At 72.0% G+C, this 922746-nt stretch carries 704 protein-coding genes, 10 tRNA genes, 3 rRNA genes, 3 pseudogenes and 3 riboswitches (2 of these 723 cut by a window edge); of the genes and pseudogenes, 262 read left to right on the top strand and 458 right to left on the bottom strand.

What is annotated here, in order from left to right:
• From OHS33_RS27280 to OHS33_RS27245, 8 genes are all read right to left on the bottom strand, one after another.
• Positions 1-11798 carry the 5' portion of an SDR family NAD(P)-dependent oxidoreductase gene (locus tag OHS33_RS27280; protein ID WP_330333040.1) on the bottom strand. The gene continues 10705 nt to the left of window position 1, outside the view, so 11798 of the gene's 22503 nt are visible here — the first part of the coding sequence; it begins with the start codon at positions 11796-11798; the stop codon falls past the left edge of the window.
• A 60-nt stretch (positions 11799-11858) separates the two neighbouring features.
• Entirely contained in the window at positions 11859-21551 is a 9693-nt protein-coding gene (locus tag OHS33_RS27275; RefSeq protein WP_443065473.1) for a type I polyketide synthase, read from the bottom strand.
• A 156-nt stretch (positions 21552-21707) separates the two neighbouring features.
• Positions 21708-37901 (bottom strand): type I polyketide synthase, encoded by a 16194-nt coding sequence (locus tag OHS33_RS27270; protein ID WP_330333038.1) that lies wholly within the window; start codon positions 37899-37901, stop codon positions 21708-21710.
• Positions 37902-38031: 130 nt separating this feature from the next.
• A complete protein-coding gene (locus OHS33_RS27265; protein ID WP_330333037.1) occupies positions 38032-53658 on the bottom strand; it encodes a type I polyketide synthase in 15627 nt (5208 codons plus the stop codon).
• A 302-nt stretch (positions 53659-53960) separates the two neighbouring features.
• On the bottom strand, positions 53961-59024 hold the full coding sequence (locus OHS33_RS27260; RefSeq protein WP_443065472.1) for a type I polyketide synthase: 5064 nt from the start codon (positions 59022-59024) through the stop codon (positions 53961-53963).
• Positions 59025-59077: 53 nt separating this feature from the next.
• Positions 59078-79393 (bottom strand): type I polyketide synthase, encoded by a 20316-nt coding sequence (locus tag OHS33_RS27255; RefSeq protein WP_330333036.1) that lies wholly within the window; start codon positions 79391-79393, stop codon positions 59078-59080.
• Between the two features lie 24 nt (positions 79394-79417).
• Entirely contained in the window at positions 79418-89671 is a 10254-nt protein-coding gene (locus OHS33_RS27250; RefSeq protein WP_330333035.1) for a type I polyketide synthase, read from the bottom strand.
• Between the two features lie 83 nt (positions 89672-89754).
• Positions 89755-114144, bottom strand: a complete 24390-nt coding sequence (locus tag OHS33_RS27245) for a type I polyketide synthase (protein WP_330333034.1) — start codon at positions 114142-114144, stop codon at positions 89755-89757.
• A 260-nt stretch (positions 114145-114404) separates the two neighbouring features.
• Here OHS33_RS27245 and OHS33_RS27240 point away from each other — a divergent pair, with 260 nt between their 5' ends.
• Positions 114405-115523, top strand: coding sequence for a nucleotide disphospho-sugar-binding domain-containing protein (locus OHS33_RS27240; RefSeq protein WP_330333033.1), 1119 nt, complete (start codon positions 114405-114407; stop codon positions 115521-115523).
• Positions 115524-115717: 194 nt separating this feature from the next.
• Here OHS33_RS27240 and OHS33_RS27235 read toward each other — a convergent pair whose 3' ends face one another.
• The 3 genes from OHS33_RS27235 to OHS33_RS27225 all read right to left on the bottom strand — a co-directional run bounded on the left by OHS33_RS27235 (position 115718) and on the right by OHS33_RS27225 (position 118367).
• The gene (locus tag OHS33_RS27235) at positions 115718-117262 is read right to left on the bottom strand and encodes a PH domain-containing protein (protein WP_330333032.1); all 1545 of its coding nucleotides are present in this window, start codon (positions 117260-117262) and stop codon (positions 115718-115720) included.
• A complete protein-coding gene (locus OHS33_RS27230) occupies positions 117259-117750 on the bottom strand; it encodes a PH domain-containing protein (protein WP_443065471.1) in 492 nt (163 codons plus the stop codon). Before OHS33_RS27230 ends, OHS33_RS27235 begins: the two co-directional genes overlap by 4 nt.
• Positions 117751-117818: 68 nt before the next feature.
• Positions 117819-118367 carry a hypothetical protein gene (locus tag OHS33_RS27225; protein ID WP_330333030.1) on the bottom strand — a complete coding sequence of 183 codons (549 nt, stop codon included), beginning with the start codon at positions 118365-118367 and terminating at the stop codon, positions 117819-117821.
• A gap of 234 nt (positions 118368-118601) precedes the next feature.
• Between OHS33_RS27225 and OHS33_RS27220 the strand changes: the two genes are divergently transcribed.
• Entirely contained in the window at positions 118602-119852 is a 1251-nt protein-coding gene (locus tag OHS33_RS27220) for a sensor histidine kinase (RefSeq protein WP_330333029.1), read from the top strand.
• A complete protein-coding gene (locus OHS33_RS27215) occupies positions 119842-120474 on the top strand; it encodes a response regulator transcription factor (RefSeq protein ID WP_330333028.1) in 633 nt (210 codons plus the stop codon). The genes OHS33_RS27220 and OHS33_RS27215 overlap by 11 nt, the downstream gene beginning before the upstream one ends.
• A gap of 59 nt (positions 120475-120533) precedes the next feature.
• On the opposite strand, the gene OHS33_RS27210 is transcribed toward OHS33_RS27215, so the two are convergent.
• The 3 genes from OHS33_RS27210 to OHS33_RS27200 all read right to left on the bottom strand — a co-directional run bounded on the left by OHS33_RS27210 (position 120534) and on the right by OHS33_RS27200 (position 126980).
• Positions 120534-123410 carry a helix-turn-helix transcriptional regulator gene (locus OHS33_RS27210; protein ID WP_330333027.1) on the bottom strand — a complete coding sequence of 959 codons (2877 nt, stop codon included), beginning with the start codon at positions 123408-123410 and terminating at the stop codon, positions 120534-120536.
• A 251-nt stretch (positions 123411-123661) separates the two neighbouring features.
• On the bottom strand, positions 123662-124423 hold the full coding sequence (locus OHS33_RS27205; RefSeq protein ID WP_330333026.1) for a thioesterase II family protein: 762 nt from the start codon (positions 124421-124423) through the stop codon (positions 123662-123664).
• A 397-nt stretch (positions 124424-124820) separates the two neighbouring features.
• Positions 124821-126980, bottom strand: coding sequence for a RecQ family ATP-dependent DNA helicase (locus tag OHS33_RS27200; protein ID WP_330333025.1), 2160 nt, complete (start codon positions 126978-126980; stop codon positions 124821-124823).
• A 362-nt stretch (positions 126981-127342) separates the two neighbouring features.
• On the opposite strand from OHS33_RS27200, the gene OHS33_RS27195 reads away from it, so the two are divergent.
• Positions 127343-127972: a hypothetical protein gene (locus tag OHS33_RS27195; protein WP_330333024.1), complete on the top strand. Its 630-nt coding sequence runs from the start codon at positions 127343-127345 to the stop codon at positions 127970-127972.
• A gap of 72 nt (positions 127973-128044) precedes the next feature.
• On the opposite strand, the gene OHS33_RS27190 is transcribed toward OHS33_RS27195, so the two are convergent.
• The 3 genes from OHS33_RS27190 to OHS33_RS27180 are packed head-to-tail and all read right to left on the bottom strand — an operon-like array spanning position 128045 to position 130122.
• Positions 128045-128692, bottom strand: a complete 648-nt coding sequence (locus OHS33_RS27190; RefSeq protein WP_330335229.1) for a hypothetical protein — start codon at positions 128690-128692, stop codon at positions 128045-128047.
• 59 nt (positions 128693-128751) lie between these two features.
• Positions 128752-129462: a ribonuclease HII gene (locus OHS33_RS27185; protein ID WP_330333023.1), complete on the bottom strand. Its 711-nt coding sequence runs from the start codon at positions 129460-129462 to the stop codon at positions 128752-128754.
• 57 nt (positions 129463-129519) lie between these two features.
• Positions 129520-130122: a TetR/AcrR family transcriptional regulator gene (locus OHS33_RS27180; protein ID WP_330333022.1), complete on the bottom strand. Its 603-nt coding sequence runs from the start codon at positions 130120-130122 to the stop codon at positions 129520-129522.
• A 141-nt stretch (positions 130123-130263) separates the two neighbouring features.
• On the opposite strand from OHS33_RS27180, the gene OHS33_RS27175 reads away from it, so the two are divergent.
• Positions 130264-131817: an MFS transporter gene (locus OHS33_RS27175; protein WP_330333021.1), complete on the top strand. Its 1554-nt coding sequence runs from the start codon at positions 130264-130266 to the stop codon at positions 131815-131817.
• A gap of 88 nt (positions 131818-131905) precedes the next feature.
• On the opposite strand, the gene OHS33_RS27170 is transcribed toward OHS33_RS27175, so the two are convergent.
• From OHS33_RS27170 to OHS33_RS27150, 5 genes are all read right to left on the bottom strand, one after another.
• Complete coding sequence (locus tag OHS33_RS27170) at positions 131906-133609, bottom strand: DUF4153 domain-containing protein (protein WP_330333020.1); 1704 nt, start codon at positions 133607-133609, stop codon at positions 131906-131908.
• A 153-nt stretch (positions 133610-133762) separates the two neighbouring features.
• Entirely contained in the window at positions 133763-134674 is a 912-nt protein-coding gene (locus tag OHS33_RS27165) for an ADP-ribosylglycohydrolase family protein (RefSeq protein WP_330333019.1), read from the bottom strand.
• 11 nt (positions 134675-134685) lie between these two features.
• On the bottom strand, positions 134686-135345 hold the full coding sequence (locus OHS33_RS27160) for a histidine phosphatase family protein (protein ID WP_330333018.1): 660 nt from the start codon (positions 135343-135345) through the stop codon (positions 134686-134688).
• 104 nt (positions 135346-135449) lie between these two features.
• Complete coding sequence (locus tag OHS33_RS27155; protein WP_330333017.1) at positions 135450-136055, bottom strand: YdbC family protein; 606 nt, start codon at positions 136053-136055, stop codon at positions 135450-135452.
• Between the two features lie 33 nt (positions 136056-136088).
• The gene (locus tag OHS33_RS27150) at positions 136089-136919 is read right to left on the bottom strand and encodes an arylamine N-acetyltransferase family protein (RefSeq protein ID WP_330333016.1); all 831 of its coding nucleotides are present in this window, start codon (positions 136917-136919) and stop codon (positions 136089-136091) included.
• Positions 136920-136980: 61 nt separating this feature from the next.
• Here OHS33_RS27150 and OHS33_RS27145 point away from each other — a divergent pair, with 61 nt between their 5' ends.
• A complete protein-coding gene (locus OHS33_RS27145; protein ID WP_330333015.1) occupies positions 136981-137940 on the top strand; it encodes a DUF1152 domain-containing protein in 960 nt (319 codons plus the stop codon).
• 28 nt (positions 137941-137968) lie between these two features.
• On the opposite strand, the gene OHS33_RS27140 is transcribed toward OHS33_RS27145, so the two are convergent.
• Positions 137969-138661 carry a DUF6215 domain-containing protein gene (locus OHS33_RS27140; protein ID WP_330333014.1) on the bottom strand — a complete coding sequence of 231 codons (693 nt, stop codon included), beginning with the start codon at positions 138659-138661 and terminating at the stop codon, positions 137969-137971.
• Between the two features lie 99 nt (positions 138662-138760).
• Complete coding sequence (locus OHS33_RS27135) at positions 138761-139429, bottom strand: nitroreductase family protein (RefSeq protein WP_330333013.1); 669 nt, start codon at positions 139427-139429, stop codon at positions 138761-138763.
• 68 nt (positions 139430-139497) lie between these two features.
• Between OHS33_RS27135 and OHS33_RS27130 the strand changes: the two genes are divergently transcribed.
• The gene (locus OHS33_RS27130) at positions 139498-139881 is read left to right on the top strand and encodes a winged helix-turn-helix transcriptional regulator (RefSeq protein WP_330333012.1); all 384 of its coding nucleotides are present in this window, start codon (positions 139498-139500) and stop codon (positions 139879-139881) included.
• A 105-nt stretch (positions 139882-139986) separates the two neighbouring features.
• Here OHS33_RS27130 and OHS33_RS27125 read toward each other — a convergent pair whose 3' ends face one another.
• Complete coding sequence (locus tag OHS33_RS27125; RefSeq protein WP_330333011.1) at positions 139987-142875, bottom strand: vitamin B12-dependent ribonucleotide reductase; 2889 nt, start codon at positions 142873-142875, stop codon at positions 139987-139989.
• A gap of 125 nt (positions 142876-143000) precedes the next feature.
• Positions 143001-143513, bottom strand: coding sequence for a transcriptional regulator NrdR (nrdR, locus tag OHS33_RS27120; RefSeq protein ID WP_330333010.1), 513 nt, complete (start codon positions 143511-143513; stop codon positions 143001-143003).
• A gap of 481 nt (positions 143514-143994) precedes the next feature.
• Here nrdR and lexA point away from each other — a divergent pair, with 481 nt between their 5' ends.
• Positions 143995-144786: a transcriptional repressor LexA gene (gene lexA / locus OHS33_RS27115; protein ID WP_330333009.1), complete on the top strand. Its 792-nt coding sequence runs from the start codon at positions 143995-143997 to the stop codon at positions 144784-144786.
• 81 nt (positions 144787-144867) lie between these two features.
• Here the strand turns inward: lexA and OHS33_RS27110 are convergent, their stop codons facing one another.
• The 5 genes from OHS33_RS27110 to OHS33_RS27090 all read right to left on the bottom strand — a co-directional run bounded on the left by OHS33_RS27110 (position 144868) and on the right by OHS33_RS27090 (position 152921).
• Positions 144868-146838, bottom strand: coding sequence for an ATP-dependent DNA helicase (locus OHS33_RS27110; RefSeq protein WP_330333008.1), 1971 nt, complete (start codon positions 146836-146838; stop codon positions 144868-144870).
• A 52-nt stretch (positions 146839-146890) separates the two neighbouring features.
• Positions 146891-148747: an IucA/IucC family protein gene (locus OHS33_RS27105; RefSeq protein WP_443065360.1), complete on the bottom strand. Its 1857-nt coding sequence runs from the start codon at positions 148745-148747 to the stop codon at positions 146891-146893.
• Between the two features lie 50 nt (positions 148748-148797).
• Complete coding sequence (locus tag OHS33_RS27100) at positions 148798-149454, bottom strand: GNAT family N-acetyltransferase (protein WP_330333007.1); 657 nt, start codon at positions 149452-149454, stop codon at positions 148798-148800.
• Between the two features lie 16 nt (positions 149455-149470).
• The gene (locus OHS33_RS27095) at positions 149471-151432 is read right to left on the bottom strand and encodes an IucA/IucC family protein (protein WP_330333006.1); all 1962 of its coding nucleotides are present in this window, start codon (positions 151430-151432) and stop codon (positions 149471-149473) included.
• A gap of 115 nt (positions 151433-151547) precedes the next feature.
• Positions 151548-152921, bottom strand: coding sequence for a diaminobutyrate--2-oxoglutarate transaminase family protein (locus OHS33_RS27090; protein WP_330335227.1), 1374 nt, complete (start codon positions 152919-152921; stop codon positions 151548-151550).
• A 478-nt stretch (positions 152922-153399) separates the two neighbouring features.
• On the opposite strand from OHS33_RS27090, the gene OHS33_RS27085 reads away from it, so the two are divergent.
• On the top strand, positions 153400-154581 hold the full coding sequence (locus OHS33_RS27085) for a trypsin-like serine peptidase (protein WP_330333005.1): 1182 nt from the start codon (positions 153400-153402) through the stop codon (positions 154579-154581).
• Positions 154582-154679: 98 nt separating this feature from the next.
• On the opposite strand, the gene hflX is transcribed toward OHS33_RS27085, so the two are convergent.
• From hflX to miaA, 6 genes are all read right to left on the bottom strand, one after another.
• Positions 154680-156185: a GTPase HflX gene (gene hflX, locus OHS33_RS27080; RefSeq protein WP_330333004.1), complete on the bottom strand. Its 1506-nt coding sequence runs from the start codon at positions 156183-156185 to the stop codon at positions 154680-154682.
• Positions 156186-156388: 203 nt separating this feature from the next.
• Positions 156389-157840 carry a M1 family metallopeptidase gene (locus tag OHS33_RS27075; protein WP_330333003.1) on the bottom strand — a complete coding sequence of 484 codons (1452 nt, stop codon included), beginning with the start codon at positions 157838-157840 and terminating at the stop codon, positions 156389-156391.
• A gap of 120 nt (positions 157841-157960) precedes the next feature.
• On the bottom strand, positions 157961-160084 hold the full coding sequence (locus tag OHS33_RS27070) for a RelA/SpoT family protein (protein WP_330333002.1): 2124 nt from the start codon (positions 160082-160084) through the stop codon (positions 157961-157963).
• A gap of 141 nt (positions 160085-160225) precedes the next feature.
• A complete protein-coding gene (gene dapF, locus OHS33_RS27065) occupies positions 160226-161107 on the bottom strand; it encodes a diaminopimelate epimerase (RefSeq protein WP_330333001.1) in 882 nt (293 codons plus the stop codon).
• A 72-nt stretch (positions 161108-161179) separates the two neighbouring features.
• Positions 161180-161770, bottom strand: a complete 591-nt coding sequence (locus OHS33_RS27060; RefSeq protein ID WP_330335226.1) for a hypothetical protein — start codon at positions 161768-161770, stop codon at positions 161180-161182.
• A gap of 132 nt (positions 161771-161902) precedes the next feature.
• Positions 161903-162841 (bottom strand): tRNA (adenosine(37)-N6)-dimethylallyltransferase MiaA, encoded by a 939-nt coding sequence (gene miaA / locus OHS33_RS27055; RefSeq protein WP_330333000.1) that lies wholly within the window; start codon positions 162839-162841, stop codon positions 161903-161905.
• Positions 162842-163015: 174 nt separating this feature from the next.
• Here miaA and OHS33_RS27050 point away from each other — a divergent pair, with 174 nt between their 5' ends.
• A complete protein-coding gene (locus tag OHS33_RS27050; protein ID WP_330332999.1) occupies positions 163016-163222 on the top strand; it encodes a gliding motility protein in 207 nt (68 codons plus the stop codon).
• Positions 163223-163248: 26 nt separating this feature from the next.
• Positions 163249-163494 (top strand): antitoxin, encoded by a 246-nt coding sequence (locus OHS33_RS27045; RefSeq protein ID WP_330332998.1) that lies wholly within the window; start codon positions 163249-163251, stop codon positions 163492-163494.
• A 104-nt stretch (positions 163495-163598) separates the two neighbouring features.
• Here OHS33_RS27045 and OHS33_RS27040 read toward each other — a convergent pair whose 3' ends face one another.
• Together OHS33_RS27040 and miaB are read right to left on the bottom strand one after the other, a co-directional pair.
• On the bottom strand, positions 163599-164315 hold the full coding sequence (locus OHS33_RS27040; RefSeq protein WP_330332997.1) for a class III extradiol dioxygenase subunit B-like domain-containing protein: 717 nt from the start codon (positions 164313-164315) through the stop codon (positions 163599-163601).
• A 406-nt stretch (positions 164316-164721) separates the two neighbouring features.
• A complete protein-coding gene (gene miaB / locus OHS33_RS27035; RefSeq protein WP_330335225.1) occupies positions 164722-166215 on the bottom strand; it encodes a tRNA (N6-isopentenyl adenosine(37)-C2)-methylthiotransferase MiaB in 1494 nt (497 codons plus the stop codon).
• A gap of 99 nt (positions 166216-166314) precedes the next feature.
• On the opposite strand from miaB, the gene OHS33_RS27030 reads away from it, so the two are divergent.
• Complete coding sequence (locus OHS33_RS27030) at positions 166315-167310, top strand: TAXI family TRAP transporter solute-binding subunit (protein WP_330332996.1); 996 nt, start codon at positions 166315-166317, stop codon at positions 167308-167310.
• Between the two features lie 15 nt (positions 167311-167325).
• Here OHS33_RS27030 and OHS33_RS27025 read toward each other — a convergent pair whose 3' ends face one another.
• The 3 genes from OHS33_RS27025 to OHS33_RS27015 all read right to left on the bottom strand — a co-directional run bounded on the left by OHS33_RS27025 (position 167326) and on the right by OHS33_RS27015 (position 173734).
• Positions 167326-168261 (bottom strand): ROK family protein, encoded by a 936-nt coding sequence (locus OHS33_RS27025; protein ID WP_330335224.1) that lies wholly within the window; start codon positions 168259-168261, stop codon positions 167326-167328.
• 89 nt (positions 168262-168350) lie between these two features.
• Entirely contained in the window at positions 168351-169388 is a 1038-nt protein-coding gene (locus OHS33_RS27020) for a LacI family DNA-binding transcriptional regulator (protein WP_330332995.1), read from the bottom strand.
• Positions 169389-169441: 53 nt separating this feature from the next.
• Entirely contained in the window at positions 169442-173734 is a 4293-nt protein-coding gene (locus OHS33_RS27015; RefSeq protein WP_330332994.1) for an NEW3 domain-containing protein, read from the bottom strand.
• A 270-nt stretch (positions 173735-174004) separates the two neighbouring features.
• Here OHS33_RS27015 and OHS33_RS27010 point away from each other — a divergent pair, with 270 nt between their 5' ends.
• Both OHS33_RS27010 and OHS33_RS27005 read left to right on the top strand, forming a co-directional pair.
• Positions 174005-175282, top strand: a complete 1278-nt coding sequence (locus tag OHS33_RS27010) for a glycoside hydrolase 5 family protein (RefSeq protein ID WP_330332993.1) — start codon at positions 174005-174007, stop codon at positions 175280-175282.
• Positions 175283-175331: 49 nt separating this feature from the next.
• On the top strand, positions 175332-177455 hold the full coding sequence (locus OHS33_RS27005) for an endo-beta-N-acetylglucosaminidase (protein ID WP_330332992.1): 2124 nt from the start codon (positions 175332-175334) through the stop codon (positions 177453-177455).
• 72 nt (positions 177456-177527) lie between these two features.
• Here the strand turns inward: OHS33_RS27005 and OHS33_RS27000 are convergent, their stop codons facing one another.
• Together OHS33_RS27000 and OHS33_RS26995 are read right to left on the bottom strand one after the other, a co-directional pair.
• Complete coding sequence (locus OHS33_RS27000; protein WP_330332991.1) at positions 177528-178940, bottom strand: sensor histidine kinase; 1413 nt, start codon at positions 178938-178940, stop codon at positions 177528-177530.
• An 11-nt stretch (positions 178941-178951) separates the two neighbouring features.
• Positions 178952-179668, bottom strand: a complete 717-nt coding sequence (locus OHS33_RS26995; protein WP_330332990.1) for a response regulator transcription factor — start codon at positions 179666-179668, stop codon at positions 178952-178954.
• Between the two features lie 323 nt (positions 179669-179991).
• On the opposite strand from OHS33_RS26995, the gene OHS33_RS26990 reads away from it, so the two are divergent.
• The 8 genes from OHS33_RS26990 (at position 179992) to OHS33_RS26960 (ending at position 186320) form a co-directional block, all read left to right on the top strand.
• Positions 179992-180777, top strand: coding sequence for an amino acid ABC transporter ATP-binding protein (locus tag OHS33_RS26990; protein ID WP_330332989.1), 786 nt, complete (start codon positions 179992-179994; stop codon positions 180775-180777).
• Between the two features lie 83 nt (positions 180778-180860).
• Positions 180861-181721 carry a glutamate ABC transporter substrate-binding protein gene (locus OHS33_RS26985; RefSeq protein WP_330332988.1) on the top strand — a complete coding sequence of 287 codons (861 nt, stop codon included), beginning with the start codon at positions 180861-180863 and terminating at the stop codon, positions 181719-181721.
• An 83-nt stretch (positions 181722-181804) separates the two neighbouring features.
• Positions 181805-182479, top strand: a complete 675-nt coding sequence (locus tag OHS33_RS26980) for an amino acid ABC transporter permease (RefSeq protein ID WP_330332987.1) — start codon at positions 181805-181807, stop codon at positions 182477-182479.
• Positions 182476-183360, top strand: coding sequence for an amino acid ABC transporter permease (locus OHS33_RS26975; RefSeq protein ID WP_330332986.1), 885 nt, complete (start codon positions 182476-182478; stop codon positions 183358-183360). Before OHS33_RS26980 ends, OHS33_RS26975 begins: the two co-directional genes overlap by 4 nt.
• Positions 183361-183524: 164 nt before the next feature.
• On the top strand, positions 183525-185168 hold the full coding sequence (locus tag OHS33_RS26970; protein ID WP_330332985.1) for an FAD-dependent monooxygenase: 1644 nt from the start codon (positions 183525-183527) through the stop codon (positions 185166-185168).
• A gap of 13 nt (positions 185169-185181) precedes the next feature.
• Positions 185182-185295 (top strand): putative leader peptide, encoded by a 114-nt coding sequence (locus tag OHS33_RS39870; protein WP_443065359.1) that lies wholly within the window; start codon positions 185182-185184, stop codon positions 185293-185295.
• A 60-nt stretch (positions 185296-185355) separates the two neighbouring features.
• Positions 185356-185916 (top strand): cysteine dioxygenase, encoded by a 561-nt coding sequence (locus OHS33_RS26965; RefSeq protein ID WP_330332984.1) that lies wholly within the window; start codon positions 185356-185358, stop codon positions 185914-185916.
• Positions 185913-186320 carry a rhodanese-like domain-containing protein gene (locus tag OHS33_RS26960; protein WP_330332983.1) on the top strand — a complete coding sequence of 136 codons (408 nt, stop codon included), beginning with the start codon at positions 185913-185915 and terminating at the stop codon, positions 186318-186320. Before OHS33_RS26965 ends, OHS33_RS26960 begins: the two co-directional genes overlap by 4 nt.
• Positions 186321-186751: 431 nt before the next feature.
• Here the strand turns inward: OHS33_RS26960 and OHS33_RS26955 are convergent, their stop codons facing one another.
• From OHS33_RS26955 to recA, 3 genes are all read right to left on the bottom strand, one after another.
• On the bottom strand, positions 186752-189316 hold the full coding sequence (locus tag OHS33_RS26955; protein WP_330332982.1) for an ABC transporter permease: 2565 nt from the start codon (positions 189314-189316) through the stop codon (positions 186752-186754).
• 113 nt (positions 189317-189429) lie between these two features.
• Positions 189430-190008 carry a recombination regulator RecX gene (recX, locus tag OHS33_RS26950; RefSeq protein WP_330335223.1) on the bottom strand — a complete coding sequence of 193 codons (579 nt, stop codon included), beginning with the start codon at positions 190006-190008 and terminating at the stop codon, positions 189430-189432.
• The gene (gene recA, locus OHS33_RS26945; protein WP_330332981.1) at positions 190005-191132 is read right to left on the bottom strand and encodes a recombinase RecA; all 1128 of its coding nucleotides are present in this window, start codon (positions 191130-191132) and stop codon (positions 190005-190007) included. The genes recX and recA overlap by 4 nt, the downstream gene beginning before the upstream one ends.
• A gap of 282 nt (positions 191133-191414) precedes the next feature.
• Here recA and OHS33_RS26940 point away from each other — a divergent pair, with 282 nt between their 5' ends.
• Complete coding sequence (locus OHS33_RS26940; protein ID WP_330332980.1) at positions 191415-191729, top strand: hypothetical protein; 315 nt, start codon at positions 191415-191417, stop codon at positions 191727-191729.
• A gap of 64 nt (positions 191730-191793) precedes the next feature.
• On the opposite strand, the gene OHS33_RS26935 is transcribed toward OHS33_RS26940, so the two are convergent.
• Entirely contained in the window at positions 191794-192411 is a 618-nt protein-coding gene (locus OHS33_RS26935) for a TOPRIM nucleotidyl transferase/hydrolase domain-containing protein (RefSeq protein ID WP_330332979.1), read from the bottom strand.
• A gap of 74 nt (positions 192412-192485) precedes the next feature.
• Here OHS33_RS26935 and OHS33_RS26930 point away from each other — a divergent pair, with 74 nt between their 5' ends.
• Positions 192486-193442 carry a GlxA family transcriptional regulator gene (locus tag OHS33_RS26930; protein ID WP_330332978.1) on the top strand — a complete coding sequence of 319 codons (957 nt, stop codon included), beginning with the start codon at positions 192486-192488 and terminating at the stop codon, positions 193440-193442.
• 113 nt (positions 193443-193555) lie between these two features.
• Positions 193556-194554, top strand: coding sequence for a type I glyceraldehyde-3-phosphate dehydrogenase (gap, locus tag OHS33_RS26925; RefSeq protein WP_330332977.1), 999 nt, complete (start codon positions 193556-193558; stop codon positions 194552-194554).
• Between the two features lie 95 nt (positions 194555-194649).
• Here the strand turns inward: gap and OHS33_RS26920 are convergent, their stop codons facing one another.
• The 3 genes from OHS33_RS26920 to OHS33_RS26910 form a co-directional block, all read right to left on the bottom strand.
• Positions 194650-195495, bottom strand: a complete 846-nt coding sequence (locus OHS33_RS26920) for a S1 family peptidase (protein ID WP_330332976.1) — start codon at positions 195493-195495, stop codon at positions 194650-194652.
• Positions 195496-195747: 252 nt separating this feature from the next.
• Entirely contained in the window at positions 195748-197193 is a 1446-nt protein-coding gene (locus tag OHS33_RS26915) for a glyceraldehyde-3-phosphate dehydrogenase (RefSeq protein ID WP_330332975.1), read from the bottom strand.
• A 72-nt stretch (positions 197194-197265) separates the two neighbouring features.
• A complete protein-coding gene (locus tag OHS33_RS26910) occupies positions 197266-198219 on the bottom strand; it encodes a TIGR04222 domain-containing membrane protein (protein ID WP_330332974.1) in 954 nt (317 codons plus the stop codon).
• Between the two features lie 107 nt (positions 198220-198326).
• On the opposite strand from OHS33_RS26910, the gene OHS33_RS26905 reads away from it, so the two are divergent.
• Complete coding sequence (locus tag OHS33_RS26905; RefSeq protein ID WP_443065358.1) at positions 198327-199112, top strand: Clp protease N-terminal domain-containing protein; 786 nt, start codon at positions 198327-198329, stop codon at positions 199110-199112.
• On the opposite strand, the gene OHS33_RS26900 is transcribed toward OHS33_RS26905, so the two are convergent.
• Both OHS33_RS26900 and OHS33_RS26895 read right to left on the bottom strand, forming a co-directional pair.
• Complete coding sequence (locus OHS33_RS26900; RefSeq protein ID WP_330335221.1) at positions 199060-200226, bottom strand: AI-2E family transporter; 1167 nt, start codon at positions 200224-200226, stop codon at positions 199060-199062. The genes OHS33_RS26905 and OHS33_RS26900 overlap by 53 nt on opposite strands.
• 165 nt (positions 200227-200391) lie before the next feature.
• Positions 200392-200586 carry a DUF3046 domain-containing protein gene (locus tag OHS33_RS26895; RefSeq protein WP_330332973.1) on the bottom strand — a complete coding sequence of 65 codons (195 nt, stop codon included), beginning with the start codon at positions 200584-200586 and terminating at the stop codon, positions 200392-200394.
• An 86-nt stretch (positions 200587-200672) separates the two neighbouring features.
• Between OHS33_RS26895 and OHS33_RS26890 the strand changes: the two genes are divergently transcribed.
• Complete coding sequence (locus OHS33_RS26890) at positions 200673-201602, top strand: hypothetical protein (protein WP_330335220.1); 930 nt, start codon at positions 200673-200675, stop codon at positions 201600-201602.
• On the opposite strand, the gene OHS33_RS26885 is transcribed toward OHS33_RS26890, so the two are convergent.
• Entirely contained in the window at positions 201599-201907 is a 309-nt protein-coding gene (locus OHS33_RS26885) for an AzlD domain-containing protein (protein ID WP_330332972.1), read from the bottom strand. The genes OHS33_RS26890 and OHS33_RS26885 overlap by 4 nt on opposite strands.
• The gene (locus OHS33_RS26880; RefSeq protein ID WP_330335219.1) at positions 201904-202605 is read right to left on the bottom strand and encodes an AzlC family ABC transporter permease; all 702 of its coding nucleotides are present in this window, start codon (positions 202603-202605) and stop codon (positions 201904-201906) included. Before OHS33_RS26880 ends, OHS33_RS26885 begins: the two co-directional genes overlap by 4 nt.
• A 186-nt stretch (positions 202606-202791) precedes the next feature.
• On the opposite strand from OHS33_RS26880, the gene OHS33_RS26875 reads away from it, so the two are divergent.
• On the top strand, positions 202792-205827 hold the full coding sequence (locus OHS33_RS26875; RefSeq protein WP_330332971.1) for a hypothetical protein: 3036 nt from the start codon (positions 202792-202794) through the stop codon (positions 205825-205827).
• Here the strand turns inward: OHS33_RS26875 and OHS33_RS26870 are convergent.
• A complete protein-coding gene (locus tag OHS33_RS26870) occupies positions 205766-206626 on the bottom strand; it encodes an AraC family transcriptional regulator (protein ID WP_330332970.1) in 861 nt (286 codons plus the stop codon). The genes OHS33_RS26875 and OHS33_RS26870 overlap by 62 nt on opposite strands.
• A gap of 80 nt (positions 206627-206706) precedes the next feature.
• Between OHS33_RS26870 and OHS33_RS26865 the strand changes: the two genes are divergently transcribed.
• The 4 genes from OHS33_RS26865 to OHS33_RS26850 all read left to right on the top strand — a co-directional run bounded on the left by OHS33_RS26865 (position 206707) and on the right by OHS33_RS26850 (position 213882).
• Positions 206707-211329, top strand: coding sequence for an Lhr family helicase (locus OHS33_RS26865; RefSeq protein WP_330332969.1), 4623 nt, complete (start codon positions 206707-206709; stop codon positions 211327-211329).
• A 133-nt stretch (positions 211330-211462) separates the two neighbouring features.
• Positions 211463-212149 carry a hypothetical protein gene (locus OHS33_RS26860; protein ID WP_330332968.1) on the top strand — a complete coding sequence of 229 codons (687 nt, stop codon included), beginning with the start codon at positions 211463-211465 and terminating at the stop codon, positions 212147-212149.
• Between the two features lie 105 nt (positions 212150-212254).
• Positions 212255-213046 carry an Fpg/Nei family DNA glycosylase gene (locus OHS33_RS26855; RefSeq protein ID WP_330332967.1) on the top strand — a complete coding sequence of 264 codons (792 nt, stop codon included), beginning with the start codon at positions 212255-212257 and terminating at the stop codon, positions 213044-213046.
• 32 nt (positions 213047-213078) lie between these two features.
• Positions 213079-213882 carry an SDR family NAD(P)-dependent oxidoreductase gene (locus tag OHS33_RS26850; protein WP_330332966.1) on the top strand — a complete coding sequence of 268 codons (804 nt, stop codon included), beginning with the start codon at positions 213079-213081 and terminating at the stop codon, positions 213880-213882.
• On the opposite strand, the gene OHS33_RS26845 is transcribed toward OHS33_RS26850, so the two are convergent.
• The 9 genes from OHS33_RS26845 to OHS33_RS26805 all read right to left on the bottom strand — a co-directional run bounded on the left by OHS33_RS26845 (position 213830) and on the right by OHS33_RS26805 (position 228238).
• Complete coding sequence (locus OHS33_RS26845; RefSeq protein ID WP_330332965.1) at positions 213830-214078, bottom strand: hypothetical protein; 249 nt, start codon at positions 214076-214078, stop codon at positions 213830-213832. The two genes, OHS33_RS26850 and OHS33_RS26845, sit on opposite strands and share 53 nt — an antisense overlap.
• A 182-nt stretch (positions 214079-214260) precedes the next feature.
• Positions 214261-214644 (bottom strand): helix-turn-helix domain-containing protein, encoded by a 384-nt coding sequence (locus OHS33_RS26840; RefSeq protein ID WP_330332964.1) that lies wholly within the window; start codon positions 214642-214644, stop codon positions 214261-214263.
• Between the two features lie 109 nt (positions 214645-214753).
• Positions 214754-215254 carry a CinA family protein gene (locus OHS33_RS26835; protein WP_330335218.1) on the bottom strand — a complete coding sequence of 167 codons (501 nt, stop codon included), beginning with the start codon at positions 215252-215254 and terminating at the stop codon, positions 214754-214756.
• Positions 215255-215319: 65 nt separating this feature from the next.
• On the bottom strand, positions 215320-215976 hold the full coding sequence (pgsA, locus tag OHS33_RS26830) for a CDP-diacylglycerol--glycerol-3-phosphate 3-phosphatidyltransferase (RefSeq protein WP_330332963.1): 657 nt from the start codon (positions 215974-215976) through the stop codon (positions 215320-215322).
• Complete coding sequence (gene rimO, locus OHS33_RS26825) at positions 215973-217490, bottom strand: 30S ribosomal protein S12 methylthiotransferase RimO (RefSeq protein WP_330332962.1); 1518 nt, start codon at positions 217488-217490, stop codon at positions 215973-215975. Before rimO ends, pgsA begins: the two co-directional genes overlap by 4 nt.
• Before the next feature lie 147 nt (positions 217491-217637).
• The gene (locus OHS33_RS26820; protein WP_330332961.1) at positions 217638-218525 is read right to left on the bottom strand and encodes a helix-turn-helix domain-containing protein; all 888 of its coding nucleotides are present in this window, start codon (positions 218523-218525) and stop codon (positions 217638-217640) included.
• Between the two features lie 225 nt (positions 218526-218750).
• Positions 218751-221552 carry a DNA translocase FtsK gene (locus tag OHS33_RS26815; protein ID WP_330332960.1) on the bottom strand — a complete coding sequence of 934 codons (2802 nt, stop codon included), beginning with the start codon at positions 221550-221552 and terminating at the stop codon, positions 218751-218753.
• 163 nt (positions 221553-221715) lie between these two features.
• Positions 221716-222396, bottom strand: a complete 681-nt coding sequence (locus OHS33_RS26810; protein WP_330332959.1) for a response regulator — start codon at positions 222394-222396, stop codon at positions 221716-221718.
• Between the two features lie 274 nt (positions 222397-222670).
• The gene (locus OHS33_RS26805; RefSeq protein WP_330332958.1) at positions 222671-228238 is read right to left on the bottom strand and encodes a HAMP domain-containing protein; all 5568 of its coding nucleotides are present in this window, start codon (positions 228236-228238) and stop codon (positions 222671-222673) included.
• Positions 228239-228426: 188 nt separating this feature from the next.
• On the opposite strand from OHS33_RS26805, the gene OHS33_RS26800 reads away from it, so the two are divergent.
• The gene (locus tag OHS33_RS26800) at positions 228427-230985 is read left to right on the top strand and encodes a SpoIIE family protein phosphatase (protein WP_443065470.1); all 2559 of its coding nucleotides are present in this window, start codon (positions 228427-228429) and stop codon (positions 230983-230985) included.
• A gap of 25 nt (positions 230986-231010) precedes the next feature.
• Here OHS33_RS26800 and OHS33_RS26795 read toward each other — a convergent pair whose 3' ends face one another.
• The 8 genes from OHS33_RS26795 to thyX all read right to left on the bottom strand — a co-directional run bounded on the left by OHS33_RS26795 (position 231011) and on the right by thyX (position 240902).
• Positions 231011-231211: a hypothetical protein gene (locus OHS33_RS26795; RefSeq protein WP_330332956.1), complete on the bottom strand. Its 201-nt coding sequence runs from the start codon at positions 231209-231211 to the stop codon at positions 231011-231013.
• A 121-nt stretch (positions 231212-231332) separates the two neighbouring features.
• Positions 231333-231408: transfer RNA gene (locus tag OHS33_RS26790), tRNA-Thr, on the bottom strand.
• A 5-nt stretch (positions 231409-231413) separates the two neighbouring features.
• Positions 231414-231530: ribosomal RNA gene (gene rrf / locus OHS33_RS26785) — 5S ribosomal RNA — on the bottom strand.
• Positions 231531-231604: 74 nt separating this feature from the next.
• Positions 231605-234726: ribosomal RNA gene (locus OHS33_RS26780) — 23S ribosomal RNA — on the bottom strand.
• A 287-nt stretch (positions 234727-235013) separates the two neighbouring features.
• Positions 235014-236538 (bottom strand): 16S ribosomal RNA (locus OHS33_RS26775).
• Together the 16S, 23S and 5S rRNA genes with 1 tRNA gene alongside form the textbook arrangement of a ribosomal RNA operon.
• Before the next feature lie 637 nt (positions 236539-237175).
• Positions 237176-238861 (bottom strand): ribonuclease J, encoded by a 1686-nt coding sequence (locus OHS33_RS26770; RefSeq protein ID WP_330332955.1) that lies wholly within the window; start codon positions 238859-238861, stop codon positions 237176-237178.
• Positions 238862-239014: 153 nt separating this feature from the next.
• On the bottom strand, positions 239015-239914 hold the full coding sequence (dapA, locus tag OHS33_RS26765) for a 4-hydroxy-tetrahydrodipicolinate synthase (protein WP_330332954.1): 900 nt from the start codon (positions 239912-239914) through the stop codon (positions 239015-239017).
• 247 nt (positions 239915-240161) lie between these two features.
• Complete coding sequence (gene thyX, locus OHS33_RS26760) at positions 240162-240902, bottom strand: FAD-dependent thymidylate synthase (RefSeq protein WP_330332953.1); 741 nt, start codon at positions 240900-240902, stop codon at positions 240162-240164.
• A 228-nt stretch (positions 240903-241130) separates the two neighbouring features.
• Between thyX and OHS33_RS26755 the strand changes: the two genes are divergently transcribed.
• Both OHS33_RS26755 and OHS33_RS26750 read left to right on the top strand, forming a co-directional pair.
• Positions 241131-241370 carry a hypothetical protein gene (locus OHS33_RS26755; RefSeq protein ID WP_330332952.1) on the top strand — a complete coding sequence of 80 codons (240 nt, stop codon included), beginning with the start codon at positions 241131-241133 and terminating at the stop codon, positions 241368-241370.
• 104 nt (positions 241371-241474) lie between these two features.
• The gene (locus OHS33_RS26750) at positions 241475-242041 is read left to right on the top strand and encodes a PH domain-containing protein (protein ID WP_330332951.1); all 567 of its coding nucleotides are present in this window, start codon (positions 241475-241477) and stop codon (positions 242039-242041) included.
• A gap of 49 nt (positions 242042-242090) precedes the next feature.
• On the opposite strand, the gene OHS33_RS26745 is transcribed toward OHS33_RS26750, so the two are convergent.
• From OHS33_RS26745 to eccD, 6 genes are all read right to left on the bottom strand, one after another.
• The gene (locus tag OHS33_RS26745; protein WP_330332950.1) at positions 242091-242543 is read right to left on the bottom strand and encodes a hypothetical protein; all 453 of its coding nucleotides are present in this window, start codon (positions 242541-242543) and stop codon (positions 242091-242093) included.
• A 19-nt stretch (positions 242544-242562) separates the two neighbouring features.
• A complete protein-coding gene (dapB, locus tag OHS33_RS26740; protein WP_330332949.1) occupies positions 242563-243315 on the bottom strand; it encodes a 4-hydroxy-tetrahydrodipicolinate reductase in 753 nt (250 codons plus the stop codon).
• A gap of 44 nt (positions 243316-243359) precedes the next feature.
• Positions 243360-244736, bottom strand: coding sequence for a M16 family metallopeptidase (locus OHS33_RS26735; RefSeq protein WP_330332948.1), 1377 nt, complete (start codon positions 244734-244736; stop codon positions 243360-243362).
• Positions 244733-246955, bottom strand: coding sequence for a polyribonucleotide nucleotidyltransferase (locus tag OHS33_RS26730; protein ID WP_330335217.1), 2223 nt, complete (start codon positions 246953-246955; stop codon positions 244733-244735). Before OHS33_RS26730 ends, OHS33_RS26735 begins: the two co-directional genes overlap by 4 nt.
• A gap of 286 nt (positions 246956-247241) precedes the next feature.
• A complete protein-coding gene (rpsO, locus tag OHS33_RS26725; protein WP_330332947.1) occupies positions 247242-247529 on the bottom strand; it encodes a 30S ribosomal protein S15 in 288 nt (95 codons plus the stop codon).
• Between the two features lie 184 nt (positions 247530-247713).
• Positions 247714-249216 (bottom strand): type VII secretion integral membrane protein EccD, encoded by a 1503-nt coding sequence (eccD, locus tag OHS33_RS26720; protein ID WP_330332946.1) that lies wholly within the window; start codon positions 249214-249216, stop codon positions 247714-247716.
• A 219-nt stretch (positions 249217-249435) separates the two neighbouring features.
• On the opposite strand from eccD, the gene eccCa reads away from it, so the two are divergent.
• Positions 249436-253389 (top strand): type VII secretion protein EccCa, encoded by a 3954-nt coding sequence (gene eccCa, locus OHS33_RS26715; RefSeq protein ID WP_330332945.1) that lies wholly within the window; start codon positions 249436-249438, stop codon positions 253387-253389.
• A gap of 112 nt (positions 253390-253501) precedes the next feature.
• The gene (locus OHS33_RS26710; RefSeq protein WP_330332944.1) at positions 253502-253735 is read left to right on the top strand and encodes a DUF397 domain-containing protein; all 234 of its coding nucleotides are present in this window, start codon (positions 253502-253504) and stop codon (positions 253733-253735) included.
• Positions 253736-253840: 105 nt separating this feature from the next.
• Here the strand turns inward: OHS33_RS26710 and OHS33_RS26705 are convergent, their stop codons facing one another.
• The 4 genes from OHS33_RS26705 to eccB all read right to left on the bottom strand — a co-directional run bounded on the left by OHS33_RS26705 (position 253841) and on the right by eccB (position 257544).
• On the bottom strand, positions 253841-254131 hold the full coding sequence (locus OHS33_RS26705; RefSeq protein ID WP_330332943.1) for a WXG100 family type VII secretion target: 291 nt from the start codon (positions 254129-254131) through the stop codon (positions 253841-253843).
• Positions 254132-254179: 48 nt separating this feature from the next.
• Entirely contained in the window at positions 254180-254506 is a 327-nt protein-coding gene (locus OHS33_RS26700; protein ID WP_330332942.1) for a WXG100 family type VII secretion target, read from the bottom strand.
• 123 nt (positions 254507-254629) lie between these two features.
• A complete protein-coding gene (gene mycP, locus OHS33_RS26695; protein WP_330335216.1) occupies positions 254630-255916 on the bottom strand; it encodes a type VII secretion-associated serine protease mycosin in 1287 nt (428 codons plus the stop codon).
• Between the two features lie 20 nt (positions 255917-255936).
• Positions 255937-257544: a type VII secretion protein EccB gene (gene eccB, locus OHS33_RS26690; protein WP_330332941.1), complete on the bottom strand. Its 1608-nt coding sequence runs from the start codon at positions 257542-257544 to the stop codon at positions 255937-255939.
• Positions 257545-257798: 254 nt separating this feature from the next.
• Between eccB and eccE the strand changes: the two genes are divergently transcribed.
• From eccE to OHS33_RS26675, 3 genes are all read left to right on the top strand, one after another.
• Complete coding sequence (gene eccE / locus OHS33_RS26685) at positions 257799-259130, top strand: type VII secretion protein EccE (protein WP_443065357.1); 1332 nt, start codon at positions 257799-257801, stop codon at positions 259128-259130.
• Positions 259127-259825: a hypothetical protein gene (locus OHS33_RS26680; RefSeq protein WP_330332939.1), complete on the top strand. Its 699-nt coding sequence runs from the start codon at positions 259127-259129 to the stop codon at positions 259823-259825. Before eccE ends, OHS33_RS26680 begins: the two co-directional genes overlap by 4 nt.
• Before the next feature lie 271 nt (positions 259826-260096).
• Positions 260097-263336 (top strand): SCO5717 family growth-regulating ATPase, encoded by a 3240-nt coding sequence (locus OHS33_RS26675; RefSeq protein ID WP_330332938.1) that lies wholly within the window; start codon positions 260097-260099, stop codon positions 263334-263336.
• 100 nt (positions 263337-263436) lie between these two features.
• Here OHS33_RS26675 and OHS33_RS26670 read toward each other — a convergent pair whose 3' ends face one another.
• From OHS33_RS26670 to rimP, 9 genes are all read right to left on the bottom strand, one after another.
• Positions 263437-264393: a bifunctional riboflavin kinase/FAD synthetase gene (locus OHS33_RS26670; protein ID WP_330332937.1), complete on the bottom strand. Its 957-nt coding sequence runs from the start codon at positions 264391-264393 to the stop codon at positions 263437-263439.
• A 141-nt stretch (positions 264394-264534) separates the two neighbouring features.
• Positions 264535-268500, bottom strand: coding sequence for a serine protease (locus OHS33_RS26665; protein ID WP_330332936.1), 3966 nt, complete (start codon positions 268498-268500; stop codon positions 264535-264537).
• A gap of 252 nt (positions 268501-268752) precedes the next feature.
• Positions 268753-269661: a tRNA pseudouridine(55) synthase TruB gene (truB, locus tag OHS33_RS26660; protein WP_330332935.1), complete on the bottom strand. Its 909-nt coding sequence runs from the start codon at positions 269659-269661 to the stop codon at positions 268753-268755.
• Positions 269658-270104, bottom strand: a complete 447-nt coding sequence (rbfA, locus tag OHS33_RS26655; RefSeq protein ID WP_330332934.1) for a 30S ribosome-binding factor RbfA — start codon at positions 270102-270104, stop codon at positions 269658-269660. Before rbfA ends, truB begins: the two co-directional genes overlap by 4 nt.
• Positions 270105-270130: 26 nt before the next feature.
• On the bottom strand, positions 270131-270424 hold the full coding sequence (locus OHS33_RS26650) for a DUF503 domain-containing protein (protein ID WP_330332933.1): 294 nt from the start codon (positions 270422-270424) through the stop codon (positions 270131-270133).
• A 164-nt stretch (positions 270425-270588) separates the two neighbouring features.
• Positions 270589-273753 carry a translation initiation factor IF-2 gene (gene infB, locus OHS33_RS26645; RefSeq protein WP_330332932.1) on the bottom strand — a complete coding sequence of 1055 codons (3165 nt, stop codon included), beginning with the start codon at positions 273751-273753 and terminating at the stop codon, positions 270589-270591.
• Between the two features lie 167 nt (positions 273754-273920).
• Positions 273921-274193: a YlxR family protein gene (locus OHS33_RS26640; protein WP_330332931.1), complete on the bottom strand. Its 273-nt coding sequence runs from the start codon at positions 274191-274193 to the stop codon at positions 273921-273923.
• A 128-nt stretch (positions 274194-274321) separates the two neighbouring features.
• Positions 274322-275392 carry a transcription termination factor NusA gene (gene nusA, locus OHS33_RS26635; RefSeq protein ID WP_330332930.1) on the bottom strand — a complete coding sequence of 357 codons (1071 nt, stop codon included), beginning with the start codon at positions 275390-275392 and terminating at the stop codon, positions 274322-274324.
• 2 nt (positions 275393-275394) lie between these two features.
• Positions 275395-275907: a ribosome maturation factor RimP gene (rimP, locus tag OHS33_RS26630; protein ID WP_330332929.1), complete on the bottom strand. Its 513-nt coding sequence runs from the start codon at positions 275905-275907 to the stop codon at positions 275395-275397.
• A gap of 157 nt (positions 275908-276064) precedes the next feature.
• Between rimP and OHS33_RS26625 the strand changes: the two genes are divergently transcribed.
• The 4 genes from OHS33_RS26625 (at position 276065) to OHS33_RS26610 (ending at position 279065) form a co-directional block, all read left to right on the top strand.
• Entirely contained in the window at positions 276065-276661 is a 597-nt protein-coding gene (locus OHS33_RS26625) for a hypothetical protein (protein WP_330332928.1), read from the top strand.
• Complete coding sequence (locus OHS33_RS26620) at positions 276658-277146, top strand: ferritin-like domain-containing protein (RefSeq protein WP_443065356.1); 489 nt, start codon at positions 276658-276660, stop codon at positions 277144-277146. The genes OHS33_RS26625 and OHS33_RS26620 overlap by 4 nt, the downstream gene beginning before the upstream one ends.
• A gap of 16 nt (positions 277147-277162) precedes the next feature.
• Positions 277163-278068 (top strand): aminoglycoside phosphotransferase family protein, encoded by a 906-nt coding sequence (locus tag OHS33_RS26615; RefSeq protein ID WP_330332927.1) that lies wholly within the window; start codon positions 277163-277165, stop codon positions 278066-278068.
• An 85-nt stretch (positions 278069-278153) separates the two neighbouring features.
• On the top strand, positions 278154-279065 hold the full coding sequence (locus OHS33_RS26610) for a slipin family protein (RefSeq protein WP_330332926.1): 912 nt from the start codon (positions 278154-278156) through the stop codon (positions 279063-279065).
• 58 nt (positions 279066-279123) lie between these two features.
• Here the strand turns inward: OHS33_RS26610 and OHS33_RS26605 are convergent, their stop codons facing one another.
• The 11 genes from OHS33_RS26605 to OHS33_RS26555 form a co-directional block, all read right to left on the bottom strand.
• Positions 279124-280818: a proline--tRNA ligase gene (locus tag OHS33_RS26605; protein ID WP_330332925.1), complete on the bottom strand. Its 1695-nt coding sequence runs from the start codon at positions 280816-280818 to the stop codon at positions 279124-279126.
• Between the two features lie 69 nt (positions 280819-280887).
• On the bottom strand, positions 280888-281457 hold the full coding sequence (locus tag OHS33_RS26600) for a GNAT family N-acetyltransferase (protein ID WP_330332924.1): 570 nt from the start codon (positions 281455-281457) through the stop codon (positions 280888-280890).
• 111 nt (positions 281458-281568) lie between these two features.
• A complete protein-coding gene (locus OHS33_RS26595; RefSeq protein WP_330332923.1) occupies positions 281569-282414 on the bottom strand; it encodes a GNAT family N-acetyltransferase in 846 nt (281 codons plus the stop codon).
• Between the two features lie 191 nt (positions 282415-282605).
• The gene (gene ispG / locus OHS33_RS26590) at positions 282606-283763 is read right to left on the bottom strand and encodes a flavodoxin-dependent (E)-4-hydroxy-3-methylbut-2-enyl-diphosphate synthase (RefSeq protein ID WP_330332922.1); all 1158 of its coding nucleotides are present in this window, start codon (positions 283761-283763) and stop codon (positions 282606-282608) included.
• Positions 283764-284007: 244 nt separating this feature from the next.
• Entirely contained in the window at positions 284008-285309 is a 1302-nt protein-coding gene (locus tag OHS33_RS26585) for a M50 family metallopeptidase (protein ID WP_330332921.1), read from the bottom strand.
• On the bottom strand, positions 285306-286556 hold the full coding sequence (dxr, locus tag OHS33_RS26580) for a 1-deoxy-D-xylulose-5-phosphate reductoisomerase (protein ID WP_330332920.1): 1251 nt from the start codon (positions 286554-286556) through the stop codon (positions 285306-285308). The genes OHS33_RS26585 and dxr overlap by 4 nt, the downstream gene beginning before the upstream one ends.
• Before the next feature lie 58 nt (positions 286557-286614).
• Positions 286615-287364 carry a hypothetical protein gene (locus OHS33_RS26575; RefSeq protein WP_330332919.1) on the bottom strand — a complete coding sequence of 250 codons (750 nt, stop codon included), beginning with the start codon at positions 287362-287364 and terminating at the stop codon, positions 286615-286617.
• Positions 287365-287448: 84 nt separating this feature from the next.
• Positions 287449-289383, bottom strand: coding sequence for an acyl-CoA dehydrogenase family protein (locus OHS33_RS26570; RefSeq protein ID WP_330332918.1), 1935 nt, complete (start codon positions 289381-289383; stop codon positions 287449-287451).
• Positions 289384-289583: 200 nt separating this feature from the next.
• Positions 289584-291029, bottom strand: a complete 1446-nt coding sequence (locus tag OHS33_RS26565) for an aldehyde dehydrogenase family protein (protein ID WP_330332917.1) — start codon at positions 291027-291029, stop codon at positions 289584-289586.
• A 185-nt stretch (positions 291030-291214) separates the two neighbouring features.
• On the bottom strand, positions 291215-292801 hold the full coding sequence (locus OHS33_RS26560) for a PucR family transcriptional regulator (RefSeq protein ID WP_330332916.1): 1587 nt from the start codon (positions 292799-292801) through the stop codon (positions 291215-291217).
• A gap of 115 nt (positions 292802-292916) precedes the next feature.
• Positions 292917-295394, bottom strand: a complete 2478-nt coding sequence (locus tag OHS33_RS26555) for an ATP/GTP-binding protein (RefSeq protein WP_330332915.1) — start codon at positions 295392-295394, stop codon at positions 292917-292919.
• Positions 295395-295642: 248 nt separating this feature from the next.
• Here OHS33_RS26555 and gabT point away from each other — a divergent pair, with 248 nt between their 5' ends.
• Together gabT and OHS33_RS26545 are read left to right on the top strand one after the other, a co-directional pair.
• Positions 295643-296977 carry a 4-aminobutyrate--2-oxoglutarate transaminase gene (gabT, locus tag OHS33_RS26550; protein ID WP_330332914.1) on the top strand — a complete coding sequence of 445 codons (1335 nt, stop codon included), beginning with the start codon at positions 295643-295645 and terminating at the stop codon, positions 296975-296977.
• Between the two features lie 188 nt (positions 296978-297165).
• Entirely contained in the window at positions 297166-298023 is an 858-nt protein-coding gene (locus tag OHS33_RS26545; RefSeq protein WP_443065355.1) for a phosphatase PAP2 family protein, read from the top strand.
• On the opposite strand, the gene OHS33_RS26540 is transcribed toward OHS33_RS26545, so the two are convergent.
• The 8 genes from OHS33_RS26540 to OHS33_RS26505 form a co-directional block, all read right to left on the bottom strand.
• Positions 297962-299767 carry a chitinase gene (locus OHS33_RS26540; protein WP_330332912.1) on the bottom strand — a complete coding sequence of 602 codons (1806 nt, stop codon included), beginning with the start codon at positions 299765-299767 and terminating at the stop codon, positions 297962-297964. The genes OHS33_RS26545 and OHS33_RS26540 overlap by 62 nt on opposite strands.
• Before the next feature lie 79 nt (positions 299768-299846).
• Positions 299847-300323 carry a hypothetical protein gene (locus tag OHS33_RS26535; protein WP_330332911.1) on the bottom strand — a complete coding sequence of 159 codons (477 nt, stop codon included), beginning with the start codon at positions 300321-300323 and terminating at the stop codon, positions 299847-299849.
• 143 nt (positions 300324-300466) lie between these two features.
• A complete protein-coding gene (locus tag OHS33_RS26530; RefSeq protein ID WP_330332910.1) occupies positions 300467-301885 on the bottom strand; it encodes an NAD(P)/FAD-dependent oxidoreductase in 1419 nt (472 codons plus the stop codon).
• Between the two features lie 58 nt (positions 301886-301943).
• On the bottom strand, positions 301944-302750 hold the full coding sequence (locus OHS33_RS26525; RefSeq protein ID WP_330332909.1) for an ABC transporter permease: 807 nt from the start codon (positions 302748-302750) through the stop codon (positions 301944-301946).
• Positions 302750-303673 carry an ABC transporter permease gene (locus OHS33_RS26520; protein WP_330332908.1) on the bottom strand — a complete coding sequence of 308 codons (924 nt, stop codon included), beginning with the start codon at positions 303671-303673 and terminating at the stop codon, positions 302750-302752. Before OHS33_RS26520 ends, OHS33_RS26525 begins: the two co-directional genes overlap by 1 nt.
• On the bottom strand, positions 303670-304821 hold the full coding sequence (locus OHS33_RS26515) for an ABC transporter ATP-binding protein (protein WP_330332907.1): 1152 nt from the start codon (positions 304819-304821) through the stop codon (positions 303670-303672). The genes OHS33_RS26520 and OHS33_RS26515 overlap by 4 nt, the downstream gene beginning before the upstream one ends.
• An 85-nt stretch (positions 304822-304906) precedes the next feature.
• The gene (locus tag OHS33_RS26510) at positions 304907-306160 is read right to left on the bottom strand and encodes an ABC transporter substrate-binding protein (protein WP_330332906.1); all 1254 of its coding nucleotides are present in this window, start codon (positions 306158-306160) and stop codon (positions 304907-304909) included.
• A 48-nt stretch (positions 306161-306208) separates the two neighbouring features.
• Positions 306209-307723: a gamma-aminobutyraldehyde dehydrogenase gene (locus OHS33_RS26505; protein WP_330332905.1), complete on the bottom strand. Its 1515-nt coding sequence runs from the start codon at positions 307721-307723 to the stop codon at positions 306209-306211.
• Between the two features lie 174 nt (positions 307724-307897).
• Here OHS33_RS26505 and OHS33_RS26500 point away from each other — a divergent pair, with 174 nt between their 5' ends.
• Positions 307898-308449, top strand: a complete 552-nt coding sequence (locus OHS33_RS26500; protein WP_330332904.1) for an NADAR family protein — start codon at positions 307898-307900, stop codon at positions 308447-308449.
• A gap of 366 nt (positions 308450-308815) precedes the next feature.
• On the top strand, positions 308816-310462 hold the full coding sequence (locus tag OHS33_RS26495) for a TROVE domain-containing protein (protein ID WP_330332903.1): 1647 nt from the start codon (positions 308816-308818) through the stop codon (positions 310460-310462).
• Between the two features lie 72 nt (positions 310463-310534).
• Here OHS33_RS26495 and OHS33_RS26490 read toward each other — a convergent pair whose 3' ends face one another.
• Positions 310535-311305: a DUF4190 domain-containing protein gene (locus OHS33_RS26490; RefSeq protein WP_330332902.1), complete on the bottom strand. Its 771-nt coding sequence runs from the start codon at positions 311303-311305 to the stop codon at positions 310535-310537.
• A gap of 110 nt (positions 311306-311415) precedes the next feature.
• Here OHS33_RS26490 and OHS33_RS26485 point away from each other — a divergent pair, with 110 nt between their 5' ends.
• The 5 genes from OHS33_RS26485 (at position 311416) to OHS33_RS26465 (ending at position 316487) form a co-directional block, all read left to right on the top strand.
• Positions 311416-312441 carry an adenosine deaminase gene (locus tag OHS33_RS26485; protein WP_330332901.1) on the top strand — a complete coding sequence of 342 codons (1026 nt, stop codon included), beginning with the start codon at positions 311416-311418 and terminating at the stop codon, positions 312439-312441.
• Between the two features lie 21 nt (positions 312442-312462).
• Positions 312463-313161 (top strand): glycerophosphodiester phosphodiesterase, encoded by a 699-nt coding sequence (locus tag OHS33_RS26480; protein ID WP_330332900.1) that lies wholly within the window; start codon positions 312463-312465, stop codon positions 313159-313161.
• Complete coding sequence (locus OHS33_RS26475) at positions 313161-314375, top strand: sensor histidine kinase (protein WP_443065469.1); 1215 nt, start codon at positions 313161-313163, stop codon at positions 314373-314375. Before OHS33_RS26480 ends, OHS33_RS26475 begins: the two co-directional genes overlap by 1 nt.
• Positions 314372-315106: a response regulator transcription factor gene (locus tag OHS33_RS26470; protein ID WP_330332899.1), complete on the top strand. Its 735-nt coding sequence runs from the start codon at positions 314372-314374 to the stop codon at positions 315104-315106. Before OHS33_RS26475 ends, OHS33_RS26470 begins: the two co-directional genes overlap by 4 nt.
• Before the next feature lie 166 nt (positions 315107-315272).
• Positions 315273-316487, top strand: coding sequence for a serine hydrolase domain-containing protein (locus OHS33_RS26465; protein WP_330332898.1), 1215 nt, complete (start codon positions 315273-315275; stop codon positions 316485-316487).
• Here the strand turns inward: OHS33_RS26465 and OHS33_RS26460 are convergent.
• The 3 genes from OHS33_RS26460 to OHS33_RS26450 form a co-directional block, all read right to left on the bottom strand.
• A complete protein-coding gene (locus tag OHS33_RS26460) occupies positions 316477-316974 on the bottom strand; it encodes a hypothetical protein (protein WP_330332897.1) in 498 nt (165 codons plus the stop codon). The genes OHS33_RS26465 and OHS33_RS26460 overlap by 11 nt on opposite strands.
• Positions 316975-317085: 111 nt before the next feature.
• Positions 317086-318264 (bottom strand): polyamine ABC transporter substrate-binding protein, encoded by a 1179-nt coding sequence (locus tag OHS33_RS26455; protein ID WP_330332896.1) that lies wholly within the window; start codon positions 318262-318264, stop codon positions 317086-317088.
• 128 nt (positions 318265-318392) lie between these two features.
• Positions 318393-319832 (bottom strand): gamma-aminobutyraldehyde dehydrogenase, encoded by a 1440-nt coding sequence (locus tag OHS33_RS26450; RefSeq protein WP_330332895.1) that lies wholly within the window; start codon positions 319830-319832, stop codon positions 318393-318395.
• Between the two features lie 169 nt (positions 319833-320001).
• Here OHS33_RS26450 and OHS33_RS26445 point away from each other — a divergent pair, with 169 nt between their 5' ends.
• From OHS33_RS26445 to OHS33_RS26420, 6 genes are all read left to right on the top strand, one after another.
• Positions 320002-320505 (top strand): Lrp/AsnC family transcriptional regulator, encoded by a 504-nt coding sequence (locus OHS33_RS26445; RefSeq protein WP_037791052.1) that lies wholly within the window; start codon positions 320002-320004, stop codon positions 320503-320505.
• Positions 320490-321869, top strand: coding sequence for an aspartate aminotransferase family protein (locus tag OHS33_RS26440; RefSeq protein ID WP_330332894.1), 1380 nt, complete (start codon positions 320490-320492; stop codon positions 321867-321869). The genes OHS33_RS26445 and OHS33_RS26440 overlap by 16 nt, the downstream gene beginning before the upstream one ends.
• A gap of 180 nt (positions 321870-322049) precedes the next feature.
• The gene (locus tag OHS33_RS26435) at positions 322050-322829 is read left to right on the top strand and encodes an ABC transporter ATP-binding protein (protein WP_330332893.1); all 780 of its coding nucleotides are present in this window, start codon (positions 322050-322052) and stop codon (positions 322827-322829) included.
• The gene (locus OHS33_RS26430) at positions 322811-323890 is read left to right on the top strand and encodes a hypothetical protein (RefSeq protein WP_330332892.1); all 1080 of its coding nucleotides are present in this window, start codon (positions 322811-322813) and stop codon (positions 323888-323890) included. Before OHS33_RS26435 ends, OHS33_RS26430 begins: the two co-directional genes overlap by 19 nt.
• A gap of 26 nt (positions 323891-323916) precedes the next feature.
• Entirely contained in the window at positions 323917-325008 is a 1092-nt protein-coding gene (locus OHS33_RS26425; RefSeq protein WP_330332891.1) for an LOG family protein, read from the top strand.
• Between the two features lie 87 nt (positions 325009-325095).
• On the top strand, positions 325096-326004 hold the full coding sequence (locus OHS33_RS26420) for a hypothetical protein (protein ID WP_330332890.1): 909 nt from the start codon (positions 325096-325098) through the stop codon (positions 326002-326004).
• A gap of 560 nt (positions 326005-326564) precedes the next feature.
• On the opposite strand, the gene OHS33_RS26415 is transcribed toward OHS33_RS26420, so the two are convergent.
• The 9 genes from OHS33_RS26415 to rpsB all read right to left on the bottom strand — a co-directional run bounded on the left by OHS33_RS26415 (position 326565) and on the right by rpsB (position 336445).
• A complete protein-coding gene (locus OHS33_RS26415; protein ID WP_330332889.1) occupies positions 326565-327596 on the bottom strand; it encodes an ABC transporter ATP-binding protein in 1032 nt (343 codons plus the stop codon).
• Complete coding sequence (locus tag OHS33_RS26410; protein WP_330335213.1) at positions 327596-329212, bottom strand: ABC transporter permease; 1617 nt, start codon at positions 329210-329212, stop codon at positions 327596-327598. Before OHS33_RS26410 ends, OHS33_RS26415 begins: the two co-directional genes overlap by 1 nt.
• A gap of 116 nt (positions 329213-329328) precedes the next feature.
• On the bottom strand, positions 329329-330408 hold the full coding sequence (locus OHS33_RS26405) for a thiamine ABC transporter substrate-binding protein (RefSeq protein WP_330332888.1): 1080 nt from the start codon (positions 330406-330408) through the stop codon (positions 329329-329331).
• Positions 330409-330674: 266 nt separating this feature from the next.
• Entirely contained in the window at positions 330675-331787 is a 1113-nt protein-coding gene (gene rlmN / locus OHS33_RS26400; protein ID WP_330332887.1) for a 23S rRNA (adenine(2503)-C(2))-methyltransferase RlmN, read from the bottom strand.
• A gap of 129 nt (positions 331788-331916) precedes the next feature.
• Entirely contained in the window at positions 331917-332984 is a 1068-nt protein-coding gene (locus OHS33_RS26395; protein WP_330332886.1) for a phosphatidate cytidylyltransferase, read from the bottom strand.
• Positions 332984-333541 (bottom strand): ribosome recycling factor, encoded by a 558-nt coding sequence (gene frr, locus OHS33_RS26390; RefSeq protein ID WP_330335212.1) that lies wholly within the window; start codon positions 333539-333541, stop codon positions 332984-332986. Before frr ends, OHS33_RS26395 begins: the two co-directional genes overlap by 1 nt.
• Positions 333542-333607: 66 nt before the next feature.
• Positions 333608-334390, bottom strand: a complete 783-nt coding sequence (gene pyrH, locus OHS33_RS26385; protein ID WP_330332885.1) for a UMP kinase — start codon at positions 334388-334390, stop codon at positions 333608-333610.
• A 162-nt stretch (positions 334391-334552) separates the two neighbouring features.
• The gene (tsf, locus tag OHS33_RS26380; RefSeq protein WP_330332884.1) at positions 334553-335389 is read right to left on the bottom strand and encodes a translation elongation factor Ts; all 837 of its coding nucleotides are present in this window, start codon (positions 335387-335389) and stop codon (positions 334553-334555) included.
• 135 nt (positions 335390-335524) lie between these two features.
• Positions 335525-336445: a 30S ribosomal protein S2 gene (gene rpsB / locus OHS33_RS26375; protein ID WP_330332883.1), complete on the bottom strand. Its 921-nt coding sequence runs from the start codon at positions 336443-336445 to the stop codon at positions 335525-335527.
• 250 nt (positions 336446-336695) lie between these two features.
• Between rpsB and OHS33_RS26370 the strand changes: the two genes are divergently transcribed.
• Positions 336696-337229 (top strand): murein hydrolase activator EnvC family protein, encoded by a 534-nt coding sequence (locus tag OHS33_RS26370; RefSeq protein ID WP_330332882.1) that lies wholly within the window; start codon positions 336696-336698, stop codon positions 337227-337229.
• A 42-nt stretch (positions 337230-337271) separates the two neighbouring features.
• Here the strand turns inward: OHS33_RS26370 and OHS33_RS26365 are convergent, their stop codons facing one another.
• The 18 genes and pseudogenes from OHS33_RS26365 to proS form a co-directional block, all read right to left on the bottom strand.
• Complete coding sequence (locus tag OHS33_RS26365) at positions 337272-337811, bottom strand: TetR/AcrR family transcriptional regulator (protein ID WP_330335211.1); 540 nt, start codon at positions 337809-337811, stop codon at positions 337272-337274.
• 70 nt (positions 337812-337881) lie between these two features.
• The gene (gene whiG, locus OHS33_RS26360; protein ID WP_330332881.1) at positions 337882-338715 is read right to left on the bottom strand and encodes an RNA polymerase sigma factor WhiG; all 834 of its coding nucleotides are present in this window, start codon (positions 338713-338715) and stop codon (positions 337882-337884) included.
• 209 nt (positions 338716-338924) lie between these two features.
• Positions 338925-340112, bottom strand: coding sequence for a DNA-processing protein DprA (gene dprA, locus OHS33_RS26355; RefSeq protein WP_330332880.1), 1188 nt, complete (start codon positions 340110-340112; stop codon positions 338925-338927).
• Positions 340109-341737 carry a YifB family Mg chelatase-like AAA ATPase gene (locus OHS33_RS26350; RefSeq protein WP_330332879.1) on the bottom strand — a complete coding sequence of 543 codons (1629 nt, stop codon included), beginning with the start codon at positions 341735-341737 and terminating at the stop codon, positions 340109-340111. The genes dprA and OHS33_RS26350 overlap by 4 nt, the downstream gene beginning before the upstream one ends.
• Positions 341737-342186, bottom strand: a complete 450-nt coding sequence (locus OHS33_RS26345) for a YraN family protein (RefSeq protein ID WP_330332878.1) — start codon at positions 342184-342186, stop codon at positions 341737-341739. The genes OHS33_RS26350 and OHS33_RS26345 overlap by 1 nt, the downstream gene beginning before the upstream one ends.
• A gap of 104 nt (positions 342187-342290) precedes the next feature.
• Positions 342291-342599 (bottom strand): DUF2469 domain-containing protein, encoded by a 309-nt coding sequence (locus OHS33_RS26340; protein WP_005311352.1) that lies wholly within the window; start codon positions 342597-342599, stop codon positions 342291-342293.
• Between the two features lie 55 nt (positions 342600-342654).
• On the bottom strand, positions 342655-343146 hold the full coding sequence (locus tag OHS33_RS26335) for an NUDIX hydrolase (protein ID WP_330332877.1): 492 nt from the start codon (positions 343144-343146) through the stop codon (positions 342655-342657).
• Positions 343133-343927, bottom strand: coding sequence for a signal peptidase I (gene lepB, locus OHS33_RS26330; RefSeq protein ID WP_330332876.1), 795 nt, complete (start codon positions 343925-343927; stop codon positions 343133-343135). Before lepB (OHS33_RS26330) ends, OHS33_RS26335 begins: the two co-directional genes overlap by 14 nt.
• Positions 343928-343972: 45 nt before the next feature.
• A complete protein-coding gene (gene lepB / locus OHS33_RS26325) occupies positions 343973-344854 on the bottom strand; it encodes a signal peptidase I (protein WP_330332875.1) in 882 nt (293 codons plus the stop codon).
• Positions 344826-345886 (bottom strand): annotated as a pseudogene (lepB, locus tag OHS33_RS26320) (signal peptidase I); the annotation flags it as partial. The pseudogene lepB (OHS33_RS26320) and the gene lepB (OHS33_RS26325), both read right to left, overlap by 29 nt.
• Positions 345879-346643, bottom strand: a complete 765-nt coding sequence (gene lepB, locus OHS33_RS26315; protein ID WP_330332873.1) for a signal peptidase I — start codon at positions 346641-346643, stop codon at positions 345879-345881. The pseudogene lepB (OHS33_RS26320) and the gene lepB (OHS33_RS26315), both read right to left, overlap by 8 nt.
• A gap of 46 nt (positions 346644-346689) precedes the next feature.
• Entirely contained in the window at positions 346690-347040 is a 351-nt protein-coding gene (gene rplS / locus OHS33_RS26310) for a 50S ribosomal protein L19 (RefSeq protein ID WP_330332872.1), read from the bottom strand.
• Positions 347041-347172: 132 nt separating this feature from the next.
• On the bottom strand, positions 347173-347994 hold the full coding sequence (gene trmD, locus OHS33_RS26305; protein ID WP_330332871.1) for a tRNA (guanosine(37)-N1)-methyltransferase TrmD: 822 nt from the start codon (positions 347992-347994) through the stop codon (positions 347173-347175).
• On the bottom strand, positions 347994-348611 hold the full coding sequence (gene rimM, locus OHS33_RS26300) for a ribosome maturation factor RimM (protein WP_330332870.1): 618 nt from the start codon (positions 348609-348611) through the stop codon (positions 347994-347996). Before rimM ends, trmD begins: the two co-directional genes overlap by 1 nt.
• An 82-nt stretch (positions 348612-348693) precedes the next feature.
• Positions 348694-348933 (bottom strand): RNA-binding protein, encoded by a 240-nt coding sequence (locus OHS33_RS26295; RefSeq protein ID WP_330332869.1) that lies wholly within the window; start codon positions 348931-348933, stop codon positions 348694-348696.
• Positions 348934-348935: 2 nt separating this feature from the next.
• On the bottom strand, positions 348936-349376 hold the full coding sequence (gene rpsP, locus OHS33_RS26290) for a 30S ribosomal protein S16 (RefSeq protein ID WP_330332868.1): 441 nt from the start codon (positions 349374-349376) through the stop codon (positions 348936-348938).
• Between the two features lie 221 nt (positions 349377-349597).
• A complete protein-coding gene (locus OHS33_RS26285) occupies positions 349598-350197 on the bottom strand; it encodes a hypothetical protein (protein WP_330332867.1) in 600 nt (199 codons plus the stop codon).
• Positions 350198-350396: 199 nt separating this feature from the next.
• Positions 350397-351809: a proline--tRNA ligase gene (gene proS, locus OHS33_RS26280; RefSeq protein ID WP_330332866.1), complete on the bottom strand. Its 1413-nt coding sequence runs from the start codon at positions 351807-351809 to the stop codon at positions 350397-350399.
• Positions 351810-351941: 132 nt separating this feature from the next.
• Between proS and OHS33_RS26275 the strand changes: the two genes are divergently transcribed.
• Positions 351942-352625 (top strand): methyltransferase type 11, encoded by a 684-nt coding sequence (locus OHS33_RS26275; protein ID WP_330332865.1) that lies wholly within the window; start codon positions 351942-351944, stop codon positions 352623-352625.
• Between the two features lie 67 nt (positions 352626-352692).
• Here OHS33_RS26275 and ftsH read toward each other — a convergent pair whose 3' ends face one another.
• From ftsH to nsdA, 6 genes are all read right to left on the bottom strand, one after another.
• A complete protein-coding gene (ftsH, locus tag OHS33_RS26270; RefSeq protein ID WP_330332864.1) occupies positions 352693-354651 on the bottom strand; it encodes an ATP-dependent zinc metalloprotease FtsH in 1959 nt (652 codons plus the stop codon).
• A gap of 62 nt (positions 354652-354713) precedes the next feature.
• Positions 354714-356285 carry a signal recognition particle protein gene (gene ffh / locus OHS33_RS26265; protein WP_330332863.1) on the bottom strand — a complete coding sequence of 524 codons (1572 nt, stop codon included), beginning with the start codon at positions 356283-356285 and terminating at the stop codon, positions 354714-354716.
• Between the two features lie 478 nt (positions 356286-356763).
• Positions 356764-359199 carry a [protein-PII] uridylyltransferase gene (locus OHS33_RS26260; protein ID WP_330332862.1) on the bottom strand — a complete coding sequence of 812 codons (2436 nt, stop codon included), beginning with the start codon at positions 359197-359199 and terminating at the stop codon, positions 356764-356766.
• Between the two features lie 48 nt (positions 359200-359247).
• Positions 359248-359586, bottom strand: a complete 339-nt coding sequence (locus OHS33_RS26255; protein ID WP_330332861.1) for a P-II family nitrogen regulator — start codon at positions 359584-359586, stop codon at positions 359248-359250.
• On the bottom strand, positions 359583-360926 hold the full coding sequence (locus OHS33_RS26250; RefSeq protein WP_330332860.1) for an ammonium transporter: 1344 nt from the start codon (positions 360924-360926) through the stop codon (positions 359583-359585). The genes OHS33_RS26255 and OHS33_RS26250 overlap by 4 nt, the downstream gene beginning before the upstream one ends.
• 240 nt (positions 360927-361166) lie before the next feature.
• On the bottom strand, positions 361167-362714 hold the full coding sequence (gene nsdA / locus OHS33_RS26245) for a transcriptional repressor NsdA (RefSeq protein WP_330332859.1): 1548 nt from the start codon (positions 362712-362714) through the stop codon (positions 361167-361169).
• A 403-nt stretch (positions 362715-363117) separates the two neighbouring features.
• Here nsdA and OHS33_RS26240 point away from each other — a divergent pair, with 403 nt between their 5' ends.
• Entirely contained in the window at positions 363118-363786 is a 669-nt protein-coding gene (locus OHS33_RS26240) for a bifunctional DNA primase/polymerase (protein ID WP_330335210.1), read from the top strand.
• 84 nt (positions 363787-363870) lie between these two features.
• Here OHS33_RS26240 and ftsY read toward each other — a convergent pair whose 3' ends face one another.
• Complete coding sequence (ftsY, locus tag OHS33_RS26235; protein WP_330332858.1) at positions 363871-365091, bottom strand: signal recognition particle-docking protein FtsY; 1221 nt, start codon at positions 365089-365091, stop codon at positions 363871-363873.
• A 148-nt stretch (positions 365092-365239) separates the two neighbouring features.
• Here ftsY and OHS33_RS26230 point away from each other — a divergent pair, with 148 nt between their 5' ends.
• Both OHS33_RS26230 and OHS33_RS26225 read left to right on the top strand, forming a co-directional pair.
• Positions 365240-366727, top strand: a complete 1488-nt coding sequence (locus OHS33_RS26230) for a cytosine permease (RefSeq protein ID WP_330332857.1) — start codon at positions 365240-365242, stop codon at positions 366725-366727.
• A 71-nt stretch (positions 366728-366798) separates the two neighbouring features.
• On the top strand, positions 366799-367785 hold the full coding sequence (locus OHS33_RS26225) for an LLM class flavin-dependent oxidoreductase (protein WP_330332856.1): 987 nt from the start codon (positions 366799-366801) through the stop codon (positions 367783-367785).
• 45 nt (positions 367786-367830) lie between these two features.
• Here the strand turns inward: OHS33_RS26225 and OHS33_RS26220 are convergent, their stop codons facing one another.
• The 4 genes from OHS33_RS26220 to OHS33_RS26205 all read right to left on the bottom strand — a co-directional run bounded on the left by OHS33_RS26220 (position 367831) and on the right by OHS33_RS26205 (position 374320).
• Positions 367831-369264 carry a sugar porter family MFS transporter gene (locus OHS33_RS26220; RefSeq protein ID WP_330332855.1) on the bottom strand — a complete coding sequence of 478 codons (1434 nt, stop codon included), beginning with the start codon at positions 369262-369264 and terminating at the stop codon, positions 367831-367833.
• 197 nt (positions 369265-369461) lie between these two features.
• On the bottom strand, positions 369462-373289 hold the full coding sequence (locus tag OHS33_RS26215; RefSeq protein ID WP_330332854.1) for an AAA family ATPase: 3828 nt from the start codon (positions 373287-373289) through the stop codon (positions 369462-369464).
• Positions 373290-373508: 219 nt separating this feature from the next.
• On the bottom strand, positions 373509-373724 hold the full coding sequence (locus OHS33_RS26210; protein ID WP_283460000.1) for a hypothetical protein: 216 nt from the start codon (positions 373722-373724) through the stop codon (positions 373509-373511).
• Between the two features lie 314 nt (positions 373725-374038).
• A complete protein-coding gene (locus OHS33_RS26205) occupies positions 374039-374320 on the bottom strand; it encodes an acylphosphatase (protein ID WP_283459998.1) in 282 nt (93 codons plus the stop codon).
• A 123-nt stretch (positions 374321-374443) separates the two neighbouring features.
• Here OHS33_RS26205 and OHS33_RS26200 point away from each other — a divergent pair, with 123 nt between their 5' ends.
• Entirely contained in the window at positions 374444-375325 is an 882-nt protein-coding gene (locus tag OHS33_RS26200; RefSeq protein WP_330332853.1) for a CAP domain-containing protein, read from the top strand.
• Positions 375326-375353: 28 nt separating this feature from the next.
• Here OHS33_RS26200 and OHS33_RS26195 read toward each other — a convergent pair whose 3' ends face one another.
• Positions 375354-375956 carry a flavodoxin family protein gene (locus OHS33_RS26195; RefSeq protein ID WP_330332852.1) on the bottom strand — a complete coding sequence of 201 codons (603 nt, stop codon included), beginning with the start codon at positions 375954-375956 and terminating at the stop codon, positions 375354-375356.
• A gap of 105 nt (positions 375957-376061) precedes the next feature.
• On the opposite strand from OHS33_RS26195, the gene OHS33_RS26190 reads away from it, so the two are divergent.
• Positions 376062-376469 carry a winged helix-turn-helix transcriptional regulator gene (locus OHS33_RS26190; RefSeq protein WP_330332851.1) on the top strand — a complete coding sequence of 136 codons (408 nt, stop codon included), beginning with the start codon at positions 376062-376064 and terminating at the stop codon, positions 376467-376469.
• Here OHS33_RS26190 and mutM read toward each other — a convergent pair.
• The 9 genes from mutM to OHS33_RS26145 all read right to left on the bottom strand — a co-directional run bounded on the left by mutM (position 376442) and on the right by OHS33_RS26145 (position 386627).
• Complete coding sequence (gene mutM, locus OHS33_RS26185; RefSeq protein WP_330332850.1) at positions 376442-377311, bottom strand: bifunctional DNA-formamidopyrimidine glycosylase/DNA-(apurinic or apyrimidinic site) lyase; 870 nt, start codon at positions 377309-377311, stop codon at positions 376442-376444. The genes OHS33_RS26190 and mutM overlap by 28 nt on opposite strands.
• Positions 377312-377452: 141 nt before the next feature.
• Entirely contained in the window at positions 377453-378292 is an 840-nt protein-coding gene (rnc, locus tag OHS33_RS26180; protein WP_330332849.1) for a ribonuclease III, read from the bottom strand.
• 20 nt (positions 378293-378312) lie between these two features.
• Complete coding sequence (rpmF, locus tag OHS33_RS26175; protein WP_003965982.1) at positions 378313-378486, bottom strand: 50S ribosomal protein L32; 174 nt, start codon at positions 378484-378486, stop codon at positions 378313-378315.
• A gap of 2 nt (positions 378487-378488) precedes the next feature.
• Complete coding sequence (locus tag OHS33_RS26170; RefSeq protein ID WP_330335209.1) at positions 378489-379154, bottom strand: YceD family protein; 666 nt, start codon at positions 379152-379154, stop codon at positions 378489-378491.
• Positions 379155-379280: 126 nt separating this feature from the next.
• Entirely contained in the window at positions 379281-380402 is a 1122-nt protein-coding gene (locus OHS33_RS26165) for a cell division initiation protein (RefSeq protein ID WP_330335208.1), read from the bottom strand.
• A gap of 95 nt (positions 380403-380497) precedes the next feature.
• Positions 380498-380977 carry a pantetheine-phosphate adenylyltransferase gene (coaD, locus tag OHS33_RS26160; RefSeq protein WP_330335207.1) on the bottom strand — a complete coding sequence of 160 codons (480 nt, stop codon included), beginning with the start codon at positions 380975-380977 and terminating at the stop codon, positions 380498-380500.
• 29 nt (positions 380978-381006) lie between these two features.
• Positions 381007-381585, bottom strand: a complete 579-nt coding sequence (rsmD, locus tag OHS33_RS26155; protein ID WP_330332848.1) for a 16S rRNA (guanine(966)-N(2))-methyltransferase RsmD — start codon at positions 381583-381585, stop codon at positions 381007-381009.
• A gap of 67 nt (positions 381586-381652) precedes the next feature.
• Complete coding sequence (locus OHS33_RS26150) at positions 381653-384883, bottom strand: helicase-related protein (RefSeq protein ID WP_330332847.1); 3231 nt, start codon at positions 384881-384883, stop codon at positions 381653-381655.
• A gap of 61 nt (positions 384884-384944) precedes the next feature.
• The gene (locus OHS33_RS26145) at positions 384945-386627 is read right to left on the bottom strand and encodes a DAK2 domain-containing protein (RefSeq protein ID WP_330332846.1); all 1683 of its coding nucleotides are present in this window, start codon (positions 386625-386627) and stop codon (positions 384945-384947) included.
• Between the two features lie 255 nt (positions 386628-386882).
• On the opposite strand from OHS33_RS26145, the gene rpmB reads away from it, so the two are divergent.
• On the top strand, positions 386883-387068 hold the full coding sequence (gene rpmB, locus OHS33_RS26140) for a 50S ribosomal protein L28 (protein ID WP_073911113.1): 186 nt from the start codon (positions 386883-386885) through the stop codon (positions 387066-387068).
• Positions 387069-387216: 148 nt separating this feature from the next.
• On the opposite strand, the gene thiD is transcribed toward rpmB, so the two are convergent.
• Both thiD and OHS33_RS26130 read right to left on the bottom strand, forming a co-directional pair.
• The gene (gene thiD, locus OHS33_RS26135) at positions 387217-388014 is read right to left on the bottom strand and encodes a bifunctional hydroxymethylpyrimidine kinase/phosphomethylpyrimidine kinase (protein ID WP_330332845.1); all 798 of its coding nucleotides are present in this window, start codon (positions 388012-388014) and stop codon (positions 387217-387219) included.
• Positions 388011-388991 carry a thiamine-phosphate kinase gene (locus OHS33_RS26130; protein ID WP_330332844.1) on the bottom strand — a complete coding sequence of 327 codons (981 nt, stop codon included), beginning with the start codon at positions 388989-388991 and terminating at the stop codon, positions 388011-388013. The genes thiD and OHS33_RS26130 overlap by 4 nt, the downstream gene beginning before the upstream one ends.
• A gap of 236 nt (positions 388992-389227) precedes the next feature.
• Between OHS33_RS26130 and OHS33_RS26125 the strand changes: the two genes are divergently transcribed.
• Both OHS33_RS26125 and OHS33_RS26120 read left to right on the top strand, forming a co-directional pair.
• A complete protein-coding gene (locus OHS33_RS26125) occupies positions 389228-389461 on the top strand; it encodes an Lrp/AsnC ligand binding domain-containing protein (protein WP_330332843.1) in 234 nt (77 codons plus the stop codon).
• A gap of 23 nt (positions 389462-389484) precedes the next feature.
• Positions 389485-389985 carry a DUF3515 domain-containing protein gene (locus tag OHS33_RS26120; protein ID WP_330332842.1) on the top strand — a complete coding sequence of 167 codons (501 nt, stop codon included), beginning with the start codon at positions 389485-389487 and terminating at the stop codon, positions 389983-389985.
• 98 nt (positions 389986-390083) lie between these two features.
• On the opposite strand, the gene OHS33_RS26115 is transcribed toward OHS33_RS26120, so the two are convergent.
• Genes OHS33_RS26115 through OHS33_RS26105 form a run of 3 tightly spaced genes read right to left on the bottom strand, consistent with a single transcriptional unit; the run spans position 390084 to position 393040 of the window.
• Entirely contained in the window at positions 390084-391241 is a 1158-nt protein-coding gene (locus OHS33_RS26115) for a D-alanine--D-alanine ligase family protein (protein ID WP_330332841.1), read from the bottom strand.
• 39 nt (positions 391242-391280) lie between these two features.
• Positions 391281-392291: an NAD(P)H-dependent glycerol-3-phosphate dehydrogenase gene (locus OHS33_RS26110; RefSeq protein WP_330332840.1), complete on the bottom strand. Its 1011-nt coding sequence runs from the start codon at positions 392289-392291 to the stop codon at positions 391281-391283.
• Complete coding sequence (locus tag OHS33_RS26105; protein WP_330332839.1) at positions 392288-393040, bottom strand: lysophospholipid acyltransferase family protein; 753 nt, start codon at positions 393038-393040, stop codon at positions 392288-392290. Before OHS33_RS26105 ends, OHS33_RS26110 begins: the two co-directional genes overlap by 4 nt.
• Positions 393041-393199: 159 nt before the next feature.
• Between OHS33_RS26105 and cofC the strand changes: the two genes are divergently transcribed.
• Together cofC and OHS33_RS26095 are read left to right on the top strand one after the other, a co-directional pair.
• Positions 393200-393907, top strand: coding sequence for a 2-phospho-L-lactate guanylyltransferase (gene cofC / locus OHS33_RS26100; protein ID WP_330332838.1), 708 nt, complete (start codon positions 393200-393202; stop codon positions 393905-393907).
• A 58-nt stretch (positions 393908-393965) separates the two neighbouring features.
• On the top strand, positions 393966-394172 hold the full coding sequence (locus OHS33_RS26095; RefSeq protein ID WP_330332837.1) for a hypothetical protein: 207 nt from the start codon (positions 393966-393968) through the stop codon (positions 394170-394172).
• A 70-nt stretch (positions 394173-394242) separates the two neighbouring features.
• On the opposite strand, the gene OHS33_RS26090 is transcribed toward OHS33_RS26095, so the two are convergent.
• The 4 genes from OHS33_RS26090 to leuC all read right to left on the bottom strand — a co-directional run bounded on the left by OHS33_RS26090 (position 394243) and on the right by leuC (position 397441).
• Complete coding sequence (locus tag OHS33_RS26090; RefSeq protein WP_330332836.1) at positions 394243-394920, bottom strand: HU family DNA-binding protein; 678 nt, start codon at positions 394918-394920, stop codon at positions 394243-394245.
• Positions 394921-395064: 144 nt separating this feature from the next.
• Positions 395065-395292 (bottom strand): hypothetical protein, encoded by a 228-nt coding sequence (locus OHS33_RS26085; protein ID WP_330332835.1) that lies wholly within the window; start codon positions 395290-395292, stop codon positions 395065-395067.
• 125 nt (positions 395293-395417) lie between these two features.
• Complete coding sequence (gene leuD / locus OHS33_RS26080) at positions 395418-396011, bottom strand: 3-isopropylmalate dehydratase small subunit (protein ID WP_330332834.1); 594 nt, start codon at positions 396009-396011, stop codon at positions 395418-395420.
• Between the two features lie 2 nt (positions 396012-396013).
• Positions 396014-397441 carry a 3-isopropylmalate dehydratase large subunit gene (gene leuC, locus OHS33_RS26075; protein ID WP_330332833.1) on the bottom strand — a complete coding sequence of 476 codons (1428 nt, stop codon included), beginning with the start codon at positions 397439-397441 and terminating at the stop codon, positions 396014-396016.
• A gap of 119 nt (positions 397442-397560) precedes the next feature.
• Here leuC and ndgR point away from each other — a divergent pair, with 119 nt between their 5' ends.
• Complete coding sequence (gene ndgR, locus OHS33_RS26070; RefSeq protein ID WP_073911130.1) at positions 397561-398277, top strand: IclR family transcriptional regulator NdgR; 717 nt, start codon at positions 397561-397563, stop codon at positions 398275-398277.
• 173 nt (positions 398278-398450) lie between these two features.
• On the opposite strand, the gene OHS33_RS26065 is transcribed toward ndgR, so the two are convergent.
• The 10 genes from OHS33_RS26065 to OHS33_RS26020 all read right to left on the bottom strand — a co-directional run bounded on the left by OHS33_RS26065 (position 398451) and on the right by OHS33_RS26020 (position 403178).
• Positions 398451-398523 (bottom strand) — tRNA-Glu (locus tag OHS33_RS26065).
• A gap of 18 nt (positions 398524-398541) precedes the next feature.
• A tRNA-Gln gene (locus OHS33_RS26060) sits at positions 398542-398613 on the bottom strand.
• A 24-nt stretch (positions 398614-398637) separates the two neighbouring features.
• Positions 398638-398710: transfer RNA gene (locus OHS33_RS26055), tRNA-Glu, on the bottom strand.
• A 61-nt stretch (positions 398711-398771) separates the two neighbouring features.
• Positions 398772-398844 (bottom strand) — tRNA-Glu (locus OHS33_RS26050).
• A 27-nt stretch (positions 398845-398871) separates the two neighbouring features.
• Positions 398872-398943 (bottom strand) — tRNA-Gln (locus OHS33_RS26045).
• A gap of 89 nt (positions 398944-399032) precedes the next feature.
• Positions 399033-399761 carry an HAD family hydrolase gene (locus OHS33_RS26040; RefSeq protein WP_330332832.1) on the bottom strand — a complete coding sequence of 243 codons (729 nt, stop codon included), beginning with the start codon at positions 399759-399761 and terminating at the stop codon, positions 399033-399035.
• Between the two features lie 10 nt (positions 399762-399771).
• The gene (locus tag OHS33_RS26035) at positions 399772-400443 is read right to left on the bottom strand and encodes a DUF4241 domain-containing protein (RefSeq protein ID WP_330332831.1); all 672 of its coding nucleotides are present in this window, start codon (positions 400441-400443) and stop codon (positions 399772-399774) included.
• Positions 400444-400566: 123 nt separating this feature from the next.
• On the bottom strand, positions 400567-402042 hold the full coding sequence (gene gltX / locus OHS33_RS26030; RefSeq protein ID WP_330332830.1) for a glutamate--tRNA ligase: 1476 nt from the start codon (positions 402040-402042) through the stop codon (positions 400567-400569).
• Positions 402035-402838: a fumarylacetoacetate hydrolase family protein gene (locus OHS33_RS26025; protein WP_330332829.1), complete on the bottom strand. Its 804-nt coding sequence runs from the start codon at positions 402836-402838 to the stop codon at positions 402035-402037. Before OHS33_RS26025 ends, gltX begins: the two co-directional genes overlap by 8 nt.
• Positions 402839-402983: 145 nt before the next feature.
• Positions 402984-403178: a hypothetical protein gene (locus OHS33_RS26020; protein ID WP_330332828.1), complete on the bottom strand. Its 195-nt coding sequence runs from the start codon at positions 403176-403178 to the stop codon at positions 402984-402986.
• Between the two features lie 584 nt (positions 403179-403762).
• Between OHS33_RS26020 and OHS33_RS26015 the strand changes: the two genes are divergently transcribed.
• From OHS33_RS26015 to OHS33_RS25980, 8 genes are all read left to right on the top strand, one after another.
• Positions 403763-407776, top strand: coding sequence for a nitrate- and nitrite sensing domain-containing protein (locus tag OHS33_RS26015; protein ID WP_443065354.1), 4014 nt, complete (start codon positions 403763-403765; stop codon positions 407774-407776).
• 9 nt (positions 407777-407785) lie between these two features.
• A complete protein-coding gene (locus tag OHS33_RS26010) occupies positions 407786-408199 on the top strand; it encodes a roadblock/LC7 domain-containing protein (RefSeq protein WP_008739864.1) in 414 nt (137 codons plus the stop codon).
• Between the two features lie 148 nt (positions 408200-408347).
• Positions 408348-408743, top strand: a complete 396-nt coding sequence (locus OHS33_RS26005) for a DUF742 domain-containing protein (protein ID WP_330332826.1) — start codon at positions 408348-408350, stop codon at positions 408741-408743.
• A complete protein-coding gene (locus tag OHS33_RS26000) occupies positions 408724-409311 on the top strand; it encodes a GTP-binding protein (protein WP_283459846.1) in 588 nt (195 codons plus the stop codon). The genes OHS33_RS26005 and OHS33_RS26000 overlap by 20 nt, the downstream gene beginning before the upstream one ends.
• Positions 409312-409603: 292 nt before the next feature.
• Positions 409604-412822 carry a sensor histidine kinase gene (locus tag OHS33_RS25995; RefSeq protein ID WP_330332825.1) on the top strand — a complete coding sequence of 1073 codons (3219 nt, stop codon included), beginning with the start codon at positions 409604-409606 and terminating at the stop codon, positions 412820-412822.
• 10 nt (positions 412823-412832) lie between these two features.
• Positions 412833-413246, top strand: a complete 414-nt coding sequence (locus tag OHS33_RS25990; protein WP_319722215.1) for a roadblock/LC7 domain-containing protein — start codon at positions 412833-412835, stop codon at positions 413244-413246.
• Positions 413247-413339: 93 nt separating this feature from the next.
• Positions 413340-413915 carry a DUF742 domain-containing protein gene (locus OHS33_RS25985; protein ID WP_330332824.1) on the top strand — a complete coding sequence of 192 codons (576 nt, stop codon included), beginning with the start codon at positions 413340-413342 and terminating at the stop codon, positions 413913-413915.
• A complete protein-coding gene (locus OHS33_RS25980) occupies positions 413896-414483 on the top strand; it encodes a GTP-binding protein (protein WP_330332823.1) in 588 nt (195 codons plus the stop codon). Before OHS33_RS25985 ends, OHS33_RS25980 begins: the two co-directional genes overlap by 20 nt.
• 85 nt (positions 414484-414568) lie before the next feature.
• On the opposite strand, the gene OHS33_RS25975 is transcribed toward OHS33_RS25980, so the two are convergent.
• Complete coding sequence (locus OHS33_RS25975; protein ID WP_330332822.1) at positions 414569-414769, bottom strand: acyl-CoA carboxylase subunit epsilon; 201 nt, start codon at positions 414767-414769, stop codon at positions 414569-414571.
• A 23-nt stretch (positions 414770-414792) separates the two neighbouring features.
• Positions 414793-416376 (bottom strand): acyl-CoA carboxylase subunit beta, encoded by a 1584-nt coding sequence (locus OHS33_RS25970; protein ID WP_330332821.1) that lies wholly within the window; start codon positions 416374-416376, stop codon positions 414793-414795.
• A gap of 255 nt (positions 416377-416631) precedes the next feature.
• Between OHS33_RS25970 and OHS33_RS25965 the strand changes: the two genes are divergently transcribed.
• On the top strand, positions 416632-417234 hold the full coding sequence (locus tag OHS33_RS25965) for a YceI family protein (protein WP_330332820.1): 603 nt from the start codon (positions 416632-416634) through the stop codon (positions 417232-417234).
• Between the two features lie 22 nt (positions 417235-417256).
• Here the strand turns inward: OHS33_RS25965 and OHS33_RS25960 are convergent, their stop codons facing one another.
• The 6 genes from OHS33_RS25960 to ureA all read right to left on the bottom strand — a co-directional run bounded on the left by OHS33_RS25960 (position 417257) and on the right by ureA (position 424831).
• Complete coding sequence (locus OHS33_RS25960; protein ID WP_330332819.1) at positions 417257-418591, bottom strand: hypothetical protein; 1335 nt, start codon at positions 418589-418591, stop codon at positions 417257-417259.
• A gap of 93 nt (positions 418592-418684) precedes the next feature.
• Complete coding sequence (gene cimA, locus OHS33_RS25955; protein WP_330332818.1) at positions 418685-420307, bottom strand: citramalate synthase; 1623 nt, start codon at positions 420305-420307, stop codon at positions 418685-418687.
• A 295-nt stretch (positions 420308-420602) separates the two neighbouring features.
• The gene (locus OHS33_RS25950) at positions 420603-421226 is read right to left on the bottom strand and encodes a TetR/AcrR family transcriptional regulator (RefSeq protein WP_330332817.1); all 624 of its coding nucleotides are present in this window, start codon (positions 421224-421226) and stop codon (positions 420603-420605) included.
• 27 nt (positions 421227-421253) lie between these two features.
• Entirely contained in the window at positions 421254-422300 is a 1047-nt protein-coding gene (locus OHS33_RS25945; RefSeq protein ID WP_330332816.1) for an agmatine deiminase family protein, read from the bottom strand.
• Positions 422301-422369: 69 nt separating this feature from the next.
• Positions 422370-424103 (bottom strand): urease subunit alpha, encoded by a 1734-nt coding sequence (locus OHS33_RS25940; protein ID WP_330332815.1) that lies wholly within the window; start codon positions 424101-424103, stop codon positions 422370-422372.
• Positions 424100-424831, bottom strand: coding sequence for an urease subunit gamma (ureA, locus tag OHS33_RS25935; RefSeq protein WP_330332814.1), 732 nt, complete (start codon positions 424829-424831; stop codon positions 424100-424102). The genes OHS33_RS25940 and ureA overlap by 4 nt, the downstream gene beginning before the upstream one ends.
• Positions 424832-424987: 156 nt before the next feature.
• Here ureA and OHS33_RS25930 point away from each other — a divergent pair, with 156 nt between their 5' ends.
• Positions 424988-426415 (top strand): cytosine permease, encoded by a 1428-nt coding sequence (locus OHS33_RS25930; RefSeq protein ID WP_330332813.1) that lies wholly within the window; start codon positions 424988-424990, stop codon positions 426413-426415.
• Between the two features lie 86 nt (positions 426416-426501).
• Here the strand turns inward: OHS33_RS25930 and OHS33_RS25925 are convergent, their stop codons facing one another.
• From OHS33_RS25925 to OHS33_RS25910, 4 genes and pseudogenes are all read right to left on the bottom strand, one after another.
• Complete coding sequence (locus OHS33_RS25925; RefSeq protein ID WP_330332812.1) at positions 426502-427587, bottom strand: branched-chain amino acid aminotransferase; 1086 nt, start codon at positions 427585-427587, stop codon at positions 426502-426504.
• A 229-nt stretch (positions 427588-427816) separates the two neighbouring features.
• The gene (locus tag OHS33_RS25920; protein ID WP_330332811.1) at positions 427817-428857 is read right to left on the bottom strand and encodes a 3-isopropylmalate dehydrogenase; all 1041 of its coding nucleotides are present in this window, start codon (positions 428855-428857) and stop codon (positions 427817-427819) included.
• 117 nt (positions 428858-428974) lie between these two features.
• Entirely contained in the window at positions 428975-429106 is a 132-nt protein-coding gene (locus OHS33_RS25915) for a hypothetical protein (RefSeq protein WP_330332810.1), read from the bottom strand.
• A gap of 249 nt (positions 429107-429355) precedes the next feature.
• Positions 429356-429859, bottom strand: a pseudogene (locus OHS33_RS25910) (substrate-binding domain-containing protein); the annotation flags it as partial.
• A 445-nt stretch (positions 429860-430304) separates the two neighbouring features.
• On the opposite strand from OHS33_RS25910, the pseudogene OHS33_RS25905 reads away from it, so the two are divergent.
• Positions 430305-431344 (top strand): annotated as a pseudogene (locus OHS33_RS25905) (NADP-dependent oxidoreductase).
• A gap of 117 nt (positions 431345-431461) precedes the next feature.
• On the top strand, positions 431462-433486 hold the full coding sequence (locus OHS33_RS25900) for a phosphocholine-specific phospholipase C (RefSeq protein ID WP_330332809.1): 2025 nt from the start codon (positions 431462-431464) through the stop codon (positions 433484-433486).
• A 19-nt stretch (positions 433487-433505) separates the two neighbouring features.
• On the opposite strand, the gene OHS33_RS25895 is transcribed toward OHS33_RS25900, so the two are convergent.
• A complete protein-coding gene (locus tag OHS33_RS25895; RefSeq protein ID WP_330332808.1) occupies positions 433506-434042 on the bottom strand; it encodes a GNAT family N-acetyltransferase in 537 nt (178 codons plus the stop codon).
• A 104-nt stretch (positions 434043-434146) separates the two neighbouring features.
• On the opposite strand from OHS33_RS25895, the gene OHS33_RS25890 reads away from it, so the two are divergent.
• Positions 434147-434848 carry a nitroreductase family protein gene (locus tag OHS33_RS25890; RefSeq protein WP_330332807.1) on the top strand — a complete coding sequence of 234 codons (702 nt, stop codon included), beginning with the start codon at positions 434147-434149 and terminating at the stop codon, positions 434846-434848.
• Here OHS33_RS25890 and OHS33_RS25885 read toward each other — a convergent pair.
• A complete protein-coding gene (locus OHS33_RS25885) occupies positions 434845-435042 on the bottom strand; it encodes a hypothetical protein (protein WP_330332806.1) in 198 nt (65 codons plus the stop codon). The two genes, OHS33_RS25890 and OHS33_RS25885, sit on opposite strands and share 4 nt — an antisense overlap.
• A complete protein-coding gene (locus tag OHS33_RS25880; protein WP_330332805.1) occupies positions 435036-435890 on the bottom strand; it encodes a hypothetical protein in 855 nt (284 codons plus the stop codon). The genes OHS33_RS25885 and OHS33_RS25880 overlap by 7 nt, the downstream gene beginning before the upstream one ends.
• A gap of 215 nt (positions 435891-436105) precedes the next feature.
• On the opposite strand from OHS33_RS25880, the gene OHS33_RS25875 reads away from it, so the two are divergent.
• Positions 436106-437026, top strand: a complete 921-nt coding sequence (locus OHS33_RS25875) for a quinone oxidoreductase family protein (RefSeq protein ID WP_330332804.1) — start codon at positions 436106-436108, stop codon at positions 437024-437026.
• Positions 437027-437117: 91 nt separating this feature from the next.
• Here the strand turns inward: OHS33_RS25875 and pruA are convergent, their stop codons facing one another.
• Positions 437118-438749 (bottom strand): L-glutamate gamma-semialdehyde dehydrogenase, encoded by a 1632-nt coding sequence (gene pruA, locus OHS33_RS25870; protein ID WP_330332803.1) that lies wholly within the window; start codon positions 438747-438749, stop codon positions 437118-437120.
• A 51-nt stretch (positions 438750-438800) separates the two neighbouring features.
• Positions 438801-439727, bottom strand: coding sequence for a proline dehydrogenase family protein (locus tag OHS33_RS25865; RefSeq protein WP_330332802.1), 927 nt, complete (start codon positions 439725-439727; stop codon positions 438801-438803).
• A gap of 162 nt (positions 439728-439889) precedes the next feature.
• Between OHS33_RS25865 and OHS33_RS25860 the strand changes: the two genes are divergently transcribed.
• The gene (locus OHS33_RS25860) at positions 439890-441095 is read left to right on the top strand and encodes a PucR family transcriptional regulator (RefSeq protein WP_330332801.1); all 1206 of its coding nucleotides are present in this window, start codon (positions 439890-439892) and stop codon (positions 441093-441095) included.
• A gap of 10 nt (positions 441096-441105) precedes the next feature.
• On the opposite strand, the gene OHS33_RS25855 is transcribed toward OHS33_RS25860, so the two are convergent.
• The 9 genes from OHS33_RS25855 to OHS33_RS25815 all read right to left on the bottom strand — a co-directional run bounded on the left by OHS33_RS25855 (position 441106) and on the right by OHS33_RS25815 (position 453957).
• Positions 441106-441891 carry a hypothetical protein gene (locus OHS33_RS25855; protein WP_330332800.1) on the bottom strand — a complete coding sequence of 262 codons (786 nt, stop codon included), beginning with the start codon at positions 441889-441891 and terminating at the stop codon, positions 441106-441108.
• Positions 441872-443122, bottom strand: a complete 1251-nt coding sequence (locus tag OHS33_RS25850) for a hypothetical protein (protein ID WP_330332799.1) — start codon at positions 443120-443122, stop codon at positions 441872-441874. The genes OHS33_RS25855 and OHS33_RS25850 overlap by 20 nt, the downstream gene beginning before the upstream one ends.
• A gap of 10 nt (positions 443123-443132) precedes the next feature.
• On the bottom strand, positions 443133-443846 hold the full coding sequence (locus OHS33_RS25845) for a hypothetical protein (RefSeq protein ID WP_330332798.1): 714 nt from the start codon (positions 443844-443846) through the stop codon (positions 443133-443135).
• 238 nt (positions 443847-444084) lie between these two features.
• Positions 444085-445674, bottom strand: coding sequence for a phosphoglycerate dehydrogenase (gene serA / locus OHS33_RS25840; protein WP_330332797.1), 1590 nt, complete (start codon positions 445672-445674; stop codon positions 444085-444087).
• Between the two features lie 282 nt (positions 445675-445956).
• Positions 445957-446958, bottom strand: a complete 1002-nt coding sequence (ilvC, locus tag OHS33_RS25835) for a ketol-acid reductoisomerase (RefSeq protein WP_330332796.1) — start codon at positions 446956-446958, stop codon at positions 445957-445959.
• Positions 446959-447077: 119 nt separating this feature from the next.
• Positions 447078-447602, bottom strand: coding sequence for an acetolactate synthase small subunit (ilvN, locus tag OHS33_RS25830; RefSeq protein WP_330332795.1), 525 nt, complete (start codon positions 447600-447602; stop codon positions 447078-447080).
• Between the two features lie 28 nt (positions 447603-447630).
• Positions 447631-449520 (bottom strand): acetolactate synthase large subunit, encoded by a 1890-nt coding sequence (locus OHS33_RS25825; protein WP_330332794.1) that lies wholly within the window; start codon positions 449518-449520, stop codon positions 447631-447633.
• Between the two features lie 204 nt (positions 449521-449724).
• The gene (locus OHS33_RS25820; protein ID WP_330332793.1) at positions 449725-452736 is read right to left on the bottom strand and encodes a putative bifunctional diguanylate cyclase/phosphodiesterase; all 3012 of its coding nucleotides are present in this window, start codon (positions 452734-452736) and stop codon (positions 449725-449727) included.
• 273 nt (positions 452737-453009) lie between these two features.
• Entirely contained in the window at positions 453010-453957 is a 948-nt protein-coding gene (locus OHS33_RS25815; protein ID WP_330332792.1) for a 2-hydroxyacid dehydrogenase, read from the bottom strand.
• A gap of 73 nt (positions 453958-454030) precedes the next feature.
• Here OHS33_RS25815 and OHS33_RS25810 point away from each other — a divergent pair, with 73 nt between their 5' ends.
• Complete coding sequence (locus tag OHS33_RS25810) at positions 454031-455050, top strand: aldo/keto reductase (RefSeq protein WP_330332791.1); 1020 nt, start codon at positions 454031-454033, stop codon at positions 455048-455050.
• 165 nt (positions 455051-455215) lie between these two features.
• Positions 455216-456478 carry a PQQ-dependent sugar dehydrogenase gene (locus OHS33_RS25805; RefSeq protein WP_443065353.1) on the top strand — a complete coding sequence of 421 codons (1263 nt, stop codon included), beginning with the start codon at positions 455216-455218 and terminating at the stop codon, positions 456476-456478.
• A gap of 77 nt (positions 456479-456555) precedes the next feature.
• On the opposite strand, the gene OHS33_RS25800 is transcribed toward OHS33_RS25805, so the two are convergent.
• The 3 genes from OHS33_RS25800 to OHS33_RS25790 all read right to left on the bottom strand — a co-directional run bounded on the left by OHS33_RS25800 (position 456556) and on the right by OHS33_RS25790 (position 460625).
• Positions 456556-459591, bottom strand: coding sequence for a helix-turn-helix transcriptional regulator (locus OHS33_RS25800; protein WP_330332790.1), 3036 nt, complete (start codon positions 459589-459591; stop codon positions 456556-456558).
• Positions 459592-459671: 80 nt separating this feature from the next.
• Positions 459672-459845, bottom strand: a complete 174-nt coding sequence (locus OHS33_RS25795) for a hypothetical protein (protein WP_330332789.1) — start codon at positions 459843-459845, stop codon at positions 459672-459674.
• Between the two features lie 180 nt (positions 459846-460025).
• Positions 460026-460625 carry a hypothetical protein gene (locus tag OHS33_RS25790; protein ID WP_330332788.1) on the bottom strand — a complete coding sequence of 200 codons (600 nt, stop codon included), beginning with the start codon at positions 460623-460625 and terminating at the stop codon, positions 460026-460028.
• 263 nt (positions 460626-460888) lie between these two features.
• On the opposite strand from OHS33_RS25790, the gene OHS33_RS25785 reads away from it, so the two are divergent.
• The gene (locus tag OHS33_RS25785) at positions 460889-461410 is read left to right on the top strand and encodes an allene oxide cyclase barrel-like domain-containing protein (protein WP_330332787.1); all 522 of its coding nucleotides are present in this window, start codon (positions 460889-460891) and stop codon (positions 461408-461410) included.
• A gap of 72 nt (positions 461411-461482) precedes the next feature.
• Here OHS33_RS25785 and OHS33_RS25780 read toward each other — a convergent pair whose 3' ends face one another.
• The 3 genes from OHS33_RS25780 to OHS33_RS25770 all read right to left on the bottom strand — a co-directional run bounded on the left by OHS33_RS25780 (position 461483) and on the right by OHS33_RS25770 (position 464897).
• Entirely contained in the window at positions 461483-462037 is a 555-nt protein-coding gene (locus OHS33_RS25780) for a GNAT family N-acetyltransferase (protein WP_330332786.1), read from the bottom strand.
• 53 nt (positions 462038-462090) lie between these two features.
• Positions 462091-464310: an MMPL family transporter gene (locus OHS33_RS25775; RefSeq protein ID WP_330332785.1), complete on the bottom strand. Its 2220-nt coding sequence runs from the start codon at positions 464308-464310 to the stop codon at positions 462091-462093.
• Positions 464311-464468: 158 nt separating this feature from the next.
• Positions 464469-464897 (bottom strand): signal peptidase I, encoded by a 429-nt coding sequence (locus tag OHS33_RS25770; RefSeq protein WP_330332784.1) that lies wholly within the window; start codon positions 464895-464897, stop codon positions 464469-464471.
• 60 nt (positions 464898-464957) lie between these two features.
• Here OHS33_RS25770 and OHS33_RS25765 point away from each other — a divergent pair, with 60 nt between their 5' ends.
• The 4 genes from OHS33_RS25765 to OHS33_RS25750 all read left to right on the top strand — a co-directional run bounded on the left by OHS33_RS25765 (position 464958) and on the right by OHS33_RS25750 (position 469224).
• Positions 464958-465740, top strand: a complete 783-nt coding sequence (locus tag OHS33_RS25765; protein ID WP_330335205.1) for a GNAT family N-acetyltransferase — start codon at positions 464958-464960, stop codon at positions 465738-465740.
• Between the two features lie 78 nt (positions 465741-465818).
• Positions 465819-466319, top strand: a complete 501-nt coding sequence (locus tag OHS33_RS25760; protein WP_330332783.1) for a DinB family protein — start codon at positions 465819-465821, stop codon at positions 466317-466319.
• A gap of 176 nt (positions 466320-466495) precedes the next feature.
• Positions 466496-468616, top strand: coding sequence for a penicillin acylase family protein (locus OHS33_RS25755; RefSeq protein ID WP_443065352.1), 2121 nt, complete (start codon positions 466496-466498; stop codon positions 468614-468616).
• Positions 468613-469224 carry a GNAT family N-acetyltransferase gene (locus tag OHS33_RS25750; RefSeq protein ID WP_330332782.1) on the top strand — a complete coding sequence of 204 codons (612 nt, stop codon included), beginning with the start codon at positions 468613-468615 and terminating at the stop codon, positions 469222-469224. Before OHS33_RS25755 ends, OHS33_RS25750 begins: the two co-directional genes overlap by 4 nt.
• On the opposite strand, the gene OHS33_RS25745 is transcribed toward OHS33_RS25750, so the two are convergent.
• Positions 469205-470050 (bottom strand): alpha/beta fold hydrolase, encoded by an 846-nt coding sequence (locus OHS33_RS25745; protein WP_330332781.1) that lies wholly within the window; start codon positions 470048-470050, stop codon positions 469205-469207. The two genes, OHS33_RS25750 and OHS33_RS25745, sit on opposite strands and share 20 nt — an antisense overlap.
• 184 nt (positions 470051-470234) lie before the next feature.
• Here OHS33_RS25745 and OHS33_RS25740 point away from each other — a divergent pair, with 184 nt between their 5' ends.
• Entirely contained in the window at positions 470235-470828 is a 594-nt protein-coding gene (locus tag OHS33_RS25740) for a dihydrofolate reductase family protein (protein WP_330332780.1), read from the top strand.
• 181 nt (positions 470829-471009) lie between these two features.
• Positions 471010-472680, top strand: a complete 1671-nt coding sequence (locus OHS33_RS25735) for a protein kinase domain-containing protein (RefSeq protein ID WP_443065351.1) — start codon at positions 471010-471012, stop codon at positions 472678-472680.
• Positions 472681-472770: 90 nt separating this feature from the next.
• On the opposite strand, the gene gatB is transcribed toward OHS33_RS25735, so the two are convergent.
• The 10 genes from gatB to OHS33_RS25685 all read right to left on the bottom strand — a co-directional run bounded on the left by gatB (position 472771) and on the right by OHS33_RS25685 (position 485098).
• Entirely contained in the window at positions 472771-474279 is a 1509-nt protein-coding gene (gene gatB / locus OHS33_RS25730) for an Asp-tRNA(Asn)/Glu-tRNA(Gln) amidotransferase subunit GatB (protein ID WP_330332778.1), read from the bottom strand.
• A 16-nt stretch (positions 474280-474295) separates the two neighbouring features.
• On the bottom strand, positions 474296-474535 hold the full coding sequence (locus OHS33_RS25725; RefSeq protein WP_330332777.1) for a hypothetical protein: 240 nt from the start codon (positions 474533-474535) through the stop codon (positions 474296-474298).
• Positions 474532-476037, bottom strand: coding sequence for an Asp-tRNA(Asn)/Glu-tRNA(Gln) amidotransferase subunit GatA (gene gatA / locus OHS33_RS25720; RefSeq protein WP_330335203.1), 1506 nt, complete (start codon positions 476035-476037; stop codon positions 474532-474534). Before gatA ends, OHS33_RS25725 begins: the two co-directional genes overlap by 4 nt.
• Positions 476037-476333, bottom strand: a complete 297-nt coding sequence (gene gatC / locus OHS33_RS25715) for an Asp-tRNA(Asn)/Glu-tRNA(Gln) amidotransferase subunit GatC (RefSeq protein WP_330332776.1) — start codon at positions 476331-476333, stop codon at positions 476037-476039. Before gatC ends, gatA begins: the two co-directional genes overlap by 1 nt.
• Positions 476334-476824: 491 nt before the next feature.
• Positions 476825-479224, bottom strand: a complete 2400-nt coding sequence (locus OHS33_RS25710) for a putative bifunctional diguanylate cyclase/phosphodiesterase (RefSeq protein ID WP_330332775.1) — start codon at positions 479222-479224, stop codon at positions 476825-476827.
• A gap of 390 nt (positions 479225-479614) precedes the next feature.
• On the bottom strand, positions 479615-481909 hold the full coding sequence (gene ligA, locus OHS33_RS25705; protein WP_330332774.1) for an NAD-dependent DNA ligase LigA: 2295 nt from the start codon (positions 481907-481909) through the stop codon (positions 479615-479617).
• A 30-nt stretch (positions 481910-481939) separates the two neighbouring features.
• Positions 481940-482935 (bottom strand): methionine synthase, encoded by a 996-nt coding sequence (locus tag OHS33_RS25700; RefSeq protein ID WP_330332773.1) that lies wholly within the window; start codon positions 482933-482935, stop codon positions 481940-481942.
• The gene (locus OHS33_RS25695; protein WP_330332772.1) at positions 482932-483621 is read right to left on the bottom strand and encodes an SDR family oxidoreductase; all 690 of its coding nucleotides are present in this window, start codon (positions 483619-483621) and stop codon (positions 482932-482934) included. Before OHS33_RS25695 ends, OHS33_RS25700 begins: the two co-directional genes overlap by 4 nt.
• 74 nt (positions 483622-483695) lie before the next feature.
• A complete protein-coding gene (locus tag OHS33_RS25690) occupies positions 483696-484040 on the bottom strand; it encodes a DUF1330 domain-containing protein (RefSeq protein WP_330332771.1) in 345 nt (114 codons plus the stop codon).
• Positions 484041-484129: 89 nt separating this feature from the next.
• The gene (locus tag OHS33_RS25685; RefSeq protein ID WP_330332770.1) at positions 484130-485098 is read right to left on the bottom strand and encodes a GlxA family transcriptional regulator; all 969 of its coding nucleotides are present in this window, start codon (positions 485096-485098) and stop codon (positions 484130-484132) included.
• A gap of 103 nt (positions 485099-485201) precedes the next feature.
• Between OHS33_RS25685 and OHS33_RS25680 the strand changes: the two genes are divergently transcribed.
• Positions 485202-486137: an NADP-dependent oxidoreductase gene (locus OHS33_RS25680; RefSeq protein ID WP_330332769.1), complete on the top strand. Its 936-nt coding sequence runs from the start codon at positions 485202-485204 to the stop codon at positions 486135-486137.
• On the opposite strand, the gene mnmA is transcribed toward OHS33_RS25680, so the two are convergent.
• Positions 486134-487267 (bottom strand): tRNA 2-thiouridine(34) synthase MnmA, encoded by a 1134-nt coding sequence (mnmA, locus tag OHS33_RS25675; RefSeq protein WP_330332768.1) that lies wholly within the window; start codon positions 487265-487267, stop codon positions 486134-486136. The genes OHS33_RS25680 and mnmA overlap by 4 nt on opposite strands.
• Before the next feature lie 67 nt (positions 487268-487334).
• On the opposite strand from mnmA, the gene OHS33_RS25670 reads away from it, so the two are divergent.
• The gene (locus OHS33_RS25670) at positions 487335-487961 is read left to right on the top strand and encodes an N-acetylmuramoyl-L-alanine amidase (protein WP_330332767.1); all 627 of its coding nucleotides are present in this window, start codon (positions 487335-487337) and stop codon (positions 487959-487961) included.
• Here OHS33_RS25670 and OHS33_RS25665 read toward each other — a convergent pair.
• The 11 genes from OHS33_RS25665 to OHS33_RS25615 form a co-directional block, all read right to left on the bottom strand.
• A complete protein-coding gene (locus OHS33_RS25665; RefSeq protein ID WP_330332766.1) occupies positions 487954-489117 on the bottom strand; it encodes a cysteine desulfurase family protein in 1164 nt (387 codons plus the stop codon). The two genes, OHS33_RS25670 and OHS33_RS25665, sit on opposite strands and share 8 nt — an antisense overlap.
• 882 nt (positions 489118-489999) lie before the next feature.
• A complete protein-coding gene (locus tag OHS33_RS25660) occupies positions 490000-490854 on the bottom strand; it encodes a thioesterase family protein (RefSeq protein WP_330332765.1) in 855 nt (284 codons plus the stop codon).
• A gap of 56 nt (positions 490855-490910) precedes the next feature.
• Positions 490911-491567, bottom strand: coding sequence for a trimeric intracellular cation channel family protein (locus OHS33_RS25655; RefSeq protein ID WP_330332764.1), 657 nt, complete (start codon positions 491565-491567; stop codon positions 490911-490913).
• 163 nt (positions 491568-491730) lie between these two features.
• Entirely contained in the window at positions 491731-492801 is a 1071-nt protein-coding gene (locus tag OHS33_RS25650) for an ABC transporter ATP-binding protein (RefSeq protein ID WP_330335202.1), read from the bottom strand.
• 14 nt (positions 492802-492815) lie between these two features.
• Positions 492816-493901: an ABC transporter ATP-binding protein gene (locus tag OHS33_RS25645; RefSeq protein WP_330332763.1), complete on the bottom strand. Its 1086-nt coding sequence runs from the start codon at positions 493899-493901 to the stop codon at positions 492816-492818.
• Positions 493898-494899 carry an ABC transporter permease gene (locus OHS33_RS25640; protein ID WP_330332762.1) on the bottom strand — a complete coding sequence of 334 codons (1002 nt, stop codon included), beginning with the start codon at positions 494897-494899 and terminating at the stop codon, positions 493898-493900. The genes OHS33_RS25645 and OHS33_RS25640 overlap by 4 nt, the downstream gene beginning before the upstream one ends.
• Positions 494900-495016: 117 nt before the next feature.
• Positions 495017-496807: an ABC transporter substrate-binding protein gene (locus OHS33_RS25635; protein ID WP_330332761.1), complete on the bottom strand. Its 1791-nt coding sequence runs from the start codon at positions 496805-496807 to the stop codon at positions 495017-495019.
• 25 nt (positions 496808-496832) lie between these two features.
• Positions 496833-497825, bottom strand: a complete 993-nt coding sequence (locus tag OHS33_RS25630; protein ID WP_330332760.1) for an ABC transporter permease — start codon at positions 497823-497825, stop codon at positions 496833-496835.
• A 542-nt stretch (positions 497826-498367) separates the two neighbouring features.
• The gene (locus OHS33_RS25625; protein ID WP_330332759.1) at positions 498368-499108 is read right to left on the bottom strand and encodes an enhanced serine sensitivity protein SseB C-terminal domain-containing protein; all 741 of its coding nucleotides are present in this window, start codon (positions 499106-499108) and stop codon (positions 498368-498370) included.
• An 83-nt stretch (positions 499109-499191) separates the two neighbouring features.
• A complete protein-coding gene (locus tag OHS33_RS25620; RefSeq protein ID WP_330332758.1) occupies positions 499192-499926 on the bottom strand; it encodes an enhanced serine sensitivity protein SseB in 735 nt (244 codons plus the stop codon).
• A 216-nt stretch (positions 499927-500142) separates the two neighbouring features.
• Positions 500143-500826, bottom strand: coding sequence for an AAA family ATPase (locus tag OHS33_RS25615; protein ID WP_330335201.1), 684 nt, complete (start codon positions 500824-500826; stop codon positions 500143-500145).
• Between the two features lie 261 nt (positions 500827-501087).
• Positions 501088-501188, top strand: a riboswitch (glycine riboswitch).
• A gap of 191 nt (positions 501189-501379) precedes the next feature.
• Here OHS33_RS25615 and gcvT point away from each other — a divergent pair.
• The 11 genes from gcvT to OHS33_RS25560 all read left to right on the top strand — a co-directional run bounded on the left by gcvT (position 501380) and on the right by OHS33_RS25560 (position 511886).
• A complete protein-coding gene (gene gcvT / locus OHS33_RS25610; protein WP_330332757.1) occupies positions 501380-502495 on the top strand; it encodes a glycine cleavage system aminomethyltransferase GcvT in 1116 nt (371 codons plus the stop codon).
• Between the two features lie 127 nt (positions 502496-502622).
• Positions 502623-503006, top strand: coding sequence for a glycine cleavage system protein GcvH (gene gcvH / locus OHS33_RS25605; RefSeq protein ID WP_330332756.1), 384 nt, complete (start codon positions 502623-502625; stop codon positions 503004-503006).
• A 17-nt stretch (positions 503007-503023) separates the two neighbouring features.
• Positions 503024-504280, top strand: coding sequence for a serine hydroxymethyltransferase (gene glyA / locus OHS33_RS25600; RefSeq protein WP_330332755.1), 1257 nt, complete (start codon positions 503024-503026; stop codon positions 504278-504280).
• Positions 504281-504471: 191 nt separating this feature from the next.
• The gene (locus OHS33_RS25595; protein WP_330332754.1) at positions 504472-506160 is read left to right on the top strand and encodes an APC family permease; all 1689 of its coding nucleotides are present in this window, start codon (positions 504472-504474) and stop codon (positions 506158-506160) included.
• Between the two features lie 129 nt (positions 506161-506289).
• Positions 506290-507672: an L-serine ammonia-lyase gene (locus OHS33_RS25590; RefSeq protein WP_330332753.1), complete on the top strand. Its 1383-nt coding sequence runs from the start codon at positions 506290-506292 to the stop codon at positions 507670-507672.
• Between the two features lie 144 nt (positions 507673-507816).
• The gene (locus tag OHS33_RS25585) at positions 507817-508344 is read left to right on the top strand and encodes an AMIN-like domain-containing (lipo)protein (protein ID WP_330332752.1); all 528 of its coding nucleotides are present in this window, start codon (positions 507817-507819) and stop codon (positions 508342-508344) included.
• A 76-nt stretch (positions 508345-508420) separates the two neighbouring features.
• Positions 508421-508613, top strand: a riboswitch (cobalamin riboswitch).
• A 30-nt stretch (positions 508614-508643) separates the two neighbouring features.
• Complete coding sequence (locus OHS33_RS25580) at positions 508644-509348, top strand: energy-coupling factor ABC transporter permease (protein WP_330332751.1); 705 nt, start codon at positions 508644-508646, stop codon at positions 509346-509348.
• Positions 509345-509698, top strand: coding sequence for an energy-coupling factor ABC transporter substrate-binding protein (locus OHS33_RS25575; RefSeq protein ID WP_330332750.1), 354 nt, complete (start codon positions 509345-509347; stop codon positions 509696-509698). The genes OHS33_RS25580 and OHS33_RS25575 overlap by 4 nt, the downstream gene beginning before the upstream one ends.
• A gap of 3 nt (positions 509699-509701) precedes the next feature.
• Positions 509702-510451, top strand: a complete 750-nt coding sequence (cbiQ, locus tag OHS33_RS25570; RefSeq protein WP_330332749.1) for a cobalt ECF transporter T component CbiQ — start codon at positions 509702-509704, stop codon at positions 510449-510451.
• A complete protein-coding gene (locus OHS33_RS25565; protein ID WP_330332748.1) occupies positions 510448-511281 on the top strand; it encodes an energy-coupling factor ABC transporter ATP-binding protein in 834 nt (277 codons plus the stop codon). Before cbiQ ends, OHS33_RS25565 begins: the two co-directional genes overlap by 4 nt.
• Before the next feature lie 53 nt (positions 511282-511334).
• Positions 511335-511886 carry a PadR family transcriptional regulator gene (locus OHS33_RS25560; RefSeq protein ID WP_330332747.1) on the top strand — a complete coding sequence of 184 codons (552 nt, stop codon included), beginning with the start codon at positions 511335-511337 and terminating at the stop codon, positions 511884-511886.
• Positions 511887-511955: 69 nt separating this feature from the next.
• On the opposite strand, the gene OHS33_RS25555 is transcribed toward OHS33_RS25560, so the two are convergent.
• Positions 511956-512168: an EF-hand domain-containing protein gene (locus OHS33_RS25555; protein ID WP_330332746.1), complete on the bottom strand. Its 213-nt coding sequence runs from the start codon at positions 512166-512168 to the stop codon at positions 511956-511958.
• A 255-nt stretch (positions 512169-512423) separates the two neighbouring features.
• Here OHS33_RS25555 and OHS33_RS25550 point away from each other — a divergent pair, with 255 nt between their 5' ends.
• Positions 512424-513185, top strand: coding sequence for a tRNA-dependent cyclodipeptide synthase (locus OHS33_RS25550; RefSeq protein ID WP_330332745.1), 762 nt, complete (start codon positions 512424-512426; stop codon positions 513183-513185).
• Positions 513166-514422, top strand: coding sequence for a cytochrome P450 (locus OHS33_RS25545; RefSeq protein WP_330332744.1), 1257 nt, complete (start codon positions 513166-513168; stop codon positions 514420-514422). The genes OHS33_RS25550 and OHS33_RS25545 overlap by 20 nt, the downstream gene beginning before the upstream one ends.
• A gap of 76 nt (positions 514423-514498) precedes the next feature.
• On the opposite strand, the gene OHS33_RS25540 is transcribed toward OHS33_RS25545, so the two are convergent.
• The 8 genes from OHS33_RS25540 to OHS33_RS25505 all read right to left on the bottom strand — a co-directional run bounded on the left by OHS33_RS25540 (position 514499) and on the right by OHS33_RS25505 (position 524296).
• Positions 514499-515686 (bottom strand): YncE family protein, encoded by a 1188-nt coding sequence (locus OHS33_RS25540; protein ID WP_330332743.1) that lies wholly within the window; start codon positions 515684-515686, stop codon positions 514499-514501.
• On the bottom strand, positions 515683-516462 hold the full coding sequence (locus tag OHS33_RS25535; protein ID WP_330332742.1) for a polysaccharide deacetylase family protein: 780 nt from the start codon (positions 516460-516462) through the stop codon (positions 515683-515685). The genes OHS33_RS25540 and OHS33_RS25535 overlap by 4 nt, the downstream gene beginning before the upstream one ends.
• Positions 516463-516850: 388 nt before the next feature.
• Entirely contained in the window at positions 516851-517354 is a 504-nt protein-coding gene (locus tag OHS33_RS25530; protein ID WP_330332741.1) for an ATP-binding protein, read from the bottom strand.
• Between the two features lie 250 nt (positions 517355-517604).
• On the bottom strand, positions 517605-518372 hold the full coding sequence (locus OHS33_RS25525; RefSeq protein WP_330332740.1) for an enoyl-CoA hydratase/isomerase family protein: 768 nt from the start codon (positions 518370-518372) through the stop codon (positions 517605-517607).
• Between the two features lie 93 nt (positions 518373-518465).
• Entirely contained in the window at positions 518466-519695 is a 1230-nt protein-coding gene (locus OHS33_RS25520; protein ID WP_330335200.1) for a L,D-transpeptidase, read from the bottom strand.
• A gap of 181 nt (positions 519696-519876) precedes the next feature.
• The gene (locus tag OHS33_RS25515; RefSeq protein ID WP_330332739.1) at positions 519877-520611 is read right to left on the bottom strand and encodes a L,D-transpeptidase; all 735 of its coding nucleotides are present in this window, start codon (positions 520609-520611) and stop codon (positions 519877-519879) included.
• 147 nt (positions 520612-520758) lie between these two features.
• Positions 520759-522948 (bottom strand): choice-of-anchor A family protein, encoded by a 2190-nt coding sequence (locus OHS33_RS25510; protein WP_330332738.1) that lies wholly within the window; start codon positions 522946-522948, stop codon positions 520759-520761.
• Positions 522949-523099: 151 nt separating this feature from the next.
• A complete protein-coding gene (locus OHS33_RS25505; protein ID WP_443065468.1) occupies positions 523100-524296 on the bottom strand; it encodes a L,D-transpeptidase in 1197 nt (398 codons plus the stop codon).
• Positions 524297-524637: 341 nt separating this feature from the next.
• Here OHS33_RS25505 and glgX point away from each other — a divergent pair, with 341 nt between their 5' ends.
• Positions 524638-526839, top strand: a complete 2202-nt coding sequence (gene glgX, locus OHS33_RS25500; protein WP_330335199.1) for a glycogen debranching protein GlgX — start codon at positions 524638-524640, stop codon at positions 526837-526839.
• 107 nt (positions 526840-526946) lie between these two features.
• Positions 526947-527669, top strand: a complete 723-nt coding sequence (locus OHS33_RS25495; protein WP_330332736.1) for a CDP-alcohol phosphatidyltransferase family protein — start codon at positions 526947-526949, stop codon at positions 527667-527669.
• On the opposite strand, the gene OHS33_RS25490 is transcribed toward OHS33_RS25495, so the two are convergent.
• The gene (locus OHS33_RS25490; protein ID WP_330332735.1) at positions 527650-528147 is read right to left on the bottom strand and encodes an adenylyltransferase/cytidyltransferase family protein; all 498 of its coding nucleotides are present in this window, start codon (positions 528145-528147) and stop codon (positions 527650-527652) included. The genes OHS33_RS25495 and OHS33_RS25490 overlap by 20 nt on opposite strands.
• Before the next feature lie 158 nt (positions 528148-528305).
• On the opposite strand from OHS33_RS25490, the gene OHS33_RS25485 reads away from it, so the two are divergent.
• From OHS33_RS25485 to OHS33_RS25475, 3 genes are read left to right on the top strand one after another with little or no spacing between them, the layout of a single operon-like run.
• On the top strand, positions 528306-529511 hold the full coding sequence (locus OHS33_RS25485; protein WP_330335198.1) for a glycosyltransferase family 4 protein: 1206 nt from the start codon (positions 528306-528308) through the stop codon (positions 529509-529511).
• On the top strand, positions 529508-531244 hold the full coding sequence (locus tag OHS33_RS25480; protein WP_330332734.1) for a lipopolysaccharide biosynthesis protein: 1737 nt from the start codon (positions 529508-529510) through the stop codon (positions 531242-531244). Before OHS33_RS25485 ends, OHS33_RS25480 begins: the two co-directional genes overlap by 4 nt.
• Entirely contained in the window at positions 531241-532470 is a 1230-nt protein-coding gene (locus OHS33_RS25475; protein WP_330332733.1) for a hypothetical protein, read from the top strand. The genes OHS33_RS25480 and OHS33_RS25475 overlap by 4 nt, the downstream gene beginning before the upstream one ends.
• 225 nt (positions 532471-532695) lie before the next feature.
• On the opposite strand, the gene OHS33_RS25470 is transcribed toward OHS33_RS25475, so the two are convergent.
• Entirely contained in the window at positions 532696-534219 is a 1524-nt protein-coding gene (locus OHS33_RS25470) for a hypothetical protein (protein ID WP_330332732.1), read from the bottom strand.
• A 75-nt stretch (positions 534220-534294) separates the two neighbouring features.
• Here OHS33_RS25470 and OHS33_RS25465 point away from each other — a divergent pair, with 75 nt between their 5' ends.
• Both OHS33_RS25465 and OHS33_RS25460 read left to right on the top strand, forming a co-directional pair.
• On the top strand, positions 534295-534834 hold the full coding sequence (locus tag OHS33_RS25465) for a WcaF family extracellular polysaccharide biosynthesis acetyltransferase (protein WP_330332731.1): 540 nt from the start codon (positions 534295-534297) through the stop codon (positions 534832-534834).
• Positions 534835-534844: 10 nt separating this feature from the next.
• A complete protein-coding gene (locus OHS33_RS25460) occupies positions 534845-535969 on the top strand; it encodes a glycosyltransferase (protein ID WP_330332730.1) in 1125 nt (374 codons plus the stop codon).
• 369 nt (positions 535970-536338) lie between these two features.
• Here OHS33_RS25460 and OHS33_RS25455 read toward each other — a convergent pair whose 3' ends face one another.
• The 3 genes from OHS33_RS25455 to gmd form a co-directional block, all read right to left on the bottom strand.
• Complete coding sequence (locus tag OHS33_RS25455; protein WP_330332729.1) at positions 536339-537007, bottom strand: hypothetical protein; 669 nt, start codon at positions 537005-537007, stop codon at positions 536339-536341.
• 109 nt (positions 537008-537116) lie between these two features.
• Entirely contained in the window at positions 537117-539900 is a 2784-nt protein-coding gene (locus OHS33_RS25450; RefSeq protein ID WP_330332728.1) for a CBM96 family carbohydrate-binding protein, read from the bottom strand.
• Positions 539901-540038: 138 nt separating this feature from the next.
• Positions 540039-541052, bottom strand: a complete 1014-nt coding sequence (gmd, locus tag OHS33_RS25445) for a GDP-mannose 4,6-dehydratase (protein WP_330332727.1) — start codon at positions 541050-541052, stop codon at positions 540039-540041.
• Positions 541053-541154: 102 nt separating this feature from the next.
• Here gmd and OHS33_RS25440 point away from each other — a divergent pair, with 102 nt between their 5' ends.
• Positions 541155-542120: a GDP-L-fucose synthase family protein gene (locus OHS33_RS25440; RefSeq protein ID WP_330332726.1), complete on the top strand. Its 966-nt coding sequence runs from the start codon at positions 541155-541157 to the stop codon at positions 542118-542120.
• A gap of 16 nt (positions 542121-542136) precedes the next feature.
• Here OHS33_RS25440 and OHS33_RS25435 read toward each other — a convergent pair whose 3' ends face one another.
• On the bottom strand, positions 542137-543612 hold the full coding sequence (locus OHS33_RS25435; protein WP_330332725.1) for a sugar transferase: 1476 nt from the start codon (positions 543610-543612) through the stop codon (positions 542137-542139).
• 379 nt (positions 543613-543991) lie between these two features.
• Between OHS33_RS25435 and OHS33_RS25430 the strand changes: the two genes are divergently transcribed.
• Entirely contained in the window at positions 543992-546259 is a 2268-nt protein-coding gene (locus OHS33_RS25430) for a M4 family metallopeptidase (RefSeq protein WP_330332724.1), read from the top strand.
• 261 nt (positions 546260-546520) lie between these two features.
• Positions 546521-548173 (top strand): nitronate monooxygenase, encoded by a 1653-nt coding sequence (locus tag OHS33_RS25425; RefSeq protein ID WP_330332723.1) that lies wholly within the window; start codon positions 546521-546523, stop codon positions 548171-548173.
• Positions 548174-548250: 77 nt separating this feature from the next.
• Here the strand turns inward: OHS33_RS25425 and OHS33_RS25420 are convergent, their stop codons facing one another.
• Both OHS33_RS25420 and OHS33_RS25415 read right to left on the bottom strand, forming a co-directional pair.
• The gene (locus OHS33_RS25420; protein ID WP_330332722.1) at positions 548251-549165 is read right to left on the bottom strand and encodes a hypothetical protein; all 915 of its coding nucleotides are present in this window, start codon (positions 549163-549165) and stop codon (positions 548251-548253) included.
• Between the two features lie 171 nt (positions 549166-549336).
• A complete protein-coding gene (locus OHS33_RS25415) occupies positions 549337-550896 on the bottom strand; it encodes an MFS transporter (RefSeq protein WP_330332721.1) in 1560 nt (519 codons plus the stop codon).
• Positions 550897-551041: 145 nt separating this feature from the next.
• Between OHS33_RS25415 and OHS33_RS25410 the strand changes: the two genes are divergently transcribed.
• A complete protein-coding gene (locus OHS33_RS25410; RefSeq protein ID WP_330332720.1) occupies positions 551042-552046 on the top strand; it encodes an Lrp/AsnC family transcriptional regulator in 1005 nt (334 codons plus the stop codon).
• 10 nt (positions 552047-552056) lie between these two features.
• On the opposite strand, the gene glgP is transcribed toward OHS33_RS25410, so the two are convergent.
• The gene (glgP, locus tag OHS33_RS25405) at positions 552057-554711 is read right to left on the bottom strand and encodes an alpha-glucan family phosphorylase (protein WP_330332719.1); all 2655 of its coding nucleotides are present in this window, start codon (positions 554709-554711) and stop codon (positions 552057-552059) included.
• Between the two features lie 475 nt (positions 554712-555186).
• Here glgP and OHS33_RS25400 point away from each other — a divergent pair, with 475 nt between their 5' ends.
• The 4 genes from OHS33_RS25400 to glgB all read left to right on the top strand — a co-directional run bounded on the left by OHS33_RS25400 (position 555187) and on the right by glgB (position 562868).
• The gene (locus tag OHS33_RS25400; RefSeq protein WP_330332718.1) at positions 555187-557178 is read left to right on the top strand and encodes an alpha-1,4-glucan--maltose-1-phosphate maltosyltransferase; all 1992 of its coding nucleotides are present in this window, start codon (positions 555187-555189) and stop codon (positions 557176-557178) included.
• On the top strand, positions 557175-558890 hold the full coding sequence (gene treS, locus OHS33_RS25395) for a maltose alpha-D-glucosyltransferase (RefSeq protein WP_330332717.1): 1716 nt from the start codon (positions 557175-557177) through the stop codon (positions 558888-558890). Before OHS33_RS25400 ends, treS begins: the two co-directional genes overlap by 4 nt.
• 187 nt (positions 558891-559077) lie before the next feature.
• Entirely contained in the window at positions 559078-560571 is a 1494-nt protein-coding gene (locus OHS33_RS25390; protein WP_330332716.1) for a maltokinase N-terminal cap-like domain-containing protein, read from the top strand.
• Positions 560568-562868, top strand: coding sequence for a 1,4-alpha-glucan branching enzyme (gene glgB, locus OHS33_RS25385; protein ID WP_330332715.1), 2301 nt, complete (start codon positions 560568-560570; stop codon positions 562866-562868). The genes OHS33_RS25390 and glgB overlap by 4 nt, the downstream gene beginning before the upstream one ends.
• Here glgB and OHS33_RS25380 read toward each other — a convergent pair.
• On the bottom strand, positions 562858-563226 hold the full coding sequence (locus OHS33_RS25380) for a thioredoxin family protein (protein WP_330332714.1): 369 nt from the start codon (positions 563224-563226) through the stop codon (positions 562858-562860). The two genes, glgB and OHS33_RS25380, sit on opposite strands and share 11 nt — an antisense overlap.
• 24 nt (positions 563227-563250) lie before the next feature.
• Positions 563251-563661 carry a MerR family transcriptional regulator gene (locus OHS33_RS25375; RefSeq protein WP_330332713.1) on the bottom strand — a complete coding sequence of 137 codons (411 nt, stop codon included), beginning with the start codon at positions 563659-563661 and terminating at the stop codon, positions 563251-563253.
• Positions 563662-564056: 395 nt separating this feature from the next.
• Here OHS33_RS25375 and OHS33_RS25370 point away from each other — a divergent pair, with 395 nt between their 5' ends.
• A complete protein-coding gene (locus OHS33_RS25370; RefSeq protein WP_443065467.1) occupies positions 564057-564677 on the top strand; it encodes an XRE family transcriptional regulator in 621 nt (206 codons plus the stop codon).
• A 116-nt stretch (positions 564678-564793) separates the two neighbouring features.
• Here OHS33_RS25370 and OHS33_RS25365 read toward each other — a convergent pair whose 3' ends face one another.
• Positions 564794-565819 (bottom strand): ATP-dependent 6-phosphofructokinase, encoded by a 1026-nt coding sequence (locus OHS33_RS25365; RefSeq protein WP_330332711.1) that lies wholly within the window; start codon positions 565817-565819, stop codon positions 564794-564796.
• 300 nt (positions 565820-566119) lie between these two features.
• Here OHS33_RS25365 and pta point away from each other — a divergent pair, with 300 nt between their 5' ends.
• The 3 genes from pta to pyk all read left to right on the top strand — a co-directional run bounded on the left by pta (position 566120) and on the right by pyk (position 570985).
• On the top strand, positions 566120-568201 hold the full coding sequence (gene pta / locus OHS33_RS25360; RefSeq protein WP_330332710.1) for a phosphate acetyltransferase: 2082 nt from the start codon (positions 566120-566122) through the stop codon (positions 568199-568201).
• Between the two features lie 64 nt (positions 568202-568265).
• A complete protein-coding gene (locus OHS33_RS25355; RefSeq protein WP_330332709.1) occupies positions 568266-569489 on the top strand; it encodes an acetate kinase in 1224 nt (407 codons plus the stop codon).
• Positions 569490-569554: 65 nt separating this feature from the next.
• Positions 569555-570985, top strand: a complete 1431-nt coding sequence (gene pyk, locus OHS33_RS25350) for a pyruvate kinase (RefSeq protein ID WP_330332708.1) — start codon at positions 569555-569557, stop codon at positions 570983-570985.
• Between the two features lie 95 nt (positions 570986-571080).
• Here the strand turns inward: pyk and OHS33_RS25345 are convergent, their stop codons facing one another.
• The 4 genes from OHS33_RS25345 to OHS33_RS25330 form a co-directional block, all read right to left on the bottom strand.
• Positions 571081-572391, bottom strand: coding sequence for a hypothetical protein (locus OHS33_RS25345; protein ID WP_330332707.1), 1311 nt, complete (start codon positions 572389-572391; stop codon positions 571081-571083).
• Positions 572381-572887, bottom strand: a complete 507-nt coding sequence (locus tag OHS33_RS25340; protein ID WP_330332706.1) for a DUF6114 domain-containing protein — start codon at positions 572885-572887, stop codon at positions 572381-572383. Before OHS33_RS25340 ends, OHS33_RS25345 begins: the two co-directional genes overlap by 11 nt.
• A 116-nt stretch (positions 572888-573003) precedes the next feature.
• Complete coding sequence (locus tag OHS33_RS25335) at positions 573004-573651, bottom strand: DUF6230 family protein (protein WP_330332705.1); 648 nt, start codon at positions 573649-573651, stop codon at positions 573004-573006.
• A gap of 619 nt (positions 573652-574270) precedes the next feature.
• A complete protein-coding gene (locus OHS33_RS25330; protein WP_330332704.1) occupies positions 574271-575266 on the bottom strand; it encodes a tetratricopeptide repeat protein in 996 nt (331 codons plus the stop codon).
• 311 nt (positions 575267-575577) lie between these two features.
• Between OHS33_RS25330 and OHS33_RS25325 the strand changes: the two genes are divergently transcribed.
• On the top strand, positions 575578-576273 hold the full coding sequence (locus OHS33_RS25325) for a TetR/AcrR family transcriptional regulator (RefSeq protein WP_330332703.1): 696 nt from the start codon (positions 575578-575580) through the stop codon (positions 576271-576273).
• A gap of 34 nt (positions 576274-576307) precedes the next feature.
• On the opposite strand, the gene OHS33_RS25320 is transcribed toward OHS33_RS25325, so the two are convergent.
• The 9 genes from OHS33_RS25320 to OHS33_RS25280 form a co-directional block, all read right to left on the bottom strand.
• On the bottom strand, positions 576308-578008 hold the full coding sequence (locus OHS33_RS25320) for an acyl-CoA mutase large subunit family protein (RefSeq protein ID WP_330332702.1): 1701 nt from the start codon (positions 578006-578008) through the stop codon (positions 576308-576310).
• A 105-nt stretch (positions 578009-578113) separates the two neighbouring features.
• Positions 578114-578443 carry a DUF3817 domain-containing protein gene (locus OHS33_RS25315; RefSeq protein ID WP_330332701.1) on the bottom strand — a complete coding sequence of 110 codons (330 nt, stop codon included), beginning with the start codon at positions 578441-578443 and terminating at the stop codon, positions 578114-578116.
• A gap of 79 nt (positions 578444-578522) precedes the next feature.
• Positions 578523-580019 (bottom strand): hypothetical protein, encoded by a 1497-nt coding sequence (locus OHS33_RS25310; RefSeq protein WP_330332700.1) that lies wholly within the window; start codon positions 580017-580019, stop codon positions 578523-578525.
• 81 nt (positions 580020-580100) lie between these two features.
• On the bottom strand, positions 580101-580610 hold the full coding sequence (locus tag OHS33_RS25305; RefSeq protein ID WP_330332699.1) for a MarR family winged helix-turn-helix transcriptional regulator: 510 nt from the start codon (positions 580608-580610) through the stop codon (positions 580101-580103).
• Positions 580611-580747: 137 nt separating this feature from the next.
• Positions 580748-580969, bottom strand: a complete 222-nt coding sequence (locus OHS33_RS25300) for a hypothetical protein (protein ID WP_330335197.1) — start codon at positions 580967-580969, stop codon at positions 580748-580750.
• A gap of 5 nt (positions 580970-580974) precedes the next feature.
• A complete protein-coding gene (locus OHS33_RS25295; protein WP_330332698.1) occupies positions 580975-581178 on the bottom strand; it encodes a hypothetical protein in 204 nt (67 codons plus the stop codon).
• A 91-nt stretch (positions 581179-581269) separates the two neighbouring features.
• On the bottom strand, positions 581270-582103 hold the full coding sequence (locus OHS33_RS25290; RefSeq protein ID WP_330332697.1) for a helix-turn-helix domain-containing protein: 834 nt from the start codon (positions 582101-582103) through the stop codon (positions 581270-581272).
• Positions 582100-582621, bottom strand: a complete 522-nt coding sequence (locus OHS33_RS25285; protein ID WP_330332696.1) for a DUF6879 family protein — start codon at positions 582619-582621, stop codon at positions 582100-582102. The genes OHS33_RS25290 and OHS33_RS25285 overlap by 4 nt, the downstream gene beginning before the upstream one ends.
• Positions 582605-582817 carry a hypothetical protein gene (locus tag OHS33_RS25280; RefSeq protein WP_330332695.1) on the bottom strand — a complete coding sequence of 71 codons (213 nt, stop codon included), beginning with the start codon at positions 582815-582817 and terminating at the stop codon, positions 582605-582607. Before OHS33_RS25280 ends, OHS33_RS25285 begins: the two co-directional genes overlap by 17 nt.
• A 276-nt stretch (positions 582818-583093) precedes the next feature.
• Here OHS33_RS25280 and OHS33_RS25275 point away from each other — a divergent pair, with 276 nt between their 5' ends.
• Together OHS33_RS25275 and OHS33_RS25270 are read left to right on the top strand one after the other, a co-directional pair.
• Positions 583094-584854, top strand: coding sequence for a glycosyltransferase family 2 protein (locus OHS33_RS25275; RefSeq protein WP_330332694.1), 1761 nt, complete (start codon positions 583094-583096; stop codon positions 584852-584854).
• A 9-nt stretch (positions 584855-584863) separates the two neighbouring features.
• Complete coding sequence (locus OHS33_RS25270; RefSeq protein WP_330335196.1) at positions 584864-586870, top strand: galactose oxidase-like domain-containing protein; 2007 nt, start codon at positions 584864-584866, stop codon at positions 586868-586870.
• A gap of 3 nt (positions 586871-586873) precedes the next feature.
• Here OHS33_RS25270 and OHS33_RS25265 read toward each other — a convergent pair whose 3' ends face one another.
• The 3 genes from OHS33_RS25265 to OHS33_RS25255 all read right to left on the bottom strand — a co-directional run bounded on the left by OHS33_RS25265 (position 586874) and on the right by OHS33_RS25255 (position 588641).
• Positions 586874-587917 carry a glycoside hydrolase family 6 protein gene (locus OHS33_RS25265; RefSeq protein WP_330332693.1) on the bottom strand — a complete coding sequence of 348 codons (1044 nt, stop codon included), beginning with the start codon at positions 587915-587917 and terminating at the stop codon, positions 586874-586876.
• 86 nt (positions 587918-588003) lie between these two features.
• Positions 588004-588300 (bottom strand): MTH1187 family thiamine-binding protein, encoded by a 297-nt coding sequence (locus tag OHS33_RS25260; protein ID WP_330332692.1) that lies wholly within the window; start codon positions 588298-588300, stop codon positions 588004-588006.
• The gene (locus OHS33_RS25255; protein WP_330332691.1) at positions 588297-588641 is read right to left on the bottom strand and encodes a DUF3817 domain-containing protein; all 345 of its coding nucleotides are present in this window, start codon (positions 588639-588641) and stop codon (positions 588297-588299) included. The genes OHS33_RS25260 and OHS33_RS25255 overlap by 4 nt, the downstream gene beginning before the upstream one ends.
• Before the next feature lie 138 nt (positions 588642-588779).
• On the opposite strand from OHS33_RS25255, the gene OHS33_RS25250 reads away from it, so the two are divergent.
• The 5 genes from OHS33_RS25250 to OHS33_RS25230 all read left to right on the top strand — a co-directional run bounded on the left by OHS33_RS25250 (position 588780) and on the right by OHS33_RS25230 (position 592165).
• Positions 588780-589418, top strand: coding sequence for an AIM24 family protein (locus tag OHS33_RS25250; RefSeq protein ID WP_330332690.1), 639 nt, complete (start codon positions 588780-588782; stop codon positions 589416-589418).
• Positions 589418-590068: an AIM24 family protein gene (locus OHS33_RS25245; protein WP_330332689.1), complete on the top strand. Its 651-nt coding sequence runs from the start codon at positions 589418-589420 to the stop codon at positions 590066-590068. The genes OHS33_RS25250 and OHS33_RS25245 overlap by 1 nt, the downstream gene beginning before the upstream one ends.
• Positions 590065-590883 (top strand): AIM24 family protein, encoded by an 819-nt coding sequence (locus OHS33_RS25240; protein WP_330332688.1) that lies wholly within the window; start codon positions 590065-590067, stop codon positions 590881-590883. The genes OHS33_RS25245 and OHS33_RS25240 overlap by 4 nt, the downstream gene beginning before the upstream one ends.
• A 94-nt stretch (positions 590884-590977) precedes the next feature.
• A complete protein-coding gene (locus OHS33_RS25235) occupies positions 590978-591481 on the top strand; it encodes a MarR family winged helix-turn-helix transcriptional regulator (RefSeq protein WP_330335195.1) in 504 nt (167 codons plus the stop codon).
• An 87-nt stretch (positions 591482-591568) separates the two neighbouring features.
• Positions 591569-592165, top strand: a complete 597-nt coding sequence (locus OHS33_RS25230; RefSeq protein ID WP_330332687.1) for a PepSY domain-containing protein — start codon at positions 591569-591571, stop codon at positions 592163-592165.
• Between the two features lie 100 nt (positions 592166-592265).
• Here OHS33_RS25230 and OHS33_RS39865 read toward each other — a convergent pair whose 3' ends face one another.
• The 3 genes from OHS33_RS39865 to OHS33_RS25220 all read right to left on the bottom strand — a co-directional run bounded on the left by OHS33_RS39865 (position 592266) and on the right by OHS33_RS25220 (position 594638).
• Positions 592266-592340, bottom strand: coding sequence for a 50S ribosomal protein bL37 (locus tag OHS33_RS39865; RefSeq protein WP_420716411.1), 75 nt, complete (start codon positions 592338-592340; stop codon positions 592266-592268).
• A 103-nt stretch (positions 592341-592443) separates the two neighbouring features.
• A complete protein-coding gene (gene meaB / locus OHS33_RS25225; protein ID WP_330332686.1) occupies positions 592444-593406 on the bottom strand; it encodes a methylmalonyl Co-A mutase-associated GTPase MeaB in 963 nt (320 codons plus the stop codon).
• A gap of 11 nt (positions 593407-593417) precedes the next feature.
• Positions 593418-594638, bottom strand: coding sequence for an acetyl-CoA C-acetyltransferase (locus OHS33_RS25220; RefSeq protein ID WP_330332685.1), 1221 nt, complete (start codon positions 594636-594638; stop codon positions 593418-593420).
• Between the two features lie 137 nt (positions 594639-594775).
• Here OHS33_RS25220 and mce point away from each other — a divergent pair, with 137 nt between their 5' ends.
• Positions 594776-595219 carry a methylmalonyl-CoA epimerase gene (gene mce, locus OHS33_RS25215; protein WP_330332684.1) on the top strand — a complete coding sequence of 148 codons (444 nt, stop codon included), beginning with the start codon at positions 594776-594778 and terminating at the stop codon, positions 595217-595219.
• A gap of 15 nt (positions 595220-595234) precedes the next feature.
• Here mce and OHS33_RS25210 read toward each other — a convergent pair whose 3' ends face one another.
• Complete coding sequence (locus tag OHS33_RS25210; RefSeq protein ID WP_330332683.1) at positions 595235-596449, bottom strand: RNA-guided endonuclease InsQ/TnpB family protein; 1215 nt, start codon at positions 596447-596449, stop codon at positions 595235-595237.
• A 302-nt stretch (positions 596450-596751) separates the two neighbouring features.
• Between OHS33_RS25210 and scy the strand changes: the two genes are divergently transcribed.
• From scy to OHS33_RS25180, 6 genes are all read left to right on the top strand, one after another.
• Positions 596752-601284, top strand: a complete 4533-nt coding sequence (gene scy, locus OHS33_RS25205) for a polarized growth protein Scy (RefSeq protein ID WP_330332682.1) — start codon at positions 596752-596754, stop codon at positions 601282-601284.
• Positions 601285-601478: 194 nt separating this feature from the next.
• Positions 601479-602417 (top strand): cellulose-binding protein, encoded by a 939-nt coding sequence (locus OHS33_RS25200; protein ID WP_330332681.1) that lies wholly within the window; start codon positions 601479-601481, stop codon positions 602415-602417.
• A 158-nt stretch (positions 602418-602575) separates the two neighbouring features.
• Positions 602576-603634 (top strand): ABC transporter ATP-binding protein, encoded by a 1059-nt coding sequence (locus OHS33_RS25195; protein WP_330332680.1) that lies wholly within the window; start codon positions 602576-602578, stop codon positions 603632-603634.
• Positions 603635-603636: 2 nt separating this feature from the next.
• Entirely contained in the window at positions 603637-604416 is a 780-nt protein-coding gene (locus OHS33_RS25190; RefSeq protein WP_330335194.1) for an ABC transporter permease, read from the top strand.
• Positions 604417-604589: 173 nt separating this feature from the next.
• Positions 604590-605789: an ABC transporter ATP-binding protein gene (locus OHS33_RS25185; protein WP_330332679.1), complete on the top strand. Its 1200-nt coding sequence runs from the start codon at positions 604590-604592 to the stop codon at positions 605787-605789.
• Positions 605786-606637, top strand: coding sequence for an ABC transporter permease (locus tag OHS33_RS25180; RefSeq protein ID WP_330332678.1), 852 nt, complete (start codon positions 605786-605788; stop codon positions 606635-606637). The genes OHS33_RS25185 and OHS33_RS25180 overlap by 4 nt, the downstream gene beginning before the upstream one ends.
• 72 nt (positions 606638-606709) lie before the next feature.
• Here OHS33_RS25180 and OHS33_RS25175 read toward each other — a convergent pair whose 3' ends face one another.
• On the bottom strand, positions 606710-607054 hold the full coding sequence (locus OHS33_RS25175) for an ATP/GTP-binding protein (protein ID WP_330332677.1): 345 nt from the start codon (positions 607052-607054) through the stop codon (positions 606710-606712).
• Positions 607055-607274: 220 nt separating this feature from the next.
• On the opposite strand from OHS33_RS25175, the gene OHS33_RS25170 reads away from it, so the two are divergent.
• Positions 607275-608315, top strand: coding sequence for an LLM class flavin-dependent oxidoreductase (locus OHS33_RS25170; protein ID WP_330332676.1), 1041 nt, complete (start codon positions 607275-607277; stop codon positions 608313-608315).
• Between the two features lie 78 nt (positions 608316-608393).
• Here the strand turns inward: OHS33_RS25170 and OHS33_RS25165 are convergent, their stop codons facing one another.
• Positions 608394-608786: an SCO5389 family protein gene (locus OHS33_RS25165; protein ID WP_330332675.1), complete on the bottom strand. Its 393-nt coding sequence runs from the start codon at positions 608784-608786 to the stop codon at positions 608394-608396.
• A gap of 220 nt (positions 608787-609006) precedes the next feature.
• On the opposite strand from OHS33_RS25165, the gene nucS reads away from it, so the two are divergent.
• Entirely contained in the window at positions 609007-609678 is a 672-nt protein-coding gene (nucS, locus tag OHS33_RS25160; protein ID WP_330332674.1) for an endonuclease NucS, read from the top strand.
• A 66-nt stretch (positions 609679-609744) separates the two neighbouring features.
• Here nucS and OHS33_RS25155 read toward each other — a convergent pair whose 3' ends face one another.
• The 3 genes from OHS33_RS25155 to OHS33_RS25145 all read right to left on the bottom strand — a co-directional run bounded on the left by OHS33_RS25155 (position 609745) and on the right by OHS33_RS25145 (position 613792).
• Positions 609745-611631, bottom strand: coding sequence for an ATP-binding protein (locus tag OHS33_RS25155; protein WP_330332673.1), 1887 nt, complete (start codon positions 611629-611631; stop codon positions 609745-609747).
• Between the two features lie 808 nt (positions 611632-612439).
• The gene (locus OHS33_RS25150; protein WP_283448577.1) at positions 612440-612763 is read right to left on the bottom strand and encodes an STAS domain-containing protein; all 324 of its coding nucleotides are present in this window, start codon (positions 612761-612763) and stop codon (positions 612440-612442) included.
• A 180-nt stretch (positions 612764-612943) separates the two neighbouring features.
• On the bottom strand, positions 612944-613792 hold the full coding sequence (locus OHS33_RS25145; RefSeq protein ID WP_330332672.1) for a 3-hydroxyacyl-CoA dehydrogenase family protein: 849 nt from the start codon (positions 613790-613792) through the stop codon (positions 612944-612946).
• Positions 613793-613983: 191 nt separating this feature from the next.
• On the opposite strand from OHS33_RS25145, the gene OHS33_RS25140 reads away from it, so the two are divergent.
• On the top strand, positions 613984-614556 hold the full coding sequence (locus tag OHS33_RS25140; protein ID WP_330332671.1) for a cob(I)yrinic acid a,c-diamide adenosyltransferase: 573 nt from the start codon (positions 613984-613986) through the stop codon (positions 614554-614556).
• A gap of 25 nt (positions 614557-614581) precedes the next feature.
• Here the strand turns inward: OHS33_RS25140 and OHS33_RS25135 are convergent, their stop codons facing one another.
• Together OHS33_RS25135 and OHS33_RS25130 are read right to left on the bottom strand one after the other, a co-directional pair.
• Complete coding sequence (locus OHS33_RS25135; RefSeq protein WP_330332670.1) at positions 614582-614707, bottom strand: hypothetical protein; 126 nt, start codon at positions 614705-614707, stop codon at positions 614582-614584.
• On the bottom strand, positions 614704-614979 hold the full coding sequence (locus OHS33_RS25130; protein WP_330332669.1) for a type II toxin-antitoxin system Phd/YefM family antitoxin: 276 nt from the start codon (positions 614977-614979) through the stop codon (positions 614704-614706). The genes OHS33_RS25135 and OHS33_RS25130 overlap by 4 nt, the downstream gene beginning before the upstream one ends.
• 107 nt (positions 614980-615086) lie before the next feature.
• On the opposite strand from OHS33_RS25130, the gene OHS33_RS25125 reads away from it, so the two are divergent.
• The 3 genes from OHS33_RS25125 (at position 615087) to OHS33_RS25115 (ending at position 619096) form a co-directional block, all read left to right on the top strand.
• Entirely contained in the window at positions 615087-616343 is a 1257-nt protein-coding gene (locus OHS33_RS25125; RefSeq protein WP_330332668.1) for a sensor histidine kinase, read from the top strand.
• Positions 616340-617044 (top strand): response regulator transcription factor, encoded by a 705-nt coding sequence (locus OHS33_RS25120; protein ID WP_330332667.1) that lies wholly within the window; start codon positions 616340-616342, stop codon positions 617042-617044. The genes OHS33_RS25125 and OHS33_RS25120 overlap by 4 nt, the downstream gene beginning before the upstream one ends.
• A 90-nt stretch (positions 617045-617134) precedes the next feature.
• Positions 617135-619096: a glycoside hydrolase family 18 chitinase gene (locus tag OHS33_RS25115; protein WP_330332666.1), complete on the top strand. Its 1962-nt coding sequence runs from the start codon at positions 617135-617137 to the stop codon at positions 619094-619096.
• A gap of 74 nt (positions 619097-619170) precedes the next feature.
• On the opposite strand, the gene OHS33_RS25110 is transcribed toward OHS33_RS25115, so the two are convergent.
• The 25 genes from OHS33_RS25110 to OHS33_RS24990 form a co-directional block, all read right to left on the bottom strand.
• Positions 619171-619617 (bottom strand): DUF2550 domain-containing protein, encoded by a 447-nt coding sequence (locus tag OHS33_RS25110; protein ID WP_330332665.1) that lies wholly within the window; start codon positions 619615-619617, stop codon positions 619171-619173.
• Between the two features lie 129 nt (positions 619618-619746).
• Entirely contained in the window at positions 619747-620121 is a 375-nt protein-coding gene (locus OHS33_RS25105; RefSeq protein WP_330332664.1) for a F0F1 ATP synthase subunit epsilon, read from the bottom strand.
• Positions 620122-620250: 129 nt separating this feature from the next.
• Positions 620251-621693, bottom strand: a complete 1443-nt coding sequence (gene atpD / locus OHS33_RS25100) for a F0F1 ATP synthase subunit beta (RefSeq protein WP_330332663.1) — start codon at positions 621691-621693, stop codon at positions 620251-620253.
• The gene (locus OHS33_RS25095) at positions 621693-622610 is read right to left on the bottom strand and encodes a F0F1 ATP synthase subunit gamma (protein ID WP_330332662.1); all 918 of its coding nucleotides are present in this window, start codon (positions 622608-622610) and stop codon (positions 621693-621695) included. The genes atpD and OHS33_RS25095 overlap by 1 nt, the downstream gene beginning before the upstream one ends.
• A gap of 20 nt (positions 622611-622630) precedes the next feature.
• A complete protein-coding gene (gene atpA, locus OHS33_RS25090; RefSeq protein WP_330332661.1) occupies positions 622631-624226 on the bottom strand; it encodes a F0F1 ATP synthase subunit alpha in 1596 nt (531 codons plus the stop codon).
• 129 nt (positions 624227-624355) lie between these two features.
• Entirely contained in the window at positions 624356-625171 is an 816-nt protein-coding gene (locus OHS33_RS25085; RefSeq protein WP_330332660.1) for a F0F1 ATP synthase subunit delta, read from the bottom strand.
• Positions 625168-625713, bottom strand: coding sequence for a F0F1 ATP synthase subunit B (locus OHS33_RS25080; RefSeq protein WP_330332659.1), 546 nt, complete (start codon positions 625711-625713; stop codon positions 625168-625170). The genes OHS33_RS25085 and OHS33_RS25080 overlap by 4 nt, the downstream gene beginning before the upstream one ends.
• Positions 625714-625753: 40 nt before the next feature.
• Positions 625754-626005, bottom strand: a complete 252-nt coding sequence (locus tag OHS33_RS25075; RefSeq protein WP_283448554.1) for a F0F1 ATP synthase subunit C — start codon at positions 626003-626005, stop codon at positions 625754-625756.
• Positions 626006-626078: 73 nt separating this feature from the next.
• Positions 626079-626915 carry a F0F1 ATP synthase subunit A gene (gene atpB, locus OHS33_RS25070; protein ID WP_330335193.1) on the bottom strand — a complete coding sequence of 279 codons (837 nt, stop codon included), beginning with the start codon at positions 626913-626915 and terminating at the stop codon, positions 626079-626081.
• A gap of 213 nt (positions 626916-627128) precedes the next feature.
• On the bottom strand, positions 627129-627575 hold the full coding sequence (locus OHS33_RS25065) for a hypothetical protein (RefSeq protein ID WP_330332658.1): 447 nt from the start codon (positions 627573-627575) through the stop codon (positions 627129-627131).
• A gap of 260 nt (positions 627576-627835) precedes the next feature.
• Positions 627836-629176 carry an MraY family glycosyltransferase gene (locus tag OHS33_RS25060; RefSeq protein WP_330335192.1) on the bottom strand — a complete coding sequence of 447 codons (1341 nt, stop codon included), beginning with the start codon at positions 629174-629176 and terminating at the stop codon, positions 627836-627838.
• A gap of 104 nt (positions 629177-629280) precedes the next feature.
• Complete coding sequence (glyA, locus tag OHS33_RS25055) at positions 629281-630513, bottom strand: serine hydroxymethyltransferase (RefSeq protein ID WP_330332657.1); 1233 nt, start codon at positions 630511-630513, stop codon at positions 629281-629283.
• 264 nt (positions 630514-630777) lie between these two features.
• Positions 630778-631416: an arsenate reductase/protein-tyrosine-phosphatase family protein gene (locus tag OHS33_RS25050; protein ID WP_330332656.1), complete on the bottom strand. Its 639-nt coding sequence runs from the start codon at positions 631414-631416 to the stop codon at positions 630778-630780.
• Positions 631413-632060, bottom strand: coding sequence for an L-threonylcarbamoyladenylate synthase (locus OHS33_RS25045; protein WP_330332655.1), 648 nt, complete (start codon positions 632058-632060; stop codon positions 631413-631415). The genes OHS33_RS25050 and OHS33_RS25045 overlap by 4 nt, the downstream gene beginning before the upstream one ends.
• 61 nt (positions 632061-632121) lie before the next feature.
• The gene (gene prmC / locus OHS33_RS25040; RefSeq protein ID WP_330332654.1) at positions 632122-633003 is read right to left on the bottom strand and encodes a peptide chain release factor N(5)-glutamine methyltransferase; all 882 of its coding nucleotides are present in this window, start codon (positions 633001-633003) and stop codon (positions 632122-632124) included.
• 55 nt (positions 633004-633058) lie between these two features.
• A complete protein-coding gene (prfA, locus tag OHS33_RS25035) occupies positions 633059-634138 on the bottom strand; it encodes a peptide chain release factor 1 (protein ID WP_330332653.1) in 1080 nt (359 codons plus the stop codon).
• A gap of 138 nt (positions 634139-634276) precedes the next feature.
• On the bottom strand, positions 634277-634495 hold the full coding sequence (gene rpmE, locus OHS33_RS25030; protein ID WP_330332652.1) for a 50S ribosomal protein L31: 219 nt from the start codon (positions 634493-634495) through the stop codon (positions 634277-634279).
• 147 nt (positions 634496-634642) lie between these two features.
• Positions 634643-635743, bottom strand: a complete 1101-nt coding sequence (locus OHS33_RS25025; RefSeq protein WP_330332651.1) for an LCP family protein — start codon at positions 635741-635743, stop codon at positions 634643-634645.
• Between the two features lie 331 nt (positions 635744-636074).
• Positions 636075-638216, bottom strand: a complete 2142-nt coding sequence (gene rho / locus OHS33_RS25020) for a transcription termination factor Rho (RefSeq protein ID WP_330332650.1) — start codon at positions 638214-638216, stop codon at positions 636075-636077.
• A gap of 429 nt (positions 638217-638645) precedes the next feature.
• Positions 638646-639572, bottom strand: coding sequence for a homoserine kinase (gene thrB, locus OHS33_RS25015; RefSeq protein ID WP_330332649.1), 927 nt, complete (start codon positions 639570-639572; stop codon positions 638646-638648).
• Between the two features lie 348 nt (positions 639573-639920).
• Complete coding sequence (thrC, locus tag OHS33_RS25010) at positions 639921-640991, bottom strand: threonine synthase (RefSeq protein WP_330332648.1); 1071 nt, start codon at positions 640989-640991, stop codon at positions 639921-639923.
• Positions 640992-640998: 7 nt separating this feature from the next.
• Positions 640999-642303, bottom strand: a complete 1305-nt coding sequence (locus OHS33_RS25005) for a homoserine dehydrogenase (protein WP_330332647.1) — start codon at positions 642301-642303, stop codon at positions 640999-641001.
• Between the two features lie 173 nt (positions 642304-642476).
• The gene (gene lysA / locus OHS33_RS25000) at positions 642477-643868 is read right to left on the bottom strand and encodes a diaminopimelate decarboxylase (RefSeq protein WP_330332646.1); all 1392 of its coding nucleotides are present in this window, start codon (positions 643866-643868) and stop codon (positions 642477-642479) included.
• A gap of 59 nt (positions 643869-643927) precedes the next feature.
• The gene (gene nrtL / locus OHS33_RS24995; protein WP_330332645.1) at positions 643928-644914 is read right to left on the bottom strand and encodes an ArgS-related anticodon-binding protein NrtL; all 987 of its coding nucleotides are present in this window, start codon (positions 644912-644914) and stop codon (positions 643928-643930) included.
• A gap of 10 nt (positions 644915-644924) precedes the next feature.
• Positions 644925-645425 carry a response regulator gene (locus OHS33_RS24990; RefSeq protein ID WP_443065466.1) on the bottom strand — a complete coding sequence of 167 codons (501 nt, stop codon included), beginning with the start codon at positions 645423-645425 and terminating at the stop codon, positions 644925-644927.
• A 100-nt stretch (positions 645426-645525) separates the two neighbouring features.
• Here OHS33_RS24990 and OHS33_RS24985 point away from each other — a divergent pair.
• Positions 645526-645597 (top strand) — tRNA-Arg (locus OHS33_RS24985).
• A 218-nt stretch (positions 645598-645815) separates the two neighbouring features.
• Here OHS33_RS24985 and OHS33_RS24980 read toward each other — a convergent pair.
• The 14 genes from OHS33_RS24980 to OHS33_RS24915 form a co-directional block, all read right to left on the bottom strand.
• The gene (locus OHS33_RS24980) at positions 645816-647189 is read right to left on the bottom strand and encodes a tyrosine-type recombinase/integrase (RefSeq protein ID WP_330332643.1); all 1374 of its coding nucleotides are present in this window, start codon (positions 647187-647189) and stop codon (positions 645816-645818) included.
• Positions 647186-647359 (bottom strand): helix-turn-helix transcriptional regulator, encoded by a 174-nt coding sequence (locus OHS33_RS24975; protein ID WP_330335191.1) that lies wholly within the window; start codon positions 647357-647359, stop codon positions 647186-647188. Before OHS33_RS24975 ends, OHS33_RS24980 begins: the two co-directional genes overlap by 4 nt.
• Before the next feature lie 11 nt (positions 647360-647370).
• Positions 647371-648765 carry a replication initiator protein RepSA gene (gene repSA / locus OHS33_RS24970; protein ID WP_330332642.1) on the bottom strand — a complete coding sequence of 465 codons (1395 nt, stop codon included), beginning with the start codon at positions 648763-648765 and terminating at the stop codon, positions 647371-647373.
• Positions 648762-649457: a DNA methylase gene (locus OHS33_RS24965; RefSeq protein WP_330332641.1), complete on the bottom strand. Its 696-nt coding sequence runs from the start codon at positions 649455-649457 to the stop codon at positions 648762-648764. Before OHS33_RS24965 ends, repSA begins: the two co-directional genes overlap by 4 nt.
• On the bottom strand, positions 649454-649651 hold the full coding sequence (locus OHS33_RS24960) for a hypothetical protein (protein WP_330332640.1): 198 nt from the start codon (positions 649649-649651) through the stop codon (positions 649454-649456). Before OHS33_RS24960 ends, OHS33_RS24965 begins: the two co-directional genes overlap by 4 nt.
• 5 nt (positions 649652-649656) lie before the next feature.
• On the bottom strand, positions 649657-649836 hold the full coding sequence (locus OHS33_RS24955) for a hypothetical protein (RefSeq protein ID WP_330332639.1): 180 nt from the start codon (positions 649834-649836) through the stop codon (positions 649657-649659).
• A gap of 94 nt (positions 649837-649930) precedes the next feature.
• Positions 649931-650476 (bottom strand): GGDEF domain-containing protein, encoded by a 546-nt coding sequence (locus tag OHS33_RS24950; protein WP_330335190.1) that lies wholly within the window; start codon positions 650474-650476, stop codon positions 649931-649933.
• 5 nt (positions 650477-650481) lie between these two features.
• Positions 650482-650856 carry a SpdD-like protein gene (locus OHS33_RS24945; protein WP_330332638.1) on the bottom strand — a complete coding sequence of 125 codons (375 nt, stop codon included), beginning with the start codon at positions 650854-650856 and terminating at the stop codon, positions 650482-650484.
• A 10-nt stretch (positions 650857-650866) separates the two neighbouring features.
• Positions 650867-651022: a hypothetical protein gene (locus OHS33_RS24940; RefSeq protein WP_330332637.1), complete on the bottom strand. Its 156-nt coding sequence runs from the start codon at positions 651020-651022 to the stop codon at positions 650867-650869.
• A gap of 12 nt (positions 651023-651034) precedes the next feature.
• On the bottom strand, positions 651035-651220 hold the full coding sequence (locus OHS33_RS24935; protein WP_330332636.1) for a mobile element transfer protein: 186 nt from the start codon (positions 651218-651220) through the stop codon (positions 651035-651037).
• A 21-nt stretch (positions 651221-651241) separates the two neighbouring features.
• Positions 651242-651943: a DUF2637 domain-containing protein gene (locus OHS33_RS24930; RefSeq protein WP_330332635.1), complete on the bottom strand. Its 702-nt coding sequence runs from the start codon at positions 651941-651943 to the stop codon at positions 651242-651244.
• 30 nt (positions 651944-651973) lie between these two features.
• On the bottom strand, positions 651974-652165 hold the full coding sequence (locus OHS33_RS24925; protein WP_330332634.1) for a hypothetical protein: 192 nt from the start codon (positions 652163-652165) through the stop codon (positions 651974-651976).
• Positions 652166-652245: 80 nt separating this feature from the next.
• Positions 652246-653595, bottom strand: a complete 1350-nt coding sequence (locus tag OHS33_RS24920) for an FtsK/SpoIIIE domain-containing protein (RefSeq protein WP_330332633.1) — start codon at positions 653593-653595, stop codon at positions 652246-652248.
• Positions 653596-653597: 2 nt separating this feature from the next.
• Positions 653598-653927 (bottom strand): SCO3933 family regulatory protein, encoded by a 330-nt coding sequence (locus tag OHS33_RS24915; RefSeq protein ID WP_330332632.1) that lies wholly within the window; start codon positions 653925-653927, stop codon positions 653598-653600.
• Positions 653928-654079: 152 nt separating this feature from the next.
• Here OHS33_RS24915 and OHS33_RS24910 point away from each other — a divergent pair, with 152 nt between their 5' ends.
• From OHS33_RS24910 to OHS33_RS24890, 5 genes are all read left to right on the top strand, one after another.
• Positions 654080-654946: a winged helix-turn-helix domain-containing protein gene (locus OHS33_RS24910; protein ID WP_330332631.1), complete on the top strand. Its 867-nt coding sequence runs from the start codon at positions 654080-654082 to the stop codon at positions 654944-654946.
• Positions 654933-655622 (top strand): HAD family hydrolase, encoded by a 690-nt coding sequence (locus OHS33_RS24905; protein ID WP_330332630.1) that lies wholly within the window; start codon positions 654933-654935, stop codon positions 655620-655622. Before OHS33_RS24910 ends, OHS33_RS24905 begins: the two co-directional genes overlap by 14 nt.
• Before the next feature lie 578 nt (positions 655623-656200).
• Positions 656201-657514, top strand: coding sequence for a hypothetical protein (locus OHS33_RS24900; protein ID WP_330332629.1), 1314 nt, complete (start codon positions 656201-656203; stop codon positions 657512-657514).
• Positions 657515-657832: 318 nt separating this feature from the next.
• The gene (locus OHS33_RS24895; RefSeq protein WP_330332628.1) at positions 657833-659134 is read left to right on the top strand and encodes a restriction endonuclease; all 1302 of its coding nucleotides are present in this window, start codon (positions 657833-657835) and stop codon (positions 659132-659134) included.
• A 58-nt stretch (positions 659135-659192) separates the two neighbouring features.
• Positions 659193-659270 (top strand) — tRNA-Arg (locus OHS33_RS24890).
• A gap of 124 nt (positions 659271-659394) precedes the next feature.
• Here the strand turns inward: OHS33_RS24890 and OHS33_RS24885 are convergent.
• Positions 659395-661872 (bottom strand): helicase-associated domain-containing protein, encoded by a 2478-nt coding sequence (locus OHS33_RS24885; protein ID WP_330332627.1) that lies wholly within the window; start codon positions 661870-661872, stop codon positions 659395-659397.
• Between the two features lie 107 nt (positions 661873-661979).
• Here OHS33_RS24885 and OHS33_RS24880 point away from each other — a divergent pair, with 107 nt between their 5' ends.
• Both OHS33_RS24880 and OHS33_RS24875 read left to right on the top strand, forming a co-directional pair.
• Entirely contained in the window at positions 661980-662243 is a 264-nt protein-coding gene (locus OHS33_RS24880; RefSeq protein ID WP_330332626.1) for a CopG family transcriptional regulator, read from the top strand.
• Positions 662240-662653, top strand: coding sequence for a PIN domain-containing protein (locus OHS33_RS24875; protein ID WP_330332625.1), 414 nt, complete (start codon positions 662240-662242; stop codon positions 662651-662653). The genes OHS33_RS24880 and OHS33_RS24875 overlap by 4 nt, the downstream gene beginning before the upstream one ends.
• A gap of 24 nt (positions 662654-662677) precedes the next feature.
• Here the strand turns inward: OHS33_RS24875 and OHS33_RS24870 are convergent, their stop codons facing one another.
• On the bottom strand, positions 662678-663091 hold the full coding sequence (locus tag OHS33_RS24870) for a hypothetical protein (RefSeq protein ID WP_330332624.1): 414 nt from the start codon (positions 663089-663091) through the stop codon (positions 662678-662680).
• A gap of 33 nt (positions 663092-663124) precedes the next feature.
• Complete coding sequence (locus tag OHS33_RS24865; RefSeq protein WP_330332623.1) at positions 663125-663856, bottom strand: hypothetical protein; 732 nt, start codon at positions 663854-663856, stop codon at positions 663125-663127.
• A 251-nt stretch (positions 663857-664107) separates the two neighbouring features.
• Here OHS33_RS24865 and OHS33_RS24860 point away from each other — a divergent pair, with 251 nt between their 5' ends.
• The 8 genes from OHS33_RS24860 to OHS33_RS24825 all read left to right on the top strand — a co-directional run bounded on the left by OHS33_RS24860 (position 664108) and on the right by OHS33_RS24825 (position 672653).
• Positions 664108-664872 carry a Crp/Fnr family transcriptional regulator gene (locus OHS33_RS24860; protein ID WP_330332622.1) on the top strand — a complete coding sequence of 255 codons (765 nt, stop codon included), beginning with the start codon at positions 664108-664110 and terminating at the stop codon, positions 664870-664872.
• 97 nt (positions 664873-664969) lie between these two features.
• Complete coding sequence (locus OHS33_RS24855) at positions 664970-667408, top strand: AAA family ATPase (protein WP_330332621.1); 2439 nt, start codon at positions 664970-664972, stop codon at positions 667406-667408.
• Between the two features lie 27 nt (positions 667409-667435).
• Positions 667436-667717: a hypothetical protein gene (locus OHS33_RS24850; protein WP_330332620.1), complete on the top strand. Its 282-nt coding sequence runs from the start codon at positions 667436-667438 to the stop codon at positions 667715-667717.
• Between the two features lie 161 nt (positions 667718-667878).
• On the top strand, positions 667879-668877 hold the full coding sequence (locus tag OHS33_RS24845) for an XdhC family protein (RefSeq protein WP_330332619.1): 999 nt from the start codon (positions 667879-667881) through the stop codon (positions 668875-668877).
• Between the two features lie 119 nt (positions 668878-668996).
• Positions 668997-669377 carry a DUF6479 family protein gene (locus OHS33_RS24840; protein WP_330332618.1) on the top strand — a complete coding sequence of 127 codons (381 nt, stop codon included), beginning with the start codon at positions 668997-668999 and terminating at the stop codon, positions 669375-669377.
• A 174-nt stretch (positions 669378-669551) separates the two neighbouring features.
• Positions 669552-670655 carry a non-homologous end joining protein Ku gene (gene ku / locus OHS33_RS24835; RefSeq protein ID WP_330332617.1) on the top strand — a complete coding sequence of 368 codons (1104 nt, stop codon included), beginning with the start codon at positions 669552-669554 and terminating at the stop codon, positions 670653-670655.
• Between the two features lie 46 nt (positions 670656-670701).
• Positions 670702-671661 (top strand): non-homologous end-joining DNA ligase, encoded by a 960-nt coding sequence (gene ligD / locus OHS33_RS24830; protein ID WP_330332616.1) that lies wholly within the window; start codon positions 670702-670704, stop codon positions 671659-671661.
• Positions 671661-672653: an ATP-dependent DNA ligase gene (locus tag OHS33_RS24825; RefSeq protein ID WP_330335189.1), complete on the top strand. Its 993-nt coding sequence runs from the start codon at positions 671661-671663 to the stop codon at positions 672651-672653. Before ligD ends, OHS33_RS24825 begins: the two co-directional genes overlap by 1 nt.
• A 20-nt stretch (positions 672654-672673) precedes the next feature.
• On the opposite strand, the gene OHS33_RS24820 is transcribed toward OHS33_RS24825, so the two are convergent.
• Positions 672674-673492, bottom strand: a complete 819-nt coding sequence (locus OHS33_RS24820; protein ID WP_330332615.1) for a nuclease-related domain-containing protein — start codon at positions 673490-673492, stop codon at positions 672674-672676.
• 198 nt (positions 673493-673690) lie between these two features.
• Between OHS33_RS24820 and OHS33_RS24815 the strand changes: the two genes are divergently transcribed.
• From OHS33_RS24815 to OHS33_RS24805, 3 genes are all read left to right on the top strand, one after another.
• On the top strand, positions 673691-674380 hold the full coding sequence (locus tag OHS33_RS24815) for a hypothetical protein (protein WP_330332614.1): 690 nt from the start codon (positions 673691-673693) through the stop codon (positions 674378-674380).
• A 155-nt stretch (positions 674381-674535) separates the two neighbouring features.
• The gene (locus tag OHS33_RS24810) at positions 674536-675429 is read left to right on the top strand and encodes a hypothetical protein (protein ID WP_330332613.1); all 894 of its coding nucleotides are present in this window, start codon (positions 674536-674538) and stop codon (positions 675427-675429) included.
• A gap of 68 nt (positions 675430-675497) precedes the next feature.
• A complete protein-coding gene (locus OHS33_RS24805; protein WP_330335188.1) occupies positions 675498-676793 on the top strand; it encodes a HAMP domain-containing sensor histidine kinase in 1296 nt (431 codons plus the stop codon).
• A 196-nt stretch (positions 676794-676989) separates the two neighbouring features.
• On the opposite strand, the gene OHS33_RS24800 is transcribed toward OHS33_RS24805, so the two are convergent.
• Genes OHS33_RS24800 through OHS33_RS24790 form a run of 3 tightly spaced genes read right to left on the bottom strand, consistent with a single transcriptional unit; the run spans position 676990 to position 678992 of the window.
• Positions 676990-677265 (bottom strand): hypothetical protein, encoded by a 276-nt coding sequence (locus OHS33_RS24800; protein WP_330332612.1) that lies wholly within the window; start codon positions 677263-677265, stop codon positions 676990-676992.
• A 19-nt stretch (positions 677266-677284) separates the two neighbouring features.
• Complete coding sequence (locus OHS33_RS24795; protein WP_330332611.1) at positions 677285-678022, bottom strand: TetR/AcrR family transcriptional regulator; 738 nt, start codon at positions 678020-678022, stop codon at positions 677285-677287.
• Positions 678023-678062: 40 nt separating this feature from the next.
• Positions 678063-678992 carry an AurF N-oxygenase family protein gene (locus OHS33_RS24790; RefSeq protein ID WP_330332610.1) on the bottom strand — a complete coding sequence of 310 codons (930 nt, stop codon included), beginning with the start codon at positions 678990-678992 and terminating at the stop codon, positions 678063-678065.
• Between the two features lie 187 nt (positions 678993-679179).
• Between OHS33_RS24790 and OHS33_RS24785 the strand changes: the two genes are divergently transcribed.
• Complete coding sequence (locus OHS33_RS24785) at positions 679180-680283, top strand: ferritin-like domain-containing protein (RefSeq protein WP_330332609.1); 1104 nt, start codon at positions 679180-679182, stop codon at positions 680281-680283.
• 53 nt (positions 680284-680336) lie between these two features.
• On the opposite strand, the gene OHS33_RS24780 is transcribed toward OHS33_RS24785, so the two are convergent.
• Together OHS33_RS24780 and OHS33_RS24775 are read right to left on the bottom strand one after the other, a co-directional pair.
• Entirely contained in the window at positions 680337-681794 is a 1458-nt protein-coding gene (locus OHS33_RS24780) for a penicillin-binding transpeptidase domain-containing protein (protein WP_330332608.1), read from the bottom strand.
• The gene (locus tag OHS33_RS24775; RefSeq protein ID WP_330332607.1) at positions 681791-683164 is read right to left on the bottom strand and encodes an FtsW/RodA/SpoVE family cell cycle protein; all 1374 of its coding nucleotides are present in this window, start codon (positions 683162-683164) and stop codon (positions 681791-681793) included. The genes OHS33_RS24780 and OHS33_RS24775 overlap by 4 nt, the downstream gene beginning before the upstream one ends.
• A 119-nt stretch (positions 683165-683283) precedes the next feature.
• Here OHS33_RS24775 and OHS33_RS24770 point away from each other — a divergent pair, with 119 nt between their 5' ends.
• From OHS33_RS24770 to OHS33_RS24760, 3 genes are all read left to right on the top strand, one after another.
• Complete coding sequence (locus OHS33_RS24770) at positions 683284-683673, top strand: DUF6325 family protein (RefSeq protein ID WP_330332606.1); 390 nt, start codon at positions 683284-683286, stop codon at positions 683671-683673.
• Complete coding sequence (locus tag OHS33_RS24765) at positions 683673-683933, top strand: SHOCT domain-containing protein (protein ID WP_330332605.1); 261 nt, start codon at positions 683673-683675, stop codon at positions 683931-683933. Before OHS33_RS24770 ends, OHS33_RS24765 begins: the two co-directional genes overlap by 1 nt.
• 296 nt (positions 683934-684229) lie before the next feature.
• On the top strand, positions 684230-685504 hold the full coding sequence (locus tag OHS33_RS24760; RefSeq protein WP_330332604.1) for a C40 family peptidase: 1275 nt from the start codon (positions 684230-684232) through the stop codon (positions 685502-685504).
• Here the strand turns inward: OHS33_RS24760 and OHS33_RS24755 are convergent.
• The 5 genes from OHS33_RS24755 to OHS33_RS24735 all read right to left on the bottom strand — a co-directional run bounded on the left by OHS33_RS24755 (position 685444) and on the right by OHS33_RS24735 (position 691266).
• Positions 685444-686715: a styrene monooxygenase/indole monooxygenase family protein gene (locus OHS33_RS24755; RefSeq protein ID WP_330332603.1), complete on the bottom strand. Its 1272-nt coding sequence runs from the start codon at positions 686713-686715 to the stop codon at positions 685444-685446. The two genes, OHS33_RS24760 and OHS33_RS24755, sit on opposite strands and share 61 nt — an antisense overlap.
• Positions 686716-686791: 76 nt before the next feature.
• On the bottom strand, positions 686792-687421 hold the full coding sequence (locus OHS33_RS24750) for a GTP-binding protein (protein ID WP_330332602.1): 630 nt from the start codon (positions 687419-687421) through the stop codon (positions 686792-686794).
• A complete protein-coding gene (locus tag OHS33_RS24745) occupies positions 687402-687794 on the bottom strand; it encodes a DUF742 domain-containing protein (protein WP_330332601.1) in 393 nt (130 codons plus the stop codon). Before OHS33_RS24745 ends, OHS33_RS24750 begins: the two co-directional genes overlap by 20 nt.
• Positions 687791-688300, bottom strand: coding sequence for a roadblock/LC7 domain-containing protein (locus tag OHS33_RS24740; RefSeq protein WP_330332600.1), 510 nt, complete (start codon positions 688298-688300; stop codon positions 687791-687793). The genes OHS33_RS24745 and OHS33_RS24740 overlap by 4 nt, the downstream gene beginning before the upstream one ends.
• Positions 688297-691266 carry a sensor histidine kinase gene (locus OHS33_RS24735; RefSeq protein ID WP_330332599.1) on the bottom strand — a complete coding sequence of 990 codons (2970 nt, stop codon included), beginning with the start codon at positions 691264-691266 and terminating at the stop codon, positions 688297-688299. Before OHS33_RS24735 ends, OHS33_RS24740 begins: the two co-directional genes overlap by 4 nt.
• Positions 691267-691706: 440 nt before the next feature.
• Here OHS33_RS24735 and OHS33_RS24730 point away from each other — a divergent pair, with 440 nt between their 5' ends.
• The gene (locus tag OHS33_RS24730; protein ID WP_330332598.1) at positions 691707-692495 is read left to right on the top strand and encodes a hypothetical protein; all 789 of its coding nucleotides are present in this window, start codon (positions 691707-691709) and stop codon (positions 692493-692495) included.
• A gap of 36 nt (positions 692496-692531) precedes the next feature.
• Here OHS33_RS24730 and OHS33_RS24725 read toward each other — a convergent pair whose 3' ends face one another.
• Together OHS33_RS24725 and lon are read right to left on the bottom strand one after the other, a co-directional pair.
• Entirely contained in the window at positions 692532-692972 is a 441-nt protein-coding gene (locus OHS33_RS24725; RefSeq protein ID WP_330332597.1) for a MarR family winged helix-turn-helix transcriptional regulator, read from the bottom strand.
• Positions 692973-693330: 358 nt separating this feature from the next.
• A complete protein-coding gene (lon, locus tag OHS33_RS24720) occupies positions 693331-695727 on the bottom strand; it encodes an endopeptidase La (RefSeq protein WP_330332596.1) in 2397 nt (798 codons plus the stop codon).
• Positions 695728-695865: 138 nt separating this feature from the next.
• Between lon and OHS33_RS24715 the strand changes: the two genes are divergently transcribed.
• Positions 695866-696384 carry a DUF1877 family protein gene (locus OHS33_RS24715; protein WP_330332595.1) on the top strand — a complete coding sequence of 173 codons (519 nt, stop codon included), beginning with the start codon at positions 695866-695868 and terminating at the stop codon, positions 696382-696384.
• Positions 696385-696394: 10 nt separating this feature from the next.
• On the opposite strand, the gene OHS33_RS24710 is transcribed toward OHS33_RS24715, so the two are convergent.
• The 3 genes from OHS33_RS24710 to OHS33_RS24700 all read right to left on the bottom strand — a co-directional run bounded on the left by OHS33_RS24710 (position 696395) and on the right by OHS33_RS24700 (position 699934).
• Entirely contained in the window at positions 696395-697165 is a 771-nt protein-coding gene (locus OHS33_RS24710) for a DUF4097 family beta strand repeat-containing protein (protein WP_330332594.1), read from the bottom strand.
• 96 nt (positions 697166-697261) lie between these two features.
• On the bottom strand, positions 697262-698125 hold the full coding sequence (locus tag OHS33_RS24705; RefSeq protein ID WP_330332593.1) for a sulfurtransferase: 864 nt from the start codon (positions 698123-698125) through the stop codon (positions 697262-697264).
• Between the two features lie 393 nt (positions 698126-698518).
• Positions 698519-699934, bottom strand: coding sequence for a glycosyltransferase family 39 protein (locus OHS33_RS24700; RefSeq protein ID WP_330332592.1), 1416 nt, complete (start codon positions 699932-699934; stop codon positions 698519-698521).
• Between the two features lie 36 nt (positions 699935-699970).
• Here OHS33_RS24700 and OHS33_RS24695 point away from each other — a divergent pair, with 36 nt between their 5' ends.
• Positions 699971-700537, top strand: coding sequence for a hypothetical protein (locus OHS33_RS24695; RefSeq protein ID WP_330332591.1), 567 nt, complete (start codon positions 699971-699973; stop codon positions 700535-700537).
• On the opposite strand, the gene OHS33_RS24690 is transcribed toward OHS33_RS24695, so the two are convergent.
• Positions 700534-701241 carry a TetR/AcrR family transcriptional regulator gene (locus tag OHS33_RS24690; protein ID WP_330332590.1) on the bottom strand — a complete coding sequence of 236 codons (708 nt, stop codon included), beginning with the start codon at positions 701239-701241 and terminating at the stop codon, positions 700534-700536. The two genes, OHS33_RS24695 and OHS33_RS24690, sit on opposite strands and share 4 nt — an antisense overlap.
• 213 nt (positions 701242-701454) lie before the next feature.
• Between OHS33_RS24690 and OHS33_RS24685 the strand changes: the two genes are divergently transcribed.
• The 5 genes from OHS33_RS24685 (at position 701455) to OHS33_RS24665 (ending at position 710057) form a co-directional block, all read left to right on the top strand.
• The gene (locus tag OHS33_RS24685; protein WP_443065465.1) at positions 701455-703179 is read left to right on the top strand and encodes a glycoside hydrolase family 3 protein; all 1725 of its coding nucleotides are present in this window, start codon (positions 701455-701457) and stop codon (positions 703177-703179) included.
• 111 nt (positions 703180-703290) lie between these two features.
• A complete protein-coding gene (locus OHS33_RS24680; RefSeq protein WP_330332588.1) occupies positions 703291-704022 on the top strand; it encodes a spermidine synthase in 732 nt (243 codons plus the stop codon).
• 81 nt (positions 704023-704103) lie between these two features.
• Entirely contained in the window at positions 704104-704853 is a 750-nt protein-coding gene (locus OHS33_RS24675) for a response regulator transcription factor (protein WP_330332587.1), read from the top strand.
• Entirely contained in the window at positions 704850-705917 is a 1068-nt protein-coding gene (locus OHS33_RS24670; RefSeq protein ID WP_330332586.1) for a HAMP domain-containing sensor histidine kinase, read from the top strand. The genes OHS33_RS24675 and OHS33_RS24670 overlap by 4 nt, the downstream gene beginning before the upstream one ends.
• 270 nt (positions 705918-706187) lie before the next feature.
• Positions 706188-710057 carry a multifunctional oxoglutarate decarboxylase/oxoglutarate dehydrogenase thiamine pyrophosphate-binding subunit/dihydrolipoyllysine-residue succinyltransferase subunit gene (locus OHS33_RS24665; protein WP_330332585.1) on the top strand — a complete coding sequence of 1290 codons (3870 nt, stop codon included), beginning with the start codon at positions 706188-706190 and terminating at the stop codon, positions 710055-710057.
• Between the two features lie 231 nt (positions 710058-710288).
• Here OHS33_RS24665 and fxsT read toward each other — a convergent pair whose 3' ends face one another.
• From fxsT to OHS33_RS24630, 7 genes are all read right to left on the bottom strand, one after another.
• Positions 710289-713288 (bottom strand): FxSxx-COOH system tetratricopeptide repeat protein, encoded by a 3000-nt coding sequence (fxsT, locus tag OHS33_RS24660; RefSeq protein ID WP_330332584.1) that lies wholly within the window; start codon positions 713286-713288, stop codon positions 710289-710291.
• A gap of 74 nt (positions 713289-713362) precedes the next feature.
• On the bottom strand, positions 713363-714649 hold the full coding sequence (locus OHS33_RS24655) for an HEXXH motif domain-containing protein (protein ID WP_330332583.1): 1287 nt from the start codon (positions 714647-714649) through the stop codon (positions 713363-713365).
• Positions 714646-715950: an FxsB family cyclophane-forming radical SAM/SPASM peptide maturase gene (locus OHS33_RS24650; protein ID WP_330332582.1), complete on the bottom strand. Its 1305-nt coding sequence runs from the start codon at positions 715948-715950 to the stop codon at positions 714646-714648. The genes OHS33_RS24655 and OHS33_RS24650 overlap by 4 nt, the downstream gene beginning before the upstream one ends.
• Before the next feature lie 116 nt (positions 715951-716066).
• Entirely contained in the window at positions 716067-716255 is a 189-nt protein-coding gene (gene fxsA / locus OHS33_RS24645) for an FxSxx-COOH cyclophane-containing RiPP peptide (protein WP_330332581.1), read from the bottom strand.
• A 166-nt stretch (positions 716256-716421) separates the two neighbouring features.
• Positions 716422-720183, bottom strand: coding sequence for an SAV_2336 N-terminal domain-related protein (locus OHS33_RS24640; protein WP_330332580.1), 3762 nt, complete (start codon positions 720181-720183; stop codon positions 716422-716424).
• 6 nt (positions 720184-720189) lie between these two features.
• Positions 720190-721200: an AAA family ATPase gene (locus OHS33_RS24635; protein ID WP_330332579.1), complete on the bottom strand. Its 1011-nt coding sequence runs from the start codon at positions 721198-721200 to the stop codon at positions 720190-720192.
• 78 nt (positions 721201-721278) lie between these two features.
• A complete protein-coding gene (locus OHS33_RS24630; RefSeq protein ID WP_330332578.1) occupies positions 721279-723357 on the bottom strand; it encodes a VMAP-C domain-containing protein in 2079 nt (692 codons plus the stop codon).
• A 168-nt stretch (positions 723358-723525) separates the two neighbouring features.
• Here OHS33_RS24630 and OHS33_RS24625 point away from each other — a divergent pair, with 168 nt between their 5' ends.
• Complete coding sequence (locus tag OHS33_RS24625) at positions 723526-723711, top strand: DUF6104 family protein (protein ID WP_330332577.1); 186 nt, start codon at positions 723526-723528, stop codon at positions 723709-723711.
• 98 nt (positions 723712-723809) lie between these two features.
• Here OHS33_RS24625 and OHS33_RS24620 read toward each other — a convergent pair whose 3' ends face one another.
• Positions 723810-725015, bottom strand: a complete 1206-nt coding sequence (locus OHS33_RS24620) for an NAD(P)-dependent malic enzyme (RefSeq protein WP_330332576.1) — start codon at positions 725013-725015, stop codon at positions 723810-723812.
• Positions 725016-725541: 526 nt separating this feature from the next.
• Here OHS33_RS24620 and OHS33_RS24615 point away from each other — a divergent pair.
• Genes OHS33_RS24615 through OHS33_RS24605 form a run of 3 tightly spaced genes read left to right on the top strand, consistent with a single transcriptional unit; the run spans position 725542 to position 728236 of the window.
• On the top strand, positions 725542-726495 hold the full coding sequence (locus tag OHS33_RS24615) for an ABC transporter substrate-binding protein (protein WP_330332575.1): 954 nt from the start codon (positions 725542-725544) through the stop codon (positions 726493-726495).
• Positions 726496-726524: 29 nt separating this feature from the next.
• Positions 726525-727472, top strand: a complete 948-nt coding sequence (locus OHS33_RS24610; protein ID WP_443065350.1) for an amino acid ABC transporter permease — start codon at positions 726525-726527, stop codon at positions 727470-727472.
• 11 nt (positions 727473-727483) lie between these two features.
• Entirely contained in the window at positions 727484-728236 is a 753-nt protein-coding gene (locus OHS33_RS24605; protein WP_330335186.1) for an amino acid ABC transporter ATP-binding protein, read from the top strand.
• 86 nt (positions 728237-728322) lie between these two features.
• Here the strand turns inward: OHS33_RS24605 and OHS33_RS24600 are convergent, their stop codons facing one another.
• Positions 728323-729084, bottom strand: a complete 762-nt coding sequence (locus tag OHS33_RS24600) for a class I SAM-dependent methyltransferase (RefSeq protein ID WP_330332574.1) — start codon at positions 729082-729084, stop codon at positions 728323-728325.
• A 94-nt stretch (positions 729085-729178) separates the two neighbouring features.
• Here OHS33_RS24600 and OHS33_RS24595 point away from each other — a divergent pair, with 94 nt between their 5' ends.
• Positions 729179-729808 (top strand): CGNR zinc finger domain-containing protein, encoded by a 630-nt coding sequence (locus tag OHS33_RS24595; protein ID WP_330332573.1) that lies wholly within the window; start codon positions 729179-729181, stop codon positions 729806-729808.
• Here OHS33_RS24595 and sodX read toward each other — a convergent pair.
• The gene (gene sodX, locus OHS33_RS24590) at positions 729712-730113 is read right to left on the bottom strand and encodes a nickel-type superoxide dismutase maturation protease (protein ID WP_330332572.1); all 402 of its coding nucleotides are present in this window, start codon (positions 730111-730113) and stop codon (positions 729712-729714) included. The genes OHS33_RS24595 and sodX overlap by 97 nt on opposite strands.
• Before the next feature lie 153 nt (positions 730114-730266).
• Here sodX and sodN point away from each other — a divergent pair, with 153 nt between their 5' ends.
• Complete coding sequence (gene sodN, locus OHS33_RS24585; RefSeq protein WP_330332571.1) at positions 730267-730662, top strand: superoxide dismutase, Ni; 396 nt, start codon at positions 730267-730269, stop codon at positions 730660-730662.
• Positions 730663-730774: 112 nt separating this feature from the next.
• Here the strand turns inward: sodN and OHS33_RS24580 are convergent, their stop codons facing one another.
• Together OHS33_RS24580 and OHS33_RS24575 are read right to left on the bottom strand one after the other, a co-directional pair.
• Complete coding sequence (locus OHS33_RS24580; protein ID WP_330332570.1) at positions 730775-731248, bottom strand: hypothetical protein; 474 nt, start codon at positions 731246-731248, stop codon at positions 730775-730777.
• A 13-nt stretch (positions 731249-731261) separates the two neighbouring features.
• Positions 731262-732230, bottom strand: a complete 969-nt coding sequence (locus OHS33_RS24575) for a hypothetical protein (RefSeq protein WP_443065349.1) — start codon at positions 732228-732230, stop codon at positions 731262-731264.
• A 413-nt stretch (positions 732231-732643) separates the two neighbouring features.
• On the opposite strand from OHS33_RS24575, the gene OHS33_RS24570 reads away from it, so the two are divergent.
• The 5 genes from OHS33_RS24570 to OHS33_RS24550 all read left to right on the top strand — a co-directional run bounded on the left by OHS33_RS24570 (position 732644) and on the right by OHS33_RS24550 (position 734657).
• Positions 732644-732880: a hypothetical protein gene (locus OHS33_RS24570; protein WP_330332568.1), complete on the top strand. Its 237-nt coding sequence runs from the start codon at positions 732644-732646 to the stop codon at positions 732878-732880.
• Positions 732877-733044 (top strand): hypothetical protein, encoded by a 168-nt coding sequence (locus tag OHS33_RS24565; protein ID WP_330332567.1) that lies wholly within the window; start codon positions 732877-732879, stop codon positions 733042-733044. The genes OHS33_RS24570 and OHS33_RS24565 overlap by 4 nt, the downstream gene beginning before the upstream one ends.
• A gap of 85 nt (positions 733045-733129) precedes the next feature.
• Entirely contained in the window at positions 733130-733375 is a 246-nt protein-coding gene (locus OHS33_RS24560) for a hypothetical protein (RefSeq protein WP_330332566.1), read from the top strand.
• A 158-nt stretch (positions 733376-733533) separates the two neighbouring features.
• A complete protein-coding gene (locus OHS33_RS24555) occupies positions 733534-734304 on the top strand; it encodes a radical SAM protein (RefSeq protein ID WP_330332565.1) in 771 nt (256 codons plus the stop codon).
• Between the two features lie 20 nt (positions 734305-734324).
• Complete coding sequence (locus tag OHS33_RS24550; RefSeq protein WP_330332564.1) at positions 734325-734657, top strand: hypothetical protein; 333 nt, start codon at positions 734325-734327, stop codon at positions 734655-734657.
• Positions 734658-734801: 144 nt separating this feature from the next.
• Here OHS33_RS24550 and OHS33_RS24545 read toward each other — a convergent pair whose 3' ends face one another.
• A complete protein-coding gene (locus OHS33_RS24545; protein ID WP_330332563.1) occupies positions 734802-735380 on the bottom strand; it encodes a lytic polysaccharide monooxygenase in 579 nt (192 codons plus the stop codon).
• Positions 735381-735877: 497 nt separating this feature from the next.
• Between OHS33_RS24545 and OHS33_RS24540 the strand changes: the two genes are divergently transcribed.
• The 3 genes from OHS33_RS24540 (at position 735878) to OHS33_RS24530 (ending at position 737654) form a co-directional block, all read left to right on the top strand.
• On the top strand, positions 735878-736840 hold the full coding sequence (locus OHS33_RS24540; protein ID WP_330332562.1) for a zinc-binding dehydrogenase: 963 nt from the start codon (positions 735878-735880) through the stop codon (positions 736838-736840).
• Positions 736841-736917: 77 nt separating this feature from the next.
• Positions 736918-737127 carry a helix-turn-helix domain-containing protein gene (locus tag OHS33_RS24535; RefSeq protein ID WP_330332561.1) on the top strand — a complete coding sequence of 70 codons (210 nt, stop codon included), beginning with the start codon at positions 736918-736920 and terminating at the stop codon, positions 737125-737127.
• Positions 737127-737654: a Clp protease N-terminal domain-containing protein gene (locus OHS33_RS24530; protein ID WP_330332560.1), complete on the top strand. Its 528-nt coding sequence runs from the start codon at positions 737127-737129 to the stop codon at positions 737652-737654. The genes OHS33_RS24535 and OHS33_RS24530 overlap by 1 nt, the downstream gene beginning before the upstream one ends.
• A 55-nt stretch (positions 737655-737709) precedes the next feature.
• Here OHS33_RS24530 and OHS33_RS24525 read toward each other — a convergent pair whose 3' ends face one another.
• Both OHS33_RS24525 and OHS33_RS24520 read right to left on the bottom strand, forming a co-directional pair.
• Positions 737710-738621: a PadR family transcriptional regulator gene (locus OHS33_RS24525; protein ID WP_330332559.1), complete on the bottom strand. Its 912-nt coding sequence runs from the start codon at positions 738619-738621 to the stop codon at positions 737710-737712.
• Between the two features lies 1 nt (position 738622).
• Positions 738623-739564: a DUF4097 family beta strand repeat-containing protein gene (locus OHS33_RS24520; RefSeq protein WP_330332558.1), complete on the bottom strand. Its 942-nt coding sequence runs from the start codon at positions 739562-739564 to the stop codon at positions 738623-738625.
• Between the two features lie 215 nt (positions 739565-739779).
• Here OHS33_RS24520 and OHS33_RS24515 point away from each other — a divergent pair, with 215 nt between their 5' ends.
• The gene (locus OHS33_RS24515) at positions 739780-740595 is read left to right on the top strand and encodes a hypothetical protein (protein ID WP_330332557.1); all 816 of its coding nucleotides are present in this window, start codon (positions 739780-739782) and stop codon (positions 740593-740595) included.
• Positions 740596-740624: 29 nt separating this feature from the next.
• Here the strand turns inward: OHS33_RS24515 and OHS33_RS24510 are convergent, their stop codons facing one another.
• Complete coding sequence (locus OHS33_RS24510; protein WP_330332556.1) at positions 740625-741596, bottom strand: LysR family transcriptional regulator; 972 nt, start codon at positions 741594-741596, stop codon at positions 740625-740627.
• Between the two features lie 213 nt (positions 741597-741809).
• Here OHS33_RS24510 and snpA point away from each other — a divergent pair, with 213 nt between their 5' ends.
• Positions 741810-742466: a snapalysin gene (gene snpA, locus OHS33_RS24505; RefSeq protein WP_330332555.1), complete on the top strand. Its 657-nt coding sequence runs from the start codon at positions 741810-741812 to the stop codon at positions 742464-742466.
• A gap of 170 nt (positions 742467-742636) precedes the next feature.
• Here snpA and OHS33_RS24500 read toward each other — a convergent pair whose 3' ends face one another.
• The 3 genes from OHS33_RS24500 to OHS33_RS24490 all read right to left on the bottom strand — a co-directional run bounded on the left by OHS33_RS24500 (position 742637) and on the right by OHS33_RS24490 (position 745913).
• Complete coding sequence (locus OHS33_RS24500) at positions 742637-743221, bottom strand: GNAT family N-acetyltransferase (RefSeq protein WP_330335185.1); 585 nt, start codon at positions 743219-743221, stop codon at positions 742637-742639.
• Positions 743222-743401: 180 nt separating this feature from the next.
• Positions 743402-744424, bottom strand: coding sequence for a family 2 encapsulin nanocompartment cargo protein polyprenyl transferase (locus tag OHS33_RS24495; protein WP_330335184.1), 1023 nt, complete (start codon positions 744422-744424; stop codon positions 743402-743404).
• 79 nt (positions 744425-744503) lie between these two features.
• Positions 744504-745913 (bottom strand): family 2B encapsulin nanocompartment shell protein, encoded by a 1410-nt coding sequence (locus OHS33_RS24490; protein WP_330332554.1) that lies wholly within the window; start codon positions 745911-745913, stop codon positions 744504-744506.
• A gap of 243 nt (positions 745914-746156) precedes the next feature.
• Between OHS33_RS24490 and OHS33_RS24485 the strand changes: the two genes are divergently transcribed.
• From OHS33_RS24485 to OHS33_RS24470, 4 genes are all read left to right on the top strand, one after another.
• Complete coding sequence (locus tag OHS33_RS24485; protein ID WP_330332553.1) at positions 746157-746606, top strand: RrF2 family transcriptional regulator; 450 nt, start codon at positions 746157-746159, stop codon at positions 746604-746606.
• Between the two features lie 184 nt (positions 746607-746790).
• Positions 746791-747987, top strand: a complete 1197-nt coding sequence (locus tag OHS33_RS24480) for a globin domain-containing protein (protein ID WP_330332552.1) — start codon at positions 746791-746793, stop codon at positions 747985-747987.
• A gap of 173 nt (positions 747988-748160) precedes the next feature.
• Positions 748161-748751 (top strand): N-acetylmuramoyl-L-alanine amidase, encoded by a 591-nt coding sequence (locus OHS33_RS24475; RefSeq protein ID WP_330332551.1) that lies wholly within the window; start codon positions 748161-748163, stop codon positions 748749-748751.
• 63 nt (positions 748752-748814) lie between these two features.
• Positions 748815-749735 carry a 1-aminocyclopropane-1-carboxylate deaminase/D-cysteine desulfhydrase gene (locus OHS33_RS24470; protein ID WP_330332550.1) on the top strand — a complete coding sequence of 307 codons (921 nt, stop codon included), beginning with the start codon at positions 748815-748817 and terminating at the stop codon, positions 749733-749735.
• 458 nt (positions 749736-750193) lie between these two features.
• Here the strand turns inward: OHS33_RS24470 and OHS33_RS24465 are convergent, their stop codons facing one another.
• Positions 750194-751768, bottom strand: coding sequence for a Na+/H+ antiporter (locus tag OHS33_RS24465; RefSeq protein WP_330332549.1), 1575 nt, complete (start codon positions 751766-751768; stop codon positions 750194-750196).
• A 66-nt stretch (positions 751769-751834) separates the two neighbouring features.
• On the opposite strand from OHS33_RS24465, the gene OHS33_RS24460 reads away from it, so the two are divergent.
• The 3 genes from OHS33_RS24460 (at position 751835) to OHS33_RS24450 (ending at position 753893) form a co-directional block, all read left to right on the top strand.
• Positions 751835-752095, top strand: coding sequence for a UBP-type zinc finger domain-containing protein (locus OHS33_RS24460; protein WP_330332548.1), 261 nt, complete (start codon positions 751835-751837; stop codon positions 752093-752095).
• 215 nt (positions 752096-752310) lie between these two features.
• On the top strand, positions 752311-752724 hold the full coding sequence (locus tag OHS33_RS24455) for an anti-sigma regulatory factor (protein WP_283448400.1): 414 nt from the start codon (positions 752311-752313) through the stop codon (positions 752722-752724).
• Positions 752721-753893: an RNA polymerase sigma factor SigF gene (locus tag OHS33_RS24450; RefSeq protein ID WP_330332547.1), complete on the top strand. Its 1173-nt coding sequence runs from the start codon at positions 752721-752723 to the stop codon at positions 753891-753893. Before OHS33_RS24455 ends, OHS33_RS24450 begins: the two co-directional genes overlap by 4 nt.
• Before the next feature lie 30 nt (positions 753894-753923).
• Here OHS33_RS24450 and OHS33_RS24445 read toward each other — a convergent pair whose 3' ends face one another.
• Positions 753924-754358 (bottom strand): hypothetical protein, encoded by a 435-nt coding sequence (locus OHS33_RS24445; protein WP_330332546.1) that lies wholly within the window; start codon positions 754356-754358, stop codon positions 753924-753926.
• A 94-nt stretch (positions 754359-754452) separates the two neighbouring features.
• Between OHS33_RS24445 and OHS33_RS24440 the strand changes: the two genes are divergently transcribed.
• Positions 754453-755421: a diacylglycerol/lipid kinase family protein gene (locus OHS33_RS24440; protein WP_330332545.1), complete on the top strand. Its 969-nt coding sequence runs from the start codon at positions 754453-754455 to the stop codon at positions 755419-755421.
• 319 nt (positions 755422-755740) lie between these two features.
• Positions 755741-755998, top strand: a complete 258-nt coding sequence (locus tag OHS33_RS24435; protein WP_004937597.1) for a WhiB family transcriptional regulator — start codon at positions 755741-755743, stop codon at positions 755996-755998.
• 146 nt (positions 755999-756144) lie between these two features.
• On the opposite strand, the gene OHS33_RS24430 is transcribed toward OHS33_RS24435, so the two are convergent.
• Together OHS33_RS24430 and OHS33_RS24425 are read right to left on the bottom strand one after the other, a co-directional pair.
• Positions 756145-757614, bottom strand: a complete 1470-nt coding sequence (locus OHS33_RS24430) for a sensor histidine kinase (RefSeq protein WP_330335183.1) — start codon at positions 757612-757614, stop codon at positions 756145-756147.
• Positions 757615-758005: 391 nt separating this feature from the next.
• A complete protein-coding gene (locus tag OHS33_RS24425) occupies positions 758006-758599 on the bottom strand; it encodes a TetR/AcrR family transcriptional regulator (protein ID WP_330332544.1) in 594 nt (197 codons plus the stop codon).
• Positions 758600-758682: 83 nt separating this feature from the next.
• Between OHS33_RS24425 and OHS33_RS24420 the strand changes: the two genes are divergently transcribed.
• The gene (locus OHS33_RS24420) at positions 758683-759444 is read left to right on the top strand and encodes an SDR family oxidoreductase (RefSeq protein ID WP_330332543.1); all 762 of its coding nucleotides are present in this window, start codon (positions 758683-758685) and stop codon (positions 759442-759444) included.
• Positions 759445-759463: 19 nt separating this feature from the next.
• Here the strand turns inward: OHS33_RS24420 and OHS33_RS24415 are convergent, their stop codons facing one another.
• Entirely contained in the window at positions 759464-760510 is a 1047-nt protein-coding gene (locus tag OHS33_RS24415; protein ID WP_330332542.1) for an SIS domain-containing protein, read from the bottom strand.
• A gap of 615 nt (positions 760511-761125) precedes the next feature.
• Between OHS33_RS24415 and nagB the strand changes: the two genes are divergently transcribed.
• On the top strand, positions 761126-761911 hold the full coding sequence (gene nagB / locus OHS33_RS24410) for a glucosamine-6-phosphate deaminase (protein WP_330332541.1): 786 nt from the start codon (positions 761126-761128) through the stop codon (positions 761909-761911).
• A gap of 74 nt (positions 761912-761985) precedes the next feature.
• On the opposite strand, the gene OHS33_RS24405 is transcribed toward nagB, so the two are convergent.
• The 4 genes from OHS33_RS24405 to OHS33_RS24390 all read right to left on the bottom strand — a co-directional run bounded on the left by OHS33_RS24405 (position 761986) and on the right by OHS33_RS24390 (position 766739).
• The gene (locus tag OHS33_RS24405) at positions 761986-763476 is read right to left on the bottom strand and encodes a glycoside hydrolase family 3 protein (RefSeq protein ID WP_330332540.1); all 1491 of its coding nucleotides are present in this window, start codon (positions 763474-763476) and stop codon (positions 761986-761988) included.
• Positions 763477-763482: 6 nt separating this feature from the next.
• Complete coding sequence (locus OHS33_RS24400; protein ID WP_443065348.1) at positions 763483-764379, bottom strand: carbohydrate ABC transporter permease; 897 nt, start codon at positions 764377-764379, stop codon at positions 763483-763485.
• Entirely contained in the window at positions 764376-765374 is a 999-nt protein-coding gene (locus OHS33_RS24395) for a carbohydrate ABC transporter permease (RefSeq protein WP_330332539.1), read from the bottom strand. Before OHS33_RS24395 ends, OHS33_RS24400 begins: the two co-directional genes overlap by 4 nt.
• 75 nt (positions 765375-765449) lie before the next feature.
• A complete protein-coding gene (locus OHS33_RS24390) occupies positions 765450-766739 on the bottom strand; it encodes an extracellular solute-binding protein (protein WP_330332538.1) in 1290 nt (429 codons plus the stop codon).
• A gap of 291 nt (positions 766740-767030) precedes the next feature.
• Between OHS33_RS24390 and OHS33_RS24385 the strand changes: the two genes are divergently transcribed.
• The 7 genes from OHS33_RS24385 to OHS33_RS24355 all read left to right on the top strand — a co-directional run bounded on the left by OHS33_RS24385 (position 767031) and on the right by OHS33_RS24355 (position 775144).
• The gene (locus OHS33_RS24385; protein WP_330332537.1) at positions 767031-767795 is read left to right on the top strand and encodes a GntR family transcriptional regulator; all 765 of its coding nucleotides are present in this window, start codon (positions 767031-767033) and stop codon (positions 767793-767795) included.
• 245 nt (positions 767796-768040) lie between these two features.
• On the top strand, positions 768041-770245 hold the full coding sequence (locus tag OHS33_RS24380; RefSeq protein WP_330332536.1) for a carbon starvation CstA family protein: 2205 nt from the start codon (positions 768041-768043) through the stop codon (positions 770243-770245).
• Positions 770242-770439 (top strand): YbdD/YjiX family protein, encoded by a 198-nt coding sequence (locus OHS33_RS24375; RefSeq protein ID WP_330332535.1) that lies wholly within the window; start codon positions 770242-770244, stop codon positions 770437-770439. Before OHS33_RS24380 ends, OHS33_RS24375 begins: the two co-directional genes overlap by 4 nt.
• Before the next feature lie 113 nt (positions 770440-770552).
• Positions 770553-771050, top strand: a complete 498-nt coding sequence (locus OHS33_RS24370; protein WP_330332534.1) for a GNAT family N-acetyltransferase — start codon at positions 770553-770555, stop codon at positions 771048-771050.
• A 51-nt stretch (positions 771051-771101) separates the two neighbouring features.
• A riboswitch (cobalamin riboswitch) is annotated at positions 771102-771233 on the top strand.
• A 164-nt stretch (positions 771234-771397) separates the two neighbouring features.
• Positions 771398-773806 (top strand): ribonucleoside-diphosphate reductase subunit alpha, encoded by a 2409-nt coding sequence (locus tag OHS33_RS24365; RefSeq protein WP_330332533.1) that lies wholly within the window; start codon positions 771398-771400, stop codon positions 773804-773806.
• Positions 773806-774822: a ribonucleotide-diphosphate reductase subunit beta gene (locus tag OHS33_RS24360; protein WP_330332532.1), complete on the top strand. Its 1017-nt coding sequence runs from the start codon at positions 773806-773808 to the stop codon at positions 774820-774822. Before OHS33_RS24365 ends, OHS33_RS24360 begins: the two co-directional genes overlap by 1 nt.
• A 199-nt stretch (positions 774823-775021) precedes the next feature.
• A complete protein-coding gene (locus OHS33_RS24355; RefSeq protein ID WP_330332531.1) occupies positions 775022-775144 on the top strand; it encodes a hypothetical protein in 123 nt (40 codons plus the stop codon).
• 96 nt (positions 775145-775240) lie between these two features.
• On the opposite strand, the gene def is transcribed toward OHS33_RS24355, so the two are convergent.
• The 8 genes from def to OHS33_RS24315 all read right to left on the bottom strand — a co-directional run bounded on the left by def (position 775241) and on the right by OHS33_RS24315 (position 783037).
• Entirely contained in the window at positions 775241-775876 is a 636-nt protein-coding gene (gene def / locus OHS33_RS24350; RefSeq protein WP_330332530.1) for a peptide deformylase, read from the bottom strand.
• 66 nt (positions 775877-775942) lie between these two features.
• A complete protein-coding gene (locus OHS33_RS24345) occupies positions 775943-776929 on the bottom strand; it encodes a tetratricopeptide repeat protein (protein ID WP_330332529.1) in 987 nt (328 codons plus the stop codon).
• Between the two features lie 102 nt (positions 776930-777031).
• A complete protein-coding gene (locus OHS33_RS24340) occupies positions 777032-778414 on the bottom strand; it encodes an HD-GYP domain-containing protein (RefSeq protein ID WP_330332528.1) in 1383 nt (460 codons plus the stop codon).
• Positions 778411-779943, bottom strand: a complete 1533-nt coding sequence (locus OHS33_RS24335) for an HD-GYP domain-containing protein (protein ID WP_330332527.1) — start codon at positions 779941-779943, stop codon at positions 778411-778413. Before OHS33_RS24335 ends, OHS33_RS24340 begins: the two co-directional genes overlap by 4 nt.
• A 194-nt stretch (positions 779944-780137) precedes the next feature.
• Positions 780138-780449, bottom strand: a complete 312-nt coding sequence (rsrA, locus tag OHS33_RS24330; protein ID WP_330332526.1) for a mycothiol system anti-sigma-R factor — start codon at positions 780447-780449, stop codon at positions 780138-780140.
• A complete protein-coding gene (locus tag OHS33_RS24325) occupies positions 780446-781090 on the bottom strand; it encodes a sigma-70 family RNA polymerase sigma factor (RefSeq protein ID WP_330335181.1) in 645 nt (214 codons plus the stop codon). The genes rsrA and OHS33_RS24325 overlap by 4 nt, the downstream gene beginning before the upstream one ends.
• Before the next feature lie 406 nt (positions 781091-781496).
• Complete coding sequence (locus OHS33_RS24320; protein WP_330332525.1) at positions 781497-782156, bottom strand: alpha/beta hydrolase family protein; 660 nt, start codon at positions 782154-782156, stop codon at positions 781497-781499.
• 56 nt (positions 782157-782212) lie between these two features.
• Positions 782213-783037, bottom strand: coding sequence for an SOS response-associated peptidase (locus OHS33_RS24315; protein ID WP_330332524.1), 825 nt, complete (start codon positions 783035-783037; stop codon positions 782213-782215).
• 53 nt (positions 783038-783090) lie between these two features.
• Between OHS33_RS24315 and OHS33_RS24310 the strand changes: the two genes are divergently transcribed.
• From OHS33_RS24310 to OHS33_RS24295, 4 genes are all read left to right on the top strand, one after another.
• The gene (locus tag OHS33_RS24310) at positions 783091-783807 is read left to right on the top strand and encodes a M50 family metallopeptidase (protein WP_330332523.1); all 717 of its coding nucleotides are present in this window, start codon (positions 783091-783093) and stop codon (positions 783805-783807) included.
• A 106-nt stretch (positions 783808-783913) separates the two neighbouring features.
• Positions 783914-785254 carry a 3-phosphoshikimate 1-carboxyvinyltransferase gene (gene aroA / locus OHS33_RS24305; RefSeq protein ID WP_330332522.1) on the top strand — a complete coding sequence of 447 codons (1341 nt, stop codon included), beginning with the start codon at positions 783914-783916 and terminating at the stop codon, positions 785252-785254.
• A gap of 8 nt (positions 785255-785262) precedes the next feature.
• A complete protein-coding gene (gene rsgA, locus OHS33_RS24300) occupies positions 785263-786273 on the top strand; it encodes a ribosome small subunit-dependent GTPase A (protein WP_330332521.1) in 1011 nt (336 codons plus the stop codon).
• Positions 786274-786418: 145 nt separating this feature from the next.
• Entirely contained in the window at positions 786419-786742 is a 324-nt protein-coding gene (locus tag OHS33_RS24295) for a DMT family transporter (RefSeq protein ID WP_330332520.1), read from the top strand.
• Here OHS33_RS24295 and OHS33_RS24290 read toward each other — a convergent pair.
• Positions 786708-787253 carry a TetR/AcrR family transcriptional regulator gene (locus OHS33_RS24290; RefSeq protein ID WP_330332519.1) on the bottom strand — a complete coding sequence of 182 codons (546 nt, stop codon included), beginning with the start codon at positions 787251-787253 and terminating at the stop codon, positions 786708-786710. The two genes, OHS33_RS24295 and OHS33_RS24290, sit on opposite strands and share 35 nt — an antisense overlap.
• 131 nt (positions 787254-787384) lie before the next feature.
• Between OHS33_RS24290 and hisN the strand changes: the two genes are divergently transcribed.
• Together hisN and OHS33_RS24280 are read left to right on the top strand one after the other, a co-directional pair.
• Entirely contained in the window at positions 787385-788188 is an 804-nt protein-coding gene (gene hisN, locus OHS33_RS24285) for a histidinol-phosphatase (protein WP_330332518.1), read from the top strand.
• A 121-nt stretch (positions 788189-788309) separates the two neighbouring features.
• On the top strand, positions 788310-788720 hold the full coding sequence (locus OHS33_RS24280) for a CBS domain-containing protein (RefSeq protein ID WP_330335180.1): 411 nt from the start codon (positions 788310-788312) through the stop codon (positions 788718-788720).
• A 92-nt stretch (positions 788721-788812) separates the two neighbouring features.
• On the opposite strand, the gene OHS33_RS24275 is transcribed toward OHS33_RS24280, so the two are convergent.
• Complete coding sequence (locus tag OHS33_RS24275; protein ID WP_330335179.1) at positions 788813-790282, bottom strand: catalase; 1470 nt, start codon at positions 790280-790282, stop codon at positions 788813-788815.
• A gap of 131 nt (positions 790283-790413) precedes the next feature.
• On the opposite strand from OHS33_RS24275, the gene OHS33_RS24270 reads away from it, so the two are divergent.
• Positions 790414-790833, top strand: coding sequence for a Fur family transcriptional regulator (locus OHS33_RS24270; RefSeq protein ID WP_330332517.1), 420 nt, complete (start codon positions 790414-790416; stop codon positions 790831-790833).
• A 138-nt stretch (positions 790834-790971) separates the two neighbouring features.
• Here the strand turns inward: OHS33_RS24270 and OHS33_RS24265 are convergent.
• The 4 genes from OHS33_RS24265 to OHS33_RS24250 all read right to left on the bottom strand — a co-directional run bounded on the left by OHS33_RS24265 (position 790972) and on the right by OHS33_RS24250 (position 796232).
• Positions 790972-791045, bottom strand: a tRNA-Met gene (locus OHS33_RS24265).
• 46 nt (positions 791046-791091) lie between these two features.
• Positions 791092-792969, bottom strand: coding sequence for a tetratricopeptide repeat protein (locus OHS33_RS24260; protein ID WP_330332516.1), 1878 nt, complete (start codon positions 792967-792969; stop codon positions 791092-791094).
• Between the two features lie 246 nt (positions 792970-793215).
• Positions 793216-793289, bottom strand: a tRNA-Met gene (locus tag OHS33_RS24255).
• Positions 793290-793349: 60 nt separating this feature from the next.
• Positions 793350-796232 (bottom strand): UPF0182 family membrane protein, encoded by a 2883-nt coding sequence (locus OHS33_RS24250; protein ID WP_330335178.1) that lies wholly within the window; start codon positions 796230-796232, stop codon positions 793350-793352.
• A gap of 150 nt (positions 796233-796382) precedes the next feature.
• Here OHS33_RS24250 and OHS33_RS24245 point away from each other — a divergent pair, with 150 nt between their 5' ends.
• Positions 796383-796952: a PPA1309 family protein gene (locus tag OHS33_RS24245; protein WP_330332515.1), complete on the top strand. Its 570-nt coding sequence runs from the start codon at positions 796383-796385 to the stop codon at positions 796950-796952.
• 30 nt (positions 796953-796982) lie between these two features.
• On the opposite strand, the gene OHS33_RS24240 is transcribed toward OHS33_RS24245, so the two are convergent.
• The 4 genes from OHS33_RS24240 to OHS33_RS24225 all read right to left on the bottom strand — a co-directional run bounded on the left by OHS33_RS24240 (position 796983) and on the right by OHS33_RS24225 (position 800641).
• Positions 796983-798071, bottom strand: a complete 1089-nt coding sequence (locus OHS33_RS24240; protein WP_330332514.1) for a YlbL family protein — start codon at positions 798069-798071, stop codon at positions 796983-796985.
• Between the two features lie 89 nt (positions 798072-798160).
• Positions 798161-798352 (bottom strand): hypothetical protein, encoded by a 192-nt coding sequence (locus OHS33_RS24235; RefSeq protein WP_330332513.1) that lies wholly within the window; start codon positions 798350-798352, stop codon positions 798161-798163.
• 129 nt (positions 798353-798481) lie between these two features.
• Positions 798482-798943 carry a molybdenum cofactor biosynthesis protein MoaE gene (locus tag OHS33_RS24230; protein WP_330332512.1) on the bottom strand — a complete coding sequence of 154 codons (462 nt, stop codon included), beginning with the start codon at positions 798941-798943 and terminating at the stop codon, positions 798482-798484.
• A gap of 543 nt (positions 798944-799486) precedes the next feature.
• Complete coding sequence (locus OHS33_RS24225) at positions 799487-800641, bottom strand: SDR family oxidoreductase (RefSeq protein ID WP_330332511.1); 1155 nt, start codon at positions 800639-800641, stop codon at positions 799487-799489.
• 192 nt (positions 800642-800833) lie between these two features.
• On the opposite strand from OHS33_RS24225, the gene OHS33_RS24220 reads away from it, so the two are divergent.
• Both OHS33_RS24220 and OHS33_RS24215 read left to right on the top strand, forming a co-directional pair.
• Positions 800834-802258 carry a zinc-dependent metalloprotease gene (locus OHS33_RS24220; RefSeq protein WP_330332510.1) on the top strand — a complete coding sequence of 475 codons (1425 nt, stop codon included), beginning with the start codon at positions 800834-800836 and terminating at the stop codon, positions 802256-802258.
• A complete protein-coding gene (locus OHS33_RS24215) occupies positions 802255-802788 on the top strand; it encodes an NUDIX hydrolase (protein ID WP_330332509.1) in 534 nt (177 codons plus the stop codon). Before OHS33_RS24220 ends, OHS33_RS24215 begins: the two co-directional genes overlap by 4 nt.
• Before the next feature lie 94 nt (positions 802789-802882).
• Here OHS33_RS24215 and OHS33_RS24210 read toward each other — a convergent pair whose 3' ends face one another.
• The 4 genes from OHS33_RS24210 to OHS33_RS24195 form a co-directional block, all read right to left on the bottom strand.
• Positions 802883-803638, bottom strand: a complete 756-nt coding sequence (locus OHS33_RS24210; RefSeq protein WP_330332508.1) for an AIM24 family protein — start codon at positions 803636-803638, stop codon at positions 802883-802885.
• 17 nt (positions 803639-803655) lie between these two features.
• Entirely contained in the window at positions 803656-804336 is a 681-nt protein-coding gene (locus tag OHS33_RS24205) for an AIM24 family protein (protein ID WP_330335177.1), read from the bottom strand.
• 29 nt (positions 804337-804365) lie between these two features.
• On the bottom strand, positions 804366-806096 hold the full coding sequence (locus OHS33_RS24200) for a TerD family protein (protein ID WP_330332507.1): 1731 nt from the start codon (positions 806094-806096) through the stop codon (positions 804366-804368).
• Positions 806097-806261: 165 nt separating this feature from the next.
• A complete protein-coding gene (locus OHS33_RS24195; RefSeq protein ID WP_330332506.1) occupies positions 806262-806801 on the bottom strand; it encodes a M48 metallopeptidase family protein in 540 nt (179 codons plus the stop codon).
• 256 nt (positions 806802-807057) lie between these two features.
• Between OHS33_RS24195 and OHS33_RS24190 the strand changes: the two genes are divergently transcribed.
• Together OHS33_RS24190 and OHS33_RS24185 are read left to right on the top strand one after the other, a co-directional pair.
• Complete coding sequence (locus tag OHS33_RS24190; RefSeq protein ID WP_330332505.1) at positions 807058-808191, top strand: ThiF family adenylyltransferase; 1134 nt, start codon at positions 807058-807060, stop codon at positions 808189-808191.
• Positions 808192-808233: 42 nt separating this feature from the next.
• Positions 808234-809562: an ABC1 kinase family protein gene (locus OHS33_RS24185; protein WP_330332504.1), complete on the top strand. Its 1329-nt coding sequence runs from the start codon at positions 808234-808236 to the stop codon at positions 809560-809562.
• Positions 809563-809583: 21 nt separating this feature from the next.
• On the opposite strand, the gene OHS33_RS24180 is transcribed toward OHS33_RS24185, so the two are convergent.
• The 5 genes from OHS33_RS24180 to OHS33_RS24160 all read right to left on the bottom strand — a co-directional run bounded on the left by OHS33_RS24180 (position 809584) and on the right by OHS33_RS24160 (position 813469).
• Entirely contained in the window at positions 809584-809790 is a 207-nt protein-coding gene (locus tag OHS33_RS24180; protein ID WP_330332503.1) for a hypothetical protein, read from the bottom strand.
• A gap of 127 nt (positions 809791-809917) precedes the next feature.
• On the bottom strand, positions 809918-810247 hold the full coding sequence (locus OHS33_RS24175) for a hypothetical protein (RefSeq protein ID WP_330332502.1): 330 nt from the start codon (positions 810245-810247) through the stop codon (positions 809918-809920).
• Positions 810244-810615 (bottom strand): WhiB family transcriptional regulator, encoded by a 372-nt coding sequence (locus OHS33_RS24170; protein WP_330332501.1) that lies wholly within the window; start codon positions 810613-810615, stop codon positions 810244-810246. The genes OHS33_RS24175 and OHS33_RS24170 overlap by 4 nt, the downstream gene beginning before the upstream one ends.
• Before the next feature lie 182 nt (positions 810616-810797).
• Positions 810798-811133, bottom strand: a complete 336-nt coding sequence (locus OHS33_RS24165; protein ID WP_330332500.1) for a hypothetical protein — start codon at positions 811131-811133, stop codon at positions 810798-810800.
• A 167-nt stretch (positions 811134-811300) separates the two neighbouring features.
• Entirely contained in the window at positions 811301-813469 is a 2169-nt protein-coding gene (locus OHS33_RS24160) for an ATP-dependent DNA helicase UvrD2 (RefSeq protein WP_330332499.1), read from the bottom strand.
• Positions 813470-813640: 171 nt separating this feature from the next.
• Between OHS33_RS24160 and OHS33_RS24155 the strand changes: the two genes are divergently transcribed.
• The gene (locus OHS33_RS24155; protein WP_330332498.1) at positions 813641-813901 is read left to right on the top strand and encodes a mycoredoxin; all 261 of its coding nucleotides are present in this window, start codon (positions 813641-813643) and stop codon (positions 813899-813901) included.
• Between the two features lie 66 nt (positions 813902-813967).
• Here OHS33_RS24155 and nudC read toward each other — a convergent pair whose 3' ends face one another.
• From nudC to OHS33_RS24130, 5 genes are all read right to left on the bottom strand, one after another.
• A complete protein-coding gene (gene nudC / locus OHS33_RS24150) occupies positions 813968-814939 on the bottom strand; it encodes an NAD(+) diphosphatase (protein ID WP_443065347.1) in 972 nt (323 codons plus the stop codon).
• 40 nt (positions 814940-814979) lie between these two features.
• A complete protein-coding gene (locus OHS33_RS24145; RefSeq protein ID WP_330332497.1) occupies positions 814980-816392 on the bottom strand; it encodes a dipeptidase in 1413 nt (470 codons plus the stop codon).
• Positions 816393-816402: 10 nt separating this feature from the next.
• The gene (locus OHS33_RS24140; RefSeq protein WP_330332496.1) at positions 816403-819924 is read right to left on the bottom strand and encodes an ATP-dependent DNA helicase; all 3522 of its coding nucleotides are present in this window, start codon (positions 819922-819924) and stop codon (positions 816403-816405) included.
• Between the two features lie 67 nt (positions 819925-819991).
• The gene (locus OHS33_RS24135) at positions 819992-824122 is read right to left on the bottom strand and encodes a UvrD-helicase domain-containing protein (protein WP_443065346.1); all 4131 of its coding nucleotides are present in this window, start codon (positions 824120-824122) and stop codon (positions 819992-819994) included.
• A gap of 282 nt (positions 824123-824404) precedes the next feature.
• Complete coding sequence (locus tag OHS33_RS24130) at positions 824405-824752, bottom strand: MGMT family protein (RefSeq protein WP_330332495.1); 348 nt, start codon at positions 824750-824752, stop codon at positions 824405-824407.
• Positions 824753-824871: 119 nt separating this feature from the next.
• Between OHS33_RS24130 and OHS33_RS24125 the strand changes: the two genes are divergently transcribed.
• Positions 824872-827763 carry a lysylphosphatidylglycerol synthase transmembrane domain-containing protein gene (locus tag OHS33_RS24125; RefSeq protein WP_330332494.1) on the top strand — a complete coding sequence of 964 codons (2892 nt, stop codon included), beginning with the start codon at positions 824872-824874 and terminating at the stop codon, positions 827761-827763.
• Between the two features lie 153 nt (positions 827764-827916).
• Here the strand turns inward: OHS33_RS24125 and OHS33_RS24120 are convergent, their stop codons facing one another.
• Positions 827917-828699, bottom strand: coding sequence for a YwiC-like family protein (locus OHS33_RS24120; protein WP_330332493.1), 783 nt, complete (start codon positions 828697-828699; stop codon positions 827917-827919).
• 213 nt (positions 828700-828912) lie between these two features.
• Between OHS33_RS24120 and OHS33_RS24115 the strand changes: the two genes are divergently transcribed.
• The 7 genes from OHS33_RS24115 to OHS33_RS24085 all read left to right on the top strand — a co-directional run bounded on the left by OHS33_RS24115 (position 828913) and on the right by OHS33_RS24085 (position 840512).
• Complete coding sequence (locus OHS33_RS24115; RefSeq protein WP_330332492.1) at positions 828913-832584, top strand: nitrate reductase subunit alpha; 3672 nt, start codon at positions 828913-828915, stop codon at positions 832582-832584.
• 2 nt (positions 832585-832586) lie between these two features.
• Positions 832587-834149 carry a nitrate reductase subunit beta gene (gene narH, locus OHS33_RS24110; RefSeq protein WP_443065345.1) on the top strand — a complete coding sequence of 521 codons (1563 nt, stop codon included), beginning with the start codon at positions 832587-832589 and terminating at the stop codon, positions 834147-834149.
• Positions 834146-834814 (top strand): nitrate reductase molybdenum cofactor assembly chaperone, encoded by a 669-nt coding sequence (narJ, locus tag OHS33_RS24105; protein WP_330332490.1) that lies wholly within the window; start codon positions 834146-834148, stop codon positions 834812-834814. Before narH ends, narJ begins: the two co-directional genes overlap by 4 nt.
• On the top strand, positions 834814-835539 hold the full coding sequence (gene narI, locus OHS33_RS24100; RefSeq protein ID WP_330332489.1) for a respiratory nitrate reductase subunit gamma: 726 nt from the start codon (positions 834814-834816) through the stop codon (positions 835537-835539). The genes narJ and narI overlap by 1 nt, the downstream gene beginning before the upstream one ends.
• The gene (locus OHS33_RS24095; protein WP_330332488.1) at positions 835536-836750 is read left to right on the top strand and encodes a TIGR04053 family radical SAM/SPASM domain-containing protein; all 1215 of its coding nucleotides are present in this window, start codon (positions 835536-835538) and stop codon (positions 836748-836750) included. Before narI ends, OHS33_RS24095 begins: the two co-directional genes overlap by 4 nt.
• 55 nt (positions 836751-836805) lie before the next feature.
• Positions 836806-838188, top strand: coding sequence for a protoporphyrinogen oxidase (gene hemG / locus OHS33_RS24090; protein ID WP_330332487.1), 1383 nt, complete (start codon positions 836806-836808; stop codon positions 838186-838188).
• Positions 838189-838952: 764 nt separating this feature from the next.
• Positions 838953-840512: an alpha/beta hydrolase gene (locus OHS33_RS24085; protein ID WP_330332486.1), complete on the top strand. Its 1560-nt coding sequence runs from the start codon at positions 838953-838955 to the stop codon at positions 840510-840512.
• A gap of 76 nt (positions 840513-840588) precedes the next feature.
• On the opposite strand, the gene moeZ is transcribed toward OHS33_RS24085, so the two are convergent.
• The 12 genes from moeZ to OHS33_RS24025 all read right to left on the bottom strand — a co-directional run bounded on the left by moeZ (position 840589) and on the right by OHS33_RS24025 (position 854821).
• Positions 840589-841767: an adenylyltransferase/sulfurtransferase MoeZ gene (gene moeZ / locus OHS33_RS24080; protein WP_330332485.1), complete on the bottom strand. Its 1179-nt coding sequence runs from the start codon at positions 841765-841767 to the stop codon at positions 840589-840591.
• Positions 841768-841848: 81 nt separating this feature from the next.
• Complete coding sequence (locus OHS33_RS24075) at positions 841849-842613, bottom strand: spherulation-specific family 4 protein (RefSeq protein ID WP_330332484.1); 765 nt, start codon at positions 842611-842613, stop codon at positions 841849-841851.
• On the bottom strand, positions 842601-843596 hold the full coding sequence (locus OHS33_RS24070; protein ID WP_330332483.1) for an NAD-dependent epimerase/dehydratase: 996 nt from the start codon (positions 843594-843596) through the stop codon (positions 842601-842603). The genes OHS33_RS24075 and OHS33_RS24070 overlap by 13 nt, the downstream gene beginning before the upstream one ends.
• Positions 843597-843672: 76 nt before the next feature.
• Complete coding sequence (locus OHS33_RS24065) at positions 843673-844866, bottom strand: hypothetical protein (RefSeq protein WP_330332482.1); 1194 nt, start codon at positions 844864-844866, stop codon at positions 843673-843675.
• Entirely contained in the window at positions 844863-846434 is a 1572-nt protein-coding gene (locus OHS33_RS24060; protein ID WP_330332481.1) for a DUF3492 domain-containing protein, read from the bottom strand. Before OHS33_RS24060 ends, OHS33_RS24065 begins: the two co-directional genes overlap by 4 nt.
• A gap of 162 nt (positions 846435-846596) precedes the next feature.
• Positions 846597-848231, bottom strand: coding sequence for an ABC transporter ATP-binding protein (locus tag OHS33_RS24055; RefSeq protein ID WP_330332480.1), 1635 nt, complete (start codon positions 848229-848231; stop codon positions 846597-846599).
• Positions 848228-849220, bottom strand: coding sequence for an ABC transporter permease (locus OHS33_RS24050; RefSeq protein WP_330332479.1), 993 nt, complete (start codon positions 849218-849220; stop codon positions 848228-848230). The genes OHS33_RS24055 and OHS33_RS24050 overlap by 4 nt, the downstream gene beginning before the upstream one ends.
• Complete coding sequence (locus OHS33_RS24045) at positions 849217-850200, bottom strand: ABC transporter permease (protein ID WP_330332478.1); 984 nt, start codon at positions 850198-850200, stop codon at positions 849217-849219. The genes OHS33_RS24050 and OHS33_RS24045 overlap by 4 nt, the downstream gene beginning before the upstream one ends.
• A complete protein-coding gene (locus OHS33_RS24040) occupies positions 850197-851930 on the bottom strand; it encodes an ABC transporter substrate-binding protein (protein WP_330332477.1) in 1734 nt (577 codons plus the stop codon). The genes OHS33_RS24045 and OHS33_RS24040 overlap by 4 nt, the downstream gene beginning before the upstream one ends.
• A gap of 200 nt (positions 851931-852130) precedes the next feature.
• A complete protein-coding gene (locus tag OHS33_RS24035; RefSeq protein WP_323185344.1) occupies positions 852131-852226 on the bottom strand; it encodes an Ms4533A family Cys-rich leader peptide in 96 nt (31 codons plus the stop codon).
• A gap of 93 nt (positions 852227-852319) precedes the next feature.
• Complete coding sequence (locus OHS33_RS24030; protein ID WP_330332476.1) at positions 852320-853297, bottom strand: DUF3152 domain-containing protein; 978 nt, start codon at positions 853295-853297, stop codon at positions 852320-852322.
• A gap of 531 nt (positions 853298-853828) precedes the next feature.
• The gene (locus tag OHS33_RS24025; RefSeq protein WP_330332475.1) at positions 853829-854821 is read right to left on the bottom strand and encodes an alpha/beta fold hydrolase; all 993 of its coding nucleotides are present in this window, start codon (positions 854819-854821) and stop codon (positions 853829-853831) included.
• Between the two features lie 140 nt (positions 854822-854961).
• Between OHS33_RS24025 and OHS33_RS24020 the strand changes: the two genes are divergently transcribed.
• From OHS33_RS24020 to OHS33_RS24005, 4 genes are all read left to right on the top strand, one after another.
• Complete coding sequence (locus OHS33_RS24020) at positions 854962-855177, top strand: hypothetical protein (RefSeq protein ID WP_330332474.1); 216 nt, start codon at positions 854962-854964, stop codon at positions 855175-855177.
• Positions 855178-855380: 203 nt separating this feature from the next.
• Entirely contained in the window at positions 855381-856022 is a 642-nt protein-coding gene (locus tag OHS33_RS24015; RefSeq protein WP_330332473.1) for a TetR/AcrR family transcriptional regulator, read from the top strand.
• A 164-nt stretch (positions 856023-856186) separates the two neighbouring features.
• Positions 856187-856417: a DUF3107 domain-containing protein gene (locus OHS33_RS24010; protein WP_330332472.1), complete on the top strand. Its 231-nt coding sequence runs from the start codon at positions 856187-856189 to the stop codon at positions 856415-856417.
• Positions 856418-856539: 122 nt separating this feature from the next.
• Positions 856540-856836 carry a hypothetical protein gene (locus tag OHS33_RS24005; RefSeq protein WP_330332471.1) on the top strand — a complete coding sequence of 99 codons (297 nt, stop codon included), beginning with the start codon at positions 856540-856542 and terminating at the stop codon, positions 856834-856836.
• 96 nt (positions 856837-856932) lie between these two features.
• Here the strand turns inward: OHS33_RS24005 and OHS33_RS24000 are convergent, their stop codons facing one another.
• Positions 856933-857691 (bottom strand): ferritin-like fold-containing protein, encoded by a 759-nt coding sequence (locus OHS33_RS24000; protein ID WP_330332470.1) that lies wholly within the window; start codon positions 857689-857691, stop codon positions 856933-856935.
• Between the two features lie 494 nt (positions 857692-858185).
• Between OHS33_RS24000 and OHS33_RS23995 the strand changes: the two genes are divergently transcribed.
• The 3 genes from OHS33_RS23995 to OHS33_RS23985 all read left to right on the top strand — a co-directional run bounded on the left by OHS33_RS23995 (position 858186) and on the right by OHS33_RS23985 (position 861543).
• The gene (locus OHS33_RS23995; protein ID WP_330332469.1) at positions 858186-860270 is read left to right on the top strand and encodes a DEAD/DEAH box helicase; all 2085 of its coding nucleotides are present in this window, start codon (positions 858186-858188) and stop codon (positions 860268-860270) included.
• 159 nt (positions 860271-860429) lie between these two features.
• Positions 860430-861305, top strand: coding sequence for an alpha/beta fold hydrolase (locus tag OHS33_RS23990; RefSeq protein WP_330332468.1), 876 nt, complete (start codon positions 860430-860432; stop codon positions 861303-861305).
• 85 nt (positions 861306-861390) lie between these two features.
• Positions 861391-861543 (top strand): hypothetical protein, encoded by a 153-nt coding sequence (locus OHS33_RS23985; protein ID WP_330332467.1) that lies wholly within the window; start codon positions 861391-861393, stop codon positions 861541-861543.
• 94 nt (positions 861544-861637) lie between these two features.
• Here OHS33_RS23985 and OHS33_RS23980 read toward each other — a convergent pair whose 3' ends face one another.
• The 5 genes from OHS33_RS23980 to OHS33_RS23960 all read right to left on the bottom strand — a co-directional run bounded on the left by OHS33_RS23980 (position 861638) and on the right by OHS33_RS23960 (position 866469).
• Positions 861638-862243, bottom strand: coding sequence for a MarC family protein (locus OHS33_RS23980; RefSeq protein ID WP_330332466.1), 606 nt, complete (start codon positions 862241-862243; stop codon positions 861638-861640).
• A gap of 141 nt (positions 862244-862384) precedes the next feature.
• Positions 862385-863257, bottom strand: coding sequence for a PHP domain-containing protein (locus tag OHS33_RS23975; protein WP_330332465.1), 873 nt, complete (start codon positions 863255-863257; stop codon positions 862385-862387).
• A gap of 97 nt (positions 863258-863354) precedes the next feature.
• Positions 863355-864002, bottom strand: a complete 648-nt coding sequence (locus tag OHS33_RS23970) for a DUF6758 family protein (protein ID WP_330332464.1) — start codon at positions 864000-864002, stop codon at positions 863355-863357.
• A gap of 75 nt (positions 864003-864077) precedes the next feature.
• Positions 864078-865718, bottom strand: coding sequence for a transposase (locus OHS33_RS23965; RefSeq protein WP_330332463.1), 1641 nt, complete (start codon positions 865716-865718; stop codon positions 864078-864080).
• A 166-nt stretch (positions 865719-865884) separates the two neighbouring features.
• Complete coding sequence (locus OHS33_RS23960) at positions 865885-866469, bottom strand: suppressor of fused domain protein (protein ID WP_330332462.1); 585 nt, start codon at positions 866467-866469, stop codon at positions 865885-865887.
• Between the two features lie 337 nt (positions 866470-866806).
• Between OHS33_RS23960 and OHS33_RS23955 the strand changes: the two genes are divergently transcribed.
• Both OHS33_RS23955 and OHS33_RS23950 read left to right on the top strand, forming a co-directional pair.
• Positions 866807-867922 (top strand): magnesium and cobalt transport protein CorA, encoded by a 1116-nt coding sequence (locus OHS33_RS23955; RefSeq protein ID WP_330332461.1) that lies wholly within the window; start codon positions 866807-866809, stop codon positions 867920-867922.
• 47 nt (positions 867923-867969) lie between these two features.
• Positions 867970-868485, top strand: coding sequence for a hypothetical protein (locus OHS33_RS23950; RefSeq protein ID WP_330332460.1), 516 nt, complete (start codon positions 867970-867972; stop codon positions 868483-868485).
• A 50-nt stretch (positions 868486-868535) separates the two neighbouring features.
• Here OHS33_RS23950 and OHS33_RS23945 read toward each other — a convergent pair whose 3' ends face one another.
• Entirely contained in the window at positions 868536-869384 is an 849-nt protein-coding gene (locus OHS33_RS23945; RefSeq protein WP_330332459.1) for a hypothetical protein, read from the bottom strand.
• Positions 869385-869547: 163 nt separating this feature from the next.
• On the opposite strand from OHS33_RS23945, the gene OHS33_RS23940 reads away from it, so the two are divergent.
• The 3 genes from OHS33_RS23940 (at position 869548) to OHS33_RS23930 (ending at position 872791) form a co-directional block, all read left to right on the top strand.
• Positions 869548-870819, top strand: coding sequence for a magnesium transporter MgtE N-terminal domain-containing protein (locus tag OHS33_RS23940; RefSeq protein WP_330332458.1), 1272 nt, complete (start codon positions 869548-869550; stop codon positions 870817-870819).
• Positions 870820-871033: 214 nt separating this feature from the next.
• Positions 871034-871573: a DUF1003 domain-containing protein gene (locus tag OHS33_RS23935; RefSeq protein WP_330335174.1), complete on the top strand. Its 540-nt coding sequence runs from the start codon at positions 871034-871036 to the stop codon at positions 871571-871573.
• A 42-nt stretch (positions 871574-871615) separates the two neighbouring features.
• Positions 871616-872791, top strand: a complete 1176-nt coding sequence (locus OHS33_RS23930) for an Mrp/NBP35 family ATP-binding protein (RefSeq protein ID WP_330332457.1) — start codon at positions 871616-871618, stop codon at positions 872789-872791.
• Positions 872792-872874: 83 nt separating this feature from the next.
• On the opposite strand, the gene OHS33_RS23925 is transcribed toward OHS33_RS23930, so the two are convergent.
• The 5 genes from OHS33_RS23925 to sigE form a co-directional block, all read right to left on the bottom strand.
• Positions 872875-873633 carry a hypothetical protein gene (locus OHS33_RS23925; RefSeq protein ID WP_330332456.1) on the bottom strand — a complete coding sequence of 253 codons (759 nt, stop codon included), beginning with the start codon at positions 873631-873633 and terminating at the stop codon, positions 872875-872877.
• Between the two features lie 149 nt (positions 873634-873782).
• Positions 873783-874244, bottom strand: a complete 462-nt coding sequence (locus OHS33_RS23920) for a sec-independent translocase (protein ID WP_330332455.1) — start codon at positions 874242-874244, stop codon at positions 873783-873785.
• A gap of 93 nt (positions 874245-874337) precedes the next feature.
• Complete coding sequence (locus OHS33_RS23915) at positions 874338-875708, bottom strand: S1C family serine protease (RefSeq protein WP_330332454.1); 1371 nt, start codon at positions 875706-875708, stop codon at positions 874338-874340.
• A gap of 153 nt (positions 875709-875861) precedes the next feature.
• Entirely contained in the window at positions 875862-876584 is a 723-nt protein-coding gene (locus OHS33_RS23910; protein ID WP_330332453.1) for a zf-HC2 domain-containing protein, read from the bottom strand.
• On the bottom strand, positions 876581-877360 hold the full coding sequence (sigE, locus tag OHS33_RS23905) for an RNA polymerase sigma factor SigE (RefSeq protein WP_330332452.1): 780 nt from the start codon (positions 877358-877360) through the stop codon (positions 876581-876583). The genes OHS33_RS23910 and sigE overlap by 4 nt, the downstream gene beginning before the upstream one ends.
• Positions 877361-877527: 167 nt before the next feature.
• Here sigE and OHS33_RS23900 point away from each other — a divergent pair, with 167 nt between their 5' ends.
• The gene (locus OHS33_RS23900; RefSeq protein ID WP_330332451.1) at positions 877528-878190 is read left to right on the top strand and encodes an O-methyltransferase; all 663 of its coding nucleotides are present in this window, start codon (positions 877528-877530) and stop codon (positions 878188-878190) included.
• A 109-nt stretch (positions 878191-878299) separates the two neighbouring features.
• On the opposite strand, the gene OHS33_RS23895 is transcribed toward OHS33_RS23900, so the two are convergent.
• The gene (locus tag OHS33_RS23895; RefSeq protein WP_069086806.1) at positions 878300-878467 is read right to left on the bottom strand and encodes a DUF3117 domain-containing protein; all 168 of its coding nucleotides are present in this window, start codon (positions 878465-878467) and stop codon (positions 878300-878302) included.
• 307 nt (positions 878468-878774) lie between these two features.
• Between OHS33_RS23895 and OHS33_RS23890 the strand changes: the two genes are divergently transcribed.
• Positions 878775-879578 carry an enoyl-CoA hydratase/isomerase family protein gene (locus tag OHS33_RS23890; protein ID WP_330332450.1) on the top strand — a complete coding sequence of 268 codons (804 nt, stop codon included), beginning with the start codon at positions 878775-878777 and terminating at the stop codon, positions 879576-879578.
• 358 nt (positions 879579-879936) lie between these two features.
• Here OHS33_RS23890 and OHS33_RS23885 read toward each other — a convergent pair whose 3' ends face one another.
• Together OHS33_RS23885 and OHS33_RS23880 are read right to left on the bottom strand one after the other, a co-directional pair.
• Entirely contained in the window at positions 879937-880524 is a 588-nt protein-coding gene (locus OHS33_RS23885) for a DNA-3-methyladenine glycosylase I (RefSeq protein ID WP_330332449.1), read from the bottom strand.
• Positions 880521-880859, bottom strand: a complete 339-nt coding sequence (locus tag OHS33_RS23880; protein ID WP_330332448.1) for a DivIVA domain-containing protein — start codon at positions 880857-880859, stop codon at positions 880521-880523. The genes OHS33_RS23885 and OHS33_RS23880 overlap by 4 nt, the downstream gene beginning before the upstream one ends.
• A 119-nt stretch (positions 880860-880978) precedes the next feature.
• Between OHS33_RS23880 and folP the strand changes: the two genes are divergently transcribed.
• The gene (gene folP, locus OHS33_RS23875) at positions 880979-881839 is read left to right on the top strand and encodes a dihydropteroate synthase (RefSeq protein ID WP_330332447.1); all 861 of its coding nucleotides are present in this window, start codon (positions 880979-880981) and stop codon (positions 881837-881839) included.
• Between the two features lie 34 nt (positions 881840-881873).
• Here the strand turns inward: folP and OHS33_RS23870 are convergent, their stop codons facing one another.
• Positions 881874-882629 carry a TIGR00730 family Rossman fold protein gene (locus tag OHS33_RS23870; RefSeq protein ID WP_330332446.1) on the bottom strand — a complete coding sequence of 252 codons (756 nt, stop codon included), beginning with the start codon at positions 882627-882629 and terminating at the stop codon, positions 881874-881876.
• A 65-nt stretch (positions 882630-882694) separates the two neighbouring features.
• On the bottom strand, positions 882695-883774 hold the full coding sequence (gene dapE / locus OHS33_RS23865) for a succinyl-diaminopimelate desuccinylase (RefSeq protein ID WP_330332445.1): 1080 nt from the start codon (positions 883772-883774) through the stop codon (positions 882695-882697).
• A gap of 51 nt (positions 883775-883825) precedes the next feature.
• Between dapE and OHS33_RS23860 the strand changes: the two genes are divergently transcribed.
• Positions 883826-884851 carry a hypothetical protein gene (locus OHS33_RS23860; protein WP_443065344.1) on the top strand — a complete coding sequence of 342 codons (1026 nt, stop codon included), beginning with the start codon at positions 883826-883828 and terminating at the stop codon, positions 884849-884851.
• 235 nt (positions 884852-885086) lie between these two features.
• Positions 885087-885662 carry an ATP-binding protein gene (locus OHS33_RS23855; RefSeq protein ID WP_330332443.1) on the top strand — a complete coding sequence of 192 codons (576 nt, stop codon included), beginning with the start codon at positions 885087-885089 and terminating at the stop codon, positions 885660-885662.
• Between the two features lie 127 nt (positions 885663-885789).
• Here the strand turns inward: OHS33_RS23855 and dapC are convergent, their stop codons facing one another.
• Both dapC and fdxA read right to left on the bottom strand, forming a co-directional pair.
• On the bottom strand, positions 885790-886884 hold the full coding sequence (gene dapC / locus OHS33_RS23850; protein WP_330332442.1) for a succinyldiaminopimelate transaminase: 1095 nt from the start codon (positions 886882-886884) through the stop codon (positions 885790-885792).
• Positions 886885-887017: 133 nt separating this feature from the next.
• Positions 887018-887344: a ferredoxin gene (gene fdxA, locus OHS33_RS23845; protein ID WP_283459813.1), complete on the bottom strand. Its 327-nt coding sequence runs from the start codon at positions 887342-887344 to the stop codon at positions 887018-887020.
• Between the two features lie 117 nt (positions 887345-887461).
• On the opposite strand from fdxA, the gene OHS33_RS23840 reads away from it, so the two are divergent.
• Positions 887462-888442, top strand: coding sequence for a GNAT family N-acetyltransferase (locus OHS33_RS23840; RefSeq protein WP_330332441.1), 981 nt, complete (start codon positions 887462-887464; stop codon positions 888440-888442).
• On the top strand, positions 888442-889227 hold the full coding sequence (locus OHS33_RS23835; RefSeq protein ID WP_330332440.1) for a transglutaminase-like domain-containing protein: 786 nt from the start codon (positions 888442-888444) through the stop codon (positions 889225-889227). The genes OHS33_RS23840 and OHS33_RS23835 overlap by 1 nt, the downstream gene beginning before the upstream one ends.
• A gap of 170 nt (positions 889228-889397) precedes the next feature.
• Here OHS33_RS23835 and OHS33_RS23830 read toward each other — a convergent pair whose 3' ends face one another.
• The 21 genes from OHS33_RS23830 to OHS33_RS23730 all read right to left on the bottom strand — a co-directional run bounded on the left by OHS33_RS23830 (position 889398) and on the right by OHS33_RS23730 (position 915253).
• Positions 889398-890015, bottom strand: a complete 618-nt coding sequence (locus OHS33_RS23830; RefSeq protein WP_330332439.1) for a response regulator transcription factor — start codon at positions 890013-890015, stop codon at positions 889398-889400.
• Complete coding sequence (locus tag OHS33_RS23825; protein WP_330335173.1) at positions 890012-891223, bottom strand: sensor histidine kinase; 1212 nt, start codon at positions 891221-891223, stop codon at positions 890012-890014. Before OHS33_RS23825 ends, OHS33_RS23830 begins: the two co-directional genes overlap by 4 nt.
• A gap of 2 nt (positions 891224-891225) precedes the next feature.
• Complete coding sequence (locus tag OHS33_RS23820; protein WP_330332438.1) at positions 891226-891966, bottom strand: ABC transporter permease; 741 nt, start codon at positions 891964-891966, stop codon at positions 891226-891228.
• The gene (locus OHS33_RS23815; RefSeq protein WP_330332437.1) at positions 891963-892892 is read right to left on the bottom strand and encodes an ABC transporter ATP-binding protein; all 930 of its coding nucleotides are present in this window, start codon (positions 892890-892892) and stop codon (positions 891963-891965) included. Before OHS33_RS23815 ends, OHS33_RS23820 begins: the two co-directional genes overlap by 4 nt.
• Positions 892893-893067: 175 nt before the next feature.
• Positions 893068-895182, bottom strand: coding sequence for a peptidoglycan binding domain-containing protein (locus OHS33_RS23810; RefSeq protein WP_443065343.1), 2115 nt, complete (start codon positions 895180-895182; stop codon positions 893068-893070).
• A gap of 205 nt (positions 895183-895387) precedes the next feature.
• Positions 895388-895780 (bottom strand): DUF6113 family protein, encoded by a 393-nt coding sequence (locus OHS33_RS23805; protein WP_330332435.1) that lies wholly within the window; start codon positions 895778-895780, stop codon positions 895388-895390.
• Entirely contained in the window at positions 895777-896694 is a 918-nt protein-coding gene (gene mshB / locus OHS33_RS23800; RefSeq protein WP_330332434.1) for an N-acetyl-1-D-myo-inositol-2-amino-2-deoxy-alpha-D-glucopyranoside deacetylase, read from the bottom strand. Before mshB ends, OHS33_RS23805 begins: the two co-directional genes overlap by 4 nt.
• Before the next feature lie 22 nt (positions 896695-896716).
• Positions 896717-896911: a hypothetical protein gene (locus OHS33_RS23795; protein WP_283459796.1), complete on the bottom strand. Its 195-nt coding sequence runs from the start codon at positions 896909-896911 to the stop codon at positions 896717-896719.
• Between the two features lie 330 nt (positions 896912-897241).
• On the bottom strand, positions 897242-898309 hold the full coding sequence (locus OHS33_RS23790; protein WP_330332433.1) for an ABC transporter ATP-binding protein: 1068 nt from the start codon (positions 898307-898309) through the stop codon (positions 897242-897244).
• Positions 898302-899276: an ABC transporter ATP-binding protein gene (locus tag OHS33_RS23785; protein WP_330332432.1), complete on the bottom strand. Its 975-nt coding sequence runs from the start codon at positions 899274-899276 to the stop codon at positions 898302-898304. Before OHS33_RS23785 ends, OHS33_RS23790 begins: the two co-directional genes overlap by 8 nt.
• 12 nt (positions 899277-899288) lie before the next feature.
• Positions 899289-900302 carry an ABC transporter permease gene (locus tag OHS33_RS23780; RefSeq protein WP_330332431.1) on the bottom strand — a complete coding sequence of 338 codons (1014 nt, stop codon included), beginning with the start codon at positions 900300-900302 and terminating at the stop codon, positions 899289-899291.
• Positions 900295-901218, bottom strand: coding sequence for an ABC transporter permease (locus OHS33_RS23775; RefSeq protein ID WP_330332430.1), 924 nt, complete (start codon positions 901216-901218; stop codon positions 900295-900297). The genes OHS33_RS23780 and OHS33_RS23775 overlap by 8 nt, the downstream gene beginning before the upstream one ends.
• Before the next feature lie 88 nt (positions 901219-901306).
• Positions 901307-902935 carry a peptide ABC transporter substrate-binding protein gene (locus OHS33_RS23770; RefSeq protein WP_330332429.1) on the bottom strand — a complete coding sequence of 543 codons (1629 nt, stop codon included), beginning with the start codon at positions 902933-902935 and terminating at the stop codon, positions 901307-901309.
• A 151-nt stretch (positions 902936-903086) separates the two neighbouring features.
• Positions 903087-904016, bottom strand: coding sequence for a GNAT family N-acetyltransferase (locus tag OHS33_RS23765; RefSeq protein ID WP_330332428.1), 930 nt, complete (start codon positions 904014-904016; stop codon positions 903087-903089).
• Between the two features lie 143 nt (positions 904017-904159).
• The gene (locus tag OHS33_RS23760) at positions 904160-905308 is read right to left on the bottom strand and encodes an ABC transporter ATP-binding protein (RefSeq protein ID WP_330332427.1); all 1149 of its coding nucleotides are present in this window, start codon (positions 905306-905308) and stop codon (positions 904160-904162) included.
• Positions 905301-906356 (bottom strand): ABC transporter ATP-binding protein, encoded by a 1056-nt coding sequence (locus OHS33_RS23755; protein ID WP_330332426.1) that lies wholly within the window; start codon positions 906354-906356, stop codon positions 905301-905303. Before OHS33_RS23755 ends, OHS33_RS23760 begins: the two co-directional genes overlap by 8 nt.
• Before the next feature lie 15 nt (positions 906357-906371).
• Positions 906372-907301: an ABC transporter permease gene (locus tag OHS33_RS23750; protein WP_330332425.1), complete on the bottom strand. Its 930-nt coding sequence runs from the start codon at positions 907299-907301 to the stop codon at positions 906372-906374.
• A 31-nt stretch (positions 907302-907332) separates the two neighbouring features.
• Positions 907333-908256, bottom strand: coding sequence for an ABC transporter permease (locus tag OHS33_RS23745; protein ID WP_330332424.1), 924 nt, complete (start codon positions 908254-908256; stop codon positions 907333-907335).
• A gap of 184 nt (positions 908257-908440) precedes the next feature.
• Positions 908441-910084, bottom strand: a complete 1644-nt coding sequence (locus tag OHS33_RS23740) for a peptide ABC transporter substrate-binding protein (protein WP_330332423.1) — start codon at positions 910082-910084, stop codon at positions 908441-908443.
• A 416-nt stretch (positions 910085-910500) separates the two neighbouring features.
• Entirely contained in the window at positions 910501-912399 is a 1899-nt protein-coding gene (gene typA, locus OHS33_RS23735) for a translational GTPase TypA (protein ID WP_330332422.1), read from the bottom strand.
• Positions 912400-912715: 316 nt separating this feature from the next.
• Complete coding sequence (locus OHS33_RS23730; RefSeq protein WP_330332421.1) at positions 912716-915253, bottom strand: ABC transporter substrate-binding protein; 2538 nt, start codon at positions 915251-915253, stop codon at positions 912716-912718.
• Positions 915254-915612: 359 nt separating this feature from the next.
• On the opposite strand from OHS33_RS23730, the gene OHS33_RS23725 reads away from it, so the two are divergent.
• The 6 genes from OHS33_RS23725 to OHS33_RS23700 all read left to right on the top strand — a co-directional run bounded on the left by OHS33_RS23725 (position 915613) and on the right by OHS33_RS23700 (position 922447).
• A complete protein-coding gene (locus OHS33_RS23725; protein WP_330332420.1) occupies positions 915613-915834 on the top strand; it encodes a hypothetical protein in 222 nt (73 codons plus the stop codon).
• A gap of 102 nt (positions 915835-915936) precedes the next feature.
• On the top strand, positions 915937-916758 hold the full coding sequence (locus tag OHS33_RS23720) for a hypothetical protein (protein WP_330332419.1): 822 nt from the start codon (positions 915937-915939) through the stop codon (positions 916756-916758).
• 1 nt (position 916759) lies between these two features.
• Entirely contained in the window at positions 916760-918688 is a 1929-nt protein-coding gene (locus OHS33_RS23715) for a fumarate reductase/succinate dehydrogenase flavoprotein subunit (RefSeq protein ID WP_330332418.1), read from the top strand.
• Positions 918685-919455: a succinate dehydrogenase/fumarate reductase iron-sulfur subunit gene (locus OHS33_RS23710; RefSeq protein WP_330332417.1), complete on the top strand. Its 771-nt coding sequence runs from the start codon at positions 918685-918687 to the stop codon at positions 919453-919455. The genes OHS33_RS23715 and OHS33_RS23710 overlap by 4 nt, the downstream gene beginning before the upstream one ends.
• Before the next feature lie 126 nt (positions 919456-919581).
• The gene (locus OHS33_RS23705) at positions 919582-921678 is read left to right on the top strand and encodes a TPM domain-containing protein (protein WP_443065464.1); all 2097 of its coding nucleotides are present in this window, start codon (positions 919582-919584) and stop codon (positions 921676-921678) included.
• Positions 921679-921721: 43 nt separating this feature from the next.
• The gene (locus OHS33_RS23700; RefSeq protein ID WP_330332416.1) at positions 921722-922447 is read left to right on the top strand and encodes a PspA/IM30 family protein; all 726 of its coding nucleotides are present in this window, start codon (positions 921722-921724) and stop codon (positions 922445-922447) included.
• Between the two features lie 205 nt (positions 922448-922652).
• On the opposite strand, the gene OHS33_RS23695 is transcribed toward OHS33_RS23700, so the two are convergent.
• Positions 922653-922746, bottom strand: the end of a protein-coding gene (locus OHS33_RS23695) for a SpoIIE family protein phosphatase (RefSeq protein ID WP_443065342.1). Its footprint extends 2537 nt past the window's final position; only the last 94 of its 2631 coding nucleotides appear in the window; its start codon lies beyond the right edge, outside the window; its stop codon occupies positions 922653-922655.

Raw genomic sequence — 922746 nt, 5'->3', positions numbered from 1 at the left:
TCGTCGGCCTCGACGGCGGTCGCGGCGAGCTTCGGCAGGGCGGCCGCGGCCTCGGAGCCGAGGAGTTCGTCCTTGAGGTAGCCGGCCAGGACCGTGGGGGTGGGGTAGTCGAAGACGAGCGTGGCGGGCAGCCGGATGCCGGCGGTCGCGCCGAGCCGGTTGCGGAACTCCACGGCGGTCAGCGAGTCGAAGCCGAGGTCCTTGAACGCGCGGGTGGGCTCGACGGCGTCGGGGGTGGCGTGGCCGAGTACGGCCGCCACCTGGTGGCGTACGAGGTCGAGCAGGAGCGGGTCGCGCTCGTTCTCGGGGAGCCGTACGAGCCGCTCCACCAGCGGGGTTCCGGTGCCTGCGGCGGCGGCGCCGACGGACCTGCGGGCGGGGGCGCGGACCAGGCCGCGCAGCAGGGCGGGGACCGTGTTCGCGTCGGCCCGGCGCAGCGGGGCGAGGTCGAGCTGCATGGGGACGAGGAGGGCGTCGCCGGTGAGCCGTGCGGTGTCGAGCAGCGCCACACCCTCGTCGGAGGAGAGGCCGAGGACGCCGGAGCGCGTCATCCGGTCCTTGTCGGCGGTGTCGAGTTCGCCGGTCATGCCGCTGGCCTCGGCCCACAGGCCCCAGGCCAGGGAGGTGGCGGCGAGGCCGTGGGCGTGCCGGTGGCGGGCGAGGGCGTCCAGGAAGACGTTCGCGGCGGCGTAGTTGGCCTGTCCGGCGCCGCCGAAGGTGCCGGCGGCGGAGGAGAACAGGACGAAGTCGGCCAGGTCGAGGTGACGGGTCAGCTCGTGCAGGTTCCAGGCGGCGTCCACCTTCGGGCGCAGGACCGTGGACAGGCGCTCGGGGGTCAGCGCGTCGACGACGCCGTCGTCGAGGACACCGGCGGTGTGGACGACGGCGGTGAGCGGGTGCTCGGACGGTACGGACGCGATGAGCGCGGCGAGCGCGTCGCGGTCGGCGGCGTCGCAGGCCGCGATGGTGACGTCGGCGCCCAGCTCCCGCAGTTCGGCTGCGAGTTCGGCCGCTCCGGCGGCGGCCTCGCCGCGCCGGCTCGTCAGGAGCAGGCGGCGGGCGCCGCGGGCGGTGACGGCGTGCCGGGCGACCAGTGCGCCGAGGGTGCCGGTGCCGCCGGTGATCAGGACGGTGCCCTGCGAGTTCCACTCGGTGGGCACGGTGAGCACGATCTTGCCGACGTGGCGTGCCTGGCTGAGGTAGCGGAACGCCTCGGGGGCCTGCCGCAGGTCCCAGGCGGAGACCGGTACGGGGCGCAGGGCCCCGGAGCGGAACAGGGTGAGCAGCTCGGTGAGCATCTCCTGGATGCGGTCGAGTCCGGCTTCGGTCAGGTCGAACGCCTGGTAGCTGACGCCCGGGTGGGCGTCGGCGACGTCCTGCGGGGAGCGGACGTCGGTCTTGCCCATTTCGACGAAGCGTCCGCCGCGCGGCAGGAGCCGCAGGGAGGCGTCGACGAACTCCCGGGCCAGCGAGTCGAGTACGACGTCGACGCCGCGTCCCTCGGTGGCCGCGGCGAAGGTCTCCTCGAAGTCGAGGGTGCGGGACGAGGCGATCCGGTCGTCGCCGAGGCCGAGTGCGCGCAGGGTGTCCCACTTGGCGGGGCTCGCCGTCGCGTAGACGTCGGCGCCCCAGTGGCGGGCGAGCTGGACGGCGGCCATGCCGACGCCACCGGCGGCGGCGTGCACGAGGAGGGATTCGCCGTCGCGCAGTCCGGCGAGGTCGTGGAGGGCGTAGTACGCCGTCATGAAGACGATGGGTACGGACGCGGCCTCGGCGAAGGTCCAGCCCTCGGGCATCGGGGCGATCATGCGGCGGTCGACGACCGCGAGCGGGCCGAACGCGCCGGGCAGCATGCCCATGACGCGGTCGCCGGGTGCGAGGCCGGTGACGCCGGGGCCGGTCTCCAGCACGATGCCGGCGCCTTCGCTGCCCATGAGGCCCGGGTCGCCGGGGTACATGCCGAGGGCGTTGAGCACATCGCGGAAGTTGAGGCCCGCGGCGCGGACGGCGACGCGGACCTGGCCGGGCTCCAGGGGCGCCGCGGACTCCGGGCTGGGGACGAGGGTGAGGTGGTCGAGGGTGCCCTTGTCCTCGATGTCCATGCGCCAGGCGGACTCGCCCGGAGGCGGGGTCAGCGGGGTCGTGGCGGGGACGCGGGCGAGGCGGGGGGCGTGGACGGTGCCGCGGCGGACCGCGAGCTGCGGCTCGCCGGTGGCGAGTGCCGCGGCGAGGGCGTCCGTCGAGGCCGGGTCGGCGTCGAGGTCCACGAGGACGAACCGGTCGGGGTTCTCGGACTGGGCGGTGCGCACCAGTCCCCACACGGGGGCGTGGGTCAGGTCGGCGAGGTCCCAGTCGCTCTGGGTGGCGATCGCGCCGCGGGTGACGAACACCAGGCGGGACGCGGCGAACCGGTCGTCGGCGAGCCATGCCTGGACGAGGCGCAGTGCCTCGTGGGTGGCGGCGTGGACGGCGTCGGCGGTGGTGGCGACGCCGGGGGCGTGGTGCACCAGGACGTGGGCGGGCGCCGGGGCGCCCGCGTCGACCGCCGCGCCGAGGGCGTCCAGGCCGGTGTGCGCGCGTCCGGGGAGGGCCGTACGGGCGTCGCCGTCCGCGCCGATGACGGCCCACTCGTCCGTGGCGGCGGGGGCGTCGGACGGCAGCGGCACGGTGGCCCAGTCGATCCGGAACAGGGACTCGTGGTGGGCGGAGCGTGCGCTGCCGAGCTGGTCGGCGGAGACGGGCCGCAGCGTCAGGTGGCCGACGGCGGCGACGGGGGCGCCGGTGGTGTCGGCGAGCTGGAGGGAGAGGGTGTCCGTGCCGTCGGGGGTGAGGCGTACGCGCAGTGCGGACGCGCCGACGGCGTGCAGGGACACTCCGCGCCAGGAGAACGGCAGGCGGCCCTGCTGGTCCCCCTCGGGGGACGGCTGGACGAAGGTGGCGTGCAGGGCGGCGTCGAGGAGCGCCGGGTGCAGGCCGAACCTGGCTGCCTCGGCCTGCCGGTCGTCGGGCAGGGCGACCTCGGCGTACACGTCGTCGCCGAGGAGCCAGGCGGCCCGCAGCCCCTGGAAGACGGGGCCGTAGGCGAAACCGCCGCGGCCGAGGTGTGCGTAGAGGCCGTCGACGCCGACGGCTTCGGCGCCCGGCGGGGGCCACGCGGTCAGGTCGAAGGCGGGTGCCTGCGCCCCGGTGGCGAGGACACCGCTGGCGTGGCGGGTCCACGGCTCGTCGGCGGGGGCGTCCGGGTCGCTCGAATACACGTCCAGGGTGCGTCGGCCGGACCCGTCGGGGGCTCCGACCACGATCTGGAGGCGCGCCGCGGCCTGCGGGGCGAGGATCAGCGGTGCTTCGAGGGTGAGTTCTTCGAGGAGGTCGCAGCCGGCCTGATCGCCCGCGCGGATGGCGAGTTCGACGAACGCGGTGCCCGGCAGCAGGACGTTGCCCATGACGGCGTGGTCGGCCAGCCAGGGGTGGGTGTCGAGCGCGAGGCGGCCGGTGAACAGGAACCCTTCGCCGTCGGCGAGGGCGACGGCGGCGCCGAGCAGCGGGTGGTGGGCCGCGCCCAGACCCGCCGATTCGACGTCGCCGATGTAGCCGACCGGGGCTTCGAGCCAGAACCGCTCGCGCTGGAAGGCGTAGGTGGGCAGTTCGACGCGGCGGGCGCCGGTGCCGGCGAAGTACGCGGACCAGTCGAGCGGCACGCCACGGGTGTGGACCGCGGCGATCGCGGCGGTCAGGGCTTCGGCCTCGCCGCGGTCGCGGCGCAGCGCCGGTACGAAGACGGCGGGGTCAGCCGGGTCGGCGGCAACGGTGAGGCAGTCGCGGCCGAGGCCGGACAGCACGCCCTGCGGGCCGAGTTCGAGGTAGGTGGTGACGTGCTCGGCGTCCAGGGTGCGGATGCCGTCGAGGAAGCGGACCGCTGCGCGGACGTGGGAGACCCAGTGCCCGGCGGTGCGCAGTTCGTCGCCCGCGACCGTTCCCGTGAGGAGGGTGACGACCGGGATGGTGGGCGCCCGGTAGGTCAGGGATTCGGCGACCTCGCGGAAGGCGTCGAGCATGCCGTCCATCAGCGGCGAGTGGAAGGCGTGGCTGACGGTGAGCCGCTTGGTGCGCCGGCCGCGCCGGTCGAACTCGGCGGCGATCTCCAGCGCGAGGCTCTCCTCGCCGGAAATGACCACGGAGGAGGCGGAGTTGACGGCGGCGATGCCGATCCGGTCCTCGTGGCCGGCCAGCAGCGGCAGGACCTCGTCCTCGGTGGCGGTCAGCGCGATCATCGCGCCGCCCTCGGGCAGTTCCTGCATGAGGCGGCCGCGGGCGGCGACCAGGGCGGCCGCGTCGGGCAGCGAGAGGACGCCCGCGACGTGCGCGGCGGTGATCTCGCCGATGGAGTGCCCGGCGACGAAGTCGGGGCGTACGCCCCACGATTCGACGAGCCGGTACAGGGCGGTCTCCAGCGCGAACAGGGCGGGCTGGGTGTGGCCGGTCCGGTTCAGCAGGTCGCCGTCATCGGTGAACAGGACGTCCTTGAGGGGCTGTTCGAGGTGCGGGTCCAGCGCGGCGCAGACCGCGTCCAGCGCGGCGGCGAAGGCGGGGTACGTCTCGTACAGCTCGCGTCCCATGCCGGGGCGCTGGCTGCCCTGTCCGGTGAACAGGATCGCCGTCCGGCCGTCGGCGGCGGTGTGCTGGACCAGCCGGGCGCTGTCGTGGCCCTCGGCCAGGGCGGTGAGCCCGGCGAGCAGCCCGGTGCGGTCGTCCGCGACGACGGCGGCCCGGCGGTCCAGGGCGGTACGGGTGGTGGCGAGGGAGAGCGCCACGTCGGCGGGGGCGGCCTCGGGCCGCAACGCGAGGTGGTCGATGAGCCGGGCGGCCTGGGCGCGCAGTGCGGCGGGGGTCCGGCCGGAGAGGACGAACGGCAGGGGCGTGCCGGCGGGCAGGCCGGAGTCGGTGCCGGGACCGGTACCGGTGCCGGTGCCGGTGCCGGTGCCGGTGCCGGTGGCGGTGGCGGGCTCTTCGGCGGGCGGCTGCTCGATGATGACGTGGGCGTTGGTGCCGCTGACGCCGAAGGAGGAGATGCCCGCGCGCCGGGGGCGGCCCGCGTCGGGCCACTCGGTGGCCTCGGTGAGCAGCGAGACCGCGCCCGCGGTCCAGTCGATGTGCGGGGACGGCTCGCCGATGTGCAGCGACGGCGGCATGACGCCGTGCCGCATGGCGAGGACCATCTTGATGATGCCCGCCGCGCCCGCCGCGGCCTGGGTGTGGCCGATGTTGGACTTGATGGAGCCGAGCCGGAGCGGCCGGCCGTCGGGGCGGTCCTGGCCGTAGGTGGCGAGCAGGGCCTGGGCCTCGATGGGGTCGCCGAGGGTGGTGCCGGTGCCGTGGGCCTCGACGGCGTCGACGTCGGCGGTGGTCAGGCCCGCGTTGGCGAGGGCCTGGCGGATGACGCGCTGCTGCGAGGGGCCGTTCGGGGCGGTGAGGCCGTTGCTGGCGCCGTCCTGGTTGACGGCGGTGCCCCGGACGACCGCCAGGATCCGGTGGCCGTTGCGGCGGGCGTCGGAGAGCCGCTCGACGAGGATCATGCCCGCGCCCTCGGCCCAGCCGGTTCCGTCGGCGTCGGCGGAGAAGGACTTGCAGCGGCCGTTGGTGGCGAGGCCGCGCTGGCGGCTGAAGTCGATGAAGGTGTCCGGGGTGGACATGACGGTGACACCGCCCGCGAGGGCCATGTCGCACTCGCCGTTGCGCAGGGCCTGCGCCGCGAGGTGCAGGGCGACCAGCGAGGAGGAGCAGGCCGTGTCGACGGTGACGGCGGGGCCTTCGAGGCCGAAGGTGTACGAGATGCGGCCGGAGGCGACACTGCCCGCGGTGCCGGTGCCGAGGTAACCCTCCAGGCCCTCGGGCACGGCCGGGAGCCGCGTCAGGTAGTCGTGGTACATGACACCGGCGAACACGCCGGTGCGGCTGCCGCGTACGGACGAGGGGTCGATCCCGGCCTGCTCGAACGCCTCCCAGGAGGTCTCCAGGAGGAGCCGCTGGTGCGGGTCCATGGCGAGGGCTTCGCGCGGGTTGATGCCGAAGACGTCCGGGTCGAAGTCGGCGGCGTCGTGCAGGAAGCCGCCCTCCCGGGTGTACGAGGTCCCGGCCCGGCCGGGGTCGGAGTCGTACAGCGCGTCGAGGTTCCAGCCCCGGTCCGTGGGGAAGGGCGAGATCGCGTCGACGGAGCCGGAGACGAGCTGCCACAGCTCCTCGGGGGTGGTGACCCCGCCGGGGTAGCGGCAGCTCATGCCGACGATGACGATGGGCTCGTCGTCGACGGAGGTGACGGCCACGACCGGGGCCGCGTCCGCCGCGTCGCCGAGGAGTTCGGTGCGCAGGAACGCGGAGAGCGCGTTCGGGGTGGGGTAGTCGAAGACGAGGGTGGCGGGCAGCCGCACGCCGGTGGCGGAGCCGAGGCGGTTGCGCAGCTCGACGGCGGTCAGCGAGTCGAAGCCGAGTTCCTTGAAGGCACGGCTCGGGTCGACGGCCTCGGGGCCGGGGTAGCCGAGGACGGCGGCGACCTGGACCCGGACGGTGTCCAGGAGCAGCCGGTCGCGCTCGGCGGCGGTCAGGGGCAGCAGGCGCCCGGTGAGGCCACCGGCCGGGGCGGCGTCCGCGGCCAGGGCGGACTTGCGGGCGGGGGCGCGGACCAGGCCGCGCAGCAGCGCGGGGACCATGCTCGCGTCGGCGTGGCGCAGGGACGCCAGGTCGAGGTGCATGGGGACGGCGGTGGGGTCGCCCACGGCCCGGGCGGTGTCCAGCAGCGCCAGGCCCTCGGCGGACGACAGGGCGGCGACTCCGGCGCGGGAGATCCGCTCCAGGTCGGCGTCGGCGAGGTCGCCGGTCATGCCGCTGCGTTCGGCCCACAGGCCCCAGGCGAGGGCGGTGGCGGGCAGTCCTTCGGCACGGCGGCGGTGGGCGAGCGCGTCGAGGAAGGTGTTGGCGGCGGCGTAGTTGGCCTGTCCGGGGCCGCCGAGGGTGCCGGCGGCGGCGGAGAACAGGACGAATGCCGCGAGGTCCAGCTCCCGGGTCAGCTCGTGCAGGTGCACGGCCGCGTCGACCTTGGCGGGCAGGACCGCGTCGATGCGCTCGGGGGTGAGCGCTTCGAGGACGCCGTCGTCGAGGACGCCCGCGGTGTGGACGACGGCGGTCAGCGGGTGCTCGGAGGGTACGGACGCGATGACCGCGGCGAGCGCGTCGCGGTCGGCGGCGTCGCAGGCGGCCAGGGTGACCTCGGCGCCCAGCTCCCGCAGCTCGGCCAGGAGTTCGGCGGCTCCGGCGGCGGCCTCGCCGCGGCGGCTGGTCAGCAGCAGGTGGCGGATGCCGTGCTCGGCGACGAGGTGGCGGGCGACCAGGCCGCCGAGGGTGCCGGTGGCGCCGGTGACCAGGGCAGTGCCGTCGGGATCGAGCGCGGGCGCCTCCTGGCCGGGGGCGGCGGCGACGCGGGCGAGCCGGGGCACGAGGGCCGTGCCCGCGCGCAGGGCGAGCTGCGGCTCGGCCGTGGCGAGCGCGGCGGGCAGGGCGCGCAGGGATTCCTCACGGCCGTCCAGGTCCAGCAGGACGAACCGGTCGGGGTGCTCGGACTGTGCGGAGCGCAGCAGACCCCACAGCGGGGCGTGGGCCAGGTCGGCGACATCGGATCCGGCGGTGGTGGCGACGGCCTCGCGGGTGACGAACACGAGCCGGGATGCGGCGAACCGGTCGTCGGCGAGCCACGCCTGGGCGAGTTCCAGGGTGCGGTGCAGGGCGTCGGCGACGGCGGCGGGCAGCGCGGTGTCGACGGGAGTCGCCGAGGGGGCGCCGGACGCGGGGAAGGGGACGACGACGGCCCGCGGGACCGGCCCGCCCGCGTCCAGCGCCGCGCCGAGGGCGGCGAGGTCGGCGTGGGCGGCGGCGGTGGGCAGCGCGGTGGTGAACTCCGTACCGCAGTCGCCCAGCAGCGCCCACTGGCCCGCGGCGACGGTGGTGGTGGCCGGGAGGGGCGCGCCGGTCCATTCGACGCGGAACAGCGAGTCGTGGAAGGCGGTCCGGGCGGCGTGCACCTGGTCCGGGGAGACGGGCCGCAGCAGCAGCGCGTCGACGGAGGCGACGGGCGTTCCGGTCTCGTCGGCGAGGGTCACCGACACGGTGTCGTTGCCTGCGGGCGCGAGCCGTACGCGCAGGGCGCGGGCGCCGACCGCCCTGAGGGCGACGCCGCTCCAGGAGAACGGCAGCCTGCCGTGTTCGGTCTCCTCCAGGAGCGAGCCGATGCCGACGGCGTGCAGCGCGGCGTCCAGCAGCGCGGGGTGCAGACCGAACAGGGCGGCCTCGGCGTGCGCCTGTTCCGGCAGGCGGACCTCGGCGAAGACCTCCTCGCCGCGCTGCCAGGCGCCGGTCAGGCCCTGGAAGACCGGGCCGTAGGCGAAGCCGGACCCGGCGAGGTACTCGTACAGGCCCTCGACGTCGACCTTCGTGGCGTCCTTCGGCGGCCAGCTGGTGAGGTCGGCGAGGGGCTCGCGGGCGCCCTGGGGGGCGGTGGCGAGGAAACCGGTGGCGTGGCGCGTCCAGGCGCCCTCGCCCCAGGTGTCGTCGGCGGCGTCCTCGGGCCGGGAGTGCAGGGTCAGCGAGCGGCGGCCCTCGGCGTCGGGCGCGCCCACGGCGAGCTGGATCTGCACCCCGCCGTGCGGGGGCAGCACCAGCGGTGCTTCCAGGGTGAGTTCGTCCAGCAGGTCGCAGCCGGTGTGGTCGCCGGCCTGGAGGGCGAGCTCGACGAAGGCGGTGCCGGGCAGCAGCACGGTGTCCATCACCGTGTGGTCGGCGAGCCAGGGGTGGGTGGCCAGCGAGAGCCGCCCGGTGAACAGGTGTCCGTCGCCGTCGGCCAGGGCGATGGCCGCGCCCAGCAGCGGGTGGTCGGCGGCGCCGATGCCCGCGGCGGTGACGTCGCCCGCCCAGGCGGTGGGCTGCTCGGGCCAGTACAGCTCGCGCTGGAAGGCGTAGGTGGGCAGTTCGACGCGGGTGGCTCTACGCCCGGCGAAGACGGCGGACCAGTCGACGCGGACGCCGTGGACGTGGGCCTGGGCGACGGCCGTCGCGAAGGCGGCCGCCTCGGGGCGCTCCCCGCGCAGGACGGGCACGAAGACGGCGTCCTGGCCGGTGACGCACTCCTGCGCCAGGGCGGTGAGGACCCCGCCCGGTCCCACCTCGATGAAGGTGGTGACGCCCTGCGCGGAGAGCCTGCTGATCCCGTCCAGGAAGCGGACGGCCTCGCGGACGTGGCGCACCCAGTAGTCGGCGGCGCAGATCTCCTCCGCGGTGACGGAGGCGCCGGTCAGGTTGGAGACGATCGGGATGACGGGCGGCGCGTACGCGACGCTCTCGGCGACCTCACGGAACGCGTCGAGCATGCCGTCCATCAGCGGCGAGTGGAAGGCGTGGCTGACCGTGAGCCGCTTCGTCCTGCGGCCCCGCGCGCGCAGGGTCTCGGCGAGTGCCGTGGCGGCGTCCTCGTCGCCCGAAACGACCACGGACCGGGGGCCGTTGACGGCGGCGATGCTCACCCGGCCGGTGAGCAGCGGTGCGACCTCGTCCTCGGTGGCCTCGACGGCGATCATCGCGCCGCCGGCGGGCAGCGCCTGCATGAGGCGGCCGCGGGCGGCGACGAGCTTGGCCGCGTCGGCGAGGGTGAGCACGCCGGAGACGTGGGCGGCGGCGAGTTCGCCGATGGAGTGGCCGATGAGGAAGTCGGCGCCGACGCCCCACTGTTCGAGCTGCCGGAACAGGGCGACCTCGACGGCGAACAGGGCGGTCTGGGTGTAGGCGGTCTCGTCGAGGAGGTCCGCCTCGGGAGTGCCCTCGGCGGCGAACAGCACGTCGAACAGGGGCCGTTCGAGGTGCTGGTCGAGTTCCGCGCGGACCTCGTCGAGGGCGCGGGCGAAGCCGGGATGCGTGGCGTACAGCTCGCGTCCCATGCCCAGGCGCTGGCTGCCCTGGCCCGTGAAGAGGAAGGCGGTCTTGCCCTCGCCCACCGCGCCGAGGACCGGGCCGGCGGGCCGCTCGCCGTCGGCGAGGGCCGTGAGGTCGGCGAGCAGGCTGTCCCGGTCGCCGAACAGGACGGCCCGGCGGTCGAGCGAGGACCGGCTGGTGGCGAGCGAGAAACCGAGGTCGGTGAGGGTTTCGGGGTCGGCCGCGAGGTCGGGGTGGGCGTGCAGATGCGCGGCGAGGCGCTCGGCCTGGGCGCGCAGCGCGGCGTCGGTGTGGCCCGACACGAGCACCGGCACCGGGCCGGTGGCGCCGGCCGGCGGCCCGGTCACGGAAGCGTCCGCGGAGGCCGCTTCCGGCGCCTCGGCCGTGGGCGCGCCGTCCGCGCCGTCCGCCCCGTCCGCGCCGGTCTCCTGCGGTTCCCCGACGGGCGGGGCCTGCTCGATGACGGTGTGCGCGTTGGTGCCGCTGACACCGAAGGAGGAGACGCCCGCGCGGCGCGGCTGGCCGGTCTGCGGCCACGGCACGGCCTCGGTGAGCAGTTTGACATCACCGGCGGCCCAGTCGACGTTGCCGGACGGCTGGTCGATGTGGAGCGACTCGGGCAGCACTCCGTGCTGCATGGCGAGGACCATCTTGATGATGCCCGCGACACCCGCGGCGGCCTGGGTGTGACCGATGTTCGACTTGATGGAACCCAGCCACAGCGGGCGCCCGTCGGGGCGGTTCTGGCCGTACGTGGCAAGGATGGCCTGCGCCTCGATCGGGTCACCGAGGGTGGTGCCGGTGCCGTGCGCCTCGACGACGTCGACCTGCGCGGGGGTGAGCCCGGCGTTCGTGAGGGCCTGACGGATCACGCGCTGCTGGGACGGGCCGTTGGGGGCGGTCAGGCCGTTGCTCGCGCCGTCCTGGTTGATCGCCGAGCCGCGCACGAGGGCGAGGACGGGATGACCGTTCCTGCGGGCGTCGGAGAGCCGCTCGACGAGCAGCATGCCGACGCCCTCGCCCCAGCCGGTGCCGTCGGCTCCGTCGGCGAACGGCTTGCAGCGTCCGTCGGGTGCGAGCCCGCGCTGGCGGCTGAACTGTACGAACGCGCGCGGGCTCGACATCAGGGTGACACCGCCCGCCAGCGCCAGCGAGCACTCGTCGTTGCGGAGCGCCTGTACGGCGAGGTGCAGGGCGACGAGTGAGGCCGAGCAGGCGGTGTCGACGGTGACGGCCGGGCCTTCGAGGCCGAAGGTGTAGGAAATGCGGCCGGAGACGACACTGGCCGCGTTTCCGGTGAGGAGATATCCCTCGACGCCCTTGGGGACTTCGCGCAGCAGCTCCGGATAGTCCTGGCCGTTGGTGCCTATGAAGACACCGGCCTTGCTGCCGCGCAGGGTCGCCGGGTCGATTCCGGCCCTTTCGAAGGTTTCCCAGGACGTTTCGAGGAGCAGGCGCTGCTGCGGGTCCATGCCGAGGGTTTCGCGCGGGCTGATCCCGAAGAAGGCCGCGTCGAACTTCCCGACGCCGTCGAGGAATCCGCCCTCACGGGTGTACGAGGTGCCCTGCTGGTCGGGGTCGGCGTCGTACAGCGACTCGATGTCCCAGCCACGGTCGGTGGGGAAGTCGGTGATCGCGTCCCGCCCCCCGGCCACCAGGTCCCACAGGCCCTCCGGCGACTCGATGCCGCCGGGGAACCTGCAGCTCATGCCGACGATCGCGATCGGCTCCGGCTCCTGGGCCTCGACCTCGCGAAGGCGCTGCCGCGTCTGATGCAGATCGGCCGTCACCCGCTTCAGGTAGCCGAGGATCTTGTCCTGATCTGCCATTGGAACCTCACCCATGCTTCTCGTCACAAACCCTTGCGCTGCTACTGCCTGCTGTCCGTGCTAAATACCGAACTCTTGCTCAATGAATGCGAAGAGTTCGTCGGGCGTGGCCTCCTGGAGTTTCTCGGTCACGGCCTCGCCACTTGATTCGATGTGCGGTTCACCCCATTTCGCGAGAAGAGCCTGCAGGCGCAGCGCTATGTCGGTACGCGTTTCACCGTCCGGGTCGAGAACGGACAGCGCGGACTCCAGCTTTTCGAGTTCCGCGATGCCCGGGGCGGCCCCGGCACTGCCGTCCTGGGTGATCTCGGCCCGGAGGAACTCGGCCAGGACCGCCGGGGTCGGGTGGTCGAAGACAAGGGTGGCCGGGAGCCTGAGCCCGGTCGCGGCATTGAGGCGGTTGCGCAGCTCCAGCGCGATCAGGGAGTCGAATCCGAGCTCCTTGAACGCGCGGCCCGCGCCCACCTCGTCGGTCGTGGGGTGGCCCAGCGCGGTGGCCGCGTGGGCGCGGACCAGTTCGAGGACGGCCAGGGCCTGTTCGGCCTGCGGCATGACGGCGAGCCGCCGGCGCAGCGCCTCGGCCGGGGAGTCCCCGCCCGCTTCGCCGCCCGCCGGAGCGGACTCGGCGAGCCGCCGCACCTCGGGCAGGTCGCCGAGGAACGGACTGGGCCGCACCGCCGTGTAGCCGGGCGCGAACCGCTCCCACTGGATGTCGGCGACGGCGACGGCCGCCTCCGTGTGGTCGAGGGCCTGCTGCAGCGCGCGGATCGCCGAGCGGGGCGCCATGGCGGGCACGCCTCCGCGGTCGAGCCGCTCACCGATCGCGCCGCCCGCGGCGAGCCCGCTGTCGCCCCAGCGGCCCCAGGCCACGGAGGTGGCGGCGAGGCCGTCGGCGTGACGCTGCTCGGCGAGGGCGTCCAAGTAGGAGTTGGCGGCGGCGTAGTTGCCCTGCCCCGCGTCGCCGAGCGTGCCCGCGACACCGGAGAAGAGGACGAACGCCGAGAGGTCCAGATCGCGGGTGAGCTCGTGGAGGGTGAGCGCCGCGTCCGCCTTGGGGGCGAGCACGTGTCCGAACCGCTCCGGAGTCAACGCGTCGATGACGCCGTCGTCCAGGACACCGGCCGTGTGCATGACGGCGGTGAGGGGCTGGTCGGCGGGGATGGTGTCGATGAGGGCGGCTACGGCGCCCCGGTCGGCCATGTCGCAGGCCGCGATGGTCACGTGCGCGCCGAGGGCGGTGAGTTCGTCGCGGAGTTCGGCCGCTCCGGGTGCGTCGGGGCCCCGGCGGCTGGTGAGGAGCAGGTGCTCGGCTCCGTTCCCGGCGAGCCAGCGGGCCACGTGCGCGCCCAGCGCGCCCGTACCGCCGGTGACCAGGGTCGTACCCTCCGGACGCCACTCCCGTACGGCAGCGGTGTCCACGAGCGGCGCGTGGACCAGACGCCGGCCGAAGAGACCCGAGGCGCGCAGCGCCACCTGGTCCTCGGAACCGTCACCGGCCAGCACACCCGCGAGACGTTCGAGCGTACGGCTGTCGGCCTGCTGCGGCAGGTCGACGAGACCGCCCCAACGGTCGGGGTACTCCAGGGCGACCGTGCGGCCGAAGCCCGAGACGAGCGCCTGCGCCGGGTCCTGGAGCCGCTCCGAACGGGCGACGGAGACGCCGCCGCGCGTCACGCACCACAGGGGTGCGGCCACATCGGCGTCACCGAGCGCCTGGACGAGCGCGGCGGTGGCGAGGAGCCCGGTGTGCGCACGGAGCGCGGTGCCTTCGGCGGCGAGGGCGCCCGTACCGGCGAGGGCGAGGAGGGACAGGACTCCGGTCGGGGCGGTCTCACCCGTCTCGGCCTTGAGGGTGGCGCCGAGCCGGTCACGATCGGCCGCATCGGCCGGGACGGTCACGGTACGGACCTCAGCGCCGCGTTCGGCGAGCGTACGCAGCACAGCGGCCGCCCACTCCTCACCCGGCCCGTCGGACAGCGCCTCGGGGACGACGACCAGCCACGTGCCCGACAGACGCGAGGTCTTGGCCTCGGCCAGCGGCTTCCAGGTGACGTGGTAGCGCCAGCCGTCCACGGTCGACTGCTCACGGCTCTGCCGACGCCACGACGACAGCGCGGGCAGCAGCGCGGTCAGCGGCTGGTCGCCCTCGATGTCGAGTTCCGCGGTGAGTGCTTCGAGGTCTTCGCGTTCGACGGCTTCCCAGAACCGGGCATCGATCACGCTCTCCGCGGACACCGCCACCGCCTCCACGGGCGCGGCCTCCGGCCAGAACCGCTGCGACTGGAACGCGTAAGTGGGCAGGTCCACCCGCCGGGCACCCATGCCCGCGAACACCGCGTCCCAGTCCACGCTCACACCGCGGACCCACGCCTCACCCAGCGACAGCCAAAAACGCTCCAGACCACCCTCGTTACGGCGCAGCGAGCCCAGGACAGCGGCCTCACGACCAGCAGCCTCGACGGTCTCCTGCATGCCGACGGTCAGCACCGGGTGCGGACTGGATTCGACGAACACCCCGAAACCCTGCTCCAGCAGCGTCCGGGTCGCCTGCTCCAACTCGACCGTCTGCCGCAGATTCCGGAACCAGTACCCGCCATCCAGCTCCGGACCCCGCACCCACTCACCCGTCACCGTCGACAAGAACGGCACCTCGGCATCCCGCGGAACAACCGGAGCCAACAGCTCTGCAAGCTCCTCCCGCAACAACTCCACCTGAGCCGAATGCGACGCGTAATCCACCGCGATCCGCTTGGCCCGAATCCCAGCCGCCTCACACGAGGCCAGCAGCTCATCCAGAGCCTGGACTTCACCCGAAACGACCACGGACGACGGTCCGTTCACCGCGGCCACCGAGATCCGCTGCTCACCCCAGGGGGCGATCAGCTCCCGCACATCCACCGCGGGCAACGGCACCGAGACCATGCCGCCCAGACCCGCCAGCACCCGGCCGATCGCCTGACTCCGCAACGCAACCACCCGCGCCGCATCCTCAAGGGACAAGATCCCCGCCACACACGCCGCAGCGATCTCACCCTGCGAATGACCGATCACCGCACCAGGACGCACACCAGCAGCCCGCCACACCTCCGCCAACGACACCATCACCGCGAACAGAGCAGGCTGGACCACATCGACGCGCTCCAACGACGGAGCGCCTGCGACGCCGCGCAGGACATCGCGCAGCGACCAGTCGGTGAAGGGCTCAAGGGCCTTCGCACACTCATCCACTCGGGCAGCGAACACGGGTGAAGCGTCCAACAGCGCTTCCGCCATGCCTACCCATTGCGACCCCTGTCCGGGGAACACGAACGCCGTCTTCCCCCCGATGACCGCCCCCTGCACGAGCAGGGGTGAGGTGTCCCCGGCCGCGAGCGCGGTCAGGGTTCCGACGTAGTCGGAGCGGTCCCGTCCGATGAGGACGGCGCGCTGGTCGAGCGCGGTACGGGTCGTCGCCAAGGAGTGGCCGACATCGACAAGTCGCTGGTCAGAGCGGGTGGAGAGCTGTGTCAGCAGACGTTCGGCCTGGCCGCGCAGGGCCTTCTCGCTCTTGGCGGTCAGGGTCCAGGGCAGCACGGCGGGCCGGTCGGACGCGGAGCCGGCCAGGGCGGACTCGGCACCCACCGGGGTGACCGCGGAGTCGTCCGGGGCGGGCGCGACCAGTAGGGGTCGGGGCGACGGCTCAGGGGTCTCCCGGTCGTCGGACCCCTCTTCGGCCGGAGCCTGTTCGATGATGGCGTGGGCGTTGGTGCCGCTGAAGCCGAACGACGAGACGCCGGCCCGCCAGGGGCGGCCGGTCTCCGGCCAGGCCCGCTCCTCGGTCAGCAGGGCGACCTCGCCCGCGGTCCAGTCGACGTGCGGCGTGGGCTCGGCGATGTGCAGGCTCTGCGGCAGCACTCCGTGCTGCATGGCGAGCACCATCTTCATGACGCCCGCGACACCGGCCGCCGCCTGGGCGTGGCCGATGTTGGACTTGATGGAGCCGAGCAGCAAGGGCCGGCCGGCCGGACGCTCCTGGCCGTAGGTGGCGAGCAGGGCCTGGGCCTCGATCGGGTCGCCGAGCGTCGTACCCGTACCGTGCGCCTCGACCACGTCCACGTCCGCGGCCGACAGCCGTGCGTTGGCGAGGGCCTGGCGGATGACGCGCTGCTGCGAGGGACCGTTCGGAGCCGTCAGGCCGTTGCTCGCACCGTCCTGGTTGATCGCCGACCCACGGACCACCGCGAGCACCGGATGTCCCTTGGCCCGGGCGTCCGACAGGCGCTCGACGAGCAGGATGCCGACGCCCTCCGCGGGGCTGAATCCGTCGGCGTCCGAGGAGAACGCCTTGCAGCGGCCGTCGGTGGAGAGTCCGCGCTGGCGGCTGAACTCGATGAAGGTGCCCGGCGTCGACATCACCGTCACGCCACCGGCCAGGGCGAGCGAGCATTCGCCGCTGCGCAGGGCCTGGACGGCGAGGTGCAGGGCGACGAGCGAGGCCGAGCAGGCGGTGTCGACGGTGACGGCCGGGCCTTCGAGACCGAAGGTGTAGGAGAGCCGGCCGGAGACGACGCTGCCCGCGTTGCCGGTGGCCAGGTGCCCCTCAAGGCCGTCCGTCGCCGTCCGTGCGAGGTTGGAGTAGTCGGAGCCGTTGGTGCCGACGAACACACCGGACTGGCTGCCGCGCAGCGTCTGCGGGTCGATCCCGGCCCGCTCGAACGCCTCCCACGAGGTTTCGAGGAGCAGCCGCTGCTGCGGGTCCATGGCGAGGGCCTCGCGCGGCGAGATCCCGAAGAACGACGAGTCGAAGGCGGCGGCGTCGGACAGGAAGCCGCCCTCCCGGGTGTACGAGGTCCCTTGCGCGTCGGGGTCGGGGTCGTACAGCGCCTCGACGTCCCAGCCGCGGTCCAGGGGGAACCGGGACAGCCCGTCCCCCTCGGAGGTGAGCAGCTGCCACAGCTCCTCGGGGTTGCGGACGCCGCCGGGGAAGCGGCAGCTCATCGCGACGATGGCGATCGGTTCGGCGTCGGAGACCGCGGCCATCGGCACCGGGACGGCGGCCGCGGCGCCCTGTCCGAAGAACTCGGCCCGCAGGTGCCGGGCGAGAACGGTGGGCGTCGGGTGGTCGAAGACGAGGGTGGGCGGCAGCTTGAGGCCGCTGGCCGTGTTCAGGCGGTTGCGCAGTTCGACGGAGGTGAGGGAGTCGAAGCCCAGCTCCTTGAAGGCCCGGCCCGCCTCGACCGCGTCGGGGCCCGCGTATCCGAGGACGGCGGCGACAGCGGTGCGGACCAGTTCGAGGAGCAGCCGCTCCTGTTCGGCCTCGGGCCGGCCGGTGAGCTGCTCGGCCAGCGCGGCAGCGTTGCCGGTGTCCTCCGCCGCGTCCGTGCGCATGCCGTCCATGACCTCCCGCGCCTCGGGCAGGTCGTGCAGCAGGGGCCTGGCGCGGCCGGAGGTGAAGGCGAGGACGAAGCGCTTCCACTCCATGTCGGCGACGGTCAGGGTCGTCTCGTCACGGTTCAGGGCGTGCTGGAGGGCGGAGACGGCGCGCTCGGGTGACATCTCGATGACGCCGTGGCGGCGCATCCGGTCACCGACCGCGCCCTCGGCCATGCCCCCGTCGCCCCAGGGGCCCCAGGCGATGGAGGTGGCGGGCAGTCCTGCCGCCCGGCGGTACTCGGCGAAGGCGTCCAGGAACGCGTTGCCCGGCGCGTAGTTGCCCTGACCGGGCGCGCCGAAGGTGGCGGCGAAGGACGAGAAGAACACGAACGCCGACAGGTCGAGGTCGCGGGTCAGTTCGTGCAGGTGCAGCGTCGCGTCGACCTTCACCCGCAGGACGCGCTCGATCTGCTCGGGCGTGAGCGCCTCGATGACCCCGTCGTCGAGGACGGCCGCCGTGTGCACGACGGCGGTGAGGGGCTGGTCCGCGGGAACGGCGGCGATGAGGGCGGCGACGGCCTCCCGGTCGCTCACATCGCAGGACGCGAGGGTCACCCGGGCGCCGAGGGCGGTGAGTTCGTCGCGGAGTTCGGCCGCGCCCGGTGCGTCGGGGCCCCGACGGCTGGTGAGGATGAGGTGCTCGGCGCCGTTTCCGGCGAGCCAGCGGGCCACGTGCGCGCCCAGCGCGCCCGTACCGCCGGTGACCAGGGTCGTACCCTGCGGACGCCACTCCCGTACGGCGGGCGTCTCGGCGAGGCGGGCGCGTACGAGCCGTCGTACGAAGAGACCGGAGGCGCGCACCGCCACCTGGTCCTCGGCGGCGTCACCGGCGAGGACGCCCGCGAGCCGGGCCAGTGCCCGGTCGTCCACGGCGTCCGTGCCCGGCAGGTCGACCAGCCCGCCCCAGCGCTCGCCGTGCTCCAGCGCGGCGACCCGGCCCAGGCCCCAGACCGCTGCCTGCGCGGGGTCGGCCACCCGCTCGGAACGGCCGGTGGCGACGGCGCCGCGGGTCACGCACCACAGGGGTACGGCCACCTCGGCGTCACCGAGCGCCTGGACGAGGGACAGGGTGGCGATCACACCGCCGGGCGCGGAGACGTGGAACGGCTGGTCGGCCTCCGCCGGGGTCAGCAGGGACAGGACGCCCGACACCGCGGGTCCGTCCGCGAGTGCCTCACGGATCCGCTCGGCGAGAGCGGCCCGGCTGTCCTCGGTCCGGGCGACCGCGATCTGCCGTACGTCGGCGCCGTGTTCGGCGAGCGTACGCAGGACGGCGGCCGTCCACTCGTCGGCCGGGCCAGCGGTCGGCGCCTCGGGAACGGCGACCAGCCAGGTGCCGGAGAGACGGGCCGTCGTGGGCTCCGGCGCGGGCTTCCAGGTGACCCGGTAGCGCCAGCCGTCCACGGCCGACTGCTCACGGCTCTGCCGACGCCACGAGGACAGCGCGGGCAGCAGCGCGGTGAGACCCTCGTTCTCGTCGACGTCCAACTCGGCGGTGAGCGCCGCCACGTCCTGGCGTTCGACGGCCTCCCAGAAGCGGGCTTCGACCGCGTCGACGGGGTGGGTGGTGGCCGCGACGTCCTCGGCGGTGCCGCTTTCGAGCCAGTAGTGCTCGTGCTGGAAGGCGTAGGTGGGCAGGTCAACCCGCCGGGCACCCGTGCCCGCGAACACCGCCTCCCAGTCCACGCTCACACCGCGGACCCACGCCTCACCCAGCGACAGCCAAAAACGCTCCAGCCCGCCTTCGTTGCGGCGCAGGGAGCCCAGGACAGCGGCCTCACGGCCGGCAGCCTCGACGGTCTCCTGCATGCCGACGGTCAGCACCGGGTGCGGGCTCGACTCGACGAACACGCCGAAGCCCTGCTCCAGCAGCGTCCGCGTCGCACCCTCCAACTCCACCGTCCGCCGCAGGTTCTGGAACCAATAGCCGGCATCCAGCTCCGGGCCCCGCACCCACTCACCGGTCACGGTCGACAGGAACGGCACCTCGGCAGCCCGCGGAACAATCGGAGCCAGCAGCCCCGCAAGCTCGTCCCGCAACAACTCGACCTGCGCCGAATGCGACGCGTAATCCACCGCGATCCGCTTCGCCCGCACACCATCCGACTCACACGAGATCAACAGCTCATCCAAGGCGCCGGCCTCGCCGGAAACGACCACCGAGGACGGGCCGTTCACCGCGGCCACCGAGATCCGGTCCTCACCCCACGGAGCGATCAGCTCCCGCACATCCTTTGCCGGCAGTGCCACGGACACCATGCCGCCCAGACCCGCCAGGACCCGGCCGATCGCCTGACTGCGCAGCGCGACCACCCGCGCCGCATCCTCAAGGGACAAGATCCCCGCCACACACGCGGCAGCGATCTCACCCTGCGAATGACCGATCACCGCACCGGGACGCACACCAGCAGCCCGCCACACCTCCGCCAACGACACCATCACCGCGAACAGAGCAGGCTGGACCACGTCCACGCGCTCCAACGACGGCGCACCCTCCACACCCCGCAGCACATCCACCAACGACCAGTCAGTGAACGGCTCCAACGCCTTCGCACACTCGTCCACCCGGGCGGCGAACACCGGCGAGGAATCCAGCAACCCCACCGCCATACCGACCCACTGCGAGCCCTGTCCGGGGAACACGAACGCCGTCTTCCCCCCGGCGACCGACCCCGTCACCACACCCGCGGCCATCACACCCGACGCCACCGACGCCACACCAGCCGCATGATCGCCCAGCACCACAGCCCGGTGTTCCAGCCCAGCCCGCGACGACGCCAACGACCAGCCCACGTCAACCGACGCCACACCCGCGGCCGAAGCACCGGCGAGGAATCCGGACAACCGCTCCGCCTGCGCCCGCAACGCCCCCGCACTCTTGCCCGACAACACCCACGGCACCACCGCGAGTTCCGAACCCTCGACCACACCAGCCGGATCGTCCAGCGCCTCCGGGGCCGCCGGAGCCTGCTCGACGATCACATGCGCATTCGTCCCACTGAACCCGAACGACGACACACCCGCACGCCGGAGTTCACCGGTCTCCGGCCAGTCGGTCTTCTCGCCGATCAGGGAGACGGCGCCCGCCTCCCAGTCCACGTGCGGGGTCGGTTCATCGAGGTGGAGGGTCTTCGGGACCACACCGTGGCGCATCGCCTCGACCATCTTGATGATGCTCGCGACACCGGCCGCGGCCTGTGTGTGGCCGATGTTGGACTTGATGGAGCCGAGCAGCAGGGGACGGCCGGCCGGGCGGTCCTGGCCGTAGGTGGCGAGGAGGGCCTGGGCCTCGATCGGGTCGCCGAGCGTCGTACCCGTACCGTGCGCCTCGACGACGTCCACGTCCGCGGCCGACAGCCGTGCGTTGGTGAGCGCCTGGTGGATGACGCGCTGCTGCGAGGGACCGTTCGGAGCGGTCAGACCGTTGCTCGCACCGTCCTGGTTGATCGCCGACCCGCGGACCACCGCGAGGATCGGGTGACCGTTGCGCTGCGCGTCCGACAGGCGCTCGACGAGCAGCATGCCGACGCCTTCGCCCCAGCCCGTACCGTCCGCGGCGGCCGCGAAGGGCTTGCAGCGCCCGTCCGGCGCGAGACCGCGCTGTCGGCTGAACTCGGTGAAGGTCGCGGGGGTCGCCATCACGGTGACACCGCCCGCCAGCGCCATCGTGCATTCTCCGGCCCGCAGCGCCTGGACGGCCAGGTGCAGGGTGACCAGCGAGGACGAGCAGGCCGTGTCGACGGTGACCGCCGGGCCCTCCAGGCCGAACGTGTAGGCCACCCGGCCCGAGGCGATGCTCCCGGAGCTGCCGGTGCCGAGGAATCCTTCGACGCCCTCGGGTACGGAATCGAGGCGCGCGGTGTAGTCGTGGTACATCACACCGGCGAACACGGCCGTCCGGCTGCCGCGCACGGACGACGGGTCGATGCCCGCGCGCTCGAAGGCCTCCCACGACGCTTCGAGGAGCAGCCGCTGCTGGGGGTCCATGGCGAGGGCTTCGCGCGGCGAGATCCCGAAGGGGGCGGGGTCGAAGGCGGCGGCGTCGTAGAGGAAGCCGCCTTCGCTGACGTAGCTGGATCCGGCGCTGTCGGGGTCGGCGTCGTAGAGCGCGTCCACGTCCCAGCCCCGGTCGACGGGGAAGCCGGAGACGGCGTCGTCGCCGTTCTCCACGAGCCGCCACAGGTCCTCGGGGCTGCGGACGCCTCCGGGATAGCGGCAGCTCATCGCGACGATGGCGATGGGTTCCTGGTTCTTCTCCTCTACCTCACGCAACCGCCTGCGGGCCTGGCGCAGATCGGCGGTCGCCCGCTTGAGGTAGTCGCGAAGCTTGTCCTCGTTCACCATTGCGTGGGCTCCATGCCAGAGAGGCGGTTGTACGGTCGGTCGACTGGGCGGGCCCGGGTCCCGGCGTGCGGGATCCCAGGGCCTGTTGTGGTGGTGCGGGGCGGCCGCGCCCCCCGCCCGGAAGGCCGGAGGGGAGGCGCGGAGCGCGGTGTGTCAGGAAGCGCCGAGCTCGTTGTCGAGCAGGTCGAACAGCTCGTCGTCGGTCGCCGTTTCGAGGGCGCCGTCGTCGGCGTCCTCGTCCGGGGCGCCGCCGTTCGCGTCCTGTGCGTCGTTCCACTTGGCCATCAGGGCCTGGAGGCGCATCGTGATGCGCGAGCGCGTGACGCTGTCCGCGTCCGCCGCGCCCAGGGCGGTCTCCAGCCGGTCGAGTTCGCCGAAGACGGACGGTCCGTCGTCGTCGAGGGGCAGCGCGGAGCGCAGATGTCCGCTCAGCGCTTCGGGGGTCGGGTAGTCGAAGATGAGCGTGGCGGGCAGGCGCAGCCCCGTGACGGCGCCGAGCCGGTTGCGCAGCTCGACGGCGGTCAGCGAGTCGAAGCCCAGCTCCTTGAAGGCGCTTCCGGGTTCGATGGCGGCCGCGCCGCTGTGGCCCAGCACCTGGGCCACCTGGGTGCAGACGAGGTCGAGCAGCACCCGCTCCCTTTCGGCGGGCGGCAGTTGGGCGAGCCGCTGCGCGAGCGAGTCGGGTGCGTCGGCCGCCGCGCCGCTCGCCCTGCGCCGTACCGGAGTACGGAGCAGGCCGCGCAGCAAGGGCGGTACGACGTCCCCCACTTGGGCCTGGAGCACGGCCAGGTCGAGCCGCGCGGGCACGAGTACGCTCGCGGTCCGCGCGCCCTCGGGCACGGCGCCGGAGGATGCCCTGGCCGGCAGCGCGGTGTCGAAGAGCGCGAGCCCCTCGGCCGCCGACAGCGGGTTCATGCTGCCCCGGCTCAGGCGCCGCCGGTCCTGCTCGTCGAGGGTGGCGGCCATGCCCGCCTCGTCGTCCCACAGCCCCCAGGCCAGCGAGACGGCCGTGAGGCCCTGGGCCCGGCGGTGCTGGGCGAGGGCGTCCAGGAAGGTGTTGCCCGCCGCATAGTTGGCCTGCCCGGCGTTGCCGAACACACCGGCCGCCGAGGAGAACAGGACGAACGCGGTCAGGTCGAGTCCGTGGGTCAGCTCGTGCAGGTTCCACGCGGCGTCGACCTTGGGCCGCAGCACCGCGTCCATCCGCTCGGCGGTCAGCGATTCGACCGTGCCGTCGTCCAGCACACCGGCGGTGTGCACGACGGCCGTCAGCGGATGGGCCGCGGGTACGGACTCCAGCAGTGCGGCCAGCGCGCCCCGGTCGGCCGCGTCGCACGCCGCCCAGGTGACCCGTGCCCCCAACTTGGTGAGTTCCTCAGCGAGTTGTGCGGCACCGTCCGCGGCGGCGCCCCTGCGGCTGGTGAGCAGCAGATGCCGTACGCCGTGTTCCACCACCAGGTGCCGGGCCAGCAGCCCGCCGAGGGTGCCGCTGGCGCCCGTCACCAGGACGGTGCCCTCCGGGTCCACGGCAGGGACCGTCGCCGCCTCCGGGGCGATGACGGCTCGCGCCAGCCGAGGAGTCAGGACGACCCCGTCGCGCAGGGCGAGTTGGGTCTCATCGGTGCCGAGCGCGGCGGGCAGGGCCCGGTACGAGTCGTCCTCGTCGTCGAGGTCGACCAGGACCAGCCGGCCGGGGTGCTCGGCCTGCGCGGAGCGCACCAGTCCCCACACCGCCGCGTGCGTGAGGTCCTCGACGTCCTCGTCGGGGTCCGTCGCGACGGCGCCGCGCGTGACGAGGGCCAGCCGTGAACCGGCGAGCCGCTCGTCCGCCAGCCAGGACTGGATCAGCTCCAGCGCGTCCGCGGCGGCGCGGTGGGCGGCCGACGCGAGGCCGCCCGGCACCAGGTCGGGTGCCAGGGAGACGAGGACCGTCTCGGGCGCGGGCTCCCCGAGTGCCTCGGCCAGCTCGACCGCGTCCGCCAGAGCGGACAGGTCGAGAGGGTGCCCGCCTGTGTCCTCGGAGGCGCCGAACAGCGCGGCGGGCTCCAGGACCCCGGTGCGCTCCAGCGCGGCGCCCAGCTTCAGCGGATCCCCACCGAGCAGGGCCCAGCGGCCGTCGGCCGGTGACTGTGCCTGTGCCTGTGCCTCGGGCAGCGCCAGCGCGGGCCAGTCGACCTGGAACAGCGCGTCCCGCGAGGAACCCGGTCCCTGGTCCGCGCTGCCGAGTGCGTCGACGGCCAGCGGACGCAGGACGAGCGAGTCGACGGTGAGGACCGGCCGGCCCGCTGCGTCGGAGACGGCCAGCGTGACCGCGTCCTGGCCGGCCGGTGCCATCCGTACCCGGAGCGCCGAGGCGCCCGTGGCGTGCAGCCGTACGCCGTCCCACGAGAACGGCAGCCTGGCGCCCTCGGGGCCGTCGGGGAAGAAGTCCCCGAGGCCGACCGCGTGCAGGGCGGCGTCGAGCAACGCCGGGTGGAGCCCGTACAGGGCGCCTTCCGACCGCCGGTCCTCGCCGAGGGCGACCTCGGCGAACACCTCGTCGCCGCGCCTCCAGGCCAGCAGCAGATTGCGGAACGCGGGACCGTACCCGAGCCCGATGGCGTCGAACGACGGGTAGAGATCCTCCACCGCACAGGGGACGGCTCCGGCCGGCGGCCACTCGGGCTCCGCCTCGGCCGGGTGAGCGCCCCCGACGGCCAGGACACCGCCGGCGTGCCGGGTCCACGGCTCCTCGAAGGCCGCCTCCTCCGGGCGCGAGTAGACGTGGAACACCCGCCTCCCCGCCGCGTCGGGCTCGGCCACGACGAGCCGCAGCTGTACGCCGCCAGCTTCGGGCAGCACGAGCGGAGCCTCCAGGGTGAGGTCCTCCAGCAGATCGCAGCCCGCGTGGTCCCCGGCGCGCACGGCGAGTTCCACCAGCGCGGCGCCCGGCAGCAGGACGGTGCCCGCCACCCTGTGGTCGGCCAGCCAGGGGTGCGTGCGCAGGGAGAGCCGCCCGGTGAACAGGAACCCGTCGGAGTCGGGCAGTTCGACGGCCGCGCCCAGGAGCGGATGCCCGGCTGCACCTAGCCCGGCGGAGGTCACGTCCCCGCCCGGGGCGTGGGCGGGGGCCTCCAGCCAGTAGCGCTGCCGCTGGAAGGCGTACGTCGGCAGGTCGACCCGCACGGCGCCGGTGCCGGAGTGGTACGCGTCCCAGTCGACCGGAATCCCGCGCAGGTGGGCCCGGGCGACGGCCGAGGTGACCGTCTCCTCCTCTGAGCGGTCCGCGCGCAGGGCCGGGAGGAACGTCGCGTCGTCGCGCGTGACGCACGACTGACCCATGGCGGAGAGGACGCCGCCGGGGCCGAGTTCGATGTAGGTGGTGACGCCCGCGTCCTCCAGCGTGCGGACGCCGTCCAGGAAGCGGACCGCCTCGCGGACGTGGCGGACCCAGAAGTCGGCCGAGCCCATCTCGTCGGTGACGAGAGCGCCGGTGAGGTGGGAGACGACGGGGATGCGCGGAGCCTCGTACGACAGACCCTCCGCGACCTCGCGGAAGGCGTCGAGCATGCCGTCCATGTGCGGCGAATGGAAGGCGTGGCTGACCGTAAGGCGCTTGGACTTACGGCCGGTGAACGACTCCGCGATCGCCACCGCGTCGGCCTCGTCACCCGCGATCACGACCGACTGCGGGCCGTTGATCGCGGCAATACTCACCCCGTCCGTCAGCAGTGGCAGGACCTCGTCCTCCGACGCCTCGACGGCGATCATCACACCGCCGGTGGGCAGCGCCTGCATGAGCCGGCCGCGGGCGGCGACCAGCGTGCAGGCGTCATCGAGGGAGATCACCCCGGCCACATGGGCCGCGGTGATCTCGCCGATGGAGTGCCCGGCCAGGAAATCGGACTTCAGGCCCCAGCTCTCGGCCAGGCGGAACAGCGCGACTTCGAGGGCGAAGAGGGCGGGCTGGGTGTACGCGGTCCGGTCGAGCAGGTCCGCGTCGGACCCGAACAGCACCTCCTTCAGCGGTACGTCCAGGTCGAAGCGGTCGCATACGGCGTCCAGGGCGCGCGCGAAGCCGGGGTGGGCGGCGTACAGCTCCCTGCCCATGCCCAGGTACTGGCTGCCCTGCCCGGTGAAGAGGAACGCGACCCTTCCACCGCTCGGCGATCCCTCCGTCAGGTTGGCCGCCGTGGCGCCCTCGGCGAGCGCGGCGAGTCCGGCGAGGAACCCCTCGCGGTCCCCGGCGACCACGGCGGCCCGGCGGTCGAGCGCGGTCCTGCTCGTGGCCAGGGCGTAGCCGATGTCGGCGAGGGACAGACCCGGGTGCGCGACCGCGTGCGCCCGGAGCCGGGCGGCCTGCTCGCGCAGGGCGTCCGTGCCCTTCGCCGAAAGGAGCCACGGCAGGCTGCCGGGAGTCCGGGCGGGCTCGGGCCGTGCGTCGGGCAGATCCACGGGGGCGGGGGCCTGCTCGATGATGGCGTGCGCGTTGGTGCCGCTGAAGCCGAAGGAAGAGATCGCCGCGCGGCGGGGACGGCCCGTCTCGGGCCAGGCCCGCTGCTCGGTGAGGAGCGTGACCGCGCCCGCCGACCAGTCGACGTGCGGGGTCGGCTCGTCCACGTGCAGCGTCTTGGGGACGACACCGTGACGCATGGCCTGGACGATCTTGATGATGCCCGCGACGCCGGCGGCGGCCTGCGTGTGGCCCATGTTCGACTTGATCGAACCGAGCAGCAGCGGCTGCTCGTCCGTGTGCTCCTGGCCATAGGTGGCGAGGAGCGCCTGCGCCTCGATCGGGTCGCCCAGGGTGGTGCCGGTGCCGTGCGCCTCCACGACGTCGACCTCGGCGGCCGACAGACCGGCACTGGCCAGCGCCTGGCGGATCACCCGCTGCTGGGACGGGCCGTTCGGAGCGGTGAGGCCGTTGCTCGCACCGTCCTGGTTGATCGCCGACCCACGGACCACCGCGAGCACCGGATGACCGTTGCGCCGCGCGTCGGAGAGTCGCTCCACCAGCAGGACGCCCGCGCCCTCGGACCAGCCCGTGCCGTCGGCCGCGGCCGAGAACGCCTTGCACCGGCCGTCGGCCGCGAGGCCGCGCTGGCGGCTGAACTCCACGAAGGGGGCCGGGGTCGCCATGACCGTGACACCGCCCGCGAGAGCGAGGGAGCACTCACCGTTGCGGAGCGCCTGCACCGCGAGGTGCAGGGCGACCAGCGAGGACGAGCAGGCCGTGTCGACGGTGATGGCCGGGCCTTCCAGGCCGAAGGCGTACGACAGCCGTCCGGAGATGACGCTCGCCGCGTTGCCCGTGCCAAGGAAGCCCTCGACGCCTTCGGGGAGGGCCGTGAGCCGGGAAGCGTAGTCGTGGTACATGACGCCCGCGAAGACGCCGGTCCGGCTGCCGCGCAGGGCCGCCGGGTCGATGCCCGCCCGCTCGAACGCCTCCCACGAGGTCTCCAGCAGCAGCCGCTGCTGGGGGTCCATCGCCACGGCCTCGCGCGGCGAGATCCCGAAGAACGCCGGGTCGAAGTGGCCCGCGTCGCGGACGAAGCCGCCCTCACGGGCGTAACTCGTGCCCTGCTGGTCGGGGTCGGCGTCGAACAGCGCCTCCACGTCCCAGCCCCGGTCGTCCGGGAATTCCGAGATGGCATCCCGGCCTTCCAGGACGAGCCGCCAGAGGTCGTCCGGGCTCTCCACACCGCCGGGGTAGCGGCAGCCGAGGCCCACGATCGCGATGGGTTCGTCATCGTCCCGGGCCGCGAGAACGACCGGGGCCGATGCCACGGGCACGGTTCCGACCAGCTCCGACCGCAGGTGGTCCGCCAGGACCGCCGAGGTCGGGTAGTCGAAGACGAGCGTGGCGGGGAGGCGCAGCCCCGTCGCCGCGCCGAGCAGGTTGCGCAGCTCGACGGCGGTCAGCGAGTCGAAGCCCAGCTCGCGGAACGAGCGGTCCTTCTCCACCGCCTCCGGGTCGGCGTACCCCAGGACCGCGGCAACCTGCGTACGGACCAACTCCAGGACGTGCGCCGCCTGTTCGGCGGCCGACAGTCCGGCGAGGCGTTCCGCCGGGGCGGAGGCCGCGGCGTTGGCGGTGCCCGCGGCGCGGCGGGTGGGGGTACGGACGAGACCGCTGAGCAGCGGCGGCAGCATCCCGCTGCCCGCCTGTACGCGCAGGGCCGCCAGATCCAGCTTCACCGGAACGAACAGGGCCTGCCCGGAAGCGGACGCGGACGCGGCATCGAACAGCGCCACACCCTCCGGCGCGGACAGCGCGCTGACGCCGCCACGGCCCAGACGCGACACATCGTCGGCGTCCAGCGCGCCCGCCATACCCCCGGACTCGGCCCACAGACCCCAGGCGAGGGAGGTCGCCGCCAGGCCCTGCGCCCTGCGGTGCTGAGCCAGCGCGTCCAGGAACACATTCGCCGCCGCGTAGTTCGCCTGACCGGCACCGCCGAACACGCCAGCAGCCGACGAGAACAACACGAACAACGACAGGTCGAGATCGCGGGTCAGCTCATGCAGGTTCCAGGCCGCATCCACCTTCGGACGCAACACCGCGGACAGACGCTCCGCAGTCAGCGACGACACCACTCCGTCGTCCAGCACACCAGCCGTATGCACCACACCCGACAACGGATACTCAACAGGAACCCCATCCAGAACACGCTCAAGCGCCTCACGGTCAGCGACATCACAGGCCGCCCACCGCACATCAGCACCCAACGCGGCCAGCTCGGCGCCGAGTTCAGCAGCACCCGCAGCATCTCCACCACGACGACTCACCAACAACAGCCGCCGCACACCACGCTCAACCACCAAATGCCGGGCGAACAGGGCGCCCAACGTCCCACTCGCACCCGTCACCAACACCGTGCCGTCAGCACCGAGTTCGGGCACAGTGCCATCGACGGCAGCGGCACGGGCAAGGCGCGGCACGAGCAAGGACCCGTCGCGGACCGCCAACTCGGGCTCACCGGTGGCGAGCGCGGCCGACAGCACATCCGCATCCACATCACCATCGACGTCACCGTCGACATCGATCAGAACGAAACGGCCCGGGTTCTCCGACTGGGCGGAACGCACCAGACCCCGCACGGCCGCCTGCGCCAGCCCAGGAACCGTGTCCCCGGCCCGCGCAGCCACCGCACCGCGGGTGACGAACACCAGCCGGGAGGGCGCGGACCGTTCCTCGGCCAGCCAGGCCCGTACGTGCGTGAGCGCGTCGACGGCCAGGACATGCACCATCCGCGGCAGGGCGTCACCCTCCGGCCGAGCCGCCGCGGCCGCCGCTGACTCCGCTCCCGTGGCAATGAACACGAATTCCGGCACGTCGGAGTCCGCAGCCGGAGCCGCCGTCCGATCGGCCGCGAGTTCCGTCCAGTCGATCCGGTACAAGGAGTCCTGGCGGGCGGCGTTCGCCGCGCCGAGCTGCTCGGGCGACATCGCCCGCAGGACCAGCGAATCCACGGAGGCGACGGGCGCACCCGCGGAATCGGCCAGTTCCAGCGACACCGCGCCCTGGCCGGCCTCGGCCAGTCGGACCCGTACCGCCGGGGCACCGGCCGCGTGGAGGCGGACACCACGCCAGGCGAACGGCAGCCGTGCGGCGCCGGCCGTTTCGTCCGCGTCCTGGCCGGACAGCAGATCACCCAGCGCCAGGGTGTGCAGCGCCGAGTCCAGCAGCGCGGGGTGCAGCCCGAACGCGGCGGCGTCCGCCTGCGCTTCCGTGGGCAGGGCCAGTTCCGCGAACAGTTCTCCGGCGCTCCGCCAGGCCACCCGCAGCCCCCGGAACAGGGGGCCGTACGCGAGCCCGGCGGCATCCAAGGTCTCGTAGACGTCGTCCACCGGTACGGCGGTCGCACCGGCCGGAGGCCAGACGCCGAGGTCGGCGGCGGCGCCCCGGACCTCGTCCACCAGCAATCCGTCGGCGTTCCGGACCCACGGTTCGCCCTCGGCGTCCGGGCGGGAGTACACGGCCACCGTGCGGTGGCCCGCGGTATCGGGCGCGCCGACCACGACTTGCAGCTGGACCGCGCCCTCGTCCGGCAGGACCAGTGGGGCCTGAAGCGTCAGCTCCTCCAGGGCTCGGGTGCCTACGCGTTCGCCCGCATGCAGGGCCAGTTCGACGAGGGCGGTTCCCGGAAGCAGCACGGACCCCATGACGGCGTGGTCCGCGAGCCAGGGGTGCGTACGCAGGGAGAGGCGCCCGGTGAGGACGCAACCGTCGGCGTCCGCGAGAGTCACGGCCGCACCCAGCAGCGGATGTCCAGCGGCGGCGAGCCCGAGTCCGGCAGTGTCGCCGGGCAGGGGGATTCCGGTCTCGGGCCAGTAGCGCTCGCGCTGGAAGGCGTAGGTGGGCAGGTCGACGCGCTGGGCGCCGGTCCCGGCGAAGTACGCCTGCCAGTCGACGGCGATCCCACGGACGTACGCCTGGGCGAGGGCCGTGGTGACACTCTCGACCTCGGGGCGGGCGGAGCGCAGGACCGGCACGAAGACCGCGCCCTCGCCGGTCACGCACGCCTGGGCCATCGCCGACAGGACGCCGTCCGGGCCGAGTTCGACGTACGCCGTAACGCCCGCGGCCTCCAGGGCGCGGATGCCGTCCAGGAAGCGAACGGCGTCACGGACGTGACGCACCCAGAACTCCGCCGAGCCCATCTCGTCAGTGACGAGAGCACCGGTGAGGTTCGAGACGACAGGGATGCGCGGAGCCCTGTACGACAGGCCCTCCGCCACCACCCGGAAGTCCTCCAACATGCCGTCCATATGCGGCGAATGGAACGCATGGCTGACCGTGAGCCGCTTGGACTTACGCCCCGCGAAGGACTCCGCGATGGCCACCGCGTCAGCCTCATCGCCCGCGATCACGACCGACTGTGGGCCGTTGACCGCGGCGATGCTCACGCGGTCGGTCAGCAGCGGCAGGACCTCGTCCTCCGATGCCTGGACGGCGATCATCACGCCACCGCCCGGCAGCGCCTGCATCAGCCGACCACGAGCCTCCACCAGAGCGCACGCGTCATCGAGCGACAGCACCCCGGCCACATGCGCGGCCGCGATCTCACCGATCGAATGCCCAGCCACGAAGTCCGGCTTCACGCCCCACGACTCGACCAGCCGGAACAGCGCCACCTCGACCGCGAAGAGAGCCGGCTGGGTGTGAGCGGTCTCGTCCAGCAGACCCGCGTCCGTACCGAACAGCACGTCCTTCAGCGGCAGTTCAATCCGAACGCACACCGCGTCCAGAGCCCGCGCGAAGACGGGATACGCCTCGTACAGCTCACGGCCCATCCCCAGCCGCTGGCTCCCCTGCCCCGTGAACAGGAACGCCGTGCGGCCGCCCTTGTCGGCCGTGCCCCGTACCAGGCCCGGAGCCGTGCGCCCGTCGGCGAGGGCGGTGAGTGCGTCGAGGGCGTCGCGTGCCGTGGCGGCCGTGGCGCTCTCCGTCGCGACCAGGACCGCCCGGTGGTCGAAGGTGGCACGGCTCGTGGCCAGGGAGTACGCCAGGTCGGCGAGGGGGAGGTCGGGGTGTGCCGTCAGGTGGGCGCTCAGCGCGCGGGCCTGGGCGGACAGGGCCTCGGCGGTGCGGCCCGCGAGCCGCAAGGGCAGCGCGCTCGGCGCGGCCACCGCATCGGCCGGGGCGGGCGTGGCCGCCTCCGGCGCCTGCTCGATGATCGTGTGCGCATTGGTGCCACTGATGCCGAACGACGACACGCCCGCACGGCGCGGACGGCCCGTCTCCGGCCACGGGACGGAGTCGGTGAGCAGCGAGACCGCGCCCTGTGACCAGTCCACGTGCGGCGAGGGCCGGTCCGCGTGCAGGGTGCGCGGCAGCACGCCGTGCTGGATGGCGAGGACCATCTTGATGATGCCCGCGACACCGGCGGCCGCCTGCGTGTGACCCATGTTCGACTTGATCGAGCCGAGCCACAGCGGGCTGTCCTCGGTGTGCTCCCGGCCGTAGGTGGCCAGGAGCGCCTGCGCCTCGATCGGGTCGCCCAGCGTCGTACCGGTGCCGTGCGCCTCGACCGCGTCCACCTCGGCGGCGGACAGGCCCGCGCTCGCGAGGGCCGCGCGGATCACGCGCTGCTGCGAGGGACCGTTCGGAGCCGTGAGCCCGTTGCTCGCGCCGTCCTGGTTGACCGCCGAGCCGCGGACCACGGCCAGGACCGGATGCCCGTTGCGCCGGGCGTCCGACAGCCGCTCCACGAGGAGCATGCCGACGCCCTCGCCCCAGCCCGTACCGTCGGCGTCGGCCGAGAAGGCCCGGCAGCGGCCGTCGGCGGACAGGCCGCGCTGACGGCTGAAGCCGATGAACGTGCCGGGGGTCGCCATGACGGTGACACCGCCGGCCAGCGCCATGTCGCACTCGCCGGTGCGCAGCGCCTGGATGGCCATGTGCAGGGCCACGAGCGACGACGAGCAGGCGGTGTCGATCGTGACGGCGGGGCCTTCGAGACCGAAGGTGTACGAGACCCGGCCCGAGGCGATGCTGCCGGTGCTGCCCGAACCGAGGGAGCCGTCCGCGCCGTCCTTGGAGCGCTCCAGCAGGGCCGCGTAGTCGTGGTACATCACACCGGCGAACACACCGGTCCGGCTGCCGCGCACGGTGGCCGGGTCGATCCCGGCCCGTTCGAACGCCTCCCAGGTGGTCTCCAGGAGGAGCCGCTGCTGCGGGTCCGTCCCGACGGCCTCGCGCGGGCTGATCCCGAAGAACGTCGGGTCGAACGCGGCGGCGTCGCGCAGGAAGCCGCCGTGGCGGGTGTACGAGGTGCCCGGGTGGTCGGGGTCGGGGTCGTACAGCGACTCGACGTCCCAGCCTCGGTCGGCGGGGAAGCCGGATATCGCGTCGCCACCGCCCTCCAGGAGCCGCCACAGCTCCTCGGGGGTGGTCACGCCGCCGGGGTAGCGGCAGCTCATCGACACGATGGCGATCGGGTCGTCGTCGGCCACGGTGGGCGCGGGCCCGGCGGGGGCGGACGCGTGCTGGTCTCCGGCGAGTTCGCCGGAGAGGTGACGGGCGAGCGTGAGCGAGGTCGGGTGGTCGAAGACCAGCGTGGCGGGCAGCCGCCTGCCGACGGCCGCGCCCAGGCGGTTGCGCAGTTCCACCGCCGTGAGGGAGTCGAAGCCCAGCTCGTTGAAGGCGTGTTCGGGATCGATGGCGTCCGGGGAGCCGTGGCCGAGTACGTCGGCGACGTGGCCGCGGACGAGGTCGAGGAGCAGCCGCTCCCGGTCCGGTGCGTCGAGGCCGAGGAGCAGCCGTTCGAGAGCGGAGAGGTCCGGCCCGGTCGCGGTGGTGGCTCCGGCCGCGACGCGCCTCGCGGGGGTGCGGACCAGTCCGCGCAGCAGCGGGGCCACTTCGGCGCCGGGGAGGACGGCGGGCAGGCTCAGCCGCATCGGCACGAGCAGCGCCCGTCCGACGGTCTCCCGGTCGTCATCGGCCGTGCCGAGGGCGTCGGCGAGGTCGAGCAGCGCGAGGCCCTCGGCGGCGGTGAGACCGTGGACACCGCCGCGCTTCATCCGGTCGAGGTCGGCGCGGTCGAGCGCGCCCGCCATGCCTTCGGCGTCTTCCCACAGCCCCCAGGCCAGCGACTGGCCGGGGAGCCCGCGGGCCCGCCGGTACTGGGCGAGCGCGTCCAGGAAGGAGTTGGCGGCGGCGTAGTTGCCCTGGCCCGGTGCGCCGAAGACCCCGGCCGCGGAGGAGAAGAGGATGAAGGCGGACAGGGGCAGGTCACGGGTCAGTTCGTGCAGGTGGAGCGCGGCATCGGCCTTCGGACGCAGGACCGTGTCGAGGCGCTCCGGGGTGAGCGAACCGATCACCCCGTCGTCCAGGACACCGGCCGTGTGGACGACCGCGGTCAGCGGATGCGCGGCGGGGATCGCGGACAGTACGGTCGCGAGCGCGTCCCGGTCACCCGCGTCACACGCCGCCCACGACACCTCCGCACCCAAAGCGGCCAGCTCAGCAGTGAGTTCACCGGCCCCCGGGGCGTCGGCACCCCGACGGCTCAGCAGCAGCAGACGCCGCACACCGCGCCCGGTCACGAGGTGCCGGGCGACGAGTCCGCCGAGGGTGCCGCTGGCCCCGGTGACGAGGACGGTGCCGTCGGAGTCGTACGACGGCGTCTCGACGACGGCACCGGCGGCGTCGGCGGGAACCTTGGCCAGCCTTGGCGCGTGGGCCACGCCGCCGCGCAGGGCGACCTCCGGCTCCTCGGAGGCGAGTACGGCGCTGAGCGTCGGCCAGGACACCTCGTTGACGCTGTCGCTGTCGCTGTCGATCAGCAGGAACCGGCCCGGGTGCTCGGACTGTGCGGAGCGGACCAGCCCCCAGACCACGGCGTGCACCGGGTCGGGCACCTGGTCACCGGCCCCCGCGGCGACCGCGCCGTGCGTGAGCAGGACGAGGCGGCTGTCGGCGAGCCGGTCGTCACTGAGCCAGTGCCGCAGCAGGGCGAGGGTCCGGTGCGCTGCCCGGTGGACCGCCTCGGGGGTGGGTTCGGGCACGGCAGGGTGGCATACGAGTACGGCATCCGGCACCGGAGCGCCCGCGGCGAGGGCCGCGCTCAGCGCCTCCACGTCGGCGTGGTGGGCCACGCCGTCGCCCGGGTCGTCGGTGGGGACCGGCTCTCCGAGCACGGCCCAGCGGCCGTCGGCAACGCCGGGCAGGGTCAGCGGGGGCCAGTCCACCTGGAACAGCGCGTCGTGGTGGGCGCCCCGCCCCGTTTCCAACTGCTCGGCCGAGACGGTGCGCAGGGTGAGCGAGGCGATGTCGGCCACGGGCTGTCCGGCGCCGTCGGCGAGGGCCAGGGACACCGCGTCCGGTCCGGCCTTGGACAGCCGTACGCGCAGCACCGAGGCGCCCACGGCGTAGAGGGACACCCCGGCCCAGGAGAACGGCAGCCGACCGCGGCCGGTGTCCTCGACGAGCCCGGCCAGGCCGATGGCGTGCAGCGCGGAGTCGAGGAGCGCGGGGTGCAGTCCGAACAGCGAGGCATCGGCCCGCTGTCCGTCGGCGGCCGCGATCTCGACGTAGGCCGCCTCGTCGCTCGTCCAGGCCGCGCGTACGCCCTGGAAGGCGGGGCCGTACTCAAGGCCCGCCGCGGCGAGTCCGGCGTACAGCTCGTCGACGGCGAGGGGCGTGGTGCCGGCCGGCGGCCAGACGTCGGGGGCGAAGGACGGCTTCGGGGCGCCCGTGGCGAGCACACCGTCGGCGTGCCGGGTCCACGGCTCTGCCGCTTCGGCGTCCGGGCCGGTGGCGTCCGGTGCGGGCTCGGGGCGGGAGTGCACGCCGAGGGTGCGGCGGCCGGTGGCGTCCGGTGCGCCGACCCACAGCTGGACCTGCACACCTCCGCTCGGGGGCAGTACGAGCGGTGCGTGCAGGGTGAGTTCTTCGAGCAGGTCGCAGCCGACCTGGTCGCCCGCGCGGATGGCCAGTTCGACGAAGGCGGTGCCCGGCAGTACGGCCGAACCCATGACGCCGTGGTCGGCGAGCCAGGGGTGGGTGTCGAGCGAGAGACGGCCGGTGTAGAGGAAGCCGTCGAGGTCGGCGAGGGCCACGGCGGCGCCGAGCAGCGGGTGGTCGGCCGCGCCGAGCCCGGCCGAGGAGACGTCCCCGAGGGGCCGTCCGGCGTCGAGCCAGTAGGACTCGCGCTGGAAGGCGTAGGTGGGCAGGTCGACGCGCCGGACGTCCGTACCGGAGTAGTACGCGTCCCAGTCGACGGCCACCCCGCGCACGTGGAGCCGCGCGAGGGCGTCGGTCAGCGAGCCGGTCTCCGAACGGCCCTTGCGGAGTACGGGCACGAAGGCTGCCGTGTCGGCGGTGGGGCAGTCCTGGGCCATGGCCGACAGCACGGCGTCCGGGCCGAGTTCGACGAAGTGCACCACGTTGCGTTCGGTGAGGGCGCGGATTCCGTCGAGGAAGCGGACGGCCTCGCGGACGTGCCGGACCCAGAAGTCGGCCGAGCCCATCTCGTCGGAGACGAGGGCCCCGGTGAGGTTGGAGACGATCGGGATGCGCGGGGCTTCGTACGACAGGCCCTCCGCCACCGCCCGGAAGTCCTCCAACATGCCGTCCATGTGCGGCGAATGGAACGCGTGACTGACCGTAAGGCGCTTGGACTTACGGCCCGCGAAGGACTCCGCGATCGCCACCGCGTCCGCCTCGTCGCCCGCGATCACGACCGACTGGGGACCATTGATCGCGGCAATGCTCACCTGGTCCGTCAGCAGCGGCAGGACTTCGTCCTCCGACGCCTGGACGGCGATCATCACGCCACCGCCAGGCAGCGCCTGCATCAACCGCCCACGAGCCTCGACCAGGGTGCAGGCGTCCTCCAGCGAGAACACCCCGGCCACATGCGCGGCCGCGATCTCACCGATCGAATGCCCCGCCAGGAAGTCGGGCCGCAGACCCCAGCTCTCCACCAGACGGAACAGGGCCACCTCGACCGCGAACAACGCGGGCTGGGTGTACGCGGTCTCGTCGAGCACGGCGGCGTCGGTCCCGAACAGCGCTTCCTTGAGCGGCAGTTCCAGCCGCTCGCAGACGGCATCGAGTGCGTTCGCGAAGACGGGATACGTCTCGTACAGCTCCCGGCCCATCCCCAGCCGCTGGCTCCCCTGCCCGGTGAACAGGAACGCCAGCTTCCCGGCGACCGGGCGGCCCGAGGTGACCCCCGGTGCCGTGTCCTCGGGAGCCGAGTCCGCGAGGGCTGCCAGCGCACGGGCGAGGCCGGGCCCGTCGGTGGGCGTGAGGATCGCCCGGTGCTCGAAGTCGGTGCGTCCGGCGGCGAGCGAGTGGGCGATGTCCCCGGGGCGCAGGCCGGGGTGTGCGGTCAGGTGGGCGTGCAGCTTCGCGGCCTGCGCGCGCAGCGCGGCCGGGCTCTTGGCGGAGAGGTTCCACAGCGGCGCCACGGGCGGTGCGAGCGCCGCGGGCGGCTCGCTCCCGGATGCGGCCTCGGCGGCGTCCGGGGCCTCCGGGGCCTGCTCGATGATGGTGTGGGCGTTGGTGCCGCTGATGCCGAACGACGAGACGCCCGCGCGGCGGGGCGCGCCGGTCTCGGGCCACGGCACGGACTCGGCGAGCAGGGAGACCGCGCCTTCGGACCAGTCGACGTTCGGGGTCGGCTCGTCCACGTGCAGGGTCTTGGGGAGTACGCCGTGGCGCATCGCCATGACCATTTTGATGATGCCCGCGACACCGGCGGCGGCCTGGGTGTGGCCCATGTTCGACTTGATGGAGCCCAGCCACAGCGGGCGGCCGTCGGGGCGGTCCTGACCGTAGGTGGCGAGCAGGGCCTGGGCCTCGATCGGGTCGCCGAGGGTGGTGCCGGTGCCGTGGGCCTCGACCGCGTCGACCTGGGTGGCCGACAGCCGCGCACCGGCGAGTGCCTGGCGGATGACGCGCTGCTGGGAGGGGCCGTTGGGGGCCGTCAGCCCGCTGCTGGCGCCGTCCTGGTTGACGGCCGAGCCGCGGACCAGTGCCAGGACGGGGTGGCCGTTCCTGCGGGCTTCGGAGAGCCGTTCCAGGACGAGCATGCCGGCGCCTTCGCCCCAGCCCGTGCCGTCCGCGGCGGCCGCGAACGACTTGCAGCGGCCGTCGCCCGCCAGGCCTCGCTGGCGGCTGAACTCGGTGAAGGTGCCCGGCGTCGACATGACGGTGACACCGCCGGCGAGGGCGAGCGTGCACTCGCCGCCCCGCAGGGCCTGGACCGCCAGGTGCACGGCGACCAGCGAGGACGAGCAGGCCGTGTCGACCGTGACGGCCGGGCCCTCCAGGCCGAGGGTGTAGGCGATCCGGCCCGAGGCGATGCTGCCGGAGCTGCCGTTGCCGAGGAAGCCCTGGATCTCCTCGGGCACGCTGAACAGCCGGGCGGCGTAGTCGTGGTACATCAGTCCGGCGAAGACCCCGGTACGGCTGCCGCGCAGCGACGCCGGGTCGATGCCCGCGCGCTCGAAGGCCTCCCATGACGTCTCCAGCAGCAGCCGCTGCTGGGGGTCCATGGCGAGGGCTTCGCGCGGCGAGATCCCGAAGAACGCGGGGTCGAAGTCGGCCGCGTCGTGCAGGAAGCCGCCGACCTGTTCGTACGCCTCGATCCCGGTCTCGGGGTCGGGATCGAAGAGGACTTCGGCGTCCCATCCGCGGTCCGCGGGGTAGGCGGAGACGGCGTCCCGGCCGTGGGCGACGAGGTCCCACAGCTTTTCGGGGGTGTCGATCCCCCCGGGGTAGCGGCAGCTCATCGCCACGACGGCGATCGGCTCCTGCTCCCGTTCCTCCACCTCGCGCAGTCGTCGTCGGGCCTCGCGGAGGTCGGTCGTCGCCCGCTTGAGGTAATCGAGGTACTTCTCCTCGTTCACCATTTACGCCATCCCCGTGGTCAGAGTCGGAAAGCTCGCGCGGAGCCCGTGGATCGGAAGGTGGGTGCCGGACGGGAGGGCGGCCGGGAGCCGGTGCTGCGCACCGGCCGGACGGCCGCCGGGCCGGAGCCCGTCAGGACAGCCCCAGTTCGTCGTCGAGCAGATCGAAGATCTCGTCGGCCGTCGCGGACTGGATTTCCCGCTCGTCCGCGGCGCTGTCCTGTGCACTGTGCGTTTCATTCCACTTCGCCAGAAGGTCTCGCAGCCGGGCGGTGATGCCCGCGCGTTCGACGTCGTCGGGGCCGACCGTCGAGAGGATCGATTCGAGCTTGTCGAGTTCCGCGTGGACGGGCCGGCGGGACGGGTCGCCCTGGCCGAGGCGTTCGGCGAGGTATCCGGCGAGCGCGGTCGGAGAGGGATAGTCGAAGATGAGCGTGACGGGCAGCCGGAGTCCGGAGCCCGCCGTGAGGCGGTTGCGCAGGTCGACCGCGGTGAGCGAGTCGAAGCCCAGGTCGAGGAAGCCCCGTCCCGCGTCGACGTCGTCGGGGCCCGCGTAGCCCAGGACCGCGGCCACCTGGGTGCGGACCAGCTCCATGAGGGCCCGGTCGCGTTCGGCTGCCGACAGTCCGGCGAGGCGCTCTTCGAGGGAGCCCGCCGGGTCGGTGCCCGTGCGCGTTCCCGTGCGCGTTCCGGTGCGTGCTCCGGAGTCGGCGGCCCGGCGCGCGGGAGTGCGCACCAGTCCGCGCAGCAGCGGCGGCAGGGTGCCGTCCGCGGCCTGGGCGCGCAGCGCGCCCAGTTCGATCCGCATGGGGACGAGGACCGCTTCGTCCAGGGTGCGGGAGGCGTCGAAGAGGGCCAGGCCCTCGGCGGGGGCGAGCGCGGCCACGCCGGAGCGGGCCATGCGGGTCAGGTCGGCTTCGTCGAGCGCGCCGGCCATGCCGCCCGTCGCCTCCCACAGGCCCCAGGCGAGGGAACTCGCGGTGAGGCCACGGGCCTTGCGGTGCTGGGCGAGGGCGTCCAGGAAGGAGTTGGCCGCCGCGTAGTTGCCCTGGCCAGCGGCGCCGAAGCAGCCGGCGACCGAGGAGAAGAGCACGAACGCGGAGAGTTCGTGGCCCTCGGTCAGCTCGTGCAGGTTCCAGGCCGCGTCGACCTTGGGCCGCAGCACGGTGTCGAGCCGCTCGGGTGTGAGGGAGTCGATGATGCCGTCGTCGAGCACACCGGCCGTGTGGACGACCGCCGTCAGCGGCCGGTCGGCCGGGATCGCGGCCAGTACGGCGGCGAGCGCGTCCCGGTCGGCCGCGTCGCAGGCCGCCCAGGTCACCTCCACGCCCGACGCGGTCAGCTCACGGGTCAGTTCACCGGCCCCGGGGGCCTCGCCCCCGCGACGGCTCAGCAGCAGCAGGTGCCGCGCGCCGTGGGCGGCGGCCAGGTGGCGGGCGAAGAGTCCGCCGAGGGTGCCGCTCGCTCCGGTGACCAGGACCGTACCGTCGGCGGCCTTGCGGGCGCCGTCCGTACGGGTGGGTCCGTCGCCGTTGCCGGTGTCACCGGCCGCCTCGGTGGCGGTACGGGCGATGCGGCGCAGGCGGAAGGCGTGTGCCTCGCCGGACCGGAGGGCGAGCTGCGGCTCGTCGGTCGCGAGTGCGGCGGCCAGCGCCCCGAAGGAGGCGTCGGTGCCGTCGGTGTCGGCGAGCACGAACCGGCCGGGGTTCTCGGACTGCGCGGACCGCACCAGGCCCCACACCGGGGCGTGGGTCAGATCGGTCACGTGCTCGTCCGGTACGGCGGCCACCGCGCCCCGCGTCAGCAGCACGAGCCGCGCGCCGTCGAGCCGTTCGTCGGCCAGCCACTCCTTGACCAGGGCGAGCGCGTGGTGCGCGGCGGCCCGGGCGGTGCCCGCGCGTCCGCCGCCGCAGGCCCCGGAGGACAGGGGTACGACGACGACGTCGGGCGCCGAGGTGCCCGCGGCGATCTCCTCGCGCAGCGCGGTGAGGCCGCTGTACGCGTCGAGGCGTTCGCCGCCGACCCTGAGGTCCGGCTCGTCCTCGCCGAGCACGGCCCAGCGTTCGCCGGAGGGGATCACACCGGAGGGCAGGGGAAGCCTGGTCCATTCCACTCCGAAGAGCGACTCGTGGTGCGCCGTACGGTCCTCGCCGAGCTGCTCCGCGGAGACCGGGCGCAGGATCAGGGACTCGACGGAGGCCACCGGGGCTCCGGTGGAGTCGGCCACGTCCAGGGCGATGCCGCCGGACGCGGCGGCGGTCAGCCGGACCCGGATGCCCGCCGCACCGGCCGCGTACAGGCGTACGCCGGTCCAGGCGAAGGGCAGCCGGGCTCCTTCGGCCGGGGCGTCGGCGGACGCGCCGGGTACTCCGAGGCCGATGGCGTGCAGGGCCGCGTCGAGCAGGGCGGGGTGCACGCCGTAGGCGGCGGCGTCGCCCTCGTACTGCTCGTCGAGTGCGACCTCGGCGAACAGTTCGTCGCCGCGCCGCCAGGCGGCGCGCAGCCCCTGGAAGGCCGGTCCGTAGCCGAGGCCCGCCGCGGCCGCGCCCGGGTAGAACGCGTCGGTGGGCACGGGCTCCGCGTCGGCCGGCGGCCATGCGGTCAGATCGAAGGGGTGTGCGGGCGCGGCGGACCCCACGGGCGCGAGAACGCCGGTGGCGTGCCGTGTCCACGGGTCTTCGGCCGGGGCCCCGGTGCGGCGGGAGTGCAGGGTCAGGGTCCGGCGCCCGGCGTCGTCGGGGGCGTCCACGGCCAGCTGGAACTGGACGGAGCCCTGGTCGGCGAGGGTGAGCGGGGCTTCGAGGGCCAGCTCTTCGACGGTGTCGCAGCCGACCAGTTCACCGGCCCGCAGGGCGAGTTCGACGAAGGCCGTGCCGGGCAGCAGGACGGTGTCCATGACGGTGTGGTCGCCCAGCCAGGGGTGCGTGGACAGCGCGAGGCGTCCGGTGAGGACCAGCCCGTCGGACCCCGGCAGTGAGACGGTGGCGCCCAGCAGGGGGTGGTCGGCCGAGTCGAGACCGGCCGCCAGCACGTCCTCGACGGAGACGCCGACGTCGAGCCAGTAGCGCTTGCGCTGGAAGGCGTAGGTGGGGAGGTCGACGCGCTGGGCGCCGGTCCCGGCGAAGTACGCGTCCCAGTCCACGGGCACGCCCTGGACGTGGACGCGGGCGAGGGCGGTGGTGACGGTCTCGGCCTCGGGGCGGCCGGTGCGCAGGACGGGGACGAAGACCGCGTCCTCGCCGCTCACGCAGTCCTGGGCCATGGCCGACAGGACCCCGTCCGGGCCGAGTTCGACGTATGTCGTGACGCCCGCGGCTTCCAGGGCGCGAATTCCGTCCAGGAAGCGGACGGCCTCGCGGACGTGACGCACCCAGAAGTCCGCCGAGCCCATCTCATCGGTGACCAGGGCCCCGGTGAGGTTCGAGACGAGCGGGATGCGCGGGCTCTCGTAGACGAGGCCCTCGGCGACCTTGCGGAAGTCGGCGAGCATGCCGTCCATGTGCGGCGAATGGAACGCGTGACTGACCGTGAGCCGCTTGGACTTGCGGCCCGGGAAGGACTCGGCGATCGCGACCGCGTCGGCCTCGTCACCCGCGATCACGACCGACTGCGGACCGTTGATGGCGGCGATGCTCACCCGGTCCGTCAGCAGCGGCAGGACCTCGTCCTCCGATGCCTGGACGGCGATCATCACGCCGCCGGTCGGCAGCGCCTGCATCAACCGCCCACGGGCGGCGACCAGTTCACTGGCGTCCTGGAGCGAAAGGACGCCCGCCACGTGCGCGGCGGCGATCTCACCGATCGAGTGACCGGCCAGGACGTCGGGCTGCACACCCCGGCTCTCCATGAGCCGGAACAGGGCCACCTCGACGGCGAACAGCGCGGGCTGCGTGTAAGCGGTCCGGTTCACCAGATCGGCCAGATCGCCTTCGGTCGCGAACAGCACGTCCTTGAGCGGTACTTCGAGGTGCCGGTCCAGTTCGCCGCAGACCTCGTCGAGCGCGTCCGCGAAGACGGGATGCGCGTCGTACAGCTCGCGCCCCATCCCCGGGCGCTGGCTGCCCTGACCGGTGAACAGGAACGCCACCTGGCCCTCGCGGGCGGTGCCGCGCACCAGTCCCGCGCTGTCCTCGCCGCGGGCCAGGGCGTCCAGGCCGCGCAGCAGTTCGGCGCGGTCGCCCGCCACCAGCGCGGCGCGCTGGTCCAGGGCCGAGCGGGTGGTCGCCAGGGAGAGGCCGAGGTCGACGGCGCGCAAGCCGGGGTCGGCGTGGACGTGGGCGTGGAGCCGGCGGGCCTGGGCGCGCAGCGCGTCCTCGCCGCGGGCGGACACGACCAGGGGCACGGGCGACGGCTCCGCGGCGTCCGGCGCGGGCCGCGCCAACGCCCGGGCCGGGTCCGGCTCCGGGGCCTGCTCGATGATGGCGTGCGCGTTGGTGCCGCTGATGCCGAAGGAGGAGACGCCCGCGCGGCGCGGACGGCCGGTCTCGGGCCACGGGGTCTGCTCGGTGAGGAGCGAGACCGCGCCCGCCGACCAGTCCACGTGCGGGGTCGGCTCGTCGACGTGCAGGGTCTTCGGCAGCACACCGTGCCGCATCGACATGACCATCTTGATGACGCCGGCGACGCCCGAAGCGGCCTGCGTGTGACCGAGGTTGGACTTCACCGAGCCGAGGAGCAGCGGCCGGTCGTCGGTGTGCTCCTGGCCGTAGGTCGCGAGGAGGGCCTGGGCCTCGATGGGGTCGCCGAGGGTGGTGCCGGTGCCGTGGGCCTCGACGGCGTCGACGTGTCCGGCGGCGACACCCGCGTTGGCGAGGGCCTGCCGGATGACGCGCTGCTGCGAGGGGCCGTTCGGGGCGGTGAGGCCGTTGCTGGCGCCGTCCTGGTTGACGGCCGAGCCGCGGACGACCGCGAGGACCTGGTGGCCGTTGCGCCGTGCGTCGGAGAGCCGCTCCAGCAGGAGCATGCCCGCGCCCTCGCCCCAGCCCGTCCCGTCGGCGGCGGCCGCGAAGGACTTGCAGCGTCCGTCGGCGGCCAGGCCGCGCTGACGGCTGAACTCGATGAAGGTGCCGGGCGTGAACATCACGGTGACACCGCCCGCGAGGGCGAGCGAGCACTCGCCGTTGCGCAGTGCCTGGGCCGCGAGGTGCAGGGCGACCAACGAGGAGGAGCAGGCCGTGTCCACGGTGACCGCCGGGCCTTCGAGGCCGAAGGTGTAGGCGACGCGGCCGGACACGATGCTGCTGGAGCTGCCGGTGCCGAGGTAGCCCTCGACACCGTCGGGCACGGCGTGCAGGCGCGCGCCGTAGTCGTGGTACATGACACCCGCGAAGACGCCCGTCCGGCTGCCGCGCACCGAGGACGGCGCGATGCCGGCCCGTTCGAAGACCTCCCAGGTCGTCTCCAGCAGGAGCCGCTGCTGCGGGTCCATGGCGAGGGCCTCGCGGGGCGAGATCCCGAAGAAGGACGCGTCGAATTCGGTCGCGTCGTGCAGGAATCCGCCGTCGCGGGCGTAGGAGGTGCCCTGGCTCTCCGGGTCCGGGTCGTACAGCCCCTCGGTGTCCCAGCCCCTGTTCTCGGGAAGCCGGGTGATGCCGTCGGCGCCCGCCGTCAGGAGCTGCCACAGGTCCTCGGGGGTGCGTACGTCACCGGGGTAGCGGCAGCTCATGGCGACGATGGCGATGGGCTCGTCGTCGGCCACGGCCACGGCCGGCTCGGCCACGGCGGCCGTGGTGTCGTCGCCGATCAGCTCAGTGCGCAGGTGGCGGGCGAGGACGGTCGGGTCCGGATAGTCGAAGATCAGGGTCGCGGGCAGGCGCAGCGCGGTGGCGGCGTTCAGCCGGTTGCGCAGCTCCACCGCGGTGAGCGAGTCGAAGCCCAGCTCCTTGAAGGCCCGTCCCGACTCGACGGCCGCGGGCCCGGCGTGTCCGAGGACCGCCGCGACCTGCGTACGCACCAGGTCCAGCAGCGCCCGGTCCCGCTCGGCCGCGGAGAGCCCCGCCAGCCTGCCGCGCAGCTCCGAGTCGGCGCCTGCGGCCCCGGCCGACGCGTCGACCGACCGGCGGGCGACGCCCCGTACGAGACCGCGCAGCAGCGGTGCGACGGTGCCGGCCGCGGCCTGGGTGCGCAGGACGTCGGTGTCCACCCGCATCAGGGCCAGGGCGGCGTCGTCGAGGGAGACCGCCGTGTCGAACAGGCCGAGGCCGTCGGCCGCGGTCAGCGGCGGCAGTCCGGCCCGGCGCATCCGGTTGACGTCGGCCGCGTCCAGGGAGCCGGCCATGCCGTCGGCCACGGACCACAGGCCCCAGGCCGTCGAGGTCGCGGGGAGCCCGTGGGCGCGGCGGTGCTGGGCGAGGGCGTCCAGGAAGGAGTTGGCGGCGGCGTAGTTGCCCTGCCCGGGGCCCCCGAAGAGACCGGAGGTGGAGGAGAAGAGCACGAAGGCGGAGAGGTCGAGGCCCTCGGTCAGCTCGTGCAGGTTCCAGGCCGCGTCCACCTTGGGCCGCAGCACGGCGGAGAGCCGGTCGGGCGTCAGCGAGGAGATGATGCCGTCGTCGATGACTCCGGCCGTGTGGACGACGGCGGTCAGCGGGTGCTCGGCGGGAATCCCCGCGAGCAGCGCCGCGAGCGCGTCCCGGTCGGCCACGTCGCACGCCGCCCAGGTGGCCCGGGTGCCCGACTCGGCCAGTTCGGCGACGAGTTCGGCCGCGCCGGGGGCGCTTGCTCCGCGCCTGCCGACGAGGAGCAGCCGCTCCACGCCGTGTGCGGTGGCGAGGTGCCGGGCGACGAGACCGCCCAGCGCTCCGGTGGCTCCGGTGATCAGCACCGTGCCGCCGGGCGTGAAGGCCGGTGCGGGGGCGGACTCGTCCTGCCGGGTCTCGACCCGGGCGAGCCGGGGCACGAGGACGGCTCCGGCGCGCAGCGCGAACCGCTCCTCGTCGGAGGTGAGCGCGGCCCGCAGGGCCTGGTCGCTCCGGTCGTGGCCGTCGGTGTCGACGAGCGCGATCCTGCCGGGGTTCTCCGTCTGCGCGGACCGCAGCAGGCCCCACACGGTGGCGGCGGCGAGGTCGGTCACGTCGTCGCCCGCGTCCGTGGCCACCGCGCCGCGGGTGAGGACCACCAGGCGTGCGGCGGCGAACCGCTGGTCCGCGAGCCAGGTCTGGACGAGTGCCAGCGCGTCGTGCGCGGCGCCGTGCACGGTGGCCGCCGAAACGGCCCCGGACGCGGCCGCGAGGCCGACGACCACCTCGTCCGGTACGGGCCTTCCGGCGTCGATCGCGGCGGCGAGCGCGGCCAGGTCCTGGTAGTGGTCCGCGGCGGCTTCGGTGTCGCCGCCGAGGAACGCGTACCGGACGGCGGGGGCCGCGGCCGGAGCGCCGAGACCCGTCAGCTCGGTCCACTGCTGGCGGAACACGGACTCGTGGTAGGTGGCACGAGCGGCACGGAGCTGCTCGGCCGTCACCGGGCGCAGCCCGAGCGACTCGACGGCCGCGACCGGTGCGCCCGAGGCGTCCGCGATCTCCAGGCGGACGCCCTCGGCACCCGCCGGAGCGAGGTGGACCCGCAGCGCGGCAGCCCCGCCCGCGTGCAGCGACACCCCGGACCAGGCGAAGGGAAGCCTGCCCTGGCCGTCGTCGGCGCCGAGGCCGCCCAGCCCGATGGCGTGCAGTGCCGCGTCGAGCAGGGCCGGGTGCAGGCCGAACCGGCCCGCCTCGTCCTCGGCCCCCTCGGGCAGCCTGACCTCGGCGTAGACCTCACCGTCGAGCTGCCAGGCCGTGCGCAGGCCGCGGAAAGTGGGGCCGTAGGAGAAACCGATGCCGTCGAGCTCTTCGTAGCGCCCGTCGAGCTCCACTTCGACGGCGCCCGCCGGGGGCCAGGCCGTCAGGTCGAAGTCGGCCGGGGGCCGCCCGCCCTCGGCGAGCACACCGCCGGCGTGCCGCGTCCACGGCTCCTCGGCCGGCAGACCTTCGGCCCGGGAGTGCAGGGCGAACGGCCGTCGACCGGACTCGTCGGCGGCACCGACCCACACGCGCAGCTGGACGCCGCCGTGCTCGGGCAGGACCAGAGGCGCTTCGAGGGTCAGTTCTTCCAGGTAATCGCAGCCGACCTGGTCACCGGCGCGGGTGGCCAGCTCGACGAAGGCCGTACCGGGCAGCAGGACGCTGCCGAGGATGGTGTGGTCGGCGAGCCAGGGGTGGGTGGAGAGCGCGAGCCGCCCGGCGAACACCATGCCGTCGGACTCGGGCAGGGCGACACCCGCGCTGAGCAGCGGGTGCGCGGTGTCGTCGAGGCCGATCGCCTCGACGTCGCCGAGGTAGAGGGAGGAGACGGCGGGCCAGTAGCGCTGGCGCTGGAAGGCGTAGGTGGGGAGGTCGACGCGCTGGGCGCCGGTCCCGGCGTAGAACGCCTGCCAGTCGACGGTGATGCCGTGGACGTGGGCCGTGGCGAGGGCCGTGGTGACGGTCTCGGGCTCGGGGCGTGCCTTGCGGAGTACGGGGATGAAGACGGAGCCCTCGCCACCAGCACCCACGCAGTCCTGGGCCAGGGCGGACAGCACGCCGTCGGGGCCGAGTTCGAGGTACTTGGTGACGCCTGCGGCCTCCAGCGTGCGGATGCCGTCGAGGAAGCGGACGGCCTCGCGGACGTGGCGGACCCAGAAGTCAGCCGAGGCCATCTCGTCGGTGACGAGGGCGCCGGTGAGGTTCGAGACGACCGGGATGCGCGGAGCCTCAAAGGAGAGGCCCTCGGCTATCTCACGGAAGGCGTTGAGCATGCCGTCCATGTGCGGCGAATGGAACGCGTGACTGACCGTGAGCCGCTTGGACTTGCGGCCGGTGAACGACTCGGCGATCGCCACCGCGTCGGCCTCGTCACCCGCGATCACGACCGACTGGGGACCATTGATCGCGGCAATGCTCACGCGGTCCGTCAGCAGCGGCAGGACTTCGTCCTCCGACGCCTGGACGGCGATCATCACGCCACCACCCGGCAGCGCCTGCATCAACCGCCCGCGAGCCTCGACCAGCGCACAGGCGTCATCGAGGGAGAACACCCCGGCCACATGCGCGGCCGCGATCTCACCGATCGAATGACCGGCCACGAAGTCGGGCTTCACGCCCCACGACTCCAGCAGCCGGAACAACGCCACCTCGACCGCGAACAACGCGGGCTGCGTGTAAGCGGTCTCGTCCAGCAGGCGCGCATCCGACCCGAACAGGACGTCCTTCAGCGGTACTTCGAGATCCAGCCGCGCACAGACGGCATCGAGCGCGTCCGCGAACACCGGATACGCCTCGTACAGCTCACGGCCCATCCCGAGCCGCTGGCTGCCCTGCCCGGTGAACAGGAACGCCAGCTTTCCGGCGACCGGTGAGCCCTCCACCAGTCCTGCCGCCGCGCCGCCGTCCGCCAGTGCCGCGAGGCCGGCCAGCAGCCCCTCACGGTCGGCGGCGACCACGGCCGCGCGCCGCTCGAACGCCGAACGGCCGACCGCCAGGGAGAGTCCGAGGTCGGCGGGGCTCACGTCCGGGTTCAGGTCCGCGTGGGCGTGCAGTCGGCGTGCCTGGTCGTGGAGTGCTTCGCGGTTCTTCGCGGAGAGGAGCCACGGCTGCGGGCCGTCGGCCCGTACGGGCGCGGACGCCACGGGCGGGACGGGCGCCATGGCTGCCGGGGCCTGTTCGATGATGGTGTGGGCGTTGGTGCCGCTGATGCCGAACGACGAGACGCCCGCCCGGCGCGGACGCCCGGTCTCGGGCCATTCCACGGCATCGGCCAGCAGGGCGACCTCACCTGCCGACCAGTCCACGTGCGGGGTCGGCGCGTCGACGTGCAGGGTCTTCGGCAGCACGCCGTGCTGCATGGCGAGGACCATCTTCATGACACCGGCGACACCGGCGGCGGCCTGTGTGTGCCCGAGGTTGGACTTGATCGAGCCGAGCAGCAGGGGGCGGCCGGCGGGCCGGTCCTGCCCGTACGTGGCGAGGAGTGCCTGCGCCTCGATCGGGTCACCGAGCTTCGTGCCCGTGCCGTGGGCCTCGACGGCGTCGACGTCCGTGGCCGTCAGTCCGCCGCTGGCGAGGGCCTGGCGGATGACGCGCTGCTGGGACGGGCCGTTGGGTGCCGTGAGGCCGTTGCTGGCGCCGTCCTGGTTGATGGCCGAGCCCCGCACGATCGCCAGGACCGGGTGGCCGTTGCGCTGTGCGTCGGAGAGCTTCTCGACGAGGAGGATGCCGACGCCCTCGCCCCAGCCCGTACCGTCGGCGGCCGCCGCGAACGCCTTGATGCGTCCGTCTTCCGCGAGCCCGCGCTGACGGCTGAAGTCGACGAAGGAGGCGGGCGTGGACATGACGGTCACACCGCCGGCCAGCGCCATGGTGCACTCACCCTGGCGCAGCGCCTGGATCGCCCAGTGCAGGGCGACCAGCGAGGACGAGCAGGCCGTGTCGACCGTGACGGCCGGGCCTTCCAGGCCGAGCACGTAGGAGACTCGGCCGGAGACCACGCTCGCCGCGTTGCCCGTGCCGAGGAACCCCTCGACACCGTCGGGTGCGGCCAGGATGACGTTGAGGTAGTCCTGTCCGTTGGTGCCGGTGAAGACGCCGATCTGTTCGCCGCGCACGGTGGCGGGGTCGATTCCGGCGCGCTCGAAGGCCTCCCAGGACGTTTCGAGCAGCAGGCGCTGCTGCGGGTCCATGGCGAGGGCCTCGCGCGGCGAGATCCCGAAGAACCCGGGGTCGAAGTCGGTGGCACCGGCGAGGAAGCCGCCCTCGCGGACGTAACTGGTGTTCTCCGTGGCGGACTCGGGGTCGTACAGCCCGTCGAGGTCCCAGCCGCGGTCGGCGGGGAAGCCGGAGATCGCGTCACGGCCGGTGGAGAGCAGCTGCCAGAGGTCTTCCGGGGTCTGTACGCCGCCGGGGAAGCGGCAGCTCATCGCGACGATCGCGATGGGGTCGTCGTCGGTGGCGGCCCCCGGGCCCGCGGGGGTGCGGCGGGCGGGGTCCGGCGCCTGCGAGCCGAGCAGTTCGCCCTGCAGGAAGGCGGCCAGGGAGAGGGAGTTGGGGTAGTCGAAGATCAGTGTCGCGGGCAGGCGCAGGCCGGTCCGGGAGGTGAGGAGGTTGCGGATCTCCACCGCGGTGAGCGAGTCGAAGCCCAGGTCCCGGAAGGCACTGCCCGGGTCGACGGACCCGGGTCCGGCGTAGCCGAGTACGGCCGCGACCTGGGTACGTACGAACTCCAGGGCGAGCTGGTCGCGTTCACCGGCGGAGGCGTCGGCCAGCTGCCGCGCGATCGTGTCGGGGGCGGCGCCGCCGGGCCCGGTGGCCGCCTCGGCTCCGGCGAGGGCGTGCATGGCCTCGGGGAGGTCGGCGATCAGCGGGCAGGGGCGTACGGCGGTGAGGCCGGGGGTCAGGCGCTCCCAGTCGATGTCGGCGACGAGCGAGGCGGTCTCGTCCAGGGTGAGCGCCATGTGCAGCGCGGACAGGGCCAGTTCGGGTGCGAGGGCGGGCAGTCCGGCCAGCCGCAGGCGCTCGGCGACGAGTTCGTCGGTGGCCATGCCGCCTTCGGCCCAGGCACCCCAGGCCAGCACGGTGGCGGGCAGGCCGTCGGCGCGGCGCTGCTCGGCGAGGGCGTCCAAGGAGGCGTTCGCGGCGGCGTAGTTGGCCTGACCCGCGGCGCCGAAGACAGCCGCGACGGACGAGAAGAGGACGAACGCGGAGAGGTCCAGGTCGCGGGTCAGCTCGTGCAGGACCTGCGCCGCATGGGCCTTGGGGCGCAGGACCCCGGCGAGGCGCTGCGGCGTCTGGGCGTCCAGGACGCCGTCGTCGAGCACCCCGGCGGCGTGGACGACGGTGGTCAGCGGCTGCTCGGCCGGAAGGGTGGCGAGCAGGGCCGCGACGGCGTCGCGGTCGGCGACGTCGCAGGCGGCGATGGTGACCTCGGCACCCAGTGCGCGCAGTTCGGCGGCGAGCGCGTCGGCTCCCTCGGCTTCCGGGCCGCGCCTGCTGACCAGGAGCAGGTGCTCCGCCCCGGTGCGGGCGAGCCAGCGGGCGACGTGGCGGCCGAGTGCGCCCGTGCCGCCGGTGATGAGGGCCGTGCCGGTGGCGGCCCACTCGGTGGCGGGGCGCTCGTCGCGGGTGGCGCGGGCCAGCCTGCGGACGAAGACGCCGGTGGAGCGTACGGCGAGGTGGTCCTCGGCGCCGGGCCCGCCGAGCCCGCCGAGAGCGCCGGGTCCGCCGATTCCGCCGAGGACGTCGGCGAGTCGGCCCGCGGCCCGCTCGTCGGGGGTCGGGGGCAGGTCGACTAGACCGCCCCAGCGCACGGGCAGTTCGAGGGCGGCGGTGCGGCCGAGGCCCCAGACCTGTGCCTGGGCGGTGCTGGAGAGCCGGTCGGTGCGGCCGGTGGAGACCGCGCCGCAGGTGGCGGCCCACAGCGGGGCTTCCACGCCGGTGTCGCCGAGCGCCTGGATGAGGGCGGCCGTGGCGGCGAGCCCGGCGGGCAGTGCCGGGTCCGCGGGGTGCGGCCGCTCGTCCAGGGCGAGCAGCGAGAGCACGCCGGCGAGCGTTTCGGCGCCCGCCGCGGGAGAGTCGGCGGGGACGGCGAGGGCTTCGCCGATCCGCTGGGCGGTGGTGGCGCGGTCGTCGAGGGTCGCGTCGAGGGCGACGGTGGTCACGGTGGCGCCGCGTGCCGTCAGTGCCCGCTCGGCGGCGACGGTCCAGGGGTTGTCGGCGTGCCCGGTGGGTACGGCCAGGAGCCAGTGCCCGGAGGGGGGCGTGGCCGTGGTGTCCGTCAGCGGCTTCCAGGTGACGCGGTAGCGCCAGCCGTCCACGGTGTCGCGGTCGCGGTGGCGGCGGTGCCAGGCGGAGAGCGCGGGCAGCACGCTGCTGAGGGGTTCGTCGCCGCCGACGCCGAGGGTGTCGGCGAGCACGGCGAGGTCCTCGCTGTCGACGACCTCCCAGAACTTGGCGTCAGTGGCGCCGAGTTCACCGCCATGGGCGGATTCGGCCGGGTCGGTGAAGGGGTCGCGGGGCCAGTACAGCTCGCGCTGGAAGGCGTAGGTGGGCAGCTCGACGCGGTGTGCGCCGCTGCCCGCGAAGCGGGCGGCCCAGTCCGGGGAGAGGCCGCGTACATGGGCGCCGGCCACGGCCGCGGTCAGCGACGAGGCCTCGGGGCGGCCGGTGCGCAGCGCGGGGAGGAAGGCCGCCGCGCGGGGGCCGGTCGCGGTCTGGCAGTCCTGGCCGAGGGCGGACAGGACGCCGCCGGGGCCGAGTTCGAGGTAGGTGGTGACCCCGCGGCTCTCCAGCCAGCGGATTCCGTCGAGGAAGCGGACGGCTTCGCGGACGTGGCGGACCCAGAACTCGGCCGAGCCCATCTCGTCGGTGACGAGGGCGCCGGTGAGGTTCGAGACGATCGGGATGCGCGGAGCCTCGTACGACAGGCCTTCCGCCACAACCCGGAAGTCCTCCAGCATGCCGTCCATGTGCGGCGAGTGGAAGGCGTGGCTGACCGTGAGCCGCTTGGTCTTGCGGCCCTGGGCTTCGAAGGACTCGGCGATCGCCACCGCGTCGGCCTCGTCGCCCGCGATCACGACCGACCGCGGACCGTTGACCGCGGCGATGCTCACCCGGTCGGTCAGCAGCGGCAGGACCTCGTCCTCCGCGGCCTCGACGGCGATCATCACGCCACCGGTCGGCAGCGCCTGCATCAGCCGGCCACGGGCCTCGACCAGGGTGCAGGCGTCCTCCAGCGAGAGCACTCCGGCCACGTGTGCGGCCGCGATCTCACCGATCGAGTGCCCGGCCAGGTAGTCGGGCTTCAGGCCCCAGCTCTCCACGAGCCGGAAGAGGGCCACCTCGACCGCGAACAGCGCGGGCTGGGTGTAGGCGGTCTCGTCCAGCGCGGCGCCGTCGGTCCCGAACAGGGCTTCCTTGAGCGGCAGTTCCAGCCGTTCGCACACCGCGTCCAGAGCCTGCGCGAAGACGGGATACGTCGCATACAGTTCACGGCCCATGCCGGGCCGCTGGCTGCCCTGCCCGGTGAAGAGGAACGCCAGCTTGCCCTCCGTGGCGCTTCCTTCGACCACGTCGGCGCAGGGGCGGCCTTCCGCCAGTGCCGCGAGCCCCGACAGCAGGGCCTCGCGGTCGTCGGCGACGACGGCCGCGCGCCGGTCCAGCGCCGCCCGGGTGAGGGCCTGGGAGAAGGCGAGATCGGCGATGCCGAGGCCGGGGTGGGCCGCGACGTGGGCGTGCAGCGCGGCGGCCTGGGCCCGCAGGGCGGGCTCGGTCCGGCCGGACAGGACGACCGGGAGGACGCCGGGCGTGTTCGCGCGGTCGGCGGCCGGTTCGCTCCGGTCCGTACCGGCGTCGGCCCGCTGGTCGGCGGCGGACTCCTGCGCGCTCTCCAGGATGATGTGGGCGTTGGTGCCGCTCATGCCGAAGGACGAGACGCCGATCCGGCGCGGCTGGTCGCCGAGGGGCCAGGGCCGCGCCTCGGTGAGCAGGGAGACGTCGCCCGCCGCCCAGTCGACGTGGGGGGTCGGCTCGTCCACGTGCAGGGTGCGCGGCAGCACGCCGTGGCGCATCGCCATGACGCTCTTGATGACGCCCGCGACACCGGCAGCGGCCTGCGCGTGACCGATGTTGGTCTTGAGCGAACCCAGCCACAGCGGCCGCCCCTCGGGGCGGCCCTGGCCGTAGGTGGCGATGAGCGCCTGCGCCTCGATGGGGTCACCGAGGCCGGTGCCCGTGCCGTGGGCCTCGACCGCGTCGACCTGGTCGGGGGTGAGCCTGGCGTTGGACAGCGCCTGCAGGATGACGCGCTGCTGGGACGGGCCGTTGGGCGCGGTCAGGCCGTTGCTGGCGCCGTCCTGGTTGACGGCGGAGCCACGGACCACGGCCAGGACGGGGTGGCCCTTGCGGCGCGCGTCGGAGAGCCGCTCGACCAGCAGGATGCCCACGCCCTCGGCGAGGCTGAATCCGTCGGCGTCGGGCGAGAACGCCTTGCAGCGTCCGTCGGTGGCCAGTCCGCGCTGCTTGCTGTAGTCGATGAACGTGCCGGGAGCCGACATCAGCGTCGCACCGCCCGCGAGGGCGAGCGAGCACTCGCCGTTGCGGAGCGCCTGTACGGCCAGGTGCAGGGCCACCGAGGACGACGAGCAGGCGGTGTCGACGGTGACGGCGGGGCCTTCGAGGCCGAAGGTGTACGAGAGCCGGCCCGAGGCGACGCTCGCCGCGTTGCCGGTGCCGAGGTAGCCCTCCACGTTCTCGGAGGAACTCAGCAGCGCCGACAGGTAGTCGTGGTTGCTGGTGCCGACGAAGACGCCGACCTGCTTGCCCCGCATCGAGGTCGGGTCGATCCCGGCCCGCTCGAACGCTTCCCACGAGGTCTCCAGGAGCAGCCGCTGCTGCGGGTCCATGGCGAGGGCCTCGCGCGGCGAGATGCCGAAGAGCGACGGGTCGAAGCGGGCGAAGTCCCGTACGAAGCCACCCTGGTTGGCATAGCTGGTGCCGGGGTGCTCGGGGTCCGGGTGGTAGACCGTCTCCATGTCCCAGCCACGGTCGGCGGGGAAACCGGAGACGGCGTCCCCGCCGTCCACGACGAGCTGCCACAGCTCCTCGGGCGAGGTCACACCGCCGGGGTAGCGGCAGCCCATGCCGACGATGGCGATGGGGTCCTGATTCTTCGCCTCGACGTCACGCAGCCGCTGACGCGTCTGGTGCAGATCCGCCGTCACCAGCTTCAGGTAGTCCCGCAGCGTCTCTTCATTCGCCATTTAACGCAACCACCCATTTGCAGCAGACGGCATCGGAAAACTGTTCGGAAAACTGTGCAGATAAAGCCGAGAATTCCATCGGGAATACAGTCGATTCCCTTCTTGACCGAATCGACTGCTCAGCGGCAGGTTATTCGCCGCTCAATCTTCCCGACAACCCCTAACTGCCCCCTACACACCCCTGGGTGGGAGGGTGTGACAGGGGGCAGTGGGCCCTGCATGAATTGCCGAGGGGGCTGACCATCCTGGCCAATTAACGGCACGCCGTCAATATCGCGAGAGCGCCCGGGGTCCGTTTGTGGTCAGGCGCGGCCGAGTCCCTTGTTGATGAAGGCGAACAGTTCTTCGTCGCTCGCCTCCTGGAGCTGCTCGACCTCGTCCAGCACGCCGTCCGCCGACCCCGCGCCGATGCCCGGCCCGGAGCCGTCGGCCGCGGCCGCCCACGCCTCGGCGCCCGCCTGGTCCTCGCTCTCGTTCCACTTCCCCAGGAGCTTCTGGAGCCGCATGGTCACACGGGCCCGTACGACGTTGTCGGCGGTGCCCCGCTCCAGTACGGCTTCGAGCTTGTCGAGCTCCTCCAGCAGCGGCGCGCCGCCCGCGGCCGCGTCGGGCACGATCCCGGCGCGCAGGAAGGCGGCGACGGCGGCGGGGGTCGGGTGGTCGAAGACCAGGCTGGCGGGCAGCTTCAGCCCGCTCACCGCGCCGAGCCGGTTGCGCAGTTCGACCGAGGTGAGCGAGTCGAAGCCCAGCTCCTTGAACGCCCGGCCGGCCTCGACAGCGGCCAGGTCGGCGTGGCCGAGGACGGCGGCGACGGCCGTACGGACCAGGTCGAGCAGCAGCCGCTCCTGTTCGACCTCGGGCAGCCCGGCGAGCTGCTGCGTGAGCGGCACTCCCCCGGCCAGGTCGTCGGCGGACTCCCGCTCCGCGCTCTCGATGATGCGCCGGGCCTCGGGAAGCTCCAGGAGCAGCGGCCGGTCCCGGTCCGAGGTGAAGGCGAGGGTGAACCGCTTCCAGTCCATGTCGGCGACGGTCAGGATCGTTTCGTCACGGTCCAGCGCGTGCTGGAGCGAGGCGAGGGTCCGCTCGGGCGACATCGCGACGATGCCGTGGCGGCGCATCCTGTCCCCTGCCGCGCTGTCGTCGCCGTCCGCACTGCCCCACGGCCCCCAGGCGATGGAGGTGGCGGGCAGTCCTGCCCCCCGGCGGTACTCGGCGAAGGCGTCCAGGAACGCGTTGCCGGGTGCCTGGTTGCCCTGTCCGGGAGCGCCGAAGGTGGCGGCGAAGGACGAGAAGAGCACGAACGCCGACAGGTCCAGGTCACGGGTCAGCTCGTGGAGGGCGAGGGTCGCGTCGGTCTTGACCCGCAGAACGGCCTCCACCTGCTCCGGGGTCAGCGTCTCGATGACCCCGTCGTCCACGACCGCCGCGGCATGGATCACCGCGGTGAGGGGCTGGTCGGCGGGGATGCCTGCGATGAGGGCGGCTACGGCGTCCCGGTCGGCCATGTCACAGGCGGTGAGGGTGACCCGGGCGCCGAGGGCGGTGAGTTCGTCGCGGAGTTCGGCCGCTCCGGGCGCGTCGGGGCCCCGGCGGCTGGTGAGGAGCAGGTGCTCGGCGCCGTTTCCGGCGAGCCAGCGGGCCACGTGCGCGCCCAGCGCGCCCGTACCGCCGGTGACCAGGGTCGTACCCTCCGGACGCCACTCCCGCACGGCGGCGGTGTCCGCGAGGGGAGCGTGGACCAGACGCCGGCCGAAGAGACCCGAGGCGCGCAGCGCCACCTGGTCCTCGGAACCGTCACCGGCCAGCACACCCGCGAGACGTTCGAGCGTACGGCCGTCGAGATCGGCGGGAAGGTCGAGCAGACCGCCCCAACGGCCGCCCTGCTCCATGGAGGCGACCCGCCCCAGACCCCAGACGAGCGCCTGCGCGGGGTCGGCCACCTGCTCGGAACGGCCGGTGGCGACGGCGCCGCGGGTCACGCACCACAGGGGTGCAGCGATGTCGGCGTCACCGAGCGCCTGGGACAGGGCGAGTTCGGCGGCGAAGGCGCCCGCACCGGCGAGGGCGAGGAGGGACAGGACCCCGGCCGGGTCCGTTCCGTCCGTCTCGGCCTTGAGCGTGGCGCCGAGCCGGTCACGATCGGCCGCATCGGCCGGGACGGTCACGGTACGGACCTCAGCGCCGCGTTCGGTGAGCGTACGCAGGACGGCGGCCGCCCACTCGTCACCCTGGCCACCGGACAGCGACCCCGACAGGGCCTCGGGGACGACGACCAGCCACGTGCCCGACAGAGGGGCCGGGGAAGGCTCCGCGATCCGCTTCCAGGTGACGCGGTAGCGCCAGCCGTCCACGGTCGACTGCTCACGGCTCTGCCGACGCCACGAGGACAGACCGGGAAGGACCGTCCCCAAGGAGCCGATCGTGTCGGGGGTGTCGAAGGCGAGAGTCCCGGCCAGCGCTTCGAGGTCTTCGCGTTCGACGGCTTCCCAGAACCGGGCATCGATCACGCTCTCCGCGGACACCGCCACCGCCTCCACGGGCGCGGCCTCCGGCCAGAACCGCTGCGACTGGAACGCGTAAGTGGGCAGGTCCACCCGCCGGGCACCCATGCCCGCGAACACCGCCTCCCAGTCCACGCTCACACCACGGACCCAGGCCTCACCCAACGACAGCCAAAAACGCTCCAGGCCACCCTCGTTACGGCGCAGGGACCCCAGGACAGCGGCCTCACGGCCAGCAGCCTCCACCGTCTCCTGCATACCCACCGTCAGCACCGGGTGCGGGCTCGATTCGACGAACACCCCGAAGCCCTGCTCCAGCAGCGTCCGCGTCGCCTGCTCCAACTCCACCGTCTGCCGCAGATTCCGGAACCAGTACCCGCCATCCAGCTCCGGACCCCGCACCCACTCACCCGTCACCGTCGACAAGAACGGCACCTCGGCGGGCTGCGGAACAACCGGAGCCAACAGCTCGGCAAGCTCTTCCCGCAGCAACTCCACCTGAGCCGAATGCGACGCGTAGTCCACCGCGATCCGCTTCGCACGAACCCCAGCCACCTCACACGAGACCAACAGCTCATCCAAGGCTTCGACCTCGCCGGAAACGACCACCGAGGACGGCCCGTTCACCGCGGCCACCGAGATCCGCTGCTCACCCCACGGAGCGATCAGCTCCCGCACATCCTTCGCGGGCAACGGCACGGAGACCATGCCGCCCAGACCCGCCAGCACCCGCCCGATCGCCTGACTGCGCAGCGCGACCACCCGCGCCGCATCCTCAAGGGACAAGATCCCCGCCACACACGCGGCAGCGATCTCACCCTGCGAATGACCGATCACCGCACCAGGACGCACACCAGCAGCCCGCCACACCTCCGCCAACGACACCATCACCGCAAACAGAGCAGGCTGGACCACATCCACCCGCTCCAACGACGGAGCACCTGCGACGCCGCGCAGGACATCGCGCAACGACCAGTCGGTGAAGGGCTCAAGGGCCTTCGCACACTCATCCACCCGGGCGGCGAACACCGGCGAGGAATCCAGCAACCTCACCGCCATACCCACCCACTGCGAACCCTGTCCGGGGAACACGAACGCCGTCTTGCCCCCGACCACCGCCCCCTGCACCACACCAGCAGCCATCACACCCGATGCCACCGCCGCCACACCAGCCGCGTGATCACCCAACACCACAGCCCGGTGATCCAACCCCGCACGCGACGACGCCAACGACCACCCCACATCAACCGCAGAAGCAGATGAGGCAGAGCCAAGCCACCCCGACAACCTCTCCGCCTGCGCCCGCAACGCCCCCGCACCCTTACCCGACAACACCCACGGCACCACCGCAGGACCCGAGCCCTCAACCCCACCAGCCGAGTCCCCCGCAGCCTCCTCAGCCACCGGAGCCTGCTCCACAATCACATGCGCGTTCGTCCCACTGAACCCGAACGACGACACACCCGCACGACGCGGATGCGTCGTCTCGGGCCACGCCGTCCGCTCCGTGAGCAGCGAGACCGCGCCGGACTCCCAGTCCACGTGCGGCGACGGCTCGTCGATGTGCAGGCTCTGCGGCAGCACGCCGTGCTGCATCGCCAGCACCATCTTGATCACGCCGGCCACACCGGCGGCCGCCTGCGTGTGGCCGATGTTGGACTTGACCGACCCGAGCAGCAGCGGCTGATCGGCCGGGCGGTCCTGGCCGTACGTGGCGATGAGCGCCTGGGCCTCGATCGGGTCGCCGAGGCTGGTGCCGGTGCCGTGGGCCTCCACGACGTCGACCTGGTCGGTGGAGAGCCGTGCGTTGGCGAGGGCCTGGCGGATGACGCGCTGCTGCGAGGGACCGTTCGGAGCGGTCAGACCGTTGCTCGCACCGTCCTGGTTGACCGCCGACCCACGCACCACCGCGAGGACGGGGCGCCCGTGCTTGCGGGCGTCGGAGAGCCGCTCCAGCAACAGGACGCCCACGCCCTCCGCCGGGCCGAATCCGTCGGCGCCCGCCGCGAAGGCCTTGCAGCGGCCGTCCGTGGACAGCCCGCGCTGCTTGCTGAATTCGACGAAGAGTCCGGGCGTGGACATCACGTGCACGCCACCGGCAACGGCCAGCGAGCACTCCCCGGCCCGCAGCGCCTGCACGGCCAGGTGCAGGGCGACCAGCGACGCGGAGCACGCCGTGTCGACCGTGACCGCCGGCCCTTCCAGGCCGAAGGTGTACGACAGCCTGCCCGACATCACGCTGGAGGCGTTGCCCGTTCCCAGGTGCCCCGCGTAGTCCTCGGCGGCTTCCAGCAGCGGGGTCAGGTAGTCCGAGCCGTTGATCCCGACGAACACGCCGGACTGGCTGCCGCGCAGCGCCTGCGGGTCGATCCCGGCCCGCTCGAAGGCCTCCCACGAGGTCTCCAGCAGCAGCCGCTGCTGCGGGTCCATCGCCATGGCCTCGCGCGGCGAGATCCCGAAGAACGCGGCGTCGAACGCGGATGCCCCGCCGAGGAACCCGCCCTCGCGGGTGACCGACGTGCCGTGGTCGTCGGGGTCGTCCGAGAACAGGTTGTCGAGGTCCCAGCCGCGGTCCGCGGGGAATGCGGTGAGCGCGTCCCCGCCGGTGCGGAGCAGTTCCCACAGCTCTTCGGGGGACCGTACGCCTCCCGGGAACCGGCAGCTCATCGCCGTGATGGCAATGGGCTCATGGGCCTGGCTCTCGATCTCCCGCAGGCGTCCGTATGCCTCGTCGAGATCTGTAGTGACTTTCTTGAGGTACTCGCGGAGCTTTGCTTCGTTCGCCACTGGCTCTTCACCTATTCGCGTGGCCGAGATCGTGGAGGGATTCGCACGTACTCGGAAATGTCTCGGGTCTCGTTTCAGGGGTGGGCGCCGCCGCCGGGGACGGACCCGGCGGCGCGCCCTGTGGGCGAGGTTCAGCCCTGGCCGAACTTCTTGTCGATGAGGGCGAACAGTTCGTCGTCGCTGGCCTCTTCGATTACGTGGGCCCCGGTCTCGCCCTCCGTCTGACGGGCGTCGTTCCACTGGGCCAACAGGGTCTGGAGGCGTACCGCGACCCGTGCGTGGGCCGCCTCGTCACCGGCGGCCGCGGACAGCTCCGCCGGATCCATCGAGGAGAAGGTGCTCTCCAGCCGGTCGAGTTCCTCCAGTACGGAGAGCTTGCGCTCCGCCGCGTCCGGGGCCACCTCGCTCAGCAGGTGCTGGGCGAGGGCGGCCGGGTTCGGGTAGTCGTAGATCAGCGTGGCCGGGAGCCTCAGACCGCCGGCCGCACCGAGTCGGTTACGCAGCTCGACCGCGGTCAGCGAGTCGAAGCCGAGCTCCTTGAAGGCCTGTTCGCCACCGATGTTCTCTGCTGACCCGTACCCGAGTACGGCGGCCACTTGGCCGCGTACCAGGTCCAGTACGGTCCGCTCCCGCTCGGCGGCGGACAGCTCGGCCAGTCGCTGGGCGAGCGTCCGCTCCGCGGCGCCGTCCGTGGGCACGGTGCCCGCAGCGCGGTCCGCGCTCTGCGCCGACCTGCGCACCGGAGTCCGCACCAGTCCGCGGAACATCGGCAGGATGCCGCCGTCCGCCGCCCGGGCCCGCAGGGTCGGGACATCGATCCTGACCGGTACGAGCACGGGCTCGTCCGCCGCGAGGGCCGCGTCGAAGAGGGCGAGCCCTTCCGCCGCCGACAGCGGTGCGACACCGCCGCGCCCGGCCCGGCCCAGTTCTGCCTCGGTCAGCCTGCCCGCCATGCCCCGTTCCTCGGCCCACATGCCCCAGACGAGGGACAGTGCGGTGAGTCCACGGGCCGTGCGGTGCCGGGCGAGGGCGTCGAGGAAGACATTCGCCGCCGCGTAGTTGGCCTGCCCCGCGCCGCCGAGCGTTCCGGCGGCGGCGGAGAAGAGGACGAACGCCGACAGGTCGAGGTCCTTGGTCAGCTCGTGGAGGTGGAGCGCCGCCTCCGCCTTGGGCCGCAGCACCCGGTCCACCCGTTCGGGGGTGAGCAGGTCCACGACGCCGTCGTCCAGGACGGCCGCGGTGTGCACGACGGCCGTCAGCGGCTGCTCGGCGGGTACGGACTCCAGCAGCGCGGCCAGCGCGCCCCGGTCGGCCACGTCACAGGCCGCCCAGGTGACCTGCGCCCCCAACCCTGCCAACTCATCGGCGAGTTGTACGGCGCCGTCCGCGGCGGCGCCCCTGCGGCTGGTGAGCAGCAGATGCCGTACGCCGTGCTCCGCCACCAGGTGCCGGGCGAAGAGCCCGGCGAGCCCGCCGGTCGCCCCGGTGATCAGGACCGTGCCCCGCGGATCGATACGGCGACCGCCGGTGTCACCCGTGTCACCCGGGGCCACCTCCGCGCCAACCCTGACCAGGCGCGGCGCGTGCAACATGCCGTCGCGTACGGCCAGTTCGGACTCCTGGGAGGCGATGGCGCCCGGCAAGGCCCGGAGGGAGGCGTCCGCCCCGTCGAGGTCGACGAGGACGAACCGGTCCGGGTGCTCGGTCTGTGCGGCACGCAGCAGACCCCACACCGGAGCGTGGGCGAGGTCCCGCACCTCGGTGTCCCCGCCCGTGGCCACCGCTCCGCGGGTGACGACGACCAGACGCGCTCCGGCGAACCGGCCGTTGTCCAGCCAGCCCCGCACGGTCGCGAGCGCCCGGTGCGTGGCCTCGCGCACCGCCTGGGCGAGCCGCGCGACCTCCTCCGCCGAGTCGACGGAGGCAACCGCGTCCGAGGCCGCGGCGAACGACACCACCACCGTTTCGGGCATCGCCAGCCCGGCCGCGACGGCCGAGTCGAGCGCCGCGAGGTCGTCGTACGCCTCGGCGGTCAGACCCGCCCGCTCCAACGCGCCCACGAGGAAGCCCTCGTCGCCGCTGATGCCGGTGCCGGTGCCGGGGGTACCGAGCACCGCGAAGTCCGCGGAGGCCGGGGAAGCCGGGCGCCCCGGAGCCGTCGTCCGCACCCAGTCGAGGCGGAACAGCGAATCGTGGGCTCCGTCCGGGACCGCCGCCGCGTACCGCTCGGCGTCGACCGCCTCCGTGACCAGCGACCCGACCGTTGCGACCGGCGCACCCTGTGTGTCGGTCAGGACGACGGAGACCGTGTCCTGACCGCCCGCGGTGATCCGCAGGCGCAGGGCGTCCGCTCCGCCCGCGTGCAGCCGCACCCCGCGCCAGACGCGGGGCATCCGTCCCGTACCACCGATGCCGGATTCGGCGGCGGTCGTACCGGCAGCGTCGGCCGCGCCGGCCGCCAGGGCCTGCGAGGCGGCGTCGAGCAGCGCCGGGTGCAGGGCGAACCGGCCTGCGGACGGCGTCAGTTCATCGGAGAGCCGCGCCTCCGCGAACACCTCCTCGCCCCGCACCCACACCTGGGTCAGCGTCCGGAAGCCCGACCCGTGGTGGAGCCCCGCGGCCGCCAGTCGCTCGCGTACCGCGGTCACATCAACCTGCTCGGCTCCAGCGGGGGGCCACTCGCCGGTGCCCGTGTCGGAGTCGCCGCCCGTGCTGGAATCGGCGCCGCCGGTGGAAAGGAGACCAGTGGCGTTACGGGACCAGGCCCCGCCGGGGACCCCGCCCCCCTCGGCCGCCTCGACACGGCTGTGCACCTGCACGGACCGGCGCCCTCGGTCGTCCGCCCCGCCCACGCCGAGCCGCAGTTGCACGGCCCCCTTCTCGGGCAGTACGAGCGGCGCCTCAAGCGTCAGCTCCTCCAGTTCCTCGCATCCGACCTCGTCCCCGGCGCGCACGGCCAGCTCGACGAACGCCGCGCCGGGCACCACGACGGTGTCCGCGACCACGTGATCGGCGAGCCAGGGGTGCGTACGGAGGGAGAGCCGCCCGGTGAACAGGAAGCCGTCCGAGTCCGGCAGCTCGACGGCCGCACCCAGCAACGGATGGTCGGCCGATCCGATCCCCGCCGAGGCCACGTCCTCGAACTCGGCGAAGGAATCCACCCAGTAGCGCGTGCGCTGGAAGGCGTAGGTGGGGAGGTCGACGCGCTGGGCGCCGATCCCGGCAGCGGAGCCGGAGTAGTACGTCTCCCAGTCGACGGCGATGCCCTGAGTGTGTACGCGGGCGAGGGCCGTAGTGATCGTCTCTGCCTCGGGACGCCCCTTGCGGAGCACGGGCACGAACAGCGCGTCACCGCTGGTGCTGGTGACACAGTCCTGGGCCATCGCCGACAGGACCCCGTCGGGGCCGAGTTCGACGTACGCCGTGACCCCCGCGGCCTCCAGGGCCCGGATTCCGTCCAGGAAGCGGACGGCCTCGCGGACGTGCCGCACCCAGAAGTCCGCCGAGCCCATCTCGTCAGTGACGAGAGCGCCGGTGAGGTGCGAGACGACGGGGATGCGCGGAGCCTCGTACGACAGACCCTCCGCCACCTTGCGGAAGTCGGCGAGCATGCCGTCCATGTGCGGCGAATGGAACGCGTGACTGACCGTGAGCCGCTTGGACTTGCGGTCCGGGAAGGACCCGACGATCGCCTCCGCGTCCGCCTTGTCACCCGCGATGACGACCGACTGGGGGCCGTTGATGGCGGCAATGCTCACGCGGTCGGTCAGCAGCGGCAGGACTTCGTCCTCCGATGCCTGGATCGCGATCATCACACCGCCGGTCGGCAGCGCCTGCATCAGCCGGCCACGAGCCTCCACCAGCGTGCACGCGTCGTCCAGCGAGAACACCCCGGCCACATGCGCGGCCGCGATCTCACCGATCGAATGACCGGCCAGGAAGTCGGGCCTCAGACCCCAGCTCTCCACCAGCCGGAACAGCGCCACCTCGACCGCGAACAACGCGGGCTGCGTATAAGCGGTCCGGTCGATGAGGTCGCTCTCGTGGCCCCCGAACAGCACGTCCTTCAGCGGGACTTCGAGATCCATCCGCGCGCACACCGCATCGAGCGCATCCGCGAACACCGGATACGTCTCGTACAGCTCACGGCCCATCCCCAGCCGCTGGCTCCCCTGCCCCGTGAACAGGAAGGCCACTTGCTGATCCGGCCGCGCGATGGCCTGTACGACCTCCGCGGCGGACTCTCCCGACGCCAGCGCCGTCAGTGCCTGCCGGAACTCCGCCCGGTCTCCCGCCACGAGCACGGCCCGGTGGTCGAACGCCGCCCGGCCGGTGGCGAGCGAGTGACCGACGTCCACCGGCCGCAGCCCGGAGTGGGCGTCGACGTGGGCGAGCAGCCGTTGCGCCTGCTCACGCAGGGCGGCTTCGGTCTTGCCCGCGAGGGGCCACGCCGAAACGGCGGAGCCGGTCTCCGGAATCGCGGCGTCGGGCTCGTCCTTCTCCGGGAGCGGCGGTGCCTGCTCCAGGATGGTGTGCGCGTTCGTACCGCTCACACCGAACGACGAGATGCCTGCCCGGCGCGGGCGGCCGGTCTCCGGCCACTCCCGCCGCTCGGTCAGCAGCGCGATGTCACCGGCCGACCAGTCCACGTGGGGGGTCGGCTCGTCCACGTGCAGGGTCTGCGGCAGCACCCCGTGCTGCATGGCGAGGACCATCTTCATCAGACCGGCGACACCGGCCGCGGCCTGCGTGTGCCCGATGTTGGACTTGATGGAACCGAGCTGCAGCGGCCGATCGGCCGGGCGGTCCTGCCCGTACGTGGCGAGCAGGGCCTGCGCCTCGATCGGGTCCCCGAGCTTGGTACCGGTCCCGTGCGCCTCGACCGCGTCGATGTCGGCGGCGGTCAGGCCTGCGCTCGCGAGAGCGGCGCGGATGACGCGCTGCTGCGACGGGCCGTTCGGAGCCGTGAGCCCGTTGCTCGCGCCGTCCTGGTTGACGGCGGAGCCGCGGACCAGGGCCAGGACCGGGTGACCGTTCCGTTCGGCGTCGGAGAGGCGCTCCACCAGGAGCATCCCGACACCCTCGCCCCAGCCCGTACCGTCCGCGGCCGCAGCGAACGCCTTGATACGTCCGTCCTCCGCGAGCCCGCGCTGACGGCTGAACTCGGCGAAGGCACCCGGCGTGGACATCACCGTCACACCGCCTGCGAGCGCCAGCGAGCATTCGCCGTTGCGCAGCGCCTGCACCGCGAGATGGAGCGCTACCAGGGACGCCGAGCACGCGGTGTCGACGGTGACCGCGGGGCCCTCCAGGCCGAACACGTACGAGAGCCGGCCGGAGACGACACTCGCCGAGTTTCCGGTGCTCATGAAGCCGTCGCCGCCGTCCGCGGAGTTCAGCACGAGCGAGAGGTAGTCCTGGCCGTTGGTGCCGACGAAGACACCGGCCTGGCTGCCCCGCATCGAGAGCGGGTCGATCCCGGCCCGCTCGAAGGCCTCCCAGGACGTCTCCAGCAGCAGACGCTGCTGCGGGTCCATGGCGAGGGCCTCGCGCGGCGAGATCCCGAAGAAGCCGGGATCGAAGTCGGCCACGTCGTAGAGGAACCCGCCCTCACGTGCGTACGGGGCGTCCTCCTCGGACTGCGGTCCGAACAGCGACTCCGCGTCCCAGCCACGGTCTTCCGGGAACGCGCCGATGGCGTCGCCGCCCGTCGCCAGCAGCTGCCACAGGTCCTCGGGGGTCCGTACGCCGCCGGGGAAGCGGCAGCTCATGGCAACGATCGCGATCGGATCGTCGTCGGTGGCAGCGACGTTGGGCACCGGACCGGACGCCACGACCTGCGTACCGAGCAACTCGCCCCGCAGGTACTCCGCCAGGGCAGCGGACGTGGGGTAGTCGTAGATCAGCGTGGCCGGGAGCCGAAGCCCGGTGGCCGCGCCGAGCCGGTTGCGCAGTTCGACGGCCGTGAGCGAGTCGAAGCCGAGCTCCTTGAACGCGCGCGCCGCGCCGACGCTTTCCACGCCGGCGTGACCGAGTACCGCGGCGACCTCCTTGCGCACGAGATCGAGCAGCAGCCGGTCGCACTCGGCGGCCGACAGCGCCGTAAGCCGCTCCGCGAGCGAGTGGCGACCACCGTGGACAGCTCCGCCGTCCCGGCCCTCGTCGCCGCTCTGCGGAGCCAGAGCCCGCTGGGCCTCGGGCAGTTCGGCGAAGAGTTTGGTCGCCCGTGCGGCGGTGAAACCGGGTGCGAACCGCTCCCATTCCACGTCCACGACGGTGACGACCGTGTCGTTCGCGTTCACCGCCCGCTGAAGGGCGTTGACGGCCGCCTCACTCTGCATGGGCGGTACGCCGCCACGGCGCATGCGGGCTTCGAGTGCCTCGTCGGCGGCCATACCGCCCTCGGCCCACGGACCCCACGCGATGGACGTCGCCGCGAGACCGTCGGCGCGCCGCTGCTCGGCCAGAGCATCCAGGTAGGCGTTGGCGGCCGCGTAGTTGGCCTGGCCCGCCGTACCCCAGGTACCTGTGACGGAGGAGAAGAGGACGAAGGCGGACAGTTGGATGCCGAGGTCGGCCGTCAGCTCGTGCAGGTTGCGGGCGGAGACGGCCTTGGCGCGCAGGACGCTGTCGATACGGTCCGGGGTGAGAGCGTCGAGGACGCCGTCGTCCAGAACACCGGCCGTGTGGACCACAGCGGTCAGAGTCCCGGCCTCGGCAGAGAGCAGGGCGCGCAGGGCGTCGCGGTCAGCGGCGTCACACGCCACGACCGATGTCTCGACCCCGAGGGCGGTCAGCTCTTGGACGAGTTCCGCCGCACCCGGAGCGTCCGGACCACGACGACTGGTCAGAACCAGACGCTCAGCGCCCGCCCCTGCCAGCCAACGCGCGACCCGGCCACCCAGTGCGCCCGTACCCCCCGTGACCAGGACCGTCCCAGACGGAGCCCAGGACGGCGCCCCCTCGGCTCGCGGCGCACGCACCAGACGACGGCCGAACACACCAGACGACCGAACCGCGACCTGATCCTCAACCCCACCCGCAAGCACAGCGACAAGACGGGACACAGCCCGCTCATCCAGCACCTCAGGCAGGTCGACCAGCCCGCCCCAACGCTCGGGGACCTCCAGAGCGGCAACCCGCCCCAGACCCCACACCTGCGCCTGAACCGGCGACAGAAGCCGGTCCGAACGGCCAACGGAGACAGCCCCACGGGTCAGGCACCACAACGGCGCCTCCACCCCGGCATCACCCAACGCCTGCACCAAACCAGCAGTCGCCAGCAGCCCCTCAGACTCATCCAGCCCAAGAAGCGAAACCACACCCGCAGGCGAACCCACCTCGGCCAGCAACCCAGCCAGCCCCACCCGATCCACACCCGCCTCAACCACAACCCGGCGGACCTCAACACCACACCCCTCCAGCGCACCCACCACAGCCGAGTCATCCACACCCCCAGCCAGCGAAACCACCACCCAAGAGCCGGACAACCTTGGCGTCGAGACATCAGCCAGCGGCTTCCACGACACCCGGTAGCGCCAGCCCTCCACCTCCGACTGGGCACGCCGGTCGCGCCGCCACGCCGACAGCGCAGGAAGTACCTCGCCGAGGGGCGTCTCGTCCACGTCCAGCTCTGCGACCAGCGACGCGAGATCCTCCCGCTCCACCGCATCCCAGAACCGGGCGTCCACCACATCGACGCCCCCGTCGACCGGAGCAGCAGCCGTCGACGACGCCACCGGCCAGTACCGCTGTCGCTGGAAGGGGTAGGTCGGCAGATCGACCCGCTGGGCACCGGTCCCATAGACCGAGTGCCAGTCGACCGCGACGCCCCTGACGTGTGCCTGGGCAAGGGTGGCCATCACCGTCTCGGCTTCGGGCCGCCCCTTCCGCAGGATGGGAACGAACGCCGCTCCGCCTTCGGTCACACACTCCTGAGCGAGGGCGGACAGGATTCCGTCGGGGCCGAGTTCGACGTACGTCGTAACACCCGCGGCCTCCAGGGCCCGAATACCGTCCAGGAAACGGACGGCCTCACGGACGTGACGCACCCAGAACTCAGCCGAGCCCATCTCGTCGGTGACCAGGGCCCCGGTGAGGTTCGAGACGACCGGGATGCGCGGAGCCTCGTACGACAGGCCCTCCGCCACCACCCGGAGGTCCTCCAACATGCCGTCCATGTGCGGCGAATGGAACGCATGACTCACCGTGAGCCGCTTGGACTTACGGTCCTTGAACGCGTCCACGATCCTCGCCGCGTCGGCCTCGTCACCCGCGATCACGACCGACTGCGGACCATTGACCGCAGCGATACTCACCCGGCCGGTCAGCAGCGGCAGGACCTCGTCCTCCGACGCCTGGACGGCGATCATCACGCCACCACCAGGCAGCGCCTGCATCAACCGCCCACGAGCCTCAACCAGAGCGCACGCGTCATCGAGCGACAGCACCCCAGCCACATGCGCGGCCGCGATCTCACCGATCGAATGCCCGGCCACGAAGTCCGGCTTCACACCCCACGACTCGACCAGACGGAACAGCGCCACCTCGACCGCGAACAACGCCGGCTGGGTGTGGGCGGTCTCGTCCAGCAGACCCGCATCAGCCCCGAACAGCACGTCCTTCAGCGGCAGTTCAAGCCGCGCACACACCGCATCCAGAGCCCGCGCGAAGACGGGATACGCCTTGTACAGCTCACGCCCCATCCCCAGACGCTGACTCCCCTGCCCCGTGAACAGGAACGCCAACTTCCCGCCCACCGGCGAACCTTCCACCAGCCCCGCCGCCGAACCGCCGTCCGCCAGCGCCGCAAGCCCTGCGAGCAGTCCTTCGCGACCCTCTGCCACCACCGCCGCTCGGTGCTCGAACGACGAGCGGCCAGTCGTCAGCGTGGAGCCGACGTCGGACAGACGCATGTCGGGAGCGGCGATCAGCCGTGCGCGCAGGCTCGCGGCCTGGGCCCGGAGCGCGGAGTCACTCTTCGCCGAGAGCGTCAGGGGAACGAAGTCCGGTTCCACTGAGCCGGATTCGGCCTCCTCGGTCTCCTTCGGCACCAGCACCGGCGCCTGCTCGATGATCGTGTGGGCGTTGGTTCCGCTGAAGCCGAACGACGACACACCTGCCCGGCGGGGACGCCCGGTCTCCGGCCACTCCCTCTGCTCGGTCAGCAGCGCGATGTCACCGGCTTCCCAGTCGACCTGCGGTGACGGTGCGTCGATGTGGAGGCTCTGCGGCAGTACGCCGTGCTCCATGGCCAGCACCATCTTGATCACTCCGGCGACACCGGCCGCGGCCTGTGTGTGCCCGATGTTCGACTTGATGGAACCGAGCTGCAGCGGCCGATCGGCGGGGCGGTCCTGCCCGTACGTGGCGAGCAGGGCCTGCGCCTCGATCGGGTCACCCAGCGTCGTACCGGTACCGTGCGCCTCGACCGCGTCCACGTCAGCGGCGGAGAGGCCGGCGCTCGCGAGAGCGGCGCGGATGACGCGCTGCTGCGAGGGGCCGTTCGGAGCCGTGAGGCCGTTGCTGGCGCCGTCCTGGTTGATCGCCGAACCCCGCACGATCGCCAGGACCGGGTGCCCGTTCCGCTCGGCGTCGGACAGCCGCTCCACCAGGAGCATGCCGACGCCCTCGCCCCAGCCCGTACCGTCCGCGGCCGCAGCGAACGCCTTGATACGGCCGTCGGCGGCGAGCCCACGCTGACGGCTGAACTCGATGAACGTGCCCGGTGTCGACATCACCGTCACACCACCGGCGAGCGCCAGCGAGCATTCGCCGGTGCGCAGGGCCTGGATCGCCCAGTGCAGGGCGACCAGCGAGGACGAGCAGGCCGTGTCGACCGTGACCGCCGGGCCTTCCAGGCCGAACACGTACGAGAGCCGGCCGGAGACGACGCTCGCCGCGTTGCCGGTGCCCAAATGGCCTTCGAGGCCCTCGGGTTCTTCCAGCAGTACGGAGAGGTAGTCCTGGCCGTTGGTGCCGATGAAGACACCGGCCTGGCTGCCCCGAAGTGTCTCGGGGTCGATCCCCGCCCGCTCGAACGCTTCCCAGGACGTCTCCAGCAGCAGTCGCTGCTGCGGGTCCATGGCGAGGGCCTCGCGCGGCGAGATCCCGAAGAAGTCCGCGTCGAAGTCGGCGGCGTCGTAGAGGAACCCGCCCGCGCGGGCGTAGAAGGTGCCCTGCGCGCTGGGATCGGCGTCGTACAGCGCATCGATGTCCCAGCCACGGTCCAGCGGCAGATCCGAGATGGCGTCGCCGCCGGTGGACAGCAGCTGCCAGAGGTCTTCCGGAGTCCGTACGCCACCGGGGAAGCGGCAGCTCATCGCCACGATCGCGATCGGATCGTCGTCAACGGCGGCGACGTTGGACACCGGACCGGACACCACGACCTGCTTGCCGAGCAGTTCGGCACGGAGGTGGGCGGCGAGCGCCGTCGGCGTCGGGTAGTCGTAGACGAGCGTGGCCGGGAGCCGAATCCCGGCAGCCGCTCCGAGGCGGTTGCGCAGCTCGACGGCGGTCAGCGAGTCGAAGCCGATCTCCCTGAACGCGCGTCCCGCCTCGATGTCCTCGGCGCCGGAGTGGCCCAGCACCTCGGCCACCTGGGCACACACGAGTTCCAGGAGGAACGGCTCATGGTCGGCCTGGGCCATGCCCTGAAGCCTCAGGGCGAGCGACGATTCGGCGTGCTCCGGGCGGGCGTCCGCGTTCTCCGGGCCGCGCATGGCAGCCGCCGCCTCGGGCAGTTCGGCGAGCAGGTTGCCGGCTCGTACGGCGGTAAAACCGGGCGCGAACCGTGCCCAGTCGAAATCCACGACGGTCAGAGCGGCATCGGCGGAACCAACGGCCTGCCGAAGAGCCGAGATGGCAAGCTCCGCGTCCATGGGCGGTACGCCGCCACGGCGCATGCGGGCTTCGAGTGCCTCGTCGGCGGCCATGCCGCCCTCGGCCCACGGACCCCAGGCAAGCGATGTCGCCGCGAGACCATCCGCACGCCGCTGCTCGGCCAGAGCATCCAAGTAGGCGTTGGCAGCCGCGTAGTTGGCCTGACCGGCCGCACCCACCGTGCCACTCATCGAGGAGAAGAGGACAAAGGCGGAGAGTTCAATACCCAGCTCAGCCGTCAGCTCGTGCAGGTTGAGCGCCGAGAGCGCCTTGGCACGCAGAACGCCGTCGAAACGGTCCGGGGTCAGCGCATCCAACACCCCGTCGTCCAGCACACCCGCCGTGTGAACCACAGCGGTCAGAGCCGTGGCCTCAGCAGAGAGCAGGGCACGCAGAGCATCACGGTCCGCGGCGTCGCACGCCACGACTGATGTCTCGACACCGAGACCGGTCAACTCCTGGACGAGTTCCGCCGCACCCGGAGCATCCGGACCACGACGACTGGTCAGAACCAGACGCGATACGCCCGCCCCCGCCAGCCAACGCGCCACCCGGCCACCCAGAGCACCCGTACCCCCCGTCACCAGCACCGTCCCAGACGGGGACCACGCGCCCTCGGCCCGCGGCGCACGCACCAGACGACGGCCGAACACACCTGACGGCCGAACCGCGACCTGATCCTCAACCCCACCCGCACCAGCAAGCACACCGACAAGACGGGACACAGCCCGCTCATCCAGCACCTCAGGCAGATCGACCAGCCCGCCCCAACGCTCCGGAACTTCCAGAGCGGCAACCCGGCCAAGCCCCCAGACCTGCGCCTGAACGGGTGAGACCAGCCGATCCGAACGACCTACGGAGACAGCCCCACGGGTCAGGCACCACAACGGCGCCTCCACCCCGGCATCACCCAACGCCTGCACCAAACCAGCAGTCGCCAACAACCCCCCGGACTCACCCAGCCCAAGAAGCGAAACCACACCCGCAGGCGAACCAACATCGGCCAGCAACCCAGCCAGCCCAACCCGATCCACACCCGCCCCAACCACAACCCGGCGGACCTCAACACCACACCCAACCAGCGCGGCCACCACAGCCGAGTCATCCACACCCCCAGCCGGCGAAACCACCACCCAAGAACCGGACAACCCCGACGTCGAAGCATCAGCCAGCGGCTTCCACGACACCCGGTAACGCCAGCCCTCCACCTCCGACTCCGTACGGCGTCGGAGACGCCACGCCGAAAGAGCGGGGGCCAGTTCGCTGAAGGGGGCGTCGTCGTCCACGTCCAGCTCCGCGGCCAGCGACGCGAGGTCCTCCCGCTCCACCGCATCCCAGAACCGGGCGTCCACCACGTCGACAGCCTCGGCAACGGCCGGGCCACCGGTGGACAGGACGGTCTCCGGCCAGTAGCGCTGCCGTTGGAAGGCGTACGTCGGCAGATCAATCCGCTCAGCGCCCGTACCGGCGAAGAACGCCGACCAGTCGACCTCCACACCCCGCACATGCGCCTGAGCCAACGCGGTCACCGCGGTCTCGGCCTCGGGACGGCCAGAACGCAGGACCGGCACGAAAGCAGCAGCACCATCCTCACTGACACACTCCTGCGCCAGCGCCGACAGCACACCGTCCGGGCCGAGTTCGACGTACGTCGTAACCCCAGCAGCCTCCAACGCCCGGATCCCGTCCAGGAAGCGCACAGCCTCCCGGACATGACGCACCCAGAAGTCGGCCGAGCCCATCTCGTCCGAGACCAGCGCACCCGTCAGATTCGACACCACCGCAATACGCGGAGCCTCGTACGACAGGCCCTCCACCACAGCCCGGAAGTCCTCCAACATGCCGTCCATGTGCGGCGAATGGAACGCATGACTCACCGTGAGCCGCTTGGACTTACGGTCCTTGAAAGCGTCCACGATCTCCACCGCGTCGGCCTCATCGCCCGCGATCACAACCGACTGCGGACCATTGACCGCAGCGATACTCACCCGGTCCGTCAGCAGCGGCAGGACCTCGTCCTCCGACGCCTGCACCGCGATCATCACGCCACCACCAGGCAGCGCACCCATCAACCGCCCACGAGCCTCCACCAGCACGCACGCATCGTCCAGGGACAGCACCCCAGCCACATGCGCGGCCGCGATCTCACCGATCGAATGACCCGCCACGAAGTCCGGCCTCAGACCCCAGCTCTCCAGGAGCCGGAACAACGCCACCTCAACCGCGAACAACGCAGGCTGCGTATAAGCGGTCTCATCCAGCAGACCCGCATCAGCCCCGAACAGCACGTCCTTCAAGGGCAGTTCAAGCCGCGCACACACCGCGTCCAGAGCCCCCGCGAAGACGGGATACGCCTCGTACAGCTCACGGCCCATCCCCAGCCGCTGACTCCCCTGCCCCGTGAAGAGGAAAGCGAGCCCGCCACCGGAGGTCGTGCCCCGCACCAGACCGGGCACCTGCTCGCCCGCCGCCAGGGCGTCGAGTCGCGCGGTCAGTGCCTGGCCGTCCGACGGGGCGCCGATCAGTACCGCGCGGTGCTCCAGTGCGGCGCGGCTCGTGGCCAGGGAGTAGCCGAGGTCGAGTGCTTCCAGGGCTCCTGAGCCCGTCACGAGGGCGGTCGCGGCCGGGCGCAGGCGTTCCGCCTGGGCCCGCAGGGCCGCCGCCGTGCGGCCGGAGACGAGCACCGGCAGCACGGGCAGCGCCGGGAGGGACCGGGCCGCGGGGGTGCCCGTCGGCGAGTCGTCGCCGTGCGGGGTCCGCTCTGCCGCGTTCCTGGGGGCCTGTTCGATGACGGCGTGCGCGTTGGTGCCGCTGTAGCCGAACGAGGAGATGCCCGCCCGGCGCGGGCGGCCGGTCTCCGGCCACGCCCGCTGCTCGGTCAGCAGGGCGATGTCGCCCGCCGACCAGTCCACGTACGGCGTCGGCTCGTCGATGTGCAGGGTCTGCGGCAGTACGCCGTGCCGCATCGCCATGACCATCTTGATGATGCCGGCCGCTCCGGCCACGGCCTGGGTGTGGCCGATGTTGGACTTCACGGAGCCGAGCCACAGCGGCTGGTCGTCCGGGCGGCCCTGGCCGTAGGTCGCGAGGAGCGCCTGCGCCTCGATGGGGTCGCCGAGGGTGGTGCCGGTGCCGTGGGCCTCGACCGCGTCGACCTCGGCGGCCGACAGGCCCGCGTCGGCCAGCGCCTCGCGGATGACGCGCTGCTGGGACGGGCCGTTCGGCGCGGTCAGGCCGTTGCTCGCGCCGTCCTGGTTGACGGCGGTGCCGCGGACCACAGCGAGGACCGGGTGGCCGTTGCGCCGTGCGTCCGAGAGCCGCTCGACGAGCAGCAGACCGACGCCTTCGGACCAGCTCGTGCCGTCGGCGGCGGCGGCGAACGCCTTGATGCGGCCGTCGGCGGCGAGCCCGCGCTGGCGGCTGAACTCGGTGAACGCGCCGGGGGTGGACATGATGGTGACCGCGCCGGCGAGCGCCATGGAGCACTCGCCGCGCCGCAGGGCCTGGGCCGCGAGGTGCAGGGTGACGAGGGAGGACGAGCAGGCCGTGTCGACCGTGACGGCCGGGCCCTCCAGACCGAAGGTGTAGGAGAGGCGGCCGGAGACGACGCTGGCCGCGTTGCCCGTGCCCAGGTGTCCTTCGAGGCCGTCGGAGTCGTTCAGCCAGAGCTGGAGGTAGTCCTGGGCGTTGGAGCCGACGAACACGCCGGTCCGGCTGCCGCGCACGCTGGTCGGGTCGATGCCCGCGCGCTCGAAGGTCTCCCAGGTCGTCTCCAGGAGCAGCCGCTGCTGGGGGTCCATGGCGAGGGCCTCGCGCGGCGAGATCCCGAAGAAGGAGGCGTCGAACTCGGCGGCCTCGTGCAGGAATCCGCCCTCGCGGGCGTAGCTCGTGCCCTCTTGGTCGGGGTCGTCGCTGTAGAGGGTGTCGAGGTCCCAGCCACGGTCCGCCGGGAAGCCGGTGATGCCGTCGCGGCCGGTGACGAGCAGCTGCCACAGGTCCTCGGGGGATGCGATCCCGCCGGGGAAGCGGCAGCTCATGGACACGATCGCGATCGGATCGTCGTCGGCCCCGCCCGCCGTGTCCGTCACGCCCGCCAGGGCCGTGGACGGCACGGGGGCCGGGGCGGTGCCGGCGTCCGCCAGGTCGCCGATGATCTCCTCGCGGAGGTACCCGGCGAGAGCGGTCGCCGTCGGGTAGTCGAAGACGAGGGTGGCGGGGAGGCGCCGGCCGGTGGCGTCGCCGAGCAGGTTGCGCAGTTCGACGGCGGTGAGGGAGTCGAAGCCCAGCTCCTTGAAGGAGCGGCCGGGTTCGACGGCGGAGGGTCCGGGGTAGCCGAGAGCTGCGGCGACCTGCTTGCGTACGAGGTCGAGCAGCGTACGGTCCGCCTCGGCGGCCGAGAGCCCGGCGAGGCGCTGCCGCAGTCCGGACTCACCGCCCTGACCGGCCGCGCCACTGGCGGTACGGCGCGCGGGGACCCGTACGAGACCGCGCAGCAGCGGCGACATCGTGCCGGCCTGGGCCTGCGTGCGCAGGGCGGTCAGGTCGGCGCGCATCAGGACGGGTGCGGCCTCGTCGATGCGGTGGGCGAGGTCGAACAGCTCCAGGCCTTCGGCCGTGGTCAGCGGGGGCAGGCCGGCCCGCCGCATGCGGCTGATGTCGGCCTCGTCCAGGCTGCCGGCCATGCCCGCGCTGTCGGCCCACAGGGCCCAGGCCAGGGAGCTGGCGGCGAGCCCTTGGGACCGGCGGTACTGGGCGAGTGCGTCGAGGAACACGTTCGCCGCCGCGTAGTTGCCCTGTCCCGGGCCACCGAAGACGCCGCCGATGGAGGAGAAGAGCACGAACGCCGTGAGGTCGAGGTGCCGGGTCAGCTCGTGAAGGTTGCAGGCGGCGTCGACCTTGGGGCGCAGCACGGCCGAGAGCCGCTCGGGGGTCAGTGAGGCGATCACACCGTCGTCGAGCACACCGGCGGTGTGGACGACCGCGCCGAGCGGGTGCTCGGCGGGTATCGCGTGCAGTACGGCCGAGAGGGCGTCCCGGTCGGCGACGTCGCACGCGGCCCACGTCACCGAGGCGCCCGCCTCGGCCAGTTCGGCGCTCAGCCGTTCCGCTTCGGGGGTGGTGCCACCGCGGCGGCCCACCAGCAGCAGGTGCCGTACGCCGTGCTCGGCGACGAGACGGCGGGCGATCAGACCGCCGAGCATGCCGCCCGCGCCGGTGATCAGCACCGTCGATCCGGGCGCGTACTGCGCCGGGGCGGCGGCATCGTCCTGCGTCGCGGCCACACGGGCGAGCCGGAGTGCGTGTACGGAGCCTGCCCGCAGGGCGAGTTGAGGCTCAGCGAGGGCGAGCACGGCGGGCAGGGCGCGTACGGAGTCCTCGACCGCGTCGGTGTCGGTGTCGGTGTCGGTGTCGATCAGCAGCAGGCGGTCGGGGTTCTCGGACTGCGCGGAGCGCAGCAGACCCCAGACGGCCGCGTGTGCGGGGTCGGTGACCGTGTCGCCTTCGCCCGCCGCGACCGCACCCTGGGTGAGCACGACCAGGCGGGTGGCGGCGAACCGGTCCCCGGCGAAGGGCTCGTCACCGAACCAGGTCTGGACGAGTGCGAGGGCGTCGTGGGTGGCCGAGTGCACGGCCCGCGCGGACACGTCCGGCACGGCCGGTCCATCGGTGCCGGACCGCGCGTAGGGGGCGAACACGGCGTCCGGTGCGGCCGCTCCGGCCTCGACGGCCGCGGCCAGCTCGGCCAGGTCGGCGTAGAGCGCGACCTCGCCGGGCAGGTGGCCGCGCAGCGCGCGCACCAGCGCGTCGCGCGGTGAATCGCCCGCGTCCGCCGCTCCCGCTCCCAGTACGGCCCAGCGGCCGTGTGCCGTCGCGGCGTCGGTGCCCGCGTCGGGGGCCGCGGCGGCCGGCAGGGCCGTCCACTCAGCCCGGAACACCGACTCGTGGTAGGCGGTGCGCGCGGCCCGTACCTGCTCCTCCGATACGGTCCGCAGGACGAGCGAGTCGACGGTCGCGACGGGCGCGCCCGCGGCGTCCGCGATCTCCAGACGCACGCCGTTGGCGCCCGCCGGAGCGAGGTGCACGCGCAGCGCGTCCGCTCCGGCCGCGTGCAGGGTCACACCGCTCCACGCGAAGGGCAGCCGCCCTTCACCCTCGGTGCCGCCCAGCACACCGAGACCCAGCGCGTGCAGCGCCGCGTCCAGCAGGGCGGGATGCAGGCCGAAGTCCCGCGCGGTGGAGGCGGTTTCCTCGGGGAGCGCGACCTCGACGTAGACGCTCTCGCCGTGGCGCCACGCGGCCGTGAGGCCGCGGAACGCGGGTCCGTATCCCATACCGACCTCGGCGAGGTCCGCGTACAGGCTCTCCGTCGGGATCGCCTCGGCACCCGCCGGGGGCCACTGGACCGGCGCGAAGGCCGGCTGCGCCGCGCCGTGAGCGAGCACACCCCCGGCGTGCCGCGTCCACGGCTCGTCGGCCGCGCTGTCCTGCGTCCGCGAGGACAGGGTGAACGTACGCCGTCCCGTGCCGTCCGCGTCGGGCGCGCTGACGTGCATCTGCACCTGTACGCCGCCACGCTCGGGCAGCACCAGCGGCGCTTCCAGCGTCAGCTCCTCGACGACATCGCATCCGACCTGGTCACCGGCGCGCACCGCGAGCTCGACGAAGGCCGTGCCGGGGAGCAGGACGGTGTCCATGACCGCGTGATCGGCCAGCCAGGGGTGCGAGGCGAGACCGAGCCGCCCGGTGAAGAGGAAGCCTTCGGAGTCGGCGAGCGGCACCGCCGCACCCAGCAGCGGATGCCCCGCCTCCTCCAGCCCGGCCGCGCCCACGTCTCCGGCACGGCTGCCCGGCTCGATCCAGTAGCGCTGGCGCTGGAAGGGGTAGGTGGGAAGGTCGACGCGCCGGGCGCCGGTCCCGGCGTAGAACGCCTGCCAGTCGACGGGGATGCCGTTGACGTGGGCCGTGGCGAGGGCGGTGGTGACCGTCTCGGGCTCGGGGCGCGCCTTGCGGAGTACGGGGATGAAGACAGAGCCCTCGCCACCAGCACTCACGCAGTCCTGGGCGAGCGCGGACAGTACTCCGTCGGGGCCGAGTTCGAGGTACTTGGTGACGCCCGCGGCTTCCAGCGTGCGGATACCGTCCAGGAAGCGGACGGCCTCGCGGACGTGGCGGACCCAGAAGTCGGCCGAGCCCATCTCGTCGGTGACGAGGGCGCCGGTGAGGTTCGAGACGACGGGGATACGCGGAGCCTCGTATGAGAGGCCCTCCACCACAACCCGGAAGTCCTCCAACATGCCGTCCATGTGCGGCGAATGGAACGCGTGGCTGACCGTGAGCCGCTTGGACTTGCGGCCGGTGAACGACTCGGCGATCGCCACCGCGTCAGACTCGTCACCAGCAATGACCACGGCCTGCGGGCCATTGACCGCGGCAATGCTCACCCGGTCCGTCAGCAGCGGCAGGACCTCGTCCTCGGACGCCTGAACGGCGATCATCACGCCACCGCCCGGCAGCGCACCCATCAACCGCCCACGAGCCGACACCAGAGCACAGGCACCCTCCAGCGAAAACACCCCCGCCACATGCGCGGCCGCGATCTCACCGATCGAATGACCCGCCACGAAGTCCGGCCTCAGACCCCAGCTCTCCACCAGCCGGAACAACGCCACCTCAACCGCGAACAACGCGGGCTGCGTATAGGCGGTCTCGTTCAGGAGATCCGCAGCCGCCCCGAACAGGACGTCCTTCAGCGGTACTTCGAGATCCAACCGCCCGCACACCGCATCGAGCGCATCGGCGAACACCGGATACGTCTCGTACAGCTCACGCCCCATCCCCAGCCGCTGGCTCCCCTGCCCCGTGAACAGGAAGGCCAGCTTTCCGGCGACCGGCGAGCCCTTGACGAGACCCGCCGCCGAGCCGCCGTCCGCGAGGGCCGCGAGACCGGCCAGCAGCCCCTCACGGTCGGCGGCGACCACCGCCGCGCGGTCCTCGAAGGTCGCCCGGCCCGCCGCCAGGGACCCGGCGATGTCCACGGGACGCAGGCCGGGGTGCTCTTCGGCGTACGCGAGCAGCTGTCCGGCCCCGTCGCGCAGGGCGTCCCGGCCCTTCGCCGAGAGGAGCCAGGGCAGCGCCTTCGGCGGCGCGGCGGACTCCGGTTGCGCTGCCTCGTCCGCGACGGGGGCCTGCTCGATGATCGTGTGCACGTTCGTGCCGCTGACGCCGAAGGCGGAGACGCCGAACCGGCGCGGGCGCCCGGTCTGCGGCCACTCCACCGGCTCGGTCAGCAGCGCCACCGCGCCCGTCGACCAGTCGACGTGCGAGGTGGGCTCGTCGACGTGCAGGGTCCGGGGCAGCACCCCGTGCCGCATCGCCATGACCATCTTGATGATGCCTGCGACACCGGCGGCGTTCTGGGTGTGGCCGAGGTTCGACTTCAAGGAACCCAGCCACAGCGGCCGGCCGTCCGTGCGTCCTTGGCCGTATGTGGCGAGGAGTGCCTGCGCCTCGATGGGGTCGCCGAGGGTCGTACCGGTGCCGTGGGCCTCCACCGCGTCGATGTCCGCGGGGGTCAGCCGGGCGCTCTCCAGGGCCTGGCGGATGACCTTCTGCTGGGCGGGCCCGTTGGGGGCGGTCAGGCCGTTGCTGGCGCCGTCCTGGTTGACGGCCGAGCCCCGGACCACGGCGAGGATGTGGTGGCCGTTGCGGCGGGCGTCGGAGAGGCGCTCCACCAGGAGGACGCCGACGCCCTCCGACCAGCCGGTGCCGTCGGCCGACTCGGCGAAGGACCTGCAGCGGCCGTCGGGCGACAGGCCGCGCTGGCGGCTGAACTCGACGAAGACGTCCGGGCCCGCGAGGACGGTGACGCCCGCGGCCAGCGCGAGCGAGCACTCGCCCTGGCGCAGCGCCTGGACGGCCATGTGCAGGGCGACGGAGGAGGACGAGCACGCCGTGTCGATGGTGGCGGCGGGGCCCTCCAGGCCGAAGACGTAGGCGAGCCGGCCGGACAGGACGCTGGAGGCGGTGCCGGTGAGGAGGTGGCCCTCCACGCCGTCGGGGAGGTCGTGGGAGCCGGCTCCGTAGGCGTTGGCTGACGCGCCGACGAAGACGCCGGCCCGGCTGCCGCGCAGCGACGCGGGGTCGATCCCGGCGCGCTCGAAGACCTCGTGGGTGGTCTCCAGGAGCAGCCGCTGCTGGGGGTCCATGGCGAGGGCCTCGCGCGGCGAGATCCCGAAGAACGCGGGGTCGAAGTCGGCGGCGTCGTGCAGGAAGCCGCCGTCGCGGGCGTAGGTGGTGCCCTCGTGGTCGGGATCGGGGTCGTACAGCGACTCGATGTCCCAGCCGCGGTTGACGGGGAAGCCCGAGATGGCGTCGCCACCGCTCTCGACGAGTCTCCACAGGTCCTCGGGCGAGCTGACTCCGCCCGGGAAGCGGCAGCTCATGCCGACGATCGCGATCGGTTCGCGCGCGGCGTCGGTGAGCTCCTGGTTCCGGCGGCGCAGCCGCTCGGTTTCCTTGAGGGAGGCCCGCAGCGCTTCAACGACTTTTTCGTTGGGGGTTGTCATCACTTACTCCGCACTTCGGGCACGTCAGAATCGGTTGCTGTCGTTGTCGTTGCCGCTGGGGCCATCGCGGCCGTCGAGGCCATCGAGGCCGTCGGGATCGCCGCCGCCGTCGAGCGCCAGGTCGAGGAGGTCCTGGAGATCCATCGTGTCGATGGACTCGCCCTCGTCGGCGGTACTCGTGGCAGGGGCGGGGGTGTCGGGTCCGGCGAGCCGGAGCAGCGTGTCCAGGAGCCCCGCCTCGCGGATCCGGCCCAGCGGGATGGCGGCCAGCGTCCGGCGCAGTTCCGCCTCCTGCGGGTCGGTGTCCAGAGCCGGTCCGGCCGGTCCGCCCGCCCCTTCGGGGAAGAGGGTGTGCAGCAGGTGCCGGGTGAGCGCCTGCGGGGTGGGGTAGTCGAAGACGAGGCTGGACGGCAGCCGCAGGCCGCAGGCGGCGCCGAGGCGGTTGCGCAGTTCGACGGCGGTGAGCGAGTCGAAGCCGAGGTCCTTGAAGGCCCGTTCGGCCGCGACCGCGTCAACGGACGGGTGACCCAGGGCCGTTGCCACGTGCTCGCGCACGAGGTCGAGGAGGGCCGCTTCCCTGTCCTGCCCGCTGAGTTCCGTCAGCCGCCGGAGTACGGCGGGGGAAGCGGTCTCCCCCGGTCCTTCCCCGGCCGGGGTGTCCCCGCGCAGTGCGTCCCGTACCTCGGGCAGGTCGCCGATGAGCGGGCGGGGACGGGCCGCGGCGAACACGGGCGCGAAGCGCGCCCAGTCGACATCGGCGACGGTCACCGCTGCTTCCCGGCCCGCGACGGCACGTTCCAGCGCCAGCAGGTTCGTCGCCCGGTCCATGGGCGGCAGACCGCGTCGGCTCAGCTGCTCCTCCGCGTCGCCCTCGCTCGCCATGCCGCCGTCGGCCCAGGGTCCCCAGGCGATCGCCGTGGCGGCGAGTCCGCGGGCCCTGCGCCGTTCGGCGAGCGCGTCGAGGAAGGTGTTGGCGGCCGCGTACGCCCCTTGGCCGCCGCTGCCCCAGACACCGGCGATGGAGGAGAAGAGGACGAAGGCGTCGAGGGAGTCCGGCGCGTCGAACAGCGCGTCGAGATGGACGGCTCCCGCCGTCTTCGCGGCCACGACCCGGGCGAAGCCGGGGAGGTCCGTGCCCGTGCCGGGCGGCTGCGAGACACCGGCGGCGTGCACCACGGCACGCACCGGAGTGCCATCGGCGGCGAGCCGCGCGACGAGCGCTCCGAGCGCGTCCCGGTCGGATACGTCGCAGGCCACGAGGGACACGGCCGCGCCGAACGCGGAGAGTTCCGCCTCGGTCTCGGCCGCGCCGGGCGCATCCGCGCCCCGGCGGCTGACGAGCACGAGCCGTTCGGCACCCCGCTCGGCGAGGTGGCGCGCCACGTGGCGGCCGAGTGCGCCCGTGCCGCCGGTGACGAGCACCGTGCCGCGCGGGGTCCAGGCCGCGGGGCGCGCGCCCGTCGGGGCGGCGGCCCGCACCAGCCGTCGTACCAGGGTGCCGGAGGTACGTACCGCCACCTGGTCCTCGTCGCCCGCTCCGGCGAGCACCGCCATCAGCCGGGACAGGACGCGGTCGTCGCACTCCGCCGGGAGGTCGACGAGACCGCCCCAGCGCTCGGGGTGCTCCAGGGCGACGACCCGGCCGAGGCCCCAGACCTGCGCCTGGGCGGCGCCGCCGAGTGCGTCGCTCCCGGCGGCCGCGACGGCGTCGCGTGTGACACACCACAGCGGTGCGTCGATGCCGCCTTCCGTGAGGGCGGAGGTGAGGGCCAGTCCGACCGGCACGCTCGGGTGTTCGGGGTGGGGCCGCTCGTCCAGCGCGAGGAGGGACAGGACACCGGCCACCGGGCCGCCCGCCACCGCCTCGCGCAGCCGCTCGTCCAGCCGGGCACGCAGCGACGCCGGGTCGCTGTCGGCGACGTCGAGCGTGAACGGTACGACGCCCGCACCGCCTTCGGCCATCCGGTCGGTCAGCGCGCGGACCCACGGATCGTCCGCGTACGGAGCCGGCACGGCCACCAGCCAGGTACCTGCGGGTGTGCCCCGTTCGGCCTCGGACCACGGCTGCCACGCGATGCGGTAGAGCCGGGCGTCCGCCTGCGACTGCGCCTGCTGGTTGCGGCGCCAGTCGGCGAGGGCGGGCAGTACGGAGCTGAGCGGCTGGTCCCCGTCGATCTCCGGCCCACCGGCCAGGGAGCCCAGGTCCGCCCGCTCGACCGCGTCCCAGAAGCGCGCGTCGGCTTCCTGGTCCGCGCGTCCGGACGCCGGACCGCTCGGGGCGGCGGCTTCGGGCCAGTGGCGCTTGCCCTGGAAGGGGTAGGTGGGGAGGTCGACGCGCTGGGCGCCGGTCCCGGCGAAGTACGCCTGCCAGTCGACGGGGATGCCGTGGACATGGGCCGTGGCGAGGGCGGTGGTGACGGTCTCGGGCTCGGAACGGGCCGCCCGGAGTACGGGGGCGAAGATCGCGGTCCCGTCGGTGACGCAGTCCTGGGCGAGGGCGGAGAGGACGCCGTCGGGGCCGAGTTCGATGTAGGTGGTGACCCCGTGGCTCTCCAGGGCGCGGATGCCGTCGAGGAAGCGGACGGGCTCCCGGACGTGGCGGACCCAGAAGTCCGCCGAAGTCATTTCGTCGGTGACGAGGGCGCCGGTGAGATTGGAGACGATGGGGATGCGCGGGCTCTCGTAGACGAGGCCCTCGGCGACCTTGCGGAAGTCGGCGAGCATGCCGTCCATGTGGGGCGAGTGGAAGGCGTGACTGACGGCGAGGCGCTTGGACTTGCGGCCGGTCAGGGACTCGGCGATCGCCACCGCGTCCGCCTCGTCACCCGCGATCACGACCGCCTGCGGGCCGTTGATCGCGGCGATGCTCACCCGGTCCGTCAGCAGCGGCAGGACCTCGTCCTCCGACGCCTGTACGGCGATCATCACGCCGCCGGTCGGCAGCGCGCCCATCAACCGCCCCCGCGCCTCGACCAGAGTGCAGGCGTCGTCCAGGGACAGCACCCCGGCCACATGGGCGGCCGCGATCTCACCGATCGAGTGCCCGGCCAGGACGTCGGGCCGCACGCCCCACGCCTCCAGCAGACGGAACAGCGCCACCTCGACGGCGAAGAGAGCGGGCTGGGTGTGGGCGGTCTCGTTCAGCAGATCCGCATCCGCACCGAACAGCACGTCCTTCAGCGGCAGTTCGAACCGCGCACACACCGCGTCCAGAGCCCGCGCGAAGACGGGATACGCCTCGTACAGCTCACGGCCCATCCCCAGCCGCTGACTCCCCTGCCCCGTGAACAGGAAGGCGAGCCCGCCACCGGAGGTCGTGCCCCGCACCAGACCGGGCACCTGCTCGCCCGCCGCCAGTGCCGCGAGCACCCGCGTCAGGTTCTCCGGGTCGTCGGCGACGAGCGCCGCGCGGTGATCGAGACCTGCGCGTCCGGTGGCCAACGAGTAGGCCAGATCGGCCACTCGGGGTCGGCCGGCCGCCTCCACCACGGGCAGCAACTGCCGCGCCTGGGCCCGGAGGGCGTCGGCGGTCCGGGCCGAGAGGACGTACGGCAGCGTGCCGCGCGCGGGGCTCTCCACCGCGGGCTTCGAGCCGGTCCCGGTACCGGTCTCCGGGGCCTGTTCGATGATGGTGTGGGCGTTGGTGCCGCTGATGCCGAAGGACGACACTCCGGCTCGCCTCGGCCGCTCGGTGAGCGGCCACTCGGCCGACTCCGACAGCAGGGATACCTCGCCCGCCGACCAGTCCACATGCGGGGTCGGCTCGTCGACGTGCAGGGTGCGCGGCAGTACACCATGGCGCATCGCCATGACCATCTTGATGATGCCCGCGACACCGGCCGCGGCCTGCGTGTGACCGATGTTGGACTTGATGGAACCCAGCCACAGCGGGCGGCCCTCGGCACGGTCCTGCCCGTACGTCGCCAGCAGGGCCTGCGCCTCGATCGGGTCACCCAGCTTCGTACCGGTGCCGTGCGCCTCCACCGCATCCACGTCGGCGGCGGACAGCCCCGCACTCGCCAGCGCCGCCCGGATCACGCGCTGCTGCGAAGGACCGTTCGGCGCGGTCAGACCATTGCTCGCACCGTCCTGATTGACAGCCGAACCACGCACCACCGCCAGCACCGGATGCCCGTTCCGCTCGGCATCGGACAACCGCTCCACCAGGAGCATGCCGACGCCTTCGCCCCAGCCGGTACCGTCCGCGGCGGCAGCGAACGCCTTGCACCGGCCGTCGGGCGACAGGCCGCCCTGCTGACTGAACTCGCTGAAGGTGCCGGGGGTCGACATCACCGTCACACCACCGGCGAGCGCCATGCTGCACTCACCGTTGCGCAGGGCCTGGATCGCCCAGTGCAGAGCGACCAGCGAGGACGAGCACGCCGTGTCGACCGTGACCGCCGGACCCTCCAGGCCCAGTGCGTAGGAGACCCGGCCGGACATGACACTGCCCGCGTTGCCGGTCATCACATGGCCGAGGACGCCGTCCGCGCCGGACTGCTCCAATTGCGCGTCGTAGCCGCTGTAGGCGGCGCCGACGAAGACACCGGCCCGGCTGCCGCGCAGCGACGACGGGTCGATGCCCGCGCGCTCGATCGCCTCCCAGGACGTCTCCAGCAGCAGACGCTGCTGCGGGTCCATGGCGAGCGCCTCGCGCGGCGAGATCCCGAAGAAGTCCGCGTCGAACGAGTCGGCGTCGTACAGGAAGCCGCCCGCGAAGGTCCGGCCGTCCTCGTCGGCGTACAACGCGTCGGTGTTCCACCCCCGGTTGCCCGGGAGTCCGGCGATCGCGTCGCCACCGGTCTCGACGAGCCGCCACAGCTCCTCGGGGGTGCGGACACCGCCGGGGTAGCGGCAGCTCATGGCCACGATGGCGATGGGGTCGTCGGCGAGGCCGACGCGCGGGGCGAGGTCCGGCGCGGCGGTTCCGGGCTCCTGCGGGGCGCCGAGGAGGTCGTTGCGCAGCTGCCGGACGAGCGCGGCGGGCGTCGGGTGGTCGAAGACGAGCGTGGTCGGCAGACGGAGTCCGGTGGCGGCGCCCAGCCGGTTGCGCAGCTCGACGGCGGTCAGGGAGTCGAAGCCCAGATCCTTGAACGCGCGTGCGGGGTCGACCTGTTCGGCCGAGGCGTGACCGAGCGCGGAGGCGATCTGCGCCCGTACGAGATCGAGCAGCGCCCGGTCCTGTTCGGGACCGGTGAGGCGGGACAGCCGCTCGGCGAGCGGGGTGCCGCCGTCGGCGCGGGTCTGCGCGGTCCGGCGGCCCGACGTGCCGACGAGCGACCGGAACACCGGGGCGACCGGACCCGGCCCGGCGGCATGGCGCAGGCCGGGGATGTTCAGCCGGGCCGGTACGAGGGCCGGCCGGTCCGCGCTGAGGGCAGCGTCGAACAGCTCCATGCCTTCGGTGGCGGAGAGCGCGCCCATGCCGTGCTGCTCCATGCGCCGCAGCTGGGCCGCGTCGAGTCCGCCGGTCATCCCGCTGGCGTCGGCCCACAGGCCCCAGGCGAGCGAGGTGGCCGGCAGGCCCTGGCAGTGGCGGTGCTGGGCCAGCGCGTCCAGGAAGACGTTGGCTGCCGCGTAGTTGCCCTGGCCCGCACTCCCGAGGGTTCCGGCGATCGCGGAGAAGAGGACGAAGGCGGACAGGGGCAGGTCGCGGGTCAGTTCGTGCAGGTGGAGCGCGGCATCGGCCTTGGGACGCAGGACCGTGTCGAGGCGCTCCGGGGTGAGCGAACCGATCACCCCGTCGTCCAGGACACCGGCCGTGTGGACGACCGCGGTCAGCGGATGCGCGGCGGGAACGGCGGACAGCACCGCCGCCAGCGCGTCCCGGTCACCCGCGTCACACGCCGCCCACGACACCTCCGCACCCAAAGCGGCCAGCTCAGCAGTGAGTTCACCGGCACCCGGGGCGTCGGCACCCCGACGGCTCAGCAGCAGCAGCCGCCGTACGCCGTGGGCGGTGGCCAGGTGCCGGGCGACGATACCGGCGAGCGTGCCGGACCCACCGGTGATCAGGACGGTTCCGGCCGGATCGATACCGGCGGCGTCGGAGCGGGAGTGGGGGTGGGGGTGGGAGGCGGTACGGCTCCGGTTCAGCCGGGGGGCACGTACGACTCCGTCCCGGAGCAGCAACTCCGGCTCGCTGGAGGCGAGTACGGCGGAGAGCGTGGCGTCGACGTTCTCGTCTGCGTCTACGTCTACGTCTACGTCTACGTCTACGAGAACGAAGCGGCCGGGGTTCTCCGTCTCCGCGGAACGCACCAGGCCCCACACCGCGGCGTGCGGCAGGTCCTCGACGCCTTCGCCGGGCCCGGCGACCGCGCCTCGGGTCAGGACGACGAGGCGCGAGGTCTCGAAGCGCTGGTCGTCCAGCCAGGACCGCACCAGGGCGAGCGCCCCGTGCAGGGCATCGTGCAGGGCATCCGCCCCGTTGCCGGTCGGCTGCCGCTCCAAGGGGACGACGACGTAGGGCGGTACGGGAGCGCCCGCGTCGACCGCTGCGCCCAGCGCCGCCAGGTCCGCGTAGCCGGTGGCGGCGCCGAGTACGGCCCACTCCCCGGCGGGAGCGGACGGGCCGTCGGCGAGAGGCAGCCGCACCCAGTCGAGCTGGAACAGCGCGTCGTGCTGGACGACCTGTCCACCTGAACTCGCGTGCAGAGCACCGGAGTCACCCACGAAGGGGCGCGGAGTCAGCCCGCCCACGGTGGCCACGGGTGCACCCAGGTCGTCCGCGAGGTCCAGGCCCACGGCGCCATCGAGGTCCCGCCGTATCCGTACGCGCAGGGCACCGGCGCCCACGGCGTGCAGGGTCACCTCGGACCAGGTGCCCAGCCCGGCTCCCGTTCCGCGCTGCTCGTCGAGTACGAAGGCCGCGTGCGCGGCGGCGTCGAGCAGCGCCGGGTGCAGGCCGAAGGCCTGTGCGTCCGGGCCGCCTTCGGGCAGACGCACCTCGGCGAAGAGGTCACGGTCGCGGCGCCAGACGGCCTCCACGGCACGGAACAGGCCACCGCGCTCGGGCCGGTGGGACGCGTAGAGGTCCGTGATGTCCACGGCCTCGGCCCCGGCGGGCGGCCACTGCGCCAGATCGAACGAGGGTGCGGGGGCGGTGGGTGCGAGCACGCCCCAGGCGTGGCGCTCCCAGGGGGTGTCGGCCGGAGCGGCCTCCGGCCGGGAGGAAACGGTGAAGGAACGGCGGCCCTGAGCGTCGGGCGTCTCGACGAGTACCTGGACGCGCACAGCGCCCTCGGCGGGCAGGGTGAGCGGCACATCGAGCACCAGTGCCTCGACCCGCTCGCAACCTGCCTGATCACCGGCACGCACGGCGAGTTCGACGAATGCGGCACCCGGCAGCACGGTGGTGCCGGACACGGTGTGGTCGGCGAGCCAGGGCTGCGTGCGGAGCGAGAGCCGACCGGTGAACAGCACACTGTCCGAGCCGGCCAGGGTGACGGCCGCGCCGAGCAGCGGGTGCCCGGCCGGGTCTAGCCCCGCTCCGCTCACATCACCGGCTCCGGCGGTGGCGGGCTCCAGCCAGTAGCGCTCGTGCTGGAAGGGGTAGGTGGGGAGGTCGACGCGCTGGGCGCCGGTCCCGGCGTAGAACGCCTGCCAGTCGACGGGGATGCCGTGGACGTGGGCCGCCGCGAGGGCGGTGGTGACGGTCTCCGGCTCGGGGCGGGCCTTGCGGAGTACGGGGATGAAGACGGAGCCTCCGCCACCACCACTCACGCAGTCCTGGGCCAGGGCGGACAGCACACCGTCAGGGCCAAGTTCGACGTACTTCGTGACGCCCGCGGCTTCCAGCGTCCGGATGCCGTCCAGGAAGCGGACGGCTTCGCGGACGTGACGGACCCAGAACTCGGCCGAGCCCATCTCGTCCGTGACCAGGGCCCCGGTGAGGTTGGAGACGACGGGGATGCGCGGAGCCTCGTACGACAGACCCGCGGCCACGGCCCGGAAGTCCTCCAACATGCCGTCCATGTGCGGCGAATGGAACGCGTGACTGACCGTGAGCCGCTTGGACTTGCGGTCGGTGAACGACTCGGCGATCGCCACCGCGTCAGCCTCATCACCAGCAATGACGACCGACTGCGGACCATTGACCGCGGCAATGCTCACCCGGTCGGTGAGCAGCGGCAGCACCTCAGCCTCGGACGCCTGAACGGCGATCATCACGCCACCACCCGGCAGCGCCTGCATCAGCCGCCCACGAGCCTCGACCAGAGTGCACGCATCCTCCAGGGACAGCACCCCGACCACATGGGCGGCCGCGATCTCACCGATCGAATGCCCAGCCACAAAGTCGGGCTTCACGCCCCACGACTCCACGAGCCGGAACAACGCCACCTCGACCGCGAACAACGCGGGCTGGGTGTACGCGGTCTCGTCCATCACGGCGGCGTCGGCCCCGAACAGCGCCTCCTTGAGCGACAGTTCCAGCCGCGCACACACCGCATCGAGCGCGTCCGCGAACACCGGATACGTCTCGTACAGCTCCCGGCCCATCCCCAGCCGCTGACTCCCCTGCCCCGTGAACAGGAACGCCAGTCCGCCCTCGGTCACCCTGCCCTGCACCAGGTCTGCGGACTCCACGCCCTCGGCAAGCGCGGAGAGGGCGGTTCCGAAGTCCTCCCGCGTACGCCCGAGAAGCACGGCACGGTGCTCAAGGGCCGCGCGGGTGGTGGCCAGCGAGTAGCCGATGTCGAGGGGGCGCTCGGGTGCGGCCGAACCGTCGGGGCCGTGGGTGGTGAGCAGGCTGGCGGCCTGGGCGCGCAGCGCCGCGGTGCCCCTGCCGGAGAGCGTCCAGGGCAGGACCGCCGGGACCGTGGCCGGGACGGCGGGAGCGGCGGCGGGCTCGGAGCCGGACACGGACTCGGACTCGGCGTCCGGCTCGGGGGCCTGTTCGATGATGGTGTGCGCGTTGGTGCCGCTCACGCCGAAGGCGGAAACGGCCGCGCGGCGGGGCGCGCCGGTCTCGGGCCAGGGCATCGGCTCGGTGAGCAGTGAGACGGCGCCCGCGGTCCAGTCGACGTTCGGGGTCGGCTCGTCGACGTGCAGGGTCTGCGGCAGCACACCGTGGCGCATCGCCATGACCATCTTGATGATGCCCGCGACACCGGCTGCGGCCTGCGTGTGGCCGATGTTGGACTTGAGGGACCCGAGGCGCAGGGGGCGGCCCTCGGGGCGGTCCTGCCCGTAGGTCGCGAGGAGTGCCTGGGCCTCGATGGGGTCGCCGAGCGTGGTGCCCGTGCCGTGGGCCTCGACTACGTCGACTTCGGCCGCCGAAAGTCGGGCGTTCTCCAGGGCCTGGCGGATGACGCGCTGCTGTGCTGGCCCGTTGGGGGCGGTCAGGCCGTTGCTGGCGCCGTCCTGGTTGACCGCGGAGCCACGGACCACGGCGAGGACGGGGTGGCCGTTGCGGCGGGCGTCGGAGAGGCGCTCCACCAGGAGGACGCCGACGCCTTCGGACCAGCCGGTGCCGTCGGCGGACGCGGCGAAGGACTTGCAGCGGCCGTCGGGCGACAGGCCGCGCTGGCGGCTGAACTCGACGAACACGTCGGGGCTGGGCATCACGCACACGCCGCCGACCAGTGCGAGCGAGCACTCGCGCTGGCGCAGGGCCTGGGTGGCGAGGTGCAGGGCCACGAGGGAGGAGGAGCAGGCCGTGTCGACGGTGGCCGCGGGGCCCTCCAGTCCGAACACGTAGCTGACCCGGCCGGACAGGACGCTGGTGGCGCCGCCGGTCAGCAGCAGTCCCTCCAGCCCTTCCGGTGCTTCCTTGAGGTCGGCTCCGTACCCCATCGCGCCCGCGCCGACATAAACGCCGGTGCGGCTGCCGCGTACCGCCGAGGGGGCAATGCCCGCGCGCTCGAACACCTCCCACGAGGTCTCCAGGAGCTGGCGCTGCTGCGGGTCCATGGCGAGCGCTTCGCGCGGCGATATGCCGAAGAATCCGGGATCGAATGCGGTGGCCTCGCGGAGGAATCCGCCGCCGGTGTTGTAAAAGGTGCCCTTGCGGTCGGGGTCCGGGTCGGCGAGCGACTCGATGTCCCAGCCGCGGTCGGCGGGGAATCCGGTGATGGCGTCGCCGCCCTCGTCCACCAGGCGCCACAAATCCTCCGGGGACCCCACCCCGTTGGGGAACCGGCAGCTCATCGCGACGATCGCGATCGGTTCCTGGGCGTCCGCCTCGACCTCCTGGAGGCGACGGCGGGAGCGCCGCAGCTCATTGGTCATCCACTTCAGGTTTTCGAGAAGCTTTTCTTCGTTCGCGCTGGTCACTGGAACGTCACCTCCTGGGGAATTGCGGAATGCATACGGACATCGGATCGGTCATCGGATTGACCATCGGATCGGTCATCTGATCAGGATTTCCCGAATTCGTTGTTGATGATGTCGAAGAGGTCGTCGGCGGATGCCGATTCGATGGATATTTCTTCGTCCTCTCCGATGACCGCTCGTTCTGCCCTGTTCCAGTTCGACAGGAGCGATTCGAGCCGTGCGGTGACGCGGGCGCGTTCGGTGGTGTCCTCGGGAACCGACGAGAGGAGGAATTCCAGCCTGTCGATCTCCGCGAGTGCGGGAAGTTCGGGCGTGGTGTCCTCGCCGAGGAGTTCCGCCCGGATGTGCGCGGCCAGTGCGGCCGGGGTCGGGTAGTCGAAGACCAGGCTTGCGGGCAGCCGCAGTCCGGTGGCGGTGGTGAGGCGGTTGCGCAGCTCGACCGCGGTGAGCGAGTCGAAGCCCAGCTCCTTGAAGGCACGGGCCGCCTCGACCGTCGCCGCTCCCCCGTGTCCGAGGACGACGGCGACCTGCGCACGGACCAGGTTCAGGACGACGCCCTCGGCCTCGGTTCCGCTCATCCCCCGCAGCTCGGCTTCGAGTCCCGCCGCTTCCCCGGCCGCGGTGGCGGCTCCGTCCTGCTCCGCCGCCAGAGCGCGGCGCACTTCGGGGAGATCGGTGATCAGCGGACGCGGCCGGGCGGCGGTGAAGGCCGGCACGAACAGGTCCCAGTCGACGTCGGCCACCGTCACCGCCGTCTCGTCCCCGTCCAGCGCCTGCTGGAGGGCGGCGATCGACAGCTCCGGCGCCATGACAGGCAGGCCGCGGCGGCGCAGCTGCCCGGCCGCCTCGTCGTCGGCGACCAGGCCGCCCTCGCCCCACGGACCCCAGGCCACGGACGTGGCCTTCAGACCGCGGGCCCGACGCTGCTGGGCCAGGGCGTCGAGGTGGGCGTTGGCCGCCGCGTAGGCGCCCTGGCCGCCACTGCCCCAGACACCGGCGATGGAGGAGAAGAGGACGAAGGCGTCCAGGTCCGTGCCGTCGAGCAGCTCGTCGAGGTGTGCGGCGCCCGCGACCTTGGCGGCGACGACGTCGGCGACCTCGCCGGGGCCGGTCTCGGCGAGCGGCGCGAACTGCCCGGCGCCCGCCGTGTGGAAGACGGCGGTGAGAGCGGGACCGTACACGCCGTCGGCGAGCCCGGCGAGCAGCTCCGACACGGCGGCCCGGTCGGTCACGTCGCAGGCGACGGCCGTCGCCCCGGCACCCAGCGCGGCGATCTCGGCGATCAGCGCGTCGGCGCCGGGCGCCTGCGGACCCCTCCTGCTGAGCAGGACCAGGTGCTCCGCGCCGTGTGCCGCGAGCCAGCGGGCGACGTGCCCGCCGAGCGCGCCGGTGCCTCCGGTGACCAGGACGGTGCCGCGCGGCCGCCAGGCGGAGCCGGCCGACGCGTCGGTGCCCGATGCCCCGGTGGTGGTGGGAGGCGCGGCGTGCCCGATCCGGCGGGCGAGCAGGCCCGCCGACCGTACGGCGATCTGGTCCTCGTCCCCGGCACCCGCGAGGACGGCGAGCAGCCGGTCGAGTGCCCGCTCGTCCGCCGGTACGGGCAGATCGACGAGCCCGCCCCAGCGCTCGGGGTGTTCCAGGGCCACGACCCGGCCGAGGCCCCAGACCTGCGCCTGCGCCGCACTCCTGATCAGGTCGGAGGGTACGGTCGCCACCGCGCCTGTGGTGAGGCACCACAGCGGGGCGTCGACTCCGGCGTCGCCGAGGGCCTGGACGAGCGTCCCGGTCAGGAGCAGCCCGGTGGGCACCGCCGGATGGGCCGGGTGCGGGTGTTCGGCGAGCGCCAGCAGGGACAGCACGCCGTCGGCCCGGTCGCCCGCGAGCGCCTCACGGATCCGGCCTGCCACGCCGTCGCGCTCCAACTCGCTCGCTTGCAGCGCTACTTCCCGTACATCCACGCCCTGGGCTGCCAGTGCGGCGGAGACCGCGGGCAGGCCGTCGAGGCCGGTGGCGGGGGTCACGACGAGCCAGGTCCCGGACGGGCGGGTGATGGCCGGATCGGCCATCGGCTTCCAGGTGACCGCGTAGCGCCAGCCGTCGACGACCGACTGCTCCTTGCGCTGCCGCCGCCAGGCGGACAGTGCGGGCAGCAGGGCGCTCAGCGGCTGATCGGCGTCGATGTCCAGGGTGGCGGTGAGCGCGGAGAGATCCGCGTTGTCGACGGCCGCCCAGAACTGCGCGTCCACTTCGCCGAGCGATCCGGGCAGGGACTCGACGGCCACCGTGGCGGCCGCCGCCTCCTCCAGCCAGTAGCGCGTGCGCTGGAAGGCGTAAGTGGGGAGGTCGACGCGCTCGGTGCCGATGCCGGAGTAGTACGCGGCCCAGTCGACGGTGACGCCGTGGGTGTGCGCGCGGGCGAGGGCCGTGGTGATCGTCTCGGCCTCGGGACGGCCCTTGCGGAGCACGGGCACGAACAGCGCGTCACCGCTGGTGCTGGTGACACAGTCCTGGGCCATCGCCGACAGGACGCCGTCCGGGCCGAGTTCGACGTACGCCGTAACGCCTGCGGCTTCCAGGGCGCGGATGCCGTCCAGGAAGCGGACGGCCTCGCGGACGTGACGCACCCAGAAGTCCGCCGAGCCCATCTCATCGGTGACGAGAGCGCCGGTGAGGTTCGAGACGATCGGGATGCGCGGAGCCTCGTACGACAGGCCCTCCGCCACCTTGCGGAAGTCGGCGAGCATGCCGTCCATGTGCGGCGAATGGAACGCGTGACTGACCGTGAGCCGCTTGGACTTGCGGCCCTTGAACGACTCGGCGATCGCCACGGCGTCGGCCTCGTCACCGGCGATCACGACCGACCGCGGACCGTTGACCGCGGCAATGCTCACCCGGTCGGTCAGCAGCGGCAGGACCTCGTCCTCGGACGCCTGGATCGCGATCATCACACCGCCGGTCGGCAGCGCCTGCATGAGCCGCCCACGTGCCTCGACCAGCGCGCAGGCGTCGTCCAGGGACAACACCCCCGCCACATGCGCGGCCGCGATCTCACCGATCGAATGACCCGCCAGGAAGTCCGGCTTCACACCCCAGCTCTCCACCAGCCGGAACAACGCCACCTCGACCGCGAAGAGAGCCGGCTGGGTGTGCGCAGTCTCGTCCAGCAGACCCGCATCCACACCGAACAGCACATCCCTCAAAGGCAGTTCAAGCCGCGCACACACCGCATCCAACGCATCCGCGAACACCGGATACGCCTCGTACAGCTCACGGCCCATCCCCAGCCGCTGACTCCCCTGACCCGTGAACAGGAACGCCAGCCCGCCCTCGGTCACCCTGCCCTGCACCAGGCCCGGAGCGGGCTGCCCGGAGGCCAGCGCCGTGAGACCGGCCAGGAACTCGTCACGTTCCGTCGCGACGACCACGCCACGCCACTCAAGGGCGGCCCTCGATGTCGCGAGCGAATAGGCCACGTCGGCGGGCTGGAGGAGCGGGTCGGAAGCGATGCGCGTCCGCAGCCGCTCGGCCTGGACGCGCAGCGCCGCCTCGCTCTTCGCCGAGAGCGCCCACGGCATGACGCCGGGCTGATGCGGCCGGGCGGTCGGATTCGGCTCCTCGGGCTGCGGTGCCTGTTCCAGAACCGTGTGAGCGTTGGTCCCGCTGAAGCCGAACGACGACACACCCGCACGACGCGGCCGACCGGTCTCGGGCCACTCCACGGCGTCGGTCAGCAGGGCGATGTCGCCTGCCGACCAGTCGACGTGCGGGGTCGGCTCGTCCACGTGCAAGGTCTGGGGCAACACCCCGTGCTGCATGGCGAGGACCATCTTGATGATGCCCGCGACACCGGCGGCGGCCTGCGTGTGACCAATGTTCGACTTGATCGAGCCGAGCCACAGCGGCCGGTCGGCCTCGCGCTCGCGGCCGTACGTGGCGATGAGCGCCTGCGCCTCGATCGGGTCGCCGAGCCTCGTGCCGGTGCCGTGCGCCTCGACCGCGTCCACCTCTGCGGCGGACAAGCCCGCGTTGGCGAGGGCCTGGCGGATCACGCGCTGCTGCGAGGGGCCGTTCGGCGCGGTCAGGCCGTTGCTCGCGCCGTCCTGGTTGATGGCCGAGCCCCGGACCAGGGCCAGGACCGGGTGGCCGTTGCGCCGTGCGTCCGACAGCCGCTCCACGAGGAGCATGCCGACGCCCTCGCCCCAGCCCGTACCATCCGCTGCCGCAGCGAACGCCTTGATACGGCCGTCCTCCGCGAGCCCACGCTGACGGCTGAAGTCGATGTAGGCACCGGGCGACGACATGACGGTGACGCCACCGGCCAGTGCGAGCGAGCACTCGCCGCTGCGCAGCGCCTGGACCGCCCAGTGCAGGGCGACCAGCGACGCGGAGCACGCGGTGTCCACCGTGACGGCCGGGCCTTCGAGCCCGAAGGCGTAGGACAGCCGACCGGAGACGACGCTCGCCGCATTGCCCGTACCGAGGAACCCTTCGAGCCCGTCCGGGACGGTCTGGAGCATCGCTCCGTAGTCCTGGCCGTTGGTGCCGACGAAGACACCGGCCTGGCTGCCGCGCAGCGACGACGGGTCGATCCCGGCGCGCTCGAAGGCCTCCCAGGAGGTTTCGAGCAGCAGCCGCTGCTGCGGGTCCATGGCGAGGGCCTCGCGCGGCGAGATCCCGAAGAAGTCCGCGTCGAAGTCGGCGGCGTCGTAGAGGAACCCGCCCGCGCGGGCGTAGAAGGTGCCCTGCTTGTCGGGGTCGGGGCTGTAGAGCCGACTCAGGTCCCAGCCTCGGTCGGCGGGGAACTCGCCGATGGCGTCACCGCCGGTCGACAGCAGTCGCCAGAGGTCTTCCGGGGTCCGTACGCCACCGGGGAAGCGGCAGCTCATCGCGACGATCGCGATCGGATCGTCGTCCACAGCAACGACGTTGGACACCGGACCGGACACCACGGCCGACGCACCGAGCAACTCGCCCCGCAGGTACGCGGCGAGAGCCGTGGCGGTCGGGTAGTCGAAGATCAGCGTGGCCGGCAGGCGTACACCGGTCGCGGCACCGAGCCTGTTGCGCAGCTCGACAGCGGTCAGGGAGTCGAAGCCCAGCTCCTTGAAGGCCCGTTCGGCACCCACGGCGTCCGAGCCGCCATGTCCGAGTACGGCGGCGACATGCGTACGGACCAGGTTCAGCAGCTCCCGTTCCTGCTCGGCCCCGCCGAGCGCGGCCAGCCGCTCGACGAACGAACCGGCCCCCTCGGAGGGCGTTGCGCCACCCGTACGGGAATCCGTTCCGGCGGGGCGAGCCTCGGGCAACTCGGCAAGGAGGTTGCTGGGGCGTACGACGGTCAGGGCAGGAGCGAACCGCTGCCAGTCCACGTCGACCACCGTCAGCGCCGCATCGGCGGACCCGACGCTCTGACGCAGAAGACTCAGTGCCGCGTCCGGCGCCATCGGGGGCAGACCCTCGCGGCGCATCCGTGCATCCATCGCGTCATCGGCGGCCATGCCGCCGTCCGCCCACGGACCCCAGGCGAGCGATAGCGCCGCGAGACCATCCGCACGCCGCTGCTCGGCCAGAGCGTCCAAGTAGGCGTTGGCGGCCGCGTAGTTGGCCTGACCGGCCGCACCCACCGTGCCACTCATCGAGGAGAAGAGGACGAAGGCGGAGAGTTCGATACCGAGGTCGGCCGACAGCTCGTGCAGGTTGCGGGCCGAGACGGCCTTGGCGCGCAGGACGCTGTCGAAGCGGTCCGGGGTCAGCGCATCCAACACCCCGTCGTCCAGAACACCGGCCGTGTGCACCACGGCCGTCAGGGTCCCGGCCTCAGCCGAGAGCAGGGCACGCAGAGCGTCACGGTCAGCGGCGTCACACGCCACGACGGATGTCTCGACGCCAAGCCCGGTCAGCTCCTGGACGAGTTCCGCCGCACCGGGAGCGTCCGGACCACGACGGCTGGTCAGAACCAGACGCTCAGCGCCCGCCCCGGCCAGCCAACGCGCGACCCGGCCACCCAGAGCACCCGTACCGCCCGTCACCAGGACCGTGCCCGTCGGCGCCCACGCCGCAGCGCCCTCGGCCCGCGGCGCACGCACCAGACGACGACCGAACACACCGGACGCCCGAACCGCGACCTGATCCTCAACCCCACCCGCACCCGCAAGCACACCGACAAGACGGGACACAGCCCGCTCATCCAGCACCTCAGGCAGATCGACCAGCCCGCCCCAACGCTCGGGAACCTCCAGAGCAGCAACCCGACCCAGACCCCACACCTGCGCCTGAACCGGCGACAGAAGCCGGTCCGAACGCCCCACCGACACCGCACCACGGGTCAGACACCACAACGGCGCCTCCACCCCGGCATCACCCAACGCCTGCACCAAACCAGCAGTCGCCAACAACCCCCCGGACTCATCCAGCCCAAGAAGCGAAACCACACCAGCGACAGAGCCCTCGCCAGCCAGCAGCCCAGCCAGCGCGACCCGATCCACACCCGCCTCAACCACAACCCTGCGGACCTCAACACCACGCCCAGCCAGCGCACCCACCACAGCGGAGTCATCCACACCCCCAGCCTGCGAAACCACCACCCAAGAACCGGACAACCCCGACGTCGAGGCATCAGCCAGCGGCTTCCACGAGACCCGGTAGCGCCAGCCCTCCACCTCCGACTGGGCACGCCGCTCCCGCCGCCACGCCGACAGCACAGGCAGGACGCTGCTCCACGCGCTCTCGTCGTCGACCTCCAGGGTGGCGGCCAGCGACTCCAGATCCTCACGCTCCACGGCATCCCAGAACCGGGCGTCCACCTCGTCGGTGACACCGCTCTGCGTGATGCGGGGGATATGCAGCCAGTAGCGCTGCCGTTGGAAGGCGTACGTCGGCAGTTCAATCCGCTCAGCGCCCGTACCGGCGAAGAACGCCGACCAGTCGACCTCCACACCCCGCACATGCGCCTGAGCCAACGCGGTCACCGCGGTCTCGGCCTCGGGACGGCCAGAACGCAGGACCGGCACGAAGGCAGCAGCGCCGTCCTCGCTGACGCACTCCTGCGCCAGCGCCGACAGCACACCGTCCGGGCCGAGTTCGACGTACGTCGTAACCCCAGCAGCCTCCAACGCCCGGATACCGTCCAGGAAGCGCACAGCCTCCCGGACATGCCGCACCCAGAAGTCAGCCGAGCCCATCTCGTCGGTGACGAGGGCGCCGGTGAGGTGGGAGACGACGGGGATGCGCGGAGCCGCGTACGACAGGCCCTCGGCGATCTCACGGAAGTCGGCGAGCATGCCGTCCATGTGCGGCGAATGGAACGCGTGACTGACCGTGAGCCGCTTGGACTTGCGGTCCTTGAAAGAGTCCACGATCGCCACCGCGTCGGCCTCGTCACCCGCGATCACGACCGACTGCGGACCGTTGACCGCGGCAATGCTCACCCGGTCCGTCAGCAGCGGCAGGACTTCATCCTCAGACGCCTGGACGGCGATCATCACGCCACCACCGGGCAGCGCCTGCATGAGCCGCCCGCGGGCCTCGACCAGCGTGCAGCCGTCGTCCAGAGACAGCACCCCGGCCACGTGCGCGGCCGCGATCTCACCGATCGAATGCCCCGCCACGAAATCGGGCTTCAGGCCCCACGACTCCACCAGCCGGAACAACGCCACCTCAACCGCGAACAGCGCAGGCTGCGTATACGCGGTCTCATCCAGCAGACCCGCATCCGCCCCGAACAGCACATCCCTCAGCGGCAGTTCCAGCCGCGCACACACCGCGTCCAGAGCCCCCGCGAAGACGGGATACGCCTCGTACAGCTCACGCCCCATCCCCAGCCGCTGACTCCCCTGCCCCGTGAACAGGAACGCCAGCTTCCCGCCCACCGGCGAACCCTCCACCAGCCCCGCCGCCGAACCACCGTCCGCCAGCGCCGCAAGGCCGGCCAGCATCCCCTCGCGGTCGGCGGCGACCACCGTCGCGCGGTCCTCGAAGGAGGCCCGGCCCACGGCCAGCGACCCGGCGATGTCAACCGGACGCAGTTCCGGTGCGTGGAGCACGTACGACTGGAGCTGACGTGCCTGCGCTCGCAGGGCCTCCTGGCCCTTCCCGGAGAGCACCCACGGAACCACCGGAACCACCGACACCACCGGCACCACCGGCACCACCGGCACCGTCGGAGCGCTCGGCGCCGCTTCACGGGCCGGCGGCTGCTCGATGATCGTGTGGGCATTGGTGCCGCTGATGCCGAACGACGACACACCCGCACGGCGCGGACGGCCCGTCTGCGGCCAGGGCATCGCCCCGGTCAGCAGGGAGACGTCACCGGCTTCCCAGTCGACCTGCGGTGACGGCTCGTCGACGTGCAGGGTCTGCGGCAGTACACCGTGCCGCATCGCCATGACCATCTTGATGATGCCCGCGACACCGGCTGCCGCCTGCGTGTGACCGATGTTGGACTTGATCGAGCCGAGCCACAGCGGGCGGCCCGCCTCGCGCTCGCGGCCGTACGTGGCCAGGAGTGCCTGCGCCTCGATCGGGTCGCCGAGCCGGGTGCCCGTACCGTGCGCCTCCACCGCGTCCACGTCGGCGGCGGACAGCCCCGCACCGGCCAGCGCCTCGCGGATGACGCGCTGCTGGGAAGGCCCGTTCGGCGCGGTCAGGCCGTTGCTCGCACCGTCCTGGTTGATCGCCGAGCCACGGACCACGGCCAGGACCGGGTGGCCGTTGCGTTCGGCGTCGGAGAGGCGTTCCACCAGGAGCATGCCCGCGCCTTCGGCCCAGCCCGTACCGTCCGCCGCCGCGGCGAAGGACTTGCACCGGCCGTCGACCGAGAGGCCGCGCTGGCGGCTGAAGTCGACGAAGGTCTCGGGGGTGGCCATGACGGCGACACCGCCGGCCAGTGCCATCGTGCACTCGCCGCTGCGCAGGGCCTGGATCGCCCAGTGCAGGGCGACGAGTGACGACGAGCAGGCCGTGTCGACGGTGACCGCCGGGCCTTCGAGGCCGAAGGTGTAGGCGATCCGGCCGGAGGCGATGCTGCCGGCGTTGCCGGTGCCGAGGTAGCCCTCGACCCCTTCGGGCAGTTCGACGGCACTGCCGCCGTCGCCGATGCCGGTCACGTAGTCGTGGTACATCACACCGGCGAACACGCCCGTACGGCTTCCGCGCAGCGTCGCCGGGTCGATTCCGGCCCGCTCGAAGGCCTCCCACGAGGTTTCGAGGAGCAGGCGCTGCTGCGGGTCCATGGCGAGGGCCTCGCGCGGCGAGATCCCGAAGAACCCGGGGTCGAAGTCGGCCGCGTCGTGCAGGAAGCCGCCTTCGCGGGTGTACGAGGTGCCCGCGTGGTCCGGGTCGGGGTGGTAGAGGGCCTCGACGTTCCAGCCGCGGTCGGACGGGAAGCCGGTGATGCCGTCGCCGCCGGTGGCGACGAGCTGCCACAGGTCTTCCGGCGACCGCACGCCGCCGGGGAAGCGGCAGCCCATGCCGACGATGACGATCGGGTCCTCGCCGGTCACGGACGTGACCGTGGCGGGACGTGCGGGTGCCTTCCGGCCCCGTACGGCGTCCTGGTGCCCGGCGGTTCCCGCCAGCTCGGCGAGCAGGTGCCGGGCCAGCGCCACCGGAGTCGGGTAGTCGAAGACGAGGGTCGGCGAGAGCCTGAGGCCGGTCGCGGCCTTCAGGACGTTGCGCAGCTCGACGGCCGTGAGGGAGTCGAAGCCGAGTTCCTTGAAGGCGCGGTCCGCGTCGACCGCGCGGGCGTCGGTGTGGCCGAGGACTTCGGCCACCCGCCCGCACACCAGGTCCAGCAGCATGTCCTCGCGCTCCGCGTCCGGCAGTGCGGACAGCCTGGCCGTCAGGGGCGATGCCCCGTCCGCCGCCGCGCGCTGCTCGACCGCGCGCCGCGGGGGCACCCGTACGAGGGCCCGCAGCAGCGCCGGGGTCTCGCCCGTGGAGACGGCCTGCGCCCGGGCCACCGCGAGGTCGAGGCGCATGGGCAGCAGGACCGCCGCGTCCACCGTCATCGCGGTGTCGAAGAGGGCGAGGCCCTCGTCGCCGGAGAGCCCGCCGACACCGTCCCGGGCGATGCGCCGCAGGTCGACCTCGTCGAGCCGCTGGGCCATGCCGCCCGTCTGCGGGGCCCACAGGCCCCACGCGAGTGAGGTGGCCGGCAGACCTTCGGCGCGGCGCTGCTCCGCCAGGGCTTCCAGGAAGGCGTTGGCGGCCGCGTAGTTCGCCTGCCCGGCCGCGCCGAACGCTGCGGCGGCGCCCGAGAAGAGGACGAATGCCGAGAGGCCGAGTTCCCGCGTCAGCTCGTGCAGGTTCCAGGCGGCGTCCACCTTCGGACGCAGCACGGCGGCCACGCGCTCGGGGGTGAGCGAGGAGAGGATGCCGTCGTCCAGTACGCCCGCCGTGTGCACCACGGCGGTCAGCGGGTGCTCGGACGGGACGGCCTCCAGGAGCGCGGCGAGCGCGGAGCGGTCGGCGACGTCGCAGGCGACGAGTTCGACGTGCGCCCCCAACTCCACGAGTTCTGCGACCAGTTCGGCCGCGCCTTCGGCATCGGGGCCGCGACGGCTGGTGAGCAGCAGTCGCTCCACCCCGTACGCCGTCACCAGATGGCGGGCGAAGAGTCCGCCCAGGGTGCCGGTGGCTCCGGTCACGAGCACCGTGCCGGACGGGTCACCGAGTGTGCGGAGCGGCTCTGCCGCGGCGTCCGCCGAAGGAACGCGCGCCAGGCGCGGCGTACGGAGTTCTCCGCGTCGTATCGCCAGTTCCGGCTCACCGGCGGCCAGCGCGGCGGGTACCGCCGCGAGCGAGGCCGTGTCCTGGTCGAGGTCGAGCATCAGCAGCTGGCCGGGGTTCTCGGACTGCGCCGAGCGCAGCAGGCCGCGTACGGCGCTGCCCGCCAGGTCCCGAACGCCCGCGCCGGGCTCGCCCGCCACCGCGCCGGAGGTCAGCCACACCAGGCGCGTGGTGGCGAACCGCTCGTCCGCCAGCCATTCCTGCACGAAGGACAGCGCGTCCGTCACGGCCGCGTGCACGGAGGCCGCCGTGGTGCCGGGCGCCGGAAGGACCCCCGGGTGTACGAACACGGCGTCCGGCACCGGCGCGCCGGCCGCGAGCGCGGCACCGAGCGCGGGGGCGTCGTCGTACGCCGTCACCTGCGCCCCGGTGGCCGCCAGACCGAGTCCGTCGCGGCCCAGGACGGCCCATCGCCGTCCGGCGGAGTCGCCGTGCGGCGCGGCGGCCTTCGCCACGGGCAGCCACTCCACCGTGAAGAGCGAGTCGAGGTGACCACCGTCGGCCGCGCGCACCTGGTCGGCCGACGCGGTACGCAGGGTCAGCGACTCCACGGCCGCCACCGGACGTCCGGTCTCGTCCGCGACGAGCAACGCCAAGGTGTGGGCGTCGTCGGGCGTGTGCGGGGTCAGCCGCATCCTGAGCGAGGAGGCGCCCGCCGCGTACAGCGAGACTCCGGCCCAGGAGAAGGGCAACAGCGCTCCGGCCGTTGCCGGTTCCGGCCGCTCGTCGTGGCCGATGGCATGCAGACCGGCGTCCAGCAGGGCCGGGTGCAGCCCGAACCGAGCCGCCTCACGCCGGGCCTCACCCGGGAGCGCCACCTCGGTGAACAGCTCGCCGTCCCGCCGCCACGCCCCCTTGAGCCCCTGGAACAGCGGCCCGTAAGCCACACCGGCCTCGGCGAGCTGCTCGTACAGACCTCGTACGTCCACGGCTACGGCTCCGACCGGCGGCCAAGTGGCCAGCGCCTCGAACTCCCCTGTCCCTTCGGTCAGTTCCTGGCCGGAAACACCGACAGCCAGCACTCCGGAGGCGTGACGCGTCCACGGCTCCTCCGCGAAGGCGTCCTGCCGACGCGAGTGCACGCTGAACGGCCGCTGCCCGGGCCCGCTCGGCGCCTCGACGACGAGCTGCAGCTGCACACCGCCCCGCTCGGGGACGACGAGGGGCGCTTCGAGAGTCAGCTCCTCGACGACATCGCATCCGACCTGGTCACCGGCCCGGATCGCCAGGTCGACGAAGGCCGTGCCCGGCAGCAGGACGCTGCCGAGGATGGTGTGGTCGGCGAGCCAGGGGTGGGTGTCGAGCGACAGCCGGCCGGTGAAGAGCACACCCTCGGAGTCGGCGAGCGCCACCGCCGCACCCAGCAGCGGGTGCCCGGCCTCCCCGAGCCCGATCGCCGTCGGATCGCCGGTGGCGAACGCGGCGGCACTGGGCCAGTAGCGCTGGCGCTGGAAGGCGTAGGTGGGGAGGTCGACGCGCCGGGCGCCGGTCCCGGCGAAGTACGCCTGCCAGTCGACGGGGATGCCGTGGACATGGGCCACCGCGAGGGCGGTGGTGACGGTCTCGGGCTCGGGGCGCGACTTGCGGAGTACCGGGATGAAGACGGAACCCTCGCCACCACCACTCACGCAGTCCTGGGCGAGCGCGGACAGTACTCCGTCGGGGCCGAGTTCGACGTACTTGGTGACGCCTGCGGCCTCCAGCGTGCGAATGCCGTCAAGGAAGCGGACGGCTTCGCGGACGTGGCGGACCCAGAAGTCGGCCGAGCCCATCTCGTCCGAGACGAGAGCGCCGGTGAGGTTCGAGACGACGGGGATGCGCGGAGCCTCGTACGACAGACCCTCGGCGATCTCACGGAAGGCGTCGAGCATGCCGTCCATGTGCGGGGAATGGAACGCGTGACTGACCGTGAGCCGCTTCGACTTGCGGCCGGTGAAGGACCCCGCGATCGCCACCGCGTCAGCCTCGTCACCAGCAATGACCACGGCCTGCGGGCCGTTGATCGCGGCAATGCTCACCCGGTCCGTCAGCAGCGGCAGGACCTCGTCCTCCGACGCCTGAACGGCGATCATCACGCCACCACCAGGCAGCGCCTGCATCAACCGCCCACGCGCGGACACCAGCGCGCACGCATCCTCCAGCGAGAACACCTCCGCCACATGCGCGGCCGCGATCTCACCGATCGAATGACCCGCCAGGAAGTCGGGAGTCAGACCCCACGACTCCACGAGCCGGAACAACGCCACCTCGACCGCGAACAGCGCGGGCTGCGTGTACGCGGTCTCGTCCAGCAGACCGGCTTCCGCCCCGAACAACACGTCCTTCAGCGGCACTTCAAGGTGCGCGTCCACACGCGCACACACGGCGTCGAGCGCGTCCGCGAACACCGGATACGTCTCGTACAGCTCACGGCCCATCCCCAGCCGCTGACTCCCCTGCCCCGTGAACAGGAACGCCGTACGGCCGTCGCTCACAGCCCCGGTGGTGATCCTCGGCGAGGGATCGCCGTCCGCAAGCCGGGCCAGTGCGTCCCGGAATTCCTGCGGGTCGTCGGTGGTCAGGACTGCGCGGTGTTCGAGATGCGCACGTGCCGTGGCGAGCGAGAAGGCCAGGTCGCCGGAGCCGAGGCCGTTGTTGTCCGCGGTCTCCAGGTGCGTCCGCAGGGCGGCAGCCTGGGCGCGCAGGGCCTCGGGGCTCTTCGCGGAGAGCGCGTACGGCACCGGGCGGGCGAGAGCCGGAGCGGTGGGCGGGACATCGCCATCCACCAACTGCCGGCCCGTCGGCGCCTGTTCGATGATGGTGTGGGCGTTGGTGCCGCTGATGCCGAAGGACGACACTCCGGCTCGCCTCGGCCGGTCCACCGTCGGCCAGGCCGTCTGCTCGGTCACCAGGGCGACCTCGCCCGCCGACCAGTCCACATGCGGGGTCGGCTCGTCCACGTGGAGCGTCTGCGGCAGCACACCGTGCTGCATGGCGAGGACCATCTTGATGATGCCCGCGACACCGGCCGCGGCCTGCGTGTGCCCGATGTTCGACTTGATGGAACCCAGCCACAGCGGGCGGCCCTCGGCACGGTCCTGCCCGTACGTCGCCAGCAGGGCCTGCGCCTCGATCGGGTCACCCAGCTTCGTACCGGTGCCGTGCGCCTCCACCGCATCCACATCCCCGGCCGACAGCCCCGCACTCGCCAGCGCCGCACGGATCACACGCTGCTGCGAAGGACCGTTCGGAGCGGTCAGACCATTACTCGCACCGTCCTGATTGACAGCCGAACCACGCACCACAGCCAACACCGGATGCCCGTTCCGCTCGGCATCGGACAACCGCTCCACCAGGAGCATGCCGACACCCTCACCCCAGCCCGTACCGTCCGCAGCAGCCGCGAATGCCTTGATACGGCCGTCCTCCGCGAGCCCGCGCTGACGGCTGAAGTCAACGAAGTTCTCGGGCGTCGACATGACGGTCACGCCACCGGCCAGCGCCATGCTGCACTCGCCGTTGCGCAGGGCCTGGATCGCCCAGTGCAGAGCGACAAGCGAGGACGAGCACGCCGTGTCGACCGTGACCGCCGGACCCTCCAGGCCCAGCGCGTAGGAGACCCGGCCGGACATCACACTGCCCGCGTTGCCCGTGCCCAAGTGGCCTTCCAGGCCCTCCGGTTCACGCGTGATGAGCGAGAGGTAGTCCTGGCCGTTGGTGCCGACGAAGACACCGGCCTGGCTGCCCCGCATCGAGAGCGGGTCGATCCCGGCCCGCTCGAAGGCCTCCCAGGACGTCTCCAGCAGCAGACGCTGCTGCGGGTCCATGGCGAGGGCCTCGCGCGGCGAGATCCCGAAGAAGCCGGGATCGAATTCCGCGGCCCCGTCGAAGAATCCGCCTTCGCGGGTGTACGAGGTGCCCGGCTGGTCCGGGTCGGGGCTGTAGAGCCTGTCCAGGTCCCAGCCGCGGTCGGCCGGGAACGCGCCGACGGCATCCGTACCGTCCACGAGGAGCTGCCACAGGTCTTCGGGAGTCCGTACGCCGCCGGGGAAACGGCAGCTCATCGCGACGATCGCGATCGGATCGTCGGCGGTGGAGACCACCGCGGGCAGCACCGTGTCGGCGACGCGCACGCTGCCGACCAGCTCACCCCGCAGGAACTCCGCGAGAGCGGCGGACGTGGGGTGGTCGTAGATCAGCGTGGCCGGGAGCCGAAGCTCGGTGGCCGAGCCGATGCGGTTGCGCAGCTCGACGGCCGTGAGGGAGTCGAAGCCGAGCTCCTTGAACGCCCGCCCCGCGCCTACGTTGTCCACTCCGGCGTGACCGAGCACGGCGGCCACCTGCGTACGGACCAGCTCCAGCAGCTCTCGCTGCTGCTCGGCCGGCGACTGGGCGGACAGCCGCCCGGAGAGGGAGTCCGGACGGTCGGCGCCGACGGCGGCCTGCGCACGGTCCTGTGTCGCGCGGGCGTCACGGACGTCACGAAGCTCACTGAACAGTTCGCTGTGCCGTGCGGCGACGAAGCCCGGGAGGAACCGGTCCCATTCGACATCGGCAACGGTGAGAACGGCGTCGTCGCCCGCGACGGCCTGCCGGAGGGCACGGATCGCCGGATCCGCAGGCATCGGAGGCACCCCGTCCCGACGCATGCGGGCTTCGAGTGCCTCGTCGGCGGCCATACCGCCCTCGGCCCACGGACCCCACGCGATGGACGTCGCCGCGAGACCATCGGCACGCCGCTGCTCGGCCAGAGCGTCCAAGTAGGCGTTGGCCGCCGCGTAGTTGGCCTGACCGGCCGCACCCACCGTGCCACTCATCGAGGAGAAGAGGACAAAGGCGGAGAGTTCAATACCCAGCTCAGCCGTCAGCTCGTGCAGGTTGAGCGCCGAGACCGCCTTGGCCCGCAGAACGCCGTCGAAACGATCCGGGGTCAGCGCATCCAACACCCCATCGTCCAGAACACCAGCCGTGTGCACCACAGCGGTCAGAGTCCCGGCCTCAGCAGAAAGCAGAGCACGCAGAGCATCACGGTCAGCGGCATCACACGCCACGACCGACACGTCCACCCCAGCCCCGGTCAGCTCGGCCACCAGCTCATCCGCACCCGGAGCATCCGGACCACGACGACTGGTCAGAACCAGACGCGATACGCCCGCCCCCGCCAGCCAACGCGCCACCCGGCCACCCAGAGCACCCGTACCCCCCGTCACCAGGACCGTCCCAGACGGAGCCCACACCGCAGCGCCCTCGGCCCGCGGCGCACGCACCAGACGACGACCGAACACACCAGACGACCGAACCGCGACCTGATCCTCAACCCCACCCGCACCCGCAAGCACAGCGACAAGACGGGACACAGCCCGCTCATCCAGCACCTCAGGCAGATCGATCAACCCACCCCAACGCTCCGGAACCTCCAGAGCAGCAACCCGACCCAGACCCCACACCTGCGCCTGAACCGGCGACAGAAGCCGATCCGAACGCCCCACCGACACCGCACCACGGGTCAGACACCACAACGGCGCCTCCACCCCGGCATCACCCAACGCCTGCACCAACGCAGCAGTCGCCAACAACCCCCCGGACTCATCCAGCCCAAGAAGCGAGACCACACCAGCGACAGAGCCCTCGCCAGCCAGCAGCCCAGCCAGCGCGCCCCGATCCACACCCGCCTGGACAACAACCCGGCGGACCTCAACACCACGCCCAGCCAGCCCGTTGACGACCGCCTCGACCCGCGCGCCGTCCGTCTCACGTCCGGCAGCAGGTACAGCTACGAGCCACGTCCCGCTCACCACGCCGGAGGACACCGCAGCCGTCACCGGCTTCCAGCTCGTCCGGTAACGCCATCCGTCGACCTGGGCCTGCTGCTGGCCCTGCCGACGCCAGGCCGAGAGCGCGGGGACTACGCTCGCCCACGCGCTCGCGTCGTCGAGGCCGAGCAGCGCAGCAAGGGACTCGACGTCCTCCTGCTCGATGACATCCCAGAAGCGGGCGTCCACCGCGTCGACCATCCCGCTGACCGGCGCACTCGCCGTCGTCGCCTCGGGCCAGAACCGCTGTCGCTGGAATGCGTACGTGGGCAGGTCGACCCGCTGGACACCGGTCCCGGCGAAGAACGCCGACCAGTCGACCTCCACACCCCGTACGTGCGCCTGAGCCAGCGCGGTGACCGCGGTCTCGGCCTCGGGACGGCCGGAGCGCAGGACCGGCACGAAAGCAGCAGCACCGTCCCCGCTGACACACTCCTGCGCCAGCGCCGACAACACACCCCCCGGGCCAAGCTCCACGTACGTCGTGACCCCCGCGACCTCCAGGGCCCGGATACCGTCCAGGAAACGGACGGCCTCCCGGACGTGACGCACCCAGAAGTCCGCCGAGCCCATCTCGTCGGTGACGAGAGCGCCGGTGAGGTTCGAGACGACGGGGATGCGTGGAGCCTCGTACGACAGGCCCTCCGCCACGGCCCGGAAGTCCTCCAACATGCCGTCCATGTGCGGCGAATGGAACGCATGACTCACCGTGAGCCGCTTGGACTTACGGTCCTTGAAAGCCTCCACGATCGCCACCGCGTCGGCCTCGTCACCCGCGATCACGACCGACTGCGGACCATTGACCGCGGCAATGCTCACCCGGTCCGTCAGCAGCGGCAGCACCTCAGCCTCAGACGCCTGCACCGCGATCATCACGCCACCACCAGGCAGCGCACCCATCAGCCGCCCACGCGCCTCCACCAGCACACAGGCATCGTCCAGGGACAGCACCCCGGCCACATGCGCGGCCGCAATCTCACCGATCGAATGCCCCGCCACGAAGTCCGGCTTCACACCCCAGCTCTCCACCAGCCGGAACAACGCCACCTCAACGGCGAACAGCGCAGGCTGCGTATACGCGGTCTCATCCAGCAGACCCGCATCAGCCCCGAACAGCACATCCCTCAGCGGGACTTCGAGATCCAGCCGCGCGCACACCGCATCGAGCGCATCCGCGAACACCGGATACGTCTCGTACAGCTCACGGCCCATCCCCAGCCGCTGACTCCCCTGTCCCGTGAACAGGAAAGCGAGCCCGCCGTCGGTCACCGTGCCCCGGATCAGACCCGGAGCCTGCTCGTCGGCGGCGAGGCTTCGCAGTGCGGCCGCGAGCCCTGCGCGGTCGTCCGCGTCGCCGACCACGATCGCGCGCGTCTCCAGCCCGGAGCGTCCGGTCGTGAGGGAGTAGGCGATGTCTCCGGCCGGGACGGCCGGGTTCCCGGCCAGGTGGGTCGCCAGTTGCTCGGCCTGTGCGCGCAGGCCGGCGTCGTTCTTGGCGGAGATGAGCAGCGGCAGAACGGACGGGGCGGTCCCCGCGCCGGTCGTCGGCTCGGTGTCGTCGGCCGGGGCTTCTTCGATGATGGTGTGGGCGTTCGTACCGCTCAGACCGAAGGACGACACACCTGCCCGCCGCGGGTGGCCGGTCGCGGGCCACTCCCGCTGCTCGGTGAGCAGGGCGATGTCACCCGCCGACCAGTCCACGTGGGTGGTCGGCTCGTCCACGTGCAGGGTCTGGGGAAGCACCCCGTGCCGCATCGCCAGCACCATCTTCATCACGCCCGCGACACCCGCCGCGGCCTGCGTGTGACCGATGTTCGACTTCACGGATCCCAGCCACAACGGCCGGTCATCCGGGCGGCCTTGACCGTACGTGGCGAGGAGGGCCTGCGCCTCGATCGGGTCACCGAGCCGGGTGCCCGTACCGTGCGCCTCCACCGCGTCCACGTCGGCGGCGGACAGCCCCGCACCGGCCAGCGCCTGGCGGATGACGCGCTGCTGGGAAGGCCCGTTCGGCGCGGTCAGGCCGTTGCTCGCACCGTCCTGGTTGATCGCCGAGCCACGGACCACGGCCAGGACCGGGTGACCGTTGGCCCGTGCGTCGGACAGCCGCTCCACCAGGAGCATGCCGACGCCCTCGCCCCAGCCCGTACCGTCCGCGGCCGACGCGAACGCCTTGATGCGTCCGTCTTCCGCGAGCCCGCGCTGACGGCTGAAGTCCACGAAGGCGTCGGGAGTGGACATCACCGTCACACCACCGGCCAGCGCCATGGTGCACTCGCCCTGGCGCAGCGCCTGCACCGCCAGGTGCAGCGCGACCAACGACGACGAGCAGGCCGTGTCGACCGTGATCGCCGGGCCTTCCAGGCCGAACACGTACGAGAGCCGGCCGGAGACGACGCTGGCCGCGTTGCCCGTGCCGACATGTCCTTCGAGTCCGTCGCCTTCGCGGGCGACCAGCGAAAGGTAGTCCTGGCCGTTGGTGCCGACGAAGACACCGGCCTGGCTGCCGCGCAGCGACGACGGGTCGATCCCGGCCCGCTCGAAGGCCTCCCAGGAGGTTTCGAGCAGCAGCCGCTGCTGCGGGTCCATGGCGAGGGCCTCGCGCGGCGAGATCCCGAAGAAGTCCGCGTCGAAGTCGGCGGCGTCGTAGAGGAACCCGCCTTCGCGGGTGTACGAGGTCCCGGACCGCTCCGGGTCGGCGTGGTACAGGCCGTCCAGGTCCCAGCCGCGGTCGGCCGGGAACGCGGCGACCGCGTCCGTGCCGTCCGCGAGGAGCTGCCAGAGCTGCTCGGGAGTCCGTACGCCGCCGGGGAAGCGGCAGCTCATCGCGACGATCGCGATCGGATCGTCGTCGGCGGCGACCACGGCGGGCAGGAGCGGTCCGGCGGCCTGGGCGCTGCCGGCCAGTTCGCCCCGCAGATACTCGGCGAGCGCGGCCGACGTGGGGTAGTCGTAAACGAGCGTGGTGGGGAGCCGGAGATCGGTGGCGGCTCCGAGGCGGTTGCGCAGCTCGACGGAGGTCAGGGAGTCGAAGCCCAGCTCCTTGAAGGCCCGTTCGGCACCGACCGCGTCCGATCCGTCGTGCCCGAGTACCGCGGCCACGTGCATACGGACCAGGCTGAGCAGTTCCCGCTCCTGCTCGGCCCGGGGCAGGCCCGCGAACCGGCCGGCGACGGTGGCGGCGACGTCGGCGCCGGTGACCACGAATCCGTGGCCGCCGGCGGCGGCCGTACCCTCCGCGCCGGCGGCGAAGTCACCGATCAACGGGTTGGGGCGGACGGCGGCGATGACGGAGGAGAGGCGCTCCCAGTCGATGTCGGCAACGGTCAGCGCCGTCTCGCCCGCGCCAACGGCCTGCTCCAGCGCGCGCATCGCGGAGGTGGGCGCCATCGGGGGCATGCCCTCGCGCCGCATCCGCGCGTCCATCGCGTCGTCGGCGGCCATGCCGCCCTCGGCCCACGGGCCCCAGGCAAGGGATGTCGCCGCGAGACCATCGGCACGGCGCTGCTCGGCCAGAGCGTCCAAGTAGGCGTTGGCCGCCGCGTAGTTGGCCTGACCGGCCGCACCGACCGTCCCTGTGACGGAGGAGAACAGCACGAAGGCGGAGAGCTCGATGTCCAACTCAGCCGTCAACTCGTGCAAGTTGAGCGCCGAGAGCGCCTTGGCACGCAGAACGCCGTCGAAACGATCCGGGGTCAGCGCATCCAACACCCCATCGTCCAGAACACCAGCCGTGTGCACCACAGCGGTCAGAGTCCCGGCCTCAGCAGAAAGCAGGGCACGCAGAGCATCACGGTCGGCGGCGTCACACGCCACGACCGACACGTCCACCCCAGCCCCGGTCAGCTCGGCAACCAGCTCCGCCGCACCCGGAGCATCCGGACCACGACGACTGGTCAGAACCAGACGCGATACGCCCGCCCCCGCCAGCCAACGCGCGACCCGGCCACCCAGAGCGCCCGTACCCCCTGTGACCAGGACCGTCCCAGACGGAGACCACGCGGCAGCACCCTCAACACGCGGCGCACGCACCAGACGACGACCGAACACACCAGACGCCCGAACCGCGACCTGATCCTCAACCCCACCCGCACCCGCACCCGCACCCGCACCCGCACCCGCAAGCACACCGACAAGACGAGCCACAGCCCGCTCATCCAGCACCTCAGGCAGGTCAATCAGCCCACCCCAACGCTCCGGAACCTCCAGAGCAGCAACCCGACCCAGACCCCACACCTGCGCCTGAACCGGCGACAGAAGCCGATCCGAACGCCCCACCGACACCGCACCACGGGTCAGGCACCACAACGGCGCCTCCACCCCGGCATCACCCAACGCCTGCACCAAACCAGCAGTCGCCAACAACCCCCCGGACTCATCCAGCCCAAGAAGCGAAACCACACCAGCGACAGAGCCCTCGCCAGCCAGCAACCCGGCCAGCGCGCCCCGATCCACACCCGCCTCAACCACAACCCGGCGGACCTCACCACCACACCCGGCCAGCGCACCCACCACAGCCGAGTCATCCACACCCACGGACGGCGAAACCACCAACCAAGAACCGGACAGCCCCGACGCTGCCCCGGAAACCTCACCAATCGGCTTCCACGACACCCGGTAACGCCAGCCCTCCACCTCCGACTCCGTACGGCGTCGGCGGCGCCAAGCGGACAGCGCCGGAACGACCTCGCTGAGCGGCTGTTCGCCGTCGAGGTCCAGTTCGAGGGCGGCCGCGAGCGTGGCCACGTCCTCGTGCTCGACGGCGTCCCAGAACACGCTGTCGACCGGATCGGCGCCGCGCGCCCGCTGCCCGGCGGACTCCGCGGGCCGGGTGCGGGAGTCCATCCAGTAGCACTGCCGCTGGAAGGCGTACGTCGGCAGATCGACGCGCTGGGCGCCCGTACCGGCGAAGTGCGCGGCCCAGTCCGCCTCCGCACCCCGCACGTGGGCGCGGGCGACGGCGTTGAGCAGGGTGGTCGGCTCCGGGCGGCCGGAGCGCAGCGCGGGGGCGAAGGCGGTGCTCTGCGGGTCGACGCAGTCCTGTGCCATGGCGGTGAGCACCGCGTCCGGTCCGAGCTCCAGGAAGGTGCGTACGCCGCGCTGGTGGAGGGTGCGTACGCCGTCGAGGAACCGTACGGCGTCCCGGACATGGCGCACCCAGTACTCGGGGGTGGTCAGTTCGGCGGCGGTCGCGGTGGTGCCGGTGAGGAGCGAGACGACGGGGAGGGTGGGCTTGGCGTAATCCAGCACCTGGGCGACGCGGAGGAACTCCTCCAGCATGCCGTCCATGTGGGGCGAGTGGAACGCGTGGCTGACGGACAGCCGCTTGGTCTTGCGGCCACCGGCCTCGAAGCTTTCCGCGATGGCGACCGCCGCGTCCTCGTCACCGGCGACGACCACGGCCTGCGGGCCGTTGATCGCGGCGATGCTCACCCGGTCCGTCAGCAGCGGCAGGACCTCAGCTTCAGACGCCTGCACGGCGATCATCACGCCACCACCAGGCAGCGCCTGCATCAGGCGGCCGCGCGCGGCGACGAGCATGCAGGCGTCCTCCAGTGAGAACACCCCGGCCACGTGCGCGGCGGCGATCTCGCCGATCGAGTGACCCGCGACGAAGTCGGGCTTGAGGCCCCAGCTGTCGACCAGACGGAACAGCGCGACCTCGACCGCGAACAGCGCCGGCTGCGTGTAGGCGGTCTGGTGCAGAAGTGCGGCCTCGGGGCTGTCCGGTTCGGCGAACAGGACGTCGAGGAGCGGGAGTTCGAGCTGCTCGTCCAGGTACCAGCAGGCGTCGTCGAGGGCGTCGGCGAACACCGGGTGGGTCTCGTACAGTTCGCGGCCCATGCCCAGGCGCTGGCTGCCCTGGCCGGTGAAGAGGAAGGCGAGCTTGCCCGGTTCGGGTGCGCCCTGGACCACGGAGGGCGTGTCGTTGCCCTCGGCGAGGGCGTGCAGTGCGGTGAGGAACGTCTCGCGGTCGTCGCCGAGGACGACGGCGCGCTGCTCGAAGCGGCCTCGGGTGGTCGCGAGGGAGTGGCCGATGTCGCGGGGGGTGACGTGCGGCTGCGCCGCGATCATGGTGCTCAGCCGGCGCGCCTGGGCGCGGAGGGCCTCGGGGGTCTTGGCGGAGAGCGCCCACGGCAGGAGACCGGGCGCTTGCCCATCGGTCGTGCGCGTGCCGTCGCGGTCCTGGGCCTCCGGCTCTTCGACGATGACGTGGGCGTTGGTGCCGCTCATGCCGAAGGAGGACACGCCCGCACGGCGCGGGCGGTCCGACTCGGGCCACTCCACGGCTTCGGTCAGCAGGGTGACCGCTCCGGCCTCCCAGTCGACGTGCGGGGTCGGCTCGTCGACGTGCAGGGTCCGGGGCAGCACTCCGTGCCGCATCGCCATGATCATCTTGATGATCCCGGCGACACCGGCGGCGGCCTGCGTGTGGCCGATGTTCGACTTCAGGGAGCCGAGCCACAGCGGCCGGTCCTCGGTGTGCTCCTGGCCGTAGGTGGCGAGGAGCGCCTGGGCCTCGATCGGGTCGCCGAGCCGGGTGCCGGTGCCGTGCGCCTCGACGACGTCGACCTCGGCGGCGGACAGGCCGGCGTTGGCGAGGGCCTGGCGGATGACGCGCTGCTGGGACGGACCGCTGGGTGCGGTGAGGCCGTTGCTGGCGCCGTCCTGGTTGATGGCGGAGCCACGGACGACCGCGAGGATGTGGTGGCCCTTGGCGCGCGCGTCGGAGAGCCGTTCGACCAGCAGCATGCCGACGCCCTCGCCCCACGCCGTACCGTCGGCGGCGGCCGCGAACGGCTTGCAGCGGCCGTCGGGGGCCAGGCCGCGCTGGCGGCTGAAGGAGACGAACGAGCCGGGGCTCGCCATGATGGCGACGCCGCCCGCGAGAGCGAGGGAGCATTCGCCGGTGCGCAGTGCCTGGACGGCGAGGTGGAGGGCGGCGAGCGAGGAGGAGCAGGCCGTGTCGACGGTGACCGTCGGGCCTTCGAATCCGAAGGTGTAGGCGATACGGCCGGAGGCGACGCTGGCCGCGTTTCCGGTGACGAGGTAGCCCTCGAATCCGTCGGTGGCGTCCTGGAGCCGGGGACCGTATTCCTGGGTTTCGGCGCCGACGAATACGCCGACCTGATCGCCGCGCAATGCGGCGGGGTCGACTCCGGCGCGGTCGAATGCCTCCCAGGACGCTTCGAGAAGGAGTCGCTGCTGCGGGTCCATGGCGAGGGCTTCGCGCGGAGATATCCCGAAGAATGCCGCGTCGAATGCGTCGGCGTCGTGCAGGAATCCGCCCTCGCGGGCATAACTGGTGCCGGCCCGGTCGGGGTCCGGGTCGTACAGCGCGTCGAGATCCCAGCCGCGCCCGGTGGGAAATGCGGAAATGGCGTCGGTGCCGGTCTCGACGAGGTTCCACAGCGCCTCGGGGGACTGTACGCCGCCGGGGAAGTGGCAGCCGATGCCGACGATGGCGATGGGTTCGTCGCTGCCGGCCGCGGCGGCGACGGGCGCCTCGGCGGGCCCGGTCAGTCCGAGGACCGCCGCGTGCAGGTGGCGGGCGAGGTGCGCGGGGGTGGGGTGGTCGAAGGCCAGGGTGACCGGCAGTCGCAGGCCGGTTCCGGCGACGAGCCTGGCGTGCAGGTCGACCGCGGCGAGCGAATCGAAGCCCAGGTCCAGGAAGGGACGGTGGGGGTCGAGACGGTCGGGGGCCGCGTCCCGCAGTGCGGCGGATGCCAGCGAGGACACCCATTCCAGCAGTGCGGCGTGCTGCTCGGTCTCGGTGAGGCCGGCCAGGCGCTGCTGCCACGACGTCGCGCCTTCAGGACTTTCGCCCTGCGTTCCACCGACTTCGGAGGCGACATTGATTTCGGGAGTGAATTCCTCGGACTCATTCAACATCGCGCGCTCCATTACCCCCGAATAAAGAATCCAAGACCAGGGTCACTCTTGCATGCGGGAGAAGTGGGAGAAACCCCTAACGGGCCCCTACGGACCCCTAACCAGGGCCTTCGGACAGCGCATCGACTCGGCTTGACTCGGCATGCACGACTGCATCAGGATGCGCTGTCGAGGCCGGTAATTGCAAGAATACCCACACTATTCCATCTCGACCATACCGGCCTGGAAAATACAAAGCCACCCAAGGAGGCGCGTTTCCTGTGCGCGTACTGTTTGTGTCCTATCCGGCCATCGGCCACGTTTTCCCCATAGTTCCGCTGGCCTGGGCGTTGCGCTCGGCCGGCCATGAGGTGCTGGTCGCCAGCGCGGGCGACGCCCTGGAGGCCGCCAACGCCGGTCTGCACGTGGCGGATGTCTCCCCCGGCTTCCATCTGGAGGACTTCCTCCAGTCGACGGCCGCCGAGCTGATGGCCCGCCTGCGCGGTCCGGGCGGTGTCGACCCGATGGACGGGCTGACGCTCTTCGCCCACCTCAACAACCACCTGGCGGACGGCATCGTGCGGACCGCCGACGCCTTCAAGCCCGATCTGATCGTCTTCGAGCAGATCTTCGTGTCCGGTCTGATCGCGGCGGCGCGCCTCGGTGTGCCGGCCGTGCAGCACAACTTCGGTTTCGCGCGGGGTACGCAGCTGCGCGAGCTGACGGTGTCGATGCTCACCGAGACGATGGCGCGGCACGGCGTGGACCGGGTGGCCGACCGGGTCCCGACGATCGACATCGCGCCGCCGAGCATGGCGGAGCCCGAGCGGGACGGCTGGTCGATGCGGCCGGTCCCGTACAACAGCGGTGCAGTGCTGCCGGACTGGCTGCTGGAGGAGCCGGGGCGGCGCCGGGTCGGGGTGACCCTCGGCACGGCCTCGGTGCACATCAACGGTCTGGGGCCGGTGCAGCGGCTCGCGGCGGCGGCCGCCGGGGTGGACGCGGAGTTCGTGCTGGCGCTGGGCGATGTGGACACGACGGCGCTCGGCGAACTGCCGCCCAACGTCCGGGCCGTGGGGTGGGTGCCGCTGACGGCGCTGCTGCAGACCTGCGACGCGGCGGTGCACCACGGCGGTGCGGGCACGACGCTGGCGGCGCTGAACGCGGGTGTGCCGCAGCTCGTCCTGCCGGACGGAGCGGACCGTCACATCAACGCGGAGGCCGTACGGGACCGGGGTGCGGGTCTGCTCGGTACGGCCGATGACCTCGGCGCGGAGGTCCTCGTACAGCTGCTGTCGGACGGGAAGATGACGGCGGCCGCCCGCGAGGTGCGCGAGGAGATCCGGTCGATGCCCTCTCCGGTGTCGCTGGTGCCGAGGCTGGAGGAGCTGGCGGGCTGAGCCCGGGAAGGACGAGCGGCAGGGGCCGTATCCGGACATCGTTTCCGGGTACGGCCCCTGCCGTGTGTGCGGGGCGACAGGTTCGAGGGGGAGGAGTCGAGGGGGAGGGGTCGAGGGGGAGGGTTCGAGGTGGAGGGGCGGCACGGGGGTACCGCCCCTCCACCTCTCGGGGGTGCGCCAGTTGGTCTGAGGGGTCAGCCGCGCGGGACCCGTTCGATGAACGGGGCGAGCAGCCTGGGTACGGCCTCGTCGGCGTAGGCGAGGCCGGCGCCGACGGACACGTCCCGCACCTTGTAGCAGCCGACGCCCGCGGTGGTGGCGCCGATGGTGAGGAGTCCGTTGCGTCGCTGGAAGTAGGAGCGGGAGATGTTCCAGCCGATGACGCCGTCCCGCTGGAGGGCGACGGTGCGGCGGGTGAAGGTGCCGGCCCGGACGACGAGGTAGCGGTCGCGGATTCCGTGGCCGAGGGCGCGGTAGGCGTCGTTGGCGAGGACGAAGACGACCGGCAGGCCGACGAGCGCCGTGATCCAGGCGGTGTGCACCAGGACGGGGGTGAGCCACAGCCCCAGGCCCAGCGGGACCGCGACGACGGCCGCGAGGACCAGCAGGCCGCGGTTGATCCGACGGCGCAGGGCGGCGCGGGAGTGCCGTACGAGCTTGGTCAGCTCCGTCGGGGACCCTTCCTCGGCGAGGACGTCGGCGGCGACCCGCAGGGCCTCGTCCCGGGGCACGGGCGGGGTGAGGGAGGCGCGGTTGCGGTTCTGGTCGGTGCTGCTGAGGCCGCTGGCTATGGCGCTCAGAGCGGCGCCGCCCGCCCAGCGCAGCAGCATGGGCTCGGCGATCTCGACGCCGCGCAGCCTGCGCTCCTCGATGGTGACGGAGCGGGAGATGAGCAGTCCGCGGCGGATGCGGAAGAAACCGTCCCGCTCGCGCTCCAAACGGTAGTTGGTCCAGGCGTCCACGAAGGTGACGGTGGAGACCGCGGCGCCCACGGCGGCGGTGATCACGACGGCGACGAGGATGCCGAACCACAGGGGTACGGAACCGAAGCGGTCCTCGATGTCCTTGACGATGCCCAGTTCGAGGGGATCGACCTTCATCTCGTGCAGGATGCGGTAGGCGGTGCCGACGCCGGCGAGGACACTGCCGACGCCCCAGATGGTGAGGGGCGCGTAGCGCAGCCAGGCCCAGTCCATCTCGGCGATGGTGACGTCTTCGTCCTGGCCGGTGGCGCGCCCGCTGCCGCGGAGGTCGATGAGGAGCCTGCGCAGTTGCCTGGCCTGGCGCCTGGTGATGCCGTCGAGGGCGAGCTTGCGGCTGGACGCGGAGTTGTCGCCGGTGCCGATGCGCAGCGAGGTGAGGCCGAAGAGGCGGTGCATCGGCTTGGCTTCGACGTCGACGTTGCGGACCCGGTCGACGGGGACCGAGCGGCGGCTGCGGAAGAGCAGGCCGGAGCGAAGTTCGACCCGGTCGGCGGTGACGCGGTAGCGGGTGGTCAGCAGCCGCATCGTGCTGATCCCGGTGATGACCAGGAAGACGATCAGCAGGGAGCCGAGCGAGATGAGGGCCTGGAGGTTGGCGCCGGTCAGGGCGACCGTGACGGCGAACAGGGCGAGCGGTCCGGCGAGCATGCTCAGGTTGACCAGCAGCAGCCGGGGGCTGAGCCTGCTCCACTGCGGGTCTTCGGCGGCGCCGTGGGGGGTCCCGGTGGCCGCCCAGTGTTCGGTGTCGTGGCTCATGTCGCGTCCCCGGGCGTGGCCTGGGTCACCCTGGTGAGGTGCTCGACCACGTGCTGCGCGGTCCGGTGGTCGATTCCCTTGATCTTCACGGCGCCGGAGTAGGAGGCGGTGGTGACGGTGATGCCGGAGAGGCCGAAGAGCTGCTGGAGGGGCCCGCGCAGGGTGTCCACGGTCTGGATGCGGGACATCGGCACGACCCGCCACTGCTGCCAGAGCCAGCCTGAGGCCGCGTAGACGGCTTCGTCGGTGGTTTCCCAACGGTGCACCCGGTAGCGCCAGACCGGCATGACGGCCATGTAGGCGAGGCCCGGTACGAGCGAGATCAGGAAGGCCCAGCCGAAGAACGGCCTGGCGGGCGGGATGCAGAGATACAGCACGCCGAAGACGATCGGCAGGGGCAGGGCGAACATCGAGGACTGGAGCGTCCACCATCCCACTGCCCGGGCTTCGACACGATTGCGCGGGGGCCTGAGCCTGACATCTTGCATGTGTTTCACTGCTTCACCCTAGTTCTGAGACGATCTTGCACCCAAGCCGGATCTGACGCTCCGTCATGTCAGTGCGTGTTGGCGGAACTCGCCTGGTATGGGGACGTGTTGTCGGCCGCGGGGGTCCGTACCTCTGGCAGCCGACGGCGCTTGTTCAGCAGCACGGCGGTCCGCGTCAGCACCATGGCCAGGGCCATGAAGACGAAAGCGTTGGAGTAGACGGCCTGTCCGCTGAGCTTGTAGTCGGTGCTGAACCGGACGATGCCCTCGCTGAACCAGTGCTGTGAACCGTAGGCGAAGAGCACGTGCGAGGCGGAGAGCGCGGTCCACGCCAGCGCGTAACCGGCAGCGCCCTTGGTGCGGACCTCACCGGAGGCGCCGCGGTGGGCGGGGAGGAGCGCCGTGACGGCCAGTCCGCAGATGATACCGGCGCCGATGCCCGCCAGTTGGAGGGAGGGGTCATTGCCGTCGACCGGCAGCGTGTGCACGAAGAGCGCGAGGGTCACGGCGACCGCGAGGAGCGGGGGCAGCATCCGCAGGGTGGTGACGCGGCGGGTGCCGAGGTCGGTCGACAGAATGCCGGCCAGGATCGTCCCGCCGGCGATCAGTGCGTTCAAGAACGGGCTCAGGGGAGGGACCTCTTCCTCACTTCGGCAGTGCCTGTCGTCCGGCAGTGCGGTCACTTCTTTCCTCTCACCTGCAACGCTAGGGGGCGGGGGTGGGACGCGTGGACAACCGACCAGTGGGTTCCGCTGTCAACCGACCGGTGGACACGGCGGACGCGGCGGACACGGCGGACGCCGCCGGGCCGCCCTCGTACCGCGCCCGGCCGAAGTGATAGGACTTGTCCGGTGAGCACTGAAACCCGCACGGCGCAGGCGACAGACGTCCAGGACCACGCGCCCGAGGCGGGAACCCGGTGGTTCGGCCTGTGGGACGCCCTCTTCGCGGTCTCGTACGCCGTCACCACCATGCTGCTGTTCACCTCCGCCGGTGAGCAGGTCCACCGGGCCGTGGCCATGGCCGCGCTGACGGCGGCCGTGCCCTGGTACGCGGCCCTGGGACGCAGCACGATGATCCACCAGGGCCAGGGGCCGGTCCGGCGCAGCGTCGTCTTCTCCGTCGGCCTGTTCGTGCTGTTCGCGGTGGCCGTGGTCTTCGACCTCGCCGCCTCGTTCGCCCTGTTCGCCGTGGTCCCGATGCTGATGATGAGCCTCGCGACCTCGCCGGCGATCGCCGTGGTCACGCTGGCCAACCTGGTTCCGGTCATCGTGGTGTGGCTGCGCGGCGGCACCCTGAGCCGCGACATCCTGGCCGTCCTGCCCACCTCGCTCCTCGGCATCGCCCTGTCGGTCATGCTCGGGCTGTGGATCACCCGCGTGACCCGGCAGAGCCGCGACCGGGCCGAACTCATCGAGGAGTTGCACCGCAACCGCGCGCAGGTCGCCCGGCTGTCGCGCAAGGCGGGGGTCTCCGCCGAGCGCGAGCGGCTCGCACGGGAAATCCACGACACCCTCGCCCAGGGCCTCACCAGCATCATCAGCCTCGTCCAGGCCGCCGAGACCGACTTCACGGCCGACCCGGACCGGGCCAGGGCGCATCTGGCGCTCGCGGGGCGCGTGGCCCGCGAAAGCCTCGGGGAGGCCCGCGAGTTCGTCACCGAACTCACCCCGCCCGCACTGCAGGAGTCCTCGCTGGTGCAGGCGACGCGGCGGCAGGCCGAGGGCCTGACGGCGCAGACCGGCATGCGGGCGCACGTCACCGTCGAAGGAGCCGAGCGGGAGCTGCCGATGGCGCTCAGCGTGGTCCTGCTGCGCTCCCTCCAGGAGGCCATCGCGAACATCCGCAAGCACGCGGGGAAGGCACGCACGGCCGAGATCCGGCTCGTGTACGAACAGGACACCGTGCGGCTGCTCGTACGGGACGACGGACCCGGGTTCACCGTCACCGGGGACCAGCGGGGAAGCGGGCTGCGCGGCATGCAGACCCGCGCACACGAGATCAGCGGGGCGGCGACCGTGGTCAGCAGCCCCGGGCAGGGCACCACCATCGAGGTGACGGTGCCCGTGCCCACGAGTGGAGAGGCAGCCGATGAGCGCTGACAAGACGATCGGCGTGATGCTGGTCGACGACCATCCGGTCGTACGGGAGGGGCTGAGCTCGATGCTGCGGTCCGCCGACGGCGTGAGCGTCGTCGGGCAGGCCGACTCGGGCGAGGAGGCGATCGCGATGGTCACCAGACTGGCTCCCGACATCGTGCTGCTCGACCTCCAGATGGGCGGGATGGACGGGGTGGAGACCACCGGCCACCTGCTGCGCGCCGCTCCGGCCACCAAGGTGGTGATCGTGACGACGTACGAGAGCGACACCGACATCCTGCGGGCCGTGGAGGCGGGCGCGGCGGGCTACCTGCTCAAGGGCAGCTCACGCGACGAACTGGTGCAGGCGGTGAAGGCGGCGGCCCGCGGTGAGACGGTCCTGACGCCGTCGCTGGCCCCCAAGCTGTTCCGGGCCCGGGTGGTGGAGCCGCCCGCGTTGTCGGACCGTGAGCGCGAGGTGCTCCAGCTGGTCAGCCTCGGGCTGACCAACGCGGACATCGGCCGTCAGCTGTTCATCAGCGAGGCGACGGTGAAGACGCATCTGCTGCGGTCGTTCAAGAAGCTGTCGGTCTCGGACCGGACGGCCGCGGTGATCAAGGCGCTGAAGCTCGGCCTGCTGTCCTGACGGGCCGGTCCGGACCGGCCCGGGGGCGGCGGGCGCCGCGCTCCCGGCGCCGGGCGCGCTCAGGCGATGCTCGGCAGGCTCATGTCCGACAGCCGGGCGGGCAGATCGCGGCGCCGCTTCACCTTCAGCTTGCGGTAGATGCGCGTCAGATGCTGCTCGACCGTCGACACCGTGACGTAGAGCTTGGTCGCTATCTCGCGGTTGGTGTGGCCGCGCGCGGCCAGCAGTGCGACCCGCGCCTCGGCCTCGGACAGGACCTCGACCTCGCTGAGGGGCTCGGCCTCCCGGCCGCCGCTCTGCGCACCGGCCTCGCCGCCGTCGACCTGGCCCGGCATGAACTGCTGGCACAGCGGTTCGGCGCCGCAGGACTTGGCGACGTGCCAGGCCTTGCGCACCAGCATCCGGGCCCGGTTGAAATCGCCCAGCGCCCGGTAGCCGCGGCCCAGCTCCCCCAGCGCCACCGCCAGCTGGAGCCGGTCCCCGCCCTCCTCCAGGGTCTCGACGGCCTCGATGAGCCGCTTGAGCCGGAGCGTGAGGTCGCCGCCGGTGTGGGCGAGCGTGAGCAACAGGAAGCCACGCGTCCGGCTGCCCACGGGCCCCGTCTCGCGCTGCTTCTGCTGCTCGGTGTACTCCTTCGCGCGCGCGACGTTGCCGAGGGCCAGCCACGCCTCGGCGACATCCAGCCGCCACGGCACCAGCTCCGCCGCGTCCATGCCCCAGGCCTGCATCAGCTCGCCGCAGTTCAGGAAGTCCCGCACGGCGGCGTGGTAGCGGCCGGTGGCCAGGTGGCAGCGGCCCCGGGCCCTGAGGTAGTGCAGGCCGGTGAGGGTCTCGAACATGGCCTGCGGCACCGGCTGTTCGAGCAGGCTCATCGCCTCCTCGTGGTCGCCCATCTGGACCTCGGCCTCGACGAGGATGGCCAGCGGCAGCGCGATGCCCACGCCCCAGCTCTGCAGGGAGATGCGGGACATGGCGTGCCGGGCCTGGGCGGCCGCGCCGGGCAGATCGCCCTTGCGCAGCAAGATTTCGGCCCGGACCACGCCGAGGGCGGCCTGCCAGGTCGGGGCGTTGCGCGCGGAGCACTCGCCGAGCAGCCGTTCGCACCAGGCGGAGGCGAGGTCGAGGCGACCCGCGTAGATGACGGCGAGGAGGGCGAAGACGAGCGGCTGGAGGGTGCGGTCGCTGAGGTGGTAGCGCTGGAGCACCCGGGTGGCCTTGCTGACGGCGGCCTCCGCCTGGGTCCCGCCGCGCAGGGCCGTGCGGACGGCGTCCGCGGCCTGGACGTAGGCGTTGTCGGACATGTCGTACGGGACGGACTCGGGCCCCGCGACGGGCAGCGCCCCCGGCGCCCCTGACAGCGTTGTCCGCCGCGGTTCCACGGCGTCGAAGAGGTCGCGGGCCGGCGGACTGACCAACGAGAGCCAGCTCTGGGCGGCGGCGAGCGTGCCCGGGTCGTACGCGGGCGCCCGTCCGGCCGCCTCGGCCTCGCCGTCGGCCTTCTGCAGCTGCAGTACCGCCTCGCCCGCGCCCCGGGACTCGCCCATCCACGCCAGGAGCGACACGGACTGGACGAGATCGCGATCGGCGAGCCGGCCGGCGGCGAGCTCGCGGGACAGCTGCCGCAGATGCCCCTCGGCCGCGGCCGGGCTGCTGCGCCAGACGATGCACGCCAGCCGGGACTTGAGGGCGGCATGCCGGGGGCCCTCCGCGCAGGAGGCGACCGCCAGTTCCCCGCACCGCAGGGCGAGTTCGTGCTCGTCCTCGACGAGGGCGTACTCGACCGCCTCCTGGAGGACGGGGATCGCCCACTCCTCGACGTTCTTGCGGGCGGCGAGGAGGTGGCGGGCGACGTCGAGGGCCGTCGCACCCTCCTGGTGCAGGAGTCTCGCGGCGCGCAGGTGCAGTGCGGACAGCGCGGCGGGCGGGGTGGCTTCCAGGACGGCGGTGCGGGCCGCGGGGTCGCGGAAGGAGCCGTGGCGCAGGACGGCGCACCGGCTGAGGTCCTGGAGGGCCTGTTCGGTGGCCTTGGCGTGCAGGTCGACGATCCGGTTGAGCAGGACCAGGGAGCAGGCGCTGCCCAGTACGGCGACGCCCCGGGCGACGGTGAGCAGTTCGGGGTCGCCGCGGTGCAGGCAGTCGAGCACGGCGCGTTCGAAGGTGTCGCCGGGGGCGAGCCGCTGGAAGGGCTCGCTGTCTCCGAGCGCCGTGAGTCCGTCGTCGATCAGCGCCCTGACCAGCAGCGGATTGCCGCCGGTGGTCTCCTGGCACTCGGCGGACAGCCGCCCAGCCGTGGCCGGGGAGAAGTGGTCGGCGAGGACGCCCGCGGTGCCGCTCGTGGTGAGCAGGGGAAGCCGGAGGCTGGTGCAGTTGGGCTGGCGCTGCAGTTCGGCGTGGAAGGCGAGTTGCGCGGACCGCAGCCGGACGGCTTCGGTGAGCACGATCAGGACGCCCGCCTGGCGCACGCGGCGGGCGAGGCACAGCAGGAAGGCGAGGGAGAGCGCGTCACCGTGGTGGACGTCGTCGATGGCGATGACGACGGTCCGGTCCCTGGCCATCCGTAAGAGCGCGGTGGCGACATGGGGCAGGACGCGCATGCCGGCCTCGACGGCGCCTTCGGCGTCCGTCGTCCCGGTGGACACGCGGTCCAGCAGCTCGGTGGCGTAGGCGTGGACTTCGGGCGACAGGGGCGCCGCGCTGTCGAGGATCCTGCGCAGAATTCCGAAGGGCAGATAGCGCTCCGCCCGGGAGCCCGCGGCTTCGAGCACCAGCGCGCCCGCGGCGAGCGCCTCTTCGGTGAAGATTTCCAGCAGACTCGTTTTCCCGCCGGCGACTGCACCGCTGATGACGGCGACCCGCCCCCGGCCGCGGATTGCGCTGCCGAGTAATTCCTTCAGCGTCTCCAGCTGCTTCTCGCGCTCGACAAGCCTACCCGCCACAGATTTTCCTTCCCCCGAACTGCACGACTTGCGAGGACTTCGCAACGGGCCCGGTGGGCGCCCGCCGAAGGCGCCGCCGCACCGCTTGGTGTGCCGGTGCACGGTGCGCACCGGCGGGCCGTCATTCACGGCCTGCCCCGTTCGGTCACCACCGGTCGGCCGTTGGTCATTCGGCTTCGCGGCTCCTCCACTGCGGTGGAGGTCGGCACGGGGCGCGCCGGGTTTCCCCGGCCTGGTCGACAGCGCTCAGCTCACACCATTCGAGCCGGCGCGGCGATTTCCTCCGAAATAATTTCCATGATCTTTTCCTGGTGATTCGCCAGGAAGAAATGGCCGCCGGGGAAACTGTGGATGTTGAATCCGCCGGTCGTGTGCGCCTTCCAGGCTTCCGCCTCTTCCCGGCTGGTCCTCGGGTCCGCGTCACCCGTCAGCATCGTGACGGGAGTGCGCACGACGTCTTCCGGCGCGGCACGGTAGTTCTCGATGGCGGTGTAGTCGCTGCGGATCGCGGGGAGCACCATGCGAAGGATTTCCTCGTTCCCGAGAATCTTCGCGTCGGTTCCGCTGAGTTCCCGCATTTCCGCGACGATTCCGTCGTCATCCCGCAGGTGGACGGTCTCGTGGCGGTAACTGGAGGGCGAGCGCCGGCCGGAAGCGAAGATCCGCACCGGAGTGACGCCGTGGTCCCGCTCCAGCCTGCGCGTCACCTCGAAGGCGAGGATCGCGCCCATGCTGTGGCCGAAGAACGCGAGGGGGCGGTCGAGCCACGGTACGAGCTGCCCGGTCAGGGCGTCCGCGTAGGCGCCGATGTCGACGATCCCGGGCTCGTCCCGGCGGTCCTGCCTGCCGGGGTACTGCACCGAGAGCACATCCACCGCCGGAGCCATCGACTGCGACATCGGGAAGTAGAAGGAGGCCGAGCCGCCGGCGTGCGGCAGACAGACCAATTGGATCCGGCTTTCGTCCGAAGCGTGGTAGCGGCGAACCCAGAGGCTAGTTTCTTGCTTATTCAACGGACTGAAACTCCCTGTTCAAGCCCCAGATGCAGCGCGCCCGTTCGACGGCTCGAACCCTTCCGCCACTTCCGTGCGCGCGTTTCGGTAAGACATTTCTAGCAGAACGATCAAGGCGGGGAGTACCCCTACTTTGTACCCCTATGCTGGCCGGAACCACCCACTCGGGAACCCTGGCCCGGCATTCGGTCCCCCGCGCGACGACAGGCTCCCTGGCCAGGCCTGGAGCGGCCATGGCCCGTTCGGCCGTCCGCACCGAATGCCCCACCGCGGATCCCGGCAGGGGCGATTTCTGCCGTGTGGCTCAAAACAGACGCATCTGCGACTTCCCAAAGAAGTCTCATCTTTATCCTCGCTTTATGTGCACGATCGCAGGCGCTTCCCGTGGGCCGTTCGGCTACCCGGCCAGCGCGAGGACGAGCGGGAGCACACCGCCCGCACCGGACTGACGCAGGAGGCGTGCGCCCACGGCCAGGGTCCAGCCGGAGTCGGTGTAGTCGTCGACGAGCAGGACCGGGCCGGGGGCGGCGGCCAGGGCCGCGGCGAGTTCGTCGGGCACGGCGAACGAGGCGGCCAGGGCGCGCAGCCGCTGGGCGGAGTTGCTGCGGTGCGCCGCGTATTCGCCGGCCTCCGGGGTGTAGGCGAGGCTGCCGAGCAGCGGGAGCCTGCCGACCCGGGCCACCCCCTCGGCCAGTGAGGCGACCAGCCGCGGCCGGGTACGGGACGGCATGGCGACGATCCCCACCGGCCGCGCCACCGCGTCGGGGGAACCGCTGGCCCAGCCGCCCGGCGAGCGCGCCCAGTCGGCCAGCACCGTCACGACGGCGGCCAGCACATCGTCCGGCACCGGCCCGTCCACGGCCTGCGCCGACAGCAGGGGGCGCAGCCGGTTGCCCCAGCCGATGTCCGACAGCCTGCCCAGCGCGCGCCCGGTGACGGCCTGCTGGCCCACGGGGATGCGGCCCTTCAGGTCCATGCCGACCGCGGCGAGCCCGGTCGGCCACATCTTGCGGGACTCGACCTCGACCCCCGGCCGGTCCAGCTCACCGGCCGCCGCCGCGAGGGCCACGGGCGAGACGACCGCCTCCAGCCAGGGCCCGGCGCAGTTGTCGCAGCGGCCGCACGGGACCGCCTTCTCGTCGTCCAGCTGCCGCTGCAGGAACTCCATCCGGCACCCCGTGGTCCCCACGTAGTCCCGCATGGCCTGCTGCTCCGCCGCCCGCTGCTTCGCGACCCAGGCGTACCGCTCCGCGTCGTACGCCCACGGCTGCCCGGTGGCGGTCCAGCCGCCCTTCACGCGCTTGACCGCGCCGTCCACGTCCAGGACCTTCAGCATCGTCTCCAGGCGCGAGCGCCGAAGGTCCACCAGCGGCTCCAGCGCCGGCAGCGACAGCGGGCGGCCCGCCTGGGCCAGTACGTCCAGGGTGCGCCGGACCTGCTCCTCGGGCGGGAAGCCCACCGAAGCGAAGTACGCCCAGATCGCCTCGTCCTCCCGCCCGGGCAGCAGCAGCACATCCGCGTGATCCACACCACGCCCCGCACGCCCCACCTGCTGGTAGTAGGCGATCGGAGACGAGGGCGACCCCAGGTGCACCACGAACCCCAGGTCCGGCTTGTCGAATCCCATTCCCAGCGCCGAGGTCGCCACCAGGGCCTTCACCCGGTTCGCCAGCAGATCCTCCTCCGCCTGCAACCGGTCGGCGTTCTCCGTCTTCCCGGTGTACGAAGCCACCGGATACCCGCGGTGCCGCAGGAACGCCGCGACCTCCTCGGCCGCCGCCACCGTCAGCGTGTAGATGATCCCCGAACCCGGCAGGTCCCCCAGCCGGTCCCCCAGCCACGCCAGCCGGTGCGCCGCGTCCGGCAGCTCCAGCACCCCCAGCCGCAGGCTCTCCCGGTCGAGCGGTCCGCGCAGGACCAGGGCGTCCTCGCCGTGCGTGCCCAGCTGCTCGGCCACGTCCGCGGTCACCCGCGCGTTCGCGGTGGCCGTCGTGGCCAGGACCGGTACGCCCTCCGGCAGCTCCGTCAGCATCGTGCGCAGCCGGCGGTAGTCGGGGCGGAAATCGTGGCCCCAGTCGGAAATGCAGTGGGCCTCGTCGACCACCAGCAGACCGGTCGTGGCCGCGAGCTTGGGCAGTACCTGATCGCGGAAGTCCACGGAATTGAGGCGTTCGGGGCTCACGAGGAGGACGTCGGTCTCGCCGCGCTCGACCTCCCCGTAGATGGTTTCCCACTCCTCCGGGTTGGCCGAGTTGATCGTGCGCGCCTGGATCCCGGCCCGCGCGGCCGCCTCGACCTGGTTGCGCATCAGCGCCAGCAGCGGAGAGATGATCACCGTCGGCCCGGAGCCGCGCCTGCGCAGCAGTGCGGTGGCGACGAAGTAGACCGCCGACTTGCCCCAGCCCGTGCGCTGCACCACCAGCGCCCGGCGGCGCTCCTCCACCAGGGCCGCGACGGCCTGCCACTGGTCCTCCCGCAGCCGCGCGGAACCCCCCGGGGCACCGACCAGCTCAGCGAGGATGGCATCGGCTTCAGTGCGGAGCTCCAGGTTGTCCATGGCCCCATGCAACCCGATCCCACCGACAATCGGCGAATCCACCCGGCCCGCACGGCCGACATGCGAGAACAGGGGGACTCCGGACGGCCGACCAGCCCATTTCCGGACGGAGGTGTTTCCGCTGGTACCAGCGGTCCGGCCGGTACCGGATGCGTCATCGACGGCGTGACTGGGCAAGAATATGAACGGCATACCGGCCAATTACGGTCCGCGACGCCAATTGCTCGTTGCCGCATGCTCACGGGCCGCGCGAGAATCGGAGTGTTCCCGCTCGGCTCGTCGGCACTCTTGAAGGCCGCGCTGCGGCGCGCCCGCAACCCAGCCGTGCCCGTCAGCGGCGCGCGTAACCCGAAGGGAGGACCGTGACCTTCGGATTCGCCCCGCCCGCGATCACCTCGCCGGCCATGATCACCGGCGGCGCCAGCCGGCACGGCAGACTGCTGGAACCCGCCGAATGGACCGCCGCCGGGATCCCCTTGCTGCGCAATCCGCGCGAGCTCGTCAGCGGGCTGCACTCCCGCCACGGTCCCGGCCCCTCGACGGCGGTGATCGCCGTGCTCGGCCCCGAGGAACGGCTGGTGGCCAGTGCCTCGTTCGTCCAGCGGGCCGTGTCGGCCGACGGCTGGGAGTACCGCAACGCGCTGCTCGCACGGATGCGCCGGGTGCTTCCGCACGACCTGAGGAGACGGACCCCGGTGCGCACCGCGGTGCTGCTCTACTGCCGCGACGGCGACGAGCGGTGGACCGAGGAGGACGGGGCCTGGATGTGGGGGCTGCGGGACGCCTGCACCCTGCACGGGCTGCGCTGCGGCGCGTACATCACCCTGACCCGGGACGGCTGGCAGGTGCTCGGCGAGGGCCGGGGCGGCCGGCAGCCCAGTTCGGATTCCCGGCCGGTCCGGATCGGCGAGGTCGGCTCGGATCCCGCTCCGCTGACGCTGCGCACCGGCGGGGGCGCGGCCGAGGCGATGCGGCGCACCGCCGCGCGCTGAGCCGCCGCCGCCCGTACGCCCGTACCCGCCCGCCCGCGTGTGCACGCGGACGGGCGGGCGGGTGGCGGGACGTCAGACGCTCGCGCCCAGGACGGAGTTGATCCGCTCCGGGTCGCCGCACACGACCAGCAGCGCACCGGCACGCGTCAGCGCGACCGGCAGGGCCGCCACGATGGCGTCGGCCGGTCCGCCGTTGGCCGCGAAGACCACGACCGGGCGGGCGGCGGCGCGCTGTACGTGCGCCGCGTCCGCGTAGAAGACGTCGTCCCGGGCGTCCTGCTGGGCCCAGTACGCGCTCTCGCCGAAGGACAGCTCGTGCGCCGCCCACGGGTGCGGGTCGCCGCTGGTGAGCACCAGGATGTCGCCCGGCGCGCGGCCGGTGTCGAGCAGCAGGTCCACGGCCTCTTCGGCCGCGTCCAGCGCGCCCTCGGCCGAGGCCGGGATCAGCTGGATCTGCGGCACCGCGGCGGAGACCGACGGTGCGGTGGGGGCCGCGGGCGCGGCCGGGGTGACGGAGGGGGTTCCGGGGGTGGCCTGCTGCGGCACGCGCTGTGCGGGCGGAGCGGGCCGGACCGGACCGGGACGCCCGGGCCGAGGTACGGCGACGGGACGCGGACCAGGTACGGGGCGGGGGGTCTGCGCGGTGCGGCTCGCGGCCGGCGTGACGCGGGGACCCTGGGCACTCTCGTGAATCTGAGGCTCCTCGGTGGTGAGAGGCAGGAGTTGGCATCTTTCAAACACCGGTACGCAACGTACCGGCGGGCTGCACATCAGTGCGATCAGAATTCGAAGCCGAGCTGGCCTCCGTTTTCCAGTTCGAGCGATTCCTCGCTGCGGCGCACCTTCTTGAGGTGGCGCCACTGCGGCAGCGCGTCGAGGTAGGACCACGAGAGCCGGTGGTACACGGTGGGCCCCCGCTCCTCGAGCGCCGCCCGGTGCACGGGCGAGGGATATCCGGCGTTGGCGCCGAAGGCGAAGTCCTCGATGCCGTCACCCGGTTCACCGAGTCCGGCCATCATCCGGTCGCGCCACACCTTGGCGATGACGGAGGCCGCGGCGACGGCGACGCAGGACTGGTCGCCCTTGATCACCGTACGGACCCGCCAGGGCGGGCCGAGGTAGTCGTGCTTGCCGTCGAGGATCACCGCGTCGGGCCGCACCGGCAGGGCCTCCAGGGCGCGCACCGCGGCGAGCCGCAGCGCGGCGGTCATCCCGAGTGCGTCGATCTCCTCGGGCGAGGCGTGCCCGAGGGCGTGCGCCGTCACCCAGTCCTCCAGGACGACGGCGAGCTTGTCGCGACGCTTGGGGGTGATCAGTTTGGAGTCGGTGAGGCCTTCTGGCGGGCGGCGCAGACCGGTGACGGCCGCGCACACGGTGACGGGTCCGGCCCAGGCCCCTCGTCCGACTTCGTCGACCCCGGCTACGACCTTGGCGCCGGTGGTCGCGCGGAGGGAGCGTTCGACGGCGTGTGTGGGTGCTTCGTACGGCATGGCGCCAGCAAGGTTACGCCGCCGGGCGCCGCCTGCACACCCCGGGCCGGTGCCGGCTCACGCACTGAGCAGCGGTACCAGCACCTGGTCGATCATTTCCCGGATGTCCGGGTCCTCCCATTCGCTCCCGCACACCTTCGAGCGGTACATCATGATCGCCGGAATGACATCGGCGACGAAGCCTCCGGTGGCGTCCGGACGGACATCGCCCCGCTCGATTCCGCGCTGTACGAGGGCATGGAAGAGCCGGTGGGAGGGCTCGTTCAGCCCGGTGCGGATCAGCTCGTGGAACCGGTCCGCGCTCGCGTTGTCGCATTCGTGAAGCACGGAGCGAAGAGCCGTCCCGGCCCGTGAATTCATCGCGTCCCGCAGGCCCCGGCACAGCACGACGAGGTCCTCACGGATGGACCCGTGGTCCGGGATCTCGCCGAGCGGCGGCAGCCCCGCCCGCAGCACGTCGGCGACCAGATCGGCCTTCGAGGGCCAGCGCCGGTAGACCGCCGCCTTGCCGGTACGGGCCTGGGCGGCCACCCCCTCCATCGTGAGCCCGTTCCAGCCAACGGTGCTCAACTGCTCCAGGGCCGCGTCGAGAATCGCCAGGTCCAGCTCCGGCCCCCGCCTGCGCCCCTGGGACTCCGCTGACCAGCGCGAACCCATCACTCTCGCCACCTCCGCCCGGCCCACACGCCGGTCGCACACGTTTTCAGCCTTAGTGAACGCTTGCGTTCACTAGATCGCAGCTCCTACCGTGGACCCGCAGTGAACGAATGCGTTCACTATTTCACTTTGGGGGGATCCTCAGTGACAAGTCCGCAACTCGCCGCGCCTCGGATACCGGGGGCCGCCCGGCGCGAGGGCCGGCCAGGCGTGGCACTGGCCGTCATCGCCGCGTGCCAGCTCATGGTCGTCCTCGACGCCACCATCGTGAACATCGCCCTTCCGCACATCCAGGACGCCCTGGCCTTCTCCACCACCGACCTCTCCTGGGTCCTGAGCGCCTACACCCTGACCTTCGGCGGCCTGCTCCTGCTCGGCGGCCGGGCCGGCGACATCCTCGGCCGGCGCCGCGTGTTCATGGCCGGAATCCTGCTCTTCACCCTGGCCTCCCTGCTCGGCGGTTTCGCCCAGGAACCCTGGCACCTGCTGGCGGCCCGCGCCCTCCAGGGAGTCGGCGGGGCCATCGCCTCCCCCACCGCGCTCGCCCTGATCACCACGACCTTCGCCGAAGGACCCGCGCGCAACCGGGCCTTCGGGGTGTTCGCCGCCGTCTCCGCGGGTGGCGGCGCCATCGGCCTGCTCACCGGCGGCATGCTCACCGAGTGGCTCAACTGGCGCTGGGTGCTCTTCGTCAACGTCCCCATCGGCGTGCTGATCGCGGTCCTCGCCCCGCTGTACATCACCGAGTCCGAACGCCACCCCGGCCGCTTCGACCTCGCGGGCGCCCTCACCTCCACCGGCGGAATGGCCTCGCTCGTCTACGGGTTCATCCGCGCCTCCGAGAACGGCTGGCGCGACGGCCTGACCCTGGGCTCCTTCGCCGCCGCCGTCGTCCTGCTCGTGCTCTTCGCCCTCGTCGAGTCCCGGGCGCGCGAACCGATCACGCCCCTGCGGATGTTCGCCGACCGCAACCGTGCGGGCACCTACCTGATCATGCTCGGCCTCGCCGCGGCGATGTTCGGGATGTTCTTCTTCATCGTCCAGTTCGTGCAGAACGTCCTGGACTTCAGCCCGATCGAATCCGGCTTCGCCTTCCTGCCGGTGACCGTCGCCATCGTCACCGCCGCCGGACTCTCCCAGCGGTTCCTGCCGCGCTACGGCCCCAAGCCCTTCATGGTCCTCGGCTCCTCGCTGGTCGGCAGCGGTCTGGCCTGGCTGACCTTCATCCGTACCGATTCCTCGTACCTCTCCGGGGTGCTCGGCCCGATGCTGCTCTTCGGCTTCGGCATGGGCCTCAACTTCGTCACCCTCACCCTGACCGCGGTCTCCGGGGTGGCCCCCAAGGAAGCGGGTGCGGCCTCCGGACTGCTCAACGCCAGCCAGCAGGTGGGCGGCTCGCTCGGCCTCTCCATCCTGGTCACCGTCTTCGGCACCGCCAGCCGCACCGAGGCGCAGAAGCAGGTCCCGGACTTCCTGGCCCACGCCGACCCCGGTCAGCTGGCCGCGTTCAAGGAGACCGGCCGCCTGCCCGGGGTCTGGGGGCACGCGGTGCTGGCCCAGGGGATCTCCACGGCGTTCATCGCCGCCGTGGGCATGGCGGTCCTCGCCCTGCTGTCGGCGACGCTGGTGATCCGCGTCCGCAAGAGCGACCTGGAAGCCCTCAACGGCGCGGCCGCGAAGGCGGGCCCGGCGGCCTGAGCCCCCGCCCGGCACCCGCGGCGCCGCCGCGCCGTGGGACCGTACGGACGTCCCCGACGGACATCGCGTACGGTCCCACGGCAGCCGGTCACCGCCCGCCGGATCCGTCGGCCGGGCGGACCGTGGACGTACCGAGCCCCGCGCAGGTGTCGTACAGGACCTTCACGGGACGCTCGCGCAGGATCTCCCGGGCCCGGCGGTCGCCGAGGCTCATCCCGTACCACGGGACCTCGCCCTCAGCGGCCAGATCGTTGTTGATCCCGCGCAGCGCGCAGGATCGTTCCGGTTCCGGCAGCCGGTCGAGGGCGGGGACCGCGTCCGCGGAGAGCGACTGGAAGTAGGCGAGGTCGATCTCGCCCTGCTCCTCGAAGCGGGTCACATTGCTCTCCGCGATCATCCCGTCGGGCGAGAGCAGGCCGAAGACGAGTACGGTCACCCCCGCGCTCGCCATCACGGCCCTCGGCAGCCACCGCGCACCGAAGATCCCGGCCGCGATGATCAGTACGATCACCACCCCGAGCCACAGCTCCATCGTGACCACCGAGACCCGCAGCCGGGTCAGCCCGAAGGCGTGCACGTAGAAGTCCATGCGGCGCACCGCGGAGGCCACCACGACCAGCGTGAGCAGGCACAGGGCGCCCAGCACCCCGCGGACGAGCCGCTTGTCCCCGGGTCCGGAACGCGGCGCCCAGCGCAGCGCGAGGCCGATCACGACGAGGGTGAGCACGGTGGCCCACAGGAGCTGCCAGAAGCCCTGCCGGGCGTACTCGGCGGGGAGCAGCCCGGTGCGCTCCTTCACCTTGTCGTACCCGCCGAGCAGGACGGCGAGCTGGACGCCGATGAAGCCGGCGAAGAGCAGGTCGAGCAGCACCAGCGGAAGGGCCCATTCCACCCGGGAGCGGGGCTTCCCGGCGGCCACAGTGACCCGGTCCCAGCGCAGCGGAGCCCCGGCGGCGCGGGCGGCCGCGAGGGCCACGACCACCCCGAGCACGAAGAGCAGCACCCGGACCGGACCGTCCGAGCCGGACACCTCGGGGACCAGCCCGCCGAGGACATCGGCGAAGGCCGCGTCGGCGGACGCGAACAGGGTGCCGAAGACCACCAGCAGGGCGAGCCCCACTCCCCCTGCTCTGACAACGGGCCACCAGTCGCGGCCGTTCCCGCCGCGGCGGGCCCGCAGCCCCTGCCACGCCCAGCGGAGCCCGGTCGGCGCCGCTTCGAGGAACCCGAGCGGGCTGAGCAGTACCCCCGGCCAGGTCCGGCTGCCGGAGAGGGCGAGGGCGCCGAGCCCGATCGCGGCGAGGACCGCCAGCGTGGAGGGCCAGGCGGATTCCCGCAGCGCCGGTACGACGAGCAGCGCGAGGCTCCCGACCGCCCACACCAGGGTCCAGGGCCTGGGCCGGCGCCCGGCGGCGCGCGCGGCGACGCAGGCCGCGGCGACGGCGGGCACGGCGGCGATCAGCAGCCCCGGACCGACCCCGTCACCGAGCAGCAGGGCGGCGGCGACGCCGCTCACCAGGGCGGCGATCAAGGTACCGGTGCGGATCGGCGCCGGCTCGGCGGGCCGCAGCGCGGTGGACCAGCCGTCGGCCCTGGCCCGCTTCCTCGCCAGACGCTCCGCCTGGCGGGCGGCCTGCTGCGCCTCCCAGTACCGCTGCCGTTCCCAGTGCTGGGCCATCCTGGCCTGCTCCACGGTCGGCTGGGCGGGCGGCGCGGCGGCCGGACCGGGCGGCGCGGCCGCCCCCTTGGCCCCGTCGACCCCATCGGCCCCGTCGGGTTTCTGCTCCGTCATTGGATCCCCTCCCCGGCAACCGCCCCCCGATCACCCGGCAGTGGGGCGGCGAAGCGGTCAGAGTAGGTTCCTGACTTGCGCGTTCGACCGATCGGGAAGTCGCCTGTGGCAGGACCGTGACAATCCACGGGCCCGTCCACGCGGGGCCACCGGCTAACGCGCCGCGGCCTCCGGCAGCCACGCGGGCAGGGCCTCCGTCTGTGCCAGCCAGGCCGTCGGCAGCACCTGGTCACCGCGCGCGCCCAGCACCCCGCCGACGATGGCGCAGGTCGTGTCGACGTCCCCGCCGACCTGCGCGGTCGTCCAGAAGGCCTGCTCGTAGTCGTGCAGCGAGCGCGCGGCCGACCACAGGGCGAAGGGCACCGTGTCGTGGGCGCTGGTGCGCCGTCCGCAGCCCAGTACCGCCGCCACGGTGGTGGCGTCGGCGTAGTCCAGCATGTCCCGCGCACGGCGCACTCCGGCGCCGACCGCGCTGCGGGGCACCAGTGCGATCACCCCGTCCAGCAGGTCTCCGGGCGTCGGCGGTCCGGCCGGCGCCGCCGCCAGCGCGGCCGCGGCGGCCACCGCCATCGCCCCGCACACGGCCTCGCGGTGCTGGTGCGTTGTGTAGGCGGAGATCTCCGCCTGGTGGGTGGCCTGCTCCGGGTCGTCGGCGTACCAGGCGCCGAGCGGGGCGATGCGCATCGCGGCGCCGTTGCCCCACGAGCCCTGCCCGTTGAACAGGGCCGAGGACAGCTCGCGCCAGTCCTGGCCCTCGCGCACGAGCCGCAGCATGCGGTTGACGGCGGGCCCGTAGCCGCGGTCGAAGTCGTGGTGATCCGCGAAGGAGCCGGCCAGCGCGTCCTGGTCGATCCGCCCGTGGTCGGCGAGGACGGCGGCGACCGAGCAGGCCATCTCGGTGTCGTCGGTCCACTGCCAGGGCCCGGGCGGCAGCTCGCGCCGCTTGAGCAGCGGGTAGTTGGCGGGGACGAAGAACTGGGAGCCCAGCGCGTCCCCCAGGGCCAGCCCGCGCAGGCTGGCCAAGGCGCGTGCGTAGCGCCGGTCGGAAGTGGGTTCAGGGGTCATCGCGGGTCACTCTAGCCGTCCAGGTCGTAGGGCTCGGGCGTGGTCCACCGTTCAAATGGGCGGTCCATCCGATAGCGGTCGTCGTCCCCCAGCCGCAGTACCCGGAAGTCACCGTTCGGGGGGTTCGACAGGCATTCGAACTCGGCCACGGACCAGTGGAACCAGCGCATGCAGAACAGCCGCATCGTCAGCCCGTGGGTCACCAGCAGTACGTTCGGCGGGTGGTCGGGGGCCTCGAAGCTGCGGTAGAGGCTCTCCAGGAAGGACCCGACCCGGTCGTAGACGTCGGCCCCCGACTCGCCCTGCGCGAAGCGGTAGAAGAAGTGCCCGTACGCGTCCCGGTAGGCCTTCTGGAGCCGGACGTCGTCGCGGTCCTGCCAGTTGCCCCAGTCCTGCTCGCGCAGCCGCGGTTCCTCCCGCACCCGCACCCGCGACGGGTCCAGCTTCAGATCACGGAAGGTCTGCAGGGTGCGCCGGTACGGGGAGAGGTAGGCGCTGACCGGCTCGTCGCCGAAGAGGGCCCGCAGCCGCTCGCCCGTGGCGGCGGCCTGCTCGTGCCCGGTACGGGTCATCCGCAGGGCGTGGTCCGGCTCTCGCTCGTACACCGAGTCGTCGGCATTGCCCTCCGATTCCCCGTGCCGGACGAGGACGATGCGCCGCGGTCGTGCCATCCCACGACCCTAATCCGGCCATCGCCACCGGACGACCGGAGCGCGCCGATCACGCGTGTGGTCAAGGCGACATTCCTACGGTCACACCGCTCGCGGCCGCGCGCTCAGACCGTCCAGGAGGGTTCCAGGTCGACGACGTCGCCGGTCAGCGCCTCGACGTCGGCCTCGGTCTGCGCGCGCAGGGAGAGCCGCTCGACCCGTTCCTGACGGTACTTGCCGTGCTCGGCCGCCGCGTGCCACATGGACAGCACCAGGAACTCCCGGCCGGGGGCCTCTCCGAAGAGCCCGCGCAGCATCCCCGGCGAGCCCGCCATGGCCGGATTCCACACCTTCTCCTGCATGAGCGCGAAGTGGTCCGTCCGGCCCTCGCGGACCCGGCAGTGCGCCACGCGCACCACGTCGGCGTCGGTGAAGCGCGGTTCGAACCCGGTCTTCACGTCGAAGCGGTGGTCGAAGAGGGTGACCCGGGGGTTGGTGTACGTGCCGTGCTGGGCCGCGGCCAGCCGGTCGTACGAACGCGCCATGAAGGAGTCGTAGAACGAACGGCTCTCCCAGAACGCGAAGACATGCGCGACTCCTTGCCGGCCCCGGCTCCAGCCGCCGCCCTGCCCCCGGAATCCCGGTTCACCCGGCAGCCCCGCCCATTTCCGCTGCCCCCGTTCGAACCCGCGTCGGTCCGTCACCGTGCAGCGAATCCACTTGACCAGCACCGCGCCATCGTACGGTGCCCAGCGCGGCCCGGGTCAGTACTCGGCCCGGTACATCCGCACCAGTTCATCCGCGTCCCGCTCGGACAGCCGGATCCCGAACTCCCGGTCGAGGATCCCGGTCAGCTCGTCGGGTGCGATCCGGCGCCGCTCGGTCCGTCCGTCGGGGTGGAGCCGGGTGAGTTCGTCGCGGACGAACGAGAGCCGGTGGGCGGCTCCGGGCACCGCGGGCCGGTGCGCGACGAGCTGCCCGATGAACGCGGACCGGGGGTGCGTGGAGCTGTAGTGGTTCATCAGCACGTAGTCGACGGGGTGGGCGGGCTGCGGGCCGAAGGCGTACAGGTCCCGCCAGGCGCCCTCGCGCAGGAAGGTCAGTACGAGCAGGCCGTCGGCCTCCTCGCGGACGGCGTACGTCCATTCCCCTTGGACCACCTCGGCGCCCGGCCGACCGAGCGGGACGGGCTCGCGCGGCCCCTGGTGCCCGAAACCCGCGTCGCACAGCCAGGGTTCACCGTCCACGGTGACCACGAGGACGGCATGGGTGACCGGCAGCAGCACATCACCGCGGGTCCGGTTGCGGGCGCCGCGCCCGGCGACGGTGAAGCCGATCCGCTCCAAGGCGGCGGCGAGCAGCGTGTTCTGCTCGTAGCAGTACCCGCCGCGGCGGCTGCGCACGAGCTTGTCCTCGATGCTCTTGACGTCGAGCGCGATGGGGCGGCCGAGCAGGACGTCGAGGCTCTCGAAGGGTATGGCGGCGGTGTGCGCCCGGTGTACCGCGTACAACGTGTCCAGGTCCGGGGCGAGTTCCCCGGTGTGTCCGATCCGTTCCAGATAGGCGTCCAGATCCAGCTCGTCACCGCTCCACATGACTCCCCCGCTCCCTTTTAACCGAAGGCGCCCATCCGGTGCGCCCCGCACAATGATCGCCATGAGCTTCCTCCACACCAACCCGCTCTTCGCCCGCCTCGCATCAGCAGAACGCGTACTGGTGGCCGGCGCGGGCGGCGGCTTCGACATATTCGCGGGGATCCCGCTCGCCCTGTCGCTGCGCGAGCAGGGAAAGGAGGTGCACCTCGCCAACCTCTCCTTCAGTTCCCTGGGCGGTCTTCCGGTCGAGGACTGGCTCGCCCCGGACGTCGCCGCGGTCACTCCCGGCTCGGCCCCGCACCAGAGCTACTTCCCGGAGCGCGTCCTCGCCGGCTGGCTCAAGCTGCACGGCCTGCCGAGCACCGTGTACGCCTTCCCGCTGCTCGGCGTCCAGCCCCTGCGCGCCGCCTACCGGGCCCTGATCGATCACCACGCCATCGACGCGGTGGTCCTGGTCGACGGCGGTACGGACATCCTCATGCGGGGTGACGAAGCGGGCCTGGGCACCCCGGAGGAGGACCTGGCCAGCGTGGCGGCGCTGGCCGGGCTGGACGACGTACCGGAACGGCTCGTGGTTTCGGCCGGCTTCGGGGTGGACACCTACCACGGGGTGAGCCACGCGCTCGTGCTGGAGAACATCGCAGCGCTGGAGCGCGCGGGCGCCTACCTCGGCGCCTTCTCCCTCTCCCGCGCGACGCGCGAGGGGGCGATGTTCCTCGATGCCGTCGCCTACGCCCAGGCACACACGCCGGAGCGCCCGAGCATCGTCAACGGATCGATCGCGGCGGCGGTCCGCGGCGCGTTCGGTGACGTGCGGTTCACCGATCGCACCCGCGGCAGCGAGCTGTTCATCAATCCGCTGATGTCGCTGTACTTCGCCTTCGACCTGCCGGGAGTCGCGCGTCACTGCCACTACCTGGACCTGATCGAGAACACCCACCTGATCCGGCAGGTGAGTCTCGCCATCGAGGAGTATCGCGAGGAGATCGTCACGCGGCCGTCACTCCGGATCCCCCACTGAGGTCACTGAGATCAGCGGCCCCGCCGCGTCAGGTGGCGCTCCAGCCCGGGACGGTCGGGAGCACCTGTTCGGCGACGCGGATCAACGCCGCGTCGTCGGGCAGCAGGCCGTCCTGGCGCCAGACGACGAGTTCGAAGGAGCCGCCGCTGTCCTTCGCGTCCTTGGCGATCAGCAGGCTGCGGGCCATGACGCCGGGGGCCGAGCTGCCCTTGCCGCCGCCCAGGTTGAAGGTGAGGGCGATGGTCCGGTCCGAGGAGAAGACCGCCGCGTGTCCGAGCACCGTCTGCTTCTGCGCCGTGCTGCCCAGCAGGTCGGCCAGCTGGCCGACCGGGAACTTGTCGTAGGACGACGAGAGCTTCACGTGGTGGGTCTTCAGCTGGACCTCGGCCCCGGGGGTGGCCTTCTTGGTGCCGTCGGGGCGTTCCACGACGCCGTCGCTGCCCCAGGCGGTCACCGCGTGCTCGCCCGGTACGCCGAGCAGCGTCGCCAGGTCGGGCCGGTTCAGCGCCGCGCACATCTGATCCCCGGTGACGTCCTGGGAGCTCGGCGGCGCGCTGTGCGACGCCGAACAGGTGGCTGGCTTGTCCGCGTTCGCCGCGCTGCCGGAACCCACCCCCAGGCCCCACAGCGCGGCGAACAGACCCCCCACCGTCACCACGGCGGCGACCACCTGGGCCCCCGCGCTCATGCCCTTCTCGGATCCGGCGTTCTCGTCGACCATGTCCCCCACCTCGGCGTTCGCACCCGTTGTGCGCCGGTGGAGCCTAACCGGTGATCGTTTCCCGGGAAACCGATAAACGTACCTCCCGGTAACCCCGGTTCACCTCGCATTCTCCGCCGCGCGGGCCCCGTACGACTCGCGGTGGACGACGCGGTCCCGGGCGCGACGGCCCGGATGGCGCCGCTCCTCGGCCGGGTAGCCGACCGACACCAGCAGGGCGATGGCCAGGTCGTCGCGGTCACCGATCCCGATCACCTTCTTCACCTTCGCCTCGTCCCAGCCGTTCATGGGCGATGTCGCCAGGCCCATCTCCGTGGCGGCGAGCATCACGAACGAGGCCGCGATCATGGCGTCCTTGACCGCGTACTCCCGGAGCAGACCCCGCTGGTCGAGGTCCTCCTGGAAGGCCTGCGACGCGGCGGAGAACATCGCGATGAACTCCTCGTTCCACGCTCCGCCGCTCCGCGCCTGCTCGTAGACGTCGCTGTGATCATCGCGCCAGGACTGGGTCTCGGCGACGAAGACCAGGACGACCGGGGCCTCTTGCGGCTGGGGCTGGCCTCCGGTGGCCCAGGCCAGCCCGGCCCGGCCCTCGTCTGCGGACACCACGACGATCGAGCGGTCCTGCAGGTTCCAACTGGTGGGTGCCTCGACGGCGAGACCGAGCAGCGCGTCGAGCGCGGCTTCCGGGACCGGGTCGGGCAGGTAGTGGCGGACGGTGCGGCGGGCGCGGATCGCGTCCGCGACGGACATCGTGTGACTCGTCATGTCACTCACTATCGGAGAGTGACTCTCCCACAGGAAGAAGGCACTATTTTGTGCGTTACTCTCCCCGCATGAAGACCACGGTGGAATCTTCCGGGCTGCCGGCCGACGTCTATTCCGCGAAGTGCCCGACGCGGCAGGTCCTCGACCACATCTCGGGCAAGTGGACCATCCTGGTCGTGGACGCCCTCATCGAAGGCACCCTGAGGTACACCGACTTGAGCCGCCGCATCGAGGGCGTGTCACAGAAGATGCTCACGCAGACCCTGCGCGGCCTCGAAGCCGACGGCTTCCTCACCCGCACCGTGTACCCCACCATTCCGCCACGGGTCGAATACGACCTGACGGAGCTCGGCCGCAGCCTCGCCGAGCCGATCACGGCACTGCGCCAGTGGACGGAGACCCACATCAACGAGATCGAGCGGGCCCGGGTCCGGGGCGCGCGGGAGTCCTGAAAACCCACTGAGCCGTCGCATCGAATGCGACGGCTCAGTGGGTTCACGCCCGGTGGGCGCCGTTCACGCCCGGTGGGCGCCCGTGATACCGGGAGCTGCTGGGAGTCAGCTGCAACCGCTGGTCGAGCCGCAGCCCTCGCAGATGTAGCAGGAGCCGGCGCGCTGCATCTTCGTACCGCAGGAGAAGCACAGCGGTGCGTCGGCGCTCACGCCGAGCTGCATCTCCACCAGTTCCGCGTTCGAGTGCGCCTGCTTGGGAGCGGGCACCGCCGCGACCGCGACCGGCTTCGGCGCGGCCGGGACGACCGTGAGCGGGGCCGCCGGAGTCAGGGACTCCGTGTCCAGCTCTTCGTCGAGCGGCTCGTACGAACCGGTGTCGAGGTGACGCTGACGCTCTTCGGCGGAGTGGATGCCGAGGGCGGAGCGGGTCTCGAAGGGCAGGAAGTCGAGCGCCACGCGGCGGAAGATGTAGTCGACGATCGACTGCGCCATCCGCACGTCCGGGTCGTCCGTCATGCCGGCCGGCTCGAAGCGCATGTTCGTGAACTTCGCGACGTACGTCTCCAGCGGGACGCCGTACTGCAGACCGACCGAGACCGCGATCGAGAAGGCGTCCATCATGCCCGCGAGGGTCGAACCCTGCTTGGACATCTTCAGGAAGACCTCGCCCAGACCGTCGTCCGGGTAGGAGTTCGCCGTCATGTACCCCTCGGCGCCACCGACCGTGAAGGAGGTGGTGATGCCCGGGCGGCCCTTGGGCAGACGCTTGCGGACCGGGCGGTACTCGATGACCTTCTCGACCGCCGTGCGGATGGTCTCCTCGGCCTTCTCGGTGACCTCGGCCTTCTCCTCTTCCTTCTTCTTCGCGGAGAGGGGCTGGCCGACCTTGCAGTTGTCGCGGTAGATCGCGAGCGCCTTGACGCCGAGCTTCCAGGCCTCGAAGTAGATCTCCTCGATCTCTTCGACGGTCGCCGTCTCCGGCATGTTGACCGTCTTGGAGATCGCGCCGGAGATCCAGGGCTGGATGGCGGCCATCATGCGCACGTGGCCCATCGCGGAGATGGAACGCTCGCCCATCGCGCAGTCGAAGACCGAGTAGTGCTCGGACTTGAGGCCCGGGGCGTCGACGACCACGCCGTGTTCGGCGATGTGGGCGACGATCGCCTCGATCTGCTCCTCCTGGTAACCCAGGCGGCGCAGGGCCTGCGGGACGGTGCCGTTGACGATCTGCATCGAGCCGCCGCCGACGAGCTTCTTGAACTTGACCAGGGCCAGGTCCGGCTCGACGCCCGTGGTGTCACAGGACATCGCGAGACCGATGGTGCCGGTCGGCGCGAGCACGGAGGCCTGCGCGTTGCGGAAGCCGTTCTTCTCGCCGAGGCGCAGGACGTCCTGCCAGGCCTCGGTGGCCGCGGCCCAGATGGTGTTGTCCAGGTCGTCGGTGCGCGGCGCGACGGCGTTGGCGTCGGCGTGCTGCTTCATGACGCGCTTGTGCGACTCGGCGTTGCGGGCGTAACCGTCGTACGGGCCGACGATCGCGGCCAGCTCGGCGGAGCGCTTGTACGCCGTGCCGGTCATCAGCGAGGTGATCGAGGCGGCGAGGGTGCGGCCGCCGTTCGAGTCGTACGCGTGGCCGGTGGCCATCAGCAGGGCGCCGAGGTTGGCGTAGCCGATGCCCAGCTGGCGGAACGCGCGGGTGTTCTCGCCGATCTTCTGCGTCGGGAAGTCCGCGAAGCAGATGGAGATGTCCATCGCCGTGATGACCAGCTCGACGACCTTGGCGAAGCGCTCGGCGTCGAAGGACTGGTTGCCCTTGCCGTCGTCGTTCAGGAACTTCATCAGGTTGAGCGAGGCGAGGTTGCAGGACGTGTTGTCCAGGTGCATGTACTCGCTGCACGGGTTCGACGCGGTGATGCGGCCGGACTCGGGGCAGGTGTGCCAGTTGTTGATCACACCGTCGTACTGGATGCCCGGGTCGGCGCAGGCCCAGGCGGCTTCGGCCAGCTTGCGGAACAGCTGCTTGGCGTCGACCTCCTCGATGACCTCACCGGTCATGCGGGCGCGCAGGCCGAACTTGGTGCCGTTCTCGACGGCCGTCATGAACTCGTCGTTCACACGGACGGAGTTGTTGGCGTTCTGGTACTGGACGGACGTGATGTCGTCGCCGCCCAGGTCCATGTCGAAGCCCGCGTCGCGCAGGGCGCGGATCTTCTCCTCTTCCTTCACCTTGGTCGCGATGAAGTCCTCGACGTCCGGGTGGTCCACGTCCAGGACGACCATCTTGGCCGCGCGGCGGGTGGCGCCGCCCGACTTGATCGTTCCGGCGGACGCGTCGGCGCCGCGCATGAAGGAGACCGGGCCGGAGGCGTTGCCGCCGGAGGAGAGCAGCTCCTTGGAGGAGCGGATGCGGGAGAGGTTCAGGCCGGCGCCGGAGCCGCCCTTGAAGATCATGCCCTCTTCCTTGTACCAGTCGAGGATCGACTCCATGGAGTCGTCGACGGCCAGGATGAAGCAGGCGGAGACCTGCTGCGGCTGGGGCGTGCCGACGTTGAACCACACCGGCGAGTTGAAGCTGAAGATCTGGTGCAGGAGCGCGTAGGTCAGCTCGTGCTCGAAGATCTCGGCGTCGGCGGGCGAAGAGAAGTAGTCGAAGTCCTCGCCGGCCTTCGTGTAGGTCTTCACGATCCGGTCGATCAGCTGCTTGAGACCGGTCTCGCGCTGCGGGGTGCCGACGGCCCCGCGGAAGTACTTGCTGGTGACGATGTTGACCGCGTTCACCGACCAGAACTCGGGGAACTCGACGCCACGCTGCTCGAAATTGACCGAGCCGTCGCGCCAGTTGGTCATGACGACGTCGCGACGCTCCCAGCTCACCTCGTCGTACGGGTGCACGCCCGGGGTGGTGTGGATGCGCTCGATACGCAGGCCGCTCTTGGCGTTCTTGGTCCCCTTGGTGCGGGAACCCCGTGCCGAGCCGCTCGCCGTCTCTGTCATGCCGCTTCCTCCCATATGCGGGCAAAAACGCCCTAAAGTGCCATCGATATTCCGTGGCACGGTGTTGTCCTGTGATCTACGTACGTGGCCTGGCTGATCCCGGCCGCCCTGCGGCGGCCGACCGGTCAGTCGGCGGCGGAGGCGGGCACGGGGACCGCGGGGGTCCCACCGGGCTCGCACTCCTGGGTGTGAGACCGCCGGTCACGGAGTTCCGCGATGGCGGTCTCGAAGTCTTCGAGCGAGTCGAACGCTTTGTACACGGACGCGAACCGGAGGTACGCGACCAGGTCCAGCTCCTGCAACGGGCCGAGTATCGCCAGACCCACGTCGTGGGTGGTCAGCTCGGCGCTTCCGGTGGCGCGCAGCGCCTCCTCGACCCGCTGGCCGAGCTTGGCGAGGGCGTCCTCGGTGACCGGTCGTCCCTGGCACGCCTTGCGGACGCCCGAGATGACCTTGGTACGGCTGAAGGGCTCGGTCACCCCGCTCCGCTTGATCACCATCAGTGACGCGGTCTCGACCGTGGTGAAACGGCGAGAGCAGTCCGGGCACTGACGGCGCCTGCGGATCGACGTCCCGTCGTCCGTGGTGCGGCTGTCGACGACGCGGCTGTCGGGGTGCCTGCAGAAGGGGCAGTGCAAAGCTCCCAACCCTCCTTCTCGGCACGACTGAATGACCTCCCGAAAAAAGCCCGGCAGCGGCAGCTGGCGACAGAGACAGGGCTCTGTCAGGGACTCGGGAAGCAGCCACCAGCATAGGCGATGTCGGGGCAACCGGCAGACCGGGGACCACAACCTCTGGGTGACTTCACACATCCAACCACTAGATCTTGGGTTGTGGAGGATTTACGGCGCTCCGCGTGTCGCGGCCCTCGATGGCCGGATCCAGGGGCTTCGGGTGCCACACTGGGCGCGAACCCGGACGGGGCGATCCAACCGTCAAGGGTACCGTAAGCGGAAGATGTCGGACCGAACCCACGTTCGGCTGCCCGCTCGTCTATACACCCCTCCACCTGGCCACGATGAGCGATCTGCGATTTTTCACTCGAACGTGTGTTTGGCGCAACCTTTCGAAAGCAACTACCGTTGTCCAGCTAGGGAGAACATTTCGAGAGGGGCCGACGTGACCACCACCGCAGACAGTGCCACCATCACTGCCCAGAACCGCTCCCAGAGCCGACTCGAGCCGGTGCATGCAATGAATGACTCAAGCCTGAACCCGGAGGCGGAGCCCGCCCGCCCCGCACGCTCCCTGCCAGGGCGACCTCCAGGCATCCGCGCCGACAGCTCCGGACTCACGGACCGGCAGCGGAGGGTCATCGAGGTCATCCGCGACTCGGTGCAGCGCCGCGGCTACCCGCCGTCGATGCGGGAGATCGGCCAGGCGGTCGGCCTGTCCAGCACCTCGTCGGTCGCCCACCAGCTGATGGCCCTCGAACGCAAGGGCTTCCTGCGCCGTGACCCGCACCGGCCCCGGGCGTACGAGGTGCGCGGGTCCGACCAGCCCAGCTCGCAGCCCACGGACACCACCGGCAAGCCCGCCGCCTCCTACGTTCCCCTGGTCGGCCGGATCGCGGCAGGCGGCCCGATCCTCGCCGAGGAGTCGGTCGAGGACGTGTTCCCCCTCCCCCGGCAGCTCGTCGGCGACGGTGAGCTGTTCGTCCTCAAGGTCGTCGGCGACTCCATGATCGAGGCCGCCATCTGTGACGGCGACTGGGTCACGGTCCGCCGCCAGCCCGTCGCGGAGAACGGCGACATCGTCGCCGCGATGCTCGACGGCGAGGCCACGGTCAAGCGCTTCAAGCGCGAGGACGGCCATGTCTGGCTGCTCCCGCACAACTCCGCGTACCAGCCGATCCCGGGCGACGAGGCGACGATCCTCGGCAAGGTGGTCGCGGTCCTGCGGCGGCTCTGAACAGCCGCCGCCACCATCCGGCCCCGGGACTCACTGCGCCGTGTCCCGGGGCTGCTTTGTTGCTGCCCGTGCTCCCGAGAACTACTTCCCGTCAGCCTTCGCAGTCGCGTCGATCGCGGCCAGCGAGCGGCGGACCTGGTTGCGGTCCGTGGTGTACCAGAAGTCCGGCAGCGTGGCCCGGACGAAGCTCCCGTAGCGGGCGGTGGCGAGGCGGGGGTCCAGTACCGCGACGACGCCCCGGTCGCCGGAGGCGCGTACCAGCCGACCCGCGCCCTGCGCCATGAGCAGCGCCGCGTGGGTCGCGGCGACCGCCATGAAGCCGTTCCCGCCCCGCTCCTCGACCGACTTCTGCCGGGCGCTCATCAGCGGGTCGTCCGGGCGCGGGAACGGGATCCGGTCCATGACCACCAGCTGGCAGCTGGGGCCGGGGACGTCCACGCCCTGCCAGAGCGAGAGCGTTCCGAACAGGCAGGTCTTCGGATCGGCGGCGAACGCCTTGATCAGTTCGCCCAGCGTCTCCTCGCCCTGCAGCAGGATCGGGTTGTCGAGCCGTCCGCGCAGCTCCTCGGCGGCGGCCTTGGCTCCGCGCATGGACGAGAACAGGCCGAGGGTACGGCCGCCCGCCGCCTCGATCAGTTCGGCCAGCTCGTCGATCATGTCCCCGCGGGTGCCCTCGCGGCCGGGGGTGGCCAGGTGCTTGGCGACGTAGAGGATGCCCTGCTTCGGGTAATCGAACGGCGAGCCGACGTCCAGGCCCTTCCAGACCGGTACGTCCTCCCCCTCGACCCCCTCGGGGGACAGTCCCATCGAGGCCGCGACGCCGTTGAAGTCCCCGCCGAGCTTGAGGGTCGCGGAGGTCAGGACCACGGAGCGGTCCTCGAAGAGCTTCTCGCGCAGCAGCCCGGACACCGAGAGCGGGGCGACCCGCAGGGTGGCGCCGAACCGGTCGTGGCGTTCGTACCAGACCACGTCGTACTCGGAGCCGAGGGTGATCCGCTCCGCCACGCCGTGGATGCTCTCCACCGCGGCGAGGGCCTGCTTGCGGACCGCGTCCTCGTCGTGGACGGACTTGTCGCGGGTGCCGCCGATCGCCGAGATCACATTGCGCGAGGCGTCGCGCAGGGCGAGCAGTGCGTATCCGAGGTCCTCCGGGATCGTCTCCAGCCGGCCGGGCAGGGCCAGCTCCATCACCCGCTCGAAGGTCTCGGCGGCGGTCTGGAGGGAGTCCGCGATCTTCTCGTTGACCAGTTTCGCCGACCGCTTCACCGCACGGTTGACCTGGCCGGGGGTGAGTTCGCCGGTGGCGACCCCGGTGACGCGCGAGACCAGCTCGTGGGCCTCGTCGACGATCAGCACCTCGTGCGGCGGGAGCACCGGCGCGCCCTCGATGGCGTCGATGGCGAGGAGCGCGTGGTTGGTGACCACGACATCGGCGAGCTTGGCACGCTCGCGGGCGGCCTCGGCGAAGCACTCGGCGCCGTAGGCGCACTTCGTCGCGCCCAGGCACTCGCGCGAGGAGACGGAGATCTGGGCCCAGGCCTTGTCGGAGACACCGGGGGTCAGATCGTCCCTGTCACCGGTCTCCGTCTCGTCGGCCCAGTCCCGCAGCCGCAGCAGGTCCTGGCCGAGCTTGCTCGTGGGGGCGGCCGCTTCGAACTGGTCGAAGAGGCCCTCCTCCTCGTCCTGCGGCGCGCCTTCGTGGAGGCGGTGCAGGCAGAGGTAGTTGGAGCGCCCCTTGAGCATGGCGAACTGCGGCCGTCGGCGCAGCTGCGGATGCAGCGCCTCGACCGTGCGCGGCAGGTCGCGCTCCACGAGCTGGCGCTGGAGCGCGAGCGTGGCCGTGGCCACGACCACGCGCTCGCCGTGGGCGAGGGCGGGCACCAGATAGCCGAGGGACTTGCCGGTGCCGGTGCCGGCCTGGATGAGCCGGTGGGAGCTGTCGTCGATCGCTTCGGCGACGGCTTCGGCCATGGCCACCTGGCCGGGACGCTCCGTGCCGCCGACGGCGGTGACGGCGGCGTGCAGCAGGTCGGTGAGAGAGGGCTTCGTCATAGCACTGCCAACCCTACGGGGCCCCACCGACAGTGACCGCACCGGCGAGTGGTCACGACGGGTACAGGGGGTTGGGCACGGTGCCGTGGACGACGGCGTGCGGGCGGTTCGGGCGGTCCCGGTAGCCGTCCTCGTGCAGCCTGTTCCGGTTCAGGCAGAGCCGGTCGATCCGCTCGGTGAGCAGGTCGAACAGTTCGTAGCGCTCCTTCAGCTCGGGGAAGCGGGCCTGGTGCCGGAGGATTTCCGCCCGTACGAGCGACCAGAAATCGCGTTCCGGTACGCCGAGCCGGTCCTCGCAGATCGCCGAGAGGTAGCGGAAGACCCCGATGAACAATCCCGAGTGGATGAACTGGGGCAGGAAGTCCGCGGGCTCGGTGAGCAGCACCGCGCGGACCTCGTCGGGCATGCCCGCGTGGTCGGGCAGCGGGTCCCGGCTGACGTTGATGTCGTCGACGAAGTCCTTGACCGCGAGCCGGACCGGCACGTCGCGCTCGTCGAAGATCACGATCGTGTTCTCGCCGTGGGGCGAGAACACGGTGCCGTAGCGGTAGAGGAAGCGGAGCAGCGGCGGCAGGAGGGCGGCGAACAGGTGCCGCAGCCAGTCCGTCGCCGTCAGGCCGGACCGGGCGACCAGCTCGGCGGTGAAGGACCGGCCGCGCGGGTCGGTGTGCAGCAGCGAGGCGAGCGTACGGGCCCGCTCCCCGGGGGCGAGGAGGCCGGTCAGCGGCTCGCGCCAGATCGCGCCGAGCAGCTCGCGGTACTGGTAGGGCACCTCGGGCAGCTCGTCGTACACCGGATGCCGCACGGCGACGGAGGCGACCTCGCCGAGCAGGACGACCCGGCATTCGTCGCGCAGGAAGGGGTCGGCGTCGCGCAGGGAGTGGACCCAGGCCGTGACGGCGGGCGCGGCGAGGGTGAGGTCGGTGGGCAGGCCGCGCCAGACCATGGTGTTGAAGACGGCCAGCGGGAGCTTGACGGTGTGCCGGTCGGGGCGGGTGAGGTTCAGGAAGGTGCGGATCGACTGCTGCGGGAGGCGCACGTCCAGGTCGGCGGGCAGCGGGACCAGGGCGCCCGAGGCCAGGGCGGGGGCGAAGAGGGGGAGCACGATCTCGTCCCACTGCCAGGGGTGGACCGGGAGGTAGAGGTAGCCGCACGGGTCGAGGCCGCGGTCGCGCAGCGTCCGGTCGAAGGCGGCGCGGGTGACGGGGTCCAGCTCGGTGGAGTAGAGCCGGGCGGGGTCCTCCAGACCGGCGGTGCCGCGGTAGGTCGCGAGCGAGGTGTGGGCGGCGAGCCAGGGCAGCCGCTGGCGGGTCCGGGCCTCGGGGGCCCAGGCGGCCGTGTCGGCGGCCGAGAAACCGAGGCGGCCCTTGTTGAGGACCAGCCAGGGGTGGCCGCTCTGGTGGCCTTCGAGCGCCGCGTAATCGAGGTCGGCGAGCAGGTCGGCGGTGAGCGCGGTGTGCTCGATGCGCGCGTCGGCGGAGAGGGTCGCGCTCAGTTCGCGGACGAGGTGGCCGAGGGTGGTTCCGTCGAGCCCGAGGAGGTTCCGGGCGAGGACGAGGAAGCGGTACGGGTCCCCGAAGGCGGTGGCGGACGCGGTCGAGGGCGGCGGCGCGGTGAGGGTGACGGTGGCCGGGTCGACCTGCCAGCTCCCGTAGGCGCGGCGGCGGGCCCGGAAGCCGAGGGAGCTGCCGTCGTCGAGGGTGAGCGTCCAGGCGTCGCCGTCGGCGGCCGGGGCCGGGACGGGCCGGACGATCTCCTCGTAGGCGAACTCGCCGAGCATCTTGGCCAGGAGCCGGCGGGCGGCCGCGTCCCAGGTCGACGGGGTCAGCTCGGGTGGGGTGCGGGGGTCCTGGGGCGATGACGGCAGCGCTGCGTCGGCGGAGTCGGGGGCAGCGGAAAAATTCGGCACGAGACTCCTCGGGATCGGGAACTTAGCTGCGTGACGCAGAGTTTCTCTGGTCAGAGGAGATTGCGCAGGGCCCTCTCACGGATCATCAGGGCGGCGCGCTTCTCGGGGAGGTCGATTTCCGCGGAGCAGCGGAAACCGGAGTTGAGAAAGGCTGATACGGAGGGGGTGTTGCGCATGTCCGGTTCGGCGATGACGCGCGTGCAGCGGGGACGGTTGTCGAGCACCAGGTCGGCGACGGCCCGGAGCAGGGCGGTACCGAGGCCCCTGCCGCGGTTCGTTCCGTCTCCGATGAGCAGGTGGATACCGGTGTCGTGGGGGCGCGCCGGATAGTGGCGCGCGAGCGGGTCGAGGTCGGCCCGGTAGATCTCCCAGTAGCTCATCGGGGTGCCGTTGAGAACGCCCAGGCAGGGAATGCTGCGGCCGTCCCCGTCGAGCTGCTCGCACAGATGGGCCGCGGTCCTGGAGACGGGACCGGCGAGGTCCCAGAAGGCGGCCACTTCCGGGTCGTTCATCCACCGGGTGAGGAGATCCAGGTCGCGTTCGAGGCGTACGGGCTCCAGCCGGAAGGCACCGAACGGGGTGGCGGCGGCGCCCCAGGCGGCCGGTGACTCCAGGAGGTCGGCCTCGGCGAGCAGCGGCAGCAGCTCGGCGGGGAAGCGCAGTTCGAGCGTGTCGTCGGCGGCGGAGCCGACGTCGAGGGAGGGCATGTGGCTCTTCTCCGCGTCAGTCGTGAAGGGGGTTGGCGATGGTGACGTAGACGGACTGGGTGTCGACGGGGCCGACGAGTTCGTCGAGGCCGCCGAGGCGGGTGAGCAGATTCGCCTTGCACCGCAAGGTGGGTGAGTCGAGCAGCTGTGCGGGAAGCGGTCCGAGGGCGGCGGCCTTGCCGAGGAAGCGGCGGAAGGCGGCGAGCAGGACGCACTCGTCGGCGAGCCGCTGGGAGCCGAAGGCCCCGATGAGGCCGAACACGTTGTTGATGGCCAGGTAGTAGGCGAAGCGTTCGTCGGTGACGGCGTCGGGGACGAAGGTGTCGCTGGCGCTGCCGATTCCGGGCAGCCGGTGCTCCAGTTCCGTGCGGTGGGAGTCACGGAAGTAGTAGCCCTGGTTGTCGCGGTAGCGGCCGCCGATGGGCCAGCCCGCGGGGTCGAGCAGGACCAGGGTGTTCTGCTGGTGCGCTTCGAGGGCGATGCCCGCGAGGGCGTCGAGGGCGAGCACCGGCAGGACGACGTGGTCGAGGTAGCGCAGGAACCACTCCGCGGCGACGGCGGGTGCGGAGCGGCCGGTGGCGAGGGAGAGCGTGGCGACCAGGTCGGCCAGGCGCGAGCGCATCGTGGTGCGGCCGGGCCGCGGCCGGGGGGAGGTGAGCGCGGCGACGCAGACGGCGTCGTCTCCCGGACGGAAGGGGTTGTGGCGCAGCAGGGCGTCGAGGCCGGGGACGGGAGTGCCGTCCGGAGCGTCGACGGCGACCCAGGCGGGGTCGCGCACGATGTCGAAGCCGGGGTGGACCGCCTGCCACTCCTCGACCAGGCCGGAGCGCAGCAGCCGGTGCACCTCGACGCCCCGGTGGAGTTCCTTGCGGAGGTTCTCCCGGCGGGAGTTGGTGATGCGCAGGCCGAGCGACAGTTTGATCATCGCTGTGGCGCCGGGGCGGTGGACGGTGCGGATGGAGGAGGTCGGGAACCAGGGGTCGCCGTGCGGCCCGAGGTCGTGCAGGAGCCCCGCGTCGAGGAGGGCGGCGACGGCGGGGCGCTGGAAGAGGTCGCGGGCCTGCCAGGGGTGCAGGGGAAGGGGGGTGGTGCCGTCGGGGATGCGGAGTCCGGGGGCGAGCCTGCCGAGCAGCCGTTCGGCGGGGACGAGACGGCCGCGTTCGGTCCAGGCCGAGTCGGTGGCGAGGACGGAGGGGTCCACCGCGGTCCAGTGCAGGGGGAAGGAGCCGTGGAGCTCGGGTGAGTACTGGCGGAGTTCCGCCTCGGAGAGGCCCTCGCGGCTCTTCGGGGTGGGGTGGAGGGGGTGACCGAGGAGCAGGGACTGCTCGGCGGTGAGGAAGAGGTCGCCGCCGACAGGGGCGGGGGCCGCGGGACGCAGGCGCCGGTCGGCGATGAATTCGGCCGTGCGGCGCACGGAGTCGGCGACCCGGCCGACCAGGTCGGCGCCGCCGCGCCCGCCACCCTCGCGGGCGATGAGTCCGGCGAGGGTGACCGCGTCCAGGGCGGGGGCCGTGGCGGGGGCGCCTTCGAGGCGGGCGGGGGCGAAGCGGTGCCAGCCGGCCGGGGACCAGTGCCGGACCGCGACGAGCAGGGCCGTGCCGGAGGCGGGAAGGGGGATGCGCAGCAAGGTGCCGCGGGGGCCGTCGGGGCGGCCGAGCCCGCTCTCGCGGACCCAGCACCGCAGCAGGTTCTCCACGGCCGCCGCCTCGGCCGCGACCGCCGGGTCGGGGTGGTCCAGCAGGTCGGGCAGGGCCAGCGGATCGGGTCCGGCCAGGCCCGCGCCGACCCCGGCCGCTCCCGGGGCGGTGGGGGCCGGGGCGGGTCTGGGGGTGCCGTCCTTCTGCCGGGGGACGGTGGCCGGGGGTGCCACCGCGGCCTGCGGTGACACCGCCTCCGGAGCCGGGGCCGGGGCCGAGGGCGGGGTGTGCTCGGCCGGGTCCTGGGGCTGGTGCGGCAGGGGATCGGGGGTGGAGGTCACGGGGGTTCCTTGCGGAGGCTCGGTTCGGAGTTCGGCGGAGGCTCGGTTCGGAGTTCGGAGTTCGGAGTTCGGCGGCGCGGGGTCGGGGCGGCACGGGGTCGCGTCGGCGCGGGGCTCAGGAGTGCCGGGTGCGTTCCGCCGCGGTGAGGGCGTCGGCGAGGCGGTCCAGGACGGCCGCGGCCTGCTCGTCGGTGATCGTGAGCGGGGGCAGCAGCCGTACGACGCTGGAGTGGCGCCCGCCCAGCTCCACGATGAGGCCGCGGTCCAGGCACTCCTGGCGCACGGCGGCGGCGAGGTGCGGGGCCCCACCCTCCGCTCCGGACCCGGCCGTGCCGTCAGGCGCGTCACCCGCCTGGCCCACCTCACCCGCCTCGGGGTCGACGAGTTCGACGCCCAGCATCAGGCCGCGGCCGCGGACGTCGCCGATGCAGGGGTGCTCGGCGGCCAGCGCGCGCAGGGCGGTGAGCATCCGGTCGCCCACCTCGGCCGCACGCGCCGCCAGGCCGTTGCGGCGGACGTGCGCGAGGGTGGCGGTGCCCGCGGCCATGGCGAGCTGGTTGCCGCGGAACGTACCGGCGTGGGCGCCCGGCTCCCAGACGTCCAGTTCGGCCCGGTACACGATCACGGCGAGCGGCAGGCTGCCACCGATCGCCTTGGACAGCACCATCACGTCCGGGACCACCCCGGCGTGGTCGACGCCCCAGAAGGCACCGGTGCGCCCGACACCGGTCTGCACCTCGTCGGCGATCAGCGGGATGCCGCGGGCCGCGGTGATCTCGCGCATCCGGCGCAGCCAGCCGTCCGGGGCCGGGATGACCCCGCCCTCGCCCTGGACCGGTTCGAGGATCATCCCGGCGGGCTGGGGGACCCCGCTCTTGGGGTCGTCCAGGAGGCTCTCGGTCCAGCGGGCCCCGAGCCGGGCGCCCTCCGGCCCGCCGACGCCGAACGGGCAGTCGTAGTCGCGGGGGTAGGGCAGCCGGGTCACCTCGACGTCCCGGGCCCCGCCGGAGGCGGCCAGGGCTCCGGCCGTCATGCCGTGATAGGCGCCGGTAAAGGCGAGCAGCCCGCTCCGGCCGGTGGCGGTGCGGACGAGTTTGAGGGCCGCCTCGACCGCGTCCGTACCGGCCGGTCCGCAGAACTGGACGCGCGCGTTCGCCGCCAGGCCGGGCGGCAGGTTCGCGAACAGCTCCGTGGTGAAGGCGTCCTTGACCGGTGTGGCCAGGTCGAGGACGTGCAGCGGGGCCCCGGAGTCGATGACCTTGCGGATCGCCTCCAGCACCACGGGGTGGTTGTGTCCCAGGGCCAGGGTTCCGGCGCCGGACAGGCAGTCGAGGTAGCGGCGGCCGTCGGCGCCCTCGATGGTCATCCCGCGGGCCCGGACGGGCACGATGGGCAGCGCCCGGGCGTAGGTCCGGGCGGCCGACTCCCGGAGCGACTGCCTGCGCAGGATGCCCTCGGTTCCGCCGACCGTGCCGCCCCCCGGCGGCACGGAGGGAGCCGCGGGAACCGAGCGCCCGCCCTGTGCGGGCACGAGCGGCAGGGATTCCGCGAGCGCGGGGGCGGAGGCGGGCGTGGGCGCGGGGGCGGGGGCGGGGGCGGGCGGGACAGGTGTGGACGGGGCAGGGGCGGACGGCGCGGGGGCGGTCCGTGCCGCCGTCGCGGCCGGCTCGGTCAAGGCCACGGGTGTCGGTCCTCCCACTTGGATCGCCCTGTCACGTGCTCCCGTGCGCAGGTGCCCTGTTGCTCAGGTGCTCTTCCGGATTGCGTCTCGAACACGAACGCCGCTTCCCCATCCCCCGTACGTACCAACGACGATGACGGCGGCGGATCACGGGCGGGCGCCAAGATCCTTGCGGAGAGGGGCCGTCCGGGCCGCAACCGCCGCCCCGCCCGGCGTCGTCCCCCAGGGCATCGGCATAGTGGGGGGCTGCACTCCACGCCTCGACCCATCCAGGGGGATTCACGACATGCGACGACCGAACCGACCGGTCACCGCCGTACTGTGCGCGGCCGCGCTCGCGCTGACCGCCTCGGCCTGCGGACCCGGCAACGGTGAGGCGGGCAGCGACGCCAAGCCGACCGCTGCGGCGAGCCTCCCGTCCGGATCCGACACCATCAAGATCCCGGACGAGCTGAAGGACAAGCTCAAGCAGCACGGCTTCGACATGGACAAGTGGAAGGGGGGCGAGTGGAAGAACTGGAAGAAGGACCAGTGGCTCCGCGAGGCGGGCGACTACATCAACCCGATCATCGCAGGCCTGTGGGACCCGGACCGGATGCGTGACGCCGACGTCCCGCCGGACCGCCCGGTCACCGACCCGGACCTCGGCAAGGACCAGGGCGTCACCGACCCGACGCCCGACCCCGTGACCGCGAAGGCGGCCGCTCCGCCCTTCCACCAGAGCGTCCCGGAGGCCGGCAAGGTCTTCTTCGACGGACCCGAGGGCTCCATGGTCTGCTCGGCGACCGTGGTCAAGGACCCGGCGCACCCCGGCAAGTCCAACATGGTCTGGACGGCGGGCCATTGCGTGCACGCGGGCAAGAGCGGCGGCTGGTACCGCAACATCGCCTTCGTGCCCTCCTACAACAACTCCGGCAAGTCCGCGGCCCAGCTCAAGGGCGCGAGCCGGGACCAGGTGGCGCCGTACGGCGTCTGGTGGAGCGACTGGGCACAGACCTCGGACCAGTGGATCGCCCAGGGCGGTCCGACCGGTGGCGCGGGCGCCCCGTACGACTTCGCGGTGCTGCACGTGACCCCGGAGGCGGGCGGCGGCAAGTCACTGGAGGAGACGGTCGGTTCGGCCCTCCCGGTGGACTTCAACGCCCCGGCCGTGGGGAAGGTCGCGGGCATCACGGCGACCGGTTTCCCGGCGGCGGCCCCGTTCGACGGCCAGAAGGCCTACCAGTGCACCGACAAGCCGGGCCGGCTCTCGCTGGACGCGTCCGCGCCGGTGATGTACCGCATCGGCTGCACCATGACCGGCGGTTCCTCGGGTGGCGGCTGGGTCGCCATCGGCGGCGACGGCAAGCGCGCGCTGGTCTCCAACACCTCCATCGGCCCGGTCAAGGCGGGCTGGCTGGCCGGTCCGCGGCTGGGTCCCGAGGCGAAGGGCGTCTATGACGCGGTGAGCGGCAAGTTCAAGAAGTAGGAGCGGCTGGAAGCCGGAAAACAGGGAGGGCCCCCGCGATCGCGGGGGCCCTCCCTGTTTCCGGCGCCACCGGTGCTCCGGCGCTATCCGCTATCCACTCAGTGCTTCGCGGGGACGTACGGAGCCAGGTCCGCCGCCAGTTCCTGGTGGACCCGCGCCTTCAGCAGGGTGCCCTCCGGGGTGTGCTCCTCGGAGATGACCTCGCCTTCGGCGTGCGCCCGGGCGACCAGACCGCCGCGGGTGTACGGCACCAGCGCTTCCACCTCGACCTCGGGCCGGGGCAGTTCGCTGTCGATGAGCGCGAGCAGCTCCTCGATGCCCAGGCCCGTACGGGCCGAGACGGCGATGGAGTGCCGCTCGATGCGCAGCAGTCGCTGCAGGACCAGCGGGTCCGCGGCGTCCGCCTTGTTGATGACCACGATCTCGGGCACATTGACCGCGCCGACCTCGCGGATGACCTCGCGCACCGCCGCCAGCTGCTCCTCCGGCGCCGGGTGCGAGCCGTCCACGATGTGCAGGATGAGGTCGGAGTCGCCGACCTCCTCCATCGTGGAGCGGAACGCCTCGACGAGGTGGTGGGGCAGGTGCCGGACGAAGCCGACGGTGTCGGCCAGGGTGTAGATCCGGCCGCTGGGCGTCTCGGCCCGGCGCACGGTCGGGTCGAGGGTGGCGAACAGCGAGTTCTCCACCAGGACGCCCGCGCCCGTGAGGCGGTTGAGCAGCGAGGACTTGCCCGCGTTGGTGTAACCGGCGATGGCGACCGAGGGCACCTTGTTGCGGCGCCGTTCCTGCCGCTTGATGTCACGGCCGGTCTTCATGTCCGCGATCTCGCGGCGCATCTTCGCCATCTTCTCGCGGATCCGGCGCCGGTCGGTCTCGATCTTGGTTTCACCGGGACCACGCGTGGCCATGCCGCCACCGCCGCCGCCACCCATCTGCCGGGAGAGCGAGGCACCCCAACCGCGCAGTCGCGGCAGCATGTACTGCATCTGCGCGAGCGCGACCTGCGCCTTGCCCTCTCGGGACTTGGCGTGCTGGGCGAAGATGTCGAGGATCAGCGCGGTCCGGTCGACCACCTTGACCTTGACGACGTCTTCGAGGGCGATGAGCTGGCCCGGGCTGAGCTCGCCGTCGCAGACGACGGTGTCGGCACCGGTCTCGGTGACGATGTCGCGCAGCTCGCGCGCCTTGCCGGAACCGATGAAGGTGGCCGGGTCGGGCTTGTCACGGCGCTGGATCACGCCGTCGAGGACGAGGGCGCCCGCCGTCTCCGCGAGTGCGGCCAGCTCCGCGAGGGAGTTGTCCGCGTCCTGCACGGTGCCGGTGGTCCAGACGCCGACGAGGACCACGCGCTCCAGGCGGAGCTGGCGGTACTCGACTTCGGTGACGTCTTCGAGTTCGGTGGAGAGGCCGACGACGCGGCGCAGCGCGGCGCGCTCGGAGCGCTCGAACTGCTCGCCGTCGCGCTCACCGTCGATCTTGTGGCTCCAGGCGACGTCCTCTTCCATCAGGGCATCGGCCCGAAGGCTCTCGGTGAAGCTCTGCGCGTCCTTCGCCTCGGGCGAGTCCTGCGCGTCCTGGGAAGGGGAAGAAGAGGAGGTCATTGGATCCTTACGTCGTTTTCGGATGGTTCCCGCGCCGCTGCCCGGAGGGGTGTGCGGCGCCTACGTACAACGTGTCACACCGGCCGGAGATTCCCCACGGGGGCCCGGCCCTGCGGCCGCGTCGCCGACCTGTCGATGGTGACATGCCCGTTCCCCGGCCGTCACACCCTTTTCTCCCGGGTACGGTCGGCCTCCCGATACGGTCAGGTGGTCTTCGGCGCGCTCCACTCCGGGTGTCCGGGCATCGGCGGGGTGGTCTTCCCGTACAGCCACGGCCGCAGGAAGGCGCTCAGGTCTTCCCCGGCCACCTCCGAGGCCAGGCGTACGAAGTCCTCCGTGCCCACCACCTGGTCGGCGTGCTCGCCCACCCACCGGCGCTCCAGCTGCTCGAAGGCGGGCGTGCCGATCTTCTGGCGCAGGGCGTAGAGGACCAGGGCGGCGCCGTCGTAGACCACCGGCCGGAACAGGCCGATCTTCTCGCCGGGCGCCGCCGCCTTGGGCTCGGCCGGGGGACCGCCGGCCGCCCGCCACTGGTCGGAGCGCTGGTAGGCCTCGCGCATGCGGCGTTCCAGTGTGTATTGGCCGAGCCCGTCGGCGTACAGGGCCTCGTACCAGGTGGCGTGTCCTTCGTTGAGCCACAGGTCGGACCAGGTGCGCGGGGTGACGCTGTCGCCGAACCACTGGTGGGCCAGTTCGTGGACCATGATCGAGTCGACGTACCACTCGGGGTAGGCGGGGTCGGTGAAGACCCCGCGTTCGAAGAGCGAGAGGGTCTGGGTCTCCAGCTCGAAGCCGGTGCTGGCGTGCGCGATCAGCACCCCGTACGTCTCGAAGGGGTAGCGGCCGATCCGCTTCTCCATCCACTCGATCTGGGCCGGGGTCTTCTTCAGCCAGGGCTCCAGCCGGGCCCGGTCCGCGGTCGGGACGACATCGCGCAGCTCCATCCCGCGCGGGCCCTCGCGGTGGATCACGGTGGAGGCTCCGAGCGAGACCTGGGCCAGCTCGGTGGCCATGGGGTGCACGGTGCGGTACGTCCAGGTGGTCGCCCCGGCGGAGCGGGCGGCCGGGAGCGCCGGGAGGACCGGCAGCCCGTTGGCGACCGCGGTCGTGCCGTTCGGGGCAGTGATCCGGAAGGTGAAGAAGGCCTTGTCGGCGGGGTGGTCGTTGCAGGGGAAGACCCGGTGGGCGGCGTCCGCCTGGTTGGCCATGGCCAGTCCGTCCGCGGTGGTGACCCAGCCGCCGTCCCCGCCGCCGCGCGGGTCACTGGTGTGGTGGATGGTGATGTGCAGCGGCTCGTCGGCTCCGAGCGGGCGCTGGGGGGTCAGTACGAGGTCCTCCCCCGCGCTCGCGAACGGCGCGGGCCTGCCGTTGACCTCGGCGGACAGGACCTTGCCGCGGGCGAAGTCCAGGTTGACCCGGTCCAGCGCCGTCAGGGTGCGGGCGTCGATGACGGTGACCGCGTCGAGCGGGGTGCGGTTGTCCTTGTAGGTGAGGGACAGGTCGTACGAGCGCACGTCGTACCCCGGGTTGCCCAGCTCCGGGAAGAGCCGGTCGCCGATGCCGAGGGGCTGCGGCGGGGGCAGTACGGCGGCGACGAGGGTGAGGGAGGCTGCGGCGAGCAGGGCGGCACGCAGGCGGGAGGTGGTGAGGCGCATCCCCACCGCATACCAGCGCCCGCCGCCCGGGCCCGGGCGGCGCGTCGGCGACGCGTTCGGCCCCACCCGAAGGGGTGGTTCCGCCCCGGCTCCACCCCCTCCACCACCCTCGGGCCCCCGCTACACGCGGCTCACGTCGTAGACCCCCGGCACGTCCCTCATCGCCCGCATCAGCCCCGGCAGCCCGGTCGCGTCGCGCAGGTGCAGCGTGTACGTGTGGCGCACGCGCTGCTCGACGGGCGCTTCGACGGTGGCCGAGATGACCTCGACGCCCTCGTGGGCGATGGCCTCGGTGAGGTCGGCCAGCAGGTGCGGCCGCCCGAACGATTCGGCGACCAGGGTGACCCGGCAGTCGGCGGTGGCCCGCCAGTGCACGGCGACCGGGGTACGCCCCACCGAGCGCATCTGCTCGACGGCCGGGCAGGCGATCCGGTGCACGGTGACGGCCCCGCCCCGGACGACGAACCCGGCGACGGAGTCGGGCGGCACCGGCGTGCAGCAGCCGGCGAGCCGTACGGGCGCGTCGGGCAGGTCCGCCACGGCGTTGCGCCCGCCGGGCCGCAGGCTGACCATCGGCAGCGGCGCCCGGGGCGGCGCGGTGGGCGGTTTGACGGCGGCGGGGTGGGACTGGAGCCAGGCGCTGATCGCGATCCGGGCCGCCGGGGTACGGGCGTGGTCGAGCCAGTCGGCGGCGGGCCCGGAGGAGGCGTCGTGCGCGAGCAGCAGCTGGACGGTGTCGGCATCGGCCAGCGGGGTGGCCAGGGAGGTGAGGCGCCCGTTGACCCGGGCGCCGATACAGCCGTGCGCGGCCTCGCCGTACTGGGCGTAGGCCGCGTCGATACAGCTGGCCCCGGCGGGCAGGCTGATGGTGCCGTCGGCGCCCCCGCCGTCGGCCCGGAAGACGGTGATCTCGCGGTCCTGGGCCAGCTCGGCGCGCAGCGAACTCCAGAAGGTGTCGGGGTCGGGCGCGGACTGCTGCCAGTCGAGCAGCCGGGAGAGCCAGCCGGGCCGGGTGGGGTCGACCCGCTCCTCGTCCCCGTACCCCTCGCCCGCGCCGCCCGCGGTGCTCTGCGTCCCCGGTGCGCCCAGGGCGGCGGCCTCCCCGAAGATCTGGGGGTTGCCGAGGGCGACGACTCCGGCTTCGGCGACCCGGTGCATGCGGTGGGTGCGGACGATGACCTCGGCGACGTTGCCCTCGGGGGTGGCGATGGCGGTGTGCAGGGACTGGTAGAGGTTGAACTTGGGTACCGCGATGAAGTCCTTGAACTCGGAGACGACCGGGGTGAAACAGGTGTGCAGCTCCCCCAGCACCCCGTAGCAGTCGGCGTTCTCGGCGACGAGCACGAGGAGCCGGCCGAAGTCGGAGCCGCGCGGTTCGCCGCGGGTGAGGGAGATGCGGTGGACGGAGACGAAGTGCCGGGGGCGGATCTGGACCTCGGCCTGGATGCCGGATTCGCGCAGGACCGCGCGGAGGGAGTCGGCGATGCCGGGGAGCGGGTCCCGCTCGCCCGCGTGGGCGGCGATGAGGGCGCGCGTGCGCTCGTACTCCTCGGGGTGCAGGATCGCGAAGACGAGGTCTTCCAGCTCGGTCTTGAGGGCCTGTACGCCGAGCCGTTCGGCCAGCGGAATGAGGACGTCCCGGGTGACCTTGGCGATGCGGGCCTGTTTCTCCGGGCGCATCACGCCGAGGGTGCGCATGTTGTGGAGCCGGTCGGCGAGTTTGATGGACATGACGCGGACGTCGTTGCCGGTGGCGACGAGCATCTTGCGGAAGGTCTCGGGTTCGGCGGCGGCGCCGTAGTCGATCCGCTCGACCTTGGTGACGCCGTCGACGATGAAGCAGACCTCGTCGCCGAACTCCTCGCGGACCTGATCGAGGGTCACGTCGGTGTCCTCGACGGTGTCGTGGAGGAGCGAGGCCGTCAAGGTGGTGGTCTCGGCGCCGAGTTCGGCCAGGATCAGGGTGACGGCGAGGGGGTGGGTGATGTAGGGCTCGCCGCTCTTGCGCATCTGGCCGCGGTGCGAGGTCTCGGCCAGCACGTAGGCGCGGCGCAGCACGGACAGGTCGGCGTCGGGATGGTGGGCGCGGTGGGCTTCGGCGACGTGGCCGATGGCATCGGGGAGCCGGTCCCGGGACGTCGGCCCGAGCAGGGCCGCGCGTCCCAGCCGGAGCAGATCGAGCCGCGTCCGGCCACGTCTGCGGAACTCGGGTCGTGCGTCGGGGTTCGTGGCCTCTGCACTCATGGGGCACCTCCGGCGGCTTCGACCGGCGGTGGCGGGCATGGGGTGAGCCCTCAGGGCCGGTGCCTGATGCTACCGACCCCACCACGTGGCGCAGTCCAGCTCTCGCTCAGCGTGAAACGGATCACCCATTAGAGGGAAGCTCTAGCCGAAAGCCGTTTCGGTGAGCCAGGCCGCGTCGAACTCGCCCGCGGCGACGATGACGGCCGGTCCGGTCATGTCCACCGAGCCGTCGGGGTGCTCGGTGATGACCAGGGTGCCGCCGGGCAGGTCGACGGTGTACGTGGCCTGCTCGCCGGTGACGGCGGGGTCGGCCCCGTCGCGGCGGGCGGTGGCCACGGCGACCGCGCAGGCGCCGGTGCCGCAGGAGCGGGTCTCGCCGGATCCGCGCTCGTGGACGCGCATCGCGACGTGCCGGGGGCCGCGGTCGACGACGAACTCGACATTGACACCCGTCGGGTACGCGGACGCCGGGCCGAAGGCGGGGGCGGCGAACAGGTTCCCGGCGTCGTCGAGGGATTCAACGAAGGCGACGGCGTGCGGGTTCCCCATGTTCACGTTGCGCGCGGGCCAGCTCTTCGGGCCGACCGTGACGGTGACCTCGCCCTCGGGCAGGACCGCGCGGCCCATGGCGACGGTGACGGAGCCGTCCTTGTGGAGGTGGACCCGCTTGACGCCGCCGCGGGTGGCGACGGCGAGGTCGCCGGCCTCGGCGTACCCGGCGTGCTGGAGGTAGCGGGCGAAGACGCGGACGCCGTTGCCGCACATCTCGGCGATGGAGCCGTCGCCGTTGCGGTAGTCCATGAACCACTCGGCCTCTTCGGCCATCGAGCGGGCCTCGGGGTGCGCGGCGGAGCGCACCACGTGCAGCACCCCGTCCCCGCCGAGTCCGGCCCGGCGGTCGCAGAGCCGGGCGACGGCGGCGGCGGGCAGGTCGATGGCGTTGTCCGGGTCCGGGACGATCACGAAGTCGTTCTCGGTCCCGTGGCCCTTGAGGAACGCCAGCGGCGCGGTGGTGGTGGTCACGTTCACATCGTACAAACCCGCGGCGCGCGCGAAGTCGGCCGGGCCGGTCGGCCGGGCCGGACCACCGAGGGGTCAGCGCAGGCGCGCCACGCGCAGGACCGCCAGGGCCGCCAGGGCCAGAACGACCACCGCGTAGAGGCCGGCGATGCGCCAGTCCGGGCGGCGGCCGGAGCCGCGGGCCGGGAGCCCGGGCCAGGTGTAGCCGACGCGGCGGGCGGCCATCATGCCCCAGCCGCCGGCGCAGGAGCTGATCAGCAGGCCCAGCATGGCGACGACGGCGCCGCCGTCACCGAACTCGAAGGCGAGCGGGAAAGCGAACATCAGGGACCCGGCGGCGGCCAGCATCACGATGGGCGCGATCTGCCAGATCCGCAGGCGGCGCTGCGGGCGCAGTTCGACCTCGAACTCGGGGGCCTGCGCGGCCGCGGCGTCGGCGGCGTCCAGTCCCGTCAGGCCGTCCAGACCGCCCGGCAGACCGGCGGTGCCGGGCAGGCCGTCCAGGCCCGCGAGCGCGTCGGGGCCGTCCGGGCCGTCGGGAGTCAGACGCACGGGTTCGGCGGGCAGACCGAGTCCGTCCTCGGGCAGATCGAGTCCGTCCTGAAGCACCGGATCCGTTTCCTGCCGGTCGCGCTCCCGCCCGGTGTCTCGAGGGCCGGCCTCCATCGCCACGCGCCCTCCCCACTCGGACTTCGTACGTTGTCGATCACCGCCGGTGTCCACACCGGCCTGAGTTTGATGATGGCACGGCCCCGGGCTCCGAACAGGCGCCCGGAGCGTCCCGATGCCATCACGTGATCAGGCTGTGACCGCTCGTTCGACCAACGACTGCGCGAGTCCGGGGAGTTCCGCGCGGTCGCTCGCGGCCCCGCTGAGCCAGTGGACCCGGGGGTCCCGGCGGAACCAGGAGTCCTGCCTGCGGGCGAACCGCTTGGTCGCGCGGACCGTCTCGGCCTTGGCCTCCGCTTCGGTGCAGCGTCCCGCCAGCGCGTCCAGCACCTGCTGGTAGCCGAGCGCGCGGGAGGCGGTGACCCCCTCGCGCAGCCCCTGGGCCTCCAGCGTCCGCACCTCCTCGACGAGGCCGTCCTCCCACATCCGGTCCACGCGCCGGGCGATCCGCTCGTCCAGCTCGGGCCGGGCCACGTCCACGCCGATCTGCACGGTGTCGTAGACGGACTCGTGACCGGGCAGGTTCGCCGTGTACGGGCGTCCGGTGATCTCGATGACCTCCAGCGCCCGGACGATCCGGCGGCCGTTGCTGGGCAGGATCGCGAGGGCGGCGGCCGGGTCTGCCGCGGCGAGGCGGGCGTGCAGGGCGCCGGGGCCGCGCAGGGTGACCTCTTCCTCCAGCCGGGCCCGTACCTCCGGGTCGGTGCCGGGGAACTCCATGGCGTCCAGGGCGCCGCGGACGTACAGCCCGGAGCCGCCGACGAGGACCGGCGTACGGCCTTCGGCGAGCAGCCGGTCGATCTCGATCCGCGCGAGGCGCTGGTACTCGGCGACGCTGGCGGTCTCGGTCACGTCCCAGACGTCCAGGAGCCGGTGGACGACGCCACCGCGTTCGGCGGGCGTCAGTTTGGCGGTCCCGATGTCCATCCCACGGTAGAGCTGCATGGAGTCGGCGTTGACGACTTCGCCGTCGTACCGACGGGCCAGGGCGACGCCCAGATCGGACTTTCCGGCTGCCGTGGGGCCGACGACGGCGATGACCCGCGGTGCGGGGGCTGGGCTTCTCACCGACCCAGTCTCGCAGCCCCCAGTCAAGGCACGGCCATGTACCCGATCGAGTTACGTGACGGGGCGGAAGCGGGGTCGTTGCCCTGGCGAGGTTCCGGCCCGGCGTACGCCCGGCGGTGGCCGGTCCGGCCAAGGCGGAACTTCACCCGCACGAGTAACGTTATGGGAGTAGACATGGGCGTTTTTGATCGGTTTCGCCGGAAGGCCGCGGAGCCTGCCGAGGAGGTCGTCGAGTCGGCCGCCGCGGTGGAGCCCGAGGTGACCGACGAGGCCCCCAAGGCCGAGACGGAGACCCCCGCGCCGGAGGGCGTGGAGATCCCCAAGCAGCAGTGCGCGGAGGAAGCCGCGGACAGCGAGGCCGGTGAGGGCGCCCGTACGTAGGAGCTACTGCCACTGGAAGGTGTCCCATGGGCCTGCTGGACAATTTGAAGGCCAAGCTCGCGCCGGCCAAGGACAAGCTGGGTGACCTCGCGCAGCAGCACGAGGGCAAGATCGGTGACGGTCTCGACAAGGTCGCCAAGGTCGTGGACTCCAAGACCAAGGGCAAGTACAGCGACCAGATCTCCTCCGGCACGGGCAAGGCGAAGGACGCCCTGGGCAAGGTCGCGCACAAGGACCACCCCGGCGGGCCGACACCGCCGGCGTCTTCCTGACGCGATCCCGAAAAGGGGCGCGGGGGTCATCCCCCGCGCCCCTTTTTCGTACCGGGTTTCGTAACGAATTCTCTGTCAGGTCGGGGTCGGGTGACCCGTTCGGCCTAAGACCAGGCAGCGACGAAGTAGCCGACGCCGTAGGGGGCGTCCTCGTACAGCAGGCGGCCCTCCAGGCCCGCGCCCTCGGCGGCCCCGGCGAGCACCTGCCAGGGGGCCCGGCCCGCCGCCTTCAGTTCGGACGCGAGGCCCGGGTCGAGGGCCGTCAGCGCGGCCACGTCGGCGGAGCCGAGGGCGCGGGCGGCGGCCTCGTCGAAGGCCTCGGCGCGCTCGTCCAGATAGCCGGGGGCCTTCAGGGTGCGGCAGGCGCTGCCGTCGCCCATCACGAGCAGGGCGACCCGCTCGGCGCGGGCGGCCAGCTCGCGGCCCGCCTCCAGGCAGTCGGCGGTGTTCAGCGGCTCCTCCACGCCCAGGCCCTCCACCGGGGCCCCTGACCAGGCGGTGTGGCCGAGCAGCCAGGCGGCGACGGCGAGGGACGCGGGGAGCGGGCGCGTGGTCCCCTCCGGGTCCGGGGCCTCGCCCAGGCGTACGTCGCACGCGACGCCGAAGCCGTGGAAGCCGCCGCGGGCGCCCTGCGGGTACGGGCCCCCCGCGTCCGGGTCGGCCGGCCCGACCACGATCAGCCGGTCGGGACGGGAGGCGGCGAGCACCGCGAGGGCGTCGGAGCAAGCGGTGCGGGCGTCGGCGAGTTCACCGGCGGCTCCGGCGGCCACCGGGGGCACGAGGAGGGGCGGGGCGGGGCAGACGGCTGCGGCTACGAGCATGATCGACAGCCTAGTCGCCCACGCCGTGCCGGTGGCCCTGCCCGGGCGCCCATGCCCCGCCGCGGTGCGCCTCCGCCGGGGCCGGCCCGACGGCCCCGAGCCCCGGCCTGGCAGGTCCCCCCGGCCGAGCCCGGATCACACCCCGAAGCCGCCCATGAGCGGGCCGAGCCCCGGGTGCCTCCGGCGGCGCCTCAATCGCCGGCGAGGCTGAGTTTTGCCCGGGCGGCGCGAGGACGCGGCCCGCATCCCCGCATCCCCGCAGGCACGCCTCAAACGCCGGGCGGGGCTGGGTATGCCCAGGCGGCAGGGCGTGCCCCGGTGCATGGGGCACAATCCAGCCCCGTCGGCGTTTGAGGCGCCGCCGGAGGCGCACAGGACCGGCGGTCGGCGGCGGACCGGCGGGCGGTCAGGCGGTGGGGGCCGCGCAGGCGGAGGTGATGGTGGGGAGGGGGGCCGGGACGCCCAGGGTGGGGATGCCCAGCATGACTCCGGCGGGCTGCGCGGGGGCCGCGTTCCGCTTCTCCCACGCGTCCCCGGCACGGGTCCGGCGGACCGCACCCGTCGGCCCCTCGGCCAGCAGGTGGTGCGGGGCGGCGTAGGTGATGTCCACCGTCACCACGTCACCGGGGCGGACTTCCTCGTCCGGCTTGGTGAAGTGGACCAGGCGGTTGTCGGGGGCGCGCCCGGACAGCCGGTGCGTGGCGCCGTCCTTGCGGCCCTCGCCCTCGGCGACCATGACCTCCAGGGTCCGGCCGACCTGCTTCTTGTTCTCCTCCCAGGAGATCTCCTCCTGGAGGGCGACCAGGCGCATGTAGCGCTCCTGGACGACTTCCTTGGGGATCTGCCCCTCCATGTCGGCGGCCGGGGTCCCGGGCCGCTTGGAGTACTGGAAGGTGAAGGCGTTCGCGAAGCGGGCCTCGCGCACGGCGTGCATCGTCTGCTGGAAGTCCTCCTCGGTCTCGCCGGGGAAGCCCACGATGATGTCGGTGGAGATGGCCGCGTGCGGGATGGCGGCGCGGACCTTCTCGATGATGCCGAGGAAGCGGTCCTGCCGGTACGAGCGGCGCATCGCCTTCAGGATCGTGTCCGATCCGGACTGCATCGGCATGTGCAGCTGCGGCATCACGTTGGGGGTCTCGGCCATCGCCGCGATCACGTCGTCCGTGAAGTCGCGCGGGTGCGGCGAGGTGAAGCGGACCCGCTCCAGGCCCTCGATCTGCCCGCAGGCGCGCAGCAGCTTCGAGAAGGCCTCGCGGTCGCCCATGCCGGAGCCGTAGGCGTTGACGTTCTGGCCGAGCAGGGTGATCTCGGAGACGCCCTCGGCGACGAGGGCCTCGATCTCGGCAAGGATGTCGCCGGGACGGCGGTCCTCCTCCTTGCCGCGCAGGGCCGGGACGATGCAGAAGGTGCAGGTGTTGTTGCAGCCGACGGAGATCGACACCCAGGCGGCGTAGGCGGACTCGCGGCGGGTCGGCAGGGTGGACGGGAACGCCTCCAGCGACTCCGCGATCTCGACCTGCGCCTCCTCCTGGATGCGGGCGCGCTCCAGCAGCACCGGCAGCTTGCCGATGTTGTGCGTGCCGAACACCACGTCGACCCAGGGGGCGCGCCGGACGATGGTGTCGCGGTCCTTCTGGGCGAGGCAGCCGCCGACGGCGATCTGCATGCCGGGGCGCTTGGTCTTCATCGGGGCGAGGCGGCCGAGGTTGCCGTACAGCTTGTTGTCGGCGTTCTCGCGGACGGCGCAGGTGTTGAAGACGACCACGTCGGCGTCACCGTCGGAGCCCTCGGGCGCGCGGACGTACCCGGCGTCCTCCAGCAGGCCCGAGAGCCGCTCGGAGTCGTGCACGTTCATCTGGCACCCGTACGTGCGCACCTCGTACGTGCCCTTGGCATCCATGACGTCCACTGCTCCACCCGGCTCCGCGCTGCTCATGTGACAAGGGTAGGCGCTCGGCGCGCCGTGACAGGACGCCGGTCGGCTGGCAGGATCGCGGCCATGCCCCTCGCACTGGACCCGGTCGGCCGGCGCCGCGCCCTGCGGGGCCTGGTGGCCGTGCTGGCCGTGCTCGGGATCCTGCTGTGGTGGCTGTGGCCGTTCGGGAAGGCCGAGCTGCGCGGAACGCTGGTCTTCAGTACGGGCGTGCGCACCGGGGTCTACCAGCGCTACGGGGAGCTGCTCCAGCAGGCGCTCGCGACCGACGTGCCGGGTGTCGACGTACGGCTGGTGACCAGCGAGGGCTCCCAGCAGAACCTGGAGCGGGTGGCAGACGGCAAGGCGGACTTCACCGTGGCGACCGCGGACGCGGTGGCCAAGTACCAGCGCGACGGGAAGCCGGGGGCGGCGCACCTGCGCGGGGTCGCGCGGCTCTACGACGACTACGTGCAGCTGGTGGTCCCGGCGGCGTCGAAGGTCCAGTCGACCAAGGACCTGCGAGGCAAGCGGGTCGCGGTCGGCCAGCCGGGGTCGGGGGTGCGGCTGATCTCCGAGCGGATGCTGGCGGCGGCGAAGCTCGATCCCGTGCGGGACATCACGGCCGTGCCGATCGGCATCGACACGATGCCCACGGAGCTGGAGGCCGGGCGGATCGACGCGTTCTTCTGGTCCGGCGGGCTGCCGACCAACGCGGTGCGGGGGCTTTCGGAGCGCTTCGAGATCCGGCTGGTGCCGCTCGGCGACCTGGTGCCGGAGCTGCAGAACGGCGGCAGTCCGACGCACTACTACCGGGCGGCGGTGATGCCGCAGGACGCCTACGCGCGGGCCCGCAACACCTCGGCCGTGGCGACCCTGGCGGTGCCGAACCTGCTGGTCACCACGGACCGCACGGGGACGGAACTGACCGAGCAGTTCACCCGGACCGTGATCGACAGCCGGGACCGGATCGGCCACGAGGTGCACGCGGCGCAGCTCGTGGACCTGCGGACGGCGATCTACACGGAGCCGCTGGACCTGCACGAGGGTGCCCGCCGGTACTACCGGTCGGTCAAGCCGTAGGGCTGCCGGACGGGGTCAGGCCCGGGCCGGGAGCAGCATCGCGGCCGAGGCGGCGGCGCCGATGAGGCCCGCGTGGGTGCCGAGGGTGGCCGGGACGACCTGGAGCCCCTGGACGAAGGACAGGGTCGCGTACGAGGCCAGGTGGGCGCGGATCGGGCCGAAGAGGGTGTCCCCGGCGGCCGCGACGCCGCCGCCGATGACGACGATGTCGGTCTCGACCAGGGTCGCGGTGGCCGCGATGGCGGCGGCCAGGGCGCGGCCCGCGCGGTCGAAGGCGGCGAGGGCGACGGGGTCGCCGGCCGCGGCGGCCGCGGCGACGCCCGCCGCGCTGCGGTCGGCCCCGGCGGCCGGGGTCCAGCCCTGTTCGAGGGCCCGGCGGGCGATGGCGGTGCCGGAGGCCAGGGATTCCACGCAGCCGCGGCCGCCGCAGGCGCAGGGGTCGCCGTCGAAGGCGACGCTGATGTGTCCGATGTGACCGGCGTTGCCGGTGGGGCCGGGGTGGAGCTGGTTGTTGAGGATCAGGCCGCCGCCGACGCCCGTGGACACGACCATGCAGAGCGCGTTCGCGTGCCCGCGGGCGGCGCCCAGCCAGTGCTCGGCCGCGGTCATGGCCACGCCGTCGCCCGCGAGGACGGTCGGCAGGTCCGCACCGCGGCGGGCCAGTTCGGCGACGACCCGGTCCAGGACGGGGAACTCCCGCCAGGCTCCGATGTTGACCGGGCTGACGGTGCCCCGCGAGGTGTCCACGGGCCCCGCGCTGCCGATCCCGCACCGCACGGCCGAGGACCACAGCGGGTCGGCGGCGAGATCGGCGACGACCTCGGCGACCGCCGCCATCACCGTTTCGGCGTCGGTCCCGCGCGGGGTGGGCCGCCGCGTGGTGGCGGTCATCGTGCCGTCGGCGTGCACCAGGGCGCCGGCGATCTTCGTACCGCCGATGTCGATGGCCACCGTCGGCCCGGCGGCCTGGGCGACCCCGAGGCGGGGGGCGGGGAAGGCGGAGGTGGGAGTGGTCACGGGAGGCTCCTGGGGTTCGTACGTCAGTATGCCGCCGCGGGCGGGGCCGTACTCTCACGGGGCTCCAGCCTGGGCTGTTCGCCCTGCCGGGCCCGCGGCGGCCCGCCCGCGAGGACGGCGAGGAGTTCCTCGGCGGCGAGCCGGCCGAATCCCGCGGTGTCCCGGACCAGGGCGGTCAGCCGGGGGTGGGTGACCCTGCACAGCGCCGAGTCGTCCCAGGCGACCACCGAGAGCCGTCCGGGCACGGCGATGCCCGCCTCGGCGGCGACGGCCAGCCCGGCGACCGCCATCACGTCGTTGTCGTAGACCAGGGCGGTCGGCGGGAGCGGCCCGCGCAGCACCCGCCGGGTGGCCTCGGCGCCCTGGGCGTCGGAGTAGTCGGTGGTGATCGAGGAGACCTCGGCCGCGGTCAGTCCGCGCCGGTCGGCCTCGGCCCGCAGCGAGGCGATGCGGCGCTCGGTGTGGGCAAGGCCGGGCAGTCCGGCGATGTGGGTGATCCGGCGGTGGCCGAGGGCGTACAGGTGGTCGAGGATCCGGGCCATCGCCCCGGCGTCGTCGGCCCACACCGAGGAGAGCACCGCGGGCCCCGGGCCGCCCGGTGCGCCGACGGTGACGGCGGGCAGGCCGAGGCCGTCGAGGAGCCCGGGGCGCGGGTCGTCGGTCCGCGGGTCGACGACGAGCACCCCGTCCACGCGCCGCTCGGCCCACCAGCGGCGGTAGAGGGCGCATTCGGCGTCGAGGTCGTCGACGACCTGGAAGAGCAGGGCCGTGCGCTGGGCCGCGAGGACCTCCTGGATTCCGGAGACCAGCTGGAGGAAGAACGATTCGACGCCGAGGGTGTGCGCGGGGCGGGGCAGGACCAGGCCGACGGCGCCGGAGCGTTCGCCGGACAGGGCGCGGGCCGCGATGTTGGGCTGCCAGCCCAGTTCCTCGGCGACGCGCCGGATCCGGGCCCGGGTGTCCTGGGAGACGCCGGGGCGGTCGTTGAGCGCGAAGGACACGGCGCTTTCGGACACCCCGGCCTGCCGGGCGATGTCCTTGATGGTGGGTCTGCGGGCCATGGCCTGCCTCATCATCCTTCGGGTACGAGCGGTGCGGGCGGCGCTAGGGAGTGTCAGACACCCCCTGGGTGTGCACCGGCCACACGGATGGCAATGGCCGGACCGTACGCGATCCGGCCCTGGCACACCGCCTTGACCACCGCCCAGTACGTCCCCGGTGTGGTGCCGGGCGGCGGGTGGACCTCGAACTCCAGCTCGGCCGGCGCTCCGTCGGGCACGCGCAGGGGCCGCGCGGCGGGGCCGATCAGCTCGCGGGTGCCGTGCGGGGAGACAACGTACGCCTGCCCGGTCAGCGGGGTGCGGATGCCGGTGCTGCCGATGGTGGCCCGTACGACGGCCCGCGCGCCCGCGGTGACCCGTACCTCGGTGTCGGGCGCGGCCACCCACAGCCCGGCCGGGGTCTCGCCGCCGGGCACGGTCACGGTGAGCACGTCCTCGAAGCGGCCCGCCGGGGTGTGTGCGAGGACCCGGACCAGGTGGTCGCCGGGCGCGGCCGCCGGGCCGGGTGCGACGGCCAGCGTCCGCCGTACGTGCCCGCCGTCGGGCAGCTCCTCCTCGTGGACGGTCCAGGCGGTCCACCAGCCGTCGGGCGCGTGGACCTCCAGCCGGACCGGGCCGCCCGTGCCGTGGGCGGCGAGCGTGACCCGGGCCTCGCCGGGCGGGCCGTCGACGGTGACCGTGTACGGGGCGTCGCCGGTCGGGGCGGTGCCGGTGTTGTGCAGCCAGTAGCGGCTGAACACCGGCTGGTGGGGCTCCTGCTCCCCGGCCCGTTCCGGCAGCGGGGAGCGGGCCGGGAGCAGGACGGTGGTGGTCGCGGCGCCGCGGATCCCACCGGAGAAGGGGCCGAGGGGGCGGCCGAGGAGGTCGGCTTCGAGGGGAGCCGGGCCGGTGGGCTCGCCGGCGGGGCCGGTGGGGTGGGTGGGGCGGGTGATCCGGGTGCGGGCCGGGCGGCCGTGGGTTTCGCGCAGCCGTACGGCCAGGTCTCCGGTCGTGGGGGCCCGCTGGACGGTTTCGACGAGGACCCGGTCGGCGGGTTCCACGGCGAGCAGGGAGCGGGCGGGCGGGTTCGGGCCCGCGCCGGGCCCGGCGGTGACGGCGGTGAGCGGTTTGTTGAAGGCGCGTCCCCTGCGCACCAGATCGGCCGCGCGCCAGTCGCCGTCGGCGGCGACCAGGGCGTGTTCGAAGACATGGGTCCAGTGCTGGAGCTGGAAGGAGCTGCCGTCGGGGGCGGTGCGCCGGGGCGGGTCCATCCACGCGCCGCTGGGGCGGCCGGTGCAGGAGCGCATGAGGGAGCTGTGCAGGCGGCCCTCGGTGTCGACGGCGAAACCGGGGGTGCCGCGGCCGAGCAGGGCCACCGTGCGGTCCTCGAAGACGGCGTGTTCGGCGGCGCCTTCGGCGGGGAGCGGGTGGTGCGCGTCGATCCGGCCGTCCCGGACGAGGGCGCGCGCGAGGGCGGTGGCGCCCGCGGTGACGACCAGGACGGGCAGGTCCCGTACGCCGGTCAGGTCGCAGCCGGGCCGCCACACCTCGCGCAGTGCGGCCCGGGCCGGGATCCACACGACGGGGTGGTTTCGCACTGCCTCCGCGTACATACGGTCGCTGGCGGCCAGGACCCGCGCGGTGAAGGCGTTCTCCGCGGGCCCGCCGAGGGCGATCCGGACGTCGGGGAGGCTGCTGTCGACGGCCAGGTCCCCCCACCGCGGCCCGCCGGGCCGGGTCGGGGCGGCCGTGACCCCGCGGCGCCCGAGGGCGGTGACCAGCTCGCGCAGCCCGGCAGGGGCGCCCGCGTCCGGGAGCACGATCTCGCCCGCGCCGAGCGCCCGCTGCCCGGCCGGGTGCCCGTCGGGGCCGGTCAGCGCGGCGCGGAGGGTGGAGGACAGGGCGAACCAGTTCAGGCAGGGGCTGTCCAGGGTCCAGGGGGCCCGGGTGTGGTCGGCTCCGGTGTCGGCCGCGGGGAAGGCGAAGCCGCGTCCGACGGCCGAGGCGGCGGTCTCGGCCACCGGGAGCGCGCCGGGCACGTCGGCCGGGACGCGCAGCCGCAGCAGCTGGTCGCTGCCGTCGAAGGCGTCGACGCGGGTGGTGAGTTCGACCCGGTCGAGGCCGTCCCAGAGGGTGGTGGTGCGGGTCCAGCGGACGGGTCCGGTGCGGCCGGTGGCCACGATCCGCGAGCCGAGCGGACCGCGTTCGGTGTGGCAGGTGGTGGCGGGCGCGGCGGCCGAGCCGGTGCCGGGTCCCCGGGGCAGCAGGTGCCAGGGGCCTTCCGCGAAGTAGGGGTGGGCGTCGTACTCGTCCTGGACGACGAGCTCGTCGACCTGGCCCTCGGTGAGCAGTTCGCGGCCGGTGCGCCGGTCGAGCAGGCGGGCCAGGCCGCCGCCGCGCCCGGGGTCGGCCTCGGCGCGGAACGCCTCGTTCTCGATGGCGTGTCCGGGGGCGGGCGCCCAGCCGCCGGACCGGGCCGGGCCGTCGGCGCCGAGCCACCAGGTGCGGTGGCCGAGCGGCGGTACGTCGGCGGCGAGGAAGACCATCTCGGCGGCGCCGCCGGTGACGGCTTCCAGGTGGACGGGGGCGGGGCGCCCCTCGGCGTCGTACACGGCGATCCGGCGCGGGTCGGCGTCGGGGCCCAGCGCGGTGAGGTCCACGGTGGTGCGGACGAGGTCGGTCCTGGTCCAGGACAGCGGGTTGTGCACGGTGACGGCGAGCCGGGCGGGCGTCAGGCCGGGGGCGCGGGTGTCCGGGGCACGCGTGTCGGCCGCGGCGGTCAGGGCCCGCAGGGCGTCGGCCCGTACCCCCTCGGCGAGGTCGTGGGCCTCGCGCCAGGTGGGCAGCAGGTCCAGGTAGACCTGATCGGAGAAGGTGCCGGTGACGGCGTCGTGATGCGCGGCGTGGAGGATGTGACGCCAGGCCTTGTCGAGGGTCTGGCGCGGGTAGTCGGCGAGGCCTTCCGCACAGGCCAGGGCGGCGAAGGTCTCGGCTTCCTCGACGAGGTTCTCGGCAGCCCGGTGAGCCTGTTTCACATCGGCGTAGGTGACGTCCTTGCCGGTGTAGACGGGTCCCATCTCCCGGGTGACGGGGAGCGGTTCCTCGCCGCGCGCGGCGAGTTCGGCGCGGACGGCCGCGAAGTGGGCGCCCGGGCCGGAGTGTTCCATGCGCGGCCAGCAGTAACGGCGGTTCCAGGTGTGCTGGACGTCCAGGCCCCAGCGGTGCGGCCAGGAGAAGTCGGTGCCCATCGGGATCAGGACGTTGCGGGTCGCCGCGCCCTGGCGCAGCAGCTCGTAGAGGTCCAGCAGTTGCCCGGCGGCGCTCTCGGCGTCGGGGGCGTGCTGGGAGAACCAGCCGGCCGAGTAGTGCGCGGGCAGGTAGTGCAGGAGCAGCCCCTCGCCGCTGGGCGCGATCCATTCGTACTCGGCGGGCAGTTGCATGGCGGTCGGTGCGCGCAAGGCGGCGCCCCAGGTGTCCATCATCGGCCCCCAGTGGTGGTGGGGGCCGCGTGCGAGGACGGCCGAGTCCAGGCCCGCGCCCGCCATCAGGGCGGGGAAGGACGGGTCGTGGCCGAAGACGTCGAGCTGCCAGGCGGTGCGGGGGTCGGCGCCGAGGGTGCCGCGGTGCAGGGCCAGGCCGTGGACGGCGCTGCGGACGGTGGATTCGGCGGAGGTGAGGTTGGTGCTGGGCTCGTTGTAGGTGCCGCCGACGATCTCCACGCGGCCCGCGGCGATCAGTCCCAGCAGTTCGGCGCGGTCCTCGGAGTGGCTGTCCCACCAGGGCTTGAGGTAGTCGACCTCGGAGAGGACGAAGGTGTACGCCGGGTCCTCGCGCGCCTGTTGGAGGTGGAGCGGGATGAGGGTGAAGGCGGGCACTCCCGTGTACTCCCAGCCGCGCGCGGGGGCGCCGGGCGCGGCCGGGGCGTCCCACAGGGCGGTGTAGGCGGCCTGGGTGTTCCACCACATGGGGTCGTAGTGGAAGTGCGGGACCAGGCGGACGGTCCAGCCGGGTTCGGCGACGGCCAGGACGAAGGGGTGCGCGGCGAGCGGGCGGCCGTCGGCGGCGCTGACCGTGACGGTCGCGGGCAGCCGGTCGCCGGGAGCGGCCCCGGGCGTACGGACGGACACCTCGACGGTGTCGGGCTCAGTCGGCTCGGCGGCGTCGGCCGTGTCGGCAGCATCGGCCGTGTCGGCGCGCAGGATCCGCGGGTGCGGGGTGGCGATGCCGGGGCCGTGCACCCGGACGTACAGCGGCCCGGCCGGCCGGGCCCGGCGGATCCGGATCCGGATCACCTGGAGCGGGTCTTCGGGCGCTCCGGTGAAGAGGGCCGGGGTGGTGACGGACGAGACCGAGATACCGCTGTCCATTTTCCGCACACTTCCTGGTGTGGCGCCATTGGCCAGGACAAACTAAAGCGCATTAGTCGCATCAGCTTCACGCCCAAGGACCCTTCTGTCAACAGGACTGAAGCGCATAAGTACACGATTGCCGAAGGTCAGGGACTTTAAGGTCGCCAACGCGGTACGTCCGCGGATATAGGCCCTGTTGACTTCCCCCCGGACGAGGCGGCAGCGTGGGGCACCCCGGCGAATTCCCGGGCCCGCGACGCCCCCGTTTCCTCCGACTCCAGGACACGCATGCACCACGCTGATGCCCCTGCCATCCGCCCGCGCGGCCTCCGCTTCGGCGCGAACTACACCCCGACGCGCGGGTGGTTCCACCACTGGCTGGACTTCGACCTCGACGAGGTGAAGGCCGACCTCGACTCCCTCGCCGCCCTCGGCCTGGACCACATCCGGGTCTTCCCGCTCTGGCCGCTCTTCCAGCCGAACCGGACCCTGATCCGGCCCCGCGCGGTCGAGCAGCTCGTCGAGCTGGCCGACGCGGCGGGCGAGCGCGGTCTCGACGTCACGGTGGACGGCCTCCAGGGCCATCTGTCGAGCTTCGACTTCCTGCCCGCCTGGACGCGGACCTGGCACCGGCGCAACCTCTTCAGCGACGCCGACGTGGTCGCCGGACAGGAGGAGTACCTGCGCACGCTCGCCGCCGCCCTCGCCGACCGGCCGCACTTCCTCGGCATGACGGTCGGCAACGAGATCAACCAGTTCTCGGACGGCCCGCACCCCGACCCGGACCGGATCACCCGGGAGCAGGCGGACCGCTGGCTGGAGCGGATGCTGGCGGCCTGCGAGCGCGGGGCGCCGGGGAAGTTCCATCTGCACGCCGAGTACGACGCCGCCTGGTACCAGGACGGGCACCCCTTCACCGTGGCGCAGGCGGCCCGGCTCGGCGCGGCCACCGCCGTGCACTCCTGGGTGTTCAACGGCACCGCCCAGCGGCACGGCCGCGCCGGGGCGGCGACCGAGCACCACGCGGCCTACATGATCGAGATGTCCAAGGCCTGGGCGACGGATCCGCACCGCCCGGTCTGGCTCCAGGAGGTGGGCGCCCCGGCCCCGCTGATCCAGCCCGAGCACGCCGCCGCCTTCACCGAGGCCACCGTGGCCAACGCCCTGGACTGCGCGGACGTCTGGGGCGTGACCTGGTGGTGCTCGCACGACGTGAGCCGCGAGCTGGCCGACTTCCCGGAGCTGGAGTACGGCCTCGGCCTGCTCACCAACGACCGCGCGCCCAAGCCCGCGGGCGAGTCCGTCGCCCGGATCGCCAAGGAGTGGCGGGGCCGCGCCCACCACCCGCCGGTACGGTCCACCGCGCTGGTGGCCGATGTCGGCGGAGCCCTGTCCGCGCCCCGGCGCTCGGTGTGCGCGCCCGGCGGCGCGTTCTTCGAGGCCTGGGCCACGCTGGCCGCCCAGGGCGTACGCCCCGCGGTGGTCCTGGCCGACCACGCCGAGGACCGGGCCCACCTGGCCGCGCGCGGGATCACCGAGCTGGTCCACGTCACCGACGTCCACTGACCGCACCGCCCCGCACCGCCCCGCCCCGCCCCCCTCTTGAGGAGATCTGATGTCCGAGACCGACAACGGCGTCGACGCTCGTTCCATACGTCCCACCCGGCGCGGGCTGCTGCTCGCGGGCGCCGGGGCCGGGGCGGGCGCACTGCTGGGCGCGCCCGGGCCGGCGGCGGCCGCCACCGCGGCTCCCCGGGCGCCGCTGGCCACCGGGCAATCCTCGGCCACCGCGCAGGACCGGGCCCCGTACGCCTCGTACTGGTTCCCGGACTCGCTCCCGGCGGGCAGCCCCGGCGCCGGGATCGTGTGGCGCTCGCTCAAGCAGTGGCGGGCCGAGACCGACCCCGATCTCGCCCACAACACCGCGAGCGTGCCGCTGGCCGCGCGGTTCACCCCGGTGGCGGCCAACGCGACCGCCCGGGCCGGGCAGGCCCGGATCTCCTCACTGGTCTCCTTCGGGCCGACGGCCGGGAACCCCTCCCAGGGCGGTGCGAGCGCCGACTACTACGCGCTCACGCACTGGGCGTACCTCGACGAGCTGGTCTTCTGGGGCGGCTCCGCCGGCGAGGGCATCGTGCTCGCCCCCAACGCGCCGGTCGTCGACGCCGCGCACCGCAACGGCGTGCGCGTGCTGGGCAATGTGTTCCTGCCGCCGGTGGCCTACGGCGGTGATCTCCAGTGGACCCGCGACCTCGTGCAGCAGGACTCCCTCGGCCGCTACCCGATCGCGGAGAGACTGGCGGAAGTGGCGGCCGCCTACGGCTTCGACGGCTGGTTCGTCAACGCCGAAACCGACGGCGGGGACAGCGAACTCGCCACCCGGATGCGGGGGTTCCTGCGCGCGCTGCGCGCGGCCGGGGAGCCGAAGGGGCTGCGGATCACCTGGTACGACGCGATGAACAGCACCGGCCGCGTGGGCTGGCGGGGCGCCCTCGACCCGTCCAACCAGGAGTTCTTCGAGGACCGGCAGGGCAAGGTCGCCGACACCATGTTCGTCGACTTCCGCTGGTCCGCGGGCTCGCTGGCCGCCTCGGGCACCCTCGCCGGGCAGCTGGGGCGCGACCGGTACGAGCTGTGGGCGGGCGTGGACGTCGAGTCGGCGGGCTGGAACACGGATCCCGGCTGGGACGCGATCGTGCCGCGCGGCCGCGACCACGTCGTCAGTTACGGCTTCTACCGGCCCGAGTGGACCCGCAACCACCTCACCGACCGCTCCCCCGGCGCCTTCCACGCCGCCGACGACCGGTTCTGGACCGGCGAGTCGCTCGACCCGTCCCGGCCCGCGGCGGGCAGCGCCTGGCGGGCTCCGGCGAGCGTGGTCGCCGACCGGTCCACGGTCACCGCCCTGCCCTTCGCCAGTACCTTCAACACCGGGCACGGGCTGCGCTGGTACGAGAACGGCACGGTCACCTCGCCGGCTCCCTGGAACCACCTCGGGCTCCAGGACCGGCTGCCGGGCCGCCGCTGGGTCGTGGCGTCCGCGGGCCCGCGGCCCGCCGTCACCCTGGACTTCGCCGACGCCTGGCGCGGCGGCTCCAGCCTGCTGGTCGCGGGGGCGCTGACCGCCGCGGCCACCGTCGGGCTGCACGCGACCCGGCTGCCGCTGACCGCCGCGAGCGTGCTGGAGCTGGTGTACCGCACCGAGTCGGGCGCGGTGGACGTGGAGGTCGGCATCGCCGTGCGCGAGCCGTCGAAGCCGGGCGGGGCCGTCCCGTACACCTGGCTGAAAGCGCAGGCCCCGGGCGGTGGACAGGGCTGGCGGACGGCCCGGGTGCCGCTGTCCGCGCTGGCCGGGAAGACGGCGTACGGCCTGGCGGTCCGGCTGACCCGGCGCGGCACGGCGGCGGTGCGCTGGCGGCTCGGGTCCCTGTCGGTGGCCGACGGCGCGGAGCGGCCCGCCGCGCCGGGCGGGGCCCGGGTGGACTCGGCGGTCCGGGAGGGGGCGAAGGTGTCGCTGCGCCTGTCGTGGCAGCGGGCGCCGGGCGCCGTGCGCCACCACGAGCTGTACCGGATGCTGCCGGACGGGACCCGGCGCTTCCTCGGCGGCACCTGCGGTACGGCGCTGTACGTGCCGGGGCTGGAGCGGTCCGGGCAGGAGCCGGAGACCGCCTTCGAGGTGCGGGCGGTCAGCGAGCTGTACGCGGTCTCGGCGCCGGTGAGCACCTCGTACGCCTGGTGACGCCGCGGGTCAGGCGGCGTGCGGTCAGGTGACCCCGCGGGTCAGGAGGGTGCGATCCGGTGACCTCGCAGGTCAGCTGGCGTGCGGGCCGGTGCGCGGCACCGTGACCGTGACGCGCAGCCCGTGCGGCGGGTTCGTCTCGTACGAGAGGGTCCCGCCGCCCGCGGCCAGCAGGGCCCGGGAGATCGACAGGCCCAGCCCGGAGCCCTTGACGTTCTGGTGGCGGTTGCTGCGCCAGAACCGGTCGCCGACGCGGGCCAGCTCCTCCTCGGTCAGGCCGGGCCCCCGGTCGGCGACGGTCACCAGGACCGAGCGCGCCTCGGCGGTCACCGACACCCGCACCTCCTCACCCTCGGGAGTGAACTTGAGGGCGTTGTCGATGACGGCGTCGAGGGCGCTGGACAGTGCGATGGGGTCGGCCCAGCCGGTGACGGCGGTGCGGCCGTCCTCGGTGAGCCGGACCCCCTTCTCCTCGGCGAGCGGGCGCCAGGCGGCGACGCGCTCGCCGGTCAGCTCCCCGATGTCGGTGAGGCTGATCTCGGCGGAGGCGTGCTCGGCCAGCGCCAGGTCCAGCAGGTCGTCGAGGACCTGGGTCAGGCGCTTGCCCTCGGTGCGCACCGAGGCGATCTCCGCATTGCCCTCGGGGAGTTCGAGGGCGAGCAGCTCGATGCGCAGGAGCAGCGCGGCGAGCGGGTTGCGCAGTTGGTGGGAGGCGTCCGCGACGAACGCCCGCTGCTGCTCCAGTACCTCTTCGACGTTGTCGGCCATCTCGTTGAACGAACGGGCCAGGCGGCGGAGTTCCGGTGGTCCCCCACCGGCCGCGACGCGGGAGTTCATCCGCCCGGTGGCGATCCCGTGGGCGGCCGCGTCCAGGGTCCGTACGGGCTTGAGCACCCAGCTCGTGAGCCGCAGCGCCGCCCCGAAGGCGACCAGCATCGCGGCGGCCAGTCCCCCGATGATGAACAGCCAGCCGCGCAGGGTGCTCGCGCGCATCCGGTCGGTGGGCGATTCGGTGACGACGACGGCGACGACGTCACCGTCGAGGACCACCGGGGAGGCCACGAGCAGTTTGCCTCCGCGCTGCCAGGGCCAGACCTGGGCGGGGTCGTGGCTGCGCCGGCCCGCGAGGGCCTCTTCGAAGGCGCGCCGGCCCTCGCCGGTCTCGGGGAGCTGCCACCAGCCGGGGGCGCGGGCCATGGCGTTGTCGTCGCGGTAGAAGATGCCGACGCGGATGCCGTAGAGCTCCTGGTAGCGGGCGAGTTCGAGCTGGAGGGTCTCGCGGCGGTCGCCGGCCCCGTTGTCGCCGGAGCCTTCGGAGTCGACGACGAACTGGGCGAGGGCGGCGAAGCGGGCGCTGTCGTCGATCCGGTCGACGACCACCCGCTGCTGCTGCGCGGCGGCGAGGCTCACCGCGAGCGGGAAGCCGAGGGCGAGCAGGGTGCCCGCCATCAGGACGACGAGCAGGGGAAGCAGCCGGGTGCGCACGGCCGGGACCGCTAGGGGGCGGCCGGGGCGACGAGCCGGTAGCCCACCCCGCGGACGGTTTCGATGAGCGCGGGCATCGCGAGCTTGGAGCGCAGCGAGGCGACGTGCACTTCGAGGGTGCGTCCGGTGCCTTCCCAGCTGGTGCGCCAGACCTCGCTGATGATCTGTTCGCGCCGGAAGACCACTCCGGGGCGCTGGGCGAGGAGCGCGAGCAGGTCGAATTCCTTGCGGGTGAGCGGTACGTCGACGCCGTCCACGCAGACCCGCCGGGTGGGCAGTTCGATGCTGACGCGGCCGAAGCGGACGATGGCGGGGGCGCCGCCGGGGGTGGCCGCGCCGTCGTCGGAGACCCCGGTGCGGCGGGCCACGGCGTGGATCCGGGCGAGCAGCTCACCGGTGTCGTAGGGCTTGGTGACGTAGTCGTCGGCGCCCATGTTGAGGCCGTGGATGCGCGAGCGGACGTCGGCCCGCGCGGTCACCATGATCACGGGGGTGGTGGTGCGCTTGCGGATCTTGCCGCAGACCTCGTAGCCGTCCTGGTCGGGCAGGCCGAGGTCGAGCAGGATCACCCCGTAGGGCGAGACGCTGGGCGGGGCGCCCGCGGGCAGCAGCGCCTGGAGGGCCTCCTCGCCGTTGCGGGCGTGGGTCACCTTGAAGCCGTGGCGGGCGAGGATCGCGGACAGGGCCGCGGCGACGTGGTCGTCGTCCTCGACGAGCAGCAGTCTCATGCGTCCCCCTTTCCTCATCTCGCCATATGGGCAGCTCGCCATGCGGGCGGCCGACCATGTCGGAAGCTCGCCATGTCGGAAGCTCACCATGTCGGACAACATGGCCACCCTGCATCCACGCGGATGCGGGGGGCCCACGTCAAGGGGGTTCCGGCCCCGTGTTCCGACCGTTATGCACCCGATGCGGCCACGCCGGGACCATACACGGAGCGTGGCGGGGCGAGGCCGTATCGTTATCCTCAATTCTCGCTCAGATGTGATGACGGTGTGCTCATTGCCTCATTACTGTCCTCCCCAACCGAGGTGGACGGAGCAAGAGGCCGATGAGCGGAGTATCAGTGACCGAGGGCACGCAGGACGCGGCGCCCGCCGCGGACAGCCTGGTCGTACTGAGCAACGTCAACAAGCACTTCGGCGCGCTGCACGTGCTTCAGGACATCGATCTGAGCATTGCCCGCGGCGAAGTCGTCGTGGTGATCGGCCCCTCGGGGTCGGGCAAGTCCACGCTGTGCCGGACGATCAACCGGCTGGAGACCATCGATTCGGGCACCATCACGCTCGACGGCCGCCCGCTGCCCGCCGAGGGCAAGGAGCTGGCCCGGCTGCGCGCCGACGTCGGCATGGTGTTCCAGTCGTTCAATCTCTTCGCGCACAAGACGGTGCTGGAGAACGTGATGCTCGGCCAGCTGAAGGTCCGCAAGACGGACCGGGCGGCGGCCGAGGAGAAGGCGCGTGCCCTGCTGGACCGGGTGGGGGTCGGCACGCAGGCCGACAAGTACCCGGCGCAGCTGTCCGGCGGCCAGCAGCAGCGCGTGGCGATCGCCCGTGCGCTGGCGATGGGCCCGAAGGTGATGCTCTTCGACGAGCCGACGTCGGCGCTCGACCCGGAGATGATCAACGAGGTGCTGGAGGTCATGCAGCAGCTCGCCAGTGAGGGCATGACCATGGTCGTCGTCACGCACGAGATGGGCTTCGCCCGTTCTGCGGCCAACCGGGTGGTCTTCATGGCGGACGGAAAGATCGTCGAAGAGGCCACGCCCGACCAGTTCTTCAGCAATCCGCGCAGCGACCGCGCCAAGGACTTCCTGTCGAAGATCCTGCACCACTGACGACTTCGTCTGGTAGTGATCCGGTCGACGGGGGTACATCGTCGCCCGTCGTACAACAACGTCTCATCCGAGGGAAGTTCACCATGAAGGTTCTCAAGGCCGGCGCGGCCGTGGCCGTGGCCGTCGCTCTGGCGCTGACCGCGACCGCCTGTGGCAGCAGCAAGAAGGACGACACCGCCGCGAGTGACGCGGGCAGCTCGGGCGCTGCCAAGAAGGACAAGATCGTCATCGGCATCAAGTTCGACCAGCCGGGCGTGGGCCTGAAGACCCCGGACGGCAAGTACGCCGGTTTCGACGTCGACGTGGCCACCTACGTGGCCAAGGAGCTCGGCTACGCGCCCGACCAGATCCAGTTCAAGCAGGCCGTCAGCGCCGAGCGCGAGAACCTGATCTCGAACGGCGACGTCAAGTTCATCGTGGCGAGCTACTCGATCAACGACAAGCGCAAGGAGAAGGTCGACTTCGCCGGCCCGTACTTCCTCGCGCACCAGGACCTGCTGGTCCGCGCCGACGACAACAGCATCACCAAGGCCGAGGACCTCAACAAGAAGAAGCTCTGCTCGGTCACCGGCTCCACCTCGGCGCAGAACGTCAAGACCAAGCTGGCCCCCGAGGCCGACCTGCAGCAGTTCCCGGGCTACTCCGAGTGCCTGACCGGCCTGGAGAGCAAGGCCCTGGACGCGCTGACCACGGACAACTCGATCCTGGCCGGTTACGCCGCGCAGGACAAGAACAAGGGCAAGTTCAAGCTGGTCGGGCTGAGCCTGAGCAACGAGAACTACGGCATCGGTCTGAAGAAGGGCGACAAGGAGCTTCAGACCAAGATCAACGCCGCCATCGCGAAGATGGAAGCGGACGGTTCCTGGGAAGCGGCCGTGAAGAAGAACTTCGGTCCGGCCAACTACAAGAACGAGCCGGCCCCGCAGATCACCGAAGGCAAGTGATTCATCGGTGAGGTGCGTCGCCGCCCGCCTGTCACGGGCGGCGCCGCACCTCACCGGCCATCCTGGGGAGAGCGCAGGGCATCGTGTTCGATTTTCTTGATTCCGGGCAGTACGACCTGCTCGGGGCCTTCTGGGTGACGGTTCAGCTCACCCTCTACTCGGCGGCCGGATCCCTGGTCTGGGGCACCGTCCTGGCCGGGATGCGGGTCAGTCCCGTCCCGCTCATGCGGGGCTTCGGCACCGCCTACGTCAACGTGGTGCGCAATACGCCGCTGACCGTGCTGATCATCGGCTGCTCCCTGGGTCTGAACCAGACGCTCGGCATCACGCTCGGCGGCGGCACCTTCAAGGACATCGGCTTCCGGCTGGCCGTCCTCGCGCTGACCGCTTACACCGGCACCTTCGTCTGCGAGGCGCTGCGCTCGGGCATCAACACCGTGCCCGTCGGGCAGGCCGAGGCGGCCCGCGCGCTGGGGCTGAGCTTCTTCCAGGTGCTCACCCTGATCGTGCTCCCCCAGGCCTTCCGGGCGGTCATCGGGCCGCTCACGAACGTACTGATCGCCCTCACCAAGAACACCACGGTGGCGGCGGCCATCGGCGTGGCCGAAGCGGCCCTGCTGATGAAGGAAATGATCGAGAACGAGGCGCAGGCCCTCTTCGCGGTCTTCGGCATCTTCGCCCTCGGCTTCGTCCTGCTGACCCTGCCCACCGGCCTGATCCTCGGCTGGGTGGCCAAGCGAGTGGCGGTGAAACGATGACCTCCGTGCTGTACGACACGCCGGGCCCCAAGGCCAAGGCGCGCAACTGGCTGTACTCCGCGGTCTTCCTCGTCGTGCTGGGCCTGGGCCTGTGGTGGGTGCTCTCCACCATGGCGGACAAGAACCAGCTCGACGCCGACAAGTGGACCCCGTTCGTCACCGACGGCGAGATCTGGTCGACCTGGCTGATCCCGGGCGTACTGGAGACCCTCAAGGCCGGCCTGATCGCCATGGTGATCGCGCTGCCGCTGGGGGCGCTGCTCGGCATCGGACGGCTTTCCGACCACGCCTGGGTCCGGATCCCGGTCGGCGCGTTCGTCGAGTTCTTCCGCGCCATCCCGGTGCTGATGCTGATGCTCTTCGGCTCCGCCCTGTACGTGCGGTTCAGCGACGTCAGCTCCGAACAGCGGCCGCTCTACGCCGTGGTGACGGGCCTGGTCCTGTACAACGCCGCGGTCATCGCGGAGATCGTCCGGGCGGGCGTGCTGTCCTTGCCCTCCGGCCAGACCGACGCGGCCAAGGCGATCGGCATGCGCAAGGGCCAGACCATGGTCTACGTCCTGGTCCCGCAGGCCGTGACGGCGATGCTCCCGGCGCTGGTCAGCCAGCTCGTGGTGATCCTCAAGGACACCGCGCTCGGCGGCTCGCTGCTCGCGCTGCCCGAGCTGCTCTCCATGGCCCGGCAGATCGCGGCGAACTACAGCAACACCATCGCGTCCCTCGTCATGATCGCCGTGCTGTTCATCGCCATGAACTTCGCGCTGACCACGGCCGCTTCCCAGCTGGAGAAGCGGCTGCGCAAGTCGAAGAAGAGCACCGGCGCGACGGTCGACCTCGCCGCGATCGACGCGGGCGCGGGCGGCGGCGCGGGCACGGTCTGACACCCTCCTGACACCCGGTCAGTATGATGGCGTGATCCTTGTGGTGCGGCGGAAGTCTTCCGTCGCACCACAAGGCGTCTCACCCACCAGTGTCACTTGACGCATGCGCATTCAGTGGGTTGCATACGTTCTGTGATCACATACCGGACATCGGGAGCAGTGCCGTGGACCCGGTGATCGTCGTGGGTGCGGGACCCGTCGGGCTGACCCTCGCGCTCGCCCTGGCCGGCGCGGGCGTGCCCTCCGTCGTCCTCGACGAGGGTCCGGGCAAGGAGGAGTCCCGCCCCGCCCGTACGGTCGTCCTGCACGCCGACACCGCCGCGATGGTTCACCGGCTGGGCTGTACGACCCTGCGCGACGAGGGCGCCCCCTTCGCCGCCTGGCGCACCACGCGGCGCGGCCGGGACACCCGCCGGGTCACCTTCGAGGACACCACCGCCCCGCTGCACCTGCCGCAGCACGCCCTCACCCGGGGCCTGCGCGACGCCGCCGCGGCGCACCCGCTGGTCCAACTGGTCACCGACAGCCGCCTCGACGCCCTGGAGCAGGACGCCCTCGGGGTCACCGCGCACACCCGGGGCGCCGCGGCCACCTGGTGGCGCGGCAGCCATCTGGTCGGCTGCGACGGCGCCCGCTCGACCGTCCGCAAGCTGCTGGGCATCCGCTTCCCCGGGCGCACCGCCGTGGAACGCCACGCCGTGGCCGCGCTGCGCACCGAACTCCCCTGGCCCGGCGAGGCCCTGCTGCACCGCAGCCGCTCCGCGAAGACCGCCGAGGTCACGGCGCGGCCGCTGCCCGACGGGGTCTGGCGGCTGGACTGGCTGCTGCCGCCGCGCGGCGACCTGGTCACGCCCGACGCGCTGATCGGGATGATCCGCGACACCCTCGCCGGCTGGTGCGGGGGCAGCACGCCCCCGTACGAACTGATCGACACCGGCGTGTACACGCTGCACCACCGGCTCGCCCGGCGCTGGCGCGACGGCCGCGCCTTCCTCGCCGGGGACGCGGCCCACCTGCTGGGCGCCCTGGGCACGCAGGGGGTCGAGGAGGGGCTGCGGGACGCCGAGAACCTGGCCTGGCGGCTGTCCCTGGCCTGGCACCAGGGTGCCTCCGAAGCCCTGCTCGACGGGTACGAGGCCGAACGGCGCACCGCGGTGGCCTCCCGGCTGCGCGCCGCCGACCAGGCCATGCCCGTCCTGCGCGGCGGGGGCGGGCTGCGCACGTACGTCCCGGGCGCCGCGCGCAGCCATGAAACGCTGCTCACGGACGGCCACTTGGGGCGCGGGCCGCTGGGCGCGCCCCCGGCGTACGCCCCGCCCGTCGCCGTACGCGAGGTCCCGACCGACACCCCACCGGGCGGCCAGGCGGCGAACGTACCGGTGACCGCCCCGGACGGGGCGACCGTACCGCTGCGCGACCTGCTCGGCCGGGGGCGGCTCCTCGTGCTCCTCGTCGCTCCCGGAACCGGCGTGTGGGACCGGCGGCACTGGGTCGGCGCCGGGCTGATGCCCCGGCTGGAGGCCGCAGTCGGCGCCCTGCCGGTGCGCGCCGAGCTGCTGGTCGCCGACGGCTACCCGGGGGCCGCCGCGCACACCGTGCTGCTGCTGCGCCCGGACGGCCACCTCGCGGCCACCTTCGCCGGGGTCCGCCCGGCGGAGCTGTACGAGGCGGCGGACGCCGTACGGGCGGGCGCCCCGGAGTCCGCACTGCCGGCGCTGCCCGCGCCCGGACCCGGCTCCGGCTCCGGCTCTGGCCAGGCCGCCGGGCCGCGGGCCCTGCCCGAGGCGTCCGCCACACCCCACCCGTGATCGATTGACCCTCATGTCCGCCCGTGGTTCACTCGCGGACATGACCGGTCACGACGTACGCCTGTGGCGGAGGGTCCACATGGACCTCCTCCGCTATGCGGGCTGCGTCTGTCGCCCTTCCTGCTGACTCGCCTCCTTCCCGCGCGCCCCCGCGCGCTTTCGCGAACTCCCAGGACGGTCATTCCCCATGTCTGCACCCCTGCTCAGCCATGCCCCGGCGGCCGCGGACCCCTCCGCCACCGGCCCCTCCGCCACCGGCCCGGGCGCGGCCGAACTGCTCGACTTCGCCCGGCGGACCGCCGCCGACTCCGCGCTGATCGACTCGCTCCCCCTCGACCCCGAAGGCCGGACCTGGGTGCGTCTCGACGGCCCGGGCGGCAGCGAGGCCTGGCTGATCGGCTGGCCGCCGGGCACCGGCACCGGCTGGCACGACCACGCCGAGTCTCGCGGGGCCTTCGCCACCGCGCGCGGCAGCCTCACCGAGCACTCCCTGTCCGTCCGGCTGCCGTCGGAGGGGTGGAAGTCCCTGCACCTGGCCTCCGGTCTGGACCGCACCCGCACCCTGGGCGCGGGCACCGGGCGCGCCTTCGGCGAGCACCACGTGCACGAGGTGCTGAACGCCTCCCCCGCCGAACACGCCGTCTCGGTCCACGCCTACTACCCGCCGCTCCCGCTGATCCGCCGGTACAGCCGCAGCGGGGCCGTGCTGACCCTGGAGCAGGTCGAGCGCCCGGCGGACTGGCAGTGAGCGCCACCCCCGGCGCCGCGCCCGTCGGCATCGACGAACTGCTGGAGCGGGTCCGCGCGACGTACGAGCGGATCGGGCCCGCCGCGGCCCACTCCGCCTCCCTGGGCGGCGCCCTGCTGGTGGACATCCGCTACCAGGCGCTGCGCGAGCGGGACGGCCTGATCCCGGGCGCGCTGGTGATCGAGCGCAACGAACTGGAATGGCGCCTCGACCCGCGGGGCAGCCACCGCGTCCCCGAGGCCACCTCCCACGACCTGCGGATCGTCGTGATCTGCAACGAGGGCTACGCCTCCACCCTGGCGGCGGCCTCCCTCCACGCCCTGGGCCTGACCCGGGCCACGGACCTGACCGGCGGCTTCCAGGCCTGGAAGGCGGCGGGCCTCCCCGTGACGGCCGCGGACTGACGGCCTGCGCGGACCGCCGCCCCGCCCGGGCTGGCGGCCCCGTGCCGGCCCGTCTGCCCTCCGGGGGCGCCTCAATCGCCGGCGAGGCTGGGATTGGCTCCGGGCGCGGGCATTTCAGCCTCGCCCGGGGGCCCCTCCCAGCGGTAGCTGGGGGAGTTCGAGGCCCCCCGGAGGGGACGACCGGCTCGGGCCAGGCTCCACGCGGCGGCGTACAACGGCCCTCTGCCGCCGGGGCCGGGCATTTCAGCCTCGCCGGCGTTTGAGGCGCCCCCGGAGGGGATGACCGGCTCCGGCCGGGGTCCGGGCGGCGTCGTACAAGGGCCCTTTGCCGCCGGGGCCGAGCATTTCAGCCCCGCCGGCGTTTGAGGCGCCCCCGGAGGGGACGACCGGCTCCGGCCGGGGTCCGGGCGCCCTGGCTCTCGTAGCGGCGGCTAGCCCTTGGCCGAGGCCACCTCCACCGGCCGCACTCGCAGGGCGAAACGGCCCGGCAGGGCGGTGGCGACCAGGGCCAGGAGCCCGGCGGCGCCGACCACCACCCCGTAGACCAGCGGCAGCACCGCCGGGGCCGCGCGCCCCGTCATCCCGACGCTGAAGGCGATCAGCACCGCGAGCGCGATCCCCGACCCCAGCCCCGCCCCGATCAGCAGGACGGCGAGGGCCTCGGTGCGCAGCATCCGCAGGACCTGGCGGCGGGTGGCCCCGGCCAGGCGCAGCATCGCGAACTCGCGGAACCGTTCCGCCGTGGACATCGCCAGCGTGTTGACCACCGCGATCGCGGTGAAGGCGAGGACCAGACCCATCGCGAGCAGGTTCACCTCCGCCTGCGCGTCCTGCCGCTCGGCCCGCGCCCCGTCGGCGTCGGCGGCGCTCAGCACGACCGTGCCCGGGAACTCCTTAAGCGCGGCGGCCAGCTGCTCCCGCCCGGTGCCCGGTTCGGTCGCCACCAGTACGCCGCCGGCCAGCGGGTTGTCCACGTGCGCGGCCACCAGGTCGTGCGCCAGGGTCAGGTCACCGAAGCCGAGGCCCCGGGCGTAGACGGCGGCGACGGTCACCGTGACGGGGGTCCCGTCGCCCAGGGTCAGGGTGAGCGGGCCGCCGGTCTTCAGGCCCAGCTGTTCGGCGGCCAGTTCGCTGACGGCGGCGCTGCCCGGCCCGAAGCCGTCGAGGCTGCCCGCGGTGACCTCCGGGTCCCAGGTGCGGGTGAGCCCCTCCGGGGTGACGCCCTGGGCCGCGTACTTGGTCAGGCCCACCCGGACGGTGGTGCCCACCAGCTCGGTGGCGGCGGTGACCCCTGGCGTGCTGCGGATCCTCGCGGCGGCCCCGGCGGTGACGCCCGGCCCCTGCCCGGCGAGCAGCCAGGGGGCCCGTACGCCCGCACGGGCCTGGCTCCGGGCCGCGTCGCCGAGGGTCGGGGTGACGAAGAGCACCGTGCAGGTCATCCCGACGAGCAGCGCGAGCGGGGTGACGGCGGAGGCCATCCGGGTGGCGTTGCCGCGCAGGTTGGCGGTGGCCAGGCGGCCGTTCTCGCCGGTCAGCCGCAGCGGGCCGGCCAGCAGCGCGGTCGCGGCGCGCACCAGCAGCGGGCCCAGCAGCGAGACCGCCCCGGCGAGGACCACCACCGCGAGGAAGGTGACCGGGGTGGAGGCGGGTTCGGTGCGCAGCGTGGAGAGGACCGCGACCAGGACCGCGCCGCCCGCCAGCAGCAGCGTGCCGATGACGATCCGGGTCCAGGCGGGCCGGGCGCGCTCGACCGCGGCTTCGGCGAGGGCTTCGGCCGGACGGATCCGGGCGATCCGGCGGCCGGTGATCCGGGCGGCGGTCCAGGCGCCGAGCAGGGTGGCGGCGACGGCGGCGGCCATGGGGAAGATCCCGGCGGTGCGCTCCAGGGTGGCCGGCACCGCGCCGGTGGCGATGAACCGGCCGTGCAGCCAGGCGGCGAGCGGCAGTCCGGCCAGGGCGCCGGGCACACCGGCGGCGAGGCCGACGACCAGGGCCTCGCGGCCGAGCATCCGGCGCAGCTGGCGGGGGGTGGCGGCGATGGCCCGCAGCAGGGCGAGTTCGCGGTGGCGCTGCTGGACGGAGAGGGCGAAGGTGCCGACGACGACGAGGACGGCGACGAGGAGGGAGGTGCCGCCCATCGCTCCGCCCATGGAGACGAGCTTGGTGCGCGCGCCCGCCGCGTCGAGGAACTCGACGGGGCCGCGGTCCACGCCGCGGGACACCTGGGCGGTGGTTCCGGCCAGGGCCTCGCCGACCTGCGCGGCCAGTGCGGCGGCGCTGACCCCGGGGCGGGGCAGGACGCCGATCGCGGTGATCCGTCCGTCGCGGGCGGCGAGCCGGCGGGCCTCGCCGGAGTCGAAGAACAGCGAGGTCTGGTGGCCCAGCGCGTCGGCGCCCGCCCCGGCGCGGGCCGGGTCCGCCGCCCGGGCGATGCCGCTGACGGTGTACGTACGCGCTTCCGCGGTGGCCTGGACGGTGAGCGGGGAGCCGGGCCGCAGCCCGGCCAGGGCGGCCAGCTCGCGGTCGACGACCACCTCACCGGCGCCGCGCGGGGGCTGCCCCTCGGCCAGGGTGAAGGGGGTGAGGGCGGCGGATTCCCAGGCGTGCCCGTAGGAGCGCTTGCCGGTGCCGTGTGCCACCAGGGGGACGGCCTGGAAGGTCAGCTCGGGGACCGCCTGCGCGACCCCGGGCACGGCCCGCACGGTGTCGAGGGTGGCGGCCGGCAGCCAGGCCCGGTCGGCGACGGGCTTGGCCTTCTCCTTGACCTTGGTCTTGCCCTTCTTCTCCGCGACCGACCGCTCGTGCACGTTCTGGTCGGCGGAGACGATCACCGGGGCGCCCGCGTAGCGCTCGGTGGCGATCGCTCCGCGCAGGCCCGTTTCGAGGAGGGTGCCGCAGGCGGTGATCAGGGCCGCCGCGCACAGGAGGGCGACGAAGGCGCCGAGGAAACCGGCTGTGCGGTCCCGGACGCTCTGAAGGGCGTAACGCAGCATCATGCGGGTAACTCTGCTGTTCAGGACCCCTGTTGAGCAGTGGAGCGCCCCGGCGTCCCGGCCCGGGGGCTACCCCTACCCCGCCGCGGGGGCGGCCCGGGCGCCGCCGGGGCGGGTCAGAACGCCCGGTACTCCGGGCCACCGAGGTCGTCCACGTCCTCGCCCTCCTCTTCGAGGGCGCGCCGCACCACCCGCAGGGCCATGCCCTCCCCGTAGCCCTTGCGGGCCAGCATTCCGGCGAGGCGGCGGATCCGCTTGTCCCGCTCCAGCCCCCGGGTCCCGCGCAGCTTGCGCTCCACCAGCTCCCGGGCCGTCCGCTCCTCCTGCTCGGAGTCGAGCTGCTCCAGGGCCTCGTCGACCAGGGTCGCGTGCACCCCCTTGGTACGCAGCTCGCGGGCGAGCGCCCGGCGGGCGAGGCCACGGCTGTGGTGCCGGGACTCGACCCACGCCCCGGCGAAGGCTGCGTCGTCGATCAGGCCCACCTCCTCGAACCGGGAGAGGACCTGCTGTGACACCTCCTCGGGGATGTCCCGCTTCTCCAGGGCGTCCGCGAGCTGCTGCCGGGTGCGCGGCGACCCGGTGAGCAGACGCAGGCAGATCGCCCGCGCCTGCTCTTCGGGGCTCTGGGGCGACAGTCCCCGCTCGGCTCTCGGCGTGCCGGAACCACCCGCCCCGTTCTGCTCCCGCACGGTCAGCTCTTGGCTACGGCGGCCTTGGCCGTCTTGGCCTTCGTCGCCGGAGCGGGAACGGTCTTGGCCGCGTCATCGGCCGCCGGGGCCGCGCCGCCCGCCGCGTCAGGACCGGGCTCGGCGCCGGGGGCCTTGCGGATGCCCACGCCCAGCTTCTCCTTGATCTTCTTCTCGATCTCGTCCGAGAGGTCGGGGTTGTCGCACAGGAACTTGCGCGCGTTCTCCTTGCCCTGGCCGAGCTGGTCGCCCTCGTACGTGTACCAGGCACCGGCCTTGCGGACGAAGCCGTGCTCCACGCCCATGTCGATCAGGCCGCCCTCGCGGCTGATCCCGTGGCCGTAGAGGATGTCGAACTCGGCCTGCTTGAAGGGCGGCGCGACCTTGTTCTTGACGACCTTGACGCGGGTGCGGTTGCCGACCGCGTCCGTGCCGTCCTTGAGGGTCTCGATCCGGCGGATGTCCAGACGCACCGAGGCGTAGAACTTCAGCGCGCGGCCACCGGTGGTGGTCTCCGGCGAGCCGAACATCACACCGATCTTCTCGCGGAGCTGGTTGATGAAGATCGCGGTGGTCTTGGACTGGTTGAGCGCACCGGTGATCTTGCGGAGGGCCTGGCTCATCAGGCGGGCCTGGAGACCCACGTGCGAGTCGCCCATCTCACCCTCGATCTCCGCGCGCGGCACGAGGGCCGCGACGGAGTCGATGACGATGAGGTCGAGGGCACCGGAGCGGACCAGCATGTCCACGATCTCCAGCGCCTGCTCACCGGTGTCCGGCTGGGACAGGATGAGGTTGTCGGTGTCGACGCCCAGGGCCTTCGCGTACTCGGGGTCGAGCGCGTGCTCGGCGTCGACGAAGGCGACGGTGCCGCCGGCCTTCTGCGCGTTGGCCACGGCATGCAGGGTCAGGGTCGTCTTACCGGAGGACTCCGGCCCGTAGACCTCCACCACACGGCCGCGCGGCAGCCCGCCGACACCGAGCGCGATGTCCAGCGCGGTCGACCCGGTGGGGATGACGTCAATGGGTTCGTTCGGCTTGTCGCCGAGGCGCATGACCGCGCCCTTGCCGAACTGTCGTTCAATCTGCGCGAGCGCTGCGTCGAGCGCCTTCTCGCGGTCGGTGCCTGCCATGGGTTCCACCCGATTTGCTTGAGTCGATCGCTTCACGCCATTGACGCTAACGCCTGCCACTGACAACGCGCTCCCACGCACGGTTCGCCTGTGGACAACCCATCAGAATGGATGTTCGATTTCCCTGTCAAGCGCGCCACGCCCGACCCAGCGGGTGCGGGCGGCAGGGGGCTGCTCTAGCGTCGGATGGGGGAGGGAATCGATGAGGGAGGGAAAGCCCAGCCGAGCCGGTCCGGCGCGGGGGCCGGGCCGCGCGGCGATCCCGGAGAGCAGGTAGGTCCCATGCGCACGTCGACCCGTATCCGTATCGCGAGTGTCCTCACCGGTCTGACCCTGGCCACCGGCGGCGCGGCCTTCGCCGCCCCCGCGGCCCAGGCGGCCGCCCACGCCTCGGCCCCCGCCTCCGCCCACACGGACGTCTCGGCCTGCATCAACCGGGCCGAGCGGGAGCTGAAGGGCGGCGAGGCTCCGGAAGGCGTCCGCGCTTCGTGTTACGTCGCACTGACCGGCGCCCAGGACGCGTGCGTGACCGGTCTGACCCAGAGCGGCGTGACCCACGCGACCGCGGTCACCGCCTGCAAGGAGGCCGACCAGTAGCCGGACACCCGGACACCCGGACACCCGATCGCCCCGTCGGTCACCCGGCCACCCGGCCACCCGGTCACAGGCTCCGGACGAGGTCGTCCAGCGGAGCCGGGACCTGGGCGGGACCGAGCGCCTCCGCCAGCAGGCGGCCGTAGCGGATCTTCCGGCCCTTCTTCGTGCCGAGGAAACGCCGCAACTGCCGCTCGCGGGGCCGCCCGTGCTGTGCGGGCTGGCGCAGGAAGGTCTGCCAGGACCGCAGGTCGCCCTCGGTCCGGATGATCTCCTCGACCCGTGCCGTGCCCAGCGCGCGGATGAGTTCGTCCTCCAGGTCCGCCACGCACACGAAGAAGCCGCGACGCGGCGCCCCGGCCCGGTCCAGGCCCCGGTCGTAGAAGCCCTGTTCGCCCTCGTCGCACAGCCCCCTGAGGCGCAGACCGAGTCCGGGCGGCCCGAGCAGACCCGCGTAGCGGGCGATGCTCATCGCCCCGCCCATGGCCACGGCGCACACGCCTTCGGCGGCCAGGTCCAGCCCGCGCCGCGCGGCCAGCACCTCGACGGCCTCCAGGTCGCTCGGCCCTTCCAGCAGCACCGCCGTCCGCAGCCCCAGCCGCCCGGCCAGTTCACCCGCCGGTCCACCGGTACCGCCGGCCGCCCAGCGGCCGACCGCCTCCCGGAACGCGCACATGTCCGTCATGGAGCGAGTCTGCGCCCCCACCGGCCGCCACTGCACGCGATACCCGGGCAGGGAAGGGGCATACCCTCTTGCCCGTGCCGTCCTCCCGCCCGCATCGCGTCGCCGTCCTGGTCCTCGAAGGTGCCAAGCCCCTCGACGTCGGCATCCCCGCCCAGGTGTTCTCGGCCCGCGCGAGCATGCCGTACGAGGTGCGGGTCTGCGGAGCGGCGCCCGGACTCGTGACCGGCGGCGACGGGCTCTCGTACGCCGTCGCCCACGGCCTCGACGCCCTCGCCTGGGCCGACATCGTCTTCGTCCCCGGCTACCGGTTCCCGGACCGCGACGAGCCGCCGCGGGCCGTCGTGGACGCGCTGATCGCCGCCCACCACCGGGGGGCGCGGCTCGCCGCCATCTCCACCGGCGCCTTCGCGCTCGCCGCCACCGGGCTGCTCGACGGGAAGCGCGCCACCACGCACTGGCACTACACGCGGGCGCTCGCGGCGAAGCGGCCGCTCGTCCGGGTCGACGAGAACGTCCTGTTCGTCGACGAGGGCAGCGTGCTGACCTCGGCCGGAGCCGCCTCGGGCATCGACCTGTGCCTGCACATCCTGCGCGGCGACCTCGGGGTCGCCGCCTCCAACCACGCGGCCCGGCGGCTGGTCGCGGCCCCCTACCGCAGCGGCGGGCAGGCCCAGTACGTACCGCGCAGCGTGCCCGAGCCGCTCGGCGAGCGGTTCGCCGCCACCCGTGAGTGGGCGCTGCACCGGCTCGGCGAACCGCTCACGCTGGAGGTGCTCGCCGGGCACGCGGCGGTGTCGCCGCGCACCTTCTCGCGGCGCTTCGCCGAGGACACCGGGTACACCCCGATGCAGTGGGTCATGCGCGCCCGCATCGACCTGGCCCGCGAGCTGCTGGAGCGTTCGGAGCGGAGCGTCGAGCAGATCGCCGCCGACGTGGGGCTCGGCACCGGCTCCAACCTGCGGCTGCACTTCCAGCGCATCCTGCGCACCACGCCGAGCGAGTACCGGCGCACCTTCACCCGCGGCGAGTGACCCCCGAGCCCCCTCGCATGGCGCGATCCTTGCGGACCGTGGCGATCACGCCGCTGTCACCGGCGGGCGCCGCGCGCGAACCTGGAGGGGAACCGGAAGGGACACCGATACTCATGACTCGCATCGCCATCAACGGATTCGGCCGCATCGGACGCAACGTGCTGCGCGCCCTGCTCGAACGCGACAGTGACCTGGAGGTCGTCGCCGTCAACGACCTCACGGAGCCCGCCGCCCTCGCCCGGCTGCTGGCCTTCGACACGACGTCGGGCCGGCTCGGCCGCCCGGTGCGGGTCGACGGGGACGACCTCGTCGTCGACGGCCGCCGCATCACCGTGCTCGCCGAGCGCGCACCCGAGCAGCTGCCGTGGGAGAAGCTCGGCGTGGACATCGTGCTGGAGGCGACGGGCCGCTTCACCTCGGCCGACGCCGCGCGCGGCCACATCACCGCGGGTGCGAGGAAGGTGCTGGTCAGCGCTCCGGCGGACGGCGCCGACGTCACGCTCGCCTTCGGGGTGAACACCGCCGCCTACGACCCGGCCGCGCACACGATCGTCTCGAACGCCTCGTGCACGACGAACGCGCTCGCGCCGCTCGCCTCGGTCCTCGACGACCTCGCGGGCATCGAGCACGGTTTCATGACCACGGTGCACGCCTACACGCAGGAGCAGAACCTGCAGGACGGTCCGCACCGCGACCCCCGCCGCGCCCGCGCCGCCGCAGTGAACATCGTGCCGACCACGACCGGCGCCGCGAAGGCGATCGGGCTGGTGCTGCCGAACCTCGCCGGCAAGCTCTCGGGCGACTCGATCCGGGTTCCGGTCCCGGTCGGCTCGATCGTCGAACTCAACACGACGGTCGCCCGCGACGTGACGCGCGAGGACGTCCTGGCGGCGTACCGCACGGCCGCGGACGGTCCGCTCGCGGGCGTGCTGGAGTACTCGGACGACCCGCTCGTGTCGTCGGACATCACCGGCAACCCGGCCTCGTCGATCTTCGACTCGGCCCTCACCCGCGTCGACGGCCGCCACATCAAGGTGGTCGCCTGGTACGACAACGAGTGGGGCTTCTCGCACCGCGTCATCGACACGCTCGAACTCCTCGCCGCCGGCTGACCCGTGAGCGGGCCCGTGCCTTCGGGCTCCCCCGGCGCCGCCCGCCTCCGGATGGAGACGGGCGGGCCGTGGGGCGGGCGGTGTTACGGCCGGTGTTACGGCCGGGGCAGGACGCAGCCGGGGCGGTTCAGGTCGATCACGCTGCCGGCACCGATGCAGGGGACGATGATGTACGTCTCCTGCGCGTAGTTGATGCCCTGGCGGACCGTCACGTTGCCGTTCTGGTCGACCTCGCACGGGTTGTTCTCCGTGCAGCGCTGGCCGTCCTCGTTACCGGTGTTGTTGACGGCGACGACCCGGCCGGTCGCGGTGTCGATCACGGGCGAGCCGGAGGTGCCACCGATCGTGTTGCAGGCCGAGGTGTAGCGGATCGAGTCCTTCCAGGTCCAGTCGCCCTCCTTGAGGCGGTAGACGAACCCGTCCGCGTTGCAGGTGTAGATCCGCTTCCAGTACCCGGACACGACCTTGATCGAGGCGCCCTGCACCGGGTGCGCGTCGTTGAGGGTGAGCGCGCTGATGCCGTACTGGCTCTGGATCTGCGCGTACGTCTTGGTCAGCTGGTAGATGGAGATGTCGGTGTCGGTCATCGTCGCGTACGAGACCTTGCTGGCCCGCAGCGTCGCGACCTTCGAGCCGGAGCCGTTCAGCAGCGAGAACGAGCGGCTGGACGGCTGGTCCTTGATGACCTCACCGGCGGCCGGGAAGCCGGTTTCCAGGCAGTGGCCGTTGGAGAGGACGAGCGCGGGGTCGCTCGCGAGGGAGTTGGGCGTCCGGACGACGGAGCCGGAACAGTTGCTGAGCGCGACCGTTCCCGCGAAGTTGACCGTGACGGCCTTCGCGGCCTTCTCCGCCGTCGACTGGGGTGCGGAGGCCACGGCCGGGGCTGCCGCCGCGCCCATCAGGAGCAGGGAGAGCAGCGCGCCGACGAGAGGCTTCTTCATGTGGGGGTTCCCCTCTGAATGACGATGCAACCGAAGATCCTCCGGTTGTCATGCGCATTGTTGGGATCCCCGACTCAACTGGCAAGAGGGCAAGGTGAGTTACCCGGCCGCTCGGTCACCACTCGGCCGGATTCCGCCCCTCGGCCGAACCGGGAGGGCGCACGAAAAACCGCTGCCCGCCCGGTCCTTGGCCCCGAAGCGGGGCGGTGGACCGGGCGGGCAGCGGTGCGAGCGGGCCGGACGGGCGGCGGATCAGACCGCCGGCGCCGGGTAGGTCGGGTACTCCACGCCGGAGACGTACTGGACGACCCGGATGACCTGGCACGAGTAGCCGAACTCGTTGTCGTACCAGAGGTAGAGGATCGCGCTGTCGCCGTCGACCTTGGTGGCGCCCGCGTCGACGATCGAGGCGTGCCGCGAGCCGATGAAGTCGCTGGAGACCGCGTCGGGGGCGGTGGTGAAGTCGATCTGGCGCTTCAGCGGCGAGGTCAGCGAGACCTCCCGCAGGTAGTCCAGGACCTCTTCGCGGGTGGTCTCGCGCCCGAGCCGCAGGCTGAGGATCGCGATCGAGACGTCCGGCACCGGGACGCGGATCGAGCTGCCGCTGATCGGCGCCTTGAGGTCGGGCAGCGCCTTCGCGACGGCGGAGGCGGCACCGGTCTCGGTCATGACCATGTTGAGCGGCGCGGAACGGCCACGGCGGTCGGCGCTGTGGTAGTTGTCCAGCAGGTTCTGGTCGTTGGTGAACGAGTGGACGGTCTCCACGTGGCCGCGCAGGACGCCGTACTCGTCCGCCATCGCCTTCAGCGGCGGGACGATCGCGTTGGTGGTGCAGGAGGCGCAGGACAGGATCTGCTCGTCCGGCTTGATCGTGTCGTGGTTGACGCCGTGGACGATGTTGGGGACGTCGCCCTTGCCCGGAGCCGTCAGCACGACCTTGTCGATGCCGGGGCGCAGGTGCTTGGAGAGGCCCTCGCGGTCGCGCCACTTGCCCGTGTTGTCGATGAGGATGGCGTCCTTGATGCCGTACCCCGTGTAGTCGATCTCCGACGGGTCGTTGGCGTAGATCACCTTGATCTCGTTGCCGTTGGCGACGATCGTGTTGTTCGCCTCGTCAACGGTGATCGTGCCCTGGAACTGACCGTGGATCGAGTCGCGGCGCAGCAGCGAGGCGCGCTTGACGAGGTCCGCCTCACCGCCCCCGCGGACGACGATCGCGCGCAGCCGCAGGCCGTTGCCGGACCCGGCCTTCTCGATCAGCAGCCGGGCGACGAGGCGGCCGATGCGGCCGAACCCGTAGAGGACCACGTCGCGCGCCTCGCGGCGCTCGATCTTGTTCTCGCCCGTGGCACCCGCGACGGCCTCGGCGGTGAACTCGGCGACCGAGAGGCCGCGGCTGTCGGCCTTGTACGTCGCGGCGAGCATGCCGAGGTCGATCTGCGACGGGCCGAGATCGAGGGTGGTGAGGGCGTGCAGGAAGGGAAGCGTCTCGGTGACCGAGAGTTCCTCACCGGCTATCTGCCGGGCGAATCGGTGGATCTTGAGAATGCTGACCACCGACTTGTTCACCAAGGAGCGGCTGTGCAGCAGGACGGTCACGTCCTGCTCACGGTGCAGCTTCCCGATGATCGGGATCATCGACTCCGCGATCTCCTCGCGGTTCTTCCAGTTGGTGAACGCGTCGTCTTTGACAGTCACAGGTTTATCTTTCGAGCTAGGGGGCGCTCATATGCTATCCCCCCGCCCTTTTGATCGTTCATACGGTGCCCCCTAACCGCACCCGCACCCCCCACAACCCCCGCCGCAGCCACCCCCACAGCTGCTCCCGCACCCTCCGCCGCAGCTTCCTCCCCCGCCCCGGCCACTGCCGGAGTCGGAGGAGTCCGAGGAGCGCCAGGGCAGCGCCACGACGACGGGGACCTGCGGTTCCGGCGGCACGAGCAGGGGAACCAGCTCCGCCGGGCCCCGGTCGATCCCGTGCCGGGCGACATCGGCCAGGACGCCCGCCTCCGCGCCCACGATCGGCACTCCGGCCACGATCCGCGGCTGCCAGGTCCTGTCCTGCCTGACCTCCCGCAGCCGCCGCGCCCCCGCCCGGGTCACCCGGCCGGAGGGGGCGCGCCCGAAGCGCCGCGGGGCCAGCCACCCGCCCCCGGTCACCACGCCCAGCACCCCGAAGGCGATCAGCGGCGCGATGCCGTTCCCCTCCCCCGTCAGCTTGTCGGTGACCAGCGCCGCGATGGCCAGCAGGGCGGCGGCCACCGAGAGCACGCCGATCACGCCGTTGACCCGCCCGAGGGTCCCCACCCGCTTCCCGTCGGGCACCAGACCGCGCCCGGCCAGCACCTCCTCGATCCATCGCACCGGCGGGCCGTACGCGACCTGCCGCCGGACCGTGACGGCGGACCGGGCCCCGTCCTCGTCACAGGCGCCGCTGTACGCCGCCACCTGGACCGGATCGTCCGCCGGCGCCCCGCCCACCAGCGCCAGCCGCTTCCCCGTGCGCACCTCCAGCCGTCCGGTCAGATAGAGGGAGACCAGCGCCACGTCGGCGACGGCCTCGTGCCCGCCCCGCAGGTACGCGGCCTCGTACAGCGTGAGCGCCTCGTGACCGGCGGGCGGAAAGAGCGCCCGGTACGCCCGGACCCGCCACCCGACGGCCCCCAGCAGCGGCAGGGCCGCCGCGACGAAGAGGAAGATCCGCACAACTACCCCCAGAATCATGCTCCTTGGGAACGAGTGTGCGGCCATCTCGGCGCGCCGGGCAATCTCCGACCCGACTGACAACCCAGGGTTGACACCCCATGGACTGTCAACCTACGGTTGCACTTATGACGAACCCGAAGAACCCTTCGGCGGGCTCCGCAGAGACTGCGGCCCCCGCGCGCATGACGAACCCGGTCCGCCTCGACGATCTGATCGCGGGCATCAAGCAGACCCACCCCGACGCCCTGGAACAGCTCAGCGGTGCGGTCGTCGTCGCCGAGCACCTCGGGGACGTCGCCGACCACCTCATCGGCCACTTCGTCGACCAGGCCCGCCGCTCGGGCGCCTCCTGGACCGACATCGGCCAGAGCATGGGCGTCACCCGGCAGGCCGCCCAGAAGCGCTTCGTCCCCAAGAACGACGGGGACCTCGACCCCAGCCAGGGCTTCTCCCGCTTCACCCCGCGCGCCCGCAACGTCGTCGTCAAGTCCCAGAGCGAGGCCCACGCGGCCGGCGGTACCGAGATCCGCCCCGCGCACCTGATCCTCGGCCTGCTCGCCCAACCGGAGGGCCTCGGCGCCCTCGCACTGGCCGCCCAGGAGATCGACCCGGAAGCCGTCCGAGCCGCCGCCACGGCCACCCTGCCGCCCGCCGCGGCCGAGCCCGCCGACCCGTCCGGCCACATCCCCTTCGACGCGAACTCCAAGAAGGCCCTGGAACTCACCTTCCGCGAAGCCCTGCGGCTGGGCCACAACTACGTCGGCACCGAGCACATCCTGCTCGCCCTCCTCGAACTGGAGGACGGCGAGGGCGTGCTCAGCGGACTCGGCGTCAGCAAGGCCGCCGCCGAGGCGCACGTCACCGAGGCCGTGGACGCCGTACTCGCCGCGACCAGGCAGCAGCAGCCCTGAGCCCGGGCGCGGTGACCACGGCGCCCGGCTGCCCGGCCCCGCCGTCGTGGCCGCCGTCGTCACCCTCGCCTTCGCCCTCGCCCTCGTGGACCACGGCGTAGCGCCGTACGTACGCACCGAGGAAGGCCTGCAGGGTCGCGACGGCCGGGATGGCGATGAGCGCACCGACCGCGCCGAGCAGGGCCGTCCCCGCGATGACCGATCCGAAGGCCACCGCGGGGTGGATGTCGACCGTCTTCGCGGTCAGTTTGGGCTGGAGCACGTAGTTCTCGAACTGCTGGTAGACCACCACGAAGCCGAGGACGTACAGCGCGTACCAGGGATTGACCGTGAAGGCGATCAGCATCGGCAGCGCGCCCGCCAGATAGGTGCCGATGGTGGGGATGAACTGGGAGACCAGCCCCACCCACACCGCGAGCGCGGGCGCGTACGGCACGTCGAGCACGACGAAGACGATGTAGTGCGCGATCCCGGAGACCAGCGCCATCAGCCCGCGCGAATAGAGGTAGCCGCCGGTCTTGGTGACGGCGATCTCCCAGGCGCGCAGCACCTCCGACTGCTTCGCGGGCGGCAGTACGGAGCACAGGGCGCGCCGCAGCCGTGGCCCGTCGGCGGCGAAGTAGAAGGCGAACAGGCCGACCGTCAGCAGCCGGAAGAGCCCGCCGAGCACGGTCGCCGAGACGTCGAGCACCCCGGACGCGCTGTTCTGCACGTACTTCTGCAGCCAGTCCGAGTGCAGCACGCTGTCCTGGATCTCCAGCCGGGACAGATCCGTGTGGAAGGTGCTGTTGATCGAGCCGATGACCGAGTCGAGGTAGCGGGGGAAACCCTCCACCATGTCGACGATCTGCCCGGCGAGCATCGAGCCGAGCAGGACGACGAACCCGGCGGTCGCGGCGAACACCCCGAGGAACACCAGGAAGGTGGCCAGCCCGCGGCGCATCCCGCGGGCCGCCATCCGGGCCACCGCGGGTTCGATCGCGAGGGCGAGGAAGAACGCGATCAGGATGTTGACGAGCAGTCCGATGAGCTGGTGGAACGCCCAGCTGCCGAGCTGGAAACAGGCGATCAGCGCGAGGACGACGACCACCGCGCGCGGCAGCCAGCGCGGCATCCGCTCACGCGGGCCGCTCCCGGCCGGCGAGGCCGGATCGGGTGTACCGGACGTATCGGTGTCGAGCTGGTCGGTGACTGCCACACGGACAAGTCTCCCGTACCGGCAGCAACGCCGACACCACGGTCACCACGGTCACCGCGGCCCCCACAGCCGCCGACGCGCTCAGCGCAGCGAGGCCGGTACGTCCATCGCCGAACAGACCGCCCGCCACACGTCCTTGGTCTCCCAGCCCGCGTCCAGCGCCTCGGTCACCGTGCGCCCGCCCAGCTCGGCCATCACGTGATCGCGCGCGAAGGACTCCGCGTAGCCCGCCCCGAAGTGCTCGGCCATCCGTTCCCAGAAAATCGTCAACCGCATGCGTCCATTATCCCGCCCCGGAGAGTGCACCCGGGCCGTTCCCGCCGTCCGCGCCCCCTCCCGCGTCCTACGGTTCCCCCATGGCCATGGCAGGAGACGACGCAGCACCGCTCGCCCGCGCCGAGCGGTTCATCTGGCTCACGGCACGGGTGCTGGAGCAGCGGCGGTTCGCGTTCCACTTCCTCGGCGGCGACGCCGATCCGGTGGACACCGCCCTCGGCTCGTACCTCAACGGCGACGGCGGCTACGGGCACGCCCTCGACCCGGACCTGCGCGGCCCGCACAGCCAGCCGCTGCACACCGCGCACGCCCTGCGCGTCCTGGACGGCCTCGGCCGCTGCTCGGGACGGCGGATCGAGCAGCTGTGCCGCCACCTCGGCGGGGTCTCCACCCCGGACGGCGCCCTGCCGGTGGTGGTCCCCTCCCCGCGCGGCTACCCGGCGGCGCCCTACCACCCGGTGCAGGACGATCCGCCGGGCGATCTCCAGGTCACCGGCCCGGTGGTGGGGCTGCTCCACCGCAACCGGGTCTGGCACGCCTGGCTGTTCCGTGCCACGGAATTCTGCTGGGACCGGATCGAGACCCTGCGCAGGTCCCATCCGTACGAGATCCAGGGCGCGGTCGCGTTCCTGGACGGCACCCCGGACCGGCCCAGGGCCGCGGCCGCCGCCGACCGGCTGGGGCGGCTGGTGCGCGAGCAGGGCCTGGTCGTCCTCGATCCCGGGCGGCGCGCCGAGTTCCCGGTCGGCCCGGGCTACGCCCCCGGCGAGCACCTCTTCCCACACGATTTCGCCCGTCGCCCCGAGTCGCTGGCGCGCGGCTGGTTCACCGACGAGGAGACGGCGCGCTCGCTGGACTTCCTCGCCGCCGAACAGCAGGAGGACGGCGGCTGGCCGGTCCGCCGGCGCGCCTGGGCCCCGGGCAGCACCCTGGAGCGGCGCCCGATCGTGACGCTGGAGGCCCTGCTGACGCTCCGGGCCTACGGGCGCCCCCTGACGGGGGTCCAGACGACCTAGCCGCCCAGCGCCCGTACCCCCGCCGTGACGGCGACGGCGACCGCGACGACCACGAGGAACGGGGCCCGCAGCAGCAGGGCGATCCCGGCGGCCAGCACCCCGGCGGCGCGCGCGTCGACCACCAGCGCGGAGCCGGTGCTGAAGGTCTGCTGCGCGGTGAGCGCGGCCAGCAGCGCGACCGGCAGCAGGGCGGCCAGCCGCCGCACCAGGGGCCGTTCCAGCACCCCGGCCGGGACGAGCAGCCCGGCGAGCTTGACGGCGTAGCAGCCGAGCACGGTGAGCCCGATGGCGATCCAGACGTTCACGAGCGGGGTCCCTTCGCGCGGCGGCCGGTGAGGAAGAGCACGGCCGGCGCGGCGAGCGCGGCCACGAGCACCGGCACCCCGGCGGGCAGCACCGGCAGGAAACCGAGCCCGAGCACCAGGGCGAGCAGGGCGACGGCCCGCTCGGTGGTGGTGCGCAGCATCGGGGCGAGCAGCGCGAGGAAGACGGCGGGTCCGGCCGCGTCCAGGCCCCAGGCGGCGGTGTCCCCGATCGCCTCGGCGCCGAGCGCCCCCAGCAGGGTGGTGAGGTTCCACAGCAGGTAGAGGGTGAGTCCGGTGACGGTGAACCCGAGGCGGGCGTGGGCCCGCCCCTTCTGCGCCAGGGTGACGGCGGTGGTCTCGTCGATGACCCAGTGGGCGGCGAGCGGGCGCACGGCGCGGGGCAGGTCCAGGAGCGGGGACAGTCGCAGCCCGTAGAAGGCGTTGCGGGTCCCGAGGAAGAAGGCCCCGGCGGCGGCCGTGAACGGGTTCCCGCCCGCGGCCAGCGCCCCGACCAGGGCGAACTGCGAGGCGCCGGTGAAGACCAGCAGGCTCATCACACAGGCCTGCGCGGTGCTGATCCCGGCTCCGGCGGCGGTCACCCCGAAGGCGAAGCCGGAGAGCCCGACGGCCACCCCGACGCCGAGCGCGTCGCGCACGACGGCCCGGCGCCCGGCCCGTCCGCCGAGCCCGGCCGGCACACCCGGCCCGCCCGGCCCTTCTCCGTCGGCCGTCGTACCGGCCGGTTCCGCTTCCACTGTCCGCTGCTCTCTCACCCGGCGAAGCTATGCGGGTGCCCGCGGCTCCGTCTTGTACGTTCTTGCGCCGGACCGCCCGACACGGCGCCACGGGACGACCCTGAGTGATCATCTCGCTACGGTGGACGCATGAAGCGTGTTCGCGCCTTGCCGGTTGAACGTCCTTCGCACGCCCGCTGGGCTCCTCTCCTGTGTTTCGCCGCACTGATCGCGGCCATCGCCCTGACCGCGGTGTGGGTCAACCGCCGCCCCGGGAAGGTGCCCGGCGAAGTGGCCCTCCAGGTCTCGGGCGGCTGGGAAGGGGCCTGTCACGCGCTCTACGACCGGCGGCCGTGGTGCCCGGCCTACGGGGACCCGCTGCTGTGGCAGCAGTACAAGGCCCTGCGGCTCGACTCCTCCTTCGTCATCCCCGTGTACACGCTCGCCCTGCTCGGTGTCTTCGGGCTGGGCAGCTGTTTCCTGTACCGCCAGGTGTCCCGGCGGTACGCGGTCCGCGGCCTGGCCGCCACCCTCGCCCTGGCCGCGGCCGACGCGGGTGAGAACGTCTTCGAATACCGCGCGCTCGACGGACTGGCCCCCCACGAGGACGGTGACCTGGCGATCGCCGCGATGTTCGCCCTGCTGAAGTGGTCGATCGCCCTCCCCCTGGCGGGCGCGGCCGGATGGATGGCCTTCACCCTGCTGGCCCGGGCCGTCCTGCCGCGGGTCCGGGTCGCCAACGCGCCGCCGTGCGAGCAGCCGGCCCGGGTACAGGAGGCCCACCGGCTCGCCGACGGCTCCGAGCGGTGGGCCGGCCCGGACGTCATCGCGGCCCCCGCCGCACCGCACGCGACCACACCGGTGGCCGACTGGTCCGCTCCCGCCCCGCCCGGTCCCCTCCCACCGAAGCCGCCCCAGGACAGCGCCAAGGCCCGCTGGCGCACCCGCGCCTACCAGCCGCCCGGCCGGGAACCGGCGAGCGTCGGCATCTGCGTGTCCGGCGGCGGCATCCGCTCCGCCGCCGTCACCCTGGGCGCGCTCCAGGCCCTGCGCGAAGGCGGGGTGCTGGGCCGGGCCCGCTATCTGGTGTCCGTATCCGGCGGCGGCTACACGGCGGGGGCGTTCCAGCTGGCGCTGACCCGTCGGCGGCCCATGGATCGCGAGGACGGCTCCCCGCCCTTCGCGCGGACCGGACTCGCCACCGCGCGGGACGTGTTCGCGCCCGGCAGCCCCGAAGAGGACCACATCCGCCGCCATGCCAAGTACCTCGCGGACAGTCCCCGGGAGCAGCTGCTGGCCGTGGGCGTGATCCTGCGCGGCCTGGGCGTCTCGCTGGGGCTGTTGGGCCTCGCGTTCGTGGTGGCCGGGATCTGTCTCGGCGTCTTCTACGGGGCGGTCCCGCTCACCAGCCTCGCCCGGCTGCGTCCGGAGCCCAGCGCCCCCTTCCCCGCCTTCGAGCCGCACGCCCGCGTCCTCTACCCGGTCCTCGCCCTGGTCGGGTTCTCGGCCTTCGTCTCCGTGGTGGCCTCAGTGTTCACGTACGGCGGGAAGTCGCGGCCGGCCTGGGTCCGCGCCACCGTGCGGGGTCCCCTCGCGCTGGCGGCGGCGATGACCGTGTTGGTGGTGGTGCTGCCCGCCGTGTTCTGGTTCTTCGCGTGGCTGGCCCACCGGGAGGACGTGCTCCCCACCGGCCCCCGCGGCATCTCGATCCTGGGCGCTCTGACGGCCGCCGCCACCGCGCTCGGCGGGGTGTTCACCGCCGTGAGCGACCGCTCGAAGAAGCTGATGCCGAGCGGTGAGGGCGCCGCTCCGTTCCGGGGATCCGCCACGTCGATCGTGACCCGGATCGGGGGCGGCCCGCTCACCGCGATCGTCGTCTGGCTGGTACTGCTCCTGCTCGCGTTCTTCGGGCTCTCCCTGCTGTCCTGGTCGGCCGTCTCCGCGCACGGCTGGCCGCTCGGGTGGAAACTGGGCCTCCCGATCGCCCTGCTCGTGTCCGCGATCCTCATCGACCAGACCACCTTCAGCCTGCACCCCTTCTACCGGCAGCGCCTCGCCGGTGCCTTCGCCGTGCGCCGGGCCGTGCTGCGCGACGGGTCGGTCGGCGCCGTCCCGTACGACTACAACGCCGAGTCGACCCGGCTGAGCACCCACGGCAGGCGGGCCGAGGGCTTTCCGCAGGTGATCTTCGCCGCCTCGGCCGCCCTGTCGCTGCGCAACCGGACGGCGCCGGGCCGGCCCGCGGTGCCCTTCACCTTCTCCCACGACTGGGTGGGCGGACCGGACACCGGATGGGTGCGCACGGCCACGATGGAGGAGACCGCGCACCCGGTGATCCGGCGCGACCTCACCGTGCAGTCCGCGATGGCGGTCTCGGGCGCCGCGTTCGCCTCGGCGATGGGCAGCCAGGGCAGTGCCGTCCAGCGCCTGCTCGCCCTGTCCAACCTGCGCCTGGGCACCTGGGTGCCCAACCCCTCGTACCTCGCCGAGGTGGCCCGCCACCGCCGGGACTGGACGATGCCCCGGCTGCCCTGGTTCCGGCGGCTGCGCTACCAGCTCCAGGAACTCGCCGGGCGCTACTCCGACACCAGCCCGATGGTGCTGTGCACCGACGGCGGCCACTTCGACAACCTCGGTCTGGTCGAACTGCTGCGGCTGCGCTGCGAGACGGTCTACGTGATCGACTCCTCCGGCGATCCCCCGCCGCTGGCCGTCACCCTCGCGCAGGCCGTCACCCTCGCCTACGAGGACCTCGGCGTCCGGATCACCTTCGACCGGGCGGAGGTGCTGCGGCTGGTGCCGGGCAGCGCCGCGACGGTCGAACCGGCGGATCCGATGGCCGCCCTCAACACCCGCTTCTCGGCGGACTGCGTCGTCCGCGGGGTCATCGAGTACCCGGAGCCGGTCGATTTCCCGGGCCGCGGGAAGCCCTCGCGGTTCGCCACGATCGTCTTCGCGAAGGCCAGCCTGACCCCGGACATGCCGTACGAACTGCTGGCGTACGCCCTCAAGGAGAAGGCGTTCCCCCGGCAGAGCACCTTCGACCAGTGGTTCGACCACGCCCAGTTCGACGCCTACCGGGAGCTGGGGCACCACCTCGGCGCCGAGGCGGCGAAACCCCCGGTCAAGCGGCGCCGCTTCGGCCCTTCCGGTAAGCCCCCGGAGGCACCCCCACGATCCGGGTGAAGTGCCGGTTCAGGTGCGGCTGGTCGGTGAAGCCGACCGCGAGGGCCGCCTCGGCGGGCGGGGTGCCCGCCTCCAGCAGCAGCCGGGCCCGCCGCACCCGGGCGTCCGTCAGCCAGGTGTGCGGCGGCATGCCGTACCGCTCGCGGAAGGCCCGCAGCAGTGCGAAGGGCCGGGTGCCCAGCTCCTCCGCGAGCTGTTCCAGGGACGGCGGTTCGCACATCCGCGCTTCCAGTACGTCCCGGGCCCGCTCGGCGTCGGCGGCGCCCGCGGCAGCGGCACCGGGGGCGGACAGCGTCCCCGCGTGCCGCCGCAGCATCCGCGCCACCACGCCCCGCAGCAGGGTGTCGGCGGCCAGCGGGTTGCCCTCTTCCGCGGCCCGGTGCACCTCGGCGATCATCCGCGCGGCCCGCGGATCGAGGACCATGTCCGGGGTGAAGGCGGGGGTGCCGCGCGGTGCGCCGCTCTCGCCGGCCACCTCCGCGATCAGCTCCCGGGAGGGGTAGAGGGTGGCGTACGCCCAGCCCTCGGGGACCCCGGCGCGCGCGGAGTGCGGGACCTCCGGGTTGATCAGGACCACACTGCCGGGGCCCGCCCGCACCACGCCGCCGGGCAGCCCGATCTCCTCGACGCCGTGGGTGACGGCCGCGATGACGTACCCGTCGTGGGCGTGCCGCGGGAAGGTGTGGCGCACGTAGTGGGCGCGCAGCAGGTCCAGCCCGGGCAGCTCGGCGTACTGCCAGTGCCGGGCCCACTCGCCGGACCCGCGCGCGCCGCTCCCCTTACCCTCCGCTGCCGCCATTCCTCCATTCTGCGCCCTCGCTCCGGGGTGCGTTCGCGCAGGTCCGGGCCGTTGTCGGTGGTGGGGTGCACGATGGGGGCATGGCCGGCTCCGCGCTCGATTCGTTCTCCCCCGCGACCCGCTCCTGGTTCACGGGGGCCTTCCGTACGCCCACCGCCGCGCAGGAGGGTGCCTGGCGGGCCATCGGGGAGGGCTCCGACGTCCTCGTGGTGGCGCCCACCGGCTCCGGCAAGACCCTCGCCGCGTTCCTCGCGGCGCTGGACCGGCTGGCGGCGCTGCCGCCGCCCGCCGAGCCGAAGAAGCGCTGCCGGGTGTTGTACGTATCGCCCCTGAAGGCCCTCGCGGTGGACGTGGAGCGCAATCTGCGCAGCCCGCTGACCGGCATCCGCCAGGAGTCGCTGCGCCTGGGGCTGCCCGAGCCGGACATCCGCGTCGGGATCCGCTCCGGTGACACCCCGCCCGCCGAGCGGCGGGCGCTGGCGACCCGCCCGCCGGACATCCTCATCACCACCCCCGAGTCCCTGTTCCTGATGCTGACCTCGGCCGCCCGCGAGGCCCTGACCGGGATCGAGACGGTCATCCTCGATGAGGTGCACGCGGTGGCCGCGACCAAGCGCGGCGCCCATCTGGCGCTGTCCCTGGAGCGCCTCGACGAGCTGCTGCCGCGCCCCGCGCGCCGGATCGGGCTGTCGGCGACGGTCCGCCCGGTGGACGAGGTGGCCCGCTATCTGGCGCCGCGCGGCAAGGTGGAGATCGTCCAGCCGCCCTCGGCCAAGGAGTTCGACCTGTCGGTGGTCGTCCCGGTCCAGGACATGGGCGAGTTGGGCGGCTCGCCCGCCTCCGAGGGCAAGGACGGCGGGGACAAGCCGTCGATCTGGCCGCATGTGGAGGAGCGGATCGCGGACCTGGTGCAGGCCCACCGGTCCACCATCGTGTTCGCCAACTCCCGGCGGCTCGCGGAGCGGTTGTGCAACCGGCTCAACGAGATCGCCTACGAGCGGGCCATGGGCGAACCGCTGCCCTCGGGCGCTCCCCCGGCCGAGATCATGGCCCAGTCGGGCGCGGCGCACGGCGCCCCGCCGCTGCTCGCCCGCGCCCACCACGGTTCGGTGTCCAAGGAGCAGCGGGCGCTGGTCGAGGAGGACCTCAAGGCGGGCCGGCTGCCCGCCGTCGTCGCCACCTCCAGCCTCGAACTGGGCATCGACATGGGCGCGGTGGACCTGGTGGTGCAGGTGGAGTCGCCGCCGTCGGTGGCCTCCGGGCTCCAGCGGGTGGGCCGGGCCGGGCACCAGGTGGGCGCGGTCTCCACCGGCGTGGTGTTCCCCAAGTACCGCGGCGACCTGGTGCAGGCGGCGGTGGTCACCGAGCGGATGCGCAGCGGGTCCATCGAGTCCCTGCGGATCCCCGCCAATCCGCTGGACGTGCTGGCGCAGCAGCTGGTCGCCATGACCGCCATGGACACCTGGCAGGTGGACGACCTGCTCGCCCTGGTGCGGCGGGCGGCGTCCTTCGCGGCGCTGCCCGAGTCGGCGTTCACGGCGGTGCTGGACATGCTGGCCGGGCGCTATCCGTCGGACGCGTTCGCCGAACTGCGGCCGCGCGTGGTGTGGGACCGCGTGGCGGGTACGGTCACGGGCCGGCCGGGGGCCCAGCGCCTCGCGGTCACCTCGGGGGGCACGATCCCGGACCGCGGCCTGTTCGGCGTCTTCCTGGTGGGCTCGGACCCCAAGAAGGGCGGCGGCCGGGTCGGCGAGCTGGACGAGGAGATGGTCTACGAGTCCCGGGTGGGCGAAGTGTTCACCCTGGGCACCACCTCCTGGCGGATCGAGGACATCACCCGGGACCGGGTGCTGGTCACCCCGGCGCCCGGGGTGCCCGGACGGCTGCCGTTCTGGAAGGGCGACCAGCTGGGCCGCCCGCTGGAACTGGGCCGCGCCGTGGGCGCGTTCGTCCGCGAGGTCGGCGCCCTGTCCGAGGAGGACGGGCGGCTGCGGCTGCTGGCCGCCGGGCTGGACGCGTGGGCCGCGCAGAACGTGCTGGCGTATCTCGCCGAGCAGCGCGAGGCCTGCGGCCATGTGCCCGACGACCGGACCATCGTGGTCGAGCGGTTCCGCGACGAACTGGGCGACTGGCGGGTGGTGGTCCACTCCCCCTTCGGCGCGCAGGTCCACGCGCCGTGGGCGCTCGCGCTGGGCGCCCGCCTCGCCGAGCGGTACGGCATGGACGCGCAGGTCATGCATGCCGATGACGGGATCGTGCTGCGCCTGCCGGACGCCGATCTGCTGGGCCTGGGCGGCGAGCCGCTGGACCTGCTGGACCACGATCCGGCCCCGGCCGCCGCCGCCGCGGCTGCCTTCGACTTCGACTTCGACGACGGGAAGCCCCCGCTGGGCGCCGCCGACGTCACCTTCGACCACGGCGAGATCCAGGGGATCGTCACCGACCAGGTGGGCGGATCGGCGCTGTTCGCGTCCCGGTTCCGCGAGTGCGCGGCGCGCGCCCTGCTGCTGCCGCGGCGCAGTCCCGGCAAGCGCACCCCGCTGTGGCAGCAGCGCCAGCGCGCCTCCCAACTGCTCCAGGTGGCCTCCGAGTTCGGTTCGTTCCCGATCGTCCTGGAGGCCGTGCGCGAATGCCTCCAGGACGTCTTCGACGTACCGGGCCTGACCGAGCTGATGGGGGACGTCGAGGCCCGCCGGGTGCGTCTGGTGGAGGTCACCACCGCCGAGCCGTCGCCCTTCGCCCGGTCCCTGTTGTTCGGTTACGTCGCCCAGTTCCTCTACGAGGGGGACTCGCCGCTGGCCGAGCGCAGGGCGGCCGCGCTGTCCCTGGACTCCCGGCTGCTGGCCGAGCTGCTCGGCCAGGCGGAACTGCGCGAGCTGCTGGACCCGGAGGTACTGGCCGAACTGGAGCGGGAGTTGCAGTGGCTCACCGCGGAGCGGCGGGCCCGGGACGCGGAGTCGGTGGCCGACCTGCTGCGGCTGCTGGGCCCGCTGACGGATGCGGAGCTGGCCGAGCGGGGCGCCGACCCGGCCTGGGCGCGGTCCCTGGCGGGGGCCCGCCGGGTGATCGCGGTGCGGATCGGCGGCGCGGAGCACTGGGCCTCGGTCGAGGACGCGGGGCGGCTGCGGGACGCGCTGGGCACCGCCCTGCCGGTGGGGGTGCCCGAGGCGTTCACCGAGCCGGTCAAGGACCCGCTCGGTGACCTGCTGGCCCGGTACGCCCGTACGCACGGCCCGTTCACCACGGCGGCCGTCGCCGCCCGCTTCGGCCTGGGCACGGCCACCGCCGACGGCGCCCTGCACCGGCTCGCGGCGGCGGGCCGGGTGGTGCAGGGCGAGTTCCACCCGGCGGGCATCGGCCAGGAGTGGTGCGATGCGACGGTGCTGCGCAGGCTGCGCCGCCGGTCCCTGGCGGCGCTGCGCCAGGAGCTGGAACCGGTCCCGCCGACCGCCCTGGCGACCTTCCTCCCCCAGTGGCAGCACCTGGGCGGCGCCCTGCGCGGGATCGACGGCCTGGCCCGGGCCATCGAGCAGCTCCAGGGCGCACCGGTCCCCGCGTCGGCGCTGGAGCGGCTGATCCTGCCGTCCCGGGTCAGCGGTTTCACCCCGGGCCTGCTGGACGAGCTGACCACCAGCGGCGAGGTGGTCTGGGCGGGCGCCGGAGCGCTGCCCGGCAAGGACGGCTGGGTCTCCCTCTACCTCGCGGACGCGGCCCCGCTGCTGCTCCCGCCGCCACATCCGCTGGACCCGTCCCCGGTGCACCAGGGCATCCTGGACGCCCTCTCCGGCGGGTACGGCCTGTTCTTCCGGCAGATCGCGGAGGCGGTGCGGGGGCGGCTGCCCGAGGTGGGCGACGTACAGCTGTCCCAGGCCCTGTGGGACCTGGCCTGGTCGGGGCGGCTGACGAACGACACCCTGGCCCCGCTGCGCGCCCTGCTCGGCTCGGGCCGCACGGCGGGCGCGACCGCCCACCGGGCCCGGCGGACGGTGCCGCGCGGGCGGTACGGCACGCTCGGCGCGCAAGTCTCGCGGCCTGGCCCGCCGACCGTGTCGGGGCGCTGGTCCCTGCTGCCCGACCGCGCCGCCGACCCGACGCACCGGGCGCACGCGCTGGCCCGGACCCTGCTGGACCGGCACGGGGTGGTGACCCGGGGCGCGGTCGCCGCCGAGGGGGTGGAGGGCGGTTTCAGCGCTGTCTACCGGATCCTGTCCGCCTTCGAGGACAGCGGGCAGGCCCGCCGCGGCTATGTGGTGGAGGGGCTGGGGGCGGCCCAGTTCGCGATGGACGGCGCGGTGGACCGGCTGCGGGCGGCCGAGCGGACCCCGCCGCCGCTGGCGGCGGTGGTGCTGGCGGCGGCCGACCCGGCCTCCGCGTACGGCGCGGCCCTGCCGTGGCCGGAGCCTCCGGCCGGGTCCGCGCACAAGCCGGGCCGCAAGGCGGGTTCGCTGGTGGTGCTGGTGGACGGGGAGCTGACGCTCTATCTGGAGCGGGGCGGCAAGACCCTGCTGGCCTGGCCCCCGGTGGACGATCCCCGGCTGGCGGCGGCGATGGCGGTGCTGGCCGCCGCCTGCCGGTCGGGGACGGTGGCGCCGCTGACGGTGGAGCGCATCAACGCCTCCCCGGCCCTGACCTCGCCGCTGGGCCCGGGCCTGGAGGCGGCGGGCTTCCACGCGACTCCGAGGGGGCTGCGGCTGCGCCCGTGATCGAAGCGGAATCACTGGTACCAGGTTGAGACGGTCTTGGGACACGCTTGGCCCAAACCCGCCCCTCCGACCGATTAGGCTGCCCGCTGATCAACAGATTGACGATGCACTGTCACAAACATGGGGGATCACAATGAGCACGTTCAGCACGCGTAGAACCGCCCTTGCGGCCACGGGAGTCGCGGTGGCCGCGGTCCTGGCCCTGAGCGGCTGCAAGAGCGGCAACGAGGACACGGGCCCCGCGAAGAGCGCCTCGCCCTCCGCCGCGCCGTCCCAGTCGGCGTCGCAGCCCGCCACGAACCCCGACCCCGGCTACTCGTCGAGCGCGAGCGCGCCCGCCACGGGCGGCGGCGCGGCTCCCGCGGGCGCGGCGAAGGCCGGCCAGCAGTTCAAGATCGGCGAGCAGGCGCAGTTCCCGTTCACCTCGGGCAGCACCAAGGGCACCATCACGCTCGCCGTCACCGCCATCGAGAAGGGCCAGCCGGACGACCTGGCCCCCTTCAAGCTCGGCGACAAGGTCAAGGGGATGGTGCCGTACTACATCCGCTACCAGGTCAAGAACGTCGGCACGACGGACCTGTCCTTCACCTCGGTCGGCCACATCAAGGGCCACCTCGGGGACGGCAGCGAGGCCCAGGACCTCCTGGTCATCGGCAAGTTCGACAAGTGCCCCAACGACTCCCTGCCCAAGGGCTTCACCAACGGCCAGGTCACCACGGGCTGCGCGGTCGCGCTGGCCCCGTCGGCCTCGACCACGGTCGCCTCGGCCGAGTACTGGGGGGACCCCTTCACCCTGGGCAAGGGCCTGACCTGGAAGTAACACCCGGCCGCCGGTGAGGGCGGCGCGCCTCGGGCACGGGGTGTCTTCAGGCACGGCGCGTCTCCGGACACAGCGCGCCTTCGGGCACGGGGCCACAATGGCCCCATGCCCGAAGGCGACAGCATCCGGCGCGCGGCCGCCCGCCTGCACACCGCCCTGGCCGGCCGCGCGCTGGTCCGCAGCGACCTGCGCGTGCCGCGCCTGGCCACCGCCGACCTCACCGGCCGCACCACCCTCGAAGTCGTCCCGCGCGGCAAGCACCTGCTGCACCGCGTCGAGGGCGGCCTCACCCTCCACAGCCACCTCCGGATGGACGGTTCCTGGCGGGTGTTCGGGCCCGGGGAGCCCTGGCGCGGCGGCCCCGAGCACCAGATCCGGGCCGTCCTCGCCACCGCGTCCCACACCGCCGTCGGGTACCGCCTGCCGGTCCTGGAACTGCTCCGCACCGCGGAGGAGGACCGCGCCGTCGGCCACCTCGGCCCCGATCTGCTGGGCCCGGACTGGGATCCGGAGCGCGCGGCCCGCAATCTGCTCGCCGACCCGGCCCGCCCGCTCGGCGAGGCCCTGCTCGACCAGCGCAACCTCGCCGGGATCGGCAACATCTACAAGGCCGAACTGTGCTTCCTGGCCCGGGTGACCCCCTGGACCCCGGTCGGCGCCCTGCCCGACCCGGAGCGCACCGCGGTGCGGCTGGCGGCCGCCGCCCACCGTCTGCTGGACGCCAACAAGGACCGGCCCCGCAACACCACCGGCAGTCCCCGGCGCGGCCAGGAGCTCTTCGTGTACGGGCGCACCCACCGCCCCTGCCTGCGCTGCGGCACCCCGGTCCGCGAGGCCCCGCAGGACGACCGCCCCACCTACTGGTGCCCGCACTGCCAATCCGGCCCAGCCAGTTGACGCTCCGTCAGATACGGTCGTACGGTCCCGGCATGCCCCTACCCACCGCCACAACCCGTGCCGTACCCGAATCCCTGGCCGCCTACGACCTCACCGGCCGCACCGCCCTGATCACCGGCGCCGCCAGCGGCATCGGCCGCGCCACCGCCGCGCTCCTCGCCGGGGCGGGCGCGGACGTGCGCTGCGCGGACCTCGACGCGGCGGGTCTCGCGGAGACGGCCGCCCTCGTCGCCAAGGCGGGCGGCGGCGCAGCCACCGTCCACGTCCTCGACGTCACCGACCGCGCCGCCCTGAAGGCCGTGGTGGAGGCCGGGGGCCCGCCGGACATCACCGCCGCGGTCGCGGGGATCATGCACACCAGCACCGTGCTGGAGACCCTGGACGAGGATCTCGACCGGGTGCTGAACGTGAACTTCAAGGGGATCCTGTTCGCGTGCCAGGAGTCGGCCCGCGCGCTGATCGCGGCCGGCCGGCCCGGTTCGATCATCACCATGGCCTCCGGCGCCATGGACGCCGCCCAGCCCGGCCTGCTCTGCTACAGCGCGGCCAAGGCCGCCGTCGTCCAGCTCACCAAGACCCTGGCCACCGAGGCGGGCCCGCACGGCATCCGGGTCAACGCGGTCGCGCCCGGGTGGATCCGTACCCCGATGACCGGCCGGCACAGCCCCGAGGTCCAGGAGCAGACGGAGGCCGCGATGGTCCGGATGTCCCCGCTGCGCCGGGTCGGCGAGCCGGAGGACATCGCCCAGGCGGTGCTCTTCCTCGCCTCGGACGCCTCGTCGTTCATGACGGGTCAGATCCTGCGCCCGAACGGCGGCGTCGCGATGCCCTGGTAGCGGCGCGGTGGCGGGTGCAGTGCACCGGCAGCAGCCCCAGCCCCCAGCCGCCGACGGCGACCGCCCCCTCGACCGGCCCGGCGGCCGCGGGCACCAGCGCGAGCCGGAGCACCGCCCACCACCACAGCAGGCCCAGGGCCAGGGCCAGACCCAGGACCAGGGGTATGCGCAGGTGCAGGTTCCGTAACCGCCGCACGGCAGCCTCCCAGGGCCGGGATGGACTCGACCCATCCTCGCGCACCCCTCGCGAGCCCGCACCCAGAAGCGGTCCCCGCCGACGCCCTCGCCGCCGCACCCGGGCGGCCCGGAACGGCCGGGAGCCCCGGCCGGCGTCTCACACGCCGACCGGGGCTCCGGCCACACTCACGTTCAAAAAAATCAAGCGGCGACGACATTCACCGCTTCCACGGGCGACTTGATGGTCACCCGCTCCGGCGGGCCACCCGTGACCGAGGCCACGGAGACCGAATTGAGCATCGGGCGTACCGGTGCCGGGACCGGTTCGCTTGCCGCGGCCGACTGCGCGAGTTCGGCGAGCGACAGTTCGTCGCTCACTTCGCGCATCAGCTCGGACATCCGTACGTCCAACGCGTCGCAGATCGCGGAGAGCAGCTCGGAGGATGCCTCCTTCTGCCCCCGCTCCACCTCGGAGAGATAGCCGAGCGAAACTCGGGCGGACGAGGAGACTTCGCGCAGAGTACGGCCCTGGCGCTGGCGCTGCCGACGCAGCACGTCACCCAGCAGGCGACGGAGCAGAATCATCGGTGGCTCCCTCCTCTGACCGTGTAGCCGTAACCTTCACGCCCCACCGTACCGCCTCGCGCGGCGGCCGTGCGGGGAGCGATGTCGTGTTCACTCAGGGCTGCAAACATCAAATCCCCCCGTTCCGTTCCGTGTCCTGCCTTCGCAGATTCTCGCGGAGTTCGCTCGAGAGAAGTTCGAGCACTGTCCGTACACTCTCCCTACGGATTTCCGCGCGCGAGCCGTTCAACCTCAGCCGGGCCGATTTCCTGCCCGCGGGTCCCGCGACGGCGATGAAAACCGTCCCCACCGGCTGCCCGTCCTGCGGCTCCGGACCGGCCACTCCGGTGGTCGAGATCCCCCACGAGGCGTCCAGCACGCGTCGTACTCCGGCCGCCATCTCCTCCGCGACCTGCGCGTTCACCGCTCCGTGCGCCGCCAGCAGCCCGGCGTCGACGCCGAGCACCCGCTGCTTGAGCTCGGTCGCGTACGCCGTGACCGAGCCGCGGAAGGAACGCGAGGCGCCGGGAACCGAGGTCAGCTCGGCGGCGACCAGCCCGCCCGTGAGGGACTCCGCGACGGCGACCGTCTGGTCACTCTCCGCGAGCAGGTCCAGGACGTACGCAGCCACCTCGGCGGCCTCGGCGGCCGCATCGCGGCCCTCCGGAGACCACGCGGACTCCGTCGTCCCGTACGTCACCTCGCGGCCCGCTCCGCGGCGATGCCCGCCCGGCGCAGCACGACGGCCTGGCGAATGTAGTCCAAACCGGTGACGACTGTGAGAAGTACGGCCACCGCCATGACCCAGAACCGCAGGGTCGCCAGCGGCCCGGTCAGCGCCAGCACGTACATGCCGACCGCCGTGCCCTGGGCGAGGGTCTTCAGCTTCCCGCCCCGGCTCGCCGGGATCACCCCGTAGCGGATCACCCAGAAGCGGAGCAGGGTGATTCCCAGCTCCCGGCCCAGGATCACGCCGGTGACCCACCAGGGCAGGTCACCGAGCCAGGACAGACACACCAGAGCCGACCCCATGATCGCCTTGTCGGCGATGGGGTCGGCGATCTTCCCGAAGTCGGTGACCAGGTTGTAGGTCCTGGCCAGGTGCCCGTCGAAGATGTCGGTGATCATGGCGACGGCGAACGCCGCCCACGCCAGCGCCCGCCAGACGGGGTCGTAGCCCCCGTCAGCGAGCAGCAGCAGGACGAATCCCGGCACGAGCACGAGCCGGATCATCGTCAGGATGTTGGCGATGTTCCACAGGCTGGCCTGATTGACGGCCGCGGCCCCCAGCTTCGCGCCGGGCGCGGGCCGGCGGCCGGTCCCGCCCGCCGCGGGTGCCGGGACTCCGGTCATCCGGCCGCCTCCTCAAGGTCTCCGATGAGGCCCAGGGGCTCGGCCACCAGGTCCACACCCAGGGTGCCGACCACCTTCGCCGTGACGATGCGCCCGGGGACCAGGCCCGCGCCGTCGGTGAAGACGACCTGGCCGTCGGTCTCGGGCGCCTGGTGCGCGGCGCGCCCGTAGGCGCCGGCGGCGTCCTCATCCTCGTCGTCGACCGCGACGACCGTCTCGACGAGTACCTCCAGGGTCTCCCCGATCCGCTCCTCCGCGCGCTGCGAGGTCAGCTCCTCCGCGAGCCGCTGCATGTGCGCGAGCCGCTCGGCGATGGTGTCCTCGTCCAGCTTGTTCTCGTAGGTGACGGCTTCGGTGCCGTCCTCGTCCGAGTAGCCGAAGATGCCGATGGCGTCGAGGCGGGCGTGGGTGAGGAAACGCTCCAGCTCGGCGAAGTCCGATTCCTTCTCGCCGGGGAAGCCGACGATGAAGTTGGACCGGACACCGGCCGTGGGGGCCTTGGAGCGGATGGTGTCGAGCAGCTCCAGGAACCGGTCGGTGTCACCGAAGCGGCGCATGGCGCGCAGCACGTCCGGGGCGGAGTGCTGGAAGGACAGGTCGAAGTACGGCACGACCTTGGGGGTCGAGGTGAGTACGTCGATCAGGCCGGGCCGCATCTCGGCGGGCTGGAGGTAGCTGACGCGGACGCGCTCGATGCCGTCCACCTCGGCCAGCTCGGGCAGCAGGGTCTCCAGCAGGCGGATGTCGCCGAGGTCCTTGCCGTACGAGGTGTTGTTCTCGGAGACCAGCATGATCTCCTTGACGCCCTGCTCCGCGAGCCAGCGCGTCTCGCCCAGCACATCGCTGGGGCGGCGGGAGATGAAGGAGCCGCGGAAGGACGGGATGGCGCAGAAGGAGCAGCGGCGGTCGCAGCCGGAAGCGAGCTTCACGGAGGCGACGGGGCTGTTGCCGAGGCGGCGGCGCAGGGGCGCGCGCGGCCCGGAGGCGGGCGCGAGCCCGTCCGGCAGGTCGGAGGGGGCCTCGGCGGGCTCCTCGGCGGGCGCCGACTGGGCGTGCCCGGGCAGGGCCACGTCGGTGTCCTGGCGGGCGGCCGGGCTGATCGGCAGCAGCTTGCGCCGGTCCCGCGGGGTGTGGGAGGCGTGGATGCCGCCGTTGAGGATCGTCTGGAGGCGGTCGGAGATGTCGGCGTAGTCGTCGAATCCGAGGACTCCGTCGGCTTCGGGGAGCGCTTCGGCGAGTTCCTTGCCGTAGCGCTCGGCCATACAGCCGACGGCTACGACGGCCTGCGTGCGGCCGTGATCCTTGAGATCGTTGGCCTCCAGCAGGGCGTCTACGGAGTCCTTCTTGGCGGCTTCGACGAAGCCGCAGGTGTTGACGACGGCTACGTCCGCATCGGCGGCGTCCTCGACGAGCTCCCAGCCATCCGCCGCCAAGCGGCCTGCGAGCTCCTCCGAGTCCACCTCGTTACGGGCGCAGCCAAGAGTGACAAGGGCGACGGTACGGCGTTCGGGCATGGACTCAAGACTACTTCGTCCCGGCACCGGCACCCGCCCCCGTCCGCCGCGAGGCTACGAGAGCGGGGCCCGGTCGGGCGAAGGAGGGTGCCGCGCGGCACCCCGGGGTCTGCCGGAACAGTCGGTGAAGCGTGGTGAAACGGCCGGTCAGCCCGCCTGTGCGGCGCCCTGACGCTGATCGTCCTTGGTGTAGGTGAGGCGTTCCACCTGCCCCGACTCGAAGCCGCCCTTGATCTCCTTGCCGTTCACGAACAGCTGGACGGCCCCGGCGTCGCCGAGTACGAGATCGATGGACTGCTTGTCGGTGAAGGTCTTGGTGTCACCGGGCTGGAGGGTTCCGTCGAAGAGCAGGCGACCACTGTGGTCCTTCGCGGAGATCCAGCTCTCGGCGGTGCTGGCCGTCAGGACGACCGTGACCACGTCCTTGGGGGCCGCCGCGATGGCACTGTCCGAGGGTTCCGGCTTGGGTGCCTGCGGGGTCTGCTGGGGCTTGGCCGGGGTGGCCGGCTTGGCGCCGGGCTGCTTGGCGGGCTGCGGGGAGGCGGAACCTTCCGCCACCGGCCGCTTGGTCTCGTCGTCGCCGCCCTTGAGGACGGTGAAGCCGACGAATCCGATCACGGCGACGATCGCCGCGACCATGGCGGCGGTCCAGTTGGGCCGCTGCCGCTCGGGACGGATCCGCTCGGCCTCGAACATCGGGGCGGCGGGGGTCGGCGCCGGGCGACCCCCGTGGGCTGCGTCGTAGCTCTCGACCAGGGGTTCGGGATCGAGGTGTACGGCGCGGGCGAGCGTACGGATGTGACCGCGGGCGTAGACGTCGCCGCCGCAGCGCGTGAAGTCGTCCTGCTCGATCGCGTGCACGATCGGGATGCGCACGCGGGTGGTGGAGCTGACCTCGTCGACGGTGAGCCCGGCGGCGATCCGGGCCTGCTGGAGGGCCGTCCCGATGGACGGACCGGCGGCGGGCCGCTCGACGATCGCGTCGTCGGTCGAAGGCCGGTCTTCTTCGGGGGACTTGGAGTTGCCGATGGACACGGGGGCGCCTTTCGAGCGTGTAGCCACCTGCTGGATGTCCAGTCTAGGGGGGTGACGAAAGGGTGGAGCAACCGGAGGGTGCCCTCCGTACGCCATCCGTATGGCTTCGGACTCCCCCGCCGCTCCGGTGTGGATCCGAGGCGCGGGCGCGCACGGCGCCACCCCTTTCCTCAACTTGACGAGCGGCCGGGGGAAACGGTTGCTCCGGGATTCTTTACGACCCGGTCACGGTCCGGTCTCGCCGCGGATGACCGCGAGCAGTCCGTCCAACTCGTCCGGTTTGACCATCACGTCGCGCGCTTTGGAGCCCTCGCTGGGCCCGACGACGCCCCGCGATTCCATGAGGTCCATCAGCCGTCCGGCCTTGGCGAAGCCGACCCGGAGCTTGCGCTGGAGCATGGAGGTGGAGCCGAACTGCGTGGTGACGACCAGCTCCGCGGCCTGGCACAGCAGGTCGAGGTCGTCGCCGATCTCCTCGTCGATCTCCTTCTTCTGCTTCTGCCCGACCGTGACGTCCTCCCGGAAGACGGGCGCCATCTGGTCCTTGCAGTGCTGGACGATCCCGGCGATCTCGTCCTCGGTGACGAAGGCGCCCTGGAGCCGGGTCGGCTTGTTCGCCCCCATCGGCAGGAACAGCCCGTCGCCCTTTCCGATGAGCTTCTCGGCGCCGGGCTGATCGAGGATGACCCGGCTGTCGGCGAGCGAGGAGGTGGCGAAGGCGAGCCGCGAGGGCACGTTCGCCTTGATCAGGCCGGTGACCACGTCCACCGAGGGGCGCTGGGTGGCGAGCACCAGGTGGATGCCGGCCGCGCGGGCCAGCTGGGTGATGCGGACGATCGAGTCCTCGACGTCGCGCGGGGCGACCATCATCAGGTCGGCCAGCTCGTCGACGATCACCAGCAGGTACGGATAGGGGCTCAGCTCCCGCTCGCTGCCCGGCGGCAGTTTGATCTTGCCGTCGCGGATGGCCTTGTTGAAGTCGTCGATGTGCCGGTAGCCGAAGGCGGCCAGGTCGTCGTAGCGCAGGTCCATCTCGCGCACGACCCACTGGAGGGCCTCGGCGGCCCGCTTCGGGTTGGTGATGATCGGCGTGATCAGGTGCGGGATGCCCTCGTAGGCCGTCAGCTCGACCCGCTTGGGGTCGACCAGCACCATCCGGACGTCCTCCGGGGTCGCCCGCACCATCACCGAGGTGATCAGGCAGTTGATGCAGGAGGACTTGCCGGAGCCGGTGGCTCCGGCGACCAGCACGTGCGGCATCTTGGCGAGGTTCGCCATGACGTAGCCGCCCTCGACGTCCTTGCCGAGCGCGACGAGCATCGGGTGGTCGTCCTCCGCCGCGTCCGCGAGGCGCAGCACGTCACCCAGGTTGACCATCTCGCGGTCGGTGTTCGGGATCTCGATGCCGACCGCCGACTTGCCGGGGATCGGGCTGATGATCCGGACGTCCGGCGAGGCGACGGCGTAGGCGATGTTCTTGGCCAGCGCCGTGATCCGCTCGACCTTGACCGCGGGGCCCAGCTCGACCTCGTAGCGGGTGACCGTCGGGCCGCGGGTGAAGCCGGTGACCTTCGCGTCGACCTTGAACTCCATGAAGACGTTCGTCAGCGAGGCGACCACCGCGTCGTTGGCGGCGCTGCGGGTCTTGCCGGGACCGCCGCGCTCCAGCAGGTCGAGCGAGGGCAGGGAGTACGTGATGTCCCCGCGCAGCTGGAGCTGCTCGGCGCGCGGCGGCAGCGCCTGGGTCTGCGGCGGGGCCTTGGTCAGGTCGGGTACGCCGACGGGCCCGGCCGCGACCGGCGTGGCCGGCGGGACGGGTGGGACGGGCGGCGCACCGGGCACCGCGGGCCCGGAAGGGGCCGACAGCGCGGCCTGCTCCCCCTGCTCACCGCGCTCCTCGCGGGCGGGCGGCACCGGCGCGGTGATCTCGGTCCCCTCGCGCGCGGGCGTCACCCCGTGGGTCAGGCCGGCGACGAGCGGGGAGGGCGGCATGCCGCCGTACACCGCTCCGTCCAGGGCGGCCGCCGCCGCGGCGGCGACGTCCACCGCGTCCATCTCGCGGTCCATGGCCGGGCGCGCGGGAGCCCGGCGGGGCCTGCGCCGCCGGGCGGCGAGCGCCTCCTCCTCGGCGGAGTCCGCCGGTCCGGCCGGGGCCACGCCCTGTCCGTTGGCCCGCCAGCGCTCGGGATCGTGCCGCTCGCCCTCCTGCTCGGCGTCGGCGATGTCGTACTCGTTGGGCGCGATCACCCCGAGCCGGATGCCGAGGCGGCGCAGCCGCTGCGGGATGGCGTTGACGGGGGTGGCGGTGACCACCAGCAGTCCGAAGACGGTGAGCAGCACCAGCAGCGGCACGGCCAGCGGCGCGCCCATGGTGAAGATCAGGGGTTTGGAGGCGCCCCAGCCGATCAGGCCGCCCGCGTTCTGCATGGCGGTGGTGCCCTCGTCCCGGCCGGGCGCGCCGCAGGCGATGTGGACCAGCCCGAGCACCCCGATGACCAGGGCGGTCAGTCCGATGCCGATCCGGCCGTTGGCGTCGCTCTGCTCGGGGTGGCGGATGAAGCGCACCGCCATGACCCCGAGGAGGATCGGCACGAGCAGGTCGAGGCGCCCGAAGGCACCGGTGATCAGCATCGTGACCAGATCCCCTACGGGACCGCTCAGATTCGACCAGGTTCCTGCGGCGACGATCAGCGCGAGGGCGAGCAGGAGCAGCCCGACGCCGTCCTTGCGGTGGGCCGGGTCGAGGTTCTTCGCCCCGCGGCCCATGCCGCGGAAGACCGCGCCGACGGCGTGCGCGAGGCCGAGCCACAGGGCGCGCACCAGGCGCACGACGCCCCCGGTCGGGGACGGTGCGGGTTTGGGCGCGGTCTTGCGGACCGGGCCGCGCTTGGCGGCCGCGGCCTTCTTCGCGGGCGGCTTGCCCGCGGGCGCCGCAGCCTTCTTCGCCGGCGCCGTCGTACGGCCGGTGCGGGCTTTCGCGGCACCCGCGGCGCTCTGGGAACCCTTGCCGGACGTACGTGAGGCCATGGCCCCGAGGTTACCGGTGCGCGCGCCGGTGGACACGCGTGCCCACCCCTTCACCCGTTCGTGTCGGAGTCCCGGTGCGTCATTTGACGTACGGCCAGAGCTGACGCGCCCTCAGCAGCCGGGCCCCGCCCCGTACCGCTCAGGCCACCGCTCAGGCCATCGCTCAGGCCTGGGCGGGCAGCATCGGCTGGCCGCCGCCGGTGCCGGGCTCCAAAGCGTCCAGCGCCCGGCGCAATCCGGTCAGTTTGCGCTCCAGATGGGCCGCGGTCGCGACCACCGCGGGATCGGCCGCTTCCTCGCCGAGCTGCTTGGTGAGCGCCTCGGCCTGTTCCTCGACGGCCGCGAGCCGGGCGGACAGCTCGGCCAGCAGGCCCGCCGTCTCCTTGCCCTCGACGCCGTTGGACCCGCCGCCCTCCAGCTGGAGCCGCAGCAGCGAAGCCTGCTCCCGCAGCTGGCAGTTCTTCGTGTACAGCTCGACGAAGACCGAGACCTTGGCCCGCAGCACCCAAGGGTCGAAGGGCTTGGAGATGTAGTCCACGGCTCCGGCGGCATAGCCGCGGAAGGTGTGGTGCGGACCGTGGTTGATCGCGGTCAGGAAGATGATCGGGATGTCCCGGGTCCGCTCCCGCCGCTTGATGTGCGCGGCCGTCTCGAAACCGTCCATCCCGGGCATCTGCACATCCAGCAGGATGACCGCGAAATCGTCTGTCAGCAGCGCCTTGAGCGCTTCCTCCCCCGACGACGCCCTGACCAGTGTCTGATCGAGCGCGGAGAGGATGGCCTCCAGCGCCAGCAGATTCTCCGGCCGGTCGTCGACCAGGAGGATCTTGGCCTTCTGCACCATGCCCTGTCCTCCTCGCCCCGGCATGGGGCCTCCCCGGCTCCTGGCTCCAGCGCTCAGCCCGGGTCCCGCCCCAGCGGGCGGCTTCCGTGCGCCGTCCGTCCTTGTGCCGGTCATCGTAGCCCCAGTCCCGAGATCGCCACACCCTGTCACCAAGATGTCACTGTGCACGAAGCAGAAACGGTGTGGGGGAGCAGAAGGTTCCCCGTATACCGCCCTCCCACACCGATGTGGACACACTGAGTCAGCAATTGGTATCTCTTCGCTCCGCAGTCGATCACTTGCCGCGCATCCACTGCTCCATCACCGACAGCAGGAAGTCGGGATCGACGGGCTTGGTGACATAGTCGGAAGCCCCGGAGTCGATCGCCTTCTCCCGGTCCCCCTTCATCGCCTTCGCCGTCAGCGCGATGATCGGCAGCCCCGCGAACTGCGGCATCCGCCGGATCGCCGATGTCGTGGCGTACCCGTCCATCTCCGGCATCATGATGTCCATCAGAACGACCGTCACATCATCGTGCTGCTCCAGCACTTCGATGCCCTCGCGCCCGTTCTCCGCGTACAGCACCGCCAGCCCGTGCTGCTCCAGCACGCTGGTCAGCGCGAAGACGTTGCGGACGTCGTCGTCGACGATGAGCACCTTCTCGCCGTGGAAGTCGTACGTCCGGGGCACCACCGGAAGATCGTCCTCCACGCCGCCCCAGTCGTCCTCGATCCCCTGCGCACCGCTCTGCGCGCCCAGCAGCCCGGGCCGCGCGCCGGGCTCGCCCATCGCCTTGCGGCGCCGCCGGAACAGCGTCGCGCCGCCGTGCCCGTGCCCCCCGTCGGACCCGGCCCGCACCCCGGCCCCCGGCGCGGGCGCCGACAGCGCCGACACCGGCTGTACGGGCACGGCCGGCCCCGCCGGAGTCGCCGGCGCCGCGGGCAGCTGGGGCATCACCGGAAGCGCCGAAGCCACCTCGGCGGCCCTGCGGTAGAGGTCCCCGCGGCCACCGGGCGCGGGCTGCGCGTAGCCCTGCGGCGGCAGCTCGCTCGGGTGCAGCGGCAGGTACAGCGTGAAGGTGGAGCCGCGCCCCGGCTCGCTCGCCGCGTGGATCTCGCCGCCCAGCAGCCGCGCGATCTCCCGGCTGATGGACAGCCCGAGCCCCGTGCCGCCGTACTTGCGGCTCGTCGTACCGTCCGCCTGCTTGAACGCCTCGAAGATCACCAGCATCTTGCTGGCCGCGATCCCGATCCCGGTGTCGGTCACCGAGAAGGCGATCAGGTCCGCGTCCGCCTCCCGCAGCGAACCGGCCTCCAGCAGCTGCTCCCGGATCGCCTGCGGCACGTCCGCCCCGGCGGGCCGGATCACCAGCTCCACGGCGCCGCCGTCGGTGAACTTCACCGCGTTCGACAGCAGGTTGCGCAGCACCTGCAACAGCCGCTGCTCGTCGGTGTGCAGGGTGGCCGGCAGCTCCGGCGAGACCCGCACCGAGAAGTCCAGGCCCTTCTCCGCCGTCAGCGGCCGGAAGGTGGCCTCCACGTAGTCCACGAGCTGGACCAGCGCGATCCGCGTCGGCGAGACGTCCATCTTGCCCGCCTCGACCTTCGACAGGTCCAGGATGTCGTTGATCAGCTGGAGCAGGTCCGAACCCGCCCCGTGGATGGTCTCGGCGAACTCGACCTGCTTGGGCGAGAGGTTCTCGTCCGCGTTGTCGGCGAGCAGCTTGGCCAGGATCAGCAGCGAGTTGAGCGGGGTGCGCAGCTCGTGCGACATGTTCGCCAGGAACTCGGACTTGTAGCGCATCGAGACCGCGAGCTGCTCGGCGCGCTCCTCCAGGACCTGCCGGGCCTCCTCGATCTCGGTGTTCTTCACCTCGATGTCCCGGTTCTGCTGGGCCAGCAGTTCGGCCTTCTCCTCCAGTTCCGCGTTGGCGGCCTGGAGCGCCTTCTGCCGGTTCTCCAGCTCGTCGGAGCGCTCGCGCAGCTGCTCGGTCATCTCCTGCGACTGCTTGAGCAGCATCTCCGTCTTGGAGTTGACGCTGATCGTGTTGACGCTCGTACCGATCATCTCGGCGATCTGGCTGAGGAAGTCCTTCTGGATCTGCGTGAACGGCTGGAACGACGCCAGCTCGATGACGCCCAGCAGGTTCCCCTCGAACAGCACGGGCAGCACGATCACATGGGCGGGCGGCGCCTCGCCCAGCCCCGAGGAGATCTTCAGGTAGCCGGGCGGGGTGTTCTCGACCAGGATGGTCCGCTTCTCCTCGGCGACCGTCCCGATCAGCCCCTCCCCCGGCCGGAACGAGGTCGGCATGGAACCGCCCGCGTACGCGTAACTGCCGCGCATGCGCAGCTCGTACGGGCCGTCCTGCACACCGTCGGCGCCGATCTCGGTGGCCGCGCCGGACGGCAGCGCCAGGAAGAACGCGCCGTGCTGCGCGGAGACCACCGGGGTCAGCTCGCTCATGATCAGCGAGGCGACGTCGTCCAGCTCCCGGCGGCCCTGCATGAGGGCCGAGATCCGGGCCAGGTTGCCCTTCAGCCAGTCCTGCTCCTTGTTGGCCAAGGTGGTGTCGCGCAGGTTGGCGATCATCGTGTTGATGTTGTCCTGGAGGACCTGGATCTCGCCCGCCGCGTCCACGTCGATCTTGAGGTTCAGGTCGCCGCGGGTCACCGCGGTGGCCACGGCCGCGATGGCCCGTACCTGCCGGGTCAGGTTCCCGGCCATCTCGTTCACGGACTCCGTGAGGTCGCGCCAGGTGCCGTCGACGTCCCGGACCCGGGCCTGACCGCCCAGGATCCCCTCGGTGCCCACCTCGCGGGCGACCCGGGTCACCTGGTCCGCGAAGGAGGACAGCTGGTCGACCATCGTGTTGATGGTGGTCTTCAGCTCCAGGATCTCGCCGCGGGCGTCGATGTCGATCTTCTTGGTCATGTCGCCCTTGGCGATGGCGGTCGTGACCATGGCGATCTGCCGCACCTGACCGGTCAGATTGGAGGCCATGAAGTTCACCGAATCGGTGAGGTCCTTCCAGGTCCCCGAGACCCCGGGCACGTGCGCCTGACCGCCGAGCCGGCCCTCCGTGCCCACCTCGCGGGCCACCCGGGTCACCTCGTCGGCGAACGACGACAGGGTCTTGACCATGGTGTTCACGGTGTCCGCGAGCTGCGCGACCTCGCCGCGCGCCTCGACGGTGACCTTCTTCGTCAGATCGCCGTTGGCGACCGCCGCCGAGACCTGCGAGATGTTGCGCACCTGCGAGGTCAGGTTGTTGGCCATCAGGTTGACGTTGTCGGTCAGGTCCTTCCAGATGCCGGTCACCCCGCGCACCCGAGCCTGGCCGCCGAGGATGCCCTCGGAGCCCACCTCGCGCGCCACCCGCGTCACCTGCTCCGCGAAGGAGGACAGCTGGTCGACCATCGTGTTGACGGTCGTCACCAGCTCCAGGATCTCGCCCTTGGCATCGACCGTGATCTTCTTCGACAGGTCGCCCATCGCGACCGCCGTGGTCACCTCGGCGATGTTGCGCACCTGCGACGTCAGGTTGTTCGCCATGAAGTTGACCGACTGGGTGAGGTCCTTCCAGGTGCCGGAGACCCCCTTCACCTCGGCCTGACCGCCCAGGATGCCCTCGGTGCCCACCTCGCGGGCGACCCGGGTCACCTGCTCCGCGAAGTTCGAGAGCTGGTCCACCATCGTGTTGAGGGTGTTCTTCAGCTCCAGGATCTCGCCCCGGGCGTCCACGTCGATCTTCTGCGACAGGTCACCGCGCGCCACCGCCGTGGCGACCTGCGCGATGTTGCGCACCTGCGAGGTCAGGTTCCCGGCCATGCCGTTCACCGAATCGGTCAGGTCGCGCCACACGCCGGCCACGCCGGGCACCTGCGCCTGACCGCCGAGCCGGCCCTCCGTACCCACGTCCCGGGCGACCCGGGTCACCTGCTCGGCGAAGGCGGAGAGCTGGTCGACCATCGTGTTGATGGTGTTCTTGAGTTCCAGGATCTCGCCGCGCGCGTCCACGTCGATCTTCTGCGACAGGTCGCCGCGCGCCACCGCCGTCGTCACCTGGGCGATCTGGCGCACCTGGGAGGTCAGGTTCCCGGCCATGAAGTTGACCGAGTCGGTCAGCTCCTTCCAGGTGCCGGACACCCCCTCCACCCGCGCCTGACCGCCGAGGCGGCCCTCCGTGCCCACGTCCCGGGCCATCCGCGTGACCTGGTCGGCGAAGGACGACAGCTGGTCCACCATCGTGTTCACGGTGTTCTTCAGCTGGAGCATCTCGCCGGAGACGTCCACGGTGACCTTCTGCGACAGGTCGCCGTTGGCCACCGCCGTGGTCACCTGCGCGATGTTGCGGACCTGACCGGTCAGGTTGCGGAAGGCGGTGTTCACCGAGTCGGTGAGGTCCTTCCACGTCCCCGCCGCCCCCGGCACCTGCGCCTGACCGCCCAGCTCGCCCTCGACGCCGACCTCACGGGCCACCCGCGTCACTTCCGAACCGAAGGACTGGAGCTGGTCCACCATCGTGTTGACGGTGTTCTTCAGCTCCAGCATCTCGCCGGCCACGTTCACCGTGACCTTCTGCGACAGATCGCCGTTCGCGACCGCCGTCGTCACCTGCGCGATGTCCCGCACCTGCGTGGTGAGGTTGCGGAAGACCGTGTTCACCGAATCGGTGAGGTCCTTCCACGTCCCCGCCGCCCCCGGCACCTGCGCCTGACCGCCCAGCAGGCCCTTCGCGCCGACCTCGCTCGCCACCCGGGTGACCTCGTCCGCGAAGGTCCGCAGCGTCTCGGTCATCTGGTTGATCGTTTCGGCGAGCTGCGCCACCTCGCCGCGCGCGCTCACCGTCACCTTCTGCGACAGATCACCGCTGGCCACCGCGGTCGTCACCTGCGCGATCCCGCGCACCTGGGCGGTCAGGTTCCCCGCCATGGTGTTGACCGAGTCGGTCAGGTCCTTCCACACGCCCGCGACCCCGGGCACCTTCGCCTGGCCGCCCAGCTCGCCCTCGGTCCCCACCTCGCGGGCGACCCGCGTCACCTCGGAGGAGAACGACGACAGCTGGTCCACCATCGTGTTCACGGTGTTCTTCAGCTGGAGCATCTCGCCGGCCACGTGCACGGTGACCTTGCGCGACAGGTCGCCCTTCGCCACCGCCGTCGTGACGAGAGCGATGTCACGCACCTGGGCGGTGAGCCGGTACGCCATGGTGTTGACGGAATCGGTCAGGTCCTTCCAGGAACCGGACATTCCGCGCACCTGGGCCTGACCGCCGAGCTTGCCCTCGGTACCGACCTCCAGCGCCACCCGGGTCACCTCGTCGGTGAACGCCGAAAGCTGGTCGACCAGGTTGTTGACCGTCCGGCCGATCTTGAGGAACTCCCCGCGCAGCGGGTGCCCCACCCCTTCCGCCGCCTGGGTCCGCAGGTCCATCCGCTGGTCCAGATCACCCTCGGCGACCGCCGAGAGCACCCGGCCCACCTCGGACACCGGCCGGGCCAGATCGTCCACCAGCTGGTTCGAGGCGTCGATCGCGGCCGCCCAGGAGCCCTCGCAGGCCCCCGTCTCCAGCCGCTCGCTCAGCTTCCCCTCGCGCCCGACCATCCGCCGGACCCGCGACAGCTCACCGGTCAGGTGGAGATTGCGGTCGGCGACCTCGTTGTAGACGGCGGCGATCTCCGCCATCACCCCGTCGCCGGACACGGTCAGCCGCTTGCGGAAGTTCCCGTCCCGCATCGACACCAGGGCCGTGAGCAGCCGGTTCAGCGCCGCCGTATCGACCTCGGTCGTGCTGCCCCGCCGGGACCGTCCGCCCTTCGCACGCGCACCTGTCCTGCGCGCCGCTACGCCAGACTCCACCGTGTCCCTCCCGAAAGGGTCGACCGCACCACCGGGTCCTGACTCCACGCGACCCGGCTCTCCAAGCCTGCCCAGTGTTTCACCCCCGCCGAACCAGGCCATAACACTTCGGCACCTTCGCACACGGTCCACACCCTGTGGGGGGAATACCCGACGACCGCACCGCACCGACCGCGAAGGTAAGTAACCTGGCACCCGATGTCCAACCGCGTCGGAGGAGACTTGTGATCACGGCACGGGCCGCTGCCAGCTTCGACCCCCTCGGGCGCTCGGTCGCCGCCGCCCGCGCCTTCGTCCGCGACACGCTCCAGGGCTGGGGCTTCGCGGACATCGTCGACGACGCGGTGGTGCTCACCAGCGAGCTGGTCACCAATGCCGTGGTGCACGCCGGAACCCGGGCCGAGGTCCTGTGCCTGCGCACCGAGGACGGCGTCCGGGTCGAGGTCGCCGACCGCTATCCGGAACGCGCCCTCCCGCTGGAGTACCCGGGAGAACGGCCCTACGCCGACCCGGACCGCGAGAGCGGCCGCGGCCTGATGCTGTGCGCCGCCCTCGCCACCCGCTGGGGCGTCGAGTACACGGCCACCCACAAACACGTGTGGTTCCGCCTCGACCTCCCGGACCGTCCGGTCGGTACCCGCTCCGCGGGCCCGGTCGTCCCCGACCAGCTGCTGCCCCTGGCCGACAGCCGGGTACGGGTCGCCGTCGTCCAGATCGACGCGGCCGACCAGGTCACCGCCTGGAACGAGGACGCCGAGCACATCTTCGGCCACGCCGCCGAGAAGGCCATCGGCCGTCCCCTCGCGGAACTGGCCGCCTGGCCGCAGACCCCCGGCACCGGAACCGGCATCGCCGAGGCCCTGCGCCTGTCCCGCTGGGAGGGCAGCTACGGCATCCGCGGCGCCGACGGCCGCGTCATCCCCGTCTACGCCTCCCACCTGCGCGTCCGCGACGCGCACGGCGAACCGTCCATCGTCTGCCTGCTCGTCCACGACGACGAGCGGGCCCTGCTCCAGACCCCCGTCCGGATCCCCGCCGACGGCGGCATGCTCACGGAACCGCGCGCCGCCGACCCCTTCGAGATCTTCATCGGCTCCCCCGCCCCCGACGACCTCGACGGCCTGCTCCAGCGCACCGTGGAACGCGCCCGCGACCTCCTCGACGCCGACTCCGCCTTCCTCCTGCTGGCCACCGACGACGAGACCGAACTGGAGGTACGGGCCACCACCGGCCTGCCCTCCACCCGCCAGCGCTTCGCCCGCGTCCCCGTCGAAGCCGGCACCAACCGGTACGGCTCCGCCCGGATGCCCGCGGTCCACGACGACCTGGCCGCCGTCCCCGGCGCCGTCCCGCTCCTCGAATCCACCGGCATGCGCTCCGCGATCACCGTCCCCCTCAAGGTCGAGGGCCGGCTCACCGGCTCCCTCGGCATCGCCGCCGAAGGCCCGGACCGCTACACCAACGAGGACGCCCTGCGCCTCCAGTTCGCCGCCGACCGGATCGCCCTGGCCGTCGAATCCGCCCGCCTCGGCGAACTGGAACGCCTGCGCCGCGGCTCGCTCTCCTTCCTCGTCGAAGCCTCCGACCTGCTCGCGGGCACCCTCGACCGGGACCAGACCCTGGCGCTGATGGCCCAGATGACCGTCCCGACCCTGGCCACCTGGTGCGCCGTCTACACCATCGCCGACCAGTCCTCGGACCCCTTCCTCTCCTTCGTCCTGCACGAGGACGAGGAGCGCATCGACGACCTCAAGATCCTGCTGTCCCGCGTCTCCCCGCCCGAGGCCCTGCGCGAGGCGGGCGCCCGCCCGTGGCCCGAGGCCTCCGTCGCGGTCGGCGGCGAGACCGTCGTCCTGCCCCTGATGGCCCGCAACCGGGTCATCGGCCTGCTCACCCTCGGCAAGCCCAGCGAGGAGCACTTCCGCCAGGAGATCCTCGAACTCGCCGAGGACCTCTCGCGCCGGGCCGCCCTCGCCCTCGACAACGCCCGGCTGTACTCCGAGCGCACCGCGATCAGCCGCTCCCTCCAGCGCAGCCTCCTGCCGCCCGGCTCCCCCGCCATCCCCGGCATGGAGGTCGAGGTCATCTACCGCGCGGCCGGCGAGGGCAATGAGGTGGGCGGCGACTTCTACGACGTCTTCCCGATCCGCGCCGGTGTGTACGGCTTCGCCATCGGCGACGTCTGCGGTACGGGCCCCGAGGCGGCGGCGGTCACCGGCCTGGCCCGGCACGCCCTGCGCCTGCTGGCCCGCGAGGGCCTCGGCGGCCCGGCCGTCCTGCAGCGGCTCAACGCGGCCATCCTGGACGAGGGCGCCCGCAGCCGCTTCCTCACCCTGCTCTACGGCGAGCTCCACCCGCAGCCGGACGGCGGCGCCCTGATGAAGGTCGTCTGCGCGGGCCACCCGCTCCCGCTCCGCCTGCGCCCGAACGGCGAGGTGGTCCCGGCCGCGGAACCGCAGCCCCTGCTCGGCGTGATCGAGGACCTCGACCTCTACGAACAGACCCTCACCCTGGACCCGGGCGACGTCCTGCTCTGCGTCACGGACGGCGTGACCGAACGCCGGGAGGGCACCAGGATGCTGGGCGACGACGGCCTCACCGAAGTCCTCACCACCTGCACCGGCCTCACCGCGGGCGCGGTCGCGGCCCGCGTCCTGCGCGCCGTGGAACGCTTCGCCGCCGAACCGGCCTCGGACGACATGGCCATCCTCGCCTTCCGCGTCCCCCACCAGCGCGAAAGCGACTGAGAACGCCGTCACCCCCTCTCGGCTCCTACTTCCGGGGCAGCAGCGACACGATCATGAACGACGGGGCCGCCATCTCCCAGGACCCGGGCTCGCTGCCCCGGGCGACGGCATCGGCGGCATCGTGAGCGGAGCCCGCGGCGGGCCGGGGGTTCGACGGGGAGGCGCCCTCTGCGGACAGGTCCGTCTTGGAGGCGTGGACGAGGTGTCGGAAGCGTTCGATGTTCATGAGTCCCATTGCGCCCCGAACGCCGACCCTGGTCACGGCCCGAAGATTCGGGGCTTGACAGGGGGACGGGAACCCCCTGGAACGCAAAAGGGCCCCCGCCAATGGCGGGGGCCTTCTTTGTTGGAGCCCTTTAACGGAATCGAACCGTTGACCTTCTCCTTACCATGGAGACGCTCTACCGACTGAGCTAAAAGGGCGGGTTGTTCGGCGGCGTCCTACTCTCCCACAGGGTCCCCCCTGCAGTACCATCGGCGCTGAAAGGCTTAGCTTCCGGGTTCGAAATGTAACCGGGCGTTTCCCTAACGCTATGACCACCGAAACACTATGAAGTTAACCAAACCGGATATGGCACAGTTCGTTACTTCAGAACTAACACAGTGGACGCGAGCAACTGAGGACAAGCCCTCGGCCTATTAGTACCAGTCAGCTCCACCCGTTACCGGGCTTCCACATCTGGCCTATCAACCCAGTCGTCTACTGGGAGCCTTACCCTCTCAAGGAGGTGGGAATACTCATCTTGAAGCAGGCTTCCCGCTTAGATGCTTTCAGCGGTTATCCCTCCCGAACGTAGCCAACCAGCCATGCCCTTGGCAGGACAACTGGCACACCAGAGGTTCGTCCGTCCCGGTCCTCTCGTACTAGGGACAGCCCTTCTCAATATTCCTACGCGCACAGCGGATAGGGACCGAACTGTCTCACGACGTTCTAAACCCAGCTCGCGTACCGCTTTAATGGGCGAACAGCCCAACCCTTGGGACCGACTCCAGCCCCAGGATGCGACGAGCCGACATCGAGGTGCCAAACCATCCCGTCGATATGGACTCTTGGGGAAGATCAGCCTGTTATCCCCGGGGTACCTTTTATCCGTTGAGCGACAGCGCTTCCACAAGCCACTGCCGGATCACTAGTCCCGACTTTCGTCCCTGCTCGACCCGTCGGTCTCACAGTCAAGCTCCCTTGTGCACTTACACTCAACACCTGATTGCCAACCAGGCTGAGGGAACCTTTGGGCGCCTCCGTTACTCTTTAGGAGGCAACCGCCCCAGTTAAACTACCCATCAGACACTGTCCCTGATCCGGATCACGGACCGAGGTTAGACATCCAGCACGACCAGAGTGGTATTTCAACGGCGACTCCACAACCACTGGCGTGGCTGCTTCAAAGTCTCCCACCTATCCTACACAAGCCGAACCGAACACCAATATCAAACTATAGTAAAGGTCCCGGGGTCTTTCCGTCCTGCTGCGCGAAACGAGCATCTTTACTCGTAGTGCAATTTCACCGGGCCTATGGTTGAGACAGTCGAGAAGTCGTTACGCCATTCGTGCAGGTCGGAACTTACCCGACAAGGAATTTCGCTACCTTAGGATGGTTATAGTTACCACCGCCGTTTACTGGCGCTTAAGTTCTCAGCTTCGCCACACCGAAATGTGACTAACCGGTCCCCTTAACGTTCCAGCACCGGGCAGGCGTCAGTCCGTATACATCGCCTTACGGCTTCGCACGGACCTGTGTTTTTAGTAAACAGTCGCTTCTCGCTGGTCTCTGCGGCCACCCCCAGCTCACGGAGTAAATCCGATCACCAGTGATGGCCCCCTTCTCCCGAAGTTACGGGGGCATTTTGCCGAGTTCCTTAACCATAGTTCACCCGAACGCCTCGGTATTCTCTACCTGACTACCTGAGTCGGTTTAGGGTACGGGCCGCCATGAAACTCGCTAGAGGCTTTTCTCGACAGCATAGGATCATCCACTTCACCACAATCGGCTCGGCATCAGGTCTCAGCCTTAATGTGTGACGGATTTGCCTATCACACGGCCTACACCCTTACCCCGGGACTACCACCGCCCGGGCTGGACTACCTTCCTGCGTCACCCCATCGCTTACCTACTACCACCTTGGATCAGCGGCTCCACCACTTTCCTTTCCCCGAAGGGTCCGGAACGGCTTCACGGCCTTAGCATTAATGGATTCGATATTGGGCGTTTCAAAGCGGGTACCGGAATATCAACCGGTTGTCCATCGACTACGCCTGTCGGCCTCGCCTTAGGTCCCGACTTACCCTGGGCAGATCAGCTTGACCCAGGAACCCTTAGTCAATCGGCGCACACGTTTCTCACGTGTGTATCGCTACTCATGCCTGCATTCTCACTCGTGAACCGTCCACAACTAGCTTCCGCTGCTGCTTCACCCGGCACACGACGCTCCCCTACCCATCACAGCGGGCGTTGGCCCTATTGCTGCAATGACACGACTTCGGCGGTACGCTTGAGCCCCGCTACATTGTCGGCGCGGAATCACTTGACCAGTGAGCTATTACGCACTCTTTCAAGGGTGGCTGCTTCTAAGCCAACCTCCTGGTTGTCTCTGCGACTCCACATCCTTTCCCACTTAGCGTACGCTTAGGGGCCTTAGTCGATGCTCTGGGCTGTTTCCCTCTCGACCATGGAGCTTATCCCCCACAGTCTCACTGCCACGCTCTCACTTACCGGCATTCGGAGTTTGGCTAAGGTCAGTAACCCGGTAGGGCCCATCGCCTATCCAGTGCTCTACCTCCGGCAAGAAACACGTGACGCTGCACCTAAATGCATTTCGGGGAGAACCAGCTATCACGGAGTTTGATTGGCCTTTCACCCCTAACCACAGGTCATCCCCCAGGTTTTCAACCCTGGTGGGTTCGGTCCTCCACGAAGTCTTACCTCCGCTTCAACCTGCCCATGGCTAGATCACTCCGCTTCGGGTCTAGAGCGTGCAACTCAATCGCCCTATTCGGACTCGCTTTCGCTACGGCTTCCCCACACGGGTTAACCTCGCTACACACCGCTAACTCGCAGGCTCATTCTTCAAAAGGCACGCAGTCACGACCCATTGAGTAAACTCAATGAGCGACGCTCCCACGGCTTGTAGGCACACGGTTTCAGGTACTATTTCACTCCGCTCCCGCGGTACTTTTCACCATTCCCTCACGGTACTATCCGCTATCGGTCACCAGGGAATATTTAGGCTTAGCGGGTGGTCCCGCCAGATTCACACGGGATTTCTCGGGCCCCGTGCTACTTGGGAGATTCTTAAGCAAGCCGCTGATGTTTCGTCTACGGGGGTCTTACCCTCTACGCCGGACCTTTCGCATGTCCTTCGACTACATCAACGGTTTCTGACTCGCCGACCGGCCGGCAGACCGATCAAAAGAATTCCCGCAACCCCGCATGCGCAACCCCTGCCGGGTATCACACGCATACGGTTTGGCCTGATCCGGTTTCGCTCGCCACTACTCCCGGAATCACGGTTGTTTTCTCTTCCTGCGGGTACTGAGATGTTTCACTTCCCCGCGTTCCCTCCACACTGCCTATGTGTTCAGCAGTGGGTGACAGCCCATGACGACTGCCGGGTTTCCCCATTCGGACACCCCCGGATCAAAGCTCAGTTGGCAGCTCCCCGGGGCCTATCGCGGCCTCTCACGTCCTTCATCGGTTCCTGGTGCCAAGGCATCCACCGTGCGCCCTTAAAAACTTGGCCTACAGATGCTCGCGTCCACTGTGTAGTTCTCAAGCAACGACCAGCCACCCATCACCCCACCAGACAAGCTGGCGAGTTCACTGGGGCCGGCATCGCAGAAAGCACAACCTCACGGCCGTACCTTCAGATACCCAACAACGTGCCAGGCACGACCACCCATCAGAATCTTCTTTCCACGCCGAAGCAGTACTTGAAGACCGTCAGGTCTGATCGCGCCAAATAATCAACGTTCCACCCATGAGCAACCGTGCGAGTCATTCGCTCGCAGTCGGCTATATGCTCCTTAGAAAGGAGGTGATCCAGCCGCACCTTCCGGTACGGCTACCTTGTTACGACTTCGTCCCAATCGCCAGTCCCACCTTCGACAGCTCCCTCCCTTACGGGTTGGGCCACCGGCTTCGGGTGTTACCGACTTTCGTGACGTGACGGGCGGTGTGTACAAGGCCCGGGAACGTATTCACCGCAGCAATGCTGATCTGCGATTACTAGCAACTCCGACTTCATGGGGTCGAGTTGCAGACCCCAATCCGAACTGAGACCGGCTTTTTGAGATTCGCTCCGCCTCGCGGCATCGCAGCTCATTGTACCGGCCATTGTAGCACGTGTGCAGCCCAAGACATAAGGGGCATGATGACTTGACGTCGTCCCCACCTTCCTCCGAGTTGACCCCGGCAGTCTCCTGTGAGTCCCCATCACCCCGAAGGGCATGCTGGCAACACAGAACAAGGGTTGCGCTCGTTGCGGGACTTAACCCAACATCTCACGACACGAGCTGACGACAGCCATGCACCACCTGTATACCGACCACAAGGGGGCGACCATCTCTGGCCGTTTCCGGTATATGTCAAGCCTTGGTAAGGTTCTTCGCGTTGCGTCGAATTAAGCCACATGCTCCGCTGCTTGTGCGGGCCCCCGTCAATTCCTTTGAGTTTTAGCCTTGCGGCCGTACTCCCCAGGCGGGGAACTTAATGCGTTAGCTGCGGCACCGACGACGTGGAATGTCGCCAACACCTAGTTCCCAACGTTTACGGCGTGGACTACCAGGGTATCTAATCCTGTTCGCTCCCCACGCTTTCGCTCCTCAGCGTCAGTAATGGCCCAGAGATCCGCCTTCGCCACCGGTGTTCCTCCTGATATCTGCGCATTTCACCGCTACACCAGGAATTCCGATCTCCCCTACCACACTCTAGCCTGCCCGTATCGAATGCAGACCCGGGGTTAAGCCCCGGGCTTTCACATCCGACGCGACAAGCCGCCTACGAGCTCTTTACGCCCAATAATTCCGGACAACGCTTGCGCCCTACGTATTACCGCGGCTGCTGGCACGTAGTTAGCCGGCGCTTCTTCTGCAGGTACCGTCACTTTCGCTTCTTCCCTGCTGAAAGAGGTTTACAACCCGAAGGCCGTCATCCCTCACGCGGCGTCGCTGCATCAGGCTTTCGCCCATTGTGCAATATTCCCCACTGCTGCCTCCCGTAGGAGTCTGGGCCGTGTCTCAGTCCCAGTGTGGCCGGTCGCCCTCTCAGGCCGGCTACCCGTCGTCGCCTTGGTAGGCCATTACCCCACCAACAAGCTGATAGGCCGCGGGCTCATCCTTCACCGCCGGAGCTTTTAACCCCCGCCCATGCAGGCAGGAGTGTTATCCGGTATTAGACCCCGTTTCCAGGGCTTGTCCCAGAGTGAAGGGCAGATTGCCCACGTGTTACTCACCCGTTCGCCACTAATCCACCCCGAAGGGCTTCATCGTTCGACTTGCATGTGTTAAGCACGCCGCCAGCGTTCGTCCTGAGCCAGGATCAAACTCTCCGTGAATGTTTACCCGTAATCGGGTGCCCACTCGCGTTGAGCGGGACAGTCATGCCGGAATATGGCCGACCGTCCACTGCGTCCTCGCTGTTGTGGTTGCCTGCAAGCACCCGAAGGCCTCACAGGTCTTTTTCAAAGGAACCTCATCCACCGAAGTGGACGGGGTATCAACTTCTGGCGTTGATTTTTGGCACGCTGTTGAGTTCTCAAGGAACGGACGCTTCCTTTGTACTCACCCGCAGTATCACTACTGGGGCTTTCCTCCGGGCTTCGTTCTTCGTTTCCGACTCTATCAGACTCTCTCGTGTCCGATTCCCGGTCGAAGCGGGTTCCGCTTTCCAGGTTTTCGCTTTCGCGTTTCCCTTTCCGGCGATTCCAACTCTACCAGATTCTCTTCCCGCTCCGTTTACCGGAGTTGAATTGGAATTCGGTGGCCGTTGGGGGCCTTTCCCTTTCGGGCGGTTCAGACCATATCAGGTTTCCCTGGGCTGTTTTACCCGCCCGCTCGCGGGTGCGCCCGGACACGTGAGTGCTCGGGGGTTCCTTCGAGGCGGGAGACGTAAACGTACTGGAGCGGGGCCCCCGGATGCAAATCCGGTTGCCCCGCTCCAGTGATGACGCTACGAGGTCGCTACGGAGAGCGTCAGACCTCGACCACGACGGGGAGGATCATCGGGCGGCGGCGGTAGCCGTCCGAGACCCACTTGCCCATGGTGCGGCGGATGAGCTGCTGGATCTGGTGCGGCTCCGCGACGCCGTCCGCGGCTGCGCGGGCGATGGACTCCTCGATCTTCGGCAGGACCGCGGCGAAGGCCGAGTCCTCGATGCCGGAGCCCCTGGCCTGGATGTTCGGGCCGCTCACGATCTTGCCGGTGGTGCTGTCCACCACGACATAGACCGAGATGATGCCCTCGTCGCCCAGGATGCGGCGGTCCTTGAGGGAGGCCTCGGTGACATCGCCGACCGAGAGGCCGTCGACGTACACGTAGCCGGCCTGGACCTTGCCGGTGATCTTGGCCTTGCCGTCGATGAGGTCGACGACCACGCCGTCCTCGGCGATGACGATGCGGTCCTTCGGGACACCCGTCAGCGCGCCCAGCTCGGCGTTGGCGCGCAGGTGGCGCCATTCGCCGTGGACCGGCATGAGGTTGCGCGGCTTGCAGATGTTGTAGAAGTACAGCAGCTCGCCGGCCGAGGCGTGGCCCGAGACGTGCACCTTGGCGTTGCCCTTGTGGACGACGTTGGCGCCCCAGCGGGTCAGGCCGTTGATCACGCGGTAGACCGCGTTCTCGTTGCCCGGGATCAGGGACGACGCCAGGATCACGGTGTCGCCCGGGACGATCCGGATCTGGTGGTCGCGGTTGGCCATGCGGGACAGCGCGGCCATCGGCTCGCCCTGCGAGCCGGTGCAGACCAGGACGACCTCGTGGGCCGGCAGGTCGTCGAGGGTCTTGACGTCGACGACGAGACCGGCCGGGACCTTCAGGTAGCCCAGGTCGCGGGCGATGCCCATGTTGCGGACCATCGAACGGCCGACGAAGGCGACCCGGCGGCCGTACTCGTGGGCGGCGTCGAGGATCTGCTGGATGCGGTGCACGTGGCTGGCGAAGCTCGCCACGATGATCCGGTTGTTGGCGTTCGCGAAAACCGTGCGCAGGACGCCCGAGATCTCGCGCTCGGGCGGCACGAAGCCGGGGACCTCGGCGTTCGTCGAGTCCGAGAGGAGGAGGTCGATGCCCTCTTCGCTCAGACGCGCGAAAGCGTGCAGGTCGGTGAGCCGGTTGTCCAGCGGGAGCTGGTCCATCTTGAAGTCACCGGTGCACACGACCATGCCGGCGCCGGTGCGGATGGCCACGGCCAGGGCGTCCGGGATGGAGTGGTTGACCGCGACGAATTCGCAGTCGAAGGGGCCGAGGTTCTCGCGCTCGCCTTCCTTCACCTCAAGGGTGTAGGGGCGGATGCGGTGCTCCTGGAGCTTCGCCTCGATGAGGGCCAGCGTCAGCTTGGAGCCGATCAGCGGGATGTCCGGCTTCTCCCGGAGGAGGTACGGGACGGCGCCGATGTGGTCCTCGTGGCCGTGCGTGAGGACGATGCCCTCGATGTCGTCGAGCCGGTCCCTGATGGACGAGAAGTCCGGCAGGATCAGGTCGATGCCCGGCTGCTCCTCTTCGGGGAAGAGGACGCCGCAGTCGACGATCAGCAGGCGACCGTCGAACTCGAAGACGGTCATGTTGCGGCCGATCTCGCCGAGACCGCCCAGGGGGGTGACCCGGAGGCCGCCCTTGGCGAGCTTCGGCGGCGGGCCGAGTTCAGGATGCGGATGGCTCAAAAGTATCTCCTCAACCACACGCGCCACGTACCTACGAAGGCACGTGGCGGGCATGTCATTCGTGCACTGGTGCACTTGCTGTGTGTCTTGTGGGTGTTGCTGGTACTGCGTATTCAGTTGTGAAGTCTGTGGTGTCCGGCGTCGGGGCCGGTGTCAGAGCTGTACCCCGCCGGCGGCAAGATCGATCTTGAGCTGGGCCGTCTCTTCGGCGGTCAGCTCGATCAGCGGCAGTCGCAGCGGGCCCGCGGGCAGGCCCTGGAGGTGCAGTGCGCCCTTGGTGGTGATGACGCCCTGCGTGCGGAACATGCCGGTGAAGACCGGGAGCAGCTTCTGGTGGATCTCGGTCGCCTTCTGCACGTCGCCGCCGAGGTAGGCCTCCAGCATGGAGCGCAGCTCGGGGGTGACCACGTGGCTCACGACGGAGACGAAACCGGCCGCGCCCACGGACAGCAGGGGCAGGTTCAGCATGTCGTCGCCGGAGTACCAGGCCAGGCCGCTCTGTGCGATGGCCCAGCTGGCTTGGCCCAGGTCACCCTTGGCGTCCTTGTTGGCGACGATACGCGGGTGCTCGGCGAGACGCACGATGGTTTCGGTGTTGATCGGGACACCACTGCGGCCGGGGATGTCGTAGAGCATGACCGGCAGCCCGGTGGCGTCCGCGATCGCCGTGAAGTGCCGGTAGAGGCCTTCCTGCGGCGGCTTGCTGTAGTACGGGGTGACCGCGAGCAGGCCGTGGGCGCCGGTGCGCTCGGCCTGGCGGGCCAGCTCAAGGGTGTGGGCGGTGTCGTTGGTGCCGATGCCGGCGACCACGTGCGCGCGGTCCCCGACCGCTTCGAGAACGGCTCGTACGAGGTCGTTTTTCTCCGCGTCGGTGGTGGTCGGGGACTCACCGGTGGTCCCGTTGATGATCAGGCCGTCGTTGCCTGCGTCCACCAGGTGGACGGCGAGCTGCTGCGCGCCGTCGAGGTCGAGTGCGCCATCCGCCGTGAACGGCGTGATCATGGCGGTGAGGACCCGCCCGAAGGGGGTCTGCGGAGTCGAGATCGGAGCCATGGGTAACACGCTACTCGCTGCCACGCTCGCGGTGTCCCCTCGGGGGACGTCAACAGGGGGGTGCCGACCCCGGAAGGCCGGATGGTGGCCGGATGGTGTTGGATCCCGGCACTGCCTGCTCGGGGGTTCAAGCAGTGCCGGGTCCGTTTGATCAGCCTAGATGAACTTTACGAAACGTCGCAATACGGACACTTCGGTCAAGACTCCGTACATGCGTACGTCCCGGGCGGCGCACGGGATTCCGGTGTTACGGAGCCACACGGCCGTTGGTGTTGAAGGCCGCGTGGGTCAGCGGCATCAGCGACGCCCAGTGCTGTTCCATCTTCTCGCCGACCATCTCGATCTCCCGCTGCGGGAAGGACGGGACCGTCGCCAGCTCGTGCTGGGTGCGCAGGCCGAGGAAGTGCATGAGCGAGCGGGCGTTGCACGTGGCGTACATGGAGGAGAAGAGCCCCACCGGCAGCACCGCGCGGGCCACCTCGCGGGCGACGCCCGCCGCGAGCATCTCCCGGTAGGCCTCGTACGCCTGACGGTACGAGTCCTCCATGACGCGGCCCGTCAGCTCCTGCTGGTCGGCCGTGCCGTCGACGAAGACGTACTTGCCGGGGCGGCCCTCCTGGACGAGCTTGCGCTCGGCGTCCGGGACGTAGAAGACCGGCTCCAGCTCCCTGTAGCGGCCCGATTCCTCGTTGTAGGACCAGCCCACGCGGTGCCGCATGAACTCGCGGAACACGAAGATCGGGGCGCTGATGAAGAACGTCATCGAGTTGTGCTCGAAGGGGCTGCCGTGGCGGTCCCGCATCAGGTAGTTGATCAGGCCCTTGGACCGCTCGGGGTCCTTCTGGAGCTCCTCCAGGGACTGCTCGCCGGCCGTGGAGACCCGCGCCGCCCACAGCACGTCGGAGTCGGCGGCGGAGTGCTTCACCAACTCCACCGTGACGTCACTGCGGAAGCTGGGTTTCAGTTCTGAAGCGGCGGTCTCGCTCACCGGGGGTCCTTCCAAAGGGCATCGCTTGGGGCGCGACCACTCTACGGCGCCCGGCGGCGGTCCCCGGACAAGGCGCAGACCGTTCCACAACTGACTCCCAGCCATAAAGTTCCGCTAAATTGCCGAAATCCGGCACCGTTTCGCCCCGCCGAGCGTCCTTACAGGTAGTGGCGACCACCCAGCTCGCCGCCCGGCCCCAAGGGCCCGATCGTGAGGAGAGCCGCCCCTATGTTCCGCCGGCGCGAACCCGTCCCGTTTGCCTTCGTCGCCGAGGCCGACCGTTTCCGCAGCAACGTCACCCCGCCGCCACGCGAGAGTCTCGGTTTCGGGCAGATCGCCGCCCGTAGTCTGGTCGGACTGACCGTGGTGGCGGGGCTCGTCGGCTCGCTGCTCTTCGGCATGCCCGCACTGCAGCCGCACAAGGCACCCGAGAAGACCCAGCAGTCCGAGGCCTCCGAAGGGCGTTGAGCCGTCCCGACCCGTCCGGCCCCCCTGAGGTGGTCGGCCGAGACCGGACTGGGTAGCCTCACCGGCACTGCCCTACCGAACGTGCATGTGAGTGAGGATCAGCCGTGCCCCTGCCCTTCCTGACGGCCGAACACCTCGACGGCGAGGACGACGCCGACGCGGCGCTCCCCCACGACGATCCCGACCGCTGGCGGCGGCCCTACCGGCCCGGCCCCTGGCGGGTGGCCATCGCGGCCCTGCTGCTCCTGGTGTCCTCGTTCATGCTGCTCGCGACGATGATCATCGCGTTCGCGGGCGCGTGGGCCGGGGCCGCCGTCTGTGCCGCCGCCGCGCTCGCGGTCATCGGGACCTCGCTGCGGATGCTGCGCGCGGGCGTCTGGGTGAGCCGTACGGGGCTGCGCCGGGTGTCGTTCTTCTCGACCCGCTCCATCCCCTGGTCCGAGGTCGGCGAGGTCCGCACGGTGCAGCAGCCGGTGCGCTGGCTGGGCCTGCCCCGCACGGTGCAGGGCCAGGCGCTGACCGTGGCCGCGCGTGACGGGGCCACGGCTCCGGACCCGGTGCTGCTCACCGACCACAGCGCGGACTTCCTGGCCCGGAGCGAGGCCTTCGACCGCGCCGCGGGCGTCCTCGAGGCCTGGGCCGAGGAGTACCGGTCCGTCCCGGTGGGCTGAGCCCCCGGCACCGGACACGCACCACCACGCACGGGAGGCCGTACAGGGATCAGACCTGTACGGCCTTTCCGTCGTGCAGGGCGATCGCCCGCTGCATGGCCTTGCGGGCCCGCGGGGTGTCGCGGGCGTCGCGGTAGGCGACGGCCAGGCGGAACCAGTTGCGCCAGTCCCCCGGGCCGTCCTCGGTCTCGGCCTTGCGGCGCGCGAAGACCTCGTCGGCCGAGTCCCGCAGGATCCGGCCGTACTCGTCCCGCTCCAGTTCGTCCACGGGCAGCCCGCCCTCGGCCTCCAGCTCGCCGGCGAGCTGGTTGGCCCGGGTGACGAACCGGGTGTTCTTCCACAGGAACCACACGCCGACCACGGGCATGGCCAGCACCGACAGCCCGAGGGGGACGGTGATCCAGGTGCCCATGCCCAGCAGGGTGATGCCCTGGCGGCCGGCCAGGACGAAGTAGAAGACGAGGACGGCGGCCGTGATGACGTAGATGATCTTCGCGCGCATAAGGAGTACCACTGCCTGCTCAGCCGAGGTCGAGGAAGTGTTCCAGGCCGAAGGTGAGGCCCGGGGTCTGCGTCACGCGGCGCGCGCCGAGCAGGATGCCCGGCATGAAGCTGCTGTGGTGCAGGGAATCGTGACGCAGGGTCAGGGTCTCGCCCTGGCCGCCGAGCAGCACCTCCTGGTGGGCGAGGAGGCCCGCCAGGCGGATCGCGTGCACGCGTACGCCGTCCACGTCGGCGCCGCGGGCGCCGTCGAGCGCGGTGACCGTGGCGTCGGGCTGCGGGGCGCACCCGGCCTCGGCGCGGGCCGCCGCGATCAGCTGCGCCGTGCGGGTCGCCGTACCGGAGGGGGCGTCGACCTTGTTCGGGTGGTGCAGCTCGATGACCTCGACGGACTCGAAGTAGCGGGCCGCCTGGGCCGCGAACTTCATGGTGAGCACGGCGCCGATGGAGAAGTTCGGTGCGATGAGCACACCGGTCTGCGGCGAACCGGAGAGCCAGGTGTTCAGCTGCGCGAGGCGGTCCTCGGTCCAGCCGGTGGTGCCGACGACCGCGTGCATGCCGTGGCGCACGCAGAAGTCGAGGTTGCCCATGACGGACGCGGGGGTGGTCAGCTCGACCACGACCTCGGCGCCGGCCTCGGCCAGCGTCTCCAGCTTGTCCCCGCGGCTGAGGGCGGCGACCAGTTCCATGTCCTCGGCGGCCTCGACGGCCCGTACCGCCTCGGCGCCGATCCGGCCCTTGGCTCCGAGGACTGCCACGCGCAGCTTGCTCATGTCTTTCGCTTCCTTACGTCCGTACGTCCGTGACGTCTACCTTGCTACGCGACCGCTTCGTCGAGGCGGGCGGCCTGCTTCTCCTTCAGCGGGCCGATCACCGACAGCGACGGCCGCTGGGCCAGTACATCCCTGGCGACCGCCCGGACGTCGTCCGGGGTCACCTCGCCGATCCGGGCCAGCATGTCGGAGACCGACATCTGCGTGCCCCAGCACAGCTCGCTCTTGCCGATGCGGTTCATCAGGGCGCCGGTGTCCTCCAGGCCGAGGACCGTGGAGCCGGAGAGCTGCCCGATGGCGCGGCGGATCTCCTCGTCGGTGAGCCCCTCGGTGGCGACCTTGTCCAGCTCGTCCCGGCAGATCCGCAGGACGTCGTGGACCTGGCTGGGGCGGCAGCCCGCGTAGACCCCGAAGAGGCCGGTGTCGGCGAAGCCGGAGGTGTACGAGTACACGCTGTAGGCCAGGCCGCGCTTCTCGCGGACCTCCTGGAAGAGGCGGGAGGACATCCCGCCGCCCAGGGCGGTGTTCAGCACGCCCAGCGCCCAGCGGCGCTCGTCGGTGCGGGCCAGGCCGGGCATCCCGAGGACCACGTGGGCCTGCTCGGTCTTGCGGTTGACCAGCTCGACCTGCCCGGCGACGCGGATCCGGCGGGTGCCGGTGCGCGGGCCGATGGGCTCCTGGCCGGTGCCGTCGAATCCGGCGCGCTCGAAGGCGGTGCGGACCTGGCGGACGACCTTGGAGTGGTCGACGTTGCCCGCGGCGGCCACGACCAGGTGCGTCGGGTCGTAGTGCTTCTTGTAGAAGCGGCGGATCCGGTCGGCGGTCAGCGCGTTGATCGTGTCGACGGTGCCGAGGACGGGGCGGCCCAGCGGGGTGTCACCGAGCATGGTGTGCGCGAACAGGTCGTGCACGCAGTCGCCCGGGTCGTCCTCGGTCATCGCGATCTCTTCGAGGATGACGCCGCGCTCCGCGTCGACGTCCTCCTCGCGGATCAGCGAGCCGGTCAGCATGTCGCACACCGTGTCGATGGCGAGCGGCAGGTCCGTGTCGAGCACCCGTGCGTAGTAGCAGGTGTACTCCTTCGCCGTGAAGGCGTTCATCTCCCCGCCGACCGCGTCGATCGCGGAGGAGATGTCGAGGGCGCTGCGCTTCTTGGTGCCCTTGAAGAGGAGGTGCTCCAGGTAGTGCGTGGCGCCGTTCAGCGTGGGGGTCTCGTCGCGGGATCCGACGTGGGCCCAGATGCCGAAGGTCGCCGAGCGCACGGACGGCAGCGTCTCGGTGACGATGCGCAGACCGTTGGGCAGGGTCGTGCGGCGGACCGTGCCGATCCCGTTCTCGCCCGGGAGCAGGGTTTGGGTACGGGCGACGGCCCGCACCTCGGAAGAGGTGCGGGCCGTCACTCGGGAACTACGCGACATCACTTGTCGGAGTCGTCCTTGTCAGCGTCGGCGTCGGCCGCTTCGCCGTCGATCACGGGGATCAGCGAGAGCTTGCCGCGGGAGTCGATCTCGGCGATCTCGACCTGGACCTTGGTGCCGACCGCGAGCACGTCCTCGACGTTCTCCACGCGCTTGCCACCGGCGAGCTTGCGGATCTGCGAGATGTGCAGGAGGCCGTCCTTGCCGGGCATGAGGGAGACGAAGGCACCGAAGGTGGTGGTCTTGACGACCGTACCCAGGTAGCGCTCGCCGACCTCCGGCATGGTCGGGTTGGCGATCTGGTTGATCGTGGCGCGGGCGGCCTCGGCGGCCGGACCGTCGGAGGCACCGATGTAGATGGTGCCGTCGTCCTCGATCGTGATCTCGGCGCCGGTGTCCTCCTGGATCTGGTTGATCATCTTGCCCTTGGGGCCGATGACCTCACCGATCTTGTCCACGGGGATCTTGACCGTGATGATCCGCGGGGCGTTGGGGGACATCTCGTCCGGCGTGTCGATCGCTTCCATCATCACGTCGAGGATGTGGAGGCGGGCGTCGCGGGCCTGGGTGAGGGCCGCGGCCAGGACGGAGGCCGGGATGCCGTCCAGCTTGGTGTCCAGCTGGAGGGCGGTCACGAACTCCTTGGTGCCGGCGACCTTGAAGTCCATGTCGCCGAAGGCGTCCTCCGCACCGAGGATGTCGGTGAGGGCGACGTAGTGCGTCTTGCCGTCGATCTCCTGGGAGATCAGACCCATGGCGATACCGGCGACGGGGGCCTTGAGGGGCACACCGGCGTTCAGCAGCGACATGGTGGAGGCGCAGACCGAGCCCATGGACGTCGAGCCGTTGGAGCCGAGGGCCTCGGACACCTGACGGATCGCGTAGGGGAACTCCTCGCGGGTCGGCAGGACCGGCACGATCGCGCGCTCGGCGAGCGCGCCGTGGCCGATCTCGCGGCGCTTGGGCGAACCCACGCGGCCCGTCTCGCCGACCGAGTACGGCGGGAAGTTGTAGTTGTGCATGTAGCGCTTGCGGGTCACCGGGGAGAGGGTGTCCAGCTGCTGCTCCATGCGGAGCATGTTGAGGGTGGTGACGCCCAGGATCTGGGTCTCGCCACGCTCGAACAGCGCCGAGCCGTGCACGCGCGGGATGGCCTCGACCTCGGCGGCGAGGGTACGGATGTCCGTGAGCCCGCGGCCGTCGATGCGGACCTTGTCCTTGATGACGCGCTCGCGGACCAGGGCCTTGGTCAGGCTGCGGTACGCGCCGGAGATCTCCTTCTCGCGGCCTTCGAAGGCCGGGAGGAGCTTCGCGGCGGCGATCTCCTTGATGCGGTCCAGCTCGGCCTCGCGGTCCTGCTTGCCCGCGATGGTCAGCGCCTTCGTGAGGTCGCCCTTGACCGCGGCCGAGAGGGCCTCGTAGACGTCGTCCTGGTAGTCCAGGAAGACCGGGAAGTCACCGGTGGGCTTGGCGGCCTTCGACGCGAGGTCGGCCTGCGCCTTGCAGAGGACCTTGATGAAGGGCTTCGCGGCGTCCAGACCGGCGGCGACGATCTCCTCGGTGGGGGCCTCGGCGCCGTCCTTGACCAGGGCGATGGTCTTCTCGGTGGCCTCGGCCTCGACCATCATGATCGCGACGTCACCGTCGTCGAGCACGCGACCGGCGACGACCATGTCGAAGACGGCGTCCTCGAGCTCGGTGTGCGTCGGGAAGGCGACCCACTGGCCACGGATCAGCGCGACGCGGACGCCGCCGATCGGGCCGGAGAAGGGCAGACCGGCCAGCTGGGTGGACGCGGACGCGGCGTTGATCGCGATGACGTCGTACAGGTGGTCCGGGTTGAGCGCCATGATCGTGGCGACGACCTGGATCTCGTTGCGCAGGCCCTTCTTGAAGGACGGGCGCAGCGGGCGGTCGATCAGGCGGCAGGTGAGGATCGCGTCCTCGGAGGGCCGGCCCTCACGACGGAAGAAGGAGCCGGGGATCTTGCCGGCCGCGTACTGCCGCTCCTCGACGTCCACCGTCAGGGGGAAGAAGTCGAGCTGGTCCTTGGGCTTCTTCGACGCGGTGGTGGCGGACAGCACCATCGTGTCGTCGTCCAGGTAGGCAACGGCGGAGCCGGCGGCCTGGCGGGCCAGACGGCCCGTCTCGAAGCGGATGGTGCGGGTGCCGAAGGAACCGTTGTCAATGACGGCCTCGGCGTAGTGGGTCTCGTTCTCCACTAGCGTTTTCTCCATTTTCGTCGTCTCCCGTCCTCCGCCCGTGTGGCGGGGGACGGTTTTCGGAGAAGCGCTCCTGGCGTGCGGGCCGGTCTTCGATCGAAGCATCCGGTGCGGGGCCCGGCGTACGGACCTTCCGGGTGCCACTACCGAGGACCGGCGGCGTAGGGAGGGCGCTCCTCCTCTTCTGTTGTGCTGGGAACCAGACTACAAAGCGTCCGGTACGTCCCGCACGTACAGCAAAGGGAGCGGTCCCCTAATCATGGGGCCCGCTCCCTTCACGGCGTTCTTACTTGGCGCCCGCGGCACCGCGGCGGATGCCGAGGCGCTCGACCAGGATGCGGAAGCGCGCGATGTCCTTCTTGGCCAGGTACTGCAGCAGGCGGCGGCGCTGGCCGACCAGGATCAGCAGGCCACGACGCGAGTGGTGGTCGTGCTTGTGGGCCTTCAGGTGCTCGGTCAGGTCCGAGATGCGGCGGGAGAGCATCGCGACCTGCACCTCGGGGGAGCCGGTGTCGCCCTCCTTGGTGCCGAACTCGGTCATGATCTGCTTCTTCGTAGCGGCGTCGAGCGGCACGCGTACTCCTCGTGATAGGTCTTCGTAGCCACCGAGTGCCCCAGGTCGAATTCTCTGGGGAGCTTCCGTAACTCGGGAGGCGGGTCCGCTGGGCGCAGTTCTTCGGAGGCTTCGCGAGAAGGCTCCGGGAACGCGTACACAAACGGCCGTCACCCACACTACCAGGCTGCCGGAGCGGACCTTCTCAGCTGGTGAGCGAGCGGGCCGAGGTGTAGACGTCGAGGACGGCCAGGCAGAGCGGGACCAGGCTGAGCAGCACGGCGGCCTCGGTGAGGTCGAGCAGTCTTCCCCAGAAGGGTGACAGACCCTTGCTCGGGATGACCAGCGCGATCATGGCGAGCAGGGCGGCGCCGCCGGCGACGGCGGCCGTGAGCCAGATGGTGCGGATGTCCAGGCTGCCGTGGTCGCCATACCGCAGGAGGTCGCGCAGCATGGCGGCCGGCGGGTTCAGGGCCAGGCCGAGGACGAGCAGGGCGATCGCGGCGAGGCCGGCGGCCAGCGTGCACACGACCTGCGAGGTGTAGCGGAAGAGGCGGGCGCGCAGCAGCATGGCGAGTCCGGCGCCCAGGGCGAGGAGCTGGCCCCACAGGTTGTCGGAGAAGCCGAGGACGGCCGCGGATCCGACGACGACCGCGGCGCAGCCGCCGACCAGGCCGAGGAGCATCTCGTGGCCGCGGCGGGCCTGGGCGGCGATCAGCTCGGCGTCCAGGGGGGCGCCCGTCTCGGGAGTGTCGGAGGAGGGGTCGCCGTACGGCTCGCTCTCGTGGCGCTCGGGAGTCTCGTAATCCTCGACGGAGCTCTGCGGGGCCGCGTACCCGATGGGCAGCCGGGCGAAGCGCGCGGAGAGGCCGGGGAGGAAGGCGACCAGCGCGATGGCGGTGGGCGCGCAGACGGAGGCGGTGGCGGTCGCGGAGGCCTCGGTGAGGATCGCGGCGAAGGTGGCGACGGTGCCGGTGGCGGCGAGGAAGGTGGCCGCGACGAAGGGGGCGTCGCCGCTGGGGGTGAGGGCGGCCAGAGCCACCGAGGCGACCAGGACGGCGACGCAGCCCAGCAGGAACTGGAGCCGTCCGGGCCCCTGGCCCGGGTCGGGCCCGATGATCCCGGAGCCCGCGATCAGCAGGAGCGGGAGGGCGCCGAGGCCCAGGGCGACGGCGGAGCCGCGGTCGCGGTAGACCCGGGCGCGGATGCCCGCGGCGGCGGTGAGCAGCAGGCCGACGGTGCCCGCGATGATGCCGGGCAGGCCGTGCATGTCGTGGCGGACGGGGTCGGCGTACCAGAGGACGAAGCCCGTCAGGACGAGCAGCAGGACGGCTCCGGCCAGGCCCGCGCCGCGCAGCATGTCGTCGCTCCAGCGGTGCCGGTCGCGGACGACGGCCGAGGCGACGGCGTCGGAGACGTCGTCGAAGACGGCGGGCGGCAGCGATTCGGCGAAGGGGCGCAGGCTCAGCACCTCGCCGTCGAGCACCTGCTGTCCGGCGAGGGTGCGGGCGCCGTCGAGGACGGTGCCGTCGCGGCGGACCAGGTGGAAGCCGGTGGGGGCGCCGACGGGCTGGGTCTGGCCGGTGAGGCGGAGCAGCTCCGGATAGACGTCGGCGACGGCGATGTCCTCGGGGAGGGCGACGTCGATGCGGCTGTCCGGGGCCACGACGGTGACCCTGCAGAAACCCGTCGCTGCGGCCGTACTCACCTGTGTGACCCCCTGGTTGGCGGACTGGTCGGGCGCGGCTCCGGCGCGTACTGCGCTGCGGATTCGCGGATGCGCATGCTGCGCGCGGCCACCCTACCGGGCATAAGGCGGACTGTCGGCAAGTAGGATCACCTCCGCGCGGAGGACACCCGCTCCGCACCCGGGACTTGGGGGCGCCGGTATCGACGTCCCGTCCGTTTTCGAGGGATTGATGCTCCGGTGAGCCAGATCGTCGTCAAACGCCCGCCACGGTCGCTGCCGCCCGAAGTACCTTCGGACGAACTGCGGCTGGAGCCTCCGCCGGAGCTGCCGCGCGGGCAGCAGGAAGGCATGGCGATGCAGCTCCTGCCGATGCTCGGCATGGGCTCTTCCGTCGTGTTCTTCTTCATGCCGAACGTGCCGTCCTTCATGCGCATCATGGGTGTGCTGATGCTGGTGTCGACGGTGGGCATGGTGATCGCGCAGATCGTGCGGCACCGGCGCGGTACGCAGGGGCAAATGGCCGATACGCGCAGGGACTACCTCAAGTACCTCGCGCAGACCCGACGTCAGGTGCGGCGGACCGCGCGCGCCCAGCGCGACGCGCAGCTGTACCTGCACCCGGCCCCCGAACAGCTGTGGTCGGTGGTGGCCGAGGGCTCGCGGCTGTGGGAGCGGCGGGTCGGCGACGAGGACTTCGGGCAGGCCCGGCTGGGACTGGGCGCGCAGCGCCTCGCGACGCCGCTGGTGGCGCCGGACACGGCGCCGGTGGACGAGCTGGAGCCGCTGACGGCGGGCGCGATGCAGCGCTTCCTGAAGGTGCACGCCTCGCTGGACGGACTGCCGGTCGCGGTGTCGGTGCGGGCGTTCTACCACGTGACGGTGTCCGGTGAGCCGGAGGCGGCGCGGGGCACTGCGCGGGCGCTGGTGGCCCAGCTGGCCACGCTGCACTCCCCCGAGGACCTGATGGTGGCCGTGGTGGCCGCGCCGGGCGCGGTGCCGGTGTGGGACTGGACGAAGTGGCTGCCCCACACACAGGTGCCGGGGCAGGTCGACGGGGCCGGTACGAAGCGGCTGTTCGGCGATGACCTGGGTGAGATCGAGGACCTGCTGGCCGCGCGGCTGGAGGGGCGGCCGCGGTTCAGCCGGGACGTCCAGCCGGTGCTGGACCAGCCGCACATCGTCGTCGTCCTCGACGGCGGGATGGTGCCGCCGGATTCGGTGTTCGCGGCGGCCGAGGGGCTGCAGGGCATCACCATCGTCGAGGTGGTCGCGGGCGAGCTGGACGAGCCGCGCGGCGGGCTCTCGGTCGTGGTGCGGCCGGGCCGGCTGCGGCTGGAGTCGGGTGCGGGCATCGCCTACGAGGGCGTGCCGGACGTCCTGTCGCTGCCCGCGGCCGAGGCGCTGGCGCGCCAGCTGGCGCCGCTGCGCACGGGCGGCGGGGACGACGACGAGCCGCTGCTCGCCAATCTGGACTTCACGGACCTGCTGAACCTGGGCGACGCGGGCTCGATCGACGTGGCGCGGACCTGGCGGCCGCGCTCCGCCGGTGAGCGGCTGCGCGTGCCGATCGGGGTCGGCGAGGACGGCGGTCCGGTCATGCTGGACCTCAAGGAGGCGGCGCAGGAGGGCATGGGGCCGCACGGTCTGTGCGTGGGCGCGACGGGTTCCGGCAAGTCGGAGCTGCTGCGCACGCTGGTGCTGGGCCTGGCGGTCACGCACACCTCGGAGACGCTGAACTTCGTCCTCGCGGACTTCAAGGGCGGCGCGACCTTCACGGGCATGTCGCAGATGCCGCACGTGGCGGCGGTCATCACCAACCTGGCCGACGACCTCACCCTCGTGGACCGCATGGGCGACTCGATCCGCGGTGAGCTGCAGCGCCGTCAGGAGCTGCTGCGGTCGGCGGGCAACTACGCCAACATGCACGACTACGAGAAGGCGCGGGCGGCGGGCGCACCGCTGGAGCCGCTGGCCGCGCTGGTGCTCGTCATCGACGAGTTCAGCGAACTGCTGACGGCGAAGCCCGACTTCATCGACATGTTCATCCAGATCGGCCGGATCGGCCGTTCGCTGGGCGTGCACCTGCTGCTGGCCTCGCAGCGCCTGGAGGAGGGCAAGCTGCGCGGCCTGGACACCTACCTGTCGTACCGGATCGGTCTGCGGACCTTCTCGGCGGCGGAGTCCCGGACGGCGATCGGCGTACCGGACGCCTACCACCTGCCGTCGGTGCCCGGTTCGGGCTACCTGAAGTTCGGCACCGACGAGATGACCCGCTTCAAGGCGGCGTACGTCTCGGGCACCTACCGGTCGGGCGGGCCCGACCTGTCGGTGGGCCGCTTCCCGCTGGAGCGGCGGCCCGCGCTCTTCACCGCGGCCCCGGTGCCGGTGGTCTACGCGGCCCCCGACCCCGCGTACCTGGCGGCGCAGGCGGCGCGCGAGGACGACGCGCTCGCGGACACGGTGCTCGACGTGATCGTGGGGCGGCTGGAGGGCCAGGGCGTGCCCGCGCACCAGGTGTGGCTGCCGCCGCTCGACCAGGCGCCGCCGCTGGACCAGCTGCTGCCCGCGCTGGCGCCCTCGGCGGAGCGCGGACTGCACGCGGAGGGGTACACGCGGCTCGGCGGGCTCGTCGTACCGCTCGGCCTCATCGACAAGCCCTTCGAGCAGCGGCGCGAGGTGCTGTACCGGGACTTCTCCGGCGCCGCCGGTCACCTGCTGATCGTCGGTGGCCCGCAGTCGGGCAAGTCGACGCTGATGCGGACGCTGGTGTCCTCGTTCGCGCTCACGCACACCCCGCGCGAGGTGCAGATCTACGGTCTGGACTTCGGCGGCGGCGGTCTCTCCGCGGTGCAGGACCTGCCGCACGTCGGCGGGATCGCCTCCCGCCTGGACCCGGAGCGGGTGCGGCGCACGGTCGCGGAGGTCGCGGGCGTGCTGAACCGGCGCGAGGAGTTCTTCCGCGCCCACTCGATCGACTCGATCGGCACCTACCGGCGGCGGCGCGCCTCGGGCGACCTGGCGGACGAGGCGTTCGGTGACGTCTTCCTGCTGATCGACGGCTGGGGCCAGTTCAAGAACGACTACGAGCACCTGGAGCCGGTGGTCGCGGACATCGCGGCGCGCGGGCTGGGCTACGGCATCCACGTGGTGCTGGCCGCCTCCCGGTACATGGAGGTGCGCGCGGCGCTCAAGGACCAGATCCTGGGGCGCCTGGAGCTGCGCCTGGGTGACGTCATGGACTCGGAGTTCGACCGCAAGGTCGCGGCGAACGTGCCGCAGGGCGCGCCGGGCCGCGGTCAGGTGCCGGAGAAGCTGCACTTCATGTCGGCGCTGCCGCGGGTGGACGGGCAGGCGGGCCCGGACGGGCTCTCCGACTCGACCGCCGCGTTCGTGGAGTCCGTACGCACGGGCTGGTCGGGGCCGGGGGCTCCGGCGGTGCGGCTGCTGCCGCGCAAGCTGCCCGCGGACCGGCTGCCGAAGGGCTTCGAGTACCCGCAGCACGGCATCGCGATCGGCATCGACGAGACCAACCTCGAACCGGTCTTCATCGACTTCGAGACCGACCCGTTCTTCCTCATCTTCGGTGAGAGCGAGTCGGGCAAGACGGCGCTGCTGCGGCTGATCGCGAAGCAGATCAGCGAGCGGTACTCGCCGGAGCAGGCGCGGATCGTGGTCGGCGACTACCGGCGCACGCTGCTGGAAGCGGTGCCGTCCTCGCACCTGCTGGAGTACGCGCCGATGGCGTCGGCCATGCAGATGCACATGGAGGCGATCGCGACGGTCATGGGCAAGCGCGCCCCGGGCCCGGACATCACCCCGCAGCAGCTGCGCGACCGGAGCTGGTGGACCGGCCCGGAACTGTTCGTGATCATCGACGACTACGAGCTGGTGTCGACGAGCGCCTCCAACCCGCTGTCGCAGCTGGTGGAGAACCTGCCGTTCGCGCGGGACGTGGGCATCCGCTTCATCGTGGCCCGCAGTTCGGCGGGCGCGTCGCGCGGTGCGTACGAGCCGTTCATGCAGCGGGTCAAGGAGCTGGGCGCGCAGGGCCTGATCCTGTCCGGCGACCGCAACGAGGGGGACATCCTGGGCAACGTCCGCGCCCGCCCGATGCCCCCGGGCCGCGGCACCTTCGTCTCCCGCAAGCGCGGCACCCCGCTGATCCAGGCGGGCTGGCTGGCGGACCGTTAGCACGTCGCTGTGCGGGTGGTCCAGTACCGCTGACGGGCGGGGCGGGGCGCACGTACGATGCGGTGAGTGGCCGCGCAGTGACCACCCGCACCGCCGAAAGGAATTCGCGCCGATGGCTGACGCACACGAGAAGGACGCGCTGTACGCCCTGGACATTTCGGGTGTGGAGTGGATCAGCGCTCCGGGGACCGAGGAGCACGAGGAGCGGGTCGAGATCGCGCACCTGCCCGACGGGGCGGTGGCGATGCGGTCCTCACTCGATCCGGAGACCGTCCTGCGCTACACCGAGGCGGAGTGGACGGCCTTCGTACTCGGGGCGCGCGACGGGGAGTTCGACCTCCGCTAGCGCGGTGGCCGGAGCACTGGCCGGAACATGCGAGAGGGGCCCGCGCACCCAGTGCGCGGGCCCCTCTCGTACGTGCCGTCCGGGGTGGGACCGGCGTGGTGCCGGTCAGACCATCCGGAAGCGCGTCGCGTTGCCCTTGTCGGTGTCCTGGTAGCCGACGAGCGAATTGTCGAGCAGGTTCGCGATGTTGCCCAGCTTCGCGTTCATCTGGTCCATGTTGGTGGTGACGTCGCGCTGGATTTCGATGTAGGCGCTCTTGGCCTCACCCTCCCAGGTCTCGGCGACGGTCTTCACCTTGGTCATCAGGGTTTCGAGGCCCTGGCTGAGCTGCGAGCCGGTCATGCGCACGTCGGACGCGGCGGTCGCGACGGTGTCGTAATTGACTGCGAGTGACATCGCTGTCTTCCCTCCCGTTGTGGTTCGTTGCTGCCGTGCGGGCGTGCGTCAGACGCCGAGGATGGAGCTGGTGTTGCCGTGGACCTTGCGGATCTCGGCGATGCGCTCCTGCTCCTGGGCGTTGAAGCCCTTGACGCTCATGCGCATGGCGTCTTCCAGCTCGATCAGGCGCTGCTTGATCTTGTTCATGTTGTCGTTGACACCGCGCTGGAGTACGTCGTACTCCTTGCTGGCGGCACCCTGCCAGCCGGCCTGGATGCGGTCGACGACATCGTTCAGCCGGTTGATGCGGCCCGAGAGATCAGAGTGGTAGCTGTTGATCTCATCTGCGAGCTTGACCTTCTTTTCGTCATCAACTTGAAGGTTCATCGCCATGTCGGTTCTCTCCCGTCATCACACTTGTGAAGTCCACTGACACTGTAGCCACTTCATACGACAGGCCCAACAAGTATGCCCGGCCAGGAGCTTGGTTCCCGGAGTGCAAACCTGTATTGGGGCCTACGCGCGGGTGCTTGGTCCGGCTTGGCGCCTTCTGCGACGTGTCTCCCGGGCCACCGCCGCCGTTCCCGCGATGACGGCGATGAGGACGGACCCGATGCCCAGAGCGTACGTCCCGAAGCGCGCCTGGCGCTCCTGCGCGGTCTCTTTCAGGACCAGCGGAGCGGCTTCGGGCGCGGCCGCGGGCGGCGGGCCCGGGTCGGCGGCCGGCGGACCGGACGGCGGGGAGGCGCTGTCCGTGGCGACCGCGCGGACCGGGTCGACCACTCCCCAGCCGACGTAGTCGTCACGGCCGTTGACGGCGCGCTCGGCGGACTGCTCGATCTGCCAGATGACCTGCGGGGCGGTCCACTTGGGGTTCTGGGCGCGCAGCAGGGCCGCGAGACCGGCGACGTACGGCGCGGAGAAGCTGGTGCCGTTGTCCACGCACTGGCCGAAGCCGGGGACGGTGGAGACCATGTCCACGCCGGGCGCCGCGACGCCGACGAAGGGGCCGGGCTGGGAGAAGGCGGCCCGCTCGTTGTTGCGGTCCACGGAGGCGACGGCGAGGACGCCGGGGAAGGCCGCCGGGTAGGTCTTGCGCTTCTGCCCGTCCATGCCGTCGTTGCCCGCGGAGGCGACCACGACGATGTCGGCGGCCACGGCCTCCCTGACGGCCTTGGCGAGGTCGGAGTCCTCGCCCATCGGCAGGGTGGTGTCCTGCGAGATGTTGATGACCTGGGCCTTCTGCGTGATCGCGTGCCGGATCGCGGCGGCCAGGGTGTCGGCCTTGCCGGTTTCCTTGTCGTCGTTCTGCCGGATCGGGATGATCGTGGCCTCGGGGGCCAGGCCGACGAATCCGGTGCCCTCCTGGGGGCGGGCCGCGATCAGGCCGGCCACCTTGGTGCCGTGGCCGACGGTGTCGTTCGTGCCGTCGCCGCCCTTGGGGTCGATGTAGTCCTTCCCCGCGCCGATGTCGACGGCCGAGGCGAGCTGCGGGTTGACCCGGTCGACGCCGGTGTCGATGACGGCGACCCGGACGCCCTTCCCCTTCGTCTTCACCCACAGGGCGTCCAGCAGCAGGCGCTGGAGCGCCCAGGGGCGGTCGGCGATCTGCTTCTTCATGGGGAAGGTGCATTCGCCCGCGCCCGCGAGCCGGACGGCGGGGACGGGGGCGGGAACGGGGGTCACCGGTGCCGCCGCTGCCGCGGTGGCGGTCGCGGTGGCGGTCAGGGTGGCCGCGGCCGTCAGGGCGAGGGCCGTGGCGCACAGCGCGGCGCGGCGGTGGGTCGGCGTCCGGGTCGGCATCGGCATCGGCATCGGCATCCTCACGAACCCTGGGGCTGGCGGGCGGCGTTGGTGTCCAGGCGGGGTCCCTTCGACAGGAACTCCGACCACGCGATCGGCACCAGGCTCGGTACGACGTTCCCGTAGCCGAGGCGGATCTGTGCCTGGCTGGCCTCGGGCCGGCCGTCGGAGCCCTTCGCCTTCGGATCGGCCGCGCCGATCTTCGAGTGCTCGGCGTCGCTGTCCCCGTTGGCCTGGACGGCGTACCGCAGGCCGGTGTCGGTCACCAGGAAGAGGGTGCCGCCCGCGGTGCCCTGGTTGCCCTGGGTCTGGGTGTAGAGGAGGCCCGAGCCGGGGGTGACGTACGCGCTGGTGCCGCTCGCGGTGATGTCGATGGGGTAGCCGGTGCCCGCCCAGGTGCTCATCGTCTGGTTGCCCTGGCCGTCGACCGAGCGCAGGACGTTGCAGACGGTGTCCCGGTCGGGGCTCTGGCCGGAGCCCGCGGCGGGGGCCGGGGTGCCGGGGGCGGGGGTCCGGTTGATCTGGGCGGACTTCCTCGCGGGCCAGCGGGCGTCGCCCTTGAAGGGGACGGAGTCCGGGCTGAGGGACTGCAGGTCGACCTCGCGCGGCTTGCCGGTCATGTTGAGCTTGTCGGTCGCGGGCGCGTTGATGAGCAGCCAGGCGACGAACTCGGTGACCGGGGAGACCTTCCCGCCGGGCAGGACCACGTAGTGCTGCGGTCCGGAGCCGGTGACCGCGCGCAGCACCATGCCGACCCGGTTGTCTGCGGTGCTCAGCCCCGAGACGCCCGCGTCCGCGCCGACCGTGCCGGGCAGCTGCGGGAAGCCGAGGTCCTCGCCCGGCTTCAGGGTGGCCAGCCACTGGTCGGTGACCTGCTGCGGGGCGCCGCTGCCGACCAGGGCGTTGGTGAGCTTCTGGGCGTCGGAGGCGTCCTGGCTGCCCGCCGCGCCCTCGGGGAACTTGTACTTCGTGCCCGTGGCGTCGACCAGGAAGCGTTCCTTGTTCGGGCCGGAGCTCTGGACGTACAGCACCTGGCCGTCGGCGACCCGGCGGTCGTCGTCCAGCCGGGCGGCCTCGCGGTCGGCGAGGACGAAGGTGGCGGTCTGCACGCCGTGCCCGTTGCCGCCGGGCTGCTGGCAGACGGCCCAGCGCTTGGCCTTGCCCGCGTCGGCGGCGGCGGGCAGCCGGTCGGGGGCGTAGGGGATGCCGATGATCGGGCCGCGCGGGGGCTTGCCGCCGTCGAGGAGCTTGTCGTCGACCTGGATGACCTGGAACTTGTCCGGGTCCAGGAGCAGTCGCGCGGACGCCAGGTTGAGGACGGGGTGCAGCCGGGTCTGGGTCTTGCCGCCGTCCTTCGTGGTGAGCACCACATAGCGGGTCGTCGAGGTCTTGCCGACGATGACCTTCGCGCCGGGCGCGTCCCAGCCCTTGGGGGCCTGGGACTTGAACATCCCCCAGGCGCCGAAGGCGGCCAGGATCAGCGCTCCGGCCACCAGCCCCGGCAGGGCAGCGCGCAGGGGGCGCGGCGCGCCCTCCTCGGTGCCGGTGGCGGACGGCTGGAGGAACGCGGCCACGGTGCGCCGCTTCGCAAAGGTGTACGCGTTCAGCTCATCGCGTCGTGATGCCATGACCGCCTGCTTCTCCCCGCACGGCCCGGTCGGTGCGTCCGGTCCCCGGGCCTCGATTGTCGGACCGGGCACCTACTATGCCTGTTGGCGGCGGGTGCGCAGGGGGCGGGTAGGGTGAGGACGCCGCTCCGTGCCTTCCGTACCGGGGTATTCAGGGCTTGTTGGGGTGGTTAGGGGAGATTCCGGGGCTGCGCGGGCAAGTGCCGCGCCGTCGGAACTCACGGGGTCTGGCCCCGGGAAGGGGAGGTCCGCGAGTGAGGACGACCGCGAGGGAGCGGCGCGCTGCCGGGGCCGCACCGGCCCATGGCGCAGCGCCCGCCCAGGAGAACACGGGGAGTTCCGGTAGCGCGTCAGGTGTGACACCACACCCGCGGTCGAGTCCGGGGCGGTTCGGCCCGTTCCGATTGCAACAGCTGGTGCTGGTCCAGGTCGCGGCCGCCGTCCTGCTCGTCGGCTGGGTGGTGGACCCGCTGATGCTGGTGCCCGCCGGCGTACTGGCGGCCGTACTCCTCCTGCTGGCGGTCGTCCGCAGGCACCAGCGCTCGCTGCCCGAGTGGATCGGCACCGCGCTCGCGCTGCGCGCGCGCCGCCGCCGGGCCGCCTCCTCCCCCGTGCCCACGGGCACCGAGCCGGGCCTGGCCCCGCTCGTCGAGGCCGATCCGGCCCTGCGGACGCGCACGTTCAGCGACCGCGACCGCCGCCCGGTCGGCATGATCGGCGACGGGACCTTCCTGACGGCGGTCGTCCAGGTGGACATGGACGCGACCGCGCTGCGCCCGGACCGCTCCGCGCGGCCGCTGCCGCTCGGCATCGTCCGGGACATCCTCGAAGTGGACGGCATCCGGCTGGAGTCGGCGCAGCTGGTGCAGCACACCCAGCCCGCGCCCGCGCCGCACCTGCCCGCCCAGTCGATGGCCACCCGCAACTACGCGCCCCTGCAGGCCCTCACCGGCACCCCGGCCGTGCGCCTCACCTGGATCGCCCTCAAGCTCGACCCCGAACTGTGCCCGGAGGCGGTCGCCGCGCGCGGTGGCGGTCTGGCGGGCGCGCAGCGCTGTGTGGTGCGGGCCGCGGACCAACTGGCGAGCCGCCTCGCCGGGGCCGGTTTCCGGGCCACGGTCCTGACCGAGCAGGAACTGACGGCCGCGCTGGCGACCTCCTCGTGCGCGAACCCGATGGCGATCACCCAGGCGGGCCGCGCCGCCGGACGTGCGGGCACGCCCGGGCGGCGCACGGAGGAAACCCCGCGGAGCTGGCGCTGCGACGACCGGCGGCACACGACGTACTGGATCTCGCGCTGGCCGCAGCTGGGCGGCGGCGCGGCGCCGCTGCCGCAGTTCGTGGCGCTGCTGACCTCGCTGCCCGCGCTGGCCACCAACTTCAGCCTGACGCTGGCCCCGGCCGAGCGGCACGGCGTCACCCTGACCGGACACGTCCGCATCACCGGACGCAGCGACGAGGAACTGGTCGCCGCGCGCCGGGCGTTGGAGACGACGGCACGCGGGGTGAAGACCGGCCTGGTCCGGCTGGACCGCGAACAGCTGCCGGGCGTACTGGCTTCGCTGCCGCTGGGAGGCGCACGATGAGGGTGGGATATGGGTTGGTCGGCCCGCGCCGGGAGCGGCACGCGATGCCCGCCGCGGACCTGGACGGGCTGGCCCTGCCGATCGGGGACGACGGAGTGGTCATCGGCGTCGACGCCGAGAACCGGCCCGCGGTGCTCGGCGTCAACCGCCCCACGCCGTACGAGGTCACGCTCATCGGCGGCCTGTGGACGGCCCAGGTGCTCGCGCTGCGCGCGGCGGCCACCGGGGCCCGGGTCGCGGTGGAGACCGGCCGCGCGCAGGTCTGGTCGGGGCTGGCGCAGGCCGCGGGCGGCGGACAGCAGTGCGTGACCCTGCACGAGGTGGGCCGGGTGCCCCCGCAGGGCGCGTCGGCCGGCAGCCCGGTGCTGGTGATCCGCGACTGCGGGATGCGCCCGCCGCGCGGCCGGGTGGTCGCCGGGCCGTGGCAGTCCGTGCTGACCCTGCTGCCGTACCTGAGCCCGACGGCGCCGCGGCTGCTGCAGCAGTCCTCGCTGGTGGGGGTGCAGCGGGTGTCCCCCGACGAGGCGGAACAGATCGGACGGCTGATGAACCTGCCGCGGGGGGCGGTGGATTCGCTCCCGACGCTGGGTGACGGCGTGACCCTGTGGTGCACGCCGCGGGACCGGCAGTTCGTGATGACGCAGGGAACGGACGCGGAGACGGGCCTGCTGGGAGCGGCCCGGCGGATCGACTGACGGTCGGGGGTTCCCGTGGGGGTGGTGGGGACCGTGGGCCGGGGTTCCCCCGGGCGGGTGGACGCTACGCGCTTGCGGGGGGTGCCGTGCGGGCAGGCGTCTTGTGGGGTGTTGGGGCGATCCGGCCGTACGGCTGCCGTGCCGGTGGCGGTTCGGGGACGGGTCGGGGGCGGGTCGGGTCCGGGGGGTGTCGCCGGGCGCGATTAGGCTGACCGTGGGCGCGGTGCCGATGGGGGCGCCGGACCAGTGCTCGACCAGACCAGGAGGACCAGTGAACGGCGATCGGAACGAGAGCCGCGGCGGGACGTGGGACGTCCCGACGGACGATCAGTCCGACGCGGAGCCCGAGCTGACGGGCGAGTTCACCATCGACTACACCCCGCCGGCCTGGTACACACAGGACGCCCCGGCGGGCCCGACCCCGCCGGACCTCCCGGCGGGCAGCGGCTTCGAACCGCACCGGCCGGGTGACATCACCTCCCCGTCGACGATGCGGATCGCCCCGGTCCCGGCGCAGCCCGCCGCGCCCCGCCCCGCCGAAACGGACGGAGCCTCGCCCTTCCCGGCGGCCCACATCCCGGCCCCGAGCCACGGCTCCGGCCCGAGTGCGGGTTCCCCTGCGGGGGGCTCCGGTGCGCCGTACGCCGGTGCCGGTGCCGCCCCGGCGGGGGGTGCGGGTTCCCCTGCGGGGGGCTCGGGTGCGGGTGCCTCGGCGGGGGGCTCCGGTTCGCCGTACGCCGGTGCCGGTGCCGCCTCGGCGGGGGGTGCGGGTGCGCCGTACGCCGCCGGGTCCGCCCCGGCAGGGGGTGCAGGTGTGCCGTACGCCGCCGGGTCCGCCCCGGCAGGGGGCGCGGGTACGCCGTACCCCGGCTCCGCCGGAACCGCACCGGGCGGGGGTGCGGGTACGCCCGTCCCGGGCACGCCCGAAGCCGCCCCGAGCGGCGACGCCCGTACGCCCTACCCGGGCACGGGTACAGCGTTGCCCACCGCGCCCGACGCGGCGCCTGGCACGGGCGACTCCGCCCCGGCGGAGGGTGCGGGCACACCGTTCCCCGCTGCCGCCGCCGGGTCCGCACCGGGCGGGGGTGCCGGTACGCCGTACCCGGGCACGGACAACTCCGCCCCGGCGGGGGGTACGGGTACGCCGTACCCCGCTGCCGCCACCGGAGCCGCACCGGGCGAGGGTGCCGGTACGCCGTACCCGGGCACGGACAACTCCGCCCCGGCAGGGGGTGCCGGTACGCCGTACCCCGGCGCGCCGGAAACCGCCCCGAGCGGGGACGCACGTACGCCCTTCCCCGCCGCGCCCGACGCGGCGCCCGGCGCGGGCGACTCCGCCCCGGCGGAGGGCGCGGACACGCCGTACCCCGCTGCCGCCGGTTCCGGCCCGGGCGAGGGCACGGGTACGCCGTACCCGGGCGCGTCCGACGCGGCCCCCAGCGGGGGCACGGGTATGCCGGACGCCGGTTCCGCGGGCTCCGCCCGGAGCGAGGGTGGCGGTACGCCGTACCCCGGCGCGGACAACTCCGCCCCGGCGGGGAGCGCGGGTACGCCGTACCCCGGCGCGGGTACGGCGTTGCCCGCCGCGCCTGACGCAGCATCTGGCACGGGTGGCCATATCCGGGCGGAGGGCGCGGGTACGCCGTACCCCGCTGCCGCCGCCGGGTCCGCACCGGGCGAGGGGGCCGGTACGCCGTACCCCGCCGCGCCCGACGCGGGCGGCTCCGCACCGGGCGGGGGTGCCCGTACGCCGTACCCCGAGGGCGGTGTCGGCGGGGGCAGCCCGGCCGGTGAGGGGCCTGGGTCGACTCCCGCGGAGGGGGTGGCCACGCTGGATCCGTACCGGGGCGCCGAGCCGCAGGATGCCGTTCCGGGGGCGGCCTGGTCCGCGTCCGTTCCCGCGGCGCCCGCCGAACTGCCGCCGCTGCCGCCCGCGTTCCCCTCGTTCGGGGGCAGCGAACCGGCTCAGGCTCAGGCTCCGCAGGAGGGGTACGGGTATCCCCCGGCCCCCGCACCGGCACCGGCACCCGCGCCCACCGCCCCGCCCGGCTACGGCTACCCGGCCGCGCCCACTCCGCCCACCCCGCCCCAGCCCGGCGCCCCCTGGGGCCAGCCGCAGCAGACCCCGCAGGCACCGCCGCAGGCGGCACCCCAGGGCGACCCCCGGCTCGGCCAGTGGCCGCAGCCCGGCGCGGCCGGCGGCCCCGGCGGACCCGGCGCGGCCGGCCCGCAGGACCCCCGCTACCCCTCGGCCCCCCAGGGCACCGGCGGCGGCGCCCCGCTCGGCTACACCGCCGCCGTGGAGCTGTCCTCGGACCGCCTCCTGCGCAACAAGCAGAAGCCGAAGAGCAACCGCGCGGGCGGCTCCGGCGGCGCCTCGTCCCTCTTCCGGTTCGGCGGCAAGGCGGCCGAGGCGGAGCGTCAGCGCAAGCTGGAGCTGATCCGTACCCCGGTGATGTCCTGCTACCGCATCGCCGTCATCAGCCTCAAGGGCGGCGTCGGCAAGACCACGACCACCACCGCCCTCGGCGCGACCCTCGCCACCGAGCGCCAGGACAAGATCCTTGCGATCGACGCGAACCCGGACGCCGGCACCCTCGGGCGCCGTGTGCGCCGCGAGACCGGGGCGACGATCCGCGACCTCGTCCAGGCGATCCCGTACCTCAACTCGTACATGGACATCCGGCGGTACACCTCCCAGGCCCCCTCCGGCCTGGAGATCATCGCCAACGACGTGGACCCGGCCGTGTCCACGACCTTCAACGACGAGGACTACCGGCGCGCGATCGAGACGCTGGGCCGCCAGTACCCGATCATCCTCACGGACTCGGGCACCGGGCTCCTGTACTCCGCGATGCGCGGGGTCCTGGACCTGGCCGATCAGCTGATCATCATCTCGACGCCGTCCGTGGACGGCGCGAGCAGCGCCAGCACCACCCTCGACTGGCTCTCCGCCCACGGGTACGCCGACCTCGTCTCGCGCTCGATCACCGTCATCTCGGGGGTTCGCGAGACCGGCAAGATGATCAAGGTCGAGGACATCGTCCAGCACTTCGAGACCCGCTGCCGCGGGGTGGTCGTGGTGCCGTTCGACGAGCACCTGTCGGCCGGCGCCGAGGTGGACCTCGACATGATGCGGCCGAAGACGCGCGAGGCGTACTTCAACCTCTCCGCCCTCGTCGCCGAGGACTTCGTCCGCGCGCAGCAGTCGCAGTCGCCGCCGCACTGGCAGAACGCGCCCCAGGCCGGCGCCCCGGCACCCCAGGCGGCACCCGCGCCGCAGGCGCCCCAGGCACCGCAGCAGCCGTACCCGTACCCGCCGCACTCGCCGTACGGCCAGCCGCAACAGCAGCCGCAACAGCAGCCGTACGCACCCCAGCAGCCCCAGCAACCGCAACAGCCGCAGGCGCCGCAGCCGTACGGCCACCCGTACCCGCCGCAGCAGCCCCAGCCCGGCCAGGGCTGGCCCCAGCAGCCTCCGGCCGCCCCGCCGCAGGACCCCCGCCAGTAGGGGTCCGGCGGCCACGCGCGAACGGGTGAGGGCCCGTACCGTCCCTGCGGTCCAGGACGGTACGGGCCCTCACCCGTTCACAAGGAAATCAGCCCCGCGCTCAGTGGCCGGCGTCGTAGACGTCCGTCAGCACCCGCGCCCGCTTCACGTCGTCCGCGATCGCTTCCAGCAGCCCGTCCAGCGACTCGAACTTCGCCATCCCCCGCACGTAGGCGAGGAAGTCGACGGTCACGTGCAGCCCGTACAGGTCGAGCCCCACCCGGTCGATCGCATACGCCTCGACCGTCCGCTCGGTCGCGTCGAACTGCAGGTTCGTGCCCACCGAGATCGCCGCGGGCATCCGCTCGCCGTCGGCGGTCAGCCAGCCCGCGTACACGCCGTCCGCCGGGATCGCCGTGTGCGGGAGGGTCTCGACGTTCGCCGTCGGGTAGCCCAGCTCGCGGCCGCGCTGCGCACCGCGCACCACGACGCCCTCGACCCGGTGCGGCCGTCCGAGGATCTCGGCCGCGCCCTCCATGTCGCCCTCGGCGACCAGCCGGCGCACGAGCGTGGAGGAGAAGGCGTCGCCGCCGCCCGCGTTGCCGCGCACGACGAGGTCGATGACCTCGACCTCGTAGTCGTAGGTGGCGCCCAGCTCCGTGAGGAAGGCGACGTTCCCGGCGGCCCGGTGGCCGAAGCGGAAGTTCGGGCCTTCGATGACGGCGCGCGCGTGGAGCTTGTCGACCAGGACCTTCACGATGAAGTCGGCCGGGGACAGCTGCGAGAACTCCGCCGTGAACGGCAGGACCAGCAGCGCGTCGACGCCGAGCGCGGCCATCAGTTCGCCGCGCCGGTGGTGCGGGGCCAGCAGCGGCGGGTGGCTGCCGGGGCGCACGACCTCGCTGGGGTGCGGGTCGAAGGTGACGACGACGGAGGGAACGCCCAGCTCGCGGGCCCGCTCCACCGTCCGTCCGATGATCAGCTGGTGTCCCCGGTGCACACCGTCGTACGAGCCGATGGTGACGACGCTGCGTCCCCAGTCCTGGGGGATGTCCTCCAAGCCACGCCAGCGCTGCACTGTGACCGCTCCTCGCCCGAACCCGTGTTGTACCTGTAGAGATTGCAGGTCTAAGACTGCCATGCCGGTGCTCCGGGGTCCGCATCGGCATCTGCCTCAGGTCAGGGGCACGTCAAGATCACCTCGCGCCCGCGCTCACGGTCACCTCGCGCCCGGGCGCTGCGTCTCGATCATCCGGCGGGCGCTCGGCCCGAGCAGCGCGGCCGCCTCCGCGGGCCGCTCCGCGAGCCAGTGGGCCACCAGCGCCCCGAAGGCGGGAACGGCGCGTGCCAGCTCGACCGCGCGCCGGTCGAGGACATCCGCGCCGCCCGGCGCGCGCAGCAGCCCGCGCCCGGTGCGCCGCAGCAGCTCCCGGCTCCGCTCGGCGGGCCGCCCGGCCGCCCCGAGCGCCACGGCGCCGAGCAGCACGTCCAGTACGGACACGTCCGTCTCGGTGTCGAGGAGTACGTCGGCCAGCTCGTCCCGCAGCGCGTCCGCGCCGTCCCGGCCCGGCGCCGCCAGCACCTCGGCGAGCGCGGCCCGTACGGCGGTGGGCCCGCGCAGCAGGTGCAGCACCAGCGGGCGCAGCACCGGCCGGGCCGCCGGGCCCTGCTCCAGGCGGCGGTGCACGAAGACGGCCGCGTGCGGGGCGTCTTCGGGGTGCCGGGCGAGGTGGGCCCGTACCAGTTCGGCGGCCCGGCGGGCCAGCGCGGGCGTGGTCAGCACGGCCAGCGCCCGCAGCACCTCGCCGTCGGCGCGCTCGCCGAGCGCGTCGAAGACGGCGTCCTGCTCGGGGAGCAGGGGCAGCGCGGCGACCAGTTCGGCGGCGGGCAGCCGGGCGGCGCGCTCGCGGAAGCAGACGAGCGCGTCCGGCAGATGGCGGGCGCGTTCCTGCGGGTCGCGCAGCAGGATCGCGAGGGCGCTCCCGTGCAGGGAGGCGTCGGCGGGGCGCGCGAGGAGCGCCTGGGCGGCGAAGCGGAGCAGCTCCCGGTCGGCGGGGGTACGGACGTGCGGGGCGGCGGCGAGCCCGTAGGCGGCGGCCGCGACCCGGCGCTCCGGGCGCTCGTCGTGGGCCCACCGGTCCACGGCGCGGCTGACGGCGGAGGGTTCCTCCTCGGCGAGTACGGCGAGCAACTCGTCGGCGCGGGGGTGCGCGGCGGTGACGAGCGCCTCGGTCAGGTCGTCCACGGCACGGCCCCGGTGCGTGTGCAGCAGGGCCTGAGCGGCGGTGGCAACGGTGGCCCCGGGGCGCCCGCGCAGCCGGCGCTCGTCACCGAACCAGGCGCAGAGCAGCGGCTGCACGCGCCGCGGATCCCGAGCGAGACGCCGCGCGGCGGCATCGAGAAACCGGTCCCCACCGGGGGCCGCCGGGTCCTGCGGCGGGCCGAGCGGGAACCCGCGACCCTCCGGGTCCGACGCCGGGCCGGGCGGGAAGCCGCGACCCTCCGGGTCCGACGCCGGGCCGGGCCCCGGGCCGGCCGGGGAGCCCGGCGGCGGGCTGGGCGTCGGGCCAGCTGCATGGCTCGGCTGAGAGCCGCAACGACAACCCGGCACCGGGCCCGCCAAGGAGCCCGGCCCGGAGCCGCACCCGCAACCCGACGGCGGACCGGCCGGAAAGCCCGGCAGCGGGCCGGACGCCGGGCCGACCGGGGACCCGAGCGGGGAGTCCGGCAGCGGGCCGGACGGCGGGCTGGCCGGCGGGCTGGCCGAATGGCCCGGCTGAGAGCCGCAGCGGCAACCCGGCACCGGGCCCGCCGGGAAGTCCGGCGGGGAGTCGCATCCGCACGGGGAACCCGACAGCGGACTGGCCGGGAAGCCCGGCGGGGGGTCGGAGGGGAGGAGGCGGCGTAGGAGGTCCAGGCGGTCGGGTTCGGGGAGCCGCAGGCGGTTCCAGAACCAGCCGCCGAATTCTCCGGGCCCGGCCCGGGAGACGTGTTCCGCGAGCGCGTGCAGGACGGGGAGCTGGGGCAGGGCGTCGCGGCGGCGCAGCAGGGCGCCGCGCAGCAGTCGGCCCGCCCACCAGGCCCGGTCCGCTTCGCCGTCGCCGTCCCCGCCCTCCGCCAGGAGGTTCAGCACCTCGACCAGGCGGGTGAGCACCCCGGTCAGGGCGGGGTCGGGCAGCAGGAGGAGCGCTTCCAGCACCGGTCCGATGCGGTGCCGGGGGACGGGGAGGGCGCAGGCGGCGGCCGGGTGGTGGACCAGGGTGTCAAGGGCGGTCGGTACGTCGAGGTGGGCGGCCTGGAGCCAGTCGGACAGCTCTTCGTGGGCGGGGCGGTAGCCGCCGGGTCCGGCGGGCACGAGCAGCCCTTCGGCGAGCACGGCGGAGGCCCAGCCGGTGCGCCAGGGGAACAGCTCCTCGAAGGAGGCCCGGTCCAGCTGGCCCTGCCCGGGCCCCAGGCACCGGCGCGCCGCCTCGTGCACCCGGCCCGCGACCCGGGCCGCCAGCCGCCGGACCCCCGGCCCGTGCACCCCCGGCCCGTGCACCGCGGCCCCCGGCCCGGCCGGGCCGCACACGGGCTCCGGGGCGGCGTCGCCCGCGCCGCGGTCCGGGTCCGGGTCGGGGTCGGGGGCCGGGGAGGCCGAGACGCGGACCGCCACGCGCAGGCACATCAGGTCCAGGTGGGCCGCGAAGATCTCGTCGCGGGACGGGCACCCGGCGGTGACGCCCGCCGCGCGGACGTCCGCCAGGAGGCGCAGGGCCAGCGGGTGGCGGGCGGCGGAGGGGTGCACGGCGTCGTCGGGGATGCCGTAGCGGGCCCGGGCCAGGGCGGCTTCCGGCGCGGTCAGGTCGCCGAGCGGCAGTGCGGGCGGGAGGCGGCGGGCCGGGCGCCCGGGGGTGTGCAGCACCTCGGGCGGGTACAGCGCTCCGGCCCGCTCCCAGTGCTCCGGCCGCCCCGCGACGATCAGCCGCGCCCGGCTCCCGCGCAGCCAGGCCACCGTGCCGGCGGTCCAGTCCGCGAGCCGGTGGACCAGGTGCGGCGGCATCTCCTCCGGGGCGTCCAGCAGGACCAGCAGCGGCCGCCGGGCGCGGACGGCCAGCGCCGCCACCCGTTCCCCGAGTTCCGGATCGGCCGCCGGGATCCGGGGCGCGGCCACGATCCGGGCCGCTTCCGCCAGCGCCCGCCCCACCGCGTCGCCGACGGACCCGTCGGAGGCGAGCAGGTCCGCGCCGCGCAGCCACACCGTCGGGGCCGGTCGCGCGCCGCGGGCCCGGCGGGCGGCGAGGGCGGCGAGTTCGGTGGTGCGGCCCGCGCCGGGTTCGCCGACCAGCCCCAGCACGGGCCGCCCGGCCAGCAGGAAGGCGTCGAACTCCCGGACGACGTCGGCCCGTTCCACCGGTTCCACGGCGGGGGCGGGGGCCGTGGGGCCCAGCGTCGTGCCGGTCAGCTGGAGGGCTCCGGCGAGGTTGAGGTCGGTTCCGTAGCCGGGGACGGCCTGGGCGTTGCGCTCCAGCAGTTCGGCGAGGGGGCCCAGCGGGTCGGCCGTGGCCGCGGCGCGCAGCGGGACCGCGAAGGTACCGGAGCGCTGATCCGCATGCAGAGCGGTGCTCACCACAGCGAGCACCGCTCCGGTCTCCGCGTCCAGTACGGGACCCCCGCAGACCTCCCCGCCCTGCCGGAGCGCGTCCCGGCCGTCGGTGCCGATGGCCAGTTCGATGGCCGCCGCGACGGACCACGGCCCGCCGTCCCCCGCCCCGTACGTGACCTCCGCGCCCCCGAGCACCCGCGCCTGCCGCCACCCCCGCGCCGCCAGCCGGACGTACACCCCCGGCTCGACCCGCTCCCGCGCGGCCACCGGCAGCGGCCGCACCCCGAGCCCGTCGGTGCGTACGAGCGCCAGCGAGGTCCCCGGCAGCAGGGTCACCTCACCCGCTCCGGCCAGTCGGCCGCGCTCCCCCGCCCCGCGCAGCAGGACCCGGTCGAGGCCGTCCACCACCTCGTGGGCGGTGAGCACCGTCCCGCGGTCGTCGGCGACGAAGCCGCTGCCCCGCGGGCGCCCGGCCGGGTCGAAGATCCCGACCAGTTCCACCCCGTCGTACGGATCACCCGTACCACTGTCGTACGGATCACCCGTACCGCTCGTACCGCCCGTACCGCCCGTACCACTCGTACCATCCGTGAACGCCATCGCCGCACCCGCTCCCCGCCATGCCCGTGCTCACGACGGTAGGTCGGCGAAGATCAGCACGAAAAGGACGCGATGCAAAAGCGCCCCCCTTCGCTCCCTCCGTTCACTCCGAGCGCCTGCTCGGACGGGTGAATAAGGGGGCCCGGGTGGATAGAGACCTACCCGAGGGGGGTCGTGGAGCGGTGAGCGGCAGTTCCTGAGCGCTCACCGCTCCACGTCAAGCACCGCCGACGAACGCCGTGCGGCTTCGCGTCAGACGAAGACCGCCAGGGACTTCGCCTTGCCGCCCTTGTTCTCGACCAGTCCGAGCAGCGTGCCCTGCGGCCCGAAGACCGCCACGGTCCGGCCCACCGGGTACTCCTCCGGCATCTCCAGCCGCACCCCGTTGCCGAGCAGCGAGGCGCGCCGGGCGTCGAGGTCCCAGCGCGGGAAAGCCGCTGCCGCCGCCTCGGCGATCGGCATGACGGTGAGTTCCTCCTGGTGCTGGTCCAGGGTGCGCGCCTTGTCGATCTTGTACGGGCCCACCCGGGTGCGCCGCAGCGCGGTGAGGTGGCCGCCGACGCCGAGGTCGGCGCCGAGGTCGCGCGCGAGGGCGCGGATGTACGTACCGCTGGAGCAGACGACGGAGACGACGAGGTCGACGACCTTGGTGCCGTCCTCAGCCTCGGCCTCGCGCATGTCGTAGACCTGGAACGAGGAGATCGTGACCGGCCGCGCCGGGATCTCGAAGTCCTCGCCGTCACGGGCGCGCTTGTAGGACCGTACGCCGTTGATCTTGATGGCGCTGACCTTGGACGGGACCTGCATGATCTCGCCGGAGAGCTTGCGGATGCCCTCGTCCACGGCCTCGCGGGTGACCCCGGAGGCGTCGGTGGAGGAGGTGAGGTCGCCCTCGGCGTCGTCCGTCAGGGTGTTCTGGCCGAGGCGGATCGTACCGAGGTACTCCTTCTCGGTCAGTGCGAGGTGGCCGAGGAGCTTGGTGGCCTTCTCGACGCCCAGGACGAGGACGCCCGTGGCCATCGGGTCGAGCGTGCCTGCGTGGCCGACGCGGCGGGTCCTGGCGATCCCGCGCATCTTGGCGACCACGTCGTGCGAAGTGAAGCCGGACGGCTTGTCGACAATGACAAGGCCGTCCGGCGGGGGGGTGCGGTCGGTGCTCATTCCGCGGCTGCGTCCTCGTCCTCGCCCGGCTTCTTGTACGGGTCGGCCTCGCCCGCGAACGTGGCGCCCGAGGACGCCTCGCGCACCTGGGCGTCGGAGGCGCGGACCTTGTCGAGGAGGTCCTCGATGGTCTTGGCGTTCTCCGGGAGGGCGTCCGCCACGAAGGTCAGCGTGGGGGTGAACTTGGTGCCGGCCGCCTGGCCGACCGCCGAGCGCAGGACGCCCTTGGCGCTCTCCAGCCCGGCTGCCGCACTGGCCCGGTCCTCGTCGTCGCCGTACACCGTGTAGAAGACCGTGGCCTCCCGCAGGTCACCGGTGACCCGGGTGTCGGTGATCGTCACGTGCGTACCGAGACGCGGGTCCTTGACTCCACGCTGGAGCTTCTGGGCGACCACCTCCCGGATGAGGTCTGCCAGCTTCTTCGCGCGCGCGTTGTCGGCCACTGGTCCGTCTCCTTCTTTTCTTGCAGTCAGTCGTCATCACCGTGGATCCGCCGTCGTACCGACAGCAGCTCCACTTCCGGACGTGCCGCGACCAGCCGCTCACAGCGGTCCAGTACGTCCGACAAATAGCTCGTGTCCCCGGTCACCAGAGCGACCCCTATCTCGGCCCTGCGGTGCAGGTCCTGATCGCCCACCTCGGCCGCGCTCACAGAGAACTTGCGCTGGAGCTCGGCGACGATGGGCCGGACGACGGAGCGTTTCTCCTTCAGCGAATGAACATCGCCGAGGAGCAGATCGAAGGACAGAGTCCCCACGTACATGCGGTTCCGGATGTCCCGCCGGTTCGGGTTAGGTGACCTGCCGTGCCATCGCCCGGCAGGGACACCAGAACCGTACACGCAACGGCCGGGGCCGATCGACGGATATTCCGCCGACCGGCCCCGGTGTTACAGCTACCTACGACACGGTGCGAACCGCCTCGCGCTTACGCGCGCGGCTTCTCGCGCATCTCGTACGTCGCGATGACGTCGTCGATCTTGATGTCGTTGTAGGAACCGAGGTTGATACCGCCCTCGAAGCCTTCGCGGATCTCGGTGACGTCGTCCTTGAAGCGGCGCAGACCGGAGATGGTGAGGCTCTCGGCGATGACCTTGCCATCGCGCAGGAGCCGCGCCTTGGTGTTGCGCTTGACCTCGCCGGAACGGATGAGAACACCCGCGATGTTGCCCAGCTTGGACGAGCGGAAGACCTCGCGGACCTCCGCCGTACCGAGCTCGACCTCTTCGTACTCCGGCTTGAGCAGACCCTTGAGGGCCGCCTCGATCTCCTCGATGGCCTGGTAGATCACCGAGTAGTAGCGGACGTCGACACCCTCGCGGTCCGCCATCTGCGCGGCACGGCCGGCCGCACGGACGTTGTAACCGATGACGATGGCGTCGGAGCCCATCGCCAGCGAGATGTCGGACTCGGTGACCGCACCCACACCACGGTGCAGGACACGGATGTCGACCTCTTCACCGACGTCGAGCTGGAGCAGCGAGGACTCGAGAGCCTCGACCGCACCGGACGCGTCGCCCTTGATGATGAGGTTGAGTTCCTGGACCAGACCGGCCTTGAGGACCGAGTCGAGGTCTTCCAGGGACACCCGGCGGACGCGCTTGGCGAAGTTGGCGTTGCGCTCACGCGCAGCACGCTTCTCGGCGATCTGACGGGCCGTACGGTCCTCGTCCACGACGAGGAAGTTGTCGCCGGCGCCGGGGACGTTGGTGAGACCCAGGACCAGGACGGGGGTCGACGGACCCGCTTCCTCGACGTTGTTGCCCTTGTCGTCGAGCATGGCGCGCACGCGGCCGTAGGCATCGCCCACGACCATCGTGTCGCCGACGCGGAGGGTACCGCGCTGGACGAGGACGGTGGCAACGGCACCGCGGCCGCGGTCGAGGTGGGACTCGATCGCAATACCCTGAGCGTCCTGCTCCGGGTTGGCGCGCAGGTCGAGCGAGGCGTCGGCGGTGAGGACGACGGCCTCCAGCAGGGAGTCGATGTGCAGACCCTGCTTGGCGGAGATGTCGACGAACATCGTGTCGCCGCCGTACTCCTCGGCGACCAGACCGAACTCGGTGAGCTGACCGCGCACCTTGACCGGGTCGGCACCCTCGACGTCGATCTTGTTGACCGCGACGACGATCGGGACGCCGGCGGCCTTGGCGTGGTTCAGCGCCTCGATCGTCTGCGGCATGACGCCGTCGTTGGCCGCGACCACGAGGATCGCGATGTCGGTCGACTTGGCACCACGGGCACGCATGGCGGTGAACGCCTCGTGACCGGGGGTGTCGATGAAGGTGATCTTGCGCTCTTCACCGTTGACCTCGGTACCGACCTGGTACGCACCGATGTGCTGCGTGATGCCACCGGCCTCGCCCGCGACGACATTCGTCTTGCGGATGGCGTCGAGCAGTCGGGTCTTACCGTGGTCGACGTGACCCATGACGGTCACGACCGGCGGACGCGGCATGAGGTATTCCTCGCCGCCCTCGTCCTCGCCGAACTCGATGTCGAAGCCCTCGAGCAGCTCGCGGTCTTCTTCCTCCGGGCTGACGATCTGAACGACGTAGTTCATCTCGCCGGCCAGCATTTCGAGCGTCTCGTCGGAGACGGACTGCGTGGCAGTGACCATCTCGCCGAGGTTCATCATCACGGCGACGAGCGACGCCGGGTTGGCGTTGATCTTCTCCGCGAAGTCGGTGAGGGACGCACCGCGCGACAGGCGAACGGTCTCGCCGTGACCACGCGGCAGCATGACGCCGCCGACCGACGGGGCCTGCATGGCCTCGTACTCCTGGCGCCTCTGGCGCTTCGACTTGCGACCACGACGGGCGGGCCCGCCGGGACGGCCGAAGGCACCCTGCGTGCCACCACGGCCACCGGGGCCGCCGGGACGGCCGGCGAAGCCGGGACGGCCACCGCCACCCGCACCAGGACCGCCGCCGAAGCCGCCGCCACCACCGGGACGGGGGCCGCCGAAGCCGCCGCCGCCACCGGGACGCGAGCCGGGACCGGCCGGACGGCCGGCGAAGCCGCCGCCACCGGCGGGACGACCGGCACCACCGGTGCCGGGACCGCGGCCGCCTGCACCGGGACCGCGACCGGCGCCGCCGGGGCCGCCACCGGGACGGGGACCGGCAGCGGGACGCTGCGGCATCATGCCGGGGTTCGGACGGTTACCCGCGGGGGCACCACCCGGACGCGGAGCGCCGCCCTGCGGGCGGGGCATGCCGCCCGGGGTCGGACGGGCGCCACCGGCGCCGCCCTGGGGACGCGGAGCGCCGCCGGGACCACCCTGCGGACGCGGAGCACCCTGGCCACCGGCGCCGGGGGCACCGGGACGCGGAGCACCCTGCGGGCGGGGAGCCTGCGGGCGCGCCATGCCGGTGGAGCCACCGGAGGTGAAGGGGTTGTTGCCGGGGCGGGGACCCGCGGGACGGGCACCACCCGGACGGGCGGCCTGGCCACCGGCGGCGGGACGCTGTCCCTGAGCCGGACGCTCCTGGCCCGCCGGACGCGGGGCGCCGGGACGGGCACCGGACTGACCCGGGGCCGCGGCCGGACGCTGCTGCGCGGGACGCGGGCCGGGGGTCGCACCGGCGGGACGCTCGGTGCGCTCCGTGCGCTCGGCGCGCTGCGGGGCAGCGGGGGCCGACGGCGGCGCGGTGAACTCGGTCGCGACCGGAGCCGGTGCCTGGACGGCGGGCTTCGGGGCGGCCGGTGCCTTCGGACCCGGACGCGGGCCGGAAGCGGCCGGAGTCACGGGTGCGGGGGCGGTGGGGGCCGCGGCGGCGGGGGCCTCGGCGACGACCGGCTTGGGGGCCGGGGCGCCGGGCTTGGGGGCCGCGGGACGTGCAGCGGCACCCGGGGTGGGAACCCCGGGCTTGGCAGGCGCGGCCTTGCGGGGCGCGCCGGGCTTCGCAGCGGACTTGCCGGCGTTGCCGCCGGGGCCCTGCAGTGCGTCAGTCAACTTGCGTACGACCGGCGCCTCGATCGTCGAGGACGCCGAACGCACAAACTCACCGAGTTCTTGGAGCTTGGCCATGACGACCTTGCTCTCGACTCCGAACTCCTTGGCGAGTTCGTATACCCGGACCTTAGCCACTAATGCTCCTTTTAGGTCCGGGTTACGCCGGACCGTCGCTACTTCATGGGCGTACTCATCGCGTACTCATCGAGTGCTCATCGCAATCTCGACCTACTTCCAACTCGCGAGGTACCTGACCGCACGGGGCATCCGTGCCGTACTGCTTCTGTTCTTGCGCTGTGCCTCTACGGCCCTTCTACGGCCTTGCGCAGCTCCACCGTGTCGAACGGTCCCGAGGACTTGAAGGCCCTGGGGAACGCGCGTCGGCGTACCGCCTGGTCGAGGCAGACCACGGCGGGGTGCACGTAGGCACCCCGGCCGGGCAGCGTACCGCGAGGATCGGGGACGCATGCGTCCCCGACCACCACGATGCGCAGCAGGTCGTTCTTGGCCGCTCGCTCCCGGCACCCCACACAGGTGCGTTCAGGGCATGCGCGGGCATGCGTCCGGCCAGACACGCTTAAGTCTACCTCCCCGCACCGACCTCACCCCTACGGGCGAAAAATCGAACGGACGTCGTCGTGTTATCACCTGTCTACCGGCCGGGAACCTCCGGCCGGTAGCGGTTTATTCCCCGCCCGGACCCTTAACGGGCCGGACGCTCCGACCGCTGATCGCGGTCGCCGCCCCGGTCGGAGCGCTCGCCGCGGTCGGCGCCGCGGTCGGCACCTTCCTCCGACGGCTGCTCCGTGTCGGGGCGGATGTCGATGCGCCAGCCGGTGAGCCGCGCGGCGAGGCGGGCGTTCTGGCCCTCCTTGCCGATGGCCAGCGACAGCTGGTAGTCGGGCACGGTCACCCGGGCGGAACGGGTGTCCCAGTCGACGACCTCGACCTCGCTCACCCGGGCGGGTGACAGCGCGTTCGCGACCATCTCCGCCGGGTCGTCCGACCAGTCGACGATGTCGATCTTCTCGCCGTGCAGCTCGGCCATCACGTTGCGCACGCGGCTGCCCATCGGGCCGATGCAGGCGCCCTTCGGGTTCAGGCCCGAGCGGGTGGACCGGACGGCGATCTTGGTGCGGTGACCGGCCTCGCGGGCGATCGCGCAGATCTCGACGCTGCCGTCGGCGATCTCCGGGACCTCCAGCGCGAAGAGCTTCTTCACCAGGTTGGGGTGGGTGCGCGAGAGGGTCACGGACGGGCCGCGGACACCCTTGGCCACCCGGACGACGTACGTACGAAGACGCAGGCCGTGGGTGTACTCCTCGCCCGGCACCTGCTCCTGCACCGGCAGCATGGCCTCCATCTTGCCGATGTCGACCAGCACGTTCTTGGGGTCCTTGCCCTGCTGGACGACGCCGGTGATGACATCGCCCTCACGGCCGAGGAACTCGCCGAAGGTCTGGTCGTCCTGCGCGTCGCGCAGACGCTGCAGGATCACCTGCTTGGCGGTGGTGGCGGCGATCCGGCCGAAGTCCGACGGGGTGTCGTCGAACTCCTTGGGCTCCTGGCCCTCCTCCAGATCCCGCGGGTCCTCCTTCGCCCACACGACCACGTGGCCGTTGGTGCGGTCCAGCTCGACGCGTGCGCGCCGGAAGCTTCCCTCGGTGCGGTGGTACGCGATGAGGAGAGCGGACTCGATCGCCTCGACCAGCAGGTCGAAGGAGATCTCCTTCTCCCGGACCAGACCCCGCAGGGCACTCATGTCGATGTCCACGGCTACGCCTCCTCTTCCTTCTTGTCCTTGCGGTTGAACTCGATTTCGACACGCGCCTTGGCGATGTCGGCGAACGCGATGCGGCGGGCGGTCGCCTTGCGGCCCTTCACACCCGGTACTTCGAGGTCCATGCCCTCGTCGTCGACGTCGAGGATGCGGGCGATCAGTTCCCCGGCACCCTTGTCGTCCTCGGCCGTCAGCTGGAACTTCACGAGCCGGCCGATCGCCCGGACGTAGTGGCGGTGCTCGCTCAGCGGCCGGTCGGCGCCCGGCGAACTCACTTCGAGGACGTATTCGTCCTCGCCCATGACATCGCTCGCGTCCAGCGTCTCGGAGACCACCCGGCTCAGCTCGGCACAGGTGTCCAGCTCCACGCCCTCGTCGGAGTCCACGATGATGCGCAGCATGCGGCGCTTGCCCGCCTTGGAGATCTCGATCTCTTCGAGGTCCAGGTCCTGGGCGGCGACGAGCGGCTCCAGCAATGCGCGCAGCCTGTCGCTCTGGGTGGTGCTCATCCGGGTGACTCCTCGGCCGCGTGTGCTGTTGTGGTTTCCGTCGCGTGTGTCGCGTGTCAGGTCAACAGGGTATCCGGTCGCGGGGGGTGTTGCCGTCCGCCCTGTGGACAGGGCCCCGGGTACCGTGATCATTGCCTGTCCCCTGTCCCTGACCGCCGTGACCACCGAGGACGTCGCCGTGCCCTGGACCATGCCTTCGCGAAGGAGCCTGCTGGCGGGAGCCGCGGGTGCGGCCGGTGCCGCGCTGCTCACCGGGTGCTCGGGCGGCGCCGTGGGCGCCGACAGCGCCGAGGCTCCACCCGAACGGCCGATCCGGGAGGGTGCCGTACGGGACAGCGAACTGCTGCTGGAACGTTACGACGCCACCATCGCCGCGCATCCGCCGCTGGCCGAGCGGCTCGCCCCGCTGCGCTCGGCCGTGGCCGCGCACATGGGGGCGCTGGCCCCCGACGACAGCCCGCCGAAGCCATCCCCCTCGCCCTCCGGATCCCCGTCCGGAGCCGCGGCGGACGGGCGGACGGGGGCGGCCGGGAACCCGCCCGGGAAGGTCCCGGGGAAGAACGCGGACCCGGTCCCGGCGCAGCCCGCCGAGGCGCTCACCGCGCTCGCGACCGCCGAGCGGGACCTGGCCGAGGCCCGCACGATCGCCCTGGCCGGGACCTCCGGGGAGCTGGCCCGGCTGCTCGCCTCGGTGGCCGCCTGCGGCGCCGTGCACACCTACCTGCTCAGCTCGAACCCCGGAGGCAAGGCGTGACGAGGGCCGTGACACGGGCGCTGACCGCGCCGGAGCCCACCAAGGCCGGAGGCCGCGCCCTGGCGGCCGCGCAGGCCGTCCTGGCCGCCGAGCACGCGGCCGCCTACGGCTACGGGGTGATCGGCGCCCGGGTCGCGGCCGAGCGCGCGAACGAGGCGCGCGACGCCTACGGCGGCCATGTCGCCCGCCGGGACTCGCTCGCCCGTACCGTGCGTGACCTGGGCGGATCCCCGCAGTCGGCGGAGGCGGCGTACGCGCTGCCGTTCCCGGTGCGCACCCCGGGCGACGCGGAGCGGCTCGCCGCCGAGATCGAGGAGCGGGTGGCGGGCGCGTACTCCGACCTGGTGCGCGCGGCGGACGGTCCGCTGCGCCGCGAGGCGGCCGACGCGCTGAGCGCGGCGGCGGTCCGCGCGGCACGCTGGCGCGGCGGCGGCGTAGCCTTCCCTGGGCTCACGGAACGCGCTGAACGAGCCCGCAACAGCTGAAAGGGATCACCCACGCATGGCTTTCGAACCGCCGGAGCGGCTTGTCCGGGCGCTCGGCGAGACGCCGGAATCGTCGCAGACCACCCAGTGGCTCGGGCAGTTGCCCGAGCTGACCGGGAAGGCACTGGCCCGGCGTGGGGTGCTGGCCCAGCGGGTGCAGGCGCCGGGCGGGCGCAGCAGTCTGGTCGTCCTGGTCCGGTACGCCGACGGAACCCCGGCCGCGCTGAAGCTCGCGCCGCCGCAGGCCCGGCCCGACCGGGAGCGGGCCGCCCTGGACCACTGGGCCGGTTCCGGCGCCGTACGGGTCCTGGACGCGGCGGACGGGGCGCAGGACGACGGCGCGCTGCTCCTGGAGCGGCTCCAGCCGGAGGTCTCGCTTCGCTCGCTGCCGGAGGCGAAGGCGCTGCTGGAGGCGGCCGGAACGATCCGGCGGCTGTGGGTGCCGCCCGCGGCGGACCACCCCTTCGAGACGGTGGCGGAGCGTACGGGGCACCAGTGCGCGGCGTTCGCCGCGGCGCCCCCGCAGGCCGCGCCGCTGGTCGCGACGGCGCTCGCGATCCGCGAGGAACTGACCGCGCTGCCGGGTGAACGGGTGCTGCTGCACGGGAACTTCCGCCAGGGCAAGGTGCTGGCGGGCGAGCGGGCGCCGTGGCTGACGGTCGGCCCGGAGCCGCTGGTCGGCGACCGGGAGTACGACCTCGCCCGGCTGTGCCGGGACCGGCTGGAGGACCAGGTCGCCACCTCGGCGGGGGCGGCGGGCGCGCGGCGGCGGGTGAACCGGCTGGCGGACTCGCTGGAGGTGGACCGGGACCGGCTGCGGGGCTGGACGGTCTTCCGGGCGGTGGAGTCCGGGGTCCGGGCGCTGGCGGCGGGCCGCCGCCGGGACGGCGAGCTGCTGCTGGAGTTCGCGGGCTGGCTGTAGGCCGGGCGGTACGCCGCGCGACCGGTTGTCGGGGCCCCCTGCGGGCATACCGTAGGTACGTGGGTTCGTCCGCCAGGAGGCCGTCATGGTCGGAGAACTGCTGACAGCGGGAATCGCCGCGGGGACCGGTGTCGTGGTCTTCATGGGCGCCGCCGCGCGGGTGGTCAAACAGTACGAACGCGGTGTGGTGTTCCGCTTCGGCCGGTTGCGGGAGGGGATCCGGGGGCCCGGATTCACGCTGGTCATCCCGGGCGTCGACCGGCTGCACAAGATCAACATGCAGATCGTGACGATGCCGATCCCGGCCCAGGAGGGCATCACGCGGGACAACGTCACGGTCCGGGTGGACGCCGTCGTGTACTTCAAGGTGGTCGACGCGGCGAACGCGCTCATCGAGGTGGAGGACTATCGCTTCGCGGTCTCGCAGATGGCGCAGACCTCGCTGCGGTCCATCATCGGCAAGTCGGACCTGGACGACCTGCTCTCGAACCGGGAGCAGCTGAACCAGGGGCTGGAGCTGATGATCGACAGTCCGGCGATCGGGTGGGGCGTGCAGATCGACCGGGTCGAGATCAAGGACGTGTCGCTGCCGGAGACGATGAAGCGGTCGATGGCCCGGCAGGCGGAGGCGGACCGCGAGCGGCGGGCGCGGGTGATCAACGCGGACGCGGAGCTGCAGGCCTCGAAGAAGCTGGCCCAGGCGGCCGAGGTGATGTCGGAGCAGCCGGCGGCGCTCCAGCTGAGGCTGCTGCAGACGGTGGTGGCGGTGGCGGCGGAGAAGAACTCCACGCTGGTCCTGCCGTTCCCGGTGGAACTGCTGCGGTTCCTGGAACGCGCGGCCCCGGCGGCGGGCGCGGCCCCCGCGCCCGCGCCCGCCGCCGCTCCGGTGTCCACGCCCGCTCCGGCTGCGGCTCCGGATGCCGTCGAGGCCGCTGATCCCGTGCCGGAACTGCCGGACGCGGACGCGGACATGCCTCCGGAGCTGCCCGCGGCCTGACGCGCCGAGCGCGCCCCCGGTCCCGGACGGGGCCGGGGGCGCGCGGTGTCCGGGGGCGTCAGACCAGGCGGGACAGCGCCTCCGCCAGGGGGAGTTCCTCGCGGACCCCGGTGGCCCGGTTCTGGAGCTCGACCACCGATTCGGCGGAGCGGCGGCCCGCGACCAGGATCCACGGGACGCCCATCAGCTCGGCGTCGGTCAGCTTCACGCCGGGCGAGAGGCCCGGCCGGTCGTCCAGCAGGACCCGCTTGCCGGCCTCGGCCAGGGCGTCGGCGGCCTGTTCGGCCAGCGCGAGCGGCACCGCCTTGCCCGCCGCCACCACGTGGACGTCGGCCGGGGCGACCTCCGCGGGCCAGCACAGGCCGCGCTCGTCCGCGCTCTGCTCGGCCAGGGCCGCGACCGCGCGGGAGACCCCGATGCCGTACGAACCCATCGTGACCCGGACCGGCTTGCCCTCCTTGCCGAGGACGTCGAGCCCGAAGGCGTCCGCGTACTTGCGGCCCAGCTGGAAGATGTGGCCGATCTCGATGGCGCGGTCGAGCCGGAGCCCCGTACCGCAGGCCGGGCAGGGGTCGCCGGGTTCGACGACGACCACGTCGAGGTACTGGTCGACCTCGAAGTCCCGCCCGCACACCACGTTGCGGGCGTGGGTGTCGACGCGGTTGGCGCCGGTGACCCACGAAGTGCCGGGCGCGACGCGGGGGTCGGCCAGGTAGCGGACCTTCTCCAGGCCCTGCGGGCCGACGTAGCCGCGGACCAGGTCGGGGCGGCCGGTGAAGTCCTCGGCCGTCACCAGCTCGACCACGGCGGGGGCCAGGTGCTCGCCGAGCTTGCCCAGGTCCACCTCGCGGTCCCCCGGTACGCCGACGGCCACGATCTCGCCGTCGACCTTGACCAGCAGGTTCTTGAGCGTGGCCGAGGCCGGTACGCCGAGGTGGGCGGCCAGCGATTCGATGGTGGGGGTGTCGGGGGTGGCGATGTCCTCGGCCGGTGCGTGTTCGGCGGTGACCGGGGTCAGGGCGAAGGTGACGGCCTCGGTGTTGGCCGCGTAGTCGCAGGACGGGCAGTCGACGAAGGTGTCCTCGCCCGCGCCCGCCGGGGCCAGGAACTCCTCGGAGGCGGAGCCGCCCATCGCGCCGGACACGGCCGAGACGATGCGGTGGTCCAGCCCGATCCTGGTGAAGATCCGCTGGTAGGCGGCGCGGTGGAGCGCGTACGACTCGGCGAGGCCCTCGTCGCTGACGTCGAAGGAGTACGAGTCCTTCATCTGGAACTCGCGGCCGCGCAGCACGCCCGAGCGGGGCCGGGCCTCGTCGCGGTACTTGGTCTGGATCTGATAGAGCATCACCGGCAGGTCCTTGTAGGACGTGCACTGGTCCTTCACCACGAGGGTGAAGATCTCCTCGTGGGTGGGGCCGAGCAGATAGTCGGCGCCCTTGCGGTCCTTGAGCCGGAAGAGCAGGTCGCCGTACTCCGTCCAGCGCCCGCTGACCTCGTACGGCTCGCGCGGCAGCAGCGCGGGCAGCAGCACCTCCTGCGCCCCGATCGCGTCCATCTCCTCGCGGACGACGCGCGAGACGTTGTCCAGGACCCGCTTGCCCAGCGGCAGCCAGCTCCACACTCCGGCCGAACTGCGGCGGACGTAGCCCGCGCGGACGAGGAGCTTGTGGCTGAGGGTCTCCGCGTCGGCCGGGTCCTCGCGGAGGGTCTTGGCCATCAGACGGGACATGCGCTGCACGTGTTGCGTTGACATGACGCGAGGCTACCGGGGGCGCCGCGGCCCCGGAAAATCCATTACGGCCGCAGCCGGTGCCGAGGCGGCTCAGGGCCGCAGCAGGGGCAGCGGGGCGCCCATCACCGCGTAGGGCAGGCGGGCGCTCGGGAAGTGCACCCGGCGGGCGAGGTCGGTGTAGCCGAGCTTGCGGTAGAGCGCGCGGGCCGGGCTGTCGGTGTCGATCGCGGACAGGATCGAGCGCGGCTCGGTGGCGGTGTCGGTGATCCGGGTGATCAGGGCGCGGCCGACGCCCCGGCCCTGGAAGGCGGGGTGGACGTGGAGTTCGGTGATGACGAAGGAGCCGTCGAGCCATGCGTCGTGGCCGCCCGCGCGCAGGTGCGGCTCGACGACCGTGGACCACCAGTGGCCGCGGTCGTTGGGCATTCCGTAGACGAATCCGACCAGGGCGCCGCCGTCCGCGAAGGCGCCCAGCGAGCGGGCTCCGGGGCAGGTCATGTGGCGCTGCACGATGTAGCGCCGGATCGCCACCTCCTCCTCGCTCAGCCCGAAGGCGACGGCCTGGACCCGCAGGGCCTCGTCCACGCGGGCGGCGAGGTCGAGCGGACCGAGGGTGACGCCGGCGGGGTGGCGGGGGTCGCCCCCGGGGGTAGGCAGCATGCGGCCGACCTTACTTCGCGGCGCCCGTGCCGGGATACGGACTCGGCACACGCCGGTGGCACGGGACGGCGGCATACGCTGCCGCGGTGGCGGGCGCGGATCGGAAGCGGATCAGAACAGGACGCTCATGAAGGCGCCGACCTCGCGGAAGCCGACGCGCCGGTACGAGGCCCGCGCGGCGGTGTTGAAGTCGTTCACGTAGAGGCTGACGACGGGGGCGATGTCCCGCAGGGCGTAGTCGACGACGGCGGCCATCCCCGTCTCGGAGTGTCCGAGGCCGCGGTGCGCGGGGTCGACCCAGACGCCCTGGATCTGGCAGGCCCGGGAGGTGGCGGCGCCGATCTCGGCCTTGAAGACGACCTTGCCGTCCTCGATCCGGGCGAAGGAGCGGCCCGCGGCGACCAGCTCGGCCACCCGGGCCTGGTAGAGCAGGCCGCCGTCCCCGGCGAGCGGGGAGACGCCGACCTCCTCGGTGAACATGGCCACGCACGCGGGCATGATCACGTCCATCTCCTCCTTGCGGACCCGGCGGACCAGTGGGTCCGCGGCGATCTCGGTGGAGGACCGCTCCATGGTCATCAGGGGCTGGTGGGAGCGGACGTCGCGGGCGGGGCCCCAGTGCGGCTCCAGCAGCCGCCACAGCTGTCCGGCGGCTTCGGCGGGGCCCACGATGGAGGAGCAGCGGCGGCCGGTGCGCCGGGCGCGGTCGGCGAAGGCCCGTACGGCGTCGGGGGTGGCGCAGACGGGGACCAGGTTCGCGCCCGCGTAGCACAGGGAGGTCAGGTGGCCGTCGGAGTACCAGCCCCACATCTCGCCGCCGAGGCGCCAGGGGTCGAGGCCGGCGACCTGGACCCGGGACGTGACGAAGGCGTTCGCGACGGGCTCGCGGCCGAGGAGTTCGAGCGCGGCGTCGAGATCGCTGGGTTCCAGGACCCTGGTGGTGGTCTGCGTCAACACTGTAGGGGGCCTCACCGTGCACGTCCGCTGATCTCCGCACTGTACCCGGCACACCCGTGGGATGCCGCCCGCGGCGGGACAAAAAAGCCCCGGCCCCGCCCGCGAGCTGCGGGAACGGGGCCGGGGCCGGGAAAGCGGAGGGTGCGGGCGCAGCCGCTGCCGCGGGCGGCAGCGGTCCGTGCGGGAGGGTTTCAGCCCGCGACGGAGATCTGCGGCTCGCCGGACATGACGCCGTCCTTCTCCATCTGCTCGGCGATCTTCAGCGCCTCTTCGATGAGGGTCTCGACGATCTTCGACTCGGGCACCGTCTTGATGATCTCGCCCTTGACGAAGATCTGGCCCTTGCCGTTGCCGGAGGCGACGCCGAGGTCGGCCTCACGGGCCTCGCCGGGGCCGTTGACGACGCAGCCCATGACGGCGACGCGCAGCGGCACCTCCATGCCGTCCAGGCCCGCGCTGACCTCTTCGGCCAGCTTGTAGACATCGACCTGGGCGCGGCCGCAGGAGGGGCAGGAGACGATCTCCAGGCGGCGCTGCTTGAGGTTCAGCGACTCCAGGATCTGGAGGCCGACCTTGATCTCCTCGACCGGCGGGGCCGAGAGCGAGACGCGGATGGTGTCGCCGATGCCCTCGGAGAGCAGCGCGCCGAAGGCGACCGCGGACTTGATGGTGCCCTGGAAGGCGGGACCGGCCTCGGTGACGCCGAGGTGCAGCGGGTAGTCGCAGGCCACGGCGAGCTGGCGGTAGGCGTTGACCATCACGACCGGGTCGTTGTGCTTGACCGAGATCTTGATGTCGCCGAAGCCGTGCTCCTCGAAGAGGGAGGCCTCCCACAGCGCGGACTCGACCAGCGCCTCGGGGGTGGCCTTGCCGTACTTCTTCAGCAGCCGGGCGTCGAGGGAGCCCGCGTTGACGCCGATCCGGATCGGGGTGCCCGCGTCGCCTGCGGCGCGCGCGATCTCCTTGACCTTGTCGTCGAACTGCTTGATGTTGCCCGGGTTCACGCGGACGGCGGCGCAGCCCGCGTCGATCGCCGCGAAGACGTACTTGGGCTGGAAGTGGATGTCGGCGATCACCGGGATCTGCGACTTCTTCGCGATGACCGCGAGGGCGTCGGCGTCGTCCTGGGTCGGGCAGGCCACGCGCACGATCTGGCAGCCCGAGGCCGTCAGTTCGGCGATCTGCTGCAGGGTGGCGCCGATGTCGGAGGTCCGGGTGGTGGTCATGGACTGCACCGAAACGGGTGCGTCGCCGCCGACGGCGACCGATCCGACCTGGATCTTGCGGCTGACCCGGCGTTCGGCAAGCCTGGTCGGCACGGACGGCATTCCGAGAGAGATGGCAGTCATCTGCTGAGCAACCCCAAGGTGTGGATCAAGGTGTGGATCGAGGTCCCGAGATCGGCGGGCTCCAGCCTTCGAGATTACGCCAATCAGCGCGCCACCCGCGCATCCGAGGGGGCGCACCACCCAAACGTAGGGACCCGGACACGAATCGTGGCCGACTCTCCCTGGAGTGCGGTAGGAAGATCGGCTGAACGGCGGCCACCGCGGCGGGCGGTGACCGCCGCGGTGGCTGCCGTGGTGGCCCGGGTCAGCTGATCTTGATCGGGTTCACCACGTCCGCGACCATCACCAGCGCCGTGAAGCAGACGAAGACCCCGGCCACCAGATAGGCGGCGGGCATCAGCTTCGCCACGTCGAAGGGGCCCGGGTCGGGGCGCCGGAAGACCCGCGCGAGATTGCGCCGGACCGATTCCCACAGGGCGCCCGCGATGTGCCCGCCGTCGAGCGGGAGCAGCGGCAGCATGTTGAACAGGAACAGCGCCAGGTTGAACATGCCGACGAGGTTCAGGAACATCACGAGCCGGTCGGTGGCGGGGATGTCGAGGTTGGCGATCTCGCCGCCGATACGGGCCGCGCCGACGATCCCGATCGGGGAGTCCGGCTGGCGCTCGCCGTCGCCGAAGGCCGCGTTCCACAGCGGGGGGATCTTGGACGGCAGCTTCAGCAGCCCGCTGACGCTCTGGTCCACGACATCGGCCATGTGACTCGCGGACTGGCCGAAGCCGAGGGCCTCGGTCTCGGTCGCGGGGCCGAAGCCGAGGAAGCCCGCGGTGACGAACTGGCCCTTGACGTACCCGCCGTGGCCGTCGGTCTTGCCGACCGTGTTCTCGATCAGGGTGGGCCTGAGGGTCAGCTCCTTGCCGTCGCGCACGACGGTGACCGTGACCGGGCCGACGGTGTCGCGGATCTTCTCCTGGAGGACGGACCAGTCGGTGACCCGGTGCCCGTCGAAGGCGACGATCCTGTCGCCGGCCTTGAGCCCGGCGGCCTTGGCCGGGGCCACCTGGTCGCCCGGCTTGCAGGTGGTGCGCTTGTCGCTCTGCTTGAGGACGCAGTCGGAGACCGAGGCCACCTTGGTCGTCTGCTGGGTGACCCCGAAGGTCATCCACACGCCGAAGAAGATCGCGAGCGCGAGCACCAGGTTCATGAAGGGGCCCGCGAACATCACGATGACGCGCTTCCAGGGCTTGCGCGTGTAGAAGAGCCGGTTCTCGTCGCCGGGCTGGAGTTCCTCGTACGCCGCCGAGCGCGCGTCCTCGATCATCGACCGGAAGGGCGAGGTCGAGCGGGCGGTGACCTTGCCGTCCTCGCCGGGCGGGAACATCCCGATCATGCGGATGTAGCCGCCCATCGGGATGGCCTTGAGCCCGTACTCCGTGTCGCCCTTCTTGCGCGACCAGATGGTCCGGCCGAAGCCGACCATGTACTGGGGCACGCGGATGCCGAACAGCTTGGCCGTCGACAGGTGGCCCAGCTCGTGCCAGGCGATCGAGACCAGCAGTCCGATCACGAAGATCAGCATGCCGATCACGGTCATCAGAATCGTCATGCGCGCGCCTCCACTGCGGCCTGTGCCGCCATTTCCCGGGCCCGGGCCCGTGCCCAGGTCTCCGCCTCCAGGACGTCCCGGACGGTCAGGGAAGTTCCCGAGCCCGGGGTTCCGTGCTCGTCGACCACGGCTGCGACGGTATCCATGATTGCTGTGAACGGCAGCCGACCGGCCAGGAAGGCCTCCACGCACTCCTCGTTCGCCGCATTGAAGACGGCCGGGGCGGTGCCGCCCAGGGCGCCGACGTGCCGGGCGAGACCGACCGCCGGGAAGGCCTCGGTGTCCAGCGGGAAGAACTCCCAGGTGGAGGCCTTGGACCAGTCGAAGGCCGGGGCCGCGTCGGGGACCCGCTGGGGCCAGCCGAGGCCGATCGCGATGGGTCCGCGCATGTCGGGCGGGGTGGCCTGGGCGAGGGTGGAGCCGTCGGTGAACTCGACCATCGAGTGCACGTAGGACTGCGGGTGGACCACGACCTCGATGCGGTCGAAGGGGATGTCGTAGAGCAGGTGCGCCTCGATGACCTCCAGCCCCTTGTTGACCAGGGTCGCGGAGTTCACGGTGATGACCGGACCCATCGCCCAGGTCGGGTGTGCGAGGGCGTCCTGGACCGTGACGTCGGCGAGCTGGGCGCGGGTGCGGCCGCGGAAGGGGCCGCCGGAGGCGGTGACGACCAGCTTGCGCACATCGGCCCGGGTGCCGGCGGCGAGGGCCTGGAAGAGCGCGGCGTGCTCGGAGTCCACCGGGATGATCTGGCCGGGCCGGGCCAGTTCCTTGACCAGCGGCCCGCCGACGATCAGCGATTCCTTGTTGGCGAGCGCGAGGGTGCGGCCCGCGCGGAGCGCGGCGAGGGTCGGCGCGAGGCCGATGGATCCGGTGATGCCGTTGAGGACGGTGTGGCACTCGGAGGCGGCGAGTTCGGCCGCCGCGTCCGGTCCGGCCAGGATCTCGGGCATCGGCTCGGCGCCGTACTGGTCGCCCAGCGCTTCCTTCAGCGCCGGTACGACGTCCTCGCGGGACACCGCCACCGTCTTCACCCGCAGCAGCCGGGCCTGCTCCGCGAGCAGAGCGACGCGACCGCCCGCGGCGGACAGCGCGGTCACCCGGAACCGGTCCGGGTTGCGCAGGACGAGGTCGATGGCCTGGGTGCCGATGGAACCGGTCGACCCGAGCACGACGATGTCCCGGCGGCCTGCCGCGGCGTCGAAGAGGAGGTGCGGGTCGGCGAGGGGGGATGGGCTGTCGCTCATCCCCCTATTGTTGCCGCATCGCCGGGCCGCGCGGACCCGGTCTCCCCAGGACGTGTTCCTAGGCGGCGCCCGATCCCTTGGCGAACTTCTCGTACTGCGCCGTGACGACCTCCGGCGGCACCCCGCCGAAGTCCTTGGTGTCGAGCATGTCGGAGCGGAACGAGAGCGTGACGGAGCCCGAGCGGATCACCGTCAGGTACTTGTACAGCGAGATGTTCTTCTCCTTCACGTCCTGGACCACGATCCGGTAGGCCTGTGCCTCGTCCCCGAGCTTGGGCGCCGGGACCGGCTCGACCTTGAGGACCGTGCCCTCGGCGAGCATCCGGTCCTCCTTGTAGCCGCCCGCGCAGCTCTTGCCCGCGGCCGCCAGGGACTTCAGGGCCGCGGCCGCGCCGCCGTCCTTGTAGGAGCGCAGCACGATCTCGGTGCTTGCGTCCTGCATGATCCCGCCCGGGCCGGAGGTCTTCGCGTACGCCTGGGCGGTGTGGCCCGCCTTGCCCAGGCTGGTCAGCGGCTGGCACACCGCGGGGGTGGCCTCGTACGACTCGTTCATCGGCTCGTCGAGGACCGGTTCGTCCGCCGTGTAGTGCCCGGCCTTCTCGCCCGGGGCGAGGGTCAGGGTCTTGAGCTTGTCCGCGCCGGGTCCCGGAGCCGCCGGGGGCGGTGTGCTCGCGGCCGCCGTGCGGGGCGCGGGCACACCCGTCTCCTTGTCCGCCTGGCCGGCGCCGCCGCATGCGGCGGCGCCGGCCAGGAGCAGCGCCGTGGCGGCGGCCCCCGCCGCGCGCCGGACCGTCGTGTTCTTCCCCACCCTGTGCATCGTGCTCCCCGTCCCCTTCGGATCATGTCGAGGAGACGATTGTGCCCCTTCAGCCGGCGGGGTATCGGCGGATGGTCAGCGGATGGGGCGGTGCACGTTCTTGTGGACGGAGGGGCCGGGGGTGGCGTCGGCGATCCACGGGCCGTCGCCGGAGGGGTCCAGGACGCCTTCTTCCAGCCAGGTGTAGACCCCGCCGAGGACCCCCTCGACCACGGTGCGGTCCAGGTCGTCGGTGTTGGCCCACAGCCGGCCGAAGAGTTCCTCGACGCGCAGCCGGGACTGCCGGCAGAAGGCGTCGGCCAGCTGGTAGGCCTCGCGGCCGTGGTCGCCGGTGGCGCGCAGGTGCTCGGCGCGTACGCAGGCCGCGCTCATCGCGAAGAGTTCGGCGCCGATGTCCACGATCCGGCCGAGGAAGCCCTGTTTGGTCTCCATCCGGCCCTGCCAGCGGGACATCGCGTAGAAGGTGGAGCGGGCGAGTTTGCGGGCGCCGCGCTCGACATAGCGCAGGTGGGTGGCGAGGTCGGGGTGTCCGGCGGGGTGGAACGCGCGGTAGGTGCCCGGGACCTGACCGGCTCCGGTCGCCAGCTTGGGCAGCCAGCGGGCGTAGAACCCGGCGGCCCGGGCGCCCGCCTTCGCCTTGTCGGCGAGCGCCTTGTCGGGGTCGATCAGGTCGCCCGCGACCGACAGGTGGGCGTCGACTGCCTCGCGGGCGATCAGCAGGTGCATGATCTCGGTGGAGCCCTCGAAGATCCGGTTGATGCGCAGGTCGCGGAGCATCTGTTCGGCGGGGACGGCGCGCTCGCCGCGGGCCGCGAGGGACTCGGCGGTCTCGAAGCCGCGGCCGCCGCGGATCTGGACGAGTTCGTCGGCCATCAGGCAGGCCATCTCGCTGCCGTACAGCTTGGCCAGGGCGGCTTCGATGCGGATGTCGTTGCGGTCCTCGTCGGCCATCTGCGAGGCGAGGTCGACCATCGCCTCCAGGGCGAAGGTGGTGGCGGCGATGAAGGAGATCTTGGCGCCGACGGCCTCGTGCCGGGCGACGGGCCGTCCCCACTGCTCGCGCACCCCGGACCATTCGCGGGCGATCTTCAGGCACCACTTCCCGGCGCCGACGCACATCGCGGGCAGGGACAGCCGGCCGGTGTTGAGGGTGGTCAGGGCGATCTTCAGGCCGGCGCCCTCGGGGCCGATCCGGTGCGCGGCCGGGACCCGGACCTGGTGCAGCCGGGTGACGCCGTTCTCCAGCCCGCGCAGGCCCATGAAGGCGTTGCGGTGTTCGACGGTGACGCCCGGGGAGTCCGCCTCGACGACGAAGGCGGTGATGCCTCCCTTGTGCCCGTCGGACTTCGGCACCCGGGCCATGACGACGAGCAGGTCGGCGACCACGCCGTTGGTGGTCCAGAGCTTCACGCCGTCCAGGACGTAGGTGTCCTCCCCGTCCGGCACGGCGGTGGTGGCGAGGCGGGCCGGGTCCGAGCCGACGTCGGGTTCGGTGAGCAGGAAGGCGCTGATGTCGGTGCGGGCGCAGCGCGGCAGGAAGAGGTCGCGCTGTTCCTGGGTGCCGAAGAGCTTGAGCGGCTGGGGTACGCCGATGGACTGGTGCGCGGAGAGCAGGGCGCCGATGGCCGGGCTGACGGAGCCGACGAGGGCGAGCGCCTTGTTGTAGTACACCTGGGTGAGGCCGAGGCCGCCGTACTTGGTGTCGATCTTCATCCCGAGGGCGCCGAGTTCCTTGAGGCCGCGCACGGTCTCGTCGGGGATCTTCGCCTCGCGTTCGATGCGGGCGCCGTCCATCTCGGTCTCGCAGAAGGCCCGGAGCCGCTCCAGGAAGGCCTCGCCGCGCCGGACGTCCTCGGCGGCGGGCAGCGGGTGGGGATGGATCAGGTCGAGCCGGAAGCGTCCGAGGAAGAGTTCCTTGGCGAAGCTGGGCTTGCGCCAGTCCTGTTCCCGGGCCGCTTCCGCGACCTGCCGTGCCTCGCGCTCGGTCACCTTGGGCTGTGTTGCGGACATGCGCAGCTCACCTCGCCGCCGAATCGGATGATCAGGTGATTACCGGTCGGTGCTACCAGTGAGTCGTACCCGTTTCGGGCGCCCGGGAAAAGGGCCGCGACGGGGACGGCGGGAAATGCGGCGGGAAAACGGCAAAAGGGGACGGCCCGAACCCCCGCACAGTGGGTTCGGACCGTCGGCTCTCGGACGTACGGGAGGGCTCAGATGTCGAGGCCCGTAAGGACCAGGACGCGCTCGTACGTGTAGTCGTCCATCGCGTAGCGGACGCCTTCGCGGCCCACGCCGGACTGCTTGACCCCGCCGTACGGCATCTGGTCGGCGCGGTAGGAGGGCGCGTCGCCGACGATCACGCCGCCGACCTCCAGCTCGCGGTGGGCGCGGAACGCGGTCTGGATGTTCCGCGTGAAGACGCCGGTCTGCAGACCGAACTTCGAGTCGTTGACGGCGGCGAAGGCCTCGTCGGCGCCGTCGACCTTCTGCAGGGTCAGGACCGGTCCGAAGACCTCCTCGCAGGCCAGCTTGACGCCCGCGGGCAGCTCGGCGACCACGGTGGGCTCGTACGAGGCACCCTCGCGCTTGCCGCCCGTGAGCAGCTTGGCACCCGCGGCCACGGCCTCGTCCACCCAGGACTCGACGCGCTTGGCGGCGTCCTCGGAGACCAGCGGGCCGACGTCGGTGGACGCGTCGGACGGGTCACCGGTGACCTGGGCCTGGACCTTGGCGACGACCTTCTCGACCAGGCGGTCGTAGACGGCGGCGTCGGCGATCACGCGCTGCACCGAGATGCAGGACTGGCCGGCCTGGTAGTTCGAGAAGGTCGCGATGCGGGTCGCGGCCCATTCGAGGTCGGCCTCGGAGGACCAGTCGTCCAGGACGACGGCCGCGGCGTTGCCGCCCAGCTCCAGGGTGCAGTGCTTGTGGGGCACCGACTGCTGGATGGCGTAGCCGACGGTGTCGGAGCCGGTGAAGGAGATCACGGGCAGCCGCTCGTCCTTGACCAGGGCCGGCATCTTGTCGTTGGCCACGGGCAGCACGGACCAGGAACCGGCCGGGAGGTCGGTCTCGGCGAGCAGCTCGCCGAGGATCAGACCGGAGAGCGGGGTGGCCGGGGCGGGCTTCAGGATGATCGGCGCGCCGACGGCGATGGCCGGGGCCACCTTGTGGGCGCACAGGTTCAGCGGGAAGTTGAACGGCGCGATGCCGAGGACCGGGCCCTTGACGAAGCGGCGGGTCAGCGCGAGGCGGCCCACGCCACCGGCGTCGGTGTCCAGGCGCTGGGCCTCGCCGCCGTTGAAGCGGCGGGCCTCTTCGGCGGCGAACCGGAACACGGACACCGCGCGGCCGACCTCGCCGCGGGCCCACTTGATGGGCTTGCCGTTCTCGGCGGAGATCAGCTGGGCGATCTCCTCGGTGCGCTCGGTGAGGCGCTTGGACACGTGGTCCAGGGCGGCGGCCCGTACGTGGGCGGGCGTCGCCGAGAACTCCGCGGTCACGGCGTGGGCGGCCGCCACGGCCTCCTCGACCTGCGCGTCGGTGGGCACGCTGACGGTGCCCACCACGCGGCCGTCCCAGGGGGACGTGACGTCGAAGCTGTCCTCGCCGGTGGCCTGGCGACCGGCGAGCCAGAAGGCGTGGGTGGAAGTCATGGCGAATCCCGGCCCTTCGGAGTGTGTGCGGAGTCCTTGTCCCTCCCACCGTAGGACTCCGCCGCGGATTCGGCGCTTGTCCGGCGTGGAGTGGCGCCCGGCCGGGGTGCGCCGGTTTGTCAGGGGACGGCCTGGTCGTTCCCGTACCCGCGGTACGGGAGGCCGGTGTACGGGCCCGCGCGGGGTCAGGCCGGGGCGTCCGCGCCCGTGACCTTCAGGGCGAGCCACAGCTCCATCCGGACGTCCGGATCGTCCAGGGAGCGGCCCAGGATCTCCTCGACCCGGCGCATCCGGTAGCGCAGCGTGTGCCGGTGCACCCCGAGGTCGGCGGCGGCCGCGTCCCACTGCCCGTGCCGGGAGAGCCATGCCTGGAGGGAGGCGACCAGGTCGCCGCGGCCGATGGCGTCGTGGTCGCGCAGGGCCCGCAGCGTCCCGTCGGCGAAGGCCCGTACGGCGTCGTCGGCGAGCAGCGGCAGGACGGAGCCCGCCGCCAGGTCGTCGTGCTCGACCAGCGGGCGGCCGCGCCGCCGGGCGACGACGAGCGCCTGGTCGGCCTGTTTGTAGGCGGCCGCGGCGGTCGCGGGCCCGGCGGGCGCGGACAGGCCGACGACCAGCTCGTCCGGCTCCGGACCCGTGGATTCCCGGCCGCGCCGCGATTCGAGGGCTTCGGCGTGGTCGGCGACCGCCCCGGCGGCGGCGCCGCCGTCCGCGGCGAGGATCAGCAGCCGGTCCGGTTCGGTGACCACCAGCAGCGCTTCGCCGCTGCGGGCGGCCGCCGACTCGACGGCGTCGGCGAGCAGCGCGAGCCCTTCGGGCTGGGCCGTGCCGGGCAGGGCGGGTTCGGCGATGACGAGCCGGAAGGGCGCGTCGAGGAGTACGCCGTACAGGTCACCGGCGACGGCCCGTGCGTGGGCGGTCTCGCCGTCGAGCAGCAGTCGCAGGACGGCCGCGCCGAGCCGGGATTCGGCGTCGTGCAGGGACCGGGAGCGCTCGGTGGTGAGGGTGAGGAGGGCGACCGCGGAGTGCACGGCGTACCGCTCGGCGGTGCCGAGGGGGGCTCCCGTACCGACGGCGAGGGCGCCCCGGGCGCGGCGGCCGGTGCCCAGGGACTGGAGTTCGACGCGGTCCTCGGAGCCGCCGACGACGGCGCTGGCGGGGGCGGGCCGCTCGCGCAGCCGTTCCACGTCGGGGGTGAGCCGGGCGGCCCGGCGCGCGGCCCACTCGGGGGCGGCGGCGACGACCGCGCCGGAGGTGTCGTAGAGCGCGGCCCAGCCGTGCACGTGGGCGGCGAGCCGGGTGAGGAGTTCGGCGGGCCCGTCGGCGGAGAGCGCGGCCCGGGTCAGTTCCCGCTGGGCTTCGAAGCCCGCGGTGACGGCCCGGTACTGGTCGGCGGCCAGCGCCGCGGAGACGGCCTTGCTGATGGCGAGGAAGGGGGTCCGCCGGGGCACTTCCAGCAGCGGCAGGTCTTCGGCGCGGGCCGCCTCGACCAGCGCGTCGGGGACCGCCTCGTAGTTGACGCCGACGGCGAAGCCGAGGCCGACGACTCCGGCGGCGGCGAGCCTGCGGACGTAGCGGAGCATCTCCTCGGGGTCCTCCGCGTCCAGCTTCATCGCGGTGATCAGCAGCAGCTCGCCGCCCTCCATGTAGGGGACGGGGTCGGCCAGCTCGCTGACGTGGGCCCAGCGGACGGGGGTGTCCAGACGGCTCTCCCCCGCACGGACGCTGAGTTTGAGCGCCGAGTGCTGGACGAGCGAGGCGAGGGTGAGCGGCATCGGTTACCAGCGGCCTTAGCGGAGGGGGTTTTCGCCGTGTCGTATGAACGGCTCCCCTCGATTCTGCCACCCCGTACGGGTCGCGGAACCCTTTCAGTCGCGTCGCGGAACCCTTTCAGTCGAGGAGCGAGACCAGCAGCGGAGCCGCCCTCCCGCCGGCCACCGAGGTCAGCGAGAGCACGGCGTGACCGGGGGGCACGGTGTTGGCCAGTGCGGAGGCGGACCAGCGCTCCCGTTCCACCTGCCGCACGGTGACGGCGTCCGTGGTGACCGCCTTGCCGGTGATCAGCTTGCGCACCGTGTTGATGAACCGGGTCATCGGCTGGTCCGCGTACACGGTCCGGCTGGTGACGTCCCGGGTCTCCACCAGCTCCGTCCCCCAGGCGTCGGCGAACCACTTGCCGTCCCAGGTGGTCACCCCGGAGAAGGCCATCCGGCAGCCGACGGCGCCGAGCAGCGGGGTGCGCAGCTGTTCCGGTACGTCGTCCAGCGTGCGCAGGGTCAGCAGCACCCCGGCATTGGCCGAGCGCAGCCGCTGGATCCCGCGGACGGTTCCCGGGGTGAGGGTGTGCGAGGCGTCGTCGAAGGCGAGGAAGGCGAAGAGGGAGCGGTCGGCGCGGCCCGCGGCGGCGGCGGTGAACTGCGCGAGCAGCAGCCGGGCCAGCAGCCTGGAGGCTTCCGCGTGGCCCCGCTCGGGGAGGTCGACGCGGACCCGTACGGGGTGCTCCAGGGCGCGTACGGAGAAGGGCCGTCCGGCGCCGGTGGTGTCGAAGAAGCCGTGGAAGGCGGGCCGGTCGAGCAGCGCGACCCGGTCGGCGAGGGCGGGGCCGGGGTCACCGTGGACCCCGTGCTGCCGGGTCCGGGCGTCGAGTTCGCGCAGCATGTCCTGACGGCCGGCGGCCGCCAGCGCGGCGCGCAGCGGGTCGAGCGCGGCGGGGACCGCGTCGAGGAGTTCGCGCAGCTCCTGCACGGTGGGGAAGCGGTCGTACGCCGCCCGGAAGGGGCCGATGAGCTGCGCGAGGGCGGTGGCGCAGCGGCGTGCGTCGATGCCCGGCAGGTCACCGACGAAGCCTTCGGCGAGGAGCTGGGCGGCCTCGTCGGGGTCGGTGGTGCCGCCGTAGAGGTCGAGGTCGTGGACGGACGCGGGGTCGCCGGGCCGCACCACGATGTCGTAGGAGGCATCGGATCCGAGGGGCGATCCGGCGGCGGTGACGGCGATCAGCGCCGCTTCGCCGGCCAGCGCCTGGAGGGCCAGCGATTCGACGGCGGGGCGCACCAGCCGGGTGGTCTTGCCCGCTCCGGAGGGGCCGACGGCGAGCACCGAGGTGCCGAGGACCGTCGGATCCAGGGCGAGGCCGGTGCCGCGCCGTTCGTACGGGTTGGGCTCGGCGCCGGTCACCCGGCCGAGCCGGACCTGGCCGACGGTCAGGTCGTGGTCGGCGGTGCGGGTGGGCAGGTCACGGGCGCCGGACGGGTGGCCGCAGGCGGCGGCGCCCTTGTCCCGCACGGCCCGGGCGAAGGCGGTGCGGCGCGCGGGGTCCACCAGGACGGAGTCCCAGGCCCGGCGGATCCGGACGTGGTCGACGTCGTTCATCCGCCCGGCGGCGGCCTCGGCGGCCAGCCGGTCGGCGGCCTCCGCCAGCCCCGCGGCGCGCAGCCGCGGCCAGGCGGCGGGGTCGTCGGGGCCGCCCGGGACGGTCGGGAGGGGTGCGCGGGAGGGGGCGGCGGGGCCCGCCAGGACCGACTGCGCCAGGCCCGGCCAGTCGCCGAGCCGTCCGAAGACGAGGATGACGGGGAGGTAGATCACCGCGTAGAGGACGTAGGTGATGACCGAGGAGGCCGCTCCGCCGAGTTCCGCGTAGGGAAGGTGGGCGAAGGCGAGGGGGTAGACCGGCAGGACCTGGTTCTCGATCAGCGCGACGACGACGGCGGCCCCGGCGGCGGCGCCCAGCGCGCGGTACCAGGGGCCGCGGTCGGCGATCAGCCGGTCGAAGGCCGCGCGCCAGCCGCCGATCTTGGCGAAGCCGAGGAACAGGCCCACGGTGGCCAGCAGCTCGTAGACCTCCAGCGCCGCCTCGCCCCGGTGGTCGGTGGGGACGGACACGAGGCCCCGGGTCCACCAGCTGTCGGGGGTGAAGTAGTAGAGGGGAGCCCCGAGGAAGGGGAGCTTCCCGTCGAGGAAGGCCTGCCAGCACACGAAGAAGACGAGGAAGGCGACCACGACGCGGGTGAGCAGCGACCGGTCGGATCCGGCGGGCTTCGGTGCGACCGGGACGTGGCCGTAGCGCCAGACGCCCGGCTCCGCGATCGGCCGGGGGACGCGCAGCCACGCGGTGAAGGGTGAGACGGGTGCGCCGGGAGCCGGGTGGGCCCCGCCGGCCCCGCCGACACCGCCGGCCCCGGTCGGCGCGGGCGCGTACCCGGGCACGGGCGGCGGCGTCGGGGCCGCGGCCGGGCGCGGCGGGAGCGCCTTGGGAAGGGGCGGGGGCGGGCCGGCGGGCCGGGGGACCTGGGGCGCGCCCGGATCGGGTGCCGCGCCCGGATCGGGTGTGTCGTACGCACCGTGCGCGCCGTGCGTCCCGTCGGTGTCCATGAACCCCAAGCCCCCTGCCCGTTCGCCGCACTGCGTGCCGTGCGCGCGCTCAATCTAGTCGCCGGGGGTGGCCCGCGGCCCGTACCCCGTCATGATCCACGAGACACGTCCCGGATCCCTCCTATGGCCGCCACGGACAAGGACACGCGGGGACCACTCCCGTTCGGAGCATGCCGTACCCCCTCCCCCGGGCCTAGCCTGCGGACAAAGACACAAGTGCGTCCGAAAACACCCCCCAGGAGCCCCCTATGACCGCTGTCCCGCAGGAGCGCCGCATCGTCACCGCGATCCCCGGCCCCAAGTCGCAGGAGCTGCAGGCCCGCCGCCTCCGGACGGTGGCCGGTGGCGTGGGCTCCGTGCTCCCCGTCTTCACGGCCCGCGCGGGCGGCGGCATCATCGAGGACGTCGACGGCAACCGTCTGATCGACTTCGGTTCCGGCATCGCCGTGACCTCGGTCGGCGCCTCCGCCGAGGCCGTCGTGCGCCGCGCCTCCGCGCAGCTCGCCGACTTCACGCACACCTGTTTCATGGTCACGCCGTACGAGGGGTACGTCGAGGTCTGCGAGGCGCTGGCCGAGCTGACGCCGGGTGACCACGCCAAGAAGTCGGCCCTGTTCAACTCGGGCGCCGAGGCCGTCGAGAACGCGGTCAAGATCGCCCGTTCGTACACCAAGCGCCAGGCCGTCGTCGTCTTCGACCACGGCTACCACGGCCGCACCAACCTGACCATGGGCATGACGGCGAAGAACATGCCGTACAAGCAGGGCTTCGGTCCGTTCGCGCCCGAGGTCTACCGCGTCCCGGTCGCCTACGGCTACCGCTGGCCGACCGGCGGCGAGAACTGCGGCCCCGAGGCCGCCGCGCAGGCGATCGACCAGATCGTCAAGCAGATCGGCGCCGAGAACGTCGCCGCGATGGTCATCGAGCCGGTGCTCGGCGAGGGCGGCTTCATCGAGCCGGCCAAGGGCTTCCTGCCCGCGATCGTGAAGTTCGCCAACGACAACGGCATCGTCTTCGTCGCCGACGAGATCCAGTCCGGCTTCTGCCGCACCGGCCAGTGGTTCGCGTGCGAGGACGAGGGCATCGTCCCGGACCTGATCACCACCGCCAAGGGCATCGCGGGCGGTCTGCCGCTCGCCGCCGTGACCGGCCGCGCCGAGATCATGGACGCCGCGCACGCGGGCGGCCTGGGCGGCACCTACGGCGGCAACCCGGTGGCCTGCGCCGGTGCGCTCGGTTCCATCGAGACGATGAAGGAGCTCGACCTCAACGCCAAGGCGAAGAAGATCGAGTCCGTGATGAAGGCCCGTCTGACGGCGATGGCGGAGAAGTTCGACATCATCGGCGACATCCGCGGCCGCGGTGCGATGATCGCGATCGAGCTGGTGACCGACCGCGCGACCAAGGAGCCGAACGCGGCCGCCGCGGGCGCGCTCGCCAAGGCCTGCCACGCCGAGGGCCTGCTGGTCCTCACCTGCGGCACCTACGGCAACGTGCTGCGCTTCCTGCCCCCGATCGTGATCGGCGAGGACCTGCTGAACGAGGGCCTGGACATCATCGAGGGCGCGTTCACGGCCGTCTGAGACGGTCCGGACGACTCCCGGGGAGGGCGTCGCGAGCGCTCGGGCGAACACCCGAGCACGGCGCTCGATCCCCTGCTCGATCGATACCGGCGGTAACGGTCGGGCACTGTGAAGAAGGTGTGGGGGGCCGATGGCGGGAGCGCGTTCTCGCTGTCGGTCCCCCTTTCGCTGCCGTACGGTTTCTGCAGATGAGTGAAACAGCCCGCCCGCGAAATTCCACGGGCGACCCCGGCAACGGGCTTCCCCAGCGCCGTACCGGGCATGCGTTCGCGCACACTCCTCACCGATCGGACAGCCGTTCACTCCACACCCCCCGGGGTGGACGGCAACCCGGTCCGGGCGGCCGCCCCGGAACCACCCCCCCTGTTCCGGGACGGCCGGCCATTCGGTTCCCCCGCGCCCCGCGCCCCCTCTCGCCGCGCGCCCTGTGCGCCCTCGGCGCCGCATCGTGGGCCGCCTTCGCGCTGATCACCTGGCAGGTGCTGGCCTCGGGCCCGCTGCTCACCCCGGACGAACGGATCAGCCGCGCCGTGGTGCGCTCCGTCCCCGACGCGGTCACCGAACGCCTCGCCGACCTCGGCAACGTCCAGGTCGCCGTGCCGGTCCTGGTGCTGGCGATGGCGTACGCCGTCCGGCGCTCCCGGCGGTGGCGGCCCGCGCTCGCCGCCGCTCTCGCCATGGCCCTGGTCCCGGCCCTGGTCGTACCGCTCAAGGACTGGACCGCCCGGCCGGGTCCGCTGGAGCCGTGGGCCGCCGGGTACTTCCCCTCCGGCCACACCGCCACCGCGGCCGTCGCCTACCTGGGCGCCGCCCTGCTCGTACGTCCGTACGCCCGCCGCCCGTGGCCGACGGCCGCGGCCCTGCTGCTCGCGGGGGCCACGGCCGTCGGTCTGGTGCTGCGGGGGTTCCACTGGCCGCTCGACGTGCTGGCCAGCTGGCTGCTGTGTCTGCCGCTCCTGCTCTGCGTGGGCGCGGTCGGTGCGGTCAGCCGAAGTACGCGTGGAAGTTCTTCGAGAACTCCCAGCCGCCGAACCGGTCCCAGTTGACCGACCAGGTCATCAGGCCGCGCAGCGCGGGCCGGCTGCCGTGGGTCTGGTAGCTCCCGCAGTTCGTCTTCTTCGTCAGGCAGTCGAGGGCCTTGTTCACCTCGGCGGGCGCGGTGTACCCGTTGCCCGCGTTGGTGGTGGCCGGGAGGCCCATGGCGATCTGGTCCGGGCGCAGCGGCGGGAAGACCCGCGCGGTGTCGCCCGCGACGGGGAAGCCGGTGAGCAGCATGTCGGTCATGGCGATGTGGAAGTCCGCGCCGCCCATCGAGTGGTACTGGTTGTCGAGGCCCATGATGGAACCCGAGTTGTAGTCCTGGACGTGCAGCAGGGTGAGGTCGTCGCGCAGGGCGTGGATGACCGGGAGGTAGGCCCCGGCGCGCGGGTCCTGGCCGCCCCAGGGGCCGGATCCGTAGTACTGGTAGCCGAGCTGGACGAAGAAGGTCTCGGGGGCCATGGTCAGGACGAAGGCCGGGCCGTACTTGGCCTTGAGGGTCTTGACCGCGGCGATCAGATTGACGATCACCGGGGTGGTGGGGCTGCGGAAGTCGGTGTCACCGGTGGCCAGCGAGAGCGAGTGGCCCTCGAAGTCGATGTCGAGGCCGTTGAGCCCGTATTCGTCGATGATCTTGCTGACGGAGGAGACGAAGGTGTCCCGGGCGGCCGTCGTGGCGAGCTGGACCTGGCCGTTCTGGCCGCCGATGGAGATCAGCACCTTCTTGCCCGCCGCCTGTCTGGCCTTGATCGCCGCCTTGAACTCGGCGGGGCTCTCCACGCCCGGGCACTCGCTGACCGGGCAGAGCTGGAAGCGGATGTCGCCCGAGGTCACCGAGGTCGGTTCGCCGAAGGCGAGGTCGATGACGTCCCAGGAGGCGGGTACGTCGGCCATCTTGAGGTAGCCGGAGCCGTTGGCGAAGCTCGCGTGGAGGTAGCCGACCAGGGCGTGGGCGGGCAGGCCCGGGGTGCCGGGGTTCCCGCCGCCGGTGGTGGTGCTCGCCGAGACGGCCGCGCCGCGCGGGGACTCGCCCGCCGCGTTCTTGGCGCTGACCTGGAAGGAGTACGTCGTGGACGCGGCCAGACCCGTGACGGTCGCCGAGGTCCCGGTGACCGCGAGCGGCGCCGCGCCGTCCCGGTAGAGGGTGTACCCGGTGGCTCCGGCAACGGCCGACCAGGACAGGGTCAGGGAGTTCGCGGTGGCGCCGGACGCGGTCAGGCCGGTGGGGGCGGCCGGGAGCTGCGGCTGGCCGGTGCCGCCGGGGTCGGGGCCGACCAGGCTGAGGTCGTCGGTGAGGACGGGCCCCTGGCCGTACCAGCCGTGGGTCCAGACCGTCACCGAGGTGGTGGCGGGGCCGGTGCGGAAGGTGGTGGTCAGCCGCTTCCAGGCGCCCGGGGACTGGGTCCAGGTGGACACGTCGGTGGTGCCGGTCCCGGTCGCGCCGAGGTAGGCGTACCCGCCCTGCACCCAGGCGCCGAGCGTGTACGCGGAGTCCGGCTTGACGGTGACGCTCTGGGCGCACTGGGCGAAGTCCTGGCCCGCCGGGGTGGCCTTGAGGGCGGAACTCCCGCCGTGGACGGGGCTGGTGACGACGGCTCCGCTGCCCGCCGAGCAGTTCCAGCCGTCGAGGCCGGACTCGAAGCCGCCGTTGCGGGCGAGATCGGCGTCAGCGGCCGCGGCGGGCGGCCCCGCGGTCAGCAGACCGGCCACCGCCAGGGCGGTGGCCGTAAGTACGGACAGTCTTCTGCGCACAACTGCCTCCGGTGCATGGGGGGATGGAGGGGTGTGGGGGGTGTCGCGGCGCTCAAGATGGTCCAGACCAATGCTCTTGTCAAGGCTTGCGGCCCTCCTTCGCCGACGCGGCCCCCGCCACCTGCGCCGCCGCCTCGTGCATCGCCAGCTCCAGCACCGCCGGATCCGTGAGCGTGCCGTGCCCGTCCGGCACCACCAGCCAGCGCACCCCGCCGGTCGCCCGCCCCGGGTACGGGACCACGATCCAGGTGCCGCGCCCGGCGCCGCGCACGCCCGTACCGAGCCAGCGCGAGGCGGTGCCCGCGGGCACGAAGAAGCCCAGCCGGGCGTCGCCGAAATCGGCGAGCACCGGGCCGGGCTTCTCGATGAGCAGGTTCAGGACGTCGAGGGTGGCCTGGCCCAGCTCCCCCGGCAGGATCAGCACGTCCCAGCGCCGTCCGGCGGGCAGCAGCGTCACCCCGAGGGGGTTGTGCTCCCATTCCCGCCGGCAGGCGTCCGGGTCCGGCGCCACCGATACCAGCCACTCCACTGCCGTCTTGGTCCCCGGGACTGTCATCGCCCGGCCTCCGATCGCTCCGTCGTCGAGGAAGGTCCTCGTCCGGAGAGAGCGGCGCCGGGGGCGATGATGACGCGGGTTCCGTTACTCCTTGGTAGTGAAGCGGGTCACACGGCGCTGACGGTTGTGCGCCGGGCGCGTGATCAGCTGTCGAAGCCGAGGCCGAACCGGTCCAGCGTCTTGAGCCAGAGGTTGCGGTGCCCGCCCCGGGCGTCGGAGCGCGCCAGCGACCACTTGGTCAGCGCGATCCCGGTCCAGGCGAACGGCTCGGGCGGGAACGGCAGCGGCTTGCTGCGCACCATCTCCAGCCCGGTGCGCTCCCCGCGTACGCCGTCCAGCAGGTCCAGCATCACGTCCGCGCCGAAGCGGGTGGCCCCCACTCCGAGCCCGGTGAACCCGGCGGCGTAGGCCACCTTGCCCGCGTGCGCGGTGCCGAAGAACGCCGAGAAGCGCGAGCAGGTGTCGATCGCCCCGCCCCACGCGTGGCTGAAGCGCAGGCCCGCCAGCTGCGGGAAGCAGGTGAAGAACTGCTCCGCGAGCTTGAGGTAGGTCTCGGGGCGGTGGTCGTGCGCCGCGTCGAGCTTGCCGCCGTAGGGGTAGATGGCGTCGTAGCCGCCCCACAGGATCCGGTGGTCGGAGGTGATCCGGAAGTAGTGGAACTGGTTGGCGCTGTCGCCGAGCCCCTGCCGGTTCTTCCAGCCGATGGCGGCGAGCTGCTCGGCATTGAGCGGCTCGGTCATCAGCGCGTAGTCGTAGACCGGCACGGTGAACGGGCGGATCCGCTTGACCAGGCTGGGGAAGATGTTGGTGCCGAGCGCCACCCGGCGCGCGAAGATCCGCCCGTAGGGGGTGCGTACGGCCATCCCGGCGCCGGCGGCGGTCAGGTCCAGGCCGCGCGTGTTCTCGTAGATCCGCACGCCGAGGCCCAGGCAGGCCCGCTTGAGGCCCCAGGCAAGCTTGGCCGGGTGCAGCATGGCCACGCCCTCGCGGTCCCAGAGGCCGCCGAGGAAGGTCGGGGAGTCGACCTCGGCGCGCAGCGCGTCGCGGTCCAGCCATTCGGAGCCGTCGGCGAGGCCGAGGCGGCTCGCTTCCTCGTGGAGTTCGCGCAGCTCCGCGACCTGGTGGGGTTCGGTGGCGACGTCGATCTCACCGGTGCGTTCGAAGTCGCAGTCGATGGAGTAGCGGGCGACGGCGGCCTCGATCTCGTCGAGGTTGCGGGCGCCCAGCTCCTCCAGCTTCGCGAGTTCGCCGGGCCAGCGGGCGAGCCCGTTGGAGAGGCCGTGGGTGAGGGAGGCGGCGCAGAAGCCGCCGTTGCGGCCCGAGGCGGCCCAGCCCGCCTCGTGGCCCTCGATCAGGACGACGTCCCGGCCGGGGTCGCGCTCCTTGGCGATGAGCGCGGTCCACAGCCCGCTGTAGCCGCCGCCGATGACCAGCAGGTCACAGCGCTCGTCGCCGGTGAGGGCGGGCTCGGGGGCGGGCTTGCCGGGGTCGTCCAGCCAGTACGAGACCGGCAGTGCTTCGGAAAGGGATCGTGCAGCGGTGCGCATGGCAACTGGGGCCATGTCTTCCAACTCCCTACGGAATGCTGTTACTTGGACTGCGCCTCAGGTGGCCTGGGCCCTATTTGGGCTGGGCCTTCTTGCGGCGGTTGCCGATCGTCATGCCGGCGAGGACCACCAGCACCGCGATGACGAACATCGCCGTGCCGATGACGTTGATCTGCACGGGCGTACCGCGCTGAGCCGAACCCCACACGAACATGGGGAAGGTGACGGTGTTGCCCGAGTTGAAGTTGGTGATGATGAAGTCGTCGAAGGAGAGCGCGAAGGAGAGCAGCGCGCCCGCCGCGATGCCGGGGGCGGCGATCGGCAGGGTGACCCGCACGAAGGTCTGCACGGGTCCCGCGTAGAGGTCGCGGGCGGCCTCCTCCAGCCGCGGGTCCATCGACAGGACACGGGCCTTGACGGCGGCGACGACGAAGCTGAGGCAGAACATGATGTGGGCGATCAGGATCGTCCAGAAGCCCAGCTGGATGCCCATGTTGAGGAAGAGCGCGAGCAGCGAGGCGGCCATCACGATCTCGGGCATGGCCATGGGCAGGAAGATCAGCGAGTTGACCGCGCCGCGCGCCCGGAACCGGTAGCGGACCAGGGCGAAGGCGATCGCCGTGCCCAGGACGGTCGCGCCGAGGGTGGCCCACACGGCGATCTGGAGGGACAGCGAGAGGGAGCCGCACATGTCGGCGACCCCGCAGGGGTCCTTCCAGGCGTCGAGCGAGAACTCCTGCCAGGCGTAGTTGAACCGCCCGGTGGGGTTGTTGAAGGAGAAGACCGTGACGACGATGTTGGGCAGGATCAGGTAGGCGAGCGTGCCGAGGCCCGCGATGACCACGAGATCGCGCCGGAGCCGGGTGAAGAGAGTGCTCATCAGACCAGGTCCTCCGTTCCCGCTCGGCGGATGTAGACGGTGACCATGACCAGCACGATGGCCATGAGGATGAAGGACAGCGCGGCCGCGGTCGGATAGTCGAGGATCCGCAGGTACTGCGACTGGATCACGTTGCCGATCATGCGGGTGTCGGTGGAGCCGAGCAGTTCCGCGTTGACGTAGTCGCCGCTCGCCGGGATGAAGGTGAGCAGGGTCCCCGAGACCACGCCCGGCATCGACAGCGGGAAGGTGACCTTGCGGAAGGTGGTGAAGGGGCGGGCGTACAGGTCCCCGGCCGCCTCGTGCAGGCGGGTGTCGATCCGCTCCAGCGAGGTGTAGAGCGGCAGGATCATGAAGGGGAGGAAGTTGTACGTCAGACCGCACACCACGGCGAGCGGCGTGGCGAGCACCCGGTCGCCCTCGGTCATCCCGAGCCAGCTGGTGACGTCCAGGAACCCGATCTTGTTCAGGACGCCGACCACCGGACCGCCGTCGGCCAGGATCGTCTTCCAGGCCAGGGTGCGGATCAGGAAGCTGGTGAAGAACGGCGCGATGACCAGGATCAGCAGGAGATTGCGCCAACGTCCCGCCCGGAAGGCGATCAGGTAGGCCAGCGGGTAGCCGAGCAGCAGGCACAGCGCGGTCGCGGTGCCCGCGTAGAGCAGCGAGCGCAGGAACTGCGGGTAGTACTGGGTGAAGGCGTCCCAGTAGGTCTGGAAGTGCCAGGTGACCTTGAAGCCCTCCTCCAGGGAACCGGTCTGCACCGAGGTGGAGGCCTGGTAGACCATCGGGAGGACGAAGAAGACGAGCAGCCACAGGATGCCGGGGAGCAGCAGCCAGTACGGGATCAGCCGCTTGCGCACGGAGGGCTTGTGGACCGGGGGCTCCGCGGCCGCCCGGGGCGGGGCTTCGGTGGCGGTCATACCCCCTCCTCCACCGTCAGCGCGCCCGCGTCGATGTCCTGGTCCGCGTCGAGGCCGAAGGTGTGCTCGGGGTTCCAGTGGAGGATCACCTCGGCGCCGGGGGCCAGGCGCGCGTCCCGCTCGATGTTCTGGGCGTAGACCTCCAGCTCGGGGCAGACCGGGCTGTCGATGATGAACTGCGTGGAGACCCCGATGAAGGAGGAGTCGACGATCCGGCCGGGGACCTTGTTGCGGCCGGCCGCGATGGTGTGCTCCTCGTCCGCGTGGGCCAGGGAGATCTTCTCGGGACGCACGCCGACCAGCAGCTTTCCGCCGGTGCGGGGCGTGGTCGAACATCGCGCCGCGGGCAGCCTGAGCTTGGTTCCGGCCGAGCTGACGGTGATGTCGGCGGCGCTGCTCTCCAGGACCTCGGCCTCGATGAGGTTGGAGGTGCCGAGGAAGTTGGCGACGAAGGTGGTGCGCGGGTTCTCGTACAGCTCGGCGGGGGCGCCGAGCTGCTCGACCCGGCCGCCGTTCATCACGGCGACCGTGTCGGCCATGGTCATGGCCTCTTCCTGGTCGTGCGTGACGTGGACGAAGGTGATGCCCACCTCGGTCTGGATGCGCTTGAGTTCCAGCTGCATCTGGCGGCGCAGCTTGAGGTCGAGGGCGCCGAGCGGCTCGTCGAGGAGGAGCACCTGGGGGTGGTTGATCAGGGCGCGGGCGACGGCGACGCGCTGCTGCTGGCCGCCGGAGAGCTGGTGCGGCTTGCGCTGGGCGAACTGGCCGAGCTGGACCAGTTCCAGCATGTCGTCGACCTGCTTCTTCACGGACTTGATGCCGCGGCGGCGCAGCCCGAAGGCGATGTTCTCGGTGACGTCGAGGTGGGGGAAGAGCGCGTAGCTCTGGAAGACGGTGTTCACCGGGCGCTTGTACGGCGGGAGGTGCGTGACGGCGGTGTCGCCGAGGTGGACCGTACCGGTCGAGGGCTCCTCCAGTCCGGCGATCATCCGCAGGGTGGTGGTCTTCCCGCAGCCGGAGGCGCCGAGCAGGGCGAAGAAGGAGCCCTGGGGGATGGTGAGATCGAGCGGGTGCACGGCGGTGAAGGAGCCGTAGTGCTTGCTGATCCCGGTGAGGCGGACGTCGCCGCCCTCGGTCTTGTCAGTCATGGAGGGATCCCGGAGTTGGGTGCGGTCAAGGGGCCGGAACGGGAGCCAGGGGCCGGACCTGCGGGTCGGCCGGAGGCGCGGTCGGCTAGGCGCCGATGAGCTTGGTGAACTTCTCCTCGTACGCCGTCTCTTCCTCACTGCTGAGGGAACGGAAGGCGTGGGACTTGGCGGTCATCGCCTTGTCCGGGACGATCAGGGTGTTGTCCGCGAGCGCCGGGTTGATCTTGGCGAGATCGTCCTTGACGCCTTCGACGGGGCAGACGTAACTGATGTACGCGGCCAGCTGGGCGGCGACGGGCAGCTCGTAGTAGTAGTCCATGAGCTTCTCGGCGTTCGCCTTGTGCCGGGCGTGGGCCGGGACCAGCATGTTGTCGCTGGAGGTGATGTAACCGGCCGCGGGGATCGCGTACTTGATGTCGGGGTTGCCCGCCTGGAGCTGGATGATGTCGCCCGCCCAGGCGAGGCAGGCCGCGATGTCGCCCTTGTCGAGGTCCGCCGTGTAGTCGTTGCCGGTGAAGCGGCGGATCTGCTTGCTGTCCACGCCCTTCTGGAGCCGGCCGATGGCGCCGTCGAAGTCCGCGGTGGTGAAGTTCGCCGGGTCCTTGCCCTGGTCGAGGAGGGTCATGCCGACGCTGTCGCGCATCTCGGTGAGGAAGCCCACCCGGCCCTTGAGCGTGGGGTCGTCCAGGAGCTGGGTGACGGAGTCGACCTTCTTGCCGTCGGTGGCCTTGGCGTTGTAGGCGATGACGGTGGAGATGCCGGTCCAGGGGTAGCTGTAGGAACGGCCCGGGTCCCAGTCGGGGCTGCGGAACTGCGGGGACAGGTTCGCGAAGGCGTGCGGGAGCAGTGCGGGGTCGAGCTTCTGCGCCCAGCCGAGCCGGATGATGCGCGCGGCCAGCCAGTCGGTGACGACGATCAGGTCGCGGCCGGTGTCCTGGCCGGCCGCGAGCTGGGGGCGGATCTTGCCGAAGAACTCGACGTTGTCGTTGATGTCCTCGGAGTACTTGACCTTGATGCCGGTGCGCTTGGTGAACTCGTCCAGCGTGGGACGGGTCTTCTGGTCGTCACTGGTGTCCATGTACTCGGTCCAGTTGGAGAAGTTGATCTCCTTCTCCTGGGCCGAGTGGTCGTCCGAGGCCGCCTGTTCGCCGGTCCCGGCCCGCTTGGCGGGCGGGATGCCACAGGCGCTCAGCGCCGAGAGGCCGCCGAGGGTGAGCGCTCCGACACCGGAGGCACGCAGCAGCGAACGGCGGGTCAGGGCGCCGCGCCCGCTGGTGAGACTGCGCCGCATCGCGGCGAGCTGCGCCGCCGAGAGGCGGTCGGGCTCGAACTGCTCCATGAGCTGTGCCCTTTCGGGAGGGGTGGGCCGCTGGTCAGGCAGCGATGGTTATCTGTCCCCGAAGATCGTGCGGTGCCAGTCCTTCTCGGCGACCGCGGTGATGTCGTACATGATGTGCTTGACCTGCGTGTACTCCTCGAAGGAGTAGGCGCTCATGTCCTTTCCGAAACCGCTGGCCTTGTAGCCCCCGTGGGGCATTTCGCTGATGATCGGAATGTGGTCGTTGACCCAGACGCAGCCCGCCTTCAGCTCGCGGGTGGCCCGGCCGGCCCGGTAGACGTCGCGGCTCCAGGCGGAGGCCGCGAGGCCGTACGGGGTGTCGTTGGCCAGCGCGATGCCCTCGTCGTCACTGTCGAAGGGCAGGACCACGAGCACCGGGCCGAAGATCTCGCACTGCACGACCTCGCTGTCCTGGGCCGCTCCGGAGATCAGGGTGGGCCGGTAGTAGGCGCCGTCGGCGAGGTCCCCGCCCGGGATCTCGCCACCGGTGACGACCGTGGCGTAGCCGCGGGCGCGCTCGACGAAACCGGCGACCCGGTCGCGCTGCGCGTGCGAGACGAGCGGGCCCAGGTCGGTGGAGGGGTCGAAGGGGTCCCCGAGCCGGACGGTCTCCATCAGTTCGGCCACCCGGGCGACGAAGGCGTCGTGCAGCGGGCGCTGGACGTAGGCGCGGGTGGCCGCCGTGCAGTCCTGGCCGGTGTTGATCAGCGAGGCGGCGACCGCACCGTGCGCCGCCGCTTCCAGGTCCGCGTCGTCGAAGACCAGGAAGGGGGCCTTGCCGCCCAGCTCCAGGTGGAGCCGCTTGACGGTGGCGGTGGCGATCTCGGCGACCCGCTTGCCGACCCCGGTGGAGCCGGTGAAGGAGGTCATGACCACGTCGGGGTGGCCCACGAGGTGCTCGCCCGCGGTGCGGCCCGCGCCGGTGACGATGTTGATCACGCCGTCGGGGATCCCGGCCAGCTGGGCCGCCTGGGCGAACATCAGCGAGGTCAGCGGGGTCAGCTCGGCCGGCTTCAGGACGATCGTGTTGCCCGCGGCGATCGCCGGGAGGATCTTCCAGGCCGCCATCTGGAGCGGATAGTTCCAGGGGGCGATGGAGCCGACCACGCCGATCGCCTCGCGGCGCACGGCAGAGGTGTGGTCCCCCGAGTACTCGGCGGCGGCCTGCCCCTGGAGGTGCCGCGCGGCGCCCGCGAAGAAGGCGGTGTTGTCGATGGTCCCCGGTACGTCGAACTCCGTGGACAGTTTCACCGGCTTGCCGCACTGCAGGGACTCCGCGAAGGCGAAGTCCGCGGCCTGCTCGGCCAGTACGCCGGCCAGCCGGTGCAGGGCGTCCGAGCGCTCGCCCGGGGTGGCCCCGGACCAGCCGGGGAAGGCCCGCTTGGCGGCGGCGACGGCCTCGTCGACATCGGCCGTGCTCGCCAGTTCGTAAGTGAGGACCTCGTGGCCGGTGGCCGGGTCGACGACGGTGTGTGACGCGCCCGAGGTACCGGCTCTCAGCCGGCCGTCGATGTATTGCGCGCCGTCTGCGAATCGGTCTTTGACCTGGAAGCGGTTGCCCATCGCGCTCTCCGTAGCTACAGCTCGAATTGAGTGCCGATCCTGGCAGAGGGGCTGCCCTCCGCCAAGTGATTCCGTTGTTGCCTTTTGATTACGCGACGGAATCGGTCGACCATGTGTCGAGGAGGACCTCAAATCCCGTACGAAGTGTCCGTGGCGGCTGTCAGACTCGCGTGCATGGAGAAGATCGACGGACTGATCAAGCAGGTCAACAGGGGTGAACGAGTCAAGTATCTGCCGTTCTGGGGACACGCGCCCCGGCCCGACGGGACGCTCGGCCCGAGCTGCCTCAGTCAGTGGTGGCCCGCGCCCTTCACCGTGGGTGAGGTCCGCTACGCCACCGCCGAACACTGGATGATGGCCGAGAAGGCACGGTTGTTCGGGGACGCGGACGCGGAGCGCGCGGCGCTGGCGGCGAAGAGCCCCGCGCAGGCGAAGAACGCCGGTCGGCTGGTGCGCGCCTTCGACCCGGACACGTGGGAGCGCGAGCGCTTCGGGATCGTGGTGGCGGGCAGCACGGCCAAATTCGCCTCCTCGCCCGAACTGCGCGCGTACCTCCTCGGCACCGGCAAGCGGGTGCTGGTGGAGGCGTCCCCGGTGGACCGGATCTGGGGGATCGGGCTGGCGGCCGACGATCCCAAGGCGCTGGATCCGGCGCGCTGGCGCGGCCTGAACCTGCTGGGCTTCGCGCTGATGGAGGCCCGGGAGCGGCTGGCCGCACAGGGCTGAGGGGCGGCGCAGGGCTGAGGGGCCGCGCGGGGCTGAGGGGCCGCGGTAAAGCCGTGGCGGAGTGCGGAGCCCTGCTCCTACAGTGACGACGTGTCCCGGTGCGCGGGCCGCGGCTCCTTCTTCCACGAAACCGCCGCTGCCGATCCGATCTCGGGAGACGTGCGTGGAGGATGCCCGGTGCGCAGGCGACGGTTCCTTCCGGATCGATGTGTCGCGGGTTCGAATCCCGCCCGGCTCCGGCCGGTAGCTCAGTCTGGTAGAGCAGGCGACTACACCGTCACCGACCTTGATCTCGGGCATCCCCCACGCTCGCCGTCCCCCGCGCGCTCGCACGCTCTTTCCTTGTACGAATTCGGGGGGATTCGCATGGCTCGTTTCAATCGGCGCACGACCGCGCCCGCGCCCGCGCCGCAGGGTGCTCCACACTCGCCCGTACGGTCCACCGCCGGGCCCGGCGGGTCCGCCGCGACCGCGCTGGGCGGCCGGGGCCGACTGCGGGACGCACGCTCCGAACTCTTCCTGCTGGCCGTCGCCAACTTCGTGACGCAGCGGACCTTCCACGAGGACGCCGGTCAGCGCGACGACCGCTACACCGCGCTGGTGCGCGAGCTGGCCGTCCGGGACCCACGGTGGACCGCCGGACTGCTCGGCTGGCTGCGCGGGGACGCGAACATGCGCACCGCGGCGCTCGTCGGGGCCGCCGAGTACGTCAAGGCCCGCCTCGACGCGTCAGGTGGCTCTGAGGGGGGCGCCGACGGCGCGGGAGCCCTGGACGCGCCCTCGAACCGGCAGGTCGTCGACTCGGTGCTGCGGCGGGCCGACGAGCCCGGCGAGCTGCTCGCGTACTGGACGGCGACCCACGGCCGTGCCGTGCCCAAGCCCGTCAAGCGCGGGGTCGCCGACGCCGTGCGCCGTCTCTACACCGCCGGGTCGCTGCTGAAGTACGACACCGCCTCCGCCGGGCGGGCCTACCGCTTCGGCGATGTCCTCAACCTCGTGCACGCCTCACCCGATCCGGCCAAGCCGTGGCAGGGCGAGCTGTTCCGGTACGCCCTGGACCGGCGCCACCACCCGGAGTCCGCGGTCCCGCCCGAGGGCGCCCGTACCCTGACCGCCCACCGGGCGCTCATGGAACTGCCCGTCGACGAGCGGCGGGGCGTGGTCACCGGGCCCGGCGGCGCGGAGCGGCTCGCGGCGGCCGGGATGACCTGGGAGGCGCTGGCCGGCTGGCTCCAGGGGCCGCTGGACGCGGCTGCCTGGGAGGCGGTCATCCCGTCCATGGGATCGATGGCCCTGCTGCGGAACCTGCGCAACTTCGACCGGGCGGGGGTCTCGGACGAGGTGGCGGCGGCCGTCGCGGAGCGGATCAGCGACCCGGAGGCGGTCGCCCGGTCCCGGCAGTTCCCCTTCCGCTATCTGGCCGCCTACCAGCACGCGCCCTCGCTGCGCTGGGCCTACCCGCTGGAGCGGGCGCTGGGGCACTCGCTGGGGGCCGTCCCCGCGCTGCCGGGCCGGACGCTGATCCTGGTCGACCGGTCGGGCTCCATGTGGGAGCCGCTGTCGGAGCGTTCCCAGCTCAACCGGGCGGACGCGGCGGCGGTCTTCGGCTCGGCACTGGCCCTGCGGGCGGCCGGCGCGGACCTCGTCGAATTCGGCACGGGCAGCGCGGTCGTGCCGTACACCAAGGGCGAGTCGGTCCTGAAGCTGCTGGAGCGCTTCGGCGACCTCGGCGGCACGGACACCACCGAGGCGGTACGGAAGCACTACGCGGGGCACGACCGGGTGCTGATCGTCACCGACGAGCAGGCCGCGTACCACCACGCCGGTGACCCGACCGAGCAGGTACCGCCGGACGTCCCCGTCTACACCTGGAACCTCGCCGGTTACCGGGTGGGCCACGGCCCCTCGGGCCGCGCCAACCGGCACGTCTTCGGCGGGCTCACCGACGCGGCGTTCCGCATGGTGTCCCTGCTGGAGGACGGCCGCGACGCTCGCTGGCCCTGGGAGGCGTGAGCCGTCACCGTACGGGCGCGGGCACGCTGTACGCCCGTACGGTGAGCGCGTCCGTACCGTGAACGCGCCGGCTCAGGTGCCGAAGGGCGTCTGCGAGACCGAGGCCGGGGAGTCGTGCGGCGTGGTGTAGGGGTCCTTCCGGCTCTCGTCCATGATGCCGGTCACGATCGCCGCGAGCATGAGCCCGCCGAGCACGATCCCGACGATGCCCAGGATCAGGCCGGCCAGGGCCATCCCCGCGTTGTTGGCCTCGCCGCGCGTGGCCCGCTGGCGGCCCAGGACGCCGAAGACCACGGCCAGGATGCCCACGATCATCGCGATGACGCTGGTGATGCAGCCGACCACGGACACGATGCCGAGGACCAGCGCGGTGACGCCGAATCCGTTGCGCGGGGCCGCGTAACCGCCCGGGTAGCCGGGCTGGCCCGGGTACCCGGGGTATCCCGGATAGCCCTGGTAGCCGTACGCGTTCGGTTCCACCGGATACCCGTAGGCACCGGGCGCACCGGGCGCGGGCGGGGCGGGCTGCGCCGGATACCCGTAGGCGGGCGCCGACGGCGCCCCGGGTATCGGAGCCGCCCCCGGTATCGGGGCGAATCCGGGCCCCGGCTGCGGCGCGCCGAAGGACGGGCCACCGCTCTCCGCGCCCGGCATTCCCATGAGCGTCGGCTGGTCGTGCACGCCCGACGGGTCCGGCGCGCCCGGAGCGCCCTGCGGTCCCGGCGTTCCCTGCGCGCCCGGAGCGGGAGCGCCCCCCGGCGCGCCCTGCTGCTTGCCCAGATCCACGGCGGGCCGCTCCGGCGGCGCCCACGGGTCCCTGGGCTCGGGGCTCTGTTCGGTCATACGGCGCCCCCCTCTCGTACAGCCATGCTACGGGCTGCCACCGACATGCCCCGGGCTGCCTACGATGAACCCCAGACCTGCCCGCACGCGCGTCCCGACGGAGACTCCTCATGCCCGATCTGCACCCCTTCATCGCGGGGCTGCCCAAAGCCGAACTCCACGTCCACCACGTCGGTTCGGCCTCACCGCGCATCGTGGCCGACCTGGCCGCCCGGCACCCGGACTCCAAGGTCCCGACCGACCCCGAGGCGCTCGCCGACTACTTCACCTTCACCGATTTCGCGCACTTCATCGAGGTGTACCTCTCGGTCGTCGACCTGATCCGCACCCCGGACGACGTCCGCCTCCTGACGTACGAAGTCGCCCGCGACATGGCCCGGCAGAACATCCGGTACGCCGAACTGACCATCACCCCCTACTCCTCCACCCGCCGGGGCATCGAGGAGAAGGCCTTCATGGAGGCCATCGAGGACGCCCGCAAGGCCGCCGAGGCCGAACTCGGTGTCATCCTCCGCTGGTGCTTCGACATCCCCGGCGAGGCCGGGCTGGAAGCCGCGGCCGAGACCGCCCGGCTCGCCGTGGACCTGCGCCCCGAGGGCCTGGTCTCCTTCGGCCTCGGCGGCCCCGAGATCGGCGTCCCGCGCCCGCAGTTCAAGCCGTACTTCGACCAGGCGCGCGCGGCCGGTCTGCGCAGCGTCCCGCACGCGGGCGAGACCACCGGTCCCGGCACCATCTGGGACGCGATCCGCGACCTGGGCGCCGAGCGCATCGGGCACGGCACCAGCGCCACCCAGGACCCGGAACTGCTCGCGTACCTCGCCGAGCACCGGATCGCGCTGGAGGTCTGCCCGACCTCCAACATCGCCACGCGCGCGGTGACCGACCTCGACGCGCACCCGGTCAAGGAGATGGTCGCGGCGGGCGTGCTCGTCACCATCAACAGCGACGACCCGCCGATGTTCGGCTCCGACCTCAACAACGAGTACGCGGTGGCCGCGCGCCTGCTGGAGCTGGACGAACGCGGTCTGGCGCGGCTCGCGAAGAACGCCGTCGAGGCCTCCTTCCTCGACCCGGCGGGCAAGGCGAAGCTGGCGGCGGAGATCGACGCGTACACCGAGGCGTGGCTGGCTCCCTGACACCCCGGGCGCCCGCGGAGAATGGGGGTCATGCGCACTCTGACTGCCGTCGGCCACCGCGGCGATCCCTACCGCGTCCGTGAGAACACCCTTCCCTCGCTCCGCTCCGCGTTCGAACGCGGGGCGGACGCCGTCGAGATCGACGTCCGGCTGACCCGGGACGGGGTCCCGGTGCTGTTGCACGACGACACCCTCCAGCGGCTGTGGGGCCACGACGTACGGCTCGACGCCGTCACGGCCCCGCAGCTGCGGGAGTTGACCGAGGGCCGGGTGCCGACCCTGCGGGAGGCGCTGATCGCCACGGGCGCGGGGCGCGTGATGATCGACCTGCCGGGCGCGAGCCCGGAGGCGGTACGGACGGTGGTGGGCCAGGTCCGCGAGTGCGGGGCGCGCGACCGCGCGTACTACTGCGCGGGAGGGAACACGATGCTCGCCGTCCGGGCCGCCGATCCGGGCGCGGAGATCGCGCTGACCTGGACCTCGCTGAACCCGCCGCGCCGGGTGCTGATCGACGCGGTGACGCCCGCCTGGCTCAACTACCGCTTCGGGCTGGTGGAGCGCGGGCTGGTGGACGCGCTGCACGCGGACGGGCTGCTGGTGTCGGTGTGGACCCCGGACACCAAGCGGTCCATGCGCAGGATGCTGGCGGCCGGGGTGGACTCGGTCACCACGAACCGGGTGGACGCGCTGGCCGCCGTACGGGCCGGCGCCGGCCGGTGATACCGGACTGGGGGGACGTCACCCGGGCGATCCGGCGCGCCGATCCGCGCACGCAGGACCTCGGGCTGACGCTGCTGGTGCAACTGGCCGTCACGATGCCCTTCGTGGTGCCGCGGTCGGCCGAGGTGCCGCCCGCGGACTGGGCCTCGTACGCGATGACCACGCTCGGCGTGCTCCCGCTGATCTGGCGGCGGCGCGCTCCGGTCACCGTGCTGGTCGCGATCCTGGCGGTCGGCGGCGCGTACAAACTGGCGGTCGACGGGCCGGGGCAGCCGATCCCGTACGCGGGACTGATCGCCTTCTACACGGTCGCCCTGCTGTGCACGGCCCGGGTCCGGCTGGCGGTGGGCGCGCTCACGGTCCTCGCGGTCGCCGTGTCCGTGGGCCGGGGCACCGGGACGGCGCGCGAACTGCTCTTCACCCTCTTCGTCTCGGGCGCGGCCTACGCGCTGGGGCGGCTCCAGCACACCCGGCAGGCGTACACGGCCGCGGTCGAGGACCGCGCGGCGCAACTGGAGCGGGCGAACCGGATCGAGGCGGAACAGGCCGCCGCCCGGGAACGGGCCCGGATCGCCCGGGAGATGCACGACATCCTCTCGCACGCCGTCAGCATCATGATCGTGCAGGCGGAGGCCGGCCCGGTGGCCGTGCGGCGCGCCCCCGAGCGGGCGGAAGCCGCCTTCGAGGCCATCGCGGAGACCGGCCGGGACGCGATGACCCAGCTGCGGACGATGCTGGGGGTGCTGCGCACGGACGACACCTCGCCGCGGCGGCCGCAGCCCGGGATCGAGGAGCTGGCGGACCTGCTGGACCGGGTCCGGGGCAGCGGACTGGAGGTGGCGTACGAGCGGACCGGCGAGGTCCGGGCGCTGCCCGCCGCGCTGGAGGCCACCGTGCACCGCGTGGTGCAGGAGGCGCTGACGAACGTGGTGAAGCACGCCGGGGCGACGCGGGTGACGGTCACCCTGGAGTACGGGCCCCGCGCGCTCGGGGTGACGGTGACGGACGACGGGCGGGGGCCGGCGACGGGCGCGGCGACGCGGGCGGCGGGCGGCGGGCACGGGCTGATCGGGATCCGGGAGCGGGCGGCGGCCCACGGCGGAACGGCCGAGTCGGGTCCGGCGCCGGGCGGGCGGGGGTTCCGGCTGCGCGTCAGCCTCGCGATCACGCCTGTAACCACGCCTGTAACCTCGCCGCTGGAGGTGGGGAATTGACGATCCGTGTGGTGGTGGCGGACGACCAGGAGCTGGTGCGCAGCGGTTTCGCGATGATCCTGGACGTCCAGGAGGACATCGAGGTCGTCGCGGAGGTCGGTGACGGCGCGGCGGCGGTGGCCGCGGTGCGGGACCTGGCGCCGGACGTGGCGCTGCTGGACGTCCGGATGCCGGTCATGGACGGGATCGAGGCGTGCCGGACGATCTCGGCACGGAGCGCCTGCCGGACGGTGATGCTGACGACCTTCGACGCGGACGAGTACGTGTACGAGGCGCTGCACGCGGGGGCCAGCGGCTTCCTGCTGAAGGACGTGCGGCGGGACGATCTGGTGCACGCGGTACGGGTGGTGGCGGCGGGCGAGTCCCTGCTGGCCCCGTCGGTCGCGCGGCGACTGATCGAGGAGTACACGGCAGCGACGGCGCACGGCCGGCGCGGGGCGGCGGCCGAGTCGGCCGCGGCCGCCGAGGGGGCGCGGCGGCTGGAGGGACTGACGGCCCGGGAGCGGGAGACCCTGCTGCATCTGGGGCGGGGGCTGTCGAACGCGGAGATCGCGGCGGCGCTGGTGGTGAGCGAACACACGGTCAAGTCGCATGTGGGGAACGTGCTGGCGAAGCTCGGGCTGCGGGACCGGATCCAGGCTGTGATCTGCGCGTACGAGACGGGGCTGATCGCGGCCGGGACGACGGCTCCCGCCGGTTGTCCCTCTGGGGTTTCTCCCTCTGGGGAGTGAGAGGTGGGCGCGTCGACTCCCCCGCGCCGGTGAGTTGTCACACCGGTGAAGACCCCTCTCGCTGGTGATCCGCAACCACCCCCGTGAGCAGCACCATTGAGTCATCGGGAGCCGCGGTGGCCCCCGGAACCCACACCGGTTCACAGCAGCTCACGGGGGAATCACCATGAACGCTCGTACACGCACTCTGATCGCCGCGACCCTGGTCCTGGGGATCGCTTCCGGCCCGGTCGCCGCCCACGCCGCTCCGGCTCCGGCATCACCTTCGTCCTCGTCTTCGCCCTCGGCCGCTACGGGCGCCACGCCGCCCATGGTCCCGACCGCGCCCAACGCGGCGGCGCTGGCGGAGGCGATCGCGGGAGTCGGCGCGGGGAACAAGGACGCGACCGCCGCGCTGGTCCGTGTGGGCGGCACCAGCGGGAGCTGGCAGGGCAGTTCGGGTGTCGCGGACATCCGCAGCGGCCGTGCCGCGATCGAGGAGGGCCGGTTCCGCGTGGGGTCGGTGACCAAGACCTTCACCGCCGCGGTGGTCCTCCAGCTGGCGGCCGAGGGCAAGGTGAGCCTCGACCAGTCCGTTCAGCACTATCTGCCGGGGCTGCTGCCGGACACCTTCCAGCCCGTGACGGTGCGCCAGCTGCTCAACTACACGAGCGGCATCCAGTCGGCCGACGGTCCGGGGGACACCTTCGACGCCGCCTACGCCCACCGGTTCGACATCTGGGACCCGCACGCCATGATCGCCAACGCGGTGGCCAAGGGGCCGGACTTCGCCCCGGGGACCAAGCAGGAGTACCTCAACATCGACTACACGATCCTGGGCGTCCTGATCGAGAAGCTGACGGGCACCTCGTACGCGAAGGCCGTCGAGGCGCGGGTCATCAGGCCGCTGGGGCTGCGCGACACCTCCTTCCCCGGCCCGGTGCGGGTCCGGATCCAGGGGCCGCACAACCACGGCTACCAGGCGGTGACCGGGACCGGCGGGAGCAGGGAGCTGGTCGATGTGAGCGACTGGAACGCCTCCGAGCAGTTCGCCGCGGGCGACCTCATCTCGACCACGGCGGATCTGGAGCGCTTCACCGTGGCCCTGTTCAGCGGGCGGCTCGTACCGAAGGCGCAGCTGGAGGAGATGTTCACCGTGCCCGAGGTGAAGAACGTCGAGGGCGGGGACGCGGATCTGACGGCGGGCATGAAGCGGTTCGTGCTCCCCGGCGGCGTGGTGGCCTGGGGCAAGACGGGTGGCCGGCCCGGATACAACACGGCGATCGGCGCGACGCGCGACCTGTCCCGCACCCTGGTCTATTCGGTCAACTCCACGGACGCCAAGGGGCTGGACATGAACCCCATAGCCTTCAAGCTGGTGATGGCCGCCTTCAAGAAGTAGCGGCCGCCACCGCCACCTCCGGTGCGCCGTCCATCGCCTCCAGCCGCTTGATCATGCGGCGCAGCACCAGCAGGGGGATCACCCCGAAGGCGCCGAACGACATGTCGATGACGCTCCACCAGAACGGGATGCCGCGGATCGGCCCGCAGACCAGGGCCAGCGGGACGATGCCGGCGCAGGCGATCATGCCCGCCTCGACGATCCAGATGTTGCGGACCGGGTCGCGGTGGACCCCGTAGAAGAACACCGCGATCACCAGGTGGGCGAAGGCGAGCCAGTCCGTTCCGTAGAGGAGGAAGGGATAGTCCGCGTCGGCCCGGTTCAGCCCGTCGCCCACGCGCCGCAGCCACTCGTTGGAGGCCAGGGAGTTGGCCCAATGCAGCTCGCTGACCAGCGGGAAGGCGGTGAGCCCGCTGAGCACGAGGCAGACGATGAAAAGGGCCAGCCAGATCCTGATCCGGCGCAGGAGCACGCTTCTTTCGATCATGGGATGGAGGGTACGCCGATTTCTGAACGCGTTCAGCAAAATCTCTGAACACGTTCAGTTCCGTGGCCGTACCGTGACCGTGGGCCGCTCCTCCTCCCGCTCCTCCTTCGATCAGAGACCGACGATGGCGTTCCAGCGCTTCGCGAAGGGCTGCCGCTCCGCCGTCGAGATGTCCCGGGCCACCACGAGCCGCTTGCGCATCTCGTCATCGGGGAAGATCAGCGGATTCGCGGCCAGTTCGGCGGTGTCCTTGTCGCCGGACCCGGCCAGCACCTCGCGGGCCGCGGGGACCGGGCAGACGTAGTTGACGGAGGCGGCCAGCTCGGCGGCGATCTCGGGCTGGTAGTAGTGGTCGATCAGGGCCTCGGCGCTTGCCTTGTGCCGGGCGAGGTTCGGGATCAGCAGGCTCTCCGCCCACAGTTCGGCGCCCTCCTCCGGAACCACGAATTCGATGTCGGGGTTGTCGGCCTGGAGCTGGATGACATCGCCGGAGTAGGCCTGGCAGGCGAGCACGTCGCCCTTGCTGAGGTCCGAGGTGTAGTCGTTGCCGGTGAAGCGGCGGATGTGCTTCTTGCGGACCATCTCCTCGACCTGGTCGCACACCCGGTGGAAGTCCGACTCGGTCCACCGCGTGACGTCCGCGCCGTTGCCCTGCATCAGCAGGGAGAAGGACTCGTCGAGCCCGGAGAAGAGCGTCACCTTGCCCGCCAGGTCCGGGTGCCACAGCTCCTTGGTGGACTTGATCTCGCGGCCCAGCGCCTTGCGGTTGTAGGCGATGCCGGTGATCCCGGACTGCCAGGGGACCGTGTGCAGACGGCCCTGGTCGAAGGCCGGGGACCGCAGTTGCGGGTCCAGGTGCTTGGCCACGTTGGGCTGCGCCGCGCGGTTCATCGTCTGGGCCCAGCCCAGCCGGACAAAGCGGGCCGCCATCCAGTCGCTGACCACCACGAGGTCGCGGCCGGTCTCCTGGTGGTTCATCAGGGCCGGGCTGACCTTGCCGAAGAACTCGTCGTTGTCGTTGATCTCCTCGGTGTACTTCACCTCGATGCCGGTCCGCTTCGAAAAGGCGTCCAGCGTCGGGCGCCGGGTCTCGTCCTTCTCGTCGGTGTCGATGTAGAGCGGCCAGTTCGCGAAGGCCAGGCTCCGGTCGTCACCGGACCGGTCCGCGCCTTCCCGTCGGTCCTCCGGGACATAAGCGGCGGGCACACCACAGCCGGCGAGGCCGGCCAGCAGGCCCGCGGCACCGAGGCCGCGCAGTGCCGCGCGGCGGGAGAGAGCGAGTTCAGGCATGCGCACAGACTGGGCGAACGCGAAGGGGCGGGCAATAGACATGTTGTCTACTGCCCACCCCTGGAGCGAACGGCGGTGAACGATGCGCCGACGGGCCGGTGACCGGTCAGCTGTCGATCAGCTTCCGATCAGCCGTCGAGCGAGGTCATCACGTGCTTGATGCGGGTGTAGTCCTCGAAGCCGTAGGCCGAGAGGTCCTTGCCGTAGCCGGACTTCTTGTACCCGCCGTGCGGCATCTCGGCGACCAGCGGGATGTGGGTGTTGATCCACACGCAGCCGAAGTCGAGGTTCTTGGACATGCGCATCGCACGGCCGTGGTTCTTGGTCCACACCGAGGACGCGAGGGCGAACTCGACGCCGTTCGCGAACTCCAGGGCCTGCGCCTCGTCCGTGAAGGACTGGACGGTGATGACCGGGCCGAAGACCTCGTTCTGGATGATCTCGTCGTCCTGCTTGAGGCCGGAGACCACGGTCGGGGCGTAGAAGTAGCCCTTCTCGCCGACCTGGTGGCCGCCCGCCTCGACCTTGGCGTGCGCGGGGAGGCGCTCGATGAAGCCCGCGACCTGCTTCAGCTGGTTCGGGTTGTTCAGCGGGCCGTAGAGCACGTCCTCGTCGTCCGGCTGACCGGTCTTGGTGTCGGCCGCGTTCTTGGCGAGCGCCGCGACGAACTCGTCGTGGATCGACTCGTGGACGATCACGCGGGTGGCCGCGGTGCAGTCCTGGCCGGCGTTGAAGAAGCCCGCGACCGCGATGTCCTCGGCGGCCTTGGCGATGTCGGCGTCCTCGAAGACCACGACCGGGGCCTTGCCGCCCAGCTCCAGGTGGACCCGCTTGACGTCCTTGGCGGCGCTCTCGGCGACCTGCATGCCCGCGCGCACCGAACCGGTGATGGAGGCCATCGCCGGGGTGTGGTGCTCGACCATCGCCTTGCCGGTCTCCCGGTCGCCGCAGACGACGTTGAAGACGCCCTTGGGCAGGATCTGGTCGATGATCTCGGCCATCAGGATCGTCGAGGCCGGGGTGGTGTCCGAGGGCTTGAGGACCACGGTGTTGCCCGCGGCGATGGCCGGGGCGAACTTCCACACGGCCATCATCATCGGGTAGTTCCACGGCGCGACCTGGGCGCAGACGCCGACCGGCTCGCGGCGCACGATGGAGGTCATGCCCTCCATGTACTCGCCGGCCGAGCGGCCTTCGAGCAGCCGGGCGGCGCCCGCGAAGAAGCGGATCTGGTCCACCATCGGCGGCAGCTCCTCGCTGGCCGTGAGGCCCAGCGGCTTGCCGGTGTTCTCGGACTCGGTGGCCACCAGTTCCTCGGCGCGCGCCTCGAAGGCGTCCGCGATCTTGAGGAGGGCCTTCTGGCGCTCGGCGGGGGTGGTGTCGCGCCAGCCCGGGAAGGCGGCCGCGGCGGCGGCCATGGCGGCGTCGACGTCGCCCTGCCCGGACAGCGGGGCGGTGGCGTACACCTCGCCCGTGGCGGGGTTGACCACCTCGGTGGTCCGCCCGTCGGCGGCGTCCTTGAACTCCCCACCGATGTAGTTGCGCAGACGACGCAGTTCGCTGGTCACTACGGCCACTCTCCTGATCACATGTCCAATGGTTGAGACAAAACCCCAGCCTAGCGGTTCGGGAGACGCTTTCGACAGAGCCGGACGTCGCGAACTACGAAATCCGCGCAATCAGAGACCTCAGACAACGAATTACATCGGTCAAGGCTTGCGGAACAGACGACTCCTCGTGCACAGTGAGGTCGTGGTCAGTCGAAGCGCAGATTCCAGGAACAGACAACCGTCCCCTTCGGTCGATGCTGTGTCCCTGGCGATCATCGAGCAACTGCAGGAGGACGGCCGCCGTCCCTACGCGGCGATCGGCAAGGCCGTCGGCCTGTCCGAAGCCGCTGTGCGCCAGCGCGTACAGAAGCTGCTCGACCAGGGCGTCATGCAGATCGTGGCCGTCACCGACCCGCTCACCGTGGGTCTGCGACGTCAGGCGATGGTCGGCATCAATGTCGAGGGGGACCTCGATCCGGTGGCCGACGCGCTGACCGCGATGGCCGAGTGCGAGTACGTGGTGATGACCGCGGGCTCCTTCGATCTGATGGTGGAGATCGTCTGCGAGGACGACGACCACCTGCTCGACACGATCAACAAGAAGATCCGCGCGCTCCCCGGCGTGCGATCAACCGAAAGCTTCGTTTACCTGAAGCTGAAGAAGCAGACCTACATGTGGGGAACCCGATAACCGTGAGCCAGGACCTCTCCAAGACCGCGTACGACCACCTGTGGATGCACTTCACCCGCATGTCGTCCTACGAGAACGCGCCCGTCCCCACCATCGTCCGGGGCGAGGGCACCTACATCTGGGACGACAAGGGCAAGCGCTACCTGGACGGTCTCGCCGGACTGTTCGTGGTCAACGCCGGTCACGGCCGCAAGGAACTGGCCGAGGTCGCCTACAAGCAGGCGCAGGAACTCGCGTTCTTCCCCATCTGGTCGTACGCACACCCCAAGGCCGTCGAACTGGCCGAGCGCCTCGCCCACTACGCCCCCGGCGACCTGAACAAGGTCTTCTTCACCACGGGTGGCGGCGAGGCCGTCGAGACCGCCTGGAAGCTCGCCAAGCAGTACTTCAAGCTGCAGGGCAAGCACACCAAGTACAAGGTCATCTCGCGTGCGGTGGCCTACCACGGCACCCCGCAGGGCGCCCTGTCCATCACCGGTCTGCCGGCCCTCAAGGCCCCCTTCGAGCCGCTGGTCCCCGGCGCGCACAAGGTGGTCAACACCAACATCTATCGCGCCCCGATCCACGGCGACGACCCGGTGGCCTACGGCCGCTGGTGCGCCGACCAGATCGAGCAGGAGATCCTGTTCGAGGGCGCGGACACCGTCGCCGCCGTCTTCCTGGAGCCGGTACAGAACGCCGGTGGCTGCTTCCCGCCGCCGCCCGGCTACTTCCAGCGCGTCCGCGAGATCTGCGACCAGTACGACGTGCTGCTCGTCTCCGACGAGACGATCTGCGCCTTCGGCCGCCTCGGCACGATGTTCGCCTGTGACAAGTTCGACTACATCCCGGACATGATCACCTGCGCCAAGGGCATGACCTCGGGCTACTCCCCGATCGGTGCCTGCATCATCTCGGACAAGCTCGCCGAGCCGTTCTACAAGGGTGACAACACCTTCCTGCACGGCTACACCTTCGGTGGCCACCCGGTCTCCTCGGCCGTGGCGCTCGCCAACCTCGACATCTTCGACAAGGAAGGCCTCAACCAGCACGTGCTGGACAACGAGGACGCCTTCTTCTCGACGCTGAAGAAGCTGCACGACCTGCCGATCGTCGGTGACGTCCGCGGCAACGGCTTCTTCTACGGCATCGAACTCGTCAAGGACAAGAACACCAAGGAGTCCTTCACGGACGAGGAGACGGAGCGCGTGCTCTACGGCTTCCTCTCCAAGGCGCTCTTCGACAACGGCCTGTACTGCCGTGCCGACGACCGCGGTGACCCGGTCATCCAGCTGGCCCCGCCGCTGATCGCCGACCAGGGCACCTTCGACGAGATCGAGGGCATCCTGCGCTCGGTGCTCACCGAGGCGTGGACCAAGCTCTAGGCCGTGTCGTCACAGTAGCGTCGGCCCCGGCTCCGCCGGTCCCCACGGCCCGGATCCTCCGTTCGAGTGAGAACGAGGGGGTCCGGGCCGTGTGCTGTAGCCAGCCAAGACGTTCATCTCCTTACATCTCATTGCGGCGCCAGTGACCAAGCGGGCTCCGCTTCGTTCCCCCGGACGGAGGTGTACGCCATGGTTGCTCCACCGGACAACGACGTGCTCTGGGCACGCTCTCTGCACTACTCCCACAGCGGTTCGCCCGGCCTCATCGGTGTCTCGGTCGGCGTCCGCCAGGGCGAGGTCCTCGCCCTCACCGGCCCGCGCGGCAGCGGCAAGACCACCCTGCTGCGCTGCCTGTCGGGGCAGCTCGTGCCCGAACAGGGCGAGGTCTGGTTCGACGGCGTCCCCGTGCACACCATGGGAGCGCTGGCCCGGGAGCGGCTGCGCCGCGACCGGTTCGGCTGGATCGGCCCCGAGCCCGGTCTGCTGCCCGAACTCAAGGTGTGGGAGAACGCGGCGCTGCCGCTGCTCCTCTCCGGCGCCACGCACCGCGCCGCCAAGCACGCCGCCTGCGAATGGCTGGACCGGCTCGACATCGGCGGCTTCGCGCGCAAGCGCCCCGGCGCCCTGACCCGCGCCGAGTCACAGCGGGTCGCGCTGGCCCGGGCCCTGGTCGGCGAGCCCGCCGTGATCTTCGCGGACGAGCCGACGGCCCCGCTGCACCGGGCCGAGCAGGCCACCCTGCTCCGGACGCTCACCACCGCCGCCCGCTCCCACGGGATCACCGTGCTGCTGGCCACCCACGACGAGCGGACGGCCGCGATCGCCGACCGCCGCGTGGACCTCCTCGACGGCCGCCCGGCCGGGGGCACGGACGCGGAGGCGGACATCGGCGCCGGCGCGGCGGAGCCTGTGACGCCGACCGAAGCGGAGGGCCAGGGCGCGTGCTCGCTCTCCGCCTGACCCGGGGCTCCCGGCCGCTCGTCCAGTTCCGCCGCCTGCTGGTCGCGGCCGCCTCGGCCGGGACCGGCTTCCTGCTGCTGTACGTCCTGGCGGGGGCGCTCGCCGGACCTGCCGGATCGTTCCCCCGGCTGCTGTGGGCCCTCGTCCCGCTCGCCGTGACCGTGCACTTCGCCGTCGCGGTGGCCCGCACCGATCCGGCCACCCGGCCCCGCGAGGGCATGGACGCGGCCGGGCTGGGGCCCGTACGCCGCCGGCTCGTCGCGGCGATCTCCACCGCCATCGCCTGCGCCCTGGGCAGCGCGCTCGCCCTGGCCGCCTTCCTGCACCTGCGCGGGGAGGTCTCCGGGCTGCCCTTCGACGGGGCCGGGGCCTCACTGCTGCACGCGGACCAGCCGCTGCCGGTCGCCGCCGCCCTCACCCTGCTCGCCCTCGTCCCGCTCATCGCCTCGGCCACCGCCGCCCTCACCCTGCGGCCCGGGACCCGGGCGCCCCGTACCCCGCAGGCCGAACTGCCGTGGGGCATCTCGCTCACCGCCTGCGGGCTGGCCGTCGAGGCGTACGCGGGCCGTGGCGGCCCCGGAATGCTCGCGGGCTGGGCACTGACCGCCGTCGGCCTGTCCCTGGCCGGGCCCGGCCTGGCCTACGCCTGCGGCACCCTCGTCCAGGCGGTGCGCCCCGGCGCGGTGCGGCTGCTCGCCGGGCGCACCCTCCAGGAGGAAGCGCCCCGGGTCGGCCGGCCCCTCGGCGTGCTCTGCGCGGTGACGGCCGGGGCGCTGACCGCGCTGGCCCTGCGCGGGCACGGTGGGCTGCACGTGCCGCTGGGACCGCTGACCGGGCCGGCCGCCGCGCTGGTCGGCGCCTGCGCGGCCGCGACCCTGCTGACCACCGCCGTCGAGATCCACCAGGCCAGGTCACCGGCCCGGGAGGCGTTGCGCGGCCTCGGCGGCGCGGGCGGAGTGCTGCGCGGCGCCGTGGCGCTGCGGGCCGCCGCGCTGCTCGCGGTGTGCGCGCCGCTCAGCTGGGGTGTGTCACAGCTGACGGTGATGGCCTTGACCCGCTGACGTGTACAGCCCTTAGGGTGGGCGAAATGGCTTACCCGGACATCGAGATCGAGACCCTCGCCGAATTCGACCAGGTCGTCGCCCACGGCGACCTGAGCGGCTACCGCATCCAGTCGGTCAACCTGCTGGAGCGGACCCTGGCCCTGCTGTCGTCCGACACCTCGGCGGCCGTGTTCCTGGGCTGCGCCATGCAGCCGGACGCCGCCGCGAAGGTGCGCGCGGACGGAGCACTGGTCTTCCCGCCGGTCCCGGACCTGCCGTTCAACCCCTACCGGGGGCTGCTCTACACCCCGGAAGAGCTGTTCGACGCCCTCGCTTCCGGGTACGAGGCCACCCCCGACGCCGAGGCGTACGCCTGGTTCCAGGAGACGAAGGCCGACGGCGACGTCTTCTCCTCCATGCTGCGGTCCATCCACGACGACGCCATCTCGGACGCGCTCGACGAGCACCTGAGCGCCGCCCGGGTGGTCGGCGTCATGGGCGGCCACGCCATGTCCCGCGGCGGGGCGGCCTACGCGGGCGCGGCCCGGCTGGGCCGGAGCCTGGCCCGGGCCGGTCTGACCGTGGCCACCGGTGGCGGCCCGGGTGCGATGGAGGCGGCCAACCTCGGCGCGTATTTGGCCCCGGCGGCGGACGAGGCCCTGCCCGAAGCCCTGGAGATGCTGGCCAAGGCCCCCTCCTTCACCCCGTCGGTCTCCGACTGGGCGCGGGCCGCCTTCGCCGTACGGGAACGCTGGCCCGGCGGCGGCGATTCGGTGGGCATCCCGACCTGGTTCTACGGTCACGAGCCGCCGAACGCCTTCGCGGGCCACATCGCGAAGTACTTCGCCAACGCCATCCGCGAGGACGGGCTCCTCGCCCGGTCCAACGCGGGCGTGGTCTTCCTGCCGGGCGCGGCGGGAACGGTCCAGGAGATCTTCGACAACGCCACCCCGAACTACTACGAGTCCCGCGGCGAGCCCGCCCCGATGATCCTGGTCGACCGGGCGCACTGGACCGAGCGGCTCCCGGCGTGGCCGCTGCTCCAGGCCCTGGCGGCGGGCCGTCCGATGGAGTCCCGGATCGCCCTGGTCGACTCCGTCGACGAGGTTCCGGCGACGCTCGCGTCATTCGTTTAGGGGTACGAGGCAACTCCCGGGCCCTTTCAGCCGTCTGGCATAGGTAATAGACAAGCAAAAACCTGCCAGACGTGAACGGAGCCCTCTGTGCTCATAGGCCTGCTGACCGCCATCGCGGCGTCCATCTGTTACGGCACGGGATCCGTCCTGCAAGCCGTGGGCTCCCGCAAGGCGGCCCGGAGTTCCGACGCCGGCGCCGGGGTCACCCAGCACGGCGGCCCGAACCTCGCCTCCACCGCCAAGGCCGCGATGACCTGGGAATTCATCGTCGGCACGATCCTGGACTTCGTGGGCTTCGGGCTCGGCGCGCTGGCCGCCCGCCTCCTCCCGCTCTTCCTCTCCCAGACGGTGATCAGCGCCAACCTGGTGATCACCGCCGTGCTGAGCGTGAAGATGCTCGGCATCCGGCTGACCCGCAAGGAGTGGACCTCCATCGGGGTCGTCTGCGGAGCGCTGGTGCTGCTGGCGACCGCCGCCGGGCACGAGGGCGGGCACCACGCCCCGGCCGCGACGCACTGGTCGCTGCTGGCGGTGACCGTCCTGATCATCGTCGGCGGCACGGTCGCCGTACGGTTCCTCGGCGGGCGGGCGGCGATCCTCGCGGGTCTGCTGTCGGGCCTCGCGTTTGGCGCGCTCGGCGTGGGCGTACGGATCCTCGACGGCATCGAGCCCTTCTCCCTGGGCTCGCTGCTGGCCGACCCGGCCCTGTACGCGATCCTCCTCGCCGGGACCGGCGGCATGTACCTGCACACGGTGGCCCTGCAGATCGGCTCGGTGAACGGCGCGACGGCGGCCCTGGTCGTCGGCGAGACGGTGCTGCCGGGGGCGATCGGCGTCCTGTGGCTCGGGGACGCCTCCCGGCCCGGCCTGGCCTGGCTGGCGGTCCTCGGCTTCGTCCTGGCCGTGGCGGGTGCGGTGGCGGTGGCGTGGTTCGGCAACCACGACGGCGCGCAACCGGCCCCGGCCCCGTCGAACCCCCCGGTCCCGGTCCCCTGACCCAACCGGTCCGGCCCCCGCACCCCTTCCGCACCCCATCGCCGCGCGAGCTGCCCCACCTCCGCCAAGCCTCAATCGCCGGGGGCTGACCTCGCCTCCGCCAAGCCCTCAATCGCCGGGCGGGCTCAAGTTGCCCTCGACGGACCTCGACCGCCTGTCGGGCTGATCTCGCCTCCGGCGGGCCCTCAATCGCCGGGCAGGCTGGAATTGCCCTCCGGGCAACCCAGCCCGCCACCAGGGCCACAACCCCGCCAGGCGCTACACGCCATGCCCCGACCAACCCAGCCCCGCCGGCGATTGAGGCGCCCCCGGAGGCACCCGGAGGGGCGGCTGGCACGGCGGGGCGGCCGGCGCGCCAAGCCCCGACCATCCCAGCCTCGCCGGCGATTGAGGCGCCCCCGGAGGCACCCGGAGGGGCGGGTGGCACGGTGGGGCGGCCGGCGCGCCAAGCCCCGGCCTTCCCAGCCTCGCCGGCGATTGAGGCGCCCCCGGAGGGCGGGATGCGCCGCAGGCGGCAGCGTGCCGCGGCGGCAGCGGCCTCCCCCGCCCGGGGCACGGGGCTACTCCGGCGGGAGGACGACCACCTCGGACGGGGTGAAGGTGACCCCCACGCGGTCACCCGGTTCCGGCGCCCCGGCCAGCCCGCACTCGGCCTCCAGCACCGGACCCACCCCCGCCACCGCCCTCAGCAGCAGCGCCACATGCGTCCCCCGGAAGGTCCTCGCCTCCACCACGCACGGCAGGCCGCCCAGGCCCCCCGGCACCACGCCCGCCGGGCGGACCAGCAGTCGGCAGGGGCCTTCCGGGGACCCCGCCGGGACCGGGATCCGGCCCCATACCGTGTCGGCGACACCGCCCGAAACCTCCGCCGTGACCACGTTCTCGAAGCCGAGGAACCGCGCCACGAACTCCGACGCGGGCCGCTGCCAGACCTCCAGCGGGGTCCCGGCCTGCGCGATCCGCCCGTCCCGCATGACCACGACCCGGTCGGCCAGCGCGAAGGCCTCGCCCTGGTCGTGCGTGACGGCCAGGACGGTCGTACCGAGCCGGGAGAACAGTCCCCGCAGCTCGACGACGAGGCGCTCCCGCAGCCCCCGGTCCAGCTGGCCGAGCGGTTCGTCGAGCATCAGCAGCCGCGGCGACGGGGCCAGCGCGCGGGCCAGCGCCACCCGCTGCTGTTCGCCTCCGGACAGGGAAGCGATCGCGCGCCGCTGCGCGCCCGGGAGCCCGACCAGTTCCAGCAGTTCGGCCACCCGGGCCTCGTACGACGGCCGCGCCGCGCCCTGCATCCGCAGCCCGAACGCCACGTTCCCGCCGACGTCCCGGTGCGGGAAGAGCTGGTGGTCCTGGAACATCAGGCCCACCCCCCGCCGGTGCACCGGCACTCCGCGCTGGTCGGCGCCGCCGAGCAGGACCCGCCCGGCGGCGGTCGCCTGGAGTCCGGCGACGACCCGCAGCAGCGTGGACTTCCCGCTGCCGCTGGGGCCGAGCACGCACACGGTCTCGTGTTCGGCGACCGCCAGGTCCACGGCGTCCACGACCGCGCGCTCACCGAAGCGCACCGACACTCCGCTCAGTTCCAGCAGGGTCATCAGAACTCTCCGGAGGTCTTGTCGGGCCGCAGTCGCTCCAGCACCAGCAGGGACACCGCGCACACCAGCATGAGGATCGTGCTCAGGGCCATCGCCTGCCCGTAGTTCATCTCGCCCGCGCGCCCCAGCAGCCGGGCCACGGCCACGGGCAGCGTCGGACGGTCGGGGCGGGCGATGAAGACGGTCGCCCCGAATTCGCCGAGCGAGACCGCGAAGGCGAATCCGGCGGCGATCAGCAGCGCCCGCCGCACCAACGGCAGGTCCACCTCCCGCCAGGCCCGCAGCGGCGAGGCCCCGAGCACGGCCGCGGCCTCGCGCAGCCGTCCGTCGACCGCGCGCAGGACGGGCAGCATGGTCCGTACGACGAAGGGGACGCCGACCAGCGCCTGGGCCAGCGGCACCAGGATCCACGAGGTCCGCAGGTCCAGCGGCGGCTCGTCGAGGGTGATCAGGAAGCCGAAGCCGACGGTCACGGCCGACACGCCCAGGGGGAGCATCAGCAGCGCGTCGAACCCGCGCACGAACCGGCCCCCGCGCCGGGTGAGCGCCGCGGCCGCGAGCCCCCCGATGACCAGGGCGATGGCGGTGGCGGCCACGGCGTACTGGAGGGAGTTCCAGATCGACTCCAGTGGTGGCACCAGGAAGGTCCCGCCCCCGGCGCCCGCGTCCTGCAGGGCCCGGTAGTAGCCGAACCCGTACCCGCCGGGGGCGTCGAAGGACCGTTCCACCAGGACGCCGAGCGGCAGTAGCACCAGCACGGCCACCGTCAGCAGCACCGCGCCGAGCAGCAGCCGCTGTCCGGTGCCGCGCGGCCGGTGGGCGGTGTGCGCGGGGTCGACCAGCCGCAGCGCGGTCTCCCGCTTGCGCACGGTCCATGCGTGGACGCCGAGGATCGCGCCGACGGCCACGAACTGCACCATCGTCAGGACGGCGGCGGTCGGCAGGTCCAGGAGCTGCGCGGTCTGCCGGTAGACCTCCACCTCCAGGGTGGAGTACGCCGGTCCGCCGAGGATCTGCACGACGCCGAAGGAGGTGAAGGTGAAGAGGAACACCATGAGGGCGGCCGCGGCGACCGCGGGGGCGAGCGCGGGCAGGGTCACCCGGCGCCAGGCGGCGAACCGCCCCGCGCCGAGCACCCGGGCGGCCTCTTCCTGGCGCGGATCGAGCTGCGCCCACAGGCCGCCGACCGTGCGGATCACGACGGCGTAGTTGAAGAAGACGTGGGCGAGCAGGATCGCCCAGACGGTGGTGTCGAGCCGTACGCCCCACAGCTCGTCCAGCAGTCCGCCGCGTCCGACCAGGGCCAGGAAGGCGGTGCCGACGACCACGGTGGGCAGCACGAACGGCACGGTGACGACCGCCCTCAGCAGCTGCTTGCCGGGGAACTCGAAGCGGGCGAAGACGTACGCGCCGGGCAGTGCGAGCAGCAGGGTCAGCGCGGTCGAGGCCAGCGCCTGCCAGGTGGTGAACCACAGGACGTCGCCGATGTCGGGCCGGGCGAGCACCTCGCCGATCCGGCCGAACCGCCAGCCGTCGTCCCCCTTGAGCCCGCGGCCGACGATCGCGGCGACGGGGTAGGCGAAGAAGAGGCAGAAGAAGGCGAGGGGTACGGCCATCAGCGCGAGCCGCACCGCGACAGCCCGGCGCCCCTCGGCGCCGGGCCCCTCACCGCGACCGGCACCGGAGTCCGGTGCGGCGCCCCCCGGCGCCGCCCCGGGCTCCTTCGCCGTGCTTACTTCACGACGAGCGAGGACCATGTCTTGACCCACTGCTCACGGTTCTTCGCGATGGCGTCGGGAGCGACCGTCTCCGGCTTGTCGATCACCGCGCCGAACTTCGTGAAGTCCTCCGGCAGCTTGGCGTCCTTGACGACCGGGTTCACGAACATCTGGAGGGGCATGTCCTCCTGGAACTTCTTGCTCACCAGGAAGTCGAGCAGGGCCTTGCCGCCCTCCTCGTTCTTCGCGCCCTTGAGCAGGCCCGCGAACTCGACCTGACGGAAGCAGGTGCCGGTGGCGACGCCGGTCGGCGCCTCGGTCGGCTTCGGCTCGCCGTAGATCACCTCGACCGGCGGGCTGGAGGCGTAGGAGACGACCAGGGGGCGGTCGCCCTTGGCCTTCTTGCCGCCCGCGGAGCCGGAGAAGCGCTGGTTGTAGGCCTGCTCCCAGCCGTCGACGACCTCGACGCCGTTGGCCTTGAGCTTGGTCCAGTAGTCCTTCCAGCCCGCGTCGCCGTACTTGCCGACGGAGGCGAGCAGGAAGCCGAGGCCGGGCGAGGAGGTCGCCGCGTTCTCGGTGACCAGCAGGTCCTTGTACTCCGGCTTGATCAGGTCGTCCAGCGTCTGCGGCGGGGCGATCTTCTTCTCGGCGAAGTACGCCTTGTCGTAGTTGACGCAGATGTCACCGGAGTCGACCGGGGTGACCCGGTGCTCCTTGTCCATCTGGTACTCGGCGCCGACCCCGGCCAGGCCCTTGGCCTCGTAGGGGGTGAAGATGCCGTTGTCGAGGGCGCGCGAGAGCAGCGTGTTGTCGACGCCGAAGAAGACGTCGCCGCGCGGGGAGCCCTTGGTCAGGATCTCCTGGTTGAGGGCGGCGCCCGCGTCGCCGCTCTTGAGCACCTTGACGGTGTAGCCGCTCTGCTGCTCGAACTCCTTCAGGACCGCCGGGGTCACGTTGAAGGAGTCGTGGCTGACGAGGGTGATCGTCTTCGGCTTGGCCTCGCTGCCGCCGCTGCTGCCGCCGCACGCGGCGAGCGTGCTGACGCCCAGCGCGACGGCGAGCGCGCTGCCCGCGATCTTCTTGGTGGTGCTCATTGAATGCTTCCTCCTGGGATGTCCAGGAGAAGACGCGGCCCCGCCCGGCGCCCCGCGTCCGTGGACGCGGGAGCGGTCGCCGGGCAGGGCGCAACAGCTTGAGTGATGACCGAACTTCCTACCCGGAATGACCCGGGCGAGGTTCAGAGGGTCTGCGGTGACGGTTACCGCACTCTCAGCGCTGTGGCGCTCCCCTGTCGGAATATGCAGTTGGTTTCCGGCCACAGGGTACCCCGCGGGCCGCAGCACCGGCGGAGAGCCGGAGGCTAGCGCTCCGTTGCGGCGAGCTGGCCGCAGGCGCCGTCGATCTCCTGGCCGCGGGTGTCCCGTACGGTCACGGGCACGCCGTGCCGCGCGATCGCCTCGACGAAGGCCTTCTCGTCCTCGGGGCGCGAGGCGGTCCACTTGGAGCCCGGGGTCGGGTTCAGCGGAATCAGGTTGACGTGCACGCGCTTGCCCTTGAGCAGCCGGCCGAGCCGGTCACCGCGCCAGGCCTGGTCGTTGATGTCCCGGATCAGCGCGTACTCGATGGAGATCCGGCGGCCGGACTTGTCGGCGTACTCCCAGGCGGCGTCCAGCACCTCACGGACGTTCCAGCGGGTGTTCACCGGCACCAGGGTGTCGCGCAGCTCGTCGTCGGGCGCGTGCAGCGAGACGGCGAGGCGGCACTTGAAGCCCTCGTCGGCGAACCGGAGCATGGCCGGGACCAGGCCGACGGTGGAGACGGTGATGCCGCGCTGCGACAGGCCGAGGCCGTCGGGCTCCGGGTCGGTCAGCCGGCGGATCGCGCCGACCACGCGGTTGTAGTTGGCCAGCGGCTCGCCCATGCCCATGAAGACGATGTTCGACAGGCGCGCCGGGCCTCCCGGCACCTCGCCGTCGCGCAGCGCGCGCATGCCGTCGACGATCTGGTGCACGATCTCCGCGGTGGAGAGGTTGCGGTCCAGACCCGCCTGGCCGGTGGCGCAGAACGGGCAGTTCATGCCGCAGCCCGCCTGCGAGGAGATGCACATGGTGACCCGCTCGGGGTAGCGCATCAGGACGGACTCGACGAGCGTGCCGTCGTGCAGCTTCCACAGGGTCTTGCGGGTGGTGTCGTCGTCGCACGAGATGTGCCGGATGACCGACATCAGGTCCGGGAGCAGCTCCTCGCGGAGCTTCTCGCGGGAGGCCGCGGGAATGTCCGTCCACTGCGCCGGGTCGTGGTTGTACCGGGCGAAGTAGTGCTGGGACAGCTGCTTGGCCCGGAAGGGCTTCTCACCGATCGCGGCCACCGCCTCGCGCCGCTCCTCCGGGGTGAGGTCGGCCAGGTGCCGCGGGGGCTTCTTGGCTCCGCGAGGGGCGACGAAAGTGAGCTCTCCCGGAACAGGGCGGGCCATGGCAGGTACTCCTCGGTAAAGACGAAAGGCGCACCGCAAGAAGCAGCGCGCCTTTCAAGAGTAACCGCCCGGGCGGTTCCGCCCCTCTCGGGCGGATTCCCGCGGGCCGGTCCCCGCTCCCGCGACGGGTCAGCCCGTACCGACGAACGCCGCCAGCAGCAGCCACACCACGGGCGCGGTCGGCAGCAGCGAGTCCAGCCGGTCCATGATCCCGCCGTGCCCCGGCAGCAGCGTGCCCATGTCCTTGATGCCCAGGTCCCGCTTGATCATCGACTCGCCGAGGTCGCCCAGCGTGGCGCTGACCGCGACGGTCAGACCCAGCAGCAGGCCCTGCCACCAGGCGCCGTCTTCGATCAGGAACTCCATGCACAGCGCGCCGGCCGCCATCGCGAAGGCCACGGCGCCGAACAGTCCCTCGCGGGTCTTGCCGGGGCTGATGCGCGGGGCCAGCTTGTGCTTGCCGAAGCGCCAGCCGACGGCGTACGCCCCGGTGTCGCTGACCACGGTCAGGAGCAGGAAGGTGACCACGCGCTGCGGCCCGTCGTCCGCGGTGAGGAGCATCGCGACGAAGGTGGCCAGGAACGGCACGTAGAACGCGGCGAAGACACCCGCGGTGACGTCCTTGAGGTAGTCCTCGGGCGGCTCGGTCATCCGCCACACGAGCACCGCGAGCGCGGTGAGCGCCATCGCGACCCAGGCGCCCTCGGCCCCCCGGACGTACCCGGCGATGACCATGGCCGCGCCGCCGACCGCGAGCGGTACCAGCGGGGCCTTGATGCCCTTCTGCTCCTGGAGGCGGGAGGTCAGCTCCCACAGCCCCACGACGACCGCGACGACGACGACGCCGACGAAGACGGCCTTGACGATGAACAGCGAGGCGAAGATCACCGCGCCGAGGCCGATGCCGACCCCTATGGCGGCACGCAGGTCACGGCCGGCCCGCTTCTTCTGCGGGGGCTGCGAGGCGTCCTGCGGGGCCTGGGAAGGTGGGGTGGACATGGGCTCCTGCGGCGGCGTCTCGGCGCGGAACAGGGGGCCGCCCGCATCGGCGGCCCCCGGATCGCGTGGCTCCCGGTCGTCGAAGTCACGGCCGGCGGCATCGGGCACGATGGGCATGGGCCGAGTGTGCGGGCCCACCCGCGCATCGTATGCGGGACCCGCCGGAACCGGCTCCGCCCGCCAGGGAGAGTCGTTCATCAGACTTCGAGCAGCTCGGCTTCCTTGTGCTTCAGCAGCTCGTCGACCTGCGCGACGTACTTCGCGGTGGCGTCGTCGAGCTCCTTCTCCGCGCGGCGCACCTCGTCCTCGCCGGCCTCCTTGTCCTTCACCATCTTGTCGAGGGTGTCCTTCGCCTTGCGGCGGATGGCACGGATGGAGATCTTGGAGTCCTCGGCCTTGGTCTTGGCGACCTTGATGTACTCCTTGCGGCGCTCCCCCGTCAGCTCGGGGAAGGTGACCCGGATGATGCGGCCGTCGTTGCTCGGGTTGACGCCGAGGTCGGAGTCGCGGATGGCCTGCTCGATGTTGCGCAGGGCCGACGCGTCGAAGGGCGTCACGATGGCCATGCGCGGCTCGGGCACCGCGAAGGAGGCGAGCTGGTTGATGGGAGTGACCGCGCCGTAGTAGTCGGCCACGATCTTGTTGAACATCGCCGGGTGCGCGCGGCCGGTGCGAATCGCCGCGAAGTCTTCCTTGGCGACGACGACGGCCTTCTCCATCTTCTCCTCGGCCTCGAGGAGGGTTTCTTCGATCACCACGTGCTCCTGCATGTCTTGAATGGATGGTTCAGGCTGGCGGGGCCGGCCGGCCCCTGGCCCGTGTCAGGCCCGGGTGCTCTGATCGCTGACGAGCGTGCCGATCTTCTCACCCTTGACCGCGCGGGCGATATTGCCCTCGGCGAGCAGTTCGAAGACCAGGATCGGCAGCTTGTTGTCGCGGCACAGCGTGATGGCCGTGGCGTCGGCGACCTTGAGGTCGCGGGACAGCACCTCGCTGTACTCCAGCGCGTCGAACTTCACCGCGTCCGGGTTCTTCTTCGGGTCGGAGTCGTAGACCCCGTCCACGCCGTTCTTGCCCATCAGCAGGGCCTCGGCGTCGATCTCCAGGGCGCGCTGGGCGGCGGTGGTGTCGGTGGAGAAGTACGGCATGCCCATGCCCGCGCCGAAGATGACGACGCGTCCCTTCTCCAGGTGGCGCACGGCGCGCAGCGGGATGTACGGCTCCGCGACCTGCCCCATGGTGATGGCGGTCTGGACGCGGGAATCGATGCCCTCCTTCTCCAGGAAGTCCTGGAGGGCGAGGCAGTTCATGACCGTGCCCAGCATGCCCATGTAGTCGGACCGGGCCCGGTCCATGCCGCGCTGCTGGAGCTCGGCGCCGCGGAAGAAGTTGCCGCCGCCGATCACGATCGCGATCTCGGCGCCGTCGCGGACCACGGCCGCGATCTCGCGGGCGATGGCGTGCACGACGTCAGGGTCGACACCCAGCCCGCCGCCACCCGAGAAGGCTTCGCCGGACAGCTTGAGCATGAAGCGGCGACCCTTCTTCTCGTGGTCGCTCTTGTCGTCGGAAGCGGTGGTGTGGGGGTCCACGCCCTGATTCATGGAGATCTCCTCGTGCACATACGAAGGAGGCCATTGCCGGTGGGTCCTCGCGGTTCCCTCTACGGCAATGGCCTCCTCGTCAGATCTGCGGTCGTCCTGCGCGAACGCGGACGACTGCTTCAGACCCTACCGGGGTCCGGTGTCCGTCGCGTACGGACGGACTCAGATGCCGACCTTGATGCGCGAGAAGCGCACCAGGGTGACACCGGCCTCGTCCAGAACCTTCTGGACGGACTTCTTGGCGTCCAGGGCGTAGGACTGGCCGAGCAGGGTGTTGTCGCGGACGAAGCCCTTGACACGACCCTCGACGATCTTCGGCAGGGCAGCCTCGGGCTTGCCCTCCGCGCGGGTGACCTCTTCGGCCACGCGACGCTCGGACTCGAGGATCTCGGCCGGGATCTCGTCCTCGGACAGCCACTTCGGGGAGAACGCGGCGATGTGCTGCGCGACGCCGCGGGCGACCTCGGCGTTCTCCTTGTCCAGCTCGACCAGGACGCCGATCTGGAACGGCAGGTCGGGCATGGTGCGGTGCATGTACGCCGAGACGTAACCGCCGGTGAACTGCGCGAAGCGGTCCAGGACGATCTTCTCGCCGAGGTTGGCGTTGGCCTCGTCCACGAACGCCTGGACGGTCTTGCCGGGCTCGATCTCGGACGCGAGCAGCGCGTCGAGGTCGGCCGGGTTGGACGCGGCGATGTGGGCGGCCAGCTGGTTGGTGACGGCCTGGAACTTGTCACCCTTGGCGACGAAGTCCGTCTCGCACTTCAGCTCGACGATGACACCGGAGGTGTTGTCGTCGGCGATGAGCGAAGCGACGGCGCCGTTCTCGGCAGAACGGCCCTCGCGCTTGGCGACGCCCTTCTGACCCTTGATGCGGAGCGCCTCGATGGCCTTGTCGACGTCGCCGTCGGACTCGACCAGAGCGTTCTTGCAGTCCATCATGCCGACGCCGGTCAGCTCGCGGAGCTTCTTGACGTCAGCGGCGGTGTAGTTCGCCATGAGTCTGTGATTCTCTCTCGAAGTCGTAGATCTACGGGTCAACGGCGAGGGAGACGCGCTCGTGGCGCGGCTCCCCCGCCGTCATAGTCCGTGCTGGGAGTGCCCGGCGGGTGAACGCCGGACGCTCTCAGTGGGTCAGGCCTGCTCGGCGTCGGCGGCCGGGGCCTCGACGACGGTCTCGGCGACAACCTCGGCCTCGACGGCCGGGGCCTCGGCGACGACCTCGGCCTCGACGGCGGCGGCCTCGGCCGGAGCCTCGGCAGCGTCGTCAGCCTTCTTGTCGCCCTCGAGCAGGTCGCGCTCCCACTCGGCGAGCGGCTCGGCAGCGGCCTTCTCGCCCGGCTTCGAGTCACCGGTCGCGGCACCGGAACGGGCGATGAGGCCCTCGGCGACGGCGTCGGCGATCACGCGGGTGAGCAGGGTGACGGAGCGGATCGCGTCGTCGTTGCCCGGGATCTTGTAGTCGACCTCGTCGGGGTCACAGTTGGTGTCGAGGATCGCGACGACCGGGATGTGGAGCTTGCGCGCCTCACCGACGGCGATGTGCTCCTTCTTGGTGTCGACGATCCAGACGGCGCTGGGAACCTTCGACATCTCACGGATACCGCCGAGGGTCTTCTCCAGCTTGGCCTTCTCGCGCGAGAGCACGAGGAGCTCCTTCTTGGTGAGACCCGAGGCCGCGACGTCCTCGAAGTCGATCTGCTCAAGCTCCTTCAGACGCTGAAGGCGCTTGTAGACGGTGGAGAAGTTGGTGAGCATGCCACCCAGCCACCGCTGGTTGACGTACGGCATACCAACGCGCGTCGCCTGCTCGGCGATGGCCTCCTGGGCCTGCTTCTTGGTACCGACGAACATGATGGAGCCGCCGTGGGCAACGGTCTCCTTGACGAACTCGTAGGCGCGGTCGATGTACGACAGCGACTGGAGCAGGTCGATGATGTAGATGCCGTTGCGCTCCGTGAAGATGAAGCGCTTCATCTTCGGGTTCCAACGACGGGTCTGGTGACCGAAGTGGACGCCGCTTTCCAGCAGCTCCCGCATCGTGACGACGGCCATGGCCATCTCCTTGTTTTCTCGGTTTGGTTCCTGACGCCCCACCGCGCCCTGCCCCCGCCGAGGGGACCGAGAGACGCTGCCACGCGGCCTGAGCGGCCGGTGCTGGGGCGTGCGAAGTCGACCCGGTGACCCGGATCGCCACAAGAAGTGTACGGGACCCGGCGGTATGCCGGGTGACGCCGATTTCCACAAGGGACCGGCCGTCCACAGGCCGCGGCGGGGTGTGCGTCCCGCGCGGGACCGTGGGGTCATGAAGACCCTGACCTTGCTGATCGTGACCCTGCTGATGACCCCGGCGCCGGCGCTCGCCCCGGTGCCCGCGCCCGTCTCCGCGCCCTCTCCCGCTCCCTCTTCCACACCGGGGCCGGTGTCCGCCGGGGGCGGCGGGCGGCCGCTGCCCGCCCCGCTGCGGGTGGCGCGGTGGTGGGATCCGCCGCCCACGCCGTATGCGGCGGGCCACCGGGGTGTGGACCTGGCCGCGCCGGTGGGCGCGGAGATCCGGGCGGTGGGTCCGGGCCGGGTGTTCTACGCCGGACGGGTGGCGGGGCGCGGGGTGCTCTCCCTCACCCTGCCGGGCGGTCTGCGCACGACGTACGAGCCGGTACGCGCCCTCGTCGCGGAGGGCGACCAGGTGAGCGCGGGCCTCCGGGTCGCGGTCCTCGAACCCGGCGGTCACTGCGCGAGCCCGTGCCTGCACTGGGGCCTGCTGGCGGGCGAGACCTATCTCAACCCGCTGACCCTGCTCCCGCGCCCGGCTCCGAGGCTGCTGCCGCGGGCTCCCTGAGACTTCCTGGGACTCCCCGGGACTCCCTGAGCGGCGGGGCTCTCAGCCCCGGACGCCCCGCAGGGCCATGGAGACGGCGGTCTCGGTCACCTCGGCCGGGTCCTCGCCCGCGCCCAGCTCGATCCGGCGCACCGCGGCGTCCACGACACCCTGCAGCAGCATCGCGGCCAGCCGCGGCTGCTCCTGGCCGAGGGCGGCCAGCGCTTCGACGATCATCGCGATCAGCCCTCCGTGCGCGGCGCGGATCTTCTCCCGCGCCCCGGCGTCCAGCTCGCTGGCCGAGATCGCCACCACGGCCCGGTGCCGCTGGTCGCCCACCAGCCCGAGCTGGCTGCGGACGTACGCCTCGATCTTCGCTTCCGGTGTCGCGGCCCGCTCCATCGCGGCCTCGATCTCGGCGGCCCAGACGGGGAAGTCCACCGCGCACAGTTCTTCGACCACCGCCGCGCGGGAGCGGAAGTACTCGTAGACGGAGGACCGGGCGAGGCCGGTCCGCTCGGCGAGGGCGGGGAAGCTCAGCGCTTCCGTCCCGCCTTCGGACAGCAGGGAGCGCGCGGCGTCCAGCAGGGCGCCTCGCTGCATCGTCCGGTGCTCGGCCACGGAGGCCGCTCGAATCCTGGGCACGCGACCACTCTACGGAGGTGCCGGGGGCTCAGCGCCCCACATCCGCCAGCTTGGCCCGCAGCTGCAGGACCGACTTGGTGTGGATCTGGCTGACCCGGCTCTCGGTGACCCCGAGGACATGACCGATCTCGGCCAGGGTGAGCCCCTCGTAGTAGTAGAGGGTCACCACCGTCTTCTCCCGGTCGGGCAGCGTGTTGATGGCCCGCGCGAGCAGCCTGCGCAGCTCGCGGTCCTCGGCGACGGCCACCGGGTTGTCGGCGGCGGTGTCCTCCAGCGTGTCCATCAGCGAGAGCCGGTCGCCCTCGCCGCCGACATGCAGCAGTTCCTCCAGGGCGACCACATTGGCCAGCGACAACTGGCTGAAGACCGCGTGGAGTTCCTCCAGCGCGACCCCCATCTCGTCGGCGACCTCGATCTCGGTCGGCGTGCGGCGCAGCTGGGCTTCGAGCGTCGCGTACGCCCGCTCGACGGCCCGCGCCTTCTGCCGGACCGAGCGCGGGATCCAGTCCAGGGCGCGCAGTTCGTCGATCATCGCGCCCCGGATCCGGGTGATCGCATATGTCTCGAACTTGATGGAGCGCTCGATGTCGAACTTCTCGATGGCGTCGATCAGTCCGAAGACCCCGGAGGAGACGAAATCGGCCTGCTCGACATTGGGCGGCAGGCCGACGCTGACCCGCCCGGCCACGTACTTGACGAGGGGTGAGTAGTGCAGGATCAGCTGTTCCCGCAGACGCTCGTCCCCCGATTCCTTGTACGAGCGCCACAACGCGTCCAGGGGCGAGGGCGCGGTGGTCCGCACGCTGCCACGGGCAGCGGGGGGCACCGCAGCGCGGTCAGACCCTGAGGTGTGCTGGGGCATGCTTCGCCTTTGCCGGAGCCGGATTCCTTGGGAGCGTAGCGTGACGAAAGTGTCGCGGTGCGCGAAGAGTACGGGATCGCACGGGGGCGCCGGGGCCTCCCGCCTCGCACGGGAGGCCCGGGACCGGCGCCTCGCGCACGGTCCCGGCGACTGCCACCGGGAAGACCGCGTCTCTCATCGGCTTCACTCTTTCACCGGAACGCCCCAGGTCAATGACCGCCTCGCCGGGTGCCACCGGTTTGAGTGGCTCCGCCATGTGATTGCCTGCTCAACTGCCATTCGTCGCCCTGCCGTTCGACGAACCCCAGAGAGTGAAGTTCGTACAGTCTGCCGATGACTTCATCGGTGCCCGTGCCCGCGGCGCGGGCGAGGTCCGCCGCCCGGACGGGCCGTCCGGCGGGCAGCGCTTCCAGCACCCGGGCGGTGTCCGGGTGCAGCAGGTCCCGGGCGAGCACCGGCCCGCGCCGCTCGGGAGCCAGCTCCCCCATGGCGCCGACCAGCTCGACCACCTCCGCGGCGTCCGTGACCAGCACCCCTTCCCCGCGCAGCAGTTCGTGCACCCCGGCCGACAGCCCGCTGGTGGCGGGTCCGGGGACGCCCATGGTGAAGCGGCCGAGCCCCTGCGCCCGCCGGGCGGTGACCAGCGAACCGCTGCGATGGGCCGCCTCGACGACCACGGTCCCCCGGGTCAACGCGGCGATCACGCGGTTGCGCAGGACGAAGCGGCTGGGCGTGGGATGGCTGCCCGGCGGGAGTTCACCGATCACCAGTCCCTGTTCGGCGATCCGGCCGAGCAGCCCGGCGTGTCCCCGGGGGTAGGCGACGTCCACACCGCAGGCCAGCACCGCCGCCGTGGCCCCGCCCGCGGCGAGCGCCCCGCGATGGGCCGCTCCGTCGATCCCGTACGCCGCGCCGGACACCACCACCCAGCCACGCTCGGCGAGCCCTGCGGCCAGGGTCTGCGCCATGTGGGCGCCGTACGGGGTGCAGGCGCGGGCGCCGACCACCGCGACCGAGCGCAGGGCCCAGCTGCGCAGGTCGGGCAGGCCGCGCAGCCACAGTCCGACGGGCCGCGCGTCCCCCAGGTCGTCGAGCTGTGTCGGCCAGTGCGGCGAGCCCGGGCACAGGAAGCGGCCGCCGACCTCCGCCGCGGCGGCCAGGTCCCGGTCGGGGTCGGCGGCCGCCGCCCGCCTGCGGTACCCGTCGAGCCGCCGCGCGCCCAGCCCGGCCGGGCCCCCGTCTCCCCGGCCGGGCGCGGCGGTCAGTTCCCGTATCAGGGCGACCGCGCCGCGCTCCCTCAGCAGGCGTCCGGCCCGCTCGTCCCCGGGCTCCAGCACCCTGGTGAGCGCGGCCCGGGCCCGCTCCTCCTCCTGCGGGGCGGCCCCGGCCCCGGTCATGACCGGCACTCCTGCGGGAGCGGGACGCCGCGGGCGATGCCGGTGCGCAGTTCCAGGGCGACCGCCACGTCATGGGGATCGGGGCGGCCCTTGCCGGCCAGGTCGGCCACCGTCCAGGCGACCCGCAGCACCCGGTCCAGGCCGCGCGCGGTGAGCAGGCCCCGCTCCAGGTCCCGCTCGGCCTGGGCCAGGGCGCCCGGCGCGGGCAGCCAGCGGGTGCGCAGCTCGTGGCCCGGCACCTCGGCGTTGATCCGCCAGGGGGTGTCGGCGAGCCGCTCCGCCGCCCGGGCCCTGGCCCCGGCCACCCGCAGAGCCACGGCCTCGCTGCTCTCGCCCCGGCCGCCACTGCGGCCCACGAGATCGGACCGGCTGACGGGCTCCACCCCGACCCGCAGGTCCACCCGGTCCAGCAGCGGCCCGGACAGTCTCCCCTGGTAGCGCCGGACGGCCGAGGGCGAGCACTCGCAGCCCGCACCGTGCAGGGTCTGGCGCCCGCAGGGGCAGGGGTTGGCGGCGAGCACCATCAGGAACCGGGCCGGCAGCCGCATCACCCCGGCGGCCCGCGCGATCACCACCTGACCGGATTCCAGCGGCTGGCGCAGCGCGTCCAGCACCCGCCCGCTGAATTCGGGAGCCTCGTCCAGGAACAGCACCCCGCGGTGGGCCAGCGACACGGCCCCGGGCCGGGGCATCCCGTTGCCCCCGCCCACCAGGGACTGCATGGTCGCGGAGTGGTGCGGGGCGCAGTACGGCGCCACGGTCACCAGGGGCTCACCGGGCGGCAGGATGCCCGCGACCGAATGGACGGCGGTGACCTCCAGCGAGTCCTGCCGGGTGAGCGGCGGCATGATCCCGGGCAGCCGCTCGGCCAGCATGGTCTTGCCCGCGCCCGGCGGACCGGTCAGGAACAGGTGGTGCCCGCCCGCGGCGGCCACCTCCAGCGCCCGCCGGGCTCCGTGCTGCCCCGCCACGTCCGCGAGGTCGGGCGGCGCGCAGGCTCCGTACCCCCCGCCCGCCAGCCCCGTTCCGAGGCCGGCCCCCGGGAGCACCAGTCCGGCCGTCATCGGATCGGGCCGCCCGAAGGCATCCGGGGGCCCCTCGTCCGGGACCTCCCCGTCGGTCAGCACGGCGATCAGCTGGCGCAGGCTCCGCACCCCCAGCACCGACACCTCGGGCACCAGCGCGGCCTCGGCCGCGCACTGCTGCGGCACCACCACCTGCCGGTACCCCGCCTCGGCGGCGGCGAGCACCGCGGGCAGGATCCCCCGCACCGGCCGCACCCGCCCGTCGAGCCCGAGTTCACCGATGAGCAGCAGATCCGCGATGACCGCCGGGTCCACCCGCTCCGCCGCGCCCAGGACGGCGGCGGCCACGGCGAGGTCGAACCCGGAGCCGGATTTGGGGACGGAGGCCGGGCTCAGCCCGACCGTGAGCTTCTTCTGGGGCCATTCGGCGCCGGAGTTGACCACGGCGGCCCGCACCCGGTCCCGGCTCTCCACGAGCGTCTTGTCGGGGAGCCCGACCAGGGTGAAGGCGGCCACCCCCGGTTCGAGGTCGGCCTGGACCTCGACCACCACGCCCTCGACGCCGACCAGCGCCACCGAGCAGGTCCGCGCGAATCCCATCAGGCCGCCCCCCTGACGTGTTCCACCAGGGGCGCCCCGCGCCGGGGCAGCACCACGCCGACCAGGTCGATGCGGACCCCGCCCGGCGGTGGTCCGCCGTGATCGGCGAGCCAGCGCCCGGCGAGCAGCCTCAGCCGGTCGGTCTTGCCGGGCCGGACCGCGGCCATCGGATGTTCGAACATCGGCCGGCCGGGGCGTCCGGCCCGCCGGGTCTTGACCTCGCAGACGACGAGGGCGTCCCCGTCGCGGGCGATGATGTCGATCTCACCGCCCCGGCAGCGCCAGTTCCGGGCGATGACGGTCATCCCGGCCCCGGTCAGCCGCCGGGCGGCCAGCTCCTCGCCGTACCGCCCGAGCGCCCGCCGGGCCGCGGCCCGCCCCTCCGACGCCCGCCCCGCCGATTTCCGCCCCGCCGATTTCCGTACCTGTGCCACGCCCTTCGCGTCCATCCGGCACCACCTCCGGCACCGACGATCCCGCGGCCCCGCCCATCGTGTGGATCTTGGTGGACAACCCGGGCGTTGTGGACAACCCACTCACCCCATCGGGTGAATCAGCTGCCCGGCAGCTCCAAGTCGCTCTTGTTGAGCTCCTCGATGTTCACGTCCTTGAACGTCAACACCCGTACCTGCTTGACGAACCGGGCCGGCCGGTACATGTCCCAGACCCAGGCATCCGCCATCGAGACCTCGAAGAAGACCTCGCCCTGGACCGAATGCACCTGCATCTCATAGTCGTTGGTCAAATAGAAACGACGTTCGGTCTCGATCACGTACTTGAACAGCCCGACGACGTCGCGGTACTCCCGATAGAGCTTCAGCTCCATCTCGGTCTCGTACTTCTCGAGGTCCTCGGCGCTCATGGCATGTTCCCCTTCAGCCGTGCGTCCCCCTATTGTGCGCCAGGCCCGTGCGCCCCTAAACGATTTCCGGGGCCAGGATCACCGGCGCACCCGGCGGACCCTCCGCGAGCAGCGTGCGCAGCAGCTCGCCGAGTCTGGTCGGGTACACCGTCTCACGGGCCACGAGAAGTTCCTCGGAGGTCCACCACCTGGCTCCGGTGACGCTGCGCCGCTCCAGCTCGGTGAAGCCGTCGGTGGCCACCTCGGTGCGGTCGGTCCGGGCCAGGAAGTACCACTCGTCCTGTTCCCAGCGGCGCCCGTCGAAGGGGAACGCGCAGTGGCGCTGCCAGAGCACCGGCCCCAGCTCCACCTCTGTGATCCCCGTCTCCTCCGCGAGTTCCCGCAGCGCGGCCTGCTCACGGGTCTCGGCGCCCTCCAGCCCGCCGCCCGGGGTGAACCACCAGCTCTCCCCCGGATCCTCCGGCTCGAACCCGTGCAGCAGCAGGATCCGGTCCGCCGGGTCCAGCAGGATCACCCGGGAGACCTTGCGGACCTCAGACCCGGACACCGGTGCGCTCCCGCCGCCGCCCCGAGCGCCCGAGGACGCGCGCCAGCGGCCCGTAGGCAGCCCCGAGGACCACCAGCGCCGCCCCGGCCACCACCGCGGCCAGCTGGAGCCGCAGCGGGCCCGGGCGCGAGGTTCCGCCCGGCAGCGCGGCGTACGTGCTGTCCGGCCGCGCCAGCATCGAGGGGTCCGGCCACGCCCGGGCGTCCACCCGCGCGCTCACCGAGGTCAGCGGGACCATGCCCTGACCGGCCTCCTGCAGGTGGGCCCGGGAGTCCAGGGAGACCGAGCGCCGGTCGCCGAGCAGGAAGAGCTTGCCCTGCGGGACCGTGACCTCGAAGGTGACGTCCGAGGCCTTGCCCGAGCCCGTGCTCTCCTGGGTCGACTTCGGGTCGGCGATGTACGGCTCGACCAGCGGCTTGCCGTTCAGGGTCAGCCGGCCCGCCGCGTCACAGCAGCGCACCGTGTCGCCGCCGACCCCGACGACCCGCTTGACCATCGGCGAATCGCTCCACACGGAATCAGTGAAGATCACCACGTCCCCGTGGCGTACCTCGGAGCCGTCGATCCGCTGCGCCAGCACCCGGTCCCCGGCCTGCACCGTCGGAACCATCGACTCGGTCGGCACGGTGTACGGCTGGTAGACCAGCGCGCCCCACACGAAACCGCCGAGGAACAGGGCAAAGCCGATGGCCACGGCGATCCCCGACAACACATTGCCGAGGCCGCCGCGGCCATCCCTGCCGCCTATAGAACCTTGTACAGAACCTTGTGACCTGCCCATACCAGCGCCCCCAGCACCTCGGAGATCGTCGACCTGGGCGGCACCCTACCCGGCGGTAGGCGTCTTGGTCAGCTTCCGCCTGCGCCACAGCACGATCGGCAGCGCCGTCGCGAGGCCCAGCCCGGCCGGAGCGGCCGCGCCGAGCGCCGTCGCTGCGGGCCGCTTGTTGATGCCCTGCTGGTCGAAGGTGTCCGGGACCGGCAGCGTGGCCCAGCGGGTGACCGGCCAGGCGACCACCACGGCGCGCCCGACGACCTTGTCGACCGGCACGAAGCCGCCCGTCGAGTCCTCCTGGTGCCAGCGCGAGTCCTGCGAGTTCTGGCGGTGGTCGCCCATCACCCAGATCTTGCCCTTGGGCACGGTCAGCGGGCCGAAGGGCTTGTCGTCGCAGGCGGTGTTGCCCGGGAAGATGTACGGCTCGTCGAGCTGCTTGCCGTTGACGACGACCGGGCCGCCCTTCTTGCACTCCACGGTGTCCCCGCCGACCGCGATGGTCCGCTTGATCAGGTCCTTCTCCTCGGCCGAGGGCATCAGACCGATGAAGCTGAGCACCTTCTGCGCGATGTTCGGGTCCGGAGTGGGCTCGCCCGCGAGCCAGTCCGCCGGGTCGTGGAAGACCACGACCTCGCCGCGCTCGGGCTCGGAACCGAACCACGGGGTCAGCTTGTCGACGAGGACCCGGTCACCCTTCTGCAGGGTGTTCTGCATGGACTCGGACGGGATCGAGAAGGCCTGGACCAGGAAGGTCTTGATCAGCAGGGCCAGCACCAGTGCGATACCGATGAGGAGCGGCAGCTCCTTCCAGAAGGAGCGGTGCGCGCGCGGATTCCCGTCTTCGTCGTGGGTCTCGCTCTCGACGGCTGCCTCCGGCCGCTCCTCGGGACGCTCCTCGGGCTCATCGCGTCCGGATCGTGCGCCTACCGCCACGTCCCCCACATCCACTCCTCACTCCGATGTGCCGCCCGCGCCGAACCGGCGGGGCCCTCCCCTCCCTTAACGAGCGGGAGTTCCCCAAGTAAGGCGCGGGAGACCTAGGACACACTATGCGAACGCGACGGCCCCGCGACGCCCACGCCGCCCGCGCCGTCCACGGCGTCCCCGGCGCTCCTGGTCCGGTACGGACAAGAAGGTGGCGGGCTGGTCGAACTCCCGCCAGTGCCCGTACGGCCAGGCGATCACGATGGCCCGCCCCACCACGCCGCTCTCGGCGATCGTGCCGTGAAAGGCCTCGTCGAGGTGGTAGCGGGAGTCGGCCGAATTGGCCCGGTGATCACCGAGGACGAAGAGCCTGCCCGCGGGCACCTTCACCTCGAACATGATCTCGGAAGGAGCGTTTCCGGGAGACACGTACGGCTCATCGAGCGGCGCTCCGTTGACGGTGACCCGGCCCCGGGCGTCGCAGCACTTGACGGTGTCCCCGCCCACCCCGACGACCCGCTTGATCAGGTCCTGTTCGTTCGCCGAGGGCAGCAGGCCGATGAAGGTCAGGCCCTGCTTGATCTGCTTGACGACCACCGGGTCGGGGGCGGGCCGGGCGGACTCGCCCTTCAGCCAGCCGCCGGGGTCCTTGAAGACCACCACGTCACCGCGCTCGACCTTGGAGCCGAACCAGGGCGTCAGCTTGTCCACCAGGACGCGGTCGCCGATCCGGATCGTCTGCTCCATCGAGCCCGACGGGATGTAGAAGGCCTGGACGAGGAAGGTCTTGAGGACCAGGGCGATGCACAGCGCCACCGCGACCAGCAGCGGCAGCTCACCGGCCCGCCGGGTGCGCCTGCGCCGTCTGACCTTGCGGGCCAGCCTGCGCCGCTCGGCCCGGCCGCCGAGCACGGCCAGCTCCGGATCCGGCGCGTGCGCTTCCGCCCCGGGGACGGTACGGGCCTGCTCCTGCTCCCGTGCCACCGAGGCGGGCCGGACGGGCTCCGGCTCCTCGCCGCGCTCCCGTCCCCGGCTACCCATGTCCGCCACCGGAACCTCCCACGGGGCGCGCGGCCCCCAGGGACCGCATGCGGGAAACGGGCCAGCCGATCCAGTCGGCCCGCCCGATCACCTTGTCCACCGGCACCATCCCGCCGCCCGGCTCCCCGAGGTGGTCCCGGGAGTCCCGGGACTGGGAGCGGTGATCGCCCATGACCCACAGGGTGCCAAGCGGCACGACGATCCGGAAGGGCACCTTCGACGCCGTGTCCCCGGGATACAGGTAGGGCTCCTCGACCGGCGCGCCGTTGACCAGGAGCTTCCCGCCCGCGTCACAGCACGTCACGTCGTCGCCGCCGACGCCGATGACCCGCTTCACGAAGTCCGTGTCGGACGGTTCGGCGAGCCCGAGGGCGGAGGCGGCGCCGTGCAGGGCCTCGCCGACCGGATTGCCGTCGCCGGCGCGCTCGGGCACGAAGGACCCCGTGCCGTCGAAGACGACCAGGTCACCGCGCTTGGGCAGGTCCCCGGACCCGTAGGCCAGCTTGTTCACCAGCACCCGGTCGCCGATCGCCAGCGTCGGCTCCATCGAGCGGCTCGGGATCAGGAAGGGCTGCACGACGAAATTGCTGAGCAGCAGCAGGAAGACCGTGCAGACGACCCCGAGCAGACCGGCGCGGCGCCAGGTGAACCAGCCGGGACGCCGCAGCCGGGTCCCGGAAAACGCGAAACGCGGCCGCCCCTCCCCCTCGTCGGGGGAAGAGTGGCCGCGTCGCGTGTGAGATGCCTCGGTGTCCATATCGGGGGCGAGCCTATCCGGCCGCCTCCGGACACCGGAGGGGACCTCAGCGGTCGCGCTTCTCCTTGATCTTCGCGGCCTTGCCGCGGAGCTCACGGAGGAAGTACAGCTTGGCGCGACGCACGTCACCGCGGGTGACGAGCTCGATCTTCTCGAAGATCGGGGAGTGCACCGGGAAGGTACGCTCCACGCCGACGCTGAAGGAGACCTTGCGGACCGTGAAGGTCTCGCTGACGCCAGAACCCTGGCGACGGATGACTACGCCCTTGAACTGCTGGATACGGGAGCGGCTGCCCTCGATCACGCGGACGTGGACGTTGACGGTGTCACCCGGGCGGAAGGCCGGGAGGTCCGTACGCAGGGTGCCGGCGGTGACGGCATCGAGCACGTGAGACATGTTCTTCGTCTGCTTTCTTCGCACGACGCCACAGGCCGCCGGGCGGGTTTCCGGAGAGAATTCGGGAGCTGTCCCGACCGACGGGCGACGGTCCCCCTGTGGCAGGGGCGCGCGTGGGCGTACAGCAGCCGCCTATTCTTCCACGGCCGGGGGCCTGCGCCAAAATCGGCCGTCGGCCGTCGGCGACCAGCCCAGGACGGAGAGGATCTCGCGGTCCTTCTTGTCGAACCCGGACGCCTCGCAACGCTCGATCAGGTCGGGCCTGTTGAGCGCCGTGCGACGGAAGGCCTCGTCCCGGCGCCAGCGGGCGATCTTCCCGTGGTGCCCGCTGAGCAGGACCTCCGGGATGCCGCGCCCGCGCCACTCCGGGGGCTTCGTGTAGACGGGCCCCTCCAGCAGGTTCGCCATGTCGCCGGGAGCGAAGGAGTCGTCGCGGTGCGATTCGGCGTTGCCGAGGACCCCGGGGAGCAGCCGGGCCACGGCCTCGGTGATCACCAGGACGGCCGCCTCGCCGCCCGCCAGCACGTAGTCCCCGATGGAGACCTCGTAGACCGGCATGCGCGTCGCGTACTCGTCCATCACCCGGCGGTCGATGCCCTCGTACCGGGCGGGCGTGAAGATCAGCCAGGGCCGCTCGGCCAGCTCGACGGCGAGTTCCTGGGTGAACGGGCGCCCGCTCGGGGTGGGGACGACCATGACCGGGCCGCGGGCACCGGATTCGTAGCCGTCGGCCAGGGCGCTGTCCAGGGCCTCGCCCCACGGGTCGGTCTTCATGACCATCCCGGGGCCGCCGCCGTACGGGGTGTCATCGACCGTGTTGTGCCGGTCGTACGTCCATTCCCGCAGGTCGTGGACGTGTACATCGAGCTGGCCACGGGCCCGGGCCTTGCCGACGAGGGAGACGTCGAGGGGGTCGAGGTACTCCGGGAAGATCGTGACGACGTCCAGCCGCATCAGGCGTCGCCCTTGGCGGCGTCGTCGGCGTCGGCGTCAACGTCGGCGTCGGTGCCCTCGGGCTCGCCCTCGGCCTCGTCGGCGTCGCGCTCGGAGGCGATCACCGCCCGGTCGTCGATCAGCCCCGGCGGCGGGTCGATGACCGCGCGCTGCTCCTCCAGGTCGATCTCCAGGACGATCTCCTCGACGAAGGGGATCATCACCTCGGAGCCGTCCGGCCGCTCGACGATGAACAGGTCCTGCGAGGGCAGGTGGGAGATCTCGGTGATCCGGCCGACCTCGGTGCCGTCGGCGAGGACCACGTCCAGGTCGATCAGCTGGTGGTCGTAGAACTCCTCCGGGTCCTCCGGGAGCTCTTCGGGGTCCACGTCGGCGATCAGCAGGATGTTGCGCAGCGCCTCGGCGCCGGTGCGGTCCTTGACCCCCGCGAAGCGGAGCAGCAGCCGGCCGCTGTGCACCCGGCCGGCCTCGATGGTCAGCGGACCCGCCGACAGCGGTTCGGTCTGGAGGACTGCACCGGGGCCGAGCCGCAGTTCCGGCTCGTCGGTGCGGACCTCGACGGTGACCTCACCCTTGATCCCATGGGCGCGGCCGATCCGCGCGACTACGAGCTGCACGCTTGTTTCTCCTGTTCAGACGACGACGGGCCGGGAAGGGCACAGATGCCCTCCCCGGCCCGTGCCGGTCATGCGAAATTCTTTAGCGGACCTGGTCCACGTCGACGAGGTCGACACGGATCCCGCGGCCGCCAATGGCGCCCACGACGGTACGCAGGGCACGTGCGGTGCGACCGTTACGGCCGATCACCTTACCGAGGTCATCCGGGTGGACCCGGACTTCCAGCACCTGCCCGCGACGCAGGGTGCGCGAGGCGACCTGCACTTCGTCGGGGTTGTCCACAATGCCCTTCACGAGGTGCTCAAGAGCCTCCTCGAGCATGATCAGGCCTCGGTCGACTCGGCGGCGGCCTCAGCCTCGTCCGCCTTCTTGTCGGCCTTCTTGGCCTTCTGCGTGATGGCCTCGCCCTTGGTCTCGCCGATGCCCTCAAGGGCCTTGGCGAACTCGTCGAAGGTGCGACGCTTGCTTTCCTTGGTCTCCGGCTGCAGCAGCGGCGCGGGGGCCGGGAGGCCCTTGTGCGCCTGCCAGTCACCGGTGAGCTTCAGGATCGCGAGCACGGCCTCGGTCGGCTGGGCGCCGACGGAGAGCCAGTACTGCGCACGCTCGGCGTCGACCTCGATGCGCGAGGGGTTGTACGTGGGGTGGTACAGACCGATTTCCTCGATCGCACGGCCATCGCGGCGGGTGCGCGAGTCGGCGACGACGATGCGGTAGTGCGGCTGGCGAATCTTGCCGAGGCGCTTGAGCTTGATCTTGACTGCCACTGGAGTGGTGTCTCCTGAACTTGACGTGGTTGGGCACATGAGATGCCACGTGGGGTTGCGGTACTCGGGTGCCCGATGGACGCGTCAGCCGTAGGAGAGAGGGGTCCTGTTCGACTGTCGAGTACAGCTAGCCATTGTGCCACATGCCCGCGGCGCTTCCACCCGGGGCGGCCCGCACCCGGACCGCACCCCGGACCCCCCGGCCCGCCGCCGGACCGCGCTCAGGAAGCGGCGGCGGACACGGCCACCTCGGGGATGCGGAAGGGCTTGCCGCAGCCGCCGCACACGATCGGGGCCTGGGCGAGCACCGACGGCACGACCCGGACGTTGCGCCCGCAGTCGCAGACCGCCTTGACGCGCACCCCGCCGCCGGAGGAGCCGTGCCGGGCGGCCGGTCCGCGGAAGCTGCGCTTGGTGTCGGCGGAGGTGGCGGCGGTGTGGGCCTTCAGGGCGCGCTGGAGGCGCTCCATGGTCGGCCGGTACCGCTTCTTCGCCTCGGGGTTGAGGGCGACCAGCGAGAAGCCGCTGCTGGCATGCGGCTCTTCGGAGTGGTCCAGGCCCATCTCCTCGGCGATCGCGAGGAATCTGCGGTTGTGGTAGCGGCCGGCGCGCGAGGTGTCACGGACACCGCGGGCTGCGGCGATGCCGTGGACTGCCTCGTGCAGCAGTCGCTCGAAGGAGAGTTCCGCGCCGCAGGCGGACGAGGACTCTCCGATCAGGGACTCGGGCGCGGCAAGGTCAGGCAGCTCGGGGTGGTACCGCTGAATATCGGCCCACGCCTGCGCCAGCTCTGCGGCGAGAACAGGTGGTGTCGTGCTCACGTCGTGACAACGAGCCGGGGTGCCCCGGTGTTCCGATTCCGGGCCATTCCAAATTTTTTGCACGTACCAGTCAGTTCAGTCTCATGCGTCCTGATGAGGCCGGGTGCGCAGATCTCCGGAGGAGTCGGTACGTATGGGGGTGCCCCCGGAGGTGGTCAGTCACCTTCCGGGGGCACCCCCACAGCCACTTCAGGTCACATCAGTAGGAACGCGCCACGATGGCGAGGGTTCCCGGGGCGTCGTCCGCCTGCGGGACCGATCCGTCCTCGGCGATGAGGCAGCGTACGGAGACGGCCTGCTCGGCGAGCTTCGCCTCGCCCTCGGGACCCAGGTCGGCCCACGGGATGCGCGCCCAGCCACCGGCGATGGCGGCCTCGGCGGCCTCCCCGATGGTCGCGACGTCGGAGGTGCGGGACTCGCGGCGCTCGCGGGACTCGCGCAGCAGCTGCGCCTGGTCCTCCTCCAGCACCTTCGGGAGGAGGTCGGCGAGGGCCGTGATCTGCACCGGCTCCTTGCCGCCCGGGATCCGGCGGGCCAGCATCGCGGTGCCGGCCTCCAGGTCGCGGGGGCCGATCTCGATGCGGACCGGTACGCCCTTGAGCTCCCAGTCCACGGCGCGGCGGCCGAAGGGGGTGTCGATGCGGTCGTCGACCTGCACGCGGATGCCCGCGGCCTTGAGCTGGTCGCCCAGCTCGCGCACCTTCGCGACGGCCTCGTCGCCCTTGATCGCCATGACGACGACCTGGACGGCGGCCAGCCGCGGCGGCACCCGCAGGCCGTTGTCGTCGCCGTGCGACATGATCAGGCCGCCGACCATGCGGGTGGAGACGCCCCACGAAGTCTGCCAGACGAGCTCCTGCTTCCCCTCCTTGGAGAGGTACTGGGTGTTGAACGCCTTGGCGAAGTTGGTGCCCAGTTCGTGGCTGGTGCCCAGCTGCAGCGCCTTGCCGTCGCCCATCATGCCCTCGAGGGTGAGGGTGTTGATGGCGCCCGCGAAGCGCTCCTTGGCGGTCTTGCGGCCGAGCACGACGTCGATGCCGAGCACGTTCGTCATGAAGTCGCCGTAGACGTCGCGGTGGATCCGGGCGGCGTACTCGCGGGCGTCCTCGTAGGTGGCGTGGGCCGTGTGGCCCTCCTGCCAGAGGAACTCGCTCGTACGGAGGAAGATGCGCGGACGCATTTCCCAGCGGACCACGTTCGCCCACTGGTTGATCAGCAGGGGCAGGTCGCGGTAGCTCTGGACCCACTTGGAGAAGTAGTCGTTGATGATCGTCTCGGAGGTGGGCCGGACGACGATGGGCTCGTCCAGCTCCTTGCCGCCGCCGTGCGTGACGACCGCCAGCTCGGGGGCGAAGCCCTCGACGTGCTCGGCTTCCTTCGTCAGGTAGGACTGCGGGATGAACAGCGGGAAGTACGCGTTCTGGGCGCCCGCGTCCTTGATGCGCGCGTCCATCTCCTGCTGCATCCGCTCCCACAGGCCGTAGCCGTACGGCCGGATGACCATGGTGCCGCGCACCGGACCGTTGTCGGCCAGCTCGGCCTTGTTGATCAGATCCTGGTACCAGCGGGGGAAATCCTCCGCCTGGGGGGTGAGAACGGGTGCCTTTGCCATGGCGCGAATGGTACGGCGCCCGGCGCGCCGAACGTGAATCGGGTCCGGCGCTCCTCTGGACGCGGGGGCGAATGGGGAGTTCCCTGGCAACGGGGGCCAAGGGGGCGACACGGAATCAGGAGCGCTCTTTCGATGACACCGACGCCGACGGCGACGCTCGTTGCCCGGGACTGGGCGGAGATCCAGGAACGGATGCTCGTACCGCTCTACGAAGCGGTCTACGACCGGCTGGAGGTCGGGCCGGGTGACCGGCTGCTCGGCCTGGACTGCGGAGCCGGACTCGGCCTGCTGCTGGCCGCCGGCCGGGGAGCCCGGGTGACCGGGGTCGAGGGGCGGCCCGCGCTGCGGGCCCTGGCCGGGGAGCGGGTGCTGGAAGTACTGGCCGCGCCGCCCGGACCTGGGCCGGGCCGGCGCCCGTACGACGTGCTGACCTCCGTCGGGCCGGACCCTCGGGCGCTGCCCGCGGCCCTGGCCACGCTGCGCCGCGGCGCGGCGGTGGTCCTGGCCGACTGGGGGCCACCGGAGCGCTGCACGGTCCCCGCGGTGCCGGGCGGCGGGCCCGCGCCGGTGGACCTGGACGCGCTGGTGGAGCGGGCCGGGCTGCGGCCGGACGGCTCGGGGCGGGTGTTCTGCCCCTTCGGGTACGCGGACATGGAGAGCGCGGCGCGCGGCCTGCTGTCGACCGGGCTCTACGACCGCTCCGACCCGGTGCAGGCGGAGAAGGAACTCGTGGAGGCGCTGCACCCGTTCGAGCGACCCGACGGGGCCGTGTGGCTGCCGAACATCTTCCGGTACGTGATCGCCCGTACGGCCTAGGCGTGGCGGAGCGGGGCGGGGGCGCGGAGCCCCCGCCCCTTCGTCAGGGCGTCACTGCGTCAGGGCGTCACTTCGCCAGCCGGGTGATGCCCGCCGCTTCGTACGCCGCCGCCTCGTCCAGGGTCTCGTTCGCCAGCAGCGCCTGCGCCAGGGCGTCCAGCTTGTCGCGGTTCTCGCGCAGCAGCCGGCAGGCGATCTCGTAGCACTCGTCGACGATCCGGCGCATCTCGTGGTCCACCGCGTCGAGGGTGGCGGGGGCCGCGGCGAGGCCGTAGGGGCTCTGGCCGTCCGAGGGGATCGCGGTGAGCCTGCCGACGCGCTCGCTCATGCCCCAGCGGGCCACCATGCCGCGCACCAGGTTCGTCACCTGTTCGAGGTCGTTCTCGGCGCCGGTGGTGATGACCTCGTAGACCACCTGTTCGGCGGCCATCCCGCCGAGCGCGCCGATGATCCGGCCGCGCAGGTATTCCTCGGTGTACGCGTACCGGTCGGCGTCCGGGGTGGAGAGGGTGACCCCGAGGGCCCGCCCGCGCGGCACGATGGTGATCTTGCGGACCGGGTCGGCGCCCGGCTGGAGCATGCCGAGCAGCGCGTGGCCGCTCTCGTGGTACGCCGTCCGGCGGCGCTCCTCCTCCGGCATGACCAGCGGCCGCTCCGCCCCGAGCTGGACCTTCTCCAGGGCGTCGGACAGGTCCGTCTGGGTGACGGCCTGCTGCTCGCGCTTGACGGCGAGCAGGGCCGCTTCGTTGGCGAGGTTGGCCAGTTCCGCGCCGGTCATCCCGGGAGTGGTACGGGCCACCTGGGCCAGGCTCACCTCCTGGGCCAGCGGGATGTCCCGGGTGTGGATGCGCAGGATGGCCTCGCGGCCGCCGCGGTCGGGCGGGGAGACCACGACGACGCGGTCGAAGCGGCCCGGCCGGGTGAGGGCCGGGTCGAGCACGTCGGCGCGGTTGGTGGCGGCGATGACGACGACGCCCTCGGAGCCGGAGAAGCCGTCCATCTCGGTGAGGATCTGGTTCAGGGTCTGTTCGCGCTCGTCGTGGCCGCCCATGCCCGCGCCGCCGCCGCGGGCCCGGCCGATGGTGTCGATCTCGTCGATGAAGATGATCGCGGGGGCCACCTTGCGGGCCTCGGTGAACAGTTCGCGGACCCGGGAGGCGCCGACGCCGACGATCATCTCGATGAACTCGGAGGCGGAGGCGGAGAAGAAGGGCACTCCGGCCTCGCCCGCGACCGCGCGGGCCAGCAGGGTCTTGCCGGTGCCGGGCGGGCCCGCGAGCAGGACGCCGCCGGGCATCCGGGCGCCCATCCGGTGGTAGCGCTCGGGATTCTTGAGGAAGTCGACGACCTCGCTCAGCTCGCCCTCGACCTCGTCGATGCCCGCCACGTCCTCGAAGGTGGTGCGCTTGCTCCCCTCCAGCTCGACCGGCTTGGGGGGCTGTTTGCGGCCGAGCCCGCCCGGGCCGCCCAGACCGCCGCCGCTCATCCTGCGGGCGATGAGCACCCACAGGCCGACGAGCAGCAGCATCGGGGCGAGCGAGATCAGCAGGTTGGCCAGGAAGCTGCGGTGTTCGACGACCGGGGAGGCGGTGACGACGACGCCCTTGGAGGTCAGGCTGGACCAGAGCTGGTCGTCGGCGAAGGCCGGGCGCTGGGTGGTGAACTTGGTGTAGTCGCCGTCCCCGTCACCGGCGGGCCTGGGCTGCTTGGCCTTCAGCTCGCCCTGGATGGCGTCGCCCTTGGAGTAGATCTTCGAGACGTTGCCGCTGGTGACCTGCTTGCTGAACTCGGTGTACGGGATGACCGGCTCGTCACCCTCGTTGAAGAAGGACAGCACCAGGTTGGTCAGCAGGTAGACGATCAGCGCCGTCAGGATCAGCCCGCGCCAGCCGCCGGGCATCTTCTTCTTGGGCGGCGGGGCGGGCGGGGCGCCCTCGGAGCGCCAGGGCGTGTCGGCCCGGTCGCGCGGCGGTACGGGGGTGGGGCTGGGCACGAGGCCTCCTTCTGCCGTCCTCCCGGCCGACATTAAAGGGCCCCGGCCGCTTGCCGCGACCGGGGCCCTTCGAGGTGTGCACACCCCGCGAGGTGCTACTTCATGAACTTCTTGAACTCGTCGGGGAGTTCGAAGTCCTGGCCGGCCGGACCCGCGGGCAGGCCGAACGGGTTGCCCGCGTCGCCGCCCGGCTCGACGGCCTGCGGCCCCTGCTCCTTGCGGAGGGCGGCCGCGGCCTCCTCTTCCTTGCGCTTCATCGGGTTGCCGCTCTTGCGCTTGCCCTTGGCCTGCTTGATCTGCTTCTTCTGGCGACCGGGGCCGCCGCCCATGCCCGGCATGCCCGGCATCCCGGGCATGCCGCCGCCCTGGGCCATCCGGGACATCATCTTGCGGGCCTCGAAGAACCGCTCGACGAGCGACTTCACGGCGCTGACCTCGACACCGGCGCCCTTGGCGATACGGGCGCGGCGCGAGCCGTTGATGATCGTCGGGTCCTGGCGCTCGGCCGGGGTCATCGACTTGATGACGGCCGCCGTGCGGTCGACGTCGCGCTCGTCGATGTTGTTGATCTGGTCCTTGATCTGCCCCATGCCGGGCAGCATGCCGAGCAGCTTGGAGATGGAGCCCATCTTGCGGACCTGCTCCATCTGGGACAGGAAGTCGTCGAGCGTGAACTCCTTCGGCCCCTTCGCCAGCTTGGCCGCCATCTTCTCGGCTTCGGCCTGGCTGAAGGTCTTCTCGGCCTGCTCGATCAGGGTGAGCATGTCACCCATGTCGAGGATCCGGCCCGCCATGCGGTCCGGGTGGAAGGCGTCGAACTCGTCGAGCTTCTCACCGTTCGAGGCGAACATGATCTGCTTGCCGGTGACGTGCGCGATGGAGAGCGCGGCGCCACCGCGGGCGTCGCCGTCCAGCTTGGAGAGCACCACGCCGTCGAAGCCGACGCCGTCGCGGAAGGCCTCGGCGGTGTTGACCGCGTCCTGGCCGATCATCGCGTCGACGACGAAGAGGATCTCGTCCGGGCTGACGGCGTCGCGGATGTCCGCGGCCTGCGTCATCAGCTCGGCGTCGATGCCGAGGCGGCCCGCGGTGTCGACGATCACGACGTCGAACTGCTTGGTACGGGCGTACTCGATGGAGTCCTTGGCGACCTGGACCGGGTCACCGACACCGTTGCCCGGCTGGGGCGCGTAGACCGCGACGCCCGCGCGCTCGGCGACCACGCTGAGCTGGTTGACGGCGTTGGGGCGCTGGAGGTCGCACGCGACGAGCAGCGGGGCGTGGCCCTGGCCCTTGAGCCAGAAGCCGAGCTTTCCGGCGAGGGTCGTCTTACCGGCACCCTGGAGACCCGCGAGCATGATCACGGTGGGGGCGGTCTTCGCGAACCGCAGGCGGCGGGTCTCGCCTCCGAGGATCCCGACGAGCTCCTCGTTGACGATCTTGAGGACCTGCTGGCCGGGGTTGAGGGCCTTGGAGACCTCTACGCCGAGGGCGCGCTCCTTGACCTTCGCGATGAAGGACCGGACGACGGGGAGGGCGACGTCTGCCTCGAGGAGGGCGATACGGATTTCCCGGGCCGCAGCGTCGATGTCCTGCTCGGAGAGGCGACCTTTGCCCCGGAGGCTCTTGAAGGTCGCGCTGAGGCGGTCGGAAAGCGTATCGAACACGGTAGTCGCGATTCCTCGGGTCGGGGGCGTGTGGTCGCCCCCCAGGGTATCGGGCCGCGCCCGGTGCCGGACCCTGCGGGGCGCGACCCGGTCCGGGACCGCACCCGGAGCGTGCCCTCAAGCGCCGGGCGGGCTGAGTTCCCCCCGCCCCGGCCCGTGCCGCGCCGCCCCTCCGCCCGGCTCCGCCGGGTTGCCTCCGGCGGCGCCTCAAACGCCGGCGGGGCTGATTTTGCCCCGCCCGGGGGCAGCCTGCGGCACGACCCCAGCCACTTCCAGCCCCGCCGGAGGCACGGTCCACGCCTGCGGCGAACCACCGGGCAGAGGGACAAACCCAGCCCCGCCGGAGGCACAGCGCGCCTGCGGCGAGCCGCCGGGCAGAGGGACAAACCCAGCCCCGCCGGCGTTTGAGGCGCCGCCGGAGGCATCGCGGGCGCGGCCCGCCCCCCTGCCCGCGGCCCCGCTCCCTGCGCAGGGGGCGCTAGGACAGGGCGGATTCCACGGCTGCCGCCAGGAGGGCGGCTTCGGGGGGCGGGAGGGGTTTGCCCTCGACGTCCGTCACATACAGGGTGTCCACCGCGTTCGCGCCCAGCGTGGACACGTGCGCGCTGCGGACCCTGACCCCGCCCGCGTCCAGGGCGCGCCCGATCCGGTGCAGCAGTCCCACCGCGTCGGGGGCCCGTACCTCCAGGACCGTCGCCAGCGAGGAGACGTCCGCGACGACGGTGACCCGCGGCGGCGGGGGGACGACGCCCCGGCGCCGGGGGTAGGCCGCCTCGCGGTCGGCGAGCTTCGCCGGCACGTCCAGGGAGCCGTCGAGGGCCCGGATCAGGTCGGTCCGCAGCCGCGCCCCCTGCGGCAGGGACCCGTACTCCGCGGCGACCCGCCAGCGCAGCACCAGCACCTCCCCCAGCGCGTCGGGGAGTTCCAGTGTCCGCAGGTCGGCGGCCCGGACGGTGAGCCGGTGCAGGGCCAGCACCCCGGCCGCTGCGGGCAGTACCCCCGGCTGGTCGGGGACGGCGACGATCAGCTCGACGCCGACCGCGTCGTCCTCCTCCCGGCGGGCGTGGAGGGCGAGCGCGGGCTCCCCCGTGCGCAGCGCCTCCACCGCGAGCCGTTCCGGTTCGGCGCCCGGCGGCCGCGGGGTCCCGGACGCGTCGGGGACGGCGGCTTCCCCGGCGAGGAGGGCGCCGACCCGGCCCACCAGGTCGGCGACGAGCGAGCCCCGCCAGGTGCTCCAGGCGGCGGGCCCGGTGGCCAGGGCGTCCGCCTCGGTCAGGGCGTGCAGGAGTTCCAGGGTGCCCGCGGATCCCACGGCGTCGGCGACGGTGCGCACGGTCGCCGGGTCGTCCAGGTCGCGCCGGGTGGCGGTGTCGATGAGCAGCAGGTGGTGCCGTACGAGGGTGCTCAGCACGGCGACGTCGTCCGCGTCGAAGCCGACCCGTACGGCGACGTCGCGGGCGATGGTCTCGCCCGCGACCGAGTGGTCCCCGGGCCAGCCCTTGCCGATGTCGTGCAGCAGGGCGGCCATCAGGAGCAGGTCGGGGCGGCCGACCCGGCGGGTGAGGGCGGAGGCCCGGACGGCGGTCTCGATGAGGTGCCGGTCGACGGTCCAGGTGTGGACGGGGTTGCGCTGGGGGCGGCAGCGGACCCGTTCCCAGTCGGGCAGCAGCCGGGTGATGAGGCCTTCCGCTTCGAGGGCCTCCCAGACGGCCACGGTGGGTTCCCCCGCGCCGAGCAGGGTGAGCAGTTGCTCGCGGGCGTCGGCGGGCCAGGGCACGGGCAGCGGTTTCGCCTGCGCGGCCAGGCGTCGTACGGCGTGCAGGGACACCGGGAGTCCGGCCTGCGCGGCGGCGGCGCCGAGCCGCAGGGCGAGCACCGGGTCGCGTTCGGGGCGGGCGGCGAGGGCCAGTACGGCCTCGCCGTCCTGTTCCACGATCCCGTCGGCGAGCGGGGCCCGCTCCACGGCGGCCGTTCCCCGGGTGCCGAGCAGTCCGCGCAGCCGCGGCCGGGAGGCCCGGGCGCGCAGCACGCGGCCGACCTCGCGCCAGGTGACGTCACCGGCGTACGAGACGACCCGCGCCGCATCGTAGACCTCGCGCAGCAGCGCGTCCGCGTCGAGCAGGCCGAGCTGGGCGGCGACCGGGTCCTGTTCCTGGAGGGAGAGCCGGTCGGTGGCGCGCCCGGTCACCAGGTGGAGGGCGTCGCGGGCGTCCAGCAGCCGCCGCCGGGCTTCGGCGAGGCCTTCGCGCGGGGCGTCGGCCAGCCAGGAGGCCGCGACGGCCCGCAGCGCGGTGACGTCGCGGAGCCCGCCGCGGGCCTCCTTGAGGTCGGGTTCGAGGAGGAAGCGCAGTTCCCCGCTCCGCTCGGCCCGCTCGCGGCACAGCGCGTGCAGTTCCGGGAGCCGCTTCACAGCCTGGTTGCGCCAGTCGGCGAGGACGGAGGTGCGCAGTGCGGCGAGGAGGCCGAGGTCTCCGGCGACGGGGCGCGCGTCCAGCAGCCCGAGGTGCACCTTGAGGTCCTCGGCGGCGGTCTTGCGGGCTTCGCCGGGGGTGCGCACGGAGTGGTCGAGGGCGAGGCCCAGGTCCCATACGGGGTACCAGATCCGGTCGGCGAGGGCGCTGAGCGCCTTGGGGTCCGCCTTGCCGTCGTGCAGCAGGAGGAGGTCGAGGTCGCTGCGGGGGGAGAGTTCTCCGCGCCCGTAGCCGCCGACGGCGACCAGGGTGGCGCCCCGGACCCCGCTCTCCCGGACGGCGGTCGCGAACAGTGCGTTCAGCCAGTCGTCGGTCAGCCCGGAGAGGGCGGAACGGCGCGCGGGCCCGGACCGCGACTCCTCCTGGAGGAGTCGCAGCCGGGCCGCGGCGTAACCGCTGGGTCCCGGGCCGGCCGTGCCGGTCGTGTTGTCGACGCTCGTCACCCGGGGGCTCCTGTCAGCGGTGGGTCGTGAGAGAGGGCCCGGCAGGGCCTACAGCGCGTCGGCGCCGCGCTCGCCGGTGCGGACCCGGACCACCGAGTCCACGGGGACGCTCCACACCTTGCCGTCACCGATCTTGCCGGTGCGGGCGGCCTCGACGACGACGTGCATGACGTCCTCGGCCGCGTCGTCCTCGACGACCACCTCTATGCGGATCTTCGGGACGAGGTCCACGGTGTACTCGGCGCCGCGGTAGACCTCGGTGTGCCCGCGCTGGCGGCCGTACCCGCTGGCCTCGGAGACGGTCAGACCGTGGACCCCAAAGGCCTGCAGGGCCTCCTTGATCTCGTCGAGCCGGTGCGGCTTGACGATCGCGGTGATGAGCTTCATGCATCCACCTTCTTGCTGGCGGCCGCGACGGCGACGGAGCCGGCGGGCCGGGAGGAGGAACCGCCACCGGCTCCGCTGAAGTCGTAGGCGGTCTCGGCGTGTTCGACCTGGTCGATGCCGGAGACCTCGTCGTCCTCGGTGACGCGCATGCCCATCGTCTTGTCGAGGAGGAAGGCGAGGACCGCGGACGCGACGAGAGAGTACGCGAGGACCGCGAAGACCCCGACGGCCTGCTTGCCGAGCTGGGCGAGACCGCCGCCGTAGAAGAGGCCGGCCGCGTCGGACTGCACCCCGCCGGTGGCGAAGAGGCCGACGAGCAGGGAGCCGATGACCCCGCCGACCATGTGGACGCCGACCACGTCGAGGGAGTCGTCGAAGCCGAACCTGTACTTGAGGCCGACGGCCATGGCACAGGCGACACCGGCGATGGCGCCGATGGCGATCGCGCCGAGCGGGGAGCAGGAGCCGCCGGAGGGGGTGATGGCGACGAGGCCCGCGACCGCGCCGGAGGCGGCGCCGAGGGTGGTGAAGGAGCCGTGGCGCAGCTTCTCGTAGCCGAGCCAGGCCAGCATGGCGGCGGCGGTGGCGACCTGGGTGTTGACGAACATGACGGCGCCGACGCCGTCGTCGTTGCCGAGCCAGGAACCGGCGTTGAAGCCGAACCAGCCGAACCAGAGCAGGCCCGCGCCGAGCATCACGAGCGGCAGGCTGTGCGGGCGCATCGGGTCCTTCTTGAAGCCGACGCGCTTGCCGATGACGAGGATGACGCCGAGGGCCGCGGCGCCCGCGTTGATGTGGACGGCGGTGCCGCCCGCGAAGTCGATGACGCCGAGCTTGAAGAGCCAGCCGCCCGCGCCCCAGACCCAGTGGGCGACGGGGAAGTAGACGAGGGTGACCCAGAGGGTGATGAAGAGGGCCCAGGCGCTGAACTTGACGCGGTCGGCGAGGGCGCCGCTTATCAGGGCCGGTGTGATGATCGCGAACATCAGCTGGAAGACGGCGAAGACGTACACCGGGATGGTGTAGCCGTCCCACAGCTCGGTGATGCCGATGCCGCTGAGGCCGACGTAGTCGGAGGTCCACCCGATGAGGGAGCCCTTGTCGGTGCCGAAGGCGAGGCTGAAGCCGTAGAGGACCCAGAGGATCGTGACGATCCCGAGGCTGATGAAGCTCATCATCAGCATGTTGAGACTGCTCTTGACGCGGACCATGCCTCCGTAGAAGAAGGCGAGACCCGGGGTCATCAGCATGACCAGGGCGGAGCAGATGAGCATGAACCCGGTGTTCGCGGCAGACAGCGTCGGGGCGTCTGCCGCGAGGGTCGTGATGGCTGATGCCATCGGCGTCTCCTCGTCGTCGGTACGTTCGCGTGCGGGCGATCGTGAAAACCTGAGCGGCGTCAAAGGGGCCCGGCCTGGAGAGCGGACCTGGGCTGGCCGGTTATTGGCCCTGAGATTCGCGCAGGCCGGTTTCCGGCGGCGCCGCTGGGTGTTTCACGCCGATGACGAAGAGGTCGGGCGTGTTACGCGTCCATGAACGAGTGGCTCGTCCACCCGGACGCGGGGGTGGGCCCGGGAGCGCTAGACGGCCTCGGCGGACTCCGGGAGGCGGGCCGCGAGGTGGTCGGTGAGCCGGACCACGTCGGCGACGTGGCCGTACTCACGGGCGGCGGTGTCGACGGTCTTGCGCAGCCGCGTGTTCACGCGCTCCGAGCGCACCTTTCGCGCCACGTCGAGTGCCTGGTCGACGAGGACCGCGGACTGCTCGGGCTCGCGCTGGAGCAGGTGGACGGTGGCCATGCCGATCAGGTTGAGGGCGTAGGAGCGCTGGTGTTCCTCGTCCTTGGAGAAGAGTTCGACGGCCCGGCGCATGACGGGTTCGGCGAGCGAGGCGTAGGTGGGGCTGCGGCCCGCGACGTAGGCGAGGTCGCGGAAGGAATGGGCGTTCTCGCCGCTGAGTTCGGCCTCGGAGAAGAAGCGGATCCAGTCGGGTTCGCTCTCGCCGCCCAGGGCGACGTCCGAGAAGGTGTCCTCGGCCATCCGGACGGCCCGCTTGCACCGGCTGGGCTGGCCCATGTTGGCGTAGGCACGGGCTTCCATCGCATACAGCATGGCCTGGGTGCGGGGGCCTGCGCAGTCGCGGCTGCCGTACTGGGCGAGGTGGATGAGTTCCAGGGCGTCCTCGGGGCGGCCGAGGTGGATCATCTGGCGGCTCATGTTGGAGAGGATGTACGAGCCGAGCGGCTTGTCCCCGGCCTCTTTGGAGGCGTGCAGGGCGAGCACGAAGTACTTCTGGGCGGTGGGGTGCAGCCCGATGTCGTAGCTCATCCAGCCCGCGAGTTCGGCGAGTTCCGCGGCGACCTTGAAGAGCCGTCGCATGACCGGGGCCGGGTGGCTCTCCTGGAGCAGGTCGGTGACCTCGTGGAGCTGGCCGACGACGGCCTTGCGGCGCAGGCCGCCGCCGCACTGGGCGTCCCACTGCCGGAACATGACGGTGGTCGCTTCGAGCAGGTCGAGTTCCGGTTCGGAGAGCCGGGGCGGCCGGTAGCCGCCGAGGGCGCCGGGCCGGGTGCCCGCCGGTCCCGCCTCCCGCGACCCCGGGTCGGCGGCCGGGGCGGGGACGAGCCAGCGCTGCATGGGCTCGATGAGGGCGGGGCCGGCGGAGAGCGCGAGCGAGGTTCCGAGGAACCCGCGGCGGGCGAGCATCAGGTCGCTGCGGGAGAACTCACCGAGCAGCGTGACGGTCTGGTCGCCCGCCCAGGGCAGGTCCACGCCGGAGACGGACGGGGTCTGGTGCGCGGTGCGCAGGCCGAGCTGCTCGATGGCGACGACGCTGCCGAAGCGCTCGGAGAACAGCTCGGAGAGGATGCGCGGGACGGGCTCGCGGGGCTGTTCGCCGTCGAGCCAGCGGCGCACCCGGGAGGTGTCGGTGCTGATGTGGTGGGCGCCCATCTGGCGGGCCCGGCGGTTGACCTGGCGCGCGAGTTCGCCCTTGGACCAGCCGCTGCGGACGAACCACGAGGTCAGCTGCTCGTTGGGCCGGGGATCCTCGCCGGTCTTGCGGACGGCTGGTTCCGCGTCCGCTCCGCTCCCGTCGCCGTCCGTTCCGCTTGCGCCGCTGCCGCTCACTGGAACGCCCCCATCCGCTCAGCCTCTTCCACACGAAACCCTGGCCGGGCCCGGGTGAGCCACAAGGGGCATTCACAAGCCCTTCACACATTGCCTCCGGCATACCCACGGACGGGCCGCCTTCGGGGGTTCGTGCACTGAAAGTAATCCTACGATCACCCCTACCGCGAGGCGGATTCCGGAATCGCCACCATTCGCCACCCCTTCGAATGAACTCGCCACGCGCCAAGCACGATTCACTTGACACGGGACGACCTGCAGTCGGCGCAGCGGTGTACGCCGGGGCGCGCACGGCGAGGAGTGCGCCGGGCGTGGTCCCTCCGCCGCACGGCCGGCGACCACCTCGCGGTGACGTCGTAACCACCGGCTCGTTCGACCCGTTGGAGGGGGCATGGGCATGGGCATGGGCTTCACGATCGGCGGCAGCCGGAGCACCAAGGAGTTCCGGTCCGGCACTCGGCGCCGCGGCCGGATGTCGGAATGCACGGCGGTGGCCGAGTACACCGGACTGTGGGGCTGGGACGCGGTCCCGGGCGCCCGGGCCGCCTCCCCCGGCCGGGACTGCTCGTGCGGCGATCCGCGCTGCGCGGCTCCGGGGGCGCACCCGCTGGACTTCGGCGCGGGCGTCCCCGCGGGGGCCACGCTGGACGAGGTCACGGAGGCCTGGGGCGAGTTCCCGGGCGCCGCGGTACTCCTCCCCGCGGGCCGCTCCTTCGATGTCATCGAGGTCTCCGCGGCGGCCGGGCGCCAGGCGCTGGTGCGCCTGGAGCGGATGGGGCTGCCGCTGGGTCCGGTGACCGCGACCCCCGACGGGCGGGCCCAGTTCTTCGTGGCCCCGGGGGCGGCCGCCGAGCTGCCGCAGCTGCTGTACCGGATGGGCTGGGACGACGCGGACCTCGACCTGCGGGCCCTGGGACAGGGCTCCTTCGTCACGGCCCCGCCCTCGGACCACGCGGGGCTCGGGCCGGTGCTCTGGCTCCGCCCGCCCACCCTCGACTCTGCGGGCGGGCCCCCGCAGGCCCGGCTGCTGCTGGGCACCCTGGCCTACATCTGCCACCGCTTCAGCCGCTGACGCCCTCCGGGACGCGCCGGGGCCCCCGCGCTGTCGCAGCGCGGGGGCCCTGGGGTGCGTACGGCCGGGCGGGACGGACCGGGGTCAGTCGCCGATCAGGGCGTCGACGAAGGCCTCCGGCTCGAAGGGAGCCAGGTCGTCCGGGCCCTCGCCCAGGCCGACCAGCTTGACCGGGACGCCCAGCTCGCGCTGGACGGCGACGACGATGCCGCCCTTGGCGGTGCCGTCGAGCTTGGTCAGCACGATGCCGGTGATGTCCACGACCTCGGCGAAGACACGGGCCTGGGTCAGGCCGTTCTGCCCGGTGGTGGCGTCCAGGACCAGCAGGATCTCGTCCAGCGGGCCGTGCTTCTCCACGACCCGCTTGACCTTGCCCAGCTCGTCCATCAGGCCGGTCTTGGTGTGCAGCCGGCCCGCGGTGTCGATCAGTACGACGTCCGCGCCCTCGGCGATGCCCTCCTTGACCGCGTCGTAGGCGATCGACGCCGGGTCGCCGCCCTCGGGGCCGCGGACGGTGCGCGCGCCGACCCGCTCGCCCCAGGTCTGGAGCTGGTCTGCGGCGGCGGCGCGGAAGGTGTCGGCCGCGCCGAGCACCACGCTGCGGCCGTCGGCCACCAGGACGCGGGCGAGCTTGCCGGTGGTGGTGGTCTTGCCGGTGCCGTTGACGCCGACGACCATCACGACGGCCGGGGTGTCCAGGCCGCTCTCGGTCTTCACCGCGCGGTCGAAGTCGGTGCCGAGCAGGTTGAGCAGCTCCTCCTTCAGGAGGGTGCGCAGGTCGGCCGGGGTGCGGGTGCCGAGGACCTTGACCCGCTCGCGCAGCCGGTCCACCAGCTCCTGCGTGGGGGCGACGCCGACGTCGGCGATGAGGAGGGTCTCCTCGATCTCCTCCCAGGTGTCCTCGTCGAGGTGCTCGCGGGAGAGCAGCGTCAGCAGCCCCTTGCCCAGCGAGTTCTGCGAGCGGGCGAGCCGGGCGCGCAGCCGGACGAGACGCCCGGCGGTGGGCTCGGGGACGTCCAGGACGGGCGCCTCGGGCGCCACGACGACGGGGGCGTCGACGGCGGCCGGCGAGTCGGCGGCCTCCGCCTCCGGGAGGGCGACCTCCTCGATGGTGCGCCGCGGCTCGTCCACCGTGGGTGCGGCGTCTTCCCCGACCTGCGGCTCGGCGGGCGGGGCAGTGATGGTCGGCGTGCTCGGCGGTGCCGTGGGGGGCAGCTGCTTCTTCTTGCGGCTGCTGACCACGAGCCCGCTGATCGCGCCGACCGCGACCAGGGCGATGACTACAGCAAGGATCAGGATTTCCATAACCCGTCCAGTATCGGTCACCGCCACCCCCGGACCCCGGACCTTGGGGGATCCGCCAAGGGGCTTTGGCCTCTATTTGAGGTTTTCACCCCAAATCTACGATGATGGACGACCTCCCCCACGACCTCCACCCCTTCCGGAGTAGCGCATGCCTGCCGAGCCCGCCGACGGTGCGATAGAGACCGCGGCCCACGCCGCGGCGGAGACCGCGATGGAGACCCGCGGCCTCGAACCCGTCCCGGACGCCGAGCGCACGGGCCGCGTCCGTGAACTCGTCCCCACCTGGGTCGCCGCCAACATCAGCGTGCTGCTGCTGACCATGGGCGCGGGTCTGGTCATCTTCAACAAGCTGAACTTCTGGCAGGTCCTCGTCGTCGCCTTCGCGGCGCCCGTCGTTTCCTACGGACTGGTCGGGCTGATCTCGATCGCCGGAAAGCGCGGCGGCGCCCCCGGCATGGCCCTCTCGCGCGCCGTCTTCGGCCAGCGCGGCAACCTCTTCCCCGGCGCGCTCATCTGGGTCGCCCGCTGGGGCTGGGAGACGATCAACGCGGTCAGCGGCGCCTTCGCCATGCTGACCGTCCTGGACCTGCTCTTCGGCGTCCGGAAGAACACCACGCTGATCGTGGTCACGCTGCTGCTCTTCGTCGGCTGCACCTTCCTGGTCTCCGGGCTCGGGATCAACGCGCTGCGCGTGTGCTCGAAGTGGTCGACGTACCTCTTCGGCGCCTTCAGCGTGCTGGTGCTCGGCTACCTCATCGCCGAGACCGACTGGTCCGCGGTCTTCGGCAAGCCGGCCGGCTCGACCGCGATGATGGTCGCGGGCATCGGCACCATCGCGGCGGGCGGCATCAGCTGGGTGCCCTCGGGCCCCGACTTCACCCGCTACCTGCCGCGCACCGCCTCCTCCAAGGGCATGGTCGGCGCGACGGTCGGCGGCGCGGCCGTGGTCGTCATCCCGATGGTCCTGATGGGCGCGGTCATGGCGGTCGCCGCCCCCGACCTGGCCACCGCGCAGGACCCGGTCTCCTTCATCGGCGAGCTGCTGCCCGTCTGGATCGCCGTCCCGTACCTGCTGGTGGCGCTGGTCGGGATGCTGCTGATCAACTCCATGTCGATGTATTCGGCGGGCTTCACCGCGCAGACCCTCGGCATCAAGGTCCCGCGCGCCTGGGCCGTCAGTGTCAATGCCGTCATCAGCCTGGTCTTCGGCTTCCTGCTGATGGTCGTGGCGACCGGCTTCTTCGGGTCGTTCATCTCCTTCCTGACCCTGCTGGCCGTGGCCTTCTCCGCCTGGATCGGCGTCTTCGGCGTGGACATGCTGCGCGGCCGTACGTACGACGCGGGCGCGCTGCTGGACACGGGGCGCACCAGCGCCTACTGGTACAAGGGCGGCTTCGCCTGGCAGGCGATGACCGCGTGGGCGCTCGCGCTGGTCGTGGGCCTGCTGTTCACCAAGGTCGACTGGTTCGCGGGACCCCTCGCGGGCAGCTGGATCGGTGAGAACGGCCTGGGCTGGGCGGCGGGCATCGCGACCTCCGGCCTGCTGTACGCCGTCCTCCCGCGCACCGGGGCGCCCGCGGCCCCCGCGGACGCGGACGCGGCGGAACCCGCGCTCGCCGGATCCCTGTCCAACTGACGCTGCGTCAGCTAACGTCCCCCTTCGCCCGGCCCGTCACCGCGAGCAGCAAGGCGAAGGGGGACTTCTTCATGCCCATCACCGTGGTCCGGTTCAACCTCATCGACCCGGACGGCACGCCCGAGACCCTCTCCGCCCGCTACCGGGCGGCGCTGGAGATGGCGCGGTACGCCGACGAACACGGCATCGACACCCTCCAGACCGAGGAGCACCACGGCACCGACAACAACTGGCTGCCCTCGCCCTTCGCCCTCGCGGGCGCCGTCTTCGGCGCCACCCGCCGGATCGCCGTCACCGTCTCCGCGATCATCGGGCCGCTCCACGACCCGCTGAAGGTGGCCGAGGACATCGCGGTGCTGGACCTGCTGAGCGGCGGACGGCTGGTGACGGTGGCCGGCATCGGCTACCGCCCGGAGGAGTACGAGCAGCACGGCGTCGAATGGGGCAGGCGCGGCCGGCTCCAGGACGAGCTGCTGGAGACCCTGCTCAAGGCGTGGACCGGCGAGCCGTTCGAGTTCCGGGGCCGCACCGTCAAGGTCACCCCGCGCCCCTTCACCCGGCCGCACCCGCTGCTGCTGGTCGGCGGCAGCTCGCAGGCGGCGGCCCGCCGCGCGGCCCGGCTCGGCCTGCCGTTCTTCCCGAGCGCGCACCTGCCGGAGCTGGAGGCCTACTACCTCGCGCGGCTGGTGGAGTACGGCACGGAGGGCTTCTGCATGATGCCCGCGGCCGAGACCCCGCTGCTGCACATCGCCGAGGACCCGGACCGGGCGTGGGCGCAGTACGGGCACCACTTCCTGCACGAGGCGGGCATGTACGCGTCCTGGCAGTCCAAGGACATCCGCTCGGCGGTACGGTCCGGCGCGCGCACCGTCGAGGAGCTGCGCGCGGAAGGGGTGTACCGGATCCTGACCCCGGACGAGGCGGTGACGTACGCCCGGGGCGCGGGCGAGGCGGGCAACCTCGTCCTGCACCCGCTGTGCGGCGGCATGCCGCTGGACGAAGGGCAGCGCAGCCTGGAGCTGTTGTGCGAACGGGTACTGCCCCGGCTCAAGGACTGAGCCGGGGCAGCGCCACGGAGGAGAGGGGGTGTTGGCGGGGGATGGTCACCCCATCTCCTCCAACGCCTTGCCCTTGGTCTCCGGCACCCACTTGAGGATGAAGGGGACCGAGAGCAGGGCGAAGACCGCGTAGATCACATAGGCACCGGACAGGTTCCAGTCCGAGAGCGTCGGGAACGAGACCGTGATGACCCAGTTGGCGATCCACTGGGCGGCGGCGGCCACGCCGAGGGCGGCCGCGCGGATCCGGCCCGGGAACATCTCGCCGAGCAGCACCCAGACCACCACGCCCCAGGAGAGGGCGAAGAAGAGGACGAAGAAGTTGGCGGCGATGAGGGCCACCAGACCCTGGGCGTGCGGCAGGGCGATGTCACCGCTGCTGGTGTCCTTGTAGGAGAAGGCCCAGGCGGCGAGCGCGAGGGAGACCGTCATGCCGACGGAGCCGATGAGGGCCAGCGGCTTGCGGCCGATGCGGTCCACGAACACCATCGCGATGACCGTGCCGATGATGTTCACGACGGAGGTCTCGAAGGAGTACAGGAACGAGGAGCTCGGGTCGATGCCGACCGACTGCCACAGCGAGGAGCTGTAGTAGAAGATCACGTTGATGCCGACGAGCTGCTGGAAGACCGAGAGCCCGATGCCGATCCAGACGATCGGCAGGAAGCCGAAGCGTCCGCCGAGCAGGTCCTTGAAGGTGGACTTCTGCTCCGAATGGATGGCGCTGTCGATCTCGCGGACCCGGGCGTCGGCGTCGATGCCGTCGCCCTCGACCTCCCGCAGGACGGTCTTCGCCTTCTCCATGCGGCCGACCGAGACGAGGAAGCGCGGGGACTCGGGGATGGCGAAGGACAGCAGGCCGTAGAGCACGGCCGGGACCACCATCACGCCGAGCATCCACTGCCAGGCTTCCAGGCCGCCGACCTTGCCGCGCTGCTCTCCGTCGGCGAGGTTCAGGATGCCCCAGTTGACGAGCTGCGAGATCGCGATGCCGATCACGATCGCCGCCTGCTGGAAGGAGGCGAGCCGGCCGCGGTAGGCGGGCGGCGACACCTCGGCGATGTAGGCCGGGCCGATGACCGAGGCCATGCCGATGCCGAAGCCGCCGATGATGCGCCACATGGCGAGGTCCCACAGGGCGAACGGCAGGGCGGAGCCGATGGCGCTCGCGGTGAACAGGACGGCGGCGATCTGCATGCAGCGGATGCGGCCGATCCGGTCGGCGATGCGGCCGGCCGTGGCCGCGCCGAAGGCACAGCCGATGAGTGCGGCGGCGATCACCTGCGCGAGCGTCCCCGAACCGACGTCGAAGCGGTCGCGGATGGCCTCGACGGCGCCGTTGATCACGGAGCTGTCGTAGCCGAAGAGGAAACCGCCCATCGCGGCGGCCGCGGTGATGAAGATGACGTGACCGAGATGGTCGGGCTGGGACACGCGTGCGCCGCCCGACGAGGGCGCCTGTGATGTGCTGCTGGTCAAGGTCTGCTCCTGCGTGCCCGGCTGCGGTGACGGGCGGACGTGGGGGTGATTCCTTCCAGTGGCGCACAGTTCAAGATCGGGCACCACCCGAAGGGAAGGGCGGCGGGAGCGAGCCTATGTGTTCATTTCATGAAGTCAACACCCTGTAGGGAATCTCGTACCGTTCATGTCTTGAATGAAGAGACCTGAGGCAGATCTCAGCGGAGGCGCTGGCTGATGACCTTCGACACCCCGTCGCCCTGCATCGAAACGCCGTAGAGGGCGTCCGCGACCTCCATCGTCCGCTTCTGGTGCGTGATCACGATCAGCTGGGAACTCTCCTGGAGCTCCTCCATGATCCGGATCAGCCGCTGCAGGTTGGTGTCGTCCAGAGCCGCCTCGACCTCGTCCATCACGTAGAACGGGCTGGGCCGGGCCTTGAAGATGGAGACCAGCAGGGCCACGGCCGTCAGCGAGCGTTCGCCGCCGGAGAGCAGCGAGAGCCGCTTGACCTTCTTGCCCGGCGGGCGGGCCTCCACGTCCACCCCGGTGGTGAGCATGTTGCCGGGATCGGTCAGGACCAGCCGGCCCTCACCGCCGGGGAAGAGCCGCGAGAAGACCCCCTCGAACTGCCGGGCCGTGTCGTGGTACGCCTCGGTGAACACCTGCTCGACGCGCTGGTCGACCTCCTTCACGACCTGAAGGAGGTCCGCCCGGGTCTTGCGGAGGTCTTCGAGCTGCTCGCTCAGGAACTTGTGCCGCTCCTCCAGCGCCGCGAACTCCTCCAGCGCGAGCGGATTGACCTTGCCGAGCTGCTGGTACGCCCGCTCGGCGGCTCGCAGCCGCTTCTCCTGCCGCGCCCGTACGAAGGGACCCGGCAGGAGGTCCGCCTCCTGCTCCTCGCCTTCGGCGGGCGGACTCGGGCGCACCGGCTGGTCCGGGCCGTACTCGGCGACCAGCCCGGCCGCCGCCACCCCGAACTCCTCCAGCGCCTTGGTCTCCACCTGCTCGATGCGCAGCCGCTTCTCCGCGCCGAGCACCTCGCCGCGGTGCACGGAGTCGGTGAGCTTGTCGAGTTCGCCCTTGAGGTCACGGCCGCGGGTACGGGCCTCCCCCAGCTCCTGCTCCCGGACCCCCTTCGCGGACTCGGCGGCCGTGCGCTCCCGGTCCGCGCGGCCCAGCGACACCTCGATGTGCGCCAGCAGCTGGCGGGCGCCGTCGGCCACCGCCGTGGCCACCCGGGCCTCGCGCCGCCGCCGGGCGGTGCGGCGCTCGGCCCGGGCGCGGGCCTCGCGCTCCGCCCGGGCCGCGCGGTCCAGGGAATCGGCCCTTCCCGTCAGTGCCTTGACCCGCTCCTCGTGGGTGCGCAGCAGCAGCCGCGCCTCCATCTCGGTCTGCCGGGCGTTGGCGCCGTCCGCCGCGAGCCGGTCGCGGACCGAGGCGTCCGGCTCCTCCTCCCCCGGCATCTCCTCGACCACGGCGAGCCGTTCGGCGCACTCCGCCACATCGGCCAGCGCTTGTTCCAGCGCGTCCTGGGCCTTGGCCGCGGCCGCGGCGCAGCGCTCGGCCTCGCCCGCCGCGCCCTTCGCCTGGCCGGAGAGCCGCCCGAGCTGCTGGGCCACCCCGGCCTTCGCCTGTTCGCCCGCGCGGCGCCGCTCGGCCAGTTCCTCGACCAGGTCCGCGCACTCCCGGCGGCGGGCCTCGGCGTCCACCCTGGCCCCGGCCAGCTCCCGGCACCGGACCTCCAGTCCGGCCAGGTCGGCGTCCGCCTCGTCGACGGCGGCCTGCACCTCGATGAGGCTGGGCGCTCCGGCGGACCCGCCCTGCGCCAGGTGCGCCCCGAGCACGTCTCCCGCGACGGTCACCGCGACCAGCTCGGGCCGCGCGGCCACCAGCGCCTCGGCATCCGCGAGCTCCGGCACCACCCGGTAGTCCCGCACGACCCACCCCACGGCCCGCCGCACCCCACCGTCCCCACCGACCAACTCCCCCACGGCCACCCCGAGGTCCAAGGTGCCCACCCCCGCCACGGGGCCCACCCCAGCCCCGCCGGGGCCCGGGGCAGAGCCCACCCCAGCCCCGCCTGAGCCCGAGGAGCCCACCCCAGCCCCGCCGGAGGCAACTCCCAGCCCGGCACGGTCAGACCCGGGGTCCGAAGCCGCGCCCACCCCGAACCCCTCGACGGGGGCCAAGGCGCCCACCCCAGCCCCGCCGGCGTTTGAGGCGCCGCCGGAGGCAACAACAGCCCGCCCGGCGCTTGAGGGCTCCGGAACACCGCCGGCCGCAGGGTCAGGACCGGGGTCCGGGGCCGCCGACTGGGGCGGGACCGTCGTCGGGGCGATCAGGAACGTCGCCCGGCCCGCGTCGGCACCCCGCAGATGCCGGATCGCGGCGGCGGCCGCCCCGGGCGAGGTCACGGCGAGCGCATCGGCCGCCGCACCCAGCGCCGCCGCGACCGCGACCTCGTACCCGGCGGCCACCGTCAGCCGCTGCGCCGCGGGCCCGAGCAGGCCCGCGAGCTGTTCCCGGGCCGCCAGCACCGCGCCGGTGCCGTCCTTGCGCCGCAGGCCCAGCGCCAGCGCCTCCCGCCGCGCCGACACCGCCGCGCGGGACCGTTCCGCCGCCGCCAGCGCGTCCCGGGCGCCCGTGAGCGCCTCCTCCGCCGCGGTCAGTTCCGTCCGCGCATGCTCGTACTCGGCCGCCACGGACTCCCCCGCGTCCAGCGCGCCGACCTCCTCGGCGAGGGCCTCGTACTCCTCGCGCGCGGCCACCGCCCGGGATTCCGCTTCGTCGCGGGCGGCGACCAGCCGGTCGATCTCCGCCTGCGCGGCCCCGGCCCGGGAGCGGGCCGAGCCCAGCCTTCCGGTCAGCCGGGCCAGCCCCTCGCGCCGGTCGGCGATGGCCCGCGCCGCGTCCCGCAGCCGCCGTTCCTCGCCCTCCAGCGCGCGTTCCAGTTCGGCCCGGTGCGCCGAGGTGTCCTCCAGCGCGCGGGTGGCGGCCTCCAGCGCGGCCGTCAGTTCCGCTTCCTGCTCGCGGATCCGGGCGGCCTCCTTCTCCAGGTCCTCGGGGTCGCGGCCGCGCCGCTCCTCCTCGACCGGGGCCGTCGCGCTCCTGACCCGTGCCTCGGCCAGCGAGTCCGTCCCGCGGACCCGTTCGGCGAGCTGTGACAGTTCGTACCAGGTCTGCTGCGCCCGCTGGAGCCGCGGCGTCAGCGCGCGGACGGCCTCCTCCAGGGCGGCCTCCCGGCGCAGCGCGTCGGCGAGTTCCGCTTCGGCCGATTCCTTGCGTTCCTTGAGCGCGGACTCGTCCGCGATCTCCGCGTCGAGCGCGCCGCGCAGGGTGACGAGGTCGTCGGCCAGCAGCCGCAGCCGCGCGTCCCGCAGGTCGGCCTGGATGACGGCGGCCCGCCGGGCCACCGCCGCCTGCCGCCCCAGCGGCTTGAGCTGGCGCCGCAGTTCGTCGCCGAGGTCCTGGACGCGTGCGAGGTTCGCCTGCATCGAGTCCAGTTTCCGCAGCGCCTTCTCCTTGCGCTTGCGGTGTTTCAGTACGCCCGCCGCTTCCTCGATGAAGGCGCGGCGGCCCATCGGATCGGCGTGCAGGACGGAGTCCAGCTGGCCCTGGCCGACGATGACGTGCATCTCGCGGCCGATGCCGGAATCGGAGAGCAGTTCCTGGATGTCCAGGAGGCGGCAGGTGTCGCCGTTGATCTGGTATTCGCTGCTGCCGCCGCGGAACATGATCCGGGTGATGGTGACTTCGGCATAGTCGATCGGCAGCGCGCCGTCGGAGTTGTCGATGGTCAGCGAGACCTCGGCGCGGCCGAGCGGCGGCCGGCCGGTGGTCCCGGCGAAGATGACGTCTTCCATCTTGCCGCCGCGCAGGGACTTGGCTCCCTGCTCGCCCATGACCCAGGAGAGCGCGTCCACCACATTGGACTTTCCTGAGCCGTTGGGGCCGACGACACAGGTGATGCCCGGCTCGAAGCGCAGGGTGGTGGCGGACGCGAACGATTTGAAACCACGCAGGGTCAGGGCCTTGAGGTGCACGCCGCCGGACTCTACCTTTCACGCCCGGTTTCACCCATGAAGGTGCAGGGCACATCTGACGTCAAAGGAAACGGCCCACCACCTGGCCCAATGGGAGAACGGCGAGCGGAAAGCAGGGCGAGCGGAAAGAAAGAAGGGACGCCGGAGCGTCCCTTGCAGATCAAGCGGTGCTGACAGTCGAGTGGGGCAGGCTGGCAGTCACAGCGACGAGATCGCGGATCAGGTGAGCGCAGGCTCCGCCTGGGGTACGTCGATGTCGATGCTGTCCAGCAGCAAATCTCCGTGCTGAGCGGCGGCCGCGTTCAGAGCGTCATTCTCGGACTGGATTCGTCCGAGTTCGGACTCGAGGTCCTGGACGCGCTGCTGAAGCCGTCGCATCTCGGCGAGGAGTCGCGGGTCGGAACCGCCGACGTAACCGAGAAGCGCCTTTGCCATGATGGATGGTCCTCCACACTGAGTGACCGACCGAAGCGGTGTGGGTCGTGAGGGAATCGCACCCGCGTTGTCCGGCAGTGGCTGTCAGTCACTGCGCTAAATACTGCCAACACTGCCAAACAGCTCAGGTGCGCGGGGCTTCCAGCGTCTCACCAAAAAGTTTGACGGTCAACACGATCACGCCCTGTATCGGCGGGCAGCCCGTTTCCCCCAAGGGGAACGGAGATCATCCGCATCTCCGAGCCTTCCACGAATGACCACACTCGGCAACGTATGCGCAGTTCCGGCGGTATACAGATGTGATCAGTACATGATCACCGGATCGCGAACCCGTCGTAACCGCCGCGCGGAATTCCCCAGATCTCGGTCACGCCGTCCACCCGCCCGGGCGTGTCGGCGGAGCGCAGCCAGTCGAGCAGCCGGTGGCAATTCTCACGTTGACCTTCGGCGACGACCTGTACCCGCCCGTCGTCGAGGTTGAGCGCGAAGCCCACGAGGTCGCCGATCTCCAGCGCATTGGCCCTGGTGAACCAGCGGAAGCCCACTCCCTGTACCCGGCCGCGTACCCAGGCGGTGACCCGGACATGTTCATTCATGCGTGAACGCTAACCGGGCCATCGGATTCCGGTCACCTCGCCCCCGCGGCGCCATGGGCTACAGTCGCGCCTCAATGCTCACCCATTTGGGTGAGTAACGGTTGATCTTGGAAGGTGCAGCCGATGGGACGCCACCGACTCCCCGCGCCACAGCGCGACGGCCGCGGCATGCGCGGCGGCACCGCCGTGCGCACCGGCCTGCTGGGCGCCTGCGTGGCAGTGGTCCTCGGGACCGCCGCCGTGACCACCGGACTGGTGCCGGTCGGCGGCAGCTTCCCCTACGTCGGCAGCGGCGCGGACACCGGCGCCAAGGCCGAGGCCAAGGGCCCGGCGACCGGAGACGGTACCGGGGACACCTCCGGGCAGCGTGGCCTGGCGAACCTTTCCGGCCGCTCCCCCGACGCCCCGTCCCCGTCCGGCGGCCCGTCGGGCTCCACGTCACCGTCGCCGTCACCGTCGGCCTCGGCCTCCGCCTCGCCGAGCCCCTCCGCTTCCGCGTCGGCTTCGGCCTCCCCCGCGCCCGCGCCGTCGACGAAGGCCCCGCAGGTGCCCGTACCGGCGCCCCCCAAGCCGCCGAAGCCGGCCGATCCGCCGCCCGCCAAGCCCTCGGTCCCCGCCTCCGGCGGGGGCTCCTCCGAGGAGGCCGCCGTCCTGACGCTGGTGAACGTGGAGCGGGCGAAGGCGGGCTGCGGTCCGGTCCGCGCGAACCCGCCGCTGGCCTCGCTCGCGAGCGCCTTCAGCAAGGACATGGCCGTACGCGGCTTCTTCGACCACACCGACCCCGACGGCAGGACCCCCTGGGACCGCGCCTCGAACGCCGGGATCACCAGCCTCGGCGGCGAGAACATCGCCCGGGGCCAGGGTGACGCCGACTCGGTGATGAAGGCATGGATGGACAGCCCGGGTCACCGGGCCAACATCCTCAACTGCGAGTACCGCACCCTCGGCGTCGGCGCGTACTTCGCCTCCGGCGGCCCCTGGTGGACCCAGGACTTCGGCTTCTAGCCGGTCCGGCCCGCACGGTTCACACCGTTCAGGCGGCGAGCGCGGCGCGGCCCGCGAGGAAGACGCGGGTCGTCTCGGTGACGCGGCGGCCGAGGTGCTCGGCGGTCAGCAGGTCCGCCTTGTGCACGCCCTCGACGCCCTGGTCCGAGTTGCTCTGCGCGGCGGCGCCGTCGAAGAACCCGAGGCGGTTGATGTCGTTCTCGGAGGCGGTGCTGGCGTTCCAGCCCGGCTTCAGGCCGAGGTTGACCCAGTTCATGCCGTGCTGCGCGGCCAGCGTCTGGAAGTAGTCCAGGGTGTTGCCCTTGTCGCCGCTCTTGGAGGCGGAGTTCGTGAAGCCCGCGGCCAGCTTGTCCAGCCAGGCGTCCCCGAACCAGCGCTTCGAGGTGGCCTCGGCGAAGACGTGGAAGGCGCCGGAAGCGGTGCCCATGTAGGTCGGGGAGCCGAAGACGATCGCGTCGGAGGCGTCCAGGAGCGCCCACTGGGCGTCGTCGATCTCGTCGACCTTGATCAGGTGCACGGTCGCGCCCGCGTCGGCGGCGCCGGCCCGGACGGCCTCGGCGACCACGGTGGTGTGCCCGTAGCCGGAGTGGTAGGCGATCGAGACGACGGGGGTGGGGAGGGAAGCGGACACGGTGGATCTCCTCTGGAACGTGGTGGTGCGTCGAGAGAAGGTAAGCACTAACTTTTAGAAAGCACAAGCTACGAGTTAGCGCTGTGCGGGAGTAGCCTGTTCGTCATGGAGACCCCTGTCTGTACCGAAACCGCCGGAGCGGCCGAACTACCGTTCGACGTTTTCGCGCGCGACTGCCCGTCCCGGGAGACCTTGGAGCACGTCACCGGGCGCTGGGGCAGCCTGACCGTCGGCGCCCTCCACGACGGAGCGCGCCGCTTCAACGAACTGCGCCGCCGGGTCGACGGGGTGAGCGAGAAGATGCTCTCCCAGACCCTGCACGCGCTGGAGCGCGACGGCATCGTGCACCGCGAGGCGCAGCCGACGAACCCGCCCCGCGTGGACTACGAGCTGACCCCGCTCGGCCGGGAGATCGCCGAGCGGCTGCTGTCGCTGATCCACTTCGTCGAGGGCAGCATGACCCCGGTCCTGGCAGCCCGGCAGTCCTACGACGAGACGCGCGGCGGGCGCTGACAGCGCGGGCAGAAGTAGCTGGACCGGTTCATCCAGGGGCGGCGGCGCATGGGCGTGCCGCAGCGCCTGCACGGTTCGTCCTCGCGTCCGTACGCGTCGAGCGAGCGGTCGAAGTAACCCGACTCCCCGTTCACATTGACGTAGAGGCTGTCGAAGCTGGTGCCGCCGACGGCGAGGGCCGCGTTCATCACGTCACGGACGTGCCCGAGGAGTTCCTGGCTCCGGGGGCGCGTGAGGGTGGCGGTGGGGCGCTCGTAGTGCAGCTTGGCGCGCCACAGCGCCTCGTCCGCGTAGATGTTGCCGATGCCGCTGATCAGGGACTGGTCCAGCAGCGCCCGCTTGAGCGTGGTCCGCTTGGCGCGCAGCGCCGCGTGGTAGACGGCCTCGTCGAAGGCCGGGTCCAGGGGGTCGCGCGCGATGTGCGCGATGACGTCCGGGAGCCCGTCCGCGCTGTCGTCGACGGTCCGGTGCAGCGAGAGCCCGCCGAAGGTCCGCTGGTCGACGAAGCGCAGCTCGGTGCCGGTGGAGTCCGCGAAGCGGACCCGGATGCGCAGGTGCTTCTCGTCGGGGGCCCCGGTGGGCTGCACCAGGAGCTGGCCGCTCATGCCGAGGTGGGCCAGTACGGACAGGTCCCGGTCGTCCAGGGGCAGCCACAGGTACTTGCCGCGCCGCTGGGGGGCGCCGATGGTCCGGCCCGCGAGGCGCGCCGCGAAATCGGCGCCGCCGCCGGGGTGGCGGCGTACCGCGCGGGGGTGCAGCACCTCGACGGATCCGACCGTCCGCCCGGCCACCCAGCGCGCCAACCCGCGCCGCACGACTTCGACTTCGGGCAGCTCGGGCACGGTGTCTCCTCCGACGGGGCGGTCATTCTCGGCTCGCCCCGAGCCTACCGCCGCACGTAATCAGGCTGGGAAACAGGCCCGGAAACGGGTCCGCCCGCCCCTGCCGGAGCAGGGGCGGGCGGGGAAACTCCCGAAGGAAGGTCAGGCCGTCGGCGTCGGGTCGGCGGGCGTCGGCGCCCCGCCGTCCTCGGCCGGAGCCTCGGCGACAGCCGGTGCGGCGGCGGCAGCGGCTTCCGCCGCGATCCGCCCGTCCGCCTTGGCGCGAATACCGCGCCACGCGGACTCCGCAGCCTGCTGTTCCGCTTCCTTCTTGCTGCGGCCGGTGCCGGTGCCGTACGAGACACCACCGACGCGAGCAGCAGCGGTGAAGGTCTTCTCGTGGTCCGGTCCCGTCTCGCTGACCAGGTACTCGGGTACGCCGAGCCCCTCGGCCGCGGTCAGTTCCTGGAGACTGGTCTTCCAGTCCAGGCCTGCGCCGAGGTTCGAGGACTTCTCGATGAGCGGGTCGAAGAGCCGGTGAACCAGCTCCGAGGCCGCGTCGAGACCCTGGTCGAGATAGACAGCGCCGATCACCGCTTCAAGGGTGTCGGCGAGGATGGAGGCCTTGTCCCGGCCGCCCGTGCCTTCTTCGCCCCGGCCCAGCCGGATGAAGAGACCGAGTTCGAGCCCGCGCCCGACCTCCGCCAGCGCACGCGAATTGACCACAGCGGCCCGCAGTTTGGCCAGTTGGCCTTCCGGCAGGTCCGGGTGGGTCCGATAGAGCGTGTCCGTGACCACCAGGCCGAGCACGGAGTCCCCGAGGAACTCCAGCCGCTCGTTGGTGGGCAGACCGCCGTTCTCGTACGCGTACGAACGGTGGGTCAGTGCACGCACCAGAAGGGCGGACTCGAGGTGATACCCGAGCCGCCCTTCCAGAAGCGTGTGGGACGAGGCCGCGTTGTTCGTGTCTGCCTGCGTTTGGCCGCCGGCAAGCTCAGACATTGCGCCTCTCACCAGCCCGCTCAGACCTCGAGGACCTGGCGCTTGTTGTAGGTGCCGCAGCTCGGGCACGCAATGTGCTGGAGCTTCGGCTCCTGGCAACGCTCACACGAAACCAGGGTGGGGACCGCAGCCTTCCACTGCGACCGGCGGTGGCGCGTGTTGCTGCGCGACATCTTCCGCTTCGGAACAGCCACGGCTACTTCTCCTGCTTCTCGGCGGCGCGCTGGACGTCAGATGCGGCGCCGCTCATGTTGTCCTTCTCGTCGTCCTGATCGGTCACGACGAGTCCCTGCAACGCCGCCCAACGGATGTCGGTGGCGTCATGGTGGTGGTCCGGGTCGTCGTTCAGACTGATCCCGCATTCGGGACACAGTCCGAGACAGTCCTCCCGGCACACCGGCTGCAGCGGCAGTGCGAGCACCACCGCATCACGCAGCACTGATTCGAGGTCGAACAAGCCGTCCTCGATGAAGAGCCTGTCCTCGTCATTCTCAACGTCGTCGCCCGGTTCCGCTTTTGCGCGGCCCCGGTCGTCGGCGTCAGGGTACGAGAACATCTCCTGGAAGTCCGCCTTGAGCTCGCGCTCCACGGCCTCCAGACACCTTACGCACTCTCCGGCGGCCAGTGCACGGGCGGTGCCTGTGACAAGCACCCCTTCCATGACCGACTCCAGCCGGAGCCTCAGCTTCACCGGCGCGCCTTCCGGCACTCCGATGACGTCCGCGAGACCGAAGTCCCCGGGCGCCGCGATCTCGCGGGTCAGCCGCAGCAACGCACCAGGACGCCGACCCAGCTCGTGCGTATCGAACACGAGGGGGTTGCGGTGGTCGAGGTGGGTGTTCAGGGCTGGTCCAACTTTCAGAAATCGCACAGCTGTATGCCGCTTGCGGGCAGCAAGGATCGCGTCGCATACGCGCGACCGAAGAGCCAGGATACCCGCCGCTTCGCTCTGAGCCCAATCCGGGACCGGACCGCCGGCGGGAGTCCCTCAGCGGCCCTGCTCGTACTGGCGCAGCTGGTCCAAGTTGATCATGCTCGTGTCGAAGAAACTGGTCTCGTCGAGTGCCTGCTGCGCGGACTGCTGCGGGTGCTGCGCCTGCTGGTGCGGCTGACCGTGCTGCGGCTGCTGGTGCTGGTGCTGTTGCGGGTGCTGCGCCTGCTGCTCGTAGGCGGCGTACGGGTCCGGCTGCTGCGGGTGCTGCGGCTGGTACGCGGCGTACGGATCCGGCTGCTGCGGGGACGGCTGGTAGCCGTAGGGATCCTGGTACCCGTATCCGTCCGGCCGGCCCACGGGCTGCGCGGGCTGCTGCTGGTAGGAGTAGGCCTCGTAGACGGGTTCCCGCGCCGGCTGGGACTGCTGCTGCTGCTGCGGAATCACCGCCACCGGTTCCGCCAGACCGGCCAGGAAGTCCGCGTCGCTCGTCGTGTGCTGCTGCCCGCCCGCCGCGTCCTGGGCCGCCATGTGCGCGCCCAGATCGTCCGTGGGCGTCCGGCCGAGCAGCTTCTGCCGGCCGCGGCCGACCGCCTCCAGGGTCTTGGACAGCACCGCCTCGAAGGTGGCCAGCTTCGTGTCGACGTAGGCGTCGGCCTGCTGCCGCTGGGTCTCCGGGTCCTGGCTGCGCTCCGGCGCCTCCGCGTCCGCGAACCCGTGCTCGTCCAGCCCCGGGCCGCGCCCCAGCAGCTTCTCGCGGCCGCGGTCCACGGACCCGATGGTCTTGGAGAGGACCACCTCGAAGTTGGCGAGCTTGCTGTCGACGTAGTCGTCGGCCTCGGCCCGGATCTCCTCGGCCTCCCGGCGGGCCTCCGCCAGGATCCGGTCCGCCTCGCCCTGCGAGCGCCGCGCGACCTCGGTGTCGGAGACCAGCGAGCCCCGCTGGGCGTGCGCGGACTCGATGATCCGGTCCGCCTCGCGGCGGGCCTCCTCGACCATCTGCTCGCGGCCGCCGATCAGCTCCCGCGCCTGGGCGAGGGAACCGGGCAGCGCCAGGCGCACCTCTTCGAGCTGCGCCAGCAGCTCGGCGCGGTTGATCACGCACGAGGCGGACATGGGCATGGACCGGGCTCCGCCGACCGACGCGACGATCTCGTCGAGCTTCTTCTGCACGTCCACGGTGGCTCGCACTCTCTCGGCCTCAGGCGGTTCCTGAGACGGACGGGACGACTGTACGGCCCCCGGGTGGCCGCCCGACAGCGCGTCGCGCGCCGTCAGTTGCCGTGCAGCCGTTCCATCAGCGCGGTGTGGACGAAGGAGGGCAGCAGGTGGGAGACGTCGCCGCCCCAGGTCGCCACCTCCTTGACCAGGGAGGAGGACAGGAAGCTGTAGGTCGGGTTGGTCGGCACGAAGAGCGTCTCGACCCCGGTCAGGCCCATGTTCATCTGGGCCATCTGCAGCTCGTAGTCGAAATCACTGACCGCACGCAGGCCCTTGACGATGGCGGGGATGTCCCGCTGCTTGCAGAAGTCGACGAGCAGCCCGTGGAAGGACTCGACCTCGACGTTCCCGTAGTCGGCGGTGGCCTCGCGGATCAGCTCGATCCGCTCCTCGACGGTGAACAGGCCCTGCTTCGACTGGTTGATCATCACGGCGACATGCACGACGTCGTAGAGCCTGGCGGCTCTGCCGATGATGTCGAGGTGTCCGTTGGTGATGGGGTCGAACGACCCCGGACAGACGGCGCGGCGCAACTGAAGTCCCTCGCTCTCCGGTGCGGGCATCATGACTCTTCGCTGGTGAAGGCGGCGCGACCGTACCAAAGGGTGCCTTCGCCGTACCGCCGGGAGCGGAGCGGCTCGAAACCGTCGGGCCAGGGGAACGCACCGCTTCTGGTGCTGCGTTCCACGGTGACGAGCGCATCGCCGGTGAGCCAGGCATTCGACCGGAGTGTGAGCAGGATCTCCGCAAGATCGTCATGCGCGACGTCGTACGGCGGGTCCAGGAAAACGATGTCGTACGGGTCCCCGCCCGCCCGGACCGCCACGATCTGTTCCGCTTTGCCCGCCCGGAACTCGGCGCCCGGCAGGGCCAGCGTCTGGATGTTCTCGCGGATCGCCTTGGCGGCCTTGGCGTCGGCCTCCACGAGCAGGGCGTGCGCGGCGCCGCGGGAGAGGGCCTCCAGGCCGACCGCGCCGGAGCCCCCGTACAGGTCCAGGACCCGGGCTCCGCCGACTCCGTGCAGCGACTCCCAGGTGGAGAAGAGGCCTTCGCGCATCCGGTCGGAGGTGGGCCGGGTGCCGGTGCCGGGCGGCACGGCGAGGCGCCGCCCACCGGCGGTGCCGGCGATCACGCGGGTCATGTGGGGGTCCTTCGGTCAGGGAATGCTCGCGGCTCCACGATAGGACCTCCCCGAGGGGACCTCCTGGTCAGCCCTTCTCCAGGTACTGCTCGCGCTCGGTGTCGAGCAGGGCGTCGAGTGCGGTCAGCAGGCCGGGCAGAGCGGTCAGCTCGGGGTCGGCGGCGACGACCCGGGTGGCCTCCTCGCGGGCCTGCGCGATGACCTCCTCGTCCTCGATGACGGACAGCATCCGCAGCGAGGAGCGCACGCCCGACTGCGCCTGGCCGAGGACATCGCCCTCGCGGCGCTGTTCGAGGTCGATCCGGGACAGTTCGAAGCCGTCGAGGGTGGCGGCGACGGCGGCCAGCCGGGCCCGGGCGGGACTGGCCTCGTGCATCTCGCTGACCAGCAGGCACAGCCCGGGGGCGGAGCCGCGGCCGACGCGGCCGCGCAGCTGGTGGAGCTGGGACACCCCGAACCGGTCCGCGTCCATGATCACCATGACGGTGGAGTTCGGTACGTTCACCCCCACCTCGATGACGGTCGTGGCGACCAGCACCTTCACCTCGCCCGCCGCGAAGCGCCGCATCACGTCGTCCTTGTCGGCCGGGTCCATCCGGCCGTGCAGCACCTCGACGGACACCCCGGCCAGCGGCCCCTTGGCCAGCTGCTCGGCGATCTCCAGCACGGCCAGCGGCGGCCTCTTGTCCCCGTCCTCCTCCGCGGCGGCCTTCTTCTTGGCGGCCTTCGGGTCGTCCTCGCCGTCGCCGATGCGCGGGCACACCACATAGGCCTGGTGCCCCTTCTCCACCTCCTCGCGGACCCGCTCCCAGGCCCGGGTGAGGAAGTGCGGCTTGTCCTTGGCGGGCACCACGTGGGTGGCGATCGGGGAACGCCCGGCCGGGAGCTGGTCCAGGACGGAGGTCTCCAGGTCGCCGAAGACGGTCATCGCTACGGTGCGCGGGATCGGGGTCGCGGTCATCACGAGCAGGTGCGGGGGCTGCTTGCCCTTGGAGCGCAGGGCGTCGCGCTGTTCCACGCCGAACCGGTGCTGTTCGTCGACCACGACGAGCCCGAGGTCGTGGAACTTGACCTTGTCCTCGATCAGGGCGTGGGTGCCGATGACGATCCCGGCCTCGCCGGTGATCAGGTCCAGGAGCGCGCGCCGCCGCGCGGCCGTCCCCATGGAACCGGTGAGCAGCACCACCTTGGTCCCCAGATCGGACCCGCCGAGCTGCCCGCCCTCGGCGAGGTCGCCCATCATTTCGGTGATGGACCGGTGGTGCTGCTGGGCGAGCACCTCGGTGGGCGCGAGCATCGCCGCCTGCCCCCCGCAGTCGACGACGGCGAGCATCGCCCGCAGCGCGACCATCGTATTGTGCGTCACGGTGAAGTTGTCGGTGACGTACGCCCGGCTCGGGTGCTTGACGCTGATGCACTGGACCGGCTTGCGGCCGACGTATTCGATGGCGCGGATGCCGCGCCGGAAGTTCTTGTACTTGGTCCGGGGCGCCATCCGGTTCGCCTTCCGTGACAGCCGGAAGGGCCCGAACTCCTCGGGCAGGGTCAAAGCGACCTCGAACGCGCTCTTCTTCGGCCGGATCCGGGCACGTCCTCCCAAGGACCGGACGAGCCACGCGACGTCCTCGGCCAACCGCTCCGATGCCGAGCAGAACGTGATCCCGAGTCCCGTCTTCCCGATCGTGCCGTCCGTGTCCATGAGCCCCTGCAGGACGGCCAGGCGCTCCTTGACCGGGGCGTTCAGGTAGGGCTCCGGGACGAACTTGTCGTGCGAGGTCAGTCCCCACAGGCCCAGCACGCGCAGTGCCTGGATCACGGGATTGCGCCGTGTGCCGCCCTTCGGCCCGCTCATGGCGATCGTGAAGTCGCACAGGGCGCCCGGTACCTCGACCAGTCCACATCCGGGTGCCACAGCGGCGCCGACAGCCGCGCGGATCTCGTCGTCCGTCGTGGAGAGCCGCAGGTTGTGGCGGAACGAACCGTCGCCGATGAGCACGCCCAGCAGGTACGGGTCGAGCGGCCGGTCGCCGCCACCCTCCAGGTCCGCGGGAGCGGCCTCCGGGAGGTACCACTTCGACGACCCGTTGGCCTTCAGCAGATCGTTGCGGATCTCGCTGGTCGTGAGGACCTTGGGCTGCTCGCCACGGGCCCACGCGCAGCTCGTGGCCACGATCCACAGATGCTCGTCGTCACACTCGACGGTGGTCCCGTCGGAGAGTGCGAGCCGCCACACGTCTCGGACGCCTTGTGGATGGACGCTCTCGATCACAGCGATCTCGCCCGTCGGTACGACCACTTCGGCGCCCGCCTCCATCTCGCCCATGAGGCGGAAGCCCGACGGAGTCAGCACCTGGGCGTCGAGCGGCTGCGCCTTGCCCGAGCCGACCTCGCCCTGGAGGAGGCGGTGCATGGGGTGGTCGGTGGCCAGGTCGTCGAAGATCTCGCGGGAGACCGTGAGCTGGCCGTCGGTGAGGGTGAAGGGGAGCTTGGCGTCGAAGGCGTCCAGCAGGCCGCCGGGGGCGGGGCGGCGGGGGACGGCGGGGAGCAGGGTGTCCGCGTGCCGGCGGCGGGCCAGGGCGACCTGGAGGACGAAGGCCTCGTCCCACTTGAGCCGCTGGCGCGCGGCCTCGACGTCGGCCTTGGTGCGCGGCCGGTGGATCTTGAGCAGGGCTTCGGTGAGCGGCAGCATCCCGCGGCCGTCGCGCAGCGCGGGCGGCAGCGGGTCCACGGCTTCCTGGGCGCTGGGCAGGACCGCGTCGACGGCCTTGGCGATCTTCCAGGACTCCAGCTGTTTGCAGGCCGGGTAGATCGGGATCAGCTGCTGGGCGAAGGCGTCGACCGCCTCGGCGGTGGTGGCGTCCACGCCGAGGGGTTCGTAGGCGGGGTGGGCGAGCTGGAGCTTGCGGTTGAACATCGAGACCTTGCCCGCGAACATCGCGCGGCTGCCGGGGAGCAGGTCCTTGTGCGGTTTGTGGACGCCCGCGCCGAAGAAGACGAGCTGGAGCCGGCCGCTGCCGTCGGTGATGGTCACCTCCAGCCGTTTGCCGCGCCCGCCGTTGAAGGTGAGCACGCGGGCGTCGGCGACCTGGGCGACGACGGTGACGTGTTCGTCGATCTGGTCGGCCAGCTCCGCCAGCGAGGTCAGCTCGCCGCGCTCGGCGTACCGGCGCGGGTAGTGGTGCAGCAGGTCCAGGGCCGTGTGCAGGCCGAGCTGCTCGGCCAGCACCTTGGCGGTGGCGGGGCCGAGGGTCTTCTTGAGATCTTCGTCGAGCGCGGGCACCCGTTCATTGCACACCATGCCTGTGACAACGGGGGCATTCGACCCCCGCGGGCCCGCTGCCGGTCCGCTCCTCGACGCCTTACTCGACGCCGATGAGCAGGGGTGCGGAGTACCGCCCGCCCCGGTAGGTGAGGGTGTCCACGGCCAGGTGCCCGTGCTGTACGTAGGCCTCCAGGCGGGCGGCGAGCGCGTCCGGCACCTCGGGTCCCAGGACCAGGGTGACGAGTTCGCCGCCGGAGCCCAGCATCCGTTCCAGGACGGCCTCGGCGGTCTCCGCCAGCGCGGATCCGATGACGGCGACGTCCCCGTCGATGAGCCCGAGGACGTCCCCGGCCTGGCAGATGCCGGCCGAGGTGAAGGACTGCCGTTCGGCGATGGCGAGTTCGCCGTGCCGGGTGGCTCCGGCGGCCGCGGTCATGGCGACCACGTCCTCGTCGAAGGCGGCCTCGGGGTCGTGCACGGCGAGGGCGGCGAGGCCCTGGACGGCGGACCGGGTGGGGATGACGGCGACCCGTACGCCGTCGGCGCGCGCCGCTTCGGCGGCGGCCGTGGCGGCCGCGCGCTGTTCGGTGCCGCCGGGCAGCAGGACCACTTCGCGGGCGTGGGCGCGGCGCACGGCGGCGGCGATCTCGGCGGCGGCGGGCGGTTCGCCGGGCAGGACGAGCACGGTGGTCGCGCCCGCCTCCTGGCAGAGCCCGGCCAGTCCCTCGCCCTGGACGACGGCGACCACGGCCCGCTGGGCGCGCTCGGTGCGGGCGCGGCGCCGTTCGTCGCCGAAGTGGGTGATGCGGATCCGGTAGGGCCGTCCGGCGACCACTCCGGCCTCCACGGCGGCGCCGGGGTCATCCACGTGGACGTGGACGTTCCACAGGCCGTCGCCGCCGACGACGACGAGCGAGTCGCCGAGCCCGTCCAGCGCCGCGCGCAGGGTGTCGACGGCCGTTTCGGGGGCTTCGAGCAGGTAGATCACCTCGTACCCGGGCCCGTCGGGCTCCTCGGCACAGGGCTGCGGCCGTGCCGGTACGGCCACGGCCCGGCCGCGCACCGGCTCCAGGGCGACCTCCTGTCCGGAGAGGGCCTGCCACAGCGCCCCGAGGACGGCGACGACGCCGCAGCCTCCCGCGTCCACGACCCCGGCCCGGCCCAGCGCGGCGAGCTGTCCCGGGGTCTCGGCGAGGGCGGCGCGGGCCCCGTCGTAGGCGGCCCGGGCCACGTCGGCGGCGCTCGCGGCGGCCGCGTCGGCGGTGCCCGCGGCCCGCGCGGCCGCGGCGGCGACGGTGAGCATGGTGCCCTCGACGGGGTGCGCGACGGCCTGGTAAGCCGATTCCGCGGCCCGGGCCAGCGCCCCGGCCAGCAGTCCGCCGGACGCCGCCCCGCGCGGTTCCCCGCCGAGTACGTCGGCCACCCCGCGCAGCAGCTGCGCGAAGATCGTCCCGGAGTTCCCCCGGGCGCCTATGAGGGCGCCGTGGGCGTAGGCCCGTACGGCCACGGCCAGCGAGGTCGCGTCGGCATCGGAACTCTCGTCGGAACCGGCGGCCGGCGCTGTGCCCTCGCTCACATCCCCGGTGTTCCCGAAGGCGGCCTCCAGCTCGCGCGCGGCCGAGCAGGCGGTCAGGTAGAGGTTGGTCCCGGTGTCGGCGTCGGCGACCGGATAGACGTTGATCGCGTCGATGTCCTCGCGGGCCCGGCCCAGTGCGGTCAGGGTCAGGGAGCTCCAGGTGCGCACCGCGTCGGCGTCCAGGGTGAGCGGCTCGTGCGGCACCGGGTGTTCCTCCTTGGGCGGGCGAGGGTTCACCGCAGGGTAACCAAGGACCGCCCCTGTTCCGGGGCGGACCCGGGGAGCACCCGGGGCGGGGCCCGTGGCGGCCATGGTAGTTTTCTTGGACGGACGCAGTCGTTGTATGCTGCTCCGGTTGCCCGATGAGAGTCGGGCCATTCCCCCGGCAAACCACTTCAGATCTCTGATTCCGGTGCGCCGGTTTCACTGTAATTGCATCTGAAGTCTTTGGAGTGACCTGTGGCTGCCAACTGCGACGTTTGCGCCAAGGGGCCGAGCTTCGGCAACAGCATCTCCCACTCGCACCGCCGCACCTCGCGTCGCTGGAACCCGAACATCCAGCGCGTCCGTGCCGTGGTCAATGGGACGCCGAAGCGCCTCAACGCCTGCACCTCGTGCATCAAGGCCGGCAAGGTCTCGCGCTGACGCCTTCCGTCGTCGTAAGCGCAGCCCTTCCGGTTGCCAAAAAGTCCGGTCCACCTCGGTGGACCGGACTTTTGCCTTTCCCGCACCGCGTACGTACGGCCGCCCCGGATTCGCTTCCGGGGCGGCCGTACGTCGTTACCGGCCGCCCCTACCGCGAGCGCCAGGCGTGGTCCACCGGGCCGATGCCCGCGCCGAGGGGGAAGCCGCCCGCGATCGCGCCCGTGACGTACTCCTTGGCCGCGGTGACCGCCGCCGGGACGTCCAGGCCCTTGGCCAGGCCCGCGGCGATCGCGCTCGCCAGGGTGCAGCCGGTGCCGTGCGTGTGCCGGTTGCCGTGCCGGGGGGCCCGCAGCCACAGCTCCGTGGCACCGTCGCTCAGCAGGTCCACCGCCTCGCGGTCGGCCGCGAGGTGGCCGCCCTTGACCAGGACCCAGCGCGGCCCGTACCCCAGCACCGCGTCGGCGGCCCGCCGCATGTCGTCCTCGCTCTCCACCCGGACGCCCGTGAGCTGCGCCACCTCGTCGAGGTTCGGGGTGGCCACGGTGGCCACCGGCAGCAGCAGCTCCCGTACGGCCGCCAGCGCGGACGCAGCGAGCAGCGCGTCCCCGTGCTTGGAGACCCCGACCGGGTCCACCACGGCCGGGGCCGCGGTGTCCGCCAGCAGCGCGGCCACCGTCTCCACCAGGACCGCGGAGGAGAGCATGCCGGTCTTGACCGCCCCGACCCCGATGTCGTCCACCACGGCCCGGTACTGGGCCGTCACGGCCTCCGCGGGCAGTTCCCACACCCCGCGCACCCCGAGGGAGTTCTGGGCGGTCACGGCGGTGATCACGCTCATCCCGTGCACCCCGAGCGCCATCATGGTCTTGAGGTCGCCCTGGATGCCCGCCCCGCCGCCGGAATCGGATCCGGCGACGGTCAGGCACAGCGGTGGCGCACCGCTCATCGCGGGGGTTCCTGCGCGGGGTCGGCGCCGAAGTGGTCCCAGCCGCCGGTGCTGGTCCAGGGCGCGCCGTCCACGGTCACCTGGGGCAGCGCGGACCGGTTGAGCACCTCGCCGATGACCTTCCAGCGGGCCGGGAGCTTCACGTCGGGCGGGAAGGTCGCCACGATCGCGTGGTCCTCTCCTCCGGTGAGCACCCACTGGAGCGGGTCGACGCCGACGGCCTGCCCGATGTCGTGCATCTGGGTCGGGATGTCGACGGCGGCCGAGCGCAGGTCGATGCGGACCTTGCTGGCCTCGGCGATGTGCCCGAGGTCGGCGACCAGGCCGTCGCTGACGTCCGTCATGGCGGTGGCGCCGAGTCCGGCGGCCGCGGGGCCCGCGTGGTACGGCGGTTCCGGGCGCCGGTGCGCCTCGACGAAGGCCCGCGGGGAGCGGAACCCCCGGGAGAGCACCGCGAAGCCGGCCGCCGACCAGCCGAGCCAGCCGGTGACGGCGACGACGTCGCCGGGCCGGGCGCCGGAGCGCAGGACCGGGTCGTGGTTGCGCAGGTCGCCGAGGGCGGTGATGGCCACCGTGATGATGTCCCCGCGGACGACGTCCCCGCCGACCACGGCCGCGCCCGCGACCTGGCATTCGTCGCGCAGCCCGTCCATCAGCTCGGTCGGCCAGGTGACCGGCAGCTCGGCCGGTACGACGAGGCCGAGCAGCAGCGCCGTCGGCACCGCGCCCATGGCGGCGATGTCGGCCAGGTTCTGGGCGGCGGCCTTGCGTCCGACGTCGTAGGCGGTGGACCAGTCGCGCCGGAAGTGCCGTCCCTCCAGCAGGATGTCCGTGCTGGCCACGACGCGCCGGTCGGGCGCGGACACGACGGCCGCGTCGTCACCGGGCCCGAGCCGGACCGCCGGGGTGGTGGTCAGCCGTGAGGTCAGCTCCTTGATGAGCCCGAACTCCCCCAGCTCGCCGACAGTGCCCTTCATCGCTGTGCTCCTTCTGGCCCAGTCCGCTTGCGGTCGCGAGCCGTCTCAGCTCTGGGTACCGTCAACAGATACGTCAACTTCTGCTCCCCGTACGCCCCGCTGCGCGTGGCACCGGGCCCGCGGGTCTCCCCGTGACGCTCGGCGACGCGGTACCGTGGCGTCCCTTTCTCCCCGGGGCCGGGACATCCCACCCGAAGATTAGGGGAAATGATCCTCGCGGCCGCTCTGGAGGTTCCGTGGTACAGGCGTACATCCTCATCCAGACCGAGGTGGGCAAGGCATCGGTGGTGGCCGAATCGATCGGCCGGATCCAGGGGGTGATCCAGGCCGAAGACGTGACGGGGCCGTACGACGTGATCGTGCGCGCCCAGGCCGACACCGTGGACGATCTCGGCCGCATGGTGGTCGCGAAGGTCCAGCAGGTGGAGGGCATCACCCGCACCTTGACCTGCCCGGTCGTCCATTTGTAGCCCCCGTCTACTCTTGGCCGGTGATGTCCCTCCACCGCCGGCCCGTCCGTCTGCTGGCACTGCCCGCCCCGATGGCCGTACTCGCCGTGGCAGTCCTCGCGGGCTGCTCCCCGGGTACCGCCGGGGCCCGGGTGGCTCCCCCGCCCGCGCCGCCCGCCGATGTCGCGGGGCTCTGTGCCACGCTGCACAAGGAGCTTCCGGACACGGTGGCCGGCCTGAAGCGTTCCGCTGCCGAACCGCCGTCCGACCTGACCGCCGCGTGGGGCGGCTCGGCGATCGTACTGCGGTGCGGTATCCCCAAGCCCCCCACGATGTCGGATCCGAAGCAGGACGGCGTCGAGGTCAACGGTGTGGGGTGGCTCCTGGAGCCGCTCGACGGTGGCGGTTTCCGCTTCACCACCGGGCTGCGGCTCGCGTACACCGAGGTCACGGTGGACAAGGAGCACGCCACGGACACCGGTTTCCTGGTGCCGCTGTCGGCCGCCGTGAAGAAGTCGGTGCCCGAGGGCATCTCCTCCTACTGAGCCTTTTGCCCACTGAGCCTTTTACCCACTGGGCCTTTTACCGAGAACCGCCCGCCGGATCATGACCCGGCGGGCGGTCTCTCGTACGTGCGGTCCTGCTAGCGCAGGCCGGTGGAGCGGCGCAGGGCCGCCTGGATCAGGCGGTCCACCAGCTCCGGGTACTCGATGCCGGTCTCCTGCCACATCCGCGGGTACATGGAGATGGGGGTGAACCCCGGCATCGTGTTGATCTCGTTGATGACGAAGGTGCCGTCCTCGGTGAGGAAGAAGTCGGCGCGCACCAGGCCCTCGCAGGACGCGGCCTCGAAGGCCTCGACGGCGAGCCGCTGGACCTCGGCGGTCTGCTCCGGGGTCAGCGGAGCGGGGACCAGACCGGAGGCGGAGTCGATGTACTTCGCCTCGAAGTCGTAGAAGTCGTGGCTGGAGACCGGCGGGATCTCGGCGGGCACGCTCGCGCGCGGGCCGTCCTCGAACTCCAGCACGCCGCACTCGATCTCGCGGCCGCGCAGCAGCGCTTCCACGATGACCTTCGGGTCGTGCCGCTGGGCTTCCTTGAGGGCGTCGTCCAGGCCGGACGGGTCGTCGACCTTGGTGATGCCGATGGAGGACCCGGCGCGGGCGGGCTTGACGAAGAGCGGCCAGCCGTGTTCGGCGGCGAAGGCCACGATCTTCGCGCGGGCGGCGCTCTCGTCGCGCTCCCACTCCCGGGGACGGATGGTCACGTACGGGCCGACCGGCAGCCCGAAGGAGGTGAACACCCGCTTCATGTAGTCCTTGTCCTGGCCGACGGCCGAGGCGAGGACGCCCGAGCCGACGTACGGGATGCCGGACAGTTCGAGGAGGCCCTGGAGGGTGCCGTCCTCGCCGTAGGGGCCGTGCAGGACGGGGAAGACGACGTCGACCTCGCCCAGCGCCTTGGGCACGGCGCCGGGTTCGGTGTAGACGACCTCGCGGCTGGCCGGGTCGACCGGGAGCACCACGGCGCCCTCGGCGGAGTCGGACAGCTCCTCGACGCTGGGGAGCTTGCGGTCGGTGATGGCCATCCGCTCCGGTGCGTCGGCCGTCAGGGCCCACCGGCCGTCCGTGGTGATGCCGATGGGCAGCACCTCGTACTTGGACCGGTCGATGGAGCGCAGAACCGCGCCCGCCGTGACGACCGAGATGGCGTGTTCGGAGCTGCGGCCGCCGAACACGACGGCCACGCGCGGCTTGCGACCCTGCTGGTCAGGGCTCTGGGGGAGGTTCTGGCTGCTCATATCGGTCCGAGGGTACCCGGTCCGCGTACCGGAACGGAGTCAGCGGCGTTCCGGTTTGGCACTGCGGCCCATGAGTTCCTTCAGCGCGACCATGGGCGGCTTGCCGTGATGGACGATGTCGACCACGGTGTCCGTGATGGGCATGTCCACTCCGTGGCGGCGGGCCAGATCGGCCACCGACTCGCAGGACTTGACCCCCTCCGCGGTCTGCTTGGTGACCGCGATGGTCTCCTCCAGGGTCATCCCGCGGCCGAGGTTGGTGCCGAAGGTGTGGTTCCGGGAGAGCGGCGAGGAGCAGGTGGCGACCAGGTCGCCGAGGCCCGCGAGGCCGGAGAAGGTGAGCGGGTCGGCGCCCATCGCCAGGCCCAGCCGGGTCGCTTCGGCGAGGCCGCGGGTGATCAGGGACCCCTTGGTGTTGTCGCCGAGGCCCATGCCGTCGGCGATGCCCACCGCGAGCCCGATGACGTTCTTGACGGCGCCGCCCAGCTCGCAGCCGATGACGTCGGTGCTGGTGTACGGGCGGAAGTACGGGGTGTGGCAGGCGGCCTGGAGCCGCTGGGCGACGCCCTCGTCGACGCAGGCGACCACGGCGGCGGCGGGCTGGCGGGCGGCGATCTCGCGGGCCAGGTTGGGGCCGGTGACCACGGCGACGCGTGCGGAGGGGACCTTCGCGACCTCTTCGATGACCTCGCTCATCCGCTTGGCGCTGCCGAGTTCGATGCCCTTCATCAGGGAGACGAGCACGCTGTCGGCGGGGAGCAGCGGGGCCCATGCGGCGAGGTTGCCGCGCAGGGTCTGCGAGGGGATCGCGAGGACGACGAAGTCGGCGCCCCGGGCGGCCTCGGCCGCGTCGGTGGTGGCGCGCATGTTCTCGGGCAGCTCGACCCCGGGGAAGTAGTCCGGGTTGGAGCGGCCGGTGTTGATGGCGTCGACCACTTCGGCGCGGCGGCCCCACAGGACCACCTCGCAGCCCGCGTCGGCGAGCACCATGCCGAAGGCCGTGCCCCACGAGCCGGTCCCGAACACGGCCGCCTTGACGGTACGCGTCACTTGTTGCCCTCCCCCGCGGCTTTGCGCCGCTGTTCCACCCTGGCCTTGCGGTGGTCGTACGGCTGCGCGGGAGCGGTCTCTCCGCGCAGTTCCTCCAGCAGCTCCGTGATGGCCGCCATGATGACTTCGGTGACCGCCTTGAGGACGTCCGGCGTGGGTTCCCGGCCGTAGAACCCGGAGAGGTCCACGGGCGGTCCGGCGAGCACCTGGAGGGTCTTGCGCGGGAAGAGCCGGACCTTGTTCTCCTTGGCGTACGGCGGCACCGCGAGGTTCGCGCCCCACTGGGCCACCGGGATGACCGGGGCCTTCGTCAGCAGGGCCACCCGGGCGGCGCCGGTCTTGCCGGCCATGGGCCACTGATCGGGATCGCGGGTGAGGGTGCCCTCCGGGTAAAAGGCCACGCATTCGCCGCGTTCGATGGCGTCCACGGCCGCCCGGAATGCGTCCAGGGCGTTCGTGGTCTCCCGGTAGACGGGGATCTGTCCGGATCCGCGCAGGATCGAACCGACAATCGGTACCTTGAAGAGGGCGGCCTTCGCGAGCAATCGGGGCACCCGGCCGGTGTTGTACTGGAAGTGCGCGTAGGAGAGCGGGTCCAGATACGAGTTGTGATTGACGGCGGTGATGAATCCGCCCTCGGCCGGAATGTGCTCCATTCCCTGCCAGTCCCGCTTGAAGAGCACTACCAGCGGCGGTTTTGCGATGACCGCCGCCAGGCGGTACCAGAAGCCGATTCTGCGGCGGGACACTCGGACACCTTCCTCTAGGACCGGTGCGCGGCTTGGGCACCCGGCCGGGCCCGGACAAGTCTCTCCCCAGGTCCGGTCTCTGTCGAGAACACCGTACGCCCCGGTTGTGCTCCCGGGCCGCCGGGCTGCCCGGGAGCGGGGTGACAATGGCCGACGTATGTGCGAGAACGCGTCGATGACACCTCCACGGGGAAGGGGCCGGCCCTGAACGCCGTCTGGAGCCTGGTGATCCCGCTCAAGCCGCTGTCCGTGGCCAAGAGCCGTCTGGCGGCGGCCGCCGGGGCCGACCGGCCACGGCTCGCCCTGGCGTTCGCCCAGGACACGGTGGCGGCGGCGCTGGCCTGCGCCGCGGTCCGGGATGTGGTGGTCGTCACGGACGACCCGCTGGCCGGGGCGGAACTGGCCGCGCTGGGCGCGCGGATCGTGGCGGACCGTCCTGCGGCGGGGCTCAACGCGGCGCTGGCCCATGGCGCGCGGGCGGTCCGCGGGGTCCGGGCGGGGGCGGCGGTGGCCGCGATGAACGCGGATCTGCCCGCGCTGCGGCCGGCGGAATTGCTACGGGTGCTCGATAACGCGGCGGCATTTCCCCGGGCATTCCTGGCGGATGCGGCAGGAATCGGGACGACGTTGCTTTCCGCTGCGCCAGACGTGGAATTGTCCCCCGCGTTCGGCGGCCCGTCACGGGCCCGGCATTCCGCGTCGGGAGCGGTGGAAATCACACTCCGGGACGTCGACAGCGTGCGCCGGGACGTGGATACGGCGGCGGATCTGCGCGAAGCCCTGCTGCTGGGCCTGGGTCCGTACACGGGCCGTTACGGGGCCGGGCTGCGGGCCGGTCCGCCCGCGGTCCGCCCGGAAGCCCGATAACCGCTCGCGACCGCCCCGCGAAAGACCGGTGCCGCGGGAGAGCGCCTAAGCTGCGCTCATGCAGGCAACGGCATTCACCTACGACTCCCAGACCCGCGGCGGAAGCGTGCTGCTGGACGACGGCACCCCGGTGCCCTTCGGGGCCGCGGCGTTCGACGCGGGCGGCCTGCGGCTGCTGCGCGCCGGGCAGCGGGTGCGGATCGAGACCGAGGGCGAGGGCGCGGGGCTGCGGATCACCCTGATCACCCTGCAGACCTTCGTATAGGGGCGGGACAGCACCGCGGGCCGGCCCCCCTCCGTGGGGGGCCGGCCCGACGTGTGTGACGTCGCCCGAATTACTTCTTGCGGGCGGTGGTCTTCTTCGCGGTGGCCTTGCGCGTCGCCGTCTTCTTCGCCGGAGCCTTCGTCGCGGCGGTGGCCTTCTTGGCCGCCGGGGCGGTCTTCTTGGCCGTGGCGGTGGCCTTCTTGGCGGTCGCCGCGGCCTTCTTGACCGTGGTGGCCTTCTTCGCGGCCGGGCTGGCCTTCTTCGCGACCGTGGTCTTCGCGGCCGACTTCTTGACCACCGTGGCGGTGGTCTTCTTCGCCGTGGTCTTCTTCGCCACCGCGGTCTTCGCCGCCGCCTTCTTGGCGGTGGTGGCCTTCTTGGCCGCGGCCTTCTTGACCGTCGCGGAAGCGCCGCCGGTCAGGCTGCCCTTGGGCGCCTTCTTGACCGAGACCTCGCCGCCCTTGGGCAGCTTCTTGGTGCCGCTGACCAGGTCCTTGAAGCCCTGACCCGCGCGGAAGCGGGGAACAGAGGTCTTCTTGACCCGGACGCGCTCACCCGTCTGCGGGTTACGGGCGTAGCGGGCCGGACGGTCGACCTTCTCGAACGAGCCGAAGCCCGTGACCGAGACCCGGTCGCCGGCGACCACCGCACGGACGATCGCGTCGAGTACCGCGTCGACAGCGTCCGCGGCCTGCTGGCGGCCGCCCACCTTGTCGGCAATCGCTTCTACGAGCTGCGCCTTGTTCACGTCTTCCCCTTCGGAGACTTCGCCAGAACGAATGTGTTCAAGCTTATTTCGCACGTTAGGCGGATATATACCGCAAATCAAACACGAAACGGGCTAATCACCCTAGTGCCGCAACGATGTAGGCCGTTACGGAGTTCCTTCGCATCAGTCGCCTTCAGGGAATCGACCCTCGTCGAGGTCCTTCATCAACCTGTCCAGGCGCCTTGCCGCATCGGCGAGATCGTGCTTCGCCGCTGCCGTGGCGACCAACAGCTTCCGGGACAGCGCCATCCTTACGCCCTCCGGGACTTGCAGCGAGCGCACCCTTGTGTGCGCTTCTTTCAGCCGGTCCGCGACAAGTCCGTAGAGCTCTAGTTGACTGTCGCGTTCCATGCACAGATTGTGCCATCTGGGGCGAGTTGTCGCCTCATGGGGCCTCAACAAACGCGTGTGCCCCCCGCCGGAAGGCGGGGGGCACAGGAGCCAAGTCGAGTTCACCCGAGGTGAATAAGCGCTGATCAGGCCTGAATCGTGCGCGGCTTGAAGCTCGGTCGGACGCTTTCGTAGGTGGCGATGTCCGCTTCGTTCTGAAGGGTGAGCGAGATGTCGTCCAGCCCCTCCAGGAGACGCCAACGGGCATTGTCGTCGAGTTCGAACTCGGCCACGGCGCCTTCGGCTCGGACCTCCCGGGCGACCAGGTCCACCGTGATCTCGGCGGTGGGGTCGGCCTCGGTCAGCTTCCACAGCCGCTCGACGGTCTCCTGCGGCAGCACGACGGTCAGCAGACCGTTCTTGAGGGAATTCCCGCGGAAGATGTCGGCGAAGCGCGAAGAGATCACGGTCTTGAAGCCGAAGTTCTGCAGGGCCCAGACGGCGTGCTCGCGCGAGGAACCGGTGCCGAAGTCGGGACCGGCGACCAGGACGGTCGCGCCCGCGCGCTCCGGCTGGTTCGTGATGAACGCCGGGTCCTTGCGCCAGGCCTCGAAGAGGCCGTCCTCGAACCCGTCACGGGTGATCTTCTTCAGCCAGTGGGCCGGGATGATCTGGTCGGTGTCGACGTTGCTGCGGCGCAGCGGCACGGCCCGGCCGGTGTGGGTGGTGAAGGCTTCCATGGTTATCGGGCTCCGGCGGTCGCGGTGGCGTCGGTCAGGTCGGCGGGAGAGGCCAGATGGCCCAGCACCGCGGTGGCCGCGGCCACCTGCGGGGAGACCAGGTGGGTGCGTCCGCCCTTGCCCTGCCGGCCTTCGAAGTTGCGGTTGGAGGTGGACGCGGAGCGCTCACCAGGGGCCAGTTGGTCGGGGTTCATGCCCAGGCACATCGAACAGCCCGCGTGCCGCCATTCGGCGCCGGCCTCCTTGAAGACCTTGTCCAGGCCCTCCGCCACCGCCTGCAGGGCGACCCGGACCGAACCCGGGACGACCAGCATCCGTACGCCTCTCGCGACTTTGCGGCCCTCGATGATGCCCGCGACGGCGCGCAGGTCCTCGATGCGGCCGTTGGTGCAGGAACCTACGAAGACGGTGTCGACCCGGATGTCGCGCAGCGGCTGTCCGGCGGTCAACCCCATGTATTCCAGGGCCTTTTCGGCGGCGTTGCGCTCCGAAGCGTCCTCGTACGAAGCCGGATCGGGGACGTTGGCCGACAGCGGCGCGCCCTGGCCCGGGTTGGTGCCCCAGGTCACGAAGGGGGCCAGCGTCGTGCCGTCGATGACGACCTCGGCGTCGAAGACCGCGTCGTCGTCCGAGCGCAGGGTCTCCCAGTACGCGACCGCCGCGTCCCAGTCCGCGCCGACCGGAGCGTGGTCACGGCCCTTGAGGTATTCGAACGTGGTGGCGTCCGGGGCGATCATGCCCGCGCGGGCGCCCGCCTCGATCGACATGTTGCAGATGGTCATCCGGGCTTCCATCGACAGCTGCTCGATGGCCGCACCGCGGTATTCCAGGATGTAGCCCTGGCCGCCGCCGGTGCCGATCCTGGCGATGATCGCCAGGATCAGGTCCTTGGCGGTGACGCCCTCGGCCAGTTCGCCCTCGACGGTGATCGCCATCGTCTTGGGGCGGGCCAGCGGCAGCGTCTGGGTGGCCAGCACGTGCTCGACCTGACTGGTGCCGATACCGAAGGCCAGCGCGCCGAATGCTCCGTGCGTGGAGGTGTGCGAGTCGCCGCAGACCACGGTGGTGCCCGGCTGGGTCAGGCCCAGCTGGGGGCCCACGACGTGGACGACGCCCTGCTCGACATCGCCCAGGGAGTGCAGCCGGACGCCGAACTCGGAGCAGTTCTTGCGCAGCGTCTCCAGCTGGGCCCGGGAGACCGGGTCGGCGATGGGCTTGTCGATGTCGATGGTGGGGGTGTTGTGGTCCTCGGTGGCGATGGTGAGGTCGAGGCGCCGCACCGGGCGGCCCGCCTGCCGCAGGCCCTCGAAGGCCTGGGGGCTGGTCACCTCGTGCAGCAGGTGCAGATCGATGTAGAGGAGGTCGGGCTCGCCCTCGGCGCGCCGGACGACATGATCGTCCCAGACCTTCTCCGCGAGTGTCCTACCCATCGCTTTCCCTCCGGCTCACCGTCCCGGGTCCCGTGGTTCGTGGACCCGTACATACAGACTCGCTGGTTCTTGGAAAAATTGAACTTGCGTTTCACAGTGTGAGACGCGAATATCGTTTCATGGACAACTCTAGCGGCGTCGGCGTTCTCGACAAGGCAGCTCTGGTATTGAGCGCACTGGAGTCCGGTCCGGCCACCCTCGCCGGGCTGGTCGCGGCGACAGGGCTCGCACGACCCACGGCACATCGCCTTGCCGTGGCACTGGAACACCACCGGATGGTGGCGAGGGACATGCAGGGCCGGTTCATCCTCGGACCGCGGCTGGCGGAGCTCGCCGCCGCGGCCGGCGAGGACCGCCTGCTGGCCACGGCGGGACCGGTGCTCACGCACCTTCGTGACGTGACGGGTGAGAGCGCGCAGCTCTACCGGCGTCAAGGCGACATGCGCATCTGCGTGGCGGCGGCCGAACGGCTGTCGGGTCTGCGGGACACCGTCCCGGTCGGCTCCACGCTTCCGATGAAGGCCGGTTCGGCCGCGCAGATCCTGATGGCCTGGGAGGAGCCCGAGCGGCTCCACCGGGGGCTGCAGGGCGCGCGGTTCACGGCCACGGCCCTGTCCGGCGTACGCCGCCGCGGCTGGGCCCAGTCGATCGGTGAGCGGGAGCCCGGCGTGGCCTCCGTCTCGGCGCCGGTGCGCGGCCCTTCGAACCGGGTGGTGGCCTCCGTATCGGTCTCCGGCCCGATCGAGCGGCTGACCCGGCACCCGGGGCGCATGCACGCCCAGGCCGTCATCGACGCGGCCGCCCGGCTGAGCGAGGCCCTGCGCCGCTCCGGCTGAGCCCCTCCCGGCCTTGACCTCCCCCCTTTTCCACTCCCCCGGGCCCGGGGGCGCGTACGACGCCGCACACGTCCGAACGCGCGCCTCCGGGCCCGTACTTATGCCCCTCCGGTGCCCTTCCGGGAACGACGAAGAGGCCCTCCGCGATGATCGCGGAGGGCCTCTCCTGTGCGTACCCCCGACCGGATTCGAACCGGCGCTACCGCCTTGAGAGGGCGGCGTGCTAGGCCGCTACACAACGGGGGCCTGCCTGCAGTTACTGCGCTGGGCTACCAGGACTCGAACCTAGAATAAGAGAACCAGAAACTCTCGTGTTGCCAATTACACTATAGCCCATAGTGGTCTAGACCAGCTAGACAGTACCCCCGACCGGATTCGAACCGGCGCTACCGCCTTGAGAGGGCGGCGTGCTAGGCCGCTACACAACGGGGGCCCTAGCGATCCTGCATCGTGACGTCCGGGTGCGACCCTGGAGATCTCGCGGGAAGGATCTGTACCCCCGACCGGATTCGAACCGGCGCTACCGCCTTGAGAGGGCGGCGTGCTAGGCCGCTACACAACGGGGGCAAAGCACTGCGTTACTTCTGCACTGCGCTGGGCTACCAGGACTCGAACCTAGAATAAGGGAACCAGAAACCCTCGTGTTGCCAATTACACTATAGCCCACCAAAACGCAACCCCTTGCGGGGGGTTTGTTTGGGTTGTTGCGCTTCCGTTCCGGCCTTGCGGCCCGCACCGGCGGCGCAGAAAGAACATTACCGGATGCCTGACCGTGCTCCAAAACGGGTATCCCCGGCCAGCACGTCCGGAAGCTGTGCGAGACCGGTGATCCGGTGCACCCCGTCAGGCCCCTGACCGCGGCCGCCGTCCCGGTCGAGCCAGACCGCCGTCAGGCCGGCGTCGCGCGCCCCGCGCGCGTCGATCTCCGGCTGGTCGCCGACGTACGCCACCTCCTCCGGCGCCAGCCCCAGCGCGTCGCAGGCGGCGAGGAAAGCGGCCGCCTCGGGCTTGCTGACGCCCAGCTCCTCGGCGCACACGAGCACCTCGAAGCGGTCGCGCAGGCCGAGGTGGCGCATCTTGGGCTCCTGGGCGGTGGCAGAGGAGTTGGAGAGCAGCCCGTGCCGGTAGTCGTCGGCGAGGGCGTCCAGTACGGACAGCACATCGGGGAACAGCGCCCAGGCGGCCTTGTAGTGCCGGACGTAGCGGCCGAACCAGGAGTCGGCATCGGCATCGCTCATGCCGGGCGCCCCGAGGAAGTCCCGTACCCGGTCCCAACGCTGCCCCTGGAAGGTGACCTCCCCGGCGCCGAAGCGCGCCCAGTGCCGTTCGGTGGCCTCCCGCCACAGCGCGAGCGCCTCGCCCGGGGACCCGTAGCGCCCCTCCAGCCCCTCCTCGGCGAGCTGGCGCGCGAGCCCCGCGGTGTCGGCCCCGGTGTAGTCGAAGAGGGTGTCGTCGATGTCCCAGAGCACGGCGCGTATCGGCATGGCGCCGAGCCTACGCCGGGGTGATCTCCTGCGGGGGCACGACGAAGAAGTCGGTGACGAAACAGGTGAGGGCGCCCGCCGCGTCCCTGCCGACCCAGGTCGGGTAGCGGCCATCGCCGAAGCCGGAGGAGAAGGCGGCGAGGCCGTGGCCGTTCTCTCCCTCGACCAGGTGGATGCCCGCCCGGTGCCCGGCGGCTGCGAAGGCGTCCCAGAGCGGCCCCTCGTCGCCCTCGCAGTCGGGGAAGGAGTCGTCGGCGGCCTGGTCGTAGAAGGAGCCCGCGCCCGCGTCGACGCCGTAGCCGTAGAACTCGTCCTCGCCGAGCGCGGCGACGTCCTGGCCGTCCTTCACCGCGAGCTCCCAGGTCACCGCGGGGGTGTCGGTGATCACCAGGCGGGCGGCGGCGACCCTCAGGTGCGGATCGGCGGCCGCGGGCTCTCCGGGCTCGGTCAGCTCGGCCATGGCCACCTGCACCCGGTAGCGTCCCGGCGGCGCCTCGGCGGTGAACGGCGGTACGTACCCGCCTCCCAGGCCGATGAAGGGGTCACAGGCCACCACCCGGCCGGTGGGCAGCCACAGCTCACCACCGTCCACGACGGAGAGCGTCCCGGTGGGGCCCTCCTCGTAGGAGAACGTGCTGCCCGGCGTGAAGAACCAGGAGAAATCGGGGGCGGCGATCGGCACGGCAGGGGCCTTCCATACGGACTTCGGCGAACGGGAAGACCTTAGCGATCTCCGCTGACACGCCTCGGGGGGCGGTGGCCGGGGACTCCGGCCACCGCCCCCCGGGGGACAGCGAGGCAGTTCCTACGCGGTCAGCTTCGCCAGCGCCGCGTCGATGCGGGACAGGGACCTGTCCTTGCCCAGGATCTCCAGGGATTCGAAGAGCGGGAGGCCGACGGTGCGGCCCGTGACCGCGACGCGGACCGGGGCCTGCGCCTTGCCGAGCTTGAGGCCGTGGGCCTCGCCGGCGGTCAGGACGGCCTGCTTGAGCGACTCCGGGTCGCTCCAGTCGGCCGACTCCAGGTTGGCGCGGGCGGTGGTCAGCAGGGCCGCGGGCTCGCCCTTCATCGCCTTGTCCCACGAGGGCTGGTCCTCGACCGGCTCCTTGAGGAACAGGAAGTCCACGTTCGCGGTGATGTCCGAGAGGACCGTGACGCGGGTCTGGGCGTAGGGCGCGATGCGCTCCCAGGCGGCCGTGTCGAAGTCCTCGGGCGCCCAGTTGGCGTGCGGGGCCGTGAGCCACGGGGCGCAGGCGTCCGCGAAGGCCTTCGGGTCCAGCATGCGGATGTGGTCGCCGTTGATCGACTCGGCCTTCTTGAGGTCGAAGCGCGCCGGGTTCGCGTTGACGTCCGGGATGTCGAACTTCGCGACCATCTCCTCGATCGAGAAGATGTCCTGGTCCTTGGAGAAGGACCAGCCGAGGAGCGAGAGGTAGTTCAGCAGGCCCTCGGGCAGGAAGCCGCGCTCGCGGTACAGGTTGAGCGAGGCCTCGGGGTCGCGCTTGGAGAGCTTCTTGTTGCCCTCGCCCATCACGTACGGCAGGTGGCCGAAGGCGGGGGTGGTCTTGGCGACGCCCAGCTCGATCAGCGCCTTGTACAGGGCGATCTGGCGCGGGGTCGAGGAGAGGAGGTCCTCGCCGCGCAGGACGTGCGTGATCTCCATCAGCGCGTCGTCGACCGGGTTCACCAGCGTGTACAGCGGGGCGCCGTTGGCCCGCAGGATGCCGAAGTCCGGCACGTTGTCCGGGGTGAAGGTCAGCTCGCCGCGGACGAGGTCCGTGAAGGTGATCGGCTCGTCGGGCATCCGGAAGCGGACGATGTGGGGGCGGTGCTCGCCCTCGTACGCCTCGACCTGGACGGTGCTCAGCTCGCGGCAGTGGCCGTCGTAGCCGGAGGGCTTGCCGGCCGCGCGGGCGGCGGCGCGGCGCGCGTCGAGCTCCTCCGTGGAGCAGTAGCAGTTGTAGGCGTAGCCGCCGTCGATCAGCTTCTTCGCCACGTCCGCGTAGATGTCCATGCGCTCGGACTGGCGGTACGGGGCGTGCGGGCCGCCGACCTCGGGGCCCTCGTCCCAGGTGAAGCCGAGCCAGCGCAGCGAGTCGAGCAGCTGGCCGTAGGACTCCTCGGAGTCACGGGCCGCGTCGGTGTCCTCGATGCGGAAGACGAACGTACCGCCGTGGTGGCGGGCGAACGCCCAGTTGAAGAGGGCCGTCCGGACCAGACCCACGTGCGGGTTGCCGGTCGGGGAGGGACAGAAACGTACGCGGACAGGTCCGTTAACCACGCTTGATCACCTTGTTGGTGAGAGTGCCGATGCCTTCGATGGTGACGGCGACCTCGTCGCCGACGTTGAGGGGCCCGACTCCGGCCGGGGTCCCCGTGAGGATGACGTCGCCCGGGAGCAGCGTCATGGCCTCGGTGATGTGCACGATCAGGTCCTCGATGGAGCGGACCATGTCGCTGGTGCGGCCGAGCTGGCGCTGTTCGCCGTTCACGGTGCACTGGATGGCCAGGTCGCTCGGGTCGAGGTCGGTCTCGATCCAGGGGCCGAGGGGGCAGGCGCCGTCGAAGCCCTTGGCCCGGGCCCACTGCTTCTCGCGCTGCTGGACGTCGCGCGCGGTGAGGTCGTTGGCGCAGGTGTAGCCGAGGATGACGTCCTTGACGCGCTCGCGCGGGACGTCACGGCACATGCGGCCGATCACCACGGCCAGCTCGGCCTCGTGGTGGACGTCCTGGGAGAAGGAGGGGTACGCGATCTCGTCACCGGGGCCCACCACCGAGGTGGAGGGCTTGAAGAAGGTGATCGGCGCGTCCGGGACCTGGTTGCCCAGCTCCGCCGCGTGCTCCGCGTAATTGCGGCCGATGGCCACGATCTTGCTGGGCAGCACGGGCGGGAGCAGCCGGACCCGGTCCCGGGAGGAGGGGTCCAGCGGAACCTTCGTACCCGACAGTTCGAAGTCCCCGTACGGGATGCCCTTGATGATGTCGAGGACGAGCCCGCCCTCGGCGCCGGGGGCTGCGTCGCCCTCGACCGCGCCGAAGGCGACATTTCCGTCGATCGAGAACCTGGCGATGCGCACCTGTTGCGTCTGCCCCTCTGTCCGTCCGCTGCGCGGCCCGTGTGGGCCGGAGTCTGCGGACTCCAGGCTAACGCGGCGGACCGGGGCACTTCGCTCGATTACCGCGCGGTGCGGGGGTTGCTCCTGCTTCCGCGCGCTGCGGGGGTTACTGCGCGGCGGGGGCCACCGGGGCGTCCATCAGGATGGTGCGGCGCGGGTTCGCGGTCTGGGTGGGCAGGTCGGCCGAGTGCTCCGGGGTCTCAACCGTCTGCAGCTCCTCGGCGTCCTTCAGGTGCGCGAGGGTGGTGCGGCGCGGGTTGGCTATGTTGCGGAACATCATCGTCGTCTTCTGCGTACTCATCGGAGTATCGGAACCCTCGGTCGGTGTGTGGACCGGACGCACCTCGTGGGCGCCGGTTGTCGGGCGTGCCATCCCTGTAAAGAGCCAGGCTAAACATCTGAATCCCCCGAGGAACGGAGAAGTAATGGCCATGGCTGTGTGAGTTTGCTCACCAACGACCGGGCATTCCGGTCATTACGGTCAGTCAATTCAAGTTCCAGAAACGGACATTGCGCCACTGAATGCGCCATTCCGCTCCTGATCATCTCGACTGGGACACCCCGTCAGTCATAGCGATTACACAGCCAAAGTCCGCTTTCTCCCGAAAGCGGGCCCACATCCGGTAGTACCTCTGTCACAAGCCGTCACCGACTCTCCGAGGGAACCCTCGCACCTTGTTGGAGATCCGGCACTGTGCTGGAATTCGCGGGACCGCCGCGGGAATCAGCCGGCGCGCAAGCGGCGCGACTCAGCGCCGAGCGCGGCGGCAAAGAGAGGGAGACGCGCCGGTCACCGACGACCACCATGGGGCCGTCAGTGCCCCACGACTCGACACCGTCCCGCCGGTCGCCCGGAGGGACGCCTGGTCCAGAGGTTGCGAGCTAGTGCAGGGACGTTTCAAGAGGGATGGAATGGGGTCTCCCCAGGCCCGCCAGGGCCGTGGGGACGCTGCTGCGGAGCAGGACCCGCACAGCGGGACCGACCGTGGCTCCTCGCCCCAGCACGCCCAGAACCACGGGCCGGCTGCCGGTGGCACGGGTGGCCCCGACACGCCCCCCGCCGGTAAGGCGAAGGGCCGGGGCAAGAGCCCGAAGGCGAAGACGAAGGCCAAGGCCAAGGCGAGCGGCAAGACCGCCCTGGACGAGTCCGCCGAGCGGGACCAGGCGATACCGAAGGCCCCCAGCGGGCCCGGCTCCCGGCTCCACCTGCAGAACTGGCGCATCAGCACGCGACTGGTGTCGCTGCTGACCCTGCCCGTCGTCGCCGCCACCACGCTCGGTGGCTTCCGCATCAACGACTCGATGAACGAGATCGCGCAGCTGGACCACATGCAGCTGCTGACGACGATGACCCGGCAGGCCACCAACCTGGCCGCCGCGCTCCAGGAGGAGCGCGACAAGTCCGCCGGTCCGCTGTCCGTCGCCAAGGCCGCCGCGGCCGCGAACCAGGGTGCTCCCCCGGCCCCGGCCAACAGCCTGGTCGAGGGCGTCCGCGACCAGACGGACGCCGCGGCGACCGCCTTCGCCAGCGCCACCGACAAGATCGACAGCGCCCAGGACAAGGACGACACCCTCAAGTCGATCCGCAACAACGTCCTGCAGATCGGCCGCCAGCTCGCCGGCATCGAGGACATCCGCAAGAAGGCGTACCAGAACAGCGCCCAGCAGACGGTCTCCGAGTACAACGGTCTGATCGTCTCGCTGCTCTCGCTCTCCCAGGACATGGCCCAGGCCACCTCCAGCCCGGAGATGATCAAGCGCACGCGCGCCCTGGCCGCCTTCTCCTCCGCCAAGGAGTACGCCTCGATCCAGCGCGCCGTCATCGCCGCGGCGCTCCCCGAGACCGGTGACAAGCCCGGCAAGCTCAGTGAGAACGACCGTCTGTACGCCCTGGCCGCCCAGCGCGGCGAGAGCCAGGCGAAGAAGACCTTCGAACTCGTCTACCAGGGCAAGCCCGAGGAACTCCTCCAGTCGCTCGGCGACGGCAACAGCGAGATCGGCACCGCCGACCACTACGCCCGCCGCGTGCTGACCACCGAGGGGCAGTTCGGCAAGGAGAAGAACCGGTCCTGGATGGACTGGTACGACGCCGACGACACCAAGCTCGCGGCCATGAAGGTCATCGAGCTGACCCTGCTCGACGACATGGAGCAGAAGGCCCGCGAGCTCAAGACCCAGTCGCAGCAGGACGCCATCATCAACGGTGCGCTGATCCTCCTCGTCCTCGGTGTCTCCCTCGTCGGCGCCTTCGTCATGGCCCGCTCGATGATCCGCTCGCTGCGCCGCCTGCAGGACACCGCGACCCGGGTCGCCCAGGAACGTCTGCCCGAGCTCGTCAAGCAGCTCTCCGAGACCGACCCGCAGGACGTCGACACCTCCGTGGAGTCGGTCGGTGTGCACTCGCGCGACGAGATCGGCCAGGTGGCCGCGGCCTTCGACGACGTGCACCGCGAGGCCGTCCGCCTCGCCGCCGAGCAGGCCCTCCTCCGGGGCAACGTCAACGCGATGTTCACCAACCTCTCGCGCCGTTCGCAGGGCCTCATCCAGCGCCAGCTCTCGCTCATCTCCGAGCTGGAGTCGCGCGAGGCCGACCCGGACCAGCTGTCCTCGCTCTTCAAGCTCGACCACCTCGCGACCCGCATGCGCCGTAACGGCGAAAACCTCCTCGTCCTCGCGGGCGAGGAGCCGGGCCGCCGGTGGACCCGCCCCGTCCCGCTCGTCGACGTGCTCCGCGCCGCGGCGTCCGAGGTGGAGCAGTACGAGCGCATCGAACTCTCGTCGGTGCCCGGCACCGACGTCGCCGGCCGCGTCGTCAACGACCTCGTGCACCTGCTCGCCGAGCTGCTGGAGAACGCCACCTCGTTCTCCTCCCCGCAGACCAAGGTCAAGGTGACCGGTCACGCGCTGCCCGACGGCCGCGTGCTGGTCGAGATCCACGACACCGGCATCGGCCTGTCCCCCGAGGACCTGGCCGCGATCAACGAGCGGCTCGCCTCGCCGCCGACCGTGGACGTCTCGGTCTCGCGCCGCATGGGTCTGTTCGTGGTCGGCCGCCTGTCCCTGCGACACGGCATCCGCATCCAGCTGCGCCCCTCCGACTCGGGCGGTACGACGGCACTCGTCATGCTCCCGGTCGATGTGGCCCAGGGCGGCAAGAAGCCCGCTCCGATGCCGGGCCAGGGCGGCCCGGGCATCCCGGGTGCGGCCGGCCAGCAGGGCGCGGTCGCGGGTCAGGGAGCCCGTCCCCCGGTGGGCGCGGCCCCGCAGCGCGGCCAGGTCACCGGCGGCGGTCAGCGTGCCGCGCTGCCCGGCCGCGAGAACTCCGGCCAGCAGCGTCCCCAGGGACAGCAGGGCCAGCAGAACCAGCAGGGCGGCCGGGGTCAGCAGCAGGGCGGCCGCGGCCAGGCCCCGCAGGGCCAGGGCGCCTTCGGCGCGGGTGCGCCGGTGGCCGGTCGCGGTGCGGCGGGCGGGCCCCAGGCCCGTCCGGGCGGCGCGCCGAACGGTGCCACGCAGTCCGGTACCGCGGCCTTCCCGCAGAGCGACCCGTTCGGGCCCGGCACGACGCCCGGCGGACCGCAGGGCAACCACGGCTTCGAGCGTCCGCAGTCCCAGGCGCCGGGTCAGCCCGGTCAGGGCCAGGGCGCGCCGGTGACCCCGCGGGTGCGGCCGCAGCTGCCGCCGCGCGGCGGCGCTCCGCGTCCGGAGCTTCCGGGCGCCGGGACCGCCGCGTCCGCCGGTCTTCCCCCGGCCACGAGCTGGGGCGCCGACCCGGGCCGCCGGGGCGGTCAGGACGTACCGCGCGGGCACGACGAGGTCCAGGGCCCCGGCTCCACGGCCGAGTTCGCCCGCCCGGACTTCAACGCCCCGATGCCCCGCACCGGTGACGCCTCCACCACGGGCCAGTTCGCCCGTCCGGAGTTCCCCGGCCCCCAGGACCCCGCGTCCACCGGCCAGTACCCGGTGGCGGACCTGCGCGGCGCCCAGGACCCCTCCGGCACCGGCCAGTTCGCCCGGCCCGCCTTCCCGGCCGCCCAGGACCCCTCCAGCACGGGCCAGTTCGCCCGTCCGGAGTTCCCCGGCCCCCAGGACCCGGCGTCCACCGGCCAGTTCGCGCGCCCCGACTTCCCGCAGTCCGGGACGGGTCAGTTCGAGCGGGCCGACATACGCGGGCCCCAGGACCCCTCCGCCACCGGCCAGTTCGCGCGGCCCGACTTCGCGGCCCCGCGGACCGGCGGTCCCGGTGGCCCCGGCGTCGGCGGGTACGGCAACCAGGGCGCCCAGCAGGCCCTCCCGGCGCAGCAGGCTCCGCAGCAGTACCAGCCCCAGCAGCCGCAGGCACTGCCTCCGGCCCAGCAGCTGGGTGACGGCCGGACCCCGCTCTTCGACAACCTGGAGTCGAACTGGTTCCGCCAGGAGGGCGAGCAGCCCCCCGGTCAGGCACCGGCCGTACCCCAGCAGCCGCAGCAGGGGCTGCCGACCGGCCCCACGCCGGTTCCCGCTTCCCCGCAGCGCCCGCAGCAGCCGCTGCCGCAGCGCGGCCAGGAGCGTGCGGCCGAGCAGCCCGGGCAGAACCCCGCACCCGGCTCGCCCACGGTGAGCTGGCGCTCCTCCCCCAACGACGAGCTGATGCGGCAGGCCGAGCGCGTGCGCCAGCCCGCCGCGGGCGGGATCACCACCTCGGGCCTGCCCCGCAGGGTGCCCCGGGCCAATCTCGTCGCGGGTACCGCGCAGCAGCAGGCCGAGGCCCAGGCGGGCCCGCAGGTCTCGCGCGCACCCGACGACGTCCGCGGTCGGCTCACCAACCTCCGACGCGGTATCCAGCAGGGCCGTCAGGCCGGCACCACCGGACCGGCGACCGGCAGTTACCACATCGACCCCACTTACCAGCAGGAGCGATAGTTGAGTTCGATGAGCCAGGCGGCACAGAACCTGAACTGGTTGATCACGAACTTCGTGGACAACACCCCCGGGGTGTCCCACACCGTGGTGGTCTCCGCCGACGGCCTCCTTCTGGCCATGTCCGAGGGGTTCCCGCGGGACCGGGCCGACCAGCTCGCCGCGGTGGCCTCCGGGCTGACCTCGCTGACCGCCGGCGCCTCCCGCATCTTCGAGGGCGGCGCCGTCAACCAGACGGTGGTGGAGATGGACCGGGGATTCCTCTTCCTCATGTCCGTCTCCGACGGATCCTCGCTGGCCGTACTCGCGCACCCCGAGTGCGACATCGGCCTCGTGGGCTACGAAATGGCCCTCCTCGTGGACCGTGCGGGCAGCGTCCTCACCCCGGACCTGCGCGCGGAGCTGCAGGGCAGCCTCCTCATCTGACGTCCAGATCTCCCGGCCGGCGGGTACTGCCGGCCGGGAGACCGGGGCCCCGCCCCGGAAACCAGTACCGCCGTTTGGCCGTCATCCCGTCCCCCCACCGGCCCCGTCGGACGGCACGTTGACCACTGCTGTCCAGCCCGGAGGATCCATGACCCCGCCCCCCGCCTATTCCGATCACTACGGCGATCCGTCGTACTCGGAAGGCGACCAGCCGCTGGTCCGCCCCTACGCGATGACCGGTGGCCGGACCCGGCCCCGCTACCAGCTCGCCATAGAGGCGCTGGTCAGCACCACCGCCGATCCGATGCACCTGTCGGGCCTGCTTCCCGAGCACCAGCGCATCTGCACACTGTGCCGCGAGGTCAAGTCGGTCGCGGAAGTGTCCGCACTGCTGTCGATGCCGCTCGGTGTCGCCCGGATCCTCGTCGCCGACCTGGCGGAGGCCGGAATGGTGGCCATCCACCAGCCGGGCAATGGAGAGGCCGGCGGCACGCCGGATGTAACGCTGCTCGAAAGGGTGCTCAGTGGACTTCGCAAGCTCTAGCGGCGGTGGCGGAGCGACTCGCTCCACCACTTCCGCGAAGATCGTGGTGGCGGGTGGCTTCGGCGTGGGCAAGACCACGTTCGTGGGCGCCGTCTCCGAGATCAACCCGCTGCGCACCGAGGCCGTGATGACCAGCGCGAGCGCGGGGATCGACGACCTGACCCACACCGGGGACAAGACGACCACCACGGTCGCCATGGACTTCGGCCGCATCACCCTGGACCAGGACCTGATCCTGTACCTCTTCGGTACGCCGGGCCAGGACCGCTTCTGGTTCATGTGGGACGACCTCGTGCGCGGCGCCATCGGCGCGATCGTGCTCGTGGACACCCGCCGTCTCGCCGACTGCTTCCCGGCCGTCGACTACTTCGAGAACAGCGGGCTCCCCTTCGTCGTCGCGCTCAACGGCTTCGAGGGGCACCAGCCGTACACCCCCGAAGAGGTCCGCGAGGCCCTGCAGATCGGACCGGATGCCCCGATCATCACGACGGACGCCCGCCACCGCGCGGACGCCAAGAGTGCGCTGATCACGCTCGTCGAGCACGCGCTGATGGCGCGCCTCAAGTAACACGGGTGTCTCCCCGGAGGTTTCAGGGCGGGCTGTGTCATGCGACACGGCCCGCCCTCTCTTTTCATAACGTTTCGACAGAGAATTGGCCTCCTACGGCCACGCGGTGCGTTCGGGCGGTTCCGCTCCGCTCACAACTCGCCCCTTTTCTCCCGTCGGTTGCTCTTTATGTCCGGTTTATGCGGGGCATAAGGCTCTGGGTATGGCCGGATTCAACTGTTTGGAACACGGCCGTTACCCGTGCTGGAATCAACGAACTAGCTAGTAGCACCGCCGAGAGGTTGTTGGTCGAGTGAGGCGAAGCAATTCGAGCCCCGCGGAGGAACCCGCGCGCGGCAACTTCACCCCGCCGCCGCGTGCGGGGGCGTCCTTCGACGTACCCCTGGACGCGCCCGTCGGCGGTGGCAGCACCAGCAGGTTCGCGCCCCGCAACTGGCGGGTGCCCACCAAGCTGAACGCGATCCTGCTCGTCCCGGTCCTCGTCGGCCTGGTCATGGGCGGCTTCCAGGTGAAGGGGTCCATCGACACCTGGAACGAGGCGAAGGACGCCGAGAAGACCGCCCGCATCGTCCAGGCGGCGGCCGAATACGGCCAGGCGCTGCTGAACGAGCGCGACCTCACGGCCGACCCCCTCCTCAAGGGCGAGCGCAGCAGCGAGGTCGTCACCAAGGCCTACGCGGCGACCGACGCGGCCAAGGCGAAGTTCGCCGAGGCCGTGAAGGGCATGCCGAAGAAGCAGGGCCTGGAACGCCGCCTGCAGCTCTTCCAGGAGGAGGAGCCCAAGCTCGAGGTGATCCGCAAGACCGCGTACTCCGCTCCGGAGACCGCGAAGAAGGACCTCCCCAAGTCGGCCGGGCCCATCCCGACCGAAGAGGGCTACGTCCTGGTCCAGCACAACCTGATGTCGTTCTCCAACGAGCTGGGCCTGGGCACCGGGAACATCACCAGCTACGGCCGCATGGTCTACGCGATCGAGCTGGCCAAGGCCGCGAACTCGCTCCAGCGCTCCGTGGGCACCCACCTGCTGGTCCGCCCGAACGAGAGCGAAGAGGTCCGCAAGGCCCAGCTGGTCGCCTTCTCCTCCTACGCCTACCTCGAAGAGATCGCGGTGGGCGAGTACGTGTCCGCCGGCACCGAGGCGGACACGGAGCAGCTCAAGGAGGTCATGGGCAAGCGCTCCGCCCTGGGCGCGGCGAAGCTCGCCGAGGCCCAGACCCAGGCGCAGCAGGCCGGGACCCCCTTCAAGGCGCCGCCCGTCGTCAACGGCTCCGCCCTCACGGGCATGACCGACGCGATAGCCAGCGGTGCGAAGAACACCAAGCTGGCCGCCGACGGGACCACCCCGCTGGCCTGGCAGGCCGCGGCCACCGCGAAGTTCGACGGTTACGCCGAGATCGAGAAGGACCTCCTCGACAAGGCCGTCAACGACACCATCGTCATCTCCGACGACGCCCGCAACGCCGCCATCACCAACGGCGCCATCGTCGTCGTGGCCCTGCTCGCCGCCTTCATCCTGGCGGGCATGATGGCCCGCCAGATGGGCCGCTCGATGCGCCGCCTGCGCAGCGGGGCGTTCGACATCGCCGAGCAGCGCCTGCCGATGCTGGTCGACCAGCTCTCGCGGACCGACCCGGGCAAGGTCGACACCCGGGTGGTGCCGATCCCGATCGACTCCCTCGACGAGATCGGCGAGGTCGCGCGCGCCTTCGACCAGGTCCACCGCGAGGCCGTCCGGCTCGCCGCCGAGCAGGCGCTCCTGCGGGGCAACGTCAACGCGATCTTCACGAACCTCTCCATGCGCAACCAGTCGCTGATCGAGGGCCAGCTGACCCTCATCACCGACCTGGAGAACAACGAGGCCGACCCGGACCAGCTGGAGAACCTCTTCCGGCTGGACCACCTGGCCACCCGTATGCGCCGCAACGGCGAGAACCTCCTCATCCTCGCGGGTGAGGAACCGGGCCGCCGCTGGGACCAGCCGGTCCCGCTGGTCGACGTCCTGCGCGCCGCCTCCTCCGAGGTGGAGCAGTACGAGCGCATCGAGCTGTCGGGCGTCTCCGAGGCCGAGATCCACGGCCAGGCCGTGACCGACCTCGTGCACCTGCTCGCCGAGCTGCTGGAGAACGCGACCACCTTCTCCTCCCCGCAGACCAAGGTCCGCGTCAACGCGACCCGGCTGCCCGACGGCCGCGTCATGGTCGAGATCCACGACAAGGGCATCGGCCTCACCGCCGAGGACTTCGCGGACATCAACCACAAGCTGGCCAACCCGCCGACCGTGGACGCCGCGATCTCGCAGCGCATGGGTCTCTTCGTGGTCGGGCGGCTGTCCGACCGGCACGGCATCCGGGTCCAGCTGCGCCCCTCGGGCGAGCAGGCCGGTACGACCTCGCTGGTCATGCTCCCGGACGCGATCACCCATGGTGGTGGTGGCGAGGGCATACCCGAGGACGACTTCACGGTCTCCCAGATGATTCCGCAGCAGCACCAGCTCCAGCAGAGCGCTCCGCTGCGCACGGCCGCCGAACTCGGCTTCGACGACTCGCAGTACGACCGCCGCCCGGGCCCGGGCGAGGGCCAGGACGGCGCCCCGCGCCAGCTGGACCCGGTGGGCCGCTCGCTGGGCCGCGACGAACGCCGGGCCGCGCTGGAGGCGCAGGTCGGCTTCCCGCAGCAGGAGCAGCCGGCCCAGCCGTCGCAGCAGGAGTATCCGGAACCTCAGCCGGAACACGGCTACCAGCCGTACCAGGGGTACGAGCAGCAGCCCGAGCAGGGCTACGAGGCCGCCGCGTACGAAACCCAGGACGGCTACCCCCAGCAGGCCGGATACGAGACGTACCAGCAGGATGGTTACGCCTATCCGGAAGCCGGGTACCAGGACACCCAGCAGACCGAACAGCCCTACGACGGTGGCTACGATGTCCAGTCCCACCAGGCACAGTGGCCGGAACAGAACACCCATCCGGCCGCTTACCAGCAGGATTACGGGACCGAATCGGAATCACCGTCCGGTGCCGAACAGGCCCCGGAGCGCGTAGGCTTCGACCGTCCGGACACCGCTGCCGACGCCGGTCACACCTTGACCGGAGCGGGCCTGCCGCGTCGTGGCAGCCAGCAGCAGTGGCAGCCGGCACAGCAGGAAAAGGAATCCACCGGATCCCTCTTCGAAGGGCGGTCGCAGCGACAGCAGCGGTCCGCCGAAGCGGAGGCGGCCCCGGCGGAAGCGGAAGGTCCCGAGTCCTGGCGTTCGCGCAACGACGAACGCTGGCAGCAGGCCGGAAAGCTTCGTGAGCCGAAGGCGGGCGGGGTCACCCCGTCCGGTCTCCCTCGGCGAGTGCCCAAGGCCAACCTGGTCGAGGGCACGGCGGAATCGACCCCGCAGGGCGGCCCCCAGGTCTCCCGTGCCCCGGAGGACGTCCGTGGCAGGCTGAGCAACCTGCGCCGCGGTGTCGAGCAGGGGCGCAGTGCGGGTTCGGAGCAGTCAAGTAACAGCTATGACCAGGAGCGTTAGTGTGAGCCCGATGAGCCAGGCGGCACAGAACCTGAACTGGTTGATCACGAACTTCGTGGACAACACCCCCGGGGTGTCCCACACGGTGGTGGTCTCCGCCGACGGCCTCCTTCTGGCCATGTCGGAAGGATTCCCGCGGGACCGCGCCGACCAGCTGGCGGCCGTGGCCTCCGGGCTGACCTCGCTGACCGCCGGCGCCTCCCGCATCTTCGAGGGCGGCGCCGTCAACCAGACGGTGGTGGAGATGGACCGCGGGTTCCTCTTCCTCATGTCCGTCTCCGACGGATCCTCGCTCGCGGTGCTCGCGCACCCCGAGTGCGACATCGGTCTGGTGGGCTACGAGATGGCCCTCCTGGTGGATCGCGCGGGCAGTGTCCTCACCCCGGACCTGCGCGCGGAGCTGCAGGGCAGTCTTCTCAACTAGCAGACAGGCAGTGCGTTTCGCGCCATCGCACCATAGGGTGCGGTGGCGCGGTTCCACAGGGAGTACTGCGTTCTTGGAGTCGGAGGAGGAAACGTGACAACACCCCACGGAGGACATCCTTATGGCGGCGCGCAGCAGCCGCAGGGTGGGCACGACCAGAACCGCTTCAACTTCCCTTCCTCCCCCAGCCGGCCCGCGCCGGAGCACCAGCCCTACCCGCAGCAGCCCTACGGCCGGCCCTCGCAGGCCCCGCAGCGGCAGCAGCCGTACACTCCGCAGCAGCACCAGCAGCCGCAGCGGCCTTCGCAGCCGCCGGCCCCCAAGGCACACAACCCGCTGGTGCGTCCGTACGCCATGACCGGCGGCCGGACCCGGCCCCGCTACCAGCTCGCCATCGAGGCGCTGGTCAGCACCACGGCCGACCCCTCGCGCCTGCAAGGGCAGTTGCCCGAGCACCAGCGCATCTGCCGGCTCTGCATCGAGATCAAGTCGGTCGCCGAGATCTCGGCTCTTCTCTCCATCCCCCTCGGCGTCGCCCGAATCCTCGTCGCCGACCTGGCGGAGGCGGGCCTTGTCGCCATCCATCAGCCCGGCGGGGACGAATCCGCCGGCGGTCAGCCAGACGTGACACTGCTCGAAAGGGTGCTCAGTGGACTTCGCAAGCTCTAGCGGCGGTGGCGGAGCGACTCGCTCCACCACTTCCGCGAAGATCGTGGTGGCGGGTGGCTTCGGCGTGGGCAAGACCACGTTCGTGGGCGCCGTCTCCGAGATCAACCCGCTGCGCACCGAAGCCGTGATGACATCCGCTTCCGCGGGGATCGACGATCTCACCCACACCGGGGACAAGACGACCACCACGGTCGCCATGGACTTCGGCCGCATCACCCTGGACCAGGACCTGATCCTGTACCTCTTCGGTACGCCGGGCCAGGACCGCTTCTGGTTCATGTGGGACGACCTCGTGCGCGGCGCCATCGGCGCCGTCGTGCTCGTCGACACCCGCCGTCTCGCCGACTGCTTCCCCGCCGTCGACTACTTCGAGAACAGCGGCCTGCCCTTCGTGATCGCCCTGAACGGTTTCGACGGGCACCAGCCGTACACCCCCGAAGAGGTCCGCGAGGCCCTGCAGATCGGCCCCGACGCCCCGATCATCACCACCGACGCCCGCCACCGCGCCGACGCCAAGAGTGCCCTGATCACTCTGGTCGAGCACGCGCTGATGGCGCGCCTGCGGTAACGGCTCCGGCGCACACGAAAAGGCCCCCGCACTCGGAAGAGTGCGGGGGCCTTTCGCATCGGCCCGGTGGGCCGGGAAGTACGGCCTAGCCCTGCCAGCTGTGCGGGGCGCGGAAGCCCGGGGTGCGCTCCAGACGGCGCCAGCCAGCGGTGGAGCCGGTGGACTGGGCCGGGACGGCCTCGGGGGTGGCGGCGGCGCGGGCGAGCAGGATCGCGGTGATCGCGGCCAGCTCCTCGGGCTCGGCGTGACCCTTCTCGACGCGCAGCAGGGTGTCAGTGATGCTCATGGGTGGCAGGTCTCCTTCACTTCTTACTGCGGCGGGTTGCCGTGCTTGCGGGACGGCAGGTCTGCGTGCTTGTTGCGGAGCATCGCGAGGGCGCTGACGAGCACCTCGCGGGTCTCGGCGGGGTCGATGACGTCGTCGACGAGACCGCGCTCGGCCGCGTAGTACGGGTGCATCAGCTCGGACTTGTACTCCTTGACCATGCGCGCGCGCATCGCCTCGGGGTCCTCGGCGTCCGCGATCTGCTTGCGGAAGATGACGTTGGCTGCGCCCTCGGCGCCCATCACGGCGATCTCGTTGGTCGGCCAGGCGTAGGTGAGGTCGGCGCCGATGGACTGCGAGTCCATGACGATGTAGGCACCGCCGTACGCCTTGCGCAGGATCAGCGAGATCCGCGGCACGGTCGCGTTGCAGTACGCGTACAGCAGCTTCGCGCCGTGCCGGATGATCCCGCCGTGCTCCTGGTCCACGCCCGGCAGGAAGCCGGGCACGTCCAGCAGCGTGATGATCGGGATGTTGAAGGCGTCGCACAGCTGGACGAACCGCGCGGCCTTCTCGGACGCGTGGATGTCCAGGACACCGGCGAGGTGGCCGGGCTGGTTCGCGACGATGCCGACGACCTGCCCGTCCATCCGCGCCAGCGCGCAGATGATGTTGCGGGCCCAGCGCTCGTGGATCTCCAGGACGTCGCCTTCGTCGACGAGTTCCTCGATGACCTTGAGCATGTCGTACGGGCGGTTGCCGTCGGCCGGGACCAGGTCCAGCAGGACGTCCGAGCGGCGGTCGGCCGGGTCGGCGCTCTCGTGGACCGGGGGGTTCTCCCGGTTGTTGGAGGGCAGCATCGAGATCAGGTAGCGGACCTCGGAGATGCAGGTCTCCTCGTCGTCGTACGCGAAGTGCGCGACGCCCGAGGTCTCGGCGTGCACGTCCGCGCCGCCCAGTCCGTTCTGGGTGATCTCCTCACCCGTCACCGCGCGGACCACGTCCGGGCCGGTGATGAACATCTGCGAGGTGTCGCGGACCATGAACACGAAGTCCGTCAGCGCCGGAGAGTAGGCCGCGCCGCCCGCGCACGGGCCGAGCATCACCGAGATCTGCGGGATGACACCCGAGGCCCTGGTGTTGCGCTGGAAGATGCCGCCGTACCCGGCCAGCGCCGAGACGCCCTCCTGGATACGGGCGCCCGCGCCGTCGTTCAGCGAGACCAGCGGAGCACCCGCGGCGATCGCCATGTCCATGATCTTGTGGATCTTCGTGGCGTGGGCCTCGCCCAGCGCCCCGCCGAAGATCCGGAAGTCGTGCGCGTAGACGAAGACCGTCCGGCCCTCGACCGTGCCCCAACCGGTGATCACACCGTCGGTGTAGGGCTTCTTCGACTCCAGGCCGAACCCGGTCGCCCGGTGCCGGCGGAGCTGCTCGACTTCCTTGAACGAACCCTCATCGAGCAGGAGCGCGATCCGCTCCCGCGCCGTCAGCTTGCCCTTGGCATGCTGCGCCTCGGTCGCACGGTCACTCGGGCCGCGCTGCGCCTGCTCACGCAGGGCGTGCAACTCGGCCACGCGGCCACGGGCGTCCGTCGGCTCGCTCGAAGTCTGGTCCACAACGGTCATGTACTGACCTTACGAAGTCGACCGGCGAAAACCCTCCGTTGGTTCCGCACAGTCTCGGGCCCGATCCGCTGTGCGGCCCGGACAGATGCCTTCCGTCATGCGAGGACTCCACCAGTTGGGACCTTCGTCCTTTGTGGGGACACCACAAAGCCCGACGACACGCGGCGTAGATGTTGAAATTTGAACTGAATGGGTCTAGCGTCATTCTCGTTGAAGGTTAAACAAAAGACCTCAACCCGAACCGAGGAGTGAGTCATGGGAATCTTCACCCGCCGCGCCGAGAACACCGCCGTCGCCACGCCCGCCGTGGACCCGGCCCTGGCCGCGCTCACCGGTGACTACGTCATCGACGCCGGCCACAGCAGCATCGGCTTCACCGTGCGCCACGCCATGGTGACCAACGTCCGCGGCAGCTTCGCCGACCACGAGGGCACCCTGCACCTGGACGGCACGGACCCCGCGCGCTCCACCGCCTCCATCGACGTGAAGATCGCCTCCGTCGACACCGGGGTCGGCGACCGCGACGCCCACCTGCGCGGCGGCGACTTCTTCGACGCCGAGACCTTCCCCCTGATGACCTTCCGCTCCACCGCGGCGGCTCAGCTCTCCGGCGACACCTACCGCATCACCGGCGAGCTGACGATCAAGGACGTCACCCGGCCGCTCTCCATCGACCTGGAGTTCAACGGCTCCGCCACCGACCCCTACGGCAACGAGCGCGTGGGCTTCGAGGGCGCTGCCGAGATCCTGCGCTCCGACTGGGGTCTGACCTGGAACGCCGCCCTGGAGACCGGTGGCGTCGTGGTCAGCGACAAGGTCAAGCTGACCTTCGACATCTCCGCGATCAAGCAGGGCTGACGCCGCGGGGCCGGGGCGCGGGTCAGAAGTCCCCGCCGCCGAAGCCGCCGCCTCCGTCGAAACCGCCGCCGCCACCGAAGTCTCCCCCGCCGAAGTCGGACGGGTTGAAGTCGGCGCCGGAGACGTCCCCGCCGTCGAAGCCGCCGCCCATGTCGGAGGCGTAGGCGGGGCCGGACATCATCATCGAACCGAGCATCGTGCCCATGAGCAGACCGGGCAGCATGCCGCCGCCGAAGTAGCCGCCGGCCCAGGGACCGTACGCCGGGCCGGCGTCGTAGTACGGGCGCGGGCCGTGCTCGGTGTCGACCGTACGAACAGCCGGGTCCTGACCGTCGCGCAGCCGGACGGCGTCCGCCGCGCAGACCGGTACGGTCCGGGGCGCCCCGCCCGCCGGGGCCCAGGCGGCGTCCTCGGTGCTGGGACCGTGGCGCGGGTCGAAGAAGCACGGCGCCCGGCGTTCGGGCACGGGCTTGCCCTGACGGCGCGCGTCCAGCGAGGCCAGCGCGAACCGGCCGTCCTCCAGCGCCTGGGTGACGCCCTGCACCTCTCCCGGGTGCTGCACCGTGGCCATGATCTGCTTGGCCTTCTCGTACGAGTCGAGGCCCTGCTCGTAGTCCTTGCGCATCGCGTCGTCCGCGCCGGGCTCACCGGGGTGGAAGTCCAGTCGGTCCAGCTCCTCGCCGAAGGCCGTGATGTCCTCGTCGACGACCACGGAGAGCTTGCGGATCGCCTCGCGCTCCTCCTCTTCCTTCTTCTTGCGGCCCCGGCGCACCAGTGCGTACGCGCCACCGCCGCCCACGAGCGCCACCGCGCCGAGGCCGATCAGCGCGCCCGAGCCGCCGCCGTCACCCGCGCCGGAGCCGCCCCAGGAGGCCGGGGCGCCGCCCTTGGTCTGGGACAGGGCCTGGTCGACGAAGTTGTTGAGCTGGGTGGCCGCATCGACCGGGCCGCCCGCCTTGACGGCGTCGGTGAGGTTGCGGACCGAGTTGACCGGCATGACGGTGCGGTCGGCCGCGGCGTTGAAGCCGTCGCCGAGCCGGATCGCGTACAGCCCGGTGATGCCGGTCTCGGTACGGACGGTGCGCAGCACGCTGTCGGCCGGGAACTCGGCGTTCGCGGGCAGCACCGCGACGAACACCGGCTTGCCCGCGTCCTTGATCTTCTTCGCGAGGGCGTCCGCCTGGTCCTTCGGCAGCTGCGCCTCGGCGCGGGGGTCGACGTAGACCGGGCCCTTCTTGAGGGCCTCCGCCACGGTCGCGGGTCCGGTGGCCGCGGACGCCTGGGGCGCGACCACGAGGGCGGTCGCGGACAGGGCCAGCAGCAGACCGGAGAGAGCGGAAATCAGCCTGGTCCTCATGGCCTCGACGGTACCTGAACCGGTTGTTTCCCGTGTGAGCTGGACATAAAGGGCCAGGGGCCCGTCTCCGGGCCCCTGGCAGCCGTCCGGAGGCTACTCCGCCGGTTCCACGCCCGCGCGCAGCAGACCGTAGGTGAACGCGTCCTCCAGGGCCTGCCAGGAGGCCGCGATCACGTTCGTGCCCACGCCCACCGTGGACCACTCGCGGTGGCCGTCGGTCGTGGCGATGAGCACCCGGGTCGTGGAGTCCGTGCCGTGCTTGCCCTCCAGGATGCGGACCTTGTAGTCGATCAGCTCGAACTTGGCGAGCTGGGGGTAGAAGCGCTCCAGCGCCCCCCGCAGGGCCCGGTCGAGCGCGTTGACCGGGCCGTTGCCCTCCGCGGTGGCGACGATCCGCTCGCCCTTGGCCCACAGCTTCACCGTGGCCTCGTTGGCGTGCGTGCCGTCGGGGCGGTCCTCGACGATCGCGCGCCAGGACTCGGTACGGAAGTACTTGCGCGCCCGGCCCTCGACCTCGGCCCGCAGCAGCAGCTCGAAGGAGGCGTCGGCGGCCTCGAAGGTGTAGCCCGCCAGCTCGCGCTCCTTGACCCGCTCGACCACGCGGGAGATCAGGGCGCGGTCCCCGCCGAGGTCGACGCCCAGCTCCTTGCCCTTCAGCTCGATCGAGGCGCGCCCGGCCATGTCGGAGACCAGCATCCGCATGGTGTTGCCGACCCGCTCGGGGTCGATGTGCTGGTAGAGGTCCGGGTCCACCTTGATCGCCGAGGCGTGCAGGCCCGCCTTGTGGGCGAAGGCCGAGACGCCGACGTACGGCTGGTGGGTGGAGGGGGTGAGGTTGACGACCTCGGCGATGGCGTGCGAGATCCGGGTCATCTCGGCCAGCGCGCCCGCGGGGAGGACCGTACGGCCGTACTTGATCTCCAGCGCGGCCACGACCGGGAACAGGTTGGCGTTGCCGACCCGCTCGCCGTAGCCGTTGGCGGTGCACTGGACGTGGGTGGCGCCCGCGTCCACGGCGGCGAGGGTGTTGGCGACCGCGCAGCCCGTGTCGTCCTGGGCGTGGATGCCGAGCCGCGCGCCGGTGTCGGCGAGGACGGTGGCGACGACGGCGCTCACCTGGGCGGGCAGCATGCCGCCGTTGGTGTCGCAGAGGATGACCACGTCGGCGCCGGCCTCGTGGGCGGCACGCACGACCGACTTCGCGTAGGCGGGGTTGGCGCGGTAGCCGTCGAAGAAGTGCTCGCAGTCCACGAACACGCGCCGGCCCTGCTCGCGCAGGTAGGAGACGGTGTCCCGGACCATGTCGAGGTTCTCGTCCAGGGTGGTGCGCAGGGCCAGCTCGACGTGCCGGTCGTGGGACTTGGCCACCAGGGTGATGACCGGGGCGCCGGACTCCAGCAGGGCGCGGACCTGCGGGTCCGCGGCCGCCGAGCCGCCCGCGCGCCGGGTCGCGCCGAAGGCGACGAGCTGGGCGTGCTTGAAGTCGATCTCGGTGCGGGCGCGGGCGAAGAACTCGGTGTCGCGCGGGTTGGCGCCGGGCCAGCCGCCTTCGATGAAGCCCACGCCGAAGTCGTCGAGGTGCCGGGCGATCGTCAGCTTGTCCGCGACGGTGAGGTTGATGCCCTCGCGCTGTGCGCCGTCGCGCAGCGTGGTGTCGAAGACGTGGAAGCCGTCGTCGAGGGCCGCGCTCGCCGCTGTCGCCTCTGTCGTCGTCATGCTGATCTGACTCCTGTCGGATGAGTGGCTCCGGATGTCCGCCCGAGGGAAGGCCGCCGTCGCTTGCCCCCATCATCGCGCGCGGTCGGCTCCCGGCAGGGATGGGGCCGGGAAACGAAAAAACCCCTCGCGGGTGCGAGAGGTCTGCGCGCGGGTCTGGGGCACGATGCCGCTGCCGCGAAGGTCTTCCACGGTGTCAGCGGTCACGGCGGACCGGCGCGCTGCTGCCGGTAATCATGGGCTGAGCAAGCACGCCCGCAGTCTGCCACACGTCCCGTCCCGCGAGCGGGCCGTCTCAGGATCCGGGCGGAGCAGGCTGTACGAGCGCCTCGCCGAGGAATTCCGCGACGTGCGCCAGGATGTCGGCGCGCCCGATCCCGGGCAGGCCCACGGCCAGCTGGATGCTGAACCCGTCCAGCAGCGCCCGCAGCCGGGCCCCGAACCGGTCGGGGTCGACCGGCCGGAACTCCCCGCGCGAGACGCCCTCGGCGAGCAGTGCCACCAGGTCGCGGTGCCAGGCGCCCTCGATGGCGGCCTGGCGTTCGCGTTCCTCGGGCCCGGCGTTCTGCGAGCGGTTCCAGACCTCCATCCACAGGGTCCAGTGCGGGTCGCGGGCGCCGAGGGGCACGTACAGGTCGACGTACCGCCGGATCCGTTCGAGGGCCGGGCCGCGGCGCGAGAGCAGGGCGCGCCGCTCGTCGCCGAGGGCGGCCTCGCTCCACTCCAGGGTCTGCAGGAGGAGTTCGTCCTTGCTGCGGAAGTAGTAGAGGAGGTGGCCGCTGCTCATCCCGACCTGACGGCCCAGACCGGCCATGGTCAGGCCCTCCAGGCCGCGCTCGGCGATCGTGGCCATGGCGGCGACGAGTACGTCCTCGCGCGGCGGCGCGTTCTTCCGCGCGCGTACCCCACCGGCCACCATGGGCCACTCCTTGTCGTCCGCCGCAGGTCACACCTTCGGCTGTTGCTGGGTGATGCAGTGGATACCGCCACCCCCGGCGAAAATCGTACGCGCGTCAACCGGGCGGACGGTCCGCTCGGGGAACAGTCCGCGGAAGATCTCGGCGGCCTCCTCGTCGCGCGGGTCGTCGAAGGAGCACAGCACCACGCCGTCGTTGCACAGGTAGTGGTTGATGTAGGAGTAGTCGACCCACTCGCCGTCCTCCTCCAGCACGGTCGGCGCGGGCACCTCGACGACCTCCAGCCTGCGCCCCCGGGCGTCGGTCTGGGCGCGCAGCAGGGCCGCGATCAGCTTGCAGCGCTCGTGGTCGGGATGCGCCGGGTCGGGCTGGGTGTGCACCAGCACCACGCCGGGGCGGGCGAAGGCCGCGACGATGTCCACGTGGCCCTGGGTGCCGTAGGTGCCGTAGTCGCCGGCCAGGCCGTAGGGCAGCCAGATCGCCTTGGTGGTGCCCAGGTGCGCGTGGATCTCCCGCTCGACCTGCTCCCGGGTCCAGTCGGGGTTGCGGCCCTGGCCCAGCTGCACGGTGTCGGTGAGCAGGACCGTACCCTCGCCGTCGACGTGGATCGCGCCGCCCTCATTGACGAGGGGGGTGCTGTACGTCCGGGTGCCGGCCAGGTCGGAGACGTGCCGCGCGACCTTCGAGTCGTGCTCCCAGCGGGCCCATTCCTGGGCGCCCCAGCCGTTGAAGGTCCAGTCCACGGCGGCCAGTTCGCCCGCGTCGTTGGTGACGAAGGTCGGGCCGATGTCCCGCATCCAGGCGTCGTCCAGCTCGCGCTCCACCAGCTCGACGTCCTCGCCGACGAGGGCGCGGGCGCTCGCGGCGTCGCCGGGCGCGACGACCAGGGTCACCGGTTCGAAGCCGCGCACGGCGCGGGCGACGGCGCCCCAGGCCTCGCGGGCCTCGGCCAGCTCCCGCTCGTTGGTGAAGGTCGGGTTCGGGCTGGGCCAGGCCATCCAGGTGCGCTCGTGGGGAGCCCACTCGGGGGGCATGCGGAAGCCGTCGGAAGCGGGGGTGGCGGGGGTGGCGGTCATGACGGGGGGGGTCCTTCCGGGCTGCGGGCGGTGCAGGAGGGGCGGATCGGGGGGATCGATCCGGGCGGATCAGAGGAAGTAGAGGCGGTTCAGTGACACGGAGTCGGCCGCCTCGGAGCGCAGCGGGTCGCCGTCGAGGCTGACGAGTCCGCTGCGCGCGTCCACATCGACCGCGCCCACCCGGGAGTTGAGGAGGAGGTCCTTGGGTCCGATGCCGCGGGTGCCGCGGACGGCGACGCGGCGCCTGCGGGTGGGCATCTCGTCGCTGCCGAGCGCCGCCGCGGCGGCGGAGACGAAGGCGACGGAGATGTCGGCCGCGGTGGCGCCGTACGAGCCGAACTGCGGCCCCAGGACGAGGGGTTCACAGGTGTCGGTGGCCGCGTTGGGGTCGCCGGTGACCCCGTAGGCCGGGAATCCGGACTTCAGGACGAGCTGCGGCTTCGCGCCGAAGAACTGCGGGCGCCACAGCACGATGTCGGCGAGTTTGCCGACCTCGATGGAGCCGATCTCGTGGGCCAGGCCGTGGGCGATGGCCGGGTTGATGGTCAGCTTGGCCATGTAGCGCAGCACGCGGGCGTTGTCGTCGCCCTCGCCGTCGCCTTCCAGCGGGCCCAGTTCGCCCTTCATCTTCGCGGCCATGGCGAAGGTGCGGCGGATGGTCTCGCCCGCGCGGCCCATGCCCTGGGCGTCGGAGGAGGTGATGCCGATGGCGCCCAGGTCGTGCAGGACGTCCTCGGCCCCCATCGTGCCCGCGCGGATCCGGTCGCGGGCCATGGCCGCGTCGCCGGGGAGGTCGGGCTTGAGGTCGTGGACGGAGACGATCATGCCGTAGTGCTCGGCGACGGCGTCCCGCCCGAAGGGCAGGGTCGGGTTGGTCGAGGACCCGATGACGTTCGGGACGCCCGCCATCTTGAGGACGTTGGGGACGTGCCCGCCGCCGCAGCCCTCGATGTGGAAGGCGTGGATGGTGCGCCCGTCCAGGACGCGCAGGGTGTCCTCGACGGAGAGGCACTCGTTGAGGCCGTCGCTGTGCAGGGCGACCTGTACGTCGTACTCCTCGGCCACCCGCAGGGCGGTGTCCAGGGCGCGGGTGTGCGCGCCCATGTCCTCGTGGACCTTGAAGCCGGACGCGCCGCCCTCGGCGAGGGCCTCGATGAGGGGGGCGTCGTGGGAGGAGGAGCCGCGGGCGAGGAAGCCGATGTTGACGGGCCAGGCGTCGAAGGCGTTGAAGGCGTGCTTCAGCGCCCACGGGGAGTTGACTCCGACGCCCCAGACGGGGCCGAACTCCTGACCGATGATCGTGGTGACGCCCGCCGCGAGCGAGGCCTCCATGATCCGCGGGGAGAGCAGGTGGACATGGGTGTCCACGGCTCCGGCGGTGGCGATCATGCCCTCGCCGGAGACGATGGACGTGCCGGTGCCGACCACCACGTCCACCCCGTCGAGGGTGTCCGGGTTCCCGGCCCGGCCGATCGCGTGGATGCGGCCCTCGCGGATGCCGATGGACACCTTGCGGATGCCGAGGACCGCGTCGATGACCAGGACGTTGCTGATGACGACGTCGCAGGTGTCGCGGACGGCCGCGGCCTTCAGGTGCAGTCCGTCCCGGGCGGTCTTGCCGAAACCGGCCAGGAACTCGTCGCCCGGCTTCTGCGCGTCGGACTCCACGCGGACGGTCAGCCCGGAGTCGCCGAGCCGGACCCGGTCCCCGGCGCGGGGGCCGAAGACGGAGGCGTACTCCTGCGGGTCGATGTGCCGGCTGCCGGGGGCGCAGTGGTCGCTGTGCCGGGTCTGCTTGCTCACGCCTGGTCTCCGTCCGTGACATCGGTGGTCCCGGTGGTCCCGGTGGTCTCGGTGCCGAGGTAGCCGCAGGCGGCGGCGCGGCGCAGGGCCTCGGCCTTGGCGCCCGGGGCGTCGAGGGGGCCGTCCACCAGTCCGGCGAAGCCGACGGCGATCCGCTCGCCGCCGATCGGGACCAGCCCGACCTCGGCCTCGCCGCCGGGGTCGAAGCGGACGGAGGAGCCCGCCGGTACGCACAGCCGCATGCCGTACGCCGCCGCGCGGTCGAAGTCGAGGCGCGGGTTCGCCTCGAAGAAGTGGAAGTGGGAGGTGACGCTGACCGGCACGGTCGCGGTGTTGCGCACGTGCAGGTGGACGGTGGGCTCCGGCTGGGGGGCGCCGGGGCCGGGCACGACCGCGCCGGGGGCGTTCTCGCCGAGGCCTGCGGCGCCGCGGATCGGGGACGGGATGACCGCGAGGCGGGATCCGTCGTCGAAGACGGCCTCCACGTGCACCTCGGTGACCACGTCGCTGACGCCGGGCAGGACGTCGTCCGGGCCCAGCACCGAGCGGGCCTCCTCGATGGCCTCCGCGAGCCGCTTGCCGTCGCGCGCGGCCTCGCAGGCCGTGTCCGCGATGAGCGCGGTGGCCTCCGGGACGTTGAGCTTGAGTCCGCGGGCCCGCCGGGCCCTGGCCAGTTCCGCAGCGCTGCGGAGCAGCAGCCGGTCGCGCTCCGTAGGGGTCAGCCGCACGCCGATCCACCACCTTTTGAGTCGATGGGTTAGAGCATCACTCTAACTCTTCATTTCTCGGTAATGAAGCATTGACCTGAGACCAGGCCTTAGGTCACATTGAATGTCGCTCAAACATTGCATCGCCGCCCCCCGCCCTGCCAAGGGAGTCCCCCCATGCCCATCGAACAGCGCGGAGTCGACACCATCCCGGAGGAGGAGCGAACGAGCGGTCCACGTGACCTGATCTCGATCCTCCTCGGATCCAATCTCTGCCTCGGTGTGATCGTCTTCGGCTGGCTGCCCCCGTCCTTCGGACTGGGCCTGTGGCCGTCGGTCACCGCCATCGTGACCGGCACCATCGTGGGAATCGCCGTCACCGCGCCGCTGGCGCTGGTCTCGCTGCGGACCGCGACCAACCTGTCCACCTCCAGCGGCGCCCAGTTCGGCGTCCGCGGCCGGCTCGTCGGCTCGGTCGTGGGCCTGCTGCTCTCGCTCGGCTACACCGCGCTGACGCTGTGGATCGGCGGCGATGTGATGGTGGGCGCCCTCTCCCGGCTCACCGGGCTGCCGGACACCGGTGTCTCGCGGGCCGCGATGTACGGCGTGCTCGCCGCCTGTACCGTCGTCGGGGCCGTCTTCGGCTACCGGCTCCTGCTGCGCATGAGCAAGATCCTCTCCATCGGCATGGTGGTCCTGCTCGCGATCGGCGTCTTCGCCTACGCCCCCGACTTCACCGCCACCGCCGCGGAGCCCGCGTACCTCCTCGGCGGCTTCTGGCCGACCTGGCTGCTCGCCGCCGTCGCCGCGGGCCTCAGCGGTCCCGTCGCCTTCATCACTCTGCTCGGCGACTACACCCGCTACGTCTCCCCCCGCAGGCACAGCCCCCGCAAGGTGTTCTGGGCCACCGGCTTCGGCCTGCTGATCGGCCTGCTGATACCGCAGCTGTTCGGCACCTACACCGCGCTCGCCGCCAAGGCCGGGGCCGAGGACTACGCCGGGCCCCTCGTGGCCGCCTCGCCCTTCTGGTACCTGGTCCCGCTGCTGGCCGCCGCCGCGGCCGGCTCGGTGGGCAACGCCGGGCTGATGCTCTACTCGATGGGCCTGGACCTCGACGCGATCGTCCCCAAGGCCACCCGCACCAAGGCCACCGTGATCGCCGCCGCCGTCGCCACGGCCTTCGTCTTCGTCGGTTCCTTCGAGTGGAACGTGCAGTCCGCGATGACCTCCTTCGTGCTGCTGCTGACCGCGATCGGCACCCCGTGGGCCGTGATCACCCTGATCGGCTTCGTCCGGTGCCGGGGGCGCTACGACGCCGAGGCGCTCCAGGTCTTCAACCGCCGCTCGGTGGGCGGGATCTACTGGTACCGGGGCGGCTGGAACCCGAGCGCCACCGCCTCCTGGGCGATCGGCGCGGTCGTGGGCCTGCTGGCCGTGAGCACGCCCTTCTACGAGGGCCCGCTGCTCGCCCTGACCGGCGGAGTGGACTGCTCCTTCATCTTCTCCGGCCTGGCCGGAGGCCTCGTCTACACGGCGCTGACCGCCCGCGGCGCGGCCGCCCAGGCCCCGGCCGCCACCCCCGCCGAGGAGCTGGCCGGCGTCTGAGCCGCCGCGCCTCCCCCGTACGTACGAAGGCCCGCGCTTCCCCGATGGGGGAGCGCGGGCCTTCGTACGTACGGAAGCGGGAGCGGCTAGCCGAGCGGGTGCATCCAGCCGTGGGTGTCGGCGGCGTGGCCGGTCTGGAGGTCCAGGAGCGCCTTGCGGAGCTTCATGGTGACCTCGCCGGGCTCGCCGTTGCCCTGGGTCCAGTCGGCGCGCTCGGACTTGACCGAGCCGACCGGGGTGATGACGGCGGCGGTGCCGCAGGCGAACACCTCGGTGAGGGTGCCGTTCTCGTTGTCGCGCTTCCAGTCCTCGGTGGTGATGCGGCCCTCTTCGGCGGTGTAGCCGAGGTCACGGGCGATGGTGAGGAGGGAGTCGCGGGTGATGCCGGGGAGGAGCGAGCCGGTCAGCTCCGGGGTGACGATCCGGTCGCCGTACACGAAGTACAGGTTCATGCCGCCCATCTCCTCGATCCAGCGGTGCTCGATCGCGTCGAGCCAGACCACCTGGTCGCAGCCGTGGGAGGCCGCCTGGGCCTGGGCCACGAGGGAGGCCGCGTAGTTGCCTCCGGTCTTGGCGTCGCCGGTGCCGCCCTTGACGGCGCGGACGTACTGCTCGGAAAGCCAGACGGAGACCGGCTTGACGCCACCGGGGAAGTAGGCGCCCGCCGGGGAGGCGATGACGATGAAGAGGAACTCGTTCGCGGGGCGGACACCGAGGCCGACCTCGCTCGCGAACATGAACGGGCGCAGGTACAGGGAGGCTTCACCCGAGTCCGGCACCCAGGCGCGGTCCTGCTTGATGAGCGCGTCGCAGGCCTCGATGAACAGCTCGGTCGGCAGTTCCGGCATGGCCATGCGGCGGGCGGAGCGCTGGAACCGCTCGGCGTTGGCCTGCGGGCGGAAGGTGGAGACGGTGCCGTCGGGCTGGTGGTAGGCCTTGAGGCCCTCGAAGATCGTCTGCGCGTAGTGCAGCGTCATGTTCGCCGGGTCCATCGACAGCGGCGCGTAGGGGACCAGCTCGGCGTCGTGCCAGCCGCGGCCCTCGGTCCACTTGATCGTCACCATGTGATCGGTGAAGTGGCGGCCGAAACCGGGGCTGGCCAGGATCGCCTCGCGCTCCGCGTCGGACAGGGGGTTCGAGGAGGGCTTCAGCTCGATCGTGGGCGTCGTCATGAGTGCTTGTCCTTCACCGGTTCGTAGGGCGGACCGCGCTCACGGCGTACTAGGACGTCCGAGCTTCCCCGTATTCCGCGGCCTCGCGTTCGATTATCGCGCGAGGGGAGGCTTCGGTGAAACGGGGTGTTGTGCGGCCCAGGGGAGATGGTGGCACCCGGGGCCGTACAGGAAAAGCCGCCGGGTGCGGTGTGCCACCCGGCGGCTTCCTGGAAGTGGAACTGCCGGGTCAGCCGGCTACTCGTGCGGCGAGTGCGTCGCCGATCTCGTCCGTGCTGCGGAAGGTGCCGTCGCGTCCGGCCAGGTCGGCCGTGACCGCGTCCTCGATGCGGGCGGCCTGGGCCTCGTAACCCAGGTGGCGCAGCAGGAGGGCGACGGAGAGGATCGTCGCGGTCGGGTCGGCCTTGCCGGTGCCCGCGATGTCCGGGGCCGAGCCGTGGACCGGCTCGAACATGGACGGGAAGGCGCCGGTCGGGTTGATGTTCCCGGAGGCGGCCAGGCCGATTCCGCCGGTCACGGCGGCGGCGAGGTCGGTGAGGATGTCACCGAAGAGGTTGTCCGTGACGATGACGTCGAAGCGCTCGGGCTGGGTGACAAAGAAGATCGTCGCGGCGTCGACGTGCAGGTAGTCGGTGGTGACCTCGGGGTACTCCTTGCCGACCGTGTCGAAGATGTTCTTCCACAGGTGACCGGCGAAGACGAGGACGTTGTTCTTGTGGACCAGCGTCAGCTTCTTGCGGGGGCGGGCGTTGGCCCGCTCGTACGCGTCGCGCACCACGCGCTCCACGCCGTACGCCGTGTTGACGCTGACCTCGGTGGCCACCTCGGCGGGCGTACCGGTGCGCAGCGAACCGCCGTTGCCGGTGTACGGGCCCTCGGTGCCCTCGCGGACCACGACGAAGTCGATCTCCGGACGGCCCGCCAGCGGGGTGGCGGTGTTGGGGAACAGCTTCGACGGCCGCAGGTTGATGAAGTGGTCGAAGGCGAAGCGGAGCTTGAGCAGCAGCCCGCGCTCCAGGACGCCCGACGGGACCGACGGGTCGCCGATGGCGCCCAGGAGGATCGCGTCGTGCTGCTTGAGGGCTGCGAGGTCCGCGTCCGGGAGGGTCTCACCGGTGCGGTGCCAGCGCTGGGCGCCGAGGTCGTATTCCTTGGTCTCCAGCTTCACATCCTGGGGCAGGACCGCGGTAAGGACCTTGAGGCCCTGAGCCACGACTTCCTGGCCGATGCCATCACCGGGGATCACTGCGAGATTGATGCTGGTCGCCATGTCGGAACCGTACTCCCTGTCCCAGCCCTCGACATGTCCCGTCCAGGATGTGGACGGGACGTGTCGTGAGCAGCGACTTCCCGGCAGCAGCCGGGGTCGCGGCCGGTCAGTGGCCCGTCAGTGGCCGGTCGAGCCGCCGTTGTCACGGCGGTCGAGGGCGCGCTGGAGGGCGGCGGCGGCGTTCTTGCGGTCGGCCTCGGCGGGACGGGAGCCGTGGCGGACGCGGCGGACGGCAGTGGTCTGGGGCATGGTGATCGACTCCTTGAGAAGAGGGGGGTCTTCAAGGCGCCGGAAGAGGCGGGGAACGGTGCGCCACAGGGGTTGCCTGTCTCGGGGCGCACGCTCTCGACCGCCATTCGCTGGATCAGCGAGACGTTCGGCTCCTACAAAGCTAGGCCAGCTCGCCCTGTATGTCTCCGCAATTACTCGGACTTCCTACTATCTGAGACGGCGAACCGCCCGGAAGGGCCTCCCGGACCCTCCCCCAAACGCTCCGTTTCAGCCCTTCTCGGCCCGGAGTTCCCTGATCAGCGCCCTGACGGCGAGCGTGGACGCCGCTTCCGGTGTGGTGACGTACCCCACGTGCCGCACCGGCCGCCGCGGGCCCAGCCGGGTGATCTCCACGGCGTCCGTGGCCTCCCGGAGCGACAGCTCGGGCATGATCGCCATCCCCAGCCCCCGGCCGACCATCGTCAGCACCATCGCGTCGTCGTCCGCCTTCACGGTGGCGCGCGGGATCCAGTCCTGGGCCCGCCACCAGGCGCGGGTGTAGGAGCCGCAGTTCTCGTCCCAGTCCAGCAGGGGCAGTTCGCGCGGGCGCGGGTGCCCGGCCGGGTGGACCAGGACGTACGCCTCCTCCACGAGCACCCCCGTCAGCAGCCCGGGCAGTCCGGACGCCACATCGCCGGACCCGCCCAGGGTCGCGATGCCCAGGTCGGCGCGGCCCGCGGCCACCTCGCCCGCGCTGCCGGCCCCCAGTTCACGGACCACCCGCACCTCGGGCCATGAGCGTCGTTCATAGATGGCTCCCATCCATGAACGCAACCGTTCCTCTGGACTGAGCAGGAGTGAGTCCGCTCAGCCGCACACCCCGAACGGTCTTGGGCGCACTGGTCCCCGGCGTACTCAACCCCGGGGCGGCGACACGCATCCTGTGCGTGGTCCGGGCCCGGGAGGTCGGTTCCCTTGCGCGATCTGGCCAAATAGGTACGGCCAGAGGCGACGGGGAGGCCCTGAACCATCACTCCGGTGGAGCAGGGGCCCCGCACACTGGCGCCGTACCCGGCGTCCCAGATCACACGGTCACGTTAACCCGGACAGCCCAAGACGCCGCAAGCCCGGAGGCCAACCACCACACGATCGAGTTAAACCGCCTTCGTGCACCCTCCCCGGCAAGCAACTGACGACCCCCTGCCCGGCCCGGGGATTCCTTCCTAGCCTCCTGATCATGACTTCACCGACCGCCTACGCCGTCCACCTGAGCGCCCGCCCCACCGGCTTCCCGACCGCCGCCGACTTCCGCATCGACGCGAGCCCCGTCCCCTCCCCCGCCCCGGGCACCGCCCTCGTCGAGAACCTGCTGCTCTCCGTGGACCCGCCCCCAGCTACCGCTGGGAGGTGCCCCCGCACCGCGGGATGATGGACGGCGGTGAGGGCGGCTTCGAGCTGGGCACCCCGCTGGAGGGCCGCTCGGTGGGCCGGGTCGTCGCCTCCCGGGACCCCGGGCTGCGCGAGGGCGACCTGGTCTTCCACCGGGAGGGCTGGCGCACCCACGCGCTCGTCACCCGCGGCGTGGCCGGGACCCGCGTCCTGCGCGGCCACGAGGGCATCCCGCTGGAGGCGTACCTGAGCATCCTGGGCGGCACCGGACTGACCGCCTACGCGGCCCTGACCCACACGGCGGGGCTGCGCGAAGGCGAGGACCTCTTCGTCTCGGCCGCCGCGGGCGGGGTCGGCACCGCCACCGGCCACATCGCCCGGCTGCTCGGCGCGCGCCGGATCATCGGCAGCGCGGGGTCGGCGGCCAAGGTGGCCCACCTGACCGGGACGCTGGGCTTCGACGCGGCCTTCGACTACCACGACGGGCCGGTCGGCGAGCAGTTGGCGGCGGCCGCCCCGGACGGCATCGACGTCTACGTGGACAACGTCGGCGGCGACCACCTGGAGGGGGCGATCGAGGCCCTGCGCGAGTACGGCCGGATCGCCTGGGTGGGCGCCATCTCGATGTACAACGGGGACCGTTCGCCCGCCGCCCCCCGCAACCTCTTCGAGGTCGTACACAAGTCACTGCGCCTGGAAGGGGTATTGGTTCGCAATCACACCAATCTGCAGGACGAGCTGGAGGACTTCCTCGTCCCGCACCTGCGCAGTGGCCGGATCGGCACCGACACCACCGTTGTCCAGGGCTTCGAGCACACCGTGGAGGCCTTCCTGGGCATGCTCCGAGGGGACAATCTGGGCAAGATGCTGGTCAGGATCGATGGCTGAATCCCACCACCTGAAGTTCACCGAACTCTTACCGCACGGCTGTAGACCTTTGAACCCCGCGCCGCCACTCTTGCGGCTGACGTGCCGACAGGGCACCCGAGTGGGGAGTGGTGGCCAGTGACTCCGATCAGCCGCAGAGGATTCGTGGGTATCGGCGCCGGGCTGATGGCGGGGGCGGCCCTGCCCCCGCTCACGGCGACGGCAGCCGCGGCCGCCGCGACCGGCACGATCACCGATGTGAAGCACGTGGTGATCCTCATGCAGGAGAACCGCAGCTTCGACCACTACTTCGGCAAGCTGAAGGGCGTCCGGGGCTTCGGCGACCGCGCCGCGGGCAACATCCCGGGCGGCTGGGGCATGTTCAACCAGCCCAACTGGGGCGGCCGCCAGTACCCGTGGAAGCTCAGCTCCACCCCGGCCGTCGGCGGCGTCGACGGGGAGACCCTCGCCCAGTGCAACGGCGACCTGCCGCACAGCTGGTCCTCGCAGCACGCGGCCTGGAACAAGGGCCGGCTGGACAACTTCGTCACCGGCGTCGGCAACACCCGCACCCTCGGCTACCTCGACCGCGGCGACATACCCTTCCACTACGGCCTCGCCGACAATTACACCATCTGCGACGCCTACTTCTGCTCCACCCTCAGCGCCACCGGCCCCAACCGCACCTTCCTGTGGAGCGGCAAGGTCGACTCGGGCAGCAAGGACGGCGGCGACGAGTCCGGGCTGACCTGGGAGACCTACGCGGAGGCCCTCCAGCGCGCGGGCATGAGCTGGAAGGTCTACCAGAACGCCCAGGACAACTACGGCGACAACGCCCTGGCTTACTTCAAGAAGTTCACCGACGCCAAGCCCGGCGACCCGCTGTGGGACCGGGGCATGGGCTCGGTGCCCAAGGTCACCGGCTCCACCCCCGACGACATCGCGGCCGCCATCCGCGCCGACGTGGTCGCGGGCACCCTCCCCCAGGTCTCCTGGGTCGTGGCCAACGAGGCGTTCTCCGAGCACCCGTACGCCCCGCCCGCCGACGGCGCGCACTTCGTGGACCTCGTGTACCGCGCGCTCGCCGCGAACCCCGAGGTCTTCGACTCGACCGTCCTCTTCCTCAACTACGACGAGAACGACGGCTTCTTCGACCACGTCCCGCCGCCGGTCGCCCCGCCCGGCACCCCCGGCGAGTACATCGACGGCACCCCGATCGGCCTGGGCTTCCGCGTCCCGATGATCGTGATGTCCCCGTGGACCCGCGGCGGCTGGGTCAGCTCCGAGGTCTTCGACCACACCTCGGTGCTCCAGTTCATGGAGACGTGGACCGCGGCCCTCGGCACCCCGGCCACCTGTCCCAACATCAGCGACTGGCGCCGCAAGGTGACCGGCGACCTGACCGGCGTCTTCGACTTCGCCCACCCGGTCTACGGGGTCCCGTCCGGCCTCCCCTCCACCGCGAAGGTGATCGGGCAGTCGACCTGCGGCCCGCTGACCAACCCGGCCCCCCAGGACAACGCCCTGCCCGTGCAGGAGGCGGGGACCCGCCCGGCGCGCGCCCTGCCGTACCAGGTGAACGGCAACCTCGACCGCTTCGAGTTCGGTGCCGCGGGCAAGATCCTGGCCTGGTTCTCGATGACCAACCAGGGCGCCGAGGCGAAGAGCGCGGCGCACTTCCAGATCCGCCCCCACCAGTACCGCGACACCGCGTCCTGGGAGTACACCGTCGACCCGGGCGGCGTCGCGACCGACTACTTCAACATCGGCCTCGGCAGCGGCTCCGGCAAGTACGACCTCTCGATGGTCGGCCCGAACCGCTTCCTGCGCCGGTTCATCGGCGACACGTCGAAGGCGGGCAAGTCGATCGAGGCCGCGGCCCGCTTCGCGACCGAGCCCGGCTCCGGCAAGACCGCGATCTACTTCAAGCTGACCAACACCTCGGCCTCGCCGGTCACCTTCACCGTCCGCTCCAACGCCTACCGCGCGGACGGTCCCTGGACCTACACGGTGCCCGCCAACTCCTCGCGCGAGGACTTCTGGAACGCGGTGGCTTACTCGAACGGCTGGTACGACTTCACCATCCTCGCGGACTCCGACGGCACCTGGTCGCGCCGCTACACGGGCCACATCGAGACCGGCGCCCCCAGCATCAGCGGCTGACCGGCCGGGCCGGGGCGTCCTAGAGGACGTCCCCGTCGCGCCAGTCGAAGTCGAGCCGCCCGGCGTGGTCCAGCCGGACCCCTCCGGGCGGCACCCACACGTACGTCGACCCCTCCTCCCCGGCGAGCCGCTCGGGCCCGCCGGGCCCCAGGACCCCGATCTCCCCGCCCCACACCCGCCAGCCCCGGCCCGCGTACAGGGCGGCCCCCTGCTCGGACGCCGAGAGCGCCCCGAGTACGTAGGCCCCCGCGACCACCCCCTCCAGGGCGGCCACGATCCCCGCGCCCAGCCCCCGGCGGCGGCACTCCGGCCGCACGGCCACGGCCTCGACGTACCCGGTCCGCAGGGACCGGCCGCGGTGCACCACCCGGCGCATGACGACGCTGCCGTGCGCGACGATCCGCTCCCCCTCGTACGCCAGGGCGTGCATCCCGCCGAGCGCGTGCTCGAAGTCCAGGTCGCCGAAGTCCCCGTCGAAGGCGCCGTCGAGCAGCGCGCGCACCTCGCCCAGCTCGCCGTCGGCCAGGGCGGCGGTGTGCACGACCCGTACGCTCATACGGGGACCGTACCCGCATTGCGGACACCGAAGCGGTCCGCACCGGCCGGAATCGGCCGACGCGGTGCTGGCCGGGACGGGCGCGGCCTCGGCAGACTCGGCGCATGTCCTCTCAGACCCAGCAATGGACCCCCACCCACGGCGAGCCCTACCGCCCCGTCGCCTACCGGCCCGAGCGGATGCCCGCCCCCGAAACCCTCGCGCGGGCCGCCGAGTTGCGGGAGCGGATGGACCAGCGGCGGACCGTGCGCCACTTCTCCGCCGAGCCCGTGCCCGAGCAGGCCGTCCGGGACGCGATCGCCTGCGCCGCGACCGCGCCGTCCGGGGCGCACCAGCAGCCGTGGACCTTCGTCCTGGTCAAGGACCCGGAGGTGCGCCGCCAGATCCGGGACGCCGCCGAACAGGAGGAACTCCTGTCCTACGACGGCCGGCTCGGCGACGAATGGCTCGCCGCGCTGCGCCCGCTGGGCACGGACGCGGTCAAGACGCACCTCACCGACGCGCCCGCGCTGATCGTGGTCTTCCAGCAGCGGTACTGGCTCGGCCCGGACGGCACCAAGCGCAAGCACTACTACGTCGACGAGTCGGTCGGCATAGCGGTCGGCATGCTGCTGTCCGCCCTGCACCTGAGCGGGCTGGCGGCCCTGATCCACACCCCGAGCCCGATGCGCTTCCTGAGCCACGTGCTGCGCCGCCCGGAGAACGAGAAGGCCTTCGCGGTCATCCCCGTCGGCTACCCCGCCGACGACTGCGAGGTCCCCGACCTCCTGCGCAAGTCCCTGGACCAGGTCATGGTGGAGATCTAGGGGCCCGTTTCGGCGGGCGGTGCCTCCCGCCCGCCGAACCCGCCCAGCGCCCCGGCCATGCGCAGGCAGATCCGCGCGCGGTCCTCGGGCGAGCACTCCGCCATGGCCGCGCGCAGCTGCCTCAGCAGGACCACGTCCCGCACCACCTTGGCCACCCCGAACACGGCCGCCGCCAGCAGCGCTCCGGTCAGCACGCGGCACACTCATGCCGGATGATCCTGCGCAGGACGACCCTGGCGTTCTCCAGGGCGATGACCCCGGGAACCGGTGGGTCACCGGGACCGATCCCCGGGGGCGCGGTGGCGAGTCCGCTCCGCCGGAGCCGCCCCTCCAGCTCCGCGACACCCCGGTCACAGCACCACTCGATGACGAGGTCCCCGTACCCGTACGGCTGACCGTCACTGTGGCCGTAGCCGCGGCCGTGGGCCCATCCGAGCACCACGTCTGCCGCGTTGACCAGCAGCGGACGCCGCAGGAGGCGGCTGAGCAGCCAGTCCCGGGCGGCCGGTCCGTCGGCCCAGTCGTCGAGCCGCGCCCGCTCGGCGCTGTGCAGCGGGATGTCGACGCGACGGCCCACGTAGACCATGCGCCCTCGGGGCAGGGGCTGCCGCCAGGCGGGCACGGACTGCAGGATGCGGATGGCACCACCGCTCGCCACGCAGCACAGGTGGAGCCCGTCGCGCCGGTGCTCCAGCCGGAGGCCCGGCACCCCTTCGAGATCTCCGGATCCGGGATCGACCCTCGGCATCAGCGCCGCGAACACCCCGGGCGACAGGTCCGGGTGCAGCTCGATCCCGAGCCCGGAGGGCGTGGGCCGCACCGCCGTGATCCCGAGCCGCGCCCCGGCCCGCATGGCATAGACCAGCACCAGCGCCACCCGGGCTTCGAAGGCCCGCTGCGCGGGGCTTTCCGCGTCGGGGACGGGCTGGCCCCGCGAGATCAGGCCTTCGGCGGCCCACCGCAGGCAGACGTGGTGCGGCAGGCCGGTGGCCTCGCGGCAGAGGGTGGCCGCGCGGTGGCGGTTGTCGGTGCGCCGGGACATACGTCTCCTCGGCCCCCGTCCCGGCACGGACGCGTAGAGGCTGCGTATCTCCTGGTCGTGGAAACCCACCCCGCACGGGAACTCGTGAGAGCCCTTCGCTCCCCCGGCTGCCGGGCCCGGGTGCTGGAGCGTGTCGCCGTACGCGACAACTCGTTCCAGGCTAGCAAGAGTTCCCGCCTATCGTGGGGCGTCCAAGAATTCGATCAGGGAGTCCCATGCTGCGCGTCCGGTTCGAGGTCAACGGTGGTCCCGAGGTGCTGTTCACCGAGCGGGCGCAGGTGCCCGTTCCCGGTCCCGGGGAGCTGCTGATCCGCGCCGAGGCCATCGGGGTGACCCTGCCGACCGTCCGCAAGGTCCGCGAAGGCGACGGCCCGGTGCCGCTCGGCGGCGAGGTGGCGGGCGTCGTGGAGGCCGTCGGCGACGGCGTGGACTTCGCCGTCGGGGAGCGGGTGACGGGGCTGTGCTTCTCGCACGCCTACGCCGAATACGCCGTCGTACCGGCCGCCTTCGCCTCCCGGATCCCGGACGCGGCGAGCGCCGCCACCGCGGTCGCCCTGGTCCGCAGCGGGCTGGTGGCGCGCGGGGCCTACGAGGCGGGCGCGCCCGAGCCGGGCGGGTCGGTGCTGGTCACCGCCGCCGCGAGCGCGGTCGGTTCGCTGGCCCTGCAGTACGCCCGGGCGGGGGGCGCGAAGCGGGTGGTCGCTGCGGTCGGCAGCCCCGCCAAGGCGGATTTCGTGCGTGCCCTGGGCGCCGACGAGGTCGTGACGTACGACGCGGCCGACTGGGGGGACCCGTACGACGTGATCCTCGACGGGGTCGGCGGCGAGCTGCTCGGCCCCGCCGTCCGCGCGCTCGCCCCGGGCGGCCGGCTGGTGGCCTTCAGCTCCGGCGGCGGCACGGTGGAGGCGTACGAGCTGCTGGTGCGCGGCGCGTCGGTGATCGGCTTCCAGATGGCGGTGATCGCGCGCGGCAAGCCGGAGGTGTACGCCCGCTGGCTGCGCGAGCTGTGGGACCTGTGGGAGCGGGGCGTCCTGCGCCCGGCGGTGCACGCCGAGGTGCCGCTGGCCGAGGCCGCGCGGGCGCACGCCCTCATCGAGGCGCGGCAGAACCTCGGCAAGGTGGTGCTGGTCCCGTAGGGGGTGCAACTGGGACCGCCCCCGCTCCGGACTTGGGGGTACCGGATCGGGGGCGGGGTTCAGCGGGGCCGGTCGGCGGCCCGGGAGGGGCTCAGCCCATGTGGGGGTAGCCGTACTCGGTCGGCGGGACCAGGGTCTCCTTGATGGAGCGGGTCGAGGTCCAGCGCAGCAGGTTGGAGGCCGCGCCCGCCTTGTCGTTCGTACCGGACGCGCGGCCACCGCCGAAGGGCTGCTGGCCGACGACGGCGCCGGTCGACTTGTCGTTGATGTAGAAGTTGCCCGCGGCGAAGCGGAGCTTCTCCATCGCGTCGGCCGCGGCGTAGCGGTCCTGGGCGATGACGGCGCCGGTCAGCGCGTACGCCGACACCGACTCCATCTGCTCCAGCATCGCGTCGAAGGCCTCGTCCTCGTAGACGTGGACGGCGAGGATCGGGCCGAAGTACTCGGTCGTGAAGACCTCGTTGGCCGGGTCGGTGCAGGCGATGACGGTCGGGCGGACGAAGTAGCCCTCCGCGTCGTCGTACGTGCCGCCCGCGACGATCTCGCAGGTCGGGTCGGCCTTCGCACGGTCGATCGCGGCCTTGTTCTTCGCGAAGGAGCGCTCGTCGATGACCGCGCCGATGAAGTTCGACAGGTCGCGGACGTCACCCATGGTGATGCCGTCGACCTCGGCCGCGAACTCCTCCTTGAAGCCGTCGTTCCAGATCGAGGCCGGAACGTAGGCGCGGGAGGAGGCCGAGCACTTCTGACCCTGGAACTCGAAGGAGCCGCGGGTCATGGCGGTCTTCAGGATCGCGCGGTCCGCGGACGGGTGCGCGACGACGAAGTCCTTGCCGCCGGTCTCGCCGACCAGGCGCGGGTAGGACTTGTACTTCTCGATGTTGTTGCCGACCGTCTTCCACAGGTGCTGGAAGGTCTTGGTCGAGCCGGTGAAGTGGATGCCGGCCAGCTCGGGGTGGTTCAGCGCCACCTCGGAGACGGCGATGCCGTCACCGGTCACCAGGTTGATGACGCCCTTGGGCAGACCGGCGGCCTCCAGCAGCTCCATGAGGAGGACCGCGGAGTGGGTCTGGGTCGGGGACGGCTTCCACAGGACCACGTTGCCCATCAGGGCGGGGGCGGTCGGCAGGTTGCCCGCGATGGCCGTGAAGTTGAACGGCGTGATCGCGTAGACGAAACCTTCGAGCGGGCGGTGGTCGCTGCGGTTCCACACGCCCGCGGAGTTCGCGACCGGCTGCTCGGCCAGGATCTGGCGGGCGAAGTGGACGTTGAAGCGCCAGAAGTCGACGAGCTCGCACGGGGTGTCGATCTCGGCCTGCTGGGCGGTCTTCGACTGGCCGAGCATGGTGGAAGCGGCCAGCTTCTCGCGCCACGGGCCGGACAGCAGCTCGGCGGCGCGCAGGATGATCGCGGCGCGGTCGTCGAAGTCCATCGCGCGCCAGGCCGGGGCGGCGGCGAGGGCGGCGTCGATGGCCTCCTGCGCGTCGGCCTGGGTGGCGTTGGCGTAGGTGCCGATGACGGACTTGTGGTCGTGCGGCTGCACGACGTCGAAGCGGTCGCCGCCGCCCATCCGCTTCTCGCCGTTGATGGTCATCGGCAGGTCGATCGGGTTCTCGGCCAGCTGCTTGAGCTGGAATTCGAGACGCGCGCGCTCCGGGGTGCCGGGGGCGTACGAGTGGACCGGCTCGTTGACCGGCGCGGGGACCTGGGTCACAGCATCCATGGGGCGGGGACTCCTTGAGCTGGGGGAAGGGGCCTTGGACTAGTGGGGTGCCTAGTTCTTGGTGATCATCGAGCGGACGAAGAAGAGGAGGTTGGCGGGCTTCTCCGCGAGGCGGCGCATGAAGTAGCCGTACCAGTCCGTGCCGTACGCGGTGTAGACGCGCATCCGGTGGCCCTCCGCGGCGAGGCGCAGGTGCTCGTCGCTGCGGATGCCGTACAGCATCTGGAACTCGTACTCGTCGGGCTTGCGTCCGGCCTGGCGGGCCAGCTCCTGGGCGATGGCGATCAGGCGCGGGTCGTGGGACCCGATCATCGGGTAGCCCTCGCCCTCCATCAGCGTCTTCAGGATGCGGACGTACGCCTTGTCCGTCTCGGCCTTGTTCTGGTAGGCGACCTCGGCGGGCTCCTTGTAGGCGCCCTTCACGATCCGGACGCGGCTGCCGGCGGCGGCCAGGCGGCGGGCGTCGGCCTCGGTGCGGAAGAGGTACGCCTGGATCACGCAGCCGGTCTGCGGGAAGTCCCGGCGCAGTTCCTCGTGGATGGCGAACATCGAGTCGAGGGTGGTGTGGTCCTCGGCGTCCAGCGTGACCGTGGTGCCGATGGCGGCGGCGGCCTCGACGACGGGGCGGACGTTGGCGAGGGCCAGCTCGTGGCCGCCTTCCAGCGCCTGGCCGAACATGGAGAGCTTGACCGACATCTCGACGGTCTCGCCCAGGCCCAGCTCGGCGAGGTGCTCGATGAGCTGGAGGTAGGCGTCGCGGGCGGCGTGCGACTGCTCGACGGTGGTGATGTCCTCACCGACGACGTCGAGGGTGACCTCCAGGCCCTTCTGCGTGAGGTCCACGACGATCGGGATGACCTGGTCGACCGTCTCGCCCGGGATGAACCGGTTCACCACGGGCTTGGTCACCGGAGCGGCGGAAACGATGCGGCGCATCTTGTCGCTGCGCGAAGCGGCAAGGATCGCGGGACCCAGCACGGGCACCTCCAACGGGTGGCAGAAGTAAAAGAATGGCAAGTAAGACCACCGTGAAACCTAGAGATCGCCTCGATCCTCTGCCATCGACAGCTGTCACGCATCCGTGGCCGCGATCTCATACATCTGTCTGAAATAGGGACCGCCAGGTGGGAGAATGTCCGGGTGAAAGGCGATTACCAGGACCTGGTGGACGAGATCTCGGCGCTCCTCGGCGCTCCGGCGACGCTGGAGAACCGGGACTTCCGCCTCATCGCCTTCGGCGCGCACGACAGCGAGGACGACCTCGCGATGGACCCGGTCCGGACCCGCTCGATCCTGACCCGCCAGTCGACCGCGGCCGTACGGGCCTGGTTCGAGGGGTTCGGGATCACCCGGGCGACCGAGCCGGTACGGATCCCCGCGGCGCCGGAGGCCGGGGTCTTCCGCGGACGGATCTGCCTGCCCGTGCGCTACCGGGGGATCGCCCAGGGATACGTGTGGCTCCTGGACGCGGAGCCGGGGCCCGGGCCGGAGCAGCTGGCCGCGGCGATGGAGGTCGCCGAGCGGATCGGCGTCCTGATGGCCGCGGAGGCGAAGGCGGGGGCCGATCTGTCCCGGGAGTTCCGCGCGGTGGTCACCGCCGGGCGGGGCTGGCAGCGGGACATGGCGGTGGCCGCGCTCCGGGTGGCCCTGGGGCCGGGCGCGGAGGGGCCGCACGCGGTGGTGTGCGTGGCTCCCTGGACCGGGCAGGCCCCGCCGTCGGTGCCGGGGGCGGCGGCCGTGTGCCTGGTCCCCCGGACCACCGGGGACGACGGCGCCGAGGGGCCGTCCGGGTTCGCGCTGGCGGTGCTGGTGCGGCTGCGGAGCACGGACCTGCCCGCCCCGGCGCTCGCGGCGGCGACCCGGCTGCTGGCCGGGGCGGGGGCCGTCACGGCTGCGCCCGCGGGAGGCCCGGCGGGCGCAGCCGTGACGGCCGGTGTCGGGCTCCCCCGGACCGGGCTGGCCGGGCTGCCGGACGCCTGGGAACAGGCGGTGGCCGCGGCCCGGGCAGCGGCGGCGCAGCCCCTGCTGGGCCCCGTGGCCCAGTGGTCGGCGATCGGCCCCTACCGGATGCTGTCGGCGCTGGCGGCGGCCCCGGAGCTGGTCCGGGACGACCCGGCGGCCCGCGCCCTGCTGGCCCCGGCCCACGCCGAGCTGGCCCGTACCGCGGAGGTGTTCCTCGACTGCGCCGGCCAGGCGGGCCGCGCGGCGGCCGCCCTGGGCATCCACCGGCAGACCCTCTACTACCGGCTGGCCCGGGTGGAGAAGCTGACCGGGCTGGACCTGGACGCCGGCGAGGACCGGCTGCTGCTCCACATGGCCCTCAAGGCGTCCCGGCTGCACGGCTGATCAGAAGCCCTCACGGTCCGACGGGGGGCATCAGATCGCTTTCGCTGACGGTGTACGTCAGCGGGGGGTAGGCGAAGTCCGTTTCCCTGTTCTCACGGCGCCTCAGTTGATGGAACTCGCGCCTCTGTTCCTCGTCGGCCGACACGAGGAGCGCACCCTGCGGGAGATGTGCGTGCCCGTCGTGAAACCGGACGAAGGTCTTCGACGTCCGAAAGGTCACGCCCAGCCATTGATTGTCCGCCGCCGCCCGACCGGGCGCATCCAGAACGATCTTGTGCTTGAGCCGCCGGTTCGAGTCGACGGAAAAGGCGACGACACCGTGGTGGGCGAGCGGAATCTCGAACTTCTCACCACCGGACTCCTTCGATGCGAAGACGAGTTTCCTCGGCGGGCCCGCTTCGGGATTCCGGTAGCAGGAGAAGACCGCTATGAACGACTCGTCGGCCAGGTCAAGGGCTTGGTCGCTATGGCTGCCCATGGTGGTGTAAGCGCTCGTGTAGATCTCCATGAGGGCGTTGTTGAAGCCGACCGAAAGCGCCGCACGTTCTTGGATCCGCCGCGCGAGCCGTTCGTGCACGGCCCGGAAAGGCTGCGTCGGGCTGCCGTATTGAGTGGTGGTGCGCACGAGGGGCACACCACCACTCGCCTCGTCGATCCTGGCGAGCACCGCGCCTCGCCGGCCCTTTCCCACGTCTTCCAGACGAGCCGACTCGGACAGCTCCGCGAAGGAATTCCCCTCGGCCGGCAAAGCGAACGCGAGGATGTCATCCGAGATCCTAGAGGCGTGGGGCAACATAATCTCCCGTGTTCATGCTGAAGAGGAATCTGTCGCCGTAATCGATGAAGGCCGAGGTCCTGTTCTCCTCGGCGTACACCCTGCGCAGTTCGTCCAGGCCGTCCGGTGTGGGTGGCCCCAGCTCCACCACGTCCCCGGGCACCTTGAGGAACGTACGGCCGTCCTTGTGCACGGCTTCGGCGCTCGAACAGCGCACCACGTATCCCAGACGGGTGGGCAGCAGCCCGGCGTCCAGCGTTGAGGGCCGGATTTCGTGCGTGTACAGGCGGTTGGTGGACAGCGGCATGAAGAACACGGAGCCGGGATAGAGGGTCAGGCTGAACTGCGCGGGGAGCGCGGCCCCGTCGCGTTCTCCGGTCGGCTCGGTCGGCTCGGTCGGCTCCTTGAGGCGAAAGCGGAGTGTGGTCAGCCCGCTGACACCCTTCACCCCGAGGTCGAAGGCGTCCTCGGCAAGGGGCTGGAGCTTGTCGACCTGGTCATAGAAAGTGCAGAAGGCCATGATGCCGTTGACGGGCATGTCCTTGGTCTTGTCGGCATGGGACGAGATCTTGGCCTTGGACTGCTTGCGCCCGGTCGTGGCGAGGGTGTTGTGGTAGATCTGGGCGAGAACGTGATTCAGCGGTGCCCGGTCCCGGAAGACGGAGGCGGCCTCGCGGTTCAGAGCCTCGACGATGCGCGTGTCGGTCGGGCCGAAGTTCTCGGTCGGCCCCGAGAGGTTCGTGGAGCACCGGAGCAGGCGGAAATGCAGTTCTTCGCCGTCTCGCGTGACGGGCGTCAGATAGATTCCGCTGCGATGGGCCGTTCCGGGCTTGGTGGACTCCGTCAGGGACTGGAAGGTGTGCTCCGCACGGATCCGTCCGAAGTGACCGGCGCCGGGGCCGAAAAAGCGGCGGTAGTACGCACCGACGCCGTGCACGCGGAGGGGAACTCGGCCGAGGCCGACGACGGGCCACGGCGCGCCGGCGTCCTCGCGGTAACCGTGCGACAGCTCCCGTACGACGAACACCCGGGCAGCCTCGTGCAGTTGGCGGCCGCTGATCCCGGACATGTCGCCACACAGGTACACGGTCTTCTGTGCGAGGTCGGGCGAGCCGGAATCCAGCTCCTCCGGCGTGGTGGTGGACCCGAAGAAGCCCTTGATCACGTCATCGTCCCGCAACGCCGAAGGCGCGACCAGGACGTTGCCCGCATCGTCGATGCGGGCTTCTGTCAGCTCTGCTGTGTACGGCATCGCACAGCCCCTAGAGAGAGTGCGGCAGCGGCCCGGCTGCCTCGGCCTCGGCGAGCAGGGCTGCCGCGACCGCTCGTACGTTCTCGTCCACATCTGCCTTGCCCACGTTGTGGCGCAGGTGCGGCAGCAGCCCGGGGTCCTTGGCCAGCCTCTTGCGAACATCGGCGACCGCGTCGACCGCGTCGACGGCCGGACGACCGGCGGCGGCCACCTCGCGGGCGTGATCCGTGAGCGCGGTGGTCAGGGCGCCCAGCCGGGCCGACCTGCGCAGCCCCAACTCGCCGTACCCCTCGGGCCGGCCGACGGCCCGCTGGGCGCGCTCGGCTTCCGCTCGCTCCCTCATGGCGGCGGCTTCGACGGTCGAGGCCTTGAAGTTGGCCTTGACCTCGCCCGCCACTCTCTTCAGCCGCCGGACCACCCAGAGGGTCCCGGCGCCGGCGAGGGCCGCCAGGCACACCGACTCCGGGATGCCGACGACAGCGCCGTGAGCATGCCAGTCATTGATGTTGAGTTTGATCGCACCCACCGCGACGCAGATCATGCCGGTCGCCCACAGCGAGGGTGCGTCCTTCCGGTAGGGCCTGGCGGTGAAGTAGGCGACCTGGCTCGCGGCGGCTCCGGCGAACACCGCGCCCCACGGGCCGAAGAGGGGCATCAGCACCGCGGCGAGCGCCGCCCACACACCGATGAGTATCAGGACGTGGGTTTTGGCCTGGCCAAGCATCCCGGCCTACCTTCCAGTTCAGGAGGCCGCCCGCCCATGCCCTGCCGCTGATCGGGTCGGCTCCGCAGGCGGTGCTGTGCACGCTCACCGCGTCGAATCGCGCCGAATCTAGCAAGCGGCGCGGCGAGAGCGCCAACACCATCGCAACGACGGTCACCTGTGGCCGCGTCAGCTCACACACGGAAGGGCCCGGGGTCTCCCCCGGGCCCTTCTTTCACACGCTCGTGTCGTGCTGCGGTCAGCCCAGGTTGACCGAGCGGGCCGAGACCGCGCCGATCTCCTCGGAGATGGCCGCGAGGACCTCGACCGGCACCTCGGCGTCCACGGTGAGGACGCCGAGCGCCTCGCCGCCCTCCTCGGCGCGGGCGACCTGCATGCCCGCGATGTTCAGACCGGCCTCGCCCAGCAGGCGGCCGACCGCGCCGACCACGCCGGGGCGGTCGGTGTAGCGCAGGACGACCATGTGGTCGGCGAGCGACAGGTCCACGTCGTACTCGCCGATGCCGACGACCTTCTGCAGGTGCTTGGGACCGGCCAGGGTGCCGGAGACCGAGATCTCCTGACCGTCCGACAGGGTGCCGCGCACGGTGACCACGTTGCGGTGGTCCGGGGACTCCGAGGAGGTGGTCAGGCGGACTTCGACGCCGCGCTCCTGGGCGAACAGGGGCGCGTTGACGTAGGAGACCGTCTCGTCGACGACGTCCTCGAACACGCCCTTGAGCGCGGAGAGTTCGAGCACCTTCACGTCGTGCTGGGTGATCTCGCCGCAGACCTCGACATCGAGGCGGACCGCGACCTCGCCCGCGAGGGCGGTGAAGATGCGGCCGAGCTTCTCGGCGAGCGGGAGGCCGGGACGTACGTCCTCGGCGATGACCCCGCCCTGCACGTTGACCGCGTCGGGGACGAGTTCACCGGCGAGCGCGAGGCGCACCGAGTTGGCGACCGAGATACCGGCCTTCTCCTGGGCCTCGTCCGTGGACGCGCCGAGGTGCGGGGTGCAGACGACCTGGTCGAGCTCGAACAGCGGGGAATCCGTGCAGGGTTCCTTCGCGTACACGTCGAGACCGGCGCCGGCGACGCGGCCCTCCTTGATGGCCGAGTACAGCGCGGCCTCGTCCACGATCCCGCCGCGGGCGGCGTTGACGATGCGGACGGACGGCTTCACCTTGTGCAGGGCCTCGTCACCGATGAGACCGAGGGTCTCCGGGGTCTTGGGCAGGTGCACGGTGATGAAGTCGGCGACCTCCAGCAGCTCGTCCAGCGTCAGCATCTTGACGCCCATCTGGGCGGCGCGCGCGGGCTGTACGTAGGGGTCGTAGGCCACGACCTTCATGCCGAAGGCCGACATGCGCTGGGCGACCAGGACACCGATGCGGCCGAGGCCGACGACACCGAGGGTCTTCTCGCTCAGCTCGACGCCGGTGTACTTGTTCCGCTTCCACTCGCCGTTCTTCAGGGCGGTGTTGGCCTGCGGGATGTTGCGCGCCGTGGCGACGAGCAGGCCACAGGCCAGCTCGGCGGCGGTGACGATGTTGGAGGTCGGAGCGTTGACGACCATCACGCCGGCCTTGGTGGCGGACGAGACGTCGACGTTGTCCAGACCGACGCCCGCACGGGCGACGACCCTCAGCTTCTTCGCGGCGGCGATGGCCTCGGCATCGACCTTGGTGGCGGAGCGCACCAGGATCGCGTCGGCGTCGACGATCGCGGGCAGCAGCTCGGCGCGGTCGGCGCCGTTGCAGTGCCGGATCTCGAAATCGGGGCCGAGTGCCTCCACGGTGGCAGGCGACAGCTCTTCGGCGATGAGTACGACAGGTTTCGAGCTCACGTGGGTCCTCACAAGTCCAGTGCGGACGGCCGTCCCGACGGCCGCAGGCGTGGAGGGGGTAGCCGCGTGGAAGACGCACGACACTGTGGGCCTGACGCGTTGTGTTGAGCAGTGTAATGGCGTTGCGGGACCGCTATTCCGCCTGTCCGGAAGGATCACTCGTCCGTGGTTGGCCGAGGTGGACAAGGCGGTGCACTGGAAGGCCGGATTCCGGCGGGGCCGGGTCCACGCCGGGGCCGCGGTGGGGCCGGGACGCGCGTCCCGGCCCCACCGCGCGAGGGCTCAGCTCTCGTCGTTGTCGACCCAGCTCATGAGCTTGCGGAGCTTCTTGCCGGTGGTCTCCAGCAGGTGCTCCTCGTCGGCCTTCTTGTACTCGTTGTACTTCGGCAGACCGGCCTTGTACTCGGCCATCCAGTTGTTGGCGAAGGTGCCGTCCTGGATCTCGGCGAGGACCTTCTTCATCTCGGCCTTGGTGGCGTCGGTGATGACGCGCGGGCCGGTGATGTAGTCGCCCCACTCGGCGGTCTCGGAGACCGACCAGCGCATCTTCTCCAGGCCGCCCTCGTACATGAGGTCCACGATGAGCTTCAGCTCGTGGAGGCACTCGAAGTACGCGATCTCCGGCTGGTAGCCAGCCTCGGTCAGGGTCTCGAAACCGGCCTTGACCAGGGCGGAGGCGCCACCGCAGAGGACGGCCTGCTCACCGAACAGGTCGGTCTCGGTCTCCTCGGTGAAGGTGGTCTTGATGACGCCGGCGCGGGTGCCGCCGATGCCGGCCGCGTAGGACAGGGCCAGCTCGAAGGCCTTGCCGGTCGCGTCCTGCTCGACCGCCGCGATGCACGGAACGCCGCGGCCCTCTTCGTACTGGCGGCGGACCAGGTGACCCGGGCCCTTCGGGGCGACGAGGGCGACGTCCACGTCCGCGGGCGGCTGGATGAAGCCGTAGCGGATGTTGAAGCCGTGGCCGAAGAAGAGCGCGTCGCCGGCCTTGAGGTTGTCCTTGATGGACGCCTCGTAGACCTCGGCCTGGATCGGGTCCGGGGTCAGGATCATGATGACGTCGGCCCAGGCCGAGGCCTCGGCAACGGAAACAACCGTCAGGCCCTGCTCCTCGGCCTTGGCCTTGGACTTGGAGCCCTCCTGGAGGCCGACGCGGACGTCGACACCGGAGTCGCGCAGGGACAGCGCGTGGGCGTGGCCCTGGCTGCCGTAGCCAATGACCGCGACCTTGCGGCCCTGGATGATGGACAGGTCGGCGTCGTTCTCGTAGAACAGCTCGGCCACTGGGATATCTCCTTGGTGCGCTGGTGTTGCACCCACCGTACGGCGGGGAACGGAATCAGAGGTTTCAAGTCTCGCTATGCGAACAGGCAGCTCGGCCGCCCGCTGCGCCCGCGAGTGGATCAGGCGCTGCGGTCGAGCGCGCGCAGGCTGCGGTCCGTGATGGACCGGCCGCCACGCCCTATGGCGATCGTGCCGGACTGCACGAGTTCCTTGATGCCGAAGGGCTCCAGCATCTTCAGCATCGCGCCGAGCTTGTCCGTGCCGCCGGTCGCCTCGATGGTGACGGCCTCCGGGGAGACGTCGACCGTCTTGGCGCGGAACAGCTGGACGATCTCGACGATCTGCGAGCGGGTCTCGTTGTCGGCGCGGACCTTCACCAGGACGAGCTCGCGCTCGATGGCGTGGTGCTGCTCCAGCTCGACGATCTTGAGCACGTTGACCAGCTTGTTGAGCTGCTTGGTCACCTGTTCGAGCGGCAGGTCCTCGACGTTGACGACGATGGTGATGCGGGAGATGTCGGGGTGCTCCGTGACACCGACCGCGAGCGAGTCGATGTTGAACCCTCGGCGGGAGAACAGCGCGGCGATCCGGGCGAGGATGCCGGGCGTGTTCTCGACCAGGACGGAGAGCGTGTGCTTGGACATGTCGGTCGTTCTCTCTTTCGCTCTTCGCTCAGTCGTCTTCGTTGTCGCCGAAGTCGGGACGGACGCCCCGGGCGGCCAGCACCTCGTCGTTCGAGGTGCCCGCGGCGACCATCGGCCACACCATGGCGTCCTCGTGGACGATGAAGTCGATGACCACCGGACGGTCGTTGATCGCGTTGGCCTCGGCGATGACCTTGTCCAGGTCCGCCGGGTCCTCGCAGCGCAGCGCCACGCAGCCCATGGCCTCGGACAGCTTGACGAAGTCCGGGACGCGGGTGCCCTTGCGGGGAGCGCTGGACTCGCCGAGCTGGGAGCCGACCGCCGTGTCCTGGCCGGTCTCGTCGGCGTGCAGGACGGTGTTGGAGTACCGCTGGTTGTAGAACAGGGTCTGCCACTGGCGGACCATGCCCAGCGCACCGTTGTTGATGATCGCGACCTTGATCGGGATGTTGTTCAGCGCGCAGGTGACCAGTTCCTGATTGGTCATCTGGAAGCAGCCGTCACCGTCGATCGCCCAGACCGTGCGCTCCGGCATGCCGACCTTGGCGCCCATCGCGGCCGGGACCGCGTAGCCCATGGTTCCGGCGCCGCCGGAGTTGAGCCAGGTGCGGGGCTCCTCGTACTTGACGAAGTGCGAGGCCCACATCTGATGCTGGCCGACGCCCGCGGCGAAGATCGTGCTCTTCGGCGCGAGCGCGCCGATCCGCTCGATGACCTGCTGCGGCGAGAGCATGCCGTCCTCGGGCAGGTCGTAGCCCAGCGGGTAGGTGTCGCGCCAGCGGTTGAGGTCCTTCCACCAGGCGGTGTAGTCGCCCGCGTGGCCGTCGGTGTGCTCGGCCTGGACGGCCTGGACCAGGTCGGCGATGACCTCGCGGGCGTCGCCCACGATCGGGACGTCGACGGCGCGGTTCTTGCCGATCTCGGCCGGGTCGATGTCCGCGTGGATGATCTTCGCGAACGGGGCGAAGCTGTCCAGCTTGCCGGTGACGCGGTCGTCGAAGCGGGTGCCGAGCGCGATCAGCAGGTCGGCCTTCTGCAGCGCGGTGACCGCGGTGACGGCGCCGTGCATGCCGGGCATGCCCACGTGCAGCGGGTGGCTGTCGGGGAAGGAACCGAGCGCCATCAGCGTGGTGGTGACCGGGACGCCGGTCAGCTCGGCGAGGACCTTCAGCTCGGCGGTCGCGCCGGACTTCATGATGCCGCCGCCGACGTACAGGACCGGGCGCTTGGCCTGGCAGATGAGCTTGGCGGCCTCACGGATCTGCTTGGCGTGCGGCTTGGTGACCGGCCGGTAGCCCGGGAGGTCCTGGGTGGGCGGCCAGCTGAAGGTGGTCTTCGCCTGGAGGGCGTCCTTGGCGATGTCGACCAGGACCGGGCCCGGGCGGCCGGTGGAGGCGATGTGGAACGCCTCGGCGATCGTCCGCGGGATGTCCTCGGCCCTGGTGACCAGGAAGTTGTGCTTGGTGATCGGCATCGTGATGCCGACGATGTCCGCCTCCTGGAAGGCGTCGGTGCCGATCGCCTTGGAGGAGACCTGACCGGTGATCGCGACCAGCGGCACGGAGTCCATGTGCGCGTCGGCGATCGGGGTGACGAGGTTGGTGGCGCCCGGCCCGGAGGTGGCCATGCAGACGCCGACCTTGCCGGTGGCCTGCGCGTAGCCGGTGGCGGCGTGACCGGCGCCCTGCTCGTGGCGGACCAGGATGTGACGGACCTTGCGGCTGTCCATCATCGGGTCGTACGCGGGGAGGATGGCGCCGCCCGGGATGCCGAAGACGGTGTCGCACCCCACCTCTTCGAGAGAGCGGATGAGGGACTGCGCACCCGTGACGTGCTCAACTGCGGCGGTGTGGGATCCGCCGTTACGGGCCCGCGGCTGCGGATGGTGGGCCCCGGTGGCCTGCTCGGTCATCGGCATTCTCTTCTCGAAGCTGAGGGTTTTTGCGAGGGTTCGGTGTGTGCCAGTGCAACAAAAAACCCCTCGTGCCGGGAGGCAAGCGAGGGGAGCGCGTCGGGTGCAGTGAGCGGGGGCATGATTGACCCTGCTTCAGCCGACGCGCTTTCCAAGTACGAGAATTCGGGTGCGCATGGCACTGACCCTCCCTCCGGCGGGAGGTCGGTGTCAAGCGGGTGGGACGGGCGTCTCATTATTTGAGCCCCTATGGACGGCCATCGGGCCCCCGAGGGACCCGCCTGCCAAGGCGGGGTGAGCCGCCCCGCCCGGTACAGGGAACGTACCGCGCACGAGCGCGCGGCGCAGCCGGTACTCGTCGAGAGGTCCGGAGAAGGCCATTCCCTGGCCGTGTGTGCACCCCATGGCCCGCAGCGCCATGAGCTGTTCGGGGAGGTCCACCCCGTCGGCCACCGACTGCATGCCCAGGTCGTTTGCGATCCGCAACAGCCCTGCGGTGATCTTGTGCAGCCTGGGCGATTCGACCACTCCTTCGACCAGGCCCCGGTCCAGCTTGAGGACGTCGACGGGCAGCCGCCGCAGGGCGCTGATGGCCGCGTAACCGCTGCCGAAGCCGTCGAGGGCGATCCGGACGCCGAGCCGCCGCAAGGCCGTCAGGCGGCGCTCCAGCTCGTCGAAGGGCACTCTGGGGTCGCTGTCCGCCAGCTCGATCACCAGCGCGCCGGAGGGCAGCCCGTGCCGGGTCAGCAGGGACTCCACGGAGCCGCCGGGCATCGACCGGTCCAGGAGCCGCTGGGCGGTCATCCGGACGGCCACCGGTACGTCGTGCCCCGACCGGTGCCGCTCGGCGGCCTGGTCCACCGCCTCCTCCAGCAGCCAGCGGCTCAGCTCGGCGGTCCGGGAGGCGTCCGGGGCCGCGGCCGGCGAGGGTCCGGCGGGCCCGCCCGGGCCCGCCGCGCCCTCGCTGTACTCGGCCACCCGGAGGAATTCGGCGGGGGTGAAGAGGATCCCCTGGGCGGACCGCCAGCGGGCCTGCGCGGCCACCGCGGTGACCTCGCCGCTCGCCAGGCTGACGACGGGCTGGTGGAGCAGCGCGAACTCGCCCTCGTGGAGCGCGGTGCGCAGCCGCCCGGCCAGCTCCGCCTTGCGGACCACCTCGGCCTGCATCTGGGGCGCATACAGCTCCACCCGGTTCTTGCCGCCCGCCTTGGCCCGGTACATCGCCAGATCCGCGTTGCGCATCAGGTCCGAAGGGGTGATGCCGGGGTCGGCGAAGGCCACTCCGATGCTGGCGGCGACCCGGACCTCGCTGCCCGCGATCCGGTAGGGCTGGGAGAGGGTGGCGCGCAGCCGGTCGGCGATCTCGTGGACCTGGTACTCGCGGGCGGAGCGGTCGCGGCTGCCGTCGCCGAGGATCAGGGCGGCGAACTCGTCCCCGCCCAGCCGGGCCGCGGTGTCCCCGGCGCGGACGGAGTCCTGCAGGCGGCGGGCGGCCTCGACGAGGAGTTCGTCGCCGGCCTGGTGGCCGATGGTGTCGTTGACCGCCTTGAAGCCGTCGAGGTCGATGAAGAGCACGGCGGTGCTGTGGTCCCCGGCCCGGCGGCCGGTGAGGGCCTGGCGGACCCGGCGGGTGAACAGGGCCCGGTTGGGCAGGTCGGTCAGCGGGTCGTGCTCGGCGCTGTGCTGGAGCTGGGCCTGGAGCCGGACCCGCTCGGTGACGTCCCGGCTGTTGAGGATGAGCCCGCCCTGGTGCCGGTTGACGGTGGACTCCACATTGAGCCACTCGCCGCCGCCGGACTTGAAGCGGCACTCGATGCGGGTGGTGGGCTCCTCGGCGGGCGGCGCCGCGAGGAAGCGGCGCACCTCGTGGACCACCCGGCCGAGGTCCTCGGGGTGGATCAGCGCGGAGAGTTCGCTGCCGACCAGTTCCTCGGCGTCACGGCCGTAGACCCCGGCGGCCGCGGGGCTGACGTAGCGCAGTATCCCGGTCGGCGCGGCGATCATGATGACATCGCTGGAGCCCTGGACCAGGGACCGGAAGTGGTTCTCCTTCTGGGCCAGTTCCTGGGTCAGCGCGATGTTGTCGAGGAGCATGATGCCCTGCCGGATCACCAGGGCGAGCACGACGGTGCAGCCGGTGAAGACGACCATGCGGTCGACCTTCCGGCCCTCGATCACGTTGTAGAGGATCCCGAGGGTGCACACGGCCGCGGCGAGGTACGGGGTGAGCGCGGGCAGCGAGCCGGTGATCGGGCGGCTGACCGGACGCACCTCGCGCGCGTGCGCGGAGAGCAGCTCGCTCCCGGCGTGCGCGGCCCGGCGCCGGGGGTCGCCCGGGCGGCCCGCTCCCCTGCCGCGCGGTGGACGCCGGCGGCGCGGGGCGGGCTCGCGCCGGGCGATCTCGGGGACCGGATGCATCCGCCGGGCGCCCCAGGGCGCGTAGGCCAGGAGCAGGGAACCGGCGAACCAGCCCGCGTCGAGCAGCTGTCCGGACTGGTAGTGGGCGCTCAGCAGCGGCGAGGTGAAGAGGGCGTCGCTGAGCACGGTGAGCGCGAGGGCCGCGATGGCGGTGTTGACGGCCGAGCGGTTGGTGGCGGAGCGCCGGAAGTGCAGGACCAGCACCATCGAGACGAGCGCGATGTCCAGCATCGGGTAGGCCAGCGACAGCGCGGCGCGCGGGACGCTGCCGAGAGCGCCCGACTGGGCGGTCCGGGCGGCGTGCGCGAGGGCCAGGCTCCAGGAGAGGGTCAGCAGGGATCCGGCGATGAGCCAGGAGTCGAGTGCGAGGCAGACCCAGCCGGCCCGGGTGACGGGGCGTTTGGCGAGGACGAGGAGTCCGACGATGGCGGACGGTGCGAAGCAGAGGAAGGCGAAGTCGGCGACCGAGGGTTTCGGCACTTCCTGACCGAGGACGACCTCGTACCAGCCCCAGACGAGGTTGCCGACGGCGGCCATGAGCGAGGAGAACGCGAACAGCAGCCAGGCGGGGCGTTCGCGGCGGCCGATGGTCCTCGCGTAGTGGTAGCAGGAGACCGCGGCCAGTAATCCGGCGGCGCTGAGGCCGAAGTCGCCCATGATCTCGGCGGCTTCTTTGGTCCCCCAGCCGACGGCGGCCCCTACGGCATAGCCGGCGCTGATCACGGCGAGGAGCAGCTGCGCCGCCAGGCCCCGGCCGCCACTGGCGGCGGGCGGCCGGGTCAGGAGGGCCCCGGGGGCGTTCACCGGTCCGCCTCGGTGGCTGGTTTCGGCACGCGCTGTCGTCGCTTCCGGCGGCTGTGCCGCATCGGATCCTTCGCCCATTGGCCGTACATCGCCCGTCGCCCCCCAAAGTGTCCGATCACTCCCCAGCGCCAGACGAACGCGCTGCAGCCCCTTGTTCCGGACGATACACCACTTTCGTCACTCAGGGACATAGATGCTCTACTCTCCGTCACCAACAGGGGAGTTGTGCGCACGGGGTGCGTTCGTCCGGCTACGCATGGTGCGCGGGCGGGCTCACGTCGTGGTCAGCACCGTGTTCGCGAGCGGCTGCCCGTCGGCCAGTGCGGTGAGCTGGCGGGCCACCAGTCGCTTGGCCCGTGGCTCGAACGCCGAGCTGCTGCCCCCGACATGGGGCGTGATCAGGACATTCGGAGCATGCCAGAGCGGGTGCCCCTGGGGCAGCGGTTCGGGGTCCGTGACGTCGAGCGCCGCCCGCAGCCGCCCCGATTCCACCTCCGCCAGCAGGGAGTTGGTGTCGACGACCGGTCCGCGCGCGACGTTGACGAGCAGCGCGCCGTCCCGCATCCGGGCCAGGAATCCGGCTCCGGCCAGCCCCCGGGACTCCTCCGTGAGCGGGGTCGAGAGGATCACCACGTCGGCCCGGGGCAGCAACTCGGGGAGGTCGGCGAGGGCGTGTACGGGGCCCCGGGCGGCGGTGCGCGCCGAGCGGGCCACGCGGGTGATCCGCGCGCATTCGAAGGGGGCGAGGCGGTCCTCGATGGCGGCGCCGATCGATCCGTAGCCGACGATGAGGACGGACTTGTCGGCGAGGGCCTCGTAGAAGCCGGAGCGCCATTCCTCCCGGTCCTGGCCGCGGACCATGCCGGGGATCCCGCGCAGGGAGGCGAGGACGAGGGTGAGGGCGAGTTCGGCGGTACTGGCCTCGTGGACGCCGCGGGCGTTGCACAGGTGGACGCCGGGGCGCAGGGCGCCGAGGCCGCCCAGGACGTGGTCGATGCCCGCGGTCAGGGTCTGCACGGCGCGCAGGTCCGGCATGTGCGCGAGCGGGCGCACGGTGACCGCCGGGGGCTTCATGTAGGGGGTGACGTAGAAGACGCAGGCGGCGGGGTCGGCCGGGAACTCGTCCTCGCCGTCCCAGTGCCGGTAGCGGAAGCGGCCGGGGAGACCTTCGATCTCTTCGGCGGGGAAGGGCAGCCAGACGTCCTCGGTCTTTGAAGTCATGATCGCGAGGCTATGCGAAGCGATCCCCGACGAGCCGTTAGTTTGTGTGGCGGACCGGGAGGGGGACCCAGGAATGGAGCGCAGGTCGATCGGGGCAGCGGCTCTGACGGTGGGTGCCATCGGGCTCGGCTGCATGCCGATGAGCTGGGGGTACGCCGCCTCGGGGCGCCAGAGCGCCGAATCGCTGCGGACGGTGCACACCGCGCTGGATCTGGGTGCGAACCTGCTGGACACGGCGGACATCTACGGGCCCTACACCAACGAGCTGCTGGTGGGGCGGGTGCTCAGGGAGCGGCGGGCGGAGGCGTTCGTCTCGGCCAAGGTCGGGCTGCGGACGGGTGATCAGCACGTGGTGGCCGACGGGCGTCCGGGGTACGTGCGGCGGGCGTGCGACGCCTCGCTGCGGCGGCTGCGGACCGATGTCATAGACCTCTACCAGCTGCACCGGGTGGATCCGGACGTGCCGGTGGAGGAGACCTGGGGCGCCATGGCGGAGCTGGTGGGCGCGGGCAAGGTGCGCTCGCTGGGGTTCTGCACGCTCGGGGCGGGTGCGGGGCCGGGGGCCGGGCGGCTCGGGGACCGCGCGTACACGGCGACCCTGCGCCATCTGGACCGGGCGCAGCAGGTGTTCCCGGTGAGCGCGGTGCAGGCGGAGCTGTCGGTGTGGTCGCCCGAGGCGGCCTGGCAGCTGCTGCCGTGGTGCCGGACGCGCGGGGTGGGGCTGCTGGCCGCGATGCCGGTGGGCAGCGGGTTCCTCACCGGGACCCTGACGCCCGGGCAGGGCTTCGAGGAGACGGATGCCCGGGCCCGGCATCCGCGGTTCACGGCGGACGCGATGGCGGCGAACCAGGTGCTGGTGGCGGGGCTGCGGCGGATAGCGCGGCGGCACGAGGGGCCGGGCGGGCGACCGGCGACGGTGGCCCAGGTGGCGCTGGCGTGGGTGCTGGCCCAGGGGCCGCAGGTGGTTCCGGTGCCGGGGGCCGAGCGGGCGTGCTGGGCGGCGGAGAACGCGGGGGCGGCCCAGGTGCGGCTGACGGCGCTGGACCTGGAGGAGGTCGCGGCGCTGCCGGTGGCGGTGGGGGCCTGGGACTGACCGGACCGGGCCGGTCCGCCCTCTTCCCCGATCGGGGCTCCCCCATCCCCACTCGATCGAGTGTACGAAGTGCCGGAACTTCGCCGACTCTCCGGGCTGTTGAGACAGGTGACCGGCAGGATCGACAGGATCGACAGGGCAGTGGGGACGAGAGGGAGCGGGGCAATGGGTACGGAAGCGATGCGGGGCGGGGCGGTCCGGGCGACGGCGGTACGGGCCACGGCGGTACGGGCGACGGCGGCCGGGAGCGCGGCCGGGCGGGGGCTGTGGACGGCCGTGGCGCTGGCCGGGTGCGGGGCGCTGCTGGTGGCCGGGTGCGGTCCGGCCGGGGGGCCCGGGGCCGGGGCCTCGGCGGGTTCCTCGCCACCGGCGAAGGGAGCGGCCAGGCCGTCGGGGGGCGCCTCCCCGGGGGCCTCGCCGTCGGGGCCCCCGGCGAAGGGGTCGGTGACGGTGTCCGGCGAGGTGGCCAAGGGCCTGGAGACGCCGTGGGGCGTGGCCGCGCTGCCGGACGGGGACCTGCTGGTCACCTCGCGGGACAAGGGCACGGTCTCCCGGGTCGCGGCGAAGACGGGGAAGGTGACGGAGATCGGGAAGGTCTCCGGGGTGGCCCCGGGCGGCGAGGGCGGGCTGCTCGGCCTGGCGCTGTCCCCCTCGTACGCCTCGGACCGGCTGGTCTACGTGTACTTCACGACGGAGTCCGACAACCGGATCGCCCGGCTCAGGTACGACGAGCAAAGACAGCCCGGACAGCAACTGGGCGCCCCCGACACGGTGTTCCGCGGCATTCCGAAGGGGCTCCTGCACAACGGCGGCCGGATCGCCTTCGGCCCGGACAAGATGCTCTATGCGGGGACGGGCGAGACCGGGGAGACCGGGCTGGCCCAGGACAAGAAGTCGCTGGGCGGCAAGATCCTGCGGATGACCCCGGACGGGCAGCCGGTGCACGGCAATCCGGAGGCCGATTCGGTCGTCTACTCCTCCGGGCACCGCAATGTGCAGGGGCTCGCCTGGGACAAGGACAAGCGGCTGTGGGCCGCGGAGTTCGGCCAGAACACCTGGGACGAGCTGAATCTGATCGAGCCCGGCGGCAACTACGGCTGGCCGGAGGCCGAGGGGAAGGCGGGCAAGCCCGGATTCATCGATCCGGTGGCGCAGTGGAAGACCGATGACGCCTCGCCGAGCGGGATCGCGTTCGCCCAGGGGTCGATCTGGATGGCCGGGCTGAAGGGCGCCAGGCTGTGGCGGATCCCGCTGGACGGCACGAGAGCGCTGGCGGAGCCGGAGGCGTTCCTCCAGGGGACGTACGGGCGGCTGCGGACGGTGGTGGCCCTGGGCGGGGACAAGCTGCTGCTGGTCACGAGCGAGACGGACGGGCGCGGGACGCCGGAACCGGGGGACGACCGGATCCTGAGCCTGACGGTGCGGTAGCCCGGCTCCCGGCCGCCGCTCCCGGCCGCCGCTCGCGGCCACGGGGGCAGGGCCGGAGCGGGGCCGGAAGGGACGGCTCAGGAAGGGGCGGGGGTGAAGAGACGGAGCCGGTGGGCGAGGGCGGCCGCCTCGCCGCGGCCGGCGACACCGAGCTTGGCCAGGATGTTGGAGACGTGGACGCTGGCCGTCTTCGGCGAGATGAAGAGTGCCTCGGCGATCTGACGGTTGGTGTGACCGACCGCGACCAGGCGCAGTACGTCCCGCTCGCGGCTGGTCAGGCCCAGGCTCTCCACCGGATCGGTGTCGGGCGCCGCGGGGGCCTGGGACGTGGTCTCGTCGGGGGCGGTGAGCTGGAGGCGGCCGCGCCGGGCGAGCAGGGCCAGGTCGTCGCGGAGCCGGAGCGAGCCCAGTTGCTCGGCGGTGGCGTGGGCCGCGCGGACGAGGTCGGCGGCGCGCTCGCGGTCGCCGCCCGCGGCCAGCAGTGACTCGGCGAACCGGTGGCGGGCCCGGGCCAGCAGGTACGGGCGGTCCAGCGGCCGGACCGCGGCCTCGACGGCGGTCCAGTCGGCGGGGGTGTCACGGTCCTCGCCGCGCAGCAGTTCGGCGCGGACGAAGTCGGCGTGGGCGGTCCACAGCGGGACCGGGGCGGCCAGGGCGAGGGTGGCGGCCCGGAGGGTCTCCACGGCCTCGCCGTGGCCCGCGGCGGCGGCCGGCAGGCCCCGGGTGTCGGCCTCGGCGGAGGCGGCGGCCAGCAACAGGGGCCAGGCGTAGCGGTGGTGGCCGAGCGGGAACCCTTGGCCGATCGCCTCGGCCACCTCCGTGCGGACGTCCGCGATCCGGCCCTCCAGCGCGGCCAGGCCGACCGCCAGGCGGTACATCGGGATCCGGTGCTGGGGCTGGGCGTCGTGGGTGCCGAAGTGTTCGTGGGCGGCGGCCAGCCACTCGGCGGCGGCGGCCACGTCACCGCGGGCCAGGGCGAGGTAGGCCAGGCGCGCCGAGGCCATGCCGCGCGGGGCGGCGCTCTGGCTGACGCGCAGGGTGCGCTGGGCCGCCTCGGTGGCCTCGTCCCACCGGCCGAGGCTGTACAGGCTCTCCGCCATGTTGCCGCGGACCCAGGCCTCGGAGTCCAGGAGCCGGGAGGCTCCGACGAGCTGGACCCCTTCTTCCGCCAGTTCCACCGCTTCCCGTGAGCGGCCGTTGTTTTCGAGCTGAGAGGTGAGGTTGATATGAACACGACCCGAGAGCATGACCAGGCCGAGTTCGCCGGCCTGTTCCTTGACCTCGTGCATCAGCGCGAGTCCGCCCTCCACGTCGCCGGCGTCGGCGAGCAGGGAGCCGAGGGTGATCCGGGAGTGCAGTTCGACTTCCTGGGCGCCGACCATCCGCGCGTATTCGACGGCGCGTTCGGCGGCCGCGATGTTGTCGAAGCCGGGGTTGTGGAGCATGCCCCAGCCCGCCGCGCGAGAGAGCACTTCGGCGTGCACGTGGGACGGGGGCAGCCCCTGGACAAGCTCCTGGGCGGTGCTCAGTTCGGCCCAGCCGTCACCGCGGCCCAGGCTGGCGACCAGCTTGGAGCGTTCGGTCCAGAACCAGGCGGAGCGCAGCGGATCGTTCTCGTCCTCCAGCATCCGCAGGGCCATCTTGGTTATCTTCAGGGCGCGTTCGCGCTCTCCGCCGAAGCGGGCCGCGACGGTGGCCTCGGCCAGCAGGTCGAGGCGGCGCAGCGGGGTCGTCGCCGGGTCGCAGCCGCAGGGCGGGTACACCTCGGTGTAGTCCGCGGGGCGCAGCTCCGCGCGCACCTCCACCGGGGCGCTCTCCCACAGGTCGATGGCCCGGTCCAGCAGCCTGAGCTGCTCGGAGTAGGCGTGCCGGCGGCGGGCGGCGACGGAGGCGGCCAGGACGGCGGGCAGGGCCTTGGCCGCGTCGTTGGCGTAGTACCAGTAGCTCGCGAGCCGGATGGTCCGTTCCGAGCCGCCGACGAGGCTCTCGTCGGCTTCCATGGCCTGCGCGTAGCGGCGGTTGACGCGGGCGCGCTCGCCGGGCAGCAGGTCGTCGCTGACGGCTTCGCGGACGAGGGAGTGCCGGAAGCGGTAGCCGTCGTTGTCGGCGCTCGCCAGCAGGATGTTGGCGCCGACGGCGGCGCGCAGCGCCTCGATCAGGGCGTCCTCGGTCAGCTGGGCGACGGCGAGGAGGAGGTCGTGTTCGACGGTGGAGCCGCCCTCGGCGACGATCCGCACCACGCGCTGGGCGGCGTCGGGCAGCACCTCGACGCGGACGAGCAGCAGGTCGCGCAGCGATTCGGTGAGTCCGGTGCGGCAGCCGCTCTCGCGGCAGGCGACGAGTTCCTCGACGAAGAAGGCGTTGCCGTCGGAGCGGTCGAAGACGGAGGTGACCAGGTCTTCTTCGGGCGTCGCGGCCAGGATCCCGGCGAGTTGGCGGCGTACTTCCGCGCGGGTGAAGCGGGACAGTTCGATCCGCTGGACGGTGCGCAGCCGGTCGATTTCGGCGAGCAGCGGGCGCAGCGGGTGGCGGCGGTGGATGTCGTCGGCGCGGTAGGTGGCGACGATGACGAGGCGCCCGGTGGAGAGGGCGCGGAAGAGGTAGGCGAGGAGGTGCCGGGTCGAGGTGTCCGACCAGTGCAGGTCTTCCAGAATGATGACGACGGTGCGGTCGGCGGCGAGCCGTTCCAGCAGGCGTACGGTCAGTTCGAAGAGCCGGGCGGTGCTCTCCTCGTCGTGCGGTCCGCGGGGGGTCTCGCCGAGTTCGGGCAGGATCCGGGCGAGTTCGTCCTCCTGGCCCTCGGCGGCCGCGGTCAGCTGCTCGGGGAGCTGGCGGCGCAGACTGCGCAGGGCAGCGGAGAAGGGGGCGAAGGGAAGCCCCTCCGCCCCTATCTCCACACAGCCGCCGACGGCCACGACGGCTCCGCGCCGCTCGGCCTCGGAGACGAACTCCTCCGTGAGGCGGGTCTTGCCGACCCCGGCCTCGCCCCCGATGAGGAGGGCTTGGGGTTCCGGGCCCGCGGCCCGGGTCAGTGCGTCGGTGAGTACGGCCAGTTCGTCGGCACGGCCGACGAACACCGGGCTGACAGATCTGGTCTCCACGCCGCCGAGCATCGCACAGCGTTCCTGGTGACCGGCACTGGATTTCGGTGCGCTTCTCATCACGTGTCAGGTCACGTGGTGCGTGGCGCGGGTTACGCGGCCGGGGTGAACCGGCTGCGGCTCTCACTCACCGGCCTTTCCGGGGCCTTCTTGAGTGAGAACCCGCGGCGCGCGGCGCGGGCCTTGGCGAGGCGCACCTGGCGGTACTCGGCGGCCTCACGGATGAGCTCGTCGCGGTGGGCGATGGCGATCTCGTACACGAACATCTCGTACTCCCTGGTTGTGTTTCTCGGGCACCTCGTTCGGTGTGTTCCAAGAATCGCGTCCCAGGGGGTCCGGGGGCATCGGGCGCATGCCGCATCTCCGTGCGGCCGGGGGCCTTAGGCGCGGGGCCTCAGGCTCCCGTACGGACTAAGGAGGGGGTCTCTCGTGCCTAGACCGTGGTCCTAGGCGGCGGGCGCGGCGGCCTTGGGGAGGTCGAGGAGCAGGTCGAAGTACATGAGGCCGAAGATCAGCACGCCGATGAGGCCGATCGCGACGGCGACCCAGGAGACGGCCTTGACCCAGTTCGGGTTGACCCGGCCGGGGGCGCCGAAGGAGGGGCCGACCAGCACGAACATGCCGATGAGGAGGGCGATCGTGGAGAAGACGCCGTTGACGAGGGCGGTCTGGTGCCAGCCGTCGCTGTACAGCGCGTTGATCTTCTGTTCCATCGAGGTGGCGTTGACCGACTCGATCTGGCCGATGAGGCCCTGGCGCTCGGAGATCACCCGGGCGACCCAGGTGCCGCTGAGGGCGACGAGGGAGAGACCGGCGCCCGCGATGGCGGAGGCGGCGGCGAACACACCGGTGGGGCGGTCCTCGTTGTCCTGGTTCAGGAAATCGTCGGACTCGTCACCGTCGAGGTCCCCGTCCTGGTCGCCGACCACGTCCGCGATATCGGTGACCTCGACATCGGTGGCGGTGGTTGCGGTGACGGCGGCGTCGGCCGACTCCTTGGAGTCGGGCTCGGGCGCGTTCGGGGCGGGGGTCTTCGTGGTGTCCATGCGGGGCACGGTAAGCGGCGTTTCTGAGAGGTTCCTGAGAGCCGGGTGTGCGGCTGTGCGACGGGCTGTGCGGGGGTGCCGACGGCGGCCCGCCGCCTGGGTCGGGCGGGCCCTCTCACGCCTCGGGCTGGTCCGATGGGGCGGACCTGCCGGTGGGTCGTGCCGGGGCGTCCCGGGCGGTGGGAGAGCCGAGGTTATGACTGAAATCGCACGACCGTTTCATCACCCGACCATCCATGAGCGTCAGCCTCAGGAGCCACACGATGCGCCCCATCAGATCGGCCTGTCTCGGCGCGGCCACCGCGCTGGTCACCCTCCTCGCCTGCGCCCCTCTCGCGGCCGCCGCCGCGACGGACACCGGTTCCGCCCACGACAAGGGCAAGCACCAGGTCATCACACTCACCGGCAAGCTGGAGCAGCAGACGTACTTCCCCGTCAACCCCGGCGGCCCCGCCGCCCAGGGCGACCGGACCGTCGTCCGCTCGGGCCTCTACGACAAGGACGACAAGAAGGTCGGCGAAACCGGCGGCTTCTGCACCCTCACCCGGGCGGCGCTGCCGGAGGACAAAGGCGGGGCGGAGGAGTGCGTCGTGACCTACACCCTCCCGGGCGGCCAGCTCACCGCGCAGGGGATGTACTTCGGCATCCTCAACCCGGGCCCTCCCCCCTCCTTCGACAACGCGATCACCGGCGGCACCGGGAAGTACGACCGGGCCCGTGGCTCGGTCCACGCCGACACGCTCGGTGGGGGCATGAGGCGCTTCACGATCGACCTCTACCTCTGACCGGCCCCACGTCAAGTCCTAGGGGGTGTCTGGTGGATCTCCGCGGCGTCGCGGAGATCCACCAGACACCCCCTAGACGGCCGGGGCGGGGGGCCATTCGTGGGCGAGGAGTGCCCAGATCTCGGTGTTCTGGCGGACGCCCCGGTAGAGGTAGCTCTCGCGCATGACGCCTTCGCGGGTCATGCCGAGGCGCTCGGCGACGGCGAGGCTCTTGGTGTTGAGCGCGGACGCGTGCCATTCGACGCGGTGCATGCCGCGCTCCCGGAAGGCGTGGTCGATCAGGATCCGGCAGGCCTTGGTGACCAGGCCCCGGCCGGCGGCGGACGGCTCCAGCCAGCAGCCGATCTCGCAGTTGCCGGCGTCCGCTTCGAAGATCCGGTAGAGGACGCCGCCGACGAGGGTGCCGTCGACGCGGATGCCGAAGAGCCGGCCGCCGTCGGCGGCCGCCTTCTGGGCGTAGTTGCTCAGCAGGGTGCGGGCCGACTCGATGTCGGTGGCGGCGTCGGGGAAGCCGATGTGTTCCCCGATGTAGTCGCGGCCGCGCTCCATGTGGGCGAAGAATTCTTCGGCGTGCCGGATTTCCAGGGGGAACAGCTGGGCGTCGTCGGCCAGGTCTATCGAGAACATGCGGATTCCTTCGGGTTCCTACGGCGGCAGGCCCGGCGCGTCGGCGGGGCGCGTCAGCGGGGCGCGGCGGCGGGTTCGTCAGTTTCGCTGCGCTGCGCGGGAAGTGTCGCACGGGAGCGGCACTCGGGCGGTTCGATGCTGATCTTGGGCAGTCGGCGGTCGAGCCAGCCGGGGATCCACCAGTTCGCGCCGCCGAGCAGGTGCATGAGGGCGGGCACGAGCAGGGTCCGCAGGACGAACGCGTCCAGGGCGACGGCGGCGGCGAGGGCGATGCCGAACATGGCGATCAGCCGGTCACCGCTGAGGACGAAGGCGAGGAAGACGGAGATCATGATGACCGCCGCCGAGTTGATCACCCGGCTGGTCTCGGCGAGGCCGACGCGGACGGCCCGGCGGTTGTCACCGGTCTCCAGCCACTCCTCGTACATCCGGCTGACCAGGAACACCTGGTAGTCCATGGACAGCCCGAAGAGCACAGAGACCATGATCACCGGGAGGAAGGGCTCGATCGGCCCGGCGCTGCCCAGGCCCAGCGGTTCGCTGCCCCAGCCCCACTGGAAGACCGCGACGACGACGCCGAAGGAGGAGGCGACGGCGGCGATGTTCATGGCGGCCGCCTTGAGCGGGATGCCGATGGACCGGAAGGCCAGGAGCAGCAGGACGCAGCCGAGGGCGATGACGACGCCGACGAAGAGCGGCAGCTTCCCGATGATGACGTCGGCGAAGTCGTCGTAGCCCGCGGTCACGCCGCCGACGTGGACGTTCAGGCCGTGGCCCCGCTCGACGCGCGGGATGACGTCGTGGCGCAGCCGGTCGACCAGGTCGCTGGTGTCCCGTGACTGCGGGGCGGTGGTGGGGACGACCGTCAGGACGGCGGTGTCACCGCTCCGGTTGAGGACGGCCGGGCCCGTGCCCGCGACGCCGGGGGTGGTGCGCAGGGTCTCGCCGAGGGCGTCCAGGGCGGCGCGGTCCGCCGGGCCCGCCAGCCGGGCGACGAGGGTGAGCGGCCCGTTCACACCGGGGCCGAAGCCGTCGGCGAGCAGGTCGTAGGCCTGCCGGGTGGTGGAGGCGGCCGGGTTGTTGCCCTGGTCGGAGGTGCCGAGGTGCAGGGAGAGGGTGGGCAGTGCCAGGACGGTCATGACCAGGGCGGCGAGGGCGCCGAGCAGCTTGGGCCGGCGTTCCACGAAGCCGGACCAGCGGGCGGCGAACCCGGTGGGGGGCTCCGGCCGCGGGCCGTCCGAGGCGAGCTTGCGGCGTTCGCGGCGGGACAGGGCGCGCATGCCGATGAAGGAGAGGAGCGCGGGCAGCAGGGTGACGGACGCGGCAACCGTCAGGACGACGGTGAGCGAGGCGGCGAGGGCGACCCCGTTGAGGAAGTTCAGCCGCAGGACCAGCATGCCGAGGAGCGCGATGCAGACGGTGGCTCCGGCGAAGACGACGGCCCGGCCGGTGGTGGCGACGGCTGCGCGGGCGGCCTCCTCGACGGGCAGGCCGCGCCCCAGGCCCTTGCGGTGCCGGGTGACGATGAAGAGCGCGTAGTCGATGCCGACGCCGAGCCCGACGAGGGTGCCGAGCATCGGGGCGAAGTCGGCGACCGGCATGGCGTGCCCGAGCAGGGTGATGCCGAAGTACGCGGTGCCGACGCTGACCAGTGCGGTCGCCAGGGGCAGCAGGCTGGCGGCGAGCGAGCCGAAGGCGAGGAAGAGGACGATCCCGGCAACGGCGACGCCGAGCACCTCGGCGAAGTGGGCCGAGGGCGCCTCGGTGAGGCCGATGGCGCGGCCGCCGAGTTCGACCTGGAGGCCGTCGCGTTCGGTCGCGGGGTTCTTCGCGGTGTCGAGGACCGCCCTGGCCTGTGCCTTGGGGACGGCGTCGGCCTGCCGGTCGAAGGTGACGACGGCGTAGGCGGTGCGTCCGTCGGCACTGATCTGCGCCGCGCCCTCGGGGGCGTACGGGCTGAGGACCGAGCCGACTCCGGGGAGCGCGGCGATCGCGCCGAGGGCCCGACTCATGCGCCGCTCGACCTCGGGCGTACGGGCGTTCTCGTGCTCGGGGGTCCGCCACACGACGGTGTCGGTGTCGCCGCCCTGGCCGTGGAAGCCTTCGCGCAGCAGGTCGTGGGCGGCGGTGGACTCGGTGCCGGGGACCTCGTAGTCGTTGGAGAAGGCGGATCCGGCGCTCGCGGCAGCCGCCGCGGTCCCGCCGAACGCCAGCAGCCAGAGCATGACGGCGACGAGGCGGTGCCGCATGCACCACCGTGCGATTGCTGCCAACGAACGTGCTCCCTGGTGGTTCGGATCCTTTGCCGGGGAACAGCCCGTCGGAAAGAACGCGTATGTCCGAGGTGGTCTACACCGCAACGATCTCAGCGATTCGTGATCGTCGGCCCCATTCGTGTGCATCGTCACAGGGCCCGGGCGGGACTCGGGACTTACTCCCCGGGTCCCCCGTCGGCCCGGTATCCGGGGAGGGAGGGCCAGCGCACGGTGAGGACGACGGCGTCTTCCTCGGCGTACCAGGAATGGTCCACTCCGCGCCCCCAGAGTACGTAGTCCCCCTGCTCGGCGAGGACCACGGTCCGCCCGGGGAACTCCAGCCGGAACCGGCCGCTGATGAGGACCTGGAGGGCCGTGCGCTCCTCGCCGGTCACCCACTGCCCGCGTTCCTCGCCCTTCGGGTGGACGCCCCACTTGATCTCGACGTCCGCGCTGTGCCGGGGGTCGTCGGCGTCCTTGAAGTGGCCGAGGAGCCAGCCGCGGTCGGCGGCGGCCTCGGGTCCCGCCTTGCCGGTGTGGACGAGCCCGTCGGAGGCGCGGGCCGTGGGCGCGGGGCGGCGGGTGCGATCGGTCGCATCGGTCATGTGGGGAGGCTAATGCACTTGCGTTGGGGGCCGATTGCCTGCTGAGCTGCACGGATGACGATGGATCTTGATGCGGTGAGGACCCTTTTCGATGCCGAGGCCCGTCGGGGGGCGCAGTCGGACGGGGATCATTCCCTGGTGGAGCACGACGGGGACGTCGTACGGCGCGTCTCGCGCGGACCGGGCTGGAACGGGGTGCTCTGGTCGGACCTCGACGAGAACACGGCGGACGCGCGGATCGCGGCGCAGGTCGCGTACTTCGAGGGCCGCGGGGTGCCGGAGTTCGAGTGGAAGACCTACGACTACGACGCCCCCGCCGACCTGGGCGCACGACTGCTGGCCGCCGGCTTCGTGCCGGAGCCGCCGGAGACCCTGATGGTGGCGCCGGTCGCGGAGATCGCGCGCGCGGTGCCGGCGCCCGAGGGGGTGACCCTGGTGAACGTGACGGACGTCGAGGGCGTCGACCTGATGATGGACGTTCACGCCCAGGCCTTCGGCGGGAACCGGCCGCGGATCCGGCACGCGCTGGTCACCCAGGTGACGCAGGCCCCGGAGACGATCCTGGCGGTGGTCGCGATGGCGGACGGCCAGCCGGTCAGCTCGGCGCGGATGGAGATCACCCCGGGCGCTTCCTTCGCGGGCCTGTGGGGCGGCGGCACCGTCCCGCAGTGGCGGGGCAAGGGCATCTACCGCGCCCTGGTCGCGCACCGCGCCCTCGCCGCGGCCGAGCTGGGCATCCCCTATCTCCAGGTGGACGCGTCGAGCGAGAGCCGCCCGATCCTGGAGCGCCTGGGCTTCGGGGTGCTGGGCGTGACGGTGCCGTACGTGTGGGCCGGCAAGTGAGGACGAGTACGGGCGAGTAAGGGCGAGCGGCGGCCCGGGGCTTTCGCCGCGCCGGTCCGGGGGTGCAAGATCAACCGCATGGATCGCATAGCACCCCCGCTGACCGGCAACGAGCGCGAAACCCTGCGCGCGTTCCTCGACTTCCACCGCGCCACCCTCGCCATGAAGTGCGAGGGGCTCACCGACGAGGAGCTGCGCCTGCGGGCGTCGCCGCCCTCGACCCTCACCCTGCTCGGCCTCGTGCGGCACATGGCCGAGGTGGAGCGCCACTGGTTCCGGCGCGTCCTGGCGGGCGAGGACGTGTCCCACGTGTGGTCCGACAAGCACGACTTCCAGGAGGCGTACGACGCCTCTGCCTCCACCCGCGCCGAGGCCTTCGCCGCGTGGGAGGCGGAGACCGTCTTCTCCCGGCGGTTCGAGGCGGAGGCCGACTCCCTCGACGTGACGGCCTACTTCGGCAAGTGGGAGGCGGACGTCTCGTTGCGCCTGGTGATGCTCCACCTCATCCACGAGTACGCCCGCCACAACGGCCACGCCGACTTCCTGCGCGAGGCGATCGACGGCGTCACCGGCGCCTGAGCCCCGGCTCCCGGCCCCGACTCCCGAGCCCGTTGACCCGCGGCCGGGCCGGGGGTCCACCCGCGCGCAGGCGCGCTGGTGCGGCTTGCCCCCGCTCTCGAACCCCCGGCTTCCCCCGGCACTCCCACAGGGCCCTATAGTTAGGCGAGCCTAACCTAAAGTACTTGGGGAACAGTGTGAGCAGCTCGACCAGTTCGGCGCCGACGGAAGCGGCAGACCGGGCCGCCCCGGAGACCTACGCGTGCTACCGGGACGCGTGGGGCATCCCCCATCTGCGCGCGGCCGACCCCTTCCGCCTCTCCTACGCCCAGGGCCGGACCACCGCCGTGGACCGCGCCTGGCAGCTGGAGGTGGAGCGGCGCCGCTCGCAGGGCTCCACCGCCGCCTTCCTCGGCGCCGACGAGGTCGCCTGGGACCGGTTCGCCCGCCAGTCCCGGCTCGACGACACCGCCCGCCGCTGCTTCGGGTCCCTCGACGCGGAGACCGCCGCGTGGGTACGGGCGTACGTCGACGGGGTCAACGACGGCATGGCGGCGGGCGCGGCCCGCGACGAGCGGTTCGCCCGCACCGGCCTCGTCCCCACCCCCTGGGAGCCCTGGGTCCCGCTCGGGATCTGGCTCTCCACCCACGTCCTGTTCGCCGGGTTCCCCACCAAGCTCTGGCGCGCCCAAGTGGCCCGCGCCCTCGGCGACGAGGCCGTCACCCTGTTCGCCACCGACGGCCCCGGCACCGCGGGCAGCAACGGCTGGCTCGTGCCGGGCGAGCGCACCTCCACCGGCGCGGCGATCATCGCGGGCGACCCGCACCGCTTCATCGAGGACCCGGGGGTCTACCAGCAGATCCGGCTGGCCTGCTCCGAGTACGACGTGGTCGGCCTGGCCGTCCCCGGGGTCCCGGGCCTGGCGCACTTCGGCCACACCGGCTCCGTCGCCTGGGCGATCACCAACGCCATGGCCGACTACCAGGACCTGTACGTCGAGCGGCTCACCCGCACCGGCGGCCCCGGGGGCGAACGCGTCTGGGCCCTCGGCCCGGACGGTGCCCGCGAGCCCGTCGCCCGGCACACCGAGACCATCACGGTCGCGGGCGCCGACGGCGCGGCTCCCACCGAGGTCGAGGTCGAGGTCCTGGAGACCGCGCGCGGCCCGGTCGTCATCGACACCCCCGAGCAGACCGTCAGCCTGCGCCACCCGTCACGGGTCCGCGCGGACCTCGGCTTCGCCGCGCTCCCGGCCCTGCTGCGCGCCCGTACGGTCGCCGACATCGACCGCGCCGTCGACGGCTGGGCCGAACCCGTCAACGTCATCCACGCCGCCGACACCGGGGGCGGTCTGCTGCACCGGGTCGCGGGCGCCGTACCGCTGCGCCACCCGGACAACCGGCTGCGGCCGGTGCCCGCGTGGGAGCCGGGGCACGCGTGGCAGGGCTGGGCCGATGCGCCCGCCGAGCCGGTGCAGGGGTTCGCGGTGATGGCCAACGCCCGCGGGATCGCCTCCCCGCTGGGCGTGGAGTTCGCGCCCCCGCACCGGGCCCACCGGATCAGGGAGCTGCTCAGCGGCTCGGCCGACTGGTCCGCCCCGGACATGGCCGACGTGCACCGGGACACCTTCCTCGGTTCCGCCGCCGCCCTGCTGGACCGGCTGCCCGCGCTGACCGGGCTCTCCCCCGAGGCCGGGACGCTGCGCGAGCGGCTGCTGGGCTGGGACCGGCACATGGCGGCCGGGAGCACCGACGCCACCCTGTTCGCGGCGCTGCGCACGGCGCTCGTCCGGCGGATCGCCGCCGACCCGGCGCTCGCGGAGCTGGCCGGCGCGCCGACCGGCCCCGAGGTCTTCCACCCCTGGCTGTACCTCCTCCCCCGGGTCGGTTACGCCCTCGAAGGGCTCCTCACCACCGCGCTGCTGCCCGGGCTGGACCGGGCCGCGCACCTGCGCGCCGCGCTGGAGGAGACGGCCGCCGCGGCTGCCCCCGACACCGCCTGGTCCGAGGTGCACCGGCTCGCGCCGTGGCAGGCGCTGCACGATCCGGGGGCCGCCTGGCCCGGCCTGGGCGGGGACCACGACTGCGTGAACGCCACCTCCTCGGTCCCCGGGGTCACCGACCTCAGTTCCCGGGCGTCCGCCGCCCGTTACGTGTGGGACCTGGCGCGGCGCGAGGACAGCCTGTGGGCCGTCCCGCTGGGCGCGGACGGGGTCACCGGCTCCGCGCACCACCGCGACCAGCTCCCGCTCTGGGCCCGGGGCGAACTCGTACCCGTCGTCACCGACTGGACCCTGCTCACCAAGGAATCGATATGACCTCGCCCGCCACCCCTTCCTCCGCCTCGGCCCGGCAGCCCGTCCACACCCGTCACGTGGAGGGTTTCGGCACGGTCACCCTCACCCCCGTCGATCCCGCCGCCGACGCCCCGCTGATCCACGGCTGGGTCAGCGAGGAGCGCGCCCGGTTCTGGGGCATGAACGGGGCGAGCCGCGAACTGGTCCAGGAGATCTACGAGGACGTCGACCGCCGCGACACGCACCACGCGTTCCTCGCACGCCGCGACGGAGTACCGGTGGCGCTCTTCCAGACCTACGACTGCGAGGCCGACCGGGTCGGCGAGTGCTACGAGGTCCGGCCCGGGGACACGGGCGTGCACCTGCTGATCGGCCCCGTGGCGGGTGCGGCCGAGCGCGGTTTCAGCGCGGGCCTGCTGACCGCCTTCCTGGAGTACGTGTTCGCCGACGGCCGCACGGTCCGCGTCGTCGCGGAACCGGACGCGCGCAACGAGAAGGCCATCGCGCGCCTGGAGCGGACCGGCTTCGTACTGGGTCCCGAGGTCGAACTCCCCGAGATCGACCTGCCCGAGGTGTACCTCCCCGCGAAGCCGGCCCGGCTCGCGTTCCTCAGCGCGCCGCGCCCGTAGCGCCCGTAACGCCTTCGGCTTCGGCTTCGGCTTCGGCTTCGGCTTCGGCGAGGAACTCGCTGATCAGCGCCTCCCATTCGGCCGGGCGCTCGGCGAACAGCAGGTGCCCGGTGGCCAGTTCCGCCCACCGGGCGCCCGCGACCGAGTCCGCGACCTCCCGCTGGAGCGGCAGCGGCACGAGCCGGTCCGCGGTCGTCGCGATGACCAGGACCGGTACGTCGAGCGACGCCAGCTCGGCGCGCATGTCCGCGCCCGGCACCAGCGCGGCGTGGTCCCCGCCGCCGGGCGGGAAGACGGCGGCCGTCGCGGCCACGGTTTCGGCCAGCTCCTGCGGGGTCAGCGACTCCAGCACGCCCGGGCTGAGGACCAGCGGGACCAGCACCTTGGCCAGCAGACCGGTCTCGCCGCGCCCGGCCAGCTCGGACCAGAGCCCGGTGACGAGCGAGAGCCGGTTGTCGGCGCGGGCGAAGGTCGCGGTGAGGACGAGCGCGCTCACCCGCTCCGGGTGGCGGCTCGCGACCCGGGTGGCCACGTGCCCGCCGAGCGAGTAGCCGAGCACCGCGAACCGATCCAGCCCCTCGGCGTCCGCCGCGGCCACCAGCTCGTCGGCCAGCTCGTCCACGGTGAGCGTGTGGTCGGCGCGCGGGGTGCCGCCCGTACCGGGATAGTCGACCCCGACGACCGAGTGCCGGGCGGCGAGCCCGTCGAGGACCGGCCCGAAGTTCCGGTCCACGGATCCGCCGCCGCCGTGGGCGAGCAGCAGCCCGGGCCCGCCGCTCTCCTTGCGGACGGTGCGGGCGTAAGTGGGTGCGGTGACAGTGGACATGACGGTCTCCCCGTTGATTGGCCAATGATCGCTACGGAAAGAAAGGTATCGGATTTAACTAGCGATCGCTACAGAATCAATGTGATCCAGATCACTTCACCAAGATCGCCGTGGACGATGACTTCCGGACGCTCCGCCGGTCTTCAATGACGTAGACCCGAAAACGCAAGAGGAGCGAGTCACCATGCGCATCGTCATCACCGAGTTCATCAGCCTGGACGGTGTCGTGCAGGCTCCGGGCGGGCCCGGCGAGGACCCGGACGGCGGCTTCGCCCACGGCGGCTGGTCGCACCCGTTCTTCGACCCGGAGGTGGTCGGCGGGGCCTTCGCCGGCTCCCTGGCCACCGCCGGCGCGCTGCTCTTCGGGCGCCGCACCTGGCAGACGATGGCCGGGGCCTGGCCCGAGCGGGCCGGCGACCCCTTCGCCGACCAGATGAACTCGCTTCCCAAGTACGTCGTCTCCGACACCCTCGGCGACGACAAGCTCGACTGGAACAACACCACCCGCATCCCCGGCGCGGACGCCGTCGCCCGCATCCGGGAGCTGCGCGCGGCGGACGGCGGCGACCTGGCCGTGATGGGCAGCCCGACCCTCGTCCGCACCCTGCTGAGCGAGGGCCTGGCCGATGAGCTGCGGCTGATCGTCATGCCGGTGCTCGTCGGCGGCGGCAAGACGATCTTCCCGGACGACGGCCGGCTGCACACGCTCGAACTGGTCTCCACGGCCACCAGCCCCGCCGGAGTCATCGTGTGCACCTACCGCCCGGCCGCCGGATAGCGCACGGCCGGTCAAGTGCCTCGGGCCGGACACGAATTGACCGTCCCCGCCCCACACGAAAAACTGACCCCCACTGATCACAGCTGGGGGGACATTGGCCGGCCAGAACTTGCACATAGGGCCCGACTCCGCGCCCGACCGGTACCGGCTCCTCCGGTCCATCGGTCGCGGCGGGGAGGCCGTGCTCTACCTCGCGGAGATAGACCTGGCGGGCGGAGCGGAACCCGTGGTCGTCAAGGTGCTCGACGCGAAGACGACCCTGACGCCGGAGCTCTTCGAGCGGATCAGCCAGAAGTGGAACGAGCAGGCCGAGCTGCTGCGCTTCGTGCACCGGCCGGGCGTGGTCGGGGTCCGGGAGCACTTCCAGGGCCCGCCGATCCACCGGTCCGGGGAGTCGGACACGGTCAGCGGGCGCGCCCTGGTCCTCGTCATGAACCGCGTGGACGGCCTCGACCTGCGGGACTGGCGGGCCGAGCGGGCCTTCACCACGCCCGGCGAGCGGCGCGAGCTGATGCGGACGCTGGAGCAGCTCGCGGACGTACTGGACTGGCTGCACTCGGGGCGTGCCACCCCGTCCGGCCGGACCGTCATCCACGGTGACCTGTCACCCGGCAATGTGATGGTCGATGAGCACGGGCAGGCCACCCTGGTGGACTTCGGGCTCAGCAAACTCACCGCGGACCACCAGACGGCCGAGGTCTGGTTCACCCCCGGGTACGCCGCCCCCGAGGTCTTCGACGGCAAGCGGACCCCGGGCACCGACCGGTACGCCTTCGGGGCGATCGCGTACTTCCTGCTCAGCGGCGAGTCGCCGCCCCCGACCCCGGAGCTGCTGGCGCGGGCCATGGCGGCGCTGCCGCAGATCGCCGTGCTGGACGAGGATGCGCGGGCGCGGATCCTCGCGCTGCACTGCGCCGACCCGGACGAGCGACCGGTCAGCCTGACCGGGTGGATGAAGGACCTCCGGCGCGCGGTGGTCTCCACGACCACCTCGACCTCGGGGCCCGTGCCGGTCCAGGGCGCGGTGCCGGTCCAGGGCGCGGTGCCGGTGCCGCGGGCCCCCTTCGTCCCGCCGCTGCCCGCCGCCCCGCCGGTGGCGACGGCCCCGGTCGCCGGGGCGCCGGTCGCGCAGACACCGCCGCCGTCGGTCCCGCCCGCCTACATGCCGATGCGGGCCCCGGCCCCGTGGCCGGTGGCCCCGGCGCCCGGACCCCGGCCACCCCTCCAGCGGAAGCGGACCGGACGGATCCTGGGGGCGGTGGGCGGGGTGCTCGTCATCGCCGTCCTCGCGGTGGTCGGCGTACAACTGATCGGCAAGGACAAGGACAAGGGGACGGCGACGGGGACGGGCGGCCAGTCGGGGAGCACCGCCAAGCCCGGCGGTCCGTCGGCGGCCGGTCAGCCCGCCGGTCAGCCCACCGCGCAGCCGACGCCGTCCAGTCCGGACTCCACCTCGCTCGCCCTCATGAATCCGGTCGCCAAGGACAAATACGGCTGGCTCGCCGCGGGGAGCGGCACCCTGGACGCGAAGCGCTACGACACCGCGCTGCTCCCCGACGGGGTCGCCGGCGAGGAGCGGTGCAAGGGCAGCACCGAGTACAACCTGAGCCGGGAGTGGAAGACGCTGACGATGGTCGCGGGCATCGACGACTCCTCGGCGGACCGGGCCTCCAGGCTGACCATTTCGGTGGACAACAAGGCCGTGTTCACCGGTGAGGTGGACCTCGGGGCCCCGCAGACGCTGAACCTGGACGTCTCGAACGGCCTGCGGCTCTCCATCGCGTACGCCAACACGGGCAGCGGCTGCCACATGGGCACCCTCGTCCTCGGGGAGCCCACGCTCAAGAAGTAGCGCGACGCGCGAAGGGGCCGTACCCGCGAGATCGCGGATACGGCCCCTTCACGTGAACGGGTACCTGAACGGGTACCTGAACGGCGGGAACTACTCCGAGACGCCCAGGCGTTCCAGGATCAGTTCCTTGACGCGCGCCGCGTCCGCCTGGCCGCGCGTGGTCTTCATGACCGCGCCGACCAGCGCGCCGACGGCCGCGACCTTGCCGCCGCGGATCTTGTCCGCGATGGCCGCGTTGCCCGCGATGGCCTCGTCGACGGCCGCGCCGAGCGCGCCGTCGTCCGAGACGACCTTGAGGCCGCGCTTCTCGACGACCTCGTCCGGGGTGCCCTCGCCCGCGAGGACGCCCTCGATGACCTGGCGGGCGAGCTTGTCGTTCAGCTCGCCGCCGGCGACGAGCGCCGCTACCCGGGCGACCTGCGCCGGGGTGATCGGCAGTTCGTCGACGACGACGCCCTGCTCGTTGGCGTTACGGGCCAGCTCGCCCATCCACCACTTGCGCGCGGCGGCCGAGTCGGCGCCCGCCTCGGTGGTGGCGACGATGGAGTCCACCGCGCCCGCGTTGAGGATCGACTGCATGTCGTGCTCGGTGACCCCCCACTCCTCGCGCAGCCGGTTGCGGCGCACACGGGGCATCTCGGGGAGTCCGGCGCGCAGTTCCTCGACCCAGGTGCGGGCCGGGGCGATCGGGACGAGGTCGGGCTCCGGGAAGTACCGGTAGTCCTCGGCGTTGTCCTTGATGCGGCCGGAGGTGGTGGAGCCGTCCTCTTCGTGGAAGTGACGGGTCTCCTGGAGGATCGAGCCGCCCGACGAGAGCACCGCCGCGTGGCGCTGGATCTCGAAGCGGGCCGCGCGCTCGACGCTGCGCAGCGAGTTGACGTTCTTCGTCTCGCTGCGGGTGCCGAACTCGGACTCCGGGGTGGGGCGCAGCGACAGGTTCACGTCGCAGCGCATCTGGCCCTTGTCCATGCGGGCCTCGGAGACGCCCAGCGCCTTGATGACCTCGCGCAGCTCGGCGACGTACGCCTTGGCGACCTCGGGGGCGCGCTCGCCCGCTCCCTCGATCGGCTTGGTGACGATCTCGATGAGCGGGATGCCGGCGCGGTTGTAGTCCAGCAGGGAGTGGGACGCGCCGTGGATACGGCCGGTGGCACCGCCGACGTGCAGCGACTTGCCGGTGTCCTCCTCCATGTGGGCGCGCTCGATCTCCACGCGGAAGATCTCGCCGTCCTCCAGCTGCACGTCGAGGAAGCCGTTGAAGGCGATCGGCTCGTCGTACTGGGAGGTCTGGAAGTTCTTCGGCATGTCCGGATAGAAGTAGTTCTTCCGGGCGAAGCGGCACCACTCGGCGATCTCGCAGTTCAGCGCGAGACCGATCTTGATCGCCGACTCGATGCCGATCTCGTTGACGACCGGGAGCGCGCCGGGCAGGCCGAGGCAGGTGGGGCAGGTCTGCGAGTTGGGCTCGGCGCCCAGCTCGGTCGAGCAGCCGCAGAACATCTTGGTGCGGGTGCCCAGCTCGACGTGGACCTCAAGGCCCATGACGGGGTCGTACGACGCGAGGGCGTCCTCGTACGACAGGAGTTCGGTTGCGGTCACGGTGAAACTTTCCCTCTCAGCCGAGCAGGACGTCGTCGTCGCCCAGGCGCTTCAGCTCGCGGTACAGGATCGCGAGACCGGTGATGATGGCGGCGGCGGACACGACGGCGTCGACCAGCTTCAGCGTGTCGTGCTCGGTACGGGCCTTCTTGGCCTGCTTGACCACGCTCAGCGCGCCGAAGGCGGTCGTACCGATCGACAGGTACGTACCGGACTTGGACTTCTTGAAGCCTTTGGCCTTGGTCAGTGCACTCACAGGGACGGAGCCTCCTCCAGCAGCGGGTGACCCCAGCGCGCGACGAAGGCGGCCTCGACGGCCGCGCCGACCTTGTAGAGCCGGTCGTCCTTCATGGCGGGGGCGATGATCTGCAGACCGACCGGGAGACCGTCCTCCGGTGCCAGGCCGCAGGGCAGCGACATGGCGGAGTTGCCGGCCAGGTTGGTCGGGATGGTGCACAGGTCCGCGAGGTACATCGCCAGCGGGTCGTCGGTGCGTTCACCGATCGGGAAGGCGGTGGTGGGCGTGGTCGGGGAGACGATCACGTCCACCTGCTCGAAGGACTTCTCGAAGTCCTTGGTGATGAGCGTGCGGACCTTCTGGGCCGAGCCGTAGTACGCGTCGTAGTAGCCGGAGCTGAGCGCGTACGTACCGAGGATGATGCGGCGCTTGACCTCGTCGCCGAAACCGGCTTCGCGGGTCAGGGCGGTGACGTCCTCGGCGGACTTGGTGCCGTCGTCGCCGACGCGCAGGCCGTAGCGCATGGCGTCGAAACGGGCCAGGTTCGAGGAGGCCTCGGACGGCGCGATCAGGTAATACGCAGCCATCGCGAGGTCGAAGGACGGGCAGTCCAGCTCGACGATCTCGGCGCCCAGCTCCTTGAGCAGCTCGACCGACTCGTTGAAGCGCTGGACGACACCGGCCTGGTAGCCCTCACCGGCGAACTGCTTGACCACGCCGACGCGCATGCCCGCGACGGAGCCGTTGCGGGCCGCCTCGACGACCGGCGGGACCGGGGCGTCGATGGAGGTGGAGTCCAGCGGGTCGTGACCGGCGATGACCTCGTGGAGCAGGGCCGTGTCCAGGACGGTGCGGCCGCAGGGGCCGCCCTGGTCCAGGGACGAGGAGAAGGCGACCATGCCGTAGCGGGAGACCGCGCCGTACGTGGGCTTCACGCCGACGGTGCCGGTGACGGCGGCGGGCTGGCGGATGGAACCGCCGGTGTCCGTGCCGATGGCGAGCGGGGCCTCGAAGGCGGCCAGCGCGGCCGCGGAGCCGCCGCCGGAGCCGCCGGGGATGCGGGTGAGGTCCCAGGGGTTGCCGGTCGGACCGTAGGCGCTGTTCTCCGTCGACGACCCCATGGCGAACTCGTCCATGTTGGTCTTGCCGAGGATGACGACGTCGGCCTCCTTCAGCTTGCGCGTCAGGGTGGCGTCGTACGGCGGGATCCAGCCCTCCAGGATCTTCGAACCGACGGTCGTCGGGACCCCGACGGTCGTGAAGATGTCCTTGAGCGCGAGCGGTACGCCGGCCAGCGGGCCGAGCTTCTCGCCCCGCTCCCGCTTCGCGTCGACGGCCGCGGCCTGGGCGAGCGCGCCCTCACGGTCGACGTGCAGGAAGGCGTTGACCTTCTCGTCGACGGCCTCGATGCGGGCGAGGTGCGCCTCGGCGACCTGGACGGCCGTCAGCTCGCCGGAGGCGATCTTCTCGGCGGTCTGGGCTGCCGTGAGCTTGATGATGTTGATGTCCGTCATGGTGATTAGTCCTCCCCCAGGATCTGCGGCACCTTGAAACGCTGCTGCTCCTGAGCGGGGGCGCCGGCCAGCGCCTGCGCGGGGGTGAGCGACGGACGGACCTCGTCCGCGCGCATGACGTTCGTCAGCGGGAGCGGGTGGGAGGTCGGCGGGACGTCTTGGTCGGCAACCTCGGAAACGCGGGCGACCGCGCCGATGATGTCGTCGAGCTGTCCGGCGAAGTGGTCGAGCTCTTCGCTTTTCAGCTCCAGACGTGCCAGCCGAGCGAGGTGGGCGACCTCCTCGCGCGTGATGCCAGGCATGCAGCGATCCTCTGGGGTGGTGTATCGGGATTCAGGTTTCGGCCCCAATCCTATGGGGCGGGGCGCCCGACCCACGAAACGGTTCCGTCCCCGGGGGGCGCGGCGTGCGACCCTGCCGGGCGCCGAACCGGCCCCGCCTGGCGCCCGACCCAGCCCCGCCGGCGTTTGAGGCGCCGCCGGAGGCACCCGGGCGCAGCCCGGAACCCGCGCCTCAATCGCCGGCGCGGCTCAAAGATGCCCTCAAACGCCGGGCAGGCTGGAATGCCGGGCCTGAGGCTGGCCCTGCCGGGCGGACAAACCAGCCCCGCCGGCGTTTGAGGCGCCGCCGGAGGCACCCGGGCACAGCCCGGAACCCGAAGACGCCCTCAAGCGCCGGGCCGGCTGGAATGCCGGGCCTGAGGCCGGCCCTGCCGGGCGCCCGACCCAGCCCCGCCGGCGTTTGAGGCGCCGCCGGAGGCACCCCGGGCGCAGCCCGGAACCCGAAGATGCCCTCACACGCCGGGTGGGCCGGATTGGCGGGCGGAATCCGGGGTCGCGGCCGCGGCGGCGGCGAGTTCCGCCGTGATGTCGGCCGGGCGCCGCCAGCCCCGCTCGCCGCGCGCCAGCAGCCAGGCCGTGGCCTCGGCGGGCGGCATCGCGGCGGCCACCAGCCACCCCTGCACCGCATCGCAGCCCAGGTCCCGCAGCCGCTCCCAGGTCTCGTCGTCCTCGACGCCCTCGGCCACGACCAGCAGGCCGAGGGAGTGGGCCAGGTCCACCGTGCAGCGGACGATCTCCGCGTCCTGCGCGTCGACGGCCAGCCGCGCCACGAAGGACCGGTCGATCTTCAGTTCGCTGACGGGCAGCCGCCGCAGGTGGACGAGGGAGGAGTAGCCCGTCCCGAAGTCGTCGAGCGACATCTTCACGCCGTGCCCGGTGAGCCCCGCCATGGTGTCGGCGGCCCGCTGCGGGTCCTCCAGCAGGACGTGCTCCGTTATCTCCAGTTGCAGCCCGCTCGCGGGCACCCCGTGCCGGGCGAGCCGCGCGGCGACGGCCCCGGCGAAGCCGGGGGTGTGCACGTCGCGCGGTGAGACGTTGACGGCGACCGGCACCTTCAGGCCCTGGGCCCGCCAGCGGGCGACCTGGGCCAGCGCGGTTTCGAGCACGTACTCCGTCAGGTGCGGCATCAGACCGGAGGTCTCCGCGATCGCGATGAACTCGTCGGGCGAGACGCGCCCCCGTTCGGGGTGCACCCAGCGGACGAGGGCCTCCAGTCCGGCGACCTGTCCGTCGAAGCGGACCTTGGGCTGGTAGTGGAGTTCCACCTCGCCCGCGTCGAGCGCGCGCCGCAGGTCGCCGAGGAGACCGAGCCGGTCGGGGGTGTTGCTGTCCCGCTTGGACTCGTAGACCTCGACTCCGGTGCGGTCCCGCTTCGCCTGGTACATCGCGACGTCGGCCCGCCGCAGCAGCCCTTCGGCGTCGAGGGCGTGGTCGGGGAAGACGGCGAGGCCCGCGCTGGCCTCCAGGACGAGGGTGAGCCCGTCGAGGTCGAGCGGCGAGCTGAGTTCGGCGACGAGGTGGCGGGCCACCCGCTGGGCGCTGGTGGTGGAGTCGGCGACGGGCAGCAGGACGGCGAACTCGTCGCCGCCGAGCCGGGCCACTTCGGCGTCCTCGGGCAGGGCCTGGCGGAGCCGGTCGGCGATCTGGAGGAGCAGCCGGTCTCCGGCGAGGTGGCCCAGGGTGTCGTTGACGGCGCGGAAGCGGTCGAGGTCGATGAGGACCAGGGCGGAGCGGGTGCCGATACGTTCAGCCTCGTCCAGGGCCCGCCAGGCGCGCTCCAGCAGCCACTGCCGGTTGGGCAGTCCGGTGAGCGGGTCGCGCAGTTGTTCCTCGGCGCGGGCCCGGGCGATCCACAGGGTGGAGTCGAGGGCGATCAGCGGGACGGCGAAGAGGGGCAGCAGGACGGGCAGGGTGATGGCGACCACGCAGATCAGCGGGGCGATGCCGAGCAGCGCCGCGGCGACCAGGGCCTGGCGGATCAGCGCGGTGCGGGCGACGGTGGGCAGCCCGCGGCCGCGCGGGGTCAGGGCGAGCCACAGCAGGACCCGGGTGACCAGCAGGTAGGCGATGGCGACGAGGGTGATCTCGGGGATCGCCCCGGGCCCCCAGCCGGTGGGCTGCCAGGGCACCTCGACGCTGGGCGCCTGGCCGAAGAGGGCGAGTACGAGCGCCCCCGCGGCGATGCCGAGGATGTCGGCGGAGCCGTGCAGCAGGCCCTGGCGCCAGCGGTGCCTGCGGGCGGCGCCGACGAGGGAGACCACGGCGAGCGAGACGAGCCCGGCCGGGATCCAGCCGTAGAGGATGAGCACGCCGAGGGTGAGGGCGGCGCCGGAGCCGGTGCCGCCCCACCAGCGGTCCCGGCCGAGCGCGACGAGGTGGCCGACGATGATGCCGGTGAGCAGGGCGAGGCCCCATCCGGCGGCGCCGCCGGGGAACAGGGCGTGACGGTCACTCAGCGCCCGGGCGATCCCGACGACGAGGACGACGAGGGAGAGGCCGACGACGGCGAACGGGAGTGCGGCGCGCCAGCCGTGGACCTCGGTGCCCGGCCCGCCGCCGGAGCCCGCTCCGGATCCGGCCTCGGGCGGGTGGGGTTCGGGCGTGCGGGTGGTCCGTACGCCGTACCGCGGGGGCTGGGCGGGGCGCTCGGCGACGGCCGGGCGCTCCTGCCGTACCGGGCGTTCGGCGCGCGGTGCGCGCTCGGGCCGGGGGGCACGTCCGTCGCGGCGCGCGTGTCCGGCGCGGCTCCCCCGCCCGGCGGTGCGGGCCGCCCGGTCCGTCCGCAGGGACGGCAGTTCCCCGCCCGTCCCGCCGAAATCCGGTGGCGGGTCGGCGCTTTCGATGGGTTTCATGCCCGTCCCTCTCACAGCCGGCGATGCCGTTGCCTCGTGATGGCCCCGATGTCATGCCATCACGGCTGGATTCGCGTCCCGCAACCGTGCACGACAGGCGCACCCCTCAACAGTAGGACGCGAGGGGCTCCCAAGGGCAGCGGTCGACGGCGGTTGCCCGAATACGACCCAGCCATCCTCATCAGTACGGTATCCGCCGAACGGGTGAGGCCGGACCAGGACTTCCGGGTCACCCTTGCGATGATCCGACAGGTCAACGCCTTGCGGCTAGGCCGGTACCGGCCGTTCACGACCACCTCGCGCGCCCGGCGTGCGCCCGCCCGTACGGCCGCACGCCACGCATCCGTTCGCCTCCGGCCGCTCCGCCGCCGGTCGACCCGTGCTCTTTCGTTACTCCGATTCGGCGGCCGTGTCGAGCGCGGCGGTGTCGAGGGCGGCGGCAGGAGCGGCGGCGGGCTCCTCCAGCGGCAGGGCGGCCTCGCGCGCCGCCTCGGGGCCCTGCTCCAGCAGGACGGCGAAGCCCGCGTCGTCCAGGATCGAGAGCTTCAACTGGACGGCCTTGTCGTACTTGGAGCCCGGGTTGTCGCCGACGACGACGAAGGAGGTCTTCTTGGAGACCGATCCGGTCACCTTGGCTCCGCGGCTCTGCAGGGCGTCCTTGGCGCCGTCGCGCGTGTGGCTCGCGAGCGTGCCGGTGACGACGACGGTCAGGCCCTCCAGCGGGCGCGGCCCCTCCTCCTCGGCGGAGACCTCGTCCTCCATCCGGACCCCGGCGGCCCGCCACTTGGCGAGGATCTCCTGGTGCCAGTCGACGGCGAACCATTCCTTGAGGGCGGCGGCGATGATGGCGCCGACGCCTTCGGTGGCGGCGAGTTCCTCTTCCGTCGCCGCCTCGATCCGCTCGATGGAACGGAACTCGCGGGCCAGCGTGGCCGCCGCGACCGGTCCGACGTGCCGGATCGAGAGGCCGTTGATGAAGCGGGCGAGCGGCCGGTCCTTGGCCGCCGCCACGTTCTCCAGCAGGGCCAGGGCGTTCTTCCTGGGCTCGCCCTTCTGGTTGGCGAAGACCGTGACGATCTTCTCCTCGCCGGTCTTGGGGTCGTGCTTGGGCAGCCCGCTGTCCGCGTCCAGGACGTACGCCTTGATGGGGAGCAGCTGTTCGATGGTGAGGTCGAACAGGTCGCCCTCGTCCAGCAGCGGGGCGACGGCCGGTTCCAGCGGTCTGGTGAGCGCGGCGGCGGCGACCTTGCCGAAGTTCTCGATGTCCAGGCATTCGCGGCCGACGAGGTAGAAGAGCCGCTCGCGCAACTGGGCGGGGCAGGTCTGCGCGTTGGGACACCGGACGTCGATGTCGCCTTCCTTCATCGGGCGCAGCGGGGTGCCGCACTCGGGGCAGTCGGCGGGCATCACGAACTCGCGCTCGCTGCCGTCGCGCAGGTCCACCACCGGGCCGAGGATCTCGGGGATGACGTCACCGGCCTTGCGCAGGACCACGGTGTCCCCGATGAGGACGCCCTTGGCCTTGACGACCTGCTGGTTGTGCAGGGTGGCGAACTCGACCTCGGACCCGGCCACCGTCACCGGCTCGACCTGCGCGTAGGGGGTGACCCGGCCGGTGCGGCCGACGCCGACCTTGATGTCGATCAGCTTGCTGTTGACCTCTTCGGGCGCGTACTTCCAGGCGATCGCCCAGCGCGGGGCGCGCGCGGTGGAGCCGAGTCGGCCCTGGAGCGGGATCTCGTCGAGCTTGACGACGACGCCGTCGATCTCATGGGCCACCGAGTGCCGGTTCTCGCCGAAGTGGGCGATGAACTCACGGACTTCGGCGAGGGAGCCGACCACCTTGTTGTACCGGGCGGTGGGCAGGCCCCATTCGTGGAGCAGTTCGTAGGCGTGCGAGAGCCGGTCGATGTCGAAGCCCTCGCGGGCGCCGATGCCGTGGACCACCATGTGCAGCGGGCGGGTCGCGGTGACCTTGGGGTCCTTCTGGCGCAGTGAACCGGCGGCCGCGTTGCGCGGGTTGGCGAAGGGCTTGTCGCCCGCCTCGACCAGGCGGGCGTTCAGCTCTTCGAACTTCTCCATCGGGAAGTAGACCTCGCCGCGGATCTCGACGAAGGCCGGGACGCGGTCCCCGGACAGCCGGTCGGGGATCTCGGCGATGGTGCGGACGTTGGGCGTGATGTCCTCGCCGCTGCGGCCGTCACCGCGGGTGGCGGCACGGGTCAGCCGGCCGTTCTCGTAGGTGAGGTTGACGGCGAGGCCGTCGACCTTCAGCTCGCACAGATAGTGGTAGTCGGAGGTGTTGACGTCCCGGGCCACCCGCTCGGCCCAGGCCGCCAGCTCCTCGTCGTCGAAGGCGTTGTCGAGGGAGAGCAGCCGCTCGCGGTGCTCGACGGAGGCGAAGTCGGTGACATAGGCCCCCGCCACCTTCTGGGTGGGCGAGTCGGGGGTGCGCAGCTGCGGGTACTGCTCCTCCAGGGCCTCCAGCGAGCGCAGCAGGGTGTCGAACTCGGCGTCGGTGACGACCGGCTGGTCGTTCACGTAGTACCGGAAGCGGTGTTCCTCGATCTGCTCGGCGAGCAGCGCGTGCTGCTCCAGCACCGCCGCCGGTGCGTCGGCCGCGGCCGCCGTGCCCGTGGCCGCGCCCGCCGCCGTGCCGTCACCGTGCTTCTGTTCGGCTGCCATGCCGTGTCCTCCCGTGGGCCCGTCTCTACGTCACTCAGGGTTGTCGGCGAGCGACCTCGCCGCCTTGACGCAATGCGCCATCGCCGCGCGGGCGTAGGCGGGCGAGGCGCCCGCCAGACCGCACGACGGGGTGACCACGACGGACTCCGCGAGGGTCCCCGGGGCCAGCCCCAGCCTGCGCCAAAGCTTCCTGACACCCATGACGCTACCGCCCGGGTCTGACAACGGACCGTCGGTCCCCGCCACCACTCCGGCGAAGAGTTTCATGCCGTCCTCAACGGCTTCGCCGATGACGTCGTCATCGCGCTCGGTGAGCAAGGAGAAATCGAACGACACGCCCGCGACCCCGGCCCGCCGCAGCAGTGCGAAGGGGACGTCCGGCGCGCAGGAGTGCACGACGGCCTCCCCATCGTGCACGGCGAACAGGTCCCGCAGCGCGCCTTCCACCACCTGCCGGTCGACGGCCCGGTAGGTGCGGTACTCGCTGGCCGTACGGACGTGCCCGCGCAGGACCGCGGTCAGCGAGGGCTCGTCGACCTGGAGCACGATCTCCGCGCCGGGGATGCGTTTCTGCACATCCGCCAGGTGTTCCCGCAGTCCTTCGGCCAGCGAACCGGCCAGGTCCCGGCAGGCGCCCGGGTCCCGCAGGACGGCCTCGCCGCCGTGCAGTTCCAGGGCGGCGGCGAGCGTCCACGGCCCGACCACCTGCACCTTGAGCTTGCCCTGGTAGCCCTGGGTGAACTCCTCCAGCGCGTCGAGGTCCTCGCCGAGCCAGGACCGGGCCCGCTTGGTGTCCCGGCCGGGACGGTCGCTGAGGCGCCAGCCGCTGGGCTCGACGTGCGCGTACATGTCGACGAGCAGCCCCAGCGAGCGCCCGATCATGTCGGCGCCGGGCCCGCGGGCGGGCAGCTCGGCGAGGTACGGGAAGTCCTCGAAGGACCCGGTGACGGTCTTGGCGGCCTCGCGGGCGTCCGCGCCGGGCAGCGAGCCGACTCCGGTGGCCGCGCCGGTCACGGGTGCGCTCATCGTCCGGGCCGCACGGAGAGGTCGTTGACCTCCGCGTCGCGGGGCAGGTCGAGGGCCATCAGGATGGTGGTGGCGACGGACTCGGGGTCGATCCAGTCGGCCGCGTCGTAGCTCTCGCCCTCCTGGGAGCGGACCTTGGCCTGCATCGGGGTGGCGGTGCGTCCCGGGTACACGGAGGTGACGCGGATCCCGTTCGGCTTCTCCTCGGCGCGCAACGCGTCGGCCAGCGCGCGCAGTCCGTGCTTGGAGGCGGCGTACGCGCCCCACTCCGCGTGCGCGGTGAGTCCGGCGCCGGAGTTCACGAAGAGGACCTGCCCGCGGGAGGCGCGCAGCGAGGGCAGCGTGAGCCGGGTCAGCTCGGCGGGGGCGATCAGGTTGAGGTTGAGCTGCTGGTGCCAGGTCTTGGGGCGCAGCTCGCCGACCGGGCCGAGGTCGACGATCCCGGCGATGTGCAGCAGGGAGTCGAGCCGGTCGGGCAGCGCCTGGTGGGAGAAGGCCCAGGAGATCCGGTCGGGGTCGGCGAGGTCCGCGACGAGCGCGCGCGAGCCGGGGAAGAGGGCGGTCAGCTCCTTGCCGCGGGCGGCGTCGCGGGCGATGAGGATGAGTTCGTCGCCGCGTGCGTGCAGGCGGCGCGCGACGGCGGCGCCGATGCCGGAGCCGGCGCCGGTGATGAGGTGGGTAGCCATACCGCCCATGCTCGCACCCCGGCCGCCCGGTCCGGTCCGTCCGGCCCGCGCCCGCCCCTCCCCGGCCCTTTTCGTCAGAGCCCGGCGGCCGCGCGCAGTGCCGCCGCCCTCTTCGTGGCGTCGTAGCCCGGGGGGACGCCGTCGATGAGGACGGCCTCGCCGGGGATGTGGCGGGTGCGCAGCGGGAGGAGCTCCTGGTAGGCGGGCGAGGCGTACCAGGCGCGGGCGCGCTCGATGTCCGGGAAGCCGATGACCACCACGGTGCCGGGGAAGGGGCCCTCCAGGACCTCGGGGGTGGCGCCGTGGACGAGGAAGGCGCCCTCGAAGGGGTCCATGGTGGCCTGGATCTCCTCGATGTAGCGCAGGATGTCGTCGTTCATCGTGTCGGGGCGCAGGTGGGCGATCGCGTATGCGGTCATGGCGGCTCGGTGTCCTCTTCTTCCGTGGCGGGACCGGCTGTTGGTCCGATCCTGCCCCGGCCGCGGAACGGCGTCGATTACCCCGCGGGTCATGCCGCCGCGGCGGGACGGAAGGTGCGCCGGTAGGCGATCGGCGACACTCCGAGCGAGGTCCGCATGTGCTGGCGCAGGGAGTTGGCCGAGCCGAAGCCGGCCCGGTGGGCGACGAGGTCGACCGGGAGGTCGGAGGATTCCAGCAACTGGCGGGCGGCCTCCAGGCGTTGCCCGGTGAGCCACTGCACCGGGGTCATGCCGACCTCCTCGCGGAACCGCCGGGTGAAAGTACGCAGGCTCATCCGGGCGTGATCGGCGAGCTCGGTGAGAGTGATCGGCTCGGCGAGGCGTTCCAGAGCCCAGGCCCGGGTGGCGGTGGTGGTGGCGACGGTGGGTACGGGGACGGGCCGGTCGATGTACTGGGCCTGGCCGCCGTCGCGCCACGGCGGGACCACGCACAGCCGCGCGGCGCGGTTGGCGACGGCGGAACCCTGGTCCTGGCGGATCATGTAGAGGCAGAGGTCGACACCGGCGGCCACGCCCGCCGAGGTGAGGATGTCGCCGTCGTCCACGAAGAGGACCTCCTCGTCGAGCCGGACGCGCGGGAAGCCCCGCTGGAACTCGGGCGCGTGCAGCCAGTGCGTGGTGGCGGGCCGGCCGTCGAGCAGCCCGGCGGCGGCGAGGACGTAGGAGCCGGTGCAGAGGGAGACCAGCCGGGTGCCGGGCCTGATCGCGGCGAGCGCGTCGGTCAGCTCCTGCGGCAGGGGCGCGCCGTGCGCAAGCTCGTCCATGGCGTGCGTGGGCGTGATGATCACGGTGTCGGCCACGGCGAGGGCTTCGGGACCCGCCGAGACGCCGACCGTGAAGCCCGCGTCGCTGGTCACGGGCTGCCCGTCGGCGGTGCAGACGGTCAGCTCGTAGAGCGGGTTCCCGGCCTCGTCCAGGGCGTTGCCGAAGACCCGTGAGGGGATCCCGAGCTCGAACGGGGGGACGCCTTCGAGGGCGAGTACGGCGATCCGGTGCATGGCCAGATCCTGACACATGGTGGCCGTCCGGCCAACACCGCGGCCTCGTCCGGGCACCGAAGCTGGTTCCAGAGCAGCACCGGACACACCTGAGGAGAAACACATGCGCGCCATCGTCGTCAGCCAGTGGGGCGGGCCCGAGGTACTGACCGAGACCGAGATCGAACGGCCCGAGCCGGGCCTGGGCGAGATCTTGGTACGGGTCCACGCGGCCGGGGTGAACCCCGTCGACTGGAAGACGCGGGCCAGCGGCACCCCCATCGCCTGGGGGCCGGTCCCGATGGTCGGCTGGGACGTGTCCGGCACGATCGAGGCCGTCGGCCCCGGCGTGACGCTCTTCCAGCCGGGCGACGAGGTCTTCGGCATGCCGCGCTTCCCGCAGCAGGCGAGCGCGTACGCCGAGTACGTCACGGCCACGGCCCGGCACTTCACCCACAAGCCGGCCGCGATCGACCACGTCCAGGCAGCCGCCCTCCCGCTCGCCGCGCTCACCGCCTGGCAGGCGCTGACCGACACCGCGGATCTGCGGCCCGGGCAGCGGGTGCTGGTGCACGCCGCGGCCGGCGGCGTCGGACACTTCGCCGTCCAGATCGCGAAGGCGCTCGGCGCGTACGTGATCGGGACCGCGAGCGCCGCCAAGCACGACCTCGTCCGCTCCCTCGGCGCCGACGAGATGATCGACTACCGGACCACCGCCTTCGAGGACGCGGTATCGGACGTCGACGTCGTGATCGACGCCATCGGCGGCGACTACGGGGTGCGCTCCTTGAAGGTGCTGCGCCCCGGCGGACACCTGATCACCCTGAACGGTCCCGACGACGTGCCTGCCGACGCCGGGGGCTTCCGCACCGGCTGGACCCTCGTCGAACCCGACTACGCGGGCCTCAAGGCCATCGCGGCCCTCGTGGCGGAGGGCAAGCTCCGACCGGTGGTCGACACGGTGCTGCCGCTGGAGCAGGCCGCGAAGGCCCACGAGATCGGCGAGCAGGGCCGGACCACCGGCAAGATCGTCCTGACGGTGGTCCAGGACGCGGCTTAAGCCGACACGGTGTCCGTGGCCTTCGTCGTCGTCGCGATGGTGGCGGAACCGACGACGCGGGTGCCGTCGTAGAGCACGATCGCCTGGCCGGGGGCCACGCCGCGGACCGGCTCCGCGAAGCGCACCCGCAGCTCGCCCTCGACCACCTCGGCGAACACCTCGGTCTCGCCGCCGTGGGCGCGCAGCTGCGCGGTGTAGGTGCCCGGGGCGGCGGCCGTGGAGCCGCACCAGCGGGGGCGGATCGCGGTGAGGGCGCTGACGTCGAGGGCCTCGACGGGGCCGACGGTGACGGTGTTGTTCACCGGGGAGATGTCGAGGACGTAGCGCGGCTTGCCGTCGGCCGCCGGGTGCCCGATGCGCAGGCCCTTGCGCTGGCCGATGGTGAAGCCGAAGGCGCCCTCGTGGGTGCCGAGCTTGGCGCCGGACTCGTCGACGATGTCGCCCTCGGCCTTGCCGAGGCGGCCGGCCAGGAAGCCCTGGGTGTCGCCGTCGGCGATGAAGCAGATGTCGTGGCTGTCGGGCTTCTTCGCGACGGCCAGGCCGCGCGCCTCAGCCTCGGCGCGGATCTCTTCCTTGGTGGTGAGGGTGTCACCGAGCGGGAAGAGGGCGTGCGCGAGCTGCTTCTCGTCGAGGACGCCGAGGACGTACGACTGGTCCTTGGCCATGTCGGAGGCGCGGTGCAGCTCGCGGCTGCCGTCCTCGTTCAGCACGACGGTGGCGTAGTGGCCGGTGCAGACGGCGTCGAAGCCGAGGGCGAGGGCCTTGTCGAGCAGCGCGGCGAACTTGATCTTCTCGTTGCAGCGCAGGCACGGGTTCGGGGTGCGCCCGGCCTCGTACTCGGCGATGAAGTCCTCGACGACGTCCTCGCGGAAACGGTCGGCCAGGTCCCACACGTAGAAGGGGATGCCGATGACGTCCGCGGCACGGCGGGCGTCACGGGAGTCCTCGATCGTGCAGCAGCCGCGGGCTCCGGTGCGGAAGGACTGCGGGTTCGCGGACAGCGCGAGGTGGACACCGGTCACCTCGTGCCCGGCTTCGGCCGCGCGGGCGGCGGCGACGGCGGAGTCCACGCCGCCGGACATGGCGGCCAGGACGCGAAGGGGGCGGGTGCTCGGCAGGTTCTCAGTCATAGCACCGTCCAGGGTACGGGGAACCGCAAGGGGTCACAGCGCGTTATCTGGTGCGGGGGTGGTTCGGATGGGCAAGAAGGGGCGTCGGGCGGTACTGCTCGGGGGGCTCGGGCTGGTCGCGGCCGGTGCGGTGGCGGGCCGGGAGGAGATCGCGCGGAGCTGGTGGCTGCTGCCGGGGGTGGGCAAGCCGCGCCAGGAGGGTGCGCTGGATCACGCGGGCGCGAGCTGGACCGCGGCCTCCCCCGCGAACTGGCGGCTTGCCGACCGGCCCGCCGACCACCGCATCGACCGGATCGTGATCCATGTGACCCAGGGCGATTTCGCCTCGTCGGTGGAGGCCTTCCAGAACCCGTGGCACAAGGCGTCCGCCCACTACATAGTCCGCCAGGACGGACACGTGGAGCAGATGGTCCGCGAGCTCGACATCGCCTTCCACGCGGGCAACCGCTCCATGAACGAGCGCAGCGTCGGCATCGAGCACGAGGGCTTCGTCACACGGCCGCAGGACTTCACCGACGCGATGTACGCCGCCTCGGCGCGGCTGGCCGCCGACATCTGCCGGCGGTACGGAATACCCGCCGACCGCACGCACGTCCTCGGCCACTCCGAGGTGCCCGGCGCGGACCACACCGACCCCGGTCCGCACTGGGACTGGGACCGCTACCTGCGCCTGGTCGGCGAACTCCTCAGCTGAGGCCGGCGGTCCGGGCGCGGTCGACGGCCGGGCCGATGGCGGCCGCGACGGCGGCGACGTCCTCCTTGGTGGAGGTGTGGCCGAGGGAGAACCGCAGGGTGCCGCGGGCCAGGTCCGGGTCCGTGCCGGTGGCCAGCAGGACATGGCTCGGCTGGGCCACGCCCGCGGTGCAGGCCGAGCCGGTGGAGCACTCGATGCCCTGCGCGTCCAGGAGGAGGAGCAGGGAATCGCCCTCGCAGCCGGGGAAGCTGAAGTGGGCGTTGGCGGGGAGACGGTCGTCCGGGTCGCCGCCGAGGATCGCGTCCGGCACCGCCGACCGTACGGCCGCGACCAGCTCGTCGCGCAGGGCGCCGACCTCGCGGGCGAAGGCCTCCCGGCGCTCGGTGGCCAGTACGGCGGCCACCGCGAAGGCGGCGATCGCCGGTACGTCGAGGGTCCCGGAGCGGACGTGGCGCTCCTGGCCGCCGCCGTGCAGGACGGGTACGGGGCTCTGGTCACGGCCGAGGAGCAGCGCGCCGATGCCGTAGGGGCCGCCGATCTTGTGACCGCTCACCGCCATGGCGGCGAGACCGCTGTCGGCGAAGCCGACGTCGAGCTGTCCGATGGCCTGGACGGCGTCGGAGTGCATCGGGATGCCGAACTCGCGGGCGGTACCGGCCAGTTCGTGGACCGGCATGACGGTGCCGATCTCGTTGTTGGCCCACATGACGGTGGCGAGGGCGATGTCGTCCGGGTTGCGGGCGATGGCCTCGCGGAACGCCTCGGGGTGGACCCGGCCGAAGCCGTCCACCGGGAGGTACTCGACGCGGGCGCCCTCGTGCTCGCCGAGCCAGTGCACGGCGTCGAGGACGGCGTGGTGCTCCACGGGGCTGGCGAGGATCCTCGTCCGGGCGGGGTCGGCGTCGCGGCGGGCCCAGTACAGGCCCTTGACGGCGAGGTTGTCGGCCTCGGTGCCGCCGGCGGTGAAGACCACCTCGCTCGGGCGCGCGCCGAGCGCCTCGGCGAAGGCCTCGCGGGCCTCCTCGACGGTACGGCGGGCCCGGCGGCCGGCGGCGTGCAGGGAGGATGCGTTGCCCGTCGCGGCGAACTGCGCGGTCATCGCCGTGGCGGCCTCCGGCAGCATCGGCGTGGTGGCGGCGTGGTCGAGGTAGGCCATGATTCCCCGATTCTACGAGTCCCCGCGCGCGGCCCGAACCGGGTCCCGGGGCCGGAGCCGGTCCTCAATCGCCGGACGGGCTGAGGTGGGTCGGCATGACCGAGCCCGGACCTGCCCCGGGGGGCGACCCGTAGACCCCCGACCACCGGGCGGTCGGGGCCTCCGGAAGGTCCTCAAACGCCGGACAGGCTGGAGTGGGCCGGCTTCGCCGAGGCCGGGCCTGCCCCGGGGGGGCGACCCGTAAGCCCCCGGCCGCCAGGTGGGCGGGGCCTCCGGCGGGTCCTCAAACGCCGGACGGGCTGGAGTGGGCCGGCTTCACCGAGGCCGGGCCTGCCCCGGGGGGGCAACCCGCAGACCCCCGGCCACCAGGTGAGCGGGGCCTCCGGCGGGTCCTCAAACGCCGGACGGGCTGGAAGGCGGGGCGGGGGTGGCCCGGATGAGCCGGAGCGGGCCGGGGCCGGAGGCCCACAGGTCCCTGGGGCCGCAGGCCCGCAGGGGCCGGGGCCGGGAGCAGGCCGCAGGCCCGCAGGGGCCGGAGGCCCGCAGGTCCCCGGGGCCGGAGGCCGGAGCAGGCCGCAGGCCCGCAGCGGCCGCGAGGGCCTGGGGGCCGGGGGCCGGAGGTCCCGAGGAGGGCCGGGGGCCGGAGGTTCCAGGGGGGCCGGGGGCGGAGCCCTCGGTTTCGGGAAGGGGCGGGTAGGGGAACAGCCCCGCAGGGCCCGCCCGCGCCACCACACCCTCCGGGCCACCCGACGGGCGGAGGCGGCTCCGCGCCGGGGCTCGCGAGCCTCGCGTCGGGGAAAGGGCCGGGCGCAGCGGGGCCAAGGCGGGGCGGCGGGCCCGTGCTGGGGCTCGCGGGCCTCGCAATGGGGGAAAGGGCGCCGGTTAGGGGCGGGGGGCTCGGGCCAGTTGGCGGGACTGGGCTACCAGGTGGTTCGCGGAGTCCCAGACCTCCGCGTCCTCCTCCAGCATGCCCCCGGCCAGGTTCCGCGTGGTGATGGCGACCCGCAGCGGCCCCGGCGCGGGCATCCGCCGGACGTGGGTGGTGAGTTCGACGGTCGGGGTCCAGCCGATGAGGCCGAGGTCGAAGGAGGTCGGCGGGAGCGCGTCCACGACCAGGAGGAGGGACAGCGGGTCGGCGTCCCGGCCGTCGGCCAGTTCGAACCAGGACCGCATCTCGCCCTTGCCGGACGGCGCGCCGACCGCCCAGCCCGCCGTGGCGGGGTCCAGGCGCAGCCGGAGCCGGTCGACGATGGCCGAGCTGCCGGGGATCGGGGCCGGGCCCGCCTCGGGGCCCAGGCAGTCGGCGTAGGCGGGCATCACCGGCGGCGTGGCCGTCGTACGGACGTCGTCCGGCAGCGCCGCGAGGTCACCGTAGGACGCGAGGACGCGGATGCGTTCGACCTCGGCGCCGTTCTCGTCGTACTGGAACAGCGAGGCCTGGCCCGTGGAGAGGGCGCGCCCGGCCCGGACCACCTCGGTGCGGATCACTGCGGGTCCGGGAACCGAGGAGGTCAGGTAGTGGGCGGTCACCGTGAAGGGATCGGGGTGCGGCAGGGCGGCCGACAGCGCCCGGCCGACCAGGGCGAGCAGGTACCCGCCGTTGACGGCGGTGATGATGGTCCACCCGCCGGAGAGTTCCGCGTCGTAGACCCCGGGCTCGTCCGCCCGCTCGGTGACGGCGGTGTCGCGGTCGAATTCGCTGTCGCCGATGGTGGCCAGCGCTGCTGCGTGAGTCATGCGGCGAGGGTATCGCTACTTGCTACTAAGCGGTAGCTTTCCCGCTGGCGCGGCGGCTACGGCTCCTCCGGGACCGACGAGCGCCGGTTCCACGCCAGCGGCGCCCGCCAGTGGTAGCGCATCGCCAGCAGCCGCAGGACGAAGGTGGTGACGATGGCGATGCCACTGGTCACGGCGCTGAGCATGTCGAAGGCGATGAAGACGGCCACCATGGCGGCCCCGATGATCGCGGGCACGGCGTACATCTCGCGGTCCCGCAGCAGCGACGGCACCTCGTTGACGAGTACGTCGCGCAGGACGCCGCCGCCGACGGCCGTGGCGAGGCCGAGCGCGGCCGACGCGGTCAGCCCGAGGCCGTACTCGTAGGCCTTCGTCGTGCCCGTCACGCAGAACAGGCCGAGGCCCGCCGCGTCGAAGACGTTGATGGCCCGGTTGATCCGCTGCACCTCGGGGTGCAGGAAGAACACCAGGGCGGCGGCGACCAGCGGGGTGACGAAGAAGCTCAGCTCGCCGAAGGCGGCCGGGGGGACCGCGCCGATGACGAGGTCGCGCAGCAGACCGCCGCCGAGGGCGGTGACGAGGGCGAGGACGGCGATGCCGAAGACGTCGAAGTTCTTGCGGACCGCGAGCAGCGCGCCCGCGGTGGCGAAGACGAAGATGCCCGCGAGGTCCAGGGCATGCTGGACGCCGGGTGGGAAGAGATCGTGGAGCACGGGGTCATTGTGCCGGGCGCCTGGCGGCGGGCCGCGCCATTGGGTGCCGGGCGGGTGTGGGTGCGGGTCGCTGCCGGGGCTCCGCCCCGGACCCCGCTCCTCAAACGCCGGAGGGGCTGAAATGCCCCGGGGCGGGGCCGGGAGGACCGGCCCCGCCCTCCGGCTACTCCGCGGGCTCTCCGGCAGCCGCGACCGCGGGGGTGTCCGCGTTCTCCGGGTGGTGGCAGGCCACCTGGTGGCCCGGCTTGAGGGCGACCAGCGGGGGTTCCTTGGTGGCGCAGATCTCCGTGGCCTTCCAGCACCGCGTGTGGAAGCGGCAGCCGCTCGGCGGGGAGATCGGCGAGGGGACGTCGCCCTTGAGCAGGATGCGGCCGCTCTTGGCGCCCCGGCGGCGCGGGTCCGGGACCGGGACGGCCGAGAGGAGGGCCTTGGTGTACGGGTGCATCGGGCTCGCGTACAGCGAGTCGCGGTCCGTCAGCTCGACGATCTTGCCGAGGTACATCACCGCGATCCGGTCCGAGACGTGCCGGATGACCGACAGGTCGTGCGCGATGATCACGTAGGTGAGGCCCAGCTCCTCCTGGAGGTCGTCCAGCAGGTTCACCACCTGGGCCTGGATCGAGACGTCCAGCGCCGAGACCGGCTCGTCCGCGACGACCAGCTTCGGCTTGAGCGCCAGGGCGCGCGCGATGCCGATGCGCTGGCGCTGGCCGCCGGAGAATTCGTGCGGGTAGCGGTTGTAGTGCTCGGGGTTCAGGCCGACCAGCTGGAGCAGCCGCTGGACCTCCGCCTTCAGCCCGCCCTCCGGCTGCACTCCCTGGAGCTTGAAGGGGGCGCCGACGATGGTGCCGACCGTGTGGCGCGGGTTCAGCGAGCCGTACGGGTCCTGGAAGATCATCTGGACGTCGCGGCGCAGCGGCCGCATCGCCCCCACGCCGAGGTGGGTGATGTCCTTCCCCTCGAACTCCACGGTCCCGCCGGTGGGTTCGAGCAGCCGGGTGATCAGCCGGCCCATGGTCGACTTGCCGCAGCCGGACTCGCCGACGATGCCGAGGGTCTCACCCCGGCGGACGTCGAAGTCGATGCCGTCGACGGCCTTCACGGCCCCGGACTGGCGGCGCAGCAGCCCCTTGTGGATGGGGAAGTGCTTGACCAGGCCGGTGACCTTGAGGAGCGGCTCCTCGGCCGAGGAGTCCGCCGCGCGGTCGGCCGTCTCGTCCGCCGTCTTCTTCATGTCCGTCGTATCGGTCACAGCTTCGGCGCAATCTCTTCGGTCCAGATCCGGGTCCGGTCCTCCTGCGACATGTGGCAGGCGGACCAGTGTCCGGCACTGGTCAGGGCCAGCTCGGGCCGCTGGGTGCGGGTGACGCCGCCCTTGGGCACGTCGGCGAACGGGCAGCGCGGGTGGAAGGCACAGCCGCTGGGGATGTTGATCAGGCTGGGCGGCGAGCCCTTGACCGGGATCAGCCGCTCGGTCTGGTCGCGGTCGATGCGCGGCATGGAGCCGAGCAGGCCCCAGGTGTACGGGTGCCGGGGCTCGTAGAACACCTGCTCCGCGCTGCCGCGCTCGACGCAGCGGCCGCCGTACATCACGAGGATCTCGTCGGCCATCTCGGCGACCACGCCCAGGTCGTGCGTGATCATGATGACGGCCGAGCCGAACTCCTTCTGCAGGTCGCGGATGAGGTCGAGGATCTGCGCCTGGACGGTGACGTCGAGGGCGGTCGTCGGCTCGTCCGCGATGAGCAGTTCGGGGTTGTTGACCAGGGCCATCGCGATCATCGCGCGCTGGCGCATGCCGCCGGAGAACTCGTGCGGGTAGGAGTCCACCCGCTGGTCCGGCTCGGGGATGCCGACCCGGTCGAGCATCTCGACGGCGCGCTTGCGGGCCGTCTTCTTGTCGACGTCCTGGTGGGTCCGGTACGCCTCGATGATCTGCTTGCCGACCGAGTAGTACGGGTGCATCGCGGACAGCGGGTCCTGGAAGACCATCGCCATCTTCTGGCCGCGCAGCCTGCGTACGTCGTCGGCGTCGGCCCGGACCAGGTCCTCACCGTCCAGCAGCACCTCACCGGAGATGTGCGGACGGCTGCGGGCGTTGCCGGTGCGGTGCAGGCCCATGATGGCCAGCGAGGTCACCGACTTGCCGGAGCCGGACTCGCCGACGATGCCGAGCGTCTTGCCGCGCTCCAGATCGAAGGAGAGTCCGTCGACGGACTTGACCAGGCCGTCGTCGGTCGGGAAGTGGACCTTGAGGTCACGGACCGAGAGGAAGGAACGGGCGGGGTCCTTGGGACCGGCCTGCTCGGGTACGAGGGAAGGGGTCTCGGTCACGTCAGCCTCACGCGCGGGTCGATGACGGCGTACAGCATGTCCACGATCAGGTTGGCCATCACCACGAAGAGCGCGGCGAGGAGGGTGATCCCCATGATCACGGGGAGGTCGCCCTGGCCGATGGCGGCGACGGCCGCCGTCCCCAGACCCTGGAAGTTGAAGGTCGTCTCGGTCAGTACCGCGCCGCCCAGGAGTCCGCCGAGGTCGAGGCCGAACATCGTGACGATCGGGGTGAGCGTGGAGCGCAGGGCGTGCTTGCGGATGACCACGCTCTCGGTGAGGCCCTTGGCCCGGGCGGTGCGGATGTAGTCCTCGCCCATGACCTCCAGCATCGTCGCGCGGGTGATCCGGGCGTAGGTGGCGGCGAAGAGGAAGGCGAGGGTGATCCAGGGCAGGATCATGCTGTTGAGCCAGGCCGCCGGATCCTCGGTGATGGGACGGTAGTTGGAGACGTCCAGCCAGCCGAGGCCGTAGACCAGGACGGCAGGGGCGACCATGCCGGTGAAGAAGATGGGCAGCGAGACACCGGCGAGCGCGCCGACCATCACCGTCCGGTCGATGGCCGTACGGCGTTTGAGCGCCGAGATCACACCGGTGGCGACGCCCGCGAGCACCCAGATGACGGCCGCGCCCGAGGCGAGCGAGAGGGTGACCGGCATGCGGCTGGTCATCAGCTCCCAGACCGGGGCCTCGCTCTTGAAGGAGTAGCCGAAGCAGGGGGCCGGGCAGTGCGTCTGCTCGACGCCGGAGTCGTAGTCGCGACCGGCCACGACTCCCTTGAGGAAGAGCAAGTACTGCTCGGAAATGGGCTTGTCGAAGCCCATCTTCACGCGGATGCCCGCCAAGGCGGTTGCGTTGGTCTCGCGGCCGGCGTACATGAGCGCCGGGTCGGACCCGGTGATCTTCGGCACCGCGAAGAAGATGCCAAAGGTGACCACGGAGACCACCAGCAGCGTGGCGACGACATTGAACAGCCGCCTGATGAGGTAGACGAGCACTGCAGTCGGCCGCTCCGGCGGGCGGCCGCCGCCCCTTGTGGGGACGGCAGCCGCCGCCTAACGGCCTTCACCTGCCCTTCGAGCTAGCGCATGTGCGGTGAAGGCACGTGCCGACTGTTACTTGACGACGCCGAGGGTGGCGAGGTCGATGCGGCCCATGGAGTCGTTGAAGTAGACGTTCGTCAGGCGCGGGTTGTGGTAGATGAGCGCCTTGTCGAAGTTGATGGGAAGGTAGAGCGCCTTCTCCATGACCTTCTTGTTGATGTCCGTGTAGAACGGAGCGGCTTCCTCCGGCGTCGCGGCGGCGGCGGCCTTCTGGAACAGCCCGTTGACCTCGGGGTCGTTCAGCATCGTGTAGTTGTTGTTGCCGTTCGGCAGGATGAACTTGCCGTCCACCAGCGGCTGCAGGAAGCCGGAGCCGCTGTTGTAGTCGGCGCCCCAGCCCATGATGATGATGCCGTAGCCCTTCTTCTTCACGTTCTCGGGCGAACCGATCGTGGAGGAGGAGAGCTTGCCGTCGTACTGGTCGATGGAGGCGTCGATGTTGATGGCCTTCAGCGCGGCCTGGAGCGACTCGGCGGTCTTGACCTCGGGGGCGCGGTTGTTGCGGACCGCGATGGTGGTCTTGAAGCCGTTGGGCAGGCCACAGGCGGCGAGCGCGGCCTTGGCCTTGTCGACCTGCGGCGCACCGGCGGTCAGGCCCCACGGGTCGTAGGACTTGTCGGCTCCGGGCACGCCCGGCGGCAGCATGTTCGCGCCGAGGTCACCGCTGGTCGGGCCGCCGCGGGCGGTCTGCAGGGACTTCGGGTCGGCCGCGTAGATGACGGCCTTGCGGCACTCGATGTTGTCGAAGGGCGCGACCGTCTGCGGGAAGGCCATGTAGCGGATGTAGCCCGTGAAGGGGTTGTCCGCGTTCTTCTTCAGGTCCGGGGACTGGAGGATCTTGTTCTTCGCGGCCTGCTGGACGCCGGTGCCGTCGACCGCGAGGTCGATGTCGCCGGAGAGCAGGCGCTGGTCCATGTCGTCCGGGTTGGTGGTGACCGTGAAGGAGACCTTGTCCGGCAGCGCCGTGCGGATCTTGTCGGTGCTCGGGTCCCAGTTGGTGTTGCGGACGAGGGTGGCGCCCTTGCCCGAGGTGAAGGACTCGACCTTGTACGGGCCCGTGGAGACGGGCTTGTTGGTGTACTTGGCGCCCTCGTCCTTGGCCACCGGGACCGGCGAGGAGGACGGCATGGCCAGCAGGTAGCTGAAGTCCGAGTTGGCGCTCGCCAGGTTGAAGACGATCGTCTTGTCGTCCGGCGTCTGGACGGACTTGAGGCCCATCTTGTTGGCGTCGGTGTCCTTGTAGGGGCCGGGGTACTTCTGGCCCTGGTCCAGCAGGTCGATCAGGTAGGTCGGACCGCCGGAGAGGACGTCCTGCGCGAAGACGCGCTCGACGCCGTACTTGATGTCCTTCGAGGTGATCGGCGTACCGTCCTCGAACTTCACGCCGTCCTTGAGCTTCAGCGTGTAGGTCTTGCCGTCGTTGCTGAGCACCGGCAGGGCCTCGGCGAGGTCCGGGACCAGCTTGGTGCCGTCCTTGCCCGGCTTGCTGTCGTAGGCCAGCAGCTGGCGGATGTACAGGCGCTGGAGGTTCCAGACGAAGCCGTAGTAGGCGCGCGCCGGGTCGAGGTAGTCGACGTCCTGGGGCGACCAGAGCTTGAGCTCGCCGCCCTTCTTGTCGGACGCGTTGACGACACCCTTGGTCGCGGCGTCGAAGGCGGCTCCGTTGGAGGCCTTGTCCTTCGAGCCGTCATCGCCCTTGCCACCGCACGCGGCGGTCAGCGACAGGGCTGCGACCACGGCGGTGATCGCGATTGCCTGCTTTCTGCGGATCACGTTTGTCCAACCTCCATGAGTGGATGACATGAGTGGATGAGTCGAGGGACTCGGATCAGTTGCCCTTGGGGTCGAGCGCGTCGCGCAGACCGTCCCCGAAGAGGTTGAACGCCAGGACGGTGATGAAGATCGTCACACCGGGGACCACCATGTACATGGGGTCGAACTGGTAGATGGGGACGGCGTCGGAGAGCATCTTTCCCCAGGACGCGGTGGGCGGTTTGACGCCCGCGCCGAGGAAGCTCAGGGCCGCTTCCGTCAGGATGTTGGTCGGGATGATCAGCGTCGAGTAGACGAGGATCGGCGCGACCAGGTTCGGCAGCAGCTCCTTGAACAGGATGTACAGGCGTCCGGCGCCGAGGCTGCGGGCGGCCTCCACGTACTCGCGCTCGCGCAGCGAGATCGTCTGGCCGCGGACGATCCGGCCGATGTACGGCCAGCCGAAGAACCCGATCACCAGGACCAGGACACCCATCCGGACTCCCGAACCCTCGAACCCCCAGAGGGAGTTGGGGACCACGGACACCAGCGCGATGGTGAACAGCAGCTGCGGGAAGGCCAGCAGCAGGTCCATGACGCGGCTGATGACTCCGTCGACCCAGCCGCCGAGGAAGCCCGCCAGCGTGCCCAGCAGGCTGCCGAGGACCACGGAGACGATGGCCGCCAGGAAGGCGACGGTCAGGGAGATGCGGGCGCCGTAGACGATCCGGCTGAACACGTCGCGCCCGTTGGTGGGTTCGACGCCGAGCAGGAAGTCGGAACTCATGCCCCCGTAGGAGCCGGTCGGCGTGCCCAGGTTCGGGTCGATCAGGTCCTCGTGGAACTCGTTGGGCGGGTGGCCCAGCAGGCTCACGATCTGCGGCGCGAACACCGCCACCAGGATCAGGAGGAGCACGACGATGCCGCCCGTGAGCGCGACTTTGTCGCGCTTGAGCCGCATCCAGGCGATGCGGCCGGGTGAGCGGCCTTCGATGGCCTTGGCTGGGACGTCGGCTACGGACACGGCAGCGGGCGTCTCCGCGCTCGTGTCATGCAGTGGTGCCGTCATCTGGTGGGGACCCCTCTCGGCCGACTGGTGAGCCGGCCCATGCCCGCCGCTGTGGCGGCGTTGGTGCGGAGTGGCGCTTCGGAGTGCGTGGAACCGTGCGCATGCGTGGATCTGTGCATGTGCCGGGGACTGCGTTTGCTTCAGTGCGTTGGTCTTCGGTGGCGCGTGCTGCGTGGTGCTTGAGGTGCAGGAACCGCAGGAAGTGCAGGGTGAAGTGCAGAGTGAAATGCAGATGCCGAGTCGGGTAACAGCAGGACTGACCGGCTCTTGGGTGGGGAGTCTTCATGGGGCGCTCGATCGCCCGCCAGACCCGCAGGTGAATGGATGCGCAACCGTGATGTGAGGAGCCGTTACCCGCTATCCGGACTGCGGTGACTCCTCAGCGGAGCAAGACCGTCCGTTCGGTACGCAATCGGGCATCCCGCCCAATCGGCGCTTCTCGTGTGCTAATTGGACAGGGGTGGCAGGACAAACCGCGACAAGAAGAAGGCCGCACGGAACCGGGGTTCCATGCGGCCTGATACGGGCGTCTCAGGGAGTGGTCAGTACGCCGGGGCCTGGCCCTCGCGGTCGTAGAACGGGCGCGCCTGGGCGCGCAGCCACATCGCGACCGGATCGTGCTCGTCCGCGAGCGCGACGGTGCACACCGGCACGCCCTCGGGCACGGCCCCCACCGACTGGCGCATCATCTCGCGCACCGACTCCAGCGCGGGCGCGGAGGCGTCGTAGAGGTCGAGGCCGACGGCCAGGTACGGCGATCCGAGCACCGGCTGGACCCAGGCGCGGCGCAGCGAGCGCACGGCGGGCGTGCGGTGGGCGTGCTGGGTGAGCAGCCCGTAGAACTGCGGGAGTTCGATCGAGGGCTCCGACAGGCGCAGGGGACCCGCGGGCATCCGGTCGAGGCCGGTGGCGATCCGGCGCAGGTCGGCCCAGGGGATGCCGAGGCCGCCGCCCTGGGCGTGCGGATTCACCCACAGGCCCCAGCGGTCGGGGTAGAGGGCGCGGGCGACGTCGCGGCCGGTGACCACCTCGTAACCGCGGTTCCAGCCGCTGGCGGCCAGCTCCTGCGGCGAGGTCACGCACGGCGCGTACCCGAGGCCCTCGACCTCCATGCCCCCGTACTGGGCGTCCGGCGAACCGGACTGCCCCTGCCACAGCAGCATCCACAGCCGGCCCTCGGCCAGCCCGTGGAGCAGCTGCTCATAGCTGTCGTAGCGCCCGGGTGTCACCTGGCGCAGCATGTGCTCGACCTGCCCGGCCGCGGCCGTGCCTGACGCACTCACCCGGTACCCCTCTTCGTCCGCCCGTCGTCCACGCGTACCCCGGGCCACGCGTGCGCCGGGCAATGCGAACAGCTTAAGGGCGACTAGGGCAGGTAGAACGGGCGCACGCGCTCACGGATCCAATCGGCCACCGGGTCCTCGACCGCGTCGAGGAGGACCAACTGCACCGGCCAGGGCGGCTGGACCCGGCCCAGCGCCCGGCCCAGGGCGTCCATCGGGGCGTTCCGGTTCTCCGGCTCCCATCCCAGCAGGCGGACACCGATGTAGAGCTGCGGCTCCCCGCCCTCGACGCTGGCCAGGCAGCGGTGGGCGGCGGCCACCACCCCGCTGGCCCGGAATTCCTCGGCGGCGGCGGCCAGGAAGTCCACCGGGTCGTGCTGCCAGTCGGGCTCGTACAGGCGGACCCGGCCGCCGGTGGCCAGGCCGTCCAGTTCGCTGCGCCCGGCCCGGCAGAGCAGGGCCACGGCGGGCGGCGGCAGCGGGACGCCGACGGCTCCCTCGGGGTTCACGGCGATGCCGAGCTGCGGGGGCAGGCCGCGGGCGAATTCGACGGCGGGGGCGACGACGAAGTCCATGCCGGCGCCCACGCAGGCCAGGAACTGGGCGTGGGAGCTGTAGACGGGCACGTAGGCGGCGCCGCCGATGTCCATGGTGGGCAGGTTCAGGCTCGCCGAGGCCGGGCCGCCGCCCGTGGGCAGCGGTACCCACACCTCGCTGCGGGCCAGGGTGTCCAGGATCCGGGGCCCGGCCTGCGGGTCGCCCATCGCCGTGCCGAGGACCGCTTCGAGTTCGTTGGCCGGCCAGCCGCTGCCCTGCATGCCCGTGTCTCCCCGCTTTTCCGTGCCGGTCCCGTCACCGTGGGGGACCTGTCACCGCCGAGGCTAATGCGTCCCGGGCCTAGGCCGCCTCTTCCGGATCTTGCCTGGCCCGCGCCGCCCGGCACCGCACCTCGCCGCACTGCCGGGGCACCCGAGTACGTCCAGTACACGGGAGCCCCGGCAGCACACCGAGGCACGGCACCGGACGGCGCGGGCTTAACCGGCAAGATCCGAAAGAGACGACCTAGCGCCGAAGCCGATCCGGGTCACCCGGGCCGCCGCCGCCCGGTCGAGCAGGACGGCGGAGGCGCAGCCCGCCGGGAGCCGGCCCGATTCGGCCTCGCGCAGCAGCCGGGTGACCGCGCCGCGGTGGCGGGCGAAGGCGTACGCCGACACTCCGCGTCCCCGGGCCGCCTGCCCGGCCAGGGCCTCCTCGGCGGTGGCGTCGAGCAGCACGAGGTGCAGGTCCCGGCCGCGGCGGCGGGCGGCTCCGGCCAGCAGCGCCCGTACCCAGGTCTGGGTGCCGCAGTCGTGGACGACGGCGGAGTCCCCCGAGCGCAGCACCCGCCACAGCCCCCAGTAGTGCGTGGCGCGCACCAGCGGGCGGTAGGCGGCGTACGGCAGGGCGCGGGGCATCCGGTGCTCCCAGCGCTCGCGGGCGTCCTGGGAGTCGACCCCGCCGCCCGCGACGGCGCGCTTGATGAGGGTGCTCTTGCCGCCGCCGGGCAGGCCGGACACGACGACGATGTCGCCTTCGGCGAAACCGAGGCGGGCCGGGCCGCCGCGCGCCGCCGCCCCCCGGCCGCGCAGGTCCCGTACGGCGGGCCGCGCGGCGGGCGCCGCGGCCTCCCGCACCCGGCGCCCCGGCTGGGCCGGTACGGCGCCGCCCGCCGCCACCATCCCCGCGCCCGCTCCCGCCACCGCTCCTGCCGTCGTCCCCGCCGCCGCGCCGAATCTGCGCACAGTGATCGCCTCCCCCGGATCGGGTCACCAGGACCCTTGCCCCCTGAGTGTAAAGAGACGGTAATGCGGCGGACATGGTTCCGGTCGGGCCACCGGACCGGGGATGGGCAGGGGGCACATCCGGGGACCCGCACGCCCATTCGGGGCCGGGCCGTGCAATGATGTGCGCCATCTGGACCCAACTGCATAAAGGCCGCTTGAATCCGCGCGGGAGAGTCCCGGGAGTTGCTCCGCACCCCGGGCGCCGAAGGAGCAAGACCCTCCCTTGAATCTCTCAGGCCCCGTACCGCGTGGATGAGGCAGATCTGAAAAGCGAGCCGTACCGCCTCCTGGCGGTGCGCGCTCCACCCAAGGTGCAAGTCGAGGAACTCGGTGCGAATCGAGGAACTCTCGGCGAACCTCTCAGGTTCCGATGACAGATGGGGAGGATCCTCCTCGTCATGTCATGTCGATGCCCTGTCGATGCCCCGGGACCTTGGGAGCCACACCCATGAGCACTGCCCCCCGCCTGACCGCCCTTGACGCGCTGCACCGTTCCCTCGGTGCGACGATGACCGACTTCGCGGGCTGGGACATGCCGCTGCGTTACGGGAGCGAGCGCGACGAGCACAACGCCGTCCGCACCCAGGCAGGCCTGTTCGACCTGTCCCACATGGGCGAGATCACGCTGACCGGCCCCGAGGCCGTCAAGGTCCTCGACTTCGCGCTGGTCGGGAACATCTCCACCGTCGGCGTCGGCCGGGCCCGGTACACGCACATCTGCCGCGAGGACGGCGGCATCCTCGACGACCTGATCGTCTACCGCCTCGGCGAGAACGAGTTCATGGTCGTCGCCAACGCCTCCAACGCCCAGGTGGTCCTCGACGCGATCACCGAGCGCGCCGCCGGCTTCGACGCCGAGGTCCGCGACGACCGCGACGCCTACGCCCTGCTCGCGGTCCAGGGCCCGGAGTCCCCGGACATCCTGAAGTCGCTCACCGACGCCGACCTCGACGGGCTGAAGTACTACGCCGGTCTGCCCGGCACGGTCGCCGGGGTGCCCGCGCTGATCGCCCGCACCGGCTACACCGGCGAGGACGGCTTCGAGCTGTTCGTCGCCCCCGAGCACGCCGTGGAGCTGTGGCAGGCGCTGACCAAGGCGGGCGAGGGCGTCGGCCTGATCCCCTGCGGCCTGTCCTGCCGCGACACGCTGCGCCTGGAGGCGGGCATGCCGCTGTACGGGCACGAGCTGACGACCGCGCTGACCCCCTTCGACGCGGGTCTCGGACGGGTCGTGAAGTTCGAGAAGGAGGGCGACTTCGTGGGCCGCGCCGCCCTGGAGGCCGCCGCCGAGCGCGCCGCGTCCGCCGCCCCGCGCAAGCTGGTCGGCCTGATCGCCGAGGGCCGCCGCGTCCCGCGCGCCGGGTTCCCGGTCGTGGCCGACGGCCAGGTCATCGGCGAGGTCACCTCGGGCGCCCCGTCCCCGACGCTGGGCAAGCCGATCGCGATGGCGTACGTCGACGCGTCGCACGCCGCACCGGGCACCTCCGGCGTCGGCGTGGACATTCGCGGTACGCATGAGCCGTACGAGGTCGTGGCCCTGCCGTTCTACAAGCGTCAGAAGTGACGCTTCCCCTCACCGGGAAGCCCGCTCCGCGGCCCGCGGCGCACGTCGCACAGCACGTCGCACCGCAGGCCCCACCTCGTCAGACCCCTGTTCATCAGCACTCCCCCGCATCCAGGAGAATCAGGTCATGAGCAACCCCCAGCAGCTGCGTTACACCAAGGAGCACGAGTGGCTGTCGGACGCCGAGGACGGCGTCGCGACGGTCGGCATCACGGAGTTCGCCGCCAACTCGCTCGGTGACGTCGTCTACGCCCAGCTGCCCGAGGTGGGCGCCCAGGTGACCGCGGGCGAGACCTGCGGTGAGCTGGAGTCGACCAAGTCCGTCAGCGACCTGTACTCCCCCGTCACGGGCGAGGTCGTCGAGGCGAACCAGGACGTCGTGGACGACCCGGCGCTCGTCAACACCGCTCCGTTCGAGGGTGGCTGGCTGTTCAAGGTGCGCATCACCGGCGAGCCGGACGACCTGCTCAGCGCGGAGCAGTACGCCGAGCTCACCCACTCCGACAACTGACACCCCAGGGGATCCTGATGTCTGTTCTCAACACCCCTCTGCACGAGCTCGACCCCGACGTCGCCGCCGCCGTCGACGCCGAACTCGTGCGCCAGCAGTCGACCCTGGAAATGATCGCGTCGGAGAACTTCGCTCCGGTCGCCGTCATGGAGGCCCAGGGTTCGGTCCTGACCAACAAGTACGCCGAGGGCTACCCCGGCCGCCGCTACTACGGCGGCTGCGAGCACGTCGACGTCGTCGAGCAGATCGCGATCGACCGGATCAAGGCGCTGTTCGGCGCCGAGGCCGCGAACGTCCAGCCGCACTCGGGTGCGCAGGCCAACGCCGCCGCGATGTTCGCGCTGCTGAAGCCGGGCGACACGATCATGGGTCTGAACCTGGCCCACGGCGGTCACCTGACCCACGGCATGAAGATCAACTTCTCCGGCAAGCTCTACAACGTGGTTCCGTACCACGTCGACGAGACCGGCCGGGTGGACATGGCCGAGGTCGAGCGCCTCGCCAAGGAGTCCAAGCCGCAGATGATCGTCGCGGGCTGGTCCGCCTACCCGCGCCAGCTGGACTTCGCCGCCTTCCGCCGCATCGCGGACGAGGTCGGCGCGTACCTGATGGTCGACATGGCGCACTTCGCCGGTCTGGTCGCCGCGGGCCTGCACCCCAACCCGGTGCCGCACGCCCACGTCGTCACCACCACCACGCACAAGACCCTCGGCGGTCCGCGCGGTGGCGTGATCCTGTCCACGCAGGAACTGGCCAAGAAGATCAACTCCGCGGTCTTCCCGGGTCAGCAGGGCGGCCCGCTGGAGCACGTGATCGCGGCCAAGGCGGTCTCCTTCCTGGTCGCGGCCTCGCCCGAGTTCAAGGAGCGCCAGGAGCGCACCCTGGAGGGCGCGAAGATCATCGCCGAGCGCCTGGTGCAGGACGACGTCACCAAGGTCGGCGTCTCGGTGCTCTCCGGCGGTACGGACGTCCACCTGGTCCTGGTCGACCTGCGCGACTCCGAGCTGGACGGCCAGCAGGCCGAGGACCGGCTCCACGGGATCGGCATCACGGTCAACCGGAACGCCATCCCGAACGACCCGCGGCCGCCGATGGTCACCTCGGGCCTGCGGATCGGCACCCCGGCCCTGGCCACCCGCGGCTTCGGCGCCGAGGACTTCACCGAGGTGGCCGAGATCATCGCCGCCGCGCTGAAGCCGGAGTTCGACGCCGAGGACCTCTCGGCGCGCGTCTCCGCGCTCGCCGCGAAGTTCCCGCTGTACCCGTCGCTGTAGGTCACACCGTCCTAGGCGTCCGGAGGGGTCCGGGCCTGTTTTCCACAGGTCCGGGCCCTTCTTCGCGACCAAGGTCCCAGACGGGCGTGCCCTTCTGCCTATGAAATAGCCAAATTCCGGCAAATAGGCTTCACGTAAAGGCGCGGCAGCAGCCGGCCCGGCATCCCCCGTCAGGACGGACACCCCCTCTCATGGACATGAGCGCAGCGAACAGGAAGGGACTCAGTCTCTTCGCGCTGATCATGATCGGCATAGGCTCGATCTTCGGCTCCGGCTGGCTCTTCGGAGCGGGCACGGCGGCCCAGGTCGCGGGACCCGCGGCGCTCGTCGCCTGGGTCATCGGCGCCGTCTTCATCGGCATGATCGCCATGTCCTACGCCGAGGTGGGCGCCGCCTATCCGATCCCGGGCGGCATGGCCCGCTACGGCCACCTCTCGCACGGTCCGGTGCTGGGCTTCATCACCGGCTGGGCGGTGTGGATCGCCGTCGCCTCGCTGATCCCGATCGAGTCGATCGCCGCGACCCAGTACATGTCCTCGTGGAGCTTCGGCTGGGCCAAGGACCTGGTCGACGTCCAGTCCCACCAGCTGACCACCTTCGGCATGCTGGTGGCGCTGGCGCTGACCGTGCTGCTGTGGCTGTCCTGCTACTGGTCGGTCCAGCTGCTGGCCCGGATCAACGCGGGGCTGACCCTGGTCAAGTTCGCCATCCCGGTGCTCGCCGTGATCGCCCTGGTCGCCTCCGGGTTCCACACCGAGAACTTCACCGCGCACGGCGGCTTCGCGCCGAACGGCTGGTCCGCCGTCCTGACGGCCGTCACCACCTCCGGCGTGGTCTTCGCCTTCAACGGCTTCCAGGCCGTGGTCAACCTCGGCGGGGCCGCCAAGAACCCCGGCCGCGCCATCCCGATCGCCCTCGTCGGCGCGCTCTCGCTGGGCCTGGTCATCTACCTGGCCCTGCAGGCCGCCTTCCTGGGCGCCGTACCGCCCGAGCACCTCGCGCAGGCGGGCGGCTGGGCCGGAGTGAACTTCAACTCACCCTTCGCCGAACTCGCCAAGCTGCTGATGATCCACTGGGTCGTGGTGATGCTCCAGTTCGGCGCCTTCATCTCGCCCGCCGGTTCCAACATCGCCAACGTGGCCTCGGCCGCGTACATGGTGCAGAACCTCTCCGAGACCGGCTTCTTCCCCAAGAAGCTGAAGCAGACGCACCCCGTCTACGGCACCGCGCGGCCCGCGATGTGGCTGAACCTCGGCTTCTCCGTCCTGCTGCTGGTCACCGTCGGCCACAGCTGGAAGACCCTGGCCCCGATCATCTCGGCCGCCATGGTCATCTCGTACCTGATCGGCCCCGTCGCGGTCGGTGTCTTCCGGGTCACCAAGCCCGGCCTCAAGCGGCCCTTCCGGCTGCCGCTGGCGGCCGTACTGTGCCCGCTGACCTTCGTCTTCGCGGCCTGCGCGCTGTACTGGTCCAAGTGGCCGAACACCGGCATCGTGACCGCGCTGACCCTGGTCGCGGCCCCGGTCGCGGCGGTCGTCCTGGCCCGCAAGGGCGAGCGGGCCGGGACATCTGCACACCTCCTCCGGCAGTTCGCTCCGGCCTGGTGGATCGTCGTCTTCCTCGGCTGCCTGTCCCTGCTGTCCTACCTGGGCAGCACCGACTTCGGCGGCACCGGCCGGATCCCGGACGGCCTGGACATCGCCCTGGTCGCGGGCATGGCCGTCGCCGTCTATTACTGGGCCGTCCGGGCGGGCATCAAGGCCCACCGGGACGGGCTGCCGGGCCCCGACCCGGTGCTCGACGCGGATGCCGACGCCGACGCCACCGCGGAGCAGCCCGCGGGCACCGGCGAACGGGGACGTGAGCTGTCGCACGCCTGACCCTTCTGTGACCCGTTCGACGGCCGAGCCGTTCACCTCACCGCGTTAAGCTCGGCTGTCGGACTAATCCGAACAATCCACCTCTCCTGCCCCCTCCCACCCCACGAGCAGACAAGGGAGTCCGCCACCGTGGCCATCTCCGTCTTCGACCTTTTCTCCATCGGCATCGGCCCGTCCTCCTCCCACACGGTCGGCCCGATGCGCGCCGCACGCATGTTCGTGAACCGGCTGAAGAAGGACGGTGTCCTCGCCCAGACCGCCTCCGTACGGGCCGAGCTGTTCGGCTCGCTCGGCGCCACCGGGCACGGCCACGGCACCCCCAAGGCGGTCCTGCTGGGCCTGGAGGGCCACTCCCCCCGCTCCGTGAACGTGGAGACCGCCGACGCCGAGGTCGAGCGGATCCGCCAGAGCGGTCGGCTGCGCCTGCTGGGCGCGGAGATAGGCGATGGCCACGAGATCGCCTTCGACGAGCCGAACCAGCTGATCCTGCACCGCCGCCGGTCGCTGCCGTACCACGCGAACGGCATGACCCTCTTCGCCTACGACGACGCCGGCACCCCGCTGCTGGAGAAGACCTACTACTCGGTCGGCGGCGGCTTCGTCGTGGACGAGGACGCGGTCGGCGAGGACCGGATCAAGCTCGACGACACCGTGCTGAAGTACCCCTTCCGCTCCGGTGACGAGATGCTGCGCCTCGCGAAGGAGAGCGGCCTGTCGATCTCCTCGATGATGCTGGAGAACGAAAAGGCCTGGCGCACGGAGGAGGAGATCCGCGAGGGCCTCCTGGAGATCTGGCGGGTCATGCAGGCCTGCGTCGCGCGCGGCATGTCCCGCGAGGGCATCCTGCCGGGCGGTCTGCGGGTCAAGCGCCGCGCCGCGGGCACCGCCCGCCAGCTGCGCGCCGAGGGCGACCCGCAGGCGCACGCCATGGAGTGGGCGACGCTGTACGCGATGGCCGTCAACGAGGAGAACGCGGCGGGCGGCCGGGTCGTCACCGCCCCCACCAACGGCGCCGCGGGCATCATCCCGGCGGTCCTGCACTACTACATGAACTTCGTGCCGGGCGCGGACGAGGACGGCGTGGTCCGCTTCCTCCTCTCCGCGGGCGCCATCGGCATGCTGTTCAAGGAGAACGCCTCGATCTCCGGCGCCGAGGTCGGCTGCCAGGGCGAGGTCGGCTCGGCCTGCTCGATGGCGGCGGGCGCCCTCGCCGAGGTGCTGGGCGGCACCCCGGAGCAGGTGGAGAACGCGGCCGAGATCGGCATGGAGCACAACCTCGGCCTGACCTGTGACCCGGTCGGCGGTCTGGTGCAGATCCCGTGCATCGAGCGCAACGGCATGGCGGCCGTCAAGGCCGTCACGGCGGCGAAGATGGCGATGCGCGGCGACGGCACGCACAAGGTCTCCCTGGACAAGGTCATCAAGACCATGAAGGAGACCGGCGCCGACATGAAGGTCAAGTACAAGGAGACCGCGCGCGGCGGCCTCGCGGTCAACGTCATCGAGTGCTGACCTGACTCCGTAAGCGCGCCCGCACGTTCCGGGGCCCGGTCCGCCGACGCGGACCGGGCCCCGGCGCGTGCAACCGTCAGGCCGTATGGCGTGTCTTCCAAGGTGCCACTACTGTCCCCGGCATCCGAAGAATCGGGGGACGTCATGCTCCGCCACCTCATACGCTCCGTCCGCGACTCCGTCCACCACCGCCGGCGGCTGGCGGCCGTCACCGCGGGGGTCCTGCTCACCGCCGGATTCGGCCTCGCCGTACCGGCCTCGGCATCCGCCACGGCGACGCCGCTCGTGACCAATGCCCGCTGGGGCGGGCACTGCACCTACGACCGGATCGTCATCGACCTCCAGGGCTCCGTCCCCGGGGTCACCGTCACTCCCGTCTCCGAGCTGGTCTACGACGGCTCAGGCAAGCCGGTCCCGCTCGCCGGGTCGTACTTCCTGGAGATCCGGCTGCACCCGGCCGCCGCGCACGACGAGGCCGGGAACTCCGTCTACACCGGCCCCAGGCTGCAGAAGATCTACCTCTCCAAGCTCAAGGGCCTCGCCTTCACCGGCGACTTCGAGGGGTACGTCAGCTTCGGAGCGGCCTTCGACACCGCCCCGCAGTTCACGACGTCCACGCTCCACAGCCCGGAGCGCTATGTGGTCGACATCGCGCACCCGAACACCTGCTGACGGGCACTCAGGCAGCGAACGACGACGGCGGGACCGGGCGGCCGCGCCCGGTCCCGCCGTCGTCGCGCCTGGTCAGGTAGGGTCAACAGGCCTTGGTGTACGGGAAACCGGTGCGAAACCGGTGCGGCCCTCGCCACTGTGATCGGGAAGTCCGGCGCCACTCCTGCGGGAAGCCACTGGGCCGGACGGGAGACCGCACGGGCCGGGAAGGCGGCGCCAGGGCATCAGCACCCGTGAGCCAGGAGACCGACCGGGGTGCGTTGTTCCATCCACGAGGTGCTGGAGAGGTCTCCCTACACATGCACATAGCCGAGGGGTTCCTGCCCCCCTTGCACGCGGCCGCCTGGGGCGTCGCGTCCGCCCCCTTCGTCCTGCACGGAGTGCGCGCCCTGACCCGTGAGGTCAAGGCCCATCCGGAGAGCACCCTGCTGCTCGGGGCGTCCGGAGCGTTCACCTTCGTCCTGTCCGCCCTGAAGATCCCCTCGGTGACGGGCAGTTGCTCGCACCCCACCGGGACGGGGCTGGGCGCGATCCTGTTCCGGCCGCCGGTCATGGCGGTACTGGGCACGATCACCCTGCTGTTCCAGGCCCTGCTGCTGGCCCACGGCGGGCTGACCACGCTCGGCGCGAACGTCTTCTCGATGGCGATCGCGGGGCCCTGGGCCGGGTACGCCGCCTACCGGCTGCTGAAGCGGTTCGGCGCGCCCCTGATGGTCTCGGTCTTCTTCGGCGCGTTCTTCGCCGACCTGATCACCTACTGCGTGACCAGCGTGCAGCTCGCGCTGGCCTTCCCGGACCCGGCGTCCGGCTTCGTGGGCTCGCTCGTGAAGTTCGGCGGGATCTTCGCCGTCACCCAGATCCCCCTCGCCGTGAGCGAGGGCCTGCTCACGGTGCTCGTGATGCGGCTGCTGATGCAGTCGAGCAAGTCCGACCTGGTGCGCCTCGGCGTGGCCCGGCTGACCGGCGCCCGTACGGCCGGGAAGCGGGAGGCGGAGGTCCGATGACCAGGAACGCGAAGATCAACACCCTGCTGCTGCTCCTGGTGGCGGCGCTGGCGGTCCTGCCGGTCGCACTCGGCCTCGGCGAGGGCAAGGAGGAGCCGTTCACGGGAGCCGACGCGCAGGCGGAGACGGCGATCACCGAGCTGAAGCCGGACTACGAGCCGTGGTTCTCCCCGCTGTACGAGCCCCCGTCAGGGGAGATCGAGTCCGCGCTCTTCGCCCTCCAGGCGGCGCTCGGCGCGGGCGTCCTCGCCTACTACTTCGGGGTGCGGCGCGGGCGCCGGCAGGGCGAGGCCCTGGCGGCGGGAGCCACGGACACGGCGGACGCCGACCGGCCCGCCCGGGGCGCGTGAGCGGTGCTGCCCATCGACGCCGCGGCGCACAGCAGCCGCTGGCGCCGCCGACACCCCCTGGAGAAGGCCCTGCTGGGGCTCGGCCTGACCGTCACCGCGGTCTGCCTGCCGCCCTGGCCCGGCGGGCCGCTGGTGGCGGCGGCGACCCTCGCCGTGCTGCTGGGCCCGGCCGGGGTGGCCGGGCGGCAGCTGTGGCGGGCGTTCCGGCTCCCGCTCGGCTTCTGCTTCACCGGGGCGGCGCCGCTGCTCTTCGCGGTGGGCGGCCCGGCGGGGCTGGTGTCCCTGGCCCCCGACGGCCCCCGGCACGCGGCGGAGCTGCTGCTGCGCACCTCGGCCGCCTCGCTCGGCGTGCTGCTGTTCGCCTTCACCACCCCCGTCTCGGACGTCCTGCCGCGGCTGGTGCGGGCGGGGGTGCCGGCGCCCGTCGTGGACGTGGCGCTGGTCATGTACCGGATCGGGTTCCTGCTGCTGGACTCCCTGGCGAAGATCCGCCGCGCGCAGGCGGCCCGGCTGGGCCACACCAGCCGGGCGGCGGCGTGGCGCTCCGTGGCGGGTCTGGCCGCGACCGCCTTCGTCCGCGCCTTCGACCGCGCGTCCCGGCTCCAGAGCGGGCTGGCGGGGCGCGGCTACGACGGCACGCTGCGGGTGCTCGTACCGCGGTCCACCCTGTCCTGGCGGTTCCTGGCCGCGTCGGGCGCCCTGCTGGCCGCGCTGACCGCCGCCACCCTCACCCTGAAGGAGTTCGCGCTGTGAACGCACCGGTGGAACCGCTCGTCCGGCTGGCGGGCGCGGGCTACGCCTACGAGGACGGCCCCGCCGTCCTGTCCGGGGTGGACTTCGGGATCGCCCCGGGCCGGTCCCTGGCCCTGCTGGGCCGCAACGGCAGCGGCAAGACCACGCTGATGCGCCTCCTCAGCGGCGGCCTGCGGCCCGACACCGGCGAACTGCGCCTCGACGGGGCGGTGGTGAAGTACGACCGGGCCGGACTGACCCGGCTGCGCGGGGCCGTACAGCTGGTGGTCCAGGATCCCGACGACCAGCTCTTCGCGGCCTCCGTGGAACAGGACGTGTCCTTCGGCCCGATGAACCTGGGCCTGACCACCGGGGAGGTACGGGCCCGGGTCGACGCGGCGCTGACCGCCCTGGACATCACCGCCCTGCGGGACCGGCCGACGCACCTGCTGTCCTACGGCCAGCGCAAGCGGGCCGCGATCGCGGGAGCCGTGGCGATGGCGCCCCGGGTGCTGATCCTGGACGAGCCGACGGCCGGCCTCGACCCCGACGGCCAGGAACGGCTCCTGGACGTCCTGGCGGGCCTGCGCGCCGCCGGGACCACGGTGGTGATGGCCACGCACGACGTGGACCTCGCCGTACGGTGGGCCGACGACGCGGCGGTCCTGACCCCCGACGGCATCCGCCTCGGCCCGGCGCAGACCCTCCTCGCGGACCCCGCGCTGCTCGCCTCGGCGGGCCTGCGCGCGGCCTGGTCCCCCGCGGTGACGGCCGTCCTGCGCGCCCACGCCCTGCTCCCGCCGGACGCCCCGGGTCCGAAGACCCCGGAAGCCCTGGCCGCCTGGCGGTGACCGCGGCCCGCGGGGGCGCGGCGGCGCCCGCGGGGCGTATCTAGGATGGCCGCATGTCGCTGCCGCATGCCATCCTCACCGCGCTGCTGGAGAAGCCCTCGTCGGGGCTGGAGCTGACGCGGCGGTTCGACAGGTCGATCGGGTACTTCTGGTCGGCCACGCACCAGCAGATCTACCGCGAGCTGGGGCGGCTGGAGGAGGGCGGGCTGATCCGGGCGCTGCCCGGCGAGCAGCCCGTACGGGGACAGCGCAAGGAGTACGAGGTCCTGCCCGCCGGGAGCGCCGAACTGGCGCGCTGGGTCGGGGAGAGCCAGGATCCCAGGCCCGTCCGGGATCCGCTGCTGCTGCGCGTCCGGGCGGCCGGGGTCGTCGGGGTGCGCGGGCTGGGGCCGGAGCTGCGGCGCCATCTGGAGCTGCACCGGGCGCAGTTGGCGGAGTACGAGGCCATCGAGGAGCGGGACTTCCCGCCGGGCCGGGACTCCGACGAGGACCGGCTGCGGCGGCTCGTGCTGCACGGCGGGCTCGGTCTGGAGACGTTCTGGCTGCGCTGGCTGGAGGAGGCCGTGGCCGAGGTCGAGCGGCTGGAGGAGCGGGCGGGCGGCTGACGCGCCTGGGCCCCGGCAGGGGGCGCAGGCGCGTGCGGGACCGCTCGGTCCGGGACGGCTCGTCCGGGACTACTTGTTCAGGGAGGCCCAGAACTCGTCGAAGCTCATGCGACCGTCGCCGTTGGCGTCCTTGCTCGCGATGATCGCGTCGGCGACCGCTCCGGTGACGTACGCGTCGCCCATCGCCTTCATGGCCGCGCTGTACTCGTCGGCCGTGACGAATCCGTCGCCGTCCGCGTCGAAGCGGCCGAACGTCTCGCGCGCGCTCTCGATGTCCGCCATGGGTCCACCCCTTCTTGGTGCTTGTTGACCGGCTCAGGGTAGCGGCCCCGGGAGCGGTCTCCCGCCGGGGGGCCCGATCGAGCGGTCGATAGAAATGCGATTACCCCGGAGTAAGGCGGAAGCAACAATTCCAGCCAACAAATCGGACCCCCACTTGTCACGCTCCGGGATCACGGCATAACGTACCGACATTGCCGCCACACCAGGAGCGCAGGGCTCCCAGGGACAAGCGGCAACAAGGGCGATCACACACAGGTGACGATCACAGTTGACGCATCATTCGAAGTTCTGCCCTTCACCCGTGCCTGCCGCCACATCTGGGAAGACGGCGACCATGTGCTCATTGGCGTGAGTCCTGGTAACAGTTACTTCACCGCCGAGCGCATCACCAGCCTCTCCCAGTGGGCCACGACCCGCTTCGCACAGGTCGACTTCGTGTACGCAGACCTCCACGTGGACCGGATGTTCGCCGCGTTCGGTTACACCCAGGAGCACGCGGAGAAGCGTGCCACGAAGGAGATCAAAGCGGTCCGGCGGCGGATCTTGAAAGGCGTCGGGGAATCAGGGCCCCAGGACGCCGAGATCCGGGTGAGGGCACTCTCCGAATTCCAGGGCAACCCGGTCTACGAGCTGCTGCACCGACGCGTGCTGCACTTTCTGGAAACAGACGATGAATTCCGCAAGGGGTGCGAGGAAATGGCACTCCACTTCGTGGGATCCAAGCTCGCCGAAGGCGAATCCATCACCGACGAGCAGCTGCGGGTCTGTTTCGACTACATGGCCGCGGAACTGCCGTTCTTCCTCGACACCCCGAGCATTCTCGGAGTGCCGTCCTCCGTCGCGGCCTACCACGTCAAGATGCCGCTGACCGATGTCCTCTACGCACGCGGCGGGGGCCTGCGCGCGACCCGCAACCAGGCGTACGCCGTCGTCCGGCCCGAGGCCGTCGCACAGACGAACACGAACACGAACACCGCACCAGCCGAAAGGACCGTCGATGAGCGTCGAGCAGCTTGAGGGCAAGGAAGGCCGGGAGGGCGCCCGGGAGGGCGGGGAGCCCCTCCTCGACTTCCCCCTCTCCCGGCGCGGCGACGTGCTGCCCGAGGAGTGCACCTGGCTGCGCGAGAAGGCCCCGGTCGCCCGGGTCCGTACCCTCACGGGCGACCCGGCCTGGCTGGTGAGCAGCTACGCGCTGGCCAAGCAGGTGCTGGAGGACGAGCGCTTCAGCCTCAAGGACACCGCGAACGCCGGGGTCCCCCGCCAGTACGCGTTGACGATCCCCCCCGAGGTCGTCAACAACATGGGCAACATCAACAGCGCCGGGCTTCGCAACGCCGTGATGAAGGCGCTCAACCCGCGCCAGAAGGGGCTCCAGGACTGGCTGGCCGCCAAGGCCGGCGAGCTGATCGACCGGCTCGTCGCCGAGGGCGGTCCGGCGGACCTCCGGGCGGGGTTCGCCGACCCCTTCTCGGCGGCGCTGCACTGCCAGGTGCTGGGCGTGCCCTTCGAGGACTGGCGGCGGCTGATGTCGGGGCTGGACGTCGCGTTCATGACCGCGCGCGAACCCTTCGCCGACTCGTCCCTCAACTGGTACAAGGACGTCGGGTACTTCTCCGACGCGCTGCGGGCACAGCTGGCGCTGCCCGCCGAGGAGCGTACGGGGCTGCTCGGAAAGTTCGCGGAGCTGAAGGAGGCCGACCCCGAGTCGGCGCACCTGACCGACGACATGTTCGCGACGGTCGCCGTCTCGCTCTTCGGCGCGGGCGCGGTCTCCACCTCGGCGTTCCTGGTGCTCGCGGTCCTCGCGCTGCTCCAGAAGCCCGAGCTGATCGGGTACCTGCGCGCCCACCCGGAGCGCATGGGCAAGGCCGTCGACGAGCTGCTGCGCTGGAACCTGTCCGTCGGTGACGGCCTGCCGCGGATCGCGATGGCGGACATCCAGGTCGGGGACGTGCTGGTGAAGGAGGGCGAGCTGGTCCTCGTGCTCCTCGAAGGGGCGAACTTCGACCCGGCGGCCTTCGAGCGCCCGGACGAGCTGGACCTGGAGCGCCCCGCCCCGAACGCCAACCTGGCGTTCGGCGCGGGGCGGCACTTCTGCCCGGCGTCGGCGCTGGGCCGCGCGCACGCCGAGATCGCGCTGTCCGTGCTGGTCGACCGGCTGCCGGAGCTGCGGCTCGCGGTGCCGGCCGAGAACCTGGTGTGGCGCACGGGCTTCATCAAGCGGCTTCCGGAGCGGCTCCCGGTCGCCTGGTAGCGCCACCGCGCGGGGCGGTGCCCCGGGGGTCGGCGGACCCCCGGGGCACCGTCACATCACCTCGCGCGCACCCGTATCAGCGGAAGATGCCGGTGTGGCCGAGCGAGTAGCGGCCGGGCTGCGGGTAGACGGCGAGGCCGTGCGGTCCGTTGCCCACGGGGATCTTGGCGAGTTCCTTGCCGCTGGCCGTGTCGATCGCGTAGACCTCGGAGTTGTAGCGGCCCGAGAGCCACAGCACCTTGCCGTCGGCGGAGACGCCGCCCATGTCGGGGCTGCCGCCGTCGGGCAGGTCCCACTTCTTGGTGAGCCGGTTCTGCTTGAAGTCGAAGACCGAGATGCTGCCTTCGCCCCGGTTGGAGATGTACATCTCCCGGGAGTCACGGCTCACGTACAGGCCGTGGCAGCCCTTTCCGGTGGGGAGCAGCTTGGGGGTGTCGAAGGCGTCCCCGCTGAGCACCCACATGCCGTGCGCCATCATGTCCGCGACGTAGAAGGTCTTTCCGTCCGGGGAGACCTTGACGTCCTGCGGCATCGCGCCCTCGAATGGCAGTTTCTGCTGCCCGATGACCTCCATCTTCTCGGTGTCGACCTTGAGGAGTTCACCGGAGAACTCGCAGGAGACGATGAAGTACCGGCCGTCCGCGGAGAAGTCCGCGTGATTGACGCCGAAGCAGGTCACGGGGACGGTTTTGACGCGGTCCATGGTGTGCGGATCGCGGAAGACCAGCTCCTTGTCCATGGAGGCCATGACGATCGCGTACTTGCCGTTCGGCGTGAAGTAGAGGTTGTAGGGGTCGTGCACCTCGACGGGCGGGCCCGCTTCTCCGGTGGCGGGGTTGATCGGGGTGAGCGTGTGCCCGCGGTTGTTGTTCACCCACAGGGTCTTCATGTCCCAGGAGGGCACGACGTGCTGCGGCTGGACGCCGACCGGGATGGTCTCGACCACCTTGTACGTCGCCGGGTCGATGACGGACACCGTGTTGGAGCCGGTGTTCGGCACGTAGATCCGGGACGGGAAGTTCTTGACCACGGGCGAGAGCTGGTTCGGCCGGTCGGCCGCGTACACGTCGTCGGGCGCGAGCAGGGGTGGCATGCCCGCCAGCCCCGGCGGAGCGGCCGGGACGGCCTTCACGGGCCGGGCGGGGCCGTCGGAGCCGAGCGCCTCGGGCTTGCCCTTGTCGGCCGCTCCGCAGCCTGCGAGGGCGGCGAGGACCAGTCCGGCGAGCAGCACGGTGGCCTTCCGGGGAAGGCGGTTGGTCGTCATGAGGTCAGCAGCTCCGTGGTGGTCACCGCGCGCAGTTTGCGGCGCGCGAGGTCTTCGAGGAGGGGCGGCATCGCGTCGACCGTGTCCGCGTAGCCGAAGTGCAGGCTCACCACCGATCCGCCGAGGATCGGCCCGGTGACGTTGCGGATGACGGCCGCGGCGCCGGGTGAGGTGAAGTCGAGGGAGTCCACGTCGTACGAGAGGACGTGCGGGTAGCCCGCCCGCTGGGCCAGGGTGCGCACCAGGGGGCTGGCGTACTGGGTCTGGGAGGGGCGGAACCAGGTGCCGATGGACCCGGTGAGCCGCTTGAGGCGCTCCGCGCACCCGGTGATCTCGGCGAGGGCCTCCGCCTCGGGCAGGGTGTTGATCGCGAGGTGGCGCTGGGTGTGGTTGCCGAGCTCGTGGCCTCCGTCCAGGATCCGTCGGGCCATGTCCGGGTGGGCGTCGAGCCAGGTGCCGATGGCGAGTACGGTCACCCGCGCCCCGGCCTTCTCCGCCTCGGCGAGGACCGCGCGGGCGATGGCGGGATCCCCGTTCCCGTGGAAGGTGAGCGCCACCTTGGGGCTGTCCCGGGCCCCGTGGCCGATCTCGACGGGCTGTCCGGCGAAGCGGCGGGGGGCGGGTGCCGCGGCGGGCGCGGCGGCCCGCCGGGTGGCGGGGGGCGGGGCCGCGGGCGGAGCGGCGGAGCGGCCCGTCCCGCAGGCGGCGGTGAGGGCCCCGGCGGCGACCGCCGCTCCGGCGCGCAGGGCCGTACGACGGTCTGGATAACAGAGCACCTGCCCATTTAAGGGGTGGTTGGCCCTGAAGGTAACGATTGACCCAACTCGGGACGTTGGTCAGAGGGACCCGGAGAGCCGTCTGTCCACTATCTGATCAACGATTTACGCATGGCGTTCAATATCTATTCACTGATTGCGAGGCGAGTGGCCCACCTCACCTAGGATTTAGGTGGAAAGTCTTAGGATATGCACACTTATGTCCGACTTGGGACTTTTGGCGTTCGGGCCCTCATCTGCCATAGTCGGAACCACGACTTCCCCCTTGACCCGAGCGAAGTCACAGCCGAGGATCACACCCCCTTCGATCCTCGGCTCACCCATGAAGCCCCCGAGGCGCCGCACGACGGCGACAGGGGGCTTCTGCGTTCCCGGGCCGGGCGCCGTGTCAGCGGTCGGAGACCCTCATCTCGAACCAGGTGGTCTTGCCCCTGGGTAAGAGGTCCGCACCCCAGCGGTCCGAAAGCTTGTCGACCAGGAACAGCCCGCGGCCCGTGGTGTCCATCTCGTGGACCGGCATCAGACAGGGCAGCCCGCGCGAGGGGTCGCGCACCTCGATCCGGATCCAGCCGCGACGGCGCAGCATCCGCAGCCCGAAGGAACGGGCCCCGGTGTGCCGGACCGCGTTGCCGACGAGTTCCGAGACGAGCAGGACGGCGTGCTCGGCGGTCAACGGGGACAGTCCCCAATGCCGGGCAGCCACGCACTGGGTGAGCCTGCGGGCGATGGCCGCTGACTCGGGGAGCGACGGCAGGGTCACCTCCCCGTCGGCCGGGCTGCCGTACAACTCCACGGCTTTGAGGCCCTGTTCGTCCTCAAGAGCCGCCGTCGACCGTACGGCGGAAGCGCTGCTGCGCTGCCGCGGCTGTTCCACACCCTCCAGGCCCGCCATGCACCCATCATGAAGGGCCGGGCCGCCTCCCGGAGTGGTTCCGCGCGAAAACGCCCCCTCGGAATGCTTCATTCCGGGAGGCGTCCCGTCATATGCCGAAGGCAATCGGAGGGCCGCCACACCCCCTCCACCTGCGATGACTCACCGCTGCGAGATCATCACCCACAGTGGATCTCCACACGCTCTTAAGGTTCCCTTAAGGCCTGGCTAATCCACCCGCAGGGAGGACGCCGCGCCGACGCCCCTGCACTCAGAGGAACTTGGCCTTGCCCGGGCCCTCCTCGACGAAGCTGCGCATGCCGCGCTCGCGGTCCTCGGTCGCGAACAGGCCCGCGAACCAGTTGCGTTCGATGGCGAGCCCGGTGTCGATGTCCGCCTCCAGACCCGCGTCCACGCACTCCTTGGCGGCGCGCAGGGCGATCGCCGGACCCTGCGCGAGCTTCGCGGCCCAGGCGTGCGCCTGCTCGTACACCTCGGCGGCGGGCACCACCCGGTCCACCAGGCCCAGGGCCAGGGCCTCTTCGGCCTTCACCATCCGGCCGGTGAAGATCAGGTCCTTCGCCTTGGACGGACCGATCAGCCGGGACAGCCGCTGGGTGCCGCCCGCGCCCGGGATCAGGCCGAGCAGGATCTCGGGCTGGCCGAGCTTGGCGTTGTCGGCGGCGATCCGGTAGTCCGCGCACAGCGCCAGTTCGCAGCCGCCGCCCAGCGCGTAGCCGGTGACGGCCGCGACCACGGGCTTGGGGATCCGCGCGACGGCGGTGAAGGCGTCCTGCAGGCCGCGGGACCGGGCGATCATCGCCGCGTGGTCCATCACCTGCATCTCCTTGATGTCCGCGCCCGCCGCGAACACCTTCTCGCCGCCGTAGAGGATCACCGCGCGGACGTCGGAGCGGTCCGTCGCCTCGGTCGCCAGCTCGCGCAGGCGGTCCTGGGTGGCGATGTCCAGGGCGTTCATGGGCGGACGGTCCAGGCGGATGGTACCGACGCCTGCCGAGACTTCGAGAGTGATGGTCATACGGGGAAGGTTAGCGGGGGTTAACCACGAGTGGCCCGGTGCTGTGGGTCACAGCACCGGGCCACCTGGACTACGTACGAGTGCGCCTGCGCGCTACTTGATCCACTCCGCCCAGTCCATGTTCCAGCCGTTGAGGCCGTTGTCCGGGGCGATCTGCTTGTCCTTCGAGTTCTTCACGATGACCACGTCGCCGATCAGCGACTCGTTGTAGAACCAGGCGGCGGGCTGGTCGTCGTCGCCCGCGCCGCGGGCGTCCTTCAGGCCGACGCAGCCGTGGCTGACGTTGTCCGAGCCGAAGGTGTCGTCGGACGCCCAGTAGTTGCCGTGCACGAAGGTGCCGGAGTTCGACAGCCGCATCGCGTGCGGGACGTCGGAGATGTCGTACTCGCCGCCGAAGCCGACGGTGGCGCCGTTCATGCGCGTCACCTTGTACTTCTCGCTGATGACCATCTGTCCGTTGTACGTGGTCGTCGCCGGGGCGCCCGCGGTGATCGGGATGTCCCTCAGGACGGCGTTGTCGCGGACCACCTGCATCTGGTGCGCGCTCGCGTCGACGGTGGTGACCTGGGAGCGGCCGACCTTGAAGGTGACGGTGCGGGTCTGCTTGCCGTAGACGCCGGGGCGGCCCTCGACGCCGTCCAGGGCGATCTTCACGGTGACCTTGGTGCCAGCAGCCCAGTACTTCTCGGGGCGGAAGTCGAGCCGGTCGTTGCCGAACCAGTGGCCCTCGACCGGGACCGACGGCTCGGCGGTCACGATGATGGCCTTCTCCACGGCCTCCGGATTGGTGATCCCGCGGCTGAAGTTGATCGAGACCGGCATGCCCACGCCGACGGTGTCGCCGTCCTCGGGGATGTAGTGGCCGACGAACGTGTTGGTGGGGGTGAGCGTCGTGAAGGTGATGTCCTTCGCGGACTCGCGCCCGGAGGCGTCCTTGGCGACCGCGTGCACCTTGTACTCGGTGGCGGAGCCGAGGTTGCGGGCGGGCTCCCAGGTGGCGCCGTCGGCGGCCAGCTTGCCCTCGACCGCGTTGCCCTTCGTATCGGCGACCGTCACCGTGGTGAGCTTGCCGCCGGTGCTGGTTATCTTCAGGACGCCGCTCGTCGCGACCTCCTTGGCACCGTCGTCCGGCTTTATGGTGACCATCGCCTGGGACGCCTCGGTACCGGCCTTGGCGGCCTTGGCGCCGCCGCCCTTGCCGTTGTCCCCGCCGCCGGCTCCGCCGTTGTCGGCCGCGCCGCTGCACCCGGTGGTGAGCAGCAGGGCCGCTCCGAGCAGCAGGGCGGGCAGCCCGGTGCGGAAGCGGCCGCGAATCGGCTGCAGGTTCACTCTTGTTCTCCCCCGTGTCCCCCGCGCGCGGACAGTCGCGCGCATGGCGAAATGGAATCACACGCCGGGATCACGAACGGAAACGGATGTGTCACCGTTCCGTCCCAAGAGCCTGTGAACAGGGGAAAGAGGTGGGGTTGCGGGCAGGGGCGGGGGCAGAAGCGGAGCCAGGGGCTCAGTCGTCGGTTCCGGGCTTGGTGCCCCAGACATAGACGGCGTCGCCCTCGGTCAGCAGGTCCCACAGCCGGGCCGCGTCGGGGACGGCCAGGTTCACGCAGCCGGCCGACCCGCTGTAGCTGTAGAGGTTCCCGCGGTGGCCGTGGATGGCCTGGCCCTCGTCGAAGAACTGGGAGTACGGCATGGGGGCGTTGTCGTACAGGTCGGAGTAGTGGTCCTCGTCGCGCCAGTACACCTCGTGCCAGCCGGGCCGGGTCTCCAATGTGTCGCGGCCGGTACGGATCGGGACGGGCGCGAAGACGACCTTGGCGTCGCGCTGGACCCACAGCAGCTGGCGGTCCATGTCCACGCAGGTGACGCGGTACGTGCGGACCGGGCAGCGGCCCTGCGCGTTGGGGTTGGCGCGGGCCTGTACGGCGATCATCGTGCGGTAGGTCCCGAGGTTCGCGTAGCCCCAGGCGGGGCGCAGGCCCTGGGCGCTCTGGAAGCCGCGGATGGCCACGCAGTCCGCCTCGCTCTGGACTCCGTCGACCGGGCGGCGCAGGTACGCCTCCAGCTCGCGCTGGTAGGGGCCGGTCCCGGCGTTACAGGGGGTCTCGGGCGCGGCCCGGGAGACCGGGGCCGCGGCGCGCGGCCCGTCCGGGGGCCGCTCCGGGCCCGGGGGCCGGGCCTGGCCGGTCAGGGCCAGTACCGCGGCCAGTGCGGCCGCTCCGCGTATCGCGCCTGTGGCCATGCCCGCCTCCTGACAACGGCGCCCGCCGACCGGGCCGCCGCTGTCAGCTAAGCCGCGCGCGGCGTCCCCGGCGCGCGCGGGTGCGCCGATGCGGTGACAAGGTCACCCCACCGGCGCACCCGGGAGACACCGCGCCGTCGCGTCGGGTCAGCCGCGCGGGCCCCTCGGGGACCGGTCGTCGTCCGTGCCCTTGCCCTCGTGGTCGCGCTCGTTGGTCAGCCGCTGGACGTACACCCGGTTCGGGGTCTTCGGGTCCAGGTGCAGCGGTCCGGTCACCCGGTTCTTCGGGAGCACGTACCCCTCGGGGACGTCCGTCTCCACGAGGTAGTAGTGGCCCTCGGGCAGCCGCGGGAACTCACAGATCCCCTTGCCGTCGGTGGCGCAGCCGTCGGCGACCTTCTCGTCGGCGTTGATGCCGCGCATCTGCAGGCCCTCGGTGTTGTTGGTCTCCTTCCAGACCTCGAACACCGCGCCGCGCAGCGGCCGCTGGGTCTTCTTGTCCAGCTTGACGACCTTGATCGCGCCGGTGAAGTCGTCGGGCTTCTTCTGGTTCGGGACGTTGACGACGATGCCGTCCTTGACGTCCCCCTCGTCGAGGGCGAACTCGGTGACCGGGTCGGCGGGGCGCTCGTAGCCCTCGGGGGTCGCGGTCTCGCGCCAGTAGTACGTGGCGCCGACGGGCAGCTCGACGGTGCAGCTACCCTGGGCGTCGGTCACGCACTCACCGGGCAGCTTGGTGTCGGGAGCGGTGCCCGGCCCGCCGGTGGTCTGCAGGCGCGGGACGTGGTTGGTCTCCTTCCACAGCTCGAAGTGCGCGCCGCGCAGCGGTGCGCCGGAGTCCTTGTCGGTCTTCCACAGCACCACCTTGGCGGTGCCGGGCGGGACCGGTTCCTTCTCGTTGACCGCCGTGACCCGGACGCCTTCCTCCGCGTTCTGCGCGGTCAGCCGCACCGTGTGGACCGGGTTCGCGGGCAGCAGGTACCCGGTCGGCGGGGCGGTCTCGCGCCAGTAGTACGTGCCCAGCGGGCCGGTGAAGTCGCACAGCCCGGTGGCCGTGGTCGTGCAGTCCTTGACCTTGGTGTCGGCGTCCGGGCCGGTGAACTGCGGGCCCGTCCTGCCGTTGGTCTCGTGCCACAGCTCGAAGGCCGCGCCGGGCAGGGGCCTGCCCTCGGCGTCCTGCTTCAGGACGGAGGTCTTGCCGCTGACCACCGGGGGCGCGCAGTCCGGCAGGTCGCCGTTGAAGGGGTAGGCGTGGAACTCCTGGCCGCCGCCCCCGCCCTGGATGCCGGTGTGGGTGAGGTTGCCGGTGGTGAAGAAGCGGCCGTTCATGCCGGGCAGGGTGACCGAGGTGCCGGAGGCCTGCGCGCCGACCAGCACGCTGCCCTGGAACTGGCCGGTGCCGTTGAGGTGGAGGGTGGTGGCGTCCGGGAAGTTCCACAGCAGCCGGGTGCGCAGCGCGTTCCACGGGTCGGCGCCCGGGCCGGTGTCGTTGATGGTGCCGTTGGAGATGTTGACGGTGCGGGTCGTGCCGTAGACGTTGACCAGCACGGTGGCGCCCGCCGGGATCCGCGCGAAGCGGATGGTGACCTGCCCGTTGTTGCGCCCGACCAGGTCGGAGTCCACCTCGAAGACCTGGAGCGGGGAGGCGTTGTCCCCGGTGAAGGTGACGGTGCCGAACTCGTTGACGACGGTGCCGGTCACCGGGCGGTGCGCGCCGCCGGGGTGCGCGTAGCAGGTGCTGGCGGCGGTGAGCCGGTCGCGCAGCGGGGTGTAGGGGACCGCGGCGTTCGCGTCGTGGACCAGGGGGCCGGTGACGGTGCCGGGGCCGGGGGCGGTGCCCGCGTGCCGGACCACCCCGCCGTCGGAGATCAGCCGCTCGCCGGCGGCGATGTGCACGTCCTTGCCGGTGGTCAGGAAGTCGGCGCCGACCGGCGGGGGGACCAGGGAGCCGGCGCCGACGATGCCGATGTTGTAGGCGCTGCTGGCCCCGGCCACCTTGTCCTGGTCGAAGGTGCCGAGGACGACGACCCGGCCCTCGGCCTCGGCGGCGCGCTCGCGGACCTGGAAGTCGCCGCCGACGAAGATGTTGACGCCGTTGTCGCGGCCCTTGGGGATCCCGTCGAAGCCGATCTGCGGGTACGGGTCGGGGCAGTCCCCCGGTACGCAGGGACCGAGTCCGCCCGGCAGCGGTGCCCGCACGGCGGCGGCCGCCGGTCGCTCGCCCGCGGCGCCGCCGGAGCTGCCGGAGCCGCCGGGGCCCGCCGCCAGGGCGGTGGGCGCCCCGGTGGCCAGTACGGCCCCGATCGCGAGCCCGAGGGTCCACTTCCTTGCTGACATGACGCTCCGTCCGTTGCCTGCCGCTGTCGGCGCTGTGTGCGCTGACAGGCTGGCCGCAGGCTCCGGCGAGCCGGGCGGAACGACACCCCTCACCGGGTCATTCCGGTGCGACAATCACTCGATCGGGCCGTCGTCGGCCGAGTGCGGAGCCTCAGCCGAGTGCGGAGCCCTTGACCCAGTCCGGCCAGGAGAGGTTCCAGCCGCTCAGCCCGTTGTCCGCGGCGACGGTCTTGTCCTGGGAGTTCACGATCTCGACGACGTCCCCGACCAGCGACCGGTCGAAGAACCAGCCCGCCGGGGTGTCCGAGCCGCCGCCCCTGTTGTCGCGCAGGCCGATGCACCCGTGGCTGGTGTTGGTGGCGCCGAAGGTGTCGGGGCTGGCCCAGTAGTTCCCGTGCAGGAAGGTGCCGGAGGCGGTGAGCCGCATGGCGTGCGGAACGTCGGGGATGTCGTACTCGCCGCCGAAGCCGACGGTCTGGCCGTTCATCCGGGTCACGTCGAACATCTCGCTGACCACCATCTTGCCGTTGTAGGTGGTGTGTTTGGGCGCCCCGGCGCTGATCGGGATGGTGGAGAGCAGCTGGCCGTCGCGGCGGACCTCCATGGTGTGGGCGGCCGCGTCGACGGTGGAGACCTGACGGCGGCCGACGGTGAAGCGGACGGTCTTGCTCTGGACCCCGTAGGAGCCGGGCGCGCCCTCGACGTCACGGAGCTTCATGTCCACGGTGACCTCGGTGCCGGGCTTCCAGTACTCCTTGGGCCGGAAGTCGATCCGCTCGTTCCCGAACCAGTGCCCGGTGACCTCCACGGCGGGGTCGGAGGTGATGGTGATGGCCCGTTCGACCTCGGCGCGGTTCTTGATGGGGAGGTTGAAGTTGAAGGAGACGATCATGCCGGTGCCGACGGTGGAGCGGTTCTCGGGCTTGAAGTAGCCGATGAACCGTTCCTCGGGGACGTAGGTGGTGAAGCTTGTGTGCCGCGCCTGGCGGCGGTTGTGGCCGTCGACGGCGACGGCGTCCACCGTGTACTTGGCGGCGAGCGAGAGCCGTCCGGCCGCCGCGTCGGGGTGCCAGCTGAGGCCGTCGGGGTCGATCGACCCGGGTACCTGTTCCTCCTGCGCGTCCTCCACCTTGGTGACCACGACCCGCTCCAGGCGGCCCTCCGGCACGTGCACGGTCAGCGGCCCTTCGGCCGGTACGCCCTTGGCGTTGTCCTCCGGGGTGACCCGGATGGCCTCCTGGGGCGACCGGGCTTTCCCGGGGAGCTGGATCTCCACCGGTGATCCGCCGCCCGCGGTGCATCCGACCGGTCCGCCCATCAGGCCCGCCCACGCCACCACGGCGGCCATGCCCGCCCGTGCCCGCCTCTTCACAAGTCTCACGGTGCGTCCAACGACCGCGCCGTCCAGGGGAAACGTGAGTGCGGCCCAGGTTCCGGGCAGAACAGTGGGAAGGACCGGACGGGGGCGGGCCCTGGCAGGGACGCCGGGGCCCCCTTCCCTCCCCCGCAGGTACCCAGGAGCCGTGGAGGCGGGCAGTGACGAGCGCAGCCGAGGACGAGGCGGTGGAATCCGTTCCGCACGCCCCGGACAGGACCGACGGGCGGCCGGACGGCCGGGTGGGCGGACTTCCCGACGGCCGGGTCAACGGCCAGGTCAAGGACCAGGTCAGGAGCCAGGCCGACGAGCAGGTGAGCAGTGCGGTCGCGGGTCCGGTACGGACCTCCGCGCCGCCGGGTCCCGCCGTGTGGCCGGGCTCCTCGCACCCCCTGGGAGCCCGCTACCGGGCCGGCCCCGACGGGGTCGAGGGCACCAACTTCGCGCTCTGGGCACAGGGCGCGGAGTCGGTGGAGCTGTGCCTGTTCGAGGAGGGCGGCGCCGAGACCCGGTGCACGCTGGCGGAGTTGACGCACGAGATCTGGCACGGTTTCGTGCCGGGCGTACGCCCGGGGCAGCGGTACGGCTTCCGGGTGCACGGCCGGTGGGACCCGTGGACGGGCGCGCGGTACAACCCGGCGAAGCTGCTGCTGGATCCGTACGCCCGGGCCGTGGACGGCGACTTCACGCTGCCGCCGGAGGTGTACGGGCACGTCCGGGACTGGCCGCAGCAGTACATCGCGGACACCGTGCGCGACGACCGGGACTCGGCGCCCTTCGTGCCGAAGGGGGTGGTCGTCCACGATGACGACGACTGGGCGGACGACGTGCGGCCCAAGACCCCGTGGGCGGACTCCGTCATCTACGAGCTGCACGTGCGCGGGTTCACCATGCGCCACCCGGGGATCCCCGAGGAACTGCGCGGCACCTACGCGGGGCTGGCCCATCCGGCGGCGCTGGAGCACCTGAAGCGGCTCGGGGTGACGGCGGTGGAGCTGCTGCCGGTGCACCAGTTCGCGCACGAGGACCACCTGCTGCGCCGCGGGCTGCGCAACTACTGGGGCTACAACTCGGTCGGCTACTTCGCCCCGCACGCCGGGTACTCCGCCTCCGGCACGGCCGGGCAGCAGGTCGGCGAGTTCAAGCGGATGGTGAATGCGCTGCACGCGGCGGGGATCGAGGTGATCCTCGACGTGGTCTACAACCACACCGCGGAGGCGGGCGAGCTGGGTCCGACCCTCTCGCTGCGCGGGATCGACAACCGGGGCTACTACCGGCTGCAGAACGACCAGCGGCGCTACGCCGACTACACCGGCTGCGGCAACACCCTGCACGCCGGGCGCCCGCACGTGCTGCGGCTGATCACCGACTCGCTGCGGTACTGGGTGACGGAGATGGGGGTGGACGGCTTCCGCTTCGACCTGGCGGCGGCGCTGGCCCGCTCCATGCACGACGTGGACATGCTCTCGCCGTTCCTCGCGGTGATCGCGCAGGATCCGGTGCTGCGGCGGGTGAAGCTGATCGCGGAGCCGTGGGACGTGGGCTCGGGGGGCTACCAGGTGGGCGCCTTCCCGCCGCTGTGGACCGAGTGGAACGACCGGTACCGGGACGCGGTCCGCGATTTCTGGCGGGGCGCGCTGCCCGACGTACGGGACCTGGGGTACCGGCTGTCGGGGTCCAGCGACCTGTACGCGTGGGGCGGGCGGCGCCCGTACGCCTCGGTGAACTTCGTGACCGCGCACGACGGTTTCACCCTGCGCGACCTGGTCTCCTACGAGCGCAAGCACAACGAGGCGAACGGCGAGGCGGGCCGGGACGGGACCAATGACAACCGGTCGTGGAACGGCGGGGTGGAGGGGGACCCGCCCGAGGGCACGGATCCGCGGATCGCGGCGCTGCGGCGGCGCCAGCTGCGCAACCTGCTGACCACGCTGCTGCTGTCGACGGGGGTGCCGATGCTGGTGGCGGGCGACGAGTTCGGCCGGACCCAGGGCGGCAACAACAACGCGTACTGCCAGGACAACGAGACGGGGTGGGTGGACTGGTCGTTGCTGGAGGACCCTGCCTGGCGGGAACTGTTCGCGCTGACCGCCCGGCTGGTGCGGCTGCGCCAGGCGCATCCGGTGCTGCGGCGGCGGGCGTTCTTCTCGGGGCGGGCCGAGGGCGCGGACGGGCTGCGGGACCTGGCGTGGTTCACCCCGGGCGGCGCGGAGATGACCGAGCAGGACTGGTACGCGCCCGCGGCCGCGCTGGGGCTGTACCTGTCGGGCCGTGACATCCCCGGGCGGGACGAGCGGGGCCGTCCGGTGACGGACGACAGCTTCCTCGCGCTGCTGCACGCCGGGGACCGGCCGGTGGCATGGGCGCTGCCGGGGGCGCCGTGGGCGGCGGAGTACGAGGTGGTGCTGGACACCTCGCGGGAGGACCAGGAGGCGGCGCCCGGGGTGCGGTACCGGGGCGGGCGGACGATGACGGTCCCGGCGCGGTCGGTGGTGCTGCTGCGGGTGGTGGCCTGAGGTCGCCTGAGGTCGTCTCCCGGGCCCGCGGCCCTGCGATGATGTGCCGTCGTACACGCGTGCGCCTGGACACGCGTGCCAACGGGGTCGTCGAAGGGGCTGTGCGGATGGCGAGTGTCAAGGCCGCGCTACGCGAGTTGCGCGGGGCGCAGAAGTCGGCGAAGGGGGTGTCGCTGTACTCGCGCTTCGTGAACCGGCCGGCCGGGCGGTTCCTGGCCGCCGGCTCGTACGCGCTCGGGCTGAGCCCGAATCAGGTGACGCTGGTCAGCGCCGCCTTCAGCTTCGCCGCCGTGGCCGCCGTGGCGCTGAGCGGGCCCTCGTGGGCGCTCGGCATCGCGGTGTGGGCGGCGCTCGCCGTCGGCTTCGCCTTCGACTCGGCGGACGGGCAGCTCGCCCGGCTGCGGGGCGGTGGCAGCGCGGCGGGCGAATGGCTCGACCACGTCGTGGACTGCGCGAAGCTGACGGCGCTGCACACCTGCGTGCTGATCGCCTTCCACCGCTTCCCCGAGGCCTACGGGACCACCGGGGACGGCTGGCTGCTGGTGCCGCTGGGCTTCCAGTTCGCGGCGGTGGTGACCTTCTTCGGCGGGCTGCTGACCGAGAAGCTCAAGCCCGGGCCCGCTCCGGGGAGCCCCGCCGCCGCGCCCTCCACCGTGCGCGCGATCGCGCTGCTGCCGGTGGACTACGGGGTGTTCTGCCTGGTGTTCCTGCTGCTGGGCGGCGGGGAGCTGTTCCGGTGGGCCTACGCGGGTCTCGGCGCGGTGGCCGCGCTGTTCCTGCTGGCGTTCCTCGCGAAGTGGTTCCGCGAACTCAGCGCAGTTCCACGCTGACCGGGGCGCCCGCGGGTGCGGCGAGCGCGTCCAGGGCCCGGCGCAGCTGGGTGCTGGACGTGTGCACGGTGTAGGGGAAGTAGACGACGTCGACCCCGACGGCGGCGAAGTCCTGTTCCAGGCGCAGGCCCTTGGGCGTGCCCCGCCAGTCGTCGCCCTTGAAGATGACGTCGAACCGGACCTGCTTCCAGGTCTCCACCTTGTCGGGAACGGTCTCGACGAAAGCGGCGTCGACGTACTTCACGCTGCGGACGATTTCCAGCCGCTCGACGAGCGGAATCATCGGGCGGCGCCCCTTGGCCAGTTCCGCCATCTCGTCGGAGACCACTCCGGCCACCAGGTAGTCGCACTGACTACGGGCGTGCCGGAGGATGTTGAGGTGCCCGATGTGGAACAGGTCGTAGGCGCCCGGCGCATAGCCGACCCGATACGGCCTGCGTGCGGGCACGCCCGGTCCGGACATGTCCTGCTGCGTCATCTGTTACCCCCCAGAGGCCGCGCCCCCCGGCGCGGCGGATTAGCAGACCATAGCGTGCACGTACCGAGCCGTGCGGGTGAACGATTAGGGTGTGCAGCGCATCGACCTGGGGGGAAGGGGACGTTTCAGTGTCCATATCCGGTCACCGGCGCCTGCTGCTGGTTTCCACGAATTACGCTCCCGAGCACGCGGGGATTGGCCCGTACGCCACACAAATCGCGGAACACTGGGCGAATACCGGTCACGATACCCATGTCTTCGCGGGCATGCCCCACTACCCTTCCTGGTCTCTCGAACCGGAGTACAAGGGGGCGCTGCGGCGCACCGAGGAGCGTGCGGGGGTGACCGTGCACCGGCGCGCGCACACCGTGCCGTCGCGTCAGACCGCCGTGAAGCGGGCCCTGTTTGAAGGATCGATTCTGCTGCACGGCGCCGTGGCCCCGCCCCGGATGCCGAAGCCGGACGCGGTCCTCGCCCAAATGCCCAGCCTGGCGGGCGGGGTGCTCGCCGCACGGCTCGCGGCGCGCTGGAAGGTGCCGTTCGTCCCCGTCGTACAGGACCTGATGGGCGCCGCCGCCGCGCAGAGCGGGATCAGCGGCGGCGACAAGGCGGCCGTGATCGCCGCCCGCGCCGAGGCGTACGTCCTCAAGCGGGCCACCCTGGTCGGCGTCATCCACGAGACCTTCGTGGACCGGGTCGTGGGCATGGGCGTCGACCCGGCGAAGATCCGCCTGGTCCCCAACTGGTCGCACGTGCCCGCCCCCAGCAAGCCGCGCGACGAGACCCGCCGCCACCTGGGCTGGGCCCCCGGCCAGACCGTGGTGCTGCACTCCGGGAACATGGGCCTCAAGCAGGGCCTCGAAGTCCTCGTCGGCGCGGCCCGGCTCGACCCGGCCGTCCGCTTCGTCCTCATGGGCGACGGCAGCCGGCGCGGCGCCCTGGCCGACCTGTCGACGGACGTGCCGAACCTGGACATCATCCCCCCTGCCGCCGACGGGGAGTTCCCCGATATCCTCGCGGCGGCGGACGTGCTGGCGGTCACGCAGCACGCGGCCGTCCTCGACATGAGCGTGCCCTCCAAACTCACCTCCTACTTCGCGGCCGGCCGGCCGGTCGTCGCCTCGGTGGCGGCGGCGGGCGGCACCGCCCAGGAGGTGGAACGTTCCGGCGCCGGGGTGCTCGTCACCCCGGAGGACCCGGGCGCGCTGCTGAACGCCGTACGCGCACTGGCCGAGGACCCGCGGGGGGCGGACGCGCTGGGCGCGGCCGGTCCGCGCCACGTGGCGGCTCACCTGAGCCGCGATGCGGGCCTCGCCCGCATCGACGCACTGATCGACGAAGCACTTGGGGGACCCCGGCCGTGATCGAGACGAACCGCCCGGCAGCGGCCCTGGCCGAGGACGAACCCGACCTCCTCCGGGACCAGTTCCGCCAGCTGACCCGCTACCGCAGGCTGATCGGCGCGGGCATCGGGATCGGCCTGCTGGGCGGTGTGTACCTCGGCATCTCCACGGCCGACACCTACGTCGCCACCGCCGACGTGGTCCTGCGCACCCCCACCGACGACCCGTTCAACCCGAGCATCGCCCCCGACAAGGCGATCAACATCGGCTCCGAACGGCAGGTCGCGCTCAGCAGTTCCATCGCGAGCGAAGCCGCGAAGAAGCTCGGCGTCGGCGATGCCGGTCTCGCCGCGCTGCGCGCCGGTCTCCAGGTCACCAACCCGCCGCAGACCATGGTGCTGCGCTTCACCTACACCTCCGGCTCCCCCGAGGTGTCCGCCAAGCGCGCCAACGCGATGACCGAGGCGTACCTGCTCAAGCGGCGCGACGCCCTCGACGTCACCCGTGACGCCATGGTCAAGAGCTACAAGGACCAGCGCGACCCGGTCGCCAAACAGCTCGACGACCTGATCAAGCAGATCTCCCAGCTGCCCGCGGGCAGCGCGCGCGACGCCGCGTACTCCTCCCGGACCGACCTGCAGAGCAAGGTCGGCCAGCTCAACGGGAACATCGCCAAGCTCGACGCCCTCGACATGACCCCGGGCCGGGTCACCAGCGCGGCCGTCCCGCCCACCCGGCCCGACGGCCCGGGCCTGCCCATGTCGCTCGCGCTCGGCGCGGCCGTCGGTCTCGCCCTCGGTCTGCTCGCCGCCTGGGTCCGGCTGGTCTTCGACCCCTCGCCGCGCTCCGACGGCGACGTCTCGCGCGCCCTGCGCGCGCCCGTGCTCGGCACCCTGCCCCCCGACAAGACGGGCGGCGGGCCGCTGCTCGCCGCCGGTGAGGCCGATCCGCGGCTCGCGGAGGAGTACCGGTCGGTGGCCTTCCGGCTCGCCTACGACGCCCGCTTCGCCGACCGCCGGCGCCTCCTCGTGGTCGCCCCGCGCGGCAGCAGCGAGACGGCCGCCGCGGTGGCCGTGAACCTCGCCGCCTCCTTCGCCGAGACCGGCAAGGACGTCCTGCTCATCGAGGCGGACCTGCGGACGCCGCTGCTCGCCAGCCAGCTGCCCACCGACGCGGGCGAGCGGCCCCGCTGGAGCCAGCTGCCGGGCGGCCCGGCCGAGGGCGAACGCTCCGCACACCCCGATTCCGACTGGCCGGACGGGCGCATGCTCGTCGTGGACGCCGGTGAATCGGGCGACTTCGACCTGATCCCCGGCGAGCGGGTGCGCAACGTCGCCCGCGCGCTCACCACCCCGCGCGCGACCCGGCTGATCTCCGAGGCCGACTCGCCCAACTCCACGGTGGTCGTGCTCGCCCCGCCCGTCCTGTCCTACGCAGACGCGCTCGCCCTCGTCGACCGCGTCGACGGCGTCCTCGTGGTCTGCGACCCGCGCGCCGTGCACCGCACCGACCTGTCCCGGATCCGCGAACTGATCAGCGGCGCGGGCGGCACCGTGCTGGGCGCCGTGCTGCACGGGCCGCTGCCCGGCGAGAAGCGCGGCCGGACCCGCTCCTCGGCCAAGGCCGCGGCGGCGGCTCCCACCCCCGCTCCCGTTCCCCCGACCGGTGCCGACCCGGCCGAGCCGGACCGGCAGACCCCCGGTGACGGCAGCGACACGGTCGCCCTGCGCACGGTCCGCACGGGCCGCAGATGAGCCGGCGCGGCCTCGCCGCCGTCTCCTCGGTCCTGGACCAGGCGGCGTCCAGCGCCACGAACATCCTGGTGCTGGTGCTGGCCGCGCGGCTGTCCTCGGCCTCCGGCTTCGCCGCGTTCTCGATGGTCTATGTGACCTTCAGCGTGCTGCTCGGCCTCAACATGGCGTACGTCGGCCAGAGCGTGGTCCTGGAGCACGGGGAGCGGCGGGCCGTGGCCTGCCGCTCCGCCGTGGCCTTCACCGGGTCCGCCTCACTGCTCGTGGGGGCCGCCCTCGCCCTCGTCGGCCTGGTCCTGCCCGGCCCGGCGGGGTGGGCGTTCCTCGCGCTCGGGGCGGTGCTGCCGCTGGTGCTGGTCCAGGACGGGCTGCGGTACTGCTTCTCGGCGCTGCGCACGCCCGAACGCGCGCTGGCCGCCGACGCGTTGCGCCTGGTGTGCGTGGTGGGCGCGCTGCTGCTCCAGCCGTCCGGGGCCGCCCCCGGGCGCCTGGTGCTCGTCTGGGGTGTCTCGGCACTGCCCGCGCTAGCGCTCGGCCTGCTCCTCCTACGGCCGTACGTCCGTGACCTGCGGGCCGACCTGCGGCCGTACCTGCGCCGGGGGCACCTCGGGCAGCGGTTCGTGATCGAGTTCGCGGTGGGCAACGGCTCCAGCCAGCTCGCCGTGCTCGGTCTCGGCGTCTTCGCGACCCCGCTCGCGGTCGGTGCGCTGCGCGGTGCGACCACCCTGTTCGGGCCGCTGAACGTGCTGTTCAACTCGGCCAACGCCTTCGGGCCGCCGATGCTCTTGCGGCGCGGGGGCAAGCGGGCGGTGGTCCGTACGACGGCCGCGCTCGGCCTGGTCCTGGCCGTGCTGGGCGCCGGGTGGGCGGCGGTCCTGTACGTCCTGCCCGACCGGCTGGGGCGCCAGCTGCTCGGCGACACCTGGGGCTCGGCCGCGGCTCTGCTTCCGGCCACGGGGGCGCAGTACGCGGCCATGGGCCTCGGCACGTGCGCCCTCCTGACCCTGCGGGTCCTGGCCCCCAAGGCGACGCTCGCCGTCCAGCTGATCTTCTCGGTGCTGTCCGTGATCCTTCTGCTCGTGGGCTACGTCCTGTGGGGCGCCCCCGGCGCCGCCTGGGGCCTGGCGGCCGGCTCAGCCCTCAAAGCCCTGGCCGCCTGGACCCGCGTCGCCCGCCTCCCCCTCCCCTCCTCCGCCCCAGCCCCCACACCCTCGCCCGTCCCGAACTGACCCCGCCGGGGCCCATCCCATCCCACCCGAGCCAACTCCAGCCCGCCCGAGCCACATCCAGCCCGCCCGAGCCAACTCCAGCCCGCCCGGCGATTGAGGGCCCGCCGGAGGCACCACCGGCGGAGGCCCGGGGGACTACCGATCCGTCGCCGGACGCACACCGTGGGCCCTCCGGGGGCGCCTCAAACGCCGGCGAGGCTGGTTCCGGCCCGCCGAAGGCGGGGGTTAGCGGAGGGTGGTGGTGCGGTCCTGGCGGTGGGTGGCGATCAGCGCCAGGCACAGGCCCGCGATCGCGACGCGGCCAGAGGCCTGCAGGAGCGGCCCCCGCAGCAGGATGAAGGAGTAGCCCGCGACCAGCGGGACGACCACCGAGATCAGGCTGCCCGGCGGTGTGCTCCGCCGGGCCCGTTTCGCGTACCGCCGGTCGACCCGCGCGGCGGCGTACCCCATCGCCAGCAGCCCGCCCCCCATGCCCAACGGCCCGAAGTCGAGCCACAGTTCGGCCCAGACCGGCGAGGACAGGTTGGTGTTGACCGTGCCCATCCACTGCCCGACCATCACCCCCGTGTCGCGCGGCTTCCCGGGCCACACCGAGCGCGGCACCGCGAAGAGGACCGACCCGGCGAGCTGGCGCCCGTAGGAGTGGCCGGGACCGGAGTTCGAGTAGGTGATCGTGTTCGCGAACATGCCGATCTGGTCGTAGTCCTTGAGCGCCATCGGCTCCAGGAACGAGGTCGTCTCGACCGGCTTGTAGTTCTTCTCGTCGTAGCGGAAGCGGTCCGCGAAGGGGAAGACGAGGAGCGCGACCACGACGGCCATCGACAGCGCCACCCGGTACATCGCCGCGCTGACCGGGAAGACCGTGAAGAGCAGCGAGAACATGACCGTCAGGAACCAGTACCGGGGGTTCGAGATCGGGTTGTTGACGATGATGTTGAGGGCCGCCAGCGCGACCCAGATCGCGATCACCGACGGCCGGCGGCGGGCGTGCACCGAGGTGACCAGCCAGCGGGTGTAGCAGAGCAGCGCGAGCAGCGCCGGTACCGTGCCGAAGCCCCGCAGGAAGGCCTGGCCCGCCTGGCCGTCGGTGGAGACGCCCGCCTCCTGGATGCCCGCGATGATCTCCTGGCGGCTGCTGAAGAAGACGGCCGGGCCGCCGAGTTTGAGGATGAGCGCCGCGCTGCCCGCGAAGGCCAGCAGGGTGAGCAGCTGGAGCCGCCGGTGGTGCGTCATGACCGGGCGGGGCTCGCGCGGCGAACCGCCCGCGCGTCCCGAGGGCCGGTGGCGGGCGAGCAGCACCCCGACGTCGAAGGCGGTACAGCCCAGCAGCACCAGGCCGATGGCCACGGTGAGGTCGGAGCGCGGGCCGACGACGGGGGTCGGGACCTGGCCGAGGACGGCCTGCGCGAGCGGGGCGACCCCCATCGCCATGTAGACGAAGAGCCAGAAGGAGCCCTGGAGCAGCTTGCGGCGGCTGGTGAGGACCATCGCGGAGAGCCGGGCCCCCGCGTACATGGTGAGGGCCAACTGGAGCCAGAACGCGGCGTCCCGGGTGCCCGCGCCGGACTGCGAGGCCACGAACAGCGGCAGGAAGACGGTGAATCCGAGGGCGAGCGGGACGGACAGCGCGCGGGAGAGCAGGGTGCGCGGGGTGGTGACCTTCCCCCAGCCGCGTTCCGCCTCCTGCGGGGGCCCGTCCGGGGTGTTCCTCGGGGGTGCGGACACGGGTCCTCGTACGTCCGTCGCCATTGCGCCCCCGCCCCCCGTGCCTGGTCCGCGCGCAGTCTAGTCTGACCCGACGGGGATGGAGTGGGGGGTACTTCGGTGCGCAATCTCCCGGCCTTCACGCTGGCCGGATACGACAAGGGGCGCGGTCTGCTGACGCAGGCGCTCTGGTTCGCCGTGATGAACACGGTCTTCATGGCATGGTTCTGCCCGGCCCGGCTGCGGGTCGCGCTGCTGCGCGCCTTCGGCGCGGGGATCGGCGAGGGCGTGCTGATCCGGCACAAGGTGCGGGTGCTGTGGCCGTGGAAGCTCACCGTCGGCGACCACACCTGGATCGGCGAGGGTGCCTGGGTGCTCAACCTGGAGCCGGTCACGATCGGTTCGCACGTGTGCGTCTCCCAGGAGGCCATGCTGTGCACCGGTTCGCACGACCACCGGGCGGCCGACTTCCGCTACCGCAACGCCCCGATCGCGGTCGAGGACGGCGCGTGGGTGGCGGTACGGGCGACCGTGCTGGCCGGGGTGACCGTGGGCCGCTGCGCCGTGGCGGGCGCGGGGGCCGTCGTACACAAGGACCTGCCCGCACTGACCCTGCAGACCGCGGACGGCACGCGCCGCCCGGTCGAAGAACCGAAGTGAGTTCCGTCCAGTGAGAGTCCTGCACGCCGTCACACTGCACTCCCCCACGCATGCCTTCGGGGGGCCGGTCCGGGTCGCGCTCAACCTCGCCAAGGGGCTGCGGGCGCGCGGGCACGAGGCCTCGCTGCTGGCGCTCGGCGAGGGCTTCGGGGACCCCTGGCCCACCGAGGTCGAGGGCGTACCGGCCCGGCTGTACCCGGCGAAGCGGCTGCTGCCGCTCGGCTTCAGCGGTATGACCTCGCCCGCGCTGCTCGCCGCGGCCGGACGGCTGGTCCGGGACGCGGACCTGGTGCACGTGCACCTGGCCCGCGACCTGGTCACGCTGCCCCTCGCGCTGGCCGCGCTGCGCGCCGGGAAGCCGCTGGTGCTCCAGACCCACGGGATGGTCGACCCGAGCGGGAAACTGCTGGCCAAGGTCCTGGACGCGGTGGCCGTACGACGGCTGCTGCGCGGGGCGGACGCGGTGCTGTACCTGACCCCGCACGAGCGGGAGGCCCTGGACGCGGTCGTCGGCGGGGCCGGGCTGGCCAACACGGTGCGGGTGGTGAACGGCGTACCGGCGCAGGAGGCGCGGCCCGCGCTGTCGGGGCCGCCGCGGATCCTCTACTCGGCGCGGCTCCAGGAACGCAAGCGTCCGGTGGACTTCGTGAACGCGATGTCGCTGGTCGCGGAGAAGGTGCCGGAGGCGCGGTACGTGGTGGCGGGGCCCGACGAGGGCGAGTACGGGGCCGTGTTCCACCGGATGACGACGATGCGGCTCGACGGGCGTATGACGATTCCCGGGGCGCTGACCAGCGATCAGGTGCTGGAGGAGCTGCGGCGGGCGCACGTGTACGTCCTGCCGTCGGTGGACGAGCCGTTCCCGATGTCGGTGCTGGAGGCGCTGTCCGTGGGCGTACCGGTCGTGGTGACGCACTCGAACGGGCTGGCCCGTGACATTGCCGCGGCGGGGGCGGGGCGGGTCGTCGACCCGGGGCCGGAGGGGGTGGCTTCGGCCGTCCTCGACCTCCTGGATCCGGTGGCGAACGGGGCGGCGTCGCTGGCCGCGCGTGCGTTGGCCGCGGAGGCCTTCTCGATGGACTCCGTCCTGGACACGGTCCTGTCGGTCTACGCCCGGGCGGCGTCCCGCGCCTGACCCGCCCGCGTCCGCGCCTCAGTCGCCGGCCGGCTCGCGTTGCCTCCGGCGGCGCCTCAAACGCCGGCGAGGCTGATGTCGCCTCCGGCGGGCCCTCAAACGCCGGGCAGGCTGGTATTGCCCCCTCCCGGGGGCACAGTTCAGCCCCGCCGGCGATTGAGGCGCCCCCGGAGGGCAGGACCGGCCGCAGGTGAATTCGGCGCTCGCGGGAGCAACCCAGCCTCGCCCGGGGCACAGTTCAGCCCCGCCGGCGTTTGAGGCGCCCCCGGAGGGCAAGACCGGCCGCAGGCAAACTCCGCGCCGACCGGGGCAACTTCAGCCTCGCCCGGGGCCCCTCCCAGCGGTAGCTGGGGGAGATTGAGGCGGGGGTCAGGCCGGGAGCCAGGCGTAGCAGCTCGTCGACGTGAATTCCGCCGTGCCTTCGGGGATGTCGGCCACGATCTTCGCACCCGCGGGCTGCGTCATCGGGCTGGAGGCGAGCACGCTGCCGTCCTTGCCCTTCGCCTGCCAGGTGCACGTCGTGCTCTGCGTCAGCGCCCGGTACGAACCCGGCGCCGGGTTCGCGCGCGTGCCGTCGGGGAAGCCCTTCTCCGCGGCCGTCAGCACCGGCTGCTGCGCGGGGCACAGCGCCGGGATCGCGTCCTTCGCCGCCGGGATCTCCCCCGCGATGACGGAGCCGATCGCCGCGTCCTTGTCGTGCTTCGCGGTGCGTTCCACCCGCTGGCACGCTTCCTGGCCGCTCTGGAGCACCGCGGCGGGGTCCATCTTCTCGGGCACGCGCCCGCTCAGGTACTTCTTCTCCTTGTCCGTGAAGCTGCCCGTGGCGGGGGTGAGCTTCGCGTCCGGCAGCACCGGCCCGGTCGGCTTGGCCGGGGGCGGGCCCGATGCCTGCGCGTCGGCCGGGTCGGGCGCCCCCGAGGAGGCCGGGGGCTTCGGCTTGGCCGCGCCCGCGGCGTCGGGCTTGGCGTCCGAACCGCAGGCGGTCAGCGTGAGGGCGGCGGCCAGCAGGACCGCGGCCGCTGCGGAGCGTCGGTACATCAGGGGGCTCCCGTGGTACTGGGTGGTGCGGTCTGTGGATACGGGTACAGGTACGGGTACGGGGCCCGGCACACCGCCGGGCCCCGTACCCGTCCTCATCCGGCCGTGGTTACTTCGGGCCGAAGGTGAGCACGAGCTGCGGAACGGCGTCCGCGGCGGTCGACTCGCTGGACCAGATCCAGAGCGGGTCGGTGCCCGTGCTGGTCAGGGCCATGCTGTAGCTGCCGCCCAGCACCGCGGAGACCGCGGTGGTGTCCAGCTCGACGTTCTGGATGGCGGAGCCGTCCGGGACGCCGGCCAGGGAGCCGAGCGGGGTGGTGCCCAGGGTGGGCTTGGTGTTGAAGGTGGTGGCCGCACCGCTCCAGGTGCCGGTGACCGGGACCACGTTGATGGTGTCGGTCGTGCCGGCGTTCGCCTGGGTGCTGGTCTTGACCTGGAGGGACGCGGCCTTCAGGACCTGACCGGCCGGGGCGGCCGGGATGTCGAAGCGCAGGTACGTCTCGTAGGCCGAGGTGCCGCGCACCGCGAGCGAGGAGGACGTGCCGTAGGCGGTGCTGGGGGCGCCCTGGTTGATGTAGGTGTCCTCGTTCGCGGAGACCTTGGACACCGTGTCGGTGGGCGCCTTCGCCAGGTCGAAGTGGTTCTTGACCTGGGCCTGGGTGAGGACCGTCGGGTAGACGGCCGTCTCGTCGATCTGACCGGCGAAGAAGTTGCTGGTCGGCCGGGTGGGCCAGTTGGCGAGGTTGTCGCCGCCGACATGCCAGTAACCGGTGTACTGGGTGGAGTTGGCGACGTTCAGCGTGCCCTTGTTCTGACCGTCGACGTAGAGCGTCATGCCGCCGGGACCCTGGGTCGCGGCCACGTGGTGCCACTTGTTGTCGTTGTAGATGTCGAGCAGACCGGTGCTGATGGTCCGGGGCGAGCCGTTGTACGTGCCGAAGACCAGCCGCCCGGCGTTGGTCATGTAGATGTTCTTGTCGTTCGTGCCGCTGGTGCGGTCGGTGTTGTTGCCGAAGCCGATCAGCTTGCCACCGCGGGTGGTGTTGGTCTTGAACCAGGTCTCGACCGTGTAGGAGGTGCCCACCGACTGGCGGTGGTCGCTGTACACCTGCTGGCTGGTGCCGTTGAAGCCCATCGCGGTGCTGGTGCCGGACACGGCTCCGGGGGTCTGGCGCAGGGCCGGGGCGTTCAGCTGGACGCCGCTGGTGTTGCCGCCGTTGGAGGAGTCGGCGACGTACGGGCTGACGGTGTCGTCGTAGCGCCAGTACAGGCTCGCGCCGTCCGTGCGGACCTGGTTCGGGTAGGACTGGACCGAGGTGGGGACCGTCACGGAGACGTTCGCCGACAGCGCGCTGGTGTTGCCCGCGGCGTCGGTGGCGGTGATCCGGTAGGTGTAGGACTGGCCGGGCTTGACCGTGGTGTCGGTCCAGGAGGCCTGCGGCCGCTCCCAGTCGACGGAGTCCGCGACCACCGAGGCGATCGGGTTCGCCGAGCCGTTGCGGTAGATGCGGTAGGTCAGCTTGCTGTCGTCCTGGTCGTAGCTGGTGCGCCAGCGGACCTGGGCCTCGCCGGGCTTGACGCTCGCGGCGCTGGCCACCGGGGTGGTCGGGGCGCCGACGTCACCGGTGGAGGCGAAGCGGGTCAGGCCCTGCTGCGGGGTGCCGTTGATGGCGGTGAACTCGCCGCCGACCCACAGGTACTTGACTTCGCTCTTCTCCGAGACGGCCATGACGCGCGGGCCGATGCCCTCGCCGATGCCGTCGTTGGCGGTGGGGTGCCAGCCGAGCTTGCGCGGGCTGTGCACGAAGCCGTCGACGGGCGCGGGGGCGGCGCCGGTGTGGTTGGTCGGCTCCGCCAGCAGGAAGTTGCGCTTGCCGTCGGGGAACTCGTTCTCCAGCGAGCAGTCGTGCGCGTGCGAGGAGCTGTAGAGGACCCCGTCGTACGGCAGGACGTACTGGGTGGCGCCGAGGCAGCGGTCGCGCCACTTCTCGCTGAAGTCGCTGAGGTTCAGGCCGATGCGGCCGTCGAAGACGCCGCCGCCGGAGCCCTCGTTGCCGGTGTAGAAGCCGCCGTTGTCGTCGGTGGCGATCGTCTTGACCACCGAGTTGCTCGGGATGTTGCCGTACGTCTTGGTGAGCGCGCCGGTGGTCGCGTTCACCACGGCCAGCGCGTGCGTGTCGGTGCCGTTGACCGTGAAGAAGTCACCGCCCAGGATGACGTTCTTGCCGTCCGGGGTGACCGTGATGGCGCGGCCCGGCTCGTCGGCGTTGGCGGCGAAGGGCTTGAGGGCACCGGAGGTCGCGTCGACCGCGGCGAACCGCTCGCGGGTCTGGCCTTCGACGGTGCCGAAGTCGCCTGCCGCGTACAGCGTGTCGTCGGTGACGGCGAACGCGCGCACGGTGGCGGGGAAGCTCGGGTGGAACGACGTCTTCGGCGTGCAGGTCGCGATGTCGATCGCGGCGACGCTGGCGACCGGGGTGCCGTTCACGGCGCCGAAGTAGCCGCCCGCGTAGAGGGTCTTGCCGTCCTTGGAGACGACGAGCGCGCGCACGGTGGCGGTGCCGTCGGCCACGGTGAAGCTGAGCTTGCAGTCGGTCGGGTTGCCCGTCGCGGCGTCGAGGGCGACGAAGTTGACCGCTTCCTGCTCGGAACCGCTGCCGGCTCCGTCGGCCGGCCGGACCGTGGAGAAGGTGCCACCGGCGAAGACGGTGCCGTTCGTCTGCGCCATGGCGAAGACGATGCCGTTGGGCTGCCAGGTCGGCAGGTTGTCGGCGGTGAAGGCCACGGGCGGTGTGATGGCGGAGGCCTGGGGCATGAGCACCAGGCCCAATCCGGCGCCGGCACCGACCAGTGACAGGGCGAGGGCAGCAGTCAGCCCTCTGGATCTACGCATGAGCCCCCCAGGGCAATGGCCCGGTTTCATTTGGCTGGAACTATCCGCATTCGGCGGGAACGACCCGGTCACGCCCGGGTGGGCATGACCGGAACACGGCAAACTGTAAGTGAGGCGTGTGGCGTTACGACACACAGTTCAGCGGTCTATGCGGATGGTGGCGCCCGCGAGTTGGTCCTCCACCTGGCGCACGTCGGCGTCCACCATGATCCGGGCCAGTTCCTGGACGAGGACCGTCGGCTTCCAGCCGAGCAGTGCGTGCGCCTTGCTCGCGTCGCCGATGAGGGCGTCGACCTCGCTGGGGCGCTCGTACTTGGGGTCGTAGCGCACGTGCTCGTTCCAGTCGAGCCCCGCGTGGCCGAAGGAGGCCTCGACGAACTCGCGGACGGTGGCGGCGACTCCCGTGGCCACGACGTAGTCGGTCGGCTCGTCCTGCTGGAGCATCCGCCACATCGCGTCGACGTATTCGGGCGCGTAGCCCCAGTCGCGCACGGCGTCCAGGTTGCCCAGGTACAGGTGGTCCTGGAGGCCCGCCTTGATCCGGGCCACCGCGCGGGTGATCTTGCGGGTCACGAAGGTCTCGCCGCGGCGCGGGGACTCGTGGTTGAAGAGGATGCCGTTCACCGCGAACATCCCGTAGGCCTCGCGGTAGTTCACCGTGGTCCAGTACGCGAAGACCTTGGCGGCGCCGTACGGGCTGCGCGGGTGGAACGGGGTGTGCTCGTTCTGCGGCGGCGGGGTGGCGCCGAACATCTCCGAGGAGGAGGCCTGGTAGATCCGGGTGTCGACGCCGCTGGCCCGGATGGCCTCCAGCAGGCGCAGCGCGCCGAGGCCCGTCACGTCACCGGTGTAGAGCGGGGCGTCGAAGGAGACCCGGACATGGGACTGGGCGCCGAGGTTGTAGACCTCGTCCGGCCGTATGTCACGGAGCAGGTTCACGAGGGCGACGCCGTCCGAGAGGTCGGCGTGGTGCAGGACGAAGGACCGGTTGGCGGTCTGCGGGTCCTGGTAGACGTGGTCGATGCGCTCGGTGTTGAAGCTGGACGACCGCCGCACGAGGCCGTGCACCGTGTAGCCCTTGGAGAGCAGGAGCTCGGCGAGGTACGAGCCGTCCTGCCCGGTGACTCCGGTGATCAGTGCGGTCTTGCCCATGTGGATCCCCTGGTTCGTTTCGTTCTGGTTCTGGTGAGTCTGGTGCTGGTGCGCCTGGTTCTGGTGAGCGGGGCGCGCCCCGCTGCTGGCATCATCGCCGGTATGACAAGTTCGCTGCTCCTGCCCCCGCACGCCCGCGTCTTCGTCGCCGGCCACCGCGGCCTCGTCGGGTCCGCGGTCGCCCGGCGGCTCACCGCCGACGGCCACGAGGTGCTCACCCGGGGGCGTGCGGACCTCGACCTGCGCGACGCCGGCGCGACCGCCGCGTACCTGAAGGACGTCCGCCCGGACGCCGTCGTCCTGGCGGCCGCCAAGGTCGGCGGGATCATGGCCAACAGCACCTACCCGGTGCAGTTCCTGGAGGACAACCTCAGGATCCAGCTGAGCGTGATCGCCGGTGCGCACGACGCCGGTGTGGGGCGGCTGCTGTTCCTCGGGTCCTCCTGCATCTACCCGAAGCTGGCGCCGCAGCCGATCAGCGAGGACGCGCTGCTGACCGGTCCGCTGGAGCCGACCAACGAGGCGTACGCGCTGGCCAAGATCGCGGGCATCGTCCAGGTGCAGTCGTACCGCAAGCAGTACGGGGCCTCGTACATCTCGGCCATGCCGACGAACCTCTACGGTCCGGGCGACAACTTCGACCTGGAGTCCTCGCACGTCCTGCCCGCCCTGATCCGGCGCTTCCACGAGGCGGCGGCCGCGGGCAAGGACGAGGTCGCGCTGTGGGGTTCGGGCACCCCGCGCCGGGAGTTCCTGCACGTGGACGACCTCGCGGCCGCCTGCGCCGTGCTGCTGGCGTCCTACGACGGGGACGAGCCGGTCAACATCGGCTGCGGCGAGGACCTCACCATCAAGGCGCTGGCCGAGACGGTCGCCGAGGTGACCGGCTTCCGGGGCCGGCTCGCCTGGGACACGTCCAAGCCGGACGGGACCCCGCGCAAGCTGCTCGACGTGACCCGGCTGACGTCGCTGGGCTGGAAGCCGGGCATCGGGCTGCGCGAGGGCATCACGTCCACCTACCGGTGGTGGCTGGATTCCCAAGCGGAGAACACCCAGGCCGGGAACTGATCGCATCCGCAAGGCCTCAGTACGCTCCGCGACCGTCGACGACGGCGCGGAACGTACGGGCCACGACGTCGACATCGCTGGTGAAGGACCAGTTGTCGACGTACTGCAGATCGAGCTGGATCGTTTCGTCCCAGGACAGGTCGGACCGTCCGCTGATCTGCCACAGGCCGGTCATGCCGGGGCGCACGGTCAGCCGGCGCAGTTCGACCTCGTCGTAGCGCGCCACCTCCTCCGGCAGCGGCGGGCGCGGGCCGACCAGCGACATGTCCCCCGTCAGCACATTGAGCAGCTGGGGCAGTTCGTCGAGCGAGGTCCGGCGCAGGACGCGGCCGATCCGGGTCACCCGGGGGTCGCGGCGCATCTTGAACATCAGGCCGTCGTTCTCGTTGACGCCCGCGAGTTCGGCCTTCTTCGCATCGGCGTCGGTCACCATCGTGCGGAACTTCCACATCACGAAGGGGGCGCCGCCGCGGCCGATCCGGCGCTGGCTGTAGAAGGCCGGGCCGCGGGAGCCGAACCGTATCGCCAGCGCCAGTCCGAGGAACAGCGGGGACAGCAGCAGCAGCCCGAGCGCGGCCCCGGCCCGGTCGAGTACGGACTTCAGCACGGGCTGGATGCCCCGGCTGACCGGCGGCGCGATCCGCAGCACCGCGAGCCCGCCCGCGCTCAGCGTCTCCAGCCGCTTGACGGATATTTCCACCAGCCCGGGGAACACGGCCAGTTCGAGGCCGGCGTCGTGCAGGGCCCAGGAGATCCGGCGCAGCCGCTCCCCCGCCATCCGGGCGCCGGGGGCGACGAGCACCAGGTCCGCGTGGTGGCTGCGGACGGCGCCGAGCACGGCCTCGGCGTCGCCACCGGGTACGGGCGGCATCTGCGCCTCCAGCCGGGCCGCGACCGGGGCGCCGCTGCCGAGCGAGCCCTGGCCGACCGGCACGACGCCGACGACCACGTACGGGTGGTCGGTCCGCGCGGCGAGGTGGGAGATGACCTCCTCGGCGGTGCCGGGTTCGCCGATCACCAGGACGCGGCTGACGGCCTGGGCCTCCCGGCGGGCGCCGGAGAGGTGCCGGTAAGTGAGCTTGTGGCAGGCGACGGTGACGAGCAGGGCGGGCAGCAGCGCCCCGAGGGCGGCCGTGCGGGGGGTGCTCTCGTCCGTCACCACGCGGGCCACGGCGAGGACTCCGATGAGAATCAGCCAGTCGTGCACGACGGGCAGGACTCCGCGCGATTCTCCGAGCAGCCGGGAGGCATAACGGCGGCGGAGGGCTTGTACGGTGACCCAGGCGAGGGCCGCGCCCAGCGCGCAGTACGCGGGACGGGCCTGCTCGGCGGCCTCGAAGACCAGGCCGACGGGCACGGCCGCGCCGAGGAGGTCCGCGGTCAGTGCGGCGGGCAGGTACCAGCGTGCTTTGTCACCGAGCCGTCGCTCGGGCGCAGCTGTCCCCTGAGCCGAACCGGCCACTCTTTGCGCAGGAAAATGGACATGCCTCATGGGCCCCCCTGGCACGTGGACTATGACAACGGCGTATGTCCGCGGCTTCCCCAGGCAACGGACATCTGTCGCACCGGGAAACAGTACGACAAACACCCGTACGTTAAATGCCGTTCGGGTTAACGAGCCCTCTCGTTGTCCGTTCGTTAGCGGGCGGTTTCCCCGGTTCCACATCAACGTCTCAACATCGCGCACACGTTGGTGAACAGTTCGTATAGCGGACGCGTCTCTTCGGACAACGAACCGTTTCTGGCCAACCTTTTGACGCGCCCCTGACATCCAACGCGGTTGGTGGCACTCTTCGACCGTTCTGCGCACCAGCCTGCTCTGCCCGGCGGCCCACCCAGCCGCCGGAACCCCCTTGCAGAAGGAGTCTGCGTTGAGTCCCACCCCCCACCGGCGTGCCACCGCGGCCGGCGCTCTCGTTGCTGCGGCCGCTCTGCTGGCCGTCGGCATCCAGTCCGGTACCGCCTCCGCCGACGCCACCGCGTCGCAGGCCCGCACCGCCGCCCAGCCCAACCCGGGCGCGGCCGCATACCAGCTGACGGCTTCGGAGCGTGCGACGCTCCTGTCCGAGGCCAACTCGACCACCGCGCAGGCTGCCAAGGCCCTCGGCCTCGGCGACCAGGAGAAGCTGATCGTCCGCGACGTCGTCAAGGACGCGGACGGCACCACCCACACCACCTACGAGCGCACCTACGGCGGCCTGCCGGTGCTCGGCGGTGACCTGACCGTCCACGCCAAGGGCGGCGTCACCAAGAGCGTCACCAAGGCCACCAACGCCGAGATCAAGGTCGACACCACCGCCTCGGTCACCCCGTCCGCGGCCGAGGGCACGGCGTTCTCCGCCGCGTCCGCGGCGGGCGGCAAGGACGTCAAGGCCGCGAAGGGCGCCAAGAAGGTGGTCTGGGCCGCCGAAGGCGCCCCGGTCCTCGCCTACGAGACCGTCGTCGGCGGTGTCCAGCGCGACGGCACCCCGAGCGAACTGCACGTGGTCACCAACGCCAAGACCGGCGCCAAGATCACCGAGTGGCAGAAGATCGAGTCGGGCATCGGCAACACGATGTACAGCGGCCAGGTCACCCTGGGCACCTCGCAGTCGGGCAGCAACTACACGCTGACCGACGCGGGCCGCGGCGGCCACAAGACCTACGACCTCAACGGCGGCTCGTCCGGCACCGGCAGCCTCTTCACCAACACCACCGACACCTGGGGCAACGGCGCCGCCTCCAACCGCGCGACCGCCGGTGCGGACGCGGCCTACGGCGCCCAGCTGACGTGGGACTACTACAAGAACGTGCACGGCCGCAACGGCCTGCGCAACGACGGCGTGGCCCCGTACAGCCGGGTCCACTACGGCAACGCGTACGTCAACGCGTTCTGGGACGACTCCTGCTTCTGCATGACCTACGGCGACGGCACCAGCAACACGCACCCGCTGACGTCCATCGACGTGGCCGCGCACGAGATGACCCACGGCCTCACCTCGGTCACCGGCAACATGACCTACAGCGGTGAGCCCGGCGGTCTGAACGAGGCGACCTCCGACATCATGTCGTCGGCCGTCGAGTTCAACGCCAACAACGCCAACGACGTGGGCGACTACCTCGTCGGCGAGAAGATCGACATCAACGGCGACGGCACCCCGCTGCGCTACATGGACAAGCCGAGCAAGGACGGCGGGTCCAAGGACTCGTGGTACTCCGGCCTCGGCAACCTCGACGTGCACTACTCGTCGGGCCCGGCCAACCACGTCTTCTACCTGATGTCCGAGGGCTCCGGCGCCAAGGTCATCAACGGGGTCAGCTACGACTCCCCCACCTCGGACGGCCTCCCGGTCACCGCGATAGGCCGCGACGCCGCCGCGAAGATCTGGTTCCGCGCCCTGACGGTCGGCTACTTCAAGTCGAACACCAACTACGCGGCCGCCCGTACGGCGACCCTGCAGGCGGCGGCCGACCTGTACGGCGCCAACTCGGTCACCTACAACAACGTGGCCAACGCCTGGGCCGGCATCGCCGTCGGATCGCGTCCCGCCCCCAGCGGTGTCTCGGTCACCCCGATCGCCAACCAGAACACCCAGATCAACACCGCGGTGAACCTGCAGGTCCAGGCCACCAGCACCAACGCGGGCGCGCTGAGCTACGCGGCGACCGGCCTCCCGGCCGGCCTGTCGATCAGCGCCTCGACCGGTCTGATCTCGGGTACGCCGACCACCGCGGGCACGTCCAACGTGACCGTCACGGTGACCGACTCCGCCGCGAAGACGGGTACGACGTCCTTCACCTGGACCGTCGGCACCACCCAGCAGAACGTCTTCGAGAACACGAACGACTACACGATCAACGACAACTCGACGGTCGAGTCGCCGATCACCGTGTCGCGTTCGGGCAACGCCCCGAGCACCCTCAAGGTCGACGTGAACATCGTCCACACCTACGTCGGTGACCTCAAGGTCGACCTCGTCGCCCCCGACGGCAGCGTGTACAACCTGCGCAACCGCACCGGCGGCAGCGCGGACAACATCGTCCAGTCCTTCACCGTGAACGCCTCCTCCGAGGTCGCCAACGGCGTCTGGAAGCTCCGCGTCGCCGACATGGCGTCGCTCGACACCGGCTACATCAACAGCTGGAAGCTCACCTTCTGATCCCCACGGGGGCAGATGAGCACCGGCTGACATGAAACACGGGGCCGCCCGGGAGGAAACCCTCCCGGGCGGCCCTGTCCCATGTCCACGTCCACGTCCGCCGCCATGGCCGTACGGCCGCACTCGTACGGGACCTGCTCCCCGCAGGTGCGGGACCTTCGGCGCCGGACAGGCGTCCCCGGCCGGTTCACACTGAACGGGAGCGAACCTACGGTTCCGTAGGTTCGGTACCCCCGCACCGGGACGGACGGACGCACACACATGCCCGCGACAGCACAGCAGCCCCTCGCCGACACCCCCACGAACGCGGGGGCCGACACCTACCCGTGGCTGATCCAGGGCGGCATGGGCGTCGGGGTCTCCGGCTGGCGCCTGGCCCGCGCGGTGGCCCGCACCGGCCAGCTGGGCGTCGTGTCCGGCACCGCCCTCGACGTGGTGCTCGCGCGCGTCCTGCAGACCGGCGACCCCGGCGGCCACGCGCGCCGCGCGCTCGCCGCCTTCCCGCTGCCCGAACTGGCCCGGGCCGCGCTCGACTGCTACTTCCGCGAGGACGGCGCCGCGGGGGACACCGCCCCGATGCGCACCACCCCGCGGCTGCGCGCCACGGGCGGCGGCCAGGCCGAAGTCCTCACCGTGCTCGGCAACTTCGTCGAGGTGTGGCTCGCCAAGGAGGGTCACGAGGGCACCGTCGGCATCAACTACCTGGAGAAGATCCAGCTGGCGACCGCGCCCGCGATGTTCGGCGCGATCCTGGCGGGCGCCGACTACGTCTGCGTCGGCGCCGGGGTCCCCGGCCACATCCCCGCGCTCGCGACCCGCCTCGCCCGCTACGAGCCCGTCGTCTCCCGGATCCGGGTCGAGGGCGACGAGGAACCCCTGGACCACCTCTTCGACCCGCGGGCCCTGCTAGCGCCGCGTCAGGCAACGTTCGCCCCGTCGCGACGCCCGGCACGCACTCTCGCCGCACCGGCCGAAAGCCCAAGTACGTCCAGTACGAGCGCTTCCGGCCGGCACGCCGAGAGCACGCACCGGACGCCGCTCCTTGAGGGGCAAACGTTGCCTGACGCGGCACTCGCCGGACACCTGCCGGGCCCGCTGCGCCGCCCGAAAGTCCTGGCGATCGTGTCGCTGCCGGTGCTGGCTGCCTACCTCGCCCGCGACGCGGCCACCCGGCCCGACGGCTTCGTCATCGAGACCAGTTCGGCCGGCGGCCACAGCGCCCCGCCGCGCGGTCCGATGACCCTGGACGGGGCGGGCGAACCGGTCTACGGCCCGCGCGACCACCCCGATCTCGCCAAAATGGCCGCGCTCGGGCTGCCGTTCTGGCTCGCGGGCGGCCAGGCCTCGCCGGAGGCGCTCGCCGCCGCGCGGGCCCAGGGCGCCGCCGGGGTGCAGATCGGCAGCGCCTTCGCCCTGTGCGAGGAGTCCGGCATGGCCCGCCACCTGCGCGAGGAACTGCTGGAGCGGGCCCGCGCCGGAACCCTGGTGGTGCGCAACGACCCGGCCGCCTCGCCGACCGCCTTCCCCTTCAAGGTGGCGGAGCTGGCGGGCACGGTCTCCGACCCGGAGGTGGCGGCCGCCCGGCGCCGGGTCTGCGACCTGGGCTTCCTGCGGACGCCGGTGCGCGGCCCGCGCGGCCTGGCCTACCGGTGCGCCGCCGAGCCGGTGGCGGCGTACGTCCGCAAGGGCGGCGACGCGGCGGCCACCGAGGGCAGGCAGTGCCTGTGCAACGGGCTGCTGGCCACGATCGGCCTGGCCCAGCGCCGCCCGGGCGGCCGGGTCGAACCCCCGCTGGTCACCATCGGCAAGGACCTCTCGTTCCTGCCGGAGCTGTCCCCGGACGCCTCCCCCTACACGGCGGCGGACGTGGTGTCCTGGCTGGCCGCCGGGGTGCGGCCCGGTCCGGCCGCCTGATCCGCCCGGAACCCGAAGGGCCCGGTACCCGTGGCGGCCGCCACGGGTACCGGGCCCTTCGCGGGAGGGGGGCCGGATCAGCCGATGATGTGGCCCAGGAAGTCGTGCTCGAAGAAGCCGAGGCCGTCGTCGTGGATGAGCGAGTCCTCGGACTCGTCACCCTTGGGCGCCCCCACCCGGTCGGCGCGGTGGCCCTGCGGGGCCTGACCCTCTTCCTCCTGGCCGGGAGCCTGCGGACCCTGCTGCTCCTCTTCCTGGCCCGGAGCCTGCGGACCCTGCTGCTCGTCCTCCTGGCCGGGGGCCTGCTCCTCGTTCGGACCCTGCGGGCCCTGCGGCTCCTGCTCCTCCGCGGGAGCCTGGTTCTGGTCCGGACGCTGCTCCGGGCGCTGGGCCTGGTCGGGGCGCTGGGCCTGGTCCGGGCGCTGGGCCTGGTCGGGGGCCTGGTTCTGGTCCGGCGCCTGGGCCTGGTCCGGGGCCTGGTCCGGGGCCGCCTGCTCCGGGCCGTCGTCGTCCATGCGGCTCAGCTCGTCCCGCCCGCCCTGCTCGTGGCGGCCGTCGCGGTCACCGTCACGGCGCTGGTGGTGGCGGCCGTCATCGTCGTCGCGGCGCCCGTGGTGACCGTGGTCGTCATCGTCGTCGGACGGCTTGAAGAAGACCGAGCGGACCCGCACACCGCCCACCTCGTCCCCCGGATCGAGGGTCCGCACCGCCCGTCCGCCGCAGTCCCGGTCCGTGAACAGCAGCGCCAGCGACCGCGTGTTGTTCTCGACCCGGGTGGCGGCATCGTCCCAGTCGGTGCCGGTCAGCCGGTAGCAGGTGTCGTTCTCCGGCGGACGGATCTCCTCCCAGCCGTCGCCGTCGATCCGGTAGCGCAGCTCACCGAGCGAGTGGTGGTGCCCGTCGTCGTCGTTGGCGAATGACTGGCCTGCGGCCGGGAGGACGAGGGCCAGCGCGCCGACGAACGCGGCTGCGGCGGTGGTGCGAAGACGCATGGGGAGTCCGTTTCTCGGGGTGCTCGGATGCCGGGTCCGGTGGGCATCCGCGGGGGCAGCGTAGGAGCGGAGAGGGCTGCCGAAACGATTCGCCATGCGCAGCGCGTTCGAAGGTTCACCCGACAGGGCCGGACGGTTGGCCCGGACGCGCCGCCGCGCCGCCGCGCCCGCTCAGCGTCGTACGGGCGTACGCTCCCCCGCCGCCGGGGCACCCACCGTCCCCGCGGCGGCCACCGGGGCACCGGCCGGAGCCGGGGTCCGCGCGGAGTTCCGTACGAGCACGAAGACCAGCACCGCGCCCGCCAGGCCCATCCCGCCCGACACCAGGAAGGTCTCCCGCAGCCCGCTCGTGAAGGCCTCGTCCACCAGGTGGTCCAGCGCCTCGCGCGCCGCGCCCGCCGGAGCCGCGCCGAGCAGTCGCCCGGCACCGCCCGAGGCCAGCGCGTCGGCCGTGCCGCGCGCACCCTCCGCGCCGCCGAGCCCGGAGACCAGGCCGGAGTGGAAGACCGCACCCAGCACCGCGATGCCCAGGGCCGTGCCCAGCTGGCGCGCGGTGTTCAGCGCGCCGCCCGCCATGCCCGCCCGGGCCGGGGCCACCGCGCCCATCGCGGCCGCGGCCAGGGCCGGGGTCGCCATGCCCACGCCGACGCCGGTCACCGCGAGCCCCGGGACCAGCGCGGACCAGCCGTCACCGGCGTCCAGCATCAGGGCCTGGAGCAGCGCCCCCGCGCCGATCAGCAGCAGCCCGCCGCCGATGGTGAGCCGGGGGGACATCCCGTGCAGCAGCCGCCCGGCCACCGCGGCGACCAGGAACGCGGCCAGGCTGAGCGGCACCAGCACCAGACCGGCGCCGACGGGGCTCATGCCCTCGGCGGACTGGAGCCACAGGGAGGTGTACATCAGGTAGGAGAAGGCGGCGCCGGAGAGCAGCAGTCCGGCGGCCATGACCGCGACGAAGGCGGGGCTGCGGAAGAGCGAGAGGTCCAGCATCGGGTGGGCGGCGCGCCGTTCGGCCACGACGAAGGCGGCGAAGGAGAGGACGGCGAGCGCGAAGAGGCCGAGGGTGGTGGCCGACATCCAGCCGTTCTCGCCGACCCGGATCAGGGCGTAGGTGACGGCGGCGGCGCCGACGGTGAAGGTGGCCATGCCGGGCAGGTCCATGCCCTTGGCGTGCGGGTTGCGGGACTCGGCGACGGCCTTGAGGGTGACGAGGACGGCGAGGGCGCAGACCGGCAGGTTGATGTAGAAGATCCAGCGCCAGCCGAAGTGTTCGGTGAGCAGCCCGCCGATGATCGGTCCGGCCGCGGCGGCGGCGCCGTTGACCGCGCCCCACACGCCGAAGGCGATCCCGCGGTCGCGGCCCTGGTAGGCGGCGCTGAGCAGGGCCATCGTGGTGGCGAACATCGCGGCGCCGCCGATGCCCTGGACGGCGCGGAAGGCGATCAGGGTGCCGGGGCCGTCGGCGAACCCGCAGGCGAGCGAGGCGGCGGCGAAGACGGCGAGGCCGCCGAGGTAGACCCGGCGGCGGCCGATCCGGTCGGCGAGCGAGCCCGCGCCGAGGAGCAGTGCGGCCAGTGCCAGGGCGTAGATGTCCATCACCCACTGGAGCCCGGCGAACCCGCTGTGCATGTCGGTGGCCATGTCGGGGAGGGCGACGGTCACGATCGTGACGTCGACCAGCAGCATGAACGCGCCGAGGCAGACCGCGGTCAACGGCAGCCATTTACGCATGGGGATTCTCCTTGGGCAGTTCTGGGGTTCCGGTGCTTGCGGTGCTTGCGGTGCCCTCAAGGTTCCAGCCGGTCTCCGGATCCCCCATCCAGCGCACCCGTTCCGCCGGATTTCACTCACCCACCGCTCTGTGATGATGGAAAACATGAAACCCACGGAGCTGGACCGGCTCGACCAGTCGCTCGTCCAAGCGCTGATGATCGACGGCCGGGCCCCCTTCAGCCGGCTCGCCGAGGTGCTGGACGTCTCGGACCAGACGGTGGTCCGCCGCTACCGCCGGATGCGCACCACCGGGCTGCTGCGCGTGGTCGGGCTGCCGCTGGGCCCGCGGGTGGGGCTGCTGGAGTCCTGGCTGCGCGTGCAGTGCGCACCGGACGCGGCGCTCGCGGTGGCCGGGGCGCTGGCGCGGCGCCCGGACATCGCGTGGGTGCAGCTCGCCTCGGGCGGGACCGAGATCCACTGCATGACCAAGGCGCGGAGCCGCCGCGAGCGGGACGTGCTGCTGCTGGACAAGCTGCCGAGCACCCGGCGGGTGACCGGGATCAGCGCCCACACCATCCTGCGTACGTTCATGGGCGGGCCGGAGGCCTGGTTCGGCCTGGACGTGCTCGGCCCGGACCAGGTGGCCGCCCTCGCGCGGCCCGTCGGGGAGCCCCGGCCGCGGGAGCGGTACGCCCTGGACGAGGCGGAGCTGGCCCTGCTGGGGGTGCTGGGCCAGGACGGCCGGGCCGGTTACCCGGAACTGGCGCGGGCCTCGGGGCTGTCGGAGTCCACCGCCCGCCGCCGCCTGGACCGGCTGCGCGAGCTGGGCGCGGTCTACTTCGACGTGGAGACCGTCCCGGGCGTGCTGGGGTACGAGGCGGAGGCCACCTTGATGATCACCGCGGCGCCCGCCCGGCTGGCGGAGGTGGGCGCCGCGCTCGCCACCCATCCCGAGGTGCCGTTCGCGGCCGCGGTGACGGGCTCGGCGAACCTGCTCGCGGTGGTGGTGTGCCGGGACACGGACGCGCTCTACACGTATCTGACCGAGCGGATCGGCGCGGTGGAGGGCGTCCAACAGGTGGAGGTGATCCCGACCCTGCGGAACATCAAGCGGGCCGGGATGCTGGTGGAGGGCGGGCGGCTGGTCGATCCGCCGCCCGCCCCCTGACTTCCCGTCGTCAGCGCAGCACCACCCCGGCCCCGGCGGACGGGCCGGCCGGCGGGTCCACCGGGGCGGCGACCAGGCCGAGTTCGGCCGGGGTGGCCAGCAGCGGGTGGGCGGGCAGGATCCGGACGGTGTAGCCGAAGGGTCCCGTACGGTCCAGGGCGAGCGGGCCCTCGTACAGCCAGCGGCCCTCCAGGTCCGGTCCGGCGGCGGGCTTCAGCGGGAAGGTCCGCGCTCCGGCGATGACGTCCTGCGCGTCCACCCGCCCCGCTACGGCCTGTACCTCGACCTCGTCGGGGCCGAGCACGTCCAGCGCGACCTGGACCCGCAGGGTGAGGGTGGAGCCCAGTTCGGCGGCAGCGCCCACGGGTCCCGCGGGCCCGGCGGCCAGGGCCTCCACGTGCAGGGCGGCGACCCGCGGCCAGGCGGCCCGTACCCGGCCCTTCCAGGCGGCGAGTTCCCGGGCCGCGTCGGGGGTGAGGGCGCGGTGGGCGAGCGCGGCCGGTGCGTACAGCCGCTCCACGTACTCGCGCACCATGCGTCCCGCGAGCACCTTCGGCCCCAGGGAGACGAGGGTGCGCCGGACCATCTCGATCCACCGCACGGGCAGCGCGCCGCGTCCGCCCCGGTCGTAGAAGCGGGGTGCGACCCGGTTCTCGATCAGGTCGTAGAGGGCGTTCGCCTCGACGTCGTCGCGCCGTTCCTCGTCGGTTCCGTAGCCGTCGGCGGTGGGGATCGCCCAGCCGAAGTCCGGCTCGAACCACTCGTCCCACCAGCCGTCCAGGACCGAGAGGTTGAGGCAGCCGTTCAGCGCGGCCTTCATCCCGCTGGTCCCGCAGGCCTCCAGCGGGCGCAGCGGATTGTTCAGCCACACGTCGCAGCCGGGGTAGAGCTTCTGCGCCATGGCCATGCCGTAGTCGGGCAGGAACACGATGCGGTGGCGCACCCGCGGGTCGTCGGCGAAGCGCACCAGCTCCTGCACGAGCCGCTTGCCGCCGTCGTCGGCCGGGTGCGCCTTGCCCGCGACGACGATCTGCACGGGCCGGTCCGGGTCCAGCAGCAGCCTGCGCAGCCGGTCCGGGTCGCGCAGCATCAGCGTGAGCCGCTTGTAGGAGGGCACCCGGCGCGCGAAACCGATGGTGAGCACATCGGGGTCGAGTACGGAATCCACCCAGCCGAGTTCGGCGTCCCCGGCCCCGCGCTGGCGCCAGGAGGCGCGCAGCCGGTCGCGGACCTCCTGGACGAGCTGTTCGCGCAGCACCCGGCGCAGGTCCCAGACGTCCTGGTCGGCGATGTCGGCGACCGCGTCCCAGCGCTGCGAACCGCCGACGGACAGGGCGTCCTCGGTGCGCCCCGCGCCGATCTGGCGGGCGCCGAGCTTCACCACCTCGGGGGCCACCCAGGTCGGCGCGTGCACCCCGTTGGTGACGGAGACGATGGGGACGTCGGCGGGGTCGAACCCCGGCCACAGTCCGGCGAACATGCCGCGGCTGACGGCGCCGTGCAGGGTGGAGACCCCGTTGGCGCGCTGGGCGAGCCGCAGCCCCATGACGGCCATGTTGAAGACCCCGGGTTCGCCGCCCGGGTAGGTCTCGGCGCCCAGTTCGAGGATCCGGTCCACGGGTACGCCGGTCAGCTCGCCGCCGTCGGCGAAGTGCCGGGCGACCAGGCCCCGCTCGAAGCGGTCGATGCCCGCGGGGACCGGGGTGTGGGTGGTGAACACGGTGCCCGCCCGGACCGCCTCGACGGCCGCGTCGAAGGCCAGGCCCTCGCCCGCCAGTTCCCTTATGCGTTCGAGCCCGAGGAAACCGGCGTGCCCCTCGTTGGTGTGGAACACCTCCGGGTCCGGGTGGCCGGTGAGCGCGCAGTACGTCCGTACGGCCCGGACCCCGCCGATGCCGAGCAGCATCTCCTGGAGCAGCCGGTGCTCGCTGCCGCCGCCGTAGAGCCGGTCGGTCACCTCGCGCGCGGCGGCGTCGTTGTCCTCGACGTCGGAGTCGAGGAGCAGCAACGGCACCCGGCCGACCCGGACCTGCCAGATGTGCGCGTGCAGGGACCGGCCGCCGGGCAGGGCGAGGGTGACGCGGGCGGGGGTGTCGTCGGGCCCGCGCAGCAGGGCGACGGGCAGCTCGTTGGGGTCGAGGACCGGGTAGTGCTCCTGCTGCCAGCCGTCGCGGGAGAGGGACTGGCGGAAGTACCCGTGCCGGTAGAGGAGGCCGACGCCGATCAGCGGGACGCCGAGGTCACTGGCGGCCTTGAGGTGGTCCCCGGCGAGGATCCCGAGCCCGCCGGAGTACTGCGGCAGCGCGGCGGTGATCCCGAACTCGGGCGAGAAGTAGGCGATGGCGGCGGGCAGCTCGGCGCTGTTCTCCTGCCCCTGGTACCACCGGTCGCCGTGGACGTAGTCATCGAGGTCGGCGGCGGCCGCGTGCAGGCGGCGCAGGAACCTGCGGTCCCGCGCGAGTTCCTCCAGCCGGGCGACGGGTACGTCCCCCAGCAGCCGGACGGGATCACCCCCGGCGGCGAGCCAGCCCTCGGGGTCGACGGATTGGAAGAGTTCCCGGGTGTCCCCGTGCCACGACCAGCGCAGGTTGCGCGCGAGGCCGGCGAGCGGCAGCAGGGGTTCCGGCAGGACAGGGCGCACGGTGAATCGACGGATAGCCTTCACGACTCCACCTTCGCAGGGGCATACGCACCGGAGCGGCCGCACCACGCTGTGCACCCGCGTGTCACCCCGGGAAGGCTAGCGGCGCGCCGGGCCCGCGGCCATAACGCCTCCGCCGCGGGTCAAGGCCCGCTCGGCGGCGCCGACCTGACGAGGTCTCGGGCGGTCCGGGCGCACCCCCGTCCCTTGCGCTCGTCCCTACGTACGAGTAGTTAACCAAGCGCGCGGGTTGGGCGGGCCGAGAGTGGGAAGGGCTCCCCGGGTACAGCACACGGCACACCGCACCACAGCGCACGGCACACCCCCCGCCCCACCTCCCGCCACCCGAGTGAACGCGGACAGGAGCGGCCATGCCCGCAGCCCAGCCGTCCACTGAGCGGCTAGAAACAGAGCGAACAGAGCGTGCACAACCAGCCGGATGGTCATCGGCTGGACCGTTGTCACCGAGCCCTGCGAACTGCCCCCAGGTGATCCCATCATGATCGGTCGCATTCCCGTGCTGGACGTCCGCCCCGCCGTCGACTGCGGCGCCAGACCCGCCAAGGCGGTCGTGGACGAGGTCTTCGAAGTCTCCGCCACCGTGTTCCGCGAGGGACACGACGCGGTCGCGGCACATGTGGTGCTGCGAGATCCGAGCGGCCGGCCGCGGCCGCCCGTGCCGTTGTGCGAGCTGGCGCCCGGCACCGACCGGTGGGGCGCCCGGGTGTCCGCCGACACCGAGGGGAGGTGGACGTACGTCGTCGAGGCGTGGAGCGATCCGGTCGCGACCTGGCGCGCGTACGCCTCGGTCAAGGTCCCGGCCGGGACCGACGCCGAGCTGGTGCTGCTGGAGGGCGCCGAGCTGTACGAGCGGGTCGCCGCCAAGATCCCGAAGCGGGACGGGCGCGAGGCGGTGCTGGCCGCCGCCGACGCGATGCGCGACGAGGACCGTCCGGCCGTGGTGCGCCTCGCCGCCGCCCTGGCCCCGGCGGTCGACGCCGCGCTCGCCCGCAAGCCCTTCCGGGAGCTGGTGAGCGCCGCGAAGCCGCTGGCCGTGCTCGTCGAGCGCAAGCGGGCCCTCTTCGGCGCCTGGTACGAGCTGTTCCCGCGGTCGGAGGGGGCGGTGCTGGAGCCCGGCGAGGCCCCGGTCAGCGGCACCTTCGCGACCGCCGCCGAGCGATTGGCGGCGGTCGCCGCGATGGGCTTCGACGTGGTGTACCTGCCGCCGATCCACCCGATCGGGAGCACGTACCGCAAGGGGCCCAACAACACGCTGTCCGCGGGGAGTTGGGACCCGGGTGTGCCCTGGGCCATCGGCTCGACCGAGGGCGGGCACGACGCCGTCCACCCCGAGCTGGGCACGATCGAGGACTTCGACCGGTTCGTGACCCGGGCCCGCGAGCTGCGCCTGGAGATCGCGCTGGACTTCGCCCTCCAGTGCTCGCCGGACCACCCGTGGGTGGAGAAGCACCCGGAGTGGTTCCGCCACCGCGCGGACGGGACGGTCGCCTACGCGGAGAACCCGCCGAAGAAGTACCAGGACATCTATCCCGTGCACTTCGACACCGACATGGGCGGAATCGTCGAGGAGACCCTGCGCATCCTGCGGTACTGGATGGACCACGGCGTGCGCATCTTCCGGGTCGACAATCCGCACACCAAACCGGTGGTCTTCTGGGAAAAGGTGATCGCGGACATCAACAAGAGCGATCCCGACGTGATCTTCCTGGCCGAGGCCTTCACCCGGCCCGCGATGATGCGCACCCTGGCCGCGATCGGATTCCAGCAGTCGTACACGTACTTCACCTGGCGCAATACGAAGCGGGAACTCACCGAATACGTCACCGAGCTGTCGGGTGATTCGGCTTCCTGCATGCGGCCCAATTTCTTCGTCAATACGCCGGACATCCTGCACGAGTACCTGCAGACCGGTGGCCGCCCCGCCTTCGAGATCAGGGCCGTGCTGGCCGCGACCCTCTCGCCCACCTGGGGGGTCTACGCCGGTTACGAGCTGTGCGAGAACACCCCGGTGAAGGAGGGCAGCGAGGAATACCTCGATTCCGAGAAGTACGAGCTGCGCCCGCGCGACTGGGCCGCCGCCGAACGCGAGGGCCGCACCATCGCCCCGCTGATCACCTCGCTGAACCGGCTGCGCCGCCGCAATCCGGCGCTCCAGCAGCTGCGCGACATCCATTTCCACCCGACGGACAACGAGCAGGTGATCGCCTATTCGAAGCACAGCGGAGCGCATTGCGTCCTGGTGGTCGTCAACCTCGACCCGCACCACACCCAGGAGGCGACGGTCTCGTTGGACATGCCGGTACTCGGCCTCGACTGGCACGGGTCCCTCGCGGTGCGCGACGAGCTCACCGGCGAGACCTATCACTGGGGCAGGGCGAATTACGTGCGTCTGGAACCGGGCCGTACGCCCGCGCACGTGCTTTCCGCTCTGCGACCGTCCCCGCTCACCGGAGGGTCACCCACCTCATGATGATCAACGACCCCGTCCACGACCTCTTCGAGGACACCCCCGCCAAGGACCGCGATCCGGACTGGTTCAAGCGCGCGGTGTTCTACGAGGTCCTCGTCCGCTCCTTCCACGACAGCAACGGCGACGGCGTGGGGGACCTCAAGGGGCTCACCGCCAAGCTGGACTACCTCCAGTGGCTCGGCGTCGACTGCCTGTGGCTGCCGCCCTTCTTCGCCTCGCCGCTGCGCGACGGCGGCTACGACGTCTCCGACTACACCTCCGTGCTGCCCGAGTTCGGTGACCTCGCCGACTTCGTGGAGTTCGTCGACGCGGCCCACCAGCGCGGCATGCGCGTGATCATCGACTTCGTCATGAACCACACGAGCGACCAGCACGAGTGGTTCCAGCAGTCGCGCAAGGACCCGGACGGCCCGTACGGCGACTACTACATGTGGGCCGACAACGACAAGCAGTACCAGGACGCCCGGATCATCTTCGTCGACACCGAGTCCTCGAACTGGACCTACGACCCGGTGCGCAAGCAGTACTACTGGCACCGCTTCTTCTCCCACCAGCCGGACCTCAACTACGAGAACCCGGCCGTCGTGGAGGAGATCGTCTCGGCCCTGCGCTTCTGGCTCGACCTCGGCATCGACGGGTTCCGGCTCGACGCGGTCCCCTACCTCTACGCCGAGGAGGGCACCAACTGCGAGAACCTCCCGCGCACCCACACCCTGCTCAAGCGGGTCCGGGCGGAGATCGACGCGCACTACCCGGACACCGTGCTCCTCGCCGAGGCCAACCAGTGGCCGGAGGACGTCGTCGACTACTTCGGCGACTACAGCAAGGGCGGGGACGAGTGCCACATGGCGTTCCACTTCCCCGTCATGCCGCGCATCTTCATGGCGGTGCGCAGGGAGTCGCGCTATCCGGTCTCCGAAATCCTCGCCAAGACCCCGGAGATCCCGGCGAGCTGCCAGTGGGGCATCTTCCTGCGCAACCACGACGAGCTGACCCTCGAAATGGTGACGGACGAAGAGCGCGACTACATGTACGCCGAGTACGCCAAGGACCCGCGGATGCGGGCCAACATCGGCATCCGCCGAAGGCTCGCCCCGCTGCTCGACAACGACCGGCACCAGATCGAGCTGTTCACCGCCCTGCTGCTGTCGCTGCCCGGCTCGCCGATCCTCTACTACGGCGACGAGATCGGCATGGGCGACAACATCTGGCTGGGCGACCGGGACGGTGTCCGCACGCCCATGCAGTGGACCCCGGACCGCAACGCCGGTTTCTCCTCGTGCGATCCGGGCAGGCTCAACCTGCCGGTCATCATGGACCCGGTCTACGGGTACCAGGTCACCAACGTCGAGGCCGCGATGTCCTCGCCCTCCTCGCTGCTGCACTGGACCCGGCGGCTGATCGAGATCCGCAAGGCGAACCCCGCCTTCGGTCTCGGCTCGTACACCGAACTTCCGTCGTCCAACCCCGCGGTGCTGGCGTTCCTCCGTGAGGCACCCTCCACCGAGGGCGAAGCGGACGACCTGGTGCTGTGCGTGCACAACTTCTCCCGGTTCGCACAGCCGACGGAACTGGACCTGCGGTCCTTCAACGGACGGGTGCCGGTGGAACTCACCGGTGACGTCCGGTTCCCGCCGATCGGCGAATGGCCGTACCTGCTGACCCTGGCCGGGCACGGCTTCTACTGGTTCCGGTTGCGCGCCGAGCAGTGACGCAGGGCGCCGCGGGCACGGCGCCGATGACCTCACCAAGTGCGCGTCCGTGGGCGGCGAATGGGTCAATCGCCGCCCTGTACGGACCATCCTGACCCGACACTCGCACGCACCACCGGACAGCAACTGCCGCGATCCGGGACACTCTGCGCAATCCATGACGGCCCCGGGGAAAGGACGCGATGCCATGTCGGAGGCTGCATCCACCCGGAGCCAGGTCAGCCGGCCGGGCCGCCCGGCGGCCGACCGGACAGGACCCCTGAACCGGTTCGACCGGCTCGGCCCGCTCGAACCGCTGCTGCGCGCCTGGCTGCCACGGCAGCGCTGGTTCGCGGGCAAGGGGCGCGCGATCAGCGCCCTGCGGCCGGTCTCGGCGGCCGAACTGCTCCCACCGGGGTCCTCGCCCGGGCTGCTGCACCTACTGCTCGACGTGGACGGCGACTGCTACCAGCTGCTGCTCGGGATCCGCCCCGAGCTGCCGCCCGCCCTCGCGCCCGCGCTGATCGGCCGCCCCGAGGAGGGCCCGTACGCCGGTCAGGCCGTCTACGAGGGCCTCGGCGACCCACGGCTCGCGGCCCTGCTGCTGGAACGATTGCGCTCCCCGGGCACGCTCGGCCCGCTGCGCTTCGACCGCGACCCGGGGGTGAGCGTCCCGGCTGCGCTGGCGGCCCGGCCGCTGTCCGGGGAACAGACCAACTCCTCGCTGATCTACGGGGACGCCTACATCCTCAAGGTGTTCCGGCGGGTCGGCCCCGGGGTCAATCCCGACCTGGAACTGCCCAGGGCCCTGGCCGCCGCCGGGTGCGCCCGGGTCCCCGCTCCCGTCGCCTGGTACGAGGCGGAGCTGCCCGGGTCCGAGCCGCTGACCCTGGGCGTCCTGCAGCCCTATCTGCGGGGCTCCGACGACGGCTGGCAGCTCGCGCTGCGCCGGCTCGGCGCGGGAGCCGACTTCACCGCCGAGGCCCACGCCCTGGGCCGGGCCACCGCCGAGGTGCACAGCGCGCTCGCCGACGCCCTGCCGACCATCGCGCTGGGCCCCGAGCAGACGGCCCGGCTGGCCGCCGGGATGACCGCGCGGCTGGCCGCCACCGCACGTGAGGTGACGTCACTGCGCCCGTACGAGGCGGGGCTGCGCGGCGCCTTCGACGCGCTCGCGTCCTCACGCGGTTCCGGGGTGCCCGCCCAGCGCATCCACGGCGACCTCCATCTGGGCCAGACCCTGCGCACCCTCGACGGCAGTTGGTCGTTGATCGACTTCGAAGGGGAACCGGCCCGGCCGCTGGCCGACCGGCGCCGCCCCGAACCGGCGGTCCGGGACATCGCCGGGATACTGCGTTCCTTCGACTACGCGGCCCGCTCCCACCGCCCCTTCGCCCCCGCCTGGGCGGATGCCTGCCGGGCCGCCTTCTGCGAGGGGTACGCCCGCACCACCGGCCGCGACCCGCGCGAGGACCCCGTCCTGCTGCGCGCCTACGAGACCGACAAGGCGGTGTACGAGGCCCGCTACGAGTCCCGCCACCGTCCCGACTGGCTGCACGTCCCGATGGCCGCCGTGCGGCGGCTGTCCGAACGCGAGCGGCCCGCCCACCGCCTGCCGCCCCCGCCGCCCGTCACCGATTCCCTCCCGCTCTCCCCCACACCCCACCCCCGCGAGCAGCCCCCTAGGAGGCCGCACACGTGAGCGCCGCCCGACAGCCGTCGCCGACGTCCCGCCCGACCACCTCCACCGCCACCGCCGCCGGCCAGGCCGAGACGGCGAAGAAACCGCGCGCGCCCCGGGCCCGGCGGACCGCCCCGCCGCACGGGGTCCGGCCCGCGCCGGCGCTGGGCGCGGAGGAACGGTCCCGGCTGCTGGAGGGCCGCCACCACGATCCGCACGCGGTGCTGGGCGGCCGCACCCACCGGGGCGGGGTGGCGTTCCGGGCGCTGCGCCCGTACGCGAAGGCGGTCACCATCGTCGCCAAGGGGCTGCGGGCCGAACTCGTCGACGAGGGAGACGGGTTCTTCTCCGGACTGCTGCCGCTGACCGGGGTGCCCGACTACCGGCTGCTGGTGACGTACGACAGCGACGAGGTGGAGGTGCACGACCCCTACCGCTTCCTGCCCGCGCTCGGCGAGCTGGACCTGCACCTGATCGGCGAAGGCCGGCACGAGGAGCTGTGGACGGCGCTCGGCGCGGAGCCGATGGAGCACCAGGGCGTGGCCGGGACCCGGTTCACGGTGTGGGCGCCGAACGCCCAGGGGGTCAGGGTCACCGGCGACTTCTCGTACTGGGACGCGGTGGCCCACCCGATGCGCTCGCTGGGTTCGACCGGGGTGTGGGAGCTGTTCCTGCCCGGTGTCGGCGAGGGCGCGATGTACAAGTACGACATCACGCGCCCGGACGGCAGCCACACCCTGCGCGCCGACCCGATGGCGCGCCGGGCCGAGGTGCCGCCCGCGAACGCGTCGATCGTGACCGCCTCGCACCACACGTGGCAGGACACCGACTGGATGGCGACCCGGGGGCTGCGGCCCGCGCACCAGGCGCCGCTGTCGGTGTACGAGCTGCACCTGGCCTCCTGGCGGCCGGGGCTGAGCTACGCGCAGCTGGCGGAGCAGCTCCCGGCGTACGTGAAGGAGCTGGGGTTCACCCACGTCGAGCTGATGCCGGTCGCCGAGCACCCCTTCGGCGGCTCCTGGGGCTACCAGGTCACCGGTTTCTACGCGCCCACCTCGCGGATGGGCACGCCCGACGATTTCCGCGGCCTGGTCGACGCCCTGCACCGGGCCGGCATCGGGGTGATCGTCGACTGGGTGCCCGCGCACTTCCCGCGCGACGACTGGGCGCTCGCCGAGTTCGACGGGCGGCCGCTGTACGAGCACCACGACCCGCAGCGGGCGGCGCACCCGGACTGGGGGACGCTGGAGTTCGACTACGGGCGCAAGGAGGTCCGCAACTTCCTCGTGGCGAACGCCGTGTACTGGTGCCAGGAGTTCCACATCGACGGGCTGCGCGTGGACGCGGTGGCCTCGATGCTCTACCTGGACTACTCGCGCGGCGAGGGCGAGTGGACGCCGAACGAGCACGGCGGGCGGGAGAACCTGGACGCGGTCGCGCTGCTCCAGGAGATGAACGCGACGGTCTACCGGCGCTGCCCGGGCGTGATGACCATCGCCGAGGAGTCCACGGCCTGGGAGGGCGTGACCCGGCCGACGGACGCGGGCGGGCTCGGCTTCGGGCTGAAGTGGAACATGGGCTGGATGCACGACACCCTGCGCTACGTCGCGAAGGAGCCGGTGCACCGCAAGTACCACCACCACGACATGACCTTCGGGATGGTCTACGCGTACAGCGAGAACTACGTGCTGCCGATCTCGCACGACGAGGTGGTGCACGGCAAGGGGTCGCTGGTCGGGAAGATGCCGGGCGACTGGTGGCAGCAGCGGGCCTGCCACCGGGCGTACCTGGGGTTCATGTGGGCCCATCCCGGCAAGCAGCTCCTGTTCATGGGGCAGGAGTTCGCGCAGGGCGCCGAGTGGTCGGAGGCGCACGGGCCGGACTGGTGGCTGCTGGACTCCTCCTACGCCGCGGCCGCCGACCACCGCGGGGTGCGCTCGCTGGTGGGCGAGCTGAACCGGACCTACACGGCGACGCCCGCGCTGTGGGAGCGCGACACGGTGCCGGAGGGGTTCGCCTGGGTGGCGGCGGACGCGGCGGAGGACAACGTCATCGCCTTCCTGCGCCACGCGGTGGACGGCTCGCCGCTGCTGTGCGTCTCGAACTTCTCGCCGGTGGTCCGGCACGGGTACCGGATCGGTGTCCCGGACGAGGTGCCCGAGTGGCACGAGGTGCTGAACACGGACGCCGAGCGGTTCGGCGGCAGCGGGGTGCGCCACCTGCGGCCGCTGCGGCCGGAGCCGGTGCCCGCGCAGGGGCGGGCGGCGAGCCTGCGGATGACGCTGCCGCCGCTGTCGACGGTGTGGCTCAGGCCGTGACGGCCGGGGCCGGGGCCGCCTGGTCGAGGACGTCTTCGAGGTCCTGAAGCAGGCGGCGCTTGGCCCGGGCGCCGACCAGCGTCTTGACGGGTTCGCCGTCGCGCAGGACGAGCAGGGTGGGCATGGACAGCACCCCGTACCGGACCATCGTCTCGGGGTTGCTGTCCGCGTCGATCTGCACCACCTTCAGGCGGTGCGCCTCCTCGGCGGCGATGGCGGACAGCACCGGCGCCAGCTGGCGGCAGGGCCCGCACCAGTCGGCGGTGAACTCGACCAGCACGGGGCGCCCGCGCTCGGCGAGCACCTCGTTCGCGAAGGTCGCGTCGGTGACCTCGTCCACTCCGTGGGCACGCAGCATGTTCTTCTCCCCTGTTCGAAGGCGTCAGTCTGTGGTGGTGGCGGGTGCGGTGGTCTCGCAGCGCGGGGTGGCCGCCTCGCCGGCGGCCTCCTCGGCGGCTCCGAGCTGCCGCGCGACCTGGTCGCGTACGTCGGCGAGCTTGCCGATCAGGCCGTCCAGCTCCGCGAGCTTGCGGCGGTAGACGGCGAGCGAGGCGGGGCAGGCGTCCCCGGCCGGGTGGCCGGCCCGCAGGCAGTCCACGAAGGGACGGGTCTCCTCCAGCTCGAAGCCGAAGTCCTGGAGCACCCGGATCTCGCGCAGCAGCCGCAGGTCGTCCTCGTCGTACGAGCGGTAGCCGTTGCCGGTCCGCCGGGCGGGGAGCAGCCCCCGGTCCTCGTAGTAGCGCAGGGTCCGGGTGGTGGTGCCCGCCCGCTCCGCCAGTTCGCCGATTCGCATGGGCCGACCGTAATCCTTGACGCCCACGTCAAGGCAAGGAGCGGGGGAAGGAGGCCCTCGCCACCCCCGTGTACGAGGGCCCCCGACTGATTCACGCCTGCGTGGCCGAAGTGGTTCAGGTGACGTGACGGGGTGTGATGGGGTTCACTCGAACGGCGGGCGTAGGGTTGGCTTGAACCGGACCCCGGGGAATGGATCTTCGCACCATCCGATTACCGGACGGTCATGCAAAATCCGGACTTAATCCCCGAACACCGTAGGAGGATCCTACGAGTTGTGGCCTTGTTTGAACGGTCTGTAGTCGCCAAGGCCGTTTCGCTCCTACGGTGTGGCACGTGCACTCCAGCCCTCCTTTCAATGCCCCCGCCGCCCGCCGCCTGCGGGCGGCCCTGGGCATGGCGCCCGGCCACGTCGCCTACGGCCTGCGCGCCCAGTACGGGCTCCTCGTCGACCCCGAGACCGTCATGGCCTGGGAGCGTGGCGAAATACCGCCCTCCTCGACCGAGGTGACGGCGCTCGCGGGCGTGCTGTGGTGTTCGCCCGGCGAACTTCTGGCCGAGCCGGTGACCCTGCGGGAGCACCGGATCGCGCGCGGCGTGGCCCCGGAGGAGCTGGCCCGGCGGGTCGGGCTGGAACCGGCCGCCTACCAGAAGATGGAGGACACTGGCCGCTGGAAGGGCAACGAGCGCCAGTCCGCCACCCTCAGCTCGCTGCTGGGGCTGTCACTGGCCCAGTTCGTGGCCGCCACCGGCAAGCAGGACGAGCTGGCGGAGCTGCTGCGCAACGCGGTGACGACCCGCTGGCAGGCCTATGTGAAACCGCTGACCAAGCTGCTCCCCGTGCCCAAGCCCCAGTTGGAGCGGGTGCTGGAGCTGCTGCACGGGGACTACCAGTCCCGGATGCTCTCCACCCTGAGCTGGGGCGGCGCGGGCGGCCGACCCGACAGCGGGGACGCGGGGCGCGAGTTCCTGGCGGAGATCGTGGACCGCTTCTGGGAGCTGGCGAACGTGCGTTAGCCCACGCCGAGCGGACGGGAAACGGCCCCGGCCGGTCCCGGGAGGGGACGCGATCGGGGCCGTTCGGCGCGGAGATCGGGGACGTAAGTCCCGGCGGGAGGGTCGGACGGCGAGGGCTAGAAGACGGACTCGGCCTCGTAGATGCGGTCTTCCGGGACGGTCTTCAGCTCGGTGACCGCCTCGGCGAGCGGGGCCATCACGATGTCGGTGCCGCGCAGCGCGGTCATGTTGCCGAAGTCGCCGCGGTGGACGCCCTCGACGGCGTGCCAGCCGAAGCGGGTCGCGAGGACGCGGTCGTACGCGGTCGGGGTGCCGCCGCGCTGGACGTGGCCGAGGATGACCGGACGGGCCTCCTTGCCCAGGCGCCGCTCCAGCTCCACGGCCAGCCGGTTGCCGATGCCGGCGAAGCGCTCGTGACCGTACGCGTCGATCGCGCCCTTCTCGTACGGCATGGAGCCCTCGGCCGGGTGCGCGCCTTCGGCGACGCAGACGACCGCGAACTTCTTGCCACGGGCGAATCGTTCCTCCACCATCTTCACCAGGGCGTCGACCTCGAACGGCCGCTCCGGCAGGCAGATGCCGTGGGCGCCGCCCGCCATGCCGGACTCCAGGGCGATCCAGCCCGCGTGGCGTCCCATGACCTCGACGACCATCACGCGCTGGTGCGATTCGGCGGTGGTCTTCAGCCGGTCGATCGCCTCGGTCGCCACCATGACGGCGGTGTCGAAGCCGAAGGTGCGGTCGGTGGAGGAGATGTCGTTGTCGATGGTCTTCGGTACGCCGACCACCGGCATGCCCGCGTCCGACAGCATCCGGGCGGCGGTCAGGGTGCCTTCGCCGCCGATCGGGATGAGGGCGTCGATCTCGTACCGCTGTGCCAGTTCCGCCGCGTTCTCGGCGGCCTCGTGCAGCCGGGCGCGCTCCATCCGGGCTGAGCCGAGAATCGTTCCGCCGCGCGCCAGAATGCCACTGACGGCATTGATGTCGAGGGGGCGGTAATGACCATCGAGGAGGCCCTTGAACCCGTCCTCGAAACCGATGACTTCGTCGCCGTGTCCGACCACGGCACGGTGTACGACCGACCGGATGACAGCGTTCAGGCCCGGGCAGTCGCCGCCTGCGGTGAGAACTCCGATACGCATCGTGCTGTGTCTCCTGCTCCTGGTCGTACCGAGCGGCCCACGCGGGGGCGGACCGCCGTACAGATGAAGGGCGTATTGATGAAGCCTGTCCGATTGTTCCACGGGCCACGGGTGGGGCGCGCTTCGAGCGAAGCCCCCCACAGGGCCTTTCGGCCCTCCCGGACAGGCCCTTTTCCCGGCGGGCGCCCTATCCATCGGCAGAGGTATTGTCAAGAGGGCAAGCCCCTATCAAATGGGCAAAATGCCGCAGAAACGACTCGTAAGACACACAGGTAAGACACACAGGGACGGAGAGCACGCGTGACGCGCAGCGTGTACGTGACCGGCATCGACCGGGGGGACGGCCGGCAGGTCATCGAGCTCGGACTCATGGAGCTGCTGACCCGCCAGACGGGCCGGGTGGGTGTCTACCGTCCACTGCTGCACGACGGACCCGACCGGCTCTTCGACCTCCTCAAGGCCCGCTACCGGCTCGACCAGGACCCCTCCACCGCCTTCGGCATGGAGTACCACGAGGCGTCCGCGCTGCTCGCCGAGAAGGGCGCCGACGAACTGGTCTCGCAGCTGGTCGACGGCTACCACCGGGCCGCCCGCGACTACGAGGTCATGCTGGTCCTCGGCACCGACTACGCCGACACCAACCTGCCCGACGAGCTGGGGCTCAACGCCCGCCTGGCCAACGAGCTGGGCGCGGTCGTCGTCCCCGTGGTCGGGGGCGCCAAGCAGACCGCCGAGTCCGTGCGCGCCGAGATCCGCAACGCCTACCGGGCCTACGAGAGCCTCGGCTGCGAGGTCGTGGCCGTGATCGCCAACCGGGTGGCCGCCGAGGACCGCGAGGTCATAGCCGAGCGGCTGGCCGCGCGGCTCCCGGTGCCCTGTTACGTCCTGCCCGACGACAAGACGCTCTCCGCCCCGACGGTCGCCCAGATCACCCGGGCGCTGGGGGGCGAGGTGCTGCTCGGCGACGAGGCCGGGCTGGCCCGCGACGCCGTGGACTTCGTCTTCGGCGGCGCCATGCTGCCGAACTTCCTGAACGCGCTGACCCCCGGCTGTCTGGTCGTCACCCCCGGGGACCGCTCCGACCTGGTCATCGGCGCGCTCGCCGCGCACACCTCCGGCACCCCGCCGATCGCCGGCATCCTGCTGACCCTGAACGAGCGCCCCGGCAAGGACATCCTGACGCTGGCCTCGAAGCTGGCACCGGGCACCCCGGTGGTCTCGGTCGCGGGGAACAGCTTCCCGACCGCCGCCGAACTCTTCGCCCTGCAGAGCCGGCTGAACTCCGCGACCCCGCGCAAGCTGGAGACCGCGCTCGGCCTCTTCGAACGGCACGTGGACACGGCCGCGCTGCGCGACCGGATCTCGCTGACCCGCTCCACCCGGGTCACCCCGATGATGTTCGAGCACGAGCTGCTGGAGCAGGCGCGCTCCGAGCGGCGCCGGGTGGTGCTGCCCGAGGGCACCGAGGAGCGGGTGCTGCGCGCCGCGGACGTGGTGCTGCGCCGCGGGGTGTGCGACCTGACCCTGCTGGGCGAGGAGCAGGCGATCCTGAAGAAGGCCGCCGACCTCGGCATCGACATCAGCGCGGCGCAGCTGATCGACCCGATGACCTCGCCGCTGCGGGAACGGTTCGCCGAGTACTACGCGAAGGCCCGCGCCCACAAGGGCATGACGGTCGAGCTGGCCAACGACGTGGTCACGGACGTCAATTACTTCGGCACGCTGATGGTCCAGGAGGGCCTGGCCGACGGCATGGTCTCCGGCGCGGTGCACTCCACCGCCGCCACCATCCGGCCCGCCTTCGAGATCATCAAGACCAAGCCCGAGGCGTCCATCGTCTCCTCGGTCTTCTTCATGTGCCTGGCCGACAAGGTCCTCGCCTACGGCGACTGCGCCGTGAACCCGGACCCCAACGCCGAGCAGCTCGCCGACATCGCCATCCAGTCGGCCACCACCGCCGCGGCCTTCGGGCTGGAGCCGCGGATCGCGATGCTCTCGTACTCGACCGGCACCTCCGGTTCGGGCGCGGACGTCGACAAGGTCCGCAAGGCCACCGAGATCGTCCGCGCGCAGCGCCCGGACCTGCTGATCGAGGGCCCGATCCAGTACGACGCCGCCGTCGAGCCGTCGGTGGCCGCGACGAAGCTGCCGGAGTCCGAGGTGGCCGGGCGGGCGACCGTACTGATCTTCCCGGACCTCAACACCGGCAACAACACCTACAAGGCCGTCCAGCGCTCCGCGGGCGCCGTGGCGGTCGGCCCGGTCCTGCAGGGTCTGCGCAAGCCGGTCAACGACCTCTCGCGCGGCGCGCTGGTCCAGGACATCGTCACCACCGTGGCGATCACCGCGATCCAGGCCCAGTCCAAGCCCGCCGCCGGCTGACCCCCGTACGACGTCGTACGACCCCGCACCGCACCCCCCACCCACACGAGAAGGTTCCGCACACGTGACCGCATCGCGCGTACTCGTCCTCAACTCCGGCTCCTCGTCGGTCAAGTACCAGCTGCTCGACATGGCGGACCGGTCCCGCCTGGCCGTCGGGCTGGTGGAGCGCATCGGCGAGGAGACCTCCCGGCTGGTGCACGAACGGCTCACCGGGGATCCGGACGCCGCCGACCGTAAGCGGGAGGTGCTCGGCCCGATCGCGGACCACCGGGCGGCGCTGACGGCCGTCGCCGCCGAGCTGGCCGCCGACGGCACGGGCCTGGACTCCGCCGAACTGGCCGCCATCGGCCACCGGGTGGTGCACGGCGGGACGAAGTTCACCCGGCCGACCGTGATCGACGACGAGGTGCTGGCCGAGATCCGGGCCCTGATCCCGCTCGCGCCGCTGCACAACCCGGCGAACGTGACGGGCATCGAGGTGGCCCGCGCGCTGCGCCCGGACCTCCCGCAGGTCGCGGTCTTCGACACGGCCTTCCACGCGACGATGCCGGAGTACGTGGCGCGGTACGCGATCGACGCGGCGACCGCCGAGAAGTACTCCATCCGGCGGTACGGGTTCCACGGCACCTCGCACGCCTACGTGTCCCGGGCGACCGCGGCCCTGCTGGGCAGGGCGCCCGAGGACGTGAACGTCATCGTGCTGCACCTGGGCAACGGCGCCTCGGCCTCGGCGGTGCGGGGCGGGGTGTGCGTGGACACCTCGATGGGGCTGACCCCGCTGGAGGGTCTGGTCATGGGAACCCGCTCCGGGGACCTCGATCCGGCCGTCGTCTTCCACCTGGCCCGGGTGGGCGGCCTCTCGGTGGATGAGATCGATTCGCTCCTGAACAAGAAGAGCGGTCTGCTGGGCATGTGCGGGGACAACGACATGCGCGAGGTGCTGCGGCGCGCGGGCGAGGGAGACGAGGCGGCGGGCGTCGCCTTCGCGGCGTACGTCCACCGCCTGAAGAAGTACATCGGTGCCTACTCGGCCGTTCTCGGCCGGGTGGACGCGGTGGTGTTCACGGCCGGGGTCGGCGAGAACGCGCACCAGGTGCGGGAAGCTGCGGTGGACGGGCTGGCCGAGCTGGGGCTCGCGCTGGACCTGGAAGCCAACGCGGTGCGCTCCCCGGAGCCGCGGCTGATCTCGGCGGAGTACGCCCGGGTGGCCGTGGCCGTGGTCCCGACGGATGAGGAACTGGAGATCGCCACCCAGGCGTACGAACTCGTTACCGTTACCGGGTAGCTGCGTCTTGGACTTTCCACCAGACGGAATATTCCGCTACGAAACAAACCGATAGGATCCGCTCCATGCGCCGTTCCAAAATCGTCTGCACGCTGGGCCCCGCCGTCGACTCGTATGAGCAGCTGAAAGCGCTCATCGAGGCAGGCATGAACGTGGCCCGATTCAACTTCAGCCACGGATCCCAGGCAGAACACCAGGAGCGGTACGACCGCGTCCGGAAGGTCTCCGAGGACACCGGGCGTGCCGTCGGCGTCCTCGCCGACCTCCAGGGTCCGAAGATCCGTCTGGAAACCTTCGCCGAGGGTCCCGTCGAGCTGGTGCGCGGTGACGAGTTCACCATCACCACCGAGGACGTCCCTGGCGACAAGTCCATCTGCGGCACCACCTACAAGGGCCTGCCGGGTGACGTCTCCAAGGGCGACCAGATCCTGATCAACGACGGCAACGTCGAGCTTCGCGTGACCTCGGTCGAGGGCGCGCAGGTCAAGACCATCGTCATCGAGGGCGGTGTCATCTCGGACCACAAGGGCATCAACCTGCCGGGTGCCGCCGTCAACGTCCCGGCCCTGTCCGAGAAGGACGTCGACGACCTCCGCTTCGCCCTGCGGATGGGCTGCGACATGGTCGCCCTGTCCTTCGTCCGTGACGCCAACGACGTCAAGGACGTCCACAAGGTCATGGACGAGGAGGGCCGCCGGGTCCCCGTCATCGCCAAGGTCGAGAAGCCGCAGGCGGTCGCGAACATGGAGGCCGTCGTCGACGCCTTCGACGCGGTCATGGTGGCCCGTGGTGACCTGGCCGTCGAGTACCCGCTCGAAAAGGTCCCGATGGTCCAGAAGCGGCTCATCGAGATGTGCCGCCGCAACGCCAAGCCGGTGATCGTCGCGACCCAGATGATGGAGTCGATGATCACCAACTCGCGGCCGACCCGCGCCGAGGCCTCCGACGTCGCGAACGCCATCCTCGACGGCGCCGACGCGGTCATGCTGTCGGCCGAGTCCTCGGTCGGCGCCTACCCGATCGAGACCGTCAAGACGATGTCGAAGATCGTCGTCGCGGCCGAGGAAGAGCTGCTCTCCAAGGGCCTCCAGCCCCTGGTCCCGGGCAAGAAGCCGCGCACCCAGGGCGGCTCCGTCGCCCGTGCGGCCTGCGAGATCGCCGACTTCCTCGACGGCAAGGCGCTGGTCGCCTTCACCCACTCCGGTGACACGGCCCGCCGCCTGTCGCGCTACCGCGCGGTCCAGCCGATCCTGGCCTTCACGACCAGCGAGAGCACCCGCAACCAGCTCTCCCTGAGCTGGGGCGTCGAGTCGTACGTCGTGCGCCACGTGGACAACACCGACGCGATGGTCGACCTGGTGGACGACGAGCTGCTCAAGCTCAAGCGCTACAACCAGGGCGACACCATGATCATCACGGCCGGTTCGCCCCCCGGCGTCCCGGGCACGACCAACATGGTCCGCGTCCACCACCTCAACGGCGGCGCCCGCGACTGACGTCGCTCGCGTACCGCTCCGTCTGCCGCACAGACACGAGGGCGGCACCCCGAACGATCGGGGTGCCGCCCTCGGCGCGTCGTGCGGGGCGCTGCCTACTCCGGCGGGCCGATGTAGTTGTGCAGGCCCGGAACGGTCAGGTTGCCGCCGAACTGGCCCGCCTGGACGACCTTGACGTTCGTGAAGAACGCGAAGGGGACGTTCAGCGGCGGCGGGGTGTTCGGGGTGAACTCGATCGGGATCAGCCCGAACAGGTTCCCCTTCAGGCTCTCGGTGTACATCGTCACCGTGCCGCCGCGGATCGTGGACGTGGAGCCCGGACGGGACTTGAGGTGGGCGACGTTCCCGCTCTTGCCGACCGTCTGGTAGAGGTCCTTGATGTCGAGCGAGTCCGCCGTGAACTTCAGGACCTTCTTGGTGCTGCCGTTCGCCGTCTTGACCTCGACGATGCCCGCGTAGTCCAGCCCGTAGAGGGTCAGCAGGGAGCTGTCGAGGTACCAGGGCTCGTCCGGCAGGACCGGGACGCCGGGATCCAGCTTGGCGTTGGCCAGGGCCTGCGCGTCCAGCGTCGGGCAGGGGAAGGGCGTCTTGCCGTCCGCCGTCGCGGGGTCGCCGGTCGTGGCGTCCCCGCTCTTGGAGGGGCTGGGGCTCGCGTCGTCTGCCTTCTTCTCCTCGTCCGCCTTCCCCGTCTCGTCCTTCGGGGTCTTCGCGCTGTCCTTGACGTCCTGCGGCAGCTCCGAGACCGAGACTCCGGCCTTGTCCGCCGCCTCGCGGACGGCGTCCGCGGCCGGGTCGGGGCTCTGCTTCGCGCCGGGCGTGGTGGCGGGCGCGGGCGTCGGGGTGACCGCGTCCTTGGCGCCCTTGAGGGGCTTGCCCAGCTCGTCGAAGAAGTCCTTGACCGTGCTGCCCAGACCCAGCGGGTCCAGCGGGTTCGTGGTCTTCGCCGACGGCGAGGCGCTCGCGGACGGCGAGGCGGCCGGGGCCCCCTGCTTCGCCGGCTGGGACGGGCTCCCCTGCTTGGCCGCGGGCTTGGGCGCCGACGGGGAGGCAGAGGACTTCGGCACCACCGGGACGCCCGCCGAGGGGGTCGCGGTGGGCGACGCGCTCGGGGACGGGCTCTTGGAGGTGGAGGCCGACGGGGAGGGCGATTCCGTGGGCTCGTCGGACCGTGTGACGCACGGCCCGGGCGCGAACGGGATCTCCTTGTCGTCGGCCAGCGCCATCTTCGGCGCCATGCCCATCCCGACGAACACCGCGGTCGGCATGGCCGCCAGGGCCATCGTCTTGCCGACGGGTATCTGGAGCTTGGTCAGCAGCGACTTCCTGGGCGCCGCGTGGCGCGGGCCCCTTCTCTCACGGGACTCTTCGCCTGGGGCCTGCGCCCGTTGCGTTTCGTCACCCCGCACTGTTCCTCCCGCCATCGGCGTGGGCAGTCGTCTCGGAAGCGTGGTCCGTTTCCGCCTCGCGGGGAGCGGGCAGCTCGACCGCGGGGTCGAGGGGCCTGCCGGGCGCCCACGCCAGCGCGAGGCACCCGCCGATCAGCGCGCACAGGAAGCCCAGCAGGAAGCCGCCGATGTTCGACACCGGAAGCGACACCAGCCCCAGCAGGAGCGTGGCCACTCCGGCGAAGATCCTGATGCCCTGCTGGAACCAGAGGGCGAGCCCGAGCGTTACCAGCAGGACACCGATGATCAGTGACCCGGCGCCGGCCGTCGTCGCCATGGCGATCGTGATGTTGCCCAACCGGACGTCCGCGTACGGGAAGTACGCGATCGGGAGGCCGCCGAGCAGCGTGAACAGCCCCGCCCAGAAGGGCCGGGCGCCGCGCCAGGCGCGGAACCGGTACCAGAGCACCGTGAGCCAGTGATCGTCTGCCGGGGTTACGGGGGCCTCGGGGTACATGGACAACAGCTCCCTGAAAACGGTCGTACGGAGAACTACGTGGTGCGCCCGGACGGGCGGACGGGGCGGCGTACCTGCCACCGCGCCCACCCGGCGGGTTCAAGCGACCGGACGGACTACTTGGCGTCCTGGTAGCACGGCTGGTCACCGCTGAGCAGACGAAGCTTGAGGTCCGGCAGCGTGAAGGTGCCCGCCGTCGTCGCCCATGCCTTCTGCCGCACGTTGGTCAGCGTGGCCTTCTTCGCGCGCTGCGAGAAGAGACCGCCATCGGCCACCGTGCCGGGCTGGGCCTTGGTGACGTGGCTCGGGTCGCTGACCGCGACACCGATGTCGAGCTGCTCGAACTTCGCGTCCGCGTCCAGCTCGGCGACGTCGAGGTAGATGTTCTCCGCGACGGCGGGACGGCCCTTGTTGCCCGTCCGCAGCTGCAGGGTGATGTTGCCGAGGCCGGGCACCGGGGTGACCAGCGACTGGCACATGTTGGTGATCTCGGCGTGACTGAACCCGGAGATGGTGACCGGGTGGTACGCGTCCTTGTTGGGGTCGCCGAGGGTCTTGCCCTTGGCCACGCTGCCGTACTGGATCAGGTTGTCACCGACGAGCTCGTCGGCCGACACCTTGAAGTCCTGGCCCGAGACGCTGAAGGACGCCGCGAGGGCACCCTGCGCCAGACCCACACCCACCGCGGCGGTGGCCGCGATGCTCGGCACCATGACGAGAGCGAAGCGCTTCCATCTGGTCCCACCACGAACCTGGGAATTCATGTTGTTCCTCCTCATCGGACGTACATCTCCGGTCCGGGCCCTGCCCGTCCTGGGATGGGAGAAGTGCTACGTCCTCGGGAAGGAGCGCAGGCGGCCGAGTCACGGCTGTGCCGCGTCAGGAACACCGGCGATCACCCCCGAGCGACAACCACTGGGCCACGCGTTCGCGCAACCTGATGAGGACAGGCACCACCGGGTACGGCGGCGACCCCCCTGTCCCGCGTCCGGCGCCACTGCCACCGGCCGGCTCGGTGGGGACCCATCCTCGCGGTGCCGGGCGACCGGCGCTGCGGGATGGACCGAGCGTGGCCGATCGTGGTCCATTCCCGGCCGGGGCACAAGGGGGTTCGTTACTGGCGGGTAACGGCTGGATAACCGCAGTGCGACACGTCGCCGTCGAGCGGCAACACAGGGTGTCACCCAAGGCCACGACAGATGGGTGGAAGACCGAATCAACCGGACAGTTCACGGGGTTCGGCTTACTACGAGTAACAGCGGCCGCGATTGCCAAGTTTTGGCAAAGTGCGGCCGCTGTTTATCTCCGTGTCAACAAAACGGTGGCGGTCCACCGAGACGCGAGCGCGTCGCGGAGCAGGCCCGGAACGGACCCCGGCCCGCCCTAGAAGAGCACCCGCGCGAGGGCCGTGCGCGCCGCCGAGACCCGGGGGTCGTCCGCCCCGATGACCTCGAACAGCTCCAGCAGCCGCACCCGTACCGCGTCCCGGTCGTCACCCGCCGTGACACGGACGGCGTCCACGAGCCGTCCGAAGGCGTCCTGGATGTGACCGCCGGCCATGTCCAGGTCGGCCGCGGCGATCTGCGCCGCCGGATCGGCCGGATTCGCGGCCGCCGCGGTGCGCACCTCCTGCGGGTTCATGTGCTGCACCCGCGCGAGGAGTTCGGCCTGGGCCAGACCCAGCTTGGCCTCGCTGTTGGCCGGATCCCCGGCCAGTACGTTCTTGTACGCCTGGACGGCGCCGCCCAGGTCGCCCGCGTCCAGCGCGACGACGGCCGCTTCCAGCAGGGCGTCGTACGGGCCTTCCGGCTCCTCGTCCGCGCCACCCGCGCCCGCGGCGTAGGCGCCGTCCGCGGCGGGGTCGACCACGATGCCGGTGAGACCGTAGCGCTCCTCGGCGACCTGGATGAGCTGGCCGAGGGTCTCGCGGATCTGCTGCTCGGGCACCGCGCCCTGGAACAGCGGCAGCGCCTGACCGGCGACGACCGCGAACACGGCGGGAATGCCCTGGACGCCGAACTGCTGCATCAGCATCTGGTTGGCGTCGACATCAATCTTGGCCAGAACGAGACGGCCGTTCGCTCCGTTGACCAGTCGTTCCAGCACCGGGCTGAGCTGCTTGCACGGCTCGCACCACTCGGCCCAGAAGTCGATGACGACCGGGACCTGGTGCGAGAGTTCGAGCACGTCGAGTTCGAAACCGGCCTCGTCGACATCGATGACGAGCGAGGCCGGAGCCGCGGCGCCGGGCACGGCGCCGACGGCGCCGCCCTGGGCCGCGGCCGCGCGCGCCTGCTCCGCCTTCGCCTTGGCCTCGCCGGCCGCCTTCACCGCGGCGAGGTCGACGACGCCGCTCATGGACATGTTTCTGGGCTGCATGCGTACATCCTCCCCCGTGTGCGCGCGCCGACGAAAAGACCTCGTGAAAGACGTCGTAAAACAGCACTGCCGATCGGCCGTGGAACCGTTGAACCGTTGCCGATCGGCCGTGCACCTGAACCGGCCGTACACCTGAACCGCTTGAACCTCTGTGGCGCCGGGTCCCCACCTGGCGCCGTAGCCTTCGCGTGGTTGCCGCTCTTACGCTACGAGCCGTAGCGTAACTCCCCGGAGGCCCTCGCGCCCCGTGATCTGAACCACACCGTCCGGGGTCCTCGCGGTTCCGCTACTGGCGGGTATGGTCACCGTCCATGCGCAACCCCGTCTCCGGCAGCCCCGCCTCCGGCTCCGGCCGCACCGGCCGCCCCCGCAGCGCCGCGGCGGACACCGCGATCCTCGCCGCCACCCGGGACGCGCTGGTCGAACTCGGCTGGTCCAAGCTGACCATGGGCGACGTCTCGGCCCGCGCCGGGGTCGCCAAGACCACCCTCTACCGCCGCTGGGCGGGCAAGAGCGAGCTGGTCGTCGACGCCGTCGCGGAACTCTTCGACGCGCTCGAACTCCCCGACCGGGGTTCGCTCCAGGGCGACATCGAGTACGTCGTCCTGCGCTTCGCGGAGCTGCTGCGGCGCCCGGAGGCCCGTACGGCCCTCATGGCGGTGGTCGCCGAGTCCACCCGGGACGAGGCACTGCGCGACCGGATCCGGTCGGCGATCGTGGACCGGCAGAAACGTCTCGTCGTGCTGGGCCGCGAACGCGCCCAGGCCCGCGGCGAACTCCCCTACGAGGCGGACCCGCAGCTCGCCGGACGCACCACGGACCTGATCTTCGACGTCATCGCGGGCACCGTGGTGCACCGCGCCCTGGTGAGCGGGGAGCCGGTGGACGAGATGTGGGTCGCCACCTTCACGGCCCTGCTGATGCACGGCCTGCTGGGCACGGCGCAGGCGGGTACGGCCCCGGCGTCTGCGGCCCCCGCGGGTACGCCGCAGGCCGGCACCGCCTGACGGCGGTACCGGCCCGGGTGGCGGAACACTCGGCTCAGAAGCCGGGCGGCTCCGTGTACGTGCCCCACTCGTCCCGCAGCACGTTGCAGATCTCGCCGAGCGTCGCCTCGGCCCGTACGGCGTCCAGCATGGCCGGGATCATGTTCGACCCGTCCCGCGCGGCGGCCAGCATCGCGTCCAGCCCGGCCCGCACCTTCGCGTCGTCCCGGCGGGCCTTGCGCTCAGCCAGTTCGCGGACCTGCACCACCTCGACCTCGTGGCTGACCCGGAGGATCTCCAGGTCGCCGGTGACGGAGCCGTGGTGCACATTGACGCCGACGACCCGCTTGTCGCCCTTCTCCAGCGAGCGCTGGTACTGGAACGCCGACTCGGCGATCTCGCCGGTGAACCAGCCGTCCTCGATGCCGCGCAGGATGCCCGAGGTGATGGGCCCGATCGGGTGCTGCCCGTTCGGGTGGGAGCGCAGCCCGCGCTCCTTGATCTGCTCGAAGATCTTCTCGGCGTCCGCCTCGATCCGGTCGGTGAGCTGCTCGACGTACCAGGCGCCGCCGAGCGGGTCGGCCACATTGGCCACCCCGGTCTCCTCCATCAGCACCTGCTGCGTGCGCAGCGCGATCTCGGCGGCCTGCTCGCTCGGCAGCGCGAGGGTCTCGTCGAGGGCGTTGGTGTGCAGGGAGTTGGTGCCGCCGAGGACCGCCGCGAGGGCCTCCACGGCCGTGCGGACGACGTTGTTGTAGGGCTGCTGGGCGGTGAGGGAGACGCCGGCCGTCTGGGTGTGGAAGCGCAGCCACATGGACTTGTCGGACTTCGCGCCGTAGACCTCCTTCATCCAGCGCGCCCAGATCCGGCGGGCGGCGCGGAACTTGGCGATCTCCTCGAAGAAGTCGAGGTGCGCGTCGAAGAAGAAGGACAGGCCGGGCGCGAAGTGGTCCACGTCCATGCCGCGGGAGAGCCCGAGTTCGACGTAGCCGAAGCCGTCGGCGAGGGTGTACGCCAGCTCCTGCGCGGCCGTCGCCCCGGCCTCGCGGATGTGGTAGCCGGAGACGGAGAGCGGCTTGTAGGCGGGGATGCCCTTGGCGCAGTACTCCATCAGGTCGCCGATGAGGCGCAGGTGCGGCTCGGGTTCGAAGAGCCACTCCTTCTGGGCGATGTACTCCTTGAAGATGTCCGTCTGGAGCGTGCCGTTGAGCAGGGCCGGGTCGACGCCCTGGCGCTCGGCGGCGACCAGGTACATGCAGAAGGCGGGCACGGCGGGTCCGCTGATGGTCATCGAGGTGGTGACGTCGCCGAGCGGGATGTCCTTGAACAGGACCTCCATGTCGGCGGCGGAGTCGATGGCGACCCCGCAGTGGCCGACCTCGCCCAGCGCGCGGGGGTCGTCGGAGTCGCGGCCCATAAGGGTGGGCATGTCGAAGGCGACCGAGAGGCCGCCGCCGCCCGCGGCCAGGATCATCTTGTAGCGCTCGTTGGTCTGCTCGGCGTTGCCGAACCCGGCGAACTGCCGGATGGTCCAGGTCCGCCCGCGGTACCCGGTGGCGTGCAGGCCCCGGGTGTACGGGTACTCGCCCGGCCAGCCGATCCGCTCGAAGCCCTCGTAGGTGTCTCCGGGCCGCGGCCCGTACACCGGTTCGACCTCATCGCCGGAGAGCGTGGTGAAGTCGGCCTCGCGGGTGCGGGCCCTGTCATAACGGGCCTGCCAGCGAAGGCGGCCTTGCTCGATGGCGTCAGCGTCCATGCTTCAAATTTACTAGGACGTCCTAGTAAATGTCGATGGCCAACCCCGGGAAGTCGTCCCGGGGTGGTGTGATTCGAGGCTCGCTCTAGCTTTCGGGGCTCAGACTCACGCCGTCGCGGCCTGCGGGGCGCCGCTCACCAGGGGCTCGATCTCGGCGCGGACCTTGCGCTCGACGAAGAACGCGGCGAGCGGGATCGTGCCGGAGAGCATGACCCACAGCAACTTGCCGAAGGGCCACTTCGCCTTGGAGCCGAGGTCGAAGGCGAAGACCAGGTAGATCATGAAGAGCACGCCGTGGGCCTGGGAGACCACGAAGGTCAGGTCCGCGCCCTTGTCGAAGCCGTACTTGAAAATCATGCAGGTGCACAGCACCAGCAGCATCACTGCGGTGGCAAAGGCCATCACCCGGTAGCGGGTCAGCACGCTCTTCTTCATGGCACTGAGCCTAACCGTCCGTTTTGCGCGATCTTGACGGGGGCCCTTGGCAGGGTCCCCGGCCGGGCCGTCCTCCCGGTCAGGAGTTCTCCGCGGCCCGGCGGAGCAGCGCGACCGGCTGGTCGGCCGCCGTCCCGACGGTCTTCATCCCATAGGGCTCCTGCTGGTCCTCGCTGAGGACTTCCCTGCTGTCCGGATCACGGGCGATGTGGACCTCCATAAAGGGGTCGGTGTCGCCCGGCGCGAACCGCTCGCCCTCACGCCATTTCGGAATGACCCACCACATCGCGGCCCAGTCGGGCGCCTGGGTCATGTTCATGAGGGCGCTGCTCCGGTAGATCCTCGCCGTGTAGCGGAAGTAGTCGTCGCCCGGGTTGGCGAGCCACGCGGGGGCGTCCCGTACGTGCTGCTGCCGCCCGGTCGGCCCGTAACGCCAGGAGTACTGGACCGAGTCCCGGTAGCTGTTCGCGAGTTTGCAGCGGTCGGCCCGGATGTACGAGGCCTTCGCATTCAGCTGGATCCGGCCCTGGCCGAGGTCCGCGGGAGCCTCGACGACGACGTCCCGGGACGACTCGTCCCCCGGATCGAGGCGGCTGCCCGCGCCGGCGAACTGCCCGGCCGCCAGCATGCGGGTCGGCGCGCTGTACTCCTCCTGCCGGTGGGTGTCCCACCCCTCGGCCAGTTCGTCCCGCCGGTACTCCCGTCCGGTGCCCTGCTCGCGGAAGGTGCTCGGCCAGAACACCGCCGACCAGAGGGTCCCGACGACGAAGATGCTGACGGACCCCTCGTTGCGGAAGGTGATGTGGGCCGGTACGAACAGACGCGTACGGTCGGCGTTCAGGGACGGCTTCCCGAAGGAGACGACGAAGGGCACCTTCGGCGGCGCCACGTACGGGACGTACATGGCCGAGTACGTCAGGCTCGCGGAGCCGATGAGGGCCGACAGCGCGACGCCGGCGGCGAAACCCCGCGGATGCGGAACGCCCCGCCAGGCCTTGTGCCGGGCCACCTCCCACACCGCCCAGAAGGACCAGGCCACCAGCGCCGCCCAGAGCCAGAACCGGCCGCTCCGGTGGCCGCCCTCCCACTGCAGGACGAGGAGCACCAGGCTCGTCACCGTCACGACGGTGACGCCGAGCAGGACGCACGGCCCCGCGTACCGCACCGCCCGCTTGCCCCAGAAGTCGACGGCGGCCGCTGCCGCCGCCACCTCGGCCAGGGCGCCCGCCAGGAACACCGCCCCCATGACGCGGCCGCCGAAGCTCAGCGCCCGCAGCGCGTCCGTCAGCCCCACCCGGAACAGCACCGCGGCCGACACCAGGAAGCCGAGCGCCATCGCGCAGGCGGTGGCGCGTCTGCGCCAGGGGCGGTCCGGCCAGTCGGCCGGGTCGGCGCGCCACCGGACCAGCCCCGGATGGCCGAGGTCGAGGTCCGCGGGGACTCCGGCCCGGCGCAGGATCCGGCGCAGGTCGCGCGGCGACCACGCCCGCCCGACCGTCCCGCTGCCGAGGCGGACCTCCCGCAGGCCCCGTTCGTCGGGAGCGCCCACGATGATCTGCTGCCGACCGGTCGTCATGCCCCCAGGATCGGCGCGCGGCCGGTGCGCCGCAGCGGGCGCCCGCATCCGGGTGACCGCGTCCGTATGCCCGGGAGGAAGCTACTTCTCGTCGAAGTCGTCGGCGGCCACCCGCAGCGGCCGGAGCAGCGCGAAGATCTCCCCGCACTCCTCGGCGTCGTAGGCGCCCAGCCCGAACTCCATCTCCATCAGGTCCCGGGTCGCCGCCTCCACGACCTCGCGCCCCTTGTCGGTGATCGAGGCGAGGGTGCCACGGCCGTCGTTCGGGTTGGGGCGCTTGGCGACCAGGCCGGAGCGCACCAGGCGGTCGACGGTGTTCGTCACCGAGGTCGGGTGCACCATCAGCCGCTCGCCGATCTTCGACATCGTCAGCTCGCCGGCCTTGGAGAAGGTCAGCAGGACGAGTGCCTCGTAGCGCGCGAAGGTCAGCCCGTACGGCTTCACCACCGCGTCGACCTCGCCGAGCAGGATCTGGTGCGCCCGCATGATCGAGGTGATCGCGGCCATCGCGGGCACGGGTCCCCAGCGCTGCTGCCAGAGTTCGTCGGCGCGGGCGATGGGATCGAAGGGAAGACTGAGCGGCTTGGGCACGCACCAGACCCTACCCGTCGGTCATTTGGGGGTGGAGACCGTCTCACTCCTCGGCCCCTCCGGCCCCTCCCTCCTCTGTGGTGCGGTCGCGCGCAGCTCGGCGAGCAGGTACACCACGCACCCGGTGCTCAGCAGGGTCATGGCAGCGTGCCGCCCCCGCCCCTCGTGATCGCCTCGGCCATGAGCCCGACCACATCGGCGGGCAGCAGTGGCAGCTGCACGCAGGGGAACCCCTCGGCGCTGACGGTGGGCCGCATCCCCCTCCACACGACCTCGGGAACCCCGAGCGCCACGAGGGCCGCGCGCAGCGACTCGGCGGCGTCATCGGCCCGCGCGTGCCCGTCCCGCCACGTCCGCATGTCCACTACCGCACCTCCCCGTGCTTCGAGTGCGCGGCCAACTCGACGTTGCAGTCCGAGACGGCGGACATGTCCCCGGCTTCGCGGGCCGCCGTGCGCTGCTCCACCAGAGCGACGCAGACGGCGCAGCCCGGTGCGGGCACAGGCGGCTTTCGGGGCAGGGACAGGTGAACCGGCGGGTCCATGGTTGTTGTCGTGGGGCTGCTCATCGGAATTCCCTCCCTCGACGGTATCGGCATGGAGAGATGATTCCGGTGCGCTGGTGACACCGCCAGTCGCATTCCCGTTACGGAATAAAGATCAGGCCCTGTAGGTTTCAGCCCATTCTGCCAATTGCCGGCGCGCCATCGGTCCGAACTGTGCATGGCGTTCAAAGTCTGCGAAGACGGCGAGATGCTCGCCTACATCGCGTGAATCCTGAAACACCATGCGGCCGGTGAAATTCTCCACTGTGGCCAGGCGGTCGTCATACACCGTGAACGTATTCATCGGGCCACGGGTCATCGGGGTGCCGAACGGAATCACGCCCACGCGCACGTTCGGCAAGTGGGACAGCGAGGCGAGCCGGTCGATCTGCACGGCCATGGCGGGAGGCGGCACGATCGGCCATCTCACGGCCTGTTCGGTGAGCAGGAACGTGAAGGACTTCGACGTGTCGTAGAGAACCGCTTGCCGCTCCAGCTTGCGCGCCACCGTTTTGGACGTGTCGCCTGGAGCATTGCTCAGGCTGGCCCGTACGTACTCGGGCGTCGCCAGCAAGCCTGTGACCATGGCGGGCAGGAAGTACCGGAGGGCAGTGGCACCGGCCTCCAGCGCGGCCAGCTCCGTCTGCCTCTTCTCCAGACCCCTGCGCCACGAGGAGCGTTTGTCCTGCCACTCGGTGTTCGCGATCCTCGCGAGCGCCGCCATTTCGGTGATCAGCTCAGGCGGGGCGCCGAGCGCTCGAAGGATGCACTCCACGTCGACGAGCCTGGGGGTCTTCTTTCCCGTTTCGAACTTGCTGATCTGCGACTGGGACATGTTGCAGCGCTTGGCCAGCCGGTCTCCTGTGAGACCGGCTGCCTTCCTTAGCGCTCTCAGCTTCTCGGCCAGGTCCGCCTTGGACTGCCCCAGCTGTTCAGGATCGAAGGTCACCCATGCGCTTTCACGTACTCCGCGAAGGGCACGGACGCGGCGAGCGCGACACGCTTCCACTCCCGATACGGCGCGATATCGCCATCGAACGATTCGCGGCCGATCTGAGTCCCGTCAGGTCGGAAGTTCAGCTGAACAATGCGGGCGTCATCGAACATCCACCAGTCCGTTCCGCCCAGCGGCAATCCGTGGTCGTGGGTGGTGACATCGAGGATGCGAATGTCCTCGCCCGCTTCGATGTTGCCCGGAATGCCCCAGGCGAACTGATAGCGCTGGTAGGCGGTGAGCGGCTGCCGGACGATGCGCACGCGGCCTATCCGCCGCCCGGACGAGAGGTGCCCGCGCACCCTCCCGTGCCACCGCGCGTTGTGGTCGGCCGGCTTGCCTTCGCCCCGGAGGAATCGGGCGACGTTCTCCGCCTCCTGAGGCATGGTGTAGGTGGGCTGGGCCTCGAACCGCCAGGCGTCGCGCGTGAAGGAGTCGAACGCCTGCCGCCACTCGTCACCATCCAAGCGCACGGACGGCCTCCCTCAGGACGTGTTCCGGGATCTCCACGAGCCCCTCCCCCTCCGGCACGGTGAAGCCGTCGAAGACGTCGCCCTGCACGACGATGGAACCGCGCGCCTCGTGCCTGTAGACGTTCGGGCAATCGTCATCGTCACAGTTGGGTCCGTCGACCTGGCCGGTGAGCCGGGTCAGTCCGTCTCGCGCCATGGCGCATCCCTCCCGTCCGGCCCCTGTCCGGGACCGCTTGAGACGACGCTACGGAAGCCGGTCACCCCAAGTCCATGCCGACTCCGGAATATTCCCGTTCCGGAATGGATGACCTTGCCGACCCGCGTCAGCACCCCCCGGCCACCCGTACGGCCCCTCAGAGAGGCACCCGTGCCGGAACCCCCCGCTTGGCTCAATCCAGGTCGACATGACTGGTTTTCTGGCTTTCCGTGGGGTTATCGATTCTGGATCGATCAATCGATCACTGGAGGGACCGTGCGGCCGGAAGGCTTCGACTACGAGACCCACAGCCGTCTCGCCGGTCCGTTCGCGGAGCCGGAACCCGGTCCGGACGGTGTCTACCGGGTGGGGTACCGCTCCCTGCTGGCGCGCGAGCCGCACCGAATACGCGCCGTCGCGCTGATGACGCTCGCGCCCGTCCTGTCCGCCGTGCTGTTCCTCTACCTCGTCTGGCCGAGCCACTGGACCGTCCGGGAGGGCGGCGAGCGCTGGCTGGTGCGCTGCGACACCGTGATGCTCGTGTCCATCGCGTTGATCATGCTCTTCATGCTGGTCAACGTGGTGTCCATCGCCCACGCCACGATGGTGGCCCGCGACCCGGTCCCGGTTCCGGCCGAGCCCGGCACCCGGGTGGCGTTCCTGACGACGTACGTCCCCGGCAAGGAGCCCCTCGCGATGGTGCGGGCCACCCTCCGGGGGGCCGTGCGCGTCCGCCACGACGGGCCGCTCGACGTCTGGCTGCTGGACGAGGGGGACGACCCGGCCGCCCGGGAGCTGTGCGCGGAACTCGGCGTACGGCACTTCACCCGCAAGGGCATACCCGAGTGGAACACCCGCGAGGGCGCCCACCGCGCGCGGACCAAGCACGGCAACTACAACTCCTGGCTGGCCGGGCACGGCGAGGACTACGCGTTCTTCGCCTCGGTCGACACCGACCACGTCCCGACGCCCGACTTCCTGGAGCGGATGCTCGGCTACTTCCGCGACCCCGACACGGCCTTCGTCGTCGGGCCGCAGGTCTACGGGAACTACACCGCCTCCGTCACCAAGGCCGCCGAATCCCAGCAGTACCTCTTCCACGCGCTGATCCAGCGCGCGGGCAACCGCTACGGCGCCCCCATGTTCGTCGGCACCAACAACGCCGTACGGATCAGCGCGCTGCGCCAGGTCGGCGGGCTGTACGACTCGATCACCGAGGACATGGCCACCGGTTTCGAGCTGCACCGCCGCCGCAACCCCGCCACCGGCCGGTTCTGGCGTTCCGTCTACACCCCGGACGTGCTCGCCGTCGGTGAGGGCCCGGCCTCCTGGACGGACTTCTTCACCCAGCAGCTGCGATGGTCGCGCGGGACCTACGAAACCCTCCTCCGGCAGTACTGGAAAAGCTTCTTCCGGATGCCCCCCGGCCGCTGGCTCAACTACACGCTGATGCTCGTGTACTACCCGATGACCGCGGTGAACTGGCTCCTCGGCATCCTCAGCTGCGTCCTGTTCCTCTGGTTCGGCGCCTCCGGCACCCAGGTCTCCTCCGAGGTCTGGCTGATGCTCTACACGGACGCCGCCGCCCTCCAGGTGGGCCTCTACCTGTGGAACCGCCGCCACAACGTCTCGCCCCACGAGCCCGAGGGCTCCGGCGGACTGGCGGGCATGGCGATGTCCGCGATCTGCGCGCCCGTCTACCTGAAGTCGCTCGGCTCCGCGGTCCTGCGCACGCGGGGCCGCTTCGTCGTCACCCCCAAGGGCGGCGACGCCAGCCCGGACCACCTGATGACCTTCCGGATCCACCTCTTCTGGGCCCTCGTCCTGATCGTCTCCCTCGCCGCCTCGGTCCGCTATGGCCACACCCACGCGGCCATGCGCGTCTGGGCGCTGCTCGCGCTGTGCGTCACCCTCGCACCCCTCGCCGCCTGGACCCTCACCCGGCTGCGCGACGGCACCGAGCCCAAGGAAGACCCGGAGCCGGCCCTCGCGAGCACGGCGGGCACGGCGGGCACGGCGAGCACCGGAGGGAGCTGAACCATGGCCATGGCCCACCGGCCCTCGAAGCGGTTCAAGAAGACGGCCCTGGGGACGGGCGCGGCCCTCGTGCTGGTCGCGCTCAACGCCCCCGCCACGCTCTCCTTCGCCGGGGACACGTACCACGCGTACAAGATCGGCCGGTCCAGCTACAAGATCCAGTACGGCTCGTGGGACCTGATCGACCTGCCCGGCCGGTACCGGATCAACGCGATGCACGCCGCGCTCCTGCGCACCGGCAAGGTGCTGCTGATCGCCGGATCCGGCAACAACCAGCGCAACTTCGACAGGGGAACCTTCGACACCGTCCTGTGGGACCCCTCGGACAACACCTTCCGGAAGATCCCGACCCCCGAGGACTTCTTCTGCTCCGGGCACGCCCAACTCCCCGACGGACGGCTCCTGGTGGCGGGCGGCACCGCCCGCTACGAGGTGCTCGACGGCAAGGTCACCCGGGCCGGCGGCGGCATGCGGGTCAAGAACGAGAGCCCCGACAAGGCCGTCACCCTGAAGAAGGGCACCCGGTTCCGCTCCCCCACGGGGGTCGAGTACGTCTCCCGGTTCGACGTCACCGTGCCCCGCGCCACGCGCGAGTTCGAGATCGCCTACGGACGCGGCGGCCAGATGAAACCCTGGCGCACCAAGGTGACCGCCGCCGAGGCGCGGGTCTTCGTGGAGGCCGTACGGGAGGGCCGCGAAGGACTGACCACGCAGGCGGCGCAGTACGAGGTCCTCGGCCTGCGGGGCAAGGACGCCACCGACGTCTACGGTCTCGCCGAGCGGCTCAGCACCGTCAAGCAGGACTTCCAGGGCATCAAGTCGGCGTACGAGTTCGACCCCCTGGCGGAGAAGTACGTCCCCGTCGACCCCATGCGGGACGCCCGCTGGTACCCGACCCTCGTCGGCCTGCAGGACGGCAGGGTCCTCGCGGCCTCCGGCCTCAACGACGTCGGCGACGTGGTCCCCGGCGACAACGAGATCTACGACCCGCGGACCAGGAAGTGGACCAAGGGCCCCTTCCACTACTTCCCGACCTACCCCGCCCTCTTCCTCACCCGGGGCGGCAAGCTCCTCTACACCGGGTCCAACGCGGGCTACGGACCCAAGGACAAGGGCCGCGCACCGGGCGTGTGGGACCCGGCCACGAACGAGTTCACCGCGGTCGGCGGGCTCACCGACACCGACCAGCTGGAAACCTCCTCCTCCGTCCTGCTGCCCCCCGCCCAGGACCAGAAGGTGATGGTGCTCGGCGGCGGCGGGGTCGGCGAGTCCAGGCTCTCCACCGCACGCACCGCCGTGATCGACCTCAAGGCGGACAAGCCCGCCTTCCGCACCACCGCCCCGCTGCCCCGGGGCACCCGCTACCTCAGCAGCGTGCTGCTCCCCGACGACTCGGTCTTCACCACCGGCGGCTCCGCCGACTACCGCGGCCGGGGCACCTCCGACATCCACAAGGCGCAGTTCTACTACCCGCGCAGCGACTCCTTCGTGGCCGCCGCCGACCCCACCGTGGGCCGCGACTACCACTCCGAGGCGCTCCTGCTGCCCGACGGGCGGGTGGCCACCTTCGGCTCCGACCCGCTGTTCGCGGACAAGGACAACACCAAGCTGGGCACCTTCGAGCACCGGCTGGAGGTGTACACCCCGCCCTACCTCTACCGGGACCCGGCGCGGCGGCCCGTCCTCGGCGCGGGGCCGGACCGGGTCGAGCCCGGCGGCCGGGCCACCTTCAAGACCCCCCGCCCGGAGCGGATCGAACGGGCCCGGCTGATGCGGCCCAGCGCGGTCACGCACTCCACGGACGTGGAACAGCGCTCCGTCGAACTGGGCCTGACCCGCACCAAGGACTCCGTCACGGTGGAGGTGCCGGGCGACCCCACGCTCGTACCGCCCGGCTGGTACATGCTGTTCGCCGCCGACGCGGACGGGACGCCGTCGGTGGCGAAGTGGATCCGGGTCACGACGCCGGTGCCGGTGCCGCCGCGGTCTTACGAGGGGTGGATGCCGCCGGACTGACGCTCAGGACGGTCCCCGGTCCCGGGCTCGGCGGGCGAGGCCCAGCGCATAGTCCGGCCACCAGCGTCCGGCCGCCGGGCCGCCCCGGCAGGGGCCGTCCGACTCCCCGGGCCGCTTGATCCACAGGTACGCGTCGACCAGCGGATCGCCGGTCTTGTCCGTGGGCCGCACCCCCAGCGCCCGGCCCGGCGGATTGCACCAGGCCTGCTGCCGGTCCCCCGGCAGCGGGCCGTCGCCGTTGCGGCTGGTGTCGATGACGAAGTGCTTGCCCTCGGTCTCCTGGGAGAGGGCGGCGCCGTACGCGCGCCCCGCCGCGTCCGGCTGGAAGTTGGACACATTCAGCGAGAAGCCGTCGGCCCGGTCGATGCCCGCCTTGTACAGCGCCCCGACCAGCTTCATCGGATCGGGGATCCACGCCGGATTGCCCGCGTCCAGGTAGACCCTGGTGTTCTTGTTCCGCTTCAGCCGGTCGACGGCCTCCGACAGCAGCCGGAAGCGCTCGTCGTGGTGGTCCGCCCGGGTGCAGCCGTCCACCATGTGCGGGACGGCGTCCGGCTCCAGGATGACGATGGCCTTCGCGGCGCCGATGTTGTCGGCGAAGGCGCCGATCCAGCTGCGGTAGGCGGTGGCGCTCCCGGCCCCGCCGGCCGAGTGCTGGCCGCAGTCGCGGTGCGGGATGTTGTACGCGGTCAGGAGCACGGTCCGCCCCGCCGCGCGGGCCCCGTTCACGGCCCGGCGGATCTCCGGCCCCGGATCGTCCCCCGGTCCCCACAGGGCCATCGGCTGGTCCGCGATCCTGCGCAGCACCTGGGCGTCACCATTGCGTCCCTGCGCTTCCCAGGCGGCGACCTGGCGGGCCGCGTCGCTCTGCGGATCCACCCAGTACGGCGAACCGGCGGCCTCGGCGTCGGCGGGCGCGGCCGCCTGGGTCCGGGCGGGGGCGGCTCCCGGCCCGGAGGAGGAGGTGCAGGCGGCGGTGACGGCGGCCGCCAGCAACAGGAGGACGAGGCTGGTCAGGGTGGTGATGCGACGGCGGCGGCCTGGCATCCGGCTTCCTCGGGGCGGCGGGGCGGGCAGCGGACCGGGACATCGTGACATAACGGACAGTAGGCGAGGGTTCACGACACCGCGCGTCAGCCCCCGGCGAGGTGGCGTTCCACCGTCTCGATCTTCGAGGTCATGCCGTCGCTGACGCCGGGGCGGATGTCGGCCTTGAGGATGAAGGAGACCCGGGGCGCCCGCGCCTCCACGGCGGCCACCGCGCGCCGGACCACGTCCATCACCTCATCCCACTCGCCCTCCACCGTGGTGAACATGGCGTCGGTGCGGTTGGGCAGCCCGGACTCGCGGACCACGCGGACCGCGTCGGCGACGTACTCGCCGACCTCTTCGCCAACCCCCAGCGGGGTCACGGAGAACGCGACGATCATGCGCGCGCCGCCTCGCGGGCCCGCGCGGCCAGCACGCTGTCGGCCTCGTCCCGCTTCAGGATCCGGTCGCCGAAGAGGCCGCCGAAGGGCAGCAGCGCGAACAGGAAGAACAGGGCGACCTTCTTGACCGGCCACTTCGCCTTGAGCCACACGTCCAGCAGGAAGACCGCGTAGATCACGAAGAGGATGCCGTGCAGGATGCCCAGCGGCATCATCAGGTAGTCGATGTCGGAGATCCGGCTCAGCAGCGAGCCGAAGATCAGCAGCGCCGGGAACGACAGCGCCTCCGGTACGGAGATGAGGCGCAGCCGGTGCAGGGCGGAGGCGGTCTTGATGTCCACGAGGAACCTTCGGGGTGGAGGCCGGGGGTCCGTCCCAGTGTCTCAGCAGGCCCCTGTGATCTTCCGCCGGGTCCGCCCGTGACGGATATCGGCCGGGGGGCTCTGTTCGCACCGGCCCGCTGCCGATAACGTCATCCCGTGGCTCAGTTCCGACTCCAAGGCAGCAAGGTGCTCGCCGTCGACCTGACCGGCGACGCCGTCAAAGCGAAGAACGGCTCGATGGTCGCGTACGACGGCCAGATGGCCTTCAAGAAGATGACCGGCGGTGGCGAAGGCCTCCGCGGGATGGTCACGCGACGGCTCACCGGTGAGCAGATGACCGTGATGGAGGTGCAGGGGCACGGCACCTGCTTCTTCGCGGACCGCGCGAGTGAGATCAATCTGGTCGATCTCCGCGGCGAGAAGCTCTACGTCGAGTCCAGCAACCTCCTGTGCACCGACGCCGGCCTGCGCACCGGCACCACCTTCACCGGCCTGCGCGGCGGGGCGACGGGCAACGGCCTGTTCACCACGACCGTCGAGGGCTCGGGGCAGGCGGCGATCATGTCCGACGGCCCGGCCGTGGTGCTGCGGGTCAGCGGCCAGTACCCGCTCTCCGTGGACCCGGGCGCGTACATCGCGCACACCGGCAACCTCCAGCAGCACTTCCAGTCCGGGGTGAACTTCCGCACCCTGATGGGCGAGGGCTCGGGCGAGTCCTTCCAGATCCGCTTCGAGGGCGAGGGCCTGGTCTACGTGCAGCCCAGCGAGCGCAACACCATCGGGGGCGACCTCTGATGCCGTTCCGCGAGATCAACTCGAAGATGATCGAGGCCCAGGTCGTCCCCGGGCAGAAGCTCTACAGCCAGCGCGGGGCGATGCTCGCCTACCGCGGCGAGGTCTCCTTCACCCCGAACCTCACGGGCGGTCAGGGCGGCGTGATGGGCATGATCGGGCGCCGGGTGGCGAACGAGCAGACCCCGCTGATGACGGTCGAGGGCAGCGGCACCGTGATGTTCGGCCACGGCGGCCACCACGTCCAGGTCATCAACCTCTCCGGCGAGACCCTCTACGTCGAGGCCGACCGGCTGCTCGCCTTCGACGGCACCCTCCAGCAGGGCACGATGTTCATGGGCTCGCAGGGCGGCGTCATGGGCATGGTGCGCGGCCAGGTCACCGGCCAGGGCCTGTTCACCACGACCCTCAAGGGCCACGGCGCGGTCGCGGTGATGGCGCACGGCGGGGTCATCGAGCTGCCGATCACCCCGCAGCGCCCCATCCACGTGGACCCCCAGGCCTACGTCGCCCACCACGGCGAGGTGCGCAACAAGCTCTCCACCGCGCTCGGCTGGCGGGACATGGTGGGCCGCGGTTCGGGCGAGGCGTTCCAGCTGGAACTGTCCGGCCAGGGTGCGGTGTACGTACAGGCGTCGGAGGACAAACTGTGAACTACGGACCTGTACAGGGCGGAGCCGGCGGGCCGACGGTCTTCGACCCGCACACGCTGCCGTCCGACGACAACGTCAACTCCTACACCTTCTGCGTGGAACTCAAAGGAAGTCAGTGGTTCCTGCAGAAGGGCAAGATGATCGCCTACTACGGGCGGATCGAGTTCAACGGGATCGGGCACGGCCGGTTCGACCGGCTGCTGCGGACGAGCTTCCACTCGCCCCTGCACGCGAGCGACTGGGTGGTGGCCGAGGGGCAGGGCAAGATGCTCCTCGCCGACCGGGCCTTCGACGTGAACTCGTACGACCTGGAGGACGGGAACCTGACGATCCGGTCGGGGAACCTGCTCGCCTACCAGCCCACCCTGGCCCTCAAGCAGTCGATCGTCCCGGGTTTCCTGACGCTGATCGGAACCGGGAAGTTCGTGGCCGCGTCCAACGGACCGGTGGTGTTCATGGAGCCGCCGCTGCGGGTGGACCCGCAGGCGCTGGTGGGCTGGGCGGACTGCCCGTCGCCCTGCCACCACTACGACCACGGGTACATGTCCGGCGTGCTGGGCGGGCTGCGTTCGCTCACCGGGATCGGCGGCACCTCGGGCGAGGAGCACCAGTTCGAGTTCGTCGGCGCGGGCACGGTGCTGCTGCAGTCCACCGAGCTGCTGATGGCGGAGCAGTCGGTCGGGGCGGTGGGCGCGGGCGCCGGGGAGCCGGGTGTGCCGGGGGCCGGGCACGGGGCGCAGGGGCCGCTGGGCCAGCTGGGCGTGCCGCGGATGCCGGGGCAGCTGGGTGATCTCCAGCGCCGTCTCGGGCTGTGACCGCCCGCCGTGTGACCCGCCGTGTGACCCGCCGCTTGACATGCCATTTTTGTACGTAATTCAACTTCTTAGGTAGAGTTCAATCATGGAGACCATGGAGACCGAGACGGCCACCGCCCCCCAGCCTCCGGCTGAGGGGACCACCTGGCTCACCGACGCCGAGCAGTGCGCCTGGCGCACCCACCTGGACGTCAGCAGGCTGCTGATGCACCAGCTGGAAAAGGATCTCCAGCCCTTCGGGCTCACCAACAACGACTACGAGATCCTGGTCAACCTCTCGGAGTCCGAGGGCCTGCGGATGCGCATGAGCGACCTCGCCACCTCGACGCTCCAGTCCAAGAGCCGGCTCTCGCACCAGATCACGCGCATGGAAGCCGCGGGGCTGGTCATCCGGGTCAACTGCGAGTCCGACCGGCGCGGGCTGTACGCCGTGCTCACCGAGACCGGCATGGACCTGATGCGCAAGGTCGCCCCGCACCACGTGGCATCCGTCCGCAAGCACTTCATCGGCCTGCTGACCCCGCAGGCCCTGGCGGACCTGCGCGCCTCGCTGGCTCCGGTCGCCGACCACCTCAGGGACCAGCGCGGCAAGGCCTGAGCGACGCGGGCCCGACGGGCCCGCCGCGCCGTTCCCTCCGGTAGCCCCCAGCATGGTGTGGGGGCAATTCCGGCAGGAAGGTCAGCCATGAAGCGCAATCTGTTCGTCTCGTCCGCCGCGGCCGTGGTCCTGATGGCCGGCGGTCCGGTCGCTGCCGCCGCCGCCCAGACCACGGGCGACGCGGCGAGAGCCGGGGCCGCGGTCACCGCCGTACCGGCCGACGTATCGGCCGAGACGGCCGCCACCGCGGCGCTGAAGCACTTCCCGGGCGTCGTGGAGTCCCTCGACAAGGACGGCTCCATCTGGCACGTCAACGTGATCGGCAAGAACGGCGCCAGCCACGCCGAGCTGCAGGTCGACGTCGCCAGCGGCGCGGTGACCCAGCCCAACAGCGCCGACAAGAACGACAACGGCAACGAGTACGCGCCCCTGATCGCCGCCAAGGTCACCGCCGTCCGGGCGATGAAGGCCGCCGTCGCCGCCCACGCCGGCCAGGTCCGGTCGGTCAGCTGGGACAGCGACGACGACAACGGCAGCACCAAGCGCTACTGGAACGTGGAGATCAAGACCTCCGGCGGCGGCACGCAGAACGTCCACGTCGACCCCACCAGCGGCAAGGTCCTCTCGTCGAACTCCGACAACGGGGACGGCGGCAACGACGAGAACTCCGACGGCGGCAGCTAGGCGACGGCGACCGGCAACCCGCCACCGGTGACACGAGAGCCGCGCCCCCGGATTCCGGGGGCGCGGCTCTCGTGTCACCGGCTGGTCAGACGGTCACCGGTCAGCTGTTGGGACGCTTGCCGTGATTCGCCTTCTTCTTCCTGCGTGCTCGCTTCTTGTTGCCGCGCTTCGCCATGACGCACTCCCTGGGTCGGGGCATTCCGGGCGTTCGCCAGTCTAGGCGCGCCCCGCCCGGCACGCAGCGGAACGCGTCCGAAGGCAGCGGAAAACCGCCCTGATCAGCCCTCCGTCAGCGTCGCCAGCAGCGTGTCGGAGGCGGCGTACGGATCCAGCTCCCCGGCCGCCACCCGCGCGGCCAGCGCGTCGAGATGGGCATCGCCGTGCAGATCGGCCAGCCGGGCCCGCAGCGCGGTGATCGCGATGGTCTCCACCTCACGGGCCGCACGCGCCCTGCGGCGCTCCGCCAGCACCCCGTGCTCGTCCATCCACGCCCGGTGCTTCTCCAGGGCCTCCACGACCTCGTCGATGCCCTCCCCGCGGGCCGCCACCGTCTTGATGATCGGCGGCCGCCAGGCGCCCGGGCCCCGGGACTCCCCCAGGCCCAGCATGTGGTTCAGCTCGCGGGCGGTGGCGTCGGCCCCGTCCCGGTCCGCCTTGTTGACCACGTACACGTCGCCGATCTCCAGGATGCCCGCCTTGGCGGCCTGGATCCCGTCGCCCATGCCCGGGGCCAGCAGCACCACGGAGGTGTCCGCCTGCGAGGCGATCTCCACCTCCGACTGGCCCACGCCGACCGTCTCCACGAGGACCACGTCGCAGCCCGCCGCGTCCAGCACCCGGATCGCCTGCGGGGCGGACCACGCGAGGCCGCCCAGGTGCCCGCGGGTGGCCATCGAGCGGATGTAGACCCCCGGATCCGAGGCGTGGTCCGACATCCGCACCCGGTCACCGAGCAGGGCCCCGCCGGAGAACGGCGAGGAGGGGTCCACGGCCAGCACGCCGACGCGCTTGCCCATGCGCCGGTACGCCGACACGAGCGCCGAGGTCGACGTGGACTTGCCCACGCCGGGCGAGCCCGTGAGGCCCACCACGTACGCCCCGCCGGTCAGCGGGGCCAGGGCCGCCATCACCTCGCGCAGCTGCGGGGACGCCCCCTCGACCAGCGAGATCAGCCGGGCCACGGCCCGTGGCCTGCCCTCCCGGGCCTGGGCCACGAGCGAGGGAACGTCCACCGTCGTCATGCGGTCGGCACCTACGCCTTCGAGCCGGAGCCGGGAGCGGGCACGCGCACGATCAGCGCGTCGCCCTGACCGCCGCCGCCGCACAGGGCGGCCGCGCCGACGCCGCCGCCGCGCCGGCCCAGTTCCAGTGCCAGGTGCAGCACCACGCGGGCGCCGGACATGCCGATCGGGTGGCCCAGCGCGATCGCGCCGCCGTTGACGTTCACCCTTTCCGGGTCCACGCCGAGGTCCTTCATTGACTGCACGGCGACCGCCGCGAAGGCCTCGTTGATCTCGATCAGGTCCAGGTCGGCGACCTCCAGGCCCTCCTTCTTGAGGGCGTGCAGGATCGCGTTCGAGGGCTGCGACTGGAGCGAGTTGTCGGGGCCCGCCACATTGCCGTGGGCGCCGATCTCCGCGATCCACTCCAGGCCCAGCTCCTCGGCCTTCGCCTTGCTCATCACGACCACGGCGGCCGCGCCGTCGCTGATCTGGGACGAGGTGCCGGCGGTGATCGTGCCGTCCTTCGCGAAGGCGGGGCGCAGCTTGCCCAGGGACTCGACCGTGGTCTCGGCGCGGATGCCCTCGTCCTCGGCGAAGACGACCGGGTCGCCCTTGCGCTGCGGGATCTCCACGGGGGTGATCTCGGCGGCGAAGACGCCGTTCTTCTGGGCGGCGGCGGCCTTCTGGTGGGAGGCGGCCGCGAACTCGTCCTGCGGGGCGCGCTCGATGCCCAGACGGGTGTTGTGCGTCTCGGTGGACAGGCCCATCGGAATGTTCTCGAAGGCGTCGGTGAGGCCGTCGTAGGCCATCGCGTCGAGCATTTCGACGGCGCCGTACTTGTAGCCCTCGCGCGACTTGGGCAGCAGGTGCGGGGCGTTGGTCATCGACTCCTGGCCGCCCGCGACCACGATGTCGAACTCTCCGGCGCGGATGAGCTGGTCGGCCAGGGCGATGGCGTCCAGACCCGACAGACACACCTTGTTGATGGTGAGCGCGGGGACGTTCATGGGGATGCCGCCCTTGACCGCCGCCTGGCGGGCGGGGATCTGGCCGGCGCCCGCCTGGAGCACCTGCCCCATGATCACGTACTGCACCTGGTCACCGGAGATCCCGGCCCGGTCCAGCGCGGACTTGATGGCGAAACCGCCGAGATCGGCACCCGAGAAGGACTTCAGCGAGCCGAGCAGCCGCCCCATGGGCGTGCGGGCCCCGGCGACGATCACTGAAGTGGTGTTGTTCGTTCCGGACATGAGGCACAGCCCCTTGGATGAGAGGAGTGAACGAGGGTTTACCCGAATGTACTGAGCGGTACCCGCGCCGTCACCGGGGTGTGGGTGTGATCGCTGGCACGTTGCGTGACCGCCCTCCTCCAGAGTGCACTGGTCCCATGCTGACAAGAATCGACCACATCGGGATCGCCTGCTTCGACCTGGACAAGACCGTCGAGTTCTACCGTGCCACGTACGGCTTCGAGGTGTTCCACTCCGAGGTCAACGAGGAGCAGGGCGTCCGCGAGGCCATGCTCAAGATCAACGGGACCTCGGACGGCGGCGCCTCCTACATCCAGCTCCTGGAGCCCACCCGGGAGGACTCCGCGGTCGGCAAGTGGCTGGCCAAGAACGGCGAGGGCGTGCACCACATCGCCTTCGGCACCGAGGACGTCGACGGGGACTCCGAGGCCATCCGCGGCAAGGGCGTCCGCGTCCTCTACGACGAGCCGCGCAGGGGCTCCATGGACTCCCGGATCACCTTCCTGCACCCCAAGGACTGCCACGGCGTCCTCACGGAACTGGTCACCGCCAACCCCGAGCCGTCAACCACCCATCATTAGAGCGATGGGCTTGCGTTACGGCACACCACCGGCTGTGGTGTGCCGTCCGCGTCCGGCCACCCGGCGTTCCGGAATGGCTGGGGCCGTTGACGGGGCCCCGCTTCGCCACAGCATCTGCGCGCGTGCGCGGATGTTGCGGGAGCCGTTGCGGTCTGCGTGATCAACGAATCCGCACGACCGGCACACGAACCGGGCCTGTGAGACCCGGTTCGCCTTGTCCACGTGCCCGCATTCGGCGCAGGTGCGGGAGGTGTACGCCGGATCGACGTACACCACCGGCACTCCCGTTCGGCGGGCCTTGTACGCGATGAACTCCCCCAGTTGAGCGAAGGCCCAGGAGTGCACCATGGCCCGTTGGGGCTTCCTCAGCCGTACCCGTTCACGGATCCCGGTCAGGTTCTCCAGACCGATCCCGCGTCCGGTGCGTTCAGCCTCGGCCACGATGCGCTTCGCGATTTTGTGATTGACGTCCCGGCTGCGCCGGGCCTCCTTGCGCCGCCTTCGCTGTGCGCGACGCCTCGCGGACTTGGTTCCCTTGCGTTGCAGCTTGGCCCGTAATTTCAGGTCCCGTTCGCGCAGGCGATTGAGGCGACGTCCGGCCATGATCTCGCCGTCCGAGGTGGTGGCGACGTTGACGACGCCCAGATCCACGCCCAGAAAGTCCACCGGCTCCGTGTTCAGCTCCGCCTCGGGCACCTCGCAGGTCGCGAGCAGGAACCAGGCTCCGTCCCGGTACAGCAGATCCGACTCGCCCTTGCGGTACAGAGCAAGGGTGGCGAGCTGTTCCGGGCCGCCCGTGAAAGCAACGTCCTTCATCCGCCCGCTGGTGGTCCAGATCGAGACCGTCCGCGCATCCACCTGCCACGACAGCATCCGGTCGTCGTACGGCTGAGCCGCGGACGTCCGGAATCCGATCGGCGTCTGCGACGCCCGGCGGTGGCGCTCCGACCCGGGCCGACCCAGTTTGCCGGTCCGCAGGTTCGCCCTCAGCGTCGTATACGCATCGCACGTTTTCTTGATCACATGCTGGGCGGCCTGCGCTCCCAGACCCCACCTGGCCTTGATCTCGGTGTAGACGTGCTTGCGCAGGTCGAAGTTCCGGTACGTGTCCCGCTCGACCGCCACCTCGCTCACCCACGAGCCCGCTTCGTTGCAGGCGCGCAAGGTCGCCGCGAGCGCCACCTCCTGCGCCACCGTCGGCAACAGCTTGACCTGCACCACGAGCTTCACTTCGACGACGGTACGCGGGCTCTCGGACACATACATTCGAACACCGCAAATCGCCGTACAGCGGACCCGAAGAGGGAATTGCACAAGACCGGGGCCCGGGGGTCCCCGCAAGAGCGCACTGATGTCGCCTTTCCCCGGCCGGTAGAGTGGCCATGGCTCGGCCGGGGTTCGGTGCGCGAGGGGTCGGGGCCTGTGGGCCTTGGCCCGTCATCTGACACCATTCCCCCGGGGGCGTCGTTCAGCGGGCGGACGATGCTCATTTGGGAGTGAGCTTGCGACCAGGGGACGGATGGGACCGCGCTGTGCGGGGCTACGAAAGCCAGGAGAGCCATCAGGCCGAGGCCGACCATCTCTCGCGGTTCGAGGCCGAGATGGAGCGGCTGAAGAAGGAGCGCGGGAAGGCCGTCCAGCACGCCGAGGACCTGGGATACCAGGTCGAGGTGCTGCGCGCCAAGCTCCATGAGGTACGCCGCAGTCTCGCGTCCCGCCCCGCCTACGACGGCGCGGACATGGGCTACCAGGCGGAGCAGCTGCTCCGCAATGCCCAGATCCAGGCCGATCAGATGCGTTCGGACGCCGAACGCGAACTGCGCGACGCCCGGGCCCAGACCCAGCGCATCCTCCAGGAGCACGCCGAGCACCAGGCACGCCTGCAGGCCGAGCTCCACAGCGAGGCCGTCAACCGGCGCCAGCGCCTGGACCAGGAACTGAACGAGCGTCGCCAGACGGTCGAGGCCCACGTCAACGAGAACGTGGCCTGGGCCGAGCAGCTGCGCGCCCGTACGGAGGCCCAGGCCCGCCGGCTCATGGAGGAGTCCCGCGCCGAGGCCGAGCAGTCCCTGAACGCGGCCCGCACCGAGGCCGCCCGGCTCGCCGAGGAGGCCCGCCGCCGGCTGACCGCCGACGCGGAGTCCTCCCGTACGGAGGCCGAGGCCACCCTGCTGCGGGCCCGCAAGGAGGCCGAGCGGCTGCTGACCGCCGCCTCCGCGCAGGCCCAGGAGGCCACCGAGCACGCCGAGCGGCTGCGCAGCACCACCTCCGCCGAGGCCGAGCAGACCCGGCAGCAGACCCTGGACCTCGGCCGGGTGGCCGAGCAGCGGGTGCAGGAGGCCGACGGCGCGCTGCGCGAGGCCCGCTCCGAGGCGGAGCGCGTGCTCAGTGACGCCAAGGAGAGCGCTTCGCGCCAGCTGGCGTCGGTGGAGTCCGTCAACGAGCAGCGCACCCGCACCGCCAAGGAGCAGGTCGCCCGGCTGGTCGGCGAGGCCACCAAGGAGGCCGAGGTCCTCAAGGCCGAGGCCGAGCAGCTGCTGGCCGATGCCCGCGGCGAGGTCGAGCGGGTGACCGCCGAGGCCGGCGACCAGGCCCGTACGGCCGCCGCCGAGGACACCGCCGCCCAGCTCGCGAAGGCGGCGCGCGCCGCCGAGGACGTACTCAACAAGGCGTCCGAGGACGCCCGCGCGACCACCCGGGCCGCCTCCGAGGAGGCGGAGCGGATCCGCGGCGAGGCCGAGGCGGAGGCCGAGCGGCTGCGCGCCCAGGCCGCTGCCACCGCCGACGAGCTGAAGGGCGCGGCGAAGGACGACACCGAGGAGTACCGGGCCCGCACGGTCGAGCTGCAGGCGGACGCCCGGCGGCTGCGCGGCGAGGCCGAGCAGCTGCGCGCCGAGGCCGTCGCCGAGGGTGAGCGGATCCGCGGCGAGGCGCGCCGCGAGGCCGTCCAGCAGATCGAGGAGGCGGCCCGGACCGCCGAGGAGCTGCTCGGCAAGTCCAAGGCGGACGCCGACGAGCTGCGCGGCGGGGCGACCGCGGAGAGCGAGCGGGTGCGCGGCGAGGCCGTCGAGCGCGCCACCACGCTGCGGCGGCAGGCCGAGGAGACCCTGGAGCGCACCCGCGCCGAGGCCGAGCGGCTGCGCGCCGAGGCCCAGGAAGAGGCCGAGGCGCTGCGCGCCGAGGCGGAGGCGGCCGTGGCCGCGCGCCGCGAGGAGACCGACCGGGCCCTGGCGGCGAAGCGCGCCGAGGCCGACACCGAGCTGGTCCGGCTGCACGAGGACGCCGAGGGCCGGCTCGCGGGCGCCGAGCAGGCGCTGCGCGACGCCCGTGCGGCGGCGGAGAGCATCCGCCGGGAGACCACCGAGGAGAGCGACCGGCTGCGCGCCGAGTCGGCGGAACGGATCCGCACCCTGCAGGCGCAGGCGGAGGCGGAGGCCGCGCGGCTGCGCACCGAAGCCGCCGAGGAGGCCGGGCAGGCCCGCGCCGAGGCGGAGCAGGCCGGGGTGCGGCTGCGCACCGAGGCGGAGACCGAGGCCGAACGGCTGCGCACCGAGGCGCAGGAGACCGCGAACCGGCTGCGCGCCGAGGCGAAGGCGGCGGCCGAGCGGGTCGCCGAGGAGGCCGCGGAGGCGCTGGCCGCCGCGCAGGAGGAGGCCGCCCGGCGTCGCCGGGAGGCCGAGGAGACCCTGGCGTCGGCCCGTACGGACGCGGACAGCGAGCGGGCGCAGGCCCGTGAGCAGAGCGAGGAGCTGCTGGCGCAGGCCCGCAAGCGCTCGGAGGAGGCCACGGCCGAGGCGGTCTGGCTGACCGAGGAGGCCGAGCGGCGCGCCTCCGAGGTGGTCTCGGCCGCCGAGGCGACCGCGCAGCAGGTGCGCGACGCCGTGGCGGGGCTGCACGAGCAGGCCGAGGAAGAGGTCGCCGGGCTGCGCAGTGCGGCGGACCACGCCGCGGAGCGCACGAAGACCGAGGCGCAGGAGGAGGCGGACCGGGTCCGTTCCGACGCCTACGCCGAGCGGGAGCGGGCCACCGAGGACGCGAACCGGATCCGCGGCGAGGCCCGGGTCGAGACCGACGCGGCGAAGGCGCTGGCCGAGCGGACCGTCGGGGACGCGATCGCCGAGGCCGAGCAGCTGCGCTCGGACACCGCGGAGTACGCGCAGCGGGTGCGCACCGAGGCCACGGACGCGCTGGCCGCGTCCGAGCGGGACGCCTCGCGGACCCGTGCCGACGCCCGTGACGACGCCAACCGCATCCGCGGGGAGGCCGCGGAGTCGCTGGAGGCCGCGCGCGCCGAGGGCGCGCGGATCGTCGCCGAGGCGACGGAGCGGGCCGAGGCGCACACCGAGCAGACCCTGGCCGCGAACGCGCTGACCGTCGGCGAGGCCGCCGCGGAGGCGGAGCGGCTCACGACCGAGGCGCTGGCCGCGGCGGACGCGACCCGCGCCGAGGCCGCGGACACCCTCGACGAGGCCCGCACCGAAGCCGGACGACTGCGCACCGAAGCCGCCGAACAGGCCGACCACCTCATCACCGAAGCCACCGCCGAGGCGGAGCGGCTCACGGAGGAGACCCGCGCGGCCAACGAGCGTACGGTCGGCGAGGCCGCGGCCGAGGCCGAGCGGCTCACCACCGAAGCGGTGGCCGCGGCGGACGCGACCCGCGCCGAAGCGGCGGACACCCTCGACGAGGCCCGCACCGAAGCCGGACGCCTGCGCACCGAAGCCGCCGAACAGGCCGACCACCTCATCGCCGAGGCGACCACGGAGTCCGAGCGGCTGCGTACCGAGGCGGCCGGGGTCCTGGACGACTCCCGCGCGGAGGGCGGCCGGATCATCGGCGAGGCCACCGCCGAGGCGGAGCGGGTCACGCTCGCCGCCGCCGAGACGCTGGCTTCGGCGGAGCGCGAGTCCGAGCAGACCCTGGACGAGGCGCGTGCCGAGGCGGGCCGTCTGCGGTCCGAGGCGGCCGAGCAGGCGGACCGGCTCATCGGCGAGGCCTCCGCGGAGGCGGCCCGCCTCACGGAGCTGACCCGCAAGGACAACGAACGTACGGTCGGCGAGGCCGCGAACGAGGCCGAGCGGCTGCGCGCCGAGGCGTCCGAGTCGCTGGCTTCGGCGCAGGAGCACGCGACCCGGACCCGGGACGGGGCGGAGCGGGTCAAGGCGGAGGCGGCCGCAGAGGCGGAGCGGGTGCGCGCGGAGGCCCGTACCGAGTCGGAGCGGGTGCTGGACGAGGCCCGGCAGGCGGCCAACAAGCGCCGCAGCGAGGCCGCGGAGCAGGTGGACCGGCTCATCGGCGAGGCGTCGGCGGAGGCGGAGAAGCTCACTTCGGACGCGCAGGCGGCGGCCCTGGCGGCCACCACGCAGGCCGAGGAGCAGGCCGACGCGATGGTCGACGCGGCGCGCAAGGAGGCCGCGCGGATCACCTCGGAGGCGACCGTCGAGGGCAACTCCACGGTGGAGAAGGCCCGTACGGACGCGGACGAGCTGCTGGTGGGCGCGCGGACGGACGCGTCGGCCATAAGGGAGCGGGCGGAGGAGCTGCGCGGCCGGGTCGAGGCCGAGGTCGAGGAGCTGCACGAGCGTGCCCGCCGGGAGTCGTCCGAGCAGATGCGCTCGGCCGGTGAGCGCGTGGACAAGCTGGTGAAGGCGGCGACCGAGCAGAGCCAGGAGGCCGAGGCGAAGGCCAAGGCCATGGTGTCGGACGCGAGCAGTGAGGCCGGCAAGGTCCGGATCGCGGCGGTCCGCAAGGCGGAGCAGCTGCTCAAGGAGGCCGAGCAGAAGAAGGCCGAACTGGTCCGGGAGGCCGAGAAGGTCCTCTCGGCGGCGCAGGCGGAGGCGACGCAACTGGTCGACGAGGGGCGGCGTGAGCTGGAGGTCCTGGTGCGCAGGCGCGAGGACATTCAGGCGGAGATCTCCCGTGTCCAGGACGTGCTTGAGGCGTTGGAATCATTCGAGGCGCCTTCGGGTGGCGGAAAGCCCGCGGCCGGTCCGGCCTCGGGTGGAGTGAAGGCGGGAGTGTCGGCGGGTTCCACTCGTTCGGGTGGTAAGACGTCAGAGGGCTAGTCGGGAGACAAAATGTGTGCCCCTGATGGAGGTTCAGGCGAACGAGTGACAAGCATTCTGTCGCCTTGCCACTCAAAAGGGGTGTCATTGTCCAGATCAAACGTGGATTGACTCGATGACACGCCGCTCCGGCGCCTAGGATTCCCCTTAACACCTCACGTAGCACCTCATCGGTCTCATTCGACAGGAACCTCATGAGCGACACTTCCTCACCCTTCGGCTTCGAGCTCGTGCGGCGTGGTTACGACCGCGGTCAGGTGGACGACCGCATTACCAAGATCGTCGCCGACCGTGACAGCGCCCTGTCCCGCATCAACTCCCTGGAGAAGCGGATCGAGGAGCTCCACCTCGAAACGCAGAATGCCCAGGCCCAGGTCAACGACGCCGAACCGTCGTACGCCGGTCTCGGCGCCCGGGTCGAGAAGATCCTGCGGCTCGCCGAGGAGGAGGCGAAGGACCTGCGCGAGGAGGCCCGCCGCGCGGCCGAGCAGCACCGTGAGCTGGCCGAGTCGGCGGCCCAGCAGGTGCGCAACGACGCCGAGTCGTTCGCGGCCGACCGCAAGTCGAAGGCGGAGGACGAGGGCGTCCGCATCGTCGAGAAGGCCAAGGGCGACTCCGCCACCCTGCGCTCCGAGGCCCAGAAGGACGCCGCCTCCAAGCGCGAGGAGGCCGACGCGCTCTTCGAGGAGACCCGCGCCAAGGCCGCCCAGGCCGCCGCGGACTTCGAGACCAACCTGGCCAAGCGCCGCGAGCAGTCCGAGCGCGACCTGGCGGGCCGCCAGGCCAAGGCGGAGAAGCGCCTCGCGGAGATCGAGCACCGCGCGGAGCAGCTGCGCCTGGAGGCCGAGAAGCTCCGTACGGACGCCGAGCGCCGCGCCCGGCAGACCGTCGAGACCGCGCAGCGCCAGGCCGAGGACATCGTCGCCGACGCCAACGCAAAGGCGGACCGCATCCGCAGCGAGTCCGAGCGCGAGCTGGCGGCGCTCACCAACCGCCGCGACTCCATCAACGCGCAGCTGACCAACGTCCGCGAGATGCTCGCGACGCTGACCGGCGCCGCGGTGGCCGCGGCCGGTTCCCCGATCGACGACGAGCCGGTGACCCGCGGCGTTCCGGCCCAGCAGAGCCGCTGACGCGCCGCCACGACAGTGGTGGCGCCGGGCTCGGCCGACCGGCTGAACCCGCGCCGAACCTGACGGAAGCTACTCGCTGGTAGCGAAATGCCACGCCCCAGGGCCTTGTGACACCTTTTGAGGTGGCGCAAGGCCCTGGGGCGCTCTAGCGTGGCCGCATGATCGAGCTTGAGGGCCTTACCAAACGATTCGGCGCGAAGACCGCCGTGGACAACCTCAGCTTCCAGGTCAGACCGGGGGTGGTCACCGGCTTCCTCGGCCCCAACGGGGCGGGAAAGTCCACGACCATGCGCATGATGCTCGACCTCGACAACCCGACCAGTGGTTCGGTCAGGATCGACGGCAAGCACTACCGGGACCTGCCGGAACCGCTGAAATACATCGGTGCGCTGCTGGACGCGAAAGCGATGAACGGCGGACGCAGCGCCTACAACAACCTCTTGTGCCTGGCCCAGTCGAACCGGATCCCGACGAGCCGCGTCGCCGAGGTACTTGACCTGGTCGGACTCACGTCCGTCGCCAAGAAGAAGTCCAAAGGATTTTCGCTCGGCATGGGGCAGCGGCTGGGAATCGCCTCCGCGCTGCTCGGTGATCCGGAAATCCTGATGTTCGACGAACCCGTCAATGGTCTGGACCCCGAGGGAATTCTCTGGATCCGCAATCTCATGAAGGGCCTGGCCTCGGAGGGAAGGACGATCTTCGTTTCCTCCCACCTCATGAGTGAAATGGCCCTGACCGCAGACCATTTGGTCGTGATCGGCCAGGGCCGGCTGCTCGCCGACACCTCGATGGCCGATTTCATCCAGCAGAACTCGCGCAGTTACGTGCGCCTGCGCTCCCCGCAGCAGGAGCGGCTCAAGGACGTCCTGCACGAGGCGGGCATCCCGGCGATCGACGTCCCGGGCACCGGCTCCCTGGAGATCGACGGCGTGAGCTCCGAGCAGCTCGGCGAGCTGGCGGCCCAGCACCAGATCGTGCTGCACGAACTCAGCCCGCAGCGGGCCTCCCTGGAAGAAGCGTTCATGCGCATGACGGCCGACTCGGTCGAATACCACGCCCACGCGTCCGGCCTGCCCGGACACCCCATCGGCCCCGGACACCACCCCGGGGGTCCCGGCGGCCCCGGAGGCGGTCTCCCCGGCGACAACCCGGCCCGGCCCGCCGACGTCCCCGCCTGGGGCGCCGGCTTCGACGCGCAGCGCAAGGACGGCAAGTGACCATGGCTTCCTTCCCCGCCGTTCTCCAGTCCGAGTGGACCAAGATCCGCACGGTCGCCTCCACCAGCTGGACGCTCGCCCTCGCCCTCATCGCGACCGTCGGTTTCAGCGCCGCGTTCTGCGCCCTGGTCAACGCGAGCTTCAACGACATGAGCGCGGCCGACCAGGCCACTTTCGACCCCGCCCTGCTGAGCTTCAGCGGGATGCAGTTCGGCCAGCTGGCGATGATCGTCTTCGGGGTGCTGGTCGTCAGTACCGAGTACAGCTCGGGCATGATCCGTACCTCGCTGGCCGCCGTGCCCGGGCGCGCGGGCTTCCTGCTGGGCAAGCTCACCGTGGCCACGGCGCTGGCGCTGGTGGTCGGGCTGCTGACCAGCTTCCTGTCGTTCTTCATCGGCCAGGCGATCCTGGGCGGCCACAGCATCGGCATCGGCGAGGACAACGTCCTGCGCGCGGTGGTCGGCGCCGGCCTGTACATGGCGCTGCTCGCCCTGTTCTCCATGGGCGTGGCCGCGATGCTGCGCAGCTCGGTCGCCTCGATCAGCATCCTGATCCCGTTCTTCCTGATCGTCTCGAACCTCCTCAGCGGTTTCGAAGCGACCCGCAAGTACGGCCAGTACCTGCCCGACAAGGCGGGGTCCAAGATCATGCAGATCGTGCCGGACGCCATGGGCAGGGCCGAGACGCCCTACGGCCCCTGGGGCGGCCTCGGGATCATGCTCCTGTGGGTGGCCGCCTCGGTCCTCGGCGGGTACCTCGTCCTGAAGAAGCGCGACGCCTGACCGACGCCCGATCCGCTCGGTCCGCACCCCGGGGCCGTCCCTTCTCAGGGGCGGCCCCGGGTCGTATCTCAGGGGTACCTCAGGGATGGGCCGGGGGTGGAACCGTACGAGGCTCGATATCCTCTTAAGCCTTACCCGGGAGAATCTCGCCCAGTCTGGCAAGGGACACGGAAATGATCGAGGCAGTCGGCCTGACCAAGCGCTTCGGCGCCAAGACCGCCGTCGACCAGCTCTCCTTCCAGGTCAGGCCGGGTCACGTCACCGGATTCCTGGGGCCCAACGGGTCCGGGAAGTCGACCACCATGCGCATGATCCTCGGCCTGGACCGGCCCACCGCCGGGCGGGTCACGATCAACGGCTCCGCCTTCCGCGAGCTGCCGAACGCGCAGCGCACCGTCGGCGCCCTGCTCGACGCCAAGGCCGTCCACGGCGGCCGCCGGGCCCGTACGCACCTGCTCGCCCTCGCCCAGCTGTCCGGGATCCCGGAGAAGCGCGTGGACGAAGTGCTCCGTGTGGTCGGCCTCCAGGACGTGGCCCGGCAGCGGACGAAGGGCTTCTCGCTCGGCATGGGCCAGCGGCTCGGGATCGCGGCGGCCCTGCTCGGCGACCCGCAGGTGCTGCTCTTCGACGAGCCGGTCAACGGCCTCGACCCCGAGGGCATCCTCTGGGTCCGCAACCTCATGAAGCAGCTGGCCGCCGAGGGCCGCACCGTCTTCGTCTCCTCGCACCTGATGAGCGAGATGGCGGTGACCGCCGACCACCTGATCGTCATCGGGCGCGGGCGGCTGCTGGCCGACATGGGCGTACAGGAGTTCATCACGCACAATTCGGCCGGATTCGCTCGGGTCCGCGCCTCCGCCGACGCCCCCGGGGACGGGGAGCGCCTCTCCCGGATCCTGGCCGAGGCGGGCGCACGCGTGCTGAAGGAGCCGGACGGCGCCCTGCGCGTGACCGGCCTGGACCTGCCGCGCATCTCCGACCTCGCGCACGGGGGCGGCGTACGGCTGTGGGAGCTGTCCCCGCACAAGGCCTCGCTCGAAGAGGCCTACATGCGGATGACCCACGCCGCCGTCGAATACACCTCCACCGAGGACCCGCGGGCCGAGCTGTTCGAGCCGGAGCCGCTGAGCGTGCCCGCGTGGGAGGAGGAGGCGGCCCCGCCGGCCGTCCCCCACGAGGGCTGGTACGTGCCCGCTCCCCCGGCGGCCGACGGCGCGCCGGGATCCGCGCCGGCCACCGCCACGGCGCCCGCCGACGGCGCGCCCGCCGGGGCGGCGCCCCCGCCCGCCGGGCCCAGCGCCGCCTTCCTGATGCCGAGCAGCCCCGCTGATCTCGCCGGGGCCGTCAAGAACAACCCCGAGGACTCCCGATGACCCCGCCGAGCAGCACGCAGCAGCGCCCGCCGCGGCCGGGCCCGGCGGGCAACACCGACCCGCTGCCCACGCCGCGCCCGCACCTCGGTCACGCGGTGGCCTCGGAGTGGACCAAGCTGATCTCGGTCCGCTCCACGCTGTGGACGATCGGCTCGCTGGTGGTGACCGTCGTCGGCATCGGGCTGGCCTTCGTGGCGCAGACCTCCGACGAGAACTACCGGAGCATGCCGTTCACCGCGCCCGCGCTGTTCGGCCTGATGGCCGGCCAGCTCTCGGTGCTGGTGCTCGGGGTGCTGACGATCACCTCCGAATACGGCACCGGGCTGGTCCGGACGACCTTCGGCGCCGCTCCCGACCGCCACCGGGTGCTCACCGCGAAGTACCTCGTCTTCAGCGCCGTCGCCTTCCTCACCGTCGCCGCCTCGATCTTCCTGGTGGGGGTCTCCGCGGCCATGGTGCACGGCGGTCCCACGGCCGGTCCGCACAGCAACAGCGCCTGGGCCTACGCCCTGGCGGTGAGCGTCTACGTGACCCTGCTCGGGGTGCTCTCACTCGCCGTCGGGGCGCTGGTGCGGCATTCGGCGGGGGCGATCGCGGTGATGCTCGGGGTGGTCACGCTGCCGCCGCTGATAGGGGCGATGCTCAGCATCTGGTCGGCTTCGGCGCCGCTGGGCCGCCTCGTCCTCGACTACAACGCCCCGGTGGCCCTGATGCAGCTCTTCGGCATGCCGGACGGGACGGGCTCCACCGATCTGCCGAGCAGGATGGTGCAGATGGCGCTGCTCGTGCTGGTGACGGGCGCCGCGGTGGCCGCCTCGTACGTGGTGGTCCGGCGCCGCGACGTGTGAGGCCGCGGGCCGCGCGGGGATCCGTACGGCCGGTCGGTGCGGCCGGACGGTGCGGCCGGACGGTGCGGCCGGTCAGTACTTGGGAGCGTTACGGGACCGCTGCACCCGCGAGGTGCGGCGGTCCTTCGCGTTCCAGCAGGCCTTGTGCCAGTGCCTGCGGTCGTCCACGCCGCCGTACTCGGGCCAGGCGACCAGGTGCGGGGTGCCGGAGGGGATCTCCTGGTCGCAGCCGGGGCAGCGGTAGCGCTTGCCCGCGGCGCTCGCGCCCGCGACGTGCCGGACCATCCACTGCTCGCCCTGGTACTCCTCCGTGCGCTCCAGACCGTACCGCTCCAGCCCGGGGCCGCGGCCCGAGTCCGTGTCCGATCGGTCGGCAGGATTCTCGCCGCCCCGGGGGCGGTTGTGGCGCGGTGACACGTATACCTCACGGATCGGCGGACGGACAGGACTTTTCCCCAGACTACGCGCCGCGCACCCGGGTACCCGCAGAGTGGCCGAAGACGATTCCCCGACAATCCCAATAACTTTCCTGTCAGGCCGTGCCTATGGCACGTGTCAGACGTTGTTGCCAGCAGACGGTGTCTCACGAAACCGGTCCACCTGGGGAGGCCGCGTCAGCCGCGAGGAGGAGAAGGCGATGCGCGTAGGAGCATTTGTACTGGGGGCCCAGTTCCCCGGCCAGGGGCCTGGCGAGGCCCTGCACAGGGCGGTCCGGACCGCCGAGGTGGCCGAGGAGGCCGGGCTGGACTCGGTCTGGGTGGCCGAGCACCACTTCGTTCCGTACGGGGTGTGCCCGTCGGCGGTGACCCTGGCGGCCCTGCTGCTGGGCCGGACCCGGCGGCTGCGGGTGGGGACGGCGGTGAGCGTGCTGCCGAACGCACATCCGGTGGCGCTCGGCGAACAGGCCGCCCTGCTGCACCTCACCTCGGGCGGCAGGTTCACCCTCGGGGTGGGCCGGGGCGGGCCCTGGGTGGACCTGGAGGTGTTCGGCGGCGGCCTGGAGGCGTACGAGCACGGCTTCCCGGCGGCGCTGGACCTGCTGCGGCGGTGGCTGACCGAGCCGAGCGTGGGGGTCCCCGCGGGCCCCGGGGAACGGTACGGCTTCCGCGAGGTGGCCGTCGTACCGCGCCCGTCGGAGTCCCTGGACGAGGACGGCAGCGGACCGGAGGTGATCGTCGCCTGCACCTCCCCCGCGTCGGTGCGGCTCGCCGCCGAGCGGCTGCTCCCGATGCTGCTCGGCATGCACTGCGGCGACGAGGACAAGGCCGCGATGGTCGCCCTGTGGCGGGACGCGGCACTGGCCGCCGGGCACCCGCGGGACCGGGTGCTGGCCGCCGGGCACGTGTCGGCCGGGGTCTGCCAGCTGGCGGACCGTACGGCCGACGCGCGCGAGGCCCTGCTCAAGGCGATGCCCGGATGGCTGAAGCAGGGGCTGGACGCGCACGTGACGGTGGACGGGCGGGTGCGCGCCATGCGGGATCCCGTCGCCTACACGGAGCTGCTGTGCGAGCTGCACCCCGTGGGCACGCCCGCGCTGGCCGCGGACCGGCTGGCCGCCACCTCCCAGCGCACCGGCATCACCCGCTTCGCCCTTCTGACCGAGGGCTCCGGCGATCTCGCGGGCACCGAGGAGAACGTACGCCGCCTGGGCATCGAGGTCCTGCCGCTGCTGGCCTGAGCCCCGCGCACCGGTGGCTGCCGCTCCGGTATCAGTCGCACCTCCCGCGATACGGAGCGGCAGCGGAGTACTAAGTCACTAGCAGTCCCGAAGTTCCGGCGACTGGTTGAGCAGCTGGCCCCTGATGGACGTGAACTTGGCCAGCCGGTCGTCCACCGCGGGATCCAGCGGGAACACCGCCACGCGGTGACAGTTCTGGAATGCCAGACGCACTCCGAAGTGCCGCTGCAGCGCACCACGTATGGCATCACTCGCGAGTGCGCGCAGCAGCTGGCCGCGCGCCTGCTCGTTGGGCGGCGGCGTCTGGTTGTCGGCGAACTCGCCACCGTCAACCTTCAGTTGGGCCACCAACGAGCTGATCATCTCCCAGGCGAAAGGCAGGGAGGTCCGGACGCAGTCGACGAAAGCGGCTTCGTCGACCTCGCCTCGCTCGGCCTGTTCAAGTAGGGCCGGTGAGACGTCGAGCGACATGGGTTCTCCTCTCGCGACCCCGGCCGTTTGGTGACCGGAGTCTTACGGGCAGGGAAGGGAAACCGCGACGCAGCGTGCACGCACGACGACCTCCCGCTCACCACGGTAGGCGCCCGGTGGGTACCGCACCAGGAGAATGCGCATACAACGCGCCATCCGCGAAGGGGGCTTTCGGGGGCGAATCGCGTGGAGGCGGGTCGGTCGAGTAGCGTTGCCGACCATGCGTCTCGTCATTGCCCGCTGCTCCGTCGATTACGCGGGCCGGCTCACCGCCCATCTGCCCTCGGCACCCCGTCTGATCCTCGTGAAGGCCGACGGCAGTGTCTCGATCCACGCGGACGACCGGGCGTACAAACCGCTCAACTGGATGTCCCCGCCCTGCACCCTCAAAGAGGGGACGGGGGACGACGCGGGCGTCTGGACCGTCGTCAACAAGGCGGGTGAGAAGCTCATCATCACGATGGAGGAAGTCATCCACGACTCCTCCCACGAGCTGGGCATCGACCCCGGTCTGATCAAGGACGGCGTGGAGGCCCACCTCCAGGAACTCCTGGCCGACCGGATCGATACCCTCGGCGAGGGCTTCACGCTGATCCGCCGCGAGTACATGACCGCGATCGGGCCGGTCGACATCCTGTGCCGGGACGCCTCGGGCGCGACGGTGGCCGTGGAGATCAAGCGGCGCGGCGAGATCGACGGCGTGGAGCAGCTGACCCGCTACCTGGAACTCCTCAACCGCGACCCGCACCTCGCGCCGGTCCGCGGCGTCTACGCGGCCCAGGAGATCAAGCCCCAGGCCCGCGTGCTGGCGACGGACCGCGGCATGGAGTGCGTGATCCTCGACTACAACGCGATGCGCGGCATCGAGGACGACAAGCTGCGCCTCTTCTGATCTTGACCTGAATGCCCCCTTCCGTCACCGGCGGAAGGGGGCATTTTCGCGCGCTCAGCCGCGGGCTCAGGGCGTGGCGGCGGGCGGGGAGAGCTGGGTGGTGGTGGGCCCGGTCGGAGTGCTCGGGGAGGTCGACGGCGACGTGGAGGACGGCGGCGAAGCAGGTGCCGACGACGACGGGCTTCCACCCGGCGAGGAGGCCGGAGGTGAACCCGGAGTCGTCGAGGACGGGGGCTTGGAGCCGGGACCACGGGTGGGCACGTTCCCGGGGCCCGGGACCGAGGCGGAGCCGGAGGGTCCCGGCGGCGAGGTGCCCGGGGACGGCGGGAGCACGGTCGCGGAGCCGGAGGTGGACGGTGAAGGAGACGCGCCGGGAACCGCGGGGGCGGGCGCAGGATCGTTCCCGCTCTTATCGGGAGCGGAGGACGAGGACGAGGGAGTCACGGAACCCGAGTTCTCGGTGTCCGACCCGTCGCCCGAGGTGATCGCGAAGCTCACCGCCGTCCCCAGGGCCAGTACCGCGAGCACGCCCCCCGCCGCCAGCACCGCGGGCCGCCGGTGCCACTGCGGGGCCGGGGCCTGCGCGGGCCGCGTCACCGGCACCCGTACGGTCACGGGCGCGGGCTTCGCGTCCAGCGGGAAGGTCTCCTCGAAGACCGCCGCGGGCGGCGGCGCCACCGCGGGCACCGGCGCGACGCGCACCAGCGGGAACGCCTCGGTCCGCGCCTCCGACCCCGCCGGAGCGGGGGCTTCCAGGCGCAGCGGGGGCGAGAGCTGCCGGCCCGCCGACTCCCGGTCCGTGACCAGGGCCAGCGCCCTGCGGCCCGCCACCGTGCCGCGCTTGTCCGCGAGGGCGCCGCGCAGCCCGTTGGAGGTCTCCAGTTCGGCGCGGGCCCGGTCCAGCCGTCCGCCGCACAGCGCGAGGATGCCGAGTTCGTGGTGGAAGTACGCCTGCTCGGCGACCTCCCCGGCGGTCCGGGCGGCCTCGGCCCCGGCCCGCAGGACCCGTTCCCAGGCGCCCCAGTGCAGGGAGGCGGCGAAGGCGGGCGCGGCCGTACGGGCCAGCAGGACGGCCGCCACCACATCGGCGCCCGCGAGGGCGGCGAGCACCGCGTCCGCCTCGGCCGCGACCCGCTCCGGCGTCACCGACGCGTGACCGGTCCACCAGGCGTAGTGCCGGGCCGCCGTCAGCGCCTCGCCGGAGGCCCCGAAACCGGACTCGGCGAGCTGGCGGGCCACCCCGGCCGCCAGCCGGTAGCGGGTACCCGCGGCCGTCAGCAGCCCGCACGCCAGCAGCTCCCCGACCGCGGCGTCCGCGTGGGTGTCGCCCACCAGGGCGGGCAGGTGCGCGGGGTGCGGCATCTCGCCGTCGAGAGCGCAGGCGAACCGCAGCGCGGCCCGCGCCGACTCGCTGACCCGCGAGGCCAGCAGCTCGGCCGGTGCGGCGCCCTCGGCGAGCGTCGGCAGCGGGACGAGCACGGTGTCCCTGGGGCGCTCCTCGAAGACCCCGGGCTCCTCGTCCCCGTCCTCGGCGCTCCGGTTCAGCTCGTCGCGCTGCCGCAGCAGCCCGCCCGCCTGTACGAAGCGCAGCGCGAGCCCCTCGGAGGCGAACCGCAGGTCCCCCGCCCAGGCGCTCTCCAGCTCGGTCAGCGGCCGCTCAACCGCCAGCTCCAGGAGTTCCACGCACGCGGCCTTGCCCAGCCCGCCGAGGAAGACCTCCTCCAGATGAGAATGATCAGACGGAGCAGGCGTATCCGGAGTAGCGGCCAGCAACCAAGCACACTCGGGCGTGGCACGCAGCAGCTCTTCCAGGCCGGCGCCGCCGAATTCCAGATCATCCAGCAGAACAACGGCGCCGATCTGCCCGACCCACCGCAGCAGTTCATCCCGCGCGGGCCGCTCGGGAAACCCCTCCGAAGGCGCATAAACAACCGAATACAGCGCGTACAACAACTCACTGACAGTCTGCCGATGCCCACAGAGCCGTACGACCCCATCGGGCGCGAGGTCCGCACAGTCCCCGGCCACGGCGTCGAGCAGCGCGGTTCGCCCCGACCCGGCGGGCCCGGTGAGCCGAACGGAACGCCCACGTCCGAGCAACCGGGCAAGCCTCTCCCGCTCCTCCTCACGCTCCAGCAGCGGCCACGTGACCACAGGCGCCCCAGGAGCCACGGGAGGCCGCAAGGCGCCCTCCAGAGCGCCCCGTGAGGCCGCGTCACGCCGAAGGGGACCCGAACCCTCCGCATCCCCCACACCAGCCGCACCAGCCACGGGGGGCCGACGGCCCTCAATCTCACTCCCGTCAACGGGATTGACCGTAAGGACGTACTCCCCCACGGAAACCCGCACGACCCGCGCGGGCGAGCCCCCCTCATCCGGAGTGGGCTGCCCCTGCATGCGGTCCATGACCAAGTCCCCCGATCGCGTCGTGCGCCGTCGTCTCGCCCGGCCTTCGCACTCCGCTGCCGCTACTGGTCCGGTTTCGCCCGAACCCTAGACCGTGAACGCCCGTCCGGGAACCACAGGGCCCCCATCGCGCCCGGCCCGTCACGATTCGCCCCGCATCGGCCGGGTCGCGGCCGGGACGGGGACACGCAGGAGTGTCCCCGCAGGACGAGCGGTCACCACCGGCCACACGCTCCGACGCCCCGAGCCCGCGAGCCGAGGAGACACTCGTGCGGGGCACCGGCACGGCCGCGGCCCACCCACCCGACCCCGGGCCGGGGGAAACACCCCAGCCCCGCCGGCGATTGAGGCGAACTCACACCCGAGGAAGCGATTCCGCTTCCAGCCCACCCTCGATCGCAAGGATCCGGTGCAGCCGCGTCGCCACCAGCAGCCGCTGCATCTGCGGCGGAACCCCGCGCAGCACGAGCCGCCGTCCGGTCCGCCCGGCCCGCCGGTGGGCGCCCATGATGACGCCCAGCCCGGTCGCGTCCCAGGAGTCGAGCCCGGTCAGATCGAGCACGAGGTCTCCGACGCCGTCGTCGAGCGCGGTGTGGAAGGCCGTACGGGCGTCCGCCGCGCTGCGCACGTCGAGGCGGCCCCCGACTGCGAGTTCGGCGTGGTCGCCCCTGATGTGCATGTGTACTCCCGGCAGTGCGGCGTGCGTATGGTCCGATGGGGACGTGGTCGGCAACTCTCACTGCAACTGACTGCCGCACGGGCAGGGAAGTTGCCGACCGTGAGCGAACCGATACCTAATTCACCCCGTGGGGTGAGCGCATTCGAACGGTGTCGCCCTCGCTGCGTACACAGCGCGTACTCAGTGCTTGTAGAAGCCCTGCCCGCTCTTGCGCCCGATATCCCCCGCGTCGACCATCCGGCGCATCAGCTCCGGCGGCGCGAACTTCTCGTCCTGGCACTCCGTGTAGATGTTGCTGGTGGCGTGCAGCAGGATGTCCACGCCGGTCAGGTCGGCCGTGGCCAGCGGCCCCATGGCGTGCCCGAAGCCCAGCTTGCAGGCGATGTCGATGTCCTCGGCGGAGGCCACGCCCGATTCGTACAGCTTCGCCGCCTCGACGACGAGTGCCGAAATCAGACGGGTCGTCACGAATCCGGCGACGTCGCGGTTGACGACGATGCAGGTCTTGCCGACGGACTCGGCGAAGGCGCGCGTGGTGGCGAGGGTCTCGTCGCTGGTCTTGTAGCCGCGCACCAGCTCGCACAGCTGCATCATCGGGACGGGCGAGAAGAAGTGGGCGCCCACGACCCGCTCCGGACGCTCCGTCACGGCCGCGATCTTCGTGATCGGGATGGCGGAGGTGTTGGAGGCGAGGATCGCGTCCTCGCGCACGAGCTTGTCGAGCGCGCGGAAGATCTCGTGCTTGACCTCCAGCTTCTCGAAGACGGCCTCGACGACGATGTCGGCGTCGGCGACCGCGTCGAGGTCGGTGCTGGTGGTGATGCGCGCCAGCGCGGCCTCGGCGTCCTCGGCGCTCAGCTTGCCCTTGGCGACGAACCGGTCGTACGAGGCCTTGATGCCGTCGGTGCCGCGGGTCAGCGCGGCGTCCGTCACATCGCGCAGGACGACGTCCCAGCCCGCCTGTGCGGAGACCTGCGCGATTCCCGAACCCATGAGTCCGGCACCGATGACGGCGAGCTTCCCAGCCACTTCACACCCCACGTTCTTCCATACGGCCCAGTCTCGGCCCGGTCTCGTAGCCTCTCCGGCGGAGAGTAGCGTCCGGGAAGGGTCCGATGACCGGGAAGTAACACGCGTCACGTCTCAGATGACGGACATCACACCGGGACGGCCCAGCACTGCGGCGGGGGCGCGCAGTTGACCCGAACTACGCTGACCACATGGTGAACCTCACGCGCATCTACACCCGTACCGGCGACAAGGGCACGACCGCCCTGGGCGACATGAGCCGGACGGCCAAGACCGACCTGCGGATTTCCGCGTACGCCGACGCCAACGAGGCCAATGCGGCCATCGGGACGGCGATCGCGCTCGGCGCGCTCGCCGAGGACGTCGTCAAGGTGCTGGTCCGGGTGCAGAACGACCTCTTCGACGTGGGCGCGGACCTGTGCACCCCGGTGGTGGAGAACCCGGAGTACCCGCCGCTGCGGGTGGAGCAGTTCTACGTCGACAAGCTGGAGGCTGACTGCGACACCTTCAACGAGGAGCTGGAGAAGCTGCGCAGCTTCATCCTGCCCGGCGGCGCCCCCGGCGCGGCGCTGCTGCACCAGGCGTGCACGGTGGTCCGGCGCGCGGAGCGCTCCACCTGGGCGGCCCTGGAGGCGCACGGCGAGTCGATGAACTCGCTCACCGCCACCTACCTCAACCGGCTCTCCGACCTCCTCTTCATCCTGGCGCGGACGGCCAACAAGGAGGTCGGAGACGTCCTGTGGGTCCCGGGCGGCGACCGCTGACCCCGCCCGGCGGCCGCCCGGGAGGTCACAGCCGCCGGTAGATCTCCCGGCGGTGCCCCACCTCGATGACCAGGATGCGCAGCGCGGTCGACTGGTCGATGTCGCGGAGCTGCCGTCGCGCGGCCGACGTGAACTCGAAGGCGTACTTCACGCGGCGCCCGACGCGCCGGTCCCGAAGATGTCGGCCAGCACCTCGGCCGGCGAGGCCCGCGGTACGTCGGCCTCCCCGGCGAGGATCTGCCGGGCCCGGCGGGCGAGGATCTCGTCCGCGGCGTCCTCCAGGGCGTTGTACTCCTCGATGGGCACGATGGCCGCGACCGGAGCGCCGCCGCGCGTGATGACCGTGGGCTCACCCTCCTGCGCCTGGTCGAGCAGCTTGGCGAGGTTGGCACGGGCTTCGCGTATGGATACGGAGTCGTCCATGAGCCGAGCGTACTCGGATGCGTGTACACGCGACTGCATCCTTCGATGCAGTCGGCATCCGACGCTGGGCCGAGGCCCTGATCGATATCACCCTGTTGGATGGACCCATGCTCCCGAAGATCCCCCGCCCGCACCGCGACGACGTGCTGCTCGCCGCGGTCAGCGTGCCCGTGGGCGTGCTGCTGTGGGCGCTCGGGGTGTACAGCAACCCCAGTCGTGACCAGCTGCCCGATTGGGCCGTTCTGGTCCCGCTGGTGTGCGTCGGTTCGATGGAGCTGGTGCGCCGCTCGGCGCCCCGCGCGGGCCTCACCGTGGGCACCGTCGGGATCATCGCCGACCAGTTCACGGTGGGTTCCCTGGCCACCGTGCTGATCTTCACGGACCTGGTGTACGCCGCCGTGGTCTACGGCAAACCCGCCATGGCCCGGCGGCTTCCGGTCCACACGGGCCTGATCACCCTGGCCGTCACGATCACCGCCGTGGCCTGGCTGCGCACCCCGCAGTCCCTGCTCATCGGCGCCGTCACCGGCATCGTCTGCTTCGCCCCGGCGCTCACCGGGGCCACCCTGCGCAATCACCGCGAGGCCGCGATCGCGGCCCGGCTGCGGGCCGAGCAGACCGCGCTGCTGGCCGAGATGGACCGTAGCCAGGCGGTGGTCGCCGAGCGGGCCCGGATGGCCCGCGAGCTGCACGACATGGTCGCCAACCACCTGTCGGCGATCGCCATCCACTCGACCGCCGCGCTCTCGATCGACTCCCCCGCGACCAGCCGCGAGGCGCTCGGGGTGATCCGGGAGAACAGCGTCCAGGGGCTGGCCGAAATGCGCCGTCTGATCGGACTGCTGCGTGACGCGGGCGCGGAGGGTGAGGCCGTCGCGGTGCCCTCGCTGGACGGGCTGGAGGTGCTGGTCGAGCAGGCCCGTACGAACGGCTCCGCCAGCGGTCTGGACTTCGTCCTGCACGACGACCGGGAGCGGCGCGGGGAACGGGCCGGGGAACCGGGCGGGGAGGAGGCCGCGCCGCTGCCCGCGCCGGTGGAGCTGGCGGCGTACCGGATCGTCCAGGAGTCCCTGACGAACGCCCTCAAGCACGCCTCCCCCGGCACGGTCACCGTCCGGGTGTCCCGCCGCGGCGGGCTGCTCAGCGTGGGCGTGGACTCGCCGCACGGGAGCCGGACGGCGGGGCCGCGCGCGCCCGGGTCCGGGGCCGGGCTGGTGGGGATGCGGGAACGGGCGGAGCTGCTGGGCGGCAGCTTCCGGGCCGGGGCCGCGGACGGGATCGCGGAGGGGGCCGAAGCGCCGGACGGCGCGATGTGGCAGGTGCGGGCGTTCCTGCCCGCCGAGGAGAAGGCGGTACGGACATGACGACCGGGACGATCGACGCAGCGGCGGCCGGGGGGACGGTGACCCCGGTCAGGGTGCTGGTGGCCGAGGACCAGAGCGCGGTGCGGGCCGGGCTGGTGCTGATCCTGCGCAGCGCGGACGGCATCGAGGTGGTGGGCGAGGCGGCGGACGGGCTGGAGGCGGTGCGCCTGGCCCGCGAGCTGCGGCCGGACGTGGTGCTGATGGACGTGCAGATGCCCCGCCTCGACGGGGTGTCGGCCACCCGCCAGGTGGTCGCCGAGCAGCTGGCGGACGTCCTCGTGCTGACCACCTTCGACCTGGACGAGTACGTCTTCGGGGCGCTGCGCGCGGGGGCGTCGGGGTTCCTGCTGAAGAACGCGGAGGCGCGGGAACTCATCGAGGCGGTCCGGACGGTCGCGCGCGGGGAGGGCCTGATCTCGCCCGCGGTCACCCGGCGGCTGATCGCGGAGTTCGCGTCTCCGGCGGCGGCGCGCCCGCGGACGGAGCCGAAGACGGCCGAGGCGCTGGAGTCGCTGACCCGGCGGGAGCGGGAGGTGCTCGGATGTCTGGGCGGGGGGCTCTCCAACGCGGACATAGCCGTCCGGCTGGAGATGGCCGAGGCCACGGTGAAGACCCACGTCAGCCGGCTGCTGGGGAAGCTGGAGCTGCGCAGCCGGGTCCAAGCTGCCGTACTGGCCCAGGAGTTGGGCATGACGCACTGAATTCTTGTGCGGAGCTGGAGCGGAGGTCTGGACCTCTTGACGGTTGGTCCAGACCTTTCTAATCTCACCGCAACACTGTGGTGAGCGTGCATGACGAAGCGTGCTCACGGGCGGCGCAGGTCCCACCCCCATGCCGGGAGTCGACGCCAGCGACTCCGGCGGACCTTCGGAGGAGCACCCTTGAGCACAGCACACGCGTCACGACCGGCCCCCCCACCCCGCCATCGGCTGCTGCGCAGACTCGCCGCGACCGTGGCCGCCCTCGCCCTTCCCCTCGCCGGGCTCGTCGGCCTCGCGGGCACGGCCCAGGCCGCGACCTCGGCGACGGCGTCCTACACCAAGGTCTCCGACTGGGGCACCGGCTTCGAGGGCAAGTGGACGGTGAAGAACACCGGCACCACCACCCTCAGCAGCTGGACCGTCGAATGGGACTACCCGGCGGGCACCTCGGTCACCTCGGCCTGGGACGCCACCGTCACCAGCTCCGGCACCCACTGGACCGGCAAGAACGTCGGCTGGAACGGCACCCTCGCCCCGGGCGCCAGCGTCAGCTTCGGCTTCAACGGCGCGGGCGCCGGCGCCCCCAGCGGCTGCAAGATCAACGGCGGCTCCTGTGACGGCGGCACCACGCCCCCGGCCGACGCACCCCCCACCGCTCCCGGCACCCCCACGGCCGGGACGGTGGGCGACACCTCGGTGAGCCTGAGCTGGACCCCGGCCACCGACGACAAGGGCGTCAAGAACTACGACGTCTACCGCGGCTCCACCAAGATCGGAGTCGTGACGGGCACCAGCTACACCGACTCGGGCCTGACCAAGGGCACGACGTACGGGTACAGCGTCACCGCCCGCGACACCATCGACCAGACCGGGCCCTCCTCGGGCACCGTGACGGTCACCACCACGGGCGGCGACCCGGGCCCCGGACCCGGTCCGGGCTCCAAGGTCCAGCTCGGCTACTTCACCGACTGGGGCGTCTACCAGCGCAACTACCACGTGAAGAACATCGTCACCTCGGGCTCGGCGAGCAAGCTGACCCACATCAACTACGCCTTCGGCAACGTCACCGGCGGCAAGTGCCAGATCGGTGACGCCTACGCCGACTACCAGAAGACCTACGACGCGGCGAGCAGCGTCTCCGGCGTCGCCGACACCTGGGACCAGCCCGTCGCGGGCAGCATCAACCAGTTGCGCGAGCTGAAGAAGAAGTACCCGAACATCAAGATCCTCTGGTCCTTCGGCGGCTGGACCTGGTCCGGCGGCTTCGGCCAGGCCGCGGCCAACCCCGCCGCCTTCGCCGACTCCTGCTACAGCCTGGTCGAGGACCCGCGCTGGGCCGACGTCTTCGACGGCATCGACATCGACTGGGAGTACCCGAACGCCTGCGGCCTGTCCTGCGACACCAGCGGCGCCGCCTCCCTGAAGAACCTGCTGTCCGCGCTGCGCACCAAGTTCGGCGCGAACAACCTGGTCACCGCGGCCGTCACCGCCGACGGCTCCACCGGCGGCAAGATGGACCTCGCCGACTACGGCGCGGCCGCGCAGTACGTCGACTGGTACAACGTGATGACCTACGACTTCTTCGGCGCCTGGGACGCCAAGGGCCCGACCGCCCCGCACTCCCCGCTCACCTCGTACAACGGCATCCCGATCGCCGGCTTCAACACCGACGCCGCGATCCAGAAGTACAAGTCCAAGGGCATCTCGCCGAACAAGCTCAACCTCGGCATCGGCTTCTACGGCCGCGGCTGGACCGGCGTCACCCAGGACGCCCCCGGCGGCGCCGCCACCGGCCCGGCGCCCGGCACCTACGAGCAGGGCATCGAGGACTACAAGGTGCTCAAGGGCAGCTGCCCGTCCACCGGCACCATCGCCGGTACCGCCTACGCCAAGTGCGGCAGCAACTGGTGGAGCTACGACACCCCGGCCACCATCGCCGGAAAGATGGGCTACGTGAAGAACCAGGGCCTGCGCGGCGCGTTCTTCTGGGAGTTCAGCGGCGACACCGGCAACGGTGAACTGCTCACCGCGATCGACAGCGGCCTGAAGTAACCACCCGCACGACGAAGGAGCCGGGGAACGGGGTCCGCCCCCCGTTCCCCGGCTCCTTCGTGCGCAAGGCCGTACTACGCCACGTTCACCCTCTGGCCCGGAGGCGCCGCCTCCAGCCAGGCGAGGAAGCCGGTGAGCGCGTCCTCGCTCATCGCCAGCTCCAGCCGGTCCTCGCGGTGGCGGGCACCGAGCACGATGGCGTCGGAGAGCAGGGCCAGCTCCTCCTCGCCCTCCGGGGCGCGACGGGACACCACCTCGATGGAGGAACGCTCCAGCACCCGGCGCGGCCGGGGGGAGTACGAGAACACCCGGAACCACTCGATCCGGTCACCGCCGTAGCGCGCGACCCCGTACACCCAGCCCTTGCCGGAGACGTCGGGGGCGTCCGAGACGCCCCAGCGCACACTGCAGTCGAACGTGCCGCCGGAACGCTGGATGAGTCTCCGGCGCAGCCCGAAGACAAAGAGCCCGATCACCACCAGGGCTACGACCAGGCCGCTCACAAGCAGAGCGAGGAGCATCTTCACCGACCTCCTCGCTCATCGAATTCGGAAAACCAAAAACGGACCCGCATCGCCTCAGCCGCGACCCGGTCCGGAAAATTCCGGAACGGGCCGCGGCTGAGGACGCACACTCCTGCGGTACTGGGGTCAGTGCCCCGTCACCGCGCGCAGCCGGACATCGGCGCGACGCTCGGAGGCGCTGTCGGCCTCCGACTTCGCGCGCTCCAGTGCCCGCTCCGCACGCTCGACATCGATCTCGTCGGCGAGTTCGGCGATCTCGGCCAGCAGGGACAGCTTGTTGTCCGCGAACGAGATGAAACCGCCGTGCACCGCGGCGACGACGGTGTTGCCGTCGCTGGTGCGGATGGTCACCGGGCCCGATTCCAGCACACCGAGAAGCGGCTGGTGACCGGGCATGACGCCGATGTCGCCGGACGTGGTGCGGGCAACAACCAGGGTGGCCTCGCCGGACCAGACACTACGGTCCGCCGCGACCAGCTCGACGTGCAGCTCAGCAGCCAAGGTGGCTCCTCGGGTCACCACCCGGCGGGAAAGCCGGGTGTTGGGTCAAATTCTAATGGGCGTGGGGAGGGGGACGGGACACACCCGCCCCCCTGCCGTCAATCAGCTGTGCTCACGAGGAGCCCGGCTTCAGGAGACGCCCAGCTCCTTGGCGTTGGCCTTGAGGTCCTCAATGCCACCGCACAGGAAGAACGCCTGCTCGGGGAAGTGGTCGTAGTCACCGTCGCAGATCGCGTTGAACGCGGTGATCGACTCCTCCAGCGGAACGTCCGAACCGTCGACGCCGGTGAACTGCTTGGCGACGTGGGTGTTCTGCGACAGGAAGCGCTCGACGCGACGGGCACGGTGGACAACGAGCTTGTCCTCCTCGCCCAGCTCGTCGATACCGAGGATCGCGATGATGTCCTGGAGGTCCTTGTACTTCTGCAGGATCCCCTTGACGCGCATCGCCGTGGCGTAGTGGTCCGCCGCGATGTACCGCGGGTCGAGGATGCGGGACGTCGAGTCCAGCGGGTCCACGGCCGGGTAGATGCCCTTCTCGGAGATCGGACGGGAAAGAACCGTCGTCGCGTCGAGGTGGGCGAAGGTGGTGGCCGGAGCCGGGTCGGTCAGGTCGTCCGCGGGGACGTAGATCGCCTGCATCGAGGTGATCGAGTGACCGCGGGTCGAGGTGATGCGCTCCTGCAGCAGACCCATCTCGTCAGCCAGGTTCGGCTGGTAACCCACGGCGGACGGCATGCGACCGAGAAGGGTCGACACCTCCGAACCGGCCTGGGTGTAACGGAAGATGTTGTCGATGAAGAAGAGCACGTCCTGCTTCTGCACATCGCGGAAGTACTCCGCCATGGTCAGACCGGCCAGGGCGACGCGCAGACGGGTGCCCGGGGGCTCGTCCATCTGACCGAAGACAAGCGCCGTCTTGTCGATGACGCCCGAGTCGGCCATTTCCTCGATGAGGTCGTTGCCCTCACGGGTACGCTCACCGACGCCCGCGAAGACCGACACACCGTCGTGGTTGTTGGCGACGCGGTAGATCATTTCCTGGATCAGAACGGTCTTGCCGACACCGGCACCACCGAACAGACCGATCTTTCCACCCTTGACGTACGGGGTGAGAAGGTCGATGACCTTGACGCCGGTCTCGAACATCTCCGTCTTCGACTCAAGCTCGTCGAAGCGCGGGGCCTTGCGGTGGATCGGCCAGCGCTCGGTGACCTCGGCGTTGGTCTCCGGGTAGTTCAGCACCTCGCCCAGGGTGTTGAACACCTTGCCCTTGGTGAAGTCACCGACGGGGACGGTGATGCCCTCGCCCGTGTCGGTCACCGGGGCCTGGCGGACCAGACCGTCGGTGGGCTGCATCGAGATGGTGCGGACCACGCCGTCACCCAGGTGCTGGGCGACTTCGAGGGTCAGCGTCTTCAGCTTGCCGTCCTCGGCCGGGTCGGCGACCTGGACCTTGAGGGCGTTGTAGATCTCGGGCATGGCGTCGACGGGGAACTCCACGTCGACGACCGGGCCGATGACCCGGGCGACGCGGCCCGTGGCGGCGGCCGTCTCAACAGTGGTCGTCATTACTTGTCACTCCCCGCGGTCGCGTCAGCCATGGCGCTCGCGCCACCGACGATCTCGCTGATTTCCTGGGTGATTTCGGCCTGGCGGGCCGCGTTGGCAAGCCGGGAAAGGCTCTTGATGAGATCCCCGGCGTTGTCGGTCGCCGACTTCATCGCGCGGCGGCGGGCGGCGTGCTCGGAAGCGGCCGACTGCAGCAGTGCGTTGTAGATGCGGCTCTCGACGTAGCGCGGCAGAAGGGCGTCGAGGACGTCCTCCGCCGACGGCTCGAAGTCGAACAGCGGAAGGATCTCGCCCTTCGCACCGTCCTCTTCCTGAACCTTGTCGAGGCTGAGCGGCAGCATCCGGCCGTCCACCGCGTTCTGCGTCATCATCGACACGAATTCCGTGTAGACGATGTGCAGCTCGTCGACGCCGCCCTCGGCCGTGTCCGTCTGGATGGCCTCGATCAGCGGCGCCGCGACGCGCTTGGCGTCGGCGTAGGCCGGGCTGTCGGTGAAGCCGGTCCACGAGTCCGCGACCTTGCGCTCGCGGAACCCGAAGTAGGCGACACCCTTACGGCCGACGATGTACGTGTCGACCTCCTTGCCCTCGCCGCGCAGCCGCTCGGTGAGCCGCTCCGCCTGCTTGAGGGCGTTCGAGGAGTAGCCGCCGGCCAGACCGCGGTCGCTCGTGATGAGCACGATCGCGGCACGTGCCGGCGCCTCGACCTCGGTGGTCAGGGCGTGCTTGGTGTTCGAGCCGGTCGCCACCGCGGTCACCGCACGGGTGAGCTCGGTCGCGTACGGCATCGATGCCGCCACCTTGCGCTGCGCCTTGACGATGCGCGAGGCGGCGATCATCTCCATCGCCTTGGTGATCTTCTTGGTCGCCGTGACGGCACGGATGCGACGCTTGTAGACCCGGAGCTGCGCTCCCATGAGTCAGGTCCCTTCCGTCGTCACTTGGAGACGTTGACGGCCGGTGCGTCCTCGCCCAGCAGCTTGCCGTCCGAGGTCTCGAACTGCCGCTTGAAGTTGGCGATGGCGTCACCAATCGAGGTGATGGTGTCGTCCGACATCTTGGCGCCCTCGGCGATGGAGGTGAGGAGGTCCTTGCGCTCGCGGCGCAGGTGCTCCAGCAGCTCCGACTCGAAGCGACGGATGTCGTTGACCGGGACGTCGTCCATCTTGCCGGTGGTGCCGGCCCAGACGGAGACGACCTGCTCCTCGACGGGCATCGGCTGGTACTGGCCCTGCTTCAGCAGCTCGACGAGGCGCTTGCCGCGCTCCAGCGAAGCCTTCGACGCGGCGTCCAGGTCGGAACCGAAGGCGGCGAACGCCTCCAGCTCGCGGTACTGGGCCAGGTCCAGACGCAGACGGCCGGACACCTGGCGCATGGCCTTGTGCTGGGCCGAACCACCGACGCGGGAGACCGAGATACCGACGTTCAGCGCCGGGCGCTGGCCCGCGTTGAACAGGTCGGACTCCAGGAAGCACTGGCCGTCGGTGATGGAGATGACGTTGGTCGGGATGAACGCCGACACGTCGTTCGCCTTGGTCTCGACGATCGGCAGACCGGTCATCGAACCGGCGCCCATGTCGTCGGAGAGCTTCGCGCAGCGCTCCAGCAGACGCGAGTGCAAGTAGAAGACGTCACCCGGGTAGGCCTCACGGCCCGGCGGGCGGCGCAGCAGCAGCGACACGGCGCGGTAGGCGTCGGCCTGCTTCGACAGGTCGTCGAAGATGATCAGGACGTGCTTGCCGGCGTACATCCAGTGCTGGCCGATGGCGGAACCGGTGTACGGCGCCAGGTACTTGAAGCCGGCCGGGTCGGACGCCGGGGCGGCGACGATCGTCGTGTACTCGAGCGCGCCGGCCTCTTCCAGGGCGCCGCGAACGGACGCGATGGTCGAGCCCTTCTGGCCGATGGCGACGTAGATGCAGCGGACCTGCTTGTTCACGTCGCCCGAGCGCCAGTTGTCGCGCTGGTTGATGATCGTGTCGACGGCAAGAGCGGTCTTGCCGGTCTGACGGTCACCGATGACCAGCTGACGCTGGCCGCGGCCGATCGGCACCATCGCGTCGATGGCCTTGTAGCCGGTCTGCATCGGCTCGTGGACCGACTTGCGGACCATGACGCCGGGGGCCTGCAGTTCGAGGGCGCGGCGGCCCTCGGTCGCGATCTCGCCGAGACCGTCGATCGGGTTGCCGAGCGGGTCGACAACGCGGCCGAGGTAACCCTCGCCGACGCCGACGGAGAGCACCTCGCCGGTGCGCTGCACCGACTGGCCCTCCTCGATACCGCTGAACTCACCGAGGACGACCGCACCGATCTCGCGCTCGTCGAGGTTGAGGGCGAGACCGAGGGTTCCGTCCTCGAACTTCAGCAGTTCGTTCGCCATGGCGGAGGGCAGGCCCTCCACCTTCGCGATGCCGTCGCCGGCAACGCTGACCGTTCCGACCTCCTCGCGCGAGGCCGCGTCCGGCTGGTACGACTGGACAAAGTTCTCCAGTGCGTCCCGGATCTCCTCCGGCCGGATCGTGAGCTCCGCCATCTGGGTTCCCTGCTCTCCTTGTTGGGCCTGAAGCTTCTTAGGGGTCTGGGGGCGACCCCCAGGAATCTTCTGCAAGTTCTGCACGGCCCAACCGGGCCGCTGGAAATGCTTCTTGTATTGAGTGGCCGGTCAGCCGGCCATGCGGCGGGACGCCTCGCTGAGGCGGTCCGCGATGGTGCCGTCGATGACCTCGTCGCCGACCCGCACCACGATCCCGCCGAGGACCGTGGGGTCCACGTCGAGGTTCAGGTGCATCTGGCGGCCGTACAGCTTGGCCAGAACGGCGCCGAGGCGCTGCTTCTGCACGTCGCTGAGCGGAACCGCGGTGGTCACCGTGGCGACCATGCGGTTGCGCCGCTCGGCTGCGAGCTTGGAGAGGGACTCGAGTCCGCCCTCCAGGCTGCGGCCACGCGGGTGCGTGACGAGGCGCGTGACGAGACGCTCGCTGACCGGGTTGGCCTTGCCGCCGAGCAGGTTGCCGAGCAGCGTGCTCTTGGCGGAACCGGAGGCCGCACGATCGGTCAGCGCGGCGCGCAGCTCGGTGCTGGAGGCGACGATCCGGCCGAACCGGAACAGTTCGTCCTCGACGTCGTCGAGCGCGCCGGCCTGCTGCGCACCGGTGAGGTCGGCGGTGTCCGCCAGCTCCTCCAGCGCGTCCACCAGGTCACGCGACCGCGACCAGCGCGAACGGACCATGCCGGACACCAGGTCGAGGGTTTCCCCGCCGACCTGACCGTTCAGCAGGCGTCCTGCCAGCTCGGCCTTGGCCTCGCCGGACTGCGCCGGGTCCGTGATGACCCGACGCAGCGAGACCTCACGGTCGAGCAGCGCGGTGACGGCAGCCAGCTCACCGGCGAGCTTCGCCGCGTCAACGGACGTGTTGTCCGTCAGCGCGTCGAGACGCTCGCGTGCGGCGGCCAGTGCCTCGCGGCTCGCTCCGTTCATCGGGTCGCCTCGGCCTTCTCCTCGAGCTCGCCGAGGAAACGGTCGATGGTGCGGCTCTGCCGGGCGTGGTCCTCGAGGGACTCGCCGACGAGCTTGCCGGCCAGGTCGGTGGCGAGCTTGCCCACGTCCTGACGCAGCGCCTGAGACGCGGCCTTGCGGTCGGCCTCGATCTGGGCGTGACCGGCAGCGATGATCTCCTCACGCTGCCGCTGGCCCTCGGCACGCATTTCTGCGATGAGCGAGGCGCCCTGCTCCTGTGCCTCCTGGCGCAGGCGCGCGGCCTCGTGCCGGGCTTCGGCGAGCTGGGCCTTGTACTGCTCCAGCACGCTCTGGGCCTCGGTCTGGGCCGACTCGGCCTTCTCGATGCCACCCTCGATGGCCTCGCGACGCGCATCCAGAACCTTGTTGATGTTCGGGAGGAGCTTCTTCGCGAGGAAACCGAAGACGATGACAAAGGCGATCAGGCCGATGACAAGCTCGGGGATCGGCGGGATGAGGGGGTTTTCCGCCTCTTCGGCCGCGAGCTGAACCAGGGGGTTCACATCAGTGCCTTCCGTCTAAAGGGTCTGTTCGCTACCGAGATCAGGAGGACGTCGGGTAGACGAACGGCATGACCAGACCGATGAGGGCGAGCGCCTCACAGAAGGCGAAGCCGAGGATCTGGTTGGCGCGGATCAGGCCGGCGGCCTCGGGCTGGCGGGCCAGGGCCTGCGTGCCGTTACCGAAGATGATGCCGACGCCGACGCCGGGGCCGATGGCCGCGAGGCCGTAGCCGATGGAGCCGAGGTTGCCCTTGATTTCGACGCCAGCAGCGAGGGTCTGGAGAGCGGACATGCCGGTTCTTCCTTCTCTTTCATGGACCGGTGGGGGTTGGCCACCGGACGACTGATGGTTTGGGGGTGGGCGGTCAGTGGTGCTCGGCGACGGCGCCCTGGAGGAAGCTGCAGGCCAGCAGCACGAAGACGTAGGCCTGAACCGCCTGGATGAAGAGCTCGAACGCGGTCATCACGATGACCATCACGAACGAGACACCCGCGTAAGCGATGCCGATGCCGTTCAGCAGGTACCAGCTGGCGATCGTGAAGAGCAGCAGCAGGGTGTGACCCGCGAACATGTTCGCGAACAGTCGGACCGCGTGCGTGAAGGGACGGACGATCACGTTCGAGAAGAACTCGATCAGCATCACCATCGGAAGGATCCCGCCGAGCGACTTGTCGTAGCCCGTGAGGTTCTTCAGACCGCCGATGAAACCGTGGCGCTTGAAGGTGACCGACATCCACATGACGTAGACGATGAGGGCCAGAGCCGCCGGGTACGCGATGACCGAGGTCACCGGGAACTGGGCGAGCGGGATGATCGACCAGAGGTTCATCATCCAGACGAAGAAGAACGTCGCGACCATGAAGGGGACGTACTTCTGGCCTTCCTTCTTGCCCATCGTCTCGTAGACGATGCCGGTGCGCACGAAGTCGTAACCGGCTTCGGCGATCATCTGGAGCTTTCCGGGAACCAGCTTCGGCTTACGGAACGCGGCCCAGAAGAAACCGACGATGATGACGGTCCCGAGCAGTGCGAGCAGCATCGTCTTGTTGAAATAGATGCTGCTGTCCGCGTCGCCGAAGATCGGCTTGAACAGGAACGAGTGCAGGCCAGGAGCCGGGAAGCCACAGCCGTCGAAGATGTGGCAATCGGTCTCGAAGGCGAGCACCGTCGTCGGGTCAGCACTCACCGCGGGCTCCTTCAGCGTGGCGCATAGGTACGGCAACCTCGTTGTGTCGGCGCGGCGCACAGCCGCGGTTCGGCACGGGACTGGTCTTACGGATGTGGGGGCGGCAGCTTGCAGGCATTGAGCCTCGCGATTGAGCAGGCGTCAGCTCAGATGCCCGCGCCCGCGATGCCGCAGTTGGCACCGGACGATAGCAGCATCTCGAACGAGCACTTATTCCGCCCCTACCGTTCACGACGAGGACCCCGTGTTTTCGGGCTTCTCACCCTTGCCGCCCTTGGTGGCGTCGGGCTCGACGTAAAGGATCTTGGCCTTCATGTGCGCGCGGGTCTGCGCGCCGATCCAAGCGAGGGTCGCCGCGACGAGTGTGATCGCGAATGCCTTGGGATGGAACAGCGTCGTGTTCTTGAACACGGCGACGAAGACGAAGAGCAGCAGAATCTGGGTCGTGTACAGGACAAGACCCATCATCTGGAACAGGTGGGGCATCGATCGCGCCGTGCGTTGCAGAACGACGAAGCCGATGCCCATGAAGAGGATCACGACCAAGGTGGCGACGATGGCGCCGATGGCTCCCTTGCCGCCCGCGACGACGCCGCTGATGACGGCGACGATCGCGCCGACGGCAGCAGTGGGTACGGCGGTATGCAGAAGGGATCGGGCGTCATCAGACCGCATGGCGCATGGCTCCGCGTGGTGGTGGGGGTTTTCGGGACTCGTACGGGACGAGCGTAAGCCCGGTCCGAGAGAGAGCCTCGGGCCAATGGACCGTCGCACTACGGTCCTTCGGCTCTGTCGCCGGGTTTAGTGAACGGTATCACAAACTATTTGATGAGAGCTTTACCTGTCAGGTGTGCTCACTGTCACACATGAGAGCTAACCCGCCCGTGTGTGCACGACAGCCAACTGTTCTGTCTGATATAGGGCGTTCGGTCCGGTTACCGGAACCGCGAACGGGGGCCTACGGCGGTCGCGCCGTTGACGCCGGAAACCCCCGAGACACCGGAGGGCACCTTCGGCGCCGCGTCCCGGGCCGCCTCCGGCTCCTCCCCCGAGGTGTCCAGTGCGGCCGCCTCCGCCGCGGCCTCGGCCGCGCGTTCGGAGTGCCGGTACCGGGGCGGGACCAGCCCCTCGGCCCACCGCGGGGCGCGCGGCGTGAACCGCGGCAGCAGGAGCAGTACGAGCCCCACCGCGCTCAGTGCGACGATCACCAGCACGATCCACATAGAGGCGGAATGCACCGAATACGCCACCGCGCCGAAGGCGATCAGCGCCGACCAGAAGTACATGATCAGGACGGCCCGGCTGTGTGAATGCCCGACTTCCAGGAGCCGGTGGTGCAGGTGCCCGCGGTCGGCCGCGAACGGCGACTGGCCGTTCCAGGTGCGCCGGACGATGGCCAGCACCAGGTCCGCCACCGGGATCGCGATGATGGTCAGCGGCAGCAGCAGCGGGATGAAGACGGGCAGCATCGCGTGCGTCGCGTTGCGCTCACCACCGGCGAACAGGGCCATCGCGTCCGGGTCCACCTGACCGGTGATGGAGATGGCGGAGCCGGCCAGCACGAGGCCGATCAGCATCGATCCGGAGTCGCCCATGAAGATGCGCGCCGGGTGCATGTTGTGCGGCAGGAAGCCGAGGCACATGCCCATCAGGATCGCCGCGAACAGCGTCGCGGGGGCGGCCGGCTCGATCCCGTAACCGAACCAGATCCGGTAGGCGTAGAGGAAGAAGGCGGCGGCGGCGATGCAGACCATGCCCGCGGCGAGGCCGTCGAGACCGTCCACGAAGTTCACCGCGTTGATGGTGATGACGACGAGCGCGACGGTGAGCAGGTTGCCCTGCCACTGGGTGAGCGACACCGTGCCGATGCCGGGGACCGGGATCCACAGGATCGTCAGGCCCTGCATGACCATCACGCCCGCGGAGATCATCTGCGCGCCGAGCTTGATCAGGGCGTCGATCTCGAACTTGTCGTCGAGGACGCCGATCAGCCAGATCAGCGCCGCTCCGGAGAGCAGCGCCCGGGGTTCGTTCGACAGCTCGAAGACGGCGTTGAGGTTCGGCAGGTGGTCGGCGACGAGCAGGCCCGCGCACAGTCCGCCGAACATCGCGATGCCGCCGAGCCGCGGGGTGGGCTCGCGGTGGACGTCGCGCGCGCGGATCTGCGGCATCGCACCGGCCGCGATCGCGAACTTCCGTACCGGCCCGGTGAGCAGGTACGTCACCGCCACCGTGACGCAGAGCGTCAGCAGATATTCACGCACGGGCTGCCCCAGATGTATCGCCGGCCATCTCAGCCCCACACATTAGCCGCGATGTCCCCGTGAAAGAGGACGCAAGCGGACCCCGAACCGGTTGCACTACCCGCCGCTTGCCCTGGTTACTCCCCGTACGGGGGAAATCCGAGGGCCAGTTCGGCGATCTCCGCCCGGATGCGGACGGTGTCACCGCCGGTCACGGCCATCGCGAACAGGGTGGCGATCCGGGCCATCTCCGGCTCCCCCATCCCCTGGGTGGTCACCGCCGCGGTGCCCAGCCGCAGGCCGCGCTGGTCCCCGTACGGCAGGACGCAGGTGTCCAGCACCATCCCCGCGGCGGCGAGACGGCCGCGCGCGGTGGGGCCGTCGACGCCGAGCGGGGCCGGATCCGCCGTGATCAGGTGGGTGTCGGTGCCGCCGGTGGTGATCGCGAGGCCGCGCACCTCCAGGGCCTCGGCCAGGGTGCGCGCGTTGGCCACGACCCGGTGGGCGTAGGTGGTGAAGGCCGGGGTCGCGGCCTCCCCGAAGGCGACCGCCTTGGCCGCGATGGTGTGCATCTGCGCGCCGCCCTGCGTGAAGGGGAAGACCGCCCGGTCGACCCGCTCCGCGAACTCGGCGCCGCACAGGATCATCCCGCCGCGGGGGCCGCGCAGCACCTTGTGCGTGGTGGCGCAGACGATGTCCGCGTACGGGACCGGGCTCGGCGCGGCCCCGCCCGCGACCAGCCCGATCGGGTGGGCGGCGTCCGCGATCAGGTAGGCCCCGACCTCGTCGGCGATCTCCCGGAAGGCGGAGTACTCGGGGTGGCGGGGATAGCAGATCGAGCCGCAGACGATCGCCTTGGGGCGGTGCGTACGGGCCAGCTCCTGCACCTGGAGGTAGTCGATGAGCCCGGTCTCGGCGTCGACGCCGTAGCCGACGAAGTCGAACCAGCGGCCGGAGAAGTTCGCGGGCGAACCGTGGGTGAGGTGGCCGCCGTACGGGAGTCCCATGGCCAGCACGGTGTCGCCGGGGCGCAGCAGCGCGGCGTACGCGGCGAGCACGGCGGCGGAGCCGGAATGCGGCTGGACGTTGGCGTGCTCGGCCCCGAACAGGGCGCGGGCCCGCTCCACGGCGATCCGCTCGGCCTGGTCGGCGTACTCGCAGCCGCCGTGGTGGCGGGCGCCGGGGTAGCCCTCGGCGTACTTGTTCGCGAGCGCGGAGCCGAGGGCGGCGAGGACGGCGGTGGAGGTGAAGTTCTCGGCGGCGATGAGCTGCAGGCTGTCCGCCTGGCGGAGCGCCTCGCCGGCGAGGACGTCGGCCATCAGCGGATCCTGGCGGCGCAGGGTGTCCGTCGGCTGGGTGATGACGCTCATGGCGCGGCTCCGACGCGGTGGTGTGGACCGGGTACCGCCACTCTAGGCCCGGCCCGGCGTTCCCGCCCTTCCTGCCGTGGCGGGCCCCGCCCCGTGCCGTCGACGCCTTGCGCCCGTGTCCGGGCCTCGACCACCGAGGGTGGTCACCGTTGCCTCCGGCGGCGCCTCAAACGCCGGCGAGGCTGGTTTTGCCCACCGGGGGCCAACAGCCGAGGGCAGCCACATCCAGCCTGCCCGGCGATTGAGGGCACGGTCGGAGACGGGTCAGTGGCGGTCGTTGACGCCCGTCAGGGCGGTGACGACCGGGTCCAGGGCCTGCTGGATCTCGTCGCCGATCGAGCGGAAGAAGGTGATCGGCGCCCCGTACGGGTCGTACACCTCGTCCGCGTCGGGAGAAGGGGCCAGCAGCCAGCCCCGCAGGGCCGCCGCGGCCCGGACCAGCGCCCGCGCCCGCTCGGCCATGCCGTCGTCGAGCGGCGGCAGCGTCGCGGGGTCTATCGCCCGGACCAGCCGGGTGAACTCCTTGAGCGTGAACGTGCGCAGCCCGGCCGAGTGCCCCATCGAGATGACCTGCGCCCGGTGGTCGCGCGTAGCGGTCAGCACCAGGTCGGCGCGTATGACGTGCTCGTCGAGCAGCTCCCGCCCGATGAACCCGCTCGCGTCGGCGCCGAAGTCCGCGAGGACGGCCGCCGCGTTCGCCTCCATGGGCGCACCCTCGTGGCCCCAGGTGCCGGCGCTCTCGACGATGAGTCCGCCGGCGGGCGCCCCGCCGAGGCGGTGGGTCAGGGCATGGCGGGTCAGCCGCTCGGTGATCGGCGAGCGGCAGACGTTGCCGGTGCTGACGTGGAGTATGCGGAAGGCGTCCCCTCCGGCCCTTGCTATGCCACGCCCCTCAGGGCTCACGGAGCCACCTCGAGGTCGGGTACGACCTCGCGCAGCTGGTCCGCGGTGAGTGCCCCCTCGCGCAGGAGGACGGGAACCTTCCCGGTGACATCGACGATCGACGACGGCTGGATGCCGGGCGTGGGCCCGCCGTCCAGGTACACGGACACGGAGTCCCCGAGCATCTCGCGGGCGGCGTCGCAGTCCTCCGGCGCCGGGTGACCGGTGAGGTTGGCCGAGGACACGGCCATCGGGCCGACCTCGGTCAGCAGCTCGATCGCGACCGGGTGCAGCGGCATCCGCACGGCCACCGTGCCACGGGTCTCGCCGAGGTCCCAGGCCAGCGACGGCTGGTGCTTGGCGACCAGGGTCAGCGCGCCGGGCCAGAAGGCGTCGACGAGCTCCCAGGCCTGCTCGGTGAAGTCCGTGACGAGGCCGTGCAGGGTGTTCGGGGAGCCGATGAGCACGGGTGTGGGCATGGTGCGGCCCCGGCCCTTGGCGGCCAGCAGGTCGCCGACGGCCTCCGCGCTGAAGGCGTCCGCACCGATCCCGTAGAGCGTGTCCGTAGGCAGCACGACGAGCTCGCCGCGGCGCACGGCGGATGCGGCTTCACGCAGGCCCGTCTTACGGTCCGTCGCGTCGTTGCAGTCGTATCGCCGGGCCATCAGCGGGCCTCCTCGTGCGGGGTGATCGTGGCAGGGGTGTGCACCGGGCGGGGTGCGCTCGTCACGGCATGGCCTTGCGGGCGGTGGCGAAGCGCGGCCGGTTGTTCAGGTCGGGGTGGTCGGCGGCATCGGCCCAGCCCCGCTCCTCGGCGAAGATCCACGGGACCTGGCCGCCCTGGGTGTCGGCGTGCTCGATGACGACGATCCCGCCGGGCCGCAGCAGCCGGTGGGCGGTGCGTTCGATGCCGCGGATGGTGTCGAGGCCGTCCTCGCCGGAGAAGAGCGCCATCTCCGGGTCGTGGTCGCGGGCCTCGGGGGCGACGTACTCCCACTCGGTGAGCGGGATGTACGGCGGGTTGGAGATCACCAGGTCGACCTGGCCGTCCAGCTCGGGCAGCGCGCTGAGCGCGTCGCCCTGGTGGACGGTGACCCGGGAGCCGTCGGCGTTCTTGCGGGTCCACTGGAGGGCGTCCTCGGACAGCTCCACCGCGTGCACGCGCGAGCGCGGCACCTCCTGCGCCATGGCGAGCGCGATGGCGCCCGAGCCGGTGCAGAGGTCCACGATCAGCGGTTCGACGACGTCCATCGCCCGTACGGCCTGTATGGCCCAGTCCACGACGGACTCGGTCTCCGGGCGGGGTACGAAGACGCCCGGTCCGACCTGGAGCTCCAGGTAGCGGAAGAAGGCGCGCCCGGTGATGTGCTGGAGCGGCTCGCGCGCCTCGCGGCGGGCGATGGTCTCCCAGTACCGGGCGTCGAAGTCGACGTCCTTGACCAGGTGCAGTTCCCCCCGCTTGACGCCGTGCACGAAGGCCGCGAGTTCCTCCGCGTCGAAGCGCGGAGAGGGTACGCCTGCGGCGGCCAGCCGCTGAGTGGCCTGGGCCACCTCGGCAAGCAGCAAACTGCGGGGGCCTGGGGGTCGCCCCCCAGATTGTGGCTGCACGCTGGTCCTCCGGGCTGCTGTCGTACGGGCGGAAGGGGTCTGCTGCGCGGCAGGGTTACTGCGCGGCCGCGAGCTTGGCGGCGGAGTCGGTGTCGACGCAGGCCTGGATGACCGAGTCGAGGTCACCGTCGAGGACCTGGTCCAAGTTGTACGCCTTGAAGCCGGTCCGGTGGTCCGAGATCCGGTTTTCCGGGAAGTTGTACGTACGGATCTTCTCGGAGCGGTCGACGGTGCGCACCTGGCTGCGGCGGACGTCGGAGGCTTCCTGCTCGGCGGCCTCCTGGGCGGCCGCCAGCAGCCGCGAGCGCAGGATGCGCATGGCCTGCTCCTTGTTCTGGAGCTGGCTCTTCTCGTTCTGGCAGGAGGCCACCACACCGGTCGGCACGTGCGTGATGCGCACGGCGGAGTCGGTGGTGTTGACGGACTGGCCGCCGGGGCCGGAGGAGCGGTACACGTCGATGCGGAGGTCGTTCATGTTGATCTCGACCTCGACCTCCTCTGCCTCGGGGGTGACGAGCACGCCCGCGGCGGAGGTGTGGATGCGGCCCTGCGACTCGGTGGCCGGAACCCGCTGTACGCGGTGCACGCCGCCTTCGTACTTCAGGCGGGCCCAGACGCCCTGGCCGGGCTCGGTCGCGCCGTTGCCGCCCTTGGTGCGCACGGAGACCTGGACGTCCTTGTAGCCGCCCAGCTCGGACTCGGTGGCGTCGATGATCTCGGTCTTCCAGCCGACGCGCTCCGCGTAGCGCAGGTACATGCGCAGCAGGTCACCGGCGAAGAGGGCCGACTCGTCGCCGCCCGCTCCCGCCTTGACCTCCAGGAGCACGTCCTTGTCGTCGCTGGGGTCGCGCGGAACGAGCAGCAGGCGGAGCTTCTCGGTGAGCTCGACGCGCTGGGCGCTCAGTTCCTTGACCTCGGCGGCGAAGTCGGGGTCGTCGGCCGCGAACTCCTTGGCCGTCTCGATGTCCTCCGCCGTCTGCTTCCACGCCCGGTACGTCGCGACGATCGGGGTCAGCTCCGCGTAGCGCTTGTTGAGCTTGCGCGCGTTGGCCTGATCGGAGTGGACCGACGGGTCGGCGAGCTTCTTCTCAAGATCGGCGTGCTCGCCGATCAGGTCCTCGACCGCCTCGAACATCGGGGGCTCCTGGGGTGAAAAGTACGAACGGGCTGCGGAAGGGCGCTGGCGCCCGCGAAGGGGCCAGGACGACAAAGGCGCCGGTCCGGCCGCCCCCGAGTGGACTGGGGGCGGCCGTAGACCGGCGCCGTGGGCTCGCTACTTCGAGCCGGCAGCCTTGCCGAAGCGGGCCTCGAAGCGGGCCACGCGGCCACCGGTGTCGAGGATCTTCTGCTTGCCCGTGTAGAACGGGTGGCACTCGGAGCAGACCTCGGCGCGGATGGAGCCCTCGGTCAGGGTGCTACGGGTGGTGAACGACGCGCCACAGGTGCAGCTGACCTGGGTCTCGACGTACTGGGGGTGGATGTCGCTCTTCAAGGTGTCTCCTAGATCGGGAGGGCGCCGGGTCGCAGGGGCCGAATTGCGCGCTGCGTGAACCGGGGCCGACGGACCAGTCTGCCAGGACCGGGCCGCCTGTCAAAATTCGGGACGCCAGCCATAACGGCCACGGGCCCCCGGGTATTCCTACTGGACGATCGAACCCGTCATGCGCTGGTCATTGGCGGAGTTCTGCAGGGCCTCGGCGGGTATCGGCTGGTCGGCGCGCAGGGCGTCCCAGACGAGCTTGGACTCCTTCTCCAGCGGGATGACGCGGTCCTTGTCCTGGGGCCAGTCCATCACCGGCAGGGTCACCATGTGCATGTTCTCGGACCCGATGCCCTGGAGACCGGCGGCGAAGCCCATGAGGGACTTCACGTCGCCGAGGCCCTTGTCGGTGGTGATCGCCTTGGTGGCGGTGTCGGCGACGGACAGCAGCCGCTTGGGGTTGTCGAACACCCCGATGCTCTTGACCTGCTTGATCAGCGCCTTGATGAAGGCCTGCTGGAGCTGTATTCGGCCGAGGTCGCTGCCGACGCCGACGCTCTTGCGGGTCCGGACCAGGCCGAGGGACTGCTCGCCGTTGAGCTTGTGGGAGCCGGCCGGGAGGACGAGGTGGCTGCCGGGGTCGTTGATCGGCTTGGTGGTGGTCAGCGGGACGCCGCCCAGGCTGTCGATGATCTTCTTGAAGCCGGTGAAGTCGACCTCGATGTAGTGGTCCATGCGGATCCCCGACATCTTCTCGACGGTCTTGACCGCACAGGGGGCCCCGCCGACGGTGAAGGCCTCGTTGAACTGCTCGAAGGTGGCCTTCGCCGTCTTCCCGCCGCTCGTCGTGCAGGCCGGCCGGTTGACCATGGTGTCGCGCGGGATCGAGACGATGCTGGCCTGCTTGTGGCCGTCGTACAGGTGGACGATCATCGCGGTGTCGGAGCGCGCCGAGCCGCCGTCGTCGGCGCCGTACTGGGCGTTGTCGCCGCCGCGCGAGTCGGAGCCGAGGACGAGGATGTCCATCGAGCCGTTGTCGACGTTCTGCGGGCGGTCCTTGCCGAGCGCGGCGTCGATGTCGACGCTCTTCAGGTTGCTGTTGTACTTCACGTAGAAGTACCCGAGGCCCGCGCCTCCCAGCAGGACCACCCCCGCCGCGGTCCAGGCAGTGATGGTCAGGGCCCTGCGGCGCTTCGTCGTCGGTTTACGGCGGCTGCGCCTGGCGGCACGCCTGCCGCTGCCCCTGCTGTCCTGGCTCATGCTCTCCTCAGTCCTGGTGTACCGGCGGCCCGGTCACGGACGCCATCCCCATTGCCGGATGTCCTCTGTCTCAGACGACGGAGCGGATCCCAGGGTTCCATGCCGAATGTGACCATTCGGTGATGAACGTCCATCCGATCATCCTGCCGGACCGGACCGCAATGCCCCGCCCACCTGGACTTTCGGACCGAGGGCGCGGTGATCCCGTACGGCCACGGGTGTGGTGAAAGTCGCACCGGACGCGGGTGTGAGGGGGCCGGAAACGGGAAACCGCCCCCGCCGGTGACCGGCGGGGGCGGTTTCGTCGCAGCCCGTGGTGCGGCGGCGGAGATCAGTCGTCGTTCTTGCCCGACGGCGTGGTCTTCGCGATCTGCATCAGGAACTCGGCGTTCGACTTCGTCTGCTTCATCTTGTCGAGCAGCAGCTCGATCGCCTGCTGCGAGTCGAGCGCGTGCAGCACCCGGCGCAGCTTCCAGACGATCGCGAGTTCCTCGCTGTTGAGGAGGATCTCCTCCTTGCGGGTGCCCGAGGGGTCGACGTCGACGGCAGGGAAGATCCGCTTGTCCGCGAGCTTGCGGTCGAGCTTCAGCTCCATGTTGCCGGTGCCCTTGAACTCCTCGAAGATCACCTCGTCCATGCGCGAGCCGGTGTCGACGAGCGCGGTGGCCAGGATGGTCAGCGAGCCGCCGTCCTCGATGTTGCGCGCGGCACCGAAGAAGCGCTTCGGCGGGTAGAGCGCGGTCGAGTCGACACCACCGGACAGGATGCGGCCGGAGGCCGGGGCGGCGAGGTTGTACGCGCGTCCCAGACGGGTGATCGAGTCCAGCAGGACGACCACGTCGTGACCCAGCTCGACGAGGCGCTTGGCGCGCTCGATGGCCAGCTCGGCGACGGTGGTGTGGTCCTCGGCCGGACGGTCGAAGGTCGAGGAGATGACCTCGCCCTTGACCGACCGCTGCATGTCGGTGACCTCTTCCGGACGCTCGTCGACCAGGACGACCATCAGGTGGCACTCGGGGTTGTTGACCGTGATCGCGTTGGCGATGGCCTGCATGATCATGGTCTTGCCGGTCTTCGGCGGGGCCACGATCAGACCGCGCTGGCCCTTGCCGATCGGCGCGACGAGGTCGATGATGCGGGTCGTCAGCACGCCCGGGTCGGTCTCCAGACGGAGCCGGTCCTGGGGGTACAGCGGGGTCAGCTTCTGGAACTCCGGGCGGCCGCGGCCCGATTCGGGGGCCATGCCGTTGCAGGAGTCGAGGCGTACGAGCGCGTTGAACTTCTCGCGGCGCTCGCCGTCCTTGGGCTGGCGCACGGCACCGGTGACGTGGTCGCCCTTGCGCAGACCGCTCTTGCGGACCTGGGCGAGGGAGACGTACACGTCGTTCGGGCCGGGCAGGTAGCCCGAGGTCCGGATGAACGCGTAGTTGTCGAGGATGTCGAGGATGCCCGCGACGGGGATCAGCACGTCGTCGTCGGCGACCTGCGGCTCGTTCGGGGTGAACTCGTCGCGGCCACGACGGCCACGGCGGTCGCGGTAACGGCCGCGGCGGCCGCGGCGGCCGTCCTCGTCGAAGTCGTCCTGCGGGCCGTTGTCCTGCTGGCGGTCCTGACGGCCCTGCTGCTGGCCCTGGCCGCCCTGCTGCTGACCCTGACCCTGGCCCTGGCCCTGGCCACGGCCCTGGCGGCCGCCCTGACGGTCCTGGCGCTCGCCGCGGTCGGCGCGCTCGGCGCCGCCCTGCTGCTGGCCCTGGCCGCCCTGCTGCTGACCCTGGCCCTGGCCCTGCTGGCCCTGGCCCTGGTCGTCGCCCTTGCCGCGGTCACGGCGGCCCTGGCGCTCCGTACGGTCGCCCCGCTCGGCGCGGTCGCCGCGGTCGCGGCGGTCCCGGCGGGTGCGGCCCTCGGCGGCGTCCTGACCGGAAACGGCGGTGGCCGCCTCGGCCTTGGCGTCGGGCTGCGCGGCCACGGCGGTGGCGGTCTCGGGCTTGGTCTCGACCTGCACGACCGCGGCGGGGGCCGCGGACTCCGGGCTGCCGGAGGGGGCCGTGGCGCGGCGGCGGCGACGCTCGCCGACCGGCTGGTCCTCACTCGCCGGCTGGCCGGGGATGTCGATCTGGGCCTGCGCGGCCGGCTTCTCGGCGGGCGCCTCGGCAGCGGCCTCGCCCGTACGGGCCTTGCTGGTGGCACGGCGCTTCGGCTTGGCCTCGGCGGTGTCGGCGGGGGCGGAGGCCGCGGCCTTGGCGGTGGAGGCGCCACCGGCCTGCGTCTCCTTGATGACCTCGATCAGCTGGCTCTTGCGCATCCGCGCGGTGCCCCTGATACCGAGGCCCGACGCGACCTGCTGCAGCTCGGCCAGGACCATGCCCTCGAGGCCGGTGCCGGAGCGGCGACGCTTGGGTGCGGCGCCCGCGGCGGAGGCACTGGTGTCGACACTTGTGTCGGCAGCGCCCATCAGATCGGTGGTGTCGCTCACGAAGGGTCCTTCCCTGGAGCGGACGTCGGCCTGTCTGGCTCGGCGACCGGTTGTGCTGTCCGACCGCGGTCCATGACTTGATGGGTCGTGAACCGCAGCCCGGGCGGTGGTCCGCCGGCAGAGATACCGCGGCGGAGGGAAACGTGCATGGGTTCCGGCGAGAAGCCCCCGAGCTGGAAGCGTGGGAATGTCACGCCGATTCCGGAGCGTGCTCGAAACTGCTTGGCAGTGATCAAAGCAGTTGGGGAGGCTCCCGGAAGAAAGGTGGTCCCTGATGGGGACACTGAGCACCGAGCCATGGCGGCTTCGGATGCGCACTTGAGACTAACACTACCGGATCCAACAGACATTCCCCCTCTCAGTCACCGGCAATCGCGCCCGTCCACGGGGGCGGCCTGCCCGGCCGCCCCGCCCCCTGGCGGCCGTGTTCTAGCCGCCCTGGCTGCCCAGCGGAAGGACGCTCGCGCCCGCCGCGTCGAGGGCCAGCCGGTTGGCCGCCCACCCTTCGCCCGCGAGCTGCGCGACCTTGTCGGCCGCGTCGTTGTCGGCCAGCGCGAGGACCGTGGGTCCGGCGCCGGAGATGACCGCGGGGATGCCGTCCGCCCGCAGCCTGTTGACGAGTGCCACGCTCTCCGGCATCGCGGGAGAGCGGTACTCCTGGTGGAGCCGGTCCTCGGTGGCGGGGAGCAGCAACTCGGGACGCCTGGTCAGGGCTTCGACGAGCAGGGCCGCGCGGCCCGCGTTGGCGGCGGCGTCCACGTGCGGGACGGTGCGCGGCAGCAGGCCCCGGGCGGTCTCGGTCAGGACCGGCTTGGAGGGGACGAAGACCACCGGAACGATGGAATCCGCGGGCTCCATCCGGATGGCCTTGGCGCTGCCCCCGTCCATCCAGGCCAGCGTGAACCCGCCGAGCAGGCAGGCGGCGACGTTGTCGGGGTGGCCTTCGATCTCGGTGGCCAGTTCCAGCAGCGCGGTGTCGTCGAGGCGTGCCTCGCCGCCTATGGTCACGGCGCGGGCGGCGACGATCCCGGCGCAGATGGCGGCGGAGGAGGAGCCGAGGCCGCGGCCGTGCGGGATGCGGTTGGCGCACACGACCTCCAGGCCGCGCGGCTGCCCGCCGAGCAGGTCGAAGGCGGTGCGCATGGAACGTACGAGCAGGTGGCTCTCGTCGCGCGGCAGGTTGTCGGCGCCCTCGCCGGCGATGTCGACGTTCAGGCCGGAGTCGGCGACGCGGACGACCACGTCGTCATAGAGCCCCAGGGCCAGTCCGAAGGCGTCGAAGCCCGGGCCGAGGTTGGCACTGCTGGCGGGAACGCGCACCCGTACGGCGGCGGCGCGGAATGCTGGACCGGCCACGCTCGATGACACTCCTTGTGACTGTGCGAAATGTTTGCCGTGGATCTTCAGTGGATCTTCAGCTGTGAATCTTCGCTGTGAATGTACTGGAGAACGTACGACACCCGAAGGCCCTCGGGGCAGCACCGCGTCATATGCGCGATGGCGGATGTGAGTACAGCGTATCGAAGGAAGGTTCTTCTCCGACATAGGGCGCACAGGAGGCGCACGATGCGTGTCGCGGTGTTCCGACGCGCTTTTGTGGTCGTACGGCCCGAGTTGCCGGATTCCGAGGCCCTCGGGAGGGCTTCGGAATCCGGCCACGGGGCGGCGGCGGCCGCAGCCGCCGCCGGTTCGCCTTCGCTGCGGTCAGACGAGACCGAGGCGCACGGCGGCGGCCTCGGCGTCCACCGGGACGGTGACGGGCTGCGGAGCGCCCGCGACGGCCCAGTCGGGGTCCTTGAGGCCGTTGCCGGTGACGGTGCACACGATCTTCTGGCCCGGGTCGACCAGGCCCAGCTCGGCGGCCTTGAGCAGACCGGCGACGGACGCGGCCGAGGCGGGCTCGACGAAGACGCCCTCCTGCGCGGCCAACAGGCGGTAGGCGGCCAGGATCTGGCGGTCCGTCACCTCGCCGATGAAGCCGCCCGACTCGTCGCGGGCTTCGAGGGCGTACTGCCAGGAGGCCGGGTTGCCGATGCGGATCGCGGTGGCGATCGTGTGCGGCTCCTTGACGACCTCGCCGCGCACGATGGGCGCGGAGCCGGAGGCCTGGAAGCCCCAGACGCGGGGGGTGCGGGAGGCGAGGCCGTCGGCCTTGTACTCCTTGAACCCCTTCCAGTACGCGGTGATGTTGCCCGCGTTGCCCACCGGGAGGACGTGGATGTCGGGCGCGTCGCCCAGCGCGTCGACGATCTCGAACGCGGCCGTCTTCTGGCCCTCGATGCGGACCGGGTTGACGGAATTGACCAGCGCGACCGGGTAGTTGTCGGCCAGCGAGCGCGCCAGGTCCAGGCAGTCGTCGAAGTTGCCGTCGACCTGGAGGATCTTGGCGCCGTGGATGAGCGCCTGACCCATCTTGCCGAGCGCGATCTTGCCCTGCGGCACGAGGACGGCGCAGACCATGCCCGCGCGCACCGCGTAGGCGGCGGCGGAGGCGGAGGTGTTGCCGGTGGAGGCGCAGATGACCGCCTTGGCGCCTTCCTCCTTGGCCTTGGTGATCGCCATGGTCATGCCGCGGTCCTTGAAGGACCCGGTCGGGTTCGCACCCTCGACCTTGAGGTGGACTTCACAGCCGGTGCGCTCGGAGAGCACCTGCGCGGGGACGAGGGGCGTACCGCCTTCGCGGAGCGTGACCACCGGGGTGGTGTCCGTCACCGGAAGCCGGTGCCGGTACTCCTCGATGATCCCGCGCCACTGGTGGGTGCCGTTGTCGGTCATGGGTCCCTTACTCCCCTTCAACACGCATGATGCTGGCGACACCGCGGACGGTGTCCAGCTTCCGCAGCGCCTCGACGGTCCCGGAAAGGGCGGCGTCGGGAGCGCGGTGGGTGACGACCACGAGGGAGGCTTCGTTGCCGACCCCGTCCGGACGTCCTTGCTGCCTAACGGTATCGATGGAGACACCGTGTTCCGCGAACGTGGTCGCCACCTGGGCGAGCACGCCCGGCTTGTCGGCCACGTCCAGGCTGATGTGGTAGCGGGTGACGACCTCGCCCATGGTGCTGACGGGCAGCCGCGTGTACGCCGATTCGCCCGGACCCGTCACCTCGGCGAGCTTGTTGCGGCAGACGGCCACCAGGTCGCCCAGGACCGCCGACGCGGTCGGCGCGCCGCCCGCGCCCGGACCGTAGAACATGAGCCGCCCGGCGGCCTCGGCCTCGACGAAGACGGCGTTGTACGCCTCCCGGACCGAGGCGAGGGGGTGGCTGAGCGGGATCATCGCCGGGTGGACGCGGGCGGTGACGGACTGGCCGTCGGCGGCGCGCTCCAGGATGGCGAGCAGCTTGATGGTGCAGCCCATCCGCTTGGCGGAGGCGAAGTCCGCGGCGCTGACCTCGGTCATGCCCTCGCGGTAGACGTCGTCGAGGTGGACGCGGGTGTGGAAGGCGATGCCGGCCAGGATCGCGGCCTTGGCGGCGGCGTCGTAGCCCTCGACGTCGGCGGTCGGGTCGGCTTCGGCGTACCCGAGGGCGGTGGCCTCGTCGAGCGCCTCCTGGTACCCGGCGCCGGTGGAGTCCATCTTGTCGAGGATGAAGTTCGTCGTGCCGTTGACGATGCCCATCACCCGGTTGATCTTGTCGCCCGCGAGGGACTCGCGCATCGGGCGGACCAGCGGGATGGCTCCGGCGACGGCGGCCTCGTAGTAGAGGTCCCGGCCGTGCTGCTCGGCCGCGGCGTGCAGGGCGGCCCCGTCCTGCGCGAGCAGCGCCTTGTTCGCCGACACCACCGAGATGCCGTTCTCGAAGGCGGTGGTGATCAGGCCGCGGGCGGGCTCGATGCCACCGATGACCTCGATGGCGACGTCGATGTCACCCCGTTTGAGCAGGGCGGTCGCATCGGTGGTGATCAGCGCGGGGTCGATGCCCTCGCGCACCTTGGAGGGACGCCGCACGGCGACGCCGGCCAGTTCGACCGGCGCGCCGATCCTCGCCGCCAGATCGTCGGCGTGCGTCGTCATGATGCGCGCCACTTCTGAGCCGACCACTCCACAGCCCAGCAGCGCCACCTTCAGCGGACGCGTACGCATCATTAGACCCAAACCTTTCGATCCACGAACCGATCGCGCATCGGCCCACTCACCGATCTTCGCGTCGATCCATCCATCAGCCCCCGCTACGCGGTCTTGCGCACCAGGTGGGAACAAGTCTCACTCAATGGACACAACTTTCCATCCTTGGTCCAGTGAGTGAGACGGTTATTTCATTATCCGACGTCGATCCGCAGGAGATCTTCCTCCGTGTCACGACGGACGATCACACGGGCCGCGCCGTCACGCACGGCGACCACCGGCGGACGCAGCGCGTGGTTGTAGTTGCTCGACATGGAGCGGCAGTAGGCGCCGGTCGCGGGCACGGCGATCAGGTCGCCGGGCGCCAGGTCGGCGGGCAGGAAGGCGTCGCGCACGACGATGTCACCGCTCTCGCAGTGCTTGCCGACGACGCGGGAGAGCATCGGCTCGGCGTCGGAGCTGCGCGAGACCAGGGCCACGCTGTATTCGGCGTCGTAGAGGGAGGTGCGGATGTTGTCCGACATCCCGCCGTCGACGCTGACGTATGTCCGCAGGCCCTCCAGCGGCTTGATCGTGCCGACCTCGTAGAGCGTGAAGGCGGTGGGCCCGACGATGGCGCGGCCGGGCTCGACGGAGATCCGCGGCGCCCGCAGACCGGCGCTCTCGCACTCGCGCGCGACGATCTCGGTGAGCGACTTGGCGATCTCGTGCGGCTCGCGCGGGTCGTCGCCGTCCGTGTAGGCGATGCCGAGGCCGCCGCCGAGGTCGATCTCGGGCAGCTCGACGCCGTGCTCGTCGCGCACGGCGGCCAGCAGCTGCACCACGCGCTTGGCGGACACCTCGAAACCGGCCATGTCGAAGATCTGCGAGCCGATGTGGGAGTGGATGCCGATCAGTTCGAGGCTGTCGTGGCCGAGCACCCGGCGTACGGCCTCGGCGGCCATCCCGTCGGCGACCGCGATGCCGAACTTCTGGTCCTCGTGGGCCGTCGCGATGAACTCGTGCGTGTGGGCCTCGACGCCGACGGTGACGCGGATCTGCACGCGCTGGCGGACCCCCAGCTCGGCGGCGACGTGCGCCACCCGGACGATCTCCTGGAAGGAGTCGAGGACGATCCGTCCGACGCCCGCCTCGACGGCCCGCCGGATCTCGGGGACCGACTTGTTGTTGCCGTGGTAGGCGATGCGCTCGGCGGGCATCTCGGCGGCGAGCGCGGTGGTCAGCTCACCGCCGGAGCACACGTCGAGGTTGAGCCCCTCTTCCTTCAGCCAGCGCACGACCGCCTTGGAGAGGAACGCCTTGCCCGCGTAGAAGACGTCGGCGCCGGGCCCGAAGGCGTGCGCCCAGGCGCGGCAGCGGGTCCGGAAGTCCTCCTCGTCGAGGAAGTAGGCGGGGGTCCCGAACTCCTCCGCGAGCCGGGTCACTTCGATCCCGCCGACGCTGACCACACCGTCGCCGCCGCGGGTGACGGTCCGGGACCACACCTTCTCGGGGAGCACGTTGAGGTCGGCGGCCGGCGGGGAGTAGTGCCCCTCCGGCAGGACGTCGGCGTAACGGGGACCAGCGGGATGTGCGGAACGGCTCATGACGCTTCTCTTTCTCCTTCTACGAGTCGGTGGGGCGGCGCACCCGGCTAAACCACTTGTCACACCACTTCGGGAACGCCGATGCCGAGCAGGGTCAGGCCGCCGGCCAGCACCGTCCCGGCGGCTTCGGCGAGCGCTAGCCGGGCGCGGTGGGCGGCCGAGGGTTTCTCGTCCCCCTTGGGGAGCACGTCGTACTGGAAGTCGAGCAGGGCGTCGGCGAGCACGACGAGGTGCCGGGCGAGCCGCTCCGGCGCCCGGTGGTGCGCGGCGGCCTCCAGGACGAGGGGGTACTCGCGGAGCGCGCCGAGCAGGGGCGTGGCGTCGACGTACGTATCGGTATCGGTATCGGTATCGGCCGGCTCGAACCCCAATTGGCGGGCACCCCGCACCAGGGCGCGGGCGCGCGAAACGGCGTACCGCACCCGCCAGAACTCGCTCGCCTCCCCTTGTACGGAGAGCACCGCGCCGAAGTGCGGCGGCTGCGCGGGGTCGGTCGCGAGCATCCCCCACCGGGCGGCGTCGGCCCCGAAGCGCCGGACGACGTCCCCGTCGGCCCGCGCCACCGGCGCGACGCGCGGCGGCCCGGACGCCTCCGGCATCCCCTGGGCGGCCAACAGCCGCCCGACGGCCTCGCGCACGGCGCGGGCACGGGGCTCCTGGTCGGTGATGGGTTCTGCTCCCGTGACGGGGCGGTCGGCGAACCCGTACTCCGCCCCGCGCTCGCGGACCAGCCGTACGACATCGTCGGCATCGCCGCCGGCCTCAAGACTGAAATTCAGGAAACCCGGGCCGGTGATGTCCACGCGCCGGATCCCGGCCACCGCGCCGAGCCGCCGGGCCAGCAGCCCGGCCACCTCGGCGGGGGTGCGTCCGCTCGCCTTGGCCAGCTGGAGGGCGACGGGGCTGGCGTACTCCCCCACTCCCCCGGGCCTGGTCCGCTCGACGACGACCCGCTCGGGCACGGCCGCCCCGGGGCCCAGCTCCCCGCCCTCGACGGCGCAGCGCACGGCGCGCACGACGGTACGGGAGAGGTCAGCGGGGGTCACGGGATCCACCCTAGGGGAGAAGGTCCCCCCTGAGGCGAACCGGTTTCGCCATGTGGATACCCCGCCCGCCGCCACCGCCGCCCTTGCGCTCTATGAGCCGGCGCACGACCCGCACCAGCTCGGCCGGCTCGAAGGGCTTGGCGAGGAACGCGTCCACCTGCGCGACGGTCCCGGACTCCACCTCGTACTGCGTACAGGCACTGACGATCGCAACGGGCACCAGCCGCGTCCGCGGATCGGCCCGCAGCCGCGCGACGGTCCCGAACCCGTCGAGCCGCGGCATGACCATGTCCAGGGTGATCACATCAGGACACACGCGGTGCACGACGTCCAGGCACTCGGCACCATCGTTCGCGGTCACGACCTCGAAGCCCTCCAGCTCGAGATTGACCTTGATCAGCTGCCGGATGACCTTGTTGTCGTCGACAACAAGCACCCGGCCCGGGGCGCCTGACACAACTCGAGAGTAGGTCGCCCTAAGCCCCCGCGTCCGGGTTTTTGCCACTTCCACCCCGTCCGGGCGACCCACCCTCCCCTCCCCCGCAAACGGGTTCCTGATCACCCCGCGGAAGCTGGTAGTGTTCAACCCGTCGCCGCACAGCGGATGACACGCCCCCGTAGCTCAGGGGATAGAGCAACGGCCTCCGGAGCCGTGTGCGCAGGTTCGAATCCTGCCGGGGGCACTTCGCAAGGAGTGCCCAAAGACCCCGCCATCAGCGGCAACGCTGAGACGGGGTCTTCGCGTATGTGCAGCCAACTGCCGCGGTACGCAGCCCTATGTCAGGCCCTGTGGACTATTCGTGGACAGGATCTTGGCCCATCGGCGCAGGTCAGCGGTGGAAACGCGGAAGGCCCCCGGACAGGTCCAGGGGCCTCGCAGCGTATCGCCAGTCACTCGCGATCACTCGTACTCGCGCAGCAGATCCTCGATCCGGCGGTTGGCCACCTCCTGGCGACCGTCGAGGCACTTCGCGTACCGACTGAGCAGCACCTCCACGCTGTTGCCCGCACGCTCGGCGACCTCGGTCGGATCGACCCCAGCGTTGAGCCACGTGGACAGCGCCGAGTGCCTCAGGTCGTAGGGCCGGTGGGCGAGCGGCGAGGCGGCCGCGGCCGGCGGCAGAGCCAGCACCCGGGCTTCCTGCCACGCCCTGTAGTAGGTGGAGGAGGAGACCACTCCCCCGCCTTCACTGAAGAAGAGCCGTCCGTCGTTGGTAGTCCCGAAGGTGTCGAGGTGGTCCTGAAGGATGGCCACCAGCTGCGGAGGTATCGGCACCCGGCGTACGTCTTCCGTGGGCCGGTTCTTCAGCCCGCGGTCGTCGTGGCTCTCTCCGGAGTCGGTCCACTGCTTGCCGACGCTCGGCCTGGTGCGGTGCAGCAATGCCGTCCCCCATCCGGATTCCGGAAGTGTCAGGTCTGCCTCAGTCAGCCCCACCACCTCGGCCGGCCGGAAGCCCCCGAAGTACATCCCCGCGAAGAGACCTACGAGCCGCCTGCCGCGTGCCCGGCTGTAGCCGCCAACGTACGAGACAGCGTGCAGGAGCGATCGGGCTTGCTCAGGATTGGCCACCACCCGAGGGTCGACCTCATTCGACACCTTGGGCTTCTGCCAGCGAACCGCCGAGAGCGGGTTCTCCCGGAATTCCCCGAGATCCACCGCGTAGTGCAGGGCATTGACCAGTGTGCGTCGCTTCCGCCGTACGGTCTCGGCAGCAGCCGCAGTCCCATCTAATTTGATCTTCAGCGAGTCGAGAACCGCTCGCCCAAGAGCCGGGTCGGTGAGATCCGACAACGGCCGGGAGGCTTTGGCGACCCAGTGGAGGATGTTCCCGATCTCCGGGGGAAGCTCCCTGCTGTCCGGGCCGGGCAGGACGAAGGCCCAGTTCCGAAGTGCTTTCCGCAGCTCGGCATCGGCGGGCCGGCCGGGCCGATCGTCCAGCAGGGCCATGGTGACCGAGGCCAAGGATTCGTTGATCCCGTCACGCGTGTTCGGCGCAGCATGCGGCCACTTCATGGCGAGGTACTTGAGAGCGAAGGCGTACCAGCTCAGCGTGGCTTTCTGCTCAGCCATCGAAGCGGGAAGGCCCGACTCCGTATCGAATTCCTCGCCGTCACGGGCCGCCCGCATCAGCTTGGACCGGAAGTTATCCGCGAGCCCTTTCGTCCTGAAGGACTCGGGGAAGACCTTCCCGGCGACGGACCAGCGCACGTCATAGGAAGGCTTCTTCGTGTCCCTCTTCCGGACACTCCAGATCTTGACGTCGAGCGACTTCACGCGGCAGCACCATCTTGGCTCCGCAGCCAGGCAAGAAAATCACTCCGCCACACGCGCAGTTCGCCGTTGGGCAGCTTGAAGGCCTCAGGCGCATGACCAAGTTCGCGCCACCGGTAGAAGGTGCGTCGGGAGATCCCTTTCAGCTCGGCAAGGATCTCCGGGACGGTCATCAGCTCGTCCTTCACGTCAACGCTCCTTCCAGGTCCATCAGGGCTTCGCGGGCGGTCTCGCGGTTGAGCTGGATGTCGCGTCGGATGTTGGCGGCGAGCCAGGACTCACCGGGGGTGGAACCATGGCCGGCGTAGGACCAGTGGGCTATGACGAGGAGCGTGGCTTCGGGATCGTCGTCAGGGTCGGGAAGTCCGATCGAGGCGCGTTGCTGGGCAGCGCGGTAGTCGGCGCGGACCTGGCGTAAGGCGCCGAGCGTGGTCGAGTAGCGGCGGGACTTGGTGGAGAAGTGGCCGCGGAAGCCGAGCATGTGGGCCCAGGCCCGGAGACGGCGTTCCGGGTAGGCCCGGTCGAGATCCATGCAGGCTTCCATGAGCCGCCGGGGGTGGTCGGCGACGCCGAGGAGGATGAGGGCTTCCTTATTGCCGACCGGGTGGTCCACGGCACCGGTCGTCTCGGCAGCTTTGGTGGCGTACTTGGCGACGTAGGAGGCGACGGCCTGTTCGGTCAGGTCTTCGCCGTTGCCGAAGGCGCCGATGGGCTGCACGTCGATCTGATCGCCCCACTGGAGAATCCAGTCGTTCACGTAGCCGTGGTCCCGGTCGGCAGGTACCACGACGCGGACGCGGGCAGCCGCGGCACGGATCGCGTCCGTGAGCAGGTCGAGGGTGGCCCAGGGCGGGGGCGGGGTATGGGGGCCGGCCGATCCGTCGAAGCGGATCACGGCGTGGAAGTGGACGGCCCCGCGCTTTTGGTACTCGGCGACCTTGCCGAAGGAGACGCGGGACTGTTCTCGGGCGGCCTTCTGGGTGAGGCCGGCGCGGGCGGCGATCTCCCGGCGGAGGTAGATCGTGAAGTACCGCCACAGGTCGGAGGCGTGGTTGTTCCACAGCACCGCGCCTGCGTAGTCGTACGTGTACGGGTCGAGCGGGGTGCCGAGTTCGGGTGCGTCCTCGGGGTGCCGGGCGCCGCAGCGGCAGGGTCGGGGGCCGGGGCGGTTGTGGACCGGTCCGAAGGATGGGGCGGTCAGGGTGGCGAAGACGCGGGGGTGGTCGCGGATCGTCTCCGGGGTGCCTTTGTCGGGAGCGCCGACGAGCCCGGCGCGGATCAGGTGGTAGGTGTCGCCCGCGTAGGTCCAGGCGCAGGCGGGGCAGCGGGAGGCCCGGCGGTTGCCGCAGGCGACGCGGAGGACCCCGCCGGGTTCGGTGTCGGTGGTGTAGGCGTGGAGCACGGTCCGGGTGGCCGGGTCGAGGAGCTTGGTGCCGCCGGAGAGCCGGATCGGGGCGGTGCATCCTCCGGTGCGGCGGATCTGTTCGTGTAGGCGGTCGAAGCCCGGGGCGCCGGCCACCCGGAGCAGATCGCTCAGGGTGGCCGGGTCCAGGCCCGCGGCGGTGGCGGTGTCGGTCACGCGAGTACCTCTTGCCGCGCGGTCATGAAGGCGGTGCCGATCCAGCGCGTGTATGCGGGCGGGATCGCCTCGGTCAGTTCCGCGTGGACGTCGGTCCAGGTGATGCCCATGGCGTGCTGCATCTCCGGGACGGAGGCCTTGCCACCGCCCTTGCCGTAGGCAGCCACGTAGGGCCCGTCGCGGCGGATGCCGTGGCGGTGGCCTCGGACGTATCCGCGGTGGCGGGGGTGAGCCGGCTTGGCGGTGAACCAACCACCGAGTTCGAAGTTGCGGTGCCGCAGAACGCCGAGGCCGAACATCTCGCCGCACAGCGTGAGGTCTTTCCGGATGGCGGCCCGTCCGTTGGGCTGCTCGATCACGTACGGCAGGCCGGAGGCGTCGAGTAGTTCCCGGGTCGGCGCGACGAGGTCGGTGTGCGTGCGGCCCCATCCCTGCGACTGGTTGGTGCCGACGGTGAGACCGCAGCCGGCCTGGCAGGGAGGGGAGGCATGCGCGAGGGCGTAGTTCTCGATGGCGCCCGTGGCGATCAGATGGGCGAGGTATTCGAGGGCGTCGCCCTGGTGGTAGGCGAAGGGGTAGCGGGGGCGTTCGGCGATGTCGCAGCCGTCCACCGCGAAGCCCGCCCGGTGGTAACCCATGGCGGCACCGCCGGCGCACGAGAAGAGATCCAGGACGCGGGGCGCGCTGGTCATGCCGCACCTCCCGCGTCATGGGCGGCACCGTGGTTGGCATTCCAGCCAGCGACCAGGGCACCGACCTGCGCGTCTCCCTTGGCGGAGGCGGAGGCGCCGCAGTGGCAGACGGCGGACGCGGTGGCGGGCTCGGACGGGGAGGGCTTGCTGACGTGCAGCCCGGGTGCGCTGTTCGTGGGGGTCAGCTTGGCCACAGGGATCACCGGCCGAGCCGGACGAGGACCGCGGGCGCGGTGTGGCCGAGGCCGCGGCACGTCGGGCAGTGCACACGGAGGGTGGTCCGGGTGCCGTCGGAGTCGCGGGCGCCGGTGGTGATGGTGGCGGTGGCGAAGCCGTCGCAGTCGCGGCAGACGGGCGGGGTCGAGGCGCTCTGGGGCATGATGAGTTGTCCCTTTCGGGTCCGTTGGATCTGGGAGGGGTTCAGGCGCCCGGGGCGGCGGAAGTTTGGCGACCGAGGCCGCCCCGGGGGCCGCTCAGCGTGTGTTGCGCCTGCCGTGGCCCTTGGCCGTGTACATCGCGGTGTCGGCGGCGGACAGCGCGTCCGTGAGGGTGGGAACCGGCAGGTCGGCGCGGTGGCAGTGACCGACCGAGGCCGAGACCGGCAGGACGATCCCGTGGTGCGTGACGGGTTGGTCCAGGGTGGTCCGGAGGGTGGGAAGGCCCGGGGTGCGTCCGGGGCTGGTGACGATGGCGGCGAACTCGTCTCCGCCGAGGCGGGCGGCGAAGCCGTGGCCTCCGCACCAGGTGGCCAGGCGGAGGGCGGTCGCGGTGAGTACCGCGTCTCCGGCGGCGTGGCCGTGGGTGTCATTGACGGCCTTGAAGTCGTCCAGGTCGACTAGGAGCACGAGGGCGCCCGGGTGCTTGGCCATCAGGTGTTCGGCGCGGGCGGTCCAACCGGCGCGGGTGTGCAGGCCGGTGAGGGGGTCGCGGCGGGCGGTGGCCAGTCGGCGCAGGAGCGTCCCGCCGTGGATGGCCCAGCCCAGGGCCGGTAAGCCCGCTGCGATCACGTGGGTATCCATGCTGGTCACCGGCCCTTCTGGAGGTCCTTGACCAGCAGGCGGAGGACGACGGCGACCAGGGCGACGGAGACGCCCGTAATGGCGACGGCGAGCAGCATCGAGACGAGGACCGCACCGACGACCAGGACCACGGCGACGCCGCCCGCGACGAGCGCGGCAGTGCTGCCGGGGGTGAGCTGGACCGTGGGGTGGGCTGGAGCCGGTGCCGGAGTGACCGGAGCCCAGCCGGACGGCGCGATGTCGATCGGGCTGTGGTGGACGGGGACCGTCGGAGCGGCGGGCTTGTGCAGGGAACCGGCACCGGGCAGCGGGAACGGCTGGACGGTCGGGGTCGTGATGCCGGGCGGGAGCGGGTTCACCGGGATTCGGGGTCGGAGCATGGCGGCTCTCCTACTTGCTGGTCGGCGGGATGAGGGCGGACAGGGAGCTTCCGGCGAGGAGGTAGCCGCCGACGAGGATGACGGCGACGAGCCACCAGGGCGGGCGGACGAGCTTGATGCCGAGGGCGCCGACGACGATCAGGGCGAGCCAGAGCGGAACGTCCATGACGGTGGTCTCCTAGGCCTTGCAGCGGTGGGTACGGGCGGCGAGTTCGGCTCCGGCGCGGCTGTGGTAGTCGGCGGAGAAGTCGCAGCCGGGGGCCGTGCAGACGGCGGTGTGCTTCGTGCGGCCCCGGCCGTCGCGGAAGTCGGCGACGCGCACCGGGCCGATGCGGATCACGTTGTAGAAGCGGTTCGGGCGCATGGGAGCGATCTCCATTCGGGGTCAGGTGAGTTGGAGGGCGATCGAGTCCGCGAGGGCGGCAGGGACGCCGAGTCTGCTGCGGAGGGTGGCCCCGTCGATCGGGGTTCCGGTCTGGGCCTGGTGCGCGTCCGCGATCTTCTGGGCGTGGTCGAGGAGAGCGGGTGGAACGGGCACGGCAGGCGACGGCGGAGCGGGCGGCAGCGGTGCGATCTCAGGCGCCGCGTCGTCCGGGACGAGTGACGCGTCATCCGGGACGAGTTCGGCGGGCGGTAGTTCGGGGGCCGTCTCTGGGGCACGTTCCACGGTCAGGTCCGGCGCGGTATCGAGGCGGGGTTCCTCACGGGGTTCGGCTACCGCCGCGGGGGCCGGTGAGTGGGCGAGGAGCGTGCCGCCGAGGAATGCGAGGGCGGGCCATCCGGCGACGAGGATGCGCAGCCAGGCCGGGACGTCTTTCAGGTCGAGCAGTCCGGCGGTGGCGACGTTGGCGCCGAGCGAGGCGATCAGGGCGATGGCGAACCAGAGCCAGGCGTCATGGTTCTCGGTGTCCGTGCGCATCCGGCGCCACGCGGCGACCAACAGCAGGTCCACGCTGACCGGGTAGGCCCAGGCTTTCCAGCCGTCCTGACCGGCCGCCGCTGCCAGGTCGTGCAGGTGGGAGAAGGACAGGGCACCGGCAATGACGGCCTGGATGAGCACGGGGTCGATTCGGAGGGTGCGGAACACGGAGTCACCTCCTTGGTAGGAACTGGTGGGTCAGGCGGTGCCGGTGCCGAGGCAGGCCGGGCACAGTCCGGTCTGCGTGGCGCCGATCTCCCGGCGCTTGCGTCCGACCCGCACGGTCGTCGTGGTCTCGCCCGATCCGGCGCAGGTGCCGCAGGGCTCGGGGGCGGGAGCGGGCTTGGGCGAGCGGGGCCGCCGGGTCGTCGGCTTCTTGCTGGTGGTCATGGCAGTTCCCTTCGGTTTCGGGCATGGCCGGGTAGGGACCTGGCGCGAGACGGTCGCGCCGACCGAGGGGGAGAGAACGCCTAGTCCGCGACCGGTACCGGCGTGACCAGCGCAGCAGAGGCCACGACCGGAGAACCGGCGGGGATCTGCGGCCGGTACGGAGCGAGGCACGGCAGGACCGGGGTCAGGTGCGCGAACTGTGCGCAGACCGCCGCAGCCTCATCGGCGCTGAGTTCGGGGGTGCGGATGCGGGACCAGCCGCCGGAGGTGTCACCGGCCACCGCGAGGCCGGGCCGGTCGGCCGGGATCGCGGTCACGGCCGCCACCGCGTCCGGGGCGATGTCGCCCAAGCCCATGTCGGCGGTCTGCTTGTCGTTGACCCGGTGGACCACGCGCCCGGTGAGCTGCGCACGCAGGGTCGTAGCCCCCTTGCCGAGGTCTGACCCGAAGCGCTGCCCGCAGATCTCCAGGTAGATACCGGCGGCGCGGGCCATCTGCCCGAGCCGGATCATCTGCATGACCATCCGGTCCCGCCGCTCCTCGTCCTTCTTCACCGCGACGAGGAACAGCTCCGCGACCTCGTCCACCAGCAGCACGACCGGAACGGGACGGATCTTCTCCGGCAGGGCCCACACATCGGCCGCGCCGTGGCTGCTCAGCAGGTCGAAACGGCTCTCCATCTCGCCCACCAGGGCATCCAGCACCCCCGACGCTTCCTCCGGCGTCACAGCGAGCGCCGACAGCCGGGGTGCGTAGCCTCGCTGTTCGACCCCCCTCTTGCAGTCGATCCCGACCAGCGCGACCCGCATGCGGGCCAGGCCCACGACCAGGTTGCGCAGGTACATGGACTTGCCCGACTGGTTGGCGCCGAGCGTCAGCGCGTGCGGGACCTTCAGATAGTCCCGGACGAACGCCGAGCCGTCCTCCCGAAGCGCGACCGGCACCACCATCTGACCGGCGGGGCGCCGACGCGGCATCTTCACTCGCCGCAGGACGTCGTAGCCGGTCATCCGCAGTTCGATGAATCCCGGCTTGGTCTCGACCACGTGGACGGAGTGGACGCCCCAGGCGTGCCGGAGCCGTTCGGAGGCCGCGATCACGTCGGCGGGCTCCAGTCCGGCCGGGAGACGAAGGGTGACCCGCATGCCGGTCGAGGAGCCGCGTACGCGACGGATCTTCGGTGGCACGGGCTGAACGTCACTGCGACGGGCGACGTTGCGCACGAGGAACGCCCGCAGGCGGGACGGCTGCACGGTCAGCCCGCACACGTCCATCGTGGAGCGGTACGTCACCGCGAACCGGACCTGTGCCACCGGCAGCCCGACCACGGACCAGAACACGCGCGGCGCGCGAGCCTTCGCGTAGCCGAGACCGCCGCCCGCACCGGCCAGCGGGAGGCCGACCTCCCATAAGGGCGTCAGGTCGCCCATGATCAGGCCCCGACCGAGAGGGCGACGGCGCGGAACGAGATGCCGTGCCGGGTCTGCCCGTTGAACGTGTTCTCCCAGTCCCGTGCCTTGAGCCCGATCACCGACACCGCCATGCCCGGCATCAGGCCCTCGGGGAGACCGGTCTCCGGAACGACCACCTGGTAGAGGTTGCCCTCCCCCTCGTCCGAGATCAGCAGGCCCACCGTGGACAGTGCAGCACCGGTCTCCCGGTCCATCGCACGCTCACCGGTCTGCTTGCTCACGAGCTTCGGAGTGGGAGCCGTAGCGACGAATACCACGGCGGTCGACGTGTCCACCTTGAACGACGGCATGGTTTCTCCTTCAGAGATGCCAGCAGGAAGATAGATGACCAACTTGGCTATCCCGGTTGGTCACATCTTGAAGATAGGAGAGATGGCTAGCCATGTCAACGACATGACTGACCTGACTGTCCTGACCTAGCCCGCTCGCCTACCATCGACCCATGACCTTCGCCCCCGAGCCCCTAGACCCAGACGACGACCGAGCCCCCTACGAGCAGGTGGCCAGCAGCCTCAGCGCTGCCATCCGCACGCGGCGGCTTGCCCCTGGCGAGAAGCTCCCGTCCCACAAGGAACTGACGGAGCTGTACGGGTTCGCGCGGGCGACGATCCAGCGCGCATTGCGCGACCTCGAAGACGAGGGCCTCGTGGTCTCCCGCAAGGGCAGCGGCGTCTACGTCCGCAACCGGACCGAAAGGCCGGCGGGGCTGCGGCCGTACGTCGAGCAGGCATTCGCCAAACAGCACGTGACCATCGACTTCGCCGGGTTCTCCAGCGAGACCCTGCACGGGGCGCTTCAGGAACCGCTCGACAAGATCCGGGTCGGTCGGCTCACGCCGTCGAGCATCACCATGCGGATACTCGTCCCGGACATGTCCGTGCCGCAGGCTGCGCCGGTACGCATGGCGGACGGGGCTGACGACAAGCGGCTCCGCGACCGCATGCACGACATCATGGTCAGCTACACCCGCAGCATCAGGGACGCCATCACCGAGCTGGAGCACCTTGGCCTTGTCGCCGAGACCCGGATCAACGTCCGTGTCCATAGCGGCACGCAGTTCTTCAAGCTCTACGTCGTCAACGGCGAGGACGCGTTCTTCGGGTACTACCCGATCCGCCCCAACAAGGTCGTCGCCCAGGGCGAGACGATCGAGATCTACGACCTGGTCGGCAAGGACACCACGCTCTTCCACCACTCGATCAACGACGGCGAGTCTTCGAGCGGAGCACAGCAGGTCCAGCAGGCCCGCATGTGGTTCGACAGCGTGTGGGACACCATCGGAAGGGACTACGACCTTGACGCGCGATGACCAGCTCTCCGGAGTCCTGGAGAAGGCCCGCGTGGTCTTCTTCGACTTCGACGGCCCCGTGTGCGACGTGTTCGCAGGACTGCCCGCCCCCGAAGTCGCCAAGCAGCTCACGACACTGCTCTCCGCCCAGGATGAAGCCGCGGGGGCCAAGGCCGCCGAGACGGACGACCCGATCGAGGTCCTGCGCATCGCTCACGAAGCCGACGCCGCCATCGGTCAGCGAGTGGAGCAGGCGCTGACTGCCGCCGAGGTCGAAGCCGTCGCGGTGGCGGGTCCGCCGACTCCTGGAGCGGTGGAAGCCCTCCAGGCCACACGGTCGTCCGGGCGAGCAGCGGTGGTGGTGAGCAACAACTCCGCCGACTGCGTCCAGCGCTTCCTGGAGTTGCATGGTTTGGGGGAGTACGTCGCGAGGATCGTCGGTCGACCCTCCGGGGAACCCCATCTGATGAAGCCCAACCCGTACCCGCTGATTAGGGCGGCTGAAGAGGCGCATGTGGACATCACGCACTGCACCCTGATCGGCGACTCACTCACGGACATCCAGGCCGCTCATGCAGCCGGTACGACGGCCATCGGCTACGCCAACAAGCCCCACAAGGCAGCACTGTTCGCGGAAGCCGGGGCTGACGCCATCACCGATGCGATGCAAGCCATCGCCGACGTACTCGCGGCATAGCTGAGGAGCGGCGCGGAGCTGTTACAGGTTTCTCTACCTCATCAAGGCACCCGGCTGCGCTCCGCTCCGCCGGGCGGGCTTCCCGGCGCCGCTCCGCGCGACGCTCCTGCCTTCGGCCCGCTCCGCGCGCGCTCCGCCGACGCCCGCCCCTGCAAGGCGGGATAGGCCCAAGGGCATGAGCTGAACCCCGGGCCGCGGGTTCCCTCCCTCACCGACATGCCTCCGGCGGGGGCGCTCCGACTCCGGGATGGCCGGGGCGCCGCTGGCGGGTGCCGGCCGTGGTGGGGTGAGGTGGGGAACTCCCATCCCGTCCGCCGTCGACCCAGGACAAGCCGAGCAGACACGGCACCGGGCGTCCAGGTCGTTCGTACAGTGGCGCGCTCCACCTGGACGCCCGGCACCGCGTCCGCTCCACATACGTGTGGGCCGACGGCGGACGGGATGGGAGTTGGGAAGGGTGGCGGCAAGGACGGCTGGGGCCGTTCAGCGAAAACTCCGCAAGAGGCGCCAGGTATAGCTACCGTTCTCATCACTGTCAGATCGATGGTGGGGAAATCACCGGACGTGGAGGAGCGGGCATGAGCGAAAAGCCCGTCGTAAGTGAAGAGCTCATAGCAGCGGGGCTTCAAAAAATATTCGGGCTAACTGAAGACGAAGGCGGAGATTTCATCCTCCGGGAGCCCATACAACTAAACGACGGAAAGAGCATCCACGGAGTCACCAAGGCTGAAATATCCGAGATTGTCACACGCCTAAATGAAGCAAAGCTTGGGAATGAGAGTTCTTTCCAATGGGCAAGCGAAGCGGAGTTTTCTCTCATTTCACTCGGCTCAATTGGAGCCTTCGATCGATTCTTCGAAGATAAGGAGTTCATCGGCCAGGGAGAAAACCCCGTAACTTTCAAGATTGGAAAGCCGTCGCGGGAATTTTCCGCCTACTTGCTTTGCCTATTTGCCCAAAACCCACTGCTCACCAGAACCCCCCGTTACCGGATGCTACTGAACCGAGTGAGGCATTTCGACACCGACCGCACATCGAGGGGTTACGGAAATGCGCGTCGCCCATTTGAAGCCGACTCACTATTCGAGGCGCTTGGCGAATCGCTGCGCGTTACCACATTGCGCATCACCTCCAATAAATCCCGATCAGATTTCGAACTTCTAGCCAACTCCTTCCTATTTCACGCCGCTTACAATATCGATGCAGCGGCGCGGATCGGGCTGGATTCAATGTTTCGAGCGCAAGCCATCCAGCGAGTCCGAAGAACGCAAACCGGATTTCTCGACGCGCCCAGGCAAACCTACGACGCCGACCTGGTGCACCACTATCTCATGGGCGTCGCAGCAGAAATCCCCCTACTTGAATATCTGGCCTATTATCACATTGCCGAGCATTTCTTCGACAAAATCTTCAACGAAGATCTTGTGAATCAAATCCGGTCCGGCATCACTGACCCATCTTTCTCTGCACGCCGAAACAAAGACATCCAGTCAATCATCCGGATCGTCACCAAGGCTCAACGGCAGGTTAGAGATGAGGGCGGCGTGAACGAGCAGCGAGCGCTCCAGCTCGTGCTAGACAGATTCGTCAACGTGAGTCGACTGGCAGCTGACCTTGACGCCTACGATGCCACCTTGGTCGACTACTACGCCAACAACGACGTCCCTTTTGCCGGGGCGAGTAAGGCCGCGATTCGTGGCCGAGACGAAGAGGCGGCACGTGGCGCCATTGCCAAACGAATCTACAAAGTACGTAACGCTCTGGTGCATGCCAAGGAAGGCGAGTTGCCGAAGTATGCCCCATTCGCGCACGATGAGGAACTAGCCCGCGAGATCCCACTTATGCGATTTACCGCCGAGCAAATCATAATCGCACAGGGAAAGGTTCTTTAACTCGTTCGGACCTTTCGCGCCCCTGAGGCTCCAGAGCGACTGTTGCGACTGTTGCGACTGTTGCGACTGTCATAGCCCACCGCGTACCAGAGACGCCGGGCCAGAGTCGTGTCAGGCAGGGCCGGGGCAGCGGTCGTCAGTGGACTCCAGGACGGGCCCGCGATGTTCTCCCGGACACCCGCTGCTGGTCAGGAGCGGGATGAGGTGTCCAAGGTGGATGACTCCCAAGCTCATGGCCATGAAGGTCAGACATGCCTGTCAGTGCTGGCCGCTAGTGTCATCGAAGATCGTCAGGCTAGTGCTGCTGTGGGGGTATACGTGGGTGGTCAGTTGCGTGTTGGTCAGGTGTATCGCTACGCGACCGGCAAGGATCCGGTGCCGGAGGAGTTGCAGGGGTATCCCAACTTCCACCATGTGACTCACTCGCCGGACCTCGCCCGGGCCCTGCTGGAGGCCGGGATCAACGGCATGGCGAAGGTTCGGACGTCTGATGGGGAGCGCCGGCCGGTGATTCTCATCCGGTCGAGCCCCTGGAAGGCTGGCACCGAGCAGACGCCCTGGCATGACGTGTTCGACATGGACAACGGGCACGTCCGGTACTTCGGCGACCACAAGGCCACCACCACCGTCGCGCCGGGGAAGACCAACGGCAATGCGGCCTTGCTCGATGCCTTCACCGGGCACCAGGGGCACACGCCGGAGGAGCGGGCTGCCGCCATCCCGTTGCTGCTGTTCCGTGCGGTTTCGCGCAGCGGCAAGGTCAAGGGGCACGTCGAGTTCTGCGGGCTGGGGATCATCGAGCGGGCCGAGCGGCTGGTGCAGTGGGGCGGCAGCGACCACACGACGTTCACGAACTACGTCTACGACATCGCTCTCATCGACCTCACTGACGAGGACGACAAGGTCTCCTGGGAGTGGGTCGACTCCCGCAGGGACAAGACCGTGGCCGACGTTGAGACGCTCGAACTCGCCCCGCGGGCGTGGCGTGAGTGGGTCAAGCACGGGAACTCGGCCCTGCCCAGGATCCGCCGGCGGGTTGCCCGGGCCAAGGTGACCAAGGTGCCCGAGCAGCGCCCCAAGCCGGGAACCACCGAAGCAAAGGACCTGGAGCTGATCTACAAGTACTTCGACGGGCGGAAGCACGACTTCGAGGCCGTCGCATCCGCGGTCGCGGCCCGTGTGTTGCGCGGGGCCGGGAACAGCTATGTCGAGGGGTGGCTGACGCGTAGGTCCGGTGATGGCGGGGCGGACTTCGTGGGCCGGCTCGACATCGGCAGTGGGCTGGCCGGCACCAGTCTCGTCGTCCTCGGCCAGGCCAAGTGCGTCAAGCTCGACAACCTGGTCACCGCCGAGCAGATCGCCCGCGTTGTGGCCCGACTGCGACGAGGCTGGATCGGCGTGTACGTCACGACCGGGGCCTACTCCGTGCCCGCACAGACCGAGATGGTCGAAGACCAGTACCCCATCGTCCTGGTCAACGGATTGGAGCTGGCCCGAGAGCTCCGGAGCATGGCCCGGGACGACCACGGCGGAGACCTCGAAGCCTGCATCGAGCACATACTGACAGGCCGGGAAACCGCGGTCACGAACCGGCGCCCTGAAGAGATCTTGCTTGAGTAGCTGGTCTGCGAGCCGCGGCCTGTTTGTGGACAGCAGCAGGCGAGCGAGCCCGTTCTGAGCCCCTGGCCTGGTGAAACGCGTGAGACGCACGGGGCCTCCGGAGCCGTGTGCGCAGGTTCGAATCCTGCCGGGGGCACTTCGCAAGGAGTGCCCAAAGACCCCGCCATCAGCGGCAACGCTGAGACGGGGTCTTCGCGTTTGTCCGGGCAAGTGCCCTGGCGTGTGGCCGCGCTGGGCAACCGCGGTGCTCCGCGGGGGCGTTACCCGGCCGCGGTGAGGGCCGCGGCCAGGGTGCGGGCGCTGGACGGGACGCCGGGCGCGGAGGTGCCGTAGGGCGGGTGGGCCTGGTCCAGGGGCGGGAGGAGGCTCGGGGCGCGGTCGGTGGGGGCGCGGTCGAGGAGCGTGGTGCCTGTTTCGGCTTCCTGGGTGGGGGCGTAGCCGGCCGTGCGGAGGGCGGAGAGCGTCTCTTCCGGCGGGGCCGTGGAGATCAGGACCGTGGGGGCGATGCGGCGGAGTTGGAGTTTGGTCAGGGCGCGGGCCTGGGCGACCTCGGCGATCAGGGCGGTGTCGTCCGAGCGGATGCAGCAGGCCGAGCGGACGACCTTGAGCTGTCCGTGGGTGCGGGCGGCGTCCTTGATCGTGTAGGCCAGCGGTTGGGGGAGGGGGGTGCCGCGCTCGCTCGCCGCGGTGAGGCGGTCGAGGAGTTCGTCGGCGGTCCAGCCCTCGTCCAGGGCCCGGCGTACGGAGGTCGTCGTGATCCGCCAGACGACCGCATGGCCTTCGGACTCGATGTCGCCGACGGCCCTGAGGAGATCGGCCAGGGCGGGTGCGGGCGCGCCCGTGACGGTGGCGGTCAGGTCGCTCTGGAAGCGGGCCGTGGTGCCGGGCTCCGGCAGGGCCGCGTACAACGCTTCGCGCAGTGCGGTGACCGCTCGCGCCAGGGCGGGACGGAGGGTGAGGTCCTGGCCCAAGCCCTCGGGGCCGCGGGCGGACGGGTCCGCGTGTGCGCCGGGCACCGCCGGGTAGTGGTGGGCGGCGCCCGCCGCCAGGAGGTGGCACAAGGCCCGGCCCACGGGGGTGAGCGCGCCGTGGGCGACCACGCCGAGCAGGGCCGCTTCCGCCAGGGTGGCCGCCGAGCGGTCGAGTAGTTCCTCGGCGGCGGCCAGTTCCCCCTGGGCGTCTCCGGCGAGTTGGCCGCGCAGGGCCGGCTGGAACCACGCGGCCAGGACGACCAGTTCGACGCGTCCCGGCATGTCCCCCGTCAGTCCGTGTCCGTCGGGGAGGGTGGCGAGAGCCCTGAGCACCCCGGTCCGCAGGGTTACGGCGTCCTCGTCTCGCGGGCTGGTGAGCGCGACCGGGGTCTCCTCGGGGTCCGGCCAGTGGCTGAGGATTTCGGGGACCACGGCCCAGGCCGCCAGGAGCGGCAGCAGTTTGCCCGCGGGCGGGGCGGCGGCCCAGGCGTCGTAGCGGTCGCTGGGCAGTAGCCGGGCGGAGGGCTTGGGGGCCTTGGCGTTGCGGCGGCCCCGGGCGGCGGGGGCCGGCTCCTCGTCCTGGGGTGCGGCGAGTCCGGCGTTCACCGCGAGATCGAGCCACAGCCGGGTGGCGGCCTCGTCCGCTCCGGCCTCCTTGGCCAGCCGCCTGGTGTCGCGTACGGCGATCCCGCCCGCCTTCCGGATCGCGACGGGCTGGGCGGCCAGCGCCCGAAGGACCAGTTCGGCCCGCCACGCGGCAGCCGCGGCGGCCGTCCCTCCCTCGCCCTCCCAGCCGGGCGGGAGCAGCACGGTGGCGGTGAGCGGTTCCGGTTCCAGACGGGGGCCGGGGGTCACACCCTCATGACGGAGGGCGCGCGCGACCTCGTACGGGAGCTCCGCCAGGTCGAGGCCCACGGGGACCACGAGCCCGCGCGCGGCCAGCCAGTCGGTGCCCTCGTCGCCGCTGCCGCCCTCCCGGAAGACGTACGTGGAGGCCGGGCCCGCGTACTGCTCCCCGTACCGGCTGACGAAGCAGCGGGTACGCAGCAGCGGCGGGCCGGATGCCAGGTTGTCCAACAGCTCCAGAACCCGCGGCGGGGCGTCCACCAGCAGTGCCCGCACCCCGGCCGGATCGGCGAGCAGGGTGGTGATCAGCCCTTGGGCCTGGTCACGGGTGCGGGCCGCGCCCTCGCCGAAGAGGTTCACGGCGATCCGCTTGACCTCGGGAGCGTTGTAGGCGGCGGTCAGCAGCCGGTCGGCGGTGCGCCCGTATCCGTCCAACCCGGCGGCCCGCACGTGCAGAAGCGGCGGCAGCGCCAGTTTCCCCCGGGGCGCGGGGAGCAGCAGTGCCCGCTCCCGCAGCCGGGCGAGCGTGTGCTCCGCCCGCTGCCGCTCCGCCCCCGGCTCGAACCAGGCCAGTACGTCCCGCTCTGCCACCAGCCGGTCCGCGGGCTCCACCGGTTCCACGGGCCGGAGTTGCTGCCAGGGATACCGCGGGACGTCCTCGGCCTCGCCGTCGTCGACGGGTCCGTGCCGTTCCAAGGCCAGGGTGGCGATGGAGGCCAGCAGTGACAATTCCCCTGTGGTGCCCGCCATCAAGCCGTGGCCCACCGACTCGTCGGTGAGGAGGTGTCCGGCAAGCTCGCGGAGGGTGGTGATCCGCCGGCACTCGGCGGCGAGCGGCAGTCTCCGCTCTTCCAACAGGGCGATCAGCCGCTTGGAATCCAGGGTGCCGAGCCATTTCGCCAGGGCGGTGCGCGCGTTCACCCGGCCAGCCTAGTGCTGCCGCCCACCCCGCAGGGGTGAACTCGGCCCGGCCTCGCAGTCCCTGTTCGCCCGGCCGAGAAGGGAGGATGCGGAGTAGGATAGGTGGCATGAGTGAGCCCACCGGCAAGTACTCGATCACGATGCCGCGCGACATCGCGGAGGCAGCCCGTGCCCGCAGCGGCCCCTCCGGTCTGTCCGCTTACGTCGCCGCCGCCGTCGCCCGACAGATCGAGCGCGACAACCTCAACGAGGTCATCCAGGTCGCCGAGGCCGAACACGGGTCCATCACCGACGAAGAGCTCCAGGTCCTGCGCGACCATCTCCACCAGGCCCGGCACCAGGAGAGCGGCAGCGGAGCGGACGCGGCGTGACACGCTCCCCCACGGTCCCCGGAGGCACCCTCGTCCTCGACAGCGAGGGTCTGGCCAAGGCCGTGCTGCGCGACCGCACCATTACGGCCTGGCTGGCCCTCGCCCGGGCCGATGACCTGCGGGTCATCACGTCCGCGGCCACCCTTGCGGAAGTGGTGCACCCCCGGATCAACCGTCCGGCACTGGAGTGGACCCTCTCCCGTCTCGTCATCGAGCCGGTCACCGAGCCCATCGCCCGCCACGCCGCGGCCCTGCTGGCCGAGGCCGGCCTGCACGGTCACAAGTACGCCATCGACGCGATGCTCAGTGCCACCGCCCTCGCCTCACCCGGCCCCGTCACCGTGCTCACGTCCGACCCGGAAGACCTCACCGCGCTGTGCGGCGGCCGGGTCACCGTCATCAAGATCTGACGATCTGACACCTCGCGGCGGAGGTCAGGCGGGTGGGGTTGTGGGGTGCGGCGGGAGGGTTATCTGCTGGACCGCGTAGAGGGTGGCGCGGTCTCGGGCGGTGTTCGTCTGGTGGACGGCCAGGGGGGTGGCGGGGGTGGGGACCGACTCCGTCAGGTGGGTGAGGCCGGGGCGGGTGGACGGGTGGTGGCGCAGGAGTTCGGCCAGTTCCAGGGTCCAGTAGGCGAAGAGGGTGCGGCGGACCTCGTCGGGGGTGTCGGCGGCGCGGACCAGGGCTTCGTTGCCGTCGAGTTGGGCTTCCACCGCGGCCCGGCGGGTGCGGTCCGAGCGGCGGAAGAGGTCCAGGGCCCGGGCGCGCGTCGCCTGCCACAGGTCGGTGGCCATCGCCGTGACCAGGGCGGCGGCTCCCGCTTCGGCCAGTGCGGTCAGGTCGTCCACTGGGGCTCCCTCGTCATCTTCATCGTCATGGGTTCAGGGGGTTTCGTTGTTGTGGATGTGCTGGGTGCCGTTCTGGGTGGCGTAGAGGGTGCCGTGGCCCGAGGCCCGGTTGGTCATGCGGGAGCCTTCCGGGCGGGGGTGGCGTACGGGCGCCTGCGGAGCCGGGGGTGTGGCCAGGCCCGGGAGGTGGAGCCAGGCGTGCGCGGTGTGTTCCTTCTCCGTGAAGGTGACCTCTTGGAAGGTCTCCGGGTCGATGCCCGGGTAGCCGTGGCGCACGGTCTCCTCGTGGAAGTGCTGCGAGAGCAGGAGTGAGGTGGTCACCGCCGTCGGCGCCGCCGCCAGGGCCGCGCGGGCCGGGGGTGCGTCGAGCAGCCGGGCCAGGACTTCGAGGGGGCGGCCGGTGACCTGGCCGGACGGGGCGACGTAGACCTCGCCCGCGTGCAGTGCGGCCCTGACGCGGACCTGGGTGGCGGGTGCGGCCGTGCGGTTGTGGGCGCGCAGGTGGGCGGCGAGTTCGCCGATCAGGGGGTGGAGCAGTTTCGTCTTGCGCAGCCCCGGCGGGGCGGTGACCCTGATGCCGTCCCCGAGGTCGTCGCGCAGGCACGCGTGCCAGTCGATGCCGCTCTCCTCGAACGCGGCGCGCAGCGCGGTCGCGAGCACCTCGCGGATGCGCAGGAGCGGTACGTTCCCCCGGCCCGCGGAGCGTTCGATGTCGACCGCCAGCAGTGCCCGGTATTCCGGTTCGGGTTCCAACTCAGCTTTCATGGCGGCCTCTTGGGGATCGGGTGGGGGTGCGGGGGCGGCGTGCGGTCCTGAGTGTGCCTGCCCGTGGTCGTGGGGATCTCGTCGGATTACGGGATCCGGCGAAACCGGCGATCGTTTCAAGACAGGTGGGCGTCGGGGGGCGCGTCGCGGTCGGCTGCGGAGCGCACACTGGGCGCGCGGGACGGGCTGGAACGGGACGGGACGGGCTGGACGGACTGGGCGGACTGGACGGGGAAGTGGGGCGCGGGGCCGTGGAAGGCGTAGGGGACGGCGGCGGTGGCGGTCAGGGGCGCGGCGGGTCGTGGCCGCGCGAGGAGTGGGCCTGGCCGGCGGCCAGCCTGCTCGGCGGGCTCGGCCGGGCCTCGCGCGAGCGGCTGCTCGCGCTGGGCGCGCGGGCGCGCTACCCCGCCGACCGCGTGCTGATGCGCGAATCCGAGCCGACGACCTTCGTGGTGATCCTGCTCGACGGGGTGGTCAAGGCCACCGCGCGGACCCATGACCACCGCGACGCCCTGCTCGCCGTACGGATGGGCGGGGACCTGGTCGGCGAGTTCGCGGCGGTGGACGGGCGGCCCCGGTCCGCGACGGTCACCACCTGCGGGTCCGCCGTCGCGCGGGTGGTGACCCGCGAGGACTTCCTCGATTGCATGCGCCGGGATCCGCGGATCGCGCACGCCGTCAACGAGTCGATCGTGGCCAAACTGCGCGTGGCGAACAGCCACCGCATCGATTTCGCCGGCTGTGACGCCGCGACCCGGCTGGCCCGGGTGGTGCATCAGATCGCGATGGCGTACGGGGAGCCCGCCGGCGCGGGAGTCGTGATCCGCTGGCCGATCACCCAGCCGGAACTCGCCACCTTGTCGGGAGCGTCGGAGCCCACCGTGCACAAGGCCTTGCGGCGGCTGCGCGAGACGGGCGTGGTGTCCACCGGGTACCGGGCGATCAGGGTCGAGGACCTCGCCCGCCTGAACTCCATCGCCTTCGCCCCGGATGCCTCCGCCGAAACAGTCGTATGACGGTATTGCCGCCCCGCGCCGTGGCTAGCGTGTCCACCGGCCGGTCAGGTCGGGCCATTCACAGGCGGTCGCGTGCCGCGGCCGGGAAGGCGGAGCGATGGACGGGCCGATAGGCGCAACGGGTGAGGGCGCGGGGGCGGGTGCAGGGGCGGGCGCGGGGGACGGGACCGCCGCGAACCATGTCGGCATAGACATCGGCGGCGACGCGGGCACCGTGATCGTCGGCGAGCACAACGTGGTCGTCGATGCCCAGCACGGGTCGACCGTGACGGTCGTCATGGAGCGGGAGCGGCCCCGTCCGGTGCGCCGCGAGCGGGTCGAGCTGCTCCCCCGGCGGGTGCCGGAGCCGGTCGGCCGCGCGGCGGAGACCGCCGCGCTCGCAGACGCCGTACGGGCCGGGGGCCTGGTCCAGCTGTGGGGGCCGCCCGGGGTCGGCAAGAGCACCCTCCTGCGGTACTCGGCGCGGCAGTTGGAACCCGGGCCGGCCGGTGTGGTGTTCCTGACGGCGGCTTACCGCGATATCGCGGACCTGGCCCAGGAGGTGTTCGAGGCCTGCTACGAGGCTTCGGGTTACGCGCCGTCGCGGGCCGAACTGCGGCGGCTGATGGCGGGGATACGGGTGACCGTGTACCTCGACGACGCCGACCTGACGTACGGGCAGTTGCAGGACCTCGCCGACGCGGCGCCGGACGCGACCTTCGTCTTCACCGGTTCCGACCGGTCCTTGTGGAACGACGGCACGGCGCTGGAAATCAAGGGCCTGGACCGGGCCGCGGGCCTGGAGCTGCTGGCCCGGGAGCTGCGGCGGCCGCTGCTGGAGAGCGAACTCGGCTCCGCCACCGACCTCTGGGAGGCCGCGGCCGGCCTGCCGCTGCCCCTGCTGCGTGCCGCCGGGCTGGCCCGGACCGGCCCGGCGGGCCGGGCCCGGCTGCCGTTGCCCGGTGAAGTGGCCGGGATCCTGCCGGAATTACTCGAGCGGCTCGACGCTGCGGAGCTGAGCGTGCTGCACCTCCTGGCGACCCTGTACGGGGCCGAGCTGGACCCGGTGCACATCGGCGCGCTGACCGACGTACCGGATCCGGCCGGGCTCTGCGTCCGGCTGGCCGGTCTCGGGCTGATCGTGGCGGCGGAGCACGGGTACCGCTTCGCCACCGACCTCGGCCCGGCGCTGCGGGCCAAGCATCCGCGGCCGTTCGCCGCCGACCGCCTGTGCGGGTACTTCGCCGAGTGGGCGGAGCGGGCGGAGACGACGCCCGCGCAGGTGGCCGGGGTGAGCAGGGCCCTGGAGCTGGCGGCCGAACTGGCCGAGGCGGCGGGCCGTCCCGACCTCGCCGTACGGGTCACCCGGGCCGCCTCACCGGCGCTCGCCCGCTCGCTGCGGTTCGGCGTGTGGGGGCGGCTGCTCGGCCGCGGCTGGGTCGCGGCCCGGCGGTCGGGCGACCAGCAGGCCGAGGCGTACTTCACGCACGAGGAGGCGATCCGCGCGCTGCTGATCGGCCAGCGCGTGATGTTCGTGGCGCTGGCGGGCCAGGCGCTGCTGCTGTGGCAGGCACTGAACAACAGCCACGGTGCGGCCGCCGCGATGCAGTTGCACCAGCTCGCGAGCGTGCCGGCGGCTCCGGTGCTGCCCGCACTGCACGGAGGGGCCGCGGTCACGACGACCGGCACCGCCCACACGGCCGCCGTGACGGGCACGGCCCACACCGCCGCCGCGCCCGCGCAGAGCGTGAGCGCGCACATGGCGAACCTGGCGGGCCACGGCGGTACGAGCGGCGCGAGCACCGTCGCCCCGCACGCGGCGATCGTTCCGCACGCCGCCGTGGCCCCGCATGCGGCGGTCGCGCCCCACGCGGTGGCCGTCCCGCACGCGGCGGCCGTCCCGCACGCGGCGGTCGCGCCACACGCGGCTGCCGTGCCGCACGCTGCGGTCGCACCGCACGCGGCCGCCGCCGCGCACGGGCACGCCGCCGTCACCGCGGTGGGCGGCGGGGCACACGCCGCGGCCGCGAGCGGGGCGGGCGCCGCCGTCACGGCGGGCGGGGCCGGTACGGCCACCACCGCGCTCGGCGTCGGCGGCGCGGCGGCCGCGGGCACCTCCATGGCCACCCTGGTGTCAACCGTGATCGCCGCGCTCGTGGCCATCGTCGTGGGCGGGGTCGCCCTCAACCAGATCCAGGACACGGGTACGCCGTCCGGCGGGTCCACCAGCCTGGCCGGGACGTGGCGGGATGGGCAAGGCACCACGGTCACGTTCGTGGACTCCGGGGGCGGTTCGTACACCGCGAGGGCGTCCTCGGACTGCGGTCCCGTCGAGATCCGGCTCAGGGGCAGTGGCAGTACCTACAGCGGTACGCAGAGCGCATACACACACACGCAGAGCGGCGCCTGCGACGGAACGGGCAGGATCGAGGACCTGTCGATGACGATCACCCTCTCGTCCGACGGAACCACCGCCAGCGTCCTGAAGGGAACCGGGCCCGGGGGTACGAAGTGTGCGTTCAACTGCGAACCGGCCGTGCTGGCCCGGGTCCCCTGACCTCCCCCTACCGAAGGAGCCACCACCATGGCGAACCCGCCCGACAACCGCCAGGTCACGATCCGGATCGGCGGCGACGCGTCCGGTCCCGTGATCGTCGGCGACCGCAACCGCGTCGAGACCCGCGAACCGGCCCAAGAGTCGCCGGGCGAGGAGGCCAAGAGCGAGCAGCGCAACACGGCGAAGGACCACGGCACCGTGTACGCCGTCACGCAGGGCGACATGCACGTCCACCACACCGGGGCTCCGCTGGAGGCACAGGAGGACCCGCCGGAGACGCAAGAGTCGCAGGAGGCGCCCGTGGAGTGATCCCTTTCCGGCGGGACGTACGAGTGGGGAGGGCCCCGCATCGGCGGTTTTGCGGGTTGGGGGCGCGCCCGTGCGGTGCCTAGGATTCAAAGGAGGCCGCATTGTGCCGCTGACCTGGCACTTTGCGGATCGGGAGTCTTTCGGCGATCGAGGTGGCACGGATGCGTGAGCTGGCGGAGACGGCGCGGCAATGGATCTCGGAGGGGCGGGCCGGGTTCCTGGCGCGCCCGATCACCGAGCAGGGGTTCGGGCCCCGGGACGCCGGTGGGGCGGTGCTGGTCGATCCGCGCGGGGAGTGCGTGGGGGCCTTGTACCGGGGGGTCTTCGACGCCGAACTGGTCGCGGAGGCCGGGGCGGTGGCGGCCGGGGAGAGTGCCCGGGTGTGCGAGGTGTCGGTCCGCGGGGCCGAGGCCGTCGAGGCGCGGCTGACCTGCGGCGGACAGGCGGAGATCCTGCTTCAGCCGCTCTCGGCGGTCCCGGCCGCTTGGTGGGACCTGCTCGCCGAGGGGGCCGGGGTGGCGCTGGTGACCCGCCTCAACGAGGCCGCCGACCGGGCCGTGAGCGAGGTCGTACGGGCCCTCGACGCCCCCGCCACCGACGCGGAGCGGCGGGCGGCCGAGCTGCTGGGCACGCACCGGGCCGGGCGGGACGCCCTGTACGGGCAGTCCGGGCTGGTGCTGGTCGAGGCGTACCCCTCGGCCCCCTGCCTGGTGATCGGCGGCGGCGGGGAGCTGGCCCGCATCATCGAGCGACAGGCCCGGCTGCTGGACTGGGACGCCGTACTGGTCGACGACTGCGCCACGGCGGCCAAGGTGCTGGCGGCCCGCCGGGACGGCGCGTGCCTGGTGATGCTCAGCCACGAGCCCGACTTCGACGTCCCGACGCTGCGGGGCGCGCTGGCGAGCGGGATCCCGTACGTCGGTGCGCTCGGCTCCCGCAAGACGCAGGCGCGGCGGCGCGAGGGGCTGCTGGCGGACGGGGTGAGCGAGGCGCAGCTGGCGCGGGTGCACGGCCCGATCGGGCTGGACCTGGGGGCGCGGACGCCCGCCGAGACGGCGCTCGCGATCTGCGCCGAGATCCTGGGCGTGCTGGGCTCGCGGGGCAGTGCGGCGCGGGGCACGGGGGCGCTGCGCGACACGGAGGGCCCGATCAACTCTTAGGGCCTGGCGGTCCTGTCGGCCCTGGAGGTGTCCGGCCCGGAAGCCCGAGGTTTCCGTTTCAACCTATTTGTCATGATTCAAGGGGTATGGCCGACGGCCAACCGGGGTACACGTTCGACATGGAAACGACCCTGAGCGACATCGCGTGGTTCCTGGTCGTCGGGATTGCCGTGGCCGGATTCCTGATTGCCGCCTTCTGGATGGGCAAGCGGGTCCGGGCACAGGAACCCGCGCCTCCCACTCCCGAGAGCCAGCCGCACCTGCCCGAGGGCGGGGCGGTGTACGAGCTGCTCGAAGAGCGGGAACCGGTGGAGATTCCCAAGGGCGGCCTGCGGCCGCACGAGATGCAGGGATACGGAAACTTCGGCTCGACCACCTCCAGCCATCCGGAGGAGGTCCAGGCGGCGCGTGACGCCAAGTACACGACCTGGCACCGCCCGGCCCCACCGGCCAAGCCGGCGGCCAAGCCCCCGTTCGGAGGCACGGTGCGACCGACCTAGAGACAGCGCGGAAGCGACCCCGGATACAGCTCCGGACGCGGCTCCGGATACGGCATCGGCACGGCGGCGGGCGACCCGAAAGGGCCGCCCGCCCCCCTGTCCGGGGCCCGCGGCGTCGAGTGTCGGCCGGGGGCGGGGCGGCTTAGCCTGGGGGCCCCAGGGAAGGAGCGCGGTATGAGAGCCACCTGGAAGGGGGCCATCTCGTTCGGGCTGGTCACGATCCCCGTCCAGCTCTTCACGGCCACCGAGGAGCACGACGTGTCGTTGCGCCAGGTGCACGAGAAGGACGGCTCCCGGGTGCGGTTGCGGCGCGTGTGCGAGGCCGAGGACGTCGAGATCCCGTACCAGGAGATCACCAAGGGGTACGAGGCTCCCGACGGCAGCATGATCATGCTGTCCGACGAGGACCTCGCCGACCTTCCCCTGCCCAGCAAGAAGCTCATCGACGTGCTGGCCTTCGTCGACGCCGGGACCATCGACCCGCTGATGTTCTCCAAGGCCTATTACGTCGGCACCTCCGACCGCGCGGCCGCCAAGCCCTACGCCCTGCTCAGGCAGGCCCTGACCGAGGCCGGACAGATCGCCGTCACGAAGATCGCCATCCGGTCGCGCGAGTCCCTCGCGGTGCTCCGGGTGCACGGGGACACCCTGGTGCTGCAGACGTGCCTGTGGCCCGACGAGGTGCGCACGTCCGCGGGGGTCGCTCCGGAGGGCGAGGTCTCGATCCGGCCCCAGGAACTCCAGATGGCCCGGTCCCTGATGGACATGCTGTCCGAGGACTTCGACCTGTCGGCGCTGCACGACGAGTACCAGGAGGCCCTCCAGCGGGTGATCGAGGCCCGGCTCCAGGGCGTCGAGCTCCCGCACGAGGAGGAGGCCGCCCCGGAGGGCGGCAAGGTCATCGACCTCATGGCCGCCCTTGAGCGGAGCGTCCGCGCGGCCAAGAAGTCCCGGGGCGAGGGTACGGACGAGGGGGCGGGAGCGGAGGCCGAGGTCACGGCGCTGGCCACCCGGAAGACGGCCAGGACGGCCGGGACGGCCAAGGCCGCCAAGGCCACCAAGACCGCGAAGGCGGCTCCGGCGAAGAAGGCCGCCCCGGCGCGGAAGGCTACGGGGACCGCGGCGAAGAAGACCGCCGCCGCGTCGCCGAAGGACACCGGCGGGAAGAAGACCACCGCCGCCGCGAAGACCACGTCCAGCGCCACGCCCAAGACCGCCGCCAAGACCGTGGCCAAGACCACGGCCAAGAAGACCACCACCAAGCGGGCTTCCGCCTGAAGCCTCAGCCAGTACGGTTCCTCCCGATTCATGGGAGTCTCTTCGTATGACGCCGATCACCACGGTGGAGGGGCGTCGCCTCGCGCTCAGCAATCTGGACAAGGTCATCTATCCGGAGAGCGGTTTCACCAAGGGCGAGGTGCTGCACTACTACGCCACCGTCTCGGGCGCGCTGCTGCCCCACGTCCGGGACCGGCCGGTCTCGTTCCTGCGCTATCCGGACGGGCCGGACGGCCAGCGGTTCTTCACGAAGAACCCGCCGCCGGGCACTCCCGCGTGGGTGCGGACCGTACGGGTGCCGCGCTCCGAGGACCAGCTCGCCGAGCAGGTCGTCGTGGACGGTCTGGCGACGCTCATGTGGGCCGCGAACCTGGTCGTGGAGTTCCACACCCCGCAGTGGACCACCGGGCGGCCCGCGGTCGCGGACCGGCTGGTGTTCGACCTCGACCCCGGGGCCCCGGCGAGCGTGGTGGAGTGCTGCGCCGTGGCGCTGTGGCTGCGGGAGCGGCTGGCGGCGGATGGGCTCGACGCCTACGCGAAGACCTCCGGTTCGAAGGGGATGCACCTGTCGGTGCCGCTGGAGCCGGCCCCGTCCACGCGGGTCTCCGCGTACGCGAAGGCCCTCGCGCAGGAGGCGGAGCACGAGCTTCCGGAGCTGGTGGTCCACCGGATGGCGAAGGCGCTGCGGCCCGGGAAGGTGTTCGTGGACCACAGTCAGAACTCCGCCGCGAAGACCACCGCCGCCCCGTACACCCTGCGGGCGCGGGCCCTGCCGACGGTGTCCGCGCCGGTGTCGTGGGCGGAGGTCGCGGGCTGCGCGGAGCGGGGCGACCCCGCCGCCCTGGTGTTCGTCGCCGACGAGGTGGTGGCGCGCCTCGCCCGCGACGGCGATCTGTTCGCGCCGCTGACCGATCCCGGCCGGGCCGGGACGCTGCCGCGCGGTGGCGCCCGTACGGCGGATACGGCAGGTACAGCGGATGCGGCGGATACGGCGGGTGCGCCGTGATCCGGGTAGCGCTGGCCGCCGCCGTGCGGGAGTTGCCGCGGGGCGCGGGGCTGGCGTACGAGCCGAAGTTCGACGGGCACCGGCTGGTGATCCTGCGGACCGGCGAGGGCGTGGTGCTGCAGGCGCGGTCGGGGCGGCTGGTGACGGGCGCGTTCCCCGATCTGGCCGCCGCGGCGCGGCAGCTGCCCGCCGGGACCACCCTCGACGGGGAGGTGGTGGTCTGGCACGCGGGCCGGACGGACTTCGCGCTCGTCCAGCGGCGGGCCGCGGCGACGGCCGCCCGGGCGGCGGTCCTGGCCCGCACCCTGCCGGCCTCCTACGCGGCCTTCGACGTACTGGAACTGGCCGGGCTGGACGTGCGGGCGCGGCCGTACGAGCGGCGGCGGGCGCTGCTGGTCGGCCTGCTGCTGCCGCTGGGGCCACCGCTCCAGCCGGTGCCGATGACGACCGACGCGGGGCTGGCGGAGACCTGGTACGAGACCTTGCCGGCCAGCGGGATCGAGGGGCTGGTGATCAAACGCCTGGAACAGCCGTACCCGGGCGGGCGGCGGGGCTGGCAGAAGCTCCGGCACACCGACACGCGGGACGCGGCGGTGATCGGTTACACGGGGACGGCGGCGCGGCCGCTGGCCCTGGTGCTCGTCCTGTCGGGAGACGGGGAGGCAGAGACGCAGACGGAGATGGACGCGGGCGGGGACCAGGAGCCGGAGACCGCCGCCGACTCCGGCTCCGACTCCGCCGCCGACTTCGACGCGCCGCTGGTGTCGAGTCCGCTGACCGCCGGAGTACGGGCGGCGGTCGTCGCCGAGCTGGCGGCCGCCCGGGACGGGAGCGCCCCGCACCGGACCGCCCGGGGCGGCGGGACGGTCACGGCGATCGGGCTCGGCGAGATCCCCTACCTCGCGGTCGACCCCCCGCTCACGGCCGAGGTCCGCTGCTCCTCGGGCCGCCACCCGCCCCCGGAGGTGCTGCGGCTGCGCCCCACCTGGTGAGGCGGCCCCGGCCGCACCGCTCAGACGTCCGCCCAGGTGCGGCGGTCGCGGGCCACCGCGAAGAGGGCTTCGACGTCCGACGGTTTGAGGGCGGCCGGGGCGCGCGTGAGGCGGGTGGCGGCCGTGCCCGGTTCGAGGACCGTGACGTCGCGCAGCGACGGCACCACCTCCAGGCGGTTCGCCTCGTCCACCACCAGCGCCGGGGTGACCGCGGTGACCAGCGCGTGCGTGACGCGCTCGGCGGCCCGCCGGGCCCAGCGGACGTCGGGGCGGGGCTCGGCGCGGCCGACGGTGACGAGCAGGTCGCCGACGTGGACCCGCTGGCGGCGGCCGGGGACGCTGCGGACGCACCAGACCCCGCCCGGCCCGATCAGCAGGTGGTCGATCCGCCCCGCCCCGGGCAGCGGTACGGCGTGCAGCACCCGCCAGCCCGCGCCCTCCAGGGCGTCCAGCCCGGCCCCCACCCGCTCCTGGGCGAGCAGGTCCGGGCGCATCCGGTGCCGGGTACGGGCCCCCGCGGCGCCGTGTTCCAGCTCGCCCAGCAGGGCTTCGCCGGGGCGGTTCGGGGCCAGGTCGTCGTCCGGGTGGAGGGACAGCCGGGCCAGGTCCGCGGCGCTGGGCACGGGCGGCGGGCCGACGGTCCAGGTTCCGGTCAGGTACGGACGTAACACCGCCAGCGCCGCTTCGCGGTGCCGGTCCGAGAGCACGCTGACCCGGCCGGCCGTCCTGTCGTACCAGGCGACGCTGCGCCCGTCGGGCAGATTGACCCACAGCCGGCCACGGTCGGGCAGCACCTTGAGTCCGAGCCCGAGGCCGTGTTCCCGTTCACGATCACGCATCTCCCTCACCCCCGCCGTCCATGGGAACAGGCCCGGCCGCGCGCGGCAATCCCCCGGTTGTGTAACGACTCCGCCGGGACCCTGCCGCCTTGCTGTTACAAACCCACGGCCGAACTGCAATGGCCGCCGCCTACGTTGGTGTCACCTGGACACCCCAGGCTCCGAGCCGCACCGCCCGAGCCGCACCGAAGGATTCCCGTGAGCACCGTCCGCCGCACCATCGTTCGCGCCGCCGCCGTGACCGCCTGCGCCGGAAGTGTGCTGGCGCTGCCCGCTGCCGCCGCCCTCGCCGACGGGCTGCCCGCCGCGGCGTCCGCTCAGGCCGCCGCCGCGCCCCGGACCCTCGTGAAGAGCCTGACCCTGGCGGACGGCGTGTCCACCGCGCACGTCTACCGGGTCGCCGCGGGTTCGTACCAGGCCGACATCCAGCGCCACGGGGTCAAGGTCGCCACCCTGGCCAGCCACGACGGCGCCCCGGCCTACGGGCACACGGGCGGACTGCACCTGGCGCTCCGGCCCGACGGGCGGCTCTCCTCCTGGTCCGCCGATACGCCCGACGGGGCCGCGGGCGGGGCCACCGGCGACCAGCCCGTCGTACCGGCCGCACTGTCCTCCGGCGCCGACGGCCACAAGACGGCCCACCGCACCGGCTTCGCCGAAGCGGCCACGACCCTCCACACCGGCACGGGCATCGGGGCGGGTACCGGAACCGGCACCGACCGGACCGCGGACGCCGCCGCCGACCGGACCGTGGCCCTGCGGCTCGGTACGCTGACCGGCGCGCCCGACGACGGCGTCCTGCTGATCGCGGCGGGCGGCGGCATGGCCGCCATCGGCGCGGCGGGCCTGGGCTTCGCGATGCTGCGGCGCGGGCGCACCGAGGCCTGACGGGCCCGCGGTCCGGCCCTGCGACCAGCGGATCCGGGCCCTCCGGCCGGGTCCGCGGGGCGGACGCCCGCGCAAAAAGGGCGTACCTCTGCATAAGGTTGGCGGGACAGGTGGACCGCCACCGCCGCGCAGGGGACAGGAGGACGCAGGGGTCCGTGAAGACGTTCCGTACGCGCATCCACACCCTCACGCGCACGCGCCCGACCGCGCGCCCGGCCGCCGCACCGCTGGTCGCGGCCGCGCTGCTGGCGGCGGCCCTGACGGTCACGGGCTGCGGCAACACCGGCGGTCTGGCCAGCGCCGGGGCGACCCCGACCGCGAACGGGCCCGTGCACCTGTGGCCCGAGCGCAAGGGCGCCACCGTGCCCCCGGCCGATCCGGGCGGGGCCCCGCCCGAGTACGTCAAGGGCATCCCCCCGGTCAAGAACCAGGACGTGCACGGGGTGGACCCGGTCGCGCTCGTCCAGGCCGAGGTCAGGAACCACCGGGGCGCCACGGTCGGGCCGGACGGGATGCCGCCGGAGACGGCCGCGGCGATCCTGGCGTGCCCGACCGGGCAGCCGCCCGCCGCGCCCGGCGCCGCGAAGTCGGCCAAGTGCCCGGTGCTCACGCCGTACTACCGCGATCTGACCGGCAACGACATCGACGAGCTGATCATCGGCTTCGAGCTGCCGGACCGGCAGATGTCGGTGCGGGTCTACACCGCGGACCCGGACGGGCGGCTCAACCGGATCATGGCCACCACCGACTCCGTCATCAGCGTCGAGCTGGCGGGGCGGGACGTGGTGCTGCACGTGCCGAGCGCGAACCCCGGGTACGAGCTGAACACCGCCTGGTCCTGGGACGAGAAGCAGCGGACCATGCTGCCGACCCGGGAGCAGATCATCCGGGTGCCGCAGCGCCCCGGCGCCACCACGAGCCCGAAGCCGTTCCGGCCCCGGCGCGCCACGGACAGCACCGCCACGAACGGCGCCACCACGAACGGGGATGTGGCGAACGGCTGGGCCGTGACCGGCGCCACCGCCGACGGCAGCGGCGGCGCTTCGTGAGCGGCGGTCGGCGCGGGAGCGGCCCGCGCCGGTTCGCGGGCCGGATCGCGCGCGGGCTCCGGGCCCGGATCCCGCTGCGGCTGCCCGCCTGGACCGCCACCCTGACCTGGAAGTCGGCGTGCTTCATCGTGGTGATGTGCTGCACGCTCGCGGCCGTGCTCGGCGCGCTCGTGCACGTCGCGGTGACCCGGCAGACGGTCGCCACCGCCCGCGAGAAGGCGCTCGGCAGGCTGCACGACGCGTCCCGCTCGTACGAGGCGGGCGAGAACCTGCCGCCGGACTCCGCCATCGACCCGGCGGGCCTGCCGTCCTCGCTGCGCGCGCTGGCGGTCTCCGGGCACCGGGGCACCATCGTCAGCGACTACGGCGGCCGCCCGGTGATGTGGGCGGCGGCGCCCGCCGACGGCCGCGCGCTGGCGACGGCCCTCGACTACAGCCAGAGCGCGCGCACGATCAGCGGTCTGGACCGGGCCATCATCGGCTCCTCGGTGCTGGCCATCGGAGGCACCCTGCTGGTCGGGGCGTTCGCGGTCACCCGGGTCACCCGCAGGCTGCACCAGACCGCGACGGTCGCCCGCCGGATCACCCAGGGGGACCTGGACGCCCGGGTCGGGGACGCGCGTACGAAGGATCCCGCGCGGCGGCAGGACGAGGTGGCGACGGTGGCGGCGGCGCTGGACACCATGGCCGGCAGCCTCCAGTCGAAGCTGCTGAGCGAGCAGCGGTTCACGGCGGACGTGGCGCACGAGCTGCGCACCCCGCTGACCGGCCTGCAGGCCGCCTCGGAACTGCTGCCGGAGGGCCGGCCGACGCAGCTGGTGCAGGAGCGGGTGCGGACGATGCGCCAGCTCACCGAGGACCTGCTGGAGATCTCCCGGCTGGACTCGGGCAGCGAGCAGGTGGAGACGGACCTGCACCGGCTGGCGGCGGTGGCGGAGCGGGCGGTACGGGCCTCGGGAACGGGAACGGCGACGGAGGTCGTGGTCGTGCGCGACCTGTACGTCGAGACGGACCGGCGGCGCCTGGAGCGGGTCCTGGGGAACCTGATCGCGAACGCGCACAAGCACGGGCGGGCCCCGGTGGTGCTGACGGTGGACGGGCCGGTGGTGACGGTACGGGACCACGGGGACGGATATCCGGAGTACCTGGTGGCGCACGGCCCGCAGCGGTTCCGTTCCGGGGCGGGCGGGGGTGGGGGCGGCGGGGCCAAGGGGCACGGGCTGGGGCTGACGATCGCCGTCGGGCAGGCCGAGGTGCTGGGGGCGGAGCTGGTGTTCCGCAACGCGGCTGCGGAGGAGGGCGGGGGTGCGGTGGCGGTGCTGTCGCTGCCCGTGCCTCCGGCGGGGGCCGCCCCCTCGGCCTGACCCTGGGCTCCGCCCCGGACCCCGCGCCTCAAACGCCGGCAGGGCTGGATTTGCCCCGCTCGGGGCGGCTGCGCCGATCCCGCCTCCGGGGGCGCCTCAAACGCCGGCGGGGCTGGATCGGCGGCCAACCCAGCCCCGCCGGCGTTTGAGGCGCCCCCGGAGGGCACAACGCGCCGCAGCAACAGTCGGGGCGCGCTCAGGCCGTCGGGCGCGGGGACTTCGTCCAGGGCCAGCGGATCTCGGGCTTGCGGCCCGTGGGCTCGTAGGCGTACTTCCAGCCCTTCTGGAGGTGCAGCCGCTTGGAGTAGCCCGCCGGGACGCGCTGGTAGAGCAGGACCGTGGGCGGGCCGCCCGCCGCGTCCGGGACGGGGATCTCGTACCACTTCGGCGGATGGCCGGTCGGGCCGAGCAGGACCGGCAGCACTCGGCCGTCCATGGGGCCGCCCTCGAAGGGGGTCGGTTCGCTTCTCACCCCACCAGTGTCACAGGTGTCACAGCAGGTGGGCGGCCTCGGAGAGCACGGGGACCACCCGTCGGGCGAGCACCCCCACCGGTCCGTCCGCGGATTCCAGGGCCAGCGCGGCCCGCGCGGCGGCGGCCGTCTGGGGGTCGGTGGCGGCCGTGGCCGTCAGCAGGGCGATGAACTGGTCCACCAGCCAGTCGCGCAGCTCCTCGACCGGCGGTTCCTTGCCCTCGTCCAGCCAGATCAGCGAGGCCGCCTCGACCGCCGTGATCCAGGTGCGGACCATCATGCGCAGCCGGGGGCCGGGTTCCGGGACGTTCAGGTGGAAGAGGATCTGGCCCGCCGCGGTGCGCCGGATGCCGTCCACGGTGGCCGTGGTGCGGGAGGTCTCCACCACGCTGCCGCCCTGGAGGAGCGCGCTGAAGCCCGCGTCGTGCTCGTCGACGAAGGCGAGGTAGCGGTCCAGGGCGCGGGAGAGCCGCTGGGTCAGCGGTCCGGCCTGCGCTTCGGCGAAGCAGAGGCCGAGGACATCGGCCGCCGAGCGCAGGGCGGCTTCGTACAACTGCTGCTTGCCGCCGGGGAAGTACCGGTAGACCAGCGGGCGCGAGACCCCGGCGGCTTCGGCGACGTCGTCGAGGGAGATGTCCTCCGGCGCCCGGTGCGCGAAGAGCGACAGGGCCGCCTCGATGATCTGCGCCCGCCGTTCCTCGACGCTCAGGCGGCGGTAGGCACGCGGCGCCGGGGCCGCCGGCGGAGTCCGGGTCATGCCCGCAGGGTAACCCCCACCGGCGGCGCCGTGGCGGGCGTCAGGCGAGCAGTCCGCTGCTCTGCCACAGCTTGCGGCCGACCCCGCGCAGGACGCCGATGTCGTCGAGGAAGTCGGTGAGGCGCTTGGCCCCGGCCTGCATGACCTCGCGGCGGTGGCCGCTCGCCTTCACCTGGGCGGTCGCCTCGGCCCGGTCCAGGCCGATGTTCTCGTACACCTGGCCGTTGACGAAGGCGAGCGAGAAGACCCGGGCGGCCTCGCCGCAGCTGATCCGGGTGAGTTCGCGTTCCCAGCGCGGGGCGGTGATCATCTGGCGGCGCAGTTCCTCACGGGCGTACCGGACGTGCCGGGCCTCCTCGATCACGTGGATCCGGGTGACCCCGCGCACCAACGGCTGGACGCGCTCGTCCGGGAAGGTCAGGCGCTGCATCCAGTCGAGGATCTCCTCGCCGAGCAGGGTGCAGGCGAAGGAGCCGGGGGTGGTGGAGACGGTCTTGAGGACGCGGGCCAGGTTGTGGTTGAAGCGGGAGACGGGGTAGGCGGGGGCGCCGCCCTTCTGGATCATGCGGGCGAACATCATCGAGTGGCGGCACTCGTCGGCGATCTCGGTGAGGGCGTAGCGGACGTGACTGCTGGTCAGCGGCTTGTCGTAGATGTGCCGGGTGAGCAGCTGCATGAGGATGATCTCGAACCAGATCCCGAGCGAGCCGAGCGCGGCCGCCTCGTGGCGGGAGAGTTCGATGCGCTGCTCCTCGCCCATCTTCTTCCAGAGGGGGGTGCCGTAGAGGGAGAGCAGCTCGGGCGGCCAGTAGTACTTGCCCTCGATCACGGGGGCGTCCCAGTCGAGTTCCTTGTCGGGGTCGAAGGAGTGCCTGGCCGAGGATTCGAGCAGTCGTTCGGCGACTTGTTCCCGGCCCTTGAGGAGGCCGAGGGCGTCGCGCAGCTCCGCCCGGTCGGTCACGGTCGTCATGGCTCGGACACCTCTCACGCGTGGGTCGGCAATGGGGTTACCGGCGGTCACCTCTTATGAGACTGCTTGTCAGTAAGCTCGTCAATCCCCTGCGCCCGACTTGTTGACCCACTGTCTACCAACGTGTGACGCTGCCAACTGTCCAGTCCCGCACGGCAGTCCACACACGCGCACCCAGGGGGCGTTCATGTCGACACACCAGCTCTACACCAAGGACCCGGGCGACCCCGTGTGGCAGGTTCCGGCCTCCGGCGCGGCCCGCTTCAGCTGGGAGTACGACGAGGGGCGCGAGCGGCTCCTCGCCCTCTACCAGAAGGGCAAGGACAAACAGTGGGACGGGGCGACCCGGATCGACTGGGCGCTCGACGTCGACCCGTACGACCCGCTGGGCACGCCCGACGACGTACTGACCCTCTACGGCACCCGGCACTGGGCCAAGATGACCGACCGGGACAAGGGCGACCTGCGGCGGCACTACACGGCCTGGCAGTTCAGCCAGTTCCTGCACGGCGAGCAGGGCGCGATGGTCTGCGCGGCGCGCATCGTGGAGTCGGTCCCGGACCTGGACGCGAAGTTCTACTCCGCCACCCAGACCATGGACGAGGCCCGGCACGCCGAGATCTACAGCCGCTTCCTGCACGAGAAGATCGGCATGCTCTACCCGGTCAACGACAACCTCCAGGGGCTGCTCGGCGACACCCTGCGCGACTCCCGCTGGGACATGCCCTACCTGGGCATGCAGGTGCTCATCGAGGGCCTCGCGCTCGCCGCCTTCGGCATGATCCGCGACACGACCGACAAGCCGCTGCCGAAGCAGATCCTCGCCTACGTGATGCAGGACGAGGCCCGGCACGTGGCGTTCGGGCGGATGGCGCTGCGCGACTACTACAAGCAGCTCACCGACGCCGAACTGCGCGAGCGCGAGGAGTTCGTGATCGAGGGCTGCTACCTGATGCGGGACCGGCTGCGCGGGGTCGAGGTCCTGGAGAACTTCGGCATCCCCCAGCAGGAGGCGGCCGAGCTGAGCGAGCAGTCGGAGTTCCTGCACCTGTTCCGCAAGCTGCTGTTCAGCCGGATCGTGCCGTGCGTGAAGGACATCGGGCTGTGGGGGGAACGGCTCCAGAAGGCCTACCTCGACATGGGCGTCTTCGACATGGGCGACTCCAACCTCGACCTGCTGATGGCCCAGGACGAGGAGATCGCCGAGACCCTCGACCGCGAGCGGTTCGCGCAGGAGGAGGCCCAGCGGGTCGCGGAGGTGGAGGCGGCGATCGCGGACGGCGGCGCCTGAGGACCGGCGGATGAGGACCGGCGGATGAGGGCCCCGACCGGGCTCCGGGCCGGTCAGCGGGCCAGGGCCGCCTGCATCACCGCCCGGGCGATCGGCGCGGCCGCGCTGTTCCCGCTGATGTCCCCCCGGTCGGCCGCCGCGTCCTCCACGACCACCGCGACCGCCACCGCGGGCCGCCCCACGCCCTCGCCCTGGGCCCAGGCGATGAACCAGGCGTACGGGGTCCCCGCGTTGCCCACCCCGTGCTGGGCCGTGCCCGTCTTGCCGCCGACCCGGGCGCCCGGGATCGCCGCGTTGCGGCCCGTCCCGTCCTCGACCACCTTGACCATCATCCGCTGGATCCGCTGCGCGGTGCCCGGGCTCATGGCCCGGCCCAGGCTGCGCTGGTCGGCGCGGCGGACCGGGTCGCCGTCGCTCTGGGTGGTCCGTTCGATCAGGTACGGGCTGCGGACCTCGCCGCCGTTGGCGACCGCGCCCGCGACCATGGCCATCTGGAGCGGGGTGGCCGTGGTGTTGAACTGGCCGATGGCGGAGAGCGCCAGCTGGTCCTGGCTCATGTCGGTGTCGAAGTTGGACCGCGACACCCACGCCGGGACCCGCAGCCCCTCGTCGTTGAAGCCGAACCGGCGGGCCGCGTCGGCCATCCCGCGCAGCCCGACCTGGACCCCGATCTTCGCCATGACCGTGTTGCAGGAGAACTGCACGGCCTCCGCCATGCTGGCGTCCAGGCAGCCTTCGGACGCGTTCGGCAGCAGGGTCGTGGTGCCGGGCAGCTGGTAGGGGTCGGGGGTCTGGGTCGGCGCGTCCACATCGGTCACCACGCCAGCGTCGAGCGCGGCCGCCGCCGTCACGATCTTGAAGGTGGAGCCGGGCGGATAGGTCTCGCGCAGCGCCCGGTTGAGCATCGGCCTGGCGGGATCGGCGTTCAGCCGGGCCCAGGCGCCCTTGACCGCCGCGCCCGTGCCCGAGAGCACGGCCGGGTCGTACGAGGGGCTGCTGACGAGGGCGAGGATCTTCCCGGTGGCGGGCTCGACGGCGGCCACCGCGCCCCGTTTGCCCGCGAGTCCGGTGTAGGCGGCGCGCTGCATGCCCGCCTTGAGGGTGAGCACCGCGTTCCCGCCGTCCGGGCGGTCGCGGGCCAGCTCGTGCCAGAGCGGGAAGGCGGTCAGCCCGGGGTCGGTGCCGGCCAGGACCGCGTCCTCGGACCGCTCGACGAAGCTGGTGCCGTAGGTCTGCGAGGAGTAGCCGGTGACCGGCGCGTACAGCGGGCCGTTGGCGTACGTCCGCTCGTAGCGCAGCAGTTGGCGGCTGTCCCGGGATCCGGTGATCGGACGGCCGTCGACCAGGATGTTCCCGCGCGGCTGGGCGTACCGCGCGATCACCGGCCGCTTGTTGGCCTGGTTGCCCGCGAGCGAGCCGGCCTCCCAGACCTGGACCCGGGCCACGCCCGCGAACAGGGCGAGGAAGAGCGCCGCGCAGAAGTAGCCGCACCAGCGGATGTAACGGATCACCCGGCGCCGCCTCCCCCGCTGTCGCCGAGCGGGCGCGGGCGCCGTGCGCAGTCGCTGAGCCGCACCAGCAGGGCCACGATGATCCAGTTGGTGACGACGGAGGAGCCGCCCTGGGCCAGGAAGGGCATGGCCATGCCGGTGAGCGGGATCAGTCCGGTGACCCCGCCCGCGATGACGAAGACCTGGAGGGCCACGATCGAGGCGAGCCCGGTGGCCAGCAGCCGCCCGAAGGGGTCGCGCAGCGCGAGCCCGGCCTGGAAGCCGCGGGCGACCAGCAGGGCGTAGAGGACGAGGATCGCGCAGAGCCCGGCCAGGCCGAGTTCCTCGCCCGCGGTGGCGAGGATGAAGTCGGACTTGGCGGCGAAACCGATGAGGAAGGACTGGCCGTGGCCCAGTCCCGAGCCGAGCAGTCCGCCCGCGCCGAAGGCGAAGAGGGACTGGGCGAGCTGGCCGGGGCCGCGGCCCTGCTCGATGGAGGCGAAAGGATTCAGCCAGTCCTCGACCCGGCCGTGGACATGCGGCTCGAAGGTCCCCACCGCATACGCGCCCACACCCGCGAGCACCAGCCCGACGGCGATCCAGCCGATCCGGCCGGTGGCGGTGAAGAGCATGATCACGAACAGCCCGAAGAACAGCAGCGAGGTACCGAGGTCCCGCTCCAGTACGAGGACGCCGACGCTCAGCAGCCAGATCGCCAGGATCGGCCCCATCACCCGCCCCGGCAGCATCCGCAGCCGCCAGATCCTGCGGCCGGTCAGGGCCAGGGCGGTGCGGTTCGCGGCCAGGTAGGAGGCGAAGAAGACGGCGAGCAGGATCTTCGCGAACTCCCCCGGCTGGAAGGAGAGTCCGGCGAAGCGGACCCAGATGTGGGCGCCGTTGACCGCCGGGAAGAACACCGGGACCAGCATCAGCACGAGGGCGGCGGCCACCGCGAGGTACGCGTACCGCTGGAGCGCCCGGTGGTCGCGCAGCGCGGCCACCGCGACGACGAAGAGCGCCGCCCCGAGCCCCGACCACAGCAGCTGGTCGCCCGCGGTCAGGTGGGCGGGGGTGGTGAGGTCGAGCCGCTGGATGAGGACCAGCCCGAGGCCGTTGAGGAGGAAGGCGATGGGCAGCAGCAGCGGGTCGGCGTAGGGGGCCCGCAGGCGCACGGCGAGGTGCGCGAGGAGCGCGGCGACGGCGAGCCCGGCGGCGTGCCGGGAGGCCTGCGGGGGGAGGTGGCCGACGGTCGCGAGGCCGACGCAGAGGTAGCCGAGGACGGAGATGAGGACGGCGCCCGCGAGCAGGGTCAGCTCGACTCCCCTGCGCTTGGCGTGCGGTGCGCCGGGCGGCGGAGCGGGCTCCGTCACCTGTGCCGTCAATGCGGTCATAAAGGCAACGTAGCAAGCGGCGGTAGGTTATGTCCCTTTATGTCATAGTGAGCCGCAGAGTCGCCGAAGAGTCGTCAGAAGTGGTCGGGCACGCGCCCGTCAGTCGAGGAGTCGGGGTCATGGGGCCTGTGGAGTTTCTCGTCCTCGCCTTCCCGGAGGAGCAGCTGCGGGTGTCCGCGGTCGCGGCCGTGATGGGCCTGCGCAAGAGCGGGAACGTCCGGCTGATCGACGGGCTGGTCGCGACGAAGACGGCGGCGGGCGAGGTGCTGGCCGCGGAGTTCGACGAGTTCAAGGAGCTGAGCGGGCTGCTGAACGGCCGGGAGGCGGCCCGGCTCATCGGGCCGGAGGACGTCCGCGAGGCCGCCGACCTGCTGGACCGGGGCAGCTGCGCGCTGCTGGTGCTGGTCGAGCACGTGTGGGCCGAGGACGCGGCGATCGCCGTACGGGCGGCGGGCGGCCGGATCGCGGGCTCGGTCCGGATCCCCGCCGAGCGACTGGGGGTGGCGTGATGTTCATCCGACCGGTGCACTCGGTGGCCCGGCCCGCCGAACGGCCGGCGGGGCGGCCGCTGCTGCGGGGGTCGCTGGCGCGCGGTGCGTACGTCTGGGAGGGCGGCGAACCGGCCCGCGGCGCGACCTCCGCCGCCCCCCTGTCCCCCCGGGCCGCCGCCCTCGCGGGCCGCCTCGAACGCCTCGCCGCCCTGGCCCGCGAGGGCCTCCTGACCCCGGAGGAGTTCTCCGCGGCAAAGGCCCGCCTCCTGGAGGGCTGACGGGGGCCAGCGCCGCCGGTGACCGAAGCGCGGCTCGCAGGGCCTCCGGCGGGCCCTCAAACGCCGGGCAGGCTTGATCTGGGCTTTTCAGCCCGTCCGGCGTTTGAGGACCGGGTCCGGGCGGAGCCCGGTTTCGGGAAGGGGCGGGTGGGGGAACGGCTCCGCGCAGCGGCCTCGGCACGGGCACGGGCGTCGTCCGCCGGACGGGTGAGCGGGACGACCCGGCCGACTCGGGTGGGCGATTTGTCATACCGCCCGTGTCACGATCACGCCCTCGGTCCCCCGGAGGTGATCCCGTGTCACGTCGGCTGCTCCGTGCCGCCTGCATCGCCGCGACCCTCGTCGCGGCCGTCCCCCTGTCCGCCTCCGCCGCCGCGCCACCGGCCGCACCCCCCGTCGGCCCGCCGAGCGGCCCCGCGGCCGCACCCGAAGCCCCGGAGGCTCCGGAGGCACCAGAGGCCCCCGAGGCCGTCACCGCACCCGACGCACTCGCCGTCGGCGGCCTGCTCACCCGGATGCAGGGGCTGTACCAGAAGGCCGAGGAGGCCGCCGAGGCCTACAACGCCACCGAGGCCGCACTCACCGCACGCCGCGCCGAGGAGCGGCGGCTCAGCGCCGACCTCGCCACGGCGCGCACCGAGGTCGGCGCCCAGCGGGCACTGGCCGGGCGGCTCGCCCGGGAGCAGTACCAGGGGGCGCGCGGGTTCTCCCCGTACGCCCGGATGCTGATGTCGGGGGACCCGAACAGCGCCCTGGACGAGCGTCGGCTGGCCGCCCGCGAGGGCACCCGCCGGGCGGGCGTACTGGCCCGGCTGGCGCAGGGCGAGCAGCAGGCCGGGGTGCTGGCGGCGGCCGCCCGCAAGGCGCTGGACACCCAGCAGGCCCTGTCCGCGGAGCGCAAGCGGCACAAGGAGGAGGCCGCGGCGCGGCTCAAGGAGGTCGAGCGGCTGCTGGCCTCGCTGACCTCCGCCCAGCTGGCCCAGCTCGCCGACCGGGAGCGCGGCGAGACCGCCGACGCCCAGCGGGAGCTGGTGGGTTCGGGGCGCCTGGGCAGTCCCGGCGCGGCCCGGACCCGTACGCCGAGCGCGGCGGGCGGCGCCGCCCTCGGCTATGCGAGCGAGCAGATCGGCAAACCCTATGTGTGGGGCGGGGAAGGGCCCGCGTCCTTCGACTGCTCGGGGCTCACCTCGCAGGCCTGGGCGCACGCCGGGCGCTCGATCCCGCGCACCAGCCAGGAGCAGTGGGCGCAGCTGCCGAAGGTGCCGCTGGACCAGCTGCGGCCCGGGGACCTGGTGGTCTATTTCCCGAAGGCGACCCATGTGGCCATCTACGCGGGGAACGGCAAGGTGATCCAGGCGCCCCGGCCGGGGGCCGAGGTCAAGGTGTCGCCGATCGCGGCGAACCCGCTGCTGGGGGCCGTGCGGCCGGATCCCGACGGGGTCGCGCTGGCCTCGTACAGCCCGCCGCCCCTCCCGGAGAGCGCAGGGGCGGCGGCGGGTGACGACACCGGCTACTCCGCCGAGGAGGCACCCGAGGCGGCCGGGACGGCCGAGGCGACCTCCGCGAGGTAGTCCGCGGTGTCCTCGGGGTCGTAGAAGTACGCGTCGAAGTCGGCCGGGTGGTCGAAGCCGTTGGCGAAACGATCCGCCACCGGCTGGAGCTGCCCCGCCGCGCCGATCAGGTTCAGCACGTGCTCCGGCGGCACGCCCAGCATCGCGTTGGTCCACTGCGTCACCGGCTTGCCGGTGGTGAACCAGTACTTGTCGAAGGTGGCCTTCATCCAGGCCTCGTCGAACGGGTCGTCCCCGTGCATGAGGATCGAGGAGAGGTACGAGGCCGCGCACTTGGCGGCGGAGTTGGACCCCTGGCCCGTGATCGGGTCGTTCGCCACGACCACGTCCGCGACCCCGAGGACCACACCGCCGCCGGGCAGCCGCCCGACGGGGTTGCGGACCACCGGCGCGTACCGGCCGGCCAGGGTGGCGCCCGCGTCCGTCAGCTCCACGCCCTTCGCCCGGTCGTACTCCCAGGGCGTGAACTTCTCCATCAGCTCCAGGGTGAGCGCGAGGTGCTCCGCCGGGTCCTTGACCCCGCCGAAGACATCGGCCGGACCGCCCGGCAGGCCCTCCCAGAACAGGATGTCCGCGCGCCCCGAGGTGGTCAGGGTGGGCATGACGAACAGTTCGCCGACGCCCGGGACGAGGTTGCAGCGGACCGCCTCGGTGTCCGGGTGCTCGGGCCGCGGGCCCAGCCCGTGCACGTAGGAGACGGCGAGCGCGCGCTGCGGGGCGTCGTACGGTGAGCGCGCCGCGTCCCGCTCGAACATCGAGACCAGCTCGCCCTTGCCCGCCGCGACGAGCACGAGGTCGTAGGTGCGGGAGAAGAAGTCGAGGTCGGCGATCGAGGCGCCGTGGACGACCAGCTGGCCGCCGCGCTGCACGAAGGTGTCGAGCCAGCCCGCCATCTTCACGCGCTGGTCCACGGACTGCGCGAACCCCTTGAGGCGGCCGAGCCAGTCGACGGGGCGGGAGGCGTCGGGGGCGGCGACCGAGACGCCGACGCCCTCGATCTTCGGGGCCTGGTCCTCCCAGAAGTTCAGCTTGAGGTCGCGCTCGTGCCGCAGGGCCGTGTCGAACATGCATTGCGTGGACATGACCCGGCCGCCGCGGATCTCGTCGGGCGTCCGGTTCGACATGAGGGTGACCTCGTACCCCTTGGACTGGAGGCCGAGGGCGAGCTGGAGACCGGACTGCCCGGCTCCGACGATGAGTATCTTGCGCATGACGGTCTCTCTCCGGGCGGTACGGGCGTACGGGCGTACGGGCGGGCTGCGTGCGGGTACGGGCGGTACGTGCGCCCTATTCGGGGGTGGCGTCCAGGGCGTGGCCCACCAGCGTCAGCAGGGACTCGACGACCGTGCTCCGGTCCCGCGCGTCCATGATCACGACGGGGACGCCGTCGGGGATGGTCAGCGCCTCCCGCACGTCCTCGGGCTCGAAGGACTCGGAACCCTCGAAGTGGTTGACGGCGACGGCGTACGGCAGCCCGCAGCTCTCGAAGTAGTCGAGCGCCGGGAAGCAGTCGCGCAGCCGGCGGGTGTCGGCGAGCACGATGCCGCCGATCGCGCCGCGCACGAGGTCGTCCCACATGAACCAGAAACGTTTCTGGCCGGGCGTCCCGTACACGTACAGGACCAGGTCGTCGTCCAGCGTGACCCGGCCGAAGTCCATCGCGACCGTGGTCGTGCTCTTGTCCGGGGTGCCCGTCAGGTCGTCCGTCGGGGCGCTCGCCTGGGTCATCACCGCCTCGGTACGCAGCGGAGTGATCTCCGAAACCGAGCCGACGAAGGTGGTCTTGCCCACGCCGAAACCGCCCGCGACCAGCACCTTGACGGCGACGGGCGCGCGGGAACGGTCGTACTGCCAGGGTTGGACGGGGTCGTCCGCGAGGTCCGCGGGAGCGGTCGGGTCAAAGACGGCGGAGCCCACTGAGCACCCTTTCGAGCAGCGCGCGTTCGGGGCGGCCGGTGCCGTGCCCGGTCCCGTACACGCGGATCCTTCCCTGGTCGGCGAGATCGCTGACGAGCACGCGGACCACGCCCAGCGGCAGCTTCAGCAGCGCGGCGATCTCGGCGACCGTGCGCATGCGGCGGCACAGCTCGACGATGGCCCGCATCTCGGGCATCCGGTCGGGCCGCCCCGCGGGCGCCTTGACGCCGGGATCGAGGGTGGCGACGAAGCACTCGACGGGCAGGACGTGCGCGAAGCGGGTACGTCCGCCCGTGAGCGAATACGGGCGGACGCGGGCGGGGCGCCGGTCGGCGCCGCGTATCGGCAGCCGGTCGGAGGCCGGACTCCTCACGGGGTGTTCTCCATCGACTGGCGCAGCTCGCTGCGGACTTCGGGGGTCAGGACGTGGCCGGCGCGGCCGACGAAGAGCGCCATGTGGTAGGCGACGACGCTCATGTCGCAGTCCGGCGTGGCGTGCACACCGAGCAGGGAGCCGTCGCTGATCGCGGTGACGAAGACGGAGCCGTGCTCCATCGTCACCATGGTCTGCTTGACGCCCCCGCCGTCCATGAGCTGGGCGGCGCCGAGCGTGAGGCTGCCGAGCCCGGACACGATCGTCGCGAGGTCCGCGGAGGCTCCCCGTGGTCCCTTGAGCCGGGCCTGGGGCGCGGGGCGGCCGTCGCCTTCCCCGTCGCCGTCACCGGCGGCCGGGCCCGGTTCGGAGTTGAGCAGCAGCAGGCCGTCGGAGGAGACGACGGCGACCGAGACGATGCCGGGCACCTCCTCGACCAGGTCGGTCAGCAGCCACTGCAGATTGCGGGCCTGGGTGCTCAGTCCGTACGTACTGGGCGCGGTCATGTGCGTGCCTCCTGTGCGGTGTCCCCCGGATCGGTCTGGCCCTCGGCGTCGGCGAGTTCGGCCTCCACGACGCGTCGCCCGTCCCTGGCCCCCTGGGCGAAACCGCCGAGCCGGCGGCGGAGTTCTTCGGCGTCCACCCGCCTGGGCTCGGCGCCCGCCTCCGCCGCGGGGGCCGGGGCGGTGGCCCGGCCGGGGGCGGGGACGGCGCGCGGGGTGCGCTTCGGGAGGCCCTTGCCGGTGACGGCCTCCTGCTCGGGCTGGGGATGGCTCCCCTGCCGCGGCACCCAGTCGCCGGGCCCGTCGGGAGCCTGCGCGTGCGCGTGTTCCGTACGTGCGCTCCCCTGGCCCGCGGGGCCGCCGGGGCCCTTGCGGACGGGCAGCTGGCCGTCCCGCTGCTCCGGGTCGGCGGCGGCCGGGACCCGCTTGGGCAGCCGCCGCTCCGGCTCCGCGGCGGGGACGGTGAAGACCTGGTCCGGGGACGGGAGCCGGTCCGCCGGGTCGGCGGCGGGCACCACGCGGGCCAGCAGCTCCTCGGTGGGCTCCTGGGCCTGTTCCTCGGCCTCCGCCTCCGCCTGCGGGGGCGTCGGCAGCACCGGCAGGCGGACTTCCAGGGTCCGCTCGGACTCGGGAACCCCGGCGGGCGTCGGCCCCTCGTCCGGTGCGGACGCGGGGACCGTGACCACCTGGTCCGCCGGTACGGCCTCGGGGGCCGGTTCCTGGGACTTCTCGCTCAGCGGGACGACCGGGATCCACTCCTGGCCGCCGTCCGCGTCCGCATCCGCATCCGCGTCAGCGGACTCCGGCTCCGGCGCCGCTTCGCCGCGCGTACGGGCCGACAGGACGTTGCCGTTGGCCTCGGCCACCACACCGGGGAGGTCCAGGAAGGAGACGCCCTCGGGGGCCGCCAGGTGCTGGACCGGGGAGCCCGGCCCGGCCACCGGCAGCAGCGTGACCGGGACGACCACGAGGGCCTCCGTACCGCCGCCCCGGGAGGCGCGCAGTTCGGCCGTGACCCCGTGGCGCGCGGCCAGCCGTCCCGCGACGTACAGCCCCAGGCCCAGCCCGTGCTCCGCCTCGGGCTCCTCGTCGTAGGCCTCCGGCGCGGACAGCCGGGAGTTGAGCGCGGCGAGCCGGTCCCCGCTGACCCCGATGCCCTCGTCGATGACGGACAGCACCGCGTCACCGGAGTCGAGCAGCCACCCGGAGACCTTGACCTTGGCCTCCGGCGGCGAGAAGGTCGTCGCGTTCTCCAGCAGTTCGGCCAGCACGTGCGAGATGTCGTCGGCGGCGTGCCCCGCGACCTGGGTGGAGCCCGGGAGCGCCGCGAGGTCGACCCGCTCGTAGCGCTCGATCTCGCTGACCGCGGCCCGCATGACGTCCACCAGCGGGACCGGCGTCGCGTGCCCCGGACCGTGTTCCTGGCCCGCCAGGACCAGCAGGTTCTCGTTGTGGCGGCGCATCACCGTCGCCAGGTGGTCCAGCTTGAAGAGGGTGGCGAGCTGGTCGGGGTCCTGTTCCTTGGACTCCAGCTCCTCGATGACGGCGAGCTGCCGCTCGACCAGGCCGAGCGTGCGCAGCGAGAGCGAGACGGAGGTGGTCGACATGATGCGCCGGTGCTCCTCCAGCCCGGCCCGCAGCTGTGCGAGTTCGTCCTCCAGGGCGCTGCGGCCGTTGGTCAGCGCCTCGTTGCGGCCGATGAGGCGGCGGCGGTCGGCGTCGAGGCCCGCGATCCGGGTGTGCAGGGAGACGGTCTGTTCGCGCACCGCGTTGAGGTGGCGGACCACCTCGGCGAATTCGTCGTTGCGTCCGGTGAAGCGGACCGGTTCCACCGAGCCCTCGGGGGTCGCCAGCCGGGCGGCGCCGCGGCGCAGGACGGACAGCGGCCGGGTGAGGGAGCGTGCGACGGCGGTCGCGAAGATCACGGCGAAGAGGAACAGCGCGCCGAGGATCGCGATCGTCCGTTCGAGGGCCGTCACGTCGTCGTCGCGGAGCACGGCCAGCGCGCTGGCGCGCTGCACCGCGAGGGTGGATTCGGCGGACCGCATCCGGTCTATGCGGGCGGACAGCGCGGCCCCGACGGTCTCGCCGTCGAGCTTGCGGTCGGCGGTGGTGAGGGTGGGCCGGTCGGTGAGCCGCTTGAGGTAGTCCTCGGCGTTCTTCACCTCGGGGCCGGTGACGGTCGCGGCGAGGGTCTGGCGGACGTCGGGCCGCGCGGCGCGCGCGAAGTCGTCGAGCGCGGCGAGTTCGCGGACCCGCGAGCGCTGGGCGGCGCTGGCGAGTTCGTCGAAGGCGGCGGCGCCCTGGGGCTGCTCGCCGCGGGGGACGGCCAGCGCGGCGATCAGCAGCCCGCGGGTGGCCGAGGCCTGTTCCACGGCCTGGCCGAGGGGGGCCAGCGGGCGCGTGATGGCGAGGGCGCCGGTGGCGCGCGGCGGGGTCAGGTCGGCGAGTTCGGCGCCCGGAGCGGTCAGTTCCGCGAGGAGGGCGGAGTAGGCCTGTTGGGCGGCGAGGGCGCCGCCCTTGCCGCCGACGGCCTCGGACCGTACGGCCTGGATCCGGCCCAGGGTCCGGGCGAGCGGTTCGTCGGCCTCGGCGCGCAGTTCGCCGACCTGCCGGTCGGTGCCCGCGGCGCGGTCGTCGACGGCGGTCTTCCCCACGGGGCCCGTGGCGGGGCGGCCCGCGGCGATGTACTCGGTGACGGCGTCGCGCTCGTCGGCGAGCAGGTGCGTGAGGGTGAGGGTCTGCTGCGTCCGGTCGGCGAGCGTGACCAGCTGCTGGGAGTCCTTCAGCTCGGAGGCGGCGGTGACCACCGCGGGGGCACCGGCCGCGAGGACGGTGAGCCCGGTGACGGCAACGCCCATGACCAGCCTGCGGCGCACCCGTACGGTGCGTCCCGCACGGCCTGCCGCGGCGTGGCCGTCGGCAGGGGTGGCGGCGGTGCCGTTCTTCCGAGACGGCTTCTTCTGCACCGGTGCTCGCAATCCTGTACGTGTGCTCGTGCTCGTCTACTCGTGTGGCCGAGGTACCGGCCGGTCAACAAGTAAACGCCCCCTGCCCCCTCGTACCGCTTCAGACCTTCGCAGTGTGTTTGGGAGAGAGCCGCACATCACTCACCCGGCCACTTGAACGAGTGAACAACACGGAGGAGTTGACGAACAACTCGGGCGGCCCCTCGTCAGGGCCGGGGCATGGACAGGCGGTTGAAAGATCCATGGGTGCTTGACAGGATGCCCGCCCACAGCGGCCCGGACCCTTCAATTCCGCCGCATTCGGGCCATTCGGCCGGGAACCACCACCCTCCGCGGCGCCCCGCGCCCCACCGCCGCGGACCCGCCGCGACCGCGCCCGTTCACCCGCCCGCGCGCCGCCCGTCCCCCGGCGGACCGGACATCCCGGGCAGACTGTCCGCATGCGCATCGACCTTTCCTCAGCCCCCGGCAACCCGGAACGCCCCAACGAGGACTGGCTGTCGGCCTCGATACCCGCATCGGGCGGCGGTGGCGTACTGGTCGCCCTCGACGGGGTCACCCCGCCGCGCGGCGGGACCGGCTGCGGGCACGGCGTGCCGTGGTTCGTGGCCCGGCTCGGCGGGCGGCTGACCGAACTGTCCGGATCGCGCCGGGACATGACCCTCGACCGGATCCTCGCGGAGGCGATCCGCTCCACCGCCGACGCGCACCGCGACACGTGTGACCTTTCTCACGTGCGCACTCCGCAGGCGACGGTGGTCATGGCCCGCTGGGACGCGGAGTACGTCGAGCACCTCGTGCTGTCCGACTCCGTGCTCCTGCTGGGCGCGCCGGACGGCGCGGTGACGGCGGTCCTGGACGACCGGCTCGACCGGGTGCCCGCGGAGGTGCTGCGCTCGGTGGCGGCGACCGACGCGCTGCGCAACGCGGACGCGGCGGGCGCCTTCTACACGGCGGCCGCCGATCCGGCGGTGGCCGTCCGCGCGGTCACCGGGCGGACCCCGCGCGCCCGGGTGACGGCGCTGGCCGCGCTCACGGACGGCGCGAGCCGCTGGACGGACACCTTCGGGGCGGGCGACTGGGCCGACTGCCTGGCCGTGCTCCGCAAGGAGGGCGCCGAGGCGCTGATCGACCGGGTCCGCGTCCTGGAGTCCGCCACCGCCGAGGGCGACGCCCGGGTCCGCTCGAAGCGGCACGACGACGCCTCGGCGGCGTACGCGGAGCTATGAGCCCCCGGGGGCCCGGTGGGCCGGTGGGCCGGTCGGCTATTCGGCGCTCTGGTTCAGCTGGTTGAGCAGCCGGGCCAGCTCCGCGACCTCGCCGCGGTCCCAGTCCGCGAGCTTGCGCATGTACTGCTCGCGGCGGGCGTTGCGCACCCGCAGGTAGCGCGCCCGGCCCTCCTCGGTGAGGCCGACCAGGAAGGCGCGGCCGTCCGCCGGGTCCGGTTCGCGGGCCACCAGGCCGAGGGTCTCCAGGGCGCGCAGCTGGCGGCTCATGGTCGCCTTGCCGACGCCGAAGTAGGCGGCGAGGTCGGTGGCCCGCTGGCGGCCGGCCGCTTCGAGCCGTACGAGCAGGCCGTACGCCGCCGGTTCCAGCTCGGGGTGCAGTTCGCGGGCCATCTCGCCGGAGGAGGCGCGGGCCCTCCGGAGGAAGACGGACAGCTCCCGCTCCAGGGCGAGGAACTCCTGGTCTTCACTCCCGTGCACGTACCGCTCCCATCGATGGTGTGGAAGACCAGTATCGAGCAGCCGCGCCCAGCCTCGCCCCTCAGCCCCGCCCCCCCTCCAGCCTCGCCGGCGTTTGAGGCGCGGGCCCGGCGCCCGCCGCCCCACAGCCTCGCCCCCTCAGCCTCGCCGGCGTTTGAGGCGCGGGCCCGGGGCCCCGCCGCCCCACAGCTTCGCCCCCCCCTCCAGCCTCGCCCCCCTAGCCTCGCCCCCCTAGCCTCGCCGGCGTTTGAGGCGCGGGGTCTGGGGCGGAGCCCCAGGATCCCGGCTCCGCCGGGCACCGGGCTCCGCCCGGACCCGCGCCTCAAACGCCGGCGAGGCTGGAATGCCCCGGCCGGGATCAGGCGGCCACGGCGACCGGTTCGGCGGCGGCCGACAGGGCCAGCTCCAGCACCTGGCGGACGTCCGTCACCGGGTGCACTTCCAGCCGCTCCAGCACCTCGGCCGGTACGTCGTCCAGGTCCGCCTCGTTCCGCTTCGGGATGATCACCGTGGTGATCCCGGCCCGGTGCGCGGCCAGCAGCTTCTGCTTGACCCCGCCGATCGGCAGCACCCGCCCGGTCAGCGACACCTCACCGGTCATCGCGACGTCCGTGCGCACCTGGCGGCCGGAGAGCAGCGAGGCCAGCGCCGTGGTCATCGTGATGCCCGCGCTCGGGCCGTCCTTGGGGACCGCGCCCGCCGGGAAGTGGATGTGCACGCCCCGGTCCTTGAGGTCGGCGACCGGAAGCTCCAGCTCCGCGCCGTGCGAGCGCAGGAAGCTGAGCGCGATCTGCGCCGACTCCTTCATCACGTCACCGAGCTGGCCGGTCAGGGTGAGACCGGCGGCCCCGGTCTCGGGGTCGGCCAGCGAGGCCTCCACGAAGAGCACGTCGCCGCCCGCGCCGGTCACGGCGAGGCCGGTGGCCACGCCGGGGACGGCGGTGCGCCGCTCGGCCGGGTCCTGGCCCGCCTCGGGCACGTGGTGCGGGCGCCCGATCAGGCTCCGCAGGTCATCGGCGCCGATCAGGAACGGCAGTTCCCGCTGACCCAGTTCGTGCTGCGAGGCCACCTTCCGCAGCAGCCGCGCGATGGACCGCTCCAGGGTGCGCACGCCCGCCTCGCGGGTGTACTCGCCCGCCAGCTTGCGCAGCGCGTCCTCGCCGAGGGTGACCTCCTCGGGCGCCAGGCCGGCCCGCTCCAGCTGCCGGGGCAGCAGGTGGTCCCGGGCGATGACGACCTTCTCGTCCTCGGTGTAGCCGTCGAGCCGGACCAGCTCCATCCGGTCGGCCAGCGCCTCCGGGATGGCCTCCAGCACATTGGCGGTGGCGAGGAAGACCACGTCGCTGAGGTCCAGTTCGACCTCCAGGTAGTGGTCCCGGAAGGTGTGGTTCTGCGCCGGGTCCAGGACCTCCAGCAGCGCGGCCGCCGGGTCGCCCCGGTAGTCGGAGCCCACCTTGTCGATCTCGTCGAGGAGCACCACCGGGTTCATCGACCCGGCCTCCTTGATGGCCCGGACGATCCGGCCGGGCAGCGCGCCGACGTACGTCCGCCGGTGTCCGCGGACCTCGGCCTCGTCCCGTACGCCGCCCAGCGCGACCCGGACGAACTTGCGCCCCATGGCGTGCGCCACGGACTCGCCGAGCGAGGTCTTGCCGACTCCGGGCGGCCCGACGAGGGCCAGCACGGCCCCGCCGCGACGGCCGCCGATGACGCCCATCCCGCGCTCGGAGCGGCGCTTGCGCACGGCCAGGTACTCGGTGATGCGGTCCTTCACGTCGCTCAGCCCGGCGTGCTCGGCGTCGAGGATCGCGCGGGCGCCCTGGATGTCGTACTCGTCCTCGGTCCGCTCGTTCCAGGGCAGTTCCAGCACGGTGTCCAGCCAGGTGCGGATCCAGGCGCCCTCCGGCGACTGGTCGCTCGCCCGCTCCAGCTTCTCGACCTCCTTGAGGGCGGCCTCGCGGACCTTCTCGGGCAGGTCGGCCTCTTCGACGCGGACGCGGTAGTCGTCGGACTCCTCGCCCTCCTTCTCGCCGTTCAGCTCGCGCAGTTCCTTGCGCACGGCGTCCAGCTGGCGCCGCAGCAGGAATTCGCGCTGCTGCTTGTCAACGCCGTCCTGTACGTCCTTGGCGATGGACTCGGCCACGTCCTGCTCGGCGAGGTGGTCGCTGAGCATCTTCACGGCGAGCCGCAGGCGGGCGACGGCGTCGGCGGTCTCCAGCAGCTGGAGCTTCTGCTCCAGGGTCAGGAAGGGCGAGTAGCCGGAGTTGTCGGCGAGGGCCGAGACGCCCTCGATCTGCTGGACGCGGTCCACGACCTGCCAGGCGCCGCGCTTCTTGAGCCAGCTGGTGGCGAGCGCCTTGTACTCCTTGACCAGCTCGGCGACGGCGCCGGGCAGCGGCTCCGGCACCTGCTCGTCCACCGTCTCGCCCTCCACCCAGAGCGCGGCCCCGGGCCCGGTGGTCCCGGCCCCGATCCGGACCCGCCCCCGGCCCCGGATCAGGGCCCCGGGATCCCCGTCGGACAGCCGCCCGACCTGCTCGACGGTGCCCAGCACGCCGGTTGCGGCGTATTTCCCGTCGACCCGCGGCACGAGCAGCACCCGTGGCTTCCCGGTACCGGCGGCGGCCTGCGCGGCCTCCACGGCACCCCGCACCTCCGAGTCGGACAGATCCAGCGGAACGACCATCCCCGGCAGCACGACCTCGTCGTCAAGCGGCAGCACAGGCAGGGTGAGCGTTACGGACGTCGAAGCCATGATTTTCCCTCCGGCAGCGAAGTTGAGCTATGCCGACTCAATGCTTGTGCGCCGCCCAATGTTCCCCAACCGGCGTTCGCCCGGGGCGAACGGAGCATCGCCGGGGCCGATGTCAGTGGTGGGTCCTACCCTGCGCGCATGAGCATCCTCGGGAGCTACATCCGGCTGACCGCCGACGAGCTGGCGCGCGCCCGGCACGATCCGGACTGGGTCCTGGCCTGCGTGGAGGGGGCCGTCGAGGGGACCGCCGGGGTGGGCACGGACCGGCCGGACCGGCCGGACCGGTCGTACAGCACCGGGACCGCCTGGGACGCCCTCGGGTTCCTGACCCGGCGCATCGGGTTCCCCGTCGACATCGCGCACGGCGAGGAGGCGCTGCCCTGGTCCGGTGGCGGGGAGGTCTGGAGCTACGGTCCGCCCCGCTGCCTCACGCCCGGGCAGGTGCGGACGGCCGCGGCGGCCATGGCGGCGACGGGCGGCGAGCGGCTGGTGGCCGGGGCGGGCCCCGCGGACCTCGCCCGGGCCGATGTCTATCCGGTGGACGCCTGGGAGCGGGGGGCGTCGCTGGAGGGCGTCGTCGCCCACTACGAAGCGCTGCTGCCGTTCTTCCGGGCCGCGGCGGCGGACGGCGACGCGCTGCTCGTCTGGCTGTCGTAGCCGTAAGGGATCAGGGGGCGGTGATCTTCACGTCGCCCGAGCTGGTCTCCACGCTCAGGCGCGAGGCGGCCGCGGCGTCCGTCGGGACCGTGACCTCGCGGCTGCCGGAGCTGGTGGTCACCCCGACCCGGTACGGGCCGCCCGGGACGCGCAGGGTGACGTTGCCGGAGCTGGCCTCGGCCTTCACCGAGGCGGGCGCGCTCGTGAAGTCGAGGCGGGCGTCGCCCGAGCTGGAGTGCACCTCGGCGCTCGGTCCGCCGAGCGCGGTGCCCGTGATCTCGCCCGAGGAGGTCGAGACGCGCAGCGCCCCGGCGATCCGCTCGGCCCGTACGTCGCCGGAACTGGCGGCCAGCTCGGCCTCCGCGACCCCCGTCACCGTGATGGCGCCGCTGCTGCTGCCCAGCTTGACCTTGGCCGCGGCCGGGACCTCCAGCCGGTAGTCGACGTAGCAGGAGTCGCCGTCGCCGCAGTCGTCGGTGAAGGTGAGGGCGCCGCCGGAGACCCGCTGGCCGGGCCGGGGGACGGTGTCACCGCGGTAGTGGACGGTGCGGTGCACCACGGCTCCGGGGCCGTTGCCGGGAACCACCTCGATGGAGCCCCTGCGGGCGTTCTTGATCTCGACCGAGGTGACGGCCTCGGTGACCGTGGCGTCGGCGGCCGCCGTCTTCGTCGTCTTCTGTTCCCCGCCGAGGAGGTCGGTGGAGCAACCGGAGACGAGCAGCCCGGCGGCGAGCGCGGCGAGGGCCGTGACGGGCAGGGCGAGGGAGCGGCGTGAAGTCATGCGCCCAGTCTCGCGAGACGGGCCGCCGCCGGTCGATGGCGCTGCTACCCGTCCGGGGGGTGGGGCTAGCACCACCCCCGGCGCCAGGGCGGGAGTTCAGGACCCGGTGACCACCGGCAGCTCGCCCTCCGCGCCCGGCATGCCCCACTCGCTCCACGAGCCGTCGTAGACGGCCGGGTCCGGATATCCGGCCAGTACGGCGCCCAGCGCGAGCACGCACGCGGTGACGCCCGAACCGCAGCTGGCGTACAGCCGCTCCCGGTCATCCGCCACCGCGCGGAAGGCGGCGCGCAGGTCGGCCTCGGGAAGCATCGCGCCCTCCCGCTGGAGGTCGCCGAAGGGCAGGTTCAGCGCGCCGGGCATGTGGCCGCCGCGCAGGCCGGGGCGGGGTTCGGGGGCGGTGCCCGCGAAGCGTCCGCGGGTGCGGGCGTCGAGGACCGCCGTACGGTCCGGGTCGGCGAGGGCCGCGGTGACGGCGGCGCTGTCCACGATCAGGCCGGGGCGGGGGCGGGCGGTGAAGGTGCCGGGCGGGCCGTCGTACGCGGCGGGCACCTGCTCGACGGGCAGCCCGGCCGCCTCCCAGGCGGGCAGTCCGCCGTCGAGCACGGCGGCCCGGTCGAAGCCCATGGCGCGCAGCATCCACCAGGCCCGGGCGCTGGAGTAGATCCCGGCGCCGTCATAGACGACCACGGCGCTGGTGTCGTCGATCCCGAGCGCGCGCACGGCCTCGGTGAAGGCCGCGGCGCCGGGCATGGTGTGCGGAGCGGGCGCGGAGTGGTCGCTGAACACCCCGTCGAGGTCGAAGGCCCGCGCCCCGGGAATCCGCCGCCCCGCCCCCCGGTGCGCCCCCACGGAGGCGTCGAGCACGACCACCCCGTCCGCCCCGAGGCACGCCGCGAGCCCGTCCACCCCGACGAGCGGCCGCTCGAAGAGCACAGAAACCGGAACCGAAACCGTCACTGCCGACCTCCTGAGATCACCGTTCCCCCCATCCTGCCGCACCCCCCACCACCGAACCCGGGTGGGCCCGGGCAGGCTGAAGGGCGCGGCTCGCTGGTGCCTCCGGCGGGCCCTCAAACGCCGGGCAGGCTGAATCAGCCCGACGGCTGACGCCAGCCAAACCACCGCGCCCCGACGGCTGACGCCAGCCAAGTTCAGCCCGCCCGGCGTTTGAGGGCCCGCCGGAGGCAAAGGGCGGGCGCAGCCCCACAACCGCGACCCGACACGCGACAGCCGACACCAGCCAAATTCAGCCCGCCCGGCGTTTGAGGGCCCGCCGGAGGCAAAGGGCGGGCCGGGGCCCGGCTCGGGGGCCGGAGCACCTGGGCCGGGAGGGGCCGCCCCGCCGGGAAGCTAGGGGCAGGTGCCCGGCCGGGCGAAGAGGGCCAGCCGGGCCCCCTGCACGGGAGTGATCCGGCACAGCTCGAAGTCCGTGACCAGCGCCTGCCGCTTCACCGCCTCCCGCGGATACGGGTCCACCGGCTCGTCCGCCGGATCCAGGACCGCCAGGACCCGCGGCGCGGCCAGCAGCCGGGCCCGCAGCTCCGCCGCGGGGAGCTCCGCCCCCCACAGCGTGTCCGAGCCCGCCGGCGACTCGGCGAGGGCCACATCGCGCAGGCCCCCGTACACCCGGGGCGAGGACAGCAGCCATTCCCGCCGCCGCGCGGGCATGAACAGCACCGCGTCCCCCGGCCGCGCCTCGGCCCGTACGGCCGCCGCGACGGCGAGGACGTCGTCCTTGCGGCTCTCGGGCGTACGCAGCCACCCGGCCCAGATCCCGAGCGGCACCAGCAGCGCCACCGCCACCACCCACGCGGCCCGGCCGCCCGCCGCCAGCCGCGCCCCGGCGAGCAGGGCGAGTCCGGCGAGGGAGTAGAGCACGTACCGGTCGACGTACAGCGGGTGGACGAGGGAGACGGCCAGCAGCACTCCGGGCGGCGCGAGCGTCAGCGGCAGCGCGAGCCGGACCAGCGCCCGGTCCCGGTCCGGGATCCCGCGCGCCAGCAGCAGCGCCGCGCCCGCGATCACGGCGTACGCCGCCCAGTCCGTCCACTTCGGCCGGCCGAGCCAGCCGAGCTGCTGCTGTGCCTGCCCCGCGCTCAGCAGCACGAGCGGCGCCAGCACCGCCCCCACGGCCGCGACGCTCCACCGCCAGCCGCGCGAGCGCCACGCCACGAAGCCGTGCGCGAGCAGGACCAGTACGGCGAATTCGTGCAGCCAGCAGCCGAGCGCGAGCACCACCGCGTAGGCCGCCCAGCGCTCGCGCACCAGCAGGTACGTCGCCCAGATCACGGCGGCCGCGACCAGCGCGTACGAGCGCCCCTCCTGGGCGTACATCTGCACCGGGGGCGCCACCGCGTACGCCGCCCCGGCGAGCAGGGCCGCCCGCTCCCCCGCCCCCAGCCGGTGGGCGAGGGCCGCCACCCCGGCGGCGGCCAGGGCGGTGGCGGCGACGGAGGGCAGCCGCAGCGCCCACAGCCCGCCGTCCCACACTGCGAAGACGCCGTGCGTCAGCAGGTAGTACAGGCCGTGGACGGCATCGACCTGCCCGAGCAGGCCGAGGAGCTGCCCGGACGTGCGGTGGGCCACCTGGTACGTCACCGACTCGTCACGCCACATCGAGCCGCCGCGCGGCAGACCCCACAGGCCGAGGGCGAGTGCGAGCAGCGGAGGCAGCCAGCGCCGTGACCAGGCGGTAGTGCGGCTGATGACGGGCCTCCGGGGGACGGCGGGTGACGAGCGGTATCGGTTCGGGCGCGGGACCTCCATACTCGGGGTCGACCCGATTCCGCGCGGAGGTGGGGTGTGCGAACGTACCGAACGACGGCGACCGCGGCCGTGGCGGCCGCATGCGCGCTGACCCTCGCCCTCGGCGGCTGCGCGCCCGGCGGACCGGCCGGACCCGAACCCGGATCCGCCGGCGCCACGCGTACCGGCACCGCCCCCACCGCGCCGCCCGCGACCACCACGCCCTCCGCGTCCGCGTCCGCGACCGCGTCCGCCACCACCGCCCCCACGGCCCCCGCCCCCGCCCGGCAGCAGCTGCTCCTCGTCACCCGCAGCGGCGGCTACGCGGGGCGGCAGAGCACCCTGGACATCCGGGACGACGGGTCGTGGACCCTGCTGGACGGTTCCGCGCGTCCGGTGGGGACGGGCAAGCTGACCGCCGCCTACCTCGACGAGCTGCGCGGCGCCCTTCGCCAGGCCGATTTCGCCCACCTGCCCCCGGTGGCCACGGACCAGGGGAAGGTGTTCGACGGGTTCACCTACGCCTTCGTGCACGACGGGCACGAGGTGGTCGCGACGGACGGTTCGGTCCCGCCGACCCTGATGAAGGTCCTGGACGCGCTGCCGTCCTTCGACAAAAGCTAGGGCGAGGTGGCGGCGTACGGCGCAAGCCCAGCGCCCGAGGCCGAGATCCCGCGCAGCAGCCGGTCCAGGAAGGCGTGCAGCCGGGCGGGCATGTCCACGCCCTCCGGCGCCAGGATCCACTGGATCTGGAGGCCGTCCATGACGGCCAGGGTCTCGCGTCCCGCCGCCTCGCAGTCGGTGCCGGGCCGCAGCTCACCGCGCGCGACACCCCCTTCCAGCAGCGCGACGGTCCGGCCGAGCACCCGGGCGTAGCGCTCGGTGAAGTACGCGTGGGCGGGGTGGCCGGGGTTGCCCGATTCGCCGACGAGGGTCTGGAACATCCGGACGATGCCGGGCCGACGGGTGTTCTCGGCGGCGAGGGTGACGACGGTGGCGAAGTACCGGGCGACCGCGTCCCCGCCCTCGCCTTCCCCCTCACCGCCGAGGTCCGCGAAGAGGCGTTCCACATCGTGCCGCTCGCTCTGGGCGAGCACGCCGAGCAGCAGGTCCTCCTTGCTGCGGAAGTGGTGCAGCAGCCCGCCCTGGGTGATCCCGCAGTCGTGGGCGATCCGGGCCAGCGAGGAGGCGTGGAACCCCCACCGCGCGAAGTGCTCCACGGCGGTATCGAGGATCTTCCGGCGCCGGGCGTCGCCCACGGCGTAGGTGCCCCGGCCCGTGCTGCGAGCCGTGCTCCTGCGGGCCGTGCGCCCCTGCTCCTGTGCCATGCGCACCACCCTAGACGCGCCCTCCCGCCCTCACCCGGACGGGTGATCCAGGTCACTTCCGAAAACCTAGTAGGTACAAGGTTTTTGCGCTTGGCTGGGCGCGCCGCCCCCGCCGCGATCCGCCCCACCCGAACCCCGGAGCCCCTCGTGCCGCTCTCCCAAGGCCCCCAGCAGCGCCGCCAGCACCCCCCGCACCCCTACCAGGACGCCGCCCTGCCCATCGGGCGGCGCGTCGAGGACCTGCTCTCCCGGATGACCCTGGAGGAGAAGGCCGGCCAGCTCTTCCACTCCATGCTGACGATGAACGCCGACGGCACCCCCGTCACGGAGACCGACGGCTCGCTGCTCCCGTACGCCACCCCCGAACTGATCGGCGAGCGGCTGCTGACCCACTTCAACCTGCTGGGCACCTACGGCGCCCGCGAGATGGCCCTGTGGCAGAACGCGGTCCAGGAGCTGGCCGCGGCCACCCGCCTCGGCATCCCGGTCACCCTCTCGACCGACCCCCGGCACGCCTTCACCGACAACATCGGCGCCTCCTTCAACTCCGGCGCCTTCTCCGCCTGGCCCGAAGCCCTCGGCCTCGCCGCGATCGGCGATCCCGAGCTGGTCCGCACCTTCGCCGACACCGTCCGCCGCGAGTACCTCTCCGTGGGTTTCCGGGTCGCCCTGCACCCGCAGATCGACCTGGCCACCGAGCCCCGCTGGGCCCGCCAGACCGGGACCTTCGGCTCGGACGCGGAGCTGACGGGCGAGCTGGTGCGGGCGTACGTACGCGGCCTGCAGGGCGAGCACCTCGGCGCGGACTCGGTCTCCGCGATGGTCAAGCACTTCCCCGGCGGCGGCCCGCAGAAGGACGGCGAGGACCCGCACTTCGCGCACGGCAAGGAGCAGGTCTATCCGGGCGGGATGCGCGAGCACCACCTGGAGCCCTTCAAGGCGGCGATCGCGGCCGGGTGCGCGCAGATGATGCCGTACTACGGGCAGCCGGTCGGGACGGACTGGGAGGAGGTCGGCTTCGGCTTCAACAAGGGCGTCATCACCGGCCTGCTGCGCGAGGAACTCGGCTTCGAGGGGATCGTGTGCACCGACTGGGGGCTGCTCACGGACGCGGTGATCTTCGGCGAGGTCCACCCGGCGCGCGCCTGGGGGCTGGAGCACCTGAGCACCGCCGAGCGGGCGGCGCGGGCGCTGGACGCGGGCGCGGACCAGTTCGGCGGCGAACAGTGCCCCGAGGTCATCGTGGAGCTGGTGCGGTCCGGGCGGATCGACGAGTCCCGGATCGACGCGTCCGTACGGCGCCTGCTGCGGGAGAAGTTCACGCTCGGCCTGTTCGAGAACCCGTACGTCGACCCCGACCTGGCCGAGGCAACGGTCGGCCGGGCCGACTTCACGGCGCTCGGCGCGGCGGCCCAGCGGCGCTCGCTGACCGTCCTGACCAACGGGCGCGGCCTGCTGCCGCTCTCCGGCCGGCCGAAGCTGTACGTCGAGAACATGGACCCGGAGGTGGCGGCGGCGTACGGGGACGTGGTCGCCGATCCGGCGGAGGCGGACCTGGCGGTGCTGCGCCTGCGGACGCCGTACGAACCCCGCGAGAACGTGTTCGAGTCCTTCTTCCACTCCGGTTCGCTGGCGTTCCCGGAGCCGGAGCTGGCCGGGATCCTCGCCCTGCTCGACGCGGCGGCGACCCTGGTGTGCGTCAACCTGGAGCGGGCGGCCGTCCTCCCGGAGATCGCCGAGCGGGCGGCGGCGCTGGTCGCGGACTACGGCGCGGCCGACGCGGCGCTGCTGGACGTGGCCTTCGGGCGGGCGCGGGCCGAGGGGCGGCTGCCGTTCGAACTGCCGCGCTCGATGGCCGCCGTGGCCGCGTCCCGGCCGGACGTGCCGAACGACACCGTGGACCCGGTCTTCCCCGCGGGCCACGGCCTCAGCCTCTGACGCCGCCCCCGCAGGGTGGACCTCACGAACAACGCCCCGCCGGTGGAACCCGCACCGGCGGGGCTTCGTTGTGCGGTCGAGTGACCGGCCGGTCACGGAGAGGATCCGCCCATGTCAGCCCACGCCACCGTCGCCGATGCCGGCACCACCGCGCCCGTCACCGTCGACCGCCGCCAGGGCCCGTACGGCGAGGTCGTGCTGCGCCGCCGCGGCGCGACGTACGAGATCATCGCCAACGGCTGCTTCCTCATGGACACCTCCGACGGGCGTTCCGAGCGGCTCCTCGTCGACGCCGCCCGCGTGGCCGTCCCCGGCAGCCGCGCGCACCCAGCCGTCCCCGGCGGCCGCGCGCGTCCCGCCCTGCTCATCGGCGGCCTCGGCGTCGGCTTCTCCCTCGCCCACGCGGCGGCCCAGGAGCACTGGGGGCGGATCAGCGTCGTCGAGCGCGAGGAGGCGGTCATCGACTGGCACCGCTCCGGGCCCCTCGACACGGTCTCCGGCCCCGCGCTGGCGGACCGGCGGGTCGAGATCGTCCGCGCGGATCTGGTCGCACATCTGGGCGACCCGGCCTCCGGGCCCTACGACGCCCTCTGCCTGGACATCGACAACGGCCCCGACTGGACCGTCACCGACGACAACCGCGGTCTGTACTCCCCGGCCGGGCTGGCGGCCTGCCGGGCCCGGCTGACCCCGGGCGGGGTGCTCGCCGTATGGTCCGCACAGCCGTCCGCCGCGTTCGAAGAAGCCATGCGGAATGCCGGATTCAGCTCGGTACGGACGGAAGAGGTGCCGGTTGCCCGAGGTGTCCCGGACGTCGTCCACCTCGCGTTGAACCCGTCATAGCCGGGACCCGGAGCCTCCTCTACGCTGCACCCCATCACGCGGGATCTTCACGGGTCCCCCGTCGGACTACCGGGGCGGGACATGGATCAGACACACACCACCCACAACGGGGCCGCGGCGTCACCCGCCACCCCCGGCGCGCAGCGGCGGGTCCTCGTCGTCGAGGACGACCGCACGATCGCCGAGGCCATCGCCGCCCGGCTGCGCGCCGAAGGGTTCCAGGTGCAGACCGCCGCGGACGGGCCCGCGGCCGTCGCGGCCGCCGAGAGCTGGCTGCCGGAGCTGCTCGTCCTCGATGTGATGCTGCCCGGATTCGACGGCCTGGAGGTCTGCCGCCGGGTGCAGGCACAGCGGCCGGTGCCGGTCCTGATGCTCACGGCGCGCGACGACGAGACGGACCTGCTGGTCGGCCTCGGGGTCGGCGCCGACGACTACATGACCAAGCCGTTCTCGATGCGCGAGCTGGCCGCCCGGGCGCACGTCCTGCTGCGCCGCGTGGAGCGGGCGGCGATCGCCGCCCACGCGCCGCGGGGCTCCACGCTGCGCCTGGGCGACCTGGAGATCGACCACGCGCAGCGCAGGGTCCGGGTGCAGGCCGAGGACGTGCACCTGACGCCGACCGAGTTCGACCTGCTGGTCTGCCTGGCGGGCACCCCGCGCGCGGTGCTCTCGCGGGAGCAGCTGCTCGCGGAGGTGTGGGACTGGGCGGACGCCTCCGGGACCCGGACCGTCGACAGCCACATCAAGGCCCTGCGCCGCAAGATCGGCGCCGAGCGGATCCGTACGGTCCACGGCGTCGGGTACGCCCTGGAGACCCCGGCGCAGCCGTGAGCGGGCGGCTGCCGGGGCCGGGCCTGCGGCCGTATTCGCCGTTCTCGATCAAGACCAAGCTGGGCACCCTGGTGGTGGTCTCGGTCTTCATCACCACGGGCCTGCTGATGGTGGCCATGCGCACGGCGACCGAGGTGCGCTTCATCACGGTGTTCTCGGTGATCGCCTCGATGCTGATCACCCAGTTCGTGGCGCACAGCCTGACGGCGCCGCTGGACGAGATGACCACCGTGGCCAAGGCGATCTCGCACGGCGATTTCACCCGCCGGGTGCGCGGCTCGGGCCGCCGCGACGAGCTGGGCGATCTCGCCGCGACGATCAATCTGATGGCCGACGACCTGGAGGCGGTGGACCGCCACCGCAAGGAACTCGTCGCGAACGTCTCCCACGAGCTGCGCACGCCCATCGCGGCCCTGCGCGCCGTGCTGGAGAACGTGGTGGACGGGGTCTCGGCCGCGGACCCGGAAACGATGCGGACGGCGCTCAAGCAGACGGAGCGGCTCGGCCGGCTGGTGGAGACCCTGCTGGACCTGTCCCGGGTGGACAACGGGGTGGTCCCGCTGAAGACCCGCACCTTCGAGGTGTGGCCGTACCTGTCGGGCGTGCTGAAGGAATCGGGGCTGGCGGCGGCCGGGCGGCCGGGGCTGGCCTCCGGTTCCGGCGGGCACACCCGCAATGACGTCCACCTGCACCTGGACGTCTTCCCGCCCGAGCTGGTGGCCCACGCGGACGCGGAGCGGCTGCACCAGGTGGTGGCGAACCTGATCGACAACGCGGTCAAGCACAGCCCGCCGCACGGCCGGGTGACGGTCCGGGCGCGGGGCGCCGAAGGGCCGGGGAGCCTGACGCTGGAGGTGCTGGACGAGGGCCCGGGGATTCCGGAGTCGGAGCGGCCGCGGGTCTTCGAGCGGTTCAACCGGGGCAGCTCCGGGGGCGGTGACGGCGGCACCGGGCTCGGCCTGGCGATCGCCCGCTGGGCCGTCGGCCTGCACGGAGGCCACATCGGAGTGGCCGAATCCCCTCGGGGTTGCCGGATCCTTGTCACACTTCCGGGCAGCTCGTAGGCGACGTGTTGACGTAGGGTTCGAGTGGGAAGGACATGATCTCGGCCACACCGGCCCGGGGTCCGTCAGGGGTGCGAAGCCAGGGGGCCGCAACCACGGTGAGCCCTACCCGAACCACGCGTGTTTCCCGCCATTCCACCCCGCGAAACCCGCCGTTCGGTGTGACCTGCACGACGGAAGTCCCGCCCGGTCTGCATCCGACCGCCGGGGAGGCGTAGCCTTTATTCCCGCTGTCCATACCTTGTGAAGCGGAAGAGGGCGGTTGCCGCCGTGTCGCCACAGTCCCCCAGTAACCCGAGCACCACGACCGAATCAGCAGAGAGCGGGAAGACCCCTGCCTCAGGCTTCGGCGCGAATGAGTGGCTCGTCGACGAGATCTATCAGCAGTACCTCCAGGACCCGAATTCGGTCGACCGGGCCTGGTGGGACTTCTTCGCCGACTACAAGCCGGGTGGCGTGGCCGCCGCGGCGAAGCCGGAAGAGCCCAAGAAGTCCCCGACGACGGACGGCGCCTCCGCACAGGCCGCCCCCGTCGCCGTAGCCCCGCAGGCCGCCGACGCCGCCACGGGGGCGGCGCTCGCCGCGCCGACCTCTGCCGCCGCGCCCACGCCCGTGTCAGCTCCTGCCCCTGCTCCTGCCACCCCCTCTGGTGCCCCTGCTGTGACTGTCACCTCCCCGGTACCGGCTCCGGCCGCCGCCGCCCCCTCAGCCGCTCCCTCAGCTCCTGCCGCCGCCCCGAAGGCCGCGCCCGCCACCGAGGCCCCCGCGGGCCCCGAGCTGGTGACGCTCCGCGGCCCCGCCGCGGCGGTGGTCAAGAACATGAACGCCTCCCTGGAGGTGCCGACGGCCACGTCCGTCCGCGCCGTCCCGGTGAAGCTGCTGTTCGACAACCGCATCGTCATCAACAACCACCTGAAGCGCGCCCGGGGCGGGAAGATCTCCTTCACCCACCTCATCGGCTACGCGATGGTGCAGGCCATCAAGGCCATGCCGTCGATGAACTACTCCTTCGCGGAGAAGGACGGCAAGCCGACCCTGGTCAAGCCGGAGCACATCAACTTCGGCCTGGCGATCGACCTCGTGAAGCCGAACGGCGACCGCCAGCTCGTCGTCGCCGGCATCAAGAAGGCCGAGACCCTCAACTTCTTCGAGTTCTGGCAGGCCTACGAGGACATCGTCCGCCGCGCCCGCGTCGGCAAGCTGACGATGGACGACTTCACGGGCGTGACGGTCTCCCTCACCAACCCCGGCGGCCTCGGCACCGTCCACTCCGTGCCGCGCCTGATGCCCGGACAGTCGGTCATCATGGGCGTCGGCTCGATGGACTACCCCGCCGAGTTCCAGGGCACCTCCCAGGACACCCTGAACAAGCTGGGCATCTCCAAGGTCATGACCCTGACCTCGACCTACGACCACCGGGTCATCCAGGGCGCGGCCTCCGGCGAGTTCCTGCGCGTCGTCGCGAACATGCTGCTCGGCGAGAGCGGCTTCTACGACGACGTCTTCGAGGCGCTGCGCATCCCGTACGAGCCGGTCCGCTGGCTCCGGGACATCGACGCCTCGCACGACGACGACGTCACGAAGGCCGCCCGCGTCTTCGAGCTGATCCACTCCTACCGGGTCCGCGGCCACGTCATGGCCGACACCGACCCGCTGGAGTACAAGCAGCGCAAGCACCCCGACCTCGACATCACCGAGCACGGCCTCACCCTGTGGGACCTGGAGCGCGAGTTCGCGGTCGGCGGTTTCTCCGGCAAGTCGATGATGAAGCTCCGCGACATCCTCGGCGTGCTGCGCGACTCGTACTGCCGCACCACCGGCGTCGAGTTCATGCACATCCAGGACCCGAAGCAGCGCCGCTGGATCCAGGACCGCATCGAGCGCCCGCACACCAAGCCGGAGCGCGAGGAGCAGCTGCGCATCCTGCGCCGGCTGAACGCCGCCGAGGCCTTCGAGACCTTCCTGCAGACGAAGTACGTCGGCCAGAAGCGCTTCTCCCTGGAGGGCGGCGAGTCGGTCATCCCGCTGCTCGACGCCGTCATCGACTCGGCCGCCGAGGCCCGCCTCGAAGAGGTCGCGATCGGCATGGCCCACCGCGGCCGCCTGAACGTCCTCGCGAACATCGTGGGCAAGTCGTACGCGCAGATCTTCCGCGAGTTCGAGGGCAACCTCGACCCGAAGTCGATGCACGGCTCCGGCGACGTCAAGTACCACCTGGGCGCCAACGGCACCTTCACCGGCCTGGACGGCGAGCAGATCAAGGTCTCGCTCGTCGCCAACCCCTCGCACCTGGAGGCGGTGGACCCGGTCCTGGAGGGCGTCGTCCGCGCCAAGCAGGACATCATCAACAAGGGCGGCACGGACTTCACCGTCCTGCCCGTCGCCCTGCACGGTGACGCGGCCTTCGCGGGCCAGGGCGTCGTCGCCGAGACGCTGAACATGTCGCAGCTGCGCGGCTACCGCACCGGCGGCACCGTCCACGTCGTGATCAACAACCAGGTCGGCTTCACCGCCGCCCCGGAGTCCTCGCGGTCGTCGATGTACGCGACCGACGTGGCCCGCATGATCGAGGCGCCGATCTTCCACGTGAACGGCGACGACCCGGAGGCCGTGGTCCGCATCGGACGCCTGGCCTTCGAGTTCCGTCAGGCGTTCAACAAGGACGTGGTCATCGACCTCATCTGCTACCGCCGCCGCGGCCACAACGAGTCCGACAACCCGGCCTTCACCCAGCCGCTGATGTACGACCTGATCGACAAGAAGCGCTCGGTGCGCAAGCTGTACACCGAGTCCCTCATCGGTCGCGGCGACATCACCCTGGAAGAGGCCGAGCAGGCGCTCCAGGACTTCCAGGGCCAGCTGGAGAAGGTCTTCGCGGAGGTCCGCGAGGCCGCCACGCAGCCCGCGGTCGCCCCGGTCGCGCCCGTCCAGGTCGCGCAGGAGTTCCCGGTCACCGTGAACACGGCGATCTCCCAGGACGTCGTCAAGCGGATCGCCGAGTCGCAGGTCACCATCCCCGAGGGCGTCACCGTCCACCCCCGTCTGCTGCCGCAGCTCCAGCGCCGCGCCGCGATGATCGACGAGGGCACCATCGACTGGGGCATGGGCGAGACCCTGGCCTTCGGTTCGCTGCTGATGGAGGGCACCCCGGTCCGGCTGTCCGGCCAGGACTCGCGCCGCGGCACCTTCGGCCAGCGCCACGCGGTCCTCATCGACCGGGAGACGGGCGAGGACTACACCCCGCTGCTCTACCTCTCGGACGACCAGGCCCGCTACAACGTCTACGACTCGCTGCTCTCCGAGTACGCGGCCATGGGCTTCGAGTACGGCTACTCGCTGGCCCGTCCGGACGCGCTGGTCCTCTGGGAGGCCCAGTTCGGTGACTTCGTCAACGGCGCGCAGACGGTCGTCGACGAGTTCATCTCCTCGGCGGAGCAGAAGTGGGGCCAGACGTCCGGCGTCACGTTGCTCCTCCCGCACGGCTACGAGGGCCAGGGCCCGGACCACTCGTCCGCGCGTCCCGAGCGCTTCCTCCAGATGTGCGCGCAGGACAACATGACGGTGGCCATGCCCACGCTCCCGTCGAACTACTTCCACCTGCTGCGCTGGCAGGTCCACAACCCGCACCACAAGCCGCTCATCGTCTTCACCCCGAAGTCGATGCTGCGTCTGAAGGCGGCGGCGTCGAAGGCGGAGGAGTTCACCACCGGCGGGTTCCGCCCGGTCATCGGCGACTCCACCGTGGACCCGAACGCGGTCCGCAAGGTCGTCTTCTGCGCGGGCAAGGTCTACTACGACCTGGAGGCCGAGCGGGAGAAGCGCGGCATCACGGACACCGCGATCATCCGCATCGAGCGCCTCTACCCGCTGCCGGGTGCGGAGCTCCAGGCCGAGATCGCCAAGTTCCCGAACGCGGCGAAGTACATCTGGGCCCAGGAGGAGCCGGCGAACCAGGGCGCGTGGCCGTTCATCGCGCTCAACCTGATCGACCACCTGGACCTGGCCGTCGGCGCCGAGGTCCCGGCGGGCGAGCGCCTGCGCCGCATCTCGCGCCCGCACGGTTCGTCCCCGGCCGTCGGCTCCGCGAAGCGCCACCAGGCGGAGCAGCAGCTGCTGATGAACGAGGTCTTCGAGGCCTAGTCGCTGCGCTGAGCTGAACCGGAAGGCCCGGCCCCCACCACGGGGTCCGGGCCTTCCGCCATTCGGGGCGCCCCCCGCCCTGCCAGGCCATCCCTGACTCGCCGGGCCCATTCAGCCTCGCCGGCGTTTGAGGCGCGGGGTCTGGGGCGGAGCCCCAGGATCCCGGCTCCGCCGGGCACCGGGCTCCGCCCGGACCCGCGCCTCAAACGCCGGCGAGGCTGGATCGGACCCCTACGGCTGGGGTTCGAAGTCCCAGTACGGGCGGACTCGTTGGCGGGCGGAGACCGTGTGGACGTGTTGCGTGCCCAGGGTCCGGGCCAGGGACTTCAGCGCGTCGTCCTCGTTCTTGCGGGACTCGTCGGTCTGCTGGAGCGCCCGCAGGTCCGCCGCCAGGGCGATCTGCGCGCTCAGGGACATCGGGTGGTCGGGGCCGAGGACCTGTTCCGCCGTCCGCAGCGTGTCCCGGCTCAGCTGGACCGCGTCGTCGAGCCGCCCGGTGATGTTGCGGCAGCCCGCCGCGTTGAGGGCGCTGCCGAGGGCCCAGGGGTGGCGTTCCCCGAGCGCGTTGCGCATTCCGACGAGGGCCTGTTCGCACAGGCTGAGGGCTTCCTCCCGCTCACCCTGCGCCCTCAGCACGAGGCCGAGGTTGCCGACCGTACCGATGCTGTACGGGTGGGCCAGCCCCAGCTGGGACTGGTAGCCCCGGACCACCGCCTCGGAGATCCGCCGCGCCTCCTCGATGTCCCCGTACTCGCGCAGGTAGGTGGCGTAGTCGGAGGCGACCATCAGGGTCCACGGGTAGTCGGCGCCGAAGACCCGGGTGGCGCGTTCCCACACGGTCCGCAGCCGGGTGCCCGCACCGGGGATGTCGCCCGAACGGCGCAGGCACAGGCCGAGGTTGTGTTCGGCGCGCAGGGTCTGCGGGTGGTTGACGCCCAGGATCTGGTTGTTGAGCTTGACGCCCTGTTCCTGGCGGGTCTGGGCCTCGCGGTAGCGGCCCATCAGCCGCAGCCCCATGGCGCAGGCGATGCCGGAGGAGAGGGTGGAGATGTGATGGGGGCGCAGGATCCGCTCGCGGCGGCGCAGGGTCTCCAGGTCGAGGTCGTAGGCCTCCTGATAGCGGCCCAGGAGCCGGTAGGTGGCGGCGAGGTTGTTCTGGGCGTTGAGGGTGGTGGAGTCGTCCTCGCCGAGGAGTTCGCGGTAGGTGGTCAGGCAGTGCTCGAACAGATCGCGGGCGGGTTCGAACTTGGCGATGCACAGCAGGACCCCGCCGTAGGCGCTGGTGGCCCGCAGGGTTTCCAGGTCGCGGTCGCCGCGTTCGGCGACGAGCCGGTCGGCGACGGCCTTGGTGAGGGTCTCGGCGCGCCGGAACAGGCCGAGGTTGCGCAGCGCTCCGCCGTACTGGTAGCTCAGCTCGCGCACCCGGTCGTGGTCCTCGCCGAGCATGGACCGCCAGGCCAGGTCGGTCTGTTCGCACAGCCGCAGGCAGCTGCGGTACTCCCCGGCGAGGATGAGGTAGCGCAGGCAGCGCAGCAGGAAGGTCTGGATCCGCGGGTTGGTGCTGGTGAGCACTCCGGCGGTGTCGAGGTGCGGGATGAGTTCGGCGTACCTCGGCCAGAGCCGGGAGTCGGAGGGCCGCCCGGGGTCGGCCGCGGCGAGGACCTGGCGGACGGCGCGGGAGAGCGGTTCGGCCTCGCCCTCGGAGAGGTTCTCGCGGACGATGCCGTGCACCATCCGGTGCAGCTGGACGGTCTCCAGGCCGCCGCCGCCCTCTTCCACGGGTTGGTCGGAGTACTCCAGGCGGACGACGGAGAACTGCACGAGCTTGTTGAGGGCCGCGTTCCAGCGGACCTGGTCGTTGATCAGTCCGGCGAGCTGTTCGGGTACGTCGTCCGCGGGGAACTCGCCGAGCAGCCGCAGCGGGACCGGGCCGGGCGCGAAGAACACGAACAGCCGCAGCAGGGCCAGGGCGTCGGGGAAGTTCTCCCGGACGTTGTTGAGCAGTATGGCGAGCGCGGTCGGGAAGGGCAGCGGGTAGTCGTCGGAGACGGCGACGGCCTCCCGGGAGTCCAGCCTGCGGCGCAGCAGCGCGAGGTAATCGCCCACGCTCAGCGGGGAGTCGGCGAGCCAGCCCGCGGTCTGGTCGAGGGCGAGCGGGTAGTCCTCCAGGGCCTCGGCGAGCTGGTCGGCCTCGTCGCCGGTGAGGCGGCGGGCCCGGCGGCGGATGAAGGTGATGGACTCGGGGCGGGCGTAGAGCGGGACTTCGACCAGGCTGGTGTGCCGGTTGCCCCATTCGCGGTTGCGGGAGGTGATGATGACGTCGCCCGCGCCGCCGGGCAGCAGGTCGGTCAGGTCGTCGGGGTTGTCGCACCCGTCGAAGATCATCAGCCAGCGGCTGAACGGGGCGCCGCGGCGCAGCGCTTCGAGGACGGCCCGGATCTGCTCGCCGTAACTGCCCGCGCCGCGCGGCAGGCCCAGCGCCGGGGCGAGGTCGGCGAGCCGTTCGCGCAGGGTGGGGCGGTCCTCGGCGGGCACCCACCACACCACGTCGTATTCGGAGGCGAAGCGGTAGGCGTACTCGGTGGCGACCTGGGTCTTGCCCACGCCGGAGAGCCCGAGCAGGGTGACGGTGGCGGCTCCCGGCGGTGCCTCGGTGAGGGCGGCGCGGAGTTTGCCGATGACGTCGTTGCGGCCGGTGAAGCGGGGGTTGCGGCGCGGGACCCGGCCCCAGATCTCGGGCGGGTCGTTGGGGAAGCGGGGGCCGCGCCGGCCGGTCTCGGTGCCGATCCGTTCGGTGGGCAGCTCCAGCCTGCGCAGCACCCGGTATTCGGCCTCGTAGGCGTCCAGGCCCCACAGGTCGGTCTTCTCCAGCGCGGCGACGGCGCTGGGCAGCGGGGCGTCGGTCAGGCAGACGGCGGCGAACCGGCCGGGGTGGGTGTCGGTGACGGTGCGCAGCGCCGCGTTCCACTCCTCGTCGGTGTGGGTGCCCGCGGAGAAGTACCGCTCGCTGAGGACCATCAGGACCCGGCCGCCGCGGGCGAGGTCGTCCATGGCCTCAGTCAGTCCGGGGCTGTTCTGCGGGTCCCAGCGCTGGAGCGCGACGCGGTGGCCGTGTTCCTCCAGCCGGTGGGCGATCCACACGGCCCAGGGGCGGTTGAACCCCGCGAAGCTGATGACGAAGCGCTGCGGCTGCGCGGCTGTGTCGCGCTCGTGCCGACTACCGGTGGTCATGCGGCCGTCTCCCTGGAATCCGGGCGGTGGACGGGGTTGAAAAGGTACCGCAGGTGACGGGTGATCAGCCCTTGTCACGTCACGGCGAATGCGGCGAGTTCGGGGTGCTCCTCGCACCAGGCGCGGCGTTCGCGCTCCACGGCCCGGCGGGCGGTGGCGTGCTGGTCCCCGGGGGGCGGCAGATCGTCCATGGCCCGTTCGGCGGCGGCCATTCCGGCGATGAACTCCCGGCCGGTGACGGTGAGTTCGCGCGCGCCCTGGAGCACGGGCAGTACGGCGGCCACCTGGGCCCGGCAGCGGGCGTGCCGCGCCCAGGCCCCGCGGGCGCCGTAAAGGGCGGCGCGCTGCCAGTAGCCGGCCAGGGCCAGGTGGGCGTACGCGCCGTGCAGCAGTCCCTCCAGCGGGCGGGGGTCGCCGCGCCAGGGGGCCCAGTAGCAGGGGGTGCGGTCGGCGGTGTGCAGGGTGAGGACGTCGGCGAGGGCGGCCAGCTTCCCGTGCTGGACCTCGTGGACGAGGGTGGCGGCGAGCGCGGGCGGGGTCTGGCCGCGGACCAGGACGGAACCGGCGGCGGCGGGCAGCGTGGCGCCGGTGGAGCGGGCGCCCCCGGCCAGCGGGACGAGGGTGCGCAGCAGTTCGCCGATCTCCGCGGCCCGGGTGGAGTCGTAGCGCTCCAGGAGGGTGAGGGCGCCGGTCCACTGGATGTCCCAGCGCTTGTGCCCCTTGGGGGTGAGCCTGCGGGCGGGGCGTACGGACGCCGGGTGGCCCAGCGCCCGGTACGGGTCGAGGTCGTCCAGCGCGGTCCGGCCGCCCGGGAGGGTGTGCAGGGCCAGGACGGCGGGGTCGGCGGGGTCCCAGGAGCGTTCGGTGAGGGCGACCGGTCCGGGGCGGGCGGGGCGCAGCAGGCCGAGGGTGGGCAGCACCAGCCTGCCGTGCAGCGGGCGCAGGGTGAGCTTGAAGTCGACCCCGGCGCGCAGGGCCGCGGCGGCGGCGAGGGCCCCGAGGTGCGCGAGGTCGGGGGCGGGTCCGTGGGGCGCGTGCAGGCGGCGCAGGGTTTCCTCGGCCCACGCCCCGGTCGCCGGGTAGTGCAGTACGTCGCGCACGGCGCCGGGGGCGGCGCGCTCGGCCTCTTCCAGCAGGGCCCAGTGCTGGCCGGTCTCCCCGTCGGCCCCGCCGGGGGCGGCGTCGAGCACCCCGCGCAGCAGGACGAGGCGTTTGGAGCGCTGGATGTCGCGGACCAGCCGGAGGCCCTCGGCGCCGGGCTCGGTGGAGGAGAAGGCGCGCAGCAGGTGGGAGGTGACGGCGAAGGCGGGGAGGGGGGAGGGGCCGGCCGCGGGCGGGGTGCCGGGGGCGGGGCGGGTCACGAGGCGGCCCGCTCGGGGCCGCGGGCGGTGGGGGTGGCGGTGGCGCTGGTTTCCGCGGCGCTGGTGGTGGCGGTGGTGGCGGCCCGGTGCAGGGCCGCCGCGATGTGCCGGATGAGGACCTGGAGGTCCTCGCAGTACACCGAGGGGTGCCGGAAGCCCTGGCCGGGCCGGTAGCGGTGCGGGTAGTGGCCGCCGCCGCACACCTCGACGAGTTCGCAGGAGCGGCAGCCCGCGGCGAGCGCGGCCCGGCCGAGCTGGCGGGCGGCCAGTCCGGGGTGGTCGAGGAGTTCGTCGAAGCTGTGCCGCTCCAGGGTCATCCCGGTGGCGGCGGCGCCCTCGTAGGCGGATTTGAGGGAGTCGGCCTGTTCGATGCTGCCGTCGGCCTCGATGACGGCGGTGGTGACCGGGGCCAGGCCCAGCGATTCGTTGGCGGCGGGCAGGCCGAGGAGCAGGGCGATGATCTCCTCGAAGAGCCGGATCCGGGTCCGGCGCACCCCGTCGTGCCACCAGCGTTCGAAGACGGCGGTCAGCCAGTCGGCGTACGGGGTGGCGCCCGGGGCCGCGCCGGGCGGCGGATCCGCCCAGTTGGCCAGGGGCAGCAGCAGCCCGATGGTGGGCGGCGCGAAGGCCAGCAGCGAGGTGTACGTCTCCACCGGGTCCTGGGTCACGTCCACCACGCACAGCACCCCGGCGTAGCTCTCCGGGTGCCGGGCCAGCAGGCGCAGGCCGCGCGCGGCGGCGGCGAAGCCGGGGCGCCCGGCGTGGTCCACGCGCCGGGCGTTGTGCGCCGGGAGCCCCCCGTCGAGGCTGACGCCCACGCGGATCCCGGCGGCGGCCAGTGCCTCCAGCCTGCCGCGGGTGAGCAGGGTGGCGTTGGTCTGCACGGTGGCGGTGACCCGGGTGCCCGGGGAGCGGCGGGCGAGGGCCGCCCGTACCGCCTCGACGGGCGCGGCGAGGTCGGCGGGCGGGGTCAGCAGCGGTTCGCCGCCGTGCAGGACGAGGTCGACGCGGGTCAGGGCGTGGGCGGCGGCGTGTTCGGCGATCCGCTCGGCGGCGCGGGCCGCGGTGGCGGCGGGCATCGCCACCGGCTGGGCGCGCCAGCCCTGGTCGGCCATCGAGTAGACGTAGCAGTAGGTGCAGGCGAGGTTGCAGCGGCTGCGGGTCTTGAGGACGAACTGCCGTAAGGGATACGGCCGGTGGCCTGCGGCGCGCAGCGCGGGAACGTCGAGCCGGGTGTAGGGCCAGGGCGCGTGGACGCGGTGCGCGGGCAGCACGGCGTCGCGCGTGGTCGTCTGCCTCATTCGACTTCCTCCCGCTGCGGACGGTCCATCCCTGCCCGGTGGATGTGTACGGCTAACGGCGGAAAGTGGTCAACCAGGGGGCGTTTTCTGCCGGTTGGGCCCCTGGGGGTCTCCGGTCAGTCGACCCCGGAGTCGAAGGCGTTCAGTACCTCCGCCGGGTGCGTGACGCGCTCCACCATGCCCTCGACCACATCGGCCAGCACCGGGTGGTCGATGCCCCGCAGCGTGGCCAGATCGAGCCCGGAGAGGTCCGGCAGCTGTCCCGAACACCGGCGTGCGACCACTTCCTGATGCTTCGTCACCATGGTTTCCCTGTCCCCCTGTTGTGTCGTGTGTCCGCATGTCCGTGTGCTCATGCGCTCGTGCCCTCGTGCCCTCGTGCCCTCGTGCGCTCGTGTGCTGGATGGGTTGACTCCCCATTCCCCGCCGCCCGGGCGTGGAAACAGTCACGGGAGGGCGCGCCGAGGCACGTCAGAGGGCCGCCTCCAGCGCGCGCACCCGCGCGCGCACCGCCTCGCGCCGGTCCGTGGTGCCGGGCGCGGGATCGCCCAGACGCTGCCACAGCTCCAGGGCCGCCCGGTAGGCGTCCAGCGCGGCGCGCGGCCGGGCGAGGCGCTCCAGCACCTCGCCGCGCAGTTCCTGCACCCGGGCGGCCAGTTGTACGGCGGTCTCCTGGCGGTCGGCGGTCCGGTCGGCCTCCATCGCGGCCCGCCAGGCCCGCCGGTAGGAGTCGGCCGCGCGGTCGAGCCGGTCGGCGGCCCGGGTCTGGGCGTGGATCTCCTGCTGTACGTCGCCGTGCTCGCGCCAGGCGTGCGCCTGTTCCAGGGGGCCGCGGGCGTGCCGGACCACCAGCTCCAGCAGGTACTCGGCCTCGCGCAGGTCGACCAGGTCGCCCTCGTAGGAGTGGCGCAGCCGCAGGCCCTCGGCGAGCCGTCGCAGCCGCTCCGGTGCGCGCTGGTCGTTCTGTGGGACCGCCGCGCGGCTGTCCCGCAGCACCCGTACCGCCGTGGAGACGAACCGCCGCCCCCCGGGCGTGCGGGCCCGCTCCAGGAGTACGTCGCCCCACTCGGGCAGCAGTTCCCCGTAGGCCTCCCCGTCCCGGGGGATCAGCCGCCGGGCCCGGCCGTAGGCGTCGGCGGCCGCGTCGAGGTCCGCCGGAGCCCCGGCGCGTCCGTCCTGTCCGTCCCGCGCGTACCGCGCCCGGTGCACCCGGGCCAGGCACACCAGGGCCGCCAGCCGCAGCTCCGGCTCCCCGGCCGCGTCGGCCAGCGCCGCCGCCAGCACCCCGGGCGCCTCGTCCAGCCGCCACGGCACGTACCGCAGCGCCCGGGCCAGCTCCACCCGCACCCACCCCCGCTCCCCCGCGCCCCCGGCCCGGGCCCCTCCCCCGGAACCCGACGGCTGCTGCTCCCTCGCCGGTGCCGTGCTCGGGCCGGTGGTGGGCCGCGCGCCCGGCGTGGGCCGCGGCGAAGCCGCCGGGGTCTGGCCCGAGGACGGGGACGAGGTCGTGGCCTCGGCCGGAGGCGCGGCCGGGCCGCCGGGCGGCGCGCCCGCGTCCCGCCCGACGGGGGAGGCCGGGGCTCCGGCCGCCGGGCCCGGGTCCGGCGGGCGGGGCCCGGTGTCCGGGTGCGGCGGGAGGAGCGTGGCCAGGCCGGCTGTCAGGCGGGTGGCGGAGCGGGTCGCGAGGGCGGTGCGCTCCGCCGGGTCCGGCTCGCGGTCCGCGAGGGCCAGCAGGACCCGGCCCAGGGCCAGGTGCAGCCCCCCGTCCGGCGCGGCCCCCGGCCCGCCGTCCGACTCCCCCGCCGGCCCCCCGTCCGGCATGGCCCCCGGCTCCCCGTCCGGCCGGTCGAAGACCTCCAGCGCGGACAGCGCCTCCCGCAGCGCCGCCGGGTCGTCGTGCAGTTCGCACAGCCGCATCAGGGTCCGGGCCCGCTGGATCGCGCAGTCCAGGCGCAGCTCCCGGTCGAGCCCGGCCACCGCGCCCACGGCCGCGAACTCCCGCTCGGCGGCGGCCAGCAGCTCCGCCGCCTCCGGCCCGGATCCCGGCAGGGCGGCGACGGCCCGTTCGTACAGCGCCCGGCCCAGCAGCGCGCGGGCGCGGACCATGCCGGGCAGCGCGCTCACCGTGCGCGCCGTGCGTTCCGCCTCGGTGAGGAGTTCGAGGTCCCGCTGGACCTCCCAGAGCCGCAGCAGCGCCCCGGCCAGTTCGAACTCGGCCTCGCCGGGCGGGTCCGCGGGCCCCGGCGGCGCCGTCACGGCCCGCCGCAGCACGGCGACGGCCTCGTACAGGGCGCGCTGGCCGCCGTCGCGGTCGCGGTCGAAGGCGGCGAGCCGGTCCCGGGCGGTGCGTACGGCCCAGGCCCGGGAGGGTGCGGGCGCGGCGCCGCCGGGGGGCGGCTCCCCGTCCCCGGGCGGCGCGTCGGGCGGCCCGGGCAGGTAGCGGCGTACGACCTTGGCGGAGACCTGAGCGAAGGCCTGTGGCAGCCGCGGGGCGGGCACCCGCCCCGGCTCCTCCGCCGCCCCGGTCCCGCCGTCCGCTTCCGGCTCCCCCGTCACGGGAGCGTCAGCGGCCACGGCTCCGGTCGCCGGGACCCCCGTGAGCTGGGAGACCGCGAGCGCGGGGAAGTTCCGTACGCCCCGCCCGAAGTGGGCCAGTACGTACTCCGAGCAGTGCTTGAGCACCAGGGCCGCCTCGTCCCGCCCCAGCGGCCCGAGCAGCACGTCCTGTACCCCCGGCACGAACTCGTACCACTGCCCCGGCGCCGGACCGCTGCGCCGCAGCAGCCCGCTGAGCAGCACCTCCGCGAGGTCGGAGGGTTCCGAGTCGGGCAGCATCGTGCGCTGCACCAGCCGCATCACGGGCAGCGCGAGCGGGGTCGCCGACAGGTACACGGCGAGCTGGACGGCGCGCGGCGAGGCCGAGGAGCGGAAGCGGCGCACCAGTTCGCGCGGCGGCCGCACGGCCCGCGGCGGGGGTGGCGGCGCGGCCGGGTGGTCGGCCAGGACCCGCCCCACCTCGGCCGGTACGGTCCCGCTGCCCAGCCCGGCGACCAGCCGGGCCCAGGCGCCGAGCGCGGGGGCGCTGGGCGGCAGCACGGGCACGGTGAGCCCGCCGGCGGGCCGGCCCGGCCGCGGCGGCCGGTCGGAGCGGAACTCCAGGTGCGGCTCGCCCCCCTCGCCCCCCTCGCCGCGCGCCAGCGTGCCCCGCTCGGTCGGCAGCCAGCTGCGGCCCCACAGCCGCTGCGGCAGGGGCTGGACGACCACGCAGGGCGTGCACTGCGCCCAGCGGTACAGCAGCCGCTGCGCCTCGCCCTCGCGCCACAGCGGCCCGGCGCAGTCGGAGACGACCATGGTCAGCCCGCGGCCGGTCGGGTCGCGCAGGAGTTCCGCGGACCGCATCCGGGCCTCCGGTTCCGGTTCCGATCCGGTTCCGAGCGCGGGGGCGCCGTCGGCGCGCCGGTGCAGGTAGTGCACCTGGACGTCGCGGAAGGCGCCGAGCCGCTCGCACACCGCGCGCAGCTCGTCGAACATGTCGTGCCACACGGCCATCGACGGGGAGGCGTCCAGGACCAACCGCATCGTGCTCTCCCGCCGGGTTTCGGCCCGCATCACCGGGATGGCCAGGCCCAGCGCCCGGGCGCTGGCCTCGGCGGTGGCGGGTTCGTCCAGGACGGTACGGGCCCGGGGCGCGGGCGGTCGGCGGCGCTGGAGCGCGCGCAGGGCCCGCTGGATGTCGAGGATCCGCGGCAGCGCGGCCGCCGTCGGCACCCGGACCGGTACCGCGTTCCCGCCCGTGGGTTCCGGATCGACTTCCGGTATCCGCTGCCCCGCGCCGTACGACCCCGGCCGCCCGGGGACGTACAGGCCGACGGGATCCTCCTCGGGCGGCGCCTCGGGCCCCGGCTCCGGGTCCGGACCCGGCTCCCCCGTGCCGCTGTCCCCGCCCGCCCCGTCCCGCCCGTCGTCCGCCGCACCCTCCCGGGCCCCCTCCGCCCCGTCCGTCTCGTCCGTCCCGTCCGTCCCGGCCGCGGATCCGGCGGTCCGCGCCGCCGCCCGGGTCCGCCCGGCCAGCCAGAGCGCGTCGGCCAGCTCTTCGGCGGAGGGGTCGAGCCCGGCGGCGCGCAGCAGAGCGGCCAGGTCACGGATCGCGGTGGGCTCACGGTTCGCGGTGGGCTCGCGCGTTCCGGTCGGTGGAGGGCCGGGCGGAGGGGGGCCGGGGACGCCGGCGGTCACGGGCCCTCACCTCGAACGGTCGAGCCGCTGGATGAGCAGGTCCGCGAGGTCCTCCCGGGTGGGCGGCGCCGCGTAGTGGGTGAGGTAGATGGCGTTGAGGAGCTGGTCGGCGGCGACGAGTTCGGTCTGGGAGCGGCTGAGGAACTCCCGGATGAGGTCGGCGCCGAGCGCGGCGGCCTCCTCCCCCAGGTGGGCCCTGACCATGGTGGCGAGCCGTTTCTCGCCGGGCTGGCCGAGCTTGAGCTGGATGCAGCGGCGCAGCAGGGCGGCGGGGAAGTCCCGTTCGCCGTTGCTGGTCAGGATGATGAAGGGGAAGGCCCGGCAGCGGATCCGGCCGCCCCGGACGCTCACCTTCGCGCCGTCGTCGGTGAGGACCTGCACCTCGGGTTCGCGGTCGGCGACCCGCTCCAGCTCGGGGAGCGCGAACTCGCCCTCCTCCAGGACGTTCAGCAGGTCGTTGGGCAGGTCGATGTCGCTCTTGTCCAGCTCGTCGATGAGCAGCACCCGAGGCCGGTCGGTGGGCAGCAGCGCGGTCCCGAGCGGGCCGAGCCGGATGTACTTGCCGATGCCGGGCGTCCCGCCGGGTTCGCCGCCGCCCGCGGCGATCTGGACGTCCTGGAGGCGGGCTATGGCGTCGTAGCGGTAGAGCCCCTCCTGGAGGACGGTCCGGGAGACCACGGGCCAGCGCAGGACGCGGCCGAGTTTCAGCTCGTGGGCGACGGCGTGCGCGAGCGTGGACTTGCCGGTGCCGGGATATCCGGTGACCAGCAGGGGGCGGCGCAGGTACAACGCGGCGTTGATGGCTTCGAGTTCCTCGGGTTCGGGCCGGTGCATCTCGGCGGCGTGCCGGTGGGCGCCGAGCCGCCGGGTGGCGGCGCTGTCGGCCGCCGCGGCCACGGCGCCCGGTTCGATGACGGGTCCGCCGTCGAAGTCCCGCCACGGCGGCGGGTCGGGCAGGGCGTCGATCCCGTCGTGGGGTTCGCCGATCCCCCGGTAGATGAGCCACTCGTCGTTCATGGTCGCTCTCCCCTCATGCCCGCTCCCCGCTCCCGTGTTCCGGCGTCCCCGCGGTGTCCCCGATGCGTCCCGGCCCGCTCACAGATCCCCTTGCAGCGGCTCGTCGTCGGGCAGCGGCCGCCCCGGGTCGTCCCAGACCAGCCCCAGCCCGGCGGCCCAGTAGGCGTCGGGGTCCCGCCCGTGCGCCCGTCCCCGCAGGGACTGGAGCCGCAGCGCCAGCCCGGCGCCGCGCCCCGCGTCGGCGAGTTCCTCGCGCAGCCCGCGGTGGAAGGGCGCGCACGGCAGCGCCGGGTCCGCCGGGGGTCTTCGGCACAGCACCACTCCGTACCCGGCGCGGTGGGCCAGGTGCAGCGAGCCGAGGGTGGGGTCGGCGTCCGCGGCCCGGCAGTGCACGGGCACGGTGTTGTCGGGCTGGGCGTCGAGCCACGCGTAGGTGGGGGTGCGTCGGCGCCCCCGGTCGCAGTCGGCCCGCTCGTCGAGCAGCGGCCCGGCCTGGACCCGCGCCCAGCGGTCGGCCCTGCGGTGGGCCTGCGCGCCCTGCGGTCCGGCGCCGGGCGGGTGGCGGAAGACCACGGGGCGCTGGGCGCCGAGCGGGGCCGTGCCCGTCACCACCCAGGCGTCGATGGGCAGGGTGAACAGTTCGGGGGCGACGGCGGCCTCCAGCAGCGCGGCCCCCTCGTGCGTGTCGCAGCGCCGGAAGGCCTCGGCGAGCGGGGCCCGCAGCACCTCGGGCAGGGCGGCGAGGGTGGCCCGTTCCCCGGCCTCGACCGGGCTCAGGTGCTCCGGGCCCAGGAGCACGGACACCCGCCAGTCGTAGACGGCCTCCCAGCTGTGCGCCCAGACCTCCAGGAGCGCCGAGGGGCCGGGCGGGAGGACCTCGGCGGCGCGGGCGGGCCCGATCCGGACGGCCTGCCCGGCGGCGGCCAGCCGGCGCCGCTCGCGCTCCGCGTCGCGTTCGGCCAGGCCCCGCTCGTGCCGCTCGCCCAGCTCCCGGCGCAGGGGCCGCCACAGCCGCTCGGCGGTGGCCCGTACCCAGTCCCAGAGCTCCTCGTCGGCGCCGGGGGCGGGCGGCTCGCGGTGTTCGGCGACGCTGACGTCGGTGGCGTAGCGGAGCATGGCGGCGGCCTCGCTGACCCCGCCGGGCGGGTCGTAGAGCAGGCCGAGCCCGTCGCGCCAGCTCAGCGGGGCCAGCGGGCCGGGGTCCGGCTCCTCCCCGCGGGCCGCCTCGGCCAGTACCCGTACGGCCTCGGAAGAGCCGGGCGGCGGCAGCTCGGCCAGCAGTCCGCACAGGGTGGTCCGCTCGCCGGGGGTGAGGCGCTGGCGGCCGCCGTAGGGGTCGGGGTCGGGGCGCGGGAGTTCGTCGTGCGCGTCGGTCCAGGTGCGCCGGTTGTCGACATCGCTGAGGTGCTGGTCGTAGTGGTGCAGGTCATGGGCCTGCATGACCCGGCGGTAGAGCCCGATCCGGCTCTTGGCGGACATCGGCAGGGTGCGCAGCTGGACGACGGAGACGGCGAGTCCGCCGCCGCCGCGGGCGCGCGCCTTGACCACGCCGACGACCTCGCCGCGGGCCAGGTCCACGACGGGTCCGCCGGACATGCCGTGCTCGATCTCGTCCTCGGCGCCGAGCCGGATGGCGGCGCCGTTGCCCGCGGTGCCGCGCAGCCGGGTGGTGCGGCCGGTGATCTCGGGGGTGCCGAGGTCCTCGGTGCAGCCGAAGTAGGCGACCTCGTCGAAGCGGGGCCTGGCCCGGTCGGTGAGCCAGACGCAGGCGTGCGAGACGGGGGCCAGGACGCGGACGAGCGCGAGGTCGGGCAGTTCCCACAGGCCGGGCCCGGCCGGCCTGCGCTGTTCCAGGCGTTCGGGCAGTACGCATTCCACGCGCCCGGCGACGGTGCCGGTGGCGCCGTCCGCGCCGGAGGAAAAGGTGATGCCGACCTCCCGCCCCGCCAGCCGCATCCCGCCGCCCCCTTCACCCACCACGTGCGCGCACGTCAGGACCCAGCCCGGAGCGATGAAGAACCCGCTCCCCCAGGTGGCACCGGTCCCAGGGTCCTCATACCCGTTCGGCGGGGCGTGGACGCGTACGGTCGCGGCCTGGACGAGGGGTTCCAGAAGCTCGAAGGCGCGCGCGGAGTCGCCCGTGCGCCCGTCCGCCATCCCCCGCCCCCGGTCCCGGTGAATCAGCACCCAGCGGCAACCAACGGCCGCGTCCGCCAAGCGTGTTGAGGTCATCCAGGCTATCGCCGCCCGCTGCCCGGCGGGAGGTGTCCGGCCGAAGCGGATTATCCTGGCCGGGAAACACCACCATCACGCACGGAGCCTGTCTTGTACTTCACCGATCGCGGCATCGAGGAGCTGGAGAAGCGGCGCGGCGCGGAGGAGGTCACCTTCGAGTGGCTCGCCGAGCAGCTCCGCACCTTCGTGGACCTGAACCCGGACTTCGAGGTCCCGGTCGAGCGGCTGGCCACCTGGCTGGCCCGGCTCGACGACGAGGACGACGAGGACGAGTAGTCCCGTACGTCCCGTACGTCTCACGGGTACGCGGAAGGCCCCGCCGGATCGTTCCGGCGGGGCCTTCCGCGTACTACTGCCCAGTACCGCTCGCGCCGTCAGGCGAGGCGGGCCACACCGTCCGCGCGGGCCGCGGCGGCGACGGCCGCGGTGACGGCCTCCGCGACGCGCGTGTCGAACGGCGACGGGATCACGTACTCGGCGGTGAGCTCACCGTCCGCGACGACACCGGCGATGGCGTCGGCGGCCGCGATCTTCATGTTCTCGGTGATCCGGGAGGCCCGGACCTTGAAGGCGCCCGCGAAGATGCCGGGGAACGCCAGCACGTTGTTGATCTGGTTCGGGAAGTCCGAGCGGCCCGTGGCCACGACCGCCGCGTACTTGTGCGCGACGTCGGGGTGGACCTCCGGGTTCGGGTTGGCCATGGCGAAGACGAAGCAGTCCTTCGCCATCGTCGCCACCGCGGCCTCGGGGACCGTACCGCCGGAGACGCCGATGAAGACGTCGGCGCCGGCGAGGGCGTCCTCCAGGGATCCGGTCCGGCCGGTCTTGTTGGTGAGGCCCGCGATCTCCGCCTTGACGTCCGTCAGGTCGGAGCGGTCGGCGGAGACGACGCCCTTGCGGTCGGTGACGCAGACGTCACCGATGCCCGCGTCCACCAGGATCTTGGCGATGGCGATGCCCGCCGCGCCCGCGCCCGAGATCACGGCGCGCAGGTCCGCGAGGGTGCGGCCGGTGAGCTTGGCGGAGTTGCGCAGGGCGGCCAGCGTGACGATGGCGGTGCCGTGCTGGTCGTCGTGGAAGACCGGGATGTCCACGCGCTCCTGGAGGCGGCGCTCGATCTCGAAGCAGCGGGGCGCCGAGATGTCCTCCAGGTTGACCCCGCCGAAGGAGGGGGCGAGCCGGACGATGGTCTCGATGATCTCGTCCGTGTCCTTGGTGGCGAGCGCGATCGGGACCGCGTCGACACCACCGAACTGCTTGAAGAGGATGGCCTTGCCCTCCATCACGGGGAGGGAGGCTTCCGGCCCGATGTCACCGAGTCCGAGCACGGCCGTACCGTCGGTGACGACGGCGACCACGTTGGACTTCCAGGTGTACTCGTTCACCAGGTCGGGCTGCTCGGCGATGGCGGTGCACACTTTGGCCACGCCGGGCGTGTATGCGAGGGACAGGTCGTCCTTGTCCCGGACGGGGACGGTGGCCACGATGGCCATCTTGCCGCCCCGGTGGAGCGCGAACACGGCATCCGGGTTGTTGTCCGTAACGCTGTCGCTGCGAGGATTGACGATCTCCGCTGCCACTTTCTTGACCCCTTAAGTCTTTGAATCGTTGAGGGTGACCACTCCTGGTTAAGGGGTGGGCGGGCACCGCGTCCGTACTCCGCATCGACGGTTTGGCCCGTCTCCGCGAAGGGGGAGGTTCGTACGCGCGGGCGCGCCGCACGCGCGCCCTGAGCCCCGGATGAGGGGTGTAAGGATCTGTTCTACCCGAAGAACGCTCACCCAGACGAGTCGATTCCTGCTCGACCATAAGCCTCTTGTCCTGGTTTTGGCGAAAAGTCCAAGAGTCTGTGTCCAGTACCCGAGACGGACCGCAAAAACTCCGGTAAAGAGGGCCCCGGACGGCGCATAGTCCCGCTGTGACACCCCTTGTCCGCAGCGATGTTGGGTTGCCGGGGTCGCCCGTTATGGGATTTTGACCTGATGAGCAGCCTGAATGCGTCAGTCCGAATGGCAAGATGCCGTAATCACACAAGGTCGCGACACTCGAAGCTGCGTGCCGGACCGCCATCGGATGCTTTTCCACCCCTGTCGGAGGAACCAGCTCATGACCGCAAGCACCACCCGCCGTACGACTGCCGCCCGGTCCCGGATCGCCGCGGTCGGCGCGATCGCGGTCGCCGGCGCCCTGATCCTCACCGGGTGTGGCGACCAGACCGACAAGGGCTCGGACACGGGCGGCAAGACGAGCAGCGCCCCGCTGTTCTCCAAGCTCCCGAAGAAGATCCAGGACGCCGGCGTGATCAAGGTCGGCACGGACGCCACCTACGCCCCGATGGAGTTCAAGGAGGGCGAGAAGATCGTCGGTGTCGACCCCGACATCGCCGCCGCCCTCGGCAAGCAGCTCGGTGTGAAGTTCGAGTTCACCTCCGGCACCTTCGCCACGCTGCTGGGCGGCCTGCCCACCGGCCGCACGGACGTCGTCATGTCCTCCATGAGCGACACCAAGGCCCGCCAGCAGGGCCTCGACGACAAGGGCCAGAAGACCGGTAACGGTGTCGACTTCGTCGACTACTTCACCGCCTCGACCGGCATCCTGGTCAAGAAGGGCAACCCCGAGGGCATCAAGACCCTCGACGACCTGTGCGGCAAGAAGCTCGCCGTCCAGCGCGGCACGACGTACGAGCAGTCCGCCAAGGACCAGAGCGCCAAGTGCGAGAAGGACGGCAAGCCGAAGCTCTCCATCGAGGCCTTCGACACCGACGCCGAGGCGCAGACCCGTGTGAAGGCCGGCGGCGCCGTCGCCGACCTGAACGACTCCCCGGTCGCCGCGTACATCGCGCAGACCGCGGGCGGCGGCAACGACTTCGAGGCCGTCGCCAACCCCGGTGACGCCGGTCTCTTCGGCATCGCCATCGACAAGAAGAACACCGAGCTGCGCGACGCCCTGTCCGCCGCCATCGACGCGATCATCAAGGACGGCACCTACAAGGCCGCCCTCGACAAGTGGAACGCGGCCTCCGGCGCCGTCACCAAGGCCCAGGTCAACGCAGGTCAGTGACCCCCACGCAGCACTGAAGGGCAGTCACTGTGACTGACAAGCTCGAAAAGGTCCCCGGACCGGCGGACACCCCGCCGGCCGGGTCCGTCCCTCCCGAGATGATCCGCGCCATCCCCGTCCGGCATTACGGACGCTGGGTCAGCGGAATCATCGCCCTCGTCCTCTTCGGCGCGATCATCTACGCGTTCTCCCAGGGCAACGTGCGCTGGCAGACCGTCCCCGAGAAGCTGTTCGACGCGAGCATCCTCAGCGGCCTGTGGCACACGGTCCTGATCAGCGTCGCGGCCATGGCCCTCGGTCTGGTCCTGGGCGTCGCCTTCGCGGTGATGCGGCTGTCGAAGAACCCGGTGACCAGCACCATCTCCTGGTTCTACATCTGGTTCTTCCGCGGCACCCCGGTCTACGTCCAGCTGCTCATCTGGTTCAACCTCGCCCTGATCTTCCCGATCCTGAACCTCGGGTTCTACAAGGACGAGATGACCCAGGTCATGACCCCCTTCCTGGCCGCCCTGCTGGGTCTCGGCCTCAATGAGGGCGCGTACATGGCGGAGATCGTCCGGGCCGGCATCCAGTCGGTCGACGAGGGGCAGTCGGAGGCCTCGCACGCGCTGGGCATGACCCGCACGCAGACGATGCGCCGGGTCGTGCTGCCGCAGGCGATGCGCGTGATCGTGCCGCCGACGGGCAACGAGTTCATCAACATGCTCAAGACCTCGTCGCTGGTCGTCGCCGTGCAGTACGCCGACCTGCTGCGGGCCGCTCAGGACATCGCGGCCACCTCGTTCGCGGTGATGGAGATGTTCATCGTCGCCTCGATCTGGTACCTCGCCCTGACCAGCGTGTTCAGCGTCGGCCAGTACTACCTGGAGCGCCGTTTCGCGCGCGGCTCGCTGCGCAGCCTGCCGCCGACGCCGTTCCAGCGGCTGCGCGCCAACCTGAACATGTTCCGCCGCACGGAGACGGAGGTGGCGAAGTGACCGCCCAGCCGATGGTCAAAGCCGAGGCCGTGCACAAGTCCTACGGCGCCGCCCACATCCTGCGGGGCATCGACCTCGAAGTCGCGCCCCGCGAGGTGTTCTGCCTGGTCGGCCCGTCCGGCTCCGGCAAGTCCACCTTCCTGCGGTGCATCAACCACCTGGAGCAGGTCAACGCCGGCCGGCTCTATGTGGACGGCCAGCTGGTCGGGTACCGCCAGAAGGGCGACAAGCTCTACGAGCTGAAGGACAGCGAGGTCGCGGCCCAGCGCCGGGACATCGGCATGGTCTTCCAGCGCTTCAACCTGTTCCCGCACATGACGGCCATAGAGAACGTCATGGAAGCCCCGGTCATGGTCAAGGGCGAGAGCAAGGCGGTCGCGCGGGCGCGCGCCGTCAAGCTGCTCGACCGGGTCGGCCTGGGCGACAAGGGCGGGAACTACCCCTCGCAGCTCTCCGGCGGCCAGCAGCAGCGCGTGGCGATCGCCCGTGCGCTGGCCATGGAGCCGAAGCTGATGCTCTTCGACGAGCCCACCTCGGCGCTCGACCCGGAGCTGGTCGGTGACGTCCTCGACGTCATGCGGGACCTGGCCGAATCGGGCATGACCATGATCGTGGTCACGCACGAGATGGGCTTCGCCCGCGAGGTCGGCGACAGCCTGGTGTTCATGGACGGCGGTGTGGTCGTCGAGGCGGGCAACCCGCGCGACGTCCTGGGCAACCCGCAGCACGACCGGACGAAGGCGTTCCTGTCCAAGGTGCTGTAAGCGCCGCACGACGTGCGAGAGGGGCGGTACGGGATTCCCGTACCGCCCCTCTCCGTCGTGCTCCGGACCTCGCGGTCCTGGATTTCCTACTTCAGTCCTAGGACCAGCGCGTCGGACGGGGAGCGCCAGACGGTACGGGCCTCCGAGAAGCCCGCCTCGCGCAGGGTGCGGGCGTGCCAGGCCTCGTCCGGGGTGTCCCCGTCGGCGTGCTCGCCGTAGATCTCGTAGCGCTTCTTCGTGGGTTCGGCGAGCACCGGGTCGGCGGCGGCCAGGGCCCACCATTCAGCCCAGTCGAGCACGCCCGCGGCACGGGCCCGGTCCATGCGCGCGTGGCGGTGGGCACGGTCGGCGGCGTTGAGGAGCGGGGTCGCCGGGTCGGGCATGTGGTCGGCGTTCATGAAGACGCCGCCGGGGCGCACCAAGGGCGCGAGCTGCCCGTAGAGGACGGCGAGCTGCGGGCTGTGCAGCCAGTGCAGGGCCGTGGCCGTCAGGACGGCGTCGTAGCGGTCGTACGGGAGCCGCGCGGCCCAGTCGGGGTCCTTGAGGTCCGCGGTGACGAAGGTGACCCGGTCGTCGCCCGCGAAGTGGCCCTCGGCGATGGTCAACAGGGCGGGGTCGAGATCGACGCCCGTACTGGTGGCATCCGGGAACCGTTTGAAGACGCGGTCCGTGATACTTCCCGTACCGCACGCCAGATCCAGCACCCGGGGCGCCGTGCCGACGACCGCCTCGACCATGTCCAGCATGACCCGGAAGCGCTCCTCGCGGTCCGGGAGGTACCACTCCTGCTGTCGGTCCCAGCTGTCCTGCCAGGCCTGCCAGTCGGTTCCGGTCACCGCGTCCGTCATACCGAATCCCTCCACACGTAATACCCTCGAAGGTGCATCAGCCGTTACCCGAACGGCACACCCGCACACTAATCCGCAGCCGTAAGGACTACAAGTGGAACTGGCCCATTACTCGGACTACGCCGTGCGCCTGGTCAACACCGAGGAGCCGGCCCGTGGCACGGACGCGCTGACCTCCGCCGACGCGGCGCGGGCACTGTTCGGCGCCAGCACACAGGACGCCCGCCGGGTCACCGACGCGGACGTCACCCGCTTCCGCAACGTCCGCGGCCGGCTGCGCTCGATCTTCGAGGCCGCCGACTCCGGCGACCACGTCCTCGCGGTGGACCTGCTGAACTCGCTGCTGATGGAGTTCCCGGTGAGCCCGCAGATCTCCGGGCACGAGACGCTCGGCCCGGACGGCGCGCCGAACTGGCACATGCACCTCGCCGACCACCCGTCCAACGCCTCGGCCGGGTACGCCGCGATCGCCTCGATGGGCCTGGCGTTCCACCTGACGGAGTACGGCGCCGACCGGCTGGGCCTGTGCCAGGCGCCGCCGTGCCGCAACGCCTACCTCGACACCTCCACCAACCGGTCCCGGCGCTACTGCTCGGACCGCTGCGCCACCCGCGCCAACGTGGCCGCCTACCGGGCCCGCAAGCGCGAGGAGGCGGACGGATCCGGGAAGAGCGGGCGCACCGCGCGGGCCAGCCAGGACGCCCGCGCGGCCAGCGAGGTCTGACCGGGCGCGGGCGGCCGCAGGCGCAGCCGCCCGACGCCGAGGACCAGCTCGTCGGGCACGACGCCGTAGTCCTCGCTGTCCCCGCTCTCGTTGAACCCGTTGTCCCCGAGCACCCACCAGCCGCCCGGGCGGCGCTCGGCGGCCCGCTTGACGACCAGCAGGTCCTGCTGGAGCGGATGGCGCAGCACCACGACGTCACCGGGGCGCACGCGGCCGCCGTAGTGGACGAGCACCTGGTCGCCCGAGTCCAGGGTGGGGGCCATCGAGGGCCCGTACACCTCCACCATCCCGATCGGCACGTGCATGTGACACCTTCCCGGTTTCGTCCGTACGTTCGCTCACCACCCCCATCGTGACGCTGGACTTTTGTCCTAAGCCCACGGGGCCGCCCGCGAAATCCGCTTTCTCACGGAGTAATCTCCCCCTTGAGAAGACGATCACGAGGAGGACCCACCCCCATGCTTTCCCGCTTCTTCGCTCCCAAGGTCACGGTCAGCGCGCACTGCGACCTGCCGTGCGGCGTCTACGACCCCGCCCAGGCCCGCATCGAGGCCGAGTCCGTCAAGGCCGTGCAGGAGAAGTACCAGGCCAACGACGACGCGGACTTCCGCGCGCGCGCCATCACCATCAAGGAGCAGCGCGCGGAGCTCGCGAAGCACCACGTGTCGGTGCTGTGGAGCGACTACTTCAAGCCGCCGCACTTCGAGAAGTACCCCCAGCTGCACGCCCTGGTCAACGACACCCTGAAGGCCCTCTCGGCCGCCAAGGCGTCGAACGACCCGGCGACGGGCCAGAAGGCCCTTGAGCTGATCGCGGAGATCGACCGCATCTTCTGGGAGACCAAGGCCGCCTGATCCTGGGCGCCCGAGGATCCTCCCCGCGCTGCTGGTCAGAGCGCACATGACATCGGCCCGTCCGCTTCCCGCGGCCGGGCCGATGTCGCTTCCAAGACGCTGTTCCCGGAACCTAGCGGCTTGCGCCCTCGGGCCAGAGCACGCGGACCGGGACGCCCGTGCGCTCGGCGTACGCGACCACGTCCGCCGTCCCGCCGAACCCGCGCGCGGGCTGTCCGTCCCATACGGCCAGCAGCTCGTCCACCAGGCCGACGAGGATCTCGCTGCCCGCCATGTGCGCCGCCGAGTCGGAGGCTTTCATGCCGGTGCGGTGCACGTCTGACGCGCGGCTCATCAGCCGGTCGTAGGCGGGCCAGTGCTCCTCGGGCAGGCTCTCGCGGTACTGCTCCGCGGGAAGCACCACCTCCAAGCGGCCGCCGTTCGCCAGGACGTACTCCGCGAACCAGCTGTCCGGGCCGTCCGCGATGCAGGAGACCCCCACCAGGTCGGTGTCATCGGTGCTGTGCACCGCGGCCTGGAGGAGGTCGCGTACCTGCTGCTCCACCGGGGCGTTCAATCCCCTGTGCCCTGTGATCCCCACGCGCATGGCGCGCCCTCCCCTACAGGTAGACGTCGTGCAGCCGCTCGTCGAACTCGCGGACCACCTTGGGCGGTGACGCGGTGCGGTACGACCTTCGGACGGTCCGCGCACGGTCCACGATCCGTCCCGAACGGTACTGGACTCCCGCGTCCAACGCTTTGGAAGCCAGGGCGAAGGCGGCCTCGACGCGCCGCGCCGCCAGATGCCCGGCTGCGATGTCCAGCAGCAACAATGCGCGCTGCTTCGCGTGCCCCGTGGCAAGTACCTTCGTGTCAGCGTCGAGCACCCAGCCGGGCAGCCCCCATCGGGCCCCACAGGCAACCCGCGCCGCGGCGACCTTGGCCTCGCTGAACTGGAACACCCATGGCCAGGGCGCCGGGTCCTCCGCCCCCAGCCGCGAGGCGAGTGACCGGCTCGTGGTCAGCGCCTGGTCAGCTGCCTTCTCGTCTCCAACCGCGGCGTGCGCCACCGCTTCCACCGACAAGAGCCACGCGTCCGCGACGGGCGGCCTGCGCGCGTCCAGGAAACCCCGGGCCTTCTGCGTCCAGTTCAGGGCCTGCACTCCATTGCCTGCGTCCGCCTCGAACTGGGCCATGCTCCCGGCCTGGTAGGCCGCCAGCAACGGCTCCCCTGCGGCACGCGCTGCCTTGACCGCGGAGGCGTACCAGTTGCGCGCCGATCCGTGGTCGCCCATGTCCCACGACAGCCAGCCCACCAGGCTCGCGGCCTCACTGCCGACGGCCGCCAGCCGAGCCCGTTGCCGGTCGTCGGTCGCCGCCCGGCTCACGGTCTGCACGAGCCGGAGATGAGACTGGACTGCTTCCGCCAGTTCCCGCGACGGGGTCGACGCATCCAGGCGCCGGTACGAGGCCGTACCCAGGCGCAGCGTCGCCGCCTGCCCGACACCCTCTCCCAGGTCGGGCAGCGCGGAGAGGACGGGCGCGGCAGCGGCCGCTGCCGTCCCTCCCATGAACTGTCTCCGGTCCACCTGCTCGTACCCGTCTCGTCCCACAACGTCCGCGAGGCCCAACAGCGAGGCAGGGACACCGAGGTGCGTCGCCACCATCGCCAGTACGTCTGTCGCGTATGCCCCGGGACCGCGCTTCTCCAACCGTGACACAGCGGACTACGACAGCCCACACGCCTGCCCCAGCTGGATCTGCGTCATCTGCGCACTCTTGCGCACCAGTTCGATGACTCTGCCGTAATCCTTCGCGCGGGACGCTTCCCTCACCGCTGACGAAATGCTCAACGTCGGCCCATTCTCACGTGGCGACTGGTGCCCGCATATGCCGTTACCCGCTGCGCGCATACCCGTACTCGCATGCCGCATCGGAGATGGTCCCACAGCAGGCGCGCACCGTTGGCTGTTCTCACAACCCGCTGACGACGGTAGGGAGCATGGGGATGGAAGTACGCGAGAGCAGTCCGGCCGAGGCATTCGGGCACGTTGACCACCCGCTGCTGCACGAGCAGGTCCGCGACCCCCGGACGCAACACGGGGGCGAGTTGATGGCCGTCGTCGAGGAGTACATCGGCACGGTGGCCGGGACCCCGAAGCACACCCGGACCGCGTACATCCGCGACGCGAGCGGCCTGGAGTTCACCGCGGCCCCGGACACCCTGGAGCAGCTGTGAACGCCGCGACGGCGGCCGGGCAGATCTGCGTCGTCTGTGACCGCCCGATCCGGACCGGCGGGCGGGAGTTCATCCGGCACTCCGCGTCCGGGACCCGGCCGTCCGACTGGGCGCACGACAGCCGGGACCCGGCCTGCGAGCCGGTCTGGCGGGGCCGGCAGTGAGCCGGGAGGCGCGGCTCGCCCAGGAGGCGGCGTACGTACTCGCCCACGCCGGCAGCCGCCGGACAGCGCGATCGCTGCGGACTGGGTGGCGTACCTGAGCGACGGGGGCAGCCTCGTCGCCCACGGGGTCCGATGCTTCCACTTCCAGGCCCAGGGCCGCCGGACACCGGCCGCCGTGCAGGCCCTCGCCGCGTGGGACACCGCGGTCCGCCTCGCCCCCGAGGACCACTGGCCGAAGTCCGTCGCCCTCGCGCGCGCGATCGACGCCCTGCTCCGCGAAGAGGACGAGCACCAAGCCCGACGCCGCCAACGGCAGGCGCCGGCGCGGTGAACGAGTGGCCGCGTCAGCTCCTGTACGTCCTGATCGCGATCGGCACCCTCACCGTCATCGTCCTCGGCACCCACTGACCCCCGTCCCGGCCGCGCATCTTCGAGGACCACGGCCGGGACGGGTCGCAGCACCTCCACCCAACACATCGGAGGCACCCCATGACTATCACCACCGAAGCGCCCGTGAGGACTCCCCTCAAGTTCGCGTGGCTTGAGGTGACCGGCAAATGCCAGGAGGAGTGCGTCGGCTGCTACGCCGACTCCTCCCCAAAGGGCACCCACGGCACCATGAACGTGGACGAGTGGCGCTTCGTCATCGACCAGCTGGCGGACATGGGTACGCGCGACGTCCAGTTCATCGGCGGCGAGCCCACCCTCCACCCCGGCCTTGAGGAGCTGATCGCGCACGCCTACGCCAGTGGTCTGCGGATCGAGGTGTTCTCCAACCTGGTCCACATCCGGCAGTCCCTGTGGGACGCGTTCCAACGGTACGGCGTGAAGCTGGCCACCAGCTATTACTCCGACACCCCGGCCGAGCACGACGCCCTCACCCGGCTCAAGGGCTCCCACAAGAAGACCCGCGGCAACATCCAGAAAGCCATCGACCTCGGCATGCCCATCCGCGGCGGGGTCGTCACCGTCAACCCCGGCCAACGCGTCATCCAGGCGGCCCAGGACTTGACTGACCTCGGCGTCGACCACGTCGGTGGCGACAAGCTGCGGGCCTTCGGCCGCGCCTCCCAGGGCGCTGCTCCAAAGATCGCCGACATCGCGACCGAGCACGGCCGGGGGCCCGCGGAGGCATGCACCCCGCCGCAGTTCCTCCCGAGTTGCGGCCCGTGCGGCCCCTGTGTCCCGTCCGTGGGCGTCTGCGACCCGCGGGAGGCCAGCGCTGGACCGGCCGCCACTACGATCGGCGCTCCCCAGTGATCGCGCAGGCGAGGAGGATCATGGACGACCACGGCGACGACTTCAGCGTGTGGGTCGGCGACGGGCAACCGGACCCCTACGCCTACCGGACCGAAGAGGACTGGGCCACCATCGCCGGATACGTACGGCACTCGGCCAACAAGCTCGGCCAGCCCCTCCCGCTGTGTCTGCCGGGGGAGCCGAAGGCCTGCGGACGGTCCGCCCGTCAGCACGTCATGGCGTGGGGAGCGGAACTCAAGGCACGCGCCCAGCGGGTGATCGAAGACGCTGCGCCGTCCCCGGCTCACGCGGCATACGCCTCGGGTCCGCTGTACCAGAGCCATCTCGCGGCCCTGCGCGCGCCGCAAGGCTGACCGGACGCCCCGGCCGGGGCGGACCCGCTTCTTCTGGTCAGCTTCTAGGAGACCAGGGCCGCCCGCTCCCCCAACGGCTCCCAAATGATCTCGCGAGAGCCCAACGGCCCGGCCGCTCGAAGCGGCCGGGCCGTTGGGCTGACGTCAGTTCGTGTAGCGGAAGTCGATGACCTGGTAGAGGGCGTCCCCGCTGGCGGGGTCGTCGAATTCCAGGAGGAGGACGTGGTGGCCAACGGGCCGCTGGGGCAGGTTGAAGGAGAATTCCAGCGGGTCGGTGGGCGTGAGGCCTGCCGGGATTTCCTCGTCGCCGGTGAAGTAGGGCGCATGGGTGAAGGTGCGTGCGTAGACCGGGTTGTCCAGGTCGAACTGGACTCGGGTCAGGACCTGGAGGGCGTCCCAATTGGGCTTGGTGAGGTAGGCGCTGATCCTGCGGATCTTGGACAACGGCAAACTGATCTTGACCGTGACCGCCTGGCCGTCGGCGACCGGGCTGGCGTTCCATGCGTTGCCGAACTCGTCCCGGACCCCGTCGAGCTTGTAGGCGTAGGGGTTGTCCGCGCCGGCGATCTTCCCGTCCGGCGGCGGCGTGCGGCTCACGATGTCGCTCGGCACGTCGGGGTCCGAGAGACCCCCGGTCGTCGACTTGATGAACTTGCCGCCCCGGACGCCGGCCTGGTTCTGCGTGAGGTACGTCGACTGCCGCGACTCCGGAGAAATGAACATCGCCATGGTGCTCCTGCTTGAGGGCTGCCGAACAGGCGTTCGCGCAGCTCAGGGCGTCGATCCACAGCGGACAGTAGCGATCCGCACACCTTCGGCGATATAGCAGTCTCGGCCAGGCGCGCCCCCTCCAGGGCTGAATTCAGACGCGTGCTGCGCGATCGTCCGGTCCACGCGCGGAGGGGCCCGGCCGCGTCTCGCGACCGGGCCCCTCCGCGTACGTCCCTCCCGGCCCCCGTGCCGGGAGGGCTGCCTGGTGGCGCCTGGCCAGAATCGTACCCTGGTTTCTGGCTTGCTCACGACGTTCCGGTTAACTCCGGGGACCATGCAAGAGCGCTGCTCGTGCGGGTAGTTGAGGTCCGAACAATGGTTCCGTTCCGGGGGCCTGCGGGTGGGTGCGCGGGTGGGTCACGGACCCCCGCCGACGTGATCCGAAAGACAGCGCCGGAGTGCCGGGAGCCCTGGCGGCGGCGGCCTACCGGGCGGTAGCGTCTGGCCGCATGTTCGCTGCCTACGCCGCCCGTATCGACCGTGACCAGCCGCTGAGCGGCCTCGAACTGGGCGAGCGCCCGGCGCCCGAGGCCCGCCCCGGCTGGGTGACCGTGAACGTCAAGGCCGCCTCCCTCAACCATCACGACCTGTGGTCGCTGCGCGGAGTGGGCCTCGGCCAGGAGAAACTCCCGATGATCCTCGGCTGCGACGCGGCCGGGACCGACCAGGACGGCAACGAGGTCGTCCTGCACTCCGTGATCGGCCAGAGCGGCCACGGGGTGGGACCGGACGAGCCCCGCTCGATCCTGACCGAGCGCTACCAGGGCACCTTCGCCGAGCAGGTCACCGTCCCGGCCTGGAACGTCCTGCGCAAACCCGCCGAGCTGTCCTTCGAGGAGGCCGCCTGCCTGCCGACGGCCTGGCTGACCGCCTACCGCATGCTGTTCACCAACGCCGGTGTGCGGCCCGGGGACTCGGTCCTGGTGCAGGGCGCGGGCGGCGGGGTCGCGACCGCCGCGATCGTGCTCGGCAAGGCCGCCGGGCTGCGGATGTACGCGACGAGCCGGGACGCGGCGAAGCGTGAGCGCGCGGTGGAGCTGGGCGCGGAGGAGGCGTACGAGCCCGGCGCGCGGCTGCCCCGGCGCGTGGACGCGGTGATCGAGACGGTGGGCGCGGCGACCTGGTCGCACTCGGTGAAGTCCCTGCGCCCGGGCGGCACCCTGGTGATCTCGGGCGCGACGAGCGGCGACCGGCCCGCTCACGCGGAACTGACCCGGATCTTCTTCCTGGAGCTGAAGGTCGTCGGCTCGACGATGGGCACGAAGGACGAGCTGGAGGACCTGCTGTCCTTCTGCGCGGCCACCGGGGTGCGCCCGGTGATCGACGAGGTGCTGCCGCTGGACCGGGCGCGGGAGGGGTTCGCGAAGCTGGAGTCGGGCGACCTCTTCGGCAAGGTGGTGTTGACCGTCTGACCACATCCACACCCACATCCACATCCTGCGCGTCAATGTGGGTTGACAGCCCTCCCCTGTCAACCTAAATTGACAGCATGACGGAAGCAACCGATCTCGCCGAGCGGGCCGGTGACCACGACCCGCGCGTGGGCCTGCGTGCCGTGGCCGCCCTCCGCAGGCTGCTGGAGCAGCTGGAGGCGGTCCAGGTGCGCAGCGCCCGCAACCAGGGGTGGTCCTGGCAGGACATCGCGGCCGAGCTGGGTGTCAGCCGGCAGGCCGTACACAAGAAGCACGGGAGGGCCTGATGTTCGAGAGGTTCACGGCCGGAGCGCGTGACACCGTCACGGGCGCGGTCACCGAAGCCCGGCGTGCCGGGGCCGCCGAGGTCACCGAGGAACACCTGCTGCTCGCCCTGCTGGAGCTGGGCGCGCTCGATCCGCTGGGCGTGGACCGGGAGGCGGCCACGGCCGCCCTGGTCGTGGCCCGCCGCCGGGGCGGCCTGTCCGAGGCCGACGAGGAGGCCCTGGCGGGCCTCGGCATCGACCTCTCCGAGATCATCGCCCGGGTCGAGGAGACCCATGGCGAAGGGGCGCTGGCCACGGCGGGCAGCGGCACCCGCCCGCGCGGCGGCGGCCGCGTCCGCTTCGCGCCGGGCGCGAAGACGACCCTGGCGCGGTCGCTCCGGATCACCGTGGGCCACCGCGAGAAGAGCATCACGCCGACCCATCTCCTGCTGGCCCTGCTCACCGCCCCGGGACCGGTGGCCGACGTACTGGCCGCGCAGGGCGTGACCTACGCCCGCGTGGAGGCCACCGCCGCGGCCACCGCCTGACAGGGCCGACGCCTGACCGGGACCCCTGGTCCGGGCGCCCCCGGCTCGGGCGCCCCTACCGGGGCGCCCGGACCGTGTGCGTGATGCGGTCCGCGGCGGTCGCCAGGTCGGCGCGGATCGCCTCCAGCCGGTCGGCGGTCAGCCCGTGGTCGCGGGCCGCGTCGCGCACGTCGTCGCGGAAGCGGTCGAGCAGCCGGTCGAGATCGCGCGCCGGGTCCTCGCTGGGGCTCAGGTCCTCGGCCCATCCGGACGCCGACGACTGCGCCTTGGCCCCGTCGTGGGTCGCGGTGGAGCCCAGCCAGACGCCCGCCAGCCCGCCGATCCTGTCGGTGAACTCCGACAGCCCCTCGCGGACCCCGGACTTCGTGAACTGGTCCTGCAACTGGCTCGCGATGCGCTGGACCTCCTCGCGGGCCCGGTCCTGGGCCTCCTTCGCCTGGCGGCGGGCCTGCTGGGCCTCCTCGCGGGCCCGGCGGCTCTCGTCCTTCGCCCGGCGGGCCTGTTCCTTCCACTCCTGACGGGCCTTGCGCAGCTCCTCCTTGGCCAGCCGCCAGGCCTCGCCCTCGACCCGGGTGTCGGACTCGGACGCGGCGGCCGCCGCCCGCATCTCGCGGCGCAGCTCGCCCGCGGCGCCCCGGACGTCATCGCGCATCTCGGCGGCCAGTTCGGAGACCGAGTCGCGGATCTCCAGCTCCAGATCGGCCAGTTCGCCGCCGCGGTCGGCCAGTTCGGCGCGGCCCGCGTCAGTGATCGAATACACCTTGCGCCCGCCCTCGGTGGCGTGCGTGACGAGCCCCTCGGCCTCCAGCTTGGCCAGCCGCGGGTACACGGTGCCCGCGGAGGGCGCGTACAGCCCCTGGAAGCGCTCCTCCAGCAGGCGGATCACTTCGTACCCGTGCCGCGGGGCCTCGTCGAGCAGCTTCAGCAAATACAGCCGCAGACGGCCGTGGGCGAAGACGGGCGGCATCTCAGAGCACCTTCTTTTCGAGCACGAGGGGGGTGGACGGAGCGGCGGCATCGGCCGGCTCGCGGCGCAGCAGGGCTATGGACCCGGAGACGGTCGTCGCCCGCAGCGTGCCGGTCCCGGACCCGAGGGTGCCGGTGATCCGCTTGGCGCCGAACTGGCCGGAGACCCGCAGGTCCTCGAAGGCGTTGGAGACCCCGCCGGTGGCGGTGTTGGCCTCGACCCGCGCGTCGGTGGGGTGCGGGAGGCGGATCGCGACCTGGCCGGAGACCGAGTTCAGCGCGATGTCCACCGGCCGCGGGGACGTCTGGTCCGGGTCCAGGTCCAGGAGCATGTCACCGCTGACCGAGTCCGCCCGTACGCTGCCGCCCGCGCCCTCGACCACGGTCAGGCCGCCGGAGACGGAGTGGAAGCCGAGGGTTCCGGTGAGGGCCTGGGCCTCCACGCTGCCGGAGACCGTGTGCGCCTTGACCGCCCCGGAGAGTCCCACGAGGGTGGCGTCACCGGAAACACCGTTGACATCGGTGGCGCCCGCGATGCCCGAGACGAAGGCGGTGGCGCTGACCGTCGCGACCTGCACCCGGGTGGCGGCGGGCACGGTCAGCGAGATGACGGCGCTGCGCTCCCAGGTCTTGCGGCCGCCGTCGGAGCCAGAGCCGGAGCCGGAGCCCGTCCAGGCCTTCCACGGCTTGGAGTCGAACCACTTGCGCAGGTTCTGCGAGCCGTTCCACGGCAGGTCCTCGTAGGAGACGGTGAGGGTGTCGCCGTCCCGCACCACATGCAAGGGCGGCCCGCTGACCTCGGTGACCTGCAGCTGCGCCGGCCCCTCGGCGGCCGCGACCACATTCACCGTGCCGCCCACGACACGGATGCGGAGCTCGGAGACCGGCTCCTCGAAGGTGAGCTGCTGGGGTTCGGCGATGGACCAGGTCGTCTGGTGTGCCATGGTGCTGATCCTCCTCGGGCAAACGCGTGGATACCGCGGTTCGGCGTAACGCAACATATCGCGTCTTCTGAGTAACACGATATATCGCGGTTGCCGGAAGTCAAGAAACTCCACCCCTACGTGTTCCGCACGCGCTCCAGGCTCTTGGATTTGGGCGGGATAGGCGGGTTGGTGGGGGTTAGGTGGGTTGCGGGGATTTGCCTTAGCGTGTGGGCATGTCGATCTCCCAGACCACGGCGGGCGGGCTGCTGCTCTGCCGCACCGAGCCCTCCACCGTCCGGCCCGCCGCCGCGCACATCCTGCGCGAGCGGCTGCTGCTCGCCCCGGCGGGCGGGTGGAGCGTCCTGGTCCCCGAGGGCAAGCCCTGGGCCGGGGCCGAGGAGTCCGTGGACGAGGTGCTGACCGGCTGGACCTCGGCGCTGGCGATCGGCGCGAACTGGCTGGTGCTGGGCCTGTGGTGGGAGTCCGGGGAGACCGGCTTCACGCTCGCGTCCGGGCTGCGCCGGCCCGTCTCCTACGGGTGGGCGGCCGACGGGACCCCGCTGGGCGACCCGGACGTCATGCGGAGCCTCGCCGTGCGGCTCGGCCTGGATCCCGTGCTCGACCTGGAGGAACTGGAGCGGCTCACCCGCCCCGACGAGGCCGCGGACGGAGAGACCCGGCTGCTCGGGCTGGTCGCGCTGCTGGGCCGGGCCGGGCTGGCACTGCCCGCCGGGCTGTCCCCGGGCGAGCCCGCCGACCGGCTGCGGGAGGCCGCGCGGATCGCCCCGGGCGCCGAGGCCGTCGAGTGGTCCGGCTGGCGCGACGCGGTACGGGCGGAACTCGACGTGGTGGAGGGCGGCCCGCTGGGCCCCTGGCTGCGCGGCCCCCGGGCCCGGCTCGCGGGCGCGGCCCAGGTCGCCGCCGGAGCCCCCCTGATGCTGTGGGCGGCCCGCCACCGCAGCCCCGGCTGGCTTGCCGCGGGGGCGCTGCTGGTCACCCACGGCGCACTGGGCCTCGCCTACGACCGGGTCCGCGGCCGGGCCGCGTAGGCGCCGCGACCAGCACTCCTGAGGCGTCCTTACGCCGCCTCCGCCTCAGCCTCCGGGTCCGGGTCCGCGGCCGCCTCCAGCAGGGGGCTCTCGTGGTGGCGCAGCCAGGCGCGGTACGGCGGGGTGCCGAGGGCCGCCTCGCGGTAGGCCGCGCGCAGGTCGTCGTAGACCTCGGCGTGTGCCCCGGGGCGGGTGGCCAGCAGCAGGCGCACGGCGAGCGGATCCCCGTACAGCGGGCGGATCGCCATGTCGTCGCGCGGCCCGGAGGTCGGCTGGCAGGGGGCGACGGCCTCGCCCGAGACGATCAGTGACGCGGCGGTGTGGTAATCGGCGTGGAGCACCGCGGGGCGCAGTCCGGCGCCCGCGAGGACCCGGCGCAGCCCGTCCCATTCGCCGTCGACGGAGGGGTCCACCGTCCAGCGGTCGGCGGCGAACTCCCGTAAGTCCACGACCGGTCTGCGGGCCGCCGGATGGTCCCGCGCCATCGAGACGAACTGCGGCTCGCGCTCCATCAGCACGTGCATCTCCAGCCCCGGCGGCACCCGCAGCGGGAAACCCTCCACCTCGTGCACGAAGGCGACGTCGAGCTGCCCCGAAGCCACCATCCGCAGCAGCGCGTTGGCCGAGACGTCCACCACGAGGGAGGTCTCGGTGTCCGGCAGCCGCCGGTGCAGCCTGCGCAGCCAGCCCGGCAGCGCGCGGCTGGCGGTGGAGCCGATCCGCAGCCGCGGCCCGTGGGCGAGCGCCCGCGCCTCGGCCACCAGGGCCGCCATGTCCTCCAGCAGGGGACGCGCCCGGCCGAGCACGCTCCGCCCGAAGGGCGTGGGCCTGCATCCGGTGCGTTCGCGCAGGAACAGCTCGCCGTCCAGGGCCCGTTCGATCCGGCGCAGCTGGGTCGTCAGGGAGGGCTGGCTCACCCCGAGCTGCCGGGCCGCCTTGTGCAGGCTGCCGGCGTCGGCGATGGCGCACAGCGCGCGCAAGTGCCTCACCTCGAGCTCCATGTCCCGAGAGTAGGGCGGCTCCCGTGGACCGCACCAGCCACTGATAGCCCCCCGAATCCCGCCATTCTCACGGAAGTTGCCCTGCCGAAAACTCGTCGATAGCCCCGCGCTATCGGGCGCTGACATCATCCGCCGGCCGCTCCGGCTCCCGCAGACTCCGGTACCGAACGACCATCCACCCCCCACCGCACCGGATGAGCAGGAGCCCCCCACATGCGCCACTCCCGCAGGACCGCGTTCGCTTCCGTCGTCGGACTCGGTCTCGCCACCGCCCTCGGCGTCCTCCCCGCCACCAGCGCCAGCGCCGCCCCCAACGGCACTTCCGCCTCGTACGCGGCCTACGAGTCCTCGCAGGAGAACGCGAACGCCAACCGCGCCTTCTTCGAGGCCGTGCAGCGCTCGGTGGCCGAGCAACGCGCCGCGAACCCGGGCCTGATGGCGGTCACGGTCACCTACAACACCCGCAACGCGCCCAGCTTCCGCAGCCAGATATCCCGCTCCACGCAGATCTGGAACTCCTCCGTCTCCAACGTCAAGCTGCAGGAGGTGTCCTCGGGCGGGAACTTCGCGTACTACGAGGGCAATGACTCGCGCGGCTCGTACGCCAGCACCGACGGGCACGGCCGGGGGTACATCTTCCTCGACTACGCGCAGAACCAGCAGTACAACTCCACCCGCGTGACCGCCCACGAGACCGGGCACGTCCTCGGCCTGCCGGACCACTACTCGGGTCCGTGCAGCGAGCTGATGTCGGGCGGCGGGCCCGGCACCTCGTGCCAGAACACCCAGCCGAACTCCGCCGAGCGCTCCCGCGTGAACCAGCTGTGGGCCAACGGCCTGGTCGCCTCGGGGATGGGCACCAAGGGCTGATCCGGCCCGGCCGCACGGGGGGCGGCCCGGGCTCCCGCCAGGATCCCGGGCCGTCCGCGGCCACCGCGTCACGTCCCCGCGCCCGTACGTACGCCGGTACGTACGGGCGCGCGTGCGCAGCGGCGTACGGGGGCCGTACGGGCCCTACGGGCGTGCGTACGGGCGTACGCTCAGCGCGGCTTGCGCCACATCGGCCACATCAGCGGGCCGTCCGGCAGCCGCAGCGGGGTTCCCGTGAACTCCCACCCGAGCCGCTCGTAGAGGCGCATGCTGCGCTCGCTGCTCGCCTCCAGATACGCCGCCACGCCCTCCCGGTCGCAGCGCTCCAGCACCGGCCGGATCAGTTCGCTGCCCAGCCCCTCCCCCTGCCGGTCCGGTGCGACCGCGATCATCAGCAGGTACTCGTGCTCCTCGGCCGTGGGGTGTATCTCGCCCATGAGCCGCCCCACCAGCTCGCACCGCTCGTTGTCCGGGTCCGCGGCCTCCCGCATGCGTGCGGGGATCTCGTCCTCGCCCTCCGGTTCCCCGGCCGGGATCCGCAGCCACAGCGCGGCGGCCGAGCCGTCCGCGGTGCGGTCGATCCGGCCTTCGGCCAGGGCCACGTCGACGAAGACGCCGAGGAACGCGGCGTGGACGGCGCGCCGGTGCTCCGGGTCGGGGAAGACCCAGGTGCTGACCGGGTCGTCGAAGAAGGCCGCGTCGAGCAGCCGCGCCACCGCGTCCCGGTCCGCCGGTCCGCCGGAACGTATCTCCATGCCCGTTTCCGAGCCCGTCCCCATGCCCGTTTCCGAGCCTGTCTCCGTACCCATCAGCCTCACCTTTCGCCACGCGCAACGACCTTGCGTGATCCTAGAGTTGGCCCGGGACGTGCGGAAAGGCCGGTTCCGGCACCTTGCGGCACCGGAACCGGCCTCCTCACCACGCGTCGGCTCGCCTCAGCGCGTCCTGCGGGTCACGAACTCGGCCAGCGCCAGCAGCCCGTCCGCCGCCCCCGGATCCGGTACGGCCCGCGCGAGCTGCTGCACGGCCCGTCCCATCCGGTCGGCGGCATGGGCCTGCGCCCAGTCCCGCCCGCCGGCCCGCTCCACCGCGTCGGCGGCCCGGCGCACGTCGCCCGCCTCCATGGCGCCCGCGTACAGGGCGGCCAGGTCCGCGCCCGCCGCCGTGCCCGAGGTGAGGGCGGCGACGACCGGCAGGGACTTCTTGCGCGCCCGCAGATCGGCGCCCGCGGGCTTGCCGGTGTGCTCCGGATCCCCCCAGATGCCGATCAGGTCGTCGATCAGCTGGAAGGCCAGTCCGGCCTCCCGGCCGAACGCGTCCATCGCGTCGACCTCCTCCGGCCCGGCCCCGGCGTACAGCGCGCCGAGGGCGCAGGCGCATCCCAGTAACGCCCCGGTCTTGGCCATGGCCATCGACAGGCACTCGTCGAGCGAGACGTGCTCGCGGCGCTCGAAGGCGATGTCCGCCTGCTGCCCGCCGCACAGTTCGATGACACAGGCCGCGAGCCGGGCCGAGGCCCGCGCCGAGGCCGGATGGGGATCCTCCGCGAGCTGCTGGAGCGCCAGCGCCATCATCGCGTCCCCGGAGATGATCGCCTCCGGTATCCCGAAGACGCTCCAGGCCGTGGCTCTGCCGCGCCTGCGCACGTCCTCGTCGATCACGTCGTCGTGCAACAGCGTGAAGTTGTGCGCCAGTTCCACCGCGACCGCCGCGGGTACGGCGTCCTCGGCGTGCCCGCCGAGCGCCTCGGCGGACGCGAGGACCAGGGCGGGCCGGATGGCCTTGCCCGCCTGGCCCGCGGCCGGGGTTCCGTCGGCCTGCTCCCAGCCGAAGTGGTACATGGCCACACGTCGCATCGATCCGGGCAGGCCCTCGACCGTACGGCGCAGTCTCGGGTTGACCGTTTCTCTTGTCCTGGCCAGCAGGACCGCGGCCTCCTGCCCGTCTCCGGGCGACATCTCGCCGCCGATCGGCACGCCTTCGCCGACCGGCCGTTCCTCGGTGGCCGTCATGCCGTCGTCTCCCCCGGCCGCCCGCTCAGCGCCAGCGCCCGATCTCGACGTTCTCCAGGACACCGAGGGCGTCCGGCACCAGGACGGCGGCCGAGAAGTAGGCGGTGACCAGGTAGGAGATGATCGCCTGCTCGCTGATCCCCATGAACCGGACGGACATGCTCGGCTCGATCTCGTCCGGGATCCCGGGCTGGTGCAGGCCGATCACACCGCCGTCGTCCTCGCCGGTGCGCATGCAGAGGATGGAGGTCGTACGGGCGTCACTGATCGGGATCTTGCTGCTCGGGAAGATCGGCACCCCGCGCCAGGACGGCACCCGGTGACCGCCGATGTCGATCGACTCGGGGTAGAGGCCGCGCTTGTTGCACTCGCGCCCGAAGGCGGCGATGGCCTTGGGGTGGGCGAGGAACATCTTGGACCCGCGGCGCATGCTGAGCAGCTGGTCCATGTCGTCGGGGGTGGGCGCGCCGTCGTGCGGCTGGATCCGCTGGTCGTACTCGGCGTTGTGGAGCAGGCCGAAGTCGCGGTTGTTGAGCATCTCGAATTCCTGGCGCTCGCGCAGCGCCTCGACCGTGAGCCGCAACTGCTCCTCGGTCTGGTTCATCGGCTGGTTGTAGAGGTCCGCGACGCGGGTGTGCACGCGCAGGACGGTCTGGGCGATGCTGAGTTCGTACTCGCGCGGCCTGGCCTCGTAGTCCACGAAGGTGCCGGGCAGGACGGCCTCGCCCTTGTGGCCCGCGGAGAGGTCGATGGCGGCCTCGCCGTACTTGTTGGTCTGCTGCTCGGGCTGGGAGCGTACGTGCTCCACGTGCGCCCGCAGCGAGTCCACGCGGTCGGCCAGCAGCTGGAAGTCCTGGCGGGAGAGGACGAGCGCGGTGCCCGAGGTGGCGGCGCGGGCGGTGTACTCCCAGATCGCCTCCTCGTCGGTGAGGGCGTTCTCGCCGAAGTACGCGCCGTCGGCGACGGTGCGCAGGACCGCGTCCTCGCCGTAGGGGCCGGGGCCGATCTGGTCGATCCGGCCGTGGGCGAGCAGGAACACCTTGTCGGCGGTGTTGCCGAAGGAGGTCAGCTCCTGGCCGGCCTCGAAGTCGACCTGGTTGCAGCGCTGGGCGAGTTCGGTGAGGACGTCGATGTCCTCGTACTCGCGCAGCAGGGGCAGTTCGCCCAGCTCGGCCGGGATCACCTGGACCTGGGTCCCGGTCTTGATGAACTCCACTCGTCCGTCACCGACGGAGTAGGTGAGGCGGCGGTTCACCCGGTAGGTGCCACCCTGCACCGAAACCCACGGCAGCATCTTCAGCAGCCACCGCGAGGTGATCTCCTGCATCTGCGGCTTGGACTTGGTGGTGGTTGCCAAGTTCCGCGCGGCTGCTGTCGCGAGACTGCGCTGCGGCTGAGGCTGGGCCTCGGACTCGGAACCTGCCTGGACCGACATGTATTTCCCTTTCGATCACTCCATGGGTCTGCGGTGGAAGCCTTTCAGGACCGTGCGTGGTGGGACCATTACACAAAAGGGTGGGACTACTCCGTCCGGGGCATGGGCACTGTCTCTGGTTCACATGAGCCTCAGGACTCACTCGACTTCCCGGGCACCCCACCTGTTCCAGCCACCTCCCGCGCCCTGCCCCTCCCGCCGCTTTAACTTGCCTCCCAGATGCAAGTTTCCTAGAGTGGGGACATGCGGCTCACCCGATTCACCGACCTGGCACTGCGCGTCCTGATGCGCCTGGCCGTCGAGGAGACGGACCTCCCCACCACCCGCGAGGTGGCGGCCGCGATGGAGGTGCCCTACACGCACACGGCCAAGGTGGTCGCGAAACTGCAGCACCTGGGCCTGGTAGAGGCCCGGCGCGGCCGCGGCGGCGGGCTGGCGCTCACCGGCGCGGGGCGCTCGGCGTCGGTCGGCGGGATCGTCCGCGAGCTGGAGGGCGCGGGGGACGTCGTCGACTGCGACGGCACCACCCCCTGCCCGCTGCGCTCCGCGTGCATCCTGCGCGGCGCGCTGCGCCGGGCCCAGGAGGCGTTCTTCGCCGCACTGGACCCGCTGACGGTGAACAGCCTGGTGGCGGCCCCGACCGGGCCGCTCCTGCTGGGCATCGCCGGACCCCGGGCCCACAGCCCCGGCTGAGGGGGCCGGTTGGCCGGTAACGGACCATCGCCGGGCCGCCCGACCTGACTCCAGGGAGCCATTCGAACACATTTCCGCATCACGGCGGGCTTCCTTCGCGCCGTTAAATACGAGTCTCATATGCAAGTTAACTCGATCCAGCTACACCCACAGACGCCCCCATACACCCACACGAGGTACACAGGTGCTTTCCGAGAAGTCGACCGCGACCGTCCGCGCCACCCTGCCCGCCGTCGGAGCGGCCATCGGTGACATCACGGAACTCTTCTACGCGAAGCTGTTCGCAGCCCATCCGGAGCTGCTGCGCGACCTGTTCAACCGCGGCAACCAGGCCGCCGGCCTCCAGAAGCAGGCGCTCGCCGGTTCCATCGCCGCCTTCGCGACCCACCTCGTCGCCCACCCGGACGTCCGCCCGGACGTGATGCTGCACCGCATCGCCCACAAGCACGCCTCGCTCGGCGTCACCCGCGAGCAGTACCCCGTCGTCCACCGGCACCTCTTCGCGGCCATCGCGGAGATCCTCGGCGAGGCCGTCACCCCCGAGGTGGCCGAGGCCTGGGACGAGGTCTACTGGCTGATGGCCAACGCCCTCATCGCCATCGAGGAGCGGCTGTACGCCGGGCAGCGGGTCGCCGCCGGTGACGTCTGGCGCGAGTGGACCGTGACCGGCCGGACCGAGGAGACCGCGGACTGCGCCACCTTCCGGCTCGCCCCCGCCGACGGGGCGCCGGCCCCGGACTTCAAGCCCGGCCAGTACGTCTCCGTCCAGGTCAGCCTCGCCGACGGCGCGCGCCAGATCCGCCAGTACAGCCTCTCCAGCGCCCCCGGCTCGCCCGTCCGCGCGATCACCGTCAAGCGGGTGCACGGCGCGGCGGCCGCGGGCCCCGACGGCGAGGTCTCCGGCCACCTGCACGCCCACGTCCACCCCGGGGACCGGCTGCGCGTCTCCGCCCCCTACGGCGACCTGGTCCTCCAGGACTCCGGGGCGCCGCTGCTGCTCGCCTCGGCCGGGATCGGCTGCACCCCGATGCTGTCGATGCTGGAACACCTCGCCGACACCGGCCACCCGGCCCCCGTCACCGTCGTCCACGCCGACCGCTCCCCCGCCGACCACGCCCTGCGCACCGACCACCGGGCGCTCGCGGGCAAACTGGGCGGCCCCGAGGCCCTGTTCTGGTACGAGGAGGCGCCCGAGGCCGGTGACCGCGCCGGCCGGGTGGACCTGACGGACGTACCCCTCGCGCCCGGCACCCGGGCATACCTGTGCGGTCCGCTGCCCTTCATGCGGGCGGTGCGCGAGCAGCTGCTCGCCAAGGGCGTGGCGCCCGCCGACATCCACTACGAGGTCTTCGGGCCCGACCTGTGGCTGGCCACGGCGTGACACCCGTGCCGGGTGGGGCGTGCGGGGCGGAGGGGGTCGGTGTCCGGATCCGCTCGCACACCGCTCGTACGCCGTACGAACGCCCTGGCCTCGGCCGGATCCTCTCCGCTACACCCGTTGCGTAACGAGGCGGACACGCAAGGTGACCGTCGCGCACCGCAAAGGAGGCGGTCATGGCCGCACCCATGTCCGCGGACCGGTTCATCGGAGCACTACGGGACGAGGGGCTGACCGTCGTCGAAGTCGGCTCCTGGCGCACCCACAACCGCAACCACAAGGGCCCCTGGGGACCCGTCAACGGCGTGATGATCCACCACACGGTCACGCGCGGCGCGCAATACACCGTCGAGATCTGCCGCGACGGCTACAGCGAACTCCCCGGCCCGCTGTGCCACGGGGTCATCACCAAGGACGGCACGGTCCACCTCGTCGGCTACGGCCGCGCCAACCACGCGGGCGCCGGCGACGGGGACGTACTGGCCGCGGTGGTCGCCGAGAAGGCCCTGCCGCCGGACAACCAGGCGGACACCGACGGCAACTCGCACTTCTACGGCTTCGAGTGCGAGAACCTCGGCGACGGCGACGACCCCTGGCCCGAGGCCCAGCTCGACGCCATCGCCCGCGCGGCGGCGGCCGTCTGCCGGTCCCACGGCTGGACCGCCCGCTCGGTGATCGGCCACCTGGAATGGCAGCCGGGCAAGATCGACCCGAAGGGCTTCACGATGAACTCGATGCGGGACCGCGTGGCGGAACGCCTGAAGTGACACCCCCGGGGGCGCGGCCGCACCCGGCCCGCGCCCCCGGGTGGGGCGGCGGACAATGGCTGGGTGAACCGTCCAGGCGACCCCGATGACCACCCCGATGACCCGTTGCGCGAGCGGGCGCCCTCGCCGTTGGCCGAGGTGTGCGACGAGCGGTTCGAGCGGTACGGGGTGCGGCTGCTGCTCAAGCGGGACGACCTGGTCCATCCCGAGCTGCCCGGCAACAAGTGGCGCAAGCTCGCGCCGAACCTGCGGGCCGCGCGGGCCGGGGGGTACGGGTCCCTCGTGACCTTCGGCGGGGCCTACTCGAACCACCTGCGGGCCACCGCGGCCGCCGGGCGGCTCGTCGGGATGGCCACGGTCGGGATCGTGCGCGGCGACGAACTGGCCGACCGGCCGCTGAACCCCTCGCTGGCCCGGTGCGTGGCGGACGGCATGCGGCTGCGCTTCGTGACCCGCTCGGCGTACCGGCGCAAGGCGGAGCCGGAGGTACTGGCCGGGCTGCTGGCCGGGGCCGGTGCGGTGGGGGCGTACGTCGTCCCCGAGGGCGGCAGCAACGCGCTCGCGCTGGCGGGCTGCGCGGAACTGGGCCGCGAGCTGCGGGGGCCGGCCGATGTGGCGGCCGTGGCGTGCGGGACGGGCGGGACCCTGGCGGGTCTGGCGGCCGGGCTCGGCCCCGGGCAGCGGGCGCTGGGGGTGCCGGTGCTGCGGGGCGGGTTCCTGGGGGCGGAGATACGTTCCCTCCAGGTGGCGGCGTACGGGGGCCCGCGGGGCGCGTGGAGTCTGGCCGAGGACTTCCACCACGGGGGCTACGCCAAGGTTCCGGCCGGGCTGGAGGCCTTCGCGGCCGACTTCGAGGAGCGGCACGGGGTGCCGGTCGAGCGGGTGTACGTGGCGAAGCTGCTGTGGGCCCTGGCCGAGCTGGCGTCCCGCGGAGCCTTCGCCCCGGGCACCCGGCTCGCCGCCGTCATCACGGGCCACCCGTGACCCCACCGGGGCCGCACCCAAAACCCCCGGGCCCGGCGCCCGGCCCGCCGCCCGGTCGGCGAAGCCGAAGGGCCCGGCCCCGGCCCGTAGCCGCCTCCGGCGGGTCCTCAAACGCCGGACGGGCTGAATTCACTCCCCCGCCGGAGCCATCCCCGCACCCGCCCCGGCCCGATACCGCGTCCCGGCAGGGACCGTCGGCGAAGCCGAAGGGCCCGGCCCCGGCCCGTCACCGCCTCCGGCGGGTCCTCAAACGCCGGACGGGCTGAATTCGCTCCCCCGGCCGGAGCCACCCGGCCCGGCCACGACCACCGACCCAGGCGGGCCAACTCGGCCCGTCCGGCGATTGAGGACCCGCCGGAGGCACACCGGGCCCGCACCGGACACCCCGCCCGCCGGAGCCGCCGGCTCAGCGCAGCCATCCCAGCCCGTCCGGCGATTGAGGACCCGCGGCCCGGGGGCTATTCCTCGCGGTAGGCCGCCGCTTCCTCCAGGTCCAGGCGGCGCAGCAACGCGCGGAGCATTTCGTCGTCGATGCGACGCCGGTCGCGCAAGGTCACGAAGACCTCCCGCTCGGCCTCGATCATCTCCCGCGCCAGGCGGCGGTAGACGTCGTCCGCCGACTCCCCCGTCACCGCGTTGACCTCGCCCAGCCGCTCCCACACCGCGTTGCGCCGCCGCTCCAGCACCGTCCGCAAGCGTTCCGCAAGCGGCGGCGGCAGCGCGTTCGACGGCGAGGCCAGCAGTTCCGTCAGGCGTTCCTCCGCCGCCCGCGAGGCCTCGCTCTGGGCCTGCGCCTCGGCCAGGGTCTCGGCGTGCGCGTCCCGCGGCGGCAGCCGCAGCAGCCGGATCAGCGGCGGCAGGGTCAGCCCCTGCACCACGAGGGTGCCGATCACCGTCGTGAAGGTCAGGAAGAGGATCAGGTTCCGGTGCGGCACCGAGATCGGCACGGAGAACGCGATGGCCAGCGACACCACGCCCCGCATCCCGGCCCAGCCGACGACCACCGGCGCCTTCCAGTTCGTATCCGGTTCCCGCCCGCGGATCCGTGTCGACAGCACCCGCGGCAGGAAGGTCGCCGGGAAGACCCAGGCGAACCGCGCGACGACCACCGCCAGGAACACGAAGACGGCGTACCAGGCCGCGGCCCCGCCCTCGTACTGCGCGAGCCCCTTCAGGACCACCGGCAGCTGGAGCCCGATCAGCGCGAAGACCACCGACTCCAGCACGAAGGCGACCACCTTCCACACCGCCTCCTCCTGGAGCCGGGTGGCGAAGTCGACCTGCCAGTTCCGGTGCCCGAGGTACAGGCCGACGACCACCACGGCCAGCACCCCGGAGGCGTGCACCCGCTCGGCCGCCGCGTACGCCACGAAGGGGATCAGCAGCGAGAGCGTGTTCTGCAGCAGCGGCTCCCGCAGCCGGGTGCGCAGGTGGTGGATCGGCACCATCAGCACCAGGCCGACGCCGACGCCGCCCACCGAGGCCAGCAGGAACTCGGTGATGCCCTCCGACCAGCCCGCGCCGACGCCGACGACCGCGGCCAGGGCCACCTTGTAGGCGGTGATCGCGGTGGCGTCATTGACCAGGGACTCACCCTGAAGGATGGTCGTCATCCGGTTCGGCAGCCCGAGCCGCCGCGCGATCGCGGTGGCCGCGACCGCGTCCGGCGGTGCGATCACCGCGCCGAGCACCAGCGCCACGGGCAGCGAGAGGTCCGGTACGACCAGGTAGGCGGCGTACCCCACGGCCACCGTCGCGAAGAGCACGTACCCCACCGACAGCAGCGCGACCGGCCGCAGGTTGGCCCGCAGGTCCAGGTACGAGCTGTCCACCGCCGCGGTGTGCAGCAGCGGCGGGAGCAGCAGCGGCAGCACGATGTGCGGGTCGAGGGCGTACGACGGCACGCCCGGGACGTAGGCGGCGATCAGCCCGGCCGCGACGAGCAGCAGGGGCGCCGGAATCGGGGTCCGGCGGGCCAGCCCGGCAACGGCGGCGCTGCCCGCCACCAGTGCCACCAGCGGCAATACCTCCATCGAAGATCCATTCTGAGTCGTCTTTGAGTCGTCGCGCGCCCGCACCGTCGTCGTACGCTGGCCATCATGAGCGAGTGCAAGCACGTTGCCGAACTGCCGCGCCCCGAGCCCGTCCCACATGCCCTGACCTGCCCGGAATGCGAGGTGCTGGGCAGTCACCCGGTACAGCTGCGGCTGTGCCTGGAGTGCGGCAACGTGGGCTGCTGCGATTCCTCCCCGCACCGACACGCCACGGCGCACCACCAGAAGACCGGTCACCCGGTGATGCGGAGCTTCGAACCGGGCGAGACCTGGCGCTGGTGTTTCGTGGACGGTTCGATCGTCTGAGGAGGGGTAGGTCAACCCTCCGCCGGTTCCCCCGATTTGGGCCCGCAGACCCCTACCCACCGTGCGTACCTATTGGCCTACCATCAGTCACCGGCCGTAGGTGGGAGTGCTCCGCGAGTGCACTGCTGTCGGTCCGTGAGGGGTGCCGCGACACAATCACCCGGATCGCGATAGCGTCACCGGCGAACACAGCTCGTACCACCTTGGAGGTGAGGGTGTCCCAGATCGCAGGCGAGCCCGGGACCCAGGACTTCGTGGAAGTCCGGCTGCCGGCCGCGGGTGCCTACCTGTCGGTGCTGCGTACGGCCACGGCCGGACTCGCGGCACGTTTGGACTTCACCCTCGACGAGATCGAGGACCTCCGCATCGCGGTGGACGAAGCCTGCGCGATCCTGCTCCAGCAGGCCGTGCCAGGATCCGTCCTCAGCTGTGTCTTCCGCTTGGTGGAAGGCTCGTTGGAGGTGACCGTCTCGGCGCCGACCACGGACGGGCGTGCGCCGGAGCGCGACACGTTCGCGTGGACGGTGCTGTCGGCCCTGGCCGGCAAGGTCGAGGCCACGGTCGAGGAGGACCGCACGGTCAGCATCAGCCTTTACAAACAGCGCGGCGCGGGACCAGGCCCGGCGTGAGCGGCGGGGAGACCCCGGTACGGGGCGGGGAACGGCCCCGAGTACGGCATGAGGTCGACGGCGGCATCCCGGAGCAGCAGAACGCCCGGCCACACCCGGCCGAGGCGGATGCGGAAGACGGCTTTTCGGACTCGGCGGAGCGACGGGCGGGCCCCATGAGCGAGACCCAGCAGGACGAGCCACAGCACGACGGCCCACGGGACGAGGGCCCGCGGCACGACGGGCCGCGGGACGACGGGCCGCGGGAGGCCGCCGTGGACGAGGCGGCGGACCAGGCCACCACGGATCACGCGGCGGCGGACGACGCGGCGGCGGCGGCCGACGTGCCGGCCGAAATCCTCGCGGCCGACATCGCGACGGACGACATCGTCACGGAGCCCGAGGAGGTGCGGGAGGTCCGCGATACGCGCGACCCGCGCGACCGCAGCGCCGCCCGGGCCCTCTTCGTCCAACTCCGCACCCTCCCCGAGGGTTCCCCGGAACGGGCGGAGCTGCGCAACCGGCTGGTCAGGATGCACCTGCCCCTGGTCGAGCACCTGGCGCGGCGCTTCCGCAACCGCGGGGAGCCGCTGGACGACCTGACCCAGGTCGCGACCATCGGCCTGATCAAGTCGGTGGACCGGTTCGACCCGGACCGGGGGGTCGAGTTCTCGACGTACGCCACCCCGACCGTGGTCGGCGAGATCAAGCGGCACTTCCGCGACAAGGGCTGGGCGGTACGGGTCCCACGGCGCCTCCAGGAGCTGCGCCTCGCCCTGACCACCGCCACCGCCGAGCTGTCGCAGCAGCACCAGCGTTCGCCCACCGTGCACGAACTGGCGGAGCGCCTCGGGATCTCCGAGGAGGACGTGCTGGAGGGCCTGGAGTCGGCCAACGCCTACAGCACCCTCTCGCTCGACGTCCCGGACACGGACGACGAGTCCCCGGCGGTCGCGGACACGCTGGGCTCGGAGGACGAGGCGCTGGAGGGCGTCGAGTACCGCGAGTCCCTCAAGCCGCTGCTGGAAGGGCTGCCGCCGCGGGAGAAGCGGATCCTGCTGCTGCGCTTCTTCGGCAACATGACCCAGTCGCAGATCGCCCAGGAGGTCGGCATCTCCCAGATGCACGTCTCCCGGCTACTGGCCCGCACCCTGGCCCAGCTCCGCGAAAAGCTCCTCGTCGAGGAATAGCCGAGGAACAGAAGAACAGCAGGATTGCGCTCAGGCGGCGTCGCGCGGCCCGATACCCAGGGCCTCCGTCGTCGCCGGGTGGACCAGGAGTGCGACGACGGCCACCGCCGTCAGCACCAGCGCGATCCCGGCGGCCATCATCGCGCCCCCGGTGTTGAACAGCGTCCACGCCACCGGCAGCGCCATCAGCTGGGTGATCAGCGCCGGGCCGCGGCTCCAGCGGCGGCCCAGGCGCAGCCCGCGGGCCGCGATCAGCGGGAGTGCGGCGAGCGCCAGCAGGGTGACCCCACCGGTTTCGGCCTGCTGCGGGGAGTCCGGGTTCCCGGCGATGCCCACGAACAGCATGTAGACGCCGAGCCCGGCCAGGGCCAGGCCCTCCAGCGCGGTGAGCGCGGCGGCGGCGGTGAGCCGGCCGGGCGGGGTGGCGGCGGACGGTCCGGCGGCGGGGGTCTGCTTCGTACTCACCCCAGCAGCGTAGCCGCGCGCTCCGGGCCCCTGACCCGACGGTCCCGGGCGGGCAGTGCGGTGAGCATTACTGGGGGTGGGTAGTCTGCTGCTCATGCGTGCACTTCTCGTGGCCAACCCAGCAGCGACGACCACCAGTGCGCGCACGCGTGACGTCCTGACCCATGCCCTCGCCAGCGAGATGAAGCTGGAGTCGATCACCACCGAGTACCGCGGGCACGCCCGTGACCTGGGACGGCAGGCCGCCGAGAGCGACGACATCGACCTCGTGGTGGCCCTGGGCGGCGACGGCACGGTCAACGAGGTGGTCAACGGACTGCTGCACAACGGGCCGGATCCGGACTCGCTGCCGCGCCTCGCCGTGGTGCCGGGCGGTTCGACGAACGTCTTCGCGCGCGCCCTGGGGCTGCCCAACGACGCGGTCGAGGCGACCGGCGCGCTGCTGGACGCGCTGCGCGAGCGCCGGGAGCGGACGGTGGGCCTCGGTCTGGCGGAGGGCGCGCCGGGCACGGAGGACGAATCGGTGCCGGCCCGCTGGTTCACGTTCTGTGCGGGATTCGGCTTCGACGCGGGTGTCGTCGGCCGGGTGGAGCAGCAGCGGGAGCGCGGCAAGCGTTCGACGCATGCCCTGTATGTACGACAGCTCCTGCGCCAATACTTCGAGGAGCCGAACCGGCGACACGGCACGGTGACGCTGGAGCGTCCCGGCGCGGATCCCGTGACGGATCTGGTGCTGTCGATAGTGTGCAACACGTCACCGTGGACGTATCTGGGCAATCGCCCTCTGTACGCGTCCCCCGAGGCCTCATTCGACACCGCGCTTGACGTACTCGCGCTCGACCGTTTGTCAACTCCGTCGGTCGCTCGGTACGCGACACAGCTGCTGACCTCGACTCCTGAGCGGGGCCCGCACGGAAAGCATGCGGTGTCTCTGCACGATCTGACCGACTTCACCTTGCATTCGAAGGTTCCACTCCCCTTCCAGATGGACGGCGACCACCTCGGTCTGCGCACCAGCGTTCGGTTCACAGGCGTACGCCGTGCACTGCGTGTGATTGTGTGAGTGGAAGGGCCGAAAGTCCTTCCACTCGAACGTTTTAACGTCGGTCCACCCCTAGGAAGTACGGCTGTGACCTACTAGACACCGACGAATCCAAAAAAACTTTCCGGAAGGGGTTGTATCCCCGTCCGAGGTTTGCGAATCTCTACATGGCGATCGGGACAGCCCGCAGCACCCGGCACCCACACAGACCGCCAGAACCCCTCCACGAAACACGGACCACTCCAGGAAACTGGGCGTCGGCCCTTCCCCCATCAGGGGATTCGTGAAAGCGTTCACATTCACAAGCAACCTGCCCGCAATACAAGGAGATGGAGCAGCCATGGACTGGCGTCACAACGCCGTTTGCCGCGAAGAAGACCCCGAGCTCTTCTTCCCCATCGGCAACACCGGTCCTGCGCTGCTGCAGATCGAGGAAGCCAAGGCCGTCTGCCGCCGTTGCCCCGTCATGGAGCAGTGCCTGCAGTGGGCGCTCGAGTCCGGTCAGGACTCCGGCGTCTGGGGCGGTCTCAGCGAGGACGAGCGCCGCGCGATGAAGCGCCGCGCCGCTCGCAACCGGGCGCGCAACGCCACCGCCTGATTTCGACTTTCGAGCCTCGAGCCGCAGCGCGTAGTACCCCGCATCAGCGCTCAGCAACATGCTCTTGAGCCCCGGACCGATAACCAATCGGTCCGGGGCTCAGTGCTGTGCCCGGTGCATCCTTCGGCCAGTCCGGTCACTCACGGTCACTTCTGCGGGGTGGCCGGTATGTCCAGGACGACCTTGGTGCCGCGCGACGCCCCCGGCACCATGTCGAAGGTGCCGCCGAGTTCACCCTCGACCAGGGTCCGTACGATCTGCAGTCCGAGATTGCCGGCCCGCTGGGGGTCGAAGCCCTCGGGCAGACCGCAGCCGTCGTCGAGCACGGTGATCAGCAGCCGCATGTCGTCGCGGCGGCTGCCGCTGCGGGTCGCGGACACCTCTACCGTGCCGCCCTCGCCCTGGACGAAGGCGTGTTCCAGGGCGTTCTGCAGGATCTCGGTCAGCACCATCGACAGCGGGGTCGCGACCTCGGCGTCCAGGATGCCGAACCGGCCGGTGCGGCGGCAGGCCACGTTCCCCGGGGAGATCTCGGCGACCATCGCGATGACGCGGTCGGCGATCTCGTCGAACTCGACCCGCTCGTCCAGGTTCTGAGACAGCGTCTCATGCACGATCGCGATCGAACCGACCCTGCGGACCGCCTCGTTGAGGGCTTCCCGGCCCTGTGGAGAATCCATTCGCCGGGCCTGGAGCCGCAGCAGCGCGGCCACCGTCTGGAGGTTGTTCTTCACCCGGTGGTGGATCTCCCGGATGGTCGCGTCCTTCGTGATCAATTCCCGTTCGCGACGGCGCAGTTCGGTGACGTCGCGGCACAGGACCAGTGAGCCGATCCGGGTGCCCTTGGGCTTGAGCGGGATCGCGCGCAGCTGGATGACCCCGGTGCTGCCCTCGACCTCGGTCTCGCGCGGGGCCCAGCCGCTGGCCAGCTTGACCAGGGCCTCGTCCACCGGGCCCCGCGAGGGGGCGAGTTCGGCGGTGGTGTTGCCCAGGTGCTGGCCGACCAGGTCGGAGGCGAGGCCGAGCCGGTGGTAGGCCGAGAGGGCGTTGGGGGACGCGTACGTCACCACGCCCTCGGCGTCGAGCCGGATCAGGCCGTCGCCGACCCGGGGCGAGGCGTCCATGTCGACCTGCTGGCCGGGGAAGGGGAAGGAGCCCGCCGCGATCATCTGGGCGAGGTCGGAGGCGGACTGGAGGTAGGTCAGCTCCAGCCGGCTGGGTGTACGCACAGTGAGCAGGTTGGTGTTGCGCGCGATCACGCCCAGGACCCGGCCCTCGCGCCGGACCGGGATCGACTCGACGCGGACCGGGACTTCCTCGCGCCACTCGGGGTCGCCCTCGCGCACGATCCGGCCCTCGTCGAGGGCCGCGTCCAGCAGCGGACGGCGGCCGCGCGGCACCAGGTGGCCGACCATGTCGTCCTGGTAGGAGGTGGGGCCGGTGTTCGGGCGCATCTGGGCGACCGACACGTACCGGGCCCCGTCGAGCGTGGGCACCCACAGCACGAGGTCCGCGAAGGAGAGGTCGGAGAGCAGCTGCCACTCCGAGACCAGCAGGTGGAGCCACTCCAGGTCGGTTTCACTGAGAGCGGTGTGCTGGCGTACGAGGTCGTTCATGGAGGGCACGCTGCGAGGGTACCCCGGGCCCGGGCCATGACTTTCCCCACCGGGATTACTCAGGAGTATCCAGGAGCCGTGGACTCCGCGTAATGTTGGATGAAGTGACGGGATCGCAGTACCCGCCATTGGATGGACAGAACAGAATGGTCTAGTCCACAATTGCCAAAAGAGCTTCCGCCCTCCCCGCACAGGAGGACGGATCGAGGTACGCCGCGCGTTCTGCCCTGACCGCGTCGGCACACCTCCCACCGGCCGCCGGGCACCGCACACCCGGCCGGCCGTAAGTACTCCGGGCTGCGGTGCCGGACGGGCTGAGGGTCCCGTCCCGGCACCGTGGCCCAGAGGAATCAAGCCCCGTGGAACGAGCCGGGCCGCCCGCCGTCGAGGACTACTCCGGCCAGGCCGCCATCGCCAGCGCCGCCACCGCTTCCAGCTCCGCCCGGCCCGCCCCGTCCCGGGACTGCTGTGACATCCCCTGGAGCACCGCACCGCAGTACCGCGCCAGCGCCACCGCGTCGGTGTCCGCGGGCAGGGCCCCGGTGGCGACGTCCGCCCGGATCCGGCTTTCGAACATCGTCAGGTTCGCTTCGCGCCTCACCCGCAGCGCTTCGGCCACCTCGTCGGCGGTCGTGTTGACGGCCGCGCTGATCACCATGCAGCCCGGCGGGTGGGCCGGATCGGTGTAGACCTCGGCCGCCTCGTGCAGGATCCGCGCCACGGCGGCGCGGGCGGTGGGCTCCTCGCGCAGGGCCACCGCCGCGAAGTCCCCGTACCGGCTGCCGTAGACCACCACGACCTCGTCGAAGAGCTTGCGCTTGTCGCCGAATGCCGCGTAGAGGCTGGGCGCGCCGATCCCGAGGGCGCGGGTCAGATCGGCGATGGAGGTCGCCTCGTAACCACGCTCCCAGAAGGCCAGCATGGCCTTGTCGAGGGCCTCTTCGCGGTCGAAGGAGCGGGGCCTGCCACGCTGTCCGGTCACCATGCGCTCATTCTATAGCGCCCGCTAGAGAATCTGATACGGTTCTTTCTGTAGCGACCACTAGCGATAGCGGAGGGGGGCACCCCATGGGCGTGCTCAAGGGAAAGACGGCGCTGGTCACGGGCGGTAGCCGGGGCATCGGACGGGCGGTCGCCGAGCGGCTGGCCCGGGACGGGGCGCTCGTCGCCGTGCACTACGGCCACGACGAGGCCGCGGCCAAGGAGACCGTCGGCGCGATCACGGCGGCCGGCGGACGGGCCTTCGCCATCGGAACGGAACTCGGCGTACCGGGTGACGCGGAGGCGCTCTGGGCGGCGTACGACGCGCACCCCGAGGCCACCGAGGGCGTCGACATCCTGGTCAACAACGCGGGCGCGGCCGCCTTCGCGGGCATCGAGGAGACCGACGAGGAGACCTGGGACCGGGTCCAGGCGGTCAACGCGAAGGCGCCGTTCTTCATCATCAAGCACGGGCTGGCGCGGCTGCGCGACGGCGGGCGGATCGTGAACGTGACCGGCACCCCGGACATCGCACTGCCCGCCATCCTCGCCACGATCACCGCCAAGGGCGCCGTGAACGCGCTCACCCGCTCCCTCGCCGCGCACCTCGCGCCGCGCGGGATCACCGTGAACTCGGTGGGACCGGGGATCACCGAAACCGACCTGAACGCGGCCTGGCTCGCCGATCCGGCGGCCCGCGCGCACGCGGCCTCCCGGTCGGTCTTCGACCGGGTGGGCACGGCCTCGGAGGTCGCGGACGTGGTGGCCTTCCTGGCCTCGGCGGACTCCCGCTGGGTCACCGGCCAGCACCTGAACGCGACGGGCGGCCTCCAGCTGGCCCTGCTGTAGGACGCCCGGGACGCCGCTCTCAGTGGGTCTCGGTGACCTTCGCCAGGGCGCGCGGGGCGTCCGGGTCCTGACCCCGGGCGATGGTCACCTCATGGGCCAGCAGCTGGAGCGGCAGGATCTCCAGCAGCGGCTGGAGTTCCTCCGGTACGTCGTCACCGGGCAGCGCGAAACCGGTGGTGGCGGCCGCGACCCGGCCCGGGGAACCGACCACGCACAGGTCGGCGCCGCGCCCGCGCAGCCGGTCCAGGACCGGCTGCAGGGCCTCGCCGCCGCGCCCGTCGGGGACCACCGCGATCACCGGGAAGATGTTGTCGACCATCGCGAGCGGGCCGTGCAGCAGGTCGGCCCCGGAGTAGGCCAGGGCGGCGATGTACGTCGTCTCCATCAGCTTGAAGGCGGCCTCCCGGGCGGTCGGGTACCCGAAGCCGCGCGAGGTGACGATCATCCGCTCGGCGAAGCGGTAGCGGGCGGCGAGGCCGCGGACCTCGTCCCGGCGCGCCAGGACCTCCTCGGCGAGCGCGGGCAGCCCGGCGGCCGCCGGAACCCCGTCCACATCGCGCAGGGCCTCGGCGAAGAGGTACAGGGCGAGCAGGGAGGCCGTGTACGACTTGGTCGCGGGCAGTGCCTTCTCGGGGCCGGCCAGTACGTCGATGTGGTGCTCGGCGACGGCGGCGAGGCCGGAGTCGGGGTTGTTGGTGACGGCGAGGGTCACCGCCCCGGCGGCGCGCGCGGCCAGGGTCGAGGCGATCAGGTCGGGCGAGCCGCCGGACTGGCTGACGGTGATGACGAGCACCCCGTCGAGGCGGGGGCGGGCGCCGTACGCGGTGACCGTGGACATCGAACTCAGCCCGCACGGCAGGCCGTGGCCGACCTCCAGGAGGTACTTCGCGTACAGCGCGGCGTGATCGGAACTGCCGCGGGCGGCGAGCAGCACGAAACGGGGGCGCTGCGCGGCGATGGCCCGGGCGGTTTCCCGGATCGGGGCTGCGGCGTGGGTGAGGATGCGGTGCCAGGTCGCGGGCTGCTGGCTGATCTCGGCGGCCATCATGGTCCCGGGTCGTTCCATCCCCCCAGTCTCCCCCGCACCCCCCACCCCGTCGCGCCGTGACCGTCCCCCCTGCCTCCGGCGGCGCCTCAAACGCCGGCGGGGCTGAAGGTGGGCCGCGACGGTCGGCCAACCTCATCCTCACCGGAGGCGACACCGACAGGCCCGGCAATTCCAGCCTCGCCGGAGGCGACAGCGACAGGCCGGGCAATTCCAGCCTCGCCGGCGTTTGAGGCGCCGCCGGAGGCGACATCAGCCGCCCGGCGCTTGAGGGCGGGCTCGTGCCGGTGCGCGTGACGGCCGGTCCCGGCCTGCGGGTGCCTCCGGCGGCGCCTCAAACGCCGGCGAGGCTGGGGGTGGCGGCGCCACGAGCACCGCCGAAGCTGGGGGTGGCGGCGCCACGAGCACCGCCGAAGCTGGGGGTGGCGGCGCCACGAGCAGGGCCGAGGCCGAGAGTGGCGCCGTACAGGCAGCGCCTCAAACTCCGGCGAGGCTGGAGGGGGCCCGGCGCGGGGCGGAGGTGGGGTTCCGGAGGACGGGGGTGGGGAAACGGCTCACCATGGGAGGCGGCGGCAGGGCGCGGCTCTGCTAGATTGGTCTATACCACACGCCCCTTCTCAGATCGGCAGGCCCCGCGTGGAAGTTGTCATCGTCCCGAACGCCAAGGCAGGCGGAGAACTCATCGCGGAGGCCATGGCGGCCCTCGTCCGCCGCAAGGCCGACGCACTGCTCGGCGTGGCGACCGGCTCTACCCCGCTGCCCATCTACGAGGCCCTCGCGGCCAAGGTCAAGGCCGGTGAGGTCGACGCCTCCCGCGCCCGGATCTGCCAGCTCGACGAGTACGTCGGGCTCCCCGCGGGTCACCCGGAGTCCTACCGCGCCGTCGTGCTGCGCGAGGTCGTCGAGCCGCTCGGCCTGTCCGAGGCCTCCTTCATGGGCCCCGACGGCTCGGCCGAGGACATCGTGGGCGCGTGCGAGGCGTACGACCAGGCCCTCGCCGCGGCCGGCGGCGTGGACCTCCAGCTGCTCGGCATCGGCACGGACGGCCACATCGGCTTCAACGAGCCCTGCTCCTCCCTCGCCTCCCGCACCCGGATCAAGACGCTGACGGAGCAGACCCGCGTCGACAACGCGCGCTTCTTCGACAACGACATAGAGCAGGTCCCCCACCACGTCATCACCCAGGGCATCGGCACCATCCTGGACGCCCGCCACCTGGTCCTGCTGGCCACCGGCGAGGGCAAGGCCGAGGCGGTCGCGCAGACCGTCGAGGGTCCGCTCTCCGCCCTGGTCCCGGCGTCCGCGCTGCAGCTGCACCGGCACGCGACCGTCGTCGTCGACGAGGCCGCCGCCTCGAAGCTGAAGCTGGCCGACTACTTCCGCCACACCTTCGCCAACAAGCCCGCCTGGCAGGGTCTGTAAACGGAAACGCGCGAAAGGCCGGGCCCCCGTGACAAGGGCCCGGCCTTTCGCTTTCGCGGGGAGGGTGTCGCCTGTCAGGCCCCCGCGATGACCTCGGCGGCGGCCTGTCCGCAGACCCGCGCCGCACCGTGCGTCTCGATGTACAGGGCGCCGCGCGCCCGCTCCCGCGGCAGGCCCATCTCGACGACGACCGTGTCGGGCCGGGCCGCGACGAGCGCGTCCAGGACTTCGGCCATCCAGGGGTGCCGGTGGGCGTCGCGGACCACGGCGACGACCGTACGGGCGCCCGCGGCGGCGAGGATCTCCGCGACCGGGGTGTCCTCCCCGAACTCACCGGAGGCGGTGTCCGGGACGAGCGCGGCCAGGGCCGCCGCCACGCCCCAGGGGGTCTCGTCGCCCACGGCCATGTTCGGGGCGGGGGCGAGCGTGGCGACGTACGGCGTGGTCACGGGCACCGGGGTGCCGCTCACGCGCAGGGCGCGGCGGGCCGCTTCGAGGCCGATGCCGGGCGCGCTCCCCTCCTGCGGCGCGCCCGGCCGGGCGGCCTCCCGGGCCTGCCGGGTCCATGAGGCGAGGGCGCGCACCCGGGCGGCGGCGTCGGCGAGCCGCTCCTCGGGCAGGGTGCCCTCGCGGACGGCGTCGACGAGCGCGTCGCGCAGGCCGAGCACGGTCGCCTCGTCGCAGAGGCCGCCGCCGACGCAGATCGCGTCGGCGCCCGCCGCGATGGCGAGCACGGTGCCGCGCTCGATGCCGTAGGTGGCGGCGATGGCCTGCATCTCCATGCCGTCGGTGATGATCAGGCCCTCGTAGCCGAGTTCCTTGCGCAGCAGACCGGTGAGGATCTGCGGGCTCAGGGTGGCGGGCCGGGTGGGGTCGAGCGCGGGCACGAGGATGTGCGCGCTCATGACGGCCTTGGTCCCGGCGGCGATGGCGGCCTTGAAGGGCACCAGTTCGCGGGCGTAGAGGGTGTCGAGGTCCGCGTCGATGCGGGGCATCGCGTGGTGGGAGTCGACGTTGGTGTCGCCGTGCCCGGGGAAGTGCTTGGTGGAGGCGGCGACTCCGGCGGCCTGGAGCCCCTCGACGTAGGCGGCGGTGTGCCGGGCCGCGAGGTCGGTCCCGTCCCCGAAGGACCGTACGCCGATGACCGGGTTGTCCGGGTTGGAGTTGACGTCCGCGGACGGGGCCCAGTTGAGGTCGACCCCGCACTCGGCGAGGCGCCGGCCCAGCTCGTGGGCGACGGCGTGGGTGAGCGCGGTGTCGTCGACGGCGCCGAGGGCGAGGTTGCCGGGGAAGGAGGAGCCTTCGCGGACCTCCAGGCGCGTGACGTCACCGCCCTCTTCGTCGATCGCGACGAGGACGTCGTCCCGCACGGCCCGCAGCTGGGCGGTGAGCGCGGTGAGCTGTTCGGCCGAGACGATGTTGCGGCCGAACAGGCCGACGGCGGTGAGTCCTTCGCCGACGAGGCGCAGCACCCAGGCGGGGGCGGTGGTGCCTTCGAAGCCGGGCTGGAGGACCGCGAGGGCGTCACGGGTGACCGTGTCGGTGCGGTGGGCGAGGAGGGTCATGGGCCGTTATCCCTTCACAGCGCCGGCGGTGAGACCCGCGGCCATCTTCCGCTGGACGATGAGGAACAGCACGACGATCGGCAGCGCCATCATGGTGGAGCCGGCCATCATCGGGGCGTACTCGGTGCCGTGCTTGGTGGTGAAGTTGCCGAGCCAGACGGTGGCGGTCTGGTTCTGCTGGCTCATCAGCATGAGCGCGTAGAGGTACTCGTTCCACGCCTGGATGAAGGCGTAGACGGAGGTGGCGACCATGCCGGGGGCGAGCAGCGGGAAGACCACCCGGATGAAGGCGCCGGCCGGCGTGCAGCCGTCGACCATGGCCGCTTCTTCCAGTTCCTTCGGGATGTTGACGATGAAGCCGCGCAACGTCCAGACGGTGAAGGGGAGGATGAAGGTCAGGTAGGTGATGATCAGGCCGGTGAGCTTGTCGTACTGACCGAGGTCGTTCAGCAGCAGGAAGACCGGGATGAGCATCGCGACCAGCGGGACCATCTGCACGGCCAGGATGCCGACGATGACGACCTTGCGGCCGCGGAAGGCGAACCGGGAGATGGCCAGGGCCGCCAGCATGCCGACCACGATGCCGATGACGACGACGACCGAGGACACGATCAGACTGCGGCCGACCGGGCCCCAGAAGTCGGAGATCTCCAGCGCACGCTTGAAGTTGTCCAGCGTGAAGGTGGTCGGGAAGAAGTGCGGGTTCGGGTCGATCGCGTCCTTGTCCGGCTTGAAGGCCGTGTTGAGCATCCAGTAGACGGGGAAGCCCATGACGACGAAGACGAGCAGACCGCCGAGGTTCCAGCCGATCCTGGACTTCTTGCGGCTCGGCTTCGGCGTGCGGCGCGCGGTGGACGGGGGCGCGGCTGACGGGGACGCGGCGGGCGCGGTGGTGGCGGTCATTCCACCTCTCCGATCTTGAGCATCTGGCGCATGTAGACGGCGACCACTCCGAGCAGCAGCAGGACGGTCACCAGGGCGATCGCGGAGCCGCCCGAGTAGTCGTTGACCACGAAGGCCTGCTGGTACGAGTAGGTCGTCAGCAGCTGGAACTCGGCCTCGGGATTGCCGTTGCGCATCACGAAGACCTGCGGGAAGACGCCCATGTCCCAGATCACCGAGAGCGTCGTCAGCATGACGAGGACCGGCTTCAGGATGGGGAGGGTGACGTGCCGGAAGACGCCCCAGGCACCGGCGCCGTCGAGGCGCGCGGCCTCCTCCAGCTCCTTGGGCACCTGCGTCAGGCCCGCGCTGAGGGTGATGACCACGAAGGGCACCGCGCCCCAGACCACCAGGAGCATGATCACCGCGAGGCCCTGCGGGCCGCTGGCGAACCAGTTGTGGCCGATCATGTCCACGCCGGGGAGCTTGCTCAGCAAGTAGTTGAGGACGCCGTAGCCGGAGTCGAAGAGCCATTTGAAGACGGCCGTGGCGACGATGATCGGCATGCCCCAGCTCGCCACCAGCGCGATGTTGATGAGCGCCTTGACCCAGCCGGAGACCTTCTGCAGCAGCAGCGCGATCAGCATGCCGATGACCATGGTCAGGATGACGGCGCCGACCGCGAAGATCACGGTGCGCAGGACCACGGTCCAGAAGACCCCGTCGCCGAGGAACTTCGAGAAGTTGTCGAAGCCGACGAACTTGGCTTCCTTGAAACCCCAGAGCTCGGACTTGCCGAAGCTCTGGAAGGAGAGGGACACCAGTCTGAAGAGCGGGTATCCCATGACGAGCGCGATGACCAGCAGGCACGGGGCGAGCAGCAGCCAGGGGGTCGAACCGGACCCCTTGCGGGACCCCTTCTTCCCCGGCGTGCCCGCGTTCCCTGTCTTCGCTGCGGTCGAAGGCTTCTGCGGCGCCGGCGGCAGGTCGGCGGTGGTTGTCTGTGCGGCACTCATCGCGTGCTCCTCGGGGGTCCCTCTCTTGACGGGCAGCAGGGCCCCGCCGCTCCGGCGGGGCCCTGCTCACTCAGGTCACTTGGTGTTGATGACCTTGTCGATCGCGGCGTCGGCGTCCTTCGCCGCGGCCTCGACCGTCTTCTTGCCGGTACCGATCTCCTGGAGCATGGTCTGCAGGAGCTTGCCCTTCTCGACCTGGCCCCAGCCGGGCGCGGTCGGGACGAACCAGGAGGACTCGGCGGCGGTGGCCGAGACCTGGGTCTTCGGGTCGGCCTTCAGCGGGGCGAGGTCCGTCTTGTTGTTGGGCAGGTTGCCCTTGGCGATCAGGCCCTTCTGGCCCTGCGAGCCGGTGAAGACGTTGATCCACTCGGCGGCGATGTCCTTGGCCTTGGACTTGGACGGAACCGCGAGGTCCGAACCGCCGAGGAAGACCGGGAGGGCCTTGCCGTTCGGGCCGGGCATCACGAAGGTCTCGACCTTGTCCTTCAGGCCACCGACCTTGTCGTTCTTCGGGGTGGCCGCGTCAGCGCCCTCCCAGCCGGCGGAGAAGATCGCGGCGGCGTTGCCCTGGCCGAAGACGACCGGACGGTCGGACTCGTCCTTGGTCTTGTCGGCGTGCATGTACTTGTCGAGGAGCTCCTTGTACTGCGCCAGCCCCTTCAGCGACTCGGGGGAAGACAGGTTCGCCTTCCACTTGTCGCCGTCCTTCTTGGCGATGCTGCCCTTCGCGTCGTAGACGAAGGACATCGCGGCGTACCAGTCCGGGGAAGGCTGGTAGAGGGCGCTGAACTTGTCGCCCTTCGCGGTCTGGATCTTGTCCAGCGCGCCGGTCAGCTCGGCCCAGGTCTTCGGCGCGGCGGTGACGCCCGCGTCGGCGGCGATGTCCTTGCGCCAGGTGCCGACACGGCCACCGGCGTAGTAGGGGACGCCGTAGTTCTTGCCGTCGTAGGTGACGGATTCCTTCAGCGCGTCCAGCCAGGTGCCGGAGTTCTCGAACTTCGACGCGTCGAGTTCGGAGAAGGCGCCGGTCGCCATGTAGCCGATCATCTCGGAGTTGCCCATTTCGACAACGTCCGGGGCCTTGTCCGTGGCGAGCACGGCGTCCAGCTTGGCGTTCTTGTCCGGCCAGCCGTAGTACTCGTGCTTGACCGTGAGACCCGGGTGCTTCGCGACAATCGCGTCGTCGGCCGCCTTCACCAGGTCGGGCCAGTTGTTCTGGGCGTCAACCGTCAACCAGACGGTCAGCTCCTTGGCACCCGAAGCCTTGTCGGTCTCGGTGCCCCCCTTGCTGTCGGAGCCACCGCACGCCGCCAGGCCGATAACCATGCCCGCGACTCCAACCGCCGCGATGAGCTTGCGCTTCACGCCACCCTCCTCAGGGATGCCTGCCTGCACTTCCCTTGCCCGCCGCGGTGACATACGCGAAGTACTGCACGTGGGGCCGGGATCTGATCCATATTGGTTTAGACCAGTAGTCGGAGCTTGGCCTAGACCTTTAGGGGTGTCAAGGGTCTAATGAGCGGGTGCTCGGTCCGTTATCGGACCGACACCTGAGGTGGGGGCGAGGCCCGCCCCGCGGCCCGTGTCACGATGTGACCGCACATATCGGAGGAGCCGGTGACGGCAGCGAAACTGGAGTCGGGAAGGCGGGCGGCCATGGCCACCGAAGGGGCGACCACGGAGCCGGAAGGCGGGGCGGCCACCCGCACCGCACGCGTGCCCAAGTACTACCGACTCAAGCGGCACTTGCTGGACATGACCGAAACCCTGCCGCCCGGCACCCCGGTACCCCCGGAGCGCACCCTGGCGGCCGAATTCGACACCTCCAGGACCACGGTCCGCCAGGCCCTCCAGGAGCTGGTGGTCGAGGGACGGCTGGAGCGCATCCAGGGCAAGGGCACCTTCGTGGCCAAGCCCAAGGTCTCCCAGCCGCTCCAACTCTCCTCGTACACCGAGGACATGAGGGCGCAGGGCCTGGAGCCCACGTCCCAGCTCCTCGACATCGGGTACGTGACGGCGGACGACACCCTCGCCGGACTGCTCAAGATCACCACCGGTGGACGGGTGCTGCGGATCGAGCGGCTCCGGCTCGCGAGCGGCGAGCCGATGGCGATCGAGACCACACACCTTTCGGCCAAGCGCTTCCCCGCGCTGCGCCGCTCGCTGGTCAAGTACACCTCGCTCTACACCGCCCTCGCGGAGGTCTACGACGTCCGGCTCGCGGAGGCCGAGGAGACCATCGAGACCTCGCTGGCCACCCCGCGCGAGGCGGGGCTGCTGGGCACCGACGTCGGCCTGCCGATGCTGATGCTGTCCCGGCACTCCCTGGACGCCGACGGCGAACCCGTCGAGTGGGTGCGCTCGGTGTACCGCGGCGACCGCTACAAGTTCGTCGCCCGCCTCAAGCGGCCCGCGGTCTGATTCCGGCCGGGAACGCGGCGGTCCGCGCGTTCCCGGTTGCCCCGTCGCGGCCCCGTCGCGGCCCCAACGCGGCCCCCTCGCGCGCGTCCCGGTCATCGTTATACGTTCGAGGCCCCGCGGCGTCGACCCGCCCCGCGAACCGTAGTTGACTCACGTACCGCTATGCGGACGGGGGCTTACGTTCACCGGGCGGTCCCCGTAGATTCCCTGCGCTCGCGCAGATGATCGACGAGGGGACGAGGATCATGCCGGAAGCTGGACCCGAAACAACCGCCGGACGGCCGGGTGGCGGGGGGCTCACCCCGAAGTCCATCGCCGTCTGGGCCGCCGTCGCCCTCGTCGGCGCGGTCGGCTGGGGCGTGCTCGCCCTCTCCCGCGGCGAGGAGATCTCCGCCGCCTGGCTGCTCGCCGCCGCGCTGGGCTCGTACGCCATCGGCTACCGGTTCTACGCGCGCTTCATCGCGGACCGCGTCCTGCAGGTGGACAAGACCCGGGCCACCCCCGCCGAACGCCTCGACAACGGTGTCGACTTCCACCCCACCGACCGCCGGGTGCTCTTCGGCCACCACTTCGCCGCCGTCGCCGGCGCGGGCCCGCTGGTCGGCCCGGTGCTCGCCTCGCAGATGGGTTATCTGCCGGGCACCATCTGGATCGTCGCGGGCGTGATCTTCGCGGGCGCGGTGCAGGACATGGTGACCCTGTTCTTCTCCACCCGGCGCAACGGGCGTTCGCTCGGCCAGATGGCCCGGGACGAGATCGGCCCGGTCGGCGGCGCCGCCGCGCTGGTCGCGGTCTTCATGATCATGATCATCCTGCTGGCGGTCCTCGCCCTGGTCATCGTCAACGCGCTGGCGGACTCCCCCTGGGGCGTCTTCTCCATCGGCATGACCATCCCGATCGCCCTCTTCATGGGCTTCTACCTGCGGGTGCTGCGGCCGGGCCGGATCACCGAGGTCTCGCTCATCGGCGTCGCCCTGCTGCTGCTCGCCATCGTCGCGGGCGGCTGGGTCGCCGAGTCCTCCTTCGCCGACGTCTTCACGCTCGACAAGGAGACGCTGGTCATCTGGATGGTCGGATACGGCTTCCTGGCCTCGGTGCTGCCGGTGTGGATGCTGCTCGCCCCGCGCGACTACCTCTCCACCTTCATGAAGGTCGGCACCATCGGGCTGCTGGCCGTGGGCGTGGTCATCGCCATGCCGACGCTGAAGATGCCCGCCGTCACCGACTTCGCCTCCCGCGGCGACGGACCGGTCTTCGCGGGCACGATGTTCCCCTTCGTCTTCATCACCATCGCGTGCGGAGCGCTCTCCGGCTTCCACGCGCTGGTCTCCTCGGGCACCACCCCGAAGATGATCCAGAAGGAGACCCAGGTCCGGGTCATCGGCTACGGCGCCATGCTGACCGAGTCCTTCGTGGCGATCATGGCCGTCATCGCGGCCTGCATCATCGAGCCGGGCCTCTTCTTCGCCGTGAACGCCCCCAGCGGCCGCATCGGCACCACCGCCCTGGAGGCCTCCCAGGCGATCGGCCACCTCGGCTTCTCGATCACCCCGGACGCGCTGACCCAGGCGGCCAAGGACATCGGCGAGACCAGCCTGCTCTCCCGCACCGGCGGCGCGCCGACCTTCGCACTCGGAATGTCGGAGATCTTCTCCTCCGTGGTCGGCGGCACCGCGATGAAGGCGTTCTGGTACCACTTCGCCATCATGTTCGAGGCCCTCTTCATCCTGACCACGGTCGACGCGGGCACCCGGGTGGGCCGGTTCATGCTCCAGGACACCCTGGGCAATGTGCACAAGTCCTTCAAGGACGTCAGCTGGAGGCCGGGCGTCTGGTTCGCGAGCGCGATCGTCGTCGGCGGCTGGGGCTACTTCCTGTGGGTCGGCGTGAAGGACCCGCTGGGCGGCATCAACCAGCTCTTCCCGCTCTTCGGCATCGCCAACCAGCTGCTCGCCGCCGTCGCGCTCGCGGTCTGCACCACGCTGCTGGTGAAGTCGGGACGGCTCAAGTGGGCCTGGGTGACGGGCGTCCCGCTGGCCTGGGACGTGGCCGTGACGCTCACCGCCAGCTACCAGAAGATCTTCTCTGCCGACCCGGCGATCGGCTTCTTCGCCCAGCGCGACAAGTACGTGGCCGGCATCGACGCGGGCAAGGTCCTCAAGCCCGCCAAGACCATGGACCAGATGCACACCGTGGTCACCAACGCCACGGTCGACGGGGTCCTCTCCGCCGTCTTCGCAGCTCTGATCGTCATCGTCCTGCTGGACGCGGTCCGGACCTGCCTGAAGGCCGTCCGCGACCCGCAGGGCGCGACGCTCTCCGAGGTCCCCTGGTCCGAATCGAAGATCATCGCCCCCGCCGGTCTGATCCCGACGGCCGCCGAGAAGGCGGAGCTGGCCGCCGCGGGCCTGGACTCGGGCGGCGGCCGGGTCAAGGAACCGGTGGCATGAGCGGCGTCCGGGCGGCGCTGGGCCGGATCCGGTTCTACGTCCGCGAGTTCTCGGGCGAAGCCGCCTACGACCGCTACGTCGCCCACGCCCGCACCCACGACCCCGACGCCGAGGTCCCCACCCGCCGGGCCTTCGAACGGGCCCGCACGGACTCCCGCGAGGCGGACCCCCGCGAGGGCTTCCGCTGCTGCTGACGCATGACCGCAGGGCCCCGCCGCACCCGCGGCGGGGCCCTGCGCCGTGCACGGGGTCAGCGCACCCAGTCCTTGAGGGACTCAGCCGACACCCGTCCTGCACACTCGACCGCATGGACATCACCATCCGGGCCGCGCTGCCCGCCGAATACGAAGAGCTGGGCGAGATCACCGCGCGGGCCTATCTGGACGACGGGCTGCTCGACCCGGAGACCAACGGCTTCTACCTCACCGTGCTGCGCGATGTCGCGGGGCGGGCCGCCGACGCCGAGGTGCTCGTGGCCACGTACGACGGGCAGTTGCTCGGCGGAGTGACCTTCGCCGCACCCGGCAGTCCACTGGCCGAAATAGCCGGTCCCCACGAGGCCGAATTCCGGATGCTGGCGGTCTCCCGCGCCGCCCGGGGCCGGGGCGCCGGGGAGGCGCTCGTACGCGCCTGCATGGACCGCGCACGGGCCTTGGAGGGGGTGACCCATCTGGTCCTGTCCACCAAGGAGGCCATGCGCGGGGCCCACCGGATCTACGGGCGCCTGGGCTTCGCCCGGACCCCGGAGCGGGACTGGGCCCCGCTCCCGAGCGTCCCCTTGCTCACGTACCGCGTGGAGTTGTAGCCGCGCCGACACAACATGTGGTGGGTCGCGCATCCAGCGGCCCCCACATGTATGCTCGTGCTCGCTGTCGCCGCAGGGGAATCCGGTGCGAATCCGGAACTGTCCCGCAACGGTATGAACTGCACCCAATCACCCATTGGTGCTGCCGCAAGTCCGAGGACCTGCCGACAGTGCGCCCAGACCAACCGGTCAGGACGCCGAATCGTCCGGGCCTCGCGGTTGGGCCGGTGGACGCCATGCGGTGACGTACGACTGCCCTGCCCGGGCCCGTGCGTCCAGATGCCCGCACGGCAGCCTCCTCTCCCCGCCTCCGAGCCTTCCGGGCCGAGCGAGGGAGAGCCCCCCACGTGACCATCGCGCCTGCCGCACCGCGCGCCGAGTCCGCCCAGCCCGAGGCCACCGAGGGTCCTGGCGCCGCGCTGCTGCGCACCCTCACCGACCTCACCGCCGACCTGGCCGACACCGACCCCGGCCGGGTCGCCGCCGCCGCGCTGCGGGGCCGCAGCTCCGTCGCCGACGAGGCCGAACTGCGCGGGCTGGCCACCGAGGCGGCCGCGGGCCTGATCTCGGAGGACCCGGCGTACTCCCGGCTGGCCGCCCGTCTGCTGACGCTGGCCATCGCCGAAGAGGCCGCGGGCCAGGGGGCCACCTCCTTCTCGGCGTCCGTCGCCGTCGGTCACCGCGAGGGCCTGATCGCCGACCGCACCGCCGAGTTCGTCGCCGCGCACGCGACCCGGCTGAACGCGCTGGTCGACCACGCCACCACCGAGGGCGCCGACGACCGCTTCGGCTTCTTCGGTCTGCGCACCCTGCACAGCCGTTACCTGCTGCGCCACCCGATCACCCGCCAGGTCGTGGAGACCCCGCAGCACTTCATGCTGCGCGTGGCCTGCGGCCTCGCCGAAACTGGTCTTAATGGCGAAAAGATTGGCAGCATCCAGGCCGTCGAGGAAGTGGCCTCGCTCTACCGGCTGATGAGCCGCCTCGACTACCTGCCGTCCTCCCCCACGCTCTTCAACTCCGGCACCCGGCACCCGCAGATGTCCTCGTGCTACCTGCTGGACTCCCCGCTCGACGAGCTGGACTCGATCTACGACCGCTACCACCAGGTCGCGCGCCTCTCCAAGCACGCGGGCGGCATCGGCCTGTCGTACTCCCGCATCCGCGCCCGCGGTTCGCTGATCCGCGGCACCAACGGGCACTCCAACGGCATCGTGCCGTTCCTGAAGACCCTCGACGCCTCCGTCGCCGCCGTGAACCAGGGCGGCCGCCGCAAGGGCGCCGCCGCGGTCTACCTGGAGACCTGGCACGCGGACATCGAGGAGTTCCTGGAGCTCCGCGACAACACCGGTGAGGACCAGCGCCGCACGCACAACCTGAACCTCGCCCACTGGGTGCCGGACGAGTTCATGCGCCGCGTGAACGCCGACGCCGAGTGGTCGCTGTTCTCCCCGGCCGACGTCCCCGAGCTGGTCGACCTGTGGGGCGACGAGTTCGACGCCGCCTACCACAAGGCCGAGGCCTCGGGCCTGGCCCGCAAGACCATGCCCGCCCGCGACCTGTACGGCCGGATGATGCGCACCCTCGCGCAGACCGGCCAGGGCTGGATGACGTTCAAGGACGCCTCCAACCGCACGGCGAACCAGACCGCGGAGCCGGGCCGGGTCGTCCACTCCTCGAACCTGTGCACCGAGATCCTCGAAGTCACCAACGACGGCGAGACCGCGGTCTGCAACCTGGGCTCGGTGAACCTCGGGGCGTTCGTGCTCGCCGAGACCGGTGAGATGGACTGGGAGCGGCTGGACGAGACCGTCCGCACCGCCGTGACCTTCCTCGACCGCGTGGTCGACATCAACTTCTACCCGACCGAGCAGGCGGGCCGCTCCAACGCCCGCTGGCGTCCGGTGGGTCTGGGCGCGATGGGCCTGCAGGACGTCTTCTTCCAGCTGCGCCTGCCCTTCGACTCCCCCGAGGCCAAGGCCCTCTCGACGAAGATCGCCGAGCGGATCATGCTGGCCGCCTACGAGGCCTCCGCGGACCTGGCCGAGCGCCACGGGCCGGTCCCGGCCTGGTCGGAGACCCGTACCGCGCGCGGCGTGCTGCACCCGGACCACTACGCGGACGCCACGCAGTACTGGCCGGAGCGCTGGAACGCGCTGCGCGCCCGGATCGCCGAGACCGGCATGCGCAACTCGCTGCTCCTCGCGATCGCCCCGACCGCGACGATCGCCTCGATCGCCGGCGTGTACGAGTGCATCGAGCCGCAGGTCTCCAACCTGTTCAAGCGCGAGACCCTCAGCGGTGAGTTCCTCCAGGTGAACGCCTACCTGGTGGCCGAGCTGAAGAAGCTCGGCGTCTGGGACGCGCAGACCCGCGAGGCGCTGCGCGAGTCCAGCGGTTCGGTCCAGGGCTTCGGCTGGATCCCCGCCGACGTGCGCGCGCTGTACCGCACCGCGTGGGAGATCCCGCAGCGCGGTCTGATCGACATGGCGGCGGCCCGTACGCCGTACCTCGACCAGTCGCAGTCGCTGAACCTGTTCCTGGAGACGCCGACCATCGGGAAGCTGTCCTCGATGTACGCGTACGCCTGGAAGCAGGGTCTGAAGACCACGTACTACCTGCGCTCGCGCCCGGCGACGAAGATCGCCCGGGCCGCGCAGGCCGCCACCCCGGTGGCGCTCCCGCAGGCCGATGCCGACGCCGAGGCGCTCGCCTGCTCCCTTGAGAACCCCGAGTCCTGCGAGGCCTGCCAGTAATGAGCTCCACCCAGAAGAAGAACCTGCTCGACCCGGGCTTCGAACTGACCCTGCGTCCCATGCGCTACCCGGACTTCTACGAGCGCTACCGGGACGCGATCAAGAACACCTGGACCGTCGAGGAGGTCGACCTCCACTCGGACGTCGCCGACCTGGCGAAGCTGACGCCCGGTGAGCAGCACATGATCGGCCGTCTCGTCGCGTTCTTCGCGACGGGCGACTCGATCGTCTCGAACAACCTCGTGCTGACCCTGTACAAGCACATCAACTCGCCCGAGGCGCGCCTGTACCTCTCGCGCCAGCTGTTCGAGGAGGCCGTGCACGTCCAGTTCTACTTGACGCTGCTCGACACCTACCTCCCCGACCCGGCCGACCGCGCGGCCGCCTTCGACGCGGTCGAGGAGATCCCCTCGATCCGCGAGAAGGCGCAGTTCTGCTTCAAGTGGATCAATGAGGTCGAGAAGCTGGAGCGGCTGGAGACGCAGGCCGACCGCCGCCGCTTCCTGCTGAACCTGATCTGCTTCGCGGCGTGCATCGAGGGCCTGTTCTTCTACGGTGCCTTCGCCTACGTCTACTGGTTCCGCTCGCGCGGCCTGCTGCACGGCCTGGCGACCGGGACGAACTGGGTCTTCCGGGACGAAACCATGCACATGAACTTCGCCTTCGAAGTCGTGGACACGGTCCGCAAGGAAGAGCCCGAGCTGTTCGACGACGAACTCCAGCAGCAGGTCGTCGACATGCTGAAGGAGGCCGTCGAGGCCGAGCTGCAGTTCGGCCGCGACCTGTGCGGTGACGGTCTGCCGGGCATGAACACCGAGTCGATGCGCGAGTACCTGGAGTGCGTCGCGGACCAGCGCCTGGTCCGTCTCGGCTTCGCGCCGGTCTACGGCTCGCAGAACCCGTTCTCCTTCATGGAGCTGCAGGGCGTCCAGGAGCTGACGAACTTCTTCGAGCGCCGCCCGTCGGCCTACCAGGTCGCGGTCGAGGGCACGGTCGACCTGGACGAGGACTTCTAGTCCACGCCCTTTAGTCCACGACGCTTGATGTCCGGTCGGGTCCCGCAGGACGCGCGACCTGACCGGAATCAGTCGTTCCTTTGGCTTGATCTGACCGGATCCGTCAATGTGCGCTGACGTACGGTGGGGGCCACCCGGCTCGGTCCAGCCCGCACCGCGCTCCGGCCCGGGCCTCGCAGCCGACCCACAGGGGTTTCCCATGTCTCGTACGCTCCGCACGCTCACGGCCTTCGCGATCGCCGCCCTGATGCTCGGCGGTACGGCGGCCACCGCCTCCGCCACGGACACCGGCTGGACGATCATCAGCCACACGCGCCACTGATCCGCCGCACACGGCGCATACGGCGCATACGTCGAAGGCCCCGCTCCTCTTCCCGGAGCGGGGCCTTCGGCGTGCGTGCGTGGTGCGCGTACGGTCCTACGCGTTCGGCACCGTCTCGTAGCGCGGGGTGCCCTCTTCCATCTGGCGCAGCGCGTCCTTGCGGTCGCGCTTGGACAGCCGGTCGATGTACAGGTACCCGTACAGGTGGTCCGTCTCGTGCTGGAGGCAGCGCGCGAAGTAGCCGGTGCCCCGCACCTTGACCGGGTTGCCCTGCGCGTCCTGGCCCTCGACCTCGGCGTAGTCGGGGCGGGCGAGGGCGGCGTAGGCGGTCGGGACCGACAGGCAGCCCTCGTTCGAGTCGTCCAGCACCCGCGCGGCGGCGGGCAGCTCGACGAGCTTGGGGTTGACCACGACACCGGTGTGGCGGTTGCCGTCGTCGTCCGGGCAGTCGTAGACGAAGACCTTGGCGTCCACGCCGATCTGGTTCGCGGCCAGGCCCACGCCCTCGGCGGCCTTCTGGCTGGCGAACATGTCGTCGATCAGCCGCGCCAGCTCGTCGCCGAACTCGGTGACGTCCTTGCACTCCCGGTGCAGCACCGGGTTGCCGACCACCGTGATCGGGCGGACCGTACCGCGCTCGCGGTGCGCCAGCTCACGCTCCGCACAGTCCTCCGTGTCCACGACGTATCCGTCGTTCACGATCTCGACGACCTCGTTCTCCTGCTGCGCCATGTCCGCCGTACGCCTTCCCTAAGTCACCGGTGTGCCGGATGTGCCGGTACAGCCTACGGCCCTCGTTCAGCAGACTTCTTCGAGATCACGCCACTCGCGGCTGTCCGGGCTGTCGGCGACCCATCCGTCGAGCAGTCCGCGCACCAGTCCGGGCGGGGCCGCGATCCCGCATTCGCGCTCGGGCACCCACAGGGAACCGGAGCCGGTCGTCCGGTGGCCGAGCGGCCCGGGGTGCCCCGGCTCGCTGTGATCGTGCGGATCCAGCTGGTCGCCGTCGCCCTCCCCGCTCGGCATCTCGCTCTCCGAGCAGGTCCGGCACAGCAGCCGGACCGAGGAGGACCAGTCCTCGGCGGCGAAGCCCGCGTCCGAGGCCAGCTGCTCCAGGGCGTCGCGGTCGGCCTCGGTGGCCGCCTCCAGCAGCACCACCCAGGTCGGCACCGGCGAGGGCGCCCACAGCTCGATCTCGTCGAACACCGGGTAGGAGGGGCCGGCGGAGGTGACGCGCTCGCCGTGCGGGACCCCGTCGTGCAGGACGACCTCGCCCCAGCGCCGCCCCGAGGAGGGCAGCGGGATCGAGAGGACTTCCATCCGGGCCGGGTCCAGCCTGCGGCCCCAGACCACCTCGGCCTCGCCCTCGGGCGACAGCCGGACCGCCGCGCTGCCCAGCTCCATGCCGACGGGCTCACCGGATCCGGTGGCCTCCCCGGGCACCTTCAGCCCGTACGCCTGCCAGGCGCGGCGGGCCAGCGGCCAGTCCTGCAGGGCGGTGGCGGCGATGCCCACGTTCCACCAGTCGGGAGCGCCCGACTCGCGGTCCAGCAGGGCCACGGCGCGCAGCCCGGCGGCCCGCGCCTGCTCCCAGTCGTGCCGGAACTTGTGCAGCAGGGCCAGGTTGAACCAGGACTCGGACAGCCAGGGCTCCAGGTCCGCCGCCCTGGTGAGCAGCGCGCCCGCGTCCTCGTACCGACCGTCGCCGATCAGCGTGAACGCGCGGTCGGTGGCCTGCCGCCACGAGGCGGAGGGCCGATGCCGTACCTTCCCGAAGATCCTCACGATTCCCGCCTGCCGGTCCAACGATGCAACAGTGCAGCCTTGCGGACACTCTCACTTCGCATCCAACCATGCCCACGGATACGGCCGCTCATTACCCATGGGTTACCCAGGTCGGCCAGGTACAACTCTGGCACGTTCACCGCGGCCCCGCGCTTCCCGTTTCGGCCGCTCCAGGCGGGCACCATCCCGCCTCGAACTGTTCCGCCGCAAAACGTACGCGAGGCACTCGACGACCTCGGGATGGTGGTCGTGGCCCGTGCCGAGGCGCAGCTGCTCCAGGGCGGCCAGTGAGCCGCCCGGGTGACGGGCCCCGCCCACCAGGTCGTCGTAGGCGTTGGCGGTGCGCACGATGCGGGCCAGTACCGGCTGGTCACGGTAGGGATCGGCCTGCCGTTCGACGACGACGGCGACCTCGGCGGGCACTCCCGTCTGGCGGGCCACCTCGCCGCCCAGCGCGGCGATCCGGCGGGCCTCGGCGGGCGGCAGCGGGGCGGTGGCCCCGGCCGGGACCGGGTCGACCAGGGAGAGCTGCCCGATGTCGTGCATCAGGGCGGCGTACTCCAGCACGGTCAGCTCCCGCTCGGACAGACCCAGCTCCCGGCCGACGGCGCAGCTGAGGGCGGCGACCCGGCGGGCGTGCCCGGGCCGGGTGTACCCGGCGATCTCGGTGGCCCGGGCCAGTGAGGTGATCGTCTGCCGGTAGGTGGTGCGGATGGCGCCGATCCGGCGGAAGGACATCTGGGTGAGCAGCAGGGGCACGCTCAGGACGGGCAGCGCCCACAGCCCGGCGACCGCCACCCCCAGGGCCATCACCACGCCGGTGGCGCAGACCGCCGAGCCGATGCCGAGCAGGGCGCGCAGCTCGTCGCGGAGCAGCGGACCGTACGGCCATCCGGTCCGCAGGCCCGCGAGCGCGGCGGCGAGCACCGCGTCGCACAGGGCGGTGAGGCCCAGCAGGAAGAGCAGGAAGAGCACCAGGTACGGGCCCAGGCCGACCGTCTGGGCCAGTCGGCCGGAGTTGTAGAGGGGCTGGAAGCAGGCGGCGGCGAAGCTGACGGTGAGGACCCGGCGGGCGGCGTGGTCGACGGCGGGCCCGTGGCCGCGCACCACCTGCACGGCGATCCCGGCGAGGGCGGCCGCGACGACGACGGCGACGGTCTGGAGCACGCCGTGGTGGGTGGGCCGGCCCGCGTTCTGCCCGAGCAGGGCGTAGGCGAGGGCGGCGGCGGAGCCCAGGGGCGCGGGCTGGCGGTCCCCGGGGTGGAAGGACCCCGGGTGGAAGGGTCCGGCGTGGAAGGGCCCGGCCCTGAGGTACCCGGCCGGGGCGCGGGAGTCGCGCCGGGCGAGTTCGCCGATGGTGATGAGGATGCCGAAGGAGAGGGCGGCTCCGGGTTCGGTCACGCCGTTCCACAGGGTGTGGCCGAGGGCCACCACGGTCAGCGCGGCGGCGGCCGCGCGGACGGTCCAGGCTCCCCAGGCCCTCATCCGGTCCCCCCGGCGGCGGATGCGGCTCCGCCCGTCTCCGCGTCCGCTTCCGCGTCGGTGTGCGCATGCGTGTGGATGTTCGTGTGCGCGCGGGCCCCGCCGCCCTGGGCGGGCAGCCCCGAGAGCCCCGGCGGCCCCGGCGGTCCCGCCGGCTCCGGCGTCGGATCGGGGGCGGGTACGGGCGCGGACGCGGGTGCCGAGGCGGGGGCGGCCTGCGGGATCACCTGGAGGTCGTCGTCCGAGGTGACCACGGGACACCACCCGTGCCGGCCGATCGCGCGGACCAGCGCGCCCACCATGTCCGGGTCGAACTGGGCCCCGGCGCAGCGCTCCAGCTCGCCCAGCGCGGTCGGCACCGGCCGGGCCCGGCTGTAGGAGCGGGTCGAGGTCATCGCGTCGAAGGCGTCGGCCACCGCCACCACCCGGGCCAGCACCGGGATCTGTTCACCGGTCAGGCCGTAGGGGTAGCCGGAGCCGTCGACCCGCTCGTGGTGGTGCAGGATCGCGGCCCGTGCCTCGCCCAGGAAGCCGATGCCGCGGACCATCTCGTGCCCGTACTCGGGGTGGAGTTCGATGATCCGGCGCTCCTCCGGGGTCAGCGGGCCGTCTTTGCGCAGGATCCGGGTGGGCACGCCGAGTTTGCCGACGTCGTGCAGGATCCCGGCGATCCGGACCACTTCCAGGCGGTCCTCGGCCATGCCCAGTTCGCGGGCGATCATCGCGGAGGCCTGGCCGACGCGTTCGCTGTGGCCGCGCGTGTAGCGGTCCTTGATGTCGACGGCCTGGACGAGGGCGCGGATGGTGGCCCGGTGGGCCGCGCGTTCGCGGTGGTACTGGGCGAAGACCCAGCAGGAGATGTACATCGGCAGCAGGACCAGCAGCGCCGCGGGCAGGCCGTACGGGCTGCGCCACATCACGGCCATCATCAGTCCGGCCAGGCCGTGCACGCAGTGCGGGCCCAGCGACCGGGTGAGCAGCCCGCGCCAGGCGGTCGCCGCGGGCCGCCGCTCGGCGGTGGCCAGCACGCCCCCGTCGAGGGCGGTGAGCACCAGGCAGAACACGACGGCCGCGACGGCCGCCGGAAGCATGACGTAGGGGAAGTCCGCCACCCGGCCGGGCTCCCCCGGTCCGCCGAGCGCGGCGGGCCCGCCCAGCAGCCCGTGGGCGTGTCCCGCGGCCCAGGCCGCGAGCGCCTGCTGCGCCCCGTGCCACACCCGGCGCACCAGGGCGGGCCGCTGGACCACGGTCCCGGCGAGCGCGCCCGGCACCGCGACCAGCGCGGCGGCGGAGGGCGGCAGGAGGAGGACGGCGGCCAGGACGACCGGGAAGAAGGATCCGATGCCCTCGGGCACCCGCTCGCCGAAGGGCGGGCAGACCTTCACCAGCTCACAGGCGAGGTAGAGCCCGCCGAGCGTGGCGACGGCGGCCCAGGGCGTACCGGGGCGCAGCAGCGCGGGCAGGACACAGGCCAGCGCACCGAGGACGGCACAGAGGATGTAGGCGCGCGCCCCCGGCGGAAGTACCCGCATGGCGCTCTCCTCCCCCGGTGCCTTGGCCTGGTACGGAATCAAACCAGTACCGGAAGGGGAGAATAGGTGGGGCCCGCGCGCAGCGGGCTGCTTTTTCGCGTTGGGCTGTCCGGGCGCCCCTGGATTAGCACCTTCGGGTGAACGAAGTTTCTTTCCAGGGGCGGCCGTTCAATAAGCGACGAACCCGTAAATGATCAGCCGGTGGCGGGGCTCGCCGGCCCCGCGGTGACGTCGTGATCGGGTACGGCCTGTCCCGAGCGGATCAGTTCGATCCGGCCCATCACCTTGGAGCGCAGGTCCTGCGGGACGTCGTCCGACCCGCAGCAGCGCTTGACCAGCTTCTTCACGGCCTGTTCGAGGCCGTACTTCTCCAGGCAGGGATTGCACTCGCCGAAGTGCGTCTCGAACTTCGTGCAGTCGCTGTCCGGCATCTCGCGGTCCAGGAACTCATACAAGTGGTCCAGGACCTCAGAGCACTCCGTCTCGTGCGGATCTCCGCAGCTCATGAGCCCGAGCCTTTCCGGTCGTTCGACTCTCCCGCGCCGGCGGGGACCAGCCCGCGCTCACGGGCGTAGTCCTCCAGCATTCCGCGGAGTTGGCGGCGCCCGCGGTGCAGTCGCGACATGACCGTACCGATGGGTGTACCCATGATGTCCGCGATCTCCTTGTAGGCAAAGCCCTCTACGTCGGCGAGATAGACGGCAATGCGGAACTCCTCCGGAATGGCCTGGAGTGCTTCCTTCACGTCCGAATCGGGCAGGTGATCGAGAGCCTGCGATTCTGCGGAACGCAAACCCGTCGACATGTGCGACTCGGCGCGCGCCAGCTGCCAGTCCTCGATCTCCTCCGCCGCACTGCGCTGGGGTTCGCGCTGCTTCTTGCGGTAAGAGTTGATGAAGGTGTTCGTCAGAATGCGGTAGAGCCACGCCTTGAGGTTGGTGCCCTCGCGGAACTGGTGGAAGGACGCGTACGCCTTCGCGTACGTCTCCTGGACCAGGTCCTCGGCGTCGGCCGGATTGCGCGTCATGCGCAGCGCGGCCGAGTACATCTGGTCGAGGTAGCCGAGGGCGTCCCGCTCGAAGCGCGCATTGCGCTCCGGGGTCGTCTCCTCCGCCTGGCCTTCGTCGGTCCCAGCGACAGGACCCACCTCCTCCGACAGCGTGGCGGCTCCGAAAGCGGACCCGCTCGAATCGGAGAATAGTCGACCTTCCCGGCCATCCGCCGCCCGAAGGGCGCCGTGCCTGGACCCGGGCAGCACCGTCCACTCCAGGCCACTGGCGGCCTGCGGACGGTTCTGACTGATGACCTGGGTCATGCGCTCCCTCTCCTCGGCGAGTTCCCGTACGTTCCGACATCCCGCACAACAGCGGGGCCGGGGCACGGCATTCCCCGCCGCCCGGGCAGTTTCCCCGGGGCGCCGCAAAGGCCGGAAAGCGAGGTGCGTCACACGCTCCGGGAATATGTCAGGTCCTCCCTGAAACAGCTCCCGGAAAGATCTCCGAGCGGCCTCCGAGCGGATCACCGGACGGATCACCGGAGGGCTCACTGAGGGCTCAAAGGGGCAATTCCAGGAGCCAGCCCGCCACCGCGTCCGTGATCACCTCGAGGGCCTCCTCCTGGGTGGTCTCCGCCCGCTTCGGCACGGCGAAGCCGTGGTCCGCGTACGCCACCTCCACCAGGCGGTACGTGTCCCCCGCGCCCGGAACCGGGAACTCCGCGGGCCCCCCGAAGGGGTCCCGGCCGCCCTGTACCACCAGGGTCGGACTCCCGGCTTCCACCAGTTCCGCCAGCCGGGTCTTCTCGGGCCGGCCCGGCGGATGCAGCGGGAAGGCCAGCGCCAGCACCCCGGCCGCCCCCAGCTCGGCGGCGGTCCGGCAGGCCACCCGGGCCCCCGCGCTGCGCCCGCCCGCGACCACCGGCAGGCCCGGCTCCGCCAGCGCGGGCCACAGCGCCCGCCAGCCCGTGTCCAGCACCTTGGGCGCGGCCGCCACCTTCTTCCCGGCCACCCGCCAGGGCTGCTCCACCAGGGCGACGGTGATCCCCCGCGGGGGCAGGGCGGCGGCCAGCGCGGCCAGGTCCCGGGCTTCGATCCCGCCGCCCGCGCCGTGGCTGACGGCCAGCACCAGCCGCGGGTCCGCGGCGCGGTGCCAGGTGATCCGGGCCTCGCCCGCCGGGGTCCCGACGCTCTGGACGTGCGGTGTGCGCGTGGTCATGCCCCCCATCCTGCGGGACGCCCGGCCGCAGACCGGTCACCACACCGGTCACCGCGTCAGAACAGCGTGGCTTCCTCGGGCGCCTCCAGCTCGGTCAGCAGTTCGGGGCCGTTGTTGCGGACGTTGCTGACCGAGGTGGAGACCGGGTAGGCCCGCATCAGCCCGCCCGGCGGCGGCTCCAGCAGGGCCCGCAGCTCGGCCTCGTCGGTGCGCGCCGGGTCGAGCCAGGCGTCCCAGCGGTCCGGGGTCAGCATCAGCGGCATCCGGGGGTGGATCTCGGAGAGCGAACGCGGGCCGCCTGCGGAGGCGTCGGGCGCCCCCGCCAGCGGGCCGGTCTCGGCCTCGGCGGTGATCACCGAGCAGGTGGCCCACCAGGCGAGCGGGTGGTCGTCGGGCAGGGTCCGGTCGCGCCAGAACTCGTATATTCCGGCCATCGCGAAGACCGAGCCGTCGGAGGGGAGGACGAAGTACGGCTGTTTGCGGGCCCGCTTCTTCTTCCCCTCGACCTCCAGCTCCCGCTCGTCGTGGGCGGTGACCCACTCGTAGTAGCCGTCGGCCGGGACGATGCAGCGCTGCCGCGCGAAGGGGCGGCGGAAGGAGGGCTTCTCGTGCAGGGTCTCGGACCGGGCGTTGATCATCCGGGCGGCGCCCTCGGGGCTCTTGGCCCAGGACGGGACCAGTCCCCACTTCAGGACGCGCAGCTGGCGAACCGGACGCCGCTCGGGCGCGTCTTTCAGTGGACGGTCGAGGACGACGAGGACCTCTTTCGTCGGTGCGACGTTCCAGTCCGGAGCCAGGGCCTCCGCGGGCTCCCACCGCTCCACGCCGAACACACCCGCCAGATCCTCTGGCCCACGACTCGCTGCAAACCGTCCGCACATGGCTGCCAGACTGCCATGACACCCGATCGCCACCGCAAGGAGCCAGCCAGGTTATGGACAGCAGCAACTCGGCGGCCGGCCTGTGGGACCGGCTCTCCGGCATACAGACCGCGCCCGCGCTCTGGCTGGTGATCGTCACGGCCGTCGTCGCGCTGGCGGCGGTGGTGCCCCGCCCGCTCTGGCTGCTCTCCCGCAATGCCGTGACCATCGCGCACGAGGGCGGCCACGGGCTGGTCGCGGTGCTCACCGGGCGCAGGCTCGACGGGATCCGGCTGCACTCGGACACCAGCGGGCTCACCGTGAGCCGGGGCAGGCCGAGCGGGATCGGGATGATCCTGACGGCCGCCGCCGGGTACACCGCGCCGTCCCTGCTGGGGCTCGGCGGGGCCTGGCTGCTGGCCGCGCACCGGATCACCCTGCTGCTGTGGGTGGCCACCGCGCTGCTCCTGGTGATGCTGGTGATGATCCGCAACGCGTACGGGGTGCTGACGGTGTTCCTCTCCGGCGGGGCGTTCCTGCTGGTGTCCTGGCTGGCCCCGGCCGAGGTGCAGGCGGCGTTCGCCTACGGAGTGGTGTGGTTCCTGCTGCTGGGCGGCGTACGTCCGGTCTTCGAGCTGCAGCACAAGCGGCGCGGCGGCGGGGCGCCGGATTCCGACGCGGACCAGCTCGGGCGGCTCACCCATGTGCACCCGGTGATGTGGCTGTTCCTCTTCCACGCCGTCTCGCTGTGCTCGCTGATCGGCGGCGGGCGCTGGCTGCTGGACCTGTGAGCCCCGGCGCGCGGATCGTCCGTACGGGCGCCCGCCCCGCGCCCGTGTACCCGGACCTGCCCCTGATCAAGATCTGGGTCGCGCCCGACCAACTAAAGTGAGGGCCATGACCGACACCCCCGCGCCGTCCGCCCTCTGGCCCGCCCCGCCCGCCGACGGGCCCGTCCGGGCCACCGTCACCGTTCCCGGGTCCAAATCGGTCACCAACCGGGCCCTGGTGCTGGCCGCCCTCTCGGCCGAGCCCGGCTGGGTGCGCCGGCCGCTGCGGTCGCGGGATTCCCAGCTGATGGCGGACTCGCTGCGGGCGATGGGCGTGGGCATCGAGGAAACGGTCTCCTCCAGCTCCGCCGGTGACAGCGAGACCGGCGAGGCCTGGCGGATCATCCCCGCCGCCCTGCACGGCCCCGCGACGGTGGACGTGGGCAACGCGGGCACGGTCATGCGCTTCCTGCCGCCCGTCGCCACCCTGGCCGCGGGCGACATCCGCTTCGACGGCGACCCGCGGTCCTACGAACGTCCGCTCGGCGAGGTCATCAACGCGCTGCGCACCCTGGGGGCCCGGATCGACGACGACGGCCGGGGCGCGCTGCCCCTGACCGTCCACGGCGGGGGCGCCCTGGAGGGCGGCACCGTCGAGATCGACGCCAGCAACTCCTCGCAGTTCGTCTCCGCGCTGCTGCTCTCCGCGCCGCGGTTCAACCAGGGCGTCGAGGTCCGGCACGTGGGCGGCAACCTGCCGTCGATGCCGCACATCCGGATGACGGTGGAGATGCTGCGCGCGGCAGGCGCCCAGGTGGACACCCCCGAGTCGGGCGGCGAGAAGAACGTGTGGCGGGTGACGCCCGGCGCGCTGCTGGGCCGCGACATGGTCGTCGAGCCGGACCTGTCGAACGCGCAGCCCTTCATGGCGGCCGCGCTGATCACCGGCGGCACGGTGACCATCCCCGACTGGCCCCGGCGCACCACCCAGCCCGGTGACGCGCTGCGCGCGATCTTCACCGAGATGGGCGGCTCGTGCGAGCTGACCGACGCGGGGCTGGTGTTCACCGGCACCGGCAAGATCCACGGCATCGACGTGGACCTCGGTGACGTCGGCGAGCTGACCCCGGGTGTCGCGGCGGTGGCCGCGCTGGCCGACTCCGAGTCGGTCCTGCGCGGGGTGCAGCACCTGCGGATGCACGAGACGGACCGGCTGGCCGCCCTGACGGCGGAGATCAACGGGCTGGGCGGCGAGGTCACCGAGACCGCCGACGGTCTGCACATCCGCCCGCGCCCGCTGCGCGGCGGGACCTTCCACACCTACGACGACCACCGGATGGCCACCGCGGGCGCGGTGATCGGCCTCGCGGTGCCGGGCGTGATGATCGAGAACGTGGCGACGACGGCGAAGACGCTGCCGGACTTCCCGCGGATGTGGGCAGAGATGTTGTCGGGAGCGGGAGCGTAGGGACCGTCATGCGCAGGTACGGCAAGAACACCGACGAGGACGACATCCGCCAGCGGCCCAACCCCAAGGGCAACCGGCCGCGGACCAACATCCGCCCCAAGCACGAGGACGCCGCCGAGGGTTTCGTCCTCACCGTGGACCGGGGCCGGCTGACCTGCCTGGTCGACGGCCGCACGATCCACGCGATGAAGTCCCGCGAACTGGGCCGCAAGGCCGCGGTGGTCGGCGACCGGGTCTGGATCGTCGGTGACCTGACGGGCAAGAAGGACACCCTGGCGCGGATCGTGCGCATCGAGGAGCGCAAGTCGGTGCTGCGCCGCACCGCCGACGACGACGATCCGTACGAGCGGGTGGTCGTCGCCAATGCCGACCAGCTGGCCATCGTGACCGCGCTGGCCGACCCGGAGCCGCGGCCCCGGATGATCGACCGCTGTCTCGTGGCGGCGTACGACGCGGGGCTCGAACCCCTGCTGGTGCTCACGAAGTCCGACCTGACCTCGGCGGACAAGATCCTGGAGATCTACTCCACCTTCGGGCTGAACTACGTGGTGACCAACCGCGAGGAGCTGGCGACCGGGGACGCGGCCGAGCGGGTGCGCGAGCGGCTGAACGGGCGGATCACCGCCTTCGTCGGCCATTCGGGCGTCGGCAAGACCACCCTGGTGAACTCGCTGGTCGCCGAGGGCCGCCAGCGCGCCACCGGTGTGGTGAACGCGGTGACCGGCCGCGGCCGGCACACCACCACCTCGGCGCTCGCGCTGCCGCTGCCGGGCGGGGACGGCTGGGTCATCGACACCCCGGGCGTGCGCTCCTTCGGCCTGCACCACGTGGATCCGTCCCGGGTGATCCTGGCCTTCCCGGAGCTGGTGCCGGGGACCGAGGGCTGCCCGCGCGCGTGCAGTCACGACGAGGCGGACTGTGCGCTGGACCGCTGGGTGGAGGACGGTCACGCGGATCCGGCGCGGCTGTATTCGCTGCGGCGGCTGCTGCAGACGCGGGAGCGCCGCGAGGGCGACTGACCGGCGGCCGACCGGCGGTGGCCGACCGTGCTTGATCGTGGTTGATCGTCCGGCGGGGTTTGCCGGTGGTCATGTCTGGTAAATGCATAATCGCACCAAGTGGCGCCGGCCTGAGCCGGGCCGCACCAGCGCGGGGAGGCATTCGATGGCGTGGCTGCTCGTCGTGGTCGCGGGAATCCTGGAGACCGGTTTCGCGGTCTGCCTCAAGCTGTCCCACGGGTTCACCCGACTGTGGCCGACCATCGCCTTCGCGTGCTTCGCGCTGGGCAGCTTCGGTCTGCTCACCCTGGCCCTGAAGAAGCTCGATATCGGCCCGGCCTACGCGGTCTGGACGGGCATCGGCGCGGCCGGCACCGCCATCTACGGCATGATCTTCCTGGGCGACCTGGTCTCCACCCTCAAGCTCGTCTCGATCTCCCTGGTCATCCTCGGCGTCATCGGTCTCCAGCTGTCCGGTTCGACGCACTGAGTCCCAGCCCGAGCAGGTCCCCCATCGGGGAGTCCCCCGCGGGCGCGACCACGTAGGACAGGGCGAGGCGGACGACCAGCTCGCAGCGGTACGGGCTCCACTCCCCCGGTGCCAGTGCGGCGGCCGCCCGGTCGCGGACCGCCCGGGTGAGTTCCTCCGGGCGCGGCCCGGGCACGAGCAGCGGGAGCCGGGCGTCCCAGCAGCCGGTGAGCAGCGCCCGTAACAGCGGGTGCGCGCGGGCCGTCCGTACGGTCCAGTCCGCCAGCTCCGCCATCCGCTCGCGGGCGCCCTCCTCGGCGCCGAGGACGCGGTCCACTCCGGCGAGGTAGCGGTCTGTCTCGCGGCGGACCAGGGCCCGGCCGAGGCCGTCCTTGCCGCCGAACTCGTTGTAGAGGGTCTGCCGGGACACCCCGGCCGCGGCGGCCACCTCGACCATCCGCACCACGGGCCACGGGCGCGCCGCGAGGGCCGCTCCCGCCGCTTCCAGCAAGGACTCCCGCGCCAACGGCATCTTCGCCTCCGCTCGTCTGTCCGCCAGGGTTGACGCGTGCGGAGGCCCTGTCAAGAGTGGCCGTCGGCCGTCATCAGGCCTGATCGTGGACACCGTTGGTCCGGCCGATCCGATCTCGATACTGTTCGGCCATGCCCGAGTATGACGATGATCTGCGCCTTGCCCACGAGCTTGCCGACGCCGCCGACGTGGCCACGATGGCCCGCTTCCAGGCCCTTGACCTGAAGGTCGAGACCAAGCCCGACATGACTCCGGTGAGCGAGGCCGACAAGGCCGCGGAGGAGCTGATCCGCGCGGGCATCCTGGCCGCGCGGCCCGACGACGCGATCCTCGGCGAGGAGTACGGGGTCGAGGGCACGGGCCCGCGGCGCTGGGTCGTCGACCCCATCGACGGGACGAAGAACTACGTGCGCGGGGTCCCGGTGTGGGCCACGCTGATCTCCCTGATGGTGGAGGGCGCGGACGGCACCTGGCGGCCGGTGGTCGGCGTGGTGTCGGCGCCCGCGCTGGGCCGCCGCTGGTGGGCCGCCGAGGGCGGGGGCGCGTACACGGGACGCGGGCCGTCGGACGCGACCCGGATCGGGGTCTCCAAGGTGGGCGCCCTGGCGGACGCCTCCTTCTCCTACGCCTCGCTGGGCGGCTGGGAGGAGCGCGGGCTGCTGCCCGGTTTCCTGGACCTGACCCGCGCGGTGTGGCGGACCCGGGCGTACGGGGACTTCTGGCCGTACATGCTCGTGGCCGAGGGCGCGGTGGACATCTGTGCGGAGCCGGAGCTGTCCCTGTGGGACATGGCGGCGAACGCGATCGTCGTGCAGGAGGCCGGGGGCCGATTCACCGGCCTGGACGGGGTCGACGGGGTGCACGGCGGGAACGCGGCGGCGTCCAATGGCGTATTGCACGATGAGCTGCTCGGGTACTTGCGCCCGCGCGACTGAGTGCGCCCTCTTGATGACACTCCGTGTCCATGGGAATCTGGGGCTCCTCCGCTTGTGGGTTTGTGAACCGAGTTCGCGACCGGGCGGGGGGTCTCACTCCTAGGAGGTGGCTGTCTTCATGATGCTTGTCCGTGACGCCATGAGCACCCTGATCCTCACTCTCGGTCCCACCCACACCCTCCGGCAGGCCGCGTGCCTGATGTCCGGCCGGCACGTCGGCGCGGCGGTCGTCCTCGATCCGGAACACAGCGGCATCGGCATCCTGACCGAACGTGACATCCTCAACTCGATCGGCGCGGGACACGATCCCGACCGCGAGATCCTGAGCGCGCACGCCACCACCGACGTGGTGTTCTGCACTCCGGACGCCACGCTCAACGAAGCCGCCGAGGCCATGGTCCGCGGCGGCTTCCGGCATCTGATCGTGCTGGAGGACGGCGGCCCGGTGGGCATCGTGTCCGTGCGCGACATCATCCGGTGCTGGCTGCCGCAGCGGCGTACGATCCTGCCCTCGCCGTCCCCCTTGCGCTGAGACGCGCCGAAACACACGGAAATGCACCGAAAGCCGACGGGCCGGAACCCCCGTGGGGGTTCCGGCCCGTCGGCTCACGACAAGCGATCCGGTCAGCCGCGAAGGGCCTGGACCGCGGCCTCCAGCCGCTTGCCGAAGTCGCCGTCCGCCTGGCGGAAGTTGTTGATCGCGCGCTCGGCGATGTCGTCACGGGAGACCTTGGCGATGAAGCCGGCCAGGTTCTCGATCAGACGGGACTTCTCGTCCTCCGAGTACAGGCGGTACAGGTTGCCCGCCTGGACGAAGTCCGTGTCCTCGCTGTGCACCGCGGCGGCGTGGTTGCCCGTGCCACCGGTCACGTCGATCGGCTGCCACAGCGGGCGGTCCGTCTGGTTCGGGCCGCCGAAGCTGTTCGGCTCGTAGTTCTTCGCACCCTTGTGGCGGCCGTCGTACAGGTGGCCGTCACGGGAGTTGGTGCGCGCCTCGGTGGCGTGCGGGCGGTTCACCGGCAGGTGGTCGGCGTTGATGCCGACGCGGTAGCGGTGGGCGTCGCCGTAGCCGAAGAGACGGCCCTGGAGCATCTTGTCCGGGGACGGACCGATACCGGGGACGAAGTGCGCCGGGGAGAAGATGGACTGCTCGACCTCGGCGAAGACGTTCTCCGGGTTGCGGTTGAGCTCCAGCTTGCCGATCTCGATCGGCGGGTAGTCCTCGTGCGGCCACACCTTCGTGAGGTCGAACGGGTTGAAGCGGTACTCCGCCGCCTCGGCCGCGGGCATGATCTGGACCTGCACGGTCCAGGCCGGGAAGTCGCCGCGCTCGATCGACTCGCGCAGGTCGCGCTGGTGCGAGTCCGGGTCCTCGCCCGCGAGGACGTTGGCCTCGGCCTGGGTGAGGTTCTTGATGCCCTGGTCGGTCTTGAAGTGGTACTTGACCCAGAAGACCTCGCCGGCCTCGTTGTTCCACTGGAACGTGTGCGAGCCGTAGCCGTTCATGTGGCGGTAGGACGCCGGAATGCCGCGGTCACCGAACAGCCAGGTCACCTGGTGGGTCGACTCGGGCGACAGGCCCCAGAAGTCCCAGACGTTGTCGGCCTCCTGCGAGCCCGTGTACGGGTCGCGCTTCTGGGTGTGGATGAAGTCCGGGAACTTGATGGCGTCCTTGATGAAGAACACCGGGGTGTTGTTGCCGACGAGGTCGTAGTTGCCCTCTTCGGTGTAGAACTTCAGCGCCCAGCCGCGGGGGTCGCGCACCGCGTCGGCGCTGCCGAGGTTGCCCGCGACGGTGGAGAAGCGCAGGAAGGTCTCGGTCTGCTTGCCGACCTCGGACAGGAACTTCGCCCGGGTCCACTGCGAGACGTCACGGGTGAGCGTGAAGGTGCCGTAGGCGCCGGCGCCACGGGCGTGCACGACGCGCTCCGGGATGCGCTCACGGTTGAAGTGCGCGAGCTTTTCGAGCAGCAGCTGGTCCTGAACCAGGACGGGGCCGCCGACGCCCGCGGTCTCGCTGTTCTGGTTGTCGGCGACCGGAGCCCCGGCCTCCGTGGTGAGCGGTCCCTGCGTCACGTGCGCCTCCTGCGTCATTTCCTGCAAGTCCTGTCCTTGGCGTTTGCCGTGACCGATCCTACGATGGACTTTGTCTAAGTCAAGTAAGCATCCAAGTCCACACTGATTCGGGATCTACACCGAGTCACCTCGCTGTTAGGCTGGCGTCTATGAGTGACCTGCTGGAGAGACTTCGTGGACGCGGCTGGCGCATGACGGCCCAGCGGCGCGTCGTGGCCGAGGTGCTCGATGGTGACCACGTTCACCTGACGGCGGACGAGGTGCACTCGCGTGCCGTGGCCAAACTCCCGGAGATTTCCCGGGCGACGGTCTACAACACGCTGGGCGAACTCGTCACTCTGGGTGAAGTCCTGGAGGTGTCCACGGACCACCGGCGCGCCAAGCGCTACGACCCCAACGCGCACCGCCCCCACCAGCACCTGGTCTGCGCCCAGTGCGGCGCGATCCGCGACGTCTTCCCGGCGGGCAACCCGCTCGCCGACCTGCCCGACACCGAGCGCTTCGGCTTCGCCGTCTCGGCGGTCGAGGTGACCTACCGGGGCATCTGCCCGAACTGCGCGGGCGCGTAGCGCCTCCGGCGGCACGTACGGATGAAGGGCCGGGGTCACGACCCCGGCCCTTCTCCATGGGCTCTTCTTTTTGCACCCTGCGCAGACGGAAACGACCGAAGGCCCGGATCCAGGGGATCCGGGCCTTCGGTCATTCAGTAGCGGGGACAGGATTTGAACCTGCGACCTCTGGGTTATGAGCCCAGCGAGCTACCGAGCTGCTCCACCCCGCGTCGGTAAACCTGACTCTACGCGAAGGTCACCTGCAGGAGCAAATCACTAGGCGGACAGCTCCTCGGCCAGCGCCTCCCGCAGGCGCGCGGCCCGCTCGGAGACCTCCGCCGGGCCCAGCTCCATGGCCCGCGCGCACCACTTCTGCCCCTCGGCCAGGTCCCCGTGCCGCGCGGCGAACAGCCCCAGCCGCAGCGCCGCGCGCCCGTGCCCCGCCACCGCGGCCCGGGTCCACCACAGGGCGGCCTCGGGCTCGCTGCCCTCGCGGGCCAGCAGCACCCCGAGGTTGAAGGCACCGTTGCGGGAACCGGCTTCCGCCGCCTCCCGGTACCAGCGCGCCGCCGCCGCCATGTCACCGCGCCCGGCGGCCAGCATGCCCACCCGGACCTGGGCCCGGCGGTGGCCCTCCTCGGCCGCCCGCTCGTACCACTCCTCGCTCTCGGACTTCGGCGCCCCGCCGACCGGCTCGCCCAGCGCCACCGGCTCCGGCGGCGGAGCCAGCGATTCCAGCAGCGCGGCCAGCCGGAACGCGGCCTCGGCGCTGCCGCCGCCCGCCGCGCAGCGCAGGTGCCGCTCGGCCGCGCGCTCCTCGCCGTCGCGGACCAGGGCGATGCCGACCTGCAGGGCCGCGTCCGTGTGACCGGCCGAGGCCGCCCGCTCGTACCACTTGAGCGCCGTACGGTCGTCGTCGCGGCTGGCGAAGAGGATGCCCAGGTTGAAGGCGGCGTCCACACTGCCCGCCTCGGCCGCCTTGGAGAACCACGGCTCGGCTCCGGCCGCGTCCCCGACCTGGAGCAGCAGGATGGCGAGCGCGTTGGCCGCCTCGCGGTGCCCGGCATAGGCGGCGCGGCGGTACCACTGCTCGGCCTGCGCGGTCCGGTCCTGCGCCGCGCACAGCAGGGCGAGGTTGTACGCCCCGTTCTGGTCGCCCGCGTCCATGGCGGCCCGGTACCAGCGCTCCGCCGTCTGGGTCTCCCCGCGGGCGGCGTGCAGCGCGCCCAGCGCGTTGGCGGCGTTGCCGTCGCCGTCCTGGGCGGCCCGGAGCCACCAGGTGACGGCGCTGTCCTCGTCCCCGGCGTCGCGCAGCAGGAAGCCGAGGGCGCAGGCGGCCCGCGCCTCGCCCTGCTTGGCGGAGCTGAGGTACCAGCGGCCGGCCTCCTTCAGCTCCCCGCGCGCCTCCAGCAGGGCGCCCAGGTGCAGCGCGGCGCGCCGGTGCCCGCGCGCGGCGGACTGGCGGTACCACTGCTCGGCCTCGGCGGGCTCGCGGCGGCGCAGCAGCCGGGCGAGCCGGTAGGCGGCCTCGCGGTGTCCCTGTTCGGCGGCGGCGCGCAGCCAGCGCTCGGCTCCGCCGTCCCCGCGGTGCTCCAGCAGGTCGGCGAGGCCGTAGGCGCCGAGGGCGTGGCCGGATTCCGCCGCCTGGCGCAGCCAGTACTCGGCGGCGGGCTCGTCGCCCCGCTCGCGGTAGTGCCGGCCCAGCGCGTGGGCGGCGGGCGCGGATCCGGCGACGGCGGCGACCCGCCACCAGCCGGCCGCGTCCTCGGGGTAGCCGCGCTGGTGGAGGAGGACGCCGAGGTTGTTGGCGGCCGCGCGGTCTCCCGCGGCGGTGGCTCCGCGCAGGTACGGCTCGGCTCCGGCGAGGTCGCCGCGGCGCAGCAGCAGCGCCCCGAGCACGCTCATGGCGCCGGGGTCGCCCTTGTCGGCGGCGCCGCGGTGCCGGGCTTCCAGCTCGGCATCGCTCGCCGCGTCGGCCTCGGCTCCGTCGAAGACCTCGTCGGTGCGGTACGTGTTCCGCCGGTCCGCATCGGTCCGTGCGGGGTCGGCGCTCACCACTGCGGCCGGTTCACCGGCTCCTGTGCCCGTTTCGGCCTCCGCCCTCACAAACCGCCCTGTCTCCAGCAGAGTTGACCTGTCCCCCATAAATCCCATCGTCGCATCACCTGCTACCCGCGTACACCTGGTATGTCGCAGCCAGTGAGGTCACTAGAGGTCACTACAGCGCTTTGTCGACTTGCCCGCAGTGGGACAAGTCAAACACGCTCCCGCCCCAACTCACCCACCCCAGCTACCGCGTGGCGTGTCCCGCGTATGCCGCGGGCACGGGTCGCCGCGGTGCGACCGCGGATCGGGCATGACGAAGGCCCGGATCCCATGGATCCGGGCCTTCGTCTTCAGTAGCGGGGACAGGATTTGAACCTGCGACCTCTGGGTTATGAGCCCAGCGAGCTACCGAGCTGCTCCACCCCGCGTCGGTAAAACCACAGTACCACGACGCGGAACGGAACCCCTCATCCTTGATCGCCGGGCGGCTAACCGCCCGGTGCGGCCGGTGTCGTCAGCTTGCTCTCGGCCTCGACCGCACGCTTCAGCGCCGCCGACAGGTCGGCCTGCGCCTTGCCGTACGCCGTCCAGTCGCCGGCCTTCATGGCCTTGTCGGCGTCGTCGAAGGCCTTCGAGGCATCGGCGAGCGCCGCCTTGACCGTCGGGTCCTGGCTGGCGGGCGGCTTGGTGGTGCCGTCGCCCGGCGGCGGCTGGTTCGGCGTCGTGGGCGGGGTCGCCGCCTCCGCGCCGAAGACCACGCTGAGCGCCTTGTCCAGGGTGTCCTCGAAAGCCGTCTGGTTCCCGTAGGTCACCAGGACCTTGCGCAGCAGCGGGTACTTGAGCCCGGAACTGCGCACGTACACCGGCTCGACGTAGAGCATGCCGCCGTCGAGCGGAACCGCGAGCAGGTTCCCGTACTCGACCTCCGAGTCACCACCGCGCAGCAGCCGGATGGACTCGGCGATCTTGGGTTCGGAGTTGAACTTGCTCTGGACCTGCTTGGGACCGTCGACCGGCTTGCTGGTCGGCATCTTCAGGATCCGGATCTTGCCGTAGTCCGGAGTGCCCGGATCGGCGTTGACCGCCATGAAGGCGCTCAGGTTGTCCCGCTCGTTCGGCGTGAACGTCGTCGTGAGCGAGAAGACCTGGTCCTTCTCGGGCTGGTCCGGCATCTTCATCGACAGGTAGTACGGCGGGACCGCCGTGCCCTTGGTCGTCGGGTCGTCCGGGACCGCCCAGGCCTCGCTGCCGCTGAGGAAGGTCTGCGGGTCGGTGACGTGGTACCGCGTCAGCAGCTCGCGCTGGACCTTGAAGAGGTCCTGCGGGTAGCGCAGGTGCGCCATCAGGTCCTTGGAGATCTCGCTCTTCTCCTTGACCGTTCCCGGGAACGCCTTCATCCAGGTCTTGAGGACGGGGTCCTCGGTGTCCCACTGGAACAGGCTGACCTTGCCGTCGTAGGCGTCGACGGTGGCCTTCACCGAGTTCCGGATGTAGTTGACCTGGTTCTCCTGGGCCACCACCGCGCGCTGGCTGTTCGTCAGCGAGTCCGCGGTGGTGTCGCCCAGCGTGGTGCGCGAGGCGTAGGGGTAGCCGTTGGTCGTCGTGTAGGCGTCGACGATCCAGACGACCCGGCCCTTGACGACCGCCGGGTAGGGCGCGCCGTCGATGGTCAGCCAGGGGGCGACGGCCTCGACCCGCTCCTTGGGGGTGCGGTTGTACAGGATCCGCGAACCCTTGCCGATGGCGCCGGAGTACATGATCTGCGGCTCGCTGAAGGCGAGTGCGTACGCCGCCCGGTTGACCGGGTTGTCGAGGTTGACCCCGCTGTCGCCCTGGTAGCTGGTCTCCTTCTCGCCCTTGTCGTCCGAGTAGTCCAGCTCCTTCTGCGGCCCGCCGACGATCGAGTACTGCTTCGTCTGCTCGCCGTAGTAGATGCGCTGCTCGAAGTCCGTGCCGAACATCCCCTTGGAGGGCAGGTCGGACTGGGTGAAGTCGGGGGCGCCGTCCTTGGCGGTGGTGCCCTTGGCCGCGACCACGCCGTACCCGTGCGTGTACTTGAAGTGGTCGTTGATCCAGTTGTTCTTCGGGATGCCGCCGATGTTCAGCTCGCGCAGACCGATGACCGTGTCCTGGCCGCTGTACCGGTCCACGTTGAGCGTGGACGGGAAGGCGTAGTAGCCCTTGACCTGCTGGAGCTGCTGGAAGGCCGGGGAGACGATGTTGGGGTCGAGGAGGCGGATGCTGGCGGTGGTGTCGGCCGCCTGGCGCAGCTTCGCCTTGTCCGTGCCGGCTACGGGCACGCCCGCGTAGTCCTTCACGTCGGAATCGGCGATTCCGTAGGCGTCACGCGTCGCCTTGATGTTCTTGGCGACGTACGGCGACTCCTTGGCCTGCTCGTTCGGCTGGACCTGGAACTTCTGCACGATCGCCGGGTAGAGCCCGCCGATCAGGATGGCCGAGAGCACCATCAGGCCGAAGCCGATCACCGGCAGCTGCCAGGTGCGGCGCCACAGCGTCGCGAAGAACAGCGCGGCGCAGATCGCGGCGATGCAGAAGAGGATGGTCTTGGCCGGCAGGTAGGCGTTGGCGTCGACGTAGCGCAGGCCGGTCCAGTTGTCCGCGGCCTTGAAGTCGCTGGACTTCACGGCGAGGCCGTACCGGTCGAGCCAGTAGGCCACGGCCTTGAGCGAGACGAAGAGGCCGAGCAGCACCGAGAGGTGACCGGTGGCCGCGGCGGTCGCGCGGGCGCCCGGGCTGGTGACGCGCAGGCCGCCGTACAGGTAGTGCACGATGGCCGCGGCGATCAGCGACAGCACGGCGGCCGCGAAGCCGAAGCCGAGCAGGAAGCGGTACCAGGGCAGGTCGAAGGTGTAGAACGACACGTCCATGTGGAACTGGGGGTCCTTCTGCCCGAAGGGCACCCCGTTCACATACATCAGCCAGGTCTTCCACTGGCCCGCCGCCGACGCGCCCGCGATCAGCCCGACGAGCACCGCGATGCCCAGGAGCAGCCACTTCTTGAACGGCGCGACGCTCATCCGGTAGCGGTCGAGGCTCTGCTGCTCCATCGACATCGCGCTGAGCGGCGGCCGCAGCCGGTGCGCCAGCCAGATGTTGAAGCCGACGGCACCCGCCATGATCAGGCCGAAGACGGCGAAGAGGCCGACCTTGGTCCAGAGCGTGGTGGTGAAGACGGTGGAGTAGTGGACGGAGCGGAACCAGAGCCAGTCGGTCCAGAAGCCCGCGAACATGATGAAGGCCATGGCCAGGACGGCCAGGACGCCCAGGGTCATCAGGAGAGTCCGGGCACGCCGGGAGGGGCGGCCGACTCTCATCCGTGGCCCGGAGGGGCCTCCGCCGCGGTCCGGCATCTGGAAAGCCAAGGTGCGCACCTCGAAAGTCGCTGTGTGTCGTGTGTAACTGGAAAGTTTTCAAGAGCAGGGGCCCCCGATGGTAGAGCCCACTCATGCAACTTACTGAGGCTTTAGTCAGTTCCCGGTATCGCGTCGAAAGGAGGCAGGATGTTGTCCATGTCCAACCTTTCCCCCTCCCCCGGCACCCCGATGGCGGCCAGCCCGCTGACCCGCGCCGTGCTGGAGATCGACGAATACGCCGCCGGCCTGGGCTGGGACCGGCCCGCCCGGCTCTTCGCCCTGGTCGACACCGCCCGGCTGCGCAAGCAGGAACCCCGCCTCGCCCGTCAGCTCGGCCTCGACCAGGACGACGCGGGCAAGATCCAGCTCACCCCGATCGAGCAGGACGAACTGCCCAAGGGCATGGCCCTGGACAAGTTCCTGGGCACGCTCGCCTGGCCCGATTCGGTCGTCGGCTGCGCGCTGACGGTGGAGCGGCTGATGCTGCCGCCGTCCGCGGAGGCCGCCGTACCGTCCGACCTGACCGACAAGCAGCTCGCCAAGTGGGTCGCCGGGCACCCGGAGCGGCAGGAGGTGCGCCTCACCGTGGGCGTCCTGCGCGACGGGTCGCGCGAGTCGGCCGTGCGGCTGCGCGAGAAGGACGCGGCGAGCGAGGTGCTGACCGGGGCCAGCCTGGTGCCGGGTCTGGCCGAGGCACTGGCCGCGACCTTCTCCTGACGGCGGGCCCCCGGCCGCGCGGGGACGGGGTCAGGACGCGCCGCAGTGCGGCAGTCCGGCCTTGTCCCCCTTGCTGATCTTCTCCAGCGCCTGCACCGCGTCGCCGATGGTGGAGACCTTCACGAGGGTGAGGCCGTCCGGTACGTCCTTGGCCGCGGCGGCGCAGTTCTCGGCCGGGGTCAGGAAGTACTCGGCGCCGGCCTGGCGGGCGCCGATGGTCTTCATCTCGATGCCGCCGATCGGGCCGACCGTACCGGTGTCGTCGATGGTTCCGGTGCCCGCGACGAACTTTCCGCCGGTCAGGTCCTGGGGCGTCAGCTTGTCGACGATGCCGAGGGAGAACATCAGGCCCGCGCTGGGCCCGCCGACGTCGGCGAGGTTGATGTCCATGCGGAACGGGAAGGTGTGGTCGGTCCCGGCCCGGATGCCGACGAGCGCGTGCCCGTCCTCCTTGTCCTTCGCGGTGGTGATCTCGACCTTCTGCGCGCCGGCCGGGTCGCGCCCGGCCTTCTTCGCTTCGGCCGCCTCCGCCGCGGGGATGACGGTGAACTCGACCTTCTCGCCCGCCTTGTGCTTCGTGACCAGCTTGGCGACGTCGGAGGGGTCCTTCACCGGGGCGCCGTCCACGGCGACGATCACGTCACCGGCGTGCAGCTTGCCCTCGGCGGGGCTGTTCTTGACCACGGTCGCGACGTTCACGCGGGAGGTGAAGGGGATGCCGAGCTGCTTGAGGGCGGCCACCTTGGCGCTCTCCTGCGACTGGCTGAACTCCTCCGCGTTCTCCTGCGTCGATTCCTTGTCCGTCTTGCCGTGCGGGTACAGGTTCTCGTGCGGCACCACGATGTTGTCGTGGGCCACCCAGCCGTAGACCGCTTCCAGCAGGTTCATGTCGTAGTCCGCGCCGGTCACCCGGACCGTGGTCATGTTGAGGTGGCCACTGGTCGCGTAGGTCTTGCGGCCCGAGATGTTCAGGACCGGCTCACCGCGCGAGTCACCGAGGGTGTTCACCGTCGGGCCGGGGCTCATCTCGGAGTACGGAACCTTGATGAACACTCCGGCGCAGAGCAGCGCGAACAGCATGAGGGTGGACGCGAGCATCGTCGCAGTGCGGCGTGGCATGGATCGACAGTACGTGACGGCCCTGTGGGGCGGCCCGTGGGGCCGGTCCGTACGGGGTGGGTGTCAGCCGGTGCCATTCGCGGGACGCGTCAGACGGCGTCGGAACCGGAATGCGCCTTGGCCTTGTCGGCCCGGCTGGTGTCCATGACCTCGCGGAATCGTGCGTAGCCGGCGAGTTCGGATATGTCGCCGGAGGTGCGGTCGCGGGCCGCCCAGCTTCCCCATATCGCTGCGCCGATGGCGGCGAAAAGCGGAATCAGCAACCACGCCAGAGAACCCATGTGCGTGCTCCTTACCCCGAGAGCGAGTGGTTTGTTGCTCCAACGCTCGTGCCCGGGGCGGGGTTACGCAAATCGAGGGCGTGTTGCGCGTCCGTTCGGGTGCTGTCGCCCCCCACTCACGCCCCCCACTCAGCAGGCGCCGACCCACTCCTCGGTGCCGTCCGCGAAGGTCTGGTGCTTCCAGATCGGCACCTCGTGCTTGAGGTCGTCGATCAGCATCCGGCACGCCTCGAAGGCCTCGCCCCGGTGCGGGCACGACACGGCGACCACCACGGCCAGGTCGCCGACGCGGAGGTCGCCGACGCGGTGGACGGCGGCCAGGGCGCGGACCGGGTACTTGGCCACGACGCGCTCGGCGACCCGGCGCATCTCGGCCTCGGCCGTCGGGTGGCAGGAGTAGCCGAGGGCGTCGACGTCCGCCCCGCCGTCGTGGTCGCGCACGGTGCCGACGAAAAGCGCGGTGCCGCCCGTCGCGTCGTCGCCGACGGCCTGGAAGACCTCGTCGAGCGAGAGCGGGGTGTCGCGGATCGCGAGCAGCCGGATCGGGTCCGGGGCGGCCTGCTCGCCGGGGTGGTCGAAGTGCGGAGCCATGCCCTCATCGTGCACCACGGTTCTCACATCGCGGAATACCCGATTCGACCGGGCGTACGCCCCCCACGTATGGAGCCTCCTACAGAACCGGGCCGATCCCCGCCCCACTGGGGGCCACCACTGCCTCCGGCGGCGCCTCAAACGCCGGCGAGGCTGAAGTTGGCCACATCCGGCCCGCCCGGCCTTCCCGGACCCGCCAAACCCAGCCTGCCCGGCGTTTGAGGGCCCGCCGGAGGCGACACCGGCCGCAGCCGGCCCACAACGGACAGCCCAGAACACGCGGCGGAGCCGCTGCCTCCGGCGGCGCCTCAAACGCCGGCGAGGCTGAGGTTGGCCACATTCGGCCCGCCCGGCCTTCCCGGGCCCGCCAAATCCAGCCCGCCCGGCGATTGAGGGCCCGCCGGAGGCGACACCGGCCGCAGCCGGCCCACGACGGACAGCGCAGACCACGCGGCGGGACCGCTGCCTCCGGCGGCGAGGCCGGGGGTGGCGGGGCCCGCAGGGCACATCCAGCCCGCCCGGCGATTGAGGGCCCGGGGTGGGTCAGAGGCCTCGGCGGCGGCGGGCCGCGCGGACGACGGCGGCGGCGCCCAGCAGGGCCACCGTCGCACCGGCGGCACCCGCGGCCGTCGCGTCCTTGCGCCCCAGCCGCCGCCCGGCCACCGTGTGCCGCCCGGCCACTTCCTGGAGCAGCTCGGCCAGGACCTCCTCGTTGGTCCACCGGGGCCGCCAGCCCGCCGCGTGCAGCCGGCTGACGCTGACCACCCACGGGTGCATCGTGTAGGCCAGGTCCCCGGCCGGGGACGGGGTCAGCCCGATGCGGTGCAGCCGGGCGGCGGCGCCGAGCGCGACGGCGGACGGCAGCTCCATCCGGCGGATCCCGCTGAGCTCCTCGACCTCCTCCTGCTCCAGCCAGCCCTCGCAGCCGACGGCCAGCTCGCCCTCGACCTTCTCCAGCGCCGCGTACTCCAGGGCGCTGACCAGGTCCTCGACGTGGCAGAACTGCCAGGTCGGCCGGGATCCGGCGACCACGAGCAGCCGCGGCGACTCGAAGTACCGGGTCAGCGCGGTGTCCGTACCGCCGACGAGCACGGCGGGGCGGACCACCGTGACGTTGAGTCCGGGGTGCGCGCGCGGCGCCCGGCGGCCGAGGCGTTCGATCTCCAGCAGGTCGCCGACGCCGGTGGCCTCGGCGGTGGCCCGCAGCTCGGAGTCCTCGGTCAGCGGGATGTCGTTGTCCGGGAGGGCGCCGTAGACCATCGCGGAGGTGCAGAGCACGACCCGGTGCACCCCGGCCGCCGCGGCGGCGGTGAGCACGGTCTGGGTCCCGCGCACGTTGTACGCCGTACGGGCCGCCGGGTCGGTCTCCAGGTCGAGGTCGAGCGCGAGGTGGACGACGACGTCCGCGCCGCGCAGCTTCTCGGCGATCGCGGGGTCCCGTACGTCCAGGACGTGCCACTGCGCGGCCGCGCAGTCACCGCGCCGCTCGTCGATCGCGACGACCTGCTTGACCTCGTCCGAGGCGGCGAGCCGGGCGACCAGGGCGGCGCCGACCCCCGCCGCGGCGCCGGTCACGGCGACGACGGGGCCCCGTACCGACGGGTTTCGCGGCTGGCGAACGCCGTCGGGGCTGTCGCCGTGGTCAGGGCGGTTTTCGTCGCCGTGCGGCTCTCGAACCTGCGGATCAGGGGAACTCACCGGGCGTCTCCAGCGGTTGTCTTCAGTAGGTGAGCGTCCTGACGCGTACCTACCAGGTGATGTCCATCCTGCCGCAGCCCAGGAGTCGGCGGAGCACCGAGCCCGGATGCGGCTGTGGTGTCTACGCTGGGTGGTGTTGTCGGACCATTGCCCGTCGGCTCCCGCCGGCGGCCCTACGAGCCGAGGAAACCCGTGAGCGACACCCCATTCGGATTCGGCCTTCCGCCGGAGGAGCCGGACAACGGCGACGAGGGCAAGAAGAAGGGCAATCAGGGCGGTCAGGGCGGCCCGGCGAATCCGTTCGGGTTCCCCGGGGCCGGACTGCCGGGCGCCGGTGGCCCCGGCGGCGCGGACAATCCCTTCGCCGCGATGTTCGGTTCGATGAACCCGAACGACCTGGGCGCCGCCTTCCAGCAGCTCGGGCAGATGCTCAGCTATGAGGGCGGTCCCGTGAACTGGGACATGGCCAAGGACATCGCCCGTCAGACCGTCGCCCAGGGCACCGCCGACGGTGTCAAGGACGCCAGCGTCGGCACGGCCGAGAAGGCGGCCGTCGAGGAGGCCGTGCGGCTGGCCGACCACTGGCTGGACTCCGTCACCTCGCTGCCCTCGGGCGCCACCACGGCCGTGGCCTGGAGCCGTGCCGAGTGGGTCGAGGCGACCCTGCCGGTGTGGAAGGAACTGGTCGACCCGGTCGCCGAGCGGGTCGGCGCGGCCATGGGCGACGTACTGCCCGAGGAGATGCAGGCCATGGCGGGCCCGCTGCTCGGCATGATGCGCTCCATGGGCGGCGCCATGTTCGGCCAGCAGATCGGCCAGGCCGTGGGCACCCTCGCGGGCGAGGTCGTCGGCTCCACCGACATCGGGCTGCCGCTGGGCCCGGCGGGCAAGGCGGCGCTGCTGCCGCTGAACGTGGAGGCCTTCGGCAAGGACCTGGGCGTCCCCTCGGACGAGGTGCGCCTCTACCTCGCCCTGCGCGAGGCCGCCCACCAGCGGCTCTTCGCGCACGTGCCGTGGCTGCGCTCGCACCTGTTCGGCGCGGTCGAGGGGTATGCGCGCGGCATCAAGGTCGACACCTCGAAGCTGGAGGACGTGGTCGGCCAGCTCGACCCGTCGAACCCGGAGCAGCTGCAGGAAGCGCTCCAGGGCGGCATGTTCCAGCCGCAGGACACCCCCGAGCAGAAGGCGGCGCTGGCCCGGCTGGAGACCGCGCTCGCGCTGGTCGAGGGCTGGGTGGACGCGGTGGTCCACGAGGCCGCCAAGCCCCGTCTGACCTCGGCGGACGCGCTGCGCGAGACCCTGCGCAGACGCCGTGCCTCGGGCGGTCCGGCGGAGCAGACCTTCGCGACCCTGATCGGTCTGGAGCTGCGTCCGCGCCGGCTGCGGGACGCCTCGCGGCTGTGGGCCTCGCTCACGGACGCGCGCGGCGTGGACGGGCGCGACGGGCTGTGGGAGCACCCGGACATGCTGCCGACGGCCTCCGACCTGGACGACCCGGACGGTTTCGTGCACCGCGAGCAGCTGGACTTCTCCGAGATCGACAAGATGCTCGGCGAAGCCGCTGCCCAGAAGCCTGAACAGGACCGCCGTGACCAGGACGGCGACGACACCAAGTGAGCCTGTACGACGACGCGGTCCGCGTCCTGAAGGAGTACGACGGCCAGGGCGAGCAGGCCGCGCTCCGCGAGGTGTACCTGGAGCACCTGGCCGCCCATGCGGACGGGATGTGGAAGCCGTGCGAGGCCGGGCACGTCACCGCCAGCGCGCTGGTGATCGACCCGGTGCGCGGCCGGGTACTGCTGACCCTGCACAAGAAGCTCGGCATGTGGTTGCAGATGGGCGGGCACTGCGAGAGCGATGACCGCACGCTCGTGGACGCCGCGCTGCGCGAGGCCCGCGAGGAGTCCGGCATCGAGACCGGGCTGACGCTGCTGCCCGGGGGCCCGGTGCGGCTGGACCGGCACCCCATTCCGGCGCCCTGCAACTGGCACCTGGACGTGCAGTACGCCGCGCTGGCCCCGGCCGGCGCGGAGGCGGCGATCAGCGACGAGTCGCTGGACCTGCGCTGGTTCGCCTACGACGAGGTGGCCGCGGTCGCGGACGACTCGGTGGTGCGGCTGCTGGAGGCGACCCGGGCGCGGCTCTGACGCCGACCGCGTACGGAAAAAGGGGGCGGGCGGAAACGGGGGCGGGCACGGACCTCAAGGGTCCGCGCCCGCCCCCGCGCCGTCCTGCCGGGCGTCAGTTCCAGGCGTTGTTCTGGTTCTGCGCGTGCGCGCCCTGCTGGCCCATGCCGTACTGCGCGGCGAGGCCCTGGCCCAGCTGTGCGTTCTGCGGCGGGAGCAGCTCGCTCGGCTGCACCAGCGCGAAGCCCTGGCCGAGGAAGCTCAGCTCCCAGCCCTCGCCGGTGTTGCCGCGGCGCCGCCACACGCCGGTGGAGTGCGTCTGGGCCTGCATCTGCACGCGCAGTGAGGTGGACCAGGCGACGATGGCGTCCGCGTCGACATTGACGTACTTGTCGGGCGTGATCCGCAGCATCAGCGGCTGCCCCGAGGTCATCAGGGCGACCTTGCCGCGGCCGGTGATGTTGAGCTGGTACTTCCCCGAGCCGGAGATGCCGTACTGGCTGTCGACCGCGATGGCCTCTGCGTGCAGGGTGGAGTCGAGGGCGAGGACATAGCTGCTGTCCACGGTCAGACCGTCCTGGTCGACCTCCACCACGTGCACGTCCTGGGCGAGGTTGGCGAAGTACACCGTCCCCTGCCCGGAGCAGCGCATGAGGTCGAGGCCCTCACCGGTGCGGGCGCGGGCGCTCTGCTGGTTGGTGCTCTGGTATTCGCCGTCGAAGTCGATCAGTCCCTGGTAGGCGACCATCGAGCCCTTGCGGGCGAGGACGTCGTCCTGGCCGGTGAGGGAGACCCGCAGCATCTGCGGGTTCTGGACGACGTACCGCTCCTGGGACTGTGCCTCGGAGTGGCCGAAAAGTGCGCTCTGCATGATGTGTCCGCTCCCCCTCAGCCCCGGGCCCGGAGCCGGTCGGTGCTGTCCTCGCTCGGCTGTACGACGACGATGCCCTGGCCGGAGAAGGCCATCTGGAAGGCCTCCCCGCTGCCGCGGCCGATCATCGACGAGGCCTTGAAGCTGCGCTTGCCCTTGACCTTGAGGTTCGGCGACCAGGCGACGAGCGCGTCCGGGTCGACGTACGTCTCGTCCTCGCCGCGGCCGCAGTCGACCACGATCGGGGTGCCGCGCGAGGTCAGGGCGACCCAGCCGGTGCCGGAGATCTGTACGTTGAACAGGCCCTGGCCCGCGAACTTGGCCAGCCCCTTGACCCGCTCGACGCCCCAGTTGAGGTGGGCGTCGAAGGCGAGCAGGTTGGTGCCGTTGACGGAGAGGGCGTCGTTGTTGAGGTTGATGACGACGACGTCCGCGCCGTAGTCGGCGAGGTAGAGCAGGCCGTCGCCGGTGCACTTCATCAGCGGCGCACCCTCGCCCGTCAGCCACTGCGAGGCCATCTGGCGCACGGCGGGCGGGTTGGGCTCGTACTGGACGAAGCCCTCGTAGGCGACCATCGAGCCGGTGCGCGCGAAGAGGTCGTGGCCGCTCTGCATGGCGACCTTGAGCATGGCGCGCCCGTGGTTCTCCATGCGGGCCGCGACGGGGGTCGGGGCATAGCCCGCGAGCTGCGGGTTCATGGCGTTCATTGCGTTCATGACGGGCTCCCTCAGACCTCGTAGGGCTGGACGATGATGAAGTTTCCGGGGGCGCCCCGGAACTGGAGGTTCACGGTCTCCCCGCTGTGGCCGGGGTAGGCGTTGCGCCGCAGCCGGACCTGGCTGGAAATGACCACCTGGGCGCCCGCGGACCAGGCGACGATCGCATTGCTGTCGGCGAAGGTCGTCGGGGTGACCGGCAGCACCACGGGGGTGCCGTGCGTCTTGACGACGACCGTGCCGGAGCCCTGGAACTGCATGGTGAACAGGGCGCCGCCGGGGATGCCGTGGCCCTCGATCCGGCGGACCTCGTGCTGGAGGGATTCGTCGAAGGCGAGCACGCTCTCGGCCGAGACGCAGATCCCGTCGCCCTGCAGCTCGATGGCGTGCAGGTGGGTGCCGTTCTCGGCGAGGAAGACCTGGCCGCGGCCGCTGCAGCGCATGAGCTGCATCTCCTGGCCGGTGGCGTTGCCGACGATGCGGCCCGCGAAGCCCGCGCCCTTGTAACTGAAGTCCACCTTGCCCTGGTACAGCACCATGCTGCCCTGGCGGGCGAGGACGGGCTGGCCGCCGATGCCCAGGTCGACGCGCATGAGCTGGTGGTTCTGCGGGGTCCAGCGGGCGCCGGTCGGGGCCTCCTTGTAGATCTGGAGGGCGGAGGTCAGACCGGGGGCGGCGGGCGTCTGCGCGGGCATGCCGGGCTGCTGGCCGTACGGGGCTCCGGGCGCGCCGGGCGGCGGGTACCCGCCCGGGACCTGGCCCGGGACCTGGTGCCCGTACGAGGGCTGCGGCGGCTGGCCGTAGGGACCGGCCGGGGCGGGCGGGGGCGGGTACCCGCCGGGGGCCTGACCCGGGATGTGGTGCCCGTACGACGGGTTCGGCGGCGGCTGCGGCGGGTGCACGGGCTGGCCGTACGGGCCGGGCGCGGCCGGCGCGAGGGGCCCGACCATGGTCGGGGCGGCGTGCAGGGAGGGGGCGGGCTGCGGCGGTGCGGCGTACGGCGCGGGGGCCGGGGGCGGCGTGTGCTGCGGCTGGGCGTGCTGCGGCGCCTGCGGCTGCTGGTACTGCGGCTGCGGCGGCTGTTGGTACTGCGGCTGCGGCGGGGCGGGGGCGGCGGGCGGCGCGGCGAAGGCCGGGGGCGCGAACGAGGGCGCGGCGGCGGCCTGCTGCGGGACCTGCTGCTGGGCCTGCTGCTGCGGAGCCGGAGCCTCCTCTTCCATGACCTCGCCGCCGAAGTTCTTCAGCAGCGCTTCCAGGCCGCCGTCGAAACCCTGGCCGACGGCGGCGAAGCGCCACACGTCCTTGAGGTAGAAGTCGCCGAGCATCACGGCGCGTTCGGTGCTGAACTCCGCGCCCGTGAAGGAGTAGCGGACCACTTCCTCGCCGCCCGCGACGACCCGGATGTAGCCCGGTCCCACCTGCGACATCTGGCCCGCGCCGTCGATCGTCGCCGTGAAGGACAGCTTGTGGATGCCCGCCGGGACGCGGTCCAGGGTCACCCGGAAGGACTCGCTGTCGCCGGCCTGTTCGCCGAGGAGCCGGATGGACTCCTCGGGCGATGTGGGCTGGTTGAAGAAGATGAAGTAGCGGTCGTCCGACAGCCGCTCTTCGGCGTCGAGGCCGAAGCAGCTGATGTCGAAGGTCAGCCCGGGCCCGGCGATCTGCACACCCACGTACAGATCGGTGCCCGCGGTGAGATCACTGATCTTGGCCTTGTGGCCGCGCTGGAATTCCCTGGCCATACGTAACGACCGTCCCCCATCCCGACGATGAATGCGTGCCCGTCAGGCTAACGGCTCCCGCCGACATCGAACCAAGCCGGTACCGAGCCGGTACACATCACGGACGGATCACAACGCAGGGGACGAGCGGGGATGACCGGTGACGACCAGGGCCGAGAGCGGGGCTCATTCCTCGCGCGCGGCCGGGACCTTGGGGAGCCGCTCCGCCGCGACCACTCCTTCGAGATATCCGCGCGCCCGCTCGGTACGGGGATACGCCTCCAGCAGCTGCCAGAAGCCCGGGCCGTGCCCCGGGACCAGCAGGTGGGCCAGCTCGTGCAGCAGCACGTAGTCCAGCACGTACTCCGGCATGCCCTGGAGGCGGTGGGACAGCCGGATGCTGCCCTCGGCGGGGGTGCAGGAGCCCCAGCGGGTGTTCTGGTTGGTGACCCAGCGGACCGAGCTGGGGCGCGCGCGGCCGCCGAAGTACTGCTCGGACAGACGCGCGGCGCGTTCGGTGAGTTCCGCGTCCCCGAGGGTCCGTTTGTTCTCCTGCGCGGCGAGCTTGTCGAGCATCACGCCCACCCAGCGCTGCTCCTCGGCCTCGGACATCCGGGCAGGGATGAGCACGACCGTCCGGTCACCCTCGCGGTAGGCGGAGACGGTCCTTCGGCGGCGCGCGCTCCGGCGGACTTCGACGGCGCGGTGCGGTGGATCGGCGGGCACGGCACGACCGTACCGGGTGGCCAGGGCGGAAGTCCCGCCCCTCGGGGGTTCGAACGTGATCGGTTCACGGTTCCCCCTCCTCTCCCCCTTCTCTCCGCCTCTTCTCCGCCTCCTCTCCGCCTCCCCTCCCCCTCCCTCTCGTCATCTCATATGCCGAATCGGGTTGGCCTGTGGACAACTTTCCGCGCCGTGGGCCGGGGGCGGTCATGCTGCGGGAGCGGCGTGGAGAGCGCCCGGCGGAGAAGGGGGAAGGGCGATGTATCCGAAGGTGAAGCCCGCGCTGGCGCGGGCCTGGCGGGACCTGCAGACGGTGCAGTTCGGGGTGACGCCCGCGCACGCGGTGGTCTTCGGGCCGCTGGACACGGCGACGGGGAGCCTGCTCGACCGGCTCGACGGGACCCGGGGCATGGAGCTGTTGCGCAAGGAGGGGGCCGCGATGGGGTTGCCGGACGGGCAGGTGGACGAGCTGGTGCGACGGCTCGCGGCGGCGGGCGTGATCGATGACGCCACGGCGGGCGGGCCGCCGGCCCGGTCTCTGCTGCGGCGCCCGGAGGTGCTGGAACGGCTGGGGCCGGACCGGGGGTCGCTCTCCCTGGTGCGCCGGGAGCCCGGGGGCGATCTGCGGGGGATCGCGGCCCGCCGGGCCGTCCGGGTCCAGGTGCGGGGCAGCGGCCGGGTCGGCGCGCTGATCGCGGCGGTGCTGGCGGGGGCCGGGGTGGGCCGGGTCGATGTGCTGGACGGCGGGCGGGTGGAGCCGGGGGACGTGGCGCCCGGCGGGCTCGGGCCGCAGAGCGTGGGCCGGCTGCGGGCGGAGGCGGCGGGGGCGCTGGTGCGGGCATCGGCTCCCGGGCGGGCGCCGCGGGACCGGGAGCGGGAGGGGCCCGAGCCGGGGCTCGCGCTGGTGGTGGTCGCGCCCCGGGACGGGCTCCAGGCGTGGGCGCCGGATCCGGACACCGCCGCCGACTGGGTGGCCGCGGGGATCCCGCATCTCTATGCGGGAGTGCTGGAGGGAACCGGGGTGGTGGGGCCGTTGGTCCTGCCGGGGACGACGGGGTGCGCGGGGTGCATGGAGCGGGAGCGGGTGGAGCGGGACCGGGCCTGGGCGCGGATGCTGGTGCAGTGGCGCGGGTCCCACCGGCGCCGCGGCTCGGTCGCCTGCGACCTGGGGCTGGCCACCGCGGTGGCGGGGCTGGCGGCGGCTCACGCACTGGCGTTCCTGGACGGGGAGTTGCCCGCGTCGACGGGGGCGCGCTGGGAAGCCGCGCTGCCCGCAGTGCACTGGGAACGGACGCGGGTGGGCGCCCATCCGGAGTGCGGGTGCGGGGCGGCGGGGTCCGGGGAGGGGGACTCCTCCACCGCCCGAGAGGGACAGGACACAATGGCCGGGTAAGCGCCGTCTCGCGGCGCGGCTGTCTGGGAACTGGAGGGGCGCATGTCTGATCTTCCCCGGAAGGCGGTCACCCGTACCGTCAAGCTGGCCGCGCTGCCGCTCGGCATAGCGGGCCGGGCCACGTGGGGGCTGGGGAAGCGGATCGGGGGCAAGTCGGCGGAGATCGTGGCGCGCGAGCTGCAACAGCGCACCGCCGAGCAGCTCTTCCGCACCCTGGGTGAGCTGAAGGGCGGTGCGATGAAGTTCGGGCAGGCCATGTCGGTCTTCGAGGCGGCGCTGCCCGAGGAGGTCGCCGGTCCCTACCGGGCCGCGCTGACCAAGCTTCAGGAGGCCGCCCCGCCGCTGCCCGCCGCGCGGGTGCACCAGGTGCTGGCCGAGCGGCTCGGCGAGGACTGGCGGGAGTTGTTCTCGGAGTTCGAGGACAAGCCCGCGGCGGCCGCGTCGATCGGCCAGGTGCACCGGGCCGTGTGGCACGACGGCCGGCAGGTCGCGGTCAAGGTGCAGTACCCGGGGGCCGGGGAGGCGCTGCTGTCGGACCTCAAGCAACTCGGCCGGTTCGCGGGGCTGCTGGGGCCGCTGATTCCCGGCATGGACATCAAGCCGCTGATCACGGAGTTGCGCGACCGGGTGACGGAGGAGCTGGACTACGAGCTGGAGGCGGAGGCCCAGCGGATCCACGCGGAGGCCTTCGAGGGCGACCCCGATGTGGTCGTGCCGGATGTCGTGCACCAGGGCGACGAGGTCCTGGTGACCGAGTGGATCGAGGGGACACCGCTGTCGGAGATCATCTCCAACGGCACCCAGGAGGAGCGCGACCGCGCGGGGCAGCTGCTGGCCCGGTTCCTCTTCTCCGGTCCCGCGCGCACCGGGCTCCTGCACGCCGATCCGCATCCGGGCAACTTCCGGCTGATGGAGGGCGCCGACGGCCGGCTCCGGCTGGGGGTGCTGGACTTCGGGACGGTCGACCGGCTCCCGGGCGGGCTGCCCAAGCCGGTGGGGCGGTCCCTGCGGATGACCTTGGACGACGATGCCGAGGGGGTGTACGGGCACCTGTGCGCGGAGGGCTTCGTGAAGGAGTCCATCGAGCTGGACCCGGACGCGGTGCTGGACTATCTCCGTCCGATCATCGAGCCGGCGAAGGCCGATGAGTTCACCTTCACCCGGTCGTGGATGCGCAGCCAGGCGGCGCGGATCGCCGACCCGCGTTCTCCCGCGCACCAGTTGGGCCGCCAGATCAATCTTCCGCCGGCCTACCTGCTGATCCACCGGGTCACGCTGAGCACCATCGGGGTGCTGTGCCAGCTGGGCGCGACGGTGCGGCTGCGGGACGAACTGGAGGCCTGGCTGCCCGGGTTCCTGCCGGAGTCCTGATCCGGCGCGGCCCGCCCGGGGTCACCACCAGGAGGAGTCGAGCCTGCCCTCGATCGCGCGGATGTTGGCCCGGGCGCAGTCGTGGCAGAAGTACTGCCTGCTGCCGTTTTCCATGGAGCAGGTCCAGGTCGGCGGGGCTCCCGTGGGGGACTGCGCGCCACAGCGCGCGCAGATGACGGGCGGGGCCTCGGGTGCCTGGGATGCGGGGCGGGGAGTCGGCTGGTCCACCTCCCGACGATACCGCCGCCCCGGCGCGCGGCGGGCGGGACGCACCGGGGGGACCGCGCCGTTCGGCGCGGTCCCCCCGGTGGTTCTGCTGGTGTCACTCCAGGTGGTGCCTGGGTCGACGCCTGGGTCAGTGCATGACGGCCATGGCCAGTGCACGGCGGGCGCGCAGCGCACCGCGCTCGGCTCGCCGCTGCATGCGGCGCGCGGCGACGACGCGCAGGGCGCGGCGTTCGCTGTCCACCTCACGCATGCGGTCGGCCATATGGGCACGAGCCAGGGCTTCTGGGATGAGTTGCATCTCGCGGGTCCTGTTCTGACGCGAGGTGTTCGCGCCGGTGGTGACGAAGTCTTCGATGGCGGAGCCGGACGGCTGCTCGCTCGTGTTCTGCGGGGTCATGAGGGCCTGCTTCAAGGGGTCGCGCGTCAGGGGGCGGTCGATGGTTCCGGTGGTGTTCATGCCGCGACAACCGGGTTCTTGCGCGGACGGCCACGGGGACGCTTGCGGGCGACCACGACACCCTGGACGAACAGCTCGCCACCCCAGACACCCCAGGGCTCGCGGCGCTCGACCGCTCCGGCGAGGCAGGCCTCGACCAGCGGGCAGGTGCGGCAGAGCGACTTGGCGTACTCGACGTCGGCCGGGGACTCGGCGAAGAAGACCTCCGGGTCGTAGGTGCGGCAGGCAACGGGTACGCCGAGGTTCTCGATGGCGTCGTCGAGCGCGGTGAGCGCGGTGAGGGGAGTCAAGGTGGAGTCCTCCGGGACTGCGGGCGGGGAGATCGTCTGGGTCTGCGGTACGGACGGGGCGTGCGCTTCGAGTTGCACGGTGGTTTCTTCCTCGTCTTGTTCGTCAAGTCGTTCCGGCCGGTCGGCCGGATTCGGCTGGTACCTGTTCTTGCCAGTCCCGAGGCCCCTTCGTGCTGCCGTCCCCGGTCGGGGACAAACAAAAGGGCCGCGGATCCCGGGTGGGGTTCCGCGGCCCTGAAGGCGCCGGCCTGATCGTGCGATCAGACTGGATCACTCCAGGGTTCGAGCCCGCGGAAGGCCCACATCAGGTGGTGCTGCGTCGTCGTCTGCTTCATCTGGTGTCCGGCACCGGCTGCCGCCGCGAAGCCGCCATAGGCATGCGCCTTGGCCTGGCCTGCTGCTACTGCCACCGGTGCCTGGAACGGTCGTTCATTGCGCTCGCTCACCCGGCGGGCGACCAGGGCGACGGGGCTGAGCGCGGTAATCGCGGACAGACCGGTACCCAGGACGGAGGGCGCAGAGGGGGCGAGAAGCAGGCAGGAGGAAGCGGCAACCGAGCGATCGGTCATTTTGGTGAAGGTCATGAAGCTGGTCACTGGTCTCGCCTCCTCTCGGCGTCTCGGGGACCCGGCCCGAGGGCCTGTCCCATGCGTATTCGGATAAGTACAGCACGAATCCGGGGCTTCGGAGAAGCCACCGTTTCCGTTGCTAAGAACCTATGGGGCTTCGCAGGGCATGTGCAAACTATTTTTCCGACGAGTTTCTACGCGTCGTCCCCGGCACCGCCCCCGGGCTCCTCACCTGCGCAGATGGCCAGGACATCGGCTCCGAACCGGTCGAGCTTGCGTCCGCCCACGCCCGAGATCATCGAGAGCTCGCCCGCCTCGGACGGCGCGGCCTCCGCGATCGCCATCAGCGTCTTGTCCGTGAAGACGCAGTAGGCGGGCTGGCCCAGCTCCTTCGCCTGGCCCGCGCGCCAGTCCCGCAGGCGTTCGTAGAGGCCTTCGTCCATGTCGGACGGACAGTCCTCGCAGCGCATCAGTTTCAGCTCGCCGGCCTCGATGAGGGTCTTGCCGCAGACCCGGCACAGCGCGGGCGCGCGACGGCCCCGCTTGCGGGCTCCGCGCTCGGCGACGGCGGCCGCCGACCGGCTTGCCGCCCCCGAGGAGCCCGGTCGCAGCCCGTTCAGGAAGCGGCTGGGCTTGCGGGAGGCCCGGCCCCCGGGAGCCCGCGACAGGGACCAGGAGAGCGTCAGGTGGACCCGGGCCCGGGTGACGCCGACATAGAGCAGCCGGCGCTCCTCCTCCACCTGCTCGTCGGTCTTGGCGTAGGTGATCGGCATCATGCCGTCGGTCAGGCCGACGAGGAAGACCGCGTCCCACTCCAGGCCCTTCGCCGCGTGCAGGGAGGCGAGGGTGACGCCCTGGACCGTCGGCGCGTGCTGGGCGGCCATCCGCTCCTCCAGCTCGACCGCGAGGTCGGCCAGGGTGGCGCGAGGCCGGTTGCGGGCGAAGTCCTCGGCGAGCCGGACCAGCGCAGCCAGGGATTCCCACTGGTCGCGCACGGCCCCGGACCCGGCGGGCGGCTCGGTGGTCCAGCCGTTCGAGCTGAGCACGGCGCGGACCTGGGAGGCCAGCCCGACGACCTCGTCGACCAGCGGGTCGTTGCCTCCGGAGCGCGCGGCGCCCCGGAGGGTGAGCATGGCCTTCTTGACCTCGGGGCGCTCGAAGAAGCGCTCCGCGCCGCGCAGCTGGTAGGGCACGCCCGCGTCGGCCAGGGCCTGCTCGTACACCTCGGACTGGGCGTTGATGCGGTAGAGCACGGCGATCTCGCCCGCCGGGACGCCCGCGGCGATCAGGTCCCGGATCCGGGCGGCGACGCCCTCGGCCTCGGCGGGCTCGTCGGGGTACTCGGCATAGGCCGGGTCGGGGCCCGCCTCGCGCTGGGAGATCAGTTCCAGGCGGTGCTCGGCGGCCCGGCCGCGGGCCTGGTTCAGCAGTCCGTTGGCGAGGTGCACCACCTGGGGGGTGGAGCGGTAGTCACGGACCAGCTTGACCAGGGTGGCCTGCGGATACCGGGTGCGGAAGCCGAGCAGGTGATCGGGGGTGGCGCCGGTGAAGGAGTAGATCGTCTGGCTGGCGTCACCGACGACGCACAGGCTGTCCCGGTCGCCGAGCCACAGCTCCAGCAGGCGCTGCTGGAGGGGGCTGACGTCCTGGTACTCATCGACCACGAAGTGCTGGTACTGGGTGCGGATCTGCTCGGCGATGTCGTGGCGGTCCTGGAGGATGCCGACGGTGAGCAGCAGCACGTCCTCGAAGTCGATCATCGACCGGTCGCGCTTGAGCTGCTCGTACGTGCCGTAGATCTGGGCGATCTCGGCCATGTCCCGGGGGGCCTCGCGGCCCGCCTTCAGGGCGGCCGCCGGATAGTCGGCGGGGACGGTCTGGGTGACCTTCGCCCACTCGATCTCGCCGGTGACATCGCGCAGCTCATTGCGGTCGAGCCGGATCCGGCAGCGGGCACCGGCCTCGGCCACGAGCTGGATCTTCCGCTCGACGAGGCGGGGGACGTCGCCGCCGATGGCCTTGGGCCAGAAGTACTGGAGCTGGCGCAGGGCGGCGGAGTGGAAGGTCCGCGCCTGGACGCCGCCCGCGCCGAGGGTGCGCAGCCGGCCGCGCATCTCGCCCGCGGCGCGGTTGGTGAAGGTGACGGCCAGCACGCTCGCGGGCATCAGCTGTCCGGAACGGACCCCGTAGGCGATGCGGTGGGTGATGGCCCGCGTCTTGCCCGTACCGGCGCCCGCCAGCACGCACACCGGCCCGCTGAGGGTCGTGGCGACCTCGCGCTGCTCCGGGTCCAGGCCCAGGAGCACCGCGTCGGCCGACTCGGCGGCGGCCGGGAAGGATGAGGAGTGCGTTGCTGCTGTCACCCCGCCATGCTGCCAGGTCCGGTGGGTCGGACGAGAAACTTGTCCACAGGCGGTCCGCACCGGTCATATGAATGCGCCGGCGCCCCGGGAATGGGTCGCCGCCCCCGTACGTTCGACTACTCGGACATATCAAGGCCTCCGGCCAAGACCCCCCAGAGGAGAGTTCCCGCCATGCAGGACAAGGGTTCCGTGACGATGTACAGCACCACGTGGTGCGGCTACTGCCGCCGGCTGAAGAGCCAGCTGGACCGGGAAGGCATCGCCTACACCGAGATCAACATCGAGCAGGACCCCGCGTCGGCCGCCTTCGTCGAGAAGGCCAACGGCGGCAACCAGACCGTCCCGACTCTGCTCGTCGTCGCCGCCACGGGCACCGAGTCCGTGATGACGAACCCGAGCCTGGCCCAGGTCAAGCAGGCCCTCGCCGTCTGATCCTCCGCGAGACCAGAGCGGCCCCCGCCCCGGCGGGGGCCTTCTGCTGCCCGGGCCGCGACGGCGTCAGGCAGGGGTGGGCTTCGGGAGCGGGGCGCCGTACCAGAGTTCGACCAGGCGGGCGGCGATGGAGATGCCCGCGGGCGGGAGCACCTCGCCGGTCTCGATCGCGCGGCGCAGGTCCTCGCGGGAGAACCAGCGGGCCTCCTGGATCTCCTCGCCGTCCACGGTGATCTCCGAGGAGACCGCGCGGGCGGTGAAGCCCAGCATCAGGCTGTACGGGAAGGGCCAGGGCTGGCTGGCGACGTACTCGACCGTGCCGACCTTGACGCCCGCCTCCTCCCACACCTCGCGGATCACCGACTGCTCGATGGCCTCGCCCGGCTCCACGAACCCGGCCAGGGTGGAGAAGCGGCCCTCGGGCCAGTGCACCTGGCGGCCCAGCAGCGCGCGGTCCTGGTCGTCGGTGACCAGCATGATCACGGCCGGGTCGGTGCGCGGGTAGTGTTCCGCGCCACAGCCCGGGCAGCGCCGGATGTGGCCCGCGGCGGCGACCACGGTGCGCTCGCCGCAGCGGGAGCAGAAGCGGTGCATCCGCTGCCAGTTCTCCAGGGCCACGGCGTGCACCATCAGGCCGGCGTCCCGCGGGGACAGCAGCATGCCCGCCTCGCGCAGGCCGGCCGGGCGGGCCGACTGGTCCATGCGGCCGGGCAGCGAGTCCTTCTGGAGCGCGAAGTACCGTACGCCGTCCTCGCCGGTGCCCAGGAAGTAGCGGTGGGTCTCGGTGGCCGGGGCCTCGAAGGCCGGGGTCATGACGATCTCCGTGCCCCCGTCCGGGGTGTCGTCGATCAGCACCTGGCCGCCGGAGACCACGAAGACGCGGGTCGAGGGGTGGCTCCAGGCCGCCGCGAGCCAGGCCTCGTCGAGGCGGTGGTGCGCGGCGCGGTCGATGCCGCTGGGCGCGGTCAGCGAGACGGGCCGGTCGGCGGCCAGGCCGTCTGCGGCGGCGGCCGCGGCGTGCTCGGTCGAGATGCTCACTTGTACTTCCAACTCCCCCGGAGTGGTGGGACGGGCACGATCAGACGGCGGTGGACGAAGGAGTCCAGGTCTCGGCGAGGTCGGACCACAGGTAGGCGGTCGTTTCGACGCCCTTGAGCAGCAGGTCCAGCTCGACCTTCTCGTTCGGCGAGTGCCATCCGTCGGAGGGTACGGAGATCCCGAGGAAGAGCACAGGCGCGCCCAGCACATCCTGGAGGTCCGCCGCCGGACCGGAGCCTCCCTCGCGGGTGAAGCGGATCTTCTCGCCGAAGGCGCGCCCCATGGCCCGTACGACCGACCGCAGCGCCGGGTGGTCCAGCGGGGTCAGGCAGGGGCGGGTGGGGGCGCCGAAGACGATGGAGTGACGGATTCCGTCGGGCACCCGGGCCGCGACCCACTCCGTCACGGCCTTCTCGACCTCGTACGGATCCTGGCCGGACACCAGCCGGAACGACAGCTTCAGCTGGGCGGAGGCCGGGACGATGGTCTTCCCGCCGGGCCCCTGGTAGCCGCCGCCGATGCCGTTCACCTCGGCCGTCGGACGGGCCCAGACCCGCTCCAGGGTGGAGTAGCCGGCCTCCCCCGCGGCCGCGTGGGACTTGGCCGTGCGCAGCCACTCGGCCTCGTCGAAGGGCAGCTCGGCGATCAGCGCGCGCTCGGCGTCCGTCAGCTCGGCGATGTTGTCGTAGAACCCGGGGATCGTGACCCGCCCGTCGGCGTCGTGCAGCGCGGCGACGATGCGGGCGGCCACGGTCGCCGGGTTGGGCACGGCCCCGCCGAAGGCCCCGGAGTGGATGTCCTGGTCCGGTCCGTTCAGCTCGATCTCGCAGTCGGCGATGCCGCGCATGCCGGTGCAGACGGTCGGGGTGGTCTCGGACCACATGCCGGTGTCGGAGACGATCACGACGTCCGCGGCGAGGCGGGCGGCCTCGGCCTCGACCAGGGCGCGGAAGTGCGTCGAACCGGACTCCTCCTCGCCCTCGATCAGCAGCTTGAGGTGCACGGCGGGAGCGGCGGCGCCGGTCGCGGCCAGGTGCGCGCGGACACCGAGGGTGTGGAAGAACACCTGGCCCTTGTCGTCGGCCGCGCCCCGCGCGTACATCCGGCCGTCCTTGACCACCGGCTCGAACGGTTCGGTGTGCCAGCCGTCGGCGAGCGCGGCGGGCTGGACGTCGTGGTGGCCGTAGACCAGGACGACCGGGGCATCCGGGTCCTCGCTCGGCCACTCGGCGAAGACGGCCGGGGCGCCGGGGGTGGGCCAGATCTCGGCGACCGGGAAGCCGGTCTCCTTGAGCGCCGAGGCGAGCCACCGCGCACTGCGCTCCACGTCGCCCGCGTGCTCGGGCTGGGCCGAGACGGAGGGGATGCGGAGCCACTCGGCGAGGTCGTCGAGGAAGGCGGCGCGGTGCGTGTCGATGTACGTGCGGACGGCGCTGTCCGGGGTCTGGCTCATACCCACGAGCCTAACCGTCCGTCTCCGGGTCCCCGTCCGTGTCCGTTTCGCCTTGGAGGATCCGCTCAAGCCGGGCCCTGGTCGGCAGGTTCCCGGGCCGTATCACCCGCCCGCTGCGGACGTGCAGGAAGGCGACGGTGATCCGGTCGAGGGGGGTGCCGGTGGCTTCCGCCCAGGCCAGCCGGTAGACGGCGAGCTGGAGCGGATCGGCCTCGGCGGAGCGGCCGGTCTTCCAGTCGACGATCTCGAAGGAGCCGTCGTCATTGCGGTAGACCGCGTCGATCCGGCCGCGGATGACCCGGCCCGCGAGGGTGAACTGGACGGGCACCTCCATCCGGTACGGGGTCCGCTCGGCGTACGGGCTGCGCTCGAAGGCGTCCTTCAGCGCGTCCAGGTCGCGCTCGTCGGCCACCTCCTGGTCGGAGCCGGGCAGCTCGGTGACCGGGTCCAGTACGTCGAGCAGCGGGAGCGGCAGGTCGTCGAAGCGGGACTCCACCCAGGCGTGGAAGCGGGTGCCCTGGCGGGCGGCGGGCTGGGGGGGCTTGGGCATGGGACGGGCCAGGTCGCGGACGAAGCCGGTCTCGTCGGCGGCGAGGCGGAGGAGTTGGCTGGCGGAGAGGGTGGCGGGGAGGGGCACGTCGCGGACGGCGGCGCGGTTGCGGCGGAGTTCGCCCTCCAGGGCGTCCAGGTCTCGGTCCCAGGAGGACAGTGTCCTGGTCTCCTCCGGGGTGAGGGTGTCCTCGGGGGCCGGGGCGGGGGCGGGTGCGGGTCGCGGGCCCTGCGGGGCTTCGGGGCTCCGCCCCGGACCCCGCGCCTCAAACGCCGGCGAGGCTGGATTTGCCGCCGCCGGGGCTGGATGGGCCTCGTCCGGGGCTGGATGTGCCGCCGCCGAGGCTGGATGAGCCTCGACCGGGGCTGGGTGGGCCTCGTCCGGCCAGGGGGCGTCCTCGTCCTCCTCCGGCCAAGGCTCCTCGCAGTCCGGGGGCCAGAGGTAGTCGTCCTCGGGTTCCGGGGACGGGTCGGGGGTGGGTGGGGACGCCAGGTGGGTGGTGACCAGGGTGGCCGCGCGGCGGCGGAGGGACAGGGAGGCGGGGTCCAGGGGGAGCGGCCAGGAGTGGTCGGGGGTGTCGCCGGTGGCCAGGGCCGGGTTCACCGCATCGGGCTCGGGCTCTTCGGCCCAGGCCTCGATCTCGCCGAATCCGGCCGCGCAGTGCTCGTACAGCGCGGTCAGGAAGGAGGACGGGCCGCGGCGCTTCTTCTGGGCCGGGCCCCACCAGTGGCCGGAGGCCAGCAGCAGGGAGCGGGGGCGGGTGAAGGTGACGTAGCCGAGGCGGAGCTCTTCGGTCGCCTGGTGGGCGCGGAGGTCCGTCTTGAAGTGCTTGAGACCTGCCGCGGTCCAGTCCGGGTCACCGGGCAGGGTCGCGGCGTCGCCGCGCAGGGCGTGCGGGAGGACCTTCGCGTACGAGGTCCAGGCCTCGCGGGCCCGCTCGCTCGGGAAGGCGCCCTTGTACAGCCCGGGGACGGCCACGACGTCCCACTCCAGGCCCTTGGACTTGTGGGCGGTGAGGACTTTCACCGTGTTCTCGCCGCCCGGGAGGGCGTGGTCGAGGCCCTTCTCGTACTGGGCGGCGGTGCGCAGGAAGGCGAGGAACGCGAGCAGCGTGGCCTCGCCGTCGAGGGCGGCGAAACCGGCCGCGACGTCCAGGAAGCCGGACAGGGTCTCGCGGCGGCGGGCCGCCAGCGCGTGCGGGGACGCGGACAGCTCCACGTCGAGCCCGGTGGCGGCCAGCACCCGGTGCAGGACGTCCATCAGCGGGTCGGACAGGGACCGGCGCAGGTCGCGCAGCTCCTGCGCGAGGTGCGCGAAGCGGACCCGGGCCTCCGGGGAGAAGGGCAGCCCGTCCTGCTGCGGGGCGTCGCCGAGGAAGGTCTCCAGCGCGTCCGCCAGCGAGACGATCTCCGCCGGATCGACCCCTTCGACGGCGGCGGCGAGCCGGTGGTCGGGATCGTCACCCGCGGCCGGGGCGCGGGCGACCAGCAGCCGGGCCCGCTGCCCGAGCAGGGCCAGGTCACGGGCGCCGATCCGCCAGCGCGGGCCGATCAGCAGCCGGACCAGGGAGGCATTGGCGCCGGGGTCCTGGAGGACCTCGCAGACGGCGACCAGGTCGGCGACCTCGGGCAGGTGCAGCAGTCCGGACAGGCCCACGACCTCGACGGGGACGTCGCGCGCCACCAGGGCGCCCTGGATCGCGGCGAAGTCACCGGCGGAGCGGCACAGGACGGCGATCTCCCCCGGTTCCTTGCCGGTGCGCACGAGGTGGGCGATGGAGTCGGCGAGCCACTCCAGCTCCTGGGCGTGCGTCTCCAGCAGGGCACAGCGGACGAAGCCGTCGCGCTCGGCGCCGGGCGCCGGACGCAGTGCCTCCACGCCCTCGTGGAGGGCGCGCAGCGGTGCGGCCAGGCCGTTGGCCAGGTCGAGGAGGCGGCCGCCGCTGCGCCGGTTCTCGCTGAGGGAGAGGCGGGCGGCGGGGCTGCCGTCGGCGTGCGGGAAGTGCTCGGGGAAGTCGTCGAGGTTGGCGACGGACGCGCCGCGCCAGCCGTAGATCGCCTGGCAGGGGTCGCCGACGGCGGTCACGGCGTGGCCGGTGCCCCCGCCGAAGAGGCCGGACAGCAGCAGCCGCTGGGCGACCGAGGTGTCCTGGTACTCATCGAGCAGGACCACGCGGAACTCCTCGCGCAGCAGGGCGCCGACCTCGGGCCGGGTGGTCGCGAGCTGTGCGGAGCGGGCTATCTGGTCGCTGAAGTCGAGGAGGTCGCGGGAGGCCTTGGCGGCGCGGTAGCGGCTGACCAGCTCCAGCAGTTCGAGCCGGCCGCGGGCGGCCTCGGGGACCTTGCGGAGGTCTTCGTTGCCGAGCTTCACGTCCGCGAGGGCGTCGAGGAGGGCCGTGTCGTACGCGCGCAGCTCCGCCGGGGTGACCAGGTGCTCGGACAGCTCGCTGTCCAGCGCGAGCAGGTCGCTGACCAGGTCGGGGACGGATTTGGTGAGCGAGGGGTAGGGGCCGGGGGCCTCGCGCAGCACCCGGGCGGCGAGCTGGAAGCGGGTGGCGTCGGCGAGCAGCCGGGAACTGGGCTCCAGTCCGATGCGCAGCCCGTGGTCCTTCAGGAGCTGCCCGGCGAAGGAGTGGTAGGTGGAGATCCGGGGTTCGCCCCCGGCGGTGTCATCGGCCGGGGAGGGGTCGGGGTCGCTGATCCCGGCGCGCGCGAGGGCCGTACGGACCCGCTCGGCCAGCTCGCCCGCGGCCTTGTTGGTGAAGGTCAGGCCGAGGACCTGCTCGGGCGCGACCGTGCCCGTACCGACCAGCCAGACGACGCGCGCGGCCATCACGGTGGTCTTCCCTGAGCCCGCGCCCGCGACGATCACCTGGGGGGCCGGGGCGGCGGTGACGCAGGCCAGCTGTTCGGGCGTGAAGGGGATCCCGAGGAGCTGTTTGAGCTGCTCGGGGTCGGTGAGGACGGGCTGGCGCGCGGACACGTGAAAAGGCTAGCCCCCGCCACCGACAGCCCCGACCGGCACGGACACCGGGGCCTCGCTGCCCGCGCTACTCCACGGTCTGGCGGCCCTCGGGGCGGGCGCTGCAGGACGCCCGGAAGGAGCAGCGGGTGCAGTGGTCGCCGGTGGCGGGGGCGAACCGTTCGTCCAGGACCCGGCCCGCGGCGGTGGCCAGCAGGCCGCCGACCCAGTCCCCGTCGGGGCCGCCGCCCAGCGGCTGCTGGGCCTGCACCTTGGGCACGTCGGCGCCGCCGTCCTTCTTCGCGGCGCCCTGGCGCAGCTGGACGAGTTCGGCGCCGCCGGGCTCGGGGCGGCGGCCGTCGAAGACCTCGTCGACCGCGCCCTCGCGCACCGCGAGCTGGTAGACGGCGAGCTGCGGGTGCCGGTCCACCTGCTCGCGGGTGGGGGTGGCCTTGCCGGTCTTGAAGTCGACGACGTACGCCCGGCCCTGCGGGTCGGTCTCGACGCGGTCCATGGAGCCGCGGATGCGGACCTCGTACTCGCCCGCGCCGAGGGTGACGTCGAAGCCGTGCTCGGTGGCCACGGAGGTGCGCCCGCCGCGGTCGGAGTTGTGCCAGCGGATGAACCGCTCCAGGGCGGCCCGGGCGTTCTCCTTCTCCTGGCGGGACTTCCAGGGCGCGTCGAAGGCGAGCGCGTCCCACACCGAGTCGAGGCGCTCCATGAGGACGGCGAGGTCGGCGGGCGTACGTCCGGACGCGACCTCGTCGGCGAGGACGTGGACGACGTTGCCGAAGCCCTGGGCGGCGGTGGACGGGGCGTCGGCCTTGACCTCGCGGCCCAGGAACCACTGCAGGGAGCAGGTGTTGGCCAGCTGGTCCAGGGCGCTGCCGGACAGGGCGACGGGCCGGTCCCGGTCGCGCAGCGGGACCGTGGCCCGGGTGGGCTCGTACAGGCCCCACCAACGCTGCGGGTGCGCGGCCGGTACGAGCGGGCGGTCCTCGTCGTCGGTGAGCGCGGCGAGCCGGGCCAGGCGCCGGGCGGCGGCGTCGCGCAGCGCCTCGGAGGCGCCCGGGTCGACGGTGGTGGCGCGCAGTTCCGCGACCAGCGCGGGGACGGCGAGGGGGCGGCGGGGGCGGCCGGTGACGTCCTTGACCGGTACGCCGAGTTCGGTGAGGAAGCGGGAGGGCTGGTCGCCGTCCTCGGCGGGGGCCTTGACGGCGGTGACGACGAGGCGCTCGCGCGCGCGGGTGGCGGCGACGTAGAAGAGCCGGCGTTCCTCGGCGAGGAGGGCGCCCGGGGTCAGCGGTTCGGCGAGGCCGTCGCGGCCGATCCGGTCCGCCTCCAGGAGCGAACCGCGGCGGCGCAGGTCGGGCCAGAGGCCCTCCTGCACCCCGGCGACCACGACGAGACCCCACTCCAGGCCCTTGGAGCGGTGCACGGTCATCAGCCGGACCGCCTCCGGGCGGGTGGCGCGGTGGCTGAGGGTGTCGGCCGCGATGTCCTCGGCCTCCAGCTGTTCGAGGAAGTTGAGGGCGCCGCGGCCGCCGGTACGTTCCTCCGCCCGGGCGGCGGTGTCGAACAGGGCGCACACCGCGTCGAGGTCACGGTCGGCGTTGCGGCCGGCCGCGCCGCCGCGGCGGGCGCCGCGCTCCAGGCGCTGCGGCCAGGGGGTGCCGTCCCAGAGGACCCACAGGGCCTCCTCGGCGGTGCCGCCGCCCTGGAGCAGCTCGCGGGCCTTGCGCAGGAGCGTGCCGAGGCGCTGCGCGCCGCGTGCGTAGGCCGGGTCGTGTGCCACGAGGCGCTCGGGCTCCGCGAGGGCGCGGGCGAGCAGCACGTCGGAGGGCGCGGGCACCGTGATGCCCGCGGCCCGCTCCTCGTCGCGCAGCGCCCTGCCCAGGCGGCGCAGGTCGGTGGCGTCCATTCCGCCGAGGGGCGACGTGAGCAGCGCCATGGCCGCCTCGACCCCGATCCACCCGACGTCGGCGGCCCGTCCCCCTGCCTCCGGCACGCCTGAGCCGTCGCCCGAGCCGTCGCCCGAGCCCTCGCCTGAGCCATCGCCCGGGGCCACGTCCGGGCCCCCGGCCGGGCCCGATCCCGGCTCCGCCACCGCGGCGACGTCACCGGCCGGAGCCGATCCCGGGCTCGCCGCCGCAGCCGCCTCCCCAGCCGGGGCCAATCCCACCTCCGCCACCGCGGCCACGTCACTGCCCGCAGCCGCATCTCCGGCCGGGGGCCAATCCAGCCCCGCCGGCGTTTGAGGCGCCGCCGGAGGCACCCCGGCGTCCGCCGGGTCCACGTCACCGGCCACCAGCGGCGCGCCGGCGGCGGCACCCGGCTCCGCCGAGTGGTGCGGGTGCGTCGGATCCTGCGGGCGTTGCCCTGCCTCCGGCGGCGCCTCAAACGCCGGCGAGGCTGGGTATGCCCCCGGCCCGGAGGCCTCGTGCGGCACGGCTGGGCTGGCCCCCGCCACGGAGGCCACCAGCGGCACGCCCGCGGCGGCATCCGGCTCCGCCCGGTGGTGCGGGTGCGTCGGATCCTGCGGGCGTTGCCCGGCCTCCGGCGGCGCCTCAAACGCCGGCGAGGCTGGAGGTGCCCCCGGCCCAGAGGCCTCGTGCGGCGCAGCCGGATGTGCCCCCGGCCCGTGGGCCTCGTGCGGCGGGGCTGAGCTGGCCCCCGGCACGGAAGCCAGGTGGGGCAGGGCCGAGTCGGCCGTCGGCTGGACGGCCTCGGGCGGCGAGGCTGGGTGTGCCCCCGGCCCAGAGGCCTCGTGCGGCGCAGCCGGATGTGCCCCCGGCCCGTGGGTCTCGTGCGGCATGGCTGAGATGGCCCCCGGCCCGGAGGTCAGGTGCGGCGGAGCCGGGGCTGGTTCCGGACCGGAGGTCCGGGGGGCCGGGGTTGCGATCGTGCGGAGGGCGGTGAGGAGGGGGGTGACGGCTGGTTCGTGGCGTAGGGGGGCGTCGGCGCCGTCGGTTTCGGCGGGGACGCCTGCCGAAACCAGGGCGCGCCGCATCGACGGGAGGGTTCGGCCGCCGGAGCGGACCAGGACGGCCATGTCCTGCCAGGGCACCCCGTCTTCGAGGTGGGCCCGGCGCAGGATGTCGGCGATGTTCTCCAGCTCGGTGGCGGAGGTCGGGTAGGTGTGGACCTCGACCCGGCCGCCCTCCCGCGTGGCCCGCAGCCCGCGGTGCGCACGGACCGCGTCGGCCGGGAGCCGGGTCATCGGCATCCGGGTGGTGAGGAGCCGGGTGGCCGCGAGGAGGACGGCGCCGGAGCGGCGGGACACGGTCAGGGAGCGGATCCCGGCCCCGGGGAAGGCGGTGGCGAAGTCCAGGATGCCGTTGACGTCGCCGCCGCGGAACGCGTAGATCGACTGGTCCGGGTCGCCGAAGGCGACCAGCGTGCCGACGGGCCCGTTCAGCGCGCGCAGCAGCCGGACCTGGGACGCGTCGGTGTCCTGGTACTCGTCGACGTAGATCGCGTCGTAGGCCGCGGCCAGTTCCGGGGTGCGCTCCGCCAGGAGCACCGCCCGGTGCAGGAGTTCGGCGTAGTCCAGCGTCCCCTGCATGTCCAGGACGTCGAGGTACTCGGCGAGGAAGGCGGCCGCCGCCTTCCAGTCGGGCCGGCCGGTCCGGGACGCGAAGGCGTCCAGCGCGGCGGGCCCCAGGCCCAGCTCGCGGCTCCGGGCGAGCACCGCCCGTACCTCGTCGGCGAAGCCGCGCGTGGTCAGCGCGGCCCGCAGGTCGTCGGGCCAGTGGATGGACTTCAGGGCGCGCTGGCCTTCGAGCAGGGCGCGTACGGTCACGTCCTGCTCGGGGCCGGACAGCAGCCGCAGCGGTTCCGTGAAGAGGTCGCTGTCCTGGTGGGCGCGGACCAGGCCGTAGCAGAAGGAGTGGAAGGTGGTGGCCTGCGGGGCGCGCGCTCCGCCGAGCCGCAGCGCGGCCCGGTCGCGCAGTTCCACGGCCGCCTTGCGGCTGAAGGTGAGGACGAGGATGCGGGCGGGGTCGGCCCCGGCCTCGACGCGGGCCGCGACCGCTTCGACGAGCGTGGTCGTCTTCCCCGTACCCGGTCCGGCCAGCACCAGCAGCGGTCCCGCGGCGTGGTCAACCACGGCCCGCTGCGCTGCGTCCAGGACAGGGGGATCCGCCAGCGCCGGTCCGCCGCGGACCAGCCGGTACGCGTGCGGGGCCCGCGTACGGCGGTCTGAAGGAGAGCTGATCACGTGGGGTGCCGGTCCTGGTGGGTCTGGGTTCGTGCGGGCGTACGTGGGTGCGTACGTGCGTGCGTCCGTCGGCCCGCGGGGCGGGGCCCGCGGCGGAGGCGAAGGCTCAACGCTACGGCAAGCGGGGGTGCCCGCGCAGTCTCCCCGGGGCGCCCGCGTCCCCCGTACGGGCCTGCGAGCGCCCGCCCGGGGCTCCGATGGCCGAAGCTGGCAGGTGTGACCCTGCACACGCCCGCGCCGGGGCCCCTCGCGTGGTCCCGGGCCCGGTCGCGGACCCGGACGTCAACCGTCGGCCGCCCGGTGTCCGTCCCAGCGCGCGCGTTTCATGTCGAGGCGCGGTACGTGCCCGACGGCGGCGCGGGAGGCCTCGCGCAGCGGTGTGCCCTCGTCCCGGTAGTGCGCCAGCGCGCGCGGTTCGCTGCCCGGCAGCAGCACCCCGTCCGAGCGGACCACCCGCCACCACGGGACCGGGCCGCCGTAGAGCGCCATGACGCGCCCGACCTGGCGCGGACCGCCTTCGCCGAGCCATTCCGCGACGTCTCCGTACGTCATCACCCGGCCGGGGGGAATCTCCTCGGCGAGCGCGAGGACTCGTTCCGCGTACTCCGGCAGCTCCGGTTCTTCGCTCATGCGGCACATGGTGCCGCACCCCGCCCCCGGTCTCCCCGAACGCTCCGCTCCGCCGGGACGCGCACCCTGCTGCCTCGCGCCCCCGCTCCGCCGTGCCACCATCTTCCGGGCGGTGACAGGTGATACGTGATCAAGAAGAGACGGATGTGACGGCGAAGGAGCAGGGTGTGAGCCCTCCCGAGAGCAGTCCGGACGGCGCCCCAGGGCCCCCGGGCGACGGGCCCCCGGACGACGGGCGCACGACGGCGGACGGCACGGCGCGAGCGGACGGCGCCGCCGGTTCCGCGCGCCCGCACGCCCCCGGCGCGCACGCCCCGGACGCGGACACCCCCGGCGCGGACACCCCCGGCCCGGACGCCGAGGCCCGCGGCTCCCTCGACATCACCCTCACCGCCGCCACCGCCGACCGGGTCGAGGGCGACGAGCCGCTGCTCGCCGCCCGGGTGCACCGGCCCTCCGACCTGGTCCGGCTGCTCGTCGGCATCCTCGGCATCGCCGTCGTCCTCGCCATCGCCGCCTTCGCGCACGGCACGACCGTCGGCCTGGAAGCCGACATCAACAAGGGCACCGGCCAGGCACCGGACGTACTGATCAAGGTCGCCGGGCTGGTGTCGAGCATCGCCATCCTGCTGGTCCCGGTCGCCTTCGCCATCGAGCGGCTGATCAAACGAGACGGCCTGCGCATCGCCGACGGCGTGCTCGCGGCCGTACTGGCGCACGGCGTGACCCTCGCCATCGACCTCTGGGTCTCGCGCGCCGCCCCGGGCACCATCCAGGAGGCCCTGACCCGCCCCACCGGCATCGGTGACGTCCTCACGGATCCGGTCCACGGTTACCTCGCGCCCGTCATCGCCTACATGACCGCCGTCGGGATGACCCGCAGACCCCGCTGGCGCGTGGCGCTGTGGGCGGTGCTGCTCCTCGACGCCTTCGCGATGCTCGTCGGCGGCTACACCACCCCCTTCTCGATCATCCTCACCGTGCTCATCGGCTGGACCGTCGCCTACGGCACGCTGTACGCCGTCGGCTCCCCCAATGTCCGGCCCACCGGCCAGAACCTCCTCGCGGGCCTGCGCCGGGTCGGCTTCCAGCCGGTCAGCGCGACCCGCGCCGAGGTGCCGGAGGGCCCGGAGGGCAAGGAGGTCTCCGAGCAGAGCGACCGCGGCCGCCGCTACCACGTCACCCTGGCCGACGGCCCGCCGCTGGACGTCACGGTCGTGGACCGCGAGCAGCAGGCGCAGGGCTTCTTCTACCGGGTCTGGCGGCGGCTCACCCTGCGCGGGATCACCACCCGGCGCAGCCTCCAGTCGCTGCGGCAGGCGCTGGAGCAGGAGGCCCTGCTCGCGTACGCCGCGATCGCGGCCGGGGCGAACGCGCCCAAGCTGATCGCCACCTCCGAGCTGGGTCCGGACGCCGTGATGCTCGTGTACGAGCACCTGGGCGGCCGGACCCTGGACCAGCTCGCCGACGAGGAGATCACCGACGAGCTGAGCCGCAACGCGTGGGAGCAGGTCCAGGCCCTGCAGTCGCGGCGGATCGCGCACCGGCGGCTGACCGGGGACGCGCTCGTGGTGGATCGTTTTGGCAATGTCATCCTCACCGACCTGCGCGGCGGCGAGATCGCGGCCGGTGACCTGGTGCTGCGGATGGACATCGCACAGCTGCTGACCACCATCGGCCTGCGGGTCGGCGCCGAGCGCTCGGTGGCTTCGGCGCTGGAGGTGCTGGGCCCGGACGCGGTCGCGGACTGTCTGCCGCTGCTCCAGCCGATCGCGCTGAGCCGCTCCACCCGGGCCACGCTGCGCAGGCTGGCGCGGGAGCGCTCGACCCGCGAGCGGGAGGCCGTACTGGAGACCTCCCGGCTGGCGAAGGCACAGCGCGACGCGGAACGCGAGGCCGACGCGGCCGCGCGGCGCTCGTCCAAGGCGGAGTCCAAGGCCGAGTCGAAGGCGGAGCGCAAGGCCGAGAAGCGGGCGCTGGACGAGGCCCTCGACGAGGCCCGCGAGGAGGACCTGCTCAGCCAGATCCGGCAGCAGGTGCTGCTGATCCGTCCGCAGGCGCCGGTGGAACCGGCCCGGCTGGAGCGGATCAGGCCGCGCACGCTGGTGTCCTTCATCGCGGGCGCGGTCGCCGCGTACTTCCTGCTCTCCCAGCTCACCCAGGTCGACTTCGCGACCACCTTCGGGTCGGCGCGCTGGGGCTGGGTCGGGGTGGTCCTGGCGTTCTCCGCGCTGACCTATTTCGCGGCGGCGATGAGCCTGCTGGGCTTCGTGCCGGAGCGGGTGCCGTTCCTGCGGACCGTGTGCGCGCAGCTGGCCGGGTCCTTCGTGAAGCTGGTCGCTCCGGCGGCGGTGGGCGGTGTCGCGCTGAACACCCGCTTCCTGCAGCGGTCGGGGGTGCGGCCGGGGCTGGCGGTGGCGAGCGTCGGCGCGTCGCAGCTGTTCGGGCTGGCGAGCCACATCCTGCTGCTGCTGTCCTTCGGCTATCTGACCGGGACCGAGAACACCACGCAGATGACCCCGTCGCGGGCGGTCATCGCCGGGCTGCTGACGGTCGCGGTGCTGGTGCTGGTGGTGACGGCGATCCCGTTCCTGCGGAAGTTCGTGGCGACCCGGGTACGGGCGCTGTTCGCCGGGGTCGTGCCGCGCATGCTGGACATCCTCCAGCGGCCGCAGAAGCTGATCACGGGCATCGGCGGGATGCTGCTGCTGACCGCCTGCTTCGTGATGTGCCTGGACGCCTCGGTCCGCGCCTTCGGCGGGGGCGAGGCGCTGAGCCTGGCGAGCATCGCGGTGGTCTTCCTCGCGGGCAACGCGCTGGGCTCGGCGGCGCCGACGCCGGGTGGTGTGGGCGCGGTGGAGACGACGCTGACCCTCGGTCTGATCGCGGCCGGTCTGGAGAAGGAGATCGCGATCTCGGCGGTGCTGTTGTTCCGGCTGTGCACGTTCTGGCTGCCGGTGCTGCCGGGGTGGATCTCGTTCAACTACCTGACCCGCAAGGAAGCGATCTAGTTCCCGCGGCGGGCGGGTGCACGGCCGGGTGGGGCCGGGGTCACCGTTCGGTGCGGTGGGAGGCCGGGTGCGGCCCAGTGTGCCTCCGGCGGGCCCTCAATCGCCGGGCAGGCTTGATTGGCCCCGGTCGGCCGCCAAGTGGCGGGCAGCCGGTCAGGCGGCGGCCAGGAGCACGGTCAAGAGCAGGGCCGATGCGGCCAGCTCCACCGACCCGATCAGCGGGGCCCGCAGCCCGCGACCCGGCAGGAGTGCGGCGCGGGCCAGGTAGAGGGTGAAGGGGACGGCCAGCCAGGGGGTGAGCCAGGTGGCCAGTAGGAGCGCCACCGCGTGGCAGGCCACCGAGGCGCGGCGGTAGGGGGCCGAGTTCCGCTCCCGGATCATCGTCTTGACGTACGGGACCGTGCCGCCGAAGTAGAGCAGGCAGGCCAGCGCGGGGCGCCGGCCGTCGGCCGGGGCGCCGCCGCCGAGGCGCAGGGTCACCAGGAGCACCGCGCAGGCGGGGACCACCGCCGCCAGGCCGTTCCACAGGGCGCGTTCGCGGCCCAGCCACGCGGCGTACGTGTTCACGGCGACGAAGGGCGCGGCCGCGGCCCCCGCCCACAGCAGCCAGGGGTGGCGGGCGGCGAGCGGCAGGGCGAGCACCGCGCAGGCGGCGCCGCAGACCAGCCCCGGCCGGACGTGCCGGGCGGCGGCCCCGGGCCTGCGCGAGTGGCGCCGCAGCCGGAGCCACTGCTGGCCGTGGAAGACCGCGACGTAGCCGAGGAGCCAGGCGCCGAAGAGCACGGCGTGCGCCGGGGCGGGCCGTGGCGCGAGGAGGGTCCCGGCGAGGAAGGGCACGGCGAGCATCGCCCAGGCGCCGTGCTGGTCGGGGAGCCAGCGCCGGGCCCACGACCGCCGGGATGCCGGCCGCACGGTCACCACGGTCCGTTCGGTCACCACGCTCCCCCTAATCGGAATCGAATCGCGTAATTTGCCTGCGCCGCCGGGTAATTGGCGCGGAATCGGCGCGATTCCAGAATGCACCCCATGGACCCGTGAAAGTCCGGCAGATGGTCACCCCGCTCCGGGACCTTTGTCATCGGATACCGGTATTCCACAGGCGTACGGTCGTTCGGGGATTCGGATTTTTGCGATGGCCTGGAGGTCGCGTTGCAGGAGCATCAGGGTGCCGCCGAGCAATTGGTCAAGGCGGGCAGCTTCTTCAGCCGGGCCGAGGTCTCGGACGATCTGCGGACGGTCCACCGGACCGGCGGCCGGGCCGCGGAGGCCTTCTACCGGGACCGCTGGAGCCACGACAAGGTCGTGTATTCGACGCACGGCGTGAACTGCACGGGTTCGTGCCGCTGGAAGGTCTACGTCAAGGACGGGATCATCACCTGGGAGACCCAGGCCACCGACTACCCCTCGGTCGGTCCGGACCGACCGGAGTACGAGCCGCGCGGCTGCCCCCGCGGCGCCTCCTTCTCCTGGTACTCCTATTCGCCGACCCGGGTCCGCTACCCCTACGTCCGCGGCGCCCTGCTGGAGATGTACCGGGAGGCCAAGGGCCGCCTCGGGGATCCCGTCGAGGCCTGGGCCGACATCCAGTCCGACCCCGCGCGCCGGCGCACGTACCAGAAGGCCCGCGGCAAGGGCGGGCTGGTGCGCGCGACCTGGGAGGAGGCGACCGAGCTGGTCGCCGCCGCCCATGTGCACACCGTCAAGGAGCACGGCCCGGACCGGGTCGCGGGTTTCTCGCCGATCCCGGCGATGTCGATGGCCTCGCACGCGGCGGGCGCCCGCTTCCACTCCCTCATCGGCGCGCCGATGCTGAGCTTCTACGACTGGTACGCCGACCTGCCGGTGGCCTCGCCGCAGGTCTTCGGCGACCAGACCGACGTACCGGAGTCCGGTGACTGGTGGGACGCGGCCTACCTGATGATGTGGGGCTCCAACGTCCCGGTCACCCGCACCCCGGACGCGCACTGGATGACCGAGGCCCGTTACCGCGGCCAGAAGGTCGTCACGGTCTCCCCGGATTACGCGGACAACACGAAGTTCGCCGACGAATGGATGCATCCGCACCCCGGCACGGACGGCGCGCTGGCCCTCGCGATGGGCCATGTCATCCTCAAGGAATTCTTCGTCGAGAAGCAGACGCCGTTCTTCACGGATTACGTCCGCCAGTACACCGACCTCCCCTTCCTGGTGTCCCTGCGGGAAACCGAACAGGGTCTGGTGCCGGGCAAGTTCGTGACCGCCGCCGATCTCGGGCACGACACCGAGAACGCGCGCTGGAAGACGGTGCTGATCGATGACGTGACCGGCGAACCGGTGGTCCCGAACGGCACCCTCGGCCACCGCTGGGGCAAGAACGAGCGGCCCGAGTGGAACCTCGACCTCGGCGACACCGTGCCCCGGCTGACCCTGTACGCACAGGACACGGATGGCTCGGACGCCGTGGAGAGCGTCGCGGTCACCCTGCCCCGCTTCGAGGACGACGAGCGCGGCGGGGTCATCCGCCGCGGCGTGCCCGTACGCCGTCTCGGGGACCGGCTGGTCACCACGGTCTTCGACCTGATGCTCGCGCAGTACGGGGTGGCCCGCGCGGGGCTGCCCGGCGAGTGGCCCGCCTCGTCCGAGGACGCGAGCCAGCCCGGCACGCCCGGCTGGCAGGAGTCCCTGACCTCGGTGCCGGCCGCCCAGGCCGCGCGGGTGGCCCGGGAGTTCGCGGAGACGGCCGAGCGGTCGCGGGGGCGCTGCATGATCCTGATGGGCGCGGGCACCAACCACTGGTTCCACTCCGAGACCATCTACCGCTCCTTCCTCGCCCTGCTCACCCTCACCGGCTGCCAGGGCCGCAACGGCGGCGGCTGGGGCCACTACGTCGGCCAGGAGAAGTGCCGTCCGGTCACCGGCTGGGCCACCCTCGCGGCGGCCTCCGACTGGTCGCGCCCGCCGCGCCAGATGATCGGCGCGGCCTGGTTCTACCTGCACACCGACCAGTGGCGCTACGACACCCTGCCCGCCGAGGCGCTGGCCTCGCCGCTCGGCGAGGGCGTCTTCAAGGACATGACCGGCTCCGACTGCCTGGCCGCGAGCGCCCGGATGGGCTGGATGCCCTCCTACCCGACCTTCGACCGCAATCCGCTGGAGCTGGGCGAGGCCGAGGACCCGGTGGCGAGCGCCGTCGAGCAACTGAAGAGCGGTGAGCTGGGCTTCGCGGGCGAGGACCCGGACGCGCCCGGCAACTGGCCGCGCGTGCTGAACGTATGGCGGGCCAATCTGCTGGGCTCCAGCTCCAAGGGCAACGAGTACTTCCTCAAGCACCTGCTGGGCACGCACTCCAACCTGCCGGAGGACGGGCCGCGTTGCTCCCCGAAGGACGTGACCTACCGGGACGAGGACGTCGAGGGCAAGCTCGACCTGCTCATGACGATGGACTTCCGGATGACCTCGACGACGCTCCTGTCGGACGTGGTCTTCCCGGCGGCGACCTGGTACGAGAAGCACGACCTGTCCTCCACCGACATGCACCCCTTCCTGCACGCCTTCACCCCGGCCGTGGACCCGCCCTGGCAGGCGCGGTCCGACTACGACGCCTTCAAAGGGCTGGCGGAACGGTTCGGCGAGCTGGCCAAGACCCACCTGGGCGTGCGCAAGGACCTGGTCGCCACCGCCCTCCAGCACGACACCCCGGGCGGCGAGATGGCCCAGCCCGGCGGGGTCGCGCTGGACTGGTCGAAGGGCGAGTGCGAGCCCGTACCCGGCCGGACCATGTACAACCTGCAGGTCGTCGAGCGCGACTACGGCGCGGTCGGCGAGAAGTTCGCCGCGCTGGGGCCGCTGGTGGACACGCTCGGCGTGACGACGAAGGCCATCACCTTCGACGTCGCCGAGGAGATCACCTACCTCGGCGCCAAGAACGGCACGGTCCGCGGCGGCGCCGCCGACGGCCGCCCCCGGCTGGAGACCGCCCAGCAGGCCTGCGAGGCGATCCTCTCCCTCTCCGGCACCAGCAACGGCCGCCTGGCCACCCAGGGCTTCGAGACCCTGGAGAAGAAGGTCGGCACCCCGATGGCCCATCTGGCCGCGGAGGCCGAGGGCAAGCGGATCACCTTCGCCGACACGCAGGCCCGCCCGGTCCCGGTGATCACCTCGCCCGAGTGGTCGGGCAGCGAGGCCGGCGGGCGCCGCTACACCGCCTTCACGGTCAACACCGAGCACCTCAAGCCCTGGCACACCCTCACCGGCCGCCAGCACTTCTTCCTCGACCACGACTGGCTGCACGAGGTGGGCGAGTCGATGCCCGTCTACAAGCCACCGCTGAACATGCACCGGCTGTACGGGGAGCCCGAGCTGGGCACCGTCGACGAGAAGGAGAAGTCGGTGGCCGTGCGGTACCTGACGCCCCACAACAAGTGGGCGATCCACAGCCAGTACCAGGACAACCTCTACATGATGACCCTGGGCCGCGGCGGGCAGACCGTGTGGATGTCCCCGCAGGACGCCGACGCGATCGGGGTCGCGGACAACGACTGGATCGAGGCGGTCAACCGCAACGGCGTGGTCACCGCCCGCGCGATCGTCTCCCACAAGATGCCGCCGGGCACGGTCTACATGAACCACGCCCAGGAGCGCACGGTCGGCGTCCCCAAGACCGAGAAGACCGGCCGCCGCGGCGGCATCCACAACTCGCTGACCCGGGTGATGCTCAAGCCCACCCACCTCGTCGGCGGCTACGCCCAGCTGACCTGGGCCTTCAACTACCTGGGCCCGACCGGCAACCAGCGCGACGAGGTGACGGTCATCCGCCGCCGCGACCAGAACGTGGAGTACTAGGCATGCCCCGTCGCGAAGCGACTATCGGACGCGTCATGGCTCAAGTCGCGATGGTCATGAACCTCGACAAGTGCATCGGCTGCCACACCTGCTCGGTCACCTGCAAGCAGGCGTGGACCAACCGGCAGGGCACCGAGTACGTCTGGTTCAACAACGTCGAGACCCTCCCCGGCCAGGGCTACCCGCGCCGCTGGGAGGACCAGGAGAAGTGGAAGGGCGGCTGGGAGCGCACCCGGTCCGGCAAGCTGCGGCTCAAGGCGGGCGGGCGGCTCGCCAAGCTCGGCAAGATCTTCGCCAACCCGGACCTGCCGGAGATCTCCGACTACTACCAGCCGTGGACGTACGAGTACAAGAACCTCACCGAGGCCCCGGCGGGCGACGACCTGCCCACCGCCCGGCCCGTCTCGCAGCTCACCGGTGAACCCATCGGCACGATCGAATGGGGTCCGAACTGGGACGACAACCTCGGCGGCGCGCCCACGCACGCCCCGAAGGACCCGATCATCGAGAAGATCCGCGACGAGGTCGGCGAGAAGATCCGCTTCGAGTTCGAGCAGAGCTTCATGTTCTACCTCCCGCGGATCTGCGAGCACTGCCTGAACCCCGCGTGCGTCTCCTCCTGCCCCTCGGGCGCGATGTACAAGCGCGAGGAGGACGGCATCGTCCTGGTGGACCAGGACCAGTGCCGCGGCTGGCGGATGTGCGTCACCGGCTGCCCGTACAAGAAGGTGTACTTCAACCACCGGACCGGCAAGGCCGAGAAGTGCACCCTGTGCTTCCCGCGCATCGAGGTCGGCATGCCGACCGTCTGCTCGGAGACCTGCGTCGGCCGGATGCGCTACCTCGGCGTGATGCTCTACGACGCCGACAAGGTCGCCGAGGCCGCGTCCGTGGAAGACGAGCACGATCTCTATCCCTCGCAGCTGGAGTGCTTCCTCGACCCGCACGACCCGGCCGTGGTGGCCGCCGCCCGCGCGGCCGGCATCACCGACGAATGGCTCGACGCGGCCCGCCGATCCCCGGTGTACGACCTGATCGCGACCTACCAGGTGGCCCTGCCGCTGCATCCGGAGTACCGGACGATGCCGATGGTCTGGTACGTCCCCCCGCTCTCCCCCGTGGTCGAGGCGGTCGCCGCCACCGGCAGCGACGGCGAGGACGCGGGCAACCTCTTCGGCGCCATCGACGAGATGCGCATCCCCGTCGAGTACCTCGCCGAACTGCTGACCGCCGGTGACCCCCACCCCGTGCGGGCGGTGCTGCGCCGGATGGCCGCGATGCGCTCGTACATGCGGCGGATCAACCTCGGCGAGGAGCGCGACGAGTCGATTGCCCGAGCCGTGGGCCTGACGGGCGTGGAGATGGAGGACATGTTCCGGCTGCTGGCCGTCGCCAAGCTGGAGGACCGGTTCGTCATCCCCACCGCGGCCCGCGCCGACGCCGACGCGCTCGCCGGCAGTCACCCGCTGGACGACACCTGTCCCGTGCGCGAAACCGCCGAACCCGCCGGATCCGCGCCCGCGCGGGTCCTGCTCAACATGAGCCCCACGAGGAGGACTTCGTGACACCGGACGCCGTCGTACGACTGGTCGCGGGCTGTGTGCTGCAGTATCCGGGAGACTACTTCCATGACGAACTCCCCCGGCTCCGTGCGGCCCTGGCCGGGGCGGCCCCCGAACAAGCCCAGCGGCTCGGCGCCTTCCTCGACGAGGCCGCGACCCAGAGCCCGATCGAGCTGTGCGCGCAGTACACCTCGACCTTCGACACCCGCAACCGGCGCTGCCTCTACCTCACCTGGTGGGTGGACGGGGACACGCGCCGCCGCGGGCTGTCCCTGGTCCGGCTGAAGCGGATCTACCGGGACTTCGGGCTGGAGTACACGGGTGAGGAACTGCCCGACTTCCTGCCCGTGGCACTGGAGTTCGCCGCCCGCGAGGAAGAGGCCGGCACCCGGCTGCTCCAGGAGCACCGGGCCGGGCTGGAGCTGCTGCGCCTCGCGCTGACCGAATCCGGCTCGCCCTACGCCCGGGTGCTGGAGGCGGTCTGCTCCACGCTGCCCGGCCCCTCCCCCGAGACCAAGGCGGAGGCGAAGGCGCTCGCGAAGAACGGGCCGCCGCAGGAACTGGTGGGCGCGGGCTCGGCCCTCGAACCGTTCGGCCCGGGCCTCGACATGCCCACCGACCTGCCGTGGCCGCAGATTCCGCACGCTCCGAAGGGCGCGGTGGCCTGATGGACCTCCTCCTGTGGGGCGTGCTCCCCTACGTCTCGGCCGCCCTGCTCATCGCGGGCACCGTCTGGCGCGCCCGGTTCGACACGTTCGGCTGGACCACCCACTCCTCGCAGCTGCACGAGTCGCGGCTGCTGCGGATCGGTTCGCCGCTCTTCCACTTCGGCATGCTGTTCGTGGTCATGGGCCATGTCGTGGGCCTGCTGATCCCGAAGGGCTGGACCGACGCGGTGGGCCTGAGCGACCACGCCTACCACCTGCTCGCGATCTCCACCGGCACGGTGGCGGGCATCGCCGCGGCCGCCGGCATCGGGGTGCTGGTGTACCGGCGCTTCACGGTCCCCGCGGTCCGCAAGGCCACCTTGCGCAGCGACCACCTGATGTACGCGTTCCTGCTCGGCGCGATGGTCCTCGGCCTGACGGCGACGCTCCTCAACTCCACCGGCATGACCGGCGATTACAACTACCGGACCGGGATCTCCGTGTGGTTCCGAAGCCTGTTCGCCTTCCAGCCGGACTACCACCTGATGGCGGGCGCCCCGCTCGCCTTCCGGCTGCACATCCTGTTCGGGTTCACGCTGTTCGCGCTGATCCCCTACTCCCGGCTGGTGCACATGTTCTCGGTGCCGCTGAAGTACCTCTTCCGGCCCTACGTCGTCTACCGCAAGCGGGACCCGGAGCAGCTGGCGAACCGCGCCACGAAGCGCGGCTGGGAGCGCGTCTCATGACCACTCCCCCTCCCCCGCCTCCTGTCCCGCGCACCGTTGTGCGCAAGCCCGTGCACGCGGTCTCCGAACGGCCCTTCATCGTCATCTGGGAGTCCACCCGGGCCTGCCCGCTGGCCTGCCTGCACTGCAGGGCCGAGGCGCGGACCGCCCGCGACCCCGCCGAGCTGGACGGCCGTGACGCCCGGCGGGTCATGGACCAGATCGCCGCCTTCGGCAAGCCCGGCCCGCTGTTCGTCATCACCGGCGGCGACCCCTTCCAGCGCGCCGACCTCACCGAGCTGGTCGCGTACGGCGCCTCGCTGGGCCTGCGGGTCGCGGTCTCGCCCTCCGGTACGCCGACCCTCACCCGGGAGAACCTGGCCGCCGTCCGCGAGGCCGGGGCGATCGCGCTGTCCCTCTCGCTGGACGGGTCGACCGCCGCGCGGCACGACAGCTTCCGCGGGGTCGACGGGGTCTTCGACTGGACCCTGGAGGGCTGGCGCACGGCCCGGGAGCTCGGGCTCAAGGTGCAGATCAACACCACGGTGACCCGCGAGAGTCTGGAGGACCTCGCCGACATCGCGGCGCTGGTCCGGCGCGAGATCGCGATGCTGTGGTCCGGCTTCGTGCTGGTCCCGACGGGCCGCGGCGGGCAGCTGGCGTCCCTGACCCCGGCCGAGATCGAGGACGTACTGCACTTCCTCTACGACTGCGGCGCCGTGATGGCCACCAAGACCACCGAGGGCCACCACTTCCGCCGGGTCGCGCTCCAGCGCACCATCCTCGACGCGAAGGGCGAGCGGCCGGTGCTCGGACCGCTGTACGAGCGGCTCACGGCGCGGGCGCACGAGCTGGGCGTCTTCGACGGCGCGCGGCGCGCGGTGCGCAGGCCGCCGATGGACGTGTCCTCGGGGCGCGGCTTCGTCTTCATCTCGCACACCGGCGAGGTGCACCCCAGCGGGTTCCTGCCGGTCTCGGCGGGCAACGTGAAGAACCACGCGCTGGCCGAGATCTACCGGGGCTCGGCGCTGTTCACCACGCTGCGGGACCCGGAGCTGCTGCGCGGGAAGTGCGGGGCGTGCGAGTTCAAGACGGTGTGCGGGGGTTCGCGGTCGCGGGCCTACGGGTTCACCGGTGACGTGCTGGAGGCCGACCCCTATTGCGCGTACGAGCCGGGGAGCTTCCCCCACCAGGACGAGCTGCGGGTCCTGACCGAAAGCATGAGGCACTGACGCACCACCTTCCCTTATGTTACGTAGGGGAACATATCGGTCACGGGAGAAGACAATGCGATCAGTGATCGTCGTCGGTGGCGGCATCAGCGGCCTGGCGGCCGCCTGGCAGCTTCGCGGCGCGGCGGACGTCACCGTCCTGGAGAGCCACACGAAGGTCGGCGGCAAACTGCGCACCGGCACCATCGCGGGCATCACCGTGGACGAAGGTGCGGAGTCCCTGATGGCCCTGCGCCCCGAAGCCGTCGAACTCGCGGCGGCGGTCGGACTCGGGGACGCGCTCTGCGACCCCGCGCAGGCCCCCACCACCATCTGGACCAACGGCGGTCTGCGGCCCCTGCCCGCCGGGCACGTCATGGGCGTCCCCACCGACCCGGGCGCCCTGGCCGGCACTGGGCTCCTCTCCCCCGCGGGCGTCGCCCGGGTCGCCGCCGAGGAGACCCTCGACGCGCCCTCTCTCACCGAGGACTGCTCGGTCGCCGCGTACCTCTCCTCCCGGTTCGGGCAGGAAGCCGTGGACCGGCTCATCGAACCCCTCCTCGGCGGCATCTACGCCGGACGCGCCGACCGGCTCTCGCTGCGCGCCGCCATGCCGCGGATCGCGGCCCTCGCCGAACAGGGCGGGCCGCTGCTGCCCGCGCTGCGCCGGATGCGGGCGGCGGGCGCGCCGCGCTCAGCGGCCGTCGCCGTCCAGGGCGTGAGCGGTGGCACCGGCCGCTTCCCCGCCGCCGTCGCCGGAGCGTGCGGTGCGCGGATCCTCACCGGTACGACGGCCCGCTCGCTCCAGCAGACCGCGGGCGGGCGGTGGCGGGTCCTCGCCATGACCGGCGACGGGCCGCTGACCATGGAGGCGGACGCGGTGATCCTCGCGCTGCCGGCCTTCGCGGCGGCGGAACTGCTGCGGCCGCACTCGCCGCTGGCCGAGGCCGAGCTGGCGGGCATCGCGCACGCCTCGACGGCGGTCATCACGATGGCCTTCTCCCGGGCGCAGGCGCACTTCCTGCCCGAGGGCAACGGGTTCCTCGTCCCGCCGGTGGACGGGCACACCCTGAAGGCGGCCTCCTTCCTCTCCAACAAGTGGGCCTGGCTGGGTACCTCCGCCCCCGACACCTTCGTCCTACGGGCGTCCATCGGGCGGATCGGCGAGAACGAACTCCTGGACCGGCCCGACCGGCACCTGGTGCGGACCGCGATCGCCGAACTCCACCACGCGGTGGGGCCGATGGGCGAGCCGGTCGCGACGCGGGTGACCCGGTGGGACCGGGGGCTGCCGCAGTACGGGGTCGGGCACCGGGAGCGGGTGGCGCGGATCCGCGAGGCCGTGGGGAAGCTGCCGGGCCTGGCCGTGTGCGGGGCCGCGTACGAAGGCGTCGGCGTAGCCGCCTGCGTAGCCACCGCCCGCACCGCCGCCCGCTCCCTCCTCCAGGCCGCGGCCTGACCGCAGCCACCCCGGCCCACTCCAGCCCCGCCGGCGTTTGAGGCGCCGCCGGAGGCCCCACGGCCGGGTCCGCACCGTCCACCCCGGGCTCAGCCCAATCCAGCCCCGCCGGCGTTTGAGGCGCCGCCGGAGGCCCCACGGCCGGGTCCGCACCGTCCACCCCGGGCTCAGCCCAATCCAGCCCCGCCGGCGTTTGAGGCGCCGCCGGAGGCCCCACGGCCGGGTCCGCACCGTCCACCCCGGGCTCAGCCCAATCCAGCCCCGCCGGCGTTTGAGGCGCCGCCGGAGGCCCCACGGCCGGGTCCGCACCGTCCACCCCGGGCTCAGCCCAATCCAGCCCCGCCGGCGTTTGAGGCGCCGCCGGAGGCCCCACGGCCGGGTCCGCACCGTCCACCCCGGGCTCAGCCCAATCCAGCCCCGCCGGCGTTTGAGGCGCCGCCGGAGGCACCCCGGCTACGGCCGGGCCCGCACCGTCCAGCCTCCAGGAGGTGCCCCGGGTGCGGTCCGGCTGTGGCCGGTGTCGCCTCCGGCGGCGCCTCAAACGCCGGCGAGGCTGGATTTCGCTGCCCTGGCTGGGATTGGCCGCCCCCGGCTGGAGCGGCCGTCAGGCCGACGGGCCTCCGGCGGCGCCTCAAACGCCGGCGAGGCTGGGTTTGGCCGCCCTGGCTGGGTTTGGCCGCCCCTGGCCTCGGCGGCCGGAGCCGTGGGGACACGAACGGGCCATGGCGGGGGCGGGGGGGAAGGGGCGGCGCCAGGATGGGGGCATGCCCAATGCCCTGCGGGTCACCGCCGCCGCCGCCACCGTCCTCGCGCTGCTTTCCACCGGCGCCTGCTCCGACGGCGGCAAGGACACCACCAAGGGCAAGGAGAACGCCCCGGGCGCCCAGGCCGCCCCGTCCTGGAAGCCCTGCCCGCCCCCCTCCGCCGCACAGGGCGCGGGCACCGGCCAGCCGCCCGGCAAGGACTGGGAGTGCGCCACCCTCGACGTGCCCCTGGACTACGCGAAGCCCGGCGGCGAGACCCTCCCGCTCGCCCTGATCCGCGCCAAGAGCACCGGCCCGAAGGGCTCCCGCCTCGGCTCCCTCGTCTTCAACTTCGGCGGCCCCGGCGGCTCCGGCATCGCCGCCCTGCCCGGCGCCGCCAAGGAGTACACCGCGCTGCGCGCCCGCTACGACCTGGTCAGCTTCGACCCGCGCGGGGTCGGCCGCAGCGCCCCGGTGCTGTGCGAGAGCGACGCGCAGCTCGACCGGTACTACGCCGCCGACAACACCCCGGAGACCCCGGCCCAGGAGCAGGCGTACCTGGCGGGCATCAAGACGTACCGCGACGGCTGCGTCCGCAATTCCGGCAGGCTCCTCCCGTACGTCGGCACCGAGAACGCGGCCCGCGACCTCGACCGGCTGCGCCAGGCCCTGGGCGACGAGAAGCTCCACTACTTCGGCATCTCCTACGGCACCGAGCTGGGCGGGGTCTACGCGCACCTGTTCCCGAAGAACGTCGGCCGGGCCGTCTTCGACGCGGTCGTCGACCCGACGAAGACCGCCGAGGAGGGTGCGCTGGGCCAGGCGAAGGGGTTCCAGCTGGCCCTCGGCAACTTCGAGCAGGACTGCGTGGACCGCGGGGACGCCTGCCGCCTCCAGGGCAGCACCCCCAAGGAGATCGACGCGAACATCGTGAAGTTGCAGAAAGCGCTGGCCGCCAAGCCCATCGAGGGCGCCGGCGGCAGGCCGCTGACCGCGTCGGCCGCGACCAACGGCATCGCCTACGCCCTGTACTCCAAGGAGGGCTGGCCGCTGCTGGAGCAGGGGCTCGACGAGGCCGAGGGCGGCCAGGGGCAGTTGCTGCTCGTGATGTCGGACGCGCTCAACGGCCGCGACCCCAAGGGCACCTACAACAACATCGGTGCGGCGAACACCGCGATCAACTGCGCGGACTCCAAGGAGCGCTTCACGCTGGCGCAGACGAAGGCCAAGCTCCCGGCGTTCCGCGCCGCCTCCGCCGTCTTCGGCGACTTCCTGGGCTGGGGCCTGCTGGGCTGCACCGACTGGCCGGTCAAGGGCGCCTTCGACACCCCGGACGTGAGCGCCCCGGGCGCCGCGCCGATCGTGGTGATCGGCAACACCGGCGACCCGGCCACCCCGTACGAGGGGGCGCGGAAGATGGTGGAGCGGCTCGGCCCGGGCGTGGGCGTGGAGCTGACGTACAAGGGCGAGGGCCACGGCGCCTACAACAGCGGCGACCCGTGCGTGCAGAAGGCGGTGGACGCCTACCTGCTGGACGGCAAGGTCCCGGCCGCCAAGGCCGTCTGCACCCCACCTGTCTGAGGAATGAGCGAAGGGGTCCTTCCGCGCGCATCGTGCGCGGAAGGACCCCTTCGCATGTGCCGCCCAGTGGATAGACCTAGTAGATCGGCTTCTCCGGCTCGATCTGGTGGACCCAGCCGATGACGCCGCCGCCGACGTGCACCGCGTCCGCGAAGCCCGCGGACTTCAGGACCGCGAGGACTTCCGCACTGCGGACACCCGTCTTGCAGTGCAAGACGATCCGCTTGTCCTGGGGCAGGTCCGCCAGGGCGGTGCCCATCAGGAACTCGCCCTTGGGGATCAGCTTCGCGCCGGGGATCGAGACGATCTCGTACTCGTTGATCTCACGGACGTCGATGATCTCGATCGGCTCGTCGTTGTCGATCCACTCCTTGAGCTGCTTGGGAGTGATCGTCGAACCGGCGGCCGCTTCCTGCGCCTCCTCGGACACGACGCCGCAGAAGGCCTCGTAGTCGATGAGTTCGGTGACGGTCGCGTTCGGACCGCAGACCGCGCAGTCGGGGTCCTTGCGGACCTTGACCTGGCGGTACTGCATCTCCAGGGCGTCGTAGATCATCAGGCGGCCGACCAGCGGCTCACCGATGCCGGTCAGGACCTTGATGGCCTCGGTGACCTGGATGGAGCCGATGGACGCGCAGAGCACGCCCAGCACGCCGCCCTCGGCGCAGGAGGGAACCATGCCCGGCGGGGGCGGCTCCGGGTAGAGGCAGCGGTAGCACGGGCCGTGCTCGGACCAGAAGACCGAGGCCTGGCCGTCGAAGCGGTAGATCGAGCCCCAGACGTACGGCTTGTTCAGCAGCACGCAGGCGTCGTTGACGAGGTAACGGGTGGCGAAGTTGTCCGTGCCGTCGACGATCAGGTCGTACTGGCTGAAGATCTCCATCACGTTCTCGGCTTCGAGCCGCTCTTCGTGGAGGATCACGTTCACGTACGGGTTGATGCCGAGCACGCTGTCGCGCGCCGACTGCGCCTTCGAGCGGCCGATGTCCGCCTGGCTGTGGATGATCTGGCGCTGCAGGTTCGACTCGTCGACCTCGTCGAACTCCACGATGCCGAGCGTGCCGACGCCGGCCGCGGCCAGGTACATCAGGGCGGGGGAACCGAGGCCGCCGGCGCCCACCGCGAGCACCTTGGCGTTCTTCAGGCGCTTCTGCCCGTCCATCCCGACGTCCGGGATGATCAGGTGGCGGGAGTACCGACGGACCTCGTCAACGGTGAGCTCAGCAGCTGGCTCTACCAGGGGTGGCAGCGACACGGGCACTCCAGGCGGGTCATCCCCGCGCCAGCGGGGAGCTTTAAAGTGTTGTTCTAGTCCGCAACACTGCCACGGCCCACTTCATTCCGAGACACTCGTCCCGATCCGCGAGACGATTTCGTCCCAGTACCCGGGCATCGAGGCCCACGGGTCGCTGCCCGCCCGCGTTCCGGGCCGGTCGGTGAACCAGATCGTGCCCGCGCCCTGCCAGCGGGCGACCCGCACGGCCTCCTCCAGATGCGTGCGCGGCACCCCGTGCACGAAGTGGCAGAACCGCTCCGGCGGATGGTCCGCCGTCCACTCCGCCACCTGCGACCAGCGGTAGTCGGCCCAGCTCCCGGAGAAGGTGACCAGCTGGTCGGCGGTGTCGGCGTAGCCCGCGTACGGGTGGGTACCGTGCCCGAGCACCAGGTGCGGGACGTTCCCGCCGGTCCCGAGCGTGCGCAGGGTGTCCGTCACCTTGCGCACGGCGTCCAGCCCGTCCCGGCCCGCCGGGGCGTCGGCCAGGTAGAAACCGCCGACCCGGTACCAGTCGGCGAACCGGTGGGCGTCCGAGATCAGCTCGCCGAAGCACCGCTCGCCGTCCCGCATCGCGAGATGACCGAGTACGGTGCCACCCGTTTCCCGGATCCGGACGGCCGCCTGCGAACAGTGCGGGTCGGGCCGCTGCCCGGGGCCGCCCGCCACGTTCAGGACGGCCCAGTGCAGCGGGGTGCCGGGCCGGGACAGCTCGGCCCACTCGGCGGGGGCGACCAGCGGATGCCCGTACCCGGGGACCCCGAGGCCCAGCCGGCCGGCCTCGCTGGCCGCCCGCCGCGCCCCGGGCGGGGTGGTCAGATGCGGCACGCCGCCTCCATCCAGATGTCCGCGAGCGATTCCTCCAGATTGATCCGGGGCCGCCAGCCCAGCCGGTCGCGGGCCGTGCGGACATCGGCCTGCTGCCAGGTGCCGCAGCCGTCCGGGTACGGGTACGGCGGCGGGGCGGCGGCCAGCTGCTCGGCCGTGGCCTCGGCGCGCGGGGAGCCGATCGCGGCCAGGCCCGCGGGGCGGCCGGGGTGCGCGTGCGGCTGCTGCGGCCCGTCGAGTTCGTGGATGGCGCCGCCGTAGCCCGCGACCCGGGCCAGGACGGCGGCCGCGTCGCGCAGCCGGACCGCGCGGCCGGTGCCGATGTTGACGACGCCCTGCGCGGCGGACAGCGAGGCCGCGTGCACGGCCCGCGCCACGTCCCGTACGTCGACGAAGTCGCGCTGTACGCCGAGTCCGCTGAGCTTCAGCTCCGCGTCCCCGGCCTGCATCGCGCGGCGCATCGCCTCGGCGAGGCGGCCGAGCGGGGACCCGGCGGGGGTGCCGGGGCCGACGGGTGAGAACACCCGCAGGACGACCGCGTCGAGCCCGGACCCGAGGACGAGTTCGGTGGCGGCGAGCTTGCTGACGCCGTACGGCCCGCCGGGTCTCGGCACGGCGTCCTCGGCCGTGGACGATCCGGGCTGGCTGGGCCCGTATTCGGCGGCGCAGCCGAGCTGCACCAGCCGGGCCCCGCAGCCGCTGCGGCGCAGCGATTCGCAGACCGTCGCGACGGCGACGGTGTTGTGCCGGGTCAGCTCGCGGGCGCCGCCGCGGGTGGCGCCCGCGCAGTTGATCACGACGCCCGGGTGGACGGCGTCGAGGAAGCGGGTGAGCGCGCCGGGACTGCCGGTGGCGAGGTCGAAGCGCACGTCCGCGTCGTCGCCGCGGCCCAGCGCGGTGAGCTGGACGGCGGGGTCGGCGAGCAGCCGGTCCGCGACGTAGCGGCCGAGGTATCCGTTGGCTCCGATCAGCAGCACCCTCATCGCGCGGCCCCGTGGTCGTTTGGCTGGCCCGTCATGTCTGTTTCTCCTTGTTGGCGCGGTCAGGTCGGTGGGGCGGTCAGGTCCGTGCGTGGGCGGATGCGCGGGAGAGCGCGACCGTGGCGTGCACGAGCAGGGCGGCGGCGGCCGCGGCGGCGGCCACCGGGTCCGGGATCAGCGCCACCGCGAGGGCGGCGGCCGCCGGGATCCGGTGCGGTGTGTGGCGGACCAGCAGCCGGGTGAGGAAGAGGAGCACCGCGAGGGGCACGGCGACCGCGAGCGGGGCTCCGAGGAGGACGAGCGGGACGGCCGCGAGGACGGTGAAGCAGGCCACCGCCCCGACGAGCAGCGGCCGGACCCCCGCCGCGAAGTCCTCCAGCGCCCGGCTCCCGGCGAGGCGGCGGCGGGCGCGGGCCGCGAAGGCCGCGTCGCACCAGTGCGCGGGGGCGGCCGCCAGGGCGAGTCCGACGGCGAGCGGGGTGCCGAGCGGGGTGCCGAGCCGGTACACGGCGTACCCGGTGGCCGCGGCGGCGAGCAGCTGGGCGGGCCAGGGGCGGCGGCGCCCGCCGGTGCGGGGGCGGGCGAGGCCGCCGACGGTGCACGCGACGGCGAGGGCGGCCACCCAGGGGGCGGGGCCCGCGAGCAGGGCGGCGCCGAGTGCGAGCGCGCCGGGGAGCAGGGCGTACGCCGCCCCGCGCAGGTCCGCCGCGTCGGCCCCGGCGGGGGCGGTGGTGCGGGGGGCGCCGGGCAGTTCGCCGGGCAGTTCGCCGCGCGGGACCCGGGCGTACAGCTCTTCGGCGAGGGAGAAGACGTCCCGGTGCCGGAACCTTGCGGCGGTGCGGTCGGTGATCCCGTGGGCCTCCAGTCCGGCGGCGATCTCCAGCGGGTCTACGGCCCGTTCGCACAGGTCCCGGTGCCGGTGCATCAGTGCCTTGACGGGGTCTCCGCTGGCGCGGCGGCGTCCGGTGACGGTCCCTGCGGGGGGCGCGTCGGCCCCTGCGGGGCCCCCGGGGCTCCGCCCCGGACCCCGCGCCTCAAACGCCGGCGGGGCTGGAATTGCCTCCGCCGCCGGCGAGGCTGGGGGTGGCGGCAGCAACGCCGACGAGACTGGCAGCTCCGGTGCGGGCGCGAGGCGGAGTACGAGGGTGGTCTCCGGCGACGGGGACTGGTCCTCGGCCAGGGCGTCGTCCGGCAGCGGGTCCGGGGCCGGTACGAGGACCGGGCGCCTGGCCAGGTCGTAGAGCGACGGGGTGGTGTCCGGGTGGGTCGTCATACCGTCGCCTCCGGGGAGGGGGCCCACGTCGGGGTGGTCCAGTGGCCCGGCACGCGGGCCTCCGGCGGATGCGTGAAGGGGGCGTCGGCGGGCGGGCAGGCCGCGCCGTCGGCGATGAGCTGGAGGTAGATCTCGCGGAAGGCGGCCACGTTCTGCTCGACGGTGAAGAGTTCCAGGGCCCGGGCCCTGGCCGCCGCCCCCAGCCGCCGGGCGCGTTCCGGGTCGCGCAGCAGGGTCAGGCAGGCGTCCGCGAGGGCGCGCGGGTTGCGCGGCGGGACCACCAGTCCGGTGCCGCCGATGACCTCGCACACCGCGCCCACGTCGGTGGAGACGGTGGCCCGGCCGCAGAACATGGCTTCGACGAGCCGGATCGGGAAGCCCTCGACCACCGAGGACAGCACGGTGACCGGGGCGGAGCCGTACGCGTCGGACAGGGCCGGGGTCTCCGGTCCGCCGATCTCCTCGAAGGTGACGGGGCTCTCGCCGACCGTCACCGCGTCGGCCGCCTCGTCCGGGAAGAGCTGGGCCGCCAGTGAGCGGCAGTCGGCCAGGTACCCCGGCGCCGCCGCGGTCGCGAAGATGCGCAGCCGGGTGTCCGGTTCGGCCCGCCGCACCTCCGCGAAGGCGTGCAGCAGCGCGATGAGGTCCTTGGCCGGTTCTATCCGGCCCACCCACACCAGCGTGGCGGGGTCACCGTGGTCGGCGGCCTCCCCGACGGTGGCGAATCGGTCCGCCTCCATCCCCGGGTAGACCGTCCGCAGCCGCTCCCGGGTGGCCCCGCACCGCTCCTGCCAGCGCCGCGCGTGGGCGTTGCCGGGGGTGAGCAGGTCGGCCCGGGCGTAGATCTCGGCGGCGAGCCGGACCTGGAAGGCGCCGAGCAGGGCCCGCAGCGCCGGGCGTTCCTCCGTGTGCTCCAGGTAGTGCGCCCGGAGCTGGACTCCGTACTCCGTGACGAGCAGCGGCACTCCGAAGAAGCGTTTGGCCACCAGCCCGGGCAGCGCGGCCAGCCCGCCCGCCGCCGCGTGGCAGATGTCGACGGCGCCGAGTTCCTCGTACCAGTCCAGGCTGAGCGGGCGCAGCGCGCGCTCCAGTTCGTCGACGAACGCGAGCAGGTCGGGAACCTGGGCGGCCTGGACGGCGCGGCTCGCGCCGGGCGCCCGGCAGGCGGATTCGACGGCCCGCACCGCGGTCTCGGACCGGATGGCCGCGTACAGGCCGCCCTGGTCCCGGGCGAGTTCGGCCAGTCCGTACAGTCCGGCGGCGAACGGCTCCGCCTCCCCGGCGCAGATCCCGTGCACCAGGTCCGTGAAGCAGGCCAGGAACCGGCGCCGTTCGCGGCGCGAGTGGGTCCGGCCGTCGTCGTCGGGGGCCCACAGGGGGGCCGTGCGCACCCGTGTGACGTGGGCGGGCAGCGGCACCCGGCCGCGCTCCTCCTGCCCGGCGCTGCGGCTCAGCGCGTACAGCTCGAACTCGTGCTGCGGAAGCCCGCGCACCAGCCGGTCGCACCACACCCTCGCTTCGCCCGTCGCATACGGATAACCACCTTCCGTGAGCAGTGCGATCCGCACGAGTGGCACCCCCGATCTCCCGTTCAGGCGGCCTCCGTCGGTCCGGTGACCCGCCGCGAGAACTCAAGCGGATATGCCGAAGGCGCGACGGACGGTTGTCCATCGCGCCACCGGAAGGGGTGAAGAGTCGTAACTTTCCCGTACGGTTCGCGTTCGACCGCGCTAAGACTGGGGAGAGCCTGCTTTCTGCTGTGCTCTGACGGAGCGGCGCTCGGCGGCCAGGGCCGGGTCCAGGGAGGGCACGGCCTCCAGCAGTTGCCGCGTGTAGGCGTGCCGCGGGCGGTCGTACACCTCGTCCACCGGTCCCTCCTCGACGACCGCTCCGCCGCGCATCACCAGGACCCGGTCGCTGACCTGGCGGACCACCGCGAGGTCGTGCGCGATGAAGACCAGCGCGATGCCGGTCTCCCGCTGGATCTCCGCGAGCAGGGCGGTGACCTGGGCCTGTGTGGTGACGTCGAGGGCGGAGACCGGTTCGTCGCAGACGATCAGCCGGGGCCGGGGGGCGAGCGCGCGGGCGATCCCGACGCGCTGGCGCTGGCCGCCGCTGAACTCGTGCGGGTAGCGGTCGTGGTGCGCCGCCTCCAGCCCGACCCGGACCAGCAGTTCGCCGACCCGGGCCCGGATGACCTGCTCGTCCCGCTCGCCCGCCGCGCGCAGCGGATCGGCGATGGATTCACCGATGCTGCGGCGCGGGTTGAGGGAGGACCCCGGGTCCTGGAAGACCATCTGGACGCCGGGGGCGACCCCGGAGGTCTCGCGGCCCGCGCGGCGGACGGTGCCGGAGGTGGGGTCCAGGAGTCCGACGAGCATCCGCCCGAGGGTGGACTTGCCGCTGCCGGACTCGCCGACGATGCCGAGGGTCTCACCCTCGGCGACGGTGAGCGAGACACCGTCCACGGCGGTGACCCGCTGGCCCCGGCGCCCGAACTCCCTGCGCAGGCCGACCGCTTCGACCACGGGCGTACGTTCCCCCGCGGGCGTGGCGCTCGTGCGCGGGGCGTCCAGCCGGGGCACGGCCGCGAGCAGCTCCTTGGTGTACGGGTTCGCGGGCGCGGCCAGCACCCGGGCCACCGGGCCGTGCTCCACGGCCCGCCCGTGGCGCATCACGAGCAGTTCGTCGACGCTCCCGGCGGCCACCCCCACGTCGTGGGTGACGAGCAGCAGGCCGAGACCGCGTTCGGCGCGCAGCCCGTGCAGCAGGTCGAGGATCTGGGCCTGCACGGTGACGTCGAGCGCGGTGGTCGGCTCGTCGGCGACGAGCAGCCGGGGTTCGCAGGCCAGGGCCATGGCGATGAGGGCGCGCTGGCGCATGCCGCCGCTGAACTCGTGCGGCCGGGCCCGGGAGCGGCGTACCGCGTCCGGGATGCCCACCCGGTCCAGCACCTCGACCGCGCGGGCGCGGGCGGCGCGCCGGGAGACGTCCGCGTGCACCCGGTACACCTCGGCGATCTGGTCGCCGATGGCGTAGTACGGGTCGAGGGAGGTGAGCGGGTCCTGGAAGACCATCGCGGCGACGCCCCCGCGCAGCGCGCGCAGCGCGGCGGGCGGGGCGGCGCCCACATCGGTGCCGCCCACCCGGACCGTGCCGGAGATCCGGGCGCCGGTCCCGTGGTGCAGCCCGAGCAGCGCGGCGGCCACGGTGGACTTGCCGCTGCCGGACTCGCCCACGATGCCCAGCGCGCGGCCGGGTTCCAGGGTGAAGGAGATCCCGTCCACGGCCCGGACGTGCCCGCCCGGTCCGCCGACCGGGAAGTCGATCACGAGGTCGGTGACGTCCACCAGAGGTCCGGTCATGACAGCACCACCCTTCGGTCCGCGACGGCGTACAGCAGGTCGGCGACGGCGCCCGCGATGACGACGGCGGTGCCGATGGCGAGGACGACGCCGACGACGACGGGCAGGTCGACCACCCGGACCCCGTCGATGAACGTCTTGCCGAGTCCGGGGATCCCGAACAGCGACTCGGTGAGCACGGCGCCGCCGATCATCGTGCCGAAGTCCACGGCGCTGAGCGCGATCACCGGGGCGACCGCGCCGCGCACGGCGTGCCGGACCACGATCTTCCGCTCCCCCACGCCGTAGGCGCGGAAGGTGCGGATGTGGTCCTCCGCCAGCGTCTCCAGCGTGGCGCTGCGCGTGACGCGGGCGTATTTGGCGCTCTCGAAGAAGCCGAGCGTGACCCAGGGGAGCAGCAAGTTCCAGGCCCACTGCTCCGGGTCGTCGCCGAAGGGCACGTACGTCGGGAAGGGCAGCCACTGGAGGTAGGCGCAGACGGCCATGAGCAGCAGCAGCCCGAGGATGAACACGGGGGTGCCGGTGGCGGCGAGGGTGATCACCGTCAGCACCCGCTCCAGCGGGCCGCCCCGGCGGACCGCGGACAGCAGTCCGGTGCCCACGCCGATCACGAGCCAGATCACCATGGCGCCCAGCGCCAGCGACAGGGTGGCGGGCAGCCGCTGCAGGATCAGTCCGGTGACGTCCTGATCGCTGTGGTACGAGAAGCCGAGGCAGGGCGCGTCGCAGTGCACGACCAGTCCGGCGCCGCCGGAGTAGTCCCGGCCGGCCAGCAGTCCCTGGAGGAAGTGCAGGTACTGGACGACCACGGAGTCGTTCAGTCCGAGCTGTTCGCGGACCTGGGCGATCTGCGCCGGATTGCAGCGCTCCCCGCACGCGAGGCGGGCGGGGTCGCCGGGGGCGAGGTAGAAGAGGGCGTAGACGGTGACGGACAGGGCGAGCAGGACCAGCAGCGCCCCGCCGATCCGGTTGAGGACGAAGCGAATCACGCCTTGCGCTCCTTTCTGGTGCCGACCCGCAGGCGCGCACCCTCGCGCGGGTCGAGGGCCGTGCGGACGGCGTCGCCGAGGACGGTGAAGGCGAGCACGGTGACGAACAGCAGCCCGGCGGGGAGCAGGACGTAGGTGGGGTCGGCGCGGAACCAGGTCTGCGCGTTGGAGAGCATCTGCCCCCAGGACGGGGTGGGCGGCTTCACGCCGACCCCGAGGAAGGACATCGAGGCTTCGATGACCATGTTGGTGGGCACCTTGAGCGCGGCGAGGGTGATGACGGGGGCGGCCAGCGAGGGCAGCAGCTCGCGGCGGGCGATGCGCACGGTGCTGTTGCCGGAGAGCCGGGCCGCCTCGACGAAGTCCAGTCCGCGCAGGGCGAGGGTCTGGGCCCGCACCATGCGGGCGGTGCCGCCCCAGTCGAGCAGCCCGATGACCACGATCAGCAGCAGCGGCCGGGGGAAATCGGGCGGTACGACGGCGGTCAGCCCGATGGCGAGCACCAGCATGGGCAGGGCGATCATCACATCGGTGACCCGGCCGACGAGCTGTCCGGCGAACCGGCCGCCGAGCGCGGCGAGCAGTCCGGCGCTCACCCCGAGGAAGACCTGTACGACGGTCGCGCCGAGCGCGACGAGCAGCGAGATCCGCGCGCCGTGGAGCAGCCGGGTGAACAGGTCCCGGCCGGTGCCCGGTTCGACGCCGAGCCAGTGGTCGCCGGAGATCCCGCCGAAGGAGCCGAGGGGGACGCCGCCGCGCGCCGAGTCCACGAGGTCGTCGTGGTAGGCGTTGGGGTCCTGCCCGGCGAGGTGGGCGAGCAGGGGCGCGGCGAGCGCGACGAGGACGAGCAGCACGAGGACGGCGGTGGCCGCGACGGCCGAGGGCCGTCCGCGCAGCCGCCGCCAGACCTGGCGCGCGGCGCCCGCGGCCGGGGTGGTGACCCCGGCCGCGGCCGCCGACCGTTCGGATACGAGCGTCACTTGACCGAGACCTGCGAGATGTCGAGGACGCCGGTCCAGTCGCTGATGACGACGCCCTTGACGTCCTTGCCGACGAGCCGCTTGTAGACCGGGTGGAACAGCGGCACGTCCAGGGCCTGCTCACCGATCTTCCGGTCGAGCGCGCCCCACCGCTTGCCCGCCGCGCCGAGGTCGGTCAGCTTCGCGATCTCGTCGATCTCGGCGTTGACGGCCGGGTCGTTGAGCTGGGCGTGGTTGTAGTTGGAGCCGTTCGTGACGATCTGCCGGCCGTCGAAGATCGGCGCGAGGAAGGGGGCGCCGGACGGCCAGTCGGCGCCCCAGCGGGAGAGGAAGAAGCCGGGGGTGTTCTTGACGTCCCAGCGCTTCTCGTTGAAGGCGTTGTTCTCCAGGCCTTCCAGCTTGACCGTGATCCCGGCGGCGGCCAGGGCCTGCTGCACGGCGGTGGCGACCTCGGGGCTGGTCTGCCGGTTCTGGGCGGTGGAGTGGGTCAGCGTGATGGTGAGCCCGTCCTTGAAGCCGGCTTCGGCCAGCAGCTGCTTCGCCTTGGCCGGGTCACCCGTCTTGCCCGCCGGGAAGTGGTCGTAGGCGGCGTACCCGAAGGCCTCCCGCTCGGGCAGGAAGGTGGTGGCGGGCTCGGCGAGCGCGGAGCCGCCCGCCGCGTTGATCACGCTGGTGCGGTTGACCGCGTACGAGATCGCCTGGCGCACCTTCGGGTTGTCGAAGGGGGCCACCTTCGGGTTGAAGGCGAGGTAGTTGATGTAGCCGAAGTGGCCGGTGCCGACCCGGGCGGCGAGGTTCTTGTCGGCGCCGATCTGGGCGAGTTCGGCCGGTCCGAGGTTGGTGTCGGTGGTGATGGCGGCCGCGTCGGCGCCGGAGCTGGTGGAGAGCCGCTGGTTGATGACCGCGGCGTCCAGACCGGAGCGGACGTCGATCCGGTCCGGGTGGGCCTTGCGCTCCTCGTCGGTCTTCGGGTCCCAGTTCTGGTTGCGCTCCAGGGTGAGGTGTTCGCCGTCGTTCTCGTTCTTGACCACCTTGTACGGGCCCGAGGAGACGGGGTGCTCCTCGTACTTGACCCCGGTGTCCTTGGCCTTGGGGACCGGCGCGAACTGGGTCTGGGTGGCGACGAAGGGGAACTCGCCCTCGGGCTTGCGGAGTTTGAAGGTGATCGTCTTCGCGTCGGGGACGACGATCGAGTCGAGCCCCTTGCCGCCGTCCTTGTACGGGCCCTGGTAGGTGTCCCCGCCGACCAGCCAGTCGCGCAAGTAGGGCGCTCCGCCGGAGAGTTCGGCGGCGAAGGAGCGCTCGATGCCGTACTTGATGTCGGCCGTGGTGATCGGGGCGCCGTCCTCGTACTTCAGCCCGTCCTTGAGCGTGTACGTCCACTCGGTGGCGTCGGCATTGGGCTTGCCGGTGTCGGTGGCCAGGTCGGGCACCACCTTGGCGCCGGCCGCGCCGTCCTCCCGGTTGCGGGTGGTGAGCGTGCGGAAGACCAGCGAGGGGATGTTCCCGCCGCCCGAGGTGTACAGGCGGGCCGGGTCGAAGTCGTTCTGCGGCTCGTTGTTGAGGACGGTCAGCGTGCCGCCGTCGCGCGGCTGCCCGGAGGCGCCGGACGCGGCACCGGAGGCTTCCCCGTCGCTGCCCTTGGGGCCGCAGGCCGCGGCGCCCCCGGCCAGTACGAGGCTGACGGTGACCGCGGCCAGGCGGCGCGATATGTGGGAGTGACGGAACATCGGAAAGGGACCTCTCGGCGTGATGAGCATGACGGTTCGGACGGGAAAGGCCGCGCGGGGGCAGCGTCCGGCCGCCTCGAAGAGGTCGGTGGCACATCGGGGGCATGTCGGGGACATGCGAAGCCGCGCCCGCGGGCAGGGAGGGCCCGGGCGCGGCGGAATGACACGTGGAAAAGGGTCGTCGCGCGCTCAGGCGGGCGTCAGCGACAGAGGATGTCGGCCACGCTGTGCGCGGTCACACCAAGCAGCGCCAGCTCAATGGCGGCGCTCGCGGTCATGGTGTGGTGGTGCGACATGCGGAGAACCATTGCCGACCATCGAACACCTTGTCAATCCGGCCTCCGGCACCCCGTCACCGCCCCGCCATCACCCCGTCACCACTCAACCGGTCAACTGTCGGGGAACACCCAGGGGTTGGGCTTGCAGGAGATTCCGTCGATGTCGAGCGACTTCGTCTGCTGCTGCATGATCGGCGCGAGCGCGCCCGGGATCTTGCAGCTCACGTGGTCGTGCCCGAGCCGGTGCCCGACCTCGTGGTTGATGAGCATCTGGCGGTAGGCGAACATCTGGTCCTGGCCGTAGGTCGGCGAGCCCTGCGCCCAGCGGAACGCGTTGATCATCACGCGTTCGGTGGAAGCGGAATCACAGGACACGTTGTCGACGGTCGTGTCGAGCCCGGACTTCTTGCACCAGGTGCCGGTGGTCCCCGGGCTGGCGAGCGTGATGACGAAGGTGGCCTCCTCGCCCGGAGCGACCCGCTGGAAGGTCATGTCACCGTCGTGCGCCCAGCTGCGCCGGTCGTTGAGGGTGCGGTGGACGGCCTCGGCGAAGACGTCCGCGTCCAGGCCCAGACCCTGTTCCACATCGACCCGGTAGCGCACGAGACGCCCCTTGCCGGGGGCCGGAGCGCCGGTCTTGACCGAGTCGAAGGTGCCCGGCCCGGTGAGGGTCGCGGCGATCGGATAGGTCTCGGCCATCTTCTGCTCGTAGGTCTTGACCACGCTGGGCGTGGCGCGGCCGTCGGAGCGGGAGGCCGCGGACTGGCCGGGGGCGGCGCGGTCGGTTCCGGGGTCCCCGGCGCTCTGTACGCCGACCCGGCCGGAGCCGTCGTCGCTCACGACCTGGCCCGCCACGACGACGGCGAGCACGGTGGTGACGGCGGCGGCGGCGATGCCCGTGTACGCACGGACCTTCCGCCCCCGCTCCGCCCCTGGCCGCGCCCCCGCCCCCCGCCGCGGCGGCGGCACCCGCCGGTGCGACCCCGTCGAGACCCGCGCGGTGTCCTCGGCGGACGGCGCGACCGGAGGAAACACGTCGTCCACGACGGGCGGCGCGGCCGCGGGGAACACGGCCTCGGCGGTGGCCACGGCGGCCCGCTGAGCAGCAGACCCGGGCGCCGGGTCGTCCGCGACAAGCGACGTAAACCCAGCCCCGCCGGCGTTTGAGGCGCCGCCGGAGGCACCACCGACCCCGGGGGCAAATCCAGCCTCGCCGCCCCCGGGGGCAAATCCAGCCCCGCCGACCCCGGGCGCCATTTCAGCCCCGCCGGCGTTTGAGGCGCCGCCGGAGGCACCACCGGCCTCAGCGCCGGAAACCTGCCCGGGCCAGGATCCCGGCATGGGCCCCGCCGCCGCGGAACGGCCACGCGGAACGGCCCGCCAGTCCCCGTACGCCCCACCGGCCTCGTGGATCTCGGGGTGCCCCGCACGAACCCCGGGCGCGCCCTGGTTCACGTACCCCTGATGCGTCGCGGTCGGCTCGGACCGCCGCCGCCGACCGGCCGCGGCCACGGCTTCCGGGTGCCCGGAGGCCGCCCCCGGCGACCCCGCCCCGCCCGGATCCCCGTGAACCGGGCGCGCAGGAGCGGAGTCCTTGCGACTATGTCGTCCCACCGGTGCTCAGCCTCTGCCGTCTTCGTCTCGATCTTCACTGGGCCCGGCGGCGCCCCGGAGCAGCTCCCGGAAGGCCGATGCCACGACCTCGGGGTGCTCCATCATCGCCACGTGCCCGGCCTCGGGCAGGCACAGCAGCCGCGACCCCCGGAAGGAGGCCGCCGCCTTGTGCGCCATGCGGTACGAGACCAGTTGGTCCCTGCCACCGTAGACCAGCAGGGTCGGCGCGAGGACCCGCTCGGCCTGGCGCCACAGCCCGTGCTGTCCGCCGAGCGTGTAGGCGTCGACGATTCCGCGCGAGGAGCGGGCCAGCGCCTCCCAGAAATAGGGGAGCCGCATCCGCCGTTCCGTCTCCTCGACGGCGTGCCGGAAGCCCTCGGAGGTCACCCGTGAGGGGTCTCCGTAGCAAAGCCCCATCACCCCGCGGGTGCGCTGTTCGGCCGTCAGGTCCTTGGTGAGGCGGGCGAAGAGGGCCGCCGCTCCCGGGACCGCGAGGAGCGCGGTGGGCACGGCGGAGCGCTGCACCCGCAGCTCGGGCAGGGCGGGCGAGATCAGGGTCAGCGTGCGCACCAGGTCGGGCCGCACCGCGGCGACCCGGGTGCTGACGGCCCCGCCGAGCGAGTTCCCGACGAGGTGTACGGGCCCCCGCGCCGCGGCGTCGAGGTGCCGGATGACCGCGCGCGCCAGGGCGGTGACCGAGTAGTCCCGGTCGGCGGGCGGCGGGGAGGTGCCGAAGCCCGGCAGGTCGATGGCCTCGCCGTCGACGGTGTCCTCCAGCAGGGCCATCAGGTCCGACCAGTTCTGCGAGGAGCCGCCCAGCCCGTGCACGAAGAGGGCGGGCGCGAGTCCTTCGCGCGCCGGTGGCCGGGAACGGACCGTCAGGGTCAGGCCCGGCAGCGCGGCGGTGCGCAGCTGCTCCCCCTCGGCCACGCGGACGGCCCCCACCAGGGGCGACGGCTCGGCGGTGGACCGTACACCTGGCAGCTCGGTCGAAGACATGGGCGCAATGTTACGAGACGATCACGTCCGGAATCGTGTGTTCGCCATCACAGACCCGTATAGCGCCGGGCCCGGGACGCTCCTACGCTCGAAGGAGAAGGGCACGGCAGAGGGACGGCAGAGGGAATGAGGGGAACCACATGACGGTCGACCCTGCGGAACCGGACACCTTCCAGGACCAGCTGGGCGAGACACCCGGGCCCGAGGCCCCGGAGGCGGACGCCGCGGAGCAGCGCGCCGAGCTGAACCCCCTCGACGACGATCCGGTCATCGCGGCGGATCCCGGTGAGGCCTCCGACGGGGACGCCGCCGAGCAGGCGCGCGTGGTCGCCCTGGACGAGGACGACTACCGCTGAGCGGGCCGACAGCGAGCCGACGGCGGCCGGGCCGCGGCCGGACCACGGCCGGAGCGCGGCCGACCCGGGCTGACCAGCGGCGCTCCCGGTCGTCCGTACCGCGAGAAAACTCGGTCGGGACCCCCCGGATTCGGTTACCGAAAAGTACGATGGCGGGCGCGGCGCATAGCGCCACAGTGTTCTGAGAGAAAGTGGGAGGCGGCGTGACAGCCATCGAGCAGACCGAGGCGGCGCGCCCGCGGGGCACCCGACTGCCGCGCCGAGCCCGACGCAACCAGCTCCTGGGCGCGGCCCAGGAAGTATTCGTCGCCCAGGGCTACCACGCCGCGGCGATGGACGACATCGCCGAGCGCGCGGGCGTCAGCAAGCCGGTGCTCTACCAGCACTTCCCGGGAAAGCTGGACCTGTACCTGGCCCTCCTGGACCAGCACTGCGAATCGCTGCTCCTGGCGGTGCGCACCGCGCTCGCGTCGACGACCGACAACAAGCTGCGCGTGGCCGCGACGATGGACGCGTACTTCGCGTACGTCGAGGACGAGGGCGGCGCCTTCCGGCTGGTCTTCGAGTCCGACCTGACCAACGAGCCGTCCGTGCGCGAGCGGGTCGACCGGGTCTCCCTCCAGTGCGCCGAGGCGATCTCCGAGGTCATCGCCGAGGACACCGGCCTGTCGAAGGACGAGTCGATGCTGCTGGCGGTGGGCCTGGGCGGGGTCTCTCAGGTCGTGGCCCGGTACTGGCTGTCCAGTTCCAGCCCGGTCGAGCGGGACACCGCGGTGGGCCTGCTGACCTCGCTGGCCTGGCGCGGCATCGCGGGCTTCCCGCTGCACGGCACCGACGGCCACTGACGGCCACTGAGCGCGCAGGGGCGCGTAGGGGCCCCGCGGGCGGCGCGGCGCGCTGTTCGCTGCCAGCGTGTCCGCTGTACGCCATTCGCGTCGCGTCCGCGGGCTAGGGTGGGGGCGAGTACGGCGCGTGATCGCGCGAACCGGATCGTCGGAGGGACATAGCCGTGGAGGTCAAGATCGGCGTGCAGCACGCACCCCGGGAGATCGTGCTGGAGAGCGGCCTGAGCGCCGAGGAGCTCGAGAGCATCGTCGCCGACGCACTGTCCGGCAAGACGCAGCTGCTCAGCCTCACCGACGTCAAGGGCCGCAAGGTCCTGGTGCCGGCCGACCGCCTGTCGTACGTCGACCTGGGCGAGCCCAGCATCCGCAAGGTGGGCTTCGGCGCGACGCTCTGAGGAGCGAAGAGAACCGAACGCAGCGGCCCGGTGGTTGACCCCACCGGGCCGTTTCTCTTTCTTCCGCTTCGGGTAGGACGCCAGTGATCCGTTTTGCCCTGACCTGTGGGAGGGACCTCATCATGCTGCTGGAAGCGCTCGGCTCCGCTCTGCTCGGTCTCGCCTTGGCCGCGGCGGCTCTCAGAATGCTCCCGACGCGCTTGCCCTCACCCCGGTCCGTGCTGGTCAGCGGGGTTTTGGGGGCGCTGTTCGGGTCCTACCTCACGCACTACGCACTGGGCCCGGGCCACACCACGCCGACCGCCACTTTCCTCGGTGGCGTCCTGGTGGCGGCCGTGGTCCTGTCGCTCCTGCTGCGGCCCGCGGGCCGGGCCGGGAGGCCGTCCCGCCGGACTCCGTTTTCGGTCCCGACGGGCTGACGAATAGCTGACGAATCCCCGGTGTACGACGGTGGCCCGGGCGTGGAACTCTCCGCCCGGGCCACCGTGTCGTCTGTCCGGATGTCCGTGTGTCCGTCAGGCCGCGAGGCCGAGGGCCGCCATCCGCTTGGTGTGCGCCTTGGTGATGCGGGTGAACATCTCGCCGACGGCCGCGAGGTCGAAGCCCGCCGCCATCCCGTCCACGCCGCCGACCAGCATGGTGGAGAGCGCGTCGCGCTCGGCGACCACGCGCTGCGCCTGCGAGAGCGCCTCGCCCATCAGGCGGCGGGCCCACAGCGCGAGGCGGCCGCCGCAGCGCGGGTCGGCCTCGATGGCGGCGCGCACCTTCTCGACGGCGAAGCCGCCGTGGCCGGTGTCGTCGAGCACCGCGAGCACCAGGGCGCGGGTGTCGTTGTCCAGGTGGGTGGCGACCTCGCGGTAGAAGTCGCTGGCGATCGAGTCGCCGACGTAGGCCTTGACCAGGCCCTCCAGCCAGTCCGAGGGCGCGGTCTGGCGGTGGAAGTCGTCGACGCCCTTCGCGAAGGGCTCCATGGCGCCGGTCGGCTCGGCGTCGATCGCGGCGAGCCGGTCCCGCAGCCGCTCGAAGTGGTGGAACTCGGCGGACGCCATCTTCGCCAGCTCGGCCTTGTCATCGAGGGTGGGCGCGAGCTTCGCGTCCTCCGCGAGTCGCTCGAAGGCGGCGAGTTCTCCGTACGCGAGGGCGCCGAGCAGGTCCACGACGGCGGCCCGGTACTGCGGCGAGGCGGAGGCCTCGGACCAGTTCTGGGCGGCGATTCCGGCGTTCGCGCCGGGTTCGCCGGCTTCGGCGGGCGATGCGTTTTCTACGGTCGACATGCACCGCACAATAGCCCGCTCGGACCCCCCGGGAACCACGTGGCCACCACACGGGAACCCCCCGCGAAAGCGGTGCTCCGCGCCCCGCGCCGGTGTCGACCTGGTGAATTCACCCGACACAGCTGCGCGATTCCGGGGTACAGTGGTAATGCGCCTGCCGAATACTCGGCGGGCCGTCCCAATGAGGATGCCCGGTCGGTGGCCCGATCGGCTCCAACCCGACCGCCCTCGGCGTGGTGTGTGCGTTCATGCGCACTCTCCCGCGAGGGGCCCCCTCAGCGGCATGAGCGCTTGAGCGAAGGCCCGTGGTCCCGCGCAGCTTCCGTACGCAGCAGTACTGCAAGCCAGGCACGGTACGACCCCCTTCGCCGCCTCGGGCCGCGTCTCACAGAAGAGGCAGCACCCTGACTACGTTCCGAGACCTCGGGATCTTTCCCGAGACGGCCGAAGCCCTTGAGGCCGTCGGCATTGTGTCCCCCTTTCCGATCCAGGAGATGACCCTGCCCGTCGCCCTCACGGGCACGGACATCATCGGCCAGGCCAAGACCGGTACCGGCAAGACGCTCGGTTTCGGCCTTCCCCTGCTGGAGCGCGTCGTCGTCCCCGCGGACATCGAGGCCGGCCGGGCCAAGCCCGAGCAGCTCACCGACGCCCCGCAGGCCCTCGTGGTGGTTCCGACCCGCGAGCTGTGCACCCAGGTGACCAACGACCTGCTGACCGCGGGCAAGGTCCGCAACGTCCGCGTCCTCGCCATATACGGCGGCCGCGCGTACGAGCCGCAGGTCGAGGCGCTCAAGAAGGGCGTCGACATCATCGTCGGCACCCCGGGCCGCCTGCTGGACCTGGCCGGGCAGAAGAAGCTCGACCTGTCGCACGTCAAGGCGCTCGTCCTGGACGAGGCCGACGAGATGCTCGACCTGGGCTTCCTGCCCGACGTCGAGAAGATCATCAACTACCTGCCGCCGAAGCGTCAGACCATGCTGTTCTCGGCGACCATGCCGGGCGCGGTCATCGGCCTGGCCCGCCGGTACATGACGCAGCCGACGCACATCCGCGCCACCTCGCCGGAGGGCGAGGGCGTGACGGTGGCGAACATCGCGCAGCACGTCTTCCGCGCGCACAACATGGACAAGCCGGAGCTGGTCTCCCGCATCCTGCAGGCCGAGGGCCGCGGGCTCGCGATGATCTTCTGCCGCACCAAGCGCACCGCCGCCGACATCGCGGAGCAGCTGGAGAAGCGCGGTTTCGCCTCCGGCGCGGTCCACGGTGACCTCGGCCAGGGTGCCCGCGAGCAGGCGCTGCGCGCCTTCCGCAACGGCAAGGTCGACGTGCTGGTGTGCACCGACGTCGCCGCGCGCGGCATCGACGTCGAGGGCGTCACGCACGTCATCAACTACCAGGCGCCGGAGGACGAGAAGACCTTCCTGCACCGTGTGGGCCGTACCGGCCGCGCGGGCAACAAGGGCATCGCCGTCACCCTGGTCGACTGGGACGACATCCCGCGCTGGCAGCTGATCAACAAGGCGCTGGAGCTGGACTTCCACGACCCGGTCGAGACGTACTCCACGTCTCCGCACCTGTTCGAGGAGATGAACATCCCCGCCGGCACCACGGGCGTCCTGCCGCGCGCCGAGCGCGTGCGGGCCGGTCTGAAGGCCGAGAACCTCGAAGACCTGGGCGAGACCGGCGGCCGCGGTGGCCGTGGCGGCCGCGGTCCGGCCGTGGCCGCCGCTCCGGTGGCCGAGGAGCGCCCCGAGCGCACCCGTACGCCGCGTCAGCGCCGTCGCACCCGTGGCGGTTCCGAGCTGGCCGAGGGCGCCGTGGCCGCGGAGACCGTGAACGGTGCGGCCGTGGCGGCCGTCGCCGCTCCGGTCAGCCCGGTCGCCGAGGCCCCCGAGGCCCCGGCCGCCGACGAGCCGCGCAGGCCGCGCCGCCGCCGCACCCGTGGCACGGCGCCCTCCGTCGCCACCGAGGCGGCCCCGGTCACCGAGTCCGCCCGGGTCACCGAGTCCGCTCCGTTCACGCGCACCCCCGTCACCCGTGCCCCGGCCATCCGCAGCACGGGCACCCGGAGCGCGGCCACCCGTGGCACGGTCAAGCTCGAACCGCTCGCGCCGTTCGTCCGCAACGCGCCGGAGCCGGACTTCCAGATGGCCCCGCTCGTCGAGCCGGCCCCGGTCCGCCAGACCCGCGCCCCCCGCCAGGCGTCGGCGCCGGTGGCCCGCAAGGCCGCCAAGACGGTGGCCAAGGCCGCCGTGGTCGAGGCGCCCGTCGCCGAGGCCCCTGCGGCCCCGGTCGCGGTCGCGGTCAACGTCCCCGTCGCCGAGGCGGTCCCGGTCAAGCCGAAGCGCACCCGGACCCGCAAGGTCGCGGAAGCCGCTCCGGTCGCCGAGGCCCCCGTGGCCGTCGCGGCCGACGCGGTCGCCGAGGAGGCTCCCGTGAAGCCGAAGCGCACCCGGACCCGCAAGGTCGCCGAGGCCGCTCCGGTCGCCGAAGCCGCCGCGGCCGTCGCCGAGGACGCTCCGGTCAAGCCGAAGCGGACCCGGACCCGCAAGGCCGCCGCCGCCCCCGAGGCGTAAGGCACCCGCTCCACCGGACGGCCCCGGTCCCCCTTCCGAGGGGGACCGGGGCCGTCCGCATGTCCCCGCGGAGCGGGACCACAGGCGCGCCGCGGAGCGGGACCCCGAGCGCATAGGGCGCGCCGGGCGCCGACGCCTACGGGCCGGTAACCTCTGGCCATGAGCAAGCCGCCGCGCCTCACCCTGCCGCCCCACGCCCGCGCCCGGTCCCTGAGCACCGGCCGCGGCGAGTTCGCCGTACACGAGGCCGGTGAGCCGCTGCGCGGCACGGCCTTGCTGGTCCCCGGGTTCACCGGGAGCAAGGAGGACTTCGTCGGCTTGCTGGAGCCGCTCGCGGAGGCCGGGTACCGGGTGGTCGCGGTGGACGGGCGCGGGCAGTACGAGAGCGCCGGGCCGCGCGACGAGGCCGCCTACACCCTGGCCGAGCTGGGGCGGGACCTGCTGGCGCAGGCGGCCGCCCTGGGCGCCGCCGACCGTCCGGTGCACCTGGTGGGCCACTCGCTGGGCGGGCTGGTCGCGCGCGCCGCCGTCCTGCGCGACGCGTCCCCCTTCGCCTCGCTCACGCTGATGAGCAGCGGGCCCGCCGCCATCGACCAGGCCCAGCAGGACCGTACGAAGCTGCTCGTGGCGGCGCTGGAGATGATGCGGGACGACATGCCCGCCGTGTGGGCGGCCATGCGCGCCCAGGATCCCGAGGACGCCGTGCCGGACCCCGCCGAGCTGGCGGAGTTCCTGCGCGCGCGCTGGCTGGCGACCGTACCGGAGCAGTTGATCGCGACCGGGCGGATCCTGATCTCCGAGCCGGACCGGGTGGCGGAGCTGGCCGCGGTGGAGCTGCCGAAGCTGGTGCTGTCGGGGGCCGTGGACTCGGCCTGGCCGGTGCCGTGGCTGGACGGGATGGCCGGCCGGCTGGGGGCCCGGCGGGCGGTCATCGCGGGGACGGAACACTCCCCCAACGCGGAGGATCCGGCGGCCACGGCCCGGGCCCTGGCGGCCTTCTGGGCAGACTTCGACGGGTCAATCCTTAGCGAGTGAAAAAATTTCCTTAGCGTAGGGAATGTTTGCCTCCTACACTTCGTTGGAACGTATGCAAGGAGAACACCGACGAAGGGAGAAGCCGATGCGCTTCGAGATTCTGCGCCTGGACGATGTCGACGGAACCGCCGTGGACAGCACCGTCGTGGACGCGGCCTCCGTCAACCGGATCGTGCAGCAGGCCGCATCCATAGGCCAGCGCATCCTCATCCGACCGTTCGAGTCCGCGTCCTCCTGACGGCGAACCCACCGCCGTACCACTGCACAACGCCCCCGCACCGGACCCGGTGCGGGGGCGTTCGCATGAGCGGCGACGGGCGCCACGGACCTGCTCAGGCGTTGTGGACGACCTGGAGCACGCCGTTGATGATCTGCTGGACCGCGATCGCGGAGAGCATCATGCCCGCCAGCCGGGTCACCAGCACCACACCACCGTCCTTGATCACCCGGATGATCACCAGCGAATAGCGCATGGTGATCCACAGCACCACGTGCATCGCGATGATCGCGGACCAGACGGAGAGCTGCCCGCTGAACCCGTCGGCCTTCTGCACCGCGAGGATCACCGACACGATCGCACCGGGACCGGCCAGCAGTGGCATGCCCAGCGGCACCAGGGCGACGTTCACGTCCTTGGTCTGCTTCGGCTCGTCCGTCTTGCCGGTCAGCAGGTCGAGGGCGATCAGCAGGAGCAGCAGACCACCCGCGATCATCAGCGCGGGCACCGAGACGTGCAGGTAGTCGAGGATCTGCTGGCCGCAGATGCCGAAGACGGCGATCACGCCGAAGGCGACGCACACCGCCTGCCAGGCCATCCGGCGCTGCACCTTGGCCGGGCGGCCGGAGGTCAGCGCGAGGAAGATCGGCGTGATCCCGGGGGGATCCATGATGACAAAAAGGGTGAGGAAGAGAGAGCCGAAGACGGCGAGATCGAACACAGAGATGCCTTGCGCCTTGCAGGAGAAGAGGGGTGTGAGGGGTGTGGGGACGTACGCGAGCGCGCGCGGAGGCGGTCCCGGAAGGGGCCCGGGGAGGCCCCTGGAGGAGATGTGCGCGCGGGCGGGCGTACGACGGGGCGCTTACGCGCCGGTGCGGCCTTGTCCGCCCGCGCCGGGCACCGGGAAGGCCCCGGTCGCGCGGCGCGTGATCTCGCCGTAGATCTCGGGGTCGGTCGTGCACTCCCCGAGGCCGCAGGTCTTGCGGCTGCCGTGGTAGTCGCTGGAACCCGTCGTCAGCAGGCCCAGCTCGCCCGCGAGGCCGCGCAGCCGCGCACGCGTGGCGGGATCGTGGTCCATGTGGTCGACCTCGATGCCGTCCAGACCGGCGGCCGCCAGTTCGGCTATCGCGCTCTCCGGCACGCACCGGCCCCGCTTGAGGGCGAGCGGGTGCGCGAAGACGGTGACCCCGCCGGCCGCCTTGACCAGCCGGATCGCCTCGAAGGGGTCCAGCTCGTGCTTCTCGGCGTAGGCGCGGCCGCCGTCGGCCAGCCACTGCGGGGTGAAGGCGTCCGAGACGGAGGCCACGACGCCCGCCTCCACCATCGCCGCGGCGATGTGCGGGCGGCCGACCGAGCCGTCGCCCGCGATCGCGGCGACCCGGTCCCAGGTGACGGGCACGCCGAGGTCCTGGAGCTTGCCGACCATCGTCCGCGCGCGCGGCACCCGGTCGTCCCGGACGAGCTCGCGCTCGCGGGACAGCTCGGACTCGGCCGGGTCGAAGAGGTACGCCAGCATGTGCAGCCCGATGCCGTCGAGACGGCAGGACAGCTCGGCTCCGGTGACCAGGGTGAGGCCGTCGGGCACCGCCGCGATCGCCTCGGCGTAGCCGCCGACGGTGTCGTGGTCGGTCAGGGCGACGACGTCCAGCCCGGCGGCGGCCGCGTTGCGGACCAGCTCGGCGGGGGTGTCCGTACCGTCGGAGGCCGTGGAGTGGGCGTGCAGGTCGATGCGCACGGCACGGCTCCAGGGGTCGGACGGACGGGGGGACACCCCAGGATAACCGGGCAGAAGGTCCTGCTCTGGCCAGGGCTTGACAGACGTACGCGTGTCCTCAGGTGGCTCCGCCCAGGATCCGCGGGCTCAGCGCCCCGCAGGGCAGGAGTTCCACCTCGGCGCCCGCGTCGCGCAGGTCGGTCAGCACCAGCTCGTCGTACATCAGCAGCCCGGACTGCTCGGGCCACACGATGGCCCACAGCCACAGCCCGCGCGCCTCGCCCGCGAAGACCGCGCGGTCCTCCGGCACCCCGGTGACGTGCCACATCGGGGTCGGCCGCCCGGCCGCCACCACCTTGGCGTGCGGCGGGGCCGATACGTTCATGAAGGGGCCCGGGTCGGGGCCGTCGATGCCCGCGTACCGCGCGCCCAGGCCCACGCCCAGCTCCTCGGCGACCAGCAGCAGCTCACCGATGCCGCCCAGCGGTCCCGGTCCGGAGCAGGCCACCGCGGTGGCGCGCCCTCCGCTGCGGTCGTCCCCCGCGGCCGCGATCCCGGTGAACAGCCAGCCGACCGGCAGCGGCCACGGCATCCACACCGGCACCTGGGCACGGTTGACCACGACGCCGAGGCCCTCGACGCTGGGCGGAATGACGGGCTGCAGGGGGTGGACGGTGCCGTGCACCGAGCACTGCCAGGAGTCAGCGAAAAGACCGGGCGCCCTGACCCGGCCACCACACTTCGGGCAACTCGGTTCGCCCCTCATACAAAGCCACGCTCCTCCCCGTCCGCCGCCGCGTCAAGGGACGATCACCCGTCCGGAGTCCGATCCTTACCGTTCCTAGCCAGTGTGCACCAGTGGGTCTTGGACCCACTGGTGCGTGCTGGGCGCGTCCCGAACGGTTTTGGATGCGCTGGGTCTCCGCTTTCTCTTCCCGCTCGGCGGCACGTCTCTGGGAACGTGGTCCGTTGCGGGTGGGCGGTTTCCGTCACGCCTGCGGGTGCCTGGTCCGGCCTGGGCGGTCCGATGCCCGACACGATCGCTCTGGTCGTGTGGGGGCGGTGCCGCCCGTCGCCGGATCGGGTGTCCGAGGGCGCGTCGTCCGATCGCGATACCGGCGGCATCGTGACGGGACATCTTCCGGCGTGGGGTGGCCAGTGGTTTCCGCCAGTGCCGGCCTCCCCACTGGGAGGTGTAGGCCGGGTCGACCGCGACGACGGCGAGGCCGTGTTCGGCGGCCATCGATACGAGTCGCGCTTTCAGCTTGCCGGTCGGGATCCCGGTGATCAGTTGCCGGAACCGTTTCCTGCTCCCGTGCTTCTCCCGGGTCTTCTCGGCGGTGAAGTCGAGGTCTTCGATCGCGATGGCCTTGACCCCGACGCTTTTCACCCAGTGCAGCAGCCGGGTGAGGGCGTGCCGGATCTGGGCGTCACGGCGGTCAGCCGATCCGGACAGGTCGTAGGGGAAGCGCTGCGGATCACCGATCGGGTTGCCGTGCGGGTCGAGCCGGTAGGCGGCGAAGTGGTCGGCGTTGGTGTCGACACCGGCCATCCCGTTCGCGCGGGCCGTGGCGAGCGGGATCGTCTGCACGAGGGAGCGTTGCCAGGAGGCGGTCAGGTACCAGCGGCCGCGTGTGACGTCCAGGTGGATGCGGTAGGCCACGGCCCGGTTCGCTCTGATGCGCTCAGCCCATTCCACGCCCCGATGCGCGAATGCGATCCGGCAGGCGAGGACGTAGCGGCCGTGGTTGCTGTTGGCGAGGTGTGCGAGCGGGGCGGGCAGTTTGAGCGACACTTCGCCGTCGGGGGTGACGCGGATCGTCTCGTTCCCGAACCGTTTCCCGGACTCGCCATCGGCGGCCAGGAACCAGCGTTCGGCTTCCCAGCGGGCACGCCACTGCTCCTCGGTGAGCTGGGCTTCGGGCAGGTGGTGGCGGGTGTTCGCCAGCCGCTTCCCGCCCCGCACCACCCGGACCCGGCCCGCCCGCCAGTCGGCGAGAGCGGCTTCATGGCGGGCCTCCAGGGCGGTCAGACGCCGTGACTTGTTGAACCACTCGCTCTTGGACCGGTATCCGCCCGCAGCCCGCTTGTTGCCTTTCGCCCCGATCGGGAGGGCGAGACGGTGGCGCAGCGTCTTGATGCCGGCAGCCAGGTTCTGTATGTGTGCGGCCTGGCAGCGGCGGGCGAGCGCCCACTGATCGTGGCTGGCCCTGGTGATCGCCCCGGCGATCCGCGACGACGACTCTGCGGTCAGCCCCCGCTTACGGACCGCCCACGTATCAGCGGAATGATCAGGACCGTCCCCACAACGCTGCTTGAGGTCACGGGAAGCCAGAGCCCCCTGATGTGCGCCGACCAGCCGCAGAACCCTCTCGTCCTCCACACTCAGACCCTTGAGACGGCCGCGTATCGCCACACCGGACGGACCGAGCGCCACGAACGACGGAGCGATGGCACGCAATTGCCTGGTCGGCTCAGCCATCGCTGGCCACCACTCCCAGAGCCCTGCCCGCCCGCGCCTTCGCCGACGCCTTGAGATTCATAACACCCGACCGTAACGACACCCACCCAAATGAACCATCACTCACAAGAGTGGACGAAAGAATCAGCAGCTCTCCGCCCCGGTGGCCGCTCTCAGTCCACTGCGGTCAGTCGAGCGCCACGGAGGTACGCCGAGGATCCCGCAGATCCGTGCCGCGCGCGAGCCAGCGCTCCTGGAGGGCGGCCGCGCCGTGCACCCGCTTCCAGGCGGCCTCGTTCGAGGTCATCGGCAGCAGCGGCAGGAACCGCACCGGGTCCATCGGGTCGGCCAGCTCCAGGTCCTCCACCAGCCCGCCGGGCTCGGCGACCAGTACGGAACTGAACGGCGCGCCCGGCCACAGCGGTTCGCCCAGGTCCAGCGAGGCCCCCGGCGACACCACGAGCCCCTCGACCTGCGGGGAGGCCCCGAGCACCGCGAGCGGCCGGAGCACCTGGTCGGTCGGGACGACGCCCGCCCGTACCGTCAGCACCAGCTCGGCGCGCGGTCCGCGGACCGGATCGGCGACCACCACGGTCGGGTCGCCCATGGGCTGGGCCGACATCCCGAGGGTCGCGTAGCGCACCAGGTCGCCGTCGCCGAAGCGGAGCACCTCGATGCGGTCGGTGCCGAGGAAGGTGACGGCGGCGCGGGCGTCGGGCTCACCCAGCGCGGTGCGCAGCCGGGCTTCGACAAGTGCCAGAAGTTCTGCCATGGACCGAGCATAGAACTCCTATCGCGCGGGTAAAGGCAGGCTCTTGACCATCCGTCGGCTGTTACTGTGGACCGCTGGCCGGGGCCACACGCAGAAGCGTGGATGCACGCCCCGGCGACAGGACTTCCCCCACGGGGGACCGGCCGGAGGAGGTGGGGCTGCAATGGATCGAAGTCGATCGTGCAGTACCAACCGCTCTTCCACGGGCGCCTCCCGCTCCCTTTGAGCTGAAGAGCGACGGCAGAAACTTTTCCTCCCGTCCTGCTTCCTTCCGCCTGCCCGCAGCGGCGGAGGGTCTCCCACCCGCGTGGCCCGCAGCCGTGCGAAGGAGCCTGCCATGTCGATGCTGCCCTACCTCCGCGCGGCCGTACGTCCCGCGCTGCGCAGGTCCACCCCGGCCCAGTCCGGCTACGACACCACCCGCGACCACTCCGCGAGCAGCGCGGTCGTCGACTGCGCCGTCTACCGCGGGGGCCTGCGGGACCGGGGTCCCGCCTGTCTCACCCCGCGCGAGGCGATGCGCCGGGTCCGCGAGGACGGCGGTTTCGCCTGGATCGGCCTGCACGAGCCGACCGAGGCCGAGTTCGCGGGCATCGCGGCCGCGTTCGGGCTGCACCCGCTGGCCGTGGAGGACGCGGTGCACGCGCACCAGCGGCCGAAGCTGGAGCGCTACGACGACACCCTGTTCACCGTCTTCAAGACCATCCACTACGTGGAGCACGCCCAACTCACCGCCACCAGCGAGGTCGTGGAGACCGGCGAGGTGATGTGCTTCACCGGCCCGGACTTCGTCATCACCGTCCGGCACGGCGGCCAGGGCTCCCTCAAGGGCCTGCGCCACCGGCTCCAGGACGACCCCGAGCTGCTGGCCAAGGGGCCCTCAGCGGTGCTGCACTCGATCGCGGACCACGTGGTGGACGGGTACATCGCGGTGGCCTCGGCGGTGCAGGACGACATCGACGAGGTGGAGAGCGAGGTGTTCGCGGCCCCCGCGAAGGGCAGTCCGCGCGGGGCGGACGCGGGCCGGATCTACCAGCTCAAGCGCGAGGTGCTGGAGTTCAAGCGGGCGGTGTCCCCGCTGCTGCGGCCGATGGAGCTGCTCAGCGAGCGGCCGATGCGGCTGGTGGACCCGGACATCCAGAAGTACTTCCGTGACGTCGCCGACCACCTGGCCCGGGTGCACGAGCAGGTCATCGGCTTCGACGAACTGCTGAACTCGATCCTGCAGGCCAATCTGGCGCAGGCGACGGTCGCGCAGAACGAGGACATGCGCAAGATCACCTCATGGGCGGCGATCATCGCGGTGCCGACGATGATCTGCGGGGTCTACGGCATGAACTTCGAGAACATGCCGGAACTGCACTGGCGCTACGGCTATCCGATGGTGATGGCCGCCATCGCCGCCAGCTGTTTCGCCATCCACCGCTCCCTGCGCCGCCACGGCTGGTTGTAGGCCCCCGCGGCCCGCTGGCTACGCACCCCGCTGGCTACGCTGTGCGCATGACTCTCAGCACGCTCGACCTGGCCCTCGTCGAGGAGGCCACCAAGAAGTCCGGCCTCATCTGGGTCCGGGGTACCGGGCCCGACCGGGCCCTGTGGCACGCCTGGGTGGACGGGGCGGCCCACGTGCTGGGCGACGGGCCCGGCGAGCAGCCCTTCCCCGGTCTCGCCGACGGCGCGGCCGCCGAGGTGACCGTGCGCAGCAAGGACAAGGGCGGCCGCCTGATCGCCTGGACGGCGAAGGTCACCGAGCTGGCGCCGCACGGCGAGCCCTGGCAGGCGGCGGTGGCCGAGCTGAAGGGCAAGCGGCTCAACGCGCCGGATTCGGAGCGGATGACCGAGCGCTGGGCGCGGGAGTGCCGGCTGCTGCGGCTGGAGCCGGTGGCGGCGACGACCGGGCTGCCGTCCGGCTCGCTGGCCGCGCGCCCGCTGCCGTCTCCGGCCATCACCCGCGAGGCGGCCCCGGCGGCGCTGCCGAAGCTGCTGCTGAAGCGCAAGAAGAAGGCCCGCGGGTAGGACCGTACGGAGTGGACGGTCCGTACGCCCGGTCCGACCGTACGGACCGGTCAGCCGCCGGTGCCCGGGTCCGCGCCCTGGCCGCCGGAGCCGCCGCTCGTCTCGTCGTCCGCGCCGCCGCTCTTGCTCGCGCCGGGGCCCGGGCTCTTGCCGGAGCCGGTGCCCGTGCCGGTGCCCTTGGTCGTCGGCAGCTGGGACCCGTAGTCCACGGTCTGGTCCTGGGCCGGGGCGGCCAGCGGGAACTGCTGCCCCCAGTCGGTCAGCTCCACCCGTCCGGCGCCGCCCGCGCGTTCCATCCGCAGCGGGTACGGGGTGCCCTCCAGGGAGACGGTGAGCTTGCCGCCCTTGCCGCCGTCCGCGGTGACCAGGACCGCCCGGGCCGTCCCGACCTTGGTGTAGTCGGCGCCCTTGGCGAGCTTGCCGTCCAGGCCGAGCAGGCCGTCCAGCAGCACGTGCATGTCGGTGAAGCCGCGGAACTGCTTGTAGGAGGGGTCCGTCTCGGGCACCTTCACGAACTTGTCGCCGAGCTTCCCGGCCGCCTCCGACTTCCCCCAGAAGGCCGCGTCGGCCTTCAGGTAGAGCTGTTCCCCCACCCGCAGCAGCCGGAAGGTGTTGTCCTTCGACTTCACCTCGCCCGAGCCGCCGTCCGCCTTCAGCTTCATGTCGAGGGTGAAGGACTTGCCGCCGGTGACCAGGGTCCCGGACAGGTGCACCGACTTGGCGGCGGTCGCGGCGGCGCGCGCCTTGGTCCCGATCTCGGCCGCGGACAGCTTGCCGACCCCGTTGGTGCCCTTGTCGGGGTCCTCCCCGCAGCCCGTGGCGGCGATGGCCAGACCCGCGCAGAGGGCCCCGATGGCGGCGGTCCGGCGCAGCCGTGCGGCAGGGAAGGTGGCGGTCACGGGCAGGGGCCTCTCGTCGGTCGTCTGCGAGCAGCAGGCAGCGTACCCGCACCCCGTGTCCGGGCCCGGCCCGGGCGGACCGCCCCACCAGGGCGGTTCGCGGCGGCACGGGCTAGCCTGAGGGGCGGCACGACTCTTGATCGACGCTCTAGGAGGCGCTCGGATGGCGGCAGGCGCCCCACGGATCTTTGTCTCGCATCTGTCGGGCGTACCCGTCTTCGACCCCAACGGCGACCAGGTCGGCCGCGTCCGTGACCTGGTGGCGATGCTGCGCGTGGGCGGGCGCCCGCCCCGGCTGCTGGGCCTGGTCGTCGAAGTGGTGAGCCGCCGCCGCATCTTCCTGCCCATGACCCGGGTGACCGGTGTGGAGTCCGGGCAGGTCATCACGACCGGTGTGGTGAACATGCGGCGCTTCGAACAGCGCCCCACCGAGCGGCTCGTGCTCGGTGAGCTGCTGGACCGCCGGGTGCGGCTCGTCGCGGACGACGAGGAGGTCACCGTCCTGGACGTGGCCATCCAGCAGCTCCCGGCCCGCCGCGACTGGGAGATCAACCGGATCTTCGTCCGCAAGGGCAAGGCGGGCGTGATGCGCCGCCGCGGCGAGACGCTGACCGTGGACTGGTCGGGGGTCACCGGCTTCTCGCTGGAGGAGGACGGGCAGGGCGCCGAGAACCTGGTAGCCACCTTCGAGACGATGCGCCCCGCCGACCTGGCGAACGTCCTGCACCACCTGACGCCGAAGCGGCGCGCCGAGGTGGCCAACGCCCTCGACGACGACCGGCTCGCGGACGTGCTGGAGGAGCTGCCCGAGGACGACCAGGTGGAGATCCTCGGCAAGCTCAAGGAGGAGCGCGCCGCGGACGTCCTGGAGGCGATGGACCCGGACGACGCGGCCGACCTGCTCTCCGAGCTGCCCGAGGACGACAAGGAGCGGCTGCTGACGCTGATGCGGCCGGACGACGCGGCCGACGTGCGCCGCCTGCTGTCGTACGAGGAGCGCACGGCGGGCGGTCTGATGACCACCGAGCCGATCGTGCTGCGGCCGGACGCCACGGTCGCGGACGCGCTGGCGCGCGTACGGCAGTCGGACCTGTCCCCCGCGCTGGCCGCGCAGGTGTACGTGTGCCGGCCGCCGGACGAGACGCCGACCGGCAAGTACCTGGGCACGGTGCACTTCCAGCGGCTGCTGCGCGACCCGCCGTTCACGCTGGTCAGTTCGCTGGTGGACACGGACCTGCCGCCGCTGCGGCCGGACGCCTCGCTGCCGGTGGTGACCAGCTACCTCGCCGCCTACAACATGGTCGCGGTCCCGGTGGTGGACGAGAGCGGCTCGCTGCTCGGCGCGGTGACGGTGGACGACGTACTGGACCACCTGCTGCCCGACGACTGGCGCGAGACGGACTTCCACTCCGAGGAGGCGGGCCGTGGCCGCTGAGCGGGGGCGCGAGCCCGGGCGGGAGCGCCGCCGCGAGCAGATCAGGGAGCGCCGGGAGCAGGCCAGGGCGCAGGCCAAGGCGCAGGGGCGCGAGTACGGGCGGGAGCACGGGTTGTCGGACCGGCTGGACGAGGTCGCGGGGAGGCTGCGCGCGGAGCGGGCCGACCGGCACGAGCGGGCCGAGCGCGAGGCGCGCGAGGGCCGCGCCGAGCGGGTGAAGGCCGGGCAGTCGACCGGTTCGAGCGCGCTGACGCGCTCGCGCGTGCGGCTGGACCAGCCGCGCCCGGCCCGGCGGCGGCTGCTCCCGGAGTACGACCCGGAGGCCTTCGGGCGGCTGTCGGAGCGGGTGGCGCGCTTCCTCGGCACGGGCAGGTTCATCGTCTGGATGACGGTCGTCATCGTCGCCTGGGTGCTGTGGAACATCTTCGCGCCGGCGCACCTGCGCTGGGACGAGTACCCGTTCATCTTCCTGACCCTGATGCTGTCGCTGCAGGCCTCGTACGCCGCTCCGCTGATCCTGCTCGCGCAGAACCGGCAGGACGACCGCGACCGGGTCAACCTGGAGCAGGACCGCAAGCAGAACGAGCGCTCCATCGCGGACACGGAGTACCTCACCCGGGAGATCGCGGCGCTGCGGATGGGCCTCGGCGAGGTCGCCACGCGCGACTGGATCCGGTCGGAGTTCCAGGACCTGATCAAGGAGATGGACGAGCGCAGGCTCTTCCCCTCCGAACGTGACGAAGGCGACCGCTGACGGGCTTACCGGCGGCGTGCCACCGCGCCGTACCATCGGGTCATGGCTACCGACACAAGCTCCGCCGCCGTGCCCGAGAAGGCTGTGCCCGATCAAGATGTGATCCTGGACGCGCTGGCGACGGTGAACGACCCCGAGATCCACCGGCCGATCACCGAACTCGGCATGGTCAAATCGGTGGAGGTCGGCGACGGCGGAGCGGTCGCCGTCACCGTCTACCTCACGGTGTCGGGCTGCCCCATGCGCGAGACCATCACCAAGAACGTCACCGAGGCCGTCGAGCGGGTCGCGGGCGTCACCTCGGTCGCCGTCACCCTCGACGTGATGAGCGACGAGCAGCGCAAGGAGCTGGCGGCCGGCCTGCGCGGCGGCACCGCCGAGCGCGAGGTGCCCTTCGCCCAGCCCGGCTCGCTGACCCGCGTCTACGCGGTCGCCTCCGGCAAGGGCGGCGTCGGCAAGTCCTCGGTCACGGTCAACCTCGCCGCGGCGATGGCGGCCGACGGCCTGAAGGTGGGCGTCGTCGACGCGGACATCTACGGCCACAGCGTGCCGCGCATGCTGGGTGTCGAGGGCAAGCCGACCCAGGTCGAGAACATGATCATGCCGCCGTCCGCGAACGGCGTGAAGGTCATCTCCATCGGCATGTTCACCCCGGGCAACGCGCCCGTGGTGTGGCGCGGCCCGATGCTCCACCGGGCGCTCCAGCAGTTCCTGGCGGACGTGTACTGGGGCGACCTGGACGTCCTGCTGCTCGACCTGCCGCCGGGCACCGGTGACATCGCGATCTCGGTGGCGCAGCTGGTGCCGAACGCCGAGATCCTGGTCGTCACCACCCCGCAGCAGGCCGCCGCCGAGGTGGCCGAGCGGGCCGGTTCGATCGCCGTGCAGACCCACCAGAAGATCGTGGGCGTCGTCGAGAACATGTCGGGGCTGCCCTGCCCGCACTGCGACGAGATGGTCGACGTGTTCGGCACGGGCGGTGGCCAGGCCGTCGCCGACGGGCTGACCAGGACCATCGGCTCCACCGTGCCGGTGCTGGGCCAGATCCCCATCGACGTACGGCTGCGCGAGGGCGGCGACAACGGGCAGCCGGTGGTGCTGGCCGCCCCGGACTCCCCCGCGGGCGCGGCGCTGCGGGCGATCGCGGGCAAGCTGGGCGGCCGCGCGCGCGGTCTGTCGGGCATGTCGCTGGGGATCACCCCGCGCAACAAGTTCTAGGACCCCACGGCACGTACGGGTACGGGAGAGGGGCGCCACCGATGCGGTGGCGCCCCTCTCCCGTACCCGTTACCTGTTCGCGGTCACTCGTACGTGCCCAGGTCGCCGATGACCGAGAAGCCGAGCCCGTAGGCGCTCATCCCCCGTCCGTACGCGCCCAGATGGACGCCGTCACGGGTGGACCCGGCCAGCACCCAGCCGAACTCGGACTCGCGGTAGTGGAAGGGCGTCGGCTCCCCGTCGACCGGCAGCGACAGCGTCGACCAGTCCTCGCCACCGAGGTCGTCGGCCAGCTCCCAGGCGGCCTCGGTCTGCTGGTCGAGCCAGTCGCCGCGCAGGGTGTGGTCCATCTGGCCGGGCCAGGTGAAGGCCAGCAGCCCGGAACCGGCCAGCCAGGCCGCCGAGGAGACCGAGGTCGCCTCCAGGACACCGGTGCCGTCGGCGCTGCGGCGCAGCGGGTTGCTGGCGACGGTGATGACCACCGCGAAGCGTTCCTTCTCACCCGTCACGATCTCGCCGCGGACCGAGGGCTCGTCGCCGTGGCCGGTGGAACCGTGCTCGACGGTGCCGTCGGCGGCCGTGCCCACCTGCATGAGCCAGCGGGGACCGGTGAAGGCCGCGTCCAGCCCGTACCAGGGGAAGGACGCCGCCAGATAGCCCTCGGCGGCCCGGCGGGCGCCCGGTACGGGCCTGGGGGGTGCGGAGGCGCCCTGCGGGGCCTCGGGAGCCTGCGCGGCCGGCGGAGCCTGCTGCTCAGCGGCGGATTCCGGGGCGGCCGGGGCGGGCGCGGTGTGCGCCTCGGCGGGCTGCGCGCCCACCCGGCTACTGCTCGTCGTCTCCATCGGTGCGGCCTCTCGTTCCGTGGGACCCGGAACGGCCCTCCCCCCTGCTGTGCTGGGGGGACCCCCTCCCTGGGGCGTCGGCGTCCGGACAGATGGAGAGGATAGCCACCGGACCACCCGGCGCCCGGCAGGACGAGGTGTCAGGCGGGTCAGGTGGCGTCGGCGTCGAACGGGGCGCGCTGGTCCGGCGCGGGCGGCGCGGCCCGCTTCACCAGGTCGGGCTTGCCTGCCGCGGGTGCGGGCGCGGCGGCGGACGGACCGGCCGGCGCGTCGCCGGGGACGGACTCCGGCTCCCGGCTGTTGACCGCGTCCGTGACGTCATTGAGTTCCTTGCGCAGGTCGAAGCTGCTCCGGATCTCCTTGAGGTCCTCGTTCTCGGTCAGCTGCTTGCGGATGAAGGTCTTCGGGTTCAGGTCCTCGAACTCGAAGTCCTTGAATTCCGGTCCGAGTTCGGACCGGATGTCCTGCTTGGCGCTGTCCGAGAACGCGCGGATCTTCCGGATCACGCCGGACACGTCCTGGATCACCTTCGGGAGCTTCTCCGGACCGAAGATGAGGATGGCGAGCACCACGATCGTGACCAGCTCGAGTGCGCCTATGTCGTTGAACACGTTGCCGCTCCTCGGCTCTCATCCTGCAGGCCAGCACCACGGTACCCGGCCACCTGTACGGGCCGACACCTCACTCCCGGTTTCCCCCGCCCGTCATCCACTGTTCGCCGAACCGAGTACGAGTTCCAGCGCGCGCTCCTTGCCGTCGCGCAGCACGGTCAGGCCGAGCGGATCACCCGGCCGGTGGGCCCGCACCTTGATGATCAGCTCGTCACCGCCGTGCACCCGCTGGCCGTCCACCTTGACGATCACATCGCCGGACTTGATGCCGGCCCGGGCGGCGGGGCTGCCCGGCGGGACGGCCGGTTTGCCCTCGGCGCCCTTGTCCCCGACCCGGGCCCCGTCGCCCGTGTACTGCATGTCCAGGGTGACCCCGATGACCGGATGGGTCGCGTGACCGGTCCGGATGATCTCCTCCGCCACCCGCTTGGCCTGGTTGACCGGGATCGCGAAGCCGAGGCCGATGCTGCCGCTCTGGCGCGCCGGGTCCTTGTCGTTCTGGCCCTGGTCCGCGCCCCGGATCGCGCTGTTGATGCCGATCACCCGGGCCAGGCCGTCGAGCAGCGGGCCGCCGGAGTTGCCCGGGTTGATGGGCGCGTCGGTCTGGAGGGCGTCGACATAGCTGACGTCGCTGCCGTCCCCCTTGTCGCCGCCCGCGGTGATGGGCCGCCCGGTGGCGCTGATGATGCCCGCGGTGACCGTGTTGGACAGGTCGAAGGGCGCCCCGATGGCCACCACCGGGTCGCCGACCTTGACGTTCTCCGAATTGCCCAGGGCCAGGGGCTTCAGGCCGCGCACCCCGTCGACCTTGACCACGGCCAGGTCGTAGCCGCCGTCCCGGCCGACCACGTCCGCGTTCACGCTCTCGCCGGTGCTGAAGGTGACCGTTATCCGCTGGGCGTCCGCGACCACGTGGTTGTTCGTGAGGATGTGGCCCTGCCCGTCCAGGACGAAGCCGGTGCCGGTGCCGTTGCCCGCGCCGCCCGCCACGTGCAGGGTGACCACGCCGGGCAGGGCGGTCGCGGCGATCCCGGCCACGCTCCCGGGGGCCCGGCCCTTGGGCTCCACCCCGGCCTGGGGAAGTTCCAGCCGGGTGCTGCTCCGCCGTTCGGCCAGTACGCCGAGCCAGGCGCCGACGCCCCCGGCGAGCAGGGCGCAGCCCACGGCCACGGCGACGAGCTGCCGCATCCGGATCCCGGGCCGCGCCGGACCCGCGTCGGGCACGTGCAGCGGAGCGGTGCTCCACGGGTCGTACCGGGGCGCGGGCGGTTCATCGAGGGCTACGTCGTCCAGCGGGCCAGCGGCCGTGGCATCAGCGTCGGGCGCGGCTTCCGCACCCTCCCGGGGGCCCGGCACGCGGTGGTCCGGTGCGGCGGTCCCGTCGGGGCTGCTGGCGGGACGGCTCCACCACCGCGGGGCCGACCGCAGCGGAGCCGGATCGGTCGGAGGGTGGGTGTCGGACATGGGCGCTCCCCGCGTGCCTCGCGCGCGCCCCGCCGGGCGCACCTGGCGAGGATTCAACCAGGTCGCCCCACGGGGCGGCAGAGCCGGGCCGGGGTGTCACCCCCGAGCGCCCCCGCCCGTCGCGCCCGTCGCGCCCGTCGGCACGGCGGCGCGTCAGCGCGTCAGGGACACCGGGCGCGGTGACAGGGTCGGCGCCACGGACGGCAGCGGCGCCGGGCGGGACGCCGAGGGGCTGAACACCGCCGTCAGCTCGGGGCCGAGGGTCGCGGTCCCGGCGGGGGGCCGGGGCCGGTCCCGGATGACCGCGTCGACCACGGACAGGGCGCCGCCGGTGGCACCGGGCTGCTGGGCGGCCGGGGTGACGCTCGCACCGCCCTCACCACGGGCGTTGGGCTCGACCTGGTCCAGCGGCAGCGCGCCGCCGAGGGCGATCGCGGCGAGCGAGACGGCACCGGCGGCGACGAAGGCGAACCGGCGGCGGGGTCGGCCCACCTCGTGTCGGCCCACCTCGTGTATGCGGAAGCCTTCCTGCGGGCGCGGGTTCTGGAAGGCATACCCGAACGAGGCGAAGGGATCGGTGGCACCGGAGCGGGCGGCCGGGCCCGGCGGGCCGGGCGGCGCGGCGGGACCGTCGGGTCCGCCTCCCGGCAGGCCCTGGAGCCGGGCGAGCAGCCCGGCGGAGAGCGGTGGCGGCGCGCTCTCGACGAAGAGGGTCTTCAGCCGGCGCTGGGCGTCGGCTTCGGCCTTGCACTTGGCACAGGTCGCCAGATGGGCGAGGACGCGCTCACGCACGTCATGGCTCAGCTCCCCGTCCACGAGGGCGGCGAGCCGGTCGCCCAGGTGGTGTTCCGCTGCGGACGGACTGACTCCGCTCACTCGGTTCCGCCCTCTCCCCCCACGACCGGGGCGCCCACGGCCACACCCGCCAGCGCGCGCTGCTCCGCCCGCGCCTCCGGGGAGCGGTGCTTGAGCGCCTTGCGCAGGTGCGAGCGGCCACGGTGGATCCGGCTGCGGACGGTGCCGAGCTTCACGCCGAGGGTCGCGGCGATCTCCTCGTAGGACAGGCCTTCGATGTCGCACAGGACCACGGCGGCGCGGAACTCCGGCGCGAGGGTGTCCAGCGCCTGCTGGACGTCCGCGTCGAAGTGCGTGTCGTGGAGCACCTGCTGCGGGTTGGGCTCACGGCTCGGCAGCCGCTCGGCGGCGTCGTCCGCGAGCGCGTCGAAGCGGATCCGCTGCTTGCGGCGCACCATGTCCAGGAAGAGGTTCGTGGTGATGCGGTGCAGCCAGCCCTCGAAGGTGCCGGGCGTGTACGTCGACAGCGAACGGAAGACGCGGACGAAGACTTCCTGGGTGAGGTCCTCGGCGTCGTGCTGGTTGCCCGTCAGGCGGTACGCCAGCCGGTAGACCCGCGCACTGTGCGTGCTGACGATCTCCTCCCAGGAGGGAGGGGTCCACGCCTGGGAGCCCGCATCGGCGGCAAAGGTCGCGGTGGTTGCGGTGGCAGCGGTGTGGAAACGGTCAGCAGTGTTGATCACGGATTTCGGCTCACCCGCCGACCAGAAGAGACGCCGAAGGACGCCTCCACGATCCACAGGCGCAGCCGCACCTCCCCTGTCGGCTCTGGTGGTGTCCAGTGGAGCCCCTACCATAGCCACCCCTCCCGTCAGCTCTGGATAAGCATTTTTGCAGTAACTTTGCACGGGTCCGAGGTCCTTGACCGCCGATCTGCCCGGCGCCGTCCCCTCTATCCCGCCTCTTCCCCTCACAACGCCCGGTCCCATCTGCGGGTTCCCGACGTCAGCGGATACAGTCACCGTTGCGCCAACTATGGGGACAGGAGAGGGTCATTAGCGGCAACCGGCAGACGAGCTGGGCGTTCGCCGACGCGTTTGTCGCCGAGGACGACGCTCTGCGGTGGGCCCGCGACCGGGCGAGGGAAGCGGGCCTGCGCTCGGTCTCCCCCGGCACCGGGGCCGCGCTGCGCCTGCTGGCCGCCACCGCGGACGCCAAGGCGGTCGCGGAGATCGGCACCGGCACCGGTGTCTCCGGCATCCACCTGCTCCACGGACTGCGCCCCGACGGGGTGCTGACCACCGTGGACCCCGAGCCCGACCGGCAGGCCTTCGCCCGTCAGGCCTTCCGCGCGGCGGGCTTCGCGGGCAACCGGGCGCGCTTCATCCCGGGCCGCGCCCTGGACGTCCTGCCGCGGCTCGCCGACGGCGGGTACGACCTGGTCTTCTGCGACGGGGATCCGTCCGAGTCCCTCGACTACCTCGCTGAATCGTTGCGCCTGCTGCGTCCGGGTGGACTCGTGTGCTTCGAGGGAGTCTTCTCGGACGGCCGTACGGTCGACTCCGCGGCCCAGCCGGTGGAGGTGCTGCGGGTGCGCGAGCTGCTGCGCACGGTCCGCGAGAGCCCCGCCCTGGAGTCCGCGCTGCTGCCGGTGGGCGACGGCCTGCTGTGCGCCGTGCGCCGCTGAGCCGAGCGGGGCGTGCGGGTCCCGCGCGGGGAGGTCCGGACACACCGCTGCCCCGCCCGTGGTGATCACGGACGGGGCAGCGGCGGATAACTCAGGTAACGCGGACGCGTCAGCCGACGACCTTCTTCAGGGCGTCACCGAGCGCGCCGGCCTCGTCCGGGGTCAGCTCGACGACAAGCCGACCGCCGCCTTCAAGCGGAACGCGCATGACAATGCCCCGCCCCTCCTTGGTGACCTCGAGCGGGCCGTCGCCCGTCCGCGGCTTCATGGCCGCCATGCTCGTTCCCCTTCCTGAATCCAGCTCATCGTCAGCCGACGGCCCCATTCAGGCGCCTAATACCCGGCATCGAACACATTGCTTCCCGCCATTATCCCGCATGTCAGGACCCGATGACCAACATCAGCCGGGAACGCTTGTGCAACGCGCTCGACCATAACCACTCATTTCGGCGATCCGCCTGCGATACTTCGCCCCCGCCCGGCCCGCGGGGCCCCCGGTTTCTTTGACTTACATCACATACCCGGCGCCCCGTGCGGTCCGCCATGCTGGGGACTTCTGCCCGCGACGAAGGGGGACCCCCGACATGTCCGACAGCGTGCTCTACGAAGTGACCGACGGCCTCGCGACGATCACGATCAACCGTCCCGACGCGATGAACGCCATGAACACCGAGGCGAAAGTCGCGCTGCGGGACGCCGTCCTCGCCGCCGCGGAGGACTCCGGGGTACGGGCCGTCCTGCTGACGGCGGCGGGCGGCCGGGCCTTCTGCGTGGGCCAGGACCTCAAGGAACACGTCGGGTTCCTCGCGGCCGACCGCGAGAACGGCTCCACGCTGACGATGAGCACCGTCGCGGAGCACTACAACCCGATCGTGCGGGCGCTCACCACCATGGCGAAGCCCGTGGTGGCCGGGGTGAACGGCGTCGCGGCCGGGGCGGGCTTCGGCTTCGCGCTGGCGGCGGACTTCCGGGTCGTGGCCGACACCGCCTCCTTCAACACCTCCTTCGCCGGGGTCGCGCTGACCGCCGACTCCGGGGTGTCCTGGACCCTGCCCCGGCTGATCGGCCAGTCGCGCGCCGCCGACCTGCTGCTGTTCCCCCGGTCGGTGCCGGCCCAGGAGGCGTACGAGCTGGGCATCGCGAACCGTCTCGTCCCGGCGGAGTCGCTGGCCGCCGAGGCCGCTTCGGTGGCCCGTGCGCTGGCCTCGGGCCCCACGGTGGCCTACGCCGCCCTGAAGGAGTCCCTGGCGTACGGGGCCGCGCACGGACTGGCCGAGTCCCTGGAGAAGGAGGACGCCCTCCAGACCCGCGCCGGTGCCTCCGCCGACCACGGCATCGCGGTGGCCGCCTTCCTCGCGAAGCAGCCCCCGAACTACCAGGGCCGCTGACCCCGGCCCCCTGCCCGTGCGGCCCGTAGCCTCCGGCGGTCTCGCCCTCCGGGGGCGCCTCAATCGCCGGCGAGGCTGAAGATGCCGCCCCCGGAGGCACGGCCGTCCCGGCCACAGACCGTCCGCCGCCCTCCGGCGGTTCTCCCCTCCGGGGGCGCCTCAAACGCCGGCGAGGCTGAAGATGCCCCTCCCGGGGGGCCGTATTCCAGCCCCGCCGGCGTTTGAGGCGCCCCCGGAGGGCAGGGCCACGGCCCGCACTCGCGTCACCGGCCCGGCGGACCATCCAGCCCCGCCGGCGATTGAGGCGCCCCCGGAGGGCAGGGCTGCGGCTCGCAGCGGACTCGGGAACCGGGCCCGGCTACGGGTGGCGGGAGACGCAGGTGGACAGGTGATCGTTGACGAGGCCGCACGCTTGCATCAGGGCGTAGGCCGTCGTCGGGCCCACGAAGCGGATGCCGGAGGCCTTCAGGGACTTCGCCAGGGCCGTGGATTCGGGGGTCACCGCGGGGACCTGGGTCGTGCTCCGCGGGGCCGCCGCCGGCCGCTTCGGCGCGTGGGACCAGATCAGCGCGTCCAGCGCCCCCGCCTCCCACCCGGCCAGCACCCTCGCATTGGCCAGCGTCGCCGCGATCTTCGCCCGGTTCCGGATGATCCCCGGGTCGGCGAGCAGCCGCTCCGCGTCCGCCTCGCCGAACTCCGCGACCTTGGCGATCTCGAAGTCCGCGAAGGCCTTCCGGAATCCTTCCCGGCGCCGCAGGATCGTCAGCCAGGACAGCCCGGACTGGAAGGCCTCCAGGCAGAGCCGTTCGTACAGCGCGTCGTCCCCGTGGACCGGACGCCCCCACTCCGTGTCGTGGTAGGCGATGTAGTCCTCGGTCGCGAGCGCCCACGGGCACCGCAGCCCCCCGTCCGGCCCCGCGACGGCGGCCCCCGGCGCCGGGGTCACCGGTCGCCCTTGGTGAGGTCGGGCCCGGCCGCGGCGGCCGGGCGGCTGCGGGCCGCCTCCAGTTCCGCGATCCGCGCGTCCCGTTCGGCCAGTTCCGCGCCGAGCCGGGTCAGTACGTCGTCCACCTCGGCCATCCGGTACCCCCGCGGAGCCACCGGCAGCCGCAGTTCGTCGATGTCCGCCCGGACCACGGGGCGGGTCTCCGGCAGGCCGTCGGCCACGACCTCGGGGTCCACCTCGGGCAGCACCGCCTCGGTGCCGCCGCCGATCACCGCGAGGGTGACCCCGGCGACGACCACGACCAGCGCGATCAGCAAGAACCAGAACACGATCAACTCCCCTGAGAGACTGCGGCCACGGACTCGATCGTGCCATGCGCGGGCCGCGGCCATGCGCGCGCGGCGGTTAAGGTCGCTGGCGGGGCGGCGAGGGCCGCCGGAGGAGGAAACACGGGATGCTGCGACTGGGCAGGCGCGAGTTCGACACGCACGAGCCGGTGATCATGGCGATCGTGAACCGGACCCCGGACTCGTTCTACGACCAGGGCGCCACCTTCCGCGACGAGCCCGCGCTCGACCGCGTGGAGCTGGCGGTGGCCGAGGGCGCGGCGATCATCGACATCGGCGGGGTCAAGGCGGGCCCGGGCGAGCACGTGGACGCGGCCGAGGAGGCCCGCCGCACGGTGGGCTTCGTGGCCGAGGTGCGGCGCCGCCACCCGGACGTCGTGATCAGCGTGGACACCTGGCGGCACGAGGTCGGCGAGGCCGTCTGCGAGGCCGGGGCGGACCTGCTGAACGACGCGTGGGGCGGGGTGGACCCCAAGCTGGCGGAGGTCGCGGCGCGCTACGGCGCGGGCCTGGTCTGCACGCACGCGGGGGGCGTGGAGCCGCGGACCCGGCCGCACCGGACGGCGTACGAGGACGTGATGGCGGACATCCTGCGGGTGACCGTCGGGCTGGCGGAGCGGGCCGCCGCGCTGGGCGTGCCGCGCGAGTCGATCATGATCGACCCGGGCCACGACTTCGGCAAGAACACCCGGCACTCGCTGGAGGCCACGCGCCGCCTCGGGGAGATGACGGAGACCGGCTGGCCGGTGCTGGTGTCCCTGTCCAACAAGGACTTCGTGGGCGAGACCCTGGACCGGCCGGTCAAGGAGCGGCTGCTGGGCACCCTGGCCACGACGGCCGTCTCGGCGTGGCTGGGCGCACAGGTCTACCGGGTCCACGAGGTCGCCGAGACCCGGCAGGTGCTGGAGATGGTGGCGTCCATCCAGGGCCACCGCCCGCCCGCCGTCGCCCGCCGGGGCCTGGCCTAGAAGCCGTGTGCGGCCAGGCCCCGGCGGCCCGGCCCTACTTGCCGACTTCCTTCGTCACCAGGGCGATCGCCTCGTCCACGTCGTCCGTGACGTGGAAGAGGTACAGGTCCTTCTCCGAGGCCTTGCCCTGCGCGACCACCGTGTTCCGCAGCCAGTCGATCAGCCCGCTCCAGTACGCCGTGCCGAACAGCACGATCGGGAAGCGGGTGATCTTCTGCGTCTGGACCAGCGTCAGCGCCTCGAACAGCTCGTCCAGCGTGCCCAGACCGCCCGGCAGGACCACGAAGCCCTGGCTGTACTTGACGAACATCGTCTTGCGGACGAAGAAATACCGGAAGTTCAGTCCGAGGTCGACGTGCTGGTTGAGCCCCTGCTCGAAGGGCAGCTCGATGCCGAGTCCGACCGAGATCCCGTTGCCTTCGCGGGCGCCCTTGTTGGCGGCTTCCATCGCGCCCGGGCCGCCGCCGGTGATGACCGCGAAGCCCGCGTCGACGAGGGCGCGGCCGATGGCCACGCCCGCCTCGTAGTCCGGCGAGTCCGGCGCGGTGCGCGCCGAACCGAAGACGCTGATCGCGGGCGGCAGCTCCGCCAGCGTGCCGAAGCCCTCGATGAACTCCGACTGGATGCGCAGGACCCGCCAGGGGTCGGTGTGCACCCACTCGGAGGGCCCGGCGGAGTCCAGCAGCCGCTGGTCGGTCGTACTGCCCGCCTGGACCTGGTCGCGCCGTCGCAGTACGGGGCCCAGCTGCTGCTCCGCCGGCTTCCTCCGGCCGCTCTCAGGGTTGCCCATGATGTGCTCCCTCCTGCTGATCGTTCGGATCAGGGTAGGCGCACAAAGGTGACGAGAAGCGGAATTCAGGAGGTCAGCCAGGCGCGGAGTCGTTCCTCGCAGTGCAGGATCGCCTTCGTCTCGACCCGTTCGTCGACCTTGTGGGCCAGCAGGGCGTCCCCCGGGCCGTAGTTGACGGCCGGTACGCCCAGCGCGCTGAAGCGCGAGACGTCCGTCCAGCCGAACTTCGGCATGGCGCGGCCGCCGACCGCCGCCATGAACGCGGCCGCCGCCGGGTGGGACAGGCCGGGCAGCGCTCCGCCGGAGCTGTCGTCCACGACGAACTCGGCGATGTCGCAGTCCGCGAAGACCTCCCGGACGTGGGCGAGCGCCTCGGCCTCGCTGCGGTCGGGGGCGTAGCGGAAGTTGACGGTCACCGCGCAGGCGTCGGGGATCACGTTGTTGGCGACGCCGCCTTCGATCCGTACCGCGTTGAGGCCCTCGTGGTACTCCAGGCCGTCGATGACGGGACGGCGCGGTTCGTACGCCGCCAGCTTCGCGAGGACCGGTCCGGCCGTGTGGATGGCGTTGGACCCCATCCAGCTGCGCGCGGAGTGGGCGCGTTCGCCGGACGTGCGCAGGATCACCCGCAGGGTGCCCTGGCAGCCGCCCTCGACCTCCGCGTTGGAGGGCTCCAGGAGGACCGCGAAGTCTCCGGCCAGCCAGTCCGGGTGGGCCTCGGCGACCTTGCCCAGGCCGTTGAGGTGGGCGGCGACCTCCTCCTGGTCGTAGAAGACGAAGGTGAGGTCCCGGTTCGGCTCGGGCACGGTCGCCGCGATCCGCAGCTGGACCGCGACTCCGGACTTCATGTCGGTGGTGCCGCAGCCCCACAGGACGTCGTTCCCGTCCAGCCGGGAGGGCACGTTGTCGGCGATCGGCACGGTGTCGAGGTGCCCGGCGAGGACGACGCGCTCCGCGCGGCCGAGGTGCGTACGGGCCACGACGTTGTTGCCGAAGCGGTCGACGGTGAGGTGCGGGAGACCCCGGAGCGCGAGCTCCACGAGGTCCGCGAGGACCTTCTCGTCGCCGCTCACGGAAGGGATGTCGACGAGCCGGGCGGTCAGCTCGGCAGCGTCCAGGGTGAGGTCCAGCTCGGATTCGGACATGACCACGACCCTAATGCCCCACCTCGTGCACATGCCGGGACCGTCCGGCCGATGGACGCACCGAATGGCTCAAGTACGGTGGGCGGCGTGTCCGAGACCCACCAGAAGGCTCCCCGTCCGCGCCGCCGCCGCCCGTACCGGCTGGCCGCGGCGCTGCTCGTGCTGCTCGGGCTCGCCGGTTACTACCTCGTCCAGAACGAATCGACGGGCGGCGACGGCGCCCCGCACTGCACCGTGGTCGCGGGCGGCGGCGCGGGCGCGGGCGGTTCGTACTCGATGAACCTCGAACAGGCCCGGTACGCGGCCACGATCGCGGCGGTCGGCACGGCCAAGAAGGTGCCGGAGCGGGGTGTGACGATCGCGCTGGCCACCGCCATGCAGGAGTCCGCGCTGCGCAACCTCGACCACGGGGACCGGGATTCGCTGGGCCTCTTCCAGCAGCGGCCCTCGCAGGACTGGGGCACCCCGGCCCAGATCATGGACCCGGTGTACTCGGCCGGGATCTTCTACGACCACCTCCTCGACGAGGTGCCCGACTACGCGGACCTCCCGCTGACGGTGGCCGCGCAGAAGGTGCAGCGCAGCGGCTTCCCGGACGCGTACGCGAAGCACGAGCCCGATGCCACGCTGCTCGCGGCGGCCTTCACGGGGAGCGCCCCGGGGACCCTGTCCTGCTCCGGTCCGCTGCCGCGGGAGACGGGGGACGCGACGCGGGTCAAGGCGGAGCTGGTGAAGGTGTTCGGGACCGCGCTGGCGCCGAAGGCGGGGCCGCCCGTTTCCCGGGTCGCGGCGCAGCAGCCGCCCGCGGACGACTCGGAGGTCACCCTGTCGGTCGCGACGGGGAAGAACGGCCAGGGTCCGCCCGACCAGCGGCGCGGCTGGGAGCTGGCGAACTGGGCGGTGGCGCACGCGGCCGATCTCGGGATCCAGCGGGTCTCGTACGACAGCAAGGCGTGGGTCGCGGGCAAGAACAAGGGGCACTGGATCGACAAGGCGCCGGGCAAGTCCGGTGACGGCGACGGTCGCAACGCGGGACCGGACGACGTACGGATCTTCGTCGCACCGCTGAACCGTTAAACCGGCGCCCGGTCACGCGTACGGGGCGTCACTCGTCCGGGGTCGGCGCGGTGCGGCGTGCGCCGGTGCACGGCGGGGGCAGAAGGCCAGCTCACCGGGCGTCCGGTGCGCTTGTCACCGAAGCCGATAAAACGACGCGTTGCCAAGCCTTTACCCATCGGCTCCGCAACTCGGGACGCCCCCAAGGGAGTTGTGCACGGCGTACTCAGCCCGCACGACGACACCAAGGAGCACCATGTCCCTCCCCCTGACCCGTCGGATCGCCCGTGCCGCACTGCTGCTCGCAGCCGGAGCGGCGCCCGTGGTCGGCGCGGCCGGCTCGGCGAGCGCCGTGGGCCTGGAGTCCGCACCCCAGCTGGGTTCGCTGACCGCCCTGGACAGCGCGAGCCTCGGACACGCCGTGGACAACACCGCCCGCCAGGGCGCCGACATGGCCGGGGCGACCGGCGGCAAGGCCGTGGAGTCCGCCGTCCCGGCGGTCGGCGCGGTGGGCGGCAACGCGGCCGCCAAGGGCGTCCCGACCGCCCACGAGAACGCGACCGGCCTGGCCGGGGCCGCGGGCGCGGTGGCCGGTGACACCGCCGGCGCGGCGGGCAAGAGCGGCCTGCCGACCGACGGGCTCACCGGGAACCTGATGGGCGGCCTCCCGGTCGCCGGCGCCCCGGCCGCCGCGAGCCCCCTGCCCGCCGCCGGGCTGCCCGACGCGGCGGCGCCCGCCGCCGCGCTCCCGACGTCCGGCCTGCCCGTCGCCGCCCCCGCCCTGCCGACCGGCGGGCTGCCCGCGCTCGGCGGTCTGCCGCTGGGCGGCTGACGCCCGTACGCGCGGCGCGTTCCGCGCACGCGCACGCGCACACGAACGCCGAAGGGGCCGGGAGCACGAACTCCCGGCCCCTTCGGGCTATCCGGTCACCAGGTCACCCGGTCACCAGCTCACCGGACTAGCCGAGGCGCTTGACCGCCGCGGCCACCCGCTCGTCCGTCGCCGTGAACGCGACCCGCACGAAGTGCGCGCCCGCCTCGCCGTAGAAGTCGCCGGGGCAGACCAGGACGCCGAGCCCGGCGAGGTACGCGACCGTCTCCCAGCAGGGCTCGTCGCGGGTCGCCCACAGGTACAGGCTGGCCTCGCTGTGCTCGATCCGGAAGCCGTGCGCCTCCAGGGCCGTCCGCAGGGCCGCGCGGCGGGCGGCGTAGCGCTCCCGCTGCTCCTGGACGTGCGCGTCGTCGCCCAGCGCGACCGCGGCCGCGGCCTGCACCGGCGAGGGCGTCATCATGCCGCCGTGCTTGCGGATCTCCAGCAGCTCGGCGAGGACCTCGGCGTCACCGGCGGCGAAGGCCGCCCGGTAGCCCGCCAGGTTGGAGCGCTTGGAGAGGGAGTGGACGGCCACCAGGCCCTCGTACGAGCCGCCGCACACGTCGTCGTGCAGGACGGAGACGGGCTCGGCCTCCCAGCCCAGCTCCAGGTAGCACTCGTCGCTGAAGACCAGGATCCCGTGCTCGCGCGCCCAGGCCACGATCCGGATCAGCTCCTCCTTGGAGAGGACCTTCCCGGTGGGGTTGGACGGCGAGTTCAGCCACAGCAGCTTCAGCCCGGCCGGGTCCAGCTCGGTGGGGTCGTCGTAGACCACCGGCTCGGCGCCGCACAGCCGCGCGCCGACCTCGTACGTCGGGTACGCGAGCCGCGGGTAGGCGACCTTGTCGCCCGCGCCCAGACCCAGCTGGATCGGCAGCCAGGCCACCAGCTCCTTGGAGCCGACCACCGGCAGCACGTTGCGGTGCCCGGCGTTGCTCGCGCCGAGGCGGCCCTTCACCCAGTCCGTGATCGCATCGCGGTACGCGGCCGTGCCCCACACCGTCGGATAGCCCGGCGAGTCAGCGGCCGCCACCAGGGCGCGCTGGATCAGGTCCGGCACCGGGTCCACGGGGGTTCCGACGGACAGGTCGACGATGCCGTCCGCGTGCGCGGAGGCGATTGCCTTGTACGGCTCCAGCTTGTCCCAGGGGAAGGCGGGAAGACGAGCGGATACTGCGGCCACGGTGGTCTCTGCTCTCTCTCTGCGTGCTCTGCGTACCGGTGTGCGCGGTGGCGGACCGGATTCGGAAAACACCTCGGTCCCGTGCGGCGCGTTCGCCGTACGGGACCGAGGGACGCGCGCCGCCCTAAGACGGTCAGTGCTCGCCGTTCATGGGCGGCAGCGCGGCGATGAAGGAGTGGTCGCGCTCGATCAGGCCGAGCTTGGAGGCGCCACCGGGCGAACCGAGTTCGTCGAAGAACTCGACGTTCGCCTTGTAGTAGTCCTTCCACTCTTCCGGAGTGTCGTCCTCGTAGAAGATGGCCTCGACCGGGCAGACCGGTTCACACGCACCACAGTCGACGCACTCGTCCGGGTGGATGTACAAGGACCGCTGGCCCTCGTAGATGCAGTCGACGGGGCACTCTTCGATGCATGCCTTGTCCTTGACGTCGACACAAGGCTCCGCGATGACGTAGGTCACGCTCTCGTTCCTCCTCGGTAGGGCTTTCCATATCGCGCGGGAGCGCGGCGTCGTCGATGCCCGCATCTAGTATCTCCGTTCCCGGGCACGATCCGAACAGGAGGGGCGGAGACAGCTGTGGAAATCACTGCCGGCGCACTGATGGAAATCCGTATCACCCACGCTGACGTGGGCAAACGGGTGTCTGTACGACGGGTGGAGAGTGCCTCGGGCCGGTCTGTCAGGTTCACGGACACCCTGGGGGTGCTCACATCGTGGACCGATGGTGTGCTGCTGATCACACAAAAGAATGGTGAGAGCGTCCGCATCGCGGAATCCTTGCTGGTCGCGGGCAAGGTGGTGCCTCCCGCCCCGGCCCGCCGCAAGGGTCCTTCGGCCACTTTCGAGGAGCTGACCCGCGCCGGTGCGCGGGCCTGGCAGCCGCTGGAGAGCGAGCCGCTGGGCGCCTGGACGCTGCGGGCGGCCGCCGGGTTCACCCGGCGGGCCAACTCGGCGCTGCCGCTCGGCGACCCCGGGATGACGACGCAGGAAGCACTCGCGCGAGTGACGGCCTGGTACGCGGACCGCGGGCTCCCGGCGTACGTCCAGGCCGCGACGGGCGCCCTCGGCACCCAGGAACTCCTCTGCGCGGAGCTGGAACGGCTCGGCTGGACCCGTGAGGTCTCGGCGGAGGTACGGATCGCCTCGCTCGCGCCGATCGGTGATCTCGACGCGGACGTCTCCGGGGTCGAGCTGACCCGGGAGTGCGACGAGGAGTGGCTGGAGCGGTACGGGCGTACGGGCGCCCTCGCCCCGGTCGCCCGGCAGGTGCTGTCGGCGGGCCCCTCGGTGTGGTTCGCGAAGATCGCGGGCCGCGCGATCGGGCGGTGCGTGGTCGACGGCCGGTGGGCCGGATTCGCGGCGGTGGAGGTCGACCCCGCGCACCGGCGCGAAGGGCTGGCCACGGCCGTGATGACGGCGCTGGCCCGGCGCGCGCTGGACGAGGGGGCCTCGGCGGCCTGGCTCCAGGTGGAGAACGACAACAGCGGGGCGCTCGCGCTGTACGACCGGCTGGGCTTCGCCGCGCACCACGCCTACCACCACTTCCGGGCGGCCTGATGGCATTCCGCGAGGAGTTCGCGGCGGAGGCGCGGGCGGAGCGGCCCGACCTCGCGCTGCTGTGCCTGTACCTGGCGGCCGAGGCGGATCCCGCGCTGGACCAGCGGGCCGTCGACGAGGCGCAGATCGAGCTGGACCGGCTGGCCGGGCTGCTGCCGTACGGGCTGCGCGGGGCGCGGGCCTGGGCCTCGGCGGTGACGGAACTGCTGGGCGGCCGGATGGCGTTCCACGGCACCCCGGGCGACTACGACCGGCTGTCGTCCTCCCTTCTCCACGAGGTGCTGCGGCGGCGGCGCGGGCTGCCGATCCTGCTGTCGGTGGTGTGGCTGGAGGTGGCCCGGCGGGCCGGGGCGCCGGTGTACGGGCTGGCCCTGCCCGGGCACTTCGTGGTCGGCTTCGGGGATCCCGAGGAGGGGGTCGTGGTCGACCCCTTCGCGAGCGGGGCCGCGCTCGGGGCCGGTCCCGCGGAGGCGGCCGAGGGGCCGCGGCTGGCGGCCCGGACCCTGGACATCGTCCTGCGGATCCTGAACAACATCCGGGCCTGGGCCGCGACCCGGCCCGAGCACTCGGGCGTCGCCCTGTGGGCCCTGGACCTGGCGCTCCTGCTGCCCTCGCACCCGGCCGCGCTGCGGTACGAGCGGGCGCGGCTGCTGGTGGAGCGGGGCTCCTACACGGAGGGTGCGGTGGAGCTGGAGGAGTACGCGGTCGTCGTCGACGCGATGGACAAAGAAGCGGCGACCCGCATCCGCACCGAAGCCCTGGCTGCGCGCGCCCGCCTGAACTGACCAAACCCAGCCCGCCCGGCGATTGAGGGCCCGCGATCTCAGCCTCGCCGGCGTTTGAGGCGCCCCCGGAGGGGAGTCCGGGCGGGAGCCGCGTTTCGGCCTGCGGCTGCTCGTCGCCTCCGGCGGGCCCTCAATCGCCGGGCAGGCTGGGTCGGGCTGCGCCGAGGGGGCTAGAGCCAGCCCTTTTCTCGGGCTATGCGGGCCGCTTCCTGGCGGTTGCGGGCCGTCAGTTTCTGGATCGCGGTGGAGAGGTAGTTGCGGACCGTGCCCTGGGACAGGTGGAGGCGGGCCGCGAGTTCCGCATTGGTCGCACCGCCCTCCGCCGCGCGCAGCACCTCCCGCTCGCGGTCCGTCAGCGGGTTCGCCCCCTCCGCCAGGGCGGCCGCCGCGAGCGTGGGGTCGATGACCCGGTCCCCGGCGAGCACCTTGCGTACCGCATCGGCCAGTTGCGCGGCCGGGGCGTCCTTGACCAGGAACGCGGAGGCCCCCGCCTCCATCGCCCCGCGCAGGTAGCCGGGCCGGCCGAAGGTGGTCAGGATGACGATCTTCAGGCCCGGGACGCCGTCCCGCAGGAGGGCCGCCGCCTCGATGCCGGTCAGGCCCGGCATCTCGATGTCCAGCAGCGCCACGTTCACGTCGTGCGCCCTGGCCGCGGCCAGCACCTGGTCCCCGCGGGCGACTTGGGCGATGACCTCGATGTCCGGCTCCAGGCCGAGCAGTGCCGCGAGCGCCTCGCGCACCATCGACTGGTCTTCGGCGAGCAGGATCCGGATCGGGGCTGGGGTCATGACGGCGATCCTAGAGGGACCCGCGCGAACAGCCTGAACCCGCGGTTTCCGTTCGGGGACACGGGGCCCGCCGCGAGCGTGCCGCCCACTCCTTCCAGCCGTTCGGTCAGACCGGTCAGGCCGTTGCCGGGCGCGGCGGGCCCGCCGCTGCCGTTGTCGGTGACCGTCAGCTCCATGACGGGCCCGGCGAGCGTCTGGCGGACGGTCAGGGTGACGGTGCAGCGCGTGGCCCCGCTGTGCCGGACCACGTTGGTGACCGCTTCGCGCAGCGCGTAGGCCAGTGCGGATTCGATGTCCTCCGCCAGGTCCGACTCGGGTGCGGTGGACGGCAGGTCGGCGGACGGCAGGTCGGCGATCACGCCGGCGGCCGTCAGCGCGGTCCGGGCCCCGGCGAGTTCGCCGGGGAGGGTGGGCCGCCGGTAGCCGCTGACCGCCTCGCGGACGTCGGTCAGCGCCTGTCGGCTGACCTGCTCGATGTCGGCGATCTGCTGCGCGGCCCGGTCGGGGTGTTCCGGCAGCATCCGCCCGGCCAGTTCGCTCTTGAGCGTGATCAGGGAGAGCGAGTGCCCGAGCAGGTCGTGCAGGTCGCGGGCCATCCGCAGGCGTTCCTCGTTGGCCGCGAGCTGCGCCACCGTGGCCCGGGCCTGGCGCAGTTCGACGGTGGTGGCGATCATCTGCCGGATGCCGACCATCGCGAAGCCGCCGAGGAAGGCCGGGATGAGGAGCCCGACCAGGAAGTCGTTGCCGCGGGGCACGGCCAGCGAGGTGAGGCTGAGCAGCGCGGTCGCGGCGGGGACGGCCCAGCGCGAGAGGCGCCCGGGCAGGGCGGCTCCGGCGGAGACGGACACGTACACGAACAGGACCAGCCACTCCCGGCCCAGGCACAGGGAGAGGACCGCCGCCTCGGTGGACATGACGGCGAGCGAGATCAGCACGCCCCGCCGCGCGAACTGCCGGACCGTGCGGAAGACCAGGGTCAGGTACCAGCCGACGAAGGCGACCAGGCCCAGGGAGCCGAGGAGCACGGCGGGCCAGCTGTGGCCGCCGTGGATCAGGTCGTTCACCGGGGCGCTGAGGTAGAGGAGCCAGATGCCGATCCAGAGGGACTTCACGACCATCTGGCGCCGGTTCTCGGGGGGCAGCCCGATGCGGTCGAGACCGTCGCTCTCCAGCGGAGCGACGGCCGGGCCGGTCTTCACGCGTGCCATGTTCACGCCTTCAGTGTGTCCTTGCGGTAGAGCCAGGCGGCGCCGCCCGCGAAGAGTACGAAGTACACGGCGAGGATCGCGACGTCCTTGGCGTGCGGCGCGCCGCCCAGCTCGATGGCCTGGCCGAGTCCGGCGTAGGCGTGGGTGGGGAGCCACTGGGTGATGTTCTGGAGCCACTGCGGGTAGACCGAGGTGGGCATCCACAGGCCGCCGAGGATCGACAGGCCGAAGTAGATGATCATCACGACGGGGCGGGCGGTGTCACCGCTGACCAGGTAGCCGATGGCCACGCCGAGCGCGGCGAAGACGAGGCTGCCGGCCCAGATGGACCCGGTGAGCGCGGCCCACTGCCAGGCGTCGAACCGTACGCCCTTGAGGATCGCGGCGACCAGGAAGACGACGACGATCGCGGGGAGGGAGAGGATCGCGGCGCTGGCGATCTTGCCGAGGACGTAGCCGTGGCCGGGCAGGGCGGTGAGCCGCAGCTGGCGGACCCAGCCCTTCTCGCGCTCCTTGGCGATCTGTTCGCTCTGGCCGACGAGTACGGCGGTCAGGGCGCCGAAGGAGGCCATGGCGACCATGTAGAAGGCGGGCATCGTCAGTTCGGTGCCGTAGACCTTGGTGGTGCCGCTCTGCGTGCCGCCGATCATCAGGAAGAGCGCCGCGGGGTAGATCACGGTGAAGAAGAGGTACTTCTTGTTGCGCAGGGCGCGGGTGATTTCGAGCTTGACGAGCGTGTTCATGATGCGGCGGCCTCCTCGGCCTCGGTGAGGGCGATGAATGCCTGCTCCAGGCCCAGCCCGGCGACTTCGAGGTTGCGCGGGTAGAGGCCCAGGCCGTAGACGGCGTGCACGGTGGCATCGGCGTCGCGCGACTGGAGCTTGACGGTGGAGCCGTGGACGTCGAGCCGGGTCAGGAACGGCAGCTCGCGCAGCCGCGCCTCGTCGAAGGGCTCGGTGAGGTCGAAGGAGACCTTGCGGGCACCGGCCTTGGCCTTGATCTCGGCGGCGGAGCCGTCGGCGAGGATCCGGCCGCGGTGGAGGACGATGACGCGGTCGGCGATCGCGTCGGCCTCCTCCAGGTAGTGGGTGGCGAACAGGACCGTACGTCCCTGGTCGGCCTGTTCGCGCATGGTCGCCCAGAAGGACTGACGGGCGGTGACGTCCATGCCGGTGGTGGGCTCGTCGAGGACGATCAGGTCGTTGGCCCCGGCCGTGGCGAGGGCGAAGCGGACCCGCTGCTCCTGGCCGCCGGAGAGCTTGTTGACCTTGCGGTCGGCGATCGATGTGATGCCCGCGCGGGTCAGCACCTCCTCGACCGGGTAGGCCCGCGGGTGCAGTGCGCAGCCGAGGGTGACCAGCTCGCGGACGGTGACCTCCTCCATCAGGCCGCCGCTCTGGAGCATCGCGCCCACCCGGCCCGCCGCGATGGCCTGTCCGGGGGTGCCGCCGAAGACCGTGACCGACCCGGTGTCCGCCGGGCGCAGGCCCAGGAGGAGATCGAGGGTGGAGGATTTGCCGGCTCCGTTCGGGCCCAGCAGTGCGACGGTCTCGCCCGGGTGCAGCTCCAGCGAGAGACCGTCGACCGCGCGGACCGCGCCGTAGCTCTTGGTCACGTTCTCGAAGCTCACCACGGTGGTCCCGGTGGTCTTCGCAGTGGTCGTCGTCATGGATCGAGAATCCCAAGGACAGGGGTGCCGGCGGCAGTGTCCCGTGTCGTGGGTGCGGGCTGACAGATGTCATGCGTCTGGCATGACAGGGCAGGTCAGCGGGGGTCGGGCGCACGGCGGAGCCCCTGCCCGGATCTCCGGACAGGGGCTCAGGCCCGCGGCTGCGCCCGAGGCGTCAGCTGGGGTTGATGTCGATCGTGACGTTCCGCTCGGCCGGGGTCTTGCCGCGCAGCCCCTTGCGCAGGACGCCGACGATGTCCTGCGGGGTCACCGCGGTCTTGTCGCCGGTGCTGCGCGGGATGAGGACCCCGTCGAAGTTGGTCCCCGTCAGTTCCTTGATCGCTTCGAGGTCGTACTTCTCGACCAGCTTGCCCTCGACGACGGTCATGCTGAGGATCTTGGGCAGCGACCGGGCCGGGCCGTAGACGATGGACTTGCCGCCCGCGTTGACGGTCACGTTCCCGGACATCGCGGGTTCCGCGAACTCCTTCATCGCGCGGTTCAGCTCGGCCTGGTTGATGACCGGCGCCCGGCTGGCGGTCGGCAGTTCGACCGGGTCGGCCTTGCCTGCGGCGACCTGGGCGCGGTACGCCGCCACGACCTTGGTGACCGAGGCGTCCACGTCCAGGGAGGTGCCCGCCTTGCCGGGGACCGCCGTGACCTTGTTCGGCTCGAACTTGATCGTGCCCTCGGCGGAGGAGCCCGCGGTGCCCGCCAGTTCCTCCAGGGCGACCTGGAGCTTCTCCTCGTCGACCGGGATGACCGGCTCGGCCACCCGCTTCTGCCCGAGCAGCGAGCCGATGACGGTGACCGGGTTGTAGTCGCTGCCCGCGGCGTTGCGGACGGTGGTCTGGCTGTCGAGGGTCAGGCCGGCCTTCTCGGGCTTCAGCTCGACCTGCTTGCCGCCCACGGTGAGCTTGACCGGGGCGCCGGCGCGCGGCCCGAAGGTGTTCTGGAGCTTGGCCACGGCGTCGTCGCGGGTGCCACTGATGTCCACGCCGAAGACGGTGGTGCCCTTGGGCACGTCGGAGTGGTTGAGCAGCAGTCCGGCGCCGTAGGCGACGGCGACCAGGGTGAAGAGGGCGCCGCCGAGCAGGACCACCTTGGAGCGGCCCTTCTTGGCCTTCTTGGCGGGCGCGGCGGATCCGCTGGACGCGGCCGATTTGGCCGGGGCCTTCGGCTGCTTGCCCTTCTTGCCCTTCTTGGCCTTCCCGTCCTCGGGGTCGGCGTGGACGGGCGGCGGGCTGAAACCGCTCCCGGGCTGGGGACCGGGCGGCGGGAAGGCGCTGGTGGCCGCGGGGCCGGTGCCGTTCAGCTCGGGGCCGGGCCAGCGCGGGGCGGCGAAGTTGGCGGTGTCGTCGTCGAGCCGCGGGGGGCCGCCGACGGGCACGGAGCCGTGGGCGGGGCCGGTGGTCGGCCCGGCCGGGGGCATCGGGGTGCCCGTGGCGGGACCCGCGCCGTAGCCGGGCGCCGGGGCGGGGGCGCCGCCGGGCGCGCCGCCCGGGTAGCCGTAGCCGCCGCCGTGGGACTGCGGGCCGGAGGGCGGGGCGGGCGGGCCCGACGGGCGCTGTGCGGCGAATCCGGCGCCGTTGGAGTGCCCGGACGGGCCGCCCGGCTGCCCGTGGGACTGGCCGTGGGACTGGCCGTTGGACTGGGGGCCGGGCGGGGCGGGCGGGAAGCCCGCGCCGGGGCCGCTCGTACGGGCGACCGGGCCGGGCCGCGCGGGCAGCCCGGGACGGCCCTGGCCGGGCCCCTGACCCGGGCCGGGGCCCTGGGCGGCGGCGGGGCCCTGGCCGGGCTCCGGGGCGTCGCCCGGACCGGCCTTGCGCGGGGCGAACCAGTTGCTCGCCGGTTCGGCGCCCCCCTCGGGCGCGCCGGGGACCGGCGGCGGTCCCTGCGGCGACGGCGCGGGCGCCGAGGCCGCGCGCCCGAACGGCGCGCCGGACCCGCCGGACGCACCGGTGGGCCGCTGCGGCGCCGCCGGGGCGTCCTTGGCCTCCGGCTCGGCGGCGGTGGCGCCGACCGGCTTGCGGACGACCACGGGCGGGATCGGCCGCGAACCCGGAATGTTGATCCGGATCCGCGTCGTCAGCGTCGTTTCGGTCTTGGGTCCATCGGAGTCCGCGGCGGGCGTGGACGACTTCGAGGTCACAGGCTTCTCCTCCGGGGCGTTACCCGCGGCGTCCGTAGACGGATACTGGCCGGTTCCGTACGGCGGCGTACCCGACGGGTAGGCGGCTCCACCGCGGCCCTGGGGCCCGGAGGACGAACTGTCAGTTTCACGACTCAAGGCAGGATCTCCCGGTTGGCTCCGCCGCCCGCGTGCCGTGCGCGGGCAGCTCGGCGGCCCGTCCACCATACTGGCCGACGCCGGGGCGCAACTGACCACCGTGGGCAACGCCATTCCTCCGGGGACCGGCGCATGGGGCAAAGGGGGCGTGCCGGGCGGTTTCACAACCCCGGGCGCGGGTCCCCCCGTAGCACCCAACGGCACGTCACCTGCCGGGCCTCACGGCCGAAACCGGCTGCTCGGCCGGAGCGCGGAGGGTGGCGCAGATCACAGCGAGCACGATGCCCCCGAGCAGGTAGGCATACATCCCGATTCCGGTCGAACTGAGCAGGAAGTCCCCTTCGGCGCGCGGGACGCCGAGCAGGACGTACGCGAGGAACCACCCGATGACGGGCACGCCCACGCCGAGTCCGCTGCCGATGACCAGACGGCCCGCCAGGAAGAGCCCCAGCAGGGCCAGCAGGGCGAGCAGCAGGCCGCCGGGGAACCAGAGGTCGACCACGAGCCAGCCCGCCACACCGGTCACCGCGCCGAGCACCAGCAGTCCCGCGAGGGCGGCGGTCCGGGCGGGGACCGAGGAAACCCGGGGCGCGCTCACGCGTCCGCTCCCGCCGCGTCGGCGACGCCCGCGAAGAGGTCGCGTTCGCGCTCTCCGGCCGGGGCGCCGGAGCGGCCGGTCACCAACTCGTAGTACTCCCGCGTGAACAGCGGCTGCGCCAGGTCGTTGGAGAGCGCGAAGAAGGAGCCGTCGATGGCGATCTGGGTGGCGTGGGCGCGCATCGCGGCCGCCTTGGCCGCCGCGTACGGCTCCCCGTCCCCGGCGCCGATCTCGGCGGTGACGCGCTCGTCGGCGACCACGCCCGGTACGTCGCCGGGTGCGGCCAGGCCGGGGAAGGCGGGCGTTCCCGCGGCGCGCAGCCGCGCGAAGCCCTCCTCGACGACCGAGCGCGGGACCCGGTTCCAGTAGACCTTCCCGATCGCGTGGGGCGCGCCGAGGTGCTCCCCGTACGCCGGGTCCGCGGCCAGTTCGGCGGCGCGGGTGGCGACCCGGTGGGCCTGGATGTGGTCGGGGTGGCCGTAGCCGCCGTCCGGGTCGTAGGTGACGAGCACCTGGGGGCGGACGCGGCGGATCACCTCGACCAGGTACCCGGCGGCCTCGTCGAGGTCGGCGGACCAGAAGGAGCCGGGGCGGTCGTTCTGCTCGGCGCCCATCATCCCGGAGTCCCGGAACCGGCCGGGGCCGCCCAGGAATCCGTGGTCGGTGACGCCCAGCTCGCGCATGGCGGCGTCCAGCTCACCGGTCCGGTGCGCCCCGAGCGCGTCGTCGCGGTCGGCCGCCAGATGGGCGAGGCCGGGCGGGATGACCTCGCCCTCCTCGCCCAGCGTGCAGGTCACCAGCGCGACGTGGGCGCCCTCGGCCGCGTACTTGGCCATGGTGACGCCGTTGTTGATCGACTCGTCGTCCGGGTGCGCGTGCACGAGGAGGAGACGACGGGCGGGAAGACCGTTCATGGGGCCACCCTACGAGGCGCCCCTACAACTTGAGGCCACCGATCATGCCCGCGACGTTCGTGGTGAGCTGGCTGAGGGTGGGTGCGATCGAGGAACTGGACAGGTAGAAGCCCAGCAGCACGCAGACGACGGCGTGCCCCGCCTTCAGACCGGACTTCCTGACCAGCAGGAAGACGACGATCCCCAGTAGCACCACGGCCGAGATCGAGAGTGCCACGGCGGTTCACCTCCACGTCGAGCGGACATCGAATCGATTCGTAGTGCTCGGCGGAGACATACCCACCGTGCGCTACGGATCATAACTATCCGTACCAGCGCATCGATCGAGAACCGGCAGCACGAGGGGCGCACGCCGCGCATACGGAGGAGCACGGGCCCCGACATGACCGTCCGGCGGGGCTCCTGCCCCGCCGGACGACTGACGGCACCCGCACGGACCGTACGGCGATCAGATTCCCCCGCCCGGATCTCGTCGCCGAGACGGTCAAGTTGCCTCCATGTTAAGCCGGTTGCCCGCCCGGCGCGATCTTCTTCGGCGGGTCGCGCGCTACGTTTCGGGCGGTGGCGCAGGCTCCGCTTCCGGGTGCGCCGCGGGCCGGGTCAGCGGCTTCTCCGCCGCGAAGTGACAGGCCGACGGGTGGGCGGCCGGGCCGCCCGCGGTGCGGAACTCCAGCGGGACCGCGAGCAGCGGCACTTCCTGCGCGCACCGGTTCTCGGCCTTCCAGCAGCGGGTGCGGAAGGGGCAGCCCGAGGGCGGGTTGGCCGGCGAGGGCACGTCGCCGGAGAGGATGATCCGCTCGCGGTGCTTGCGGGCCTCCGGGTCCGGGACGGGGACGGCGGAGAGCAGCGCCTGGGTGTAGGGGTGCGTGGGGTGGTCGTAGATCTGGCTGTCGGTGCCGATCTCGACCACCCGGCCCAGGTACATCACGCCGACCCGGTCGGAGATGTGGCGAACGATGGAGAGGTCGTGCGCGATGAAGACGTAACTCAGGTCGAACTCGTCCTGCAGCCGCTCCAGCAGGTTGACCACCTGCGCCTGCACCGAGACGTCCAGCGCGGACACCGGCTCGTCCGCGACGATGATCTCCGGCCGCAGGGCCAGGCCGCGGGCGATGCCGATGCGCTGGCGCTGGCCGCCGGAGAACTGGTGCGGGTAGCGGTTGATGTACTCGGGGTTCAGGCCGACCACGTCCAGGAGTTCCTGGACCTTGCGGCGCCGGTCGCCCTTGGGGGCCACCTCGGGGTGGATCTCGTACGGCTCGCCGATGATGTCGCCCACCGTCATGCGCGGGTTCAGCGAGGTGTAGGGGTCCTGGAAGACCATCTGGATGTTGCGGCGGACGGCTTTGAGGGCCTTGCCCGACAACTTCGTGAGGTCTTGGCCCTTGTACGTGATCGCGCCGGCCGTCGGCCGTTCCAGGTTGACCAGCATCCTGGCGACCGTGGACTTGCCGCAGCCGGACTCGCCGACGATGCCGAGGGTCTCGCCCTGGTGCAGGGAGAAGGACACCCCGTCGACCGCCTTGACGGCGCCGACCTGCTTCTTGAAGAGGATGCCCCGGGTCAGCGGGTAGTGCTTGACCAGGTCGGTGACTTCGAGGATCGCTTCAGGCACCGAGGCACTCCTTCCAGAAGTAGCACGCGCTCGTGCGGTCCTCGGCCACCTGGGCCAGCGGCGGTACCTCGCCGCGGCAGACGGCCTGGGCCATCGGGCAGCGCGGGTTGAAGGCGCAGCCGGGCGGGATGGCCAGCAGGTTGGGCGGCAGGCCCTTGATGGCGTACAGCTCCTGGCCCTTCTGGTCCAGGCGCGGGATGGAGTCGAGCAGGCCGCGGGTATAGGGATGCGCGGGGTTCTTGTAGATCTCGTGGACGGGGGCGGCCTCGACGATCCGGCCCGCGTACATCACGGCGATCTTGTCGGCGACGTCGGCGACCACGCCCAGGTCGTGGGTGATCAGGATCAGGCCCATGTTCAGCTCGCGCTGGAGCTCCGCGAGCAGGTCCATCACCTGGGCCTGGACGGTGACGTCGAGGGCGGTGGTCGGCTCGTCCGCGATGATCAGCGAGGGTTCCAGGGCCATCGCCATCGCGATCATGATGCGCTGGCGCATGCCGCCGGAGAACTGGTGCGGGTAGTCCCCCACCCGCTCCTTCGCGGCCGGGATCTTCACCCGGTCCATGAGTTCGACGGCCTTGGCGCGGGCGTCCTTGCGGGACATCCCGCGGTGCACCTCGTACATCTCGCCGAGCTGGGCGCCGACGCTGAGCACCGGGTTCAGCGAGGACAGCGCGTCCTGGAAGATCATCGCCATGTCGGCGCCGCGGATCTTGCGGCGGGCGTCCTCCTTCATCTTCAGCAGGTCCTGGCCCTTGAAGAGGATCTCGCCGCCCGCGATCCGGCCCGGGGGCATGTCCAGGATGCCCATGATCGCCTGCGCGGTGACGGACTTGCCGGAGCCGGACTCGCCGAGCACGGCCAGGGTCTCGCCCTCCGCCACCGAGTAGGTGACGCCGTTGACCGCCTTGGCGACCCCGTCGCGGGTACGGAACTCCACATGGAGGTCGCGGACTTCGAGCAGCATGGTGCCCACTCCTCAGCGCAGCTTGGGGTCGAGGGCGTCGCGCACCGCGTCGCCGAGCATGATGAAGGCGAGCACGGTCAGGCTGAGCGCGCCCGCCGGGTAGAGCAGCATGTGCGGGGCGTTGCGGATCTGGGAGGCGGCGTTGGAGATGTCGATGCCCCAGGAGACCGTGGGCGGGCGCAGGCCCACGCCCAGGAAGGACAGGGTGGCTTCCAGGGCGATGTAGGTGCCGAGCGCGATGGTGGCGACGACGATGACCGGGGCGATCGCGTTGGGCGCGACGTGCCGCAGCATCATCCGGCTGTTGCTCGCGCCGAGCGCGCGGGCGGCCTGGACGTAGTCGTTCTGTTTGGCGGTGATGACCGAGCCGCGGGCGATGCGGGCGAGCTGCGGCCAGCCGAGGAGCACGATGAAGCCGACCACCGGCCAGACCGTGGTGCTGGTGACCACCGAGAGGAAGACCAGGCCGCCGAGGACGACCGGGATGCCGAAGAAGATGTCGGCGACCCGGGAGAGCAGCGCGTCGCCCCAGCCGCCGAAGAACCCGGCGAGGCCGCCGAGGAGCGAGCCGAGGAGGGCGGCGCCGATGGTGGCGCAGACGCCGACGGTGATGGAGGCGCGCGCCCCGTACACGGTGCGCGTGTAGACGTCGCAGCCCTGGGTGTCGTAGCCGAAGGGGTGCCCGGAGGCGGGGCCCTGCTGGGACTTGGACAGGTCGCAGCGCAGCGGGTCGCCGCTCGCGATCAGCTGCGGCCAGATCGCGATGACGACGAGGAAGGCGATCAGGAGGGCGGAGACGATGAAGACGGGATTGCGGCGCAGCTGCTGCCAGGCGTCGGACCACAGCGAACGCGCCTTCTCCTGGGGGCCCCTGGCGCCCGGTGCGGGCCCCAGCGGCTTCTCCAGGCTCTCGGCTTCCTCCAGGGCGAGATCCATCGCCCCGCCCTGGCCGGTGGGGGCGATGGCCTCCCCCGATCCGGGGCGCAGCGGATCGTAGCGCTCGGGCTCGCGCTCGGGCTCAGGCATAACGGATCCTCGGGTCCAGGACCGCGTAGAGCAGGTCGACGAGCAGGTTCGCCAGCAGGAAGACGATGACGAGGATGGTCACGAAGCCCACCACCGTCGGGGAGTTGTTGCGCAGGATGCCCTGGTAGAGCTGGTAGCCGACGCCGTGGATGTTGAAGATGCGCTCGGTGACGATCGCGCCGCCCATCAGGGCGCCGATGTCGGTGCCGATGAAGGTGACGACCGGGATGAGCGAATTGCGCAGCAGGTGGCGGGTGATGACCCGGCGGCGCGGCAGGCCCTTGGCGACCGCGGTGCGGACGTAGTCGGCCTTGACGTTCTCGGCGATGGAGGTGCGCGAGAGCCGGGTGACGTAGGCGAGGGAGACCAGGGCGAGCACGATGCCGGGCAGGATCAGCTCGTTGAAGGGGGCGTCCGGGGAGACGGTGGGCCGGACCCAGCCCCACTTCACGCCGAGGAGGAACTGGAGCAGGTACCCGGTCACGAAGGTCGGCACCGAGATGACGACCAGGGTGAGCACCAGCAGGGTGTGGTCGATGGCCTTGCCGCGGCGCAGGCCGCTGACCACGCCGAGGGTGATGCCGACGACGACCTCGATGACGATCGCGACGATGGTCAGGCGCAGGGTGACCGGGAAGGCCGTGGACATCAGGGAGGTGACCTTCTGTCCGTTGAAGGCGGTGCCGAAGTCGCCCTGGAAGATCTGGCCCATGTAGTGGAGGTACTGCTTCCACAGGGGCTGGTCGAGGAAGAGGTCCTTGCGGATGCGGGCGGCGGTGGCCGGGTCGGGGGCCTTGTCGCCGAAGAGCGCCGCGACGGGGTCACCGAGCGCGTAGACCATGAAGAAGATCAGGAACGTACTGCCGATGAACACCGGGATCATCTGGAGCAGCCGCCGGATCACGTACCGTCCCATGGAGGCCTCCAGGGTGTCGGCGGGACTGCCGCCACCGGATCACTGATGGTGACGGTGGTGGCGGCAGGCCCGGGCTCTGGTGGGGACGTCAGCTGACCTTGATCTGGTCGTAGACGGGGACGCTGAACTGGTTGAGCGCGACGTTCGAGACGCGCTCCGAGAAGCCCGCGCTGCCGTTCTGGTACCAGAGCGGGATGGACGGCATCTGCTCGGCGAGGATCTTCTCAGCGTCCTGGAACTTGGCCGTGGCCTTCGCCGTGTCGCTCTCCTGGTTCGCCTCGTCGACGAGCTTGTCGAAGTCCTTGTTGTTGAACTTCCCGTAGTTGGAGGAGGCGTCCGTGTAGTACAGCGGCTCCAGGAAGTTCTGGATCAGCGGGTAGTCCGCCTGCCAGCCGGAGCGGAAGGGGCCGGTCAGCTTGAAGGCGCTCTGCTGGTTCCTGAAGTCCGCGAAGGTGCCGACCGGGTTGACCGTGCAGACCGCGCCCTTGCCCAGCGCGTTGTTGATGCTGTTGCAGACGGCGTCCATCCACTCGCGGTGCGAGCCGGTGTCCACGTTCGAGGTGAGCGTGACCTTCCCGCCGGGCAGCCCGCCGCCCTCCTCGATCAGCTTCTTCGCCTGCGCCGGGTCGAACTTGCAGGCGTCGCCGCACGCGGTGGCGGAGTAGCCGCCCTTGTCGCCGAGGGCCGCGGAGGTCCAGTCCTTGGCGGGGGTGCGGGTGCCCTGGAAGATCTGCTTGGTGATCTCGTCGCGGTTGATCGCCATCGAGACGCCGCGGCGGACCTTCTCCATGCCGGGCTTGCCCCAGGCGGGGTCGTAGAGCGGGAAGGTCAGCGTCTGGATGATCAGGGCGGGCTGGTTGATGTACCGGTCGCCCAGGTCCTTCTTGACGTTCTTCAGCTGCTGCGCCGGGACGTCGTCGACGAGGTCGAGGTTGCCGGAGATCAGGTCCGTGTAGGCGGTGTTGTTGTCGGTGTAGACCTTGAGGTCCACGCCGCCGTTCTGCGCCTTGTCCGCGCCCGTGTAGCCGTCCCACTTGCGCATCTTGATCGCCGTGCCCTTGGTGTACGAGTCCACCGTGTACGGGCCGTTGCCGACCGGCTTGCTCAGCCAGCCGGCGTGGTCGGTGAAGAAGCCCTTGGGCAGCGGGGAGAACGCCTGGTAGCCGAGGGTGTCGGGCCAGGTGGAGAACTTCTCCTTGAGGGCGACCGTGAAGGTCTTGGCATCCTTGACCACCAGGCCGGACATCGTCTTGGCCTTGGGTTCGCCGGTCTCCGGGTGGACGTCGGCGTAGCCGACGATGTCCTTGAAGAAGGGCGAGTTGTTCTGCTTGCTGCGCACGTCCGCCCCGTAGTTCCAGGCGTCCACGAAGGACTGGGCGGTGACCGGCTCGTCGTTGCTGAACTTCCAGCCGTCCTTCAGCGTGATCGTGAAGTTCTGGCTGTCGGTCGTCTCGATCTTGTCGGCGACCATGTTCTTGGCCTCGCCGGTCTTCGGGTCGTAGCGCTTGAGCCCGCGGAAGAGCATGTCGAGGACCTTGCCGCCCTGGACCTCATTGGTGTTGGCGGGCTCCAGCGGGTTCTGCGGGTCGCCCCAGGAGGAGCTGATGATGCCGGCGCCACCGCCCCCGCCGCTGTCGCTTCCGCCGCCGCAGGCCGTCGCCGTGAGGGCGACGGCGACCGCACAAGCGGCCCACTTGGCGTGGGTGGCTCCGCGCATGGAGTGCCTCCTTGGGCTCCCGAGACTCACCGAGACTCACTGGAGACCCAATGTCACCCCATGGGGGTGTCCCCGCACTCCAAGCGCGCCCGATTGGGCACGCCCGGGGGACGCCTGTCACCCCTGCGAGTGGACGGAGGGTTAGGGGGTGTCAGCGAAGAGGCAGCTCCCAGGTGTCCACGGCGAAGTGCACGCCCATGCCGTGGCGCTCGTACAGGCCCAGCGCCCCGCTCTCGTTGGCGGTGTCGACGCCGAGGCCGACCGTGTCGCGCCCGCGCGCCGCGTAGACGGCGGTGCCGTGGCGCAGCAGGTGGCCGCCGATCCCCCGGCCGCGCTGGTCCGCGCGTACGCCGATGTGGCTGAGCCAGCCCATGGACGTACGGTCGTCGCGGGTCAGCAGGATGCCTACGTCGCCCAGCGCGGGCAGGCTCGCGATCCACACCAGGGACCAGTCCAGGTCGCGGGCGTCGAGGTGGTCCAGCCAGGCTTCGTACGGGCGTTCCACGTGCCCGAAGTGCGCGGCGAAGGTGTCCTCGACCAGGGCGTGGGCCCGGCGGGGGTCGGCCGGGTCGGCGGCGCAGTCGCGCAGGACCAGCCCGCTCAGCCCGGCGGGCACCGCCGGGACGGGCCAGGGGGCCGCGGTGAGGTCCAGGGTCATCACCTGGTAGCGGCGCACGGGGTGCCAGCCGTATCCGGTGATCAGGTCGAGGTCCAGGGTGGGCCGGACGTTGAGCTGGAGCCGCAGCCGGGCCCCCGGCGCTCCGGCGGCCATCTGCCGGGCCCGGGCCTCCATCAGCTCCAGCAGCCGCGCCCCGGCGTCCTGCCGGTCGGGCAGGACGTAGTGGTCGGAGTCGACCCGGCCCGGTCCGGAGTCCGTCCACACGAGGGCGTAGGCGACGAGCCGCCCGCCGTCGAAGGCGAGCCAGGAATCGGTGGCGAGGTCCACGTCGGGGTGGTGGAGATCGGCTTCGACCGTGCGCAGATCGGTCTCCGGCCTGCCGATCTCGATCCGGTCGATGGTGTTCAGCAGTGCGCAGATGTCACCGGCGTCTCCGGGCCCTGCGGGGCGTACGGTCAGCATCGCTCCACTGTCGGGGGGACGGCGGGGGCGGCGCAACGAGGTTTTCCCCTATCAGGGGACCGGGCGGCGGGCCCGGCCGCCCGGGAACGCGGAAGCGCCCGGTACCGGAGGTGATCCGGTACCGGGCGCTCAGCACGCCGGGGTCAGACGGCCAGAACGGCCTTCTCCTCGGCGAAGTGGCACGCGGACTCGTGCGCGGCCGGGGTGTCCTGGCCCTTGAAGCGCTCCGGGATCGCGAGGAGCGGCTCCTCGGTGGAGCACTTGTCCTCGGCCTTCCAGCAGCGGGTGCGGAAGCGGCAGCCCGACGGCGGGTTGGCCGGGGAGGGGATCTCGCCCGACAGGATGATCCGGTCGCGGCCCTCGCGGGCACCCGGGTCCGGCACCGGCACGGCGGAGAGCAGTGCCTGGGTGTAGGGGTGCGTCGGGTGGTCGTAGATCTGCTGGTCGCTGCCGATCTCCGCCATCTTGCCGAGGTACATCACGCCGACGCGGTCGGAGATGTGCCGGACGATGGAGAGGTCGTGCGCGATGAAGATGTAGGAGAGGTTGAACTCGTCCTGCAGCTTCGCCATCAGGTTGATGACCTGCGCCTGCACCGACACGTCGAGCGCCGAGACGGGCTCGTCGCAGATGATGATCTCCGGGTTGAGCGCGAGGCCGCGGGCGATGCCGATGCGCTGGCGCTGGCCGCCGGAGAACTGGTGCGGGTAGCGGTTGATGTACTCCGGGTTCAGGCCCACGACGTCCAGGAGTTCCTGGACCTTGCGGCGCCGGTCGCCCTTGGGAGCCACCTCGGGGTGGATCTCGAACGGCTCACCGATGATGTCGCCGACCGTCATGCGCGGGTTCAGCGAGGTGTACGGGTCCTGGAACACCATCTGGATGTTGCGGCGGACGACCTTGAGGGCCTTCCCCGACAGCTTGGTGATGTCCGTGCCCTTGTAGAACACCTCGCCGGACGTCGCGGTCTCCAGCAGCATCAGCAGCTTGGCGACCGTGGACTTGCCACAGCCGGACTCGCCGACGATGCCGAGGGTCTCGCCCTGGTGGAGGTCGAAGGAGACCCCGTCCACCGCGCGGACCGCGCCGATCTGCTTCTTGAAGAGGATGCCCTGGGTCAGCGGGAAGTGCTTGACCAGGTTGCGCACCTGCAGGATCGGCTCGCCGCGGTCCACGGGAGCCGCGATGGCTTCCAGGGCCGCCGTCTCGGACGCCACGTCGACGACCTCGACCTCGGCCAGGCTCGGGGTGGCGTCATCCACGGCGTCGTCCTTCTTGTCCAGCTCAGCCATGGATCTGCTCCTCCCAGAAGTGGCAGGCGCTGCCGCGGCCGACCAGTTCGATGCCGTCGCGCTCGGTCACCGGCAGCAGGGCCGGGACGTCGGTGCGGCAGATGTCCTGCGCCTTCGGGCAGCGCGGGTTGAAGGCGCAGCCCGTCGGGATCTTGAGCAGGTTGGGCGGCAGCCCCTTGATCGCGTAGAGCTCTTCGCCCTTTTGGTCCAGGCGCGGGATCGAGTCCAGCAGACCACGCGTGTACGGGTGCGCGGGGCGCGCGTACAGCTCGTGGACCGGAGCCTGCTCGACGATGCGGCCCGCGTACATCACGGCGATCTTGTCCGCGACGTCGGCGACCACGCCGAGGTCGTGGGTGATCAGGATCAGACCCATGTTGTACTCGCGCTGCAGGTCGGCCAGCAGGTCCATGACCTGGGCCTGGACCGTCACGTCGAGCGCCGTGGTGGGCTCGTCCGCGATGATCAGGTCGGGCTCCAGGGCGAGCGCCATCGCGATCATGATGCGCTGGCGCATGCCGCCGGAGAACTGGTGCGGGTAGTCGTTGACCCGGCTGCGGGCAGCCGGGATCTTCACCCGCTCCATCAGCTCGATGGCCTTCGCCTTGGCGTCCTTCTTCGACATGCCCTGGTGGACGCGGAACATCTCGCCCAGCTGGTTGCCGACGGAGTACACCGGGTTCAGCGCGGAGAGCGCGTCCTGGAAGATCATCGCCATCTTCGGGCCGCGCAGCTTGCGCCGCTCGCTCTCCGGGAGGGTCAGGATGTCCTGGCCCTTGAAGAGGATCTCGCCCTGGGAGACGCGCCCGGGGGGCGAGTCGAGGATGCCCATGATGGCCTGTGCGGTCACGGACTTGCCGGAACCGGACTCGCCGAGCACGGCCAGCGTCTCGCCTGCGGAGACGCTGTAGTTGACGCCGTTGACGGCCTTGACCACGCCTTCGCGGGTCTTGAACTCGACGTGCAGGTCACGCACTTCGAGGACGGGCGCATCGGCGTCGGATGCCCTCTGGTGGGGCACTTCTGCGGTGACGCTTGAAGTAGTCATTGTGGTGCCGCCCTTCTAGCGCAGCTTCGGGTCGAGGGCGTCGCGGAGCCCGTCACCGACGAAAACGAAGCCAAGAACCGTCAGCACGATCGCGATGCTGGGGTAGGTCCACAGGTAGTCCTTGACACCCATGAAGTCCTTGGCACCGGCGAGCATGTTGCCCCACTCGGGAACCTCGGGGCTCACGCCGACGCCCAGGAAGGACAGCGACGCCTCGGCCACGATGGCTCCGCCGACACTGAAGGCGGCGTAGGCCATCACACCGGCGATGGAGTTGGGGAGGATGTGCCGGATGATGATCCGTCGGGTGTCCGCGCCGAGGGCGCGCGCGGCCAGCACGTAGTCGGCCTCGCGGACCGACAGGATCGAGCTGCGCAGCAGACGGGCGACCGTCGGCCAGGAGAAGATGGCCAGCGAGATGATCACCGGGGTGACACCACGGCCCATCCCGATGATGATCACGATGGCGCCGATCAGCAGCGGGAAGGCGAAGAAGACGTCGGCTATGCGCATCAGCACCGAGTCGGTGGCGCGGCCGAAGTAGCCGGCGATGGCGCCGATGACGACGCCGATGGCGCAGGCCAGGAAGATCGACGCGAGACCGACGATGACCGCGATGCGGCTGCCGTAGATGATGCGCGAGAGCTGGTCGCGGCCGAGCGAGTCCGTACCGAGCAGGTTGTCGCCACCCGGGGCCTGCAGGGTGTTGGTCAGGTCCTGCGCGTACGGGTCGTGCGGCGCGATCAGCGGCGCGAAGATCGCGACGAGGAACAGGCCGAGGACCAGGGCGAGGCCGACGACGGCCAGCTTGTTGGCGAGGAAGCGGTGGCGGATCTCGCCCCACTGGGTGACACGGGCGATCGCGGGTTCGGCCTCGACGGCCTTCGCGGTCCCTGCCGCAGCGGTCGCGTCCCCCACCGATGTGCTCTTGGTGAGCTCGGTCATGGGTATGACTCCTAGAACGGGCTGCCTGGGATCAGGCGAGACGGATGCGGGGGTCGAGGACCGCGTACAAGAGGTCGACGATGAGGTTGAGCAACACGAACACGGCGACACCGAAGGTCACCACGCCGATGATGATCGGGTTGTTCTGCTGCTGAACCGCCGTCACCAGCGCGAGGCCGATGCCGTCCCAGTTGAAGATCGCCTCGGTGATGAGTGCGCCACCGAGCAGTCCGCCGAAGGAGATACCCAGGTACGTGACGACCGGGATGATCGAGTTCCGCATGACGTGCTTGAGCAGCACGGTCCGGCGCGGCAGACCCTTGGCCACGGCCGTCTTGACGTAGTCGGCCCGCAGCACCTCCAGCATGGTGCCGCGCATGAGCCTCGCCACGAGCGCCGCGTCGAGGATCGCCAGCACGAAGGCGGGCAGGATCATCGACTTGAAGGTGCCGTCCGAGATCAGCGGGACCCAGTCGAGCTGGATCACGAAGATCTTCTGGAACACCATGCCGATCACGAAGGACGGGAAGCCGACGGCCATGGTGGTGAGGAGCGTGATCAGTACGTCCCAGAAGGAGTATCTGAACAGCGCGGCGATCAGGCCGGCGAACAGGCCGATCACGATGTCGAGGACGATCGCCAGCAGCGCGAGCTCGGCGGTGTTCACGAGCTTGGGCTGGAGCACCTCGGTCACGGGGCGCCGCTGGGTGAAGTCCTCACCGAGGTCGCCCTGCACGAGGTTCTTGACGAAGTTGCCGTACTGGACCGGCAGCGGGTCGTTGAGTCCGTAGCGTTCACGGAGCGCTTGCACCACTGCCGGGTCGCGGGCCTTGTCACCGCCGAGCGAACCCACCGGGTCGCCCGGAAGCACGAAGAGACAGCCAAAGAGAATAATCGTCGCACCGAAGAGGACGACCACCATCTGTCCGAGCCGCCGGATCACATATCTGCCCACGATGCCTCCTTCACATACTGAGCGTGGGGGTTGGCGGCATCATCCGATCGGGAGATTGGCCGCATCCGGGCGCGGAACGGGAGAGATGAGGGGTGCGCCCGGGACTGAGCGAAGGCCGTGGAGACCGAAGAAGTTACTTCGGCCCCCACAGCCCTCGCCTACCTACTTTGGTGAAGAAGTACGCCTACTTGGCGGAGATCTCCGCGAGGTTCGGGTCCTCGAAGAAGTCCATCGCCATGTTGCTGAACTTGTCCGTGTTCGCGAGGCGGTACTGCGTACGCTTCCACGTCGGGATGAGCGCCTGGTCGTCCTCGACCGCGATCTTCTCGGCCTCCTTGTAGACCGCGGCGCGAGCGGCCGGGTCCTTGGTGGCGCGAGCCTTCGTGATCAGCTCATCGAACTTCGGGTTGCTGTAGCGGCCGCGGTTGTCACCCTGGGCCTTGCCCGTCGCCGGGTCCTCGTTGATCGAACCCGAGTCGAGCAGCGGGAACAGGAAGTTGTCCGGGGTCGGGTAGTCCGCGCCCCACGCCGAACGCCAGATACCGGCGGTCGCCTTGTCCTGCTGCTGCGACAGGGCCTCCTTGAACGGCTTGCCGTTCAGCTTGACCTCGAGGCCGAGGACGTCCTTCAGCTGCTGCGCGATGGCCTGGACCCACTCTTCGTGGCCGCCACCGGTGTTGTAGCCGAAGTCCAGGACGGTGCCCGGCTTCAGGTTGCCCTTGGCCGCGTACTCCTTGGCCTTGTCCTTGTCCTGCTTGATGCAGGAGGTGCAGAGGTTGTTGGTGTACGTGTCCGCGAACGACGGCGGGAGCACGGAGGTGGCGGGCTTCTGCATGCCCTGGAAGACGCCCTTGGCGATGGCGTCCCGGTCGATCGCGTAGGAGATCGCCTTGCGCGCGTCCGGGTTGTTCATCGGCGCGTTCTGGTTGAAGACGACCAGGTAGTTGATACCCGAGGTGTCGCCTTCGATCCACTGCTTCTTCGCCGAGTACTTGGCCTTGGCGACCGGGAGCTGCGGCGTGGGCATGCGCGCCCAGTCGAAGCTGCCCGACTGGTAACCCTGGTACTCAAGGGTCGCGGCGTTGGCCGAGTTGAGGATCGAGATCTCAACCTTGGCGAGCTTCGCCTTCTCCAGGCCGTAGTCGTCGTTACGGACCATGGTGATGGACTTGTTGTGCTGCCACGAACCCTCCATCTTGAAGGGGCCGTTGCCGATGGGAGCGTCGTTGTACGCCTTGTTGCTGGCGGCGCCGGCGACCTTCGGGACGGGGCTGAAGACGGTGTGAACGGTCTTCTTGTCGAACTCGAAGTCAGCCGCGGACAGCTCGACCTTCAGCGTGTTGGCGTCCGGAGCCGACAGACCGGCGAACTTGTCGCTGGTGCCGCCGTTGAGCTCCTTGTAGCCGACGATTCCGTCCATCGGGTACGCCACGTCGGAGGCCGAGGCCTTCGCGACGGTGCGGGTCCAGCCGCGGATGAACGACTCGGCGTCGACCACTTCACCGTTGGTGAACTTGGTGCCGGCCTTGATCTTGAAGGTCCAGGTCTTGCCGTCGTCGCTCGTGGTGAACGACTCGGCCAGAGCCGGCTTCAGCTTGCCGTCCGGCGTCGCGCTGTACAGGCCGGTGAAGAGGTTGTGCGCGACCAGGGAGCCCTCGGACTCCTGGGCGTTGAACGGGTCGACCGCGACCGGCTCGGTGATACCGAGGCGGAAGGTGCCGCCGGCGGCACCCGCATCCTTCTTGTCCCCGCCGCCACCGCAGGCAGTCGCGGCCAGGGCAATGATTGCCGCGCCCGCGACCCACTTGGCGCTCTGAGCACCACGCATGGGTTTCCTCCTCATGAGTCCACTTGTCACAACAAGACGGGGCACTCGGTCGCGCGCCGACACCCCTGACGGCGCTTGTGCGATGAGTTACCCACAGTGTGCTCGTGAGTCGACACTCCCCACAGTGTGTGACCCATTGACCCGAGCTTGGTGCCAACTATTAAGTACAGCCGACCCGTAAACCACACTTAAAGGGTCTCGTTTTGACAACATCACTACAGGTCAGTAGCCCGATATACGGACAAACTGAGCCTAGACAGACACCCGCGAAACGGACGGTTAGTACACCTTCCGGAGTGTGATGCCCGATATACGGACACAAGAACGAGACAATCCGGTTGACAAAAGCGAACGGCCCCTCCACCACGGAGTCCGTGGGGAAGGGGCCGTATCACAAAACGTGACGCTCGCGGCAACTACCGCTTGGCGCGCGAAGTCGTACGACCGCGCTCCTTCTGGTCCAGAACGACCTTGCGGATGCGGACGGCCTCCGGGGTCACCTCGACGCACTCGTCGTCGCGGCAGAACTCCAGGGACTGCTCCAGCGACAGCTTGCGCGGGGGCACCACGTTCTCCGTGTTGTCCGCGGAAGCCGCACGCATGTTGGTGAGCTTCTTCTCCTTGGTGATGTTCACGTCCATGTCGTCGGCGCGCGAGTTCTCGCCGATGATCATGCCCTCGTACACCTCGGTGCCGGGGTCGGTGAACAGGACGCCGCGCTCCTGCAGGTTGATCATCGCGAACGGCGTGACCGAACCGGCGCGGTCGGCGACCAGCGAACCGTTGTTACGGGTCTTCAGCTCGCCGAACCACGGCTCCAGGCCCTCGTGGATCGAGTGGGCGATGCCCGTACCGCGGGTGTTGGTGAGGAACTCCGTACGGAAGCCGATGAGGCCACGGGACGGAACGACGAACTCCATGCGGACCCAGCCGGAGCCGTGGTTCGACATGTTGTCCATACGGCCCTTGCGGACACCCATGAGCTGCGTGACCGCGCCCATGTGCTCCTCGGGCACGTCGATGGTCATGCGCTCGACCGGCTCGTGCACCTTGCCGTCGACGAGCTGGGTGACGACCTGCGGCTTGCCGATGGTCAGCTCGAAGCCCTCGCGGCGCATCTGCTCGACCAGGATGGCCAGCGCCAGCTCACCGCGGCCCTGCACCTCCCAGGCGTCGGGGCGCTCGGTGTCCAGGACGCGGAGCGAGACGTTACCGATCAGCTCGCGGTCCAGACGGTCCTTGACCTGGCGGGCGGTGACCTTGCGGTCCTTGACCGCGGACTTGGCGTCCGCGCCCTTGCCGCTGCCGCCGCGGCCGACCATCGGGGAGGTGTTCGTACCGATGGTCATGGAGATCGCCGGCTCGTCGACCGTGATCAGCGGGAGCGCGATCGGGTTCTCCGTGTCGGCGAGGGTCTCGCCGATCATGATGTCGGGGAAGCCGGCGACCGCGCAGATGTCACCCGGGCCCGCCACCTCGGCCGGCTTGCGGGTGAGCGCCTCGGTCATGAGCAGCTCGGTGATGCGGACGTTCGACTGCGAACCGTCGCGCTTGATCCAGGTGACGGTCTGGCCCTTGCGCAGCTCGCCCTGCTCGACGCGGACCAGGGCGATGCGGCCCAGGAAGTTGTCGGCGTCGAGGTTGGTGACGTGGGCCTGGAGCGGGGCGGCCTCGTCGTACTCGGGGGCCGGCACGTGCGCCAGGATCGTCGAGAAGAACGGCTCCAGGTTCTCGCTGTCGGCCGGGACGGTGCCGTCCTCCGGCTTGGTCAGCGAGGCGACGCCGTCACGGGCGCAGGCGTAGACGATCGGGAACTCGATCTGCTCCTCGTCCGCGTCCAGGTCGAGGAAGAGGTCGTACGTCTCGTTGACGACCTCGTCGATCCGCGAGTCGGGGCGGTCGGTCTTGTTGATGCAGAGGATGACGGGCATCTTCGCCTGGAGCGCCTTGCGGAGCACGAAGCGCGTCTGCGGCAGCGGGCCCTCGGAGGCGTCGACGAGGAGGACGACCGCGTCCACCATCGACAGACCGCGCTCGACCTCGCCACCGAAGTCGGCGTGGCCCGGGGTGTCGATGATGTTGATCGTGATCGGCGCGCCACCCTCCTTCGGGTGGTACTTGACCGCGGTGTTCTTCGCGAGAATGGTGATGCCCTTCTCGCGCTCCAGGTCGTTCGAGTCCATCATGCGGTCGTCGAGGTGCTGGTGGGCGGCGAAGGCACCTGCCTGCTTCAGCATGGCGTCGACGAGGGTCGTCTTGCCATGGTCGACGTGGGCGACGATGGCTACATTACGAATGTCGTGGCGCGTGGTCATACTGGCGGCGCTTCTCCCGGAATCGTGGATGGCGTCGCGTACGGTCCGGCACGCGCGCCCGCCGGGCGGAAAAACCTGCCACGGCCTTACCCCATCGTACGTTGCGTGGCGGGAACCGCACGCCGGGGGGTCTGTCAAGGGGCCGGAGGGCTGACCGCGACGGGGTCGCGGGGGCTGCTGGGCCGGGGATGGGGTGGGGGGTCCCGGCCGGTGTTCCTGCGGGTCAATGGGTACGTACGACCTTGCCCGCCGGTGCACCGGCGGGCAAGGGACTTGAGTCACTTCTGAGCTTGTTCACCCGGACTTGGGTGTCAGGTCAGCTCTTCTTCGCGGCCTTTTCCTTCTTCTCCTGCGCCGCCTTCACCTCGGCCGGGGACTTCATCCAGCCGATGTCCTGGAACCGGGGCGCTCCCAGACCGAAGGCGCCCGCGTTGACCAGATTGGGCTTGGCCGCCACCAGCTCGGGGCGCTGGTAGAGCGGGATGGACCCGGCGGCGGCCCAGATCCGGGCGTCCGCCTTGCGCATCAGGTCGCGGGACTGATCCTCGTCCAGCTCGCCGAGCGCCTGGTCGAACAGCTGGTCGATCCGGTCGGTGCCGACCCGGGTGTAGTTCTGCTCGACGCTCAGCGAGCCGTCGGCGGCGGGCGAGGGCTTGGCGAAGATCGGCCGGGCGTCCGTGGCGGGGAAGGCGGTCGCGGGCCACGAGTACAGAGCCAGGTCGTACTGGCCCGAGGCGATGTGGTCCTTGAAGAAGCTCGCGTCGGCGACCTTGGTCAGCTCGGTCTGGATGCCGACCTTCTGCAGCATCTGGGAGATCCGCTCGCCGACCGTGCGCAGGGCCTCGGAACCGGGGCCCGAGGGGAGCACGAAGCGCAGGGTGAGCGGCTTGCCGTCCTTGGCGAGCATCGCGCCGGAGGTGCGGACGGCGTGCTTGGCGGGCGCGGGCGCCGGGCTGGCCTTCTCGCCCTGCTCCTCGGCCGGCGCCGACCCGGCGTCCAGGGCCGGATTGCGCTTGCCGTCGTCGACCGCGGCGGCCTGGGCGAGGAGGGCGGCCTCCTGCTGCTCGGCGAGCGGTACGGCCGCCAGCACCGGGGAGGGCCGGTTCGCCCCGGTGGCGAAGCGGTCGGCGTCGACGATCTCCCCGTCGGGGGCGTAGCGGTAGTCGCCCTCGGGGAGGCCGCCCGCGCGCTGCTCGACCGGGCCCTCGGGCCGGTGGGCGCTCTCGTCGCCCGGGCGGGCCGGGCGGTCGCCGGGGCGCAGGCCGGGCAGCGGGGCCGGGCGCAGGGCCGGGCGCAGGGCCGGGCGCAGGGCCGGGTTCAGACCCGCGGGCGGGCGGGCGCCGTTGCGCTCGTCCTCGCCCACGACGAACTTCCCCTCCCAGCCGGTGCCGTCGCCATCGGCGGGAGCCGCGGCCTGGGCGCCGGGGGCCGCGGCTCCCGGGCGGGCCGGGGTCTTCCCGTCGTCCTTCTTGTCGCTCTCGGAGCCCGCCTTGGCCGCCGGGTCCGAGAGCTTGCCGCCCTTGCGCCAGCCCGCGTCGGCGAGGAGGGCCTGGGCGGCCTGGGTGTCCTGGCCGCCCAGCGCGTCGCTGTTGTCGGCGTACGCGCGCTGCCCCTCCAGGGCCAGGTGGCTGCCGACCGGCTTCGCGGGCAGGCCCAGCGGCTTCAGCACGATGTCGGTGAGGGACTGGCGGTCCAGCGCGCGGGCCACCGCCCGGCGGACCCGCTCGTCGGCCAGCGGTCCGGAGGCCCCGTTCAGCGCGAGCTGGGTGTAGGCGGGCTCCAGGGACTTGCGCACGGCGAAGCCCCGCAGGGCGTTCTGCTGGGCGGCGTAGGCGGCGGCCGCCTCGGCGTTCTTCTTGCGCGTCTCCTGCTCGTCCCTGGCCTTGCCCTCGTCGGCGCCGAAGGCGACCGCCCAGGAGAGCGTGGCCTGGGCGGCGGTCACCGCGGCGCCGGGGCCGTGGGCGGGCGCGGCGCCGTGCGGCTGTGCGGCGTCCCGGTGCGCCAGAGCGATGCGGTCGGCGCCGCCGCGGTCGATCTCGGCCAGGTCCAGCTTCCCCGCGGCCAGCGCGGCGGCCCGCTCGGCGCGGGGTACGGCGGTCAGCACGAGGGAGTCGAGCTTGGCCGGGCGGCCCCACCAGCGCGGGTTGCGGGAGAGGGCCACGGTGCCGGCCTTCTTGTCGACGGCGCCGAGGTTGAAGGGGCCGGCGGTGACCTTGAGGGCGCCGCGCGCGCCTTCGTTGAAGGCTTCGGGGCTGCCGGTGACCTGCTTGGGGTAGAGCGGGCTGAACAGGGAGCGCCAGTCGGTGTAGGTCTTGGCGAAGGTGACCTTGACTTCGAGGTCATTGGCGCCGCGCTCGATCTTCTCGATCCGGTCGTACCCGGCGTTGCGGGCCGTCCAGTACGCGGAGTCCTTGCCGCTCAGGGCCCGCCACTGGGCGACGAAGTCGGGTGCGCCGACCTCGCGGCCGTCGCTCCACACCGCCTTCTGGTTGAGCTTGTAGAGCACGACCTGCTTGGGCTCGCGCTGGATGACCTCGGCCTTCTCCAGGAAGTCGGGGTTGGCGGCGGGCCGTCCCTTGGCGTCCATGAGGAAGAGCTGCGGCAGGACGGCACCGGCGATCCGCGCGGTGGTGGCGTCGGCGTCCGCCTGGAAGGTGTTGAGGGTCTCGGGCAGCGCGTCGACGGCCCAGCGCACCGACCCGCCGTCGGCCACCAGGTCGCGCGTGGTGGCGGAGATGTCCTGACCGGCGGCGGCCGGGCCGCCCTCGTCATCGGCCCCGCAGCCCGTCAGCAGCGGCAGTGCGAGGACTCCCGAGGTCAGGAGCGCCAAGGACCTGCGCCTTCTCTGGGACATGGGTGGTACCTCCGGGGCGGGGCTGAGCGGGGCGGGACTCGGGGTGGCATGATCACGTTTGGGGGTATATGGAGCTGATCACACTGGTGATGAGCCCACTGAAATCGACCACCTGCCGCAGCTTCCGCAGCCGCCCCTCGCCACGCCGCGAACCCCACCCGTGCGGACCAATCGGTCGTGCCGTCCGGGCGCGCGTTCCCCCGTAAGAGGGATGAAAATGGGGTGCAGGGAGGGGCGCACAGTTCGCGCCTGCGCGCCCGCAATCGCTGCACGTCCCTTCACAACCGGGGACGGGAGGCGCGACACTCGCAGGCGCACATGAGCGTTGCCACCGCACCCAGCGGAAGTGAGGGCAAGTCATGTCCCTGCAAGACGATTTGACCGCCGTACGGCGCAATCTGAACGAGCTGGTCCGCTCGGTGGAGCAGCTGGAGAAGGACGTCGCCCGGCAGACACCGGCCGCTTCCAAGCCTCCGGGCCGGGACGCGATGGTCACCGTCCCGGACACCCCGTACGACAGCTCGCTGTGGACGGACTCCGACGACGAGGGCCTCGGCGCCCGCGACCGCCGCGCTCCCTGACACAGCGCTACGCTCCGCGCACACCCCACCGGACCCGGCCCCGCCCCCAGCGACGGCGGCCGGGTCTCCTGGGCCACCCCTCCACTCCTCCCGGAGTCCCCTTTGGCCACAGGCACGGAACCATCCCGACCCCTGACCGGCGTGCACGGTGCCTCCCGCGCCGCGATCGCCGCCCGGCACCTGCGCACCGACCGGTGGTGGCTGGCCCCCGCCGGCACCGCGGCCGGGCTGCTCGCCTTCATCGTCTACTCGACCTGGCGGGCCTTCTCCAACGCCGATTACTACGCGGCCCCCTACGTCTCCCCCTTCTACTCCCCGTGTCTCGCGGAGAACTGCGAGACGATGCGCGGCGGCCCCAACCTCGATCTGTTCGGCAGCTGGTGGGGCCTCTCCCCCGCCCTGCTGATCCTGGTCTTCCCGCTCGGCTTCCGGCTCACCTGCTACTACTACCGCAAGGCCTACTACCGGGGCTTCTGGGCCTCGCCCCCGGCCTGCGCGGTCGCCGAGCCGCACGCGAAGTACTCCGGCGAGACCCGCTTCCCGCTGATCTTCCAGAACATGCACCGGTACTTCTTCTACGCGGCGGTCCCGGTCGCCGGGATCCTCACCTACGACACCGTGCTGACCTTCCGCGACGAGCACTACGCGTGGGGGCACATGGGCCTCGGCACCCTGCTCTTCGTCGCCAACATCGCGCTGATCTGGGCCTACACGCTGTCCTGCCACTCCTGCCGCCACATCATGGGCGGCAAGCTCAAGCACTTCTCCAAGCACCCGGTGCGCTACCGGCTGTGGGGCTGGGTGAGCAGGCTCAACTCCCGCCACATGCAGCTGGCCTGGGCCTCCCTGATCAGCGTCGCGCTCTGCGACTTCTACGTGTACCTGCTGGCCAGCGGTGCTTTCGACGACCCGAGGATCTTCTGACATGGCTCAAGTCGACCGGCAGCAGTGGGACGTGGTCGTGGTCGGTGCGGGCGGCGCCGGACTGCGGGCCGCGATCGAGGCCCGCGAGCGGGGCGCCCGTACGGCGGTGATCTGCAAGTCCCTCTTCGGCAAGGCCCACACGGTCATGGCCGAGGGGGGCATCGCCGCCTCCATGGGCAATGTCAACGAGCACGACAACTGGCAGGTCCACTTCCGCGACACGATGCGCGGCGGCAAGTTCCTGAACCAGTGGCGGATGGCGGAGCTGCACGCCAAGGAGGCGCCCGACCGGGTCTGGGAGCTGGAGACCTGGGGGGCGCTCTTCGACCGGACGCCCGACGGGAAGATCTCCCAGCGCAACTTCGGCGGCCACGAGTACCCGCGCCTCGCGCACGTGGGCGACCGGACGGGCCTGGAGCTGATCCGGACCCTCCAGCAGAAGATCGTCCAGCTCCAGCAGGAGGACTTCAAGGAGTACGGGGACCACGAGGCCCGGCTCAAGGTCTTCCAGGAGTGCACGGTGACCAGGGTTTTGAAAGATCGCAGTCTCAAGGACGGGCAGCGGGTCTCGGGGACCTTCTGCTACGAGCGCGAGACCGGCCGCTTCTTCGTCCTGGAGGCCCCCGCGGTGGTGCTGGCCACCGGCGGCATCGGCAAGTCCTTCAAGACCACCTCGAACTCCTGGGAGTACACCGGCGACGGCCACGCGCTGGCCCTGCTCGCCGGGGCGCCGCTGCTGAACATGGAGTTCGTGCAGTTCCACCCGACCGGCATGGTCTGGCCGCCCTCGGTCAAGGGCATCCTCGTCACCGAGTCGGTGCGCGGTGACGGCGGGGTGCTGCGCAACAGCGAGGGCAAGCGGTTCATGTTCGACTACGTCCCGGACGTCTTCAAGGAGAAGTACGCCGAATCGGAGGCGGAGGGCGACCGCTGGTACGAGGACCCGGACAACAACCGGCGCCCGCCCGAGCTGCTCCCCCGCGACGAGGTGGCCCGCGCGATCAACTCCGAGGTCAAGGCGGGCCGCGGCTCCCCGCACGGCGGGGTCTTCCTGGACGTGTCCACCCGGATGCCGGCCGAGAAGATCAAGCGGCGGCTGCCGTCGATGTACCACCAGTTCAAGGAGCTGGCGGACGTCGACATCACCGCGGAGCCGATGGAGGTCGGCCCGACCTGCCACTACGTGATGGGCGGCATCGCCGTCGAGTCGGACACCGCGGCCACCCTCGGGGTGCCCGGGCTGTTCGCGGCGGGCGAGGTCGCGGGCGGGATGCACGGCTCGAACCGGCTCGGCGGGAACTCCCTGTCCGACCTGCTGGTCTTCGGCCGCCGGGCCGGGCTGCACGCGGCCGGGTACGCCGCCGGGCTCGCCGCCGCCCTGCCCGCCGTCTCGCAGCGGGAGGTCGACGAGGCGGCCGCGGAGGCGCTGGCCCCCTTCCACGCGGAGGAGGGCGCGGAGAACCCGTACACCCTCCACCAGGAACTCCAGCAGACGATGAACGACCTGGTCGGGATCATCCGGCGGGCGGGCGAGATGGCCGAGGCCCTGGAGCGGCTCGCGGGGCTGCGCGTACGGGCGGCCCGCGCCGGGGTGGAGGGGCACCGCCAGTTCAACCCGGGCTGGCACCTGGCCCTGGACCTGCGCAACATGCTGCTGGTCAGCGAGTGCGTGGCCCGGGCCGCCCTGGAGCGCACCGAGAGCCGCGGCGGCCACACCCGGGAGGACTGCCCGGCCATGGAACGGTCCTGGCGCCCGGTGAACCTGCTGTGCCGCCCGGTGCCGGTGGATCCGGCCGTCCCCGCCGACCCGGCGGCCGACCGGATCGCCCTGGAACACACCCGGACCGAGCCCGTCCGCCCGGACCTGCTCGCGCTCTTCGAGAAGGAAGAGCTGGTCAAGTACCTCTCCGAAGAGGAGCTCCACGCGTGAGCAGCTACGAAGCCGGTTTCCGGATCTGGCGGGGCGACGCCGAGGGCGGTGAACTGCGGGACTTCACCGTCGAGGTGAACGACGGCGAGGTCGTCCTCGACATCATCCACCGGCTCCAGGCCACCCAGGCCTCCGACCTCGCGGTCCGCTGGAACTGCAAGGCGGGCAAGTGCGGCTCGTGCAGCGCGGAGGTCAACGGGCGGCCGCGGCTGATGTGCATGACCCGCATGTCGACCTTCTCCCGCGAGGAGACGATCACGGTCACCCCGCTGCGGGCGTTCCCGGTGGTCCGGGACCTGGTGACGGACGTGTCCTTCAACTACGCGAAGGCGCGCGAGGTCCCGGCCTTCGTCCCGCCGCGCGGGGTGGCGCCGGGCGAGTACCGGATGCAGCAGGTGGACGTGGAGCGCTCGCAGGAGTTCCGCAAGTGCATCGAGTGTTTCCTGTGCCAGGACACCTGCCACGTGGTGCGCGACCACGAGGAGAACAAGGCCGCCTTCGCGGGGCCGCGGTTCCTGATGCGGGTGGCGGAGCTGGACATGCACCCGCTGGACGCGGCCGCCGAACAGGGGCTGGACCGCAAGCGGACGGCCCAGGAGGAGCACGGGCTGGGCTACTGCAACATCACCAAGTGCTGTACGGAGGTCTGCCCCGAGGGCATCAAGATCACCGACAATGCGCTGATCCCGCTGAAGGAGCGGGCGGTGGACCGCAAGTACGACCCGCTGGTCTGGCTGGGCTCGAAGATCTCCCGCCGCAAGGAGTGATCCCGCGGGGCGAGGCTCGGGTGCGGGCTCGGGGTGCGGGGGGATCGAACCCCCCATAACCTCCCAAATGTGATCCCGCTGAGAGTCAGGCCGAGAAGCAGGACGAAGACGAGCGCCACCGCCCGGATACCCCTGCGGGCCACCCTCGCCCTGGCCGCCGCGCTGCTCGCGCTCGGCGTCCAGGGCGCGGCCGGGGCCCCGGCCGCCCGGGCCGACGATCCCGTCACCCTGTCGCAGCAGGGCCAGATCACCGACCGGGTCGGCGCCCTGGGCGACCGCGAGCCCGCCGTGGCCGCCGCCCTCGACAAGCTGTACACCGACCGGCGCATCCAGCTGTTCGTGGCGTACGTGCGCGACTTCTCCGGCCGCTCCGCCCAGAGCTGGGCCGATGCCACCGCGCAGCGCAGCGGCCTCGGGCAGAACGACGTCCTGCTCGCGGTGGCGACCGGGGCCCGGCAGTACGCGTATTCGGCCGACGTCGACTCCGGCTTCACCAAGGAACAGCTCGCGGCCGTCGCCCGCAGCGCCATCGAGCCCGCCCTGAAGGAGAACGACTGGGCGGGCGCGGCGATCGGCGCGGCCAACGGCTACGACGCCGTGCTCGCCGGGCGGCCGGTACCGGTCCCGGCGATCACCCCGGGCATCGCGGATCCCGGCGGGGACAAGGCCGACGCCGAGAACGGGGTGGGCGACTTCGTGCTCCCCGTGGTCGCGGTCGGCGCCGCGGGCGCGCTCGGCGTGTACGCCTACAGCCGCCGCAAGCGCAAGGGACCGGCCGGCCGCGGTACGACCGTCAGCTCGGGCTGGGGCGACCAGGGCCCGCCCCGGCTGCCGCTCGCCGAACTCGACGCCAAGGCCAAGGCCCTGCTGGTGGAGACCGACGACGCGGTCCGCACCAGCACCGAGGAACTCGGCTTCGCCTCGGCCCAGTTCGGCGAGGCGGCCGTGGGCCCCTTCACCGAGGCCCTGGCCTACGCCAAGGACGAGCTGACGCACGCCTTCCGGCTGCGCCAGCAGCTCGACGACGCCTATCCCGAGGACGACGCGACCCGGCGCCGGATGCTGGACGAGATCGTGGCCCGCTGCACGGAGGCCAGCAGGCGCCTGGACGCCGAATCGGCCGACTTCGACCGGCTGCGCGCGCTGGAGAAGAACGCCCCGCAGGCGCTGGAGACCGTACAGGCGCACTTCCGCGCGCTGACCGGCCGGACCACGACGGCGCAGGCCACCCTGACCGCGCTGGCCCAGCGGTACGCCGACTCCGCGTCCGCGCCCGTGGCCTCCAACGCCGAACAGGCCCAGGACCGGCTGCTGTTCGCCACCACCAGCCTCGGCGAGGCGCGCGCGGCCGTGGACGGCGGGGACAACGGCAAGGCGGCCGTGCACGTACGGGCCGCCGAGGGGGCCGTCGACCAGGCGGCCACCCTGGTGGACGCGGTGGAGCGGCGCGCGCAGGAGCTGGCGGAGGCGGCGGGCAAACTGACCGGCGCCCTGAACGAGACCGAGACCGACCTCGCCGACGCCCGCGGGCTGCTGACCGGGACCGCGGAAGGGGTCTCCACGGCGGACCTGCGCGGCCGGATCGGGCGGGCGGAGTCCGTACTGGCCGACGTACGGGCGGAGCAGGGCGCGGGCCGGTACGACCCGATCGACGCCCTGCGCCGGATCGAGGAGGCCGACGCGGCCCTGGACGAGGCGCTCGCCGGAGCCCGGGAACGCGAAACGGGCCGCCAGCGGGCCGCGGCCCTGCTGGACCAGGCCCTGCTGTCGGCCCGCAGCGCGATCGGCGCGGCCGCGGACTACATCACCACCAGCCGCGGGGCCGTCGGCAGCCAGGCCCGCACCCGGCTGGCGGAGGCGCAGCGGCACCTGGAGCGGTCGGTGTCGGTGACCACTTCGGACCCGGCGGCCGCGCTGGCGGAGGCACAGCAGGCGGACTCCCTCGCCCGGCAGGCGCAGCAGCTCGCGGAGGCGGACGTACGCGCCTACCAGGACCCGTACGGAGGCGGCGGCCGCCGCTCGCAGCAGGGCGGCATGGGCGGCGCGGTGCTGGGCGGGATCATCCTCGGCGAGATCCTCGGCGGCGGCCGGGGCGGCCGGGGCGGCGGCTACGGCGGCTTCGGCGGAGGCGGCGGGGGCGGGGGCGGGGGCTTCGGCGGCGGCCCGGGTTCCTTCGGCGGCGGCGGCACCCGGGGCCGCATGGGCGGCGGCGGCCGCTTCTGACCCACTCGTCCACCCCACCCCTTCCCACCAGGAGCAGACACCCATGAGCAAGCAGACCATCCTCGGCCGCGTCACCCAGCTCGCGAAGGCGAACATCAACGCCCTGCTGGACCAGGCGGAAGACCCGCAGAAGATGCTGGACCAGCTGATCCGGGACTACACGAACAACATCTCCGAGGCGGAGCAGGCGGTCGCCACCACGATCGGCAACCTGCGGATGCTGGAGGCGGACCACACGGAGGACGTGGACGCCGCCGCCGAATGGGGGACCAAGGCCCTCGCGGCGAGCCGGAAGGCCGACGAACTGCGCACGGAGGGCACTCCGGGCACGGCGGCGGACGCGGACAAGTTCGACAACCTGGCGAAGGTCGCGCTGGGCCGCCAGATGCAGTCGGAGAAGGAGGCGAAGACGGCGGAGCCGACGATCGCCGCCCAGACGGAGGTCGTGGAGAAGCTCAAGGCCGGTCTGACCTCGATGAAGACGAAGCTGACGGAACTCCAGGCGAAGCGGGACGAGCTGGTGGCGCGCGCGAAGACGGCCCAGGCGCAGAACACGATGATGGACGCGGTGAAGAACATCGACGTGATGGACCCGACGAGCGACCTGGCCCGCTTCGAGGACAAGGTCCGCCGCGAGGAGGCGATGGCCCTGGGCAAGCAGGAACTGGCCGCCTCCACCCTGGACGCCCAGTTCGAAGCCCTGGACGACCTCGGCAAGCAATCGGAAATCGAAGCCCGCCTGGCCGCGCTGAAAGTGGGCGCGTCCTAGCCCCAGGCCGGCCAAACCCAGCCCCGCCGGCGTTTGAGGCGCGGGGTCTGGGGCGGAGCCCCAGTGGGCGACCTGCGGCGGCGCCGCTTCTCAGGGCTCCGCCCCGAACCCCGCGCCTCAAACGCCGGCGAGGCTGGAAGTGCCGACGAGGCTGAGGGTGCCGGCGAGGCTGAAATGGGCCCGGCGAGGCTGGAGATGCCCGGGCCTACCCGTACATGCTCAGCAGCTGCTCCGCCGACAGCTCGGCGACGGCCTCCCCCGCCACCCCCGGCAACGGCAGCTCGAACCACACCGTCTTC

Origin of the sequence: Streptomyces sp. NBC_00536 (assembly GCF_036346295.1) — a bacterium.
Classification (GTDB): Bacteria; Actinomycetota; Actinomycetes; order Streptomycetales; family Streptomycetaceae; genus Streptomyces.
This window is presented reverse-complemented; position numbering and strand designations above follow the sequence as displayed.

Bases quoted from the DNA above. Each gene is read 5' to 3' on its own strand.
- OHS33_RS27270 (WP_330333038.1), bottom strand. From the start codon at position 37,901: ATGGTGAACGAGGAGAAGTACCTCGATTACCTCAAGCGGGCGACGACC.
- OHS33_RS27265 (WP_330333037.1), bottom strand. From the start codon at position 53,658: ATGGCGAATGAAGAGACGCTGCGGGACTACCTGAAGCTGGTGACGGCG.
- OHS33_RS27255 (WP_330333036.1), bottom strand. From the start codon at position 79,393: ATGACAACCCCCAACGAAAAAGTCGTTGAAGCGCTGCGGGCCTCCCTC.
- OHS33_RS27245 (WP_330333034.1), bottom strand. From the start codon at position 114,144: ATGTTGAATGAGTCCGAGGAATTCACTCCCGAAATCAATGTCGCCTCC.
- OHS33_RS27235 (WP_330333032.1), bottom strand. From the start codon at position 117,262: ATGAGCCACGACACCGAACACTGGGCGGCCACCGGGACCCCCCACGGC.
- OHS33_RS27230 (WP_443065471.1), bottom strand. From the start codon at position 117,750: ATGCAAGATGTCAGGCTCAGGCCCCCGCGCAATCGTGTCGAAGCCCGG.
- OHS33_RS27215 (WP_330333028.1), top strand. From the start codon at position 119,842: ATGAGCGCTGACAAGACGATCGGCGTGATGCTGGTCGACGACCATCCG.
- OHS33_RS27200 (WP_330333025.1), bottom strand. From the start codon at position 126,980: ATGGACAACCTGGAGCTCCGCACTGAAGCCGATGCCATCCTCGCTGAG.
- OHS33_RS27185 (WP_330333023.1), bottom strand. From the start codon at position 129,462: ATGCCGTACGAAGCACCCACACACGCCGTCGAACGCTCCCTCCGCGCG.
- OHS33_RS27170 (WP_330333020.1), bottom strand. From the start codon at position 133,609: ATGACGGAGCAGAAACCCGACGGGGCCGATGGGGTCGACGGGGCCAAG.
- OHS33_RS27165 (WP_330333019.1), bottom strand. From the start codon at position 134,674: ATGACCCCTGAACCCACTTCCGACCGGCGCTACGCACGCGCCTTGGCC.
- OHS33_RS27160 (WP_330333018.1), bottom strand. From the start codon at position 135,345: ATGGCACGACCGCGGCGCATCGTCCTCGTCCGGCACGGGGAATCGGAG.
- OHS33_RS27150 (WP_330333016.1), bottom strand. From the start codon at position 136,919: ATGTGGAGCGGTGACGAGCTGGATCTGGACGCCTATCTGGAACGGATC.
- OHS33_RS27145 (WP_330333015.1), top strand. From the start codon at position 136,981: ATGAGCTTCCTCCACACCAACCCGCTCTTCGCCCGCCTCGCATCAGCA.
- OHS33_RS27140 (WP_330333014.1), bottom strand. From the start codon at position 138,661: ATGGTCGACGAGAACGCCGGATCCGAGAAGGGCATGAGCGCGGGGGCC.
- OHS33_RS27135 (WP_330333013.1), bottom strand. From the start codon at position 139,429: ATGACGAGTCACACGATGTCCGTCGCGGACGCGATCCGCGCCCGCCGC.
- OHS33_RS27130 (WP_330333012.1), top strand. From the start codon at position 139,498: ATGAAGACCACGGTGGAATCTTCCGGGCTGCCGGCCGACGTCTATTCC.
- OHS33_RS27125 (WP_330333011.1), bottom strand. From the start codon at position 142,875: ATGACAGAGACGGCGAGCGGCTCGGCACGGGGTTCCCGCACCAAGGGG.
- OHS33_RS27110 (WP_330333008.1), bottom strand. From the start codon at position 146,838: ATGACGAAGCCCTCTCTCACCGACCTGCTGCACGCCGCCGTCACCGCC.
- OHS33_RS27100 (WP_330333007.1), bottom strand. From the start codon at position 149,454: ATGCCCTCCCTCGACGTCGGCTCCGCCGCCGACGACACGCTCGAACTG.
- OHS33_RS27085 (WP_330333005.1), top strand. From the start codon at position 153,400: ATGCGACGACCGAACCGACCGGTCACCGCCGTACTGTGCGCGGCCGCG.
- hflX (WP_330333004.1), bottom strand. From the start codon at position 156,185: ATGACCTCCTCTTCTTCCCCTTCCCAGGACGCGCAGGACTCGCCCGAG.
- OHS33_RS27075 (WP_330333003.1), bottom strand. From the start codon at position 157,840: ATGCGCCTCACCACCTCCCGCCTGCGTGCCGCCCTGCTCGCCGCAGCC.
- OHS33_RS27070 (WP_330333002.1), bottom strand. From the start codon at position 160,084: ATGAGTGCAGAGGCCACGAACCCCGACGCACGACCCGAGTTCCGCAGA.
- OHS33_RS27060 (WP_330335226.1), bottom strand. From the start codon at position 161,770: ATGGAGGCCGGCCCTCGAGACACCGGGCGGGAGCGCGACCGGCAGGAA.
- OHS33_RS27050 (WP_330332999.1), top strand. From the start codon at position 163,016: ATGGGCGTTTTTGATCGGTTTCGCCGGAAGGCCGCGGAGCCTGCCGAG.
- OHS33_RS27045 (WP_330332998.1), top strand. From the start codon at position 163,249: ATGGGCCTGCTGGACAATTTGAAGGCCAAGCTCGCGCCGGCCAAGGAC.
- OHS33_RS27040 (WP_330332997.1), bottom strand. From the start codon at position 164,315: ATGCTCGTAGCCGCAGCCGTCTGCCCCGCCCCGCCCCTCCTCGTGCCC.
- miaB (WP_330335225.1), bottom strand. From the start codon at position 166,215: ATGGATGCCAAGGGCACGTACGAGGTGCGCACGTACGGGTGCCAGATG.
- OHS33_RS27030 (WP_330332996.1), top strand. From the start codon at position 166,315: ATGCCCCTCGCACTGGACCCGGTCGGCCGGCGCCGCGCCCTGCGGGGC.
- OHS33_RS27020 (WP_330332995.1), bottom strand. From the start codon at position 169,388: ATGGCCCGCAGACCCACCATCAAGGACATCGCCCGGCAGGCCGGGGTG.
- OHS33_RS27015 (WP_330332994.1), bottom strand. From the start codon at position 173,734: ATGGACAGCGGTATCTCGGTCTCGTCCGTCACCACCCCGGCCCTCTTC.
- OHS33_RS27010 (WP_330332993.1), top strand. From the start codon at position 174,005: ATGCACCACGCTGATGCCCCTGCCATCCGCCCGCGCGGCCTCCGCTTC.
- OHS33_RS27005 (WP_330332992.1), top strand. From the start codon at position 175,332: ATGTCCGAGACCGACAACGGCGTCGACGCTCGTTCCATACGTCCCACC.
- OHS33_RS26995 (WP_330332990.1), bottom strand. From the start codon at position 179,668: ATGAGACTGCTGCTCGTCGAGGACGACGACCACGTCGCCGCGGCCCTG.
- OHS33_RS26990 (WP_330332989.1), top strand. From the start codon at position 179,992: ATGAGCGGAGTATCAGTGACCGAGGGCACGCAGGACGCGGCGCCCGCC.
- OHS33_RS26985 (WP_330332988.1), top strand. From the start codon at position 180,861: ATGAAGGTTCTCAAGGCCGGCGCGGCCGTGGCCGTGGCCGTCGCTCTG.
- OHS33_RS26975 (WP_330332986.1), top strand. From the start codon at position 182,476: ATGACCTCCGTGCTGTACGACACGCCGGGCCCCAAGGCCAAGGCGCGC.
- OHS33_RS39870 (WP_443065359.1), top strand. From the start codon at position 185,182: ATGTCCGCCCGTGGTTCACTCGCGGACATGACCGGTCACGACGTACGC.
- OHS33_RS26965 (WP_330332984.1), top strand. From the start codon at position 185,356: ATGTCTGCACCCCTGCTCAGCCATGCCCCGGCGGCCGCGGACCCCTCC.
- OHS33_RS26955 (WP_330332982.1), bottom strand. From the start codon at position 189,316: ATGATGCTGCGTTACGCCCTTCAGAGCGTCCGGGACCGCACAGCCGGT.
- recA (WP_330332981.1), bottom strand. From the start codon at position 191,132: ATGGCAGGCACCGACCGCGAGAAGGCGCTCGACGCAGCGCTCGCGCAG.
- OHS33_RS26940 (WP_330332980.1), top strand. From the start codon at position 191,415: ATGCGCACGTCGACCCGTATCCGTATCGCGAGTGTCCTCACCGGTCTG.
- OHS33_RS26935 (WP_330332979.1), bottom strand. From the start codon at position 192,411: ATGACGGACATGTGCGCGTTCCGGGAGGCGGTCGGCCGCTGGGCGGCC.
- gap (WP_330332977.1), top strand. From the start codon at position 193,556: ATGACTCGCATCGCCATCAACGGATTCGGCCGCATCGGACGCAACGTG.
- OHS33_RS26920 (WP_330332976.1), bottom strand. From the start codon at position 195,495: ATGAAGAAGCCTCTCGTCGGCGCGCTGCTCTCCCTGCTCCTGATGGGC.
- OHS33_RS26910 (WP_330332974.1), bottom strand. From the start codon at position 198,219: ATGATTCTGGGGGTAGTTGTGCGGATCTTCCTCTTCGTCGCGGCGGCC.
- OHS33_RS26905 (WP_443065358.1), top strand. From the start codon at position 198,327: ATGACGAACCCGAAGAACCCTTCGGCGGGCTCCGCAGAGACTGCGGCC.
- OHS33_RS26900 (WP_330335221.1), bottom strand. From the start codon at position 200,226: ATGCCGCGCTGGCTGCCGCGCGCGGTGGTCGTCGTCCTCGCGCTGATC.
- OHS33_RS26895 (WP_330332973.1), bottom strand. From the start codon at position 200,586: ATGCGGTTGACGATTTTCTGGGAACGGATGGCCGAGCACTTCGGGGCG.
- OHS33_RS26890 (WP_330335220.1), top strand. From the start codon at position 200,673: ATGGCAGGAGACGACGCAGCACCGCTCGCCCGCGCCGAGCGGTTCATC.
- OHS33_RS26875 (WP_330332971.1), top strand. From the start codon at position 202,792: ATGAAGCGTGTTCGCGCCTTGCCGGTTGAACGTCCTTCGCACGCCCGC.
- OHS33_RS26870 (WP_330332970.1), bottom strand. From the start codon at position 206,626: ATGGCGGCAGCGGAGGGTAAGGGGAGCGGCGCGCGCGGGTCCGGCGAG.
- OHS33_RS26865 (WP_330332969.1), top strand. From the start codon at position 206,707: ATGGCCGGCTCCGCGCTCGATTCGTTCTCCCCCGCGACCCGCTCCTGG.
- OHS33_RS26860 (WP_330332968.1), top strand. From the start codon at position 211,463: ATGAGCACGTTCAGCACGCGTAGAACCGCCCTTGCGGCCACGGGAGTC.
- OHS33_RS26855 (WP_330332967.1), top strand. From the start codon at position 212,255: ATGCCCGAAGGCGACAGCATCCGGCGCGCGGCCGCCCGCCTGCACACC.
- OHS33_RS26850 (WP_330332966.1), top strand. From the start codon at position 213,079: ATGCCCCTACCCACCGCCACAACCCGTGCCGTACCCGAATCCCTGGCC.
- OHS33_RS26840 (WP_330332964.1), bottom strand. From the start codon at position 214,644: ATGATTCTGCTCCGTCGCCTGCTGGGTGACGTGCTGCGTCGGCAGCGC.
- pgsA (WP_330332963.1), bottom strand. From the start codon at position 215,976: ATGACCGGAGTCCCGGCACCCGCGGCGGGCGGGACCGGCCGCCGGCCC.
- rimO (WP_330332962.1), bottom strand. From the start codon at position 217,490: ATGCCCGAACGCCGTACCGTCGCCCTTGTCACTCTTGGCTGCGCCCGT.
- OHS33_RS26815 (WP_330332960.1), bottom strand. From the start codon at position 221,552: ATGGCCTCACGTACGTCCGGCAAGGGTTCCCAGAGCGCCGCGGGTGCC.
- OHS33_RS26810 (WP_330332959.1), bottom strand. From the start codon at position 222,396: ATGGTGCAGAAGGCCAAGATCCTCCTGGTCGACGACCGGCCGGAGAAT.
- OHS33_RS26795 (WP_330332956.1), bottom strand. From the start codon at position 231,211: ATGAACATCGAACGCTTCCGACACCTCGTCCACGCCTCCAAGACGGAC.
- dapA (WP_330332954.1), bottom strand. From the start codon at position 239,914: ATGGCTCCGATCTCGACTCCGCAGACCCCCTTCGGGCGGGTCCTCACC.
- OHS33_RS26755 (WP_330332952.1), top strand. From the start codon at position 241,131: ATGTTCCGCCGGCGCGAACCCGTCCCGTTTGCCTTCGTCGCCGAGGCC.
- OHS33_RS26745 (WP_330332950.1), bottom strand. From the start codon at position 242,543: ATGCGCGCGAAGATCATCTACGTCATCACGGCCGCCGTCCTCGTCTTC.
- dapB (WP_330332949.1), bottom strand. From the start codon at position 243,315: ATGAGCAAGCTGCGCGTGGCAGTCCTCGGAGCCAAGGGCCGGATCGGC.
- OHS33_RS26710 (WP_330332944.1), top strand. From the start codon at position 253,502: ATGGCTGACGCACACGAGAAGGACGCGCTGTACGCCCTGGACATTTCG.
- OHS33_RS26705 (WP_330332943.1), bottom strand. From the start codon at position 254,131: ATGTCACTCGCAGTCAATTACGACACCGTCGCGACCGCCGCGTCCGAC.
- OHS33_RS26700 (WP_330332942.1), bottom strand. From the start codon at position 254,506: ATGGCGATGAACCTTCAAGTTGATGACGAAAAGAAGGTCAAGCTCGCA.
- mycP (WP_330335216.1), bottom strand. From the start codon at position 255,916: ATGCCGACCCGGACGCCGACCCACCGCCGCGCCGCGCTGTGCGCCACG.
- eccB (WP_330332941.1), bottom strand. From the start codon at position 257,544: ATGGCATCACGACGCGATGAGCTGAACGCGTACACCTTTGCGAAGCGG.
- OHS33_RS26680 (WP_330332939.1), top strand. From the start codon at position 259,127: ATGAGGGTGGGATATGGGTTGGTCGGCCCGCGCCGGGAGCGGCACGCG.
- OHS33_RS26665 (WP_330332936.1), bottom strand. From the start codon at position 268,500: ATGGCGTTCACGGATGGTACGAGTGGTACGGGCGGTACGGGCGGTACG.
- truB (WP_330332935.1), bottom strand. From the start codon at position 269,661: ATGAGCACCGACCGCACCCCCCCGCCGGACGGCCTTGTCATTGTCGAC.
- OHS33_RS26650 (WP_330332933.1), bottom strand. From the start codon at position 270,424: ATGTACGTGGGGACTCTGTCCTTCGATCTGCTCCTCGGCGATGTTCAT.
- rimP (WP_330332929.1), bottom strand. From the start codon at position 275,907: ATGAGCACCACCCAGAGCGACAGGCTGCGCGCATTGCTGGAGCCGCTC.
- OHS33_RS26615 (WP_330332927.1), top strand. From the start codon at position 277,163: ATGGCTTTCGAACCGCCGGAGCGGCTTGTCCGGGCGCTCGGCGAGACG.
- OHS33_RS26610 (WP_330332926.1), top strand. From the start codon at position 278,154: ATGGTCGGAGAACTGCTGACAGCGGGAATCGCCGCGGGGACCGGTGTC.
- OHS33_RS26605 (WP_330332925.1), bottom strand. From the start codon at position 280,818: ATGTCAACGCAACACGTGCAGCGCATGTCCCGTCTGATGGCCAAGACC.
- OHS33_RS26600 (WP_330332924.1), bottom strand. From the start codon at position 281,457: ATGCTGCCTACCCCCGGGGGCGACCCCCGCCACCCCGCCGGCGTCACC.
- ispG (WP_330332922.1), bottom strand. From the start codon at position 283,763: ATGACTGCCATCTCTCTCGGAATGCCGTCCGTGCCGACCAGGCTTGCC.
- OHS33_RS26585 (WP_330332921.1), bottom strand. From the start codon at position 285,309: ATGACGATTCTGATGACCGTGATCGGCATGCTGATCTTCGTGATCGGA.
- dxr (WP_330332920.1), bottom strand. From the start codon at position 286,556: ATGAGCGACAGCCCATCCCCCCTCGCCGACCCGCACCTCCTCTTCGAC.
- OHS33_RS26570 (WP_330332918.1), bottom strand. From the start codon at position 289,383: ATGTCCGCAACACAGCCCAAGGTGACCGAGCGCGAGGCACGGCAGGTC.
- OHS33_RS26565 (WP_330332917.1), bottom strand. From the start codon at position 291,029: ATGACTTCCACCCACGCCTTCTGGCTCGCCGGTCGCCAGGCCACCGGC.
- OHS33_RS26560 (WP_330332916.1), bottom strand. From the start codon at position 292,801: ATGCCGCTCACCCTCGCCTCGCTCGTCCAGCACTCGGCGCTCAAACTC.
- OHS33_RS26555 (WP_330332915.1), bottom strand. From the start codon at position 295,394: ATGGACACCGACGGGACGCACGGCGCGCACGGTGCGTACGACACACCC.
- gabT (WP_330332914.1), top strand. From the start codon at position 295,643: ATGACCGCTGTCCCGCAGGAGCGCCGCATCGTCACCGCGATCCCCGGC.
- OHS33_RS26545 (WP_443065355.1), top strand. From the start codon at position 297,166: ATGAGTGAAACAGCCCGCCCGCGAAATTCCACGGGCGACCCCGGCAAC.
- OHS33_RS26535 (WP_330332911.1), bottom strand. From the start codon at position 300,323: ATGACAGTCCCGGGGACCAAGACGGCAGTGGAGTGGCTGGTATCGGTG.
- OHS33_RS26530 (WP_330332910.1), bottom strand. From the start codon at position 301,885: ATGGCCCCAGTTGCCATGCGCACCGCTGCACGATCCCTTTCCGAAGCA.
- OHS33_RS26525 (WP_330332909.1), bottom strand. From the start codon at position 302,750: ATGAGCACTCTCTTCACCCGGCTCCGGCGCGATCTCGTGGTCATCGCG.
- OHS33_RS26520 (WP_330332908.1), bottom strand. From the start codon at position 303,673: ATGACCGCCACCGAAGCCCCGCCCCGGGCGGCCGCGGAGCCCCCGGTC.
- OHS33_RS26515 (WP_330332907.1), bottom strand. From the start codon at position 304,821: ATGACTGACAAGACCGAGGGCGGCGACGTCCGCCTCACCGGGATCAGC.
- OHS33_RS26510 (WP_330332906.1), bottom strand. From the start codon at position 306,160: ATGGAGCAGTTCGAGCCCGACCGCCTCTCGGCGGCGCAGCTCGCCGCG.
- OHS33_RS26505 (WP_330332905.1), bottom strand. From the start codon at position 307,723: ATGGGCAACCGCTTCCAGGTCAAAGACCGATTCGCAGACGGCGCGCAA.
- OHS33_RS26500 (WP_330332904.1), top strand. From the start codon at position 307,898: ATGGAGAAGATCGACGGACTGATCAAGCAGGTCAACAGGGGTGAACGA.
- OHS33_RS26495 (WP_330332903.1), top strand. From the start codon at position 308,816: ATGGCTCGTTTCAATCGGCGCACGACCGCGCCCGCGCCCGCGCCGCAG.
- OHS33_RS26490 (WP_330332902.1), bottom strand. From the start codon at position 311,305: ATGACCGAACAGAGCCCCGAGCCCAGGGACCCGTGGGCGCCGCCGGAG.
- OHS33_RS26485 (WP_330332901.1), top strand. From the start codon at position 311,416: ATGCCCGATCTGCACCCCTTCATCGCGGGGCTGCCCAAAGCCGAACTC.
- OHS33_RS26480 (WP_330332900.1), top strand. From the start codon at position 312,463: ATGGGGGTCATGCGCACTCTGACTGCCGTCGGCCACCGCGGCGATCCC.
- OHS33_RS26465 (WP_330332898.1), top strand. From the start codon at position 315,273: ATGAACGCTCGTACACGCACTCTGATCGCCGCGACCCTGGTCCTGGGG.
- OHS33_RS26460 (WP_330332897.1), bottom strand. From the start codon at position 316,974: ATGATCGAAAGAAGCGTGCTCCTGCGCCGGATCAGGATCTGGCTGGCC.
- OHS33_RS26455 (WP_330332896.1), bottom strand. From the start codon at position 318,264: ATGCCTGAACTCGCTCTCTCCCGCCGCGCGGCACTGCGCGGCCTCGGT.
- OHS33_RS26425 (WP_330332891.1), top strand. From the start codon at position 323,917: ATGGCTTACCCGGACATCGAGATCGAGACCCTCGCCGAATTCGACCAG.
- OHS33_RS26415 (WP_330332889.1), bottom strand. From the start codon at position 327,596: ATGACCCTGCTGGAACTGAGCGGAGTGTCGGTGCGCTTCGGTGAGCGC.
- OHS33_RS26410 (WP_330335213.1), bottom strand. From the start codon at position 329,212: ATGGCCGTACCCCTCGCCTTCTTCTGCCTCTTCTTCGCCTACCCCGTC.
- OHS33_RS26405 (WP_330332888.1), bottom strand. From the start codon at position 330,408: ATGAGCACCACCAAGAAGATCGCGGGCAGCGCGCTCGCCGTCGCGCTG.
- rlmN (WP_330332887.1), bottom strand. From the start codon at position 331,787: ATGGCCCGCCCTGTTCCGGGAGAGCTCACTTTCGTCGCCCCTCGCGGA.
- OHS33_RS26395 (WP_330332886.1), bottom strand. From the start codon at position 332,984: ATGAACGACTCTCCCTGGCGGGCGGAGCCGGTTCCGGCGGGTCCCGCA.
- pyrH (WP_330332885.1), bottom strand. From the start codon at position 334,390: ATGAATCAGGGCGTGGACCCCCACACCACCGCTTCCGACGACAAGAGC.
- tsf (WP_330332884.1), bottom strand. From the start codon at position 335,389: ATGGCGAACTACACCGCCGCTGACGTCAAGAAGCTCCGCGAGCTGACC.
- rpsB (WP_330332883.1), bottom strand. From the start codon at position 336,445: ATGGCCGTCGTCACGATGCGGGAGCTGCTGGAAAGCGGCGTCCACTTC.
- OHS33_RS26370 (WP_330332882.1), top strand. From the start codon at position 336,696: ATGAAGACCCTGACCTTGCTGATCGTGACCCTGCTGATGACCCCGGCG.
- OHS33_RS26365 (WP_330335211.1), bottom strand. From the start codon at position 337,811: ATGCAGCGAGGCGCCCTGCTGGACGCCGCGCGCTCCCTGCTGTCCGAA.
- whiG (WP_330332881.1), bottom strand. From the start codon at position 338,715: ATGCCCCAGCACACCTCAGGGTCTGACCGCGCTGCGGTGCCCCCCGCT.
- dprA (WP_330332880.1), bottom strand. From the start codon at position 340,112: ATGACCGGGGCCGGGGCCGCCCCGCAGGAGGAGGAGCGGGCCCGGGCC.
- OHS33_RS26350 (WP_330332879.1), bottom strand. From the start codon at position 341,737: ATGGGATTCGCGCGGACCTGCTCGGTGGCGCTGGTCGGCGTCGAGGGC.
- OHS33_RS26345 (WP_330332878.1), bottom strand. From the start codon at position 342,186: ATGGACGCGAAGGGCGTGGCACAGGTACGGAAATCGGCGGGGCGGAAA.
- OHS33_RS26340 (WP_005311352.1), bottom strand. From the start codon at position 342,599: ATGAGCGCCGAGGACCTCGAGAAGTACGAGACCGAGATGGAGCTGAAG.
- lepB (WP_330332876.1), bottom strand. From the start codon at position 343,927: ATGGGCAGGTCACAAGGTTCTGTACAAGGTTCTATAGGCGGCAGGGAT.
- lepB (WP_330332873.1), bottom strand. From the start codon at position 346,643: ATGGACACCGAGGCATCTCACACGCGACGCGGCCACTCTTCCCCCGAC.
- rplS (WP_330332872.1), bottom strand. From the start codon at position 347,040: ATGTCTCACGTGCTCGATGCCGTCACCGCCGGCACCCTGCGTACGGAC.
- trmD (WP_330332871.1), bottom strand. From the start codon at position 347,994: ATGCGGCTGGACGTCGTCACGATCTTCCCGGAGTACCTCGACCCCCTC.
- OHS33_RS26295 (WP_330332869.1), bottom strand. From the start codon at position 348,933: ATGCTCGAGGAGGCTCTTGAGCACCTCGTGAAGGGCATTGTGGACAAC.
- proS (WP_330332866.1), bottom strand. From the start codon at position 351,809: ATGGCAAAGGCACCCGTTCTCACCCCCCAGGCGGAGGATTTCCCCCGC.
- OHS33_RS26275 (WP_330332865.1), top strand. From the start codon at position 351,942: ATGACACCGACGCCGACGGCGACGCTCGTTGCCCGGGACTGGGCGGAG.
- ftsH (WP_330332864.1), bottom strand. From the start codon at position 354,651: ATGTCGGCCGGGAGGACGGCAGAAGGAGGCCTCGTGCCCAGCCCCACC.
- OHS33_RS26255 (WP_330332861.1), bottom strand. From the start codon at position 359,586: ATGAAGCTCATCACCGCGATCGTCAAGCCGCACCGGCTCGACGAGATC.
- OHS33_RS26250 (WP_330332860.1), bottom strand. From the start codon at position 360,926: ATGGCATCAGCCATCACGACCCTCGCGGCAGACGCCCCGACGCTGTCT.
- OHS33_RS26240 (WP_330335210.1), top strand. From the start codon at position 363,118: ATGGGCTTCACGATCGGCGGCAGCCGGAGCACCAAGGAGTTCCGGTCC.
- ftsY (WP_330332858.1), bottom strand. From the start codon at position 365,091: ATGGAAATCCTGATCCTTGCTGTAGTCATCGCCCTGGTCGCGGTCGGC.
- OHS33_RS26230 (WP_330332857.1), top strand. From the start codon at position 365,240: ATGCCTGCCGAGCCCGCCGACGGTGCGATAGAGACCGCGGCCCACGCC.
- OHS33_RS26225 (WP_330332856.1), top strand. From the start codon at position 366,799: ATGCCCATCACCGTGGTCCGGTTCAACCTCATCGACCCGGACGGCACG.
- OHS33_RS26210 (WP_283460000.1), bottom strand. From the start codon at position 373,724: ATGGCAAAGGCGCTTCTCGGTTACGTCGGCGGTTCCGACCCGCGACTC.
- OHS33_RS26205 (WP_283459998.1), bottom strand. From the start codon at position 374,320: ATGAATGAACATGTCCGGGTCACCGCCTGGGTACGCGGCCGGGTACAG.
- OHS33_RS26200 (WP_330332853.1), top strand. From the start codon at position 374,444: ATGGGACGCCACCGACTCCCCGCGCCACAGCGCGACGGCCGCGGCATG.
- OHS33_RS26190 (WP_330332851.1), top strand. From the start codon at position 376,062: ATGGAGACCCCTGTCTGTACCGAAACCGCCGGAGCGGCCGAACTACCG.
- rnc (WP_330332849.1), bottom strand. From the start codon at position 378,292: ATGTCTGAGCTTGCCGGCGGCCAAACGCAGGCAGACACGAACAACGCG.
- rsmD (WP_330332848.1), bottom strand. From the start codon at position 381,585: ATGACCCGCGTGATCGCCGGCACCGCCGGTGGGCGGCGCCTCGCCGTG.
- OHS33_RS26150 (WP_330332847.1), bottom strand. From the start codon at position 384,883: ATGGTGTGCAATGAACGGGTGCCCGCGCTCGACGAAGATCTCAAGAAG.
- thiD (WP_330332845.1), bottom strand. From the start codon at position 388,014: ATGAGCGGTGCGCCACCGCTGTGCCTGACCGTCGCCGGATCCGATTCC.
- OHS33_RS26130 (WP_330332844.1), bottom strand. From the start codon at position 388,991: ATGAAGGGCACTGTCGGCGAGCTGGGGGAGTTCGGGCTCATCAAGGAG.
- OHS33_RS26120 (WP_330332842.1), top strand. From the start codon at position 389,485: ATGTCCCTCCACCGCCGGCCCGTCCGTCTGCTGGCACTGCCCGCCCCG.
- OHS33_RS26115 (WP_330332841.1), bottom strand. From the start codon at position 391,241: ATGAGCAGCCAGAACCTCCCCCAGAGCCCTGACCAGCAGGGTCGCAAG.
- OHS33_RS26095 (WP_330332837.1), top strand. From the start codon at position 393,966: ATGCAGGCAACGGCATTCACCTACGACTCCCAGACCCGCGGCGGAAGC.
- OHS33_RS26085 (WP_330332835.1), bottom strand. From the start codon at position 395,292: ATGGAACGCGACAGTCAACTAGAGCTCTACGGACTTGTCGCGGACCGG.
- leuD (WP_330332834.1), bottom strand. From the start codon at position 396,011: ATGGAAGCCTTCACCACCCACACCGGCCGGGCCGTGCCGCTGCGCCGC.
- leuC (WP_330332833.1), bottom strand. From the start codon at position 397,441: ATGGGTAGGACACTCGCGGAGAAGGTCTGGGACGATCATGTCGTCCGG.
- ndgR (WP_073911130.1), top strand. From the start codon at position 397,561: ATGGACAACTCTAGCGGCGTCGGCGTTCTCGACAAGGCAGCTCTGGTA.
- OHS33_RS26040 (WP_330332832.1), bottom strand. From the start codon at position 399,761: ATGCCGATACGCGCCGTGCTCTGGGACATCGACGACACCCTCTTCGAC.
- OHS33_RS26020 (WP_330332828.1), bottom strand. From the start codon at position 403,178: ATGAGTACGCAGAAGACGACGATGATGTTCCGCAACATAGCCAACCCG.
- OHS33_RS26010 (WP_008739864.1), top strand. From the start codon at position 407,786: ATGAGCCAGGCGGCACAGAACCTGAACTGGTTGATCACGAACTTCGTG.
- OHS33_RS26005 (WP_330332826.1), top strand. From the start codon at position 408,348: ATGACCCCGCCCCCCGCCTATTCCGATCACTACGGCGATCCGTCGTAC.
- OHS33_RS25990 (WP_319722215.1), top strand. From the start codon at position 412,833: ATGAGCCAGGCGGCACAGAACCTGAACTGGTTGATCACGAACTTCGTG.
- OHS33_RS25975 (WP_330332822.1), bottom strand. From the start codon at position 414,769: ATGAGCATCACTGACACCCTGCTGCGCGTCGAGAAGGGTCACGCCGAG.
- OHS33_RS25970 (WP_330332821.1), bottom strand. From the start codon at position 416,376: ATGACCGTTGTGGACCAGACTTCGAGCGAGCCGACGGACGCCCGTGGC.
- OHS33_RS25965 (WP_330332820.1), top strand. From the start codon at position 416,632: ATGGGAATCTTCACCCGCCGCGCCGAGAACACCGCCGTCGCCACGCCC.
- OHS33_RS25960 (WP_330332819.1), bottom strand. From the start codon at position 418,591: ATGAGGACCAGGCTGATTTCCGCTCTCTCCGGTCTGCTGCTGGCCCTG.
- cimA (WP_330332818.1), bottom strand. From the start codon at position 420,307: ATGACGACGACAGAGGCGACAGCGGCGAGCGCGGCCCTCGACGACGGC.
- OHS33_RS25950 (WP_330332817.1), bottom strand. From the start codon at position 421,226: ATGGTGGCCGGTGGGGTACGCGCGCGGAAGAACGCGCCGCCGCGCGAG.
- OHS33_RS25945 (WP_330332816.1), bottom strand. From the start codon at position 422,300: ATGACCGCCACCCCCGCCACCCCCGCTTCCGACGGCTTCCGCATGCCC.
- OHS33_RS25930 (WP_330332813.1), top strand. From the start codon at position 424,988: ATGCCCATCGAACAGCGCGGAGTCGACACCATCCCGGAGGAGGAGCGA.
- OHS33_RS25925 (WP_330332812.1), bottom strand. From the start codon at position 427,587: ATGACGACGCCCACGATCGAGCTGAAGCCCTCCTCGAACCCCCTGTCC.
- OHS33_RS25920 (WP_330332811.1), bottom strand. From the start codon at position 428,857: ATGGCGACCAGCATCAATCTCGCAGTGATCCCCGGTGATGGCATCGGC.
- OHS33_RS25915 (WP_330332810.1), bottom strand. From the start codon at position 429,106: ATGCCCCAGACCACTGCCGTCCGCCGCGTCCGCCACGGCTCCCGTCCC.
- OHS33_RS25895 (WP_330332808.1), bottom strand. From the start codon at position 434,042: ATGAGCGTACGGGTCGTGCACACCGCCGCCCTGGCCGACGGCGAGCTG.
- OHS33_RS25890 (WP_330332807.1), top strand. From the start codon at position 434,147: ATGTCCTCTCAGACCCAGCAATGGACCCCCACCCACGGCGAGCCCTAC.
- OHS33_RS25880 (WP_330332805.1), bottom strand. From the start codon at position 435,890: ATGTCCCGGCGCACCGACAACCGCCACCGCGCGGCCACCCTCTGCCGC.
- OHS33_RS25875 (WP_330332804.1), top strand. From the start codon at position 436,106: ATGCTGCGCGTCCGGTTCGAGGTCAACGGTGGTCCCGAGGTGCTGTTC.
- pruA (WP_330332803.1), bottom strand. From the start codon at position 438,749: ATGGATGCTGTGACCCAGGTCCCCGCGCCGGTCAACGAGCCGGTCCAC.
- OHS33_RS25855 (WP_330332800.1), bottom strand. From the start codon at position 441,891: ATGTTGCCCCACGCCTCTAGGATCTCGGATGACATCCTCGCGTTCGCT.
- OHS33_RS25850 (WP_330332799.1), bottom strand. From the start codon at position 443,122: ATGCCGTACACAGCAGAGCTGACAGAAGCCCGCATCGACGATGCGGGC.
- OHS33_RS25845 (WP_330332798.1), bottom strand. From the start codon at position 443,846: ATGCTTGGCCAGGCCAAAACCCACGTCCTGATACTCATCGGTGTGTGG.
- ilvN (WP_330332795.1), bottom strand. From the start codon at position 447,602: ATGTCCAAGCACACGCTCTCCGTCCTGGTCGAGAACACGCCCGGCATC.
- OHS33_RS25825 (WP_330332794.1), bottom strand. From the start codon at position 449,520: ATGCCGATGACCGAGCAGGCCACCGGGGCCCACCATCCGCAGCCGCGG.
- OHS33_RS25815 (WP_330332792.1), bottom strand. From the start codon at position 453,957: ATGACTTCAAAGACCGAGGACGTCTGGCTGCCCTTCCCCGCCGAAGAG.
- OHS33_RS25810 (WP_330332791.1), top strand. From the start codon at position 454,031: ATGGAGCGCAGGTCGATCGGGGCAGCGGCTCTGACGGTGGGTGCCATC.
- OHS33_RS25805 (WP_443065353.1), top strand. From the start codon at position 455,216: ATGGGTACGGAAGCGATGCGGGGCGGGGCGGTCCGGGCGACGGCGGTA.
- OHS33_RS25800 (WP_330332790.1), bottom strand. From the start codon at position 459,591: ATGCTCGGCGGCGTGGAGACCAGATCTGTCAGCCCGGTGTTCGTCGGC.
- OHS33_RS25795 (WP_330332789.1), bottom strand. From the start codon at position 459,845: ATGTTCGTGTACGAGATCGCCATCGCCCACCGCGACGAGCTCATCCGT.
- OHS33_RS25790 (WP_330332788.1), bottom strand. From the start codon at position 460,625: ATGGACACCACGAAGACCCCCGCCCCGAACGCGCCCGAGCCCGACTCC.
- OHS33_RS25785 (WP_330332787.1), top strand. From the start codon at position 460,889: ATGCGCCCCATCAGATCGGCCTGTCTCGGCGCGGCCACCGCGCTGGTC.
- OHS33_RS25780 (WP_330332786.1), bottom strand. From the start codon at position 462,037: ATGTTCTCGATAGACCTGGCCGACGACGCCCAGCTGTTCCCCCTGGAA.
- OHS33_RS25770 (WP_330332784.1), bottom strand. From the start codon at position 464,897: ATGACCGATGCGACCGATCGCACCCGCCGCCCCGCGCCCACGGCCCGC.
- OHS33_RS25765 (WP_330335205.1), top strand. From the start codon at position 464,958: ATGGATCTTGATGCGGTGAGGACCCTTTTCGATGCCGAGGCCCGTCGG.
- OHS33_RS25760 (WP_330332783.1), top strand. From the start codon at position 465,819: ATGGATCGCATAGCACCCCCGCTGACCGGCAACGAGCGCGAAACCCTG.
- OHS33_RS25750 (WP_330332782.1), top strand. From the start codon at position 468,613: ATGACCTCGCCCGCCACCCCTTCCTCCGCCTCGGCCCGGCAGCCCGTC.
- OHS33_RS25745 (WP_330332781.1), bottom strand. From the start codon at position 470,050: ATGTCCACTGTCACCGCACCCACTTACGCCCGCACCGTCCGCAAGGAG.
- OHS33_RS25740 (WP_330332780.1), top strand. From the start codon at position 470,235: ATGCGCATCGTCATCACCGAGTTCATCAGCCTGGACGGTGTCGTGCAG.
- gatC (WP_330332776.1), bottom strand. From the start codon at position 476,333: ATGCCTGGCATCACGCGCGAGGAGGTCGCCCACCTCGCTCGGCTGGCA.
- OHS33_RS25710 (WP_330332775.1), bottom strand. From the start codon at position 479,224: ATGAAACCCATCGAAAGCGCCGACCCGCCACCGGATTTCGGCGGGACG.
- ligA (WP_330332774.1), bottom strand. From the start codon at position 481,909: ATGGCAGCCGAACAGAAGCACGGTGACGGCACGGCGGCGGGCGCGGCC.
- OHS33_RS25700 (WP_330332773.1), bottom strand. From the start codon at position 482,935: ATGAGCGCACCCGTGACCGGCGCGGCCACCGGAGTCGGCTCGCTGCCC.
- OHS33_RS25695 (WP_330332772.1), bottom strand. From the start codon at position 483,621: ATGGCTACCCACCTCATCACCGGCGCCGGCTCCGGCATCGGCGCCGCC.
- OHS33_RS25690 (WP_330332771.1), bottom strand. From the start codon at position 484,040: ATGACCGCATACGCGATCGCCCACCTGCGCCCCGACACGATGAACGAC.
- OHS33_RS25685 (WP_330332770.1), bottom strand. From the start codon at position 485,098: ATGCACCGGATCGCCGTACTCGCCCTCGAAGGCGTCCCCCCGTTCGAG.
- OHS33_RS25680 (WP_330332769.1), top strand. From the start codon at position 485,202: ATGCGCGCCATCGTCGTCAGCCAGTGGGGCGGGCCCGAGGTACTGACC.
- mnmA (WP_330332768.1), bottom strand. From the start codon at position 487,267: ATGACTGAGAACCTGCCGAGCACCCGCCCCCTTCGCGTCCTGGCCGCC.
- OHS33_RS25670 (WP_330332767.1), top strand. From the start codon at position 487,335: ATGGGCAAGAAGGGGCGTCGGGCGGTACTGCTCGGGGGGCTCGGGCTG.
- OHS33_RS25665 (WP_330332766.1), bottom strand. From the start codon at position 489,117: ATGGCCTACCTCGACCACGCCGCCACCACGCCGATGCTGCCGGAGGCC.
- OHS33_RS25660 (WP_330332765.1), bottom strand. From the start codon at position 490,854: ATGACTCACGCAGCAGCGCTGGCCACCATCGGCGACAGCGAATTCGAC.
- OHS33_RS25650 (WP_330335202.1), bottom strand. From the start codon at position 492,801: ATGAAGAAGACGGCGGACGAGACGGCCGACCGCGCGGCGGACTCCTCG.
- OHS33_RS25635 (WP_330332761.1), bottom strand. From the start codon at position 496,807: ATGTCATCCACTCATGGAGGTTGGACAAACGTGATCCGCAGAAAGCAG.
- OHS33_RS25630 (WP_330332760.1), bottom strand. From the start codon at position 497,825: ATGACGGCACCACTGCATGACACGAGCGCGGAGACGCCCGCTGCCGTG.
- OHS33_RS25620 (WP_330332758.1), bottom strand. From the start codon at position 499,926: ATGCAGGGCAGCGGCTGGCCGGCCAACGAACTCGAAGCGGTCCTCGGC.
- OHS33_RS25615 (WP_330335201.1), bottom strand. From the start codon at position 500,826: ATGGTGGCGGCGGGCGGCGCCGTACCGGCCCAGCCGGGGCGCCGGGTG.
- gcvT (WP_330332757.1), top strand. From the start codon at position 501,380: ATGAGCACTGCCCCCCGCCTGACCGCCCTTGACGCGCTGCACCGTTCC.
- gcvH (WP_330332756.1), top strand. From the start codon at position 502,623: ATGAGCAACCCCCAGCAGCTGCGTTACACCAAGGAGCACGAGTGGCTG.
- glyA (WP_330332755.1), top strand. From the start codon at position 503,024: ATGTCTGTTCTCAACACCCCTCTGCACGAGCTCGACCCCGACGTCGCC.
- OHS33_RS25595 (WP_330332754.1), top strand. From the start codon at position 504,472: ATGGACATGAGCGCAGCGAACAGGAAGGGACTCAGTCTCTTCGCGCTG.
- OHS33_RS25585 (WP_330332752.1), top strand. From the start codon at position 507,817: ATGCTCCGCCACCTCATACGCTCCGTCCGCGACTCCGTCCACCACCGC.
- OHS33_RS25580 (WP_330332751.1), top strand. From the start codon at position 508,644: ATGCACATAGCCGAGGGGTTCCTGCCCCCCTTGCACGCGGCCGCCTGG.
- OHS33_RS25575 (WP_330332750.1), top strand. From the start codon at position 509,345: ATGACCAGGAACGCGAAGATCAACACCCTGCTGCTGCTCCTGGTGGCG.
- OHS33_RS25560 (WP_330332747.1), top strand. From the start codon at position 511,335: ATGTCGCTGCCGCATGCCATCCTCACCGCGCTGCTGGAGAAGCCCTCG.
- OHS33_RS25555 (WP_330332746.1), bottom strand. From the start codon at position 512,168: ATGGCGGACATCGAGAGCGCGCGCGAGACGTTCGGCCGCTTCGACGCG.
- OHS33_RS25545 (WP_330332744.1), top strand. From the start codon at position 513,166: ATGAGCGTCGAGCAGCTTGAGGGCAAGGAAGGCCGGGAGGGCGCCCGG.
- OHS33_RS25540 (WP_330332743.1), bottom strand. From the start codon at position 515,686: ATGACGACCAACCGCCTTCCCCGGAAGGCCACCGTGCTGCTCGCCGGA.
- OHS33_RS25530 (WP_330332741.1), bottom strand. From the start codon at position 517,354: ATGGCGGGCCTGGAGGGTGTGGAACAGCCGCGGCAGCGCAGCAGCGCT.
- OHS33_RS25525 (WP_330332740.1), bottom strand. From the start codon at position 518,372: ATGACCATCACTCTCGAAGTCTCGGCAGGCGTCGGTACCATCCGCCTG.
- OHS33_RS25515 (WP_330332739.1), bottom strand. From the start codon at position 520,611: ATGGCCACAGGCGCGATACGCGGAGCGGCCGCACTGGCCGCGGTACTG.
- OHS33_RS25510 (WP_330332738.1), bottom strand. From the start codon at position 522,948: ATGTCAGCAAGGAAGTGGACCCTCGGGCTCGCGATCGGGGCCGTACTG.
- OHS33_RS25505 (WP_443065468.1), bottom strand. From the start codon at position 524,296: ATGGCCGCCGTGGTGGCGTGGGCGGGCCTGATGGGCGGACCGGTCGGA.
- OHS33_RS25495 (WP_330332736.1), top strand. From the start codon at position 526,947: ATGGCGAGTGTCAAGGCCGCGCTACGCGAGTTGCGCGGGGCGCAGAAG.
- OHS33_RS25490 (WP_330332735.1), bottom strand. From the start codon at position 528,147: ATGACGCAGCAGGACATGTCCGGACCGGGCGTGCCCGCACGCAGGCCG.
- OHS33_RS25475 (WP_330332733.1), top strand. From the start codon at position 531,241: ATGAGCCGGCGCGGCCTCGCCGCCGTCTCCTCGGTCCTGGACCAGGCG.
- OHS33_RS25470 (WP_330332732.1), bottom strand. From the start codon at position 534,219: ATGGCGACGGACGTACGAGGACCCGTGTCCGCACCCCCGAGGAACACC.
- OHS33_RS25455 (WP_330332729.1), bottom strand. From the start codon at position 537,007: ATGTACCGACGCTCCGCAGCGGCCGCGGTCCTGCTGGCCGCCGCCCTC.
- OHS33_RS25450 (WP_330332728.1), bottom strand. From the start codon at position 539,900: ATGCGTAGATCCAGAGGGCTGACTGCTGCCCTCGCCCTGTCACTGGTC.
- gmd (WP_330332727.1), bottom strand. From the start codon at position 541,052: ATGGGCAAGACCGCACTGATCACCGGAGTCACCGGGCAGGACGGCTCG.
- OHS33_RS25440 (WP_330332726.1), top strand. From the start codon at position 541,155: ATGACAAGTTCGCTGCTCCTGCCCCCGCACGCCCGCGTCTTCGTCGCC.
- OHS33_RS25435 (WP_330332725.1), bottom strand. From the start codon at position 543,612: ATGAGGCATGTCCATTTTCCTGCGCAAAGAGTGGCCGGTTCGGCTCAG.
- OHS33_RS25425 (WP_330332723.1), top strand. From the start codon at position 546,521: ATGCCCGCGACAGCACAGCAGCCCCTCGCCGACACCCCCACGAACGCG.
- OHS33_RS25420 (WP_330332722.1), bottom strand. From the start codon at position 549,165: ATGCGTCTTCGCACCACCGCCGCAGCCGCGTTCGTCGGCGCGCTGGCC.
- OHS33_RS25415 (WP_330332721.1), bottom strand. From the start codon at position 550,896: ATGCGTAAATGGCTGCCGTTGACCGCGGTCTGCCTCGGCGCGTTCATG.
- OHS33_RS25410 (WP_330332720.1), top strand. From the start codon at position 551,042: ATGAAACCCACGGAGCTGGACCGGCTCGACCAGTCGCTCGTCCAAGCG.
- OHS33_RS25400 (WP_330332718.1), top strand. From the start codon at position 555,187: ATGATCGGTCGCATTCCCGTGCTGGACGTCCGCCCCGCCGTCGACTGC.
- treS (WP_330332717.1), top strand. From the start codon at position 557,175: ATGATGATCAACGACCCCGTCCACGACCTCTTCGAGGACACCCCCGCC.
- OHS33_RS25390 (WP_330332716.1), top strand. From the start codon at position 559,078: ATGTCGGAGGCTGCATCCACCCGGAGCCAGGTCAGCCGGCCGGGCCGC.
- OHS33_RS25380 (WP_330332714.1), bottom strand. From the start codon at position 563,226: ATGCTGCGTGCCCACGGAGTGGACGAGGTCACCGACGCGACCTTCGCG.
- OHS33_RS25375 (WP_330332713.1), bottom strand. From the start codon at position 563,661: ATGCGAATCGGCGAACTGGCGGAGCGGGCGGGCACCACCACCCGGACC.
- OHS33_RS25370 (WP_443065467.1), top strand. From the start codon at position 564,057: ATGGCGCCCGGCCACGTCGCCTACGGCCTGCGCGCCCAGTACGGGCTC.
- OHS33_RS25365 (WP_330332711.1), bottom strand. From the start codon at position 565,819: ATGCGTATCGGAGTTCTCACCGCAGGCGGCGACTGCCCGGGCCTGAAC.
- pyk (WP_330332708.1), top strand. From the start codon at position 569,555: ATGCGCCGTTCCAAAATCGTCTGCACGCTGGGCCCCGCCGTCGACTCG.
- OHS33_RS25340 (WP_330332706.1), bottom strand. From the start codon at position 572,887: ATGTACCCCGAGGCCCCCGTAACCCCGGCAGACGATCACTGGCTCACG.
- OHS33_RS25335 (WP_330332705.1), bottom strand. From the start codon at position 573,651: ATGAATTCCCAGGTTCGTGGTGGGACCAGATGGAAGCGCTTCGCTCTC.
- OHS33_RS25330 (WP_330332704.1), bottom strand. From the start codon at position 575,266: ATGCAGCCCAGAAACATGTCCATGAGCGGCGTCGTCGACCTCGCCGCG.
- OHS33_RS25325 (WP_330332703.1), top strand. From the start codon at position 575,578: ATGCGCAACCCCGTCTCCGGCAGCCCCGCCTCCGGCTCCGGCCGCACC.
- OHS33_RS25320 (WP_330332702.1), bottom strand. From the start codon at position 578,008: ATGGACGCTGACGCCATCGAGCAAGGCCGCCTTCGCTGGCAGGCCCGT.
- OHS33_RS25315 (WP_330332701.1), bottom strand. From the start codon at position 578,443: ATGAAGAAGAGCGTGCTGACCCGCTACCGGGTGATGGCCTTTGCCACC.
- OHS33_RS25310 (WP_330332700.1), bottom strand. From the start codon at position 580,019: ATGACGACCGGTCGGCAGCAGATCATCGTGGGCGCTCCCGACGAACGG.
- OHS33_RS25300 (WP_330335197.1), bottom strand. From the start codon at position 580,969: ATGCGGACGTGGCGGGACGGGCACGCGCGGGCCGATGACGCCGCCGAG.
- OHS33_RS25295 (WP_330332698.1), bottom strand. From the start codon at position 581,178: ATGAGCAGCCCCACGACAACAACCATGGACCCGCCGGTTCACCTGTCC.
- OHS33_RS25280 (WP_330332695.1), bottom strand. From the start codon at position 582,817: ATGGCGCGAGACGGACTGACCCGGCTCACCGGCCAGGTCGACGGACCC.
- OHS33_RS25270 (WP_330335196.1), top strand. From the start codon at position 584,864: ATGGCCCACCGGCCCTCGAAGCGGTTCAAGAAGACGGCCCTGGGGACG.
- OHS33_RS25265 (WP_330332693.1), bottom strand. From the start codon at position 587,917: ATGCCAGGCCGCCGCCGTCGCATCACCACCCTGACCAGCCTCGTCCTC.
- OHS33_RS25260 (WP_330332692.1), bottom strand. From the start codon at position 588,300: ATGATCGTCGCGTTCTCCGTGACCCCGCTGGGGGTTGGCGAAGAGGTC.
- OHS33_RS25245 (WP_330332689.1), top strand. From the start codon at position 589,418: ATGCCGTTCCGCGAGATCAACTCGAAGATGATCGAGGCCCAGGTCGTC.
- OHS33_RS25235 (WP_330335195.1), top strand. From the start codon at position 590,978: ATGGAGACCGAGACGGCCACCGCCCCCCAGCCTCCGGCTGAGGGGACC.
- OHS33_RS25230 (WP_330332687.1), top strand. From the start codon at position 591,569: ATGAAGCGCAATCTGTTCGTCTCGTCCGCCGCGGCCGTGGTCCTGATG.
- meaB (WP_330332686.1), bottom strand. From the start codon at position 593,406: ATGACGACGGTGGACGTTCCCTCGCTCGTGGCCCAGGCCCGGGAGGGC.
- OHS33_RS25220 (WP_330332685.1), bottom strand. From the start codon at position 594,638: ATGTCCGGAACGAACAACACCACTTCAGTGATCGTCGCCGGGGCCCGC.
- mce (WP_330332684.1), top strand. From the start codon at position 594,776: ATGCTGACAAGAATCGACCACATCGGGATCGCCTGCTTCGACCTGGAC.
- OHS33_RS25200 (WP_330332681.1), top strand. From the start codon at position 601,479: ATGAGCGACACTTCCTCACCCTTCGGCTTCGAGCTCGTGCGGCGTGGT.
- OHS33_RS25195 (WP_330332680.1), top strand. From the start codon at position 602,576: ATGATCGAGCTTGAGGGCCTTACCAAACGATTCGGCGCGAAGACCGCC.
- OHS33_RS25190 (WP_330335194.1), top strand. From the start codon at position 603,637: ATGGCTTCCTTCCCCGCCGTTCTCCAGTCCGAGTGGACCAAGATCCGC.
- OHS33_RS25185 (WP_330332679.1), top strand. From the start codon at position 604,590: ATGATCGAGGCAGTCGGCCTGACCAAGCGCTTCGGCGCCAAGACCGCC.
- OHS33_RS25180 (WP_330332678.1), top strand. From the start codon at position 605,786: ATGACCCCGCCGAGCAGCACGCAGCAGCGCCCGCCGCGGCCGGGCCCG.
- OHS33_RS25170 (WP_330332676.1), top strand. From the start codon at position 607,275: ATGCGCGTAGGAGCATTTGTACTGGGGGCCCAGTTCCCCGGCCAGGGG.
- OHS33_RS25165 (WP_330332675.1), bottom strand. From the start codon at position 608,786: ATGTCGCTCGACGTCTCACCGGCCCTACTTGAACAGGCCGAGCGAGGC.
- nucS (WP_330332674.1), top strand. From the start codon at position 609,007: ATGCGTCTCGTCATTGCCCGCTGCTCCGTCGATTACGCGGGCCGGCTC.
- OHS33_RS25150 (WP_283448577.1), bottom strand. From the start codon at position 612,763: ATGCACATCAGGGGCGACCACGCCGAACTCGCAGTCGGGGGCCGCCTC.
- OHS33_RS25140 (WP_330332671.1), top strand. From the start codon at position 613,984: ATGGTGAACCTCACGCGCATCTACACCCGTACCGGCGACAAGGGCACG.
- OHS33_RS25130 (WP_330332669.1), bottom strand. From the start codon at position 614,979: ATGGACGACTCCGTATCCATACGCGAAGCCCGTGCCAACCTCGCCAAG.
- OHS33_RS25125 (WP_330332668.1), top strand. From the start codon at position 615,087: ATGCTCCCGAAGATCCCCCGCCCGCACCGCGACGACGTGCTGCTCGCC.
- OHS33_RS25120 (WP_330332667.1), top strand. From the start codon at position 616,340: ATGACGACCGGGACGATCGACGCAGCGGCGGCCGGGGGGACGGTGACC.
- OHS33_RS25115 (WP_330332666.1), top strand. From the start codon at position 617,135: ATGACGAAGCGTGCTCACGGGCGGCGCAGGTCCCACCCCCATGCCGGG.
- OHS33_RS25110 (WP_330332665.1), bottom strand. From the start codon at position 619,617: ATGCTCCTCGCTCTGCTTGTGAGCGGCCTGGTCGTAGCCCTGGTGGTG.
- atpD (WP_330332663.1), bottom strand. From the start codon at position 621,693: ATGACGACCACTGTTGAGACGGCCGCCGCCACGGGCCGCGTCGCCCGG.
- OHS33_RS25095 (WP_330332662.1), bottom strand. From the start codon at position 622,610: ATGGGAGCGCAGCTCCGGGTCTACAAGCGTCGCATCCGTGCCGTCACG.
- atpA (WP_330332661.1), bottom strand. From the start codon at position 624,226: ATGGCGGAGCTCACGATCCGGCCGGAGGAGATCCGGGACGCACTGGAG.
- OHS33_RS25085 (WP_330332660.1), bottom strand. From the start codon at position 625,171: ATGAACGGAGCGAGCCGCGAGGCACTGGCCGCCGCACGCGAGCGTCTC.
- OHS33_RS25075 (WP_283448554.1), bottom strand. From the start codon at position 626,005: ATGTCCGCTCTCCAGACCCTCGCTGCTGGCGTCGAAATCAAGGGCAAC.
- OHS33_RS25065 (WP_330332658.1), bottom strand. From the start codon at position 627,575: ATGCGGTCTGATGACGCCCGATCCCTTCTGCATACCGCCGTACCCACT.
- glyA (WP_330332657.1), bottom strand. From the start codon at position 630,513: ATGAGCGTCATCACCCAGCCGACGGACACCCTGCGCCGCCAGGATCCG.
- OHS33_RS25045 (WP_330332655.1), bottom strand. From the start codon at position 632,060: ATGGCCCGGCGATACGACTGCAACGACGCGACGGACCGTAAGACGGGC.
- prfA (WP_330332653.1), bottom strand. From the start codon at position 634,138: ATGTTCGAGGCGGTCGAGGACCTGATCGGCGAGCACGCCGATCTTGAG.
- OHS33_RS25025 (WP_330332651.1), bottom strand. From the start codon at position 635,743: ATGAGCCAGGACAGCAGGGGCAGCGGCAGGCGTGCCGCCAGGCGCAGC.
- thrC (WP_330332648.1), bottom strand. From the start codon at position 640,991: ATGACCGACAACGGCACCCACCAGTGGCGCGGGATCATCGAGGAGTAC.
- OHS33_RS25005 (WP_330332647.1), bottom strand. From the start codon at position 642,303: ATGATGCGTACGCGTCCGCTGAAGGTGGCGCTGCTGGGCTGTGGAGTG.
- lysA (WP_330332646.1), bottom strand. From the start codon at position 643,868: ATGAGCCGTTCCGCACATCCCGCTGGTCCCCGTTACGCCGACGTCCTG.
- OHS33_RS24975 (WP_330335191.1), bottom strand. From the start codon at position 647,359: ATGACCGTCCCGGAGATCCTTGCCGAGCTGAAAGGGATCTCCCGACGC.
- OHS33_RS24965 (WP_330332641.1), bottom strand. From the start codon at position 649,457: ATGACCAGCGCGCCCCGCGTCCTGGATCTCTTCTCGTGCGCCGGCGGT.
- OHS33_RS24955 (WP_330332639.1), bottom strand. From the start codon at position 649,836: ATGCCCCAGAGCGCCTCGACCCCGCCCGTCTGCCGCGACTGCGACGGC.
- OHS33_RS24950 (WP_330335190.1), bottom strand. From the start codon at position 650,476: ATGGATACCCACGTGATCGCAGCGGGCTTACCGGCCCTGGGCTGGGCC.
- OHS33_RS24945 (WP_330332638.1), bottom strand. From the start codon at position 650,856: ATGCTCCGACCCCGAATCCCGGTGAACCCGCTCCCGCCCGGCATCACG.
- OHS33_RS24940 (WP_330332637.1), bottom strand. From the start codon at position 651,022: ATGGACGTTCCGCTCTGGCTCGCCCTGATCGTCGTCGGCGCCCTCGGC.
- OHS33_RS24935 (WP_330332636.1), bottom strand. From the start codon at position 651,220: ATGCGCCCGAACCGCTTCTACAACGTGATCCGCATCGGCCCGGTGCGC.
- OHS33_RS24925 (WP_330332634.1), bottom strand. From the start codon at position 652,165: ATGACCACCAGCAAGAAGCCGACGACCCGGCGGCCCCGCTCGCCCAAG.
- OHS33_RS24920 (WP_330332633.1), bottom strand. From the start codon at position 653,595: ATGGGCGACCTGACGCCCTTATGGGAGGTCGGCCTCCCGCTGGCCGGT.
- OHS33_RS24915 (WP_330332632.1), bottom strand. From the start codon at position 653,927: ATGCCGTCGTTCAAGGTGGACACGTCGACCGCCGTGGTATTCGTCGCT.
- OHS33_RS24910 (WP_330332631.1), top strand. From the start codon at position 654,080: ATGACCTTCGCCCCCGAGCCCCTAGACCCAGACGACGACCGAGCCCCC.
- OHS33_RS24900 (WP_330332629.1), top strand. From the start codon at position 656,201: ATGAGCGAAAAGCCCGTCGTAAGTGAAGAGCTCATAGCAGCGGGGCTT.
- OHS33_RS24880 (WP_330332626.1), top strand. From the start codon at position 661,980: ATGAGTGAGCCCACCGGCAAGTACTCGATCACGATGCCGCGCGACATC.
- OHS33_RS24865 (WP_330332623.1), bottom strand. From the start codon at position 663,856: ATGAAAGCTGAGTTGGAACCCGAACCGGAATACCGGGCACTGCTGGCG.
- OHS33_RS24855 (WP_330332621.1), top strand. From the start codon at position 664,970: ATGGACGGGCCGATAGGCGCAACGGGTGAGGGCGCGGGGGCGGGTGCA.
- OHS33_RS24850 (WP_330332620.1), top strand. From the start codon at position 667,436: ATGGCGAACCCGCCCGACAACCGCCAGGTCACGATCCGGATCGGCGGC.
- OHS33_RS24845 (WP_330332619.1), top strand. From the start codon at position 667,879: ATGCGTGAGCTGGCGGAGACGGCGCGGCAATGGATCTCGGAGGGGCGG.
- OHS33_RS24840 (WP_330332618.1), top strand. From the start codon at position 668,997: ATGGAAACGACCCTGAGCGACATCGCGTGGTTCCTGGTCGTCGGGATT.
- ku (WP_330332617.1), top strand. From the start codon at position 669,552: ATGAGAGCCACCTGGAAGGGGGCCATCTCGTTCGGGCTGGTCACGATC.
- ligD (WP_330332616.1), top strand. From the start codon at position 670,702: ATGACGCCGATCACCACGGTGGAGGGGCGTCGCCTCGCGCTCAGCAAT.
- OHS33_RS24820 (WP_330332615.1), bottom strand. From the start codon at position 673,492: ATGCGTGATCGTGAACGGGAACACGGCCTCGGGCTCGGACTCAAGGTG.
- OHS33_RS24795 (WP_330332611.1), bottom strand. From the start codon at position 678,022: ATGACCCGGACTCCGCCGGCGGCCCCGGCGCCGCGTGCCTACCGCCGC.
- OHS33_RS24790 (WP_330332610.1), bottom strand. From the start codon at position 678,992: ATGACGACCGTGACCGACCGGGCGGAGCTGCGCGACGCCCTCGGCCTC.
- OHS33_RS24785 (WP_330332609.1), top strand. From the start codon at position 679,180: ATGTCGACACACCAGCTCTACACCAAGGACCCGGGCGACCCCGTGTGG.
- OHS33_RS24775 (WP_330332607.1), bottom strand. From the start codon at position 683,164: ATGACCGCATTGACGGCACAGGTGACGGAGCCCGCTCCGCCGCCCGGC.
- OHS33_RS24770 (WP_330332606.1), top strand. From the start codon at position 683,284: ATGGGGCCTGTGGAGTTTCTCGTCCTCGCCTTCCCGGAGGAGCAGCTG.
- OHS33_RS24765 (WP_330332605.1), top strand. From the start codon at position 683,673: ATGTTCATCCGACCGGTGCACTCGGTGGCCCGGCCCGCCGAACGGCCG.
- OHS33_RS24755 (WP_330332603.1), bottom strand. From the start codon at position 686,715: ATGCGCAAGATACTCATCGTCGGAGCCGGGCAGTCCGGTCTCCAGCTC.
- OHS33_RS24740 (WP_330332600.1), bottom strand. From the start codon at position 688,300: ATGACCGCGCCCAGTACGTACGGACTGAGCACCCAGGCCCGCAATCTG.
- OHS33_RS24730 (WP_330332598.1), top strand. From the start codon at position 691,707: ATGCGCATCGACCTTTCCTCAGCCCCCGGCAACCCGGAACGCCCCAAC.
- lon (WP_330332596.1), bottom strand. From the start codon at position 695,727: ATGGCTTCGACGTCCGTAACGCTCACCCTGCCTGTGCTGCCGCTTGAC.
- OHS33_RS24715 (WP_330332595.1), top strand. From the start codon at position 695,866: ATGAGCATCCTCGGGAGCTACATCCGGCTGACCGCCGACGAGCTGGCG.
- OHS33_RS24710 (WP_330332594.1), bottom strand. From the start codon at position 697,165: ATGACTTCACGCCGCTCCCTCGCCCTGCCCGTCACGGCCCTCGCCGCG.
- OHS33_RS24700 (WP_330332592.1), bottom strand. From the start codon at position 699,934: ATGGAGGTCCCGCGCCCGAACCGATACCGCTCGTCACCCGCCGTCCCC.
- OHS33_RS24690 (WP_330332590.1), bottom strand. From the start codon at position 701,241: ATGGCACAGGAGCAGGGGCGCACGGCCCGCAGGAGCACGGCTCGCAGC.
- OHS33_RS24680 (WP_330332588.1), top strand. From the start codon at position 703,291: ATGTCAGCCCACGCCACCGTCGCCGATGCCGGCACCACCGCGCCCGTC.
- OHS33_RS24675 (WP_330332587.1), top strand. From the start codon at position 704,104: ATGGATCAGACACACACCACCCACAACGGGGCCGCGGCGTCACCCGCC.
- fxsT (WP_330332584.1), bottom strand. From the start codon at position 713,288: ATGACCACCGGTAGTCGGCACGAGCGCGACACAGCCGCGCAGCCGCAG.
- OHS33_RS24650 (WP_330332582.1), bottom strand. From the start codon at position 715,950: ATGAGGCAGACGACCACGCGCGACGCCGTGCTGCCCGCGCACCGCGTC.
- fxsA (WP_330332581.1), bottom strand. From the start codon at position 716,255: ATGGTGACGAAGCATCAGGAAGTGGTCGCACGCCGGTGTTCGGGACAG.
- OHS33_RS24635 (WP_330332579.1), bottom strand. From the start codon at position 721,200: ATGAACGACGAGTGGCTCATCTACCGGGGGATCGGCGAACCCCACGAC.
- OHS33_RS24630 (WP_330332578.1), bottom strand. From the start codon at position 723,357: ATGGCGGACGGGCGCACGGGCGACTCCGCGCGCGCCTTCGAGCTTCTG.
- OHS33_RS24615 (WP_330332575.1), top strand. From the start codon at position 725,542: ATGACCGCAAGCACCACCCGCCGTACGACTGCCGCCCGGTCCCGGATC.
- OHS33_RS24605 (WP_330335186.1), top strand. From the start codon at position 727,484: ATGGTCAAAGCCGAGGCCGTGCACAAGTCCTACGGCGCCGCCCACATC.
- OHS33_RS24600 (WP_330332574.1), bottom strand. From the start codon at position 729,084: ATGACGGACGCGGTGACCGGAACCGACTGGCAGGCCTGGCAGGACAGC.
- sodX (WP_330332572.1), bottom strand. From the start codon at position 730,113: ATGCACGTGCCGATCGGGATGGTGGAGGTGTACGGGCCCTCGATGGCC.
- sodN (WP_330332571.1), top strand. From the start codon at position 730,267: ATGCTTTCCCGCTTCTTCGCTCCCAAGGTCACGGTCAGCGCGCACTGC.
- OHS33_RS24580 (WP_330332570.1), bottom strand. From the start codon at position 731,248: ATGCGCGTGGGGATCACAGGGCACAGGGGATTGAACGCCCCGGTGGAG.
- OHS33_RS24570 (WP_330332568.1), top strand. From the start codon at position 732,644: ATGGGGATGGAAGTACGCGAGAGCAGTCCGGCCGAGGCATTCGGGCAC.
- OHS33_RS24555 (WP_330332565.1), top strand. From the start codon at position 733,534: ATGACTATCACCACCGAAGCGCCCGTGAGGACTCCCCTCAAGTTCGCG.
- OHS33_RS24550 (WP_330332564.1), top strand. From the start codon at position 734,325: ATGGACGACCACGGCGACGACTTCAGCGTGTGGGTCGGCGACGGGCAA.
- OHS33_RS24545 (WP_330332563.1), bottom strand. From the start codon at position 735,380: ATGTTCATTTCTCCGGAGTCGCGGCAGTCGACGTACCTCACGCAGAAC.
- OHS33_RS24540 (WP_330332562.1), top strand. From the start codon at position 735,878: ATGTTCGCTGCCTACGCCGCCCGTATCGACCGTGACCAGCCGCTGAGC.
- OHS33_RS24535 (WP_330332561.1), top strand. From the start codon at position 736,918: ATGACGGAAGCAACCGATCTCGCCGAGCGGGCCGGTGACCACGACCCG.
- OHS33_RS24530 (WP_330332560.1), top strand. From the start codon at position 737,127: ATGTTCGAGAGGTTCACGGCCGGAGCGCGTGACACCGTCACGGGCGCG.
- OHS33_RS24525 (WP_330332559.1), bottom strand. From the start codon at position 738,621: ATGCCGCCCGTCTTCGCCCACGGCCGTCTGCGGCTGTATTTGCTGAAG.
- OHS33_RS24520 (WP_330332558.1), bottom strand. From the start codon at position 739,564: ATGGCACACCAGACGACCTGGTCCATCGCCGAACCCCAGCAGCTCACC.
- OHS33_RS24515 (WP_330332557.1), top strand. From the start codon at position 739,780: ATGTCGATCTCCCAGACCACGGCGGGCGGGCTGCTGCTCTGCCGCACC.
- OHS33_RS24510 (WP_330332556.1), bottom strand. From the start codon at position 741,596: ATGGAGCTCGAGGTGAGGCACTTGCGCGCGCTGTGCGCCATCGCCGAC.
- snpA (WP_330332555.1), top strand. From the start codon at position 741,810: ATGCGCCACTCCCGCAGGACCGCGTTCGCTTCCGTCGTCGGACTCGGT.
- OHS33_RS24500 (WP_330335185.1), bottom strand. From the start codon at position 743,221: ATGGAGATACGTTCCGGCGGACCGGCGGACCGGGACGCGGTGGCGCGG.
- OHS33_RS24495 (WP_330335184.1), bottom strand. From the start codon at position 744,424: ATGTCGCCCGGAGACGGGCAGGAGGCCGCGGTCCTGCTGGCCAGGACA.
- OHS33_RS24490 (WP_330332554.1), bottom strand. From the start codon at position 745,913: ATGTCGGTCCAGGCAGGTTCCGAGTCCGAGGCCCAGCCTCAGCCGCAG.
- OHS33_RS24485 (WP_330332553.1), top strand. From the start codon at position 746,157: ATGCGGCTCACCCGATTCACCGACCTGGCACTGCGCGTCCTGATGCGC.
- OHS33_RS24475 (WP_330332551.1), top strand. From the start codon at position 748,161: ATGGCCGCACCCATGTCCGCGGACCGGTTCATCGGAGCACTACGGGAC.
- OHS33_RS24465 (WP_330332549.1), bottom strand. From the start codon at position 751,768: ATGGAGGTATTGCCGCTGGTGGCACTGGTGGCGGGCAGCGCCGCCGTT.
- OHS33_RS24460 (WP_330332548.1), top strand. From the start codon at position 751,835: ATGAGCGAGTGCAAGCACGTTGCCGAACTGCCGCGCCCCGAGCCCGTC.
- OHS33_RS24440 (WP_330332545.1), top strand. From the start codon at position 754,453: ATGCGTGCACTTCTCGTGGCCAACCCAGCAGCGACGACCACCAGTGCG.
- OHS33_RS24435 (WP_004937597.1), top strand. From the start codon at position 755,741: ATGGACTGGCGTCACAACGCCGTTTGCCGCGAAGAAGACCCCGAGCTC.
- OHS33_RS24430 (WP_330335183.1), bottom strand. From the start codon at position 757,614: ATGAACGACCTCGTACGCCAGCACACCGCTCTCAGTGAAACCGACCTG.
- OHS33_RS24425 (WP_330332544.1), bottom strand. From the start codon at position 758,599: ATGGTGACCGGACAGCGTGGCAGGCCCCGCTCCTTCGACCGCGAAGAG.
- OHS33_RS24420 (WP_330332543.1), top strand. From the start codon at position 758,683: ATGGGCGTGCTCAAGGGAAAGACGGCGCTGGTCACGGGCGGTAGCCGG.
- OHS33_RS24415 (WP_330332542.1), bottom strand. From the start codon at position 760,510: ATGGAACGACCCGGGACCATGATGGCCGCCGAGATCAGCCAGCAGCCC.
- OHS33_RS24405 (WP_330332540.1), bottom strand. From the start codon at position 763,476: ATGACCCTCCTCGCCCACCGCACCGACACGGTCACCCGTGACGCCCTC.
- OHS33_RS24400 (WP_443065348.1), bottom strand. From the start codon at position 764,379: ATGACCGCCACCACCGCGCCCGCCGCGTCCCCGTCAGCCGCGCCCCCG.
- OHS33_RS24395 (WP_330332539.1), bottom strand. From the start codon at position 765,374: ATGAGTGCCGCACAGACAACCACCGCCGACCTGCCGCCGGCGCCGCAG.
- OHS33_RS24385 (WP_330332537.1), top strand. From the start codon at position 767,031: ATGGCCACCGAAGGGGCGACCACGGAGCCGGAAGGCGGGGCGGCCACC.
- OHS33_RS24380 (WP_330332536.1), top strand. From the start codon at position 768,041: ATGCCGGAAGCTGGACCCGAAACAACCGCCGGACGGCCGGGTGGCGGG.
- OHS33_RS24375 (WP_330332535.1), top strand. From the start codon at position 770,242: ATGAGCGGCGTCCGGGCGGCGCTGGGCCGGATCCGGTTCTACGTCCGC.
- OHS33_RS24370 (WP_330332534.1), top strand. From the start codon at position 770,553: ATGGACATCACCATCCGGGCCGCGCTGCCCGCCGAATACGAAGAGCTG.
- OHS33_RS24360 (WP_330332532.1), top strand. From the start codon at position 773,806: ATGAGCTCCACCCAGAAGAAGAACCTGCTCGACCCGGGCTTCGAACTG.
- OHS33_RS24355 (WP_330332531.1), top strand. From the start codon at position 775,022: ATGTCTCGTACGCTCCGCACGCTCACGGCCTTCGCGATCGCCGCCCTG.
- def (WP_330332530.1), bottom strand. From the start codon at position 775,876: ATGGCGCAGCAGGAGAACGAGGTCGTCGAGATCGTGAACGACGGATAC.
- OHS33_RS24340 (WP_330332528.1), bottom strand. From the start codon at position 778,414: ATGAGGGCCTGGGGAGCCTGGACCGTCCGCGCGGCCGCCGCCGCGCTG.
- OHS33_RS24335 (WP_330332527.1), bottom strand. From the start codon at position 779,943: ATGCGGGTACTTCCGCCGGGGGCGCGCGCCTACATCCTCTGTGCCGTC.
- rsrA (WP_330332526.1), bottom strand. From the start codon at position 780,449: ATGAGCTGCGGAGATCCGCACGAGACGGAGTGCTCTGAGGTCCTGGAC.
- OHS33_RS24320 (WP_330332525.1), bottom strand. From the start codon at position 782,156: ATGACCACGCGCACACCGCACGTCCAGAGCGTCGGGACCCCGGCGGGC.
- OHS33_RS24315 (WP_330332524.1), bottom strand. From the start codon at position 783,037: ATGTGCGGACGGTTTGCAGCGAGTCGTGGGCCAGAGGATCTGGCGGGT.
- OHS33_RS24310 (WP_330332523.1), top strand. From the start codon at position 783,091: ATGGACAGCAGCAACTCGGCGGCCGGCCTGTGGGACCGGCTCTCCGGC.
- aroA (WP_330332522.1), top strand. From the start codon at position 783,914: ATGACCGACACCCCCGCGCCGTCCGCCCTCTGGCCCGCCCCGCCCGCC.
- rsgA (WP_330332521.1), top strand. From the start codon at position 785,263: ATGCGCAGGTACGGCAAGAACACCGACGAGGACGACATCCGCCAGCGG.
- OHS33_RS24295 (WP_330332520.1), top strand. From the start codon at position 786,419: ATGGCGTGGCTGCTCGTCGTGGTCGCGGGAATCCTGGAGACCGGTTTC.
- OHS33_RS24290 (WP_330332519.1), bottom strand. From the start codon at position 787,253: ATGCCGTTGGCGCGGGAGTCCTTGCTGGAAGCGGCGGGAGCGGCCCTC.
- hisN (WP_330332518.1), top strand. From the start codon at position 787,385: ATGCCCGAGTATGACGATGATCTGCGCCTTGCCCACGAGCTTGCCGAC.
- OHS33_RS24280 (WP_330335180.1), top strand. From the start codon at position 788,310: ATGCTTGTCCGTGACGCCATGAGCACCCTGATCCTCACTCTCGGTCCC.
- OHS33_RS24275 (WP_330335179.1), bottom strand. From the start codon at position 790,282: ATGACGCAGGAGGCGCACGTGACGCAGGGACCGCTCACCACGGAGGCC.
- OHS33_RS24270 (WP_330332517.1), top strand. From the start codon at position 790,414: ATGAGTGACCTGCTGGAGAGACTTCGTGGACGCGGCTGGCGCATGACG.
- OHS33_RS24260 (WP_330332516.1), bottom strand. From the start codon at position 792,969: ATGGGATTTATGGGGGACAGGTCAACTCTGCTGGAGACAGGGCGGTTT.
- OHS33_RS24250 (WP_330335178.1), bottom strand. From the start codon at position 796,232: ATGCCGGACCGCGGCGGAGGCCCCTCCGGGCCACGGATGAGAGTCGGC.
- OHS33_RS24245 (WP_330332515.1), top strand. From the start codon at position 796,383: ATGTTGTCCATGTCCAACCTTTCCCCCTCCCCCGGCACCCCGATGGCG.
- OHS33_RS24240 (WP_330332514.1), bottom strand. From the start codon at position 798,071: ATGCCACGCCGCACTGCGACGATGCTCGCGTCCACCCTCATGCTGTTC.
- OHS33_RS24235 (WP_330332513.1), bottom strand. From the start codon at position 798,352: ATGGGTTCTCTGGCGTGGTTGCTGATTCCGCTTTTCGCCGCCATCGGC.
- OHS33_RS24230 (WP_330332512.1), bottom strand. From the start codon at position 798,943: ATGGCTCCGCACTTCGACCACCCCGGCGAGCAGGCCGCCCCGGACCCG.
- OHS33_RS24210 (WP_330332508.1), bottom strand. From the start codon at position 803,638: ATGCAGAGCGCACTTTTCGGCCACTCCGAGGCACAGTCCCAGGAGCGG.
- OHS33_RS24205 (WP_330335177.1), bottom strand. From the start codon at position 804,336: ATGAACCCGCAGCTCGCGGGCTATGCCCCGACCCCCGTCGCGGCCCGC.
- OHS33_RS24200 (WP_330332507.1), bottom strand. From the start codon at position 806,096: ATGGCCAGGGAATTCCAGCGCGGCCACAAGGCCAAGATCAGTGATCTC.
- OHS33_RS24190 (WP_330332505.1), top strand. From the start codon at position 807,058: ATGTATCCGAAGGTGAAGCCCGCGCTGGCGCGGGCCTGGCGGGACCTG.
- OHS33_RS24185 (WP_330332504.1), top strand. From the start codon at position 808,234: ATGTCTGATCTTCCCCGGAAGGCGGTCACCCGTACCGTCAAGCTGGCC.
- OHS33_RS24175 (WP_330332502.1), bottom strand. From the start codon at position 810,247: ATGAACACCACCGGAACCATCGACCGCCCCCTGACGCGCGACCCCTTG.
- OHS33_RS24155 (WP_330332498.1), top strand. From the start codon at position 813,641: ATGCAGGACAAGGGTTCCGTGACGATGTACAGCACCACGTGGTGCGGC.
- OHS33_RS24145 (WP_330332497.1), bottom strand. From the start codon at position 816,392: ATGAGCCAGACCCCGGACAGCGCCGTCCGCACGTACATCGACACGCAC.
- OHS33_RS24130 (WP_330332495.1), bottom strand. From the start codon at position 824,752: ATGAGCGAAGAACCGGAGCTGCCGGAGTACGCGGAACGAGTCCTCGCG.
- narH (WP_443065345.1), top strand. From the start codon at position 832,587: ATGCCCCGTCGCGAAGCGACTATCGGACGCGTCATGGCTCAAGTCGCG.
- narI (WP_330332489.1), top strand. From the start codon at position 834,814: ATGGACCTCCTCCTGTGGGGCGTGCTCCCCTACGTCTCGGCCGCCCTG.
- OHS33_RS24095 (WP_330332488.1), top strand. From the start codon at position 835,536: ATGACCACTCCCCCTCCCCCGCCTCCTGTCCCGCGCACCGTTGTGCGC.
- hemG (WP_330332487.1), top strand. From the start codon at position 836,806: ATGCGATCAGTGATCGTCGTCGGTGGCGGCATCAGCGGCCTGGCGGCC.
- OHS33_RS24085 (WP_330332486.1), top strand. From the start codon at position 838,953: ATGCCCAATGCCCTGCGGGTCACCGCCGCCGCCGCCACCGTCCTCGCG.
- OHS33_RS24070 (WP_330332483.1), bottom strand. From the start codon at position 843,596: ATGAGGGTGCTGCTGATCGGAGCCAACGGATACCTCGGCCGCTACGTC.
- OHS33_RS24065 (WP_330332482.1), bottom strand. From the start codon at position 844,866: ATGACGACCCACCCGGACACCACCCCGTCGCTCTACGACCTGGCCAGG.
- OHS33_RS24055 (WP_330332480.1), bottom strand. From the start codon at position 848,231: ATGACCGGACCTCTGGTGGACGTCACCGACCTCGTGATCGACTTCCCG.
- OHS33_RS24040 (WP_330332477.1), bottom strand. From the start codon at position 851,930: ATGTTCCGTCACTCCCACATATCGCGCCGCCTGGCCGCGGTCACCGTC.
- OHS33_RS24035 (WP_323185344.1), bottom strand. From the start codon at position 852,226: ATGTCGCACCACCACACCATGACCGCGAGCGCCGCCATTGAGCTGGCG.
- OHS33_RS24025 (WP_330332475.1), bottom strand. From the start codon at position 854,821: ATGTCTTCGACCGAGCTGCCAGGTGTACGGTCCACCGCCGAGCCGTCG.
- OHS33_RS24020 (WP_330332474.1), top strand. From the start codon at position 854,962: ATGACGGTCGACCCTGCGGAACCGGACACCTTCCAGGACCAGCTGGGC.
- OHS33_RS24005 (WP_330332471.1), top strand. From the start codon at position 856,540: ATGCTGCTGGAAGCGCTCGGCTCCGCTCTGCTCGGTCTCGCCTTGGCC.
- OHS33_RS24000 (WP_330332470.1), bottom strand. From the start codon at position 857,691: ATGTCGACCGTAGAAAACGCATCGCCCGCCGAAGCCGGCGAACCCGGC.
- OHS33_RS23995 (WP_330332469.1), top strand. From the start codon at position 858,186: ATGACCCTGCCCGTCGCCCTCACGGGCACGGACATCATCGGCCAGGCC.
- OHS33_RS23990 (WP_330332468.1), top strand. From the start codon at position 860,430: ATGAGCAAGCCGCCGCGCCTCACCCTGCCGCCCCACGCCCGCGCCCGG.
- OHS33_RS23985 (WP_330332467.1), top strand. From the start codon at position 861,391: ATGCGCTTCGAGATTCTGCGCCTGGACGATGTCGACGGAACCGCCGTG.
- OHS33_RS23970 (WP_330332464.1), bottom strand. From the start codon at position 864,002: ATGAGGGGCGAACCGAGTTGCCCGAAGTGTGGTGGCCGGGTCAGGGCG.
- OHS33_RS23965 (WP_330332463.1), bottom strand. From the start codon at position 865,718: ATGGCTGAGCCGACCAGGCAATTGCGTGCCATCGCTCCGTCGTTCGTG.
- OHS33_RS23960 (WP_330332462.1), bottom strand. From the start codon at position 866,469: ATGGCAGAACTTCTGGCACTTGTCGAAGCCCGGCTGCGCACCGCGCTG.
- OHS33_RS23955 (WP_330332461.1), top strand. From the start codon at position 866,807: ATGTCGATGCTGCCCTACCTCCGCGCGGCCGTACGTCCCGCGCTGCGC.
- OHS33_RS23950 (WP_330332460.1), top strand. From the start codon at position 867,970: ATGACTCTCAGCACGCTCGACCTGGCCCTCGTCGAGGAGGCCACCAAG.
- OHS33_RS23940 (WP_330332458.1), top strand. From the start codon at position 869,548: ATGGCGGCAGGCGCCCCACGGATCTTTGTCTCGCATCTGTCGGGCGTA.
- OHS33_RS23930 (WP_330332457.1), top strand. From the start codon at position 871,616: ATGGCTACCGACACAAGCTCCGCCGCCGTGCCCGAGAAGGCTGTGCCC.
- OHS33_RS23925 (WP_330332456.1), bottom strand. From the start codon at position 873,633: ATGGAGACGACGAGCAGTAGCCGGGTGGGCGCGCAGCCCGCCGAGGCG.
- OHS33_RS23915 (WP_330332454.1), bottom strand. From the start codon at position 875,708: ATGTCCGACACCCACCCTCCGACCGATCCGGCTCCGCTGCGGTCGGCC.
- sigE (WP_330332452.1), bottom strand. From the start codon at position 877,360: ATGGTAGGGGCTCCACTGGACACCACCAGAGCCGACAGGGGAGGTGCG.
- OHS33_RS23895 (WP_069086806.1), bottom strand. From the start codon at position 878,467: ATGGCGGCCATGAAGCCGCGGACGGGCGACGGCCCGCTCGAGGTCACC.
- OHS33_RS23890 (WP_330332450.1), top strand. From the start codon at position 878,775: ATGTCCGACAGCGTGCTCTACGAAGTGACCGACGGCCTCGCGACGATC.
- folP (WP_330332447.1), top strand. From the start codon at position 880,979: ATGCTGCGACTGGGCAGGCGCGAGTTCGACACGCACGAGCCGGTGATC.
- OHS33_RS23870 (WP_330332446.1), bottom strand. From the start codon at position 882,629: ATGGGCAACCCTGAGAGCGGCCGGAGGAAGCCGGCGGAGCAGCAGCTG.
- dapE (WP_330332445.1), bottom strand. From the start codon at position 883,774: ATGTCCGAATCCGAGCTGGACCTCACCCTGGACGCTGCCGAGCTGACC.
- OHS33_RS23860 (WP_443065344.1), top strand. From the start codon at position 883,826: ATGGACGCACCGAATGGCTCAAGTACGGTGGGCGGCGTGTCCGAGACC.
- OHS33_RS23855 (WP_330332443.1), top strand. From the start codon at position 885,087: ATGTCCCTCCCCCTGACCCGTCGGATCGCCCGTGCCGCACTGCTGCTC.
- OHS33_RS23835 (WP_330332440.1), top strand. From the start codon at position 888,442: ATGGCATTCCGCGAGGAGTTCGCGGCGGAGGCGCGGGCGGAGCGGCCC.
- OHS33_RS23830 (WP_330332439.1), bottom strand. From the start codon at position 890,015: ATGACCCCAGCCCCGATCCGGATCCTGCTCGCCGAAGACCAGTCGATG.
- OHS33_RS23825 (WP_330335173.1), bottom strand. From the start codon at position 891,223: ATGGCACGCGTGAAGACCGGCCCGGCCGTCGCTCCGCTGGAGAGCGAC.
- OHS33_RS23820 (WP_330332438.1), bottom strand. From the start codon at position 891,966: ATGAACACGCTCGTCAAGCTCGAAATCACCCGCGCCCTGCGCAACAAG.
- OHS33_RS23815 (WP_330332437.1), bottom strand. From the start codon at position 892,892: ATGACGACGACCACTGCGAAGACCACCGGGACCACCGTGGTGAGCTTC.
- mshB (WP_330332434.1), bottom strand. From the start codon at position 896,694: ATGAACGGTCTTCCCGCCCGTCGTCTCCTCCTCGTGCACGCGCACCCG.
- OHS33_RS23785 (WP_330332432.1), bottom strand. From the start codon at position 899,276: ATGCTGCTCGAAGTCCGCGACCTCCATGTGGAGTTCCGTACCCGCGAC.
- OHS33_RS23780 (WP_330332431.1), bottom strand. From the start codon at position 900,302: ATGCCTGAGCCCGAGCGCGAGCCCGAGCGCTACGATCCGCTGCGCCCC.
- OHS33_RS23775 (WP_330332430.1), bottom strand. From the start codon at position 901,218: ATGGGACGGTACGTGATCCGGCGGCTGCTCCAGATGATCCCGGTGTTC.
- OHS33_RS23770 (WP_330332429.1), bottom strand. From the start codon at position 902,935: ATGCGCGGAGCCACCCACGCCAAGTGGGCCGCTTGTGCGGTCGCCGTC.
- OHS33_RS23765 (WP_330332428.1), bottom strand. From the start codon at position 904,016: ATGCTGACCGTACGCCCCGCAGGGCCCGGAGACGCCGGTGACATCTGC.
- OHS33_RS23760 (WP_330332427.1), bottom strand. From the start codon at position 905,308: ATGGCTGAGCTGGACAAGAAGGACGACGCCGTGGATGACGCCACCCCG.
- OHS33_RS23755 (WP_330332426.1), bottom strand. From the start codon at position 906,356: ATGACTACTTCAAGCGTCACCGCAGAAGTGCCCCACCAGAGGGCATCC.
- OHS33_RS23750 (WP_330332425.1), bottom strand. From the start codon at position 907,301: ATGACCGAGCTCACCAAGAGCACATCGGTGGGGGACGCGACCGCTGCG.
- OHS33_RS23740 (WP_330332423.1), bottom strand. From the start codon at position 910,084: ATGCGTGGTGCTCAGAGCGCCAAGTGGGTCGCGGGCGCGGCAATCATT.
- typA (WP_330332422.1), bottom strand. From the start codon at position 912,399: ATGACCACGCGCCACGACATTCGTAATGTAGCCATCGTCGCCCACGTC.
- OHS33_RS23730 (WP_330332421.1), bottom strand. From the start codon at position 915,253: ATGTCCCAGAGAAGGCGCAGGTCCTTGGCGCTCCTGACCTCGGGAGTC.
- OHS33_RS23725 (WP_330332420.1), top strand. From the start codon at position 915,613: ATGTCCCTGCAAGACGATTTGACCGCCGTACGGCGCAATCTGAACGAG.
- OHS33_RS23715 (WP_330332418.1), top strand. From the start codon at position 916,760: ATGGCTCAAGTCGACCGGCAGCAGTGGGACGTGGTCGTGGTCGGTGCG.
- OHS33_RS23700 (WP_330332416.1), top strand. From the start codon at position 921,722: ATGAGCAAGCAGACCATCCTCGGCCGCGTCACCCAGCTCGCGAAGGCG.